We start from the raw sequence: 708004 nt of genomic DNA on the forward strand, positions 1-708004 counted from the left end.
CATCTCCAGCGTCTGGCTGTAATACAGGAACGGGAAGTGTTCGGAGGTGGATTGGTTGAAATACACCAGCAGCTCGACGTCGCCATCGACCCAGACGGTATCCTTCCAGCCGCGATCTTCCGCCATCGGCTGCGCGCCGTTGACGCGTTTAATCAGGAACTGCACGCCCTGAATATGGAACGACTGCGGCGTATCCGCATGAATGTTCCAGCGTTCCCAGGTGCCTTGCTGCGCCTGTACGTCGATGCGGTTCATGTCCCAAATTGCGCCGTTGATGCCGACGCCGCCGTCGCCCAGGCGGAAATCGCGGGTGCGGCTGGCGCTGCCGTCCAACAGCTGATCCGCCAGCAGGCGCATCGGCAGGTTGTCGGTCACCAGCGGCAGCAGGCCGGTCGGGCGCAGCGTCAGCACCTGGGTGGACACCAGAATGCTCGACGGCTCGAACAGGCCGCGCAGGCGATCCATGATGCCCGCCGCTTCACCGGCGGTGATGGTCACCTCGTCGCCCTTCGACATGTCGATCAGCACTTCCCGGCGCTCGCCCGGCGCCAGCGACAGCTGCTGCACCGCAACCGGCGCAGGCAGGAAGCCCTGATCGCTGGCGATCACGTTGAACGGCCGCCCGTCGCTGAGCTGCAGGGTATAACGCCGCGCGTTGGAGGCGTTGAGCAAACGCAAACGCACCCAGCCGCGCGACACGTCGACATACGGGTTTTGCACGCCGTTGACCAACAGCGTATCGCCGACGAAGCCGCCCTGCGACGGCGCATCGTATTGCGGCGTGCCGAAGTTATCGAAGCGTTTGTCCTGAATGATCAGCGGGAAATCGTCGACGCCGTAGTGGTTGGGCAGCGGCAGCGCTTTGCTGACGGCATCCTCCACCAGCCACAGCCCGGCCAGCCCGTTGTACACGTGCGGCGCCATGCGGTTTGGCGTGTTGGCGTGGTACCAGCAGGTAGCCGCCGCCTGACGAATGGGCAGCACCGGCGACCAGTCAACGTTGGGCGACATCATACGCGGCGCGCCGCCCATCAGCGTGCCCGGCACCTGCAGACCGCTGATGGTCATCGCCACCGGCTCCTGCAGGCGGTTGCTGTAGATCAGTTTGACGTCGTCGCCGCTGTAAACCCGCACCGTCGGCCCCAGGTACATGCCGTTGATGCCCCACACCGCCGCTTTGCGGTTATCCATAAACGCCCAGTGGGCGCGCTGCAAGGTCAGGAACAGCGGCTGACCGCGGCGAGACTCCAGCAGCGGGGGAATGGGTAATGGGGTCTGCGTTCCGCTCGCCTCAGCCCTCAGCGGCACGGCGCCCGCGCACAGCGCCAGGCCCGATGCCTGTAAAAACTGACGTCGACTGAGTGACATATTTTCTCCATGAAAAGCAATAACTAAACCGTGTGCAAAACCCAAACGCCCGCCAATCAAGATTAGCAGGCGCTCAGGCGTTAACGGCGCTGAACGCCAATTAAAAAACTCTTCTTTGAAGCCGGTAGACTCTTATTTTTTGGCGGCGTTGCGCTGGGCGACTTCGGCGTCCAATTCGGCGATTTTCGCCTCCATCAGCTCGCGGCAATGGGCCGCCAGCTCGCGCACGTTTTCTTTGCCGTATTTGCTGGTATCCACCGGCGCCAACATCTCGACGATCACATGGCCGTTATTCCAGCGATTAAGATTTATATTACCGCTGGTGGTGGATACGCAGATAGGCACAATCGGCACGCCGGCGGCGATGGCCGCGTGGAACGCGCCGGTTTTAAACGGCATCAGCCCACGGCCGCGGCTGCGGGTCCCTTCCGGGAACATCCAGATCGAAATGTCTTTCTTCTTGAACTGCTCCGCCACCTGGGCGATGGTGCCGTGCGCCTTGGCGCGATTATCACGATCTATCAGCAGATTACCGGTCAGCCAATACAGCGGGCCGAAAAACGGGATCCACACCAGACTTTTTTTACCGACCGTCACGGTGCGCGGCTGCACGATATTAGAGGCCGTCACCATGTCGTAGTTATTTTGGTGGTTGGCGATATAGATGCAGTTGCCGTTGTTGGCCGCATCGGCCGGCACGCGGGTTTCAACCTTGATGCCGAACAGCGTCGACAGACGGCCGAAAAGATGGCCGAAGGTCGCCACATGGCGAGGATTACGCGGACTGAACAAGCAATAAACCGAACCGAAAATACACACCAGAATACAGAAAAGAGTGGCGAGAACGGCACGCAAAATCAATAACATAACAACCTCATTAGCACACTGCCAACGCAGTTTACTTCGCTGCGCAGATTCCTTTACTCATTATGTGCCGACCAGGCGGAAAGCACGCCTATGTCGCCTGCATTTCTCGCTATTTTCCCGCCAGGCGGCAGTACGCACAATAATTTTATGCGCAGAAATGTTAACTATTTGGAAAATAAACGCCAGCAAAAATAAATAAGGCGGCCACAGCATGCTGCGACCGCCCGTTAACGCTGGTGCCAACGCTTACTCTTCGCTGTCGCCACCCGACGCCCGCACCGGCGCATCCACTTCGACGCGATCGATGCGCTGCAGGCCGCGCGGCAGTTGGGTGCCCTTGCGGCCGCGTTCCGCACGGAACTTCTGCAGATCTTCCGGACGCAGCGTCAGCTTGCGTTTGCCGACGTGCAGCGTGACGGACGCCTGCGGCGGCAGCACGAACAGCCAGGCCAGCTTGTCTTCACCGGCGGCGGCCTGCGCCGCCGGAATGGAGACGATCTTGTTGCCCTTGCCCTTCGACAGCTGCGGCAGATCGGCGACCGGGAACATCAGCATGCGCCCGGCGGCGGTGATCGACAGCAGCATATCGTCTGCGCCGTGGATCTCCATCGGCGGCAGCGCTCTGGCGTTGTCCGGCAGCGTGATCATCACCTTGCCGGCGCGGTTGCGCGCCACCAGATCGTTAAAGGTGCAGACGAAACCGTAACCGGCGTCAGACGCCATCAGCAGCTTCTGATCGTCGGCCGCCATCAGCACCTGCTCGATGGTGGCGCCCGGCGGCGGCGTCAGCTTGCCGGTCAGCGGCTCGCCCTGCCCGCGCGCCGAAGGCAGCGTCATCGGATCGAGCGCATAGCTGCGCCCGGTAGAGTCGATAAACACCACCGGCTGATTGCTCTTGCCGCGCGCCGCGCCGCGGAAGCTGTCGCCGGCCTTGTAGCTCAACCCGGTCGGATCGATGTCATGGCCCTTGGCGCTGCGCACCCAGCCCATTTCCGACAGCACGATGGTCACCGGCTCGGACGGCACGAAGTCGTGCTCGCTCATCGCCTTGGCTTCCGCGCGCTCGGTCAGCGGCGAACGGCGATCGTCGCCGTAGGTCTGCGCATCGGCCTGGATCTCTTTCTTAATCAGCGTATTCAGCTTGCGTTCGGACGCCAGCAGCGCCTGCAGCTGATCGCGCTCTTTCGCCAGTTCGTCCTGCTCGCCGCGGATCTTGACCTCTTCCAGCTTGGCCAGGTGACGCAGTTTCAGCTCGAGGATCGCTTCCGCCTGGGTATCGGAGATGCCGAAACGCTGCATCAGCACCGGCTTCGGCTCATCCTCGCTGCGGATGATGTGGATCACCTCGTCGATGTTGAGGAACGCCACCAGCAAACCTTCGAGGATATGCAGGCGCTTGAGCACCTTCTCGAGGCGGTAGTTCAGGCGGCGACGCACCGTATCGCGACGGTAGGCCAGCCATTCGGTGAGGATCTCCACCAGCCCTTTCACCTGCGGGCGGTTGTCCAGACCGATCATGTTCATGTTGATGCGGTAGCTGCGCTCCAGATCGGTGGTGGCGAACAGGTGATTCATCACCTGCTCCAGATCGATGCGGTTGGAACGTGGCACGATCACCAGACGCGTCGGGTTCTCGTGATCGGATTCGTCGCGCAGGTCTTCGACCATCGGCAGCTTCTTGGCGCGCATCTGGCTGGCTATCTGCTCCAGCACCTTGGCGCCGGAAACCTGATGCGGCAAGGCGGTGATCACCGCGCTGCCATCCTCTTTCTTCCACACGGCGCGCATGCGCACCGAGCCGCGGCCGCTCTGGTAAATTTTGCGAATTTCATCGCGCGGGGTGATGATCTCGGCTTCGGTCGGGAAGTCCGGCCCCTGCACGAACTCGAGCAGGTCATCGAGCGAAGCGCCCGGCTTGTCGAGCAGCGCCACCGCGGCGGCGGCGACTTCGCGCACGTTGTGCGGCGGAATGTCGGTCGCCATGCCGACCGCGATGCCGGTGGTGCCGTTCAGCAGGATGTTCGGCAGGCGCGCCGGCAACATCTTCGGCTCTTGCAGCGTGCCGTCAAAGTTCGGGATCCAGTCGACCGTGCCCTGGCCCAGTTCGGCCAGCAAGACCTCGGCGTATTTGGACAGGCGCGATTCGGTATAACGCATCGCCGCGAACGACTTGGGATCGTCCGGCGCACCCCAGTTCCCCTGGCCGTCCACCAGCGGATAGCGATACGAGAACGGCTGCGCCATCAGCACCATGGCTTCATAACACGCGCTGTCGCCGTGCGGGTGATATTTACCCAGCACGTCGCCCACGGTGCGGGCGGACTTCTTGAATTTGGCGCTGTTGGTCAGCCCCAGTTCAGACATGGCGTAGATGATGCGGCGTTGTACCGGCTTCAAACCGTCGCCAATGTACGGCAACGCCCGATCCATGATGACGTACATGGAATAGTTCAGATAGGCGTTTTCAGTGAATGTGTGCAGCGGTAAACGCTCTACACCGTCATGAGTCAGATCACTCATTACTCAATTATCCTCAGACCGTGGCTTGGCAATCCCTTGGACGACAAAAGGCATCGCTTGTCGATTCTGCCCGCGATAGTAACCCATCTGCAGGGTGGCTGTCACAGTTGGCGCAAGGATCGCCGGCGGCGGCCGGTTGCGCGCTGCGGTTTATGCAAAATTTCGCTGTCTGGCGGCCCGTTTATTGACTGGCAGTCAACACTGTTGTGCGCTGGATCGCATTTTTACTTGCCTGCCTAACGATTACACTCGTCGCCAGCGAGCTGGTTTCCGCCTTTTCGGCGGGAAGCATGCCATATCTTAACTCTGACGGGAGCCGCGAAAGATGAGCAATATCCTGATTATCAACGCTAAAAAACAATTCGGCCATTCTAACGGCGAACTCAACCAAACCCTGAGCGACGTGGCGGAAAGCTTCCTGCGCGATCTGCAGCACGATGTGCAGGTCACCGTGGTCGACGACGGTTATGACATCGAAGCAGAGGTAAAGAAATACCTGTGGGCCGACGCGGTCATCTACCAGATGCCGGGCTGGTGGATGGGCGAACCCTGGATCCTGAAAAAATACATCGATGAAGTGTTCACCGCCGGTCACGGCAGCCTGTATGCCAACGACGGCCGCTCTCGTTCTGACGAAAGCAAAAAATATGGCTCCGGCGGCCTGATCCAGGGCAAAAAATACCTGCTGAGCCTGACCTGGAACGCCCCGCTGGAGGCCTTCACCGATCCCGATCAGTTCTTCCACGGCGTCGGCGTCGACGGCGTTTACCTGCACTTCCACAAGGCCAACCAGTTCCTGGGAATGGAAGCGCTGCCGACCTTTATCTGCAATGACGTGATAAAACAACCGGATATCGAAGCGGACATCGCACGTTATCGCGAGCATCTGGCGATAATTTTTGCTTAACTGACGCAGAACATACTCATCAACGAGGTAAGCATGATCACCGTAATCGCAGAAATCAAAGTGAAACCCGGCCACCGCGCCACCGTACTGCAAGCCATTGAAAAGCTGGTGCCGCTGGTGCTGGCGGAAGAGGGTTGCGGCGAATACACGCCGATGGTCGACAGCAATACCCAGGCGCCGTGGCAGAAGCGGTCGCCGGATTCGGTGTTCATGCTGGAGAAATGGGAAAGCATGGCGCATCTGGAAAAACATCTGGCCATCGAGCACATGCTCAAACACCGCGACACCCTCAAAGACAGCGTGCTGGACACCGAGATCTACATCCTGGAAAACGCCCTGTAAGCTCCGCCTTATAACGTCTGCGCGTCGATGTGCGCGCTGACGTAGTCAAGAAAACAGGTGATGCGCGCCGCCAATTGCGTATTGCGGTAATACACCGCATTAATCGGCTGGCGCACGTCCAGCGTCTCCTGCTCCAGCAACGTCACCAACTTGCCCGCTTCCCGATCGCGTCGGGTCATAAAGTCTGCCAGCTGTACGATCCCCTCGCCCCGCAGCGCCAATTGCCGCAGCGTTTCACCGCTGGACGCCGAGATCGTCGGCGTGATGGTGAAATGCGGCGCCTGGCGATAGCGCAACGGCCACTGGTTCAGCGATTCCGGCTGGGTAAAACCGAGCAGACAATGCCGGTGCAACGCCTCCACGCTCTGCGGCGTGCCGTGCTTCTGCAGATAAGCCGGGCTGGCGAGGATGCGCAACCGGCTGGCGCCCAGCGCGCGCGCATGAATGGTCGAATCGCGCAACGCGCCGATGCGAATGGCGATATCCGTGCGTTTTTCCAGCAGATCGATGATCAGATTGTCGGTGTTCAGCTCGAGCGAAATTTGCGGATAACGTTCCCTGAACCCCGCCACCAGCGGCACGATGACGTGCTCCATAAAAGGCGCAGCCGCATTGATCCGCAGTCGCCCGGCCGGCATCTGCCGGCGCACCGCCATTTGTTCTTCGGCATTTTCCACCGAGTTGATGATCGTACGCGCATGGCTCAGGAAGCTTTGCCCCTCTTCGGTCAGCTCCAGGCGACGCGTAGTGCGGCGCATCAGGGTGGTATCGAGCTTATTCTCCAGGCGGCTGAGCGCGCGGCTGATGCCGGAAGTCGTCTGGCCGAGCTGATCGGCGGCGGCGGTGATGGAACCGCTGTCGACCACCGAAGTGAACGCCAGCAATTCTTCGAGCGTGATCTTCATGCATTCCGGCCCAGGTTATCGGGCGCCGCATGAACGCCCTGCGGGAAAGCCGGCCCGGCGTTTCACCGGGCCAGGGTCAGGCTCAGACCGCCAATTCGGCCATGTCGCCCTTGTCTTGCAGCCAGTTGCGGCGATCTTCCGAACGCTTCTTGGCCAACAGCATGTCCATCACCGCCAGCGTCTGATCGACATCATCTTCCGCGACCGTCAATTGCACCAGACGGCGGGTGTTCGGATCGAGGGTGGTTTCGCGCAGCTGCAGCGGGTTCATCTCGCCCAGCCCTTTAAAGCGCTGGACGTTCGGCTTGCCTTTCTTCCGCTTCAGCTGTTCCAGCACGCCGGCTTTCTCTTCTTCATCCAGCGCGTAGAACACCTCTTTACCGAGATCGATGCGGTACAGCGGCGGCATGGCCACATAAACGTGCCCGCCTTTCACCAGCGAACGGAAGTGGCGCACGAACAGCGCGCACAGCAGCGTAGCGATGTGCAGACCGTCGGAGTCCGCATCCGCCAGGATGCAGATTTTGCCGTAGCGCAACTGGCTGAGATCTTCGCTGTCCGGATCGATGCCGATCGCCACGGAAATGTCATGCACTTCCTGCGAGGCCAGCACTTCGTCCGAGGAGACTTCCCAGGTATTCAGGATCTTGCCCTTCAGCGGCATGATCGCCTGATATTCGCGATCGCGCGCCTGCTTGGCCGATCCGCCCGCCGAGTCCCCTTCCACCAGGAACAGTTCGGTCATGGCCAGATCCTGCGAGGTGCAGTCCGCCAGCTTGCCCGGCAGCGCCGGCCCGCTGGTCAGCTTCTTGCGCACCACTTTCTTGGCGGCGCGCAGACGGCGTTGGGCGCTGGAAATCGCCAGCTCGGCCAGCTGTTCCGCCGCCTGAACGTTCTGGTTCAGCCACAGGCTGAAAGCATCTTTCACCACGCCGGAAACGAAGGCCGCGCACTGACGCGAAGAGAGACGCTCTTTGGTCTGCCCGGCGAACTGCGGATCCTGCATCTTCACCGACAGCACGTAAGCGCAGCGATCCCAGATATCCTCCGCCGACAGCTTCACGCCGCGCGGCAGGATGTTGCGGAATTCGCAGAACTCGCGCATCGCGTCCAGCAGCCCCTGACGCAGGCCGTTGACATGGGTGCCGCCCTGCATGGTCGGGATCAGGTTGACGTAGCTTTCGGTCAGCAGCTCGCCGCCTTCCGGCAGCCACAGCAGCGCCCAGTCCACCGCTTCGGTATCACCGGCGAAATTGCCGACGAACGGCGCTTCCGGCAGGGTGATCAGGCCGTTAACCGCTTCCATCAGGTAGTCGGTCAGGCCGTCCTGGTAGCACCAGCGCTGCTCAGTGTTGTTCACCTTGTCGATGAAATAGATCTCAACGCCGGGGCACAGCACCGCTTTGGCTTTCAGCAGGTGAGTGAGGCGCGACACCGAGAAACGCGGGCTGTCGAAGAACTGTTCGTCCGGCCAGAAGTGCACGCTGGTGCCGGTGTTGCGTTTGCCGCAGGTGCCGGTCACCGTCAGATCTTGCACTTTGTCGCCGTTTTCGAAGGCGATGCCGTAAACGTTGCCGTCGCGGCGCACGTTGACTTCCACCCGCTTCGACAGGGCGTTGACCACCGAGATCCCAACGCCGTGCAGGCCGCCGGAGAACTGGTAGTTTTTATTCGAGAATTTACCGCCGGCGTGCAGTCGGCACAGGATCAACTCAACCGCCGGCACGCCCTCTTCCGGGTGGATGTCCACCGGCATGCCGCGGCCGTCGTCGATCACTTCCAGCGACTGATCGGCGTGCAGGATCACGTCGATACGCTTGGCGTGTCCGGCCAACGCTTCGTCGACGCTGTTATCGATCACCTCTTGGCCGAGGTGGTTTGGGCGCGTCGTGTCGGTATACATGCCGGGACGACGGCGCACTGGTTCTAGACCGCTGAGTACTTCAATGGCATCAGCGTTATAGCTGGATTGAGTCATCGTTGATTATTTTTTCGTGGTTAAAGGGAGGTGCCGGAACGGTCCGTCAGACCGAGTTTAGCCCTAAAAAATCCACAATCTGGGGGAAGTAGTGCTCGAAACCGACGAAGGCGTGGTTTCCACCCGACTCCACCGTTTGCCGACACGCGGTGTAATACGCCACTGCCTGGCCGTAATCGAGAATTTCATCGCCCGTTTGCTGCAGCAGCCAGATTAAATCCGGCGACTCCAAAGGATCGATCTGCATCACTTTCAGATCGTAAACGTGACGAGACTCTAACACATATTGCTGGCCGGTGTAGGGGTTCTCGTTGGCGCCGAGATAGTCGACCAGCAGCTCAAACGGCTTGACCGCCGGGTTGACCACCACCGCCGGCAGCGAAAAACACTGCGACAGCCAGGTGGCGTAATAGCCGCCCAGCGAGGACCCCACCAATCCGAGCGTTTGTCCGGCGCGTTCCAGCACCAGATTTTCCAGCATTTCGGCGGCCTCCGCCGGAAAGGCCGGCAACTGCGGCACCAGCATCTCGATAGCGGGATGGTGTTCGGCCAGCCAGGCCTTGAAGGCCACCGCCTTGGCCGACTGCGGCGAGCTGTTGAAACCGTGCAGGTAGAGCAGTGTCGAAGGCATCAGTATCCATCCGAGTCCATATCGGGGCGGAAATCGTCGTTTTCCAGGCGGAACACCTGCGTCTCGACGCGGCCGTCCGGCAGCAGATCGAGGTAACGCCAGCCGGGGGAGACGTCGTCGATGGTAAAGTTAGTGCAGTGCGGCTTGAATTGCACGCAGGTGGACGGCGTCGCCAACAGACGCCGGCCCTGCCATTCCAGATCCAGATCCTGGTGAATATGACCGCACACCACGGTATTCACCTTCGGGTAGCGCAACAGGATCGCGCCTAGCATATGCGGGTTGCGCAGGCTGTGCTGATCGAGCCAGGTGCAGCCGGAAGGCAGCGGATGGTGGTGCAGCAGCAACAGCGTGTAACGCTCGGGGTGCGCCTGCAGGCAGCGCTCCATCCACTCGAGCTGGTATTCGCTCAGCTCGCCGTGCGGTACGCCGAACACCTGGCTGTCCAACATCAGCACCTGCCAGTTATCGCCCAGCAGCACCTGCTTGGAAGGGGCGATGCCGGCGGCGGCCAACGCGTCGACCATCGCCGGTTGGAAATCGTGGTTGCCCGGCAGCCACACGCACGGGGCCGGCAGTTGCGCGATGCCGGCGGCGAAGTGGCGGTACGCCTCCTGCGAATGATCCTGCGCCAAATCTCCCGTGGCGACGATCAAATCGACATCGCGGCGCTGCGCCTGAATGGCGTCCAGCACCGCGTGATAGCTGCGATAGGTATTGATGCCGAGCAACGTCTCGTGTTCGCCGGCAAAAAGGTGGGTATCTGTTATTTGTAGAATCCTGACCGCGGCCCCACTCGCCACGGGCAGTTTAAACAGGCTTTCCAAATGGTGTCCTTTGTTATTTCAGTCTGTCTAACAAACCGGAACCGCCATCGCTCCATGCGCCAAACAGTAGCGCAGCCAATCAGCAAGAAACTGGTTAATTTGATGCTTTTCGTCGCGTTGATGCAACTTTTTATTAGGATAATCATAACGCGCTTTAAAGCGGTAGATCTGCTGACTGGAACACACTTCCGCAACCATGGCGTCATGGTATAACCGCACCGTCATCGCGGGCAGGCTCCAGTAGCTGACCGCCGGAAAGATCTGCTCGATCTCCACCAGCGACGTGTAACGCGTGGACTCAACGATGGTCAAACGATAGCTAGCGCCGTTCACCTGATAAGTCACCGTTTCGCCCGCTTCGTCGTTGCGCGGCAGCAAGCGGCGCAATTGCGCGAAGTTGGTTTCGCACAATCTCATCATTTCGGGGAAATCAGGGGTATAGCGCTGTTTCATTAGTTGGCCCACTCTTTTCTCAACGATTCATGGTGCAACGCCAGCCATTGCAATGCAATCACTGATGCGGCGTTATCGATCGCGCCTTCTTCCACCCAGCGGTAAGCCTGCTCGCGGCTGACCACGTGGACGCGAATATCTTCATGCTCTTCCGCCAGGCCGTGGATGCCTTCGGCGGTGCCAGCGTCCACCTCGCCGACCATGATCGACAAGCGTTCGCTGGTGCCGCCGGGGCTGGCCAGATAGCTCAGCACCGGCTTGCAGCGCCCGACCACCACGCCGGCTTCTTCCTGCGCTTCGCGGCGGCACACGTCTTCGACGCTTTCGCCGGTTTCGATCATACCCGCCACCATTTCCAGCAGCCAGGGCGAATTACTGGTATCGACCGCGGCGATGCGCAGTTGTTCAATCAGCACCACTTCATCGCGCACCGGGTCGTAGGGCAGCAGCACCGCCGCATGGCCGCGTTCGAAAATTTCACGCGTGATTTCAGGACTCATTTCGCCATTGAACAAGCGATGGCGAAACCGGTATAAATTGAGTGAAAAAAAACCACGGTACAGCGTCTCGCGTGCAATAATTTCTACATCTTTTTTATCGAAGGTGACGGGTGACGGCTGCGAACGGTTCATGCGCGAATTCTCCTGCGTGAGTATGCCGATAAAATAAACGGTTTTTATGACAGAAACAGCGGGTCTCACCGCCGCCGCTTTATGTTAGGCTGTTTTTCGCCGCCGGACGCGGCGCGTTTGTGCGCTCGCGGGTAATAGCGGGAAACAATCCTGATTGTCAGCCATAATATCAGCTGCAGTCGGCCCGGGCAGTACGCCAAGGTAAATGGGCGGTCTGAAAGGTAAAAGTTACGTGAGATGGCACATTCAGCCACCTGATGCGTACCGCAGACTCTGCTAGAATCGGCAACTATTTCGTCTATCGTCAGCGCTAACATAGCAATATTGCTGCACAACAAGGAATGCAAATGAAGAAACTGCTCCCCCTTCTTATCGGACTGAGCCTGGGCGGCTTCAGTGCAATGAGCCAGGCAGAGAACCTGCTGCAGGTCTACAAACAGGCCAGGGAAAGTAACCCGGATCTGCGCAAAAGTGCTGCTGACCGCGACGCCGCATTCGAAAAGATCAATGAAGCGCGCAGCCCGCTGCTGCCGCAGCTCGGCCTGACCGCCGGTTATACCCATACCAATGGCTATCGTGACCAGCGCGATCAGAACAGCAACGCAACCAGCGGCTCGCTGGCGCTGACGCAAACTATCTTCGACATGTCGAAATGGCGCCAGCTGACGCTGCAGGAAAAGACCGCCGGCATCTCCGACGTCACCTTCCAGACCGCTGAGCAACAGCTTATTCTCAACACCGCCACCGCCTACTTCAACGTGCTGAAGGCGATCGACACGCTGTCGTATACCCAGGCGCAGAAAGACGCGGTGTACCGCACGCTGGATCAAACCACTCAGCGCTTCAACGTGGGCCTGGTGGCGATCACCGACGTGCAGAACGCCCGCTCGAACTATGACACCGTGCTGGCGGCGGAAGTCTCCGCCCGCAACGATCTGGACAACGCGCTGGAAACGCTGCGTCAGGTCACCGGCAGCTTCTACCCTGAGCTGGCCTCGCTGAACACCGATCGCTTCAGCACCCAGCGCCCGGAAGCGGTGAACAACCTGCTGAAAGAAGCGGAGGCGCGCAACCTGAGCCTGCTGTCCGCCCGCCTGAGCCAGGATCTGGCGCGCGAGCAAATCCGCGCCGCACAGACCGGCTATATGCCGACCATAGATCTCAGCGCGTCCACAGCGATTTCAAATACCAAGAACAATGGCTCGCGCAATACCACTCCTGACGCCGATATCGGTCAGAACAAAGTCGGTCTGAGCTTCAACCTGCCGCTGTACAGCGGCGGCGCGACTAACTCGCAGGTTAAACAAGCGCAGTACGGCTTTGTCGGCGCCAGCGAGCAGCTGGAAAGCGCTCACCGCAGCGTGGTGCAGACCGTGCGTTCATCGTTCAACAACGTTAACGCTTCGATCAGCAGCATCAACGCCTACAAACAGGCGGTGATCTCCGCACAGAGCTCCCTGGACGCGATGGAAGCCGGTTATCAGGTCGGTACCCGCACCATCGTCGATGTGCTGGACGCCACCACCACGCTGTATAACGCCAAACGTCAGCTGTCCGACGCGCGTTATACCTATTTGATCAACCAGCTGAACATCAAGTCGGCGCTCGGCACGCTGAACCAGAACGATCTGCTGCTGCTGAACGGCGCGTTGGGCAAGCCGGTATCAACCGCACCTGACGCCGTCGCACCACAAAACCGCGCGCAGGACGCCTATGCGGACGGTTATCAGGACAATGCGCCGATGCAACAGACTGCGGCGCCGGCACCGGCGGCCACTCGCGCATCCGCGCCGGCCGTTACCACCAGCCAACCGGCTCGCCACAGCGGCAATCCATTCCGCAACTGATGTCCGCACGCTGACAAACACGGGGTCCGGCCTGCGCCGCGCCCCGTTTTTTTGTCCCGATTTTCCCCGCTTCTGCCCGCCGCCTCACAGCCGCCGCTGCGCCAGGTGATATCATCGTCACTCTCGTTTTCGCAGTTGGATGAGGTTCGATGGACAACGATTCACGTTGGCAGCAACTGATTAACGACGGCGAACTGCCGCCGCCGCTGCGCCCGACGCCGGCGGTGTACGCCTCCTGGCTGCGTTGCCGCAGCCTGATGCAGCCCGATGTCTGGCAAGCGCCGCACCGTGCGCAGGGCGCCACCTTCGAATCGATTTGCCGCCGCAAGAACGATCTGCTGACGCTCGGCCAGGCGGCGCTGGAAGACGCCTGTGAATACATGGAGCCGCGGCGTTGCCTGCTGATGATCCTCGACGAGAGCGGCTGCATGCTGTGGCGCTGCGGCGACGCCCAAACCTGGGAACATCTGCAGCAACTGGGATTCGCCCCCGGCGCTTACTGGGCCGAAGGACAGATAGGCACCAATGCCCCGGCGCTGGCGGCGGCGGAAGGCCACCCGGTGCGGGTGAGCGGTGAAGAACACGTGCGCCGAGCGCTGCACGGCTGGTCGTTCTGCGCCACACCGGTCTACGACAACAGCGGCCGCCAGCGCGGCTCGATCGCGCTGGGCTGTCTGCTGGCCGACTGCGCCGCCGGCGATCTGTCGCTGACGCTGGCCATCGCCCGCGAAATCGGCAACTCGCTGAACGCCGACGGCCTGCTGGCGGAATCCAACCGCCATCTGAATCAGCTTTACGGCCTGCTGGACGGCGTGGACGACGGCGTCATGGCCTGGGATCACCGCGGCTACCTGCAATACATCAACCAGCGCGCCGCCGGCCTGCTGAAGCTGGACGAACAGCAGAGCCAGGGCAAACCGTTGGCGCAGCTGTTGACGCTGCCCGCGCTGCTCAAACGCGCCATCGCCGATCGCCAACCGCTGCAACACGTCGAAGTCACCTTCGAAAGCCAGCGGCAGTTTATCGCCGCCTTGCTGACGCTCAAGCCGATTTTCGACGGCGATCGCTGCAGTTTCATCGCCCTGCTGCACCCGCTCGAACGGCTGCGCCAGTATGTCAGCAGCCAGCTGGGGCGCGTCAGCCACAGCTTCGAACAGATGCCTTCCGCCTCGCTGGAAATGCGGCGACTGATCCGTTACGGGCAGCAGGCGGCCAAAGGCCAGCATCCGATCCTGTTGCGCGGAGAAGAAGGCGTTGGCAAAGAGCTGCTCAGCCAGGCTATCCACAACGCCGGCGAGCGCGCCGCCGGGCCGTATATCGCCCTCAACTGCCAACTGCTGCCGCAGGCGCAGGGGCTGCGTGAGCTGCTGGGCAGCGACGCCAGCGAAGAAGAGGCGGGCCAGCTCAGTAAATTCGAATTGGCTAACGGCGGCACGCTGTACCTGGAACAGATCGAATACCTGCCGGCGGAGATGCAGTCGGCGCTGCTGCAGGTGCTGAAAACCGGCGTGGTGATCCGCCTCAATTCCAGCCGGGTGATCCCGGTCGATGTGCGGGTGATCGCCGGCAGCGCCGCCGATCTGCCGCTGCTGGTGCAGCAAAACCGCTTCCGCCGCCAGCTGTTTTACAGCCTGCAGGCGTTCGAGATCCAAATCCCGCCGCTGCGTCAGCGGCTGAGCGATATTCCGCTGCTGGTCAAACATCATCTGCGCACGCTGGAGCAACATTTTCAGTGTCGCTTCCAGGTGGATGACGAGGTGATGGCTCAGCTGGCGCTCTATCTGTGGCCGGGCAACGATTTGGAACTGAAAGGGGTGGTGGAGCGCGCGGCGATGATTTGCCACGGCCACCACATCCAGCTGGCGGACCTGCCGGCGCACCTGCTTGGCCAACCGTCGCTGCTGGAAAGCGATCCGCAGCCCGGCGCGCCGCTGTTGACGCTGACGGACATGGAGCGCCAGGCGATCCTGCGGGCGGCGACCGTCAGCCGCGGCCAACTGACGGAAATGGCGCAGTTGCTGGGCATCGGCCGCACCACGCTGTGGCGGAAGATCAAACAGCACGGGATCGACATCCGCCAGTTCAAGCTGCGCGCCTAGTGACTGAGCTGCAACACCCCGCGCGCGGCGTCCAGCATCGCCTTCTGGCCGCTGCGGGTTTTGCTCAGGCAATCCTGCATGCCGACCACCATCGGAATGCCCATCGCCTTCGCCAGAATGGCGCTGTGCGAGAGGGCATTGCCGCCGCTCAGGCAGATGCCGAGCACCAGACGGCGATCCAGCATCACTACCTCTGAGGGCATCAGCTCATCCATCACCAGTATTGACGGCTCTGCGAGCGCAATGGTCGGCAGCGGCTGCCCCTGCAGGTGGCACAGCGTGCGGCGCAGCATGTCGCGCACGTCCAGTTCGCGCGCCCGCATGTAGTCGTCATCCAACTCGCGGTACTCTTCGGCGATCGCCTCCAGCACCTGCCGCCAGGCCTGCTCGGCGCTGCACAACTGCTGCGCAATGCGGGTGTAAGCCGCCTGCTGCAGATCCGGATCGTCCAGCAGCATGCTGTGGGCGCCGAAGATAGCCGCCTGCGGCTTGCCGATCAGCGTGCCGGTGCGCTCCGCCAGCCGGTTGAGATCGCTCAACGTGTGCTGCAGCGCCTCCCGCAGGCGTTGCTGTTCGCCCAACACCTCGTCCGCGCCGATCCGGCGCTCGGCGGCTGACGGCCAGACACTGCGGGCCTGGAACACCGGCCCGCTGGTGACGCTTTCCGCCACCGGAATGCCGTGCAGCGAGGGCTGCTGCCGCTCGGAGACCGTCTCGCCAAAATGCTGCTCCGCCAGCGTTTTGAACGCCGCCAGCGCCTCGTCCGCCTGCGCGCCGTCGGCGATCAAACGGATGGTGTCGCCGTGGCGCACCTGCAGCAGCGCCAGCTGATTGAGGCTGCGCGGATCGACGCACTGCCCCTGTTTTTCCAGCACCAGCTCGGCCTTGAACGGCGCCAGCGCTTCGACCAGCCGCGCCGCCGGGCGCGCGTGCAGTCCGTGCGGGTTCTGCACCGTCCAGGTTGCGCTTTTGCCCTGCGCCAGCGGCAAGGCCGCGCGCTTCGCCGTAGGTGAAGCCTCGCTCAGCTGCGCCTGCTTGGCCTGCAGCGCCCCCTGCGCCTCCGCCACCACCTGCTCCAGCGAAGCGCCGGAGTTGGCGGCCACCACCGCCGCCAGCGTGCCTTCGATCAGCGGCGCGGCGCACAGCCGCACCTTGGCGGCCAACTCCGGATCCAGCAGATCGAGCGCGGTTTCGGCACTGAGCAGCGCGCTGCCCAGATCCATCAGCACCAGAATGCCATCGCCGTCGGCGACCGCTTCGATCGCCTCCATGACGTTGACCGCGTCGGTACCGATCGGGTGCTCCTCGTCATCCACGCCCGCCGCCAGCGCCAGCTTGCAGCCGTCGCCGCGCATCATCTGCCGCGCCAGTTGCTCAACGCCGCGCGCCAGCAACGCGCTGTGCGACACCACCACGATATTAATCATCTCGCCTCCTGCTAACTGCCGGCGACCTCGGCCAGCGTTTTCATCATCAGCATCACCGAAGTGGCGCCGGGATCCTGGTGGCCGATGCTGCGCTCGCCCAGGTAACTGGCCCGCCCCTTGCGCGCCTGCATGGTGATGGTGCTCTCCACCGCCCGCTCGGCGCTGTCGGCGGCGCGCTGCAGCGCCTCCGCCACGCTCAGGTTCTGCTGCGCGGACTGGCCGAGGCTTTCCACCACCGGCCACCAGGCATCGCACATGGTCTTGTCGCCCGGCTCCGCCTTGCCGCGCATCACCACGCCTTCCACCCCTTCCTGCATCATTTGATGCAGCTCCGCCAGATCCAGGCTTTGCTTGGCGTTCGCCGCCTGCGCCGCGCGGATGAAGAAGGTGCCGAACAGCGGACCGCTGGCGCCGCCTACGCTCGACAGCAGCGTCATGCCGGTGTTTTTCAGGATAAAGCCGATATCCTTGTCCGCCACCGACGGCAGCTTTTCCACCACCTTATTGAAACCGCGATTCATGTTCAGGCCGTGGTCGGCATCGCCGATCTCGGTGTCCAGTTGGGTAAGAAAATCGCGCTCTCGGCTGAACACTTCGCCGCAACGCATCAGCCAATCGACGACCTGTGGTTTGGTCAACGCCATAATTCCTCCTCAGCAACCCCAACGCAGCGCAGGCGTTTTCACCGGCGCATCCCACAAGGACAACAGTTCGTCGTCCACGTTCAACAACGTGATGGACACGCCCTGCATATCGAGCGAAGTGCAATACGCGCCCACCAGGTTGCGTTCGATGATGATGCCCGCCTCGGCGCAGCGCTCCGCCAGCCGATGGTACACGCCGTACAGCTCGGACAGCGGCGTGGCGCCCAGGTTGTTGACCAACGCGATCACCCGATCGCCGCGCGTCAGCGGCTGCTTGGTCTGCATCTCGTCGCGCCACTCACCCTGTTGGCGATCCCAGACGCGGATCGTGCGCTGATAGTGGCCGTGGTCGATCAGCGTATGGAACATGTCATCCACCGCCGCGTTGAGCGTGGTGAACGGACGGCGCGCAATGCCCGGCTCGCCGTGAATGCCGACGCCGAACTCCATCTCGTTCTCCGCCAGGGTGAACGAGGGTTTGCCGGCGGCGGGGACGGTACAGGCGCCCAGCGCGATACCGATCGAATGCCCGTGGTTGTTGATGCGATGCCCCAGCGTCACCACGCTGTCCAGATCGTCACCGCGCGCCGCGGCGGCGCCCAGCAATTTCTCCATCAGCACGGTGTTGGCCACCCCGCGCCGCCCGGCGGTGAACAGGCTGTCCTTGACCGCCACGTCGTCATCCACCAGCACCGTCGCCACCGCGACGCCGCTGTCGTGCAGCAGCTCGGTGGCGGTTTCGAAGTTGAGCACGTCGCCGGTGTAGTTCTTGATCAGTAGCAGCACCCCGGCGCCGCCGTCGATCGCCTGACCGCACTCGTACATTTTATCCGGCGTCGGCGAGGTGAAAATCTCGCCCGGACAGGCGCCGTCGAGCATCCCTTCACCGACGAAACCGCAGTGCATCGGCTCGTGGCCGCTGCCGCCGCCGGACAGAATTGCCACTTTGCCCGCTACCGGCGCGTCGGCGCGGGTGACGAACGCCGGATCAGCATGCACCAGCAACTCGGGATGAGCCTCCGCCAGCCCCTGCAACTGCTCTTCCAACACCGACTCGACCTGATTAATCAGTTTTTTCACGATGGTTTCCTCTGTAAGCCAGGGGCGCGGCGCACCGCGCCCCAACGGTATCAATGACGCAGCAGCCAGGCGGCGCCGAGCCGATCCGCCGTCAGGATCGCCGCCTGCACGCCGGCAGGGGTGACCTTGAACGGCATATTGTGAATGGTTTCGCCGGCGGCGCAGCTGGCCTCGGCCACCGCCATCGTCTTCGTCGCCGCGTCGCCGGTAACGCCCATCTGCGCCAGCGTGATCGGCAAGCCGATGCCATGACAAAACGCCAGCACGGTTTCAATCTGCGCCATCGGGCTGTTCTGCAGCACCAGCTGCGCCAAGGTGCCGAACGCCACTTTTTCGCCGTGATAGAGGTGGTGACACTCCTCCAGCACGGTGAAACCGTTGTGAATGGCGTGCGCCGCCGCCAGCCCGCTGCTCTCGAAGCCGATGCCGCTCAGATACGTATTGGCCTCAATGATGCGTTCCACCGCCTCCGTCACCACGCCGGCTTCGACCGCCAGCTTGGCCTTAACCCCTTCGGCCAGCAGCGTGTCGTAGCACAGCCGCGCCAGACTGAGCGCCGCCAGCGTCGATTTGCCGCCGGCCATGCTGGTGGCCTGAGCGTCGAAGCAGGCCTGGGCTTCGAAATAGGTGGAGAGCGCGTCGCCCATGCCGGCTACCAGCAGGCGCACCGGCGCTTTGGCGATGATGGCGCTGTCCATCACTACCATGTCCGGGTTGCGCGGGTAGATCAGGTATTCGGCGAATTCGCCCTGTTCGGTGTAGATAACCGACAGCGCGCTGGTCGGCGCATCGGTGGAGGCGATGGTGGGAATGAGCACCACCGGCAGCCGTTGGTAGTGGGCGACGGCCTTGGCGGTGTCGAGCGTCTTGCCGCCGCCGACGCCGATCACCCCGCGGCAGCCGTGGTTCTGCAGCTCGCGGCCAAGCCGGTCTATCTCTTTACGGCAGCACTCGCCGTTGAAGCGGGCCGCATGATGTTTCACGCCGTGCTGCTGCAGGCTGCCCATCAGGGTGTCTCCCGCCAACTGCATCACGAAGTCGTCGGCGATCACGAAATAATGGTCGGCGAGGGATTTGGCGTATTCGCCGACGGCGGCCAGCGCATTGGCGCCCTGAATGTATTTGCCTGGTGACTGGATGATTCTCAACATAACCGGATCCTTGTAGGGAGTTGGCGATGGTAACGTTCAGATATCAGGTGATGACGCGCCGACTTCGCCGCCGGCTTGTTGTTGTGCTTCGACTATGAGCGCCTGCCGCCCGCCTGGCGAGCCACGCGATTTTTGTTCCATTATGGAACATCATCATAGCGATAACGTTTCATGATGAAACGCCAATGCGTGTTTTTTCGCCGCGAAAGCGAACTGGCGCACACCCCAACGTATAACTGCGTAAAGAGTGGATTCTGCGGGCGTTTCAGCTTTAATTTTGACCATGTTTCCCCTATCCTTAGCGCCACTACTGGGAAAGGGCGAAAACAGCCCGCATGATGGGATTGATAACGATGAAACGGACAAAAAACATCAACCAAGAGACGTTCCGCAAATCCTGGCGCAGCTACCGTGTCGCGCCCGTGGCCTTGGCGATCAGCGCCGTCTTTATGCTGGCCGGCTGCGAGAAGAGCGATGAAACGGTCTCCCTGTATCAGAATGCCGATGACTGTTCGCGCGCCAACCCTTCGATGAGCGAGCAGTGCACCACCGCCTACAACAACGCCCTGAAAGAAGCGGCGAAAACCGCGCCGAAATACGCCACCCGCGAAGACTGCGTCGCCGAGTTCGGCGAAGCGCAGTGCACCCAGGCGCCGGCTCCGGCGCAGGCTGGCATGGCGGCGGAATCGCAAAACAGCGGCAGCTTCTGGATGCCGCTGATGGCGGGCTACATGATGGGCCGCCTGATGGGCGGTTCCGGCTTCGCGCAGCAGCCGCTGTTCACCTCCAAGAACGCCGCCAGCCCGGCGAACGGCAAGTTTGTCGACGCCAGCGGCAAGAGCTACGGCCCGGCCACCGCCGGCGGCCGCACCATGACGGTGCCGAAAACCGCCATGGCGCCGAAGCCTGCGGTCACCAACACCGTGACCCGCGGCGGTTTCGGCGAGACCGTGGCCAAGCAGACCAGCATGCAGCGCAGCAGCGCCACCTCCAACTCCGGCTCTCGCAGCATGGGCGGTTGATGCATGAAACGTATTGCCATTACCGAGCGCCCGGACTGGCGCGAAAAAGCAACCGAGTTCGGCTTCCGTTTCCACACCATGTACGGCGAGCCGTACTGGTGCGAAGACGCCTATTACCAGTTCACGCTGGCGCAGATTGAAGAGATCGAAAACGCCACCGCCGAGCTGCATCAGATGTGCCTGCAGGTGGTGGAGAAAGTGGTCGCCAGCGACGAGCTGATGGCCAAGTTCTGCATCCCGAAACACACCTGGGAATTCGTGCGCAGCTCCTGGCGCACCAACCAGCCGTCGCTGTATTCGCGTCTCGATCTGGCCTACGACGGCGTCAATCCGCCGAAGCTGCTGGAGAACAACGCCGATACGCCCACCTCACTGTATGAAGCGGCCTTCTTCCAATGGCTGTGGCTGGAAGACCAGATCAACGCCGGCAAGCTGGATCCGGAATCGGATCAGTACAACAGCCTGCAGGAGAAACTGATCGAGCGTTTCGCCGAGCTGAAAGCGCATCACGGCTTCGGCCTGTTGCACCTGGCCTGCTGCCAGGACAGCGAAGAAGATCGCGGCACGGTGCAATACCTGCAGGACTGCGCGCAGGAAGCCGGTCTGCCGACCGAGTTCCTGTTCATGGAAGAGATCGGCCTCGGCGAGAAAGGCCAGTTCACCGATCTGCAGGATCAGGTGATCGGCAACCTGTTCAAGCTCTATCCGTGGGAATTCATGCTGCGCGAGATGTTCTCCACCAAGCTGGAAGACGCCGGCGTGCGCTGGCTGGAGCCGGCCTGGAAAAGCATCATCTCCAACAAGGCGCTGCTGCCGCTGCTGTGGGAAATGTTCCCGAATCACCCTAACCTGCTGCCGGCTTATTTCGCGCAAGACGATCATCCGCCGATGGATCATTACGTCACCAAACCGCTGTTCTCACGCGAAGGCGCCAATATCCAGATCGTCGAAAACGGTCAGGAAGTGGCGCGCGTCGATGGGCCGTACGGCGAAGAAGGCATGATCGTGCAGCAGTTCCATCCGCTGCCGAAGTTCGAAGACAGCTACACGCTGATCGGCAGCTGGCTGGTGAACGATCAACCCTGCGGCATCGGCCTGCGCGAAGATCGCGAACTGATCACGCAGGATCTGTCGCGCTTCTATCCGCACACCATCCTCGGCTGATCGCCCCGCTGAAGGCAAAAACGCCAGTCTCTGACTGGCGTTTTTCTCTAGCCCACCTGCACCGACAGCATGCTCAGCGCTCCCATTTCGATACCGTCGATCGGCACGCTGATGGCCTCTTTTCCATCCCAGCCGCCGAGCACATACAGCAATGGCAGATAGTGTTCCGGCGTCGGGTTCGACAGCGCCGCGCCCTCATGACGCATGAAATCCACCAGCGGGTGGTTATCGCCCCGATAACGCAGGTTATCCCGGACAAAGTTATTGAAAGACTCCGCCCACGGATAGGCGCTGGTATCGCCCTGCCATTTCACCATGCGCAGGTTGTGCACCACGTTGCCGCTGGCGACGATCATCACGCCCTCATCGCGCAGCGCCGCGAGTTTGCGGCCCAGCTCATAGTGGTAAGCCGCCGGCTGAGTGCCGTCGACGCTGAGCTGCACCACCGGGATATCGGCATTGGGATACATCTTGATCAAGACGCCCCAGGTGCCGTGATCCAACCCCCACTCGCCGAGATCCGCCGTTACCGGCACCGGCGCCAGAATGTGCTGCAGCTGCGCAGCCAGCGCGGGGGAACCCGGCGCAGGGTAGCGGGTATCAAACAGCGCCTGCGGGAACCCGCCGAAGTCGTGAATGGTTTTGGGTTTTTCCATCGCGGTGACCGCAGTGCCGCGGGTATACCAATGCGCAGAAACCGCCACGATCGCCTTCGGACGCGGCAATGACTCACCCAACGCACGCCATGCCTGGGTGTAGCGGTTGTCTTCCAGCACGTTCATCGGGCTACCGTGGCCAAGAAACAGTGCCGGCATACGAGAGGTGTTCATAGAGCGATCCTTAGTTCAAATTGTGCTATGGCGTTACATTACGCGCTTTGCCGCAGCAACACAGCCGGATAACCGTGATGAAGATATTCAATAAATTTGAATTAAAAATCGCAAAAATGCACTGGCAAACAAAAAGTTAAAAAATGCATGATTTTCAAATGATTAATAAAAATCATGAATACCATGGCATTACTGCCACACAGATCTAAATTGTGAACAATTTATGTATTTTTTGTTAACACAATCGATACACTCCTCCTTCCGTCGACAGGGTGTTGGCAGCCCGTCGGCGCTACGGGAATCACGTCTCACCAAGGAGGAATTCATGTTCAGACTCACACTGGCAACCCGCCTGGCGCTTTCCATGTCCTTGTTAGCCACCGGGGCGGCAGCCGCCAAAGCGACGGACAACGCGCCGCTGACGCAGCGCGAAGACCCTTACTTCCTTCAGGCGCAAGCTCAGCTGCAACAGCGACTGAAACAGACCCCAAACACCAACCGCGCTAAAAACGTCATTCTGGTGGTCGGTGACGGCATGGGGTTTTCCACCGTGACCGCCGCCCGTATTTTTGAAGGACAGCAGCGCGGCGTGGACGGCGAATCCAACGTGCTGGCCTGGGAAGCCTTCCCCTATCTGGCGGCAGCCAAAACCTATTCCGCCGACGCCCAAATCACCGACTCCGCGCCCAGCGCGGTGGCGATGACCACCGGCGTCAAAACCATCAACGATCTGATGGGTCTCAACCATACGGCCGCCCTCAACAACTGCGAGGATCAGCAAACCAAGGCCGTCACCACGCTGTGGGAGATGGCCGCAACGCTCGGCATGTCCACCGGCGCCGTGACGACCGCGACCATTACCCACGCCACGCCGGGCGCCACCTATGCCCATATCGCCAACCGCGACTGGGAGTCTGACGCCAAAATGACGGCGGATGCCCTGGCCGCAGGCTGCCGCGACATCGCGCGCCAGCTGGTGGAAATGAAATACGGCAACGGCCTGAACGTGGCGATGGGCGGCGGGCGCGCCAACTTCCTGCCCGACAGCGTGAGCGATCCGGAATATCCCGGCAAGAAAGGCGCCAGAAAGGACGGCCGTGACCTGACGCAGGCCTGGCTGCAACGCTACGGCGAGCGCGGACAATACGTCTGGAATCAGGCCCAGTTCGACAAAATCGAACCGGGCAACGTCGACCATTTGCTGGCCCTGTTCGAGCCGTCGCACATGAACTTCGAACATGACCGGCGGCAAGACGCGGCGGGAGAGCCTTCGCTGGCGGAAATGACCGGCAAGGCCATCGATATTTTGGCCAGGAATCCCGAAGGCTATCTGCTGCTGGTGGAAGGCGGGCGCGTCGATCACGGCAGCCATAACGGCAACGCCTACCGCACGCTAAGCGACGCGGTCGCCCTGAACGAGGCGGTGAAAACCATTGTCGGCAAGGTCAACCTGGACGAAACGCTGGTGATCGTGACCGGCGATCACAGCCACACGCTGACCATCGCCGGCTATGCCAAGCGCGGCAATCCTATCCTCGGCATTTCCGTCGGCGTCGACGGTAAACCTCGGCTGGGCAGCGACGGCAAGCCCTACACCACCCTCGGTTTCGCCAACGGCCCCGGCGGCGCGATCCCGCTGACCGAGCGCCCGGCATTGACCATGGAGCAAACCACCGCGCCCGACTTTATTCAGCCGGCGCTGGTGCCGCTGAAAAGCGAGACGCACGGCGGGGAAGATCTCGGCATCTACGCCATCGGCCCCTGGGCACATCTGTTCCAGGGTACGGTTGAGGAGAACTACACCTTCCACGTGATGAATTACGCCAGCCGCATCAGCGAACGCCTGTCAGAACGGTAGATACAAAAAAGCCGCATTACGCGGCTTTTTTATCGTTGAAAGCGGCCGGCTATCAGCTGGCTTTTTTCTCGTGCGCCTGGCGGTAGGCCACCAGATCTTCGATGGTCAGCACCACCATGTCGTGCTGTTTGGCGAAGGCGATCACTTCCGGCGCATGCGCCATGCTGCCATCGTCGTTGGTCAGTTCACACAGCACGCCGGCAGGTTTGAAACCGGCCATGGAGACCAGATCGATGGTCGCTTCGGTGTGGCCGCGACGGCTCAGCACGCCGCCCGGCTGCGCGCGCAGCGGGAACACGTGGCCCGGACGGTTCAGGTCGCTCGGCTTGGCGCTGTCTGCCACCGCCGCACGGATGGTGGTCAGGCGATCGGAAGCGGAAACCCCGGTGGTCACGCCCTGCGCCGCTTCGATGGTCACGGTGAAGGCGGTCTGGAACTGGCTGGAGTTGTTGGTCACCATCATCGGCAGCTCAAGCTGCTGACGGCGTTCTTCGGTGATGCACAGGCACACGATGCCGCTGCCGTGGCGAATGGTCAGCGCCATCTGCTCAACGGTCATGGTTTCCGCGGCGAAGATCATGTCACCTTCGTTTTCACGGTTTTCATCATCGAGCACCATCACGCCGCGCCCGTTGCGCAGTGCGTCGATCGCGCGTTCAACGCGTTCTGTCGGCGTGCCGAAGTCTGAAAGTAGCGTCTGATTCATGGTAAAAAACCTCATTAAAAATTATGGATTACCAGAACCAGGGCGATCTTGAGGAGTAGCTAGCAATAGCTAAAAAAATAACGCAAGCGGGCGCATGCCCGGCAGATACCGTTACTCTCTCCCATCCGGACTATAACCGTCGGCCCCGGAATTACACCGGATCTGCTGACCTCTAACCGGCCTTTACAGGCTGGCTGAGCGCTCGCGGGCTTTCACCGTAGAAGGTGATTTACCGCCGGTGGGGACTTTCACCCCGCCCTGAGAATAAGCAAGATGACTATAACGCTAATGGATAGACAGGGCAATTGGCAAAAGCACAATTCGGCCACGCGCGGCGAATGCGCTTAATGGTGTTTATCCGGCGGGCAACTCGCATTACACTAAGCGGCAGCTATTAAACTCTGAAAGGGATACGCCATGATTGACCCGAAAAAAATCGAACAAATCGCACGCCAGGTTCATGAGTCCATGCCTAAAGGCGTTCGTGAATTCGGGGAAGACGTTGAGAAAAAATCCGTCAGGTGCTGCAGTCGCAGTTGACCCGCCTGGATTTGGTTAACCGCGAAGAGTTCGACGTGCAGACTCAGGTGCTGTTGCGCACCCGCGAAAAGCTGGCGCTGTTGGAACAGCGCATGGCCGAGCTGGAAAGCAAGCTGAGCGCGGCGCCGGCCGCCAAACAGGAAGACGAATAATTCCCGCCAAGGGCGCGCACCGCGCGCCCTTGTTCTTTACGTCGCCCGGCGTTAGCCGCGCCCGTCTTTGATCGCTTTGATGATGTTGGTGGTCGACAGGCCGTCTTCAAAGTTCAGCACTTTGACATCGCCGCCGTTGGCCCACACTTCCGCACTGCCGGCAATCTCTTCCGGCTTGTAATCGCCGCCTTTGACCAGCAGATCCGGCAAGATGTCGGCGATCAAGCGCTGCGGCGTGTCCTCCTCGAACGGCACCACCCAATCCACCGCTTCCAGCGCACCCAGCACAATCATGCGGTTCTCCAGCGCGTTGACCGGGCGTTTTTCCCCTTTCAGGCGTTTGGTCGACGCATCGCTGTTCACCGCCACGATCAGGCGATCGCCCAGCTTGCGAGCATTGGCCAGATAAGAGACGTGGCCGGCATGCAGAATGTCGAAGATGCCGTTGGTCATCACCACTTTTTCGCCGCGCTGACGCGCCTGCGCGACGGCCTGTTTCAACTGCGCTTCGGTCATCACGCCAAAACCGGTCTCGGCGCGGCCGCGCACCGCGTTCTCCAGTTCGATCGGCGACACGGTGGAGGTACCGAGCTTGCCCACCACCACGCCGGCGGCGGCATTGGCCAGGAAACAGGACTCTTCCAGCGAGTTGCCGGCGGCCAGCGAGGCGGCCAGCACGCCGATCACGGTGTCGCCGGCGCCGGTCACATCGAACACTTCCTGCGCCTGGGTCGGCAAGTGCAGCGGCTCAACGCCCGGCTGCAGCAGCGTCATGCCGTGTTCGGAACGGGTAACCAGCAGCGCCGACAGCTCGAAATCCGCCACCAGCTTCATGCCGCGTTCTACCAGTTCCGCTTCATCCTTACAGTGGCCCACCACCGCTTCGAACTCGGACAGGTTCGGCGTCAGCAGCGTCGCGCCGCGATAGCGCTCGAAATCGGATCCTTTCGGATCGATCAGCACCGGCACCTTGGCGGCGCGCGCCAGTTGGATCATGCCCTGCACCTGGCTGAGCGCGCCCTTGGCGTAATCGGACAGCACCAGCGCGCCGATCTGCGGCAGCGCCTGCTGAATGCGCTCCAGCATCGGCTGCGGATCAACGTTGGAGAAGCCTTCTTCGAAGTCGAGACGGATCAATTGCTGGTTGCGCGACAGCACGCGCAGCTTGGTAATGGTCGGATGGGTCGGCACCGAGACGAAGTCGCAGCGCACGTTGACTTCATTCAGCTTGGCGCTCAGCGCCCGCGCCGCATCGTCGATGCCGGTCAGGCCCACCAGACGGGAAGTGGCGCCCAGCGAAGCGATGTTCATCGCCACGTTAGCCGCGCCGCCGGGACGCTCTTCGATGGTATCGACCTTGACCACCGGCACCGGGGCTTCCGGTGAAATGCGGCTGGTCGGCCCATACCAATAGCGATCCAACATGACGTCACCGACCACCAGCACACCGGCGCGGCGAAAATCAGGCAGCGTAACTTTCATCCGATAACTCCAAAAAAGAACAAAATTTTAGTGGCGCAGATATTACCACAGACCGCCGGAATACCCGCAAAAAGGTATTAATCCAGCCATTTGGCCCAGCTGGCGCGCACCTGCTCGCGCTCGGCGGCAAACAGCTCGCTGCCGACCTTGCCGGAATGTTCCTGCAGCGCCAGGTGGTGGATCTCGTCGCGCATGGTGACATAGGCCTGGGTCAGCGCGCGCGCCTCCTCTTCCGGCATGATGTCATAATTGGCCATCAGCTCGAAGATGCGCACGTTGTCCGACCAACGCGTCAGGCGCGGTTCACCCGGCGCATAGCGTAAGACCAGATATTGGGCGATAAATTCGATGTCGGTAATGCCGCCCTCATCGGCCTTGATATCAAACAGATCGCGCTGCTTGTTGCCGAGATGGTTGCGCATCTTTTCGCGCATCTCGCGCACTTCGCGCTTCAGGGTCTGCGCATCGCGCGTTTTGCACAGGATCTCGCGCCGGATCGCGTCGAACTGCTGATGCAGCGCCGGATCGCCGTGCACGATGCGCGCGCGCACCAGGGCCTGATGCTCCCAGGTCCAGGCTTCGTTTTGCTGGTAGTCGGCGAACGCCTCGACGGTGCTGACCAGCATCCCCGCGGCGCCGGAAGGCCGCAGGCGCGCGTCCACCTCATACAGAATGCCCGAGGACGTGCGGGTGCTGAACAGATGCATCACTCGCTGCGCCAGCCGCAGGTAGAACTGGCGGCCGTCGATGCAGCGATCGCCGTCGGTCATCACCTCCGGCGGGCAATCCAGCAGGAACACCAGATCGAGATCGGAACTGTAACCCAGCTCCCAGCCGCCCAGCTTGCCGTAGCCGATCACCGCAAAGCCGCGCCCTTCGCGCTCCTGCAGATGGGTGGGCTGGCCGTAGCGCGCCACCATATCGCTCCAGGCCTGCTGCACCACCGCGTCGATGATCGCCTCCGCCAGATAAGTCAGGTGATCGCTCACTTTCATCACCGGCAGCGCGCCGGCGATATCCGCAGCCGCGATGCGCAGCTGCTGCGCCTGTTTGAACTGACGCAGCGCCTCCAGCTTTTGCTCTTCGTCGTCTTCCGGCACCCGCAGCAGATACTGCCGCAGCTCGCTGCGGTAGGCGTCCAGCGCCACCGGCTGATACAGCGTGGCCGGATCCAGCAGCTCGTCCAGCAGCAGCGGGTAACGCGACAGCTGGTTGGCGACCATCGGCGACGCGGCGCACAGGCGGATCAGATGGCTGAGCGCCGCATGGTACTCCACCAGCAACTCGAGATAGGTAGTGCGGGTGACGATGCTCAGCAGCAGCTGCGCCAGCCGCACCAGCGCGGTCGGCGCGTCTTGCCGCGGGCATACCTCCGCCAGCAGGCGCGGCATCAGCTGATCGAGCACGTCGCGGCCGCGCGGGCCGATGGTGCGCTTGTCGACGTCGTGACGAAAATCGGCGATGGTGCGCAGCATCTGTCGACGCGCCTCTTCGTCCAGGTGCGGCGTCAGCGGCGCCAGCTCGTTCTCCTCCAGTGCGTCTTGCCACAGGCTGTGATAGTGCTGGTAATCGGGATCTTCGCCGACATCCGGGCTATCGTCGCCGATCAGGTCGTCGAACACCGCGCGCACCGCCTGCATGTGCACGTCCAGCGCCGCCATCAGCGCCAGCCAATCCGCCAACCCCATGCCGTAGGCCAACCGCGCCTGATCGAGCGCCTCCTGCGGCAGCGTCTGGGTTTGCTGATCGCCGATCGCCTGCAGCAGGTTCTCCAGCCGCCGCAGGAACAGGTAGGCGGCGCTCAGCGCCCGCACCTGCTCGCTTTCCAGCAGCACCAGCTCGCCCACCGCCTGCAGCGTCGGCAGCAGCGAACGCCCCTGCAGCGCCGGTTCACGGCCGCCGCGGATCAGCTGGAATACCTGAGTGATGAATTCGATTTCGCGAATGCCGCCGGCGCCCAGCTTGATGTTGTCCTTCAGACCGCGCCGCCGCACTTCACGGGCGATCATGCCCTTCATGTTGCGCAAAGATTGGATGACACTGAAATCGATGTAGCGGCGGAACACGAACGGCCGCAGCGTTTTACGCAGCTCCTGGCTGTAGGCGTCTTCCGCCCCGCCCATCAGGCGCGCCTTCACCATCGCATAGCGTTCCCAATCGCGCCCCTGTTCCTGGTAGTAATCCTCCAGCGCCGCAAAGCTCATCACCAACGGGCCGCTGTCGCCGAACGGCCGCAGCCGCATGTCGACACGATAGACGAAGCCATCGATGGTCTGTTGATCCAGCGCCTTGATCAGCCGCTGGCCGAGACGGGTGAAGAACTGGGCGTTATCCAGCTCGCGCCGCCCGCCCTGGGTTTGACCATTTTCCGGGTAAGCGAAGATCAGATCGATGTCCGACGAGAAGTTCAGTTCGCCGCCGCCCAGCTTGCCCATGCCGAGGATCAGCAGCGGCTGCGGTTCGCCGTCGGCATTGCACGGCGTGCCCCACTCGCGGCAACAGGTTTGGTACAGCCAGTCGCGCGCGCTGACGATCAGCGTCTCCGCCAGCCCGCTCAGCTGCAGCAACGTTTCTTCGGTCGAACACAGCCCTTGCGCCTGCGCCCAGGCGATGCGCACCAGCGTTTCGCGGCGAAACAGACGCAGCGTGCGCATCAGTTGCGCTTCGTCGCGCACCTCTTCCAGCTCGTCCTGCAACCAGGCGGCGTAGTGTTGCCACTCGCCGGGCGCCGGCGGCTGTTCGCGCAGCGTCGCCAGCCAGGCCGGCTGGGCGAGCAGCGCGTCGCTGACGAAGTCGCTCGACGCCAGCACCCACTGCTCTTGCTCGCTAAAGGCGCAGTCCGCGCCGTGAACTTCCTGAAAACGCTGCACAACCTGCTGTGCCTGAGCCTGTAACGCGGCTGAAAGTGGCGACATAGTGTATGACCCGTTCTGCGGCCCACGGCTGGCGGGCCGGCTTGATTAACGAAGCGCGCCGTTTAACCAGAATGGCGCATGCGATAAGGCCTGTTTGCGGCTGGCTTCATACCAGCCCTGGCGGCGCTCGCTCAGCGCCGCCTGCAGCTCGCGCCAGGCGTCGATATAAGGCCCGGTCTGCTCGTCGGGGTAAGCGCCCGACAGCAGGACCAGCGCCGAAATCTGACGCGTCAGGCGCGGCAATTGTTCCTGATATTCATCTTCGTTCAGCGTACGGCTGAAGGCTTCTTTCAGCTCCGCGCCGCTGCGCCCCAGCATGATGTCGCTGAAGCGTTTGAAAGAACCGTCCAGTTTGGCCTGCCCTTTGGCGTCGATAAACGGCCGCCAGGCGCCGCGCACCAGCCATGATGTGAGCGCCAACTTACATTGCAGATAGGCCGCGCTGTAGCACAGGCTCTCCGGTTGCGCGGCTTTGTCCGCCAACAGCGGTTCGAGCTCGGTCAGGCGGGCGCGCAGATCGGCGCTGGCCTTGCGCGGCACCAGGCCGCCGAAGATCACCAGCGCCTGGCGGATGGTGCCGACCGCTTCGAGGCCCCCCCCGCGCGCCTGCGCATCGCCGCGCAGCCACAGCTCCTCATGGTACTGCCAATGGTTGAGCGCCAGCTCGAAGGCGGCGATCATCCCCTGCTCCACGGTCGCCTTCGCCGCCGGCTTCAGCACCCGCAGCGGGCGCACCTCGCGCGGCGGATTGCCCTGCGCCAGGTGGTAGCCGCGCGCCGCCTTGCTCAGGCTGCCCTGACGCAGCCCGCCATGGGCCGCCAGCTCGCCGGCCAACGCCAGCAGATCGGCGGTGTTGCCTTTCAGCAGCTCCAGTTCGATCTCGCTCAGGGCTTCGCTGAGGTCACCGGCGCGCACCTCTCCCTGATCCAAGCCAATCTCGATCTCGCTTTGGCCGTAAGTGACCACCCACTTTTCACGCGCAAAGTCGGTACGGAACAGCGGCTGCAACGCCTGCTGCAGCGCCGCGATATCACAATCCTGTGGCCAGATGTCGGCAGGAAACTGCGCCAGCGCCAGCTGCGGCTCGGCGATAGCGACGTTGTATTCCGGACGTTGGTGCAGGCCGGCCACCACTTTACCTGCGGTTTTGATGGTCATCTCATAGCGATCGTCGAAACCGCGAATGCGCAGCCCCATGTCGTGATTGCGCAGGAAGTTATCGGCCGTTTCGAAGTAAATGTTGGTCAGTTTTTGCGGCGCGGAATGCTGATGCGGCCAGGCGGCAAGCCATTGCGGCAGAGCGGCCACCGCTTGCGGCGCGGCGATGAATTTCAGTTCAATTTCAACGGTCATAATTCTTTAACACCAATAAGTTATGCATTCACGTCTGTTTCAGCGCGGCGCGTTCGGCCGCCGCATACTGCCCAATGACGCACAGTTGCCGTTATCTTACCGCGATTCCCGGCGCCTTAACCCTGCTAACTGTAGAAAAAACCTGTTACGTTATAAAACGCCGCGCAACTCACAGAATCAGCCACAGTAAGATAGTTCTCATTCCGGTTTTGGCGTTGCGTCGTCAGACTGAACGCTCTACTATCGTTCCATAAATTCACCAAGAAACGATGAACTAATGCAGAAATTACGCCTGATTTGCCTTGCCGCGCTGAGCTTCAGCATCACTTGGGGCGCACATGCCGAAGATAAACGCTATATCTCCGATGAGTTAAGCACTTACGTCCATAGCGGCCCAGGTAATCAGTACCGTATTGTCGGCACTCTGAACGCCGGTGAAGAAGTCACCCTGCTGAGCGTCAACGACAGCACCAACTACGGCCAAATCCGCGATCCGAAAGGCCGCACCACCTGGATCCCACTCGATCAGCTCAGCCAGACGCCGAGCCTGCGCACCCGCGTGCCCGAGCTGGAACAGCAGGTGAAAACCCTGACCGACAAGCTGGCCAACATCGATAACACCTGGAACCAGCGCACGGCGGAAATGCAGGAAAAAGTCGCGGGCAGCGACAGCACCATCAGCAGCCTGCAGAAGGAAAACCAGGATCTGAAAAACCAGCTGGTGGTCGCGCAGAAGAAGGTTAACGCCGTTAACCTGCAGCTCGACGACAAACAGCGCACCATTATTCTGCAGTGGTTCATGTACGGCGGCGGCGTCGCCGGCGTCGGTTTGCTGCTGGGCCTGCTGTTGCCGCACCTGATCCCGCGCCGCAAGAACAACAATCGCTGGATGAACTGATCTCAGTATCGTTCAGTTTGAGTATGGGCGCCTGCGGGCGCCCTTTTCATTGGCGCCGACATCCCGCGGCCAATTCATGTAATCTGATAGACAGAGCCTTACACGATATTCAGGAGTCAACAGTGCAGATTTATCTGGTCGGCGGCGCCGTTCGCGACAGCCTGCTCGACATTCCGGTGGTCGATCATGATTGGGTGGTGGTGGGCGCCACGCCGGCCGAGCTGCTGGCGTTGGGCTACCAGCAGGTCGGCAAAGACTTTCCGGTATTCCTCAATCCCGACACCCACGAGGAGTACGCGCTGGCGCGCACCGAGCGCAAATCCGGCCAGGGATACACCGGTTTTACCTGCTATGCCGCGCCGGACGTCACGCTGGAGGAGGATCTGCTGCGGCGCGATCTGACCATCAACGCCATCGCCCGTTCCGCCGAGGGGGGAGCTGATTGATCCTTACGGCGGCGTGGCCGATCTGCAGGCGCGCGTGCTGCGCCACGTTTCCGACGCCTTCGGCGAAGATCCGCTGCGCGTACTGCGCGTGGCGCGCTTCACCGCCCGCTTCGCCCACCTGGGTTTTCGCATCGCCGACGAAACGCTCGCCCTGATGCGCCGGATGGCGCATAGCGGTGAACTGGCCGCGCTGACCGCCGAACGCGTCTGGAAAGAAACGGAAAAGGCGCTGCAAAGCCAGAGCCCGCAGGTCTATTTTCAGGTGCTGCGCGACTGCGATGCGCTGGCGGTGCTGTTCCCGGAAATCGACGCGCTGTTCGGCGTGCCGGCTCCCGCCAAGTGGCACCCGGAGATCGACACCGGCGTGCACACGCTGATGGCGTTGGCGATCGCCGCCCGCCTCACGCCGGAGGTGGACGTGCGCTTCGCCACCCTGTGCCATGACCTCGGCAAGGGATTGACGCCAAAAGCGTTCTGGCCGCATCACCACGGCCACGGCCCGGCCGGCGTGCGGTTGGTCGAGGCGCTGTGCCAGCGGCTGCGGGTGCCTAACCCGGTGCGCGATCTGAGCAAGCTGGTGGCCGAGTACCATGATCTGATCCACACCGTGAACAAGCTGCGGCTGGAGACCCTATTGAAGCTGTTCGACGCCATCGACGTCTGGCGCAAGCCGCACCGGCTGGAGCAGATGATCCTGACCAGCGAGGCGGACGCGCGCGGCCGTACCGGCTTTGAGGAGAATCCCTATCCGCAGGGCGACTATCTGCGTCAGGCGTATCAGGTGGCGAACGCGGTATCTATTAAAGAGGTGGTGGCCAGCGGGCTGCAGGGCACCGCGATCCGCGACGAGCTCAAACGCCGCCGCCAGCAGGCGCTGGCAGAGTGGAAGCTCACCCAAACCATCATCAACGATCAGGCATAAAAAAACCCCGCGGAGCGGGTTTTTTCTTGCCGTGAAGGCTTACAGGAACACCATGTAAACCACGGCCGCCACGATAAAGCGGTAGATAGCGAACGGCACGAACGAGATGCGTTTGATCAGCGACAGGAAGGTCTTGATCGCAACCAGCGCCACCACGAAGGCGGTGACGAAACCGACGGCGAACATCGGCAGGTCGCCCCAGGTCAGGAAGTGCAGGCTCTTGTACAGATCCAGGCCGCTGGCGCCAATCATCATCGGCACAGCCAGAATGAAGGAGAACTCGGACGCCGCATAGCGGTTCACGCCCACCAGCATGCCGCCGGCGATAGTGGAACCCGAACGGGAGAAGCCCGGCCACAGCGCCAGACACTGGAAGCAGCCGATCATGAACGCCTGACGGTAAGTGATGTCATCCAGCCCTTCCGCGCTCGGCTTCTTCGGCTTCAGCCATTCCGCCGCCAGCAGCAGCAGGCCGCCGACCACCAACGCGTACATCACGTTTTTCGGCGCAAACAGCGACTTGATGAAATCATGGAAGGCCAGCCCCAGCACCACCGCCGGGATCATCGCCAACAGGATGTGCCCCAGCTTCAGCTGGCCGCTGGTTTTGCCTTCGTGCTCCACCGGCTTGCCGCCGAAATGGATGCCGATCAGACCGAACAACCGGCGCCAGAACATCACGACGACGGCCAGGATCGACCCCAGCTGGATAATGACTTCAAAGGTTTTGGCTTTGTCGCCGGTAAAGCCCAGCCACTCGCCGACGATGATCATATGCCCGGTGGAAGAAACCGGCAAAAATTCGGTTAATCCCTCGACAACCCCAAGAACAAACGCAATAAACAGTGAATGCATGTCTGCCATGTGCTTCGCTCACCCCATAAAATAACGGCTATCACATAAAAAAGCGGCAATGCTTAAAGACAATGCCGCTAAAACAATTCTCAGGATTAAGACCAGGTTAACGGTCTTTCGTTGCAAGCAGATGACATAAAATCATGCGGGACGGGTGCCGCGCTCAATGATCACGCCGACCCGATTGGCATGTGCTACAGCGCCCGGTTTGCTGACCTTAATACGGACCCAGGGGGAATTGAAGCGCTGGAGCAAAATTTCAGATATTTCCTCCGCCACGCGCTCCACCAGCGCGAACCGGTTCGACTCCACGTGTTGGATCACGGCATCGCTGACGTCGGCATAGCTCAGACAGTCATTTACGTCGTCGCTGGCGGCGGCCGGCCGGTTATCCCAGCCCATTTCGATATCGAACACCAGCTTCTGACGAATGCCCTGTTCCCACTCATAAACGCCAATGGTGGTAATTACGGTAAGCTCTTCAATAAATACGATATCCATCACGTCATTCTCTGTTTTTGGCCTTGCCGGATACCACTTCCAGCGGAATGTGCGTATTATCCATAGATGTTGCGAGTAAAACGACCATTATTAAACGGAACCGCGTTATGAGTGCTACCGCGCTTGGCATGATTATCTTCGCGTATCTGTGCGGCTCGATTTCGAGCGCGATCCTGGTTTGCCGGATCGCCAGGCTGCCGGACCCGCGTGAGCATGGCTCAGGAAATCCCGGGGCGACCAACGTCCTGCGCATCGGCGGCCGGCTGGCGGCGGCGGCGGTGCTGGTGTTCGATATTCTGAAAGGGATGTTGCCGGTCTGGCTGGCCTACAAACTCAATGTACCGCCGCTGTATCTGGGCCTGACGGCAATCGCCGCCTGTCTTGGGCACATCTATCCGGTGTTCTTCCACTTCCGCGGCGGTAAAGGCGTGGCGACGGCGTTTGGCGCCATCGCGCCTATCGGCTGGGATCTGACCGGCCTGATGACCGGCACCTGGCTGCTGACGGTGTTGCTCAGCGGCTACTCTTCGCTCGGCGCCATCGTCAGCGCGCTGATCGCCCCGTTCTACGTCTGGTGGTTCAAACCGCAGTTCACCTTCCCAGTGGCGATGCTCTCCTGCCTGATCCTGATGCGGCATCACGACAATATTCAGCGCCTGTGGCGCGGCCAGGAAGGCAAGATTTGGGGCAAGTTCCGCAAGAAGAAAAACGACGCGGATGAGGATAACGGCGACCAGCCGAAAGACGAATAACGTAAGGGCCGGATAATCCGGCCCTTTGTTTTATACCGCAGGCAGTTCCGCCAGCGGCCAGCGCGGCCGCACCGACACGCTCAGCTCCGGGTTGGCGCCGCTCTTCAGCCGCACCATGCCGGCATAGGCGATCATCGCGCCGTTGTCGGTGCAAAATTCCGGGCGGGCATAGAACACTTCCCCGCCGCGTTTCTGCATCATCTCCGCCAGTTTGGCGCGCAACGTGCGGTTGGCGCTCACGCCGCCGGCCATCACCAGGCGTTTGAAGCCGGTTTGCTCCAGCGCGCGTTTGCATTTGATCGCCAGCGTATCCACCACCGCATCCTCGAAAGCGCGGGCGATGTCGGCACGCGTCTGATCGTCGTTGCCGTTGGAGCGTATGGTGTTGGCGGCGAAGGTTTTCAGGCCGGAGAAGCTGAAGTCCAGCCCCGGACGATCGGTCATCGGCCGCGGGAAGGTGAAACGCCCCGCCGTGCCCTGCTGCGCCATCTTCGACAGCATCGGCCCGCCGGGATAATCCAGGCCGAGCAGCTTGGCGGTTTTGTCGAACGCTTCGCCGGCGGCATCGTCGATCGACTCGCCCAGCAGTTCATATTCACCGATGCCGGTGACGCTGATCAGCTGGGTGTGGCCGCCGGAGACCAGCAGCGCGACGAACGGGAACGCCGGCGGGTTATCTTCCAGCATCGGCGCCAGCAGGTGGCCTTCCATGTGGTGCACCGGCACCGCCGGCACGTTCCAGGCGAACGCCAGCGCACGCCCGACGGTAGCGCCGACCAGCAGCGCGCCTACCAGGCCCGGCCCGGCGGTATAAGCCACGCCGTCGATATCGGCCGGGGTCAGGTTGGCCTCTTTCAGCGCCGCCTGAATCAGCGGCACGGTTTTGCGCACGTGATCGCGGGAGGCCAGTTCCGGCACCACGCCGCCGTAGTCGGCGTGCAGCTTCACCTGGCTGTATAATTGGTTGGCCAACAAACCGGTTTGATCGTCATACACTGCAATTCCGGTTTCATCGCAGGACGTTTCTATACCCAGTACTCGCATTACATTTCCCATCATTCACGTGCGGCCGCCAGTCTACCACATTCCGCCGCATTTACCGCCGATGCGGCGCATCTTGTCACCGGCTTGCGCCTATGTCGATGATTCATCCAGAAAATGCCCGAGCGATTAAACACGAGCATTTTTTTCTGATTAGTCTATAATCAGCGCCCGGTGCAAAATTGCGCACGTTGCGGCAGAGCGACGCGGGTTTCAATTTGCGGTGATGCTTTACAAAGCAGCATCCATTGGAGTAAAATTCCGCACCATTTTGAAAAGGCTGGCGCTTGGCCAGCAGCAAACCGAATTTTATTGAGGTGAGAGGCACATGCCGGTAATTAAAGTACGTGAAAACGAGCCATTTGACGTTGCTCTGCGTCGTTTCAAACGCTCTTGCGAAAAAGCGGGTGTTTTAGCTGAAGTTCGTCGTCGTGAGTTTTATGAAAAACCAACTACCGAACGTAAACGCGCTAAAGCTTCTGCTGTGAAACGTCACGCGAAGAAACTGGCTCGCGAAAACGCACGCCGCACTCGTCTGTATTAATTCTTCGGGGGCAACCCCACCGCGTGAATTTCTGATTTTCAAAATCGCGCAGACCGAGTAGTTGCATACGAAGGCCGTGCTTTCCGAAAGGAATGCGCGGCTTGTTCTCGTTTATAGGCTAATGAAGTAAGGGCTTATGGCTGGACGAATTCCGCGCGTATTTATCAATGACTTGCTGGCTCGCACCGACATCGTCGATTTGATCGACGCCCGCGTGAAGCTCAAGAAGCAAGGCAAGAACTACCACGCGTGCTGTCCGTTCCACCACGAAAAGACGCCTTCATTTACCGTTAATGGCGAAAAGCAGTTTTATCACTGTTTTGGGTGTGGTGCGCACGGCAACGCCGTCGACTTTTTGATGAATTACGACCGACTCGAGTTTGTCGAAACCATCGAAGAGCTGGCGACCATGCACGGGTTGGAAGTGCCTTACGAAGCGGGCACCGGGCCGACCCAGATCGAACGCCATCAGCGCCAGAGCCTATACCAACTGATGGAACAGCTCAGCGCGTTCTATCAACAGTCACTGCAGCAGTCCTCCGGGGCACCGGCGCGCAGCTATTTGCAGCAGCGCGGATTAAGTGACGACGTTATTCGCCATTTCGCCATCGGCTTCGCGCCGGCGGGATGGGACAACGCCCTGAAGCGTTTCGGCCGCGACACCGACTCGCGCCGCGCATTGAACGATGCCGGCATGCTGGTGACTAACGATCAGGGGCGTTCGTACGACCGTTTCCGCGAACGGGTGATGTTCCCCATCCGCGACAAGCGCGGGCGCGTCATCGCCTTCGGCGGCCGCGTGCTGGGCGACGGCATGCCCAAGTACCTGAACTCGCCGGAAACCGAAGTTTTCCATAAGGGCCGCCAGCTGTATGGCCTGTATGAAGCACAGCAGAATCACCCAACCCTGCAGCGGCTGCTGGTGGTGGAAGGGTATATGGACGTGGTGGCGTTGGCGCAATTCGGCATCGATTATGCCGTCGCCTCGCTCGGAACCTCGACGACGGCTGAACACATTCAGCTGCTGTTCCGCGCCACCGACAACGTCGTCTGCTGTTACGACGGCGACCGCGCCGGCCGCGAAGCGGCCTGGCGGGCGCTGGAAACCGCGCTGCCGTACCTGAACGACGGGCGCCAGCTGCGGTTCATGTTTTTGCCCGACGGCGAAGACCCGGACACCCTGGTGCGCAAGGAAGGCAAAGAAGCCTTCGAACAGCGAATGGAGCAGGCGCAACCGCTGTCCACTTTCCTGTTCGAAAGCCTGCTGCCGCAGGTGGATTTGAGCAGCCCGGACGGGCGCGCCAAGCTGAGCACGCTGGCGCTGCCGCTGATTACTCAGGTGCCGGGCGAAACGTTGCGCTTGTACCTGCGTCAGGAGCTCGGCAACAAGCTGGGGCTGCTGGACGACAGCCAGCTCGACAAGCTGATGCCCAAGCAGGCTGAAAATGCGAATCCTTATCAGGCGCCCCAGCTAAAACGCACAACCATGCGTATACTGATAGGGTTACTGGTGCAAAATCCGCAGTTGGCTACACTTATCCCTTCGCTGGAAGGGTTGGAGCAGACCAAACAGGCGGGATTGCCGCTGTTCGTCGAACTGGTGCAGACCTGTTTGGCGCAGCCGGGCCTGACAACCGGGCAATTGCTGGAGCTGTATCGCGACAACAAATTCAGCCAGCAGCTTGAAACCTTGGCGACCTGGAACCATATGATCGTTGAGGACATGGTCGAACAGACTTTTTTGGATACGTTGGCCAGCCTGTACGACTCGGTGCTCGAGCAACGGCTGGAAACGCTGATCGCGCAGGCCAGAACGCGCGGCCTGAGCCCGGAGGAACGTGAAGAAGTCCGTTCCCTCAACCAGGTTTTAGCGAAGAAAAACTGAATACCAAACGGCTTAAGTGCCGATAATTGCGAGGGCAGAGCCCTGCACAGTGCCGCCATAGTGGGCCGCGGCGATAACGAAAACGCCCCAAATGCTATTGTTGGCGGTTTCGCCGACCGACACCAACCTAAATACTCTGAAGTGTGGATACCGTCTTATGGAGCAAAACCCGCAGTCACAGCTGAAGCTACTTGTCACCCGTGGTAAGGAGCAAGGCTATCTGACCTATGCTGAGGTCAATGACCATCTGCCGGAAGATATCGTCGACTCCGATCAGATCGAAGACATCATCCAGATGATTAACGACATGGGCATCCAGGTGATGGAAGAAGCACCGGACGCCGATGACCTGCTGCTCGCCGAAAACTCGAACAGCACGGACGAAGATGCGGAAGAAGCCGCCGCACAGGTTCTGTCCAGCGTGGAATCCGAAATCGGCCGCACCACCGACCCGGTGCGCATGTACATGCGCGAAATGGGTACCGTCGAACTGCTGACACGCGAAGGCGAAATCGACATCGCCAAGCGCATCGAAGACGGCATCAACCAGGTGCAGTGCTCGGTTGCCGAATACCCGGAAGCCATCACCTACCTGCTTGAGCAGTACGATCGCGTCGAAGCGGGCGAAGCGCGCCTGTCCGATCTGATCACCGGCTTCGTCGATCCTAACGCGGAAGAGGACATCGCCCCAACCGCGACCCACATCGGTTCCGAACTGTCGAGCGAAGAGCAAGACGACGACGAAGAAGATGAGGATGCCGAAGACGACGACACCGAAGACGACAACAGCATCGATCCTGAGCTGGCGCGTCAGAAGTTCGCCGAACTGCGCGATCAGTATGAAGCGACGCGTCTGGTGATCAAAAAGAACGGCCGCAGCCACGCCAGCGCCGCGGACGAGATCCTGAAGCTGTCTGAAGTGTTCAAGCAGTTCCGCCTGGTGCCGAAACAGTTCGACTTCCTGGTCAACAGCATGCGCACCATGATGGACCGCGTTCGCACCCAGGAACGCATCATCATGAAGCTGTGCGTTGAACAGTGCAAAATGCCGAAGAAAAACTTCGTCACCCTGTTCGCCGGCAACGAAACCAGCGACTCCTGGTTCGAAGCGGCGCTGGCGATGGCCAAGCCATGGTCGGAAAAGCTGAAAGACGTGGCTGAAGACGTGCAGCGCAGCCTGCAGAAACTGCGTCAGATCGAAGAAGAAACCGGCCTGACCATCGAGCAGGTCAAAGACATCAACCGTCGCATGTCGATCGGTGAAGCGAAAGCCCGCCGCGCGAAGAAAGAGATGGTTGAGGCCAACCTGCGTCTGGTTATTTCCATCGCCAAGAAATACACCAACCGCGGCCTGCAGTTCCTGGATCTGATCCAGGAAGGCAACATCGGCCTGATGAAAGCGGTAGACAAGTTCGAATACCGCCGCGGCTACAAGTTCTCGACGTACGCCACCTGGTGGATCCGTCAGGCTATCACCCGCTCCATCGCCGACCAGGCGCGCACCATCCGTATTCCGGTGCATATGATTGAGACCATCAACAAGCTCAACCGTATTTCGCGCCAGATGCTGCAAGAGATGGGCCGCGAGCCGACGCCGGAAGAGCTGGCCGAGCGCATGCTGATGCCGGAAGACAAGATCCGCAAGGTGCTGAAGATCGCCAAAGAGCCAATCTCGATGGAAACGCCGATCGGCGACGACGAAGATTCGCATCTGGGCGACTTCATCGAGGATACCACCCTCGAGCTGCCGCTGGATTCCGCGACTTCGGAAAGCCTGCGTTCCGCCACCCACGACGTGCTGGCCGGCCTGACCGCGCGCGAAGCGAAAGTGCTGCGCATGCGTTTCGGCATCGACATGAACACCGACCACACGCTGGAAGAGGTTGGCAAGCAGTTTGACGTTACCCGTGAGCGTATTCGTCAGATCGAAGCCAAGGCGCTGCGCAAGCTGCGTCACCCAAGCCGCTCCGAAGTGCTGCGCAGCTTCCTGGACGACTAAGTCCGGCGGTTGCACTCAAAACAAAAACCCCGGCCTGCCGGGGTTTTTTTATGCCTCAGAACATGCTGTTGCCGCTGGCGGTTTTCTCCGGCACCGGCTGCGTCACGTCCCAGTGCTCAACGATTTTTCCGGCGCTGTCGAGACGGAAGATATCGATGATCGCCGCGGTTTTACCGGCCTCGCGCCCGCTGACTTCCACATGCAAAATCACATAGTCACCGTCGACGAACGCCTGTTTTACCTCACTGTGCGAGTTGGGATAACGCGTTTTCAGCAGCTCGACAAATTGACGAAAACCCGCCACGCCGTCTTTGGCGTTGGGGTTATGCTGCTTGTACTGTTCGCCCAAAAACGGCCGCGCCGCCGCAAAATCCTTGTTGTTCAGCCCCTGCCGATAAAACTCCAGCACGTTCTGCTTGTTGCGCGCTTCCTGTGGCGAATGCCCCGCCTGTGCAGCGCCGGTCACCAATAACAGCGCCATCACACAGCCTTTCATTATCGATGTCATCGCATACTCCCTTATGTCATTGCAGCGCCAGGAACAGCTCGCGATAGCTGGCGGTAAGCTGCTCCAACGTGGCGCGGTTCAAGCCGCTGGGGTTGGGCAATACCCACACCTCGGTTTGCCCCAGCATCATCGCCTGCTTGCCCCAGGGCGCGTTTTTCACCCCGAAGGCGGTGGTGAACGCCTGCTTGCCTAAAATCGCCAGCGCGCGCGGCTGGTAGCGCAGGATCTTCTCTTGCAGCGCCTCACCGCCGCTGCGCAACTCGTCGCGCGACAGCTCGCTGGCCGCCACCGTCGGGCGCGCCACCAGCGCGGTAATGCCGCAGCCGTTATCCTTCAGCTGCTGCCACTGCTCCGGTGCCAACTGGCTCTCGGTAAAGCCTGCCTGATGGATCACCTTCCAGAAGCGGTTGCTGCCGTTGGCGAAAGGGTAGCCCTGATGGGCGGAAGAAAGGCCGGGGTTGATGCCGCAAAACACCACCCGCAGGCCAGGCGCCAGAAGTTCCATGAGTATCGTGAGTCCATTGCAGGGATTTACTGCGGTTATCGCAAAATCCGCCAGCAATTACAACAGGCTAGAACTGTGCAGAAAAGCAACATACGGGCGGGTAACAGTAGACCGCCGCTTAAGGATTCCCTATAATCTCGCGGCTTGGCCCCTTAGCTCAGTGGTTAGAGCAGGCGACTCATAATCGCTTGGTCGTTGGTTCAAACCCAACAGGGGCCACCAAATTTTAGCTGTTTTCACAGCCTTACAAGCCATCCTGTCCGGGGTGGCTTTTTTGTTTCCCACCGCCGTGCCACACTGCCATTTCGGCATACCTGATTTATTCCGACTCATAAGGACCCCGCATGATCGTCAACTGCGACCACGACAACCTCGATGCCTGGCTGGCTCTGCGCTCGGCGCTGTGGCCCACCTGCCCGTTGGAAGAACATCGCGCAGAAATGCGCGAAATATTGGCTTCGCCGCACCACACCGCGTTTATGGCGCGGGGGCTGGATGGCGTTTTTGTCGCCTTTGCCGAGGTCGCGCTGCGCTACGATTATGTCAACGGCTGCGAATCGTCGCCGGTGGCGTTTTTGGAAGGGATTTATACCGTCGAACGCGCCCGCCGCCAGGGCTGGGCGGCGCGTTTGATCGCGCAGGTGCAAGAGTGGGCCAAGCAGCAGGGGTGCAGCGAGCTGGCGTCGGATACCAACATCGCCAATCTGGACTCCCAGCGCCTGCATGCGGCGCTGGGCTTTGCAGAAACGGAGCGGGTGGTGTTTTACCGCAAAACGCTGGGCTGATCAGGCGGCCTTGCTTTGCCGCTGATGCGCCAGCTGCTCGGCGCGCAGCAGGATCTCCTGCAGATCGTCCTCGTCGATATCGAACAGATCTCCCTCCATCAGCGCCTCGTGCAGATCGGCGCGGGTGATGGCAACGGCATCGATCGGCAGATTGGCCGGCTTGGCCTCCGCCGGCGCCAGCGCGTGCGGGTAGCGTCGCCCGGCCAGGTTATTGAACAGAATGGCCAGCGCCGCCAGCAGCACCGAGTTCAGCAGCACCGGGTACAGCACAAAGTGATAGCCCATCTGGTGAATGCCGGGGCCACCGAGGATGGCGGTCAGCGCCACCGCGCCGCCCGGCGGATGCAGGCAGCGCAGCTTGAACATCAGGCCGATGGCCACCGCCGCCGCCGCGCCGCAGGCCAGGCCCGGATCGGGGATCAGCAGACCGACGCTGACGCCCACCGTCGCCGCCAGCGCATTGCCGCCGACGATCGACCAGGGCTGCGCCAGTGGGCTGTTGGGCACGCCGAACAGCAGCACCGCCGAAGCGCCCATCGGCGCGATAAACCACAGGTTCACCTCACCCAAAATAAAGTGGCTGATCCAGCCGGCGAGCATCAGCCCCAAACCGGCGCCGACGCTGGAAATCAGCATCTCTCGCTTGCCCACCGCCAGCGGGTGCGGCCACAGGCGCGCAACTCCCACTCTTACCCGTTCTATCCACTGCGTCTTCATGTTACCCGATACGGCTCAATTCACGTGTTGGCAACAAATATATCACGTCGCGCCAGCGCCGCCGTCCGCCGCGTCATAAAAGAACTTTTAGGCTAACAGATTGATTTTTAGCCTCCCCTCAACAATGATGAATGTTCCCCCCTTAACCCCGAGGAACCGCCGATGTCTCAACCGATCACCGAGCTTTACACCGACAGTGAATTTTTCAGCCCGTACGCCATGTCCGCCTTTGTCGTGCTGACGGAAAAAGGCATTCCGTTCACCGTGAAGCCGGTGGACCTGGCGAAAGAAGAGAACAAAGAGGCGGCCTACGCGGCGCTGTCGCTCACCCGCCGGGTGCCGACGCTGGCGATCGGCGAGTTCCAGCTCTCGGAGTCTTCGGCGATCGCCGAATACCTGGAAGACATCCACCCGGCCCACGCCGTATACCCGCGCGACGTGAAGCTGCGCGCCAAGGCGCGCGAGATCCAGGCCTGGCTGCGCAGCGATCTGCTGCCGATCCGCGCCGAGCGCTCGACCGAGGTGGTGTTCAACAACGGCAAGTTCCCGCCGCTGTCCGAAGCCGCGCAGGAGGCCGCGCGCAAGCTGATCGCCGCCGTAGAAAAACTGCTGAGCCACGGGCAGGACAATCTGTTCAGGGAGTGGTGCATCGCCGACACCGATCTGGCGCTGATGCTTAACCGGCTGGTGATGCACGGCGATCCGGTGCCGGAGCGAGTGCGCCACTATGCGCACAAGCAGTGGCAGCGCCCGTCGGTGCAGGCCTGGCTGGCATTGTCGGAAAAACGGCGCGCGTGAGAAAAAAATCGGCGGCCACGACGCCGCCGTTCTCAATGCCGAGAAACAACATCACTGCTTGAGGGAAGGCAAATCACCATCCAGAGGGCAGATAGCCTAACAATGAAGCGATGGCGTACACCGCGCTGGCCAGGTACAGCAACACAATGCTGATCTGCAGCAGCGGATGCGTGATCCAGTTACACTGCCAGCGTGGGGTTTGGTCGCCGTGTTTGCGCGCGCCGCGCAGGATCAGCATCGGCATGATCGACAGGATCACCCCGCTGAACACCCCGGCGAAGTAGAGCGCGTTGACGAACGACACCAGCCCGCTGTAGGCCAGCACGAACGGCGGCACCACCACCAGCAGCAGCACGCCGAAACGGCGCAGCGGCAGCTCGTCGTTGCCCAGCCTAAACTTGTCGAAAATATTGGTCAGAAAGCTGCCGCCCAATCCCCAGTACGAGGTCAGCATCGCGCACAGCGCAAAGATGTTGGCGGAGAAGAACGCCCACTGCCCCAGCGCCTGGCCCCAGGAAATGGTGGCCACGTCGGAGATGTCATCCAGCCCGCTGAGCGCAATCACCGACATCGGCACCGCCGCCAGCAAAATGAACGTCACCACCATGCCGACAATGATCGCCTTCGGCAGTTGCTCCGGTTTGTCGGCAAAGCCGCGCGCCATTTCCGGCACGATGTATTGCGCCGAGAAGCAGAACACCACCACGTTGAACACCGGCACCATATAGCGCCAGTCGCCGTCTAACAGGTTGCGCATCTGGGTGGTGTCTTTCAGCAGCGTCGCCGCCACCAGGGCGGTCAACATCACCACCATGCCGATGCTGATGAACTTCTCGCCGCGGCCAATCGCTTTCAAACCGAGGTACAGCACGCCGGCGGCGGGCACGAAGAACAGCAGGCTGCCCAGCGCCGGCGAGATGCCGAACAGCGATTGCAGCAGCTTGCCGCTGCCGGTCATATAGGCGGTGAGCGCCCCAACGCTGTTGACGCACACCGAAGCGAACATCAGCCAGGCGCCCAGGCCGCCGACGTAGCGCTTCGCCAGCCCGCTCAGCTGCAGATGCGCGCGGGTGCGCAGCGTGGATTCGGCAACGTACAGCATGGTGATGGTGGTCAGGCTTCCCACCAGCACCAGCCAGAACAGCAGCGGCAGAAAGCCGGCCTTGCTGGAGGCGTAGGCGATGGAGAGCACCCCGGCGCCGATGTTGGTGCCGACGATCATCGCCACCCCTTCGAGGAAACTTAACGATTTGGCGGGTGCAGGTGCTCGCACCCCGGCGGCAAGCGCCGGAGAAACAGAGATATTATCAGACATGCATCATCCTTTATCGCCCGGCGACGCTGGCCGCCGGGATGGGTTAACGTCCTGACGCTCAACAGCTCACATCGATACACAGGTATTTCAGCTCCAGATATTCTTCTATCCCGTAGCGCGATCCTTCACGCCCGAGCCCTGACTGTTTCACGCCGCCGAACGGCGCCACTTCGTTGGAAATCAGCCCGGTGTTGATGCCGACCATGCCGTACTCCAGTGCCTCCGGCACGCGCCACTGGCGCGCGGCGTTCTGCGTGAACAGGTAGGCGGCCAGGCCGAATTCGGTGTCGTTGGCCATGGCGATGGCTTCTGCCTCGTCATGGAAGCGGAACAGCGGCGCCACCGGCCCGAAGGTCTCTTCTTTGGCGAAGCGCATCTTCTGCGTCACGCCGGTCACCACCGTTGGCTGGAAGAAGGTGCCGCCCAGCGCGTGCGGCTGGCCACCGGTGGCGATCTGCGCCCCTTTGATCAGCGCGTCGTCGATATGGCTCTGCACCTTCGCCACCGCATCGCTGTCGATCAGCGGCCCCTGGGTGGTGCCTTCCTGGCTGCCGTCTCCCACTTTCAACTGCTCGACCGCCGCCACCAGTTTCTCCGCCAGCCGCTCGTAGATGCCGTCCTGCACGTAGATACGGTTGGCGCACACGCAGGTCTGGCCGCTGTTGCGGAATTTGGAGGCCATGATGCCCGCCACCGCCGCGTCCAGATTGGCGTCGTCAAACACGATGACCGGCGCATTGCCGCCCAGCTCCAGCGACAGTTTCTTGATGCTCGGCGCGCACTGCGCCATCAGGATGCGGCCGACCTCGGTCGAACCGGTAAAGCTCAGCTTGCGCACCACCGGGCTGTCGCACAGCACTCTGCCCACCTGCGCCGCTTCGCCGGTCACCACCTGCAACACGCCGGCGGGAATGCCGGCGTCCTGTGCCAGCTTGGCCAGCGCCAGCGCGGTCAGCGGCGTTTGCTCGGCCGGTTTGACGATGATGGCGCAACCGGCCGCCAGCGCCGGCGCCACCTTGCGGGTGATCATCGCCGCCGGGAAATTCCACGGGGTGATGGCCGCGCACACGCCGATCGGCTGCTTCACCACCACCAGACGCTGCGAAGCCTGCGGCGCCTGCAATACCGCGCCGTCCACCCGCTTGGCCTCTTCGGCGAACCAGGTGATGAACGACGCGGCGTACGCCACTTCGCCGCGTGCTTCCGCCAGCGATTTGCCCTGCTCGGCAGTCATCAGCTGCGCCAGATCTTCCTGTGCGGCCAGCACCTTGTCGGCCCAGGCCAACAGCAGCGCGGAACGCTGCTTGGCGGTCAGCTGTTTCCAGTCGTTTTGCGCCCGCTGCGCCGCCGCGATCGCCTGCTGGGTTTCCTCTTCGCTGACCAGCGGAATGCTGGCCAGTTCGGCGCCGGTGGCCGGGTTGATCACCGCTTCGCGTTTGCCACTCAGGGCATCGCACCATTCGCCGTTGATCAGACACTGGCTGCGCAACAGCTCGGGATTATTCAATTTCATGCCGATCGCTCCTTAGTGGGCCAGCGCGCGGGACAGAATGCCCATCGCCTTGGTGAACTGATCGTCCGGGATGGTCAGCGGGTAGAGGAAGCGGATCACGTTGCCGTTCACGCCGCAGCTCAGCAGCAGCAGCCCTTCCTCCATCGCCTTCTGCTGCACCTGACGGGTGATCTCCGCCGAAGGCTTGCCGGTAACCGGATCGTTGAACTCCACCGCCACCATCGATCCCTGCGCGCGCACATCGGCGATCGCCGGGCTGGTTTTGTGCGCCTGCTGGAGCACTTCCACCAGGTGCTGACCCAAGCGCTGAGCGCGCTGGCACAGCTGCTCTTCGTCGATCACGTCCAGCACCGCGTGCGCGGCGGCCACCGCCAGCGGGTTACCGGCATAGGTGCCGCCCAGCCCGCCCGGCGCCGGCGCGTCCATCACCTCGGCGCGGCCCGCCACCGCCGACAGCGGCATGCCGCCCGCCAGGCTTTTCGCCATAGTGATCAAATCGGGCTTAACGCTGTAGTGCTCCATGGCGAACAGCTTGCCGGTACGGGCGAAGCCGGTCTGCACTTCGTCGGCGATCAGCAGGATGCCGTGCTGGTCGCACAGCGCGCGCAGCGCCTGCATGAAATCGGCCGGCGCCACGTTGAAACCGCCCTCGCCCTGCACCGGCTCCAGCACAATGGCCGCCACCTGTTTGGGATCGATATCCGCTTTAAACAGGCGATCCAGGCTGTTCATCGCGTCTTCGGTGGTCACGCCGTACAGCGCGTTCGGGTACTGGCCGTGGAACACCGAGCCGGGGAATGGGCCAAAGCCCAGTTTGTAAGGCGCCACTTTGCCGGTCAGCGCCATGGTCATATAGGTGCGGCCGTGGAAGCCGCCGCCGAAGGTGATCAAGCCCGGACGGCCAGTGTAAGCGCGGGCGATCTTCACCGCGTTTTCCACCGCTTCCGCGCCGGTGGTGAAGAAAGCGGTTTTACACGGACCGGCGATCGGCGCGCGCTGGTTGATGCGCTCCGCCAAAGAAACATAGCTTTCGTAAGGAACGATCTGATAGGCGGTGTGGGTGAAGGCCTGCAGCTGCTTTTCAATTGCGGCGATCACCTTCGGGTGACGGTGCCCGGTGTTCAGCACGGCGATCCCCGAAGCAAAGTCGATCACTTCTTTGCCTTCCACATCCCACAGCGTGGCGTTCTCTGCGCGCTCGGCGTAAAAACCACACATCACGCCCACTCCGCGCGGGGTGGCGTCCTGACGGCGTTGGTTCAATTCTGCGTTTTTCATGCTGTTCTCTCCGGTCGGTGCCAGTTACACGTTTCGTTCACATTCGTGAAACAATGCCGTTTATTTACACAGGATGTGGCCCTATAATCGAGTGCCAGTTACGAATAATTGAGGGATCCAATTGCGCTCATTGAGTGGTGATCTGTTGCTGCAGCGCCTCGGCGAACAGCCCGATGACAAGCTGCACAAGCGGCTTTACAACGCGATCCGCACCAGCATTCTCGACGGCAGCCTGCCGCCCTCCAGCCGCCTGCCCGCCTCACGCGATCTGGCGCAGGAGCTCAGCCTGTCCCGCAACACCGTGTTAACCGTTTATGAACAACTGCTGGCGGAAGGCTACGTGTCGGCGCGCGCCGGCAGCGGCACCTTCGTCGCCGACACGGTGCCGGACAGCTGCCTCTCCACCGGCGGCGCCCCGGCGGACGGCAGCGGGCAACCGCGACGCGTCGAACTGTCGGCGCGCGGCGCCACGCTGCTGCACCACGCCAGCGCCAGCCCCAAACAGTGGGGGGCGTTCATTCCCGGCGTCCCTGACGTCAACGCCTTTCCCCATCAGTTGTTCAGCAAGATCCAGGCGCGCCTCAGCCGCCGCCCGACGCCGCAGCGGCTGACCTACAGCAATCAGGGCGGCAGCCCGGAGCTGCAGCATGCGTTGGTGGAGTATTTACGGGTGGCGCGCTCGGTGCGCTGTTCGCCGGAACAGATCCTGATCACCGAGGGCATCCATCAGGCGATCGATCTGGTGACGCGCATGTTGTGCAATCCGGGGGATGACGCCTGGATCGAAGAGCCGGGCTATTGGGGGATCCGCAATATTCTGCGCATCAATGCGCTGAACATCTGCCCGCTGGCGGTGGACGAAGCCGGGCTGGTGCCGCCGGAGCAGCCGACCAACCCGCCGCGGCTGATCTTCGTCACCCCGTCGCACCAGTATCCGCTCGGCTCGGTGATGAGCCTGGCGCGCCGCCAACGGCTGCTGGCGCTGGCGCGCAACGCCGGCGCTTGGATCGTCGAGGACGACTACGACAGCGAATTCCGCTTTTCCGGCCAACCGATCCCGGCGCTGCAGGGGCTGGAAGCCGACGCGCCGGTGATTTACATCGGCACCTTCAGCAAAACACTCTACCCGGCGCTGCGCCTCGGCTATGTGGTGTTGCCGCCGCCACTGGTGCAGGCGCTGAAAACCGCCCACGCCGAGCTGTACCGCGGCGGGCACCTGCTGATCCAGAGCGCGCTGGCGGAGTTCATCCAGGCGGGGCACTACACCGCGCATATCCGCCGCATGCGGCTGCTGTACGCCCGGCGGCGCGCCTTCCTGACCGGCTTGATCGAACGGCACCTCGGCAAACAGGCGCTCAGCGAGTTCAACAGCAACGCCGGATTGCACCTGATCCTCAACCTGCCGGACGAGGCCGACGACGTGGCGATCGCCGCCGCCGCCGGCGCGCAAGGGGTGCTGGTGCGGCCGCTGTCGCGCTACTACATGCTGCCCAATCGGCGGCGCGGCCTGCTGATGGGTTTTGCCTGCGTGCCGGAAGAGCAGATGGCCGCCGCCTTCACCCAACTGCTGGCCTGCATCAACGCCCCGCACTAAGTCAGAGCGCCGCCCACCTGCCTCACCAGGCCTGAAGCCACCAGCCGTCCGCCTGTCGGTGCAGGCGGTGCGTCGGCCGCAGCGCCTGCAGGAAGTCTTCGTCGTGCGACACCACCAGCATCGCGCCGGGGAAATCCGCCAGCGCGGTTTCAATCGCCAACGACGACGCCAGATCCAGGTGGTTGGTCGGCTCGTCGAGCAACAGCAGCTGCGCCGGTTGTCGCCGCCACAGCGCGCAGGCCAACGCCGCCTTGAGCCGTTCACCGCCGCTCAGCGAGCCCAGCGGCAACGCGATGCGATCCGCGCCAAGCTGCAACTGCGCCAGCCGGGTGCGCAGCGCGCCTTCCGCCAACGGCGAATCCTGTAGCCCCAGATGCTCCATCACCGACAGGCCCGGGTCGAGCTGCGACAGGGTTTGATCGAGGTAGGCGGTCGACAGCGGACAATGACAATGGCCGGAAAGCGCCGCCAGCCGGCCGAGAATAGTCTTCAGCAAGGTGGATTTACCGCAGCCGTTGGGGCCGGTCAACGCCACGCGCATCGGGCCGTCGATACGCAGATCGAGCGGCGGCGCGCTGACGAACGGCAGCTGCAGCCGCTCGAGCACCAGCACCTGCTTGTTCGCGTTCACTTCGCTGCCCGGCAGCGCCAGCAACACCGGCTGTTCCTCTTCCACCCGCTGGTAGGCTTCGCGCACCGCCGCATCGAGGCTGTCGCGCCGATCCTGATGCTGTTTGCGCAGCGTGCCGAGGCTCTCTTTCGCCGCCGACTTGTAGGCCACCCGCTCGAAAGAGGCGATATTCAGCGTATCGACGACGCGCAGCGTTTGCGCCGAGCGCCGCTGGCTCATGTCGTGCTCTTTCTGTTGGCGGGCGCGGGTACGGCGGCGCTCCTCGCGCGCATGCTCCAGATCGGAGCGCGCCGCCTGCTGCTCCGTATCGCGCTGGCGACGGTAGTCATCATAGTTGCCGCCGTAGCTGCGCAGCGCGCCGGGCGTCAATTCGACGATGCGCTCCATGCGCGCCAGCAGCTGCCGGTCATGGCTGGCGATCAGCAACCCGCCCCGCCACTGATCCAGCTGCTGATACAGCCAGGCGCGCCCGACGCTGTCGAGGTGGTTGGTCGGTTCGTCCAGCAGCAGAAAATCCGCCTCGCCGAGCAAGGCGCCGCACAGCGCCGCGCGCATCCGCTCGCCACCGCTCAGCGAACCGGCGGATCGCAACGGATCGAAGGCCGGCAGCCCGGCGGCGGCGAAGGCGTTTTGCAGGCGATCGTGGAGATCCCATCGCCCTTCCAGACGATCGATATCGTCCGCCAGCGGCCGCCCCTGCTCGAGACGCGCCAGCGCGGCGAACGCCTCGCCATAGCCCAACAGCTGGGCCAGCGTGGTGTCCGCGGCGATCTCCGGTTGCTGTGCAACGTAAGCTACTGCGGCATGAGATTCGACGTGCCCGTTGCCCGGTTGATCCAGCCCGGCGATCAGGCGAAGCAGCTGGGTTTTGCCGACGCCGTTGCGCCCTACCAGGCCGCAGCGCTGCCGGTCGAAAGCGAGATCCAGCGGGCCGAACAGCGTTTCGCCGTCAGCAAATTGGCAGGTCAGTTGATGTAAAACGAAATAAGGGGACTGCGCTGAATGAGCCATAAGCACTCCTGAATGAGATCAAAACATCCCCACAGGGCGCGAGAGCGCACAGCGTGGGACACGATATCAACAGGTGTGGGTGTTCATTTTCGGTAATGGCTCCGCAGAGAGAAGGAATTTACAACGCGTAAAGGCTAACCGATCTTTTGTTCGTTATGCAAACAGAGTCTGAGATTCATGACATCTATCACATTCGGCGCAACGCAAATTCCCAAGCGGCGCGACAACGGCTAGATTTATCTCATCCGACCACTTGTGTTCACATAATAATAACAGATGCTCATCCCCAATCGCTTTCAACCTGCAGCTAGGCGGCAAGTTCGGGCGTTCCCAGGAGCTTACTCAAGTAAGTGACTGGGGCGAGCGAACGCAGGCAACAACGCTGCAGGTTGAAAGAGGCGGGGGATGAACGATGGAGAGTGCAATGAGCAATTACCCTCACCTGCTGGCGCCGCTGGATCTCGGCTTCACCACCCTGAAAAACCGGGTGCTGATGGGATCGATGCATACCGGCCTGGAAGAGCTGCCCGACGGCCCGCAGCGCCTGGCCGCGTTCTATGCCGAGCGCGCCGCCGCCGGCGTGGCGCTGATCGTCACCGGCGGCATTGCCCCGAACGAACAGGGCGTGGTGTTTCGCGGCGGTTCGATCCTCAACAGCGAGGAGCAATTGCCTCACCACCGCCCGGTGACTGAAGCCGTCCACCGGGCGGGCGGCAAAATTGCGCTGCAGATCCTGCACACCGGCCGCTACAGCTATCAACCCAAGCTGGTGGCCCCTTCCGCGCTGCAGGCGCCGATCAACCCGTTTACGCCGAGCGCGCTCAGCGCAGCGGAGATCGAGCAGACTATCGCCGACTTCGCCCGCTGCGCGGCGCTGGCGCAGCAGGCCGGCTATGACGGCGTTGAGGTGATGGGATCCGAGGGTTATCTGATCAACCAATTCTTGACGACGCGCACCAATCAGCGCGACGACCAATGGGGCGGCAGCTTCACCAACCGCATGCGCTTCGCCGTCGAAACCGTCAGGGCGGTACGCCAGGCGGTGGGCCCGGAATTCATTCTGATCTACCGGCTGTCGATGCTCGATCTGGTGGAAGACGGCTCCAGCTGGCAGGAGATCGAGCAGCTGGCGCTGGCGGTCGAACAGGCGGGCGCCACGATCATCAATACCGGCATCGGCTGGCACGAAGCGCGCATCCCGACCATCGCCACCATGGTGCCGCGCGCCGGATTCAGCTGGGTGACCCGCAAGCTGATGGGCAAGGTCAGCATCCCGCTGATCACCACCAACCGCATCAACGATCCGGCGGTGGCCGAGCAGGTGCTGGCGGACGGCTGCGCCGACATGGTGTCGATGGCGCGTCCGTTCCTCGCCGACGCCGCCTTTGTGCAGAAAGCCGCCGAGGGGCGCGCCGACGAGATCAATACCTGCATCGGTTGCAACCAGGCCTGCCTCGACCAGATCTTTGAAGGCAAGCTGACTTCCTGTCTGGTCAACCCGCGCGCCTGCCGTGAAACCGAAATGCCGCTGACGATGGCGGAAAAGCCGAAAAAACTGGCGGTGGTCGGCGCCGGCCCCGCCGGGCTGGCGTTTGCCACCACCGCCGCCAGCCGTGGTCATCTGGTAACGCTGTTCGACGCCGCCGAGCAGATCGGCGGCCAGTTCAACATCGCCAAGCAGATCCCCGGCAAGGAAGAATTCCATGAAACCCTGCGTTACTTCCGCCGTCAGCTGGCGCTGCGTGAAGTGACGGTCAAACTGGGCGCCAAAGTCGAGGCGGCGGATTTAAGCGAATTCGATGAGGTGATCCTCGCCTGCGGCATCGTGCCGCGCACCCCGGATATTCCCGGCATCGGGCACGCCAAGGTGCTGAGCTATCTGGATGTGCTGCGCGATAAAAAACCGGTCGGCCAGCGGGTGGCGATCATCGGCGCCGGCGGCATCGGCTTCGACACCGCCGAGTACCTTAGCCAGCACGGCGTCTCCAGCAGCCTGGATCAGGCGGAATTCAACCGCGAATGGGGCATCGACGGCCGCCTTGAACAGCGCGGCGGGCTGGCGGCGCAAGGCCCGCAGGCACCACGCACCGCCCGGCAGATCTACCTGTTGCAGCGCAAAACCAGCAAGGTGGGCGAAGGCCTGGGGAAAACCACCGGTTGGATCCACCGCGCCAGCCTGGCGATGCGCGGCGTGAAGATGCTCAATAGCGTCAGCTATCGGCTGATCGACGATGAAGGGCTGCACATCACCCGCGCCGAGCAAGACAGCTGCCTGCCGGTGGACACGGTGGTCATTTGCGCCGGGCAGGAACCGCGCCGCGAACTGCAGCAGCCGCTGCTGGCGATGGGGAAAACCGTGCATCTGATCGGCGGCGCCGACGTGGCCGCCGAGCTGGACGCCCGCCGCGCGATCGATCAGGGCACGCGGCTGGCGATGGCGCTGTAAAAAAGGGGCGCACCGCGCCCCTGATATTGATGACAAACCTCATCCCTATGCCGGGGTGGCAGAGAGCAGCGAATAGAAAACAAGGAAAATCAATTTATTGATTTTCGGCTGATAACCACAAAGGGGGAAAAACCACGCTTTTTCCCCCTTTGTCTACAGCCTGAGGGGCGCCCAGCGCCCCTGGTTATTCACGCTCAGCGACGCGCGCCGGATTTCACCGCTCTCAAGATCACGAACTTCTTGTTCGAGGCCACCAGCGTGCAGTTGCCGAACAAACGTTTGAGCTTCTGATGGTAGTCGAGGTGACGGTTGCCGACGATGCGCAGTTCGCCGCCCACTTGCAGGCAGCGCTTGGCGTCGCAGAACATCTGCCAGGCGGTGTGATCGGTAATGGCGTGTTGCTGGTGGAACGGCGGGTTGCACAGCACCGCCTGCACGCTTTCGCGCTCGATGCCCGCCAGCGCGTTGTTCACCTCAAACTGGCAGCGGTCCAGCTCTTGCGGCAGGTTGTGCTCCACGTTCAGCTCGCTGGAGGCCACCGCCATGTAGGATTCATCGACGAAAGTCACCTGCGCGTCCGGATTCTGCGCCAGCGCCGTCAGGCCAATCACGCCGTTGCCGCAGCCCAGATCGACGATATGGCCGTTCAGGCCGCGCGGCAGATGCTCCAGGAACAGGCGCGCGCCGATATCCAGGCTGCCGCGCGAGAAGACGTTGGCGTGGTTGTGGATCAGCCAATCGGTGCCGTCCAGCGTCCAGTTGGTGGTTTCCGCCGCCGCCGGCGGGACAATGTCCGCCGCCTGGCAGAAGATCAGGCGCGCCTTCTTCCACGCCAGGCTGGTGCGCGTCGGGCCCAGCACCTTTTCAAACAGCTGCATCGTCGAAGTATGCACGTCGCGCGCTTTGGCGCCGGCGACGATCAGCGTGTCTTCGGTCACGACGTGGCGCAGCGCGCGCAGCTGCTGTTCCAGCAGCGCCAGCGCTTTCGGCACGCGAATCAGCACCACCGCCGGCGCCGCCGGCAGCTCGGCCAGGCTGTCCAACAGCGTGACCTGCTCAGGATCCAGACCGTTGAGCTTGAGGTTGTGACGCGTCGCCAGCTGGCTCATGTACGAGTCGCTGACGCTGTAAGGACGATGCGCGTGCAGCGCACAGGCCAGGGTGCCGAAGTTATCGTTGAAAATCAGCACCGGGCGGCCACCGATATCTACGTTTTCAAGCTGTTGCAGCAGATATTCGTCCGCCGCTTCCCACGCCTGCAGCTGGGTGGATTCTTCGTGTTGGGGATAACGCTCCAGCTCAAGTTGCTGTGTTCCCAGATCGAGTTGGCTCATTGCCCCTCCTGACTGATAAAATTTGGGCTGTTTATCCCCTAAAAACGCCCGTCAGTAAAATGTTTTTTCGGATAAATTGCGTATTGCGCCGCGTATCTGAAAACCTGCGCCCCTTTTCTCCTTCAACAACATTAACCTTTCCCTCCCGAGCACCCATGCCGATGTTTTTTTAACCTGACGGGGTGTAACTTTAAATGTTACACTGCCAGTCCCTATGGAAGGGGGAAAGCATGATTAAATCTTTCCGCGATCGCTATCTGGAGCAGTTCTATCTGGAAGGCAGGCGCAGCCGTCTTATCCCCGGCGCGCTCGAGCGGCAGTTGGCCAGAAAGCTCGATATGTTAGCCGCCGCGCAGCAAGAGCGTGATTTGCATCACCCCAAGGGTAACTATTACAAGCGGCTATCCGGGCCATTTCAGGGATGGTCGAGTCTGCGCGTCAATATGCACTGGCGGCTGATGTTCCAGTGGCGGCATGATGCCGCCGAAAAAATTTACCTCGATCCTCACCAAGATACCTGAACGAGGGGGAACCTATGTTGGAAACCACGACTCGCGAACCCACCACGGTGGGAGAAGTGCTGCAGGAAGAATATTTAACGCCGTTAGGCATCGGCCAAGAAGAACTGGCAAAGGTATTGGGCGTCACCCGCGCCACCGTCAATCGCCTGTGCAACGGGCATCGACGCATGAGCGTTGCCGAGGCCAATCTGTTTGCCGATCTGTTCGAAACGACCGCCGACTTTTGGCTAAACCTGCAGGCGGCACACGATCGCTGGGAAGCCAGACAGGCCGATGCGCAGCGTGTGCGGCTGCGGCCAATCAAAGAAATACTGGGACGCAATATCACTCATGCATGACATTGAACTCGCCTACCTGCAAGGCTACCCGGCGCATCTGCAAAGCCAGGTGCAGCAATTGATCCACCAGAACCGGCTGGGGGACGTGCTGCTGCAGCGCTATCCGCAGGTGCACGACTGCACCACCGACAAGTCGCTGTATCAGTTTACCGTCGATCTGAAAAACCAGTATCTGCGCAACGCCCAGCCGCTGAGCAAGGTAGCCTACGACAGCAAGATCCACGTCATGAAGCACGCGCTGGGCCTGCACACCGCCATCTCCCGCGTGCAGGGCGGCAAGCTGAAGGCCAAGGCGGAAATCCGCGTGGCGACGGTGTTCAAGGTCGCGCCCGAACCGTTCCTGCGCATGATCGTGGTGCATGAGCTGGCTCACCTGAAAGAGAAAGATCACAACAAGGCGTTCTACAGCCTGTGTTGCCATATGGAACCGGATTACCACCAGTTGGAGTTCGATACCCGGCTGTATCTGACGCACCTTTCGCTGTTCGGCGAGCTGTATGCATAGCGAATGAGGGCGTGATAATCTGCGGTTTTAAGCCTGGACCGGAGCTCGCCATGATTCGCTTTGCCGTCGTCGGCACCAACTGGATTACGGAACGTTTTATTGATGCCGCCCATGAAAGCGGCAAACTCAAGCTGAGCGCCGTGTATTCACGCTCGCTGGAACAGGCGCAGGCGTTTGGCGCCAACTATCAGGTCACGCAGTTTTTCGACTCGCTCGAGGCGATGGCCCAGTCCGACGCCATAGACGCGGTGTATATCGCCAGCCCCAATTCCCTGCACTGCCCGCAATCGCTGCTGTTCCTGCGCCATAAAAAGCACGTGATCTGCGAAAAACCGCTGGCCTCCAACCAGCGCGAAGCGGAACAGCTGGCGGCCTGCGCGCGGGAAAATCAGGTGGTGCTGTTCGAAGCGTTCAAAAGCGCCTATCTGCCGAATTTTCTGGCGCTGCAGCAGGCATTGCCGAAAGTCGGCCGGCTGCGCAAAGCCTTCATCAACTACTGCCAATACTCTTCGCGCTACCCGCGCTACCTGGCCGGCGAGAACCCCAACACGTTTAACCCGCAGTTCTCCAACGGCTCCATCATGGATATCGGGTACTACTGCCTGGCCAGCGCGGTGGCGCTGTTCGGCGCGCCGCAGTCGGTGCTCGCCAGCGCCACGCTGCTGGAGACCGGCGTGGACGCCCACGGCACCGTCTGCCTGAACTACGGCGATTTCGACGTCACGCTTTCCCATTCCAAGGTCAGCGACTCGGCGATCCCCAGCGAGATCCAGGGAGAGGAAGGCACGCTGATTATCGACAAGATTTCCGAGTGCCAGGGCGTGGCGCTGACGCCGCGCGGCGGCAACCGCCAGGATCTGAGCCAGCCGCAGCACATCAACACCATGCTGTATGAAGCGCTGGCCTTCGCCGAGTTGGTTGAGAAACGTCAGGTGGAACATCCGGGGCTGGAGAATTCGCTGATCGTCGCCCGCCTGCTGACCGATATCCGCCGCCAGACCGGCGTCGTCTTCCCCGCCGACGGAGAATGAGATGAAACCGCTGCTCGTGATGCAAACCGGCGACGCGCCGCAGGCCATTCGTCAGGAATTGGCCAACTTTGATGGCATGTTCCTGCAACAGGGCAATATCGACGCCGAACGCGCGCACATCGTACACTTGCCCGCCGGCGAGCGGCCGTTGCCGCCGGCCGCCTATTGCGGCGTGGTCATCACCGGCTCGCCGGCGATGGTGACCGAACAGCTGCCGTGGAGCGAGGCGGCGGCCGAGTGGCTGCGCCAGGCGATGGCGATCAAACTGCCGCTATTCGGCGTCTGCTACGGCCACCAGCTGTTGGCCTACGCGCTCGGTGGCGAAGTGGGTTACCACCCGCAGGGCATGGAGGTGGGCACGCTGGAGATCGAACTGCTGCCCGCCGCGGCCGAAGACCGGCGGCTCACCCTGCTGCCGCCGCGCTTCAAAGCCAACCTGATCCACTCGCAGAGCGTGCTGACGCCGCCCGCCGGCGCGCAGACGCTGGCGCGTTCGCAGCAGGACGCGCACCAGATCCTGCGCTATGGCGATCATGCCCTGACCACCCAGTTCCACCCGGAATTCAACGGCGCGGTGATGAGCCAGTATCTGCAGTGGCTCGGCGAGCTGCACCCCGAGCAGCAGGCCCGCTATCAACAGCAACAACAACAGGTTAGCGACACGCCGTTCAGCCGCCTGCTGCTGCAGGGATTCGTCGTCAGCCTGGGCGCGCAAAAAGCGTTGGCCGGCTAACGCGATTCACGTTGACCGCAGACACATTTTGCATTACTTTCTGCTCTGCAAAGGGGAGTAACTTCATTGCCGGTCAATCGTCATTACGATGCGCAAGCATCCGGTTACCGGGCAACCTGATGTCAAAGGTGTAACCACCTTCATCAACGTTGTAAGTGAGACCTTGCCGGAAGGCGAGGTTTGCTTGCAGCGTTCACAGAGCGGCTGGCGTCTTCCGACGTTGGCCGTTTTTGTTTTTGAAGGATACCTCTGATGATGAATTCCGTTGGCACACCGTGGTTATGGGGCAGCTTCGCCGCCGTCATAGTCGTGATGCTCGCAATCGATCTCCTGTTGCAGGGCCGTAAAGGCGCGCACACCATGACTATGAAGCAGGCCGCCAGTTGGTCGCTGGTGTGGGTCAGCCTCTCCCTGCTGTTCAATTTCGGTTTCTGGTACTACCTGAATGAAACCGCCGGGCGCGCCGTCGCCGATACCCAGGCGCTGGCCTTCCTGACCGGCTACCTGATCGAAAAAGCGCTGGCGGTGGATAACGTGTTCGTCTGGCTGATGCTGTTCAGCTACTTCGCCGTGCCGGCCAACCTGCAGCGGCGGGTGCTGATCTACGGCGTGTTGGGGGCGATCGTGCTGCGTACCATCATGATCTTCGCCGGCAGTCGGCTGGTCAGCCAGTTCCAGTGGCTGCTGTATCTGTTCGGCGCTTTCCTGCTGTTCACCGGTATCAAGATGGCGCTGGCGAAGGAAGACGACTCGGCAATCGGCGACAAGCCGCTGGTGAAATGGCTGCGCAGCCGCCTGCGCATGACCGACAGCCTGGAAGGCGAGCGTTTCTTCGTGCGCCGCAACGGCATCCTGTTCGCCACCCCGCTGGTGCTGGTGCTGATCCTGGTGGAACTGAGCGACGTGATTTTCGCGGTGGACAGCATCCCGGCGATCTTCGCCGTGACCACTGACCCGTTCATCGTGCTGACCTCTAACCTGTTCGCCATCATGGGCCTGCGCGCCATGTACTTCCTGCTGGCCAACGTGGCGGAACGTTTCTCGATGCTGAAATACGGCCTGTCGGTGATCCTGGTGTTTATCGGTATCAAGATGCTGATAATCGACTTCTTCCACATCCCGATCGGTATCTCGCTCGGCGTGGTGGCGGGCATCCTGACACTCACCTTGCTGATCAACGCCTGGGTCAATCGCCGCAACGATCGCCTGGCGAAGAAACAACCATAATCTGTTATCCGGGGCGCTAGTCGCCCCGCGATTGTTTGGCAATTCCCCCAAAACGCCAAACGTTATTACGATCACACAAATGTAACCAGTATGTTATCAAGTGTTGATCCGCGCTCAGAATTTCACCCTCGCCTCTTTCCAACATCATTCGATTACTGAATACTGATTCGGCAAACACACTTAGTTACAGAATCATATAAAGCTGCCCGGCGTCGTTCCCGCCGCGGCGGCCAGATAACATCAGGAAGAGAAGCACTATGCAAAAACTACTACAAAGGATGACTCAGGGCAGCCTGGTTAAACAAATCATGGTCGGCCTGGTGGCCGGCATTCTGGTGGCGCTGGTTTCTCCGGCGGCCGCGGCGGCCGTCGGCCTGCTCGGCACCCTGTTCGTCGGCGCGCTGAAGGCGGTAGCGCCACTGCTGGTGCTGATACTGGTGATGGCCTCGATCGCCAACCATAAACAGGGGCAGAAAACCAACATTCGCCCCATCCTGTTCCTCTACCTGCTGGGCACCTTCGCTGCGGCGCTGGTGGCGGTCGTCGTCAGCTTTATCTTCCCTTCCACGCTGGCGCTGACCACCGGCGCAACCGACATCACCCCGCCAGGCGGCATCGTGGACGTGATGAAGGGCCTGTTGATGAGCGTGGTGGCCAACCCGTTCCATGCGCTGATTAACGCCAACTACATCGGCATTCTGGCGTGGGCCGTCGGGCTGGGGCTGGCGCTGCGCCACGCTTCCGAAACCACCAAGGGGCTGATCAACGACATGTCCCATGCGGTCACGCTGGTGGTGCGCGCGGTGATCCGCTGTGCGCCGCTCGGCATCTTCGGCCTGGTGGCCTCCACGCTGGCGGAAACCGGCTTCGGCGCGCTGTGGGGCTATGCGCAACTGCTGATGGTGTTAATCGGCTGTATGCTGCTGGTAGCGCTGGTGCTCAACCCGCTGATCGTGTACTGGAAGATCCGCCGCAACCCGTATCCGCTGGTGTTCGCCTGCCTGCGCGAGAGCGGCGTGACCGCCTTCTTCACCCGCAGCTCCGCCGCCAACATCCCGGTGAACATGGAGCTGTGCAAAAAGCTGAACCTGAATGAGGACACCTACTCGGTTTCCATCCCGCTGGGCGCCACCATCAACATGGCCGGCGCGGCGATCACCATCACCGTGCTGACGCTGGCGGCGGTAAACACGCTGGGCATCGCGGTGGACGTCCCGACCGCCCTGCTGCTGAGCGTGGTGGCCGCCCTGTGCGCCTGCGGCGCCTCCGGCGTGGCCGGCGGCTCGCTGCTGCTGATCCCGCTGGCGTGCAACATGTTCGGCATTCCGAATGACGTGGCGATGCAGGTGGTGGCGGTCGGCTTTATCATCGGCGTGCTGCAGGATTCGGCTGAAACCGCCCTCAACTCCTCCACCGACGTGCTGTTCACCGCCGCCGCCTGCCAGGCGGAAGACCAGCGGCTGGCGAACGAAGACCCGCTGAAGGTGCGTTAATCGCGCGTTGCTTCATAAAAAAGGCGCTCCCTCGAGCGCCTTTTTTTGTCAGCTTTACAGCGTCACCCCGCTTTTAAAGATCGCCAGCTCGCGAAAGTCGTTGGTTTCATTACGCGCCGGACGCCCGTTGGCAATCTCGACAATCAGATCGATGAAGCGGCTGAGCAACGTCTCCATCGCCACGCCGTGGATCAGGCTGCCGGCGTCAAAATCGATCCAGTGCGGTTTCTTCGCCGCCAGCTCGCTGTTGGTCGCCAGCTTCACCGTCGGCACAAAGCCGCCGTACGGCGTGCCGCGCCCGGTGCTGAACAGCACCATATGACAGCCGGCGCCGGCCAGCGCGCTGGTCGCCACCGCGTCGTTGCCCGGCGCGCTGAGCAGATTCAGCCCCGGCACGCGCAGCCGCTCGCCGTATTTCAGCACGTCCACCACCTGGCTTAGCCCCGCCTTTTGGGTGCAGCCAAGCGACTTCTCCTCCAGCGTGGTGATGCCGCCGGCCTTGTTGCCCGGCGACGGATTCTCATAAATCGGCTGCTGATGGGCGATGAAATAGCGTTTGAAATCGTTGATCATGTCGACGGTTTTGTCGAAGGTTTCTCCATCGCGGCAGCGGCTCATCAGAATGCGCTCGGCGCCGAACATCTCCGGCACTTCGGTCAGCACCGTGGTGCCGCCGTTGGCGATCGCATAGTCGGAAAAGCGCCCCAGCAGCGGGTTGGCGGTAATGCCCGACAGCCCGTCCGAACCGCCGCATTCCAGGCCGAACTTCAGCTCGCTCAGGCGGCCCGGCTCGCGGCGATCGTGGCGCATCTCCCGATACAGCTCGTGCAACAGCGCCAGCCCGGCCTCCACTTCGTCGTCCTGCTGTTGGCACACCATAAAGCGCAACCGCCGCTCGTCCCCTATCCCCAGCGTGGCGCGAAAAGCATCCACCTGATTGTTCTCGCAACCCAGCCCGATCACCAGCACCGCGCCGGCGTTGGGATGGCGCGCCATGTTCTGCAGCATGATGCGGGTGTTGGCATGATCCTGCCCCAGCTGCGAGCAGCCGAACGGGTGGCTGAACAGATGCACGCCGTCGATCCCGTCCGCCTGTGTTTGCTGCAAAAAGCGCTGCTGGATCTGGCGAGCGATACCGTTGACGCAGCCGACGGTCGGCACGATCCACAGCTCGTTGCGGATCCCCACTTCGCCGTTGGCCCGGCGGTACAGCTGCACCTCGCGATCCGCCGCCTGCGGCGGCAGCGTCGGGAACTGCGGCTGGTAACGGTAGCTGTCCAGATCGCTCAGGTTGGTTTTGACGTTTTGCGAATGAATATGCTCCCCAGGCGCAATGGCCGCGAGCGCATGGCCGATCGGCTGGCCATATTTGATGATGTCTTCACCCTCGGCGATCGGGCCGAGCGCAAATTTATGCCCACGCGCCACCGGCTGCGCCAGTTTGACGACCGCGCCTTCCAGCTCAACGCGCTCTCCGGCAGCCAGATCGCGCAGCGCCACCGCCACGTTATCCTGCTCGTGAATCTTTATCGTACTTTGCATAAACCGGTCCCGGATAACGGCTACGCCAGTTCAATGGCGAAATAGTTTTTGGCGTTGTCGAAGCAGATGTTTTTCACCATCTCGCCCAGCAGCGCGATATCCGCCGGCGCTTCGCCGTCCGCCACCCAGCGGCCGATCATCTGGCAAAGGATGCGGCGGAAGTATTCATGGCGCGTATAAGACAAGAAGCTGCGGCTGTCGGTCAGCATGCCGACGAAGCGGCTCAGCAGCCCGAGCTGGGCCAGCTGCGTCATTTGGCGCTGCATGCCGTCCTTCTGATCGTTGAACCACCAACCGGAGCCGAACTGCATCTTGCCCGGCGTGCCTTCCCCCTGAAAATTGCCGATCATGGTGCCGATCACTTCGTTATCGCGCGGATTGAGGCAATAGAGAATGGTTTTCGGCAGACCGCCCTGCCGCGCCTGAGCATCCAGCAGCCGCGACAGCGGTTCCGCCAGCGGCCGGTCGTTGATCGAGTCGAAGCCGATATCCGGCCCGACGGCGGCCAACATGCGGCTGTTGTTATTGCGCAGCGCGCCGATGTGATACTGCTGCACCCAGCCGCGACGCCGGTATTCGCCGGCCAAAAACAGCAGCACCGCGCTTTTGAACTGGGCGCTCTGTTCCGGCGTCGGCAGCTCGCCGTTCAGGCGGCGCAGCAGGATCGCATCCAGCGCCGCTTCATCGGCCTCGCCGAACACCACCACGTCCAGCGCATGATCGGCCACCTTGCAGCCGTGGGCGGCAAAGTGATCCATGCGCTTGTACAGGGCGTCGCACAGCGCGCTAAAGCGGCCGATGGCGGTGTCCGCCGCCGCCTCCAGCTGCTGCAGATAGTCGTTGAAGCCGGGCGCATCGATGGTGAAAGCCTTGTCCGGCCGCCAGCTCGGCAGCACTTTGATAGCGAAACTGCGATCGTCGGCGATCGCCCGATGATGACGCAGATCGTCGATCGGATCGTCGGTGGTGCCGACCATTTTCACGTTCATTTGCTGCATGATGCCGCGCGCGCGAAACGCATCCTGCGCCAGCAGCGCATTGCCGCGCTGCCAGATTTCATCCGCCGTGGCCGGCGATAACAGCATATCCGTGATGCCGAACGGGCGGCGCAGCTCCAGATGCGTCCAGTGATAGAGCGGGTTGCCGATGGTGTGCGGCACCGTGGCGGCCCAGGCGTCGAATTTCTCGCGATCGCCCGCATCGCCGGTGCATAACCGCTCCGCCACGCCGTTGGTGCGCATCGCCCGCCATTTGTAGTGATCGCCCCGCAGCCAGATATCGTACAGGTTGCTGAAGCGGGTATTCTCCGCGATCTGCTGCGGCGGCAAATGGCAGTGGTAATCGAAAATCGGCTGCTGCGCCGCGTAGTCGTGATACAAGCGCCGGGCAAATTCGCTGTCCAGCAGGAAATCTTCGCTCAAAAACGTCGCCATCTCGGGCTCCTTACTTGCCGTGCGGCACGGGGTTCGAATCACAAAAGTTATCACACCAATTTTCACTAGCGTCCAGCAAATTTTTCCCGAGGTCTGCCGTTCATCCTCTCTCCACGCCCTTTTTCGCTCAATTTACCGGCAAAAATGCCCTATTTCACCGGCCACAGTATTGCTCAGGCGAATAATTCCTTTTGTGATATCACTCAACTTTTAAACCTGTATGACAGGTTATTGTCTCGCCAGCCGCATCGACGGCCACACCTTCAAACGGGGAGACACTTCGGATGCGTAAAATTAAAGGGTTACGCTGGTACATGATCGGACTGGTGACCATCGGCACCGTGCTGGGTTACCTGACCCGCAACGCCATCGCCGTGGCGGCGCCGACGCTGGAAGATACGCTGCACATCACCACCCAACAGTATTCCTATATCGTCGCCGCCTACTCCGCGTGCTACACCGTGATGCAACCGGTGGCGGGCTACGTGCTGGACGTGCTGGGCACCAAGGTCGGCTACGCCATGTTCGCCATTCTGTGGGCGCTGTTCTGCATGGGCACCGCGTTGGCCAACAGTTGGGGCGGGCTGGCGTTGGCGCGCGGCGCGGTCGGCATGGCGGAAGCGGCGATGATCCCCGCCGGGCTGAAGGCCAGCAGCGAATGGTTTCCGGCCAAAGAGCGTTCGATCGCCGTCGGCTATTTCAACGTGGGCTCGTCGATCGGCGGCATGATCGCCCCGCCGCTGGTGGTATGGGCCATCGTCGCGCACAGCTGGGAGATGGCGTTCATCATCACCGGCGTGCTGAGCCTGATCTGGGCCATTTGCTGGCTGCTGTTCTACAAACACCCGAAAGATCAGAAGAAACTGAGCCAGGAAGAACGCCGTTACATCCTCGAAGGCCAGGAAGCGCAGCACCAGACCTCTAACGCCAAAAAGATGTCCGCCTGGCAGATCGTGCGCAACCGCCAGTTCTGGGGCATCGCGCTGCCGCGCTTTCTGGCGGAGCCGGCATGGGGCACCTTCAACGCCTGGATCCCGCTGTTCATGTTCAAGGCCTACGGCTTTAACCTGAAAGAGATCGCCATGTTCGCCTGGATGCCGATGCTGTTCGCCGATCTCGGCTGCATCGTCGGCGGTTATCTGCCGCCGCTGTTCCAGAAGTATTTCAAGGTCAACCTGATCGTCTCGCGCAAGCTGGTGGTGACGATGGGTGCGGTGTTGATGATCGGCCCCGGCATGATCGGCCTGTTCACCAGCCCTTACGCGGCTATCGCGCTGCTGTGCGTCGGCGGCTTCGCCCATCAGGCGCTGTCCGGCGCGTTGATCACCCTCTCTTCCGACGTGTTCGGCCGCAATGAGGTGGCGACCGCCAACGGGCTGACCGGTATGGCGGCCTGGACCGCCAGCACGCTGTTCGCCCTGGTGGTCGGCGCCCTGGCAGACACCCTCGGCTTCAGCCCGCTGTTCGCCGCGCTGTCGGTCTTCGACATTCTCGGCGCCATCGTCATCTGGACGGTGCTGCAAAACCGCCCGGCCGCCGAACCGCAGCCGGCCGCGCTGCAGCCCACCCCGGCGCGCAGCTGATCCCCCGCCCGGCCGCTGCGCCGGGCCCCTTGCTCCTCTGGCAGCGGTGCCGAATAAGTGGTATAACAAATCCGATGGCCACGCGCCCCTTCCCACCGCACCGTATAGAGCATTCACTATGGAATTCACTGAAACCAGACGCCTGTATCAGCAACTGGCCGCCGAGCTGAAGCAACGCATCGAAAGCGGCCGTTACCCGGTAGGCGACAAGCTGCCGGCCGAGCGATACATCGCCGAAGAGATGAATGTCAGCCGCACCGTGGTGCGCGAGGCGATCATCATGCTGGAAGTGGAAGGCTATGTGGACGTGCGCAAGGGATCCGGGATCCACGTGGTGTCCAACCAGCAAAAGCACCTGGTGGTGCCGGGCGACAGCATCGAGTTCGCCACCGCCGGCCCGTTTGAGCTGCTGCAGGCGCGCCAGCTGATAGAAAGCAACATCGCCGAATTCGCCGCCACCCAAGTGACCAAGCAGGATATCGTGCAACTGATGGAGATCCAGGAGCACGCCCGCAAAGAAGACCGTTTCCGCGACTCGCAGTGGGATCTGAAGTTCCACGTGCAGGTGGCGCTGGCCACCCAGAACACCGCCATGGCCACCATCGTGGAAAAAATGTGGGTGCAGCGGGTCAACAACCCTTACTGGAAGAAACTGCACGAGCATATCGACGAACGCTCGATCGCCAGCTGGTGCGACGATCACGATCAGATCCTCAAGGCGCTGATGCGCAAAGATCCTTACGCCGCCAAACTGGCGATGTGGCAGCACCTGGAGAACACCAAGCAGATGCTGTTCAACGCCACCAGCGACGACTTCGAATACAACGCCGACCGCTATCTGTTCGCCGAGAACCCGGTGGTGCACCTGGACGGCGTGAGCCACGAGCCGAAATAGCCACGGCGGTCAAAAACCGTCGGCTTATGTCAGGTAATGTAAAATCCGCTGAATCGATGCCGGAACCGCCGTTTGCCGTGTACTATTTCACCGTCGGCAACGTAGATTTCCCTGTTGCCAATCGTGCTATTTTGGTAGAGTTAGCCCACTTTTTTACCCATTGCTGCGGGGGCGGGACGCGAATAAATGCGCTGGTTGTTTGCCATGCTGATTGCTCTTTTCTGCTGGACCGGTTCGGTCTCCGGCCAACAGCTATGCGTGGCGTCATCCAAGCCCACCCCCAGCGCGCTGAGCAGCCTGCCGCTGCTGGCGGAGCCGGCGCTTTCCCCCTATGATCATGTGTATCGGGCGCCGGCCGAAGCGCGCCGCAAAGCGCCCGGCAAGTTGCCGCTGCTGCTGCCCAGAGCGTACTCTTTCCCCGGTTCGCTGCTCGCGTCCTCCCTGCCGGCGCCGGTCTATACCCTGGCCGCAGAGCCGGGCTACCGAATTCGTTTCCCCCGCCAGGACACCCCGGCCCCCAACCGGCTTGCCCAGGTCGACTGGATGCTGGACGCCTCCAGGCAACAAAGTCGGCAGGCCGGCTGGAAAGAAAGCAACATGCAGTACCGTGGCACGCTGACTTACCACCTATGACCGGTGTCGCACCGCTTAGAAACCTTAAAGCAACGCCGTTTCATCGTTATCAGCATTCAGGATCGCCGCGCGCTTTCAGCCCACGCCCGCTCCGCCGCTGAGATAAAAATAAACAATGACGTTTTAGGAACACCGGATGGACATCATTAAAGAACTGATACATGCCTTATGGCAGCAGGATTTTGAAACGCTGGCGAACCCTTCGTTGGTGTGGACCCTCTACATCCTGCTGTTCATGATCCTGTTTTTGGAAAACGGTCTGCTGCCGGCCGCTTTTCTGCCGGGCGACAGCCTGCTGATCCTGGTCGGCGTGCTGATCGCCAAAGGCACCATGGGCTTCCCATTGACCATCGTTATCCTGACCGTCGCCGCCAGCCTGGGGTGCTGGGTCAGTTACATACAGGGCCGATGGCTCGGCAATACGCGAACGGTGCAAGGCTGGCTTTCGCATCTGCCGGCCCACTACCATCAGCGTGCGCATAACCTGTTCCACCGCCACGGCCTTTCCGCCCTGTTGGTCGGCCGCTTCCTGGCCTTCGTGCGCACCCTGCTGCCAACCATCGCCGGCCTGTCCGGCCTGAGCAACGCACGCTTCCAGTTCTTCAACTGGATGAGCGGCCTGCTGTGGGTCTTGATCCTGACGACGCTGGGCTTCGCCCTCGGAAAAACCCCGGTATTCCGCAAGTATGAAGACCAGCTGATGTTCTGCCTGATGATGTTGCCGCTGGTGTTGCTGGTGGTCGGCCTGGTCGGCTCGCTGATCGTGCTGTGGCGCAAGAAACGCGCCAGCGGCCAGAACCCGGGGAAAGGGGCGTGACAGCAAAGCGCCCGCGCTGGCAATACGTCCTGATGATCGCGCTCGCCCTGCTGGCGCTGGCGACGCTGTTGGTGCCCTGCATGGTGCGCACCGAGAGCGAGCTGCGCATTCGCGCCAGCCAGCAAGGGCTGTCGCTGCCCGACGGTTTTTATGTCTACCAGCGCCTGGATGAGCGCGGTATCCGCATCAAAAGCATCACGCCGGAAGGCGATGGCTTGGTTATCCGTCTGGATTCGCCGGAGCAGCAGTTGCTGGCGCGCGAAGCGCTGCAAACCATCCTGCCTCCCGGTTACCACATCGCGCTGAGCGAATCTCCCGTGCCAACGCACTGGGTGCGCGAATTTGCGCGCTCCCCACTCAATCTGGGATAATCCCCTTCAAATGAAGGGGATTCCTTTCATTGCCGTTATCTTCATATTCATTCGCATCATTTAGCTCAAAAAACAATCAGTCGCGCCGAATTTCGGCTGATTCTTTGGGGGGCGTGCCGGTTTCATGGCTATGCTGAAGGATAACTTCAGCCGGCAATGAACGCCCTCCTCTCGCGCTGCCGCCTCCGGCAGTCAGGAAAGCGGATGCCTGTTCAGGCATCCCATGAAAAGGAACTGAGAAATGAAATTTCGCCACTCACTGTTACTGCTGCTGCCACTCTGCGCGCTGCCGACGCTGTCCTCGGCCGCTGAGGGCGGCTGCGCCGCCAAAGCGCAAAATATCCAGCAGCAAATCGACTACGCGACTCAGCACGGCAACACCCACCGCGTGGATGGGCTGAAAAAAGCGCTGAGCGAAGTGCAGACCCACTGCACCGAAGCCGGCCTGCAGGCCGAACGCCAGAAAAATATCGCAGAGAAACAGCGCAAGGTGGACGAACGCCGGGAAGAGCTGAAAGAAGCGCAACAAACCGGCAAGCTGGACAAGGTCGCCAAGAAGCAGCAAAAGCTGGCCGAAGCGCAGGCTGAATTGAAACGCGCCCAGGCGGAATAATTTTTTTACACCAGCGGATTTATCGATGAGAGCCCCATCACACGGGATTTCTTAAGCATATGGAATTGATGTCTGGTGTTATCTGCTGGTCATCACCCCTTTGCTCCGGCGAAAAAATCCGCTATGTTAAAAGTCTGTCGAAATAAACGTTAAGGAATAATCACATGGCACATGATTCAAATGCAGAAAACTTACGCGCTGAACTGAAGTCCTTAGCCGATACGCTGGAGGAAGTGCTGAACTCCTCCACCGACAAGCCGAAAGCCGAGCTGGAGAAGCTGCGATCGAAGGCGGAAGGCGCGCTGAAAGAGACTCGCGCTCGCCTGAGCGACGCCGGTGACAAGCTGGCTTCGCAAACCAAACAGATCGCCGGCCAGGCCGACGACTATGTGCGCGACAACCCGTGGACCGGCATCGGTATCGGCGCGGCGGTCGGCGTGGTGTTGGGCGTGCTGCTCGCGCGTCGTTAATCATGGCTGAACAACCGCAAGTGCGCGCGCAGGGCCCCGCTAAAGGGGTCCTGGATATCGGTCAGCGCATCATCACGATCCTGGTCGGCATGGTGGAAACCCGTGTCCGGCTGGCGGTAGTCGAGCTGGAAGAGGAGAAAGCCAACCTCATTCAGCTGCTGATCATGGCCGGCATGACGTTGCTGTTCACCGCCTTCGGTTTGATGAGCCTGCTGATCCTGATCTTCTGGGCCATCGATCCGGTCTATCGGCTGGTGGCGCTGGGCGCGACAACCGGCGTGCTGCTGTTCCTCGCCGTAGTCGGCACCATCTGGACGCTGGTCAAGGCCCGTCGCACCACGCTGCTGGGCGCCACGCGCAAGCAACTGGAGCTCGATCGCGCCGAACTGGAGCGAGAGCCATGAGCCGCCGCCGCTATCTGGAATGGAAAAAAGAGAGGCTGATTCGGCAGATCCAGCAACAGCGTCTGGATCTGGCCGAACACAAGTCTCTGTGGCTGGAAAAGACCGAACGCATCGACCGCGGCTGGCAAACGGTGTTTGGCCTGCGCCGCTATCTGGTGCTCGGTTCCAGCGTCATGGCGCTGTACGGCATCCGCCATCCCAGCAAGATGATCCGCTGGTCGCGTCGCGCTTTCGGCGCCTGGAGCGCTATCCGTCTGTTTAAAAAGACGTTTTCCGCCAAGTAAGCCACTTAGCCTTTCCTTCAAACCTCCTGTTGCTCTGCCCGCATTTTCTCCCATGATACAACGCGTCCAACCCCGGGGCCGGGCAACCTGCTGATCGGCGGCATTTTATTAGCACGCTAAAGATTCAGATTTTTTGAAAAATTACGACAGTTTTACTTGCTAACAACCTGAGCACTTCCCGCTTAACATTCACTCCATCAATACGATACGAGCCGGACAGGGCGAATGTCCTGATATACCGCTCGTTGACATGGCTTCCGCCGAACAGGCATACAAAAACACTTTGGAGTAGATGATGAAAAAATTAGAAGATACAGGTTTGTTGGTTGCTCGTATTCTGATGCCAATCCTGTTTATCGTGGCAGGCTACGGCAAAATGGGTGACGCCTACGCCGGTACCCAACAGTACATGCAATCTATGGGCGTGCCTGGCTTCTTGCTGCCGCTGACCATCCTGCTGGAATTTGGCGGCGGTCTGGCGATCCTGTTCGGTTTCCTGACCCGCACCGTGGCGCTGTTCACCGCCGGTTTCACCATCCTGACCGCGCTGCTGTTCCACACTGATTTTGCGAACGAAGTAAACCAGCTGATGTTCATGAAAAACCTGACCATCGCCGGCGGCTTCATCGTGTTGGCGGTCGCAGGCCCAGGCGGCTTCAGCATCGACCGTCTTCTGAACAAGAAATGGTAATCTAAACTGTCATTCAGGGCCCGGCATGCCGGGCCCTGTCGTTTTTTAACTCGGACACCAAGGAGATTCCCATGGGACAACTCGTCGATGGCGTTTGGCAAGACATCTGGTATGACACCAAATCTACCGGCGGCCGTTTCAAACGTTCAACCGCTCAGTTTCGCAATTGGGTGACCGCCGACGGTCAGCCGGGCGAACACGGCGTGGGCGGCTTCCAGGCCGAAGCGGGCCGTTATCACCTTTATGTTTCTCTCGCCTGCCCCTGGGCGCATCGCACGCTGCTGATGCGCAAACTGAAAGGGCTGGAGCAGATCATTCCGGTCTCGGTGGTGCACCCGCTGATGCTGGAAAACGGCTGGACCTTCGGCCAGGATTTTCCTGAAACCACCGGCGATCCGCTGTATCACGCCGACTTCCTGTACCAGATCTACCTGCGGGCCGATCCGCACTACAGCGGGCGCGTGACCGTACCGGTACTGTGGGATAAACAGCGGCAAACCATCGTCAGCAACGAGTCCGCCGACATCATCCGCATGTTCAACAGCGCGTTTGACGGCGTCGGCGCTCGGGCAGGCGACTACTACCCGACCGCGCTGCGCGGCAAGATCGATGAGCTGAACGGTTGGATTTACGATCAAGTGAACAACGGCGTGTACAAGGCCGGTTTTGCCACCAGCCAGGAAGCCTATGACGAAGCGGTCAACGGGGTATTCAACGCGCTGGAACGCCTGGAGCAGATCCTGGGGCAGCATCGTTACCTGACCGGCGATCGGCTGACCGAAGCCGATCTGCGTCTGTGGACCACGCTGGTGCGTTTCGATCCGGTGTACGTCACCCACTTCAAGTGCGATAAACACCGCATCAGCGACTACCTCAATCTGTACGGCTTCCTGCGCGACATCTACCAGATGCCAGGCATCGCCGAGACGGTCAGCCTGCCGCACATTCGCAACCACTACTACCGCAGCCACGCCACCATCAACCCGCACGGCATCATTTCCATCGGGCCGGCGCAGGATCTGGACGAGCCGCACGGCCGCGACCAGCGCTTCGGTTAAGGTGAAAAAAATCCCCTTGCCGCCCGGCAAGGGGATGTCATCCAACCGACGTTAACGCTGCGCGAACAGGCGCGGAATCTCACGCAGGAACCAGGCTTTCGCCTCCCCCATGCTGTCGCGCCGCCAGGCCATGATGATGTCGGCTTCGCGGCTGTATTCCGGCCCGACCACGCGCAGCCGCCCGGCTTCGATATCTTTTTCCACCATCGGGTACGGCATGGTCGCCACCCCCAACCCGGCCAGCAGCGCCAGGCGTTTGTCTTCAATGGTGCTCACCGTCAGGCGCTGTTGTTTGTCCAGCAGCTGTACGGTCAATACCGGGCGCTCACGGGCGGTGTCGGCCACCGCAATGCCGCGGTACTTCACGCGGGTCACTTCGGAAAGCGGCTCCGGCTCCAGGTGGATCGGGTGATCCGGCGCGGCGACATAAACGCTCATCACCTTATACAGTTTGCGGGTGTTGATCTCCGACGACGCGCGGAAATGCATGTCCGGCGCGATCACGATGTCGGCGCGCCCCTGCTCCAGCCGCTCCCAGGCGCCCGCCAGCACCTCGGTGAAAATGGACACCTGGGTGTTGGCTTTCAGCGCCAGCTTGTCGACCAGCGGAAACAGCAGGCTCGGTGGCGACAGCGCTTCACTGACGATAGTCAGGTGAGTTTCCCAACCGCGCGCCAACGCTTCGGCGTCGGTAGTCAGCTTATCGGCCGCCTCCAGCAGCACCCGACCGCGTTCCAGCAACATGCGCCCCACGTTGGTGAACTTGGTGCGGTGGCCCGAACGGTCGAACAGCACCACGTCCAATTCTTCTTCCAATTTTTGCATGGTGTAGCTGAGTGCCGACGGCACCCGGCCCAATTCGTCGGCGGCCGCGGCGAAGCTGCCGCGCCGGTCGATTGCATCCATCACCCTTAGTGCCTCAAGCGTGAGCGCCCGATCTCTGGCCATCGCATCCCTCTGTCAGGAAATTTGAATATGCCGACCAGATTAACTGGCTAACAATCCGACGTCCAGATGCTTACCATTTGGATAATGAATTTAGAGAGCCGATTGCCATGATTACATGCAGAACAGCACAACAATGCGGGCAAGCTGACTTTGGTTGGCTGCAGGCTCGCTACACCTTTTCTTTTGGTCACTACTTCGATCCCAAACTGATGGGCTACGCGTCGCTGCGGGTGCTGAATCAGGAGGTGCTGGCGCCGGGCGCGTCGTTCCAGCCGCGCACCTATCCCAACGTGGATATCCTGAACCTGATCCTGCAGGGCGAGGCGGAATACCGCGACAGCGACGGCAACACCACGCGCGTTAAAGCCGGCGAAGCGTTGCTGTTGGCCACCCACCCGGGCCTGAGCTACAGCGAGCAGAACGTCAGCAGTGATACGCCGCTCACCCGCCTGCAGCTGTGGCTGGACGCCTGCCCGGAACGCAGCAACGAACGGGTGCAGCGCCTGGCGCTGCCGGCGGCGGGCAGCCTGCTGTTGGCTTCGCCGGACGGCGCGCAGGGCAGCCTGCAGCTGCGTCAACAGGCCTGGATCCATCATCTCGATCTGCAGCCGGGCGAAGAACAAACGCTGACGATTAACGGGCCGCGCGCTTATCTGCAGTCGATACACGGCACCATCGCCGCCACCGGCGAGCGCCACGAGGAACAACGCCTGACCTGCGGCGACGGCGCCTTCGTGCGCGAGGAGAACCGCCTGACGATCCGCGCCGAGACGCCGCTGCGCGCGCTGCTGATTGATCTGCCGGTGTAAGCCGGCCGGAAAACGAAAAAACCCGCGCAACTCACGTTGCGCGGGGTTTTCTTTTGTCGAGGGAGTTGACCGGTAAGCCGGGTTCTGTCGTGGACAGTCATTCCTCTAGGCCAGCAATCGCTCACTGGCTCAAGCAGCCTACCCGGGTTCAGTACGGGCCGTACCATGTGAACCCCTATTTGGCCTTGCTCCGGGTGGAGTTTACCGTGCCACGAACTGTTGCCAGCCGCGCGGTGCGCTCTTACCGCACCCTTTCACCCTTACCTGATCCCGCTTGCGCGGGCCATCGGCGGTTTGCTCTCTGTTGCACTAGTCGTAGGCTTGCGCCTCCCAGGCGTTACCTGGCACCCTGCCCTATGGAGCCCGGACTTTCCTCCCCTCCATCTGTCTCCCCGAAGAGGACGGCAATGAAGCGGCGACTGTCTGGTCAACTCCGGCGCGGATAGTAGCGTCGCGGCGGCGGCAGGTCAACCGCTTTACGGCTGTTGTTGCTCCAGCGCGTGCTTATACAGCGCATTTTTCTTCACGCCGTGGATTTCCGCCGCCAGCGCCGCCGCCTTTTTCAACGGCAACTCTTTTTGCAGCAGCGCCAGCGTGCGCAGCGCCTCAAGCGGCAGCGCATCCTCCTGCGCCTTGTGGCCTTCGACGATCAGCACCATTTCGCCGCGGCGGCGCACTTCATCTTCCTGCACCCACGCCAGCAGCTCGCCCACCGGCGCGCCGTGGATAGATTCCCAGGTTTTGGTCAGCTCGCGCGCCAGCACGACATAACGCTGCGGGCCCCAAACGGTGACCATGTCCTGCAGACTTTCCAACAGGCGGTGAGTGGATTCGTAGAAAATCAGCGTGCGCGGTTCCTCCGCCAGCGCCATCAGCGTATCCTTGCGCCCCTTGGTTTTCGCCGGCAGAAAACCTTCGTAGCAGAAACGGTCGGAAGCGACGCCCGCGGCGCACAGCGCGGTAGTGGCGGCGCAGGCGCCCGGCAGCGGCACCACGCGAATGCCGGCCTCGCGGCAGCGGCGCACCAGGTGATAACCGGGATCGTTGATCAGCGGCGTGCCGGCGTCGGAAACCAGCGCGATGCTCTGGCCTTCCTGCAGTTTCGCCAGCAGCTGATCGGCCTTTTGCTGTTCGTTGTGATCGTGCAGCGCGAACAGACGCGCGTTGATCGCGAAGTGTTGCAGCAGCAATCCGGTATGGCGCGTGTCTTCCGCCGCGATCAGATCAACGCTTTTCAGTACCTCTAACGCGCGGTGGGTAATATCGCCCAGATTGCCGATTGGGGTGGGCACCACATACAGCGTTGATGCAGAAATGACTGATTGTTGGTGTTGATTCATTGTTTCATCCGGGTTGCCGATTTAATATTGAGCATCTTGAAAAAAACATCACTGGATACAGTATGCTTTCCTCAACATTCGTTCGTACCAAAGCAGGGCGTTCCAAGCCTGTCCGACTTACCGCAGTCATCGCGGCCGCCCTTTTCCTGGCAGGCTGTCCGAGTCGGGCCCCGCAAACGCCGCCCGCCAATATACAGGACGAAGCGAGCGCCAGCTCCGATTACTACCTGCAGCAGTTGCAGCAAAGCAGCGATGATAACAAGGCTGACTGGCAATTACTTGCTATTCGCGCCTTGCTGCGTGAAGGAAAACTGCCGCAGGCCGGCGACCAGTTGAATCAGCTGCCGAAAAACCTCAGCGGCGCACAGCAGACCGAACGCCAGTTGCTGGCCGCCGAACTGCAGATCGCCAACAAGAGCTACGTCAGCGCCCGCAGCACGCTGGGCCACCTGGACAGCGGTGCGCTGTCGCCGAATCAAAAGGTGCGCTACTACCAGGCGCAGATCGCCGCCAACCAGGGCAAAGCATCGCTGCCGCTGATCCGCGCCTATATCGCTCAGGAGCCGTTGCTGACCGGCAAGGCGCACCAGGACAATCTGGATCAAACCTGGCAGGCCCTGCTGCAGCTGACGCCGCAGGAGATGAACAACCTGGTGATCAACGCCGACGAGAACGTGCTGCAAGGCTGGCTGGATCTGCTGCGTGTCTATCAGGACAACAAGCAGGATCCCGATCTGCTGAAGGCCGGCATCAAAGACTGGCAGAACCGTTATCCGAAGAACCCGGCGGCCAAAACGCTGCCGGCTCGCCTGAATCAGGTGCTGAACTTCACCCAGGCCTCCACCTCGAAAATCGCCCTGCTGCTGCCGTTGAACGGCCAGGCGAAAGTGTTCGCCGACGCCATCCAGCAAGGGTTCGAAGCGGCGAAAAACGGCGGTTCCCTGCCGGCGCCGCAGCCTCAAGCCGCGCAACCGGCCGGCGCGCCGGCCCAAACGGCGCCGGCCGATCAGGCCGCTGCCGGTGACATCAACGCCAACGGCGCGGTCAGCCCTTCGGCGCAAGAGAGCCAGCCGGCCGTGACCGCCGCGCAACCCGCTACGCCGTCCAGCGCGCCGATAACGCCGCTGCAGGCCGCTAATGCGCAGGTCAAAGTGTACGACACCACCAGCCAGCCGCTGGCCGCCTTGCTGAGCCAGGCGCAGCAGGATGGCGCCACTCTGGTGGTCGGGCCGCTGCTGAAAGAGAACGTCGATCAGCTGTCCGCCAGCACCACCACGCTGAACGTGCTGGCGCTCAACCAGCCCGAAACGCCGAAGGACAATCTGAACATCTGTTACTTCGCCCTGTCGCCGGAAGATGAAGCGCGCGACGCCGCCCGCCACATCTGGGAACAACAGAAGCGTCAACCGCTGCTGCTGGTGCCGCGCGGCGCCTTCGGCGATCGCGTCGCCAAGGCCTTTAACCAGGAATGGCAGAAGCAAGGTGGACAAACCGTGCTGCGTCAGGACATCGGCTCCGCCGGTGAACTGCGCCAGATGGTGAACAGCGGCGGCATCCGCATGACCGGCACGCCGATGTCGAGCGCCCCGGCGCCGCAGAGCGTGACCATCGCCGGGCTGACCATTCCGGCGCCGCCGAGCGACGTGCCCGCCGCTACCGGCGGCAGCGTCGACGCGGTGTATATCGTCGCTACCCAGTCCCAACTGACGCTGATCAAACCGATGATCGACATGGCCACCAGCTCGCGCGGCAAACCGGCGATGTACGCCAGCTCGCGCAGCTACCAGGCCGGCGCCGGCCCGGACTTCCGTCTGGAAATGGAAGGTCTGCAGTTCAGCGATATTCCTCTGCTGGCGGGCTCAAACCCACAGCTGTTGCAGCAGGCCAGCGCGCGTTTCCGCAACGATTACTCGCTGGTGCGCCTGTATGCGATGGGGATGGATGCCTGGACATTGGCCAACCACTTTGCTGAAATGCGCCAGCTGCCGGGCTTCCAGGTTTCCGGCACCACCGGCACGCTGAGCGCGTCGCCGAACTGCGTGATCAACCGCAAGCTGCCTTGGCTGCAATATCGTCAGGGTACGGTCGTGCCGGTCTCTTGAACCCACGCGCCGCCGGGGCGGGCTATGAGTTACTGGCCCGCCGTCATCTGGAACGCGCCGGGCTCACCTTCTGCGCCGCCAACGTTGCGGTGCGCGGCGGCGAGCTCGACCTCATCATGCGCGACGGCGCCACCTGGGTGTTCGTCGAAGTGCGCTACCGCCGCAACGACGCCTTCGGCGGCGCGGCCGCCAGCGTTACCTCTCGCAAACAACAGCGGTTGCTGCACGCCGCCGCCGTCTGGCTGGCGGGGCGCGGCGCCAGTTTTGACACATCATCTTGCCGTTTTGATGTTTTGGCCATTACCGGTAGCCAGTTAGAATGGATACCCAACGCCTTCAATGCGGATTAATTGGGGTTTTGCGGCGCAGACCGGCCCTTTGACTTAGTGGATTAATACAACGTGCTGGATAGAATTAAAGTCTGTTTTACCGAAAGCATCCAAACCCAGATCGCGGCGGCGGAAGCGTTGCCTGACGCCATTTCCCGCGCTGCGATGACGCTGGTTCAATCCTTACTCAACGGCAACAAAATCCTGTGCTGCGGCAACGGCACCTCGGCGGCCAACGCGCAGCACTTCGCCGCCAGCATGATCAACCGTTTTGAAACCGAGCGCCCCAGCCTGCCGGCCATCGCCCTCAACGCCGACAACGTGGTGCTGACGGCGATCAGCAACGATCGGCTGCACGACGAAGTGTACGCCAAGCAGGTGCGCGCGCTCGGGCACACCGGCGACGTGCTGCTGGCGATTTCCACCCGCGGCAACAGCCGTGATATTGTGAAAGCGGTCGAAGCGGCCGTGACCCGCGATATGACCATCGTCGCGCTCACCGGCTACGACGGCGGCGAGCTGGCCGGGTTGCTCGGCCAACAGGATGTCGAGATCCGCATCCCGTCGCACCGCAGTTCGCGCATTCAGGAAATGCATATGCTGACCGTAAACTGCCTGTGCGACCTGATAGACAATACGTTATTCCCCCACCAGGACGATTAAGGAACTGAGATGAAGCTAAAAGCCACATTTGCAGTGCTGTCCAGCGCCCTGCTGTTACAAGGCTGTATCGCCGGCGTCGTCGTCGGCAGTGCGGCCGTCGCCACCAAAACCGCCACCGACCCGCGTAGCGTAGGGACCCAGGTGGATGACGGCACGCTGGAAGCCAGGGTAGAAAGCGCCCTGAGCAAAGACCAGCAGTTGAAGAAAGAGGCCCGGGTGGTCGCCACCGCCTATCAGGGCAAGGTGCTGTTGACCGGCCAGTCGCCTAACGCCGATCTCACCGCGCGCGCCAAGCAGATCGCCATGGGCGTGGAAGGCACGACCGAAGTGTATAACGAAATTCGCCAGGGCACGCCGGTCAGCCTGAGCACCGCGTCCTCCGACACCTGGATCACCACCAAAGTGCGTTCGCAGCTGTTGACCAGCGATACGGTGAAATCGTCCAACGTGAAAGTCACCACCGAAAACGGCGAAGTGTTCTTGCTGGGCCTGGTCACACAGCAGGAAGGGCAGTCGGCGGCGCAGATCGCCAGCCAGGTCAGCGGCGTGAAGCACGTCACCACCGCCTTTACCTATGTGAAATGATCCTTCAGGCAAGGGGGCTTCCCCTTGCCGCTTTTCTGTACGCTTCCCGCTGTTTTACCCTGGTTTAATGAGCCGCGTTTAAAGTAATCTCTCACTTCATTACGGATAAAATTCAAATGGACAGAATTTTAATCGGTTTTCTCACTGCCGTTTCTTTATTCACCGCCGGAGTTTCCGCCGCCAATCCCACTCAGGATACGCCCCGCGCCGAACATGCCCCGCCCCCGATGACCGGTCAAACCGTTGCTACTCAAGGCGCGATCACGGTCGACCAGGTAAAAATCAATTATCAGGCGCAAACCGGGGTGCTGGAATTGAGTAAAGAGGATCCGGAAGATCCCGTGACCGGCATGTTCTATGTTGCGTATTTCAAAAAGAATGAGAATAAGAACGAAAGCAGGCCGATTACCTTTATCTACAACGGCGGGCCGGGCTCCGCCTCGCTGTGGCTGCATATGGGGGCGCTGGGGCCTAAACGGGTTATCGCTACTCAGCCAGAGAAAACACAGCTTGCGCCTTACCAACTCACCGATAACCAATACAGTCTGCTCAACGTCAGCGATCTGGTGTTTATCGATGCCCCCGGAACGGGTTACAGCCGCTTTTCCAGCAGTGCCGCCAGCCAGCCGGAGAGAGCGCAGCAAAAAGCACAGAGTGCCAGCAACGTCTATGGCGTCAACGGTGATGCTCAGGCTTTTTCTCAATTTATCGTTCAGTTTTTAACGCATTACCAACGCTGGAACTCACCTAAATATTTATTGGGTGAAAGCTACGGCACTACCCGCTCGGTGGTATTGGCCGAGACGCTAAAAAATCAGAATATCGATCTTAACGGTATTATCCTGATGTCGCAGTTTCTGAACTACGACAATAACGTCGACGATCCCAATCAAAACCCCGGCGTCGATCAACCTTACTATCTGGCGCTCCCAACCTACGCAGCCAGCGCATGGTACCACCAGCGGCTGCCGGGCAAACACCAGAGCCTGAAAACCCTGTTAGACCAGGCCGAGCAGTTTGCGCTGGGGACTTATGCCCCAGCCTTGCTGCAAGGTGCCAATCTGCCTGAAAAAGATCGCCAAACGCTCGCCGAGCAGCTTTACCAATTTACCGGCATTCCGGCCGATTATTGGCTCAATGCCAATTTGCGCCTGAGTGGACCGGTCTTCGCCAAGCAACTGTTGCGCAGCCAAGACGAGACCATTGGCAGAATCGATACCCGCTATCGTGGGCCGTCGCTGGATAATATCGCTGAAACGTCCAACTACGATCCCAACGTCAGTGCAATTACTTCCGCCTACGTCGCGCAATTCCACGATTATCTTGGCAAAACGCTGCATTTTAGCGCCGACCAAAACTATCGCGCATTTTCCAATGAGGTCTATGACTGGAACATGTCCAGCAACAGCCGGGACAGATCATTTAACGTGTTGCCGAACCTGTCGCGAGTGATGAAAATGACTCCGACAATGAGAGTGATGGTGATTGGCGGGGTTTACGACCTGGCCACCCCTTACTTCGTCGCCAAATATGAGATGAGCCATCTGCCCGTGTCGCCCAAATTACGCGACAATATCCGTTTCTATTGGTATGACACCGGGCATATGCCGTACGTGGATGAACTATCGCTTAAAAAGATGCACGCGGATTTAACTGCATTTATCAGCGAAAAGCCCTGATGCGGCATTAGCCACCGAAGAGAGGGATACCTTGCCCGAAAGCAGGGTATCGCCCGCTTAATCCAGCTTGTTCTCTTTCAGGAAACCTTCCCCACCCAACTGGCGCATCTGCCGCATAATCCACTGCTGTCGCTGCGCCACATAACCGGACGGCGCATCAGCCCTGAAGCGGTGCGGATTCGGCAATACCGCCGCCAGCAGCGCCGCTTCGGCCGCGGTCAGGCGCTTGGCCGGCTTATGGAAAAAGCGCTGTGAAGCCTCTTCCACGCCGAACACCCCGTCGCCGAACTCCACGATGTTCAGATACACCGTCAGAATACGTCGCTTGGTCCACACCAGCTCGATGCCCGACGTCAGCCCGGCCTCCAACCCTTTGCGCAGCCAGCTGCGGCCATCCCACAAAAACAGGTTTTTAGCGGTCTGCTGCGACAGCGTGGACGCGCCGCGGATGCGCGTCGGGCGCTTCTCGTTGTGGCTGAGCGCCTTTTCAATGGCCGCCACATCGAAGCCCCAATGGTCTGGAAACTTCTGATCTTCCGCCGCCATCACCGCCAGCGCCATCTGCGGCGAAATGTCGTCCATCGACACCCAGTCCGAATGAGCGACGTAGCCGAAGTCGCCGCTCAGCCAGGCGCTGATCTGCCGCTCCACCATCACGGCGGAAAACGGCACCGGCAGGAAGGCGAAGGCCACAATGCCCAACACCCACAGGCCGATAATCGCGATGACGCCGCGTTTCAGCCAATACCACGGACGCAGCCGCCGCCATCCGCCGACCGATTTGCTCATTCAGCCAGTTCCAGCACCCGCGCCACCAGTTTATCGATGCCGACGGCCGCCTGCGCGATCGACGGCGCCAGCATATAGGCTGGCGTGGTCACGATCTTGTGCTCGCTGTCCACCACGATGTCGTCCACCGGGCAAATCACCGGCTCGCCGCCCATGGCGTCAATCACTTCTCCCAGGTCGGGATCGTTGCCAATGGTCAGCCGCGCTTGTTGATCGAGCAGCTTCGGCAACAGCGCCGGTGCGATGCACATCAGGCCAATTGGTTTGTTGGCCTTATGCATCTCGCGCGTCAGACGCGCCAACGCTTCATCGACCCAACATTCCGCGCCGGCCTCGGCGAAATTGCTGAGATTCCTGGCGGCGCCAAAGCCGCCGGGCACAATCAGCGCATCCAGCTGCGCGGCCTCCGCCAGCGCCAACGGCTGCACTGCGCCGCGGGCAATGCGCGCCGATTCAATCAGGACGTTGCGCGATTCCGCCACCTCCTCACCAGATAAGTGATTAATAACATGGCGTTGCGGTTTATCAGGCGCAAAACACACCGCCTGCGCGCCGGCACGGTCCAGCGCCAGCAGCGTCAGCACCGCTTCGTGGATCTCCGTACCGTCATAAACGCCGCTGCCGCTGAGGACTACACCCACCTTTTTCATCACTCTTCCTCCTGTCGCTGCTGTCAACTGGTTCGTGCTCGGAGTTGACAAACACTAATCTACATCACACATTTTAATGAATCTTCTAACAAGAGCGCTTACATTTGCTATGTTGTTGGCTGTATGATGTTTAGGAATTCGCTACAACCTGCTCGACCAGAACACTGAAACCAATACGCAGGTTCACAATTTCCCTGGTGTTGGCGCAATATTCGCGCACCCCGGCTCACGTCGGGGTCATTTTTTTTCAGCGTTCTCTACCCAAGCCCGCAGTACCTGCACGTCGTTACGCCACTCTTGCTTCAGCTCATCTACCCAGTCCTGCACGTTATCCCACCAGGCCGGCAGCGTCGGCGTTTGAATCTGTTGCGCCAACTGCTGCAGGTGACGCAGGCCGACCGAACCGGCGGCGCCCTTGATCTTGTGCCCTTCCTCGGTGATGCCTTTCTGATCGCGCGCCGTCATATTGGAATCCAGCACCGCCAGATAACCCGGCATCATCTGTTCGAACATCTCCAGACTTTGATGGATCAACTGCGGGCCAACCAGGTCCATGTACTGCTCCAGCATCGCGGTATCGAGTAACGACTCATTAATCTGCATCGCCTTGTGCTCCGTTTTCTTAGAAGTGTGAGAAGGTTGATGATCCCAATAGTGTTTGATGACCTTGGTCAGCGCCGGCACCGACAGCGGCTTGCTCAGCACATCGTCCATGCCCGCCTCGAGATACTCTTTTTTGTCTTTCAGCACGTTGGCGGTCAGGGCCACCAACGGCGGCAGCGCCTGCCCGGCGTAACGCTCGCGCAGCGCCCGGGCGATATCCAACCCGGTCATGTCCGGCAGTTGGATGTCCAGCAGCACCAGATCGAACTCGTCCGGATCGAACATCGCCAGCGCGTCATGGCCGTTCATCGCCACCTCGACGCTGTTGCCCAGCTTCTCCAGCACCGAGCGCGCCACGATCACGTTCAGTTCGATATCTTCCACCAGCAGGATGTGCAGCGCCGGCAACGGCAGCTCCTCTTCCTCCGGCGCCGCGCTGACGGCTTCCTGCACCGCCGGCGCCTTGATGGTCAAAGTGAAGCAAGAACCGTGCCCTTGTTCGCTGCGCACGGTAATGTCGCCGCCCATGCTCTGCGCCAGCCGTTTGGAGACCGCCAGCCCGATGCCGGTGCCGGTGGCCGGACGGCCGCCGCGCTGATCTTTCACCTGATAATACATGGCGAAGATCTTGTCCTGCTCGTCCTGCGGGATGCCCATGCCCGAGTCTTCCACTTCGAACACCAGCTTCTCCTGCGCCTCGCGCCGCACGCGCACCACAATTTGCCCCTGCTGGGTAAATTTCACCGCGTTGCCGATCAGGTTCCACAAGATCTGCCGCAGGCGCGTGCCGTCGGTCACGATCTGCTGCGGCAGCGGCGTCTGCGGCTCCATGATGAACTGCAGCCCTTTCGGCTGCGCCAGCAGGCCCGAGAGATTCTCCAGATCCGCCAGGAATCCGGTGAAGTCCACCGGCTGGTTGTCGAGCTGCACCTTGCGCCGCTCGAGCTTGTCCATTTCGATAATGTCGTTGAAGATATTGCCGAGGGTGATGGCGCTGACGTGAATGGTCTTCAGGTATTTCAGCTGCTCGTCGTTCAGCTCGGTATCAAGCAAAATGCGGCTCAGGCCGACGATGCCGTTAAGCGGCGTACGCAGCTCGTGGCTGATGGTGGAGATAAAGGTGGTCTTCTCCCTGCTGGCGTTCTCCAGCGCGTCCTGGTAGCGCTTACGCTCGGTAATATCGCGGCCGAAGCCCATCAGCCCGTGGCGTTTGCCCACCCGGTCGTAAAACGGGACCTTGCGCAGCTCGAAACAGGCCTTGCGGCCGTCGGGATACACCAGCCATTGTTCGTAGGTCAGCGAAACGTTGTGGCGGAACACCTTCTCGTCGGTCTCAATGACCTTTTCGGCGATCTCCTGGCCGTAGACGTCGAACGGCGTCAGGCCGATCAGCTGTTTCTCGCTCTTGCCGGTCAGCAGTTCCATCGCGCGGTTACAGCCGGAAAACTCTTTGTCTTCGTTGCGGTAGTAGACCAAATCCGGCGAGGCATCGAGGAAGGAACGCAGCAGCGCCGATTGCTGGCCCAGCTCAATCTGCGCCTGCTCGCGCTGCTCCATCTCTTCCGTCAGCTTTTCCATCACCTGCAGGCGCTCTTCTTCCGCTTTGATACGGTCGGCGATCTCCTGATTCAGCTGGCTGATATTGTCTTTGAGCTGCTGATTAAGCTCCAGATCGCGGTGGCGCATCTCTTCCAGCTTGTCCACCAGCCGCGCCAGCCGTTGGCGCGACTCTTCCAGCTGTTCCACTACCACCGAGAGAAAGTAGACCGCCCACGGGGTGATCAACAGACCGAAGAAGATTGAACGCACCACGTCGATGCTTTCCACTTCGCCGCGCAGCAGCATGGTCACCGCCATCTGCACCACCATCGCCAGCACCACCAGCGCCGAGGCCAGCAGCAGCGAGAAGCGCACCAACCCCAGTTTCACCATTAAATCAACGTAGTACTGGGCCAACACCCGGATTTGCTTCATAGCGGCTCCCATCAGACACAATCTTTTGAATCATACCGTAAAACCGCGATGAGATAAGGCGGCAAACGCCGAAGTGTGGCAAAGATTGCACTTCAGAGCGGCATTCCGGGGCGGTAGCGCCGCTTTTCATCCAGCGCGCTGCCCTGCCCGCCGTATTGCTGCAGATAAGCGCCGACCGCCTGCATGCCGCTCCAGCGGTTTTCGCACCACAGCGGCGCCACCAGCGTCGGCCGACGGGCGCTGGCGGAAAGACGGTGGTACACCACCTCGCCCGGCGTATGGCGGATCATCTCCCCGGCGCTGGCGGCGTAGTCCTCCAACGCCAGTTCGGGCAACCGCCCGGCATGCCACGCCCGCGCCAGGGTACTGCCGGTGACGACGTGCAGCGGATGCAGTTTGATGCCATCCACGCCGGTCTCCGTCACCCGCTGCAGCGTGAGCAGATGATCGCGCTGAGTTTCTCCCGGCAGCCCGACGATCAGATGGCAGCACACCTTCAGCCCGCGCTGCCGGGCCAGTCGCGCAGTCTGCTGATAACAGCGAAAATCATGGCCGCGGTTGATGCGCTTCAGCGTTTTATCGTGCGCCGTCTGCAGCCCCAGCTCCAGCCACACTTCATAGCCTTGCTCGCGGTATCCCGTCAGCAGATCCAGCGCGGCGGGCGGCACGCAGTCCGGCCGGGTGCCGACGCACAGACCGACCATGGCGCTCTGCGCCAACGCCTGCCGATACATCGTCTCCAGCCGTTCAACCTCCGCATAGGTGCTGGTATAGGCCTGGAAATAGGCCAGATAGCGCCGCGCCCGATCGGCCCGCGCGGCCTGCTGCGCCAGCTGTTCGGCAATGCTTTGGCGTTGCATCGCTTCATCGGCGAACGAGGCGACATTGCAGAACGTACAGCCGCCGCGCCCCAACGTGCCGTCGCGGTTAGGGCAGCTGAATCCGCCGTGCAGCGTGAGTTTATGGATCTTTTCGCCATAGCGGCGCTGGAGATCCGCGCCAAACATATTGACTAATTGCGGCAACTGCATAATCTTGGTGCTTCTCTGTGTTCAAAGCCGCGATGTTAATAAGAAACGGTTTTTCCCGCGATGACAGAGATCAACGCTTTCCCCGCAAGGCGCCATCAGGCATAACTATTCATCATAAACGCAAATCAATTCACTCTAATTCTGATGAATTATTCTAATCGTCACGCAACCGTTAACGGCAATATGACAACACGGTGAAAAATAGTCATAAACATCAGCTAAGCAATATCTTATAGAATAAAATTCTGGCATTACCCTCCGCACTAGCATGGTGCAGAGATTAAGGGGTTGCACTATAGTGAGACAGCTCACACTTCTGCGGGGATCGGTGCTGCCCCACGATAGTGCAAAAATGCATTAAAATACTTATTTTTCAAATAAATAAACATCATCAATTCGATAAGAATCTATCTTAAGCCCACATTTGACCTGCGAATTCTTTCTCGCTAAGTTGGAAGTCCGCTGGAAGCTTTCTGGACGGGCAAACGTCTCGTCATATTTATGCAGTAATTGAAGACTCCCTCTTAAAACAAGTCCTATACCACTTGTGAGACCGTCACGAGAGGCCATTGATGGAGGGCGGAAAAGCAGATTGGCGGGGTTAACTTGCTGATTGGACTTCTGCCTGAAATTGGGAAGCCCCCTCGCAGTAGGTTGTGAGAGTCACGCAGAGCCTGGGGAGGTTCACGATATGTTGTACGATAAATCCCAAGAGAGGGACAACTGTGGTTTCGGCCTGATCGCCCATATAGAAGGCGAACCTAGCCACAAGGTGGTGCGCACCGCCATTCACGCGCTGGCCCGCATGCAGCACCGCGGCGCGATCCTCGCCGACGGCAAGACCGGCGACGGCTGCGGCCTGTTGCTGCAAAAACCCGATCGCTTCTTCCGCATGGTGGCGGAAGAGCGCGGCTGGCGTTTGGCCAAGAACTACGCCGTCGGCATGATGTTCCTCAGCCAGAATGAAGAGGAAGCGCGCCTCAGCCGCCGCATCGTGGAAGAAGAGCTGCAAAACGAAACGCTGTCGATCGTCGGCTGGCGCGAAGTGCCGACCAACCCGGACGTGCTGGGTGAAATCGCCCTATCCTCCCTGCCGCGCATCGAGCAAATCTTCGTTAACGCCCCGGCCGGCTGGCGCCCGCGTGATATGGAGCGCCGCCTGTTCGTGGCGCGTCGCCGCATCGAGAAACGCGTGCAGGACGACAGTTTCTACGTCTGCAGCTTCTCTAACCTGGTGACGATCTATAAAGGCCTGTGCATGCCTGCGGATCTGCCGCGCTTCTATCTCGATCTGGCGGACCTGCGCCTGGAGTCGGCCATTTGCCTGTTCCACCAGCGCTTCTCCACCAACACCGTGCCGCGCTGGCCGCTGGCGCAGCCGTTCCGCTACCTGGCGCACAACGGCGAAATCAACACCATCACCGGCAACCGCCAGTGGGCGCGCGCCCGTACCTATAAATTCCAAACGCCGCTGATCCCGGATCTGCAGGCCGCCGCGCCGTTCGTCAACGAAACCGGCTCCGACTCCAGTTCGCTGGACAACATGCTGGAGCTGCTGCTGGCGGGCGGGATGGATCTCATCCGCGCCATGCGCCTGCTGGTACCGCCGGCCTGGCAGAACAACCCGGACATGGACGGCGATCTGCGCGCCTTCTTCGACTTCAACTCGATGCACATGGAGCCGTGGGACGGCCCGGCCGGCATCGTGATGTCCGACGGCCGCTACGCCGCCTGTAACCTCGATCGCAACGGCCTGCGCCCGGCGCGCTACGTGATCACCAAAGACAAGCTGATCACCTGCGCCTCCGAAGTCGGCATCTGGGATTACCAGCCGGATGAAGTGGTGGAAAAAGGCCGCGTCGGCCCCGGCGAGCTGATGGTGATCGACACCCGCAGCGGCCGCATCCTGCACTCGGCGGAAACCGACAACGATCTGAAAAGCCGCCACCCGTATAAAGAGTGGATGGAGAAAAACGTCAAACGCCTGGTGCCGTTCGAAGATCTGCCGGACGATCAGGTCGGCAGCCGCGAGCTCGACGACGCGCAGCTCGAAACCTATCAGAAACAGTTCGGCTACAGCAGTGAAGAGCTGGATCAGGTGATCCGCGTGCTGGGCGAAATTGGCCAGGAAGCCACCGGTTCGATGGGCGACGATACCCCGTTCGCCGTGCTCTCCAGCCGGCCGCGCATCGTTTACGACTATTTCCGCCAGCAGTTCGCGCAGGTCACCAATCCGCCGATCGATCCGCTGCGTGAAGCGCACGTCATGTCGCTGGCCACCAGCATCGGCCGCGAAATGAACGTGTTCTGCGAAGCCGAAGGCCAGGCACACCGCCTGAGCTTCAAATCGCCGATCCTGCTGTACTCCGATTTCAAACAGCTCACCACGCTGGAAGGCGAATACTATCGCGCCGAGACGCTCGATCTGACCTTCGATCCGCAGCAGCAGGATCTGGAGCAGACCATCCGCGCCCTGTGCGACGAAGCGGAACGCAAGGTGCGTGAAGGTGCGGTGCTGTTGGTGCTGTCCGACCGCGCCATCGCGCCCGGCCGCCTGCCGGTGCCTGCTCCGATGGCAGTCGGCGCCGTGCAAACCCGCCTGGTGGAAAAAAGCCTGCGCTGCGACGCCAACCTGATCGTTGAAACCGCCAGCGCCCGCGATCCGCACCACTTCGCCGTACTGCTCGGCTTCGGCGCGACCGCCATCTATCCGTATCTGGCCTATGAAACCCTGGCCAAGCTGGTGGACAGCCAGGCGATCGACAAGAAATACCGCGACGTGATGCTGAACTACCGCAACGGCATCAACAAAGGTCTGTACAAGATCATGTCCAAGATGGGCATTTCGACCATCGCCTCTTACCGCTGCTCCAAGCTGTTCGAAGCGGTCGGCCTGCACCGCGATCTGGCGGATCTGTGCTTCCAGGGCGTGGTCAGCCGCATTGGCGGCGCCAGCTTCAGCGATTTCCAGCAGGATCTGCAGAACCTTTCCAAGCGCGCCTGGCTGAAACGCAAACCGCTGGAGCAAGGCGGCCTGCTGAAATTCGTGCACGGCGGCGAATACCACGCCTACAACCCGGACGTGGTGAACTCGCTGCAAAAAGCGGTACACAGCGGCGAGTACAGCGACTATCAGGCTTACGCCAAGCTGGTGAACGAGCGGCCGGTCGCCATGCTACGCGATCTGCTGGCCATCACGCCGAAAGGCGAACCGATCCCGGTCGATCAGGTCGAACCGGCGGAATCGCTGTTCAAACGCTTCGACACGGCGGCGATGTCGATCGGCGCGCTGAGCCCGGAAGCGCACGAATCACTGGCGATCGCCATGAACGGCCTCGGCGGCTTCTCCAACTCCGGCGAAGGCGGCGAAGATCCGGCGCGCTACCGCACCAACAAGGTGTCGCGCATCAAACAGGTGGCCTCCGGCCGCTTCGGCGTAACACCGGCCTACCTGGTGAACGCCGACGTGATCCAGATTAAGGTGGCGCAAGGCGCCAAGCCGGGCGAAGGTGGCCAGCTGCCGGGCGACAAAGTCACCCCGTACATCGCCAGACTGCGTTACTCGGTGCCGGGCGTGACGCTGATCTCGCCACCGCCGCACCACGACATCTACTCGATCGAAGATCTGGCGCAGCTGATCTTCGATCTGAAGCAGGTCAACCCGAAGGCGGTGATCTCGGTGAAACTGGTGTCCGAGCCGGGCGTCGGCACCATCGCCACCGGCGTGGCGAAAGCCTATGCCGATCTGATCACCATCGCCGGTTACGACGGCGGCACCGGCGCCAGCCCGCTGTCCTCGGTGAAATATGCCGGCTGCCCATGGGAACTGGGCCTGGTGGAAACCCAGCAGGCGCTGGTGGCCAACGGTCTGCGCCACAAGATCCGCCTGCAGGTGGACGGCGGCCTGAAAACCGGTGTGGACATCGTCAAAGCGGCGATCCTGGGCGCGGAAAGCTTCGGCTTCGGCACCGGGCCGATGGTGGCGCTGGGCTGCAAATACCTGCGCATCTGCCACCTCAACAACTGCGCGACCGGCGTCGCGACTCAGGACGACAAGCTGCGCCGCGATCACTACCACGGCCTGCCGGAACGCGTGACGAATTACTTCCAGTTTATCGCGCGTGAAACCCGCGAGATCATGGCGCAACTGGGCGTGAGCCAGTTGGTGGATCTGATCGGCCGCACCGAGTTCCTGACCGAGCTGGACGGCATTTCCGCCAAGCAGAACAAGCTGGATCTGTCGCCGCTGCTGAAAACCGCCACGCCGCATCCGGGTAAAGCGGTGTACTGCACCGAAAGCAGCAACCCGGCGTTCGACAAGGGCCTGCTGAACAAAGAGCTACTGGCGCAGGCACAGCCGCATATCGAAGCGAAACAGGGTAAAACCTTCTACTTCGACATTCGCAACACTGACCGCTCCGTGGGCGCCATGCTGTCCGGCGCTATCGCCAACGTGCACGGCGATCAGGGCATGGCGGCCGATCCGATCAAGGCGCACTTCTCCGGCACCGCCGGGCAGAGCTTCGGCGTCTGGAACGCCGGCGGCGTCGAGCTGACCCTGACCGGCGACGCCAACGACTATGTCGGCAAGGGCATGGCCGGCGGCAGCATCGCGGTGCGTCCGCCGATCGGCTCCGCCTTCCGCAGCCATGAAGCCAGCATCGTCGGCAACACCTGCCTGTACGGCGCCACCGGCGGCAAGCTGTTCGCCGCCGGCCGCGCGGGCGAGCGTTTCGCGGTGCGCAACTCCGGCGCCATCACCGTGGTGGAAGGCATCGGCGACAACGGCTGCGAATACATGACCGGCGGCATCGTCTGCGTGCTGGGTAAAACCGGCATCAACTTCGGCGCCGGCATGACCGGCGGCTTCGCCTACGTGCTGGACGAAGACGGCGAGTTCCGCAAGCGCGTGAACCCGGAGCTGGTGGAAGTGCTGGATGTCGATCAGTTGGCGATCCATGAGGAGCATCTGCGCGGCCTGATCACCGAACACGTGCAGGCGACCGGCTCTTCCCGCGCGGAAGAGATCCTGGCCAACTGGCCGGAGTGGGCGCCGAAGTTCGCCCTGGTCAAACCGAAGTCCAGCGATGTCAAAGCGCTGTTGGGTCACCGTAGCCGTTCCGCAGCCGAGCTGCGGGTGCAAGCGCAGTAAGAGGTAGGTCATTAATGAGCCAGAACGTTTATCAATTTATCGACCTGCAGCGTGTTGATCCGCCTAAGAAACCGCTGAAGATCCGCAAAATCGAGTTCGTCGAGATCTACGAACCGTTTTCGGAAACCCAGGCCAAAGCCCAGGCGGACCGCTGTCTGTCCTGCGGCAACCCGTATTGCGAGTGGAAGTGCCCGGTGCACAACTACATCCCGAACTGGCTGAAGCTGGCCAACGAAGGCCGCATCATGGAAGCGGCGGACCTGGCGCATCAGACCAACAGCCTGCCGGAGGTGTGCGGCCGCGTATGCCCACAGGATCGCCTGTGCGAAGGGTCTTGCACCCTGAACGACGAGTTCGGCGCGGTCACCATCGGCAATATCGAGCGTTACATCAGCGATAAGGCCATAGAAATGGGCTGGAAGCCGGACATGTCGCACGTGCAGCCGACCGGCAAGCGCGTGGCGATCGTCGGTGCCGGCCCCGCCGGGTTGGCCTGCGCTGACGTGCTGACCCGCAACGGCGTCAAGGCGGTGGTGTATGATCGTCATCCTGAGATCGGCGGCCTGCTGACCTTCGGCATCCCGGCCTTCAAGCTGGAAAAGGAAGTGATGGTCAAACGCCGCGGCATCTTCAGCGAGATGGGCATCGAGTTCCAGCTGAATACCGAAGTGGGCAAAGACGTCAGCATGGAGACTTTGCTGAGCGAGTACGATGCGGTGTTCCTCGGCGTCGGCACCTATCAATCGATGCGTGGCGGGCTGGAGAATGAGGATGCGCAGGGCGTGTACGACGCGCTGCCGTTCCTGATCGCCAACACCAAGCAGCTGATGGGGTATGAAACCGAGCAGCACGAGCCTTATGTCAGCATGGAAGGCAAACGGGTGGTGGTGCTGGGCGGCGGCGATACCGCCATGGACTGCGTGCGCACCTCGGTGCGTCAGGGCGCGACGCAGGTCACCTGCGCCTACCGCCGCGACGAGGCCAACATGCCGGGTTCCAAGCGCGAAGTGAAGAACGCCCGGGAAGAAGGGGTGGACTTCCAGTTCAACCTGCAGCCGCTGAGCATCGAACTGAACAGCGCCGGCCGCGTGGCCGGGGTGAAAATGGTGCGCACTCAGTTGGGTGCGCCGGATGCCAACGGCCGTCAGGCGGCGGAGCAGGTGCCGGGTTCCGAGCACGTGATCGACGCCGACGCGGTGGTGATGGCGTTCGGCTTCCGCCCACACCGCATGGACTGGCTGGCGGCGCACGACGTGCAGCTCGATAAACAGGGCCGCATCGTGGCGCCGGAAGGCAGCGAGAACGCATTCCAGACCAGCAACCCGAAAATCTTCGCCGGTGGCGACGCAGTCCGCGGCTCCGACCTGGTGGTGACGGCGATCGCCGAAGGCCGCAAAGCGGCAGACGGCATCATGAACTACCTGGAAGTGTAAACCTTCCGTACCGCCAAAGGCCCGGCACATTGCCGGGCCTTTGTTTTAACCGGCCACGCTTTGTAACAACCTCCCCCCTCCTCACAGCCTCAACGCGCTATAGTATTGAGTTAGCACCATTGCAGGGCGCGGCTGCGCCTGACACCGAGATAAGGATAGCGAACATGAAATGCTCCATTTCCCTGTTGGCCGGCGCACTGCTGGCCGTCAGTTTCAGCGCCTCAGCCCTGGCGCTGGATTCGCAGGAGGTCGGTTACAATATCGAAGCGCGCGGCGCACGGCCGGTCGTGGCGCAGTTGGGCAAGGCCGGGCAGTTCAGCGCCGTGGAAAACAGTATCCGGTTGGGGGACGACAACTGGATTGCCCTGGCACCCAAGCTGGCCGGCGGCGGCAATGCCGGATTTACCGCCGGCATTAAATCTGCCCTCTCCGCCGCCCTGATCTACAACCCGGCGGCAGTATTGCAGGCGCTCAACAAAGGCAACGATCTGCCGCTCAATGACATCTGCACCGCGCCGCCGGAAGTGCAAGGCGACACCGCCATCACCAGCTTCCGTGAGCGCGCGGCCCGCGCGCTGTCCACCGTGCGCGTAGGCGATCTCAGCGCGCCGCGCGATGCCTGCATTGCCGCCTTGAAAGGCTGATCCGCTTCGCCCGGGCAAAAAAAAGCACCCCACGGGGTGCTTTTTCGTTTGTTCACGCGGGCTTATTTCACCACGCGCAGCGCCGGGCGGCCACCGCGCGGCGGCTGCGGCGGTTCGTCGTCCGGGCCGTCATCTTCCGCGGTATCCGGGCGATCGCCGTCGATCACTGACATCAACGTTTCCGAAGGGATCGTCTCATTGTCCAAACCTTCGAACACGCCTTCGCTTTCGTCGTAGGCGGCTTCCGGTTCAAACATCGTGCCGGCGCCGTTCTCACGCGCATAAATCGCCAGCACGGCGGCCATCGGCACCGAAACCTGGCGCGGCACGCCGCCGAAGCGCGCGTTGAACTGCACGTCTTCGTTGCCCAACGCCAGGTTGCCTACCGCGCGCGGCGCGATATTCAACACGATCTGGCCATCGCGCGCGAACTCCATCGGCACCTGAACATCAGGGCGAGTCACGTCGACCACCAGGTGCGGCGTCAGCTGGTTATCCAGCAGCCAGTCATAGAACGCCCGCAGCAGATACGGGCGACGCGGCGTCATCTGAGACATGTCCATCGCGCTTAGCCCCGGGTTTGCAGGCGCATTTCACGCTCGGCTTCGGTCAGGGAAGCCAGGAAAGCGTCGCGTTCGAAGACGCGGGTCATGTAGCCTTTCAACTCTTTGGAGCCGGCGCCGCTCAACTCGATGCCCAGCTGCGGCAGACGCCACAACAGCGGTGCCAGGTAGCAATCCACCAGGCTGAACTCTTCGCTCATGAAATACGGCGCCTGACCGAAGATAGGCGCGATCGCCAGCAGCTCTTCACGCAGTTGGCGGCGGGCGGATTCCGCTTCCTGACCGCTGCTCTTCTCGATCTTGTCCATCAGCGAGTACCAGTTCTTCTCGATGCGCAGCATCATCAGACGGCTCTCACCACGGGCAACCGGGTAAACCGGCATCAGCGGCGGGTGCGGGAAGCGCTCATCCAGGTATTCCATGATGATGCGGGATTCATACAGGGTCAGTTCGCGATCGACCAGCGTAGGCACCGTCTGGTAAGGGTTGAGGTCAATCAGATCTTGCGGCAGGTTATCCATTTCGACCTGCTCGATCTCGACGCTGACACCTTTCTCCGCCAGTACGATGCGTACTTGATGGCTAAAAATGTCGGTCGGGCCAGAGAACAGCGTCATTACCGAACGTTTGTTGGCAGCGACAGCCATGAAAACCTCCAAGTTATCTAGAAAATACTGCGAATAGCCAACTGACAGGCTGCTATCCTGAATAATCTTGCCGCAGGCCGGCAGCACGCAGCGCGACCCGAACCCATAAAAAACCGGCCCAGGAGGTCAACTGCACGGCGAACAGGCGCAAAAGTGGGTGATAGTTTACCAGATTTTGCTTGTTTTGTGGGGGCGCTGCGGCGAATTCATGTTGAATTGTCTGATATACCACAGATTTTAGTCGGGGACGGCGGATTTCAGGCATAAAAAAACCCGGTGAAGCACCGGGTTTTTTGCGTAAATCGCACTGCCGAAGCAGCGGAAATTAACGCTTGGAGAACTGCGGACGACGACGTGCTTTACGCAGACCGACTTTCTTACGTTCAACCTGACGAGCGTCACGGGTGACGAAGCCAGCTTTACGCAGTTCAGAACGCAGAGTCTCATCGTACTCCATCAGTGCACGGGTGATACCGTGACGGATGGCGCCAGCTTGACCGGAGATACCACCACCTTTAACGGTGATGTACAGATCCAGTTTGCCAACCATGTCGACCAGTTCCAGCGGCTGACGAACTACCATGCGGGCAGTTTCGCGACCGAAGTACTGTTCCAGGCTGCGCTGGTTGATAACGATGTTACCGTTGCCCGGCTTGATGAAGACGCGAGCGGCGGAGCTTTTGCGGCGACCAGTGCCGTAGTATTGATTTTCAGCCATTGCCATTAATCCCGATTAAATGTCCAGAACTTGCGGTTGCTGTGCCGCGTGATTGTGCTCGGTGCCCGCGTAAACTTTCAGTTTACGGAACATAGCACGACCCAGCGGGCCCTTTGGCAGCATGCCTTTAACCGCGATTTCAATCACGCGCTCAGGACGGCGGGCAATCATCTCTTCAAAGGTCGCTTGCTTGATACCACCGATGTGGCCGGTGTGGTGGTAGTACACTTTGTCTGTACGCTTGTTGCCGGTTACAGCAACTTTGTCAGCGTTCAGAACGATGATGTAATCACCGGTATCCACGTGCGGGGTGTATTCCGCTTTATGCTTGCCGCGCAGGCGACGAGCCAGTTCAGTAGCGAGACGGCCTAAAGTTTTACCATCTGCATCAACAACGTACCAGTCGCGTTTTACGGTTTCTGGTTTAGCTGTAAAAGTTTTCATTAGAAAGCTTACCCAATAATTAGTTACACGTTGGTGAACACCCAAACGCTCGAAAACAGTTGAGGCTCACACGACCATACAAGTCCAGCAAACCTACCCCTTCGAATAGCCATTGCCGGCACTATAAAGTTTTTGGGAAAAAAAACTTTGTTGTAACGTGGGGTCGCAAGATTATAGAGAAGTCGCTCACAAAGATCGAACGGTTTTTGAATGGAAAATAAATTTATCGCCGGCGGCGGACAACCGGCGATACGGCGGCGGCAAGCCCGGCAGACTCAGGGCAAATGCGGCAGCTTGAGGTACTCTTCGCTCTGCATTTCCTGCAGGCGCGACAGGCAGCGCTGGAATTCAAATTTCAGCTGTACCCCCTGATAGATCTCGAACATCGACGCTTCGGCGCCGATCACCAGCTTGATGTGCCGCTCGTAGAATTCGTCCACCAACGCCAGGAAACGGCGCGCGGTATTCTCTTTCAGCGGCCCCATCACCCGCACATTATACAGGATCACGCTGTGATACAGCCGCGACAGCGCGATGTAGTCCAGTTGGCTGCGCGCCTCTTCACACAGCGTGTGGAAATCCACCGCCAGCACGCCGTCCACCGAACGGATAGCCTGCAGCGGCCGATGGTTGATCTGCAGCACCGGCGCGTTCTCCCCCGCCTTGCCCGCCAGCTTGACGAACATCCGATCCAGCGTCTCGCGCGTCTGGTCGCTCAGCGGCGTCAGGTAGAGGTGCGCCTGGGTCAGGGTACGCAGACGATAGTCGATGCCGGCGTCGACGTTCATCACGTCGCAGTACTCGTTGATCAGATCGATGGCCGGCAGGAAACGCGCCCGCTGCAGACCGTTGCGGTACAGATCGTCCGGCGGGATATTCGACGTGGCCACCAGCGTGATGCCGCGCGCGAACAGCGCCTGCAGCAGCGTGGCCAGCAGCATGGCGTCGGTGATGTCGGACACGAAGAATTCGTCGAAACACAGCACGTCGGTCTCGGCCTTAAAGCCGTCGGCGACGATTTCCAGCGGGTTTTCCCGCCCCTGCAGCTCGGTCAGCTCTTCATGCACCCGCAGCATGAAGCGGTGAAAGTGCAGACGCATTTTGCGATCGCCCGGCAAACTGTGGAAGAACATATCCATCAACCAGGTTTTGCCGCGCCCGACGCCGCCCCACATATACAGCCCCTGCACCGGTCGCTGCGGCGCCGTGTCGCCGCCCTTGCCCAGCAAGCGGCTGAGCTTGCCGCGCAGCCCGCCGGCAGGCGCGCTCGCCGCCGGCTTTTGCAACAGAGCCTGATAAATGCGATCCAGTTGAGTGACGGCCCGGCGTTGAACCTCATCGGCCTGATATTCCCCCGCATCCAGCGCCTGCTGGTAGCGAGATAACGGTGATAGTGCCTGCATCTGTTCGATGTTCCCTAAGAACGCTTAGAAATTATTTAGCCAACGTTGGCGGCAAGTTGATGCCGATTCGCACCGTTATCGCCACAAATGCCCGCTGCGGGCGCCGCTGAAAACCCTGTAAAAATTAGGTGGAAGCGCATCAGGATTCCACTCGGACAAGGTTAACGGTTATAGTGGATATTATTAAGTGAAAAATCCCTGCGGAACAACGAAGTCAAAATAGGAGTCATCATGACCTGGGAGTATGCGCTGATTGGTTTGGTCGTCGGTATCGTGATTGGTGCGGTGGCGATGCGTTTTGGCAACCGTAAATTACGTCAACAACAAGTCCTGCAGAACGAGTTGGACAAGAGCAAAACCGAGCTGGAAGAGTACCGTCAGGAGCTGGTCGGCCACTTTGCCCGCAGCGCCGAGCTGCTGGACAACATGGCGCGCGATTATCGTCAGCTGTATCAGCACATGGCGAAAAGCTCGAACAACCTGCTGCCGGATCTGCCGATGCAGGAAAATCCGTTCCGCTATCGCCTGACCGAAGCGGAAGCAGACAACGATCAAGCGCCGGTGGAAATGCCGCGCGACTATTCGGAAGGCGCCTCCGGCCTGCTGCGCGGGCAAAGCGCGCGCCGCGACTGACCCCCTTCGCCCGCGGGGCCACCCGCGGGCTTCCTCCGTTTACCGTCTTGACCTTCCCTCGTATTACCTTTACTGAACTTTGCACGCAAATTCACGGTCTTACCCTTCACTATGACAAGGTGATTGCCTTATCATCAAATTTTCATCGGCAGGTATTGAGAGAGTTATAATCAATGAAGAAAAAGTCGCTAATTCTTAGTGCATTGGCAATGAGCCTCGGCCTGACGTTCAGCTCCGTACCGGTGGCCAACGCGGCCCTGCCCGTCGCCGTTCAGGGGCAGCCGCTGCCGAGCCTGGCACCGATGCTGGAAAAAGTCTTGCCCGCCGTAGTGAGCGTGCATGTCGCCGGCACTCAGGTGCAGCGTCAACAACTGCCGGAAGAGTTCAGACGCTTCTTCGGCCCTAATTTCCCCGGCCAGCAGCAAAGCTCCCGTCCGTTTGAAGGGCTGGGTTCCGGCGTGATCATCGACGCCGCCAAAGGCTATGTGCTGACCAACAACCACGTCATCAACAACGCCGATAAAATCCGCGTGCAGTTGAACGACGGTCGCGAGCTGGACGCCAAGCTGGTCGGCCGCGATGAGCAATCCGACATCGCCCTGCTGCAGCTCAGCGACACCAAAAACCTGACCGCCATCAAGATGGCCGACTCTGATCAACTGCGCGTCGGCGACTTTGCCGTCGCCGTCGGCAACCCGTTTGGCCTGGGCCAAACCGCCACTTCCGGCATTATCTCGGCGCTGGGCCGCTCAGGCCTGAATCTGGAAGGGCTGGAAAACTTCATTCAGACCGACGCCTCCATCAACCGCGGCAACTCCGGCGGCGCGCTGGTTAACCTGAACGGCGAGCTGATCGGCATTAATACCGCCATTCTGGCGCCGAGCGGCGGCAACGTCGGCATCGGTTTCGCCATTCCGAGCAATATGGCGCAGAACCTGAGCCAGCAGCTGATTGAATTCGGCGAAGTTAAACGCGGCCTGCTGGGCATCAAGGGCAGCGAAATGACCCCGGATATGGCCAAAGCCTTCAACACCGACGCGCAGCGCGGCGCCTTCGTCAGCGAAGTGCTGCCGAAATCCGCCGCCGCCAAGGCGGGCATCAAGGCCGGGGATATCCTGGTCTCCGTCGACGGTAAACCGGTGAGCAGCTTCGCCGAACTGCGCGCCAAAGTCGGCACCACCGCGCCGGGCAAAACCCTCAAGGTGGGCCTGCTGCGCGATGGCAAACCGCAGGAAGTCTCGGTCACGCTGGACAACAGCGAGAGCGCCTCGACCAACGCCGAAACGCTGTCGCCGGCGCTGCAGGGGGTTTCCCTCAGCAATGGCGCGTTGCCGAGCGGCGACAAGGGCGTGAAGGTGGAGAACGTGGATAAAGGGTCAACGGCGGCGCAGATCGGCCTGCAGAAAGGCGACGTGATCATCGGCGTCAACCGTCAGCGCGTGGACAACATCACCACGCTGCGTAAAGTGTTGGAGGCCAAGCCACCGGTGATGGCGCTCAATATCGTGCGCGGTAACGAAACCATTTATCTGCTGCTGCGTTAATTTGTGCAAAAACCGGGCTCGGTGACATACTGCGCCCGGTTAACTCATGCTATCCTCCGAACATCGTTCACCACACCACGAAAACTCCATGTTTGCTAAGCTCTTGCGTTCTGTCGTTATCGGTTTCATCGTTGCCGGCCTGCTGTTGGCCGCACTGCCCATGCTACGTTCTTCCAACGGCCTGTTTGCAGACAAACCTGAGAGCACCAGCGACGAAACGCCAGTGAGCTACAACAAAGCGGTGCGCCGCGCCGCGCCCGCCGTGGTGAACATTTACAACCGCAACCTGAACGGCGCCGCCAACGTGCTGTCGCTCGGTTCCGGCGTGATCATGAATGAACGCGGCTATATCATCACCAACCGCCACGTGATCAAAGACGCTCAGCAGATCACCGTGGTGTTGCAGGATGGCCGCCGCTACGAAGCGCTGTTGGTCGGCTCGGACGGCCTGACCGATTTGGCGGTGCTGAAGATCGATCCCGGCAATTTGCCGGTGATCCCGACCAATAAAAATCGCGTTGCCCACGTCGGCGACGTCGTGCTGGCGATCGGCAACCCCTATAACCTGGGGCAGACCGTCACGCAGGGCATCCTCAGCGCCACCGGCCGCATCAGTATGAGCACCACCGGCCGACAGACATTCCTGCAGACCGACGCTTCCATCAACCGCGGCAACTCCGGCGGCGCGCTGGTCAACTCGCTGGGCGAGCTGATCGGCATCAACACCCTGACCTATGACAAAATTACCGACGGCGAAACGCCGGAGGGCCTCGGCTTCGCCATTCCGATCGAACTGGCCACCAAAATCATGGACAAGCTGATCCGCGACGGCCGCGTCATCCGCGGCTATTTCGGCATTCAGGGCAAAGAGATCATTCCGCTGCGCTCGTCCAATTCCGGCATCGATCGCCTTCAAGGCATCATCGTGACCGAGATTACGCCGAATGGCCCGGCGAGCAACGCCGGCTTCCAGATCAACGACATCATCATCAACGTGGATAACAAACCGGCGGTGTCCGTGCTGGAGACTATGGATCAGGTGGCGGAGATCAGACCGGGCACCGAGATACCGGTTATCGTGCTGCGTGACGGCAAGCGCATTACGTTGAAAATGACGGTGGGTGAATTCCCGGAAGACAGCAATTAAAAAAGGGCCGGCATTGATAGCCGGCCCTTTGATTTTCATCCTGCCGACGCAGCCGCGCCGGCGCTAATGCCTTACTCGCCTTTCACGCGTTCGATGTTCGCACCCAGCGCGCGCAGCTTGTCTTCAATACGCTCATAGCCGCGATCGATATGGTAGATGCGATCGACGACGGTCACGCCGTCGGCGATGCAGCCGGCGATCACCAGGCTGGCGGAAGCGCGCAGATCGGTCGCCATCACCTGAGCGCCGGACAGCTGTTCAACGCCATGGCAGATCACGGTGTTGCTCTCGATTTCCGCGTGCGCCCCCATGCGGATCAATTCCGGCACGTGCATGAAACGGTTTTCGAAGATGGTCTCGGTGATAACGCCGGTGCCTTCCGCCACCAGGTTCAACAGGCTGAACTGAGCCTGCATGTCGGTCGGGAAGCCCGGGTGCGGCGCGGTGCGCACGGTGACCGCTTTCGGGCGCTTGCCGTGCATATCCAGGCTGATCCAGTCTTCGCCCACTTCGATATCGGCACCGGCTTCACGCAGCTTGGCCAGCACCGCATCCAGCGTATCCGGACGGGTGTTGCGGCACATCACTTTGCCGCCGGAAACCGCGGCGGCGATCAGGAAGGTACCGGTCTCGATGCGGTCAGGCAGCACGCGATACACGCCGCCGCCCAGACGCTCGACGCCCTCGATGGTGATCTTGTCGCTGCCTGCGCCGCTGATCTTCGCGCCCAGCGTATTGAGGAAGTTGGCGGTATCGACAATTTCCGGCTCACGCGCGGCGTTCTCGATAACGGTCGTGCCGGTCGCCAGGGTCGCGGCGCTCATGATGGTCACGGTCGCGCCCACGCTCACCTTGTCCATCACGATGTGCGCGCCTTTCAGACGGCCATCGACGGACGCCTTGACGTAACCTTCTTCCAGCTTGATCTCGGCACCCAACTGCTCCAGGCCGGTGATGTGCAGATCGACCGGACGCGCGCCGATCGCGCAGCCGCCCGGCAGGGAAACCTGACCGCGGCCGAAACGAGCCACCAGCGGCCCCAGCGCCCAGATGGAAGCGCGCATGGTTTTCACCAGATCGTATGGCGCGCAAAACTCGTTCACGCCGCTGGCGTCCACGAAGACCGAACCGTTGCGCTCAATCTTGGTACCCAACTGGCTGAGCAGTTTAATGGTGGTGTCGATGTCCTTCAGCTTGGGGACATTCTGCAGCTCGACCGGCTCTTCCGCCAACAGGGCGGCAAACAGGATCGGCAGGGCGGCGTTTTTGGCCCCGGAAATAGACACTTCACCGCTCAGGCGGGTCCGACCCTGCACACGAAATTTATCCATCTGACTACTCTCTGTTATCTAATCTGAAGCTGCCCGCCCGGCAGGGCAAACAGCCTTAAAATCCGTTGAGTTTGCGGTCTCGCTGCCACTCTTCAGGGGTGTACGCCTTGATAGACAAGGCATGAATGCGGTTGTCCGCAATGTATTCCATCAGCGGTGCGTAAACCGTCTGCTGTTTTTTGACGCGGCTCATGCCGGCGAACAGTTCGCCGACCACGATCGCTTGAAAATGGCTGCCGTCGCCCGTCACGTGCGCTTCATCCAGTGCCAATGCCTGCATCAGCACGTCTTTAATCTCGTTGGTTTCCATAGTATCCAGTTCTGCCGCTAAAGGATCATAAACAGCCTAGTATCTTAGTGGAATACGATGTTTTCTTAAACTAAAGAAAAAGCCCCTGCATAACAGGGGCTTTGTATCGTTTAACCACGCAAAGGCGGTGTAAAACGCCGCTAACCGGCGGTATCGACAGGCATTATCGCCTGCAGGTTATAGAGCGCGATCAGCGTTTTCAGACGCTCGGTGACGCCGAAAATTTTTAGCGCGACGCCACGTTGGCGCTGCTCTTCCTGCAGATGCAGCAACAGCGCCAGCCCGGAGGAGTCCACGCGCTGCAGTTGCGCCACGTCGATCGCGGTTTTATCCGCCATCAGCGCGTCGCGCTGCCGCCACAACGGCAGCAGCGTTTCACGGTCCAGTTCACCGCGCAGGATCAGCGTCTGCTGCTCTGATTCGAAGCTGAGCGCTGCCGACATCAGTTTTTCTTGTCCAGCGAGATGGGCTGCGCGGCAGCGGCCTGCAGCTGTTTGGTCAGGCCGTCGATGCCCTGAGTACGCAGCGTAGACGCCCACTCGTTTTGCTTGGTGGTGATCATGCTGACGCCTTCGGCGATCATGTCATACGCCTGCCAGTAGCCGGTTTTGCTGTTCTTGCGCCATTGGAAATCCAGACGCACCGGCGGGCGGCCGCCGTTGTCGATGATGGTGACGCGAATGGCCACGATGTCGGCGTTGCCCAGCGGCTGTTCAGGCGCGATCTGGTAAGTCTGGCCGTGGTACATCGCCAGCGCCTGGCCGTAAGCCTGCTCCAGGTAAGCCTGGAAAGCGGTGAAGTAAGCTTCGCGCTGCGCAGGCGTCGCATCTTTGTAGTAACGGCCCAGCACCAGCGCGCCGGCGTATTTCACCTGCACGAACGGCATCAGTTCCTGATGCACGATGGAGCGCAGGTAGTTCGGGTCCTGCTTGATCTTCGGCTGTTCGTTCTTCAAACGGCTGAAGGTCTTCTGCGCCGCGTCTTGCATCATGCTGTAAGGATTGGTTTGGTCGGCTGCGCTCGCCAGCGGCGCAACCACCAGCAGAGCCACCATCAGTAAACGTTTAAACATGCAGGTATCCTCTCTTAATGATTTGGAACAGCGGGTTGCGGTGCAGCGCCGGCAGCGGGCTCAGCGGCCGCGTCTCCCGGTTTGGCGCTGTCCTGACCGCCGCTTTTATACAGGAACTGGCCGATCAGATCTTCCAGAACCATGGCTGATTTAGTGTCCTGAATGGTGCCGCCGTCTTTCAGAATGGTGGTGCCCATATCAGGATCTTCGAAGCCCACGTTAAGCGCCAGATATTGCTCGCCCAGCAGGCCGGAGGTGCGGATCGCCAGCGAGCTGGTATCCGGGATTTCGTCGTACTTTTTCTGGATATCGAGCGCCACGCGCGGCGTGTAGGTTTTCGGATCGAGCTCGATGTCCGCCACGCGGCCGATCACCACGCCGCCGATCTTCACCGGCGAACGCGGTTTCAGGCCGCCGATATTGTCGAACGTCGCGTAAACGCGGTAGGTCGGCTCGCTGCCGATCGATTTAAGGTTCGCCACCTGCAGGCAGATAAACACGATGGCGCACAGCGCGATCAGCATGAATGCCCCAACCCAGATTTCACTCTTCTTCGTTTGCATCGAATCAATTCCCAAACATCAGTGCGGTCAGCACGAAATCCAATCCCAACACCGCCAGTGACGAATGCACCACGGTACGCGTCGTCGCCCGGCTAATCCCTTCAGAGGTAGGCACGGCGTCATACCCGTTGAAAATGGCAATCCAGGTTACGGTAATGGCGAACACCACGCTCTTGATCAGGCAGTTGAGCAGATCTTTTTTCCACTCTACGGCGCCTTGCATCGCCGACCAGAAGAAGCCGCTGTCGATGCCCTTCCAATCCACGCCGACCACCGAGCCGCCCCAAATGCCGATCGCCACGAAGATGATGGTCAGCAGCGGCATGCTGATCATCCCCGCCCAGAAACGCGGCGCCACGATGCGCCGCAGCGGATCGACCGCCATCATTTCCAGGCTGGAGATCTGTTCCGTCGCCTTCATCAGGCCGATTTCCGCCGTGAGCGCGGAACCGGCGCGGCCGGCGAACAGCAGCGCCGTCACCACCGGCCCCAGCTCGCGCAGCAGCGACAGCGCCACCATCATGCCGAGGCTGGCTTCAGCGCTGTAGGTGGTAAGCACGATATACCCCTGCAGGCCCAGCACCATGCCGATAAACAGCCCGGAAACCATGATGATCAGCAGCGACTGCACGCCGACGCTGTAAAGCTGTTTCAACAACAGCGGCCACTGCTTGCCGGGTTCCGGCCGGCCAATCAATGCGTTGAACAGCATCAACCCGGCGCGGCCGAAGCTGGCGCTGGTGTTGATGCCACTGCGCCCCAGAGACGCTAACGCTCTTAATAACATGAGCTTATTTACTCCCTAATCCTAGCAGTTCAGTCTGATAATCCCCGGCCGGATAGCGGAACGGCACCGGTCCATCCGCTATACCATCCAGGAACTGGCGCACGCGCGCATCAGGATTGTTCTGCAATTGCTGCGTGGTGCCTTCGGCAATCACCCGGTGATCGGCCACGATATAGGCGTAGTCGGCGATGCTCAGCACCTCCGGCACGTCGTGCGACACCACGATGCAGGTAATGCCCAGCGCATGGTTCAACTCGTCGATCAGCTTGACCAGCACCCCCATGGTGATCGGATCCTGGCCGACGAATGGTTCGTCGAACATGATCATCTCCGGATCCAGCGCGATCGCGCGCGCCAACGCCGCCCGGCGCGCCATGCCGCCGGAGAGTTCATTGGGCATCAGCTGCGCCGCACCGCGCAGCCCGACCGCTTCCAGCTTCATCAGCACCGTGCTGCGCAGCAGGGGCTCAGGCAGGTTGCTGTGCTCACGCAACGGGTAGGCCACGTTTTCGAATACGGTCAAATCGGTGAACAGCGCGCCCGACTGGAACAGCATGCTCATCTTTTTGCGCGCGTCGTACAACTGACGGCGGGACAATGCGGGAATGTTGTCGCCGTCAAACCAAATCTCCCCGCGGTCCGGCGTCAGCTGACCGCCGATCAGACGCAGCAGCGTGGTTTTGCCGATGCCCGACGGCCCCATGATCGCCGTGATCTTACCGCGAGGCACCGTCAGGTTGATGTCTTCAAATATCCGCCGGTCGCCGCGCGAGAAGCTCATGTCGCGCACTTCGACCAAATTATCTGCCTTTTGGAGCATGTTAATGGACCCTTTACGACTCATCTTTGCTGAATCTACCCGTGATGTTAAAGCAATGGGCGCAATCCGTCTCATCTTTACAAAAACTTACTGCCATTTCGCAACCAATGATGCCATTGGTTTTACTTTTCCGCGCCACCCGGTCAAAATTGGCGCCATAACGAAAAAAAACGAAAGTGTTCAACAATTAGCCGGGAAAAACCGTTGCTGCGCTCAAGCGCACGCACCGGAGGGCAAGCAATACCGCCGCATTGACGGCTTTAACCAACGAACCGGGATAATACCCGACAAAGGACCCTGCATGTTTCTCGCAATAGCATTATTAATCGTTGGTTTATTTCTACTGGTGTATGGTGCAGACCGCTTAGTTTATGGTGCTGCCGTGATTTCCCGTTCGCTTGGCGTGCCGCCGTTGATCATCGGCATGACCATCGTCGGCATCGGCACCTCGCTGCCGGAGCTGATCGTGTCCACCACCGCCGCGTTGAACGGGCAGATAGATATGGCCGTTGGCAACGTATTAGGTTCCAACATCACCAACATTTTATTGATCCTGGGCGTCGCAGCGCTGATTCACCCGCTGGCTGCACGATCGGAAATACTGCGGCGCGAACTGCCGCTGATGTTAGCGGTCACAGTATTATGCGGTTTCGTGTTGATGGACGGCACTCTGAGCAGGCTGGATGGCGTGCTGCTGCTGACCGCCGCCGCCGGTTTCATCCTGCTGATGCTGAAAATCGCCCGGCTGGCGCAGCGCGAGGGCAGCGACAGCCTGACCATGGAGCAGATCGCCGAACTGCCGCAGGACAGCAGCAATACCGTGGCGGTGCTGTGGCTGGTGCTGGCGTTTATCATTCTGCCGCTCTCTTCCAGAATGGTGGTCGATAACGCGACGGTGATCGCGCACTATTTCGGCCTGAGCGAACTGGTGGTCGGCTTGACCATTATCGCCATCGGTACCAGCCTGCCCGAGCTGGCCACGTCCATCGCCGGAGCATTAAAGGGCGAAGATGATATGGCGATTGGCAATATCATCGGCTCCAATATTTTCAACACGGTGATCGTGCTGGGCGTCCCCGCCCTGCTGTCGCCGGGCAGCGTGGACGCCGCCGCCTTCCAGCGCGATTACTGGGTGATGCTGGCGGCCAGCGTGCTGCTGAGCGTGCTGTGCATCGGCCGCAAACACCGCATCGGCCACCTGGCCGGCGCGCTGTTATTATGCGGCTTTATTGCGTATCTTGCGGTGCTGTTCTTTAACCCTTTCAGTACTTTCGGCTAAACCGACGGGAATGAGTATGTCGAACATTGAGTTGCAACCGGGCTTCGATTTTCAACAGGCCGGCAAAGAAGTGCTTCAGATAGAGCGTGACGGGCTGGCTCAGCTCGACAGCTACATCAACGCAGACTTCACCCGCGCCTGCGAAACGATCGCCGCCTGCGGCGGCAAAGTGGTGGTGATGGGCATGGGCAAATCCGGCCATATCGGCTGCAAGATCGCCGCGACCTTCGCCAGCACCGGCACCCCCTCATTCTTCGTGCACCCGGCGGAAGCCAGCCATGGCGATTTGGGCATGGTCACTCCGCAGGATATCGTGCTCGCCATCTCCAACTCCGGTGAGTCCAGCGAGATCCTGGCGCTGATCCCGGTGTTGAAACGGCAGCGGATCACCCTCATCTGCATGACCAACAATCCGGAAAGTTCGATGGGCAAGGCGGCGGACATCCACCTGTGCATCAAGGTGCCGCAGGAAGCCTGCCCGCTGGGGTTGGCGCCGACCACCAGCACCACCGCCACGCTGGTGATGGGCGATGCGCTGGCCGTCGCGCTGCTGAAGGCGCGCGGCTTCACGCCGGAAGATTTCGCGCTGTCGCATCCGGGCGGCGCACTCGGCCGCAAGCTGCTGCTGCGGGTTAGCGATATCATGCACAGCGGCGACGAAATGCCCCACGTCAGCGCCGACGCCTCATTGCGCGACGCGCTGCTGGAAATCACCCGCAAAAATCTGGGTCTGACGGTGATCTGCGACGATCTGATGAAAATCGCCGGCATCTTTACCGATGGCGACCTGCGCCGGGTGTTCGATATGGGCATCAACCTGCACGAAGCCAAGATCGCCCATGTCATGACGCCGGGCGGCGTGCGGGTGCGCCCCAACATCCTGGCGGTCGATGCGCTGAATCTGATGCAGCAACGCCACATCACCGCGCTGCTGGTTGCCGATGGCGACCAGTTGCTGGGTGTGGTACATATGCATGACATGCTGCGCGCCGGCGTCGTTTAATTAAGGAATAGAACGGAATGGGTATGGTAGAAACCTGCTACGGGCCGGTAGAACAAGAGGTTATGGCGCGTGCCGGGAACATCCGCCTGTTGATTTGCGATGTTGACGGCGTACTGTCGGACGGCCTGATCTTCATGGGCAACAACGGTGAAGAATTGAAGGCGTTCAACGTGCGCGACGGTTACGGCATCCGCTGTCTGAAAACCTCCGACATCGAGGTGGCGATCATTACCGGTCGCTCCGCCAAGCTGCTGGAAGACCGCGCGCAAACGCTCGGCATCACCCATCTTTATCAGGGGCAATCCGATAAGCTTTTGGCCTTCCGCGAACTGTTGGATAAACTGTCGTTAACGGCGGATCAGGTCGCCTATATCGGCGATGACCTGATCGACTGGCCGGTGATGGCGCAGGTGGGCCTGGCGGTCGCGGTCGCGGACGCTCATCCGCTGCTGACGCCGCGAGCCCACTACGTCACCCGCATTGCCGGCGGCCGCGGCGCGGTGCGCGAACTGTGCGACATCATTCTTTTGGCTCAAAATAAGCTGGAGGACGCCAAAGGGCTGTCGATATGAGTAAAACCAAACTTTGGATCACCATCCTGTTGACGGTGATCGTTCTGGCGCTGATCGGCTGGAACATGACGGACTTCAGCGACGATACGGCTCCTGGCCCGGCTAACGATCAGGATCCGACCTACCAGAGCCAGCACACGGTCACCGTGGTGTACAATCCGGCCGGTAAACTGAATTATAAGCTGGTGGCGGAAGACGCGAAGTATTACACCGCCGGCGAGCTGAGCTGGTTCACCCAGCCGGTGATGACGCTGTTCGACGAGAATGCGGTGGCCACCTGGTCAGTTCGCGCCGATCGCGCCAAACTGACGAAAGACCGGATGCTGTATCTGTATGGCCACGTCGAGGTAAACAGCCTGACCACCACCTCGCAGCTGGAAAAAATTAAGACGGACAACGCTCAGGTAAACCTGGTCACCCAGGACGTCACCTCCGATGACGAAGTCACGCTTTACGGGACCAATTTTACCTCTAACGGCATGAAAATGCGTGGGAACCTGCGGACCAAAACCGCTGAGCTGATTGATAAGGTTAAGACCAACTATGAAATCCAGAACCAAAAACCAACTCCGTAATCTGTTGATCGGCAGCTTAGTTTTGGCCGCCAGCGCCCCTGCTCTGGCGCTGAAATCCGACTCCAGCCAGCCGGTCAGCATCGACTCGCTCAAGCAGTCGTTGGATATGCAAAGCAACGTCAGCACCTTTACTGACAACGTGGTGATCAAACAGGGCACCATCGATATCCGCGCTGACAAGGTGGTGGTCACCCGTCCGGGCGGAGATCAGAATAAGACCTATATTGAAGCGTTCGGCAACCCGGTAACCTTCTACCAGATGCAGGACAGCGGCAAGCCGGTCAAAGGCCACGCGCAGAAAGTGCGTTACGACGTGGCGACCCAGCTGGTGACCCTGACGGGCAACGCCTATCTGGAGCAGCTCGACAGCAACGTGAAAGGCGATCGCATCACCTATCTGGTGCAACAGCAGCAAATGCAGGCGTTTAGCGACAAAGGCAAACGCGTGACAACGGTTCTGGTACCGTCGCAGTTGCAAGACAAAAACGGGCAAAAAAAGAGTAACTAATCACTTATGGCAACACTCATCGCAGAAAACCTGGCGAAAGCCTACAAGGGCCGTAAAGTTGTCGAAGACGTCAGCCTGAAAGTGAAATCCGGCGAGATCGTCGGCCTGCTCGGCCCGAACGGCGCCGGTAAAACCACCACCTTCTACATGGTGGTCGGCATCGTGCCGCGCGACGCCGGGCGCATCGTGATCGACGAAGAAGACATCAGCCTGTTGCCGCTGCACGCCCGTGCGCGCCGCGGCATCGGTTACCTGCCGCAGGAAGCGTCGATCTTCCGCCGCCTGAGCGTGTACGACAACCTGATGGCGGTGTTGGAGATTCGCCCCGACCTCACCAGCGAACAGCGCGAAGACCGCGCCAAAGAGCTGATGGAAGAGTTCCATATCTCCCATCTGCGCGACAGCCTCGGCCAGGCGCTGTCCGGCGGTGAACGCCGCCGCGTCGAAATCGCCCGCGCGCTGGCGGCCAACCCGAAATTCATTCTGCTGGACGAACCCTTCGCCGGGGTGGATCCGATTTCCGTTATCGATATCAAGAAAATCATCGAGCACCTGCGTGACAGCGGCCTGGGCGTGCTGATCACCGACCACAACGTGCGCGAGACGCTGGACGTATGTGAACGCGCCTACATCGTCAGCCAGGGCAAACTGATTGCCCACGGCACGCCGGATGCTATTCTGGCCGACGAGCAGGTTAAACGCGTTTATCTGGGCGAAGAGTTCCGCCTCTAAGCGCCGGCGCGTCCTGCGGGACGACACCGTTAACGGAAGTAGACAGAAAACTATGAAGCAAGGTTTGCAACTCAGGCTCAGCCAACAGCTGGCCATGACACCTCAGCTCCAGCAGGCGATCCGCCTGCTGCAGTTGTCCACGCTTGAGCTTCAGCAAGAGATCCAGCTGGCGCTGGAGAGCAATCCGCTGCTTGAACAGACCGATCTGCACGACGAAATCGACGCCAAAGAAACCCAGGAGACCGAGGGGCTCGATACCCGCGAGGCCTTGGAGCAGAAAGACATGCCGGAAGAGCTGCCGCTGGACGCCACCTGGGATGAAATCTATACCGCGGGCACGCCGTCCGGCACCGGCACCGACTACAGCGACGACGAGCTGCCGGTCTATCAGGGCGAGACCACCCAAACGCTGCAGGATTATCTGATGTGGCAGGTGGATCTGACGCCGTTTTCCGATACCGACGCCGCCATCGCCACTTCCATCGTCGACGCGGTGGATGACACCGGTTATCTCACCGTCCCGCTGGAAGACATTCTGGAAAGCCTGGGCGACGAGAACGTGACCCTCGAGGAAGTCGAGGCGGTGCTGAAGCGCGTGCAGCGTTTTGATCCGATCGGCGTCGCCGCGCGCGATCTGCGCGATTGCCTGCTGGTGCAGCTCTCCCAATACGCCAAAGATACGCCTTATCTGGCCGAAGCGCGGCTGATCATCAGCGAGCATCTGGATCTATTGGCCAACCACGACTTTCGCAGCCTGATGCGATCAACCCGGCTAAAAGAAGATACACTGAAAGAAGCGATGCTGCTGATTCAGTCGCTCGATCCGCGCCCGGGGCAGTCGATCAATACCGGCGAATCGGAATACGTCATTCCGGACGTGCTGGTGCGCAAAACGCAGAACAAATGGACGGTCGAGCTCAACGGCGACAGCGTGCCGCGTTTGAAGATCAATCAGCAGTACGCCGCGCTGGGCAACAGCGCCCGCAGCGAAGCCGACGGCCAGTTCATCCGCAGCAACCTGCAGGAAGCCAAGTGGCTGATTAAAAGCCTGGAGAGCCGCAACGAGACGTTGCTGAAGGTCACCCGCTGCATCGTCGATCAGCAGCAGGCGTTCTTCGAGCAAGGCGAAGAGTTTATGAAACCCATGGTGCTGGCGGATATCGCCCAGGCCGTGGAGATGCATGAATCGACGATCTCGCGCGTCACCACGCAGAAGTTTCTGCACAGCCCGCGCGGCATTTTCGAATTGAAATATTTCTTCTCCAGCCACGTGAATACCGACAGCGGCGGCGAAGCCTCCTCGACGGCGATCCGCGCGTTGGTGAAGAAATTGATTGCGGCGGAAAACCCCGCCAAACCGCTCAGCGATAGCAAGCTGGCCACCCTGCTCGCCGATCAGGGGATCATCGTGGCCCGGCGCACCGTCGCCAAGTACCGAGAGTCTTTGTCCATCCCGCCGTCGAACCAGCGCAAACAGTTGGTTTGACCTCTATTGAGAAGGAAGACACTATGCAGCTCAACATTACCGGACACCACATCGAAATCACCGATCCGTTGCGCGAGTTCGTGAACAACAAGTTCGCCAAACTCGAACAGTATTTTGATCGCATCAATCAGGTGTATGTTGTATTAAGTGTGGAAAAAGTGCAGCAAATTGCGGAAGCAACGGTGCACGTGAATGGAGGCGAGTTGCACGCCACCTCGGAAGACGAGAATATGTATGCCGCAATTGATACGCTGATCGACAAATTGGCACGTCAATTGAACAAACATAAAGACAAATTGAAGCAACACTGACACCCTGACCCATTCCGTGAGGCGGCATCCGTCGCCGCCTCTCCCTTCGGCGCGTGACCCGCATGGGTGACGCGCCGAACGGTAATCAGGGTCAAAACCGACGAAAAACCGCCTTGCCGGGTTCGCCCGGCGGCGCGGTTTTAAGTGAAGATGAGATGAACAACGAATATATGCAATTAAGCTCGGTGTTAAACATCGAGTGCACCAAAAGCTCGGTACACTGCACCAGCAAGAAGCGGGCTTTGGAAATTATCAGCGAACTGGCCGCCAAACAGCTCAATCTGCCTTCGCAGGTGGTGTTTGACGCGGTTCTCACCCGGGAGCGCATGGGCAGCACCGGTATCGGCAACGGTATCGCCATTCCCCACGGCAAACTGGAAGAGGACACACTGCGGGCCGTTGGCGTGTTTATCCGTCTCGACCAACCCATCGCTTTCGACGCTATCGACAATCAGCCGGTCGATCTGCTGTTTGCGCTGCTGGTGCCTGCCGATCAGTGCAAAACCCATTTGCATACGCTGTCGCTGGTCGCCAAACGCCTGGCAGACAAAACCGTATGCCGCCGCCTGCGCGCCGCGCAGAGCGACGAAGAACTTTACCAAATCATCACCGAGTGATGCCCGGCCGGCGTGACTTCCAGCCCGGATAACGATACTGTTTTACGATGATGGATCCGGCTGCGGCCGGAATAACAAAGTTTAACGGTGGCGATGAACGCCGCCGCGATGCCAGGGGAGTTGCCACATGGTGCTGATGATTGTCAGCGGCCGTTCCGGTTCCGGAAAATCCGTCGCCTTGCGGGCGCTGGAAGACATGGGTTTTTACTGCGTTGACAACCTGCCGGTGGTTCTGCTGCCGCAGCTCGCCAATACGCTGGCGGAACGCAATATCTCCGCGGCGGTCAGCATCGACGTGCGCAACATGCCGGAATCGCCGGAAGTGTTCGAATACGCGATGACTCAGCTGCCGGACAGCTTCTCGCCGCAGCTGCTGTTCCTCGACGCCGATCGCAACACGCTGATCCGCCGTTACAGCGACACCCGCCGCCTGCACCCGCTCTCCAGCAAAAACCTGTCGCTGGAAAGCGCGATCGACGAAGAGAGCGATCTGCTCGAACCGCTGCGCTCGCGGGCTGACCTGATTATCGACACCTCGGAAATGTCGGTGCACGAACTGGCCGAAATGCTGCGCACCCGCCTGCTCGGCAAGCGCGAGCGCGAACTGACGATGGTGTTCGAATCCTTCGGCTTCAAGCACGGCATTCCGATCGACGCCGACTACGTGTTCGACGTGCGCTTCCTGCCTAACCCGCACTGGGATCCGAAGCTGCGGCCGATGACCGGTCTGGACAAGCCGGTAGCGTCGTTCCTCGATCGCCATACCGAAGTGCATAACTTCATTTACCAGACCCGCAGCTATCTGGAACAGTGGCTGCCGATGCTGGAAACCAACAATCGCAGCTACCTGACGGTCGCCATCGGCTGTACCGGCGGCAAACACCGTTCGGTGTACGTGGCGGAACAGCTGGCCGATTACTTCCGCTCGCGCGGCAAGAACGTACAATCGCGCCACCGCACGCTGGAAAAGCGCAAGCAATGACGGTCAAACAGACGGTTGAAATCAAAAACAAGCTGGGCATGCACGCGCGCCCGGCGATGAAACTGTTCGAACTGGTGCAAAGTTTCGACGCCGAAGTGATGCTGCGCAACGAAAGCGGCACCGAAGCCGAAGCCAGCAGCGTCATCGCGCTGCTGATGCTGGACTCCGCCCAGGGTCGGCACATCGAAGTCGAAGCGACCGGCCCCGATGAAGTCAACGCGCTGGCGGCGGTGGTCGAGCTGTTCAACTCCGGGTTTGATGAAGATTAGTCGCTGAGACTCTTCCCATGCGTCGCCTCGGCGCATGTGTTGCCTCCGCCCCTCCCATAGTGTAGCCCTCCCGTTTCTCATTTTGCGAATCCGCTTCCAGAATCAGCCGTAACCGCCTGTAAATTCACGTCATGGATTTACCCCCACCACGGTAATCGCAATAGTGTGTAACGCAAAAACAGACAACAGGCGGATGTTTCCCCACGCTTTGCTTGCGGGACAACAGAAAGTTTACAATTTGTGAACCTCACCGGCAGTCGCTATAATGTTCACCGGGTAGGAATCGAAGGAACGATGCATATCATTTCCAGGGAACCGTTCAATAACGCAACGAAGCAATATCCCAATGAAGCCACTGCTCTCGAGGCCATTTATAAAGCGTTGCGACGGGGCGAGTTCCGCACGCCGGACGAGTTAAAAGCGCTTTTTCCTTCGCTCGATCGTATGAAGTACAAAGAGAAATGGTGGGTCATTGACGTCGGCGGCAACCACCTGCGGATCTTGTTCTTTGCCAGCTTCGAGACACAGAAAGTCTTCATAAAGCATATCGTTAGCCACGCCGAATACGACAAGCTGATGCAGCACTATCGAAGGAGTTCGTCATGATTACAGATGCCATTAAGGCGGCCGATGCGCTACTGCGCGCCGTACCCTTATTGCAGGGCAGCCACGCTCAGCAAGACTACCGAGAAGCGCTCGAATTGGTGGAATATCTGCTGGAAAACGATGAACGCCATCCGCTGATTGACATGTTGGCAAAAAAAATCGCCGAATATGAAGACAACAGCGCCGAATTTACCGCATTCAACCAGCGTATCGCCCAACTCCCACAGGGGGTGGCCGCGCTTCGCGTATTGATGGAACAGCACCAACTCAGCCAAAGTGATTTTGAACATGAGATCGGCAAAAAGTCGTTGGTCAACCAAATCCTGAACGGCAAAAGATCGCTGACCATTCCGCACATTATGGCGCTGGCCAAACGCTTCAATCTGCCCCCAGCCCTATTCCTGCCGGAAGCGGATTAGCCCCTCAACTCCGGCTCAGGCAGTCCAGCGCCACCGCTTTGAAGCTGTCGAAGCTGCCGCTGCCCAGCAGGCGGCTCATTGAGCGTTCACGCACGAAGGTGACGAACAGCTCATAGATCGCCATCGCCTCTTCATAGTCGCTCTTGCTGATCGCCAGCAGGAAAATCACGTGCGCGACTTCGCCTTCGCCCCAGGCGACGCCCTGCGGCGCCAGTAGCGTCACCACCACGGTCTTTTTCGCCAGCAGCCCCAGCGAGTGCGGCAGCGCGATGCCTTCGCCCAGCAGCGTGGAGACGATCGCCTCGCGTTCGACCACCGACGGATAAAAGTCCGCGCCGACATACCCTTCCCGCTCCAGCTGGCCGCACACCCGGCTGAACAGTTCCGCCTGCGTCAGCGGCTCGTTGAGCACCATGAAATGCTCGGCGTCGAAGAACTTCTCCAGCATGTACGGCCTGGTGCGATCCACCAGCACCAGTTTGCCCAGTTGCTCCAGCTGATAATCGGTCGGGAACGGCGACATCACCACTACCGGCTTGTTCTTTTCGCCGATGCGGGCGTTGGAAATCACGAAGTCTTCGTCGATGTGCGCGAGCATCTCGTAATCGCGCAGCGAGACGATGCGCGTCATCACCAGCTGCGGATACTTGCGCGCAATCTGCGCCTGGATCATCCGCACCGTCGAGTTGCCGGTGTCGCACACCAGCATCACCTGCGGGTGGCGTTCATAACCGATGTTGTAATGTCGCTCCAGCCCCACGCCGATGTGCAGCACCAGATAACCGATTTCGTTCTCGCTCAGCGTATAAGGCGTGTACTTGCCCCAGCTGGAGACCGCCGCCAGCGTCACGTCGTAAGCCATCGGATAGTGCTGCTTGATGTTGGCCAACAGCGGATTGGGGATGTTGATCTGGTATTTCACCCGCGTAATCATGGTCTTGATATGGGTAAGCAGATCGGCCCGCAGCTGCTCGTCGCCCTGCAGGTTGTAGTTATAGTGTGCGTTGATGTAGGAAAGAATGTAGTCCACCAGCGCTTCTTCATCGTCGGCGTTGATTTCGGTCGGCTGCACGTCCTGCACGCGCCGCGCGGCGATATTGACCCGCAGATAGGCCTCTTCGGCCATCGAGATCTCTTTGCCGGAAGCCGCACGCAGCTCCGCCGCCAGGCGGGTCGACACCTGGCGCACCGCCTCGTCGCCGTCCTCCACCTCGAAGTCCGACAGCGGATAGCCATCGTTGATGCGCCGCAGCGCCACCGCGCAGTAGAAAATCAGGTACTGTTCGCCCTCGTCGGTCAGGCGAATGGCGTATTGCGACAGCAGCGGGTGCAATAATCCGGCGAACGCCGCCACCTGCGGCTGCAGCAGGATCTCGTTGTTGAGCAGCGGGTTCTCGGCGTCGGCCAGCTGCAGCTGGAACAGCAGGTCGGTCAGGCAGGCGCGGATCGCCATCTCCGCGCCGAACAGCTTCATGCCGTAACGCGGCTTGGTTTCGATCGTTAATTGATAGTGCGCCAGACGCTCTCTCACCTCAGCCATGTCGTTTTGCAGCGTGCCGCGGCTGACGAACCACTCGTCAGCCAAATCCTCCAGTTTGAGGGAGAAGGCTGAGGTCAAAAAACGCACCAGCAGATAATGCACCCGCTCCTGCGCGCTGCGCGGGGTGGCGTGTTTGCGGCGCTCCTGATGCTGCAGGGCGCTGAACAGCGCGGCATTATCGACCTGCAAACGATAGCCGGCCCCGCGGCTATGCACGAAGCGCGCGCCGTATTTGTCCAGGATCTCGTTCAGCGCGGTGATATCCGCCCGCACCGTGCGGGTAGACACGGCGAAACGCTTCGCCAGCTCATCCTGCGGCAAAGTCTCGGTTTGCAAAGCATCGAACAAGTAAGCCAAACGCGGGTAAGGAAATCGCACCATTCTGTGTCCGTCAATCAGGCGGTCCGCCCGGTGAACCGGGCGGGCCGCGGGTTACTTCGGCGGCGGCAGGAACGCCATTTGCGAGGGGCTGCCGATCGGCAGATAGCCGCCCACAAAGCTGAGTTTGCCGTCCGTCGGGTTGACGCTGAAGCGGGTGACGTTATCGCTGCGCTGGTTCAACGCATACAGATAGCGGCCATCCGGGCTCAGCGCCAGCGAACGCGGATAATCGCCACGCGTCCAGGTTTCCGCCACCGGTTTCAACTCACCGCCAGCGCCCACGCTGAACTGGGCAATGCTGTTATGCAGCCGGTTGGCGACGTACAGCGTGTCGCCGTTCTTGCTGAGCGCCAGCCCCGAAGCGAAGCTGGTGCCCTGATAGTCGGCGGGCAGCGCGGAAACCGCATGCAGTTGTTTCAGAGTACCTTTTTGGCGATCAAAACGGTAGCTGGTCAACGTCGAGGCCTCTTCGTTCACCAGCAGCACGGTTTCGCCGTCCGGATGGAACACAAAGTGACGCGGCCCCGCGCCGGCGGAAGAGGCGGCGATCCACGGCGGATCGTTCGGCGTCAGCCGGCCGCTCGCCGCGTCAAAGCGCCATTGATAGATGCGATCCAATCCCAGATCGGTGGAGAACACGAACTTGCCGCTCGGATCGCTGGCGATCATATGGGCATGCGGGCCGTTGTGATCGCTGACGGCGAAGCTGCCGTCCACCGCGGCCGCCGGTTTGGCCGCGCCCGCCGGGCCCTGTTGCTGCTGCAGCGAGCTGGCGGCGCCCAGGCTGCCGTCCGCTTCAATCGGGAAGACCGCCACGCTGCCGCTGACGTAGTTCGCCACCAGCAGATGCCGCCCGTCCGGCGTCGGGGTGAGATACACCGGCCCTGCCCCCTGCGAATCCACCTGGTTGAGCTGCGTCAGTGCGCCATCGGCCGGATTGATCCGGTAGGCGGTGATGCCGCCGTGCTTGCCGCCGTTGAAATCGGCCACTTCGCTGGCGACATACAGCGTTTTGCCGCCGACGCCCAGCGTCAGCTGCGCCGGATTCGGCACGTTGCTGACCAGCGTAACCTGGCTCAACGCGCCGCTGGCCGGATCGACCCGCACTCGGTAAACGCCTTCGCCGTTGGGATTGTAGGTGCCGATATAGGCAAAATGAGATGACGTGGAGTTCATTGCATCCTCAGCATGCAGCGCCGGGCCGGTCACGGCCAGCAGCGCCAGGAACAACGCGGTGCGTCGGGTTGGAGCCTGCCAGTTTCGCATAGTAGTCCTCAGTATATACCCGTCATCTTTCAAGCCGCAGCGTTGTTGGCTGCGCAGTTACTCGGCCCATCCATGGGCCTCACCCCTTCGGGGCCGCTGCAAGCAGCGTTTAAATCTGCTCCCGGCAGATTTTTCACCCCAGTCACTTACTTAAGTAAGCTCCTGGGGCTCCTGCGCTTGCCGCCTAGCTGCAACTTGAAAGCTATAGGCTATAGGTAACGGCGCGGCATGCCGCGCCACGGGAAAACCTTCGCCTCCCAGCGTTTACCTCATCCCATTACGCGTTCAGCCCACCAGCTTTTTGGTCATCGCCAGCAGGGCTTTCACGTCCTGCGGACGCGTATCGCCGCTGGTGGCGTCGATGATCGAGCTGTAGATATGCGGGATCACGCGTTTCACGCCGGCCGCCAGCGCGATCTCGACGATCGACTCAAAGTTCTCCAGATCGATACCGCCGGTCGGCTCCAGCATGAAGTCATGCTCGGCGCAGGCCTTGGCTACGTACTGGTACTCGTCCTTGCACTTCAGGCCACCCATCGGGAAATACTTGATGGAGCTGCCGCCCATGTCTTTCAGCAGGGCGATGGCGGTTTCCACCGGCACGATGCCATCCGGCGCCGCGGCGCTCAATGGGCCGGTAGAGATCTTCACCCAACCGACGCGGCCGGTCGGCGACACCAGGCCGTTGACCACGCTGTCGTTCTGGCCCAGCAGCGCGCGGCTGACGCCGACGCCGGTGAACACCTGGTTAACGTGCTGCGGCTGCACCTGCTGAGCGATCAGGCTGACCATCGCCGACTGCTTCGGATCGCCGGCACCCAGGCCGACCGAGAGCGCGTTTTCAATCAGGCGCGCATAGCGCAGCATGTCGGTCACCGCGCTGTCGACGTCCGGGTAGTTCTTGGAGAGCACGCCCACCAGCACATGGCCTTCCGCCGCGGCGTAGATGTCCTGCGCGTTGGCTTTGGAGCCGGCCAACACGTTCAGGCAGACGCGGTCGCGATAGTAGTTAGGCTGCAGCTTCATGCTTGTTTCTCCGTAAACAGATTTTTGATACAGGTAAAGACGGTCATCAGTTGCCGCTCGTCGACGCTGCGCACGTCGACCTCAATCTTGCCCTCGTTGGCCTTGTAGCCGCGGAAGTAGATGGCGATATCGCCGGTTTTCAGCGCCTGGACGATGTCATAAGTCGACCGCCCCAGCACCGCTTCGTCAAAGGCGATCTCGGCGCGGGCGATATCGCGGCCGGCGCTGTCCCAGACGGTCCTGGCGCTGACGCCGGTCAGGGTGTTGAGGCTGTCGAGGAACGGCGTCATCCGCTCCACCATCTGTTGCCCGGTGGTTTTCTCAAGCGTCAGATAGCTTTCAATCGCTTGGGTCAGGCCGAGGATGCCCTCTTTGCCGACCTTCATCGCCCGGCCGATGCCGCCGGATTGCAACTTCACCCACTCGACGTACTGTTTCTTGCCGATCACGAGACCGCTGGTCGGCCCCTCGATAGCTTTGGCGCCGCTGTAAATCACCAGATCGGCCCCCATCTGGTAATAACACATCAGATCTTCTTCCGCCGCGGCGTCGACGATCAGCGGCAGGTTATGCTTGCGCGCCACCACCGCCGCCTGTTCGACGGACAGAATGCTTTTCTGCACGCAGTGGTGCGATTTGACGTACAGGATCGCCGCAGTCTGCGGCGTGATGCAGGCTTCAATCTGCTCCGGCGAACATTCGTTGGCGTACCCCGCCTCCACCACCTTGCCACCGCCCAGCGCCACCATGGTATCCACCGGCGCGCCGAAGTTGACGTTGTGACCGCGCGGCAGCACGATCTCGCGCGGCACGGCGATCGGCGCCGAATGCAGGTTCACCAGCAGATTGGCGTTATCTTTAACGATCACCGCCGCCACCGACTGGGCGATGCCCGCCGAGGCGCAGGAGACGATCACCGCATCTTCCACGTTGAGCAGATCGGCGATGTAGGCGCCGGTCTTGTTGACCAGATCCTTGATTTCGAAATAGTGGTTCAGGCCGTAATCAACGGCGTCGATCACGTCCTGGCGCGGCGTGGAAACGCCGAGAATGGTCATGCGGCCGGAGGTGTTGATCACCTGCTTCAAACCGTATTTTTCATAAATCGAAGACATGGCTTGCCTCCCCTTGTTCGGTTAATAGGATTTCCCCGGCCACCACCGCGGCCAGCGGCACCAGCAGCCGTTCGCCCTCGGCGGTTTGCCCTTCGGCGTCGGCGAATACCTGCGGTTCGCAGCGCAGCTCAAACAGCGTGAAATCGGCGTCATAGCCCGGCTCCAGCCGCCCTTTGCCGCTCAGTTGCAGTGCCGACGCGGCGTTCTCCGTCACGCAGGCGATCACCTGCGGCAGCGTCAGGCCGACGCTGAAGAATTTGGACATCACCGTCGCCAGGCTGTGCACCGGCCCGTTCATGCGGTTGCGGCAGTAAATATCGGAGCTGATGGTGTGCGGCAAAATGCCCAGTTTGATCGCCTGGCGCGCCACCTCGAAGCTGAAGCTGGCGGTGCCGTGCCCTACGTCGAGCAATACGCCGCGCCGCAGCGCGCGCTGGATAGACTCGCGCAGCGTGCCCGCCGGCGTCAGAATGCGGTTCGGTTTGCCGTTGTAGCAGTGGGTGATAATGTCGCCACGGGTCAACAAATCGGCGATATCGTCCAGATCCGGCGGGTTATTACCGATATGCACCATCAGCGGCAGCTGGCGGTTTTCCTGCTGGATCTCTTTGGCCAACACCAGCGGCCGGGTGCCGTTCTTGCCCACCACGCTGCTGCTCATGCGCGCCTTGATGCCGATGATAAAGCCGGGGTGGTTGGCGATGGCCTGGCCGGCCTCGCGCTTGTCGATGTCCGTCAACTCCGCCAGCTCGTTCTGCCGCAGCAGGCCGATGCGCGAGATATTGAGGAAGGCGAAAACGTTGGTTTTGGCGCTGCGCGTCAGCTGATAAAAGGCGTCGATATCGTCGGCACCGGCGCTGCCGGCATCGACCACGCTGGTGACGCCGCTGGCGACGCCGACCCGATCCGGCTCGTCATGGTAGATCGGCGATTCGGGATAGCAGTGCACGTGCGCATCGATCCAACCGGCGCTCAGGCGGCAGTTGCCCGCCAGATCCAGCTGGCGAACGGCGCTGACGTCCGCCGCCAACCGCCCCACCGAGGCTATTTTGCCGTCTTTCACCGCCAGATCGATCAGCGTATCGTCCGCCAGTCTGGCGCCTCTGATTACTAAGTCATACATACCGCATTGCTCCTGTTAGCCCGGGCGCCGCCGCAGTTTCGGGCGGCGCCTGGCGCAGGCCTCTTAAGAAATGGCTACCGGGAAGATCGCCCCCAGGATCATCGCGCCGAGGATCGCTCCGCCGGTGATCGGTTTGCCCCAGATATAGAACAGCAGCGCGCCGAGCAGCGAACCGATGCCGATCGGGATCGAGGCGGTCATCGCCGACAGGATGATCAACGGCCCGAGGAAGCGGCCCGAGGAGTTGCCCGCGCCCATCATCACGTCTGCCCCGTAGGTGGAGTTGCTCTGATTGATGGTGAATTTGCGCGCCAGAATGATCACATAACCGATCGCCAGGCCGATGATCAGGCCGGTAGCAAGCGAAGCGGCGAAGTTGGCGACCGGGAACACGATGCCGGCCCCCAAAAGCAGCGCCGGTACGCCCAGCCCGACGCCGGTCTGGATCGCGCCGCCAATGTCGAGGATGCCTACCAGCGAACCTTCGATGATGCGCGCGAACAGGAAGCTGGCGCCGAACGCCGCCACCGCGCCGTACACGCCGGTATCCATCCCCGCCCGCAGCATGGAGACGAAGGCCACTTCGTTAAAGGCACCGATGCCGTACAGGTAGTACATGTGCGTCCCGGCGAACACGCCGGAGGACAGCAGGCCAACAAAAATCGGGAATGACCAGTCGGCGTACCAGAAGCCTTTTTGGGTTTGCTCTTCCATCATCCCGCTCCTTATTTACCGCTCAGGGTGTTGTGAATGGCGTCCAGCCAGCCCGGCACGCCGAGGCTGAAGGACTCGAGAACTTTCATGTCGAAGCCGCGGAAGAAGCCGCTCAGCACGAACAGCAGCACGATCACCGCCATCATGATCTTGGTGATTTTGTTCCAGCCGCTCTCTTCCACGCCTTTGCCGATCAGAATGCCCAGCACCAGGCCCGGTACGGCGTTGCCCATGATCAGCTGCGCCAGGCCGCCGAAAATGGTGCCCCAGAAGCCGGAACGGCGTCCGGCGTCGATCGCCGCCAGCCAGAAGATCACCGGCATCACGGTGTTCACCAGCAGGTTGGCCGCCGGCACCAGCACCTTGATCGCGGTGACCTGCAGCGCGGCAGGCACGGCGGAAGCGGTGGTATTGAGGAAGGCCACCACCAGCATGCCGATGATGCCGCAGGCGATGGCCATTTTTTTCGGATCGTGCAGCGTTTGCGCCAGATTGCGGTTCTTGACCATCAGGGCCGCCGCGCCCCAGTGCGGGATGATGCGGTGATCGACGTCCTGCGTGAAGGAGCCCGCCGCCACGGAAGACGCCCAGGCGTTGAAGAAGAAGCCCAGACCGAATGAGAAGTGGGAAGCCGGATCGCCCTCGCAGGAGTTCAGCTCGCCCAGGGTGCGAAACGCCCCCATGCCCTGTGTTGTCGGCGCGTGGAACATGCGTGCGGCGCCGGCCCCTACGCCGACCCCCACCAGCCCACCGATAATAATCGATTTAAATAAGATGATTAAAAACATCAGTATACCCTTTCATTTATGCTAACGTTTTTATTTCGTGACGAAGACAACCTTCTCGGTATTGATAATGGTTACGTTCACGGTTATTTCCAGAGAAACGGCATAGCTCTTTCTTTCACGCGGCAAAAAGAAGAAAAGAAATTTCTCTTTTGTTATTTTCTCTTCCGCTTTCACCACGCTGACGTCCTGCGGCTCGATGCGCAGCAGAATATTGTTGGTGGACTTTAATACCGCGCCCTGCACATTAGCCAAGGCGGAAGCAAAAGCTTTCGCTTTGCTGTCGCCTTTACCCTCCACCTTTACCGATGTGGTATATTGCTCTTTCATTATGGGTTGCCATGTTTTTTGACGTAGGCTTCCACCAGTTTCTGGCCCAGCTCTTCTTTATCCATAAAGCCGAACCCCAGCACGTTGCAGCCTTCGTTAATTGCCGTCACGCCCTCTTCCACCGAACGCATGCCGTATTTGGCTTTGTAGCCGTATTTGGTTTGCGCGGTAATCGCGCCGGCGCCGCCGCTGCCGCAAAAAGAGATGCCCAGCTGCGCGTTTTCCGCTTTCATGACGTCGCCCAGCTTCATATCCGCCGCCACGCCGGGGATAACCACCGCTTTTCCGCCTGCGTTTTCAACGCCCTGGCCGACTTTTTGCCCTTTTCCCAAACGATCGCCGATCACTACGGTAATTTGACCCATGGTATATTCTCCTGATTGAAATCGATGCGTTAACCGCTATGCGTTATTATCTTTCGCCACTTCGAAGTGCACGGAAAGCAAATAGGCTTCTTCGATAGGCAATGTGCCAAACTGATCCACCACGCGCTCCGCCATTTGCATGGACTCGGCGGAAATTTCGTCGAACAGTGATTTATCCACCTCCGGCAACGGCTCACCGGTTATTGAGCGCAGCACCATGGCGCGAATATGCGATTCCAGCATCTGTTGCTGCACCGCATTGGTATAAATATTCTCAGCATTCAGCATCGCGGTAATATCCGCCAGCACCCGAGCGGTGATCTCACCGGCTTCGCTGATATCGGATTGTTCAATTTCTTTTATCGAAGCAGATCCATCATTCACTTTTCAGTACCCCTAGATCCCACATTAATCAGTAAGCCGTAAAGCGCATCACCTGAATAACCCGCTTTCTGTGATGTCTTTACCCTACCCCCGGTAAGATTTTCTGTGGAGACCGGTTTTTTCCAGTTCGAAGTGGAAATCGAATGACGCGCGGAGATCCATTTCGCAAAACGGCGTTAAGGCGAAAAAGTAAATGAGATAACAATTACATAACCCGGCTAACGGTTTTTTTTGCCTCGATTGACGATAAAAGCCTTCGTGATCGGGATCTCTTTCTTTTCTCGCCCCAACCGCCTACTATCAATGGGACAAATCGACATTACCCACACCCCCGCTCCTCTGGCGCGGGGGTGTTGCTTTGTGTTGTTTTTCCGAATTTATGGGTGCACAGACTGGCGCCCTTTGATTTGACTGGAGAGTGGAATGACCAAACCCATCATTACTATTAATGAGCTGGATGCGGAACGCCTGGATGCGCTATTGGAACAACCGGCCTTTGCCAACACCGACGTCGCCGCCGCGCTGAACGACGAGTTGGATCGCGCGGAAATCCTGCCGCCGGAGAAAATGCCGGCCAACGTGGTGACCATGAACAGCCGCGTGCGTTTTCGCGATCTGCACACCGATGAAGAGCACGTGCGCACGCTGGTTTACCCGGCCTCGCTGAAAGACAGCCACGATCAGCTGTCGGTGATGGCGCCGCTGGGCGCAGCGCTGCTCGGCATGCACGTCGGCAAGCAGATCTCCTGGCAATTGCCGAACGGTGAAGAAGCGCGGATTGAAGTGCTGGAATTGCTGTACCAGCCGGAAGCGGCGGGCGAATACCACCGTTAAGCGGTTCTCAGGGCGGCATCCGGCCGCCCTTTCTGTTTCAGAGGCAGATAGCGATCAGCACGGCGATCAGCAGCAGCACGTAGATTTTGGCATGCAGCGCATCGCTCACCTTCGGCAAACAGCGCCTGGCAAACACGATCCCCGCAATCCCCGCCACCACCAGCAGCCCCAGAATGTTCAGATTGACGTAGCCCAGATACTGCGGCCCGCTCATCTCGCGCCATCCCAACACGATATACATCAGCGCCCCGATCACCGCCACCGGGATCGACAGCGGGTTGGCGGCGCTGACGCAATACTTCATGTCATAGCCATGGCGGCGCAGCAGCGGCACGGTCATCACGCTGCCGCCCACCCCCAGCAGCGTGGCGATGCCGCCGATCAGCGGCCCGCCGCCCCACAGCGTGGCAGGGGAAAGTTCAGCGCGCGCCGGTTTGGTCAGGAACCCCCGGCGGAACAGACAGTCAGCGATGGTCACCGCCATATAGGCCACGAACAGCACGCGGATCACACCGTCCGCCAGCAGCGAGGAGGCAAACGCGCCCAGCGCCGCGCCGATGCCGATGAAAAAGATCAGCGGCACGATGGTTTCCCGCAGCAGGTTGCCGCTGCGCCAGTTGGTCAGGGTGGCGTACCCCGCGTTGAGGATCATCACCGCCGTCGAGGTCGCCACCGCAATATGCATCGCCTGGCCGGGCTGCTCGCCTGAGGCGGAGATCAAATGGTAAACGAAAGGCACCACCACAAAGCCGCCGCCGAAGCCGAACAGAATGGTGGTGATGCCGGTCAGAAAACCGGCACCCAGAACGATTAACATTTCAATCATGGCCGTGCGCCCGCACGAAGTCGTCGAACCCGGCGCAGAACTGCCCCGCCAGCGGGTGGAAACGATCGCCGACGAACAGCCCCAGATACTGCTCGCGCACGGCGTCGTGATCCACCAGCTCAATGCCCGCCTGTTCCGCCTGCGCCAGCGTCTGCGCATCCGGGAAGCCCCAATAGCGCGAATCGCCCTGCTTTTCCGCCGCTATCGCTTCGCTCCGTTCCGCCCGCATCAGCTGGCGCGCCAGGAAGGTGCCGCTCTGCACGCCCAGCAACATCATGTTTTCCAGGAACGACAGGTCGTGGCGCAGCTCGGCGGGCAGGCGGGCGAGCACCGGGCCGGCATCCCAATGTTCGTCCATTTCATGCAGCGTCACCGCACAGTCCTTGTCACCGTTCATCATCGCGCGGAACAGCGTCATCACCCCGCGATAGCGCGGCAAGTCACCCGGATGCAGGTTCCACAGCAGCTTGCCGCGCCGGCTGAAGGCGCGCACATAGTCGGCGGAAAATTTCTGATAACAGCGCAAAGAAATCACCCCGTCCATATGACCCAGGCTGCTGATAAACGCGGCGTCATTGATGTCGAGAACGCGATGCGCTTTGACCCCGGCGGCGGCCAGGAACAGAGCCGGCGGCTGATAGGCGCCCTCACAGGCGGCGGCGTTGCGGCCAACGAACGGGAACACGAAATCGTTCAGCACCTCGCGCTCATACAGCCCCAGGCGGCGAACCGCCGGCTCCTGGGCGCGGCCGCCGCTTTTCGCCAGAGGGAAATACACCGTAAAAGCACACTCGCCTTTCAGGGCGGCGATCAGATCCTGACACACCAGCCAGGAGAAAATGTCGTTGCCGACAAAGAGCGCTACGTTTTTCATGCTTCAGCCTTCTTTGCGTTGAAAATAGGGTTGTTAAACACGATTTTGCTGATATCTCGCGTGATGGATTCCATCGCCGAGGTGTAAAAAAGGTCGCCCTTGGCGGGCGCGCCGAGCGAGTAGAGATGCTGCTCGCGGCCGCGGCGATCGGCGATTTTCAGCGTGTGCGGGTTGCACTTCACGCCGCCGAACAGGTTCTCCTGCACCACCCCGTCTTGCAGCAGTTGATGGCTCAGGCGGTTGGGCGGCAGTTGATAAGAAGGCGTGGTGCAGTTGAACAGATACTGCGCATGCACCCGCGTCTCATGGCAACGAAGGATAAATCCGTCCGCCCCCTTGCTGATATCCGCCAGGCCACCGCAGGCGCGCAGGCGTTGGCTCTCCAACGCCGCCACGATCTTGTAGGCGTTCTTGATCGGCATGGCGTGCCGATTGCGCATCCAGGAGGAGTTGTAAAAGCGCATGAAGATCTGCCGGTTGTTGGCATCCATTTTGACCCAGGCGGCGCACACCGTCGGATGGATCGCCGCCAGGTAGCTGCAGATGTGCTCACGGGCAAAGCGCGCCCGGTCGAGGCTGTCCGCCAGATCGCGGTAGCAATCGCGCCTTTCCCCCAGCGCCGAGAGCACCGTCAATCGTTCCGGCCCCGGATAGTGACGCGCCAGCGCGGCGTTGATCGCATGCACCAACTGATGCGCATCAATAAAATCGTTACCGGCGACAAAGCGCCGCAGCCCCTCAACAAACGCCTCCGGCGGCGGACGCATCAACGCCGGTTGCACGCTGGGGAACAGGCCCGAACGCGACAGGGCGCAGATATCGGTGGCCCCCAGGCGCTCCATCAGTTCAACGATGGCGTCGATCGCCGTCAGGCTGCAGCCGATCACGCCGATGGTTGAGTAAGGGTTGATCGGCGGCAGATCCCGGTGGGCCTGATAAGCGATCACCCCGTCCACCGGATAGAGACATTCCGGCGGGTTATGCCCAGAACATAGCACCAGCGCATTCATCTGTTCGGCGGCGCCGCAGGCGGTGGTCAGCCGATAGCCTGCCTCGTGCGGCGCAATGGCATTCACTTCGGCGGTCACGAAATTCAGCGCCACGTTGCTGTCCGCCGCCATATACATCGTCATGTCGCGAATAAAATCGAGATATTCCCGATACAGCCAACGCGGCGGATAACGATCATGGCAAAACTGCGGGAAATGCATGGCGATCCAATCGACGAAGTGCGCATCGTCGAAAATATCCGCCGACATATTTTCCGGCGTCATATTTAATATATGGCTGTCAAAATCGCTGCTGTATGCCATACCGCCCTTGAAGCCCTGCTTGTCGAACACCGTCAGGGAAAGCGGCCTTTTGCAATGATTAACCGACTTATTTTTTATAAAGTTATACGCAAAAGAGATGCCCGCGGCTCCGCCGCCAATCACACCGAACTTATACATGAAATATCACCTTATAGTCATTGAACTGCGCTAAGAACTATTGCTTCAGGTGTTGGAATAAAATGACGATTTATTCCTTATTAACTTCTTGTATTGCGAGAACGAAAACCTTCTTCTCACCCCGGTGTGAAAACTTGCGCGGGCTTTATGGCCGATAAAATAACGGCGCCCCGGACAAGCGTTATTTTTCTGCCCCGATAGTAGGGCGACCGTCGCTGGCTTGCTTTATATGAAAGGCCAACTATCATTGCGTTTCGGCCAACCTGCCGCCAAAGGGGACACATGCGCAACGTCCGCATTGATGACATCGACCACGTAGCGCGCGCGGTGATCGCCATCGGCACCGATTATCCGCCGGGGCATTTGCTGCCGATGCACAGCCACCGGCGCGCGCAGTTGCTGTACGGCGCCACCGGCGTCATGCACGTTTTCACACAGCAAGGCAATTGGATCGTCCCGCCGCAGCACGCGGTGTGGCTGCCGCCGCAGATGCCGCACGCGGTGAGGATGGTCGGCGTCACTACCCGCAGTCTGTACCTCGAACCGGGCGCGTTGCCCGCCGAACAGCCTCAGGTTTGCCAGGTGGTTAGCGTCACCCCGCTGATGCGCCAACTGTTGATGGCGGCGGTGGACATGCCGCTGGAGTATGAGCGGGAGGGACGCGACGGGGCGCTGGCGACGTTGCTGCTGCACGAGCTGGCCCGGCTGCAACCCTTGCCGTTGCACATCCCGCTGCCCGCCGATCCTCGGCTAGGCGAGCTGTGCCGCGCCTTTTTGCAGCACCCCGACGCCCACGACTCCGCGCAGCAATGGGCCCCTCGTCTGTACATGAGTATTCGCACCTTCAGCCGCTTCTTTCGCGCGCAGACCGGCCTGCCTTTTTCGCAATGGCGTCAGCGCGCCTGCGTGGTGCTGGCGTTGGCGCTGCTGGCCGAAGGGCGCAGCGTGACGCAGGTGGCCATGGAGATGGGATATGACAGCAGCGCGGCGTTTTCAACCATGTTTCGCCGCGTGCTGGGGCAGGCGCCCTCCTCCTATCTGACGGAAGACGGGCGCGACGGTTGACGGGTTAGCGGAATTTCTTGTGGTTGGCGTCGCGGGTCTGCTTGAAGCCCTGCGCCAGCTGCTTGGCTTCGGCGACTTTGCCCTGATTGGCCAGCGCCAGCGCCTGATCGATCTGGCCGATCAGGGTATCCAACCCGCTGCGGAAATCTTTCATCTCCGGGCTGTCGGCGGCTTTGCTCTCCAGCTTCGGCGGAGTGCCCTGCTTGGCATCCTGCGCGGCGGCGCGCATGTTCTGCAGGCTCTGTTTGAGGGTGGCGGCGGAGTCGGTATTCAGCACCGTTTTGTAGTTTTCCGCCAGGGTGTCCATATCGTCGCCCAGATCGGCGGCGGCCGCCAGCGAACTGGCCGCCAGCAGCGTCAACGCCGCCAGCGCTTTCAGGGTATTCTGCATGTTTGCTCACCTTCCAGTTATTGTTTTAGTTAACCCACCGCTACCATAGGCAAGGCCGGGCAAAATCGAAACCGGAGATTTGTAAGCAAGGTTGAGACGGGATAACGCGCGGCCGGCGGACGCCGACCGCACAGAGGATCACTGGCCGGCGATCTTCATTTCCGGCAGCAGCACCGAACCGCACTGGATATTGCTGCGGGTTTCGATATCGCTGCCGACGCTGACGATGTTGCTCAGCATGTCTTTCAGGTTGCCGGCGATGGTGATCTCGCTGACCGGGTACTGGATCTCGCCATTTTCCACCCAAAAACCGGCGGCGCCGCGAGAATAATCGCCGGTGACGCCGCTGACGCCCTGGCCCATTAATTCGGTGACCACCAGGCCGGTGCCAAGCTGTTTCAGCATGCCGGCGAAGTCTGCGCCCTGCCCGGCAATGCGCCAGTTATGGATGCCGCCGGCATGGCCGGTGCTGTGCAGGCCCAGCTTGCGCGCCGAGTAGCTGGTCATCAGCCAGGTTTGCAGCACGCCATCCTTGACGATATCGCGCCGTTGGGTGCGCACGCCCTCGCTGTCGAACGGCGTTGACGCCAGCCCTTTCAGCAGATGGGGATGTTCCTCGACGGTCAGCCACGACGGCAGGATCTGCTTGCCGAGCGCGTCCAGCAGGAAAGTGGATTTGCGGTAGACGCTGCTGCCGCTGATGGCCCCCACCAGATGGCCGAACAGCCCGGTGGCCACTTCGGAGGCGAACAGCACCGGCGCCTTCATGGTCGACAGTTTACGCGGCGCGAGACGCGCCAGCGTGCGGCGGGCGCACTCCTGCCCCACCCACTCGGGGCTGTGCAGATCGCCCATCGCACGGCCGATGGTGTAAGCGTAATCCCGCTCCATGTCGCCGTCCTGCTCCGCAATGACGCAGCTGGACAGCGAATGACGGCTGGAACAGTAGCTTTGCAGCATGCCGTGGCTGTTGCCGAACACCTTGATGCCGTAGTGGCTGTTGAAGCTGCCGCCTTCGGTGTTGGTAATGCGTTTGTCCGCCGCCAGCGAAGCCTGCTCGGCGCGCGCCGCCAGCTCGATGCCGCGCTCGGCGTCCAGCTCGGTCGGGTGGAACAGATCGAGATCCGGCGCCTCAAACGCCAACAAATCTTTCTCCGCCGGGCCGGCGCAGGGATCTTCAGAGGTGTAACGCGCGATGTCCAGCGCCGCCTGTACGGTGCGGGCGATGGCATCCGGGCTGAGATCGGTGGAAGAGGCGCTGCCTTTGCGCTGACGGTGATACACGGTGATGCCCAGCGCGCCATCGCTGTTGAACTCGACGTTTTCCACCTCGCCGAAGCGGGTGCTGACGCTGATACCGGTCGATTTGGTGACCGCGACTTCCGCCGCGTCGGAACCGGCGCATGCCAGCTCCAGAGCCTGAGAAACGGCCTGTTCCAGCGCCTTGCGCTGTTCTGCAACTTGAGTGACTACTTTCATCAATCTGCCATAATTAATCAGAAAATCGTTGAGAAAAGTGCCGGAGCGGCGTAGTTGTGCACGCGGGGCGGCGCGCAAAAATCCTGAGATCTCTGCCGTTGAGTCTAACAGGAACCGCGTTGAATTTCGCATAAAGCCGAACGGTAAGACCGGGATAAAATACAAAACTCGCGCGTCACTCGACGATAAGTTTTACCGACTTGCCGATATTCGCCATCATGTTGACCAACGCATCCAACGTAAATTTCTCGGTTTTCTGATTCACCACGTCGGACACGCGCGGCCGGGAAGTGTGCAGATAACGCGCCGCCTCTTCCTGGCGATAGCCTTCTTCCTCAATCCACGCGCTGATCTCTCCCATCAGCTGTTTTTTTAGTGCGATAAGCTGCGCAATCTCCGCATTGGACTGTGCTTGCAATTGCCGAGCCTCATCGGCGGAAAACCCCAAATCTGCAAACACATTGCCGCCTGCTGGCGTAATGTGGCGCGAACCGGTATCAATCGGCTTGGTCATGACCTTTACTCCGCTCATTAATGACCGCGTCATAACGCGCTTTGATTATCTGAATATCGTGGCGGCTGGTTTTCTCCGCCTTCTTTTGAAAGCTGTGCAGAACGTAGATCGCTTCGCTAAACTTTGCCACATAGACCACCCTGAACGCTCCGCCGATGGCATATAAACGGATTTCGATAACGCCACTTCCACAACTGGTCATCGTTTTCCAATTACCGGGCTCCAAACCTCTTTGCACTTTACTCAGTTCAAATCCTGCCGCTTTTCGCGCATCTATTGGAAAGGCCAACAAATCCTCTAACGATGAACCGCGCCAATCAATGGCTTTCTCGATGCCATCATCCATGAATACCACCTCATTTTGTATAAAATTTTATACAAACATGATGATAAAAACAACAGCATGAATTCAGAGGACAGGAACCTAGACATGATAATGCCCCAGCGCGGCAGCTATACTCAGTTTGCTCAGGGCACTCAATTGGCGGGTTGCCGGACAACCTGTTAGGATTAGCCTCTTTTTAACGGAGCCTACCATGAACAAACAGCCTGAAGACTGGCTCGACGATGTCCCGGAGAATGAAAACGAGGACGATGACGAGATTATCTGGGTCAGTAAAAGTGAAATTAAACGTGATGCCGAAGCGCTGAAAGACCTGGGGGCCGAAATGGTCGATCTGGGCAAAAACGCGCTGGATCGCATTCCGTTGGACGAAGATTTGCGCGCCGCCATCGAGCTGGCGCAGAAGATCAAGAAAGAAGGCCGTCGCCGTCAGCTGCAGCTGATCGGCAAGATGCTGCGCGCCCGCGATATCGAGCCGATCCAGACCGCGCTCGACAAGCTGAAAAACCGCCACAACCAGCAGGTTTCGCTGTTCCATAAGCTGGAAGCGCTGCGCGACCGCCTGGTGGAAGAAGGCGATGACGTCATTCCGTCGATCCTGGATCTGTATCCGGCCGCCGATCGTCAACAGCTGCGTTCACTGGTGCGCAATGCGCAGAAAGAGAAGGCCGTCAACAAGCCGCCTAAGGCTTACCGCCAGATCTTCCAATACCTGCGCGAGCTGGCCGAAGCGGCTGACTAAGCGCCGCCGCCATCCCGGGATGAACCCGTTTCATCCCCGGTGATGCGCCGGTTCGCCGCTGCTTTCGCGGATATTGAAACGCAGGCTGCCTTCCAGCTCTTCTTCCGCTTCTTCAAACAGCAGAATGATCGCGCCAAAACGACGTTTGCTGCGGGCATTGAGGTGGGTGAACTCGATTTCCACCGGCAGACCGATATCGCCGGTCACCACGTCCCACAGCGCGTCGAGGTTGGCGCCAAACCCCTCGTCCAGCGCAAACTTATGCGCGAAATCGCGGTAGAAGGCCGGCACATCCTGGATCTGCTCAAAATCAAACTCTACTTTTGCCATCAAACTCACTCCACACGAATGAAGTTTTTGTAATGGTCACGCGAGACGAAGATCAGACCGTCGCTCGAATACAGCAGGCGATCGGCGCCGCGCCGGCCACACTGGTAATTGATGTCCGCTTCACGCCAGACCCGGCCGCCGGCGCTCGGCAGTTGCCCTTCACGGTTAGAAAATCGATCGCCGCCAATCGCCTTGCCCGGCAATACCGAACAGAGGTTGCCTGAACGCGGGTCCCAGCCCTGCTCGCGCGCCTGCTTCTTGGTGATGTAATAATCCGGCAGCCGCTGATGCTGCTGCAGGTAACTCACCACCGTTTGCTGCTGCGTGAGCCGATCGATGCTCTGTTGCTGCCCCGCCGGCGCTTGCACCACCGCCGCATTGCCGCCAATCGCACGGTGCTCGTTGCCGCGCAACGCGCTGAAGACGGCGATGACCACGGCGATGACAATCGCCAACAGAATCCGCTTGTTCATGACATTCCCTGAAATTATGCCGCCGGAGGCGCCGCAGCTCCCCCAGGCTAGTTAGGTATATAGTCGACCTGGATGAAACTAAGATGACCGACACGTTGCGTTTTCGCGGCGGTGAGGGTTTCATCCATTCATGTCAATGATGCCACTTTCCAGCCGTTCTGGCACTCGGAGTCTCTCTGAAAACGAGCCGCCTGCTCTGAGACGGCCCGCCAAACAACGACTGCTTACAGTATAGTCAGGGAAGGCGCCGCACAGCGCGGCGCAACAGGAGGGAACGCATCAATCGATCAAGGCGTGGCGATAGCGGTGCAGCATGTCGGCCAGGCGTTTCACCGGCCCGGTGACGCTGAGCGGCGCCTGATTGTCGACCAGCTTCTGCTGGTACTCGTTCATTTCGCCCAGCAAGCGATCGTAGTAGTAGGCGCGCTTGACGTCGTTCTTGGCGGAGACCACCCGATCGGCGGTGCTGCGGATCTGGCGGTGGAAGGCCGACAGCTCTTCGCTGGCCGGAATTTCCGCTCGCTGCATGCGCTGGTGGGCGATGATCAGGTTCAGCGCCAGACGATACTTGGCGATGTCGTTCGGGAACATCATCAGCAGCTGATTAAGCTGCTGATACAGCGCGGGCAGGTGGTTTTGCCGACGGCGCGCCGCCTTGGTGGTCAGCGCCGACACCGCGCTGCTGACGAACTGGTTGAGCAACGTGCGGCCGGTTCGTTCGCGCGAATTATCGCGGATCAGCAGTAGCACCATCAGCCCGACGCAGCTGCCGAGGAACTGGCCCAGCGCCCCGTCGAGAAACTGGGTCACGTTGAACTCCATCGGGTTGCTCAGCACCAGAATGTTGATGGTCCCCGCCAACAGCCCCAGCGAACCGAGCCGCCGCTTCTGCACCTCGATGCCGATGAAAAACGCCAGCAGGCCGAGGCTGAGACACAGTAGCAAAATGCTCTGCTGGGTCGCCGGCAGGATCACCATGAAGAACAGAGAACCGACCGGGATTGCCGCCAGCATGCCCAGCACGAAATCCATCGCCACCATGCGCGGCGCCGGGGTGCGCATCGCCAGCGAGGTGATCACCGCAATGATCACCATAAAACCGCTGCCGGACGTCCAGCCGGTCCACAGCCATAGCAGGCAGCCGAAGGCCGTCGCCACAAAGGTGCGCAGACCGTTGATCATCGCGTGATGCCCTTCCGCCGAGGTCGGCTTGACCACGGTTTCATTGCTCAAGACGCCCTCTTCCACCGCGCTGATGCTGCAGTTGGTGTGCACGCCTTTCGACAGCAGCAGGTAGCGCGTCGCCGCGCCGACCCAGCCGGTGATGGTCGGCAACGTTTCCTCGGAGCGATGCGTGGTCAGCACCTGACGCAACAGCTTCATGCGCTTGTGGATCTCCTGCGGGGTCTCCGCCGGAACCATCAGCTGTTCCCGCAAACTTTCTTTCAGCGCCTGCGGGTGATTCAACAAGATCAGATAGGTTTCACAGACCTGGGTGATCAGCGTCAGCGACAGGGTATGCAGCGCTTTCACCCGTCGGTTGACCTTCTGCCAGCGCGAGGATTCCATCATCAGGTTGTTGCGCATGCCGTCCAGCGCCGTGGTGCTCTTCACCAGATTGCTCCAGGCGCGGTCGATGTCCTCTTTATCGGCATGGCTGATGCACATCTGCATCAGGCGGTATTGATCCACCAGCAGCTTATCCACCGCCCGATCGATGTCCTGCTTGATCGAACGCGGCGAAAACAGCAGATCGGCCAACACGGCGCTGACGATCCCCAGCACGATCTCGCTGCAACGCTCGATGGCGAACTGCGGCGCTTCCAGCAGGTGGGCCTCGCTGGTGGCGACCGTCACGATGATGATCAGCGCGGTATAGCCGGCCAGCCCCCAGGCGTAGGAGTTCTCCACCTTGATAAGCGAAGAGAGCCAGGTGCAGAAACCGGCCCACATGCAGCACAGCATCAGCATCACTACCGGTGCGCGGGCGGTGGTGATGATGATGAGCAGGCCGACGAAGCAGCCGATAAAGGTGCCGATGATGCGCAGCCAGCCGCGATGGCGAATGGCGCCGGAGAAGGGTTCACCGCCGGCGGCAAAGGCCGGGCCGGCGGCGACGATGGCGGCGGTCATCGCCGACCAGCGCGGGGTTTCCAGATTGAGATGGAAGCCAACGAACAGCGCAAACACAATCGCGAAGCTGAGTTTGAAGGCAAATCTCAGCCGGATAAAGGTTGGGCTGCTCATTAGCCGAACTCACGCAGCCGGTGCATCAGGCGCACAAAAGGCGAGCCGCTGTCGGCATTGCGATCGTTCTTGCCGACGATCACCACGGTGGCGGTGGTGCCGGCCGGGTACGGATGCTGTTGGTCCTTGGCGTCCAGCAGGATCTTCACCGGCACGCGCTGCGCCAGGCGCACCCACTCCAGGTTGCTGTCGATCGAGGCCAACCCTTTGTTGTTCACCGTGCTGCTGCTGTTGTTCACCGCCGCCGCCACGCTATCGACGGTGCCGTGCATGATGCGGTTGCTGCCGAGCGGGGTAATCTCCGCGCGATCGCCCTTATTCAGGCCGTTCAGCTTGGTCTCTTCCAGGTACGCCAGGATGTAGAAGGAATCTTTCTTCACCAGCGCCACCGCGACCGACCCGCGGGTGATGTATTCACCGGCGTGTACGTTGAGGTTGGTGATCCAGCCATCGGCCGGGGCGCGCACCGTGGTGCGCTCCAGATCCAACTGCGCCAGCTCGCGAGCCGCAATGGCCTTCGCCAGCTGGTGCTGCACGGTCTGCAGCGAGTTGTTCGACTGGTCAATCTCTTCCTGCGACATCGCCTGCACGCCCAACTTCACGCGGCGGCCGGCCTCACGCCGTTTTTCCGCCGCCAGCGTCTGATAGTAGGCGACGTCGGCGCCGGCTTCCGCCAAGGCCTGCTCATAACGCGGCCGATCGACCACGAACAGCACCTGGCCTTTCTTGACCAGTTGGTTGTCCACTACCGGCACGTCGGTCAGCAGGCCGCTGACGTCCGGCGCGATCGCCACCACGTCGGCGGTGAACTTGGCGTCACGCGTCCACGGCGACTCGGTGTAGAACACCCAGGCCTTGAATACCGCGGCAATGCCCAGCAGCACAAGAATCAAAGTGATCGCGATTCGGGTTATTTTTATCGAAAAATTTTTCACAGCGACCTCAAACAAAAAGACACGAAATCAGATAAAACAAGCAGCAATACAGCGCGGTATTAAACAGCGCCGGATGCCAGACAAAATCGTAAATCCCCGTCGGCTGCAGCAGGCGGCGCAAAAGAAAAAACAGCGCCAGCGACACCAGCAGCTCGAAAAACACCGGCGGAAACGACAGTCCGAAGATGACCATAACCGGAAGCAAACTCATCACTTTTTCCTTATTGTTCACTGCGCCGGGGAAAGACAAGTCTCGCCATTCACATTCTCTTTACATTTTAGCGTGCGCGCGCCACAAATCTTGACCAGGCAGCTTGTCCAGGTCACGAACCCGAAAAAAGGTTAAACTTTGGGGCAGACATCCACGACAGGGATTGCGAGGGTGCCGGAGGAGCGGCAGGATGACGTCGCCGCTCGCTCTCGCACGTTGGTGAGGTCTATTCACCCGACCACGTTATATTAGCCTGCTTACTATCAAGGCATCAACAATCTGTGATCTAAATCACTTTTAAGCCAGAGTGAATAATGGAAAGATTAAAACGCATGTCGGTATTCGCCAAAGTGGTTGAGTTCGGGTCGTTTACCGCGGCCGCGCGTCAACTCGACATGAGCGTTTCATCGATCAGCCAAACCGTCTCGAAACTGGAAAATGAGCTGCAGGTCAAGCTGTTGAACCGCAGCACGCGCAGCATCGGCCTGACCGAGGCCGGCAAGATTTACTATCAGGGCTGCCGACGCATGCTGCAGGAAGTCAGCGAAGTGCATGAGCAGCTGTACGCGTTTAACAATACGCCCGCCGGCACGCTGCGCATCGGCAGCTCGTCCACCATGGCGCAAAACGTGCTGGCGAACATGACCGCCGAGATGATGAAAGAGTACCCGGGTCTGACGGTCAACCTGGTGACCGGCATACCGGCGCCGGATCTGATCACCGACGGGCTGGATCTGGTGATCCGCACCGGCGCGCTGCAAGACTCGAGTCTGTTCTCGCGCCGCCTGGGGCAGATGCCGATGGTGGTGTGCGCCGCCAAAAGCTACCTGAGCCAGCACGGCACGCCGCAGAAGCCGAGCGACATGGTCAACTTTTCCTGGCTGGAGTACAGCGTGCGGCCCGACAGCGAATTCGAACTGATGTCGCCGGAAGGCATCACCACGCGCATTTCCCCGCAGGGGCGCTTCGTCACCAACGACTCCTCCACCATGATCCGTTGGCTGAAAAACGGCGCCGGCATCGCCTACGCCCCGCTGATGTGGGTGATCGAAGAGATCAAACGCGGCGAGATCGAGATCCTGTTCAAAAGCTACCATTCGGATCCGCGGCCGATCTACGCGCTCTATACCGAGAAGGACAAACTGCCGCTGAAGGTGCAGGTGTGCATCAACTATTTAACCGACTATTTCGAACGCGTAGCGGCGGTCTATCAGGGCTATCGCTGAGCAGCGCTTAAATAGCGGCGCGCCAGCGCGGCCAGCAGCATCAGCGCCAACATGCCGATGCCCCACAGCAGCCAGACGGCGTAGCCCGCCCAGGCCAGCAGCAGAGGAAAATAGCTCGCCAGCCCGTTGCCCAGCTGTTTCAGCCACGGCAGCCAGGCGTCCAACACCGTCTGCGGCACCAGGCTCAGCGCACCGTTCACCGGCAACGTTGCGTTTCCGGCCGCCTCCGCCAACGTCGGCAGCCAGGTCAGCAGGCCGGATACGCCCCAGGCCAGCAACGTCCACAGCGCCATGGCGCCGAGCAGCAGCGCGACCGTCCAGCCGCCCCGATTCACGGCACACCGCCGCCGCACTGCGGACAAAAGCGGCTGCCCGGCGGCAACGGCGCGGCGCACTGTCCGCAGGTGGCGCTCACCGCGGCAAACGGCTGGCCGCAGCGGTGACAATAACGCGCGCCCGGCTTATTCACGGCCCGGCATTCCGGGCACTGCGGCCCCTGTTCGCCATGCTGGCTATAGCGGTTGCCATGGTGGCCACCGCCGTGGCCCGCGCGCCGATGACCGCCGTTAATACCGCCTTGCCCCAACAACCTTTTCAGTAAGCTCATCCCGCCTCTCCTCTGTGCATTCACGCTGAAGCTCACTGTAAACCCTGGAGTAAACTCCAGGGTAAAGCCCGGCGATGAAGATTTACGTTTCATTACATCGTAATAATGGCAAGGCTTTGATGCCGCTAACAAAAGCACCATCGGCATTATCCCACGCCGCCGTGCTGCGTTATGCTGCGGAAACCTCTCCCTGCATCAGGAATAACCATGAAAAAAATCATACTGGACTGTGACCCGGGACATGACGACGCCATCGCCCTGCTGCTGGCCTGGGGCAATCCGCAGATCGACCTGCTGGCGGTCACCACCGTGGTGGGTAACCAGACGCTGGACAAAGTGACGCGCAACGCCCTGGCGGTGGCGCGCATCGCCAATATCACCGGCGTGCCCTTCGCCGCCGGCTGCCCGCGCCCGCTGGTGCGCAATATCGAAGTGGCGCCCGACATTCACGGCGACTCCGGCCTCGATGGCCCGGTGCTGCCGGAGCCTCACCTGCAGCTGGACTCGCGCCACGCGGTGGATCTGATCATCGATACCGTGATGGCTCACCCGCCCGGCAGCGTGACGCTGGTGCCGACCGGCGGCCTGACCAATATCGCCATGGCGGTGCGTAAAGAGCCGCGCATTGCCGAGCGGGTCAAGGAAGTGGTGCTGATGGGCGGCGGCTATCATGTAGGCAACTGGAGCGCAGTGGCGGAGTTCAATATCAAAATCGATCCCGAGGCGGCGCACATCGTGTTCAATGAAAAATGGCCGCTGACCATGGTCGGGCTGGATCTCACCCACCAGGCGCTGGCCACGCCGGCAGTCTGCGAACGCATCGCCGCCCTCGGCACCCGGCCGGCCGCCTTCGTCGGCGAACTGCTGGCATTCTTTGGCCATATGTATCAGCAGGCGCAGGGCTTCAGCGCCCCGCCGGTGCACGATCCTTGCGCAGTGGCCTATGTGATCGATCCGAGCGTTATGTCGGTGCGCAAAGTGCCGGTGGATATCGAGCTGACCGGCACCCTGACGTTGGGCATGACGGTCGCGGACTTCCGCGCGCCGCCGCCGCCGGACTGCCACACCCAGGTCGCGGTCAAACTGGATCAGGATAAATTCTGGAATCTGGTGGTGGATGCGCTGGAGCGGATCGGCGACGTGGAGTAAGCGCACAAGAGACGAGATTAACGCGCTTGGGCAGGCGCGTTAGTCTGTATTCTGCCGCGGCAACGGGAGGCTCAAGCCATAACCGCTTTTATTTCCAATGCAGCAGAACAATCCTAATAATAAATTATTTCATGAAAATTTAAAAAAACAGATAAAGACAGTAAGAATCTTAATAAAATTAAAACCATGAAAATCACATTGAATTTAAAAACCAGCAAAGGGAAACGATGAAGCAAATCTCCGCCCTCACGCCGCCACTGACGGCATCAATTAAACAAGCAGATACCACTTTTATTCTTCACACTGCCTGCCAATATAGACCATTGCCGGGATGCCCCACGATATCCACGCACGCAAGAACCACAGGCAACATATTGATTTTAATTAATAAAAACAATATTAAGATTAAAAATTGACTGAATAACAATAGATTTGAGAAAATGGCACGTCTGTTTTTGCAAACAACAAAAATGCCTTTTGCGAGTGAAAAACACGGCTTAACCTTTCTTTAGGCAAACAGCCTCGCGCATTCTCAGGGCAAACATTATTTATCGTTTTACCATAAAGACGGTTTAAATTTCCCGTGAGACACTTTCGATTTCAACATTACACGCACTTCAATACCAGGATAAAGGATAGGGAATAATCAAAACATGCATTTAATAAACGCTATCAGGCCTTGGCAGGTTAACCATGGCCGATAAATCTCCCGCTAACGCAGCGACCATCGCCGTGCTGCCCCTGCTGCTGATCTGGATGGCGGCGGTCCTGCCGATTTATTACCCCAACATGGGCGGCGACGGTCTGGCGCTGCCGCAAAACATTCTGGCCTGGGGCGTCATGGCGCTTACTACGCTGATCGTGACGTTTACCGTTTGCCTGGGTCGCATCCGCCTTTCGCTCACGCCCACCGCGCGCCTGTTGCTGCTCGGCATCGCCTTGCTGGCGCTGCCGTTGCTGTATACCCGCCCCGAATGGCGCGAAGACGCCCTGTGGCGCTGCGCCGGCCTGCTCGGCGGTTGGTTGTTCTATGTCGCCTGCCTGCAGCTGCGCGTCACCGCCCGGCAGCGCGAGCTGCTGCTGTTCGGCCTGTTGTTTGCCGTCGGCATTCAGGCGTTGTTGGCGGCTTTACAGCTGTTCGCCCCCTCGCTGGCCTGGGTATCCCCTAACGGCGGCCGGGTCTACGGCGTCTTTCAGCAGCCGAACGTGCTGGGCAGCTTTATCGCCACCGGGCTGGCTTTGGCGCTCTGGCTGCTGCTGGCTCCCTACTCTGCGCCGACGCGGCGGCAAATCCCGCTGCTCGCGCTGCTGGCCGCTTTCTCCGCCCTGCTGGTGCTGATCCAGTCGCGCGCCGCCTGGTTGGGGGCCGCATTGGCGGCGGCGCTGCTGCTGTGGCGCTTTGCCCACCAACGCCCGGCCGCAAGCCGCTGGGCCGGCGGCGCGCTGCTGCTGGGCGCCGCGATCGGTCTGACAGTGCTGTTCACCGGTTTCGGTCTGGAGACAAATAGCGTCTTGCTCGACCGCGAATTCTCCAACAGCGCGCGCCTGACCATGCTGCACGACGTCGGCGCCATGATCCTGGCTAAGCCGCTGCTGGGCTGGGGCTACGGCGGCTTTGAATACAGCTTCGCGCATTTCCGCCTGCAGACAATGCCCTGGAGAGAAGTGCTGGAAGTCGCCGGGCATCCGCACAATGAAATCCTGCTGTGGTGGGTCGAGGGCGGCCTGACGGCGCTGGCGGGTATCGCTATCGTCCTTGCCGCCGGCGTACGGCTGCTGAAAAGCGCCTGGCAACGGGATCGAGAACAGCCGAACGGTGCGCGCGTCGGCCTGTTCCTGGTGCTGCTGCCGATGCTGATACACACTCAGCTGGAATACCCTTTCTATCTGTCTGCGCCGCACTGGCTGGCGTTTCTGCTGCTGCTGGCGCTGCTGGACGGCCAAACCGGCGAGCCCCGCCCGCTGCCGTTCGCCAAAGCCCTGAGCCTGCCGGTGGCGCTTGCGGCGCTCGGCGTGCTGGTGATGGCGGCCTTCGCCTGGCAAGGGCGCATGGCGCTCACTCAGTCGGAGCGCACTATGCTGGCCAACATCGACAGCATCGAGCAGATGCCGCCGCCGGCCGCCTGGATCTACCGGGAGCGCAAAGCCTTCGATGAGCAATCTCACGCGCTGCTGGTCTATAACCAAACGCGCGATGATGCCCTGTTGACCGGCTATCGGCAGTGGGCCAATGCCTATCTGCAGCGCCGCATCGACGCCAACGTCTACGCCACGCTGATCATGATCTTGCGCTATCAGGGGGATCAGGCACAAGCCGATGCTCGCCAGCGGGAAGCCGCTTTTCTGTTTGCGCGGGATGCGCGGTTCAGGTAGGGACAACGAGGTGAGAGCGATGCCTCGCCGCTCTCACCTGCGTCATTTTATGTCGCAAAATTAACGCGGCAAAATCGCGCACTCTTTATCCAGCAGCGATTCTACCGAAGCGCGGTTGCCGACGTCCCAGCCGCGCTTCGAGGCCAGCAAAATAAACCCCTGTTGGCCGCCAAACGTAGTGGGCACTAACGCCACGCCATATTCCGCCATCTGCGGCGGCGATAGATGGAAATAATCCGCCAGATCCTTAATCGGGTAAACGCCCATCGCGGTTGGCTGCATCACGCGGCGCACGTAGTAGGTGTGGCGCAACAGCTTATCCGGCAAGGGCCGCCATTGTTCCTGTATGTAGGGGCGTTCCGCCTGCAATTGACGCCGCACGTCCTTACGCAGACAGGTCAGGTGAATATGCAATTGGTTTTGGCTGCGGCCATATGCGGAGTTGATCGCCATGCCCAACATATCATCCGGCACCGGCCCGCCATATTCAGCGGCCAGCCGATAACGCATCAGCCAGGCATAGCCAAAATAGTCCGTCCGTTCCCCGGCCAGCAACTGCGGGCTTTCAATGCCGGAGAGCGGCGCCGTCGGAACCAGAATAAAATGATAGGGGTAACGCGGGTTTTGCAGCACGCTAAAGCCCAGGGCCTTCCCCTGCGGCATATAAATCTGCTCACAGGGCGCCGGATCGCGCTTTTGCTGATAATTGGCCATGCAAAGCTTATCGACTACGCCCCACAGCGCATCAGAGCGGGCGCAGCCCGTCAAGGACAGGACGCCCAGCGCCAGCAGCCAACGCCGGGCGGGTATAGCCAGACGCGTCATCATCGTATTGCTCTGTTTTTTCGCCACGTCAATTTTATTCCATTATATCGTGCAGGCTACGGCGTCCTGCCGCGCTTAGCGTTACGAATGCGAGAAAGGCCGCAAAATGGAGCATGATTGAGGGGCCAACGCGTGGCCCCTGGAGGAAAAAATTACGCCGTGCCGCCGACGGTGAGCGTGTCCAGTTTCAGCGTCGGTTGGCCGACGCCCACCGGCACGCTCTGGCCTTCTTTGCCGCACACGCCCACGCCTTTATCGAGCGCCAGATCGTTGCCGACCATCGAGATCTGCTGCATCGCCTCGATGCCGGAGCCGATCAGCGTCGCCCCCTTCACCGGTTTAGTGATGCGGCCCTTCTCGATCAGATAGGCTTCGGTGGTGGAGAACACGAACTTGCCGGAGGTGATATCCACCTGGCCGCCGCCAAAGTTCGGCGCGTACAGGCCGTACTCAACGCTGGCGATGATCTCTTCCGGCGTCGATTTACCCGCCAGCATGTAGGTATTGGTCATGCGCGGCATCGGCAGATGCGCGTAGGACTCGCGGCGGCCGTTGCCGGTCGGCGCGACGCCCATCAGGCGCGAGTTGAGCTTGTCCTGCATGTAGCCTTTCAGCACGCCGTTTTCGATCAGCACGTTGTACTGGCCCGGCACGCCTTCGTCGTCGATCGCCAGCGAACCGCGGCGCCCTTGCAGGGTGCCGTCGTCCACCACGGTACACAGCTCAGACGCCACCAGCTCGCCCATATGGCCGCTGAACACCGAGGTGCCGCGCCGGTTGAAGTCGCCTTCCAGGCCATGGCCCACCGCTTCGTGCAGCAGCACGCCCGGCCAGCCGGCGCCCAACACCACCGGCATATTGCCGGCCGGCGCCGCTACCGCGCCGAGGTTGACCAGCGCCATGCGCACCGCTTCTTTGGCGTAGGCATCGGCGCGCACGTCGCCGTCGACGGTTTCCAGGAAGTAGTCATAGCCGAAACGGCCGCCGCCGCCGCTGGAGCCGCGCTCACGCTTGCCGTCCTGCTCCACCAGCACGCTGACGGAAAGGCGCACCAGCGGGCGAACGTCCGCCGCCAGCGTGCCGTCGGTGGCGGCCACCAACACCTGCTCGTAAACGCCGGTGATGCTGGCGTTCACTTCCTGCACCCGCGCATCGGCGGCGCGCGCCACCTTGTCGACGCGGTGCAACAGGGCGATTTTCTCTTCGCGTGGCAGGCTTTGCAGCGGATCGAGCAGCGGGTACAGCGCTCGATAACCGATTTCGCCCAGGGTATGCGCCCGCCCGTCGCCCTGCTCGCGCACGATGCTGCGCGCCGCCTGGGCACTCTGCTGCAGCGCATTCAGAGTGATCTGATCGGCATAGGCGAACCCGGTCTTCTCACCGCTGACGGCGCGCACGCCGACGCCCTGGTCAATATTGTAAGAGCCATCCTTGATGATGCCGTCCTCGATCACCCAGGCTTCGTGATAGCTGGACTGAAAATAGAGATCGGCGTAGTCGATACGGCGTTCTGCCAGTTGACCCAGTACCGAGTACAGGTCTTGATGACTCAGCTTGTTGGTAGCGAGTAACTGCTCACTGACAAACGTCAGACTCATAATGGTTTCACTCTTGATTGGAGGATAACTTGTCAGACGGCGCCGTCAGCGACGTCTGGAATCGGTTGTGCTGCAGCACCGGCATCTGCGCACGAATATTTTTCAGGCTTGCGGCGTCCACGCGCACCTTCAGTGCCGCCACGGCGTCCGGGTTCTCGGCAAGTACCTTGCCCCAGCCGTCGACGGCCAGCGTGTGGCCCCAGGTGCGACGGGTCGGCCCGTGGCGCCCCACCTGCGCCGGCGCCAGGATCATGCACTGGTTCTCGATCGCTCGGGCGCGCAGCAGGATTTCCCAATGCGCCTCGCCGGTTACCCGCGTAAAGGCCGCCGGCACCGAAATCAGTTCGGCGCCCTGCGCCCGCAGCGCCTGGAACAGCGCGGGGAAGCGCAGATCGTAGCATATGGTCATGCCCAAACGCCCGACCGGCGTATCCACCACCGTCAGGTGCTGCCCATGCTGGTAGGTATCCGACTCGCGGTAATGGCCGTGCGCGTCGTTGATGTCCACATCGAACATGTGCAGCTTGTCGTAGCGGGCGCGGATCTCGCCCTGCTCGTCGAACAACAGGCTGCTGGTGGTGATAAGCTCCGGGTTCTCACGGCTGACGAGCGGCATCGAGCCCACCAGCAACCACACGCCATAGCGGCGCGCCAGTTCGCGCACCGCATTCTGCAGCGGGCCATCGCCCTGTTTTTCCGCCTGTTGGCGGTAGGCTGCGGAGTTGGCGAACAGCAGCGCGTTCTCCGGCGTCATGACCAGTTTTACCCCGGCATTGAGCTGCTTAATCTGCTGTTCAATCTGGGCCAGGTTATCGCGCACCTGATCGCCACTGCACAACTGCAACAACGCAACGTTAGCATTCCTCATGACGCCTTATCCTCCTTTGACTTACGCTGTACCTCATTGATCTTCGGCTGGTCGAGATCGCCGCCGATATGGTAGCGAATCAGCGAAATCTTGCTCCACAGCGGCCCCAGCACCTGCGAGGCGGCGAACACCGCCGCGCCGACGATCGGGTTAACGACAAACGCCGTGGCCACGCCGACGGTCGCTGAAATCGCCGGCGCCACCACCGCTTCCATATCGATGCGGCGGCGCGCCAAATCGATCTGGCCGCTCATAGCAATATCCGCCGCCAAGCCATCGATCAATAGATTATCAGTATGCATTATGCCATCTTTCAGCCAGGCGGTACTGCGGATGGAATCAAAGTAGAAGCCTTTGCCGAAGGTATCGCTGAAGTCGAACTGCAGCTTGCGCAGCAAAGCGTCGAAGCTGACCAGCCGCAGCAGCTGACCGGCGCGGCCGCCGCCCATGCTGTCGATCTCGCCCTTGCCCATTTTGACCTGCAACGCGCCGCTCAGCGTATCGACCCGCGGCTGCCACGGCGTGCCATGCCAGTACAGATCGAAATCCACGTCGTAAGGCGCTCCCTTGAGCGGAATGGTGATGCCGAAGAAGGCTGCGGTTTCATCAATCTTGCCGCCGAGCAGCTTGCCTTTCAGCGAGCTGCGCTCTTCTTGCGCGTTTTGTTTCCACAGGCCGGTGGCGGTCATGCGCCCTTGGCCGGTATCGACCAGGCCGTGATCCAGCGTCAGAGTATCGCCCCGATTAGTCAGATCCGCCTCGACCTTGCCGAGGTTCTGCCCCAGTACCCAGCACGACTTGCAGCGCAACATCAGCGAAGGCCAGTCGCGGAAGCTGATTTTCTCCGGCGGCGGCGGCGTACCCGCCGCGCTTTTCGTCTCTGCGAACTGCGGGTTGTAATACAGATAATTGATATCGGCGCGCCACGGCCCGCGATCGGCCACCCGCAGGCTGCCGTCCACTTCGTCGCTCTTGGCGCTCACGAGGGTAGCGCCAAGCTGTTTCTCGGCCGACAGCGTCAGCTTATGCCAGGCCTGGCCGCCTAACAGCAACTGCGGCGTGGTCAGCGCCACGGTGGTGGGGAAGCTGAAACCGCCCACCTGGCCGCTGCCGCCGCCCTGTTTCAGCGCCGGCGCGAGCAGCGCCAGCCACTGCTCACCGTCCAACGCCGGCAGATTCAGCGTCATCGACTTGCCGGCCGGCAGCGGCGGCGTGCCGCCCCCGTTGGTTTGCCAGGCAGCGCGCGCCAGATTCACCTGTTTTTTATCGAAGTTCCATTCACTGTTGAAACGGTTCTGTTTGCCCGCGCTACCGGTCAACATGAAGCCGTTCAAACCGCCTTTGACCTTGACGTTCACCGGCAGCGCCTCTCCCAGCGCCTTGTCCAGCGGCGAAGGTAAGTGACTGCTCACTTTCTTCAAATCCGCGTCGAGACCGATATCGTAGCTGGCCGAACCTTGGTGCGGCAGCGTGATGGCCACCTGGCTCTGCCAGGGCGCGCTGCCGCTGAGCGCATCGGCGGCCTCTTTCGGCAGGCCGGGGAACTTGCCCGGCTGCCAGTCTCCTTTCAGACCAACGTTGACCTTGTAGTCACGCTCGCCTTCCTGCGTAGTGAAGTTGACCGCCACCGGTTGCCCGAACCAGTTGGCCGACAGGGTGTCGCTCTCCAGATTGCCGTTGTTGAAACGGAATTTGCCGCTGAGCTTCTGCAGCTCGCTTTCCAGCGGTTTTATCAGCAACGAATTATTGTTCAGCGCCACTTCACCGGTGGCTTTGACCTGCTCGCCGTCCAGCGGGATATCCAGATGTAAGCGCCCACTGACATCGCCGCCAATTTGCAGCTGCTCCAGCGCCGCCCCCAGCGAATCGTGCAACGGCGTCTGCATAAAGTAGTCATGCACATCGCTGCCCGCACCTGCGACTTCGGCGTCGATCAGCAATCGCTCTTTCAGGTAATCCGGGATCACCGCGCTGATATTTTTACCCGCCACCTTGCCCAACCGGGTTTGCGGCGCATGCATCCACAGCCCCTCGTTGGCGAAATCGAGATCTATCGCCAAATCGGTCAACGCCGGCCAGCCCGGTTGGAACTGGAAGGTGGCATGGCGCAGCGGTACGAAGACTTCGAACTGTCCTTCGTTTTTGCGATACGGGAAGTGCTGCGGATCGCCGGAATAAATCAGCGTGGCGTTATCCACCTGGCCGCCCTGAATGGCGCCGCTCAGGTAGTCCACCAGATGCTTGCCCATCAACGGTTCCGGGAAATAGCGCCAGGCGTCGGCGCCGTCATACAGGCGGATGCCCGCCAGGATGTTCAGCCACGGATCGCCCTTGGCCGGCTGCTGATAACGGAAATCGCCGTTGGCCCACAGCGACTTCGCCTTGACGTCCAGCCCCTGGCTCGCCAGTTCCCAGCCCTGATCGTTGTAACGCCAGGTCAGCGCGCCACGCGCGCGGCTGATTTCAAGCGGCGCGCGGAACATGTCGCCGTAAGGCAGAATGCTGTCGGTGAGCCCCAGCGTCAGGCGGCCGTTCTCCACCCCGCCGCTCAACGCCCCGGAGAAGTGGTTAACGCCCGGCAACAGTTCCCAACGCTGCCAGCTGACATCGCGCCACAGCGCCTGGAAACGGCTCTTTTCCGGCTGCTTGAGCGGAATGTCCAGCGCCAGCGCTTCCAATTGCCCCTGCGGCTGCAGATCGTTCCAGCGGTCGAGCACGTCCGGGCTGAGGAACGAGAAGGTCGGCAACAGCGCCGACAGACGCTCCAGCTGAATATCAGTCGCGCGCACACGCAGTTCTTCATTCTGCGCCGGCCCCATGAATTCGGTGTTTTCCGGCAGCCACAGCGCGGAAAGCCCGCCCTGCGGCCAGGCCTGGCCGTCGGTGCTCAACCGCAGTTGCGGCACGTCGAGCTGCCAACCGGTGCCCTGGCGGCGCAGCGACAGCGCCAGATTATCCACGTCCAGCCGGTGCTGCGCGGCGCCGGTGTCCCAGTTGGCCGCCCCCTGCTTGAGCAACGCATTGCCGCCGGCGATCTGGCCGTTCTGCACCTGCAGCCAAGCCGCCAGGCTGAAGTCTGCGCTTTCCAGCCCGGTGTTGGCGCGCAGCCAGCGGGTAAACCAGGGTTTCATATCGATGTTATCGGCCTGCAGGTAGACCGTGCCGGTATCCAGCAGGCCCTGATTATCGCGCAGGTCCATGCGCAGCTGCACCACGCCGTGTTGGCCGTTCAGCGTCGACAGGCTGATCTGCCCCTCGGCGCGGTGACGATCGCGGCCGTTGAGCCAGGTCAGCTGGGGAATGTCAAATTCGGCGCGCGCGCCGGCGGGCGTCAGGAACGAGATACGGCTGTCGCGCAAATCGAAGTGATCGAGCTGGCGCAGCATCAGATCGCTGATCCTGCCCGGCTCAAGGCCTTCGCCCTGCTGGTCGCCGCCCAGCGTGGCGTTCAAATCGAGGCGGAATTGGTAGAAGGTCAGATCGCGGAACTGCCAGCGCCAGTGCAGCAGCGACTGCCACACGTCCAACGCCAGCGTCACGCGCTCGATATGCACATCGCTTTTGGGCAGCGTAGCGCTCAGGTTGCGCATTTCAAGCTGCGGGCCGAACGTTTCCCAACTGCCCTGCACGAAATCCATCCGCACGGGCACGCCGGACAGCTTCTCCACCTGCGCCAGCAGTTGGGGGCGGTAGTCGTTCAGCTTCGGCAGCATCAGGCGCAGCCCGCTGATCAGCAGCGCCACAATCACAATTAGGGTGGCGCCTGTTGCTAACAGAATCCCAGGCAGTCGCCTCACGCAGTTCTCCTTGCTCCGCTGCCTGGCAACGGGAATATCTATGCACTGACGGGCCCGGCGTGCCGGGCCCCTACCGATGTCGGGCGGGCTACATCATGACGACGTCGAACTGCTCCTGGCTGTACAACGGTTCGATCTGCACCTTCACCTGTTTGCCGACGAAGATCTCCACTTCGGCCAGCGCGTGCGACTCTTCGCTCTTCAGCGCTTCGCCGACCGCCGCGGAGGCGTACACCAGGAAGCGATCGGAATCGTAGGCGTGATGCACACGCACAATTTCGCGCAGGATCTCGTAGCACACGGTTTCCACCGTTTTCACGGTGCCGCGCCCATTGCAAGTAGGACAATCGTGACAGAGCACATGTTCAATGCTTTCACGCGTTCGTTTACGCGTCATTTCAACTAAGCCTAGCTGAGAGAAGCCGTTGATCGTGGTTTTTACCCGATCTTTACTCAACGCCTGCTCCAGCGAGTGCAGAACCCGGCGGCGATGCTCTTCGTTGTTCATATCGATGAAGTCGATAATGATGATGCCGCCCAGGTTGCGCAGCCGCAGCTGGCGGGCAATGGCCTGCGTCGCCTCGATGTTGGTATTGAAGATGGTTTCATCGAGGTTGCGGTGGCCGACGAAGGCGCCGGTGTTGATGTCGACGGTGGTCATCGCCTCGGTCTGATCGATGATCAGATAGCCGCCGGACTTCAGCTCCACCTTGCGCTCCAGCGCGCGCTGGATCTCGTTTTCCACATCGTACAGATCGAAAATCGGTTGGCTGCCGGTGTACAGCTCCAGCTTGCGGGTGATGTCCGGGATATACTCGCCGGTAAACTCCACCAGCAGATCGTGCGTCAACCGCGAATCGACGCGAATGCGATCCAGCGCCGCGCCGGCGAAGTCGCGCAGGATGCGCTGCGCCAGCGCCAGCTCGCCGTACAGCTTGTATTTGGTCTGGTTGCGCTTCTTGCGCTCCATCACCTTGGTCCACAGGCGTTTGAGGAACGCCGCGTCCTGCGCCAGCTCCTCCTCGCCGATGCCCTCCGCCGCGGTGCGGATGATAAAACCGCCTAGCTCGTCGCAGTGCGGCGCAACGATGGACTTCAGGCGTTCGCGCTCGGCTTCGCTTTCAATGCGCTGCGACACGCCGACGTGCGCCGCGCCCGGCATGAAGACCAGATAGCGCGAAGGCAGCGTAATGTCGGTAGTCAGACGCGCGCCCTTGGTGCCGAGCGGATCTTTCACCACCTGCACCATCAGGTCTTGCCCCTGGCGCACCAGCTCGGCGATGTCGCGCACGTGGAAGTTTTTCCGCTCGTCGCCGGCGACGCATTCGGTATGCGGCATGATGTCGGAGGCGTGCAGGAAGGCGGCCTTGTCCAGGCCGATGTCGACGAACGCCGCCTGCATCCCCGGCAGGACGCGGCTGACGCGCCCTTTATAGATATTGCCGACGATGCCGCGTTTTGATTCGCGTTCGATATGAATCTCTTGCAGAATGCCGCCATCGATATAGGCGACCCGCGTTTCAGACGGTGTGATATTAACCAGTAGCTCAGCTGTCATGCCTTCTCCTCAGAGCCGGTCGATAATGGCAGCGCCCATCAACCGGTTCTTACATCACGTAATGCGACAAAATTACTGAGCAGCTCATGTGTTTCGACCAGTGGCAGACCGACCACCGCGTGATAACTCCCGGTTATCGTTCTGACGAAACAACCACCCTTTCCTTGAATGCCGTAGGCGCCCGCTTTATCCATCGGTTCGCCCGTAGCAATATAGTCGCGGATATCCTGTTGCGACAGGCTGCGGAACGTCACGTCGGTCACCACCAGCTGGCAACGCACGTCTTGGCGATCGGCGATCGCCACCGCCGTCATCACCTGATGCTGTTTGCCCGACAGGGCCGCCAGCATCTGTGCCGCATGGGCTTCGTCGCGCGGCTTCTCCAGCACCCGGCCGTTGAGCACCACGATGGTGTCGGCGCCCAGCACCGGCCGATCTTCCTGCGCCAGCGCCACGCCCGCTTTGGCCTTGTCCTGCGCCAGGCGGCGCACATAGGCTTCTGCGGCTTCGCCTTCCCGGCGCTGCTCTTCGGTATGCGTCAACAGGATGTCGAACGATACGCCCAGCAGGGTCAGCAGTTCACGTCGACGTGGGGAGCCGGAGGCCAGATAAAGCGAAGTCATTGAGATACCCTTACTGTACGGCGAACTGACGGCGGATTTTGCGCATCAACAGGAATAACCACGGCCACAAAATGCCGTTTACCACACTACTCCAGAACACCTCTGGGCGGAAAGAGACGTTGATCACTAAAAACTCAGCCCAGAACACCACCACGTCCATCGACAGCGACAGCAGCACGACGATCAGCGCCTGTTGCCACAGCGCCATATTGCGGAACAGTTGGAATTTGAACGCCACCAGGTAGGCGATGATGCCCAGCGCCAGCGCGCGCACGCCCAGCGTGGAGCCGAGGATCAGATCCATGATCAGCCCCAGCACGAAACCGGTGCCGACGTTGACGCGGTGCGGCAAGGCCATCACCCAGTAAATGAGGATCAGCACCAGCCACGAAGGCCGGAACATGTAGATCTGTTCCGGCCACGGCATGATTTGCAGCACCAACGCCACCAGGAACGACAGCCAGATGATCCAGCGCCCGTGGCTGCGGTAACTGTTCATTGCACCACTCCCGCCGCGGCAGGCTGGGCTGGAGGCTGGGCAGACGCCGGAGCGACGGTTTGCGGCGCCACGCCGGTGGCCGGCGCCGGCAGCTGCGGCCCGACCGAACCGGCAGGCGGCAGCACCTGCGGCATCATCTGCATCAGGCGCTCATTGGCCACGCGGTGAACTTCGTCCGGCGGCAACGGCATGTCGCCGTTGCGATCGGCGCCCCACAGCAGCAGCAGGTAGCGCAAGCGCTGCAGACCGGCGGTCGGCCGCGCCTGAATCACGGTGTAAGCGCGTTGATTGTCGACCTTGACCGAAGAGACTACCGCCACCGGATACCCTTCCGGGAAACGGCCGCCGAGGCCGGAGGTCACCAGCACGTCGCCAACGCGGATATCGGTATTGTTCGGCAGGTGTTCCAGCTGCAGATCGTCGGCGCAGCCGCTGCCTGCGGCGATCACCCGAATATCGTTGCGCAGCACCTGAATCGGCAACGCGTGCGAGGCATCGCAGATCAGCAGCACGCGGCTGGTCACCTTCGCCACCGCCACGACCTGGCCAACTACGCCCTTGTCACTGATCACCGGCTGGCCTTCATAGACGCCGTTGTCCGACCCTTTGTCGATAACGACTTGGTCGCTGTACGGATCGGAACCGGTGGAGATCACCTGGGTGACCATCTTGTGTTCGTCCTGGCGCAGCGGGGAACCCAGCAGCTCGCGCAAGCGGGCGTTTTCCTGCTTGAATTGGCCAAGAAGAAGAATATCGCTGTTTTTCAGCAGCAGTTCCTGCCGCAGAGCTCGGTTTTCCAGCTCCAGCTGTTGGCGGGTGGCCAGCGTTTCCGACACGCTGTCCAAAACTTTACGCGGCCCGTTGGCCAGAAAATAGAAAGGGCTGACTGCGGTGTCCATGTAGTTACGTATCTTCACGAACGTGCCGAGCCGGCTGTCGGCAACGATCAGGCCAATGGCCGCGATCACCGCCAAAAAAAGTCGCAGTTGCAGGGAAGGCCCCCTGCTAAAAATCGGCTTCATAAATTATGCGAGTTCCTCGACAACAGAAAGAGGAACCGTACCCGATTTTCGCTGTGCGCATTCATCCGATACGATTCCTCCTTCCAGGGGCTGACTATTCTTCGCTGAACAAATCGCCGCCGTGCATGTCGATCATTTCCAACGCCTTGCCGCCGCCGCGCGCCACGCAGGTCAGCGGATCTTCCGCCACCACGACCGGGATGCCGGTTTCTTCCATCAGCAGGCGATCGAGGTTGCGCAGCAACGCGCCGCCGCCGGTCAAGACCATGCCGCGTTCGGAAATGTCGGAGGCCAATTCTGGCGGGCACTGCTCCAGCGCAACCATCACCGCGCTGACGATGCCGGTCAGCGGCTCTTGCAGGGCTTCGAGGATTTCATTGGAGTTCAGGGTAAAGCCGCGCGGTACGCCTTCAGCCAGGTTACGGCCGCGCACTTCGATTTCGCGCACTTCGTCGCCCGGATAGGCAGAACCGATTTCGTGCTTGATGCGCTCTGCGGTGGCTTCGCCGATCAGCGAGCCATAGTTGCGGCGCACATAATTGATGATGGCTTCATCGAAACGGTCACCGCCGATGCGCACGGAAGAGGAGTACACCACGCCGTTCAGCGAGATCACCGCCACTTCAGTGGTACCGCCACCGATATCCACCACCATGGAGCCGGTCGCTTCGGAAACCGGCAAACCTGCACCGATCGCCGCCGCCATCGGCTCTTCAATCAGGAACACTTCACGCGCGCCGGCCCCTTGGGCGGACTCGCGGATAGCGCGGCGTTCAACCTGGGTTGCGCCGACCGGCACACAGACCAGCACGCGCGGGCTTGGGCGCATAAAGCTGTTGCTGTGAACCTGTTTGATAAAGTGCTGCAGCATTTTTTCGGTCACGAAGAAGTCGGCGATCACGCCGTCTTTCATCGGGCGAATAGCCGCGATGTTGCCGGGGGTGCGGCCCAGCATCTGTTTGGCGTCATGACCGACGGCCGCTACGCTCTTTGGGGAGCCGGCACGATCCTGGCGAATGGCAACCACCGAAGGTTCATTCAGTACGATGCCTTGCCCTTTAACATAAATCAGGGTATTGGCGGTACCCAAGTCGATGGACAAGTCGTTGGAAAACATGCCACGAAATTTCTTAAACATAACGAAAGGATAATCCTGCAAGCTGGGGGCGGAAAATAAAATCCGCCTACTTTACCAACCACACGAAGCAGCGACAAGGCGCAAAAACGTTCTACTTCGGTGAAAAATAGTCTGTATTGTTTCTGCTCGAATGCACGGAAATTGGATGAGGCCTGAATTCCCTGAACAAAGGCTCAGTTTACCACCCTGTCAACGCACGAAACGGCGTAACACAGCTCATAAAATCTAACATATTCCCTGATTGCCGCCGGTGGTAAGCACCTACCAACGTCAACCAGATAAAGGCAGACAAGAGCCTATCTCAAATAGGCGTTGTTGTCGCAGGCAGTTTGGAAAAAACTCCAAAAAGACGGTAACGAGGCCCAGATGGATCCGGTCCTCATTCTACGTCAATTTTTGTCCGTCAATCAGCTTAAACACGATAACGACGTGAATATTTTTTACGCCCCACGTCGATCGGTTCCGGCGACGCGAAAAAGTCGCCCTGCCCGCCATGGATCCCACGCTCTTTCAGCGTCTGCCATTCGTTGCGCGTACGTACGCTGGCAGCGAACACCTGAGCGCGCGTGCCCGCGCAGGCGCCGGTCAGGCTCTGCACGAACAGCTGATTTTCGTCCCGCTTATCGATACTCCGCACCAACCCCGGGTGGAGCTTGACGATCTCCACCTGCAACGACTTGATATAGGACGTGCTGACCACGGTTAACCCCGCTTTGGACACCGCCAGGCGGCAACCCAGCCCTGACAGCAACCTCAGCACCGGACGCAAACGGTCGATATGTTGACACACATCTGCCTCCGCAAGTTCAATCAGAATTCGTCGACGCTGACTTTTTTCGCACTGCAACAGCGTATCGCGCAGCCAGCGTTGGAAAGAGCGCTGCAAAATCGAGTCCACGCACAGCGGGAACGCCAGCGTTTCTTCAGGCCACTGCGCCAGCAACGGGATGATGCGGCTCACCTGTTGGCGATCGTAACTCTCCGCCAACCCCAATTGCTCCACCAGCGGCATATATTCCGCCGGCAGCAATTCCTGGGCGCCGTCATAAATTCGGCTCATGATCTCACGGTGGTGCACCTCGCCTTCCACGGTCACCGCCGGTTTCTGATACAGCCGCGGGCCGCCGCGCGCCAGCACCTGTTCCAGCAGCGTGCGCCACTTGACGCTGCCGCGCCCCTTTTCCGGCACCTGGCTGTCGTACACGTACCAGCCGTTTTCGCCCTGCAGCGTGGCGTGCCGCGTCGCCTGCTCCGCGTAATCGATCACCTGCTCCGTGGTCTGGCCGCTGCGGTACGCCACGATGCCGATGTGCAGGAAGGCCTCACGGTCGATCATCGCCGTGGAAGGCAAGGCATCGATGGCGTTGACCAGCTGTGAGGCGATGCCGTCGGCCTCCTTCAGCGTGCGATGCGGCAGCAAGACGGTAAAATCGCTGTGAAAATAGCGCGCCAGCAGCGCCGACGGATAGCGCATCACGAAGGTAGACAGCAGATTGACCAGCGAATACATCAGCTCCTGCACCGCCACGCTGCCGTGCGTGTCGCGCAGGGTCTCGAAATCGGGCAGCCGCACCATCATCACGATGCCGTGCGAGCCTTCCTCTTCCAGCTGAGTGGTCAATTGGTTATCGAAGAACAGGCGATTGTTCAGCCCGGTTTTGGCGTCCTGCGCCGCGAAGGCGCGGATCAGCGTATCGACCCGGCTGCGCTCCTCCCGGGCTTCCGCCAGATCGGCCAGCAGGCGGTCGAGCGCCCCGCTGACGTTGGCCGGCCATTCGCGCACGTCGCCCTGCATGACGTTTTCGCGCTCGCCGTTCAGAATGCGCCGCGCGCGGCGCTCCAGACGATCCTCGCCGTCGGCCTGTTCACGCAGCCAGCGCAGGCTGAACAGCAAAATCACCACCATAACGACGATCGACAGCGTGACGGCGGCCGTGGATTGCAACGTGCGCACATCGCTGGCGAAGGGATCGAGGTAGGTGATTTGCAGCATACTGCCCGGGTGCTGCAACAGCGGGCGCGAGACCTGACGATAGCCGTTCAGCGCATCCCAGGGCTCTTTTTTCGCCGTCGGCAATTTATAGTCGAGGAGCTTGCTGGCGCCGGCCTCTACGCGGATCGACACAATGCCGAGCGGGCGCATGACAATCGGCAACCATTTCTCCTGATCGCGCGGCGACTCGCGCAACATGGCTTGATCGAGAGACGTGACCAGCGAATCAAAGCGACGCTCCTGGCGATCCTGGGTAACGTAAAAGAAGCTGTATGAGCATCCCATCAGCATCAAAAACATCGCCAGCGCGACCAACAGAGTGATCAATGCAGAGAGTTTGGTGGTAAATCGCATCCCTGTGCCTTGTCCGCTATGGTTAAGTGAGTGTTCACCCTTTAGCTAAAAGGGGCCGTCCAACCCTAACAAGCCTTGCTGAGGAATTAAACCTGCAAGCGCCGTTTTTGTCCTTTATCAGGACTTGGGCCGCTTATTATGCATATAGTCAAATAAATGTGATTCAGCCATTGATAGAAAAGTGTAAACGAGAGGAAGAGTGACATGCGTGCACTGTTATTGGAACAACAAGACGACCAAACTCTGGCTCATATCAAAGATATCGGCAGCGATCGGTTGCCGGAAGGCGATGTTACCGTCGACATCAACTGGTCCAGCCTGAACTACAAGGATGCGCTGGCGATCACCGGGAAAGGCAAGATCGTGCGTCATTTCCCAATGGTGCCGGGCATCGACTTCGCCGGCATCGTGCGCCACAGCGGTGACGCTCGCTTTAAAGAGGGGCAAAGCGTGGTGCTCACCGGCTGGGGCGTGGGTGAACACCACTGGGGCGGCCTGGCCGAGCAGGCTCGCGTCTCCGGCGAGTGGCTGGTGCCGCTGCCGAACGGCCTGGATGAGCGCAAGGCGATGATCATCGGCACCGCCGGCTTTACCGCCATGCTGTGCGTGATGGCGCTGGAAGAAGGCGGGGTACACCCGGACGACGGCGATATCCTGGTTACCGGCGCCAGCGGCGGCGTGGGCAGCACCGCCATCGCCCTGCTGGCGGCGCTGGGGTACCGGGTGACCGCCATCAGCGGCCGCGACAGCAATACCGACTACCTGAAAGCGCTCGGCGCCAAAGAGGTGATGTCGCGCGATGGCTATATCGACACGCCGCGTCCGCTGGAGAAACAGCTGTGGGCCGGCGCGGTGGACACCGTCGGCGACAAACTGCTGGCCCGGGTGCTGGCGCAGATGAACTATAACGGCACCGTCGCCGCCTGCGGCCTGGCCGGCGGCTATCAGTTGCCGACCACCGTGATGCCGTTCATTCTGCGCAATGTGCGCCTGCAAGGGGTGGATTCGGTGCATACGCCGCTGCATCGCCGCCAAACCGCCTGGGAACGGCTGGCCGGCATTCTGCCGGACAGTTTCTATCAGCAGGCCACGCACGAAATCACCCTCGAACAGGCGCCGGCCACCGCCGCCGCGCTGCTGAACAACCAAATCACCGGCCGCACTCTGGTGAAAATCCGCTGACGGACTCCCCCCCGGCGACGGGGGGCTCACCGGCGTCTGCGAAATTTCATATTTTCCCGCGTCCCCTCGCTTCCGGCCGGCTTTAGCGCCATGCTTATTTCATGGAGCCCCGTTAACCGCTTGCGGGCGGCGGGCATCAGTCGCGGAGAACATCAGCATGAACAAACACCCCAAATTGACCGAGGCCGACGTCACGCCAGAGAGCGTATTCCACCAGCGGCGCAAAGTGCTGCAGGCGCTCGGCATCACCGCCGCCACGCTGGCGCTGCCTACCGGCGCACAGGCGGACCTGCTGTCGTGGTTCAAAGGCAACGATCGTCCCAAGGCGCCGCCGGGCAAAGCGCTGGAATTCAGCAAACCGGCCGCCTGGCAGGCGCAGCTGGCGATGACGCCGGAAGACAAGGTCACCGGCTACAACAACTTCTATGAGTTCGGCCTCGACAAGGCCGATCCGGCCGCCAACGCCGGCGGGCTGAAGACCGAAGGCTGGAAAGTGCGCATCGACGGCGAAGTGGCGAAGCCGATAACGCTGGATATCGACGATCTGATGAAGCGTTTCCCGCTGGAGCAGCGCATTTATCGCATGCGCTGCGTCGAGGCCTGGTCGATGGTGGTGCCATGGATCGGTTTCGAGCTGGGCAAGCTTCTCAAGCTGGCCGAGCCGAACGGCAGCGCGCGCTACGTGGCCTTCCAGACGCTGTACGATCCGGAACAGATGCCCGGCCAGAAAGATCGCTTTATCGGCGGCGGCCTGAAATATCCCTACATCGAAGGGCTGCGGCTGGACGAGGCGATGCATCCGCTGGCGCTGCTGACCGTCGGCGTGTACGGCAAAACCCTGCCGCCGCAAAACGGCGCGCCGCTGCGGTTGATTACGCCGTGGAAATACGGCTTCAAAGGCATCAAGTCGATCGTGCATATCCGTTTGGTGCGCGATCAGCCGCCGACCACCTGGAACCAATCTGCGCCGAACGAGTACGGTTTTTACGCCAACGTGAATCCGCACGTCGATCATCCGCGCTGGTCGCAGGCCACCGAGCGTTTCATCGGCGCCGGCGGCATACTCGACGTCAAACGCCAACCGACGCTGCTGTTTAACGGCTATGCCGATCAGGTGGCGTCGCTGTATCACGGCATGGACCTGCGGGAGAATTTCTAAGTGCGCCTGACGCCTGTTCATATCAAATGGCTGAAAGCCGCCCTGCATCTGGCGGCGTTTTTGCCCTTTCTCTGGCTGGTGTTGGCGGTGGATCAGGGCTGGTTCAGCGCCGATCCGTCCAAGGACATTCAGCATTTTACCGGCAGGATGACGCTGAAACTGCTGCTGGCCACGCTGGCTATCGCCCCGCTGGCGCGCTACGCCCGGCAGCCGCTGCTGATCCGCTGCCGCCGCCTGGTCGGGCTGTGGTGCTTTGCCTGGGGCACGTTGCACCTGATAAGCTACTCCACGCTGGAACTGGGGCTGAGCAATCTCGGCCTGCTGGGCAGTGAGCTGGTGAACCGCCCGTATCTGACGCTCGGCATCCTCACCTGGCTGATCCTGCTGGCGCTGGCGGCCACCTCAACGCTGTGGGCGATGCGCAAACTGGGCGCCAAATGGCAAACGTTGCACAACTTCGTCTATCTGGCGGCGATCCTCGCGCCCATCCACTATCTGTGGTCGGTCAAAACGTTTTCACCCCAGCCGTTCATTTACGCGCTGTTGGCGGTGGCGCTGTTAGGCCTGCGTTACAAGAAATTCCGCGCCTGGTGGCGTTGAATCGCGCGGCGGCGCGTGGGATTGCCGCTGAAAAACGCGCGCCGCCGGCGGGAACTTTTTTTGTGTTCCAGCGCTCATATTCCTGTCACGGCTCCCCGAGTTCGTCGATTTGGGGTTGAATATCTTCGCTGATAAGACCAGTATTTAGCTGCGAATTGCTACGATATCGTTATAATGCCCGACCTTGTTTCTGTTCTCAGGGTGAATTTGCCCCTTAACAGGTGACAAATCGGTAACATCGGGTTATTTTCTACGATGATGGTTTTATTGCCGGAGATACCAGCACAATGGCGGATAAGTTTCACATTTTGCTTCTGAACGGCCCCAATCTCAATCTGCTGGGGACGCGTGAGCCGGAGAAGTACGGCAGCACGACGCTGACAGAGATTGTTAACGGATTGGAAAACCAGGCATCCGCATTGGATATTACCCTGAGCCATCTGCAGTCCAACGCCGAGCATCAGCTGATCGATCGCATCCATCAGGCGCGCGGCAATACCGATTTCATTCTGATAAATCCGGCGGCGTTCACGCATACCAGCGTGGCGCTGCGCGATGCGTTGCTGGCGGTGCAGATCCCGTTCATCGAGATCCACCTGTCCAACGTGCACGCCCGCGAACCTTTCCGCCATCACTCTTATCTCTCAGACGTAGCGGTAGGCGTGATTTGCGGCCTCGGCGCGGATGGCTACGCTTTCGCTTTACAGGCAGCGGTTAACCGTCTGTCGAAAACCCACTAATTGCTCCACAAAAAGAGTACGGAATCACACTCATGGATATTCGTAAAATCAAGAAACTGATCGAACTGGTTGAAGAATCAGGCATTTCTGAACTGGAAATCTCTGAAGGCGAAGAATCGGTTCGCATCAGCCGTGCCGCACCGGCGCAGGCTTATCCCGTCATGCAGCAGGCCTACGCGATGCCGGCACAGCAGCAGCCAGCCCTGGCTAACGCCGTTGCCACCGCGCCTGCGGCAGAAACCCCTGCAGCACCGGCGGCCGTGAGTGGCCACGTCGTTCGTTCCCCAATGGTAGGCACCTTCTACCGCACCCCAAGCCCGGACGCGAAAGCCTTCGTGGAAGTGGGCCAGAAAGTGAACGCCGGCGATACCCTGTGCATCGTTGAAGCCATGAAAATGATGAACCAGATCGAAGCGGACAAGTCCGGCGTCGTGAAAGCCATCCTGGTGGAAAACGGCCAGCCGGTCGAATATGACGAGCCGCTGGTCGTCATCGAATAACGAGGCGCCCCCATGCTTGATAAAATTGTTATCGCCAACCGCGGCGAGATCGCGCTTCGCATCCTGCGTGCCTGTAAAGAACTGGGCATCAAGACCGTTGCGGTTCACTCCGCGGCCGACCGCGATCTGAAACACGTTCTGCTGGCCGACGAGACCGTCTGCATCGGTCCTGCGCCATCGGTAAAAAGCTATCTGAACATCCCGGCCATCATCTCGGCGGCGGAAATCACCGGCGCAGTGGCGATCCACCCGGGCTACGGCTTCCTGTCCGAGAACGCCGACTTCGCCGAGCAGGTTGAACGCTCCGGTTTCATCTTCATCGGCCCGAAAGCCGAAACCATCCGCCTGATGGGCGACAAGGTTTCCGCGATCAATGCCATGAAAAAAGCCGGCGTGCCATGCGTGCCGGGCTCCGACGGCCCGCTGACCGATGACATGGATAAAAACCGTGCCTTCGCCAAGCGCATCGGTTATCCGGTGATCATCAAGGCCTCCGGCGGCGGCGGCGGCCGCGGCATGCGCGTCGTGCGCAGCGACAAAGACCTTGAGCAGTCCATCAACATGACGAAAGCGGAAGCCAAAGCGGCTTTCAACAACGACATGGTGTACATGGAAAAATACCTGGAGAATCCGCGTCACATCGAGATTCAGGTATTGGCCGACGGCCAGGGCAACGCCATCTATCTGGCCGAGCGCGACTGCTCCATGCAGCGTCGCCACCAGAAAGTGGTCGAAGAAGCGCCGGCGCCGGGCATCACCAGCGAAATGCGCCGCTACATCGGCGAGCGCTGCTCGAAAGCCTGTGTGGAAATCGGCTATCGCGGTGCGGGCACCTTCGAGTTCCTTTATGAAAACGGCGAGTTCTATTTCATCGAAATGAACACCCGTATTCAGGTAGAGCACCCGGTTACCGAAATGATCACCGGCGTGGATCTGATCAAAGAGCAGCTGCGCATCGCTGCCGGTCAGCCGCTGTCGATCAAACAGGAAGAAGTGAAGATCCACGGCCATGCGGTAGAATGCCGCATCAACGCCGAAGATCCGAACACCTTCCTGCCGAGCCCGGGCAAGATCACCCGCTTCCACGCGCCAGGCGGTTTCGGCGTGCGTTGGGAATCTCATATCTACGCCGGTTATACCGTACCGCCGTACTATGACTCCATGATCGGCAAACTGATCACCTACGGCGAAAACCGTGACGTGGCGATTGCCCGCATGAAAAACGCCCTGGCTGAACTGATCATCGACGGCATCAAAACCAACGTTGAGCTGCAGCAGAAGATCATGAACGACGAAAACTTCCAGCACGGTGGCACCAACATCCACTATCTGGAGAAGAAGCTGGGTCTGCAGGAAACCTAAGCAGGCACGCAGCATCGTCTGACGAAAGGCCGGTTAATCACCGGCCTTTTTCTTTGGCGCTGACGCCAGTAACGGCTTGGCAAAACGCCGTCATGCCGTAAAATTCCCTACCTTTGATGAATCCATCACCGTAAACCTATGGGAGACACGGATGGACAAACGCTTTATTCAGGCGCACCGCGAAGCGCGCTGGGCGCTGGGGCTGACGCTGCTCTACCTGCTGGCCTGGGGGCTGGCGGCCTACCTGCCGGACAGCGCCATCGGCGTCACCGGCCTGCCGCACTGGTTCGAAATGGCCTGCCTGCTGGTGCCGCTGCTGTTCATCGGCCTGTGCTGGCTGATGGTGCGCACGGTGTTCCGCGACATTTCGCTGGAGGACAGCGATGCAAACTGAAGTGATCCTGCCGCTGGTCGCCTACCTGTTGCTGGTGTTCGGCCTGTCGGTGTATGCCTATCGCCGCCGTCAGAACGGAAATTTCCTCAGCGAATACTTCCTCGGCAACCGCTCGATGGGCGGCTTTGTGCTGGCGATGACCTTGACCGCCACCTACATCAGCGCCAGTTCGTTTATCGGCGGGCCCGGCGCCGCCTACAAATACGGCCTGGGCTGGGTACTGCTGGCGATGATCCAACTGCCGGCGGTGTGGCTGTCGCTCGGCGTGCTGGGCAAGAAATTCGCCATCCTGGCGCGGCGCTACAACGCCATTACCCTCAATGACATGCTGTATGGCCGCTACCAAAGCCGCCTGTTGGTGTGGCTGGCCAGCCTCAGCCTGCTGGTGGCGTTCCTCGGCGCCATGACGGTGCAGTTCATCGGCGGCGCCCGCCTGTTGGAGACCGCCGCCGGCATTCCTTATGACACCGGCCTGCTGATCTTCGGCATCAGCATCGCGCTGTACACCGCCTTCGGCGGCTTCCGCGCCAGCGTGTTGAACGACGCCATGCAGGGGCTGGTGATGCTGCTTGGCACCGTGCTGCTGCTGGTGGCGGTGATCCATGCCGCCGGCGGACTGGACAGCGCAGTAAGCAAACTGCAGCAGATCGATCCGGCGCTGGTGTCGCCGCAGGGCGGCGATCAGATCCTCAGCCTGCCGTTTATGGCGTCATTCTGGATCCTGGTGTGCTTCGGGGTGATCGGCCTGCCGCACACCGCCGTGCGCTGCATCTCCTACAAGGACAGCAAGGCGGTGCATCGCGGCATTCTGCTCGGCACCGTGGTGGTGGCGGTGCTGATGTTCGGCATGCACTTGGCCGGCGCGCTCGGCCGCGCGGTATTGCCCGATCTCAAGATCCCCGATCAGGTGATCCCAACGCTGATGATCACCGTGCTGCCGCCGTACGCCGCCGGGATCTTTTTGGCGGCGCCGATGGCGGCGATCATGTCGACCATCAATGCCCAACTGCTGCAATCCTCCGCCACCATCATCAAGGATCTCTACCTGGGCGTGCGGCCGCAGCAGATCCACAACGAGCGATTGATCAAGCGCTTCTCCAGCCTGACCACGCTGATCCTCGGTCTGCTGGTGCTGCTGGCGGCCTGGCGGCCGCCTGAGATGATCATCTGGCTCAACCTGCTGGCTTTCGGCGGGCTGGAGGCGGTCTTCCTGTGGCCGCTGGTGCTGGGCCTGTATTGGGAACGCGCCAATGCACAGGGAGCGCTTAGCTCAATGGTGTCGGGTGCGGTATGCTATACGCTATTGGCCAGCTTCAACCTGCAACCGGCGGGGCTGCACCCTATCGTGCCTTCGCTGTTGCTCAGCCTGTTGGCGTTTTATCTCGGTAACGTCGTCGGCGAAAAGCGCCGGGCGGCGTCATCATTACCCTCTTGAAGAGAATTGCTATGCCTTGGATCCAACTCAAACTGAACACCACCGGCAGCCAGGCGGAAGACCTGAGCGACGCGCTGGTGGAAAGCGGCGCCGTGTCGGTGACCTTCCAGGACACCCACGACAATCCGGTGTTCGAACCCTTGCCGGGTGAAACCCTGCTGTGGGGCGATACCGATGTGATCGGCCTGTACGACGCCGAAACCGATATGGCCGAGGTGGTGGCGATGCTGGAACAGCACCCGCTGCTGGGCGCCGGTTTCCGCCACAAGATAGAACAGCTGGAAGACAAGGACTGGGAGCGCGAGTGGATGGACAACTTCCACCCGATGCGCTTCGGCGAGCGCTTGTGGATCTGCCCGAGCTGGCGTGACGTGCCCGATCCTGACGCGGTCAACGTGATGCTCGATCCGGGCCTGGCGTTTGGCACCGGCACCCACCCGACCACCGCGCTGTGCCTGCAGTGGCTGGACGGCCTCGATCTGGCCGGCAAAACCGTTATCGACTTCGGTTGCGGCTCCGGCATCCTGGCGATCGCCGCGCTGAAGCTGGGTGCGGCGCGCGCTATCGGCATCGACATCGATCCCCAGGCCATTCAGGCCAGCCGCGACAACGCGCAGCGTAACGGCGTTTCAGAGCGTCTGGAGCTGTATCTGCCGAAAGACCAGCCTGCCGACCTGCTGGCGGACGTGGTGGTCGCCAACATCCTCGCCGGCCCGCTGCGCGAGCTGGCGCCGCTGATCGGCTGTCTGCCGAAGGCCGGTGGCCATCTGGGGCTGTCCGGCGTGCTGGCCAGCCAGGCGAGCAGCGTAGCGGAAGCCTACGCAGAGAAGTTCACACTCGACCCGGTCGCCGAGCGCGAAGAGTGGTGCCGCATTACCGGTCGCCGCAAGTAAGCGTCACGGTATAGTGCCCCTCTCGTCCACCGGCCCTGCGCCGGTGGATTTTTTTGTCCGGCGATCGGCCCTCGGGCGGCACAAAATTTTATGCAATTTTTCGCCGCTCAACGACGGATCGCCCTGAGAATGCGCCTTCCAGGCAGGCTATCCCGGCAAAAATAGCGGGCGAATGCAGATAATATCCTGCGCAAAGGCGAATATTTTGCCGCACACAAAATAAGCACTTTTCGTCAACTTATTGTAAAATATATATAATATTTTTATGAATCGCCGCGTAGCGTATTTTTCGTCCTAATATCGGGCCAATTGGTTAAAGTTTGGCCTTTCATCTCGACGCAAAAATGCGTAATATACGCGCCCTTGCGGACACAGTATGGTCACTCTTTGTCTATGCGCATTGGACACCACCAGCTTACTAATTGCCTGATTGCGGCCCCGATGGCCGGTATTACAGATCGCCCGTTCAGAACCCTCTGTCATGCAATGGGTGCTGGGATGGCTGTATCCGAAATGCTCTCCTCCAACCCGGAGGTGTGGCGGACGGATAAGTCGCGTCTGCGTATGGTGCATAGCGATGAACCTGGGATCCGCTCCGTGCAAATTGCCGGATGCGATCCTGATGATATGGCCGCCGCCGCGCGTATCAACGTGGCCAGCGGCGCGCAGATCATCGACATCAACATGGGATGCCCGGCCAAAAAAGTGAACCGGAAGCTTGCCGGGTCCGCTTTGTTGCAGTACCCGGATCTGGTTAAACGGATCCTCCACGCGGTGGTCGACGCGGTGGATGTGCCGGTAACGCTGAAGATTCGCACCGGCTGGGCGCCAGAGCACCGTAACTGTGTAGAGATTGCCCAACTGGCCGAAGACTGTGGTATTCAGGCCCTGACGATTCACGGCCGAACCCGCGCCTGTCTGTTTAACGGCAACGCGGAATACGACAGCATTCGGGCAGTTAAGCAGAGTGTTTCCATTCCGATTATCGCGAATGGGGATATTACTGACCCGCATAAAGCCAGAGCAGTGCTCGACTACACCGGGGCCGATGCCCTGATGATAGGCCGCGCTGCTCAGGGGAGACCCTGGATCTTCCGGGAAATCCAGCATTATCTGGACACTGGGGAGTTGCTGCCGCCGATGCCGCTTGGCGAGGTGAAGCGCTTGTTGATTGGGCACATTCGGGAATTGCACGGCTTCTATGGCCAAGGCAAGGGATTCCGGATTGCTCGTAAGCACGTGTCCTGGTATCTCCAGGAACACGCTCCGAATGACCAGTTTCGGCGCACATTCAACGCCATAGAGGATGCCAGCGAACAGCTGGAGGCGTTGGAGGCATATTTCGAAAATCTTAGCGTAAAAAAAGAGCTGACAGAACTATGTTCGAACAACGCGTAAATTCTGACGTACTGACCGTTTCTACCGTTAACTCACAAGATCAGGTGACTCAAAAGCCTCTGCGTGACTCGGTTAAACAAGCACTGAAGAACTATTTTGCTCAACTGAACGGTCAAGACGTAAATGACCTGTATGAGCTGGTACTGGCTGAAGTTGAACAGCCACTGTTGGACATGGTGATGCAATACACCCGTGGCAACCAAACCCGCGCAGCCCTGATGATGGGCATCAACCGCGGCACGCTGCGTAAGAAGCTGAAAAAATACGGCATGAACTGATACTAGTCAGTTAACGTGTTGAAAAGGCGCTTTATCTCATTTGATAAGCGCCTTTTTCTTTGGGGCACGCCCGGTTTGCAGGCAATAAAAAAGGCCGCAACGCGGCCCTTGGGGTAAAAAGCGGAGACCTTACTCGGTCGCTTTGTTTTTGAGGCTTTCCGCCCCTTGCTTGGTCTTGTCCCAAGCCTTCTCCGTACCCTGTTTGGTGGAGTGCCAGGCTTTTTGCGAGCCTTCGCTCACTTTACTGCCAACGCTATCGCTCTTGCCTTCGGCGGCGTGCTTGGCTTTCAGCTTCAGCTCTTCACCCTTGTCCTGAGACTGGTGCAGCTTTTCTTTGGCGGTATCCGCCCCTTTATGCGCCTCAGCGACAACCTCGTTGCTGGCGTGAGCGGCGGTGTCGGTCGCGGTTTCAGCAGCGAACACCGGGGAAGCGAGCAGCAGTGCAGACAAGGCAATGATTGATTTCTTCATAAGTCCCTCTTTTCTCAGATACGTGCCATTCGTCATGAAACAAGATGGCATGAAACGCCCCTTGAACGATTTAAGAATAGGACTAAAACCAAAAAAATCGATATAAAATTTTATTACAAACAGTTTTATTGATTTTTTATGCCACTAAGCAGCATGAGCGGGGAAAGCGCACGAAAAAGTTAAATTTTTCCTGTCACAAAACTATAATTTGTACGAATTTTTAACATGCACTAACAGGGATGGATTCTATGGTTGCCGCGATCATTATCGGCATTTTTATCATCAGCTTCCTCTACGCACACTCCCGCGGCAAAGAGAAACAAAAGCTTACCCGTCAGCTGTTCGATCACTCCACGTTTATGGGGCCGATCAACATGTTTATGACCGGTTTCTCCCGTTTGCCCGCCAAACAGCCCTATTTCGACGAAAAAGGCTTCCCGGAGCTGCAGACGCTGACCGACAACTGGCAGACGATCCGCGAAGAAGCGGTGCGCCTGCAGGATCACATCAAAAAGGCGCAGTCACATAACGATGCCGGCTTCAACACCTTCTTCAAACGCGGCTGGAAACGTTTCTATCTGAAATGGTACAGCGACAGTCATCCTTCGGCGCAGACGCTGTGTCCAAAAACCGTCGAGCTGCTCAACCGCATCCCGTCGGTCAAGGCGGCGATGTTCGCCGAGCTGCCGCCCGGCAGCCACCTGGGTAAACACCGCGATCCTTACGCCGGCTCGGTGCGCTATCACCTGGGGCTGATGACGCCCAACGACGATCGCTGCTTCATCGAAGTAGACGGCGAGCAGCACAGCTGGCGCGACGGCGAGGCGGTGATCTTCGACGAGACCTACGTGCACTGGGCGCAGAACGCCACCGATCAGACGCGCATCATTCTGTTTTGCGACGTCGAGCGGCCAATGAAATGGCGCTGGGCGCAGGCAGTCAACCACTGGGTCGGCGCTACGCTGATGTCGGCGGCCAGTTCGCCGAACGACGATCAGGACCGCACCGGCGGCATCAACCGCATCTTCAAATACGTCAACGCGGTGCGCGATGCCGGCCAACGCCTGAAAGCGCGCAACCGCCGCGGTTACTACCTGCTGAAATGGCTGGTGATCGCCGCGATCTTCGCCGCGATTATCATTCCCAGCCTGTAAAACGCGCCAATCCTCAACTCAGGGGCAACGCGAATGAGAATATTCGCATGCCCCTCTTCCGCCACACCCCGTACCCTGTGTTAGCATAAGCATTCCTAGAGCCGCCTCCGCTGGCCAACAGCTATCCCTCCGAAGCCTGATAGCAGCGCAAACCGCCCTTCGAATGTAAATGTTTAGTCAATTATGGAATTCCGACTAAACCCTGGCCGTACCCGGGTGTCTGAGTAGTCGTATCGCTATCGAGTGGAACCTTTATGCGTTACAGCTTGCTGCCCCTTTTAACGTATAAAACGAGTTTCTATGAAATCAGCCAAAGCATTTCAACTGGCCTTGCTGCACCCGCGCTACTGGCTAACCTGGTTCGGCCTCGCTCTGCTGTTCCTGCTGGTACAGCTCCCCTATCCGCTGCTCTACCGTCTGGGGGTGTGGATGGGACGCACCTCGATGCGTTTTCTCAAGCGCCGCGTCACCATCACCCGTCGCAACCTCGAGCTGTGCTTCCCCGAGATGGACAAAGCGCAGCGCGAGCGCAAAGTGGTGGGCAATTTCGAATCCCTCGGCATGGGCCTGCTGGAAACCGGCATGGCCTGGTTCTGGTCAGATAAACGCGTCAAGCGCTGGTTCAACGTCTCCGGCATCAACCACCTCAAAATGGCGCAGCGCGACGATCGCGGCGTGCTGGTGATCGGCGTGCATTTTATGTCGCTGGAGCTGGGCGGCCGAGCGATGGGCCTGTGTCAGCCGATGATGGCGATGTACCGTCCGCATAACAACAAGGCGATGGAATGGGCGCAGACCAAAGGCCGCATGCGTTCCAACAAGGCGATGATCGATCGCAAGGATTTGCGCGGCATGGTGCATGCGCTCAAGCGCGGCGAGGCGGTGTGGTTCGCACCGGATCAGGACTACGGCCCGCGCGGCAGCGTATTCGCGCCGCTGTTCGCCGTCGATAAGGCCGCCACCACCAGCGGCACCTTCATGCTGGCACGCATGGCCAACCCGGCGCTGGTGCCGGTGGTGCTGATCCGCCGCAAAGGCGGCCGCGGCTACGACCTGCTGATCCAACCGGCTCTGGAAGACTATCCGCTCAGCGATGAACAGGCGGCCGCGGCTTACATGAACAAAGTGATCGAGAAAGAGATCATGCGGGCGCCGGAGCAATACATGTGGCTGCACCGCCGTTTCAAAACCCGACCGGCTGGCGCGCCCTCGCTGTACTGACCCCCTTATTTCCAGCCCGGCCAACGCCGGGCTTTTTTGTGCGCCGCGTTTAAAAAATCTGCGGCTCGGGCTCCCGCTTTCCTGTAATCTCCTTTTTTACCCGCACAGGAAAGGAAATGATGAAAGCTCAAGTCCGCATTGCTCTGGTCGGTGATTACAACCCGCAAGCCGTGGCCCACCAGGCCATCCCCGTGGCGCTCCAGCTCACCGCCGCCCACCTCGACATCGACGTTCAGCCCCAGTGGCTCCCGACCGAAACCCTGACCTCCCCCGACGCGCTGCAAGATTTCGACGCCATCTGGGTGGTGCCGGGCAGCCCGTATCGTCACGACGACGGCGCCTTTATGGCGATCCGTCATGCGCGGGAAAACGACGTGCCGTTCCTCGGCTCCTGCGGCGGTTTTCAATACGCCATCGTCGAATACGCCCGCAATGTGATGGGCTGGCACGACGCCGGTCATGCGGAAACCGACAGCGGTGGCCGGCTGGTGATCGCCCCATTGAGCTGCTCACTGGTGGAAAAAACCGGCGACATCGTTTTTCAGCCTGACACCCGCGTCGCGCAGGCCTACGGCAGCCTGAACGCCCATGAAGGCTACCACTGCAACTTCGGCGTGAATCCGGACTTCGTCGCCGATCTGCAGCGCTTCCCGCTGATCATCAGCGGCCACGATGCCGAAGGCGACGTGCGCGCCATCGAACTGCCGGGCCGGCGTTTTTACGCCGCCACGCTGTTCCAGTCGGAACGCGCCGCGCTGCGCGGCGAGCTTTCACCGCTGGTGGTGGAACTCGTCAAAGCCGCCGCCAACGGGTAAAGCGCGATGAACCAAAAAAAAGCCCTCTTGCGAGGGCTTCACATATAAATAACGCGGTCAGTGCCGGATGAGCGCATTCAGCACGGCGCTGATGCGCTTTCCTAACCCGCGCCGGTTCGCGGCTTCCGACATCATGGTGACATGATCGCCATCGACCAAATTAACCGTTACCGCCGACGCCGGCAAATGCCCCTCCCAGCCGAGTGCCGAGCCGTCACGGCGGTTGTAACCCGCCGGCTTGATGCGCTGCCAGTAGGCTTCCAGATCGTCGTTCAGCAAGCCGGGCATCTCCTCCACCGCTTTAAACAGGTGCAGATTAAGGCCGAGCGGCCGGATGACGCTGGCGCCGACCAGGGTCGCATAGTGATAACGCTTGTGCCATAACGCGGCTTCCTTCAGCGGATCGTCGAGGAAAGTGCTGATGCCCTGGCCGTGCAGCACGGCCAGCGCCTCCTCCACCGACAGTGACTGCAGGCGAGCGAACAGCGCAGTCTCCAGCGTCGGATGTTCCACCTCCAGCCAACTGAGGAACAGCTGCGTCGCATCGCGCATAGCCTGCTGCGGCCGCATGGTGTCGAGCAGGCCCACCAGCGCCACCTCTTCCCCCTCCGCCTGCAGCCGTTCCGCCACCATGTAGGTCAAGATCCCGCCCGAAGAGTAACCGAACAGGTGGTAAGGCCCGCTGGCTTGCGTCTGTCGGATGACACCGGCAACGATCTCCGCCATCGTCTCCATCGTTGCCGGCGGCGCGTCGGTCATCGCTGGCCACGGCACGGCATAAATCGGGAACTCCGCATCGATCTCTTTGGCTATCTCATAAACATAGGAGTGATCGCCATAACCGGTCGGCATGAAGAAGACCGGCAGGCGCTGGCCGCTGCGGCGAGCCGGCAATGCCTTGAGCGGTTTTTCGCCCATGCGCTGCTCGACATGCGCCGCCAGATCCGCCAACACCGGGTGATCAAAGATCGCCTGTACCTGCAGTGCAATTCCCCACTGCTGCGCCAGACTCGCCTGGCGTACCGCCAACAGCGAGTGGCCGCCCAGTTCGAAGAAGTTGTCGTGCCTGCCAATCTGCGGCAGCCCCAGCAGCTCCGCCCACACCTGCGCCAACAGCGTTTCAGTATCGCCGCGCGGCGCTTCGTAGACTTCGCCAGCGGCGGCGGCCATCTCCGGCGCCGGCAGAGCCCGCCGGTCAATCTTGCCGTTTGGCGTCAGCGGCATCGCCGCCAGCCAGACAAAGGCCGCAGGCAGCATATAGTCCGGCAGCTGCGCCGCCAGGTGCTGGCGCAATTCACCGGCCAACCCGTCGCTCGCCACGTCCTCACGCACGCTGATCCAGGCGATCAACCGCGTATCCACACCGACGCAGTGGGCATCGACCACCGCTTCGTTCACCGCAGGGTGCGCCGCCAGGCGCGCCTCGATCTCTCCCATCTCGATGCGGAAGCCGCGAATTTTCACCTGACGATCGTTGCGTCGCTGATACTCGAGATTGCCGTCCGCCCGATAGCGCACCAGGTCGCCGGTGCGATACATGCGCCCACCCGGATTGAACGGATCGTTCAGGAAGCGCTCTGCGGTCAGTTCCGGCCGGTTGAGGTACCCCAGCGCCACGCCGACACCGCCGATATACAGTTCGCCGGTAACGCCCAGCGGCGCCGGTCGGCCGCGCGCATCCAGCACATAGGCGCAGGTGTTGCCGATCGGTTTGCCAATCGGCAAGCGCGTTGCGCCTTGCACATCGACGATCGTCGCCGTCGTCGCGAAGGTGGTCGCCTCCGTCGGGCCATAGGCGTGGATCACCTGTACCGGCCCCGCTTCCTGCAGCAGACGTTCGAAGGCGCGCGGTTCCTCTTTTTCCCCGCCGCAGATCAGATAGCGCAGCTGAGCCAGCGTCGCGCCCATGCTGTACACATACTGATTGAACAACGCGGTCGTCAGGAACAACGTCGTCACGCGATGTTGCGTCAATGCGGCGCTCAAACGCGCTGCATCCATCACGGTTTCCGCCGGGATCACCACCAGTTCGCCGCCGTTCAACAGCGCCGCCCACACCTCCATCGTCGCGGCGTCGAAGGCCGGGTTAGCGGCATAAGCCACCCGTTCGGTCGCATCGAACGCCGCATAACGGTTGTTGATCACCAACCGAGTGATGCCCTGGTGCGGCGTCATCACGCCTTTCGGCAGCCCTGTGGAGCCGGACGTGTACATAATGTACGCCACCTCACCGCTCGATAGCGCCAGCGCCGGGTCGTTCTCGTCACCGCCTGGGACCTCCGGCCGCAGCAGCGGCAAGGTATCCCCATCCATCGCTTCACCGACGATAAGGCGCACGTCGCTGTCCTCCAGGATCCACTGCTGACGCGCCGCCGGCAGCTGCAGGTCGATAGGTACATACACCGCGCCGGCTTTGAAGATCGCCAGTTGCGTCGCCACCAGATCGATGCTGCGCGTCAGACGCGTCGCCACGCGCTCGCCCGGTTGAATGCCGTGAGCGATCAGAGCATGCGCCAACCGATTAGCCTGGGCGTTCAACGCCGCATAGCCGATCCGACGGTCGCCTTGCACGATCGCGACAGCCTGCGGCGCACGCTGCGCCTGGCGTTCAAACAGCTGATGCACGCAAAGCTCTGCCGGATAAGGCGCCGTCGTCTGATTCCATTCCTCCAGCAGCAACCGGCGCTCAGACGGCGGCAGGATCTCCAGCTCGCTCGCCGGCAGGGTCGGCTGACTTTCCAACGCCTGCGCCAATGAGGCCAACGCCTGTTGCATATAGCCGCAGATCCTCGCCGCCGGCACCGGTTCGCTGACCTGCGCCGTCAGCCCCAGAGAGTCGCCGCCATCTTCCACCGACAGGACGAACGGATAGTTGGTGCGCTCCTGCGCGCTCAATAGCGTCATACCTTCCGGCAACACCAGCTCGCTGCCGTTGTTATGGCGATAGTTGAGCAACGCGCTGAACAGCGGCATCCCCGCCGCCACGCCGCTGCAGCTCTGTGCCAGCGCCAGCGGCGCGTGCTCATGATGCAGCAACCCGCTCAGCCGCGCGTGGGTCTGGCGCGCCGCCGTCGCCACATCGTCATCGCCGATGTCGAGGCGCAGCGGCAACGTATTGATAAACAGCCCCATCGCGCGCTCGGCGCCTTCCCCCGCCTGCATCCGCCCCAGCAGCACTGTGCCGAACACCACGCGGTCGTCGCCGCTGGTGCGGGCCAAGACCTGCGCCCAGGCCAAATGGCACAGGCTGGCCAGGCTTACGCCCAGCCGTTTGGCCTGATGCCGCAGACGTTCGTTCAGTGCCTTGTCGATGGGCTGGTGCGCCGTGGTGACGCCCTTGCCGTCGCCGCGCACGTTGCCGAGCCCGAACGGCAGCACCGGCTCTTCGATGTCCGCCAGCATGGTGCGGAAGAAGGTTTCATGCTCTTGCGCGCTGACGCTCAAACGCGCCTGCGCCACCGCATTGCGGAACGGTGGTGCGGCCCTCAGCTCAGCGCCTTTGCCGGCGAGGATCGCGGCGATCTCTTCCTCGATCAATGCCGCCGTGGAATGGTCCCCCACCAGATGGTGCCATTGCTGCAGCATCCACCAGCCGCCATCGCTATCTTGCGCCACCACCACGTTCAGCAACGGTGCACGGCTAAGATCCAGGCGCGCATGCTGCGGATCGAAGCGTGCCAGCAGTTGCTCGCCAATCGCCCCCTGCGCCGGATCGAGCGTCAGCTCAGTCCACGGCAGCGCGGCGGCGCGCCAAACGACCTGTACCGGCTCGCGGATCGCCTCACTGATGAACGCCGTGCGCAGAATATCGTGACGATCGATCACCTGTTGCATCGCAGTCCGCCAACGATCCAGACGCTCGCGGTTCTCAAAGCGCAGCAGCGTTGACAACAGGTACGGATCGCCCCGCTCCGCCAACAGGTGGTGGAACAGAATCCCCTCCTGCAACGGCGACAGCGCATAGATATCCTGCACGTTGGCCACGCCGCCCGGCACGCGCGCCACGATGCTGTCGATCTCAACCTGGTCCAGCGAAGCCAGTGGCAACAGCTCAGGCGTAATGCGCTCGCTATCCGGCCGCAGCAGGTTCTCAGGGATCTCGATTTCGCAGCGCGCCTCCAGCGCCTCCGCCAGCGAGGCCAGCGTCGGAGCGGTAAACAGCGTCTGCACGTTCGCCGTCAGGCCGCAGCGACGCAGCTCTGCGATCAGTTTCACAGCCAGCAGCGAATGCCCGCCCAGCTCGAAGAAATTGTCGTGTCGGCCGACATTCGGCAGACCGAGCAATTCGCCCCAGATCGCCGCCAACAGGGTTTCCGTCTCTCCCAGAGGCGCTTCATAACCCACGCGCGCAAAGTCGTCGGCCTGCGGCGCCGGCAGCGCGCGGCGATCCACTTTGCCATTCGGGGTCAACGGCAAGTCGGCTAGCATCAGACAGGCCGCCGGCACCATGTAGTCCGGCAGCTGCGCCGCCAAATGCCGCCGCAGCTCGTCTGTCAGCTCGCGGCCCTCGGCCTCGGCTTGCGGAACGATCCAGGCGATCAATGCAGGATGCGCGCCACGCACGTCTACCACCGCTTCGCGCACCGCCGGGTGCGTTTCCAGCAGGACTTCAATCTCGCTGCACTCGATGCGGAAGCCGCGGATCTTCACCTGCTGATCGTTACGCCCGCAGTAATCGAGGTTGCCGTCCGACAGATAGCGCGCCAAATCGCCGGTGCGATACATGCGGCCCCCCTCGTTGAACGGATCCGCCAGGAAACGCTCGGCCGTGAGATCTTCGCGATTCAGGTAACCCAGCGCCACGCCCACGCCGCCGATATACAGCTCGCCAATCGCGCCCAGCGGCACCGGCTGACGGTGTTCGTCCAGCAGATACACCCGCGTATTGCCGATCGGCCGACCAATCGGCAGACGGTGCCGCCCCGCCGCCACGGTAATGTGCGCCGAGGTGGCGGCAGTGGTGGCTTCCGTCGGGCCGTAGCCATTGATCAGCTGCACCCGGCCGCCCTCCCTCAGCACCCGGGTATAGGCATGAGGATCCGCCGCTTCGCCGCCGCTGATCAAGTATTTCAGCCCCGCCAACGTCGCGGGGATGCTGTGCGCATGCTGATTGAACAGCGAGGTCGGCAGCACCAGCACCGTAATCGCCTGGCGCGTCAGCAAATCGGCGAACGCCGAGGCGTCCAGCAAGACCGCCGGCGGCACCACCACCAGCGCGGCACCGTTCAGCAAAGCACCCCACACTTCCATCGTCGCCGGATCGAACGCCGGGTTGATGGCGAAAGCGATGCGATCCGAGTCGCTGAACTCCGCATAACCGTTATTGATCACCAGTCGGTTGATCCCCTGATGCGGCACCATCACGCCTTTCGGCTTACCGGTTGAGCCGGAGGTGTACATGATGTAGGCCAGATCCAGACTGTCGCTCGCCAATATCGGCGCGCCGGACGGCAAATCCGCGTCGTCGCTGTGAGGCAGACGGGCGACACCGACGCCGATCTGCGCGTCGTCCTCGCCGCCGTTCAGCAGCAGCACCGCGCCGCTGTCGGCGATGATCCAGTTTTGCCGGCCGGCCGGCAGCAGCGGATCAACCGGCACATAGGCCGCGCCGGCTTTTAGGATCGCCAATTGGGCGATCACCAGGGCGGCGCAGCGCTCAAACCGGACCGCCACCCGCTGGCCGGGCTCCACGCCCGCCTTAATCAGGCGCCAGGCCAGCCGATTGGCGCGCTCCGCCAACTGCTCATAGCGGATAAGCTGCTCGCCATCGATCAACGCCGTCGCCTGCGGCGTGCGCCGCGCCTGCTCGTCGAACAGCTGATGCACGCACGCCTGCGCCGGATACGCCCGTTCGGTGCGGTTCCACTCGTGCAGCAGCAGCTGGCGTTCGGCCGCAGGCAACAGATCGACGCACGCCGCCGGCTGGTCAAGATCCGCCGCCATCGCTCGCAGCGCCTGCTGCAGATACGCGCCGTAGCGCGCCGCCGTGTCGCGATCGAACAAGGCGCTGGCGTAATTCAACGAGCCGACAATGCCGCTGCCGCTTTCCGCCAACTCAAGCGTCATGTCGAATTTCGCGACGTCATAGTTCAGCCCCGCATCCGTCGTTTGCAGGCCCGGCAATGCGATATCGCGCACCGAGCCGTCCTGCCAGGCCAGCATCACCTGGAACAGCGGCGTCGCGTCCAGCTGGCGCGGCGGATTGACCACCTCCACCACCTGTTCAAACGGCAAATCGCCGTTTTCCCGCGCCGCCAATACCGTCTCGCGCACGCGTTCGAGCAAGATTTTCAGCGTCGGCTCACCGCGCAGATCGACATGCATCGCCAGCGTGCTAACGAAGAAGCCGGCCAGCGGTTCGATTTCCAGCCTGCTGCGGTTGGCCTCCGGGGTGCCAATCACCACCTGCGGTTGGCCGGCCATGCGGGACAACACCAAACTCCAGGCGGCCAGCACCGTCATGAACAGCGTGCCGCCGTATTGGCGGCTCAACCGCCGCAGCGCGTCGGTGAGCGCCGCGTCGATAACCAGAGGCACCTCGCCGCCGGCGAACGACTGCATCGCCGGACGTGGCCGATCGGTCGGCAGCGTCAGCAGCGCCGGCACATCGCCCAGCGTCTGGCGCCAGAACGCCGCCTGCTCGGCCAACCGTTCCTGCGTCAGCCACTGGCGCTGCCAAACGGCATAATCGACATAGTGCACCGCCAGCGGCGGCAGCGGAGACGGTTCACCGCGTTGGAAGGCACCATACAGTACGCTCAACTCCCGCATCAGAATCCCGGTAGACCAGCCGTCGGAAACGATATGGTGGCAGGTCAGAAGGAACAGATGCCGCCGCTCGCTCACTTGCAGCAAGCAGGCCCGCACCAGCGGCCCCCGTTCCAGATCGAACGGCGCTTTCATCGCCGTTTCGGCCAACGCGTGCAAACGTTGCTCCGCATGACGCTCGCCGCGCAAGTCGTGATGTGCCAGTGGCATGGCCGCCTCCGGCAAGATCCGCACCTGAGGTTGCCCATCCTGGCAAACAAACACGCTGCGCAAGGCTTCGTGGCGGGCATACAGCGCGTCGAGGCTGCGTTGGAACGCCGGCGCATCCAGGTCGCCGTCAAGGCGCAACGCCAGCGGGATATGGTAAGTCTCGCCGATCCCACCCATTTGGCTCAGGAACCACAGCCGCTGCTGGGCAAACGACAACGGCAATGCGTCGTGACGTGGGGTCGGCACGATGGCCGTCGGCTGCGCCGCCCCCTCCCGTTCCAGCCACTGCGCCAACGCCTGCAACACCGGCGCGGCGAACAGCGCCGACAGCGGCAGCCGCCAGCCGGCCTGCTGCACCCGATTGGCCAACTGTACCGCCAACAGCGAATGTCCGCCCAGGGCGAAGAAATCATCATGACGCCCGACGCGTTCAACATTCAGCAACTGACGCCAGATGGACGCCAGCAGGCGTTCTCGTTCATTGGCCGGCGCTTCATAAACGGCGCGCGCGGCGGCCCCCAGCTCAGGCGCCGGCAGCGCGCGTTTGTCCAGTTTGCCGTTGGTGGTCAGCGGCAACGCGTCCAGCCACACAAAGGCCGTCGGCACCATATAGTCCGGCAGGCGGCCGGCCAGATGCTGGCGCAGCCGCAGCGCCAGCGTTTCCCGATCTCCCCCTTCGCCCGGCACCGCCCAGGCCACCAAACGTTTGTCGCCGCCGTTGTCCTGCCAGGCGTCAACCGTCACGCTGCGGACCTCAGGATGCTCCAGCAGCGCCGCCTCCACCTCACCGCACTCAATGCGGAAACCGCGAATTTTCACCTGCTGGTCGTTGCGCCCCAGATACTCCAGCTCACCGTTCGGCAGATAGCGCGCCAGATCGCCGGCACGATACATCCGTTCTCCCGCCACGAAAGGATCGTCGAGGAAACGTTGCGCATTCAGCTCCGGCCGATTCAGATAGCCGCGCGCCACGCCCAGCCCGCCGACATACAGCTCACCCACTGCGCCCTGCGCCACCGGCTGACCGTGTTCGTCAAGCAGATACAGGCGCAGATCCGGGATGCGGCGGCCGATCGGGCTGCCGCTGCCGGTGATGTCCGCCGGAGACATTTCCCGGTAGGTGACGTGCACCGTCGTTTCCGTTATGCCATACATATTGATTAACCGCGGCGCGTCCGGCCGATTACGCGCATACCACGGCGCCAGATCGGCCGGATTCAGCATTTCGCCGCCGAAGACGATGTAGCGCAGCCGATGCGGCGTGTCGTCCTGAGCCTGAATGAACGCTTTAAAGGCGCTTGGCGTCTGATTCAGCACTGTCACGCCCTGGTGACAAACCAGCTGATAGAACGCGGGGGCGGAGCGCGCCGTTTCCTGCGGCACGATCACCAACCGGCCGCCGTGGCGCCACGCGCCCCAGATTTCCCATACCGAGAAATCGAAGGCGAACGAGTGGAACAGACACCAGACATCCCCGGCGTCAAAGCCGAACCCGGCGTCGGTCGCGGTAAACAGGCGCTCAACCTGACGGTGTTCCACCATCACGCCTTTCGGCTTACCGGTCGATCCGGAGGTATAGATCACATAGGCCAGATTGGCCGCCGTCAGCCCCGCAACCTGCGGATTGGCGGCCTCAGCACCCCAGTCCTCCTCGAGCGCCATCGTCGGCACATCGGCCCCGCTCAGCGCCGAGCGCCCTGCGGCGTCGGCCAGCAGCAACACCGGCTGGGCATCGTGTAAAATGTACTCCAAACGTTCGCCGGTATAAGCCGGATCGAGCGGCACATAGGCGCCGCCCGCTTTCAGGATCGCCAGCAATCCGACCAGCATCGGCGTGCCGCGCTCCGCACACAGCGCCACCAGACGATCGGGCCCGACGCCGCGCGCGATCAACACCTGCGCCAACGCGTTGGCTCGTTCATTGAGCGCCCGATAGCTGAGGCGTTCTTCTCCGCACACCGCGGCGATCGCCTCTGGCGTGCGCAGCGCCAGCCGCTCCAAGTGATGGTGCGGGCAGAGATCCGCCTGCGGTTCGTCCGGTGTCCGGTTCCAGCCATGCAACAACCGCTGTCGTTCGTTCTGCGGCAACAGCGCAAGCTGCGAAACCGGCTGCGGCGCCGCCAACGCGATGCTTTGCAACACCTGACGCAGATAGATCCCGTAGCGCTCGGCGGTTTCACGATCGAACAGCGCCGTGGCGTAATACAGCGAACCGGCGATCTCTTCGCCGATCTCGGTCAGATCCAGCGTCATGTCATATTTCGCCGCGGCATAGCCGGCATCGATCGCTTCCGCCTGCAGCCCCGGCAGGCCGATGTCGTGCACCGAACCGTCCTGCCAGCTCAGCATCACCTGGAACAGCGGAGTATGGCCGCGATGACGCGGCGGGTTCACCTGTTCAACCACCTGCTCGAAAGGCAGATCGCCATGATCGCGCGCCGCCAGCAGCGTATCGCGCACGCGCAGCGCCAACGTCGGCAAATCCGGATCGTCGGACAGATCGATGCGCAGCGCCAGGGTGCTGACGAAGAAGCCGATCATCGGTTCCGTTTCCAGCCGGCGGCGGTTGGCCTCCGGCGTGCCGATCACCAGATCGCGCTGCCCCGACAAGCGGGACAGCACGACGCTCCACGCCGTCAGCAGCGTGATGAACAGCGTGCACCCCTGACGCAGGCTGAATTGCCTCAGCGCCGCGGTCAGCTCGGCATCGAGCGAGATCGCCACCCGATCCCCGGCGAATGACTGCACCGCCGGGCGAGGGCGGTCGGTCGGCAGCGTCAACAGCGCCGGCGCATCGCCCAGCGTCTGGCGCCAATAATCGGCCTGCTTCGACAACCGCGCCGGCTGCAGCCATTGCCGCTGCCAGTGGGCGTAATCCGCGTACTGCAACGCCAGCGGCGGCAGCGGCGACGGTTCGTCGCGACACAACGCGCCGTACAGCGCGCCCAGCTCCCGCAGCAGGATGCCGTTCGACCAGCCATCAGAAATGATGTGGTGACAGGTCAGCGCGAACAGCTGTTCATCGTCGCTCAGCCGGATGAGGCAGGTGCGCAGCAGCGGGCCGCCGGCCAGATCGAAGGGCGCCGCGACCTCTTCCCGCATCAACGCGGCGGCGCGCGCCTGCGCATCCGCGACGCCGCGCAGATCGTGGATCGTCAGCGGCAAACCGGCGACCGGCAAAATGAGCGCCTGCGGCTGGCCGTCGCGGCTGATGAAAACAGTGCGCAACGCGTCGTGGCGCGCATAAAGCGCGTCGAGGCTGCTCTGCCAGGCGGCCAGATTCAGCGGTCCACGCAACCGCAGCGCCAGCGGCATGTGGTAAATTTCGCTCATGCCGTCCAGCTGGGTCAGGAACCACAGGCGCTGCTGAGCGAACGACAGCGGTAAGGCCGCATCGCGCGGCGCAGGCAGAATCGGCGGCAGGCTTTCCGCCTGCGTGATCTGGCGCGCCAGCGCCTGCAGAACCGGGTTGGCGAACAGCGCCTGCAGCGACAGCGGCAACCCGCTTTGCTGCAGGCGGTTAGCCAAACGCACCGCCAACAACGAATGGCCACCCAGGGCGAAGAAGCTGTCGTTGCGGCCAACCTGAACCACGCCCAGCAGTTCTTCCCACAGCACCGCCAGACGCTGCTCAACGTCCCCCTGCGGCGCCTCGTAAGCTTCACGACGATAGGCCTCGCCCGACGGGTCGGGCAATGCGCGGCGATCGAGCTTGCCGTTTGGCGACAGGGGCAGCCTCTCCAGCAGCACGCAGGCGGCCGGTACCATGTAATCCGGCAGTTTGTCGGCCAGATGCCGACGCAGCGTCTCCGCCAGCGACGCCTCCTCGGCGCCCTGCTGCGGCACCACCCAGGCGATCAGGCGTTTTTCACCGCCGTCGCCGCCGCGCGCATCCACCACGGCTTCGCGCACCTGAGGATGCGCGGCCAGCGCCGCCTCTATCTCGCCGCATTCGATACGGAAACCGCGGATCTTCACCTGCTGATCGTTGCGGCCCAGATACTCGATATTGCCGTCCGGCAGGTAGCGAGCCACGTCGCCGGTGCGGTACATGCGGCCGCCGTGACCGGCATCGAACGGATCGGCCAGGAAGCGCTCCGCCGTCAGTTCAGGCCGGTTGAAATAGCCGCGCGCTACCTGGATGCCGCCGATATACAGCTCGCCAACCGCCCCCAGCGGCACCGGCTGCCCTTGTTCATCAAGCAAATAGATCCGCGTATTGGCCACCGGCCGCCCAATGGGCACCGACACCAGCCCGGGTTGGCGGGTGCAGTGCCATGCGGTCACGTCCACCGCCGCTTCGGTCGGACCATAGAGGTTATGCAACTCGACATGCGGCATCTGACGGTAGAACTCCGCCACCAGCGAGGCGGGCAGCGCCTCGCCGCTGCACATGACGCGCGCCACCTGCCCACAGCGGCGGCTCGCGCCTCCATACAGCAGAAAGCTTTGCAGCATCGACGGCACAAAGTGCAGCGTTGTCACGCCATACTGTTCAATGGCGCGGCTCAGGTACTCCGGATCCTTGTGGCCTTCCGGGCGCGCCATCGCCAGACGTGCGCCATACATCAACGGCCAGAAGAATTCCCACACCGAGACGTCGAAGCCGAACGGCGTTTTCTGCAGCACCGTATCCGCCGGCGTCAATCCATAAGCCTCCTGCATCCAGATCAGGCGGTTAACGATGCCGCGATGCTCATTCATCGCGCCTTTCGGTTTTCCGGTCGAGCCGGAGGTATAAATCACGTAGGCCAAATGATTGGGCTGCGCGCGCGGCGCCGGGTTATCGGCTTTCAGATCGTCCGGCAACGGTTCTTCCAGCGCCAGTAGCGGCACCGCGTGTTCGCCCAGCGCCGCGCGGCCGGCGGCGTCCGCCAGCAGCAGCACCGGATCGGCGTCCTGCAGGATATATTGCAGACGTTCGCCCGGATAAGCCGGATCCAGCGGTACATAGGCGCCGCCGGCCTTGAGGATACCGAACAATGCCGCCACCATCGCCAGACTGCGCTCGGCGCATACCGCCACGCGGCAATCCGGCCCGACGCCGCGCTGTATCAGCGCGTGCGCCAGGCGATTGGCCTGCGCATTCAGTTGGGCGTAGCTCAGTTCGGCGTCGCCGCAGACCAGCGCCACGGCGTCCGGCGTGCGGCGCACCTGCGCTTCAAACAACGCATGCAGGCAGACATCCTGCGGGTAAGGCTGCGCCGTTGCGTTCCAGCCGTTGATCAGCAAAGCGTACTCGTCGTCCGGCAAAATCGACAGTTCACGCACCGGCATTTCTGGCGTGTGTTCCAGCGCATTCACCAGAGCGGTCAATGCCTGTTGCATATAGCGGCACACCCGCGCGGCTTCGATAGGCTCGATGACCTGCGCCGTCAACGCCAGCGAGTCCATGCCGTCGTCCACCGACAGCACGAACGGATAGTTGGTGCGTTCGTCCGCGCCGATCAGACTGACCCCTTCCGGCAGCGCCAATTCTTCCCCGTCGTTGTGACGGTAGTTCAGCAGCGCACTGAACAGCGGTGCGCCGCTGTTCACGCCGCTGCAGCGCTGCGCCAACGCCAGCGAGGCGTGCTCATGCGCCAGCAAGCCGCTCAGGCGCGCATGCGCCTGCCGCACCGACGCCTCAACGCTGCGCCCGTCCATATCCAGCCGCAGCGGCAGCGTATTGATGAATAGCCCCAGAGCCCGGTCGGCGCCTTCGCCCGACTCCATGCGGCCCAGCAGCACCGTGCCGAACACCACGGCATCACGCCCACTGGTGCGCGCCAGCACCTGCGCCCAGGCCAGATGGCACAGGCTGGCCAGGCTGACGCCCAATCGCTTCGCCTGTCGACGCAGGCCAGCATTCAGCGCAGGCGCCAACGCCAGACGGCCGGTATTGGCGCACTGTCCGTCGCCGTGTACGTTGCCGAGCCCGAACGGCAGCACCGGTTCGTCGATATCCGCCAGCATGCCGCAGAAGAAACGCTCATGTTCCTGTTCGCTGAGCCCCAAACGCGCTTGCGCCACCGCATTGCGGAACGGCTGCGCGCAGGCCAGCGTATCGCCGCGTCCGGCCAGAATGGCGTTAACTTCTTCTCCCATCATCGCCAGCGTCGAGTGGTCGCCAATCAGGTGGTGCCACTGCTGCAAGACGTACCAGCTGCCGTCGCTCTCTTCGGCGATAACGTAATACAGCAGCGGCGCACGCGTCAGATCCTGCCGGATCCGCCGGGGATCGAAACGCGCTTCCAGCTGACGGCCGATCGGCCCCTCGGCCGGATCCAGCGCCAGCTCGATCACCGCTAAACGCGCCCGACGCCAGACAACCTGTACCGGCTCGGACAACCCCGCGCCGACAAAAGCCGTGCGCAAAATGTCATGACGATCCACCACCTGCTGCATCGCCGCCAGCCAGCGATCGAAACGCGCCCGGCTGTCGAAACGCAGCAATGCCGATAACAGGTAGGGATCGCCCTCTTCCGCCAGCATATGGTGGAACAAGATGCCTTCCTGCAACGGGGAGAGGGCGTAGATATCCTGTACGTTGTCGATGCCGCCCTCCACGCCGTCGACGATCTGATCGATCTCCGCCTGAGTCAGATCGGCCAGCGGCAACATCTGCGGCGTGATTGCGCGGCAACCCGGCGCAATCCGATTTTCCGGCACCTTAATCCGCTGCTGCGACACCAGCGTTTGCGCCAGAGCCGACAGCGTTGGCGTGGAGAACAGCGCCTGAACGCTCGCCGACAGCCCGACCTGGCGCAGCTGCGCCATCAGCTTCACCGCCAGCAGCGAATGACCGCCCAACTCGAAGAAGTTGTCATGACGCCCCACGCGTTCAACGCTCAGCAACCCCTGCCAGATCTGAGCCAGCAGCGTTTCGGTTTCCCCCTGCGGCTCGACATAGTTTTCACGCATGGCGGCATCCGGTGCCGGCAGCGCGCGCCGATCCAGTTTGCCGTTCGGCGACAGTGGCAACGCCTCCAGCCACACAAAGGCCGTCGGCACCATATAATCCGGCAGCGCTGCAGCGAGCGCCCGGCGCAGCGTCTGCGCCAGCGCCTCGCGTTCCGCTTCCGGCTGCGGCACGACCCAGGCCACCAGACGTTTGTCGCCTTCGCCATCAGTGAGCGCATCCACCACCGCGTCGCGCACGGCGGCATGCATAGCCAGCTGCGATTCGATTTCACCGCATTCAATGCGGAAGCCGCGAATTTTTACCTGCAGATCGTTGCGGCCCAGATACTCCAGGCTGCCGTCCGGCATATAGCGCGCCAGATCGCCGGTGCGGTACATGCGGCCACCCGGCGCGAAAGGATCGGCCAGGAAACGCTCCGCCGTCAGCGCCGGCAGGTTCAGGTAGCCGCGCGCCACCTGCGCGCCGCCGATATACAGCTCACCCACGGCGCCCAGCGGCACCGGCTGGCCATATTCATCCAGCAAGTACACCCGGCCGTTGGCGATAGGCCGGCCGATTGACGGCATCGCCGCACCGACCGCCGGCTCGCCCGACGTCGCTACCACGGTCGTCTCCGTCGGCCCATAGTTATTCACAATGGTTACGCCAGGCGGCGCCTGCAGCGGCCAGCGGCGAATACTGTCGCCGCCGATCAGCAGCATCCGCAGATCGGCTGGCATTTCGCCCATCAGTGCGATCTCAGCCAGCGGCGTCACCATAAACCCGACCTGCACACCGCTGCCGCGCCACCATTGCAGCAGCGCTTCGCCATTGCCCGCCGCCTCTGCCGGCGGCAGCAGCAGCGTCGCCCCCTGCGTCAACGTCGGCCAGATTTCCCAAACACTGGCGTCAAAACCCAACCCCGCCATGCTGGTCGTTCGCTCGCCAGCCTGCAAACCGGTCGCTTCGCAGTGCCACATGATCAGGTTGATCAGGTGCGCCTGCTCCACCATTACCCCTTTCGGTTTGCCGGTCGAGCCTGAGGTGTAAACCACATACGCCAGGCTGCCTGGCTGCGCGCGCGGCGGCAGGTCGTGATCCTGCTCTGGCAGTGCGTCTTCCAGCGCCAACAACGGCGCTGCCACCGCCCCCAGCGCGGCGCGGCCGATACTATCCGCCAACAGCAGCGCCGGCGCGCAGTCCTGCACGATATAGTGCAGACGCTCAGCGGGATAAGCCGGATCCAGCGGCACATAGGCTCCGCCGGCTTTCAGGATCGCCAGCAGTGCGACGATCATCTCCGGGCTGCGCACGGCGCAGACCGCTACGCGGCTTTCCGGCCCTACGCCGCGTGCCGTCAGGTAATGCGCCAGCCGGTTGGCGCGCGCGTTCAATTCCGCATAGCTCAGCGACATCTCCCCCTGAGACAGCGCCGGCGCCGTTGGTGTACGCCGCACCTGCGCTTCAAACAGGGCCGACACGCTCGACGCCGGCGGGAAAGCCCGGCGGGTGCGGTTGAGCTGGTTGAGCAATAGTTCTCGCTCCGCCTGGTTCAGTAAACGTTCGCCGCGCACCGGCGCATTCGGCGCCGCGGCGGCCTGCCGGAGCAGCAACAGCAGATGCTGCGCGGCACGCAGCATTTGCTCGTCCCCCACCACGGCGCTGTCGTACACCCAACGGAAAGCGCCGTTGCTTTCATTGATTTGCAGCACCGCCCGGGCACCGGAGCGTTTAACCGCCGCTGCGCCCTCCTGGGTTTCGTCGAACCCCGGCGCGGTGTCGCGACCCAATAGCGCCACAACGGTTGACCAGGCGCGCGAACGCGTGTCCAGGCCGAGCAATGCCGGATGGTAGGCCCGGCGCGCGCGCGCCTGCTGCCATTCGCGTCGCATCTGCGCCTGCGCCTCGGCGAAGCCCTGCATCGGATTCAGCGAGATCTGCAGCGGCAGTGTCCAGACCTGGCCCAGTTCGCCGATGACGTCGTCCGTCGCGTTCAGCCAGCCAAGTTGGAAATCACTTTCGCCGCCCATCAATCCCAGATACAACGCCAGCCCGGTCAACACCGCGTCAACCTCGATCTTGCCCGCGTGTTGCCAGGCCGTAGCCTGCCATACCGGCTGGGCTTCGCGCTGCCAGGCTACCGGGAACGCCGCCGGGGCAAACTGCGCCAATCGCGGTTGCCAGAAGGCCGCATGGAGCCCGCCGGCCGCCTGCATCTCCTCCAGCCGTTTCGCCTGCGAAGGGCCAAGCAATGGCAACCGCTCGCCCACCGCCAGGCCGCGCAGCTGCGCCAGCGCTTCCCCCGGCGCCAGCTCGCCCTCGGCGGTGAACCAGCTCCCGATCCGCACCGTCCCTTCCGCCGTGGCGATATTCCAGCCCGCATCGTCGACGCTGAGCAGCGTACCGGGCGCCGCATCGCCGGCGTCATGCAGCATTTCCAGGCGTCCAACGCCCAGCGCCCGGTCGGCCAGCAGGATTTTCAACGCGCAATCGCCCGACGGATGGTCGAGTGACGTCGCGAGGCGCACCAGTTCAGCGGCAGGACGATCCCAGCGGATGAAGCCGGCTGCCGGCGGCAGTCGGCGAAGATCGTAGAAACTGCCGCTGACGTCCGTTTCAGGCTGCGCATGAAGCTGTTGCATCACCTGAGCGATGCTGCCCTCAGGCTGCTCACATAGGCTCCGCAGAATAAACTGGAAACGCCGCTGTAAACTCTCAAGCTGGCTTAATGAATGGGCATGCGGCGCATCGGCAAACATGACGTCCAACTCCTGCGCCTGCTGATCTTCGTAAAACAGAATTTGCATATCGCTGACGGCGATGTTGCCGCCGTAATACCAGCGTGTCTTACATCCCCAAAACGGATCGCCATGATCAAAGGAAACGATATTAATGGCGGGGCCAAACCAGGATGAGCTCATGGTGCTGCGATCGCGACGAATGTCTTCACCGCGATATAATTGCCGGCGAACCACTTTGGCTATTTCCGCCGCGACCTGTTGTGCGAAATCAGCCAGATGACTTTCAGGGTTAATGGTTAAAATCAGTGGCACCACATTCGCGGTCATGCCAATACTGTTTCGCTCTCGCGTACCGGTCACCGGCAGGCTGAAATTCAACAAGGTCTGACCAGTAATACTGTGGAAACATAACGCGACGGCCGTCGCCAATATATGAGCGCGATGCACGCCGGCTTTTTCCGCCCCCCGATCAATCGCCGCTATCTCATTTATTTTTAATGTGTGACTGCTGATTTGCATGGACGAATAAGGGACGAGTTTCTCCTGACGCGTCAGGCTATGAGGCGCGGCGAGCGTATAACCCTGCCAGAACTGTTTATCGGTAGTGAAGCGGGAAGAATCGCGGTACTGCAAGTCGTGTTCATAAAGCCGGGTAAAACTGCAATTGCTGAATTCAGGAATGTTTTTTTTCTCAGCTAATGCGTTGTAATACAGCGCGATACGACGCATGAACTCTTCGGCGCTGCGGCCATCCACCAACATATGGTGAAAACGTCGGTAGAGGATATAGTTGCCCGGTGCCAACGTCAGTAAGGCAAAACCGAACAGGTCCTGATCCAGCGCGGAGATCACACGATCGGCATCTTGCCGCATCCAGCGCTGCGCCGCCAGCTCAGGGTATTCCTGGCTGCTGAAGTCATGCACGGAAAGCGGATCATGACTGCGCACCGCACGGTATTGATAAAGCTCGCCGTCTTGTTCGGTGAAATGGGCCTGCATCGCCGGCGTTTCTTCAATGATCGCGTCTATCGCCTGGCGCAGCAGGGCTATCTGCAACGGCCCTTGTATTGTGCCGTATCCCCACATATTGAACGGCAAGCCTTCAGACATGCTGGCGCTCAGCCAAAGCTCGCGCTGAGCGGTGGTAATTTCATGCAGCTCAACTTTCTCCGTTGCGGCCTGAGACCCTGCACGGAATTCCCCACTCTTCACATCAGTTTGTTTGTTCATAATATTCTCTAGCACGTTTTCATTACGTTAATGAAAGGGACCGTCCGGATTTAGGCAAAACCTGGCCGCCCGACAGTTCAAGTCAGAATAAAAAAACCGTAGAAAAGCTGGGTCTCCCCCAACTAAGAAAGGATAAAATGGCTAATCCAGAGGTCCCCCCTGTGCCTCAATTTGCTGAGCTGTGAAGTATAGGAGAGGATATTTTTTTTGGCGAAACGTGCGAAAGGGAATAAATGACCATTTTATTTCCCCGATATTACTCAGGGATGACGAGGGTATTGAACTTGTATTAACCTGAGATGATTAGAGAATAATTAATATTTTTTTGTATTATTCATCGATGTTAATATGCAGCAATTCTTACGATAAGAGCCTCTCCATATCAATAAGTTATACTTTATTGTTTGAAAAGCAATAATTAATAATTTAATTAATTCATTGTCATCGAAATTTATGCCCGGTTTTATCGGCAGCGGCTCTATCGCTTTTTGTTATAACAATGGGAAAAATTATGCTGAAAAAATTTTGCGTTTTTTCGTGCGCAAATCAACGGCACCGTTCCCAACCGCAGACAATGTCAATGGGGCGGCAGAGCCCGCCCCAAGAGGTCTTACCACATCAGCCGGCCGATCAATGGCGCGGCCACGACCGTGATGATGCCGGCCAGCATCATCACCAAACTCGACACCACGCCCTCCTGCGGCCCCAGCTCATAGGCGCGGGCAGTGCCGGCGCCGTGCGACGAGGCGCCAAATCCGGCGCCCTTCGCCAGACGGCTGCGCACCGCCAGCCGCAAAAACAAAATATCCCCCACCGCCATGCCGAACACCCCGGTGATCACCACGAACAGCGCCACCAGATCCGGCTGCCCGCCCATCTGTTTGGCGGCCTCCAGCGCGAACGGCGTGGTGATCGACCGCACCGCCAGGCTGCGCTGCACCTCTTCCGGCAGCGTCAACAGGCGCGCCAGCCACACCGAGCTGTACACCGCCACCAGCACCGCGGTCGTTACCCCGGCGGTCAGCGACAGCCAGTGGCGACGGATGATATGCAGATTCTCGTACACCGGCACCGCGAAGGCGATGGTCGCCGGCCCCAGCAGCCACAGCAGCCAGTGGGTTTCACCGATGTAGTCCTGATAGGAGATATGGGTGACCACCAGCAGCAGCACCAGAATCATCGGCGTCAGCACCAGCGGCATCAGCAGCAACGTGCGGCGGCGGCGATAGAGTTTCTTGTTGGCGAAATACAGCGCCAGCGTCGCCAGAAAACAGGCCAGGCTAAGGATAAAATCATTCATGGCGCTGCTTCCGCCGCTGCAGCCAAATCTCCAGCCGATACACCCTGTCCACCACCAGCCCGGTGGCGCCCAGCGTCAGCATGGTGCTGACTGCGATCACCAGAAAGATCTTCCAGCCCTCGACCATCAGCAGCTGGGCATAGTTGACCACCGCCACCACCGCCGGCACGAAAAACAGCAGCATTTCCGCCAGCAGCCAGCGGGAACCGGCCTTGACCCAGCTGAGCGGCAGAATGCGCAGCAGGATCAGCGCCAGCAGCATCAGCATGCCGACGATATTGGCGGGGAGCGGCAGGTGGAATTGTTGCACCAGGCGATCGGCGATCAGGAACAGCGCCGCATACAACGCCACCTGAATCGGCACCTGCAAACGGGTCAGCAGGGAGGGGGCAACGCGGCGTAACGCCAGAGACATGAAAGATGACCTCAAACAATAATTGACGGCCTACAGTATACGCAGCCGGGAAACCACGCCTGAAATGAATTAAAATTATCGACATCATGCCGTCCGGGAATAGTTTCCCGCCGGTAGCGTCCCCAAGGAGAACCCTAACGTGGATGTCCGCACCCTGCGCTACTTCGTTGAAGTGGTGCGCCAGCAAAGCTTCACCCGCGCGGCGGAAAAACTGTTCGTCACCCAGCCCACCATCAGCAAAATGCTGCGGCATCTGGAGGAGGAGCTGGAATGCACGCTGCTGATCCGCGAAGGCCGCAAGCTGCGCCTGACCGACAGCGGCCAGGCGGTGTATCAGCGCGGCCTGACGATCCTCGACGAATTCCGCCAGTTGGAGGCGGAGCTGGAAGACATCAGCTCGGTGAAAAAGGGCGTGTTGCGGCTGGGCATTCCGCCGATGGTCGGCAGGCAGATCGCCGATCTGATCCGCCGCTTTCGTCAGACCTACCCCGGCATCGAATTGAAGATTTCCGAGCTGGGCGGGCTGTCGGTCGAACAGGCGGTGATGTCCGGCGAACTGGATCTGGCGATGACGGTGTTGCCCTTCGACTCGGAGCAGCCGCTGACCTTTCTGCCGCTGCTGGGCCACCCGATGTGCGTGGTGGCGCCGCGCACGCCGCAGTGGCTCAACCGCACCAGCATCAATATCGCCGAATTGGCCGACAGCCCGATCCTGATTTATAACGAAGACTTTGCGCTGTACAAGATGCTGATGAAGGCGTTTCGCCTGGCCGGTTTTGAACCGCAAATCGCGGTGCGCAGCGGCCAATGGGACTTCCTCGCCTCGATGGTGCAGGCCGGCGTGGGCATCGCCATGCTGCCGGAGCCGGTTTGCCGCTGGCTGGATAAGGAAAACCTGGTCTGGCTGCCGCTGGAACCGCGCATGGAATGGAAAATCGGCCTGATCTGGCGCCAGGGCAGCTATTTGTCGCACAGCGCGCAGGCCTGGATCGCCTGCTGCCGCGACTACTGGCCGCCGGTCAAGTAGCCAAAAAACAAGGGCCGCACAGGCGGCCCTTCAGGATGGGGATAACGAGGAAAAACGTTTATTCCTGCTTCTGCGTTTACCCCTCGCGCTCGATCAACAGCGCTTCGAGCAAATCGAGATCGTGCAGCAGTTTTTGCAGCGTCTCGTTGCTGATTTTCTGCGTGGCGCGCAGGTGGTACAGCTCGCCGCGCTCGGCGCGCAGCGCCGTCAGGCGGAAACGCCGCTCGAGGTTTTCCATCGCCAGCGCATTCTCGATATCGTCTTTCGACGCGATACGCCGCCGCAGCATGCCCGTCACCCGCGAGCTGACCTCTTTCAACACCTGCGGATCAAGGTTCTCTTCGGTATCGGCGACCAGGCGCTCTTCCATTTTATTCACGCTCTCGATCGCCACCTCGGCCGCCATGGCGATCGCCATGCGCTCTTCCTGCTTGCTGGCGCTCTTGTCGGTCACCTGCACGCCGCGCAACAGCAGCGGCAACGCCAGCACGCCGACAATCAACGACAGCAGGATCACCCCGGCGGCGATAAACACCAGCTGATAACGCGCCGGGAAGGCGGTGCCGTCGCTCAACAACAGCGGTATCGACAGCACGCCGGCCAGGGTAATCGCCCCGCGCACCCCGGCGAACGACGCCACCCACAGCTCACGCGTGCTGTAATCGCCGAACTGCAGCGGACGCTTTTTCATAAAGCGGTTGCTGGCCTTCTTCATCACCCACAGCCAGGTGAAACGCAGCACCAGCAGCGCGGCGTAGATGGTGGCCACGTCGGCGAACAGATACCATGTCTGGATGGTCGGATCCAGCTCCGCCTGCAGGATGGAGGTTTCAAGAATGCCCGGCAGCTGCAGGCCCAGCATGATGAACACCATGCCGTTGAACACGAATTCCAGCATCGCCCACACGCTGTTGGCGCGCAGGCGCATCGCCAGCGGCGCGTTGCGGATCACGCCGGATTGGCTGATGGTCATCCCCGCCGCCACCGCCGCCAGGATGCCGGAAACGCCGATATGTTCGGCGATCAGGTAGGACGCGAACGGCAGCAGCAGCAGGAACACGATCTGGGTCGCCGGATCGTCGCCGCTCCAGCGGCTCATCACCCGCAGCGATTTACTGTAAGTCCAGGTGACCGCCACGCCGGCCAACAGGCCGCCGATCGCCACTTTGAGGAATTCAAGGGTCGCGCCGCCCACGGTGAACACCATCGTGCCCATCGCCACCGCGATGGCGAACTTGAGCGACACCAGGCCGGACGCGTCATTCATCAGCGCCTCGCCCTCGAGCACGCCCATGATCGGCTTGGGAATCCGCCCTTTGCCGACGATGCCGGACAGCGCCACGGCATCGGTCGGCGACAGCACCGCCGCCAGCGCGAAGGCCGCCACCAGCGGAATGCCCGGCACCATGGCGTAGATCAGATAACCGACGCCGACCACGGTGATCAGCACCAGCACCAGCGCCAGGCCGAGAATTTCACGCCCGTGATGCAGGAACTCGCGCGTCGGCGTTTTCCAGCCGTCGGCGAACAGCAACGGCGGGATGAACAGCACCAGGAACAGTTCGGGATCAAAATCGACGTGCAGCCCGAAATGCGGCCAGGCCAACAGGGCCCCGATGGCGATTTGCATCAGCGGCAGCGGCACCTGGAACGGCAACATGCGCGTCACCACCCCGGACAGGGAGACCACCAGGATCAAAATGAGGATTGTAAAAAAGATTTCCATGCTTTCCTTAGACTCTACGATTCAGACGACATCGGCTCAGGGCCTGCGTTGGTCCCGATAGTAGATCACTTTTTTTACAGCCGTTAAAGCTTGTTGTGCCTTTCAAAACGCGGTACAGAGCAGAAGAAGACTTATCTTAAGAAGGGAATTGCCGTCACAGGCTCCCCCGCCCGATGGGCGAGGGAAACCCAAGAGGCTTAAATCGCCCAACCGCCGGCGTAGAACGCCACCAGCGCCACGGCGATCAGCACGGTGCCGATGTTCAGCTTGCGCCATTCGCCGGAGAAGATGCGGCCGATGACCAGCGAGCTGAAGCCCAGCATGATGCCGGTGACGATGTTGCAGGTCAGCACGATGAACACGGCGCACAGCAGGCCGGCCATCGCGTCGACGAAGTCGTTGAAGTCCAGCTTGGTGACGTTGCTCAGCATCAACAGGCCGACGTACATCAGCGCCGGCGCGGTGGCGTAGACCGGCACCAGATAGGCCAGCGGCGACAGGAACAGGATCAGCAGGAACAGAACGCCGACCACGGTGGCGGTCAGGCCGGTCTTGCCGCCCGCGGCGGTGCCGGCGGCGGACTCGATGTAGACCGCGGCGGGCGCGGCGCCCACCAGCCCGGAGAAGATGCTGCTCAGGGAATCTGAGGTCAGCGCCTTGCCGCCGTTGATGATCTGGCCGTCTTTGTCCAGCAGGTTGGCCTGCCCGGCTACCGCGCGGATGGTGCCGGTGGCGTCGAACACCGCGGTCATCACCAGCGCCAGCACGCTCGGCAACACCACCGGCTGCAATGCGCCCATGATATCCAGGCTGAAGATCAACGATTTGCCGTCAGCGTCCGCCAGGCTCGGCATGGCGAACAGCCCCTGATATTTCACCGCCGGGTCGAAGATCAGGCCGATGATGGAAATGGCGATGATCACCAGCAGAATGCCGCCGGGCACGCGCAGTTTCTCCAGGCCGAAGATCACCGCCAGGCCGACCAGCGTCATGACGACCGGGAAAGAGGTGAACGCGCCGAGCGCCACCGGCAAGCCATCCAGCGGGTTCTTCACCACCAGGCCGACGCCGTTGGCGGCGATCAGCAGCAGGAACAGCCCGATGCCGATGCCGGTGCCGTGCGCCACGCCCATCGGCAGGTTGCGCAGGATCCAGGCGCGGATGCCGGTGACCGAGATGACGGTGAACAGCACGCCCATCAGGAACACCGCGCCCAGCGCCACCGGAATGCTGATATGTTGGCCGAGCACCAGGCTGAAAGCGGTAAAGGCGGTCAACGAGATCGCACAGCCGATGGCCATCGGCAGGTTAGCCCACAGCCCCATTAGCAGCGAGCCCAGACCGGCCACCAGACAGGTGGAAACGAACACCGCCGCCGGCGGGAAGCCCGCTTTGCCCAGCATGCTCGGCACCACGATCACCGAGTACACCATCGCCAGGAAGGTGGTCAGCCCCGCCACCACCTCCTGACGCACGCTGCTGCCGCGCGCGGAAATTTTAAAATAGCCATCAAGCCCGCCGGTTGGTTTTGCGGCGTGGTTCGCTTGAGAGTTCGACATAGGTTACTTCCCCTGTGTTTCATGAATCGGCCCGTCGCAGCAGGCCTGTAATCTCGCCCGCGCCTGATCGCTACGTAATCGTTTACGTCACGTTCCGCTTCCTTGCCCTTCCGTCGCACCGCCAACGGCGATGCGCACCAAGGCAAACGTTTAACTCGCAGCGCGCGGTACGGGTGATTTATGGTGGTTTATTCAAGGCAAACGATTATCCTGCCTTCCCTAGCGTCTAATCAACTAAAGATCGCGGCAATTTATGCAGAAAGCGGCGGGAAGGGCTTCTGCGCGAAAAGACGGGGCGATCCGGCGCCCCTGCCAGCCTGTTTCACGGCGATCTTATTGCGCCTGCACCGCTGCGGGATCCATATACATCAATTCCCAGATATGGCCGTCCAGGTCCTGAAATCCGTGGCCGTACATCACGCCATAGTCCCGCGGCGGATGATAGGTATTGCCGCCGCCGGCGATCGCCTTGCGCACCAGTTCGTCCACCGCCGCCCGGCTGGGTTGCGACAGGCACACCAACACTTCGGTGGCCTGTTTGGCGTCGCCGATCGGGTTCGGGGTAAACATCCTGAATTTGTCGTGGGTCAGCAGCATCACGTAAATCGTGTCGCTGACCACCATGCAGGCGGCGGTATCGTCGGTAAATTGCGGGTTGAAGCTGAAGCCGAGCTGGGTGAAAAACGCCATTGAGGCGGGCAGATCGCGTACGGGCAGATTTACGAAGATTTGCGTAGCCATGGGCTACCTCCGATGAAGAATGACCCCATCGAGTATAGCCCATCCGCTTAACTCAGCAGGTCGTAAGGGCCGCCCTGTTCCAGCGCCCGCTGGTAGGCGGGCCGGGCGTGGATGCGCTGCAGGAAGCCACGCAGTTTCGGGCAATTGTCCAACGCGCCGCGCGCCGCCATCGCCTCGAGCGGGAAGCTCATCTGTATGTCCGCCGCGCTGAAATCGTTGCCGACGAACCAGCTGCCCTTGTTCAGGTGCTGTTCGAGATACTCGCAGTGCGGCGCGATCTGTTTGTCGAGGTATTCGCGCTGTACGCCCTTGCCGATCGCGCCCGCCACCGGCCGCAGCAGCCAGGGGATCGGCGGCTGGCCGAGACGGCTGAACACCAGCTTCATCACCAACAGCGGCATCAGCGATCCCTCAGCGTAGTGCAACCAGTAGCGGTATTGCTGGCGCGCGTGGAAGTCCGTCGGCATAAACATGCCCTGTGCGTCGTAGGCCTCCTGCAAGTATTCGATAATGGCGCCGGATTCCGCCAGCGTCAGATCGCCATCGACGATCACCGGCGATTTGCCCAGCGGGTGGATCTTTTTCAGCGCCGGCGGCGCCAGCAGAGTGTGCGGATCGCGCTCGTAGCGTTGCACCTGATAGGGCACGCCCAGCTCTTCCAAAAACCACAGAATGCGCTGCGACCGCGAGTGATTGAGATGATGAACAATGATCATGATGACGCTCCTGTCCGCTGCCACACCAGTTCGCCGATCTGCACGCCGTTGCCGAGCTGCAGCGGCACCGTGCGCAACGTCAGCCGATCGGCGTTAAAGGCGTAAAAGCGCACCTGACGGCTGCCTATCCAATTGGGGAACGAGCAGCCTTCAACCTGATGCACCACCCGTTGCTCGCTTTCTTCCACCTGATAACGGCCGAAATAGCAAATCATATTGATGAAGGCGGCATGGATCTCCCGCTCGGATCCCTGCGCCAAATCGTCGGCGACGAAACGCGGCCGCACGGCGCTGTATAGCTGCGCCGCCATCGTGCCGTTGGCCTCATAGTGGATGCGCCCCAACACCTGCTCGCCCAGCGGGTAATTCAGCTCGCCGTTCTGGTTTTTGAACGCCGACGACACCAACGCCCAGCTGCCGATAAACGCGTTTACCGTCATGACGCTTCTCCGGTTAAGGATCGTCTGTAAAGGGTAGTGGCAATTTTTGCCGCACGCCAACGGCTGAAAAACCGTCAATTTATTTGACAGAGATACTCAAAACTCTCCGATTTTTTATTCACACCCGGTGCACTAGTATTTAACACATCGAGAGACAACGTGCTCTCACCTAATAAATACTCTGAGGAACACATCATGAAAAACATCAAAATTTTTGCTACCGCTGCACTGCTGGCTACCGCTTCTTTCGCTACCTTCGCCGCTGACCTGCCAACCAGCCAGCCAGCCGCAGACGCGCAGAAAATCGGCGTAGTCACCGTGAGCGGCGCCGCCAACCTGAGCGCGCTGGAAAGCGAACTGGCCAGCAAAGCCGCCGCGTCGGGCGCCAGTTCCTACCGCATCGTCGCCGCCGGCGGCCAAAACAAACTGTACGGCACCGCAGAAATCTTCAACTGATCGTCGGACAGCCAATCGACGGAAGAAAGAAGCCCCGCAAGGGGCTTTTCTCGTTTCAGGCGGCCAGAGCTCTTTGTGGACAGTGATCGCCATTCATTTCACCCATACTGAATGACAGCGCAATCCCCTCACCCACTTTGGAGAAATAGCATGACGACAGCACAACCTCTGCAAGGCAAAGTCGCATTCGTTCAGGGCGGCTCCCGCGGCATCGGCGCCGCCATCGTGAAACGGTTGGCGAACGAAGGCGCCGCCGTCGCCTTTACCTACGCCGCCTCGGCCGATCGCGCCGAAGCGGTGGCGAGCGCCGTGACCGCCGCCGGCGGCAAAGCCCTCGCCATCAAGGCCGACAGCGCCGATGCAGCGGCGCTGCAGCAGGCGGTTCGCCAGGCGGTGAGCCACTTCGGCAACCTGGATATTCTGGTGAACAACGCCGGGGTATTTACGCTGGGCGGCACCGAGGAACTGGCGCTGGACGACCTGGATCGCATGCTGGCGGTCAACGTGCGCAGCGTATTCGTCGCCAGCCAGGAGGCAGCGCGCCACATGAACGACGGCGGCCGTATCATCCACATCGGCAGCACCAACGCCGAGCGCGTGCCGTTCGGCGGCGCGGCGGTGTATGCGATGAGCAAATCGGCGCTGGTCGGGTTGACCAAGGGCATGGCGCGCGATCTCGGCCCACGCGGCATCACCGTCAATAACGTGCAGCCCGGCCCGGTGGACACCGAAATGAACCCGGACGCCGGCGAGTTCGCCGATCAGCTCAAGCAGCTGATGGCGATCGGCCGCTACGGCAAAGATGAAGAGATCGCCGGTTTTGTCGCCTACCTGGCGGGCCCGCAGGCGGGTTATATCACCGGCGCCAGCCTGAGCATCGACGGCGGCTTCTCGGCGTAACATCCAAGCCCCGCGAGGGGCTTTTTATTGGCTTGCCGCAGTATGCAAGCCTGACGACGTCGATGCACGCTTGTTTCCCCTGCCCACGCTTTACGCCGCCAATCCCGCGTGAAAGACAACAATCGAATCAGTTTATGTACAAAAACGGAATAGTTTATTGACGATTCTGTTATTTATTCACCTCACTGCCCCCTTTATCCTTCGCTCCATCGTGTCGTACCGGACACCCTTATTTTTCGAATTGTCGAACACAGGATAAAGATATGAAAACCATGACCACCGTTATTTCACTCGCTCTGTTTTCCACGCTGTCGTTTAACGCTGCAGCAGAGAGCGTTACCGCAACCGGCAGCACGCTGGATTCCACCGAAGCCCTCATCGCTAAAAAAGCGCAAGAGGCCGGCGCAAGCGGCTACAAAATCACCAGCGCCTATATGGGTAATTTCGTCACCATGAGTGCTGAGCTGAAAAAATAATATCAATGACGCCGCTTGCCCGGCGTTATTTATTTCCGCATAAGGAAGTCATCGTCGGGTGGTTATTCACCACGCCTTGTTATAAGGCATTACGCTAATACACCCCGCGCACCCAAAAATGAGCTTCTTTCTCCACCGGTTATTATTCGGCGGCCTGATGTCGCCATGTCCGGACGGCTCATTTTCATTCACCCTGCAATACGTTGTTATAAGGATGAGTCACTGATGAAATCATTGTATCGCCTCTCCCTCTTGCTGCCTTTGCTTGCCACAGTGCCTGCACACGCCGCAGAGTCCGCCGCTCAGCCGTCAGACTGGTATCCTTCCGTTTACGGTGCAAAAGACGAAATCGGCGCCGCCAACCTGCTCACGCCAGAAGGGGTATTACAGTCTGTGCAGTTGGTAAAACAAGGCAAGACATTGTCATTGGCGGTGCCCGTCGATAAAGATTTCCCGGCGTTCCGCCACCGCAGCTTCCGCTTATATAATATTCAGCCTGGTCAGCAGGACGGTAAAACGCTTGGCCCAAATAAATTCACCTTTAATGATGAATTGGTGAATGCCTGGACCGGCGTCGGCACTCAGTTGAATGGCATTGGCCATATCGGCATCGACAATGTTTATTATAACGGCAATAAGGCGGCGGATTTCGTCACCGTAGATGGCGTGAAAAAATTGGGCGTGGAAAAAGTGCCGCCCATGGTCACACGCGGCGTCGTACTCGATATGACGGCTTATTATAATAAAGCGATCGTTCCGGGCGGCACCGAATTTTCCGTTGCGGATATTCAAGCGGTGCTTAAGAAGCAGGGCATTAGCTTAAGGAAAGGCGACGTTGTCTTGTTCAACACCGGCTGGCTGGAGCTGATTGGCAAAGACAATAAAAAGTTCCTGGAAGTTGAACCGGGTATCGGCATGGAAGCGGCGAAATGGTTGGCCGACCAAGGCATCGTGGCCTTCGGCGGTGATACCTGGGCTTCCGAAGTATACCCTAACCCGAAAAATGACGAAGAGTTCCCGGTCAACCAGTACCTGCTGGCCAAACGCGGCGTCTATAACCTGGAGCTGATCGACAGCCGCCCGCTGGTACGCACGAAAACCTGGGAATTCCTATTCGTACTGGGGCAACCGCTGTATGTCGGTTCAACCCAGGTTAACATCAACCCGGTAGCAATTTACTGATTGGCGAGACCGCCGCAGAAAATCGGCAGTGAGCGCCCACAAAAAACCCCGCCTGAGCGGGGTTTTTTTAGCGCTGTTGCCAGGCTTAGAACGGAATATCGTCGTCGAAATCCATTGGCGGTTCGTTGCTGGTCGCCGGAGCGCTGTTTTGCGCCGGACGAGACTGCTGCTGGCCGCCGCTGAACTGGTTGCCGCCCTGTGGCTGTTGAGGCTGGCCCCAACCGCCCTGGCCGCCGGCAGATTGACCGGCCGGTGCGCCGCCGCCCTGACGGCCGCCCAGCATCTGCATGGTGCCGCCGACGTTAACCACGATCTCGGTGGTGTAGCGATCCTGGCCGCTCTGATCCTGCCATTTACGGGTCTGCAGGGAGCCTTCGATATAGACCTGAGAGCCTTTGCGCAGGTATTCGCCCGCCACTTCAGCCAGTTTGCCGAACAGCACTACGCGGTGCCACTCGGTCTTCTCTTTCTGTTCGCCGGTCGCTTTGTCACGCCAGCTTTCGGAGGTCGCCAGGGTAATGTTGGCCACTGCGCCGCCGTTCGGCATGTAACGGACTTCTGGATCCTGACCCAAATTCCCGACCAGAATTACTTTGTTTACGCCTCTGCTGGCCATGAGCACTTCTCCCGATGATTGATTTCTACACAGTATAAACGCGTCAGTTTACCACGCTGAGTACGAAACCACACCCGTGTTGATAAGTGCGAATTGCATTCCAGAATTGTCTTTCCAATCGACCTTATTGCATTCGCATACTGGATATCCATTCAGGTTTTTTTGTGTCATAATTATGCGTTTCGACCTGGCTGTGCCGGTTTTTTGCGAGATCCATCACAAAATCCCCCGCAAAAATCGCGACAGGCGCGGTGTATCATCAAGACGGGAAGTGTAAATGGACAATATCGAAGTTCGTGGTGCTCGAACCCATAATCTGAAAAACATCAACCTGATCATCCCGCGTGACAAACTGATCGTCGTCACCGGCCTGTCCGGTTCCGGCAAGTCTTCGCTGGCTTTCGATACGCTGTATGCCGAAGGGCAGCGGCGCTATGTCGAATCACTCTCCGCCTATGCGCGCCAGTTCCTGTCGCTGATGGAAAAACCGGACGTCGACCATATTGAAGGTCTGTCGCCGGCGATCTCCATCGAGCAAAAATCCACCTCGCACAACCCGCGATCCACGGTCGGCACCATCACCGAGATCCACGACTACCTGCGCCTGCTGTTCGCCCGCGTCGGCGAGCCGCGCTGCCCGGATCACCATGTGCCGCTGGCGGCGCAAACCGTCAGCCAGATGGTCGACAACGTGCTGAGCCAGCCGGAAGGCAAGCGCCTGATGCTGCTGGCGCCGGTGGTGAAAGATCGCAAGGGCGAACACACCAAAACGCTGGAAAACCTGGCCGCTCAGGGCTATATCCGCGCGCGCATCGACGGTGAAGTGTGCGATCTGTCCGATCCGCCGAAGCTGGAGCTGCAGAAAAAACACACCATCGAAGTGGTGGTCGACCGTTTCAAGGTGCGCGACGACATGGCGCAGCGCCTGGCCGAATCGTTCGAAACCGCGCTGGAGCTCTCGGGCGGCACCGCGGTGGTGGCGGACATGGACGACGAAAAAGCGGACGAGCTGCTGTTCTCCGCCAACTTCGCCTGCCCGATCTGCGGCTACAGCATGCGCGAACTGGAACCGCGCCTGTTTTCCTTCAACAACCCGGCCGGCGCCTGCCCGACCTGCGACGGACTGGGCGTGCAACAGTTCTTCGATCCGGATCGCGTGGTGCAAAACCCCGAGCTGTCGCTGGCCGGCGGCGCGATCCGCGGCTGGGATCGCCGCAACTTCTATTACTTCCAGATGCTGCGCTCGCTGGCGGAGCACTATGAGTTCGACGTCGAAGCCCCGTTCAACACCCTGAGCGCCAACGTGCAGAAGGCGGTGCTGAGCGGCTCCGGCAAAGAGTCGATCGAATTCAAATACATCAACGATCGCGGTGACACCACCGTGCGCCGCCACCCGTTCGAAGGCGTGCTGCACAACATGGAGCGCCGCTATAAAGAGACCGAATCCAGCGCGGTGCGCGAAGAGCTGGCGAAGTTCATCAGCAACCGCCCTTGCGCCTCGTGCCACGGCACCCGCCTGCGTGAAGAAGCGCGCAACGTGTTCGTCGAAGACACCACGCTGCCGGAGATCTCCGATCTGAGCATCGGCCATGCGATGACGTTCTTCCAGAACATGAAGCTCAGCGGCCAGCGCGCCAAGATCGCCGAGAAAGTGCTGAAAGAGATCGGCGACCGCCTGAAGTTCCTGGTGAACGTCGGCCTGAACTACCTGTCGCTGTCCCGTTCGGCGGAAACGCTCTCCGGCGGCGAAGCGCAGCGTATCCGCTTGGCCAGCCAGATCGGCGCCGGTTTGGTGGGCGTGATGTACGTGCTGGATGAGCCGTCGATCGGCCTGCACCAGCGCGACAACGAGCGCCTGCTGGAAACGCTGATCCACCTGCGCAACCTCGGCAACACGGTGATCGTGGTGGAGCATGACGAAGACGCCATCCGCGCCGCCGACCACGTGATCGACATCGGCCCCGGCGCCGGCGTGCACGGCGGCCAGGTGGTGGCGGAAGGCACCGTCGATGACATCATGGCGCAGCCGGAATCGCTGACCGGCCAGTTCCTCAGTGGCAAACGCGAGATCGCCATCCCGGCGCAGCGCGTGCAGGCCGATCCGACCAAGGTGCTGAAGCTGAGCGGCGCGCGCGGCAACAACCTGAAGGACGTGACGCTGACGCTGCCGGTAGGTCTGTTTACCTGCATCACCGGCGTGTCCGGCTCCGGCAAGTCGACGCTGATCAACGATACGCTGTTCCCGATCGCCCAGCGCCAGCTTAACGGCGCCACCATCGCCGAGCCCGCGCCGTTCCGCGAAGTGACCGGCCTGGAACATTTCGACAAGGTGATCGATATCGATCAGAGCCCGATCGGCCGCACGCCGCGCTCCAACCCGGCCACTTACACCGGCATCTTCACCCCGGTGCGCGAGCTGTTCGCGGGCGTGCCGGAGTCGCGCAGCCGCGGCTATACGCCGGGCCGCTTCAGCTTCAACGTCAAGGGCGGGCGCTGTGAAGCCTGCCAGGGCGACGGGGTGATCAAGGTCGAGATGCACTTCCTGCCGGACATCTACGTCCCGTGCGACCAGTGCAAAGGCAAACGCTATAACCGCGAAACGCTGGAAGTGAAGTACAAAGGCAAGAGCATCCACGAAGTGCTGGAGATGACCATCGAAGAAGCGCGCGATTTCTTCGACGCGGTGCCGGCGCTGGCGCGCAAGCTGCAAACCCTGATGGATGTCGGCCTGTCCTACATCCGCCTCGGCCAGTCGGCCACCACGCTCTCCGGCGGTGAGGCGCAGCGCGTCAAGCTGGCGCGCGAGCTGTCGAAACGCGGCACCGGCCAGACGCTGTATATTCTCGACGAGCCGACCACCGGTCTGCACTTCGCCGATATCCAACAGCTGTTGGCGGTACTGCATCAGCTGCGCGATCAGGGCAATACCATCGTGGTCATCGAGCATAACCTGGACGTGATCAAAACCGCCGACTGGATCGTCGATCTAGGGCCGGAAGGCGGCAGCGGCGGCGGCGAGATCCTGGTCGCCGGCACGCCGGAAACGGTCGCCGAGTGTGAAAAATCGCACACCGCGCGCTTCCTGAAACCGCTGTTGGAAAAATAACGGCGGATGATACGCTCAACGAGGCGCCCTATTCCGCCTCGTTGAGCAATCAACCTATCCCTCTGCGAGAAACATTAAATACCCTTCGCTGCATCATTCCTTTAAAAACAGGCGCTTTGAACCCAGCCAATAATAAACTCGCCCCATCATGCCATTTGTTTGGCTTTTGTTTATTCCCCATGCGTTTCACTATTGCGGTGAAATAACGCCAATGGCGCGCCGTCGCCTGTCGATTAATCAATATAAACATGGCGTTTATCAATAAGCCGTCATTTAAACGTGGGCCTGCGGGCCGTTTATTCAATGGGATGATATAAAGGTGTTTAACGTGGATAATAAACTGGGTACCTCTGCCGCCGCCCTGCTCTTTCTTTTTCCCCTCGCCGGTCAGGCGCAGGACAGCGAAGCGTCTTTAACGCTCGCCGGCGGCCTCGCCGTCGCTCCCGCCTATGAAGGCTCGTCTTTTTACAGCATTGAACCGCTGTATCAGGTGAATGCCGGCTATCAAAACGCCAGCTGGGGAGAATTCAGCGCGGGCAGCGAAGGGGCGCGCTGGCAATTCCCCATCGCCGGGCCCGTCGGCATCGCGTTATTGCTCAACTATGACGCCGGCCGTGACGAGGAAATCAAAACCTTGCGCGGGCGCAACACCCGGCTCAAAGGCATGGGCAAACTGGGCGGCGCGCTGGAAGCCGGCGCTGAGCTGAGCTACCAACTCGACCCCTTCCGCGCCTATGTCAAAGGGATGCAGGCGACGCGCAAACGCAGCTACGGCGGGGAAGAACTGGGCCACACCGCCTATGTGGAAAGCGGACTGACCGGGCAATATCCGCTCAGCGAACAGCTGACGCTTATCGGCAATCTCTCCACCACCTGGGCCAACAGCGGCTATCAGCGCGGCTATTTCGGCGTGACGTCGCAGCAGGCGCAGCACAGCGCCTTCAGCGCGTATCGGCCGGGCAGCGGCTTCAAGGACGCGACGCTCACCGCCGCGCTCAACTACCAATGGCGACCGAACGTGGCCTTCCAGGCCGGGGTCGGCGTAACGCGCCTGCTGGGCGACGCGGCCGACAGCCCCATCGTTGAGAAAACCACCTCGGGCATGGCCTTCACCAGCGCCAGCTACAGTTTTTGACGTTTTTGCCTAAGTCTGTGCAGGAAGGGATAAACGCCATGATTAAAAAACGAACTACAGTTTAGCTGAGTGTCAGGTAAACGGATGGATAATTAAACATTCATTATTTACCTGACAATGTCAGGCGTGGCTTTCCCGTATTAAGGATATTTTATGTGTCAACATCATGCGACGGAATGTCGTAATTTCACCGCACTTCGCCACCGCTGGGAAATGCCCATGATCTGGCTATCGGCGATAATTACCTTGTTCGGTTTTTTATTTGGCATCGCCGCCGTCGTGGTAAATACGGATGGAACTGCACTTGGGTTGGGAGACGACGCCAAGGAAACATTGGATACCCTCAGCCTGCTCGCGTTATTACCGCTGATCCCGATCGCTTTCTATATTTACCGTTTCTATCTCGCCGCACAGGCGAAATCCAACGCCTTGCGCATCGGGCCGGCGCAATTTCCGGAACTGTTCGCGCTGTATCAGGATATCGGCCGTCGGCTGGAACTCAAGACGCTGCCCAAGCTTTATCTGACCAACGGCAACGGCGTGGTCAACGCCTTCGCGCTGGAATGCAACCGCCGCCAGCGCTACGTGGTGATCCATGCTGAAATCGCCATGCTGATGCCCACCGCGCCGGAGATCGTGGAGTTCGTGCTGGCCCATGAATTGGCCCATCACAAGCTGCGGCACGTGTCGCTGTGGCGTCTGGCGATCGGCGTTGTGCCGCAGTCGCTGGTGCTGCCCGGCCTGGCGACCACTCGCGCGCAGGAGTATTCCGCCGATCGCGTGGCGCTCGCGGTGTGCCCGAACTACGCCAACACGGTGCGGCTGCTGGCCGTCGGCCCCTGGATGCAGCACGGCGTGAATCCGCAGGCCTGGCTGGAGCAGTGCGAAGAAGAGAACAAGGAGCTGTTTGTTCGCATCAGCAATCTGCTGTCAGACCATGCGGTGATGGTCAAACGCTTCAAGGCGCTCAAAGACATCGAGATGCACGGCTTCGAGCGCCATGGCAGCATGTTTTAATCCGCCCGAGGGCTTACAGCGTTTTCAGCACGCGCGCCGGGTTGCCGCCCACCACGCAGTTGGCCGGCACGTCTTTGGTCACCACCGCGCCGGAGGCCACGACCGCATTATCGCCGATGGTCACGCCCGGATTGATCACCGCGCGCCCGCCGATCCACACGTTGTCGCCAATCTTGACCGGCTTGCCGAACTCCGCGCCGCCGGCGCGGGTCTCGGCGTCCAGCGGATGGGTGGCGGTGTAGATATGCACGCCCGGCGCCAGCAGGCAGTTGTCGCCGATGTGCACCTCGCACACGTCGAGGATCACGCAGTCGAAATTGGCGTAGAAGTTCTTGCCGAGATAGATGTTATAGCCGTAGTCGCAGCGGAACGTCGGCTCGATGGCGCCGCCTTGATAGCCGCCCAGCAGCTCGTCCAACCATTGTTTGCGCAGCTCGCCCTCTTCCGGCGATGAGTGGTTGTAGCGATGCGTTATCTGGCGCGCGCGCCGACGCTCGCTGCGCAGCAGTTCATCGCCGGCGTCGTACAGTTCTCCGGCGATCATCTTGCGCTTTTCTTCGCTCATGGCCATGTCGGCCTCCTTCATCCGCGTTTCTTGAATGCCCAAGCGTAGCCGCTTTAGCCCGGCAATAAAAAGGGAACGTTCCCAATTTAAAGCCCTGATCACGGTTTAACGCGAGAAAGCAGGAGAAAACGGGCGGCGCCGCCGCCCGGCAATCAGGCGCGCAGTTCCTGGCGCACGTGTTCGGGCAGGCCTTCCACCACCAGCTGATAGGAGCTGTCGATCAACGCATAAAACTGCGAGTTCGGCAGGTTGCCGTCGAGAAATACCGTATTCCAGTGCGCCTTGTTCAGGCCGTCGCAGGCGACGATCTCAGGGTGGTGTTCGCGCAGGCTTTCCGCCAGCTCCGGGCTGGACTTGACCGCCAGCGCCGGCCGCCCTTCCACTTCGCACACCATGGCGAACATCACCTCGCCCACCTTGATCTGGCTGGCCTGCCACTGGTTCTGGTCGCTTTGCTCCGCGCCCGGCTTCGCCATGCAGTACTCCAGCAATGCGCTGTTATTCATTGGGTTATTCCCCCTGTAATGTGGCCACAATACGGCGTGCTCCGCCGTGGATGCGGTGCTCCCCCAGCCAGATGCCCTGCCATGTGCCCAACATCAGCCGCCCGTGCCTGACGGGCAGCGTCAAGGAAGCGCCCAGCAGCGAGGATTTGATGTGCGCCGGCATGTCGTCCGGCCCTTCGTAGTCATGTTGATAGGGGGCGTTTTCCGGCACCTGACGCAGAAAATGCTGCTCCATATCGGCTCGCACCGTGGGATCGCAGTTCTCGTTGAGCGTCAGCGAGGCCGAGGTATGCTGCAGCAACAGATGCAGCAGGCCGGTTTGCAGGCGGTGTAAGTGGGTTAACTGGTTGGTGATCTCGTCGGTAACCAGATGAAAGCCACGCGCTTTTGCGCTGAGGATTAGCGTTTGCTGATGCCACATGAGTGAGCGCCCCTCAATCAGTATATTCTCTCTCCGGTTTGCGGCAACTTCGGCGGCGCGCCGGCAATAAAAAAGGAGCAATATCGCTATCGCTCCCGATGAACGTCCGTTCAGACTAACAGGCGTTACTGCACCGCAGCAAACGCCTCGGCTACCTGACGCACGTTGTCGTGGTTCAGGCCGGCCACGCACATGCGGCCGCTGTGGATCAGGTAGACGCCGAACTCTTCGCGCAGGCGATCGACCTGCGCCGCGCTGAAGCCGGTGTAGCTGAACATGCCGCGCTGCGCCAGCAGGTAATCGAAGTTGCGCTGCGGCAGCGCGCTCTTCAGGGTGTCCACCAACGCGTGGCGCATTTCGAGAATGCGGGTACGCATGCTTTCCACTTCATTGAGCCACTGGGTTTTCAGCTCAGCGTCGTTCAGCACTTTAGCCACCAGCTGCGCGCCGAAGTTCGGCGGGCTCGAGTAGTTGCGGCGCACGGTCGCCTTCAGCTGGCCCAGCACGCGCCCGGCCGCTTCTTCGCTTTCGCACACCACCGACAGGCCGCCGACGCGCTCGCCGTACAGTGAGAAGATCTTCGAGAACGAGTTGCTCACCAGGCACGGCAAGCCGGCCGCCGCAATGGCGCGAATGGCGTAGACGTCCTGCTCCATACCGCCGCCGAAGCCCTGATAGGCGATGTCGAGGAACGGAATGATCTCACGATCGGCGATCACCTTGATCACTTCGTCCCACTGGGCGGGGGTCAGGTCTGAGCCGGTCGGGTTGTGACAGCACGGATGCAGCAGCGCGATGCTATGCTTCGGCAGCTGTTTCAGCGCAGCCAGCATGGCGTCGAACTTCACGCCCAGGCTTTCGCCGTCAAAATACGGATAGGTATTCACCTTGAAACCGGCGCCGCTGAAGATGGCGACGTGGTTTTCCCAGGTGGGATCGCTGACCCACACCTGCGAATTCGGGAAGTAGCTTTTCAGGAAGTCGGCGCCCACTTTCAGCGCGCCGGAACCGCCGACGGTCTGAATGGTGGCGATGCGCCCCTGCTGCAGCATCGGGTGCTGCTCGCCGAACAGCAAATGCTGGATGGCGGTGCGGTAGGATTGCAGCCCTTCCATCGGCAGGTATACCGAGGCGCCGTGCTCGACGCTGTTCAACTGCGCTTGCGCCGCGGCGACCGCACGCATCTGCGGAATGACGCCCTGCGCATCGTAGTACAGGCCAATGCTCAGGTTCACCTTGTGCGCGCGCGAGTCTTGTTTGAATTTTTCCATCAGCGACAGAATGGGATCGCCGGCATAGGCGTCAACGTTCTGGAACACGTTTTTTTCTCCTGGTTTATTTATTGTGGTTTGGGCACAGCGTTACGTTCCTAATATAGACGGAAAAGCGTATTCGGTTTCAGCTTTCTCGCGTCACCGGCAACAAACCGTTTTCCTTGATGCGATTGAGCACCACCGCCGTTTTGATATGCGCCACGCTTTTGTGCGGCGACAGCGTCTGGCTGATGAACTCGCTCAGCGCCGGCAGGTCCGCCACCGCCACTTTCAGCAGGTAATCGGCGTCGCCGGTGGTCTTGTAAGCGTCCAGGATCGCGTCCACGTCCTCCAGCATCTGATGAAAGCTGTCGATCTGCTCCTGAGCGTGCGTGATCAGGCTGACTTCAATCAGCCCCACCAGCCCCAGGCCGACCGCCTCCGGCGCCAACCGCGCGTGGTAGCCGCGGATCAGCTGCGCCTGCTCCAGGCTGATGCGCCGCCGTGAACACTGGGAAGCGGAAAGCCCCACCAGTTCGCTCAGCTCCTGATTGGTCAAACGGCCGTTGGCCTGTAACAGCGTCAGGATTTTCATATCAAAATCGTCAATGTTGTACATAGCCACCTGTAAACTGTGTTAATAAATGTTGACGTTACAGCCTACCAGTTTTTTTACCGTTGCCGACGTCACACCCTGGCGCTTAAATCGCGTACAGCAGCAACGCCCGGCGTTTTCGCCGGTAAGCGGCATAAAAAACGGCTAACTCATGCAGGCAAACGACAATTAACGGCGAAGTAACGCATAAAACCACGAATGTATAAAAAGGACGCCAGATGAAAAAGTTACTCCCTCTCGCGCTGCTGCTCGCCGCCGGCAGCGCCGGCGCGCAATCCCACCTGGACAAAGTGCTGCAGCAAAAGACCCTGGAGGTCTGCACCACCGGCGACTACAAGCCCTACACCTTCCTCAAGGAAGATGGCAGCTATGAAGGCATCGATATCGACATGGCGGAATCGCTGGCGAAGAGCCTGGGCGCCAAGGTGAAGTGGGTGAAAACCAGCTGGAAAACCCTGACGCCGGACTTCGCCTCCGGCAAGTGCGACATCGCCATGGGCGGCATCTCCGTCACGCTGGAGCGACAAAAACAGGTGTTCTTCGCCGACAAGCTGGATACCGACGGCAAAATTCCGCTGGTGCGCTGCACCGACGTGAAGAAATACCGCACGATAGAACAGATCAACAAACCGTCGGTGCGTCTGCTGGAACCGGCGGGCGGCACCAACGAAGCCTTCGTGCACGCCTATCTGCCAAAAGCCAAGCTGACGCTGACGCACGACAACATGAGCATTTTCCAGCAGCTGGTGGATCGCAAGGCGGACGTGATGATCACCGACGCCTCCGAGGCGCTGTACCAGCAGAAGCGCTATCCGAAGCTGTGCGCGGTGAATCCGACCAAACCGATGCAGTACGGCGAAAAGGCTTACATGCTGCCGCGCGACGATCTGAGCTGGAAACTGTATGTGGATCAGTGGCTGCACCTGGCCAAGGCGACCGGCGAGTATCAGAAGGTTATCGACAAGTGGTTGGCGGTAAAGAAGTAACCCGCTGAGAAACGGGGCCGACGCGCGTCGGCCCCTGCGGCGTATCAGTCGCCAATGTATTCCATCGCCACGCGCTGCGTGAGCTTGGTGATCAGTTCATAAGCGCTGATGCCGGTACAGGCGGCGATGCGCTCGACCGGCAACGCCGGCCCCCACAGCACCGCTTCATCCCCCACCTTATCGGCGGCGTCCGGCCCGAGATCGACCGAAATCATGTCCATCGACACCCGGCCGACGATCGGCACTTCGCGGCCGTTGATCAGGATCGGCGTGCCGGTCGGCGCGCTGCGCGGGTAGCCGTCGCCGTACCCCATCGCCACCACGCCAAGGCGAGTATCGCGCGGGCTTATCCAGGTGCCGCCATAGCCCACCGCTTCACCAGCCTTGTGCTCGCGCACCGCGATCAGGCTGGATTTCAGCGTCATCGCCGGCTGCAGACCATGCTCGGCGCCGCTGCCGTTATCCAGCGGCGACACGCCGTACAGAATGATGCCGGGACGCACCCACTCGTTGTGGGCGTCCGGCCACAGCAGCGTGCCGCCGGAGGCGGCGACCGAGCGATGGCCCGGTTTGCCGCGCGCGAACTGCTCGAAGCAGGCGATCTGTTTCAGGGTGGCGTCGGACTCCGGCTCGTCGGCGCGGCTGAAGTGGCTCATGATATTGACCGGCTGCGCCACGTTGCGGCAGGCGCACAGGCGCTGATAAAACGCCTCCGCCTGTTCGGGGCGCACCCCCAGCCGATGCATGCCGGTATCGAGCTTCATCCACACCGGCACCGGGCGCGCCAGCTCGGCCTGTTCCAGCGCCTCGAGCTGTTCGATGCTGTGCACCGCGGTTTCGATGTTGTTCGCCACCAGCACCGGCAGGTCTTCGGCGCTGAAGAAGCCTTCCAGCAGCAGGATCGGCTTGACGATGCCGCCGGAGCGCAGCATCAGCGCCTCGCCGATGCGCGCTACGCCGTAGCAGTCGGCGTCTTGCAGGGTGTGTGCTGTTTCCAGCAGGCCATGTCCATAAGCGTTTGCTTTCACAACGGCAATCAGGCGGCTTTGCGGCGCCTGGCGGCGCACCTGTTGCAGATTATGTCGCAGAGCGCGGCGGTCGATTACAGCGGTTGCCGCTTTCATTTCAGTTCCTTAGCTGATTATTCGTCATCGTATTGTGGCCCCGCGTAGTTATCGAAACGCGACCACTGGCCGTTAAAGGTAAGGCGCACGGTGCCGATTGGGCCGTTACGCTGCTTACCGATAATAATTTCCGCGATCCCTTTCAGATCGCTGTTCTCGTGATACACCTCATCACGATAGATGAACATAATCAGGTCGGCGTCCTGCTCGATGGAGCCGGATTCACGCAGGTCGGAGTTGACCGGGCGTTTGTCGGCGCGCTGCTCCAGGCTTCGGTTCAACTGCGACAGCGCCACCACCGGCACCTGCAGCTCTTTCGCCAGCGCCTTCAGCGAGCGCGAAATCTCGGCGATCTCCAGCGTACGGTTGTCGGACAAGGCCGGCACGCGCATCAGCTGCAGGTAGTCGATCATGATCAGGCTAAGCCCGTCGTGTTCACGGAAAATGCGCCGCGCGCGCGAGCGCACCTCGGTCGGCGTCAGGCCGGAGGAGTCGTCGATGTACATGTTGCGCTTCTCCAGCAGGATGCCCATGGTGCTGGAAATGCGCGCCCAGTCCTCGTCGTCGAGCTGGCCGGTACGGATGCGCGTCTGATCCACGCGCGACAGTGACGCCAGCATACGCATCATGATCTGCTCGCCGGGCATCTCCAGGCTGAAGATCAGCACCGGTTTCTCCTGGGTCATCGCGGCGTTTTCGCACAGGTTCATGGCGAAGGTGGTTTTCCCCATCGATGGACGGGCGGCGACGATGATCAGATCGGACTTTTGCATGCCCGCGGTTTTCTTGTTGAGGTCCTGATAGCCGGTATCTACCCCGGTCACGCCGTCATGCGGCTGCTGATACAGCTGTTCAATGCGCGAGACGGTGTCTTCCAGGATGCGTTCGATGCCCTTCGGGCCCTCGTCTTTGCTGGCGCGGTTCTCGGCGATTTGGAATACGCGGGATTCCGCCAGATCGAGCAGGTCTTCGCTGCTGCGCCCCTGCGGATCGTAGCCGGCGTCGGCGATTTCGTTAGCCACCGAGATCATTTCGCGCACCACCGCGCGCTCGCGTACGATGTCGGCGTAGGCGCCGATGTTGGCGGCGCTCGGGGTGTTTTTCGACAGCTCGGCCAGGTAGGCGAAGCCCCCCACCGAGTCCAGTTCGCCCTTCTGTTCGAGCGATTCGGACAGGGTGATGAGGTCGATAGGCTTGCTCATCTCCAGCAGACGCTGCATCTCGGTAAAGATCAGGCGATGCGGGCGGCTGAAGAAGTCGTTGGCGACCACGCGTTCCGCCACGTTGTCCCAACGCTCGTTATCCAGCATCAAACCGCCCAACACCGACTGCTCGGCCTCCAGCGAGTGCGGCGGCATCTTCAGCCCTTCCATCTGACGATCTCTGGAACGCTCTCTGGTTTCGTCCGCGTTTGTTTTGTTGGTTGGTTTTTTTCCTGCCATGAAACGTAGTCTTTATCCGGTTGCGAATGAAGGATCCTGACGCGAGAGTATACGTGATTTTTGCGTCATAACCGATGCAAAAAAGGTATTGACCCCCGCACGGGCGAACTGGATCTCCGATAATAAAAAGAATAGGGTGAAATCAGACACTCCAACGAGGTAACCCTATGGCCAAGCGCATTCAATTCTCCGCCGTCGGCGGACCGGAAGTCTTGCAATACGTTGATTTTACACCGCTCGATCCGGCTGCCGGTGAAGTGCAGATCGAGAACAAGGCGATCGGCATCAACTACATCGACACCTATGTGCGCAGCGGGCTGTACGCGCCGGCTAGCCTGCCGAGCGGCCTCGGCACCGAAGCGGCCGGCGTGGTGGTCAAGGTCGGCGCCGGGGTCAGCGCGATCAAACCGGGCGACCGGGTGGTGTATGCGCAGTCGTCGCTCGGCGCCTACAGCGAGATCCACAACGTGCCGGAAGAGAAAGTGGCGCTGCTGCCGCACAACCTGAGCTTTGAGCAAGGCGCCGCTTCTTTCCTGAAAGGGCTGACGGTGCACTATCTGCTGCGCCAGACCCACGAAGTGCAGCCGGGTGAAGTATTTTTGTTCCATGCCGCCGCCGGCGGCGTCGGGCTGATCGCCTGTCAGTGGGCCAAAGCGCTGGGCGCGCGCCTGATCGGCAGCGTCGGCTCCGACGAGAAGGCGGCGCTGGCGAAGCAGGCCGGCGCCTGGGCCACCATCAACTACCATAAAGAGGATATCGCCCAGCGGGTGGCCGAGCTGACGCACGGCGAGAAGGTCGGCGTGGTATACGATTCGGTGGGGCAAAGCACCTGGCAGGCCTCGCTCAACAGCCTGAAGCGGCGCGGCCTGATGGTCAGCTTCGGCAACGCGTCCGGCCCGGTGACCGGCGTCGATCTGGCGCTGCTGAATCAGAAGGGCTCGCTGTACGTCACCCGCCCTTCCCTCAACGGCTACATTACCAACCGCGCCGAGCTGCAGTACGCCAGCAACGAGCTGTTCTCGCTGATCGGCAGCGGCGCCATTCGGGTGGAGGTGAGAGACGATCAGAAATTCGCGCTGGCCGACGCCCAGCGTGCGCACCAGGTGCTGGAAAGCCGCAGCACCAGCGGTTCCAGCCTGCTGATCCCCTGATCGCGGCCAAAGAAAAGGGCTCCTTGCGGAGCCCTTTCTGTTACTGCGTTTTGTAGGGGTAGAGCAGAGTCCGCCAGAGACACGGGTTGCTTTAGCAACACGAATTTTAGGTGTCTCTCACGGTGATGAAATCGGTCGCATCACTGCATCGACCCACATCCTAACAGCCCCGTCCGGCAAAAAACACGCTTTATGTGCCACATCGCCGGGGAAAACTGCCAAGCTGTGATCGCTGCCGCATTCGCGGTGCGGGGAATTGTGCAAGTTTCAGTGTGACTGTCTGATTATTCAGCAAAAAATCAGTAACGCCGGATCTGGGGTTTCTGCATTGAACGGTAAATCCATACCCCAACCACCGCCAAAATCAGCCACGGCAGCAGCTTAATGACCACCGCGAACAGCCCGCCCAACAGCATGAATGCCGCCGCCACCAACAGCGCAGCGAAAATCCCCAGCAGCGAGATGCCGGTCACCATCAGCATCACCACAAAACCAATGAGAAAGAAGATTTCCAACATGATTGCTCCTTTGCAATACAACGTATCTGCAGAGTGGATTACAAGAAGCGTGCCAGAACGGCGGATGGGCTAACCCATTGAAAACAGGGGACAGGCATCCGGTAACGTACCGAACGCCTGGCGAAAAACACTAACTGTTGGTCAAATTTTTTGTGGATTACGCCATTTCGACGCGCGGCTGACGCACCAGCGCCAGCGCCTGCTCCACCACCCGCGCATCGGCGGCCGGCTTGTGGGCGTTCTCGCTCAGATGGCGACGCCACTGGCGCGCGCCCGGCACGCCCTGGAACAGACCGAGAATATGGCGAGTAATGTGGCCAAGATAGGTGCCGTTAGACAGCTCGCGCTCGATATACGGATACAGCGCTTCGACGATCGCCACGCTGTCCGGCACCGCAGTCTGCGCGCCGAACAGTTCGCTGTCGGCTCGCGCCAGGATACCCGGATTCTGATACGCCTCGCGCCCCATCATCACGCCGTCCAAGTGCTGCAGGTGCTGCCGCGCCTCTTCCAGCGTTTTCACCCCGCCGTTAATGGCGATGGTCAACGCCGGGAAATCCCGCTTCAGCTGATAGACGCGCGGATAGTCCAGCGGCGGCACTTCGCGGTTTTCTTTCGGGCTGAGGCCGGAGAGCCAGGCCTTGCGCGCGTGGATGGTGAACATGTCGCACTCGCCGCGCCCGGCGACGGTCTCGATAAAGTCACACAGGAAGGCGTAGCTGTCCTGATCGTCGATGCCGATGCGGGTCTTCACCGTCACCGGGATCGACACCACGTCGCGCATCGCCTTGATGCAATCGGCGACCAGCGCCGCCTGGCCCATCAGACAGGCGCCGAACATGCCGTTTTGCACCCGATCGGATGGGCAGCCGACGTTGAGGTTAATCTCATCGTAACCGCGCTGCTCCGCCAGCTTGGCGCAATGCGCCAGCGCGGCCGGATCGCTGCCGCCCAGCTGCAGCGCCACCGGATGCTCTTCTTCGCTGTAGGCCAGATAGTCGCCCTTGCCGTGGATGATCGCGCCGGTGGTCACCATCTCGGTGTACAGCAGCGTTTCCTTGGTCAGCAGGCGGTGGAAGTAACGGCAATGACGATCGGTCCAGTCGAGCATCGGCGCGATGGAGAAACGATTGGCGGCGTAGGTTGGGGCGTGGTTGTCTTTCGTCATGCTGAGTTACTGGCTACCTGAGTCTGTCTGGGTTCAACGAACGGCGCGCGGCCGCAAACGGCTATTATAACGACAATCGGCGCCGTTGGGAAAACCCGCTTGCCGCCGGCAAAAATAAGCGGAGACAAGGCGAATAAACCCGCTCGTTCAGGTGTTATCTCATTACGGGCGCGCACGGCGCCTCTGCCTTGAGGACATAACCATGAACAGCTTCATTAAACGCCTGCTGGCATCGGCCATTGCCGGCTGCCTGCTGTTGTCCGGCGCGGCGCTGGCGATGGGCGGCGACGGCAGCGGCCAAACACCGCCAACCTGTCCGAAAGGCCAGGTCTACGACAGCAAAACTCAGACCTGCATGGTAGATAAAAGCGGCAAGGTCGACGACGCCGACCGCACTAACTACGCCTATGCACTGGCGAAAAGCGGCCGCTATCAGGAAGCGCTCGATATGCTCAATACGTTGAAAGATCCCAACACTGCCGTTGCGCTGAACTATCGCGGCTACGCCACGCGCAAACTTGGCCGCACCGATGAAGGGATCGGCTATTATTTAAAATCAGTAGCCCTCGATCCGAAATACCCCAAAGTGCGCGAGTACCTGGGGGAAGCCTATATGCTGAAAGGCCGGCCCGATCTGGCTCGCCAACAGCTGCAGGTGATCCAGTCGCTGTGCGGCACCGGGTGCGAGGAGTACCGCGATTTGGCGGCGGCCATCGACCGCCACCCGGAATCTTGATCCGACGCGCCTGCGGAGGTGACTATCAGCGGCGATGCGATACGCGATGAACTCGGCCACTATCTCTCCCGCCTGTGGCGCTATGCGCTGGTGCTCTCGCACCGGCGGGATGTCGCCGACGATCTGGTGCAGGCCACCTGCCTGCGTGCGCTGGAGCGCGCCGCGCAATTCACCCCCGGTTCACACCTGGATCGCTGGCTGTTTTCCATCTTGCACTCCATTTGGCTCAATGAAGTTCGCGCCCAACATCTTCGCCAGGGGCAAGGCTGCATGGCGGCGGAAGAGCTGGGCGATGCGGACAACGGCGAACAGCCGGTCTGGCTCCATGAAGTGATGCGGCGCGTCAGCCGGCTGCCGACGGCCCAGCGCAACGCGCTGTTTCTGGTGTATGTCGAAGGGCTGTCTTACCGGGAGGCCGCAAAAGTGCTGGCGGTGCCGATCGGCACCGTCATGAGCCGTTTGGCGGCCGCACGTCTGGCATTGGCCGATGACCGCCCGTTGGCAAACGACGGCCCGCACCGCAAAGAGCGCCATCCCGCCCCCTTGCCTCCTGATCGTCGATAACGCCCTATTCCAACGAGCGGATAACCCGGCATGGCTGCCCCAGCGCCAGCACGTTGGCCGGGATGTCGCCGGTAACGATGCTGCCTGCGCCGATGGTGGTGCCGTCGCCGATGGTCACTCCCGGCAGGATCACTACGTTGCCGCCGATCCAGACGTTGTTGCCGATGGACACCGGCTGCGCCGAGGTGCGGAAAGGGAAATCCGGATCGCCGGTGAAGCGCTCTGCGGCCTTCAGCGGGTGGCTCGGCGTATAGATTTGCACGTTGGGGCCGATCAGCGTGTTGTCGCCGATGGTGATGGTATTGCAGTCGAGGAACACCGCGTTGACGTTGATAAAACAGTTTTTACCGATGCGGACATGCTGCCCGTAGTCGCACCAGAATGGCGTTTCAATCCAGCTCGCTTCCCCCCAGGCGCCGAACAGCTCGCCGAGCAGGCGGTTTTTCTCGTCCGCCTGATGCGAGTCCAGCGCCCCCAAGCTTTTGATCAACGCCCTCGCCCGATGGTACAGGGCGATCAGTTCTTCATCGCGGCTGTTGTACTCCAGGCCGCTTAACAGCTTCTCTCTTTCCGTCATCACACAGGGCTCCTGCTCATCACGCGGGTAAAAGGCGTTATACCGCGCTCGCCCCCCGCTCTCCAGCGCTAAAACCGGCAACGTTGATTTGCCGCCCGACGGCGGGGAAAAGTTGTGACGCATCTCTCTTTTAGCGCGATCGACGCGCCTTTCCCTGCGCTATCATCAGGGGAAAAGGGGGCAACTCTCGGCGATTCGCCGTAATCATGGTAAAATCGGCTTTTTTACGTACCGGGATATTTGCGATGAACTCAACCACCCAGGAAAAGCTGCTGGCGCAGGCTGAACGCCTCTGCCAGCAACGCAATGTGCGATTGACGCCGCAACGGCTGGAAGTGCTGCGTCTGATGACTCAGCAACCCGGTGCAATCAGCGCATATGACCTGCTCGATCTGCTGCGCGTCGCCGAACCGCAGGCCAAGCCGCCGACGGTATACCGCGCGCTGGATTTTCTGCTGGAGCAAGGGTTTATCCATCGAGTGGAATCGGCCAACAGCTACGTGCTGTGCCACCATTTCGAACAGCCGATGCATACGTCCGCGCTGTTTATCTGCGACCGCTGCGGCCAGGTGACCGAACGCACCACCGAAGGCGTGGAGGAAACGCTGCAGAAGCTGGCGCAGGAAGCCGGATTTGCACTGCGGCACAGCGTGGTGGAAGCGCACGGTCTGTGCGCCGGTTGCGTTGAAGTTGAAGCTTGTGACAGCAAGCATGACTGCGCCGAACACGATCACAGCATCGCCATCAAGAAGAAGTAAGACGAAGTCAGGTACTTCCCTGTACCTGCGGCCGGGGCGCCAGAGGATGGAGCGACGCCGGCCTGCGCTGTTGCCGGCCGCCGTCAGTGGCGGCCCTGCGTGTTACCAGCGGTGTTTGGTGTGATCTTCCCAGGCCTTCACCTCTTTTTCGGCCGCCTCTTTCTGGTAACCGTAGCGCTCCTGAATTTTGCCGACCAGCTGTTCGCGTTTCCCTTCGATGACCGTCAGATCGTCATCGGTCAGCTTGCCCCATTTCTCTTTCACTTTGCCTTTCAGCTGCTTCCAGTTACCGTCGGCTTGATCTTTATTCATAGTCTCTCCGTTAACCTGTGGTGAATCAGTGATCCCTGTCGCCGGCCGGGGTTAACCAGAAATTTTTCTGGCCGATGCTTCCTTCACCTTAAGAAGCACCGCTCCCCTTCATTTACCAGCCACATGATTCATTCTAGTTAAACATGGAAATAAAAAAGCCAAAACACAGAATAAAAAACCATTAACAAACAAAATAAAAACAAAAAACGCTAACAAACAACGAACTAACGCGAACAGATCAAGGCTGAAAACATGTAAGCAAACATGACCAAAATCATAAGAAAAGCTAACCATTAACCCAACAAAACGTCCGGTTTAATGTGCAGTAAACCAGCTGCCGCGCACCTGGTGACGGCGCCAAATCCAGCCCAATGCCACGCCACGCAACGTCAGAAACACCGCCAGCGCCAGCCAGAGCCCGTGATTGCCAAGCAGCGGCACGCTGAACAGCGTCAGACCGTACCCTGCCGCGGCCACCGCCATGCTGTTACGCATCTCAGCGCCGCGCGTGGCGCCGATAAACATGCCATCCAGCAAATAGCACCACACCCCGACCAGCGGCAAAATGACCTGCCACGGTAAATAGTGGGCGGCCAACGCGCGCAGCTCCGGTAGGGAGGTCAACGCCGCCACGATCTGCTGGCCGGTAACGGCATACGCCAGGCCGAAGGCCAACGCGACCAGCCCCGCCTGCCTGCAGGCCGCGTGCCACACCTTACGCAGTTGGCTGCCGTCCCGGGCGCCGTAGGCGTGGCCGGAATGGGCCTCCACCGCATAAGCGAAGCCGTCGAGCGCATAGGCGGTAAACGTCAGCAGGTTCATCAACACCGCGTTAACCGCCACCACATCGCTCCCCAGGCGAGCGCCGAAAATGGTCAACGACGCAAAGCACAGCTGCAGCAGCAATGAACGCAACATGATGTCGCGATTGAGCGCCAGCAGGCGACGCAGATCGCCACGCCAGGCCTGACGCAACATCGCCAGGGTAATACCACGCAGACGCATCACCCGCCACGCCAGCCACAGGCCGAGCAATAGCGTGGCATATTCGGCGATGGCGGTGGCCGCCGCCGCCCCTCGCACGTTCCAACCCAGGCCCATCACCAGCCAAATATCCAGCACGATGTTCAGCAGGTTGCCGACGATCAGCAGGATCACCGGCGCACGCACGTACTGCACGCCGAGCAGCCAGCCCAGCAGCACCAGGTTGGCCAGCGCCGCCGGCGCGCTCAACCAGCGGATCTCAAGAAAACGCCGCGCCTGCTCCAGCACCTCGCCATCGCCGCCGACGATCCGCAGCGCCAGTTCAATAATCGGGTAGCGCAACAGGACGATCGCCCCCCCGGCCAACAACGCCAGCAGCAGCGGTTGCATAAAGGCGCGCGCCAGCGCCTGCGGGTTCTTCGCTCCCAGCGCCTGCGCCGCGAGGCCGGTGGTGCTCATGCGCAGGAACAGCAGCAGCATGAACAGGAAGCTGGTCGCCACCGCGCCGATCGCCACGCCTCCCAAATAGATCGGGCTGTCGAGGTGGCCGATCACCGCGGTGTCCACCAGCCCGAGCAGCGGCACGGTGATATTGGAGAAAATCATCGGCAGGGCGAGGCGCCACAGGGCTTTATCGGTGTCGCTGGTGAAGGCGGAAATCAGGCGCATGATGGGATGTTCCTGTGACAGAGTGACGAAGGGCGAAGTCAGAAACAAAAACGCCCCAAAACAGGGGCGATTGATTCAGGGAGCGGCGGTGATGGCGCGGCGATTAAATCCAGTCGCCGTTGCGGATCACGCCGACCGCCAGCCCTTCGATCGTGAAATTCTGCTGGCGCAGATCGACCACGATCGGTTGGAATTCGTTGTTCTCCGGCAGCAGTTCAACCACGTTGCCGTGCTTTTTCAAGCGTTTGACCGTCACTTCGTCTTCGATGCGCGCGACCACAACCTGGCCGTTGCGCACGTCTTGCGTTTTGTGCACCGCCAGCAGATCGCCGTCCAGAATGCCGATGTCGCGCATCGACATGCCGTTCACTCGCAACAGGAAATCGGCGCTCGGTTTGAACAGGGATGGATCCACCTGGTAGTGCCCTTCGATGTGCTGCTGCGCCAGCAGCGGCTCGCCGGCGGCGACGCGGCCGATCAGCGGCAGCCCTTCTTCTTCTTCCATCAGCAGGCGGATACCGCGCGACGCGCCGGAGACGATTTCGATCACGCCTTTGCGTGCCAGCGCCTTCAGGTGCTCTTCGGCGGCGTTAGGCGAACGGAACCCCAGACGCATCGCGATCTCGGCACGCGTCGGCGGCATGCCCGTTTGCGAAATATGATCGCGAATCAGATCGTAGACCTCTTGCTGTCTGGTAGTTAGTGCTTTCATTCCGCCCCCTGTTTGTTTATACAGTCTTGCTGTGAGTATATACAGGTAAGCGCGGATTGGGAACCGAAGAATAAATAAAAATCAGTCAGTAGGCGCTTTGCGTCAGCCAAAATGCTGCCACAAGACCGTGCCCCAAACGAACAGCGCGAGTACGATCGCCAGCGACACCGCCGCCGATCCCATGTCCTTGGCCCGCCCGGACAGCTCATGGTGTTCGCTGCCGATGCGATCCACCACCGCCTCGATCGCGCTGTTCAGGATCTCGACGATCATCACCAGCGTCACCGATCCGATCAATAAAATGCGCGCTATCGCACCCACGTCCAGCCAGACAGCCAGTATGATAGCCAGGAGGGTCACCACCAGTTCCTGGCGGAACGCCGCCTCGTGTTGCCAGGCGGCGGAAAGCCCTTTATAAGAATAGCCGGCGGCCTTGATGATGCGGGTCAATCCGGTTGCTTGGTTTGCCATGTTTTCGTGCCTTTCTCAGAGGTCGGTCATAATAAAAAGAGTCTAGAACAGTCCGCGCTGACGGCTCTCGGTTTTCGAACACCACAGATCTGCTACCCGGTTTCTGGTATGCTTGCGGCGCATTGCTAACAAGAGGCTTCACGTTGTTATGTCAGGTTGGCGTAAAATTTATTATAAAATATTGAATTTACCACTTAAATTGTTGGTAAGAAGTAAGGTCATCCCTTCAGATCCGGTTACCGAGCTAGGGTTGGATCCCTCACGGCCGATTTTGTATGTTTTACCTTACAATTCCAAGGCGGATTTGCTGACGCTGCGCACCCAGTGCCTGGCGCAGGATCTGCCCGATCCGCTCAACGCGCTGGAGATCGACGGCACCGTGCTGCCGAGCTACGTGTTCATTCACGACGGCCCGCGCGTGTTCCGCTACTACACCCCGAAAGAAGAGTCGGTAAAGCTATTCCACGACTACCTGGATCTGCATCGCAGCAATCCGGATCTCGACATTCAGATGCTGCCGGTTTCGGTCATGTTCGGCCGCTCGCCGGGCCGCGAAGGCCACGGCACGCCGCACCTGCGTCTGTTGAACGGCGTGCAAAAATTCTTCGCCGTGCTGTGGCTCGGCCGCGACAGCTTCGTGCGCTTCTCCAACACCGTTTCGCTGCGCCGCATGGCCACCGAACACGGCACGGATAAAACCATCGCGCAGAAACTGGCGCGCGTGGCGCGCATGCACTTCTCGCGTCAGCGCCTGGCCGCAGTAGGCCCAAGCCTGCCGGCCCGTCAGGATCTGTTCAACAAGCTGTTGGCGTCCAAAGCGATCGAAAAAGCGGTCGAGGACGAAGCGCGCAGCAAGAAGATCTCGCACGAGAAGGCCCAGCAGAACGCCATCGCGCTGATGGAAGAGATCGCCGCCGACTTCTCCTACGAAACCGTGCGTCTGTCCGATCGCGTGCTGAGCTGGACCTGGAACCGGCTGTATCAGGGCATCAACGTCACCAACGCCGAGCGCGTGCGCCAGCTGGCGCAGGACGGCCACGAGATCGTCTACGTGCCCTGCCACCGCAGCCACATGGACTATCTGCTGCTGTCCTACGTGCTGTATCACCAGGGCCTGGTGCCGCCGCACATCGCTGCGGGCATCAACCTCAACTTCTGGCCGGCCGGCCCGATCTTCCGTCGTCTGGGCGCGTTCTTCATCCGCCGCACCTTCAAGGGCAACAAGCTTTACTCGACGGTGTTCCGCGAATACCTCGGCGAGCTGTTCACCCGCGGTTACTCGGTGGAATACTTCGTGGAAGGCGGCCGTTCCCGCACCGGGCGTCTGCTGGAACCGAAAACCGGCACCCTGTCGATGACCATCCAGGCGATGCTGCGCGGCGGCGCCCGTCCGATCACGCTGGTGCCTATCTACATCGGCTACGAGCATGTGATGGAAGTGGGCACCTACGCCAAAGAGCTGCGCGGCGCCACCAAGGAAAAAGAGAGCCTGTTGCAGATGCTGCGCGGCCTGCGCAAACTGCGCAATCTGGGCCAGGGTTACGTCAACTTCGGCGAACCACTGCCGTTGACCGCTTACCTCAACCAGCACGTGCCGCAGTGGCGCGAGTCGATCGATCCGATCGAGGCTCAGCGCCCAAGCTGGCTGACGCCGACGGTCAACGATCTCGCCGGCCAGATCATGGTGCGCATCAACAATGCCGCCGCGGCCAACGCCATGAACCTGTGTTCCACCGCGCTGCTGGCCTCGCGCCAGCGTTCGCTGACCCGCGAACAATTGCTCGAGCAGCTCGAGTGCTACCTGCAGCTGATGCGCAACGCGCCTTACGCGCATGACGTCACCGTACCGTCGCAGACGCCGGACGAGCTGCTGGATCACGCGCTGAACATGAACAAGTTCGAGGTGGAAAAGGACAACATCGGCGACATCATCATTCTGCCGCGCGAGCAGGCGGTGCTGATGACCTATTACCGCAACAACATCCACCACCTGCTGGTGTTGCCGTCGCTGATCGCCAGCATCGTCATGCATCATCGCCGGGTATCGCGCGCCGAACTGCTGCGCCAGATTGGCATGATTTACCCGATGCTGAAAGCCGAGCTGTTCCTGCATAACGACAAGGAGCAGCTGCCGGACGTGCTGCGGCCGATGATCGACGAGCTGATCCGCCAACAGCTGATCTGCGACAAAGGCGACGAGCTGGTGCTGAACCCGGCGCGCATTCGCCCGCTGCAGCTGCTGGCCGCCGGGGTGCGCGAAACCCTGCAACGCTACGCCATCACCATGTCGATCCTCAGCGCCAACCCGAGCATCAACCGCGGCGCGCTGGAGAAAGAGAGCCGCATCATGGCGCAGCGTCTGTCGGTGCTGCACGGCATCAACGCGCCGGAGTTCTTCGACAAGGCGGTATTCTCCACCCTGGTGGCGACGCTGCGCGAAGAAGGCTACATCAACGACAGCGGCGATGCGATCCGCGAGCACACCCTCGAGGTGTACAACATGCTGAGCGATCTGATCACGCCGGAAATCAAGCTGACCATCGAAAGCGTCAACATGCCGGAAGAGACCAACGCTCTGCCGCAAACCGATGCGCAAGAAGAGAAAGACGAGTGATTTCACCCGGCGCGGAAACACAAAAGGCACCCCGAGGGGTGCCTTTTTTCTTGCTGCAGGAAACCGTTACGCCGGCAGATAGCTGAGCGCGATGCCGATAAACACCACCAGCCCAACATAATTGTTCTGCAGGAAGGCCTTGAAACAGGCCTCGCGCTCGCGCCCGGCGATCTGCTTCTGCTGGTGAATGAACAGCGCGCCCGCCAGCAACAGCGACCAGTAAAACGCGCCGCCGAGCTGCGCCAGATAACCGACCCACACCAGCAACAACAGCGTTGCGAACTGCAACAGCCCGACGATCAGCTTGTCATAACGCCCGAACAGGATAGCGGTGGACTTGATGCCTATTTTCAGATCATCGTCGCGATCGACCATCGCATACAGCGTGTCATAGGCCACCGTCCAGCAGATATTCGCCAGCAGCAGCAGCCAGCAGCTGAGCGGCAGCGATTCGCTGACCGCCGCATAGCCCATCGGAATGCCCCAGCCGAACGCGGCGCCCAGCACGAACTGCGGCAGGTTGGTCACCCGCTTCATAAAAGGATACACCCAGGCCAGCGCCAGCGCCGCCAGCGACAGCCAGATGGTCATCGCATTCAGCGTCAACACCAGGCAGAACGAGATCAGCACCAGCACCACGAACAGCACCTTGGCCTCTTTCGCGCTCACCCGGCCGCTCGGCATCGGCCGCCCGGCGGTGCGCTTTACGTAGCCGTCCACCGCGCGATCGGCGTAGTCATTCACCACGCAGCCGGCGGCGCGCATCAGGAACACGCCGAGCACGAACACCACCAGAATCGACAGCGGCGGCACGCCTTTCCCGGCCAGCCACAGCGCCCACAGCGTCGGCCACAACAGCAACAGCGTGCCGATCGGTTTATCAATGCGCATCAAATGGCTGTAAGCCCGCCATTTACTTTGAGTCACGCTTCCCTCCAACGTCTTGCTCTCCTCTCTTATGCGGGAACCGCTGAATACAGCGGCGAAGCCGGTAAAAACAGTTCGGTCAGCAGCAGCGGCTTGCCCGCCAGCCGCAGCCGTGAACGACGCGCCCACAGCGCGTCCTGCCGGCCGATATGGATATAGTCGCGGGTCAGATCGCCGCTGCTGAACAGATAGCGCCCGAGCGGCAGCGTCCCCAGATCCACCAACGCCTGATCGGGGCCGGTCAGCGTATGTTCCGGGATCACCGTGCGCCCCAGCAGCCAGGGCTGGTCGTCGCCCAGCAGCACCACTTCGCGCAGCCAGTAGCGCGGGCTGTCGGGCAGGTGGTTCGCCTCGTCGCCCAGCGCCTCGCGCGTGACGAAGCATTCGCGCTGCGGTTCAACGCGCACCTGGGCGCAATGGCGTTCAAATCGGCGGGTCATGGAGCCTAACTCCATCAGCCAGTCGCTGACGGCGGCGGGCGCCGGAGGATCCTGTTCGGATAACCACTCCAGCGGCGGCAGGATGGAATCCCTGATGCCAGACATTGCTTTACTCCTCGCCTGAACCGCAGCCGGTACGGCGCGCCAGACGATACAAACTGTTAACAGGCCCCCATTGTAGCGCAGAAATGCGAAAGCGGCAGGCTGATTCGTGGCGAAAACGGCAGGCCTATCGGCCGGAAAAACCGGGGTTCTGTCATCTTTTTGCCATCCGCATTCTCTATCTTCATTTCCCGGCGCGCTGACGATTCTGTGATCGCCCGCAAAGTTTCAGCTTCCTCGCGTTGTGTTATCTACGCGCGTAGATACCCTGATACGGCAGCGTTGAATCGCCATGCGTCCGACATGATTTGTCGGCACACCTTTGTTGCCGGCACCAGGGAAACCATCTTTAACCGCGCCCCTCCAGGCGCAGAACAAAAGAGGATAGCACTGCCATGAGCGAAACAACGCTTGCCCCTTCACAGACCGCCGACGCCGCGCTGGCGGCCGATGAACGCCTGGCAACCAAAGAGGGGCGCAGCCAATTTTGGCGCGCCACCTTCTCCTGCTGGCTCGGCACCGCCATGGAATACGTCGACTTCGCGCTGTACGGCCTGGCGGCCGGCATGGTGTTCGGCGACGTGTTCTTCCCGGAAGCCACGCCGCTGGTGGCGCTGCTGGCCAGTTTCGCCACCTACTCCGTCGGCTTCGTCGCGCGGCCGATCGGCGCGCTGGTGTTCGGCTGGATCGGCGACCGCAAAGGCCGCCGCGTGGTGCTGATCACCACCGTGGCGCTGATGGGCCTCTCCACCACGCTGATCGGCCTGATCCCGTCCTATGCGCAAATCGGCGTCTGGGCGCCCGCCTGCCTGGTGATCCTGCGCTTCGCGCAGGGGTTCGGCGCCGGCGCGGAGCTGTCCGGCGGCGCGGTGATGCTGGCGGAATACGCGCCGGCCAAGCGGCGCGGGCTGGTGGCGTCGATCATCGCCATCGGCTCCAACAGCGGCACCCTGCTGGCGTCGCTGGTATGGCTGCTGGTGCTGCAGCTGGACAAGGAAGATCTGATGAGCTGGGGCTGGCGCATTCCGTTCCTCGCCAGCATTCTGATCGCCGGGGTGGCGCTGTACCTGCGCCGCCACGTGCGGGAAACGCCGGTGTTCGAACGCGAGCTGCAGCAAAACCACCAGCGCATGCTGGACGCCGCCCAGGCCGCGCCGGATACGCGCAGCTACCTGCAACGTACCAAAGCGTTCTGGGTGATGCTCGGCCTGCGCATCGGCGAAAACGGCCCTTCCTACCTGTGCCAGGGCTTTATCGTCGGCTATGTCGCCAAGGTGCTGATGGTCGATAAATCGGTGCCGGCGCTGGCGGTGTTGATCGCCTCGCTGTGCGGGTTCCTAGTGATCCCGCTGGCCGGCTGGCTGTCCGATCGCTTCGGCCGCCGCATTACCTACCGCTGGTTCTGCCTGCTGCTGGTGCTGTACGCCTTCCCGGCGTTCTGGCTGCTCGACAGCCGTGAACCGGCTATCGTCATCTCGGTGATCGTGGTCGGCATGTGCATCGCGTCGCTGGGGATCTTCGGCGTTCAGGCGGCCTACGGCGTCGAACTGTTCGGCGTGAAGAATCGCTACTCCAAGATGGCGTTCGCCAAAGAGCTCGGCTCGATCCTCTCGGGCGGCACCGCGCCGCTGATCGCCACCGCGCTGCTGTCCGGTTTCGGTCACTGGTGGCCTGTCGCCTGCTATTTTGTTGTAATGGCGGCCATCGGCTTAATCACCACCTTCTTTGCTCCCGAAACCCGCGGCCGCGATCTCAACCTGCCGCAGGACGCCGCGTAGCGAGAAGGCGAACAGGATCCCAATTTGGATAATCACTCCGCGCGACGCGTTACCCGCGCCGACGTGGCCCGCGTAGCGGGCACCTCCGTCGCCGTGGTCAGCTATGTGATCAACAACGGCCCGCGCCCGGTGGCGGAAGCCACCCGGCTGCGCGTGCTGGCGGCGATCGAGCAGACCGGCTACCGGCCGAACGACATCGCGCGGGCATTGGCCTCCGGCAGCACGCAAACCTACGGGCTGGTGGTGCCGGATATTTCCAACCCGTTCTTCGCCACGCTGGCGCGGGCGCTGCAGCAGGAGGCCTTTAGCCGCGGCCGCGTGCTGCTGCTGGGCGACGCCGGCGATGACCGGCAGCGCGAGTATGAGCTGATCAATAACCTGCTGCGTCGCCAGGTCGACGGCCTGCTGTACACCAGCGTCGATCGCCATCCGTGGTTCGATCTGATCCGCGCCTCCGGCACGCCCTGCGTAATGATAGACACCATCGACAGCCAGGCCGGCGTCTGCGCCATCCGCGTCGACGAGCGCGACGCCGCCTGCCAGGCGACCCGCCATCTGCTGCAGCACGGCTATCGCGACATCGGCATTTTTATCGGTCCGCTAACCATGCTCAACGCGCAGGATCGCCTGAACGGTTGGCGCGATGCGCTGCTGGAGGCGGGCATTGCGCCGCGCGACGAGTGGATTTTCGAGGCGCCTTACACCCGCCAGGGCGGCTACCAGGCCACCCAGCGCATGGTGCAAGGCCCGCGCCCGCGCGCCGTTTTCACCTCCAACGAGCAGCAGGCGCTCGGCTGCCTGTCGGCGCTGGCGGAGCATGGGTTGCGCGCGCCGGACGATCTGGCGCTGATCTGTTTTAACGGCACGCAGCAATCCGAATTCAGCGTGCCGCCGCTCAGCGCGGTCGAGCAGCCTATCGACGCCATGGCCAAGCGGGCCATCGCCATGCTGGCCGCCGGCGCCGCGCCCGCCGAGCTGCATGAATTCGCTTTTCAACTGCGCATCCGCCGCTCGTGCGGCTGTTAGCGGTTTTTCAGGACACCTTCTATGCGTTTGATCATTGATTGCGATCCCGGCAACGGCGTTCCCGGTGCCAACGTCGACGACGGCCTGGCGCTGGCCCTGGCGCTGGCGGCCAAACCGCAGCTGCAGCTGGAACTGATCAGCATCGTGGCCGGCAACACCCCGCGCGAAGTGGGCTTCGCCGTCGCCAGCGAGCTGCTGGCGCAAAGCGGCTACCAGGTGCCGGTCGCCCTCGGCGCGGCGCGCGCCCTGAGCGAGCCGCCGGAGCCATGGCGCGCGCATCTGGACAGGCCGATCGCCGATCCCAAGCTGGCGGCGCTGTGGCGCGACTTGCCCGCGCCCTCACTCGCCAACGCGCCCGCACCGGACGCCGCCATCGCCATCGGCGAGCTGATCTGCCGCCATCCCGGCGAGATAACGCTGGCGGCGATCGGCCCGCTGACCAACGTTGCGCACGCCATGCAGCTGTACCCGCAGATGGCGCAGGCGGTGAAAGAGATCGTGATCATGGGCGGCGTGTTCAACGTCGAGGGATACATCAAGGACACCAATTTCGGCCTGGATCCGGAAGCCGCGCGGCTGGTGCTGAACAGCGGCGCCGCTATCACGCTGGCGCCGCTGGACGTCACCACCCAGACCATGCTGACCCAGGCGGATCTGGCCGCACTGACGCAGCCGGATACGCCGCTGTGCCGCTATTTGCGCGCCACCACGCAGCCGTGGATCGATTATTCGCGCCATACGCGGCGCCTGCCGGGCTGCTGGATCCATGATGCGCTGGTGATCGCCTGGCTGCTGGCACCGCAGCTGGTCACGACCGAGATGTTCCATGTGGATGTGGCGCTGGAAGGGGCGCTGACGCGCGGCAGCTCACGCCGTTGGCGGCCGGACAGCCTGCGCCTGACGGTAGGCATGCCGCCGCCGCAGGGCAAGCCGGTGCGCATCATGCAGCAGGTCGATAACGCCCGTCTGCTGGCGTTGATTGGCGCAACGCTGGCCCGCGGATGAAAAAAGGTGCGCCAAAGCGCACCAATCATCGAGCCAGCATCGGCAGCGTCGGGTGTTACCCCTTGCCTTTTACGCTGCTGATAAACGTTTTACGCGCAGTGGTCGAGCCCAGTTTCTCGGCCTCATTCATCAGTTTCAGCGCCTTGTCGATATCGCCCGCCTTCACCGCCTGCTTGATGCCGTTATTGAAGTAGCTTTCGGTATCGTTGAGCATCGGCTCCGCCGGTTTCTCCGGCGTCGGTGCAGGCGCCGCCACGGTGGCCGGTGCGGTTGATCCCACCACCACCGGCGCCACGGTCGGCGCTGGCTGCAGCATGCCGATCATCACGTTGCCGGTGCCCTGTTCCGCGGTCACCTTGAGCTTCAGCGTGCCGGTCGTCGCGTGGCCGGCGATCGGATCCGGGATATCCGGCACCGCGTTACCCACGCCCTGCGCGTAGGCCTTGGCCGGGTTAGTCAACTGCGTGGTTTTCGCCAAATCCTGACGGGTGGTGTACACCAGCAGGTAAATCTGTTTTTGACCGAGCGCCGGCGTCAGTTTCAACGTGCCTTCGAGGCGATCGGAGGACATCGCCCCCGGCGGCTGATACGGGAAATAGCTGCTCGGGTAATACGCCGCCGGGCGCAGATGCTCGTCCAGCACCAGCACGCTCGGCGCGTACAGCGAATTGTTCTTGGCGAGGCTGCTCAGCGTCACTTCCAGCGAACCGCGATCGGCCGGCAGCGTATAGGCGGCGATCGCCCCCTGAATGTCGCCCTGATTGAGCTGCGGGCTAACGGCGTCGAGCTTCACTTCTTGCGACACCGGCGGTTGCAGCGGCTGCCACGGCAGGCTTTGCAGCGTGGCGGCGCTGATGGCCGGGGCGACGGAAACGTTGGCCGGCGTATCGGCGTTGGCCGCCAAAGGCGCGCCGACGGTCAGCGCCAGCGACAGGCAGAGTGACAGCAGATTCTTTTTCATCGTTATATCCTCTTTCAGCACCGCGGCGGATCAGGCAAGAGATCGGGCTGCGGCGAATGCGGTTGGGGGAGAGCCGGCGGCCCTCCCCGTCCTGTCGTTACCACCAAATTTCCATCTGGGCGCCGAAGGTGACTTCGTCATCCTTGCCGCGGCTGAAGGTATGCATGCTGGTGTCGTTGTAAGCGGTGCCGGCGTTATACCCGGTGTCATCGCCGGTGGCGTAGCCCCACTTCTCGTCCCACTTGGCGTAGGTGGCGAACAGGCGGATGGCCGGACGCGACCAAATGCTGTTGCCCGCCTGCCATTGCTGCGCCAGGGTCACTTTATACTGGCCGTTGCGATCGCCGGTGCGCTGAGATTTGACGTTGTCGTAGCCGGCTTCCAGCAGGGTGCTCATGATCGGCGTCCATTTGTACATCGGGCGCACGCCGACGGTGTACCAGGTGGTGCCGTTGTTGTTGTCGCGGTCGATGTCCTGGAACATGGCGACGTACATCAGCGCCCACTGATCGTTGAAGTCGATGGCGCCGTGATCCAGCACGCGGATCATCTTGCCGTTGTTATCGATGGTGGCGCCTTCGTTACGGCCGTTGTTCTGCGAGGTCATCGAGTCGGTGGCGTACTGCAGCACGAATTTGTTGTAACCGTTCAGGATGCTTTGCGTGTGTTCGGCGGTGAACATCCAGCCGTCTTTGCTGGCCCCGTCGGCCAGGCGGTAGTGGTCCTGCGCATTGGCTCGGCCGTAGTCCACGCCCAGCTCCAGGGTGCCGCCCGGGTTCAGCTCCAGCCCGGCCAAGCGCACGTCGAAGGTATCGTTGACGGTCGGACGCTGTTTCCATTCGTTATCCAGGTAGCCGTAAGAGCCGCCGGATTCCGAGTTGCGGGTCACGGCGGCGGACAGCTTGCCGAAGCCCAGATCGATGTTTTCCAGACCGGCGCCCGGGCCGGAGATATCCCAGTAGTAGAAGTCGATCATATGAACGTCATGACGCTGATAGAAACGCTTACCGGCCCACAGCGTGGAACCCGGCAGCCACTCGATCAGGTTTTTACCCTGCACGTTCACTTCGCGGAAGCCCGGCGTCACGTCTTCCCAGTCAGAACGCTGCGAAACCGAATAGGCCAGGTTGGTGTCGAAATAGAAGCTCTTGTCGCCTTCTTTCCACACTTCCTGCCCGAGTTTCAGTTCGGCGTAGGTTTCGCACTCGTTGCCGAGACGGTATTTGCTCGCGGCGCCGGTGGCCTTGAAGCACTGTTGCTCACCGCCGCTGCCGGTCCAGCCGATGCCGGAACGGGCGTAACCGTGGAAATCCACGGCCAGCGCCTGAGTAGAGAGAACACCGGCGGCGACAGCCAGTGCCAGAGGAAGTTTGCGCAGAGTAGTCATCATTATTCTCCTGTTATACCGACTTTGATGCTTTAAACGCCCGGCTCCTGGTGCAGCCGTTTACATGCCGTACCGTCTTCACGGAACAGGTGGCAGCGGTGAGGCGGCAGGCCGATGGCGAATGTGGCACCTTCTTCTACCAGCACCACGTCATTCTGGCGGTACACCAGGTTTTGACGGATGGCCGGGATTTGGATATGGATTTGCGTCTCGTTGCCGAGCTGCTCCACCACCTGCACGTCGCCGGTAAGCCGCACTTCAGAGGCTTCGCCGGGCAGCAGATGTTCAGGGCGAATGCCCAATGACAGGTTGGCGCCGGGTTGGACGCCCGCGCCTTCCACCGGCAGCCAGACCAGCTGGCGGTTGGGCAGTTCGACCTGCACCTGTCGCGGCTCCGCCGCAGTGACCTTGACCGGCAGGAAGTTCATCTTCGGTGAGCCGATAAACCCGGCGACGAAGCGGTTGGCCGGGTAGTGATACAGCTCCAGCGGCTTGCCGACCTGCGCCACACGACCGGCGTCGAGCACCACGATCTTGTCGGCCAGCGTCATCGCTTCGACCTGATCGTGGGTGACGTAAATCATGGTGCGCTGCAGGCGCTTGTGCAGACGGGAGATCTCGATGCGCATCTGCACCCGCAGCGCGGCGTCGAGGTTGGACAGCGGCTCGTCGAGCAGGAACACGTCCGGCTCGGCCACCAGCGTGCGGCCGATCGCCACGCGCTGACGCTGCCCGCCGGACAGCGCCTTCGGCCGCCGATCGAGCAGGTGCGCCAACTGCAGCACCTCGGAGACCTGGTTCACCCGTTGATTGATTTCCGCTTTCTTGGCGCCGGCCAGCTTCAGGCCGAACGACATGTTGTCCGCCACCGACAGGTGCGGATACAGCGCGTAAGACTGGAACACCATGCCGATGCCGCGCTCGGAAGGCGGCACTTCATTCATGCGTTTCTCGCCGATCAGCAGGTCGCCGGAGGTGATGTCCTCCAGCCCGGCGATCATGCGCAGCAGCGTCGATTTGCCGCAGCCCGACGGCCCGACAAACACCACAAACTCGCCGTCTTCGATGGTCAGATTGACGTCTTTGGAAATCACGGCCTCACCGAAGGCCTTATAAACGCTGCGCAGTGTCACGCTAGCCATGCGTTACTCCCCTGCTTTCGCAGTTAACATGTCGTGTGAAAATGGCGGAGGCAAAGCCCGCCAAAACCCATTGATGACCCTCTTGCTGCGCGCCGTGCTGCCATGCCAACGGCAAGGTCGCCTCAGACGGCGCGGCCGCCTGAGTATAAGGCTGCAGGTTTATCAGCGCTTCAAGGCATTGATCCTGATGGGTAATAAGTAAGCGCACCACGCCATCGCGCTGGCTGACCGCGCTCAGCTCGCCGCGCTGGAAAAGCGGCGAACGGCGCAGGGCCAGCAGCGTCTGGCAGTAACGCAAGGTGGAGTGGCTGTCGTGCTGTTGGCGACTGATGGCCAACGCGCGGTGTTCGATCGCCACCTGCTGATACCAGCTGATCTCCCCGGCGGTGACCTGTTCGGGGGCTTCATGCCACGGCATCGGCGTTTGCGCGCCGCGCGGATCCTGCAGGCCGGCGGCGTGCGGCAGCCCCAGCTCCTCGCCCTGGTACAGGCAGATCGGCGCCGGCAACATCGCCAGCAGCGTCAAAAAGGCGGCGGCGGAACGCAGGTCGCCCTGCCCCCAGCGGCTGACCACCCGAGGCTGATCGGCGTCGCCGGTGCTCCACAGGCTGTCCGCCAACGTGGCGCGGCGGGCATGCAGCACCGCCACCAGCTTTTCCGCGCTGAACGGCATCACGTCGAGCGCCAGCGCGCCGTGGGCGAACCGCTGCACGTCGGCGGCATGACGAACGCGATGGGCTTCGTCGGCGTACCACAGCGTCAGCCCTTCGCCCGTCACCGCCGTTTCGGCCTCCGGCGCCAGCGTCTGCGGCAGCAACAGACCGTCGATCGACAGCGCTTTCAGGTACGGCAGCGCCGCCAGCATGCCGTGCGCGTCGCCCACGCCGTCCCCGTTTCCGTCACGGAAACTGGCCGGATGGATCCGGTACAGGGTGGGCTGAGTGGCGATAGGCATTGACGACATAAATCCGGTATCCCTGCTGCGCGTGGCGTTAAAAATCAATGGGCCGATAGTGCGGGAGTCGCCGGAAAGGGTAATCATCCGTAACAGGATTTTTCATGGGGGAGGAGACGGGAGGATGAGAGAACGACCGCGGCGATGAGAAGTTCCGCGCTTAAGGCAAATCTGTGATCAAACCGGCAAAAATCGCCCCCCTATTTTGTGCCTGACGCCACAGAATAGAGCGCAACGTTAACTGGATCACACTCCTCATCTCAGGGGCGTAGAGGGGGGGAGGATGAGAATATGTCGCGTTGTGACCCACTATGATCGCGAAACGTCTCTCCTTGATTTATGTGCCCACAAAAAGAAGGACTGGATTATGACTCGCAGCATTACCCTCGCCCGTACGCTGGCGCTCTCGGCACTGGCTACTCTGGTGCTCTCTTCTTCCGCCTTCGCCAAGATAGAGGAAGGCAAACTGGTTATCTGGATCAACGGTGACAAAGGCTATAACGGCCTGGCCGAAGTCGGCAAGAAATTCGAAAAAGACACCGGCATCAAAGTCACCGTCGAGCATCCCGACAAGCTGGAAGAGAAATATCCGCAGGTGGCCGCCACCGGCGACGGCCCGGACATCATCCTCTGGGCCCACGATCGCTTCGGCGGCTATGCGCAGTCCGGCCTGCTGGCCGAAGTCCACCCGTCCAAAGCCTTCCAGGACAAGCTGTTCCCGTTCACCTGGGACGCCGTGCGCTATGACGGCAAGCTGATCGGCTACCCGATCGCCGTCGAAGCGCTGTCGCTGATTTACAATAAAGACCTGGTCAAACAGCCGCCGAAGACCTGGGAAGAGATCCCGGCGCTGGACAAACAGCTGCGCGCCAGCGGCAAAAGCGCCATCATGTGGAACCTGCAGGAACCCTACTTCACCTGGCCTATCATCGCCGCCGACGGCGGTTATGCCTTCAAGTATGAGAACGGCAAATACAACATCAAGGATGTCGGCGTCGCCAACGCCGGTTCGCAGGCCGGCCTGCAGTTCATCGTCGATCTGGTGAAAAACAAACACATCAACGCCGATACCGATTACTCGATCGCCGAAGCCGCGTTCAACAAAGGCCAGACCGCGATGACCATCAACGGCCCGTGGGCCTGGAACAACATCGAGCAGAGCAAAATCAACTACGGCGTGACGCTGCTGCCGACCTTCAAAGGCAAACCGTCCAAACCGTTCGTCGGCGTGCTGACCGCCGGCATCAACGCCGCCAGCCCGAATAAAGAACTGGCGACCGAGTTCCTCGAGAACTATCTGCTGACCAACGAAGGGCTGGCGGACGTCAACAAAGACAAACCGCTGGGCGCGGTGGCGCTGAAGTCCTACCAGGAAACGCTGGCCAAAGATCCGAAGATCGCCGCCACCATGCAGAACTCGCAAAACGGGGAGATCATGCCGAACATTCCGCAGATGAGCGCTTTCTGGTACGCCGAACGCAGCGCGGTGCTCAACGCCGTCAGCGGCCGCCAAACGGTGAAAGCCGCGTTGGACGATGTGCAGACCCGTATCACCAAGTAATGTCGTCGTGCGGGGCGCCGTGGCGCCCCGCCGTTGCTTCACAGAAAGGAACGCCCTATGCAATTCGCTCACGCCGGGACGCCTGCGCGTAAAAAATCGAAGTGGTGGCAAAGCGACGCGCTGAAATGGCTGGTGGTCGGCCTGTTCAGCCTGGTGACCTGCTACCTGATTGTGTTGATGTATGCACAGGGTGAATACCTGTTCGCCATCCTGACGCTGATCCTGGTCAGCGCCGGGCTTTACGTCTTCGCCAACCGCCGCGCCTACGCCTGGCGCTATGTGTATCCCGGCGTCGCCGGCATGGGATTGTTCGTCCTGTTCCCGCTGATCTGCACCATCGCCATCGCCTTTACCAACTACAGCAGCACCAACCAGCTGACGTTTGAGCGCGCGCAATCGGTATTGATGCAGCGTCAGTTCCAAAGCGGCAAAACCTTCACCTTCGGCCTCTACCCGGCGGAAAACCAGCAGTGGCGCCTGCAGCTGACCTCGCCGGACAGTGAACAGCCGCTGATTTCCGAGCCTTTCCGCCTCGACGCGACGCCGCCGCTCCCCCTGAAATTGACGGCCCAGAGCGCCGCGCCGCAGGGCGAACCCGCCACGCTGCGGGTGATCACCCAGAACCGGCAGGCGCTGAGCCAACTGGTGGCGCAGCTGCCGGACGGCGATGAATTGCGCATGAGCTCCCTGCGCCAGTTCTCCGGCACCCGTCCGCTGTATGCGCTGGACCAAGACGGCAGCACGCTGACCAATAACCAGACTCAGGTGCGCTACCGGCCGAACGGCGACATCGGCTTCTATCAGGCGATCAACGCCGACGGCGGCTGGGCGCAGGAAACCCTGAGCCCAGGCTATACCGTCACCACCGGCTGGAAAAACTTCCTGCGGGTGCTGCAGGACGAGGGCATCAAAAAACCGTTCGTGTCGATCTTCATCTGGACCCTCGTGTTCTCGGTGATGACGGTGATCCTTACCGTGGCGGTCGGCATGGTGCTGGCCTGCGTGGTGCAGTGGGAGGCGCTGAAAGGCAAGGCTATCTACCGCGTGCTGCTGATCCTGCCCTATGCGGTACCGTCGTTCATCTCGATCCTGATCTTCAAAGGCTTGTTCAACCAGAGCTTCGGCGAGATCAACATGATGCTCAGCCACCTGTTCGGCATCAAACCGGCCTGGTTCAGCGATCCGCTCACCGCCAAGAGCATGATCCTGATCGTCAACACCTGGCTCGGCTACCCGTACATGATGATCCTGTGCATGGGGCTGCTGAAGGCCATCCCGGACGATCTGTACGAGGCCTCGGCGATGGACGGCGCCAACCCGTGGCAAAACTTCTTCCGCATCACCTTCCCGCTGCTGATCAAGCCGCTGACGCCGCTGATGATCGCCAGCTTCGCCTTCAACTTTAACAACTTCGTGCTGATCCAGCTGCTGACCAACGGCGGCCCGGACATGATCGGCACCACCACGCCGGCCGGCTATACCGATCTGCTGGTCAGCTACACCTACCGCATCGCCTTCGAAGGCGGCGGCGGGCAAGACTTCGGGCTGGCGGCCGCCATCGCCACGCTGATCTTCCTGTTGGTGGGCGCGCTGGCGATCCTGAATTTGAAAGCCAGCAAGATGAACTTCGATTAGGGAGAATAACGATGGCCATGGTTCAACCCAAATCCCAGCGCCTGCGCCTGTGGATCACCCACATTTTGATGCTGTGCTTTATCGCCCTGATCATGTTCCCGCTGCTGATGGTGGTGGCCATCTCGCTGCGCGCCGGCAACTTCGCCACCGGCAGCCTGATACCGGAAACCCTCTCCTGGGATCACTGGCGGCTGGCGCTCGGCTTCAGCGTCACCCACGCCGACGGCAGCGTGACGCCGCCGCCGTTCCCGGTGCTGCTGTGGCTGTGGAACTCAGTCAAGATCGCGGCGATCACCGCCATCGGCATCGTGACGCTGTCCACCACCTGCGCCTACGCCTTCGCCCGCATGCGTTTTCGCGGCAAGAGCACGCTGCTGAAAAGCATGCTGATCTTCCAGATGTTTCCAGCGGTGCTGTCGCTGGTGGCGCTGTACGCCTTGTTCGATCGCCTGGGCCAGTACATTCCGTTTATCGGCCTCAACACCCACGGCGGCGTAATCTTCGCCTATATGGGCGGCATCGCGCTGCATGTCTGGACCATCAAGGGCTATTTCGAAACCATCGACAATTCGCTGGAAGAGGCGGCGGCGCTGGACGGCGCCACGCCGTGGCAGGCGTTCCGGCTGGTGCTCCTGCCGCTGTCGGTGCCGATTCTGGCGGTGGTGTTCATTCTGTCGTTTATCGCCGCCATCACCGAGGTGCCGGTGGCGTCGCTTCTGCTGCGCGATGTGAACAGTTACACGCTGGCGGTGGGCATGCAGCAATATCTCAACCCGCAGAACTACCTGTGGGGCGATTTCGCCGCCGCCGCGGTGCTGTCGGCGATACCGATTACCGCCGTGTTCCTGCTGGCGCAGCGCTGGTTGGTGGGCGGCCTGACGGCCGGCGGCGTGAAGGGGTAATTTGTGCCACTGCAGTGCGTTTGATGTTTTTCCTTATCTTTTACCCTATGGATTTCAAGTTACAGCCAGGCGACCAGCTCGCTAAGCCCAGGCGCTTACTTCAGTAAGTAACTGGGGTTAGCGAGTGCAGTCAACAACGCTGTCGCTTGAAAGACGACGGGTAATGATATCCTGTGTCTTTGGCGGCCTTTGGCCGCCATTTTTATCGCTACTCCCGTTTCAGCCGATCGGTGTTGGCCAGATAGAGCGTCACCACCAGCACCAATATCGCCGCCGCGTAGATCAGGGTGTCGATGGGATTTTTGTGATCCACGATAATCAAACGAATAATCGCGGTAATGCCGATATAAATAAAATAGCGCAGCGGGAAATGATAACCCGACTCAAAATACTTGACGATCAAGGCGATAAATTCAAAGTACAGAAAATAAATCACGATGCCTTCAATCAACAGGTAAGAGGACGACTCTTCACTGTTGATAAATAACACCTTCGCCAGATGGATGGTTTCCTTAACCAGAAACACCACCAGAATTGCCGCCAGCAGCAACAGGCCCACGTTCAGCACTCGCTGCAGCCCTTTCGCTATCATTATCGAACGCGACGTTTTTGCCATAAAACCTCTCTCTGAATACCGCTTATATGATTCAACCTTGCCAATATAGGCATTGTCCTAAAAATTACGCCCTTCGCGAAAGCACTTTAAACTCCATTTAATTCATAAAGTTATAATAAGATGTTTCTGGCTTATAGATTTGTAGCAAATCGAAATGTCAACTATCATGGGTCACAGAGATCTTTACATAAAACCAATAACCTCGAATTAACAAGGGAATTCTTTATGCGCGCTAAACTTAACGGACTGGTCGCTGCGGGCCTGTTTACCTGTGCATTGTCCGGCCACGCCGCCGGCCTGGTAGCCCCTGACAACGATCTGCGTAACGATCTCGCCTGGTTGTCTGACCGCGGCGTCATCAACGTCAGCCTGTCCACCTGGCCGCTGAGTCAGGAAGAGATCAGTTCCGTTATCGCGCAGGCCAAACCGGTCACCAATACCGAGAAAAACGTCATCGACCGCGTGCAACGCCGCGTTGACGCCCTCAAAGCCAACATCCGCGTCAGCGGTTACGCCTCGACCGATAAACCCGGCACCCCGCAGGGCTTCGGCCAAAACGAGTACGCCGACGATCGCCTGACCATCGGCGCCGGTGCCAACGGCGAGTTCTGGGACGTGCGTCTGCAGGGCTCGGTGGAAGGCGACCAGCGCGTCAGCGACGGCTCCAAATTCAATATGAACGGCTCCTACGGCGCGGTGAAAATCTGGAACCAATGGCTCTCCTTCGGCGAGGTCTCCCAGTGGTGGGGCCCGGGTTACGACGGCAGCCTGATCCGCTCCGACGCCGCGCGCCCGGTCGCCGGCTTTATGCTGCAGCGCGCCGACCAATCGCCGTTTGAAACGCCGTGGCTGTCGTGGATCGGCCGCTGGCAATACCAGTTGTCCGCCGGTCAGCTGTCGCAGTACGCTGCCGTGCCGGATACCAAACTGATCGGCGGTCGCCTGACCATGATGCCGACCGATTTCCTGGAGCTGGGCGCTTCGCGCGTCATGATGTGGGGCGGTGATGGCCGTCCGCACTCCTGGCGTTCCTTCTGGGATGGCGTAACCGGCAACGACAATACCGGCGATCCGAAAAACGATCCGGGCAACCAGTTGGGCGGTTTTGACTTCAAACTCAAACTGCAGCCGCTAGTCGGCATGCCGGTCAGCCTTTATGGCCAAATCACCGGCGAAGATGAAGCCGGCATGTTGCCTTCGCATAATGCCTATATGTTGGGGCTTGAAGGCCATCCGGAATGGGGTCCGACCACCATCAACTGGCATATCGAAGGTTCTGATACCCGTTCTAACGGCAACGCCAACAACGTGATGTACAACCACTACATCTATCGGGGCGGTTACTACCAGCAAGGTTACCCGCTGGGCCATGCGATGGGCGGCGACGGCCAGATGCTGTCCGGTCGCGTCGAGCTGGTGCTGGACGACAGCCAGCGTTGGAGCACCCGCTTGGTATACGCCAAGGTGAATCCGAACAACCAAACCATCAACCGGGCATTCCCGCGTTCCGATACGCTGAAAGGCATTCAGCTCGGCTGGGGTTACACCTTCCCGTCACAGGTTAAGTTCGACACCAGCCTGTGGTACACCGACAGCGATCACAGCACCGCCGATGACGTGGGCGCCGGCGTCAGCTTCGAAGTGCCGATCAACCTGTAACTTTTCGCAGACGTAAAAAAACCCGCCGCGGCGGGTTTTTTTATTGGCTCAGATCAGGCGATTAGCGCCATTCCTTGAAGCGGTTGATCAGCGCATTGGTCGAGCTGTCGTGGCTGCTGATTTTCTCGCTGCCCGCCAGTTCCGGCAGGATGCGGTTGGCCAGCTGTTTGCCCAACTCCACGCCCCACTGATCGAAGGTGAAGATGTTCAGGATTGCGCCCTGGGTGAAGATCTTGTGCTCGTACAACGCAATCAGGCTGCCCAGGCTGAACGGGGTGATTTCACGCAGCAGGATCGAGTTGGTCGGACGGTTGCCTTCAAACACTTTGAACGGCGCCACGTGTTTGACCTGCTCAGGGGTTTTACCCTGCGCCGCGAACTCGGCTTCCACCACTTCCAGCGACTTGCCGAACGCCAACGCTTCGGTCTGGGCAAAGAAGTTGGACAGCAGTTTGGCGTGGTGATCGCCCAGCGGGTTATGGCTGATGGCCGGCGCGATGAAATCGCACGGCACCAGCTTGGTGCCCTGGTGGATCAGTTGGTAGAACGCGTGCTGACCGTTAGTGCCCGGCTCGCCCCAGATGATCGGGCCGGTCTGGTAATCCACCGGATTGCCGTTGCGATCGACGTACTTGCCGTTGGATTCCATGTTGCCCTGCTGGAAGTAAGCGGCAAAACGGTGCATGTACTGATCGTACGGCAGAATGGCTTCGGTTTCGGCGCCGAAGAAGTTGTTGTACCAAATACCGATCAGCGCCAGCAGCACCGGCAGGTTTTTCTCCGCCGGCGTTTCGGCGAAGTGCTTATCCATGGCGTGCGCGCCGCTCAGCAGCTGCTCGAAGTTGTCGTAACCGATGGACAACGCGATCGACAGACCGATCGCCGACCACAGCGAGTAACGGCCGCCGACCCAGTCCCAGAATTCGAACATGTTGTCGGTATCGATGCCGAACTCGGCCACCGCTTTGCCGTTGGTGGACAACGCAGCGAAGTGCTTGGCCACGTGTTGTTGATCGACGGCGCTGCTCAGGAACCAGTCGCGCGCGCTGTGGGCGTTGGTCATGGTTTCCTGAGTGGTGAAGGTTTTGGACGCCACCAGGAACAGCGTGGTTTCCGGGTTCAGCGGCTGCAGCGTTTCGGCGATGTGGGTGCCGTCAACGTTGGAGACGAAGTGCATGTTCAGGTGGTTTTTATAAGGGCGCAGCGCTTCGGTCACCATGTAAGGGCCGAGATCCGAACCGCCGATGCCGATGTTCACCACGTCGGTGATCGGCTTGCCGGTGTAGCCTTTCCACTCGCCGCCGATGACGCGCGCGCAGAACTGTTTGATCTTGGCCAGCACCGCGTTCACTTCCGGCATCACGTCTTTGCCGTCGACCAGGATCGGGCTGTTGCTGCGGTTGCGCAGGGCAATGTGCAGCACCGCGCGATCTTCGGTGCGGTTGATCTTCTCACCGGCGAACATCGATTTGATGGCGCCTTGCAGATCGGTTTCTTTCGCCAACGCCTGCAGCTTCTCCAGGGTTTCCTGCGTGATGCGGTTCTTGGAATAGTCCACCAACATTTGATCGTTGAAGGTCGCGGAGAACCTGGAGAAACGATCGCTGTCCTCGGCGAACAGGTCGGCGATCCGTACGTCTTTCATCTGTGCATAATGTTGCTGCAGGGCTTGCCAAGCAGCGGTTTGACTAGGATTGATATTTTTCATAGCAACACTCTTAGGCTTGAGAATAAAAATGACGCGTTTGTCCGATTGTAGCCTGTTCGACTGTGATTATGATCGCTTTTCTTGCGATAGGCGCTAACTGTCAACGCATTGCCGCCTCGTTTCAGCTTTCACTCTATACTTTTGGCTAACGGCCTGTTATCGGGGTTGCCGAATTGTCATCAGGCTGTGTCATCGTCGCTTATTTCGTCATTTGAAAGGGATCTCGCTTATGGAATTATCCGCCCCACTCATGTTGGTGCTTATCGGCCTGGCGTCGCTGCTGGCGCAGTGGCTGGCCTGGCTGCTGCGCCTGCCGGCCATCTTGCCGCTGCTGCTGTTCGGCATCGTGCTCGGCCCGACGGTGCATCTGGTGCAGCCGGATCTGCTGTTTGGCGATCTGCTGTTTCCGCTGGTGTCGCTGTCGGTGGCGATCATCCTGTTCGAAGGGGCGCTGACGCTGCGTTTCGAGGAAATTCGCGGCCTAGGCGGCGTAGTGCGCAATCTGGTCACCGTCGGCATGCTGGTCACCTTTCTGGTCATCAGCCTCGCCAGCTGGTGGCTACTGGATTTCCCGCCGGAGCTGGCGGCGTTGATCGGCGCGGTGACGGTGGTGACCGGGCCGACGGTGATCGCTCCGCTGATGCGCGTCGTGCGGCCGAACGCCAATATCAACCAGGTGCTGCGCTGGGAAGGGATCGTCATCGATCCGGTCGGCGCCATCTTCACCCTGCTGGTGTTCGAGTTCATCGTGCTGAAGCAGAATGCGGAATCCTATACCCACCTGTTTTGGACGCTGGGCGTGACCGCCGCCGTCGGCCTGATCGCCGGCGCGCTGTTCGGCTACCTGCTCGGCCTGGCGCTGCGCCGCGTCTGGCTGCCGCGCTACCTGCAGAACCTGGCGGTGCTGGCGATCATGCTGACCGCCTTCGGCGTTTCCAACGCCATCGCCGACGAATCCGGTTTGCTGACCGTCACGGTCATGGGCATCTGGCTGGCCAACATGCGCGACGTGGATACCAGCGATATTCTGGCGTTCAAAGAGGAGCTGTCGGCGATCCTGATCTCGGCGCTGTTCATCATTCTGGCGGCGCGGCTCGACATCCAGGCGCTGTGGAACATGGGCTGGCCGCTGCTCCTGCTGCTGCTGGCGGTGCAGTTCATCGCCCGGCCGCTGTGCATCGCGGTGTCGACCTGGCGCTCTTCCCTGCACTGGCGCGATCGGCTGCTGCTGTGCTGGATCGCCCCGCGCGGCATCGTCGCCGCGGCGGTCAGCTCGCTGTTCGCGCTGACGCTGCAGCGCAGTGGCTATCAGGGCGCCGACCGGCTGGTGACCGTGGTGTTCGCCATCATCATCGGCACCGTGGTGTTGCAAAGCCTGACCAGCGGCATGATGGCGCGCTGGCTGCGGGTGCAGCAGCAGAAACCGCGCGGCGTGCTGATCGTCGGCGCCAACAGCGTGGCGCGCATGCTGGCGCAGGCGCTGATCAAGCTGAACGTGCCGGTGATCGTCACCGACAGCAGCTGGGAATACTACCGTCAGGCGCGCATGGACGGCATTCCGGCCTACTATGGCCACGCCTACTCCGAACACGCCGAGAACTATCTCGATCTGAGCAATATCGCCCAGGTGCTGGCGCTGTCGCCCAATCGTCACCAAAACGCGCTGGCCGTCTATCACTTCGGCCACCTCTTCGGCGAGGATCACGTGTTCGCCATTCGCTCGGGGGCGCCGTTGAAAGGGCGCGGCGCCAGCGCGGAAAGTTCGCGTTTCCGCCGGCACGAAATTTTATTTAATCAGGAAGCCACCTACGGCCGCCTGAGCAGCCTGCTCGCCAGGGGGGCCACCATCAAAGCGACCAAATTGAACGAAAATTTCGGTTGGTTGGAGTATTTGGAAAAACATCAGGGCGTTATCCCGTTATTCAGCCAAAAGGAAGACGGTTCTCTGCAACCGATTGGCGCCGGTTCCACGCCTGCGATGCCCTGTACGCTTATCGCGCTGGTGCAAGATGAAAATCCCTCACCGTCTGTACGTTGACAGAATGACGATAACCGGCTATTCCTAACAGCCTACTTGCGCACCCGGTGCGCAAGCCAGAAGAGGCGCGTCGCCCAGGTAGAGTGTCAGAGGAGCCGTTTCTCCGTTGACGGCACCCGAGGGGGAGCGACGCCGAGGTAGGGTAATGGCCGGCCATTATCGTATCGACTACAGGGGCTGAATCCCCTGGGTTGTCACCAGGGGATCGCCCGCAGGGCGATCGACAAGGTGGGGCGCTTCTGGGTGTATCGTAGCCTGACCTCTACGCCTGCCCCCTGTTTACCGCTCTCCCCTTGTGCCAAGGCTATGGAATTACAGTGCCCCCAAACGGGCATCCCTGACACGAGGTTTCTACATGAACCAAGCAGTACCCCAGAATTCCACCGTGGTAGCCAAGTTCGGCGGCACCAGCGTCGCCGACTTTGAAGCCATGAACCGCAGCGCCGACGTCGTGCTGGCCAATCCGCAGGTCCGCCTGGTGGTGTTGTCCGCCTCGGCGGGCGTCACCAACCTGTTGGTCGCCCTGGCCGAGGGCTGCGAGGCCGAGAAGCGCAACTACCAGCTTGATGAAATTCGTCGCATCCAGTACGCCATCCTCGATCGCCTCGCGGCACCTGCGGTGATCCGCGACGAGATAGACCGCCTGCTGGAAAACATCGCCATGCTGTCGGAGGCCGCGTCGCTGGCCACCTCGACGGCGTTGACCGACGAGCTGGTCAGCCATGGGGAGCTGATGTCCACCCTGCTGTTCGTTGAAATCCTGCGCGCCCGCAACGTGCAGGCCGAATGGTTCGACGTGCGTAAAGTGATGCGCACCGACGATCACTTCGGCCGCGCCGTGCCGGACAGCGCCGCGCTCAGCGAACTGGCGCAGGCGCAGTTGCGGCCGCGTCTGCAGGAGGCGCTGGTGGTCACCCAGGGCTTTATCGGCAGCGAACCGAAAGGCCGCACCACCACGCTCGGCCGCGGCGGCAGCGACTATACCGCCGCGCTGCTCGGCGAGGCGCTCGGCGTCGGCCGGGTGGATATCTGGACCGACGTGCCGGGCATCTACACCACCGATCCGCGCGTGGTGCCGGCAGCCAAGCGCATCGATAAAATCGGTTTCGAAGAGGCGGCGGAAATGGCCACCTTCGGCGCCAAAGTGCTGCATCCGGCCACCCTGCTGCCGGCAGTGCGCAGCGACATTCCGGTGTTCGTCGGCTCCAGCAAGGATCCGGCGGCCGGCGGCACGCTGGTGTGCAACACCACCGAAAACCCGCCGCTGTTCCGCGCGCTGGCGCTGCGCCGCAAGCAAACGCTGCTGACGCTGCACAGCCTGAACATGTTGCACGCGCGCGGCTTCCTGGCCGAGGTGTTCAACATTCTGGCGCGCCACAATATCTCCGTCGATCTGATCACCACCTCGGAAGTCAGCATCGCGCTGACCATGGACACCACCGGCGCCACCTCCGTCGGCGGCAGCCTGCTGACCACCTCGCTGTTGACCGAGCTGTCGTCGCTGTGCCGGGTGGAGGTGGAAGAAAACCTGGCGCTGGTGGCGATCATCGGCAACCAGCTGTCGCGGGCCTGCGGCGTGGGCAAAGAGGTGTTCGGCGTGCTCGATCCGTTCAACATCCGCCTGATCTGCTACGGCGCCAGCAGCTATAACCTGTGCTTCCTGGTGCCGGGCGAAGAAGCCGAGCAGGTGGTGCGCACCCTGCACCACAACCTGTTCGAATAAGTCATTATCCCTGATTGCGGGCGCAGCATGCTGCGCCCCTGCGTCTAAAAAATCCGTTCAAAACCGGCAGGGGTTCAGCCTGTTGAACCCGCAAAAAAACACAACCACCCCCACCGTTCTCAATCTGGCTAAGGAAAACCTGCATGCTGGCAATATTCACGCGCTTATTCCCCCTGTGGGCGATACTGCTGTCCGTCGCCGCCTATTACACGCCGAGCACCTTTACCGGCATCGGCCCCTACGTCAGCCCGCTGCTGATGCTGATCATGTTCGCCATGGGCGTTACGCTGCGGCTCGACGACTTCAAACGCGTGCTGGCGCGCCCCGGCCCGGTGGCGGCAGGCATCTTCCTGCATTATCTGATCATGCCGCTGGCGGCCTGGATCCTGGCGATGCTGTTCCGCATGCCGCCGGATCTGTCCGCCGGCATGGTGCTGGTGGGCAGCGTGGCCAGCGGTACCGCGTCCAACGTGATGATCTACCTGGCCAAGGGGGACGTGGCGCTGTCGGTGACCATCTCGGCGGTCTCGACGCTGGTGGGGGTGTTCGCCACGCCGCTGTTGACCCGCCTGTACGTCGATGCCGAAATCAGCGTCGATATCATGGGCATGCTGCTCAGCATCCTGCAGATCGTGGTGATCCCGATCGGCCTGGGCCTGATCGTCCACCATACCCTGACCCAAACGGTGAAGCGCATTGAGCCGCTGCTGCCGGCGCTGTCGATGGTGTGCATCCTGGCGATCATCAGCGCGGTGGTGGCGGGCAGCCAAAGCCACATCGCCTCGGTCGGCCTGGTGGTGATCGTCGCGGTGATCCTGCACAACGGCATCGGTCTGTTGAGCGGCTACTGGGGCGGCAAGCTGTTCGGCTTCGACGAATCCACCTGCCGCACGCTGGCGATTGAAGTCGGCATGCAGAACTCCGGGCTGGCGGCCACGCTGGGCAAAATCTACTTCTCGCCGCTGGCCGCGCTGCCGGGCGCGCTGTTCTCGGTCTGGCACAATCTCTCCGGCTCGCTGCTGGCGGGTTATTGGTCCGGACGCCCCATCAAGAAAAAATAAACCGCCTGCGGGGACGCAAACATTTGCGTCCCCGTTCTTCTCTGCGAAATTTCGTATTTCCCACTGGTCGGATTGTCATAATTCCCCCCATCCTCTATCATCCGTGAAAAATAAAAATTCAGATTCTTCCTATCCATGCCGATAATGTTGGCAAGGGGGAGAGACGCTCCACTTTTTTTAATTAATTAAGTCACCAGGGTTGCCCGCCAAAAAAGAAGCAGCCTAATTATTATTTAGATCTATACCCACCGTCTTATTTGCTGCGGCAAATCGAGATACCTCGCAATGTGCATGTCGCTCATTATTTCGGGCCGGCCGTCGGTCGCCCGTGGTTAACCTCATGGATTGGGCTGGCTGCCCCGGCAGCCTCTCATAATGGATTACAATGATAAAAAAAATCACCGCCTTGATGCTGCTGGTCAGCACGGCCCTTTCCGCTGAAACCCTGCCGGATTCCCACATGATGCGGGATATGTCGATGGGGGAATCACGCCGCGCGCTGCAAGACAGCACGCGTGAAGTCAACCAGCTGATTGAACAGCGCCGCTATCAGCAACTGAAGCAACAGCGCCTGCTGGCGGAACCGGAACCGGCCGCGCCCGCCCTGCCGCAATCCGCGCAGTGCCTGCCGATCGCCGGCGTTTACCTGCAAGGCATTACCCTGCTCTCGCCGGCCGATTTGTCGGCCCTAAGCGCGCTGCCGGAAAACTGCATCAGCAGCAACGATATCAATCGCCTGACCCGCGAATTAACGCGCCTTTATGTGAAAAAAGGCTATATCACCGCGCGCGTGCAAATTGTTCGCCCTAATTCGCAGGGGGAATTGGGGCTGAGCGTGACCGAAGGATTTATCGAGAAAATAGAAGGCGGCGATCGCTGGGTCAACAGCCGATTATTATTTCCTGGGCTGGAAGGCAAGCCGCTGAAATTAACCGAACTCGATCAAGGATTGGATCAGGCCAATCGTTTGCAATCGAATACCACCAAGCTGGATATATTACCCGGCCGCCAGGTTGGCGGTTCGGTCATTCGTTTGCGCAATCAGCACGCCAAGCCCTGGCTGATTACCGCCGGCACGGATAATTACGGCCAGAAAAGCACCGGCCAGTGGCTGGCGCGCGCCACCGCCACGCTGGACAGCCCGTTCGGCCTGTCGGACTTCGTCAGCCTGAACGCCAACAGCACGTTGGAAAACCCGGCTCACCGCTACAATCGCGCCTACACCCTGCTCTATTCGCTGCCGTACGGCGCGTTCACCTTCAGCGGGTTCGCCAGCTTCTCGTCCTATGAGAACCACCAGCAGCTGCCGCACAACGTGGTCAAACTGCACGGTCAGACTCAACAGTACGGGCTGCGCAGCGACTACGTGTTTTATCGCGACCACGATCAGATAGACAGCCTGAGCGGCCAGTTGACCTACAAGCGCATCGACAACTACTTCGAAAGCGTGCGTCTTGAGGTCAGCAGCCCAACGCTGACCCTGGCCGAGCTGAGCGCCAGCCACCTGCAAATTCTGCCCCATGGGGTATTCAGCGCCAACCTCAGCGTCGAGCAGGGCCTGCCCTGGCTGGGCGCCGATCGCCACCCGAGTTCGGTGCACCTCGACAGTCAATTCACCAAGGGCAAGCTGTTCGCCAACCTGAGCCAGCGCCTCAAGCTGGGTGACGCCACCTATCAGCTCAACAACCTGTTCTACGGCCAATACAGCCGCGACCCACTGCCCGGCGTGGAGTGGCTTAGCCTTACCGATCGCAGCGCCGTGCGCGGCTTCAGCCGCAGCACCCAGTCCGGCGACAACGGCTGGTATCTGCAGAACACGCTGTCGCGCAGCTTCAATTTAGGTGCCGCCACGCTGACGCCGCGCCTTGGCGCCGACGTCGGCCGCATTCTGCCGCGTCAGGACAACTCGGGCTGGCGCAGCAGCGCCGGGGTGAGCAGCGGCGCCACGTTACGCTACAGGCAGGCGCTGGTCGATCTGGAGGTCAGCCGCGGCTGGATTTTGTCGAACCACGCCACGCCTGAAGATCCCGTTCAGGTGCTGGCGCGCTTTTCTTACACCTTTTAATCAGCAGTTTTGCAGGACCCCACGGCAATATACGGAGATACATGGATGAAAAATAATAACTTCAGACTTTCGGCGGCAGGCAAACTGGCCGCCGCGCTGGCGATAATTCTCGCCGCTTCCGCCGGCGCCTACGCCGGTGAGATCGTCGCGGCCAACGGCGCCAACGGCCCCGGCGTTTCCACCGCCGCCACCGGCGCCCAGGTGGTCGACATCGTCGCGCCGAACGGCAACGGGCTGTCGCATAACCAATATCAGGACTTCAACGTCAACCAGCCCGGCGCGGTGCTGAACAACTCCCGCGAGGCGGGGCTGTCGCAGCTGGCCGGCCAACTGGGCGCCAACCCCAATCTGGGCGGGCGCGAAGCCAGCGTGATCCTCAATGAAGTGATCGGCCGCAATCCGTCGCTGCTGCACGGCCAGCAAGAGATCTTCGGCATGGCGGCCGACTACGTGCTGGCCAACCCGAACGGCATCAGTTGCCAGGGCTGCGGGTTCATCAACACCAGCCGCTCCTCGCTGGTGGTCGGCAACCCGCTGGTGGAAAACGGCCTGCTGCAGGGTTACAGCACCCTGGGCAACCGCAATACCCTGAGCCTCAACGGCACCCTGAACGCCGGCGGCGTGCTGGATCTGATCGCGCCGAAGATAGACAGCCGCGGCGACGTCATCGTACAAGACTTCACCCACCGCAACGGCAAAGTGACGCCGGCGGCGATCAACGCCATCAGCGGCCTTAACCGCGTGGCGCGCGACGGCAAGGTGCTGGCCAGCGAGCAACCGACGACCGCGCTGGACAGCTACTACCTCGGCAGCATGCAGGCCGGGCGCATCAACATCATCAACACCGCGCAAGGCAGCGGCGTGAAGCTGGCCGGCAAGCTGACCGCCGGCGACGAGCTCAAGGTGAAGGCCTACGACATTCGCAGCGAAAGCCGCGTTGAAGATGCCGGCAGCAACCGCAACGGCGGCGACAACTACCAGAACTACCGCGGCGGCATCTACGTCAACGATCGCAGCAGCAGCCAGAAGCTGATCCGCACCGAGCTGAAAGGCAAGAACATCAGCCTGGTGGCGGATAACCACGCGCACCTCACCGCCACCGATATTCGCGGCGAAGACATTACCCTGCAGGGCGGCAAGCTGACGCTCGACGGCCAACAGCTGAAGCAAACCCAAGGTCACACCGACAACCGCTGGTTCTACTCCTGGCAATACGACGTCACCCGCGAGCGCGAGCAGCAGCAGCAGGCGGGCAGCACCGTCGCCGCCAGCGGCAACGCCAAACTCGTCAGCACCCGGGAGGACGTGACGCTGCTGGGCGCCAACGTCAGCGCCGACCGGGCGCTGAGCGTCAAAGCGGCGCGCGACGTGCACCTCGCCGGGCTGGTGGAGAAGGATAAGTCCAGCGAACGCGGCTACCAGCGCAACCACACCTCCAGCCTGCGCACCGGCAGTTGGAGCAGCAGCGACGAAAGCGAAAGCCTGAAGGCCAGCGAACTGCGCAGCCAGGGCGAACTGACGTTGAAAGCCGGCCGCAATGTCGCAACCCAGGGCGCCAGGGTTCACGCCCAGCGCGATCTGACGATCGACGCAGACAACCAGATCCAGATCGGGGTGCAGAAAACCGCCAACGCCAAAGCGGTGCGCGATGACAAAACCTCCTGGGGCGGCATCGGCGGCGGCGACAACAAGAACAACAGCAACCGCCGCGAAGTCAGCCACGCTTCCGAACTGACCAGCGGCGGCACGCTGCGCCTGAACGGCCAGCAGGGCGTCACCATCACCGGCAGCAAGGCGCGCGGCCAGAAAGGTGGCGAAGTCACCGCCACCCACGGCGGCCTGCGCATCGACAACGCGCTGAGCACTACCGTGGACAAAATCGACGCGCGCACCGGCACCGTGTTCAACATCACCAGCAGCTCGCACAAGGCCGACAACAGCTACCAGAGCAGTACCGCCAGCGAACTGAAGTCCGACACCAACCTGAAGCTGGTCAGCCGTAAGGATACCGACGTGATCGGCAGCCAGGTCGCCAGCGGCGGCGAACTGAACGTCACCTCACAGACCGGCAACATCAACGTCAAGGCCGCCGAGCAGCAGCAGAACATCGACGAGCAGAAGACCGCGCTTACCGTCAACGGCTACGCCAAAGAAGCCGGCGACAAGCAATACCGCGCCGGTGTACGCATCGAACACACCCGCGACAGCGAGAAAACTACCCGCACCGAGAACCGCGGCGCCACCCTCAGCGGCGGCAGCGTGAAGCTCGAAGCGGATAAGGACGTGACCTTCAGCGGCTCCAAATTGGTCGCCGACAAAGGCGACGCCAGCGTCAGCGGCAATAAGGTTTCGTTCCTGGCGGCCGACGACAAAACCACCTCGAACACCGAGCAGACCAAGGTCGGTGGCGGTTTCTACTACACCGGCGGCATCGACAAGCTCGGCAGCGGCGTAGAGGCCGGTTACGAGAACAGCAAAACGCAGGCGCAGAGCAGCAAGGCAGTCACCTCCGGCAGCGACGTCAAAGGCAACCTGACTGTCAACGCCCGTGACAAATTGACCCAGCAAGGCGCGCAACACAGCGTCGGCGGCGCCTATCAAGAAAACGCCGCGGGCGTCGATCATCTGGCCGCCGCCGACACTACCAGCAGCAGCACCACCAAAACCGACGTCGGCGTGAACATCGGCGCCAACGTCGATTACAGCGCCGTCACTCGTCCGGTCGAGCGTGCGGTCGGCAAGGCGGCCAAGCTGGACGCCACCGGCGTCATCAACGACATCGGCGGCATCGGCGCGCCTAACGTCGGCCTGGATATCGGCGCACAGGGCGGCAGCAGCGAAAAACGCAGCAGCAGCTCGCAGGCGGTGGTCAGCTCGGTGAAAGCCGGCAGCATCGACATCAACGCCAAAGGCGAAGTGCGCGATCAGGGCACGCAATATCAAGCTGACAAAGGCGCGGTCACGCTGACGGCGGACAGCCACCGCAGCGAAGCCGCGGCGAACCGTCAGGACGAGCAGAGCCGCGACACCCGCGGCAGCGCCGGCGTGCGCGTCTACACCACCACCGGCAGCGATCTGACCGTGGACGCCAAGGGCGAAGGCGGCACTCAGCGCAGCAACAGCAGCGCGAGCCAGGCGGTGACCGGCTCGATCGACGCGGCCAACGGCATCAACGTCAACGTGAAAAAAGACGCGGTCTATCAGGGCACCGCGCTGAACGGGGGCAGCGGTAAAACCGCCGTCAACGCCGGCGGCGATATCCGTCTTGATCAGGCCAGCGACAAACAGAGCGAAAGCCACAGCGGCTTTAACGTCAAAGCCTCCGCCAAGGGCGGTTTCACCGCCGACAGTAAAAACTTCGGCGCCGGGTTCGGCGGCGGCACCCACAACAGCGAAAGCAGCAGCAGCACCGCGCAGGTCGGCAACGTCAGCGGCCAACAGGGTGTGGAACTGAAGGCGGGCCGCGATCTGACGCTGCAGGGCACCGACGTCAAGAGCCGGGGCGACGTCACTCTGAGCGCGGGCAACCAGGTCGCGCTGCGGGCGGCGGAATCGACCCAAGCGCGTAAGGAGAGCAAGCTGTCCGGCAATATCGATCTGGGCGCCGGCAGCAGCGACAGCAAGGAAAAAACCGGCGGCAGCCTCTCCGCCGGCGGCGCATTCGACATCGCCAAGGTGAATGAGTCCGCGATAGAACGCCAGGGCGCCACTCTCGCCTCAGACGGCAAGGTCACCCTGTCCGCCAATGGCAAAGGCGATGACGCGCTGCATCTGCAGGGCGCCAAAGTCAGCGGCGGCAGCGCCGCGCTCGAGGCGAAAAACGGCGGCATCCTGCTGGAGTCCGCCAAAAACGAGCAGCATAAAGACAACTGGAATCTGGGCATCAAAGCCAACGCCAGAGGCGGCCAAACGTTCAACAAGGACGCCGGCGGCAAGATCGATCCGAACACCGGCAAAGACACCCATACGCTGGGGGCCGGTCTGAAGGTCGGCGTGGAACAGCAGGATAAAACCACCCACGCCAACGCCGGCATCACTGCGGGCGACGTGGCGATCAACAGCGGCAAGGACACCCGTCTCGCCGGGGCGCGCGTCGATGCCGACAGCGTCCACGGCAAGGTGGGCGGCGATCTGCGCATTGAAAGCCGCAAAGACGTTGAGAAAGGCGTGAAGGTGGATGTGGATGCCGGCCTGAGCCACAGCAACGATCCGGGCAGCAGCGTCACCTCCAAGCTGTCGAAGGTGGGCACACCGCGCTACGCCGGTAAGGTGAAAGAGAAACTGGAGGCCGGAGTAAACAAAGTGGCCGACGCCACCACCGACAAGTACAACAGCGTGGCGCGTCGCCTCGATCCGCAGCAGGACACCACCGGCGCGGTCAGCTTCAGCAAGGCCGACGGCAAAGTCACGCTGCCGGCAACGCCGGCCGGTGAAAAACCGCAAGGCCCGCTGTGGGATCGCGGCGCACGCACCGTCGGCGGCGCGGTGAAAGACAGCATCACCGGTCCGGCCGGTCGCCAGGGGCACCTCAAGGTCAATGCCGACGTGGTGAACAACAACGCGGTTGGCGAGCAGTCGGCGATTACCGGCAAGAACGGCGTGGCGCTGCAGGTCGGCGGCCAAACCCAACTGACCGGCGGCGAGATCCGCAGCCAGCAGGGCAAGGTGGAACTGGGCGGCGGAAAGGTCAGCCAGCAGGACGTCAGCGGCCAGCGCTATCAGGGCGGCGGCCGCGTCGATGCGGCCGCCACGATCGGCGGGCTGTTAGGCGGCGCGGCGAAGCAAAGCGTCGGCGGCAACGTGCCGATCGCCAGCGGCCATGCGTCAACTCAGCAAGCGGACGCCAAAGCCGGGGTGTTCAGCGGCAAATAACTCGCCCCCCAACGCAACGCCCCCGGTTAAAACCGGGGGCGTTTTTTTTTACAGCGTGCTCGGGGTGTCTTCCCAGTCGCGATCGTCGTCCTTGGCATCCTGATCCAACACGTTGTAAGCCACGGCGCAGAACAGCGAGTTCAGGCGCTTCATGTCCCCCAACAATCCCAAATGCAACGAACTGGTCTCGATGCTCTGCACGTTTTGCTGGTGCAAACGATCGACGTGCGCGTGCGCGTAGCGGCGATCCAAAATGCGGAAGCGGTGCTTGGAACGGCGCAGGCGCTTGGCGCTGGTGACATCGCCGGACAGGAACACCGACAGCCCCAGACGCAGATTGCCGATCAGCCGTTCGTGCAGCCCGTCCAGCTCCGCCAACCCTTCCGCCGAGAAGGCGCGGCGCGCGGCGTGCGACTTGGCGCCCACGTCGCCGGCCATGCGCTCGATGATGTCGCCCGCCTGTTCCAGGTTGAGCGCCATTTCGATGATCTCCGCCCAGCGGCGCGAGTCTTCCTCGCCCAGATCTTCCTTCTGGATCTGCGCCAGATACAGCTTGATGGCGGTGTACAGCACGTCGACGTCATCGTCGAGGCGCCGCACCTCTTTATCGACCCCCTGCTTACCGTGCAGCACCTCACGTTGCAGGATCATCATGTGTTCCACCACGTCGCCCATGCGCAGCGTTTCGCGCGCCGCGTTGGCCAACGCCAGCGTCGGCGTGTCCAACGCGCTGGCGTCCAGATGGCGCGGCCGCATGCGCGGATCGTCGGCCGCTTCGTCGACGATCAGCCGTTCGCACAGCGTCGCCATCGGCCCGGCCAGCGGGATCATCACCAGGCAGCGGATCAGGTTGTAGAACACGTGGAAATAGATCACCAGCTCTTCGCTGCCGCCCGGCAGTTGAGCCATCAAATCCGCCAGATAGGAGACGAACGGCAGCACCAGTATGCAGCCCACCAGCTTGAACAGCAGGCTGCCGAGCGCCACGCGCCGCCCCGCGGCGTTCTGGCCGCTGGCGTTGATCATCGCCAGCAGGCCGCTGCCGAGGTTGGCGCCGATCACCAGACAGAGCGCCACCTTCAGCGAAATCACGCCGGATGCGGTCAGGGTGGCGGTCAGCAGCACCGCCGCCAGGCTGGAATAGCTGACGATGGCGAACAGCGCGCCGGTCAGGGCATCCAGCATCACATCGCCGGTCAGCGACGAGAACAGCACTTTCACCCCGGCCGCCTGGGTGATCGGCGTGGCGGCGGCGACGATCAGCTCCAGCGCCAGCACGATCAGCCCAAGGCCGATCAGGACGCGCCCGATCTGGCCGATCCGCATCTGTTTGCGGCTGAGGAACAGGAAGACGCCGACCAGGATCAGCAGCGGCGACAGCCAGGAAAGATCGAAGGTCAGCACGCGCGCCATCAGCGCGGTGCCGACGTCGGCGCCCAGCATGATCACCAGCGCAGGCGCCAGCCCCACCAGCCCCTGCGCGACGAAAGAGGTCACCAGCAGTGCGGTGGCGTTGCTGCTTTGCACCAGCGCGGTCACGCCGATGCCGGAAACGAACGCCAGCGGTTTTTTCTCAACGCTGTCGCTCAACACGCGCCGCAGATTGGCGCCGTAAACCCGCATGATCCCGGTGCGCACGATGTGGGTGCCCCACACCAACAGCGCCACGGACGAAAGCAGGTGAAGAAGGGTCAGCACGGAAGATACGCTCCATTAACGCCCGGCCAAAGGAGGCTGATACCCGATGCTTGTCACGCGACGCAGAGAGGCGAGCCAAAGGATGACGGATACAGCGCGCGGTCCCGCCTGCCGGGCGTGGGTCTGGCAGGACAGCGGGCGGGCGGCAGACCGCAGAAGAGAAGGGTTAATGCGGCGGCGGGAAGGCCCCGGCGCCGCGCTGCGAAGTCATGCAACTTCCCGCAATACAACAGGTTCCAAGTGTAGCCCAATTTCCGCGCCGTCGGGCCGCAGGTCGGCCACCGAACGGTTGAGCACGTCAACCAGCAATTCTACCTCGCAAACCTGAATCCGATACCGTACCACATTCCCGAGCAAACTGTGACCCAGGATCACCCCGCCGATCCCCTGTCCGGCCGGCAACAGGCCGATCGATTCGGGGCGGATCGCCACCTTGCCGACATAGCTGCGCCCGGTCAAGCGGCCGGCCTGTTCGGCGCTCAGCAGGTTGTAGTTGCCGATAAACCCGGCGGCGAAGGCATCCGCCGGCTGGGTATACAGGGTTTCCGCATCGCCGCTCTGCACGATCTGCCCCTTGTTCATCAGCACGATGCGATCCGACAGGGTCAGCGCCTCTTCCTGATCGTGGGTGACGAAGATCGCCGTCAGGTTCAGCTCGCGCTGAATGCGCCGGATCTGCTCGCGCAGGTGTTTGCGAATACGCGCATCCAGCGCCGACAGCGGTTCGTCGAGCAGCAGCAGACGCGGGCGAGTGACCAGCGATCGCGCCAACGCTACGCGCTGACACTGGCCGCCCGACAGCTGATGCGGATAGCGCTTCGCCAAATCGGTCAGCTCCACCAGCGCCAGCGCCTCCTGCACCCGCTGTCCGATCTGTCCGGCCGCCAGCTTCTGCATTTTCAGGCCGAAGGCCACGTTGCCTTCCACCGTCATATTGGGAAACAGCGCATAACTTTGAAACACCATGCCGATGCCGCGCTTTTGCGGCGCCAGCGGCACCAGATCCTGGCCCTGCAGCAAAATTTGCCCGCTGTCGACCGGGGTCAGGCCGGCCAGACAGCGCAGCAGCGTCGATTTGCCGCAGCCGCTAGGCCCCAGCAGGGTGACGAACTCCCCCTCTTCGGCGGTGAAATCGATATCCTGAAACACCTGGGTCTGGCCATAGTGTTTGTTCAGGCGGGTGACGTTGAGATAAGCCATCGGGTTAGCCCTTGTTTTTATTCAGCAGGTTCGCCAGCCAGGTGACGAGCAGCACCACGGCGAAATAGGAGATGACCAGCGCGCTGGTAAAGTGCCCGCTGCCGTTGCGCATATTGAACAGATAGACCTGCAGCGTTTCATACTGGCTGCCTACCAGCAGGTTGGCGAACACGAACTCGCCGATCAGGAACGAAAACGACAGCAGCACGGCGATCGTTCCGCCCTTGCGCAGGTTCGGCAGCACCACCCACAGCGCCGCCTGCCAGGTGCTGGCGCCGAGCAGGTGCGCGGCGTCCATCAGATCGCGCAGGTTGATCGCCTGCATGTTGTTGCTGATGGCGCGGTAGATAAACGGCAGCGCGATGGTGAAATAGCAGCCCACCAAAATCCAGGGGGTGCCGAGCAGCGGCAGCGGATCGGCGGCGAACAGCTGCATCAGCCCCACCGCCGACACCACCGGCGGCACGGCGAACGGCAGCAGGATCAGCACGTTCATCACCGCGTCCAGCTTGGGGAAGTAGTAAGCGATCACAAACATCGCCGGCAGGATCACCACCACCGACAGCAGCAACGTGCCAAAGCAGATCAGCAGCGAGTGCCACAGCGCCAGCAAAAAGCGCGAATCGCTCCACAGCGCCGTCAGCCATTTCAGGGTAAAACCGTCCGGCAAAATGGTGGCGCCCCACTGGGTGGCCAGCGCGTAAACCAGCGTCGCCGCCAGCGGCAGCAGCAGAATCAACAGCAGCAGGCCGGTCACCGTGCGGTGGTACAGGCGTTCAACACGCGACATGAGCATTCTCCATCCGATTATGAGCGCGCATTGAGGTAGCTCCTGCGCAGCATCCATTGGTGGATCACCGTGATAAACGCCATCATCGCCACCAGCAGCATCGCCAACGCGCTGGCCAGGTTCGGATCGAGGGAGATGTCCCCCGCCACCAGCGCCGAGATGCGGATCGGGATCACGTTGAAGTTGCCGGTGGTCAGCGCGTACACCGTGGCGTAGGCGCCCAGCGCGTTGGCCAGCAGGATGACGAAGGTGCCCATCAGCGCCGGCGCCAACACCGGCAGGCCGATATGCCGCCAGTAGCGCCAGGGGCCGGCGCCGAGCAGCGCCGCCGACTCGCGCCAATCGGCGCGCAGCGCATCGAACGCCGGATACAGCAACAGCACGCCCAACGGGATCTGGAAGTAGGTATACAGCACGATCAGGCCGCTCTTGGAATAGAGGTTGAAGCTCTCCATCAAACCGTATTTGCGCAGCAGCAGCGTCAGGCAGCCGTTCAACCCCAACAGAATGACGAAGGCGAACGCCAGCGGCACCCCGGCGAAGTTGCTGGTCATGTTGGTGAACGACATCACGAAGTCATGAAAGCGGGTCTGGCCGAGCTGGCGAAGTGAGTAACTGCCCACTAATGCAATCAGCAAGCCGTAGACGCTCGACCACAGCGAGATCTCCAGCGAGAACTGAAAGGCCTGCAGGTAGAACGGCGACGTAAGGATATCGACATAGTTGCCCCATCCCCAGCCGCTGCTCTCGCTGAAAAAGCTGTGAACCGCGATCCACACCAGCGGGGCGATCTGAAACGCGCCGAACAGCACGATAAACGGCAGCAGGCACAGCGCGGCGATCCATTTGGTTTTGCTGTTCATCGCGCATCCTGCGCCAGCAGCGCCCGACAGCGCGGCTTGTCGTGCGGCGCCTGCAGCAGATCGCAGATCGTGCCGCACAGCTCGGTTTGCTGCGGATCGGCGTCGTCCAGGCTGAAGCCCGCGCCGAACACGAACAGCGGCACCTGGCGCTCTTCCGGCAACACCCCGCCGTGGCTGCGATCGTCGTTCATGCCGTGGTCGGCGGTGACCAGCACCTGATAACCGGCCGCCAGCCACTCGGGCAGGTAGCGCGACAGCGAGCCGTCGGCGCGGCGCGCCGCGTTGCGGTACTGCGGCGAAGAGAGGCCGAAGCGGTGCCCGGCGTCGTCGATGTTCATCGGGTGGATCAGCAGGAAATCCGGCTGATGACGCTGGCGCAGGCTTTCGGCGTCGTCGAACAGATGGCTGTCGGGATAGCCGTCGTCGTAATAGAAATGGCCGTGCTGAATCGGCAGCTCGGGAGCGTCGGTGTGGCGGTCGCGCGCGGCGTCGAACGGCGTGCGGTTATACAATTCGCTGAACCAATGATACGCGGCGGCGGCGGTGGTCAGCCCGGCGGCGCGCGCGTAATGAAACACGCTTTGTTGATGAGAAAGGCGCGAGACGTGGTTGTGCACCACACCGCTCTCCACCGGCGTGACGCCGGTGAGGATGCATTCATACAGCGGCCGGGAGAGCGAGGGCAACTCGCTCTCCAGCAGGTACAACCGCCCGCGTCCCGCCGCGCATTCGGCCTGCAGATACCCCATGGCGTCATGCGCCACCCGGTAGTTGAGGCCGTCCAGCAGCACGAGGATCGTTTTCATGGTGCGTTAACTCACTGCTGCATAAACATAATGACGTTTTCCTGCCACAAACGCGGCAGCGCTTTGGCGCTCTGTTCCCAGGCCGCCGGATCGGCGATCGGGTGCGCGTTCTTGTACTGCTCGGCCGGCAGCAGCTTGGCCTTGACGTCGTCCGGCAGCGTCAGATGTTCGGCGCGGATCGGGCGGGCATAGCCGCGCGCCAGGTTGATCTGGCCGGCGTCGGAGAAGATGTATTCGCGCGCCAGCTTGGCGGCGTTCGGGTGCTTGGCGTATTTGTTGATGATGGTGGTGTAGCCGGAGGTGATCGAGCCGTCCGACGGGATCAGCACTTCAAAACGGGTTTTGTCGATCTGATCGCGATAGTTCAGGCCGTTGAAGTCCCACACCACGCCAACCTGCACTTCCCCTTTCTCCAACGATGCGATCACCGGGTTACTCAGGCTCAGGCGGCCGGCCTTGGCCAGCTTGCCGAAGAATTCCAGGCCCGGCTTGAGGTTTTTCTCGTTGCCGCCCATGGCGTAGGTCGCCGCCAGCACGCCGCTGGCCGCCTGCGACGCGGTGCCGACGTCGCCGATGGTGACCTGATAGCTGCCCTTGAGCAGATCGGCCCAGCTGTGCGGGATGTCTTTCACCTGCTGCTTGTTGATGATGAAGGCGATGGTGCCGGTGTAAGCCAGCACCCAGTGCCCGTCTTTGTCTTTCGCCCACTCCGGCACCTGATCCCAGGTAGACGGTTTGTACGGCTGCGTTACGCCCTTCTGCACCGCCACCGGGCCGAAGGCCGCGCCGACGTCACCGATGTCCGCCGTGGCGTTGTTCTTTTCCGCATCGAATTTGGCGATCTCCTGCGCGGAGCTCATGTCGGTATCGACATGCTTCAGGCCGTACTTGCTCAACAGATCTTGCCAGGTGCCTTTCCAGTTGGCCCAGCTGTCCGGCATGCCGACGCTGTTGACTTCGCCTTCTTTCTTCGCGGCCTGCTCCAGCGCCGCCAGATCGGTATCCGCGGCCCAGCTCATCTGGCTGGATAACACGATGGCACTGGTTAACACAGAAGCGCACAAACGTTTCATAACTGATGCTCCAGGTGGTAGTGTGGGGATGGCTGGACTAGTCCAGCAAGGACCAAACCAATCTAACGGACGAATGTGATAATTATATGTCAGCTTAAAAAAGCGACAGTTTTATCACCCATTGCAACGGCGAAAACGCGACGCTGGTCTACCTTAAGGAAGGCCAAACGCACTGAAACGGGACACCCGCTGTATGAGTGAAGCACCGACGACCGTCGCCACCATCTGCCAAACGCTGAGCGCCCGCATCACCGCCGGCGAGTTCGCCGTGGACGGCAAGCTGCCCTCCGAACGCGCCCTGAGCGAGCAATTCGCCACCACCCGCATTACCTTGCAGGAGGCGCTCGGCCAGTTGGAGGCGCAGGGCGTCATCTACCGCCAGGTGCGGCGCGGCTGGTTCATCTCGCCGCCACGTTTGATCTACAACCCGCTGCAGCGCAGCCATTTTCACGCCATGGCGCAGCAGCAGGGGCGCGCCGCGCATACCGAAGCGATCGACAGCGCGGTCGTCACGCTCGACGCGCCGCTGGCCGGCCGCCTGGCGCTGCCTCCCGGCGCGCAGGCCTATCGCATTCGCCGGCTGCGCTACATCGACGGACGCGCGGTGCTGTACTGCGAGCACTACCTCAATCCGGCCTATTTCCCCGGCATTCTGGACGAAGATCTGACCCAGTCGCTGACCGCGCTGTACGCCGCGCGCTACGGCATTCACTACGGCCGGGTGCGTTTCGACATGCTGCCCACCCTGCTGCCGCAGCAGGCCGCCGCCATGCTGAAGGTGACCTACGGCAGCCCGGCGCTGTTCATTACGCGGGTGAATCGCGATCAGCACGACAGGGTGATCGATTGTGACCTGGAGTATTGGCGGTACGACGCGCTGCACATCGATGTGGAAGCGCTGTAAATGACAAGGGCGCATCGCTGCGCCCTTAAAGAGGAAAGTCAGTCGGCGTCGTAGCCGAGGTTTGGCGCCAGCCAGCGCTCGACCTCGCTCACGCTCATCCCTTTACGCGCCGCGTAGTCTTCCACCTGATCGCGCTGGATCTGCGCCACCGCGAAGTACTTGCTCTCGGGGTGACTGAAGTACCAGCCGGATACCGCCGCCCCCGGCCACATGGCGAAGGACTCCGTCAGTTCCATACCGGTGTGGCGGTTGACGTCCAACAGCTGCCAGATGGTCGCTTTTTCGGTGTGCTCCGGGCAGGCCGGGTAGCCCGGCGCCGGCCGGATGCCCTGATAGTTTTCCCGGATCAGCTCCTCGTTGCTCAGACTCTCGTCGGCGGCATAGCCCCAGTGCAGCTTGCGCACCTGTTCGTGCAGGTATTCGGCAAAAGCCTCCGCCAAACGATCCGCCAGCGCCTTGACCATGATTTTGTTGTAATCGTCGTGCTGCGCGTCGTACGCCGCCGCCAGCGCGTCTTCCTCCAGCCCGCCGGTCACCGCGAAGGCGCCGAAGTAGTCGGCTTTGCCGCTGCTTTTCGGCGCCACAAAGTCCGCCAGGCAGTAGTTCGGGAAGTCGGTTTTTTCCGTCTGTTGCCGCAGGTGGCGGCTCACCGCCAGCACCTCGTCACGCCGTTCGTCGCGGTATACCTCCACGTCGTCGCCGACGCGGTTGGCCGGGAACAGGCCGTAAACGCCGCGTGGGTTGAGGCTGCGCTCGGCGGCCAACCGATCCAGCATCTGATTGGCGTCATGGAACAGGCGCTTGGCCTCTTCCCCCACCACCTCATCCTCGAGGATGCGTGGGTATTTGCCCGCCAGCGACCAGGTCATGAAGAACGGCGTCCAGTCGATATAGTGGCGCAGCGTCTCGATGCCGGCCGACACCGGAAACACGCCAAGCTGCCGCGGCGCAGGCGGCTGATAGTCGGCCCAGTTCAGCGCCATGGCGTTGGCGCGCGCCTTGTGCAAATCGACCGGCGGCGTGCGCGGCTTTTTGCGCGCGTGTTGAATGCGCACCGTTTCATACTCTTTGCGGGTGCGCGCCACAAACTCGTCGCGCTGGGTGGCGGACAACAGCGCCGACACCACGCCCACGGTGCGCGAGGCGTTTTGCACGTAGGTGGTCGGGCCGCTGTAGTTCTGCTCGATTTTCACCGCGGTGTGCGCCTTGGAGGTGGTGGCGCCGCCGATCAGCAGCGGCAGCGTAAAGCCCTGGCGCTCCATCTCTTTGGCCACGTTGACCATCTCGTCGAGCGACGGCGTGATCAACCCTGACAGGCCGATGATGTCGACATTCTCCTCGCGCGCGGTGCGCAGGATTTTCTCCGTCGGCACCATCACGCCAAGATCGACGATTTCATAGTTGTTGCACTGCAGCACCACGCCGACGATGTTCTTGCCGATGTCGTGCACGTCGCCTTTCACCGTCGCCAACAGGATTTTCCCCGCGGAGGTGCCCTGCTGCTTGCTGGCCTCGATGTACGGTTCCAGGTAGGCCACCGCCTGCTTCATCACGCGGGCGGATTTCACCACCTGCGGCAGGAACATCTTGCCCTCGCCGAACAGATCGCCGACCACGTTCATCCCGGCCATCAGCGGCCCTTCGATCACTTCGATTGGGCGTTCGGCCTGCTGCCGCGCTTCTTCAGTGTCCAGTTCGATAAACTCGGTGATGCCCTTCACCAGCGAGTATTCCAGCCGCTTCTCCACCGGCCAGCCGCGCCATTCCGCCTGCTGCACCGCCGCTTCGCCGTCTTTGCTGCCGCGGTACTTTTCCGCCAGTTCCAGCAGGCGTTCGGTGCCATCCTCGCGACGGTTGAGGATCACGTCTTCTACCGCCTCGCGCAGCTCGCCAGGCAGATCGTCGTAAATCGCCAGCTGCCCGGCGTTGACGATGCCCATGTCCATGCCGTTGCGAATAGCGTGATACAGGAATACCGCGTGGATCGCTTCACGCACCGGATCGTTGCCGCGGAACGAGAACGACACGTTGGACACCCCGCCGGAGATCATCGCGTGCGGCAGGTGGGTTTTGATGTCGGCGCAGGCTTCGATAAAGTCGACGGCGTAGTTGTTGTGCTCGTCGATGCCGGTGGCGACGGCGAAGATGTTCGGGTCGAAAATGATGTCTTCCGGCGGGAAACCGACGCGTTCGGTCAAAATTTTATAGGCGCGGCGACAGATCTCGAACTTGCGCTCGCGGGTGTCCGCCTGGCCCACTTCGTCGAACGCCATCACCACCACCGCGGCGCCATAGCGGCGCACCAGCCTGGCGTGGTGGATAAAGGCCTCTTCGCCCTCCTTCATCGAGATCGAGTTGACGATGCCCTTGCCCTGAATGCACTTCAGGCCTTTCTCGATAACGGACCACTTGGAGGAGTCGATCATGATCGGCACCCGGGCGATATCCGGCTCGCCGGCGATCAGGTTGAGGAAGCGCACCATCGCCGCTTCGGCGTCGAGCATCCCCTCATCCATGTTGATGTCGATGATCTGCGCGCCGCTCTCGACCTGCTGACGCGCCACCTCGAGCGCCTCGTTGTATTTCTCTTCTTTGATCAAGCGTTTGAAACGCGCCGAGCCGGTGACGTTGGTGCGCTCGCCGACGTTGACGAACAGGGTGTTGGCGTCGATGGTCAACGGCTCCAGACCGGCCAGGCGGCAGGCGACCGGGATATCCGGCAGCCGGCGCGGCGGCACGCCCTCGACCGCCTTGGCCATCGCGGCGATATGTTCCGGCGTGGTGCCGCAGCAGCCGCCGATAATATTGAGGAAGCCGGCCTGCGCCCACTCCCCGACCTGGCGCGCCATCTCGGCCGCATCCAGATCGTACTCGCCGAAGGCGTTCGGCAAACCGGCGTTCGGGTGTGCGGTGACGTAGGTCTCCGAGATGCGCGCCAGCTCCGCGACGTACTGACGCAGCTCATCCGGCCCCAGGGCGCAGTTCAGGCCGAAGGTCAGCGGCTTGACGTGGCGCAGCGAATTGTAAAACGCTTCGGTGGTCTGGCCGGACAGGGTGCGGCCGGAGGCGTCGGTGATGGTGCCGGAAATCATGATCGGCAGTTCCACCCCCAGCGCTTCGAATTCGGTTTCCACCGCAAAAGCGGCGGCCTTGGCGTTGAGGGTGTCGAAGATGGTTTCGATCATGATCAGATCGACGCCGCCTTCCACCAGCGCGCGGGTCGATTCGCGGTAAGCCGCCACCAGTTCATCGAACGAGATGTTGCGGAACGCCGGATCGTTGACGTTCGGCGAGATGGACGCGGTGCGGTTGGTCGGCCCCAACACCCCGGCGACGTAGCGCGGTTTTTCCGGCGTGCGCGCCGTCCATTCGTCGGCGCAGGCGCGCGCCAGGCAGGCGGCCTGATAGTTAATCTCGGCGGACAGCGACTCCATATGGTAGTCGGCCATGGCGATGGAGGTGGAGTTGAAGGTATTGGTCTCAAGGATATCGGCGCCCGCCTCGAGATAGGCGTAATGAATGGCGGTGATCACTTCCGGCTTGGTCAGCACCAGCAGATCGTTATTGCCTTTCAGATCGCTGCGCCAGTCGGCGAAACGCTCACCGCGGAAATCGCGCTCATTCAGACGGTAGCTCTGGATCATGGTGCCCATGCCGCCGTCCAACACCAAAATGCGCTGCGCTAACTGGCGGCGCAGTTGTTCTACTCGATTCGTCACTGTAACCCCTTCCATTGCCATCCAGCCCATTGCTCAACTGCCGCAAAAACCAACGAGTCATCCTAGCACAGCTTGTAAGGACAAAGGGCCAGGCGACAATTGAGAGTTTTTCAGGTTGTGCGCCAACACCTCCGATGAGCTGACGGCGGCTTGCAATTCATCGACAAAAAACGAAAATGAATTCCATCATACGGAAAAAGGAATCTCATCCATGGCCACTCCTGCTCCCGCCAAGCGCGGCAAGAAGCCCCGCGCAGCAGCCCCCGCCGCCAGTGCGGCGACCGGTCAGGTACAATCGTTGACCCGTGGCCTGAAACTGTTGGAATACATTTCGGAAGCCCAGGGCAACGTGGCGCTGACCGATCTGGCCCAGCAGGCCGGCCTGCCGAACTCCACCACTCACCGCCTGCTCACCACCATGCAGCAGCAGGGATTCGTGCGCCAGGTCGGCGATCTCGGCCTGTGGACCATCGGCTCGCACGCCTTTGTGGTCGGCAGCAGCTTCCTGCAAAGCCGCAACCTGCTGGCGATGGTGCATCCGACGCTGCGCCGCCTGATGGAGGAGTCCGGCGAAACCGTCAACCTGGCGGTGCTGGATACCAGCGAGTACCAGGCGATCATCATCGATCAGGTGCAGTGCACGGCGCTGATGCGCATGTCGGCGCCGATCGGCGGCAAACTGCCGATGCACGCCTCCGGTGCCGGCAAAGCGTTCCTCGCCACCCTGCCGGACGATCAGGTGACCAAACTGCTGCACAAGAAAGGCATGCACACCTACACGCCGCATACCCTGACGCCGCACAACCTGAAAGAGGGGCTGGCGCAGATCCGCAAACAGGGCTTCTCCTTTGACGACGAAGAGCACGCGCTCGGCCTGCGCTGCGTGGCGGCCTGCATCTTCGACGAGCACCGCGAAGCCTTCGCCGCCATTTCCATCTCCGGCCCGGTGTCGCGCATCACCGACGATCGCGTGATCGAGCTGGGCGCGCTGGTGATCCACGCGGCGAAAGAGATCAGCCTGGCCTACGGCGGCGTGCGCTAATCCCGCTCATCCGAGGGGCGCCCCAGTGCGCCCCTGCTCTCCTGCCATGCTCTGTTGTCAGCATGTAACAGGCTGTCGGCATCCTGTTTAGCGCACAGGAAAAAAGCTTGAAGCCGATCACAGTTAACGATCCTCACGGCGAAAGCCCATTGCAACCGCTCAAACTTCCTTCGACAATGTTACCGATAACATGTTACCGGTAACAATCAAGCTGAATGAAGGTAACGTCACCCGGTGTTTTGGAGCCAAGCCATGACCAACAATCAAAATCGCATTTACGTCGTTATGGGCGTTTCCGGCAGCGGCAAGTCCGCCGTCGCCGCCGCCGCGGCCCGCCAACTCTCCGCCGGCTTCCTCGACGGCGACTTCCTGCACCCGCGCAGCAACATCCTGAAGATGGCCGCCGGGGAAGCGTTGAACGACGACGATCGCGCCCCGTGGCTGGCCGCGCTCAACGACGCCGCCTTCGCCATGCAGCGCACCAACAACGTGTCGATCATCGTCTGTTCGGCGTTGAAAAAGCAGTATCGCGACCGCCTGCGCGCCGGCAACGGCAACCTGTCATTCATCTATCTGCACGGCGAGTTCCCGGTGATCGAATCCCGCCTGGCGGCGCGCAACGGCCACTTCTTCAAACCGCAGATGCTGGTCACCCAGTTCGCCGCGCTGGAGCAACCGGGCGCCGACGAGAACGACGTGATGGCGATCGACATCAATCAGCCGCTGGACGCGGTGATCGCCGATACCGTGCGCCATATCCAGAGCTTCCTGCCGCAGGACGTGTGCGCGTGAGTACCGTAACGCTGGTCGGTACCGCAGTCGGCTCGGTTTTACTGCTGTTATTCCTGGTGATGAAGGCGCGCATGCACGCCTTCGTCGCGCTGATGCTGGTGTCCATCGCCGCCGGCATTTTCTCCGGCATGCCGCTGGAACACATCGCCGACACCATGCAAAAAGGCATGGGTGACACGCTGGGCTTCCTGGCGATCGTAGTGGCGCTCGGGGCGATGTTCGGCAAGATCCTGCATGAGGTCGGCGCGCTCGACCAAATTGCGGCGCAATTGCTGAAACGATTCGGACAAAGCAAGGCGCACTACGCGCTCGGCATCGCCGGGCTGATCTGCGCGCTGCCGCTGTTCTTCGACGTGGCGGTGGTGCTGCTGATCGGCATCGTGTTCGCCGTGGCGCGCCGCACCGACGGCAATATCGTCAAGCTGGCCATCCCGCTGTTCGCCGGCGTGGCCGCCGCCGCCTCCTTCCTGCTGCCGGGGCCGGTGCCGATGCTGCTGGCGTCGCAGATGAAGGCCGATTTCGGCTGGATGATCGCCATCGGCCTGGTGGCGGCGGTGATCGGCATGCTGATCGCCGGCCCGCTGTACGGCAGCTTTATCAGCCGTTTCGTCAACTGGCCGATGCCGCCGGAAGAGAATGAGCAGACGCTGACCAAGGGCAATCTGCCGTCGTTCGGCTTTAGCCTGGCGCTGGTGCTGTGCCCGCTGGTGTTGGTCGGCATGAAAACCATCGGCGCGCGGCTGGTCACCCCCGGCTCGCAGCTGCAGCAGTGGCTGGAGTTTATCGGCCACCCGTTCACAGCCATCCTGCTGGCCTGCCTGATCGTGATTTACGGTCTGGCGAAGCCACGCGGCATGAGCAACGAACAAACGCTGGCCATCTGCTCCGCCGCGGTGCAGCCGGCCGGGATCATCCTGCTGATGACCGGCGCCGGCGGGGTGTTCAAGCAGATCCTGGTGGATTCCGGCGTAGGGCCGGCGCTGGGTGACGCCATGATCGGCGCCGGCCTGCCGATCGCCGTGGCCGCCTTCGCGCTGTCCGCCATGGTGCGGGTGATTCAGGGCTCGGCCACCGTCGCCTGCCTGACCACCGTCGGTCTGGTGCTGCCGGTCACCAGTCAGCTCGGTCTGAACGGCGGGCAACTGGCCGCGCTGGCCATCTGCATCGCCGGCGGCTCCATCGTGCTGAGCCACGTCAACGACGCCGGCTTCTGGCTGTTCGGCAAATTCACCGGCGCCAACGAACTGCAAACGCTGAAAACCTGGACGGTGATGGAAACCATTCTGGGCAGCGTCGGCGGCGCCATCGGCATGATTGCATTCACGATGTTTTAAATCCTAAATCGCCCCCGGCCTTGCACACCAGGGCTGCAAATCACCCCCGGGGGCACCGCCACAGGCGGCGACTATAACAACAGCAATGTGAGGAAGGCATGATTAATCCAACCTTGTCCCGTGTCACACAGCGCATCATCGACCGTTCCCAGGCCAGCCGCGCCGCCTATCTGGCGCGTATCGAGGCGGCCCGCTCCCAAACCGTCCACCGCGCGCAGCTCGCCTGCGGCAACCTGGCCCACGGCTTCGCCGCCTGTCAGCCCGATGACAAGGCGTCGCTGAAAAACATGGTGCGCAGCGATATCGCCATCATCACCGCTTACAATGACATGCTGTCGGCCCACCAGCCGTACGAACACTACCCGCAGCGGCTGAAGCAGGCGCTGAAGGCGGTCGGCGCCGTGGGCCAGGTGGCCGGCGGCGTGCCGGCGATGTGCGACGGCGTGACGCAGGGGCAGGACGGCATGGAGCTGTCGCTGATGAGCCGCGACGTGATCGCCATGTCGGCCGCCGTTGGCCTGTCGCACAATATGTTCGACGGCGCGCTGTTCCTCGGCATCTGCGACAAGATCGTGCCGGGGCTGGTGATGGCCGCCCTCTCCTTCGGCCACCTGCCCGCGCTGTTCGTGCCGGCCGGCCCGATGAGCAGCGGCCTGCCGAACAAGGAAAAAGTGCGCGTGCGCCAGCTGTACGCCGAGGGCAAGGCCGACCGTTTGGCGCTGCTGGAGGCCGAGGCGGCCTCTTATCACGGCATCGGCACCTGCACCTTCTACGGCACCGCCAACACCAACCAGATGGTGATGGAAGTGATGGGTCTGCATCTGCCGGGCGCCTCCTTCGTCCATCCGGACACGCCGCTGCGCGACGCGCTGAACGACGCCGCCGCGCGCCAGGTGACCCGACTGACCGATACCGCCGGCAACTACCTGCCGATCGGCCGCCTGGTGGACGAGAAAGTGGTGGTGAACGGCATCGTCTCGCTGCTGGCCACCGGCGGCTCCACCAACCTGACCATGCATCTGGTGGCGATGGCGCGGGCGGCGGGCATCATCATCACCTGGGACGATTTCTCGGAGCTGTCGGAGGCGGTGCCGCTGCTGTGCCGCATCTACCCGAACGGCCCGGCCGACATCAACCAATTCCAGGCCGCCGGCGGCGTGCCGCTGGTGGTGCGCGAACTGCTGCAACACGGCCTGCTGCACGAAGACGTGCACACCGTGGCCGGTTTCGGCCTGCGCCGCTACACCCAGGAACCGTGGCTGGACAACGGCCAATTGGTATGGCGCGAAGGCGTGGCCGGCTCGCTCGACGCCAGCGTGATCGCCAGCGTGGCCCAGCCGTTCGAACATCATGGCGGCACCAAAGTGATGGCCGGCAATCTGGGCCGCGCGGTGATGAAAACCTCGGCGGTGCCCGCCGATAACCAGATCATCGAAGCGCCGGCGGTGGTGTTCGACAACCAGCACGATATCGTGCCGGCGTTCGAAGCCGGCAAGCTGGATCGCGATTGCGTGGTGGTGGTGCGCTTCCAGGGGCCGCAGGCCAACGGCATGCCGGAGCTGCATAAGCTGATGCCGCCGCTGGGCGTGTTGATGGATCGCGGCTTCAAAGTGGCGCTGGTGACCGACGGCCGCCTGTCCGGCGCCTCCGGCAAGGTGCCTTCCGCCATTCACGTCACCCCGGAAGCCTATACCGGCGGCCTGCTGGCGAAAGTGCGCGACGGCGATCCGATCCGCGTCAACGGCCGCAGCGGCGAGCTGCAGGTGCTGGTCGACGCTGACGAGTTGGCGCGGCGCACGCCTTGCCAACCCGATCTGAGCGCCGAACACATCGGCTGCGGCCGCGAGCTGTTCGGCGCGCTGCGCAGCCAGCTGTCAGGCGCCGAGCAGGGCGCCTGCTGCATCAAATTTTAATCGATAGCCTGGCCGCATCGCCGCCTGGCGGCGGCCACAGAGGAGAACGTCAGCATGAACAAGTGGACAACAAGCGCCGAGCAGATCCTGACGGCGGGGCCGGTGGTGCCGGTCATCGTGATCAACAAGCTGGAACATGCGGTGCCGCTGGCGAAAGCGCTGGTCGCCGGCGGCGTGCGGGTGCTGGAGGTGACGCTGCGCACCGCCTGCGCCATGGACGCCATTCGCGCCATCGCCCAAGAGGTGCCGGAAGCGATCATCGGCGCCGGTACGGTGATCAATCCGCAGCAGCTGCGGGAAGTGACCGAGGCCGGCGCGCAGTTCGCCATCAGCCCGGGGCTGACCGACGAGCTGCTCAAAGCCGCCACCGCCGGTTCCATTCCCCTTATACCGGGCATCAGCACCGTTTCCGAGCTGATGCAGGGCATGGATTACGGCCTGCGCGAATTTAAATTCTTCCCGGCGGAAGCCAACGGCGGCGTAAAAGCGCTGCAGGCGATCGGCGGCCCATTCCCGCAGGTGCGTTTCTGCCCGACCGGCGGCATCTCGCCGGACAATTACCGCAGCTATCTGGCGCTGAAAAGCGTGCTGTGCATCGGCGGCTCCTGGCTGGTGCCGGCGGACGCGCTCGAAAGCGGCGACTACGCGCGCATTACCGAACTGGCGCGCGCCGCCGTCGCGGGCGCCCAGGCCTGATTTACATCGCAGCGGTGGCGGCCGGCAGCGCCGCCCGCTGCGCTGGCTGAACCGCTGCTTCTTGCGATAAGCGAACACGTCTTCCACATGCCCCTCGCGGATGCGCTGCTGCAACCCGCGCCAATACTCCGCGGTAAACAGATCGCTGTGCAACTCTTCAAACACCTGCCGAATGCGCCGATCGCCGCACAGGAAGTGGCGGAACTCTTCCGGGAACACATCGTTGGGCGCGATGCTGTACCACGGCTCGCTGGCCAGCTCGTCCTCCGGATAACGCGGCGGCGGAATGTCGCGGAAGTTGACCTCGGTCATGTAGCAAATCTCGTCGTAGTCGTAGAACACCACACGCCCGTGGCGCGTCACGCCGAAGTTCTTGAACAGCATATCGCCGGGGAAAATATTGGCGGCGGCCAACTGCTTGATCGCATTGCCGTACTCTTCAATCGCATCGCGCATTTGCTGGTCGTTGGCCTGCTCCAGATACAGGTTCAGCGGCGTCATGCGCCGTTCCATATACAGATGTTTGATCACGATGCGATCGCCGAGATCTTCCAGCTTGCCCGGCACTTCACGCCGCAGCTCCGCCAATAGCTCAGGGCTGAGACGCGCCTTGTCGACGACGAAATTTTCGTACTCCTGAGTATCCGCCATGCGCCCGACGCGATCGTGCTCTTTCACCAGCTGATAGCAAGCCATCACCTGCGCCTGCGTCACCTCTTTCTGCGGGGCGAACTCATCCTTGATCACTTTAAACACCCGATCGAAGGACGGCAGGGTGAACACCAGCATCACCATGCCTTTCACGCCCGGCGCGATGATGAACTGCTCCTGTGAGTGCGCCATAAAGGTCAGGTATTCGCGATAGCATTCGGTTTTGCCGTGTTTTTGGCAGCCGATCGCCATGTACAGCTCGGCGGTGGTCTTGCCCGGCAGGATCTCGCGCAGCCACTCCACCATCGCCGCCGGCAGCGGTGCGTAGACCATGAAATAAGAGCGGGCGAAACCGAAGACGATGCTGGCCTCGGCCTTGCCGGTCAGGCAGGCGTCGATAAACAGCGCGCCCGATTCGCTGTGGTGAATCGGCAACAGGAACGGGTAAACGCCGTCGGCCAGGCGCAACTTGCCGACCAGCCAGGCGGCCTTGTTGCGATAGAACAGCTCGTTGGCGATCTGGAAGGTCGCCCCCGTCAGTTGCTGTGGGCTGAAGGCGCGTTGCAGCGCCTGATTGATGTAGCGAATGTCGCGTGTCAGATCCTCCCACGGCAACCGCAGCGGCAGATCGCTCAATACGCTGCGCAGCATCGCCGGCAGATCGCCATTGGGGGTAAAATCGCGCGCCAGCGGACGCGGAATGTCGCGAAAACGTCGTTCCGGCTGCGAACTGAAAACGAACAGCTTGTCCGGCGTCAGATCGCGATGCTTGAACAACCGGCAATAGACCGAGTTGAAGAAGCTTTCGGCGATCTCAAAACGCGGGTAGTCCGGCAGCAGATCGATATAGACCGCTTTGACCCGGCTGGGGAAGTCGGCGTCGAAATATTTCTGCCCGGTGATGCATTTAAGCTGCTCCACCACCAGACCGACGTGATGGTCGTACAGATGGATGCGCTTTTTCATCGCCTGCTGCACCGCCGGCCAATCCGCCTGCTCAAAGCGCTGCTGCGCGCCGGCGGTCACTTCCAGAAAGCGGCCGTACTGCGCATCGAAGCCCTGCAGGATCGTCTGTGCGATCAACAACTCCAGTTTTGCCGCCATCCTTACCCCCGCCAGAAAAGAAGCCTGCGCATGCAGGCTCCGGGTGAAACGTCTTCAAGCTTGCCGCATCAGAACTGCTGTTCTTCCGTCGAACCGGTCAGCGCGGTGACCGAAGAGGCGCCGCCCTGAATGATGGTGGTGACTTTGTCGAAGTAGCCAGTGCCCACCTCTTGCTGGTGCGACGCGAAGGTGTAACCGCGCTCCACCGCGGCGAACTCCGCCTGCTGCACCTTCTCGACGTAGTGTTTCATCCCTTCGCCCTGCGCATAGGCGTGCGCCAGGTCGAACATGTTGAACCACATGCTGTGGATGCCCGCCAGCGTGATGAACTGATACTTGTAGCCCATGTCCGACAGCGCCTGCTGGAAACGGGCGATGGTCTGGTCGTCGAGGTTCTTCTTCCAGTTGAACGACGGCGAGCAGTTGTAGGCCAGCAGCTTGCCAGGGTATTTGGCGTGGATGGCGTCGGCGAAGCGCTGGGCGGCATCCAGATCCGGCGTTGAGGTTTCGCACCACACCATATCGGCGTAAGGGGCATAAGCCAGACCGCGGCTGATCGCCTGCTCGACGCCGGCATGGGTACGGAAGAAGCCTTCCGCCGTACGCTCGCCGGTGACGAAGGCGCTGTCATACGGATCGCAGTCAGAGGTCAGCAGGTCGGCCGCATCGGCGTCGGTACGGGCGATCACCAGCGTCGGCACGCCAAGCACATCGGCCGCCAGGCGCGCGGCGACCAGTTTCTGGATCGCTTCTTGCGTCGGCACCAGCACTTTGCCGCCCATATGGCCGCATTTCTTCACCGCCGCCAGCTGATCTTCGAAGTGCACCCCGGCGGCCCCGGCGGTAATCATCGCTTTCATCAGCTCAAAGGCGTTCAATACGCCGCCGAAGCCGGCTTCCGCATCAGCGACGATCGGCAGGAAATAATCGGTGTACCCTTTGCTGCCCGGCTCAATCTGGTTCGCCCATTGGATCTGATCGGCACGGCGGAAGGTGTTGTTGATGCGCTCGACCACCTTCGGCACCGAGTCCACCGGATACAGCGATTGGTCAGGGTACATGGCCGCTGCGCTGTTGGCGTCGGCCGCCACTTGCCAACCGGACAAGTAGATGGCCTCGACGCCGGCTTTGGCCTGCTGCAGCGCCTGGCCGCCGGTCAGCGCGCCCAGGCAGTTCACGTAGCCTTTGCGCGCCTTGCCGTTCAGCAACGCCCACAGTTTGGCGGCGCCGTTTTGCGCCAGGGTGCATTCCGGGTTGACCGAACCGCGCAGATTGATCACGTCTTCGGCGCTGTAAGGGCGAGTGATGCCTTCCCAACGGGCCGATTTCCATTCCTGTTCCAGCTGCTGGATCTGTTGAGAGCGAGAGGTAGACATAATTTTTATCCTTTCAGTCATGTAGGGTTGATTGGGAAAGTTCAGGCCAGCAGCTCATAGCCGGGCAACGTCAGGAAATCGATTAATTCATCTTGCGTGGTGATGCGCTCCATCAGGCGCGCCGCCTCTTCGAACCGGCCGGCGTTAAAGCGCGCTTCCCCTACTTCTTCACGCACCACCAACATCTCTTCTTGCAACATCTGGCGGAACAGCGCCTTGGTGACCGGGCGCCCGTCGTTCAGGCTCTTCTCGTGGTGGATCCACTGCCAGATAGACGTACGGGAGATCTCCGCCGTCGCCGCATCTTCCATCAAACCGTAAATCGGCACGCAGCCATTGCCGGAGATCCAGGCTTCGATGTACTGCACCGCCACGCGGATATTGGCGCGCATCCCCGCTTCGGTGCGTTCGCCGTCGCACGGCTCCAGCAGTTGGGCGGCGCTGATCGGCGCATCCTGCTCACGCAGCACGTCCAGCTGGTTCTGGCGATCGCCCAATGCGTTGCCGAACACCTCCATCACCGTGTCCGCCAAGCCCGGGTGCGCCACCCAGGTGCCGTCGTGGCCATTGTTGGCCTCCAGCTCTTTGTCCGCTCGCACCTTATTCAGCACCCAGGCGTTTTTCTCGGCGTCTTTGCTCGGGATAAACGCCGCCATGCCGCCCATGGCGAACGCGCCGCGCTTATGACAGGTTTTGATCAACAGGCGCGAATAGGCGCTGAGGAAAGGTTTTTCCATGGTCACCGACTGACGATCCGGCAGCACGCGATCGCCGTGGTTCTTCAGCGTTTTGATGTAGCTGAAGATGTAATCCCAGCGGCCGCAGTTCAGACCGACGATGTGATCGCGCAGGTGATACAGGATCTCGTCCATCTGGAACACCGCCGGCAGAGTTTCGATCAGCACGGTCGCCTTGATGGTGCCGCGCGGCAGATCGAAACGATCCTCGGTAAAGCTGAAGACATCGCTCCACCAGGCCGCTTCCTCCCAGGACTGGGTTTTCGGCAGGTAGAAATACGGGCCGCTGCCCTTGGCCAACAGCTGGCGATAGTTGTGGTAGAAGTACAGCGCGAAATCGAACAGGCCGCCGGGGATGGCTTCATCACGCCACAGTACGTGCTTCTCCGGCAGGTGCAAGCCGCGCACGCGAGCGATCAACACCGCCGGATTCGGTTTCAGCTGGTAGATCTTGCCGGCTTCATTGGTGTAGGAGATGGTGCCGTTAACCGCATCGTGCAGGTTGATTTGACCGTCGATGACTTTGTCCCAGCTTGGCGCCAGCGAGTCTTCGAAGTCCGCCATAAACACTTTTACGTTGGCGTTCAACGCATTGATCACCATCTTGCGCTCGACCGGTCCGGTGATCTCTACCCGGCGATCGCGCAGGTCTTGCGGAATGCCGCGGATCTGCCAATTGCCTTCACGAATGGAATTGGTTTCCGAAATAAACCCAGGCAATTCGCCGCGATCGATATTTTGTTGCCAGCGGGCACGCGCCGCCAACAGCTCATTGCGACGCGGCGTGAATTTCCCCACCAGTTCCGCCAGAAATTCAACCGCTTCATCCGTTAACACCTGGCGCTCCGCAGCGGCGAAACCCTGCGTAAACCTTAACTCCGTGCCTGCTATCTGTTGCGTCATGACCTTGCTCCTTCCCATCGTTGCGCCCGAGCGACCGGCGCATTTTCATCAGAAATCACTGTGGATCAGGGCGGATGGAACGATCCTAAACTGGTCAGATCTCATCCCGATAGCGTTAAGAATACCCAACAAAAAATAAAAATCAAAAACCATTTCCATTTTATTATTAAATATTTTATTAACACTTTATTATCAATTGGTTAGGATAAATAACACGGTCAACAGGTAAGGAAATCGGTTCCAATAGAATTGCAAAGACGGACTAACGCGTTGTTAGGCAATGGTTTTTTGGGAGAATTGACGAGTAAAAAGAAGATCGTGCAGAGGGTGAGCAGTGCGGCGGCCTCGATTCAGCCGCCGGCAGGCAGAAAATATCAGTCGAGAGTCGGATTCATATGGCGCAGATCGTAAGGCGTGATCTGGTAGACGTAATAATTGAGCCAATTGGAAAACAGCAGGTGGCCATGGCTGCGCCAGGTGGCTTTCGGTGTCAGTGCGGGGTTGTCATCGGGGAAGTAGTTGAGCGGTACGGCAGGATCGAGGCCAGCTTCGTTGTCGCGACAATACTCTCCCGCCAGCGTCATTGTATCGTATTCCGGATGGCCGGTGACGAACGCCAGTCGCTTATCCCTGCTGGCGAACAGGTAGGCGCCGGCCTGCTCGGATTCGGCCAGGATGTCCAGGTCGGTATATTGGCGAATCACCTCGGTCGGGAAATCGGCATAGCGCGAATGCGGCGCCAGGAAGCTTTCGTCGAAGCCGCGCGTCAGCAACGCATGCTGCTGCAGCGTTTGGTGCGGATAAACGCCGGAGAGCTTCACTTCGCGCGTCATCTTGGGAATGCCGTACAGGATATTCAACGCCGCCTGTACCGCCCAGCACACGAACAGCGTGGAGGTAACGTGGTTCTTAGCCCAGTCGATCACACACTCGATCTGCGGCCAGTAGGCAACATCGCAGAAATCGACCAGCCCCAGCGGCGCGCCGGTGACAATCAGGCCATCGAAGTTCTCATTCTGGATATCCTCGAAGTCGCAGTAGAAGTTGTTCAGATGCTCGGCCGGGGTGTTCTTCGATTCGCGGCTATCGATACGCAGCAGCTGGATATCAATCTGCAGCGGCGAGTTGGAAAGCAGGCGCAGAAACTGGTTTTCCGTTTCGATCTTCTTTGGCATCAGGTTGAGGATCAGCACTTTCAGCGGCCTGATTTCCTGTGTTTTTGCCCGTGAGGATGTCATCACGAAGACATTCTCACCGCGCAAGAAATTGACCGCAGGTAACTCATCAGGAACACGAATCGGCATTGCTTAACCCTCACACATCCATTTATACGTTTAGACTTCTAGATGCCCGAAGATAGCGTTTTTTTCCGTCGATGTCGAGCGTTCAGCGGAAAGGTGAAAATGTTTCATTGCGCGAGCTGCGTCAGGATCTTGGCAGGGAGGATGAGAGGTACTGAAAGCAAAAAGGCCATCCTTTCGGATGGCCTCTTGGCTTATTTGATGCTTGGCAATGTCCTACAGTATTCGTCTCATCCTGAGACTCTCCCCTGCGGGGCCGCCGCAAGCGGCGTTAAGGCCCGTTCCCGACGGGTCTTTCGCATGCCCATGCTCGAGCAGAACGCCAGATAACAGACAAAACAAAAAGCCCCATGCTTTCGCATGAGGCTTGTTGTTTTATTTGATGCTTGGCAGTGTCCTACTCTCGCATGGGGAGACCCCACACTACCATCGGCGCTACGGCGTTTCACTTCTGAGTTCGGCATGGGGTCAGGTGGGACCACCGCGCTATTGCCGCCAAGCAAATTCTTTTTTCTGCCGAACTTCTAAACCCACTTTAAATAAAGTGGTGCTGATACCCAGAGTCGAACTGGGGACCTCACCCTTACCAAGGGTGCGCTCTACCAACTGAGCCATATCAGCACGCTTAATTTGATGCCTGGCAGTGTCCTACTCTCGCATGGGGAGACCCCACACTACCATCGGCGCTACGGCGTTTCACTTCTGAGTTCGGCATGGGGTCAGGTGGGACCACCGCGCTATTGCCGCCAGGCAAATTCTGTTTCATTCCAACCGCCTCACTTCCATGAAGCCATCAGAACCAATCTTGGAACGTCGCTGAAAATCTCTCTAAAAACACCTTCGGTGTTGTAAGGTTAAGCCTCACGGATCATTAGTACTGGTTAGCTCAATGCATCGCTGCACTTACACACCCAGCCTATCAACGTCTTAGTCTTAAACGTTCCTTCAGGGGCCTTAAAGGCCCAGGGAAGACTCATCTTGAGGCAAGTTTCGCGCTTAGATGCTTTCAGCGCTTATCTTTTCCGCACTTAGCTACCGGGCAATGCCATTGGCATGACAACCCGAACACCAGTGGTGCGTTCACTCCGGTCCTCTCGTACTAGGAGCAACCCCTCTCAATCTTCCAACGCCCACGGCAGATAGGGACCGAACTGTCTCACGACGTTCTAAACCCAGCTCGCGTACCACTTTAAATGGCGAACAGCCATACCCTTGGGACCAACTCCAGCCCCAGGATGTGATGAGCCGACATCGAGGTGCCAAACACTGCCGTCGATATGGACTCTTGGGCAGTATTAGCCTGTTATCCCCGGAGTACCTTTTATTCGTTGAGCGATAACCTTTCCATACAGGATTATCGGATCACTAGAACCTACTTTCGTACCTGCTCGAGCCGTCACTCTCGCAGTTAAGCTAGCTTATGCCTTTGCACTAACCTCACGATGTCCGACCGTAATTAGCTAACCTTTGTACTCCTCCGTTACTTTTTAGGAGGAGACCGCCCCAGTCAAACTACCCACCAGACACTGTCCTCACCCCAGATTATGGGGCCGAGTTAGAACATCAAACATTAAAGGGTGGTATTTCAAGGATGGCTCCACGCAGACTGGCGTCCACGCTTCAAAGCCTCCCACCTATCCTACACATCAAGGCTCAATGTTCAGTGTCAAGCTATAGTAAAGGTTCACGGGGTCTTTCCGTCTAGCCGTAGATACACTGCATCTTCACAGCAAATTCAATTTCACTGAGTCTCAGGTGGAGACAGCCTGGCCATCATTACGCCATTCGTGCAGGTCGGAACTTACCCGACAAGGAATTTCGCTACCTTTGGACCGTTATAGTTACGGCCGCCGTTTACTGGGGCTTCGATCAAGAGCTTCGCCTTGCGGCTGACCCCATCAATTAACCTTCCAGCACCGGGCAGGCGTCACACCGTATACTTCCACTTACGTGTTTGCACAGTGCTATGTTTTTATTAAACAGTTGCAGCCAGCTGGTATCTTCGACTGGCTTCAGCTCCATCCGCAAGGGACTTCACCTACATGCCAGCGTGCCTTATCCCAAAGTTACGGCATTATTTTGCCTAGTTCCTTCACCTGAGTTCTCTCAAGCGCCTTAGTATTTTCTACATGACCACCTGTGTTGGTTTGGGGTACGATTTAATGTTACCTGGAGCTTAGAGGATTTTCCTGGAAGCAGGGCATCAACTACTTCTGCACCGTAGTGCATCGTCATCACGCCTCAGGGTTAGTATGCAACCGGATTTACCAGGTCACACCCCCTACACGCTTAAACCGGGACAACCGTCGCCCGGCCAGCCTAGCCTTCTCCGTCCCCCCTTCGCAGTAACCCCAAGTACAGGAATATTAACCTGTTTCCCATCGACTACGCTTTTCAGCCTCGCCTTAGGGGTCGACTCACCCTGCCCCGATTAACGTTGGACAGGAACCCTTGGTCTTCCGGCGAGCGGGCTTTTCACCCGCTTTATCGTTACTTATGTCAGCATTCGCACTTCTGATACCTCCAGCAACCCTCACAGGCCACCTTCAACGGCTTACAGAACGCTCCCCTACCCAACAACGCTAAGCGTCGCTGCCGCAGCTTCGGTACATAGTTTAGCCCCGTTACATCTTCCGCGCAAGTTGACTCGACCAGTGAGCTATTACGCTTTCTTTAAAGGATGGCTGCTTCTAAGCCAACATCCTGGCTGTCTATGCCTTCCCACATCGTTTCCCACTTAACCATGACTTTGGGACCTTAGCTGGCGGTCTGGGTTGTTTCCCTCTTCACGACGGACGTTAGCACCCGCCGTGTGTCTCCCGTGATAACATTCTTCGGTATTCGGAGTTTGCATCGGTTTGGTAAGCCGGGATGGCCCCCTAGCCGAAACAGTGCTCTACCCCCGAAGATGAGTTCACGAGGCGCTACCTAAATAGCTTTCGAGGAGAACCAGCTATCTCCGAGCTTGATTAGCCTTTCACCCCTATCCACAAGTCATCCGCTAATTTTTCAACATTAGTCAGTTCAGTCCTCCAATTAGATTTAATTAACCTTCAACTTGCTCATGGTTAGATCACCGGGTTTCGGGTCTACATCTTGAAACTATTCGCCCATTTAAGACTCGGTTTCCCTTTGGCTCCCCTATACGGTTAACCTTGCTACAAAATATAAGTCGCTGACCCATTATACAAAAGGTACGCAGTTACATTATTAAATGCTTCTACTGCTTGTACGTATACGGTTTCAGGTTCTATTTCACTCCCCTAACCGGGGTTCTTTTTCATCTTTCCCTCACGGTACTAGTTCACTATCGGTTAACTATTAGTATTTAGCCTTAGAGGATGGTCCCCCCATATTCAGACAGGATGTCACGTGTCCCGCCCTACTCATCGAACTCACGACCTGTGCATTTTAGTGTACGGGGCTATCACCCTTTGCTGCGCGACTTTCCAGACGCTTCCACTAACACACAAGCCAATTCAGGTTCTGGGCTCCTCCCCGTTCGCTCGCCGCTACTGGGGGAATCTCGGTTGATTTCTTTTCCTCGGGGTACTTAGATGTTTCAGTTCCCCCGGTTCGCCTCATGCCACTATGTATTCATGACATGATAGTGTGTCGAAACACACTGGGTTTCCCCATTCGGGTATCGCCGGTTATAACGGTTCATATCACCTTACCGACGCTTTTCGCAGATTAGCACGCCCTTCATCGCCTCTGACTGCCTAGGCATCCACCGTGTACGCTTAGTCACTTAACCTCACAACCCGAAGATGTTTCCATCGTTCGCGCTGCAAACATTTGAGAGACTCTATGACAGGTTACTCTTCATCCCAATACATCTACGGAGGGATAAATTTCAGCCGTCATGTTTCAATTTTCAGCTTGTTCCAGATTGTTAAAGAGCAATATCTTAAACATGACTCGGAAGTCATCTTTAAGATATGGTGTATCGTCAGATACTTGAGACCGCCGCTTTCACCGGGTGGGTCGGAAGCTTGGCGTCCCCTAGGGGATTCGAACCCCTGTTACCGCCGTGAAAGGGCGGTGTCCTAGGCCTCTAGACGAAGGGGACACGACACCGTACTTTTATGACGCTTTTGCTCGTTACTTTTTCATCAGACAATCTGTGTGAGCACGCCACTCGAACTAATATCTTTAGGTAAGGAGGTAATCCAACCACAGGTTCCCCTACAGCTACCTTGTTACGACTTCACCCCAGTTATGAACCACAAAGTGGTAAGCGCCCTCCCGAAGGTTAAGCTACCTACTTCTTTTGCAACCCACTCCCATGGTGTGACGGGCGGTGTGTACAAGGCTCGAGAACGTATTCACCGTAACATTCTGATTTACGATTACTAGCGATTCCAACTTCATGAAATCGAGTTGCAGACTCCAATCCGGACTACGACGTACTTTATGAGGTCCGCTTGCTCTCGCGAGGTCGCTTCTCTTTGTATACACCATTGTAGCACGTGTGTAGCCCTACTCATAAGGGCCATGATGACTTGACGTCGTCCTCACCTTCCTCCAATTTATCATTGGCAGTCTCCTTTGAGTTCCCGGCCGAACCGATGGTAACAAAGGATAAGGGTTGCGCTCGTTATAGGACTTAACCCAACATTTCACAACACGAGCTGACGACAGCCATGCAGCACCTGTCTCAGAGTTCCCGAAGGCACCAATCCATCTCTGGAAAGTTCTTTGGATGTCAAGAGTAGGTAAGATTTTTCGTGTTGTATCGAATTAAACCACATGCTCCACCGCTTGTGCGAGCCCCCGTCAATTCATTTGAGTTTTAACCTTGCGGTCGTAATCCCCAGGCGGTCAACTTAACGCGTTAGCTCCGGAAGCCACGCCTCAAGGGCACAACCTCCAAATCGACATCGTTTACTGCATGGACTACCAGGGTATCTAATCCTGTTTGCTCCCCATGCTTTCGCACCTCAGTGTCAGTTTTTGTCCAGGGGGTCGCCTTCGCCACTGGTATTCCTCCAAATATCTGCGCATTTCACCGCTACACCTGGAATTCTACCCCCCTCTACAAAACTCAAGTTTATCAGTTTCAAATGCAGTTCCTAAGTTAAGCTTAGGGATTTCACATCTGACTTAACAAACCGCCTGCGTGCGCTTTACGCCCAATAATTCCGATTAACGCTTGCACCCCTCGTATTACCGCGGCTGCTGGCACGAAGTTAGCCGGTGCTTCTTCTGCGAGTAACGTCAATTGATGAACGTATTAAGTTCACCACCTTCCTCCTCGCTGAAAGTGTTTTACAACCCTAAGGCCTTCTTCACACACGCGATATAGCTGGATCAAGCTTTCGCTCATTGTCCAATATTCCCCACTGCTGCCTTCCTTAGGAGTTTGGGCCGTGTCTCAGTCCCAATGTGGTTGGTCATCCTCTCAGACCAGCTAGGGATCGTCGCCTAGGTGAGCCATTACCCCACCTACTAGCTAATCCCATCTGGGCACATCTGATGGCAAGAGGCCCGAAGGTCCCCCTCTTTGGTCTTGCGACGTTATGCGGTATTAGCTACCGTTTCCAGTAGTTATCCCCCTCCATCAGGCAGTTTCCCAGACATTACTCACCCGTCCGCCGCTCGTCACCCAGGGAGCAAGCTCCCCTGTGCTACCGCTCGACTTGCATGTGTTAAGCCTGCCGCCAGCGTTCAATCTGAGCCATGATCAAACTCTTCAATTAAAAGCTTGATGTGCTTCCACTCGAGAAGCGATGCTCAAAGATTTACTGCATGAATTTTACTTCAGTTAGTCACTCTTCAAGACTTGATATTTTTTGCATCCGAAGATGCTGGATATCGTCTTGTGGAGTGCCCACACAGATTGTCTGATAAATTGTTAAAGAGCAGTGAGTTAGGCGCTTTCGCTTGCTAACTCGAGGTGGCGTATATTACGCTTTCCTCTTTCAGAGTCAACCCTAATTTTCAGGATTTTTTCTCTTTCTTCCCGGCCGCTGTGTGAAGTGAATCACTTGCGCCGTGTCGATGGAGGCGCATTATAGGGATCCGAGTTTTTTGCACAACCCCTTTTTTGATCTTTTCTTTCTGTTTGCACACTTTTCAGCCCTTCCGAGTGGATCTTGTGCGATCAGGGCCATTTTCCGCAGGATCCGGCGCTGCGATTGGTTGTAATTCCATCGTCAGAGTCTAGTATTGCCGGTAAATATGATCCCGACGTGAGGCAAGCACCATGTCCGATGCAGTACGTTCTTATCTTCAATACACCCCCAAACTCGGTCAGCGCGTCTTGATCGATCCTTCCAGCGTCGTCATCGGCGACGTCGATCTGGCGGATGACGTCAGCATCTGGCCGCTGGTCGCCATTCGGGGCGACGTCAATGCGGTAAAGATCGGCGCACGCAGCAATATACAGGACGGCAGCGTACTGCATGTGACTCACCGCTCCGAACATAACCCCGACGGTTATCCCCTGTTGATTGGAGAAGACGTGACCGTAGGCCATAAAGCGATGCTGCACGGCTGCGCCATCGGCAACCGGGTGCTGGTCGGTATGGGATCGATCCTGCTGGACGGTGTAGTAGTAGAAGACGACGTGATGATTGGTGCCGGCAGTTTAGTGCCGCCGGGCAAACGCCTGGTCAGCGGCTATCTCTATATGGGCAGCCCGGCACGCCAAGTTAGGCCGTTGACCGCCGCCGAGTTGGAAGGATTGCTTTATTCTTCGAACAACTATGTACGCTGGAAAGATGAATACCTGTCGGAAGACATCTGACGGGAACCCCGTTCTCTATAAATAAAGAGAACGGGGCAGGATTTATGCCGCCAGTTCGCTGCGCAACTGGCGCAATACCGGCTCAATCTCTGGCATCACTCCATGCCAAAGCAGGAAAGCATGCGCCGCCTGCCCCACCAGCATGCCCAACCCATCGGCATATTCCGTTGCCCCCTGCTGCTGCGCCCAGGCCAGGAATGGCGTAGTGCCCTGCTGATAGAACATGTCATAGCAACGAGTGTGCGCATTAACTACGCCCGCCGGCAACGCCGGGATCTCTCCGCTGATGCCGGACGCCGTCGCATTGATCACCAGTTCGAACGCTTGCTGATCCAATTGATCCATCGGCGCCGCCGAGATCTCCCCCAGATGCCGAAAAGCGTCTGCCAACGCCTGGGCTCGGCTGAAGGTGCGGTTGGTGATCGTTAGCCGACAGCCGAAAGACAGCAGCGGCAGGATCACGCCGCGCGCTGCACCGCCGGCGCCCACCAGCAGGATGCGATCCTGCGGCAGGATCAATTGCTGACGCTGTAGATCGGTCAGCAACCCGATGCCGTCGGTGTTATCCCCCAACAGCTCGCCATTCGGCAATATCTTCAGGGTGTTGACCGCACCGGCCATCGCTGCGCGCTCGCTCAGCTCAGAAGCGGCCGAATAAGCACGCTCCTTGAAAGGCACCGTGACGTTCGCCCCCAGCCCTCCGGCGCGGATAAACGCCTGCAGGCTGGTTTCAAAACCGTCTAACGGCGCCAACACCGTCCCATAAGGATGCTCAATGCCGGTCTGGGCAGCAAACAGCGCATGAATTCGCGGCGACTTGCTGTGGCCGATAGGGTTGCCAAATACCGCAAACTTCTCCATGCCCATTACCTCTAGCCCTGACGGATCTGTTCGCCGGTCAGAACGTCTCTGATTTCGGAAGGATTAAGACGGCCACCTACCTTGCCGCGCAATACCGGGAAAGCTTCGCCGAACTGCCGCGTGACCTCATCCGCACTGCGGCATGGCTCCAGCCCACTGAGATTGGCGCTGGTCGACACCAGCGGCTTGCCGTACTGCCGACACAGCTGCTGCACCAACGGATGATCGCTGACGCGCACCGCCAGCGAGCTGAAGCGCCCGGTCAGCAAACGCGGCGTCTCCGGCCGAGCGGGCAAAACCCAGGTTACCGGCCCTGGCCAGCTGGCAAACATCGTCGTGCGCTGCTGTTCGCTGAGTGCACTGTCGTCGATATAAGGCTTAAGCTGTGCATAGTCGGCGGCGATCAAAATCAGCCCCTTTTCCCACGGCCGCTGTTTCAGCGCCAGCAATGCATTGACCGCCTGCTCGCTGTCGGGATCGCAACCCAGGCCGAATACGGCTTCTGTGGGATACGCAATCACCTGCTGTTGATGCAAAGCATCGATGATAGATAAAAGGTTCGGGCTTAATTCTGAGTTCATGATGTGATTATTCTGTAGTCGCGACGGGTTTTCCGCACAGCTTGCTGGCACAGCACAGGACGGGGCCTTTTGCCGTGCGCTTTTCCATCAGCAGCGGATAATGGCAATAGGCGCACTCACCGGCGACAGGTTTAACATTGAGGGCAAACTGGCATTCCGGGTAACGATCGCAGGAATGAAAAACTTTGCCGTAACGCGACTTGCGCTGCAGCAGTTTGCCTTGGCCGCACTGCGGACAGGTAATGGCGGTTTCGTCAGGCTTATCGATCACTTCAGTGTGATCACACTGCGGATAATCGCTGCAGCCGATAAACATGCCATAGCGCCCCTGGCGCAGCACCAACGTCGCCTGACATTGCGGGCACTGTTGCCCATCCAAGACCTTAACGATATGTCCATCGGCCTGCGCTTTCAGCGGCCGAATATATTGGCATTCAGGGTACTGGGAACAGCCGAGGAAGGGGCCGTGGCGACCGCTACGGATCACCAGTTCGGCCCCGCATTCCGGACAGGGTTCATTTTGCCTGGCGGCAAAAATCGCGTTTTTTGTCATAACGTCTTCTATGCGCGTTATCGGCTCAATGCAGATAACCTTCGTTCACTTCAAACAACAGTTCTTCCATTTGCTGATAGGCGCTTTCATATCCGGGGATATTAAACAGCACCATCAACACGACCCATTTCAGATCTTCGAGATCGAATTCCGCATTATCCAAAGCCATAACGCGGTCGATAACCATTTCACGGGTTTCGAGGTTCAATACCTGAATCTGTTCCAGGAACAGGAGAAAACCACGGCAGCCGGCGTCCAGACGTGCGCCTTCTTCTTCGGTGTAGATCCGCATTGCCAGCGGATCGGCATCCATAAAGTAAGGGGCATTTTGACCCTCTTGCAGGTCAGCCAACTTCTCAAGCCAATTCAACGCGTTGTAGATATCATCCCGATGAAACCCCGCCTGAGCGAGATCATCGGTCAGTTGATCCTGATCGACGCGCATCTCTGGTTCATTGTGGATATAAGTTTCAAACAAGTACATGAGTACGTCGAACATGGCTTGCCCTCCTTATTCGGACATAGCCGCCGGGTACAGCTGCGATCCACCCTGCTAACTCCAGCTCGAGTAACTTGATTACCACCACTGGCACAGGTTGGCCGGCACGTTCAGCGACGACGTCAACAGGTGTCACCTCATCTCCTACGTTAGCCAACACATCGCCAAATGGCAATTCAACTTCAGCCTGCGACGCACAAATAGTTGTATTTTCGTTCAGTGACAGCCATTGAAGGCCGCTTCCCAGCAATTCGGCGATATCTTTCGGCCCGGTGACCAGATGCGCGCCCTGCTGGATTAACCAATGCGTCCCCTCACTCATCGGGTTTCCTAATGGCCCAGGCAAGGCGAACACCTCACGCCCCTGCTCCAACGCGTAGCGAGCCGTCACCAGGGTACCGCTGCGCAGCGAAGCTTCTATGACCAGAACCCCCAGGCTGAGCCCGCTGATAATGCGGTTACGGCGTGGGAAATGGTCGGCCAGAGGCAAATCGGTGACTAAATGATCTGAAATCACGGCGCCGCCCTGCTCGACTATCTTCTCCGCGAGCCGGCGGTGCCGGCGCGGATAGATATTGCCCAGCCCGCTGCCCAACACCGCAATCGTGCAGCCATCGGCCGCCAGCGCCGCACGATGGCAAATGCCGTCGATGCCGATCGCCAAACCGCTGGTGATGGTGAAACCGCAACGCGCCAACTCCTCGGCGAAATGGTTCGCCCAACGCTCGCCGTAATGACTGAACTGCCGGCTGCCGACCATAGCGAGCTGAGGTTGCAACAGCACCCGAGGATCGCCCTCGATCAGCAGAAACAGCGGCGCGTCGTCGATCTGAGCCAGGCTTTCAGGATAGCCGGGCGCCCCATAGTTCAGCATACGGTGCGCCGGCTCCTCCAGCCAACGCAGGGTGGCCGCCAGATAGACAGGATCCACTCGGTTGAACTGTGCCTGCTGCCGTTCGTTCAATCCCAGCTCATGCAACACGCGGCGAGGCTCGCCACTCATTTGCGATAACTGTCGCACGAGCCGACTGGCCACGCCGGTCTGTAGCCCCGTGACTCCCCGCATCCGTAAAGCGATCTCTTCCGGCCGCATCGTCTGTTCCCTCAGCAAAAACGGTGGTATTGCCAATCTGAGCAATTGGTGCGCAATGCTGTCAATCAGGTCGGGAAATGTCTAGAATAGAGGTTAAACCTCGTTCATTACTCGGATACAGATCTAAAGATATATGTCAGTCTTGCAGGTATTACATTTCCCAGACGAGCGTCTGCGCAAAGTCGCAGCGCCGGTAAAAGAAGTCAATGCAGATATCCAGCGCATCGTGGATGATATGTTTGAAACCATGTACGCAGAGGAAGGCATTGGCTTGGCTGCGACTCAGGTGGATATCCATCAGCGCATTATCGTGATCGACGTCTCCGAGAATCGCGATCAGCGCCTGGTGCTGATCAACCCGGAGCTGCTGGAAAAGAGCGGCGAAACCGGCATCGAGGAAGGCTGTCTTTCCATTCCCGAGCAGCGTGCGCTGGTGCCGCGCGCCGCGCAGGTGAAGATCCGCGCGCTGGATCGCGAAGGCAAACCTTTCGAGCTGGAAGCGGACGATCTGCTGGCGATCTGCATCCAGCACGAGATGGATCACCTGATGGGTAAACTGTTCGTCGATTACCTGTCGCCGCTCAAGCGTCAGCGCATTCGTCAGAAACTGGAAAAAATGGCCAAGCTTCAAGCCCGCGCCTAACCGATCAGGAAATCAACGTGTCTGACTCTTTACGGATTATTTTCGCCGGAACACCAGACTTCGCAGCGCGTCATCTTGACGCGCTGTTGTCATCTGAGCACCAGATTGTCGGCGTATTCACTCAACCCGACCGTCCGGCAGGCCGCGGCAACAAGTTAACGCCCAGCCCGGTCAAAATGCTGGCCGAACAACACCAATTGCCGGTATTTCAGCCTAAATCGCTGCGCCCCGAAGAGAACCAGCGTCTGGTAGCGGATCTCAACGCCGACGTGATGGTGGTGGTTGCCTACGGGTTGATTCTGCCGCAAGCGGTGCTGGATATGCCGCGTCTTGGCTGCATCAACGTACATGGTTCGCTGCTGCCTCGCTGGCGCGGCGCGGCGCCGATCCAGCGTTCGCTCTGGGCCGGTGACAGCGAAACCGGCGTGACCATCATGCAGATGGATGTCGGTCTCGATACCGGTGACATGATGCACAAGATCGCCTGCCCGATTGAGAGCAGCGATACCAGTGCCAGCCTCTACGACAAGCTGGCGCAGCTCGGCCCGCAGGGCATGCTGACAACGCTGCGCCAAATGGCCGACGGCAGCGCCACCCGCGAAGTGCAGGACGAGTCGCAGGTCACCTACGCCGAGAAGCTGAGCAAAGAAGAAGCTCGCCTGGATTGGACACTGTCCGCCGCACAGCTGGAGCGTTGCATCCGCGCCTTCAACCCTTGGCCGATAAGCTACTTCACCATCGATGAGCAACCGGTGAAAGTGTGGCAGGCCAGCGTAATGGCGGAAAGCGCCAACGCGGAGCCGGGCACCGTTGTCCATGCCGACAAGCACGGCATTCAGGTGGCGACCGCCGACGGTATCCTCAATCTGATCCAACTGCAGCCCGCCGGCAAGAAACCGATGTCGGCGCAAGACCTGTTAAATTCACGTCGTGAATGGTTTACCCCGGGTAACCGGCTGTAAGTCACCCCACTGCCCGGCCGTTCATCGCCGGGCCGTTATTTTCTTAATGCCGATCGTTATCAGCTTCAGCCTATGAAAAATAATTACAATCTCCGCAGCATCGCTGCCAAAGCCATCGGCCAGGTGCTGGATCAAGGGCAGTCACTGAGTACTGTCCTGCCGGCGCTGCAAACCTCCATCAGCGATAAAGACCGCGGGTTGCTGCAGGAACTGTGCTTCGGCACGTTACGCGTACTGCCGCAGCTCGAATGGTGCATTCAGCAATTAATGGCCAAACCGCTGACCGGCAAGCAACGTACACTTCACTATTTGCTGATGGTCGGCTTGTATCAGCTGCTGTATACCCGTATCCCGGCGCACGCCGTACTCGCAGAAACCGTGGAAGGTGCGGTGGCGCTGAAACGCCCACAGTTAAAAGGTTTGATTAACGGCGTCTTGCGGCAATTCCAGCGCCAGCAGGAAGAACTTCTGCAGCGCGCCGCCAACAATGACAGCCGCTACCTGCACCCGAGCTGGTTGCTGAAACGCATCCAACAGGCTTATCCCGCCAACTGGCAGCAGATCGTCGACGCCAATAACCAGAAGCCGCCGATGTGGCTGCGCGTCAACCGCCTGCATCACACCCGTGAGGCTTACCTGCAGCTGCTGACCGACGCCGGCATCGCCGCGGAGCCTCATGCAGACTATGCCGACGCCGTGCGGTTGCTGGCACCTTGTGCCGTGACCGATCTGCCAGGGTTCGCCGACGGCTGGGTCACCGTGCAAGATGCCTCAGCCCAAGGCTGTGTTGATCTGCTGGATCCACAAGACGGTGAACAGATCCTCGATTTGTGCGCCGCGCCCGGCGGCAAAACCACGCATATTCTGGAAGCGGCGCCGAAAGCACAGGTTATGGCCGTCGATATCGACGAACAGCGTCTGGCGCGGGTGAAAGAAAACCTGCAGCGTCTGCGTTTGCACGCAGAGGTTAAACTGGGCGATGGCCGCACACCGCAGCAATGGTGCGGTGACAAGCAGTTCGACCGTATCCTGCTGGACGCGCCTTGTTCGGCCACCGGCGTGATCCGCCGTCATCCCGACATCAAATGGCTGCGCCGCGATCGCGACATCGCCGAACTCGCCGCCCTGCAGGCCGATATCCTGGAAGCCGTCTGGCCGCATCTGAAATCAGGCGGCGTGATGGTTTACGCAACCTGCTCTATTCTGCCGGATGAAAACAGTAGCCAGATCGCCGCGTTCTTGCAGCGCCATGCCGATGCCAAGCTGGTTGAAACCGGCGATGCGCAGCGGCCGGGACGGCAGAATATCCCGCATCCCGAGGACGGCGATGGCTTCTTTTACGCTAAGCTGATTAAAATGTAATTCTTCAGGGTGCCCACGCGCCCTAAGTCTTTCAGTGTGAAGCAGAGAACACGATGAAAATAATTATTCTTGGTGCCGGGCAGGTTGGCGGGACGCTGGCGGAAAACCTGGTAGGTGAAAACAACGATATCACCGTCGTCGATACCGACTCCGGCCGGTTGCGTCAGCTGCAGGATAAATTCGATCTGCGAGTGGTTCAGGGACATGGTTCTCACCCCCGGGTGCTGCGCGAAGCCGGCGCAGAAGACGCCGACATGCTGGTCGCCGTCACCAACTCCGACGAAACCAACATGATCGCCTGCCAGATCGCCTATTCTCTGTTTAATACCCCCAACCGTATCGCCCGTATCCGCGCGCCGGAATATATCCGCGAGTCGGAGAAACTGTTCCTGCCGGAAGCGGTGCCGATCGACCATCTGATTTCGCCGGAGCAGCTGGTCATCGACTATATCTACAAGCTGATTGAATACCCCGGCGCGCTGCAGGTGGTCAACTTCGCCGAAGGCAAGGTCAGCATCGCCGCGGTTAAAGCCTATTACGGCGGCCCGCTGGTCGGCAATGCGCTCTCTTCGATGCGCGAACACATGCCGCATATCGACACTCGCGTCGCCGCCATTTTCCGCCAGGATCGGCCGATTCGTCCGCAAGGCTCGACCATTATCGAAGCCGGTGATGAAGTGTTCTTCGTTGCCGCCTCACAGCACATTCGCGCGGTGATGAGCGAACTGCAACGGCTGGAAAAACCTTATAAGCGCATCATGATCGTCGGCGGCGGCAACGTCGGCGCCGGCCTGGCCGCCAAGCTGGAGAAAGACTATAACGTCAAACTCATTGAGCGCAATCAGCAACGTGCCGCCGAACTGGCCGAGCAGTTGCACGATACCATCGTGTTCTATGGCGATGCCTCCGACCAGGAACTGCTGGCCGAAGAGCACGTCGAGCAGGTGGATGTCTTCATCGCCATCACCAACGACGATGAGGCCAACATCATGTCGGCCATGCTGGCCAAGCGCATGGGCGCCAAGAAAGTGATGGTCTTGATCCAGCGGCGCGCCTATGTCGATCTGGTGCAAGGCAGCGTGATCGATATTGCCATTTCACCGCAGCAGGCAACCATCTCCGCGCTGCTTGGGCATGTGCGCAAAGCGGATATCGTCAGCGTTTCATCGCTGCGCCGCGGCGTGGCGGAAGCGATCGAGGCGATTGCCCACGGCGATGAAAGCACGTCCAAAGTGGTTGGCCGCATCGTTGAAGATATCAAGCTGCCACCGGGTACCACCATCGGCGCTATCGTTCGTGGCGACGACGTCATCATCGCTAACGGCAACAGCAAAATCGAACAGGGCGATCATGTCATCATGTTTATTACCGACAAGAAATTCGTGCCGGACGTTGAACGCCTGTTCCAACCGAGCCCGTTCTTCTTGTAGAACGAATTTATTTGGTGATGGTCTATAATCGCGTAGTTGTTCTCTGCCTTGAGAGGAGATAAAACTTCTCTCCTTTTGTGGCAAAGGGAAATTGCTTTGTTAAACTTGAGTTATTAATTCTGCAAGGGGTGCGTTCTATGAGTATGTTGAAAGAGTTTCGCGAATTTGCCATGCGCGGCAACGTGGTCGATCTGGCCGTCGGTGTGATTATCGGCGCCGCGTTCGGCAAGATTGTTTCATCCTTCGTCGCTGATATCATCATGCCTCCGCTGGGCTTACTGATCGGCGGTGTCGACTTTAAACAGTTCCATCTGGTATTACGTGAAGCTCAGGGCACCGTACCGGCGGTGGTAATGAACTACGGTTCATTCATCCAAACCGTATTTGACTTCGTGATTGTCGCCTTCGCCATCTTCCTGGCGATTAAATTGATGAACAAAATGCGCCGCAAACAAGAAGAAGCTCCGGCAGCGCCGCCAGAACCTACTGCAGAAGAGAAACTGCTGACGGAAATCCGTGATTTGCTGAGCCATCAACAGCAGCCAAAACTGTAAGACAGCATTTGGTTATGCCAATAAAAAGCCACCGGATGAAGGTGGCTTTTTTAATGCCTTAAAACCAGAAGGCCAGTGGTAAATTATCGTTTGATAGTTTGCCACTGGCCTCCCAGTTACCGCCTTTGTTGTGTTTTTCTTTACGTCGATAGCTGCCTTTGCCTTTCACATTCTTTTCTACCCGCTGACGGAATAGCGGGTCATGCAGCAGCGCCTCAATGGCGTTATCTTGAATCTGGCCTTTGGTGTGACGATATTTCGTCATGATAATGCTCCTGTAAAATATGAGGGATAAAACGGGGCGATAATACTGCCGGCGATATAAAAATTAAAGTGCCGTCAGCAACCTTTTTTGCCTTTGTCATCGCTGGCGCCCTGTTCCAAAGCTTCCAGGATCGAACAGTAGTTGCTGGTATGGGCGGTACCGCAGCAGGCGTCGCTCAGCCGTTTCAACGATTCACGCATCCGGGTCAGCTCCGCCAACTTGCTTTCCACTTCGCTCAGGCGCGCATCAACGATAGACTTCGATTCCTGGCAGGTGTGATGTTCCGGATCGACCCGGATCGACAGCAGCTCGGCGATCGTTTCCAGAGTAAAGCCTAACTGCTTGGCATAGCGGATAAAACGCAGCCGCTGCAGATCCTGCTCGGTGTACAGCCGATAACCGCCTTCAGTACGGACATTGTGATCCATCATGCCCTGCTTTTCATAGTAACGCACGGTATCCGGCGTCACTTCGGCAAGCTTGGCCAACTGACCTATCTTGAACATTACTTCTCCTCTCGGGTGAGTTTACCGTCCAGCGCACGCTGATATTCGCCATGCAAGAAGTCCGTGCTCATTCCAGCGTGACGTAACCGATGTTCCAGCAGCGCCATGCGCTTGCTGAGATCGACATAGTCCGGATGCTCACTGTTGATCCCTTGCAGTAAGTGAGCAACGGTTAATGCCTCTTTGCGATCTTCCAGCGCCGGCGGCAGATAACCGGCATTTTTCAGCAGGCGGTAACCGGCGCGTAGCTCAGCAGGCACCGCGCTGTCATCGTCCAGCACGAGCGGTTGTCCCTGGCCGGGCAGATTGTCGAACTCGCCTTTATCCTGGGCATCAAGGATATGACGTTCCGCCCATTGGTCGAGCAACCCCATAACAGACAGCCTCAGTGAGCTTATTGAATGAGTCTAAGCATAACGGATAGGAGCGGGGATCTTAAGCACGACGGGGGAATTGAGCACATTTGGCTGGATTTGGACGTAAAAAAACCGGGCAAGCCCGGTTTTTTTACGCGTCTACAGATTACTCTGCAGTTGCTACTTCTGCTTGAGACTCAGCACGATCAACCAGCTCGATGTATGCCATCGGCGCGTTGTCGCCTGCGCGGAAGCCACACTTCAGAATGCGAGTGTAACCACCGGCACGGCTCGCGAAACGCGGGCCCAGCTCGTTAAACAGTTTTGCCACGATCTCGTTATCACGAGTACGGGCGAATGCCAGACGACGATTAGCTACGCTGTCGGTCTTGGCAAGAGTAATCAGCGGCTCAACAACGCGACGCAGCTCTTTTGCTTTTGGCAGGGTCGTCTTGATGATCTCATGACGAACCAAAGAGCCGGCCATGTTACGGAACATAGCCTGGCGATGGCTGCTGTTACGGTTCAGTTGACGACCACTCTTACGATGGCGCATGACCTTATCCTTCTCAGTAAAACCTTAACCTGTGATCCGGTTACTCGTCAGCAATGCTTGCCGGCGGCCAGTTTTCCAGGCGCATGCCCAGAGACAGACCACGTGAGGCCAGCACGTCTTTAATCTCGGTAAGAGATTTTTTACCCAGGTTTGGCGTTTTCAGCAACTCAACCTCGGTACGCTGTACCAGATCACCGATGTAGTGGATAGCTTCTGCCTTGAGGCAGTTAGCAGAGCGGACAGTCAATTCCAGATCGTCAACAGGGCGCAGCAAGATCGGATCGAATTCCGGTTTCTCTTCTTTAACTTCCGGCTGACGTACATCACGCAGGTCAACGAAAGCTTCAAGTTGTTCAGCCAGAATGGTGGCCGCACGGCGGATCGCCTCTTCAGGATCGATCGTGCCATTGGTCTCCATCTCGATGACCAGCTTATCCAAGTCAGTACGCTGTTCTACACGCGCAGCTTCAACATTGTAGGCGATACGCTCTACAGGGCTGTAGCAGGCGTCAACCAACAGACGACCGATTGGGCGCTCATCTTCTTCCGAATGAATTCGGGCAGAAGCCGGCACATAACCGCGACCGCGCTGAACTTTGATACGCATGCTGATAGCCGCGTTCTCATCAGTCAGGTGGCAGATCACGTGCTGAGGCTTGACGATTTCGACATCACCATCATGGGTGATGTCGGCAGCGGTCACAGGGCCAATGCCAGATTTATTCAGGGTAAGAATAACTTCGTCTTTGCCTTGAACTCTCACCGCCAGCCCTTTCAGGTTGAGCAGGATCTCCAGGATATCTTCCTGTACGCCTTCTTTGGTGCTGTACTCATGCAGTACACCATCAATCTCAACCTCGGTCACCGCGCAACCCGGCATAGATGAAAGCAGAATACGGCGCAGTGCGTTGCCAAGAGTATGGCCAAAGCCACGCTCTAAAGGCTCAAGGGTCACCTTGGCGTGCGTCGAACTGACTTGCTCGATATCTACCAGGCGCGGTTTTAGAAACTCTGTCACAGAACCCTGCATTGTGTCCTCTCTTTGGTACTAAGCTTTACTTGGAGTAAAGCTCGACGATCAGGTGTTCGTTAATGTCCGCAGACAGATCGGTACGTTCAGGCATACGCTTGAACACGCCTTCCATCTTAGCAGCATCAACTTCCAGCCAAGTCGGCTTTTCACGCTGCTCAGCCAGCTCCAGAGAAGCTTTAACACGAGACTGCTTTTTAGCTTTCTCGCGGATGCTGACTACGTCATTCGGAGATACCTGATAAGAAGCGATGTTAACAACGCGACCGTTTACCATAACTGCTTTGTGGCTAACCAGCTGACGTGACTCTGCACGAGTAGCGCCGAAGCCCATACGGTAAACAACGTTGTCCAGACGACCTTCCAGCAGCTGCAACAGGTTTTCACCGGTGTTGCCCTTCAGGCGGGTTGCTTCTTTGTAATAGTTACGGAATTGACGCTCCAGAATGCCGTACATACGGCGAACTTTCTGCTTCTCACGCAACTGAACACCGTAATCAGACAGACGCGGTTTACGCGCACCGTGCTGACCAGGTGCTTGTTCAATTTTACACTTGGAATCAATCGCGCGAACGCCAGACTTAAGGAACAGGTCTGTGCCCTCACGACGGCTCAGCTTGAGCTTAGGACCCAAATATCTTGCCATTTTCTTTCTCCAACAATCCTAAAAGCTGCGTTACACGCGGCGCTTTTTCGGCGGACGACAACCGTTATGAGGGATCGGAGTCACATCAGTAATATTAGTGATGCGGAAACCAGCCGCGTTCAGAGCGCGGATAGTAGACTCACGACCAGGACCAGGTCCTTTAACCATAACTTCCAGGTTCTTGATACCGTATTCTTTTACTGCGTCAGCACAACGTTCTGCTGCAACCTGTGCTGCGAACGGAGTGGACTTACGAGAACCACGGAAACCGGAACCACCGGCTGTTGCCCAACCCAAAGCATTACCCTGACGATCAGTGATGGTAACGATGGTGTTGTTGAAAGAAGCATGGATATGAGCCACGCCGTCAGAGACTTGCTTTCTTACACGCTTACGTGTACGAACAGGTGCCTTTGCCATTATTCAATAACCCCGATTATTTCTTGATCGGCTTGCGCGGACCCTTACGGGTACGAGCGTTGGTCTTGGTGCGCTGACCGCGTACCGGCAGACCACGACGATGACGCAAACCACGATAGCAACCAAGGTCCATAAGACGCTTGATGCTCAGGGTAATTTCACGACGCAAATCACCCTCAACGGTGTATTTGGCAACTGCATCACGAAGCTTTTCGATTTGCTCTTCAGACAGCTCACTGATCTTAACATTTTCAGCAATACCCGTGGATGCACAGATAGCCTGTGAACGGGTTTTACCGATACCGAAGATCGACGTTAAGGCGATAACGGTATGTTTATGATCAGGAATGTTAATGCCTGCTATACGGGCCACTATGCACTCCTACTATTTTATACAGCAACACCATTCTGAAAAGCCCGTTTTCAGGATACTCAAATAATGTTGCAGTGCGACATACAAAAGATTGGCTGGCTAATCTAGCCAGCTCAACCCAACTTTGCAAGAAAAATATGCGAGATAATCAGCCTTGACGCTGTTTATGCTTCGGCTCGGCGCTGCAAATCACACGAACGACACCGTTACGCTTAACGATTTTGCAGTTACGACATAATTTCTTGACGGAAGCACGAACTTTCATTTTTACTCTCCGTAACTTCTCAAACGAATCTGACTAGCGGTTATAGCCTTTCAGATTTGCTTTCTTCAATGCAGACTCGTACTGACTTGACATCATCAGAGTTTGCACTTGAGCCATAAAGTCCATGATGACGACAACCACGATCAGTAGCGAGGTACCACCAAAGTAGAATGGTACTTTCATTGCATCACGCATGAACTCCGGGATCAGGCAGATGAAAGTAATGTACATCGCGCCCACCAGGGTTAAACGCGTCATTACTTTATCGATATACTTCGCCGTTTGCTCTCCCGGACGAATTCCTGGTACGAAGGCACCGGACTTCTTCAGGTTATCTGCTGTCTCACGCGGGTTGAATACCAACGCCGTGTAGAAGAAACAGAAGAAGATGATTGCAGACGCATAGAGTAACACATAAAGCGGTTGCCCTGGCTGCAAATACAGCGAAATCGTAGTCAGCCAGTTCCAACCGGTACCGCCCCCAAACCATGATGCAATCGTGGCCGGGAACAGAATAATGCTGGAAGCGAAAATCGCCGGGATAACACCCGCCATGTTCACTTTCAACGGTAAGTGTGTACTCTGTGCTGCATAAACACGACGACCTTGTTGACGCTTCGCATAGTTAACGACGATACGACGTTGACCACGCTCGATGAAAACAACGAAGAAGGTTACTGCAAACACCAATACTGCAACCAACAGCAGCAGGAGGAAGTGCAGGTCGCCTTGCCGCGCTTGCTCGATAGTATGGGCCACTGCCGGCGGGAGCCCCGCTACAATACCCGCGAAGATAATGATCGAGATACCGTTGCCGATACCGCGCTCAGTAATCTGCTCACCCAGCCACATCAGGAACATTGTCCCGGTGACCAAGCTCACAACCGCAGTAAAGTAGAATGCAAAGCCTGGGTTTAACACCAGGCCCTGCATACCAGGCATATTCGGCAGACCGGTAGCAATACCGATCGACTGGAATATGGCCAATACCAGCGTACCGTAACGGGTGTACTGACTAATCTTGCGACGGCCAGCCTCCCCTTCTTTCTTGATTTCCGCCAACGCCGGATGAACCACCGTCAGCAGCTGGATAATGATCGACGCCGAAATATACGGCATGATCCCCAGAGCAAAGATAGAAGCACGGCTGAGGGCACCACCAGAGAACATGTTAAACATTTCAATGATAGTGCCTCTCTGCTGCTCAAGCAATTTGGCAAGCACAGTGGCATCGATACCAGGAATCGGAATGAAAGAGCCGATGCGGAAGACAATCAGCGCGCCGATGACAAACAAAAGTCTGCGCTTCAGCTCGCCGAGCCCGCCTTTAGCACTTTGAAAATCTAATCCTGGTTGCTTAGCCATCTGCTACTTATTCCTCAATTTTACCGCCAGCAGCCTCGATAGCAGCACGAGCGCCTTTGGTGACACGCAGACCACGCAGGGTTACCGGACGAGCGACTTCGCCAGAAAGTACAACTTTCGCGAATTCGATCTGGACACCAACTACGTTAGCGGCTTTCAGCGCGTTCAGGTCGATAACATCGCCTTCAACCAGAGCCAGTTCAGACAGACGAACTTCTGCCGTGATCATCGCTTTGCGTGAAGTGAAGCCGAATTTCGGCAGACGACGGTACAGAGGCATCTGACCACCTTCGAAACCACGACGTACGCCACCGCCAGAACGAGACTTCTGACCTTTGTGACCACGGCCGCCGGTTTTACCCAGGCCAGAACCAATACCACGACCTACACGCTTAGGCGCATGCTTGGCACCTTCAGCCGGAGACAGAGTATTTAAACGCATCTGTTACTCCTCAACTTTAACCATGTAGGAAACCAGGTTGACCATACCGCGAACAGCAGGAGTATCCTCGCGCTCTACGGTGTGACCAATACGACGCAGACCCAGACCGAGCAGAGTAGCTTTATGCTTCGGCAGACGGCCAATTGAGCTGCGAGTTTGTGTAACTTTAATAGTCTTAGCCATGGTCAATTACCCCAGAATGTCGGCAACGGATTTACCACGCTTAGCAGCGACCATTTCAGGAGACTTCATATTCGCCAGAGCGTCGATAGTTGCACGAACCACGTTGATCGGGTTGGTGGAACCATAAGCTTTAGCCAATACGTTGTGCACCCCAGCAACTTCGAGAACGGCGCGCATTGCACCGCCCGCGATGATACCGGTACCTTCATGAGCAGGCTGCATGAACACGCGAGAACCCGTGTGAGCGCCCTTAACAGGGTGCTGCAGGGTGCCGCTGTTCAGCGCGACGTTCATCATGTTGCGACGGGCTTTTTCCATCGCTTTCTGGATCGCTGCTGGAACTTCGCGTGCTTTGCCGTAGCCAAAACCAACGCGACCGTTACCATCACCAACTACAGTCAGTGCGGTAAAGCTGAAAATACGGCCACCTTTTACGGTTTTAGATACGCGGTTTACCGCGATCAGCTTTTCCTGCAGTTCGCCAGCTTGTTTTTCGATGTGAGCCATCTTAAACCTCTTCCTTAGAACTGAAGGCCAGCTTCACGGGCAGCATCTGCCAGTGCCTGGACTCGACCATGATATTGGAAACCGGAACGGTCAAAGGATACTTTCGCAATCCCTTTTTCCAACGCGCGCTCAGCCAGAGCTTTACCTACGGCTGCTGCTGCGTCTTTGTTACCGGAATACTTCAGTTGCTCCGCGATAGCTTTTTCTAAAGTAGAAGCGGCTACCAGTACTTCAGAACCGTTTGGAGCAATCACCTGTGCGTAAATGTGACGCGGGGTACGATGTACCACCAGGCGGGTTGCACCCAGCTCTTGGAGCTTGCGGCGTGCGCGGGTCGCACGACGGATACGAGCAGATTTCTTATCCATAGTGTTACCTTACTTCTTCTTAGCCTCTTTGGTACGCACGACTTCGTCGGCGTAACGAACACCCTTGCCTTTGTAAGGCTCAGGACGACGGTAAGCGCGCAGATCTGCTGCTACCTGGCCAATTACCTGCTTATCAGCGCCTTTCAGCACGATTTCAGTTTGGCTTGGGCATTCAGCAGTGATACCTGCCGGCAGCTGGTGATCGATAGGGTGAGAGAAGCCCAGGGCCAAATTCACCACGTTGCCTTTAACGGCAGCACGATAACCAACACCTACCAGTTGAAGCTTCTTGGTGAAGCCTTCGGTAACACCAACAACCATTGCGTTCAGCAGAGCGCGCGTGGTACCCGCTTGGGCCCATGCGTTAGCAAAACCTTCGCGCGGAGCGAAAGTCAGTGCGTTAGCTTCTTGCTTCACTTCAACGGCGTCGTGGATAGTACGAGTCAACTCGCCGTTTTTACCCTTAATCGAAATAACCTGACCGTTGAGTTTTACCTCTACGCCGGCAGGAATGACGACGGGTGCTTTTGCAACACGAGACATTCTTTCCTCCCGAATTAAGCTACGTAGCAGATAATCTCGCCACCAAGACCAGCCTGGCGAGCTGCACGATCGGTCATAACACCTTTAGAGGTAGAAACAACAGCGATACCCAAACCGGCCATAACTTTTGGCAGCTCATCTTTTTTCTTGTAGATGCGCAGACCTGGACGGCTGATACGTTGAATGCTTTCTACCACAGCTTTGCCCTGGAAGTACTTCAGTACCAGTTCCAGAACAGGCTTGGCGTCGCCTTCGATTTTGAAATCTTCAATAAAACCTTCTTCCTTCAGCACGTTGGCAATTGCCACTTTCAGCTTGGAGGAAGGCATGGTGACCGCAACTTTGTTCGCGGCTTGACCGTTACGGATACGGGTCAGCATATCCGCGATCGGATCTTGCATGCTCATCTGTCTTTACTCCCGTGATTCAATTGGTAATTACCAGCTAGCCTTTTTCAAGCCTGGTACTTCACCGCGCATAGCGGCTTCACGAAGCTTAATACGGCTCAACCCGAATTTGCCCACATAACCATGTGGACGGCCAGTTTGGCGGCAGCGTTTACGCTGACGAGACGGGCTGGAATCACGCGGCAGAGTTTGCAGCTTGAGAACGGCATTCCAACGATCTTCATCGGATGCGTTCACATCAGAGATAATAGCTTTCAGTTCAGCGCGTTTTGCAAAGAACTTGTCAGCTAATTTCACGCGCTTGACTTCGCGTGCTTTCATTGATTGCTTAGCCATCAGTAACCCTGCCTTACTTGCGGAACGGGAAGTTAAAAGCAGCCAGCAGCGCGCGGCCTTCATCATCAGATTTCGCAGTAGTGGTAATGGTAATATCCAAACCACGAACGCGATCGACTTTGTCGTAGTCGATTTCTGGGAAGATGATTTGCTCACGCACGCCCATGCTGTAGTTGCCACGGCCATCGAATGACTTGGCGGACAGGCCACGGAAGTCACGGATACGTGGAACAGCAATGGAGATCAGACGCTCAAAGAACTCCCACATGCGTTCGCCACGCAGAGTTACTTTACAGCCGATCGGATAGCCCTGACGGATTTTGAAGCCTGCAACGGATTTGCGGGCTTTGGTGATCAACGGTTTTTGACCGGAGATAGCTGCCAGGTCCGCTGCTGCGTTATCCAGCAGTTTCTTGTCAGCAATCGCTTCACCAACACCCATGTTCAGGGTGATCTTCTCGACCCGAGGGACTTGCATGACAGAGTTGTAATCAAACTGAGACATCAGTTGTTTGACTACCTCGTCTTTGTAGTAATCATGCAGTTTCGCCATCGTATTACTCCAAATTACTTGATAGTTTCGCTGTTAGATTTGAAGAAACGGACTTTTTTGCCGTCTTCGAATCTAAAGCCTACACGGTCAGCCTTGCCGGTAGCCGCGTTGAAGATAGCAATGTTAGAAACCTGAATTGCAGCTTCTTTCTCAACAATGCCGCCTGGTTGGTTCAGAGCCGGAACCGGCTTCTGGTGTTTCTTAACCAGGTTGATGCCTTCAACAATGACCTTGCCAGCAGACAGGACATTTTTTACTTTACCGCGCTTACCTTTGTCTTTCCCGGTAATCACGATAACTTCGTCATCACGACGGATCTTCGCTGCCATGTTCGCTCCTTAGAGTACTTCTGGTGCCAGAGAGATAATTTTCATGAACTTCTCATTACGCAGTTCACGAGTTACCGGCCCAAAAATACGCGTACCGATTGGCTGCTCGCTGTTATTGTTCAAAATAACGCATGCATTGCCATCGAAGCGAATGACAGAACCGTCCGGGCGACGTACACCCTTCTTGGTGCGCACCACTACCGCCTTCAGAACATCGCCTTTCTTCACCTTACCGCGAGGAATTGCTTCCTTGATGGTAATTTTGATGATGTCGCCGACGCCTGCGTAGCGACGGTGCGAGCCACCTAGAACCTTGATACACATTACGCGACGTGCACCGGAGTTGTCGGCGACGTTCAGCATAGTCTGTTCTTGGATCATTTTAGTGCTCCGCTAATGTCAACTACTACTTTAAAGACCCAAGTAAAAATTAGGCCGTTGAAAAGCCCCATAACCGAGGGCGCAGCATTATAACACCGCTTACTTGGTATGGGTAGAAAAAATAAACGGCTCATTTTCTGAGCCGTTTATTAAGTGAGAGCCAGCTACTCTATTACAGAATCGCTTTCTCTACAACGCGAACCAACGTCCAGGACTTGGTCTTGGACAGTGGGCGGCATTCGCGGATTTCAACCACGTCGCCGGTACCACATTCGTTGTTCTCGTCATGTACGTGCAGCTTGGTCGTACGTTTGATGAATTTCCCGTAGATTGGGTGCTTCACAGTACGCTCGATAGCAACAACGATGGATTTCTCCATTTTATCGCTAACAACACGACCCTGCAGGGTACGGATAACTTCAGTCATTTACACACCCGCCTTTTGAGTCAGTAAAGTCTTAACGCGTGCGACGTCACGACGCACTTGTTTCAACAGGTGAGTTTGTTGCAGCTGGCCACTGGCCGCCTGCATGCGCAAGTTGAATTGCTCACGCAGCAGGTTGAGCAGCTCGGCATTCAGCTCTTCAACGCTTTTTTCACGCAGCTCTTGTGCTTTCATTACATCACCGTCTTAGTTACAAAGGTGGTTTTGATCGGCAGTTTCGCTGCTGCCAGTTTGAATGCCTCGCGGGCAACCTCTTCTGGCACGCCGTCCATTTCGTACAGGACCTTACCAGGCTGGATCAGGGCAACCCAATACTCCACGTTACCCTTACCTTTACCCATACGCACTTCCAGCGGCTTCTCGGTGATCGGTTTGTCCGGGAATACACGGATCCAGATCTTGCCTTGACGCTTAACTGCACGAGTCATTGCACGACGAGCTGCTTCGATTTGACGAGCAGTCAGACGGCCACGGCCAACAGCTTTCAGACCGAAAGTGCCGAAGCTAACATCCGTACCTTGCGCCAGACCACGGTTGCGGCCCTTGTGCACCTTACGGAATTTTGTACGCTTTGGTTGTAACATCAGCGACTCTCCTTACTTGCGGCCTTTACGCTGCTGCTTTTTAGGTTGAGCAGCCGGTTCCGGTTGTTCAACTGCAGCCATACCACCCAGGATCTCACCTTTGAAGATCCATACCTTAACGCCGATTACACCATAAGTGGTGTGCGCTTCAGATGTGTTGTAGTCGATGTCCGCACGCAGAGTGTGCAATGGAACACGACCTTCGCGGTACCATTCGGTACGTGCGATTTCAGCGCCGCCAAGACGGCCGCTTACTTCAACTTTGATACCTTTAGCGCCAAGACGCATTGCGTTCTGTACTGCACGCTTCATAGCACGACGGAACATAACGCGACGTTCCAGCTGAGAAGTGATGCTGTCAGCAACCAATTTAGCGTCGAGTTCCGGTTTACGGACTTCGGCGATGTTGATCTGTGCAGGAACGCCAGCGATGTCCGCTACGACCTTGCGCAGTTTTTCGACGTCTTCACCTTTCTTGCCGATAACGATGCCTGGGCGAGCAGTGTGAATGGTCACACGGATGCTCTTCGCAGGACGCTCGATAACGATGCGAGAAACGGAAGCTTTCGACAGTTCCTTAGTCAGGAATTGACGAACTTTAAAGTCGCTGTCCAGGTTGTCAGCGAATTCTTTGGTATTCGCATACCAAGTAGAGTTCCAAGGTTTGACAATACCCAGGCGAATACCATTAGGATGTACTTTCTGACCCATTGCTAGTCTCCAGAGTCTCAGCGATCGGACACAACCACAGTAATGTGGCTGGTGCGCTTCAGGATGCGATCTGCACGACCTTTTGCACGCGGCATAATGCGCTTCATGCTTGGGCCTTCGTCTACGAAGATTTTCGTAACTTTCAGATCATCGATGTCAGCGCCATCGTTGTGTTCTGCGTTAGCAATGGCAGACTCCAGCACTTTCTTAACCAGACCAGCAGCTTTCTTGTTGGTGTAGGTCAGAGTTTCCAGAGCTTGCGACACTTTCTTACCGCGAATCAGGTCAGCAACAAGGCGAACCTTCTGAGCAGAAGAACGAGCGTGGCGATGTTTAGCGATAGTTTCCATCTCTTCCTCCTACCTTAGCGCTTTTTAGCTTTTTTATCAGCCGCATGGCCGCGATAAGTACGAGTCGGCGCGAATTCACCCAGTTTGTGACCGACCATTTCATCGGAAACGAACACTGGTACGTGCTGACGACCATTATGGACAGCGATGGTCAAACCGATCATGTTAGGAAAGATCGTTGAACGACGGGACCAAGTGCGCAAAGGCTTCTTGTCACCGCTTTCCACCGCTTTCTCTACCTTCTTCAGCAAGTGCAGGTCAATAAAAGGACCTTTCTTGAGAGAACGTGGCATGGCTTATCCTCTAATTATTTTTTGCTACGGCGACGTACGATGAACTTATCAGTACGCTTGTTGCTACGGGTCTTCTTACCTTTGGTCTGAACGCCCCACGGAGTTACCGGGTGCTTACCAAAGTTACGACCTTCACCACCACCGTGCGGGTGATCTACCGGGTTCATCGCCGTACCGCGAACGGTAGGACGAACACCACGCCAACGTGCAGCACCTGCTTTACCCAGAACGCGAAGCATGTGTTCAGCGTTACCGACTTCACCCAGGGTGGCGCGGCAATCAGCTGGAACTTTACGCATTTCGCCGGAGCGCAGACGCAGAGTTACGTAGGAACCATCACGAGCAACGATCTGAACGTAGGCACCAGCGGAGCGAGCCATCTGGCCGCCTTTGCCTGGTTTCATTTCTACGTTGTGAACCGTTGAACCAACTGGAATGTTGCGCATCGGCAGGGTGTTACCCGCTTTGATTGCAGCATCAACGCCAGATTGAATCTGGTCACCAGCTTTCAGGCCTTTCGGCGCCAGGATGTAACGGCGTTCGCCGTCTTTGTACAGAACCAGCGCGATGTTCGCGGAACGGTTCGGATCGTACTCCAGACGCTCAACCACAGCAGGGATACCGTCTTTGTTGCGCTTGAAGTCAACCAGACGATAATGTTGCTTGTGGCCACCACCGATATGACGGGTGGTGATACGGCCATTGTTGTTACGACCACCGCTTTTGCTCAGTTTTTCCAGCAGCGGGGCATAAGGTTTACCCTTGTGCAGCTCAGGGTTAACCACTTTAACAACGTGGCGACGACCCGGAGATGTAGGTTTACATTTAACAATTGCCATTGTTCTTACTCCTCCGACTTACTCTGCGCCGCCGATGAAGTCCAGATTCTGGCCTTCTTTCAGGGTGACGTAAGCTTTTTTCCAGTCGCTACGACGACCAACACGCTGACCGTGACGTTTCACTTTCCCTTTAACAACCAGGGTGTTCACGTCTTCGACTTCGACTTCAAACAGTTTCTGCACTGCAGCTTTGATTTCTGCTTTGGTCGCGTCTTTGGCAACTTTGAGAACGATGGTGTTGCTTTTTTCCATCGCAGCGGATGCTTTTTCAGATACGTGCGGTGCACGCAGCACTTTCAGCAAACGTTCTTCACGGATCATGCCAGCATCTCCTCAACTTGCTTCACAGCATCAGCAGTCATAACCACTTTGTCGAAGGCGATCAGGCTAACCGGATCGATACCTGCTACATCGCGCACGTCAACCTTGTACAGGTTGCGAGCTGCCAGGAACAGATTCTCATCCAGTTCACCGGTCACGATCAGCACGTCTTCCAGAGCCATATCTTTCAGTTTCTGTGCCAGCAGCTTAGTTTTAGGCGCTTCTACAGAGAACTTCTCGACAACGATCAGACGATCTTGACGTACCAGTTCGGACAGGATGCTTTTCAGCGCGCCGCGGTACATCTTTTTGTTTACTTTCTGACTGTGGTCCTGTGGCTTAGCAGCAAAGGTCACGCCGCCTGAACGCCAGATCGGGCTCTTTACAGAACCTGAACGCGCACGGCCGGTGCCTTTCTGACGCCATGGCTTTTTGCCGGAACCAGTTACTTCAGCACGGGTCTTCTGAGCACGGGTACCTTGACGGGCACCTGCTGCATAAGCAACAACAACCTGGTGTACCAGCGCTTCGTTGAAATCACGACCGAAGGTAGTTTCGGAAACAGTCAGCGCGCTTTGCGCGTCTTTCAATACTAATTCCATTGCTATCCCCTTACGCCTTCACAGCTGGTTTAACGATCAGGTTGCCACCGGTTGCGCCCGGTACAGCACCCTTAACCAGCAGCAGGTTGCGCTCAGCGTCAACACGTACTACGTCCAGGCTCTGAACGGTTACGCGCTCATCACCCAGGTGGCCAGCCATTTTCTTGCCTTTGAACACTTTGCCCGGAGTCTGGTTCTGACCGATAGAACCCGGAACGCGGTGAGACAAGGAGTTACCGTGGGTAGCGTCTTGGGTACGGAAGTTCCAGCGCTTAACAGTGCCAGCAAAACCTTTACCTTTAGAAGTACCGGTAACATCGACTTTTTTAACGTCAGCGAAGATTTCTACGCTAATTTCCTGACCTGCAGCGAATTCTTGACCTTCTTCCAGGCGGAATTCCCACAGACCACGGCCAGCTTCAACGCCAGCTTTAGCGAAATGGCCCGCTTCCGGCTTGGTTACACGGTTAGCTTTTTTGCTACCAGTGGTAACCTGAACGGCACGGTAACCGTCGGTGTCCAGGCTTTTAACCTGAGTCACGCGGTTCGCTTCAATTTCAATTACGGTTACTGGGATAGAAACGCCATCTTCAGTGAAGATACGGGTCATACCCACTTTTTTACCGACTAAACCAATCATTGTTTCAACCTCTCAATCGCTCAATGACCTGATTAACCCAGGCTGATCTGCACGTCTACACCGGCAGCCAGATCCAGACGCATCAGAGCATCAACGGTTTTCTCGGTTGGCTCAACGATGTCAACCAGACGCTTGTGAGTGCGAATCTCGTACTGATCGCGCGCGTCTTTGTTGACGTGCGGAGAGATCAGAACGGTAAAGCGCTCTTTGCGAGTTGGCAGCGGGATCGGACCACGGACTTGCGCACCAGTGCGCTTTGCAGTCTCGACGATTTCCGCGGTTGATTGATCGATCAGACGATGATCAAACGCTTTCAGGCGGATACGGATTCTTTGGTTCTGCATGAGACCAGAGCTCCAATTATTTATAAACGTAAATAATTACTCCTCACACCCATTTCGATTGATGGGGGAGTGTAATCGTCAACATATAACCCCCATATCGGGAGTATTGTTCGAAAGGCAAAAAAGGCCTGCCAATCGACTGATTCGCTAAAATCAGGCTTACCAAGATTAGGTAAGCCCGCGCATTATACGCAAAATGGCTCAGGAAGCAAGCCGCAGTTGGAAATATGCTCAGGAAATCGTCATTTTTGCGCGTTCAGTGGCAGTTGGCGTGTTAACACGGTAAACAGGGAATGAATTAGGCTTGGCGGGAACACTCTCCCCTGCCCCGCCGAGAAAACGGCCGCCGGCAGGAGAGACGATGACGAATGGACGGAAGGTTTACTCTTTGCGCTCTAAAATCTGGGCCTGGGCATAGTTCTGAATACCGAGACGGGCAATCAGATCCAGCTCCGTTTCCAGCCAGTCGATATGCTCTTCTTCATCGGCCAGGATATCAATCATCAAATCGCGGCTAACGTAATCGTGGATCGAATCGGCATAGGCGATGCCTTCGCGCAGGTTCTTGGCGCCCGCCAGCTCCAGCGCCAGATCGGAACGCAGCATCTCTTCAATGTCTTCACCGATGTTCAACTTGCCGAGATCTTGCAGATTCGGTATCCCTTCCAGGAACAGGATACGCTCGATGTAGCGATCGGCATGTTTCATTTCGTCGATCGACTCGTGATATTCCTTGTCGTTGAGGCGCATTAAGCCCCAATTCTTGAACATGCGGGCGTGCAGGAAATATTGATTGATGGCAACCAGCTCGTTGCCGAGCAGTTTATTGAGGTGAGCAATGATCTTTTTATCGCCTTTCATAGGTAACTCCTCCTGGCCAGTTCTAAAAGTGTAGAACCTGTAAGCCAAGAGTCAAAAATAACCTTACCCTTTGTTAGGCAACTTCATGCATTGGGATGATAGTTCCGCGTTCCTCCACCATAATCTGTCTTGCCTGACGAATGCACTTTCCACAATCGGTACCAATCGGCACAAGTTCACGCAGTTGCTTCATGGTATGGGGATTGTGCTGACGCACCGCATTACGGATCGCTTTGTCAGTCACCGCATTACACAGACATACATACATAGAGAGACTCACTTCTTAACCAATGCATTGAGTCTAAATAGGAATGGTTTTTATTTCAATTAAGATTTGTACAAATTGCATAAAAAAAGGGCACCGAAGTGCCCTTTTTTGTGTCGAAAAATTATTCGCGATTAAGCGATAACTTTAGCAACAACACCAGCGCCTACAGTACGGCCGCCTTCACGGATTGCGAAACGCAGACCGTCGTCCATCGCGATTGGGTGAATCAGGGTTACAACCATGTTCACGTTGTCGCCTGGCATTACCATCTCTACGCCTTCTGGCAGTTCGATGGTACCGGTCACGTCAGTAGTACGGAAGTAGAACTGTGGACGGTAGCCTTTGAAGAATGGCGTGTGACGACCACCTTCATCTTTGCTCAGGATGTACACTTCAGATTCGAACTGGGTGTGCGGCTTGATGGAGCCTGGTTTAGCCAGTACCTGACCACGTTCGATTTCTTCACGTTTGATACCACGCAGCAGAACACCTACGTTCTCACCAGCACGGCCTTCGTCCAGCAGTTTGCGGAACATTTCAACGCCAGTACAGGTAGACTTAACGGTGTCTTTGATACCAACGATTTCAACTTCTTCGCCAACTTTGATGATACCGCGCTCAACACGACCGGTAACAACGGTACCACGACCGGAGATGGAGAATACGTCTTCGATTGGCAGCAGGAACGGCTTGTCGATAGCACGCTCTGGCTCTGGGATGTAGCTGTCCAGGGCTTCGGCCAGTTCGATGATTTTCGCTTCCCACTCAGCTTCGCCTTCCAGCGCTTTCAGCGCGGAACCGCGGATCACTGGCAGGTCGTCGCCTGGGAAGTCGTACGCGGACAGCAGTTCGCGAACTTCCATTTCTACCAGTTCCAGCAGCTCTTCATCATCAACCATGTCGCATTTGTTCATGAATACGATGATGAAAGGAACGCCAACCTGACGACCCAGCAGGATGTGCTCACGGGTCTGAGGCATTGGGCCGTCAGTCGCAGCAACTACCAGGATCGCGCCGTCCATCTGAGCAGCACCGGTGATCATGTTTTTCACGTAGTCGGCGTGCCCTGGGCAGTCAACGTGCGCGTAGTGACGAGTCGGGGTGTCATACTCAACGTGAGAGGTGTTGATGGTGATACCACGAGCTTTTTCTTCTGGCGCGTTATCGATCTGGTCGAAAGCACGTGCAGAACCGCCGTAGGTTTTAGCCAGAACGGTGGTGATCGCTGCAGTCAGGGTAGTTTTACCGTGGTCAACGTGGCCGATAGTACCAACGTTAACGTGCGGTTTTGTACGTTCAAATTTTTCTTTAGACACGGCTATATTCCTTACTATAGCGCTCTCCCCTTCTGGAGAGAGCACGGGACTTTGGTTTTAACCCTGCGGCTTATTTGCCACGGGCTTCGATTACGGCCTGAGCGACGTTGTTCGGTGCATCATCATACTTCAGGAATTCCATGGTGTATGATGCGCGACCTTTAGTCAGAGAACGCAGCTGAGTTGCGTAGCCGAACATTTCGGACAACGGTACTTCAGCGTGGATCTTAACGCCAGTCACTTCAGATTCCTGACCGCGCAGCATGCCGCGACGACGGCTCAAGTCACCGATAACGTCACCGGTGTTCTCTTCTGGAGTCTCAACTTCAACCTTCATGATAGGCTCAAGCAGAACTGGTTTCGCTTTCTTAAAGCCTTCTTTAAAGGCGATAGATGCGGCCAGTTTAAACGCCAGTTCAGAGGAGTCAACGTCGTGGTAAGAACCGAAGTGCAGACGAATACCCATATCTACTACCGGGTAACCAGCCAACGGACCAGACTTCAGCTGCTCCTGGATGCCTTTATCAACGGCAGGGATGTATTCGCCAGGAATTACGCCGCCTTTGATGTCGTTGATGAACTCGTAACCTTTCGGGTTAGAGCCCGGCTCCAGTGGGTACATGTCGATCACAACGTGACCGTACTGACCGCGACCACCAGACTGCTTGGCGTGCTTACCTTCAACATCGGTAATCTTCGCGCGAATCGCTTCGCGGTAAGCTACCTGAGGTTTGCCCACGTTAGCTTCAACGTTGAATTCACGCTTCATGCGGTCAACGATGATGTCGAGGTGCAGTTCACCCATACCGGCGATGATGGTCTGGTTAGACTCTTCGTCAGTCCATACGCGGAATGACGGGTCTTCTTTAGCCAGACGGCCCAGAGCCAGACCCATTTTCTCTTGGTCAGCTTTGGTTTTTGGTTCAACGGCGATAGAGATTACCGGCTCAGGGAATTCCATACGCTCCAGGATGATTGGAGAGTCTGGATCACACAGGGTGTCCCCGGTGGTCACGTCTTTCAGACCGATCGCAGCGGCGATGTCGCCTGCGCGAACTTCTTTGATCTCTTCACGCTTGTTGGCGTGCATCTGAACGATACGGCCGAAACGCTCGCGCGCAGCCTTAACGGAGTTCAGCACGGTGTCGCCGGAGTTAACAACGCCGGAGTACACGCGGAAGAAGGTCAGGTTACCTACGAACGGGTCGGTAGCGATTTTGAACGCCAGAGCAGAGAACGGCTCGTCATCACTTGCGTGACGCTCAGCCGGGGTGTCTTTACCGTCGTCCAGGATACCGTTGATCGCAGGAACGTCAGTTGGCGCCGGCAGGTATTCGATTACCGCATCCAGCATCGCCTGTACGCCCTTGTTCTTGAACGCAGAACCACAGGTAACCAGGATGATTTCGTTGTTCAGCACGCGCTGACGCAGAGCGGACTTGATTTCTGCCTCGGTCAGCTCTTCGCCGCCCAGGTATTTTTCCATCAGCTCTTCGGAAGCTTCCGCAGCGGATTCGATCAGGTTCTGGCGCCATTCTTCAGCCAGTTCCATCATGTCAGCCGGGACGTCTTCGTATTCGAAGGTAACGCCTGCGTCTTCTTCGTTCCAGTTGATCGCCTTCATCTTCACCAGGTCGATAACGCCGGTGAATTTGTCTTCTGCGCCGATAGCCAGCTGCAGAGGAACAGGGTTAGCGCCCAGACGAGTTTTGATCTGGCCAACAACTTTCAGGAAGTTAGCGCCCATACGGTCCATTTTGTTAACGAACGCGATACGTGGCACTTTGTATTTGTTAGCCTGACGCCATACGGTTTCAGACTGTGGCTGAACACCACCAACAGCACAGTAAACCATTACCGCGCCATCCAGCACACGCATGGAACGTTCTACTTCGATGGTGAAGTCAACGTGCCCTGGGGTGTCGATGATGTTTACGCGATGCGGTTCGAACTGCTTGGCCATACCAGACCAGAAGGCAGTCGTCGCTGCAGAAGTGATGGTAATACCACGCTCCTGCTCCTGTTCCATCCAGTCCATGGTGGCAGCGCCGTCATGAACTTCACCGATTTTGTGGTTTACACCGGTGTAGAACAGAATACGTTCGGTAGTGGTGGTTTTACCGGCGTCGATGTGAGCACTGATACCGATGTTACGGTAGCGTGCAATGGGTGTTGTACGAGCCATTTGATTCCTCTATTCCTAGGGCGTTCAAGTTCAGTTAACCCAAGCGGGCCGATTTGACGCGCCCGCTTGGTTAGCATGACTACAGCCAGATGATTACCAGCGGTAGTGGGCGAACGCCTTGTTGGCTTCGGCCATACGGTGAACGTCTTCACGCTTCTTAACAGCAGAACCTTTGTTCTCTGCTGCGTCAGACAGCTCGTTCGCCAGGCGCAGAGCCATGGATTTATCACCGCGTTTACGTGCAGCATCAACGATCCAACGCATTGCCAGAGCATTACGACGAACCGGGCGGACTTCAACTGGTACCTGATAAGTAGAACCGCCAACGCGACGCGACTTAACTTCTACAGTCGGGCGAACGTTGTCGAGAGCGACTTCGAAAGCTTCCAGGTGATCTTTACCAGAACGCTGAGCCAGGGTCTCCAGCGCGGTATAGACGATTGCTTCTGCAGTAGATTTTTTACCGTCTACCATCAGGATATTTACAAATTTGGCCAGCAGCTCAGATCCGAACTTAGGATCTGGCAGGATTTTACGTTGGCCGATTACGCGACGACGTGGCATGGAAATACTCCGTTGTTAATTCAGGATTGTCCAAAACTCTACGAGTTTATTTTGACATTAAAGTTAAAACGTTTGGCCTTACTTAACGGAGAACCATTAAGCCTTTGGCTTCTTCACGCCGTACTTGGAACGAGCTTGCTTACGGTCTTTAACACCGGAGCAGTCAAGTGCACCACGGACGGTGTGGTAACGCACACCTGGCAGGTCTTTTACACGACCGCCACGGATCAGGATTACGGAGTGTTCCTGCAGGTTGTGGCCTTCGCCACCGATGTAGGAAGTCACTTCGAAACCGTTGGTCAAACGCACACGGCAAACTTTACGCAGTGCGGAGTTTGGTTTTTTCGGGGTAGTGGTATATACGCGGGTGCATACGCCACGTTTCTGCGGGCAGGCTTCCAGCGCTGGAACGTTGCTTTTAGCAGCCTTCACAGAGCGTGGTTTGCGAACCAGCTGGTTAATTGTTGCCATTAAAAAAGCTCCTGGTTTTTGCTTCGTACTAGCTTCGTAAACATGTGATAAATCCCCTCGTATGCACTACTGGCAAAGTACGAGGACGCAGAATTTTAGGGCTGACCAGTATGGGTGTCAAGAAATATACAACATCACTCTCATTACCAGGCCATTTGGCTGCGGTGTTGTTCGGTTAATTCAACGAAGTGATTATAGCCGACGACAGTGATTTTGTGCGAAAAATGACCAATCAACCCCCTGGCTTCCAGGTCGTCCTGCAGCGCATAAAGGGATATGGGGGCGGCGAGCAGCGATTCAAGATGGGCGCTGCCAACAAGGCCTGCGAGCACGCCATCCTGCAGCAGCAGCAGCGCGTCGCCCTCCGCGGTCAGGCGCAACAGCGCGGGCAGGTCACATTGGTTTGGCGAATGGCTCAGGGTATACAACATCAGAAGTTCCTAAAACGTCATTACGGCGTCGTAGCCGGCCAATTCACGGCGCAGTTCGTCCGGCGCCAGCACCTCGGCATCCAGCACCCAATCGGTCACCTGACTCAGCCCGCGTTCCTGCAGCGAAGCCTGGCACAGATAACACCGCTCCACGTCATACAGCGGCAGTACGCCGAAAGTGGCGATATAATTGCGCGCCAAAATCTTTTCCGGTTGCTGGCCCGGCAACAGCTGCAACACGCCATCACCGATAAAAAACACCCCCAAATCTTCACTGAGCGCCGACGTGGCGAGCAGCGCATCCAGCCCTTCCCTGCCGCCGGCGCCGCCATGCGGCCCGTGGGTGAAAACAAAAGCGACTCGTTTCATCATTTCCTCAGAACTGCACCAGACGGTCGCAACTCAGCGACGCTTCGGCCAGGGAACCCAGCCCGCTCAGGGTAAAACCGGGCTGCAGGTTGGCGCCGGCCAGCCCCTGCTGCTGCGCTTCCTGTTCGTCGGTGACGCCCCGACGCAGCGCGGCGGCCACGCAGACGTTGAGCGCTACGCCGTGTTGCTGCGCGAGCTGCGTCCAGCCGCGCACCAGATCGAATTCGTCGCTGGCGGGCGCGGTTAACCGGTTGGCGTTCAACACCCCTTCACGGTAGAAAAAGACGCTGGAAAGACGGTGCCCTTTCGCCAGTAAAGCCTGAGCGAATTGATAGGCGCTGCTGGCCTGCTGCGTGCCATAAGCCGGGCCGGTAACCAACAGACAATAGTCGAGCATCAACGGTCACTTCCTACCAGGTCGCCGCTTTTAAACTGGCGAATGTACAGATAGACGGTGTGTTTGGAGATATTCAGACGATCCGCCACCTGATTGATCGCATCCTTGATGTCGAAGATGCCTTTCTCATAGAGATTGAGCACCACCTGTCGATTCTTGGCGTTATTGGACACCGAGCGGTCGGCGTTCACCTCTTCGATGGTGAACTCCAGCGTCTGCGCCACCAGATCGTCGACGGAAGAGGCGAAGTTCACCGACGACGGCACGTCCTGCGCTGTCGGCGGCATAAAGGTTTGCATGATCTGCGAGAACGGCACGTCGAGGTTCATGTTGATGCACAACAAACCAATCACCCGCTGCTCGCGATTGCGAATGGCGATAGTCACCGATTTCATCAATACGCCGCTCTTGGCGCGGGTAAAGTAGGCTTTCGACACGCTGCTGTCGTCGCCGGCCATGTCGTGCAGCATGCGCAGCGCCAGGTCGGTAATCGGCGAGCCGATTTTGCGCCCGGTGTGTTCCCCGTTGGCGATGCGCACCGCCGAGCTGTTCAGGTCTTCCAGCGCGTGCAATACGATTTCGCAGTGGCCGCCGATCAACATCGCCAGCCCGTCGACCACCGCTTCATAGGATTTCAGGATTTCATGATCCGTTTGAGTAAACGGACGTTCATTCAGCAAATCAAGTTCGCTGGCTTCGCTGGATAAAAGCGAATTCGACATCGAAGATACCACCCTCATAGATCGCCTGTGCCAGGGGGCGCAGCTAAAACCGCTCGGGCCGGATCGCTGCCGTCGTCGGCGCGCTGCAGCGCGGCTGGCTGAGAGCGGCATAAAACGGCGCGATGACATCCGCGGGCGAGGCGGCCGGGAACAATTTTAGGTACACGCCCTAAGGGGCAGACGCATGACTGATAAGTCAGAATTATTAGTCTAGCAAAGCGGCCGGAGCAAAGTCCTTGCGTTTGCGCGTGGTATTGACGTTAAGCCCGATGCCCGGCAGGCGTCAAGCGTTCAATGGAGAGAGCGGTAGCGGCTGCCGAAATGAAAACCGCCGCGGAGGGCATCCGCGGCGGTGGCAAACAGAGCGACGAGATTATTTCGCTTTGGCGTCGGCTTTGGCGTCGGCCGGTTTTTCGGCTTTAGCGTCGGCTTTCGGCGCCGCTTTCACATCCAACAGCTCGACGTCAAAGACCAGCGTGGAGTTAGCCGGGATGCCCGGAACGCCGGTTTTACCGTAGGCCAGCGCCGGTGGGATCACCAGCTTGATTTTGCCGCCTTTCTTGATGTGCTTCAGGCCTTCGGTCCAGCCAGGGATCACACCGTCCAGACGGAATGACAGCGGCTCACCGCGGGTGTAGGAGTTATCGAACTCGGTACCGTCGGTCAGGGTGCCTTTGTAGTTCACCACCACGGTGTCGCTGTCTTTCGGCGCTTCACCCGCACCCGGTTTCTCTACCTGATACAGCAGGCCGGATTCGGTTTTCTTCACGCCTTTTTCTTTAGCGAAGCTGTCGCGATACTTGGCGCCTTTGGTTTCGTTGTCCTTGGCGTCCTGCTCCATCTTCGCCTGAGCGGAAGCCTTCACGCGCGCTTCAAAGCCCTGCAGGGTCTTTTCGATATCGGCGTCGTTCAGCTTGCTCTTGTTAGCGAAAGCGTCCTGAACGCCGGCGATCAGCTGATCTTTGTCCAGCTTGATGCCCAGCTTCTCTTGTTCTTTCAGAGAGTTGTCCATGTAACGGCCAAGAGAGGCGCCCAGTGCGTAAGCCGCTTGCTCGTCGTCGTTTTTGAACTTGCCGGTGCTTGGCGCTGCTGCCGCGTCTGCCGCCGGTTTAGCGGCATCGGCTGCCATGACCTGGGTCGCATTCAGAGCAAAAGCCATGGTGGTTGCCAGAAGCGTGACTTTAAACAAAGATTTCATCCATTTCTCCAGTGTCTGAAGCAATGCCCCAAACAATCATTAGGTAAGATAACCGGGCTACTATAGCTGCCTGAAACAAAACAAAACAGTCGCACAGGTAACCAATCGAGTCAAAGTGTGACTCCCGCTTTGCCAAGAAGTTTCCCGCTGCGTGCTACTCACATGATAAATCAGATTTTTCTTGCAGAATATTCGGCGAGGTTAGCAAAAAACGGCGAGTCAGGCGTGCAGCTTTTCAGCACTTTACACTGCCGATCGCAACGTTGCGCGCCGCCCAAAGAAATAGCGCGGGCAAACCCGACGCCAGCTGTTACCATAGCGCCGAATCAGGATTTTATCGCGTCAGAGGTAGCCTCATGCACAACGCCGACATTCAAAGCCTGCTACAGCGGCTTGAAGAACTGGAAAGCCGTCAGGCTTTTCAAGAGCTCACTATCGAAGAGCTCAACCAGACCGTCACCCAGCATCAGATGGAAATGCTGAAGATGCGCGAGCACCTGCGCATGTTGACCGACAAACTGCGCTCGACCCAAACCTCGATGATCGCCTCGCAATCGGAAGAAACCCCTCCGCCGCACTATTGAGGGGCGCCGCGCATAAAAAAGGGCAGCCAATGGCTGCCCTCTCGTCTCGGGATTGCGTTCTGCTTAGTGGCAGCCGCAACCGCCGTTGCCGCAACCGCCTTTACCGTGGTCGTGACCATGGTCGTGATCGTGGCTATGGCCGTGACCGCCGCAGCAGCCTTCACCGTGCTCGTGGTGATGATCGTGCTCGCCGTGTACGTGACCGTGCGCCAGTTCTTCTGCGGTCGCTTCGCGGATCGCGACAACTTCCACGTTGAAGTTCAGGTTTTGGCCGGCCAGCATGTGGTTGCCGTCAACCACAACGTGGTCGCCGTCAACTTCAGTGATTTCAACCGGTACCGGGCCCTGATCGGTGTCAGCCAGGAAACGCATGCCGACCTGCAGTTCGTCAACGCCCATGAAGACGTCTTTCGGTACGCGCTGCACCAGGTTTTCGTCGTAGTTGCCGTACGCGTCGTTCGCGCCGACGTGAACGTCAAAACGATCGCCAACGTCGTGGCCTTCGAGCGCTTTTTCCAGACCTGCGATCAGAGAACCATGCCCGTGCAGATAGTCCAGCGGTGCGCTCACCGGAGACTCATCAACCAAAACACCGTCTTCTGTACGTACTTGGTAAGCCAGGCTGACCACCAAGTCTTTTGCTACTTTCATGATATCTCCTACCGTTGGCTACTAGGACGCGCACCGTTATCGGGATGCGCGCCTTTTCCGGACAGATTGTAACGGAAATCTGCCTCGCTGTACCCTTCGGGATAAAAAAACGCTACTTCGGCTGAAAAATGCCGATCACCTGCTCTTGCGGTCGAACGTGTTTTTCCACCTGTTGTTCGGTCTGGCGCTGGTGATGGCCGCACTTGACGCACTCCACCACTTCCACCTGATCCTCCCGCCATACCGCCAGCGTATCCATGGCGCTACAGCTCGGGCACACCGCTCCGGCGATAAATCTCTTACGTGTTGCAGACATCGTTATGCTCCCGCTTATTCGTATTCATCCCAGCCGTCAAACTGGCGACTTTCTTTTTGCATTTCGCGATGGAAGAGCTCTTCCAGCTCGCGCCGCGCCTCTTTCACGCGAGAAATTTGCGCCACGTCGCCCTGATGCGGCGGCATCAGCTCACGCAGCATGCGCATATCCAGACGACGGAAATGCTGCTGGGCGCGAAAGGCCTGATGCGGGTGCATGCCCAATTCCATCAGCGCCTTGCGCCCCAGTTCCAGCGCGCTGGAGAAGGTCTCGCGGCTGAACTGTTTTACGCCCGCCTGCAGCAGCTCATGCGCCTCCACGCGGCCGCGCGCGCGCGCCAGGATGCTCAGGTTCGGGAAGTGCTGCTGGCACAGCCGCACGATCGCCATGGTGTCTTCCGGCTCATTGCTGGTGATCACGATCGACTTGGCCTTCTCTGCGCCTGCCGCGCGCAGCAGCTCCAGCTCGGTGGCGTCGCCGTAATAGACCTTGTAACCGTAGCGACGCAGCACGCCGACGGCGCTGACGTCGCGTTCCAGTACGGTAATGCGCATTTTGTTGGCCATCAGCAGGCGGCCGATCACCTGGCCAAAACGCCCGAAGCCGACGATGATCACCTGCGGATCGTCATCTTCCACGTACGGCGTCTCCTCGTCTTCGTCTTTGGCGTTATAGCGGCGCGCCAAAATGCGATCGATGGCCTGCATCAACAGCGGCGTGGTCATCATCGACAGCGTCACCACCACCAGCAGCAAAGAGAGTTGATCCGGCTGCAGCACCTTTTGGGCGCCCGCCGCCGAAAACAGCACGAAGGCGAACTCACCGCCCTGGCTGAGCACGCCGGCGAACTGCAGGCGTACCGAACTGCGCAGGCCGAACAGGCGCGATACGCCGTAGAGCACGCCGGATTTCACCGCTACCAACGCCAACACGCCGATCAACACCTCGGCCAGATGGGTGTAGAGCACGCCGATATTCAACACCATGCCCACCGAGATAAAGAACAGCCCCAGCAGCAGCCCTTTAAACGGCTCGATGGAGATCTCCAGTTCGTGGCGGTATTCGCTCTCCGCCAGCAGCACGCCGGCGATGAAGGTGCCGAGCGCCATCGACAGGCCGAGCGTCTCCATAAACAGCGCCGAGCCGAGCACCAGCAGCAGCGCCGCGGCGGTAAAGATCTCGCGCACGCCGGAAGCGGCGATATAGCGGAACAGCGGCCGCAGCAGGAAGCGGCCGCCGATCAGCATGCCGCCGAACGCCGCCACCTTGAGCGCGATCTTCGCCCAGTCGTCGCTGGTGCCGCCGGCGCCGGCCAGAATGGGGATCAACGCCAGCGCCGGGATCACCGCCATATCCTGGAACAGCAGCACCGAGAAACCCAGCTGCCCGCCTTCGTTGCGGTTCATGCCCTTTTCGCGCATCAGCTGCAGCGCCATGGCGGTGGAAGACATCGCCAGGCCAACGCCGCCGATCACCGCCGCCTGCCAGGCGAAGTGCGTCAGGTACAGCAATGCGCCCAGCACCGCCGCGGTGATCAGCACCTGGCCGGCGCCGGCGCCGAAAATCGAGCGCCGCAGCTCCCACAGCTTGCTGGGGTTCAGCTCCAGGCCGATGATGAACATCAGGAACACCACGCCCAGCTCGGAGAAGTGCAGGATCTCGTCAACGTCGCGAATAAAACCCAATCCCCACGGGCCGATGGCGATGCCGGCGATCAGATAACCCAGCACCGCGCCGATCCCCAGGCGACGGGCGATCGGCACCGTCACCACCGCGGCAAACAGGAACAGTAAAATGGCGGTCAGTAAGGTCGATCCTTCCATGATCACCGCCCCCCGTGCGGCAGCGGGTGGCTCAGCCACTCCCCGTAGGCGTCTGCGTGGCTGCGCAGCACCTCCGGCTTTTGCCGCCGCGCCCAATAGACCACGAACGGCGTCAACCAGTGCATATGGCACATCCCGGCGGTTAACTCGAACGGCCGCAGGATATCTTCCATCGGATAATGGTTATAACCGCCGGTGCGGTAGGCGCCTTCCGGCTCGCCGGTGGTGATCACCGAACGCCAGTATTTGCCCGCCAGCGCATTGCCGCCCACGCCGCTGGCGAAGCCGCGCGCCAGCACGCGATCCAGCCATTCCTTCAGCAGCGCCGGGCAGCTGTAGGTATACAGCGGGTGCTGAAACACGATGACCTGATGCTCACGCAGCAGCTGTTGTTCGTGATGAATATCGATAAAAAAATCAGGGTAGTGCGCGTAGAGATCGTGCACGGTGACATGTTCCAATTGCTGCGCCGGTCGAAGCAAAACCCGGTTCGCCACCGAGTCATGGGATTCCGGATGGGCATACAGCAGCAAGACCTTGGGCGGCTGCGACATCATTCCCCTCCAAAGCGTCGTCAGGGTAGCGGTTTTCCGTTACCATGCATCGCAAAGACAAAAACAGCGCGCGGTGCGCGTTCTGTTACCTTAATGATAATTTAACATACTCTGAACATACGGCGCTTTATGATTGTATTCTCCTCGCTACAAATCCGACGCGGCATCCGCGTCCTGCTGGACAACGCCACGGCGACGGTTAATCCAGGTCAGAAGGTCGGCCTGGTCGGCAAAAACGGCTGCGGCAAATCCACGCTGTTGTCGCTGCTGAAGGGCGAGATCGCGGCGGACGGCGGCAGCTTCACCTTCCCCGGCAACTGGGCGCTGGCCTGGGTCAACCAGGAGACGCCGGCGCTGGACGTGCCGGCGATCGAGTATGTTATCGACGGCGACCGCGAGTTTCGCCAGCTCGAAGCCGAACTGCAGGCCGCCAACGACCGCAACGACGGCCACGCCATCGCCACCCTGCACGGCAAGCTGGACGCCATCGACGCCTGGACCATTCGTTCCCGCGCCGCCAGCCTGCTGCACGGTCTCGGCTTCTCCAACGAACAACTGCAAAGCCCGGTGCGCGACTTTTCCGGCGGCTGGCGCATGCGTCTTAACCTGGCGCAGGCGTTGGTGTGCCGTTCCGATCTGCTGCTGCTCGACGAACCGACCAACCACCTGGATCTCGATGCGGTGATCTGGCTGGAGCGCTGGCTGAAAAGCTATCCCGGCACGCTGGTGCTTATCTCGCACGACCGAGACTTCCTCGATCCGATCGTCGACAAGATCCTGCATATCGAACAGCAGACGATGAACGAGTACACCGGCAACTACTCGTCGTTCGAACGCCAACGCGCCACCAAACTGGCGCAGCAGCAGTCGCTGTATCAGCACCAGCAAGAAAAAGTGGCGCACCTGCAAAGCTATATCGACCGTTTCCGCGCGCAGGCGACCAAGGCCAAGCAGGCGCAGAGCCGCATCAAGATGCTGGAGCGCATGGAGCTGATCGCCCCGGCGCACGTCGACAACCCGTTCACCTTCAGCTTCCGGCCACCGGAAAGCCTGCCGAACCCGCTGCTGCGCATGGAAAAAGTCAGCGCCGGGTACGGCGACAAGGTGATCCTGAAGTCCATCAAACTGAACCTGGTGCCCGGCTCACGCATTGGCCTGCTCGGCCGCAACGGCGCCGGTAAATCGACGCTGATCAAACTGCTGGCCGGCACCCTGGAGCCGCTGAGCGGCGAGATCGGCCTGGCGAAAGGCATCAAGCTGGGTTACTTCGCTCAGCACCAGCTGGAATTCCTGCGCGCCGACGAATCGCCGCTGCAGCACCTGAGCCGCATCGCGCCACGGGTGCTGGAGCAACAGCTGCGCGATTATCTGGGCGGTTTCGGCTTCCAGGGCGACAAGGTCAGTGAAATCACCGAACGCTTCTCCGGCGGCGAGAAGGCGCGGCTGGTGCTGGCGCTGATCGTCTGGCAGCGCCCGAACCTGCTGCTGCTCGATGAACCGACCAACCACCTGGATCTCGACATGCGCCAGGCGCTGACCGAGGCGCTGATCGATTTCGAAGGCGCATTGGTGGTGGTCTCGCACGACCGTCACCTGCTGCGCTCCACCACCGACGATCTGTACCTGGTGCACGATGGCCAGGTCGAGCCTTTCGAAGGCGATCTCGACGATTATCAGCAGTGGCTGATCGATCTGCAGCGCCAGGAAAGCCAACAGGACGCGCCGGAAAAAGAGAGCGGCAGCAACAGCGCGCAGGCGCGCAAGGATCAAAAACGCCGCGAGGCGGAGTTCCGTACGCAAACCCAACCGCTGCGCAAGCAGATCGCCAAGCTGGAACAGCAGATGGAAAAACTGGGCGCCGAACTGGCGGCGGTGGAAGAGCAGTTGGCGGATTCCGCACTGTACGACATCAGCCGCAAGGCCGAACTGACCGACTGCCTGCAAAAGCAAAGCCAGGCCAAATCCGCGCTCGAAGAGACGGAAATGACCTGGCTGGATGCGCAGGAACAGCTGGAGCAGTTAACGCAGGCGTTCGACGCCTAACCGTTGTTACGCCTTGTAAAAGGGCTTGTCCCCCAGAATGGTCGCGCGGTGCATGATGCGCCGCTGCGGCAGATAATCCGCGTTGGCGTAGTGCTGCGTCACGCGGTTATCCCAGATCGCCACGTCATTCTCCTGCCAACGCCAGCGCACCTGAAACTCCGGTTTGGTGATGTGAGCAAACAGGAAATTCAGTAAAGCGTCGCTCTCCTTCGGCGCCAGATCGACGATCCGCGTGGTGAACCCTTCATTGACGAACAGCGCCTGCCGGCCGCTGACCGGATGGGTACGCACCACCGGATGCAACAGCGGCGGGTTTTTCTGCACCGCCAGTTGCCAGCGCTGATGCTCTTCTTCACTGCCGCGATGCTTGTGCTCCGGGAACGACTTGGTGAAGTCATGTTCCGCGCGCAGCCCCGCGAGCAGCGTTCTGAACGGCGCCGACAGCGCCTCATAAGCGGCGATGCCGCTGGCCCACAGCGTATCGCCGCCGGTGGCAGGCAGCGTCTTGGCCGCCAGGATCGCCCCCAGCGGCGGGTTCTCGATAAAGGTCACGTCGGTGTGCCAGTTGTCGTTGTCCGGCGGGTTGTCGTCGTGGGTATCGAGCACGATGATCTCTTCCACGTCGGTGGCGTGCGGATAGACCGGGTGGATGTGCAGATCGCCGAAGCGGCCGGCCAGATCGCGCTGCTGCAGCTGCGTGATCGGCTGGTTGCGGAAGAACAGCACCTGATGCTTGAGCAGCGCATGATAAAGCTGTTCAAACTGGCCATCGCCCAACGGCCGGGCCAACTCGACGTTTTCCACCAGAGCCCCGATGTAGGGCCCCAGCGGGGTGATATTCAGACGTTCGTTCATTGCTGTACTCCATGCCACGGGGTCAATCGGCGCTGCAGGGCGCGCAGCCCCAGCTCCAACCCAAATGCAATCACCGCAATCACGCCGATGCCGGCCAGCACCACGTCGGTCGCCAGAAACTCACCGGCGGATTGCACCATAAATCCCAGGCCGCGCGTGGCGGCGATCAGTTCGGCGGCCACCAGCGTCGACCAGCCGACGCCCAGCCCGATACGAATACCGGTCAGGATCTCCGGCAGCGCGCTCGGCAGCACCACGAAACGCAGCACCTGCCAACGCGTGGCGCCCAACGCGCGGGCGGCGCGTACCCGCACCTGCGCCACGCTGCGCACGCCGGCCACGGCGGAGAGCGTCACCGGCGCGAAAATCGCCAGATAAATCAGCAAGATCTTCGAGGTTTCGCCGATGCCGAACCAAATCACCATCAGCGGCAAATACGCCAACGGCGGCACCGGACGATAGATCTCAATCAGCGGATCGAGGATGCCGCGCACCGTGTCGTTCAGCCCCATGGCGATGCCCACCGGAATGCCGACGATCACCGCCGCCAGCAGCGCCACCAAAATGCGCCCCAGGCTGGCCGCCAGATGCTGCCACAGCGTGGCGTCCATAAAGCCTTGTGGGCTGGCGATGGTGATCAACTGATGCAATACCTGCTGCGGCGCCGGCAGGAACAGCGGGCTGATCAGCTGCAGCGCCGTCACGCCCCACCAGACGATCAACACCGTCAACAGCGTGGCGCCGCTCAGCCAAACGTTGCGCGGCACGCTGAAACGGCGCGTCGCTTTGCCCTGCGGCTGCGCCGCGGCCTTTAACGTGGAATGCAGGCTCATAACAGGGCCTCGCGCTGTTGGAAAACTTTGCCCAGCACGTATTCGCGCTGCGCGATAAATTCAGGATCGGACTTAATTGAGCGGCAGGCTTCGCCGTCGGCATAGCGTTGGCCGAAGTTCAGCGACAGCCGCTCCACCACCTGCCCCGGCCCCGGCGACAGCAGCAACAGTTCGCTGGCGAGGAACACCGCCTCTTCAATATCGTGAGTAATCAGCAGCACCTGCTTGCCGGTATCGCGCCAGATGGTCAGCAGCAGCTCCTGCATCTGCTCGCGAGTGAACGCGTCCAGCGCGCCGAACGGTTCATCCAGCAACAGCAGACGCGGATCGGCGGCCAGGGCGCGGGCGATGCCGACACGTTGGCGCATGCCGCCGGAAAGCTGCCAGATGAAATGCCGCTCGTAACCGGCCAGACCGACGCGCTGCAACATCTGCTCCGCCACCTGGCGGCGCTGCGCCTTGCCGACGCCGGCCAGCTGCAGGCCGAACTCGACGTTGTCCACCACGTTACGCCACGGCAGTAAACCCTCATGCTGGAACACCACGCCCCGTTCGGCGCTTGGGCCATGAACGGACGTTCCATCCAGCGTGATGCTGCCAGCTGAAGGCTCGATAAACCCGGCGATTAAATTCAGCAGCGTGGTTTTGCCGCAGCCCGACGGGCCGAGCACCACCACCAGTTGCCCGGCGGCGATCTGGAACGACACGTCACGCAGCGCGGGCCGCCCCTGATACTCTGCTGAAAGATGGCTGACGTTTAGCATCCTGCTTCCTTACGACTGCGGCGCAGCCTGCACCTGTTTCACAAAACGGTCGGTGACGTAAGCGCTGTAGTCGCTGTCGACCTGCGGGATCTTGCCCTGCTGCTTGAGGAACTCGGCGGTATCGCGGATTGCCTTGTCCACCGGCTGGCCGAGTTGGGCGACCTGATCCGCCACCGGCAGATAACGGTTCCCCTTCACCAGCTCCGGCACCTGCGCTTCCGGCACGCCGCTCAAGCGCGCCAAGGTGCTGAGATGGCTCGGATCTTTCAGCCACTGTTCCGGCGCCGCCAGGTAGGCCTTCTGCGCCTGCAGGGCGCTGGCGGCAAAGGCGGTCACCACGTCGGGATGTTTCTCGGCGAAGTCTTTGCGCACCACCCACACGTCCAGGGTTGGCGAACCCCATTCGCCCACCTGCGCGGAGTCGGTCAACACCTTGCCTTGTTTGGCCAGTTCGTTGACCACTGGCGCCCAGACGTAGGCGCCGTCGATGTCGCCGCGCTGCCAGGCGGCGGCGATGGCCGGCGGCTGCAGATTGAGGATCTTCACCTGTTCAGGCTTGATGCCCCAATGTTTGAGCGAGGCCAGCAGGCTGTAATGAGTCGTAGAAATAAACGGCACCGCGATGCGTTTGCCGATCAGATCCTGCGGGCTTTTGATGTCATTCTTCACCACCAGCGCTTCGGAACTGCCGAGCTGCGAGGCGATGAGGAACACTTCGATGGGGAGTTTTTGGCTGGCGGCCACCGCCAGCGGGCTGGAGCCGATATTGCCGATCTGCACGTCGCCGGAGGCCAGCGCGCGCAACACGCTGGAGCCGCTGTCGAACTTACGCCAGTCGACGGTCGCACCGGACTGTTTGGCGAAGCTGTTTTCCGCCTGCGCCACCTTGGCCGGCTCCGCCGACGTCTGGTACGCCACGGTGACGTCCACCGCATAGGCGCTGGCCGCGCTGAGCGACAGCGCCAGCAGCGCCGCGTTGCTTAAAGAAAAGAGTTTGCCCGCCATGTTCCGCTCCGTTGATAAAAATCTGTTCAGTTGCTGACAGTTTTATCTGAGCGATGACGGGCGATAAAAGAATAAAAAAGTCTTCTTTATTACCTTAGGTAATATTAAAGCGAATCACAGCACGATCGTCCCGCGTAGGAACACGTGAGCGTAGCCGCCGAGCAGCGTGCGGTCCCCTTGCAGTTCGCAGAACAGCTCGCCGCCGCGCGCCGAAATCTGCCGGGCGTGCAGCCGATGGCGGCCGAGACGCGCCGTCCAGTAGGGCATCAACGTACAATGCGCGGAACCGGTCACCGGATCCTCGCCGCCGTCGAGCGTGAAATAGCGCGAAACGAAGTCCACGGTGTCACCCGGCGCGGTGACGATCACCGCACGGCCGGCCAATGCGATCAGCGCCGGGATGTCCGGGCGCAGCGCGCGCACCTGCGCCTCATTTTCCACCACCGCCAGCAGCGCTTTCGCCTGCCACACTTCCTGCGGCTGCACGCCCAGCAGCGCCGCGAGGCCCGCCGGTTCGGCGACTTTCTGCGGCGGCCTGGCGGGGAAATCAAGCACCAGCCGCTCCCCATCCCGCTCATCGCGCTTGACGAACAGCTCGCCGCCGGCCGATCTGAAGCGAATATCCTTCAGCGCCGGGTTAACCGCGCTGAACATCACATGCGCCGCCGCCAGCGTGCCGTGGCCGCAAAGATCGACCTCACGCTCCGGGGTAAACCAGCGAATGGCGGTCATGTCGCCGTCATCCCAGACAAAGCTGGTCTCCGGCAGGCCGATCTCGTTGGCGATCGCCTGCAGCCGCTCCGTCGGCAGTGGCTGCGTCAGCAGGCAGACCCCGGCCGGGTTGCCGCGCAGCCCCTCACCGGTAAAGGCGACCACGTGATAATAGTTTTCCGCCATCGTTCCGCTCCTTAATGCCAAATCAGTAATACACAGGCTGCAGTCAGCAGCCCCATGGAAACGTTGAAGATAATCCAGGCCTTTTTGCTGCGCAGCAGGCGGCCGATCACCGTGCCGAACGCCAGCCAGATAACGCCGGCGACGATGTTTACCGCCAAAATGCCCAGCGCGATCGCCGCAATGGAACCGTTGTACTTATCGCCCGCCAGACTGAAGCTCGCCACCGCGCCCAGTGCCATCAGCCAGGCTTTCGGGTTGAGGAACTGCAACAGCCAGCCCTGATACAGCCGCACCGGCTGCGGCGGCGCCACGTCGGTTTCCAGCTTTTCATAGGCGGCGGTAGCGACTTTCCACGCCAGCCACAGCAGGTACAAACTGCCGAGGATTTTCAGGATCAGGTGCAGCGACGGGTAAACCAGGATCAGGCTGCCGACGCCGAAGGCCACCAGCAGCAAAATGCTTTGCATGCCGAGCATGATGCCGATCATCAGCCACAGCGAACGCATAAAGCCGAAATGAGCGCCGGAGGTGGTCAGCAGCAGGTTATTGGGGCCGGGCGTGATGGCGGCGACCCACAGGAAGCCCAGCATCGAAAGGAATAAACTCGGTTCCATGGCACGGGTGCTCCTCACCCAAGGCGCTTTTTTGCAGTATCATTGTCAGTTATTGGTATTGAAGCTAACAGTGCGCCTGGGATCTCACAATAGTCGCCAACAACATTTTTACTCCGCCTATGCATGACGTCTTTCGCCCCCTGACCGGGGCCAGTAACCCGCACCTGCAAACGCTGTTGCCGCGGCTGGTGCGCCGCCGCGTGTTATTGAAACCGCATTGGCAACGGCTGGAATTGCCCGACGGCGATTTCGTCGATCTCGCCTGGAGCGAGGATCCGGCGCAGGCGCGCGACAAACCGCGCGCGGTGCTGTTCCACGGTCTGGAGGGCAGCTTCTACAGCCCCTACGCGCATGGCCTGCTCAACGCCTGGCGCGAGCGCGGCTGGCTCGGGGTGGTGATGCACTTTCGCGGCTGCAGCGGCGTGCCCAACCGCAAACAGCGCATCTACCACTCCGGCGAAACCGAAGACGCGCGTTTCTTCCTGCGCTGGCTGCGCGACAGCTACGGCGAGGTGCCAACCGCGGCGGTAGGCGTTTCGCTCGGCGGCAACATGCTGGCCTGTTATCTGGCGCAGCAAGGCGCCGACAGCCTGCTGCAGGCGGCGGTGGTGGTCTCGGCGCCGCTGATGCTGGAGCCCTGCGCCTATCGCATGGAGCAAGGTTTCTCCCGCGTCTATCAGCGCTACCTGTTGGGGCAGCTGAAACAAAACGCCACCCGCAAGCTGTTGCACTACCCGGACACCCTGCCGCTCAAGCTGTCACAGCTGAACGGGTTGCGGCGCATCCGCGAATTCGACGACGCCATCACCTCGCGCATTCACGGCTTCAGCGACGCCACCGATTATTATCGCCGCTGCAGCGCCCTGCCGCTGTTGCCGGCGATCCAAACGCCGCTGCTGATCATCCATGCGAAGGACGATCCCTTCATGACCCATGAGGTGATCCCCGACGTCGCCGGCCTGCCGCGCAATATCGAATATCAGCTGACCGAGTTCGGCGGCCACGTCGGCTTTGTCGGCGGCACGCTGAAAAAACCGCACATGTGGCTGGAGCATCGCATTCCGGCCTGGCTTTCCCCTTATCTGGACATCCCGACGTGATCATTCCCTGGCAAGAACTGGCAACCGACACCCTGAACAGCCTGATCGAATCCTTTGTGCTGCGTGAAGGCACCGATTACGGCGAGCACGAACGATCGCTGGAGCAGAAGGTGGAGGACGTGCGCCGCCAGCTGAAAAACGGCGAAGTGGTGCTGGTGTGGTCGGAACTGCATGAGAGCGTCAACATCATGCCGCGCGGTCAGTTCCGCGCCGGGCAGGAAGAAATTTAGTGGCGCCCGGTTCTATGACTGACGGAAAAAATCAGGTAACAATGGGACATTGCAAACCAGCGCGCGCCATTTTTTCCTGACATAGAGAGCGTCAACAAGAGCCACAATAATCCCCTGACGCCGGCGCATTCAACACGGAGTGACAACCACCATGTCTGCCAAACATCCCGTTATCGCGGTGACCGGTTCCAGCGGCGCCGGCACCACCACCACCAGCGTGGCGTTCCGCAAAATCTTCCAACAGCTCAACATTCGCGCCGCCGAGCTGGAGGGCGACAGCTTCCACCGCTACACCCGGCCGGAAATGGACGCGGCGATCCGCAAGGCGCGCGATCTGGGCAGACACATCAGTTATTTCGGCCCCGAGGCCAACGACTTCGGCCTGCTGCAGCAGAGCTTTATCGAGTACGGCAAAAACGGCACCGGCCGTTCGCGCAAGTACCTGCACACCTACGACGAAGCGGTGCCCTACAATCAGGTGCCGGGCACCTTCACCCCGTGGGAGCCGCTGCCGGCGCCGACCGACGTGCTGTTCTACGAGGGGCTGCACGGCGGTGTGGTCACCGAGCACCATGACGTGGCCAACCACGTCGATCTGCTGGTCGGCGTGGTGCCGATCGTCAACCTGGAGTGGATACAGAAGCTGATCCGCGATACCGGCGAACGCGGCCACTCCCGCGAGGCGGTGATGGATTCGGTGGTGCGTTCGATGGAAGACTACATCAACTACATCACGCCGCAGTTCTCGCGCACCCACATCAACTTCCAGCGCGTACCGACGGTGGATACTTCCAACCCGTTCGCCGCCAAAGCCATTCCCTCACTGGATGAAAGCTTCGTGGTGATCCACTTCCGCGGGCTGGATCAGATTGACTTCCCCTATTTGCTGGCGATGCTGCAGGGCTCGTTTATCTCGCACATCAATACGTTAGTGGTGCCGGGCGGCAAGATGGGGCTGGCGATGGAGCTGATCATGGCGCCGCTGGTGCAGCGGTTGCTGGAAGGCAAGAAGATCGAATAAGCGCGTTGAGCGCGGCGGCGGGCCGCGCTCCGTCTCGATTACGCCGGCTGGCGGATCTCGAAGCTGTGGGTCACCGTGGCGGCCTTGTTGAGCATCAGCGCCACCGAGCAGTACTTCTCCGCCGACAGGTTCACCGCTCGCTCTACGATTTTGTCGGTCAGATCCTGGCCGGTGACGATGAAGTGCAGGTTGATATGGGTGAACAACCGCGGGGCTTCTGCACGGCGCTCGGAGGTCAGCTTCACCTCGCAGTCGCGCACGTCGTTGCGCCCTTTTTGCAGGATGGACACCACGTCGATCGCGCTGCAGCCGCCCACCGACATCAGCACCATCTCCATCGGGCTGGGCGCTTTATCGCCGGCGTTGCCGTCCATCAGCACCTGGTGGCCGGAGGCCGATTCACCCAAAAACGTTAACCCTTCCACCCACTTAACTCTTGCCTGCATTCTGGTCACTCCGGTTGATTTCTTAAAATCAGAGTACGCTTTCGCATAGAAACAGGCAACGTAACCTGATGCTAATCATGCTGAAGCGAGACAACACGAGACACCCGCCTTACTCTGTGCTACAAACAGAGCCGCAATAAATCTTTCCGGGACACTGAATTTCAGGGAAACGCCCAGAGAAAGGCTCCTTTACCGGTATGTTAACAGAATGTAGCTTGCAGCGCTTACGGCAAGTTAATATGCTAGAGCGACAGCGTATTTTTATGACACGCCTCAAAACTTGCCGGTAGCCCTCGCTCATAACTGCGGCTACAGGCGGGTTTTACAGGGAACTCTGACCCCTGTGACACAAGGCAGCGATAACAACAGAGGATAACAGCGAATGGTTCTCGGCAAACCGCAAACAGACCCTACTCTCGAATGGTTCCTGTCTCATTGCCATATCCACAAATATCCATCGAAGAGTACGCTGATTCACCAAGGTGAAAAGGCCGAAACGCTTTACTACATCGTGAAAGGCTCCGTCGCGGTGCTGATCAAGGATGAAGAAGGTAAAGAGATGATCCTATCCTACCTCAACCAGGGGGATTTCATCGGCGAGCTCGGATTGTTCGAAGAAGGCCAGGAGCGCAGCGCCTGGGTTCGCGCCAAAACCGCCTGTGAAGTGGCCGAAATTTCCTACAAGAAATTCCGCCAGCTGATCCAGGTGAACCCGGACATCCTGATGCGTCTGTCCGCCCAAATGGCGAGCCGCCTGCAGGTTACCTCCGAAAAAGTGGGCAACCTCGCCTTCCTGGACGTGACCGGCCGCATCGCGCAAACCCTGCTGAATCTGGCGAAGCAACCCGACGCCATGACTCACCCGGACGGCATGCAGATCAAGATCACCCGCCAGGAAATCGGCCAGATCGTCGGCTGCTCGCGTGAAACCGTTGGCCGTATTCTGAAAATGCTGGAAGATCAAAACCTGATTTCCGCCCACGGCAAAACCATTGTCGTCTACGGCACCCGTTAACCCCTGAAGAAACGGCGCAATCTGCGCCGTTTTTTTGTCTGCTCTCTGCCATGTGGCGCCGCCTGATTTACCACCCGGAAATCAACTACGCACTGCGACAAACGCTGGTGTTGTGCCTGCCGGTGCTGTTTGGCCTGCTGATTGGCCAGCTGCAGCTCGGCCTGATGTTCTCTCTGGTGCCCGCCTGCTGCAATATCGCCGGTCTGGACACGCCGCATAGGCGCTTCTTTAAACGGCTGATCGTCGGCGGTGCGCTGTTTGCCCTCAGCAGCCTGCTGCTGCAACAAGCCCTGCTGTGGCACGTGCCGCTGCCGGCGCTGATGCTGGGCCTGGCGCTGCTGCTCGGCGTCACCGGCGAAATCAGCCCGCTGCACGCCCGGCTGTTGCCGGCGGCGCTGGTGGCCGCCATCTTCTCCCTCAGCATGGCCGGCACCGTGCCTCTCTGGCAGGCGCCGCTGCTGTACGCGATCGGCACCGCCTGGTACGGCTTATTCACCTGGTTCTGGTTCCGGCTGTGGAAAGAGCAGCCGATGCGCGAGACGCTGAGCCAGCTCTATCTGGAACTGGCGGACTACTTCGAAGCCAAATACTCGCTGCTGACTCAGCACACCGATCCGCAGACCGCGCTGCCGCCGCTGCTGGTGCGCCAGCAAAAGGTGATGGATCTGATCAGCCTGCTGTACCAACAGCTTAATTTCCTGCCGCACGCCAACAACCTCGAGCAAAAGCGCCTGCAGCGCGCCTTTCAGGTGGCGATGGACCTGCAGGAGCACATCACCGTCAGCCTGCATCTGCCGGAAGAGGTGCAAAAACTGGTGGAGCAGAGCCAGGCCGAAGCGATCATTCGCCGCAATGCTCAGGTGATCGCCGACCGGCTGCGCGTGGTGGCGCACGATATTCTCTATCATCAACATTCTAAGCGCTTCTCCATGACCCACGAGCTGGCGGCGCTGGAAAAAATGGCGGCGCAGCATCCCGATAATCCGGTCGGCCAGTTTTGTTATTACCACTTCAGCCGCATCGCCCGCCTGCTGCGCACCCAGCATCCGCTGTACCGCCGCGACCTGATGCCCGGCCAGCACCGCCTGCCGTTTTGGCCGGCGCTGGTCAGCTACCTGTCGTTCAAATCCACCGCCCTGCGCAACGCCGCGCGGCTGGGCGTAACGCTGGCGGTCGGCAGCAGCCTGGGTGCGGTATTCAACCTGCCGAAGCCTTACTGGATCCTGCTCACCATCATGCTGGTGAGCCAAAACGGGTATAACGCCACCCGGGTGCGTATTCAGCACCGTGCGCTGGGCACGATCGCCGGTCTGTTGCTGGCGGCCGGGCTGCTGCAGCTGCAGTTGCCGGAGGGAGAAACGCTGAGCATCATGCTGGTGATCACGCTGCTGGCCTACCTGGTTTCGCGCAAGAACTACGGGCTGTCGGTGATTGGCTTTACGGTCACGGCGGTTTACACCCTGCAACTGCTGGCGCTGAACGGCTCGCATTTTTTGGTGCCGCGTCTGATCGATACGCTGATCGGCTGCGTGCTGGCGTTCGGCGGCACCATTTGGCTGTGGCCGCAGTGGCAAAGCGGGCTGCTGCGCAAGAATGCCCATCAGGCGCTGGAAAACGATCAAGCCGCGCTGCGGCTGATGCTGAAGCAACCGGAGCCGGACGCCACCGCGTTGGCCTATGCCCGCATGCAGGTCAACCAGGCGCACAATGCGCTGTTCACTTCGCTCAATCAGGCGATGCAGGAACCGGGGTTCGCCTCGAACTATCTGGCGGACATGCGGCTGTGGGTCACTCACAGCCAGTTCATCGTCGAACACCTGAACGCCATGACCATCCTGGCGCGTGAGCACTACATGCTGACGCCAAAGCTGGCGGAAGCGTATCTGCAAACCTGTGAAATCGCGCTGCAAAGCTGCCAGCAGCGGTTGGAATACGACGGCCCGAGCAGTGACAACAGCGGCATCATGCAGCCGCCGGATCTGCATCCGGAGATGCCCGTCACCGAGATGGAACGTCATTTGCGGCGCATTCTGTCGCACCTGAGCGTGATGCACACCATTTCGTCGCTGGCCTGGCGCCAGCGCCCGCACCACGGCATCTGGCTCAAGCGTAAACTGCGCGATCAATAAGGGCGCGGCATGCCGCGCCCCGTTATTCGCCGCAGGTGCTTCAGGCGTTGATCACATCCTGCACCGCCAGCTCGAACAGCGCCATGCCGGCCTCGATGTCCTGCAGCTCCACCACCAGCGACGGCGCAAAGCGGATCACGTTCGGCCCGGCGTTGAGGATCATCAGCCCACGCGCGGCGGCGGCGGTGAGGAAATCGCGCGCTCTGCCATGATAATGCGGCGTCAGCTCGGCGCCGATCAGCAACCCCATGCCGCGAATGGCGGTGAAAATACCGTATTTATCGCCGATATTCTGCAAAGCCTGCACATACAGCGCATGGCGCTGCTCGATGCCGCTCAGCACTTCCGGCGTATTGATCACATCCAGCGCCGCCTCCGCCACCGCGCAGGCCAGCGGGTTGCCGCCGTAGGTGGTGCCGTGAGTGCCCACCTGCATCACCGACGCAATCTCTTCGGTAGTCAGCATGGCGCTCACCGGGAAACCGCCGCCCAGCGCCTTGGCGGTGGTGAGAATGTCCGGCGTCACGCCATAATGCATATAGGCGAACAGCTTGCCGCTGCGCCCCATGCCGCTTTGCACTTCATCGAACACCAGCAGCGCCTGATGTTGGTCGCACAGTTTGCGCACGCCTTTAAGGAAGTCGGCGTCGACCGGCGTAATGCCGCCCTCGCCCTGAATCGGCTCCATCACCACCGCGCAGGTGTGGTCGTCCATCACCGCTTTCACCGCCGCCAGATCGTTGAACGGCACGTGCACGATGTCGGCCGGCTTCGGCCCGAACCCGTCGGAATATTTGGCCTGCCCGCCCACCGATACGGTGAACAGCGTGCGGCCGTGAAACGCGTTATAGAAGGCGATGATTTTAGTTTTGTACGGGCTGTGACGGGTAATGGCGTAATGGCGCGCCAATTTGAACGCCGCCTCGTTGGCCTCTGCGCCGGAGTTGGCGAAGAACACCCGATCGGCGAAGGTGGCGTCGATCAGTTTGCTCGCCAGGCGCAGCGCGGGCTCATTGGTGAAGACGTTGCTGGTATGCCACAGGGTTTCCCCCTGGCGTTTGAGCGCCTCGACCAGCGCCGGATGGCAGTGCCCCAGCGCCGTCACCGCGATGCCGCCGGAAAAATCGATGTACTCTTTTCCCTGCTGATCCCAGACCCGGCTGCCTTGGCCGCGCACCGGCACAAACTGGGCGGGTGCATAAACAGGCAGGATCACCTGGTCAAAGGTGCTGCGGCTCACTGCGGATTTGTCAGTCATTTTCGGCTCCACCCTGAAGGTTTTTCAGCGCTATCGCGATGTTATAATGAAAATATAATCACGAAATATGCATAAAAAAACACTAAAGCGCAAATGCAAAACGCCTGACGGGCGAAAAAAATGCGAAGGGATTAACGCCTGAGAAAATTGTCCAACAGCTGATGACCCTGCTCGCTGAGCACGCTTTCCGGGTGGAACTGCACCCCTTCCAGCGCCAGCGTGCGGTGGCGGATGCCCATGATCTCGTCGCGCACGCCGTCGCGTTCGCTCCAGGCGGTCACTTCAAAGCAATCCGGCAGCGTATCGGCTTTCAGCACCAGCGAATGGTAACGCGTCACGGTCAGGGGATCGCTCAGGCCACGGAACACGCCGACGCCCAGATGGCGAATCGCCGAGGTTTTGCCGTGCATCACCGCGCGGGCGCGCACCACCTCGGCGCCGAACGCCTGCCCCAGCGCCTGGTGCCCCAGGCACACGCCGAGGATCGGCAGCTTGCCGGCGAAATGACGAATGGCGGCCAGCGAGATGCCCGCTTCGTTCGGGGTACAAGGGCCGGGGGAAATCACCAGATGCTGCGGCGCCAGCCGCTCGATATCGGCCAGCTGCAGCTCATCATTGCGCTTCACCACCACCTCGGCGCCCAACTCGCAGAAGTACTGGTAAAGGTTATAGGTAAAGGAGTCGTAGTTATCGATCAGCAGCAGCATGTTAGGTCCGGCAGAGAAAAACGCCGCCATAGTTTACTGATTTAACCCGCCGCTGCCGACGATAATTTCCGCTTACTTTTTACGGCCGCCGGTGATCGAGCCCAGTACGCCGCGCAGGATCTGCCGGCCGAGATCGCGCGCCATGCTCTTGGCGGCGGTCTGGACGATGCCGTCGCGTTTGCCGCCGCGCGGGCCGGTGGAACCGAACAGCAGCTCGTTCAATCCGTCCATCAGGCCGCCGCCCGTCTGTTGCTGCGCTTGCGCCTGCGGTTGTTGCCCCTGCTGCGCAGTGCCGACGGTGGCGAAGCCGCCCGACGACAGCTTCTCGTAGGCGGACTCGCGGTCAATCATGTCTTCATAGCGGCCATACAGCGGCGACTTGTTGATCGCGCTGTTCAGCCCTTCCGCGCCGAGCATGCCCATTTTGGATTCCGGCGCGATGACCATCGCCCGCTCCACCACGTTCGGCCGGCCCTTCTCGTCGAGGAATGACACTAGCGCTTCGCCCACGCCCAGCTCGGTGATCGCCGTTTCGGCATCGAAGGCCGGATTGGCGCGCAGGGTTTGCGCCGCCGTTTTCACCGCCTTCTGATCGCGCGGCGTGAAGGCGCGCAGCGCATGCTGTACGCGGTTGCCCAACTGGCCCAGCACGCTGTCCGGGATATCCAGCGGGTTCTGGGTGACGAAGTAAATGCCGACGCCTTTGGAGCGGATCAGGCGCACCACCTGTTCGATCTTGGTCAACAGCGCCGCCGGCGCGTCGTTGAACAGCAGGTGCGCTTCATCGAAGAAGAACACCAGCTTCGGCTGTTCAGGGTCGCCCACTTCCGGCAGATGTTCAAACAGCTCGGCCAGCAGCCACAGCAGGAACACTGAATACAGCTTCGGCTGATTGATCAGCTTGTCCGCCGCCAGCAGGTTGATCACGCCATGACCGTTGGCGTCGGTTTTCATCAGATCGTTGATGTCCAGCATCGGCTCGCCGAAGAACTGGTTGGCGCCCTGCTCTTCCAGCGTCAGCAACCCGCGCTGGATGGCGCCGATCGACGCGGCAGAGATGTTGCCGTACTGAGTCTGGAATTGTTTGGCGTTATCGCCGACGAACTGCACCATGGCGCGCAGGTCTTTCATGTCCAACAGCAGCAGCGCATTATCATCGGCGATTTTGAACACCAGCTGCAGCACGCCGCTTTGCACCTCGTTCAGATCCAACAGGCGCCCCAGCAGCAGCGGCCCGAGATCGGAAATCGTGGCGCGGATCGGATGCCCCTTTTCGCCGTAAATATCCCACGGGATAATGGTGCAGGCCTGCGGCTGCCAGTCGGTGACGCCGATCGCCGCCAGGCGCGCCTGCAGCTTCTCGGAAGGCACGCCCTCGGCGCCGATGCCGGACAGATCGCCCTTCACGTCCGACAGGAACACCGGCACGCCGATGCGCGAGAACTGTTCGGCCATTTTTTGCAGCGTCACCGTCTTGCCGGTGCCGGTTGCCCCGGTAATCAACCCGTGGCGGTTGGCCAACGCCGGCAAAATCACCAGATCCTGTTCCGGTTTTCCGTCTTTCATCGCCTTGGCGATAATCCGTGGTTCACTCATTTTCTGTTCCTTTGACGCTGACGCGGCGCGAAACGCGCCTGTTGATGCAATAAAGCTATAAGCGCCGCGTAACCCCGTCAAGGACAAACAAAAAGGGCGCCGTCGGAGCCTGATGAATTCAGATTGCGCTTAACGCCAGAGCCTCCGACCGTCCTTGCTTGAACAATAAAGCGGCGGTGTTATAGTGAATATTACGCTGTATATACGAGGTAAATACCATGCCTGAATCTACCGTGGTAATCCGCGTGGATGAAGAGTTAAAAACCGCTTTTGCCAGCGCAGCAAAGGCCGCCGACCGCACGGCTTCACAACTGCTGCGCGATTTCATGCGCGAGTTTGTCAGCCGCCAGGCTCAGCAGGAAGAATACGACCAGTGGCTGAGGGAAAAAGTCGAGGTGAGCCGCAAGGCGTTGCGTGAAGGCAAGTTCGCCGACGATGAAGAGGTCGCCGCTTATTTCGCCGAACGCAGAGCTAAATCAACGCGATAAACCACAAAAGGACTTTTGTGAAACTGATATGGACGGAACTCGCCATCGCCGATCGTCTGGCGATTTATGAATGGTTGGAACTTAAAAACCCGGCCGCCGCCGCAGAAAATGATGTAAAAATCGCTGACGCGGCGGCACGCCTCGTACATCATCCCGCCAGCGGAAAAACGGGTCGGATAGCCGGCACGCGCGAGTTGGTCATCTCTTCGTCCTATCTGCTGGTCTATGAATGGGCGGCTCAGCGCGTCATCATCTTGGCCATCGTGCATACCCGCCGCCGGTGGCCACCCGTATAGTCACCCCCGCAGCCCCAGTTGCTCCTTCAGCGCTTTCAAATAGCGCCGGCTGACCGGCACCGGATCGCCGGCGGACATGATCATCTCCGCCGCGCCGCCTTCTTCGAAGCGGATCTCGCGCACCTGCTCCAGGTTGACCAAATACTGCCGATGGCAGCGCACCAGCGGCGTACGGCTTTCCAGCGTGCGCAGCGTCAATTCGGTGAAACACTCCATGCCGTCGCTGCGCACCACGAATACCCCGCTCAGTTTGGAACGGATCGCCAACACCTCGTCGAACCGCAGCAGATAGATGCGGCTGTGGCCGGTGCAGGGAATGTATTTCAGGTAGCCGGCGCTCTCATCCAGCGCCGTCACGTCCTGCGGCGCACTGCGCTGCCGCAGGCGTTGCAGCGTCTTGCTCAGCCGCTTCGGCTCCGCCGGCTTCAGCAGATAGTCGAAGGCGTGCTCCTCGAACGCCTGCACCGCGTATTCGTCGTAGGCGGTCAGAAACACGATGTGCGGCATCCGATTGGGATCCAGCATGCCGACCATTTCCAGCCCGCTGATGCGCGGCATTTGAATATCGAGAAACACCACATCCGGCTGCAGCCGGTGGATCTGGCTGATGGCTTCGATGGCGTTGGCGCATTCGCCGATGATCGTGATCCCCGCTTCGGCCTCCAGCAGATGGCGCAGGTTGTCGCGCGCGGAAGGCTCATCGTCAACAATCAGTGCGTTTAACATCAGGCGGCCCTCTCCATGGGAACATTGAGCGTAATGCGGGTATAGGCGTCCGGCCGGCAATCCACCTGCACACCATAGCCTTCGCCGTAGCGCACGCGAATGCGTTTATCCACCAGATTCATACCCAGCCCGCTGCAGTTCGGTTTCGGCTGGAACAGCCCGGCGTTGTCCGTCACCTGCAGCAGCAGATGATCGCCTTCGCAGCAGGCGCCGATTTCGATGCGGCCCACGCCCAACAGATGCGAGGTGCCGTGCTTGATGGCGTTCTCGACGATCGGCTGCAGCGAAAACGCCGGCAGCCGCGCCGCCAGCAGCGCCTCGGGCAGCGATACCGCAATCTCCAGCCGATCGGCGAAACGCGCTTTCTCGATCTGCAGGTAGGCGTTCACATGTTCTATCTCGTCCGCCAGGCTGACTTCATCATCCGAGCGCTTGAGGTTTTTGCGAAAGAAGGTCGAAAGGGACTGCACCAACTCGCAGGCGCGCTCGCCATCACGGCGGATCACCGCCACCAGCGTATTCAACGCATTGAACAGGAAATGCGGGTTGACCTGCGCATGCAACAGCTTGATCTCCGACTGCGCCAACAGCTGCTTGTGGCGCTCGTACTGTCCGGCCATGATCTGCGCCGACAGCAGGCTGGCGATGCCTTCGCCCAGCGTGCGGTTGATGGTGCTGAACAGCTGGCTTTTCGGTTCGTACAGCTTGATGGTGCCGATGACCCGCTGGTTTTCGCCGCGCAGCGGGATCACCAGCGTCGATCCCAGCTTGCAGGCCGGATTGATCGAGCAGCAGTAAGAGAGCTGGTTGCCGTCGGCGTACACCACCTCGTTGTTGTCGATGGCGCGATGCGAATGCACCGAGGCGATCGGCGTCCCCGGCAGGTGGTGATCGTCGCCGATGCCGATAAACGCCAACAGCTTGTCGCGATCGGTGATCGCCACCGCGCCGATGCCCAGTTCCTGATAAATCACCCGGGCGACCTTCATGCTGTTTTCCTGATCGAAGCCCTGCCGCAGGATACCCTCGGTACGCTCGGCGATTTTCAGCGCCTTGGAAGAGAAAGCGCTGGTGTATTTCTCGAACATCGCGCGCCGATCCAGCAGGATTTGCATAAACATCGCCGCGCCGACGGTATTGGCGATCATCATCGGCAGCGCGATGTGTTCCACCAGCTGCAACGCCTCGTTGTAAGGGCGCGCCACCGCCAGAATGATCGCCATCTGCAACACTTCCGCCACCAGCGCCACGCCGCCGACGAACAGCGGATTGAACAGCAGTTCGATGCGCCCGCGGCGCATGGCGATGCTGTGTACGATGCCGCCGACCAAGCCTTCCGACACCGTGGAGATCGCGCAGGCCACGTCGGTCATGCCGCCGAGCGTATACCGGTGCAGCCCGCCGGTCAGCCCGACCAGAAAGCCTACCGACGGCCCGCCCAGCAAGCCGCCCAGGACCGCGCCTATCGCGCGGGTATTGGCGATCGAATCCTGAATGTGCAACCCGAAATAGGTGCCCATGATGCAGAACACCGAGAAGATCACGTAACACAGCAGCTTGTGCGGCAGGCGAATGGTCACCTGCATCAGCGGGATAAACAGCGGGGTTTTGCTCAGCAGATAGGCGATGACGAGATAGACGCACATCTGCTGCAACAGCAACAGCACCTGGTTAAATTCATACATGGCAGCAACTCATCCAGAGACAACAAAGGGCGAACGCCGGATTTCCGGTCTGATTATTGTCTGCCGATTAGAGCATGGGGCGCGGGAGAAAACAGTGATGAAGGCAAGGCTTCGTGAGGAAGGACGGCCGACCCCGGCGGGATCGGCCAAAAAACTTACGGCAGCACCTTGGCCGACAGAATCACCACCGGTTTGGTCGGCACATTCTGGTAAGGGCCGACGTTGCCGGTCGGCACCTGAGCGATCTTGTCCACGACGTCCATGCCTTTCACCACTTTGCCGAACACGGCGTAGCCGAAGTCACGCTGGCCGTGATCCAGGAAGGCGTTATCGGCCACGTTCAGGAAGAACTGGCTGGTGGCGCTGTCCTTGTCGGCGGTGCGCGCCATCGAAATGGTGCCGCGCAGGTTGCGCAAGCCGTTGTCGGCTTCGTTCTTGATTGGCGCCTTGGTGGATTTCTGCTGCATGTCAGCGGTGAAACCGCCGCCCTGAATCATAAAGCCAGGGATCACGCGGTGGAAAATGGTGTTGTTGTAGTACCCGCTGTTCACGTAATCGACGAAATTCTGGGTGGAAACCGGTGCCTTCTGACTGTCGAGCGCCAACTCGATATTCCCTGCCGAGGTGGTCAGCATGACATGGGTTTCACCGGCGGCGAGCGCCGCTGGCGCCATCGCTGTCAGGGAACACAGCGCGACGAAGGTCACTAAAGTACGTTTGAACATTAACGGGTCCTTTCTCTGAGAGACAAACAACGGAAAAGCGCTTTGATTCTAAAGAGCTGTATCGGCAAGTGCCAGCCATTTACCTATATTTACCCAATTACGGGACATATCCTAGGTGGCCCTGAATTTTGCTGCGGAAAGTATGGGCGCAGAAGGCTTTTTTGCCAACCGCGTCACGCATTTTTTGCCCAGCGCCTCCCCGGGGCGTTTTTTGCGATCTACCTCCCAGTTTGCACACCCGTTGCCGTTACCCTATATAAATGAGAGCGCTCTCATTATAAAAAGAACGGATACTGAGGTATCCCACGGCGGCGTCGCCGCGCAACCCCTGGAGAAATGACGTGAGTGAATTGATGACTGAAGTCAGCCCCGAGTTTGAAAGCACCATCATGGAACTGCTGGTGTTCTCCGGCAGCGCGCGCAGTAATGCGTTGATGGCGTTGCGGCAAGCGCGCGCCGGTGACTTCGCCGCCGCGGCCAAACACATGGTCGAATCCAAAGAGTGGGTGAAGAAGGCGCACCTGATCCAGACCGAGCTGATCGGCCTGGACGAAGGCTGCGGCAAGCTGGCGATCAACCTGATCACGGTACATGCGCAGGATCATCTGATGAACGCCATGGTGATCCAGGATCTGGCCGACGACATGATCGAGCTCTATCGCCGTCAGTCGCAAACGGAGGGCCGCTCATGAGCACGCTCAAAATCGCGGTGATTGGCGGTGGCAGCAGCTACACTCCCGAACTGGTCGATGGGCTGATCCAACGCATCGATGAGCTGCCGGTCACCGAACTGGCGCTGGTGGACGTCGAGCCAGGCCGCCAAAAAGTGGAAACCATCGCCGCCCTGACCCGCCGCATGCTGGCGCGCCACGGGCTGGAACAGGTGAAGGTCAGCGTGCACTTCGCGCTGGACGAAGCGATTTGCGGCGCCGCTTTCGTGCTGACCCAGTTCCGCGTCGGGCAACTGCCGGCGCGCGCCGCCGACGAACGACTGGGCCTCAAATATCAGCTGCTCGGCCAGGAGACCACCGGCGTCGGCGGCTTCGCCAAGGCGCTGCGCACCATTCCGGTAATGCTGGATATCGCCCGTCGGGTGGAAAAGCTGGCGCCGGACGCCTGGATCATCAACTTCACCAACCCGGCCGGCATCGTCACCGAGGCGGTGTCCCGCTTTACCAAAGCGAAGATCATCGGCCTGTGCAACGTACCGATCAGCATGCATCACATGATCGCCAACATGCTGCAGGCGCCTTACGCCGACGTGCAGCTGCGGTTCGCCGGTTTGAACCACATGGTCTGGGTGCATCAGGTCACGCAGCAGGGGCGCGACGTCACCGGCAACGTGATCGACATGCTGTGCGACGGCGCGGCGCTGACCATGAACAACATCAAGGAAGAGCCCTGGCAGCCGGACTTCCTGCGCGCGCTCGGCGCCATCCCCTGCCCGTACCACCGCTATTTTTACCAGACCCGCGAGATGCTGGCGGAAGAGATGGCCGCCGCCGGCGAGCGCGGCACCCGCGCCGAGCAGGTGATGCAGGTAGAAAAAGAGCTGTTCGAGCTGTATGCCGATCCGCAGTTGAACAGTAAGCCGGAGCAGCTCAGCTTCCGCGGCGGTTCTTTCTATTCCGAAGTTGCGCTGGAGCTGATCCGTGCTATCCATAATAATCTCGGCACGCAATTAGTGGTCAACACCGCAAACCGCGGCGCAATCCATGGCCTGCCGGACGATGCTGTGATAGAAATCAACTGTATCGTCGATGCTCAGGGCGCGCATCCGCTGACCTTCGGCCCGCTGTCGGAACCGATGCAGGCGCTGACGCAGCAGGTGAAAGCCTACGAACGCCTGACCATCGAGGCCGCGGTGCACGGCGATCGCCGCAGCGGCTTGCTGGCGCTGATCGCCAACCCGCTGGTGGGCAACGCCAATCTGGCGCAGCCGTTGCTGGACGAGGTGTTGACGATAAACGCGCCGTATTTGCCGCAGTTCAGGTAAGCGCCTGCGCGCGGTATGACAGGGGTTCGGCGCGCCGAACCCATTTTTTTAGCCGTAATCAGGAGTTGGACGATGGTGACACTGGAAGATGTCGCGGCGCTGGCGGGCGTATCGCGCGCCACCGTATCGCGGGTAGTGAACGGCGACAGCAACGTCAAAGCGCCGACCCGCGAGAAGGTTGAGCGCGCCGTCGCCCAGCTCGGTTACACCCCCAACCCGGCGGCCCGCGCGCTCGCCTCCAGCCATAGCAATACCCTCGGGTTGGTCACCACGTCGTATCGCGGCGGCTTCTTCGGCGCGCTGATGGACTTCGTGCAAACCGAGGCCGAATCCCACGGCAAGCAGCTGCTGGTGACCCAGGGCCGCAACAGCGCCGAAAACGAATGGCAGGCGGTGCAGCGGCTGTTCAGCCTGCGCTGCGACGGCGTGATCCTGCACGTGCGTTTTCTCAGCGACGATCGGCTGCGCCAGCTGGCGGCGGAGCAACGTCATTTCGTGTTGCTCGATCGTCTGGTGCCGGGGCTGGAAGACCGCTGCGTCACCTTCGATCATCCGCTCGCCAGCCGCATGGCGACCCAGCAACTGCTCGACGCCGGCCACCGGCGCATCGCCTGCATCAGCGGGCCGCGCGAGCGGCCGTCGAGCCGCCTGCGGCTGCAAGGGTTTGAAGAAGCGATGCAGGCGGCGAATATCGAGCCGGTGGCCTGTCTGGAGGGCGTTTACGATCTGGAAAGCGGTTACCGCTGCGCCGATCGCCTGTTGCGGCAGGCCGCGCCGCCCAGCGCCATCTACTGCTGCAACGAAGAGATGGCGATCGGCGCCCTGCTGGCGATCAACGAGCACCGCCTGCGGGTGCCGCAGGATATCTCCTTGATCTGCTACGACAGCGGCGAACGGGCGCCCTTCGTCCGTCCGGCGTTGAGCAGCGTACACTTTCCCATCAGCGAGATGGCGCAATACGCGGCGCGCAGGTTGATCGATCCCGCCACCCCGACGCACCGTTTTGAGCCAACGATCATCAACCGTGATTCCATTGTGACGGTACGCAAATAGATCACAATAATGCGTATCATCCCTTCATGGGTTGCATCAAAAAATCGACAGCCATCACAAAAAATCCCGTTGTCTGTGCTAGGATCCGCCCCCTGGTGGCCTGAACGGGACTTTTTCTGCGTTTGCCAGGAAAAGCCAGCGGCCTTATGCCAGTTTTAAAACCTCTAACAGACATATTCAGGCCTATATAATGAATGACAGTAACCGCATACGGCTTACCTGGATCAGCTTCTTTTCGTACGCGCTGACCGGTGCTTTAGTGATCGTCACAGGGATGGTGATGGGAAACATTGCAGAGTACTTTAATCTGCCGGTTTCCAGCATGAGTAACACCTTTACTTTCCTCAACGCCGGCATTTTGATTTCGATCTTCCTCAATGCCTGGCTGATGGAAATCATCCCGCTGAAGCGTCAGCTGATCTTCGGCTTTGTCCTGATGGTGCTGGCGGTGGCAGGGCTGATGCTCGGCAAGAGCCTGACCATGTTCTCGCTGTGCATGTTTATCCTTGGCGTGGTTAGCGGCATCACCATGTCGATCGGCACCTTCCTGATCACCCACATGTATGCCGGCCGCCAGCGCGGTTCACGCCTGTTGTTCACCGATTCCTTCTTCAGCATGGCCGGGATGATTTTCCCAATCGTCGCCGCCATGCTGCTGGCTCGCCATATCGGCTGGTACTGGGTTTATGCCTGCATCGGCCTGCTGTACGTGGGGATCTTCGTGCTGACCCTGTGCTCCGACTTCCCGGTGCTGGGCAAGAAAGGCGCCGACGCCGGTCAACCGGTCGAGAAAGAAAAATGGGGCATCGGCGTGCTGTTCCTCTCGATCGCCGCGCTGTGCTACATCCTTGGCCAGCTGGGCTTCATTCAGTGGGTGCCTGAGTACGCCACCAAGTCGTTCAACATGGACATCGGCCAGGCCGGTAAGCTGGTGAGCGACTTCTGGACCTCATACATGGTCGGCATGTGGGTGTTCAGCTTCATCCTGCGCTTCTTCGATCTGCAGCGCATCGTTACCGTGCTGGCCGCGCTGGCCACCGGCGCGATGTACCTGTTCGTCAGCACCGACAATCCGGAGCACCTGGGCTACTACATCATGGCCCTGGGCTTCGTTTCCAGCGCCATCTACACCACGCTGATCACCCTCGGCTCGCTGCAGACCAAGGTCTCCTCGCCGAAGCTGGTCAACTTTATCCTGACCTGCGGCACCATCGGCACCATGCTGACCTTCGTGGTCACCGGCCCGATCGTGGCGAAAGGCGGGGCGCACGCGGCGCTGACCACCGCCAACGGCCTGTACCTGGCGGTGTTCGTGATGTGTCTGCTGCTGGGCTTCGTGACCAAGCACCGCAGCCACGGTCACGTAACGCACTGATTTCTTCGCATCAAATACATCAAGGGCGCCCGCAAGGCGCCCTTTTTTTGCGCCTTAGCGCCGAAAATCCACCGTCTCATCCTGCTGCAGATACAGCGTGGTTTCCGCCGGCCGCGTTTCGGCGATCACCGCGCCCTGGCGAATCGAATAACGCACCGGCGTCTGGCGGCGCACCGCGTCGAAACCGCTTTCCGCCGGCAGGATCACCAGGTTGGCGCTGTTGCCGGCCGCCAGGCCGTAGTCGCTCAGGTTAAGAGTGCGCGCGCTGTGGCTGGTGATCAGCTTCAGCCCGTCGTCGATTTGGCCATAGCCCATCAGCTGGCACACGTGCAGCCCCATATGCAGCACCTGCAGCATGTTGGCGGTGCCGAGCGGATACCAGGGATCGAACACATCGTCGTGGCCGAAGCAGACGTTGATCTCCGCTTCCAGCATCTCCTTCACCCGCGTCACGCCGCGCCGTTTTGGGTAGCTGTCGAAACGCCCCTGCAGGTGAATGTTCACCAGCGGGTTGGCGACGAAGTTGATGCCGGACATTTTCAGCAGGCGGAACAGCCGCGAGGCGTAAGCGCCGTTGTAAGAGTGCATCGCCGTGGTGTGGCTGGCGGTGACTTTCTCCCCCATCTCCAGCTTCAGCGCCAGCGCCGCCACGGTCTCGACGAAACGCGATTGCTCATCGTCAATTTCATCGCAGTGCACGTCCACCAGCCGATCGTATTTTTGCGCCAGCGCGAATGCCTTGTGCAGCGACTCCACGCCGTACTCGCGGGTGAACTCGAAATGCGGAATGGCGCCCACCACGTCGGCTCCCAGCCGCAGCGCTTCTTCCAGCAATGCTTCGCCGTTGGGATAGGAAAGGATCCCCTCCTGCGGGAAGGCGACGATCTGCAGCGTTACCCAGGGCGCCACCTCCTGCTTAACTTCCAGCATGGCGCGCAGCGCGGTCAGCGTGGGATCGGAAACGTCGACGTGGGTGCGCACATACTGCACGCCGTTGGCGATCTGCCACTTGAGCGTTTGCCAGGCGCGTTGCTTGACGTCTTCATGGGTCAACAAGGCTTTGCGTTCTGCCCAGCGCTCGATCCCCTCAAACAGCGTGCCGGACTGGTTCCAGGCCGGCTGGCCGGCGGTTTGCGTGGTATCCAGATGAATATGGGGTTCGACGAATGCCGGCAGCGCCAGCCCGCCCTGCGCATCCAGCACGTCGCTGCGCCACTCCTGCCCTTCCGGCTGCGGCACCAGATGCGCAATGCGCCCCTGTTCTATCGCCAGTTGCCACAATCCTTCATGCCCGCTTAAACGCAGGTTGTCGATAAACTTCAATGGACGTTTCACCACCCTTCACCTCTGCCGTTGCGCTGGTTTTCTTCATCATACTGACAGCGGATCGCGCTGACAAAGTCGCCGTTGCATGCCGGCCTGCGCGTCTACTCCCAGCGGGGTAGTTGGTGCGCGACCTGACTCGCTTCAGCTAAAGGTGAATAAAATCCGCAACTTATCAAAAAACGTGGAAAATCATTCATATACCACGTTGTGGGTATATAAAGGCGCGATTGATTTGCATCAATAAATTGCCCCTCGGGAGGGATAAGGTAAGCCTAGGAAACCCGAATTTTGAGGCAATAATGAGCAGAGTCAAACTTGCCGTGATCGGCAATGGCATGGTCGGCCACCGGTTCATCGAAGATCTGTTGGATAAAGCAGACAAAGACCTATTCGACATCACCGTATTTTGCGAAGAGCCGCGCATCGCTTACGATCGCGTGCATCTCTCTTCCTATTTCTCGCACCATACCGCCGAAGAGCTGTCGCTGGTGCGCGAAGGCTTTTACGAAAAGCACGGCGTGAAGGTGCTGATCGGCGAACGCGCCATCACCATCAATCGCGACGAGAAAGTCATCCACTCCAATACCGGACGCACCGTCTATTACGACAAGCTGATCATGGCCACCGGCTCCTATCCGTGGATCCCGCCGATTAAAGGCTCGGATAGCCAGGACTGCTTCGTTTACCGCACCATCGAAGACCTGAACGCCATTGAAGCCTGCGCGCGCCGCAGCAAACGCGGCGCGGTGGTCGGCGGCGGGCTGTTGGGGCTGGAAGCCGCCGGCGCGCTGAAAAGCCTGGGGGTGGAAACGCACGTGATCGAATTCGCTCCAGTGCTGATGGCCGAACAGCTCGACCCGATGGGCGGTGACCAGCTGCGCCGCAAGATCGAGCGCATGGGCGTCAAAGTACACACCGGGAAAAACACCCAGGAGATCGTCAACGGCGGCGGCACGGCGCGCAAAACCCTGCATTTCGCCGACGGCAGCCTGCTGGAAGTGGATTTCATCGTTTTCTCCACCGGCATCCGCGCCCAGGACAAGCTGGCGCGTCAATGCGGACTGGAGATCGGCCGCCGCGGCGGCATCGCCATCAACGACTGCTGCCAGACATCGGATCCGGACGTGTACGCCATCGGTGAGTGCGCCGCCTGGCGCGATCGCACCTTCGGCCTGGTGGCGCCGGGTTACAAAATGGCGCAGGTGGCCGCCGATCACCTGCTGGGCCGCGAAAACGGCTTCCAGGGTGCCGATATGAGCGCCAAACTGAAACTGCTGGGCGTAGACGTCGGCGGCATCGGCGATGCCCACGGCCGCACCGAGGGCGCCCGCAGCTACGTTTATCTGGATGAGAGCAAAGAGGTCTACAAACGCATCGTGGTCAGCGCCGACAACAAAACCCTGCTCGGCGCAGTGTTGGTCGGCGATACCAGCGATTACGGCAACCTGCTGCAGCTGGCGCTGAACGGCATCGCGCTGCCGGAAAACCCGGACGGCCTGATCCTGCCGGCCCATGCGGGCAGCAAGCCGGCCATCGGCGTGGATTCGCTGCCGGAAAGCGCGCAGATTTGCTCCTGCTTCGACGTCAGCAAAGGCGACATCATCCGGGCAGTCAACCAAGGCTGTCACACCGTGGCGGCGCTGAAAGCCGAAACCAAGGCCGGCACCGGCTGCGGCGGCTGCATCCCGCTGCTCACCCAGGTGTTGAACGCCGAGCTGAGCAAGCAAGGCATCGAGGTCAACCACCACCTGTGCGAACACTTCGCCTATTCACGCCAGGAGCTGTTCCACCTGATCCGCGTCGAAGGCATCAAGTCGTTCGAGGCGTTATTGGCCAAATACGGCAAAGGCTACGGCTGCGAAGTCTGCAAACCGACCGTCGGCTCGCTGCTGGCCTCGTGCTGGAACGAATACATCCTCAAACCGCAGCACACGCCGTTGCAGGATACCAACGACAACTTCCTCGGCAATATCCAGAAAGACGGCACTTACTCGGTGATACCGCGCTCCGCCGGCGGCGAAATCACTCCGGACGGCCTGCTGGCCATCGGACAGATCGCCAAAGAGTACAACCTTTACACCAAAATGACCGGCTCGCAGCGCATCGGCATGTTCGGCGCGCAGAAAGACGACCTGCCGGCCATCTGGCGCAAGCTGCTCGCCGCCGGCTTTGAAACCGGGCACGCATACGCCAAGGCGCTGCGCATGGCGAAAACCTGCGTCGGCAGCACCTGGTGCCGCTATGGCGTCGGCGACAGCGTCGGTTTCGGCGTCACGCTGGAACATCGCTACAAAGGCATCCGCACCCCGCACAAAATGAAATTCGGCGTCTCGGGCTGTACCCGGGAATGCGCCGAAGCGCAGGGCAAGGACGTCGGCATCATCGCCACCGAAAACGGCTGGAACCTGTATGTTTGCGGCAACGGCGGCATGAAACCGCGCCACGCCGACCTGCTGGCCGCCGATCTCGATAGCGAGACCCTGGTGCGCTACCTTGACCGTTTCATGATGTTCTATATCCGCACCGCCGATAAGCTGCAGCGCACCTCGGTATGGCTGGAGAGCCTGGAAGGCGGCATCGATTACCTGCGCAAGGTGATCGTCGACGACAAGCTCGGCATCAACGAGCAGTTGGAAGCGGATATCGCCCGCCTGCGCGAGGCGGTGATCTGCGAGTGGAAAGAAACCGTCGAGCGCCCGGAAACACAGCTGCGCTTCGCCCACTTCATCAACAGCCCGCTGCGCGATCCGAACGTGCAGGTGGTGGCCGAACGTGACCAACACCGCCCGGCGCGCCCTGACGAGCGCATTGCCGTCACCCTGATCGACACCGAGGAGAGCCAAGCATGAGCCAGTGGATTACCGTTTGCCCCATCGCCGACATCCTGCCCGGCACCGGCGTGTGCGCCCTGATCGGCGATCGGCAGGTGGCGGTGTTCCGCCCCTATGCCGACGAACAGGTGTTCGCCATCAGCAATATCGACCCGTTCGCCCAGGCCAGCGTGCTGTCGCGCGGGCTGATCGCCGAGCATCAGGGGGAGTTGTGGGTCGCCAGCCCGCTGAAGAAACAGCGTTTCCGCCTGTACGATGGCCACTGCCTGGAAGATGACAGCCGCTCCGTCGCCAGCTTCACCAGCCGGGTGGTCGACGGCATCGTGCAAGTCGCGGCATAACCTTTCGGGGGCGCATCCCGCCCCCACGCCGATAACCCCGAGGAATGCCGATGGACTACCTGCCGATTTTCTGCCAACTGCAACACAAAGCCTGCCTGCTGGTCGGCGGCGGCGAAATCGCCGAACGCAAGGCGCGCCTGCTGCTGGACGCCGGCGCGGCGCTGACCGTCAACGCCCTGGCCTTCAGCCCGCAGTTCCACCAGTGGGCGGTAGAAGGCCTGTTGACGCTGGCCGAGGGCGAATTCAGCCCGGCCCTGCTGACGGAAAAATGGTTGGTGATAGCCGCCACTGACCGGCTGGAGGTCAACGCGCGGGTGTACCAGTGCGCCAACCAGCAGCGGGTGTTCTGCAACGTGGTCGATGACCCAAAACGCGCCAGCTTTATCATGCCGTCGATCATCGATCGTTCGCCGATCGTGGTGGCGGTGTCCTCCGGCGGCAAAGCGCCGGTGTTGGCGCGGTTGCTGCGCGAGAAGCTGGAAGCGCTGCTGCCGCAACACCTCGGCAAGCTGGCGCAGCTAGGCGGATCGCTGCGTCAACGGGTGAAACAGCGCTTCAGCAGCCTCGGCGCGCGCCGCCGCTTCTGGGAGCGGCTGTTCGCTCACGATCGGCTGGCGCAATCGCTGGCCAATGACGACGCGGCTCTGGCCGAACGCCAGCTCGAACAGCTGTTCAGCGAACGGCCTGAGGATCGCGGTGAAGTGGTGCTGGTGGGCGCCGGGCCGGGCGATGCCGGCCTGCTGACGCTGAAAGGGCTGCAACAGATCCAGCAGGCCGACGTGGTGGTTTACGACCGGCTGGTCTCCGAAGCGATCATGACGCTGGTGCGTCGCGACGCCGAGCGCATCTTCGTTGGCAAACGCGCCGGCCATCACTGCGTGCCGCAGGAGCAGATCAACCACATCCTGCTGCTGCAAGCGCGGCAAGGCAAACGCGTGGTGCGCCTGAAGGGCGGCGATCCCTTTATCTTCGGCCGCGGCGGCGAAGAGCTGGAAACGCTGGCGGACGCCAACGTGCCGTTCTCGGTGGTGCCGGGCATCACCGCCGCCTCCGGCTGTTCCGCCTACAGCGGCATCCCGCTCACCCACCGCGACCACGCGCAGAGCGTGCGTCTGGTGACCGGCCACGCCAAGGCCGACGGTGGATTGGACTGGGCGACGCTGGCCGCCGGGCAACAGACGCTGGTGTTCTATATGGGGCTATCGCAGGCGGCGGAGATCCAGCGCCGGCTGATCGCGAACGGACTGCCGGCCATCACACCGGTGGCGCTGGTGGAAAACGGCACGTCCTGTCGCCAGCGGGTGATCGAAGGCGAGCTTGGCCAACTGGGCGCCTTGTCCCTGCAGGCCGCCAGCCCCAGCCTGATCATCGTCGGCAGCGTGGTCAGCCTGCGCAGCAAGCTTAATTGGTTCGCCAGCGAGGCCCCGCCCGCCGGCCTGGCGCAAATGGCGTGATACCGACGTAAAAAAAGCGGCCCAAGGCCGCTTTTTTTATTTGCGCCGGCGTTACGCCTGCGGCGGTACGAAACCGACGGCCTGATAAACCTTCGCCAGGGTTTCCTGCGCGCGTGCGCGAGCCTTGGCGGCGCCGTCGCGCATCACCTGCTGCAGGTAGGCTTCGTCGTTGCGGAAGCGGTGGTAACGCTCCTGCAGCTCAGCCAGCATGCCGGAGACGGCTTCCGCCACCGCGCCTTTCAGGTGGCCGTACATTTGGCCTTCGAACTCGGCTTCCAGCTGCGCGATGCTCTTGCCGGTGACGCCGGCGAGGATGTCCAACAGGTTGGAGACGCCCGCCTTGTTGACCACGTCGTAACGCACGACAGGCGGCTCTTCCGAGTCGGTCATTGCGCGTTTGATCTTTTTGGTCACCGCTTTCGGATCTTCCAGCAGGCCGATCACGTTGTTGCGGTTATCGTCCGACTTGGACATCTTCTTGGTCGGTTCCTGCAGCGACATCACGCGCGCGCCGGATTTAGGAATAAACGGCTCCGGCACTTTGAACACGTCGCCGTACAGCGCGTTGAAACGCTGGCCCACGTCGCGGCTCAGTTCCAGGTGCTGCTTCTGGTCTTCGCCCACCGGCACCTGGTTGGTTTGATACAGCAGGATATCCGCCGCCATCAGCACCGGATAGCTGAACAGCCCGGCGTTGATGTTCTCCGCGTAGCGCGCGGATTTGTCTTTGAACTGCGTCATGCGGCTCAGTTCGCCGAAATAGGTGTAGCAGTTCAGCACCCAGCTCAGCTGCGTGTGCTCAGGCACGTGCGACTGCACGAAGATGGTGCTTTTTTCCGGATCGATGCCGCAGGCCAGGTACAGCGCCAGCGTATCCAGCGTGGCCTTGCGCAGTTTCTCGGCGTCCTGGCGCACGGTGATGGCATGCAGATCGACGATGCAGTAGATGCAGTCGTAGTCGTCCTGCATCTGCACCCACTGACGCAGCGCACCCATGTAGTTGCCGATGGTCAGTTCGCCGGACGGCTGCGCGCCGCTAAATACGATGGGCTTACTCATGTTTAAATTTCCTGATTCTCTAAAGATGACAGCCCAAGAGCGGGCAACAAATCGGCGAAGCGCTCCAACACCCGATCGGGGTGGCTCAGGGCTATCGATTCACCGTAGTTATAACCGTAGGTAAAGCCGACGCTTGGGCAACCGGCGCCCTGCGCGGCTTGAATATCGTTGCGTGAATCGCCGACGAACAGCAGTTCATGCGCGCGCAGCCCAAGCTTGCCGAGCACCAGATACAACGGCGCCGGGTGCGGTTTCTTTTCCGTCACGTCGTCGCCGCCGATCACCAGCGAGAAATAGTCGCCAATCCCCAACGATGCCAGCAGCGGCGCCACGAACGGCGTCGGCTTGTTGGTCACCAGCGCCATCGGGTAGCCGTGCGCGGCCAGTCGGGCCAGCGTCTCTTGCACCTGCGGGAACAGGCGGCTACCGCTGTCGACGGTCTGCGCATAGAAATGATCGAAGCGCTCACGCAGCCGGCTGCACTGCTCCGGCGTGTCTTCCGCTTCCGCCCAGCGCAGCGCGCGCTGCACCAGCACGTCGGCGCCGTTGCCGATCCAGGTGCCAACTCGCTCTTCACCCGCTTGCGGCAGCCCCCTCTCTTCCAGCGCCATATCGATGGCGGCCGCGAGGCCCGGCGCGCTGTCGACCAGCGTACCGTCAAGATCGAAGGCCAGTGCGCGGATCGCGCCGAAATCAGCCATGGGAAACCTTCGCCAGCTCGCTGCGCATTTCGTCGATCACCTTGCGGTAGTCCGGCTGGCCAAAGATGGCGGAACCGGCGACAAACATATCGGCGCCCGCGGCGGCGATTTCGGCGATGTTGTCCACCTTCACCCCGCCGTCGACTTCGAGACGGATATCGCGACCGCTGTCGTCGATCAGCTTGCGCACCTGGCGCAGCTTGTCCAGGGTGCCGTGGATGAACGACTGGCCGCCGAAGCCCGGGTTGACCGACATCAGCAGGATCACGTCGATTTTATCCATCACGTAATCAAGATAGCTCAGCGGGGTCGCCGGGTTGAACACCAGGCCGGCCTTACAGCCGTGCTCTTTGATCAGCTGAATGGTGCGATCGACATGTTCGGAGGCTTCAGGGTGGAAAGAGATATAAGACGCGCCGGCCTTGGCGAAGTCAGGCACGATGCGATCCACCGGCTTGACCATCAGATGTACGTCAATCGGCGCGGTAATGCCGTAGTTGCGCAGCGCTTCGCACACCATCGGACCGATGGTCAGATTGGGCACGTAGTGGTTGTCCATGACGTCGAAGTGCACCACGTCGCCGCCTGCGGCCAGCACGTTAGCGGTATCTTCACCTAACCGGGCAAAATCTGCCGACAGAATGGACGGGGCAATCAAAAACTTTTTCATCCGCTTCTCCAAACGTAGGGTCGAGTTGTTATGCGCCGGGGTGCCCCCGGCTTAGCGATACAGCGCCAAAAGCTCGTTCACTTTGCTGCGGCCGAGAATATTGCGGCTGATCGTGCGGCGCGCTTTCACCACATACAGCGCAGCATGCTGGTACCAGTCGCGCGTCAGCTCGGTATCGTGATTGGAAATCAATACCGGCACCCGGCTCTCTACCGAGAGCTGATGCGCCAGATGCGCCAGGCTCTGCTGATCGGCGATGCTGAAGCTGTTGGTGTGGTAAGCGGTGAAATTCGCCGTCGCCGACAGCGGCGCATAAGGCGGATCGCAATACACCACGGCGCCGGCTGCGGCCTTCGCCATGGTATCGCGGTAATGCTCGCAGACAAAAGTGGCATTGCGCGATTTTTCAGCAAACCAGTAGAGCTCTTCTTCCGGGAAGTACGGTTTCTTGTACCGGCCAAACGGCACATTGAACTCGCCGCGCAGGTTATAGCGGCACAGGCCGTTATAGCAGTGACGGTTCAGGTACAGGAACAGCAGCGCCCGGCGGTAAGGCTCGGTGCTAGTATTGAACTCTTCTCGCAGCAGGTAAAACTGATCCGAGTTATTGAATTCATCGGCGAAAAGCGTGCGGGCATCGCGCACGAAGTCATCCGTGCGCAGCTTAACGATGTTATACAGGTTGATAAGATCGCTATTGATGTCGGCGAGAATGTAGGCGTCGTAATCCGTATTCAGAAAGACGGATCCCGCACCCACGAAGGGCTCGATTAAGCAGTCTCCCGCCGGCAGATGGCGACGAATCTCATCTACCAGCGGGTATTTTCCACCAGCCCATTTTAAAAAAGCGCGGTTTTTCTTCATGCCGTCAATTAGCTACTTATACAATTCAGAGCGGCGGATTGTACTCTGTTTCAGACAGCACATCAGCGCACAAATTTAAATGATTTATTTTTTAAGATCTTGCTGCACTTGGTGTACAGGTCGAACCCATGGTTTTTTCGCCTGCACATCGGCCGGCAACGAAGCAATGGCGCGCTTCGCTTCAGCAGAAGACGCATAGTTGCCGCTCACCAGCACATACCACGGCTTGCCGTCACGCTTGGTGGCGTACACCAGGTAATTCTGCAGCTTCTGCTGTTTGGCGTAGGCGTTCAGCGTATCGGAACGCGAAGCGCTGCTCAGTTGCAAGGTATAGTGGCTGCCCGGCGCAGACTGCACAGAACTGCCGCTGCTGGCGACCGCTCCCGCTTTCGCGGTGGAAGACGGCTTGGCCGGCGGCGTATACACCGTAGTCGGTGATTTATGCTGCGTTGCGGTCGGTTTGGCGGCGGCGGTTTTCGCCGGCGTTTTATGCTGTTGCGGGGCAGTGCCCTGCACAGGACGCGTCGCTTCGCGCGCTGCGGCGCCGCTCATCACCGTCGCCGGTGCGGTCGGCAACGTCGACGCTGCGCCGGTCATGCCCTGCGTAGCGGCGTCAACCTGCCCCTGCTGCTGCGACAGCGCATCCGCCATGTTGCCCGGCAAATCGACGCGCTGCTGCGCACCGCCTTGCTGAGGCTGCGTTTGCGCTTCGGTCGGCGTGCCGGAGATCGGCGGAACGCTGACGTTCTGCGGTTGCTGCGGCTGAGTCGCGCTCACGCCGTTATTATCGTGGGTATCCGTCGTGCCGCCCGGCACGCCGTTATTGGCGGTGGTCAGCGACGAAGAACCGGACAGATTGATATCGCGGGCCGCGCCGTTTTGCGCGCCGCTCTCCTGCGCCGCTTCATGTTTGGTCGGCGCCTTCAGGGCTGAACCGATGCCGATAATCAGCAGCAGCAGCACCAAAATGCCGATGCCAATCATCAAATGCTGGCGCGAAACGGCGAAGCGCGGCGCGGCGGCCGGCTTGCGCGAACGCGTAGGACGACGATCGCTGCTATCAGGTCTGAGATCGTCTTCCGGTTTAAACTCGTCCATCTGAAACCCTCCAACTAGAGGCAAAAGCCCACCACCGTAGACCTACCGTGGCACGGGCGGATTAACCCGATGATGGCAAAGCGACACCCGTCGTGCTCTGCTCACTGTATTAATATAGATGCTAATGGCGGCTAAGCCACTGTTACTTAGTCCGATTTAATTACGCTTCCGCTCAGGCAAGCAGGCGGCGATCGACGCCAGCACCAGCTCATGCCCTACGCCGCCGCGCACTTCCGCCGCACCGATCGCGGTCGGCAACACCAAACGCAGTTCCCCCGCCAGCACTTTCTTGTCGCGCAACATGTGCGGCAAGTAGGATTCCGGCGTCATTTCCTGCGGCCCGCAGACCGGCAAGCCGGCGCGCAGCAGCAGCGCTTTGATGCGCTCGATGTCTTCAACGGAGAACTGGCCGAGACGGTGCGCGGTTTCCGCCGCCATCACCATGCCCGCAGCCACCGCCTCACCGTGCAGCCACACGCCGTAGCCCATCTCGGCTTCGATAGCATGGCCGTAAGTATGGCCCAGATTCAGCAGGGCGCGCAGACCGCTTTCGCGTTCGTCTGCGGCCACCACCTCGGCCTTCAGCTCGCAGCAGCGGCGAATACAGTAGGCCAACGCCTGCATATCCAACGCCATCAGCGCATCGATGTTATGTTCCAACCAGACGAAAAACTCGCGATCGAGAATGATCCCGTATTTGATGACTTCGGCCAGGCCGGAAGAGAGTTCACGCGTCGGCAGCGTTTTCAGGCAATCCAGATCAACCACCACCGAAGCGGGTTGATAGAAAGCGCCGATCATGTTTTTGCCGAGCGGGTGGTTGACGGCGGTCTTGCCGCCCACGGAGGAGTCCACCTGCGACAGCAGCGTGGTGGGAACCTGAATGAAGCGCACGCCGCGTTGGTAGCACGCGGCGGCGAAGCCGGTCAGATCGCCGACAACGCCGCCACCGAGCGCGATCAGCGTGGTATCGCGCCCGTGCGGTTTTTCGAGCAGCGCCGAAAACACCTGCTCCAACACCGCCAGAGATTTGTACTGCTCACCATCGGGAAGAATCACCTGATCCACCACGACGCCGCTCTGCTCCAGCACCTGCCGGACACGCTCCAGATAGAGCGGCGCCAGGGTCTGGTTGGTGACCAACATCGCTTGTTCACCCGCCTTTAACGGCATAAAAGAAGCCGGATCGTCAAACAATCCGGCGGCGATGGTAATCGGGTAGCTGCGCTCCCCAAGCGTTACAGTAATTCTCTCCATGTCGCGCTTAGTTCTCTGTATGGTACGGCGGTGGTTGCTCCCCACAACGGCGGGGAACACAAATCAGTTTTCCGCATTAGCCGACGGCGAACGCGAAAATCGGCAATCAGTTGCTTTCCAGCATGTTGATGATCTGGTTGGCAACCACTTTAGCGCTCTGATCGTCGGTGCGAATGGTGACATCGGCAATCTCTTCATACAACGGATTGCGCTCTTTCGCCAAAGCTTCCAGCACTTCACGCGGCGGAGAATCAACCTGCAGCAGCGGGCGTTTTTTATCACGCTGGGTACGAGCCAACTGCTTTTCGATCGTGGTTTCGAGATAAACCACCACGCCGCGCGCGGACAGACGGTTGCGCGTTTCGCGCGACTTCACCGAACCGCCGCCGGTCGCCAACACAATCCCTTGTTTTTCCGTCAGTTCATTAATGACTTTTTCTTCACGATCGCGGAAACCTTCTTCCCCTTCCACGTCGAATACCCAGCCCACGTCAGCTCCGGTACGTCGCTCAATTTCTTGATCGGAGTCGAAGAACTCCATATTGAGTTGCTGAGCTAACTGACGGCCAATAGTGCTTTTGCCGGCACCCATAGGCCCAACCAGAAAGATATTGCGTTTCTCTGCCATGTTTTTCGGTATTACTAAGACAATTCGTTAATGTTAACCCGCCCCGCCAATCAAATCAGCGGCGGGACCTAAACTGAAACCTCATGAGCGATAGTGCGAGATCAGACGAAAAATTATCTCAACACTCTTGGTAGTTTGGCAACCGAATAAATCGCAATCCACGCCGCGGGAGGGAAACCATATGTTTTTAACGGCGTCTTGGCGCTAACAAAAAACCTCGGTGCTCAATTCGGTAACCCTTGTAAGCTAAATCGGCCGCAGCGTCAAACGCAGATCCCCCCAAGGGGATAAAAAAGTGTATCTGCTCATCAACTTTAGGCGATTTGCCGCCCGGCCGACAGGCCGCCGCTTATCCCTTAATCAGGGTCGGCGTAATAAAGATCACCAGCTCGCGTTTTTTCTGTTGTGCGCCGCTCTGCCGGAACAAGCCCCCCAGCAGCGGCGCATCCCCCAGTCCCGGCACCTTGTCCGCCGTCTTGCCGCGATGCCGTTGAAAAATGCCGCCGAGCACCAGGGTTTCGCCGTTTTTCACCGTGATCTGCGTCTTAATCTCCTGTTTATCGATGGTCAACGCCTCTCCGGCCCCTCGGCTGATGGCGCGCCCCGGCATATTTTGGCTGATCTGCAGCGTCAGCGTGATGCGCCCGTCCGGCAACACCTTCGGCGTCACCTCCATGCCCAGCACCGCCTCTTTAAACTCGATGGCGGTCGCACCGCTGGCGCCGCTGGACACTTCATAAGGGATCTCCGTCCCTTGCTTGATGCTGGCGGTTTGCAGATGCGCCGTCAGGAGACGCGGGCTGGCGATGATCTCCACCTGATTTTCCTGCTCCAGCGCCGTCAGCTCCAGGCTCAGCAAACGCCCGCTGATGCGCGCCAGATGGAAACCGGCGCTCACCGCGCTGCGCTCCAACGGCAGGTTAACGCCGATATTGCCCGGCCGCAGCGGCCGCGCCGGCCTGTCGTCGGGCGCCAATCCCCAACGCACGCCGAGCTCACGCAGGCTTTCGCTGTTGATGGTCACGATATGCGCCGCCAGTTGCACCTGTGCCAGCGGCGCATCCATTTCCGTTATCCGCTTTTTCAACTGCGCCACAATCGGCGCGGTGTCGCGCAGCAGCAGCGTATTGGTGCGTTTATCCGCCAACACGCTGCCACGCTCGCTCAGCAACGCGCCACGTTGGGCGTTGAGGCTTTCGGCAATTTCCGCCGCATCGCCGTTTTGCACGGTCATCGTCAGGCTGTGCAAGGGTTGCCGCTGCGCCAGCGCCTCTTGCAGCTGTCTTTTTTCCCGCGCATCCGGCTCCGGGGAGATCAGCATCACGTTACCCTCCCGCGTCATCGTCAGTTTGCCCATACGCAGGGTCAGCGCCAGCGCCTGGGGCCAGGGCACATCCTCCAACCGCAGCGTCAGGTTGCCGCTCACGCCCGGCGCGGCGATCAGGTTCATCTGCCGATAATCCGCCAAGGCCTGCAGGATGACCGTGACCGGCGCATCCTGAAACTCCAATGAGATTATCTGTTTATCCTGAGCCTGCGCAGCGCCGAGCGCCAAACACCCTAGCGCCAAGCCCAGTCCAGCGCGTCCTTTCATGATTTGTCATCCTTGTCGTCGATCATCAGCGATATGTCGTCGCGGCTCGTCGGGCACTCCGGTTCGGCCGTCAGCGCCTTCAACGTCAGGCTGCGCGCCTGCACCTGCGTCACCTGCCAGCGCTCGGCAAGCACCCGTTGTTGCGGCCGCAGGCGCAACCATTGCCCCGCCGGCGTCACCACCCAGCCATAGCGCTGCGTCGGTTGCCCGATGACGCCTTTCAGTCGCCAGCCCGCCGGGGATGTCTCTGTCTGGGCGCAAGCAGGCATCGGGGGCGGCGCAAACGGGTCGCGCGGTTCGGCGCATAAGGCCCACGGCCATAGCAGCCACCACCAACGGCCGGATCTTCTACTCATCGGCCAGCTCCTCGGCGGCATCCTGTAAAACCAACCGCGCCGTCATGCCCTGCGGCGGCGTCTCCACGCTCAATTGTTCGAGACGCAAATCGGCGGGCAGCGCCTCCAGCAGCGCCAACAAACCGGGGTAGTCAATGCGCAAGCTCAGCGTTTGCCGCGGCGGTTTTTCCTGCCGCTGCCAGCGCAATAAGGCGCCCCCCGCACGTTGCAGCCCGTTCGTCAGATCGCCGGTGGCGGCCGGAGCGAGCGGCGTCGGCGGCATCAGGGCGACCGGCGCCTCGTCCAGTTGGCGCTGCGCCACGGCGATCTGTTGCAGCAGGCGCTGTTGCCGCTCTGTCGCACTTTCCCGCTGACGCCATTCGTCTTGCAGCATCCAGCCCCCACCCAACAACGCCAACGTGCCGATGCCCAGCCATTGCGCGGCCAGCAATCGCCGGCCCGACAGGCCCAGCAAGAAGCGCAGCCCAGATGGCAAACGGTTATCCATCACGCCCCCATTGCGCCACCAGATGAAAGGCGTACAGGCCGTCGTCGCGTTGCGCCACCTCCGCCAAACGCAGCCGCGGTAACGCGGGCATCCCCGCCAGCCGCCGTTCGAACTGCGAAATGGCGGCAGGAGAACGGCTCAATCCACGCAGCCGCAGGCCGTTCGCCGCATCGCTGTCCAACGCCGTGAGCCACAGCGGTGGGGGGAGGCAGGAGGAGAGTTGCTGCAGCAGTTGCAAATAACGCCGGTTATGTTGGGCATTGCGCGCCTGCCGTTCAGCGAGGGCGCTGTATCGCGCCCGTTGCGCCCGCTCTAGCTGCTGCTGACGGACGAGCAGCGTCACTGCCGCCAGCTCTTCTTCCAACAGCGCCAGCCGCTCCTGACGCTGCGCCTGTTGATGACGCAGTTGGCCGGCGACGAGGAACAGCGCCAGCAACAGCACCGTTATCTGCAACAGCAACACGCCCAGCCAGAAGCAGCCGCGCCGCCGATCGCGACGTTGCCGCCAGGGCAAAAAGTTGACCTGGTACATCAGCGGTCCTCCTCGCGCAGCGCCAGACCGCCGGCCAACGCGAACGCTGAGGGATGCACGGGCAACGGCGGACGCAGCTGCGTGAAGGCGCTGAGCGGCGACCAGGAAAGGCAGCCGACGGGCAAGGCTCCTGCCAGCACGCTGCCGGCATAGACCGGTCGATCATCGTCCGTCGGCGTCTGGGCTTGCAGCGCCCGCAGCGCCTGCGCGTCATCGTCGCCCGGCGTCAGCCCGAACGCGAACGCGCCGTCGGCCGGCGCCACCCACAGCCATTCTCGCTCGAGACGATGCATCAGCCCCGCGGTGTGCGGCACGCCCGCCGCCGTCGCCATCATCCGCAGCGCGCAAGGCGTAATATCGACCGCTTGCGGATGCAGGCCCGCCTGGCGCAGACAGTGCAGCCACTGCTGCAGCTCCTGCCGCCGCGCGGCGGTCAACAGCAGCGCCGCCCCCTCCGCCGGCGCGGCGCGATAGTCGAGCACCAGCGTCTGGCCGTCGAGTGGGAACTGCTTCACGCCGTGGCCAACGATATAGTCGCTGCGTTCCGGCTCGCGCAGACGCGCGTCCGGCTGCGCCATGCACTGTTGCAACACCCGCTGCGCCGGCAGGGCAATGCGTAAGGAAATATGTCGCGGCAGTTGGACGCGCCATTGCCGCAGCGCCCGGATCAGGGCTTCGGAAGGTGCCAGGCAGCCGTCGCGTAAAACCGCCTGCGGCAGCGTCTGTTGCCACCAGTGACGCAGTTGCCAGCCGTTGCGGCGGCGTTGGACCGCCAGCGCCCGCACGCAGTCGATTTGTATATCCAGCCCCACCTGCCATGCTTGAGGGAACATGTTTCACAAGCCTCCATAACATCCGATGATAAAAGAACATATCCATGTCGCAGGCTTGCCTTTATACTACCGCGCGGTTGTTTATAAACTGCCCAAATGACTTAGAAATGGGAAATCTCAGGTGAAGTTCGTAAAGTATTTACTAATCCTTGCAGTATGTTGCATCGTGCTGGGAGCAGCCTCGATTTTCGGCTTGTACAAATATGTCGAGCCGCAGCTGCCCGACGTCGCAACGCTGAAAGACGTGCGGCTGCAGATACCGATGCAGGTTTACAGCGCCGATGGCGAACTGATCGCCCAGTACGGCGAGAAGCGCCGCATTCCGCTGAAGTTGGATCAAATTCCGCCGGTGATGGTGCACGCATTTATCGCCACCGAAGACAGCCGCTTCTATGATCACCACGGTGTCGATCCGGTCGGCATCTTCCGCGCGGCCTCCATCGCGTTGGTCTCCGGCCACGCTTCCCAGGGGGCCAGCACCATTACCCAACAGCTGGCGCGTAACTTCTTCTTAAGCCCGGAACGCACCCTGATGCGTAAAATCAAGGAAGCCTTCCTGGCGGTACGCATCGAGCAGATGCTGACCAAAGATGAAATCCTTGAGCTGTATTTGAACAAGATCTACCTGGGTTATCGCGCTTACGGCGTGGGCGCCGCCGCGCAGGTCTATTTCGGCAAGGACGTCAGCCAGCTCACCCTGAGCGAGATGGCGACCATCGCCGGCCTGCCGAAAGCGCCGTCCACCTTCAACCCGCTCTATTCGCACGATCGCGCCGTTGCCCGTCGCAACGTAGTGCTGTCGCGCATGCTGGACGAACACTACATCACGCAGGCGCAGTACGATCAGGCGCGTTCTGAAGATCTGGTCGCCAACTACCATGCGCCGGAAATCAGCTTCTCCGCCCCGTATCTCTCCGAGATGGTGCGTCAGGAGATGATCAAGCGCTACGGTGAAAACGCCTATACCGACGGTTATAAGGTTTACACCACCGTGACCAAACGGCTGCAGCTGGCGGCGCAGGAATCGGTGCGCAATAACGTGTTGGCCTATGACATGCGCCACGGCTATCGCGGCCCGTCAAACGTGCTGTGGAAAGTCGGCGAAGCGGCCTGGGATCGCAAACAGATTGTCGACTCGCTGAAAAACCTGCCGAACTACGGCCCGCTGGCGCCGGCGGTCATCACCGCCGCCAACCCGCAGGAAGCGACGGCGATGCTGGCCGACGGCAGCAGCATTGCCCTGCCGATGGCCACCATGCGCTGGGCGCGGCCATACCGTTCAGACACTCAGCAAGGCCCAACGCCGAAACGCGTCACCGACGTGGTGCAGCCAGGCCAGCAGGTCTGGGTGCGTAAAGTGAACGAGGCCTGGTGGCTGTCGCAGGTGCCGGACGTCAACTCGGCGCTGGTTTCCATCAACCCGAACGACGGTGCGGTGAAAGCGCTGGTCGGCGGCTTCGATTTCAACCAGAGCAAGTTCAACCGCGTCACGCAGGCCCTGCGTCAGGTGGGCTCGAACATCAAACCGTTCCTGTATACCGCCGCGATGGATAAAGGCCTGACGCTGGCCACCATCCTGAACGACTTGCCGATCACCCGTTGGGATGCCGGCGCCGGCACCGACTGGCGGCCGAAGAACTCGCCGCCGACCTACGATGGCCCGATTCGTCTGCGTCAAGGGCTGGGGCAGTCGAAGAACGTGGTGATGGTGCGCGCGATGCGTGCGATGGGCGTCGACTACGCGGCGGAATATCTGCAGCGCTTCGGCTTCCCGGCACAGAACATCGTGCATACCGAATCGCTGGCGCTGGGCTCCGCTTCCTTCACCCCGATGCAGCTGGTGCGCGGTTACGCGGTGCTGGCGAACGGCGGTTACCTGGTCGATCCGTACTTCATCACCAAAATTGAAGACGACAACGGCAATACGGTGTTCGAAGCCAAACCTAAAGTGGTTTGCAGCAGCTGCAACCTGCCGGTGATCTACGGTGATACTCACCGTTCGGCCGTGCTGTCCGATGACAACATCGAAAACGTCGCCACCTCGCAGGAAGGCAGCAACAGCACGGTGCCGATGCCGCAGCTGGAGCAGGTAACCCCGGCTCAGGTGCAGCAGGACGGCGACCAACAGTATGCGCCGCACGTGATCAGCACGCCGCTGGCCTTCCTGATCCACGACGCGCTGAACAGCAACATCTTCGGTGAACCGGGTTGGATGGGCACCGCCTGGCGCGCCGGGCGCGATCTGAAACGTCATGATATCGGCGGTAAAACCGGTACCACCAACAGTTCCAAAGACGCCTGGTTCTCCGGCTATGGCCCGGATACCGTGACGTCGGTGTGGATCGGCTTCGACGATCACCGCCGCGATCTGGGCCGTTCGACGGTGTCCGGCGCCATCCCGGATCAGATTTCCGGCGGCGAAGGCGGTGCCAAGAGCGCCCAGCCGGCGTGGGACGACTTCATGAAGATCGCGCTGGAAGGCATTCCGGAGCAGAAAGTCACGCCGCCGCCGGGCATCATCAGCGTCACCATCGACAAGAGCAGCGGCAAGCTCTCTGGCGGTGGCGGCGGCAGCCGTTCCGAGTACTTTATCGAAGGAACGCAGCCGACGGACTACCCATCGCGCGATACCGGCACCACGCTGACCGATCCGGGCGGCGAAAGCCACGAGCTGTTCTGATCGAAAAGGGCCAGAGAAATCTGGCCCTTTTTTTATGCGGCGTGAAGCGTCTCAGCGCGAAGCGCGCAGAAACGCCTCGGAGAGGAACAGCGCGCTGACGTTGCGCGCCTCACGGAAATCCGGTTCCGCCAGCAGCGCCATCATGTTGGCGATCGGCCAGCGCACCTGCGGCAGGGGTTCCGGTTCGTCCCCCTCCAGGCTCTGCGGGTAGAGATCGTGTGCCAGCACGATATTCATTTTGCTGGAAAAGTAGGATGGCGCCATCGTCAGCTTGCTGAGGAAATCAAAGCGTCTGGCGCCGAATCCCACCTCTTCCATCAGCTCGCGGTTGGCCGCCTCCAGCACCCCCTCGCCGGGATCGATCAACCCTTTCGGGAAGCCGAGCTCATAGGATTCAGTGCCCACCGCATATTCGCGGATCAGCAGCAGGTCATCGCCAATCACCGGCACAATCATCACCGCTTCGCGATCCGAAGGCCGCATGCGCTCATACACCCGCCGCACACCGTTGCTGAATTCCAAATCGACCGACTCGACGTTGAACAAACGCGAACGCGCGACCGTTTCCACTTTCAGAATTTTAGGTTTTTGCAGGTGTTTATCCATGATTGCCTCAAAGAGGTTGCCCAGGCGCGGACAGGGCAACCGAAAAAATGATTGGCGTAACGCACGGCTCGTTGGCGCTCAAACGCTGACCAAATTCGATCTTGATCACATTGTGCGTTAAGGACAAGCTCGGCCGCAACGCGCATGAACAGTAATTTACTTTCTTTTAACAAGCGTCGCCAGCCGCGGGCGATTTTCTGCACTGATTCAGCAAACAGCGCGCATGAAAATAGGATAATGCCGATATCGACGGCAGGGGCCGGTTGCTAGTATCACGCAGGCAAGAATCAGTGATAAAATGACCTTGCTTCATGAAGGAATGAGATCCAAAGCGAAAATCTGTTTGTTCCCTCATTAGTTCTGGGTGCCTCCTGGCGGTTTACTCCGTATAATATTCAGCTTTTCATCAGGTTGGCGAAATTCACGGGTGTGAGATGGGGATTGCATGAGCACAATAGTGTTGATATTGGCCTTAGTGCTTGTCTGCCTGATTGCCGCCGGCCTGTACCTGTGGTTCAAGGCCCGCCACCCGACGGCGCTGGCGCGCACGCTGCCGTTTATCAAACCCGCCCACCGCAAGCTGACCGACGAAGAACGCGCGGCGGTCGAGTTCTACCTTAATCAACAAAACAAGCTGAGCAACAAACTGTTGCCCGGCGGCGGCGCTACGCTGCCCGCAGCCAAACTGGCGCTCACCCCGCAAAGCGATAACGTTTATCCCGTGACGCACGCCATCACCCGTTACGGGCTGGCCAGCGACGATCCCAATAAATGGCGCTATTACCTCGATGCCGAAGAGGTACATCTGCCGCCATTTTGGGAACCCTACATCACCGCCGACAACCATGTGGAAGTGATCCGAACCCAGACGCTGCCGCTGGTGATTTCGCTCAATGGGCACTCGCTGAAAGATCATATCCACGACCGGCCGCAGCCGCCGGTCGTGACCGCCGCGCCGACCAAAAACGCCTCCATCCGCAAGGAAGAGAGCGAGCATGTCGAGCTGGTGAACATTCGCAAGGAAACGCCGGAAGAGCATGCGCTGAACCGGCCGAACGGCATCCGTGAAGCCGTCATCATCTCCGCCGCGCTGCTGCTGCTGTTCTTCAGCCTGATCAGCCCGGTGCTGGTGATCCCCTGGATGATTTTCGTGGCGGTGCTGATGATCGCCTGGGGAGGGTGGAACCTGTTCCGCCGCCCGGCGTCGCGCGAGTTGAAAGAGATCCACTGCCTGCGCGGCACGCCAAAGCGCTGGGGCCTGTTCGGCGAATCCGGCCAGGGGCAGATCAGCAATATTTCGCTCGGCATTATCGATCTGATCTATCCGCCGCACTGGCAACCGTACCTGACGCAGGATCTGGGCAAAACCACCGATGTGGACGTCTATCTCAACCGTCAGGTGGTGCGGCAGGGGCGTTTCCTGTCGCTGCATGACGAAGTGAAGAATTTCCCGTTGCAGCAGTGGGGCCGCAATGCGGTGCTGGTCGCCAGCTCGGCGCTGGTTCTGCTGCTGCTGCTGATCTATATCCCGCTCAACCTGCCGTTGACCCTCAGCATGGCCTGGCTGCAAGGCGCGCAAAAAGTGGAAGTGACCAGCGTACAGGCGCTGGAGGCCACGCCGCTGCGCATCGGCGACACGCTGAAAGTGCGCGGCAGCGGCATGTGCTATGTCCCGCCGCCGGCCAACGGCGGCGGCGCCGTCAATTTTGCGCCGTTCGACTGCTCCGGCATCTATTGGAACACCGCCGCCCCGCTGCCGCAGCCGGAATCGGAAGTCATAGACAAAGCGACAGCCCTGCTGGCGACGGTCAGCGGTCAGCTGCATCCGAGCGGCGCCGATCAGAAGGTCAACCCGCAGCTGGCCAGCGCCATCGAGAAATCCGGCATGATCCTGCTGGACGATTTCTCCGATATCGTGCTGAAAACACAGGATCTGTGCCAGACGGAAAACGACTGCGTACGGCTGAAAAACGCGCTGGTTAACCTGGGCAACGCGAAAAACTGGAGCAGCCTGGTGAAACGCGCCAAATCCGGCGCGCTGCAAGGCGTCAACGTCCTGCTTCGTCCGGTCAGCGCCGAATCGCTGGAAAGCCTGACCAAAGTGGCCACCTCGTCGTTCATCTTCAATGAGACGCGACTGGCCGCCGCTGCGCTCAACAGCCCGCCGCCAGGCGGTTTCCTGATCCGCAGCGACGAAGGCCGCCAGTGGGTCAGTCACCCCCAGCCGCAGACGCCGCAAAGCGAATACAACGCGCTCGACCAGTGGAATGAGCTGCAGCGCCAGTCCAACCTGCTGCTGCATACCCCATTCCAGGCGCAGGGCGTGATCACCAGCCTCAGCGTTGACGCCAACGGCACTCGCCACGTGGCGTTGCACAGCGAACCGGACATGATCACCCTGTGGCGCTATCTCGGCACCAGCCTGTTGTTGCTGGCCGTAGTGGTCAGCCTGGGTTATAACGCCTGGCGGCTGGTGCAGCGTCGGCGCATCAATCAGCACCGCGTCGCCGATATCCAGCGTTACTACGACAGCTGCTTCAACCCGCAGCTCAATCCGATGTCGATGCGGCCGATGGCCTGAACCTGACGCCGGGGCTTCGGCCCTGTCATCCGCTTATGCTACGCTAACGCTATTATTCTCATCTGCGGACTGCCCGTCGGTCCGCCCATGGAGTTTTTATGGTTCCCGAGTTTGATTGGCCGCAGATCGATACCGTGCTGCTGGACATGGACGGCACATTGCTGGATCTGGAGTTCGACAGCCACTTTTGGCTCAGCCTGGTGCCGCAGGCGCTGAGCGAAAGGCGCGCCATTCCGTTCGACGAAGCCCGCCACATCATCGAGCGGGAATACCAGGCGGTGCAGCACACCATGAACTGGTATTGCTTCGATTACTGGAGCGAGCGGCTGGATCTGGACATTTACCGCATGACCAGCGAAGTGGGCAGCCGCGCCCGGCTGCGCGAAGACACCGAGCCTTTTTTACGGGCGCTGCGCGACGCCGGCCTGCAAACCATTTTGCTGACCAACGCCCATCCGCACAGCCTGGCGGTGAAAATCGAGCATACCGGCCTCGATCGGCACCTTGATTTATTGTTTTCCACCCACACATTTGGTTATCCGAAAGAAGATCAGCGTCTGTGGCAGGCAGTGCAACAGCACACCGGATTCAACCCGCAGCGCACGCTGTTTGTCGACGACGGCGAGCCGATCCTCGACGCGGCGCGCACTTTCGGCATTCGTTACTGCCTGGGCGTGCAAAACCCGGACTCCAGCACGGCGGAGAAAAGCTTCCAGCGCCATCCGTCGATGCGCGACTACCGCCTGCTGATACCGGCGCTGCCCAAGGGGGAAGCATGAAGGAAAAAGCGACGCGCGACGACGCGGTCCGACTGGATAAGTGGCTGTGGGCCGCACGCTTCTACAAGACCCGCGCGCTGGCGCGCGAAATGATCGACGGCGGCAAGGTGCATTACAACGGCCAGCGCGGCAAGCCGAGCAAGATTGTCGAGCTCAACGCCGAGCTCAAACTGCGGCAGGGCAACGAAGAACGTACGGTGATCGTGCTGGCGCTGACCAGCCAACGCCGCGGCGCCAACGAGGCGCAGCAAATGTATCAGGAAACCGAAGCCAGCATCGCCAACCGCGAAAAAATGGCGCTGGCGCGCAAGATGAACGCGTTGACCATGCCGCATCCGGACCGACGTCCGGACAAAAAGGAGCGGCGCGACCTGATGAAATTTAAATTTGGTGAGCAGGAATAACCCCTCACCGCAATGAGAGAAGATTATGTCCAACCATGACCAATTGCACCGTTACCTGTTTGAAAACTACGCGGTGCGCGGCGAGCTGGTTACCGTCAGCGAAACCTATCAGCAGATCCTGAACAACCACGACTACCCGGCGCCGGTGCAAAAACTGCTGGGCGAGCTGCTGGTCGCCACCAGTCTGCTGACCGCAACCCTGAAGTTCGACGGCGACATCACCGTTCAGCTGCAAGGCGACGGCCCGCTGAAGCTGGCGGTGATCAATGGCAACAACCGCCAGGAGATGCGCGGCGTTGCGCGCACCCAGGCGCCTATCGCCGACGACAGCACCCTGCATCAGATGATCGGCAACGGCGTCATGGTCATCACCATTTCCCCAACGGAAGGCGAACGCTATCAGGGCGTGGTCGGTCTGGAAGGGGAAACGCTGGCCGAATGCCTGGAAGCTTACTTCCGCCAGTCTGAACAGTTGCCGACCCGCCTGTTCATCCGCACCGGCGAAGCGGAAGGCAATGCCGCGGCGGCCGGCATGCTGCTGCAGGTGCTGCCGGCGCAGGACGGCAACCTCGATGATTTCGATCACCTGGTGCAACTGACCAACACGGTCAAAAGCGAAGAGCTGTTCGGCCTGCCGGCCAACGAGGTGCTGTACCGTCTGTATCATCAGGAAGAAGTCACTCTGTATGAACCGCAGGACGTGCAATTCCGTTGTACCTGTTCACGCCAGCGTTGCGCCGACGCGCTGCTGACGCTGCCGACCGACGAAGTGGCGGACATGCTGGAGCAGGACGGCAATATCGACATGCACTGCGACTACTGCGGCAGCCACTATGTCTTTGACCCGGTTGATGTTGCCGCGTTGTATGCGGGCAACGCCGGCGAAAGCGACCGGTTGCACTAAGTCACACCCTCTCGGCGGGCGCGCCCGGCGCCCGCCAAGCCCCGCCGTTTGCACGTTTGCTTTTTTCCGTGTGCTATCTCTCAGATCGTAACGAAATACCGCCTAAAACGTTAAATATTTGATACCCATCGCGGTTACGCACCGTTAGATCCCTACAATTGCCGCCAGAAATTCTGTGACCAAGGAGTAGTAACATGCGCGTTAAAGGTATAACCCCTCAGGATCTGGCCGCTTACGGCATTCACGACGTCAGCGAAATCGTTCACAACCCGAGCTATGAACTGCTGTTTAAGGAAGAAACAGACCCATCTCTGGAAGGTTTTGAGCGTGGGGTAGTCACCAAGCTGGGTGCCGTCTCCGTCGATACCGGCATCTTCACCGGCCGTTCGCCGAAAGACAAATACATCGTCCGCGACGACATCACCCGCGATACCGTGTGGTGGGCCGATCAGGGCAAAGGCAAAAACGACAACAAACCTCTCAGCCCGGAAGTCTGGGCCGATCTGAAACACCTGGTCACCGAGCAACTGTCCGGCAAGCGCCTGTTCGTGGTGGATACCTTCTGCGGCGCCAACGCCGACTCGCGCCTGAAAGTGCGTTTCATCACCGAGGTGGCCTGGCAGGCGCACTTCGTGAAAAACATGTTCATCCGCCCGAGCGACGAAGAGCTGGCAGACTTCGAACCGGACTTCGTGGTGATGAACGGCGCCAAATGCACTAACCCGAACTGGCAGCAGCAAGGCCTGAACTCGGAGAACTTCGTCGCCTTCAACCTGACCGAGCGCATGCAGCTGATCGGCGGCACCTGGTACGGCGGCGAAATGAAGAAAGGCATGTTCTCGATGATGAACTACCTGCTGCCGCTGAAAGGCATCGCCTCGATGCACTGCTCGGCCAACGTGGGCGAGAAAGGCGACGTGGCGGTGTTCTTCGGCCTGTCCGGCACCGGCAAGACCACCCTCTCCACCGATCCTAAGCGTCAGCTGATCGGCGATGACGAGCACGGCTGGGACGACGACGGCGTGTTCAACTTCGAAGGCGGTTGCTACGCCAAGACCATCAAGCTGTCTGAAGAAGCCGAGCCGGACATCTACCACGCCATCAAACGCGATGCGCTGCTGGAAAACGTCACCGTGTTGGCCGACGGCAGCATCGACTTCAACGACGGTTCGAAAACCGAGAATACCCGCGTTTCTTACCCGATCTACCATATCCAGAACATCGTCAAGCCGGTGTCCAAGGCGGGTCACGCCACCAAGGTGATCTTCCTGACCGCCGACGCCTTCGGCGTGCTGCCGCCGGTATCGCGCCTGACCGCCAACCAGACTCAGTACCACTTCCTGTCCGGCTTCACCGCCAAGCTGGCCGGCACCGAGCGCGGCGTGACCGAGCCGACGCCAACCTTCTCCGCCTGCTTCGGCGCCGCATTCCTGTCGCTGCACCCGACGCAGTACGCCGAAGTGCTGGTGAAACGCATGCAGGCCGCCGGCGCCCAGGCTTACCTGGTCAACACCGGCTGGAACGGCACCGGCAAACGCATCTCGATCAAAGATACGCGCGGCATCATCGACGCCATCCTGAGCGGTGAAATCGACAAGGCGGAAACCGTTACCCTGCCTATCTTCGATCTGGCGATGCCGACCGCGCTGCCTGGCGTGAACCCGGAGATCCTCGATCCGCGCAACACCTACGCCAGCCTCGAGCAGTGGCAGGAAAAAGCGCAGGATCTGGCCGAGCGCTTCATCACCAACTTCGACAAATACACCGACACGCCTGCGGGCGCCGCGCTGGTCAGCGCCGGCCCGAAGCTGTAATTCGGTAACGTTACCTCTTCAGCTAAGGCGCGGATCCCGCGCCTTTTTTTATTTCAATTGATTGCTTTTTAACCGGGGAGACGAGAGAATAAGTCAATGCAATCATTGATAGCAAAGGAGGTTTCAATGGCTACTATCACCGTCAGAAATCTGGACGACGAAATCAAAGAGCTGCTGCGTATCTCAGCGGCGAAAAACGGCCATTCCATGGAAGAGGAAGCGCGCATGATCCTGAAACAGGCGCTGGTGAAAAAGCCGCCGCGCTATGGATTGGGTACCTGGATGCATCAGCACTTCGCCGAATTCGGCGGCGTTGAGCTGGAGATCCCACCGCGTGACGCCGTGCCGCCACGCATCGTCACCTTTGATGATGAAGATGACAACGCATGATCATTATCGACACCGACGTCATTTCAGAAACGCTGCGTCCCAGCCCGTACTACAACGTCATTAACTGGTTAAATGAAAAGGACAATGACGAGCTCTATCTCAGCGCCATCGTCCTCGCCGAACTGTTCAGCGGCGTGGCCTGCATGCCCGACGGCAAACGCCAGCGGGATCTCAAGCTGAAATTGGCGGACGCCATTGAATTGAAGTTCGAGGGGCAGATATTGCCGTTTGATGGGCTGTGCGCGATGCAATACGCGGAATTGACGGCAAGGAATCGGCTGTTGGGTAAAGCGATGAGCGTGCCCGATACCCAAATCGCCGCCACCTGCCTGCATTACGGCGCCGCCCTGGCCACCCGCAATACCAAAGACTTCCTCCACTGCGGCATCGAATTAATCGATCCGTGGCAGGCGCCGACCGGCCGCCGGTTGCATGAGGATGCGGCGGAATACTACGTGATGAGCAGAAAGTCCTGACGGGGCCGCAGCGGCGCGGCCCACATCAGAGGTCAGGCGGTTTCCCTGGCCGTTTGATGGCCGTTGGTCGACTCTTTTTTCTCCATCGGCAACGGAATATAAGCGCGGATCAATAGCCCGCCGCGCTCGCTGGTGCCGATATCCAGTTCGCCGTCATGCGCGTCGATAATACGCTGCACGATCGCCAGCCCCAGGCCGGTGCCGCTGGTGCTGCGCGCGCTGTCACCGCGTACGAACGGCTGCAGCAGGTGCTTCAACTCGTCCGGCTTGATGCCCGGGCCGTCATCTTCCACCTGGAACCAGCCGCGCTGCAGCTCACGGCCGCTGCTGACCTTGATCCAGCCGTTGCCGTAACGCGCCGCGTTCACCACCATATTCACCGCCGCCCGTTTAATCGACAGCGGATGCACGTTCATCATCAGCTCGCCCGGCGACAGCGCGGTTTCAATCACCCGCTCATAGCCGCTCTCGGCCGCGACCACTTCGCCTAAAATGGCGTTCAGATCGCTGCTTTCGGTCGGCATTTCCTGCCCGGTGCGCAGATAATCGATGAACTGCTCGATGATGGCGTTGCACTCTTCGATGTCTTTATTGATCGACTCGGCCAGATAGCCGTCTTCGGCGCTCATCATCTCCGTCGCCAGGCGGATGCGCGTCAACGGCGTGCGCAGGTCGTGGCTGACTCCGGCCATCAGCAAAGTGCGGTCATCCGCCAGCTGTTTGACGCCCGACGCCATCTGATTGAATGCGCGAGTCACCGACCGCACTTCGGAAGCGCCATACTCGCGCAGCGGCGGCGGAATAATGCCCTTGCCCACCTGCAGCGCCGCATGTTCCAGCTCCACCAGCGGGCGGTTTTGAATACGAATAAACAGCCAGGCGCCGCCGATCGCGAGCAGCATAATCGCCAGCGTATAGCGGAACAGCGGCGAGAAATCGCCCTGGTGGATTTCCGTCAGCGGCACGCGCACCCAGATATCGGGCTGCAGCCAGGTTTTCAGCCACACCACCGGGGAGTTCTTGTTCACCTCCACCCGCACATCGGTCGGCCCGCCGAGCTGCTGCGCCATCTGCTGGCTGAGGAACTGGTAGTGCTGCGCCCAGCGCAGGCCGCTCTCCTCCGCCGCCGAGTTGGTGTAGAGAGAGATGCCCAGCTCGCGGTAGATCTCACGGCGGAACGCCGGCGGCACCTCCAGCAGCGTGCCGTCCTCCAGCTGCAGCCGATCGGTCATCAGCATACGCACTTCGTAGGCCAATACCTTGTTGAACTGCTGCAGGCTGGGCAGGATGGCGAAGTTCAGCACCACCAGATAGGTCGTCACCAGGCTGACGAACAGCAAGGTGACGATCAACAACAGGGTTCGGGCAAACGAGCTACGCGGTGAAAAGCGCAATCGCCTCATGCCTTACTGCCGTCCGGGACGAAGACGTAGCCGAGACCCCACACGGTCTGGATATAACGCGGATGCGCCGGATCTTCTTCAACCATACGGCGCAGACGAGAGATCTGCACGTCGATGGAGCGTTCCATGGCGCTGTATTCGCGGCCACGCGCCAGGTTCATCAGCTTATCGCGCGACAGCGGTTCACGCGGGTGGCTGACCAGCGCCTTCAGTACCGCGAACTCGCCGCTGGTCAACGGCATCGGCTCGTCTTCGCGGAACATCTCGCGGGTGCCGAGGTTCAGTTTGAATTTGCCGAAAGCGATCACCGCTTCTTCCTGCGAAGGCGCGCCCGGCAGTTCGTTCGCCTGACGGCGCAGCACCGCGCGGATACGAGCCAACAGCTCACGCGGGTTGAACGGTTTAGGAATGTAGTCGTCGGCGCCGATTTCCAGGCCCACGATGCGATCGACCTCTTCGCCTTTCGCGGTGACCATAATGATCGGCATCGGGTTGCTCTGGCTGCGCAGGCGGCGGCAGATGGACAGGCCGTCTTCGCCCGGCAACATCAGATCGAGCACCATCAAATGGAAGGATTCACGAGTCAGCAAGCGATCCATTTGCTCAGCGTTGGCAACGCTGCGAACCTGGAAGCCCTGCTCGGTTAAATAACGTTCTAAAAGCGCGCGCAGGCGCATGTCATCATCGACAACCAGGATCTTATGATTCTCTTGCATGGTATTACTCCCAAAGGCTTTATTGCCTGACTCGAATATTGTTAGAAAACCTTGCCATTTGAGACAGCGTTTAATGGTATGTATTCTAGACGAAATTGTTACAAAGCTTATTCTTTTCCCCATTTATCAACAATTTTCAGTGAATGTCGACGGGGGTTCGTCAAAATTTCGCCCTTTATCGGCGCAATGTGGGGCGACGGCCCAATTTTGTGCAATTTCGCCACCGGGAAGCGCCCGGTGGCGTTCAGCTCTCGGGTCAGGAAGTTTGCAGGAAACGCGCCAGCTGCCTGCGCAGCTGTCGGTTCTCTTGCTGTAGCGCATCAACCCGGTCGAGCAGCGTCAGCGCCATGGCGATCCCCGGCCAGTCCAGATCCAGCTCCGCCCGCAGCCTGCGTGCGCGCTGCAGATGGCTCAGCGCCGGATAATCAAACTCCCAGCGTGGCTGCGCCGGCTCCAGCGGCACGATAACGCCCAGGCCGACGATCTCGACCAGCTCGTCCTCTGAAATCTCCACCCTCTGACACAATTCCACCACGGTGAAAGTGATCTCTTTTTTCATCATCTGCTTTACTCCCATTCCGCGCGCGGGTTGAACGCCGCCTGTTCAGCCAGTTCCCGCCACAGGGCGCTGGCCTTCTCGTTCGGCTTCGGCGGCATCACCACCTTGAGAATAACGTACAGGTCACCGGGCTCTTTCTTGCCCGCCAGCCCTTTGCCTTTGACCCGCAGCCGTTTGCCGCTCTGGCTGCCGGCCGGCACGGTCAGCGCGATTTTGCCGGTCAGCGTCGGCACCTCAATGCTGGCGCCGAGCGCCGCTTCCCACGGAGCGAGCGGCGCCACGATGCTCAGGTTGTGGCCGTCTATCTCAAACAGCGGGTGCGGCGCGAGGCGGATAACCAGATACAGGTCGCCGTTCTGGCCGCCGCCCACGCCGGCAACGCCCTGCCCCTTGAGGCGAATGCGCTCGCCGTCGCCCACGCCGGCCGGAATTTTCACGTTCAGCGTCTTGCTGGCTTCGCTTACCTGCCGCCCCAGTTCGTCATACACCGGCAGCTTGTAGGAAATCTCGCGGCTTTGACCATGCAGCGTTTCCTCGAGGAACAGCGGCACCTCCATCTCCAGATCCTGGCCGCGGAAGCCATGCCCGCCATGCGAGTGCGAAGCGGAACGGTGCCCGCCCGCCGCCCGCCCGCCGAACATGCTCTCGAAGAAGTCGGAGAAGTCTTGCGCGTCGGCGCCGCCGCCGTGCCATGAGGCGCTCTGCTGATAGCCGCCGTGATCGCCGCGCGCCTGGCGGCCAAAGTTCGGATCGTTGCGATGCAGCCGGATCTGATCGTACTCGGCGCGGCGCTCGTCGTCCTTCAGTACCTCATAGGCTTCGGCCAGTTCCTTGAACTTGCTCTCGGCGTCGTCTTCGGTGCTCACGTCAGGGTGATATTTACGCGCCAGCCGGCGGTAGGCCGTTTTGATGGTTTTCAGATCGGCGTTGGGCTCAACGCCCATCGTGGCGTAGTAATCTTTAAATTCCATGCGGTAATACCTTCAATGTGTTGGGTTGTGCGCCAAAATTCCTTGTCTCTCTCGCCAGATATCCTCCTTTCGTCACATTCTTTTTCCGCTATCGCTAAGCATACTCCCGATTGTTAAAAGCTGCGCAAACTGAATAAAAACCGTGCGACAAGGCGCAGGCCCGCGCGCCATTTTTAAAGCCCTCTGCATTCACGTACACTGTGGCGGTGGCCCCATAAAGATAAATCACGATGAGAACTCAACTGATAACCCGTGAAGGGTATGACAAGCTCAAACAAGAGCTGGATTACCTCTGGCGCGAAGAACGCCCCGAGGTGACCAAGAAAGTGACCTGGGCCGCCAGCCTGGGCGACAGAAGCGAAAACGCCGATTACCAATACAACAAGAAGCGGCTGCGCGAGATCGATCGCCGCGTCCGCTATCTGACCAAATGCCTGGAGCAGTTGAAGATCGTCGATTACTCCCCGCAGCAGGAAGGCAAAGTGTTCTTCGGGGCCTGGGTGGAGGTGGAGAATGACGACGGCGAGATCAAACGTTTTCGCATCGTCGGCTACGACGAGATTTTCGGCCGCAAGGATTACATCTCCATCGATGCGCCGATGGCGCGCGCCCTGCTGAAAAAAGAGGTCGGGGACGTCGCCACCGTCAATACCCCGCTGGGCGAGGCGCAGTGGTACGTTAACGAGATAAACTACCCGAAGTAAGCTTTCAGCTTTTTCCTAACCGCCGCCAACGCCGCCGCCCGAGCTGTTCTCCACGCCGCGGCCGCGCGGCGGCGGCCCCGCTCCGCTGGCATTTTCCGCGATCAATCCGTATAACTGTCCCCTGTTTATTCACCGTTCTCAATACAGATACCAGACCTATGAATGACCCACTGAGCCGCATTATTGCAACAGAACTGCAGGCCCGGCCGGAGCAAGTCGACTCCGCCATCCGTCTGCTGGATGAAGGTAATACCGTGCCCTTTATTGCACGCTATCGTAAGGAAGTCACCGGGGGCCTGGACGACACCCAACTGCGCCAGCTGGAAACCCGCCTGGGTTATCTGCGTGAACTGGAAGATCGTCGTCAGACCATCCTGAAGTCGATCGATGAACAGGGCAAACTGACCGAACAACTGGCGGGGGCGATCAACGCCACGCTGAGCAAGACCGAACTCGAAGATCTCTACCTGCCGTACAAACCCAAGCGCCGCACCCGTGGCCAGATCGCCATCGAAGCCGGTCTGGAACCGCTGGCGGACACGCTGTGGCAGGATCCGCAACAGCAGCCGGAACAGCTGGCTGAACGCTACGTCGACGCCGAGAAGGGCGTGGCGGACGTGAAAGCCGCCCTCGACGGCGCGCGCTATATCCTGATGGAGCGCTTCGCCGAAGACGCCGCGCTGCTGGCCAAGGTGCGCGACTACCTGTGGAAAAACGCCCATCTGGTCTCCAAAGTGGTCGAGGGCAAGGAAGACGAAGGCGCCAAGTTCCGCGACTACTTCGATCACCACGAACCGATTTCCCAGGTGCCTTCGCACCGCGCGCTGGCGATGTTCCGCGGCCGCAACGAAGGCGTGCTGCAGCTGGCGCTGAACGCCGATCCGCAGTTTGAGGAAGCGCCGCGCGAAAGCCAGGCGGAGCTGATCATCATCAATCACCTCAATCTGCGCCTGAACAACGCTCCGGCCGACGCCTGGCGCAAGGCGGTGGTCAACTGGACCTGGCGCATCAAGGTGTTGCTGCACCTGGAAACCGAGCTGATGGGCACGGTGCGCGAACGCGCGGAGGATGAAGCGATCAACGTCTTCGCCCGCAACATGCATGATCTGTTGATGGCCGCGCCGGCCGGCATGCGCGCCACCATGGGCCTCGATCCGGGCCTGCGCACCGGGGTGAAAGTCGCCGTGGTCGACGCGACCGGCAAACTGGTGGCCACCGACACCGTCTATCCGCACACCGGGCAAGCGGCCAAAGCCGCCGCCATCGTCGCGGCGCTGTGCATCAAACACAACGTGGAGCTGGTGGCGATCGGCAACGGTACCGCTTCGCGTGAAACCGAGCGTTTCTATCTCGACCTGCAAAAGCAGTTCAGCGACGTCCGGGCGCAAAAAGTGATCGTCAGCGAAGCGGGCGCGTCGGTGTACTCCGCGTCCGAACTGGCGGCGCAGGAGTTCCCGGATCTCGACGTGTCGCTGCGCGGCGCGGTGTCCATCGCCCGTCGTCTGCAGGATCCGCTGGCGGAGCTGGTGAAGATCGACCCGAAATCCATCGGCGTCGGCCAGTATCAGCACGACGTCAGCCAGAGCCAGCTGGCGAAAAAGCTGGACTCGGTGGTGGAAGACTGCGTGAACGCCGTCGGCGTCGATCTGAACACCGCTTCGGTGCCGTTGCTGACCCGCGTGGCCGGCCTGACGCGCATGATGGCGCAGAATATCGTCAACTGGCGCGACGAGAACGGCCGCTTCAGCAACCGTGAACAGCTGCTGAAAGTCAGCCGTTTGGGGCCGAAAGCGTTCGAACAGTGCGCCGGCTTCCTGCGCATCAACCACGGCGACAACCCGCTGGATGCCTCTACCGTCCACCCGGAAGCCTACCCGGTGGTGCAGCGCATTCTGGCCGCCACCGAGCAGGCGCTGCAGGATCTGATGGGCAACGCCTCGGCGGTACGCAGCCTGAAAGCGGTCGATTTCACCGACGACAAGTTCGGCGTGCCGACGGTCACCGACATCCTGAAAGAGCTGGAGAAGCCGGGCCGCGACCCGCGTCCTGAGTTCAAAACCGCCACCTTTGCCGAAGGCGTGGAAACCCTCAACGATCTGCAGCCGGGCATGATCCTGGAAGGGTCGGTCACTAACGTCACCAACTTCGGCGCCTTCGTGGATATCGGCGTGCATCAGGATGGCCTGGTGCACATCTCCTCGCTGGCGGACAAGTTCGTCGAAGATCCGCACACCGTGGTGAAGGCCGGCGACATCGTCAAAGTGAAGGTGATGGAAGTCGATCTGCAACGCAAACGCATCGCGCTGAGCATGCGTCTGGATGAGCAACCGGGCGAAGGCTCGCCGCGCCGCGGCGGCAACGCGCCGGCACAGGCGCGCGACAACGCCAACCGTTCGGCGCCCGCCAACAAGGCTAAACCGCGCAATGCGGCGCCGGCCGGCAACAGCGCCATGGGCGACGCGCTGGCGGCGGCGTTCGGCAAGAAACGCTAAGCCAGAGCCAACAGGGCGGAGCCTGCTCCGCCCTTTCTGATGAATAAAACTTGCGGCATTTCTTGACCCGTCTCAATAAACCATCATCTTTTTATTTCCCGTTCTTGTGTGACCGTCCTCCCATTATTCAGGCAACAAAATGCCTTCTGCAGCCATTTATTAACAACTTCGTTAACACGTATTTTTCATTTTGCGAATTGTGAGCGAAACACAAATGGTTACCGCTCGCATTACGGCGGAATAATGTTATTGAATTGCCTTTCACCAGAAATAAAAAAGGAAAAAACGCCATCGCCATTTGCAAACGAGAAACCCTGGCTACAAATACATAACTGATTTAACTCGCCATTCTCATTTGTCGCCGCGTAAAAGCGGTGGTAAAACGGGGATTATCAAGGGGGCCAGCCAAAAAGCGGCCGCCGCCAAAATAATTGGTTACAATACCCTTACTTTTTGCATTGAATGCGATAATGATAATTACTATTATTTTCGCTCACTTTATTGCATGACCTTATGGATAAATACCGCCGACGGCGTGGCATTTTCGCCGGCAACGTCCAATTATCATCAGCCCGATGCTCATCGGCACCCGGAAGATTAATGACATGCAGCTTCAACCTAAACGCACATATAAGATTGTCGGCTTTTCCAGCGAGATTGCGCCGGCCTACCGCCAGAAACTGTTATCGCTCGGCATGCTGCCCGGCTCTTCGTTCGACGTGGTGCGCGTCGCGCCGCTGGGCGATCCGATAGAAATTAAAACCCGCCGCGTCAGCCTGGTGCTGCGCAGGAAGGATTTGGCGCTGCTGCAGCTCGACGGCCAGCCCTGAGCCGGCGCGCCCTCCGTTTGCCGGTGCGCCTGTGCGCCGGCGCTGTTCTCCTTGAAGACGACACGCAGAACTATGAAAAAACTCACCATCGGCTTAATCGGCAACCCGAACTCCGGCAAAACCACGCTGTTCAACCAACTGACCGGCGCGCGCCAGCGGGTCGGCAACTGGGCGGGCGTGACGGTCGAACGCAAGGAAGGCCATTTCACCACCCCGCAGTCCGACGTGCGGCTGGTCGATTTGCCCGGCACCTACTCCCTGACCACCATTTCGGAGCAGACGTCGCTCGATGAGCAGATCGCCTGCCACTACATTTTGAGCGGCGACGCCGATCTGCTGATCAACGTGGTGGATGCCTCCAACCTGGAACGCAACCTCTACCTGACGCTGCAGCTGCTGGAGCTGGGCATTCCCTGCATCGTGGCGCTCAACATGCTCGACATCGCCAAAAGCCAGCATATCGATATCGACGTCGCCGCGCTGTCGGCGCGCCTCGGTTGCCCGGTAGTGCCGATGGTCTCCACCCGCGCCGACGGCATCGGCGTGCTGAAACAAATGATCGACAATCATCGCATCAACGAACAGCAGGCGCTGGTGAACTACCCGCCGCTGCTGCTGAAAGAGGTCGCCACGCTGAGCGACGCCATGCCGCAAACGCTGCCGGCGGCGCAGCGCCGCTGGCTGGCGCTGCAGATGCTGGAGGGCGACATCTACAGCCATCGCCTGGCCGGCCCCGCCGTGGCGCGGCTGCCAGCGGCCATTCAGGCGCTGCAACAGCAGCAGCAGGAGGACCCGGCGCTGGTGATCGCCGACGCGCGCTACCAGTCCATCGCCGCCCTGTGCGACGCGGTCAGCAACTCGCAGCAGGCGATGCCCAACCGCCTGACCGACATACTGGATAAAGTGATCCTCAACCGCTGGCTGGGCGTACCGATCTTCCTGCTGGTGATGTACCTGATGTTCCTGCTGGCGATCAATATCGGCGGCGCGCTGCAGCCGATCTTCGATATCGGCTCGGCGGCGATCTTCATTCAGGGCATTCAGTGGCTGGGTTACACCCTGCACTTCCCCGACTGGCTGACCGTCTTCCTGGCGCAGGGCGTCGGCGGCGGCATCAACACCGTGCTGCCGCTGGTGCCGCAGATCGGCATGATGTACCTGTTCCTGTCGTTCCTGGAAGACTCCGGCTACATGGCGCGCGCGGCGTTCGTGATGGACCGCCTGATGCAGGCGCTCGGGCTGCCGGGCAAATCCTTCGTGCCGCTGATCGTCGGCTTCGGCTGCAACGTGCCGTCCATCATGGGCGCCCGTACGCTGGACGCCCAACGCGAACGCCTGATCACCATCATGATGGCGCCGTTCATGTCCTGCGGCGCCCGTCTGGCAATCTTCGCGGTATTCGCCGCCGCGTTCTTCGGCCAGGACGGCGCCGGCGTGGTGTTCTCGCTGTATATGCTCGGCATCGCGGTGGCGATCCTAACCGGCCTGGTGCTGAAATACACCCTCATGCGCGGCGAAGCCTCGCCGTTCGTGATGGAGCTGCCGGTCTACCACGTGCCACACCTGAAAAGCCTGTTGCTGCAAACCTGGCAGCGGCTGAAAGGCTTCGTGTTGCGCGCCGGCAAGGTGATCGTGGTGGCCAGCATGTTCATCGGCGGCCTGAACAGCTTCTCGTTCAGCGGCAAGACGGTCGACAACATCAACGACTCCGCGCTGGCCTCGGTCTCCAAGGTGCTGACGCCGCTGCTGCAGCCGATGGGCGTCCACAGCGATAACTGGCAGGCCACCGTCGGGCTGGTGACCGGCGCGATGGCGAAAGAAGTGGTGGTCGGCACGCTGAACACGCTGTATACCGCCGAGCACATCAACAAAGAGGCGTTCGACGCCGCCAACTTCAACTTGCTCGATGAACTGGGCGGGGCGCTGCAGGAAACCTGGGACGGGCTGAAAAACACCTTCAGCCTGAGCGTGCTCTCCAACCCGATCGAAGCCAGCAAGGGCGACGGCGAGATGGGCGTCGGCTCGATGGGCGTGATGAGCAGCAAATTCGGCTCCGGCATTTCCGCCTACAGCTACCTGATCTTCGTGTTGCTGTACGTGCCTTGCGTCTCGGTGATGGGCGCCATCGCCCGTGAATCGAGCCGCGGCTGGATGACCTTCTCAATCCTGTGGGGGCTGAACGTCGCCTACTCGCTGGCAACGCTGTTCTATCAGGCGGCCACCTTCAACCAACATCCGCAGTACAGCCTGACGGCGATCCTGGCGGTGGTGCTGGTAAACCTGCTGGTGCTGTTCGGCCTGCGCCGGGCGCGCAGCCGCGTCACGGTTCGCCTGGGCAACGCCACGCCGGCGGCCTGCTGTCAGGGCGCCAAAGGGAGCTGCCACTGATGGCCGGGCTGCTGCAGGTGCGCGATGCGTTGGCGCTGCGCGGCAGCGCTCAGGCGCAGCAGCTCAGCCAATCGCTGGCGACGCCGCTGCCGCTGGTGCAGGCGATGCTGGACCGTTTGACGGCGATGGGGAAAGTGGAACGCATCGAACAGGATGACGGCGCCTGTCTGAGCGGCGGCTGCAAAAGCTGCCCGCAGGGCCAGGGGTGCAGCACGGTGTTCTACCGGCTGAAGGCCTGACGTTCAGGGGCGCCGCTGCGGGCGCCCCCTTGCCGTTCAAGGCTTATTGCTTGTCTTTGTAAACTTCGGCGATGGCGCTGAATTTACCGTGTTCGCGGCCCGCCAGGATCACGTAGTATTGACCGCCCTTTTCGTCCGCCAGTTTGGACAGCTCTTCCTTGGCATCCATCGGCGACGTGGTTTCCGCCGTGGTGGTCACGGTGCCGATCTTCTCGTATTTACCCGGATTCTTATCCAGATCTTCCTTGGTCAGCAGGGTTGCCGCCATAGAGCCGAAAGACACCGAACCCAGCACTGCCGCTGCAATAATCATCTTCAATGATTTCATGACACTAACCTCTCAATGGATAATTTATCTGTTATGAAAGCCGTCCAGGATCCATGCGTAGTACTGCAGGCTGCCGCGACATCCTCAGGCCTCGTTGCTTTCCCTGACGGGGCCTGTTTCCCAGAGACGAAACGCCAAAATGAAAATCGCCGCACGCGGTCTTTTCATTTTGCAGCCAACGCATTGACTCACTAAGTATTGAACAGCTTTGTCTTTTATCCACCCGGCAGCGTTTTTTTTCGCGCTCTATCGTGCGTTTTCACGCTGCATTCAATGTGCTGCAATAAACGCTTCGATCATCGTCACAAATTCATCGGGATGAGAGATAAACGGCGCATGGGCGGCTTTAGCCACGATCTGCGACGTGGAGTTCGGCCAGGCGGCGTCGAGCAGCTCGGCGACCTTGCGCGGCACCAGCCCGTCCAGATAGCCGTAGATCCGCAGCAGCGGCAGATTCAACTCCGCCAGCGGCGCGCGCAGATCGGCGGTGCGCAGGATCTCCAACCCGCCGTTCAGTACTTCGACGCTCGGCGTCGGTTGGTTGAGCACCACCGCTTTCAGCTGGCGCGCATCCTGACGCGCGCTCTCGGTGCCCAGCGTCTGCAGCGCCAGAAAACGCTCGACGGTGCGCTGGAAATCCAGGCTTAGCTGGTGCTGGAAACCGCTCAGCACGTCCGGACGGATCCCCGGCCACTCATCGCGGGCGGCAAAGCACGGCGAGGAGGCCACGGTGATAAGCCCGTTGACCCGCTGCGGCTGCATCAGCGCCGCCTGGCTGGCCACCAGCCCGCCGAGCGACCAGCCGAGCCACCAGGCCTGCGGCGGGGCGGCCGCCAGCACGATTTCCGTCATCTGCGCCAGCGACAGGGCGCCGAACCCCTGGCTGCGGCCGTACCCCGGCAGATCGACCAGGTGCAGGCGAAAATGCGGCGTCAGCCGCGCTTGAATGCAACTCCACACTTCGGCGTTCAATCCCCAGCCGTGCAGCAGCACAAGATCGCGTTCACCTTCACCTATTGTTTGCCAGTACAGCGCTGTCATTGGTTATTGTCCTTTCATGCTTACCCGTCTCGGAGACACTATGCTATCAATCCGCAGCCGCTGTTGGCTATGCCGACAGCCATTGAGCCTGATGCGTCATGGCCTCTGCAGCTGCTGCCTGCGTCACCTGCCGGCCAGACCGCCGTGTTGCCCGCGCTGCGGGCTGCCCGCCGGGGAGACGCGCACGCCCTGCGGCCGCTGCCTGCAACGGCCACCGCCCTGGCAACGGCTGGTGTTCGTCGGCGACTACGTGACGCCGCTCAGCGGCTTGGTAAAAAGGTTCAAGTTCCACCGCGCGCCCGAGCTGGCGCCGGCGCTGGCGCGCCTGATGCTGTTGCGCTGGCAGCAGGCGCGCAGAGAGCAGTATCTGAACAGACCCGACCTGATTTTGGCGGTACCCTTGCATGCAACACGCTGCTGGCGCCGTGGCTATAACCAGAGCGATCTGCTGGCCCGGCCGCTGGCGCGCTGGCTGGGCTGCGCCTACCGGCCCGCCGCCTTGCGCCGGGTGCGCAAAACCGCCCTGCAACAGCGGCTGAGCGCCTCTGCCCGCAGACGCAATCTGCAGCGCGCGTTCGCCTGTACCGTGCCGGTCGCCGGCCGGCATATCGCCCTGGTGGATGACGTGGTGACCACCGGCAGCACCGTCTCGGAGATCGCGTCGCTGCTGCGGCGGCAAGGCGCCGCCTCGGTGCAGATATGGTGCGTTTGCCGCACGTTGTAGTGCCACGGCAATGGGCGTATTATAACCGACTATAGAAGTCAACTATTGAGCTAATGCTATGATCCGTATAACAGATGCTGCACAGGAACACTTTGCCAAACTGCTGGCAAATCAAGAAGAAGGCACCCAAATCCGCGTATTCGTGATCAACCCGGGCACGCCGACGGCCGAATGCGGTGTCTCTTATTGCCCGCCGGACGCGGTAGAAGCGACGGATACCGAACTGAAGTTCGACAAACTGTCCGCCTATGTCGATGAACTGAGCGCGCCGTATCTGGAAGACGCCGAAATCGACTTCGTGACCGACCAGTTGGGTTCTCAGCTGACGCTGAAGGCGCCGAACGCCAAGATGCGCAAGGTCGATGACGACGCGCCGCTGATGGAACGCGTGGAATACGTGCTGCAGTCGCAGATCAACCCACAGCTGGCGGGCCACGGCGGCCGCGTAACGCTGATGGAGATCACCGACGACAACATGGCTATTCTGCAGTTCGGCGGCGGTTGTAACGGCTGTTCGATGGTCGACGTCACGCTGAAAGAAGGCATCGAGAAAGAGCTGCTGCAGAAATTCCCTGAGCTGAAGGGCGTGCGTGATTTGACCGAGCACCAGCGCGGCGAGCACTCCTACTACTGATACCCTTCTTACTTGAAGTTGCAGCGTTGTTGGCCGCATGCGCGCACCCCAGTCACTTACTTAAGTAAGCTCCTGGGGTTTTACGCACTTGCCGCCTAGCTGCAACGCCAATTAATTCGGGTATCCGTCATTTGGATGGGACTAAAGTTCTCGTCCTTTGACCTAATACAACGACACCTCATCGTCACCCCACCGACACCTTGCGTCGGCGCTTGTCCAAATCCTTCAGCAGCCGGTTTATCCGCGGGTCGGCGAACATCTCCTCCAACGTCCGGGTCAGCTTGCGCCGCCAGTTAGGGTACTGATCGCTGGTGCCGGGGATGTTGACCGGATCGGCCATGTCCAGCCAGTCTTCCGGCTGCAGGCCAAGCAAGGCGCTGGCGCTGTCAGCGACATAACGCTGCAGGCCGCGGTTGAGCAGCGGGCTCATGCCGAGCAGCGCCGCCTTCTTGCCCACCTTCTGCGGCACGCAGCCATAACGATGCAATCCATCCAGCAACCCCTGCTTGGCGCGTTCCCGATCGGCGAACAGCGCCCGCAGGATTTCCGCGTCCGGGTAGAGACCCAGCCGGTTGCCGAGCGTCAGATCGTCGCTTTGCCAGTAGCCGCGCAACGTCGGCAGATCGTGAGTGGTGATGGTCGCCATCGCCTGTACCGGATAGGCCTGCGGCGCGCGGAAATGGTGTTCGCCGTCGCTTTCGAAATAGAGCACTTTGTAGGAATAGACGCCGCTGTCGCGCAGCTTGCCGACGATTTCCACCGGCACCGTACCGAGATCCTCGCCGATCACCATACAGCGATGGCGCTGGCTTTCCAGCGCCAGCACCGCCAGCAGATCGTCCACCGGGTATTTGACGTAGGCGCCGCGATCGGCGGTTTCACCATACGGGATCCACCATAGCCGCAGCAGCGCCATGACGTGATCGATACGCAGCGCGCCGCAGCTGGTCATGTTGGCGCGCAAAAGATCGATGAACGGCTGATACCCGCGCGCCGCCATCACGTGCGGATCCATCGGCGGCAGGCCCCAGTTTTGCCCCAGCGGGCCCAGAATATCCGGCGGCGCCCCGACCGACGCTTTCAGGCAGTACAGCTCGCGGTCACACCAGGTTTCCGCCCCGCCTTCCGCCACCCCGACCGCCAGATCGCGATACAGGCCGATCGGCATCTGCTGCTGCCTGCTCTGGTCAAAACACTGCGCGAATTGGGTGGCCGCCAGCCACTGCAGCCACAGGTAAAAACGAACCGTTTCCTGGTGTTCAGTGCAGAACTGCCGCACCGCTTCGCTATCTCCCTGCCGATAACGTTCGGGCCAGGCCGGCCAGCCCCACTGGCTGATGTCATCCGCCGCCAAATGGGCATGCAGCGCGTCGAAGGCCGCTTGCCGATACAGGCTGTCGCCGCCGTCCGTCACGAATTGCTCGAACGCCTGACGCTGCGCGTCGTTTGGCTTGCGCGCCTGAAATACCGGAAACGCCAGCTTCAGCGCCGCCAGTTTCAGCTGCATCACGGCGGTGTAATCCACCCACTCCGCAGCGCGCGCTTTGGCGAGCTGTTTCTGCGTCGCCGGCTTCTGCCACCAGCGCTGCGCCGCGTCGCTGCGCTGGAAATCCTCCACCGCGTTGACGTCGATATACGCCAGGTTCAGCCAGCGGCGCGACGAGGGGCTGTAAGGGCTGGCGCTCTCCGGGTTGGCGGGGTACAGCGCATGGATCGGGTTGAGGCCGACGAAAGCGCCGCCGCGTTCCCCCACCTCTTCCACCATCAGGCGCAGATCGCCGAAATCGCCGATGCCCCAGTTGCGATCGGAGCGCAGCGTGTACAGCTGAACGCAGGCGCCCCACAGCTTTTTGCCGGTCAACAAGGCGTCCGGCTCGAAGCAGCGCCTCGGCGCGACGATCACTCGGCATGACCACTGCCGTGCGCCCTGGCTCAGCGTCAATTGGTGGTAACCCGCCGGCAGCTCGCCGGGCAGCGTCAGGGTCTTGCGCGCGCCGACGCGCCCCTGCAGGCATTCGCCGTCTTCACGCTGCAGCGCCCACAGGTATTCGCCTTCGCCCGTCGGCGTCAGCGCCAACGGCGCGCCCTGATAGAACACCTTGACCGCCGGTAACGGCGGCGGCGCGGTATCCTGCACCGCATCATCGGCCCACTTCATGGCCGCCAGCAGCTTGCGCTTGGTCTCCGGCTCAATCGCCTGCCGTTTGCCGTGAGCATTGATGAAATCGGCAGCGATCCCCGCCTGCTCTGCCGCCTGATCGATACGCTTGCGATCCATTCGCTCTCCTTAACGTTTGGCTTGCCAGATGCGCTGCTGGTAATCGCGGATCGAGCGATCCGAGCTGAACATGCCGACGCGCGCGGTGTTAAGGATAGTCCGCCGCGTCCACTCGTCCCGATCGCGATACAGCTCATCGACCCGGCGCTGCGCCTGGCAGTACGAGGCAAAGTCCGCCAGCACCAGATAGGGATCGCCGCCTTCCAGCAGGCTGTGCAGCATCATGTCGAACGCGTGCTTGTCGCCGTGGCTGAACGCGCCGCTCGCCAGTTCATCCAAAATCGCCTTCAGGTGCTTGTCCTTCTTGCGGTAGCTGAGCGGATCGTAGCCCTTCGCCACTATCGCCTTCACCTGCTCCACGGTATTGCCGAAGATAAAGATATTGTCTTCGCCCACCTGCTCGGCGATTTCGACGTTGGCGCCGTCCAGCGTGCCGACCGTCAGCGCGCCGTTCAGCGCCAGTTTCATGTTGCCGGTGCCGGAGGCCTCTTTACCGGCGGTGGAGATCTGCTCGGAGATATCCGCCGCCGGGATCATCAGTTCGGCCACCGAGACGCGGTAGTCCGGAATAAACGCCACTTTCAGGCGATCTTTCACCAGCGGATCGTGATTGATCTTCTCGGCCGCCTGATTGATGGCGTAGATGATGTTCTTCGCCAGGTAGTAGCCCGGCGCCGCCTTGGCGCCGAACAGGAACACGCGCGGCACGATGTCCAGATTCGGGTTGTCGCGCAGCTGGCGATACAGCGACAGGATGTGCAGCAGATTCAGGTGCTGGCGTTTGTACTCGTGCAGGCGTTTGATCTGCACGTCGAAGATCGCGTCCGGATCGAGCGTCAGCCCCATCACGCCGTGCACGTAATGAGCCAGCGCCACCTTGTTGTCGCGTTTGATCTGCTGATAACGCTGGCGGAACGCCGCGTCGTCGGCGAATTTCTCCAGCCCGCGCAGCGCGTCGAGATCGCTCGCCCACTCCACCTTCAGCGTCTCGTCGATCAGGCCCGACAGCGCCGGGTTGCACTGTTTCAGCCAGCGGCGCGGCGTGATGCCGTTGGTGACGTTATGGAATTTGTTCGGCCACAGCTGGTGATATTCCGGGAACAGATCCTTCACCACCAGATCCGAATGCAGCTGCGCCACGCCGTTAACCGCAAAGCCGCTGACCACGCACAGGTTGGCCATGCGCACCTGCTTGTCGTGGTGCACCGCCAGCTTGGCCCACACCGCCTCGTCGCCCGGCCAGTGCTTATCCACCAATTTTTTAAACCTGGCGTTGATCTGTTTGATGATGGAGAAATGGCGCGGCAGCAGGCTGCGCACCAATTTTTCATCCCAGCATTCCAGCGCTTCCGGCATCAGGGTGTGGTTGGTATAGGCGAAGGTGTTGCTGGTGATCGCCCAGGCCGCCTCCCACTCCAGCTGATGCTCGTCCAGCAGAATGCGCAGCATTTCCGGAATGGCGATGGTCGGGTGGGTGTCGTTCAGCTGGATCACTTCATACTTCGGCAGTTCTTCAATCTTGCGGCCGGCCTGATGGTGCTTGCGCAAAATGTCCGCCACCGAGCAGGCGCACTGGAAATACTGCTGCATCAGGCGCAGGCGCTTGCCGGCCTGATGGTTGTCGTTCGGGTAAAGCACCTTGGTCAGCTTGTCGGCTTCTACGCCCTGCTTCTCAGCCTGCAGGAATTTGCCGTCGTTGAAATCGCTCAGGTTGAACGGATGCTGATGGGTCGCCTGCCACAGACGCAGCGGCTGCGCCACGCCGTTGCGATACCCCAGCACCGGCAGGTCCCAGGCTTCGCCGCGCAGGGTGAAGGCCGGGCGCCACAGCTCGCGGCCGTCGGCCTGCTTCTCCAGCTTGCCGCCGATGCCCACGTCCACCGCCAACGCGGCGTTGTGGCGGAACCACGGATAGCTCTCGCGCTGCCAGTTATCCGGCGCCTCTTGCTGTTGCCCATCGCGGAACGACTGGCGGAACAGCCCGTACTGGTAGTTCAGCCCATACCCGGTGGCCGGTTGCTCCACCGTCGCCATCGAGTCGAGGAAACAGGCCGCCAACCGCCCCAGCCCGCCGTTGCCCAGCGCCGGATCGGTTTCCTGCTCGAGCAGATCCGCCAGCTTGACGTTCTGCTCGGCCAACGTCTGCTCGACGGTGTCGTACCAGCCCAGATTGATCAGGTTGTTCGCCGTCAACCGGCCAATCAAAAACTCCATCGAGATGTAGTTCACGTGACGCAGCGGTTTGGCGCTTTTGCGCGGCGCCGGCTGTGCGGCCAACTGCTCGGCCAGCGCCGCACTGACGGCTTCCCACCATTGATGTTGCGTCATTTGCTGCGCGGAACTGAGGCCGAACCGTTGCCACTGACGGGCGAGCGCCGCCAGAAAAGCATCCTTCTTGAGCGTAGGCTGTGACATAAGGAAAACTCTCTATCCAGTAAGTGGGTCAAATTGCCGCTATCGTGCCGGTGAGAAAGCCTGACGGCATCATCCCGCCTGGGGATTAGCTGGGGAGGAGGATTGGGGCGTAGCTGGAATTGTGATCTCAGGCACTTTTTGACTCCCTTGCAACGATGCAAAAAAGCCCGCCAACGCGTGCGGCGAGCACTGAGAACGTTAACCATGACGTTAGCACAAGTATTCGCGCTGCTGAAGTTTTGTCCATGGCCGGAAATGCGATCCGCAACCGCATCACCGTACTCCGACGCCAAACGTAAAAAAGTGTGATCGATAGCAACTTAACTCCAAGCCGATGCGGAAGCTTGTTGCAATACGTTTAGGGTTGGCAGAAGTTAGGGGGAGCTATTAATTACGAACCATAAAATAATTAGCGCCACTCCAATCCCGGCGGGAACCGCGATTTATATCCTGGAATACTATGCTGATCCCATCAAAACTGAGCCGCCCGGTACGGCTGCAAAATACCGTGATCCGCGATCGCCTGCTGGCCAAACTGGCCAGCGCGGGCAACTATCGTCTGACACTGGTCAATTGCCCGGCGGGATACGGGAAAACCACGCTGATCGCCCAATGGGCGGCCGGCAAGGCCGATCTGGGCTGGTATTCCCTGGATGAGAGCGACAACCAGCCGGAGCGTTTCGCCAGCTACCTGATCGCGGCGCTGCAGCAGGCCAGCGGCGGCCGCTGCGTCAAGAGCGAAGCGCTGAGCCAGAAGCACCAGTACGCCAGCCTGTCGGCGCTGTTCGCCCAGCTGTTTATCGAGCTGGCCGACTGGCATCAGCCGCTGTACCTGGTGATCGACGACTATCACCTGATCACCAACGACGCCATTCACGAAGCCATGCGCTTTTTCCTGCGCCATCAGCCGGAAAACCTGACGCTGATCCTGCTCTCGCGCACCCTGCCGCCGCTCGGCATCGCCAACCTGCGGGTGCGCGATCAGCTGCTGGAAATGGGCACGCAGCAGCTGGCGTTCACCCATCAGGAAGCCAAACAGTTCTTCGATTGCCGCCTGGCGGCGCCGATGGAACAGCAGGACAGCAGCCGCCTGTGCGACGAAGTCGAAGGCTGGGCCACCGCGCTGCAGCTGATCGCGCTGTCGGCCCGCCAATCCGCCTCCTCGGCCCAACTGTCGGCCAAGCGGCTGGCGGGGCTGAACGCCAGCCATCTGTCCGACTATCTGGTGGACGAAGTGCTGGATCACGTCGATGCCGATGCGCGCGCCTTCCTGCTGCGCTGTTCGGTGCTGCGCTCAATGAACGATGCGCTGATCGTGCGGCTGACCGGCGAAGACAACGGCCAGCAGCGGCTGGAGGAGCTGGAACGCCAGGGGCTGTTTATCCACCGCATGGACGACACCGGCGAATGGTTCAACTTCCACCCGCTGTTCGCCTCTTTCCTGCGCCAGCGTTGCCAGTGGGAACTGGCGCTGGAGCTGCCGGGGTTGCACCGCGCCGCCGCCGAAGGCTGGCTGGCGCTGGGGTATCCGGCGGAGGCCATTCACCACGCGCTGGCGGCCAGCGACGTCAGCATGCTGCGCGATATCCTGCTGCAACACGCCTGGTCGCTGTTCCACCACAGCGAACTGGCCTTGCTGGAGGAGTGCCTCAACGCGCTGCCGTATGAGCGCCTGATCCAAAACCCCAAGCTGGCGCTGCTGCAGGCCTGGCTGGCGCAGAGCCAGCACCGCTACAGCGAGGTCAACACCCTGCTGGAGCGCGCCGAGCGCACCATGCGCGAACAAAAAATCGAGATAGACCAAACGCTGCACGCCGAGTTCGACGCCTTGCGCGCCCAGGTGGCGATCAACGCCGGCAAACCGGAAGAAGCCGAGCGGCTGGCGACCGAAGCGTTGAAATTCCTGCCGCTGTCCAGCTACTACAGCCGCATCGTCGCCACCTCGGTGACCGGCGAAGTGCACCACTGCAAGGGCGAACTGGCGCGCGCGCTGCCGATGATGCAGCAGACCGAGCAGATGGCGCGTCGTCATCAGGCCAACCATTACGCGCTCTGGGCGCTGCTGCAGCAGAGCGAAATCCTTATCGCCCAAGGCTTCCTGCAGGCCGCTTACGAAACCCAGGATAAGGCGTTCGAACTGATCCGCGAGCAGCACCTGGAACAGCTGCCGATGCACGAATTTCTGCTGCGCATCCGCGCCCAGATCCTGTGGTCATGGTCGCGCTTGGACGAAGCGGAAGACGCGGCGCGCGCCGGGCTGAAAATTCTGGCCAACTACCAACCGCAGCAGCAGCTGCAGTGCATCGCCATGTTGGCCAAATGCTCGCTGGCGCGCGGCGATCTGGACAACGCCAATACCCATCTGCAGCGCTGCGAAACCCTGCTGCACGGCGCCCACTATCATCGCGACTGGCTGACCAACACCGACAAGTCGCGGGTGATCCACTGGCAAATGACCGGCGACACCGCCGCCGCCGCCCAGTGGCTGCGCCACACCGAAAAGCCCGGCATGGCGGACAACCACTTCACGCAGGGCCAATGGCGCAACATCGCGCGAGTGCAGATCCTGCTCGGCCAGTATGAAGAGGCCGGCGTGGTGCTGGATGAACTGAACGAAAACGCCCGTCGCCTGCGGCTGGTGAGCGATCTCAACCGCAATCTGCTGCTCAGCAACCAGCTCTACTGGCTGCAAGAGCGCAAGGGCGAAGCGCAGCAGGCGCTGATCGAAGCGCTGTCGCTGGCCAACCGCACCGGCTTTATCAGCCACTTCGTCATCGAAGGCGAAGCGATGGCGCAGCAGCTGCGCCAGCTGATCCAGCTCAACACGCTGCCGGAGCTGGAACAGCATCGCGCCCAGCGCATCCTGCGCGACATCAACCAGCATCATCGGCACAAATTCGCGCATTTCGACGAGAACTTCGTCGATAAGCTGCTGACCCATCCGCAGGTGCCGGAACTGATCCGCACCAGTCCGTTGACCCAACGCGAATGGCAGGTGCTGGGGTTGATCTATTCCGGTTACAGCAACGACCAGATCGCCGGTGAGTTGGATGTAGCGGCCACCACCATCAAGACCCATATTCGCAATCTATACCAGAAGCTGGGCGTGGCCCATCGCCAGGAAGCGGTGCAGCAAGCGCAGCAGCTGCTGAAGATGATGGGGTACGGCGCCTGATAGTCAGCGCTGGCCGTAATAAGCGCCGGCGCCATGCTTGCGGCTGAAATGTTTCGCCGACAGGTGTTCATCGATCCGGCGCAGACCGGGGTTAATGCCCCGGCTGATCCAAGCCATCTTAGCCACTTCCTCGAGCACCACCGCGTTATGCACCGCCTCATCCGGCGAGCAGCCCCAACTAAACGGGCCATGCTGATACGCCAGAATGCCGGGAATGTGCAACGGCTCGCGCCCGCACAGGGTTTCGATAATCACCCGGCCGGTGTTCAATTCATATTCCCCCGCCACCTCTTCCGCCGTCAGCGCGCGGGTGCAAGGAATGTCGCCGGAAAAATAGTCGGCATGGGTGGTGCCAAACGCCGGTATCGCCTCACCCGCCTGGGCCCAGGCGGTGGCGTGAGTGGAGTGCGTATGCACGACGCCGCCGAGTTGTGGGAATGCCCGGTACAGCGCCAGATGCGTCGGCGTATCGGATGAAGGCCGCAGTTGCCCCTCAACAACCTCCCCTCGCGCATTCACCACCACCATATCTTCCGCCCGCATCGTTTCATAAGGCACGCCGCTGGGTTTTATCACCATCAGATCGCTGGCCCGATCGATGCCGCTGACATTGCCCCAGGTATAGGTCACCAGCCCGTGCTCAGGCAGCGCCATATTGGCTTTGTAGACCTGCCATTTCAGTTGTTCCAGCATGTTAGCTCCCTATTTCCAACCCGGCCTCTGCCATGCGTTCAACCACCCAGGCACGCGCCTCCCGCACCGCCTGCAGCGGGTCGGGCGCCTTCTCGCTCCACATTTCGAGCAGATAGGGGCCGCGATAGCCGCTCGCAAGCAGCGTTTCGAAGCAGCGGGTGAAATCGACCACGCCCTCGCCGAACGGCACGTTCTTAAACTCTCCCGGCCGCGTATCCTTAACGTGCACCGCTACGATATGCCCGCGTCCGGCCACGAGCTCCATCTGCACATCGTTGTCCCAGGCAGACAAATTGCCGATGTCCGGGTACAGCTGAAACCATGGGTTTTTCAGGTAGTGGACATAACCCAGCGCCTTGCTGATCGAATTCATCAGCGCATAATCCATGATTTCCATCGCCAGCATGACCTGCGCGCGGCTGGCCATCTCCACCGCCTGCGCCAAGCCGGCGCGGAACCGGGCGCGGGTCTGCGCAGTAGCCTGTTGGTAATAAACGTCATATCCGGCCAGTTGGATCACTCGTATGCCGGTATCCTGCGCCAGCCGGATGGCCTTGCGCATGATCTCCAGCCCCCGCTCGCGCGTCCTGTCGTCTTCACTGCCCAACGGAAAACGCCGATGGGCGCTAAGGCACAAAGAAGGGACGCGCACACCGCTGGCCGCAACGGCGCCGATCAGCGCCAGTCGCTGCTCGCTGTTCCAATCCAACCGCGCCAGACGGCCGTCGCTTTCATCGATCGACATTTCAACGAAATCGAATCCCAACTCCCCCGCCAGTTGCAAGCGCGTCAGCCAGTCCTCGCCCGGCGGCAACGCCTTCTCGTAGATGCCCAACGGTACGGATTTTTGCAACATAACCGCTCCTCAGCCCCACAGTTGGGCGATGACGCGTTTAAATTCCCGCGCCGCCGCGACCGGATCGGCGGCATCGCGAATGCTGCGCCCGGCGATAAAAACATGGATGGGAATGCCCCGGAACAGAGGCAAATCCGCCAATGACAATCCGCCGGTAACCGTCACCTTGAAACCCATCTCGCTCAGGCGATGAACCGCGCGGATATCGTCATCGCTCCAGGCGACGCCCGCCGCCTGCGCGTCACGGCTGCGGTGATACACCACCTGACCAATACCCGCCTCACGCCACGCCTGCGCCTGTTCCCAGGTCCAAAATCCCGTCAGCTCGATCTGCACGTCGCCACCGAACTCATGCGCCACCTGTAGCGCGCCCTTGGCCGTATTGATGTCAGCGCAGCAGATCACCGTGATCCAGTCGGCGTGCGCCTCGAAGCACATCCGCGCCAAAATTTGCCCCGCATCGGCGATTTTCGCGTCCGCCAACACGATGCGATCCGGATACAGCGCTTTCAGATCGCGCACGGCCCGTACGCCTTCCGCCACGCACAAAATAGTGCCGACCTCAATGATGTCGACTTCGGCCGCGATCAGGCGCGTCGTATTGTAAGCCGCGGCCATGGACAGGTTATCCAGCGCCACTTGCAGCATCGGTAAATGCGTTTTCATTGCATGTCTCCTTCAATTCGCCGCCGCCGCGGACGTTTTGTCGATTAACGCCAGTACCTCGCTCGCCCGGCGACAGGCCCGCAAGCGATCGAAGTTCGCCTCATCTTCGAACAGGTTAACCACTTGCATGATGCCCACCTCCTGATGCGTTTTGGCGTCCACCGCCGCCATGGTGATCAAGATATCTATCGGATCGTTGTCCTCATCGCCGAAGCACACCGGCGTTTTCAAGGTGACCAAGGCGAAGCCGGTTTTCAGCACCCCTTCCTCCGGCCGACCATGTGGCATCGCCAGGCCGGGCGCCAACACGAAGTAAGGGCCGTGCCGTTCGACGCCGGCCAGAATGGCGTCGAAATAGCGAGGCTCCACCACGCCGGCGGCCACCAGCAGATCGACCCCCAGCCGCACCGCCTGACGCCAGTCGGCAGCCTCCGCCTGCAGGTGAATAGCGTTGTTCTGCGCCAACGAATCGCTCAGCTTCATGACTCGCTCCTCACTGCTTCAAATCTTGCGGAAAATGCGCGCCGATGACTTCCATCAGCTTCGGACCAAAGTCGGCCGCCGAGAGCATATTGCGCACCCCGACCACGTATTTGTTGCCGCTGACGACGATCTCATCCGCGACATGGGTGGAAGCGATGATGATGTCAGCCCCGCTCAACTCGGATTTGTATTCCCCCACCGCACAGCTGTTGACCGAATGATCCACGCCTTGCTGCGTTAAAAATTGGTCGACTTTCATTTTCATGATCATGGAACTGCCTTGTCCGCAACCGCACACCGCCAGGATTCGTACCGTCATAATCTGCACTCCTATTAACGTGACGCTGGTTCAACCGATTGTTTTTCAGCATCTTCCTCCGCGCGCAGGGTGCGCCCGGCGAAGAACATGTACAGCAGCGCGATGGCGATCACCACGCCCATAAACCACAGGCCGAAGCTCAGCCCTTGCATCAGCGGCGGCGCCAGAATCGACCAGTCCGCCATTCCCATCCAGGCGCTCAGCCCGGTCAGCTTGATGGCCCACACGCAGCCCAAGATCTCTATCATCCCCATCACCAGGCAGATCTTCATCGCCGCGCGCCAGCCGCCAAAGTGGTTAGCGAACACGCCGATGGTGGCGTTAGAGAAGAACATGGGAATGAAACCGGGGATGATCATGATGGAAGCGCCGCACGCCAGGAGGATGCCGACGGCGATCAATTGGCCGATGGTGCCCCACATAAAGCCCCACACCACGGCGTTGGGCGCGAAGCTATAGATGGCGGCGCAGTCGATGGCCAGTACCGCACCGGGGATCAGGCGTTGGGAAATCCCATTGAAGGCCTCGGTCAATTCGGCGACGAACATGCGTACGCCCTGCACGATGATGAAAATCGCCACCGCGAACATCAGCCCGGTTTGCAGGATATAGATGCTCCAGTGGGTTTTACCGGCCATCGCCTGCAGGGTATCCAAGCCGAACGAGCAAAGAATGATGCCGAAGAACAGCGTCATCACGATGGCGGTGGAAACGATGTTGTCATGGAAAATGTTCAGCCACCCAGGCAGCTTCAGATCTTCCACGCTGTCCTCTTTTTTACCGAGATACGGCGCTGCCTTATACGCCAGCCACGAAGCGAACTGCTGTTGGTGCCCAATGGAGAAACCGCTGTTTTCCGTCACCGCCTGCGTCGGTTTGAACATCATGTTGGACGTGATGCCCCAATACAGTGAAGCCAACAGCGCGCTGCACAATACCGTTGTCCACATGCCGTAGCCCAGAATGTAGAAAAATACCGCGATCAACCCCACCTGCTGAAACATGATATGGCCGGTAAGCATGATGGTGCGGATGCCGGTAATGCGCCTCAACAACACGTAGAGTATGTTCAGCGCCAGCGCCAGCAAGACCGCGTAGCCGACCCAGCTATAGGCCTCCCCCATCCGATCGATGGTGGCCATCATCGAGGCATAGGTATCTGAAATCGCCCCGTTGATGCCGTACACCTCGGACAGCTTCGCCACCACCGGTTTGAACGTGCCGGTCAGGATGCCGGAACCGGCTTGCAGCAACATGAAACCGATAATGGTTTTGATCGTGCCTTTGATAATGACCGCCGCGCTTTTGCGCAGCAACGTGTAACCCAGCAGCGTAACCAGCCCCAACAGCAGCGGCGCATTGGTCATCACCTGGTTAAAAAAGACGGTGAAGATGGTGTAAAGAGTTTCCATACGGCTCTCCCGAAAAGGTTGGCATGCAGGTAACGCCTTCACCATACCAATCACAAGAAATCACAAAAAGATCATAAATGATTATTTGTGAACAACCTCGCAAGTTAAAAATCAATTCCACTAACATTCAATGAATTAGACGACTTACATTTTATTACTCATTGAATTTAATAGCAGTTAATCAAACAAAAAGGAGATAAAAGGACGACGCAGCACGTAAATCCGGCGGTGTTAACGTGTATTTCGAACGTTGTCAGTTGAAAAAAACGGTGCTAGATTCGATCAAAACAAATCACATAAAATCTTAAAATGATTATTTGTGATTGCATTATCACCGCCAACGAGGAACGACCCATGAGTAAAGTCAACGACATCACCCGCGAATCCTGGATATTGAACACCTTTCCCGAATGGGGCACCTGGCTGAACGAAGAGATAGAGCAGGAGAAAGTTGCGCCCGGCACCTTCGCCATGTGGTGGCTGGGCTGTACCGGTATCTGGCTCAAATCCGAAGAAAGCGCCAATCTGTGCGTCGACTTTTGGTGCGGTACCGGCAAGCAAAGCCACGGCAACCCACTGATGAAAACCGGCCACCAAATGCAGCGAATGGCGGGGGTGCGCAAGCTGCAGCCTAACCTGCGCACGACCCCATTCGTACTGGATCCCTTCGCGATTACCCAGCTCGACGCCGTCTTGGCCACGCACGACCACAACGATCACATCGATGTGAACGTCGCCGCGGCGGTGTTGCAAAATTGCGCCGCCACCGTTCCGTTTATCGGGCCGCAAAGCTGCGTGGATATCTGGATTGGCTGGGGTGTGCCGCCTGAGCGCTGCATCACCGTCAAACCTGGCGACGTGATAAAAATCAAAGACATTGAAATTCATGCGCTGGACGCCTTCGATCGCACGGCGCTCATCACACTGCCGGTGGAACAAAAAGCGGCGGGCGTTCTGCCGGATGGCATGGACCTGCGGGCGGTCAACTACCTGTTCAAAACGCCGGGCGGCAACCTTTATCACAGCGGCGATTCCCACTACTCCAACTATTACGCCAAGCACGGCAACGATCATCAGATCGATGTCGCCCTCGGTTCCTACGGCGAGAACCCGCGCGGCATTACCGACAAGATGACCAGCGCCGACATCTTGCGCATGGCGGAATCGCTGAACGCCAAGGTCGTTATCCCCTTCCACCATGACATATGGTCGAATTTCCAGGCGGATCCGCAGGAAATTCGCGTGCTGTGGGAAATGAAGAAAGACCGGCTCAAATACGGTTTTAAACCGTTTATCTGGCAGGTTGGCGGCAAGTTCATCTGGCCGCAGGATAAAGACAATCTGGAGTACCACTACCCGCGCGGTTTCGATGATTGCTTCACCCTCGAACCCGATCTGCCCTTCAAGTCTTTCTTGTAATCAACCGGTGTTGCATACGGATGCGCGCTTTTGAACGGGAATGATTCAAATCGTCAAACGGCGCGCATATAATCATAGGCAACGACGTTTTCTCTCTCCGACGGAGCCCGCATGACAGAGTCCCAACGCCACAACGCCATTCTCGATCTCTTGCAGCGCAAGGGGCAAATCTCCGTGGCGGACGTCATCGCGGCGTTTGACATCTCTCCGGCCACCGCGCGCCGGGACATCAACAAACTGAATGAAATCGGCAAATTGCGCAAAGTGCGCAACGGCGCCGAAGCCACACAAACTCCGCGCCCGGCCTGGACGCCGCTCAATATCCACCAAACCCAGCACCTGGACGAAAAAATGCGTATTGCGGCGGCCGCGGCACAGCTCTGTCAGCCGGGTGAAAGCGTGGTGATCAATTGCGGTTCCACCGCATTTCTGTTGGGCCGTGAAATTTGCGGCAAGCCGGTTCAGGTGATCACCAATTATCTGCCGCTGGCCAATTACCTGATCGAGCAGGAACACGACAGCGTGGTGATCATGGGAGGCCAGTACAACAAAACCCAGTCGATTACTCTGGCGCCCCAGGACGGCGACGCCACCCTGTACGCCGGGCACTGGATGTTCACCAGCGGTATCGGCCTCACCGCTGACGGCCTGTATAAAACCGATATGCTGACCGCGATGGCGGAACAGAAGATGCTCAACTACGTCGGTAAACTGGTGGTGCTGGTCGACAGCAGCAAAGTCGGCCAACGCGCCGGCATGCTGTTCAGCCGCACCGAGCAAATCGCCATGGTGATCACCGGCCGCGCCGCCGATTCGGCGATCGTTGAGCAACTGCGTCAACAAGGGGTAGAAGTGCTGCTGGTGTGAGAAAACCACAAGCTTGCTCTGGTCTTAAACGCCGCAGAGTTGGTTACAATAGCGGCGTCCCCCAATAATGAGGCAGTCAGCAGTATGGAACAGTTCGAAGCGATCAACGTTGAACAGGCTTACACCCGCTGGAAAGAGGGCAGCGCCGCCCTGGTCGACATCCGCGATCCGCAAAGTTTTGAAGCCGGGCATACGCCGGGCGCCTTTCACCTCACCAACGCCACCCTGTCGGCCTTTATGCAACAAAACGACTTCGAGCGGCCGGTGATGGTGATGTGCTACCACGGCAACAGCAGCCGCAGCGCGGCGCAATACCTGCTGCACCAGGGGTTCGACGCGGTCTACAGCATCGACGGCGGCTTCGAGGCCTGGGCCCGTCAGTATCCGCAAGACGTGGAAACCTCAGCCTGATCCCCGCTCCCCGCCGTGCGTCGGCGGGCTTCCCCTTCGTTTTTATGCGCGTTTTCGCGGGTTTTTCGCAGATCCGTTTGCCAGCGCTCAGGATTTCGACGTTATAATCGGCCGTCAGGGTCGCCGGCGCGCAAGCAGCGGCCAAAATCATTCACTTACGACGGAAGAGCAATGGTTAGAGTAATCGCCGTATCCAACCCGCGCCTGGCGCTGGCCTTTGTCGACTATATGGCGACCCAGGGCATCCGGCTTGAGCTGCGCAACAGCGGCGAGGCGGCGGAAATCTGGCTGGCCGACGAAGGTCATCTCGAGCAGGTGCAACACGAGCTGCAGCAGTTTCTGGTCGATCCGCTCAACCGCCGTTATCAGGCCGCCAGCTGGCAGACCGGCCATACCGACGCCGGCCTGCACTATCAGAGCGAGTCCTACCTGCACACCCTGCGCAGCAAGGCCGGGCCGCTGACGCTCGGCGTGATGGTGCTGTGTATCGCGGTCTATATTCTGATGCAGGCGCTCGGCGACGATACCGTGATGTACTGGCTCTCCTGGCCACAAGACAGCAGCCAATACACCCAGCTGTGGCGCTGGGTCAGCCATGCGTTCCTGCATTTCTCCCTGCTGCATATCCTGTTTAACCTGATGTGGTGGTGGTATCTCGGCGGCCAGATGGAAAAACGCCTCGGCGCCGGCAAGCTGTTCGTGCTGGCGGTGGTGTCGGCGTTCTTCAGCGGCTGGGCGCAATCGCTGTTCAGCGGCGCGCTGTTCGGCGGGCTGTCAGGCGTGGTCTATGCGCTGATGGGCTATGTCTGGCTGTCGGGCGAACGGGCGCCGGAGCGCGGCCTGACGCTGCCGCGCGGCCTGATGGTGTTCTCGGTGCTGTGGCTGGTGGCCGGATATTTCGATATTTTAGGAATGTCGATCGCCAACGCGGCACACGTAGCCGGTTTAGTGTTAGGGTTATTGATGGCATTTTGGGATACGCGTCATCGCGCACACAACGAACAATAACAGCCGGGAGCTATGCCCAGCGGGCATAGCGGGCGTTTTAGGGGATTATCGTGAAGCAAACACAGCGTCATGACGCAATTATCGAGCTGGTGCGCCTGCAGGGTTACGTCAGCACGGAAGAGCTGGTCGAGCATTTTGACGTCAGCCCGCAAACGATTCGCCGCGATTTGAATGACCTGGCCGACCAGAACAAGATCCAGCGTCACCACGGCGGCGCGGCGCTGCCTTCCAGCTCGGTCAACGCTGCCTATAACGATCGCAAGGTGATGTGGTCGGAAGAGAAAGCCCGCATCGCGCAGCGCGTCGCCAGCCAGATCCCGGACGGCGCCACGCTGTTCATCGATATCGGCACCACGCCGGAGGCGGTGGCCCATGCGCTGATGAACCACAAGAACCTGCGCGTGGTCACCAACAACCTTAACGTCGCCACCCTGCTGACCGCCAAAGAAGACTTCCGCCTGATCCTGGCCGGCGGCGAAGTGCGCACCCGCGACGGCGGCATCATGGGCGAAGCCACCCTGGACTTCATCTCCCAATTCCGTCTCGATTACGGCATTCTCGGCATCAGCGGCATCGATATGGACGGCTCGCTGCTCGAATTCGACTATCACGAAGTGCGCACCAAACGCGCGATTATCGAAAATTCCCGCTGCGTGATGCTGGTGACCGACCACTCCAAATTCGGCCGCAACGCCATGGTCAACCTGGGCAACATGAACCTGATCGACTACCTGTTTACCGACCAGCTGCCGCCGCCGAGCGTGATGAAAATCATCGAACAGTACGACGTGCAGCTGGAGCTGTGCTGATTCGGCCTTAACCTGCGGGGCGCGCCGCCGCCCCGTTTCATCCCTTTAACCCCCTCACCGACAGCCGTTTGCGCGCCCGCGCCATATCCATGCTACTTGTGTGACTATCATCACCAAACTGTTACCTCTATCACGCCTAAATGTTTTTGTTTGGTTAAGTCTTGGCTTGCTTGTTGGTTTTTGATTACAATCATGAGCGAAAACGAACATGAAAGAGCTATTTCGAACATCTGGAGGAAGATGACGTGGAAACCAAAGACTTGATCGTTATCGGTGGCGGCATCAACGGTGCCGGCATCGCGGCGGATGCTGCCGGGCGCGGGCTGTCGGTACTGCTACTGGAAGCGCAAGACTTGGCCTGTGCTACGTCTTCCGCCAGTTCCAAACTGATCCACGGTGGCCTGCGCTACCTGGAACACTACGAATTCCGGCTGGTGAGCGAAGCGCTGGCCGAACGTGAAGTGCTGCTGAAACTGGCGCCGCACATCGCGTTCCCGATGCGTTTCCGCCTGCCGCACCAGCCGCATCTGCGTCCGGCCTGGATGATCCGTATCGGCCTGTTCCTGTACGATCACCTGGGCAAACGCACCAGCCTGCCGGGCAGCAAGGGGTTGCGCTTTGGACCAGAATCGGTGCTGAAGCCTGAGCTGAAGCGCGGTTTCGAATATTCCGACTGCTGGGTCGACGATGCTCGCCTGGTGGTGCTGAACGCGCAGGAAGTGGAAAAACGCGGCGGCGAAGTGCGCACCCGCACCAAAGTGACCCGCGCATGGCGCGAAAACGGCCTGTGGATGGTGGAAGCGGTCGATATCGACAGCGGCAAAACCTTCACCTGGCGCGCCAAAGGCCTGGTGAACGCCACCGGCCCATGGGTGAAAAACTTCTTCGACGACGGCCTGAAGCTGAAATCGCCTTACGGCATCCGTCTGATCAAAGGCAGCCACATCGTGGTGCCGCGCGTGCACGATCAGCCGCAGTCTTACATTCTGCAGAACGAAGACCACCGCATCGTGTTCGTGATCCCGTGGAATGACGAGTTCTCCATCATCGGCACCACCGACGTGGAGTACAAAGGCGATCCGAAAGACGTGAAGATCGACGAGAACGAAATCGCTTATCTGCTGAAAGTGTACAACGATCACTTCAAGAAGCAGTTGGGCCGCGACGACATCGTCTGGACTTACTCCGGCGTGCGTCCGCTGTGCGACGACGAATCCGATTCACCGCAGGCGATCACCCGCGATTACACGCTGGACGTGCACGACGAGCAAGGCAAAGCGCCGCTGCTGTCGGTCTTCGGTGGCAAGCTGACCACCTATCGCAAGCTGGCCGAACATGCGATGGAAAAACTGGCCCACTACTACCCAGGCTGCGGCCCGGCGTGGACCAAAAACGCCACGCTGCCGGGCGGTGACATCGACGGCGACCGCGACGGTTACGCGGCCAAACTGCGCCGTGCGCACGGCTGGCTGCCGGAAGCCCTGGCGCGCCGCTATGCCCGCACCTACGGCAGCCAGAGCGAGCTGATCCTGGCCGGCGCCAACGGCCTCGCCGATCTGGGCGAAGATTTCGGCCACGGTCTGTATGAAGCCGAACTGCGCTACCTGACCGAGAAAGAGTGGGTCGTGGAGCTGGACGACGCTATCTGGCGCCGCACCAAGCTGGGCATGTGGCTGGACGAAGCGCAGCAGGCGCGCGTGAAAGCCGGGCTGGCGGAACACGCGAAAACGAAAGCGCTGTCGCTGGCTTCCTGAGCCGCAGCGTAACGAAAAAGGGCCGGTTATCCGGCCCTTTGCTTTTTTCCTGTCCCGCTTTACAGCTTCACCGGCTTAATGTGCCAAATTTCATCCGCATATTCCTGAATAGTGCGATCGGATGAGAAGTAACCCATATTGGCGATATTCAGCACCGCGCGCCGCGTCCACTCGTCCTGATTGAGATACACCTCGTCCACCTTGTCCTGCGTGTCCACATAGCTGCGGTAATCCGCCAACAGCTGATAGTGGTCGCCGAGGTTCACCAGCGAGTCGAACAAATTGCCATAGCGCTTCGGCTCCTCAGGGCTGAACATGCCGGTGGCGATCTGCGTCAGCGCCTGATGCAGTTCTGGGTCTTGCTCGTAGTACTGGCGCGGGTTGTAACCGTTGCGGCGCAGTTCCTCGACCTGCTCGGCGGTATTGCCGAAAATAAAGATGTTCTCCTCCCCCACGTGCTCGCGCATCTCGACGTTGGCGCCGTCCAGCGTGCCGATGGTCAGCGCGCCGTTCAGCGCGAACTTCATATTGCTGGTGCCCGAGGCTTCGGTGCCCGCCAGCGAGATCTGTTCCGACAGATCCGCCGCCGGGATGATGATCTGCGCCAGGCTGACGCCGTAGTTCGGAATGAACACCACCTTCAACTGGGTATGCACGCGCGGATCGTTGTTGATCACTTTGGCCACGTCGTTGATCAGGCGGATGATCTGCTTGGCGGCATAGTAGGCCGAGGCCGCCTTGCCGGCGAAGATCACCACCCGCGGCACGCGCTCGATATCAGGGTCGGCCAGTAAACGGTTATACAGCGTGATGACGTGCAACACGTTGAGCAACTGCCGTTTGTACTCGTGGATGCGTTTGATCTGCACGTCGAACAGCGCATCCGGGTTAACCACCACGTTGAGCGTTTTGGCGATGTACAGCGCCAGCCGCTCCTTGTTCTGCCGCTTGGCGCGCTGCACCGCCTGCAGGAAGCTCGGGTAATCGATGTTGGCCTTGATCTCGCTCAGCTGGCTGAGATCGGTGCGCCAGGTTTGGCCGATGCAGTCGTCCAGCACCACCGCCAACGGCGGGTTGGCCAGCGCCAGCCAACGACGCGGCGTCACCCCGTTGGTTTTGTTGCAGAAACGAGTCGGGAACAGCCGGGCGAAGTCGGCGAACAGCGACTGCACCATCAGTTCGGAATGCAGAGCGGAAACGCCGTTGACCTTGTGGCTGGCCACCACCGCCAGCCACGCCATGCGCACCCGACGGCCGTTGGTTTCGTCGATGATCGAGACCCGCGCCAGCAGATCGTTGTCGCCCGGCGCCACCTCCTGCACCATTTTGAGGAAGTGATCGTTGATCTCGAAAATCAGCTGCAGATGGCGCGGCAGGATGCGGCCGAGCATGTCCACCGGCCAGGTCTCCAGCGCCTCACTCATCAGCGTGTGGTTAGTGTAGGAGAATACCTGCTCCACCACTTCCCAGGCGTCGAGCCACTTGAACTTGTGCTCGTCGATCAGCCGGTGCATCAGCTCCGGAATCGACAACACCGGGTGAGTGTCGTTGAGGTGAATGGCGATCTTGTCCGCCAGGTTGTCGAAGGTTTTGTGCATCAGCCAATGGCGATTGAGAATATCCTGCACCGTGGCCGACACCAGGAAATACTCTTGTCGCAAGCGCAATTCACGCCCGGAGGAGGTCGAATCGTCCGGATAGAGCACGCGCGACACGTTCTCCGAATGGTTTTTATCTTCCACCGCCGCGAAGTAATCGCCCTGATTGAACTTGCCGAGGTTGATCTCGTTACTGGCCTGCGCGCCCCACAACCGCAGCGTGTTGGTGGCGTCGGTGTCGAAACCGGGGATCACCTGATCGTAGGCGATGGCCACGATTTCTTCGGTCTCCAGCCAGCGGGCCTTGGCCCCCTCCTGCTGCACGCGGCCGCCGAAGCGCACCTTGTAGCGGGTGTTATGGCGCGGAAACTCCCACGGATTGCCGTACTCCAGCCAGTAGTCCGGCGATTCCATCTGTTGGCCGTTGACGATGTTCTGCTTGAACATGCCGTACTCATAGCGAATGCCGTAGCCGCGCCCCGGCAGCGCCAGCGTCGCCAGCGAGTCGAGGAAGCAGGCCGCCAGCCGGCCCAGACCGCCGTTGCCGAGCCCGGGGTCGTTCTCTTCCTCCAGCAGCTCCGCCAGGTTCAGCCCCATCTCGTTCAACGCGTTGTCGATGTCCTGATAAATGCCCATCGACAGCAGCGCGTTCGACAACGTGCGGCCGATCAGAAACTCCATCGACAGGTAATACACCTGCCGCACGTCTTGAGACAGCTGGGCGCGGTTGGAGCGCAGCCAGCGCTCCACCATGCGATCGCGCACCGCGAACAGGACGGCGTTGAGCCAGTCGTGACGGTTGGCGATCGCCGGATCCTTGCCGACGATAAACATCAGCTTATAGGCAATGGAATGTTTCAGCGCTTCCACACTGACCGTAGGTGAGGTGTAACTAAACGGTGAAGTCATGGCTTTTAATCCCTAATGGGGAGCCCAGCCATCCGCCGCGGAATAGCTGGCCCCGCTGAACATGGGCGCGGTACGTACGCTGCGCCCCGACAATCTACCCTTACGGTTGCCCGCCGCGCGTCAACTCGCGACGCGAATCGCGGGCTACAAGCGTTGATAAAGCGATAAATACTCTTTCGCCGCCACCGGCCAGCCGAAGTCCACGCTCATGGCGTGGCGCTGAACGTGGCGCCAGTGTTTCGGCCGGCTCCACAGCACCATGGCGCGGCGGATGGCGTTGCCCAGCGCGACAGCGTCGCAATCGTCGAACACGAATCCGCTGGCGGTGCCGTCGGCCAGGTTCTCCAGCGCGCAGTCCACGACCGTGTCCGCCAGTCCGCCGGTGCGGCGCACCAGCGGCAGCGTGCCGTATTTCAGGCCGTAGAGCTGCGTCAGGCCGCAGGGCTCGAAGCGGCTCGGCACCAGAATGACGTCGGCGCCGCCGATGATGCGGTGGGAGAAGGATTCGTGATAACCGATCTGCACGCCGACCTGCTCAGGGTAGTCGGCGGCGGCGGCCAGAAACGCCTGCTGCAGCACCGCGTCGCCGGCGCCCAGCAGCGCCAACTGCCCGCCCTGCGCCAGCAATTCGGGCAGCGCCTGCAGCACCAGATCGAGGCCTTTCTGGCTGGTCAATCGGCTCACCACCGCGAACACCGGCAGCGATTCGTCCACCTTCAGCCCCATGGCCTTTTGCAGATGCAGCTTGTTTTTGACCTTGCTTTTCAGATCGTCGGCGTCGTAGCGGGCGCTCAGCCGCGGGTCGTGGGCCGGATCCCAAATCTTGTCGTCCACGCCGTTGAGGATGCCGCTCAACCTGCCTTGCCGCTGCCGCTCCTGCAGCAGCCCCTCCATGCCGTAGCCAAACTCCGGCCGGGTGATCTCGCGCGCATAGGTCGGGCTGACGGCGGTCACGTGGTCGGCATAAAACAGCCCGGCCTTGAGGAACGACATCTGGCCGTAGAACTCCAGGCCATAGACATCGTAAAACGACGCCGGCAGCCACAGCTCGGTCACATGATGGGCGGAGAACAGGCCCTGATAGGCCAGGTTGTGCACGGTGAACACCGAACGCGCCGGGTGGCCGTTGGCGGCCAGATAGGCGCAGCTCAGGCCGGCATGCCAGTCGTGGGCGTGCACCAGCTGCGGACGCCAGTAGCGATCCAGCCCCTTGGCCAGCTCGCAGGCCATCCAGCCCAGCAGCGCAAAGCGCCGGTGGTTGTCGGGGTAGGCGTACATGGACTGATCGTGGTATGGGCTGCCCGGCCGGTCATACAGCCAGGGCGCATCGATCAGGTAAATGCCCACGCCATGGTAGGTGCCGTAACGCAGGCCGACACGGCCGGCGAACGAGTCTATCTCCGCCACCAGCACGGTGTCGGGTATGCCGTTGCGTACGTCAGGGAAAGCGGGCAATAGCACCCGAACATCGGCGCCTTCGGCGATTTGCGCCGCCGGCAGCGCGCCAACCACGTCTGCGAGTCCGCCCGTTTTCAGCAGGGGGAACATTTCAGAACATACGTGTAAGACCTGCATTATCACTCCTGAAAGTCGGCCGAAGGCCTCTGGATAAGAAATAAAGCAGGCTTGCCGCTGTTATGTGTGCCGCGTTGCGCAAGCCATCGAACCGTTCATCGGGCGGCAGGCTATCGTTCTGCCCCCCACGTTAACTCACAATTTTGACAACATTTCGCGCGTCACCAGCACGATGCCGCCTTCCGAGCGATAGAAACGCTTGCTGTCCTCATCGGCGTTTTCCCCGATCACCATGCCCTCCGGAATATGGCAGGCGCGGTCGATGATGCAGCGCCGCAGGCGGCAGGAACGGCCGACGTTCACGTCCGGCAACAATACGGTAGAGTCGATGGTGCAAAACGAGTTCACTCGCACGCGCGGGAACAGCACCGAATGCACCACCACCGAGCCCGAGACGATGCAACCGCCGGACACCAGCGAATTCATGGTCATGCCATGGCTACCGGAGCGATCCTGCACGAACTTGGCCGGCGGCAGCGGTTCCATGTGGGTGCGAATCGGCCAGGCGCGGTCGTACATGTCCAGCTCCGGCGTCACCGACGCCAGATCGAGATTGGCGCGCCAGTAAGCGTCCAGCGTGCCCACGTCGCGCCAGTAAGGCGGCAAGTCGGGGTTGGACGTCACGCAGGACAAGGTAAACGGATGCGCCCACGCCGCCTGCTGCGCGGTGATTTTCGGGATCAGATCCTTGCCGAAATCGTGGCTGGAGCCGGGGGTCGACATATCCTCTTCCAGCAGTTGGAACAGGTAGGCGGCATTAAAAATATAGATGCCCATGCTGGCCAGCGACATATCCGGGTTGCCCGGCATCGCCGGCGGATCGGCGGGCTTTTCCAGAAACTCGATGATGCGGTCGCTTTCATCCACCTTCATCACGCCGAATTCGCCGGCTTCGCTGCGCGGCACCGGCAGGCAAGCCACGGTGCACTGAGCGCCCTTCTCGACGTGGTCGATCAGCATGCGCGAATAATCCATCTTGTAGATGTGATCGCCCGCCAGGATCACCACGTATTCGGCCTCGTAGCGGCGGATGATATCCAGGTTCTGGTACACCGCGTCGGCGGTGCCCTTGTACCAATGCTCGGTGCTGAGGCGCTGCTGGGCCGGCAGCAGATCGACGAACTCATTCATCTCCTCGTTGAGGAACGACCAGCCGCGCTGAATGTGCTGCACCAGCGTGTGCGACTGGTATTGGGTGATCACGCCGATGCGGCGGATGCCGGAGTTCAGGCAGTTCGACAAGGCGAAGTCGATGATGCGGAATTTGCCGCCAAAGTGGACGGCGGGCTTGGCGCGGGTGGAGGTCAAATCTTTCAGACGTGAACCGCGGCCGCCGGCCAGGATCAGCGCTACGGATTTAATCGGCAGCTGGCGCGCCAACATCAGGGGGTCTTTATTTTCAAACCTAACCATAGCGGACTCCTTTTATTATTTCCGTACCAGTACGCAAAGCGAGCGCGCGGCCTGGTGCCAGGCGGGCAATACCGCCCGTGAGTCTTCCTGAGTGAACGGGGCGACAACCTGCCAATCGCCTTCCGGCAACCTCATCTCCGTCGTTTGCGGCGTGGCGTTGATCAGCAGCAGCCAGCGCTGCGACAGCAGGATCTGCATGAGCGGCTCGCCCTGCTCCCACTGCTGCGCGTCGAGCGCCTGCCCTTGCGCGTTCAGCCACTGCACGCTGCCGTCGTCCTGCTGCCACCAGCGGTCCTGCTGCAGCGCGGGGATCTGGCGGCGCAGCGCGATCAGCGCCGCGACGTAATCGGTCAGCGCGTCGTCCGCCGTGGCCCAATCGAGCCAGGTGGTGGCGTTGTCCTGACAATAGGCATTGTTGTTCCCCTGCTGGCTGTGTCCCTGTTCATCGCCGGCCAGCAGCATCGGCGTTCCCTGGGACAGCAACAGCGTGGCGAGCATCGCCCGCTGGCTGGCCCTGCGGCGTTGCACAATGGCGTCGTCGGCGACCAGGCCTTCGACGCCGTGGTTGTTGCTGAAATTGCGATCGCTGCCGTCGCGGTTGCCCTCGCCGTTGGGCTGATTGTGTTTCTCATTGAAGCTGACCACGTCCTGCAGGGTAAAACCGTCATGGGCGGTCAGCATATTGACGGTGGCGTAAGGCGCTCGCCCGCGCTGGTTATACAGATCGCTGGAAGCGGCAAAACGCCGGGCGAACTGGCCGAGCGATACGCCGCTCTGCAGCCAGAAACGACGCATGTCATCGCGGTAATGATCGTTCCATTCGGCGAAGCGGCCGGGAAACGCCCCCACCTGATAGCCGCCGGGGCCAATGTCCCAGGGTTCGGCGATCAGCTTGCAGCGCGACAGCACATCGTCCGCCAGCATCGCCTGGAACAGCGGCGCATCGCGATCGAACCCCGGCGTGCGGCCGAGCACGCTGCCCAGATCGAAACGGAAGCCGTCGACGTGGCACTCCCGCACCCAAAAACGCAGGCAATCCATCACCCAGGCCACGCCCTGCGGCTGATCCAACCGCAGCGTGTTGCCGCAGCCGGTGTCGTTGACATAGTCCCCTTCGGGCGTCAGCCAGTAGTAGCTCAGGTTATCGATGCCGCTCAGCGACAGCATCGGCCCGTCCATATCCAGCTCGGCGCTGTGGTTAAACACCACGTCGAGGATCACCTCGATGCCGGCTTTGTGCAGCGCCTTGACCGCATCGCGGAATTCGTTCAGCGGCGTGGCATCGGTGCTCAGGCTGGCGTAGCGGTTGTCCGGCGCATAGGGCGCCAGCACGTTATAGCCCCAATAGTTGATCAGCCCCAGCCGCTGCAGGCGCGGTTCGGAGGTATGTTGCTGCACCGGCAGCAGTTCCAGCGCGGTGATGCCGAGGCGTTTGAAGTGGGCGATCATCGCCGGGTGCCCCAATGCGGCGAAGCTGCCGCGCAGCGCCGGCGGGATCTGCGGGTGCAGCAGCGTCAGGCCGCGCACGTGCGCTTCGTAAATCACCGTCTGTCCCCAGGGCGTGGCAGGCGGGCGATCGTCCTGCCAGTCATACTGTTCGTCCACCACCACGCACTTCGGCATCAGCTCCGCACTGTCGTGCGGGTCCGGCTGCTCGTAACCGCCGTGCAGGTGCGGGTGATCCGCCACCGGCCCTTCCACCGCGCGCGCGGCCGGATCGAGCGCCAGTTTGTTGGGGTTAAAACGCTGTCCGTTCGCCGGGTCAAACGGGCCGTAGACCCGGTAACCGTAACGTTGCCCCGGCCTGCCGCCCGGTAAGTAGCCATGCCAGATATCGCCGCTGCGCGCCGGCAGCGGCAGGCGCACTTCGCGCTGCTGGCCGTCGAACAGGCACAGCTCCACCCGCTCCGCGTGCGCCGAGTACAGGGTAAAGTTGATGCCTTCGCCGTCGTAATGCGCGCCCAGCGGCGCGGCGAGGCCGGCCGTCAGCTCCGTCATGGCGCCTCCCGCAACAGATAAATGGTCGCCAGCGGCGGCAGCGTTACGCAGATGGAGAAGTCGCGGCCGTGGCTGCCGACCGCTTCGGAAGAGACCCGCCCCTGATTGCCGGCGTTGCTGCCGTGATAGTGGTGCGAATCGGTATTGAGGATCTCGCGGTAGTCACCGGCGCGCGAGAGGCCGATGCGGTAGCGGTACCGCGGCACCGGGGTAAAGTTGCTGATGGCGATCAGCTCATTGCCCTGCGAATCGTAGCGCGCGAACGCGAACACCGAGTTGTCGTGATCGTCGACCACCAGCCACTCGAAGCCGTCCGGCCGGTAGTCGCGCTCGTACAGCGGCGCCTGCTGCCGGTAGCAGTGGTTCAGATCGCGCACCAGCCGCTGCACGCCGTTATGCCAGTTATCCAACCCTTCCAATAAATGCCAGTCGAGGCTGGTATCGAAATTCCACTCGCGCCCCTGTGCGAATTCGCAGCCCATAAACAGCAGCTTCTTGCCCGGATGCGCCCACATAAAGCCGTAATAGGCGCGCAGGTTGGCGAATTTCTGCCAGGCGTCGCCCGGCATACGGTCGAGGACCGATTTTTTGCCGTGCACCACTTCATCGTGCGAGATAGGCAGCACGAAGTTCTCGGTATAGGCGTACAGCATGCCGAAGGTCATCTGGTTGTGGTGATACTTGCGGTGCACCGGATCGCACTTCATGTAATTGAGCGTGTCGTGCATCCAGCCGAGGTTCCATTTGTAGTGGAACCCAAGGCCGTTGGCGTCCGGCGGCAGGGTGACGCCGGGATAGTCGGTGGATTCCTCCGCCAGCGTCACCGCGCCCGGCTGCGCCTGGCCGATAGTCTGGTTGGTATAACGCAGGAAGGCGATGGCCTCCAGATTCTCGTTGCCGCCGTAGTAATTCGGCACCCACTCGCCGTCGGCGCGGCTGTAGTCGCGATAGATCATCGACGCCACCGCATCCACCCGCAGCGCGTCGATGCCGAAGCGCTCCAGCCAATACAGCGCGTTGCCCGCCAGGTAGTTGCGCACCTCGTGGCGACCGTAGTTGTAAATCAGCGTATTCCAGTCCTGATGGTAGCCCTCGCGCGGATCGGCGTATTCGTACAGCGCAGTGCCATCGAAATTCGCCAGGCCGTAGGCGTCGCTGGGGAAGTGCCCCGGCACCCAGTCGAGGATCACGTTGATGCCCGCCTCATGCGCCGCCGCCACAAACGCCCTGAAGTCGGCCGGCGTGCCGAAGCGCCGGGTCGGCGCATACAGCCCCAGCGGCTGGTAGCCCCAGCTGCCGTCGAACGGGTGCTCGTTGACCGGCAGCAACTCGATATGGGTGAATCCCATGTCCTTCACATAGTCGATCAGCTGCACCGCCAGTTCACCGTAGCTGAGCCAAAAGTGGTTATCGGTGTGGCGCCGCCATGATCCGAGATGCACCTCGTAAATGGCGATCGGCTGGTCAAAATCGTTGGCGCGGCGGCGCGCCGGCGTCGACGGCACCACCTCCGGCAGCGGCGCCACCAGCGAGGCGGTATCCGGGCGCATCTGCGCCTCAAAGGCGTAAGGATCGGCTTTCAGTTGGGTATTGCCATAGCAATCGACGATTTCATATTTGTACAGCTGCCCGGCCCGCACGCCGGGCAAGAACAACTCCCAGATGCCGTTCTCACGCCGCAGACGCATCGGGTGGCGGCGGCCGTCCCAGAAGTTGAATTCCCCCACCACCGAGACGCGCTGCGCGTTGGGCGCCCAGACCGCAAAGCTGACGCCGTCGACGCCATCCAGCGTGACGAGGTGAGCGCCCAGCCGTTCATAGGGGCGCAGGTGCGTGCCTTCGGCCAATAACCAGCTGTCGATATCCTGCAGCAGCGGGCCGAACCGGTAGGGATCGTCGACGATCTGTTGATGATCGCGCCAGCTGACCTGCAGCTGATAGCGGAAAGGATTTTTTCGCCGCGGCACCACGGCGCTGAAGAAACCGCGCGGATCGTCGCAGTTCAGCTGCACCAGTCGCCGGCCGGTTTGCTGTTCCACCAGCCAGACTGCGCCGGCGTCCGGCAGCAGCGCGCGCACTTGCAGACCGTTATCGGTCGCATGCATGCCAAGCAGAGCAAAGGGATCGGCGTAATGGCCGGAGATGATCTGATCAATCACGTCACGATCGGGAAGTACAGGCATAGTCTTCTTCCTTAGATTAACAGCATGATCTAAGCACGGCTTGTTGGTTATTCCTTGGCCGTTTTGGTCATCATGCAATGCATTCGGACTCTAAAGCGTGATTGCGGTCGGTTATTGACCAATCTTTACTCTGCCGACCTGAATTTCGCTCTTTATGCTTATTTTTTGAAATATTTCAGTCATGGTGAAAAAGTGTTCACCCCTGCGTTAAGCATAGCCAATGTCTGTTAAAAACTGCTCGGCATTGGTGAGGAAAATTCTTCATTAAGAAAACTGCCAGCCTGACGGCATCTGCATGCGGCGGCCGACGAGAAGAGATGCGGGGTACAGCCCAATGAAACGAGACTTGCGATAACGCTGCCCGACGCGGCGCGCAGCGAACAAAAAAGCGGAAAATAAGGCGTTAGGGGGCTGAAAGCGCTCAGCCCCCAGGAAGTATGGGTTTACAGCAGGATGCGCAGCATGCGGCGCAGCGGCTCGGCCGCGCCCCACAGCAGTTGGTCGCCTACGGTGAACGCCGACAGGTACTCCGGCCCCATATTCAGCTTGCGCAGACGGCCGACCGGCGTATTCAGCGTGCCGGTCACCGCCGCAGGCGTCAGTTCGCGCATGGTCAGCTCGCGGTCGTTCGGGATCACGCGCACCCAGTCGTTGTGCGTCGCCAGCATCTGCTCGATTTCCGGCAGCGACACGTCTTTTTTCAGCTTCAGGGTGAACGCCTGGCTGTGGCAGCGCAGCGCGCCCACGCGCACGCACAGGCCATCGACCGGGATCACGCTGCCGGTGTTGAGGATCTTGTTGGTCTCCGCCTGGCCTTTCCACTCTTCGCGGCTCTGGCCGTTGTCGAGCTGCTTGTCGATCCACGGGATCAGGCTGCCGGCCAGCGGCACGCCGAAGTTGTCGGTCGGCAGTTTGCCGCTGCGGGTCGCCTCGGTCACCTTGCGCTCGATATCCAGAATGGCGGAGGCCGGATCCTGCAGCTCTTTCGCCACATCGGCGTGCAGCATGCCTATTTGGGTCAGCAGTTCGCGCATGTGGCGCGCGCCGCCGCCGGAGGCCGCCTGGTAGGTGGCAACCGACGCCCACTCCACCAGATCGTTGGCGAACAGGCCGCCGAGGGACATCAGCATCAGGCTGACGGTGCAGTTGCCGCCGACGAAGGTTTTGATGCCTTTGTCCAGGCCCTGCTGGATCACCGCGTGGTTGACCGGATCCAGAATGATGATGGCGTCATCCTGCATGCGCAGCGACGAAGCCGCGTCGATCCAGTAACCCTGCCAACCGCTGGCGCGCAGCTTAGGATAAACTTCGTTGGTATAATCGCCGCCCTGACAGGTAATAATGATATCGAGCGCGCTCAGGGCGTCGATGTCATAGGCATCCTGCAGCGTGCCCTGCTGGCCGCCGAAGGCCGGCGCGGCAGAACCGTGCTGCGAGGTGGAGAAAAAGACCGGGCGAATGGCGTCGAAATCGCGCTCTTCCGTCATGCGTTGCATGAGAACCGAGCCGACCATTCCGCGCCAACCGATGAAACCAACGTTTTTCATGATATCTGTGTCCCGCCCGGATAAGGGCTTATTAGGTGATAACGAGTTGTGTGCAATATCTCCTCACCTTACAAAATGTCGGCGCGGGCGCAAAGTGAATTTATTCGATGGCTGGGGATTTCTCAGCAATCCTTCTTATAGGCAAGGACGCGGCCGAAAAGGCCGAGGCGTTTTCCCAATCACGAGGGCACCATGACAGAGATGATTTCCGCTACGGTATTGCTGTTTTTAATTATGGATCCGCTGGGCAACCTGCCGATTTTCATGTCGGTGCTCAAACACCTGGAACCGCGCCGCCGCCGCGTGGTGTTGATTCGCGAGCTGCTGATCGCCCTGCTGCTGATGCTGATCTTCCTGTTCGCCGGCGAGAAAATTCTGGCGTTCCTCAACCTGCGCACCGAAACCGTCTCCATTTCCGGCGGCATCATCCTGTTTCTGATCGCCATCAAGATGATTTTCCCCTCGCAGGAAGGAAACAGCTCCGGGCTGTCCGCCGGCGAGGAGCCGTTCCTGGTGCCGCTGGCGATCCCACTGGTGGCCGGGCCGTCGATTCTGGCTGCATTGATGCTGCTGTCGCACCAGTATCCGCATCAACTGCCCCATCTGGTGGCGGCGCTGTTGATCGCCTGGGGCCTCTCTGCGGCCATTTTGCTGATGTCGAACCTGTTCCTGCGCCTGCTGGGCAGCAAAGGCGTCAGCGCGCTGGAGCGGTTGATGGGGCTGATTCTGGTGATGCTGTCGACCCAGATGTTCCTGGACGGCGTGCGGGCTTACATGAAGCTGTAGGCGCCTGGCGGCGCCGACAACGGCCCGCGCTCAGCGGGCGGTAACGCGGCGAATATAGGCGAGCGTATCGGCGACCACGCCGTCCAGCGGCTGGTTGATGTCGATCGCTTGCACATCCGGCTCCTGCTCGCCCGGCTCTTCCAACGTGGCGAACTGCGAAACCAGCATCTGCGGTTTGAAGAAATGACCTTTGCGCTGCTTCAGGCGCTCCTCGATCACCGCCTTGTCGCCTTTCAGGTAGAGGAAATGCAGGTTGCTATTCCCTTCGCGCAGGCGGTCGCGATAGCTTTTCTTCAGCGCCGAGCAGACCAGCAGCGACACGGGATTGGTGCGTTGCATGGCGAAGATGGCGTCGTTCAAGGCCGCCAGCCACGGGGCGCGATCGTTGTCGTCCAGCGCATGCCCGGCAGCCATCTTGTTGATGTTGGCGCGCGGATGCAGATAATCGCCGTCCAGCATGGCGGCATCGGCCTCGCGGGCGACGGCGCTGGCTACGGCGGATTTGCCGCTGCCGGACACGCCCATCAGGATAAATACGTGATTCTGCGGATTGCTCATTGTGTCATGCCCTTATGGGAACTGGCGCGAGCGCCAAATGCGTCCCGACTGATAAAGATACTTTGGAACGCCGACGCCCCGCAGGGCGCCGGATAAAGATTATACGACCGTCGCCAGCAGCAGGCAGCCCACCAGGCCGCACACCGAGATGATGGTTTCCAGCACTGACCAGGATTTGATGGTTTCCATGATGCTCAGGTTGAAGTACTCCTTGAACAGCCAGAAACCCGGATCGTTGACGTGCGAGAAGATAACGCTGCCGGAACCGACCGCAATCACCATCAGCTCAGGGCTGACGCCGGTAGTGGCGATCAGCGGCGCCACGATGCCGCCGGCGGTGATTGCCGCCACGGTGGCGGACCCCAGCGCCAGACGCAGCGCGGCGGCGATAGACCAGGCCATCAGGATCGGCGAAACGTTGCTGCCTTCCATCAGGCCGGCGATGTACTGCTCGACGCCGCTGTCCACCAGCACCTGCTTGAAGGCGCCGCCGCCGCCGATGATCAACAGCATCATGGCGATGATTTTAATCGAATCGGTGATGGTGCCCATCACTTCATCCATGGTGCGGCCGCGGTTCAGGCCGAAGGTGAAGATAGCGATCAGCACGGCGATCAGGGTCGCCATCACCGGGTCGCCGAAGAACTCGGCGAAGCGCAGCAAGCTGTGGCCCTTCGGCAGCACCATTTCAGCGACCGCGCGCAGCGCCATCAGGATCACCGGCACCAGCGACGTGGCGACGCTGACGCCAAAGCTCGGCATCTCCGCGTCGGTAAAGGTTTTCGGGTTGTACAGGCCTTCCGGCACCGGCTTGTCGATGCCTTTCAGGAAGCGGGCATAGACCGGGCCGGCCAGGATCACCGTCGGGATCGCCAGCAGCGTGCCGTACAACAGGGTTTTACCCATGTCGGCATGGAAGATGGTGGCGATGGCGGTCGGGCCCGGGTGCGGCGGCAGGAAGCCGTGAGTCACCGACAGCGCGGCGGCCATCGGCACGCCGACGTACAGCAGCGGAATGCGCGCGGAGGCGGCGATGGTGAACACCAGCGGCAGCAACAGCACGAAGCCCACTTCGTAGAACAGCGCGAAGCCGACGGTGAAACCGGTCAGCACCACCGCCCATTGAATGTGTTTTCTGCCGAACTTGTCGATCAGCGTGGTGGCGATGCGCTGTGCGCCGCCGCAGTCCGCCAGCAGCTTGCCGAGCATGGCGCCGAAGCCCATGATCAGCGCCAGGCTGCCCAGCGTGCCGCCCACGCCGGCCTTGATGGAGCCGATGACCTTATCGACCGGCATCCCCTGTGCAATCCCGACCGCCAGAGCAACCAGAACCAGAGAGATAAAGCCGTTCAGCTTGAAGCGGATCATCAGCAGCAGCAGCAGCGCTACGCCGCCTGCAACAATCACTAATGGCATAGTTTTTCTCCAACCTTTTATCGCGACTCTCTTTACGATAGGCGTAAAGCGTGCGGTTGTTTTATTTTTAGGCTCTTTCCCGGTGTTTAAGAAGAGCTGTAGGTGTTGTTGATTCAGAGGTTCAGTCTTGCAGCAAGATGACCGCCCACTCGTTGTTACCGGTATCATGATACCGGTAACAACATAAGCCTCGGAACCGGGTAAGCGGCTAAAATTCGCGTTCTGGGACAGAGATCAAACTTATGTCGGCAACGAGCGGCGGGCTTACAGGCGGGATAACCAGCGCGCCTCAGGACGCGCTGCAAAAAGAAAGGGTGTTAAAACAGAACGTTAAAATGGCTCAGATGCTGCCGCCTGGGATCACGGTGAAACCGACGTCCACCATGCGCGGGCACACCGTTTCGCCGCGCAGCCGGGCCAGCAGGCGCTCGGCGCCGATCTGCCCCATGCGCTCGCGCGGGGTCAGCACGCTGGCCAGCTTCGGCACCATCACCTGACCGATGTCATGGCCGTGGAAACCGGCGATCGCCATGTCCTGCGGGATCGACAGCCCCTGTCGCTGGCACTCGAAGGCCGCGCCGATCGCCAGGTCATCGTTGGTGCAGAAGATACTGTCGATCTGCGGATAATCGCGCTGCGCCTGGCGCAGCAGCTCGCCGCCGGCGGAATAGGAGGAAGACCGCGCGGTCATGATGCTGTACGGCTCCAGGCCGGATTCACGCATCGCCTGCTCATACCCCTGTTGTTTGATGATGGTACGTTCATCCTGACGGGCGCCGAAGTAGACCACGTGACGGTGGCCGTGCGCGATGATTTGCTGCGTCATCTGGCGCGCCGCCTCGAAGTTGTTGAAGCCCACCGCCAGATCGATGCACGGCGAGACGCAGTCCATCAGCTCTACCACCGGAATGCCCGCCACCTCGATCATCTTCAGGGTGCGCGGCGTGTGGTGGCGCTCGGACAGGATCAAACCGTCGATATTGTAAGACAGCAGCGAGGTCAGACGCTCTTCTTCGCGCTCCGGCAGATAGCCGTAGTGCGCCAGCATGGTCTGGTAGTTGTGCGCGTCGGTCACGCTTTCGATGCCGCGCAGCACTTCGGCGAACACCTGGTTGGTCAGCGACGGCAACAGCACGCCAATCGCCCGGCTGGTGGCGTTGGAGAGAATGTCCGGCGCGCGGTTGGGGATGTAGCCCAGCTCATCCAGCGCGACGGCGATTTTTTGCTGCAGGGCGGCGGAAACCTGGTCGGGATTGCGCAGATAACGGCTCACCGTCATCTTGGTCACGCCCACCTTGTCCGCCACATCCTGGAGTACCGGCCGTTTTTTCTTCATTATCAATGAACTGACTAACCGTGAATGGGCAGTCATTTTAGCAAAAAAAACGGCGCGCCGATATTGTCGGTTATGCGACGGCCAACGCAAAAAGGGCTCACACCGTGAGCCCTTCATACGCAGACAAAGGGGGAAAAAGCGTGGTTTCTCCCCCTTTGTGACGAGCAGCCGAAAATCAATAAATTGATTTTCCTTGTTTTTATATGTTTTGCCGGCGTTAAGTCAGGCAACGTCGGCAGGCGAATCACTCACTTCAAGGGCTCACACCGTGAGCCCTTGATATTTACCGCTTAATCACACCGGCGGCAGATCGAACAGCAGGATTTCGCTCTCTTCGTCGGCCTGAATCGTCAGCGCCGATTCATCCCACACCGCAAACGCGTCGCTGATGCCGGCGGCCTGGCCATTGACCGAGACCTTGCCGCGCACCACCTGGATCCAAATGCGGCGTCCGGCGTCGATCGCGTATTCCGCCTGCTCACCTTTATTCAGCGCCCAACGCGACAGCGTCATGTCCTGGAACACCTTCAGCGAGCCGTCACGCGCATCCGGCGACAGCACCAGCTGACAGCCCTGCGGCGCGTCGAACATGCGCTGTTCGTAGCGCGGCTCCAGCCCGACCTGATCCGGGATGATCCAAATCTGGTACAGGTGCAACGGACGATCCTGATTGGCGTTGTACTCGGAGTGACGCACGCCGGTGCCCGCACTCATGATCTGGAATTCGCCGGCCTGGATCTGCTCCTTGTTGCCCATGCTGTCCTGGTGTTCCACCGTGCCGCTCAGCACGTAGGTCAGGATTTCCATGTCTTTATGCGGGTGGGTACCGAAACCCTGCCCTGCGTCGATCACATCTTCGTTGATCACCCGCAGCGCCGAGAACCCCATAAAGTTCGGATCGTAGTAATCGGCAAATGAGAAGGTGTGCCAGCTATCCAGCCAGCCATGATTGGCGTGGCCGCGGTCTTCCGCTTTACGTACATAAATCATATTCAACTCTCCTCAATGTTTTTTTACAGTCTAGTCCTGCCAGCAGAATAAGAAAGCGTAAAAAACTCATGCCTCTGTTCAAAAATTTCGATGAAATGAAACGGCGGATGGGCAGCGGATTTGTTGAAGGCGGAAGCGGCTGAAAAATGGCAAAAAAAAAGCCAGCACCCGAGCTGGCTAAGTAAACACTGGAAGCAATGTGAGCAATGTCGTGCCTTCGCAGCGAGAGTATCAAGGGTTGATGCCCTCCCCGGAACGCATCGCAATAATAATCATTATCATTCGCACCTGTAAAGCGTTTTTTTTGACCCGTTTAAATAATATTGACTCAAGGCAGTAAACGGATAAATTCAGAGGTTATTCAACCGGTAAGCGACAGGAGCAGCGAGATGAGCGAGATCGTGATACGCCACGTGGAAACAACGGATGCGCAGGCCCTGCATCATCTTTATTCTCAGACGCCCGTCTACCGCGATACGCTGCAGCTCCCGCTACCGTCCGTCGAGTCCTGGCAGAAGCGCCTCGCCAATCCCGAACCGGGCACGCATAACCTGGCCGCCATCATCGACGGGCAGCTTGCCGGCCAGTTGGTTGTGATGCTGAATCAGCGCGTTCGCCGCCGCCACGTCGCCACCTTCGGCATCGGCGTCGATCCGCGCTACCACGGTAAAGGCGTCGGCAGCCGCCTGATGCAGGCGATGCTCGACCTGTGCGACAACTGGGCGGCCATCGAGCGCATCGAACTGACGGTGTTCACCGATAACCCGGCGGCCATCGCGCTGTACCGCAAATTCGGCTTTGAGATAGAGGGCACCAGCCGCGCCTATGCCATGCGCGACGGCGTGCTGGTCGATGCCTACCATATGGCGCGTCTGCGCTCCGGGCAGCCACGCGCAGATGCGTGATCTCATCCCCCCGCAGGGGCCGCTGCGCCGGCCCCTTAACATCAACCGCCGAACCTTTTTACAAGCGCTGGCCGGCCTGACCGCCGCCGCCGGCATGTTCTCTCCCCTCACCCCATTAGGTGCCGCTATGCCAACTTCCGCCACCGGGCGCCCTGGCGCCCGCAACCTGATTACCGATGTGCCGGGCCTGAAGGTCGGCGTGGCGCAGGACAGCCGGGTGCGCACCGGCGCGACGGTGATCCTGCCGGACAGCCCGGCGATGGCCGCCGTGGACGTGCGCGGCGGCGGCCCCGCCACCCGGGAAACCGACGCCTTGGGCGAAGACAATCTGGTGCAAACCATCGATGCGCTGACGTTCAGCGGCGGTTCAGTTTACGGCCTGGCGGCGGCGGACGGCGTCGCGGCCTGGCTGGGGCAACAGGGCCGAGGCTACGCGCTGCGCCCAGCGCCCGGCGTGCCGGTCTCCCCGATCGTGCCCACCGCCTGCCTGTACGATCTGGCCAACGGCGGTGACAAAAACTGGCAGCTCACGCCGCCGTATCGCCAGTTGGGCATCGACGCGGTCGGCAAGGCTGGATTGGACTTTCCGCTGGGCACCGTCGGCGCCGGCTACGGCGCCATGACCGGCATGGGCAAGCTGAAAGGCGGCCTCGGTTCGGCGTCTATCGTCGCCGCCAACGGCGCTACCGTCGGCGCGCTGGTGGCGGTCAACAGCCTGGGTGCGGTGGTAGCGCCCGGCACCCGCGCTTTCTGGGCGACGCCCTATGAAATTGACGGTGAATTCGGCAACGGCGGCGCGGCGGCGCTGGCGCAACTGCGCGCTCAGGGCGAAGACTGGATGGTGCAAGAGCCGCAGGGCGGCAGAAAGAACACCACCCTGGCCTGCATCGCCACCGATCTGGCGCTGACGCGCGTGGAGTTGAAACGGGTGGCCATCATGGCGCAAGACGGCATGGCGCGCGCTATTCGCCCGCTGCACAGCCCGTTTGACGGCGACGTGGTGTTCGCCCTGTCCACTGGGCTGCGCGAGGTACAGGGCAGCCGCGAACTGGCGGTGCTGCAGATCGGCGCGCTGGCGGCCGACACCCTGGCTCGGGCGATCGCCCGGGGCGTATACGCCGCCACGCCGTGGCCGGGCAGCCAGGTTGCCACCTGGCGAACGCTCGGCGGCTAACGCGCCGCCATCAAAAAGGGGCGCTGGCGGCGCCCCTCGAGTTTTATTGCCCCTTACCGCTTAAATGCCGGCGGTTTCCCGAATATAGCGGCGCGCTTTCACCGCATACTCGAACGGGTTGGCCAGCGCCGGATCCTGCTCGGCCTCCACCACCATCCATCCCTTGTAACCGCGCTCGTCCAGCAGCTTGAACACCGGCCTGAAGTCGATCACGCCATCACCCGGCACGGTAAAGGTGCCCTTCTTCACGCCGTCGAGGAAGCTCAGCTTGTTGGCCTTCACTTCCGCCACCACCTCATCGCGCACGTCCTTCAGATGGACGTGGTTGATGCGCGGCAGATACTTCTCCAGGATCGCCATCATCGCCTGCTGGCTGCCTTCCGAATAGTAGGCGTGGCCGGTATCGAACAGCAGGTAGACGTCGTCGTTGACCATGCTCATGTAGCGATCGATTTCGGCGGTGGTCTGAATGCCGGTGCCCATGTGGTGATGCAGACACACCTGCATGCCTTTGCCGGCGGCGATCTTCGCCAGCTCGTTGTAACCGTCGGCCACCCGCCGCCACTCTTCATCGCTGAAGTACGGCTTCTCTTCGAACACGCCTTTGGTGGTGCCCTGAATGCTCTTGCTCTGTTCAGAACAGCCGATCACCCTGGCGCCCATGGCATGCAGGAAATTCATGTGGTTGATAAATTCATCGATGGTTTTGTCTTTTTGGCCGTCGGCGAAAAAGGTGCTGAACCAGGCGTTGCAGATCTGGATGCCGCGAATATCCAGCATCGGTTTCAGCACCGCCGGATCGCGCGGGTATTTGCTGCCCACTTCGCTGCCGGTGAAGCCGGCCAGCGCCATTTCGCTGACGCACTGCTGAAAGGTGTTTTCCTTGCCCAGATCGGGCATGTCGTCGTTGGTCCAGCCGATCGGCGCAATGGCCAATTTCACGTTGTCTTTATTCATGGTCTGCCTCGGTCCTTGGAGGGCCGCCGGTGCAAACGCCGCCGGCGAGCCGAATAAGATTAGTTGCCCAACAGCTCTCTTTCGATGCGCTCTCTGGTCGCCACCGCCTGGCTCGGCATCTTTTCCGGATAGCCGAACAGCGAGGTGCAGATGATCGATTCGCCGCCGACCTTGAAGCTGCGGTTGGCGAATTCCATGTCGCGCAGCGTCTGGAACAGGGCATCGAAATTCACCTCGCCTTCGCCGATGCCGACATGCTGGTGCACCGCGGCGTCAACGCCCGGCGGGTTGACGATATAGCGGCAGTGCTTGGTGTGGTTCATGGTGTCGGCGATCAGCACGTGGGAAAGATCGTCCCCTGCGTACTTCAGCATGCCGGCCACGTCGCCCTGCCCCTTGTCGTAGTAGAAGGTGTGCGGCACGCTGTAGAGGTATTTGACGTGGTCGCTGCGCAGCGATTTCACCAGATCGGCGGTTTCGTTGCTCAGCTCACAGAAGTCCCACGGATGCGACTGGATCTCCATACGGATGCCCTCACGCTCGACGATCGGCAGCAGCTCCTCCATCGAGCGATACCACAGCTCCTCGCAGATCTCCGGCTCGTTGGGGTTACCGGCCAACTCGGTGTTGATCACCTGCACGCCCATCTCCACCGCGATTTCGATCATCCGTCGCCAGTTTTTGACCGCCGCCTGACGGCGATCTTCCCCCGGCCCGGACCAGCGATACACCACGATAAATGAGGATATTTCCACGCCGGTCGCTTTCAGGGCGTTTTTATACTCCGCCATGATTTCGCGGCTGGCCTTCGGATGCTTGTAAAACGGGTTGATCTGCGGGTGCGGCGACTGCTCGATGTACTTATAGCCCCAGTCCGCCACCTGCTGAACCATTTTGGTCACGCCCAAATCCCGGATAACGTCGACATCAAAAGCGATCTTCATGGTCACTCCTCTGCAATCGTGGGTACGGGGTTCAAGCCGATGGCTTGTTGTAAAACGCCGGGCGCGCCGGCAGGGTCACCGGTACGATCTCGCCGCTGAGCTGGGCCGCCACGCAGGCGTCGGCGGTCACGGCGGCGGCGTAGCCGTCCCAGGCAGAAGGCCCGGTCAGTTGGCCCGCGGCCACGTCGTTGATGAACCCCTGCAGCTCGACGTCATAGGCGTCGATAAAGCGATCCTTCCAGTCGGTCAGGATTTCGGTCGACAGGCGGGCGCCGCTGCGCAGCTGCACCGAGGACGGCTCCGGCAGTTTGGCGATGCCGGTTTCCCCCACCACTTCACACTGAATGTCGTAGCCGTACTGGCAGTTGACGAAAATCTCGACGTCGATGCGGGTGCCTTTGGCGGTTTCGAACAGCACAATCTGCGGATCTTTCAGATGCGGGAACGCCTTCGGGCTCTTGCGCGGGAACACCACCTGCACCGACACATAGTCGTCGTCGAGCAGCCAGCGCAGCACGTCGATTTCGTGGATCAGGGTGTCGGTGATCGCCATGTCGGTGGTGTAAGCCTCGCCGACCGTCGGGTTGCGGTGCGCGCAGTGCAACATCAGCGGTTCGCCGATCTGGCCGCTGGTCAGCACCTGTTTCAGCGCGCGATAGCCCTGGTCATAGGGGCGCATAAAGCCGACCTGCACCAGCCGCTTGCCGTACTTCGCTTCGGCATCGACGATGTTTTTGCAGCCCTGCGCGGTCACCGCCAGCGGTTTCTCGCAGAACACCGGTTTGCCGGCGGCGATGGCCGCCAGCACGAATTCTTCGTGACTCGGCCCCCAGGAGGTGACCAGCACCGCCTGCACGTCGGCGGCCTTGATCAGATCGTGGCCGCTGTCATACACCCGCGCATCCAGCTGCAGATCGTTCACCGCCTTGGCGGCGTTGTCGCGATTGATGTCGTTCACCGCCACGACGCGGGCGCCCTGCAAAACTTGACTGCAGCGACGGATATGATCGCGGCCGATGGCGCCGGTGCCGATAACCCCAATGTTCAAAGTCATTTTCGCTACCCTCTGGAAAGTGTGTTGTGTTCGAAAACGAATCAGTAATCGCGCGCCTTATCGATGTTTTCCTGCAGCTTGCGCGCCACTGCGACGATTTTCTCGCTGTCGGCCACCTGAGCGCCGCCCACGCGCCACCAGCTGAGGTACTTGTGCACCATGGTCTTCGGCAGCACTTTGATGTCGAGCAGCGTGGACACGGTTTGCCTGCGGGCGTCGGCCAGCGCGTCGAGCAGCTGCTGCTCGGTGGTGACGCGATAGGTTTTGCAGCCGTAAGCCGCCGCCAGCATGGCGAAATCGACCGGCACCAGTTTGCCGTCGAGCTTGCCGCCCTCTGGATTGCGGAAGCGGAATTCGGTGGTGTAACTGTCCATGCCGTGTTCCATCTGCAGGTTGTTGATGCAGCCGTTGGTCATGTTGTCAAACAGCACCACGTTGATCTTGCAGCCTTCCTGAATCGAAGTGACCAGCTCGGAATGGAGCATCATGAAGGCGCCGTCGCCCACCATCGCGTACACCTCGCGCTGCGGCTCGGCCAGCTTGACCCCCAATGCGGCGTTCACCTCGTACCCCATGCAGGAGTAGCCGTATTCCACGTGGTAACCGTGCTCGCCATGGTTGTGCCACACCCGTTGCAGGTCGCCCGGCAGGCTGCCGGCGGCGGCGACAATCACGCTGTCCGGCGGCAGCTCGCGGTTCAGCACCCCCAGCACCCGGCTTTGCGTCATCGCCGAGTCGGTCTGAGCGATAAATTCGGCGAACACCCGTTCGCGATCGAGGTGATCGTCTATTTCCGGCACAAAGCCTGCGCCGCTGTATTCCACCGCGTAAACCCGCTCGGTCTCTTCACGCTGGGCGCCGCGCGCCGCGGCGATGGCGTCGCCCCAGCCGGCGCGATAATCAGCCTGCGCCAGCAGCGCGCTCAGTTCGCTCAGGCCCTCGCGGGCGTCCGCCAGCACCTGCACGCCGTCGAGCTTGCCGGCGTCAAAGGCGCTGACGTTGATATTGAGGAAGCTGACGTCCGGATGTTGGAACAGCCATTTGGACGAGGTGGTGAAATCGGTGTAACGGGTGCCGACGCCAATCACCAGATCGGCCTGTCGAGCCAGCGTGTTGGCCGCCAGGCAGCCGGTTTCGCCGATGCCGCCGAGATTGAATTCATGATCGCTCGGCACCGCGCCTTTGCCGGCCTGGGTTTCGGCGAACGGAATGCCGAAGCGCTCGGCGAATTCGCGCAGCGCCCGCCCGGCCTGCGAGTACTTCACGCCGCCGCCGCACACCAGCAGCGGTTTGCGTTTGGCCGTCAGCAGCGCCAAGGCGTCCGCCAACATGCCATCGGTCGCCGGGCGGCGATCGAGCCGGTGTACGCGTTTTTGGAAGAAATAGTCGGGGTAGTCGTAGGCTTCCCCCTGCACGTCCTGCGGCAGACACAGCGTCACCGCGCCGGTTTCCGCCGGATCGGTCAGCACGCGCATCGCGTTGATGCAGGCGCTCATCAGCTGCTCCGGCCGCACGATGCGGTCCCAGTACTTGCTCACCGCGCGGAACGCGTCGTTGGTGCTGATGCTGAGATCGTAAGACTGTTCGATTTGCTGCAGCACCGGATCCGGCTGGCGGGAAGCGTAAACGTCGCCCGGCAGCAGCAATAAAGGGATGCGGTTGGCGGTGGCGGTAGCCGCGGCGGTGATCATATTGGCGGCGCCGGGGCCGACCGAGGAGGTGCAGGCGTAAATCTGCCGGCGCAATTTCTGCTTGGCGAAGCCGATCGCCGCGTGGGCCATCCCCTGTTCGTTGCGGCCCTGGTGCACCCGCAGATCGCCACTATCCTGTTCCAGCGCTTGCCCCAGCCCCAGTACGTTGCCGTGGCCGAAAATCGCGAAAATGCCCGCAACGAATTTGGTTTCCACCCCGTCGGCCAGCAGATACTGGTTATCGAGAAATCTGACGAGCGCCTGCGCCATGGTTAGCCTGATCTTGCCCATTTACTCACCCTTTAGATTGAGGGCCGCCCCGGAAAGGGCTCGCGCCGAGCCGACAATCCCGTGTTTGTGTTACGCGGCGGCAGCTATTATCTTGAGCAGGCGATGCCCGCTGCTCACGAAGTCGACAACCTGAAACGTGAAGCGATTATAAACAAATATATTTTTCATAAAATCACATTACAGAAGAAACATTTCATTTTGCGATAAAGATCGCATATTAGATGAAAAGCCCGTTTCATCTCGTGGTTTGGCCTTTACCGGCTTAGCGCCGCGCACCGGCCGGGGAACTCCATCAGCACGCAGGGCGACCGTCTTTCATCCTGCCCCGGCGCCTCTTTGCCGCACGCCCTCCGCCACCCTCTCATGGCGACTTAATCCGCTTTTTCCGCTCCTCCGTCGATGTTTTAAACGCATCACATTTTTGGGGTGTAAATTTCATTCCATATTGAAATTGAAATTTTCATTCCCCATACTATTCCCATGCTTCCTGCAAGGCGCCACGCTCGGGCCGCCGCCGGAGTTTTGCTTAAACAGAAGGAAACGGGTATGGCTACACAAGAAAAACAGCTTGATGTCATTTGTCTCGGGCGCATCGCCGTCGATTTCTATGCTCAGCAGATCGGCGCGCGTCTGGAAGACGCCGGCACATTCGCCAAATACCTCGGCGGCTCTTCCGGCAACGTGGCCTACGGCACCGCCATTCAGGGGTTGAAATCCGGCATGCTGGCCCGCGTCGGCGATGAACACATGGGCCGCTTTCTGCGTGAAGAGCTGCAGCGCGTCGGGGCCGATACCCGCTGTCTGATCACCGACAAACACCGGTTAACCGGCCTGGTGATCCTCGGCATCAAGGATCAGGAAACCTTCCCGCTGATCTTCTACCGCGAAAACTGCGCGGACATGGCGCTGACGCCGGACGACATCGACGAAACCTACATCGCCAGCGCGCGCGCGCTGGCCATCACCGGCACGCACCTGTCGCACCCGAACACCCGCGCCGCCGTGTTGAAGGCGCTGGAATACGCGCGCCGCCACGGTTTGCGCACCGCGCTCGACATCGATTATCGCCCGGTGCTGTGGGGGCTGACGTCGCTGGGCGACGGCGAAACCCGCTTTGTGGAATCGGCACAGGTGACCCGCGAGCTGCAGGAAGTGCTGCACCAATTCGATCTGATCGTCGGCACCGAAGAGGAATTTCATATCGCCGGCGGCAGCACCGATACGCTGACGGCGCTGAAAAACGTGCGCCGGACGACCGCGGCCACGCTGGTGTGCAAGCGCGGCGCGCAGGGCTGCTCGGTGTTCGAAGATGACATCGCCGACGACTGGGCGCAGGTGAAGCTGCACGCCGGCGTGCGGGTGGAGGTGCTGAACGTGCTGGGGGCCGGCGACGCCTTTATGTCCGGTCTGCTGCGCGGCTATCTGAACGATGAGGGTTGGGATCAGGCCTGCCGCTACGCCAACGCCTGCGGCGCATTGGTGGTCTCGCGCCACGGCTGCGCGCCGGCCATGCCGACCAAACGGGAGCTGGACGACTACCTGCAGCGTGAACAACAGGTCACGCGCCCGGACCGCGACGCGCGCCTGAACCACCTGCACCGGGTCACCACCCGCAAGCAACAGTGGCCGGAACTGTGCGTGTTCGCCTTCGATCACCGCAAGCAGCTGGCGGACATGGCGCGCGAAGCCGGCGTCGGCGAGGAACGCATCCCGCGTCTGAAGACCCTGCTGCTCACTGCGGCGCAACAAGCTGCCGCGCAGGCCGGCCTCGACGGCAACAGCGGCATTCTGGCCGACACCACCTACGGGCAGGCGGCGCTGAACGAAATCACCGGCCAGGGATGGTGGATCGGCCGGCCGGTGGAGCTGCCCAGCTCGCGCCCGCTGCGCCTGGAGCACGGCAATATCGGCTCGCAATTGATCGACTGGCCGCAGGAGCACGTGGTGAAGTGCCTGGTGTTTTATCACCCGCACGACGCGGCGGAACTGCGCCGCGAACAGGATGCGCTGATCGCCGACGTCTACCGCGGCTGCTGCAAATCCGGTCACGAACTGCTGCTGGAGGTGATCCTGCCGGACAGCAACGCCGACAAGGACGAGCGCTATTACCTGGAGATGATTGAACACTTCTACCAGTTGGGCATTCAGCCGGACTGGTGGAAACTGCCGCCGCTGAGCGCGGAAAACTGGCAGCGGGTCGGCGCGCTGATCGACGCCTGCGATCCCGACTGCCGCGGCGTGCTGATCCTGGGGCTCGACTCCCCGGAGGCGGTGCTGAAGGCGGGCTTTGCCGCCGCCGCAGATGCGCGCTGGGTGAAAGGTTTCGCCGTCGGCCGCACCATTTTCGGCCAACCTTCGCGCCGCTGGCTACAGGGGGAAATCGACGACGCGGCCCTGATCGAGCAGGTGAAACAAAAATACCTGACGCTGATCGGTTTCTGGCGCCAGTACCGTCCGCAGGCGGGCGGCGCGCACTGACAGCAACAGCAGGTTCACGTCCCCTTAAGGCCATTTCGCCGCTTTAAGGGGATTTTTTTGCCCATTTTCTGTGAAGTCGCGCAATGTGCGATCGAATAAATCGCTTTTTGAGGAAATGAAATTTCCGCTCCGTCTGTTAAAATACCCTGTCAATATTTCAGGCGTCAGGCCAATGCGCCTTCACCCCACTGCGAGCCGAATGGATGAACAACCCAACTCAACTTTCGCTGTTACAGGACGAGATCCGCCACCGTTATGAAACGCTGAGCAAGCGTTTGAAGCAGGTGGCGCGCTACATTTTGGATAACAGTAACAGCATCGCTTTCGATACCGTTGCCTCCATCGCCGCACAGGCCAGCGTGCCGCCCTCCACGCTGATCCGTTTCGCCAACGCCTTCGGCTTCAGCGGCTTCAACGAAATGAAGCAGGTGTTCCGTCAGCATCTGATGGAAGAGACGGTGAACTATACCGAGCGCGCGCGCCTGTTCCGCCAAACCTCCACCGACGACAACGTCGCGCCGGAGAAACCGGCGGAGATTCTCAACGTATTCACCATGGTCAACGCGCAGGCGCTGCAGCAGCTGGCGATGCAGATCGCCCCCGAGCAGCTGGATCGCGCCGTCGAGCTGCTCAACAACGCCGAAAACATCTACGTGATCGGCCTGCGCCGCTCGTTCAGCGTCGCTTCCTACCTCACCTATGCGCTGCGCCATCTGGAGCGCCGCGCGTTTCTGATCGACGGGCTGGGCGGGATGTTCACCGAACAGCTGAGCATGGTGAAACCGAAGGACGTGGTGATCGCCATCAGCTATTCGCCGTACGCCCGCGAGGCGGTGGAACTGGTGGAATTGGGCGCCAAGCGCGGCGCGCAGCAGATCGCCATCACCGACAGCCAGGTCAGCCCGCTGGCCGCCTTCAGCGACGTCTGTTTCGTGGTGCGCGAAGCGCAGGTGGACGGGTTCCGCTCGCAGGTGGCTTCGATGTGCCTGGCGCAGACGCTGGCGGTCTCGCTGGCGCTGAATAACGCCCGGGACGAGTAAAGCTGACAAAAAAGCCCGGCAAGCCGGGCCTCAAGCGCCTATTGCGCGGCGGGGTAGCCGTCGCCGTTAATCCAGGCGTGGTCTTTTTCCCAGGTGAACTTCCACTGCCGCACCGGCCCGGCCATCACGTTGAGGTAATAGTTGTCGTAACCCGCCAGGGTCGCCACCGGGTGATAACCGCGCGGCACTTTCACCACGTCGCGATTGTAGACCGGCATGCACTCGTCGAGCGTGCGGTCGTCGGTATAGACGCGCTGCATGCAGAACCCTTGCTCCGGCTGAATGCGGTGATAGTACGTCTCTTCCAGATAGGTTTCGTCCGGCGAGTCTTCTTGATCGTGCTTGTGGCTCGGGTAGGAGCTGGTGTTGCCCTCGTCGGTGTAAACCTCCACCACCAGTAGACTGTCGGCCGGCTCGCTGTCCGGCAGAATGTTGTGCACCAGCCGCTGGTTGCGCCCCTTGCCGCGCCGCTCCACGCCGATATCCGCCGGCGTGATCAGCCGTGAAGGCAGGTGGCCGCCGCCGGGCGCGCTGCACACCGCCAGCTCCAGATCGGTTTCTGCCCGCACGTCGATGCGATCGTGGTGCGGCACATACACCGCATACGGCGGCGTGCGTTCGAACGGGCTCATGCGTTTGCCGATATGCGGGTATTCAGCGCGCCGCGTGGCGACGGAGGCGATACCGGCGACCAGCACCAGACACAGTTCCTTGTCGCCGCATTCCAGCTGCAGCGACTGCCCGGCGGCCAGGCGGTAAACGTCAAAGCCGACATAGCGCCAACCGGCATTTTCCGGCGTCACGTGCTGGATACGCCCCTCGGCGTTCGGCGTCTGACATTTGGCAAGCAGTGAAGACATTTCGATTCTCCTGTTAACTCGCAGTGCAAAGGCCGTTGCCCCGAAGGAGCAACGGCCTGGCCTGAGTGTGAAAGCGCTTAGCCCAGTGTCGGCATGCTGAATTCGGACACCGTCTGCTGCCCGGCCGGCCAGCGCGCGGTGGCGGTCTTCATGCGCGTGTAGAAGCGCACGCCGTCGGTGCCGTGCACGTTCAACGCGCCGAACACCGAGCGCTTCCAGCCGCCGAAGCTGTGGAACGCCATCGGCACCGGCACCGGCACGTTGACGCCGACCATTCCGGCCTGCACGTCTTGCACGAACTGGCGCGCATAGTGGCCGCTGCCGGTGAAGATGGCGCTGCCGTTGCCGAATTCGTGGCCGTTCACCGTGTCGATGGCGGTGCGGTAGTCCGGCACCCGTACGATGCCCAGCACCGGCCCGAAAATCTCTTCGCGGTAGATGCGCATGTTCGGCGTCACATGGTCGAACAGCGTGCCGCCGACGTAGTAGCCTTCAGGATAGCCCGGCACCTGATAGTTGCGGCCGTCGGCCACCAGGGTGGCGCCTTCTTCCACGCCCAAATCGATGTAGCCCAGCACCTTTTTCTGGTGAGCGGACGACACCAGCGGCCCCATTTCATTCTCTTCGCCGCCCTGCTGCAAGCCCGGCCCGACGCGCAGCTGCGCGATCAGCGGCTTCAGTTTGGCGATCAGTTTATCGGCAGTGTCGTCACCGACCACCACGGCGATCGGCAACGCCATGCAGCGCTCGCCGGCAGAGCCGAACGCGCCGCCCATCAGCGCGTTGACCGTGGCGTCCAGATCGGCGTCCTGCATGACGATCGCCTGGTTCTTCGCCGCGCCGAAGGCCTGCACCCGCTTGCCGTGCGCGCTGGCGGTGGTATAGATATGTTCCGCCACGGTGGAGGAGCCGACGAAGCTCACCGCCTGAATGCGCGGATCGGTACACAGCTGCGCCGCATCTTCATTGGCGCAGTGCACCACGTTGAACACGCCGTCCGGCAAACCGGCTTCCTTCAACAGTTCCGCCAGGCGCACCGAGGCCGAAGGCACCAGCGCCGGCGGCTTGAGGATAAAGGTGTTGCCGCAGGCCAGCGCGATGGGGAACATCCACATCGGCACCATCGCCGGGAAGTTGAACGGGGTAATGCCCGCCACCACGCCCAGCGGCTGCATCAGCGAGAAGCTGTCGACGCCGCTGCCGACGTCCGGCGAATACTCGCCCTTGATCAGATGCGGGATGCCGCAGGCGAATTCGACCACTTCCATGCCGCGCGTCAGTTCGCCCAGCGCATCCGAATACACTTTGCCGTGCTCGCTGACGATAAGCTCGGCCAGCTCGTCGCGGTGCTGTTCCAGCAGCGCCTTGAAATTGAACATGATGCGCGCGCGGCGCAGCGGCGTAGTGCGCGACCAGTCGGCGAACGCCCGGTGGGCCACGTCGATGGCCTGCTTGACTTCGGCGGCGGTGCTCTGCGTGACGCGCCGCTCAACCTGCCCGCTGGCCGGGTTGTGCACGTCGACGGTCTGATTGCTGCTGCTCAGGCACACCTGCCCGTCAATAAAGTTACCCACGGTTTTCATGTCACGCCCTCTTTTCAAGTCCGCTGTCGCCTGGCCACACGCAGGCGGCGCGGCGTTAATCGTCCCGCTCGCCAAACCCCGTCGGCAAGCCGGCTACATCCTGACCGGATGCAGCAAACTCTATTTCATTGAAAAAAAAGTTTCAAATAAATTGTTTTGAAAAATTTATTTTTAGTGCGTGAGGTCGCAATTTTGCGGTGTCGATCGGGTTGGCGCTTTCATTACCGCGCCAATCAAGGCGCGGTTTCGCAGGAGAGCCCATCGCTAATGCACACTGACTTTGCTACAGAAAATCCGCACTGCGCCTGACCTGCGGCCGTTACCGCCTCCCTCCGAGCGCCCAAGGCGCCCGGATCGCTCGCGACGGTTTTTTTTGAACTGGATCTAAAAATCAATATTCCATTATTCACTAATTATGAAATAAATGTTCTTGTTTGTTCCAGCATTTATCAACGACATCGCCTTGATGACAGGCACGGTTCACACCCTTCCGCTCGCCCTCTTCCCGACACCCCAACCGTGCGGACGGAAGCCAGGATAAAAATCGGAGCAACACATGTCATATCAGCGTAAGCACAATACCGGTTACATATTGCGAATTTGCGGCATCGCCGCCCTGGGCGGCATTCTGTTCGGCTACGACACCGCCGTGATCTCCGGCGCGATCGAAGCGTTGAAAACCTATTTCAATCTCAGCCCGGCCGAAACCGGCTGGGCCGTCTCCAACGTGGTGATCGGCTGCGTGGTCGGCGCCTTCGCCGCCGGGCCGCTGGCGGCGCGCTGGGGCCGTAAAAAAGCGCTGATGCTGGCGGCGCTGCTGTTCACCGTTTCCGCCGTCGGCGCCGCATTGGCCCCGACCTTCACCTGGTTCGTCATCTACCGCATCATCGGCGGGCTGGCGGTCGGCATCGCCGCCACCGTGTCGCCGATGTACATGTCGGAAGTGTCGCCGAAAGACATGCGCGGGCGGGCGCTCAGCATGCAGCAGTTCGCCATCGTCTTCGGTCAGATCGTGATTTTCTACGTCAACTTCAAAATCGCCAGCCTCGCCAGCGAAGCCTGGCTGGTGGAAATGGGCTGGCGCTGGATGTTCGCCTCGGGCGTGATCCCCTGCATTCTGTTCTGCATCCTGGTGTTCGTCATTCCTGAATCGCCGCGCTGGAACGTGATGATGGGCCGCGACGATCAGGCGCTGGCGATGTTGACCAAGGTCTCCAACGCCGCCCACGCGCAGAATCTGCTGAAAGAAATCAAAGACTCGCTGCAGCAGGATCAACAGCAGCAGCACCGGAAGCTGAACTACGGCGATGTGCGGGTGCGTTTCATCCTGTTCGTCGGCTGTATGATCGCCATGCTGCAACAGGTCACCGGCGTTAACGTGATGATGTACTACGCGCCGGTGGTGCTGAAAACCGTCACCGAAAACGCGCAGGAAGCGCTGTTCCAGACCATCTGGATCGGCGTGCTGCAGCTGGTCGGTTCGGTCATCGGCGCCATGCTGATGGATCGCATGGGCCGCATTCCGTTGATGCGTTACGGCACGCTGGGCGCCATCGCGGGCCTGCTGCTCACCTCGTACGCGCTCTACACCCAGGCCACCGGCTATTTCGCGCTGTTCGGCATGCTGTTCTTCATGGTGTTTTATGCGCTCTCCTGGGGCGTCGGCGCCTGGGTGCTGGTGTCGGAGATCTTCCCGAACCGCATGCGCGCACAGGGGATGAGCATCGCCGTCGGCTGCATGTGGGTCGCCAACTTCGCGGTGTCGCAGTCGTTCCCGATGATCAACGATCACCCTTACCTGTTCTCGCATTTCCACGGCGCCTTCCCGATGTGGATCTTCGCCGCCTGCTGCCTGTTCAGCTACTGGTTTATCGGCCGCTATATCCCGGAAACCAAAGGCGTCTCGCTGGAAAAAATGGAGCAGGTGGTGTTGGCCAAACGCCACCGCCAATCCCAGCCCGAAGGCAAGCCGCTGCCGCTGGAAAACGGCAAATCCTGATCTCTCAACCCTGACCGCTGGAGTCATGCCCATGAACATTGCGCTGGACCGCTTCTGCATTAACCGCAAGATCGCGCCGAATCTCGATCTGGACCGTTTTTTCCGCCTGGTGAAACGCTGCGGGCTCAGCAAAGTTGAGCTGCGCAACGACATGCCCAGCGGCAAGGTGACCGACGATCTGAGCGACGCGCAGCTCAACGCGCTCGCCGCGCAATACGGCATCGAGATCGTCACGATCAACGCCCTCGGCAGGTTCAATCTGATGGATGACCCGGCGGCGCTGCAGCAGCGCGCCGAAGCGATGCTGGCGCAGGCGCAGGCCATCCGCAGCCGGGCGCTGGTGCTATGCCCGCACTGCAGCGCCGACGACACGCGCAGCGAGCAGCAAAAACGGGACGACACCCTCGCGGCGTTGCGGCTGCTGGCGCCGCTGTTTGCCCGCTATGGCGTACAGGGATACGTCGAACCGCTGGGCTTCGGCATCAGCTCGCTGCGATCGTCGCTGCTGACCCAGGCGCTTATCCGCGACTCGGGCGCGCCGTACCGCATCGTGCTCGATACGTTCCACCACTATCTGAGCGATGTGGCGCAGGCCGACTTCGACGCGCAGATCCAGGTGGCGCAGATCGGCCTGGTGCATCTGTCCGGCGTGGAGGACGGGCGGGATAAAAGCGCGCTGAGCGACGAAGAGCGCATCATGCTGAGCGAGGGCGATCGGCTGGAGAGCCGCCGCCAGGTGCAGAACCTGGAACGCCTGGGCTACACCGGCGTCTATGCTTTCGAACCGTTCTCTTCACAGCTGGACCGCTGGAGCGAGGCGGATGTCGAACGAGAAATCCGCCAGAGCATCGCCCTGCTGCAAGGGTAAACAAAACGGCCTCCGCGGAGGCCGTTTTTCATGGCGTTACTTCAGGTTGCCGACCACCAGCTGATGGCGCTCGTTGTAAAACTTACGGTAGGCCAGATAGCAGGCGATGATGGTCGACAGGCTGGCGGTGGAAAGCAGCATGAAGGTCACCATAATCTGATATTTGATCGCTTTCACCGGATCGATGCCGGCGAAGATCAGCCCGGACATCATGCCCGGCAGGCTGACCAGCCCAACGGTTTTCGCCGAGTCGACGGTCGGGATCAGCGAAGCGCGGATGCTGTCGCGGATCAGCGCCGCCGACGCGAACTTGGGCGTCGCCCCCAGGCTGAGCATCTCCTGAATCTTCTGCTGCTCGCTTTTGAAACGCTGGCCGAGGTTGGTATAGCACAGCCCCACCGCCACCATGGCGTTACCGGCGATCATCCCGGAGATGGGGATCACCTGCATCGGCGTAAATTCGATGGAGCCGGTCAACACCAGTACCGCCAGCGTCAGCACCGCGCCGGTGGTGATGGCGATAAACGACGTCACGAACGCGTGTTCGACGTACTTGCTGCGTTTCTTGGCGTTGTAGGCCGCGTTAAAGCAGATGAACAGCACCATCAACACGGTGAGAACGGCGTTATCCAGGTCGAAAATATACTTCAGCACGTAGCCGACGATGATCAGCTGCACCACCGCGCGGCAGATGCTCCAGATGATGTCCTTTTCCAGCGCCAGCTTTTCCCGGTGGCTGATCAGGATGGCGACCACCACCAGCACCATCGACAAGCCCAAGGATTCGTTGGTGATATTATGCTGATTCATGCTGTTGCTCCTGTTGCTCGGCGCCGTGCGCGCGCAGGGTGATCACCTCGTCCGCATGCGCTATCTCTTCGGTATCGTGCGTCACCCACAGCACCGCCAGCCGGTGTTCCGCCACCAGCTGATGCACGATTTCGTTGACGTTGCGCTTATTTTCCTCGTCCAACGCGCTGGTGATCTCATCGAGCAACAGCACCCGCGGCATAAACTGCAGGTTGCGGATCAGGGACACGCGCTGCTTCTCCCCGCCGGACAGTTCATTGATGCTTTTCGTCAGCATCGCCTCCGGCAGGCCGAAACGCGCCAGATCGGCCTTCATTTTTCGCTCGGCCGGCGGTTCCTGGCGGATCTGATACGGCAGCGCCAGATTGTCGTAAACCGTATTACCGAACAGCGCCGGCGTCTGGAAGCAATAAGAGACCTGCTTGCGATACGCCTCCGGCGACATCTCGTCGATCGCCTGGCCGTCGAAATAGAGGCTTCCGCTGGTCGGATTCATTAAGGAAGAGATGATTTTCAGCAGCGTGCTTTTTCCGCAGCCGGAAGGCCCGGTGATCAGTTTGAACTCGCCCTCACCCAACGTGAAAGAGACGGAGTCCAGGATCACCTGGCGGTCTATTTGATAATGAATATCATCCAATCTCAGTATGTCTTTCTTTTCCTTCATTACGATGCCGGCTCCCTACACCTGTTCCCGTCTGAGCGATAAGTATATGGTCGCAAAAAACATCTTAGCAATGCCTGCGCGGAGGGCGGAAAGCGGAGAGGAGGATTGGCGGAGCGAAATGCCCCGCCAAATAATAAGATTAATTAATGTTTAGCTGTAAGATAGTCAAAAGCGACCGTCAGGGTCGAATCACTCTTTTTTTATCGCTGCCTGTTCGTCGCAGCTGTACCAGCGTAGAGAATTGTTGATGCTGCGGTGGGTGCAGCGGACCTTGCCCTCCTTTTCCAGCGCCAGCAGCAGGGTGCGGGTGGTATAAATGTTTTCACCGCATTTATCCGCCAGCTCGCGGGTCTTCGGCCACTGCTCCGGCGGGGGATGATGGCCGCCGGAGCCTTCCACACGATCCCTGCACAATCCTTGCAACACATTCAGCATCAGCGATTTTCTGCTTTCAAACGTTTTCGGCGCCTTGGCCATAGCATTCCTCCTGAGTGGTTACTGCTGAGCTCCCCGCTCACGACTGCACGTCAGCGATGCGCAGGGTATAAATCATGGTGGCGTCCGGAGGGATCGCCGGCGGGCTGCCCTGCTTGCCGTACGCCAGCGCCGGCGGCACCACCAGCGTGATCGAGCCGTGGCGCTGCAGCTTCTCGATAGCCGCGCGAAACAGCGGCGGATAGCGCGTCAATGGCTGCGAGATCACCGTTCCCGCCAGCTCCATGTCTTTGATCACCCGGCCGTCGGTCAGGCTTTCGCGCACCACGATATCCACACGATCGTCGGCGCCGATCGCACCGCTGCCGGCATAGTCCACCCGGTAGTAGAAACCGAGCGCATCTTGCTTGACTCCCTCCTGGCGGGCGAAATCGGCCAGATAGGCCTTGCCGTCCGGAGGGGGAGCCTGTGTCTGTTGCGTCTGCTGCAAACGTTGCTGCGCCGTGCGCAGCGCGCTGTCGATGGCGGCCTCATCCAGCCGCAACCGCCCGGCCAGGGTATCGGCGATGCCCGCCAGCAAAAGCCGCCGATCCGCCTCCAGTCCCGCACGCCGGTTCTCCTGTTGCAGATGCAAAATATCGCGCCCCAGCGATACGCCGGCGGCATACGCCTGCTTGTCCGCCTCGCTGGCCAGCACCGGGGCCTCAGCCGCCTGCCGCCGCTCAGCCAGCAAGGTGTCTACCCGCTGTCGTTGCTGTGCCAACTGCGCCGTCAAGCTTGCGCTGCGCTGTTCGGCCCGCGTGAGCGAAGCGGCCAGCGCGGTGACCTCAGGCAACGGCGCAACGGCCTGCCGCAACGCCTTCAGGGCATCGGCCAGCGGCCGAATATCGACATCGGTCCGCGCGCTTTTCGGCGCCGCGGCGGCCTGAGCCGCCGCCAACTGGCGCTCCAGCTGACGGATTTTCTCCGCCTGCTGTTGTACAGAGTGCTTCAGAGAAGTTAAACGAGCGCCGTCTGCCCCCGCGACGGCGGCCGGTTTGGCGGCCGGTGCGGGCGCCGGTTTACGCGCGGTTTCCTCCTTGAGCGCGGCCGGTGGAGCCTGCCGCTGTTCGGCAAACTTCAACAGGGCGGGAATGCCGTCGTCAGCGGCGCAAACGGCACCGCTCAGCGCCAACAGCCAAAGCCCCATCGCCCATCTTTGCGCGCATCGCTTCATGGCTACAGATTCTCGACCCGGTTGGACAGATCGGACATCAGCTCATGTTCAACGTCGGCGCAGAATTTCTCGGTTTTATATTGATAAAGAGCATCAATCGCTTTACGGGTGCTTTCATCCACATTGCCGCGCACGCCGGCATATCCGGAAGCGTTGGAAAGCAGACCGTTAAAATAGGCAATGCGTTTTTGGTAACTCTGCGGATTAATATTTTTTAATGAGTTAACCCGTTGCTGGCAAAGCGCGATACGTTGTTCATCGGATTTATCATTAGGATTGTTCTGTGAAAGTTTTTTCACGGAATTCAGGTTTGTCTTGCTACCGCCCACGCAGCCTGACAGCGACATGACAGACAGTAAAAATATAGCAGAAACTACCGTACGGCGGCCGCCGCAAGCATTAATCATCGTTATCATTCCGTTTATAATCCTTTAATTGTCACTTAGGTCATCATTATGTGGCGAACGGCAACAGCACATGCCTTAATTTGATTAATCAAAATGGGTTAGGCAGTGAAAAATCCCTATACCGCAGTGCGATAGAATAATTCACTACCGATGACATTGTTATTTAATTGTTAATGAATTAGACCTAAACGCGGGCTAAACACGAATAAAAAAGCCAATCCCTTAGGGGAAGAAAACCACGAAACAACAATAAAAACAATAGATTATGTTTTATATTTTGTTTCTAAAGGGAAATTCATCATCTGCTGCCTCAGGGCGATATTAGCAAAACAATATGGCGAATTGTAGGTATCAGCCTATTTCCCCCGATCTAATATCTCGCATATCGTTATTTATATAGTGATTTATACTGGATAATATTTGTATACGATCTATTGGTTTTAAAGCAAATATATTTCTTTTTCCTTTTGGTTTTATATTCTGAATTTGACTTAATTTAATAAAATCTATTTCCAAGCAATACTATTATTTGCAAGAATATTCCCAGCAACACGCCACACGTAAAACTCGTATTTTATTTACCAGAAAATCCATTGTCGATTTTCCCAATCTCGTTATTTCTCATAAATAACGAATGTTGGCGTATTGCCCAGAGCAAAAGGATCTGGCTCCAACCGTACGGCCGGCGACATGACGTTGCCACCGCTGCGGGGGATTTAGATGTGCTGTTCTTTTTATTTAAAAACTCTCTACAGGAACCTGAGAAATGAAACTGAATAAATTAATGCTGGCAACCGTGATTGCTTTCGCTTCTGCATCTGTTGCTCACGCCGCATCTAATCAGGGCAGTGGTAAAGTCACCTTTACCGGCGAAATTATCGATGCGCCATGCAGCGTCGCGCCGGAATCCGTTGACCAAACCGTACCAATGGGCCAAATCAGCAGCCGCATCCTGGCTAACCAGGGTAAATCCAGCATGCAACCTTTCAACATCGAACTGAAAGATTGCTCCATCTCCACCATGAAAAACGTCAAGGTGACCTTTACCGGCACGCCTGATCCGGTCAACAACAAACTGCTGGCCCTGAGCGGCACGGCAACCGGCGCCGGCATCGTGATCTACGACAACCTGCACTCCAAGGAAGTGGAACTGGGCACGGCGACCGACGGTCAGGGCCTGAACGACGGCGACAACTCGCTGAAATTCGCCGCTTACCTGCAGGGCAGCAGCGCCTCCGCCGCCGTGGTGCCGGGCGACTTCACCAGCGTGGCCAACTTCACCCTGGCTTACCTGTAATACCCCACAGGGGATGTCTCAGGGCATCCCCCGCTTGATTGCATGCCGACGAGAGCGGCAAGGGAACAGGGCAAGACAGGGAGACGCCAGCATGACTATCCGCCTTTGCGGCCTGTTGCTCATCGCGCTCAGCGTAGGCAGCGCGGCGGCGGCAGTGAAAAATCAGGGCCACGGCAAAGTCAGCCTGGGCGGCACCATCGTTGAAACGCCGTGCGGCATCGCCAGCGACAGCCTGGATCAAACCGTCGATTTCGGTCTGATCGCCATGACCGATGCCTCGCAGGACGGGCAATCGGTGCTGATCGGCAGCCGCCGTCATTTCACGATCAAACTGGTGAACTGCGAACTGGCCAGCCAGGTGAAGCCTGACTTCATCTATCGCGCGGCCAACGTCACCTTCGACGGCACCGCCGACAGCCGGGATCCTTCCCTGCTGGGCGTCTACGGCGAGGCGCAGGGCGTGGCTATCGAGCTGTTGACCGATGCCGGCACCCCGATCCCGCTCGGCAGCACGACGGCGGATTACCAGATCGTCGCCGGCGACAACACGCTGCGTTTTGGCGCGCAGTTGCGCCTGCATCCCGATAAGGCGCGGGCGGGCGGCTTCAGCTCTCTGGCCAAATTCACCCTGTCTTATCTCTAGCGCCGGCGGGCGCTGCACAGCATTACGTATTCAGGTCGCACGGATGACCTGCTATTGGGCGCGGACTTGCCATGAGTGATTATGCTATGACGTCATTACTGACACGGAAACACCTACCTCTTCTCGTCATTCTATCTTTCCTCTGGGTGCGTCCGGCATTTTCCGCCACGGAATTCAATACCGACGTCCTGGATATCGGCGAGCGCAGCAAAGTGGATCTTTCGCGTTTCTCCGATGCCGACTACGTCATGCCCGGCGCTTATTTGCTGGACATCAAGATCAACCAGAAAACGCTGCCCCAGCGCAGCATTCAGTATTTCCCGTCGCCGGATAACAAGAGCGGCAGCCAGGTGTGCCTGCCGCCTGATCTGGTGGAAAAAATGGCGCTGAAAGAAGAAGCGGCCAAAAAAGTCACCCTGTGGCACGACAACCAGTGCGCCGACATTCGCGGCATCAAAGGCGCGACCGTCTCCGATCGCATCGGCGGCGGCGTGCTGGCGATCAGCATCCCGCAGGCGTGGATGAAATACTCCGATCCCGACTGGACGCCGCCCGAGCAGTGGGACGACGGCATTCCCGGCCTGCTGCTGGACTACAACCTGAGCGGCCAGTTAGGCAAGCAGAATCACAACAACAACACCGCCCAGAACCTGAGCAGCTACGGCACGCTGGGCGCCAACCTGGGCCCCTGGCGCCTGCGCGCGGACTACCAGGCCAATTACAATCAGCAGGCCGGCGATCGCAGCACCGGCTTCGACTGGAACCAGATCTACGCCTACCGCGCGCTGCCGATGCAGGCCGCCAAGCTGACGCTGGGTGAGATTTATCTCGACTCCGGGGTGTTCGACGCCTATCGCTTCACCGGCCTCAATCTGGCCAGCGACGAGCGCATGCTGCCGCCGAACCTGCAGGGCTACGCGCCGGAAGTGCGCGGCATCGCCAAGAGCAACGCCAAGATCACCGTCTCGCAGGAAGGCCGCACACTGTACGAAACCACCGTGCCCGCCGGGCCGTTCGCCATTCAGGATCTCAACAGCTCGGTGCGCGGCAAGCTGGACGTCAAGGTGGAAGAGCAGGACGGCACCGTCTCGACCTTCCAGGTGGATACCGCCACCATTCCGTACCTGACCCGCCCGGGCTACGTGCGCTACAACGTGGCGCTCGGCAAAACCTCGGCCTACGACCACCGCACCCAGGGCCCGCTGTTTTCCGCCAGCGACTTCTCCTGGGGGCTGAGCAACGCCTGGTCGCTGTATGGCGGAGCGCTGCTCGGCGGCGACTATAACGCCTGGGCGCTCGGCCTCGGCCGCGATCTGAACGTGTTCGGCGCCATGTCGCTGGACGTCACCCAGTCGATCGCCCGTCTGCCCGGCGAGCCGACCGCCAGCGGTATGTCGTTCAAGCTCAACTACGCCAAACGCTTCGACGAGCTGAACAGCCAGATCACCTTCGCCGGCTACCGCTTCTCGCAGCGCAAGTTCATGAACATGTCGCAGTATTTGCAGGAGCGTTACGGCGATTACGACAAGAATTACAACGGCCGCCAGAAAGAGCTGTACACCATCACCGCCAGCAAAACCTTTATGGCGGAAGACAGCGCCAAGGCGATCACCGCCTACCTGACCTACTCGCACCAGACCTATTGGGATGCGCGAACCCAGGACCGTTACGGGCTGTCGGCCAGCAAGCTGTTCAGCGTCGGCGATATCAGCAACATCACCGCCTCGCTGTCGGCTTACCGCACCTATTACCAGGGCCGCACCGACGACAGCGTGATGCTCAACTTCACCGTGCCGATCGGCGACCGTCGGCGCGTCGGTTATGCGCTGCAAACCAACAACGGCGATGTCACGCAGACCGCGTCGTACAACGACTACAGCGATCCGGACAATACCTGGCAGGTCAGCGGCGGCTTTAATCAGTCCGGCAAATCGCTGGCGCGCGGGTACTACACCCACAACGCCTCGTTTGGCTCGCTGAACGCCAGCGCCTCTTACCAGCAGGACAGCTACTCATCGATCGGTGGCTCGTTCCGCGGCGGCCTCACTGCGACCCGGCACGGCATCGCGGCGCATCAGAACTCGAGCAACGGCGGCAGCCGCATGATGCTCGACACCGACGGCATCGCCGGCGTGCCGATCAACAACGGCCGCGCCTACAGCAACCGTTTCGGGCTGGCGGTGATTTCCGACATCACCAGCTACTACAACACCGACACCCGCATCGACGTCAACAAGCTGGCGGACGACGTCGAGGCCACTCGCGCCGTGGTGCAAGGCACGCTGACCGAAGGCGCCATCGGCTACCGCCACTTCGAGGTGGTGAAAGGCAGCAAGCTGTTGGCCACCATTCGCCTCGCGGACGGCAGCGAACCGCCGTTCGGCGCCGCGGTGCTGAGCGAGAAAGGCCGCGAGGTCGCGGTGGTCAACGACGGCGGCTCGGTCTACCTGACCGGCGTGCAGCCGGAGGAAAAACTGGACGTCGCCTGGGAAGGCCAACGCCGCTGCCGCATCGTGATCCCGGGCGCCGCCAAGCCGCTGGACCAGCTGCTGCTGCCGTGCGCCACCCTGTAATCCGTAACGCTGAGAAATAATGACATGAACAAACACCCGATAACGCTACTGACCGCCGCCGGCCTGGCCCTGAGCGCCGTACTGCCCACCGCCGACGCGGCGATATCGCTGGATCGCACGCGCGCCGTTTATGTGAGCGACGCCAAATCGATCAGCCTGAATATCGTCAACGAAAACAAAGAGCTGCCCTTCCTGGCGCAATCCTGGCTTGAGAACGAGCAGCACCAGAAAATCACCTCGCCGCTGGTGGTGCTACCGCCGCTGCAGCGCGTGGAACCAAGCGAGCGCAGCGTGGTGCGCATCACCAAGACGCCGGAGGCGGATCGCCTGCCGCAGGATCGCGAGTCGGTGTTCTACTTCAACCTGCGCGAAATTCCGCCGAAAAGCACCAAAACCAACGTGATGCAGCTGGCGTTGCAAACGCAGATCAAACTGTTCTATCGGCCGAAAGCCATCGTCGCGCCCAAGGGCCAGGTGTGGCAGGAAAAGCTGGTGTTCCGTAAAAGCGGCGGCGCCATCACCGTCGACAACCCGACGCCGTTTTACATCACCCTGACCGGCATGACGCGGCAGACGCAAAAACAGGGCGGCGGCGCGATCGGCGGTTTTCAGCCGCTGATGCTGAAGCCGAAATCCAGTGAAAGCCTCAAGCTGCAAGAGACCGGCATGAACAGCTTCGTCATCACCTACATCAACGACTACGGCGGCCATCCGGAGCTGCGCTTCTGTCTGCAATGGCGGCGTTTGCACCGCCGTGCCCGAGAAAAAATAAGGAGGTCCAGCATGGCTGAATTCACCGATCGACTGCGCCCGCTGCTGCTCGGCGCACTGCTGTGCGGCGGCGGCGCGATGGCGGCAACGCCGCTGGGCGTGATCGAAGGCACCACCGGCACCGTCAGCTTTCACGGCGGCCTGCTCAGCTCCCCCTGCAGCCTGACGCCGGACAGCCGGGATCAATCCGTCGATCTGGGCGACGTCAGCGCACGCGACTTCCGCAACGCCGGCGATCGCAGCGCGCCGGTGCGTTTTCGCCTCTCGTTCCGCAACTGCCTGCTGGGCGCGCGCGCGCTGGCGGATAACCCGGCCGGCCCGCGCAACGGCGACGCCGGCCGCCTCTACCTGCAGGGAGAGCAGGCCGCCACGCTGGTGTTTCTCGGCGAAAGCGATGTCGACAACCCATCGCTGCTGAAGCTGAACGGCGGCGTGCAGGGCATCGGTCTGCGGCTGCAAGACCAACAAGGCCAGGCGCTGGAGCTGAATCAACGCAGCCGCCCTTACATTCTGCAACCCGGCAGCAACACCCTGTGGTTCAGCGCCAGCGTGGAATCCACCCAGCGGGCGGTGATGGCGGCCGGGTTCGCCGCCGTGGCGCACATTCAGGTGATTTACCTGTGAGGCTCGAGAACGCGATGAAAACACAACTGACCAAACTCTGCCTGCCGCTGGCGATCGCGCTGGCGGCCCCCGCCGCCTGGGCCAACGGCTACGTCACGCCGGACGGCGGCCCCAAACAGTTCTATATCGATCTGAATCAAAGCAACATCACCAACCAGGTGGGGTTCACCAAACAGTTTCCCTATTCATTAGGCGGTACCTATACCGGCAAGGCCTACTGCGATACGCCGATCCCCCGAAGCCCGCACTTTTACAAGTCGGATTCGGCGCTGCCCCCCTCTGACTACGGCAACGGCTTCTTGCAGTTGAACGACTTCCTGGATTTAAAAGCCGAAGTGTGGATTGCAGGTAATAAGAAGGCCTATGTCACGGTGCCTTTTTACAACGAATCCAACGAGTATCCCAATCACAGTTGCTCACCGCCCTATGTGCAGGTCAACAACTATGAAAGCGGTTCAAAAGGCCGCATCACCTTCCGGGTGCGCAAAAAGATCATCAACGGCGTCGAGATTAACGATCGGCAGATCATCGAGATGTTCGGCCGCCTCGGCTCAACCGACGGCGGTTTCGGCCCCAATCCGATGGCGCAGGTGTTTATCCAGTCCGCGATCCTTTACGTGCCGGATAAATGCGTGGTGAACGAAGGCCAGCTGATCAACGTGGAGTTCGGCGAAATCGGCGGCAGCGATCTCAACGGTTCAAACTACCCGCAAAGCATTCCGGTGCGTTTCCAGTGCGAGGGCGGCAGCTTCGAGGACGGCACGCTGAACATCAAGCTGGCGGTCTCGGGCACGGCCGCTTCCTTCAGCAACGAGGTGTTCAAAACCGACAAGAACGATCTCGGCATCCGGCTGACGCACAACGGCCAGCTGGTCATTCCGAACGAGTTTTACCCGGTGCCGAACATCGGCAACGGCGGCTCCTGGAACCTGGTGGCGGCGCCGTTCGCCAACGGCGGCGCGGAGATCGGCGAAGGGGAATTCAACGCGTCGGCCACCATCGTGGCGGCATTCCAGTAACCGAGGGAGGAACGGAAAATGCGTCTACGCGCTTTAGCGCTGCTCAGCTGCGCGTCCTGGTGGTTTGCCGCCATGCCGGCGGCGGCGAACACCGAGCTTATCGGCGCGCCGGTGCAGTTCCACGGTACCGTGGTGAGCCGGCCGTGCAATATCGAACCGCAGTCCGCCGATCAGCTGGTGGAGATGGGCACGGTGATCGTCAAAACCCTGTATCGCTACGGCCACACCACACCGGTACCGTTCAGCATCAAGCTGACCGACTGCAAGACCACGGTATTCAAATCCGTCAGCGTAACCTTCAGCGGCACCGAAGACGGTGAGCTGCCGGGCAAGCTGGCGATCAACAACGGCGCGAACGGCGCCGCCATCGCCCTGTTCGATCATCAGGGCGCAGACATCGATTTGAATAAGGCCACCAGCGCCGTCGCGCTGCAAAACGGCCCCAACAGCCTGAACTTCACCGCCTACGTGCAAGGGCGGCCCAGCGCGATTCAAAACCAAAGCATTACCGAAGGCGAATTCACGTCCATCGCCAATTTTGTGCTGGCGTACCAATAAGCCCCGCACCGTCCCAGGGAAATCAGGAAAACGACCGGCGCGCGAACGCCGGCGATGGGCCGTCACCGTTTGCTCCGGCGCGGCGCCACGGCTTTTTAAGGAGTCACCCATGCCAGATATTCGCTTCACGCTGTTCGACAGCGATAACTTCTACCAGCAGGGGCTGCGTCTGCTGCTGCAGGACTATCTGCACTCCCTGAACGAATGCCACCGCCGGTACCCGCAGTTCTCGCCGCTGGCGCTGCAGGCGTTGGATAACATCGAAATCGTGTTCCGCACGCCGGAAGAGCGCTGGGGCTGCGCCTGTTGTTATCAAAGCCCTCACGGCGTTCCGCGCCAGCGGCAGCTGACCCTGCTGATCCTCGACGACGCGACCCAGCAACAGGTGAAAAACCTGCCGCCGCTGTTCAGCATCCATCGGCGCGATTCGGCCTACGCCATTCGCCTCAAGCTGCAGATGGCGTTGGAAAAGTTCATCCTGCATCCATGGGTGGCGCTGCACGCCGCCGGCCAGTGGAAATGCCAGGCTTGCCGCATCGCCGCGCTCAGCCACTGCGAGAAAAAGGTGCTGGGGTTGATGAGCAGCGGCATGTCCGCCTGCAGCATCGCCGGCCTGCTGCAGCGCAGCCAGAAAACCATCAGCGCCCATAAGCGTTCGGCGATGCGCAAGCTCAACGTGCGTAAAAACAGCGAGCTGAATAAGGTGCTGCTGAATCAGCGCGGGCTGAGTTGACCAGCCCGCCCACTCAATAATAATTGATGTTAAAGGTCACGGTCGCGTCGGCGGCGCCCGGCGTGACGGTAGGCTCGGTTTGAATATAACGCGCCTGCAACGGGATGGTGAAAGACGTGGGCGTGGCGGGGGAAAGCGGCACCTTAATTTCCCGCGAGAACTGCACCGGCCGCGGCGATGACGCGCCATAGGCCAACTGGATGCCGACGCCGCTTGCGCTGCCGCTGCCGTCTTTAAGCCCCATAATGCCGTTGTCGCCATCGACCACCGCCGTATTGGGCGCTAACGACACCCCTAAACTGTTGGCGGTTGCGCTGACGATGCCGCTGTTGCCGCTATCGGAATAATGGGCTTCGGCCGTACCGTAAAATTTTGGGCAATCCATCAGGCGGATCGAGGCGTCTTTCCATTCGGTTACGCTGCCTTTTCCGGTGAAATCTCGTCCCATATCGTATTTCCCCATGGCGACGAAAACATCGGGCGTGGTGCAACTCTGCGCGACGATATTGATCGAGCCGGTAAAACACAGCCGCATAGCGGTAAACGGCGAGCTTGCCGGCCCAACCTGGGTCACCAAACAGGGCAAATCGGCGCCGGTGATGGTGCCGGGTTGAATATCGCCGGTCTTTATCAGCCGAATGCGGTATTTGAAAAGATTCGACGACCACCCGTACAGGGTATGACTCTCCGTGCTCCGCGACGTGTACGGCAGGGTGAAGGACAAAGCGTGGTTATCGATAAACACGCCAACGCCCGGCACGCCCGTCTGATAAACCTTGCCAAAACCGCCACTCCACTCCGACAGAGGATGCGGCGGCGGCTCATAACCCATGTCTATCGCGATGAACGGTTGCGCCGTCGAACATTCGACGTACACATTCCTGAAAGTGGGGTTAAAATTTTGCGTATACAGCGTAGCGCCCCGGGCCACTTCTGCCCCCACGGTGATATTGCTGGATACAATGGGCGCAGTGATATTCAGATCGTTTTTAACGTCCGACTTATCGCTGTAATAACAGTCGGCCCACACCGATTGGGCCAGCAACAGCGCCAACAAGGCAATGCCGCGCCAAATACCCTGGCGGTTTTTCTGTGTCATCTCATTCTCTCCCGTGCGCTGAAACGCCGTCGCTGCAGCCGTGCCCGACGGCGTTCCCGAGCAAAAAATAGGTCTCATCGTTCTGCGCCAACGCCGCTGCGACACGGCGCGCTAAAGCGCTGCAATACCGGCCGGCTGCCTTTCTGCTGCGGCATCAGCACGTAATTCAGGGCGCACTGCGCAGCGCGATCCGCCCCCCAGTGAACGCGCAACGCGCCCCTGTCCTGAGCGACGCGCGCATACACCAGCCCGCCCTGCCCCACGGCGCCAACCACGGCGCCGCCTTCGTCGAGCACTTCGGCGCCGAACGGCGCCGGCGCGCCGGCGGCAGCGGTATCGATCAGAATCGGGGAGCCCTGGCGGGCGTTGTATTTCACTTTCACCACCGCGCCGGAATAAGGCGCGACCTTCTGCGTGGTCTCATCCATTTCAAGATCAGGGGCGCTTCCCTTGGGATCCAGACTGATTTCATTCAGCTGATACGGCGTCAAATACGGCACCAGCGCATAGCCTTGCGCATCCACATACACCCCTGGATATGCGGAGACGCTGGCGCCTTCGGCCCCTTTCGCCTCCACCAACGCGAACGTTTCCGAGCCGTAAGAGCTGAACGAGACGCCGCCGGCATGCCCCACGACGGTGCCGCTTAACCCGGCGGAGGCGCTGCGGTAGCCTTTACCGGAACTGTAAGCGCCGCTGAGCAGCGCTGCCTGACTGCGATACTGGCCGTTTACCGAGCCGCTGCCGCCATTGCGATTGGCGTTCATTGCGCTCATGCCGTAACTGAAGCGACTGTCGGCCCCCAGGTTGCCGGAGAGGGTGGCCTGCTGGCTCGACAACCCGTCGCTGTCATGCGCCAATCCGAGCCGCAGCTGCGGCGTGCCGGCCTTGTCACGACGCCCTAACGGCAGGCTGAAATTCAGCAGATAGCTGTTTTGCGCCCGGCCATTGCTCGCCTGGCTGCGCGTCATGCTCAACCCGTAGGTGACGGCTTTATAGCTGTTGCTATACCCCAACTGATACTGCTTGTCGCTGCCCTGCCCGTTCCAGTAATCCTGCACAGAGCCGCTGACATACAGCTGTCCCCATCCAGACGCCAACTCCTGCGAAATGGAAAACGTCACCCGATTGCGAGCGCGCGCGATATCGCCCTCTCCGCCGCCTTGCCTCAGCCGGTCGCGCGTTTGCATGGCGGTCATGAAATCCATATAGCCGGAGGTAGAGAATCGGTAAGCGGCCAGCGACAGGCTGCTGCCGATGTCATTCACGGTCTTGCTGTAGCTGAGGCGGTAGCTCTGCCCGCTCTGACGCCGTTCGCGACCCAAACGACTGTCGCTTTGCGTCACATCGAAGCCAAGTGCGCCCAGCGAGGAACCGACGGCCCCGCCCAACTGCACCGCCTGATAATCTCGGGCGGCCTGCAGGCCGCCGTAGGCGGTGAGCGCATTGGATAAACCACGCTGGTAGGTGGCCTGATACAGCCAGGGCTTTTCCCGCAGGCTGTCACTGTCGGCCTTGCCAACGACGACTTCGTACCGATCGGCGCCAGGTCGCAGCAGTTGGGTGACCGCCGCATAAGCCACGGTAAAGACGCTTTGCGCGCCGTCAGCTTCACGCACCGTCACTTCCAGATCGCCGCCGTAACCGGTGGGATACAGATCGTCGATCAGAAATGCCCCCGGCGTTACCGTGGTCTGATAGATGACCTGCCCCCCTTGCCGCACGGTCACCTGCGCGTTGCTTCTGGCGATGCCGCGGATTTCCGGCGCATAGCCGCGCTGCGATTCCGGCAACATGCGCTCATCGCTGGCCAGCTGCACGCCGTTAAACGCCAGCGTATCGAACAGTTGGCCGGTGGTGTTCGCCTGGCCGATCACGCCTCTGCCCTTCAACGGCGGAATATCGCGCTGCAGGAAGGTGTTAATGCTGTCGTATTGCGAAATGCCGTTTTGCGTCCAGCTATAGGCACCGTTATGGCGCAAATACCAGGCGCCGAAGTTGGCCCCGCCGGACAAACCGGCGTAGACGGAGTTATAGTCCGCTCCGCGTGACGTGCTGGAATACCCGTTCAGGTTGTAATTAAGAAACAACGTCGAGACGCCGCTGTCCCACTGCGCGGCGTCAACGCTGCCGCGCGCGGTCTTGCGCATATAAATCTGCGGCACCACGATATCCAGCCGCTGCTCGCCGCTGTCGAAGTTGACCTGCGCATCCGGAATCTGCCGCGGCAGATTAAAACAGGGTTCGCCCTGCGCCAATGGCGCCAGCGCCCCTGCCGGCAGCGCGGCGTCGTTAAAAGCGATGCTATTGACGATAGCCGGCGTCAGGCAGGGATACAGACTCTCATCGGCGCGGCTGCGAAATTCGATCTCTTTATTGCCAAAGGCCTCGTCATTGATAAACAACGCCACCCGATGCGTGCCGGCCAGCCCGGCCGCCCCGCGCGCAAAGCGCGCCAGATCGACGCCGGCGCGATCGCTCAGGTTAAGAAACGACGGGTCGAATTCGACCTTTCCGGCAATGGCCTGCGGCACACGGTCGTCGGCCCACGCCTGAGCGCCGCTTAATGCGCCGAGCACGCACAGCGCCGCCGGCGTTAAGCGCGCAGAGGCCGTGCGAAGGCCATGCGCAACGCTAACATATTCGGTCATGAACTTTTTTCCGCAAGGTTCGGCTGCTGCCGATGAGGCATTAAATGGCGATGTGCTTCGTTTACTTCACCAGCGCATCGAATTTATTGACGGCGCCGTAGTCATTGACGAATTCAATGGCGATCTGAGTTCCTGCGGCGGCGCGAATGCCGTTAAACATCAGCGAGGAATACGGCGCGATCATTTGCCCTTCACGTTCCTTACCATTGACGGCCAGGCTCACCAACGAGACGAAATACGGCGTCGGGTTGAACGCCTTCACGCCGTCCGGCGCGGCGGACCACGTCACTTTCTGCGCCGCGTCATTGGCGTCGCCGTTCAAGCCCGCCGGACGGAAAAACAGCTTGATGCGCGAACGGAAAGCCATTTGCAGCAGGCTGGCATCATCTTTGAGCTGTTTTTTGGCCGGGATTTCCAGCACGTTCAACCAGAAAACGCTTTCTTTATCCATCGGCAGCGCCGCCCCGGTATAGCTCAGGCGCAAGGTTTGCCCTTTGCCCGGATCGACGCGATTAATCGGCGGCGTCAAAATAAAAGGCACGCGGATATTTTCCGGCTTCACCGTCATATCACCGTCATCGATCCAGCTTTGAATCAATACCGGCGCTTTACCGACATTGTTCAATTTAACGGTGACATCCTTCGCCTCCGAGGAATAAATAACGCGCGTACCGCTAATCACCACGCTGGCAAATGTCATCGCCGAAAAAAGAGAAATAACTGCAAGCAAGAAAGCCTGCGATAAAATACGAGCCTGTCTGCTCATAATAATCGCCCCAATAAATAGCAGAGAAACAGGGGGGAAACTCCCCCCTTGAAATACGGGTTATTTGTATTGCAGTGAATATACGACGTTGCTTACCACCGAGCCGGCGGTCGCGGCGCCCATGGCGTAATATTCAACCGTATACGGCAAGGTCGCCATGCCATTGGTGATGGTGTAATAGGTAGCGTTCGCTATCTGGTTTTGACTGCCTGCGACGATCGGATTGAACGCCCCAGAGCCTTCACGCAGCTGCAGCACGACGTTTTTCGCCGTGCCCGTGAGGTTGCGCAGGCGCCCGCTCGAATCCACGCCGGGGCCGGCTTCAAAGAACGCCGTCGTGGTTTTCAAGGCGCCCTGGCAATTATTCAACTTCAGCTCAAACGCCGTACGACCTGCAGTCCAGCTCATCACGCTCAGCTGACTCTCGCTTACAACCGGCAAAGCAACATTACCATCGGCTTCCTGCCCATTGACCCGTACATCACAGGTCATCGCAGATACAGTACCGCTAAAATTGATCGTCCCGGTGCTGGCAGCTTGCACCTGACCAACGCAGCCCAGCAAGGCCAATCCTATTACGGAGGTCTTTTTCATATATACTCCTGATGATTTTAATTATAACGCGTTCTATTTCCGTAGGTGATAGCCAGCGGGAACGAGCTCCTTAAGGAATACGTTATTTCTTGCAACGCACGTTCAATAAGCTCACTCGTAGAACAAAGGCGTAACGATAGGATTATTCAGGGTATAACCCGACCCCCTCACATTCACTATGAAGTCGTGCGGCAAACCGATGGCATCGAGCCTTATCCTCAGCTCTTTCATGGTTTGCCAGAGTTTTTGACTGGACGAAGAATAATGATTTTCATCCCAGACTTTTTTCAGTATTTCATTCTTCGAAAGCTGTCGGCCTTTACCATATTGGATCAGCAAAAAAACCAGCAGCCGCACCATGGCATCATTGAGCGTCACGGCACTAAACAACACCAGTTTTTCCGGCGATAAAGAATTAATGCGCACCAGCCGCTTATTAGCGATATCGAGCTGTATATCGTTATCGATGATAAAACCAAAAAGATTGCGTTCCATCATGTCAATTCCCTGGATAAAATAAAAAACAAATAACTCAGAATCATAATATCGCTATGACATTATAATTTCAGAACACTCTGAGACAATCCCTGCTAACTCATCAGCCATAATGACCATAAACGTCTTAAAACAGATTTAATATCCATTAAAAGCCGGCCTCACCTTATTTTTGACCAAGGCAAGAAAGTTATCAGAAAAAAATATCAACTCCGTCATTCCTTTTGCGGTGAGTCTTTCACTCTGCATTTTCGGATAAACTAGCTGAAAACTTCAAAAACACAAAAAAGCGTTACTTTTTTTAGACTCAACCTCTCATCAGCATTCCGCATTACAACGCTGAGAACTTGTCCTCTGCGCACCAACAGCGGCACTCGCCTCGTTTGAATGACCTGGAGCAATGATACAGAAAAAAACATTCTTGCAGATGTATATGTTGATTTTTTAATATTATTTAAAATAAAATAACACCAAATGACAAAAAATAGATTTTAATAAACAAAAAATAGATTTAATTAATAGTTTGCAGCATATCTGACTTATACTGTCGATAAATTTTAATATTTTAAATAGCATTAAATTTCATCCAAAACGCCAATTAACAAACATAAACACCAAAAAATTAACATTTACACCATTAATGAACCGCATTTAGGCTCTTACAGTGCAAAGCCCTCCCTATATTCACAAATCACCGTCACGCGCCCTATCCGGGGACAATCTCGCAAAATTATTCATTTGCCGCGCCCCTCCTCACATTGTTTATTATCGTGCGCTTTATTCAGCGCCGCTCCTGTTCACTCAGGCAAACCATATTCAACGCCGCTCGCAATATAAACTCTACTTCCGCGATGAAAACAGTCGCCACGCTGACAGGCACAAGCAATCAGCAACATGCCCCCTCTATATATTAATCGTCAGACGTCACTAAATTATGGCGAGGCAGACACAACCGCCATGCCGCGACACCGCGAATTCGGCAACGCATGCATGGCGAGATAAAGTGGTTTACTCTGCCTAAGCAATTTCTTTTTTTAATATGGACCGGAATGCATGCCCAGAACAGCCCAAGTCGTTGACGTCCCCGCCCTCGGCGAGATTGACCGCCAGGCGGGGCAGCTAAGCCACCAACTGGCGCAGGCCCTGCGCCGGGCCATCCACAAAGGCGATCTGAAAGCGGGCGATCTGCTGCCTTCGACGCGCCGGCTGTCGGCGGCGCTGAATCTGGCGCGCGGCACGGTATTGGAGGCGTTTGCTCAGCTGACGGCGGAAGGCTTTCTTGAACCGCAGCCCGGCTCCGGCACCCGGGTCGCCCACTATCAGGCGCCGCGCCGCACGCCACACGCTACGGTGCAAACCGCTCCGGCCACAGCCGTGCCGCTTTCTTCACAGGCGCAGCATCTGGCGCGTTTTGCCGCCCAGGCGCGGGCGCTGCCGTCGGTGCCATTCACCGTGTCGGTCCCGATCGGCGATACCGCGCCCGACGATATCTGGCGGCGGCTCGGCAACCGCATCCGGGCGCGCGGCCCCGGCGCCCCATCCGGCTATGGCGATCCGTTGGGCGCCCTGCCGCTGCGCGAAGCCATCTGCGATTATGTGCGCCGTTCCCGCTCGGTAAACTGCACGCCGCAGCAAATCCTCATCACCGCCGGCACCCAGCAGGGACTGTATCTGGCCGCGCAGATCCTGTTGGACGCCGGCGACAGCGCCTGGGTCGAGGATCCCGCCTACGCTGGCATCACCGCCCTTTTTAACAGCCTGTTTCGCGATCGGCACATGATCAGGGTGCCCGTCGCCGACGACGGCATCGACGTCGCCGCCGGCGTGCGCCTGGCCGCCGACGCCCGCGCCGCTTTTGTCACGCCGTCGCATCAATATCCGCTGGGCATGCCGATGAGCATGGTGAAAAGAAGCGCCCTGCTGGCCTGGGCCAGAGAACGGCAGGCCTGGATCGTGGAAGACGATTACGACAGCGAGATGCGCTACGCCGGCCACCCGTTCCCTTCGCTGCAAGGGTTGGCGCCCGAACGGACGCTCTATCTCGGCACCTTCAGCAAGGTGCTGTTCCCTTCGCTGCGCTTGGGTTACGCCATCGTGCCGCCGCCGCTGGTCGACGCCTTTTGCGGCGCCCGGATCCTGATGGATCGTCACCCGCCCAGCGCGGATCAACACGTACTGGCCGCCTTTATCGCCGAAGGGTATCTCGACCGGCATATCCGCAAAATGCGCGGCGTCTACGCCGAGAAACGCCGGGTGCTGATCGAGGCGATCAACGCGCGCATCCCGGCCGAATTGGGGAGGGTGCAGCCCTGCGATCAGGGCATGCACATGGTGCTGTGGCTGAGGAAAGATCTCGACGACGTGCAGGTCGCCCAGCAGGCCAACGAAGCCGGATTGGCGCTGCGGGCGGTATCGCCGATGTATGCGCCCGGCCACGGTGAGCCGGGTCTGGTGCTGGGGTTGGGCGGTTACGATGACCGCCAGGTGCAGCAGGCGGTGGAACGGCTCGGCGAGGTGATCCGCGCCTGCGCCCGCAACGGGGCCTAGCGAGAAAAGCGCTTGGCGCCGAACACGCAAACCACCACGCCGGCCATCACGGCGATCATCATCGGCTGGACGGTTTCCTGCAGCAGCCAGCCCGCCAGCGCCAGGCCGAAGAACGGCTGCAGCAGCTGCAATTGCCCGACGGCGGCGATGCCGCCCTGCGCCAGGCCGCGATACCAGAAGATAAAGCCGATCCACATGCTGAACACCGAGACGTAAGCCAGCGACAGCCAGGCGGCGCCGCTGACGACGGGCCAAGCGGCCGGCGCCGCCCACCATGCGGCCGCCAGCGTCAACGGCAACGCCGCCACCAGCGCCCAGGAGATCACCTGCCAGCCGCCGATCCGGCGCGACAGCACCGCGCCTTCGGCATAACCCAAACCGCACAGCAGCACCGCGCCGACCATCAGCGCATCTCCCTGCCAGGCGCCGCCGCTCCCCTGGCTCAGCGCGAACGCCCCCACCAGCGCGGCGCCAATGCCCGAAAAAGCCCAAAAAGCGGGCTTGGGGCGCTCACCGCCGCGCAAGACGCCAAAACCGGCGGTCGCCAGCGGCAGCAGGCCGATATACACCAGCGAATGCGCCGAGGTGGTGTGCTGCAGCGCCAGCGCCGTCAGCAGCGGAAAACCGATGACCACGCCGAGCGCCACAAACAGCAGCGGCGGCAAATCGGCCCGCGTCGGCCGCGCCTGGCGAGTGATCCGCAGCGCGCACAGGGCCAGCAAAGCGGCGATCGCCGCCCTGATCGCCGTCAGAAACAGCGGATCGAGCTCCAGCACCGCCACCCGGGTGGCGGGCAACGAGCCGCTGAAGATAATCATGCCGAGGAAACCGTTCATCCAGCCCTGAGCCGAATGCCCGACGGCGGGATGAGCAGGGGTAACAACAAGCGTTTTTTCAGACTGACTGTCCATCATGCGAATGCTCCGCACGCCTGAGGCATACCGAAATCGGCAACCCGCGAGGCGAGGTCATAGTGAAAGAGAACATCGTTCCCCGGTGTCGCTTGCCGGGGCTGCGTTCTATTTTTCAGATAAAGCGGTTCACAGACAGGTCCAGATAGCGAGATTTTCACTGTGCCGGTTGCCAAAGTGCGCCGCTAACGCCAAAGAAGGGCGTTTTTCGGGCTGTCCTTGGCCGTTTGGCGGCATCGCCGGCGGGGTATCATGGACTTTTATGCGTTTTTGCAGAACAGGACAAGGTGCGGCGCCGTGGTGAAACCCTTCTTACGCAGTGGCAGTTTGGATGATGTGCTGGCTTTAGGCGAAAACGGGCAACCGATCTACGCCTGCGCGCAGCAGCTGCGGGAAACCCTGCGTCTTCGCCGACAGCAGCAGGCCGCCGACTGTCTGGCGATCCCCCAGCCGAACGAAAGCGGCACGCGCATCGACTGGTATGCGCCCTTTCCGGGCAAGGTGACCTCCTGGCTGGCGGCAAGCGATGCCCAGCGCGCGCAGGCGGTGCGCCACCTGGAACACTGTCTGGCGACCTTCCGCAGCCTGATCGAACAGACCCGGGCGACCGATCACCCCAGCCACCGCCTGTTCGGCGCGCTGCTGGCCAAAGCGATGCACATTCCCGATCCCAACCACGTCTACCTGGTGGACGATCGGCCGGTGCTGACCTTTTGGGGCTTTATCAAACCGCAGGCGCAGAGCCCGGACGATCCGTTAGCCTGCCTGCGCCCGCTCGAATCGGAAGTGGAAAAACCGGCGCCGATCGCCGCCGCGCCGCGCAAATCGGCCGTTGTCGAACCGGTAAAACCGGCCCCGGCCGCCGAGCCTGAACCGGTGCCCGCTCCGACGGCGCCCGCCGAATCCCCCGCCGTTGTCCGCCCGCGTCGACGCCACGCGCTGTGGTTGTTGCCGGTACTGCTGCTAGGCAGCGCGGCGCTGGCCGCCTGGCTGCACCGCTCACCGCCGCCGCAACCGGCGATGCCGGCTGAGGTGCACCATCCGGCAGCGCCGGAAAAAATCGCCGCGCCGTTGCCTGAGCTGCGCTTGCCGCTGGCGCACGCCACGCTGATGCCGCCGCCCCCGGCGCCGGTCATCCCACAGCCGGCGGACAAAAATGCGCTGGTGCTGCCGCCCGAGGCGGTGAAGGCCGGCTCCACCCGTTTCCTTAACGGCAAATGGCGCGCCACGGTGGCGCTGAAAGATCCGATCACCGGCAAGCGCCCCAGCCTGCAATACCGCCTGAACGCGGGCAAAGGCAGCGCCGTCATCGCCTACGGCGACGGCGTCACCTGCCGGGTGGCGGTCGAGGCCGGGCTGATGCAGTCCGGCAATCTGGTGATCAACAGCCGCACCAAAGCGCGCTGCAGCGACGGCAGCCGCTACCAGATCCCGGAAATCGTCTGCCGCCAGGGCGAGACCGGGGCCGCGGAATGCACCGGCCGCTACGATGCGGACACCACCTATCCCATGACGTTCAAGCGCGAGAGTAAATGATGCTGGCACCCCTTACGGACTACAAACACGGCATTACGCTGATTCAGGACAGCGGCATTCAGTTTATGGACTTTGCCCTGCCCCCGCGGCTGGACGCCGAGTTTCCCGGCAAATTCGTGCGCAAGACCGCCAGCGGCCCGCTGTTGCGCCTGCAATGGGAGGCCGAGAGCGGCAAATATCAGCTGCCGGCCGAGGGCGGGCAAGCCGCCGAAGTGGTGCGGCCGGAGTTCAGCTACCCGCTGCAGCAGTCGCTGCGCCTGCTGGATAAGCTCTGGCTGCCGTTGCCGTTCTTGCGCTATACCGCCTCGGGGATATTTTTGTCGGGCCCGGATAACTGGGCTCGCCTGCAGGTGGTGCAACTGGATGAACCGGATCAGGACGGCAACCTGCTGCGGGTGGTGTTGGCCTTCGATACCCGCGCCGCCGTGCCCGGCCAGGAAGCGCTGGCGCCGGGCGAGAGCGATCTCGGCGCCGATCTGAGCTTCGCGCTGGCGCACCGCAACCACGAGCTGGGCGAGTTCCTCGATCTGACCTGGGTGGACGGCTGGCTGCGCGAGGCGTTCAGCCAGCGCGCCGCCGAGCGGGAACAGCGCGCCGAGGCGGAGATCAACGCCGGGCTGAAAACCTTCGAGTATCAGGCGCACTACCTCAACCTATTGCACATGCTCGGCCATCAGCTGACGGTGCCGCAGATAAAAATGGCGGCGGCGACGCTGCAACAGCCGGCGATCGACGTCGATCTGGTGCTGGACGTCGGCAATTCTCACACCTGCGGCGTGCTGGTCGAAGACCATCCGGAAGAGAGCAACGGCCTGAAGCAAACCTATGAGCTGCAGCTGCGCTCGCTGTCCGAACCGCATCACATCTACAACGAACTGTTCGAGAGCCGGGTGGAGTTTTCTCGGGCCGCGTTCGGCAAGCCGCATCTGTCCTTCCAGAGCGGACGCGACGACGCCTTCCAATGGCCGTCCATCACCCGCGTCGGCCGTGAAGCCGCGCAATTGGCGCAGCGACGCGAAGGGCATGAAGGCACTACCGGCATCTCCAGCCCGCGCCGCTATCTGTGGGACGAAGAGCGCTATGCGCCCGGCTGGCGCTTCAACGAGCGTCACGAGCCGATGGCCGCCGCCGCGCCGTTGACCACCTTGATCAACGACGAGGGCGTGCCGCTGTCCGCCCTGCCGACGGCCGAACGGCTGCCGGTGTTCGCCGCCCATTACAGCCGCAGCGCGGTGATGAGCCTGATGCTGAGCGAGCTGTTGGCGCAGGCGCTGATGCAGATCAACAGCATCGCCCAGCGCAGCCGCATGCCGAACGCCGCCGCCCCGCGCCGTTTACGCGCCATCATCCTGACGCTGCCGTCGGCGATGCCGAAGCCGGAGCGGGAGATCTTCCGCCGCCGCATGCAGGAAGCGATCGGGCTGGTGTGGAAAGCCCTCGGCTGGCACCCGCAGGATGCGCTGTTCGACGGCGCGCACACTCGCTTCCCGGCGCCGCAGGTGCAGATCGAGTGGGACGAAGCCACCTGCGGCCAGATGGTCTATCTGTACAACGAAACCCAGGTGAACTTCGCCGGCCGCACCGACGCCTTCTTCGCCGCCATGGCTCGGCCCGATCGGCCGCTGGCGCCGGGTGAACAGCCCGGCAAGACGCTGCGCATCGCCTCCATCGACATCGGCGGCGGCACCACCGATCTGGCGATCACGCACTACTCGCTCGATGACGGCGTAGGCAACAACATCAAAATCAACCCGCGCCTGCTGTTCCGCGAGGGCTTTAAGGTCGCCGGCGACGATATCTTGCTGGACATCATCCAGCAGTTTGTCTTGCCCGCCGTGCAACAGGCGTTCGAGGCCGCCGGCGTGAGCGCCGCTGCGGCGCTGATGGACAAACTGTTCGGCAACGAAGGGCGCATGGACGGGCTTTCCACCCTGCGTCAACAGGCCGCGCTGCAGATCTTCATGCCCGCCGGACGCGCGCTGCTCGCCGCCTATGAGCAGTACGATCCGCTGGACAGCCGCGCGGAAATCGCCGCCGGCCTCGGCGATCTGCTGCCGCAGCGGCCGACGCCGCAGGTGCTGGCGTTTATCAACGGCGAAGTGCAGCGCGAAGCCGACAGCGACGCCTTCGATATCCTGCACACCCCGCTGGTGATCCGTCTGGCCGACCTGCACGCCGCTTTCTTGTCCGATCGCATCGGCATCGGCCGCTGTCTGCGCCTGCTGGCCGAAGTGGTGGCGCTGTACACCTGCGACGTGTTGCTGCTGACCGGCCGCCCGGCGCGCTTCCCCGGCGTGCAGGCGCTGCTGCGCCATCTGCAGCCGCTGCCCGCCAGCCGCATTCTGCCGCTCGAGGGCTACCACACCCGCAGCTGGTACCCATTCAACAAACGCGGCCGCATCGACAACCCGAAATCCACCGCTGCCGTGGGCGCCATGCTGTGCCTGCTGGCGATCGATCTGCGGCTGGAGAGCTTTTACTTCAACGTCGGCGATTTCCAGCCCTACTCCACCATTCGCTATCTGGGCATGCTGGACGGCAACAACATGCTGGCGGACGATAACGTCTATTACCGCGACATCGATCTGGATCGCGCCGATTTCGCGCTCGATCCCGCCGGCAGCTTCCAGCTGCGCGGCCCGCTGCGTCTGGGCTTCCGCCAGCTGGACAACGAACGCTGGCCGGCCTCGCCGCTCTATACGCTGACCATCAATGACGCCCAGTTGGCGCGCAAGCTGGCCGGCGACGCGGTGATCGGCCTGCGGCTGGCCATCACCGCCAGCGCCGAGCAGGGTGCCGAGAGCGTCAAGATCGCCCAGGCGCTGCTGGCCGACGGCAGCCCCGTCCCGGCGCACCACCTACAACTGAAACTCAATACCCTGGCTGCCAGCGCCTCCGGTGCGACCCACTACTGGATAGACAGCGGGAGCATTTACCCACGATGAACACGCAAACCCTCGCCCCAGCGGCTCCGAATAACGCGCTCAGCGCCGGCATTTTGCAGGCGATCGACTGGGTGGACGCCGCACGCCGTCACTCCGCCCGCCTGGAGCGGGAAGCCGATCGGCTGATACAGCGTTTGCGGCGTTGCCATAACCGCGCCGCACTGTTGGAAAACACACGGTCTGCGCAGGTCGCCATCGGTTTATATGGCCACAACGCCGCCGCCAAAGCCCATCTGTTGGCGGCGCTGGCGCCCGGCGCGAAGCGCTTCGACGCGGACCTTTCGCTCGCGGTGCGCTACTGCACGGCGGCCGAGGCGGGGCCCGCCGATTATCCGATCGCCCTCGCCTTGCTCGATGAAGCGCAGTGGTTGGCCATGACGATTGACGCCGCCGCGATGAGCGGCTTCCGCACGGACTGGGACGCCCGCGCCATCGCCGACCACCTGCAAGCGCTGACGCGCCACCGACAGGCGATCGCCATCGATGGCCTCGACGGCAATGCCGTACTGGCGCTGTGGGACAGCCTGCGCCGCCACGGCGACAAAGAGCAATCCACGCTCGACAGGCACTTCTGGCCGCAGGCGGTGACGCTGGCGCCGCAGTTGAGCATCGATGACCGCGCGCGCCTGTTTGCGCCGCTGTGGGGAGAGGAAGCGACGCTGACGGCGCGTTACCGCCAGCTGGCGCACGCGTTGCAGGCGCTCGACGGCAGCAGACGGATTCATGCCCCGCGCCGTGCGTTGGCGCTGCTGACCGCAAGCGCCGCACCGGAAAACGCCACGATCGCCGTCATGACCGAAAACGGCGATGAACGGGAGATCGCACTGAGCGATCTGGCCTGGCTGACCGCAGAAGTGACCACCCTGCTGCCGCAGACGACGCAGGCAGGCTTGCCCGCCGACGTGGCGCTGATCGACCTGCCCGGCAGCCGCATCTGTCCGCAGGCAGAGCCGGCGCAGCGTCTGCAGCAGGCGAAGCGCGCCCATTTACTGGCCCGTTGCGCCGACGGCCTGCACGCCAGCCTGCTGCTGGTGACCGATGCCGCCGCCACGCCGCAGGACACCGCGCGCGTCGGCCAGGCGCTCGCCGATTGGGTCAACCACACCCAGGGGGAAACCCCGGCGCTGCGCCAGCGCCGCAAGCCCGGTTTAATCTGGGCGATCACGCCGTTCGACCTGCGTCAGGAAGGCAAAGCGCGGCCCGACGATGCCGTCCAGCGTCAGGTCGGCGAGCCCGGCGACAGCTGGGCCACGCTGCTGGCGCTGGATGAACAGGACTGCCGCCGGATGGTGAACTACCTGGCTGCACAGGCGCGCCCGGCCCACAAACAAGCGCGCTTGCTCGAACAGCGTGAAGAGTTGCAGCGCGAGCTGACGGAAAGCCTGCTCGGCAACTGGCTCTCCGCCGCCGATCCGCACGCGGCGCAGCAACGCGCCCAGCAGCTGTTGCGCGCGTTGCAGGCGCAGGCCGGCCGCCACGGCGAACTGCTGGAACGGTTGCTGCCCCAGCGCGATACGCTGCGCCAGCTTTATCAGCAACAGCAGCATACGACGCCGTCCCAGACGACGCCGCCTTCGCCGTTTGGGCTGGATATCGATCTGTTCGGTGCGCAAGACCCTGCGGCGCCCGGCGAGCAGCCCGCATCGCCTTTCGCCGCGCGGATCTTCGCCGACTGGGTCAACCATCTGCGCGCGCTGCCAGACAGCCGCCGGTTGCTGGATCTGCTCGGCGTCGACAGGCCGCACCTCGAACTGCTGGTCGATGCGCTGATCGGCGCCGCCTGCCGCCTGCGGCTCGACGACGAACTGGAGCGCGCGCTGTGCGCCGGGAGCTTGCCGGAACAGGGTGAAGATCGGCAGATCAGCCAGGCGCTGGCGCTACTGGGCGACTTCGTCGCCTGGCTCGGCTTCCAGCGGCGCGATGCGGCCACGCGCCCCGAGAGCCGCGTCAATCCCGGCCAGCCGATCTTTACCCCGCCGCCGCAGCCGGCGGTGGACTGGAGTGGCCAGCAGCGGCTAACCCGGCTGGCGCCGACGCCGACCAAAAATACCGCGTTTTATATCTATGACTGGCTGATCGGCCTGCAAACCCTGCTGGCGGAGAATGCCGCGCAGGCGCAGCCCGCGCTGGCAGACGAGCAGCGCGCCGAACTGGCGGCGATCGTCGCGGCCCTGCGCGCTGCGCCGTAGCAGGCGCCATCCGGGCCGGACGCCGCCGCGCGATCAGTGGCAGGCCGGCCCGGCCGACATCACTTCGCGAAAGTGGGTGACCAGCGGGCGCAGGTTGGCCTTGTGCCACACTGCCCACAGCTGCGTGGTGTATTGCATCCAGGGCAGCTCGCGCAGCACCACGCCTTGCGGCGCGTTATGCCGCAGGCTGTGCTGGATCAGCGTCATCCCCAACCCGGCGGCGACCAGCCCCAACGCCGTCAGCGGCTCGCCCGCTTCCAGCCGAATATCCGGATCGAACCCGGCCTTCACGCAGGCCGCCACGAAATCGTCGCGCGAATGGGCATCCTCTTTGTGGATCACCGAGATCCAGGCCTGATCGGTGAGATCCGCCGGCTGCAGCGTTTCCCTGTCCGCCAGCGGATGCGTCTGCGGCAGGGCCAGCAACATGCGATCGTCCAACACCTGCGTATAGTCCAAATCCTGATCGTCGCGATCCGGCGCCGTATTGACCAGCGCCACGTCCAGGCTACGCTGCCGCAGCCCTTCCAGCTGCATGGAAGAAGGCTGGCTGTAAAGCACGATGTGCACATCCGGCCGGGACACCCGCAGCGACCGCAAGGCGTTCGACAAGACGCCGGAGTGCATCGCATTTTCGATATAGCCGATGCACAGCCCGCCATCTTCACCCCGCCCCAGGCGGCGTCCGAGCGATTCGAGCCGGTTGGCGTGCGTCAACAGCGCGCGGGTTTCGGCCAGAAACGTCTGGCCGTCGGCGGTCAGGCGAATGCGCTGTTGATTGCGCTCAAACAGCATCAATCCGAGACGTTCCTCAAGCTGGGAAATCTGCCGGCTCAGCGGCGACTGGGAAATGTGCAGCCGTTCGGCAGCGCGGCCGACGTGCTCCTCTTCCGCCACCGCGACGAAGTATTTCAACTGACGTAAATCGATCATATGAGACCTCAAAGGACTTAACTTAGACAAATTATGTCCTATCAAGTCACAACTTGCCACGCTATCTTTAGCCTCGTGACGGGGCAGACGCACTGTGCGCCCCCCAATTTCCCTGAAAAGATAACGTATTGAGGACCTGACATGAGCATCAGAAATATTTTACCCGGCAAGATCGGTTTGGGCGGCGCACCACTCGGCAATATGTTCCGCAACATCCCGCAAGACGACGTGCAAGCCACCGTCAGCGGCGCCTGGGATCTGGGCATCCGCTACTTCGACACCGCGCCGCTCTACGGTTCCGGCCTGTCGGAAATCCGCATGGGTGAAGTGCTGTCGCACTACCCACGCGACGAGTATGTGCTGAGCACCAAAGTGGGCCGCATCATGCTGGACGAAGAAGAAGACACTTCCGCCCGCGATCTGGGCGAGAAAGGCGGTTTGTTCGAACACGGCTTGAAGAACAAAATAGTCAACGACTACTCCGCCGACGCCACGCTGCGTTCCATCGAAGACAGCCTGAAGCGCCTGAAAACCGACCGCCTGGATATCGTCTGGATCCACGATCCGGCCCAGGATTTCTACGGCGACAACTGGATTGAACAGTTCAACATCGCCCGCACCGGCGCTTTCCGCGCGCTGACCCGTCTGCGTGAAGAAGGGGTGATCAAGGCCTGGGGCCTCGGCGTCAACCGCGTCGAGCCTTGCGAACTGGCGCTGGGCCTGAGCGAAACGCAGCCGGACGCCTTCCTGCTGGCCGGCCGTTACAGCCTGCTGGATCATGAACGCGCGCTGCAACGTTTGATGCCGGAAGCCCTGGCGAACAACGTCGACATCGTCGTCGGCGGCCCTTACAACTCCGGCGTGCTGGCCGGTGGCGAGCACTACGAATACCAGAAAACATCCCCGGCGGTGCTGGCGAAAGTGGCGCAAATCAAAGCGATCGCCGCTCGCTTCCAGGTCGACGTCAAAGCCGCCGCGCTGCAGTTCTCGCTGGCTAACCCCGCGGTCGCCGCCGTGATCCCCGGTTCGAGCCGCCCTGGCCGCATGGCCGAAGATCTGGCTGCGCTGGACGCCGTTATCCCGGCTGAATTCTAGGCCGAAATGCGCCGTCAGAAACTGGTGGCCGACAACGCGCCGCTGCCGATTCGTTAAGTTTTATGGGGCCGCATGGCCCCATTCCCCCCATTAACTCGATGAGATACATGATGAAACTGGATCTTTCAGGCAAAGTCGCCGTCGTCAGCGGCTCCACCTCCGGCATCGGCCTCGGCATCGCGCGCGGGCTCGCCAAAACGGGCGCCACCGTGGTGATCGTCGGCCGTCAGAAAGCCGGGGTTGATAACGCCATCGCCGACATCAGCGCCAACGTGCCCGGCGCGCAGGTGCGCGGCGTGGTCGCCGATCTCGGAACGGAACACGGGGCTGCAACCCTGTTCGCCGCGGAACCGAGAGCCGACGTGCTGATCAACAACCTGGGCATTTTCAACGATAACGACTTCTTTACCGTGCCCGACAGCGAGTGGATGCACTTTTATAACGTCAACGTCCTCTCGGGCGTGCGGCTGGCGCGCCACTATGCGCAGAGCATGACCGAGCAGGGTTGGGGACGCATTATTTTCGTGTCGTCCGAATCCGGCGTCGCCATCCCGGCGGACATGATCAACTACGGCGTCACCAAAAGCGCCAACCTGGCGGTGTCTCACGGCCTGGCGAAACGCCTCGCCGGCACCGGCGTGACGGTCAACGCCATCCTGCCGGGGCCGACCTTTACCGAAGGCCTGCAAGACATGCTGGCGGATGCGGCGGCCAAATCCGGTCGCAGCGCCCGCGATCAGGCCGACGAGTTCGTTAAAACCGAACGCCCAAGCTCCATCATTCAGCGCGCGGCGGACGTTGATGAAGTGGCCAACCTGGCCGTTTACCTCGCGTCTCCGCTGTCTTCGGCCACCACCGGCGCGGCGCTGCGCGTCGACGGCGGCGTCGTAGATACGCTGGCAATGTAACCCTGTACCCGAAACCGATATTAAGAGAGAGAAAGAAAATGGCTACTACATCCGTCTCTATGGACATCCCGGCATCCGCCGACACCGTATGGCAACTGATCGGCGGCTTCGATGCCCTGCCTGACTGGCTGCCGTTCATTCCGAAAAGCGTCATTTCGCAAGGCGGCCGCGTGCGCACTTTGACCACCGCCGACGGCGGCACCGTCATCGAGCGGCTGGAATCGTTCGACAACCGTCAACGCAGCTACAGCTACTCCATCATGCAGGCGCCGTTCCCGGTGGTGAATTATCTGTCCACCCTGTCAGTGCACGCCACCGGCGACGCCAACGTGGCGCGCGTGGAATGGTCGGGCAGCTTCACGCCGGTCAACATCAGCGACGACGAGGCCATCGCCCTGTTCAGCGGCATCTACCAGGGCGGCCTGGATGCGCTGAGCGGTAACTTCCCTCGTTAACGCTTGAACACTCAAGCCCCACGGCCGATGGCTGCACCCATCGGCCGTTTTTTTTGGTTTGGCCGCGCGAAGCGGCAACGCCGCGAAACAGGATAAATCCGCCATCGCCGCTTATGCTGTAAAGGAGATGTTCATTTGAGGAGATGACCGTGCGCCCTTTCAACCTGCAACAGTTGGATCATGTGGTTCTGCGCGTGCGCGATATGCAGAACAGCCTGCGTTTTTATACCCAGGTCATCGGTTGTGATATCGCCAAACAGCGGCCGGATTTGGGGCTGGTGCACCTGCGCGCCGGCGCCTCCATGATCGATCTGGTGGACGTCAACGGCATGCTAGGAAGAAAAGGCGGCATGCCGCCCGATGCCAGACAGCAGAACGTCGATCACTTTTGCCTGCGCATCGATCCGTTCAACGAAGACGCGTTGCTGACCTACCTGCGATCGCAGGGGATCGACGCTGATCCCGCCGAATCGCGCTACGGCGCGGAAGGCGACGGGCCGTCCATCTATTTCAGCGATCCGGACGGCAATCGCGTGGAATTGAAAGGGCCGGCGCTCGATTAACCGCTTTGGTTACCTTCGATAGCAGACAGCCGTTGGCGATCAGTCACCCGCAGTGATTTGTTTTTAAACTGAATGATGCCTTCCGCCGCGAGCTGCGCCAACGCGCGGCTTAGCTGTCTGACGGAGATGCCCAATCTCGCCGCCAGCGCCTCCCGGTTTTCCAGCTCAATCAATTCCCCTTCGCTCTTTATCTTGAACAATAAAAATTTTCGCAGTTTATATTCCGCCGTCAAAACGCCGTTCGCATGCAGCAAGGAGGAATTCAGCAGCTTATTGCTCAATTGCCGGCAGATAAAGGTGAGAAACGCCGGGTCGCTCAGGGCGTGATTGTTGATGACCTCTATCGGTGCCGCGAGGAGCAGCGCGTCGGTCACCGCCTGCACGGTGCTGAACAGCGTGCGCTGCGCCTGGGAGAACAGCTCCAGATCGCCAATTACCGAGAAATCCGTTTCGAAGGAAAAGACAATGTGCGCACCATTCACATCAAAATTCTCAACCTGCAATTTTCCCTGCACGAGAAAAAACAGGTGGGTCAAACGATCGCTTTGCGTCACCAGGTATTCGCCGGCTTCGACGCTCACCAGGCGCAGTGCGGCGAGCAGCGTGGGCGAAAGCGCCGTTTGCATATCGTGAACCTCAATGAACGCTTCTTTTAGCTTGCTGTCACCGACCGTTTTCAAGGCGATTCACTCCCAAGGCTCATCCTTAAACGTCTTGCCTCCTCGCTTTCGACTGCGTTCAGCATAGCCGACGCGCTTCAGAACGAAAAAGGACATCTGACCTTTTTTGCCTTGGGCCGCCTGGGTATTTTCTCCGTACCCCCTACGAGGAGATTGCCATGCGACACATTCTGATAGACACCGATACCGCTTCCGACGATGCCGTTGCGCTGCTGATGGCGTTGCGCGAACCTGGCGTGAAAGTGGAAGCGATCACCGCGGTCGCCGGAAACTGCCCGCTAGAACACTGCGTCAAAAATGCGCTCATTTGCGTGGAAAAAGCGGGAACCTATGCTCCTCCGGTTTACGCCGGCATGGCGAAACCACTGTTTCGCACGCGCTATCACTCGCACCATATTCACGGTGAAGACGGCATGGGCGACATGGCCTTGCCGACCCCACGCTTGGCCGTAGAACCCGTTCATGCCGTGGACGCCATCATCGACTGCGCCGCACGGCTCAAGGGCGAGCTGGAAATCGTCACCCTGGGGCCGCTGACCAATCTCGCGATGGCGGTGCTGAAAGCGCCCGCGCTGGCCGAAAAGGTGAAGCGCGTGTATGTCATGGGCGGTTCCGGACTGACGCCCGGCAATATCACCCCGCTGGCCGAATTTAATTTTTACGCCGACGCCGAGGCTGCGCATCTGGTGCTCACTGCCGGGCTGCCGCTCACTCTCGTCGGCTGGGAGATCGGCATGGGGGAAGCCTTTATCGACGAACGCGATATAGAACGATTGAATAACCTCGGCGAACTGGGACGCTTTGCCGTGCGCTGCAATCGCGCGCTGATGGCGTTCAACGCACGGCGCACCGAACGCAAAGGGTTTGATTTGCCCGATCCGACCACCATGGCGGTGGCGCTCTATCCGGATATCGTCGAGACCAGTCTGGAAGCGTATTCATGGGTAGAATATAAAAGTGAGAGGTCTTACGGCCATTACGTCATCGATTCCACTCAGCTTACCGGCGAACCGGCCAATGCGCGCGTGATTACCCGCATTAAGCCCGGCCTGTTTAAAGAAAAACTGTTCTCGTTGTTATCTCAGCCGTTAATGAAATAAGTGACCCGCATGAAATTCGATCCAAGAAAATTGAAGAAAGTGGAATTACACGTCCATTTGGATACCTGTTTAAGCTACCACTATTTAAAAAAGGTCGACCCGCAAATAACCAGAACGGCATTTAATCGGCAATTTGTCGCGCCGAAACGATGCGCCGATCTGGGGGGACTTTCTAAGCAAGATAGCGCCGCAAATAGATCTATTGCAGACAAGCCAGGCGATAACGCTGGCCGTCGAGGACTTATTCGCGCAGTTGGCGGCGGATAATGTCATCTATGCCGAGCTGCGCTTCGCGCCGCTGCTGCATACCCGGCTGGGGTTAAGCGGTGAAGCGGTGGTCGAGACGGTGCTGGCGGCCATGCATAACGCCTCGCGGGCTTACGGCATCGCCGCCGGGCTGATCCTATGCACGCTGCGGCATTTCGACGCGGCCACCAGCCTGCAAACGGCGAAGCTGGTTATCGATTATCAGGGAAGCGGCGTGGTGGCGCTGGATTTGGCCGCCGATGAAGCGCGTTACCCGCTGACCCACCATGTGGCGGCCTTTCGCGCCGTGCGTGCCGCCGGCGGCAACGTCATCGCCCACGCCGGCGAGGCGAAGGGCCCCGACAGCGTGCGGGAGACGCTAGATAGGCTGCAGGTGTCACGCATCGGCCACGGCGTCAGAAGCATCGAGGACCCTGCGCTCGTCGAGCGCCTGGTAGCCACCGGCGTCCTGCTCGAGATATGCCCCAGCTGCAATCTCACCTGCAATTTGTTCGACAGCATCGACGATCATCCGATAGATCGGCTGAAAAAGTGGGGGGTGCGGCTAAACGTGAATACCGATGCGCGCACCGTCGTCGATACCACGCTGAACAAGGAGTACCAGCTGTTGCATGACGCCTTCGGCTGGCAGGATGACGATTTTAACCGCAGCAACCGACAGGCGCTGGAGGCGAGTTTTCTCGACGGCGATACTAAAATTAAATTAATGAGTCAGCTCAATGCCGGGTCGATGTGACCCGGCGCGTTTCAAGGCCAAGCGGCGTTTTACCGCCCCTGCGCCGCCAGCGCCTGGGCGCAGGCCCAGGCCGAACTCCAGGCCCACTGGAAGTTGTAACCGCCCAGCCACCCGGTCACGTCCACCACTTCGCCGATAAAATAGAGCCCCGGCGCCTTGTGGGCTTCCATCGTCTTGGAAGAAAGTTCGTTGGTGTCGACGCCGCCGAGCGTCACCTCCGCCGTGCGATAACCCTCGGTGCCGTTCGGCTGCACGCGCCAGTTCTGCAACAGATCCACCAGCGCCGCCTGTTGCGGCGCATTCAGCTGCTTCAGCGTCGCCTCCGGCAGTTGTCCCAGGGTCTGCAAGCATTCCACCAGCCGCTTCGGCAAGTGCAGCGCCAGGGTGTTTTTCAGGCTTTGGTTCGGGTGCTGCAGGCGCTGTTCCTCAAGGAAGCCCGCCATATCAAGCTCAGGAAGTAAGTTAATGCTCACATACTCACCTGGTTGCCAGTAGCTGGACAGCTGCAATACCGCCGGGCCGGACAGGCCGCGATGGGTGAACAGGATGCTTTCACGGAAGCTGACGCCGTTCTCGGCGGTGATCACCGCCGGCACCGACACGCCGGACAGCGTTTGCACATGCTCCAGCAGCGGCTTATGCAGGGTAAACGGCACCAGCCCGGCGCGCGTCGGCAGCACCCTGAGGCCGAACTGCTCCGCCAGCTTGTAACCGAACGGCGAGGCGCCCAGCCCCGGCATGGATAATCCGCCGCTGGCCACCACAAGTGAGCGAGCACTTACTTTTTCGCCATTCAGCGCCAGCGCATAGCCGTTCTCGGTTTTCTCCACGCCCAGCACTTCGCTGCGCAGGCGCATCGTCACCTGGCCCAGCTCGCACTCTTTGACCAGCAGATCCACCACCTGCTGCGCCGAATCGTCGCAGAACAGCTGCCCCAGCGTTTTTTCATGGTAGGCGATGCCGTAACGGTTGATCAGATCGATGAAGTCCCACTGGGTGTAGCGCGCCAGCGCCGACTTGCAAAAATGCGGGTTGTTCGACAGATAGGCCGCCGGTTCGGCGTACATGTTGGTGAAGTTGCAGCGCCCACCGCCGGACATCAGGATCTTGCGGCCCGGTTTTTTGCCGTTGTCGAGCAGCAACACGCGGCAACCGAGTTGCCCCGCCTGCGCGGCGCAAAACATGCCGGCGGCGCCCGCCCCAATCACTACGACATCAAACTGTTCCACCTGAGCCTCACTTATCAAAACCACAATCGCGACAAAAGAGCGCCATATTACGCCGTTTCGCCGCCGGTCACCGCCAAATTCACGGCGGCAGATTGTAAAGCCCCCGCGCCGCCAACGCCATAGTAAGAAAATATTACAGAGGTCAGAGCAGATTAACGCGTTGATATTCCATATTTTTGTTATAGACACGCCACCATTTCGTCATGTCCAAATCAAAAAAACGTCATATTTTCCTTTTCCCCGGCACCGGTTGTCACTGATAATGCGCGGCGTTCATGTCCACAAACTGGCGTAACGCTTATGCTGCATTTGTTCGCTGGCCTGGATTTCCATACCGGCCTGATGTTAATTCTCGCATTGTTGTTCGTGTTGTTTTATGAAGCCATCAACGGTTTTCATGATACGGCCAATGCGGTCGCTACAGTTATTTATACCCGCGCCATGCGCTCGCAACTTGCGGTCGTGATGGCAGGTTTGTTCAACTTTCTTGGCGTAATGCTCGGCGGTTTGAGTGTTGCTTACGCCATCGTCCACTTGTTGCCTACCGATCTGTTGTTGAACGTCAGTTCAGCACACGGATTAGCCATGGTCTTCTCCATGCTGTTGGCGGCAATCATCTGGAACCTCGGCACCTGGTATTTCGGTCTGCCGGCGTCCAGTTCCCATACGCTGATAGGCGCAATCATCGGTGTCGGTTTAACCAACGCCCTGATGACCCACACTTCGGTCGTGGATGCGCTTAACGTCCCGAAAATGATTGGCATTTTCCTTTCTCTGCTGTTCTCGCCGCTGGTCGGCATGATGGTGGCGGGAGTGATGGTGTTCGCCTTGCGCCGCTATTGGAGTGGCACCAAGAAACGCCAGCGTATCCACATGACCCCAGCGGAACGTGAAAAGGTCGACGGCAAACGCAAGCCGCCGTTCTGGACCCGTATCGCGCTGATCCTGTCGGCGATTGGCGTCAGCTTCTCGCACGGCGCCAACGACGGTCAGAAAGGCATCGGCCTTATCATGCTAGTGCTGATCGGCGTTGCCCCGGCCGGCTTCGTGGTCAATATGAATGCAACCGGTTATGACATCACCCGTACGCGTGACGCCGTGACCCACCTGCAGCAATATTACCAGCAGCACGGCGACGCGCTGTCGCATGCGGTGTCGTTGACGCCGCTGGTGCCAAGCCCGGATGACGAAGCCACGCCTGGCAAACCGGCCGAGTTCCACTGCGACAGTTCGCGCGCCATGCCGGCGATCGAGCTGGCTCAGGGCATGCTGACCAACCTGCAAAGCTACGATCAGTTGACGGTTGAGCAGCGCAGCCATTTGCGCCGCCTGCTGATGTGCGTGACCGACACGGCGGATAAAGTCGCCAAGCTGCCGGAAACCTCATCCGCCGATCAGCGCTTCCTGAAGAACCTGCGTCAGGATCTGCTGCAGACCGTCGAGTACGCGCCGATGTGGATCATCGTCGCCGTCGCGCTGGCGCTGTCGCTCGGCACCATGGTGGGCTGGAAACGCGTAGCCACCACCATCGGCGAGAAGATCGGCAAGAAAGGCATGACCTACGCCCAGGGCGTATCGGCCCAGATGACCGCGGCGCTGTCGATCGGCGTGGCGAGTTATACCGGCATGCCGGTCTCCACCACCCACGTTCTCTCTTCGGCGGTTGCCGGGACGATGATCGTGGACGGCGGCGGCGTGCAGAGCAAAACCGTGAAGAACATCCTGTTGGCCTGGGTGCTCACCCTGCCAATCTCGATTCTGCTTTCCGGTGCGCTGTATTGGGTCGCGTTGAAGCTGATCTAAGCGACAAGCATCATGAGGAAGGCGGCCGCATGGCCGCCTTTTTTTTGCCTGCATCAAGGGAAACAGAAAGGCATTAATACCAAATCATCATCGCTATCAGGCAGATGACCACCAGGCCGCACAGGGCCGAAGTCAGCATAAACTGCCCGCGCACCCGCTCGCAGCGGCGAATAAACTCCGGATCGTGGTGCTCGACATAGCGCTGCGCGAAGATATAACGCACCAGCCTCAGCTGCTTGCTGGGTTGGCCGTGGGCGGTAAAGAAGCCGCCGCCGTCGACATATTGGTACAGCAGCGGGTCACAGCCGCGCAATACCACCAGCAGCGCGCGCAGAGAAGAGTAATACCGCACCATGTTAACCACACACACCACACACAAGGCCCAAAACAGCGCGACGGTACTGATCATGATTGCCCCCTCAAGGCGTTGTTATCCGCGGCCATCCGCCGGGTCCAACCGCCCTACCTCATTACCCGATACTCTGCTGGAGCTTACCGCTCTCATCCCCTTTTTTTGCCTGCACGGGCCACGCCCATAACCCACCGCCCCCGAAGACGTTGCCGCACCGCACGATGAGATTTGCACGGCATGGTTCTACTCAGAGGAGAAATGATGAGGCCCATATCCATCATTGTAGGTTAATGAAACGCAAACTGGCCTGAGCAGTGGATAAAATTTACCGCCCTGTGCCGAAAAGTCACCTGCCGGGGCGTTATAAGCGATAACCGCCCGTTTTCGATTAGGCTGTTTTTATGGATAGTCTATCCCGCGCCACGCCGCTGATCTTTCCCCCCACGCTGGCTAGACTCAGGTTTCCGTTACGCTTATCCAAGGAAACTGTTATGGCAAACCATTCAATCAAGGGAAAAACCGTCCTGATCGCCGGCGGCGCCAAGAACCTCGGCGGGCTGATCGCGCGCGATTTGGCTGAGCAAGGCGCCAAAGCGGTGGTGATCCACTACAACAGCGCCGCCTCCAAAACCGAGGCGGAGAAAACCGTCGCCGCCATTCAGGCCGCCGGGGCGCAAGGCGTCGCGCTGCAGGCCGATCTGACCACGGCGGGCGCGGTCGAGAAGCTGTTCGCCGATGCTGTCGCCGCCGTCGGCAAGCCGGATATCGCCATCAATACCGTCGGCAAGGTGCTGAAAAAGCCGCTGATCGACATCAGCGAAGCCGAGTACGACGAGATGACCGCGGTCAACGCCAAAACCGCGTTCTTCTTCCTGAAAGAAGCGGGTAAGCACCTTAACGACAACGGCAAAATCTGCACGCTGGTCACCTCGCTGCTCGGCGCCTTCACGCCGTTCTACCCCGCTTACGCCGGCACCAAAGCGCCGGTGGAGCACTTCACCCGCGCCGCCGCCAAGGAGTTCGGCGAGCGCGGCATCTCCGTGACGGCGGTCGGCCCCGGCCCGATGGATACCCCGTTCTTCTACCCGGCGGAAGGCGCGGACGCCGTGGCCTACCACAAGACGGCGGCGGCGCTGTCGCCATTCAGCCAAACCGGCCTGACCGATATCGAAGACGTGGTGCCGTTCATCCGTCATCTGGTCAGCGACGGCTGGTGGATAACCGGCCAAACCATCCTGATCAACGGCGGCTACACCACCAAATAAACCCGGCGGGGGCACCTATCGCCCCCGCACCTGCTCGCGCGCAACCGCGCCATGCGGCTACACTCTCTTTCAGAAACGGCGCCAAGGAACAGCAGGTCAACGAGATGGACAGATTCAATCAATACCGCGTATTCGTACAGGTGGCAGAGATGGGCAGCTTTATCCGGGCGGCCCATGCGCTGGAGGTGCCGCGCGCCTCGGTGTCCGCCGCCGTTCAGCAACTGGAAACGCAGCTGGGCGTGCGCCTGCTGCACCGCACCACACGGCAAGTGCGGCTGACCGCCGACGGCGAACAGCTGCTCGAACGGCTGCGCCCGCTGCTGGCCGAGGTGGAGGATATCGATCAGTCGTTTCAGGCCAGCCAACGGCAGGCCTCCGGGCGGCTCAGCGTCGATGTGCCGAGCCGCATCGCCCGTCGGCTGATCGCGCCGGCGCTGCCCAGCCTGCTGCGGCGCCACCCTCATCTGCAGCTGGTGCTCGGCTCCGCCGATCGCGCCATCGATCTGGTGCAGGAAGGGGTCGACTGCGCGGTGCGCGTCGGCGATCTGCACGACAGCAGCCTGGTGATGCGCCCACTCGGCCATATCGCGCTGATCAACTGCGCCAGCCCCGCCTACCTGAGCGAATTCGGCCATCCTCTTCATCCCGCCGATCTCGCCGAGGGGCACTGGAGCATCGGCTACGCCTCGCCCAAAACCGGCCGCGAATCCCCCTGGGAATACCTGACCGGCGACGGCCACACCCAGCGGCTCGACTTGCCCAGCCGGGTGGTGGTCAACAACGCCGAAAGCTATATCGCCTGCTGCCGCGCCGGGCTGGGATTGATGCAAATCCCGCGCTACGACGTGCAACACCTGCTCGACGCCGGTGAACTGGTGGAAGTCCTGCCCGGTTACCGCGCCGCCTCCATGCCGATCGCCCTGATCTACCCCCATCGCCGCCAGCGTTCCCGCCGTTTGGCGGTGTTTCATGAGTGGTTTGAAAGCCTGCTGCAACCGCATCTGGAGCGCTGATTGCACATTTAGCGCTATACTTTGTTTAATAACGCTTATAATTCAAGCGGTCAGACCGTTAAAACCCGCATAACCCTTAGGCTTTTTCGCCGCGCGGGTGTACAACGAAATGTATCGTGCGCAGAGATTTTCGATGCGGCGCAGTGTGATCGCCCCAACATATCATTGCGTTATCCGAATGATACTATGGAACCAAAAGCGCCAGGCGGGTACACGGAACGCCTGCTAACCCTTTTTAATCGGCATGTTTATGGAAGGAGTATTCTTATGGCTTACAAACACATATTGATCGCGGTAGACCTATCCCCGGAAAGCAAGATCCTGGTAGAAAAAGCCGTCTCTATGGCGCGGCCGTATAACGCCAAAGTTTCTCTGATCCACGTCGATGTCAACTATTCCGATCTCTATACTGGCCTTATCGACGTCAATCTCGGCGACATGCAAAAGCGCATCTCTGAAGAAACCCACCAGGCGCTGACCGAGCTGTCGCAAAACGCCGGCTACCCGATCACCGAGACCCTGAGCGGCAGCGGCGATCTGGCGCAGGTGCTGGTGGACGCCATCAAGAAATACGACATGGACCTGGTGCTGTGCGGCCACCACCAGGACTTCTGGAGCAAGCTGATGTCTTCCGCTCGCCAGCTGATCAATACCGTGCACATCGATATGCTGATCGTGCCGCTGCGCGACGAAGAAGACGAATAAAGTAAGCGCTTGCTAACTTAACTGCCCAACGCCCGCGCCCTGCGGGCGTTTTTCATGCCGCCACGCCGATTAATCGCTTGATAATCAACCGCCCTCCGATGATATAGTCGCTAAAGACACAACATCCTCCCCCGAGCATCACCTATACCCAAATCTATAAGAAATAGCGGGGGAAAATTTAATGCTAAAAGGAGTTATCCATGGAATATGCCGTATCGGTAGAGTCTTTCCTGTCCTCGTTACAACGCCATAACCCCCACCAGCCGGAATATTTGCAGGCCGTGCGCGAAGTGTTCACCTCGCTGTGGCCATTTATCGAGCGCAACCCGCGCTATCGCGAACAAGCGCTGCTGGAGCGCCTGGTGGAGCCCGAGCGCATCATTCAGTTCCGCGTCAGCTGGGTGGACGATCGCGGCCAGGTGCAGGTCAATCGCGCCTTTCGCGTCCAGTTCAACTCGGCCATCGGCCCCTACAAGGGCGGCATGCGCTTCCACCCGTCGGTAAACCTGTCGATCCTGAAGTTCCTCGGCTTTGAGCAGACCTTCAAGAATGCGCTGACCACCCTGCCGATGGGCGGCGGCAAAGGCGGCTCCGATTTCGATCCGAAAGGCAAAAGCCAGGGCGAGATCATGCGTTTCTGCCAGGCGCTGATGACCGAGCTGTATCGCCACTTGGGCCCGGACACCGACGTGCCGGCCGGCGACATCGGCGTCGGTGGCCGTGAAGTCGGCTTTATGGCCGGCATGATGAAGAAACTGTCCAACAACACCGCCTGCGTGTTTACCGGCAAAGGGCTCTCCTTCGGCGGCAGCCTGATCCGCCCCGAGGCGACCGGCTACGGCCTGGTGTACTTTACCGACGCCATGCTGCAGCGCCACGGCTTGGGCTTTGAGGGCATGCGGGTGGCGGTGTCCGGCTCCGGCAACGTGGCGCAGTACACCATCGAGAAAGCGTTGGAGCTGGACGCGCGCGTGATCACCGTGTCGGATTCCGGCGGCACTCTGGTGGACGAAGACGGCTTCACCACCGAGAAGCTGGCGCACCTGGCGGAGATCAAAAACCAGCGCTACGGCCGGGTGGCGGACTACGCCCGCGAACGCGGCCTGACCTACCTGGCGGGCCAGCAGCCGTGGAGCGTGCCGGTGGATATCGCCCTGCCGTGCGCCACCCAGAACGAACTGGATCTCGAGGCGGCGCAGACGTTGATCCGCAACGGGGTGAAAGCGGTGGCGGAAGGCGCCAACATGCCGACCACCATCCAGGCCACCGACGCCTTCCTCGACGCCGGGGTGCTGTTCGCGCCCGGCAAGGCGGCCAACGCCGGCGGCGTGGCCACCTCGGGGCTGGAGATGGCGCAAAACGCCGCACGCATCGGCTGGCGGGCGGAAAAAGTGGATGTACGTTTACAACATATCATGGCGGATATTCATCATGCCTGCGTGGAATACGGCGGCGAGGGCAAGCAAACCCACTATGTACACGGCGCGAATATCGCCGGTTTCGTTAAGGTTGCGGAGGCGATGCTGGCCCAGGGCGTGCTGTAATCGGGCGAAAAGGTGATCTTGTTCACACATCGATTAAATGCTTCAATGCCGGCTCCTTCGCCGGCATTTTTTTCCGCGTCCAAGCCATCAAAATGATGCAAAAACGTTAATTAAAAGTTAATAAAAAGTTATTTATGGCCGTTTAATTGGTAGTAAATTTACCACCGCCAAATAATTAAACATTTATTTAACACTAAATACGCCAGTATTTTACTTAAATGTGCGCAGATCACATTTCATTAACTTCGGCTACGCTCCCTCTTCCATTCCTTTGTAATCTGCAGCGGTGGAAAAACCGCCACCCCTACAGATAAAAAAAGGTACAGCTAATGAAATTTAACCTCGCATTATTAAATGCATGTGTGGTTTCTGCGTGCATGTTATCGACAACACCTGTGTTCGCCGCTGATAAATATGAGATTGCCGTGGTCGCCAAAGTGACTGGCATTCCGTGGTTCAACCGCATGGAAGTGGGCGTCAACGAAGCGGCGAAAAAACTCGACGTCAACGCTTACCAGACCGGCCCGTCTACGCCGGATCCGGCCGCGCAGGTCAAGGTGATTGAGGATCTGATCGCCAAGAACGTCAACGCCATCATCGTGGTGCCGAACGACGCCAAGGTGCTGGAGCCGGTGCTGAAAAAAGCGCGCGACAAAGGCATCGTGGTGCTGACCCATGAATCCCCGGACCAGCAGATCGGCCAGTGGGACATCGAAACCATCGACAGCGAGAAATACGCGCAGGCCAACGTCGATGAGCTGGCGAAAGACATGGGCGGCAAAGGCGGCTACGCGATCTACGTCGGCTCGCTGACTGTGCCGCTGCACAACGCCTGGGCCGATTCCGCCATCAAATACCAGAAAGAAAAATACCCGGACATGTTTGAAGTCACCTCGCGCTTGCCGGTGGCGGAAAGCATCGACAAATCCTACGCCACCACGCTGGATCTGATGAAAACCTATCCGCAGATGAAGGGCATCATCGGCTTCGGTTCGCTCGGCCCAATCGGCGCCGGCCAGGCGGTGGCCAAGAAACGCGCCAAGGACAAAATCGCGGTGGTGGGCATCGCCATGCCGGCGCAGGCCGCTCCTTACCTGATGCGCGGCGACATCAAGAAAGCGCTGCTGTGGGATCCGAAAGACGCCGGTTATGCGCTGGTGACGGTGGCCGACCAGCTGCTGCAGGGCAAAGAAGTGAATAAGGGCCTGTCGATCGAGGGCCTCGGCAAAGCCGACGTCGATATGGAACACAAAGTGATTCGGTTTAATAAGATTTTGGAAGTGACCAAAGACAACGCCCAATCGCTCGGATTCTGATTTTTCGCGTAATTTCGCCACACCGGGAAAGTAGTTAAACCCTCGTAGGGGCGCAGCAACGCTGCGCCCAGGGCTTCGGCCGCTACGCAAGCACAGGTTAACGTTATGACAGCCTCCCCCGCATTTATCACCCTGGAGAATATCAGCAAGCGATTCCCAGGCGTGCTGGCATTAGACCAGATCAACCTGACGCTGAATAAAGGCGAAGTGCACTGCCTGGCCGGGCAAAACGGCTGCGGCAAAAGCACCATCATTAAAATCATCTCCGGCGTCTATCAGCCGGAAAAAGGCGCCAATATTTCGCTGGAAGGCAAACTCTTCCACGCCCTGACGCCGCAGCTGTCCGGTTATTACGGCATACAGGTGATCTACCAGGACCTGTCGCTGTTCCCTAACCTGACGGTGGCGGAAAACATCGCCATCCACCGTTACCTGCCCGGCGGCCACTTCTGGGTGCGCAAGCGGGTGATGCGCCAGACGGCGCTGGACGCCATGGCGCGGGTCGGCGTACACATCGATCCCGATAAAAAAGTGGAAAAACTGTCGATCGCCGATCGGCAGCTGGTGGCGATTTGTCGCGCCATCGCCGCCGAAGCGCGGTTGGTTATCATGGACGAACCGACCGCCTCGCTGACCCGCCAGGAAGTCGACGGCCTGCTGCGGGTGGTCAACGAACTGAAGGCGGCCGGCATCTGCGTGGTGTTCGTCAGCCACCGATTGGATGAAGTGATGGAAGTCGCCGATCGCATCAGCGTGATGCGCGACGGCAAGCTGGTGGGCACCTGGCCGGCCAGCGAACTGGACAGCCATGAACTGGCGTTCCTGATGACCGGCCAACGCTTCCATTACAGCCCGCTGCCCCCGCTGCCGCCGGCCGAACAGGCGCCGCTGCTCGAGGTGCGCAACCTCAGCCGCGGCGAGAAATACCGCAACGTCAATCTGGCGCTGCGCGGCGGCGAGATCGTCTCGATCGTCGGCCTGCTCGGCGCCGGCCGCACCGAACTGTGCCTCAGCCTGTTCGGCATGACGCGGCCGGACAGCGGCGAGATCCGCATCGAGGGCCGGGCGGTGCAGCTGCACAACAACCGCGAAGCGGTGCGCCACGGCATCGGCTATGTGTCGGAGGATCGTCTGACGCAGGGATTGATCATGGAGCAATCGATCTACGACAACACCATCGTCACCGTCTTCGATCGACTGCATACCTCGCTCGGGCTGCTGGATCACGCCAAGGCGACCGAGCTGGTTAACCGGCTGATCCGCGATTTGAACATCAAGGTGTCCGACAGCGCATTGCCGGTGAAAACCCTGTCCGGCGGCAACGCCCAGCGCATCGCCATCGCCAAATGGGTCGCGACCCAGCCGAAGATCCTGATCCTCGACTCGCCCACCGTCGGCGTGGACATCGCCAACAAAGAGGGGATCTACCAGATCGCCCGCGATCTGGCGCAGCTGGGCATGGCGGTGCTGATGATCTGCGACGAGATCCCGGAAGCATATTACAACAGCCATCGGGTGATGGTGATGCGCAAAGGCGAGTTGATCGCCGAGTTCGCGCCGCACCAGAGTACCGAACAACAGATCGCCGAGGTGGTGAATGGATAAGTCATTATTGGCCCGCTTGGCCGGGCGGCACGAGTTTTATCTCGGCCTGTTGGTGCTGCTGCTGGCGATCGGCCTGAGCGCCGGCACCGATGAGTTCCTGACGCTCGGCAACCTGACCGACGTCGCCACCAGCTACGCCATTCTCGGCATCCTGGCCTGCGGGCTGTTCGTGGTGCTGATCGCCGGCGGCATCGACATATCGTTCCCGGCGGTCACCGCCATCGCGCAGTATGTGATGGCCAGCTGGGTGATCCAGCACGGCGGCAGCTTCCCGCTGGCGTTCGCCCTGGCGATTGGCGTCGGCCTGCTGCTCGGACTGGTGAACGGTTTCCTGGTGTACTGGCTGAAGGTGCCGGCGATCATCATCACCATCGCCACCCTTAACCTGTTCTACGGCCTGCTGGTGTACGCCACCAACGGCACCTGGCTGTACGGCTTCCCGGACTGGTTCATGAACGGCATCAACTGGTTCTCGTTCCAGGGCGCCGACGGTTACGACTACGGCCTGACGCTGCCGCTGCTGTGCCTGCTGGCGACCATCGTCGTCACCGGCGTGCTGATGAACCGCACCCGGCTGGGGCGCCAGATCTACGCCATGGGCGGCAACCGCGACGCGGCGTCGCGCCTGGGGTTGAACCTGCTGCGGCTGCACTTCTGCGTCTACGGCTATATGGGCATTCTGGCCGGCGTCGCGGCGGTGGTCCAGGCGCAGATCACCCAGTCGGTGGCGCCCAACTCGCTGCTCGGCTTCGAGCTGACGGTATTGGCGGCGGTGGTGCTGGGCGGCACCAGCATGAGCGGCGGCCGCGGATCGTTGACCGGCACCCTGCTCGGCGTGGTGCTGCTGGCCTTCCTACAAAACGGGCTGACGCTGCTCAGCGTCTCGGCCTATTGGCACCAGGTATTCAGCGGCGCGATCATTTTGATCAGCATCAGCACCACCGCCTGGAACGAAAAACGCAAGCTGCTCAAGGAGATCTGACATGACGCAGTTAACTCGGTTGATCCCAAACGATCGGATCATTCGCCTGCAGGGCGCGATCATCATCGCGGTAGCGCTGCTGTTCGCCGGGCTGCTCGGATCGCGCTTCTTCAGCCTCGGCAACTTCCAGTCGATCGCCTCGCAGCTGCCGATCCTCGGCCTGCTGGCGCTCGGCATGGGCATCACCATGCTGACCGGCGGCATCAACCTGTCGATCATCGCCGGCGCCAACGCCTGTTCGCTGGTGATGGCGGCGATCATCGTCAGCCATCCCGACCAGCCGCTGTTCCTGGCGCTGGCGCTGTTGGCCGGCCTGCTGGTGGCGGTGGCGATCGGCGCGCTCAACGGCGCGCTGGTAGCCTGGATAGGCGTCTCGCCCATCCTCGCCTCGCTCGGCACCATGACCCTGATCACCGGCCTGAATATTCTGCTGTCCAACGGCGCGGTGATCTCCGGCTTCCCGGCGGCGATTCAATTTCTCGGCAACGGTGCCGTGCTCGGCGTGCCGGTGGCGCTGATCCTGTTCCTGCTGGTGGCGGTGGGTCTGTGGCTGCTGCTGGAGCACACCACGCTGGGGCGCAGCCTGTACCTGATCGGCTCCAACGAGCAGGCCACCCGCTTCAGCGGCGTGAACACCGCGCGGGTGCAGATCGCGGTGTATATCCTGTCGGCGCTGCTCGGCTGGGGCGCCGCCCTGCTGATGATGGCCAAGTTCAACTCGGCCAAGGCCGGCTACGGCGAATCTTATCTGCTGGTGACCATTCTGGCCTCGGTGCTGGGCGGCATTAACCCGGACGGCGGTTTCGGCCGTATTCTGGGGCTGGTGCTGGCGCTGATCGTGCTGCAAATGTTGGAAAGCGGCCTCAATTTGCTGGGGGTCAGCAGCTACCTGACCATGGCCCTGTGGGGCGGCGTGCTGATCCTGTTTATCGCGTTACAGAATCGAAAAGCCTGAGGAGAAAATAATGGCGAGCTATTTTATTGGCGTAGATGTGGGCACCGGAAGCGCGCGCGCGGGCGTATTCGATCTCAATGGCCGCATGGTCGGCCAGGCCAGCCGGGCCATCGATCTGTACCGGCCGAAGGCGGATTTCGTCGAGCAGTCGTCGGATAACATCTGGCAGGCGGTGTGCAATGCGGTGCGCGACGCGGTCAACCAGGCCGACATCAACCCGATCCAGGTCAAAGGGCTGGGCTTCGACGCCACCTGTTCGCTGGTGGTGCTGGATAAAGAAGGCAAACCGCTGACCGTCAGCCCCTCCGGCCGCACCGAGCAGAACATCATCGTGTGGATGGATCACCGGGCGATCGCCCAGGCCGAGCGCATCAACGCCACCAAACACCGGGTGCTGGACTTCGTCGGCGGCATCATTTCGCCGGAGATGCAGACGCCGAAACTGCTGTGGCTGAAGCAACACATGCCCACCACCTGGGCCAACGCCGGTTATCTGTTCGATCTGCCGGACTTCCTCACCTGGCGCGCCACCCAGGACGCCACCCGCTCGCTGTGCTCGACGGTGTGCAAGTGGACCTATCTCGGCCACGAGCAGCGCTGGGACAAGAGCTACTTCCAGCAGATCGGGCTGGAAGACGTGCTGGAACACGACGCCGCCAAGATCGGCAGCGACGTTAAAATGATGGGCGAGCCGCTGGGCCACGGCCTGACTCAGCGCGCCGCCAGCGAGATGGGGCTGATCGCCGGCACGGCGGTGAGCGTGTCAATCATCGACGCCCACGCCGGCACCCTCGGCACGCTGGGCGCCACCGGCGTCTCCGGCGAGGTGGCCGACTTCAACCGCCGCGTCGCGCTGATCGGCGGCACCTCCACCGGCCATATGGCGATGTCACGCACCGCGCGCTTTATCGGCGGCGTCTGGGGGCCGTATTATTCGGCGATCCTGCCGGAATACTGGTTGAACGAAGGCGGCCAGTCCGCCACCGGCGCGCTGATCGACCACGTCATCCAGTCGCACCCGTGCTATCAGGATCTGCTGGCGCAGGCGAAAACTCAGGGCCAGACCATCTATGAGGTGCTGAACGCCATTCTGCGCCGCATGGCCGGCGAGCCGGAGAACATCGCCTTCCTGACGCAGGACATTCACATGCTGCCGTACTTCCACGGCAACCGCTCGCCGCGCGCCAACCCGACGCTGACCGGCATCCTGACCGGGCTGAAGCTGTCGCGCACGCCGGAGGACATGGCGCTGCACTACCTGGCCACCATTCAGGCCATCGCGCTCGGCACCCGCCACATCATCGAAACCATGAACCACAGCGGCTACAGCATCGACACCATCATGGCCAGCGGCGGCGGCACCAAGAACCCGATCTTCGTGCAGGAGCACGCCAACGCCACCGGTTGCGCCATGCTGCTGCCGGAGGAGAGCGAAGCGATGCTGCTGGGCGGCGCGATGATGGGCACCGTGGCGGCCGGCGTGTTCGACACCTTGCCGGAGGCGATGAGCGCCATGAGCCGCATCGGCAAGACGGTGACGCCGCAGACCAACCAGATAAAAAGCTACTACGATCGCAAATACCGGGTGTTCCACGAGCTGTACAACGACCACATGAAATACCGCCGGTTGATGCAGGAGGAGGCGTGATGCAGCAAGAGTGGCGGCAGGCCGTGCAGGGCTGGCAAACCTACAGCCAGGAGCTGGCGCAGCTGGGCGAACGCCTCGATGCGCGCACCTGGCAACGGCTGCTGGCGCTGCTGGCCGACTGCCGCGGTAAAATCGCCGTCACCGGCGTCGGCACCTCGGGGATTGCGGCGCGCAAGATAGCCCATATGCTGGCCTGCGTGGAGCGGCCGGCGGTCTATCTCGACGCCACCGGCGCGGCGCACGGCGATCTGGGCTTCCTGCGCGCCGACGATCTGCTGATCCTGATCTCGCGCGGCGGCAATTCCGACGAGCTGACCCGCCTGCTGCCGACGCTGCAGGCCAAGGGGGTGACGCTGATCGCGGTGACGGAAAACCCGCATTCCGCCATCGCGCAGGCGGCGCAGCTGACGATCGCCACCGGGGTGCAAAAGGAGATAGATCCGCTGAACATGCTGGCCACCACCTCAATTGTGCTGGTGTTGGCGATCTTCGACGCCGCCTGCACCTGCCTGATGACGCGCAGCGGTTACGATAAGGACACCTTGCTGGCGGTGCATCCGGGCGGCGGCGTGGGGAAAAGTTTGCGGGAGGAAAACTGAGGGCCCGACACCGCGGGCCCGGCAGACATTACAGCGGCATGTAGATATCGAAACGGTGGCTTTTGGTCAGCGTGGCGGCGTGCGCCGGCACATCGGCCAGCGGCGGCGCGTAGTCCGGGCGTTTCACCACCACGCGCTTGGTCGCCAAACGGCGCGCCGGTTCCAGCAGGCCGTCAGCGTCATCGTCGCTGCCCACCAGCGATTGGAACACCCGCATCTCTTTCTTCACCAGCGCGCTTTTCTGCTTGTGCGGGAACATCGGATCGAGATACACCACCTCCGGGCGCGGGCTGAGATCCGCCAGCGCCGTCAGGCTGGAGGCGTGCAGCAGCGTCAGACGATCGCGCAGCCACGGGCCGATTTCCGCATCCTGATAGCCGCGCTGCAGGCCGTCGTCCAGCAACGCCGCCACCACCGGATTGCGCTCCAGCATCCGCACCCGGCAGCCCAGCGCCGCCAGCACGAAGGCGTCGCGCCCCAGCCCGGCGGTGGCGTCCACCACGTCCGGCAGGTAGCTGCCCTTGATGCCGACCGCCTTGGCCACCGCCTCGCCGCGGCCGCCGCCAAAGCGGCGCCGGTGCGCCATGGCGCCGGAGACGAAATCGACGTAGATCCCGCCAAGCTTCGGCTCGTCGCGCTTGCGCAGCTCCAGCCGCTGCGGGGTCAGTACCAGCGCCATCGGCGCGTCGTCGTCGGACGTCAGCCGCCAGCGCTGCGCCAAAACAGACAAGGCGCCGGGATCGGCGCCTGCTTCACACAATAAACACACGCTCACGTGTCGGGTTATCCTTTAATGCCGTAATGGCGCAGCATAGCATCCAGCTGCGGCTCGCGGCCACGGAAGCGTTTGAACAGCGCCATCGGCTCTTCCGAACCGCCGCGCGACAGGATGTTGTCGAGGAAAGATTTGCCGGTCTCGGCGTTGAAAATCCCCTCTTCTTCGAAGCGCGAGTAGGCGTCGGCCGACAGCACTTCCGCCCACAGGTAGCTGTAGTAACCCGCCGCGTAGCCGCCGGCGAAGATGTGGCTGAAGGCGTGCGGGAAGCGGCCCCAGCTCGGCGAAGGCACCACCGCCACCATTTTCTTCACTTCCGCCAGCGTCGGCAGGATCTGCGCCCCTTTCTCCGGGCTGTATTCGAAGTGCATGCGGAAATCGAACAGGCCGAACTCGAGCTGGCGCAGGATGAACAGCGCCGCCTGGTAATTCTTGGCCGCCAGCAGCTTGTCGAGCATGGCCTTCGGCAGCGGCTCGCCGCTCTGGTAGTGGCCGGAGATAAACGCCAGCGCTTCCGGCTCCCAGCACCAGTTTTCCATAAACTGGCTCGGCAGCTCGACCGCATCCCACGGCACCCCGTTGATGCCGGAGACGCCGGCGGTATCGATCTGCGTCAGCATGTGGTGCAGACCGTGGCCGAACTCGTGGAACAGCGTAGTCACTTCGTTATGGGTGAACAGCGCCGGCTGATCGCCCAGCGGGCGGTTGAAGTTGCAGGTCAGGTAAGCGACCGGTTTTTGCAGCGTGCCGTCGGCCTTGCGCAGGCTGCCGACGCAGTCGTCCATCCAGGCGCCGCCGCGTTTGTTTTCGCGGGCGTACAGATCGAGGTAGAAGCTGCCGCGCAGTTCTCCGTCGGCGTCGAACAGATCGAAGAAGCGCACGTCCGGATGCCAGGTATCCACGTCTTTACGCTCTTTGGCGGTGATGCCGTAAATGCGTTTCACCACTTCGAACAGCCCTTCCACCACACGCTGTTCCGGGAAGTACGGGCGCAGCTGCTCGTCGCTGATGGAGAACAGGTGCTGCTTCTGTTTTTCGCCGTAATAGGTGATGTCCCAGGCGTCGAGCTCGTCCACGCCATAGTGCTGTTTGGCGAAGGCGCGCAGCTGCGCCAGCTCCTGCTCGGCCTGCGGGCGGGCGCGCTTGGCCAGATCGCTCAGGAAGCCGATCACCTGCTCCGGGCTTTCCGCCATCTTGGTCGCCAGCGACTTGTCGGCGTAGGTGTCAAAGCCCAGCAGCTGAGCCAGCTCATGGCGCAGCGCCAGCGTTTCCGCCATCACTTCGCTGTTGTCCCATTTGCCGGCGTTCGGCCCCTGATCGGAGGCGCGGGTGGCGAAGGCGCGGTACATCTCTTCACGCAACGCGCGGTTGTCGGCGTAGGTCAGCACCGGCAGGTAGCTCGGCATGTCCAGCGTCAACAGCCAGCCGTCCTGCTCTTTGGCCTGCGCCATCGCCTGGGCCTGCGCCAGGGCGCTTTCCGGCAGGCCGCTCAGCTCGGCTTCGTCGGTAATCAGTTTGCTCCAGCCCATGGTGGCGTCGAGCACGTTGTTGCTGTAGGTAGAGCCCAGTTCGGACAGGCGCGCGACGATCTCGCCGTAGCGCTGCTGTTTGTCCGCCGACAGGCCGATGCCCGAGAGTTCGAAATCGCGCAGCGCGTTGTCCACCGCCTTGCGCTGCGGCACGCTCAGCGTCTCGAACGCCGCGCCCTCTTTCAGGCTGCGGTAGGCCTGGTACAGCCCTTCGTGCTGGCCGACCCAGGTGCCGTACTCGGACAGCAGCGGCAGCGCCTGCTCATAGGCGGCGCGCAGCTCCGGGCTGTTTTTCACCGAGTTCAGGTGCCCGATCGGCGACCAGATGCGCGACAGGCGATCGTCCGACTCCGCCAACGGCTGACACAAATTGTCCCAGGTGAACGGCCCCGGCTGCGCGACCACGCGCTCTACCGCAGCGCGGCAGTCCGCCAGCGCGGATTGCACCGCAGGCACGATATCTTCAGGGCGGATCGCCGAAAACGGCGGCAGGGAAAACGGGGTCAGCAACGGATTTGTCATAGGGCAGTCCTGATTAGCGTTGGGGCCCGCCGCGAGGGCGAGCCTTAAAATGCGTATGAATCTCTAACATGGAGCCGGACAACAGGAAAATCAATGCCCGGCGTTGATCGTTCGTGCCTTAAACGGCGCATTGGCGAATGCGGGCGGCCAGCGCCGCCAGCTGTTCGTCGTCGGCGCGCGCCGCATCGTGGGAGGAAATGTAGCCTTCGTAACGCGTGAAAAACTTCGGCGAGGTCGATTCGATCGGCCGCCACTGCTCCAGCGACGCAGTGCCGTGCAGCGGGATCAGTTTGGCATGCACATGGTCGACGCCGTAGCCCTCGAACACCATGCCGCAGCGGCCGACGTCGTCGAACGCGCGATCCAGCTGCCGCGCCACCCGCTTGGTCGCCAGCATCAGCGCGCTCAACACCTCGTCCGGCAGGTCAAACGCGTAGCTCGGGTGGTGCGCCTTGGGGATCACCACGCTGAAGCCGTCGGTGTTGGGAAAGATGGACAGGAACGCCAGATGGTCGTCGTCTTCCCAGATTTTATGGCACGGCGCCTTGCCCGCCACGATGTCGCAAAAAATGCAGCTCATCCTTTCTCCTTGTGATTCACAGCGTTTCAACCCGTTCGAATTCTTCGAATACCAGCCACATGTCCGGCGCAAAGCTCCCCTCGCGGGTAAAGAATGCCTGATGCCCCTCGCGCCAAAATGCCAGGCTTTTGTCGCCTTCGCCCTCTTTGGCCGCCATCTCGGCGGTCACCTGGTCGTAGCGCACCAGGCGCAGCGCCAGGGTTCTGATCACGCAGGCCGGTTCGCCGCGGCCATCAAGAACGATGTTGTAATCGCCGATCCTCGGGGTTTGTTCCCGACGATAGCTCGCATAGGAACTGCAGGTGGCGGTTTTATCCCCGCTCAGCACCAACCCCAGCAGTTCGTCGGCTAACGCGGGGCCGTCGCCGAACGCCCAGCGCGCCGCGTCGGGGTAATTCGCCAAAATCGCCTGTTTGCTCATCGTCCTGTCCCTTTCTGTTAACGTCTGCGGCAACGGAGTCCGGTTTTTCCCGGCCAGACAGTTTATACTGTGCAGATTATAAGCCTTATTGCATTGAATGCTCCGTCTGCGGAGCACAAGGAACCGCCACCCGTCATGTTAAGTTATCGCCACAGTTTCCACGCCGGCAACCACGCCGACGTGCTCAAACACACCGTTCAGAGCCTGATCATCGAGTCGCTGAAGGAAAAAGAGAAGCCGTTCCTGTATCTGGATACCCACTCGGGCGCGGGCCGTTATCAGCTCAGCGGCGAACACGCCGAGCGCACCGGCGAATACCTGGAAGGCATCGGCTTGCTGTGGCAACGCGACGATCTGCCCGAGGAGCTGGCGGCCTACATGAGCGTGGTGCACAACTTCAACCGTTCCGGCACGCTGCGCTACTACCCCGGTTCGCCGCTGATCGCCCGCCAGCTGCTGCGCCCTCAGGATAAAATTCACCTGACCGAGCTACACCCGAGCGATTACCCGCTGCTGCGCAGCGAGTTCCAGAAAGACGAGCGCGCCAAAGTGCAGCGCGCCGACGGCTATCAGCAGCTGAAATCCCAGCTGCCGCCACCGTCGCGCCGCGGCCTGATCCTGATGGACCCGCCGTATGAAATGAAGACCGATTACCAGGACGTGGTCAAAGGCATTCAGGAAGGCTACAAGCGTTTCGCCACCGGCACCTACGCGCTGTGGTACCCGGTGGTGATGCGCCAGCAGATCAAACGCATGCTGCGCGATCTGGAAGCCACCGGCATTCGCCGCATCCTGCAGATCGAGCTGGCGGTGAAACCCGACAGCGATCAGCGCGGCATGACCGCTTCCGGCATGATCGTCATCAACCCGCCGTGGAAGCTGGAACAGCAGATGAAAAACGTGCTGCCGTGGCTGCACAAGGTTCTGGTGCCGTCGGGCATCGGCCACCATCTGGTCAACTGGGTGGTACCGGAATAATCCCCGGCAGGGCGCGCTTTGTCGCGCCCTGCGTCCGCCTATCGCAGCCATCGACGCAATCTTTGCGACAAACCCCGGTCAGGCGTTAAACTCTTACCCTCTTCAAATTCACAACTCATGGAAATCCCAGATGACGAAACATTACGATTATCTAGCAATTGGCGGCGGCAGCGGCGGTATCGCATCGATCAACCGGGCAGCCATGTACGGCCAAAAGTGTGCGCTGATTGAAGCCAAAGAGCTGGGCGGCACCTGTGTAAACGTGGGTTGTGTACCGAAAAAAGTCATGTGGCACGCGGCGCAGATCGCCGAGGCCATCCATCAGTACGGCCCGGACTACGGCTTCGACACCACCGTCAACGCCTTCGACTGGAAAAAGCTGGTCGCCAACCGCACCGCCTATATCGACCGCATCCACAATTCCTACGATAACGTGCTGGGCAAGAACAAGGTTGACGTGATCAAAGGGTTCGCGCGCTTCGTGGATGCGCACACCGTGGAAGTGAACGGCGAAATCATCACCGCCGATCACATCCTGATCGCCACCGGCGGCCGCCCGAGCCATCCGGCTATTCCGGGCGCGGAATACGGTATCGACTCCGACGGTTTCTTTGAGCTGGACGCCATGCCGAAACGCGTCGCCGTGGTGGGCGCCGGCTATATCGCCGTGGAGATCGCCGGCGTGCTGAACGCGCTGGGTGCGGAAACGCACCTGTTCGTGCGCAAGCACGCGCCGCTGCGCACCTTCGATCCGATGATCGTCGACACCCTGGTGGAAGTGATGAACACCGAGGGGCCAAGCCTGCACACCGAATCGGTGCCGAAAGCGATCGTCAAGAACGCCGACGGCAGCCTGACGCTGCAGCTGGAAAACGGCAAGGCATTCACCGTCGACTGCCTGATTTGGGCCATCGGCCGCGAACCGGCGACCGACAACCTGAACCTCGGCGTGACCGGGGTGAAAACCAATGAGAAAGGCTACATCGACGTCGATAAGTTCCAGAACACCAACGTCAAAGGCATCTACGCGGTGGGCGACAACACCGGCGCGGTAGAACTGACCCCGGTCGCCGTGGCCGCCGGCCGCCGCCTGTCCGAGCGCCTGTTCAACAACAAGCCGGACGAGCACCTGGACTACAGCAACATCGCCACCGTGGTGTTCAGCCACCCGCCGATCGGCACCGTCGGCCTGACCGAGCCGGAAGCCATCGAGAAATTCGGCGCGGACAACGTGAAGGTGTACAAGTCCTCCTTCACCGCCATGTACAGCGCCGTGACGCAGCACCGCCAGCCGTGCCGCATGAAGCTGGTGTGCGCGGGTAAAGAAGAGAAAATCGTCGGCCTGCACGGCATCGGCTTCGGCATGGACGAGATCCTGCAGGGCTTCGCGGTGGCGGTGAAGATGGGCGCCACCAAGAAGGACTTCGACAACACCGTGGCTATCCACCCGACTGCGGCGGAAGAGTTCGTCACCATGCGCTAAGCGCTACGTTTATCCCACTCTCAGGCCGGGGTAAATACCGGCCTGTTCTTTTTGTGCGGTTTACTATTCCCTTCGCACCCGCCTGCTTTTTCTGCCATTATTCTGCCTGATAAATTAGCGGGACTGATACAAACCTCCCCGCGCCTCTGGAGAACGCCGATGCTGTTCAAACTATGCAAAACCCTTGCGATGGCCTGCGTGGCCCTGATTATCGCCCAGAGCAGCGCGCTCAGCTTTACCCTGGAAGTGGCGGGCAAGATCGACAACGTGACCGATCCGGTCAACAAAAGCTATCTGTTCACCGATAAACAGCTGTTGGCGATGCCGGTGCACAGCATCACGACCTCCACCTCCTGGACGCCGCAGAGGAAGTTTGAAGGGATTTCGGTGGCCGACATCCTGGAGCGCGTCGGCGCCAAGGGCGAGACGCTGACCTTCTACGCGCTGAACGATTATTACATCGACGTGCCGTTGTCCGACGTCAAGAAGTACAACATGATCCTGGCCTACAAGATGGACGGGGAGATGCTGAAGCTCAGAAACTTCGGCCCGCTGTTCCTGGTTTATCCGCGTGACGCCGCCGGGCCTGAGCTGAACTCGCCGTTGTACAACTCGCGCTTTATCTGGCAAGTCGACAGGATCGTGATCAAATGAAGCTGACGACCTTTAAGAACGGCAGCAGGCTGGCGATACCGGCCATCTTCGCCGCGCTGTTTCTGGTGGCTTCGACCGTCACGCTCTATTACTACAGCGCCACCCTGTCGAAGAAAGGGCTGTATGCCATCGCCGGCACGCAGGAGAACTACTCCTGGTCGATCGCCAAGTTCTCCATCAAGCTGGCGGAATTCGACACGTTCGTCGAGCAGCAGAGCCACGCGCCGCAGGTGGACAACGACAACCTGCGGCTGCGGTTCGAAATCCTCTATTCGCGCTTTTACGTGCTGGAAACCGTCTCCGAATCCACGCAACCGCTGTACGCCGAGCCGGGCTACCCGGAAGTGGTCAAGCAGATGCGCCTGCAGATGGATCGCATCGATAAACTGCTGGATAACCCGAAAATCGACTTCAATCAGGTTTTCGCGGCCATGAAGGCCATTAAGCCTTACGCCATCGAAATGGCCAACCTGACCGACCACGCCGAGGTGAAGCAGCGCACCGCCGCCTATGAGGACTACATCGAGAAACGGCACATCATTTTCTATGGGCTGGTGATTGCCATGTTCTCGGTGATCGCGCTGATCGCCATCACCCTGATCGTGTTCCGTCAGCAGCGGCTGACCATTCGCCAGCAGGCCAAGGCGATCGAGGCGGAGAAAGCGACCCGCACCAAAAACGCCTTCCTCGGCGCCATCGGCCACGAACTGCGCACCTCATTGCAGAGCGTGATGTCGGCCATCGACGTGCTGGTGAATACCCGGGTATCGGCGGAGCATGCGGACACCTTCCAGCGGCTGGAGACCGCCGCGCAGCAGATCGAAAGCCAAATGAAAGATCTGACCGACTACGCGCACCTCGACAGCGGCATGATGGAGCTGCGCATCGTGCCGTTCGACGCGCAGAAGCTGATCGCGGAGACCGCCAACGAAATCGCTACTTTGACCCGCAAAGAGCAGGTCAAGCTGAGCTGCGAGGTGGAGTGCAGCCACCTGTTGGTGCATTCCGACCCGCTGCGCATCCGGCAGATTATCGTCAACCTGCTGACCAACGCCTACAAATACACCGAAAGCGGCAGCATTACGCTGCACAGCTGTCTGCGCCGTCAACCCGGCGGCAGTTCGTTGATTATCGAAGTGACCGACACCGGCATCGGTATCGAAAAAGACCAGCTCGATCAGATCTTCAAACCCTTTACCCAGTTGGATCAGTCGCATACCAAGCAATATGCCGGCGTGGGGATGGGGTTGGCGATCGTGCACGGCCTGGTGACGCTGCTCGACGGCACCATCACGGTGTACAGCGAAATCAAGAAGGGCAGCACCTTTATCGTCAGCATTCCGGTGCAGATCAGTGAAGAAGAACGCGCCGACGAGCCCGCCACCGCCAATACCTCTCTGCAGCAGAAACCGCAGCAGGTGCTGGTGGTGGATGACAACAAGTCGGTGGGTGACGCCTTTGCGGCGTTGCTGGATAAGCTGGGTTACCAGCACGAACTGTGCGACTCGCCGGAGCGCGCGCTGCAGAAACTGCTCAGGCGCCCTTATGACGCGCTGTTGCTGGATCTGCAGATGCCGGGCATCGACGGCGCCGCCCTGGCCAGGCAGCTGCGCAATCGTCGCGGCCCCAACCGCCATGTGCCGATCATCGGCATCAGCGCCTACACGCCGGAGCAACTCACGGCGGATCAGCGCGCGCTGTTCGACAACTACCTGATGAAGCCGGTTCGGCTGGATGCGCTGTCGAACGCGCTGGCCGAGGTGTTCCCCGCTAAAGATTAAAACAGCGTTGCAGTGCGGCTTCGATCACATGGAGCCGCACCGGTTTTTCATAAGGGCCGAGCACATCGTACTCGCGCATCGCCTGAGCGATTTCCGATTCGCGTCGATCGGTGCCCAGCTCACCGGTCAGCACCAGTACCGGCGCGTCCGGGTTGTCGGAGGCGCGGATGGTGGCGATACAGCGATCCGCCGTTTCTTCACCGATCAGCCAGTCCACCACGTAACCGTCGAACAGGCTTTGCTGCAACGCCTGACAGAAGCTGTCGACGTCGTAAAACGCCACCGCGTTGAAACCGCAGCCGCCAAGATACTTCGCCAATTCATCGGCCGCCTGATGCGAATCGTCCAATACCGCAATGCTCAGACGCTCGTCGTCGCCATAGCCGGGCCGGATTTCGATCAGTTCGACGCCATAACGCGGCCCTGCCGGCGCCTCATCGGCGCGATAGATATGCCATTGCCCCTCGGTGCGCAGCGCCACAAATTCCGCCGGCCGCCCGGCGGGAAGCTCGTCGCCGATGTGCCCGACGCAAGGCATCGCGACCCCTGCCACAAAAAAGATGGCATCGCGCGCCATGTTCGGTTCGGCCGCCTCGTGTTCGGCGCTCAAATCGGCGATCGCCGCCGGCGTTTCTCCGAGCGCGGCCGCGACGCTGTTGATCTGTTCCAGCGTCCAGGGGCTTTGCCCTTTCAATTTGCGGTGCGCATGTGAAAAACTCAGATCCAAGATGCGGCTGAGCTCTCGGGCATGCTGACGTTTTCCAATCCCGTAATGTAAAAACAGCTCTCTGACCCGATTGGCAATCGACTGTGAATCGAATTTTTGGTGATTGTTATCCATTTGTTCCTTCGATTTTTTTTACTGATTTATCAGTCGTTTTGATTATTTCTGCTGAAAAAGCCACATCTAAAACTAGCATCCCATGCAATTATGCGTTAAAAACGTTGCTTGACATACCATGTTGCATCGTCAAACATGGTATCAAAAGAGACATACAGCAATACACTATAAAAAAACAACACCAGCACGTTTTTTAATAATAACCATAGTAACACCAGGGAAAATTTGTTCCGTTGCCGCTACTGAGACGATGCTCACATCGCTCGGACTGCATAAGCAAAACGGGGCTTGAGCCTTTAGCGCTAATCTGTTTTACCCACTTTTGAGCCGGGATCCGTCAGGGTCCCGGTTTTTTATTGTCCTGACGCCGCGCCATCATACGTTCTCCCCCCACCGCCGCAAATAAAAACGGAGCCGGCATGCCGGCTCCGTTGTCGTTGTAATGACCGCTGAACGTCAGAAGCGCCAGGTGAAGCCGGCGTTGACGCTGTTATCCTGATGGTGCTGCGACAGCAGCCCGCCGTAGCCCAGCGACAGCGAGGCGTTTTCGTTCACCGCCACTTCCGCCCCGGCCTTCAGCACCATGCCGTCACGCGACACCGGCACGCTGTCCACCACGAACGGCGCGTTGCCGCCGTTGAACCGCAGCCCGGTGCCACGCGCCAGCCCGCCGTACTGGTGTTGCCACCCCAGCTCGCTGCGCAGCGCCACCGTCGTGCCCGGGGTCACCTGCCACGCGGTGTCCGCACGCAGCCCCAGCGTCGACACCGTCGCATCCGTGTGCTGCTTGTCGCCGCGCAGCGCCGCCGCGCCGCCGCTTTCCGCGATGCCGTTGTTTTCGAAGTTCACGTACGCCAGGTTGACGAACGGCTCCAGGTTCAGCCACTCGCCCCGCACGCTGTAGCCCGCTTCCGCGAACAGCTGTTCGGTACGCGCGCTGTACTTCGCCGTGTCACGGTCCGACTGCATCCCGTAGTTCACCGACCGTTTGGTGTCGATGCGGTGCCAGGTGTAGCCCGCCCCGCCACGCAGCGCCAGCGCCCCGAACTGCTTGTCGCCGTACGCCGCCAGGTGGTAGTTGTCGCTGTCCGCCTTCGACCCGTAGCCGCCGTGCAGCGAGGTGCGGGTGTAGCCGGTCGCTACCCCCAGCCGCCAGTCGGCCGCCGCCGCCGAGTCCAGCCCCACCAGTACCCCGTAGGTCGAGGCCTGATAGCCGGTGGCGTTGGCGTCGCCCGACGCGTGGTCCCACGCCCCCAGCAGCTGCGCCCAGGCGCCGTCCTCGTCCGCCTTGATGGCCGACGAGCTCGCCAGCCCTTCCGCCTGACGCAGACGCCCGTTCAGCGCCTCACGCAGGTAGCGGCTGTCGTTCACCAGCGCCGACGCGATATCCGCATGGATTTGCCCCGAAAGCTGACGGAACGCCTGCCGCGCCTCGCCCGCCGTGCCGCTGTTAAGAACGCTTTCGTACACCGGGTTGCCCGCCGCCAGCGCATCCGCCGCCGCCGCCACCGCCCGCTCGTTCGGCGTCTGCGCCACGCTGGCGAAGCTCGTGCCGTTGCGCCCGACGCTCAGCGTCACCCCGGCCGGCTGGTAGCTCAGCCCGGTGCCGAGGAACAGGTAGTTCGGCGCCACCGCGTCAAACTGCCCGCTCACCCCCTGCTGCGCGCTCAGGATGGTGTACTGCTGGCCCAGCAGGCTGCGCACCTCGCTTTGCGTCAGCAGGTTGGCGCTGTTCTCCAGCGTCACCGCCACCTCGCCGCCGCCGATCGTCGCCGATCCGCTGCTCTGGATCCGATCGCTCTGGCCGTTCGGCCCCACTTCCACCGCGTAGCGCGAACCCGGCTCGAAGCTGACGTTGCCCGCCACGTTCAAGGTGCCGATCGAGTTGCCCGGCGCCACGGTGCCGCCGCGGCGGGCGGTCAGCGAACCGACCGTGCCGCTGCCGCCGACGATGCCGCCGCTCTGCACGCTGACGTCCGAGGTGACCGAGCCGTTGATCGCCAGCCGCCCCTGATTGACCAGCGTCGGGCCGGAATAAGTGTTGTTACCGGTCATGATCAGCGTGCCCATCCCTTCCTTGGTCAGGCCGCCGTGGCCGGAGATGTTATTGGAGTAAACGTCCAACTCACAGCTGATATCGTCACACTTCCTGGCATGCAACGTACCGGCATCCACCTCGGCGCCCAGTCCCGGAATATTGACGACAAACTGGGTCGGGCCGTAGGCCACGCCCGTCGGATCCGGGATGCGGAACTCTGCGGGAATATCCTCGACGGTATAGAACATGCCCGGGCCGTTGATGGCCTTGCCCAGGTTGATCATCCCCCAGCCGTAGAGCGCGTCGATGCCCGGCGCGCCCATGTCGGTGGCGGTGGTTTTCAGCACGTCGGCAATCTGCGCCGAGTTCATGTACGGGAAACGCTGCAGCAACACCGCCACTGCGCCGGTGACGTGCGGGGTCGCCATCGAGGTGCCGTTTTTATTGCCGTAGTCCGACACCAGATTGGCCGGATCGGAACCGTTGGCCACGGTGCTGTAGATTTTGCTGCCCGGCGACGAGACGCAGAAGCTGGCGGTATAGCCGCAGCGGGACGAGAAGCTGCTGATGGTGTAAGGCACGCTGTTGGCCGATGCCGCATCCTGCGCCACGCTGGCGACCGACAGCCAGTTCGGCGCGATGTCCGGCACGAAGTAGGCCAGCCCGCTGATCACATCCGGTTGGTTGTAATTGCCGTCGTTACCGGCGGCGAACAGCACCAGAATATTTTTGCGCGCCGCGTCGATGGCGCCCTGATAGCCTGCGCCGGCCAGGCTACCGAGCAGCGGCTTGACCTGATCGAATTGCTCCTGCGCATCCTTCAGCTCAAAGTGCAGCGCGTTAGGATCGCGGCCGCCGTCGGACAGGAAATCGGGAATGCTGACGCCCCAGCTGTTGTTGATCACCCGCACGCCGCTCTTGATCATCGCCTGCCAGCCGGCATTGGTGACGGCGCCGTCCAGGCCGAGGAATTCGCCGTACGCCGGGCCATCGTTGTCGTTATCGACGCTGATCACCTGCGAATCGAAGGCCACGCCGTGCATGCCGACGCCGTCGCGATTCGCCGCGCTGATCCCCGCGACGTGCACCCCGTGATTGCTCAACATGCCCTGCGAACCGCTGTAGAAGTGGAAGGTGCCGTCGAAGTAAAAGCGATCGCCGGCGTTAATTCCCGGCCGGTGCGGATCGGTATAGGCGCGGTAGCCTTCGGTGACGACGTTGATCAGTTTGCCGTCGCCGGCGAATTCGGGATGGCGGTTAACCGGAGTGTCGAAAATGCCCACCTTTTGCCCTTTGCCGGTGTAGCCGGCGGCGTAGGCCTCATCGGCGTGGATCGCCCCCAACCCCCAGTTGGCGTTGAATTCAGCGCTGCGCCAGCTGGCCGGATCGCCGGGTTGGCCATTCACCTCGTGCGGCGCCGCCTGCGCATACCCTGCCAGCGCCATGCAGCAGACCAGCGCGTTCAGCCGCCACGGCGAGCGACGAACGTTTCCTTTGCTATCAAAACCCATTGTTGTTGTCATTTCCTTACCTTTTGCTTGTTATTGGCCGACGCCCCAGGTGCGCCGGGTTCTCATTAGCAGGATGTGAAAAAGGAACCACCCGCAGGCGGTTCCCGTACAAGGATTGAGTCGATGTTGCTTAGAAACGCCAGGTGAAGCCGGCGTTGACGCTGTTGTCCTGATGGTGCTGCGACAGCAGCCCGCCGTAGCCCAGCGACAGCGAGGCGTTTTCGTTCACCGCCACTTCCGCCCCGGCCTTCAGCACCATGCCGTCACGCGACACCGGCACGCTGTCCACCACGAACGGCGCGTTGCCGCCGTTGAACCGCAGCCCGGTGCCACGCGCCAGCCCGCCGTACTGGTGTTGCCACCCCAGCTCGCTGCGCAGCGCCACCGTCGTGCCCGGGGTCACCTGCCACGCGGTGTCCGCACGCAGCCCCAGCGTCGACACCGTCGCATCCGTGTGCTGCTTGTCGCCGCGCAGCGCCGCCGCGCCGCCGCTTTCCGCGATGCCGTTGTTTTCGAAGTTCACGTACGCCAGGTTGACGAACGGCTCCAGGTTCAGCCACTCGCCCCGCACGCTGTAGCCCGCTTCCGCGAACAGCTGTTCGGTGCGCGCGCTGTACTTCGCCGTGTCACGGTCCGACTGCATCCCGTAGTTCACCGACCGTTTGGTGTCGATGCGGTGCCAGGTGTAGCCCGCCCCGCCACGCAGCGCCAGCGCCCCGAACTGCTTGTCGCCGTACGCCGCCAGGTGGTAGTTGTCGCTGTCCGCCTTCGACCCGTAGCCGCCGTGCAGCGAGGTGCGGGTGTAGCCGGTCGCTACCCCCAGCCGCCAGTCGGCCGCCGCCGCCGAGTCCAGCCCCACCAGTACCCCGTAGGTCGAGGCCTGATAACCCGTGGCGTTGGCGTCGCCCGACGCGTGGTCCCACGCCCCCAGCAGCTGCGCCCAGGCGCCGTCCTCGTCCGCCTTGATGGCCGACGAGCTCGCCAGCCCTTCCGCCTGACGCAGACGCCCGTTCAGCGCCTCACGCAGGTAGCGGCTGTCGTTCACCAGCGCCGACGCGATATCCGCATGGATTTGCCCCGACAGCTGACGGAACGCCTGCCGCGCCTCGCCCGCCGTGCCGCTGTTGAGCAGGCTCTCGTACACCGGGTTGCCCGCCGCCAGCGCATCCGCCGCCGCCGCCACCGCCCGCTCGTTCGGCGTCTGCGCCACGCTGGCGAAGCTTGTGCCGTTGCGCCCGACGCTCAGCGTCACCCCGGCCGGCTGGTAGCTCAGCCCGGTGCCGAGGAACAGGTAGTTCGGCACCACCGCGTCAAACTGCCCGCTCACCCCCTGCTGCGCGCTCAGGATGGTGTACTGCTGGCCCAGCAGGCTGCGCACCTCGCTTTGCGTCAGCAGGTTGGCGCTGTTCTCCAGCGTCACCGCCACCTCGCCGCCGCCGATCGTCGCCGATCCGCTGCTCTGGATCCGATCGCTCTGGCCGTTCGGCCCCACTTCCACCGCGTAGCGCGAACCCGGTTCGAAGCTGACGTTGCCCGCCACGTTCAGGGTGCCGATCGAGTTGCCCGGCGCCACGGTGCCGCCGCGGCGGGCGGTCAGCGAACCGACCGTGCCGCTGCCGCCGACGATGCCGCCGCTCTGCACGCTGACGTCCGAGGTGACCGAGCCGTTGATCGCCAGCCGCCCCTGATTGACCAGCGTCGGGCCGGAATAAGTGTTGTTACCGGTCAGCACCAGGGTGCCGATACCCTGCTTGGTCAGGCCGCCGTGGCCGGAGATATCGTTGCTCCAGACGTCCAGCCCGCACAGCACATCGCTGCAGACGCGCTCGGTCGGTTTGCCCTTGTCCAGCACCGCGCCGACGCCCGGCAGATCCACCACGAATTGGGTCGGGCCGTAGGCCACGCCCGTCGGATCCGGAATACGGAACTCCGCCGGAATATCCTCGGCGGTCACCAACATGCCTGGCCCGTTGATGGCCTTGCCCAGGTTGATCATCCCCCAGCCGTAGAGCGCGTCGATGCCCGGCGCGCCCATGTCGGTGGCGGTGGTTTTCAGCACTTCCGCCACCTGTGCGCCGCTCAGATACGGGAAACGCTCCATCAGCACCGCAACGCTGCCGGCCACGTGCGGCGCCGCCATCGAGGTGCCGCTGTATTTGGCGTAGCCGGTCGTCAGATTCTCCACGCTGGTGCCTTCAATCACCGAGCTGTATACCCGGGTGCCCGGCGCCGAAACGCAGAAGCTGGCGGTGTAGCCGCAGCGGGAAGAGAAGGTGCTGATGCTGTAGTCGCCGCTATTAGAGGGGTCCTGCAAGCTGGCGACCGACAGCCAGTTCGGTGCAATCTCCGGCACGAAATAGGCCAGGCCGGCCATGGCGTCCGGGTTGTTGAGGTTGTAATCGTTACCGGCAGCGAAGATGGTGACCACGCCGCTGCGCGCCGCGTCGATCGCGCCCTGATAGGCGCCGCCGGGCTTGGTGCCGAGGATCTGTTTGATCTGATCGAACTGCTTTTGCGCATCGTCGACGGTGAAATGAGGGTAAGCGGGATTCTTGCCCCCCTTGGCGAATTTATCGGTAATGCCGATACCCCAGCTGTTGTTGATGATGCGCGCGCCGCTGGCCACCAGCGCATCCCAACCGGCCTGGTACACTGCGCCGTCGTTGCCGAGGATGATGCCGTCCTCCGGGCCGGGATCGCCGTTTTCGGCGCTGATGATCTGCGCATTGAACGCCACGCCGTGCATGGCGCCGCCGTCGCGGCTGCCGGCGGCGATGCCGCCCACGTGGGTACCGTGCGAACCGAGCGTGCCATCGGAGTCCACGCTCGGCGTACCGTCATAGCGGAAAGTGTCGCCTTTTTTCACCGGAATATAGGGATCGGTGTATTCGCGGATGCCTTCGGTAACCAGATTGATCACCTTATTCTCACCGGCAAACTCCGGGTGCTTGGCGTAGACCGGCTGATCGAAAATGCCAAGTTTGATGCCTTTTCCGGTATAACCGGCGGCGTAGGCCTGGTCGGCGTGGATCGCCCCCAGCCCCCATTCCGCGTTGAACTCACTGCTGCGCCAGCTGGCCGGATCGCCCGCTTTGCCGTTCTCTATATAGCTGGAGGCCTGCGCGCCGCCGATCGCCGTCAGGCAGATCAGCATCGCGCTCCATTGTGCGCGATGAACTCCGATTTCAGGCCAGCCGAAGGCCGCCCAAGCGGATTTGACTCCTCTAAGTTTCTTCTCCATCCCAGATACCGTCCGTTGTTGTTTGCAAATGTTTTATAAGATTTTTTGTGTAACAGTTTGGTAACACCAAATAAATAAAGCACAACAATCTCAAGTGCGCTTAATGTGTCACTCGGCAATTCGGTGGGCGGAGAGAACGTTTCAGGGATGAATCAGACGGGGGACGATAAGGAAAGAGAATGATCTCGATCAGCGCTGAGGCGGCATTTATTCGCGGGAGATAATTAAATTAATACAATGATAAATAATGATATTTAATTAAAAGACAACCAAGGAAAGCGTCGCCTGAAAAGTGCTTAACAGGCGCTTTTTATCACTTTTAATTATAACTTTTGCCAATATTTACTCAGTGAATTATGCTGGTTTTTCACTCAGGCAGCGGCAAAAATTGGATTATCCTGCTGATGTTTTTTTGCTGTTCATCGCATCCTCTTCCGCCTGACGCAGGATGGCTTTGGCCATCCATTGCGTGACATCCTGGATACCCTCAAGCTCTAGCCCCCAGATATCTTTCAGCACCAGGAACACCTCAGAACCGTAAATCAGCGAGAAAGCATGAATCACTCTCTGTAAAGAATCTGGCGGCAGTTTACCCTGCAACGGCTCTACCGCCAGCGCCAGCAGCCGCTTGCGGTTGCCGCGCACGAACTTTTCGCCCGGCGTGGCGTGCGCCCACTGCTGCAAAGAGAGCTGCAATGCGGCGCGCAGCGCCCCTTCGTGTCGCTCCATCTGAGGATAAGCCAACGTCAGCAACTGCTGGATGCGCTTCAGGGCATCGTCGTCCTGCGGGCGCCACGCCAGAATAGGCCCCAGACTTTCCGCCACCACCGCAGTAATTAATGCGCTTTGGGTCGGGAAATAGCGGTAGGCGGTCGCGCGCGATACCTGCGCATGCGCCGCCAGATCGGTGATCGATGGAAACGCGCCCTCGCCATACAGCGTCATTGCGCTGGCCAGCAACAAACGATGTGTTTTCGCCCGGGCGGAGGTCAGAGAAAGGTCGGACGGGGTGGGAAAAGCATTTATCGGCACTTAAACCTCATACATCTGTACACGCTTGCGCGACAGGCGAGACGCCACTGCCGACAGGTTGACGACAAAGGGTTGGCCGCGCAAAAAGCTCAAAAATGAGACAGGAGTCCCATTTTGCACTGAGCTGCCCTTGCAAAAATGATACTGCCGTCTCATTATATAAATACATTAATCAATTTAATTTAAATGCCAACACCAGGGCACCCAAAAAAACATAATACATTAATTTTTAAATAAAAATTAGAAACACCCCGGAAAAACCCATGAAAGATACTTCAAATTTTGTCTATATTGCTACCACAGCAGATACGAAAGGACAAGAGTTGGAGTATGTGCGGCGGCTGATTGCCAGCCTGAATTTACCCACGCGAACCGTCGATCTCTCCACCCGAAGCTTGCCATTTGACTCCCCGGCCGATATCGGCCCAGAAGAGGTCGCTCGCCACCATCCGGCGGGCGCAGGCGCGGTCTTTCTAGCCAGCCGCGGCCAGGCAATCGCCGCCATGGCGACCGCTTTCGAACGTTTTATCCTGACGCGCCGCGATATCGCCGGCCTGCTTGGCCTGGGCGGCTCCGGCGGCACCGCCATCATCACGCCGGCAATGCAGCAGTTGCCGATTGGCCTGCCGAAATTGATGGTCTCGAGCATGGCGGCGGGAGACGTTTCCGCCTATGTCGGCGCCAGTGATATCAGCATGTTGTATTCGGTCACCGATCTCGCCGGCCTGAACCGTATCTCGCGCCGGGTGCTGGGCAATGCGGCGCGCCAGATAGCCGGCGCAGTCCGCTTCGCCGCCGTCGATCATCACGACGACAAGCCCGCAATCGGCCTGACGATGTTTGGCGTCACCACCCCCTGCATTCAGGCGCTGGTTGCCGATCTTGAGCCGCAATGGGACTGCCTGACGTTTCACGCGACCGGCAGCGGTGGCAGAGCGCTGGAAAAACTGATCGATAGCCGGCAACTGCACGGCGCCATCGATTTGACCACCACCGAAGTGACCGATTACCTGTTTGGCGGTGTGCTGCCCTGCAATGCAGATCGTTTCGGTGCTATCGCGCGTACCGGCATCCCGTGCGTACTCTCCTGCGGCGCGATCGACATGATCAACTTCGGCGCGCTGAATACGGTGCCGGCTCGCTACGCGAACCGCCTGCGCCATCATCACAATCCGCAAGTGACGCTGGTGCGCACCAGCCCGCGGGAAAATGCGCTAATCGGACATTGGATTGGCGAGAAAATCAACGCCTGCGCGGGCGAAGTGCGCTTCGTGATCCCGGCGGGCGGCGTGTCGGCGCTGGATGCCCCTGGGCAACCGTTCTGGGATCCCGCAGCGCTGGCCGCCTTTACGCAAACGCTGGAGGAGACGGTGCACGCCACCCATAAGCGCCGGTTAATAAAAACGCCTTACCATATTAACGATCCGCGCTTTGCGCAGGCCGTTGCCGAACAGTTCCGACATATTGCCGCTGGGGAATGATAATCACTCGCTGCCGGGCCTGCCGGAGATAACGCCGAAAAAAAGCCAGACAAATAGTCTGGCCCTTTTTTATTTACCGCGAGCGTATATTACTGACCGGAGGACATCTGCTCCTTCATTTTATTCATATGGTCCATCATCTTTTGCTCACGTTTCTGATAATTCTCATTGTATTGTTTTTTCTGCTCAGGGGTCAGCAGGTTATACATTTTATTTTCCGCCTTGGCGCGTTCCAGCATGCGTTCGGATTGCGCTTTGCCGATCGCGTCAATTTGCGCCTTCGCCTTCGCTTCATCGAAGCTGTCGGAAGCCACCAGATTATGCAGCGCCTGGCGTTCCTCTTTCATGCCCGGACCGCGTTTCGAGTGCGACTCTTTCATGATATCGCGCATTTGCTGGCGCTGCTGCTCGGTCAGGTTCAGCCCGGCGAACGGGCCGCCTTTACCTTCACCCTTGTGATGCATCATTTTCATCGGCGCCGCATCCGCAGCCGGGGCCGCCGTCGTATCAGCGGCGAACGCCGCAGAAGCAGAACCCAGAGCCAGCGTGGAAGCAATAAATAAAGCCGTCAATTTACGCATAATCATTTCCTTAAAAATTTTTCTTCATCAGGAGCGCTGTACGTTAACAGGCTCATTCGTTCGTCGAAGATAATAATAGGCTGATAAAATTCAAGTAATGCGAGGGTGTGTAAACTTTTTAAAACCCGTCACGGGTTTATTCACCAATTATGAAAAAACTATGAAGAAGGCGTTTATTTGATGGAAATTTTAATTTCTCGGCAAAAATCTCCCCGACAGGGTTATTTTTCAGCCGCCCTCTCACCGCTATAATTTACTCGCCCACAAGGCAACCTTGCATCAACCGTTTTTCATTAGCGGGGAAGCCGGTACAAACTTCGCACGACCCGATGTTCTCCTCCTACACTTTAAGGCAACCGGTCGCCGGGTGGCGCGTACACCGCAAAACTAATCATTGCTTATAGAATAGTTTCCATTACCCGCCCCGCCTGTGAAAACCTGTTATATGATGCACAGACGCGCACGGCGACCACTTTCGGGCCCACAGGCCGCCAGCGGTTCTTCGTGCTGACCGGCCGCCCGTGCTCTTTTGAGGAATCATCATGTCCGCAGACCAAGGCCCTGAGCTTCTTAACGCCCACTTCGGCACCCAGAGCCCCCACTGGCGGCTGGCGTTTGACAGCAATGCCCTGGAGCTGTCCGCCGTTAAGGGCAAAGCCCACGTCGCGGTGGCGCTGAGCGCCATGGACGCGGCGAAAATTCGCCGTTTGACCGGCGTGACCGCCAGCCTTGAACTCACCATTACGCTGGCCGGCGAACCGCTGCATCTGCATCTGGTCGGGCGCCGCGTCAATAACCTGGAATGGGCGGGCACCGCGTCCGCGTTCAGCGATACCCAATCCGTGGCGCGCGATCTGGTGCATGGGCTCTCCTTCGCCGAGCAGGTGGTGTCCGAAGCCAACTCGGTGATCGTGATCGTCGACCAGCACGGCCGCATCCAGCGCTTCAATCGGCTGAGCGAGGAGTACACCGGGCTGCACGAACACGAGGTGATCGGCAAGAACGTTTTCCAGCTGTTTATGAGCCCGGAAGAAGCCGCCGCCTCGCGGCGCAACATCGCCGGCTTCTTCCGCAACGGCTCTTCGTATGAGGTGGAACGCTGGGTAAAGACGGTCAAGGGCGAGCGGCTGTTCCTGTTTCGCAATAAGTTCGTGCACAGCGGCAGCGGCAAGAACGAGGTGTTTCTGATCTGCTCAGGAACCGACATCACCGAAGAGCGTCGCGCGCAGGAACGGCTGCGGGTGCTGGCCAACACCGATATCATCACCGGCCTGCCGAACCGTAACGCCATCCAGGACAAGATCAACCACGCCATCGCCACGCGCGGCGAAGAGAGTTTCGGCCTGGTGTACCTCGATCTCGACAACTTCAAAAAGGTCAACGACGCCTACGGCCATATGTTCGGCGATCGGCTGCTGGTTGAGGTCTCGCTGGCGATCCTCGGCTGCCTGAGCCCGGATCAGGTGCTCGCCCGCCTCGGCGGCGACGAATTTTTGGTGCTGGCGCCTCAGACCGATCGCGAACATTTGCAAACGCTGGCGCAGCGCATCATCGATCGACTGAAGACCCCTTTCCGCATCGGCCTGATCGAAGTGTATACCGGCTGTTCGATCGGCATCGCGCTGTGCCCGGAGCACGGCAACGATCTCGACAGCCTGATCCGCAGCGCCGATACCGCCATGTACGTCGCCAAGGAGCACGGCAAACGCACCTATACCGTCTTCTCGCCGGAGATGAACAAGCGCGTCGCCGAATACATGTGGCTGGACACCAACCTGCGTAAAGGGCTGGAGCAAAATCAGCTGGTATTGTATTACCAGCCTAAAATCGACGCGCGCAGCGGTGAAGTGCACAGCGTGGAAGCGCTGGTGCGCTGGGATTCGCCGGAGCGCGGCCTGATCCCGCCGCTGCAGTTTATCTCCTATGCCGAGGAGTCCGGCCTGATCGGCCCGCTGGGCCAATGGGTGTTGCAGACCGCCGCCTGCCAGGCGGCGCAGTGGCGAGAGCGGGGATTGAATCTGCGGGTGGCGGTCAACCTCTCCGCCCGGCAGCTGGCAGACGACGGCATCGTCAACGATCTGCTCGGGGTGCTGCGCCGTCACCGCATGGCCCCTTGTCTGCTGGACTTCGAGTTGACTGAAAGCAGCCTGATTGAAGACGAAAACCGCGCGCGCGTGCTGATCACCCGGCTGCGCGAGCTGGGCGCGCAGGTGCATCTCGACGACTTCGGCACCGGCTATTCGTCGCTGGCGCAGCTGGCGCGCATTCCGCTGGACGCCATCAAGCTGGATAAAAGCTTCGTGCGCGGGGTGAATTTCAACCCGGTTTCGCAATCGCTGGTGCGCGCGATCGTCGCGGCGGCGGAGGCGCTGGCCTTCCGCGTGATCGCCGAAGGGGTGGAGACCGAGAGCGAAAATCAGTTCCTCGACGAGGTCGGCGTGGACGAAAAGCAGGGCTTTCTGTTTGCGCGGCCAATGCTCCCGGAACAGCTGGAGCATTGGCTGCTGTCCTATCGCCCGCGCTCACCTTCCGCGTGAGGCGGGCGCGTTAACGTTAGCCGGCACGACGCAGGTTCAGGGTGTGGCGATCCTGCAACATCACCAGCCGCTCGATGTAGGCGCGATCTTTTTCCTCAATGGTGAAGGCCGAGTGCACCCAATCCTCGGTAATGTCCATCAGCTCGGAACGCGTCAGCTGCAGCACGCGCTGACGCGCCCGCAACATGGCGCGCATGCCGTTGAGCTTCGGCCGGATGGTATCGATGAAAGTGCGCGTCGCCATGTAGGCGTCGCCGGGCTGGAACAGCTGATCCACCAGCCCACGGCTCTCGAACCACTCTGCGGTGTGCGACTCGCCGCCCCAAATCAGTTCTTCGGCCAAGCGCATGCCCGCCTTGCGCGCCACCAGCGAGTAACCGCCCATGCCGGGAAACAGGTTGAACGCAATCTCCGGGAACCCCATGCGCGCATTGTTCTGCGCCAACACGAAATGGTGCGCCAGCGCCGCTTCAAAGCCGCCGCCCAGCGCGCTGCCTTCGACCATCGCAATGCTGACCGCGCCGGTATCGAAACCGCGCGCCGCCGCATGCACGCAGTCGATGCAGGCACGCGCGTAGGCCATCATCGCCTCGCGTTTGCGGTTCTTGATGGCTTCGGCGAAGAACTGCAGATCGCCGCCGACGTTAAACATGTTCGGCACCAGCGAGCCGGTGACCCAGAAATCGAACCGCAGCGAAGACTCTTTCGCCGCCTGCGCCAGCGTCATGATGTCTTCGATCAGCGCCTGATTAAAGCAAGGACGCGGCGCAGCTCGCAGCAGCATCCACATGATATGCCTCTCCTCTTCATAGTAGGCGGAAAGCTGCGACAGATTGCCCGCTTCGGTAAACGGACGGCAGGTGGGGTGATTGAGCAATTTCATAAGACCTTCCAGTTTTTCTGTTGATGACGGGTGAGACCGTTCCAGCCCCTACGGCTGCAGCGGAGCGGCGCTCGGCAACGCGTGGCGCCACATCATGAGTAAACGCTTTCTCGCCGACGAAACAGATAAAAATTGGAGGTAGGGAAGTGAAAAAACCGAGGCGCGGCGGGGTTTTCATAGGAATTTTACCTATCGACCGCCTCCTGGCATTTCATGCCGGGCGCTAACGCGTTAAGCTCGGAAAATGACCGTTTGCCGCCCCGGCGCTCAAAACGCCGCGGGGCTTTGGCTATAATCAACGCGGATACATGCCGTTTAACGTTAAGGAAATCGTGAAGTAATGCCTACAGGACCAGACCAGGAACGCCGCCAGCCCGCACAAGACACGCCGCCGAAGCCGCTTATCGCCATCAAGACCGGCCATGAAACGCTCGACCGCCGCATCAGCGGTTTTTCACGTCTGATTGAACGCATCAAAGCCTGGCCGAGCGTTGCGCACCTGCTGCGCGCCGCCGAACGCTTTAACGATCGGCTGGGCAGCCAGTTCGGCGCCGCCATCACCTATTTTTCATTCCTCTCGCTGATCCCGATCCTGATGGTGTCGTTCGCCGCCGCTGGTTTCGTGCTGGCTTCCAACCCGGATCTGCTGGCCCGTTTGATCAACCGGATCGTCGGCAGCATCAGCGATCCGACGCTGGCCAGCACGCTGAAGAACACCGTCAACACCGCCATTCAGCAGCGCACCACCGTGGGATTGACCGGCCTGGCGCTGGCGCTCTATTCCGGCATCAGTTGGATGGGCAACCTGCGCGAAGCGATCCGCGCGCAATCGCGTGACGTCTGGGAACGCAATCCGCAGGATCAGGAGAAAATCTATTTCAAGTACACCCGCGACTTCATCTCGCTGACCGGCCTGGTGGTCGCGCTGATTATCACGCTGTCGCTGACCTCGGTCGCCGGCTCGGCGCAGGCGGCGATCGTCAACGCGCTGGGGCTGGACGGCATCGAATGGCTGCGGCCGGCGTTGACGACGATCGCGCTGTCGATCTCGATTTTCGCCAACTATCTGCTGTTCCTGTGGATTTTCTGGATGCTGCCGCGCCACAAACCGAAGAAAAAAGCGCTGCTGCGCGGCACCTTGCTTGCGGCTATCGGCTTTGAGGTGATCAAGTTCGTGATGACGATGACGCTGCCGCAGGTGGCGAAATCGCCTTCCGGCGCGGCCTTCGGCTCGGTGATCGGGCTGATGGCGTTCTTCTACTTCTTCGCCCGCCTGACGCTGTTTTGCGCCGCCTGGATCGCAACGGCCGACTACAAAGGCGACAAAGCCTTGCCGGAACGCGAGCCGCCGGCACGCTGAAGCCATGCAATCGTGCCGGTGTTATCGCACGCGCCGGCACTTTCCTCTGGTTAATGAGCAAAAAACCAGTCAATCTCTCTAAATCATGCGGCATGGCATTCGAAAAACCAGCATAACAAACTACCCAGTCACTTTTCTTTCCCGTTTTTACAGCCATTCACACTGTATGAACCCCATTTCTCAACGTTTAACGCTACAGAAAAGAAGTCAGGTAAAACATTAGTCTTTTTAACCGGTTAGCGGCGGCGCAGCCCAGAGTTCCAGCGTTGAAAAGGCGGAATGCTGTCACTAAGATGGATTTTTACCCCCTCCAACAATAAGAAATAGATATGCAAGCCACCATCGCACCCCCACTCGACGCCGACGACGCGTCTACACCGGTGAATTCCCGCGGGAAAGTCATCGTCGCCTCGCTGGTCGGCACCGCCATCGAGTTCTTCGACTTTTACATCTACGCCACCGCCGCGGTGATCGTGTTCCCGCACATCTTCTTCCCGCAGGGCGACCCGACCACCGCGACGCTGCAGTCGCTGGCCACCTTCGCCGTCGCCTTTGTCGCGCGCCCTATCGGCTCTGCGCTGTTCGGCCACTTCGGCGATCGCGTGGGGCGCAAGGTGACGCTGGTCGCCTCGCTGCTGACCATGGGGATTTCCACCGTGCTGATCGGCCTGCTGCCGAGCTATGAAACCATCGGCATCTTCGCCCCTATCCTGCTGGCGCTGGCGCGCTTTGGCCAGGGGCTGGGGCTGGGTGGCGAATGGGGCGGCGCCGCCTTGCTGGCGACGGAGAACGCGCCGGCCAAAAAACGTGCGCTGTACGGCTCCTTCCCCCAGTTGGGCGCCCCGATCGGCTTCTTCTTCGCCAACGGCACCTTCCTGCTGCTCTCGTGGCTGCTGAGCGACCAGCAATTTATGGAATGGGGCTGGCGCGTGCCGTTCATCCTCTCCGCCGCATTGGTGCTGATTGGCCTGTACGTCCGGGTGTCATTGCATGAAACGCCGGTGTTCGCCAAAGCGGCCAAGGCCGGCAAACAGGTGAAAGTGCCGCTCGGCACGCTGCTGAGCAAGCATCTGAAAGCCACCATCCTCGGCACCTTCATCATGCTGGCGACCTACACGCTGTTTTATCTGATGACGGTCTATTCGATGACCTACGGCACTGCGCCGCAGCCGCTGGGGCTCGGTTACTCCCGTAACAGCTTCCTGTGGATGCTGATGGTGGCGGTGATCGGTTTCGGCGTGATGGTGCCCATCGCCGGCCTGCTGGCGGACGCGTTCGGCCGTCGCAAGACCATGATCGCCATTACCCTGCTGATGATCGGCTTCGCGTTCCTGTTCCCGACCCTGCTGGGTTCCGGCAACCAGGCGCTGGTGATGGGCTTCCTGCTGTGCGGCCTGAGCATCATGGGGCTGACCTTTGGCCCGATGGGCGCGCTGCTGCCGGAGCTGTTCCCCACCGAAGTGCGCTACACCGGCGCATCGTTCTCCTACAACGTCGCGTCGATTCTCGGCGCGTCCGTGGCGCCTTACATCGCCACCTGGCTGGCGGCCCACTACGGGCTGTTTTACGTCGGCATGTACCTGGCGGCGATGGCCGGGCTGACGCTGCTGGCCCTCCTGCTGATGAAAGAAACCCGCCACCAGTCGCTGTGATCCTCTGCGGCCCCCTCACTGCGGGGGGCCGCACGCGTTGTTCGTTTCCTGTCATAAAACCGGGCTATGCTGGACGTTTCTCTCGGTAACAGGATCGGCCGATGTCTCTGCGTCGTGGGGTATTTGTCTGCGTGGCGCTGCTGGCGGCTCTCGCCATCGCGCTCTATTACGGGTTGAAACCCGACCATCCCGATGCGCTGTGGCGCATCGTCAGCCAGCAATGTCTGCCCAATCAGCAGGCGCATGACAACCCGGCGCCCTGCGCGCAGGTGGATGTGCAGGCCGGTTTCGTGGTGTTTAAAGATCGCAACGGGCCGCTGCAATACCTGCTGATGCCCAGCGCCAAAATCACCGGTATCGAAAGCCCGGCAGTGCTGGACGCCGCCACGCCGAATTTCTTCGCCCAGGCCTGGCGCGCGCGCCACGTGATGGCGGAACGCTATGGCAAACCGATCGACGACGGCGATATTTCACTGGCGATCAATTCGGAATATGGCCGCACGCAAAACCAGCTGCACATTCATATCTCCTGCCTGCTGCCGGCGGTAAAACAGCGGCTGGCGCAGATCGGCCCCCATTTCATCGAGCAATGGCAACCGCTGCCCGGCGGCCTGTTGGGGCATGACTATCTGGGGCGGCGGGTGACCCCCGCCGAACTGGAACAACAGGGCGCCTTCCACCTGCTGGCCTCCGGCCTGCCGCGCGCCGACGGGCGCATGGGCAGCTTCGGCCTGGCGATGACCGCGCTGCCGGACGGGGATTTCCTGCTGCTGGCAACCGAGCGCAGCCTGCTGCCGTTCACCCTGGCCTCGGCGGAAGAGATCCAGGATCACGACTGCCGGCTGCTCACGCCGCCGCCGCGCGCCTGACTATTTTTTGCCTTTCATCTCCCGCAGGATCTGCCCGCACTGGTTCTCCTCGCCGCCTTCACTGGGCGAGACCAGCGCCAGCAGCGCCGCCGCCGGCGTCAGCACCGCCCCCAACGCCACCGCCGCCGCGCCGCGCGCGATCAGCGGCCCGGCTTTGACCCCGGCGTCCGGATGCTTGAAGGTGCCTTTCACGTACAGCGGCGATCGCAGGGTCAGCACGCGCATGCCCTTGCTTTCCGGATCGATGGACAAATCCAGCCGTTCGGTGGCGAGGTTGGTGTTGCCGGTGATGTTGATCACCGCGTTTTCGGTGTCGAACACGAACAGTCGCGGTGCGGCGACGCCGCTGCGAATGCCGACGTCCGCCGCCGCGCAGTTGATGCCCACCACGTCGTCACCGAACAGCTGTGCCACCAGATAGTTACCGACGTTCAGACCGAGGATCTCCATCAGGCTACGGCTGATCACCCCGTTATTGATCAGTAGGCGCAGATCGCCGTTGCTGGTCGCCAGCAGCTCGGCCACCGAATTGCCGCTGCCCGTCAGCCTGGCGTCGCCGTTCATCTGCCCGAGGCTGCGCTTCATCGCCTCCACGTTCGGCAACAGCTGTTTAAGCTGAAGTTTGCGTGCATGCATATCCACCTGCCCGCGCATCGGCTTTTTGCCGCCGTCGAGGCGCACGACGGCGTTCAGGCTGCCGCCCGCCATGCCGAAGCGCAGCGGATCCAGGCGCAGTTCGCCATTGTTCAGCTTCAGGTGCGTGGCCAGATCGCTCAGCGGCAAATCGCTGCCGCGTTCAATGCGCGCGGCGGCAAACTTCACGTCCGCATCCATCTTGCTCCAGCTTTGCGTATCGAACTGTTCGACCGGCAGCACCTTATCCGCAGGCTGACGGCTTTTCTCGCCGCGCCCGGCTTTGGCGGCGTTGGAGTCGGCGCCGATCAGCGGCGCCAGATCCGCCAACCTCAGCTGCCGGGAGTTCACCGCGCCGCTCAGCGTGGGCCGCGGTTTACCGGCAACGTACTTCAAGCTGCCGTGAATGTCGCTGTCGCCGATTTTTCCGTCGAATTTCTGGTACTCAAACACCGCGCCGCCCGGCTGATGCAGACGGGCGGTCAGATGGCCATCGGTCGCATACGGCGGGGTATTCGGCAACAACACGCCGGTCAGGCCATAGAGGTTGCTCAGGCTTTCACCGGAAAATTTCAGCTGTACATCCAGGCCGCCGAGGTTCAGCGGATCGGACAAGGTGCCCGCGACCACCACCCGGGTGCTGCCGGAGCGCACATCGGCCTGCAGCGGGAACGGCAAATCGGCGCTCTGCAGCGACAGCATGCCGCCAATCTTGCCGCTGCCGCTCAACGGTTCGCCGTTATATTTGCCCTTCACCTGCCAGCCGAAAACGTAATCGGGGGTCGCGGCCTTGTCGCCGCCCTGTTTGCCGATCACTTCACTGAACGGCAACGGCTTGCCGAGCGGATCGACGACGGCGCGGAAATCCGCCTTCAGCGTGGCGTCTTTAAAGGCGATCTGCCCCTTGTCGAATACGATGTCGTGAACGGTGAACGACCAGTCGGAAGGCGGCTGTTTGGGATCCTGGCCGGCGGCCAGGTCAAACGTCCAGTTGTTGTCGCCGTTGGCCAGACGTTGCAACGAAGCATTCGGCTGCTTCAGCCAGATGCGCGGGATCAGCAGCTCTTTACCCAGCAGCGCCAGCGGCGCAATGCTGGCGTCGACGCGCTGCAGCGTCACCATGCTGTCGCCGGGCATGTTTTTCGGGTTACCCAGCCACACGTCTTCGGCGTGAATATGCGGCCAGGGCACCCAGGCGCGCCAGCCGCCCTCATCCGGATTGCGCGACCAGTCGACGCCCAGATCGCCGCGAATGGCGAACGGTCGCCGCAGTTCGGCCGACACTTTGTCGTTGATGGTGGGCTTGAGTCGATTCCAGTCGAAGGTAGCAATGAAGATCGCCAGCGCGACGATCAGCAGCAGCACAATGCCGCCCAGCCAGCTGAAAACCTTTCCTGTTCTTGTCATAGCGGCTCCCTCAGCGCATAAATCGGGCTGCCGAATGAAAGGAAAAGGAGTTAGCAGCCCCGTTTAAGCCTAGCTGAGGATAGGCCGGAGTTCACGCCGGCGCGCCGGGCGCGGCGAACAGCGTCGGCACGCTGTGCAGAGTTTCAAAGCACGCCGGGCGGGAAAGGTAGTAGCCCTGAGCGGCCAACGCGCCGGAACGCTGCACCAGCCGCCACTCTTGTTCGGTTTCCACGCCCTCGACGATCACCCCGTCGCTGTGCTGGTTCATCATCTTGATCAGGGTGCCGAGCAGCTGGACGCCCTCTTCCGACTGTTTGAGCAAGGTAAACAATTCGCGCGCCACCTTGATGTATTGATAACGCCAGGCGCCGACGGCGGAGAAGTTGGCCAGCCCGCTGCCGAAATCGTCCAGCCACAGCCGCTCGCCGCCGACGATCTGCTGCAGCGGGCGGTTTGACGCCGTTTCGGCGTGCTCCACCAGCTCGAAGCGCAGATAGGGCATCTCGGCGATCTGCCGTTGCAACGCGCTATGGCGCTGCAACGCTTGCAGCGCGATGCCGTCGATATTGACCGACACCATCACCGCGTGACGAATGAACAATGCCTGCCAGCGCTGCAACAGCGCCAGCTGTTCCTGGATCACCTGCAAACGCTGGGCGACGCCGAGCGAGGAAAAATAATGCTCCGGGGATTGCCGCTTGTCCGGCTCATTCGGGTGATACACCGCCGTCAGCAGTTCCACCGCCAGCAGCGCGCCGCTGGTGCGATAAATCGGCTGGAAGGTATACAAGCGCCGGCATTGCCGCCAGTAGCGCCGCGATTTGGCGCAGGCATAGAGGGCAAAACAAGGCGCCAGCAGACCAGAGATCAGATTGGTTATCATCGGTACTATCGCCGTGGCGGGGAAATGAGAGCGCTGCCGCTGTTTCTTTACCCAGCTTATCGGCAACGCGGCGTAAAACTTTAAGCCGAATTGCCGCCCATTTCTCCTCCGTCCTGCCCGCGTTCGCCGATCGCGATCATAAAAAATTAAAACGCCGTTTTAATTTATTGACTCCCTGACCGCCTTGCGTGGAGACTGGCGGCTATTGCTTCTTCTTTAGCCAGGGCTTATTGACGATGACTATCCGAAATCTCGCCGTGATCGGCGAATGCATGATCGAGCTGTCGCAGCAGGGCGCACAGCTGACGCGCGGCTTTGGCGGCGATACCCTCAACACCGCCGTCTACCTCGCCCGCCAAATGCCGGAACAGACGCTACGGGTGCATTATGTCACCGCACTCGGCACCGACAGTTTCAGCGGCGACATGCTGCAGGCCTGGCGGCAGGAGAAGATCGAGACCGGGTTGATTCAGCAATTCGACAACAAGCTGCCGGGCCTGTACCTCATCGAAACCGACGCCGCCGGCGAACGTACTTTCTCCTACTGGCGCAATGACGCCGCCGCCCGGTATTGGCTTGCGGGACCGCAGGCCGACGCACTGTGCGAACGGCTGGCGCAGTTCGATTACTTGTACCTCAGCGGCATTAGCCTGGCGATCCTCGCGCCTGCCGATCGCATGAAACTGCTGGCGCTGCTGCGCCGCTGTCGCGCCAACGGCGGCAAGGTGATCTTCGACAACAATTACCGTCCGCGCCTGTGGCAAAGCCGTGAGGAAACGCAGCAGGCCTACCGCGAGGTGCTGGCCTGTACCGACATCGCTTTTCTGACGCTGGATGACGAAGAGTTGCTGTGGGGAGCGCAGCCTATCGAACAGGCGGTAGCTCGCACGCAGGCGCTCGGCGTCGGCGAGATCGTCATCAAACGCGGCGCGCACGCCTGCCTGGTGTTCAGTATGGCAGGGGAGAAACTTGAGGTGCCGGCGATCGCGCTGCCGCCAGAGCGTGTCGTCGACACCACCGCAGCGGGCGATTCTTTCAGCGCCGGTTACCTGGCGGCCCGCCTGAACGGCGGCAGCGCCCAACGGGCGGCGCAGCGCGGCCATCTGCTGGCCGCTACGGTGATCCAGCATCGCGGCGCCATCATTCCCGCCGCAATGATGCCGGAGGCATAAAAAAAGCCGGCATCGCTGCCGGCTCTTTCTCTTTGTGCTTTGCCTTGCGGAAAATCAGCCCGCGACGGCGATGCGTTTCATATCGGTCATGTAGCCGCGCAGTTTACGGCCGACGGTTTCGATAGGGTGGCTGCGCACCGCTTCGTTCACGTCGCGCAGCTGCGCATTGTCCACCGCCGTACCCGCCACAGCTTTGCCCAAATCGCCCGCCTGCAGGGTGGTCATGAAGTCCTTCAGCAGCGGCACCGCCGCGTTGGCGAACAGGTAGTTGCCGTACTCTGCGGTATCGGAGATGACCACGTTCATTTCATACAGACGCTTACGCGCAATGGTGTTGGCGATCAGCGGCAGCTCGTGCAGCGACTCGTAGTAAGCCGACTCTTCGATGATGCCGGCATCGACCATGGTTTCGAACGCCAGCTCTACGCCCGCTTTCACCATCGCCACCATCAGCACGCCGTGATCGAAGTACTCTTGCTCGCTGATTTTGCCTTCAAACTGCGGTGCATTCTCGAATGCGGTTTTGCCGGTCTCTTCGCGCCAGGTCAGCAGTTTCACGTCGTCTTCCGCCCAGTCGGCCATCATGCCGCTGGAGAACGCGCCGGAGATGATGTCGTCCATGTGCTTCTGGAACAGCGGCGCCATGATGGTTTTCAGCTGTTCGGACAGCGCATAGGCGCGCAGCTTGGCCGGGTTGGACAGGCGATCCATCATCAGGGTGATGCCGCCCTGCTTCAGCGCTTCGGTGATGGTTTCCCAGCCGAACTGAATCAGTTTCTCGGCGTAAGCCGGATCGGTGCCCTCAGCAACCAGCTTGTCGAAGCACAGCAGCGAACCCGCCTGCAGCATGCCGCACAGAATGGTCTGCTCGCCCATCAAATCGGATTTCACTTCGGCGACGAAGGAAGACTCCAGCACGCCGGCGCGGTGGCCGCCGGTCGCCGCCGCCCAAGCCTTGGCGATCGCCATGCCTTCGCCTTTCGGATCGTTTTCCGGGTGAACCGCAATCAGGGTCGGCACGCCGAAGCCGCGCTTGTACTCTTCACGCACTTCGGTGCCCGGGCATTTCGGCGCAACCATCACCACGGTGATGTCTTTACGCACCTGCTCACCCACTTCAACGATGTTGAAGCCGTGGGAGTAACCCAGCGCCGCGCCGTCTTTCATCAGCGGCTGCACCGCGCGCACCACGGAAGAGTGCTGCTTGTCCGGCGTCAGGTTGACTACCAGATCCGCCTGCGGGATCAGGTCTTCGTAGGTGCCGACCTTGAAGCCGTTTTCGGTCGCCTTGCGCCAGGAAGCGCGCTTCTCGTCGATCGCTTCTTTGCGCAGGGCATAGGCGACATCCAGACCGGAATCGCGCATGTTCAGACCCTGGTTCAGCCCCTGGGCGCCACAGCCGACAATCACCACTTTTTTACCTTTCAGGTAGCCGGCTTCGTCAGCAAATTCGTCGCGCGCCATAAAGCGGCATTTACCCAATTGCGCCAACTGCTGACGCAGGTTCAATGTGTTGAAATAGTTAGCCATGGTGGTACTCCGGTTTGATGTTGTCTTGCATTGTTATTTTCATTCCCCGCCCTGTCTGTGCGGAGATTCGTTAAACTCAATGTATAACAGGAAATGCGTTGCTTAAATTGATATATTGAGAACGTGATATTGCAATTTTTGCAACACTCTCACTGCGAGCGTATCGATATGGATTTACGTGATTTAAAGCTGTTCCTGCATCTGGCCGAAAGCCATCACTTCGGGCGCACCGCCAAGGCGATGCACGTCAGCCCGTCGACGCTCTCCCGCCAGATCCAGCGGCTGGAAGAGATCCTCGGGCAGCCGCTGTTCCTGCGCGATAACCGCACCGTGCAGCTCACCGACGCCGGCGAACAGCTGAAAGAATTCGCCCAGCAAACGCTGCTGCAATATCAGCAGCTGAAGCACTCGCTCGGCCAGCACGGCCCTTCGCTGAGCGGCGAACTGCGGCTGTTCTGCTCGGTGACCGCCGCGTACAGCCACCTGCCGCCGATCCTCGACCGCTTCCGCGCGCAGCACCCGCTGGTAGAGATCAAGCTGACCACCGGCGACGCCGCCGACGCGGTCGACAAGGTGCAGTCCAACGAGGCCGATCTCGGCATCGCCGGCCGGCCGGAAACGCTGCCCGCCAGCGTGGCGTTCACCAAAATCGGCGAAATTCCGCTGGTGCTGATCGCGCCGGCGCTGCCCTGCGCGGTGCGCAGCCAGGCGTTCGCCGACAAGCCCGACTGGGCCGAGATCCCCTTCATCTTGCCGGAGCACGGCCCTTCGCGAAAACGCATCGAACTGTGGTTCCGCCGTCACCGCATCAGCAATCCGCTGATTTACGCCACCGTCGGCGGCCACGAAGCCATCGTGTCGATGGTGGCCCTGGGCTGCGGCATCGCGCTGATCCCGAGCGTAGTGGTGGACAATAGCCCGGAACCGGTGCGCAACCGCATCTCGCAGTTGGATAACATCTCGATGGTCGAACCGTTCGAGTTGGGGGTCTGCGTCCAGAAAAAACGCCTCAGCGATCCGCTGATCGACGCCTTTTGGCGATTGCTGCATCCCCGCTGACGCGGGGTTTTTACAGGTCGGCCGGATCGACCTGTTTCATCGCCTCCACCTGCATCAGCCAGTGATAGAGCGGCTCAAGCTGCAAAAATGCCCCGGCCAGCAGCGGCGCCAGATCGGCGTTGAACAGCTTTTCCACCGCGCTGTCGCTGACCATCACCGCGAACGATTTGCGGTTGTACCAGGTGGCGATCTCCGCCGCCTGCTCCTTGACCAGCGGACGCTTGTAGCTCTCGCCCACCAGCTCGAACGGCGGCCGGCAACAGGCGGCCACCTCCAGGAAAGGCTGCGGCCGCTGTTTCAGCGTATGGCGGAACAGATCCATGGTCGGCTTGTTGGCGCTGTAGTAACCGAGCCCATAGCGCAGCATGTCCGGCCCCAGTTCGAAAAAGTAGACCGGCGCATCTTTCCAGTCTTTGCTCGGGCGCTTGAACGTCAGCCACATGCGGCTGCGGTAGCGCGACTTGTCGTGAGAAAACCGTGTATCGCGATGAATGCGCGACAGCGTTTTGCCGATCGCCGGGCGAGTCTCGAACTGCGGATCGATCGCCAGCATGCCGGGAGCAAGCTGCTCCACCAGCGCGCGAAACGGCGCCAGCAGCTCGCGATCGTAGATGTCGCGGTTGCCGTCGAACCACGCCTTATCGTTCTCGATCCGCACCTGCTGCAGGAAATTCAGACCCTGCTGGCTAAAGCCGGAGAAAGGTTGCGTCATAAGTTTTTCCGTTCTGACGGTTTATCGGGTATTGCGCAGATCTTCCCTCTGCCAACGGCGTTTGATAAACACGCGCCGACGCGTGCGGAAATAGGCGACATACAGGTAGAACGCCGCCCGGTTGCTGAACAGCGCCCCGCCAACCGCGCCCCCCAGCAGCAGGGCGCCGGTGGCGATGCCGGTCATGCCCGCCGCCCACGCCGCCGCGCCGCCGAGGCAACACAGACCGAGCATGCCAAGGTAATATTGCAGCAATACCACCCCACTGTTTTTACCCTGCACCAGTTGGAACAGGATCAGCGTCATCCACACCGCCACGATCGCGCCGCTGCCCATCAACACGGCGGCGGAGGTCTTGCCGCTCCAGGCGGCCGCCACATCCGTGACCAGACCCATCACGCCCGCCAGGCCCAGCATCAGGCACACCATCAGCAGCATGACGTTGCCGACGCCCGGTGGTGACAGCCGCTGGCCCGGCGTCAGGAAATGCTGCTCGAGCTGCGCATCCACGCCGGCGAAAAGCGCACGATCGCGCGCCGCGATTTGGCTTTCCATTTCCCGGCCTTCTACCGCTAAACGGGACAACCGGTCGGATAAACCCACCGGACTCACCCCTGCAAAAAGAAGCGGAACGCCGGGTTGTCGGTTTCGTCGTGGCAATCGTAGCCCAGCGCCTGCAGGTGCCGCTCGAATTCCGGCTCGCTTTGCGCCAGTTCGAAGGCCGCCAGCACCCGGCCGAAGTCGGTGCCGTGGCTGCGATAGTGGAACAGCGAGATGTTCCAGTGCGTGCCCAGCGTCTGCAGGAACTTCAGCAGCGCGCCCGGCGACTCCGGAAACTCAAAGCTGTACAGCCGTTCGCGCAGCGGCTTCGACGGACGCCCGCCCACCATGTAGCGCACGTGCAGTTTAGCCATCTCGTCGTCCGACAGATCCACCACCTGATAACCGTCGGCGTTGAGTTCGTCGATGATCTCCCGCCGTTCGGCGTGGCCGCGCGTCAGCCGCACGCCGACGAAAATGCAGGCGTTGTCGGCATCGGCGTAGCGGTAGTTGAATTCGGTCACCGAGCGCCCGCCCAGCAGTTGGCAGAACTTGAGGAAGCTGCCCTGCTGTTCCGGAATGGTCACCGCCAGCAGCGCTTCGCGCTGTTCGCCCAGTTCACAACGCTCGGAAACGTAGCGCAGCCCGTGGAAGTTGAGATTGGCGCCGGACAGCACGTGCGCGAGACGCTCACCCTGAATGTTGTGCTGCTGGACGTACTTTTTCAGCCCCGCCAAAGCCAGCGCGCCGGAAGGCTCGGCAATGGCGCGCACGTCCTCGAACAGATCTTTGACCGCCGCGCAGATGGCGTCGCTGTCCACGGTGATCACGTCGTCCAGATACTCACGGCACAGGCGGAAGGTTTCGTCGCCGATGCGCTTCACCGCCACGCCTTCGGCGAACAGCCCGACGCGCGCCAGATCCACTGGATGGCCGGCATCCAGCGCCGCGCGCAGGCAGGCGGAGTCTTCCGCTTCGACGCCGATCACTTTGATCTGCGGCATCAGCTGTTTGATCAGCACCGCCACCCCGGCGGCCAGGCCGCCGCCGCCGACCGGCACGAAAACCCGATCCAGATGCGCGTCTTGCTGCAGCAGCTCCATCGCCAGCGTGCCCTGCCCGGCGATCACCGTCGGGTGATCGAACGGCGGCACAAAGGTCATGCCCTGCTGTTGGGAAAGCTCGATCGCCTTCGCTTTTGCCTCGTCGAAATTGGCGCCGTGCAGCAACACTTCACCGCCGAAGCCGCGCACCGCATCCACCTTGATGTCCGCGGTGGACACCGGCATCACGATCAGCGTTTTGATCCCCAGCCGTTTACCGGAGAAGGCGACGCCCTGCGCGTGGTTGCCGGCTGAAGCCGTCACGACGCCGCGCGCCTTCTGCTCTTCGTCCAGCCCGGCGATCATCGCATAGGCCCCGCGCAGCTTGAAGCTGTGCACCGGCTGGCGATCTTCGCGCTTCACCAAAATGGTGTTGCCGAGACGCGAAGAGATTTTGCTCATGACCTGCAACGGGGTGACTTGCGCCACCTCGTAAACCGGCGAGCGCAATACCGCTCGCAGATATTCCGCGCCGCAGGGGGCGCTGGGTAGGGGTTGAGAGACCGCCATGCTGCTTATCCCCCCAGTTTGCTCTTGTCGCGCACCGCGCCTTTGTCGGCGCTGGTGGCCAACGAGGCGTAGGCGCGCAGCGCGAAGGACACCTGACGTTCACGATTTTTCGGCGTCCAGGCCGCGTCGCCGCGCGCCAGTTCCGCCTCATGCCGCGCCGCCAACTCCTGCTCGCTGACATCCAGCTGGATGCCGCGATGAGGAATGTCGATCGCGATCATGTCGCCGTCCTGCACCAGGGCGATCAGGCCGCCGTTAGCCGCTTCCGGCGAAGCGTGGCCGATGGACAACCCGGAGGTGCCGCCGGAGAAACGCCCGTCGGTGATCAGCGCGCACGCCTTGCCCAGCCCCATCGATTTCAGGTAGGTGGTTGGGTAAAGCATTTCCTGCATGCCCGGCCCGCCTTTCGGCCCTTCGTAGCGAATCACCACTACGTCGCCCGCTACCACTTTGCCGCCGAGGATCGCTTCTACCGCGTCGTCCTGGCTTTCATACACTTTGGCCGGGCCGCGAAAGGTGAGGATTTCCTTGTCGACGCCGGCGGTTTTGACGATGCAGCCGTTTTCCGCCAGGTTGCCGTACAGCACCGCCAATCCGCCGTCCTGACTGTAAGCGTGCTCACGGGTGCGGATGCAACCTTCCTTGCGGTCGGTGTCCAGCGAATCCCAACGGCAATCCTGGGAGAATGCCTGCGTGGTGCGGATACCGGCCGGCCCGGCGGAGTACATTTTCTTGACGCTTTCGTCGCGGGTCAGCATCACGTCGTAGGCTTCCAGCGTCTGCGGCAGGGTCAGCCCCAATACGTTGTTCACCTCGCGGTTCAGCAAGCCGGCGCGATCCAACTCGCCGAGGATGCCGATCACGCCGCCGGCGCGGTGTACGTCTTCCATGAGATATTTCTGCGTGCTCGGCGCCACCTTGCACAGGTGCGGCACTTTTCGCGACAGGCGATCGATGTCTTCCATGGTGAAGTCCACCTCGCCTTCCTGCGCCGAAGCCAACAGGTGCAGCACGGTGTTGGTCGAACCGCCCATGGCGATATCCAGCGTCATGGCGTTTTCGAACGCCGCCTTGTTGGCGATATTGCGCGGCAGCGCGCTTTCGTCATCCTGCTCGTAATAACGTTTGGTCAGCTCGACGATGCGCTTGCCGGCGTTGAGGAACAGTTCCTTGCGATCGGCGTGGGTGGCCAGCAGCGAACCGTTGCCCGGCTGCGACAGGCCCAGCGCTTCGGTCAGGCAGTTCATCGAGTTGGCGGTGAACATGCCGGAGCAGGAACCGCAGGTCGGGCAGGCGGAACGCTCGATCTGCTCGCTGTCGGCGTCGCTGACGTTCGGGTTCGCGCCCTGGATCATCGCGTCCACCAGATCCAGCTTGATGATCTGGTTGGAGAGTTTGGTTTTGCCGGCTTCCATCGGGCCGCCGGAAACGAAGATCACCGGGATGTTCAGGCGCAACGCCGCCATCAGCATGCCCGGGGTGATTTTGTCGCAGTTGGAGATGCACACCATTGCGTCGGCGCAGTGGGCGTTCACCATGTATTCGACCGAGTCGGCGATCAGCTCGCGCGACGGCAGGGAATAGAGCATGCCGCCGTGGCCCATGGCGATGCCGTCATCCACCGCGATGGTGTTGAACTCTTTGGCCACGCCGCCTGAAGCCTCGATCTGTTCGGCGACCAGTTTGCCCAGATCGCGCAGATGCACGTGGCCCGGCACGAACTGGGTAAAGGAGTTGACCACGGCGATGATCGGCTTGCCGAAATCGGCGTCGGTCATCCCGGTCGCGCGCCACAATGCGCGGGCACCCGCCATATTGCGGCCGTGGGTGGTGGTGGCGGAACGGTACTTAGGCATGCTCTTTTCACTCCAAATGTATTTATGGCAGGCGGCGAACGAACCGCCTGGATATTTCTTATCTTGTCTGTCTTGTCGTCCGCCACGCTGCGCGGCGAGCCTTGTCGTTACGGGTTTACCGGATCCAGCCACCCGTATTTGTCTTCGGTCTTGCCGCTGAACAGGCCGAAGAACGCCTGTTGGATCTGTTTGGTCACCGGGCCGCATTTGCCGATACCGACCTGAATGCCGTCCACGCTGCGCACCGGCGTGATTTCCGCCGCGGTGCCGGACATGAACACTTCGTCGGCCAGGTACAGCGATTCGCGCGACAGCACCTGCTCGCGCACCTCGAAGCCCATGTCTTTCGCCAGCTTAATGATCGCGTCGCGGGTGATGCCCGGCAGCGCCGACGAGGTGAACGGCGGGGTATAGAGCACGCCGTCTTTCACTTCAAACAGGTTCTCGCCCGCCCCTTCGGAAATGTAGCCGTGCACGTCGAGCGCGATGCCTTCCTGATAGCCGTGGCGGCGCGCTTCGCTGCCCACCAGCAGGGAGGAAAGATAGTTGCCGCCGGCCTTGGCCGCAGTGGGGATCGTGTTTGGTGCGACGCGGTGCCAGGAGGAGACCATCGCATCGATGCCTTGATCCAGCGCTTCTTCACCCAAATAAGCGCCCCAAGGAAACGCCGCGATAATCACGTCCGTTTTATAACCGGCCGGCGGGTTGACGCCCATGCCGACATCGCCGACGAACACCAGCGGACGAATGTACGCGCTGACCAGGTTATTCTTGCGCAGCGTAGCGCGGCAGGCTTCCATCAGCTCGTCGACGCTTTGCAACACCGGCATGCGGTAGATTTTCGCCGAATCGTGCAGGCGCTGCATATGCTCGCGATGACGGAATACCACCGGCCCCAAGTGCGAGTCATAGCAGCGTACGCCTTCAAATACCGACGTGCCGTAATGCAACGCGTGCGACATCACGTGCACTTTGGCCTCGGCCCAAGGAACCATCTCACCATTGAACCAAATGTAATCGGCTTTCTTTGTCATTGTTATTTATCCTTCTCGGCGCCTCAGGCGCGTATTTGTTGTGATGTTGGCTGCTGGATCTCGACGCAGGAGACGTCCATCAGTTTGCTTAATTGAGATGACAACAGGGCGACCGGACGCGGGCTGGCAACGGTCAATTCGATATTGATGCTGTCGGCGTTGGCCGGGGAAACCATATTCATAGCACAAACCTGAAAGCCGCGATGACGCACGACCCGCAATACGCGCTCTAACATTTCGGGGCGAAAACGCGCCTGGATCGAGAGTTGATGCTGCATCATGATATTTCCTCCAACATGGTTTCGTTGCCGGCGCCCGGCGGCACCAGCGGCCAGACGTTTTCGAGTTCGTCGATAGAGACCTGCAGCAGATAAGGGCCTTCGGTGTTGAACAGCGCCTCGAGCGCGCTCTCCACCTGATCCTTGCGGCTGATGCGCTGGCCGGGAATGCCGAAGGCGGCGGCCAGCATCAGGAAGTCGGGATTATCGGACAGGTTGGTTTCGCTGTAGCGGCCGTCGAAGAACAGCTGCTGCCATTGGCGCACCATTCCGAGGCGCTGGTTGTCCAGCAGCACGATCTTCAGCGGCAGCTGTTTGCGCTTAATGGTGCCCAGTTCTTGCACGTTCATCATGAAGGAGCCATCGCCCGAGACGCAGATCACCGTATCTTGCGGACGCGCGATCTGGGCCCCGACCGCCGCCGGCACGCCGAACCCCATGGTGCCGAGGCCGCTGGAGGTGATGAAATTCTCCGGGCGTTCGAACGTCATGTGCTGCGCGCTCCACATCTGGTGCTGGCCGACGTCGGTGGTCACCACGCTGTTGGCCGGCTTGCGGGCGGAGAGCTGGCGCAAGAACAGCGGCGCGTAAATCGGCTGGCCGGGATGATCGTAGCGGCAGGCGTGATCGGCTTTCAGCGCCGTCACCCGTTGCCGCCAGGCGGCGATGTTCAGCGGGCGCTGCAACGCCGACAGCAACGCTTTCAGATCGCCCTGCAGGGCCACATGCGCCTGGCGCAGCTTGCTCATCTCCGCCGGGTCGATATCCATGTGGATCACTTTGGCGTGCGGCGCGAAGGCATTCAGCTTGCCGGTCACGCGGTCATCGAAACGCGCGCCGACGGCGATCAGCAGATCGCACTCCTGTACTGCCAGGTTAGCGGCCTTGGTGCCGTGCATGCCCAACATGCCAAGGTACAGCGGATCTTGCGCATCCGGCGCGCCCAGCCCCTTCAGGGTGGCGACGTTCGGCATGCGGGTCACCGCGATGAACTCGCGCAGCGCCGGCACCGCCTGCGCCATGCCCACGCCGCCGCCAACGTACAGCATCGGTTTATGCGCCTGCGCCAGCAGCTCAGCCGCCTCGGCCAACGCCGCCGTCGGTAATGCCGGCGCTTCATCGACCGGCATCAAATGCGGATGCAGGTCGCCTTGCGCCAGCTGGATGTCTTTCGGGATATCGATCAGCACCGGACCAGGACGGCCGCCGGCGGCGATGGCGAAAGCTTCCGCCATGATGCCCGGCAAGGCATCCAGCGATTCCACCAGGAAGCTGTGCTTGGTGCAGGCCAGAGACAGGCCGAGAACATCGATCTCCTGAAAGGCATCGGTGCCGATCAGCGCGGACCCCACCTGACCGGTGATGGCGACAACGGGAACGGAATCGAGCAGCGCATCCGCCAACCCGGTGATCAGGTTGGTGGCGCCGGGACCGGAAGTGGCGATACAGACACCGACTTTGCCGGTGGCGCGGGCGTAACCGATGGCGGCCATGGCGGCGCCCTGTTCATGGCGGCACAGCAGGTGTTCCACGCCGCCGTCGTACAGCGCATCATACACCGGCATGATTGCCCCGCCCGGATAGCCGAATACGGTATCCACACCCTGCGCACGCAACGCTTGAACTACCCACTGAGCGCCATTCATAGTTATTTCCTCGCCTTACTTCGACAACCGCAGGATTTTGTTCTGTTTTTCATGCTCTGCCCCTTGCTCCACTTTTCTCTTGCCAATAAAAAACCCCCGGACCTGACGGTGCGGGGGTTCTCTTGCGATTCCGGCTTGTTTGCTAAGCCTTTCTTCGTCCAAGTGCAGCCCCGCACGGTGGGATAATAATCACCACCACGCTAATCACGACTAGGCTAATCACTTGGGCAAAGGCTTTCATAATGGGTTTGTTCACTGTGCTCATTCAGAACTAATGCTTACAGAGGTACCACAGCCGCGCGCGACATGACAACACTTTTTTTGCGTTATTATTCGGCGCAATCTGGTCATACCTCACGCGAATCGCCCGGATTTCACACGTTGGCGCGCATACCTGGATTTTTCACCGCGCCGGTGATGGCCTTGCCGCGCGTATCCTTGCCGAAGAACACCAACAGAGCGATCGCCACCGCCACCGTCCCGGCAACCATGGCCATCGCCAGGCCGTAATTATGCCCATGATGCTCGGCGAGGGTGGCTTGCAGCGTGGCGTTGACCGAAGCGATCAGGTTGCCCAGCTGATACACGAACCCCGGCAGCACCGCGCGGGTATTGGCCGGTACCAGCTCGGTCAGGTAGGTCGGCACCACGCCCCAGGCGCCCTGCACCATGAATTGCATCAGGAAAGCGCCGATCCCGAGCATCAGCGAACCGCTGGAAAACGCCCACAGCGGGATCACCGGTAACGCCAACAATGCGGCGATGATAATCGCTTTTTTGCGGCCGATTTTTTCCGATAACGAACCGAAGAAAACGCCGCCGATAATTGACGCGATATTGTAGCTAATGGCGATGATACTGACGGTTTTCGGATCGAAACCGTGCTGAACTTTCAGAAATACCGGATACAGATCCTGCGTGCCGTGAGAGAAGAAATTGAACGCCGCCATCAGCAGCACCAGATAGCAGCACAGCTTCCAGTGGCTCTTCAACACCGGCAGCAAGGCGCTGCTTTCTTTACGTTCACGCGCCGCCAGCCACACCGGCGACTCCTGCACGCAATAATAAATAAACGGCAGCAGCAGGATCGGCGCCGCGCCGATGACGAACATGCCGCGCCAGCCGACCGTTTCGAACAGCAGGCCGTACACCACCGCCGCCAGCAGATAACCGAACGGATAGCCGGCCTGGAAAATGCCCGACATCAAGCCGCGCGAGCGGTCCGGTATGGTTTCCATCGCCAATGATGACGCCACGCCCCAGATACCGCCCATCGCAACGCCGTACAACACTCGTAACAGCAAGAAGACCGTCAGCGAGGGCGCGGCGGCGGAGAGCAGCTCAAACACCGAGAAGAAGACGATATTCAGCATCAGGATCGGTTTGCGGCCATATTTTTCCGCAGCGCGCCCGAAGATCAGCGCGCCGATCGGCCGCACCGCCAGCGTGAGCAGAATCGCCAACGTGACCTGTTCCAGGCCGACGTGAAAGGATTGTGCGATGTCGCTGAGTAAGAATACCAGCACGAAAAAATCGAAAGCGTCGAGCGTCCAGCTTGAAAAACTGGCGATTGCCGCATTGCGTTGCAGCGGGGTCCAACCAAACATAGTGTTATCCCTACCGTAGAGTACGAAGTCAGGAGATTTAGCGGCTGCCGGGCAGACTGCGGCGGCGGTCGGAGTGTGTTAAAGAAGTGATTTTTCTTTTAATCAATTGTTAAATACACCCATCAAGCCTATGGCTGCAATGCGTACAGGCCGCTAATGTGTTGCAGGCTTCAGCAAATTGTTAATGGGTATTGCCATAGGCTGCGAGGCGGTTCGCACAATTTCGTTCAATTCGATGAAAATCAGTGATTATGCTGCGAGTTTCATGGAAAAAATGCCAAGAACGCCGCGCGGCACCTGGATAAATCGCGCATCATGCCGCTCTCAGCAAGGAGAGCGATATGTCACTGGCGGTAATCTATAGCCGCGCCATCATCGGCGTTCAGGCCCCTTCCGTAACGGTAGAGGTGCATATCAGCAATGGCCTGCCCGGCCTGACGCTGGTTGGCCTGCCGGAAACCACGGTAAAAGAGGCGCGCGATCGGGTGCGCAGCGCCCTGATCAACAACGGTTTCACCTTTCCCGCCCGCCGCATCACCGTCAATTTGGCACCGGCCGATCTGCCGAAAGAAGGCGGGCGCTACGATCTGCCGATTGCGCTGGCGATCCTCGCCGCCTCCGAGCAACTGCCCCTCGCCCCGTTGGCACGCTACGAGTTTCTTGGCGAACTGGCGCTGTCCGGCGCGCTGCGCGCGGTCAGAGGCGCCATCCCGGCGGCGCTGGCGGCGGCTGACGCCGGGCGACAATTGGTCCTCTCCACGGACAACGCCGCCGAGGTCGGCCTGATCGCGCAGTCACAATCCCATACTGCCCAACACCTGTTGGAGGTCTGTGCCTTTTTGCTCGGTCAGGGCGAGCTGCCGGTGGCCGTCACGCCTCCCGCGGCAGACAACCCGCATGAAAACGCCGATCTGCGCGACATCATCGGCCAAGAGCAGGCCAAGCGGGCATTAGAGATCGCCGCCGCCGGCGGGCATAACCTGCTGCTGATTGGGCCGCCGGGCACCGGTAAAACCATGCTGGCCAGCCGACTGACTGGCTTACTGCCGCCGCTAACGGAACCTGAGGCGCTGGAAAGCCTGGCGGTCGCCAGCTTGCAGCATCCTGTTCTCACCGCTTTGCCATGGCGCCAGAGGCCATTTCGCGCACCGCATCACAGCGCATCGATGGCGGCGTTGGTCGGCGGCGGCTCACTGCCGCGCCCGGGTGAGATATCTATGGCGCATAACGGCGTGCTGTTTCTGGATGAGCTGCCGGAATTCGAGCGTAAGGTGCTGGATGCGCTGCGTGAACCGCTGGAATCCGGCGAGATCGTGATTTCACGTGCCAACGCCAAGGTCTGCTTCCCGGCCAAGGTGCAATTGATCGCGGCGATGAATCCCAGCCCAACCGGGCATTACCAGGGCATGCATAATCGCGCCTCGCCGCAGCAGGTGCTGCGCTACCTGGCCCGGCTGTCAGGGCCTTTTCTCGATCGTTTCGATCTGTCTATCGAAGTGCCGCTGTTACCTCCAGGCACGCTCAGTAAGCGGCAAACTCAGGGAGAAAGCAGCGAGCAGGTGCGGGAAAGAGTGCGACAGGCACGCACCCGGCAGCTCGAACGCGCCGGTAAAATCAACGCGCTGTTAAACAACCGTGAAGTGGAACGGGATTGCGTGTTGCAGGCGGCAGACGCCGAGTTTTTGGAAGCGACATTAAACGCGTTGGGGTTATCGGTCCGCGCCTGGCAGCGCATCTTGAAAGTGGCGCGCACGCTGGCGGATTTGGCGGGGGATGCCGAGATCGGCAGGCGCCACCTCAGCGAAGCGCTGAGCTATCGCAGTATGGACCGTCTGCTGTTACAACTGCATCGTAGTCTGGAATAGAAAATGGAGCCCGAAGGCCCCATCGTCTTTAGTCTTCGCTGTCGCTGTAATCTTCTACTGCGTCAGCCTGCGGCTTACCGCCGGACAGCGTATGGAATTTCTTCGGGCGACGTGTGCGCGCCAGATATTTAGCCCATACTTTTTCCTGCTCGGTAGCCGCTTCGCGCTCACCGCGGCACACTGCGACGAACAGCTGTTCTTCTTCAGTGGCCGGCTGGCGTTTGCCCGAGTCCAGCTCGTTAAACGCGTAGCCGAAGCGCTCTAGCAATTGCGCCTCTTTAATGGTGAAATCGCCGTGACGGGAGAACCCGCGAGGGTAATGTTTATTATCAAAAAAACGATTGGTCGTGGTGAAGCTATCCGCCATCTGACACGCTCCTAATTCTCTTATGGCCGTGCTGTTTATGGCGCGGAGTATTAGATAGGCTTGACAGCGTGTAAAACAAAACATTTAAATCTTAACGACAAATTTTTTTGGAGATAGGTGTGGATACCGAATTACTGAAAACCTTTTTGGAGGTCAGTAGAACGCGTCACTTTGGCAGAGCCGCAGAATCTTTGTACTTAACGCAGTCCGCGGTCAGTTTCCGCATCCGTCAGTTAGAAAACCAGTTGGGCGCAAATTTATTTACCCGTCATCGCAATAACATCCGCCTGACGCCTGCCGGCGAGCGGCTTCTGCCCTATGCCGAAAGCCTGATGAACACCTGGCAGTTGGCGAAGAAAGAGGTCGTGCGTTCACTGCAACATACCGAGCTGTCGATCGGCGCGACTGCCTCGTTGTGGGAGGCTTATTTGACCCCCTGGTTGCAGTCTCTCTATCAACAAAGAGAGGCGCTGCAGCTCGAAGCCAGGGTGGCCTTAAGGCACTCTTTGGTAAAGCAACTGCATGAAAGGCAGCTCGATTTACTGATCACCACTGAGCCGCCAAAGATGGACGAACTGGCCAGCCAGCAACTGGGCAATTTCTCATTACGCCTGTTCTCATCCGCGCGTCGTGACAAGCAATCCCCCATGCCGTACATCAAGCTGGAATGGGGGGCCGACTTCCACCAACAGGAAAACCGCATGTTGGAAGGTGATAACGTGCCGGTACTCACGACCACCTCGGCACACCTGACGCGTCAGTTGCTGGAAACCACAGGCGGATGCGCTTTCCTGCCCAGCCAGTGGGAAAAAGAGTATCCGCAGTTGCTTGCCGCCGCCGAGATCCCGCCGATTGTCCGCCCACTGTATGCCGTCTGGTTGCAAAACAGCGATCAACAGCCTTTGATTCGGCAATTACTTAAAATACCTTTAAATACCGCAGCCTAAAGCGCTATGGCGGCCTTAAAAGCCGCCGCCGTGGTCATGGCTGTCTATCATGCCAAAAACCGCCCATCGCCTTCTGAGAGAAGAAAATGCAAAATGGTAGGAGAATCAGGAGGTCGGCGGAGGTAAAGATCGAAAGATCATAAGGCAACTCGGATCAGATAGACATCAGCATAGAGCAGCCAATGCGCTCTTTTCCAAAGCGGGAATGCTCTAAGGGAAGGGATAATAGGTAAAAAAAAACCCTTTGCTTTCGCAAAGGGTTCTTAATATGGCAGGGGCGGAGAGACTCGAACTCGCGACACCCGGTTTTGGAGACCGTTGCTCTACCAACTGAGCTACGCCCCTAAATCTCGCTTAACATTATGCCTGCTAAAAAAGCAGGCATAATTAAATAAGTGGCGGAACGGACGGGGCTCGAACCCGCGACCCCCTGCGTGACAGGCAGGTATTCTAACCAACTGAACTACCGCTCCACCGATTCTTTTACGTTGTATCTTTCGATACCGGCAATATCGCGCTTTGCGACTTGCGCATTACCAGTCGTCACACTGATAACGTTTATTTGATGCCTGGCAGTGTCCTACTCTCGCATGGGGAGACCCCACACTACCATCGGCGCTACGGCGTTTCACTTCTGAGTTCGGCATGGGGTCAGGTGGGACCACCGCGCTATTGCCGCCAGGCAAATTCTGTTTCATTCCAACCGCTTCACTTCCATGAAGCCATCAGAACCAATCTCGGAACGTCGCTGAAAATCTCTCTAAAAACACCTTCGGTGTTGTAAGGTTAAGCCTCACGGATCATTAGTACTGGTTAGCTCAATGCATCGCTGCACTTACACACCCAGCCTATCAACGTCTTAGTCTTAAACGTTCCTTCAGGGGCCTTGAAGGCCCAGGGAAGACTCATCTTGAGGCAAGTTTCGCGCTTAGATGCTTTCAGCGCTTATCTTTTCCGCACTTAGCTACCGGGCAATACCATTGGCATGATAACCCGAACATCAGTGGTGTGTTCACTCCGCTCCTCTCGTACTAGGAGCAACCCCTCTCAATCTTCCAACGCCCACGGCAGATAGGGACCGAACTGTCTCACGACGTTCTAAACCCAGCTCGCGTACCACTTTAAATGGCGAACAGCCATACCCTTGGGACCAACTCCAGCCCCAGGATGTGATGAGCCGACATCGAGGTGCCAAACACTGCCGTCGATATGGACTCTTGGGCAGTATTAGCCTGTTATCCCCGGAGTACCTTTTATTCGTTGAGCGATGGCCCTTCCATACAGAACCACCGGATCACTAAGACCTGCTTTCGCATCTGCTCGCGTTATCACGCTCGCAGTCAAGCTAGCTTATGCCTTTGCACTAACCTCACGATGTCCGACCGTGATTAGCTAACCTTCGTACTCCTCCGTTACTTTTTAGGAGGAGACCGCCCCAGTCAAACTACCCACCAGACACTGTCCTCACCCCGGATCACGGGGCCGAGTTAGAACATCAAACATTAAAGGGTGGTATTTCAAGGATGGCTCCACGCAGACTGGCGTCCACGCTTCAAAGCCTCCCACCTATCCTACACATCAAGGCTCAATGTTCAGTGTCAAGCTATAGTAAAGGTTCACGGGGTCTTTCCGTCTTGCCGCGGGTACACTGCATCTTCACAGCAAATTCAATTTCACTGAGTCTCGGGTGGAGACAGCCTGGCCATCATTACGCCATTCGTGCAGGTCGGAACTTACCCGACAAGGAATTTCGCTACCTTAGGACCGTTATAGTTACGGCCGCCGTTTACTGGGGCTTCGATCAAGAGCTTCGCCTTGCGGCTGACCCCATCAATTAACCTTCCAGCACCGGGCAGGCGTCACACCCTATACGTCCGTTTACACGTTAGCAGAGTGCTGTGTTTTTAATAAACAGTTGCAGCCAGCTGGTATCTTCGACTGGCTTCAGCTCCATCCGCGAGGGACTTCACCTACATGCCAGCGTGCCTTCTCCCGAAGTTACGGCACCATTTTGCCTAGTTCCTTCACCCGAGTTCTCTCAAGCGCCTTGGTATTCTCTACCTGACCACCTGTGTCGGTTTGGGGTACGATTTAATGTTACCTGGAGCTTAGAGGATTTTCCTGGAAGCAGGGCATCAACTACTTCTGCACCGTAGTGCATCGTCATCACGCCTCAGGGTTGATATGCAACCGGATTTACCAGGTCACACCCCCTACACGCTTAAACCGGGACAACCGTCGCCCGGCCAGCCTAGCCTTCTCCGTCCCCCCTTCGCAGTAACACCAAGTACAGGAATATTAACCTGTTTCCCATCGACTACGCTTTTCAGCCTCGCCTTAGGGGTCGACTCACCCTGCCCCGATTAACGTTGGACAGGAACCCTTGGTCTTCCGGCGAGCGGGCTTTTCACCCGCTTTATCGTTACTTATGTCAGCATTCGCACTTCTGATACCTCCAGCAACCCTCACAGGCCACCTTCAACGGCTTACAGAACGCTCCCCTACCCAACAACGCCTAAGCGTCGCTGCCGCAGCTTCGGTACATAGTTTAGCCCCGTTACATCTTCCGCGCAAGTTGACTCGACCAGTGAGCTATTACGCTTTCTTTAAAGGATGGCTGCTTCTAAGCCAACATCCTGGCTGTCTATGCCTTCCCACATCGTTTCCCACTTAACCATGACTTTGGGACCTTAGCTGGCGGTCTGGGTTGTTTCCCTCTTCACGACGGACGTTAGCACCCGCCGTGTGTCTCCCGTGATAACATTCTTCGGTATTCGGAGTTTGCATCGGTTTGGTAAGCCGGGATGGCCCCCTAGCCGAAACAGTGCTCTACCCCCGAAGATGAATTCACGAGGCGCTACCTAAATAGCTTTCGAGGAGAACCAGCTATCTCCGAGCTTGATTAGCCTTTCACCCCTATCCACAAATCATCTGATAATTTTTCAACATTAGTCGGTTCGGTCCTCCAGTTAGTGTTACCCAACCTTCAACCTGCCCATGGCTAGATCACCGGGTTTCGGGTCTATACCTTGCAACTAATCGCCCAGTTAAGACTCGGTTTCCCTACGGCTCCCCTATACGGTTAAGCTTGCTAAAAAAAATAAGTCGCTGACCCATTATACAAAAGGTACGCAGTTACATTATTAAATGCTCCTACTGCTTGTACGTATACGGTTTCAGGTTCTATTTCACTCCCCTAACCGGGGTTTTTTTCATCTTTCCCTCACGGTACTAGTTCACTATCGGTTAACTATTAGTATTTAGCCTTAGAGGATGGTCCCCCCATATTCAGACAGGATGTCACGTGTCCCGCCCTACTCATCGAACTCACGACCTGTGCATTTTAGTGTACGGGGCTATCACCCTTTGCTGCGCGACTTTCCAGACGCTTCCACTAACACACAAGCCGATTCAGGTTCTGGGCTCCTCCCCGTTCGCTCGCCGCTACTGGGGGAATCTCGGTTGATTTCTTTTCCTCGGGGTACTTAGATGTTTCAGTTCCCCCGGTTCGCCTCATGCCACTATGTATTCATGACATGATAGTGTGTCGAAACACACTGGGTTTCCCCATTCGGGTATCGCCGGTTGTAACGGTTCATATCACCTTACCGACGCTTTTCGCAGATTAGCACGCCCTTCATCGCCTCTGACTGCCTAGGCATCCACCGTGTACGCTTAGTCACTTAACCTCACAACCCGAAGATGTTTCCATCGTTCGCGCTGCAAACATTTGAGAGACTCTATGACAGGTTACTCTTCATCCCAATACATCTACGGAGGGATAAATTTCAGCCGTCATGTTTCAATTTTCAGCTTGTTCCAGATTGTTAAAGAGCAAAATACTTCGCAGCATACTGTCGCCAATATACTCTGAAGTATTTAATACCGGACTATATGGTGGAGCTAAGCGGGATCGAACCGCTGACCTCCTACGTGCAAAGCAGGCACTCTACCAACTGAGCTATAGCCCCATACAGTCACGTGCAGTACCTTTTCCACTTACAAGAAGTGGTAGGCCTGAGTGGAATTGAACCACCGACCTCACCCTTATCAGGGGTGTGCTCTAACCATCTGAGCTACAAGCCTATAAAGGTATTTCTGCTCGTTACTTTCTATCAGACAATCTGTGTGAGCACGCCACGCGAACTAATATCTTTAGGTAAGGAGGTGATCCAGCCACAGGTTCCCCTACAGCTACCTTGTTACGACTTCACCCCAGTTATGAATCACAAAGTGGTAAGCGCCCTCCCGAAGGTTAAGCTACCTACTTCTTTTGCAACCCACTCCCATGGTGTGACGGGCGGTGTGTACAAGGCTCGAGAACGTATTCACCGTAACATTCTGATTTACGATTACTAGCGATTCCAACTTCATGGAGTCGAGTTGCAGACTCCAATCCGAACTACGATGTACTTTATGAGATTTGCTTGCTTTTACAAGGTCGCTTCTTTTTGTATTATTCATTGTAGCACGTGTGTAGCCCTACTCATAAGGGCCATGATGACTTGACGTCGTCCTCACCTTCCTCCAATTTATCATTGGCAGTTTCTTATTAGTTCTAATATAATTTTAGTAAAATAAGATAAGGGTTGCGCTCGTTATAGGACTTAACCCAACATTTCACAACACGAGCTGACGACAGCCATGCAGCACCTGTCTCAAAGTTGAAGGCACCAATCCATCTCTGGAAAGTTCTCTGGATGTCAAGAGTAGGTAAGATTTTTCGTGTTGTATCGAATTAAACCACATGCTCCACCGCTTGTGCGAGCCCCCGTCAATTCATTTGAGTTTTAACCTTGCGGTCGTAATCCCCAGGCGGTCAACTTAACGCGTTAGCTCCGGAAGCCACGCCTCAAGGGCACAACCTCCAAATCGACATCGTTTACTGCATGGACTACCAGGGTATCTAATCCTGTTTGCTCCCCATGCTTTCGCACCTCAGTGTCAGTTTTTGTCCAGGGGGTCGCCTTCGCCACTGGTATTCCTCCAGATCTCTACGCATTTCACCGCTACACCTGGAATTCTACCCCCCTCTACGAGACTCTAGCTTGCCAGTTTCAAATGCAGTTCCCAGGTTGAGCCCGGGGATTTCACATCTGACTTAATATACCACCTACGTGCTCTTTACGCCCAATAATTCCGATTAACGCTTGCACCCCTCGTATTACCGCGGCTGCTGGCACGAAGTTAGCCGGTGCTTCTTCTGCGAGTAACGTCAATTGATGAGCGTATTAAGCTCACCACCTTCCTCCTCGCTGAAAGTGTTTTACAACCCTAAGGCCTTCTTCACACACGCGATATAGCTGGATCAAGCTTTCGCTCATTGTCCAATATTCCCCACTGCTGCCTTCCTTAGGAGTTTGGGCCGTGTCTCAGTCCCAATGTGGCTGGTCATCCTCTCAGACCAACTAGAGATTGTTGCCTAAGTGAGCCATTACCTCGCTTACTAGCTAATCCCATCTGGGCACATCTGATGGCAAGAGGCCCGAAGGTCCCCCTCTTTGGTCTTGCGACGTTATGCGGTATTAGCTACCGTTTCCAGTAGTTATCCCCCTCCATCAGGCAGTTTCCCAGACATTACTCACCCGTCCGCCGCTCGTCACCCGGGGAGCAAGCTCCCCTGTGCTACCGCTCGACTTGCATGTGTTAGGCTTATCGCCAGCGTTCAATCTGAGCTATGATCAAACTCTTCAATTAAAAGCTTGATTTGCTTCCACTCGAGAAGCGATGCTCAAAGATTTACTGCATGAATTTTACTTCAGTTAGTCACTCTTCAAGACTTGATATTTTTTTTGCATCCGAAGATGCTGGATATCGTCTTGTGGAGTGCCCACACAGATTGTCTGATAAATTGTTAAAGAGCAGTGCCGAGAAACTCATCGGCGCGGGCTGCGTATATTACGCTTTTCACCCGGAGAGTCAAGCGTTTATTTCGCTTTCTTCTCGCTGACCCGGCGGCTTGTCAGTCGTTGTTCCCGGTCAGTGGAGGCGCATTATAGGGAGTTCTCGGCGGGCCGCAACCCCTATTTTCAATATTTTTTCCGACCGTTGAATGTTTAACCAAAACACCGTTAAAGCGGCAGTTTTTTCAACGATTTAAAGCCATAGCCCTGCAAAACGGGCAATAAAGCGTCAGTATCTTCATTTAACGCCATGCAATACGCCAGATTCTCTTCCTGGCTCGAGACCAGGTTTTCCTGCGTAGAGATGAGCCAGGCGGTGCGACGGGCAATCGCCGCGCCGGAATCCACCAATCGGGTGCCTTCCGGCAACACCTGCATCAGCTCTTCAGCTAATAGAGGGAAATGGGTGCAGCCCAGCACGACGGTATCCGGCGGCTCGCGCATGCTCAGCCACGGATGCAGGATCTTCTTCAGCACCGGTAGCGGCACGGCTTCGCCATGCAGCTTGGCTTCCGCTAGCTCCACCAGTTCTGAAGAGCCCAGCAGTTCAATCTTGCAGTCGGTGGCGAAACGGGAAATCAGTTCGTGGGTGTAGCTGCGCTGTACGGTACCGCGGGTCGCCAACAGGCCGACAATGCCGTTGACGGTAAGACGGGCCGCCGGTTTGATGGCGGGCACCACGCCCACGACAGGGAAACTGAAACGCTCGCGCAGGGCCGGCAAGGAGACCGTGCTGGCGGTGTTGCAGGCGATGACGACAATCGCCAGAGGATGACGCTGCTGCACCGCGCCGACAATCTCCAGCACGCGCTCAACGATAAACTCTTCTGACTTCTCGCCGTAGGGGAACGCCACGTTGTCGAACGCGTATATATAGTGGAGATCCGGCAGCAACTGCCGAATCTCCTGATACACCGACAGCCCGCCGACGCCGGAATCGAAAACCAGCACCGTCGGGCGAGGTGTGGCGGTGCTGTTAGAAGGTATAGCTTCCAGTGAGGTAGTATTCTCTTCCTGGAGTAGCGTAGCCATAGGCCGTCTCATAATCTTTATCAAACAGGTTGGCAATTCTACCACGAACTGTCAGATGAGATGTGACCGGATACGAAACTGCGAGATCCCACAGACTCACGCCGCCAAGTTTAACGCTTTGTTCCGGATAGGTACTGTAATCCTTGTCATAACGTTGACCCAGATATTGATAAGTCACCGCCCAGTCAAAGTCATACAGCTGCCAGTCCAGCTCATATTTCACCTGCTGCTTGGCGCGCCGCAGCAGCACTTCATTGGTCTTGGCGTTGCGAGGATCGACATAGTCATAACCAATCTGATGCGTCAACGGGCCGGTATCAAACGAGGCCGTAGCTTCAATCCCTTTGATGGTCGCCTTACCCACGTTGTAATAGACGTAGTTGGTTTCCCCCGTGGAATCGATCAAATTGTCGATGTCGTTGCGATAACCGGAGATGCGCCAGGTCACCGGGCCGGTCAGCCCTTCAAAGCCACCTTCCCACTGCTTGCTTTCTTCCGGTTTCAGATCGGTGTTGTTACCGAAGTTGCCGTATAGCTGGCTCATATTCGGTGCTTTGAACGCCGTGCCATACGATGCGATAAAACGGTATCCCTCGACGAATTCCCAGGCCGCGCTGGTTTGCCAGGTGCCATGCCAGCCAAACTCGGAATGATCGTCACCTCGAACCGCACCTTCCAACGTTACCGGGCCAACCAGTTGCTGCGCAGTCAGATAGATGCCTGCATCACGTTGGCTTTTTTCACCCTTCACGGTGGTGGAATCCGGTTTGATTTTCTGTTGCTGCCAGTCGACGCCAGAGCTTACGGTACCCTGTCCAACCTGCAGCGTATTGCCCCACTGCAGGTTGTACTGTTCGGAATCCACCAGGCTGGCCGAGCTGTCATGCATGCCGAGGCGAGGATCGTAATCGTAATCCTTGCTATGGCTGTAGCTGCCAATCACTTGTGTTGCGTAAATGCCTTCTTTATAGCGCAATCCGGTATCCCAGGTTTGGCTATACAGTTTGCGCGTATCCAGCAGAGGGCTGGTCGGTGAGGAATAATAACTATCATACGCCGTGCGGTTGTCGTAACCATACCCGCGCACAAAACCGCTGACCGATTCGCTGAACTGGTGCTCAAGCGCACCATACAGCGACTTACTCATAAAGCCATCGCGATCCTGTTGGCTTTGCATGCCGGTGCTGCCGTAGGCCACCACGTCATACCCTTTGGTGTAGGTGTAGTCACCCGCCACCGTCGCCACGGTGCTGTCGCCCAACTGCTGTTGAGTCGACGCGTCATAGGATTGATAGCCGTTGGAGCCGACGCCGGCTGAGAGCGTAGTACCGTTCTTTTCACGCGTGGTAATGATGTTGACCACGCCGCCGATGGCGTCGGAGCCGTACACCGCCGAGCGCGGGCCGCGGATGTATTCGACTTTCTGCACCAACGAAATCGGGATTTGGCTAAGGTCAGAGGAGCCGCTGACGCCCGCCTGATTAAGGCGAATGCCGTCAATTAGCACCAGCACGTGGCTGGAGTTGGTGCCGCGAATAAACAACGAGCTCTTTTGCCCCAACCCGCCGTTTTGGCCAACGTCCACGCCCGGCAAACGGCGCATCACGTCGGTCAGGCTCTTGGCCTGCCAGCGATCGATATCGTTGCGGGTGACGATGGTGGTCGGCGCCAGCACGGAAGAAACCGGCTGCGGGAAACGGTTGGCGGTAACCACCAGGTTATCGCCATTCGTGGCTGTGGTGTTGTCTTGCGCCCATCCAGAAAAAGCCGTGACGGAAGAGACCACCGCCAGCAGCGTATTTTTTGTAATTGTCATGAGAAAAGCATCCAAACTTAATTGGCGGATGCCGCAGGATCATGGCCGGTAGTTCGCGACGGCCACGGACATTGCGACGTAACACCGGCAGGTCTTCGGGCTTGGGATTTGCGGGCCGCAGGGCGCGACCGGCAACGGGCGATGACTTCCCATCCTGCAGTGGACAGTGTCTGCGTCGAAACGCTATCGCCGTGACTTCCCCTTACCGCTGCGCGTCAGCTCCGGATTCACACCGGATTCCCTTTTCACTCGCTGCTTGAGGCCGGACGGCAATGCTACGATCAATGCAAATAGATGTCTAGACTGCCATTAATGTTACAAATAATAAACGCGACAAAACTGGACTTCACGGGCTGATTCCCTACAATCCCCGCTGATCAAATTTGCCTGACGAGAAGAAACACATGACGCCCGAGAATTTGCCTATTGAACGTTACGATGACCAACTGGCGGAGAAAGTCGCCCGCCTGAAGACGTTGATGTCACCGTTCGCGGCGCCCGAGCCGGAAGTGTTCCGCTCGCCAGTCGACCACTACCGCATGCGCGCCGAATTCCGCATCTGGCACGACGCGGAAGACATGTATCACATCATGTTCGATCAGCAGACCAAGCAGCGTATTCGCGTCGATCAGTTCCCGGCGGCCAGCGAGCTGATCAACCGCCTGATGACCGCCCTGATCGCCGCGCTGAAACCGGAGCCGATCCTGCGCCACAAGCTGTTCCAGATAGATTATCTGTCGACGCGAAGCGGCAAAATCATCGCTTCGCTGCTGTATCACCGCAAGCTGGATGACGTTTGGCAACAGCGCGCCGAGCAGTTGCGCGACGAGCTGCGCGCGCAGGGTTTCGACCTGCAGCTGATCGGCCGAGCGTCGAAGACCAAGATCATGCTCGACCAGGATTATGTTGACGAAGTGCTGCCGGTCGCCGGCCGCGACATGATTTATCGCCAGGTGGAAAACAGTTTCACTCAGCCCAACGCGGCCATGAACGTGCAGATGCTGGAGTGGGCGTTGGCGGTCACCGCCGGTTCCAAAGGCGATTTGCTGGAGCTGTACTGCGGCAACGGCAACTTCTCGCTGGCGCTGGCGCGCAATTTCGAGCGCGTGCTGGCGACCGAGATCGCCAAACAGTCGGTGGCGGAGGCGCAGTACAACATCGCCGCCAACCATATCGACAACGTGCAGATCATCCGCATGGCGGCGGAAGACTTCACTCAGGCGATGAATGGAGTACGCGAATTCAACCGGTTGAAAGGCATCGATCTGAGCGGCTACAACTGCGAGACGATTTTCGTCGATCCGCCGCGCAGCGGGCTGGACGATGAAACGGTGAAGATGGTGCAGGCTTACCCGCGCATTCTGTATATTTCATGCAATCCGGAAACGTTGTGCGCCAACCTGGAAACGCTGCAGGCCACCCACCGGGTCAGCCGTCTGGCGCTGTTCGATCAGTTCCCGTATACCCATCACATGGAATGCGGCGTGTTGCTGGAAAAGCACCGCTGATATGACAGGGGCGCCATGATGGCGCCCCGTTTCATTACGATTCTTGAGTCGGCGCATCCGGCGCCTTGCGCGCCTTCAGTTTCATGCCGATCCACAGCACCAGCGCCACGCAGATCACCGACGGCAGGAAGTTGGAGCCGATCTGCGGATACTCGGCGCGCACGATGGCGCTGTACAGCAGCAGCCCCAGCAGGAAACAGGCCGCCGCCAGCTTCGGCATGCCGTCCGGCATGGCGCGGTTCAGGTAACGCTGATGCAGGCAGTACACCGCCAGCACCAACGCGATCAGCGGGAAGATCGAAAACGGCACCACCGAGCTGAACAGCGCGGCAAAGGAACCGTTGATCGAAAGGCCGGCAATCAACGCCAGCAGTAAGGTGCCATTTTCACGGCCTGGTTTTTCCATCATTTTTTACCTTTTTTATACGTGGGACACAGAAGCTTTTTCTTGTTCGCGACGATACCAGTAATACGCCCCTTTGGAGATCATCCGTAGCTGCAGCACCAGCCGTTCTTCCAGCTGCTGCCGCTGCTCGACGTCGATATCCAGCGCTTCCGCGCCGGCGCTGAACACGATGGTGACCATCGCTTCGGCCTGCGCTTCGGTAAAGCTGCGCGGCATGTGATTTTCCAACTCGAGGTAGTCCGCCAGTTCGGCGATGAAATGCTGGATCTCGCGCGCCACCGCCGCACGGAATGCCGCCGACGTGCCGGAGCGCTCACGCAGCAGCAGGCGGAAGGCGTTCGGGTTGTTACCGATAAATTCCATAAAGGTGGACACCGAGGTGCGGATCACGCTGCCGCCTTTGGCGATGCGTTGGCGCGCCTGGCGCATCAACTGACGCAGCATCAGGCCGCTTTCGTCCACCATGGTCAGCCCCAACTCGTCCACATCGCGGAAATGGCGATAAAACGACGTGGGCGCGATGCCCGCCTCGCGTGAAACTTCCCGCAGGCTCAGACTGGCGAAGCTGCGTTCGGCGCTCAGCTGGCTGAAAGCGGCTTCGATCAGGGAACGACGAGTCCGTTCTTTTTGTTGTGCTCTGACGCCCATATGCATATCCGGATAGGTTCCATTTTCTCAGTCTAACGCCCTAGACTCGGCAATATAGCAAATTTTATTGCAACAGCATTTATACTAACGCGCTCTATCACACTTCCGCCCTGAGCCGATTGTGCTTTGACTCAAAAAGCCTAATGGTGATTGGGTGAGCAGCGCTATGATGTTAAGATACCGTTGTAATCTTGTATAAAAAACAGGTCTCTCCTACATGCAACAGCACTATCAATTTGATGCCATTGTGATTGGCTCGGGCCCTGGTGGTGAAGGTGCCGCCATGGGGCTGGTGAAACAAGGCGCCCGCGTGGCCGTTATCGAACGGTACAATAACGTAGGCGGCGGATGTACCCATTGGGGCACCATCCCCTCCAAAGCCCTCCGCCACGCCGTCAGCCGCATTATCGAATTCAACCAGAACCCGCTTTACAACAACTCGCGCACGCTCAGCGCGACCTTCCCTGACATTTTACGCCACGCCGATAACGTCATCAGCCAGCAAACCCGAATGCGCCAAGGGTTCTATGAGCGGAACCAGTGCAAACTGTTCGCCGGCGACGCGCGCTTCATCGACGCCAACACCGTCAGCGTCAGCTACATGGACGGCACCCAGGACACCATCCGCGCCGATCACATCGTGATCGCCTGCGGCTCGCGTCCTTACCATCCGGCCAGCGTCGACTTCAACCATCCGCGCATCTACGACAGCGATTCCATTCTCGAGCTGAGCCATGAGCCGCGCCACGTGATCATTTACGGCGCCGGGGTGATCGGCTGCGAGTATGCGTCCATCTTCCGCGGCCTAAACGTCAAGGTCGATCTGATCAACACCCGCGATCGTCTGCTGGCGTTCCTCGATCAGGAGATGTCGGATTCGCTCTCTTACCACTTCTGGAACAACGGCGTGGTGATCCGCCACAACGAAGAATTCGAGAAGATCGAAGGCACCGAAGACGGCGTGATCGTGCACCTGAAGTCCGGCAAGAAGGTGAAAGCGGACTGCCTGCTGTACGCCAACGGCCGTACCGGCAACACCGATTCGCTGGGGTTGGAGAACGTCGGCCTGGAGTCGGACAGCCGCGGGCTGCTGAAAGTGAACAGCATGTATCAAACCGCGCTGTCGCACATTTATGCGGTCGGTGACGTGATCGGCTATCCGAGCCTGGCTTCCGCCGCCTACGATCAGGGCCGCATCGCCGCGCAAGCGATCGCCTCCGGCGAAGCCAGCGGTCACTTAATCGAAGATATCCCGACCGGCATCTACACCATTCCGGAAATCAGCTCCGTCGGCAAAACCGAGCAGGAACTGACCGCGATGAAGGTGCCGTATGAAGTGGGCCGCGCCCAGTTCAAGCATCTGGCGCGCGCGCAGATAGCCGGGATGAACGTCGGCAGCCTGAAGATCCTGTTCCATCGCGACACCCTGCAGATCCTTGGGATCCACTGCTTCGGCGAGCGTGCGGCGGAGATCATCCACATCGGCCAGGCGATCATGGAACAGAAAGGTGAAGGCAATACTATCGAGTATTTCGTTAATACGACCTTCAACTATCCGACCATGGCCGAAGCCTACCGGGTGGCGGCGCTAAACGGCTTAAACCGCCTGTTTTAACGCGCTGTCGATGTAGCCCTGCATGTGTTCGCGGATCGCCTCGGCCAGTTGCTCATAACGGCTGCGCAAAGGGGAGCCAGGGCGGTACACCAGCGCGATGGTGCGCTTCGGCTCCGGCTTGTAGCAATCCAGATAGCAGACGCCGTCGCGTTCGCGCTGCGGCGGTACCGCCAGTGACGGCAGCAGGGTAATGCCGCTGCCGGCCGCGACCATATTGCGCAGCGTTTCCAGACTGGTGGCGCGGAAGTGGGTATCTTCGTCCGCGCCCGCCTGGAAGCAGAAGCCCATCGCCTGATCGCGCAGGCAGTGGCCATCCTCCAGCATCAGCAGTTTCTCACCCGCCAAATCCGGCATCGGCACGCGCTCGCGCTGCGCCCACGGGTGATCGGAGTACACCGCCAGCTTCATCGGTTCATCGAACAAAGGCACTTCGATAAATGCCTCGGTTTCCTTCACCAATGCCAGAATGGCGCAGTCCAGTTTGCCGCTGTCGAGTTGCGCCAGCAGCTGATGGGTTTGCGCTTCGTGCAGGTACATTTCCAGTTTCGGGAACGTTTTGTGCAGCGTCGGGATGATCTGCGGCAGCAGATAAGGCCCCACGGTCGGGATCAGGCCGATGTGCAACGGTCCGGACATGGCTTCGCCCTGCTGGCTGGCCATCTCCTTCAAAACTTTCACTTCTCGCAGCACGGTGCGCGCCTGCTCCACCAGCAACAGACCCGCCTGGGTGAACAGCACCTTGCGGCTGGTGCGTTCGAGCAGCATGACGCCCAACTCGTCTTCCAGCTTGCGGATCTGCCCGCTCAGCGTGGGTTGGCTTACATGGCATGAATCGGCCGCGCGGCGGAAGTGCCGGTGCTCGGCCAAGGCGACCAGATACTCTAAATCACGAATATTCATTGTTTCCCTCCATTCCATGATAGCTCATGGCGATAGATAAGATAGCAATGAGCGATTAGATCTATCAAGCCCCAGCGACAATAATGTGTCCCAACGAAGCGATATCGCGCTAAATGCTAAAAATTACTTTTCCTAATTAAGGGGTTAATCAATGTTTACCAGTCAAGAAGGCAAGAAAGTTCCTCAGGTTACTTTCCACACCCGTCAGGGCGACCAATGGATTGATGTGACCACTGATGACCTGTTCAAAAACAAAACCGTCATTGTTTTCTCGCTGCCGGGCGCGTTCACGCCGACCTGTTCTTCGAGCCACCTGCCGCGCTACAACGAACTGTCCAGCGTATTCAAGCAGCACGGCGTCGACAGCATTCTTTGCGTCTCCGTGAACGACACCTTCGTCATGAACGCCTGGAAAGCCGACCAACATGCGGAAAACATCACCTTCGTGCCGGACGGCAACGGTGAATTCACCAAAGGCATGAACATGCTGGTCGAGAAAGCGGATCTGGGCTTTGGCCCTCGCTCATGGCGCTACTCGATGCTGGTACGCAACGGCGTGGTCGAGAAAATGTTTGTTGAGCCGAACAAACCGGGCGACCCGTTTGAAGTGTCCGACGCCGACACCATGCTGAAATACCTGGCGCCGGAATTCAAAGTGCAGGAATCGGTCTCCCTGTTCACCAAACCGGGCTGCCCATTCTGCGCCAAAGCCAAGCAGATGCTGCAAGAGCGCGGCATTCAGTATGAAGAGATTGTGCTGGGCAAAGACGCTACCACCGTCAGCCTGCGCGCCGTCAGCGGCCGCGCCACGGTGCCGCAGGTCTTCATCGGCGGCCGTCACATCGGCGGCAGCGACGATCTGGAAACATTCCTGTCAGCTTAATAAGTAATAACAAAGCCAACGTGAACTTTGGCGGGCTACGGCCCGCCCTTTTTTTACCTTTCAGGAGCGGATATGAAACTGTTGAACGTTGATGTCGCGGTCATCGGCGGCGGCACCGCAGGGCTCGGCGCCTATCGCGCGGCCAAACTGTCTACCCCCAGCGTGGTGATGATTGAAGGCGGGCCTTACGGCACCACCTGTGCGCGCGTTGGCTGCATGCCATCCAAATTACTGATCGCCGCCGCCGAAGCGGTGCATCAAATCGAACGTGCGCCGGGCTTTGGCGTGCACCCAACCGGCAAAACGCGTATCGACGGACGCGAGATGATGGCGCGCGTCAAACGCGAACGCGATCGTTTCGTCGGCTTCGTGCTGGAAGGCGTGGACGAGATCCCGGCCGCCGACAAAATTCAGGGCTATGCCCGCTTTATCGACGACAACACGCTGCAGGTCGATGACCATACGCGCATCGTGGCGCAGCGCATCGTGATCGCCACCGGCTCTCGCCCCAGCTGGCCGGCGCCGTGGAATGAACTGGGCGATCGCCTGATCGTCAACGACGATCTGTTCAACTGGGATGACTTGCCGCAGTCCGTGGCGGTATTCGGCCCCGGCGTGATCGGGCTGGAGCTGGGGCAAGCGCTGCACCGCCTCGGCGTCGACACCAAAGTCTTCGGCATCGGCGGCGCCGTCGGGCCGCTGACCGACAGCGCCGTGCGCGATTACGCTGCGAAGGCGCTGGGGGAAGAATTCTACCTCGACGCCGACGTGAAAGTGGAGATGATGCAGCGCGAAGGCGACCGCGTATTTATCCGCTATCAGGATCTGCAGGGCCAGTCGCAGGAGATCCTGGTGGACTACGTGCTGGCCGCCACCGGCCGCCGCCCCAACGTCGATCGGCTGGGTCTTGAAAACACCGGCCTGCAGCTCGACGCTCGAGGCGTGCCGCTGGCCGACCGCCTGACGATGCAAACCAGCGTGCCGCATATCTTTATCGCCGGCGACGCCAGCAACCAGCTGCCGCTGTTGCATGAGGCCAGCGATCAGGCACGCATCGCCGGCGCCAATGCCGGCAGCTTCCCGGAGATCAATCCGGGTCTGCGCCGCAGCGCGATTTCGGTGGTGTTCTCCGATCCGCAGATCGCCATGGTCGGCTCGACCTTCCGCGAGCTGAGCGAGAAGTTCAGCGCCTGCGGATGTTTTGAAGTGGGCAAGGTCTCGTTTGAGAATCAGGGCCGCTCGCGAGTGATGCTGCGCAACAAGGGCGTTCTGCACGTTTACGGCGAGCAAGGCACCGGCCGTTTCCTCGGTGCGGAAATGATCGGCCCGGACGCCGAACACATTGCGCACCTGTTAGCCTGGGCGCACCAACAGCAGATGACCGTCGATCAGATGCTGGACATGCCGTTCTATCATCCGGTGATCGAAGAAGGCTTGCGCACTGCGCTGCGCGACCTGCAGGCGAAGCTCAAACTCGGCACGGCCGAAATCGAGCGCTGTCAGCGCTGTCCGGGCGAATAACGCCTCCTTATCCGTTCACACCTACCGGGCCTTCAGGCCCGGTTTTTTTGCGCAGCGCTTTCCAGATTTTCCTCCCTCCTCTTGCCTCACGGCTCTCCTGCGCTCATTTTTTATGCTTCAATATTGAAGTGATATCAATAATGACACTAAAATAGAGAGCAAAGCCAGAATGGAGGAAGAACATGGAAAAGCATGAACACTATACCTATCGCATCACCTGGTCAGCGCAAGACCGTGAATATGTCGGGCTGTGCGCCGAATTCCCCTCGTTGTCCTGGCTGGCCGCCACGCGTACCGGCGCATTGGAGGGTATCGAGAAAGTGGTGAGCGAAACGATCGCCGACATGCTGGCGCAAGGCGAAACGCCGCCGCAGGCGTTGGCGGAGAAAAATTTCAGCGGCAAACTGGTGCTACGCATGACGCCGGAACAGCATCGCCGGCTGGCGATCGGCGCGATGGAAGAAGGCGTGAGCCTGAACCGTTATCTCTGCGCACGCCTGGCGGGGTAAAGGTTCAAGGGCGGCGCCAGGCCGCCCTCGTCGTCAAGCCAAACGCTGTTTCGCTGCGGCGATGGCCGCGGCCACCTGCTGCGGCGCGACGCCGCCTTTGGCCGCACGTTTGTCCAGGCAGGATTGCAACGCCAGGATCGGATAGACATCGTCGCCAATCGTCGCGCTGAACTGCTGCAAATCCGCCAGCGGCAGCGCTTCCAGCGGTTTGCCCTGGCGAATGGCTTCTACCACCGCCTCACCGACGATATGGTGCGCTTCGCGGAACGGCACGCCTTTGGCGACCAGGTAGTCCGCCAGCTCGGTGGCATTCGCATAACCCTGCTCCGCCGCTTCCCGGCAGCGCGGGCGCTTCACCTGAATGCCGTCCAGCACCAGCGCCGCCATCTGCAGGCAGTCCATCCAAGTGTCGAGCGCGTCGAACAGCCCTTCTTTGTCTTCCTGCATGTCTTTGTTGTACGCCAGCGGCAGGCCTTTCAGCGTCATCATCATGCCGGTCAGCGCGCCCTGTACGCGGCCGCACTTGCCGCGGATCAGCTCCAGCGCGTCCGGGTTTTTCTTCTGCGGCATCAGCGAAGAGCCGGAGGTCACGCGGTCAGACAGCTCGACAAACGCCGCCTCGCCGCTGTTGAAGAAGATCAGATCTTCGGCGAAGCGCGACAGGTGCACCATGCTGATGGCGGCGTTGGACAGCAGCTCCAGCACGTGATCGCGATCGGATACGCTGTCCAGGCTGTTGCGGGTCGCCGAGGCGAAGCCCAGCCAGCCGGCCAGCTGCTCGCGATCGATAGGATACGCGGTGCCGGCCAGCGCGCCGCTGCCCAGCGGGCTGACGTCCAGCCGTTTCAGGGTATCCTGCAGGCGGCTTTCATCGCGCGCCAGCATCTCGACATAGGCCAGGCACCAGTGCGCGAAAGTCACCGGCTGCGCGCGTTGCAGATGGGTATACCCCGGCATCACCGCATCCTGGTTGGCTTCGGCGGTCTCCACCAGCGCCTGCTGCAGCTGGACGATCGCCTGATGCAGATCGCCGATCTGCTGTTTGCACCACAGCTTCAGATCGGTCGCGACCTGATCGTTGCGGCTGCGGCCGGTGTGCAGCTTCTTGCCCAAATCGCCGACCTTCTCGATCAGCTTCTGCTCCACCCAGCTGTGGATGTCTTCGGCATCGCTTTGGACGATCGCCAAAGGATCGGCCTGGACTTCCGTCAGCAAGGCATTCAGCGCCTGCTCCAGCTGCTGTTGCTCCGTTGCCGTCAACACGTTAACGGTCACCAGCGCCTTCGACCAGGCCACCGAGCCCACGATATCTTGCTCCGCCAGGCGATAATCGAACCGCAGCGAATCGTTGAGTTGCTTGAACCGCTGATCCGCCGCCTGAGTGAACCGTCCGCCCCAAAGTGCCATACCTTTACTCCTGAATTTTTATGCGAAAGGGCGCAGCATGCTGCGCCCTTGCAGAGTCACGCCAATCGGTTATTTATTCTTTTTCTCGTTCAACGCGCGGATGCGTGAAGACAGAGAGAACAGGCGGATAAAGCCGCCCGCGTGGCTGTGATCGTAAACTTCGTCTTCGCCGAAGGTGGCGAACTCTTCGGAGTACAGGCTGTTGGCGGATTTTTTCTGGGTCGCCGTCACCTGGCCTTTGTACAGCTGCAGTACCACTTCACCGTTCACCTCTTCAGCCAATGCTTCGGCAGAGGCCTGCAGCGAGCGGCGCAGCGGCGCGAACCAACGGCCGTCGTACACCACATAGGACATCTCCAGGCCCAGCTGCTCGCGCCATTTGAAGCTGTCGCGATCCAGCACCAGCTGCTCGATGGCGCGCAGCGCCGCCACCATGATGGTGCCCCCCGGGGTCTCATAGCAGCCGCGGGATTTGATGCCCACCAGACGGTTTTCCACGATGTCGATACGGCCGACACCGTGCTTGGCGCCCAGCGCGTTCAGGGCTTCCAGGCACTGGTACGGCGACAGCGCTTTACCGTTAACCGCCACGACGCGGCCTTTCTCGACGGTAACGGTCACCTGCTCAGGCTGGTCCGGCGCTTCCTGCGGATCGACGGTCCATACCCAGCAATCCTTGTTTGGCGCGTTCCACGGGCTTTCCAACACGCCGCCTTCGGTGGAGATGTGCCAGGCGTTCTCATCGCGGCTGTAGATTTTCTCCAGCGATGCGGTGGTCGGGATATTGCGCTCTTTCAGGTAATCCAGCAGCGCTTCACGGGAACGCAGGTTCCACTCGCGCCACGGCGCTACCACTTTCAGCTGCGGCGCCAGCGCGGTGTAGGTGGTTTCGAAACGCACCTGATCGTTGCCTTTGCCGGTCGCGCCGTGGCACAGCGCGTCTGCGCCCACTTTCAACGCCAGCTCGACCTGCGCCTTAGCGATGATCGGCCGCGCCATCGAGGTGCCCAGCAGGTAGCTGCCCTCGTACAGGGCGCCGGTCTGCAGCACCGGATAAACGTAATCGCGGATAAATTCTTCACGCAGATCGACCACGTGACATTCAGAGGCACCGGACTGCAGGGCTTTTTGCTCCACGCCTTCCAGATCGCTGCGCTCCTGGCCGATATCCGCCACGAACGCCACCACTTCACAGCCGCCGTAGTTCTCTTTCAGCCATGGAATGATGGCCGAGGTATCCAGGCCGCCGGAGTACGCCAGAACGATTTTTTTGATGCCTTGGTTTTGCATGATCTATTCCTTTCTAATTCTAAAATTAAGCGAGGATCCGGGTGCCAATCGACACGCCGTTAAACAAAGCAGGAAGCTGATCGGCATGGCGCCAGCTGGCGATATCCACCGGGCGGCCGAGGGTGCGGGCAGCGTCGAGCGCCGCATTCACCTTCACCACCATACCATCGGTGATGATGCCTTGCGCGATCAGTTGTTCCGCTTTTTGCGCCGTCATTTCCGCAATGCGTTGGCCCTTGCCGTCGAGGATGCCGCTGACGTCCGACAGCAGGATAAGGTCCGCCCCCAGCGTCGCCGCCAGCGCCGTCGCCGCCTGATCGGCGTTCACATTCATTAACTGCCCTTCGGCGGTGATGCCGATGGAGCTGACAACCGGCAGGTAGCCGGCGCCCAGCAGGGTATTGAGCAGCGCGGGCGAACCGGGCTGCGCGTTGCCGACGTGGCCCAATGCCGGATCGAGCGGGGTCACTACCGCGCTGCCGCCGTCCGCCAGGCTCAGGCCGACGGCGTTGATTTGGTGTTTAATCGCCCACGCCAGCAGCGTTTTGTTGGCGGTACCGGCCAGCGCCCCGGTGATGATGTCGATCTGATCGGCCGGCGTGACCCGCAGGCCGTTCTTTTTCACCACCGGCAAAGCGAGCTGCTTCATCAGTTCGTCCACCACGCAGCCGCCGCCGTGCACGATCACCAGCGGGCGCTGGTGCTGCTGCCGATAGCTGTCCAACGCGGTAAACAGACGCTCCAGCGCTTCTTCACTGTCTAATAACACGCCACCTAACTTGATAATTAACGGGTTCATTGCTGTTTACTCACGCTGGTTTAAAGGAGTGATTGGGTTTCCGGGAAGCCGAAACGGATATTCAGGCATTGCACCGCCTGCGCCGCCGCGCCTTTCAGCAGATTGTCTTCCACCGCCACGGCGATCAGATGCTCGCCCTGCACCGCAAAACCGATGTCGCAGAACGGCAGCCCCACCACCGCTTTCAGCGCCGGCACGCCCTGGTCGTACAGCCGCACCAGCGGCTTGTCGTCATAGGCGGCATGATAGGCGGCCGCGACGTCCTGCGCGGTCACGCCGGCTTTCAGACGGCAGGTGATGGTTTCAAGGATGCCGCGCGGGAAATTGCCCAGGTGCGGCGTAAAGATGACCGGCACGCCGAGGTGCGCGGCGATCTCCGGCTGGTGCCGGTGAGTGAAAATACCGTATGGCTGCAGGCTCACTTCGCAGAAGCTGGTGGTCATGCTGGCCTTGCGCCCGGCGCCGCTAACGCCGCTGGTGGCGTTGATCACCGGCCACTGATCCAGATTCAGCAGCTGTTTTTCGATCAACGGTTTCAGCGCCAGCTGCGCCGCCGTAGGGTAACAGCCCGGCACCGCGATCAGCTGCGCCTGTTTAATCTTGTCGCTCTGCCACTCCGCCAGGCCGTACACCGCCTGCTCCAGCAGAGCACCATGCTGATGCTCGAAACCGTAGTACTGGCTATAAAAACCGGCGTCCTGCACGCGGAAGGCGCCGGACAGATCGAACACCACGCAGCCCGCCGCCAGGAAAGCCGGTGCGATATCGTGGCTGACTTCATGGGCGGTGGCGAGGAACACTACATCGATGCCCTGCGCCGCCTTGGCGACGTCGGTCAACGGCTGCAGCGGCAGATCGACGATGCCTTTCAACTGGGGATGGAGATCGGAAAGCAACTTTCCTGCATCTGCACTTTGCGCTGAAACCGCTAAAGCGGTTATGTTCATGTGTGGGTGGCGATTCAGGTAAGCCGTGAGCTCCGCTCCGGCGTAACCGCTGGCACCAACGATCAGCGTATTCAACATGTGGCCTTTCACCTTCTAAACTGACGTGCGGTCGCTTGCGACCCAGGTAACAGGGCTAGCCAGCGTTGTTGCGCCGTTCACCCACGGAGCCAGGCGTTGATGCTTTTATAAACATCCGGGCATCGGGTTCCCTTACGCTTCGGCTTACTGTATTTTTATTCAAAATAAATGCATGAATATTGATACTATCCTAACCTAAGGCTGTCAACAGTGAAGATGAAATTACCTCCATTTATTGAGCTGTACCGGGCGTTGATCGCAACGAAGTCAATCAGCGCCACCGATGCCGGCCTCGATCAGAGCAATGAGGCGTTAATCAACTTGTTGGCCGGATGGTTTGCCGACCTGGGCTTTCGCGTCGACGTACAGCCGGTGCCGGAGTCGCGCCACAAATTCAACCTGCTGGCCAGCATCGGCGAAGGCAGCGGCGGCCTGCTGCTGGCCGGCCACACCGATACGGTGCCTTACGACGAAGGCCGCTGGACGCGCGATCCCTTCACCCTGACCGAGCACGACAACAAGCTCTACGGGCTGGGCACCGCCGACATGAAAGGCTTCTTCGCCTTTATTCTGGATGCGGTGCGCGATATCGACGCGAGCAAGCTGACCAAGCCGTTGTACATTTTAGCCACCGCAGATGAAGAAACGACGATGGCCGGCGCGCGTTACTTCGCCGCCTCTACCGCCATTCGTCCGGATTTCGCCATCATCGGCGAGCCGACCTCGCTGCAGCCGGTGCGCGCACACAAGGGCCACATGGCCAACGCCATTCGCATCGTCGGTCAGTCCGGCCACTCCAGCGATCCGGCGCGCGGCGTCAACGCCATCGATCTGATGCACGAGTCCATTGGCCGCCTGATGGAGCTGCGCAAAACCCTGCAGGAGCGCTACAACAATCCGGCGTTCGCCGTGCCTTATCCCACCATGAACTTCGGCCATATCAGCGGCGGCGACGCGGCCAACCGCATCTGCGCCTGTTGCGAACTGCACCTGGATATCCGCCCGCTGCCCGGCATGACGCTCGACAACATCAACGAACTGATGCATCAGGCGCTGGAGCCAGTGAGCCAACGCTGGCCGGGCCGCCTGACCATCGAAGAGCTGCACGCGTCGGTGCCGGGCTACGAGTGCCCGACCGACCACCGCATGGTGGCGGTGATCGAAGAGCTGCTGGGCACCCGCACGCAGGTGGTCAACTACTGCACCGAAGCGCCGTTCGTGCAACAGGTATGCCCGACCCTGGTGCTCGGCCCCGGCTCCATCGATCAGGCCCACCAGCCGGACGAATACATCGACACCGCGTTTATCGAACCGACGCGCAAACTGCTGGGCCAGCTGGTCAATCACTTTTGCCGGCAATAAACCCGACATTTAGCAGGGAAAATGCTTTATGCTTTCCCTAACTCAAAATAAGTAGAAGGCAGCGAAATAAGCCACGCTGATAACCCACGCGGCGTAATTAAATTTCAGAAAATGCGCCGATTTTGATGTTTTTTTGCTAAAAATAGTGTCAATTGACGATTGGACAGGAACGCGATGGGATCAGGCAGGCGGTCTGCGCCTGACGCGTGAAATTTATTTACAAGATAAAAATCATACATACAGAACTGGGTCAGGGGTTATATGAACGAACAATATTCGGCAATGCGCAGTAATGTCAGTATGCTCGGCAAATTGCTCGGCGATACCATCAAAGAAGCGCTGGGCGAGCATATTCTCGATCGCGTTGAGACCATCCGTAAGCTTTCCAAATCCTCACGCGCCGGCAACGAAGCGCATCGCCAGGAGCTGCTTTCTACCCTGCAGAACTTGTCCAACGACGAGCTGCTGCCGGTGGCGCGCGCCTTCAGCCAGTTCCTCAACCTGACCAACGTCGCCGAGCAGTATCACAGCATTTCGCCCAACGGCGAGGCCGCCAGCAACCCGGAAGCGCTGGCCCAACTGTTCAGCCGCCTCAAAGACAAAAAGCTCAGCGACAAAGAGCTGCAGCACGCGGTGTCACAACTCTCCATCGAGCTGGTGCTGACGGCGCACCCGACGGAGATTACCCGCCGCACCCTGATCCACAAGCTGGTGGAGGTCAACACCTGCCTCAGCCAGCTCGATCACAACGATCTGGCCGACTACGAGCGCAACAAGATCATGCGCCGCCTGCGCCAGCTGGTAGCCCAGTCGTGGCACACCGATGAAATTCGCAAACACCGCCCTTCCCCGATCGACGAAGCCAAATGGGGCTTTGCCGTCGTGGAAAACAGCCTGTGGGAAGGCGTGCCGGCGTTCCTGCGCGAATTCAACGAACAGCTGGAAAACTCCATCGATTACAGCCTGCCGGTAGAAGCGGTGCCGGTGCGCTTCACCTCCTGGATGGGCGGCGACCGCGACGGCAACCCGAACGTCACCGCCGAAATTACCCGCCATGTGCTGCTGCTCAGCCGCTGGAAAGCCTGCGACCTGTTTACCCGCGACATCCAGGTGCTGGTCTCCGAGCTGTCGATGACCGAGTGCACCCCTGAGCTGCGCGCCCGCGCCGGCGGCGATGAGGTGCAGGAGCCTTACCGCGAAATCATGAAGCAGCTGCGCAGCCAGCTGATGAGTTCCCAGGCTTATCTTGAAGGTCGCCTGAAGGGCGAGCGCGTGCTGAAACCGCACGACCTGCTGGTGAACAACGAGCAGCTGTGGGAGCCGCTGTATGCCTGCTACCAGTCGCTGCAGGCCTGCGGCATGGGCATCATCGCCAATGGTCAACTGCTGGATACCCTGCGCCGCGTGCGCTGCTTCGGCGTGCCGCTGGTGCGCATCGACGTGCGTCAGGAGAGCACCCGCCATACCGAAGCCATCGCCGAGCTGACCCGCTATCTGGGGCTGGGCGATTATGAAAGCTGGTCGGAAGCCGATAAACAGGCGTTCCTGGTCCGCGAACTGAACTCCAAACGCCCGCTGGTGCCGCTGAAATGGCAACCGAGCGCCGACACGCAGGAAGTGCTGGAAACCTGCCGGGTGATTGCCGAAGCGCCGCAGGGCTCGATCGCCGCCTATGTGATTTCGATGGCGCGCACGCCTTCCGACGTGCTGGCGGTGCACCTGCTGCTGAAAGAGGCCGGCTGCCCGTTCGCGCTGCCGGTCGCCCCGCTGTTCGAAACCCTCGACGACCTGAACAACGCCGACGACGTAATGACCCAGTTGCTGAACATCGACTGGTATCGCGGCTTCATCCAGGGCAAACAGATGGTGATGATCGGCTATTCCGACTCGGCGAAAGACGCCGGCGTGATGGCCGCTTCCTGGGCGCAGTACCGCGCGCAGGACGCGCTGATCAAAACCTGTGAAAAGGCCGGCGTGGCGCTGACGCTGTTCCACGGCCGCGGCGGTTCCATCGGCCGCGGCGGCGCTCCGGCGCATGCGGCGCTGCTGTCGCAGCCGCCGGGCAGCCTGAAGGGCGGCCTGCGCGTCACCGAACAGGGCGAGATGATCCGCTTCAAGTTCGGCCTGCCGGAAGTCACCATCAGCAGCCTGGCGCTGTATGCCGGCGCGATCCTCGAGGCCAACCTGCTGCCGCCGCCGGAACCGAAGAAAGAATGGCGGGCGCTGATGGACGACCTGTCCGAGACCTCCTGCCGAATGTATCGCGGCTACGTGCGTGAAAACCCGGACTTCGTGCCTTACTTCCGCGCGGCCACGCCGGAGCTGGAGCTGGGCAAACTGCCGCTGGGCTCGCGCCCGGCCAAGCGCAAGCCAAACGGCGGCGTAGAGAGCCTGCGCGCCATTCCGTGGATCTTCGCCTGGACGCAGAACCGCCTGATGCTGCCGGCCTGGCTCGGCGCCGGCGCCGGATTGCAGGAAGCGGTGAAAGCCGGCAAACAGGCGGAGCTGGAGGCGATGTGTCGCGACTGGCCGTTCTTCTCCACCCGCATCGCCATGCTGGAAATGGTGTTCGCCAAAGCCGACCTGTGGCTGGCGGAATACTACGATCAGCGCCTGGTGGATAAATCGCTGTGGCCGCTGGGCCAACAGCTGCGCGATCAGCTGGAAAGCGACATCAAGGTGGTGCTGACCATCGCCAACGATGCGCACCTGATGGAAGACCTGCCGTGGATCGCCGAATCCATCGCGCTGCGCAACGTCTATACCGACCCGTTGAACGTCTTGCAGGCCGAATTGCTGCACCGCTCGCGCCAGCATGAACAGCCGGACGCCCGCGTGGAGCAGGCGCTGATGGTTACCATCGCCGGCGTCGCCGCCGGGATGCGCAACACCGGCTAGTGAGCCTCATCACGGCCCCGTTTACCGGGGCCGTTTTTTTTATGTCTCCCCCACAAAAAAAGGGCGCCGCGGTAAAGCGGCGCCCTTTTCAATGGAGCAAGCCCGTCAGGCGGCGGCCACTGGTCGCACGCCCAGCGTGTGGCAGATGGCGTAGCTCATCTCGGCGCGGTTCAGCGTATAGAAGTGGAAATCTTTCACCCCTTCGCGGCTCAGGATCTTCACCATGTCCATGGCGATGTTGGCGCCGACCATTTTGCGGGTCTCCGCATCGTCGTCCAGCCCTTCGAACATGCTGGTCATCCAGCTTGGCACCCGCACGTTGGTCATGGTGGCGAAGCGCTGCAGCTGCTTGAAGTTGGACACCGGCAGAATGCCCGGCACGATTTCCACGTCGATACCGGCGGCGACGCAGCGGTCGCGAAAGCGCAGGTAGCTCTCAACGTCGAAGAAGAACTGGGTAATCGCGCGACTGGCGCCGGCATCGATCTTGCGTTTCAGGTTAATCAAATCGGCCTGGGCGCTCTTCGCCTCCGGGTGCACTTCCGGGTAAGCGGCGACGGAAATGTCGAAGTCACCCACGTCTTTCAGCAGCGCCACCAGATCGGTCGCGTACATTTCCGGCTTGCCGCCGCCCGGCGGCAGATCGCCGCGCAGCGCCACGATATGGCGGATGCCGCTGTTCCAGTAATCGGTCGCGATGTCGCGCAGCTGCGCCGGGCTGGCATCGATGCAGGTCAGGTGCGGCGCCGCCTCCAGGCCGGTGCGTTCCTTGATCCCTTTGATGATGCTGTGGGTGCGATCGCGCTCGCCGGAGTTGGCGCCGTAGGTGACGGAAACGAATTTAGGTTTGAGAATGCTCAGACGATCGATCGACTGCCACAGGGTCTCTTCCATCTCGCTGGTGCGTGGCGGGAAGAACTCGAATGATACGTTAATCTGGCCGTTCAACTCCGCCAGACTCTGATTCAGCGCTTCCCGCTGGTTTGCGTGGAAAAAACTCATACCCTGCTCACCTCTTATCGATCACTGTTTTTATTTCATCTTGATGAGCGTCTATACGTTTAGACGTCTAGATAGAAAATGCCGCATGTTGGCTAAAGAGTCAACAGGAAAATGAGGGGAATAAGATGATTAATCCTCACCCGCTCAACGAGGGAATTTCATGATCGCGGCAAAGATAAGTATGGCAGGAAAAGCCAAGGGGCGCGGTGAGCCCGCGCCCGCAGAGGATTAAAGCAGCTGCGCCAATCGGTTAAGGTCTGACTGGATCGCGCCGGCGGTCACATCGCGGCCGGCGCCCGGCCCGCGGATCACCAGCGGATTATCGCGATACCAACGGCTTTCGATGGCAAACACGTTGTCGCACGGCAACAGCGAGGCCAGAGGATGCTCAGGGCGCACCGCCTCCACGCCGACCCGCGCCTTGCCGTTGGCGTCGAAACGCGCCACATGGCGCAGCACCAGGCCCATTTCGCTGGCGGCCTCAAAGCGCTGTTGCATCTGCTGATTCAGCGCCTCACCGTTCTCGAAGAACTGATCGACGGAGCCCAGCTCGCACCCCGCCGGCACCAGCGACTCGACCCGCACCTGGTTCGGTTCGATGTCGTAGCCCGCCTCGCGCGCCAGGATCACCAGCTTGCGCATCACGTCCTGGCCGGAGAGATCGACCCGCGGATCCGGTTCGGTCAGCCCCTGCTGCCAGGCCTGATCCACCAGCTCGGTGAACGGCACCGTGCCGTCATACTGCAGGAACAGCCAGGAGAGCGTGCCGGAGAAGATGCCGCTGATCGCCAGAATGCTGTCGCCGCTGTCGCGCAGATCGCGCACCGTGTGGTTGACCGGCAGGCCGGCGCCGACGGTGGCGTTATACAGCCAGTGGCGGCCGGTTTTGGCGAAGGCGTCGCGTATTTGGCGATAGCTGTCGCTGCACGAGGCTCCAGCCAACTTGTTGGCGCTGATCACGTGGAAACCGTAGCTGGCGAAATCCAGATACTGCCCGGCCAGCTCTTCGCTGGCGGTCACGTCGAGCACCACCAGATCGTCGAACGGGTGCGCGCGCATCCACAGGAACAGCGATTCTTCATCCAGCTCCTGCGCTTCGTCCTCAAAGAATGCCAGCGCGCGGCTGGCGTCCAGCCCGTCATAGTTCAGCAGGCTGCGGCGGCTGTCCACCACCCCCGCCAGGATAAATTCGAAGCCGCTGCGCGCGGAGATATTGGTCTGCTCACGGGCGAACAGCTCCAGCCAGCGCGACCCGATATTGCCCTTGCCGAACAGCACCAGACCGATGCGCTTCTCGGCGCGGAACAGGCTTTGGTGCAGCCCCTGGATCAGCAGCGCGGTCGGCCCCTGGCGCAATACCGCCACCAGGCTGATGCCATCTTCCGCCTGCCAGATAAACTCGACCGGCTGATCTTTCAGCTGCTGATAGAAACGGTGGCTGTGCAGCGGGTTCTTGCACACCCCGGCGCCGACCATCGCCACCAGCGCCAACCCTTCGCGCAGGCGTAGCTCGCCTGGCAGCACCCCGGCCTGCAGCGTCGCCAGCGCGCTGTTGACCACCTCGGAGGTGTAGCACAGCTGCACCAGGTTGCGGTCTGGGTGGATGCCCACCGCCAGCGGTTTGATCTGCGCGCGCTTGAGCACCAGATCCAACTCTTTCTGCGCCAGTTTGAAGTCATGCTGAGCGGCAACATGCAGTTCAATCAGGCACACATCGTCGTGGCTGGTGACAATCTTGGCGCCGGTGCCGGAAGCCAATACGCGCTCAATGCGCGTCGAGCCCTGCTCCGGCTGATAGCTGCAGCGCAGCTGAAGATCGATATCGCTACCGGAGACCGGCTGCAGGGTACGGGTGTGCAACACCGGCGCAGCCAGACGCGCCAGCTCGCTGGCTTCGTCCAGACGCAGCAGCGGCAGCAGGCAGGCGTCTTTCACCTTGCGCGGATCGGCGCTGTAAACCCCGGCCACGTCGCTCCAGATGGTGACGCGCGCAGCGCCGGCCAGCGCGCCGACCTGAGTGGCGGAGTAGTCGCTGCCGTTACGCCCCAACAGCACGGTTTCCCCGGCGTCGTTGCGCGAAATGAACCCGGTCACCACCAGGCGTTTACCCGGGTGTTGGGCCATCAATTGTTGCAACAGCGGGTAAGAACGGCCTTCATCCACCTGCGGCTGTGCGGCGCGCTCGGCGCGCAGGAAGTCACGCGCATCCAGCCAGGCCGCCTGCATGTCCAGGTGGTTGAGCACCGCCGCCATCAGGCGCGCCGACCAAATCTCGCCGTGCCCGACCACTTCGGCGTAGCACACCTCGTCGACATTGCCGTCCAGCAGCGCCGCCAGGCGTTCCAGATCCTGAATGAACTCGGCGATCAGCGGCTCGGCGCTTTCCGGCGGCAACAGGCCGCTGATAAGATCGCTGTGATAACGACGCAACGTCTGCTGCACCTGGTGCGCAGACAGGCGATCGCTCTGGCTGAGCTTCAGCCAGTTGATCAACTGGTTGGTGGTACTGCCGGCGGCCGATACCACCATCATGTCGCCCGGCTGGCTGTATTCCGCCATAATCCCGGCCACACGCAGATAACACTTCACATCCGCCAGACTGCTGCCGCCAAACTTGTGCAGTTGACGCCCGCTCACCGGCCCTGCTACAGCAATTGCATTCATGCTTACCTCGTTGCCGCCGCCTGGAAAGCGCGTTCCAGATCGGCAATCAAATCTTCACTGTCTTCAATACCCACGGAAATGCGCAGCAGGCTCTCGGAGATGCCGGCCGCTGCCCGCGCCTCCGCCGCCATGCCGGCGTGAGTCATGGTCGCTGCATGCGAGATCAGGCTTTCTACGCCGCCCAACGATTCTGCCAGAGTAAACAGCTCAAGGGCAGAGAGAAAACGGCGCAGCACCGCTTCATCGCCGTCCAGTTCAAAACTCAGCATCGCGCCGAAACCGCGCTGCTGACGACGGGCGATCTCATGCCCCGGATTCTCCGGCAGGGAGGGATGATACAGCTTTTTCACCAGCGGTTGCTGCTGTAAATAGTCAACAATCGCTTCAGCGTTTTGTTGCGCCGCCTTGATGCGTGGCGACAACGTGCGCATGCCGCGCAGCAACAAATAGCTGTCGAACGCGCCGCCGGTCACGCCGATGTTGTTCGCCCACCAGGCCAGCTCGACCGCCAGCTCAGGATCTTTGGCGATCACCGCGCCGGCCACCACGTCCGAATGCCCGTTCAGGTATTTGGTGCAAGAATGGACCACCAGATCGGCACCGAGTTCGATCGGCTGTTGCAGGGCCGGGCTGAGGAACGTGTTGTCCACCACCGTCAACGCGCCCGCCGCGTGCGCGGCAGCGCAGATCGCCGCGATGTCCACCACCCGCAGCAGCGGATTGCTGGGGCTTTCTATCAACACCAGCTTCGGCTTTTGCGCCAGCGCCTGTTGCAGGGCGGCCTCATTGCCTTGATCGACGAACAGCACGCGATAAGCGCCGCGCTTGCTCAGGCTGTCGAATAACCGATAGCTGCCGCCGTAACAGTCGTGCGGCGCCACCAGCAGATCACCGGGCTTCAGCAGTACGGTGGTCACCAGATGGATCGCCGACATCCCGCTGCCGGTCATCACCGCGCCGGCGCCGCCTTCCAGCTCCGCCAACGCGCGCTGCACCACGTCGCGCGTCGGGTTGCCGCGGCGCGAGTAGTCATGAGCTCGGGGTTGATTGAAGTCGGTAAAGTTATAGGTGCTGGACAGATGAATCGGCGGGACAACGCAGCCGTACTGTTCGTCGTCGTTCAGGCCGCTGCGTACGGCAATCGTGGCTGGTTTACGCGTCATGGGCTCGCTCGGCTCTCGGTTCGGTGAATGAGGCCTAAAGAGTAATCGCAGGATTGATAGACGTCAATACATCTGGACATCTAAACTTCTTTGCGTATAGATTGAGCAATGACACAATACCCGCTAAAATTATGCCGATATGACATGACGATAAGATGTTAAGCGGCAATGCCTGGCCGAAGCGGGGCATTCAGTGACCCTGGTCGCGTAAAATTGACATTTATTTAGTGAGAACAGTGAAGATCGGGCATAATTGGCCGGTTTTTAGAATTTTGTAATTTTTCTGACAAAGTTAAGGTGTCCCATGGCTGAGTGGAACGGCGAGTATGTCAGCCCTTACGCTGAACACGGTAAAAAAAGCGAGCAAGTCAAAAAGATCACGGTATCCATTCCGCTGAAGGTCCTGAAAATCCTCACCGACGAACGGACCCGTCGCCAGGTGAACAACCTGCGCCACGCCACCAACAGCGAACTTCTGTGCGAAGCGTTTCTGCATGCCTTTACCGGCCAGCCGCTGCCGAACGATGAAGACCTGCGTAAAGAGCGCAGCGATGAAATCCCGGAAGCCGCAAAAGCGTTGATGCGCGAACTGGGTGTCGATCCCGATACCTGGGAATATTGAGAACCGCCCGGCGAACGCCGGCGGCAGAAAAGAAAAAAGGCGCCCAGGGCGCCTTTTTCATCGGTCGATAAGAAATCTTATTTCTTAGCGCCTGGTACGCTGAAACGCTTGTTGAAGCGGTCAACGCGGCCACCGGTAGCAACATCACGCTGCTTGCCAGTGTAGAACGGGTGGCATGCGCCACAAACGTCCAGGTTCAGATCGTGGCCCACGGTGGAGCGGATCTTCATCACGTTACCGCAAGAGCAGTTAGCAGTAACTTCTTCGTATTTTGGGTGGATACCTTGTTTCATGGGAAACCTCAGTTAAGGCCGTGTCGCTATCCAGCCCTGTTTCGCCAGACACCACACGTGGTTGATAATAGAATTTTGGTATCGAATTATACCAAAGGCGGCAAATTATACAGCATTAGTCGGGGCGCGCAATCGGAACCGTACATTTGCCGATGCGCCGTGTAAACTGATGCCCACTTTTTTTCAATTTGGATGAGATCATGCCCGTCGTACACGTTGCTTTGCCGGTCCCCCTCGCCCGCACCTTCGACTATCTGCTGCCGCCCGGCATGCAGCCGGTGGCCGGCGCGCGCGTGGGCGTGCCCTGGGGCAGGCAGCATGCAATCGGCATCGTCACCGGCTGCAGCGACACCAGCGAACTGCCGTTGGACAAGCTCAAACCGATCGACAGCGTGATCGACACGGAATCGCTGTTCTCCCCCAGCCTGTGGCGCATCCTGCGCTGGGCCAGCGATTACTACCACTATCCCATCGGCGAAGTGCTGTTCCACGCGCTGCCGATCCTGCTGCGCCAAGGCAAACCGGCCGAGGCCGCGCCGCTGTGGCAGTGGTTCGCCACCGAAGAGGGGCGCGCCACGCCGCCCGAAAGCCTGAAACGCGCGCCGAAACAGCAGCAGGCGCTGGCGGCGCTGTTGCAACGCCCGGTCTATCGCCATCAAGTCAGCCAGCTTGAGCTGACGGAAAGCGCCCTGCAGGCGCTGCGCGCCAAAGGGCTGATCGATCTGCGCGCTCAGGTCGCGGCCACGCAGGACTGGCGCCCCAACTTTGCGGTGCTCGGCGAGCGGCTGCGGCTGAATACCGAACAGGCCACCGCCGTCGGGGCGATCCGAAGCGAAGATGAGCAGTTTGCCGCCTGGCTGCTGGCCGGGGTCACCGGCTCCGGCAAGACCGAGGTGTATCTCAGCGTGCTGGAAAACGTGTTGGCCAAAGGCCGGCAGGCGCTGGTGCTGGTGCCGGAAATCGGCCTGACGCCGCAAACCATCGCCCGCTTTCGCGAGCGCTTCAACGCGCCGGTGGACGTGCTGCACTCCGGGCTGAACGACAGCGAACGGCTGGCGGTTTGGTTGCGCGCGCGCAGCGGCGAAGCCGCGATCGTCATCGGCACCCGCTCGGCGCTGTTCACGCCGTTCCGGCAACTGGGCGTTATCATCATCGACGAAGAGCACGACAGCTCTTATAAACAGCAGGAAGGCTGGCGCTACCACGCCCGCGATCTGGCGGTGTTCCGCGCCCGGGAAGAAGATATCCCGATGGTGATGGGCTCCGCCACGCCGGCACTGGAAACGCTGCACAACGTGCAGCTGGGCAAATATCGCCAGTTGAAGCTCACCCAGCGCGCAGGCAACGCCAAACCGGCGGCGCAGCACCTGATCGATCTGAAAGGGTTGCCGCTGAAGGTCGGCCTGTCGCAGCCGCTTTTGAAAAGCATGCAGCACCATTTAAAAGCCGGCAATCAGGTGATGCTGTTCCTCAACCGCCGCGGTTACGCCCCGGCGCTGCTGTGCCACGAGTGCGGCTGGATCGCCGAGTGCCAGCGCTGCGATCACTATTACACCTTCCACCAGCATCAGCGCCAGCTGCGCTGTCACCACTGCGACAGCCAACGACCGGTGCCGCACCAATGCCCGCAGTGCGGCTCCACCCACCTGGTATCGGTCGGCGTCGGCACCGAACAGCTGGAACATGAGCTGGCGCCGCTGTTCCCCGACACGCCGATCACCCGCATCGATCGCGACACCACCAGCCGCAAAGGGTCGCTGGAGCAGCACCTGGCGGATATTCATCGCGGCGAAGCGCGCATTCTGATCGGCACGCAAATGCTGGCCAAGGGCCACCATTTTCCCGACGTCACGCTGGTGGCGTTGCTGGACGTGGACGGCGCGCTGTTCTCCGCCGACTTCCGCTCCGCCGAGCGTTTTGCTCAGCTCTATACCCAGGTCTCCGGGCGCGCGGGGCGAGCGGGCAAACAGGGTGAAGTGCTGCTGCAAACCCACCACCCGGAGCACCCGTTATTGCAGGTGCTGCTGCAACAAGGTTACGACGCCTTCGCCAAACAGACGCTGGCGGAGCGCAACAGCGTGTTTCTGCCGCCCTACACCAGCCACATCATCGTGCGCGCCGAAGATCACGATAACCAACAGGCCCCGCTGTTCCTGCAGCAGCTGCGCAATCTGTTGGAAGCCAGTCCGCTTAAGGACGACTCGCTGTGGGTGATGGGCCCGGTGCCGGCGCTGCAGTCCAAACGCGGCGGCCGTTTCCGCTGGCAGCTGCTGCTGCAGCATCCGACACGGCGCGTCCTGCAACAGCTGATGAAAAGCTCGCTGCCGCTGATCGGCACCCTGCCGCAAACGCGCAAGGTGAAATGGACGCTGGATGTCGATCCGATCGACAGCTGATCCCGGAAAAGTCCGATTTAGCTGCCGTCATGCAAACGTTTACCCTTTAAATTGCGAGCGAACGCTAAAAAACCTTCTCAGGTCACATTTTTTATGCAAATTAGGTAACAAAGGCGGGGCGTATTCTGTTTAGAATGTCTGCGAGGGCAAATTTTGTCGCCACATCGCAGCGCGACGGAGTGCTCGAACGCGAGTGGCGCTCAATGACAACAATCCCGCCACCGCATGCCGGACATTGTGAGCAAACAGCAGTAGTGGCGTCGGCATGGGGCTGACGCAAGGAGAAAGGCGTTGGAACACAAGAAAGAGTTATCCATGGCGACCATGAAAGACGTCGCCGAAATGGCGGGCGTTTCAACGGCTACCGTATCGCGTGCGCTGATGAATCCGGAAAAGGTGTCAACGCCAACGCGTCAGAAAGTGGAACAGGCCGTGCTGGCCGTGGGTTATTCTCCTCATGCTCTGTCACGCAATATCAAACGCAACGAATCTCGCACCATCCTGGTGATCGTGCCCGACATCTGCGATCCGTTTTTCGCGGATGTGATCCAGGGGATCGAACAGACCGCCGCCCAACAAGGTTATCTGGTGCTGATCGGCGACTGCGCGCAGCAGAATCAGCAAGAACGCACCTTCGTCAATCTGATCATCACCAAACAGATCGACGGCATGCTGCTGCTGGGCTCTAATCTACCGTTCGACGCCAGCAAGGAAGAGCAGCGCAACCTGCCGCCGATGGTGATGGCCAATGAGTTCGCGCCCGAGCTGGAACTGCCGACGGTACATATCGACAACCTGACCGCCGCCTTTGAAGCCGTGCATTATTTGCATCAATTGGGCCACCGGCAGATCGCCTGCGTCGCCGGGCCGGAACAGATGCCGCTGAGCCATTATCGGCTGCAAGGTTATGTTCAAGCGCTACGCCGTAATGGCATTACCGTCGAAAGCAGCTATATTACCCGGGGTGATTTTACCTACGAAGCCGGCGCGCAAGCGCTGACCCAGTTGATGGCTCAGCCGAAACCGCCGACGGCGGTGTTCTGCCACAGCGATGTCATGGCGATCGGCGTGCTGTCCCAGGCGAAGAAAATGGGGCTGCGGGTACCGCAGGATCTGTCGATCGTCGGCTTTGACGACCTCAAGCTGGCGCAGTATTGCGATCCGCCGCTGACCACGGTGGCGCAGCCGCGCTTCCAGATCGGCCAGCAGGCGATGTTGTTGCTGTTGGAGCAGTTGAACGGCCAGACGGTGGCCAGCGGCTCCCGACTCTTGGACAGTGAATTGATTATCAGAGGCAGCACCGCTGCTCCGAAACGCTAGTCAAATATTTTAGGGTTCAGTAACATGACGGACTTATCCTCTCATCAGGACACAGCGGAATAATAGTGGCACAAAAAGACTATGTAAGCCGTGGGCGCGCAGCAGGAGCTAAGCGCAAAACCCCCAGCCGTAAAAAACGCAGTTCTCCGAAGGTTTCCAAAACCGTGCTGGCGTTAGCCGTCGCGTTGCTGGTTGTCTTTGTCGGTGGCCTCTATTTCATTACGCACAACAAGCCGGAAGACGCGCCGTTGTTGCCTGCGCACACCACTCGCCCAGGCAACGGCCTGCCGCCGAAGCCGGAAGAGCGCTGGCGCTATATCAAAGAGCTGGAAAACCGACAGATCGGCGTGCAAACCCCGACCGAACCGACGGCCGGCGGCGAGCTCAATTCCAAAACTCAGCTGACCGCCGAACAACGGCAACTGCTGGAGCAGATGCAGGCCGACATGCAACAGCGCCCGACGCAGCTGAATGAAGTGCCGTATAACGATCCGGGCCAGGCCAACGCGCGCGGCAACCGCCAGCAGCAGATGCAACAACCGCAAATGCAGCAGCAGCCGGTACAGCAACAGCAGCAGGTCACTCAGGCGCCGCGCAACCCGTTCAACAACGGGGCCACCACCGCGCCGGTGCAGCAGCACCAGCAGCCGAAGCAAGTCACCCCGCCGCCGGCGCAGGTGAAACAGCCTGAGCCGAAGCCGCAACCGAAGCCGGAGCCCAAACCGGAAGTGAAACAGGAAACGACCAAGCAGGACACCAAACCGGAATCGAAACAGAAGTGGATGGTGCAATGCGGTTCGTTCCGCGCCACCGATCAGGCTGAATCCGTGCGTGCGCGCCTGGCGTTCGAGGGCATCGAGAGCCGCATCACCGCCGGTGGCGGTTGGAATCGCGTGGTGCTCGGCCCCTACAGCAGCCGCGCCGCAGCGGACAAAACCCTTTCGCGCCTGAAGGGCGTCGGCATGTCGAGTTGCATTCCCCTCTCCGTTGGGGGTTGAAAAGCGTCAATCCCCCCCATCTATACTCTCAATATGCCTCGTAGCGTCTGCGAAAGCAGGCGCTGCGGGGACTTCTTTCCGTCTTTAACGAGGGTCTGCTCGTGACAACAATTGTAAGCGTACGCCGCAACGGCCAGGTCGTCATCGGTGGTGATGGCCAGGCAACCCTGGGTAATACGGTGATGAAGGGGAACGTCAAGAAAGTGCGTCGCCTGTATAACGACAAAGTGATCGCCGGTTTCGCCGGTGGCACCGCTGACGCCTTCACGCTGTTTGAACTGTTTGAACGCAAACTGGAAATGCATCAGGGCCACCTGGTGAAAGCCGCCGTCGAGCTGGCGAAAGACTGGCGCACCGACCGCATGCTGCGCAAGCTCGAAGCGCTGCTGGCGGTCGCCGATGAAACCGCCTCGCTGATCATCACCGGCAACGGCGATGTGGTGCAGCCGGAAAACGATCTGATCGCCATCGGCTCCGGCGGCCCGTACGCCCAGGCCGCCGCCCGCGCCATGTTGGAAAATACCGAGCTGAGCGCCCGCGACATCGTTGAGAAATCCCTCAACATCGCCGGCGACATCTGTATTTACACCAACCATTTCCACACCATTGAAGAATTGCCTTCCAAAGCGTAAGGATCGAATACCATGTCTGAAATGACCCCGCGCGAGATCGTCAGCGAACTGGACAGCTATATCATTGGCCAAAACAAGGCCAAACGCGCTGTCGCCATTGCCCTGCGCAACCGCTGGCGCCGGATGCAGCTCAACGAGATGCTGCGTCACGAAGTGACCCCGAAAAACATTCTGATGATCGGCCCGACCGGCGTCGGTAAAACCGAAATCGCCCGCCGTCTGGCGAAGCTGGCCAACGCGCCGTTCATCAAGGTTGAAGCCACCAAGTTCACCGAAGTGGGCTATGTGGGCAAAGAAGTGGACTCCATCATCCGCGATCTGACCGATGCCGCCATCAAAATGGTGCGCATGCAGTCGATCGAGAAAAATCGCACCCGTGCCGAAGAGTTGGCCGAAGAGCGCATTCTCGACGTGCTGATCCCGCCGGCCAAAAACAACTGGGGCCAGCCGGAAGAAGGCCAGGAACCGTCCGCCGCCCGCCAGGCATTCCGCAAGAAACTGCGCGAAGGCCAGCTGGATGACAAAGAGATCGAAATCGATCTGGCCGCCGCGCCGATGGGCGTGGAAATCATGGCGCCTCCGGGCATGGAGGAGATGACCAACCAGCTGCAGTCGATGTTCCAGAACCTCGGCGGCCAAAAGCAAAAACCGCGCAAGCTGAAGATCAAAGAAGCCTTCAAGCTGCTGGTGGAAGAAGAAGCCGCCAAGCTGGTGAACCCGGAAGAGCTGAAAGAGCAGGCGATCGAAGCGGTTGAGCAGCACGGCATCGTGTTTATCGATGAGATCGACAAAATCTGTAAGCGCGGCGGCCAAAGCTCCGGCCCGGACGTTTCCCGCGAAGGCGTGCAGCGCGATCTGCTGCCGCTGGTGGAAGGGTGCACCGTGTCCACCAAGCACGGCATGGTGAAAACCGACCACATTCTGTTCATCGCTTCCGGCGCGTTCCAGACCGCCAATCCGTCGGATCTGATCCCGGAACTGCAGGGCCGTCTGCCGATCCGCGTTGAGCTGCAGGCGCTGACCACCGAAGACTTCGAGCGCATCCTGACCGAGCCGAGCGCGTCGCTGACCGAACAGTACAAAGCGCTGATGGGCACCGAAGGCGTCAATATCGAGTTCACCGCCGACGGCATCCGCCGCATCGCCGAAGCCGCGTGGCAGGTCAACGAAAGCACCGAGAACATCGGCGCGCGTCGTCTGCACACCGTGCTGGAGCGTCTGATGGAAGATATTTCCTACGATGCGAGTGAAATTAATGGCCAATCCATTACAATTGATGCGGATTACGTGCGCAGTCATCTGGATGAACTGGTGGCGGATGAAGATTTGAGTCGTTTTATCCTATAATCGCTCAATCATTGTCTTGTCAGTCATCTGTGTGGGAGGCATTGCCTCCCACAATTATTTCTAACGGACACCGCAACTTACTGACAGAAGCGAAACATGAGCTCATCAACCTCCACCACCCCGATTTCCGCCTGGCTCGAAAGTCTACGCCCCCGCACCCTGCCGTTGGCCTTTGCCTCCATCGTGGTCGGCTCGGCGATCGCCGCCTGGCACGGCAGCCTGAAACCTGAAGTGGCGCTGCTGGCGCTGGTTACCGCCGGTCTGCTGCAGATCCTCTCCAACCTGGCGAATGACTACGGCGATGCGGTCAAAGGCAGCGACAAAGAAGATCGCATCGGGCCGTTGCGCGGCATGCAAAAGGGCATGATCACCCAGGCGCAGATGAAACGGGCGCTGGTGGTGACGGTAGTGCTGATCGCCATCGCCGGCTGTTCGCTGATCGCCGTCGCCTGCGAGCAACCCAGCGACGTGGTGGGCTTCCTGGTGCTGGGCGGGCTGTCTATCGTGGCGGCCATCACCTACACCGTCGGCAACAAACCCTACGGGTATTTGGGGCTGGGCGACATCTCGGTGCTGGTGTTCTTCGGCTGGCTGAGCGTGGCCGGCACCTACTATCTGCAGACGCACACCTTCGACAGCGTCGTGATGCTGCCGGCCACCGCCTGCGGCCTGCTGGCGACGGCGGTGCTCAACATCAACAATCTGCGCGATATCGAAAGCGATCGCGAAAACGGCAAGAATACGCTGGCGGTGCGTCTCGGCCCGCACAAGGCGCGCATTTACCACGCCCTGCTGCTCAGCGGCGCGGTGCTGTGTTTCGCGCTGTTCACGCTGTTCAACCTCCACAGCCTGTGGGGTTGGCTGTTCGTGCTGGCGATCCCGCTGCTGGTGCGCCACGGCCTGCGCGTGCTGCGCGATCCGACGCCGGTCGGCATGCGGCCGATGCTGGAGCATATGGTCAAGGCGGCGTTGCTGGCCAATCTGCTGTTCGCCATCGGCGTGGCGCTCAGTTAAAAACTGATGATTTTGCCAACAGGGCGAATAAAGGGATATACTGAACATTCCTGCGGCAAACAGACGTAAAATCCTATGAAATACGATACTTCCGAACTTTGCGACATCTATCATGAAGAGGTGAACGTTGTTGAACCTCTGTTCTCCAATTTTGGCGGGCGTACTTCATTTGGCGGGCAGATCACCACGGTGAAATGCTTTGAGGATAACGGCCTGTTATTCGATCTGCTTGAAGAAAACGGTCGCGGCCGCGTGCTGTTGGTCGACGGCGGCGGTTCGGTACGCCGGGCGCTGATCAACGCCGAACTGGCGCGCCTGGCCGCCCAGAACGAATGGGAAGGCATCGTGGTGTACGGCGCGGTGCGCCAGGTGGACGATCTGGAAGAGCTCGACATCGGCATTCAGGCGATGGCGGCGATCCCGGCGGGTGCCGTAAGCGAAGGCGTGGGCGAAAGCGATATCCGCGTCAACTTCGGTGGCGTCACCTTCTTCTCCGGCGACCACCTGTATGCCGACAACACCGGCATCATCCTCTCCGAAGACCCGCTCGACATCGAGTGATTTTCGGACATGAAAAAGGGCGCCTCAGGCGCCCTTTTCGTTTTCGTTGCTGCATGGCGTAAGGAATCAAACCTCTTCCATTTTGCCCAGCAGCGCGCGCAGGCGATCTTGCCATACGTGCTGTTCTTCTTTCAGCTGTTGGTTTTCGCGCACCAGCGCTTCGTGGTTGCCGGAGGCAGCCTGAACTTCCTGCGACAGAGAGTTGTTTTTGTCTTTCAGCTCTTCAATTTCCATCTGCAACAAGGTGATGGTATCAATCGCCTGCTGTACTTTTGCTTCCAGTTTCTCAAATACTTCAAATGACATGCTTCAGTCCCCTCATGATAGCAAGGCGTACATCTATAAGTAGCGGCCGCAACGTCGGCTGCAGCTACTGCGAATATTGCATCGCGCTCAGTGACGCGCGCCGTTACGGAAGGCGCGCCAGTCTCGATTCGTTAAAAACGATTGTAAGTAGCCAGTCTCCGCCTGTCTAGCAACATACCGGATCATCGCGCAGTCTGTTGCAATTTTCCTGCCCTCGCCATCAGTAAAAACTGAAAATCCCCGCCGCCGCCGCCGCGAGTTGTTAATGCCCCTCGCCAAACCACTGGTCAGATCACACTTTTATGGCTCAGAAAGAACACTGAACGACGCGAAATCGCTCAATTTTATGACGCGCCACACACATTTTGATTTCGCTATTTCTCGTTTATGTTCGTTAACGATAAATTTACATCACGTCCTCATTCAATAATTGGACGAGATGAAAAAAACTGTGCCCATAGGTCAGATGTATACCTGGCTGAGCCTATAAACCAACAACCGCCGTTTTGCAGGACACCAACATTATGAGCCAAACCACCAGTCCGACATTAAAAGGCCAGTGCATCGCCGAGTTCCTCGGCACGGCGCTGCTGATCTTCTTTGGCGTAGGCTGCGTTGCCGCACTGAAACTGGCGGGCGCCAGCTTCGGCCAGTGGGAAATCAGCATCATTTGGGGCCTCGGCGTCGCCATGGCCATCTATCTGACCGCCGCCATTTCCGGCGCGCATCTCAACCCGGCGGTCACCCTCGCCCTGTGGCTGTTCGCCTGCTTCGACGGGCGCAAAGTGGTACCTTACATCATTGCGCAGATCGCCGGCGCCTTCTGCGCCGCCGCCCTGGTCTACGGGCTGTACTACAACCTGTTCTTCGACTTCGAAGCGGCTCACCATATGGTGCGCGGCAGCAACGAAAGCCTTGAACTGGCCGGCATCTTCTCGACTTACCCTAACGCGCACATCTCCGTCGGCCAGGCCTTCCTGGTAGAAATGGTGATCGCTGCGATCCTGATGTGCCTGATCCTGGCGCTGACCGACGACGGCAACGGCATTCCGCGCGGCCCGCTGGCGCCGCTGCTGATCGGTATTCTGATTGCCGTGATCGGCGCCTCCATGGGACCATTGACCGGCTTTGCGTTGAACCCGGCGCGTGACTTCGGGCCGAAACTGTTCGCCTACCTGGCCGGCTGGGGCAAAGTCGCCTTCACCGGCGCGCGCGACATCCCGTACTTCCTGGTGCCGATCTTCGCCCCTATCGTCGGCTGTGGCCTGGGCGCTTTCGGTTACCGCGCGCTGATTGGCCGCCACCTGCCGTGCGACGTCTGCGTGACGGAAGAAGAGCCCGACGCCAAGACCCAGCAGCGTAAAGCGTGATGGGTGCAGTTTTAAACGGTTAACAACAGCAGGATAATTACCATGACTGTAGAAAAAAATACATTGTCGCACTCGACCAAGGGACCACCAGCTCACGCGCCGTCGTGCTCGATCACGACGCCAACATCGTTGCGGTATCGCAACGCGAATTCCCGCAGATCTATCCAAAGGCCGGCTGGGTTGAGCACGACCCGATGGAGATCTGGGCGTCGCAAAGCTCGACGCTGGTAGAAGTGCTGGCGAAGGCCGACATCAATTCCGATCAGATCGCCGGCATCGGTATCACTAACCAGCGCGAAACCACCATCGTCTGGGAAAAAGAGACCGGCAAGCCTGTCTACAACGCCATCGTCTGGCAGTGCCGCCGCACCGCCGACATCTGCGAGAAGCTCAAGCGCGACGGCCTGGAAGAGTACATCCGTCACAACACCGGCCTGGTGGTTGACCCCTACTTCTCCGGCACCAAGGTGAAATGGATCCTGGACAACGTCGAAGGCGCCCGCGAGCGCGCCAAACGCGGCGAACTGTTGTTCGGCACCGTCGATACCTGGCTGGTGTGGAAGATGACCCAGGGGCGCGTACACGTCACCGATTACACCAACGCCTCACGCACCATGATGTTCAACATCCACGAGCTGGACTGGGACGAACGCATGCTGGAAGTGCTGGACATTCCGCGCGCCATGCTGCCGAAAGTCCGTCCTTCCTCCGAGGTATACGGCCAGACCAACATCGGCGGCAAGGGCGGCACGCGTATTCCTATCGCCGGTATCGCCGGCGACCAGCAAGCGGCATTGTACGGCCAGCTGTGCGTTCAACCGGGCATGGCGAAGAACACCTACGGCACCGGCTGCTTCCTGCTGATGAACACCGGCAAAGAAGCGGTGCGCTCGAAAAACGGTTTGCTGACCACCATCGCCTGCGGCCCGCGCGGCGAAGTGAACTATGCGCTGGAAGGCGCGGTGTTCATCGGCGGTGCGTCTATCCAGTGGCTGCGCGACGAGCTGAAACTGATCAGCGACGCCGCCGACTCCGAATATTTCGCCACCAAGGTGAAAGACAGCAACGGCGTCTATGTGGTGCCGGCCTTCACCGGCCTGGGCGCGCCCTACTGGGATCCGTATGCCCGCGGCGCCATCTTCGGCCTGACCCGCGGTGCCAACAGCAACCACATCATCCGCGCCACGCTGGAATCCATCGCCTTCCAGACTCGCGACGTGCTGGACGCCATGCAGGCCGACGCCAACACCCGCCTGCAATCGCTGCGCGTGGACGGCGGCGCGGTCGCCAACAACTTCCTGATGCAGTTCCAGTCCGATATCCTCGGCACCCGCGTAGAGCGCCCTGAAGTGCGTGAATCGACGGCGTTGGGCGCCGCGTTCTTGGCGGGCCTGGCCATCGGCTACTGGAACGATCTGGATGAAGTGAAGAGCAAAGCGGTGATTGAGCGTGAATTCCGTCCAAGCATCGAAACCACCGAACGCAACTACCGCTACAGCGGCTGGAAAAAAGCGGTGGCTCGCGCGCAGGCGTGGGAAGATCACGATTAAACCCAGCCTTGCCGTTACCCCCAAATTGCGCTGCCTGCGGGCGGCGCTTTTTTTTTGCCCCGCCCCGCCGCCGCCGCGCTGTGATAGACTTTGCCGATATTTTCTTCCCTTTCTCACAGACAGGTTTGCCATGAAACGTGAATTAGCCATCGAATTTTCCCGCGTTACCGAAGCCGCCGCGCTGGCGGCCTACAAATGGCTGGGACGCGGCGACAAGAACGCAGCCGACGGCGCGGCGGTCCACGCCATGCGCATCATGCTCAACAAGGTGGATATCGATGGCCGCATCGTGATTGGCGAAGGCGAGATCGACGAAGCGCCGATGCTGTATATCGGCGAGCAGGTCGGCAGCGGCCAGGGCGACGCGGTCGACATCGCGGTCGATCCGATCGAAGGCACCCGCATGACCGCCATGGGCCAGTCCAACGCGCTGGCGGTCTTGGCGGTGGGCGATCGCGGCACCTTCCTGCACGCGCCGGACATGTACATGGAGAAGCTGGTGGTCGGCCCGGCGGCGCGCGGCGCCATCGATCTCAATCTGCCGCTGGCGGAGAACCTGCGGAACGTCGCCGCGCGGCTGGACAAACCCTTGTCACAGCTGACGGTCATCGTGTTGGCCAAACCGCGCCACGACGGCGTCATCGCGCAGATGCAGCAGTTGGGCGTGCGGGTGTTCGCCATTCCTGACGGCGACGTGGCGGCCTCCATTCTCACCTGCATGCCGGAAAGCGAAGTCGATGTGATGTACGGCATCGGCGGCGCGCCGGAAGGGGTGATCTCCGCCGCGGTGATCCGCGCGCTGGACGGCGACATGCAGGCGCGTTTGCTGCCACGCCATGAAGTGAAAGGCGACAGCCCCGAGAACCGCCGCCTCGGCGAACAGGAGCTGGCGCGCTGCCGTGAGATGGGCATCGAGACCGGTCAGGTCTTGCGCCTGGACCAGATGGCGCGCAACGACAACGTCATCTTCTCCGCCACCGGCATCACCAAGGGCGATTTGCTGGAGGGCATCAGCCGCAAGGGCAACATGGCCACGACCGAAACGTTACTGATCCGCGGCAAGTCGCGCACCCTTCGCCGTATCCGTTCAACCCACTATCTGGATCGCAAAGACCCGGCGCTGCACGAGTTTCTGCTGTAACGAAACAGGGCGCCGAAGGGCGCCCTGATGATTGATGACAAACCTCATGCCCTTGCCGGGTTGGCAGAGAGCAGCAAATAGAAAACAAGGAAAATCAATTCATTGATTTTCGGCTGATCCCCGCAAAGGGGGGGAAAAACCACGCTTTTTCTCCCCTTTGTCAACGGTATGAGGGCGCCGAATGGCGCCCTGTCGTTATGCGGTGTGTCCCTGATGCTGCATCCGGTTGGACAGCGGCCACCAGCACAGCAGGATCAGCACCGCCATCGCGAACATCAGCAAGCCGAGGCTGAACTGCCCGGTTTGCGGCAGCATGGCGGAAAGCCAGGTCGCCAGACCGGAGCCCATGTTCTGCATGCCGCCCACCAACGCGCCCGCCGCGCCGGCCAGGTAAGGGAACGGCTCCATCGCCCCGGTGGTCGCCAGCGGGAACAGCATGCCGGCGCCGAAGAAGAACAATGCAGCCGGCACGATCAGCGTCCAGATGTTCATTACGCCGAACCAGCCCGGGATCCACATCATCGCTCCCGCCAGCAGACAGCTCAGCACCGAATGCCACATCAGCGTATGGAAGGTCTTGCCGTCGCGCCCGGCGTACCAGGCGCCGAAAAACGCCGCCGGGATCGGCAGAATGAACAGGATGCTGACGGTCAGGCCGCTCAGCCCCAACACACCGCCCATCAACACGCCGCAGCTGGCTTCAAATACCGCAATCCCCGCCAGCGCGCCGATCAGCATCACCAGATAGCAACTGAAGGTGCTGTCGCTCAGCAGCTGGCGGAAACTGGCCAGCATGCGGCGTTTTTCTGTCTGGACCGGACGGGTCTCCGGCAGCCAGCGGAACATCGCGAAGGCGACGCAGGCGCACAGCGCCAGCAGGAAGGCGTAACAGGCTCGCCAGCCGAACACCATCGCCAGCGCGCCGCCGATCACCGGCGCCAACAGCGGGCTGACCAAAATCCCCATATTCAGCAGGCTGTTGGCATAGCGCAGCGCGGTGCCGGCATACAGATCGCGCGGCATGGTGCGCGCCATCACGCCCGCCACGCCGGTGCCCATGCCCTGGATGGCGCTGGCGGCGACCAGCATCGTCAGGTTGGTGGACAGCAGCGCGCCCAGCGCCCCCACCAGGAAGATCATCATGCCGGTCAGGATCACCGGACGACGCCCGATACGATCCGATATCGGCCCGTAAATCAGCTGGGAGAAACCGTAGGTCAGCAAATACGCCGCCATCACCCGCTGCACGGCGCCGGTGCGCACCGACAGATCGTGAGCGATGTCAGCAATAACGGGAACATAAATGGTTTGCGCCATCTGACCGACGGCGACCAACAGGATAAGCATCACCAGCAGGTGAAAGTTCTCTAGTTTTCTCATTATCTTCGTTAACGTTTCAACTCGTCACAGCGTCCCGGTATGGCCGTTGCAGCAGCCAGAACGGCGAGCAGCCCTCTATGGCGGCATAAGCTAATCAAATCTGATTTTTTTAGCGAGTTTCAGACAAATATTGATCCAGGTCACACTGGCAGCAAACCCGACCAGGCTCGTAAATTAAACTGTACGTCTAACGCTTTGGGGGTAAAAATTAGCGCGTTTGCAGTAGCTGCGCTTTAGCATTTAATCGATAATTATTTTCATCAACTTGAAATAAAATAACACCATAGGGATTTGGTTCATGAAAACACCTGAGCTGATTTTATTGCAGTTAAAGGCTCTCGGCCCGCACTCCGCCAAAATGCTGGCGGAGCGTCTGGACATCACGCCGATGGGCATCCGACAACATCTGCAATCCCTGGAAAAACGTGAGCTGGTTTGTTACGAAGAAGCGCGCAGCAAGGTCGGCCGCCCGACGCGCTACTGGTCGCTGACCGAGCGGGGGCACGCCTACACGGCCGACGATCAGGAGCGACTGCGGGAATCCGCGCTGCAGCTGTTTGGCGGCGCCGGCGTGGAACCGTTGCTCATCGCGCGCGAAGAGCAGCTTTATCTGCGCTATGCCGAAGAGCTGTCCGCCGAGCGCAGCCATCAGGATCGGCTAACCCGCCTGGTTCGCCTGCGGCAACACGACGGTTACATGGCCGAATTGCTCGATCATCCGCACGGTGCGCTGCTGGTGGAAAACCACTGTCCGATCGGCGTGGCCGGTTCCAACTGCAGCAGCCTGTGCAATTCCGAGCTGCAGCTGTTTCACCGCCTGTTCGGCAACGACTACCGGGTAGAGCGCACCGCGCACGCCATTTCCGGCTCACGACATTGTGCTTATTTGATTCGACCACGGGAGCTTTAGAGTATGGCTGAATGGGTAAACGGCAAGGTTACGCAGGTAAAACAATGGACCGACGGGCTGTTCAGCCTGGTGGTCAATGCCCCCATCGATCCTTTCACCGCCGGGCAATTCGCCAAGCTGGCGCTGGAGATCGACGGTGAACGGGTGCAGCGCGCCTACTCCTACGTCAATGCCCCCGATGACGCCAACCTGGAGTTCTATCTGGTCACGGTGCCGGAAGGCAAACTGAGCCCACGCCTCAATCAGCTGCGGCCGGGATCGGACCTGATGGTGACCAAAGAAGCCGCCGGCTTCTTCGTGCTGGACGAGGTGCCCGACTGCGACACGCTGTGGATGCTGGCGACCGGCACCGCCATTGGCCCCTATTTATCGATTCTGCAGCAAGGCACCGGCCTCGAGCGCTTTAACAACCTGGTGCTGGTGCACGCCGCGCGTTTTGCGCGCGACCTGAGCTACCTGCCGCTGATGCAGCAACTGCAGCAACGCTACAACGGCAAGCTGCGCATCCAGACCGTCGTCAGCCGTGAAGAGACGCCCGGCTCACTGACCGGCCGCGTGCCGGCGCTGATCGAGGACGGCCGACTGGAAGCGGCGATCGGCTTGACCATCGACGCCGAAACCAGCCACGTGATGCTGTGCGGCAACCCGCAAATGGTGCGAGATACGCAGCAAACGCTGAAAGACCAACGCCAGATGCGCAAGCACCTGCGCCGCAAGCCGGGCCATATCACCAGCGAACACTACTGGTAACCCGGCGGGGATCAGCGGAACTTCACCGGTTCGGCTTCCGGGCCGAACCGATTGTCTCCCGGCGTGCCGACGAAGGCACCCAAATCGATCATCATCATCACGATAATCAGCGTCGGAATGAAACGCCCGACGCCCCATTGCCAGATCGGCGCCAGCATCTGCCAGTTCCCCGCCGCCAGCATCCACGCCAGGATCAGCAGCAGCGCCCACCAGCCGGCCTTGTTGCGATCGTGCAGGCGCTTGACCAGCACCGCCGCCGTCGGCCACAGCAGCGCCACGATAAAGAAAGCGATGGATTGGATGGCGATCAGTTGATAGTTGGCCAGCGTAAACGCCGCCGCCATCAGCACCAGCCACAGCCCCATCCAGATCCAGAAGTCGCGCCGCCCGATGCGGCCCTTAAAAGAAAAACACCACTGTTGTAACGTCATCGATTCCTGCGCTCTAAGCCTGCCCATATTCTGCGCCGCAGTGTAACATAGGCGCTGCCGGGCCGAGTTTTCCGCCTCGCATAACGCGGCGCGCCGCACAGCTTTCTCGTCAGCGAACCGATAATGGCGTGGGATCTTTGACAAGGCCTGCGGGTTATCGCTTTAATCGGAGCCATCTTTGTCCTTGATGCCATACGCCATGCTGAGAAAAACCCTCGCCATCGCCTGCCTGCTGCAGGCCGCCGCCAGCGCCTGGGCCGAACCGCCCGCCGCCGAAGCGAAACCGACCGCGCCTTACCTGCTGGCCGGCGCGCCGACGTTCGACCTGACGGTGATTAAATTCCGTGAAAAGTACAACCGCGATAACCCGAAGCTGCCGATTGGCGAATTCCGCGCCATTCCCGCCGCCGAAGACGATTCGCCGCTGCTGACGCGCGCCGCCAGTAAACTCAACGAAAACCTGTACGCCTCCACCGCACTGGAGAAAGGTACCGGTAAAATCAAAACGTTGCAGATCACACATCTGCCGCTGCAGCAGGCCAATGAAGAAAAAGCCGCGCGCGCCATCGCCATCAACTACATGGCGGCGCTGATGCGTCAGTTCGAACCGGCGCTGACGGTGGAACAGAGTCAGAACAAGGTGAACAGCCTGCTGGAAAAAGGCAAAGGATCGCGTTTTTACCAACAGCAGGTCGGCGCCATTCGCTATGTCGTCTCGGACAACGGCGATAAAGGGGTCACCTTCGCGGTTGAACCGATTAAGCTGGCGCTTTCCGAGCCGTAACGGCGCGGCATTTAATGACGAAAAGCAAAGCCTTCGCGCTTAATGATCTCTATACTGTTGGGCAGGTAAACTGCCGGTCCGGCAGTTGTCATTTCGACTCTCGCGTTCCCTAGTTGGAGGAAAAAACATGCGTCATCCATTAGTTATGGGTAACTGGAAGCTTAACGGCAGCACCCACATGGTCAACGAACTGATCGCCGGTCTGCGCAATGAGCTGAGCAGCGTTGACGGCTGTGGCGTCGCCATCGCCCCGCCGGTGATGTATCTGGATCAGGCCAAGCACGCGCTGGCCGGCAGCCGCATCGCGCTGGGCGCGCAGAACGTGGACGTTAACCTGTCCGGCGCCTTCACCGGTGAAGTTTCCGCCAACATGCTGAAAGACGTCGGTGCTCAGTACATCATCATCGGCCACTCCGAGCGTCGCACCTACCACAAAGAAAGCGACGAAGTGATCGCCGAGAAATTCGCCGTGCTGAAAGAAGCCGGTCTGATTCCGGTGCTGTGCATCGGTGAAACCGAAGCAGAAAACGCAGCGGGAAAAACCGAAGAAGTGTGCGCGCGCCAGATCGACGCCGTACTGAAAACGCTGGGCGCACCGGCGATGAAAGGCACCGTGATCGCCTATGAGCCGGTCTGGGCCATCGGTACCGGCAAATCCGCCACCCCTGCGCAAGCGCAGGCCGTGCACAAATTTATCCGCGATCACATCGCCAAACACGATGCCGCGGTCGCCGCTGAAATCATCATCCAGTACGGCGGTTCGGTGAACGACAAGAACGCCGCAGAGCTGTTCTCCCAGCCGGACATCGACGGCGCGCTGGTGGGCGGCGCCTCGCTGAAAGCCGACGCTTTCGCCGTGATCGTCAAGGCCGCTGCCGCAGCGAAAAAAGCCTGATTGTCTTAGGCTTGTCATAAAAAAACCCCGGCTTGCCGGGGTTTTTTATTGCCGCTCGAACGGGATCAGCGTTTGCTTATCTCGTCGAAGACGCCGCCGGTGGCGAAATGCACCTTCTGCGCTTCGGTCCAACCGCCGAAGGTGTCATCCACGGTGAACAGCTTCAGCTGCGGGAACTGGCCGGCGAACTTGGCCGCCACCGCCGCATCGCGCGGGCGATAATAGTGCTGCGCCGCGATAGTCTGCCCTTCCGGCGAATACAGATACTTCAGGTAGGCGGTCGCCACGTCGCGGGTGCCGCGTTTATCGACCACCTTATCCACCACCGACACCGTCGGTTCGGCCAGAATCGATTCGCTCGGGGTGATTATCTCGAACTTGTCTTTGCCCAGCTCTTTCTCCGCCAGCAGCGCTTCGTTTTCCCAGGCGATCAGCACGTCGCCGATGCCGCGCTCAACGAAGGTGTTGGTCGAGCCGCGCGCGCCGGAATCCAGCACTTCTACGTTCTTGTACAGGTCTTTGACGAACGCCTGCGCCTTGGCCTTATCATTGTTGTTGTGATGCAACGCGTAGCCCCAGGCGGCGAGGTAGTTCCAGCGGGCGCCGCCGGAGGTTTTCGGATTCGGGGTGATCACCGACACGCCCGGCTTGATCAAGTCAGGCCAGTCATGAATTTGTTTTGGGTTGCCTTTGCGCACCAGGAAGACGATGGTCGACGTGTAAGGCGCCGAGTTGTCCGGCAGGCGTTTTATCCAGTCTTTCTCAATGCGCCCGCGTTCGGCGATAGCGTCGACGTCATAGGCCAACGCCAGCGTCACCACGTCGGCCTCGATGCCGTTGATCACCGAGGTCGCCTGTTTGCCGGAGCCGCCGTGCGACTGACGCACCGTCACCTTGTCGCCGGTTTCCGCCTGGTAATGCTTGCTGAATGCCGTGTTGTAAGCCTGATAGAACTCACGCGTCGGATCGTATGACACGTTCAGCAACTGAATATCCTTCGCCATGGCACCGGACGCCAACAGCACCAATGTCAGACCTACACCCCATTTACGCATCGACAGGCTCTCCCAGAAAATTAACGCAACCTCAATCGGTTGATTTAGCATCAGAGCCTGCCAGAAACTTTCCCGGCAATTAAAGAATAAAAAAGTTTGGGATAGATGATTCTGGAATATGTCGCCGGCGAGCATAAAAAAGCCCCCGCAAGCGGAGGCTTTCAGCGCGCGATGAGCGGCGAATCAGTACAGCTTTTTCGCCGTTTCCAGCCAGTCGCCCTTGAACGGACGCTTCATGTTTTCGATCGCGTCGATGATGTCGTGATGCACCATTTTTTCGTTCTGGATACCGACGCAGCGGCCGCCGTAACCCTGCAGCAGCAGTTCGATGGCGTAGGCGCCCATGCGTGAGGCCAGGATGCGGTCATAGGCGACCGGTGAACCGCCGCGTTGAATGTGCCCCAGCACGGTGGCGCGGGTTTCACGCTTGGTTTCCTGCTCGATGTGGCGCGCCAGCTCATCGATATCGCAGATGTGCTCGGTGATCGCCACGATGGCGTGCTTTTTGCCTTTGGCGATACCGGCCTTGATTTCGCACACCAGATCTTCGCGATTGAATTCGATTTCAGGCAGCACGATGAATTCGCAGCCGCCGGCAATCGCCGCCGCCAGCGTCAGATCGCCGCAGTAACGGCCCATCACTTCCACGATAGAGATGCGCTGGTGCGACGAGGAGGTATCGCGCAGGCGGTCGATCGCTTCCACCACGGTTTCCAGCGCGGTGAAGTAACCGATGGTGTAGTCGGTACCGGCGACATCGTTATCGATGGTGCCTGGCAGGCCGATGCACGGGAAGCCTTCTTCCGTGAGGCGTTTGGCGCCCATGTAGGAACCGTCGCCGCCGATCACCACCAGCGCGTCGATACCGCGATTCTTCAGGTTTTCAATCGCCTTGGCGCGCACGTTTTCATCCCTGAATTCCGGGAAGCGGGCAGAGCCGAGGAAGGTGCCGCCGCGATTGATCATGTCGGACACGCTATAGCGGTCCAGCTGCTCCATGCGATCTTCGTACAAGCCAAGGTAGCCATCGTAAATACCAAAAACTTCCAGACCTTCTGAAAGCGCAGAACGCACAACGCCGCGGATTGCAGCGTTCATACCCGGCGAATCACCGCCGCTCGTCAGTACACCGATTTTCTTGATCATGACTACCTCTGAACTGTGTAGATGCAATTTCTTAAGAATTCTGTCTCCGCCGATCGTCTTGAAACCTCTCCGGCTGCAGAAAACCAGCTTTACGGCTTATTGCTGGATATTATATCAAAAACACCCAGCTGAATTGATTCAAGTCACGCAATATAACGGTTAAAACACCGCATGGCACGCTGAGCTAACTCAGATATTCATGATAATACGTTGCGCTATGCCTCTATATGATTATAGCTCCCAATGCCCCTGCCTACCCGGCGGCACCACGGAGCACGGATCCAGGTGAATGATGACGTCCGCCCCCGCAAAACGTTGCCGCAGGGCTTGTTCCACCTGATCGGCCAACCGGTGCGCCTCGCGCAGCGGCAGCGTGTCCTCCATCTCCAGATGCAGCTGGATGAAACGCGTCGGCCCCGACTGACGCGTGCGCAGATCGTGTGCGCCTTTCACGCCGGGCCAGGAGGAAACCACGGCGATAATCGCCTGGCGCTCGTCATCCGGCAACGCCCGATCCAACAGCGACTGCACCGCTTCATAGCCCATGCGCAACGCGCTATAGAGGATGTAAACGCCGATGCCCAGAGCGAACAACGCATCCGCCCGTTGGAAGCCGTACCAGCTTAGCCCAAGAGCGATAAGAATAGCACCATTCATCATGACATCTGACTGATAATGCAGCATATCTGCGCGTACGGCCTGACTGCGCGTTTTTCTGACCACCCAGCGTTGATAGGTGACCAGAATCAGCGTGCTGACCAACGCGATCACCGTCACCACGACCCCGACGCCGGGATCGCGCAGCGTTTGCGGCGCATACAGGTGCTGGAAGCCGGTGAGGAACAAAAACAGGGCGGAGCCGGAAATAAACATGCTCTGCGCCAGCGCCGCCAGCGATTCCGCTTTGCCGTGGCCGAAGGTGTGCTCGGCATCGGCCGGCTGCAGCGAATAGCGCACCACCAGAAGGTTGGTCAGCGAGGCGGCGATATCGACCAACGAATCCACCAGCGCCGCCAACAGGCTGACCGAACCGGTGTGGTACCAGGCGACGATTTTAATCAACAGCAGCGACGACGCCAGCGCGGTTGCGGCCAACGCGGCGGACTTTACCAGGCGAGCATAGCGCTGTTCCATAAGGGGCCCCGGCCAAAAGGTGTGGCGCTCAATATAGCGAAATGTCGGATAAAAAAAACCCCGCCATCATGGCGGGGAAGACAGGGATGGTGTCTATGGCAAGGAAAAACAGGGGACTACTCAGTCGTACTTCACTTCTGGGCAGAAGCTTGCTGCAAACCAGAAATTTGTTGCTCCATCTGCTGCATGCGCTGCTGATGTTTCTGGTCTAAAACACTTTTTTGCTCTGGCGTCAGCAGGTTATACATTTGGTTGCGCACCCGGGCCATTTCGACCTGGCGCTTGACCTGCTGTTGGGCCATCTTTTCCGCCTGGGCGTACACGGCGGCTTCGTCAAATTTCTCTGCGGTCACCAGTTTATGCATGGCTTCCATTTCAGCTACATTGACACCAGGCAGATCGTGCCGGGCCTGGCGCATCAAATCGCGCATTTGCTGGCGCTGCTGTTCGCTGAGGCTGACACCGTCGAACATATGGTGCTGGCCGGGTATTCGGGTCATCGCGTCGTTGCCGGGAGGTTGGGCTGTGTCCGGTATAGTGTCGGCAGCGAAGGCAGCGGTCGAACCAATTGCCAGCAGTGATGCCATAACTAATGCGGTCACCTTACGCATTTCAACTCCTCAAGCTTTCTCACTTTGCGAATCAACGAGGAGCAGTGTACCGCCACACCTGAAAACCTGCGTCAGTGCATGTAAAACTACGTAAAGTCATGGAATGGCAACAGTTGATGACGTATTTTGCGTCTGGAGGTAAATCATAATGAACAAGATTCTGTTAGTTGACGACGACCGCGAGTTGACCTCGCTGTTAAAAGAACTGCTTGAAATGGAAGGTTTTAATATCGTCGTCGCGCACGATGGCGAGCAGGCGTTGTCGCTGCTGGACAGCTCCGTCGATCTGCTGCTGCTCGACATCATGATGCCGAAGAAAAACGGCATCGATACGCTGAAAGAACTGCGCCAACATCACCAAACGCCGGTCATCATGCTGACCGCGCGCGGCAGCGAGCTGGACCGCGTGCTGGGCCTGGAGCTGGGCGCCGATGATTACCTGCCGAAACCCTTCAACGATCGCGAGCTGGTCGCGCGCATTCGCGCCATTCTGCGCCGTTCCAACTGGAGCGAACAGCAGCAGCAGGTCGACAGCGGCGCCCCGACGCTGGATGTCGATGGCCTGCAGCTGAACCCCGGCCGCCAGGAGGCCAGCTTCGACGGCCAGGTGCTGGATCTGACCGGCACCGAGTTCACCCTGCTGTATCTGCTGGCGCAGCATCTCGGCCAGGTGGTGTCGCGCGAACTGCTGAGCCAGGAAGTGCTGGGTAAACGCCTGACTCCGTTCGATCGCGCCATCGACATGCACATCTCCAACCTGCGGCGTAAGCTGCCGGATCGCAAAGACGGGCATCCGTGGTTCAAAACCCTGCGCGGGCGTGGTTATTTGATGGTATCTGCAACATGATCAACAGTTTGACGGCACGCATCTTCGCCATTTTCTGGTTCACGTTAGCCCTGGTGCTAATGCTGGTGCTGATGGTGCCCAAGCTCGACTCCCGCCAAATGACCTCGCTGCTCGACAGCGAGCAGCGGCAGGGGTTGATGCTGGAACAGCACGTCGAGGCCGAGCTGCAAAACGATCCGGCCAACGATCTGATGTGGTGGCGCCGCTTGTTCCGCGCCATCGACAAATGGGCGCCGCCGGGCCAACGCCTGCTGCTGGTCACCAGCGAAGGTCGGGTGATCGGCGCGCAGCGCAACGAAATGCAGATCGTCCGCAACTTCATCGGCCAATCCGATAACTCGGATCATCCGAAGAAGAAAAAATACGGCCGCGTCGAGCTGGTCGGGCCGTTCGCGGTGCGCGACGGCGAAGACAACTACCAGCTGTACCTGATCCGTCCCGCCAACAGCCCGCAATCCGATTTCATCAACCTGATGTTCGACCGGCCGCTGCTGCTGCTGATCGTCACCATGCTGATCAGCGCCCCGCTGCTGCTGTGGCTGGCCTGGAGCCTGGCGAAGCCGGCGCGCAAGCTGAAGAACGCCGCCGATGACGTGGCGCGCGGCAACCTGAAGCAGCATCCGGAGCTGGAGGCCGGTCCGCAGGAGTTCCTGGCTACCGGCGCCAGCTTCAACCAAATGGTCAGCGCGCTGGAGCGCATGATGAACGCGCAGCAGCGGCTGATCTCGGACATCTCGCACGAGCTGCGCACGCCGCTGACTCGCCTGCAGTTGGCCACCGCGCTGATGCGCCGCCGCCACGGCGAAGGCCACGAACTGGCGCGCATCGAAACCGAAGCGCAGCGGCTGGATTCGATGATCAACGATCTGCTGGCGCTGTCGCGCGGGCAGCAGAAGGGCGAGCTGGCGCGCGAGCAGCTGAAGGCCAACGAACTGTGGGCCGACGTGCTGGACAACGCCCGTTTCGAAGCGGAACAGATGGGCAAGCAGCTGGAGATCGCTGCGCCGCCCGGTCCGTGGACGCTGTTCGGCAACGCGAGCGCGCTGGACAGCGCGTTGGAAAACATCGTGCGCAACGCCCTGCGTTATTCGCACACCCGCATCGCCGTGGCGTTCAGCGCCGACAATCAGGGCGTGACCATCCAGGTTGACGACGACGGCCCCGGCGTCAGCGCCGAAGATCGCGAGCAGATTTTCCGCCCGTTCTACCGCACCGATGAGGCGCGCGACCGTGAGTCCGGCGGCACCGGCCTTGGTCTGGCGATCGTCGAGGCGGCGGTCAATCAGCATCGCGGCTGGGTGAAGGCCGAAGACAGCCCGCTTGGCGGTCTGCGGCTGGTGCTGTGGCTGCCGCTGCATCATCAACGCCTATCGTCTAAGACAGAACAGTAAGAGTTTGCTATCCTGCGCCCCTCGTTCACGAGGGGCCTGCAACATGCTGAACATCGTTTTATTTGAACCCGAGATTCCACCCAATACCGGCAATATCATCCGCCTGTGCGCCAATACCGGCTTTAATCTGCATCTGATCGAACCGCTGGGTTTTCCGTGGGACGACAAGCGTCTGCGCCGCGCCGGGCTGGATTACCATGAGTTCACCCGCGTCCACCGTCATGCCGACTACGCCGCTTTTCTCGCCGCCGAGGATCCGCAACGGCTGTTTGCTCTCACGACCAAAGGCACGCCGGCGCACAGCGCCGTCAGCTTTCAGGCCGGCGACTACCTGCTGTTCGGCCCGGAAACGCGCGGGTTGCCCGCCGACATCCTCGATGCGCTGCCCGCGCAGCAAAAAATCCGCATCCCGATGCAGGCGCAAAGCCGCAGCATGAACCTGTCGAATGCCGTCGCGGTGGTGGTTTATGAAGCCTGGCGGCAGCTGGACTATGCCGGCGCGCTGATCAAGGCGTAATCCGCAACGACGCGCCATACTGAAGGAGGCATCGTTGCGATGCTCTCTCCAGGAACGGCACATGGCTTTCGTCGAGGATATTGTCACCCCGCTTCGCCGGCTCGAGTCGGCGCTGAACGAGGCGCTACAGCGGCTGCAACAGGCGCCGGACAGCGAAGCGCTGCACGATTTGCGCGTCAGTCTGCGCCGTATCCGCAGCCTGCTGCGCCCGTTGCACGGTTGCCCCGGCGCAACGCGGCTCGATCGGGCCGCCGCCCAGTTGGGCAGGCTCACGACGCCGCTGCGCGATCTCGAGGTGCTGATCGCCGAACTGGCGCACCATCACCTGGATTGGCAGGCCAACGTGCGCCAGAACGATTTTCAGGCCCGCTGCCGCCAACTGCTCGCCAACCCGCAGCTCATCAGCTTCCCTTCGCTATTGCACGCCTGGCCGCACCGCTTTCGCCGCACCGCGCAACGCGCCGCCAAACACCGTGTAAACCGACGCCTGCAGCGCCAGCAGCGGCAATTACGCCGGGCGTTGGCTGATACCGGCTACGATCGCCACCGTCTGCGGCTGCTGGTTAAACGCCTGCGTTACGCGGCCGAAGCCTACCCGCAACGCCTTCCCCTTTCTCCCGCAGCGATGGCGAGCCTGAAAGCGGCGCAAAATGCCCTCGGTGATTGGCACGACCGGGAGGTTTGGTGCCTGCAAGCCGAACATCAGGCGGATCTCTGGCCATTGTTGCCACAGTGGCAAGCCGAGCTACGCCTGACGCGGGCCAGAGCGGATGCCTCACTCGCCGCCTTATCACCGGCGCTGGCGACAAAAACCGGCGGCGCATCACGATCCTGAAAAAAGGCCGCGACAGGGCACGCCCGGCCCCGAAAATGCCCGCTACGCCGCAGATAATGCGCTATGTTTTGTAAGGGTAATCACCACTCATCATAGGAAACCACATGAAAAAACAACGCTTGAGCGTTGCCATGGCCGTTCTGGCAGCGGGCCTGTTGCTGGCGGGCTGTTCGTCCAAAGTCACCCAAACGTCGCAATATTCGGGCTTCTTGTCCGATTACAGCAAACTGCAGGAAACCACCTCGCCCAGCGGTCATAAAACGCTGCGCTGGGTAGATCCGAGCTACAAGGAATCCAACTATCGCGGCATCTATTTCCAACCGGTGGTCTATTTCCCGGCGGAGAAACCCACGGCGCGCGTGAGCCAGGACACGTTGAACAAGATTAAGGCCTACGCGACCCAGCGGATCAAAACCGCGCTGCAGAACCGCTTTACCATTCTGCCAAGCCCGGCGGGCTCGCGCGTGCTGGTGGCCAAACTCGCCATCACCGCCGTTTCGGCCGAAAACGAAGACATGAAGTTCTATGAGGTGGTGCCGGTCGCTGCGGTGGTTGCCAGCACCATGGCGGCTACCGGGCACCGGACGCAAAATACCGCGCTGTATATCGAAGGCGAGTTGATCGACCAGGATACCGGTAAAACGGTGATGGAAGTGGTGCGCAAGGCCTACGGTAAAACCGTCAACAACGACAGCACGCCGGTCACGGCGGATGACGTCAAGGCGGCGATCGACGATATCGTTACCGATATCACCCAGTTCCCGAAACAGGGCTGACCGCCGCTTGAAAAACACAGGGGGAGCCGAAGCTCCCCCTGAATGGACCCGCAGGCACGGCTTAGATGCCGTCGCCGTACTCGAATCCGTGGTTGGTGCCGTTGAAGTATTGATCCATATCCATCGACGGCGTATCGCTCTCCGGGCGCCCGACGATGCGCGCCGGTACGCCGGCGGCGGTGGTGTGCGGCGGCACCGCCTGCAAGACCACCGAGCCCGCGCCAATCTTGGCGCCCTTGCCCACTTCGATATTGCCGAGAATTTTGGCGCCGGCGCCAATCATCACCCCTTCGCGAATTTTCGGGTGACGGTCGCCGCTGGTTTTACCGGTACCGCCCAGGGTGACCGACTGCAGAATAGAGACGTTGTTTTCCACCACCGCCGTTTCACCAATCACGATGCCGGTGGCGTGGTCGAGCATGATGCCGCAGCCGATGGTCGCCGCCGGGTGGATGTCTACGCCGAAGGCGACGGAAATTTGATTTTGCAGGTAGATCGCCAGCGCTTGCCGCCCTTGCTGCCACAGCCAGTGGCCGATGCGGTAAGCCTGCAGCGCGTGGAACCCTTTCAGGTAAAGCAGCGGCGTGGAGTATTTATCGACCGCCGGGTCGCGCAGCCGCACCGCGAGAATATCGCGCGCCGCCGAAACGATCATCTGATTGTCGGACTTGTAGGCCTCTTCCACCACCTCGCGCACCGCGATGGCGGGCATGATCGGCGTCGCCAGCTTGTTGGCCAACATATAGCTGAGCGCGCTGCCCAGGTTCTCATGCTTGAGCAACGTCGCATGGAAAAAGCTGGCCAGCATCGGTTCACAATCAGCCAGTGCTCGCGCTTCTGATTTAATGCTGTTCCAGACCTGTTCCAACTCTTCTGACGACATCACATACCCCTTTGCCTTGCCAAACGGGCCGCTTCACACGGTGGCGCGGAGCGGCCCAGGTCATTTGCGGGGTCAGCATTCCGCTGCCCCGACATATCGTTTTATGTCACGCGCTGGGTTTTTCGTCCTTTCGGGCTCGCCCCAGCAGGCTCAGCGCCGCTTCGCGGGCGTCCTTGTGGCAGTAAAGCACCTGATAGATCTGTTCGGTGATCGGCATTTCCACGCCGTGCCGCTGCGCCAACGCCAACACCTCTTTGGTATTGCGATAGCCCTCGACCACCTGACCGATGCTGTCCTGCGCTTCCTGCACGCCTTTGCCCTGCCCCAGCATAATGCCGAAGCGGCGGTTACGCGACTGGTTGTCCGTGCAGGTTAGCACCAGATCCCCCAGCCCCGCCATGCCCATGAACGTCGAAGGGTCGGCGCCCAGCGCAGAACCCAGACGGCTCATTTCCGCCAGCCCGCGCGTAATCAACGCGGTGCGGGCGTTGGCGCCGAAACCGATGCCGTCGGACATGCCGGCGCCGATGGCGATCACGTTCTTCACCGCGCCGCCAAGCTGAACGCCAATGAAGTCGGGATTGCTGTAGACGCGGAAGCTCTTGCCGCAGTGCAGCAGCTGTTGCAGATCGTCGGCGAACTGCGCATCGGTCGCCGCCAGCGCAATCGCCGTCGGCAGGCCGGCGGCCAGCTCTTTGGCGAACGTCGGCCCGGAGAGCACCGCCAGCGGGATCGCCTCGCCCAACGCCTCACGCGCCACGTCCTGCAGCAACCGGCCGGTTTCGGCCTCCAGCCCCTTGGTGGCCCACACGATGCGGGCGTCAGGGCGCAGATGCGGCTTCAGCTGGCGCAACACGTCGCCGAACACATGGCTCGGCACCACCACCAGCACGTCGCGGCTGGCAGCCAGCGCACGCGCCAAATCGGCTTCAAGCAGCAGGGTATCGGGGAAAGGAACGTCGGGCAGAAACGCCTGATTGCAGCGATCGCGCTGCAACGTTTGAATTTGCGCGGGGTTATGCCCCCACAACACCACGGTGTGGCCGTTACGCGCCAGCGTGATGGCCAATGCGGTGCCGTACGAGCCGGCACCGATGACAGTCATTGAAGCATTGACGGTGTTCATCAGGCATCCTGATGTGGTGCGGCACCTTCGCCTTCCGCCTGCTGCTGCAGATAGTTCATGAACAGCGCGTCAAAGTTGACCGGTGCCAGGTTCAGCTGCGGGAATGTGCCGCGGGAAACCAGGCTGGTGATGCACTCGCGCGCATACGGGAACAAGATGTTCGGGCAGTATGCGCCCAGGCAATGCGCCAGCTGCGTGCCTTCGATGCCTGCTACCGAGAAGATGCCCGCCTGTTGCACTTCGCACAGGAACGCCGTCTCTTCGCCCAGGGTCGCCGTCACGGTTACGCGCAGTACCACTTCATACACTTCGTCAGCCAGTTGGCTGGACGCGGTATCCAGATCAAGTTTAACTTCCGGCTGCCATTCCTGCTGGAAAACCTGCGGCGCGTTCGGCGCTTCGAAGGAGATGTCCTTGGTATAAATACGTTGGATCTGGAAAGCCATTTCAGTGCTGTTTTGTTCTGACATGTGAGTAATACCCTTGGTTAAACGTCCTTATTGACACTCGGTGAACCGGCAAGCTGCTTAAAGCAGCGGATCCAGGCCGCCGCGAGCATCGAGTTCATATAAATCATCACAGCCGCCGATATGCCGGCCGTCGATGAAAATCTGCGGCACGGTGGTGCGCCCGCTGCGCTCGATCATCACTTCGCGCTTGGCGTTATCGCCATCGATGGCGATCTCGTTAAACGCCGCGCCCTTGCTGTTCAACAGCGCCTTGGCGCGATGGCAGAACGGGCAAGTCGCTTTGGTGTAGATATCAATGTTAGCCATGGATTGCCACCTCAAATAGGTTTAACGATTACTTGCCGCGCACCAGCGGCAGGTTTTCTCCGCTCCAGCCGGCGATGCCGTCTTTCAGCATCGTCACCTTTTCAAAACCGGCCTTGCTCAGGTTCTCCGCCGGTTCGCGGGAGGCGGTGCCGTTGGCGCACACGACGATGATCGGCTGCGCTTTGTGTTTTTCCAGCTCGCCCAGGCTGCCGCTTTTGATTTCGCTGGCGGTCAGGTTGATGGCGCTGGCCAGGTGACCACGGCGAAAATCGTCGCGGCTGCGGGTGTCAACCACCACGGCATCTTCTTTGTTGATCAGGCGGATAGCTTCACCGCGAGCGATCTCTTTGACCTTGGAGAAACGGCTTTTGAAGGTCATGACGATCACGGCGACCAGCAGAGCGATCCAAGCCAGGCTCAGAATAGGGTGTCTGCTTACGAATGGCATAATTTCTTGCAGCATGGGGTGTAACAACTCCCGTCAGTTAAGGGATAAATAAGTCAAGGTTCCAGAGTATACCTGCCGAGTGCGGCAAATACAGCCAATAAGCAAGCGCGATTGTAGAAACTGCGGGCTGCGCTGAGAAATTCCCGAGGTCAGAGCATAAAAGCCCGCGCGATTCGCCGCAACCTTGATCTCTTTGGGCTATTTATCGCCGGCGGCGGTGTAAAATCAGCCGGTTTTTCGAGGGCGAACAGCCATGCTTCCGGCGGGCGCATGGCTATTCGCAGCTTAAAAAGTTCATAAGAGGTCAATGCAATGTCGAGCAACAAAAAACCGATGGTACTGGTGATCCTGGACGGTTACGGCCACCGTGAAGAGCGGCAGGACAACGCGATCCTGAACGCCGGCACCCCGGTGATGGATCGCCTGTGGCGGGAGCAGCCGCATACGCTGATCGCCGCTTCAGGGCTGGATGTCGGCCTGCCCGACGGCCAAATGGGCAACTCCGAAGTCGGCCACGTCAACCTGGGCGCCGGGCGCATCGTATACCAGGATCTGACCCGGCTGGACAAAGCGATCGCCGACGGCGACTTCTTCGCCAATCCGGTCCTGACCGCCGCCGTCGATAAGGCCGTGGCGGCCGGCAAAGCGGTGCATATCATGGGCCTGCTGTCGCCGGGCGGCGTGCACAGCCACGACGAGCACATCCTGGCCATGATTAAACTGGCCGCCCGGCGCGGCGCCAAAGCCGTCTATCTGCATGCCTTCCTCGACGGACGCGACACGCCGCCGCGCAGCGCCGAAGCCCCGTTGCAGCGCTGCCGCGAGGCCTTCGCCACGCTGGGCGTCGGGCGCATCGCTTCACTCATTGGGCGCTACTACGCCATGGATCGCGACAACCGTTGGGATCGCGTGCAGCTGGCCTATGACCTGCTGACCGCGGCCAAAGGCGACTACGTGGCCGACGATGCGGTAGCCGGTTTGCAGGCCGCCTACCAGCGCGGTGAAAACGACGAGTTCGTCAAACCGACCGTCATTCGCGCCGCCGGCGAGGCCGATGCCGCGATGCAGGACGGCGATGCGTTGATCTTCATGAACTTCCGCGCTGACCGCGCGCGCCAGATCACCCGCGCCTTCGTGAACGCGGATTTCGACGGTTTCCCACGCGCCAAACAGGTGCAGTTCGGCGATTTCGTGATGCTGACCGAGTACGCCGCCGACATCGACACCGCCTGCGCCTATCCGCCGGCGTCGCTGGCCAACACCTTCGGCGAATGGCTGATGAAGCACGACAAAACCCAGCTGCGCATCTCGGAAACCGAAAAATACGCCCACGTCACCTTCTTCTATAACGGCGGCGTGGAAGCGCCGTTCAAAGGGGAAGACCGCGTGCTGGTCAATTCGCCGAAGGTCGCCACCTACGATCTGCAGCCTGAGATGAGCGCCGCCGAACTGACCGACAAACTGTTGACCGCCATCCGCAGCGGCAAATACGACGCCATTATCTGCAACTACCCGCACGGCGACATGGTGGGGCATACCGGCGTGTATGAAGCGGCGGTCAAAGCGGTGGAAACGCTGGACGCCTGCATCGCCCAGGTGGTTGACGCGGTGCGCGACGTCGACGGTCAGTTGCTGATCACCGCCGATCACGGCAACGCCGAGCAGATGCGCGATCCGGCCACCGGCCAGGCGCATACCGCCCACACCAGCCTGCCGGTGCCGCTGATTTACGTCGGCAAACCGGCGCAGGCGGTCGAAGGCGGCAAGCTTTCGGACATCGCGCCAACCCTGTTAACGCTCATGGGAATGGAAATCCCGCAAGAGATGACTGGTAAGCCGCTGTTCATCGTGGAATAATCCTTCTCCATGAGGGAGAAGGCGTTTTTTGCACTATCAAGGGTAACCCGAAGCGCAAACGCAGGCAGCCGGCCGCTGCCTGAACGCACCGCGCCAAGGACGTTCACCGCCATGTGCGCCAGCGTATTTTGCGCTGGCGTCTTGCTGTTGCCGCTCGCCGGCCAGGCGGCGGAAGACAATAAATCCCAGCTGAAAGACATTCAGCAGAGCATCGCCGAGAAAGAAAAAGCGGTGAAGCAGCAGCAACAGCAGCGCAGCTCGCTGCAGGATCAGCTGCGGCAGCAGGAAAAAACCATCGCCCAGGCCAGCCGCCAGTTGCGCGACACCCAGGGCACGCTCACCCAGTTGGGCAAGGACATTTCCGGCCTGAACGCCTCGATCGCCAAGCTGCAAAAGCAGCAATCGACCCAGCAAAACCTCCTCGCCAAACAGCTTGACGCCGCCTTCCGGCAAGGGCAGCACAGCGCCGTGCAGCTGATCCTCAGCGGTGAAGAAAGCCAGCGCAGCGAACGTATTCTGGCCTATTTCGGTTATCTGAACGAAGCGCGCCAGAAAACCATCGAAGAGCTGAAACAGACCCGCGCCGAGCTGGCGAAGCAAAAAACCACGCTGGTGGCCAAACAGGGCCAGCAAAAATCCTTACTGAGCGAACAACAGACGCAGCAGCAGAAGCTGGAGCAGGCGCGCGGCGCCCGCAAGAAAACGCTGACCGCGCTGGAAGCCTCGCTGGAAAAAGACCAACAACGCCTGGTGGAACTGCGCCAAAACGAAGCCCGCATGCGCGACAAGATCGCCCGGGCGGAGCGCGAAGCCCGTGCGCGCGCCGAACGCGAAGCGCGTGAAGCGGCCAAGGTGCGCGAACAGGTGCGCATCAAGGAACAGCAGGCGAAGAAAACCGGCACCACCTACAAACCTAGCGAAGCCGATCGCTCGCTGATGGCGCGAACCGGCGGCCTCGGCCGTCCGGCCGGCCAGCTGATGTGGCCGGTGCGCGGCCGCACGCTGCACGGCTTTGGCGAGCAGCAGCAGGGCGAGCTACGCTGGAAAGGCATGGTGATCGAAGCCCGCGAAGGCAGCGAAGTGAAAGCCGTCGCCGATGGCCGCGTGCTGTTGGCCGACTGGCTGCAAGGCTATGGCCTGATGGTGGTGGTCGAACACGGTAAAGGCGACATGAGCGTGTACGGCTATAACCAAAGCGCGTTGGTCAACGTCGGGGCGCAGGTGCGCGCCGGCCAGCCGATCGCTCTGGTCGGCACCAGCGGCGGCCAGGGAACGCCGTCGCTCTATTTCGAAATCCGTCGTCAGGGACAGGCGGTTAACCCACTGCCGTGGTTGGGAAGATAGATTTGCGCTATGTCAAAACCCGTACAGCTCTGTTAATGGGCTGTCTGCTGCAGGCTTACGCTGCGCAGGCAGGAAAACTCTCCATCGTCATCGATGACGTGGGCTACCGCCCCCACGAAGAAAATGCGGTGCTGCAAATGCCGACGGCGATCTCGGTCGCAGTCTTGCCCAACGCGCCGCACGCCCGCCTGATGGCCACCCGCGCCCACAGCCAGGGCCGCGAAGTGCTGATCCACATGCCGATGGCGCCGCTCAGCAAGCAGCCGCTGGAGCGCGATACCCTGCAGCCCGCCATGAGCAGCGACGAGATCCAGCGCATCATCCGCAACGCGGTGAACAACGTGCCTTACGCGGTCGGCATGAACAACCACATGGGCAGCGCCATGACTTCCAGCCTGCCGGGCATGCAGAAAGTGATGCAGGCGCTCGAAAGCTACCGTCTGTACTTCCTCGACAGCATGACCATCGGCAACAGCCAGGCGACCCGTGCCGCGGCCGGCACCGGCGTGAAGGTGATCAAACGCAAGGTGTTCCTCGACGATACCGCGAACGAAGCCGATATCCGCCGTCAGTTCAACCGCGCGGTTGAATTGGCGCGGCGCAACGGTTCCGCCATCGCCATCGGCCACCCGCGCCCGGCGACGGTGAAAGTGCTGCAGCAGATGCTGCCGTCGCTGCCCGCCGATATCGTGCTGGTCAAACCGAGCGCGCTGCTGAACGAACCGCAGGGCAACGGTGGCGGCAGCTACGTCCCGCCGCCGGTCAAACCGCAAAAACCGCAGCCGAAGAACCCGTTCAGCGGCGGCATCAAACAGTGCAAGGTCAAACCGCCGAAGGAAAAAACCAACGCCGGCACCGCGCTTGGCGTTATCGCCGACAGCATTGCCACCTCGCCGCCGGTGACCTTCATCAAGCGTCATTGGCAGCACTGGACGCAAACCAAACCGCAAGCATAAAAAAAGGGCCGGAATTCCGGCCCTTTTCACGCCTGCCGAGATCAATCCCAGCTCAGCACCACTTTGCCCGACTGGCCGGAGCGCATGGCGTCGAAGCCCTGCTGGAACTCGTCGATCGAGAAACGGTGGGTGATGATCGGGGTCAAATCCAGACCGGACTGGATCAGCGCCGCCATTTTGTACCAGGTCTCAAACATTTCGCGGCCGTAAATCCCTTTGATAAACAGCCCTTTGAAAATCACCTGGTTCCAGTCGATCGACATATCCGAAGGCGGAATGCCCAGCATAGCGATGCGCCCGCCGTGGTTCATGGCGTTCAGCAGCGTGCGGAACGCCGGCGGCGCGCCGGACATTTCCAGACCGACGTCGAATCCTTCGGTCATGCCCAGCTCGGCCATCACGTCGTTGAGGTTTTCCTTGCTGACGTTCACCGCGCGGGTCACGCCCATCTTGCGCGCCAGTTCCAGACGGTATTCGTTAACGTCGGTGATCACCACATGACGGGCGCCGACGTGTTTGCACACCGCCGCCGCCATGATGCCGATCGGACCGGCGCCGGACACCAGCACGTCTTCCCCGACCAGATCGAACGACAGCGCAGTATGCACCGCGTTGCCGAACGGATCGAAGATCGAAGCCAGTTCGTCGGAGATGTTATCCGGGATCTTGAAGGCGTTGAACGCCGGGATCACCAGATATTCCGCGAAGCTGCCCGGACGGTTCACGCCCACGCCGATGGTGTTGCGGCACAGGTGCGTGCGACCGCCGCGGCAGTTGCGGCAGTGGCCGCAGGTGATGTGGCCTTCGCCGGACACGCGATCGCCGATGCTGAAGCCTTTGACTTCCTGACCGATCGCCACCACTTCGCCCACGTATTCATGGCCGACCACCATCGGAACCGGAATGGTTTTTTGCGACCACTCGTCCCAGTTGTAGATATGCACATCGGTGCCGCAGATCGCGGTTTTGCGGATTTTGATCATGATGTCGTTGTGGCCCAGCTCCGGCTGAGGCACGTCGGTCATCCAAATCCCTTCTTCCGCTTTCAGTTTTGACAGTGCTTTCATGGTTTTACCTTATGCAATAACGCCAAGATCCTTACCGATACGTGTAAACGCCGCCACTGCGCGTTCGATTTGCTCCGGGGTGTGGTCGGCGGACATCTGGGTGCGGATGCGCGCCTGGCCTTTCGGCACCACCGGATAGAAGAAACCGGTCACATAGATGCCTTCCTTGAGCAACGCATTGGCGAATTCCTGCGCCAGCTTCGCCTCCCCCAGCATGACCGGGATGATGGCGTGATCGGCGCCGGCCAGGGTGAAGCCGGCGGCGGTCATTTTTTCGCGGAACAGACGCGCGTTGGCCCACAGGCGATCGCGCAACGCATCGCCCTCTTCCAACAGTTCCAGCACTTTGATCGACGCGGCGACGATCGCCGGCGCCAGCGAGTTGGAGAACAGGTACGGGCGCGAACGCTGGCGCAGCCACTCCACCACTTCTTTCTTGGCGGCGGTGTAGCCGCCGGACGCGCCGCCCAGCGCCTTACCTAACGTACCGGTAATGATATCGACGCGGCCCATCACTTCGCAGTATTCATGGGTGCCGCGCCCGTTGGCGCCGACAAAGCCCACCGCGTGGGAGTCATCCACCATCACCAGCGCCTGATACTCGTCCGCCAGATCGCAAACCCCTTTCAGGTTGGCGATCACGCCGTCCATCGAGAACACGCCGTCGGTGGCGATCAGAATGTGGCGCGCGCCGTCGGCTTTGGCCTGTTTCAGCTGCGCGGCCAGCTCGGCCATGTCGTTATTGGCGTAGCGATAGCGCTTGGCCTTGCACAGCCGCACGCCGTCGATGATCGACGCATGGTTCAACGCATCGGAGATAATGGCGTCTTCCGGGCCGAGCAGGGTTTCGAACAGCCCGCCGTTGGCGTCGAAGCAAGAGGAGTACAGGATCGCGTCTTCCATGCCTAAAAAGGCCGCCAGTTTCTGTTCGAGCTGCTTGTGGCTGTCCTGGGTGCCGCAGATGAAGCGCACCGACGCCATGCCGAAACCGTGGCTGTCCATCCCCGATTTGGCGGCGGCGATCAGCGCCGGATGGTTGGCCAGGCCCAGGTAGTTATTGGCGCAGAAGTTGATCACATGGCTGCCGTCGGCGACGGCGATGTCCGCCTGTTGCGCGGAGGTAATGATGCGTTCTTCCTTGAACAGCCCTTCACTGCGCGTGGCGGCAAGCTGTTGTTCCAACTGCTGATAAAAAGACGCTGACATTCGGTTATCTCCAGGATTGGGCTAATTGCGGCATATTTTACTGATTTGTAACCAAACTGACGAGAATGCGCGGGAGAGAATATTAAAATTGCAGCAGATATCACGGCAAACGGCGGACTTCAATGGCAATGCGGGATATTCGGAGCCCTTCCGCTGTTTGCCGCGGCATGAAATGCTATGATAACCGCCATTGAGCGTGGGGCATTGTGCCCCACCAGGCAGCTTAGCAGGGGTAACCCAATGATTATCGTTACTGGCGGCGCCGGCATGATCGGCAGCAACATCATTAAGGCACTGAACGACAAGGGATATCGCGATATCCTGGTGGTGGACAACCTGAAAGACGGCACCAAGTTCGTCAACCTGGTCGATCTGGACATCGCCGACTATATCGATAAAGAAGACTTTATCGCCAGCATCGTGGCCGGCGACGATCTGGGCGAGATCGAAGCGGTGTTCCACGAAGGCGCCTGCTCTGCGACCACCGAGTGGGACGGCAAGTACATGATGGACAACAACTATCAGTACTCCAAAGACCTGCTGCACTACTGCCTGGATCGCGAGATTCCGTTCCTGTATGCCTCCTCCGCCGCCACTTACGGCGGCCGCGAAGAGTTTATCGAAGAGCGTCAGTATGAAGCGCCGCTCAACGTGTACGGCTATTCCAAATTCCTGTTCGATCAGTACGTGCGTGAGATCCTGCCGGAAGCGGACTCGCAGATCTGCGGCTTCCGCTACTTCAACGTTTACGGCCCGCGTGAAGGCCACAAAGGCAGCATGGCCAGCGTCGCCTTCCACCTGAACACCCAGATCAACCGCGGCGAAAACCCGAAACTGTTCGCCGGCAGCGAAAACTTCAAGCGTGACTTCATCTACGTCGGCGACGTGGCGGCGGTCAACCTGTGGTTCTGGGAAACCGGCAAATCCGGCATCTTCAACTGCGGCACCGGCCGGGCGGAAACCTTCCAGGCGGTGGCTGACGCGGTGGTGGACTTCCATCAGCAAGGCGCGGTGGAATACATCGAGTTCCCGGAGAAGCTGAAGGGTCGCTATCAGGCGTACACCCAGGCCGATCTGACCAAGCTGCGCGCCGCCGGCTACGACGCACCGTTCAAAACGGTCGCCGAAGGCGTGAAAGAGTACATGGCCTGGTTGAACCGCACCGCATAAGCTGAAGGAATTAACGCTGGGTATGAAAATACTGGTTATCGGCCCTTCTTGGGTTGGCGACATGATGATGTCGCAAAGTCTCTATCGCACCCTGAAGGCCGAATATCCGACGGCGGAGATCGATGTGATGGCGCCGGCCTGGTGCCGCCCGTTGCTGGCGCGCATGCCGGAAGTCAATCAGGCGCTGGCGATGCCGCTGGGCCACGGCGCGCTGGGGCTCGGCGAGCGCCGCCGCCTGGGGCGCGCTCTGCGCGCCAACCGTTACGATCGCGCTTACGTTCTGCCCAACTCGTTCAAATCCGCGCTGGTGCCTTTCTTCGCCGATATCCCGCAGCGCACCGGCTGGCGGGGCGAAATGCGCTACGGCCTGCTGAACGACGTGCGCGTGCTCGACAAGGCGGCTTTCCCGCTGATGGTGCAGCGCTATGTGGCGCTGGCCTATGACAAAGGCCGCGTTCAGCGCGCCGACGATCTGCCGCAGCCGCTGCTGTGGCCGCAGCTGCGGGTGAGCGACGAAGAGATCGCCGAAACCACCTCGGCCTTCAACCTGACCGACAGCCGCCCGATCGTCGGCTTCTGCCCAGGCGCGGAGTTCGGCCCCGCCAAGCGCTGGCCGCACTATCACTACGCGGCGCTGGCTCAACGGCTGATCGAGAGCGGCTATCAAATCGCGCTGTTCGGTTCGGCAAAAGACCATGAGGCCGGCGAACAGATCCGCGCCGCGTTGCAGGACGACGCGCGCGATTTCTGCCTTAATCTGGCCGGAAAAACCCAGTTGGAGCAGGCGGTGATCCTGATCGCGGCCTGCCGGGCGGTGGTCAGCAACGACTCCGGTTTAATGCACGTTGCCGCAGCGTTGAACAAACCGCTGATAGCCTTGTACGGCCCAAGCAGCCCCGACTTCACGCCGCCGCTCTCCGACAAGGCGCGGGTGATTCGCTTAATCAGCGGCTACCACAAGGTGCGTAAGGGCGATGCCGAACAGGGGTATCACCAAAGTTTGATCGATATTCAGCCGCAGCAAGTGTTGGATGCGCTGACGCCGTTGCTTGTCGCCAGCGAGGAATAGTCATGCAGGTGTTAATCGTAAAAACGTCCTCGATGGGAGACGTGCTGCATACGCTGCCCGCCCTGACCGATGCGCTGCAGGCCATTTCCGATATCCGCTTCGACTGGGTAGTGGAAGAAGGTTTCAGCCAAATCCCCACCTGGCACCCGGCGGTGGATCGCGTGATCCCGGTGGCCATTCGCCGCTGGCGCAAAAACTGGTTCGGCAGCGACACCCGACAGCAGCGCTGCGACTTCAAGCGCGCGCTGCAAGAACGCCGTTACGACGTGGTGATCGACGCGCAGGGCCTGATGAAAAGCGCCGCGCTGATCACGCGCGTCGCCAAGGGCAACAAACATGGCCCGGACTGCAAAAGCGCGCGCGAACCGTTCGCCAGCTGGTTCTACAACGTGCGCCATGAGATAGACAAACGGCAGCACGCCGTGGAACGCACGCGCGAGCTGTTCGCCAAAAGCCTCGGCTACGATAAACCGGGCAGCTACGGCGACTATGCCATCGCCGCGCGTTTTCTCAGCCAGCCGCCGGCCGATGCCGGTCAATATCTGGTGTTTTTGCACGCTACGACCCGCGACGACAAGCATTGGCCGGAGCAGAACTGGCGCGAGCTGATCGCGCTGACGGCCGACAGCGGGCTGAAGATCAAACTGCCCTGGGGGGCGGAGCATGAACATCAGCGCGCGCTGCGGTTGGCGGAAGGTTTCCCACATGTCGAGGTGCTGCCGAAGCTCAGCCTGCAGCAGGTGGCTGACGTGCTGGCGGGCGCCAGGGGCGTGGTCTCGGTCGACACCGGGCTCAGCCATTTGACCGCCGCGCTCGACAAACCGAACATCACGCTGTTTGGGCCGACCGATCCCGGCCTGATCGGCGGCTACGGGCAAAATCAGCACTCGCTGATTTCGCCGGAAAAAAGCATGGCGACAATCGACGCCGATACGGCATGGCAGGCGTTGCAAAAGGTTATAGCATGAAAAAACTGCACATTATCAACCTGGGTAAAATGGGCGGCGTCGAGCGCCTGTTCCTGCAGTACATCAACGATACCACCGACGGCAGCAACCAGGTCCTGTGCATCAGCGGCGACATCGGCGAGGAGATCCGCCGCCAGTTGCCGGCGCACCAACCCGTCACCTTCGCCAACCGCCTGATCAATGCGCTGCCGCTGCGCTGCCCGCAGTTCCTGCGAAAATTTCTGTTGAAGTGGAAAATCGAGCGGGCCAACGCCGACGTGGTGATCGTCTGGGACCTGGTGCCGGGGCTGGCGGCCAAACCCAAGCGCGGCAAGCTGGTTTACTACGATCACGGCTGCTCCTGGCGCTACCCGAAAAATCAAAAGACGCTGCGTTTCTTCGCCATGCTGGACGGCGTGATTTCCGCCTCACACGCCTCGAAACGGGTGATGGAGCTGCGCTTTAATCTGCCTTGCCCAAACCACGTGGTGATCAACCGCATCAAGACGCCGGCGGGGATCGACAACACGCCGAAAACGCTGTCACAGCCGATCAGAATCGGCACCGCCTCGCGTCTGGTCAGCCTGAAAGGCATCAGCGTTTCATTATTGATGATGCAGGAACTGCTGCGACGCGGGCATGACGTCACGCTGGAAGTGGCCGGCAAAGGGCCGGATCGCGCGGCGTTCGAGACGCTGGCGGCCCGGCTCCAGCTCGGCGATCGCGTCACCTTCAGCGGTTACCAGGATGACGTCGCCGGCTTCTTCAATCGTACGCACATTTACATGAGCACACCGATCACCGAGCCGTTCGGCTTGTCCTGCATGGAATCACTCTATTTCGGCGTGCCGGTCATCTTCCCGCAGGTTGACGGCCAGCCGGAAGCGGTGAAAGACGGCGTCTGCGGCATTGGCCTGGTTCCGTCGGTCACCATCGAACAACACCGGCAGCTCACCGATATCGAGGTCGACTTCCCGCATGAAGTCTACGATCCGTTAACCGACAGCCTGGTGTCGCCCAAGCTGTTGTCGCATATCGACTGCGCGGATGCCGTTGAGACATTGCTGGCGGGCGAAACCTACCAGACGTTGAGCCGAAACGCGCAGCGCTATCCTGCTGAACATTTCAACTATGCTCAGTTCAAAGCTGAGTTTGACGACACGCTGCGATCCTTCATCGTTTAATCAACACGTGAGCCGGAAAACACGCCCGATGCTAAAACAAAAAACGCCGCACCCTGCCTTCAGTTATCTGATTTATCTGGGATGTGCCATCGCTTTTTGCACCATTCCTTTCGGTTCCGCGACCGGACGCAATCTGTTTTACGTTTCCAGCTACATCGCCTTTATCGCCGTTTGCCTGTATCCGCGCTACTACTTCAGCAACGTTAAAAATCTGCTGTTGCCCGCGCTGATGTTCTGCGTCGGCATGGGCACCATCCTGTGGATGCATCATTTCAAACAGCCGGGCGAATATATCAATGTTTATCGTTCCTATATGTCGACCGGCAAACTGCAGCTCGCGACCGCTTTCATTTTGCTGATTGCGCTCAATGAACGGCTGTGCGTGCAGCGCCTGCTGATCGTCGTGGCCCTCGTTACCGGTTTGGCGGTCAACGGCTATTCCCTCTATCAAGGATTGCGGCTGGATATTCCTCGTGTGGAGCTCAACTTCGATCGCGCCACGGTCGTTGCCTACCTGATGACGGCCATCGATCTGGTGATGATGCAAGCCATCCTGATGCTGCGCACCCGCTACCGTCTGGTGCTGTACATTGCGGCGTTCCTGCTTTCCTTCTCCGCGCTGGTGCTGACCGGCACGCGCGCGGCGATGCTGGTTTACCCGGTGGCGGTTTGTCTGTCGCTGCTGGCGACCAAACATCTGGTATCCAGAAAACACAAGTTTGTGCTGGTCTCCTCGGTACCGTTGTTGCTGCTCATCTGCGGATTCGTCTTTAAGACGCAGATTGAACAACGCATTGCCGACTTCAAAACCAACATGCAACTGATCGATAAACCCGAGATAGATAACTCCATCATTTCCCGTCTATCGATGCAGGTGATTGCATGGCGTACAGGAACGGATGCCCCATGGGGTCAATCCGCCGAGCAGCGCGGTGAAGAGATCCGCGCCATCGTTGCGCAGCAACCGCACCTGTCTGGCGTCATGCCTTACATCAACGTGCATCTGCATAACGAGCTGCTGGAGACCTATTCGCTCAAGGGGGTCTGGGGGGCGTTGCTGTTGCTGGCGCTGTATATCGGCCTGTTCTTCTCTTCATTCCGGCCGCAGCGCAACGCGCTGCTGCTGAGCGTGAGCGCCAGCCTCTTCGTTTACGGTCTTAGCGACGTCATCTTCTTCAGCACGGAAGGCACCGTCATATTCTGTCTGGCGCTGATCGCCGCCGTGCTCTCCGTGGCGAAACCGCCTTTCGCCCAGGAGCAGACCGCGTGAAAACTCATCAGCCACCGCTGCTCAGCGTTATCGTGCCGTTTTACAATAACGAAGCGTTTGTCATCGCTGCGCTGGATTCGTTATTTACGCAGATTTCTGATGAGATTGAGGTGGTCATCATCGACGATGGCTCTACCGATGCGTCAGGGGCGCTGGTCAGCCGGTATCTGGCGCAGCGGCAGCATCCGCACGTGGCTTTTATTTCACAGGCCAACGGCGGCATTGCGCACGCCCGCAATGTCGGCCTGCAGCTAGCCACCGGGCGCTACGTCACCTTTCTCGACGGCGACGATCTGCTGAGCGACGACTATCTGGCGATCCTGCGGCCCCTGCTGATCGCCGATGAATATGACCTGATCGATTTTAATTATCAGAAGTTCACCGAACAACCGCCGAAACCCGAGAACCGCGCGACACAGCCCGCAGCCTACGACTTTTCCTCGTTGGGGCTGGGCAGCCTGCAACCGCTGTTCGCACGCTCGATGTGGCATCTCTGGAGCCGGGTATATAAGCGCACGCTGCTGGCAGGGGAAACGTTCGAAGACGGCAGGCGTTATGAAGACGTGATTTTCACGCCTTTTCAGTATTTCAAAACTCGCCGCATCGCCCATCTTGACTGCGAACTCTATTTCTACCGGGATAACAGCCAGGGCATCACCCGCAATATCAAACCCAAAGATATTGAAGATTTGCTGTTCGCCATGGAGAAGATGCTGCGCTTTGTGGCGCAGCATCCTGGGGATGAGCCGCTGCGCCGGTTGGCCGCCCTGATGCTGGCCAACTGCTTTTCCGAGGTGAAAAGCATGTCGAAGGCGGTGTACGGTTATTATCATTACGCGCCGGCAACGCTGCAAATTCTGCGCCGCGCCGCCGCTGTCTGCCGCAACAGCGACGTGCCGGGCAAAAAAGTCCGCCAGATGCGCTATGCGCGAGTGGATACCTTTCTTTCGAAGCTGCGCGGGCGCAACCCACGCTAACCGCATCGGCCTGGCGGCCGATGCGTCGCCGCACCTCTAGCGCGCTAAAGGCACGTGCGCGACCAGTTCGTCATAAATCCGCTGCGGCTGAATGACCCCCATCGGGCTTTCTGCCTCCAGCGGCATCGTATAGCCGGTGCGCGACACCTGAATGATGCGGTGCAGTTCAGGATCCTGAATCGGCCCGGTGGAGCGTGAATCGGCGGTCACGAACAGGCTGATGGTTTTCACCTTCAACGCCACCGCCAGATGCAGCGGCCCGGTGTCGCCGGTGACCAGAACATGGAAACTGTCGAGCAACGTCAGCAAGCCTTGCAGCCCCGTTTTACCGATCTGATTATCCACGCAGGCCTGCGTTTGCGGGCCGATCAGGCTCATAAACTGCTGGGCCTTGCCGTCGTCAAGCGGTGCGCCAATCAGCACGATGCGCACATTGGGGTGCTTCGCCACCAGCTCATCGGCCAGGCGCGCATAGTGCGACACCGGCCAGCAACGCGACTCCGTCGATGCCCCCAGTTGAAAACCGATGGTGGGATGGTCGCTGCTTTTGACGCCGCGCTGATAGTCCACGGGAATTTCCATCGTCGGATCGTCGCTACGGCAGCCCAAAATGGAAATCAGCTCCAGTTTGCGGCGCACGAAATGGCCGTAATAATGGAAGATATAGTTGGTTAACCAAGGTTCCAGCCCGCAAATGCCCGAGCTGTAGTTATCCCTGATGATGTACTTTGCCCCCGCCATGACGGCGCTGATGATGTCATAAGGCAGATGAGAGTGCAGGATCAGCGCCAAATCCGGCTGATGTTCGCGCAGCGATTTCAGCAATGGGCGTATCGTCTTGATCTTGCTGTCCCAATACACCACGCGATCGTAATAGCGGCCGTTCTCCACCAACTCGCGGTTTTTCTTGTGCACCACCAGCGTGATGTGCGCGTTGGGATAGCGTTCCCTCATCGCCCTCAATGCCGGCGTGTTGAACATGAAGTCGCCCAACGCCGTGGTGGAATAGATGACGATATTGTCAAACTGCTGGGCGCCGTCGAACGTCGCCTTGTCCTGAAAACGGCCGTACTTCGCCGTATAGCGCCGCAAGAACCAGTCGGCAACCTTAATTTTCCATTTCTTCGACATGTGCGTGCTTAGTTCGCTTTAAGTTGATAATACTCGGCCAGCGTCATGCCCACCGTGCGCTGCTGCAGCCAGTCAAACAGCTGCTCCAGATCGCGGTACAGCACTTCGATATCCTGCTCGGTTTTGAACGTCGGGCTGCCGCCCGGCATAAACTCGGAGGAGTGCAGCATAAACTCGACGTAGTCATGCCCCTGCGCCAACGACGTCTCGGCCACACTGATCATCTTGGCCACGTTGCCGCCACTCGGCCGCAGCCAGTTGACGGACGGCGAACGCCGCTTGCCGCGCAGCCGATCATAGCCCTGCTTGAACGCATTCATCAGCGCCGAATGCTTGTACTGGATGCTCATCGGCACTTCCAGCAGCGACGAAGCGCCCGGCTTGGCGATGTTCTGCGGATCGATGAAATAGGCCTGCGACGGGAACCGGCTGTAATCGGTACCGCCGTTGCCCTGCGGGTTGCCCGGCGAAAACTGCCAGTTGACCCGCGGCGTAACCGAACAATCCACCTGATAGCCGTATTCCAGCAGCAGTGAGGCATAGTATTCGTTGAACGCCCAACGGCCGGCGCGATGGCTGAGCATTTTGGTCTGGAAGGCGTCCTCCAGCAGTTTGGTCATGTGGTCGACTTTGGCGCGTATCTGATCGGCGGGATACTCGATCAAATAAGGCTTGTGGCGCCAGTCGTCATCGGTGAGCGGCGTCAGCGGCGGGCTGTTCCAGGCGTGCAGATGCATGCCGACTTCACCGGCGCCGCGGGCGATCACGTCACGCGCGAACTCGACGTAAGCCGGATCCATCGCCATTTCATAGTTGGTGAGATAAACCGGCTTGAAGGCATATTTCTCGCACAGCGCCTGAAAGCGCGGCAAGAAACGCGTGTTTTCGGTCGCGATGCGATCGTGGTTTTGCCACAGATTATCGCCTTCGGTATCAATGGTGATGAGAAACGCCGGTTTAGTCATGAATATCGAACCTGATATCAACAGAATACGCTATGTTACGCAGGCCGTTTCGCCAGGGCAAACGACTTTGCTGCCTGGTTTGGACAACGTTGAAGCGCATTCGTCCCTGCTCCGGCGATTTTTTTGCGGCTCGGCAAGAAAACCGAGCAACAGTAGCCACATGCGATCGGGTCATTTAGAATCAAAGATTGGTTTCCCAGAAAGCGACTCATGATGAACGACGCGCCAGCCCTAACTTCCGCCCCATCCGTACAGCGTATTCTGATCATAAAATTGCGCCACCACGGCGATATGCTGCTGGTCACGCCGGTCATCAGCAGCCTGCGACAAAACTACCCGCAGGCCCGGATCGATGTGCTGCTGTATCAGGAAACGCAGGAGATGCTGGCCAGTAATCCGGAACTGTCGACCCTGTTCGCCATCGATCGCCAATGGAAAAAACAGGGCGCCCGCGCTCACCTCGGACATGAGCTGGCGCTGCTGCGCCGCCTGAAGGCGCAGCGCTACGATCTGGTGGTCAATCTGGCCGATCAGTGGCGCAGCGCCATCATCACGCGCCTGACCGGCGCGCGCATCCGTTTGGGCTTCGATTTCCCCAAACGCCGCGGCTTCCTGTGGCGCCACTGCCACACGCAGCTGGTGCCGGTAGACAATCACGTCCACTTGCATACCGTCGAACAAAATCTCTCGTTGCTGGCGCCGCTGAACCTGCCCGCGCTCAATGAGCATGTCACCATGAGTTATGATCCGCAGGATTGGCAGACCTGTGAGCAACTGTTGCAGAAACAGGGCGTCGCCGGCAGTTATATTGTGGTGCAGCCCACCTCGCGCTGGTTCTTCAAATGCTGGAGCGAAGAGAAAATGGCCGCCACCCTCACCGCCTTGCAGGCCGACGGCCACCAGTTGGTGATCACCTCCGGCCCCGACGCCAGAGAAAAAGCCATGGTCGAGCGCATTTTGGCGCTCTGCCCGCCGCAGGGCGTAATCTCGTTGGCCGGCCAGCTGACGCTGCGCCAACTGGCCGCCCTGATTGACCACGCCAAGCTGTTTATCGGCGTGGACTCGGTGCCGATGCATATGGCCGCCGCGCTGCAAACGCCGTGCGTGGCGTTATTCGGCCCTTCCAAGCTGACTTTCTGGCGGCCATGGCAGGCTACCGGCGCCGTGATCTGGGCCGGCGACTTTGGCGAACTGCCCGACCCGGACGCCATCGATACCGGCACCGATGAACGGTATCTCGACCTCATTCCTACAGACGCGGTGATTGCAGCCGCGCGGAGCACGCTGGCATGAAAGCATTTCGTTTGGCGATCGTTCGCCAAAAATACCGCCCGGACGGCGGAGCCGAACGTTTCGTTTCCCGCGCCCTGGAGGCGCTGGAGCAACAGGATCTCGATCTGAACGTCATCACTCGCGAATGGCAGGGTGACGCCAATCCAAACTGGCATATTCACCTGTGTAACCCGTTGAAACTCGGCCGCATCAGCCGCGAACGGGGCTTCGCCGTGGCGGCCAGGGCGCTGTGGCAGAAAGAGCGCTTCGATCTGGTGCAAAGCCATGAGCGCATTCCCGGCTGCGATATCTACCGCGCCGGCGACGGCGTACACCGCCGCTGGCTGCTGCAACGCGCGCGGCTGCTGCCGGAGTGGCGCCGCAAATGGCTGTTTTCCAACCGTTATCATCGCTATGTGATGTGCGCTGAGCGCGCCATGTACGCCGCACCGGAGTTGAAAGCCGTCATCTGCAACGCCGAGATGATCAAACGGGAAATCATCGCCGACTTTGGCGTGCCCGCCGACAAAATCACGGTGATCTATAACGCCATCGACAATCAAAAGTTCCCGCCCGCCGACGAGGCCCAGCGCCGACGCCTGCGTGAACAATATCAGATCCCGCAACAGGCGCACTGCCTGATCTTCGTCGGCTCCGGTTTCGAGCGCAAAGGGCTGGCCGCCGCCATCCGCGCCGTGGCGGCGACCGACAGCCACCTCTTGGTGATCGGTAAAGACAAAGCCGAAAAGCGTTACCGGGCGCTGGCGCAGTCGCTGGGCTGCGGCGATCGCATTCACTTTATGGGCGTGCAGAAGCAGACTCTGCCGTTCTATCAGGCCGCGGATGCGCTGCTGCTGCCGACGCTGTACGATCCGTTCCCGAATGTGATTCTGGAAGCGATGTCCTGCGGCCTGCCGGTTGTCACCAGCACCACCTGCGGCGGCGCCGAGTTTATCACCCCGGGCCAGAACGGCTTTGTGACCGACGCGCTCGACGTGCCGGCCATCACAGAAGCCATTCGGGCGCTGCCGCGCCAGGCGCTGGGATCCTCCATGGGCGAAGCGGCAAGATTGCGCATTATGACGGCTACGCCGGCGCATCTCTCCGAACAGCTCATTTCCCTCTATAACCGGTTACTGGATTAGCTATGCGTATTCTGATGATCATCGATGGCCTGCCGGGAGGCGGCGCGGAAAAAGTGGTGCTGACCCTGTGTCAGGGCATGCAGCAACAGGGGCATGACGTCAGTCTGATCTCGCTGCGTGACGTCTGCAATTACCCTATCCCGTCAGGCATTGATTATCAGGTGGTGGCCGATCGCAGCCGTGCCCCCTGGCGCAAGCTGACCGAGCTGTCGCGCCGCGCCGCCGCGCTGGATCGGGCGATAGCCGAACACGAGCGCCAACACGGCGCGTTCGATCTGGTGTTCTCCAACCTGCACAAAACCGATCGCATCGTCAGCCGCAGTAAGCGGCTGGCTTCGGATCGCCTGTGGTTCTGCATTCACGGCATTCTCTCCACCTCCTACCTCGGCCACCGCAAAGGCCTGGATCGCTGGCTCAAGCAACGTAAAATCGCCAACGTTTACCAGGGGAGAAATATCGTCGCCGTTTCACAGGCGGTCGGTGGCGATCTGCAGCAGAATTTGCCGATCCGCCCGCGTCGGCTGGCGGTCATCAATAACCCGTTCGACATCGACGCCATCCGGCAACAGGCAGCGGCGCCTTGCGAACTGGCCGGTCAGGACTATCTGGTGCACGTCGGTCGCTTTCACGCCACCAAGCGGCATGACCGCCTGCTGAAAGCCTATGCGCAATCCGGCATTCAGGCGCCGCTGGCTTTGATCGGCACCGGGGATGACGCCCGCGTCGCCGAGGTCAAGCGTCTGGCGGCAGACTTGGGTATCGCAGAGCGCGTGCTGTTCCTCGGCTTCCAGGCCAATCCCTATCCGTTTATCCGTCATGCCTCGCTGTTGGTGCTCAGCTCCGATAGCGAAGGGTTTGGCAATGTGCTGGTAGAATCGCTGTTGTGCGGCACGCCGGTGGTCAGCACCCGCTGTCCGGGCGGCCCTGCGGAAATTCTGGAAAAAGCCGGCATGGCTAACGCGTTGGCGGAATTAAACGAAGCGTCGCTGGCAGAAAAAATGGCGGAAATTTACGCCAATCCGCCGCAGATAAATCAACAGCAATTGCTGAGCTATGGGCTGGAGCCTATTTGCCGTCAATATATTGAGCTGAAAGAAAAATAATAAAGTAATAAATAAGGCAGGTGATACCTGCCTTATTTTCTTCGCTAGCTTAGCGCCTGCATTTTCTGCCAAACCTCATCGACAGAAACATCTTCACAGTGCCCCGACTCACTCTGCAAAATATGATGACGGCCGGTCCATGGATGCCAGGACGTTTTATCGGTATCGCCAAAGAACACCACCATATCCTTATTCAGCGCGGCGGCAAGATGCATCTGCCCGCCGTCGCTGCACAGCACCCGGTCGCATAAATCGAACCCGCCTAACAGCTCGCGCACCGAGGCCGTCGGATAAAGCGCGACGCGTTCGTTTTGGCACAGCGCCAACAGCTGTTCTGCGCGCTGCTGATCGCCGATGTCGTCCGGCGCCAGCGTGCCCTGCGGCGACCAGAAGATCAGCACGCCGGTGCGGGGATCGGCGGTCAGGCGGTTGATGATTTCGGCATAGCGTTCAACCGGCCAGCGCCTTTTCGGGCTGCGGCTGCTGATATGCACGGCGCAAACCCGTTCGACCGACGGCAGGCGTTCCTGCAGCCGCTGCGCCGCCAGCTGCCGCTCTTCCGGCGTCAGGAATACCCGCACCGGCGGGATCGGAATGGCTTGATCGGTTATCGCCGATAAATAGCTGTAGGTGTGTTCGACCTGATGTAGACCGCGGAAATCGTCCTTGCGGAACGGGCGCTGAATATCTTTCGTGCCCAAATCGGCGCCGATGATATGGGTGGCGCCGGCCATTTTCGCTAAACGCAGGCTGTATTTGCAAGGCACCGGGTTGGCCAGAATGACCGCATCGAACTTTATTTTGCGCAGCTTCAGGAAGATCATCAGACGTTCGAAATAAACGCCCAACGTCGTTTCATTTTTCGCCTTATGCTTGGCCTTTTTATAGACAAAGACTTTCTCGAGATGAGGGTTGTTTTTAACAACGTCCTGGCTGACTTTATTGATCAGCAGATAAACTTTTGCGTCTGGATAGGCAATTTTCACCCCTTCAATCAGAGGCGTGGTGCAAACAAGATCGCCGATGTTGTCGCGGCGAATAATTAAAATATTCTTCATTCCGAGCCTATCGGCGAAATCGCTCGCCGGTTGTCTGAAACTGACACCCAAGGTTACCAAATTAGCGCCTTTCCCTTCCAGTTATGGTACTATTCCGAATAACCCATATAAATGAAATTGATAGAATGTTGCTGCGTTTATATCAGGTACTACTCTACCTCATCCAACCCCTGATCTGGCTCCGCTTACTGCTGCGCAGCCGCAAAGCTCCAGCCTACCGTAAACGCTGGGCGGAACGCTATGGCTTCTGCGCCGGGAAAGTCGTGCCGGGCGGCATTATGCTGCATTCCGTCTCCGTCGGCGAAACGCTGGCTGCCATCCCGCTGGTGCGGGCGCTGCGCCATCGTTACCCCGCTTTGCCGATAACTGTGACCACAATGACCCCGACAGGTTCAGAACGCGTCCAGTCCGCTTTCGGCAAAGACGTGCATCATGTCTATCTGCCCTACGATCTGCCCGGTTCCATGAACCGCTTCCTCGACCAGGTGAATCCCAAGCTGGTGATCATCATGGAAACCGAGCTATGGCCTAACCTGATCAACGCACTGCATCAGCGGCAAATCCCCCTGGTGATCGCCAATGCGCGCCTGTCGGCGCGATCCGCCGCCGGCTATAAGAAAATTGGCGGATTCATGCGCGATATGCTGCGCCGCATTACGCTGATCGCCGCACAGAACCAGGAAGACGGCGATCGTTTTATCGAACTGGGCCTGAAACGCTCGCAGCTGGCCGTTACCGGCAGCCTGAAATTCGATATCTCCGTCACCCCGGAACTGGCCGCCCGCGCCGTTACGCTGCGCCGCCAATGGGCGCCGCGCCGCCCGGTGTGGATCGCCACCAGCACCCATGAAGGCGAAGAAACCATCCTGCTCGAAGCGCACCGCAAGCTGCTGGAAAAACACCCCGACCTGCTGCTGATCCTGGTGCCGCGTCACCCGGAACGCTTCCCGACCGCCAAGGAACTGGTACAGAAGGCCGGTTTCAGCTACACCCTGCGCAGCAGCGGCGAAATCCCGTCCGGCAGCACCCAGGTGGTGATCGGCGATACCATGGGCGAACTCATGCTGTTGTACGGCATCGCCGATCTGGCCTTTGTCGGCGGCAGCCTGGTGGAACGTGGCGGGCATAACCCGCTGGAAGCCGCCGCCCACGCCATCCCGGTGCTGATGGGCCCGCACACCTTCAACTTTAAAGACATCTGCGCCAAGCTTTCGCAGGCCGAAGGCCTGATCACAGTGACCGACGTGGATTCGCTGGTAAAGGAAGTGGAAACCCTGTTGACCGACGAAGACTACCGCCGTTACTACGGCCGCCATGCGGTGGAAGTGTTGTATCAGAATCAGGGAGCGTTGCAGCGCCTGCTGCAGCTGCTGGAACCGCACCTGCCGCCCCGGAGTCACTGAATGAGCAGCCGCAAAAGCCTGTCGGTGGTGATGATCGCCAAAAACGAAGCCGGGCTGTTGCCGGACTGCCTGCGCTCTGTCGCCTGGGCCGATGAAATCATCGTGCTGGACTCCGGCAGCGAGGACGACAGCGTCGCCGTCGCCGAAAGTCTGGGCGCCAACGTCTTCACGCACACCGACTGGCAAGGATTCGGCAAGCAGCGCCAGCTGGCGCAAAGCTACGCCAGCCATGACTACGTATTGATGATCGACGCCGACGAACGCGTCACCCCCGAACTGCGGCAATCCATCGAGCGGGTGTTGAACGCGCCGGACGACGGCGCCGTTTACAGCTGCGCGCGGCGCAACCTGTTCCTTGGCCGCTTCATGCGCCACAGCGGCTGGTATCCCGACCGCGTCAACCGCCTGTACGCCAATTCACGCTATCGCTATAACGACGATCTGGTGCACGAGTCGCTGAACATCGGCGACGCCAAAGTGATCCCCCTCAGCGGCGATATGCTGCACCTGACCTGCCGCGACTTCTTCGCCTTTCAGCGCAAACAGCTGCGCTATGCCGAAGAGTGGGCCACACAGCGCCACCGGGCCGGCAAGCGTTGCGGCTATCTGTCCATCCTGACCCACACGCTCGGCGCCTTCGTCAAAACCTGGCTGCTGCGGGCCGGCTTCCTCGACGGTAAACAGGGGTTGCTGTTAGCGGTGGTCAACGCGCAATATACCTTCAATAAATATGCCGCATTATGGGCATTGGGCCGCAACTACTCAGAGAAGTGAATCATGACCAGCAAAGCCATCTATCCCGGGACGTTCGATCCCATGACCAACGGCCACCTGGATTTAGTGACGCGCGCGTCGCTGATGTTCGATCACGTGATTCTGGCCATCGCCGCCAGCCCGAGCAAAAAGCCGCTGTTCAGCCTGGATGAGCGTGTGGCGCTGGCGACGCAGGTCACCTCGCATCTGGACAATGTGGAGGTACTGGGCTTCAGCGAGCTGATGGCGCATTTCGCCGCTCACCAGAATGCCAATATCCTGGTGCGCGGCCTGCGGGCGGTGTCTGACTTTGAGTACGAACTGCAGCTGGCGAACATGAACCGCCATTTGATGCCGACGCTGGAGAGCGTGTTCCTGATGCCTTCCGAAGAGTGGTCGTTCATCTCCTCCTCACTGGTGAAGGAGGTCGCCCGCCACGGCGGCGATATCGCGCCTTTCCTGCCCGATGTGGTCACTCAGGCGCTGATGGCGAAGCTCGCCGCCGCGTGATGCTCAGCGCTGGCAGCGTCGGCAAAAGAAGGTGCTGCGCTGCCCGTGCTTGGCGGATTCAATCGGCGTGCCGCATGTGCGGCACGGTTCTCCCGCCCGTCCGTAAACCTGCAGCTCCTGCGCGAAGTACCCCGGTTTCCCGTCCGACTGCAAAAAGTCGCGCAATGTGGTGCCGCCCTGCTCGATGGAGCGTTGCAACACCGCCTTGATGGTCTTCGCCAACAGCGCCGCTTCGGCTTTGGTCAAGGATCCCGCCGGACGATCGGGCAGGATCCCGGCGCTGAACAGCGATTCACTGGCGTAAATGTTACCGACCCCGACCACCAGCTTATTATCCATCAGCCACGGTTTGATCAGCGTGCGCTTATTACGTGATTTTTCATACAGGTAGTCGCCGTTGAACGCCTCACTCAGCGGTTCTGGCCCCAGATGCGCCAACACGCTGCTGGTCGCCAGGTCTTCGCACCACAGCCAGGCGCCGAAGCGGCGCGGATCGGTATAGCGCAGGATCATACCGTTGTTGATCACCAGATCGACGTGGTCGTGTTTGCCGGCTTCGTCTTCGTTTTCCTCACGCAGCATGCGCAGGCTGCCCGACATGCCCAAATGCACGATAATCCAACCGCGCTCCAGCTCAATCAGCAGGTATTTGGCCCGACGCTGCACGCTGAGCACCGGCTGATCGCTCAGCGTCAGGATCTGCTCGGAAACCGGCCAGCGCAGGCGCGCGTTGCGCACCACCGCATACTGAATGCTGTGGCCGACAAGATAAGGCTCTATACCGCGTCTGCTCGTCTCAACTTCCGGTAATTCAGGCATCTGGCTTCCCCTCCGATGTTTTCTACCCTTTATAAAACAAAAAACCCGGCCAAGGCCGGGTTTTTCATTAATCCACTAAAATTATTTAATTTTAGCTTCTTTGTATACTACGTGCTGACGGACAACTGGATCGAATTTCTTCAGTTCCAATTTTTCCGGCTTAGTACGCTTGTTCTTCGTGGTGGTATAGAAGTGACCAGTACCAGCAGAAGAAACCAGCTTGATCTTCTCGCGAACACCTTTAGCCATGATTCAGTTCCTTAATACTTCTCACCACGGGCACGCAGATCGGCCAGAACCGTCTCAATACCCTTCTTATCGATAACACGCATACCTTTAGCAGATACACGCAGAGTTACAAAGCGCTTCTCAGCCTCAACCCAAAAACGGTGTGAGTGCAGGTTAGGCAGAAAACGGCGTTTGGTCGCGTTCATTGCGTGGGAACGGTTGTTACCGCTCACCGGGCGCTTGCCAGTAACTTGGCAGACTCGGGACATGTCTATTCTCCAAAAATCAAATTAGCTCGAGCTTCGTATGGGGTATTGGCGCCTCGTCAGGCTTTTAGAGCCCATCTCAGCAAACTTCATACTGAGGAGACTCTCGTCATCAGGTAGAAACCACACATCAGGTCAGAAACCTGCTGAGATAGGCTCTTGCGCCAAACCCAAGATTCTCAAAGGTGGCGTAGTATACGCTCTGAAGCGTAAGTGCTCAAGTCCCGAACAGCTAAAGATCCCACAAGGATCGCGAAAAAATCGCTTAAAGCCATCCGCGCTCGGCAAAAGAGACGCATTCACCCCGACCGATCACCAAATGATCGAGCACTCGGATCTCCAATAACTGGCAGGCTTTCACCACCTGTTCCGTTATCAAACGGTCGGCATGACTGGGTTCAGCCTTACCCGAGGGGTGATTATGCGCGAGAATCAGCGCGGCGGCATTAGCCTTCAACGCTTCACGCACAATTTCTCTCGGGTAGACGACGACGCTGCTGATGGTACCAGCAAACATCTCCTGATGGCGAATAACCCGATGCTGATTGTCTAAAAACAATACCAAAAAGACCTCTCGCTCACGATGCGCCAGCAGGCTTTGCAGATAATGCTGGGTGACGCGCGGGTTAAGCATGGCGTTTTCCTGCGAGAGATGGCTGGAAAAGAAGCGAAGCGCCAGCTCGGCAATCGCCTGCAGCTGCGTATAGCTGGCGTCGCCCAGGCCTTTTTGACTGCAAAACGCCTGATGATCGGCCGACATCAGATGGTAAAGCGAGCCGAATCGGCGCAGCAGCTGCTCCGCCAGCTGCATTACGTGCACGCCGGGCAACCCGGTGCGCAAGAAAATGGCCAACAGCTCTGCGTCGGACAGCGCCGCGGCCCCCTGCATCAACAGCTTTTCACGCGGCGCCAGCGCGCCCGGCCAGCACGCCACAGTCGGGTTGCTCATCGTGTTCCTCCCTGAAAGGGCTACAGCATGCCATGCGCCCCCCGGCGCGTTCGACAGGTGTTTGATAACATTGCGAAGTGTTTCGCAAAGCACAATGTAACGCCCTGCAGCCATTGCGGAATCGCTCACCTGAACGGCGGATATGCTAAAATGGCGCATCTTTCGGCTTTCAATCGGACAATGATGATGACGGGACTTTCCGGCAAACATATTGTGCTTGGCATCAGCGGCGGCATCGCCGCCTACAAATGCCCAGAGCTGGTGCGCCGCCTGCGCGACAGGGGCGCGGAAGTGCGCGTGGTGATGACCCACGCCGCCAAGGCGTTCATTACGCCGCTGACGCTGCAGGCCGTTTCCGGCCACCTGGTGTCCGACGATCTGTTGGATCCCGCCGCCGAAGCCGCCATGGGCCACATCGAACTCGGCAAATGGGCGGATCTGGTGATTCTGGCGCCGGCGACCGCCGATCTGCTGGCGCGCGTCGCCGCCGGCATGGCCAACGATCTGCTGACTACCGTCTGCCTGGCGACCGACGCCCCTATCGCCGCCGCCCCCGCCATGAACCAGCAGATGTATCGCGCCACCGCCACGCAGGCCAACCTGCAAACGCTGCAGGCGCGCGGCATGCTGCTCTGGGGGCCGGACAGCGGCAGCCAGGCCTGCGGCGACGTTGGCCCGGGCCGCATGCTGGATCCGCTGGACATCGTCGAGCTGGCGAACGGTCATTTCTCCGCCCCGCAGGATCTGCAACATTTGCAGGTTATGATCACCGCCGGCCCGACGCGCGAAGCGCTGGATCCGGTACGCTTCATCAGCAATCACAGCTCCGGCAAAATGGGCTTCGCCATCGCCCGCGCCGCCGCCGCCCGCGGCGCGCAGGTGACGCTGATCGCCGGGCCGGTGAGCCTGCCGACGCCGCCGAAGGTCACACGCGTGGACGTCACCAGCGCGCTGGAGATGGAACAGGCGGTGCAACAGCGCGCCGCTCAGCAGCAGATTTTCATCTCCTGCGCCGCCGTAGCCGACTACCGTCCCGAGCGGATCGCCGATGAAAAAATAAAAAAACAGGGTGATGAAATCGTCCTCAAGATGGTAAAAAACCCCGATATCGTCGCCGGTGTGGCGGCGATGACCAAAAATCGACCGTTTGTCGTGGGGTTTGCCGCCGAAACCCAGAATGTGGAAGAATACGCGCGGCAAAAACTGGCGCGTAAGAAGCTGGATTTGATTTGCGCTAACGATGTATCGCTCGCAGAGCACGGGTTCAACAGCGACACCAATGCCCTGCACCTTTTTTGGCAGGATGGAGAGAAACGCCTGGCGCTGAGCGACAAGGCACTCCTTGGCCAACGTTTAATAGACGAGATAGTCAGCCGTTATGATGAAAAAAATCGACGTTAAGATCCTCGACCCGCGCATCGGTCAGGATTTCCCGCTACCGACCTACGCCACTCCGGGCTCCGCCGGTCTCGACCTGCGCGCCTGCTTGGACAGCGCGGTGGAGCTGGCGCCGGGTGAAACCACGCTGCTGCCTACCGGTCTCGCGATCCATATCGCCGACGCCGGCCTGGCGGCGGTGATCCTGCCGCGCTCAGGCCTGGGCCATAAGCACGGCGTCGTGCTGGGCAATCTGGTCGGCCTGATCGACTCCGATTATCAGGGCCAGCTGATGGTGTCCGTCTGGAACCGCGGCCAGAAGTCATTCACTATCGAACCGGGCGAACGCATCGCGCAGATGGTCTTCGTGCCTGTGGTGCAGGCCGAGTTCAACCTGGTGGAAGAGTTCGACAGCAGCGAGCGCGGCGAAGGCGGCTTCGGCCACTCGGGGCGCCACTAAGCGCCACCCAATGCACGATGGCCGGCAGGGAAACGTCGCCTGAACCTTGCCTTTCCGGGGAGAAGGATGTCTCTGCGGCAAGGTTTTACCGCGACAATTGCAGCGCACACCAGGCAGCGCGGAAAAAGGCCGTTAAGGCCGCTGACCCCAGCATCGTAAAAAAGCTATCACATAAGCCGCACAGAGCCTGCTCTGCAGCGGCCGGTGCCCGGGTTTCCGTCAGTTAAGTTTTAGCAAGGGTCTAATCAGACATGGCAGAAAAAGAAAATACGAAAAGGAATCGGCGCGAGGAAATATTGCAGGCGTTAGCCCAGATGCTGGAATCCAGCGACGGCAGCCAGCGCATTACCACCGCCAAGCTCGCCGCGAACGTGGGTGTTTCTGAAGCTGCGCTGTACCGGCATTTCCCCAGCAAGACACGGATGTTCGACAGTCTGATCGAGTTTATCGAAGACAGCCTGATCACCCGCATCAACCTGATCTTGCAGGACGAGAAAGAGACGTTTAGTCGTCTGCGCCTGATTTTACTGCTGATTCTGGGCTTTGCGGAACGCAACCCGGGGCTGACGCGCATCATGACCGGCCACGCGCTGATGTTTGAACAGGATCGCCTGCAGGGCCGCATCAACCAGCTGTTCGAACGCATCGAGGCGCAGCTGCGTCAGGTGTTGAAAGAGCGCAAATTGCGCGAAGGCAAAGGCTTCATCGTCGATGAAACGCTGCTGGCCAGCCAGCTGCTGGCCTTCTGCGAAGGCATGTTGTCGCGCTATGTGCGTTCGGAATTCCGCTATCGCCCAACGCAGGAATTCGACGCCCGCTGGCCGCTGTTGGCGGCCCAGCTGCAATAACGATAACGCCGGGCATGCCCGGCGTTTTTACTTATATCCCGTACTGCTCGCGGTAAGCGCGCACCGCCGCCAGGTGGTCCGCCATTTCCGGTTTCTCTTCCAGATAGGCGATCAGATCCTTCAGCGTCACGATCGAAATTACCTTGCAGTGGTAGTCGCGTTCCACTTCCTGAATGGCGGAGATGTCCGCGCGGCCGCGTTCCTGCCGGTCGAGGGAGATCAGCACGCCCGCCAACGAAGCGCCGCTGGCGCCGATGATTTCCATCGACTCACGGATCGCGGTACCGGCGGTGATCACATCGTCCACCAGCATCACGCGGCCCTGCAGCGGGCTGCCCACCAGCGAACCGCCCTCGCCGTGGGTCTTGGCTTCCTTGCGGTTAAAGCAGTAAGGCACGTCGCGCTCATGGTGTTCCGCCAGCGCAACCGCCGTGGTGGTGGCGATAGGAATGCCTTTATAGGCCGGGCCAAACAGCAGATCGAAATCGATGCCGGAATCCATCAGGGCTTCGGCATAGAAGCGCCCCAACAGCGCAAGATCGCGCCCGGTATTAAACAGGCCGGCGTTGAAGAAATACGGGCTGGTGCGGCCGGATTTCAGGGTGAACTCGCCGAATTTCAATACCTGCTTGTTAAGCGCGAACTCGATAAACTGGCGCTGATAGGCTTTCATTACTGCTTCTCCTCGTCTGAATCTGCTTGGGTCTTGTCATTACTGCCGCCCGATCGGCGGGCATAAAAAAGGCGACTTCTCAGTCGCCTTGAAAAATTAGTCCGCCAGCGCCGCTTTCTGCGCCTGGAAGATGGTTTCGATGCCTCCTCGGGCCAGCGCCAATAGCGCCAACAGCTCATCGTGGCTGAACGGCTCGCCTTCGGCGGTGCCCTGCACTTCAATCATGCGGCCGTCTTCCATCATCACCACGTTCATGTCGGTTTCCGCCGCGGAATCTTCCACATACTCCAGATCGCACAGCGCTTCGCCGTTGACGATGCCGACGGAAACCGCCGCCACCATGCCCTTCATCGGATTGGCTTTCAGCTTACCGTTGGCCACCAGGGTGTTCAGCGCATCGGCCAGCGCCACGCAGGCGCCGGAGATGGAAGCGGTGCGGGTACCGCCGTCGGCCTGCAGTACGTCGCAGTCGAGAGTGATGGTGAATTCACCGAGCTTTTTCAGATCCACCGCGGCGCGCAGCGAACGGGCGATCAGGCGCTGGATCTCCAGCGTGCGGCCACCCTGTTTGCCTTTGGCGGCTTCACGGGCGTTGCGGCTGTGGGTGGAGCGCGGCAGCATGCCGTACTCGGCGGTGATCCAACCTTGCCCCTGGCCTTTCAGGAAGCGCGGAACGCCCTCTTCTACCGTGGCGGTGCACAAGACTTTGGTATCGCCAAACTCAACCAGCACTGAACCTTCAGCGTGTTTGGTATAGTGACGGGTCAGTGTCAGGGGGCGAACTTGCTGTGGTGCTCTGCCTGCAGGACGCATGGGCTCTCTCCGGCTTCAAATCAACTATTGGCTGTGCATTATACGGGCTTCGTGACGTAATGCCTATCCTGCCCGCAGCCGCGACGCTATAATCGCCCCATCTTTTCCTATTACGGGTACGCATCAATGATCCGCAGCATGACCGCCTACGCCCGGCGTGAAATCAAGGGTGAATGGGGCAGCGCAGCCTGGGAGCTGCGTTCCGTTAACCAGCGCTACTTAGAAACCTACATCCGCCTGCCGGAACAATTCCGCAGCCTGGAGCCGGTGATCCGTGAACGTATCCGTGGCCGCCTGACCCGCGGCAAAGTCGAATGCAACCTGCGTTTTGAACTGGATCCAAGCGCGCAAAGCTCGCTGATCCTGAACGAAAAACTGGCCAAACAGCTGGTCGAAGCCGCCAACTGGGTGAAAATGCAGAGCGACGAAGGGGAAATCAACCCGATCGACGTGCTGCGCTGGCCGGGCGTGATGTCCGCACAGGAGCAGGATCTGGACGCCATCAGCGCCGAGCTGATGCAAGCGCTGGACGGCGCGCTGGATGACTTTATCGTCGCACGCGAAAGCGAAGGCGCCGCGCTGAAAACGCTGATCGAACAGCGCCTCGACGGCGTCAGCGCCGAAGTGGTCAAAGTGCGCGCCCAGATGCCGAACATCCTGCAATGGCAGCGCGAGCGCCTGGTCAGCAAGCTGGAAGAGGCGCAGGTGCAGCTGGAAAACACTCGCCTGGAGCAAGAGCTGGTGCTGATGGCGCAGCGCATCGACGTCGCCGAAGAGCTGGACCGCCTGGAAGCGCACGTGAAAGAGACGCACAACATCCTGAAGAAGAAAGAAGCCGTCGGCCGCCGCCTCGACTTTATGATGCAGGAATTCAACCGCGAATCGAACACCCTGGCCTCCAAGTCAATCAATGCCGACGTCACCGCCTCCGCCATCGAGCTGAAGGTGTTGATCGAGCAAATGCGCGAGCAGATCCAGAACATCGAGTGATCCGCTCCGCACGCCATCAAGCCCGCGCCACGCGGGCTTTTTTATGGCTATAGATCAGCGATAGGCGGCCGCCTGTTCCTCACCGATCAACCCCATTGTCTGCAGTTGCACCGCAATGCTCCAGGTTGAACGCTCGAACTCATCGCTCAGCGCCTCCAGCGTCGTCCCGGCCGCATGGCTCTCGCGCAGCCGCAGTTTTTCTTCTTCCGGCCAAGGGAAGTAGGCATTGGCCGGCCGGCCCTCGGCCAGATTCTTCTGCCGCTTTTCTTCCGGCGTCAGCCTGGCTTTTTTCTGCAGTTCAGATTCACCGTCAAACTCGTCGGCCAACGCGAACAGCAGGCGGATAGCCTCCGGCGCGCAGGCCGCTGAAGCCGGTCTCAATAGCTCGCCGGTGTCGGGATTAACGCCGTTGGCCAGCGCCCTGAGCAACGTGCCAATATTCATCGTTCGCCTCCTTGTTCGATAAAATGCGCGCCGATCGCGACCGGCGCCTTGTCCAAACATGTTTCTCTTCCTCAGCCAAGAAAGCCACGCTTTGCGCCATGAAAAATCGCCCATTGCGAGCCAGATTCCAGGTGCCTGAACGTGCGGGACGGTGGTTGCATCAGGCTGCGAGCCGGCAGGCATCATGGAAGACGGCTCACTAAGGCACTTCGGGGGCTTATGAAAAACTGCCGAGCAGCGCGTGCGGATGACAATCGGCAAGATATCCCGCACGCCATAAGTATTTTGTTCTAATTATCACGCAAGGTAATGAAAGGACGGCGATGCTGTGGCTAAATGTGTTTTTTTCCTGCCCGTGAACCGTACGGACCGTTTATGCCACAAATTCTGCAATTTATTATGGCCCTGGTGGTGATCATCGCCCTGGCGCTGCTGGTCAGCAATAATCGCAAGAAAATCCGCCTGCGCTATATCATCCAGCTGTTGGTGATCGAAGGCGCGCTGGCCTATTTCTTCCTCCACTCCGCCAGCGGGCTCAGCGTGATCAAACACGTCGCCGGCTTCTTCGACACCCTGCTCGCCTACGCCGCACAAGGGTCGGAGTTCGTGTTCGGCGGCATGAGCAAAGATGGCCTGGCGTTTATCTTCCTCGGCGTTTTGTGCCCTATCATCTTTATTTCCGCCCTGATCGGCATTTTGCAGCATTTCCGCATCCTGCCGCTGATCATCCGTCTGGTGGGCACCCTGCTGTCCAAGGTCAACGGCATGGGCAAGCTGGAATCGTTCAACGCCGTCAGCACGCTGGTGCTGGGGCAGTCGGAGAACTTCATCGCCTACAAGGGCATCATCGGCGACATCTCGCCACGCCGCATGTACACCATGGCCGCGACCGCCATGTCGACGGTATCGCTCTCCATCGTCGGCGCCTACATGTCGATGATCGACGCGCAGTACGTGGTGGCGGCGTTGATCCTTAATATGTTCAGCACCTTCATCATCCTGTCGATCATCAACCCGTATCAGGTCGAAGACGAGCCGGAGCTGAAGCTGAACAAGCTGCACGAAGATCAGAGCTTCTTCGAAATGTTGGGCGAGTACATTCTGGCCGGCTTCAAAATTGCGATGATCATCGCGGCGATGCTGATCGGCTTTATCGCGCTGATCTCCGCCATCAATGCGCTGTTCTCGGCGGTGCTCGGCATCAGCTTCCAGCAAATCCTCGGCTACGTGTTCTATCCGCTGGCCTGGCTGATCGGCATCCCGGCGGAAGAGGCCCTGAAGGCGGGCAGCATCATGGCGACCAAACTGGTGGCCAACGAATTCGTGGCGATGATTGAGCTGAAGAAAATCGCGGCGGAGCTGTCGCCGCGCGGGCTGGGCATTCTGTCGGTGTTCCTGGTGTCGTTCGCCAACTTCGCCTCCATCGGCATCGTCGCCGGCGCCATTAAGGGGCTGAACGAGCAGCAAGGCAACGTGGTTTCCCGTTTTGGCCTGAAGCTGGTTTACGGCTCGACGCTGGTGAGCCTGTTGTCGGCGGCCATCGCCGGCCTGGTGCTGTAATCCCCACTCCCGGCCGCAGGGCCGGGAGTTTGCTTTAAAACGCCACGCACACCGGCGCATCCACCCGCATTACCGAATCCTGCGCAAACTGCTGCTTATAGCCGCTGCGCAGCGCCTCGATATTCGCCTCGCTCTCTTTGCCCGGCGCATGGATCAACAGCAGTGCCTTGCTGTTCTCGCGCGCCAGCTTGCCGTCGTGACCCAGCCACTGCCCTTTGGCATCAAACACCGTCAGCCCGTCTTTAAAACGCGGCGTCACCTGGCTATCGACGAAGGTTTGCCACTCGGCGGCGGTGATCGCCGGCCCCGCCGGCCGGTTCAGGCCGAAGTAGAGCGTTGTCTGCACTAGCGGATCGCCGGTGCGACAAGTCGGGGCGGGGGAAACAGCCTGGTGGCCTGGCGCCACGCAGCCGCTCAGCAGCAGGGCGGCCACCATGGCGCCGGCGGCCAGTCTCGGGGAGTTTTTCATCTGCAGTCTCGATTTTTCGGTTGAAGGATTCGCTGCAAAAGTCATAGTCAGCGATGGAAATTAGCGCGAAATTTCTAATGCTTTCATTAAAAGCCAGATGTTAAAAAAGGCTGGTTATCGGCAATAAAAATGGAGTTTGGATTAGCTATATTAATCCGAAACGCCATCGGTGAAAAAAACTCAGTGGCGCGCGTCCTCGGCGGCGATTACCCTGCCGGCCATCATTCTGACGCAATTACGCTGTGAACCCCTTATGTTACTGAGCATCCTTTATATCATCGGCATCACCGCCGAAGCCATGACCGGCGCGCTGGCGGCCGGCCGCCGCCAAATGGACATGTTCGGCGTGATCATCATCGCCTCTGTCACCGCAATCGGCGGCGGGTCGGTGCGCGATATGTTGCTCGGGCATTTTCCGTTGGGCTGGGTCAAACACCCGGAATACATCGTCATCGTCGCGATAGCGGCGATCGTCACCACCTGGGTGGCTCCTCTGATGCGCCATCTGCGCCGCCTGTTCCTGGTGCTCGACGCCGTCGGCCTGATCGTCTTCTCCATCATCGGCGCGCAGGTGGCCCTGGATATGGGGCACAGCGCCATTATCGCCGCCATCGCCGCGGTGATCACCGGCGTCTTCGGCGGGGTGCTGCGCGATATGTTCTGCAACCGCATCCCGCTGGTTTTCCAGAAGGAGATCTACGCCGGCATCTCCTTCAGCGCCGCCTGGCTGTATATCGGCCTGCAGCACCTCAGCCTGCCGCACAATCTGGTGGTGATCCTCACCTTGGTCGCCGGCCTGAGCGCGCGTCTTATCGCCCTGCGCTTCCGCCTCGGCCTGCCGGTGTTCAACTACCAGCATCCGGATCACTGATCTCGGGGCGGCAACGCGCCGCCGCCGAGGCCAAAACTGCAAAAATGTCGCCCTTCGACGCGCAAATTCGCCCTTTCGGCGCTTTTTCCACGCAAAGCCGCGGGCAAAATGCGAGCTAACGCTGCACCCGGCGCGTTAGCCGTGTATACTGTGCGGAGAAAATACACATCCGCTGTTTTTGGCATATCAACCGTTATCAACGAACATCATCATGGCTCAAGGCACACTTTATATTGTCTCTGCTCCCAGTGGCGCAGGTAAATCAAGTCTGATTCAGGCTTTATTAAAGACGCAACCGCTGTACGACACGCAGGTTTCGGTTTCGCACACCACGCGCGACAGTCGCCCGGGTGAAAATCACGGCGAGCACTATTTCTTCGTCTCGAAAGACGAATTCCGCCGGATGATCGAGCAGGACGCGTTTCTTGAGCACGCCGAAGTGTTCGGCAACTATTACGGCACCTCGCGCGCCGCCATCGAACAAGTCTTGTCGACCGGCGTGGATGTGTTTCTGGATATCGACTGGCAGGGCGCGCAGCAAATCCGCGCCAAAATGCCGCAGGCGCGCAGCATCTTCATTCTGCCGCCGTCGAAGGAAGAACTGGGCCGCCGCCTGCGTGGGCGCGGGCAGGATTCCGAAGAGGTGATCGCCAAACGCATGGCTCAGGCCGTGGCGGAAATGACGCATTACGCGGAGTACGATTACCTGATCGTGAACGATGATTTCGATCTGGCGCTGTCCGATCTGAAGACCATCATTCGCGCCGAACGCCTGCGTTTGGGCCGCCAGTTGCTGCGGCATGACGCTTTAATCAGCAAACTATTGGCAGACTGAAGGCAGTTTCAGTATCATGCCCAGTCTTTTCGTCACCTGTGGAGTAGCACAAATATGGCACGCGTAACTGTTCAAGACGCTGTAGAGAAAATTGGTAACCGTTTTGACCTGGTGTTGGTCGCTGCTCGTCGGGCGCGTCAGATCCAGACCGGCGGCAAAGATGCACTGGTTCCGGAAGAGAACGACAAGTACACCGTTATCGCCCTGCGCGAAATCGAAGAAGGCCTGATCACCAGCCAGATCCTCGACGTGCGTGAGCGCCAGGAACAGCAAGAGCAGGAAGCCGCAGAGATTCAAGCGGTTACCGCGATTGCTGAAGGTCGTCGTTAATTAGACTGCGAGTCCGCCTTGTACCTGTTTGAAAGCCTGAATCTGCTGATTCAACGTTACCTGCCCGAGGAGCAGATTAAGCGCCTCAAACAGGCATACCTCGTCGCGCGCGACGCGCACGAGGGCCAGACACGCTCCAGCGGTGAGCCCTACATTACTCACCCGGTCGCCGTGGCCTGCATCCTGGCGGAAATGCGTCTCGATCACGAGACGCTGATGGCGGCGTTGCTGCACGACGTCATCGAAGACACCCCAGCCACCTATCAAGATATGGAACAGCTGTTCGGCAAGAGCGTCGCCGAACTGGTTGAGGGCGTCTCCAAGCTCGACAAGCTGAAGTTCCAGGACAAGAAAGAAGCGCAGGCGGAAAACTTCCGCAAGATGATCATGGCGATGGTGCAGGATATCCGCGTCGTGCTGATCAAGCTGGCCGACCGTACGCACAACATGCGCACCCTCGGTTCGCTGCGCCCCGACAAACGCCGGCGCATCGCGCGTGAAACCCTGGAAATCTACAGCCCCCTCGCCCACCGTCTGGGTATTCATCACCTGAAAACCGAGCTGGAAGAGCTGGGCTTCGAGGCGCTGTACCCGAACCGTTATCGCGTGATCAAGGAAGTGGTGAAAGCCGCGCGCGGCAACCGCAAAGAGATGATTCAAAAAATCCTCTCCGAGATCGAAGGGCGGCTGACCGAGGCCGGCATCGCCTGCCGTGTCAGCGGGCGGGAAAAACACCTCTACTCCATCTACCTCAAGATGCACCTGAAAGAACAGCGTTTCCATTCCATCATGGATATCTACGCGTTCCGGGTGATCGTAAAAGAGGTCGATACCTGCTACCGCGTGCTCGGCCAGGTGCACAGCCTGTATAAACCGCGCCCGGGGCGGGTGAAAGATTACATCGCCATTCCCAAGGCCAACGGCTATCAATCGCTCCATACCTCGCTGATCGGCCCGCACGGCGTGCCGGTCGAAGTGCAGATCCGCACCGAAGACATGGATCAGATGGCTGAGATGGGGGTGGCCGCGCACTGGGCTTACAAGGAAAGAGAACAGGGCGAAACCGGCACCACGGCGCAGATCCGCGCCCAACGCTGGATGCAAAGCCTGCTGGAGCTGCAGCAAAGCGCCGGCAGTTCGTTTGAATTTATCGAGAGCGTCAAATCCGATCTGTTCCCGGATGAGATTTACGTTTTCACCCCGGAAGGCCGCATCGTCGAGCTGCCCGCCGGCGCCACGCCGGTCGACTTCGCCTATGCGGTGCATACCGATATCGGCCATGCCTGCGTCGGCGCACGCGTCGATCGTCAGCCATACCCGCTGTCGCAGTCGCTGACCAGCGGCCAGACCGTCGAGATCATCACCGCGCCGGGCGCACGGCCCAACGCCGCCTGGCTGAACTTCGTGGTCAGCTCGAAAGCGCGCGCCAAGATTCGCCAGATGCTGAAGAACCTCAAGCGCGACGACTCCGTCGGCCTCGGCCGCCGTCTGCTCAACCATGCGTTGGGCGGCAGCCGCAAGCTGGCCGAAATCCCGCAGGAAAACATTCAGCACGAGCTGGACCGCATGAAGCTGGCGACGCTGGACGATCTGCTGGCGGAAATCGGCCTCGGCAACGCCATGAGCGTAGTGGTGGCGAAGAACCTGCAGGGCGATCAGTCCAGCCTGGGCACCACCTCCGGCGTGCGCAACCTGGCCATCAAGGGCGCCGACGGCGTGTTGATCACCTTCGCCAAGTGCTGCCGTCCGATTCCGGGCGACCCGATTATCGCTCACGTCAGCCCGGGCAAAGGGCTGGTGATCCACCATGAATCCTGCCGCAATATTCGCGGCTATCAGAAAGAGCCTGAGAAGTTCATGGCGGTCGAGTGGGATAAAGAGACCGAGCAGGAGTTCATCGCCGAGATCAAGGTGGATATGTTTAACCACCAGGGCGCGCTGGCCAACCTGACGGCGGCAATCAACGCGGCCGAATCCAATATTCAGAGCCTGAACACCGAAGAGAAAGACGGTCGGGTTTATAGCGCCTTTATCCGCTTGACCACCCGCGATCGCATCCATTTGGCAAACATTATGCGTAAAATCCGTATCATGCCGGATGTGATCAAAGTTAACCGCAACCGAAACTAGCGCTTATGAGTCCTGAACGCTATGCGCGGATTTGTGAAATGCTCGCGACCCGGCAGCCGGATTTGACGGTCTGCCTGGAGCAAGTGCACAAACCGCATAACGTCTCCGCCATTATCCGCACCGCCGACGCCGTCGGCGTGCATCAGGTCCACGCCGTGTGGCCCACCACCCGCATGCGCACCCTGGTTTCCTCCGCCGCCGGCAGCAACAGCTGGGTCAGCGTCAAGACCCATCGCACCATCGGCGACGCGGTCGGCCACCTGAAAGCGCAGGGCATGCAAATTCTGGCCACCAACCTGTCTGCGCGCGCGGTCGATTTCCGCGAGGTGGACTACACCCGGCCAACCTGCGTGCTGCTCGGCCAGGAAAAAACCGGCATCACCGAAGAAGCGCTGGCGCTCGCCGATCAAGACATCGTCATTCCGATGATCGGCATGGTGCAATCGCTCAACGTCTCCGTGGCTTCGGCGCTGATCCTGTATGAGGCGCAGCGCCAGCGGCAAAACGCCGGCCTGTATCGCCGCGACAACAGCATGCTGGACGAAGAAGAGCAGCAGCGTCTGCTGTTCGAAGGCGGCTATCCGGTGCTGGCCAACGTGGCCAAGCGCAAGGGGCTGCCGCGTCCACAGATCGACGAACAGGGCCAGGTGGTCGCCAGCGCCGAATGGTGGGCGGCCATGCAGGCGACGGTGCGCAAATGAAAGGCCGCCTGCTGGATGCTGTCCCACTCACCACGCTTTCCGGGGTTGGCGCCAGCCAGGCGGGCAAACTGGCCAAGCTTGGCCTCGACACCATTCAGGATCTGCTGCTGCACCTGCCGCTGCGCTACGAAGACCGCACCCGCCTCTACCCGATCAACGATCTGCTGCCGGGCATCTACGCCACGGTAGAAGGGGAAGTGCTGCGCAGCGACATCAGCTTCGGCCGCCGCCGCATGCTGACCTGCCAGATCAGCGACGGCACCGGCATCCTCACCATGCGGTTCTTCAACTTCAACGCCGCAATGAAGAACAGCCTGGCCACCGGCCGCCGCGTGACCGCCTACGGCGAGATCAAACGCGGCAACCACGGCGCGGAGATCATCCATCCGGAATACCGTATTCAGGGCGAAACCAGCGAGGTTGAGCTGCAGGAGTCGCTGACGCCGGTCTACCCCACCACCGAGGGGGTGCGGCAGGCCAACGCTGCGCAAGCTGACCGACCAGGCGCTGGAGCTGCTGGATACCTGCGCCATCGCCGAACTGCTGCCGCCGGAGCTGAGCGGCGGCCTGATGAGCCTGCCGCAAGCGCTGCACACCCTGCATCGCCCGCCGCCGGACATCCAACTGGCGGATCTGGAGCTGGGCAAACACCCGGCACAAAAGCGTCTGATCCTCGAAGAGCTGCTGGCGCATAACCTCAGCATGCTGGCGGTGCGCGCCGGCGCGCAGAGTTATCAGGCGCAGCCGCTGCTGCCGGACGATCGGCTGAAAAACCGTTTTCTCGCCCAGTTGCCGTTCTCGCCGACCGGCGCGCAAACGCGCGTGGTGGCCGACATCGAAGCCGATATGCAAAAAGACTTCCCGATGATGCGGCTGGTGCAGGGCGACGTCGGCTCCGGCAAAACGCTGGTGGCGGCGCTGGCGGCGCTGCGCGCCATCGCGCACGGTAAGCAGGTGGCGCTGATGGCACCGACCGAGCTGCTGGCCGAACAGCATGCCAACAACTTCCGCCAGTGGTTCGAGCCGCTGGGGCTGGAGGTCGGCTGGCTGGCGGGCAAACAGAAAGGCAAGGCACGCATCGCGCAGCAGGAAGCCATCGCCAGCGGCCAGGTGTCGATGGTGGTCGGCACCCACGCCATCTTCCAGGAGCAGGTTCAGTTCAACGGCCTGGCGCTGGTGATCATTGATGAGCAGCACCGCTTCGGGGTGCATCAGCGGCTGGCGCTGTGGGAGAAAGGCGAAGAACAGGGCTTCCACGCCCATCAGCTGATCCTGACGGCCACGCCAATCCCGCGCACGCTGGCGATGACCGCCTATGCCGATCTCGATACCTCGGTCATCGACGAGCTGCCGCCGGGTCGCACGCCGGTGACCACCGTCGCCATTCCCGATACCCGCCGCGCCGACATCATTCAACGGGTGAAAAGCGCCTGTCTGGAAGAAGGACGGCAGGCTTACTGGGTGTGTACGCTGATCGAAGAGTCCGAGCTGCTGGAAGCGCAGGCAGCGGAAGCCACCTGGGAAGAATTGAAAGCCGCGCTGCCGGAGCTGAAGGTGGCGCTGGTGCACGGCCGCATGAAAGCGCAGGAAAAGCAGGCGGTGATGCAGGCGTTTAAACAGGGCGAGCTGCAGCTGTTGGTCGCCACCACGGTGATCGAGGTCGGCGTCGACGTGCCGAACGCCAGCCTGATGATCATCGAAAACCCGGAACGGCTGGGCCTGGCGCAGCTGCACCAGCTGCGCGGCCGCGTAGGGCGCGGCGCAGTGGCTTCACACTGCGTGCTGCTGTACAAAACGCCGCTGAGCAAAACCGCGCAAACGCGCCTGCAGGTGCTGCGCGACAGCAACGACGGCTTTGTCATCGCCCAGCGCGATCTGGAGATCCGCGGCCCGGGCGAGCTGCTCGGCACCCGCCAGACCGGCAGCGCCGAATTCAAGGTGGCGGACCTGTTGCGCGACCAGGCGATGATCCCCGAAGTGCAACGCGTCGCTCGCCATCTCCATCAGCACTACCCGGAACACGCCCAGGCGCTGATCGAACGCTGGTTGCCGGAGAAGGCGCACTACTCCAACGCATAAAAAAGGGCGCCGCAGGCGCCCTTCTCATGATGACTCGCGATATCACCCCACCGCCGGGAACACCGGCAACAGCAGATACAGCTTGATGACGATGGCGTTGGCGATATCGATAAAGAACGCCCCCACCATCGGCACCACCAGAAATGCCAGGTGCGACGGGCCGAAGCGATCGGTGATCGCTTGCATGTTGGCGATCGCCGTCGGCGTGGCGCCCATGCCGAAGCCGCAGTGGCCGGCGGCCAGCACCGCCGCATCGTAGTTCTTGCCCATTACCCGGTAGGTGACGAAGATCGCGTACAGCGCCATCACCAGCGTCTGTACGGCCAGGATCGCCAGCATCGGCAGCGCCAGCGAAGCCAGCTCCCACAGGCGCAGGCTCATCAACGCCATCGCCAGGAACAGCGACAGGCTGACGTTGCCCAGCACCGATACCGCCCGCTCGAACACGGTATAGAAACCGGTGAAGGCCAGCGTGTTGCTGAGGATCACCCCGACGAACAGCACGCAAACGAAGTTAGGCAGTTCAAACACCGTACCGCTCAGCAGACCGGCAATCAGCTGCCCCAGGCTCAAACAAATGGCGATCATGGCGATGGTTTCAATCATCACCAGCGAGGTGATCAGGCGGCCGCTTTCCGGCTTCTCGAAGCCGCTCGGCTGCACGCTGTCTTCCGGTGTGCCTTCCGGCGTAGAGGAGTGTTTAACCAGATAGCGCGCCACCGGGCCGCCGATCAGGCCACCCAGCACCAGGCCGAAGGTGGCGCAGGCCATGGCGACTTCCGTCGCGTTTTCAAAGCCGTAGCGCTCGATGAACAGCTTGCTCCAGGCCGCCCCGGTGCCGTGGCCGCCCGACAGGGTGATCGAACCGGCGATCAGGCCCATCAACGGATCCAGCCCCAGCATTTTCGCCATGCCGATGCCGATGGCGTTCTGTACCAGCAGCAGCCCCAACACCACGAACAGGAATACCATCAGCGCTTTGCCGCCGGCGCGCAACCGCGCCAGGTTGGCGTTCAGGCCGATAGTGGCGAAGAAGGCCAGCATCAGCGGATCCTTCAACGACATGTCAAAGCTGATTTCCCAGTTGGCGAATTTTTTCAGGACTAACAGCAGGAGGGCCACCAGCAAACCGCCGGCGACGGGAGCGGGAATGGTATATTTTCGCAGCAGAGGAATGCTTCTGACGCACTTGCCCCCAAGGAGCAAAACCAGCGTCGCCGCGACTAACGTGCCATAAGTATCAAGATGAAACATCCAGGTACTCCATGTAAGGGAAAAGATCCAAATAAAAATAATAAGTTATAGAAAACCACGTAGTTTTTAAACTTGATGAGTGCAGGATTAGAAGTAAAAAACGCTGAGATGACAAGAAAAAATGAATGAAAATGCGACATAAACGGGAAAGTCGGCAACATAATATTTAGGCGCAACCGTTTGCTTTTGCGGGGCGGCGCATTAAAATGCCTGCTTTGCCGTATCTGGAAACGCCACACCATGAGCATGTCATCCTCCGAGCTTGATGCCGCACGCCAAACCGCCTCTGAACCCCGCGCCAGCGAACTGATTTATCGCCTCGAAGACCGCCCGCCGCTGCCACAAACGCTGTTTGCCGCCGGCCAGCACCTGTTGGCGATGTTCGTTGCGGTGATCACTCCGGCGCTGCTGATCTGCCAGGCGCTGGGTCTGCCGGCGCAGGATACCCAACACATCATCAGCATGTCGCTGTTCGCTTCCGGTCTGGCTTCCATTCTGCAAATCAAAACCTGGGGGCCGGTGGGCTCCGGGCTGCTGTCGATTCAGGGCACCAGCTTCAACTTCGTTTCGCCATTGATCATGGGCGGCCTGGCGCTGAAAAACGGCGGCGCCGACGTGCCGACCATGATGGCCGCGCTGTTCGGCACCCTGATGGTCGCCTCCTGCACCGAAATTTTGCTGTCGCGCGTGCTGCATCTGGCGCGCCGCATCATCACCCCGCTGGTTTCCGGCATCGTGGTGATGATCATCGGCCTGTCGCTGATTCAGGTCGGCCTGACCTCGATCGGCGGCGGCTATGCCGCGATGAACGACCACAGCTTCGGCTCGCCGAAAAACCTGCTGCTGGCCGGCGCGGTGCTGGCGGTCATCATCCTGCTGAACCGCCAGCGCAACCCTTACCTGCGCGTCGCTTCGCTGGTGATCGCCATGGCGGTCGGCTACCTGCTGGCCTGGGCGATGGACATGCTGCCCACCGACGCTCCGGCGGCACCGACGGCGGCGATTACCATTCCAACGCCGCTCTATTACGGCCTGGGCTTCGACTGGAACCTGTTGCTGCCGCTGATGCTGATCTTTATGGTCACCTCGCTGGAAACCATCGGCGACATCACCGCCACCTCTGACGTCTCCGAACAGCCGGTCAGCGGGCCGCTGTACATGAAGCGTCTGAAAGGGGGCGTACTGGCCAACGGCCTGAACTCGATGCTGTCGGCGGTGTTCAACACCTTCCCCAACTCCTGCTTCGGCCAGAACAACGGCGTGATCCAGCTGACCGGCGTCGCCAGCCGCTACGTCGGCTTCGTGGTGGCGCTGATGCTGATCGCGCTGGGGCTGTTCCCGGCGGTGGCCGGCTTCGTGCAGCACATCCCCGAGCCGGTACTGGGCGGCGCGACCATCGTGATGTTCGGCACCATCGCCGCCTCCGGCGTGCGCATCGTGTCGCGCGAACGCCTGAACCGGCGCGCTATCATGATCATGGCGCTGTCGCTGGCCGTCGGCATGGGCGTCTCCCAGCAGCCGCTGATCCTGCAGTTCGCGCCGGACTGGCTGAAAACCCTGCTCTCTTCCGGTATCGCCGCCGGCGGCATTACCGCCATCGTGCTGAACCTAGTGTTCCCGCAGGAACACGAAAAAAAGTAACCCGCCCATTGGCGTTCAAACGGCCGCTTGCGGCCGTTTTTTATTGTCTATCAGACCATTGCCCTTGAGATGCCCGGCCAATTGCGGCATAAACAGGGTATCTTTTTTGACCGATGCGGATGTAGACGATGAAATTTATCGGAAAGCTGTTGCTGACGTTGCTGCTGCTGATCGTGCTGGCGGCGGTGGTGCTGTATCTGGTGGGGCAAACCCGCTGGGCGGCAGGCCGTCTAAGCGCCTGGATCAGCGACAACAGCGAATACCGCCTGTCGATAGGAAAAATCACCCACTCGTGGAATCAGCCGGGCCAGATCGGTCTGGAAGACGTGCAGCTGGCGCGCAGCGGCCAACCTCAGGCGCTGGTCGCCAAACGCGTCGATCTCGGCCTCAGCCTGCGCCAAATCACCGAACCGCGCTATTTTTACAGCGTCACGCTGCGCGACGGCACGCTGAACGTGCAGCCACAGGCTGCTGCGCTGCCCGTACAGGCCGACGTGCTGCAACTGAGCAACATGGCGCTGCAGTCCAACGATAGCGAGTGGCAGCTCAACGCGCAGCAGGTCAATGCCGGCATCACGCCGTGGCGCCCGCTGGCCGGCCATCTGCTGGGGGACAACAACCAGTTCCAGTTCAGCGCCGGTTCGATGACGCTGAACGGCATCCCCGCCTCGAAGGTGTTGGTGCAGGGGGAGCAAAAACAAGGCCAGCTGCTGTTGAACAACTTCGGCGCCGATCTGGCGCAGGGCGACCTGACCGGCGTGGCCAGCCGCGCCACCGACGGCAGCTGGCAGGTGGATCGCCTGCGGCTGAGCGGCGTGCGCATGCAGACCCCGATGACGTTGGCGGAATTCATGCGGCGCTTCACCGCTCTGCCGCCGGTCACCCTCAAGCGTTTCGATCTGATCGATGCGCGCCTGGAAGGCAAGGCGTGGGCGGTTAACGATCTCGACCTGTCGCTGCAAAACGTCAGCGTCGAAAAAGGCGACTGGCGCAGTGAAGACGGCTCGCTCAACGTCAACGCCGGCGACGTGGTCAACGGCGGTTTCCACCTGATCGATCCGATCGCCACCCTGCGGCTCTCCTCCGCCGGCATCGCCATTCAGCAGTTCACCACCCGCTGGGAAGGCGGGCTGCTACGCACCTCCGGCAACTGGCTGCGCGCCGGCAAACGCCTGCAGCTGGATGAAGTGGCCATGGCGGCGCTGGAGTACACCCTACCGATCGACTGGCGCGAGCTGTGGCTGAAACCGCTGCCGGACTGGCTGGCGGAGGTGTACGTCACCAAGCTGACCACCAACCGCAATCTGATTATCGATATCAACCCGGCATTCCCGTTCCAGATCACCGCGCTGGACGGTTACGGCAGCAACCTGCTGCTGGCGCGCGACCACCAGTGGGGCATTTGGTCCGGTTCGCTGAACCTGAACGGCAGCGAGGCCACCTTCAACAAAATCGACGTGCGGCGCCCTTCGCTGGCGCTGAACGCCGACGCCAACCAGATCGCCGTCACCGAGCTCAGCGCCTTTATGCCCAATGGGTTGCTTGAGGCCAAAGCGACCGTCGATCAGCTGCCGGGCAAGCCGTTCCAGTTGACGCTGCACGGCCGTTCGGTACCGATCAACACCTTGCAGCAATGGGGATGGCAGCCGGTGCCGCTGACGGGTGACGGCAACCTTGAGCTGCAGTTGAAAGGGCTGCTGAACAGCGATGGGCCGTTCAAGGCCTCATTGAAAGGCAATCTGCAGGCCACCGCCGGCGACGGCCAAGCGGTGAACCAACAACTGCCGTAGTGCACTGCGCGGCCCGCCCTCAGGGCAGGGCCGCCGCCTTACTCCTCCAGCGCTTCAGAGCCGCCCTGATCCAACGGCACATCCGGCTCGGCCGGCAACACCATATAGGTACCTTCGAACACTGCGCCCTTGTCCTCGTCACCGAACAGATGCACTTCGGCGTGTACGCGCGCGCGGCGGCCACGCGCCAGACGCGCCAAATCGCCGCTCAGCGAGCCGAGATCCGCCACCGCCCGCGGCCTGCCGGTAATCGGTTTGCTGTAGCGAATGTGCGCGTCCGCCAGAATGATGGTGCCGCCCAGATGGCGCTCGCGCAGCAGCAGCCAAATCAGCCCCCAGGCGGTCAGCGTCGCCAGTGAGAACAGGCTGCCGGCAAACAGCGTATGGTGCGGATTCTGGTTGCCGATCTCCGGCATGGTGGTGACGAAGCGCTGGCCGGTGTATTGGCTGATGCGCACGCCCATCTTTTCGCTCAGCGGGATGTGTTCATACCAGGCCTGCTGCAATTGGCCGCACCAGTCGGGGCGATGCAGGATATCGTCCAGCGTCGCCACCGGTTTGATCATCAAAAAATGACGGATCGGGGTGGTCTGCGGCGCGGTGATCTCGCCCTGATTGACGAAGCCCAGTTTGGCGAAGAAATCCACCGCGTCTTCACGGGCGCTGCACACCACCCGCTTCACGCCTTCCTGCCGCGCGACCGACTCCAGCGTCATCGCCACCAGCGTCCCCAGCCCTTTATCCTGCAGCGTCGGATCTACCGCCAGAAAACGGATCGCCGCCTCGTTGTCGGCATTGATGTACAGCCGCCCGATGGCGACGATTTTACCGGCCTCGTCCACCACCATTTGGTGATGGGCCATGGCGTCATAGGCATCCTTTTCCGAACCCACCGGCTGGTGCAGCGGCTTGCGCAGCATTTCCCAGCGAAACTGGTAATACTCCTTCAGTTCTTGCTCTGTTACGGGTACTCGTAGGTGATACATAGACGCCTGTTCTCCGAATGCTTAGACCTGTAGCCAGAATGTCACCGGACCATCGTTGACCAGCGCCACCTGCATGTCGGCGGCGAACTCGCCGGTCTGGGTCTCTACGCCGCGTTCGCGGCACTGGCCAACAAAATATTGATACAACCGATCGGCGACCAAAGGCGCGGCGCCGCGCGAAAAGCTGGGCCGCATGCCCTTCTGGGTGTCCGCCGCCAGGGTGAACTGCGAGACGACCAGCACGCTGCCCCCGGCCTGCTGGACGTTGAGGTTCATCTTGTCGTTCTCGTCGCCGAAAATGCGGTATCCCAACACGCGTTCGCACAGGCGCTGCGCTTTTTGCTCGTTATCGCCCTGCTCCACGCCCAATAACACTAACAAACCGGGGCCAATCTTGCCTACCGTCTCGCCACCTACCGTGACGCTGGCGTTTAACACCCGTTGAATCAACGCAATCATTCCTGCTGCCCTTCTGGTTTTTGTTCCTGTTGCTCCGCCTTCTGCCGGCGGTAGTCACGGTATTCGCCGATGGTCACGGTGATTTCCGCGCCGAGTAACACGATACACCAGCTCCAGTAGACCCACAGGAATAAAATCGGGATCACCGCCAGCACGCCGTAAATCAGCTGATAGGAGGGGAACATGGTGACGTACAGCGCGAATCCCTTCTTACCCAGCTCGAACAGCAATCCGGCCACCACCGCGCCAATCAGCGCGTCTTTGGGCGGCACGCGCACCGTCGGCACGATGCAATACAGCAGCCAGAAGGAGGTGCACGACAAAATCAGCGGAAAGATGCGCAGCACCTGATCCACCAGGCCGTTGACGCCGGTCTGCGCCAGCCAGTTGAGCGACAGCAGGTAGGAACTGATGGCCATGCTGGCGCCCACCAGCAGCGGCCCCAGCGTCAGCACCATCCAGTACACGGCGAAGGAGAAGACGATCGGCCGTTTGTTCTTGCTGCGCCAGATGGTGTTCAGCACGCTGTCCACCGAGGAGATCAACAGCAACGCGGTAACGATCAGCCCGCAGGTGCCGACGGCGGTCATCTTGTTGGAATTGGCGACGAACTGTTCCAGGTAGTTCTGGATGACGTTGCCGGCGGCCGGCACGAAATTGGAAAAGATGAAGCTCTTCAGCTGTTCGCTGATGTCGGAAAACATCGGGAAAGCGGCGAACAGGGCGAACACCACGGTGACCAGCGGCACCAGCGACAGCAGGGAAACGTAGGCGAGATGGCCCGCCAACATCGTCAGGCCATCGTGGTCGATGCGTTGGTACAGCAGCCGTCCGAAGGTGACGCTTGGCTTAATCGCAGAAGGCAGCTTCTTGCGGCGGAAAAACGACATGGTCACTCCTTGATGTCCGTTGATACGCCTTAAGCTTAACGCGCCCTGCGCTCATTGGGCAAAATAGGCCGGCACCACGTCGCGATCGGTGACGTGCACCGTCTTGATCCCCAGCGCCTGCGCGGCGAGGACGTTCGCCGGGTGATCGTCGAAGAACACCGCGTCGGCGGCGGCGGTGTTTTCCGCGGCCAGCACATGCCGGTAGATGTCAGCTTCAGGTTTGCGCATGCCGAGATCTTGCGACAAATAGAGATGATCGGCGGCGGCAGCCACTTCAGGATAGTGCTGCGGCCAGTAATTGCAGTGCAGACGGTTGGTGTTCGACAGCACCACCACCCGGTGACCTTCGTTGCGCAGGCGCTGCATGATGTCGATCACCTCCGGGCGCAGCGCGACGAATACCGCCTGCCAACCGGTGGCGAACTGCTCAAAGCTGAGCGCGATGCCCATTTCATCGCACAGTTTGCCGGCGAAGTCTTCATCGCTGATTTCACCGCGCTCATGCTGCTGGAACACCTCACCCATGGTGAAACGATCGGACAACACCGCCAACGGCGTGCCGCTCAAATTGCTCCACACGCCCAGCACACGCTTGAAATCGATATCGACGATCACATTACCTAAATCAAAGATATACAGCATAGTCCTCTCCTGATGGGCCGGTGAGATTTCACTGTAGCGGGAAAAGGAACAGCTGAACAGGGAGCGAACGGAAAAGCGCATAGCGCGCCGCACAAACGGGGAACAACAGAGGAAAAAACTCAGGGCGCGAGAGCCGCGCCCTAAGCATGAGACACTCAATCAGCGATTAAGCGTCTTTTGGACCGCGGCTGGCACGCTTACGATCGTTTTCCGTCAGGTGACGCTTACGGATACGGATCGAGGTTGGCGTCACTTCTACCAGTTCGTCGTCATCGATGAACTCCAGAGCTTGCTCCAGGGTCATTTTGATGGCCGGAACCAGGGTAGTCGCTTCGTCGGTACCGGAAGCACGCATGTTGGTCAGCTTCTTACCGGTCAGGCAGTTTACGGTCAGGTCGTTGGAACGTGAGTGAATACCGATGATCTGGCCTTCATACACTTCCGCACCGTGGCCCAGGAACAGCTTGCCGCGATCCTGCAGGCCGAACAGCGCGAACGCGACCGCTTTGCCCTGGCCGTTGGAGATCAGCACGCCGTTCTGACGCTGGCCCACTTCGCCCGGACGCACGTCGTCGTAGTGGCTGAAGGTGGAGTACAGCAGACCGGTACCCGAAGTCATGGTCATGAATTCGTTACGGAAGCCGATCAGACCGCGGCTTGGGATCACGTAGTCGAGACGCACGCGGCCCTTACCGTCCGGATCCATGTTTTTCAGGTCGGCTTTACGCTCACCCATCGCCTGCATCACGGAACCCTGATGCTGTTCTTCGATATCCAGCGTCACGTTCTCGAATGGCTCCTGCTTACGGCCATCGATTTCACGGAAGATAACTTTCGGACGGGAAACCGCCAACTCGAAACCTTCACGGCGCATGTTTTCGATCAGCACCGACAGGTGCAGCTCGCCACGACCGGATACGCGGAAGGCGTCAGCATCATCGGTTTCTTCAACGCGCAGCGCCACGTTGTGCACCAGCTCTTTGTTCAGACGGTCAAGGATCTGACGCGACGTCACGTACTTACCTTCTTTACCGCAGAACGGCGAGGTGTTGACGTTGAAGAACATGGTTACGGTCGGTTCGTCGACGGACAGAGCCGGCAGCGCTTCTACGGCGTTGGTGTCGCAGATGGTGTCGGAGATGTTCAGCTCGCCCAGGCCAGTGATGGCGATGATGTCGCCCGCTTCCGCCAGGGTGCTGTCGATACGCTCCAGACCCAGGTGACCCAGCACTTTACCCACTTTACCGTTGCGAGTTTTACCTTCGCTGTCGATGATGGTGACCTGCTGGTTCGGCTTCACTTTACCGCGCTTGATGCGGCCGATGCCGATAACGCCCAGGTAGTTGTTGTAGTCCAACTGGGAGATCTGCATCTGGAATGGCGCTTCCAGCTCAACCTGCGGCGCAGACACGTGGTCGACGATCGCCTGATACAGCGGGGTCATGTCTTCCGCCATGTCGGTGTGGTCGACGCCGGCGATGCCGTTCAGCGCAGAAGCGTAGATGATCGGGAAGTCGAGCTGCTCGTCGGTCGCGTCGAGGTTCACGAACAGGTCGAACACCTGATCCACAACCCAGTCAGGGCGCGCGCCAGGGCGGTCAACCTTGTTGATTACCACGATCGGCTTCAGACCGTTGGCGAACGCCTTTTTGGTCACGAAGCGGGTTTGCGGCATAGGGCCATCCATTGCATCCACAACCAGCAGCACCGAGTCAACCATCGACATCACGCGCTCTACCTCACCGCCGAAGTCGGCGTGTCCTGGGGTATCCACGATGTTGATGCGGTAACCATTCCAATTAATGGCGGTGTTTTTTGCGAGGATGGTAATCCCACGCTCTTTCTCCAAATCGTTGGAGTCCATTACGCGTTCGGTGGCTTCCGCACGCTCTCCGAAAGTACCGGATTGTTGCAGCAGCTTGTCAACCAGGGTGGTTTTACCATGGTCAACGTGGGCAATAATGGCGATGTTACGCAAATTTTCGATCACAGCTTTGCCTCGGGCATTAGAAATAGCGCGCTATTGTACACGTATTAAGCGAGGGACTAAACAAGATCACAACCATCTCTTATAAACAACCGCGTACCGGTCAGTTTGTGATCCCTTTCACGGTGCAAAAAGCCGCAATCGTTGCACTTTTGCACCATTTCAGTGCCCACCCCCACCCTTATTGCACCATAACGGTGCAAATTATCACTGATGGTGCATACTGTGTCTGGGTAAAACCCGCGCAGAAAGGCGATGAAAGCCTTTTTAAAAAGTTGGCACGCTTTTCGCTTTAGTCTTTTCAAGGCGAAAAAAGCCAGTTCCACAGATTCGTTCCACGACGACGACAATGATAAACCGGGAGAGTTAAGTATGTCCGCTGAACACGTTTTGACGATGCTGAATGAGCATGAAGTGAAATTCGTAGACCTGCGTTTCACTGACACCAAGGGTAAGGAACAGCACGTGACTATCCCGGCTCATCAGGTAAACGCCGACTTCTTCGAAGAAGGCAAAATGTTTGACGGCTCCTCTATCGGTGGTTGGAAGGGCATCAACGAATCTGACATGGTGCTGATGCCGGACGCCAGCACGGCGGTTCTGGATCCGTTCTTCGAAGAACCTACGCTGATCATTCGCTGCGACATTCTCGAGCCGGGCACCATGCAAGGCTACGATCGCGACCCGCGCTCCATCTCCAAACGCGCCGAAGACTTCCTGCGCTCCTCCGGCATCGCGGACACCGTGCTGTTCGGGCCAGAGCCTGAGTTCTTCCTGTTCGACGACATCCGCTTCGGCAGCAGCATCCGCGGTTCCCACGTGGCCATCGACGACATCGAAGGCGCCTGGAACTCCGGCACTCAATACGACGGCGGCAACAAAGGCCACCGTCCGGCGGTGAAAGGCGGTTATTTCCCGGTTCCACCGGTCGACTCTTCGCAGGATCTGCGTTCCACCATGTGTCTGACCATGGAAGAGATGGGCCTGGTGGTTGAAGCGCACCACCACGAAGTGGCGACCGCCGGTCAGAACGAAGTGGCGACCCGCTTCAACACCATGACCAAGAAAGCCGACGAAATTCAGATCTACAAGTACGTGGTGCACAACGTGGCGCACGCCTTCGGTAAAACCGCGACCTTCATGCCGAAACCCATGTTCGGCGACAACGGTTCCGGCATGCACTGCCACATGTCGCTGTCCAAGAACGGCACCAACCTGTTCGCCGGCGACAAATACGGCGGCCTGTCTGAAACCGCGCTGTTCTACATCGGCGGCATCATCAAGCACGCCAAGGCGATCAACGCGTTGGCAAACCCGACCACCAACTCGTACAAACGTCTGGTGCCGGGCTACGAAGCGCCGGTGATGCTGGCCTACTCCGCCCGTAACCGCTCCGCGTCCATCCGCATCCCGGTGGTCGCCAGCCCGAAAGCGCGCCGCATCGAAGCCCGCTTCCCGGATCCGGCGGCTAACCCATACCTGTGCTTCGCCGCACTGCTGATGGCCGGCCTGGACGGCATCATCAACAAGATCCACCCTGGCGACGCCATGGACAAAAACCTGTACGACCTGCCGCCGGAAGAAGAAGCCGAGATCCCAAAAGTGGCCGGCTCGCTGGACGAAGCGATGGCCGCGCTGAACGAAGACCGCGAGTTCCTGACCCGCGGCGGCGTATTCACCGACGATGCGATCGATGCCTACATCGAACTGCGCAAAGAAGAGATGGACCGCGTTCGCATGACGCCACACCCGGTCGAGTTCGAACTGTACTACAGCGTCTAAGCCCTACCCGCGCCGTCTGCAAAGGCGGACGGCGCCCACAATTTTTGTTATCGCTTTTTTGTTGCCGTGGAAACTTTCAGCCCATCTTCGGATGGGTTTTTTTCTCCACCGTATTTTCTGCAAAACTATTCCATACCGCGCCGATCCCGGATGGAGTAGGATAGATGCACTAAAAAGGTGCAGGAGTCTGCTGTATGGCAACTGGCAAGCTGCCCGATGCTGGGCAGATCCTCAATTCACTCATCAACAGCATCCTGCTGTTGGATGACTCACTGGCGGTTCACTACGCCAACCCTGCGGCACAGCAGCTGCTGGCGCAAAGCTCCCGCAAGCTGTTCGGCACGCCGCTGCCCGATCTGCTCGGCTATTTTTCGCTGAACGTCTCTCTGATGCGTGAAAGCCTGCGCGCCGGTCAGGGCTTCACCGACAACGAAGTGACCCTGGTGGTCGATGGCCGCGCGCATATTCTTTCCCTGACCGCTCAGGCGCTCCCGGAAGGCTATATCCTGGTCGAGCTGGCGCCGATGGACAATCAGCGCCGCCTGAGCCAGGAACAGCTGCAGCATGCCCAACAGGTGGCCGCCCGCGATCTGGTACGCGGTTTGGCGCACGAGATTAAAAACCCGCTGGGCGGCCTGCGCGGCGCGGCGCAGCTGCTGGCCAAAGCGCTGCCCGATCCGGCGCTGACCGAATACACCAAGGTGATCATTGAACAGGCCGATCGGCTGCGCAATCTGGTGGATCGTCTGCTCGGGCCGCAGCGCCCCGGTCAGCACATCACCCAGAGCATCCATCAGGTCGCGGAGCGCGTCTGCCAGCTGGTGTCGCTGGAAATGCCGGATAACGTCACGCTGGTGCGCGACTACGATCCCAGCCTGCCGGAAATGGCCCACGACCCGGATCAGATAGAACAGGTGCTGCTGAACATCACCCGCAATGCGCTGCAGGCCTTGGGCGAGGCGGGCGGCACCATTACGCTGCGCACCCGCACCGCGTTTCAGATAACGTTGCACGGCACCCGCTATCGCCTGGCGGCGCGTATCGATGTCGAAGACGACGGCCCCGGCGTGCCGGCGCAGCTGCAGGACACGCTGTTCTACCCGATGGTCAGCGGCCGTGAAGGCGGTACCGGCCTGGGATTATCCATCGCCCGCAATCTGATCGATCAGCATTGCGGAAAAATTGAGTTCAACAGTTGGCCAGGTCATACCGAATTCTCGGTCTACCTGCCCATTCGTCAGTGAGGTTTGCAATGCAACGAGGGATAGTCTGGATCGTCGATGACGATAGCTCCATCCGCTGGGTGCTTGAGCGCGCGCTCACCGGCGCGGGCATGAGCTGCGCCACCTTCGAAGGCGGCAATGACGTGCTGGAAGCCTTGGCCACGCAAACTCCCGACGTGTTGCTGTCCGATATCCGCATGCCGGGCATCGATGGTCTGGCGCTGCTCAAGCAGATCAAACAGCGCCACCCGATGCTGCCGGTGATCATCATGACCGCGCATTCGGATTTGGACGCGGCCGTCAGCGCCTATCAGCAAGGGGCCTTCGACTACCTGCCGAAACCGTTCGACATCGACGAAGCGGTGGCGCTGGTCGAGCGCGCCATCAGCCATTATCAAGAGCAGCAGCAGCCGGTGCGCAGCCAGCCGGCCAGCGATCCGGCGGCGGACATCATCGGCGAAGCGCCGGCGATGCAGGACGTGTTTCGCATCATCGGCCGGCTGTCGCGTTCGTCGATCAGCGTGCTGATCAACGGCGAATCCGGCACCGGTAAAGAGCTGGTGGCGCATGCGCTGCACCGCCACAGCCCGCGCGCCAAGTCGCCGTTCATCGCCCTGAACATGGCCGCTATTCCCAAGGATCTGATCGAGTCCGAGCTGTTCGGCCACGAGAAAGGCGCCTTCACCGGCGCGAACCAAATCCGTCAGGGGCGCTTTGAACAGGCCGACGGCGGCACGCTGTTCCTCGACGAGATCGGCGATATGCCGCTCGACGTACAAACGCGCCTGCTGCGGGTGCTGGCGGACGGCCAGTTCTACCGGGTCGGCGGCTATGCGCCGGTGAAGGTCGACGTACGCATCATCGCCGCCACGCACCAGAACCTGGAATTGCGGGTACAGGAAGGCAAGTTCCGCGAGGATCTGTTCCACCGCCTGAACGTGATCCGCGTACACCTGCCGCCGCTGCGCGAGCGCCGGGAAGACATCCCGCGGCTGGCGCGCCACTTCCTGCAGATCGCCGCCAAGGAGCTGGGCGTAGAGGCCAAGAACCTGCATCCGGAAACCGAAACCGCGCTGACCCGCCTGCCCTGGCCGGGGAACGTGCGCCAGCTGGAGAATACCTGCCGCTGGCTGACGGTGATGGCCGCCGGACAAGAGGTGCTGATTCAGGATCTGCCGAGCGAACTGTTCGAAACCGCCGCGCCGGAGAGCCCCAGCCACAGCCTGCCGGACAGCTGGGCCACGCTGCTGGCGCAGTGGGCCGATCGCGCGCTGCGTTCCGGTCATCAAAATCTGCTGTCGGAAGCCCAGCCGGAGATGGAGCGCACACTGCTCACCACCGCCTTGCGTCACACCCAGGGGCACAAACAGGAAGCCGCACGCCTGCTGGGCTGGGGCCGCAATACCCTGACCCGCAAGCTCAAAGAACTGGGCATGGAATAGGCGCTGAGGTTGATGATAAAAAACGCAGCCCGGCGCACAAAAAAACGCCAACCGCAGACTTTACAGCCGGTGCGGGCGCAGTATGATCGTGTCGCACACTCTGGAGGTTGACGATGCTGGACTCATTCATCGTGTTCATTTCTCAGGGCGCGGAGCTGGGCTCCGCCGCCAGCCACACCCCGCAGGCGGCGGTCGCCGCGGTGTTGTGCGCCGCGCTGATTAACTTCTTCAGTTAAAAAAACAGCCGCATCAGCGGCTGTTTTTTCATCCTCAGATCACCCGAGAGAACTGCTGGCTGCGCGCCTGTTGCCGCAGATAGCGGTCGAAGCACATGCAGATATTGCGGATCAGCAAGCGCCCGCGCGGCGTGACGCGAATGCCTTGCTCGTCGCGCTCCACCAGCCCATCGCGTTCAAACGGCGCCAGCAGCTGCAGGTCTTCGGCGAAGTAAGCGGTGAAATCGATGCCGTATTGCCGTTCAAGCGGCTGATACGCCAACCGGAAGTTGCAGATCAACGTTTTGATCAGATCGCGCCGCAGGCAATCGTCGTCCGTCAGCGCCAACCCGCGCCACAGGGCGTTGCCCTGCGCCGGTACGCTCTCATAGTAACGCTTCAGCTCTTTCTGGTTCTGCGCATAGCTGTCGCCGAGCATGCTGATGGCCGACACGCCCAACCCCAGCAGATCGCTGTCGCCCTGGGTAGTGTAGCCCTGGAAATTGCGGTGCAGCTTGCCTTCGCGTTGCGCAATCGCCAGCTCATCGTCCGGGCGTGCAAAGTGATCCATGCCGATAAACTGATAGCCGGCATCAGTCAGGAACGCGATGCTCTGCTGCAGGATATCCAGCTTCTGCTGCGCGCTGGGCAGATCGGCGTCTTTGATTTTGCGCTGGGCGGCGAATAAATTCGGCATATGCGCGTAGTTGAACACGCTGAGGCGATCGGGATTCAGTTCAGCCACCCGCTGCAGCGTGAAGGCGAAGCTTTCCGGCGTCTGTTTCGGCAGGCCGTAGATCAGATCGATATTGGTCGAGCGGAAGCCCAGCGCTTTGGCCCGCTCGATCAGGGCGAAGATAAAGGCTTCATCCTGCTCGCGGTTGACCAATGCCTGCACCTGCTTGTTGAAATCCTGCACCCCCATGCTCAGGCGGTTAAAGCCTTCGGCGCGTAAATGATCGAGCACATCCAGCGCTATCTCGCGCGGATCGACTTCGATCGACATCTCCGCATCGGGCAGAAAATCAAAATGTTCGCGCAGCAGCGCCACCAGCCGGCTGATTTGCGCCTTGTCCAGGTAGGTTGGCGTACCGCCGCCCCAGTGCATCTGGCCAACCTTGCGGCCGGCGAACAGCGGCGCACGGCTGGCGATCTCTTGCGCCAGGACATTCAGGTATTCATCGGCCTTATGCGTCTGACGCGTCACCAGTTTGTTGCAGCCGCAGAAGTAGCACAGCTTATGGCAGAAAGGGATATGCACGTACAGCGACAGCGGGCGCTCAGGGTAGCGCGCCGCGGCGCGTTGAAACGCCGCTTCGTCGTAGCGCTGGTTAAACTCCAGCGCCGTGGGGTATGAGGTATAACGCGGCCCTGAGTAGTTATATTTTTGGATCAGGGCCAAATCCCAGACAATCGTCTGCTCTGACATGCTCACTCCTTCCGATATCTTTTTCTACCGGGCCGGGAGAGAGGCGGTTGTCTGCGCTGTCTGGCCACGGAAGCGCTGCGAAAACGCGCTTTGCGCTTAGACAGCCGCCATAGTTTACCGAATAACCACAGCAGATAACACATCAAGAGTAGGGCTATTGTCGGGATCAGCCACATGGCGCGTTAAAAAGCGTCCTTCGGGTTGCCGCCTTTCAGCAGCTTCAGAATATCTTCCTGCTTCTCCTCTTCTTCCTCGTCGTCTTCATCGCCCAGCTCGATGCCCAGCACGTCCATCAGCACATCGATGCGATCCAGCGTCTTGTCGACATACGCCTGCTCTTGCGCGTTCAGCGTTTCGCCATCGTCGATGCGATCCAGCAGCGCGTTCAGACGTTCGTCATTTTCCAGCTTCGCCAGCTCTTCTTCCGGCGACAGGCGCGGTTTCGCTTCGGCCTTTGGCTTCGGCTGCGGTTTGGCCTTCACTTTGGTTTCGTCGACCACCAGCGCAACCGGCACTTTACTGCCGATACGCGGATCTTTGGCTTCCGCCGCCGATTTGTTTTTCTGGCTGCCGGACTCGACCTGAGTGCGCGAACCGGAAGCGTGGCCGCGGCGTTTTTTCAGGCGTTTGCGCTCACGCGCTTCCTGATCGAGCTCCATACGGCTTTTCTTTTTCGTTTTTGACTTCGCCGCGCTGCCGCGAGGTGCTTTTGATGGCTGGTTCATAGCGTGTGCTCTTAGGTATGTAGATTCAGTATAGAATTGCGGCGGAATCTAGCAGAAAGCGGACAAAGAAAAAAGGCGGCAGGTTAAACCTGCCGCCTATTTCGCACCTTCTTGCGAAGGGTATTCCTGTTACGCGCTCCTTGCGTACATGCAACATCCCGGTTTTTCCTTCTGCTATAACCGCATTCCCTGCCACTACGTCCTTCATCCTGAAAGGAAAATCGTCCATGGCGCAATCCATTCGCATCCGCTCTTCCCGAGCGCGCTTCCTGCGGGCATCCAAACTGCCGATACTTCACCATCCGATGTGCCTGCCGCCTATTCCGGTGCGAAAGGGTCACTTCCTTTTGCGTTCATCCTGGCACTCATTGCACGCCCTGTGCATTCCCTGAGATTTGTCATCCTTCCCGGATGTTCCCTAATCCTGCGCAACCCTGCGTTAACGAGTACTTTACGTTATTGTTGCGAAGGCTCAAGGCACCGGAGGCCGATTTGACTGACATTTCCACACAACGAAAAAACAACACATTGTTTTTAAAAAAGAAACAGAAATGTCGCTTTCGAATAAAGCGACATTACCCGCGATTCGAATGGCAAATGTCTCACAACGTACGAGCAGCTTAACCGTCGTTTTATCGCGCCCCGCCGCTTAAAAACGGAGAAACACGCCATTTTTACCGCTGATGCAGTTATAATCGCCAACCAGTTAGCCATCCTCACGGAGACGAAAAATTTTGACCAGCAAGAACTACAACTATCATGTGACCCATTTCGTCACCAGCGCACCCGATATTCGCCATCTTCCGGGGGATGCAGGAATTGAAGTCGCCTTTGCCGGCCGTTCCAACGCCGGTAAATCCAGCGCGCTGAATACGCTGACCAACCAAAAAAGCCTGGCGCGCACCAGTAAGACGCCGGGGCGCACCCAGCTGATTAACCTGTTCGAAGTGGAAGACGGCATTCGTCTGGTCGACCTGCCGGGTTATGGCTACGCCGAAGTGCCGGAAGAAATGAAGCGCAAATGGCAACGCGCGCTGGGCGAATACCTGCAGATGCGCAACAGCCTGAAAGGGCTGGTGGTGCTAATGGATATCCGCCATCCGCTGAAAGATCTCGACCAGCAGATGATCCAGTGGGCGGTCGACGTCGGCACGCCGGTGCTGGTGTTGCTGACCAAGGCCGACAAGCTGGCCTCCGGTGCACGCAAGGCACAGCTCAACATGGTGCGTGAAGCGGTGCTGCCGTTTATGGGGGATATCCAGGTCGAAGCCTTCTCATCGCTGAAAAAGATCGGCGTCGACAAGCTGCGCCAGAAGCTGGACACCTGGTTTAACGAGATCCCGCCGGAAGTGCTGCCGGAAGAGGACATCGGCGAATAAGCCCAGATCGCACGTTTGAGCCGATGCCCCGCCGCATCGGCTTTTTTATGCCCGCAGATCGGCCGCAGGCGGGATTTTTCGTTATCTAATTACATTTTTGAAATAAAGCCATCATAAAGACTTATCGCCAAAACGGGCTTGTTTCGCCGAATTACGCGGATTGAGGGAGCGGAAGTTGAAATGAAAGTCGGGGCCGAGCGATAGGAAAAACGTATGGTTTGCTGCTGTTTTTACAATAAAAAACGCCCCAGTCAATACTGACTGGGGCGGCTAAATATTCAGCCAAATCCGATTACGTGAAGTAAAAGGTCTGAAAGATAGAACATCTTACCTCTGTACCCTACGCCTGTAACTCTACATCATTTTTTCGCAGGGCAAAAGAATTTTTTGTAGTTTACTTACACAATTTGAGACGCAAGAACGGCGAAGTTGGGGAAACTATCGCCGCATCTTGTAGCTTAATTACGAAAAGTGCTTAGCTTCTCGCCAGTTAGCGCATACGGCGATAACCCGACGATCAGTGCGCCTCATCCCAGTTCATGCCGACGCCCACATCGACCTTCAGCGGCACCGCCAGCGTCATGCTGCCTTCCATCAGTTGGCGGATACGTTGGCTGGCTTCGTCGATCACCGACTCGTGCACCTCGAACACCAATTCATCGTGCACCTGCATGATCGCGCGCACCAACGGCTTCTCCTGCCCCTGCAGCCAGGCGTCGACCTCGATCATCGCACGCTTGATGATATCGGCCGCCGTGCCCTGCATCGGGGCGTTGATGGCGGCGCGCTCGGCCGCCTTGCGGCGCATGGCGTTGCTGGAGCGTACGTCCGGCAGATACAGACGGCGGCCGTCCAGCGTGCTGACATAGCCCTGCTCGGAAGCCTGCTGACGGGTGCGCTCCATGTAATCCAGCACGCCCGGGTAACGTTCGAAGTAGAGATCCATATAGCGCTGGGCTTCCCCACGCGGGATCCCCAGCTGACGCGCCAGGCCGAAGGCGCTCATGCCGTAAATCAAACCAAAGTTAATCGCCTTGGCGCTGCGGCGCTGCTCGCCGGTCACTTTATCCAACGGCACGCCGAAAACTTCCGACGCCGTGGCGCGGTGAATGTCTTTCCCTTCGGCGAAGGCCTTCAGCAGCCCTTCATCCTGAGACAGATGCGCCATGATGCGCAGCTCGATCTGCGAGTAGTCGGCCGCGACAATGCGGTAGCCTTCCGGCGCAATAAAGGCCTGGCGAATGCGCCGCCCTTCTTCGTTGCGCACCGGGATGTTCTGCAGGTTCGGATCGCTCGAGGAGAGACGGCCGGTGGCGGTCACCGCCTGATGATACGAGGTATGCACCCGCCCGCTGACCGGATTGATCATCAGCGGCAGCTTGTCGGTATAGGTGGTCTTCAGCTTCGCCAAACCGCGGTATTCCAGAATCACCTTCGGCAGCGGGTAGTCGAGCGCCAGCTCGGCCAGCACTTCTTCGTTGGTGGATGGCGCCCCGCCCGGAGTTTTCTTCAGCACCGGCAGCTTTTGTTTTTCGTACAAGATAGCCTGCAGCTGCTTGGTCGACGCCAGGTTGAACGGCTCTTCCGCCAGCTCGTGGGCCTGCGCCTCCAGCTCAGCCAGACGCTTGGCCAGCTCCTGGGAGTGGGCCGATAAAATGGCCGGATCGATCAGCACCCCGGTGCGTTCAATATGCGACAGCACCGGCAGCAGCGGCATTTCAATCTCGTTGAACACCGTCAGCAGTTCCGCGCTCTGTTTCAGCTGCGGCCACATCGCCAGATGCAGCTGCAGCGTGACATCGGCGTCTTCGGCAGCGTATGGCGCCGCCTGCTCAAGCGCGATCTGATTGAACGTCAGCTGGTTCTTGCCCTTGCCGGCGATCTCTTCGAAGGTGATGGTTTTGTGGCCAAGATAACGATCGGCCAGGCTGTCCATATCATGACGGCCGCCGACGCTGTCCAGCACATAGGACTCCAGCATGGTGTCGTAGGCGATGCCGCGCATCTCGATGCCGTAACGCGCCAGCAGGCTCATATCGAACTTCAGATTTTGCCCGACCTTGAGCGCTTTCTCGTCTTCCAGCAGCGGCTTGAGCGCCTCCAGCACGTAAGCGCGATCCAGCTGCGCCGGCGCATCCAGATAATCGTGCGCCACCGGCAAATAAGCCGCTTCGCCCGGCGCGATCGCAAAGGACAGGCCGATCAGATTGGCGGTCAGGGTATCCAGGCCATCGGTTTCGGTATCGAAGGCAAACACGTCGGCTTTTTTCAACCGCGCCAGCCAGTCGGTAAAGGTCGCTTCGTCCAGGATGGTGACATAACCGTCCTGAGACAGCTTGGCCTCCGCCAGCGCTTTCGGCGCTTCCGCGGCTACGGCTGGTTTGGCGGCGCCGGCAGCTTTCGCGCCCGCGCCTTTCTTGTTTTCCAACCAGACGCCGGCTTCTACGTCCGCCAGCCAGCGTTTGAACTCGTACTGTTTGAACAGCTGTTGCAGCGTGTCGACATCCGGCGCGGAGACCGTCAGGTCCGCACAGGTCAGATCCAGCTCGACGTCGGTTTTGATCGTCGCCAGCTTATAGGAGAGGTACGCGACCTCTTTATTCTGTTCCAGCTTGGCCGCCATGGTTTTGGCGCCGCGGAAGCTCAGCGTGGCGATGTTCTCCAGATTGCCGTACAGCGCATCCAGCCCGCCGATACCCTGCAACAACGCCTGGGCGGTTTTCTCGCCCACGCCCGGCACGCCGGGAATGTTGTCCGATGAATCGCCCATCAGCGCCAGGAAGTCGATGATCAGCTCCGGCGGAATGCCGTACTTGTCGCACACTTCCTGCGGGCCGAGGATCGTGTTGTTCATGGTGTTGATCAGGGTGACGTTCGGCGTCACCAGCTGCGCCATGTCTTTGTCGCCGGTGCTGATCAGCACCGCGTGGCCGGCCTTTTCGGCCTCCAGCGCCAGCGTACCGATGACGTCATCCGCCTCTACGCCGGGCGTCACCAATAGCGGCAGGCCCATCGCCTTGACCATGTTGTGCAGCGGCTCGATCTGCGCGCGCAGATCGTCCGGCATCGGCGGCCGGTGCGACTTGTATTCAGCGAACAGATCATCGCGGAAGGTCTTCCCTTTGGCATCAAACACCACGGCAACGTGGCTCGGTTGATACTGCAACAGCAGACTGCGCAGCATATTCAGCACGCCGTACATCGCGCCGGTCGGCTCGCCCGCCGAATTGGTCAGCGGCGGGAAGGCGTGATAAGCGCGGTAGAGGTAAGAGGAACCGTCAACCAGGATTAGTGGGTTTTCTGCAATCTGGGCCATAGCGTTTCTTTATCGTGATCGGACATAGGGGTAAGCATGCCATAGCTGGCCGCCGGAGACGAACCTTAGCGTGCATTGCGGACGAAAATGATGTGATTGTGCGCGAGGATCCGCAAGATCTTACCTGTGGATAACTTTGTGCATAGAAAAGAGACCGAATTATAACGCTGCGATTATCGTTATAACGGCGAATAAAATTCCTATTTAAATCACCGCGTTAAAAGAACGAATTCCGGCGACGCTTAATTATTGGCTTTTATTGGATTTGTGGATATAACTTTCGCCGGATTTTAATCGCACTATTAATCAAATTCGGCGCCTCAATTACCATAGCACAAGCTGGACAAGTTGCACGAAAACTCAGCAAATGGTTATCCGATGAGACGAAAAACAGTGATTTTAAGCGGCGCTTTACCCCGGCGATTTCTGTTAAAATGCGTTTTTGTTCATGCGCTTTGGCATGCAACGATGTTCCCACCAACCGTCAGCCCATAATCATGCCAAGATTGTTAACGCCTGTTATCTTTATCATTTCCGTCATACTTACCATTCTGGTGACGGTGTTATGCTCCATCCCCATCACGCTGGCCGGCATCGTGAAACTCGTGGTGCCCATTCCCGCCGTTTGGCGATATATCTCGGCTTTCGCCGATTTCATGATGTGGTGTTGGTGCCAAGGGCTGGCGCTGTTATTGCGCATTAACGGGCAATTGCGTTGGGATATTGAAGGGCTGGAAGGGTTGGATCGCAAAAACTGGTATCTGCTGATCAGCAACCACGAAAGTTGGTCAGACATTGTCGTGTTATGCGTGCTGTTCAGAAATCATATTCCAATGAATAAGTATTTCCTCAAACAGCAGCTCGCCTGGGTGCCGTTTGTCGGCCTGGCCTGCTGGGCGCTGGACATGCCATTCATGAAGCGTTACTCCCGCGCCTATTTGCTCAAGCACCCGGAAAAACGCGGCAAGGATATCGAAACGACGCGCCGTTCCTGCGAAAAATTCCGCCAGCGCCCAACCACCATCGTCAATTTCGTCGAAGGCTCACGCTTCACCGAAGCCAAGAAAATTAAAAGCAATTCACCTTATCGCAATTTGCTGGCGCCCAAAGCTGCCGGCATCGCGTTTACCCTTAGCGCGCTGGGCAATCAGTTCGACAAAGTGTTGAACGTCACCCTGCTTTATCCGGAAAATAACCAGCGGCCCTTTCTGGATATGCTGTGCGGCCGCCTGACGCGTATCGTGGTGAGAATAGAGACGCTACCGATCGATGAAACCCTGCACGGTGATTATTTCAACGATAAACAGTTCAAGCGGCGCTTCCAGCTGTGGCTGAATACGCTGTGGCAGGAAAAAGACCGGTTGCTGGATAAATTGAAGCGGCAATACGGATAAAAAAACGCCGGCGATGCCGGCGTTTTTCATGTTGAATCAGGCTTATTTCTGCTGGCTGAGGAATTTAACCACATCGGCGAACTGCTTCACGTAAGCGTCCATCGAGCTGGTGTCCAGGCCATCGTTTTTAACCATGTATTTGCCGTTGACGAATACCGCCGGCACGCCGCGCAGCTGCAGATCTTCTGCGGCTTTCTCCTGTTGAACCACCAGAGATTTCACCACGAAGCTGTTCCAGGCCGCGTCATAATCTGCGGCGGTTACGCCCGCTTTCACGAAGACGTTACGGATATCGTCCGGCGTTTGCACGGTCTGGGTTTTCTGCACCGCTTCAAACATCAGCGGGCTTACTTTGTCTTCCACGCCCAGCGCCATCGCGACCGCCCACGCCTGAGTCAGCTGTTTGCCCAACGGCCCCAGGAACTCCACGTGGTACTTGGTCATTTTGGTGCCGGCAGGCAACGCTTTTTTTACGTTCTCGGACACGTGATAGACCTGCTCAAACTGGTAGCAGTGTGGGCAGTAAAAGGAGAAGAACTCCAGCACCTGCGGCTCACCGGTCACCGGCTTGTCCAGGGTCACGTACTGAGTGCCATCGCTAAACTGTGCCGCCGAGGCGCTGAATGCCATCACCATGCCAACGAGCGCCAACCATATTTTTTTCATAAGACTAAACTCTCCATTGTGTTAAAGCTTCAATACATTGGCGTCAGCTGCAGAGGAGGCTCCTGCAACAGCTTAACCTGTTCATTAAACGCCGCAGTCTGAGATAACCAGAAATCAGACTCCGCCATCCACGGAAAACTCTTAGGGAAGGCCGGATCCTGCCAACGGCGAGCGACCCAAGCCAGGTAATACACCATACGCATCGCCCGCAGTGGCTCAATTAACGCCAGCTCGCGCTGATCGAACTCGGCAAATTCGCCGTACGCCTCCAGCAAAACGTCCAGCTGCATCAGTTGGTCGCGACGTTCGCCGTGCAACAGCATCCACAGATCCTGAACCGCAGGGCCGTTGCGCGCGTCATCAAGATCGACGAACAGCGGGCCATCGCGCCACAGAATATTGCCCGGATGGCAATCGCCGTGCAAACGCCGCGGCTGCCAGTTCAGATGCCAGTGTGGCTTGATCGCCGCAATCAGGTTATCCGTCGCCTGCAGGAAGGCATCACGCTGAGCCGCCGGCAACAGCTCGCAATCGGCCAGCGCCTGACGCGGGGCAACAAGATACTCTTCAATCCCCATGGTTGGCCGCTCGGCAAACAGACGCTCGCCGCCGACCTGATGGATACGCCCCAGAAAACGGCCTACCCATTCCAACTGATCCAGATTGTCTATCTCGTATTGCCGGCCCCCCACGCTGGGGAACAGGGCAAAGAAAAAACCGCCGTGCGTATGCAGCGTAGCGCCTTGCAGCGCCAACGGCGCCACCGCCGGGATCTCCGCGCCGGCCAGATCCAGAGCGAACTGATGTTCCTCACCGATTTGTGCGGCGCTCCAGCGCTCCGGGCGATAAAACTTCACCACGTAGCGTCGACGATCCTCGTCCATAAACTGATAGACGCGGTTCTCATAGCTGTTCAGCGCCGTCAGGCCGGAATCGACGCGCAGGCCAATCCCTTCTAGCGCGTCCATGATCAAATCGGGCGACAGGGTGTCGAAATTAAAAGCTGAGTTATTCATAACGTTCGTTTGATCGCTGACAGCACGGTGCCGGGAATGAGAAATAGTAGCATTAATGGCGCATTTCACGCGCTATGCTTTCTCGCACCGCACGAGGATCAATCCTTGATAACGCCGCGAGCGCGCAGCAACGCCGTTTTAAAATCTTCTTCGTAATCTTTCTTCAGGCCCGGGATCTGATCCGTGCCGGCGCTGCCGCGCATTTTCAGATGGTAAATAAGAATATCGTCGCTCAACTCGGACAATTCGCCCTGGAAGCCCGCTTCTTTCGCCAGCTTTTGCAAAAACTGCATCAAATTGAGATCGGGATCTTCCTGCCAGGCCGGGTGCAACAGCTCGATCAACTCGTTTACGCGATGCGTTTTCATCTCAATATCGTCCAATAGCATGAATAAACTCACAAAGTAACAGGCTTACCCACGCAGTGAAAGAACCGGCTTGTCAATAAAGGTAAATCCTGATGTCGCGCCGGCTTTAGCGCTACAATCAGCGCATCGACAAGGCGGGATAAACGAGATGCATAAAGAAATCAGCGGCGTCATTTTGGCCGGCGGACGGGCCACGCGCATGGGCGGTGAAGACAAAGGCCTGGTGTCGATTGGCGGGGTCGCACTCTATCAACACGTATTGGCTCGGTTACGCCCGCAGGTGGCTTCCGTCGCCATCAGCGCCAATCGCAATCAGGCACGTTACCAGGCGAGCGGTTTGCCGGTGATTGGCGATCTGACGCTCGATTTCGCCGGGCCGCTGGCCGGCATGCTGGCCGGGCTCAAACAGGCTCCCAGCGAATGGGTGGTCTTCGTCCCTTGTGATGTCCCCGACTTTCCCGCCGACTTAGTCGCTCAGCTATGGCAGCAAAAAGGCGCGGCGCAGGCGGCCTTTGCCAGCGATGGTGAACGAGATCACCCCACGCTGGCGTTACTGCATAGCCAAATAGCGCCGCAGCTGGCCGACTATCTGGCGCGCGGTGAACGCAAGCTGATGCTGTTCTTGCATCAAATTGGCGCACAACGCGTAGTGTTCAGCGGGCAGCAAGCGGCATTTCATAACCTGAATACGCCGGCTGACTGCCTGAATTGGCAACAAACGCGAGAGCTCAAAAAATGAATCGTTCATTGCCTCCCTTGCTGGCCATCGGCGCCTACAGCGGAACGGGGAAAACGACCCTGCTCAAACAGCTGATCCCGTTGCTGAAACAACGCCAGGTAAGGATTGGACTGATCAAACATACGCATCACGACATGGATGTGGATACGCCGGGTAAAGACAGCTATGAGCTGCGTAAAGCAGGCGCCGAGCAAACGCTGGTCGCCAGCGATCGTCGCTGGGCATTAATGACCGAAACGCCGGAGCAACAACCTTTGGATCTGCGCTATCTGGCTGGGCGCTTTGACGCCGATAAGGTCGACTTGATTCTGGTGGAAGGGTTCAAACATGAGCCGGTCAGCAAGATCCTGCTTTATCGGGTCGAGATCGGCAGGCCGTTGGAAGACATGCTGGATCAGTTTGTCGTCGCGGTAGCCAGCGATCGACCGCTATCCATTTCGGCTAAGCAGCTGGATCTCAATCAACCGGAAAGCATCGCCGACTTTATTGTCGAGTGGTTGAAAGGCGCAGCGTAGCTGCGCTTTTTTACGTATTGCACATAGCAAAAAGCCCTGAACGTCAGTTCAGGGCTTTCGGCTTTATTTGATGCCTGGCAGTGTCCTACTCTCGCATGGGGAGACCCCACACTACCATCGGCGCTACGGCGTTTCACTTCTGAGTTCGGCATGGGGTCAGGTGGGACCACCGCGCTATTGCCGCCAGGCAAATTCTGTTTCATTCCAACCGCCTCACTTCCATGAAGCCATCAGAACCAATCTTGGAACGTCGCTGAAAATCTCTCTAAAAACACCTTCGGTGTTGTAAGGTTAAGCCTCACGGTTCATTAGTATTGGTTAGCTGAATATATTACTATACTTACACACCCAACCTATCAACGTCTTAGTCTTAAACGTTCCTTTAGGAACCATAAAGGTTCTGGGAAGACTTATCTTGAGGCAAGTTTCGCACTTATATGCTTTCAGCGCTTATCTTTTCCACACTTAGCTACCGGGCAATGCCATTGGCATGATAACCCGAACACCAGTGGTGCGTTCACTCCGCTCCTCTCGTACTAGGAGCAACCCCTCTCAATCTTCCAACGCCCACGGCAGATAGGGACCGAACTGTCTCACGACGTTCTAAACCCAGCTCGCGTACCACTTTAAATGGCGAACAGCCATACCCTTGGGACCAACTCCAGCCCCAGGATGTGATGAGCCGACATCGAGGTGCCAAACACTGCCGTCGATATGGACTCTTGGGCAGTATTAGCCTGTTATCCCCGGAGTACCTTTTATTCGTTGAGCGATGGCCCTTCCATACAGAACCACCGGATCACTAAGACCTGCTTTCGCATCTGCTCGAGTTGTCACTCTCGCAGTTAAGCTAGCTTATGCCTTTGCACTAAAATTACGATTTCTGACCGTAATTAGCTAACCTTTGTACTCCTCCGTTACTTTTTAGGAGGAGACCGCCCCAGTCAAACTACCCACCAGACACTGTCCTCACCCCGGATCACGGGGCCGAGTTAGAACATCAAACATTAAAGGGTGGTATTTCAAGGATGGCTCCACGCAGACTGGCGTCCACGTTTCAAAGCCTCCCACCTATCCTACACATCAAGGCTCAATGTTCAGTGTCAAGCTATAGTAAAGGTTCACGGGGTCTTTCCGTCTAGCCGTAGATACACTGCATCTTCACAGCAAATTCAATTTCACTGAGTCTCGGGTGGAGACAGCGTGGCCATCATTACGCCATTCGTGCAGGTCGGAACTTACCCGACAAGGAATTTCGCTACCTTAGGACCGTTATAGTTACGGCCGCCGTTTACTGGGGCTTCGATCAAAAGCTTTGTATTAAATACTAACTCTATCAATTAACCTTCCAGCACCGGGCAGGCGTCACACCGTATACTTCCACTTACGTGTTTGCACAGTGCTATGTTTTTATTAAACAGTTGCAGCCAGCTGGTATCTTCGACTGGCTTCAGCTCCATCCGCAAGGGACTTCACCTACATGCCAGCGTGCCTTCTCCCGAAGTTACGGCACCATTTTGCCTAGTTCCTTCACCCGAGTTCTCTCAAGCGCCTTGGTATTCTCTACCTGACCACCTGTGTCGGTTTGGGGTACGATTTAATGTTACCTGGAGCTTAGAGGATTTTCCTGGAAGCAGGGCATCAACTACTTCTGCACCGTAGTGCATCGTCATCACGCCTCAGGGTTAGTATGCAACCGGATTTACCAGGTCACACCCCCTACACGCTTAAACCGGGACAACCGTCGCCCGGCCAGCCTAGCCTTCTCCGTCCCCCCTTCGCAGTAACACCAAGTACAGGAATATTAACCTGTTATTCATCGATTACGCTATTCAACCTCACCTTAGAAACCGACTTACCCTACCCTGATTAACATTGGATAGGAAACCTTAGTCTTTCGGCGAGTAGGTTTTTCACCTACTTTATCGTTACTTATGTCAGCATTCGCACTTCTGATACCTCCAGCAACCCTCACAGGCCACCTTCAACGGCTTACAGAACGCTCCCCTACCCAACAACGCCTAAGCGTCGCTGCCGCAGCTTCGGTACATAGTTTAGCCCCGTTACATCTTCCGCGCAAGTTGACTCGACCAGTGAGCTATTACGCTTTCTTTAAAGGATGGCTGCTTCTAAGCCAACATCCTGGTTGTTTATGCCCTCTCACATCGTTTTCCACTTAACTATGATTTAGGGACCTTAGCTGGTGGTCTGGGTTGTTTCCCTTTTCACGACGGACGTTAGCACCCGCCGTGTGTCTCCCGTGATAACATTCTTCGGTATTCGGAGTTTGCATCGGTTTGGTAAGCCGGGATGGCCCCCTAGCCGAAACAGTGCTCTACCCCCGAAGATGAGTTCACGAGGCGCTACCTAAATAGCTTTCGAGGAGAACCAGCTATCTCCGAGCTTGATTAGCCTTTCACCCCTATCCACAAATCATCCGCTAATTTTTCAACATTAGTCGGTTCGGTCCTCCAGTTAGTGTTACCCAACCTTCAACCTGCCCATGGCTAGATCACCGGGTTTCGGGTCTATACCTTGCAACTAATCGCCCAGTTAAGACTCGGTTTCCCTACGGCTCCCCTATACGGTTAAGCTTGCTAAAAAAAATAAGTCGCTGACCCATTATACAAAAGGTACGCAGTCACACCACGAAGGTGCTCCCACTGCTTGTACGTATACGGTTTCAGGTTCTATTTCACTCCCCTAACCGGGGTTCTTTTCACCTTTCCCTCACGGTACTAGTTCACTATCGGTCAATCAGGAGTATTTAGTCTTGGAGGATGGACCCCCCATATTCAAACAGGATTACACGTGTCCCGCCCTACTCATCGAACTCACGACCTGTGCATTTTAGTGTACGGGGCTATCACCCTTTGCTGCGCGACTTTCCAGACGCTTCCACTAACACACAAGCCGATTCAGGTTCTGGGCTCCTCCCCGTTCGCTCGCCGCTACTGGGGGAATCTCGGTTGATTTCTTTTCCTCGGGGTACTTAGATGTTTCAGTTCCCCCGGTTCGCCTCATGCCACTATGTATTCATGACATGATAGTGTGTCGAAACACACTGGGTTTCCCCATTCGGGTATCGCCGGTTATAACGGTTCATATCACCTTACCGACGCTTTTCGCAGATTAGCACGCCCTTCATCGCCTCTGACTGCCTAGGCATCCACCGTGTACGCTTAGTCACTTAACCTCACAACCCGAAGATGTTTCCATCGTTCGCGCTGCAAACATTTGAGAGACTCTATGACAGGTTACTCTTTATCCCAGTACATCTACGGAGGGACAAATTTCAGCCGTCATGTTTCAATTTTCAGCTTGTTCCAGATTGTTAAAGAGCAATATCTTAAACATGACTCGGAAGTCATCTTTAAGATATGGTGTATCGTCAGATACTTGAGACCGCCGCTTTCACCGGGTGGGTCGGAAGCTTGGCGTCCCCTAGGGGATTCGAACCCCTGTTACCGCCGTGAAAGGGCGGTGTCCTAGGCCTCTAGACGAAGGGGACACGACACCGTACTTTTATGACGCTTTTGCTCGTTACTTTTTCATCAGACAATCTGTGTGAGCACGCCACTCGAACTAATATCTTTAGGTAAGGAGGTGATCCAGCCACAGGTTCCCCTACAGCTACCTTGTTACGACTTCACCCCAGTTATGAATCACAAAGTGGTAAGCGCCCTCCCGAAGGTTAAGCTACCTACTTCTTTTGCAACCCACTTCCATGGTGTGACGGGCGGTGTGTACAAGGCTCGAGAACGTATTCACCGTAACATTCTGATTTACGATTACTAGCGATTCCAACTTCATGGAGTCGAGTTGCAGACTCCAATCCGAACTACGACGTACTTTATGAGGTCCGCTTGCTCTCGCGAGGTCGCTACTCTTTGTATACACCATTGTAGCACGTGTGTAGCCCTACTCATAAGGGCCATGATGACTTGACGTCGTCCTCACCTTCCTCCAATTTATCATTGGCAGTCTCCTTTGAGTTCCCGGCCGAACCGCTGGCAACAAAGGATAAGGGTTGCGCTCGTTATAGGACTTAACCCAACATTTCACAACACGAGCTGACGACAGCCATGCAGCACCTGTCTCAGAGTTCCCGAAGGCACCAATCCATCTCTGGAAAGTTCTCTGGATGTCAAGAGTAGGTAAGATTTTTCGTGTTGTATCGAATTAAACCACATGCTCCACCGCTTGTGCGAGCCCCCGTCAATTCATTTGAGTTTTAACCTTGCGGTCGTAATCCCCAGGCGGTCAACTTAACGCGTTAGCTCCGGAAGCCACGCCTCAAGGGCACAACCTCCAAATCGACATCGTTTACTGCATGGACTACCAGGGTATCTAATCCTGTTTGCTCCCCATGCTTTCGCACCTGAGCGTCAGTCTTCGTCCAGGGGGTCGCCTTCGCCACTGGTATTCCTCCAAATATCTGCGCATTTCACCGCTACACCTGGAATTCTACCCCCCTCTACAAAACTCAAGTTTATCAGTTTCAAATGCAGTTCCTAAGTTAAGCTTAGGGATTTCACATCTGACTTAATATACCACCTACGTGCTCTTTACGCCCAATAATTCCGATTAACGCTTGCACCCCTCGTATTACCGCGGCTGCTGGCACGAAGTTAGCCGGTGCTTCTTCTGCGAGTAACGTCAATTGATGAGCGTATTAAGCTCACCACCTTCCTCCTCGCTGAAAGTGCTTTACAACCCTAAGGCATTCTTCGCACACGCGGCATAGCTGCATCAGGCTTTCGCCCATTGTGCAATATTCCCCACTGCTGCCTCCCGTAAGAGTCTGGACCGTGTCTCAGTTCCAGTGTGGCTGATCGTCCTCTCAGACCAACTAGAGATTGTTGCCTAAGTGAGCCATTACCTCGCTTACTAGCTAATCCCATCTGGGCACATCTGATGGCAAGAGGCCCGAAGGTCCCCCTCTTTGGTCTTGCGACGTTATGCGGTATTAGCTACCGTTTCCAGTAGTTATCCCCCTCCATCAGGCAGTTTCCCAGACATTACTCACCCGTCCGCCGCTCGTCACCCAGGGAGCAAGCTCCCCTGTGCTACCGCTCGACTTGCATGTGTTAAGCCTGCCGCCAGCGTTCAATCTGAGCCATGATCAAACTCTTCAATTAAAAGCTTGATGTGCTTCCACTCGAGAAGCGATGCTCAAAGATTTACTGCATGAATTTTACTTCAGTTAGTCACTCTTCAAGACTTGATATTTTTTGCATCCGAAGATGCTGGATATCGTCTTGTGGAATGCCCACACAGATTGTCTGATAAATTGTTAAAGAGCAGTGAGTTAGGCGCTTTCGCTTGCTAACTCGAGGTGGCGTATATTACGCTTTTCACCCGGAGAGTCAAGCGTTTATTTCGCTTTCCTCTCGCTGACCCGGCGGCTTGTCAGTCGTTGTTCCCGGTCAGTGGAGGCGCATTATAGGGAGTTCTCGGCAGGCCGCAACCCCTAAATGCAAAAAACTTTTCAAGCGCGGATTTTTTCGGCAAAAGAGCGAAAAAGCGGCGAATTTATGTCACTTTTTCAGGCAAACAGCCATAAAAGCTGGCGATCACTGGAGTAAAATAGAAGAAACGAAGTCAGTAAGGATCCGCAGCCATGCCGTTAAATGCACAACAACAGGCCGCCCAACGCAATCTTTCTTATCTGCTTGCAGAGAAACTCGGCCAACAAATTCTGGCAGGCGATTATCAGGCCGGCAGCATCCTGCCCGGTGAAATGGAACTGGGCGAGCAATTCGGCGTCAGCCGCACCGCGGTACGCGAAGCGGTAAAGATGTTAGCCGCCAAAGGCATGTTGTTGCCGCGCCCGCGCATTGGCACCCGCGTGATGCCGCAAAGCCAATGGAATTTCCTCGATCAGGATTTACTGACCTGGTGGATGACGCGGGAAAACTTCGATCAGGTGATGCAACACTTCCTTATATTGCGCACCTCGTTGGAACCGCAGGCCTGTGCGTTGGCAGCAGACCACGCCAGCCCGCAGCAAACCAAACTGCTGGCGGAGCTGATGGCGGAGATGCGCGCGCTGCATACCCAGTTTGATCGCGAGCGCTGGATCCAGGTCGATACCCAATTCCACCAGCTCATCTACGAGGCCAGCGGTAATCCGTTCCTGACCTCGTTCGCTAACCTGTTCAGTTCGGTGTATCAGAGTTACTTCCGCGCCATTACAGGCAATGAAGTGATCAAGCTGCGCCACCATCAGGCTATCGTCAATGCGATACTCGCCGGAGACAGCGCAGGCGCCCTCGTCGCCTGCCAAGTTTTGCTGAAAGAGAAAGACTAGACACGCTCCCCGCTTATAGATAGAAGAAAGAGATGAGGGAGAGACGACCATTTAACCAGGACCGACCATGACCCAATCCGCGCGCAGTATGGCAGGACTCCCGTGGATCGCCGCAATGGCGTTCTTTATGCAGGCGCTGGACGCCACCATCCTCAACACGGCGCTGCCGGCGATCGCCCACAGCCTCGGGCACTCGCCGCTGGCGATGCAATCTGCCGTCATCAGCTATACGCTGACGGTGGCGATGCTAATCCCGGTCAGCGGTTGGCTGGCGGACCGCTTCGGCACCCGCCGCGTGTTCATCTTCGCCGTCACGTTATTCACCCTCGGTTCGCTGTTGTGCGCCCTCTCCCCCACGTTGAGCGTACTGGTTGCCTCTCGCGTGCTGCAGGGCATCGGCGGCGCGATGATGATGCCGGTCGCGCGACTGGCGCTGCTGCGCGCCTACCCGCGCAGCGAACTGCTGCCGGTGCTGAACTTCGTCACCATGCCCGGCCTGGTCGGGCCGATTCTGGGGCCGCTGCTGGGCGGCTGGCTGGTGACCTACGCCACCTGGCATTGGATTTTCCTGATCAATATCCCTATCGGCCTGCTCGGCATCTTCTATGCGCGCAAATACATGCCGGACTTCACCACGCCCAAGCGCCGCTTCGATTTTCTGGGTTTTATGCTGTTCGGGCTGAGCCTGGTGCTGATCTCCACCGGGCTGGAACTGTTTGGCGAGCGGGTGCTGGCGAGCTACGTTTCGCTGGGCATTCTGCTCAGCGGCTTCGTGATGCTGTTCGGCTACATCGCGCACGCCCGCCGTCATCCTCAGCCGCTGATCGGCCTCGACCTGTTCAAAACCCGCACCTTCTCGGTCGGCATCGCCGGCAACGTCGCATCCAGGTTGGGCACCGGCTGCGTGCCGTTTTTGATGCCGCTCATGCTGCAGGTGGGATTCGGCTACACGGCGATCGTCGCCGGCTGCATGATGGCGCCGACCGCCATTGGCTCGCTGATGGCGAAATCCACCGTCACTCAGGTGTTGCGCTGGTTCGGCTACCGTAAAACGCTGGTCGGCATCACCGTTATCATCGGAGCGCTGATCGCGCAGTTCGCCCTGCAGAGCCCAGGCATGCCGCTGTGGCTGATGATCCTGCCGCTGTTCGTACTGGGCATGGCGATGTCCACCCAGTTCACCGCCATGAATACCATCAGCCTGGCGGATTTGAACGACGCCAACGCCAGCGCCGGCAACAGCGTCCTGGCGGTCACCCAACAGCTGTCCATCAGTTTCGGCGTAGCGATCAGCGCGGCGGTGCTGCGTTTTTACGAATCCCTGTCGTTAGGCACGATGATCGACCACTTCCATTACACCTTTATCACCATGGGGATCGTCACCGTGGCGTCGGCGCTGGTATTTATGTTGCTGAGAAGGAAAGATGGCCGCAACTTGATCAGCGGCCAGGAAAGCAAGAAAGAAGCGAAGGCGGCCAGTTAACGGCGGCCCACCGAGGCGCGTTCCACCAGCTCGGGCGTCAGCACCAGCACCTGGGGCGCGCGCTCCGGGTTTTGCAGGCGGTTGATCAGCGCATCGATCGCCAGCTCGCCCAGCGAATCCTTCGGTTGATGAATGGTGCTCAGCGGCGGCGCCAGATAACGCGCCAGTTCAATGTCATCGTACCCCATCACCGCCATATCCTGCGGCACGGAAAGCCCGGCCTGATACAGCGCCTGATAAACGCCTACCGCCACCGCGTCGTTGCCGGCGAACACCGCATGCGGCGGCTCTTCCAGCGCCAGCAGTTGGCGCATGGCGGTCACGCCGCCTTCAAACTCAAAGTCGCAATGCACTTCATACCCTGGCGGGATCGGTAATCCGGCGCGCCGCATCGCGTTGCGATAGCCTTCCAGCCGGTGACGGGCGGTGGTTTTGTCCTGCGGGCCGGCGATGCAGGCGATCTTGCGGTAGCCGCGAGCGATCAGATGATCGGTCGCCATCTCGCCGCCCAGCAGCGAGTTATCCTGAATAATGTCGTTCGCGCCCTCGAACGGCGCCCAGTCCATCATCACGATCGGCAATGACGGGTAGCGACTCAGGGCATCCTGAGATGGCCGGTGATTTTCGGTGCACATCAACAGCAAACCGTCGACGCGCTTTTGCAGCAGCGTCTCCATACTGCGGTTCATGCGCGCGGCGTCTTCTTCGGTATTGCACAGGATCAGGCTGTAGCCACGTTCATAGCAGCTGCGCTCCACGCCGCGCACCACTTCAGCATAAAACGGGTTGTTGCTGGCGGTCACCAGCATGCCGATGGTGCGGGTCTGATTGAGCTTCAGGCTGCGCGCCAGCGCAGAAGGCGCATAGTTCAACTGTTCCACGGCCGCCATGACCTTGTCGCGCACGCTGTCGCTGACAAAGCGATTGTTGTTGACCACATGCGAAACGGTAGAGGTTGAAACGCCCGCCAGGCGGGCGACATCTTTCATGGTGGCCAAAGGATCACCCCTGTTGCTGCAAGAAGGCGTCGATCTCTTCGCGCCACGGCACCGAAGGCTGCGCGCCGGGGCGGGTGACGGCGATCGCCGCCGCCGCATGGGCGAAACGCACCGCGTCGGCCATGATCTTGCCTTCCAACAGGGCAGTGACCAGCGCGCCGTTAAAGGTATCGCCGGCGGCGATGGTATCCACCGCTTGCACTTTGAAGCCGGGCACCCGTTTGCCGTTGCCGTTTTCGCTCAGCCACACGCCGCGGCTGCCGAGGGTGATGATCACCGTCGCGATGCCTTTGTCGTGCAGCGCCTGCGCCGCGCGCGCCGCATCGGCGTCGCTGTCCACGGCGATGCCTGTCAGGCGCTGCGCTTCGGTTTCATTCGGGGTGATCATATCAATCATCCCCAGCAGCTCGTCCGGCAGCTCGCGCGCCGGGGCCGGGTTGAGGATCACCTGCGTTTGATGTTGCTTGGCCAAGCGGGCGGCGGCGATCACCGTCTCCAGCGGCGACTCCAACTGCATCAGCAGGGCGTCGGCGTCGATGACTTTTTGCCGGTAGCGCGCCAGGTAATCCGGCGTCACCGCGGCGTTGGCGCCGGCATTGATGCCGATCACGTTCTCGCCTTCGGCATTGACGAAGATCAGCGCCACGCCGGTGGTGCTGTCGGCGATGGCTTCAATCGGTTGGGTATCAATGCGATCGCTCGCCAGCTGCCGGCGGACACGCTCGCCGATATCGTCGGCGCCCACGCAGGCGATAAAGGCGATCTCCGCCCCACTGCGCCCGGCCGCCACCGCCTGATTCGCGCCCTTGCCGCCAAACGCCACCTTATACTGCTTCCCGATCACCGTTTCGCCCGGGTGGGGGAATTGTTCAATATTGAGGATATGGTCGGCATTGATGCTGCCCAGAACCACCAGCTTACCTGTTTCCATCGCATTGATTCCTGAATTGCGCGCCATCGTAAACGCCCCGTCCCGATGGCGCTGGTATGACTTACTGAGTGACCAGTTTCAAATCGACCGGAATGGTCGCCGGCACTTTTTCGCCTTTCAGCACTTTATCGGCGGTTTCCACGCCTATCACGCCGATCTGATCGGGACGCTGCGCCACGGTCGCCGCCAGCTTGCCGCCTTCAACCGCTTTCACGCCGTCGGCGGTGCCGTCGAAGCCTACCACGATCACGTCGGTTTTACCGGCGGTTTGCAGCGCACGCAGCGCGCCCAGCGCCATTTCATCGTTCTGGGCAAATACCGCCTGCACATCCGGGTGAGCGGTCAGCAGGTTCTGCATCACGTTCAGGCCCTTGGTGCGGTCGAAATCGGCCGGCTGGCTGGCCAGCAGCTTGAATTTATTCTGATCCAGCGACTGTTTAAAGCCTTCGCCGCGTTCCCGCGCGGCGGAGGTGCCGGCAATGCCTTCCAGCTGAATCACCTTGGCGTCGGCGCCCGCTTTCTTGGCGATGAAGTCGCCGGCCATTTTGCCGCCCACGCGGTTATCCGAAGCGATATGGCTCACCACTTCACCCTTGCTCGCCACGCGGTCCAGCGTGATGACCGGGATCTTAGCCTGGTTGGCCATCTTGATGGCGTTGCCCACCGCATCGGAGTCGGTCGGGTTAATCAACAGCAGCTTGGGCGCCCGCACCATCAGATCCTGCACGTTGGCCAGCTCTTTCGCCGGGTTGTTTTGGGAATCCAGCACCACCAGGTTATAACCCAGCTTGTTGGCCTCTTGCTGCGCCCCATCCTTCATTGAGACGAAGAACGGGTTGTTGAGGGTGGACACCACCAGCGCGATGGTGTCTTTGGCCATGGCATTGGCGCTCAGGGTGGCGCTCAACGCGATGGCGGAAGCTAAGGTTGCCAGTTTTTTCATTTTCATCATCGTGATTCCTGTAGGGGGAGGTTACTTGTTGCTTTTGTTATCTACCAGAACCGCCAGCAGTATCACCACTGCCTTCACGATCATTTGGTAGTAGGAAGAAACACCCAGTAAATTCAGGCCGTTGTTCAGAAAACCGAGGATCAGCGCCCCGATCAGCGTGCCGACGATGCGCCCCTTGCCGCCGGCCAGGCTGGTGCCGCCCAGCACCACGGCGGCGATGGCGTCCAGCTCATAGCCAGTGCCGGCGGTCGGCTGCGCCGACGAGAGGCGCGCCACTTCGATCACCCCCGCCAGCGCCGCCAGCAGGCCGCACAGCGAATAGACGATAATTTTCACTTTATCGACGCTGATACCGGACAGGCGTGTCGCCGCTTCATTGCCGCCCAGGGCATAAATATAGCGGCCCAGGCGCGTATGGTGCAGCATATACCAGGCGGCGATGAACACGATCGCCATGATCCAGATCGGCGTAGGCACACCCAGCGGACGGCCGATGCCGAACCAACCAAAGGTGTCGGCCACGTCGGTGAAACCGGTATTGATCGGGCTGCCGTTGGTGTACACCATGGTGACGCCGCGCAGCAGCAGCATCATCACCAGCGTAGCGATAAAGGCTTGCACCTTGCCTTTGGCGACGATCACCCCGGTGCAGGCGCCAATCGCGGCGCCCAGCGCCAAGGCCGCCGCCACCGCCACCAGCGCGTTGACTTCAAAGCCGACGATCGACGCCGCCACCGCGCCGGTCAGGGCCAGCAGCGATCCCACCGACAGATCGATGCCGGAAGTGAGGATCACCAGCGTCATCCCCACCGCCATGATGGCGTTGACCGAGGTCTGCTGCAGAATATTGAACAGGTTGTTCAGGGTGAAGAAGTTCGGGCTCATGGAAGAGACCACGGCGATCAGCACCAGCAGCGCAATCAACGACTTCTGCTCTAACAGCCATTCTTTACTGAACCAGCGCTTAGCTGCGATAGTCTGGGAACTCATATCTGATTACTCCTGCTTTACGCCGTATTGCTTGCCGACGGCTGCCGCCATCAACGCTTCCTGGGTGGCCTGTTCAATCGGGAACTCGCCGCTGAGATGCCCTTCGTGCATCACCAGAATGCGATCGCTCATGCCCATCACCTCCGGCATTTCCGAAGACACCAAAATGATGCTCAGCCCTTCCTGCTTGAACTGGTTGATTAACTGATAGATCTCTTTTTTCGCCCCGACATCGACGCCGCGCGTCGGCTCATCGAGGATCAGCACCTTCGGCCGGGTCATCAGACCGCGGGCGATCGCCACTTTCTGCTGATTGCCGCCGGAAAGCAGACCTATCGGCTGCTCCATCGACGGCGTTTTGATATTGAACAGGCGGATGAAGTCCCCCACCGCCTGCCGCTCGTCGGCCTGTTTCAGGCTGCCGTCGGCGCGGCTGAAGTAGCGCAGCGCGGTCAGAGACATGTTTTCCTTTACCGACATGCCCAGCACCAGGCCGTCGCGCTTACGGTCTTCCGAGATATAGACGATGCCGTTCGCCAATCCATCCTGCGGCGAATGGGTGACTACCTCGCGGCCGTCGAGGTTGACGGTGCCGGCCTTGCGCGGCGCGGCGCCGTACAGAATCTTCATCAATTCGGTGCGCCCGGCGCCCATCAAGCCGGCCACGCCGAGGATCTCACCGCGATACAGCGTAAAGCTGACGTCTTCAACGCCGGGTCCGGAAAGATGACTGACTTCCAGCCGCTTTTCCCCGCGCGGTAAATCAAGGCGCGGGTATTGCTCTTCCAGCTTGCGACCGACCATCATTTCAATCAGCGAATCTTCCTGCAGCTCGCTCACCGGCCGCTCGGCGATGAACTGCCCGTCACGAAATACCGTCACGTCGTCGCAGATTTCAAAGATCTCTTTCAGACGGTGCGAGATATAGACGATGCCGCGCCCTTCGGCCTTCAGCTCGTTGATCACCTTGAACAGCGAGGCGGTTTCGGTGTCGGTCAGCGCATCTGTCGGTTCGTCCATGATGATCACTTTCGATTCGAAGCTCAGCACCTTGGCAATCTCCACCATCTGCTGATCGCCAATCGACAGCTCGCCCACCAGCCGGTGGCTGCTGTAGCGCAGGTTGAGGCGCGCCAGCAAGCGATCGGCCTCGGCGTACATGCGCTTCCAGTCAATGCGGCCGAAACGGTTGACGAACTCGCGGCCGAGGAAGATGTTTTCCGCAATCGTCAGCTGCGGGATCAGGTTCAACTCCTGATGGATAATGCCGATGCCCGCTTCCTGCGAATCTTTAGGCCCGTTGAACGCCACCTCTTTACCGAGAAAATACTGACTGCCGGCGTCTTTCTGATAGATGCCGGTCAGCACTTTCATCATGGTGGACTTACCGGCGCCGTTTTCCCCCACCAGCGCCATCACCTTGCCGGGATAAACGCTGAGAGCGGCGCCGGAAAGCGCCTTCACGCCGGGAAAGGCTTTATCAATCCCTTTCAGTTGCAGTAAAGGTTGCATAAACGCCTCAGAAAGTTACGCCGGCGCACAGGATCACGTTCGCGTAAGGCGAACACTCCCCGCTGCGGATCACCGCCCGGCTGTGCTCGGTTTGCGCTTTAAACGCCTGATGGCTGATATAACGCACGCCGATGGTATTGCCCTGGCGTTGGCCCAGTGCGGTCAGTTCAGCCAACAATGCCTCGTGGAGCGACGGATTTTGTTTCACGATTTCTTCCGCCAGGATGGCGCTTTCTACCTGCATCTCTTGCGTGACCGCCGCGAACACCTGCATGAAGGTCGGCACGCCCTGCGTCAGCGCCAGATCGATGCGCTGCGTCACCGCCGGTATCGGCAGGCCCGCGTCGCACAGGGTGAGCTGATCGGTATGCCCCAACCGGGCAATCACGGCAGACACGTCGGAATTCAGTAATACGCCTTTTTTCATCTTCTCACTCCGCTAGCGAAACGTTTCGCTCTCTGGAGGAGTGTAAAAAAACGGCAGGGGAAGGCAACCCGGACAATGCAGAAGTGTGATCGTCATCGAAACGTTTCGTTCACGCACGGAGAAAGCGCAAACAAAAGGGGCCCAGCCTAGCTGAGCCCCTGTCAGGCGGGTTAGATCTCGACCTGCGTGCCGAGCTCGATGACCCGGTTCGGCGGGATTTCGAACTGATCCGGCGCGCGCAGCGCATTGCGGCTCAGAGCAACGAACAGTTTGCCGCGCAGGTAGAGGTACCATGGCCGCTTGGTGAGGATCAGCGATTCATGGGACATGAAGAACGACGTCTCCGACATGCGGCACGGCAACCCTTCCAGCCCGCAGCGGTGGAACACTTCCTCCACGTTCGGCGTTTCGCGCCAGCCGTAGCTGGCCACCACCCGCCAGAAGGTCGGCGACAACTGCTCGATGGTCACCCGGCGCACGTTGTGCACGTAAGGCGCATCCTCGGTGCGCAGCGTCAGCAGCACCACGCGCTCGTGCAGCACCTTGTTGTGCTTCAAGTTATGCAACAGCGCAAAAGGAATGACGTTGGTGGCGCGCGACAAGAAGACCGCGGTGCCCGGCACCCGTACCGGCGGCGATTTCTCCAGCGAGGCAATCATCGCCTCCAGCGAGTTGCCGTGCTCATGCAGACGGCGCAACAGGCGGAAACGCTCGCTCTTCCAGGTAGTCATAATGATGAACATCACCAGCGCCAGGGTCAGCGGCAGCCAGCCGCCGGAGAACAGCTTCAGGGCGTTGGCGGAGAACATCGGCACGTCGATGATCAGCAAGATGGTTACGATGCCGATCGCCAGGAAGCGGTTCCAGTGCCAGTTATTAATCGCCACCGAAGTGACCAGTATGCTGGTCAGCACCATGGTGCCGGTAACGGCGATGCCGTACGCCGCCGCCAGGTTGCTGGAGTGTTCGAAGCCGATGATCACCAGCACCACCGAGATATACAGCGTCCAGTTGATCACCGGAATGTAGATCTGGCCGGATTCCATTTCCGAGGTGTGAATGATGCGCATCGGCGACAAATACCCCAGGCGCACCGCCTGACGAGTCAGCGAGAAGACGCCGGAAATCACCGCCTGCGAGGCGATGACCGTTGCCAGGGTTGCCAGAATCAGCAGCGGGATCAGCGCCCAGTCGGGCGCCAGCAGGAAGAATGGGTTTTTGATCGCTTCAGGGTTTTTCAGCAGCAACGCCCCCTGGCCGAAGTAGTTGAGCACCAGCGAAGGCAGCACCACGGTGAACCAGGCCAGGCGGATCGGGAACTTGCCGAAGTGCCCCATGTCGGCATACAGCGCCTCAACGCCGGTGATCGACAGCACCACCGCCCCCAGCGCGAAGAACGACACCTTCTTATATTCCATAAAGAAGTTGAGCGCCCATTTGGGATTCAGCGCCTGCAGCACTTCCGGGTTCGAAATGATGCTGTGCGCGCCCAGCACCGCCAACACGATGAACCACAACAGCATTACCGGGGCGAACAACTTGCCGACGCTGCCGGTGCCGTGTTTTTGGATAACGAACAGCAGGGTCAGCACCAGAATCGAGAGCGGCACGATATAGGCGTCGAGCGCAGGCGCGGCGATTTCCAACCCCTCTATCGCCGACATCACCGAGATCGCCGGGGTGATCACCACCTCGCCATAGAAGAAGCTGCCGCCGATCAGGCCCAGTATCACCAGCACTGCGGTGGTGCGCGCCGAGGTATTGCGCCCGGCCAGCGACATCAGCGTCAAAATGCCGCCTTCGCCGGCGTTGTCCGCCCGCATCACGTAGGTGAGATATTTGAGGGAAACTATCACGATCAGCATCCAGAAAATCAGCGACAGGAAGCCGAAAACTACGTCTGGACGAACATCGAAGCCGTAATGGCCGGAGAAACACTCTCTCAACGTATAGAGAGGACTGGTGCCGATATCACCGTAGACCACGCCGATGGCAGCCAGGGTTACCGCCGATAGGGACTGCTTATGCTCTGCGCTCATAATTCGTTTCTTTATCAGAACATCCGTTAGCGATGCATCCGCATCAGGCAAAATACGGGCTCAAAGATCCGTCACGCCCACCAGAAAGCCGCACAGTATGCACCATTTATACGGCTTGCCTACCCTTATATCAGAGCCGAAAAATAAAAAAAATGTGAACCGGATATCCGACTCAACTGAGAAAATTTTTACTAATCAATAAGCTATACCATTAAAAATAATGGTGGTTTATCATCGAATTATCGACCAAGATTGGCTAACTCTCGGACAATACGACGATTATATGACGCCATCATCCCTTCTGGCAGAACGAATTTCCCGCCTCAGCAGCGCGCTGGAGAGCGGCCTTTATGAGCGGCAAGAGGCGATCCGCCTGTGCCTGCTGGCGGCGTTGAGCGGCGAAAGCGTATTCTTGCTCGGCCCGCCCGGCATCGCCAAGAGCCTGATCGCGCGCCGGCTGAAGTTTGCCTTCCGCAACGCCCGCTCCTTTGAATATCTGATGACGCGTTTTTCCACGCCGGAAGAGGTCTTCGGCCCGCTCTCGATTCAGGCGCTGAAAGATGAGGGGCGCTATCAACGCCTGACCGCCGGCTATCTGCCGGAAGCGGAGATCGTGTTTCTGGACGAGATCTGGAAGGCCGGCCCTGCGATCCTCAACACCCTGCTGACGGCGATCAATGAACGGCGTTTTCGCAACGGCAACAGCGAAGAACCGATCCCGCTGCGCCTGCTGGTCACCGCTTCCAACGAACTGCCCGAAGCGGACAACAGCCTCGAAGCCCTGTATGACCGCATGCTGATTCGCCTGTGGCTGGACAAGGTGCAGGATAAACAGAATTTCCGCTCGCTGCTGGTCAACCGCCAGAGCGAAAGCCAAAACCCGGTGCCGGCGGCGCTGAGCGTCAGCGACGAAGAGTTTCTGCAGTGGCAGCCGCAGATCGATAAGGTGGCGCTGCCGGAAGCCTGCTTTGAGCTGATTTTCCAACTGCGCCAGCGGCTGGACGCGCTGGAACAGGCGCCGTACGTCTCCGATCGACGCTGGAAGAAAGCCCTGCGCCTGCTGCAGGCCTGCGCCTTCTTCAGCGGGCGCGACGCCATCGCCCCGCTCGATCTGATGCTGTTGAAAGACTGCCTGTGGCACGATCTCACCTCGCTGAAGCTGCTGCAACAGCAGATCGATCAACTGCTGACCGAATCGGCCTATCAGCAGCAGTCGATGTTGATCCAACTGCAACAGATCCATACCCGCTGGATGCAGGACCAGCAGCAACAAAGCGACCGACAGGCCATCAGCCTGGTGAAAAAAGGCGGGATGTTCAGCCGCAAACCGCAATACGCGCCGGCCACGCCGTTCGCCGGCGGCACCCTCACCCTGCTGCTGCAAAAACCGCTGCAGCTGCATGACATTCAGGTCAATCATCTGAGCATCGAAAGCAGCGCGCTGGACAACTGGCTGCAAAAAGGCGGCGACGTGCGCGCCAAGCTGAACGGCATCGGCTTTGCGCAGCCGATCGACCTGGAAGTGGACGATCAACTGCACCTCACGGTGTTGGACGTCAGCCGTCAGCCGTCGCTGCTGGCGCTGCCGGGCAAACAGGCTACCGCTACGCCGCAGGCGCTGCTGGATGAAATGGACGCATTGGCCCAGCGCCTGGCGGAGCAGCGCCGCGCCTTCAGCCAACATCAGCCCTGCCTGTTCACGTCCGCCGCCGGTCTGGCCAAGATCGAAGCCAGTCTGCTGCAGGTCGCGGAACAGGTTAAACAGCAACAGCAGCAAATGCGCGGCCAGTAACCATGCTCAGTCTGGAGACGCTCGATCTGCTGCTGGCGATCACCGAAGGCGAGATGATCGAGGAGATGATCGTCGGCATGCTGGCCGCGCCGCAGCTGTCGGTATTCTTTAAAAAGTTTCCGGCCCTACGGCGGGCGCTGGATCGCGATCTGCCGCGCTGGAAGCTGCAGCTAAAGGAGCGTTTGCAGGAGGCCATGGTGCCGCCGGCGCTGGCGCAGGAATTTTACCGCTACCAACAGTGCCAGCTGGAGAACAATACCCAGTTCTATCACAACCTCAACGACACGATGGAGCTGCTGCGCCAGCTGGTTTCCCCGTTTTATGAACAGGCGCGCGCGCTGGTGGACGCCGCCGATCTGCCCAATCATCCGTTGGACGACAGTTTTCAAACGCTGTTTCTGCAGCGCTGGCGCATCAGCCTGACGCTGCAGGCCACCATGTTGCACCACCAGCTGCTGGAACAAGAGCGCGAGCAGTTGATGGCGGAACTGCAGGAACGCCTGGCGCTGAGCGGCGCGCTGGAACCGCTGCTGTCGGAAAACGACACCGCCGCCGGCAGGCTGTGGGACATGAGCAAAGGCCAGCTGCAGCGCGGCGATTACCAGCGGCTGGTGGAGTACGGCAACTTTTTGCAGCAGCAGCCGGAGCTGAAAAAGCTGGCGCAGCAGCTGGGCCGCAGCTATCAGGCCAAGGCGGTGCCGCAACAGGACGCGCAGCCGGAGCCGTTCAGGGTCATGGTGCAGGTGCCGGCCACGCTGCCGGAAGAAGTGAGCGGCATTCATCAAAGCGACGACATTCTGCGCCTGCTGCCGCCGGAGCTGGCGACGCTGGGGATTGAAGAGCTGGAATTCGAGTTTTATCGCCGCCTGCTGGAAAAACGACTGCTGAGCTACCGCCTGCAGGGCGACGTCTGGCAGGAACAGATCCTGATCCGTCAGGTCACCCACCAGCAGCAGGATCAGCAGCCGCGCGGGCCGTTTATCGTCTGCGTGGACACCTCAGGATCGATGGGCGGCTTCAACGAACAGTGCGCCAAGGCGTTCTGTCTGGCGCTGCTGCGCATTGCGCTGGCGGACAACCGCCGCTGCTACATCATGCTGTTCGCCAACCAGATCGTACATTACGAACTCACCGCCGCCAGCGGCATTGAGCAGGCGGTGCGTTTTCTCGGCCAGCAGTTTCGCGGCGGCACCGATCTGGCGGCCTGCCTGAACGCCACCGTCACCAAAATGGCGGAGAGCGGCTGGTTCGATGCCGATGCGGTGATCATTTCTGATTTTATCGCCCAGCGGTTGCCGGAGGAGGTAATAAAGAAGGTGAAACAGCAGCAGCAAAGCCACCAGCAGCGTTTCCACGCGGTGGCGATGTCCGCCTACGGCAAACCCGGCATCATGCGCATCTTCGATCACATCTGGCGCTTCGATACCGGGTTGAAAAGCCGGTTGATGCGCCGCTGGCGGCGCTAGGCGGAATCAGAGCAGGCCTTCAACCGCGCCGCGCACTTCCGGTGACCACACGCCGCACTGCACCTGGCCGATATGCGACAGCTGCAACAGCAACATCACCAAACGCGACTGACCGATGCCGCCGCCGATGGTCTGCGGCATATCGCCGCGTAGCAACGACTGATGCCATTCCAGCTTCATGCGATCTTCATCGCCGGCCAGCGCCAGCTGATGTTTCAGCGCCGCGGCGTCGACGCGGATGCCCATGGAAGAAAGCTCGAAAGCGTCCTGCAGCACCGGGTTCCACACCACGATATCGCCGTTCAGGCCCGCCAGGCCATCCGCCGTCGGCGTGGTCCAGTCATCATAATCCGGCGCCCGCACATCGTGCGATTTGCCGTGCGACAGCTTGCCGCCGATGCCGATCAGGAACACCGCGCCCAATTCTTTGGCAATCGCCCGCTCACGCCCTTTGGCGTCCAGATCCGGATAGCGCTGCAGCAGGGTTTCGCTGTGCACGAAGTGGATCTGTTCCGGCAGGAACGGGGTCAGGCCATGCTCACGGCTGACTTCCGCTTCCGTCGCCTTGATCGCGGCGTAAATGCTGCGCACGGTACTTTTCAGATAGTCCAGGCTGCGCTCACCGTCGCCCATCACCCGCTCCCAGTCCCACTGATCGACGTACACCGAGTGGATTGGCGTCAGGCGGTCTTCATCCGGGCGCAGCGCCTTCATATGGGTATACAGGCCTTCGCCGGCACCGAAATCGTAGCTGCCCAGGGTTTTGCGTTTCCATTTCGCCAGTGAGTGCACCACTTCGAAGGTGGCGTCCGGCAAAGTTTTGACTTTGACCTGCACCGCTTTCTCGCTGCCGGAGAGGTTATCCTGCGTGCCGTCGCCCAGGCGGCTAAGGATCGGGGCCTGCACTTCGATCAGACCGAGCTGCTGTTCCAGCTGGCGGGAGAAGAAGGATTTGACCTGGCTGATTTGTTGTTGTTTTTGGATAAACTGTTTTTTCATTGCCGTATCTCTTGTAAACCTGTCTCTGTTGCCATCGATTAAGCAACAAAACGATACGCCAATTCAATATCCGTCAATCAATATTGCCTTTTCACTTTTAATCGTTCATTTTTACCCGGACTGAATTCAACAATCGTTAATTAATGGGGAATTAAATGGCGGAAATTTATCAGATCGATAATCTCGATCGCGGCATCCTCAACGCCCTGATGGACAATGCGCGCACACCGTACGCCGAACTGGCGAAAAACTTCGCCGTCAGCCCCGGCACTATTCACGTGCGGGTGGAGAAGATGAAACAGGCCGGGATCATCACCGGCGCGCGTATCGACGTCAGCCCCAAACAGCTGGGCTACGACGTGTGCTGCTTTATCGGTATCATATTAAAGAGCGCCAAGGACTACCCTTCGGCACTGAAGAAGCTGGAAAGCCTGGAAGAAGTGGTGGAAGCCTATTACACCACCGGCCACTACAGCGTCTTTATTAAAGTGATGTGCCGCTCGATCGACGCGTTGCAACAGGTACTTATCAACAAGATCCAGACCATCGACGAGATCCAGTCCACCGAAACGCTGATCTCGCTGCAGAACCCCATTATGCGCACCATCGTGCCGTAACCCGCCAAATTGCATACCCACATTATCCACAGGTAGATCCCAGCCGATTCACAGCGTACAATGCAGCCACTTTGAGTGAGAAGGTTGGGATCGTTGGTTCATGGCAGACATTACTCTGATCAGTGGCAGTACGCTTGGCAGCGCCGAATACGTGGCTGAACATTTGGCTGAAAAGCTGGAAGACGCCGGCTTCTCTACCGAGATGCTGCACGGCCCTGAACTGGATGAACTGCCGTTGAACGGCCGCTGGCTGGTGGTCTCTTCCACGCACGGTGCCGGCGAACTACCGGATAACCTTCAGCCGCTGTTGGAACAGATCGCTGAGCAGCAGCCGGATCTTTCAGAAGTGCAGTTCGGCGCCGTCGGTTTAGGCAGTTCGGAATACGACACCTTCTGCGGTGCGATCAAACAGATCGACGATCTATTGATCGCCAGAGGCGCTAAAAGGATCGGCGATCGTCTCGAGATCGACGTGACCGAGCATGAAATTCCCGAGGATCCGGCCGAGGAATGGGTAAAAAACTGGATTAATTTACTCTAATTCGTCTAAAGATCGCGCGAACGATTGTGGATAACTAAGCTTAAAAGCAGGGTAAAAGCCGTAGTTACCCCAATAACAACCGTAGTGCGCTTTTTGTCCTGTGCATAACAAGCCTTTTAGATCCCAGCTTATCTGCGTCGGGATCACCGATCATTCACAGCAAACGATCCTCCTTAATCTGCTGATCTTCATCGTGAATAGTCACTTATCCACAGAGGATCGCGATCCTAATAAGAGATCTAATAAAGAGATCTTTAAATAAAAAAGATCTTCTTTTAATTACCGACGATCCTGACCACTTGGTCGATCGTCTAAACTTGAGTAGAATCCCCGACCCCAGGGCAAATACGATCGTTCGCAATACGGCGAGGTGCAGTTCCATGTTTTATCCAGATCAATTTGACGTCATCATCATCGGTGGTGGCCATGCAGGTACCGAGGCCGCCATGGCCGCGGCGCGCATGGGACGTCAGACTTTATTATTGACACACAATATCGACACGCTGGGACAGATGTCCTGTAACCCGGCGATTGGCGGTATTGGTAAAGGGCATCTGGTTAAGGAAATTGATGCACTCGGCGGCCTGATGGCGACAGCGATCGACCACGCCGGCATACAGTTTAGGATACTAAACGCCAGCAAAGGCCCAGCCGTTCGCGCCACACGCGCTCAGGCGGATCGCGTGTTGTATCGCCAGGCTATCCGTACCGCGTTGGAGAACCAGCCCAATCTGATGATCTTCCAACAGCCGGTTGAGGATCTGATCGTCGAAAACGATCGCGTCGTGGGCGCCGTCACCCAAATGGGCCTGAAATTCCGCGCCAAAGCGGTGGTATTGACCGTAGGCACCTTCCTGGACGGCAAGATCCATATCGGCCTGGAAAATTACAGCGGCGGCCGCGCCGGGGATCCGCCTTCGATCTCGCTGTCTCAGCGTTTGCGTGAACTGCCGCTGCGCGTCAACCGCTTGAAAACCGGGACACCGCCACGCATCGACGCCCGCACTATCGATTTCAGCGTACTGGCGCCGCAACACGGCGATACGCCGGTGCCGGTATTCTCGTTCCTGGGCGATGCCAGCCAGCATCCGGAACAAATGGCGTGCTATATCACCCATACCAATGAAAAAACCCATGACGTGATCCGCAATAACCTCGATCGCAGCCCGATGTATGCCGGGATCATCGAAGGGATCGGCCCACGTTACTGCCCGTCGATCGAAGACAAGGTCATGCGTTTTGCGGATCGCAACGCGCACCAGATCTTCCTCGAGCCGGAAGGCCTGACCAGCAATGAGATTTACCCTAACGGGATCTCCACCAGCCTGCCGTTCGATGTGCAGATGCAGATTGTCCGTTCGATGGAAGGGATGCAAAACGCGCGTATTATTCGCCCTGGTTATGCTATCGAGTACGATTTCTTCGATCCGCGCGACCTGAAACCGACGCTGGAAAGCAAATTCATTCAGGGGCTGTTCTTTGCCGGTCAAATCAACGGCACCACCGGGTATGAAGAAGCCGCCGCACAGGGGCTGCTGGCCGGTCTGAACGCCGGTCGCTTCGCTGCCGAACAAGAAGGCTGGGCGCCACGTCGCGATCAGGCTTATCTCGGCGTGCTGGTGGACGACCTCAGCACCCTCGGCACCAAAGAACCGTATCGCATGTTTACCTCACGCGCCGAGTATCGTCTGATGCTGCGCGAAGACAACGCCGATCTCCGCCTGACGGAAAAAGGCCGTGAACTCGGCCTGGTGGACGACGTGCGTTGGGCGCGCTACAGCGAGAAGCTGGAGCGGATCGAACGTGAGCGTCAGCGCCTGCGCGACATCTGGATGCACCCGCATGCCGAGAACGTCGAACAGGTCAATGCGTTGCTGAAAGCGCCGCTGTCACGCGAAGCAAACGGCGAAGAGCTGCTGCGCCGTCCGGAAATGGACTACGCGCAATTGACCGCCACCGAGGCCTTCGCGCCGCCGTTGGACGATGTACAAGCCGCCGAGCAGGTTGAGATCCAGGTCAAATACGAAGGCTACATCGCTCGCCAGCAGGAAGAGATCGAAAAACAGCAGCGCAACGAGAACACCGTGTTGCCGTTGGATCTCGACTACCGTCAGGTTTCGGGGTTGTCGAACGAAGTGATCGCCAAACTGAACGATCACAAACCGAACTCCATCGGCCAGGCTTCACGCATCTCCGGCATTACGCCGGCGGCGATCTCGATTTTGCTGATTTGGCTGAAAAAGCAGGGGCTGCTGCGCCGCAGCGCATAAATCCCGCATCCAGGCGGCCGTTTGCTCAACCCGTAGCCAAACGGCCGCTGACATCACCTGCGCGCTGAATTATCATAGGCGCCTCATTGCGCCAGCTAACCATCCGCTGGTCGTTCAGCGCCTGCCAGAGGATCCGTTGTGCAAAAAAAATTAGACTCGCTGCTCGCGGCAGCAGGCATTGAGCTGCCCGATCAGCAGAAACAGCAGCTGCTGGGCTATGTCGGCATGCTGGATAAGTGGAACAAGGCTTATAACCTCACGTCGGTGCGCGATCCGCAGCAAATGCTGGTGCGCCACATCCTCGACAGCATCGTGGTCAACCCGCATCTGCAGGGATCGCGTTTTATCGATGTCGGCACCGGCCCCGGTTTACCGGGCATTCCGCTGGCGATCGTGCGTCCGGATGCGCATTTCACGCTGCTCGACAGCCTGGGCAAGCGCGTGCGTTTCCTGCGCCAGGTGCAGCATGAACTGGGCCTGAACAATATCGAGCCGGTTCAGAGCCGCGTTGAAGCGTTTCCGGCCGAGCCGCCGTTCGACGGCGTGATCAGCCGGGCGTTCGCTTCGCTGCAGGATATGCTGTCCTGGTGCCATCACCTGCCGGCGAAAGGGCAGGGGCGTTTTTACGCATTGAAAGGCGTGCGCCCGGATGAAGAATTGGCGCACCTGCCGGAGGGCGTTAGCCTGGAGTCTATCGTGCGGTTGCAGGTGCCTGAACTGGAAGGCGAACGCCATCTGGTGGTGCTTAAGGCAAACTGAGTTTGTTTTTGATCAAACAAGCGTGAATTAACGGTAGTACGGCGTGTAAAGGTAAGCAGGCTAATTAATTGGTCGCTTTTTTTAGTTAATTTACTTTCTATTAACACAAAAAACGCGGCTAATTAGCGACAATAGAGTAATTGCAATTAGAAATAGTCACGTTAGCAATCATGTGCGAAAGATTGGCCTTTGCTGCTAATGTTAATTGGCTGTTGGAATATTGCCCCGTTGCTTGTCAATAAAAGGTTTTCATCGGGTATACGGATTGTTTTTGAACAGTTAACTGATAATGTTTTGATTTATATAATCTTTTGATCGCTCAAATTGCTAAAGACGGTTTGATTGTCCATCGGCTATAAATCAGTGAAGGGCATTATTGTGATCGGCTTCGCGTTTCTAAACGCAACGCTGGAATAATCAGACAATTAAATGCGCCCTATTATTCCGACCGTTTTCTTGTGAAAATAGGCTGGAATAGGGAAATTTAAATAATTGTTCACCTTTTCGCTACTTATCGATTGAATTCGTTGGTATGCCCCGTATAATTTGCTCGTTTTTTGCTGCTTGACTCAGGACAGCAAAAACAGTTGTATACGTCACTCAGCATACCCCCTCTGGGGTACGGAGAGAACAAACGTCATGTCTGTGTCCCTATACAGCGGGAAAGTCGCACGCAAACTGCTGTTTTTGCAGTTAATGACTTTTGTTCTGATCAGCGTTGCTTTCTGGCTGAAAAGCCCGGAATGGAGCGCTTCGGCGTTGGCAGGCGGTCTCGCCGCCTGGTTGCCGAGTGCAATGTTTATGCTGTTTGCCTTGCGCCATCAGGCGCAAACGCCGGCGCCCGGTAGGGTTGCCTGGTCGTTCGCCATCGGCGAGGGGCTAAAGGTCGTGATCACCATCGTTTTGCTGATCGTGGCGCTGGGGGTGTTCAAGGCGGAGTTTATACCGCTTGGCCTGACCTATTTAGCGGTGTTAGTGGTGCAGATAGTGGCACCGGCCGTGATTAACAGTTACCGAACTTAACTAAATAAGGGTAAGAGGCATCATGTCTGCAGGAGAAGTCTTGACTCCACAGGAGTATATCGGTCACCACCTGACGCAGCTTCAGGTCGGGACTGGGTTCTGGTCGATCAACATCGACTCGATGTTTTTCTCCGTCGTCCTCGGGGCGCTTTTCCTGGTGATCTTCCGCAAAGTGGCCAAAAACGCCACCAGCGGCGTGCCGGGTAAACTGCAAACCGCCGTGGAGCTGGTAGTCGGTTTCGTCGACAGCAGCGTGCGCGACATGTACCACGGCAAGAGCAAGGTGATTGCGCCGCTGGCGCTGACCGTGTTCGTCTGGGTGTTCCTGATGAACCTGATGGACTTGCTGCCCATCGACTTCCTGCCTTACGTTGGCGAACACATCCTCGGCCTGCCTGCGCTGCGCGTCGTGCCTACCGCCGATGTGAACGTCACGCTGTCGATGGCGCTGGGCGTGTTTATCCTGATTCTGTTCTATAGCATCAAAATGAAAGGCGTTGGCGGGTTCGTTAAAGAGTTGACCATGCAGCCGTTCAACCACCCTGTATTCATTCCTATCAACCTGATTCTTGAAGGTGTCAGCCTGCTGTCCAAACCTGTTTCACTGGGTCTGCGACTGTTCGGCAACATGTATGCGGGTGAGTTGATCTTCATCCTGATTGCCGGCCTGTTGCCGTGGTGGTCACAGTGGGTCCTGAGCTTGCCTTGGGCTATCTTCCACATCCTGATCATTACGCTTCAAGCCTTTATTTTCATGGTTCTGACGATCGTCTATCTGTCGATGGCATCTGAAGAGCACTGATTTTCTTAAAACACTTGCACTTTTAAACTGAAACAAACTGGAGACTGTCATGGAAAACCTGAGTATGGATCTGCTGTACATGGCTGCCGCTGTGATGATGGGTTTAGCGGCAATCGGTGCTGCGATCGGTATCGGCATCCTGGGTGGTAAATTCTTGGAAGGCGCTGCTCGTCAGCCTGACCTGATTCCTCTGCTGCGTACACAGTTCTTTATCGTTATGGGTCTGGTCGACGCCATCCCGATGATCGCTGTAGGTCTGGGTCTGTACGTGATGTTCGCCGTCGCGTAAGTAGAGCAACCCTCTACGACGTAACCAAACTATTAACTTTTAAAGAGGCATTGTGCTGTGAATCTTAACGCAACAATCCTCGGCCAGGCCATCGCGTTCGTTCTGTTTGTCTGGTTCTGCATGAAGTACGTATGGCCGCCGATCATGGCTGCCATCGAGAAACGTCAGAAAGAAATCGCTGACGGCCTCGCTTCTGCAGAGCGTGCCAAAAAAGATCTGGACTTAGCGCAAGCCAATGCGACCGACCAGCTGAAAACTGCCAAAGCAGAAGCTCAGGTGATCATCGAGCAAGCGAACAAACGCAAAGCTCAGATCATGGATGAAGCGAAAGCCGAAGCCGAGCAGGAACGTAACAAAATCGTGGCGCAGGCTCAGGCTGAGATCGAAGCCGAACGTAAGCGCGCTCGTGAAGAGTTGCGTAAGCAAGTCGCGATGCTGGCAATTGCCGGCGCCGAGAAGATCATCGAACGTTCCGTGGATGAAGCTGCTAACAGCGACATCGTTGATAAACTGGTCGCTGAACTGTAAGGAGGGAGGGGCTGATGTCTGAATTTGTAACTGTAGCTCGCCCCTACGCCAAAGCAGCTTTTGACTTTGCCGTTGAGCACCAAAGCGTAGAGCGCTGGCAGGACATGCTGGCGTTTGCGGCTGAAGTCACTCGCAATGAACAGATTTCTGAACTGCTGTCTGGCGCGGTTGCGCCAGAAACACTGTCCAAGACGTTCATCGCGGTTTGTGGCGATCGGCTCGACGAACATGGCCAGAACTTTATCCGTGTAATGGCCGAAAATGGACGTTTACTGGTTCTTCCTGCCGTGCTGCAGCAGTTCATCGAACTGCGCGCCTCGCTGGAATCCACCGTCGAAGTCGAAGTGCTCTCTGCGAGTGCGCTGAGCGACGAACAGCAGGCGAAAATCGCCGCTGCGATGGAAAAACGTCTGTCACGCAAAGTTAAGCTGAATTGCAAAATTGACAAGTCTGTACTGGCCGGCATCGTTGTTCGCGCCGGCGATATGGTGATTGATGGCAGCGTTCGCGGTCGTCTTGAACGCCTGACAGACGTCTTGCAGTCTTAAGGGGACTGGAGCATGCAACTGAATTCCACCGAAATCAGCGAACTGATCAAGCAGCGCATTGCTCAGTTCAATGTAGTGAGCGAAGCTCACAATGAAGGTACTATCGTTTCCGTCAGCGACGGGATCATCCGCGTACACGGCCTGGCCGAAGTTATGCAGGGCGAAATGATCGCGCTGCCTGGCAACCGTTACGCAATCGCATTGAACCTGGAGCGCGACTCCGTTGGTGCCGTGGTCATGGGTCCGTACGCGGATCTGGCCGAAGGCATGAAGGTTAAATGCACCGGCCGTATCCTGGAAGTTCCAGTCGGTCGTGGTCTGCTGGGCCGCGTCGTTAACACCCTGGGCGCGCCAATCGACGGCAAAGGCCCGATTGAAAACGACGGTTTCTCTCCGGTAGAAGCTATCGCCCCAGGCGTTATCGAGCGTCAGTCCGTTGATCAGCCGGTTCAGACTGGCTACAAATCCGTTGACGCCATGATTCCAATCGGCCGCGGCCAGCGTGAGCTGGTGATCGGTGACCGTCAGACCGGTAAAACCGCGCTGGCGATCGATGCGATCATCAACCAACGCGACTCCGGCATCAAATGCGTTTACGTGGCTATCGGCCAGAAAGCGTCCACCATCGCTAACGTGGTACGCAAACTGGAAGAGCACGGCGCACTGGCCAACACCATCGTGGTGGTGGCGACCGCTTCCGAATCCGCTGCACTGCAATACCTGGCGCCATACGCCGGTTGCGCAATGGGCGAATACTTCCGTGACCGCGGTGAAGATGCGCTGATCGTGTACGATGACCTGTCCAAACAGGCCGTTGCTTACCGCCAGATTTCCCTGCTGCTCCGTCGTCCGCCAGGTCGTGAAGCTTACCCAGGCGACGTATTCTATCTGCACTCCCGCTTGCTGGAGCGTGCAGCGCGCGTTAACGCCGAGTACGTTGAAGCCTTCACCAAAGGTGAAGTTAAAGGTAAAACCGGTTCACTGACCGCTCTGCCGATCATTGAAACCCAGGCGGGTGACGTTTCCGCGTTCGTTCCGACCAACGTAATCTCGATTACCGATGGTCAGATCTTCCTGGAATCCAACCTGTTCAACTCCGGTATTCGTCCGGCAGTTAACCCGGGTATCTCCGTATCCCGTGTTGGTGGCGCCGCGCAGACCAAGATCATGAAGAAACTGTCCGGTGGTATCCGTACCGCGCTGGCGCAGTATCGTGAACTGGCTGCGTTCTCCCAGTTCGCCTCCGATCTGGACGACGCGACCCGCAAACAGCTGAGCCACGGTCAGAAAGTGACCGAGCTGCTGAAACAGAAACAGTATGCGCCGATGTCGGTTGCACAACAGTCTCTGGTGCTGTTTGCCGCAGAACGCGGTTACCTGAACGACGTCGAAGTCGCCAAAGTGGTGAGCTTCGAAGCCGCGCTGGTGGCCTATGCGGACCGCGAGCACGCCGAACTGCTGAACCACATCAACCAAACTGGCAACTTCAATGATGAGATCGAGGGCAAGTTGAAAGACGTCCTCGAGACCTTCAAGAAAACCCAGTCCTGGTAACGCCGAACGGTCCTGCTGTTGAAAGACAGCAGGCCGTCTGGCACTGAGGAGAAGCAGAGATGGCCGGCGCAAAAGAGATACGTAGTAAGATCGCTAGCGTGCAAAACACGCAAAAGATCACTAAAGCGATGGAAATGGTCGCCGCCTCCAAAATGCGTAAATCGCAGGATCGCATGGCGGCCAGCCGTCCTTATGCAGAGACCATGCGCAAAGTGATTGGTCACCTTGCGTTAGGGAATCTGGAGTACAAGCACCCGTACCTGGATGAGCGTGACGTTAAGCGCGTTGGGTATCTGGTGGTGTCTACTGACCGTGGTCTCTGCGGCGGCTTGAACATCAACCTGTTCAAAAAGCTGCTGGCGGAGATGAAAGCCTGGTCCGAAAAAGGCGTCGAAACCGATTTGGCGCTGATTGGCTCTAAAGCGGCCTCTTTCTTTGGTTCCGTGGGCGGCAACGTGGTTGCCCAGGTGACCGGCATGGGGGATAAACCTTCCCTGTCGGATCTGATCGGGCCGGTGAAAGTGATGCTGCAGGCCTACGACGAAGGTCGTTTGGACAAGCTGTACATTGTCAGCAACAAATTTGTTAATACGATGTCCCAAGAGCCGCAGGTGCTTCAGCTGCTGCCGTTACCGCCAGCCGATGACGAAGAGCTGAAGAAAACGCCTTGGGATTACCTGTATGAACCGGATCCAAAAGTGCTGCTTGATACCTTGCTGCGCCGCTATGTGGAGTCGCAGGTTTATCAGGGCGTCGTGGAAAACCTGGCCAGCGAGCAGGCCGCACGAATGGTCGCGATGAAAGCCGCAACCGATAACGGCGGTAGCCTGATCAAAGAGCTGCAGTTGGTATACAACAAGGCGCGTCAGGCCAGCATCACTCAGGAACTCACCGAGATCGTTTCGGGAGCCTCCGCGGTTTAAGCTAGGTTTACGAATTACGTAGAGGATTCAAGATGGCTACTGGAAAGATTATCCAGGTAATCGGCGCCGTGGTGGACGTCGAGTTCCCTCAGGATGCCGTACCAAAAGTGTACGACGCCCTTGAGGTAGAAAACGGCACCGAAAAACTGGTGTTGGAAGTTCAGCAACAGCTGGGCGGTGGCGTGGTTCGCTGTATCGCAATGGGGACCTCCGACGGTCTGCGTCGCGGTCTGAAAGTGAACAACCTGGACCACCCGATTGAAGTGCCGGTGGGTAAAGCTACCCTGGGCCGTATCATGAACGTATTGGGTCAACCCATCGACATGAAAGGCGACATCGGCGAAGAAGAGCGTTGGGCGATTCACCGCGCGGCGCCAAGCTACGAAGAGCTGTCCAGCTCCCAGGAACTGCTGGAAACCGGTATCAAGGTAATGGACCTGATTTGTCCATTCGCCAAGGGCGGTAAAGTCGGTCTGTTCGGCGGTGCGGGCGTAGGTAAAACCGTAAACATGATGGAGCTGATCCGTAACATCGCGATCGAGCACTCCGGTTATTCCGTGTTTGCGGGCGTGGGCGAGCGTACTCGTGAGGGTAACGACTTCTACCACGAAATGACCGACTCCAACGTTCTGGACAAAGTATCCCTGGTTTACGGCCAGATGAACGAGCCACCAGGTAACCGTCTGCGCGTTGCGCTGACCGGTCTGACCATGGCGGAGAAATTCCGTGACGAAGGCCGTGACGTTCTGCTGTTCGTTGACAACATCTACCGTTATACCCTGGCCGGTACCGAAGTGTCCGCACTTCTGGGCCGTATGCCATCCGCGGTAGGTTATCAGCCGACGCTGGCGGAAGAGATGGGCGTTCTGCAAGAACGTATCACCTCGACCAAGACCGGTTCCATCACTTCCGTACAGGCCGTTTACGTTCCTGCGGATGACTTGACTGACCCGTCTCCAGCCACCACCTTTGCGCACTTGGACGCAACCGTGGTACTGAGCCGTAACATCGCTTCTCTGGGTATCTACCCGGCCGTTGACCCGCTGGATTCCACCAGCCGTCAGCTGGATCCGCTGGTTGTTGGCCAGGAGCACTACGACGTAGCGCGTGGCGTGCAGTCCATTCTGCAACGCTACCAGGAACTGAAAGATATCATCGCGATCCTGGGTATGGACGAGCTGTCTGAAGAAGACAAACTGGTCGTATCCCGTGCGCGTAAGATCCAACGCTTCCTGTCTCAGCCGTTCTTCGTGGCAGAAGTCTTCACCGGTTCTCCGGGCAAGTTCGTATCGCTGAAAGACACCATCCGTGGTTTCAAAGGCATTATGGACGGCGACTATGACCACCTGCCGGAGCAGGCGTTCTACATGGTTGGCACCATTGAAGAAGCAGTGGAAAAAGCCAAGAAACTGTAACGCCTTGAGAGGAGGGTGATATGGCTATGACTTACCATCTGGATGTAGTCAGCGCGGAAAAACAGATGTTTTCCGGCCTGGTGCAGAAGATCCAGGTGACAGGCAGCGAAGGTGAACTGGGGATCTTCCCTGGCCATGCGCCGCTGCTGACTGCCATCAAGCCTGGCATGGTGCGTATTGTTAAGCAGCACGGTGAAGAAGAGTTCATCTACCTGTCTGGCGGCATCCTCGAGGTGCAGCCGAGCGTGGTTACCGTGCTGGCGGACACTGCTATCCGTGGTACTGACCTCGACGAAGCGAGAGCGTTGGAAGCTAAGCGTAAAGCTGAAGAACACATTCGCAGCTCTCATGGCGATGTCGACTATGCTCAGGCATCCGCTGAACTGGCGAAAGCGATCGCAAAACTGCGCGTTATCGAGCTCACCAGAAAAGCGATGTAATGTTTGGGTGCAGAGCACCCAACTTTAAGAAAGCGGCCTATAGGGTCGCTTTTTTTTACTTTAAAATAAGCATTTCAGCCCGGCGTACAGAGTGGTGTATAACCCCTGATATCGGGAAAGAAACGTCGCCGATCGCCGACAGTTTTTTCGTCCCAGCGTCGAATTGGCCGCGATAGCGGCAGGCCAAGGCCCACGCGGCCTGCGCCGGGTTCGTGCAGAGAAATATGTAGTAATATCGCCGCTAAACGGTTTTACTTTCGTCTATCAAAATGGAGTTATCAGGTTGCTTATGTCGAACAGCGCAATGAGCGTGGTTATCCTCGCCGCGGGCAAGGGAACACGCATGTATTCCGATCTTCCCAAGGTCTTACATCCGTTGGCCGGCAAGCCGATGGTGCAACACGTCATTGATGCCGCGATGAAACTGGGCGCGCAACATGTACACCTGGTATACGGCCACGGCGGCGATCTGCTGAAAAGCACGCTGACCGAGGGCGCGCTGAACTGGGTGCTGCAGGCCGAGCAATTGGGTACCGGCCATGCGATGCAGCAGGCGGCGCCGCATTTTGCCGACGATGAAGACGTATTGATGCTGTATGGCGACGTGCCGTTGATCTCCGTCGATACGCTGCAGCGCCTGTTGGCGGCCAAGCCGCAGGGCGGCATTGGCCTGCTGACGGTCAAGCTGGACGACCCGAGCGGCTATGGCCGCATCGTGCGCGAGCAGGGTGATGTGGTGGGCATCGTCGAACACAAGGACGCCAGCGAGGCGCAGCGTCAGATCAATGAGATCAATACCGGCATCCTGGTGGCGAATGGGCGCGATCTGAAGCGCTGGCTGGGGATGTTGAACAACGACAACGCTCAGGGTGAGTTTTACATCACCGATATCATTGCGTTGGCGCATGCCGACGGCAAGAAAATTGAAGCCGTGCACCCATCGCGTTTGAGCGAAGTGGAAGGCGTGAACAACCGTCTGCAGCTGGCGACCCTGGAGCGGGTGTTCCAGTCGGAACAGTCTGAAAAACTGCTGCTGGCCGGCGTAATGCTGTTGGATCCGGCGCGTTTCGACCTGCGCGGTGAACTTGTTCACGGCCGCGACATCACTATTGATGCGAATGTGATTATCGAAGGTCACGTCAAGCTGGGCGACCGGGTGAAAATCGGCGCCGGCTGCGTGCTGAAAAACTGCGTGATCGGTGATGACTGCGAGATCAGTCCTTACAGCGTACTGGAAGACAGCGTGCTGGAAGCCGACTGCACCGTGGGGCCGTTCGCCCGCCTGCGCCCTGGCGCGGAGCTGGCAACAGGGGCCCACGTCGGTAACTTCGTGGAAATGAAAAAGGCGCGTTTGGGCAAAGGCTCCAAGGCCGGTCACCTCAGCTACCTGGGCGATGCCGACATTGGCGATGACGTGAATATCGGCGCCGGCACCATCACCTGCAATTACGATGGCGCCAACAAGCACAAGACGCTGATCGGCGATGGCGTGTTCGTCGGTTCCGATACTCAACTGGTGGCGCCGGTGTCGGTCGGCAAAGGCTCCACCATTGCCGCCGGCACCACGGTGACGCGAGATATCGCCGAAAACGAACTGGTCCTGAGCCGCGTCAAGCAGGTGCATATTCAGGGCTGGCAGCGCCCGGTGAAGAAGAAGCCATAGTGTGTTTTGCGTTGGGCTCTATTCACGAGCCCAATACAAAACATAATAACCCCACCATCTACAGGCTCGGGGACGCACGGTAAAACCGGCAAAAATCAGGTCAAGGCATCGAAAACGTCCACGAAGGACGTTCATTAGGAATACAACTGATGTGTGGAATTGTAGGCGCAGTAGCGCAACGTGATATCGCAGAAATTCTGTTGGAAGGTTTACGCCGTCTCGAGTACCGCGGTTATGACTCCGCCGGTCTGGCGGTGGTCGACTCGCAGGGTAACGTCAGTCGCCTGCGCCGCGTAGGCAAGGTGCAAAAACTGGCCGAAGCGGCGGAGCAGACCGATCTGCACGGCGGCACCGGCATCGCTCACACCCGTTGGGCAACGCACGGTGAACCGACCGAGGCGAACGCGCACCCGCATGTTTCCGACTACATTACCGTGGTGCATAACGGCATCATCGAAAACCACGAGCCGCTGCGCGAACTGCTGATCGAACGCGGTTACCGCTTCAACTCTGAAACCGACACCGAAGTGATCGCGCACCTGGTGCACTGGGAACAGCTGCAGGGCGGTACGCTGCTCGATGTGGTTCAGCGCGTGATCCCACAGCTGCGCGGCGCTTACGGCACCGTGGTGATGGACAGCCGCGATCCGAGCGTATTGGTCGCGGCGCGCTCCGGCAGCCCGCTGGTTATCGGCCGCGGCGTCGGGGAAAACTTCATCGCTTCCGATCAGCTGGCGTTGCTGCCGGTCACCCGCCGCTTCATCTTCCTGGAAGAAGGCGATGTGGTGGAGGTGACTCGCCGCACCGTCAACATCTTCGACAAACAGGGTAACGCCATCGAGCGCCCTGAGATCGAGTCCCAGGTGCAGTATGACGCCGGCGACAAGGGCGCTTACCGCCACTACATGCAAAAAGAGATTTACGAACAGCCGCTGGCGCTGAAAAACACCCTGGAAGGGCGTTTCAGTCATGGCCAAATCAACCTGAGCGAGCTGGGCCCGCACGCCGACGAGCTGCTGGCCAAGGTGCAGCACGTGCAGATCATCGCCTGCGGGACGTCTTACCACTCCGGGATGGTGGCGCGTTACTGGTTCGAAGCGCTGGCCGGCGTGCCGTGCGATGTCGAGATCGCGTCCGAATTCCGTTACCGCAAATCGGCGGTGCGTCCGGGCAGCCTGATCATCACCCTGTCGCAGTCCGGCGAAACCGCCGACACGTTAGCGGCGCTGCGTCTGTCCAAAGAGCTGGGTTATCTCGGTTCGCTGGCCGTTTGTAACGTTGCGGGGTCTTCGCTGGTGCGCGAATCCGATTTGGCGTTGATGACCAAAGCGGGCACGGAAATCGGCGTTGCTTCGACCAAAGCCTTTACCACGCAGCTCACCGTGTTGTTGATGCTGGTGGCGCGCCTGGGCCGTCTGAAAGGCATGGCGGAAAGCGTGGAGCAGGAGATTGTGCACGGCCTGCAGGCGCTGCCGGCGCGTATTGAGCAGATGCTGTCGATGGATAAAGAAATCGAAGCGCTGGCGGAAGGTTTCTCGGACAAACATCATGCGCTGTTCCTCGGCCGCGGCGATCAGTACCCGATCGCCATGGAAGGGGCACTGAAGCTGAAAGAGATCTCCTATATTCACGCTGAAGCCTATGCGGCGGGTGAGTTGAAACACGGCCCGCTGGCGCTGATCGACGCCGATATGCCAGTGATCGTGGTGGCGCCGAACAACGAACTGCTGGAAAAGCTGAAGTCCAACATTGAAGAAGTGCGCGCGCGCGGCGGTCAGCTGTACGTGTTCGCCGATCAGGACGCCGGCTTCGTCAGCAGCGAAGGCATGACCATCATTCCTCTGCCGCACGTTGAGGAAATCGTGGCGCCGATCTTCTACACCGTGCCGTTGCAGCTGCTGTCTTACCATGTGGCGCTGATCAAGGGCACCGACGTTGACCAGCCGCGCAACCTGGCGAAGTCTGTCACCGTAGAGTAATTTGCCGCAGGTAAACTGCAAAAGCCGGCCTTCGCGCCGGCTTTTTTCATGAGCGACCTTAAAGATGACAGCGCGACCGATTCGGCGATAAACATTGTCATATTCAAGCGGATAGGCCGTGCCCAAACGGTTTTTTTGTTGTTTGGCAATTGCGCTATTTTTGATTTAATTTATTGATTTTTAAATAAACAAACCCCATTCAAATGCACTGTAATATAACTGTCATATTGCGTACATTTTTCTGTCACCAAACTGTCCTATTTTCCCTCCTGCAGCAATACTTACTCTGATTAAAACGACTCGACGTCGATTTTAAGTATCCCATTAGGAGGGATTATGAAACTGATGCGTACCACCGTCGCCAGTATTGTGGCAGCGACCTTCTCCCTGACCGCCGTGTCCGCGTTCGCTGCTGCCAGCCTGACCGGTGCAGGTGCGACATTCCCCGCTCCGGTTTACGCCAAGTGGGCAGATTCTTATCAGAAAGAAACCGGCAACAAAGTTAACTATCAGGGCATCGGCTCCTCTGGCGGCGTGAAGCAAATCGTGGCCAACACCGTTGACTTTGGCGCTTCCGACGCCCCGCTGTCTGACGACAAACTGGCGGCCGATGGCCTGTTCCAGTTCCCGACCGTGATCGGCGGCGTGGTGCTGGCTGTGAATATCCCGGGCATCAAATCCGGCGAACTGACGCTGGACGGTAAAACCCTGGGCGATATCTACCTGGGCAACGTCAAAAAGTGGAACGATCCGGCTATCACCAAGCTGAACCCAGGCGTGAAACTGCCTGACCAGAACATTGCCGTGGTGCGCCGCGCCGACGGTTCCGGCACCTCGTTCGTGTTTACCAGCTACCTGTCCAAGGTGAACGCGCAGTGGAAAGAGAAGATCGGCGCCGGTTCTACCGTTAACTGGCCGACCGGTCTGGGCGGCAAAGGCAACGACGGCATCGCCGCCTTCGTTCAGCGTCTGCCTGGCTCTATCGGCTACGTAGAATACGCTTACGCCAAGCAGAACAACCTGGCTTACACCAAGCTGGTGTCCGCCGACGGCAAACCGGTCAGCCCGACCGAAGAGAGCTTCAGCAACGCCGCCAAGGGTGCGGATTGGAGCAAAACCTTCGCTCAGGATCTGACTGACCAGAAAGGCGACAACGTGTGGCCAATCACCTCCACCACCTTCATCCTGGTGCATAAAGAGCAGAAAAACCCTGCTCAGGGCGCCGAAGTGCTGAAGTTCTTCGACTGGGCCTACAAAACCGGCGGCAAGCAGGCTAACGAACTGGATTACGCCACCCTGCCGAAAGAAGTGGTTGAGCAGGTGCGTGCGGCCTGGAAAACCAACGTAAAAGACAGTTCAGGTAAAGCGCTGTACTAACAACGCAGGGGCGCGGGTTCGCCGCGCCCCACACAGTTCTTCAGGCTCCGATCCCGGTTGGGGCTGCCAGGGTTCAAACAGAGAGTAATCTATGGCTGAGTACAAGCCGACCATCAAAGCACCGGGCAAAAACGGTGACATCATTTTCAGCGCGCTGGTGAGACTGGCTGCGCTGATTACCCTATTGTTGCTGGGCGGCATCATCGTTTCGCTGATCTTCGCCTCCTGGCCAAGCATGCAGAAATTCGGCTTCGCCTTCCTGTGGACCAAAGAGTGGGATGCGCCGGCGGAGCAGTTCGGCGCGCTGGTGCCTATCTACGGCACCGTGGTCACCTCACTCATCGCGCTGATTATCGCCGTGCCGGTGAGTTTCGGCATCGCGCTGTTCCTGACCGAACTGGCGCCGAACTGGTTGAAGCGGCCGCTGGGCATCGCCATTGAGCTGCTGGCGGCCATCCCGAGCATCGTCTACGGCATGTGGGGCCTGTTCGTGTTCGCCCCGCTGTTCGCCGAATATTTCCAGACGCCGGTGGGCGACGTGCTGTCGGGCATTCCTATCGTCGGCGAGCTGTTCTCCGGCCCGGCCTTCGGCATCGGCATTCTGGCCGCCGGGGTTATCCTGGCTATCATGATCATTCCTTACATCGCCGCGGTGATGCGCGACGTGTTCGAACAGACGCCGGTAATGATGAAAGAGTCGGCCTACGGCATCGGCTGCACCACCTGGGAAGTCATCTGGCGCATCGTGCTGCCGTTCACCAAAAACGGCGTCATCGGCGGCGTGATGCTGGGTCTGGGCCGAGCGCTGGGGGAGACCATGGCGGTAACCTTTATCATCGGCAACACCTACCAGCTCGACAGCGCTTCGCTGTATATGCCGGGCAACAGCATCACCTCGGCGCTGGCCAACGAATTCGCCGAAGCCGAGTCCGGCGTGCACACCGCCGCACTGATGGAGCTGGGCCTGATTCTGTTTGTTATCACCTTTATCGTGCTGGCGCTGTCGAAACTGATGATCATGCGTCTGGCCAAGAATGAGGGGCGTTAACATGGCGACGATGGATATGCAAAACGCAGTCGTTCTGGCGGAAAGCCGCCGCAAAATGCAGGCCTGGCGCCGGCAGAAAAACCGCCTCGCGCTGTTCTTGTCGATGGCGACCATGGCGTTCGGGCTGTTCTGGCTGATCTGGATCCTTATCGCCACCGTGACCAAAGGCTTCGACGGCATGTCGCTGGCGCTGTTCACCGAGATGACCCCGCCGCCGAACACCGCGGGCGGCGGCTTGGCCAACGCCATCGCCGGCAGCGGCCTGTTGATCCTGTGGGCGACCATTTTCGGCACGCCGCTGGGCATCATGGCCGGTATTTACCTGGCGGAATACGGACGTAAATCCTGGTTGGCGGAAGTGATCCGCTTTATCAACGATATTCTGTTGTCCGCACCGTCGATCGTGGTGGGCCTGTTCGTTTACACCATTGTGGTGGCGAAGATGGAACACTTCTCCGGTTGGGCCGGCATCGTGGCACTGGCGCTGCTGCAGGTGCCGATCGTCATTCGCACCACCGAGAACATGCTGAAGCTGGTGCCGGATACGCTGCGCGAGGCCGCTTATGCGCTGGGCACGCCGAAATGGCGCATGATTTCCGCCATCACGCTGAAGGCGTCGGTGTCCGGTATCATCACCGGCGTGCTGCTGGCGATTGCGCGCATTGCGGGGGAAACGGCGCCGCTGCTGTTCACCTCGCTGTCGAACCAGTTCTGGAGCACCGACCTGATGCAGCCGATCGCCAACCTGCCGGTGACCATCTTCAAATTCGCCATGAGCCCGTTCGCCGAATGGCAACAGCTGGCCTGGGCCGGGGTGCTGTTAATCACCCTGTGCGTACTGTTACTGAATATCCTGGCGCGCGTGATTTTCGCCAAGAAAAAGCATTCATAAAATTTTGAGCGCCGCTTTGGCGGCGCTGATGAAAAGAGAGAAGTCTTGATGAGTATGGTTACTGACGCTTCCAGCAGCAAAATTCAGGTACGCGATCTGAACTTCTACTACGGCAAATTCCATGCGCTGAAGAACATCACGCTGGATATCGCCAAGAACAAGGTCACCGCGTTTATCGGCCCATCCGGCTGTGGCAAGTCCACCCTGCTGCGCACCTTCAACAAGATGTACCAGCTGTACCCGGAACAGCGTGCGGAAGGCGGCATCCTGCTGGACGGCCAGAACATCCTGACCGACAACTCGGATATCGCGCTGCTGCGCGCCAAGGTCGGCATGGTGTTCCAAAAGCCGACGCCGTTCCCGATGTCGATTTACGACAACATCGCCTTCGGCGTTCGCCTGTTTGAAAAGCTGTCGCGCGCCGATATGGACGAGCGCGTGCAGTGGGCGCTGACCAAAGCGGCGCTGTGGAACGAAACCAAGGACAAGCTGCACCAGAGCGGCTACAGCCTCTCCGGCGGCCAGCAGCAGCGTCTGTGCATCGCCCGCGGCATCGCCATTCGTCCGGAAGTGCTGTTGCTGGATGAGCCTTGCTCGGCGCTGGATCCGATCTCCACCGGCAAGATTGAAGAGCTGATCAGCGAGCTGAAGGCTGATTACACCGTGGTGATCGTGACGCACAACATGCAGCAGGCGGCGCGCTGCTCCGACTCTACCGCATTTATGTATCTGGGCGAGCTGATCGAGTTCAGTGATACTGATAACCTGTTCACTGCGCCGCAGAAAAAGCAGACTGAAGACTACATCACTGGCCGTTATGGTTGATAGGAAGCATCATGGATAACCTGAATTTAAACAAACACATTTCCGGCCAGTTCAACGCAGAGCTCGAGCATATCCGCACCCAGGTGCTGACCATGGGCGGGCTGGTGGAGCAGCAGCTGACCGACGCCATCACCGCGATGCACAATCAGGATGGCGAGCTGGCCAAGCGCGTGATCGAAGGCGACGCCAAGGTCAACATGATGGAAGTGGCGATCGACGAAGCCTGCGTGCGCATTATCGCCAAGCGCCAGCCGACCGCCAGCGATCTGCGTCTGGTGATGGCGATCATCAAAACCATTTCCGAGCTGGAACGCATCGGCGACGTGGCGGACAAGATCTGCCGCACCGCGCTGGAGAAGTTCTCGCACCAGCACCAGCCGCTGCTGGTCAGCCTGGAGTCGCTGGGGCGCCACACCGTGCAGATGCTGCACGACGTGCTGGACGCGTTCGCGCGCATGGATCTGGACGAAGCGATCCGTATTTACCGTGAAGATAAAAAGGTCGACCAGGAATACGAAGGCATCGTGCGTCAGCTGATGACCTACATGATGGAAGATTCGCGCACCATTCCGAGCGTGCTGACCGCGTTGTTCTGCGCCCGTTCTATCGAGCGTATCGGCGATCGCTGCCAGAACATCTGCGAATTTATCTTCTATTTCGTCAAAGGACAGGATTTCCGTCATTTGGGCGGCGACGCCCTGGAAAAGCTGCTGTCTCCGGGCGGTAAAGACGAAAAAGACGACTAACCCTTTCCGGGTAATATCCTTCCAAGGCGCGGTTTCCCGCGCCTTTATTCCATCTTAAGTGCGTAAAGATAAAAAGGTTATAAATATAGCTTTTTATATTATTTCCTGACCTATGTGGCGCTTGCTAGCTTATCCGCCAGCAGGACATCAACCACTTAGGAGCTTTCTATGAAACATCGCGCTTTGGCCTTAACGTTGTTAGCCAGTCTGACCGGTTTCGCTGTCGGCGCCGCGCACGCGGACAAACTTGACGATATCAAGCAAGCCGGCGTGGTGCGCATCGCGGTGTTCGACAGCAACCCGCCGTTCGGCTACATCGATCCGCAGAGCAAGAAGCTGGTGGGCTACGATGTGGATGTCGCCGACGCGATCGGCAAAGCGCTGGGGGTGAAAGTGGAGCTGCGCGCCACCAACCCGGCCAACCGCATTCCGCTGCTGGTGTCGAAGAAGGTTGACCTGATTGCCGCCAACTTCACCATTACCGACGAGCGCGCCAAGGAAGTGAACTTCAGCGTGCCGTACTTCGCCACTGGCCAGAAATTCATCGCCCGCAAAGGCGTGTTGAAAACGCCGGAAGACATCAAGAAGCTGCGCATCGGCGCGGATAAGGGCACGGTGCAGGAAATCACCCTGCGCGAGCGTTTCCCAACGGCGAAAGTGATCTCCTACGATGATACCCCGCTGGCGTTCGTGGCGCTGCGTAACGGCAACGTGCAGGCGATCACTCAGGACGACGCCAAGCTGGTCGGCCTGCTCGGCAACCTGCCGGCGGCGCAAAAGGCGGAGTTTGAAATTTCGCCGTTCAGCCTGACCAAAGAGTATCAGGGCGTGGGCATTCCCAAGGGTGAAGATCGCCTGACCGCCGCGGTGAACGAGACGCTGATCAAGCTGGAAAAAGACGGCGAAGCGGTTAAGATTTACGATCGCTGGTTCGGGCCGGAAACCAAATCCGCTCAACCGCGCGGCGATTTCAAAATCGCGCCTTTGGATCAGCAACCAAAAGCCTGACTTAACCGCTTGCGGTGAGATAGGCACGGAGGGGCGCAGCTTGCTGCGCCCCTGATGCATTCTGCAAGACAAGGATTGAACATGAACCTGGACTGGCTGCTGGCGCCGCAATACCTGAGCTGGCTGTGGCACGGTTTTCTGCTGACGCTGTGGCTTTCCGCCTGCGCGGGGCTGGCGGCTACGCTGCTGGGCTTTGTGCTGGCGGCGATGCGCGACAGCAGCCTGCGGCCGTTGCGCTGGCTGGCGATGGGGTACAGTTCGCTGTTTCGCAATACGCCGCTGCTGGTGCAGCTGTTCTTCTGGTACTTCGCCGCCGGGCAGATCCTGCCGTCCGCCGCCATGCAGTGGCTGAACAGCGCCCATCAGGTTGGCCCGCTTGAGTGGCCGTCATTCGAGTTTCTCGCCGGTTTCTTCGGCCTGACGCTGTACTCCACCGCCTTTATCGCCGAAGAGATCCGCTCCGGCATTCGCGGCGTCGCCGGCGGGCAGAAATATGCCGCTCAGGCGCTGGGGCTGACCGGCTGGCAGGCGATGCGCTATGTGGTGCTGCCGCAGGCGCTGAAAATCGCGCTGCCGCCGCTGCTGGGCCAATACATGAACGTGATCAAGAACTCGTCGTTGACCATGGCGATCGGCGTGGCCGAACTCTCTTACGCCTCGCGTCAGGTCGAAACCGAAACCCTGCGCACTTTCCAGGCGTTTGGCGTGGCGACGGTACTGTATATCGCCATCATCGCGCTGCTGGAAGGCTGGGGCATGTGGCGACAACAGCGTAAACCGCTGGGAGGGCATTGAGATGGATTTCAGCGTGATTCACGACAACCTGGGCTACCTGCTGTGGGGCACCTGGCCGGATGGGCCGCTGGGCGGCGCGGCGCTGACGTTGGCGATCAGTCTGATGGCCGGAGTCGCCTCGGCGGTGCTCGGCACCCTGCTCGGCGTGGCGCTGGCGATGTCGCGTGGCATCGCCGCCGGGCTGCTGGCGGCGGTGTTGGGCTTTTTCCGCGCCATTCCGGTCATCATGCTGATCTTCTGGACCTATTTCCTGTTGCCGATGGTGTTTGGCGTCGAGATCCCGGAAATCACCACCGTCGTGTGCGCGCTGGCGCTGATCGCCTCGGCCTATCTGGCCCATGCGGTGAAAGCCGGCATCGCCGCGATCGGCCCCGGCCAGTGGCAGGCCGGGCTTTCTCTGGGGCTGACCCGCTGGCAGACGCTGCGCATGATCGTGCTGCCGCAGGCGCTGCGCATGATGGTGCCGTCGTTCATCAACCAGTGGATTTCTCTGATCAAAGACACCTCGTTGGCTTATATCGTCGGCGTTGGCGAACTGACCTTCCTGGCGACCCAGGTCAACAACCGCAGCATGGTCTACCCGATGGAAGTCTTCCTGTTCGTGGCGCTGGTCTATTTCGTGTTCTGCCTGGCGCTCGATCTGCTGGCCAACGCGGTCAACCGCCGTTTCGGCGCGCAAACCCGCGGCCTGAAGCGCTCCTGGCGCTGGTGGCGCAACAAGCCGCCGTTGCCGGCCAGTTAATCGGCCGTCAGCCGCCAGCCGCGTTCGCGCCACAGCGCGGGCAATTGAGCCAGGTCGTCAAACGTTGTCACCAGCGGGTGGTCGATCGGCGGGTTATGCGGATCGGCGCAGAAGTAAAAGACCGGGATGCCGGCATTGATGCCGGCCTGCGCGCCGGCGGGCGAATCGTCCACCAGGATGCAGCGCGTCACCGGCACCTGCATCTGTTCGGCGGCGTGAAACACGATCGCCGGGTCCGGCTTCCAGCGCTGAATGTCATAGCCGCTGAACAACCGGTCATCAAAATAAGGCAGCATGCCGGTCAGGCCGAGCGAGTGCTGCATCTTGCTGACCGGCCCGTTGGAGACGGTGCAGACTGGCACCGTCACCTGCGCCAGCAGCTCGCGGGCGCCGGCAATCTGTTGCAGTTCGCTGTCGAACAGCCGCGCCACTTCTTGCCGATACAGCGGCTCCAGCGTCTCTTTTGCCAGGTCAGTGCCCTGCTCGGCGTTGACCCGATCGATGATCTCGTACAGCTTCACCCCTTTGTATTTCTTGAATACCTCTTCCAGCGACAGATGAATGCCGTAGCGGGCGAACATATGGACATAGGCTTTGCTGCACAGCACTTCGCTGTCCACCAGCGTGCCGTCGCAGTCGAACAAAATGCAGTCAATCTGATTCATGCGGGACAGGTTCCTTCGGGTTAACGCCGCTGAGGCCGCTCAGCGATCACTTGATCAGGCTACGCGCCTTGAGATCGTGCAAAATCAGCGCGGCGACGTGTGAACACTGCGGCAGATCGCGGCTGTCGCACCACTTCAGCTCGGCGATTTCGGCGGCCGGCTGCAACTGCCCGGTAAAGTCGGCCTGGTAGCAACGAATGCGCACCTGAGTGCCGTCCTGCTTGCCGTCCGCCGGGCCGGTGAACTCGCCGTAAAACGCGATGGATTGCGGCTGCAGCGCAACGGTCAGCTCTTCGTCGATTTCGCGGCACAGCGCCTGCTCATCGGTTTCACCCGCTTCACGCTTTCCGCCCGGTACATAAAACAGCGTCTTGTTGTGCGAGCGCACCAGCGCCACTTTGTCATCTTTCAGCGCGATCAACGCGAGCTTATCGATAAAGGTCGAAGACATGCGGGTTCCTGTTTTTTTAGCGGGTAGGGTAAGAGATGCGATAGGCCATTTTATCGGCCGTGTCGGCAAACGGCAACGCGGCGGGCTGTGATGGAGAATGAATGCCTGTAAATACAAGCCGTTGACGCGTTTAGCCGTAAAGACGGCGAAAAAAACCTGTGACCGGCGTCAAAAGCCCCATTTTTTGTTATAGGATAGCCGGCGACTGTCCATTCCCATTTTCGGAATTCTGATAATGACCAAACCAGTATCTGGCCTTGACGCTGAGCAAGGCTTGCTTGGGCGCGTGTTTAAACTCAAGCAACATGGCACGACGGCGCGTACGGAAACGATTGCCGGTATCACCACTTTCCTCACCATGGTGTATATCGTGTTCGTTAACCCGCAAATTTTGGGCGCGGCGGGCATGGATACCCAGGCGGTATTTGTCACCACCTGTTTGATCGCCGCCTTCGGCAGCATCCTTATGGGCCTGCTGGCGAACCTGCCGGTGGCGTTGGCGCCGGCGATGGGCCTGAACGCCTTCTTCGCCTTCGTGGTGGTCGGCGCGATGGGCATCTCCTGGCAGGTGGGCATGGGCGCCATCTTCTGGGGCGCGGTCGGCCTGCTGCTGCTGACCATTTTCCGCATTCGCTACTGGATGATCGCCAACATTCCGGTCAGCCTGCGGGTCGGCATCACCAGCGGCATCGGTCTGTTCATCGGCATGATGGGGCTGAAAAACGCCGGCATCGTGGTGGCCAACCCGGACACGCTGGTGACCATTGGCAGCCTGACCTCGCACAATGTGCTGCTGGGGGCGCTTGGCTTCTTCATCATCGCCGTGCTCTCTTCGCGCAACTTCCACGCGGCGGTGCTGGTATCGATCGTGGTCACTACCCTGATCGGCTGGATGCTGGGCGACGTGAAATACGGCGGCCTGTTCTCCTTGCCGCCGAGCATCACCTCGGTAGTGGGCCAGGTCGACGTGGCCGGCGCGCTGAACATCGGGCTGGCCGGGGTCATCTTCTCGTTTATGCTGGTGAACCTGTTCGACTCCTCCGGCACCCTGATCGGCGTTACCGATAAAGCCGGTTTGACCGACAATCAGGGCAAGTTCCCGCGCATGAAGCAGGCGCTGTACGTTGACAGCATCAGCTCGGTGGCCGGCTCGCTGGCGGGCACTTCTTCCGTAACCGCTTACATCGAAAGCTCATCCGGCGTCGCCGTGGGCGGCCGCACCGGTTTGACGGCGGTGGTCACCGGCCTGCTGTTCCTGCTGGTGATCTTCCTGTCGCCGCTGGCGGGTATGGTGCCGGCGTATGCCGCTGCCGGCGCGCTGATCTACGTCGGCGTGCTGATGACCTCCAGCCTGGCGCGGGTGAAATGGGACGATCTGACCGAAGCGGTACCGGCGTTTGTCACCGCGGTGATGATGCCGTTCAGCTTCTCGATCACCGAAGGCATTGCGCTCGGCTTTATCTCCTACTGCGTGATGAAGCTCGGTACCGGCCGCTGGCGTGAAATCAGCCCGTGCGTGGTGGTCGTGGCGCTGCTGTTCGTGCTGAAGATCGTTTTCGTCGACGGCCATTGACAGCCAAAGGGCCGACGTCCGTCGGCCCTGAAACCCTAGACTCCCGGCGTCGCATCCGGCGCCCGATCCAGCACCCATTGCAATGGCCGCCTGAAGCGTGCCTGCCAACTGCCGGCGGCATCCTCCCCCTGGGCGAAGTGCAGCGTTTGCACCTGATTATCCTCTCCGAACAGATTGGCGAAGTGCAACGCCAGCGCCTGCTCGCTGAAGTTCTGCCGATCGTAATACGCCATCACGATTTTCTTTTTCGCCGCCAGCGACTGCTGGGCCGGCTTGATCTCGCCGTTGGGGGCGATCAATAGCGCGCCGGCGTAAAACTGCGGGTACTTCGCGATCAGATTGGCGGCGTGCAGCGCACCCTGGCCGCGAGCGCTGAGATAAATCCGTTGGGGGTTCAGCTTTAACTGTGGAGCCAGCTGTTGCACCGTACGCTGAAGGGCGGCCTGGGTGCTCTCGTCGCTGTAATTCGACCAGCGGAAGCTGTTTTCCGACAACATCTGCGTGCCGTTGATCTCGATATAGGCCACGCCCATTTCGCCGAACAGCAGCCGTTCCTCGGGGCTGATGGCGGCGGCCTTGCCGTAGGTATGCAGGAAGATCACCGTTGGCCAACCTTCGGGCGGCGCTTCGCCGTCCGGTATCGCGTAGCTGGCTTTGCCTTCATAGCGGCGGGCGTGCTGCAGATAGCGCGCTTTGGTGGCGGCCAGAATGGATTGGTAGGTGGCGGAGTGCTGGATGCTGTTGAAGGCGTCGTCCTCCAGCAGATTGTAGTAGTACCACAGGCCGCGATCGGCGCTCAGCTGCAGATAGCGCTCCGCCAGCTCGGTTTGCCCTTTCTCCGCCGACGATACCGCCAGCTGGTAGGGGGCCCAGACGTTGCGGCCGTCTTCGCGCATCAGCGTCAGGTACAGCGACATGGCGCCCAGCTTTTTATCTTCCTGGTTTTGCGCGGATCGCGACAGTTGGGCGTTAAGCGCACTGTGCGCAGGCAGCTCCAGCGGCTCTTCACCGGCGGGATAACGCATGTCTGCGGCGAAAGCGGGACTGGTGATGGAAACGAAAAATAACGCTAAAATGAAAAAATACATGATGCTATGGCTTTAATTTCAATAAATTGGCGGACTTCATGTCCTGTTGCGGCGCCCTGCGGGCGCCGCGAGACCGTCATTCCACGCGGCGAATGAAATCGCTGAACGCGGACAGCTGGCCGGTCAGGAAATCCAACGTTCCCTGATCGCTCAGTTCGCCGGCCTGTTCATCGACCTTGTTCTGGATCACGCCGCCCATAAACTCGGGCTTGTTCATCACCATCGCATCCAGGAACACCAGGATCTGGCGCAGGTGGTACTGGCAGCGCGCGCCGCCGATGGGCCCCATCGAGCTGGTTTGAATGGCCACCGGCTTGCCGGCCAGCGGTTGATTCGGCAAGCGAGACAACCAATCGATGGCGTTTTTCAACCCGCCGGGCACGGAATAGTTGTATTCGGGGGTGACGATGATCACGCCGTCGGCCTGGCGGATCTGCTCTGCTATCGCTTCGACTGCGGCAGGGAAGCCTTCACCCTGTTGCATGTCGGCGTCGTACAGCGGGATATCGCGGATGGAGGGCAGCGCTTCAATGGTGACGCCCTGCGGAGCCAGGCCAGGCAGGGCGCGGGCCACCATGGCGTTGTAGGAGCCTTTGCGCAGGCTGCCGAGTAGAGTGACGATTTTTAAGGCTTGGTCTGACATGGTGATTCTCCCTTTCGAATGAGCAGATTCAGCGGACAACATGGGCGAATAGTAGGCTAAAGCTCGGGTCGAGAATAGGCGATTGCTCAACATTTAGCTGTTTTTACAAATTACGGCAGAAATTCGTGCGGTAAAAACGGCTTTATCCGCCTTGCGCCACGTTAACCGGGCGTCTTCAGGCCCGTCAGTTTGACGAATCGCGAGGACGCCGCCGGGCTGCGGGGCGAGATTTCCCCGTCTTTGTGCAGGCCACCGCGCTCTTCGTAGCGCCAGCACAGCAGGCGATCCAGCCCGGGGCTGCCGGCGCAGGCCCAGCTCAGGTATTCATCGGCGTCGCTCATCACCTGAACGTCCGGCGTGGCGCTGGAGCGCAGGTGCCCGGAGAACGGATGCAGACGCAGCGTAGACTGGCCGCTGTTGCCCAGGCCGGAAATTTTCAGCACGCTTTGCCGGATGCTCCACAGCTGAGTTTCCGCCTCCAGCCGATCGTCCTGCGCGCCGATCCAGGCACTTTCCGCCGGCGTCTGATGCGCGTGTTGCAGCGCGCTTTGCCGGGTGCCGCGCGCCCGCATCACTTCGATATCCAGTCCGACTTTGCCTTCGTCGCTGAGCAGCACGCCCACGGTGTTGCTGGCGTAGGCGAGGCTAAAATCGGGCAGCTGATGATCGGCGAAGCAGGGGCGGCCGGTCGGGGTGGTGGCTATAGGGGGAAGCGTCGGCAGGCCGTACAGGTAAAACATCATTTCGGCGAGCAGAATGCGCCCTTGCAGGTAACGCGTGCGGCGCTTAACGGAAAAGGTGCGGGTGGCGGCTATAACTTCGTCGGAGAGTCTCTGGGTATCCAGGACAGCGGAGGCCGGGGTCCATCGGGCAAAATGACACGCCATTGTTCACTCCATGACAGAGGGTCGCTAAGAACGCAGGGGTGTTAGATTAAGGCTAAGTTGAGGATTTATCATCAAAAAACACTATGCGGATTATCCTATTTATTAACGATGGAAGAGATATCGTCCGACGCGGCATCGCTCCACCATTGGATCATTGATGTGTTCGGTGCCAAATCAAAGTATGGCTTGCCCAGCAAGTGATTGAGGATGCGCGCTGAACGCCAGGCCATCAGGCTCAGTCCGCCTTCTGCGCTGCCATGGCTGTGTATCCCGGCATTTACCGCATAAATTCGATTTTGTTCCGGGCCGAGCCATTCAAGATTAAAATTTGGCAGCAGCGGTAGATGCTGCTTCGAATCGAGCGGGATGCGTGGCACCAGGGGTTTCAGATAAGCGGGCAGAGTGGCGCGATAGCCGGTGGCCAGAATGACGATATCGGCTCTGAAACTTTCCTGGCGATTTTCCAGACCGTGAAGCGTGCGCAGATGAAAAGCCCCATCCTTTGATTCTACGGTCAGTAGAGTGCGATGGGGCAGTAAACGCACATTGCGTGTCTGGCGCATCACGTCAAAACGCATATAAAGCTCACGGTACAAGGTTCGCAGCGTATGATTGCTGATGCCGTCTGCCGGCAATTTCTGTGTTTTGATTTCACGTGCGCGGATCTCGGCCGGCAGCGTATAGAAATAGTCGACGTACTCAGGAGTGAAATATTCGTTGGTGAAGGGGGACTCATCCAGCGGCTGAAAATTGGGACGGCGCGAGAGCCAATCCAGCTGTGCCGGCTCGCCCCAGTGTCCCTGCAACGCGTTCAAAAAAACATCGGCGCCGCTTTGGCCGCCGCCCACTACCATAACCCGCTTGCCGCTGAAGTCTGGATTGCGCAGGGCTATTTCAGCGGCATGCATGCAGTTTTCACCCAGCGCCGGGTAAAATGCTTCCGGCAACCAAGGGTCATGTCCGGTACCCAGACAGATATTTTTCGCCCACAGAGTCTGGTTGTGGGTACTTACCTTGAACAAACCCTTTTCATCGTCAAAATCAATACGCTCTACGGACTGTGAAAACTGTAGTCCGTCTAACCTTTCGCAGGCCCAACTCAGGTAGTCGGAAAATTCTTCCCGGCTGATAATTTGCTGCTCGGTGATTAAAAAACGATAAATTTTTTTCTTTTCGACCAAGTAATTAATAAATGAAAATTGGCTGCGTGGGCTGACGGCGGTAACCAGATCCTGCAGTACATAGGTTTGCATATAAGCTGAGGGCAACAGCATACCGGGATGCCAGCGGAAGCTGGCGTTACGATCGAGAAAGGTATAATTGACGGCGTTGCTTTCGGCGGCCAGAGCGGCCAGACTGAGATTGAAAGGCCCCAATCCCACGCCGATCAAGTCTAAAGGTTCGTTCATGTAAGCTTATCTCTCAAGCATCAAAATTGATGAGATAAGCTTAGGTGAGTTTTGATGCCGCCGGGAGAAGTAACATGCGGGCGCCGAGTAGGATACGGCGCTCGCAGTCGATTATTTCCCGATACAGAAGCTGGAGAAGATGCGGCCCAGCAGATCGTCGGAGGTGAATTCGCCGGTGATTTCGCTCAGGGCCAGCTGCGCCTGGCGCAGTTCCTCGGCCAGCAGCTCCCCCGCGTAAGCGCTCACTAACTGTTCTTTGCCCTGTACCAGATGCTGCGCCGCCAGTTCCAGCGCCTGCAGGTGGCGACGGCGCGCCAGGAAGCCGCCTTCCATGTTGCTGGTGAAGCCCATGCTCTGTTTAAGATGATCGCGCAGCACATCGACGCCTTCGCCGGTGCGGGCCGACAGGCGAATAAGTGAGTGGTTATTCACTTCCGTCATACCCAGCGTTTCACCGGTGATGTCGGCTTTGTTGCGCACCACGGTGATCGGCAGCGTGTCCGGCAGGCGCGCCATAAACTCCGGCCAGATCTCCGCCGGCTCGGTGGCGGCGGTGGTGGTGCCGTCAACCATAAACAGCACTCTGTCGGCCTGTTCGATCTCGTTCCATGCACGTTCGATGCCGATGCGCTCCACTTCGTCGCTGGCGTCGCGCAGGCCGGCGGTGTCGATGATGTGCAGCGGCATGCCGTCGATATGGATGTGTTCGCGCAGAACGTCGCGGGTGGTGCCGGCGATATCGGTGACGATCGCCGCCTCGCGTCCGGCCAGTGCATTGAGCAGGCTCGATTTGCCGGCATTGGGGCGCCCGGCGATCACCACCTTCATCCCTTCGCGCAGCAGGCTGCCCTGGCGCGCTTCACCGCGCACGTTGTCCAGATCCGCCATCACGTCGTTGAGCTGCGCCTCGATTTTACCGTCGGACAGGAAGTCGATTTCCTCGTCCGGGAAGTCGATCGCCGCTTCCACATAGATTCGCAGGTGAGTGAGCGCTTCCACGAGCTGGTGGATGCGGGTGGAGAACGCGCCTTGCAGCGAGTTCATCGCCGAACGCGCCGCCTGCTCGGAGCTGGCGTCGATCAGATCGGCAATCGCTTCGGCCTGCGCCAGATCGAGTTTGTCGTTGAGAAACGCGCGCTCGGAGAACTCGCCCGGCCGCGCGATGCGCACGTCGGGCAGCGCCAGCACGCGCTTGAGCAGCAGATCGAGGATCACCGGCCCGCCGTGGCCCTGCAGTTCCAGCACGTCTTCGCCGGTAAAGGAGTTCGGCCCCGGGAACCACAGCGCGATGCCCTGATCGAGGGTGGCGCCCGTAGCGTCGCGGAACGGCAGATAGTCAGCGTAGCGCGGCTTCGGCAGCTTGCCGAGCAACGCCTGGGCGACGTCTTTGGCCTTGCTTCCGGAAATGCGCAGAATGCCGACGCCGCCGCGTCCCGGCGGGGTGGCTTGGGCTACGATGGTATCGGTGGTGCTCATAACGGTTCTCTCTGACGATTAAGATGCAAAAAGGCGGTCTAATGACCGCCTTTGGGGTGACTGCAAGGGTCGGCGCGCCGAACCCCTACAATACGCTTAGCTTTTTTTCTTGTCGCGGCTGTGCAGACCGCGTTTTTCCAGACCACGGTAAATCAGCTGCTGCTGCAGGATGGTCACCAGGTTGCTGACGATGTAGTACAGCACCAGACCGGACGGGAACCACAGGAAGAACACTGTGAAGATCACCGGCATGAAGGTCATGATTTTCTGTTGCATCGGGTCAGTCACGGTGGTCGGCGACATCTTCTGAATGAAGAACATCGTCACGCCCATCAGGATTGGCAGGATGTAGTACGGGTCTTGCGCCGACAGGTCATGGATCCACAGGGCGAACGGCGCGTGGCGCAGCTCGACCGAACCCATCAGCATGTAGTACAGCGCCAGGAAGATCGGCATCTGAATGATCAGCGGCAGGCAGCCGCCGAGCGGGTTCACTTTCTCCGCCTTGTACAGCGCCATCATCTCTTGGCTCATGCGCTGCTTGTCATCGCCGATGCGTTCGCGCATCGCCTGCAGCTTCGGCTGCAACATGCGCATTTTCGCCATCGAGGTGTACTGCGCCTTGGTCAGCGGGTACATGATGCCGCGCACGATGAAGGTGATGATGATGATGGAGAAGCCCCAGTTGCCGATAAAGCCGTGGATGAACTTCAGCAGTTTGAACAGCGGCTGGGAGATGAACCACAGCCAGCCGTAATCCACGGTCAGATCCAGGTGCGGCGCCAGTTGGGCCATCTGGTCCTGCAGCTCCGGGCCGACCCACAGGGTCGCGTTCAGCTGCTGCTGAGCGCCAGGCTGCACCACGACCGGCGTAGATTTGAAGCCGATGGTGGACAGGTTGTCACCCGGTTTGGCGGTGTAGAAGGTGTTGTCACCCTTGGTCGCCGGTACCCACGCGGTGGCGAAGTACTGCTGCAGCATGGCGACCCAACCGTCTTTGGTGGTGACGCTCAGGTTTTCGTCTTTGTCGAACGCGTATTTCTGGTACTTGTCCTCGCTGGACGAGTACGCCGCGCCGCGGAAGGTGTGCAGCGCGAAGTTGCTGCTGCCGGTATCGCGGTGCTTAGGCAATTCGGTGGTCTGCTTCAGCTGGCCGAACAGGGTCAGCTCCAGCGGCGCCGCGCCTTTGTTGTCGATGCTGTAATCTACGCCGACCGCATAGTGGTTGCGTTTGAGCACGAAGGTCTTGGTGTAGACCGCGCCGTCTTTATCGGTGTAGGTCAGCGGGATGCGCAGCTCGTCCTGGCCTTCCGGCAGGGTGTAGCTGTCCTGCGCCGCTTGGTACAGCGGGCGTTCGCCGTTGGCCGGGTTGTCCGGGCCGTTTTTACCGGTCAGGCCGCTTTGCGCCTGATAGACGAACGACGGAGTGGTTTCCAGCAGTTGGAACGGAGTCGATGAACCCAGAGTTTCCGGGTAGGCCAACAGTTTAGCCTGCTCGATATCGCCACCACGGGTGTTGATGGTCAGTGACAGCACGTCGGTGTTCACGGTAATCAGCTTACCCTGACCACTGGCTGGCACGGCCTGGCTGGCGGCATCACCGGCTACTGCGTTCGAAGTCTGTTGCGTGGTCTGTGCGGCCGGCTGCGGAGCGTTGTCCGTTTGCCATGCCTGCCAGATCATGAAAGACACGAACAGCAGAGCGATGAGGAGAAGATTGCGTTGCGAATCCATCGTTAGTGTTCTCTGTTATCGTCGGTTTTTGGCGGCACCGGATCATCGCCACCTGGGTTCAAAGGGTGGCATTTTAATACGCGTTTCAATGCTAACCAACTGCCTTTTATCATGCCAAACCTGCTTAATGCCTCAATTGCGTAATGAGAGCATGTCGGCTGGAAGCGACAACGAGGCCCTAGCAGCGGACTGATGACGAGCTGATAGGCCCGCACCAGCCCGATCAGGATGCGGGAGCCTGGCGACAGTGGCGACGCCATAATTTATCCAAAGCTTCCGTCAGCGCGCGGTTATCCAAATCCGCTATCCCCTTTTTGGCCACCACGACAAAATCCATCGCCGGTAATTCGTGCTGGCGCAGGCGGAAGCTTTCGCGGGTTAGGCGTTTGATCCGATTACGCTCGTGCGCGCGTTTGACGTGTTTTTTGGCGACGGTAAGACCGATGCGGGGATGCCCCAGCTGGTTCAGGCGGCCGAGGATGGTGATTTGCGGCGTGCCAGCCCGTTGTGGCTGCTGGAAGACGAAAGTGAAATGAGTGGGAGTTAACAAACGTAACTCCCTGGGAAAAGCGAGCTTAACCACTCAGCGGGTTAGCTTTATTACTTAGAAACAGTCAGACGAGCACGGCCTTTCGCACGACGGCGGGCCAGAACTTGACGACCATTTTTGGTGGCCATACGAGCACGGAAACCGTGGCTACGGTTGCGCTTCAATACGGACGGTTGGAAAGTGCGTTTCATAGCGATTTCTACCTAAACTTAAAATAATTACTGATCAGTAAACGCGTTTGGCTACTCGGCGTGAAGATGACCGACGCCTCAATCGCAATACATAAAGAAGCGGGATTGTAATAATTGTACAGTCCTGAGTCAATTCGCATCGCGCCAGCCTACCTGGTTGTCTGCCAATAACGGCACAAAATCCGGTCTTGGCCCGTGGTCACCGCAGAATCCTGTCTGGCTAATGACGCACCATAAGGAACCAGGTATCACACGTAGGGCGAAGATTATACGGACTCGGGGTGAAATCGCAAGGATCCCCGTGAGATCCTTTGCGCGCGATCCCAGGATCCGACGTGGATAACAGGGTATAACCGGTTGACAATGTAAAAAACGCGGCGCAGCGGCCGGGATCTGCGCGGTCATTCGGCGCCGGCGGCGAAAAGATCGCCGCCGGCCGCGGCCTGTGGATAAAATGGATCTAATCTGTGAGGAAGGGGAGGATCTCTTGCGCGGATTGCGCTATGATCCGTCATTCCGATCGCGATCCCTCATGCCGGGATCGTGAGGGACACAAACCGTGAAAGGCGGTTCGCATCCCCCACAGGCAAACAGCCGATGCCGGGTATGTGTCAAAAATCATGAGTTATAAAAAAGTTGCCCGTTTCTTTTCTTTATTGATCTTGTTCGAGTGGAGTCCGCC

The 708004-nt window shown here is 60.0% G+C and carries 634 protein-coding genes, 8 tRNA genes, 10 rRNA genes, 1 other RNA gene, 5 pseudogenes and 3 riboswitches (1 of these 661 cut by a window edge); of the genes and pseudogenes, 298 read left to right on the forward strand and 360 right to left on the reverse strand.

Going from position 1 to position 708004, the window contains the following annotated elements; all coding sequences use genetic code 11:
* The 3 genes from ftsP to parC form a co-directional block, all read right to left on the reverse strand.
* Nucleotides 1-1368, reverse strand: the 5' portion of a protein-coding gene (gene ftsP, locus ACORQT_RS21095) for a cell division protein FtsP (RefSeq protein WP_033644615.1). 48 nt of this gene lie to the left of the window's left edge; the window shows 1368 of its 1416 coding nt (coding positions 1-1368); the start codon lies at nucleotides 1366-1368; the stop codon falls past the left edge of the window.
* Between the two features lie 132 nt (nucleotides 1369-1500).
* Entirely contained in the window at nucleotides 1501-2235 is a 735-nt protein-coding gene (locus ACORQT_RS21100; protein ID WP_004937266.1) for a 1-acylglycerol-3-phosphate O-acyltransferase, read from the reverse strand.
* A gap of 246 nt (nucleotides 2236-2481) precedes the next feature.
* The gene (parC, locus tag ACORQT_RS21105) at nucleotides 2482-4755 is read right to left on the reverse strand and encodes a DNA topoisomerase IV subunit A (protein WP_004937261.1); all 2274 of its coding nucleotides are present in this window, start codon (nucleotides 4753-4755) and stop codon (nucleotides 2482-2484) included.
* A gap of 325 nt (nucleotides 4756-5080) precedes the next feature.
* Between parC and ACORQT_RS21110 the strand changes: the two genes are divergently transcribed.
* A complete protein-coding gene (locus ACORQT_RS21110; RefSeq protein WP_164057063.1) occupies nucleotides 5081-5662 on the forward strand; it encodes an NAD(P)H-dependent oxidoreductase in 582 nt (193 codons plus the stop codon).
* Between the two features lie 33 nt (nucleotides 5663-5695).
* Nucleotides 5696-6004 (forward strand): putative quinol monooxygenase, encoded by a 309-nt coding sequence (locus tag ACORQT_RS21115; protein WP_033644613.1) that lies wholly within the window; start codon nucleotides 5696-5698, stop codon nucleotides 6002-6004.
* Nucleotides 6005-6012: 8 nt separating this feature from the next.
* Here ACORQT_RS21115 and ACORQT_RS21120 read toward each other — a convergent pair whose 3' ends face one another.
* The 6 genes from ACORQT_RS21120 to nudF form a co-directional block, all read right to left on the reverse strand.
* On the reverse strand, nucleotides 6013-6909 hold the full coding sequence (locus ACORQT_RS21120) for a LysR substrate-binding domain-containing protein (protein WP_047026465.1): 897 nt from the start codon (nucleotides 6907-6909) through the stop codon (nucleotides 6013-6015).
* An 82-nt stretch (nucleotides 6910-6991) separates the two neighbouring features.
* Nucleotides 6992-8887: a DNA topoisomerase IV subunit B gene (gene parE / locus ACORQT_RS21125; protein WP_025304305.1), complete on the reverse strand. Its 1896-nt coding sequence runs from the start codon at nucleotides 8885-8887 to the stop codon at nucleotides 6992-6994.
* 46 nt (nucleotides 8888-8933) lie between these two features.
* Nucleotides 8934-9518 (reverse strand): esterase YqiA, encoded by a 585-nt coding sequence (gene yqiA / locus ACORQT_RS21130; protein ID WP_164057062.1) that lies wholly within the window; start codon nucleotides 9516-9518, stop codon nucleotides 8934-8936.
* Nucleotides 9518-10345 carry a 3',5'-cyclic-AMP phosphodiesterase gene (cpdA, locus tag ACORQT_RS21135; RefSeq protein WP_004937250.1) on the reverse strand — a complete coding sequence of 276 codons (828 nt, stop codon included), beginning with the start codon at nucleotides 10343-10345 and terminating at the stop codon, nucleotides 9518-9520. Before cpdA ends, yqiA begins: the two co-directional genes overlap by 1 nt.
* 27 nt (nucleotides 10346-10372) lie before the next feature.
* Nucleotides 10373-10798: a DUF1249 family protein gene (locus ACORQT_RS21140; protein ID WP_033651295.1), complete on the reverse strand. Its 426-nt coding sequence runs from the start codon at nucleotides 10796-10798 to the stop codon at nucleotides 10373-10375.
* Nucleotides 10798-11430 carry an ADP-ribose diphosphatase gene (gene nudF, locus ACORQT_RS21145; RefSeq protein WP_004937242.1) on the reverse strand — a complete coding sequence of 211 codons (633 nt, stop codon included), beginning with the start codon at nucleotides 11428-11430 and terminating at the stop codon, nucleotides 10798-10800. The genes ACORQT_RS21140 and nudF overlap by 1 nt, the downstream gene beginning before the upstream one ends.
* A gap of 347 nt (nucleotides 11431-11777) precedes the next feature.
* Between nudF and hasF the strand changes: the two genes are divergently transcribed.
* Both hasF and dhaR read left to right on the forward strand, forming a co-directional pair.
* Entirely contained in the window at nucleotides 11778-13277 is a 1500-nt protein-coding gene (gene hasF, locus ACORQT_RS21150; RefSeq protein ID WP_042785394.1) for a multidrug efflux transporter outer membrane subunit HasF, read from the forward strand.
* 149 nt (nucleotides 13278-13426) lie between these two features.
* Nucleotides 13427-15376, forward strand: a complete 1950-nt coding sequence (gene dhaR, locus ACORQT_RS21155; protein ID WP_164057061.1) for a dihydroxyacetone kinase operon transcriptional regulator DhaR — start codon at nucleotides 13427-13429, stop codon at nucleotides 15374-15376.
* Here the strand turns inward: dhaR and dhaM are convergent.
* The 4 genes from dhaM to ACORQT_RS21175 are packed head-to-tail and all read right to left on the reverse strand — an operon-like array spanning nucleotide 15373 to nucleotide 19678.
* Complete coding sequence (gene dhaM, locus ACORQT_RS21160) at nucleotides 15373-16803, reverse strand: dihydroxyacetone kinase phosphoryl donor subunit DhaM (protein WP_096242603.1); 1431 nt, start codon at nucleotides 16801-16803, stop codon at nucleotides 15373-15375. The two genes, dhaR and dhaM, sit on opposite strands and share 4 nt — an antisense overlap.
* 11 nt (nucleotides 16804-16814) lie before the next feature.
* Entirely contained in the window at nucleotides 16815-17447 is a 633-nt protein-coding gene (gene dhaL, locus ACORQT_RS21165; RefSeq protein ID WP_033644604.1) for a dihydroxyacetone kinase subunit DhaL, read from the reverse strand.
* Between the two features lie 9 nt (nucleotides 17448-17456).
* Nucleotides 17457-18527 (reverse strand): dihydroxyacetone kinase subunit DhaK, encoded by a 1071-nt coding sequence (gene dhaK, locus ACORQT_RS21170; RefSeq protein ID WP_033644603.1) that lies wholly within the window; start codon nucleotides 18525-18527, stop codon nucleotides 17457-17459.
* A 50-nt stretch (nucleotides 18528-18577) separates the two neighbouring features.
* The gene (locus ACORQT_RS21175) at nucleotides 18578-19678 is read right to left on the reverse strand and encodes a glycerol dehydrogenase (RefSeq protein ID WP_089192267.1); all 1101 of its coding nucleotides are present in this window, start codon (nucleotides 19676-19678) and stop codon (nucleotides 18578-18580) included.
* A 353-nt stretch (nucleotides 19679-20031) separates the two neighbouring features.
* Here ACORQT_RS21175 and ACORQT_RS21180 point away from each other — a divergent pair, with 353 nt between their 5' ends.
* Nucleotides 20032-20700: a DUF1190 family protein gene (locus ACORQT_RS21180; protein WP_042785399.1), complete on the forward strand. Its 669-nt coding sequence runs from the start codon at nucleotides 20032-20034 to the stop codon at nucleotides 20698-20700.
* Nucleotides 20701-20703: 3 nt separating this feature from the next.
* Complete coding sequence (locus tag ACORQT_RS21185; protein WP_033644600.1) at nucleotides 20704-21864, forward strand: glutathionylspermidine synthase family protein; 1161 nt, start codon at nucleotides 20704-20706, stop codon at nucleotides 21862-21864.
* A 47-nt stretch (nucleotides 21865-21911) separates the two neighbouring features.
* On the opposite strand, the gene ygiD is transcribed toward ACORQT_RS21185, so the two are convergent.
* Nucleotides 21912-22694: a 4,5-DOPA dioxygenase extradiol gene (gene ygiD / locus ACORQT_RS21190; RefSeq protein ID WP_033644599.1), complete on the reverse strand. Its 783-nt coding sequence runs from the start codon at nucleotides 22692-22694 to the stop codon at nucleotides 21912-21914.
* A 325-nt stretch (nucleotides 22695-23019) separates the two neighbouring features.
* Between ygiD and ACORQT_RS21195 the strand changes: the two genes are divergently transcribed.
* Nucleotides 23020-24552: an alkaline phosphatase gene (locus tag ACORQT_RS21195; protein ID WP_164057060.1), complete on the forward strand. Its 1533-nt coding sequence runs from the start codon at nucleotides 23020-23022 to the stop codon at nucleotides 24550-24552.
* A 52-nt stretch (nucleotides 24553-24604) separates the two neighbouring features.
* Here ACORQT_RS21195 and ribB read toward each other — a convergent pair whose 3' ends face one another.
* On the reverse strand, nucleotides 24605-25258 hold the full coding sequence (ribB, locus tag ACORQT_RS21200) for a 3,4-dihydroxy-2-butanone-4-phosphate synthase (protein ID WP_033636071.1): 654 nt from the start codon (nucleotides 25256-25258) through the stop codon (nucleotides 24605-24607).
* A 109-nt stretch (nucleotides 25259-25367) separates the two neighbouring features.
* Nucleotides 25368-25528: riboswitch (FMN riboswitch) on the reverse strand.
* Between the two features lie 147 nt (nucleotides 25529-25675).
* Between ribB and ubiK the strand changes: the two are divergent.
* Nucleotides 25676-25950 (forward strand): annotated as a pseudogene (gene ubiK, locus ACORQT_RS21205) (ubiquinone biosynthesis accessory factor UbiK).
* Nucleotides 25951-26001: 51 nt separating this feature from the next.
* Here the strand turns inward: ubiK and hldE are convergent.
* The 3 genes from hldE to ACORQT_RS21220 form a co-directional block, all read right to left on the reverse strand.
* Nucleotides 26002-27432, reverse strand: a complete 1431-nt coding sequence (gene hldE / locus ACORQT_RS21210) for a bifunctional D-glycero-beta-D-manno-heptose-7-phosphate kinase/D-glycero-beta-D-manno-heptose 1-phosphate adenylyltransferase HldE (protein ID WP_033644597.1) — start codon at nucleotides 27430-27432, stop codon at nucleotides 26002-26004.
* A gap of 77 nt (nucleotides 27433-27509) precedes the next feature.
* The gene (gene glnE, locus ACORQT_RS21215; protein ID WP_164057059.1) at nucleotides 27510-30347 is read right to left on the reverse strand and encodes a bifunctional [glutamate--ammonia ligase]-adenylyl-L-tyrosine phosphorylase/[glutamate--ammonia-ligase] adenylyltransferase; all 2838 of its coding nucleotides are present in this window, start codon (nucleotides 30345-30347) and stop codon (nucleotides 27510-27512) included.
* Nucleotides 30348-30392: 45 nt separating this feature from the next.
* Nucleotides 30393-31700 (reverse strand): CYTH domain-containing protein, encoded by a 1308-nt coding sequence (locus ACORQT_RS21220; protein ID WP_444859279.1) that lies wholly within the window; start codon nucleotides 31698-31700, stop codon nucleotides 30393-30395.
* A gap of 277 nt (nucleotides 31701-31977) precedes the next feature.
* Here ACORQT_RS21220 and ACORQT_RS21225 point away from each other — a divergent pair, with 277 nt between their 5' ends.
* Together ACORQT_RS21225 and ACORQT_RS21230 are read left to right on the forward strand one after the other, a co-directional pair.
* Entirely contained in the window at nucleotides 31978-32598 is a 621-nt protein-coding gene (locus ACORQT_RS21225) for a TIGR04211 family SH3 domain-containing protein (protein ID WP_033644594.1), read from the forward strand.
* Between the two features lie 122 nt (nucleotides 32599-32720).
* Nucleotides 32721-33966: pseudogene (locus ACORQT_RS21230) on the forward strand (multifunctional CCA addition/repair protein).
* A 39-nt stretch (nucleotides 33967-34005) separates the two neighbouring features.
* On the opposite strand, the gene bacA reads toward ACORQT_RS21230, so the two are convergent.
* On the reverse strand, nucleotides 34006-34830 hold the full coding sequence (bacA, locus tag ACORQT_RS21235; RefSeq protein ID WP_033644592.1) for an undecaprenyl-diphosphate phosphatase: 825 nt from the start codon (nucleotides 34828-34830) through the stop codon (nucleotides 34006-34008).
* 132 nt (nucleotides 34831-34962) lie between these two features.
* Nucleotides 34963-35322 carry a bifunctional dihydroneopterin aldolase/7,8-dihydroneopterin epimerase gene (gene folB, locus ACORQT_RS21240; RefSeq protein WP_015379095.1) on the reverse strand — a complete coding sequence of 120 codons (360 nt, stop codon included), beginning with the start codon at nucleotides 35320-35322 and terminating at the stop codon, nucleotides 34963-34965.
* A 107-nt stretch (nucleotides 35323-35429) separates the two neighbouring features.
* Here folB and plsY point away from each other — a divergent pair, with 107 nt between their 5' ends.
* Nucleotides 35430-36074, forward strand: coding sequence for a glycerol-3-phosphate 1-O-acyltransferase PlsY (plsY, locus tag ACORQT_RS21245; RefSeq protein ID WP_033644590.1), 645 nt, complete (start codon nucleotides 35430-35432; stop codon nucleotides 36072-36074).
* A gap of 30 nt (nucleotides 36075-36104) precedes the next feature.
* Here the strand turns inward: plsY and tsaD are convergent, their stop codons facing one another.
* The gene (tsaD, locus tag ACORQT_RS21250) at nucleotides 36105-37118 is read right to left on the reverse strand and encodes a tRNA (adenosine(37)-N6)-threonylcarbamoyltransferase complex transferase subunit TsaD (protein ID WP_004937199.1); all 1014 of its coding nucleotides are present in this window, start codon (nucleotides 37116-37118) and stop codon (nucleotides 36105-36107) included.
* Between the two features lie 325 nt (nucleotides 37119-37443).
* Here tsaD and rpsU point away from each other — a divergent pair, with 325 nt between their 5' ends.
* The 3 genes from rpsU (at nucleotide 37444) to rpoD (ending at nucleotide 41543) form a co-directional block, all read left to right on the forward strand.
* The gene (gene rpsU, locus ACORQT_RS21255; protein ID WP_001144069.1) at nucleotides 37444-37659 is read left to right on the forward strand and encodes a 30S ribosomal protein S21; all 216 of its coding nucleotides are present in this window, start codon (nucleotides 37444-37446) and stop codon (nucleotides 37657-37659) included.
* 136 nt (nucleotides 37660-37795) lie between these two features.
* A complete protein-coding gene (gene dnaG, locus ACORQT_RS21260; RefSeq protein WP_033651286.1) occupies nucleotides 37796-39544 on the forward strand; it encodes a DNA primase in 1749 nt (582 codons plus the stop codon).
* A 157-nt stretch (nucleotides 39545-39701) separates the two neighbouring features.
* Nucleotides 39702-41543, forward strand: a complete 1842-nt coding sequence (gene rpoD / locus ACORQT_RS21265; RefSeq protein ID WP_025304326.1) for an RNA polymerase sigma factor RpoD — start codon at nucleotides 39702-39704, stop codon at nucleotides 41541-41543.
* Nucleotides 41544-41598: 55 nt separating this feature from the next.
* Here the strand turns inward: rpoD and ACORQT_RS21270 are convergent, their stop codons facing one another.
* Together ACORQT_RS21270 and mug are read right to left on the reverse strand one after the other, a co-directional pair.
* A complete protein-coding gene (locus ACORQT_RS21270; protein WP_033651285.1) occupies nucleotides 41599-42051 on the reverse strand; it encodes a nuclear transport factor 2 family protein in 453 nt (150 codons plus the stop codon).
* Nucleotides 42052-42067: 16 nt separating this feature from the next.
* Nucleotides 42068-42556, reverse strand: coding sequence for a G/U mismatch-specific DNA glycosylase (gene mug / locus ACORQT_RS21275; RefSeq protein WP_033644588.1), 489 nt, complete (start codon nucleotides 42554-42556; stop codon nucleotides 42068-42070).
* A gap of 146 nt (nucleotides 42557-42702) precedes the next feature.
* On the opposite strand from mug, the gene ACORQT_RS21280 reads away from it, so the two are divergent.
* A tRNA-Ile gene (locus tag ACORQT_RS21280) sits at nucleotides 42703-42778 on the forward strand.
* A gap of 122 nt (nucleotides 42779-42900) precedes the next feature.
* Nucleotides 42901-43341, forward strand: coding sequence for an aminoglycoside 6'-N-acetyltransferase (aac(6'), locus tag ACORQT_RS21285; protein ID WP_164057057.1), 441 nt, complete (start codon nucleotides 42901-42903; stop codon nucleotides 43339-43341).
* Here aac(6') and ACORQT_RS21290 read toward each other — a convergent pair whose 3' ends face one another.
* The gene (locus tag ACORQT_RS21290) at nucleotides 43342-44058 is read right to left on the reverse strand and encodes an HPP family protein (protein ID WP_089192273.1); all 717 of its coding nucleotides are present in this window, start codon (nucleotides 44056-44058) and stop codon (nucleotides 43342-43344) included.
* A 162-nt stretch (nucleotides 44059-44220) separates the two neighbouring features.
* Here ACORQT_RS21290 and yfcF point away from each other — a divergent pair, with 162 nt between their 5' ends.
* Complete coding sequence (gene yfcF, locus ACORQT_RS21295) at nucleotides 44221-44856, forward strand: glutathione transferase (RefSeq protein WP_004937171.1); 636 nt, start codon at nucleotides 44221-44223, stop codon at nucleotides 44854-44856.
* A gap of 73 nt (nucleotides 44857-44929) precedes the next feature.
* Here the strand turns inward: yfcF and ACORQT_RS21300 are convergent, their stop codons facing one another.
* Genes ACORQT_RS21300 through ACORQT_RS21310 form a run of 3 tightly spaced genes read right to left on the reverse strand, consistent with a single transcriptional unit; the run spans nucleotide 44930 to nucleotide 48962 of the window.
* Nucleotides 44930-46171, reverse strand: a complete 1242-nt coding sequence (locus ACORQT_RS21300) for an aromatic amino acid transport family protein (protein ID WP_042785408.1) — start codon at nucleotides 46169-46171, stop codon at nucleotides 44930-44932.
* Between the two features lie 58 nt (nucleotides 46172-46229).
* Nucleotides 46230-47684 carry an NAD-dependent succinate-semialdehyde dehydrogenase gene (locus ACORQT_RS21305; protein WP_042785409.1) on the reverse strand — a complete coding sequence of 485 codons (1455 nt, stop codon included), beginning with the start codon at nucleotides 47682-47684 and terminating at the stop codon, nucleotides 46230-46232.
* Between the two features lie 12 nt (nucleotides 47685-47696).
* Nucleotides 47697-48962: a 4-aminobutyrate--2-oxoglutarate transaminase gene (locus ACORQT_RS21310; RefSeq protein ID WP_042785410.1), complete on the reverse strand. Its 1266-nt coding sequence runs from the start codon at nucleotides 48960-48962 to the stop codon at nucleotides 47697-47699.
* Between the two features lie 121 nt (nucleotides 48963-49083).
* Between ACORQT_RS21310 and pdxR (ACORQT_RS21315) the strand changes: the two genes are divergently transcribed.
* Entirely contained in the window at nucleotides 49084-50556 is a 1473-nt protein-coding gene (gene pdxR, locus ACORQT_RS21315; RefSeq protein WP_042785411.1) for a MocR-like pyridoxine biosynthesis transcription factor PdxR, read from the forward strand.
* A gap of 22 nt (nucleotides 50557-50578) precedes the next feature.
* Here the strand turns inward: pdxR (ACORQT_RS21315) and ACORQT_RS21320 are convergent, their stop codons facing one another.
* Complete coding sequence (locus ACORQT_RS21320; protein ID WP_042785412.1) at nucleotides 50579-52198, reverse strand: ABC-F family ATP-binding cassette domain-containing protein; 1620 nt, start codon at nucleotides 52196-52198, stop codon at nucleotides 50579-50581.
* A 424-nt stretch (nucleotides 52199-52622) separates the two neighbouring features.
* Between ACORQT_RS21320 and ACORQT_RS21325 the strand changes: the two genes are divergently transcribed.
* Entirely contained in the window at nucleotides 52623-54644 is a 2022-nt protein-coding gene (locus tag ACORQT_RS21325) for an oxidoreductase (RefSeq protein ID WP_164057055.1), read from the forward strand.
* A 194-nt stretch (nucleotides 54645-54838) separates the two neighbouring features.
* On the opposite strand, the gene rlmG is transcribed toward ACORQT_RS21325, so the two are convergent.
* Nucleotides 54839-55978 (reverse strand): 23S rRNA (guanine(1835)-N(2))-methyltransferase RlmG, encoded by a 1140-nt coding sequence (gene rlmG / locus ACORQT_RS21330; protein WP_042785414.1) that lies wholly within the window; start codon nucleotides 55976-55978, stop codon nucleotides 54839-54841.
* A 230-nt stretch (nucleotides 55979-56208) separates the two neighbouring features.
* Between rlmG and ACORQT_RS21335 the strand changes: the two genes are divergently transcribed.
* From ACORQT_RS21335 to sstT, 7 genes are all read left to right on the forward strand, one after another.
* Nucleotides 56209-56499: a type II toxin-antitoxin system RelE/ParE family toxin gene (locus ACORQT_RS21335; protein WP_042785415.1), complete on the forward strand. Its 291-nt coding sequence runs from the start codon at nucleotides 56209-56211 to the stop codon at nucleotides 56497-56499.
* A gap of 14 nt (nucleotides 56500-56513) precedes the next feature.
* Entirely contained in the window at nucleotides 56514-56837 is a 324-nt protein-coding gene (locus ACORQT_RS21340; protein ID WP_015379150.1) for a HigA family addiction module antitoxin, read from the forward strand.
* Nucleotides 56830-57342, forward strand: coding sequence for a M48 metallopeptidase family protein (locus ACORQT_RS21345; RefSeq protein ID WP_042785417.1), 513 nt, complete (start codon nucleotides 56830-56832; stop codon nucleotides 57340-57342). The genes ACORQT_RS21340 and ACORQT_RS21345 overlap by 8 nt, the downstream gene beginning before the upstream one ends.
* 50 nt (nucleotides 57343-57392) lie before the next feature.
* Entirely contained in the window at nucleotides 57393-58373 is a 981-nt protein-coding gene (locus ACORQT_RS21350) for a Gfo/Idh/MocA family protein (RefSeq protein ID WP_072626939.1), read from the forward strand.
* A gap of 1 nt (nucleotide 58374) precedes the next feature.
* On the forward strand, nucleotides 58375-59106 hold the full coding sequence (locus ACORQT_RS21355) for a glutamine amidotransferase (protein ID WP_033644531.1): 732 nt from the start codon (nucleotides 58375-58377) through the stop codon (nucleotides 59104-59106).
* 255 nt (nucleotides 59107-59361) lie between these two features.
* Complete coding sequence (locus ACORQT_RS21360) at nucleotides 59362-60333, forward strand: TerC family protein (RefSeq protein WP_444859436.1); 972 nt, start codon at nucleotides 59362-59364, stop codon at nucleotides 60331-60333.
* 257 nt (nucleotides 60334-60590) lie between these two features.
* Nucleotides 60591-61826: a serine/threonine transporter SstT gene (gene sstT / locus ACORQT_RS21365; RefSeq protein ID WP_028128305.1), complete on the forward strand. Its 1236-nt coding sequence runs from the start codon at nucleotides 60591-60593 to the stop codon at nucleotides 61824-61826.
* A 54-nt stretch (nucleotides 61827-61880) separates the two neighbouring features.
* On the opposite strand, the gene ACORQT_RS21370 is transcribed toward sstT, so the two are convergent.
* Together ACORQT_RS21370 and uxaC are read right to left on the reverse strand one after the other, a co-directional pair.
* Nucleotides 61881-63368, reverse strand: coding sequence for a UxaA family hydrolase (locus ACORQT_RS21370; protein ID WP_103101392.1), 1488 nt, complete (start codon nucleotides 63366-63368; stop codon nucleotides 61881-61883).
* 20 nt (nucleotides 63369-63388) lie between these two features.
* On the reverse strand, nucleotides 63389-64801 hold the full coding sequence (uxaC, locus tag ACORQT_RS21375; protein WP_047026549.1) for a glucuronate isomerase: 1413 nt from the start codon (nucleotides 64799-64801) through the stop codon (nucleotides 63389-63391).
* 284 nt (nucleotides 64802-65085) lie between these two features.
* On the opposite strand from uxaC, the gene ACORQT_RS21380 reads away from it, so the two are divergent.
* The 11 genes from ACORQT_RS21380 (at nucleotide 65086) to ACORQT_RS21430 (ending at nucleotide 72620) form a co-directional block, all read left to right on the forward strand.
* On the forward strand, nucleotides 65086-66384 hold the full coding sequence (locus ACORQT_RS21380) for an MFS transporter (protein WP_025304349.1): 1299 nt from the start codon (nucleotides 65086-65088) through the stop codon (nucleotides 66382-66384).
* A gap of 118 nt (nucleotides 66385-66502) precedes the next feature.
* Nucleotides 66503-67279: a transcriptional regulator ExuR gene (gene exuR / locus ACORQT_RS21385; RefSeq protein ID WP_033636102.1), complete on the forward strand. Its 777-nt coding sequence runs from the start codon at nucleotides 66503-66505 to the stop codon at nucleotides 67277-67279.
* A 186-nt stretch (nucleotides 67280-67465) separates the two neighbouring features.
* Nucleotides 67466-67912 (forward strand): hypothetical protein, encoded by a 447-nt coding sequence (locus tag ACORQT_RS21390; protein ID WP_033644524.1) that lies wholly within the window; start codon nucleotides 67466-67468, stop codon nucleotides 67910-67912.
* Nucleotides 67913-68048: 136 nt separating this feature from the next.
* Nucleotides 68049-68729 carry a DedA family protein gene (locus ACORQT_RS21395; RefSeq protein ID WP_033644523.1) on the forward strand — a complete coding sequence of 227 codons (681 nt, stop codon included), beginning with the start codon at nucleotides 68049-68051 and terminating at the stop codon, nucleotides 68727-68729.
* Nucleotides 68730-68761: 32 nt separating this feature from the next.
* A complete protein-coding gene (gene mzrA / locus ACORQT_RS21400) occupies nucleotides 68762-69100 on the forward strand; it encodes an EnvZ/OmpR regulon moderator MzrA (protein ID WP_033644522.1) in 339 nt (112 codons plus the stop codon).
* A 241-nt stretch (nucleotides 69101-69341) separates the two neighbouring features.
* On the forward strand, nucleotides 69342-69713 hold the full coding sequence (locus ACORQT_RS21405; protein ID WP_033644521.1) for a DUF1090 domain-containing protein: 372 nt from the start codon (nucleotides 69342-69344) through the stop codon (nucleotides 69711-69713).
* 164 nt (nucleotides 69714-69877) lie between these two features.
* Nucleotides 69878-70183: a DUF883 family protein gene (locus ACORQT_RS21410; protein ID WP_004937125.1), complete on the forward strand. Its 306-nt coding sequence runs from the start codon at nucleotides 69878-69880 to the stop codon at nucleotides 70181-70183.
* 2 nt (nucleotides 70184-70185) lie between these two features.
* Entirely contained in the window at nucleotides 70186-70587 is a 402-nt protein-coding gene (locus tag ACORQT_RS21415) for a phage holin family protein (protein ID WP_015379160.1), read from the forward strand.
* Nucleotides 70584-70871: a YqjK-like family protein gene (locus ACORQT_RS21420; RefSeq protein ID WP_004937121.1), complete on the forward strand. Its 288-nt coding sequence runs from the start codon at nucleotides 70584-70586 to the stop codon at nucleotides 70869-70871. The genes ACORQT_RS21415 and ACORQT_RS21420 overlap by 4 nt, the downstream gene beginning before the upstream one ends.
* 295 nt (nucleotides 70872-71166) lie before the next feature.
* A complete protein-coding gene (locus ACORQT_RS21425; protein ID WP_033644519.1) occupies nucleotides 71167-71562 on the forward strand; it encodes a DoxX family protein in 396 nt (131 codons plus the stop codon).
* Between the two features lie 71 nt (nucleotides 71563-71633).
* A complete protein-coding gene (locus tag ACORQT_RS21430; RefSeq protein WP_033651262.1) occupies nucleotides 71634-72620 on the forward strand; it encodes a glutathione S-transferase family protein in 987 nt (328 codons plus the stop codon).
* A 51-nt stretch (nucleotides 72621-72671) separates the two neighbouring features.
* Here ACORQT_RS21430 and ACORQT_RS21435 read toward each other — a convergent pair whose 3' ends face one another.
* On the reverse strand, nucleotides 72672-73568 hold the full coding sequence (locus ACORQT_RS21435) for a LysR family transcriptional regulator (protein WP_025304355.1): 897 nt from the start codon (nucleotides 73566-73568) through the stop codon (nucleotides 72672-72674).
* A 107-nt stretch (nucleotides 73569-73675) separates the two neighbouring features.
* On the opposite strand from ACORQT_RS21435, the gene ACORQT_RS21440 reads away from it, so the two are divergent.
* Nucleotides 73676-74377 carry a pirin family protein gene (locus ACORQT_RS21440; protein ID WP_164057054.1) on the forward strand — a complete coding sequence of 234 codons (702 nt, stop codon included), beginning with the start codon at nucleotides 73676-73678 and terminating at the stop codon, nucleotides 74375-74377.
* Between the two features lie 57 nt (nucleotides 74378-74434).
* Here ACORQT_RS21440 and rnpB read toward each other — a convergent pair.
* Both rnpB and rsmI read right to left on the reverse strand, forming a co-directional pair.
* Nucleotides 74435-74812: RNase P RNA component class A (gene rnpB / locus ACORQT_RS21445), an RNA gene on the reverse strand.
* Between the two features lie 41 nt (nucleotides 74813-74853).
* Nucleotides 74854-75717 (reverse strand): 16S rRNA (cytidine(1402)-2'-O)-methyltransferase, encoded by an 864-nt coding sequence (gene rsmI / locus ACORQT_RS21450; RefSeq protein ID WP_004937108.1) that lies wholly within the window; start codon nucleotides 75715-75717, stop codon nucleotides 74854-74856.
* Between the two features lie 62 nt (nucleotides 75718-75779).
* On the opposite strand from rsmI, the gene ACORQT_RS21455 reads away from it, so the two are divergent.
* From ACORQT_RS21455 to ACORQT_RS21475, 5 genes are all read left to right on the forward strand, one after another.
* Nucleotides 75780-77819 carry a penicillin-binding protein activator gene (locus ACORQT_RS21455; protein WP_164057053.1) on the forward strand — a complete coding sequence of 680 codons (2040 nt, stop codon included), beginning with the start codon at nucleotides 75780-75782 and terminating at the stop codon, nucleotides 77817-77819.
* Nucleotides 77816-78169, forward strand: a complete 354-nt coding sequence (locus tag ACORQT_RS21460) for a YraN family protein (protein ID WP_089192279.1) — start codon at nucleotides 77816-77818, stop codon at nucleotides 78167-78169. Before ACORQT_RS21455 ends, ACORQT_RS21460 begins: the two co-directional genes overlap by 4 nt.
* A gap of 51 nt (nucleotides 78170-78220) precedes the next feature.
* The gene (gene diaA / locus ACORQT_RS21465; RefSeq protein WP_004937103.1) at nucleotides 78221-78811 is read left to right on the forward strand and encodes a DnaA initiator-associating protein DiaA; all 591 of its coding nucleotides are present in this window, start codon (nucleotides 78221-78223) and stop codon (nucleotides 78809-78811) included.
* Between the two features lie 9 nt (nucleotides 78812-78820).
* Nucleotides 78821-79396: a division/outer membrane stress-associated lipid-binding lipoprotein gene (gene dolP / locus ACORQT_RS21470; protein WP_021505102.1), complete on the forward strand. Its 576-nt coding sequence runs from the start codon at nucleotides 78821-78823 to the stop codon at nucleotides 79394-79396.
* Between the two features lie 116 nt (nucleotides 79397-79512).
* Nucleotides 79513-81075 (forward strand): S10 family peptidase, encoded by a 1563-nt coding sequence (locus ACORQT_RS21475; protein WP_033644513.1) that lies wholly within the window; start codon nucleotides 79513-79515, stop codon nucleotides 81073-81075.
* A gap of 57 nt (nucleotides 81076-81132) precedes the next feature.
* On the opposite strand, the gene mtgA is transcribed toward ACORQT_RS21475, so the two are convergent.
* The 4 genes from mtgA to ACORQT_RS21495 all read right to left on the reverse strand — a co-directional run bounded on the left by mtgA (nucleotide 81133) and on the right by ACORQT_RS21495 (nucleotide 86122).
* Nucleotides 81133-81864: a monofunctional biosynthetic peptidoglycan transglycosylase gene (gene mtgA / locus ACORQT_RS21480; RefSeq protein ID WP_033651258.1), complete on the reverse strand. Its 732-nt coding sequence runs from the start codon at nucleotides 81862-81864 to the stop codon at nucleotides 81133-81135.
* Nucleotides 81861-82514, reverse strand: coding sequence for an isoprenoid biosynthesis glyoxalase ElbB (elbB, locus tag ACORQT_RS21485; RefSeq protein ID WP_164057052.1), 654 nt, complete (start codon nucleotides 82512-82514; stop codon nucleotides 81861-81863). Before elbB ends, mtgA begins: the two co-directional genes overlap by 4 nt.
* Nucleotides 82515-82751: 237 nt before the next feature.
* Nucleotides 82752-85091 (reverse strand): aerobic respiration two-component sensor histidine kinase ArcB, encoded by a 2340-nt coding sequence (arcB, locus tag ACORQT_RS21490; RefSeq protein ID WP_033644509.1) that lies wholly within the window; start codon nucleotides 85089-85091, stop codon nucleotides 82752-82754.
* A gap of 92 nt (nucleotides 85092-85183) precedes the next feature.
* On the reverse strand, nucleotides 85184-86122 hold the full coding sequence (locus ACORQT_RS21495; RefSeq protein ID WP_164057051.1) for a TIGR01212 family radical SAM protein: 939 nt from the start codon (nucleotides 86120-86122) through the stop codon (nucleotides 85184-85186).
* A gap of 691 nt (nucleotides 86123-86813) precedes the next feature.
* On the opposite strand from ACORQT_RS21495, the gene gltB reads away from it, so the two are divergent.
* The 3 genes from gltB (at nucleotide 86814) to ACORQT_RS21510 (ending at nucleotide 93351) form a co-directional block, all read left to right on the forward strand.
* The gene (gene gltB, locus ACORQT_RS21500) at nucleotides 86814-91274 is read left to right on the forward strand and encodes a glutamate synthase large subunit (RefSeq protein WP_060660210.1); all 4461 of its coding nucleotides are present in this window, start codon (nucleotides 86814-86816) and stop codon (nucleotides 91272-91274) included.
* A gap of 14 nt (nucleotides 91275-91288) precedes the next feature.
* A complete protein-coding gene (locus ACORQT_RS21505) occupies nucleotides 91289-92707 on the forward strand; it encodes a glutamate synthase small subunit (protein ID WP_164057050.1) in 1419 nt (472 codons plus the stop codon).
* 164 nt (nucleotides 92708-92871) lie between these two features.
* The gene (locus ACORQT_RS21510; RefSeq protein WP_033644504.1) at nucleotides 92872-93351 is read left to right on the forward strand and encodes a hypothetical protein; all 480 of its coding nucleotides are present in this window, start codon (nucleotides 92872-92874) and stop codon (nucleotides 93349-93351) included.
* 62 nt (nucleotides 93352-93413) lie between these two features.
* Here the strand turns inward: ACORQT_RS21510 and sspB are convergent, their stop codons facing one another.
* From sspB to zapE, 5 genes are all read right to left on the reverse strand, one after another.
* Nucleotides 93414-93914, reverse strand: a complete 501-nt coding sequence (sspB, locus tag ACORQT_RS21515; protein ID WP_025304365.1) for a ClpXP protease specificity-enhancing factor — start codon at nucleotides 93912-93914, stop codon at nucleotides 93414-93416.
* 5 nt (nucleotides 93915-93919) lie between these two features.
* Nucleotides 93920-94561 carry a stringent starvation protein SspA gene (gene sspA, locus ACORQT_RS21520; RefSeq protein ID WP_004937082.1) on the reverse strand — a complete coding sequence of 214 codons (642 nt, stop codon included), beginning with the start codon at nucleotides 94559-94561 and terminating at the stop codon, nucleotides 93920-93922.
* Nucleotides 94562-94886: 325 nt separating this feature from the next.
* On the reverse strand, nucleotides 94887-95279 hold the full coding sequence (gene rpsI / locus ACORQT_RS21525) for a 30S ribosomal protein S9 (RefSeq protein WP_004937080.1): 393 nt from the start codon (nucleotides 95277-95279) through the stop codon (nucleotides 94887-94889).
* Between the two features lie 15 nt (nucleotides 95280-95294).
* Nucleotides 95295-95723, reverse strand: a complete 429-nt coding sequence (gene rplM / locus ACORQT_RS21530) for a 50S ribosomal protein L13 (RefSeq protein ID WP_004937079.1) — start codon at nucleotides 95721-95723, stop codon at nucleotides 95295-95297.
* 275 nt (nucleotides 95724-95998) lie between these two features.
* The gene (gene zapE, locus ACORQT_RS21535) at nucleotides 95999-97126 is read right to left on the reverse strand and encodes a cell division protein ZapE (RefSeq protein ID WP_164057049.1); all 1128 of its coding nucleotides are present in this window, start codon (nucleotides 97124-97126) and stop codon (nucleotides 95999-96001) included.
* Between the two features lie 231 nt (nucleotides 97127-97357).
* Between zapE and zapG the strand changes: the two genes are divergently transcribed.
* The 3 genes from zapG to degS all read left to right on the forward strand — a co-directional run bounded on the left by zapG (nucleotide 97358) and on the right by degS (nucleotide 100450).
* Nucleotides 97358-97759 (forward strand): Z-ring associated protein ZapG, encoded by a 402-nt coding sequence (gene zapG, locus ACORQT_RS21540; protein ID WP_004937074.1) that lies wholly within the window; start codon nucleotides 97358-97360, stop codon nucleotides 97757-97759.
* A 173-nt stretch (nucleotides 97760-97932) separates the two neighbouring features.
* Entirely contained in the window at nucleotides 97933-99303 is a 1371-nt protein-coding gene (gene degQ / locus ACORQT_RS21545; protein ID WP_164057048.1) for a serine endoprotease DegQ, read from the forward strand.
* Nucleotides 99304-99391: 88 nt separating this feature from the next.
* Nucleotides 99392-100450 (forward strand): outer membrane-stress sensor serine endopeptidase DegS, encoded by a 1059-nt coding sequence (gene degS, locus ACORQT_RS21550; RefSeq protein ID WP_164057047.1) that lies wholly within the window; start codon nucleotides 99392-99394, stop codon nucleotides 100448-100450.
* Between the two features lie 71 nt (nucleotides 100451-100521).
* On the opposite strand, the gene murA is transcribed toward degS, so the two are convergent.
* The 7 genes from murA to mlaF all read right to left on the reverse strand — a co-directional run bounded on the left by murA (nucleotide 100522) and on the right by mlaF (nucleotide 105333).
* The gene (murA, locus tag ACORQT_RS21555; protein WP_019453131.1) at nucleotides 100522-101781 is read right to left on the reverse strand and encodes a UDP-N-acetylglucosamine 1-carboxyvinyltransferase; all 1260 of its coding nucleotides are present in this window, start codon (nucleotides 101779-101781) and stop codon (nucleotides 100522-100524) included.
* A 55-nt stretch (nucleotides 101782-101836) separates the two neighbouring features.
* Nucleotides 101837-102091: a BolA family iron metabolism protein IbaG gene (gene ibaG / locus ACORQT_RS21560; protein ID WP_025304370.1), complete on the reverse strand. Its 255-nt coding sequence runs from the start codon at nucleotides 102089-102091 to the stop codon at nucleotides 101837-101839.
* 140 nt (nucleotides 102092-102231) lie between these two features.
* Entirely contained in the window at nucleotides 102232-102534 is a 303-nt protein-coding gene (mlaB, locus tag ACORQT_RS21565) for a lipid asymmetry maintenance protein MlaB (protein WP_033644499.1), read from the reverse strand.
* Nucleotides 102534-103163: a phospholipid-binding protein MlaC gene (mlaC, locus tag ACORQT_RS21570; protein ID WP_033644498.1), complete on the reverse strand. Its 630-nt coding sequence runs from the start codon at nucleotides 103161-103163 to the stop codon at nucleotides 102534-102536. The genes mlaB and mlaC overlap by 1 nt, the downstream gene beginning before the upstream one ends.
* A 14-nt stretch (nucleotides 103164-103177) precedes the next feature.
* A complete protein-coding gene (gene mlaD / locus ACORQT_RS21575) occupies nucleotides 103178-103726 on the reverse strand; it encodes an outer membrane lipid asymmetry maintenance protein MlaD (RefSeq protein ID WP_033644497.1) in 549 nt (182 codons plus the stop codon).
* 4 nt (nucleotides 103727-103730) lie between these two features.
* A complete protein-coding gene (mlaE, locus tag ACORQT_RS21580) occupies nucleotides 103731-104513 on the reverse strand; it encodes a lipid asymmetry maintenance ABC transporter permease subunit MlaE (protein ID WP_033644495.1) in 783 nt (260 codons plus the stop codon).
* Between the two features lie 4 nt (nucleotides 104514-104517).
* Nucleotides 104518-105333 (reverse strand): phospholipid ABC transporter ATP-binding protein MlaF, encoded by an 816-nt coding sequence (gene mlaF, locus ACORQT_RS21585; RefSeq protein ID WP_033644494.1) that lies wholly within the window; start codon nucleotides 105331-105333, stop codon nucleotides 104518-104520.
* A 301-nt stretch (nucleotides 105334-105634) separates the two neighbouring features.
* On the opposite strand from mlaF, the gene ACORQT_RS21590 reads away from it, so the two are divergent.
* From ACORQT_RS21590 to ACORQT_RS21650, 13 genes are all read left to right on the forward strand, one after another.
* A complete protein-coding gene (locus ACORQT_RS21590) occupies nucleotides 105635-106612 on the forward strand; it encodes a calcium/sodium antiporter (protein ID WP_033644493.1) in 978 nt (325 codons plus the stop codon).
* Between the two features lie 16 nt (nucleotides 106613-106628).
* Entirely contained in the window at nucleotides 106629-107615 is a 987-nt protein-coding gene (kdsD, locus tag ACORQT_RS21595) for an arabinose-5-phosphate isomerase KdsD (RefSeq protein WP_164057046.1), read from the forward strand.
* Between the two features lie 17 nt (nucleotides 107616-107632).
* Nucleotides 107633-108187, forward strand: coding sequence for a 3-deoxy-manno-octulosonate-8-phosphatase KdsC (gene kdsC, locus ACORQT_RS21600; RefSeq protein WP_021505108.1), 555 nt, complete (start codon nucleotides 107633-107635; stop codon nucleotides 108185-108187).
* Nucleotides 108184-108762, forward strand: a complete 579-nt coding sequence (lptC, locus tag ACORQT_RS21605) for an LPS export ABC transporter periplasmic protein LptC (protein ID WP_033644491.1) — start codon at nucleotides 108184-108186, stop codon at nucleotides 108760-108762. The genes kdsC and lptC overlap by 4 nt, the downstream gene beginning before the upstream one ends.
* Nucleotides 108731-109270, forward strand: coding sequence for a lipopolysaccharide ABC transporter substrate-binding protein LptA (gene lptA, locus ACORQT_RS21610; RefSeq protein WP_025160121.1), 540 nt, complete (start codon nucleotides 108731-108733; stop codon nucleotides 109268-109270). Before lptC ends, lptA begins: the two co-directional genes overlap by 32 nt.
* 6 nt (nucleotides 109271-109276) lie before the next feature.
* Nucleotides 109277-110002 carry an LPS export ABC transporter ATP-binding protein gene (lptB, locus tag ACORQT_RS21615; protein WP_004937040.1) on the forward strand — a complete coding sequence of 242 codons (726 nt, stop codon included), beginning with the start codon at nucleotides 109277-109279 and terminating at the stop codon, nucleotides 110000-110002.
* A 52-nt stretch (nucleotides 110003-110054) separates the two neighbouring features.
* Nucleotides 110055-111488, forward strand: coding sequence for an RNA polymerase factor sigma-54 (gene rpoN, locus ACORQT_RS21620; protein ID WP_004937039.1), 1434 nt, complete (start codon nucleotides 110055-110057; stop codon nucleotides 111486-111488).
* Nucleotides 111489-111511: 23 nt separating this feature from the next.
* The gene (gene hpf / locus ACORQT_RS21625; protein ID WP_004937038.1) at nucleotides 111512-111799 is read left to right on the forward strand and encodes a ribosome hibernation promoting factor; all 288 of its coding nucleotides are present in this window, start codon (nucleotides 111512-111514) and stop codon (nucleotides 111797-111799) included.
* A gap of 155 nt (nucleotides 111800-111954) precedes the next feature.
* Nucleotides 111955-112416 carry a PTS IIA-like nitrogen regulatory protein PtsN gene (ptsN, locus tag ACORQT_RS21630; RefSeq protein ID WP_016930212.1) on the forward strand — a complete coding sequence of 154 codons (462 nt, stop codon included), beginning with the start codon at nucleotides 111955-111957 and terminating at the stop codon, nucleotides 112414-112416.
* Between the two features lie 127 nt (nucleotides 112417-112543).
* Entirely contained in the window at nucleotides 112544-113398 is an 855-nt protein-coding gene (gene rapZ / locus ACORQT_RS21635; protein ID WP_015379177.1) for an RNase adapter RapZ, read from the forward strand.
* Nucleotides 113395-113667 (forward strand): PTS phosphocarrier protein NPr, encoded by a 273-nt coding sequence (gene npr, locus ACORQT_RS21640; RefSeq protein ID WP_004937034.1) that lies wholly within the window; start codon nucleotides 113395-113397, stop codon nucleotides 113665-113667. The genes rapZ and npr overlap by 4 nt, the downstream gene beginning before the upstream one ends.
* 294 nt (nucleotides 113668-113961) lie before the next feature.
* A complete protein-coding gene (locus tag ACORQT_RS21645) occupies nucleotides 113962-114273 on the forward strand; it encodes a type II toxin-antitoxin system HigB family toxin (RefSeq protein ID WP_004937033.1) in 312 nt (103 codons plus the stop codon).
* A complete protein-coding gene (locus tag ACORQT_RS21650; protein ID WP_033644489.1) occupies nucleotides 114270-114692 on the forward strand; it encodes a helix-turn-helix domain-containing protein in 423 nt (140 codons plus the stop codon). The genes ACORQT_RS21645 and ACORQT_RS21650 overlap by 4 nt, the downstream gene beginning before the upstream one ends.
* Before the next feature lie 4 nt (nucleotides 114693-114696).
* Here the strand turns inward: ACORQT_RS21650 and ACORQT_RS21655 are convergent, their stop codons facing one another.
* The 10 genes from ACORQT_RS21655 to ACORQT_RS21700 form a co-directional block, all read right to left on the reverse strand.
* Nucleotides 114697-116613 carry a BglG family transcription antiterminator gene (locus ACORQT_RS21655; RefSeq protein WP_164057045.1) on the reverse strand — a complete coding sequence of 639 codons (1917 nt, stop codon included), beginning with the start codon at nucleotides 116611-116613 and terminating at the stop codon, nucleotides 114697-114699.
* A 51-nt stretch (nucleotides 116614-116664) separates the two neighbouring features.
* Nucleotides 116665-117879 carry a lactonase family protein gene (locus tag ACORQT_RS21660; protein ID WP_042785438.1) on the reverse strand — a complete coding sequence of 405 codons (1215 nt, stop codon included), beginning with the start codon at nucleotides 117877-117879 and terminating at the stop codon, nucleotides 116665-116667.
* A 285-nt stretch (nucleotides 117880-118164) separates the two neighbouring features.
* Nucleotides 118165-118905, reverse strand: a complete 741-nt coding sequence (gene dagF / locus ACORQT_RS21665; RefSeq protein WP_042785439.1) for a 2-dehydro-3-deoxy-phosphogluconate aldolase — start codon at nucleotides 118903-118905, stop codon at nucleotides 118165-118167.
* Nucleotides 118902-120020 carry a DgaE family pyridoxal phosphate-dependent ammonia lyase gene (locus ACORQT_RS21670; protein ID WP_042785440.1) on the reverse strand — a complete coding sequence of 373 codons (1119 nt, stop codon included), beginning with the start codon at nucleotides 120018-120020 and terminating at the stop codon, nucleotides 118902-118904. Before ACORQT_RS21670 ends, dagF begins: the two co-directional genes overlap by 4 nt.
* Nucleotides 120004-121143, reverse strand: a complete 1140-nt coding sequence (locus tag ACORQT_RS21675) for an amidohydrolase/deacetylase family metallohydrolase (protein ID WP_042785442.1) — start codon at nucleotides 121141-121143, stop codon at nucleotides 120004-120006. The genes ACORQT_RS21670 and ACORQT_RS21675 overlap by 17 nt, the downstream gene beginning before the upstream one ends.
* A gap of 63 nt (nucleotides 121144-121206) precedes the next feature.
* On the reverse strand, nucleotides 121207-121857 hold the full coding sequence (locus ACORQT_RS21680; RefSeq protein ID WP_004937013.1) for a DUF4310 family protein: 651 nt from the start codon (nucleotides 121855-121857) through the stop codon (nucleotides 121207-121209).
* A gap of 11 nt (nucleotides 121858-121868) precedes the next feature.
* The gene (locus ACORQT_RS21685) at nucleotides 121869-122645 is read right to left on the reverse strand and encodes a DUF4311 domain-containing protein (protein WP_004937006.1); all 777 of its coding nucleotides are present in this window, start codon (nucleotides 122643-122645) and stop codon (nucleotides 121869-121871) included.
* A 30-nt stretch (nucleotides 122646-122675) separates the two neighbouring features.
* Nucleotides 122676-122972: a DUF4312 family protein gene (locus ACORQT_RS21690; RefSeq protein ID WP_004937003.1), complete on the reverse strand. Its 297-nt coding sequence runs from the start codon at nucleotides 122970-122972 to the stop codon at nucleotides 122676-122678.
* Nucleotides 122972-123337, reverse strand: coding sequence for a glycine-rich SFCGS family protein (locus ACORQT_RS21695; protein ID WP_004937000.1), 366 nt, complete (start codon nucleotides 123335-123337; stop codon nucleotides 122972-122974). Before ACORQT_RS21695 ends, ACORQT_RS21690 begins: the two co-directional genes overlap by 1 nt.
* A gap of 36 nt (nucleotides 123338-123373) precedes the next feature.
* Nucleotides 123374-123700, reverse strand: coding sequence for a glycine dehydrogenase (locus ACORQT_RS21700; RefSeq protein ID WP_089192640.1), 327 nt, complete (start codon nucleotides 123698-123700; stop codon nucleotides 123374-123376).
* Nucleotides 123701-124144: 444 nt separating this feature from the next.
* Here ACORQT_RS21700 and rnk point away from each other — a divergent pair, with 444 nt between their 5' ends.
* The gene (gene rnk, locus ACORQT_RS21705; RefSeq protein WP_004936993.1) at nucleotides 124145-124555 is read left to right on the forward strand and encodes a nucleoside diphosphate kinase regulator; all 411 of its coding nucleotides are present in this window, start codon (nucleotides 124145-124147) and stop codon (nucleotides 124553-124555) included.
* 37 nt (nucleotides 124556-124592) lie between these two features.
* Here the strand turns inward: rnk and ACORQT_RS21710 are convergent, their stop codons facing one another.
* Genes ACORQT_RS21710 through ACORQT_RS21720 form a run of 3 tightly spaced genes read right to left on the reverse strand, consistent with a single transcriptional unit; the run spans nucleotide 124593 to nucleotide 127706 of the window.
* Nucleotides 124593-125381, reverse strand: a complete 789-nt coding sequence (locus tag ACORQT_RS21710; RefSeq protein WP_033644477.1) for a sulfite exporter TauE/SafE family protein — start codon at nucleotides 125379-125381, stop codon at nucleotides 124593-124595.
* A complete protein-coding gene (locus tag ACORQT_RS21715; protein WP_033644476.1) occupies nucleotides 125374-126255 on the reverse strand; it encodes a formyltransferase family protein in 882 nt (293 codons plus the stop codon). The genes ACORQT_RS21710 and ACORQT_RS21715 overlap by 8 nt, the downstream gene beginning before the upstream one ends.
* The gene (locus tag ACORQT_RS21720) at nucleotides 126252-127706 is read right to left on the reverse strand and encodes an FAD/NAD(P)-binding protein (protein ID WP_033651245.1); all 1455 of its coding nucleotides are present in this window, start codon (nucleotides 127704-127706) and stop codon (nucleotides 126252-126254) included. Before ACORQT_RS21720 ends, ACORQT_RS21715 begins: the two co-directional genes overlap by 4 nt.
* Before the next feature lie 282 nt (nucleotides 127707-127988).
* Between ACORQT_RS21720 and ACORQT_RS21725 the strand changes: the two genes are divergently transcribed.
* Complete coding sequence (locus ACORQT_RS21725; RefSeq protein ID WP_033644472.1) at nucleotides 127989-128771, forward strand: AraC family transcriptional regulator; 783 nt, start codon at nucleotides 127989-127991, stop codon at nucleotides 128769-128771.
* A gap of 4 nt (nucleotides 128772-128775) precedes the next feature.
* Here the strand turns inward: ACORQT_RS21725 and cybC are convergent, their stop codons facing one another.
* From cybC to ACORQT_RS21745, 4 genes are all read right to left on the reverse strand, one after another.
* On the reverse strand, nucleotides 128776-129162 hold the full coding sequence (gene cybC, locus ACORQT_RS21730; RefSeq protein ID WP_033644470.1) for a cytochrome b562: 387 nt from the start codon (nucleotides 129160-129162) through the stop codon (nucleotides 128776-128778).
* A 138-nt stretch (nucleotides 129163-129300) separates the two neighbouring features.
* Nucleotides 129301-130641 carry a metalloprotease PmbA gene (gene pmbA / locus ACORQT_RS21735; RefSeq protein WP_033651244.1) on the reverse strand — a complete coding sequence of 447 codons (1341 nt, stop codon included), beginning with the start codon at nucleotides 130639-130641 and terminating at the stop codon, nucleotides 129301-129303.
* Nucleotides 130642-130816: 175 nt separating this feature from the next.
* Nucleotides 130817-131155 carry a helix-turn-helix domain-containing protein gene (locus tag ACORQT_RS21740; protein WP_033651243.1) on the reverse strand — a complete coding sequence of 113 codons (339 nt, stop codon included), beginning with the start codon at nucleotides 131153-131155 and terminating at the stop codon, nucleotides 130817-130819.
* Nucleotides 131139-131501 carry a type II toxin-antitoxin system RelE/ParE family toxin gene (locus ACORQT_RS21745; protein ID WP_033651242.1) on the reverse strand — a complete coding sequence of 121 codons (363 nt, stop codon included), beginning with the start codon at nucleotides 131499-131501 and terminating at the stop codon, nucleotides 131139-131141. Before ACORQT_RS21745 ends, ACORQT_RS21740 begins: the two co-directional genes overlap by 17 nt.
* A gap of 190 nt (nucleotides 131502-131691) precedes the next feature.
* On the opposite strand from ACORQT_RS21745, the gene yjgA reads away from it, so the two are divergent.
* Complete coding sequence (yjgA, locus tag ACORQT_RS21750) at nucleotides 131692-132240, forward strand: ribosome biogenesis factor YjgA (protein ID WP_164058168.1); 549 nt, start codon at nucleotides 131692-131694, stop codon at nucleotides 132238-132240.
* Between the two features lie 30 nt (nucleotides 132241-132270).
* Here the strand turns inward: yjgA and ACORQT_RS21755 are convergent, their stop codons facing one another.
* From ACORQT_RS21755 to aaeX, 5 genes are all read right to left on the reverse strand, one after another.
* Nucleotides 132271-132570, reverse strand: a complete 300-nt coding sequence (locus tag ACORQT_RS21755; protein ID WP_033644909.1) for a barstar family protein — start codon at nucleotides 132568-132570, stop codon at nucleotides 132271-132273.
* 5 nt (nucleotides 132571-132575) lie between these two features.
* A complete protein-coding gene (locus ACORQT_RS21760) occupies nucleotides 132576-133043 on the reverse strand; it encodes a ribonuclease (RefSeq protein ID WP_033644465.1) in 468 nt (155 codons plus the stop codon).
* 279 nt (nucleotides 133044-133322) lie between these two features.
* On the reverse strand, nucleotides 133323-135290 hold the full coding sequence (gene aaeB, locus ACORQT_RS21765) for a p-hydroxybenzoic acid efflux pump subunit AaeB (protein ID WP_164058167.1): 1968 nt from the start codon (nucleotides 135288-135290) through the stop codon (nucleotides 133323-133325).
* Nucleotides 135290-136225, reverse strand: a complete 936-nt coding sequence (gene aaeA, locus ACORQT_RS21770; protein WP_033644462.1) for a p-hydroxybenzoic acid efflux pump subunit AaeA — start codon at nucleotides 136223-136225, stop codon at nucleotides 135290-135292. The genes aaeB and aaeA overlap by 1 nt, the downstream gene beginning before the upstream one ends.
* A 7-nt stretch (nucleotides 136226-136232) precedes the next feature.
* Entirely contained in the window at nucleotides 136233-136436 is a 204-nt protein-coding gene (gene aaeX, locus ACORQT_RS21775; protein ID WP_004936952.1) for a p-hydroxybenzoic acid efflux pump operon protein AaeX, read from the reverse strand.
* Nucleotides 136437-136750: 314 nt separating this feature from the next.
* Between aaeX and aaeR the strand changes: the two genes are divergently transcribed.
* Nucleotides 136751-137662, forward strand: a complete 912-nt coding sequence (gene aaeR, locus ACORQT_RS21780) for an HTH-type transcriptional activator AaeR (RefSeq protein WP_004936950.1) — start codon at nucleotides 136751-136753, stop codon at nucleotides 137660-137662.
* Here the strand turns inward: aaeR and ACORQT_RS21785 are convergent.
* Both ACORQT_RS21785 and ACORQT_RS21790 read right to left on the reverse strand, forming a co-directional pair.
* Nucleotides 137653-137997, reverse strand: coding sequence for a hypothetical protein (locus ACORQT_RS21785; protein WP_164058166.1), 345 nt, complete (start codon nucleotides 137995-137997; stop codon nucleotides 137653-137655). The two genes, aaeR and ACORQT_RS21785, sit on opposite strands and share 10 nt — an antisense overlap.
* Nucleotides 137994-138269, reverse strand: a complete 276-nt coding sequence (locus ACORQT_RS21790; RefSeq protein WP_033644459.1) for a zinc ribbon domain-containing protein — start codon at nucleotides 138267-138269, stop codon at nucleotides 137994-137996. Before ACORQT_RS21790 ends, ACORQT_RS21785 begins: the two co-directional genes overlap by 4 nt.
* A gap of 207 nt (nucleotides 138270-138476) precedes the next feature.
* Here ACORQT_RS21790 and uriH point away from each other — a divergent pair, with 207 nt between their 5' ends.
* Together uriH and ACORQT_RS21800 are read left to right on the forward strand one after the other, a co-directional pair.
* Complete coding sequence (gene uriH / locus ACORQT_RS21795) at nucleotides 138477-139418, forward strand: uridine-preferring nucleoside hydrolase UriH (RefSeq protein ID WP_164058165.1); 942 nt, start codon at nucleotides 138477-138479, stop codon at nucleotides 139416-139418.
* 693 nt (nucleotides 139419-140111) lie between these two features.
* Complete coding sequence (locus ACORQT_RS21800; RefSeq protein ID WP_033651237.1) at nucleotides 140112-141791, forward strand: PglL family O-oligosaccharyltransferase; 1680 nt, start codon at nucleotides 140112-140114, stop codon at nucleotides 141789-141791.
* 60 nt (nucleotides 141792-141851) lie between these two features.
* On the opposite strand, the gene ACORQT_RS21805 is transcribed toward ACORQT_RS21800, so the two are convergent.
* The 10 genes from ACORQT_RS21805 to csrD all read right to left on the reverse strand — a co-directional run bounded on the left by ACORQT_RS21805 (nucleotide 141852) and on the right by csrD (nucleotide 156066).
* A complete protein-coding gene (locus tag ACORQT_RS21805; protein ID WP_164058037.1) occupies nucleotides 141852-142616 on the reverse strand; it encodes a CDP-diacylglycerol diphosphatase in 765 nt (254 codons plus the stop codon).
* A gap of 152 nt (nucleotides 142617-142768) precedes the next feature.
* The gene (tldD, locus tag ACORQT_RS21810) at nucleotides 142769-144214 is read right to left on the reverse strand and encodes a metalloprotease TldD (RefSeq protein ID WP_164058034.1); all 1446 of its coding nucleotides are present in this window, start codon (nucleotides 144212-144214) and stop codon (nucleotides 142769-142771) included.
* A gap of 7 nt (nucleotides 144215-144221) precedes the next feature.
* Entirely contained in the window at nucleotides 144222-145082 is an 861-nt protein-coding gene (gene nit1 / locus ACORQT_RS21815) for a deaminated glutathione amidase (RefSeq protein WP_033644455.1), read from the reverse strand.
* The gene (yhdP, locus tag ACORQT_RS21820; RefSeq protein WP_164058035.1) at nucleotides 145079-148879 is read right to left on the reverse strand and encodes an AsmA2 domain-containing protein YhdP; all 3801 of its coding nucleotides are present in this window, start codon (nucleotides 148877-148879) and stop codon (nucleotides 145079-145081) included. The genes nit1 and yhdP overlap by 4 nt, the downstream gene beginning before the upstream one ends.
* An 88-nt stretch (nucleotides 148880-148967) precedes the next feature.
* Nucleotides 148968-150437, reverse strand: a complete 1470-nt coding sequence (gene rng, locus ACORQT_RS21825; RefSeq protein WP_019453170.1) for a ribonuclease G — start codon at nucleotides 150435-150437, stop codon at nucleotides 148968-148970.
* A 38-nt stretch (nucleotides 150438-150475) separates the two neighbouring features.
* Nucleotides 150476-151060, reverse strand: coding sequence for a Maf family protein (locus ACORQT_RS21830; protein WP_033644452.1), 585 nt, complete (start codon nucleotides 151058-151060; stop codon nucleotides 150476-150478).
* Nucleotides 151061-151070: 10 nt separating this feature from the next.
* Nucleotides 151071-151559: a rod shape-determining protein MreD gene (gene mreD / locus ACORQT_RS21835; RefSeq protein WP_004936918.1), complete on the reverse strand. Its 489-nt coding sequence runs from the start codon at nucleotides 151557-151559 to the stop codon at nucleotides 151071-151073.
* The gene (mreC, locus tag ACORQT_RS21840; protein ID WP_033644451.1) at nucleotides 151556-152581 is read right to left on the reverse strand and encodes a rod shape-determining protein MreC; all 1026 of its coding nucleotides are present in this window, start codon (nucleotides 152579-152581) and stop codon (nucleotides 151556-151558) included. The genes mreD and mreC overlap by 4 nt, the downstream gene beginning before the upstream one ends.
* 94 nt (nucleotides 152582-152675) lie before the next feature.
* Nucleotides 152676-153719: a rod shape-determining protein MreB gene (gene mreB / locus ACORQT_RS21845; RefSeq protein ID WP_003855260.1), complete on the reverse strand. Its 1044-nt coding sequence runs from the start codon at nucleotides 153717-153719 to the stop codon at nucleotides 152676-152678.
* Between the two features lie 412 nt (nucleotides 153720-154131).
* Nucleotides 154132-156066, reverse strand: a complete 1935-nt coding sequence (csrD, locus tag ACORQT_RS21850; protein ID WP_047573543.1) for an RNase E specificity factor CsrD — start codon at nucleotides 156064-156066, stop codon at nucleotides 154132-154134.
* Nucleotides 156067-156270: 204 nt separating this feature from the next.
* Between csrD and acuI the strand changes: the two genes are divergently transcribed.
* From acuI to fis, 11 genes are all read left to right on the forward strand, one after another.
* A complete protein-coding gene (gene acuI, locus ACORQT_RS21855; RefSeq protein ID WP_164058036.1) occupies nucleotides 156271-157248 on the forward strand; it encodes an acrylyl-CoA reductase (NADPH) in 978 nt (325 codons plus the stop codon).
* 157 nt (nucleotides 157249-157405) lie between these two features.
* Complete coding sequence (msrP, locus tag ACORQT_RS21860; RefSeq protein ID WP_072626900.1) at nucleotides 157406-158407, forward strand: protein-methionine-sulfoxide reductase catalytic subunit MsrP; 1002 nt, start codon at nucleotides 157406-157408, stop codon at nucleotides 158405-158407.
* A complete protein-coding gene (gene msrQ / locus ACORQT_RS21865) occupies nucleotides 158408-159007 on the forward strand; it encodes a protein-methionine-sulfoxide reductase heme-binding subunit MsrQ (protein ID WP_016930241.1) in 600 nt (199 codons plus the stop codon).
* Nucleotides 159008-159294: 287 nt separating this feature from the next.
* On the forward strand, nucleotides 159295-159747 hold the full coding sequence (gene aroQ, locus ACORQT_RS21870; RefSeq protein WP_004936891.1) for a type II 3-dehydroquinate dehydratase: 453 nt from the start codon (nucleotides 159295-159297) through the stop codon (nucleotides 159745-159747).
* 32 nt (nucleotides 159748-159779) lie between these two features.
* On the forward strand, nucleotides 159780-160247 hold the full coding sequence (gene accB, locus ACORQT_RS21875) for an acetyl-CoA carboxylase biotin carboxyl carrier protein (RefSeq protein WP_033636178.1): 468 nt from the start codon (nucleotides 159780-159782) through the stop codon (nucleotides 160245-160247).
* Nucleotides 160248-160259: 12 nt separating this feature from the next.
* A complete protein-coding gene (gene accC, locus ACORQT_RS21880) occupies nucleotides 160260-161609 on the forward strand; it encodes an acetyl-CoA carboxylase biotin carboxylase subunit (RefSeq protein WP_033651233.1) in 1350 nt (449 codons plus the stop codon).
* Between the two features lie 151 nt (nucleotides 161610-161760).
* Nucleotides 161761-162003: a YhdT family protein gene (locus tag ACORQT_RS21885; RefSeq protein WP_033644445.1), complete on the forward strand. Its 243-nt coding sequence runs from the start codon at nucleotides 161761-161763 to the stop codon at nucleotides 162001-162003.
* Nucleotides 161993-163438, forward strand: coding sequence for a sodium/pantothenate symporter (gene panF, locus ACORQT_RS21890; RefSeq protein ID WP_004936863.1), 1446 nt, complete (start codon nucleotides 161993-161995; stop codon nucleotides 163436-163438). Before ACORQT_RS21885 ends, panF begins: the two co-directional genes overlap by 11 nt.
* An 11-nt stretch (nucleotides 163439-163449) precedes the next feature.
* On the forward strand, nucleotides 163450-164331 hold the full coding sequence (gene prmA / locus ACORQT_RS21895) for a 50S ribosomal protein L11 methyltransferase (RefSeq protein WP_033644444.1): 882 nt from the start codon (nucleotides 163450-163452) through the stop codon (nucleotides 164329-164331).
* Nucleotides 164332-164724: 393 nt separating this feature from the next.
* Complete coding sequence (gene dusB / locus ACORQT_RS21900; protein WP_033644443.1) at nucleotides 164725-165729, forward strand: tRNA dihydrouridine synthase DusB; 1005 nt, start codon at nucleotides 164725-164727, stop codon at nucleotides 165727-165729.
* Complete coding sequence (gene fis / locus ACORQT_RS21905; RefSeq protein WP_000462905.1) at nucleotides 165711-166007, forward strand: DNA-binding transcriptional regulator Fis; 297 nt, start codon at nucleotides 165711-165713, stop codon at nucleotides 166005-166007. Before dusB ends, fis begins: the two co-directional genes overlap by 19 nt.
* Before the next feature lie 129 nt (nucleotides 166008-166136).
* On the opposite strand, the gene ACORQT_RS21910 is transcribed toward fis, so the two are convergent.
* Entirely contained in the window at nucleotides 166137-166478 is a 342-nt protein-coding gene (locus ACORQT_RS21910; protein ID WP_016930249.1) for a hypothetical protein, read from the reverse strand.
* Between the two features lie 248 nt (nucleotides 166479-166726).
* On the opposite strand from ACORQT_RS21910, the gene lpxO reads away from it, so the two are divergent.
* The 3 genes from lpxO to ACORQT_RS21925 all read left to right on the forward strand — a co-directional run bounded on the left by lpxO (nucleotide 166727) and on the right by ACORQT_RS21925 (nucleotide 169668).
* On the forward strand, nucleotides 166727-167632 hold the full coding sequence (gene lpxO, locus ACORQT_RS21915; protein WP_033651231.1) for a lipid A hydroxylase LpxO: 906 nt from the start codon (nucleotides 166727-166729) through the stop codon (nucleotides 167630-167632).
* 300 nt (nucleotides 167633-167932) lie between these two features.
* A complete protein-coding gene (lpxP, locus tag ACORQT_RS21920) occupies nucleotides 167933-168853 on the forward strand; it encodes a kdo(2)-lipid IV(A) palmitoleoyltransferase (protein ID WP_164057674.1) in 921 nt (306 codons plus the stop codon).
* A 116-nt stretch (nucleotides 168854-168969) separates the two neighbouring features.
* Complete coding sequence (locus ACORQT_RS21925; RefSeq protein WP_422066977.1) at nucleotides 168970-169668, forward strand: CTP synthase C-terminal region-related (seleno)protein; 699 nt, start codon at nucleotides 168970-168972, stop codon at nucleotides 169666-169668.
* A gap of 57 nt (nucleotides 169669-169725) precedes the next feature.
* Here ACORQT_RS21925 and ACORQT_RS21930 read toward each other — a convergent pair whose 3' ends face one another.
* The 3 genes from ACORQT_RS21930 to ACORQT_RS21940 all read right to left on the reverse strand — a co-directional run bounded on the left by ACORQT_RS21930 (nucleotide 169726) and on the right by ACORQT_RS21940 (nucleotide 189215).
* Nucleotides 169726-187500, reverse strand: a complete 17775-nt coding sequence (locus ACORQT_RS21930; RefSeq protein ID WP_164057675.1) for a non-ribosomal peptide synthetase — start codon at nucleotides 187498-187500, stop codon at nucleotides 169726-169728.
* 610 nt (nucleotides 187501-188110) lie between these two features.
* Complete coding sequence (locus ACORQT_RS21935; protein ID WP_004936833.1) at nucleotides 188111-188800, reverse strand: LrgB family protein; 690 nt, start codon at nucleotides 188798-188800, stop codon at nucleotides 188111-188113.
* Nucleotides 188793-189215 (reverse strand): CidA/LrgA family protein, encoded by a 423-nt coding sequence (locus tag ACORQT_RS21940; RefSeq protein ID WP_004936830.1) that lies wholly within the window; start codon nucleotides 189213-189215, stop codon nucleotides 188793-188795. Before ACORQT_RS21940 ends, ACORQT_RS21935 begins: the two co-directional genes overlap by 8 nt.
* 139 nt (nucleotides 189216-189354) lie before the next feature.
* On the opposite strand from ACORQT_RS21940, the gene ACORQT_RS21945 reads away from it, so the two are divergent.
* Entirely contained in the window at nucleotides 189355-190242 is an 888-nt protein-coding gene (locus tag ACORQT_RS21945) for a LysR family transcriptional regulator (protein WP_033651228.1), read from the forward strand.
* A 76-nt stretch (nucleotides 190243-190318) separates the two neighbouring features.
* On the opposite strand, the gene ACORQT_RS21950 is transcribed toward ACORQT_RS21945, so the two are convergent.
* From ACORQT_RS21950 to ACORQT_RS21970, 5 genes are all read right to left on the reverse strand, one after another.
* Entirely contained in the window at nucleotides 190319-191968 is a 1650-nt protein-coding gene (locus ACORQT_RS21950; RefSeq protein WP_004936822.1) for a Na+/H+ antiporter, read from the reverse strand.
* Nucleotides 191969-192165: 197 nt separating this feature from the next.
* Nucleotides 192166-193527: an NCS2 family permease gene (locus ACORQT_RS21955; RefSeq protein ID WP_033644434.1), complete on the reverse strand. Its 1362-nt coding sequence runs from the start codon at nucleotides 193525-193527 to the stop codon at nucleotides 192166-192168.
* Between the two features lie 333 nt (nucleotides 193528-193860).
* Nucleotides 193861-194268 (reverse strand): VOC family protein, encoded by a 408-nt coding sequence (locus ACORQT_RS21960; RefSeq protein WP_015379207.1) that lies wholly within the window; start codon nucleotides 194266-194268, stop codon nucleotides 193861-193863.
* A 47-nt stretch (nucleotides 194269-194315) separates the two neighbouring features.
* A complete protein-coding gene (locus ACORQT_RS21965) occupies nucleotides 194316-194984 on the reverse strand; it encodes a glutathione S-transferase family protein (RefSeq protein WP_033644433.1) in 669 nt (222 codons plus the stop codon).
* Nucleotides 194981-195424, reverse strand: coding sequence for a lipocalin-like domain-containing protein (locus tag ACORQT_RS21970; RefSeq protein WP_033644432.1), 444 nt, complete (start codon nucleotides 195422-195424; stop codon nucleotides 194981-194983). The genes ACORQT_RS21965 and ACORQT_RS21970 overlap by 4 nt, the downstream gene beginning before the upstream one ends.
* Before the next feature lie 195 nt (nucleotides 195425-195619).
* On the opposite strand from ACORQT_RS21970, the gene bhsA reads away from it, so the two are divergent.
* From bhsA to ACORQT_RS21990, 4 genes are all read left to right on the forward strand, one after another.
* A complete protein-coding gene (gene bhsA, locus ACORQT_RS21975) occupies nucleotides 195620-195880 on the forward strand; it encodes a multiple stress resistance protein BhsA (protein WP_072626882.1) in 261 nt (86 codons plus the stop codon).
* A 150-nt stretch (nucleotides 195881-196030) separates the two neighbouring features.
* Complete coding sequence (locus ACORQT_RS21980; protein ID WP_046687892.1) at nucleotides 196031-196780, forward strand: 3-oxoacyl-ACP reductase family protein; 750 nt, start codon at nucleotides 196031-196033, stop codon at nucleotides 196778-196780.
* Between the two features lie 263 nt (nucleotides 196781-197043).
* Nucleotides 197044-197256: a DUF1471 domain-containing protein gene (locus ACORQT_RS21985; protein ID WP_033644427.1), complete on the forward strand. Its 213-nt coding sequence runs from the start codon at nucleotides 197044-197046 to the stop codon at nucleotides 197254-197256.
* Nucleotides 197257-197481: 225 nt separating this feature from the next.
* Nucleotides 197482-198438 carry a cyclase family protein gene (locus tag ACORQT_RS21990; RefSeq protein WP_033651224.1) on the forward strand — a complete coding sequence of 319 codons (957 nt, stop codon included), beginning with the start codon at nucleotides 197482-197484 and terminating at the stop codon, nucleotides 198436-198438.
* A gap of 85 nt (nucleotides 198439-198523) precedes the next feature.
* Here the strand turns inward: ACORQT_RS21990 and ssb1 are convergent, their stop codons facing one another.
* On the reverse strand, nucleotides 198524-199054 hold the full coding sequence (gene ssb1, locus ACORQT_RS21995; protein ID WP_004936793.1) for a single-stranded DNA-binding protein SSB1: 531 nt from the start codon (nucleotides 199052-199054) through the stop codon (nucleotides 198524-198526).
* A 277-nt stretch (nucleotides 199055-199331) separates the two neighbouring features.
* On the opposite strand from ssb1, the gene uvrA reads away from it, so the two are divergent.
* The 3 genes from uvrA to ACORQT_RS22010 all read left to right on the forward strand — a co-directional run bounded on the left by uvrA (nucleotide 199332) and on the right by ACORQT_RS22010 (nucleotide 204312).
* The gene (uvrA, locus tag ACORQT_RS22000; protein WP_033644422.1) at nucleotides 199332-202160 is read left to right on the forward strand and encodes an excinuclease ABC subunit UvrA; all 2829 of its coding nucleotides are present in this window, start codon (nucleotides 199332-199334) and stop codon (nucleotides 202158-202160) included.
* Nucleotides 202161-202488: 328 nt separating this feature from the next.
* A complete protein-coding gene (locus ACORQT_RS22005) occupies nucleotides 202489-203295 on the forward strand; it encodes a MipA/OmpV family protein (RefSeq protein WP_164057676.1) in 807 nt (268 codons plus the stop codon).
* A 219-nt stretch (nucleotides 203296-203514) separates the two neighbouring features.
* Nucleotides 203515-204312, forward strand: coding sequence for a M48 family metallopeptidase (locus ACORQT_RS22010; RefSeq protein ID WP_158524121.1), 798 nt, complete (start codon nucleotides 203515-203517; stop codon nucleotides 204310-204312).
* Nucleotides 204313-204325: 13 nt separating this feature from the next.
* Here ACORQT_RS22010 and maa read toward each other — a convergent pair whose 3' ends face one another.
* From maa to ACORQT_RS22035, 5 genes are all read right to left on the reverse strand, one after another.
* The gene (maa, locus tag ACORQT_RS22015) at nucleotides 204326-204883 is read right to left on the reverse strand and encodes a maltose O-acetyltransferase (protein ID WP_042785802.1); all 558 of its coding nucleotides are present in this window, start codon (nucleotides 204881-204883) and stop codon (nucleotides 204326-204328) included.
* A gap of 146 nt (nucleotides 204884-205029) precedes the next feature.
* The gene (locus tag ACORQT_RS22020; RefSeq protein ID WP_033644417.1) at nucleotides 205030-205383 is read right to left on the reverse strand and encodes an MmcQ/YjbR family DNA-binding protein; all 354 of its coding nucleotides are present in this window, start codon (nucleotides 205381-205383) and stop codon (nucleotides 205030-205032) included.
* A 4-nt stretch (nucleotides 205384-205387) separates the two neighbouring features.
* On the reverse strand, nucleotides 205388-205804 hold the full coding sequence (locus ACORQT_RS22025; protein ID WP_016930264.1) for a secondary thiamine-phosphate synthase enzyme YjbQ: 417 nt from the start codon (nucleotides 205802-205804) through the stop codon (nucleotides 205388-205390).
* A 125-nt stretch (nucleotides 205805-205929) separates the two neighbouring features.
* Nucleotides 205930-207123, reverse strand: coding sequence for an amino acid aminotransferase (locus ACORQT_RS22030; RefSeq protein WP_164057677.1), 1194 nt, complete (start codon nucleotides 207121-207123; stop codon nucleotides 205930-205932).
* A gap of 79 nt (nucleotides 207124-207202) precedes the next feature.
* Complete coding sequence (locus ACORQT_RS22035; protein WP_025304444.1) at nucleotides 207203-207676, reverse strand: Lrp/AsnC family transcriptional regulator; 474 nt, start codon at nucleotides 207674-207676, stop codon at nucleotides 207203-207205.
* 215 nt (nucleotides 207677-207891) lie between these two features.
* Between ACORQT_RS22035 and ACORQT_RS22040 the strand changes: the two genes are divergently transcribed.
* Nucleotides 207892-208659 carry a transporter substrate-binding domain-containing protein gene (locus ACORQT_RS22040; protein WP_033651220.1) on the forward strand — a complete coding sequence of 256 codons (768 nt, stop codon included), beginning with the start codon at nucleotides 207892-207894 and terminating at the stop codon, nucleotides 208657-208659.
* A gap of 44 nt (nucleotides 208660-208703) precedes the next feature.
* Here ACORQT_RS22040 and alr read toward each other — a convergent pair whose 3' ends face one another.
* Entirely contained in the window at nucleotides 208704-209783 is a 1080-nt protein-coding gene (gene alr / locus ACORQT_RS22045) for an alanine racemase (protein ID WP_108682094.1), read from the reverse strand.
* Nucleotides 209784-209800: 17 nt separating this feature from the next.
* Nucleotides 209801-211225 (reverse strand): replicative DNA helicase, encoded by a 1425-nt coding sequence (gene dnaB / locus ACORQT_RS22050; protein ID WP_025160134.1) that lies wholly within the window; start codon nucleotides 211223-211225, stop codon nucleotides 209801-209803.
* 167 nt (nucleotides 211226-211392) lie between these two features.
* Here dnaB and ACORQT_RS22055 point away from each other — a divergent pair, with 167 nt between their 5' ends.
* Complete coding sequence (locus ACORQT_RS22055) at nucleotides 211393-212376, forward strand: quinone oxidoreductase (RefSeq protein WP_060660196.1); 984 nt, start codon at nucleotides 211393-211395, stop codon at nucleotides 212374-212376.
* A 299-nt stretch (nucleotides 212377-212675) separates the two neighbouring features.
* Here ACORQT_RS22055 and pspG read toward each other — a convergent pair whose 3' ends face one another.
* Together pspG and dusA are read right to left on the reverse strand one after the other, a co-directional pair.
* A complete protein-coding gene (gene pspG, locus ACORQT_RS22060; RefSeq protein ID WP_033644411.1) occupies nucleotides 212676-212894 on the reverse strand; it encodes an envelope stress response protein PspG in 219 nt (72 codons plus the stop codon).
* Between the two features lie 157 nt (nucleotides 212895-213051).
* On the reverse strand, nucleotides 213052-214062 hold the full coding sequence (gene dusA / locus ACORQT_RS22065; RefSeq protein ID WP_164057678.1) for a tRNA dihydrouridine(20/20a) synthase DusA: 1011 nt from the start codon (nucleotides 214060-214062) through the stop codon (nucleotides 213052-213054).
* A 202-nt stretch (nucleotides 214063-214264) separates the two neighbouring features.
* Between dusA and ACORQT_RS22070 the strand changes: the two genes are divergently transcribed.
* Both ACORQT_RS22070 and ACORQT_RS22075 read left to right on the forward strand, forming a co-directional pair.
* Complete coding sequence (locus ACORQT_RS22070; protein WP_033651218.1) at nucleotides 214265-214798, forward strand: tetratricopeptide repeat protein; 534 nt, start codon at nucleotides 214265-214267, stop codon at nucleotides 214796-214798.
* 18 nt (nucleotides 214799-214816) lie between these two features.
* Nucleotides 214817-215362, forward strand: a complete 546-nt coding sequence (locus ACORQT_RS22075; protein WP_080491974.1) for an RNA polymerase sigma factor — start codon at nucleotides 214817-214819, stop codon at nucleotides 215360-215362.
* Between the two features lie 4 nt (nucleotides 215363-215366).
* Here the strand turns inward: ACORQT_RS22075 and ACORQT_RS22080 are convergent, their stop codons facing one another.
* The gene (locus ACORQT_RS22080) at nucleotides 215367-215939 is read right to left on the reverse strand and encodes a sugar O-acetyltransferase (protein ID WP_033651216.1); all 573 of its coding nucleotides are present in this window, start codon (nucleotides 215937-215939) and stop codon (nucleotides 215367-215369) included.
* A 245-nt stretch (nucleotides 215940-216184) separates the two neighbouring features.
* Here ACORQT_RS22080 and zur point away from each other — a divergent pair, with 245 nt between their 5' ends.
* Nucleotides 216185-216697: a zinc uptake transcriptional repressor Zur gene (gene zur / locus ACORQT_RS22085; protein ID WP_015379223.1), complete on the forward strand. Its 513-nt coding sequence runs from the start codon at nucleotides 216185-216187 to the stop codon at nucleotides 216695-216697.
* Between the two features lie 102 nt (nucleotides 216698-216799).
* On the opposite strand, the gene ACORQT_RS22090 is transcribed toward zur, so the two are convergent.
* The 4 genes from ACORQT_RS22090 to ACORQT_RS22105 all read right to left on the reverse strand — a co-directional run bounded on the left by ACORQT_RS22090 (nucleotide 216800) and on the right by ACORQT_RS22105 (nucleotide 219845).
* Nucleotides 216800-217009, reverse strand: coding sequence for a CsbD family protein (locus tag ACORQT_RS22090; RefSeq protein ID WP_004936743.1), 210 nt, complete (start codon nucleotides 217007-217009; stop codon nucleotides 216800-216802).
* A 315-nt stretch (nucleotides 217010-217324) separates the two neighbouring features.
* Entirely contained in the window at nucleotides 217325-218662 is a 1338-nt protein-coding gene (gene dinF, locus ACORQT_RS22095) for an MATE family efflux transporter DinF (RefSeq protein WP_164057679.1), read from the reverse strand.
* A gap of 103 nt (nucleotides 218663-218765) precedes the next feature.
* Nucleotides 218766-219374, reverse strand: a complete 609-nt coding sequence (gene lexA, locus ACORQT_RS22100; protein WP_025160136.1) for a transcriptional repressor LexA — start codon at nucleotides 219372-219374, stop codon at nucleotides 218766-218768.
* 102 nt (nucleotides 219375-219476) lie between these two features.
* Nucleotides 219477-219845 (reverse strand): diacylglycerol kinase, encoded by a 369-nt coding sequence (locus ACORQT_RS22105; RefSeq protein ID WP_033651215.1) that lies wholly within the window; start codon nucleotides 219843-219845, stop codon nucleotides 219477-219479.
* A 148-nt stretch (nucleotides 219846-219993) separates the two neighbouring features.
* Here ACORQT_RS22105 and plsB point away from each other — a divergent pair, with 148 nt between their 5' ends.
* A complete protein-coding gene (gene plsB / locus ACORQT_RS22110) occupies nucleotides 219994-222459 on the forward strand; it encodes a glycerol-3-phosphate 1-O-acyltransferase PlsB (protein ID WP_046897191.1) in 2466 nt (821 codons plus the stop codon).
* Nucleotides 222460-222525: 66 nt separating this feature from the next.
* On the opposite strand, the gene ubiA is transcribed toward plsB, so the two are convergent.
* Nucleotides 222526-223398 (reverse strand): 4-hydroxybenzoate octaprenyltransferase, encoded by an 873-nt coding sequence (gene ubiA, locus ACORQT_RS22115; protein ID WP_025304455.1) that lies wholly within the window; start codon nucleotides 223396-223398, stop codon nucleotides 222526-222528.
* 17 nt (nucleotides 223399-223415) lie between these two features.
* Nucleotides 223416-223931 (reverse strand): chorismate lyase, encoded by a 516-nt coding sequence (ubiC, locus tag ACORQT_RS22120; protein ID WP_033651214.1) that lies wholly within the window; start codon nucleotides 223929-223931, stop codon nucleotides 223416-223418.
* A gap of 392 nt (nucleotides 223932-224323) precedes the next feature.
* Between ubiC and ACORQT_RS22125 the strand changes: the two genes are divergently transcribed.
* Genes ACORQT_RS22125 through ACORQT_RS22135 form a run of 3 tightly spaced genes read left to right on the forward strand, consistent with a single transcriptional unit; the run spans nucleotide 224324 to nucleotide 227737 of the window.
* Complete coding sequence (locus ACORQT_RS22125; RefSeq protein WP_033651213.1) at nucleotides 224324-225706, forward strand: MFS transporter; 1383 nt, start codon at nucleotides 224324-224326, stop codon at nucleotides 225704-225706.
* 24 nt (nucleotides 225707-225730) lie between these two features.
* Complete coding sequence (locus tag ACORQT_RS22130) at nucleotides 225731-226732, forward strand: LacI family DNA-binding transcriptional regulator (protein ID WP_042785467.1); 1002 nt, start codon at nucleotides 225731-225733, stop codon at nucleotides 226730-226732.
* Nucleotides 226733-226753: 21 nt separating this feature from the next.
* The gene (locus ACORQT_RS22135) at nucleotides 226754-227737 is read left to right on the forward strand and encodes a nucleoside hydrolase (RefSeq protein WP_089195236.1); all 984 of its coding nucleotides are present in this window, start codon (nucleotides 226754-226756) and stop codon (nucleotides 227735-227737) included.
* A gap of 55 nt (nucleotides 227738-227792) precedes the next feature.
* Here ACORQT_RS22135 and malM read toward each other — a convergent pair whose 3' ends face one another.
* The 4 genes from malM to ACORQT_RS22155 form a co-directional block, all read right to left on the reverse strand.
* Entirely contained in the window at nucleotides 227793-228698 is a 906-nt protein-coding gene (malM, locus tag ACORQT_RS22140) for a maltose operon protein MalM (protein WP_033644398.1), read from the reverse strand.
* Between the two features lie 97 nt (nucleotides 228699-228795).
* A complete protein-coding gene (locus ACORQT_RS22145; RefSeq protein WP_072626867.1) occupies nucleotides 228796-230085 on the reverse strand; it encodes a maltoporin in 1290 nt (429 codons plus the stop codon).
* Between the two features lie 32 nt (nucleotides 230086-230117).
* A complete protein-coding gene (gene malK / locus ACORQT_RS22150) occupies nucleotides 230118-231227 on the reverse strand; it encodes a maltose/maltodextrin ABC transporter ATP-binding protein MalK (RefSeq protein WP_016930284.1) in 1110 nt (369 codons plus the stop codon).
* Nucleotides 231220-232191: an alpha-amylase family glycosyl hydrolase gene (locus ACORQT_RS22155; protein WP_033651344.1), complete on the reverse strand. Its 972-nt coding sequence runs from the start codon at nucleotides 232189-232191 to the stop codon at nucleotides 231220-231222. The genes malK and ACORQT_RS22155 overlap by 8 nt, the downstream gene beginning before the upstream one ends.
* A gap of 358 nt (nucleotides 232192-232549) precedes the next feature.
* Here ACORQT_RS22155 and malE point away from each other — a divergent pair, with 358 nt between their 5' ends.
* Genes malE through malG form a run of 3 tightly spaced genes read left to right on the forward strand, consistent with a single transcriptional unit; the run spans nucleotide 232550 to nucleotide 236280 of the window.
* On the forward strand, nucleotides 232550-233743 hold the full coding sequence (gene malE, locus ACORQT_RS22160) for a maltose/maltodextrin ABC transporter substrate-binding protein MalE (protein WP_033651209.1): 1194 nt from the start codon (nucleotides 232550-232552) through the stop codon (nucleotides 233741-233743).
* Nucleotides 233744-233800: 57 nt separating this feature from the next.
* A complete protein-coding gene (gene malF, locus ACORQT_RS22165; RefSeq protein ID WP_042785469.1) occupies nucleotides 233801-235378 on the forward strand; it encodes a maltose ABC transporter permease MalF in 1578 nt (525 codons plus the stop codon).
* An 11-nt stretch (nucleotides 235379-235389) separates the two neighbouring features.
* A complete protein-coding gene (gene malG, locus ACORQT_RS22170) occupies nucleotides 235390-236280 on the forward strand; it encodes a maltose ABC transporter permease MalG (protein WP_015379237.1) in 891 nt (296 codons plus the stop codon).
* Nucleotides 236281-236488: 208 nt separating this feature from the next.
* On the opposite strand, the gene psiE is transcribed toward malG, so the two are convergent.
* On the reverse strand, nucleotides 236489-236896 hold the full coding sequence (psiE, locus tag ACORQT_RS22175) for a phosphate-starvation-inducible protein PsiE (RefSeq protein ID WP_015379238.1): 408 nt from the start codon (nucleotides 236894-236896) through the stop codon (nucleotides 236489-236491).
* Nucleotides 236897-237121: 225 nt separating this feature from the next.
* Between psiE and ACORQT_RS22180 the strand changes: the two genes are divergently transcribed.
* Nucleotides 237122-238555: a capsule assembly Wzi family protein gene (locus ACORQT_RS22180; RefSeq protein ID WP_042785470.1), complete on the forward strand. Its 1434-nt coding sequence runs from the start codon at nucleotides 237122-237124 to the stop codon at nucleotides 238553-238555.
* 61 nt (nucleotides 238556-238616) lie between these two features.
* Here ACORQT_RS22180 and pgi read toward each other — a convergent pair whose 3' ends face one another.
* Nucleotides 238617-240263, reverse strand: a complete 1647-nt coding sequence (gene pgi, locus ACORQT_RS22185) for a glucose-6-phosphate isomerase (protein WP_033651205.1) — start codon at nucleotides 240261-240263, stop codon at nucleotides 238617-238619.
* Between the two features lie 229 nt (nucleotides 240264-240492).
* On the opposite strand from pgi, the gene ACORQT_RS22190 reads away from it, so the two are divergent.
* The 5 genes from ACORQT_RS22190 to ACORQT_RS22210 all read left to right on the forward strand — a co-directional run bounded on the left by ACORQT_RS22190 (nucleotide 240493) and on the right by ACORQT_RS22210 (nucleotide 252022).
* Entirely contained in the window at nucleotides 240493-242301 is a 1809-nt protein-coding gene (locus ACORQT_RS22190; RefSeq protein ID WP_004936687.1) for a cation:proton antiporter, read from the forward strand.
* A gap of 52 nt (nucleotides 242302-242353) precedes the next feature.
* Nucleotides 242354-242548: riboswitch (Lysine riboswitch) on the forward strand.
* A 108-nt stretch (nucleotides 242549-242656) separates the two neighbouring features.
* Entirely contained in the window at nucleotides 242657-244024 is a 1368-nt protein-coding gene (gene lysC, locus ACORQT_RS22195; RefSeq protein ID WP_042785471.1) for a lysine-sensitive aspartokinase 3, read from the forward strand.
* 143 nt (nucleotides 244025-244167) lie between these two features.
* Entirely contained in the window at nucleotides 244168-245085 is a 918-nt protein-coding gene (gene panS / locus ACORQT_RS22200; protein ID WP_072626864.1) for a ketopantoate/pantoate/pantothenate transporter PanS, read from the forward strand.
* Between the two features lie 385 nt (nucleotides 245086-245470).
* Nucleotides 245471-247150, forward strand: coding sequence for a ShlB/FhaC/HecB family hemolysin secretion/activation protein (locus ACORQT_RS22205; RefSeq protein ID WP_072626863.1), 1680 nt, complete (start codon nucleotides 245471-245473; stop codon nucleotides 247148-247150).
* A gap of 45 nt (nucleotides 247151-247195) precedes the next feature.
* Nucleotides 247196-252022, forward strand: coding sequence for a hemagglutinin repeat-containing protein (locus ACORQT_RS22210; RefSeq protein WP_164057681.1), 4827 nt, complete (start codon nucleotides 247196-247198; stop codon nucleotides 252020-252022).
* A gap of 48 nt (nucleotides 252023-252070) precedes the next feature.
* On the opposite strand, the gene ACORQT_RS22215 is transcribed toward ACORQT_RS22210, so the two are convergent.
* The 6 genes from ACORQT_RS22215 to ACORQT_RS22240 all read right to left on the reverse strand — a co-directional run bounded on the left by ACORQT_RS22215 (nucleotide 252071) and on the right by ACORQT_RS22240 (nucleotide 258452).
* On the reverse strand, nucleotides 252071-253720 hold the full coding sequence (locus ACORQT_RS22215; RefSeq protein WP_033644385.1) for a Na/Pi cotransporter family protein: 1650 nt from the start codon (nucleotides 253718-253720) through the stop codon (nucleotides 252071-252073).
* Between the two features lie 207 nt (nucleotides 253721-253927).
* Nucleotides 253928-254920, reverse strand: coding sequence for an ABC transporter ATP-binding protein (locus tag ACORQT_RS22220; RefSeq protein WP_033644384.1), 993 nt, complete (start codon nucleotides 254918-254920; stop codon nucleotides 253928-253930).
* Between the two features lie 4 nt (nucleotides 254921-254924).
* Nucleotides 254925-255710: an ABC transporter permease gene (locus tag ACORQT_RS22225; protein ID WP_033644383.1), complete on the reverse strand. Its 786-nt coding sequence runs from the start codon at nucleotides 255708-255710 to the stop codon at nucleotides 254925-254927.
* A gap of 17 nt (nucleotides 255711-255727) precedes the next feature.
* Nucleotides 255728-256573, reverse strand: coding sequence for an ABC transporter permease (locus ACORQT_RS22230; RefSeq protein WP_033651199.1), 846 nt, complete (start codon nucleotides 256571-256573; stop codon nucleotides 255728-255730).
* Nucleotides 256570-257379, reverse strand: a complete 810-nt coding sequence (locus tag ACORQT_RS22235) for an alkaline phosphatase family protein (protein WP_016930299.1) — start codon at nucleotides 257377-257379, stop codon at nucleotides 256570-256572. Before ACORQT_RS22235 ends, ACORQT_RS22230 begins: the two co-directional genes overlap by 4 nt.
* An 11-nt stretch (nucleotides 257380-257390) precedes the next feature.
* Nucleotides 257391-258452: an ABC transporter substrate-binding protein gene (locus ACORQT_RS22240; protein WP_072626862.1), complete on the reverse strand. Its 1062-nt coding sequence runs from the start codon at nucleotides 258450-258452 to the stop codon at nucleotides 257391-257393.
* Nucleotides 258453-258645: 193 nt separating this feature from the next.
* Here ACORQT_RS22240 and ACORQT_RS22245 point away from each other — a divergent pair, with 193 nt between their 5' ends.
* The gene (locus tag ACORQT_RS22245) at nucleotides 258646-259356 is read left to right on the forward strand and encodes a UTRA domain-containing protein (protein WP_042785476.1); all 711 of its coding nucleotides are present in this window, start codon (nucleotides 258646-258648) and stop codon (nucleotides 259354-259356) included.
* 38 nt (nucleotides 259357-259394) lie between these two features.
* Here the strand turns inward: ACORQT_RS22245 and metH are convergent, their stop codons facing one another.
* On the reverse strand, nucleotides 259395-263090 hold the full coding sequence (gene metH / locus ACORQT_RS22250; RefSeq protein WP_204317253.1) for a methionine synthase: 3696 nt from the start codon (nucleotides 263088-263090) through the stop codon (nucleotides 259395-259397).
* A 196-nt stretch (nucleotides 263091-263286) separates the two neighbouring features.
* Here metH and iclR point away from each other — a divergent pair, with 196 nt between their 5' ends.
* From iclR to ACORQT_RS22275, 5 genes are all read left to right on the forward strand, one after another.
* Nucleotides 263287-264117 carry a glyoxylate bypass operon transcriptional repressor IclR gene (gene iclR, locus ACORQT_RS22255; RefSeq protein WP_004936648.1) on the forward strand — a complete coding sequence of 277 codons (831 nt, stop codon included), beginning with the start codon at nucleotides 263287-263289 and terminating at the stop codon, nucleotides 264115-264117.
* A 252-nt stretch (nucleotides 264118-264369) separates the two neighbouring features.
* Nucleotides 264370-264909, forward strand: coding sequence for a gluconokinase (gntK, locus tag ACORQT_RS22260; protein WP_004936645.1), 540 nt, complete (start codon nucleotides 264370-264372; stop codon nucleotides 264907-264909).
* On the forward strand, nucleotides 264906-266243 hold the full coding sequence (gntU, locus tag ACORQT_RS22265) for a gluconate transporter (RefSeq protein WP_072626893.1): 1338 nt from the start codon (nucleotides 264906-264908) through the stop codon (nucleotides 266241-266243). The genes gntK (ACORQT_RS22260) and gntU overlap by 4 nt, the downstream gene beginning before the upstream one ends.
* Before the next feature lie 98 nt (nucleotides 266244-266341).
* Nucleotides 266342-268156, forward strand: a complete 1815-nt coding sequence (edd, locus tag ACORQT_RS22270) for a phosphogluconate dehydratase (protein ID WP_444859280.1) — start codon at nucleotides 266342-266344, stop codon at nucleotides 268154-268156.
* A gap of 54 nt (nucleotides 268157-268210) precedes the next feature.
* Nucleotides 268211-268852 (forward strand): bifunctional 4-hydroxy-2-oxoglutarate aldolase/2-dehydro-3-deoxy-phosphogluconate aldolase, encoded by a 642-nt coding sequence (locus ACORQT_RS22275; protein WP_025304481.1) that lies wholly within the window; start codon nucleotides 268211-268213, stop codon nucleotides 268850-268852.
* Between the two features lie 39 nt (nucleotides 268853-268891).
* Here ACORQT_RS22275 and aceK read toward each other — a convergent pair.
* From aceK to ACORQT_RS22325, 10 genes and pseudogenes are all read right to left on the reverse strand, one after another.
* Nucleotides 268892-270607 (reverse strand): annotated as a pseudogene (gene aceK, locus ACORQT_RS22280) (bifunctional isocitrate dehydrogenase kinase/phosphatase); the annotation flags it as partial.
* Between the two features lie 68 nt (nucleotides 270608-270675).
* Nucleotides 270676-271983, reverse strand: a complete 1308-nt coding sequence (gene aceA / locus ACORQT_RS22285) for an isocitrate lyase (RefSeq protein ID WP_033639246.1) — start codon at nucleotides 271981-271983, stop codon at nucleotides 270676-270678.
* 41 nt (nucleotides 271984-272024) lie between these two features.
* Nucleotides 272025-273623, reverse strand: a complete 1599-nt coding sequence (gene aceB, locus ACORQT_RS22290) for a malate synthase A (RefSeq protein ID WP_042785479.1) — start codon at nucleotides 273621-273623, stop codon at nucleotides 272025-272027.
* Nucleotides 273624-273997: 374 nt separating this feature from the next.
* Complete coding sequence (gene metA / locus ACORQT_RS22295; RefSeq protein ID WP_164057684.1) at nucleotides 273998-274927, reverse strand: homoserine O-acetyltransferase MetA; 930 nt, start codon at nucleotides 274925-274927, stop codon at nucleotides 273998-274000.
* A gap of 381 nt (nucleotides 274928-275308) precedes the next feature.
* Nucleotides 275309-275424, reverse strand: a 5S ribosomal RNA gene (gene rrf / locus ACORQT_RS22300).
* A gap of 45 nt (nucleotides 275425-275469) precedes the next feature.
* Nucleotides 275470-275545: transfer RNA gene (locus ACORQT_RS22305), tRNA-Thr, on the reverse strand.
* A gap of 14 nt (nucleotides 275546-275559) precedes the next feature.
* Nucleotides 275560-275675: ribosomal RNA gene (gene rrf, locus ACORQT_RS22310) — 5S ribosomal RNA — on the reverse strand.
* 99 nt (nucleotides 275676-275774) lie between these two features.
* Nucleotides 275775-278681 (reverse strand): 23S ribosomal RNA (locus ACORQT_RS22315).
* Nucleotides 278682-278920: 239 nt separating this feature from the next.
* A tRNA-Glu gene (locus tag ACORQT_RS22320) sits at nucleotides 278921-278996 on the reverse strand.
* Between the two features lie 88 nt (nucleotides 278997-279084).
* Nucleotides 279085-280626: ribosomal RNA gene (locus ACORQT_RS22325) — 16S ribosomal RNA — on the reverse strand.
* The 16S, 23S and 5S rRNA genes sit together here with 2 tRNA genes alongside, the layout of an rRNA operon.
* A gap of 506 nt (nucleotides 280627-281132) precedes the next feature.
* Between ACORQT_RS22325 and ACORQT_RS22330 the strand changes: the two genes are divergently transcribed.
* Nucleotides 281133-281675 (forward strand): gamma carbonic anhydrase family protein, encoded by a 543-nt coding sequence (locus ACORQT_RS22330; RefSeq protein WP_033645236.1) that lies wholly within the window; start codon nucleotides 281133-281135, stop codon nucleotides 281673-281675.
* A gap of 42 nt (nucleotides 281676-281717) precedes the next feature.
* Here the strand turns inward: ACORQT_RS22330 and aroE are convergent, their stop codons facing one another.
* Genes aroE through dprA form a run of 5 tightly spaced genes read right to left on the reverse strand, consistent with a single transcriptional unit; the run spans nucleotide 281718 to nucleotide 285262 of the window.
* Complete coding sequence (aroE, locus tag ACORQT_RS22335; RefSeq protein WP_108682361.1) at nucleotides 281718-282536, reverse strand: shikimate dehydrogenase; 819 nt, start codon at nucleotides 282534-282536, stop codon at nucleotides 281718-281720.
* A gap of 11 nt (nucleotides 282537-282547) precedes the next feature.
* The gene (gene tsaC / locus ACORQT_RS22340; RefSeq protein ID WP_033645237.1) at nucleotides 282548-283117 is read right to left on the reverse strand and encodes an L-threonylcarbamoyladenylate synthase type 1 TsaC; all 570 of its coding nucleotides are present in this window, start codon (nucleotides 283115-283117) and stop codon (nucleotides 282548-282550) included.
* Nucleotides 283118-283124: 7 nt separating this feature from the next.
* Nucleotides 283125-283670, reverse strand: coding sequence for a DNA topoisomerase family protein (locus ACORQT_RS22345; RefSeq protein WP_042785481.1), 546 nt, complete (start codon nucleotides 283668-283670; stop codon nucleotides 283125-283127).
* Between the two features lie 25 nt (nucleotides 283671-283695).
* Entirely contained in the window at nucleotides 283696-284169 is a 474-nt protein-coding gene (gene smg / locus ACORQT_RS22350; RefSeq protein WP_025160381.1) for a DUF494 family protein Smg, read from the reverse strand.
* Nucleotides 284141-285262 (reverse strand): DNA-protecting protein DprA, encoded by a 1122-nt coding sequence (gene dprA / locus ACORQT_RS22355; protein ID WP_164058092.1) that lies wholly within the window; start codon nucleotides 285260-285262, stop codon nucleotides 284141-284143. Before dprA ends, smg begins: the two co-directional genes overlap by 29 nt.
* 133 nt (nucleotides 285263-285395) lie before the next feature.
* On the opposite strand from dprA, the gene def reads away from it, so the two are divergent.
* The 5 genes from def to mscL all read left to right on the forward strand — a co-directional run bounded on the left by def (nucleotide 285396) and on the right by mscL (nucleotide 290213).
* On the forward strand, nucleotides 285396-285905 hold the full coding sequence (gene def / locus ACORQT_RS22360) for a peptide deformylase (protein WP_015379260.1): 510 nt from the start codon (nucleotides 285396-285398) through the stop codon (nucleotides 285903-285905).
* 17 nt (nucleotides 285906-285922) lie between these two features.
* Complete coding sequence (gene fmt, locus ACORQT_RS22365; protein ID WP_033645239.1) at nucleotides 285923-286867, forward strand: methionyl-tRNA formyltransferase; 945 nt, start codon at nucleotides 285923-285925, stop codon at nucleotides 286865-286867.
* Between the two features lie 72 nt (nucleotides 286868-286939).
* Entirely contained in the window at nucleotides 286940-288229 is a 1290-nt protein-coding gene (gene rsmB / locus ACORQT_RS22370; protein ID WP_033645240.1) for a 16S rRNA (cytosine(967)-C(5))-methyltransferase RsmB, read from the forward strand.
* A gap of 53 nt (nucleotides 288230-288282) precedes the next feature.
* On the forward strand, nucleotides 288283-289659 hold the full coding sequence (trkA, locus tag ACORQT_RS22375) for a Trk system potassium transporter TrkA (protein WP_004929716.1): 1377 nt from the start codon (nucleotides 288283-288285) through the stop codon (nucleotides 289657-289659).
* Nucleotides 289660-289796: 137 nt separating this feature from the next.
* The gene (mscL, locus tag ACORQT_RS22380) at nucleotides 289797-290213 is read left to right on the forward strand and encodes a large-conductance mechanosensitive channel protein MscL (protein WP_046898646.1); all 417 of its coding nucleotides are present in this window, start codon (nucleotides 289797-289799) and stop codon (nucleotides 290211-290213) included.
* A gap of 58 nt (nucleotides 290214-290271) precedes the next feature.
* On the opposite strand, the gene ACORQT_RS22385 is transcribed toward mscL, so the two are convergent.
* The 42 genes from ACORQT_RS22385 to fkpA form a co-directional block, all read right to left on the reverse strand.
* Entirely contained in the window at nucleotides 290272-290478 is a 207-nt protein-coding gene (locus ACORQT_RS22385; RefSeq protein WP_004929720.1) for an alternative ribosome-rescue factor A, read from the reverse strand.
* Nucleotides 290479-290552: 74 nt separating this feature from the next.
* Entirely contained in the window at nucleotides 290553-290984 is a 432-nt protein-coding gene (gene zntR, locus ACORQT_RS22390) for a Zn(2+)-responsive transcriptional regulator (protein ID WP_016930321.1), read from the reverse strand.
* The gene (locus ACORQT_RS22395) at nucleotides 290984-291358 is read right to left on the reverse strand and encodes a DUF1992 domain-containing protein (RefSeq protein WP_033645242.1); all 375 of its coding nucleotides are present in this window, start codon (nucleotides 291356-291358) and stop codon (nucleotides 290984-290986) included. The genes zntR and ACORQT_RS22395 overlap by 1 nt, the downstream gene beginning before the upstream one ends.
* A 148-nt stretch (nucleotides 291359-291506) precedes the next feature.
* The gene (gene rplQ / locus ACORQT_RS22400; protein ID WP_004929726.1) at nucleotides 291507-291896 is read right to left on the reverse strand and encodes a 50S ribosomal protein L17; all 390 of its coding nucleotides are present in this window, start codon (nucleotides 291894-291896) and stop codon (nucleotides 291507-291509) included.
* 40 nt (nucleotides 291897-291936) lie between these two features.
* Nucleotides 291937-292926, reverse strand: coding sequence for a DNA-directed RNA polymerase subunit alpha (locus ACORQT_RS22405; RefSeq protein ID WP_002919219.1), 990 nt, complete (start codon nucleotides 292924-292926; stop codon nucleotides 291937-291939).
* A 25-nt stretch (nucleotides 292927-292951) separates the two neighbouring features.
* Nucleotides 292952-293572 carry a 30S ribosomal protein S4 gene (gene rpsD, locus ACORQT_RS22410; RefSeq protein WP_004929729.1) on the reverse strand — a complete coding sequence of 207 codons (621 nt, stop codon included), beginning with the start codon at nucleotides 293570-293572 and terminating at the stop codon, nucleotides 292952-292954.
* A 30-nt stretch (nucleotides 293573-293602) separates the two neighbouring features.
* The gene (gene rpsK, locus ACORQT_RS22415; protein WP_004929731.1) at nucleotides 293603-293992 is read right to left on the reverse strand and encodes a 30S ribosomal protein S11; all 390 of its coding nucleotides are present in this window, start codon (nucleotides 293990-293992) and stop codon (nucleotides 293603-293605) included.
* Between the two features lie 16 nt (nucleotides 293993-294008).
* Entirely contained in the window at nucleotides 294009-294365 is a 357-nt protein-coding gene (gene rpsM, locus ACORQT_RS22420) for a 30S ribosomal protein S13 (protein ID WP_004929734.1), read from the reverse strand.
* A gap of 148 nt (nucleotides 294366-294513) precedes the next feature.
* Complete coding sequence (gene rpmJ, locus ACORQT_RS22425; protein WP_002227352.1) at nucleotides 294514-294630, reverse strand: 50S ribosomal protein L36; 117 nt, start codon at nucleotides 294628-294630, stop codon at nucleotides 294514-294516.
* A 33-nt stretch (nucleotides 294631-294663) separates the two neighbouring features.
* Nucleotides 294664-295995: a preprotein translocase subunit SecY gene (gene secY, locus ACORQT_RS22430; RefSeq protein ID WP_004929740.1), complete on the reverse strand. Its 1332-nt coding sequence runs from the start codon at nucleotides 295993-295995 to the stop codon at nucleotides 294664-294666.
* A gap of 7 nt (nucleotides 295996-296002) precedes the next feature.
* Nucleotides 296003-296437: a 50S ribosomal protein L15 gene (gene rplO, locus ACORQT_RS22435; protein WP_004929742.1), complete on the reverse strand. Its 435-nt coding sequence runs from the start codon at nucleotides 296435-296437 to the stop codon at nucleotides 296003-296005.
* A 3-nt stretch (nucleotides 296438-296440) separates the two neighbouring features.
* Nucleotides 296441-296620, reverse strand: a complete 180-nt coding sequence (rpmD, locus tag ACORQT_RS22440; protein ID WP_048232028.1) for a 50S ribosomal protein L30 — start codon at nucleotides 296618-296620, stop codon at nucleotides 296441-296443.
* 6 nt (nucleotides 296621-296626) lie between these two features.
* Nucleotides 296627-297127, reverse strand: coding sequence for a 30S ribosomal protein S5 (rpsE, locus tag ACORQT_RS22445; RefSeq protein ID WP_004929747.1), 501 nt, complete (start codon nucleotides 297125-297127; stop codon nucleotides 296627-296629).
* Between the two features lie 14 nt (nucleotides 297128-297141).
* Complete coding sequence (gene rplR / locus ACORQT_RS22450) at nucleotides 297142-297495, reverse strand: 50S ribosomal protein L18 (RefSeq protein WP_004929748.1); 354 nt, start codon at nucleotides 297493-297495, stop codon at nucleotides 297142-297144.
* Between the two features lie 9 nt (nucleotides 297496-297504).
* The gene (gene rplF, locus ACORQT_RS22455) at nucleotides 297505-298038 is read right to left on the reverse strand and encodes a 50S ribosomal protein L6 (RefSeq protein ID WP_004929751.1); all 534 of its coding nucleotides are present in this window, start codon (nucleotides 298036-298038) and stop codon (nucleotides 297505-297507) included.
* A gap of 14 nt (nucleotides 298039-298052) precedes the next feature.
* A complete protein-coding gene (rpsH, locus tag ACORQT_RS22460; protein WP_004929753.1) occupies nucleotides 298053-298445 on the reverse strand; it encodes a 30S ribosomal protein S8 in 393 nt (130 codons plus the stop codon).
* 30 nt (nucleotides 298446-298475) lie between these two features.
* Nucleotides 298476-298781: a 30S ribosomal protein S14 gene (gene rpsN / locus ACORQT_RS22465; RefSeq protein ID WP_004929754.1), complete on the reverse strand. Its 306-nt coding sequence runs from the start codon at nucleotides 298779-298781 to the stop codon at nucleotides 298476-298478.
* 13 nt (nucleotides 298782-298794) lie between these two features.
* Nucleotides 298795-299334: a 50S ribosomal protein L5 gene (rplE, locus tag ACORQT_RS22470; protein WP_004929756.1), complete on the reverse strand. Its 540-nt coding sequence runs from the start codon at nucleotides 299332-299334 to the stop codon at nucleotides 298795-298797.
* A 14-nt stretch (nucleotides 299335-299348) separates the two neighbouring features.
* Nucleotides 299349-299663, reverse strand: a complete 315-nt coding sequence (gene rplX, locus ACORQT_RS22475; RefSeq protein ID WP_004929758.1) for a 50S ribosomal protein L24 — start codon at nucleotides 299661-299663, stop codon at nucleotides 299349-299351.
* 9 nt (nucleotides 299664-299672) lie between these two features.
* Nucleotides 299673-300044 carry a 50S ribosomal protein L14 gene (gene rplN / locus ACORQT_RS22480; RefSeq protein WP_000613954.1) on the reverse strand — a complete coding sequence of 124 codons (372 nt, stop codon included), beginning with the start codon at nucleotides 300042-300044 and terminating at the stop codon, nucleotides 299673-299675.
* Nucleotides 300045-300216: 172 nt separating this feature from the next.
* Nucleotides 300217-300471 (reverse strand): 30S ribosomal protein S17, encoded by a 255-nt coding sequence (gene rpsQ / locus ACORQT_RS22485; protein ID WP_004929760.1) that lies wholly within the window; start codon nucleotides 300469-300471, stop codon nucleotides 300217-300219.
* Nucleotides 300472-300663: a 50S ribosomal protein L29 gene (gene rpmC, locus ACORQT_RS22490; RefSeq protein WP_004929762.1), complete on the reverse strand. Its 192-nt coding sequence runs from the start codon at nucleotides 300661-300663 to the stop codon at nucleotides 300472-300474. It lies immediately after the preceding gene.
* Nucleotides 300663-301073 carry a 50S ribosomal protein L16 gene (gene rplP / locus ACORQT_RS22495; RefSeq protein ID WP_004929764.1) on the reverse strand — a complete coding sequence of 137 codons (411 nt, stop codon included), beginning with the start codon at nucleotides 301071-301073 and terminating at the stop codon, nucleotides 300663-300665. The genes rpmC and rplP overlap by 1 nt, the downstream gene beginning before the upstream one ends.
* Before the next feature lie 12 nt (nucleotides 301074-301085).
* Complete coding sequence (gene rpsC / locus ACORQT_RS22500) at nucleotides 301086-301784, reverse strand: 30S ribosomal protein S3 (RefSeq protein ID WP_004929766.1); 699 nt, start codon at nucleotides 301782-301784, stop codon at nucleotides 301086-301088.
* Nucleotides 301785-301801: 17 nt separating this feature from the next.
* Nucleotides 301802-302134, reverse strand: a complete 333-nt coding sequence (gene rplV, locus ACORQT_RS22505; RefSeq protein WP_002223844.1) for a 50S ribosomal protein L22 — start codon at nucleotides 302132-302134, stop codon at nucleotides 301802-301804.
* A gap of 14 nt (nucleotides 302135-302148) precedes the next feature.
* On the reverse strand, nucleotides 302149-302427 hold the full coding sequence (gene rpsS, locus ACORQT_RS22510) for a 30S ribosomal protein S19 (RefSeq protein WP_004929772.1): 279 nt from the start codon (nucleotides 302425-302427) through the stop codon (nucleotides 302149-302151).
* 14 nt (nucleotides 302428-302441) lie between these two features.
* On the reverse strand, nucleotides 302442-303266 hold the full coding sequence (rplB, locus tag ACORQT_RS22515; protein WP_004929775.1) for a 50S ribosomal protein L2: 825 nt from the start codon (nucleotides 303264-303266) through the stop codon (nucleotides 302442-302444).
* 18 nt (nucleotides 303267-303284) lie between these two features.
* On the reverse strand, nucleotides 303285-303587 hold the full coding sequence (rplW, locus tag ACORQT_RS22520; protein ID WP_004951179.1) for a 50S ribosomal protein L23: 303 nt from the start codon (nucleotides 303585-303587) through the stop codon (nucleotides 303285-303287).
* On the reverse strand, nucleotides 303584-304189 hold the full coding sequence (rplD, locus tag ACORQT_RS22525; protein ID WP_004929779.1) for a 50S ribosomal protein L4: 606 nt from the start codon (nucleotides 304187-304189) through the stop codon (nucleotides 303584-303586). Before rplD ends, rplW begins: the two co-directional genes overlap by 4 nt.
* A gap of 10 nt (nucleotides 304190-304199) precedes the next feature.
* Entirely contained in the window at nucleotides 304200-304829 is a 630-nt protein-coding gene (gene rplC / locus ACORQT_RS22530; protein ID WP_015379265.1) for a 50S ribosomal protein L3, read from the reverse strand.
* A 32-nt stretch (nucleotides 304830-304861) separates the two neighbouring features.
* Nucleotides 304862-305173 (reverse strand): 30S ribosomal protein S10, encoded by a 312-nt coding sequence (gene rpsJ / locus ACORQT_RS22535; RefSeq protein ID WP_001181005.1) that lies wholly within the window; start codon nucleotides 305171-305173, stop codon nucleotides 304862-304864.
* A gap of 381 nt (nucleotides 305174-305554) precedes the next feature.
* Nucleotides 305555-306034 carry a bacterioferritin gene (gene bfr / locus ACORQT_RS22540; RefSeq protein ID WP_004929784.1) on the reverse strand — a complete coding sequence of 160 codons (480 nt, stop codon included), beginning with the start codon at nucleotides 306032-306034 and terminating at the stop codon, nucleotides 305555-305557.
* Nucleotides 306035-306107: 73 nt separating this feature from the next.
* Nucleotides 306108-306302 (reverse strand): bacterioferritin-associated ferredoxin, encoded by a 195-nt coding sequence (gene bfd, locus ACORQT_RS22545; RefSeq protein WP_015379266.1) that lies wholly within the window; start codon nucleotides 306300-306302, stop codon nucleotides 306108-306110.
* Between the two features lie 131 nt (nucleotides 306303-306433).
* Nucleotides 306434-307618, reverse strand: coding sequence for an elongation factor Tu (tuf, locus tag ACORQT_RS22550; protein ID WP_015376315.1), 1185 nt, complete (start codon nucleotides 307616-307618; stop codon nucleotides 306434-306436).
* Nucleotides 307619-307688: 70 nt separating this feature from the next.
* On the reverse strand, nucleotides 307689-309803 hold the full coding sequence (gene fusA, locus ACORQT_RS22555; RefSeq protein WP_033645245.1) for an elongation factor G: 2115 nt from the start codon (nucleotides 309801-309803) through the stop codon (nucleotides 307689-307691).
* Nucleotides 309804-309896: 93 nt separating this feature from the next.
* Nucleotides 309897-310367 carry a 30S ribosomal protein S7 gene (gene rpsG, locus ACORQT_RS22560; protein ID WP_004956203.1) on the reverse strand — a complete coding sequence of 157 codons (471 nt, stop codon included), beginning with the start codon at nucleotides 310365-310367 and terminating at the stop codon, nucleotides 309897-309899.
* Between the two features lie 96 nt (nucleotides 310368-310463).
* A complete protein-coding gene (gene rpsL, locus ACORQT_RS22565) occupies nucleotides 310464-310838 on the reverse strand; it encodes a 30S ribosomal protein S12 (protein ID WP_004930426.1) in 375 nt (124 codons plus the stop codon).
* Between the two features lie 143 nt (nucleotides 310839-310981).
* Entirely contained in the window at nucleotides 310982-311269 is a 288-nt protein-coding gene (tusB, locus tag ACORQT_RS22570; RefSeq protein WP_033645246.1) for a sulfurtransferase complex subunit TusB, read from the reverse strand.
* Between the two features lie 9 nt (nucleotides 311270-311278).
* Entirely contained in the window at nucleotides 311279-311638 is a 360-nt protein-coding gene (gene tusC, locus ACORQT_RS22575) for a sulfurtransferase complex subunit TusC (protein WP_033645384.1), read from the reverse strand.
* Between the two features lie 7 nt (nucleotides 311639-311645).
* Complete coding sequence (gene tusD / locus ACORQT_RS22580) at nucleotides 311646-312035, reverse strand: sulfurtransferase complex subunit TusD (RefSeq protein WP_033645247.1); 390 nt, start codon at nucleotides 312033-312035, stop codon at nucleotides 311646-311648.
* A complete protein-coding gene (locus ACORQT_RS22585; RefSeq protein WP_033645248.1) occupies nucleotides 312035-312757 on the reverse strand; it encodes a helix-turn-helix transcriptional regulator in 723 nt (240 codons plus the stop codon). Before ACORQT_RS22585 ends, tusD begins: the two co-directional genes overlap by 1 nt.
* A 373-nt stretch (nucleotides 312758-313130) precedes the next feature.
* Nucleotides 313131-313955 (reverse strand): FKBP-type peptidyl-prolyl cis-trans isomerase, encoded by an 825-nt coding sequence (gene fkpA / locus ACORQT_RS22590; RefSeq protein ID WP_033645249.1) that lies wholly within the window; start codon nucleotides 313953-313955, stop codon nucleotides 313131-313133.
* A 356-nt stretch (nucleotides 313956-314311) separates the two neighbouring features.
* On the opposite strand from fkpA, the gene ACORQT_RS22595 reads away from it, so the two are divergent.
* Nucleotides 314312-314539: a SlyX family protein gene (locus ACORQT_RS22595; RefSeq protein WP_033645250.1), complete on the forward strand. Its 228-nt coding sequence runs from the start codon at nucleotides 314312-314314 to the stop codon at nucleotides 314537-314539.
* 63 nt (nucleotides 314540-314602) lie between these two features.
* Here the strand turns inward: ACORQT_RS22595 and slyD are convergent, their stop codons facing one another.
* From slyD to kefG, 4 genes are all read right to left on the reverse strand, one after another.
* Nucleotides 314603-315190, reverse strand: a complete 588-nt coding sequence (gene slyD / locus ACORQT_RS22600) for a peptidylprolyl isomerase (RefSeq protein ID WP_004930407.1) — start codon at nucleotides 315188-315190, stop codon at nucleotides 314603-314605.
* A 112-nt stretch (nucleotides 315191-315302) separates the two neighbouring features.
* Complete coding sequence (locus ACORQT_RS22605; protein WP_015379274.1) at nucleotides 315303-315506, reverse strand: YheV family putative zinc ribbon protein; 204 nt, start codon at nucleotides 315504-315506, stop codon at nucleotides 315303-315305.
* A gap of 14 nt (nucleotides 315507-315520) precedes the next feature.
* Complete coding sequence (kefB, locus tag ACORQT_RS22610; protein WP_033651722.1) at nucleotides 315521-317329, reverse strand: glutathione-regulated potassium-efflux system protein KefB; 1809 nt, start codon at nucleotides 317327-317329, stop codon at nucleotides 315521-315523.
* A gap of 2 nt (nucleotides 317330-317331) precedes the next feature.
* Nucleotides 317332-317883 carry a glutathione-regulated potassium-efflux system ancillary protein KefG gene (kefG, locus tag ACORQT_RS22615; protein WP_028127618.1) on the reverse strand — a complete coding sequence of 184 codons (552 nt, stop codon included), beginning with the start codon at nucleotides 317881-317883 and terminating at the stop codon, nucleotides 317332-317334.
* A 129-nt stretch (nucleotides 317884-318012) separates the two neighbouring features.
* On the opposite strand from kefG, the gene ACORQT_RS22620 reads away from it, so the two are divergent.
* A complete protein-coding gene (locus ACORQT_RS22620) occupies nucleotides 318013-319926 on the forward strand; it encodes an ABC transporter ATP-binding protein (RefSeq protein WP_060660182.1) in 1914 nt (637 codons plus the stop codon).
* A gap of 6 nt (nucleotides 319927-319932) precedes the next feature.
* On the opposite strand, the gene tauD is transcribed toward ACORQT_RS22620, so the two are convergent.
* The 6 genes from tauD to ACORQT_RS22650 form a co-directional block, all read right to left on the reverse strand.
* Complete coding sequence (gene tauD, locus ACORQT_RS22625) at nucleotides 319933-320781, reverse strand: taurine dioxygenase (protein WP_444859281.1); 849 nt, start codon at nucleotides 320779-320781, stop codon at nucleotides 319933-319935.
* Entirely contained in the window at nucleotides 320778-321614 is an 837-nt protein-coding gene (gene tauC, locus ACORQT_RS22630; protein ID WP_033645254.1) for a taurine ABC transporter permease TauC, read from the reverse strand. The genes tauD and tauC overlap by 4 nt, the downstream gene beginning before the upstream one ends.
* Nucleotides 321611-322378, reverse strand: a complete 768-nt coding sequence (gene tauB, locus ACORQT_RS22635) for a taurine ABC transporter ATP-binding subunit (RefSeq protein WP_033645255.1) — start codon at nucleotides 322376-322378, stop codon at nucleotides 321611-321613. The genes tauC and tauB overlap by 4 nt, the downstream gene beginning before the upstream one ends.
* A 9-nt stretch (nucleotides 322379-322387) precedes the next feature.
* Nucleotides 322388-323383: a taurine ABC transporter substrate-binding protein gene (gene tauA, locus ACORQT_RS22640; protein ID WP_164057637.1), complete on the reverse strand. Its 996-nt coding sequence runs from the start codon at nucleotides 323381-323383 to the stop codon at nucleotides 322388-322390.
* A 114-nt stretch (nucleotides 323384-323497) separates the two neighbouring features.
* Nucleotides 323498-324280, reverse strand: coding sequence for a PhzF family phenazine biosynthesis protein (locus ACORQT_RS22645; protein WP_033645256.1), 783 nt, complete (start codon nucleotides 324278-324280; stop codon nucleotides 323498-323500).
* 11 nt (nucleotides 324281-324291) lie between these two features.
* Nucleotides 324292-324894 carry a LysE family translocator gene (locus tag ACORQT_RS22650; RefSeq protein ID WP_033645257.1) on the reverse strand — a complete coding sequence of 201 codons (603 nt, stop codon included), beginning with the start codon at nucleotides 324892-324894 and terminating at the stop codon, nucleotides 324292-324294.
* Between the two features lie 119 nt (nucleotides 324895-325013).
* On the opposite strand from ACORQT_RS22650, the gene ACORQT_RS22655 reads away from it, so the two are divergent.
* The 3 genes from ACORQT_RS22655 to ACORQT_RS22665 all read left to right on the forward strand — a co-directional run bounded on the left by ACORQT_RS22655 (nucleotide 325014) and on the right by ACORQT_RS22665 (nucleotide 327245).
* Nucleotides 325014-325994, forward strand: coding sequence for a hydrolase (locus ACORQT_RS22655; RefSeq protein ID WP_033645258.1), 981 nt, complete (start codon nucleotides 325014-325016; stop codon nucleotides 325992-325994).
* Nucleotides 325991-326224: a YheU family protein gene (locus ACORQT_RS22660; protein ID WP_004930376.1), complete on the forward strand. Its 234-nt coding sequence runs from the start codon at nucleotides 325991-325993 to the stop codon at nucleotides 326222-326224. The genes ACORQT_RS22655 and ACORQT_RS22660 overlap by 4 nt, the downstream gene beginning before the upstream one ends.
* A gap of 151 nt (nucleotides 326225-326375) precedes the next feature.
* The gene (locus ACORQT_RS22665) at nucleotides 326376-327245 is read left to right on the forward strand and encodes a phosphoribulokinase (protein ID WP_042785488.1); all 870 of its coding nucleotides are present in this window, start codon (nucleotides 326376-326378) and stop codon (nucleotides 327243-327245) included.
* 38 nt (nucleotides 327246-327283) lie between these two features.
* Here ACORQT_RS22665 and ACORQT_RS22670 read toward each other — a convergent pair whose 3' ends face one another.
* Nucleotides 327284-327691, reverse strand: coding sequence for an OsmC family protein (locus tag ACORQT_RS22670; protein WP_025304517.1), 408 nt, complete (start codon nucleotides 327689-327691; stop codon nucleotides 327284-327286).
* A 382-nt stretch (nucleotides 327692-328073) separates the two neighbouring features.
* Here ACORQT_RS22670 and crp point away from each other — a divergent pair, with 382 nt between their 5' ends.
* Both crp and ACORQT_RS22680 read left to right on the forward strand, forming a co-directional pair.
* Complete coding sequence (crp, locus tag ACORQT_RS22675; protein ID WP_004090925.1) at nucleotides 328074-328706, forward strand: cAMP-activated global transcriptional regulator CRP; 633 nt, start codon at nucleotides 328074-328076, stop codon at nucleotides 328704-328706.
* 50 nt (nucleotides 328707-328756) lie between these two features.
* Nucleotides 328757-330835, forward strand: a complete 2079-nt coding sequence (locus ACORQT_RS22680; protein WP_444859282.1) for a YccS/YhfK family putative transporter — start codon at nucleotides 328757-328759, stop codon at nucleotides 330833-330835.
* A gap of 40 nt (nucleotides 330836-330875) precedes the next feature.
* On the opposite strand, the gene argD is transcribed toward ACORQT_RS22680, so the two are convergent.
* The 3 genes from argD to ACORQT_RS22695 form a co-directional block, all read right to left on the reverse strand.
* Complete coding sequence (argD, locus tag ACORQT_RS22685) at nucleotides 330876-332093, reverse strand: bifunctional acetylornithine/succinyldiaminopimelate transaminase (RefSeq protein ID WP_042785490.1); 1218 nt, start codon at nucleotides 332091-332093, stop codon at nucleotides 330876-330878.
* Nucleotides 332094-332224: 131 nt separating this feature from the next.
* On the reverse strand, nucleotides 332225-332800 hold the full coding sequence (locus ACORQT_RS22690) for an aminodeoxychorismate synthase component II (RefSeq protein ID WP_033645386.1): 576 nt from the start codon (nucleotides 332798-332800) through the stop codon (nucleotides 332225-332227).
* A gap of 72 nt (nucleotides 332801-332872) precedes the next feature.
* Nucleotides 332873-334396 carry a helicase HerA-like domain-containing protein gene (locus ACORQT_RS22695; RefSeq protein ID WP_033645261.1) on the reverse strand — a complete coding sequence of 508 codons (1524 nt, stop codon included), beginning with the start codon at nucleotides 334394-334396 and terminating at the stop codon, nucleotides 332873-332875.
* A 218-nt stretch (nucleotides 334397-334614) separates the two neighbouring features.
* Here ACORQT_RS22695 and ACORQT_RS22700 point away from each other — a divergent pair, with 218 nt between their 5' ends.
* Both ACORQT_RS22700 and ACORQT_RS22705 read left to right on the forward strand, forming a co-directional pair.
* Nucleotides 334615-334884 carry a hypothetical protein gene (locus ACORQT_RS22700; RefSeq protein WP_042785491.1) on the forward strand — a complete coding sequence of 90 codons (270 nt, stop codon included), beginning with the start codon at nucleotides 334615-334617 and terminating at the stop codon, nucleotides 334882-334884.
* A 17-nt stretch (nucleotides 334885-334901) separates the two neighbouring features.
* The gene (locus ACORQT_RS22705) at nucleotides 334902-335180 is read left to right on the forward strand and encodes a type II toxin-antitoxin system RelE/ParE family toxin (RefSeq protein WP_042785492.1); all 279 of its coding nucleotides are present in this window, start codon (nucleotides 334902-334904) and stop codon (nucleotides 335178-335180) included.
* On the opposite strand, the gene btsR is transcribed toward ACORQT_RS22705, so the two are convergent.
* The 3 genes from btsR to ppiA form a co-directional block, all read right to left on the reverse strand.
* Entirely contained in the window at nucleotides 335181-335906 is a 726-nt protein-coding gene (gene btsR, locus ACORQT_RS22710; protein WP_025304522.1) for a two-component system response regulator BtsR, read from the reverse strand.
* Nucleotides 335906-337591, reverse strand: coding sequence for a sensor histidine kinase (locus ACORQT_RS22715; RefSeq protein ID WP_033651731.1), 1686 nt, complete (start codon nucleotides 337589-337591; stop codon nucleotides 335906-335908). Before ACORQT_RS22715 ends, btsR begins: the two co-directional genes overlap by 1 nt.
* A 155-nt stretch (nucleotides 337592-337746) precedes the next feature.
* Complete coding sequence (gene ppiA, locus ACORQT_RS22720; RefSeq protein ID WP_033636286.1) at nucleotides 337747-338316, reverse strand: peptidylprolyl isomerase A; 570 nt, start codon at nucleotides 338314-338316, stop codon at nucleotides 337747-337749.
* A gap of 353 nt (nucleotides 338317-338669) precedes the next feature.
* Between ppiA and ACORQT_RS22725 the strand changes: the two genes are divergently transcribed.
* The 4 genes from ACORQT_RS22725 to tsgA all read left to right on the forward strand — a co-directional run bounded on the left by ACORQT_RS22725 (nucleotide 338670) and on the right by tsgA (nucleotide 342740).
* Complete coding sequence (locus ACORQT_RS22725; RefSeq protein WP_025304525.1) at nucleotides 338670-339008, forward strand: PTS lactose/cellobiose transporter subunit IIA; 339 nt, start codon at nucleotides 338670-338672, stop codon at nucleotides 339006-339008.
* On the forward strand, nucleotides 339005-340312 hold the full coding sequence (locus ACORQT_RS22730) for a 6-phospho-beta-glucosidase (RefSeq protein ID WP_089192324.1): 1308 nt from the start codon (nucleotides 339005-339007) through the stop codon (nucleotides 340310-340312). Before ACORQT_RS22725 ends, ACORQT_RS22730 begins: the two co-directional genes overlap by 4 nt.
* A 72-nt stretch (nucleotides 340313-340384) precedes the next feature.
* Complete coding sequence (locus ACORQT_RS22735; RefSeq protein ID WP_033645266.1) at nucleotides 340385-341365, forward strand: LacI family DNA-binding transcriptional regulator; 981 nt, start codon at nucleotides 340385-340387, stop codon at nucleotides 341363-341365.
* 190 nt (nucleotides 341366-341555) lie between these two features.
* Nucleotides 341556-342740, forward strand: coding sequence for an MFS transporter TsgA (gene tsgA, locus ACORQT_RS22740; protein ID WP_025304528.1), 1185 nt, complete (start codon nucleotides 341556-341558; stop codon nucleotides 342738-342740).
* 54 nt (nucleotides 342741-342794) lie between these two features.
* On the opposite strand, the gene ACORQT_RS22745 is transcribed toward tsgA, so the two are convergent.
* Nucleotides 342795-344075, reverse strand: coding sequence for a cytosine deaminase (locus ACORQT_RS22745; RefSeq protein ID WP_204317252.1), 1281 nt, complete (start codon nucleotides 344073-344075; stop codon nucleotides 342795-342797).
* Between the two features lie 290 nt (nucleotides 344076-344365).
* Between ACORQT_RS22745 and nirB the strand changes: the two genes are divergently transcribed.
* Genes nirB through cysG form a run of 3 tightly spaced genes read left to right on the forward strand, consistent with a single transcriptional unit; the run spans nucleotide 344366 to nucleotide 348692 of the window.
* Entirely contained in the window at nucleotides 344366-346915 is a 2550-nt protein-coding gene (gene nirB / locus ACORQT_RS22750) for a nitrite reductase large subunit NirB (protein WP_042785495.1), read from the forward strand.
* Entirely contained in the window at nucleotides 346912-347238 is a 327-nt protein-coding gene (nirD, locus tag ACORQT_RS22755; protein WP_033645269.1) for a nitrite reductase small subunit NirD, read from the forward strand. The genes nirB and nirD overlap by 4 nt, the downstream gene beginning before the upstream one ends.
* Nucleotides 347239-347288: 50 nt before the next feature.
* Complete coding sequence (cysG, locus tag ACORQT_RS22760; RefSeq protein ID WP_042785496.1) at nucleotides 347289-348692, forward strand: siroheme synthase CysG; 1404 nt, start codon at nucleotides 347289-347291, stop codon at nucleotides 348690-348692.
* Between the two features lie 51 nt (nucleotides 348693-348743).
* Here cysG and trpS read toward each other — a convergent pair whose 3' ends face one another.
* From trpS to pilM, 12 genes are all read right to left on the reverse strand, one after another.
* Nucleotides 348744-349751, reverse strand: a complete 1008-nt coding sequence (gene trpS, locus ACORQT_RS22765; protein WP_004930324.1) for a tryptophan--tRNA ligase — start codon at nucleotides 349749-349751, stop codon at nucleotides 348744-348746.
* Between the two features lie 2 nt (nucleotides 349752-349753).
* Nucleotides 349754-350452 (reverse strand): phosphoglycolate phosphatase, encoded by a 699-nt coding sequence (locus tag ACORQT_RS22770; RefSeq protein ID WP_074056096.1) that lies wholly within the window; start codon nucleotides 350450-350452, stop codon nucleotides 349754-349756.
* The gene (rpe, locus tag ACORQT_RS22775; protein ID WP_019456160.1) at nucleotides 350445-351122 is read right to left on the reverse strand and encodes a ribulose-phosphate 3-epimerase; all 678 of its coding nucleotides are present in this window, start codon (nucleotides 351120-351122) and stop codon (nucleotides 350445-350447) included. Before rpe ends, ACORQT_RS22770 begins: the two co-directional genes overlap by 8 nt.
* 51 nt (nucleotides 351123-351173) lie before the next feature.
* Nucleotides 351174-351986, reverse strand: a complete 813-nt coding sequence (dam, locus tag ACORQT_RS22780) for an adenine-specific DNA-methyltransferase (protein ID WP_033651736.1) — start codon at nucleotides 351984-351986, stop codon at nucleotides 351174-351176.
* 84 nt (nucleotides 351987-352070) lie between these two features.
* The gene (locus tag ACORQT_RS22785; protein WP_033645274.1) at nucleotides 352071-353084 is read right to left on the reverse strand and encodes an SPOR domain-containing protein; all 1014 of its coding nucleotides are present in this window, start codon (nucleotides 353082-353084) and stop codon (nucleotides 352071-352073) included.
* Between the two features lie 156 nt (nucleotides 353085-353240).
* The gene (aroB, locus tag ACORQT_RS22790; RefSeq protein ID WP_046687922.1) at nucleotides 353241-354341 is read right to left on the reverse strand and encodes a 3-dehydroquinate synthase; all 1101 of its coding nucleotides are present in this window, start codon (nucleotides 354339-354341) and stop codon (nucleotides 353241-353243) included.
* A gap of 106 nt (nucleotides 354342-354447) precedes the next feature.
* Complete coding sequence (gene aroK, locus ACORQT_RS22795; protein WP_004391482.1) at nucleotides 354448-354969, reverse strand: shikimate kinase AroK; 522 nt, start codon at nucleotides 354967-354969, stop codon at nucleotides 354448-354450.
* A gap of 349 nt (nucleotides 354970-355318) precedes the next feature.
* On the reverse strand, nucleotides 355319-356563 hold the full coding sequence (gene hofQ, locus ACORQT_RS22800; RefSeq protein WP_072626823.1) for a DNA uptake porin HofQ: 1245 nt from the start codon (nucleotides 356561-356563) through the stop codon (nucleotides 355319-355321).
* Nucleotides 356560-356919 carry a HofP DNA utilization family protein gene (locus tag ACORQT_RS22805; RefSeq protein WP_033645276.1) on the reverse strand — a complete coding sequence of 120 codons (360 nt, stop codon included), beginning with the start codon at nucleotides 356917-356919 and terminating at the stop codon, nucleotides 356560-356562. Before ACORQT_RS22805 ends, hofQ begins: the two co-directional genes overlap by 4 nt.
* Nucleotides 356912-357406, reverse strand: coding sequence for a hypothetical protein (locus ACORQT_RS22810; RefSeq protein WP_033645277.1), 495 nt, complete (start codon nucleotides 357404-357406; stop codon nucleotides 356912-356914). Before ACORQT_RS22810 ends, ACORQT_RS22805 begins: the two co-directional genes overlap by 8 nt.
* A complete protein-coding gene (locus tag ACORQT_RS22815) occupies nucleotides 357399-357938 on the reverse strand; it encodes a PilN domain-containing protein (RefSeq protein WP_042785498.1) in 540 nt (179 codons plus the stop codon). The genes ACORQT_RS22810 and ACORQT_RS22815 overlap by 8 nt, the downstream gene beginning before the upstream one ends.
* On the reverse strand, nucleotides 357938-358771 hold the full coding sequence (gene pilM / locus ACORQT_RS22820) for a type IV pilus biogenesis protein PilM (protein ID WP_042785499.1): 834 nt from the start codon (nucleotides 358769-358771) through the stop codon (nucleotides 357938-357940). Before pilM ends, ACORQT_RS22815 begins: the two co-directional genes overlap by 1 nt.
* 121 nt (nucleotides 358772-358892) lie before the next feature.
* Here pilM and mrcA point away from each other — a divergent pair, with 121 nt between their 5' ends.
* On the forward strand, nucleotides 358893-361451 hold the full coding sequence (gene mrcA / locus ACORQT_RS22825; protein WP_033645280.1) for a peptidoglycan glycosyltransferase/peptidoglycan DD-transpeptidase MrcA: 2559 nt from the start codon (nucleotides 358893-358895) through the stop codon (nucleotides 361449-361451).
* Between the two features lie 51 nt (nucleotides 361452-361502).
* Here mrcA and nudE read toward each other — a convergent pair whose 3' ends face one another.
* On the reverse strand, nucleotides 361503-362057 hold the full coding sequence (gene nudE, locus ACORQT_RS22830; RefSeq protein ID WP_033645281.1) for an ADP compounds hydrolase NudE: 555 nt from the start codon (nucleotides 362055-362057) through the stop codon (nucleotides 361503-361505).
* Between the two features lie 445 nt (nucleotides 362058-362502).
* Between nudE and ACORQT_RS22835 the strand changes: the two genes are divergently transcribed.
* From ACORQT_RS22835 to ACORQT_RS22865, 7 genes are all read left to right on the forward strand, one after another.
* A complete protein-coding gene (locus tag ACORQT_RS22835; protein ID WP_042785500.1) occupies nucleotides 362503-364638 on the forward strand; it encodes an intracellular growth attenuator family protein in 2136 nt (711 codons plus the stop codon).
* Between the two features lie 98 nt (nucleotides 364639-364736).
* Nucleotides 364737-365417: a GMP/IMP nucleotidase gene (gene yrfG, locus ACORQT_RS22840; RefSeq protein ID WP_047026496.1), complete on the forward strand. Its 681-nt coding sequence runs from the start codon at nucleotides 364737-364739 to the stop codon at nucleotides 365415-365417.
* Nucleotides 365414-365821 carry a ribosome-associated heat shock protein Hsp15 gene (gene hslR, locus ACORQT_RS22845; protein ID WP_033645283.1) on the forward strand — a complete coding sequence of 136 codons (408 nt, stop codon included), beginning with the start codon at nucleotides 365414-365416 and terminating at the stop codon, nucleotides 365819-365821. Before yrfG ends, hslR begins: the two co-directional genes overlap by 4 nt.
* 25 nt (nucleotides 365822-365846) lie before the next feature.
* Complete coding sequence (gene hslO / locus ACORQT_RS22850) at nucleotides 365847-366725, forward strand: Hsp33 family molecular chaperone HslO (protein WP_033645284.1); 879 nt, start codon at nucleotides 365847-365849, stop codon at nucleotides 366723-366725.
* Between the two features lie 194 nt (nucleotides 366726-366919).
* Nucleotides 366920-368539: a phosphoenolpyruvate carboxykinase (ATP) gene (pckA, locus tag ACORQT_RS22855; RefSeq protein WP_015379308.1), complete on the forward strand. Its 1620-nt coding sequence runs from the start codon at nucleotides 366920-366922 to the stop codon at nucleotides 368537-368539.
* 126 nt (nucleotides 368540-368665) lie between these two features.
* Nucleotides 368666-368929 (forward strand): FitA-like ribbon-helix-helix domain-containing protein, encoded by a 264-nt coding sequence (locus tag ACORQT_RS22860; RefSeq protein ID WP_004930730.1) that lies wholly within the window; start codon nucleotides 368666-368668, stop codon nucleotides 368927-368929.
* The gene (locus tag ACORQT_RS22865; protein WP_033645285.1) at nucleotides 368926-369405 is read left to right on the forward strand and encodes a type II toxin-antitoxin system VapC family toxin; all 480 of its coding nucleotides are present in this window, start codon (nucleotides 368926-368928) and stop codon (nucleotides 369403-369405) included. Before ACORQT_RS22860 ends, ACORQT_RS22865 begins: the two co-directional genes overlap by 4 nt.
* 32 nt (nucleotides 369406-369437) lie before the next feature.
* Here ACORQT_RS22865 and envZ read toward each other — a convergent pair whose 3' ends face one another.
* The 4 genes from envZ to cbpA all read right to left on the reverse strand — a co-directional run bounded on the left by envZ (nucleotide 369438) and on the right by cbpA (nucleotide 373054).
* Entirely contained in the window at nucleotides 369438-370808 is a 1371-nt protein-coding gene (gene envZ, locus ACORQT_RS22870; RefSeq protein ID WP_033645286.1) for a two-component system sensor histidine kinase EnvZ, read from the reverse strand.
* Nucleotides 370805-371524, reverse strand: a complete 720-nt coding sequence (ompR, locus tag ACORQT_RS22875) for an osmolarity response regulator transcription factor OmpR (protein WP_004709363.1) — start codon at nucleotides 371522-371524, stop codon at nucleotides 370805-370807. Before ompR ends, envZ begins: the two co-directional genes overlap by 4 nt.
* Before the next feature lie 256 nt (nucleotides 371525-371780).
* On the reverse strand, nucleotides 371781-372086 hold the full coding sequence (locus tag ACORQT_RS22880; protein ID WP_004930739.1) for a chaperone modulator CbpM: 306 nt from the start codon (nucleotides 372084-372086) through the stop codon (nucleotides 371781-371783).
* A 5-nt stretch (nucleotides 372087-372091) separates the two neighbouring features.
* On the reverse strand, nucleotides 372092-373054 hold the full coding sequence (gene cbpA, locus ACORQT_RS22885) for a curved DNA-binding protein (RefSeq protein ID WP_033645288.1): 963 nt from the start codon (nucleotides 373052-373054) through the stop codon (nucleotides 372092-372094).
* 230 nt (nucleotides 373055-373284) lie between these two features.
* Between cbpA and greB the strand changes: the two genes are divergently transcribed.
* From greB to ACORQT_RS22910, 5 genes are all read left to right on the forward strand, one after another.
* Nucleotides 373285-373758, forward strand: a complete 474-nt coding sequence (greB, locus tag ACORQT_RS22890) for a transcription elongation factor GreB (protein WP_033645289.1) — start codon at nucleotides 373285-373287, stop codon at nucleotides 373756-373758.
* Between the two features lie 158 nt (nucleotides 373759-373916).
* A complete protein-coding gene (locus ACORQT_RS22895) occupies nucleotides 373917-376250 on the forward strand; it encodes a Tex family protein (protein ID WP_094142018.1) in 2334 nt (777 codons plus the stop codon).
* 605 nt (nucleotides 376251-376855) lie between these two features.
* Nucleotides 376856-377080, forward strand: a complete 225-nt coding sequence (feoA, locus tag ACORQT_RS22900; RefSeq protein ID WP_033645291.1) for a ferrous iron transporter A — start codon at nucleotides 376856-376858, stop codon at nucleotides 377078-377080.
* 72 nt (nucleotides 377081-377152) lie between these two features.
* A complete protein-coding gene (gene feoB, locus ACORQT_RS22905) occupies nucleotides 377153-379468 on the forward strand; it encodes a Fe(2+) transporter permease subunit FeoB (RefSeq protein WP_042785506.1) in 2316 nt (771 codons plus the stop codon).
* Nucleotides 379468-379707 (forward strand): FeoC-like transcriptional regulator, encoded by a 240-nt coding sequence (locus ACORQT_RS22910; RefSeq protein ID WP_004930758.1) that lies wholly within the window; start codon nucleotides 379468-379470, stop codon nucleotides 379705-379707. The genes feoB and ACORQT_RS22910 overlap by 1 nt, the downstream gene beginning before the upstream one ends.
* Nucleotides 379708-379750: 43 nt before the next feature.
* Here the strand turns inward: ACORQT_RS22910 and ACORQT_RS22915 are convergent, their stop codons facing one another.
* Nucleotides 379751-380035, reverse strand: a complete 285-nt coding sequence (locus tag ACORQT_RS22915; protein WP_004930765.1) for a YdgH/BhsA/McbA-like domain containing protein — start codon at nucleotides 380033-380035, stop codon at nucleotides 379751-379753.
* 270 nt (nucleotides 380036-380305) lie between these two features.
* Nucleotides 380306-381076 carry a pimeloyl-ACP methyl ester esterase BioH gene (bioH, locus tag ACORQT_RS22920; RefSeq protein ID WP_072626815.1) on the reverse strand — a complete coding sequence of 257 codons (771 nt, stop codon included), beginning with the start codon at nucleotides 381074-381076 and terminating at the stop codon, nucleotides 380306-380308.
* Nucleotides 381077-381116: 40 nt separating this feature from the next.
* On the opposite strand from bioH, the gene gntX reads away from it, so the two are divergent.
* Together gntX and nfuA are read left to right on the forward strand one after the other, a co-directional pair.
* Nucleotides 381117-381800, forward strand: coding sequence for a DNA utilization protein GntX (gene gntX / locus ACORQT_RS22925; RefSeq protein WP_164057634.1), 684 nt, complete (start codon nucleotides 381117-381119; stop codon nucleotides 381798-381800).
* A gap of 58 nt (nucleotides 381801-381858) precedes the next feature.
* Nucleotides 381859-382434 (forward strand): Fe-S biogenesis protein NfuA, encoded by a 576-nt coding sequence (gene nfuA / locus ACORQT_RS22930; protein WP_004930777.1) that lies wholly within the window; start codon nucleotides 381859-381861, stop codon nucleotides 382432-382434.
* A 184-nt stretch (nucleotides 382435-382618) separates the two neighbouring features.
* Here nfuA and malQ read toward each other — a convergent pair whose 3' ends face one another.
* Nucleotides 382619-384712: a 4-alpha-glucanotransferase gene (malQ, locus tag ACORQT_RS22935; protein WP_164057633.1), complete on the reverse strand. Its 2094-nt coding sequence runs from the start codon at nucleotides 384710-384712 to the stop codon at nucleotides 382619-382621.
* A 9-nt stretch (nucleotides 384713-384721) separates the two neighbouring features.
* Nucleotides 384722-387127: a maltodextrin phosphorylase gene (gene malP / locus ACORQT_RS22940; protein WP_164057632.1), complete on the reverse strand. Its 2406-nt coding sequence runs from the start codon at nucleotides 387125-387127 to the stop codon at nucleotides 384722-384724.
* A 460-nt stretch (nucleotides 387128-387587) separates the two neighbouring features.
* On the opposite strand from malP, the gene malT reads away from it, so the two are divergent.
* A complete protein-coding gene (gene malT, locus ACORQT_RS22945) occupies nucleotides 387588-390302 on the forward strand; it encodes an HTH-type transcriptional regulator MalT (protein WP_033651750.1) in 2715 nt (904 codons plus the stop codon).
* A 3-nt stretch (nucleotides 390303-390305) separates the two neighbouring features.
* On the opposite strand, the gene ACORQT_RS22950 is transcribed toward malT, so the two are convergent.
* From ACORQT_RS22950 to ulaA, 6 genes are read right to left on the reverse strand one after another with little or no spacing between them, the layout of a single operon-like run.
* Nucleotides 390306-390992 (reverse strand): L-ribulose-5-phosphate 4-epimerase, encoded by a 687-nt coding sequence (locus ACORQT_RS22950; protein WP_089196560.1) that lies wholly within the window; start codon nucleotides 390990-390992, stop codon nucleotides 390306-390308.
* 4 nt (nucleotides 390993-390996) lie between these two features.
* Nucleotides 390997-391851, reverse strand: a complete 855-nt coding sequence (locus ACORQT_RS22955) for an L-ribulose-5-phosphate 3-epimerase (protein WP_164057631.1) — start codon at nucleotides 391849-391851, stop codon at nucleotides 390997-390999.
* Between the two features lie 9 nt (nucleotides 391852-391860).
* Nucleotides 391861-392517 (reverse strand): 3-keto-L-gulonate-6-phosphate decarboxylase UlaD, encoded by a 657-nt coding sequence (locus ACORQT_RS22960; RefSeq protein WP_033645299.1) that lies wholly within the window; start codon nucleotides 392515-392517, stop codon nucleotides 391861-391863.
* Between the two features lie 12 nt (nucleotides 392518-392529).
* Entirely contained in the window at nucleotides 392530-393000 is a 471-nt protein-coding gene (gene ulaC, locus ACORQT_RS22965; protein ID WP_033645300.1) for a PTS ascorbate transporter subunit IIA, read from the reverse strand.
* Between the two features lie 10 nt (nucleotides 393001-393010).
* Entirely contained in the window at nucleotides 393011-393319 is a 309-nt protein-coding gene (gene ulaB, locus ACORQT_RS22970; RefSeq protein ID WP_033645301.1) for a PTS ascorbate transporter subunit IIB, read from the reverse strand.
* Between the two features lie 14 nt (nucleotides 393320-393333).
* The gene (ulaA, locus tag ACORQT_RS22975) at nucleotides 393334-394731 is read right to left on the reverse strand and encodes a PTS ascorbate transporter subunit IIC (RefSeq protein WP_033645302.1); all 1398 of its coding nucleotides are present in this window, start codon (nucleotides 394729-394731) and stop codon (nucleotides 393334-393336) included.
* A 354-nt stretch (nucleotides 394732-395085) separates the two neighbouring features.
* On the opposite strand from ulaA, the gene ulaG reads away from it, so the two are divergent.
* From ulaG to glpD, 6 genes are all read left to right on the forward strand, one after another.
* Complete coding sequence (gene ulaG, locus ACORQT_RS22980) at nucleotides 395086-396150, forward strand: L-ascorbate 6-phosphate lactonase (protein ID WP_033645303.1); 1065 nt, start codon at nucleotides 395086-395088, stop codon at nucleotides 396148-396150.
* Nucleotides 396151-396261: 111 nt separating this feature from the next.
* Nucleotides 396262-397017, forward strand: coding sequence for an HTH-type transcriptional regulator UlaR (gene ulaR, locus ACORQT_RS22985; RefSeq protein WP_033651753.1), 756 nt, complete (start codon nucleotides 396262-396264; stop codon nucleotides 397015-397017).
* Nucleotides 397018-397101: 84 nt separating this feature from the next.
* A complete protein-coding gene (glpE, locus tag ACORQT_RS22990; protein WP_004930790.1) occupies nucleotides 397102-397428 on the forward strand; it encodes a thiosulfate sulfurtransferase GlpE in 327 nt (108 codons plus the stop codon).
* A 171-nt stretch (nucleotides 397429-397599) separates the two neighbouring features.
* Nucleotides 397600-398436, forward strand: a complete 837-nt coding sequence (glpG, locus tag ACORQT_RS22995; RefSeq protein ID WP_444859283.1) for a rhomboid family intramembrane serine protease GlpG — start codon at nucleotides 397600-397602, stop codon at nucleotides 398434-398436.
* A gap of 50 nt (nucleotides 398437-398486) precedes the next feature.
* On the forward strand, nucleotides 398487-399245 hold the full coding sequence (locus ACORQT_RS23000) for a DeoR/GlpR family transcriptional regulator (RefSeq protein ID WP_004930797.1): 759 nt from the start codon (nucleotides 398487-398489) through the stop codon (nucleotides 399243-399245).
* Nucleotides 399246-399490: 245 nt separating this feature from the next.
* The gene (glpD, locus tag ACORQT_RS23005) at nucleotides 399491-400999 is read left to right on the forward strand and encodes a glycerol-3-phosphate dehydrogenase (protein ID WP_444859284.1); all 1509 of its coding nucleotides are present in this window, start codon (nucleotides 399491-399493) and stop codon (nucleotides 400997-400999) included.
* 59 nt (nucleotides 401000-401058) lie between these two features.
* Here the strand turns inward: glpD and glgP are convergent, their stop codons facing one another.
* The 6 genes from glgP to asd form a co-directional block, all read right to left on the reverse strand.
* Nucleotides 401059-403506: a glycogen phosphorylase gene (glgP, locus tag ACORQT_RS23010; protein ID WP_164057628.1), complete on the reverse strand. Its 2448-nt coding sequence runs from the start codon at nucleotides 403504-403506 to the stop codon at nucleotides 401059-401061.
* Between the two features lie 144 nt (nucleotides 403507-403650).
* Nucleotides 403651-405081 (reverse strand): glycogen synthase GlgA, encoded by a 1431-nt coding sequence (glgA, locus tag ACORQT_RS23015; RefSeq protein WP_033645308.1) that lies wholly within the window; start codon nucleotides 405079-405081, stop codon nucleotides 403651-403653.
* Nucleotides 405082-405216: 135 nt separating this feature from the next.
* A complete protein-coding gene (gene glgC, locus ACORQT_RS23020) occupies nucleotides 405217-406494 on the reverse strand; it encodes a glucose-1-phosphate adenylyltransferase (RefSeq protein WP_004930810.1) in 1278 nt (425 codons plus the stop codon).
* A gap of 15 nt (nucleotides 406495-406509) precedes the next feature.
* Nucleotides 406510-408492: a glycogen debranching protein GlgX gene (glgX, locus tag ACORQT_RS23025; RefSeq protein ID WP_033645309.1), complete on the reverse strand. Its 1983-nt coding sequence runs from the start codon at nucleotides 408490-408492 to the stop codon at nucleotides 406510-406512.
* Nucleotides 408489-410675 carry a 1,4-alpha-glucan branching enzyme gene (gene glgB / locus ACORQT_RS23030; protein WP_033645310.1) on the reverse strand — a complete coding sequence of 729 codons (2187 nt, stop codon included), beginning with the start codon at nucleotides 410673-410675 and terminating at the stop codon, nucleotides 408489-408491. The genes glgX and glgB overlap by 4 nt, the downstream gene beginning before the upstream one ends.
* A 443-nt stretch (nucleotides 410676-411118) precedes the next feature.
* On the reverse strand, nucleotides 411119-412222 hold the full coding sequence (gene asd, locus ACORQT_RS23035) for an aspartate-semialdehyde dehydrogenase (protein WP_444859285.1): 1104 nt from the start codon (nucleotides 412220-412222) through the stop codon (nucleotides 411119-411121).
* 192 nt (nucleotides 412223-412414) lie between these two features.
* On the opposite strand from asd, the gene ACORQT_RS23040 reads away from it, so the two are divergent.
* On the forward strand, nucleotides 412415-413008 hold the full coding sequence (locus tag ACORQT_RS23040) for a YhgN family NAAT transporter (protein ID WP_025159894.1): 594 nt from the start codon (nucleotides 412415-412417) through the stop codon (nucleotides 413006-413008).
* A 30-nt stretch (nucleotides 413009-413038) separates the two neighbouring features.
* On the opposite strand, the gene gntK (ACORQT_RS23045) is transcribed toward ACORQT_RS23040, so the two are convergent.
* The 4 genes from gntK (ACORQT_RS23045) to ACORQT_RS23060 form a co-directional block, all read right to left on the reverse strand.
* Nucleotides 413039-413566 (reverse strand): gluconokinase, encoded by a 528-nt coding sequence (gene gntK / locus ACORQT_RS23045; RefSeq protein ID WP_046687937.1) that lies wholly within the window; start codon nucleotides 413564-413566, stop codon nucleotides 413039-413041.
* A gap of 99 nt (nucleotides 413567-413665) precedes the next feature.
* Nucleotides 413666-414982 (reverse strand): gluconate transporter, encoded by a 1317-nt coding sequence (gene gntT / locus ACORQT_RS23050; protein WP_016930400.1) that lies wholly within the window; start codon nucleotides 414980-414982, stop codon nucleotides 413666-413668.
* Nucleotides 414983-415322: 340 nt separating this feature from the next.
* Nucleotides 415323-416318: a gluconate operon transcriptional repressor GntR gene (gene gntR, locus ACORQT_RS23055; RefSeq protein WP_004930833.1), complete on the reverse strand. Its 996-nt coding sequence runs from the start codon at nucleotides 416316-416318 to the stop codon at nucleotides 415323-415325.
* 294 nt (nucleotides 416319-416612) lie between these two features.
* Nucleotides 416613-417308 (reverse strand): pirin family protein, encoded by a 696-nt coding sequence (locus tag ACORQT_RS23060; RefSeq protein WP_182074208.1) that lies wholly within the window; start codon nucleotides 417306-417308, stop codon nucleotides 416613-416615.
* Between the two features lie 389 nt (nucleotides 417309-417697).
* On the opposite strand from ACORQT_RS23060, the gene ACORQT_RS23065 reads away from it, so the two are divergent.
* Together ACORQT_RS23065 and ACORQT_RS23070 are read left to right on the forward strand one after the other, a co-directional pair.
* Nucleotides 417698-418213 carry a GNAT family N-acetyltransferase gene (locus tag ACORQT_RS23065; protein ID WP_033651759.1) on the forward strand — a complete coding sequence of 172 codons (516 nt, stop codon included), beginning with the start codon at nucleotides 417698-417700 and terminating at the stop codon, nucleotides 418211-418213.
* Nucleotides 418206-419387 (forward strand): P1 family peptidase, encoded by a 1182-nt coding sequence (locus ACORQT_RS23070; protein ID WP_047573413.1) that lies wholly within the window; start codon nucleotides 418206-418208, stop codon nucleotides 419385-419387. The genes ACORQT_RS23065 and ACORQT_RS23070 overlap by 8 nt, the downstream gene beginning before the upstream one ends.
* Nucleotides 419388-419447: 60 nt before the next feature.
* On the opposite strand, the gene iolE is transcribed toward ACORQT_RS23070, so the two are convergent.
* The 4 genes from iolE to iolD are packed head-to-tail and all read right to left on the reverse strand — an operon-like array spanning nucleotide 419448 to nucleotide 424324.
* Nucleotides 419448-420344 (reverse strand): myo-inosose-2 dehydratase, encoded by an 897-nt coding sequence (iolE, locus tag ACORQT_RS23075; protein WP_033645315.1) that lies wholly within the window; start codon nucleotides 420342-420344, stop codon nucleotides 419448-419450.
* A gap of 59 nt (nucleotides 420345-420403) precedes the next feature.
* Entirely contained in the window at nucleotides 420404-421288 is an 885-nt protein-coding gene (locus ACORQT_RS23080; RefSeq protein ID WP_033645316.1) for a sugar phosphate isomerase/epimerase family protein, read from the reverse strand.
* 31 nt (nucleotides 421289-421319) lie between these two features.
* Entirely contained in the window at nucleotides 421320-422342 is a 1023-nt protein-coding gene (locus ACORQT_RS23085) for a Gfo/Idh/MocA family protein (protein WP_033645317.1), read from the reverse strand.
* A gap of 41 nt (nucleotides 422343-422383) precedes the next feature.
* The gene (gene iolD, locus ACORQT_RS23090) at nucleotides 422384-424324 is read right to left on the reverse strand and encodes a 3D-(3,5/4)-trihydroxycyclohexane-1,2-dione acylhydrolase (decyclizing) (RefSeq protein WP_033651763.1); all 1941 of its coding nucleotides are present in this window, start codon (nucleotides 424322-424324) and stop codon (nucleotides 422384-422386) included.
* A gap of 546 nt (nucleotides 424325-424870) precedes the next feature.
* Here iolD and ACORQT_RS23095 point away from each other — a divergent pair.
* Both ACORQT_RS23095 and ACORQT_RS23100 read left to right on the forward strand, forming a co-directional pair.
* Nucleotides 424871-426802, forward strand: coding sequence for a bifunctional 5-dehydro-2-deoxygluconokinase/5-dehydro-2-deoxyphosphogluconate aldolase (locus ACORQT_RS23095; protein WP_060660157.1), 1932 nt, complete (start codon nucleotides 424871-424873; stop codon nucleotides 426800-426802).
* Nucleotides 426803-427005: 203 nt separating this feature from the next.
* The gene (locus ACORQT_RS23100) at nucleotides 427006-427842 is read left to right on the forward strand and encodes a MurR/RpiR family transcriptional regulator (protein WP_004930856.1); all 837 of its coding nucleotides are present in this window, start codon (nucleotides 427006-427008) and stop codon (nucleotides 427840-427842) included.
* 38 nt (nucleotides 427843-427880) lie between these two features.
* Here ACORQT_RS23100 and iolB read toward each other — a convergent pair whose 3' ends face one another.
* On the reverse strand, nucleotides 427881-428702 hold the full coding sequence (gene iolB, locus ACORQT_RS23105; protein WP_033645320.1) for a 5-deoxy-glucuronate isomerase: 822 nt from the start codon (nucleotides 428700-428702) through the stop codon (nucleotides 427881-427883).
* A 77-nt stretch (nucleotides 428703-428779) separates the two neighbouring features.
* Nucleotides 428780-430285, reverse strand: a complete 1506-nt coding sequence (locus tag ACORQT_RS23110) for a CoA-acylating methylmalonate-semialdehyde dehydrogenase (protein ID WP_164057625.1) — start codon at nucleotides 430283-430285, stop codon at nucleotides 428780-428782.
* A gap of 556 nt (nucleotides 430286-430841) precedes the next feature.
* Here ACORQT_RS23110 and ACORQT_RS23115 point away from each other — a divergent pair.
* Both ACORQT_RS23115 and ACORQT_RS23120 read left to right on the forward strand, forming a co-directional pair.
* Complete coding sequence (locus tag ACORQT_RS23115) at nucleotides 430842-432284, forward strand: sugar porter family MFS transporter (protein WP_069100672.1); 1443 nt, start codon at nucleotides 430842-430844, stop codon at nucleotides 432282-432284.
* Between the two features lie 31 nt (nucleotides 432285-432315).
* A complete protein-coding gene (locus ACORQT_RS23120) occupies nucleotides 432316-433152 on the forward strand; it encodes a TIM barrel protein (RefSeq protein ID WP_164057624.1) in 837 nt (278 codons plus the stop codon).
* 36 nt (nucleotides 433153-433188) lie between these two features.
* On the opposite strand, the gene fetB is transcribed toward ACORQT_RS23120, so the two are convergent.
* The 5 genes from fetB to ACORQT_RS23145 all read right to left on the reverse strand — a co-directional run bounded on the left by fetB (nucleotide 433189) and on the right by ACORQT_RS23145 (nucleotide 436693).
* The gene (fetB, locus tag ACORQT_RS23125) at nucleotides 433189-433962 is read right to left on the reverse strand and encodes an iron efflux ABC transporter permease subunit FetB (protein ID WP_033645324.1); all 774 of its coding nucleotides are present in this window, start codon (nucleotides 433960-433962) and stop codon (nucleotides 433189-433191) included.
* Complete coding sequence (fetA, locus tag ACORQT_RS23130; RefSeq protein ID WP_042785526.1) at nucleotides 433949-434626, reverse strand: iron efflux ABC transporter ATP-binding subunit FetA; 678 nt, start codon at nucleotides 434624-434626, stop codon at nucleotides 433949-433951. Before fetA ends, fetB begins: the two co-directional genes overlap by 14 nt.
* 189 nt (nucleotides 434627-434815) lie before the next feature.
* Nucleotides 434816-435103 carry a FaeA/PapI family transcriptional regulator gene (locus tag ACORQT_RS23135; protein ID WP_033645326.1) on the reverse strand — a complete coding sequence of 96 codons (288 nt, stop codon included), beginning with the start codon at nucleotides 435101-435103 and terminating at the stop codon, nucleotides 434816-434818.
* A 37-nt stretch (nucleotides 435104-435140) separates the two neighbouring features.
* Nucleotides 435141-436250, reverse strand: a complete 1110-nt coding sequence (locus ACORQT_RS23140; RefSeq protein WP_232091486.1) for an FKBP-type peptidyl-prolyl cis-trans isomerase N-terminal domain-containing protein — start codon at nucleotides 436248-436250, stop codon at nucleotides 435141-435143.
* Nucleotides 436251-436279: 29 nt separating this feature from the next.
* The gene (locus ACORQT_RS23145; RefSeq protein ID WP_033651770.1) at nucleotides 436280-436693 is read right to left on the reverse strand and encodes a hypothetical protein; all 414 of its coding nucleotides are present in this window, start codon (nucleotides 436691-436693) and stop codon (nucleotides 436280-436282) included.
* 757 nt (nucleotides 436694-437450) lie between these two features.
* On the opposite strand from ACORQT_RS23145, the gene ACORQT_RS23150 reads away from it, so the two are divergent.
* The 8 genes and pseudogenes from ACORQT_RS23150 to ACORQT_RS23185 all read left to right on the forward strand — a co-directional run bounded on the left by ACORQT_RS23150 (nucleotide 437451) and on the right by ACORQT_RS23185 (nucleotide 444902).
* Entirely contained in the window at nucleotides 437451-437981 is a 531-nt protein-coding gene (locus ACORQT_RS23150; protein WP_019455211.1) for a fimbrial protein, read from the forward strand.
* A 91-nt stretch (nucleotides 437982-438072) separates the two neighbouring features.
* Entirely contained in the window at nucleotides 438073-438624 is a 552-nt protein-coding gene (locus ACORQT_RS23155) for a fimbrial protein (RefSeq protein WP_033651771.1), read from the forward strand.
* 86 nt (nucleotides 438625-438710) lie between these two features.
* Nucleotides 438711-441197, forward strand: a complete 2487-nt coding sequence (locus ACORQT_RS23160; RefSeq protein ID WP_197802246.1) for a fimbria/pilus outer membrane usher protein — start codon at nucleotides 438711-438713, stop codon at nucleotides 441195-441197.
* A gap of 24 nt (nucleotides 441198-441221) precedes the next feature.
* Nucleotides 441222-441969, forward strand: a pseudogene (locus ACORQT_RS23165) (fimbrial biogenesis chaperone).
* A gap of 11 nt (nucleotides 441970-441980) precedes the next feature.
* Nucleotides 441981-442592, forward strand: coding sequence for a fimbrial protein (locus tag ACORQT_RS23170; protein ID WP_033645333.1), 612 nt, complete (start codon nucleotides 441981-441983; stop codon nucleotides 442590-442592).
* 14 nt (nucleotides 442593-442606) lie between these two features.
* On the forward strand, nucleotides 442607-443611 hold the full coding sequence (locus ACORQT_RS23175) for a fimbrial protein (protein ID WP_033645334.1): 1005 nt from the start codon (nucleotides 442607-442609) through the stop codon (nucleotides 443609-443611).
* Nucleotides 443612-443629: 18 nt separating this feature from the next.
* Nucleotides 443630-444169 carry a fimbrial protein gene (locus ACORQT_RS23180; protein WP_046687944.1) on the forward strand — a complete coding sequence of 180 codons (540 nt, stop codon included), beginning with the start codon at nucleotides 443630-443632 and terminating at the stop codon, nucleotides 444167-444169.
* Between the two features lie 109 nt (nucleotides 444170-444278).
* On the forward strand, nucleotides 444279-444902 hold the full coding sequence (locus ACORQT_RS23185) for a LuxR C-terminal-related transcriptional regulator (RefSeq protein WP_033645336.1): 624 nt from the start codon (nucleotides 444279-444281) through the stop codon (nucleotides 444900-444902).
* Between the two features lie 13 nt (nucleotides 444903-444915).
* Here ACORQT_RS23185 and ACORQT_RS23190 read toward each other — a convergent pair whose 3' ends face one another.
* The 5 genes from ACORQT_RS23190 to ACORQT_RS23210 all read right to left on the reverse strand — a co-directional run bounded on the left by ACORQT_RS23190 (nucleotide 444916) and on the right by ACORQT_RS23210 (nucleotide 450510).
* Nucleotides 444916-446001 (reverse strand): fimbrial protein, encoded by a 1086-nt coding sequence (locus ACORQT_RS23190; RefSeq protein ID WP_050440144.1) that lies wholly within the window; start codon nucleotides 445999-446001, stop codon nucleotides 444916-444918.
* Between the two features lie 74 nt (nucleotides 446002-446075).
* Nucleotides 446076-448652 carry a fimbria/pilus outer membrane usher protein gene (locus tag ACORQT_RS23195; RefSeq protein WP_164057864.1) on the reverse strand — a complete coding sequence of 859 codons (2577 nt, stop codon included), beginning with the start codon at nucleotides 448650-448652 and terminating at the stop codon, nucleotides 446076-446078.
* Between the two features lie 61 nt (nucleotides 448653-448713).
* On the reverse strand, nucleotides 448714-449418 hold the full coding sequence (locus tag ACORQT_RS23200) for a fimbria/pilus periplasmic chaperone (protein ID WP_164057863.1): 705 nt from the start codon (nucleotides 449416-449418) through the stop codon (nucleotides 448714-448716).
* Between the two features lie 60 nt (nucleotides 449419-449478).
* Nucleotides 449479-450012: a fimbrial protein gene (locus ACORQT_RS23205; protein ID WP_033651775.1), complete on the reverse strand. Its 534-nt coding sequence runs from the start codon at nucleotides 450010-450012 to the stop codon at nucleotides 449479-449481.
* A gap of 111 nt (nucleotides 450013-450123) precedes the next feature.
* A complete protein-coding gene (locus ACORQT_RS23210; RefSeq protein WP_050440145.1) occupies nucleotides 450124-450510 on the reverse strand; it encodes a winged helix-turn-helix domain-containing protein in 387 nt (128 codons plus the stop codon).
* Between the two features lie 1050 nt (nucleotides 450511-451560).
* On the opposite strand from ACORQT_RS23210, the gene pdxR (ACORQT_RS23215) reads away from it, so the two are divergent.
* Entirely contained in the window at nucleotides 451561-453054 is a 1494-nt protein-coding gene (gene pdxR, locus ACORQT_RS23215; protein WP_444859286.1) for a MocR-like pyridoxine biosynthesis transcription factor PdxR, read from the forward strand.
* Here pdxR (ACORQT_RS23215) and ACORQT_RS23220 read toward each other — a convergent pair.
* Complete coding sequence (locus ACORQT_RS23220) at nucleotides 453051-453965, reverse strand: DMT family transporter (RefSeq protein ID WP_033645389.1); 915 nt, start codon at nucleotides 453963-453965, stop codon at nucleotides 453051-453053. The two genes, pdxR (ACORQT_RS23215) and ACORQT_RS23220, sit on opposite strands and share 4 nt — an antisense overlap.
* A gap of 297 nt (nucleotides 453966-454262) precedes the next feature.
* Here ACORQT_RS23220 and ACORQT_RS23225 point away from each other — a divergent pair, with 297 nt between their 5' ends.
* From ACORQT_RS23225 to ACORQT_RS23235, 3 genes are read left to right on the forward strand one after another with little or no spacing between them, the layout of a single operon-like run.
* A complete protein-coding gene (locus ACORQT_RS23225) occupies nucleotides 454263-455501 on the forward strand; it encodes an SrfA family protein (RefSeq protein WP_164057861.1) in 1239 nt (412 codons plus the stop codon).
* Nucleotides 455501-458446, forward strand: coding sequence for a virulence factor SrfB (locus ACORQT_RS23230; RefSeq protein ID WP_197802251.1), 2946 nt, complete (start codon nucleotides 455501-455503; stop codon nucleotides 458444-458446). The genes ACORQT_RS23225 and ACORQT_RS23230 overlap by 1 nt, the downstream gene beginning before the upstream one ends.
* Nucleotides 458443-460635, forward strand: a complete 2193-nt coding sequence (locus ACORQT_RS23235) for a virulence factor SrfC family protein (protein ID WP_089192436.1) — start codon at nucleotides 458443-458445, stop codon at nucleotides 460633-460635. Before ACORQT_RS23230 ends, ACORQT_RS23235 begins: the two co-directional genes overlap by 4 nt.
* 33 nt (nucleotides 460636-460668) lie before the next feature.
* Here the strand turns inward: ACORQT_RS23235 and ACORQT_RS23240 are convergent, their stop codons facing one another.
* Nucleotides 460669-461568, reverse strand: coding sequence for a LysR substrate-binding domain-containing protein (locus ACORQT_RS23240; RefSeq protein ID WP_033645340.1), 900 nt, complete (start codon nucleotides 461566-461568; stop codon nucleotides 460669-460671).
* A 141-nt stretch (nucleotides 461569-461709) separates the two neighbouring features.
* Between ACORQT_RS23240 and ACORQT_RS23245 the strand changes: the two genes are divergently transcribed.
* The 4 genes from ACORQT_RS23245 (at nucleotide 461710) to ACORQT_RS23260 (ending at nucleotide 464589) form a co-directional block, all read left to right on the forward strand.
* Nucleotides 461710-462663, forward strand: coding sequence for an aldo/keto reductase (locus ACORQT_RS23245; RefSeq protein WP_444859287.1), 954 nt, complete (start codon nucleotides 461710-461712; stop codon nucleotides 462661-462663).
* A gap of 110 nt (nucleotides 462664-462773) precedes the next feature.
* A complete protein-coding gene (locus ACORQT_RS23250; protein ID WP_033645342.1) occupies nucleotides 462774-463571 on the forward strand; it encodes an SDR family NAD(P)-dependent oxidoreductase in 798 nt (265 codons plus the stop codon).
* Nucleotides 463572-463609: 38 nt separating this feature from the next.
* Nucleotides 463610-464026, forward strand: coding sequence for an SRPBCC family protein (locus tag ACORQT_RS23255; RefSeq protein WP_089192434.1), 417 nt, complete (start codon nucleotides 463610-463612; stop codon nucleotides 464024-464026).
* A 143-nt stretch (nucleotides 464027-464169) separates the two neighbouring features.
* The gene (locus tag ACORQT_RS23260) at nucleotides 464170-464589 is read left to right on the forward strand and encodes a VOC family protein (protein ID WP_033651779.1); all 420 of its coding nucleotides are present in this window, start codon (nucleotides 464170-464172) and stop codon (nucleotides 464587-464589) included.
* Here ACORQT_RS23260 and ACORQT_RS23265 read toward each other — a convergent pair.
* Complete coding sequence (locus tag ACORQT_RS23265; RefSeq protein WP_164057858.1) at nucleotides 464586-465269, reverse strand: Crp/Fnr family transcriptional regulator; 684 nt, start codon at nucleotides 465267-465269, stop codon at nucleotides 464586-464588. The two genes, ACORQT_RS23260 and ACORQT_RS23265, sit on opposite strands and share 4 nt — an antisense overlap.
* Before the next feature lie 158 nt (nucleotides 465270-465427).
* Between ACORQT_RS23265 and ACORQT_RS23270 the strand changes: the two genes are divergently transcribed.
* Both ACORQT_RS23270 and add read left to right on the forward strand, forming a co-directional pair.
* Nucleotides 465428-466369, forward strand: coding sequence for a nucleoside hydrolase (locus ACORQT_RS23270; RefSeq protein WP_033645346.1), 942 nt, complete (start codon nucleotides 465428-465430; stop codon nucleotides 466367-466369).
* A gap of 202 nt (nucleotides 466370-466571) precedes the next feature.
* Nucleotides 466572-467372 carry an adenosine deaminase gene (gene add / locus ACORQT_RS23275; protein ID WP_232091489.1) on the forward strand — a complete coding sequence of 267 codons (801 nt, stop codon included), beginning with the start codon at nucleotides 466572-466574 and terminating at the stop codon, nucleotides 467370-467372.
* 29 nt (nucleotides 467373-467401) lie between these two features.
* On the opposite strand, the gene ACORQT_RS23280 is transcribed toward add, so the two are convergent.
* A complete protein-coding gene (locus tag ACORQT_RS23280) occupies nucleotides 467402-468601 on the reverse strand; it encodes an NAD(P)/FAD-dependent oxidoreductase (protein ID WP_164057857.1) in 1200 nt (399 codons plus the stop codon).
* A 300-nt stretch (nucleotides 468602-468901) separates the two neighbouring features.
* Here ACORQT_RS23280 and pitA point away from each other — a divergent pair, with 300 nt between their 5' ends.
* A complete protein-coding gene (pitA, locus tag ACORQT_RS23285) occupies nucleotides 468902-470404 on the forward strand; it encodes an inorganic phosphate transporter PitA (protein ID WP_033645348.1) in 1503 nt (500 codons plus the stop codon).
* Between the two features lie 73 nt (nucleotides 470405-470477).
* Here pitA and uspB read toward each other — a convergent pair whose 3' ends face one another.
* Nucleotides 470478-470813, reverse strand: a complete 336-nt coding sequence (gene uspB, locus ACORQT_RS23290) for a universal stress protein UspB (RefSeq protein ID WP_004930978.1) — start codon at nucleotides 470811-470813, stop codon at nucleotides 470478-470480.
* A 434-nt stretch (nucleotides 470814-471247) separates the two neighbouring features.
* Here uspB and ACORQT_RS23295 point away from each other — a divergent pair, with 434 nt between their 5' ends.
* The 10 genes from ACORQT_RS23295 to ACORQT_RS23340 all read left to right on the forward strand — a co-directional run bounded on the left by ACORQT_RS23295 (nucleotide 471248) and on the right by ACORQT_RS23340 (nucleotide 482388).
* Complete coding sequence (locus ACORQT_RS23295) at nucleotides 471248-472021, forward strand: SDR family oxidoreductase (protein ID WP_444859288.1); 774 nt, start codon at nucleotides 471248-471250, stop codon at nucleotides 472019-472021.
* 104 nt (nucleotides 472022-472125) lie between these two features.
* Nucleotides 472126-473034, forward strand: a complete 909-nt coding sequence (locus tag ACORQT_RS23300) for a LysR family transcriptional regulator (RefSeq protein WP_042785536.1) — start codon at nucleotides 472126-472128, stop codon at nucleotides 473032-473034.
* 267 nt (nucleotides 473035-473301) lie between these two features.
* Complete coding sequence (gene uspA / locus ACORQT_RS23305; RefSeq protein WP_004930988.1) at nucleotides 473302-473739, forward strand: universal stress protein UspA; 438 nt, start codon at nucleotides 473302-473304, stop codon at nucleotides 473737-473739.
* Between the two features lie 200 nt (nucleotides 473740-473939).
* A complete protein-coding gene (gene gdhA, locus ACORQT_RS23310; protein ID WP_016930438.1) occupies nucleotides 473940-475283 on the forward strand; it encodes an NADP-specific glutamate dehydrogenase in 1344 nt (447 codons plus the stop codon).
* A 329-nt stretch (nucleotides 475284-475612) separates the two neighbouring features.
* Nucleotides 475613-476599, forward strand: coding sequence for an autoinducer 2 ABC transporter substrate-binding protein (locus ACORQT_RS23315; RefSeq protein WP_164057856.1), 987 nt, complete (start codon nucleotides 475613-475615; stop codon nucleotides 476597-476599).
* Nucleotides 476600-476704: 105 nt separating this feature from the next.
* A complete protein-coding gene (locus ACORQT_RS23320; RefSeq protein WP_028128101.1) occupies nucleotides 476705-478204 on the forward strand; it encodes a sugar ABC transporter ATP-binding protein in 1500 nt (499 codons plus the stop codon).
* Nucleotides 478197-479186: an ABC transporter permease gene (locus tag ACORQT_RS23325; RefSeq protein WP_015379367.1), complete on the forward strand. Its 990-nt coding sequence runs from the start codon at nucleotides 478197-478199 to the stop codon at nucleotides 479184-479186. Before ACORQT_RS23320 ends, ACORQT_RS23325 begins: the two co-directional genes overlap by 8 nt.
* 1 nt (nucleotide 479187) lies before the next feature.
* Nucleotides 479188-480141, forward strand: a complete 954-nt coding sequence (locus ACORQT_RS23330; RefSeq protein WP_016930441.1) for an ABC transporter permease — start codon at nucleotides 479188-479190, stop codon at nucleotides 480139-480141.
* Nucleotides 480142-480151: 10 nt separating this feature from the next.
* On the forward strand, nucleotides 480152-481789 hold the full coding sequence (locus ACORQT_RS23335) for an FGGY-family carbohydrate kinase (protein WP_042785537.1): 1638 nt from the start codon (nucleotides 480152-480154) through the stop codon (nucleotides 481787-481789).
* Nucleotides 481789-482388, forward strand: coding sequence for a KpsF/GutQ family sugar-phosphate isomerase (locus tag ACORQT_RS23340; RefSeq protein WP_033645354.1), 600 nt, complete (start codon nucleotides 481789-481791; stop codon nucleotides 482386-482388). Before ACORQT_RS23335 ends, ACORQT_RS23340 begins: the two co-directional genes overlap by 1 nt.
* A gap of 28 nt (nucleotides 482389-482416) precedes the next feature.
* Here ACORQT_RS23340 and rsmJ read toward each other — a convergent pair whose 3' ends face one another.
* The 4 genes from rsmJ to ACORQT_RS23360 form a co-directional block, all read right to left on the reverse strand.
* Nucleotides 482417-483163, reverse strand: coding sequence for a 16S rRNA (guanine(1516)-N(2))-methyltransferase RsmJ (gene rsmJ, locus ACORQT_RS23345; RefSeq protein ID WP_033645355.1), 747 nt, complete (start codon nucleotides 483161-483163; stop codon nucleotides 482417-482419).
* An 8-nt stretch (nucleotides 483164-483171) separates the two neighbouring features.
* Nucleotides 483172-485214, reverse strand: coding sequence for an oligopeptidase A (gene prlC / locus ACORQT_RS23350; protein ID WP_033645356.1), 2043 nt, complete (start codon nucleotides 485212-485214; stop codon nucleotides 483172-483174).
* Nucleotides 485215-485332: 118 nt separating this feature from the next.
* On the reverse strand, nucleotides 485333-485794 hold the full coding sequence (locus tag ACORQT_RS23355) for an HIT family protein (protein ID WP_042785540.1): 462 nt from the start codon (nucleotides 485792-485794) through the stop codon (nucleotides 485333-485335).
* 16 nt (nucleotides 485795-485810) lie between these two features.
* Nucleotides 485811-486215, reverse strand: coding sequence for an ASCH domain-containing protein (locus ACORQT_RS23360; protein ID WP_047026522.1), 405 nt, complete (start codon nucleotides 486213-486215; stop codon nucleotides 485811-485813).
* Nucleotides 486216-486350: 135 nt separating this feature from the next.
* Between ACORQT_RS23360 and ACORQT_RS23365 the strand changes: the two genes are divergently transcribed.
* The 4 genes from ACORQT_RS23365 (at nucleotide 486351) to ACORQT_RS23380 (ending at nucleotide 491111) form a co-directional block, all read left to right on the forward strand.
* Nucleotides 486351-487193 carry a 23S rRNA (adenine(2030)-N(6))-methyltransferase RlmJ gene (locus ACORQT_RS23365; RefSeq protein WP_033636386.1) on the forward strand — a complete coding sequence of 281 codons (843 nt, stop codon included), beginning with the start codon at nucleotides 486351-486353 and terminating at the stop codon, nucleotides 487191-487193.
* A gap of 130 nt (nucleotides 487194-487323) precedes the next feature.
* A complete protein-coding gene (gene gorA, locus ACORQT_RS23370) occupies nucleotides 487324-488676 on the forward strand; it encodes a glutathione-disulfide reductase (RefSeq protein WP_047026523.1) in 1353 nt (450 codons plus the stop codon).
* A 159-nt stretch (nucleotides 488677-488835) separates the two neighbouring features.
* A complete protein-coding gene (locus ACORQT_RS23375; protein WP_049202894.1) occupies nucleotides 488836-489330 on the forward strand; it encodes a molybdopterin-dependent oxidoreductase in 495 nt (164 codons plus the stop codon).
* Nucleotides 489327-491111, forward strand: a complete 1785-nt coding sequence (locus tag ACORQT_RS23380; RefSeq protein WP_444859289.1) for an ATP-binding response regulator — start codon at nucleotides 489327-489329, stop codon at nucleotides 491109-491111. Before ACORQT_RS23375 ends, ACORQT_RS23380 begins: the two co-directional genes overlap by 4 nt.
* Here ACORQT_RS23380 and ACORQT_RS23385 read toward each other — a convergent pair.
* The 4 genes from ACORQT_RS23385 to ACORQT_RS23400 form a co-directional block, all read right to left on the reverse strand.
* Nucleotides 491101-491952, reverse strand: a complete 852-nt coding sequence (locus tag ACORQT_RS23385; RefSeq protein ID WP_164057854.1) for a helix-turn-helix domain-containing protein — start codon at nucleotides 491950-491952, stop codon at nucleotides 491101-491103. The genes ACORQT_RS23380 and ACORQT_RS23385 overlap by 11 nt on opposite strands.
* A 456-nt stretch (nucleotides 491953-492408) precedes the next feature.
* Complete coding sequence (locus ACORQT_RS23390; RefSeq protein WP_444859290.1) at nucleotides 492409-495513, reverse strand: autotransporter outer membrane beta-barrel domain-containing protein; 3105 nt, start codon at nucleotides 495511-495513, stop codon at nucleotides 492409-492411.
* A 118-nt stretch (nucleotides 495514-495631) separates the two neighbouring features.
* The gene (locus ACORQT_RS23395; protein ID WP_444859291.1) at nucleotides 495632-498655 is read right to left on the reverse strand and encodes an autotransporter outer membrane beta-barrel domain-containing protein; all 3024 of its coding nucleotides are present in this window, start codon (nucleotides 498653-498655) and stop codon (nucleotides 495632-495634) included.
* Between the two features lie 480 nt (nucleotides 498656-499135).
* The gene (locus tag ACORQT_RS23400) at nucleotides 499136-499687 is read right to left on the reverse strand and encodes a TetR/AcrR family transcriptional regulator (RefSeq protein ID WP_223524953.1); all 552 of its coding nucleotides are present in this window, start codon (nucleotides 499685-499687) and stop codon (nucleotides 499136-499138) included.
* Between the two features lie 350 nt (nucleotides 499688-500037).
* Here ACORQT_RS23400 and ACORQT_RS23405 point away from each other — a divergent pair, with 350 nt between their 5' ends.
* Nucleotides 500038-501255, forward strand: a complete 1218-nt coding sequence (locus tag ACORQT_RS23405) for a Tm-1-like ATP-binding domain-containing protein (protein ID WP_042785546.1) — start codon at nucleotides 500038-500040, stop codon at nucleotides 501253-501255.
* An 89-nt stretch (nucleotides 501256-501344) separates the two neighbouring features.
* On the opposite strand, the gene spy is transcribed toward ACORQT_RS23405, so the two are convergent.
* Nucleotides 501345-501836, reverse strand: coding sequence for an ATP-independent periplasmic protein-refolding chaperone Spy (gene spy, locus ACORQT_RS23410; RefSeq protein WP_033645367.1), 492 nt, complete (start codon nucleotides 501834-501836; stop codon nucleotides 501345-501347).
* A gap of 542 nt (nucleotides 501837-502378) precedes the next feature.
* On the opposite strand from spy, the gene pdeR reads away from it, so the two are divergent.
* Nucleotides 502379-504373 carry a cyclic di-GMP phosphodiesterase gene (gene pdeR / locus ACORQT_RS23415; RefSeq protein ID WP_164058028.1) on the forward strand — a complete coding sequence of 665 codons (1995 nt, stop codon included), beginning with the start codon at nucleotides 502379-502381 and terminating at the stop codon, nucleotides 504371-504373.
* A 16-nt stretch (nucleotides 504374-504389) separates the two neighbouring features.
* Here the strand turns inward: pdeR and ACORQT_RS23420 are convergent, their stop codons facing one another.
* Nucleotides 504390-505256, reverse strand: coding sequence for a crotonase/enoyl-CoA hydratase family protein (locus tag ACORQT_RS23420; RefSeq protein WP_033652699.1), 867 nt, complete (start codon nucleotides 505254-505256; stop codon nucleotides 504390-504392).
* A gap of 340 nt (nucleotides 505257-505596) precedes the next feature.
* Here ACORQT_RS23420 and yhjD point away from each other — a divergent pair, with 340 nt between their 5' ends.
* The 3 genes from yhjD to ACORQT_RS23435 all read left to right on the forward strand — a co-directional run bounded on the left by yhjD (nucleotide 505597) and on the right by ACORQT_RS23435 (nucleotide 509137).
* A complete protein-coding gene (gene yhjD, locus ACORQT_RS23425) occupies nucleotides 505597-506616 on the forward strand; it encodes an inner membrane protein YhjD (RefSeq protein ID WP_021505224.1) in 1020 nt (339 codons plus the stop codon).
* A gap of 329 nt (nucleotides 506617-506945) precedes the next feature.
* Complete coding sequence (locus tag ACORQT_RS23430; RefSeq protein WP_016930463.1) at nucleotides 506946-508268, forward strand: MFS transporter; 1323 nt, start codon at nucleotides 506946-506948, stop codon at nucleotides 508266-508268.
* Nucleotides 508269-508369: 101 nt separating this feature from the next.
* Nucleotides 508370-509137 carry a CDP-diacylglycerol diphosphatase gene (locus ACORQT_RS23435; protein ID WP_164058029.1) on the forward strand — a complete coding sequence of 256 codons (768 nt, stop codon included), beginning with the start codon at nucleotides 508370-508372 and terminating at the stop codon, nucleotides 509135-509137.
* Here ACORQT_RS23435 and ACORQT_RS23440 read toward each other — a convergent pair whose 3' ends face one another.
* Both ACORQT_RS23440 and pdeH read right to left on the reverse strand, forming a co-directional pair.
* A complete protein-coding gene (locus ACORQT_RS23440; RefSeq protein ID WP_164058030.1) occupies nucleotides 509138-511177 on the reverse strand; it encodes an AsmA family protein in 2040 nt (679 codons plus the stop codon).
* 91 nt (nucleotides 511178-511268) lie between these two features.
* Nucleotides 511269-512060, reverse strand: a complete 792-nt coding sequence (gene pdeH / locus ACORQT_RS23445; RefSeq protein WP_042785549.1) for a cyclic-guanylate-specific phosphodiesterase — start codon at nucleotides 512058-512060, stop codon at nucleotides 511269-511271.
* Nucleotides 512061-512296: 236 nt separating this feature from the next.
* Between pdeH and ACORQT_RS23450 the strand changes: the two genes are divergently transcribed.
* Nucleotides 512297-513232, forward strand: a complete 936-nt coding sequence (locus tag ACORQT_RS23450) for a sugar kinase (RefSeq protein ID WP_444859292.1) — start codon at nucleotides 512297-512299, stop codon at nucleotides 513230-513232.
* 54 nt (nucleotides 513233-513286) lie between these two features.
* Here the strand turns inward: ACORQT_RS23450 and ilvC are convergent, their stop codons facing one another.
* Nucleotides 513287-514762, reverse strand: a complete 1476-nt coding sequence (gene ilvC, locus ACORQT_RS23455) for a ketol-acid reductoisomerase (protein WP_033636408.1) — start codon at nucleotides 514760-514762, stop codon at nucleotides 513287-513289.
* Nucleotides 514763-514930: 168 nt separating this feature from the next.
* Here ilvC and ilvY point away from each other — a divergent pair, with 168 nt between their 5' ends.
* Nucleotides 514931-515821 carry an HTH-type transcriptional activator IlvY gene (gene ilvY, locus ACORQT_RS23460; RefSeq protein WP_004929971.1) on the forward strand — a complete coding sequence of 297 codons (891 nt, stop codon included), beginning with the start codon at nucleotides 514931-514933 and terminating at the stop codon, nucleotides 515819-515821.
* Between the two features lie 10 nt (nucleotides 515822-515831).
* On the opposite strand, the gene ACORQT_RS23465 is transcribed toward ilvY, so the two are convergent.
* The 9 genes from ACORQT_RS23465 to ACORQT_RS23505 all read right to left on the reverse strand — a co-directional run bounded on the left by ACORQT_RS23465 (nucleotide 515832) and on the right by ACORQT_RS23505 (nucleotide 525107).
* Nucleotides 515832-516533: a DUF2461 domain-containing protein gene (locus ACORQT_RS23465; RefSeq protein WP_069100090.1), complete on the reverse strand. Its 702-nt coding sequence runs from the start codon at nucleotides 516531-516533 to the stop codon at nucleotides 515832-515834.
* A gap of 21 nt (nucleotides 516534-516554) precedes the next feature.
* A complete protein-coding gene (locus ACORQT_RS23470) occupies nucleotides 516555-517088 on the reverse strand; it encodes a hypothetical protein (RefSeq protein WP_046687959.1) in 534 nt (177 codons plus the stop codon).
* Between the two features lie 53 nt (nucleotides 517089-517141).
* A complete protein-coding gene (ilvA, locus tag ACORQT_RS23475) occupies nucleotides 517142-518686 on the reverse strand; it encodes a threonine ammonia-lyase, biosynthetic (RefSeq protein WP_164058032.1) in 1545 nt (514 codons plus the stop codon).
* A gap of 5 nt (nucleotides 518687-518691) precedes the next feature.
* Entirely contained in the window at nucleotides 518692-520542 is a 1851-nt protein-coding gene (gene ilvD, locus ACORQT_RS23480) for a dihydroxy-acid dehydratase (RefSeq protein ID WP_444859293.1), read from the reverse strand.
* Between the two features lie 107 nt (nucleotides 520543-520649).
* Nucleotides 520650-521576, reverse strand: coding sequence for a branched-chain amino acid transaminase (locus ACORQT_RS23485; protein ID WP_164058033.1), 927 nt, complete (start codon nucleotides 521574-521576; stop codon nucleotides 520650-520652).
* Between the two features lie 23 nt (nucleotides 521577-521599).
* Nucleotides 521600-521857 carry an acetolactate synthase 2 small subunit gene (gene ilvM / locus ACORQT_RS23490; RefSeq protein ID WP_004929955.1) on the reverse strand — a complete coding sequence of 86 codons (258 nt, stop codon included), beginning with the start codon at nucleotides 521855-521857 and terminating at the stop codon, nucleotides 521600-521602.
* Nucleotides 521854-523500, reverse strand: a complete 1647-nt coding sequence (gene ilvG, locus ACORQT_RS23495; protein WP_089192419.1) for an acetolactate synthase 2 catalytic subunit — start codon at nucleotides 523498-523500, stop codon at nucleotides 521854-521856. The genes ilvM and ilvG overlap by 4 nt, the downstream gene beginning before the upstream one ends.
* 142 nt (nucleotides 523501-523642) lie before the next feature.
* Nucleotides 523643-523741: an ilv operon leader peptide gene (gene ilvL, locus ACORQT_RS23500; RefSeq protein ID WP_013814970.1), complete on the reverse strand. Its 99-nt coding sequence runs from the start codon at nucleotides 523739-523741 to the stop codon at nucleotides 523643-523645.
* 133 nt (nucleotides 523742-523874) lie between these two features.
* Nucleotides 523875-525107, reverse strand: a complete 1233-nt coding sequence (locus tag ACORQT_RS23505; RefSeq protein WP_033645380.1) for an MFS transporter — start codon at nucleotides 525105-525107, stop codon at nucleotides 523875-523877.
* 341 nt (nucleotides 525108-525448) lie between these two features.
* Between ACORQT_RS23505 and ACORQT_RS23510 the strand changes: the two genes are divergently transcribed.
* A complete protein-coding gene (locus ACORQT_RS23510; protein WP_089192418.1) occupies nucleotides 525449-526972 on the forward strand; it encodes a YifB family Mg chelatase-like AAA ATPase in 1524 nt (507 codons plus the stop codon).
* A gap of 28 nt (nucleotides 526973-527000) precedes the next feature.
* Here the strand turns inward: ACORQT_RS23510 and ACORQT_RS23515 are convergent, their stop codons facing one another.
* Nucleotides 527001-527339, reverse strand: coding sequence for a DUF413 domain-containing protein (locus ACORQT_RS23515; protein ID WP_004929946.1), 339 nt, complete (start codon nucleotides 527337-527339; stop codon nucleotides 527001-527003).
* A gap of 119 nt (nucleotides 527340-527458) precedes the next feature.
* Here ACORQT_RS23515 and hdfR point away from each other — a divergent pair, with 119 nt between their 5' ends.
* Nucleotides 527459-528286, forward strand: a complete 828-nt coding sequence (hdfR, locus tag ACORQT_RS23520; RefSeq protein ID WP_033645382.1) for an HTH-type transcriptional regulator HdfR — start codon at nucleotides 527459-527461, stop codon at nucleotides 528284-528286.
* Between the two features lie 269 nt (nucleotides 528287-528555).
* Here the strand turns inward: hdfR and ACORQT_RS23525 are convergent.
* The 9 genes from ACORQT_RS23525 to btuB all read right to left on the reverse strand — a co-directional run bounded on the left by ACORQT_RS23525 (nucleotide 528556) and on the right by btuB (nucleotide 537037).
* Nucleotides 528556-528631, reverse strand: a tRNA-Trp gene (locus tag ACORQT_RS23525).
* Nucleotides 528632-528682: 51 nt separating this feature from the next.
* A tRNA-Asp gene (locus ACORQT_RS23530) sits at nucleotides 528683-528759 on the reverse strand.
* Between the two features lie 94 nt (nucleotides 528760-528853).
* Nucleotides 528854-528969: ribosomal RNA gene (gene rrf / locus ACORQT_RS23535) — 5S ribosomal RNA — on the reverse strand.
* A gap of 99 nt (nucleotides 528970-529068) precedes the next feature.
* Nucleotides 529069-531975: ribosomal RNA gene (locus ACORQT_RS23540) — 23S ribosomal RNA — on the reverse strand.
* A gap of 206 nt (nucleotides 531976-532181) precedes the next feature.
* Nucleotides 532182-532257: transfer RNA gene (locus ACORQT_RS23545), tRNA-Ala, on the reverse strand.
* Between the two features lie 38 nt (nucleotides 532258-532295).
* Nucleotides 532296-532372 (reverse strand) — tRNA-Ile (locus ACORQT_RS23550).
* A 74-nt stretch (nucleotides 532373-532446) separates the two neighbouring features.
* Nucleotides 532447-533983, reverse strand: a 16S ribosomal RNA gene (locus ACORQT_RS23555).
* Between the two features lie 374 nt (nucleotides 533984-534357).
* Nucleotides 534358-535221, reverse strand: a complete 864-nt coding sequence (gene murI, locus ACORQT_RS23560) for a glutamate racemase (protein WP_025921004.1) — start codon at nucleotides 535219-535221, stop codon at nucleotides 534358-534360.
* A complete protein-coding gene (btuB, locus tag ACORQT_RS23565) occupies nucleotides 535166-537037 on the reverse strand; it encodes a TonB-dependent vitamin B12 receptor BtuB (RefSeq protein ID WP_033645223.1) in 1872 nt (623 codons plus the stop codon). The genes murI and btuB overlap by 56 nt, the downstream gene beginning before the upstream one ends.
* 69 nt (nucleotides 537038-537106) lie before the next feature.
* A riboswitch (cobalamin riboswitch) is annotated at nucleotides 537107-537319 on the reverse strand.
* A 122-nt stretch (nucleotides 537320-537441) separates the two neighbouring features.
* Here btuB and trmA point away from each other — a divergent pair.
* A complete protein-coding gene (trmA, locus tag ACORQT_RS23570; protein ID WP_444859294.1) occupies nucleotides 537442-538545 on the forward strand; it encodes a tRNA (uridine(54)-C5)-methyltransferase TrmA in 1104 nt (367 codons plus the stop codon).
* A gap of 34 nt (nucleotides 538546-538579) precedes the next feature.
* Here the strand turns inward: trmA and ACORQT_RS23575 are convergent, their stop codons facing one another.
* Nucleotides 538580-538951, reverse strand: a complete 372-nt coding sequence (locus ACORQT_RS23575) for a YijD family membrane protein (protein ID WP_025304650.1) — start codon at nucleotides 538949-538951, stop codon at nucleotides 538580-538582.
* A gap of 15 nt (nucleotides 538952-538966) precedes the next feature.
* Nucleotides 538967-539599 (reverse strand): HTH-type transcriptional repressor FabR, encoded by a 633-nt coding sequence (gene fabR / locus ACORQT_RS23580; RefSeq protein ID WP_004931044.1) that lies wholly within the window; start codon nucleotides 539597-539599, stop codon nucleotides 538967-538969.
* A gap of 217 nt (nucleotides 539600-539816) precedes the next feature.
* On the opposite strand from fabR, the gene sthA reads away from it, so the two are divergent.
* Complete coding sequence (gene sthA, locus ACORQT_RS23585) at nucleotides 539817-541214, forward strand: Si-specific NAD(P)(+) transhydrogenase (RefSeq protein WP_004931047.1); 1398 nt, start codon at nucleotides 539817-539819, stop codon at nucleotides 541212-541214.
* On the opposite strand, the gene oxyR is transcribed toward sthA, so the two are convergent.
* On the reverse strand, nucleotides 541197-542114 hold the full coding sequence (oxyR, locus tag ACORQT_RS23590; RefSeq protein WP_033652202.1) for a DNA-binding transcriptional regulator OxyR: 918 nt from the start codon (nucleotides 542112-542114) through the stop codon (nucleotides 541197-541199). The genes sthA and oxyR overlap by 18 nt on opposite strands.
* A gap of 151 nt (nucleotides 542115-542265) precedes the next feature.
* On the opposite strand from oxyR, the gene ACORQT_RS23595 reads away from it, so the two are divergent.
* From ACORQT_RS23595 to ACORQT_RS23605, 3 genes are all read left to right on the forward strand, one after another.
* On the forward strand, nucleotides 542266-542997 hold the full coding sequence (locus ACORQT_RS23595) for a glutathione peroxidase (protein WP_015379403.1): 732 nt from the start codon (nucleotides 542266-542268) through the stop codon (nucleotides 542995-542997).
* 72 nt (nucleotides 542998-543069) lie between these two features.
* The gene (locus tag ACORQT_RS23600) at nucleotides 543070-544518 is read left to right on the forward strand and encodes a dihydrolipoyl dehydrogenase (protein WP_164057647.1); all 1449 of its coding nucleotides are present in this window, start codon (nucleotides 543070-543072) and stop codon (nucleotides 544516-544518) included.
* Nucleotides 544519-544700: 182 nt separating this feature from the next.
* Entirely contained in the window at nucleotides 544701-545027 is a 327-nt protein-coding gene (locus ACORQT_RS23605; RefSeq protein ID WP_033652204.1) for a type II toxin-antitoxin system HicB family antitoxin, read from the forward strand.
* A gap of 33 nt (nucleotides 545028-545060) precedes the next feature.
* Here ACORQT_RS23605 and argH read toward each other — a convergent pair whose 3' ends face one another.
* The 4 genes from argH to argC all read right to left on the reverse strand — a co-directional run bounded on the left by argH (nucleotide 545061) and on the right by argC (nucleotide 549548).
* On the reverse strand, nucleotides 545061-546434 hold the full coding sequence (argH, locus tag ACORQT_RS23610) for an argininosuccinate lyase (RefSeq protein WP_004931059.1): 1374 nt from the start codon (nucleotides 546432-546434) through the stop codon (nucleotides 545061-545063).
* A gap of 69 nt (nucleotides 546435-546503) precedes the next feature.
* Nucleotides 546504-547724 carry an argininosuccinate synthase gene (locus tag ACORQT_RS23615; RefSeq protein WP_101452722.1) on the reverse strand — a complete coding sequence of 407 codons (1221 nt, stop codon included), beginning with the start codon at nucleotides 547722-547724 and terminating at the stop codon, nucleotides 546504-546506.
* Between the two features lie 25 nt (nucleotides 547725-547749).
* A complete protein-coding gene (gene argB / locus ACORQT_RS23620; RefSeq protein ID WP_033645219.1) occupies nucleotides 547750-548523 on the reverse strand; it encodes an acetylglutamate kinase in 774 nt (257 codons plus the stop codon).
* Nucleotides 548524-548543: 20 nt separating this feature from the next.
* Entirely contained in the window at nucleotides 548544-549548 is a 1005-nt protein-coding gene (gene argC, locus ACORQT_RS23625; protein WP_025304655.1) for an N-acetyl-gamma-glutamyl-phosphate reductase, read from the reverse strand.
* Between the two features lie 216 nt (nucleotides 549549-549764).
* On the opposite strand from argC, the gene argE reads away from it, so the two are divergent.
* Together argE and ppc are read left to right on the forward strand one after the other, a co-directional pair.
* A complete protein-coding gene (gene argE / locus ACORQT_RS23630; protein WP_033649896.1) occupies nucleotides 549765-550910 on the forward strand; it encodes an acetylornithine deacetylase in 1146 nt (381 codons plus the stop codon).
* Between the two features lie 261 nt (nucleotides 550911-551171).
* Nucleotides 551172-553808, forward strand: coding sequence for a phosphoenolpyruvate carboxylase (gene ppc, locus ACORQT_RS23635; RefSeq protein WP_089192413.1), 2637 nt, complete (start codon nucleotides 551172-551174; stop codon nucleotides 553806-553808).
* Between the two features lie 105 nt (nucleotides 553809-553913).
* Here the strand turns inward: ppc and metF are convergent, their stop codons facing one another.
* The 3 genes from metF to metB all read right to left on the reverse strand — a co-directional run bounded on the left by metF (nucleotide 553914) and on the right by metB (nucleotide 558637).
* Complete coding sequence (gene metF / locus ACORQT_RS23640) at nucleotides 553914-554810, reverse strand: methylenetetrahydrofolate reductase (protein ID WP_033645217.1); 897 nt, start codon at nucleotides 554808-554810, stop codon at nucleotides 553914-553916.
* A 228-nt stretch (nucleotides 554811-555038) separates the two neighbouring features.
* Nucleotides 555039-557474, reverse strand: coding sequence for a bifunctional aspartate kinase/homoserine dehydrogenase II (locus ACORQT_RS23645; protein ID WP_164057646.1), 2436 nt, complete (start codon nucleotides 557472-557474; stop codon nucleotides 555039-555041).
* Nucleotides 557475-557476: 2 nt separating this feature from the next.
* Nucleotides 557477-558637 (reverse strand): cystathionine gamma-synthase, encoded by a 1161-nt coding sequence (metB, locus tag ACORQT_RS23650; protein ID WP_033645215.1) that lies wholly within the window; start codon nucleotides 558635-558637, stop codon nucleotides 557477-557479.
* A gap of 304 nt (nucleotides 558638-558941) precedes the next feature.
* Between metB and metJ the strand changes: the two genes are divergently transcribed.
* Nucleotides 558942-559259, forward strand: a complete 318-nt coding sequence (gene metJ / locus ACORQT_RS23655; RefSeq protein WP_004931076.1) for a met regulon transcriptional regulator MetJ — start codon at nucleotides 558942-558944, stop codon at nucleotides 559257-559259.
* 77 nt (nucleotides 559260-559336) lie between these two features.
* On the opposite strand, the gene rpmE is transcribed toward metJ, so the two are convergent.
* Entirely contained in the window at nucleotides 559337-559552 is a 216-nt protein-coding gene (gene rpmE / locus ACORQT_RS23660; RefSeq protein WP_004931078.1) for a 50S ribosomal protein L31, read from the reverse strand.
* A gap of 200 nt (nucleotides 559553-559752) precedes the next feature.
* Between rpmE and priA the strand changes: the two genes are divergently transcribed.
* From priA to rraA, 7 genes are all read left to right on the forward strand, one after another.
* A complete protein-coding gene (gene priA / locus ACORQT_RS23665) occupies nucleotides 559753-561948 on the forward strand; it encodes a primosomal protein N' (RefSeq protein ID WP_046687963.1) in 2196 nt (731 codons plus the stop codon).
* Nucleotides 561949-562239: 291 nt separating this feature from the next.
* Nucleotides 562240-563268, forward strand: coding sequence for a DNA-binding transcriptional regulator CytR (gene cytR, locus ACORQT_RS23670; RefSeq protein ID WP_025304661.1), 1029 nt, complete (start codon nucleotides 562240-562242; stop codon nucleotides 563266-563268).
* 65 nt (nucleotides 563269-563333) lie between these two features.
* Nucleotides 563334-564266 (forward strand): cell division protein FtsN, encoded by a 933-nt coding sequence (gene ftsN, locus ACORQT_RS23675; protein ID WP_444859295.1) that lies wholly within the window; start codon nucleotides 563334-563336, stop codon nucleotides 564264-564266.
* A gap of 101 nt (nucleotides 564267-564367) precedes the next feature.
* A complete protein-coding gene (hslV, locus tag ACORQT_RS23680; protein WP_004931085.1) occupies nucleotides 564368-564898 on the forward strand; it encodes an ATP-dependent protease subunit HslV in 531 nt (176 codons plus the stop codon).
* A 12-nt stretch (nucleotides 564899-564910) separates the two neighbouring features.
* A complete protein-coding gene (gene hslU / locus ACORQT_RS23685) occupies nucleotides 564911-566245 on the forward strand; it encodes an HslU--HslV peptidase ATPase subunit (protein ID WP_033645212.1) in 1335 nt (444 codons plus the stop codon).
* Nucleotides 566246-566341: 96 nt separating this feature from the next.
* On the forward strand, nucleotides 566342-567259 hold the full coding sequence (locus tag ACORQT_RS23690) for a 1,4-dihydroxy-2-naphthoate polyprenyltransferase (protein WP_089192411.1): 918 nt from the start codon (nucleotides 566342-566344) through the stop codon (nucleotides 567257-567259).
* A gap of 75 nt (nucleotides 567260-567334) precedes the next feature.
* A complete protein-coding gene (rraA, locus tag ACORQT_RS23695; protein WP_004931090.1) occupies nucleotides 567335-567820 on the forward strand; it encodes a ribonuclease E activity regulator RraA in 486 nt (161 codons plus the stop codon).
* Nucleotides 567821-567886: 66 nt separating this feature from the next.
* Here rraA and zapB read toward each other — a convergent pair whose 3' ends face one another.
* A complete protein-coding gene (gene zapB, locus ACORQT_RS23700) occupies nucleotides 567887-568126 on the reverse strand; it encodes a septal ring assembly protein ZapB (RefSeq protein ID WP_004931092.1) in 240 nt (79 codons plus the stop codon).
* A gap of 524 nt (nucleotides 568127-568650) precedes the next feature.
* Here zapB and ACORQT_RS23705 point away from each other — a divergent pair.
* The 3 genes from ACORQT_RS23705 (at nucleotide 568651) to glpX (ending at nucleotide 572187) form a co-directional block, all read left to right on the forward strand.
* Nucleotides 568651-569496, forward strand: coding sequence for an MIP/aquaporin family protein (locus tag ACORQT_RS23705; protein ID WP_004931095.1), 846 nt, complete (start codon nucleotides 568651-568653; stop codon nucleotides 569494-569496).
* Between the two features lie 62 nt (nucleotides 569497-569558).
* A complete protein-coding gene (gene glpK / locus ACORQT_RS23710) occupies nucleotides 569559-571046 on the forward strand; it encodes a glycerol kinase GlpK (protein ID WP_042785563.1) in 1488 nt (495 codons plus the stop codon).
* Nucleotides 571047-571176: 130 nt separating this feature from the next.
* Nucleotides 571177-572187 (forward strand): class II fructose-bisphosphatase, encoded by a 1011-nt coding sequence (gene glpX / locus ACORQT_RS23715; protein ID WP_164057645.1) that lies wholly within the window; start codon nucleotides 571177-571179, stop codon nucleotides 572185-572187.
* A gap of 195 nt (nucleotides 572188-572382) precedes the next feature.
* On the opposite strand, the gene emrD is transcribed toward glpX, so the two are convergent.
* Nucleotides 572383-573567: a multidrug efflux MFS transporter EmrD gene (emrD, locus tag ACORQT_RS23720; protein WP_042785565.1), complete on the reverse strand. Its 1185-nt coding sequence runs from the start codon at nucleotides 573565-573567 to the stop codon at nucleotides 572383-572385.
* A gap of 298 nt (nucleotides 573568-573865) precedes the next feature.
* On the opposite strand from emrD, the gene ACORQT_RS23725 reads away from it, so the two are divergent.
* Nucleotides 573866-574477: a helix-turn-helix transcriptional regulator gene (locus ACORQT_RS23725; protein WP_033631328.1), complete on the forward strand. Its 612-nt coding sequence runs from the start codon at nucleotides 573866-573868 to the stop codon at nucleotides 574475-574477.
* Nucleotides 574478-574480: 3 nt separating this feature from the next.
* On the forward strand, nucleotides 574481-575227 hold the full coding sequence (gene fpr, locus ACORQT_RS23730) for a ferredoxin--NADP(+) reductase (RefSeq protein WP_089192410.1): 747 nt from the start codon (nucleotides 574481-574483) through the stop codon (nucleotides 575225-575227).
* A gap of 11 nt (nucleotides 575228-575238) precedes the next feature.
* On the opposite strand, the gene ACORQT_RS23735 is transcribed toward fpr, so the two are convergent.
* Nucleotides 575239-575658 carry a DUF805 domain-containing protein gene (locus tag ACORQT_RS23735; RefSeq protein WP_016929710.1) on the reverse strand — a complete coding sequence of 140 codons (420 nt, stop codon included), beginning with the start codon at nucleotides 575656-575658 and terminating at the stop codon, nucleotides 575239-575241.
* A 199-nt stretch (nucleotides 575659-575857) separates the two neighbouring features.
* On the opposite strand from ACORQT_RS23735, the gene ACORQT_RS23740 reads away from it, so the two are divergent.
* Together ACORQT_RS23740 and tpiA are read left to right on the forward strand one after the other, a co-directional pair.
* Nucleotides 575858-576442: a DUF1454 family protein gene (locus tag ACORQT_RS23740; RefSeq protein WP_033645207.1), complete on the forward strand. Its 585-nt coding sequence runs from the start codon at nucleotides 575858-575860 to the stop codon at nucleotides 576440-576442.
* A 127-nt stretch (nucleotides 576443-576569) separates the two neighbouring features.
* Nucleotides 576570-577337, forward strand: coding sequence for a triose-phosphate isomerase (gene tpiA, locus ACORQT_RS23745; protein WP_004931113.1), 768 nt, complete (start codon nucleotides 576570-576572; stop codon nucleotides 577335-577337).
* A gap of 65 nt (nucleotides 577338-577402) precedes the next feature.
* Here the strand turns inward: tpiA and ACORQT_RS23750 are convergent, their stop codons facing one another.
* From ACORQT_RS23750 to cpxP, 4 genes are all read right to left on the reverse strand, one after another.
* Nucleotides 577403-578392 (reverse strand): sulfate ABC transporter substrate-binding protein, encoded by a 990-nt coding sequence (locus ACORQT_RS23750; RefSeq protein ID WP_033645235.1) that lies wholly within the window; start codon nucleotides 578390-578392, stop codon nucleotides 577403-577405.
* Nucleotides 578393-578575: 183 nt separating this feature from the next.
* Nucleotides 578576-579538, reverse strand: a complete 963-nt coding sequence (gene pfkA / locus ACORQT_RS23755) for a 6-phosphofructokinase (RefSeq protein WP_004931116.1) — start codon at nucleotides 579536-579538, stop codon at nucleotides 578576-578578.
* A 231-nt stretch (nucleotides 579539-579769) separates the two neighbouring features.
* Nucleotides 579770-580672: a CDF family cation-efflux transporter FieF gene (fieF, locus tag ACORQT_RS23760; protein WP_033631333.1), complete on the reverse strand. Its 903-nt coding sequence runs from the start codon at nucleotides 580670-580672 to the stop codon at nucleotides 579770-579772.
* A 131-nt stretch (nucleotides 580673-580803) separates the two neighbouring features.
* Nucleotides 580804-581283, reverse strand: coding sequence for a cell-envelope stress modulator CpxP (cpxP, locus tag ACORQT_RS23765; protein ID WP_004931122.1), 480 nt, complete (start codon nucleotides 581281-581283; stop codon nucleotides 580804-580806).
* A 148-nt stretch (nucleotides 581284-581431) separates the two neighbouring features.
* Between cpxP and cpxR the strand changes: the two genes are divergently transcribed.
* The 5 genes from cpxR (at nucleotide 581432) to ACORQT_RS23790 (ending at nucleotide 585649) form a co-directional block, all read left to right on the forward strand.
* The gene (gene cpxR / locus ACORQT_RS23770) at nucleotides 581432-582130 is read left to right on the forward strand and encodes an envelope stress response regulator transcription factor CpxR (protein ID WP_004931124.1); all 699 of its coding nucleotides are present in this window, start codon (nucleotides 581432-581434) and stop codon (nucleotides 582128-582130) included.
* The gene (cpxA, locus tag ACORQT_RS23775; protein WP_015379421.1) at nucleotides 582127-583521 is read left to right on the forward strand and encodes an envelope stress sensor histidine kinase CpxA; all 1395 of its coding nucleotides are present in this window, start codon (nucleotides 582127-582129) and stop codon (nucleotides 583519-583521) included. Before cpxR ends, cpxA begins: the two co-directional genes overlap by 4 nt.
* 43 nt (nucleotides 583522-583564) lie before the next feature.
* The gene (gene trmL / locus ACORQT_RS23780; RefSeq protein ID WP_129993677.1) at nucleotides 583565-584038 is read left to right on the forward strand and encodes a tRNA (uridine(34)/cytosine(34)/5-carboxymethylaminomethyluridine(34)-2'-O)-methyltransferase TrmL; all 474 of its coding nucleotides are present in this window, start codon (nucleotides 583565-583567) and stop codon (nucleotides 584036-584038) included.
* A 61-nt stretch (nucleotides 584039-584099) separates the two neighbouring features.
* The gene (locus ACORQT_RS23785; protein WP_164057644.1) at nucleotides 584100-584873 is read left to right on the forward strand and encodes a CHAD domain-containing protein; all 774 of its coding nucleotides are present in this window, start codon (nucleotides 584100-584102) and stop codon (nucleotides 584871-584873) included.
* Between the two features lie 104 nt (nucleotides 584874-584977).
* The gene (locus tag ACORQT_RS23790; protein ID WP_033645203.1) at nucleotides 584978-585649 is read left to right on the forward strand and encodes a DUF3313 domain-containing protein; all 672 of its coding nucleotides are present in this window, start codon (nucleotides 584978-584980) and stop codon (nucleotides 585647-585649) included.
* A 61-nt stretch (nucleotides 585650-585710) separates the two neighbouring features.
* Here ACORQT_RS23790 and cysE read toward each other — a convergent pair whose 3' ends face one another.
* From cysE to ACORQT_RS23815, 5 genes are all read right to left on the reverse strand, one after another.
* Complete coding sequence (gene cysE, locus ACORQT_RS23795; protein ID WP_025304676.1) at nucleotides 585711-586532, reverse strand: serine O-acetyltransferase; 822 nt, start codon at nucleotides 586530-586532, stop codon at nucleotides 585711-585713.
* 106 nt (nucleotides 586533-586638) lie between these two features.
* A complete protein-coding gene (gpsA, locus tag ACORQT_RS23800) occupies nucleotides 586639-587658 on the reverse strand; it encodes an NAD(P)H-dependent glycerol-3-phosphate dehydrogenase (RefSeq protein ID WP_033645202.1) in 1020 nt (339 codons plus the stop codon).
* A complete protein-coding gene (secB, locus tag ACORQT_RS23805; protein WP_004931139.1) occupies nucleotides 587658-588128 on the reverse strand; it encodes a protein-export chaperone SecB in 471 nt (156 codons plus the stop codon). The genes gpsA and secB overlap by 1 nt, the downstream gene beginning before the upstream one ends.
* A gap of 57 nt (nucleotides 588129-588185) precedes the next feature.
* Nucleotides 588186-588434: a glutaredoxin 3 gene (gene grxC, locus ACORQT_RS23810; protein WP_004931142.1), complete on the reverse strand. Its 249-nt coding sequence runs from the start codon at nucleotides 588432-588434 to the stop codon at nucleotides 588186-588188.
* Between the two features lie 28 nt (nucleotides 588435-588462).
* Entirely contained in the window at nucleotides 588463-588897 is a 435-nt protein-coding gene (locus ACORQT_RS23815) for a rhodanese-like domain-containing protein (RefSeq protein ID WP_033645201.1), read from the reverse strand.
* A gap of 297 nt (nucleotides 588898-589194) precedes the next feature.
* On the opposite strand from ACORQT_RS23815, the gene gpmM reads away from it, so the two are divergent.
* The 3 genes from gpmM to ACORQT_RS23830 are packed head-to-tail and all read left to right on the forward strand — an operon-like array spanning nucleotide 589195 to nucleotide 593039.
* A complete protein-coding gene (gene gpmM, locus ACORQT_RS23820) occupies nucleotides 589195-590739 on the forward strand; it encodes a 2,3-bisphosphoglycerate-independent phosphoglycerate mutase (protein WP_444859296.1) in 1545 nt (514 codons plus the stop codon).
* A 9-nt stretch (nucleotides 590740-590748) separates the two neighbouring features.
* Entirely contained in the window at nucleotides 590749-592083 is a 1335-nt protein-coding gene (gene envC, locus ACORQT_RS23825) for a murein hydrolase activator EnvC (RefSeq protein WP_028128084.1), read from the forward strand.
* Nucleotides 592084-592085: 2 nt separating this feature from the next.
* Nucleotides 592086-593039: a divergent polysaccharide deacetylase family protein gene (locus tag ACORQT_RS23830; RefSeq protein WP_047025852.1), complete on the forward strand. Its 954-nt coding sequence runs from the start codon at nucleotides 592086-592088 to the stop codon at nucleotides 593037-593039.
* A gap of 41 nt (nucleotides 593040-593080) precedes the next feature.
* Here ACORQT_RS23830 and tdh read toward each other — a convergent pair whose 3' ends face one another.
* Complete coding sequence (tdh, locus tag ACORQT_RS23835; RefSeq protein WP_164057643.1) at nucleotides 593081-594106, reverse strand: L-threonine 3-dehydrogenase; 1026 nt, start codon at nucleotides 594104-594106, stop codon at nucleotides 593081-593083.
* 9 nt (nucleotides 594107-594115) lie between these two features.
* Nucleotides 594116-595312: a glycine C-acetyltransferase gene (kbl, locus tag ACORQT_RS23840; RefSeq protein ID WP_033645197.1), complete on the reverse strand. Its 1197-nt coding sequence runs from the start codon at nucleotides 595310-595312 to the stop codon at nucleotides 594116-594118.
* 240 nt (nucleotides 595313-595552) lie between these two features.
* Here kbl and rfaD point away from each other — a divergent pair, with 240 nt between their 5' ends.
* The 6 genes from rfaD to ACORQT_RS23870 are packed head-to-tail and all read left to right on the forward strand — an operon-like array spanning nucleotide 595553 to nucleotide 601929.
* Entirely contained in the window at nucleotides 595553-596482 is a 930-nt protein-coding gene (gene rfaD, locus ACORQT_RS23845) for an ADP-glyceromanno-heptose 6-epimerase (RefSeq protein WP_033645196.1), read from the forward strand.
* Nucleotides 596483-596504: 22 nt separating this feature from the next.
* Nucleotides 596505-597551 (forward strand): ADP-heptose--LPS heptosyltransferase RfaF, encoded by a 1047-nt coding sequence (gene rfaF / locus ACORQT_RS23850; RefSeq protein ID WP_033645195.1) that lies wholly within the window; start codon nucleotides 596505-596507, stop codon nucleotides 597549-597551.
* 2 nt (nucleotides 597552-597553) lie between these two features.
* The gene (gene rfaC / locus ACORQT_RS23855) at nucleotides 597554-598519 is read left to right on the forward strand and encodes a lipopolysaccharide heptosyltransferase RfaC (protein WP_089192407.1); all 966 of its coding nucleotides are present in this window, start codon (nucleotides 597554-597556) and stop codon (nucleotides 598517-598519) included.
* The gene (locus ACORQT_RS23860; protein ID WP_046687970.1) at nucleotides 598516-599682 is read left to right on the forward strand and encodes a glycosyltransferase; all 1167 of its coding nucleotides are present in this window, start codon (nucleotides 598516-598518) and stop codon (nucleotides 599680-599682) included. The genes rfaC and ACORQT_RS23860 overlap by 4 nt, the downstream gene beginning before the upstream one ends.
* Nucleotides 599683-599710: 28 nt before the next feature.
* Complete coding sequence (locus ACORQT_RS23865; RefSeq protein WP_033652249.1) at nucleotides 599711-600952, forward strand: O-antigen ligase family protein; 1242 nt, start codon at nucleotides 599711-599713, stop codon at nucleotides 600950-600952.
* The gene (locus ACORQT_RS23870) at nucleotides 600949-601929 is read left to right on the forward strand and encodes a glycosyltransferase (RefSeq protein WP_164057641.1); all 981 of its coding nucleotides are present in this window, start codon (nucleotides 600949-600951) and stop codon (nucleotides 601927-601929) included. Before ACORQT_RS23865 ends, ACORQT_RS23870 begins: the two co-directional genes overlap by 4 nt.
* Nucleotides 601930-601965: 36 nt before the next feature.
* Here ACORQT_RS23870 and ACORQT_RS23875 read toward each other — a convergent pair whose 3' ends face one another.
* The gene (locus ACORQT_RS23875; RefSeq protein ID WP_033652251.1) at nucleotides 601966-603060 is read right to left on the reverse strand and encodes a glycosyltransferase family 9 protein; all 1095 of its coding nucleotides are present in this window, start codon (nucleotides 603058-603060) and stop codon (nucleotides 601966-601968) included.
* Nucleotides 603061-603068: 8 nt separating this feature from the next.
* Nucleotides 603069-604025 carry a polysaccharide deacetylase family protein gene (locus tag ACORQT_RS23880; RefSeq protein WP_033645189.1) on the reverse strand — a complete coding sequence of 319 codons (957 nt, stop codon included), beginning with the start codon at nucleotides 604023-604025 and terminating at the stop codon, nucleotides 603069-603071.
* Between the two features lie 210 nt (nucleotides 604026-604235).
* Here ACORQT_RS23880 and rfaQ point away from each other — a divergent pair, with 210 nt between their 5' ends.
* From rfaQ to ACORQT_RS23895, 3 genes are read left to right on the forward strand one after another with little or no spacing between them, the layout of a single operon-like run.
* Nucleotides 604236-605318 (forward strand): putative lipopolysaccharide heptosyltransferase III, encoded by a 1083-nt coding sequence (rfaQ, locus tag ACORQT_RS23885; RefSeq protein ID WP_164057640.1) that lies wholly within the window; start codon nucleotides 604236-604238, stop codon nucleotides 605316-605318.
* Nucleotides 605315-606442, forward strand: coding sequence for a glycosyltransferase family 4 protein (locus ACORQT_RS23890; RefSeq protein ID WP_042785587.1), 1128 nt, complete (start codon nucleotides 605315-605317; stop codon nucleotides 606440-606442). Before rfaQ ends, ACORQT_RS23890 begins: the two co-directional genes overlap by 4 nt.
* 2 nt (nucleotides 606443-606444) lie before the next feature.
* Complete coding sequence (locus tag ACORQT_RS23895; protein ID WP_033652254.1) at nucleotides 606445-607545, forward strand: glycosyltransferase; 1101 nt, start codon at nucleotides 606445-606447, stop codon at nucleotides 607543-607545.
* 44 nt (nucleotides 607546-607589) lie between these two features.
* Here the strand turns inward: ACORQT_RS23895 and ACORQT_RS23900 are convergent, their stop codons facing one another.
* A complete protein-coding gene (locus tag ACORQT_RS23900; protein WP_033645185.1) occupies nucleotides 607590-608603 on the reverse strand; it encodes a glycosyltransferase family 9 protein in 1014 nt (337 codons plus the stop codon).
* 125 nt (nucleotides 608604-608728) lie between these two features.
* Between ACORQT_RS23900 and waaA the strand changes: the two genes are divergently transcribed.
* Genes waaA through coaD form a run of 3 tightly spaced genes read left to right on the forward strand, consistent with a single transcriptional unit; the run spans nucleotide 608729 to nucleotide 611269 of the window.
* The gene (gene waaA / locus ACORQT_RS23905; protein WP_019452200.1) at nucleotides 608729-610006 is read left to right on the forward strand and encodes a lipid IV(A) 3-deoxy-D-manno-octulosonic acid transferase; all 1278 of its coding nucleotides are present in this window, start codon (nucleotides 608729-608731) and stop codon (nucleotides 610004-610006) included.
* A complete protein-coding gene (locus ACORQT_RS23910; RefSeq protein ID WP_147881329.1) occupies nucleotides 610007-610780 on the forward strand; it encodes a glycosyltransferase family 2 protein in 774 nt (257 codons plus the stop codon).
* 3 nt (nucleotides 610781-610783) lie between these two features.
* Entirely contained in the window at nucleotides 610784-611269 is a 486-nt protein-coding gene (gene coaD / locus ACORQT_RS23915) for a pantetheine-phosphate adenylyltransferase (protein ID WP_033645183.1), read from the forward strand.
* 3 nt (nucleotides 611270-611272) lie between these two features.
* On the opposite strand, the gene mutM is transcribed toward coaD, so the two are convergent.
* The 4 genes from mutM to radC all read right to left on the reverse strand — a co-directional run bounded on the left by mutM (nucleotide 611273) and on the right by radC (nucleotide 613531).
* Nucleotides 611273-612088: a bifunctional DNA-formamidopyrimidine glycosylase/DNA-(apurinic or apyrimidinic site) lyase gene (gene mutM / locus ACORQT_RS23920; RefSeq protein ID WP_047025862.1), complete on the reverse strand. Its 816-nt coding sequence runs from the start codon at nucleotides 612086-612088 to the stop codon at nucleotides 611273-611275.
* 81 nt (nucleotides 612089-612169) lie between these two features.
* Nucleotides 612170-612337 carry a 50S ribosomal protein L33 gene (rpmG, locus tag ACORQT_RS23925; RefSeq protein ID WP_002442576.1) on the reverse strand — a complete coding sequence of 56 codons (168 nt, stop codon included), beginning with the start codon at nucleotides 612335-612337 and terminating at the stop codon, nucleotides 612170-612172.
* Nucleotides 612338-612348: 11 nt separating this feature from the next.
* Nucleotides 612349-612585 (reverse strand): 50S ribosomal protein L28, encoded by a 237-nt coding sequence (gene rpmB, locus ACORQT_RS23930; RefSeq protein WP_004931195.1) that lies wholly within the window; start codon nucleotides 612583-612585, stop codon nucleotides 612349-612351.
* A 262-nt stretch (nucleotides 612586-612847) separates the two neighbouring features.
* Nucleotides 612848-613531, reverse strand: a complete 684-nt coding sequence (gene radC / locus ACORQT_RS23935; RefSeq protein WP_016929682.1) for a RadC family protein — start codon at nucleotides 613529-613531, stop codon at nucleotides 612848-612850.
* Nucleotides 613532-613714: 183 nt separating this feature from the next.
* On the opposite strand from radC, the gene coaBC reads away from it, so the two are divergent.
* From coaBC to slmA, 3 genes are all read left to right on the forward strand, one after another.
* On the forward strand, nucleotides 613715-614932 hold the full coding sequence (gene coaBC / locus ACORQT_RS23940) for a bifunctional phosphopantothenoylcysteine decarboxylase/phosphopantothenate--cysteine ligase CoaBC (RefSeq protein ID WP_164057648.1): 1218 nt from the start codon (nucleotides 613715-613717) through the stop codon (nucleotides 614930-614932).
* The gene (gene dut, locus ACORQT_RS23945) at nucleotides 614910-615368 is read left to right on the forward strand and encodes a dUTP diphosphatase (RefSeq protein ID WP_033652257.1); all 459 of its coding nucleotides are present in this window, start codon (nucleotides 614910-614912) and stop codon (nucleotides 615366-615368) included. Before coaBC ends, dut begins: the two co-directional genes overlap by 23 nt.
* A 251-nt stretch (nucleotides 615369-615619) precedes the next feature.
* Nucleotides 615620-616216, forward strand: a complete 597-nt coding sequence (slmA, locus tag ACORQT_RS23950; protein ID WP_033652258.1) for a nucleoid occlusion factor SlmA — start codon at nucleotides 615620-615622, stop codon at nucleotides 616214-616216.
* A 31-nt stretch (nucleotides 616217-616247) separates the two neighbouring features.
* Here slmA and pyrE read toward each other — a convergent pair whose 3' ends face one another.
* Together pyrE and rph are read right to left on the reverse strand one after the other, a co-directional pair.
* Nucleotides 616248-616889, reverse strand: coding sequence for an orotate phosphoribosyltransferase (gene pyrE / locus ACORQT_RS23955; protein WP_042785593.1), 642 nt, complete (start codon nucleotides 616887-616889; stop codon nucleotides 616248-616250).
* Nucleotides 616890-616985: 96 nt separating this feature from the next.
* Nucleotides 616986-617702 carry a ribonuclease PH gene (gene rph, locus ACORQT_RS23960; RefSeq protein ID WP_025160305.1) on the reverse strand — a complete coding sequence of 239 codons (717 nt, stop codon included), beginning with the start codon at nucleotides 617700-617702 and terminating at the stop codon, nucleotides 616986-616988.
* A 126-nt stretch (nucleotides 617703-617828) separates the two neighbouring features.
* Between rph and ACORQT_RS23965 the strand changes: the two genes are divergently transcribed.
* Nucleotides 617829-618692, forward strand: coding sequence for a YicC/YloC family endoribonuclease (locus tag ACORQT_RS23965; RefSeq protein WP_015379441.1), 864 nt, complete (start codon nucleotides 617829-617831; stop codon nucleotides 618690-618692).
* A 54-nt stretch (nucleotides 618693-618746) separates the two neighbouring features.
* On the opposite strand, the gene ACORQT_RS23970 is transcribed toward ACORQT_RS23965, so the two are convergent.
* Nucleotides 618747-619136, reverse strand: a complete 390-nt coding sequence (locus tag ACORQT_RS23970) for a hypothetical protein (protein WP_116286936.1) — start codon at nucleotides 619134-619136, stop codon at nucleotides 618747-618749.
* A gap of 375 nt (nucleotides 619137-619511) precedes the next feature.
* Here ACORQT_RS23970 and ACORQT_RS23975 point away from each other — a divergent pair, with 375 nt between their 5' ends.
* Nucleotides 619512-620696 (forward strand): NupC/NupG family nucleoside CNT transporter, encoded by a 1185-nt coding sequence (locus ACORQT_RS23975; RefSeq protein WP_089195310.1) that lies wholly within the window; start codon nucleotides 619512-619514, stop codon nucleotides 620694-620696.
* Nucleotides 620697-620730: 34 nt separating this feature from the next.
* On the opposite strand, the gene ACORQT_RS23980 is transcribed toward ACORQT_RS23975, so the two are convergent.
* Nucleotides 620731-621165, reverse strand: a complete 435-nt coding sequence (locus ACORQT_RS23980; RefSeq protein WP_033645179.1) for a DUF3574 domain-containing protein — start codon at nucleotides 621163-621165, stop codon at nucleotides 620731-620733.
* Between the two features lie 253 nt (nucleotides 621166-621418).
* On the opposite strand from ACORQT_RS23980, the gene ACORQT_RS23985 reads away from it, so the two are divergent.
* The 6 genes and pseudogenes from ACORQT_RS23985 to recG all read left to right on the forward strand — a co-directional run bounded on the left by ACORQT_RS23985 (nucleotide 621419) and on the right by recG (nucleotide 628111).
* Entirely contained in the window at nucleotides 621419-622036 is a 618-nt protein-coding gene (locus ACORQT_RS23985) for a trimeric intracellular cation channel family protein (protein WP_025304704.1), read from the forward strand.
* 211 nt (nucleotides 622037-622247) lie between these two features.
* Entirely contained in the window at nucleotides 622248-622871 is a 624-nt protein-coding gene (gene gmk, locus ACORQT_RS23990; protein WP_033636481.1) for a guanylate kinase, read from the forward strand.
* 54 nt (nucleotides 622872-622925) lie between these two features.
* On the forward strand, nucleotides 622926-623201 hold the full coding sequence (gene rpoZ, locus ACORQT_RS23995; protein WP_004931221.1) for a DNA-directed RNA polymerase subunit omega: 276 nt from the start codon (nucleotides 622926-622928) through the stop codon (nucleotides 623199-623201).
* Nucleotides 623202-623219: 18 nt separating this feature from the next.
* Nucleotides 623220-625331 (forward strand): bifunctional GTP diphosphokinase/guanosine-3',5'-bis pyrophosphate 3'-pyrophosphohydrolase, encoded by a 2112-nt coding sequence (spoT, locus tag ACORQT_RS24000; RefSeq protein ID WP_015379445.1) that lies wholly within the window; start codon nucleotides 623220-623222, stop codon nucleotides 625329-625331.
* 5 nt (nucleotides 625332-625336) lie between these two features.
* A complete protein-coding gene (trmH, locus tag ACORQT_RS24005) occupies nucleotides 625337-626032 on the forward strand; it encodes a tRNA (guanosine(18)-2'-O)-methyltransferase TrmH (protein WP_004931227.1) in 696 nt (231 codons plus the stop codon).
* Nucleotides 626029-628111: pseudogene (gene recG, locus ACORQT_RS24010) on the forward strand (ATP-dependent DNA helicase RecG). The gene trmH and the pseudogene recG overlap by 4 nt, the downstream one beginning before the upstream one ends.
* Before the next feature lie 42 nt (nucleotides 628112-628153).
* Here recG and gltS read toward each other — a convergent pair.
* Complete coding sequence (gltS, locus tag ACORQT_RS24015) at nucleotides 628154-629365, reverse strand: sodium/glutamate symporter (protein WP_033645177.1); 1212 nt, start codon at nucleotides 629363-629365, stop codon at nucleotides 628154-628156.
* A gap of 240 nt (nucleotides 629366-629605) precedes the next feature.
* Here gltS and ACORQT_RS24020 point away from each other — a divergent pair, with 240 nt between their 5' ends.
* Complete coding sequence (locus tag ACORQT_RS24020) at nucleotides 629606-631006, forward strand: nucleobase:cation symporter-2 family protein (RefSeq protein ID WP_042785599.1); 1401 nt, start codon at nucleotides 629606-629608, stop codon at nucleotides 631004-631006.
* Nucleotides 631007-631134: 128 nt separating this feature from the next.
* Complete coding sequence (locus ACORQT_RS24025) at nucleotides 631135-632796, forward strand: AsmA family protein (RefSeq protein ID WP_047025864.1); 1662 nt, start codon at nucleotides 631135-631137, stop codon at nucleotides 632794-632796.
* A 38-nt stretch (nucleotides 632797-632834) separates the two neighbouring features.
* On the opposite strand, the gene fabY is transcribed toward ACORQT_RS24025, so the two are convergent.
* The 5 genes from fabY to typA all read right to left on the reverse strand — a co-directional run bounded on the left by fabY (nucleotide 632835) and on the right by typA (nucleotide 637763).
* Nucleotides 632835-633782, reverse strand: coding sequence for a fatty acid biosynthesis protein FabY (fabY, locus tag ACORQT_RS24030; protein ID WP_004931235.1), 948 nt, complete (start codon nucleotides 633780-633782; stop codon nucleotides 632835-632837).
* Between the two features lie 21 nt (nucleotides 633783-633803).
* Nucleotides 633804-634241 (reverse strand): D-aminoacyl-tRNA deacylase, encoded by a 438-nt coding sequence (gene dtd, locus ACORQT_RS24035; protein ID WP_016929644.1) that lies wholly within the window; start codon nucleotides 634239-634241, stop codon nucleotides 633804-633806.
* Entirely contained in the window at nucleotides 634238-635131 is an 894-nt protein-coding gene (locus tag ACORQT_RS24040) for a virulence factor BrkB family protein (protein ID WP_033652264.1), read from the reverse strand. The genes dtd and ACORQT_RS24040 overlap by 4 nt, the downstream gene beginning before the upstream one ends.
* A 51-nt stretch (nucleotides 635132-635182) precedes the next feature.
* A complete protein-coding gene (gene yihX, locus ACORQT_RS24045) occupies nucleotides 635183-635773 on the reverse strand; it encodes a glucose-1-phosphatase (RefSeq protein ID WP_033645174.1) in 591 nt (196 codons plus the stop codon).
* A 166-nt stretch (nucleotides 635774-635939) separates the two neighbouring features.
* Nucleotides 635940-637763, reverse strand: a complete 1824-nt coding sequence (typA, locus tag ACORQT_RS24050; protein ID WP_004931243.1) for a ribosome-dependent GTPase TypA — start codon at nucleotides 637761-637763, stop codon at nucleotides 635940-635942.
* Between the two features lie 369 nt (nucleotides 637764-638132).
* On the opposite strand from typA, the gene glnA reads away from it, so the two are divergent.
* The 4 genes from glnA to ACORQT_RS24070 all read left to right on the forward strand — a co-directional run bounded on the left by glnA (nucleotide 638133) and on the right by ACORQT_RS24070 (nucleotide 642443).
* A complete protein-coding gene (gene glnA / locus ACORQT_RS24055; RefSeq protein ID WP_033645173.1) occupies nucleotides 638133-639542 on the forward strand; it encodes a glutamate--ammonia ligase in 1410 nt (469 codons plus the stop codon).
* Between the two features lie 194 nt (nucleotides 639543-639736).
* A complete protein-coding gene (glnL, locus tag ACORQT_RS24060; protein ID WP_004931246.1) occupies nucleotides 639737-640786 on the forward strand; it encodes a nitrogen regulation protein NR(II) in 1050 nt (349 codons plus the stop codon).
* An 8-nt stretch (nucleotides 640787-640794) separates the two neighbouring features.
* A complete protein-coding gene (gene glnG / locus ACORQT_RS24065) occupies nucleotides 640795-642207 on the forward strand; it encodes a nitrogen regulation protein NR(I) (protein ID WP_033652266.1) in 1413 nt (470 codons plus the stop codon).
* 113 nt (nucleotides 642208-642320) lie between these two features.
* Complete coding sequence (locus ACORQT_RS24070) at nucleotides 642321-642443, forward strand: YshB family small membrane protein (protein ID WP_015379453.1); 123 nt, start codon at nucleotides 642321-642323, stop codon at nucleotides 642441-642443.
* Nucleotides 642444-642477: 34 nt separating this feature from the next.
* On the opposite strand, the gene hemN is transcribed toward ACORQT_RS24070, so the two are convergent.
* Together hemN and yihI are read right to left on the reverse strand one after the other, a co-directional pair.
* On the reverse strand, nucleotides 642478-643851 hold the full coding sequence (hemN, locus tag ACORQT_RS24075) for an oxygen-independent coproporphyrinogen III oxidase (protein WP_042785602.1): 1374 nt from the start codon (nucleotides 643849-643851) through the stop codon (nucleotides 642478-642480).
* A gap of 182 nt (nucleotides 643852-644033) precedes the next feature.
* Nucleotides 644034-644576: a Der GTPase-activating protein YihI gene (yihI, locus tag ACORQT_RS24080; RefSeq protein WP_015379455.1), complete on the reverse strand. Its 543-nt coding sequence runs from the start codon at nucleotides 644574-644576 to the stop codon at nucleotides 644034-644036.
* Between the two features lie 734 nt (nucleotides 644577-645310).
* Between yihI and yihA the strand changes: the two genes are divergently transcribed.
* The gene (gene yihA, locus ACORQT_RS24085; protein ID WP_004931258.1) at nucleotides 645311-645955 is read left to right on the forward strand and encodes a ribosome biogenesis GTP-binding protein YihA/YsxC; all 645 of its coding nucleotides are present in this window, start codon (nucleotides 645311-645313) and stop codon (nucleotides 645953-645955) included.
* A 278-nt stretch (nucleotides 645956-646233) separates the two neighbouring features.
* Here yihA and ACORQT_RS24090 read toward each other — a convergent pair whose 3' ends face one another.
* Both ACORQT_RS24090 and polA read right to left on the reverse strand, forming a co-directional pair.
* Nucleotides 646234-646281, reverse strand: coding sequence for a spot 42 RNA, inhibition of DNA synthesis (locus ACORQT_RS24090; protein ID WP_071892919.1), 48 nt, complete (start codon nucleotides 646279-646281; stop codon nucleotides 646234-646236).
* A gap of 191 nt (nucleotides 646282-646472) precedes the next feature.
* Nucleotides 646473-649271, reverse strand: coding sequence for a DNA polymerase I (gene polA, locus ACORQT_RS24095; RefSeq protein ID WP_033652267.1), 2799 nt, complete (start codon nucleotides 649269-649271; stop codon nucleotides 646473-646475).
* Between the two features lie 497 nt (nucleotides 649272-649768).
* On the opposite strand from polA, the gene ACORQT_RS24100 reads away from it, so the two are divergent.
* On the forward strand, nucleotides 649769-650665 hold the full coding sequence (locus tag ACORQT_RS24100; protein WP_033645170.1) for an acyltransferase: 897 nt from the start codon (nucleotides 649769-649771) through the stop codon (nucleotides 650663-650665).
* A 42-nt stretch (nucleotides 650666-650707) separates the two neighbouring features.
* Here the strand turns inward: ACORQT_RS24100 and dsbA are convergent, their stop codons facing one another.
* From dsbA to ACORQT_RS24115, 3 genes are all read right to left on the reverse strand, one after another.
* On the reverse strand, nucleotides 650708-651331 hold the full coding sequence (gene dsbA, locus ACORQT_RS24105) for a thiol:disulfide interchange protein DsbA (RefSeq protein ID WP_025304721.1): 624 nt from the start codon (nucleotides 651329-651331) through the stop codon (nucleotides 650708-650710).
* Nucleotides 651332-651360: 29 nt separating this feature from the next.
* Complete coding sequence (locus ACORQT_RS24110) at nucleotides 651361-652347, reverse strand: serine/threonine protein kinase (protein ID WP_042785605.1); 987 nt, start codon at nucleotides 652345-652347, stop codon at nucleotides 651361-651363.
* Between the two features lie 98 nt (nucleotides 652348-652445).
* Complete coding sequence (locus ACORQT_RS24115; protein WP_004931268.1) at nucleotides 652446-652715, reverse strand: YihD family protein; 270 nt, start codon at nucleotides 652713-652715, stop codon at nucleotides 652446-652448.
* Between the two features lie 148 nt (nucleotides 652716-652863).
* Between ACORQT_RS24115 and mobA the strand changes: the two genes are divergently transcribed.
* Together mobA and mobB are read left to right on the forward strand one after the other, a co-directional pair.
* Nucleotides 652864-653454 (forward strand): molybdenum cofactor guanylyltransferase MobA, encoded by a 591-nt coding sequence (gene mobA, locus ACORQT_RS24120; protein WP_089192394.1) that lies wholly within the window; start codon nucleotides 652864-652866, stop codon nucleotides 653452-653454.
* A complete protein-coding gene (mobB, locus tag ACORQT_RS24125; protein WP_444859297.1) occupies nucleotides 653451-653969 on the forward strand; it encodes a molybdopterin-guanine dinucleotide biosynthesis protein MobB in 519 nt (172 codons plus the stop codon). Before mobA ends, mobB begins: the two co-directional genes overlap by 4 nt.
* Nucleotides 653970-654041: 72 nt before the next feature.
* Here mobB and rrf (ACORQT_RS24130) read toward each other — a convergent pair.
* The 4 genes from rrf (ACORQT_RS24130) to ACORQT_RS24145 form a co-directional block, all read right to left on the reverse strand.
* Nucleotides 654042-654157: ribosomal RNA gene (gene rrf / locus ACORQT_RS24130) — 5S ribosomal RNA — on the reverse strand.
* Nucleotides 654158-654256: 99 nt separating this feature from the next.
* Nucleotides 654257-657165 (reverse strand): 23S ribosomal RNA (locus tag ACORQT_RS24135).
* A gap of 239 nt (nucleotides 657166-657404) precedes the next feature.
* A tRNA-Glu gene (locus ACORQT_RS24140) sits at nucleotides 657405-657480 on the reverse strand.
* Nucleotides 657481-657568: 88 nt separating this feature from the next.
* Nucleotides 657569-659110 (reverse strand): 16S ribosomal RNA (locus ACORQT_RS24145).
* A gap of 482 nt (nucleotides 659111-659592) precedes the next feature.
* Between ACORQT_RS24145 and ACORQT_RS24150 the strand changes: the two genes are divergently transcribed.
* Together ACORQT_RS24150 and mdtD are read left to right on the forward strand one after the other, a co-directional pair.
* Nucleotides 659593-660282, forward strand: coding sequence for a FadR/GntR family transcriptional regulator (locus ACORQT_RS24150; RefSeq protein ID WP_042785607.1), 690 nt, complete (start codon nucleotides 659593-659595; stop codon nucleotides 660280-660282).
* Nucleotides 660283-660349: 67 nt separating this feature from the next.
* Nucleotides 660350-661765 (forward strand): multidrug transporter subunit MdtD, encoded by a 1416-nt coding sequence (gene mdtD / locus ACORQT_RS24155; protein WP_033645165.1) that lies wholly within the window; start codon nucleotides 660350-660352, stop codon nucleotides 661763-661765.
* Here the strand turns inward: mdtD and rbsR are convergent.
* The 7 genes from rbsR to kup form a co-directional block, all read right to left on the reverse strand.
* Nucleotides 661762-662763 (reverse strand): ribose operon transcriptional repressor RbsR, encoded by a 1002-nt coding sequence (gene rbsR / locus ACORQT_RS24160; protein WP_042785608.1) that lies wholly within the window; start codon nucleotides 662761-662763, stop codon nucleotides 661762-661764. The two genes, mdtD and rbsR, sit on opposite strands and share 4 nt — an antisense overlap.
* Nucleotides 662764-662767: 4 nt before the next feature.
* Nucleotides 662768-663694, reverse strand: a complete 927-nt coding sequence (gene rbsK / locus ACORQT_RS24165; protein WP_046898746.1) for a ribokinase — start codon at nucleotides 663692-663694, stop codon at nucleotides 662768-662770.
* Nucleotides 663695-663755: 61 nt separating this feature from the next.
* On the reverse strand, nucleotides 663756-664643 hold the full coding sequence (gene rbsB / locus ACORQT_RS24170) for a ribose ABC transporter substrate-binding protein RbsB (RefSeq protein WP_028128068.1): 888 nt from the start codon (nucleotides 664641-664643) through the stop codon (nucleotides 663756-663758).
* 24 nt (nucleotides 664644-664667) lie between these two features.
* Nucleotides 664668-665636 (reverse strand): ribose ABC transporter permease, encoded by a 969-nt coding sequence (gene rbsC / locus ACORQT_RS24175; RefSeq protein WP_033652333.1) that lies wholly within the window; start codon nucleotides 665634-665636, stop codon nucleotides 664668-664670.
* A 6-nt stretch (nucleotides 665637-665642) separates the two neighbouring features.
* A complete protein-coding gene (rbsA, locus tag ACORQT_RS24180; protein ID WP_033652332.1) occupies nucleotides 665643-667148 on the reverse strand; it encodes a ribose ABC transporter ATP-binding protein RbsA in 1506 nt (501 codons plus the stop codon).
* A gap of 7 nt (nucleotides 667149-667155) precedes the next feature.
* A complete protein-coding gene (gene rbsD, locus ACORQT_RS24185) occupies nucleotides 667156-667575 on the reverse strand; it encodes a D-ribose pyranase (RefSeq protein WP_033652331.1) in 420 nt (139 codons plus the stop codon).
* 170 nt (nucleotides 667576-667745) lie between these two features.
* Nucleotides 667746-669614 carry a low affinity potassium transporter Kup gene (gene kup, locus ACORQT_RS24190; protein WP_164057673.1) on the reverse strand — a complete coding sequence of 623 codons (1869 nt, stop codon included), beginning with the start codon at nucleotides 669612-669614 and terminating at the stop codon, nucleotides 667746-667748.
* A 283-nt stretch (nucleotides 669615-669897) separates the two neighbouring features.
* On the opposite strand from kup, the gene ravA reads away from it, so the two are divergent.
* Together ravA and viaA are read left to right on the forward strand one after the other, a co-directional pair.
* Nucleotides 669898-671406: an ATPase RavA gene (gene ravA, locus ACORQT_RS24195; protein WP_089197564.1), complete on the forward strand. Its 1509-nt coding sequence runs from the start codon at nucleotides 669898-669900 to the stop codon at nucleotides 671404-671406.
* A 2-nt stretch (nucleotides 671407-671408) separates the two neighbouring features.
* Nucleotides 671409-672872, forward strand: a complete 1464-nt coding sequence (gene viaA, locus ACORQT_RS24200) for an ATPase RavA stimulator ViaA (protein ID WP_033652330.1) — start codon at nucleotides 671409-671411, stop codon at nucleotides 672870-672872.
* A gap of 6 nt (nucleotides 672873-672878) precedes the next feature.
* Here the strand turns inward: viaA and asnA are convergent, their stop codons facing one another.
* Complete coding sequence (gene asnA / locus ACORQT_RS24205; RefSeq protein ID WP_444859298.1) at nucleotides 672879-673871, reverse strand: aspartate--ammonia ligase; 993 nt, start codon at nucleotides 673869-673871, stop codon at nucleotides 672879-672881.
* Nucleotides 673872-674026: 155 nt separating this feature from the next.
* On the opposite strand from asnA, the gene asnC reads away from it, so the two are divergent.
* The 23 genes from asnC (at nucleotide 674027) to ACORQT_RS24320 (ending at nucleotide 696655) form a co-directional block, all read left to right on the forward strand.
* Nucleotides 674027-674488 (forward strand): transcriptional regulator AsnC, encoded by a 462-nt coding sequence (gene asnC / locus ACORQT_RS24210; protein WP_004933786.1) that lies wholly within the window; start codon nucleotides 674027-674029, stop codon nucleotides 674486-674488.
* A 100-nt stretch (nucleotides 674489-674588) separates the two neighbouring features.
* A complete protein-coding gene (gene mioC / locus ACORQT_RS24215) occupies nucleotides 674589-675029 on the forward strand; it encodes an FMN-binding protein MioC (RefSeq protein ID WP_015379470.1) in 441 nt (146 codons plus the stop codon).
* 380 nt (nucleotides 675030-675409) lie between these two features.
* Nucleotides 675410-677299 carry a tRNA uridine-5-carboxymethylaminomethyl(34) synthesis enzyme MnmG gene (gene mnmG / locus ACORQT_RS24220; protein WP_033645158.1) on the forward strand — a complete coding sequence of 630 codons (1890 nt, stop codon included), beginning with the start codon at nucleotides 675410-675412 and terminating at the stop codon, nucleotides 677297-677299.
* A 138-nt stretch (nucleotides 677300-677437) separates the two neighbouring features.
* The gene (gene rsmG / locus ACORQT_RS24225; protein WP_025304738.1) at nucleotides 677438-678058 is read left to right on the forward strand and encodes a 16S rRNA (guanine(527)-N(7))-methyltransferase RsmG; all 621 of its coding nucleotides are present in this window, start codon (nucleotides 677438-677440) and stop codon (nucleotides 678056-678058) included.
* 639 nt (nucleotides 678059-678697) lie between these two features.
* A complete protein-coding gene (gene atpI, locus ACORQT_RS24230) occupies nucleotides 678698-679081 on the forward strand; it encodes a F0F1 ATP synthase subunit I (protein ID WP_004933796.1) in 384 nt (127 codons plus the stop codon).
* Nucleotides 679082-679103: 22 nt separating this feature from the next.
* A complete protein-coding gene (atpB, locus tag ACORQT_RS24235) occupies nucleotides 679104-679883 on the forward strand; it encodes a F0F1 ATP synthase subunit A (protein ID WP_015376132.1) in 780 nt (259 codons plus the stop codon).
* Nucleotides 679884-679932: 49 nt separating this feature from the next.
* A complete protein-coding gene (atpE, locus tag ACORQT_RS24240; protein ID WP_004093904.1) occupies nucleotides 679933-680172 on the forward strand; it encodes a F0F1 ATP synthase subunit C in 240 nt (79 codons plus the stop codon).
* Between the two features lie 57 nt (nucleotides 680173-680229).
* A complete protein-coding gene (atpF, locus tag ACORQT_RS24245) occupies nucleotides 680230-680700 on the forward strand; it encodes a F0F1 ATP synthase subunit B (RefSeq protein WP_004933804.1) in 471 nt (156 codons plus the stop codon).
* 14 nt (nucleotides 680701-680714) lie between these two features.
* The gene (atpH, locus tag ACORQT_RS24250) at nucleotides 680715-681248 is read left to right on the forward strand and encodes a F0F1 ATP synthase subunit delta (RefSeq protein ID WP_025160298.1); all 534 of its coding nucleotides are present in this window, start codon (nucleotides 680715-680717) and stop codon (nucleotides 681246-681248) included.
* A gap of 12 nt (nucleotides 681249-681260) precedes the next feature.
* Complete coding sequence (gene atpA / locus ACORQT_RS24255; protein ID WP_033652328.1) at nucleotides 681261-682802, forward strand: F0F1 ATP synthase subunit alpha; 1542 nt, start codon at nucleotides 681261-681263, stop codon at nucleotides 682800-682802.
* Nucleotides 682803-682861: 59 nt separating this feature from the next.
* Nucleotides 682862-683725: a F0F1 ATP synthase subunit gamma gene (gene atpG, locus ACORQT_RS24260; RefSeq protein WP_004933811.1), complete on the forward strand. Its 864-nt coding sequence runs from the start codon at nucleotides 682862-682864 to the stop codon at nucleotides 683723-683725.
* A gap of 32 nt (nucleotides 683726-683757) precedes the next feature.
* A complete protein-coding gene (gene atpD, locus ACORQT_RS24265; RefSeq protein ID WP_004933813.1) occupies nucleotides 683758-685140 on the forward strand; it encodes a F0F1 ATP synthase subunit beta in 1383 nt (460 codons plus the stop codon).
* A gap of 20 nt (nucleotides 685141-685160) precedes the next feature.
* Complete coding sequence (locus ACORQT_RS24270; protein ID WP_004933814.1) at nucleotides 685161-685580, forward strand: F0F1 ATP synthase subunit epsilon; 420 nt, start codon at nucleotides 685161-685163, stop codon at nucleotides 685578-685580.
* A 289-nt stretch (nucleotides 685581-685869) separates the two neighbouring features.
* On the forward strand, nucleotides 685870-687243 hold the full coding sequence (glmU, locus tag ACORQT_RS24275; protein ID WP_033652327.1) for a bifunctional UDP-N-acetylglucosamine diphosphorylase/glucosamine-1-phosphate N-acetyltransferase GlmU: 1374 nt from the start codon (nucleotides 685870-685872) through the stop codon (nucleotides 687241-687243).
* A gap of 149 nt (nucleotides 687244-687392) precedes the next feature.
* Nucleotides 687393-689222 (forward strand): glutamine--fructose-6-phosphate transaminase (isomerizing), encoded by a 1830-nt coding sequence (glmS, locus tag ACORQT_RS24280; protein ID WP_117188760.1) that lies wholly within the window; start codon nucleotides 687393-687395, stop codon nucleotides 689220-689222.
* 336 nt (nucleotides 689223-689558) lie between these two features.
* Nucleotides 689559-690599 carry a phosphate ABC transporter substrate-binding protein PstS gene (gene pstS, locus ACORQT_RS24285; RefSeq protein ID WP_033645155.1) on the forward strand — a complete coding sequence of 347 codons (1041 nt, stop codon included), beginning with the start codon at nucleotides 689559-689561 and terminating at the stop codon, nucleotides 690597-690599.
* Nucleotides 690600-690690: 91 nt separating this feature from the next.
* On the forward strand, nucleotides 690691-691647 hold the full coding sequence (gene pstC / locus ACORQT_RS24290) for a phosphate ABC transporter permease PstC (RefSeq protein ID WP_016929615.1): 957 nt from the start codon (nucleotides 690691-690693) through the stop codon (nucleotides 691645-691647).
* 1 nt (nucleotide 691648) lies between these two features.
* A complete protein-coding gene (pstA, locus tag ACORQT_RS24295) occupies nucleotides 691649-692539 on the forward strand; it encodes a phosphate ABC transporter permease PstA (protein WP_019455481.1) in 891 nt (296 codons plus the stop codon).
* A gap of 54 nt (nucleotides 692540-692593) precedes the next feature.
* Complete coding sequence (gene pstB, locus ACORQT_RS24300; protein ID WP_016929614.1) at nucleotides 692594-693364, forward strand: phosphate ABC transporter ATP-binding protein PstB; 771 nt, start codon at nucleotides 692594-692596, stop codon at nucleotides 693362-693364.
* An 11-nt stretch (nucleotides 693365-693375) separates the two neighbouring features.
* Nucleotides 693376-694110, forward strand: coding sequence for a phosphate signaling complex protein PhoU (phoU, locus tag ACORQT_RS24305; RefSeq protein ID WP_004933833.1), 735 nt, complete (start codon nucleotides 693376-693378; stop codon nucleotides 694108-694110).
* A gap of 168 nt (nucleotides 694111-694278) precedes the next feature.
* The gene (locus ACORQT_RS24310) at nucleotides 694279-695118 is read left to right on the forward strand and encodes an ABC transporter substrate-binding protein (RefSeq protein WP_147838425.1); all 840 of its coding nucleotides are present in this window, start codon (nucleotides 694279-694281) and stop codon (nucleotides 695116-695118) included.
* A gap of 81 nt (nucleotides 695119-695199) precedes the next feature.
* The gene (locus tag ACORQT_RS24315; RefSeq protein WP_033645154.1) at nucleotides 695200-695913 is read left to right on the forward strand and encodes an amino acid ABC transporter permease; all 714 of its coding nucleotides are present in this window, start codon (nucleotides 695200-695202) and stop codon (nucleotides 695911-695913) included.
* Nucleotide 695914: 1 nt separating this feature from the next.
* Nucleotides 695915-696655, forward strand: coding sequence for an amino acid ABC transporter permease (locus ACORQT_RS24320; protein WP_033645153.1), 741 nt, complete (start codon nucleotides 695915-695917; stop codon nucleotides 696653-696655).
* On the opposite strand, the gene yieH is transcribed toward ACORQT_RS24320, so the two are convergent.
* Both yieH and ACORQT_RS24330 read right to left on the reverse strand, forming a co-directional pair.
* A complete protein-coding gene (gene yieH, locus ACORQT_RS24325; RefSeq protein WP_004933845.1) occupies nucleotides 696652-697320 on the reverse strand; it encodes a 6-phosphogluconate phosphatase in 669 nt (222 codons plus the stop codon). The two genes, ACORQT_RS24320 and yieH, sit on opposite strands and share 4 nt — an antisense overlap.
* Nucleotides 697321-697366: 46 nt before the next feature.
* Entirely contained in the window at nucleotides 697367-697771 is a 405-nt protein-coding gene (locus ACORQT_RS24330; RefSeq protein ID WP_033645151.1) for an NUDIX hydrolase, read from the reverse strand.
* Between the two features lie 235 nt (nucleotides 697772-698006).
* On the opposite strand from ACORQT_RS24330, the gene ACORQT_RS24335 reads away from it, so the two are divergent.
* Nucleotides 698007-699344, forward strand: a complete 1338-nt coding sequence (locus tag ACORQT_RS24335) for an NCS2 family permease (RefSeq protein ID WP_033652325.1) — start codon at nucleotides 698007-698009, stop codon at nucleotides 699342-699344.
* A gap of 35 nt (nucleotides 699345-699379) precedes the next feature.
* Here the strand turns inward: ACORQT_RS24335 and ACORQT_RS24340 are convergent, their stop codons facing one another.
* The 9 genes from ACORQT_RS24340 to rpmH all read right to left on the reverse strand — a co-directional run bounded on the left by ACORQT_RS24340 (nucleotide 699380) and on the right by rpmH (nucleotide 707322).
* Nucleotides 699380-700432, reverse strand: a complete 1053-nt coding sequence (locus ACORQT_RS24340) for a hypothetical protein (RefSeq protein WP_033645149.1) — start codon at nucleotides 700430-700432, stop codon at nucleotides 699380-699382.
* Between the two features lie 76 nt (nucleotides 700433-700508).
* Nucleotides 700509-701075 (reverse strand): NADPH-dependent FMN reductase, encoded by a 567-nt coding sequence (locus ACORQT_RS24345; RefSeq protein ID WP_033645148.1) that lies wholly within the window; start codon nucleotides 701073-701075, stop codon nucleotides 700509-700511.
* A 161-nt stretch (nucleotides 701076-701236) separates the two neighbouring features.
* Entirely contained in the window at nucleotides 701237-701962 is a 726-nt protein-coding gene (locus ACORQT_RS24350) for a 4'-phosphopantetheinyl transferase family protein (RefSeq protein ID WP_025304753.1), read from the reverse strand.
* Nucleotides 701963-702057: 95 nt separating this feature from the next.
* Nucleotides 702058-703371 (reverse strand): lysine N(6)-hydroxylase/L-ornithine N(5)-oxygenase family protein, encoded by a 1314-nt coding sequence (locus tag ACORQT_RS24355; protein WP_099785162.1) that lies wholly within the window; start codon nucleotides 703369-703371, stop codon nucleotides 702058-702060.
* Between the two features lie 111 nt (nucleotides 703372-703482).
* The gene (gene mnmE / locus ACORQT_RS24360) at nucleotides 703483-704847 is read right to left on the reverse strand and encodes a tRNA uridine-5-carboxymethylaminomethyl(34) synthesis GTPase MnmE (RefSeq protein WP_164057672.1); all 1365 of its coding nucleotides are present in this window, start codon (nucleotides 704845-704847) and stop codon (nucleotides 703483-703485) included.
* A gap of 96 nt (nucleotides 704848-704943) precedes the next feature.
* On the reverse strand, nucleotides 704944-706581 hold the full coding sequence (gene yidC / locus ACORQT_RS24365; RefSeq protein WP_033645144.1) for a membrane protein insertase YidC: 1638 nt from the start codon (nucleotides 706579-706581) through the stop codon (nucleotides 704944-704946).
* A 2-nt stretch (nucleotides 706582-706583) separates the two neighbouring features.
* The gene (gene yidD / locus ACORQT_RS24370; RefSeq protein WP_004933881.1) at nucleotides 706584-706841 is read right to left on the reverse strand and encodes a membrane protein insertion efficiency factor YidD; all 258 of its coding nucleotides are present in this window, start codon (nucleotides 706839-706841) and stop codon (nucleotides 706584-706586) included.
* On the reverse strand, nucleotides 706805-707164 hold the full coding sequence (gene rnpA / locus ACORQT_RS24375; protein WP_004933883.1) for a ribonuclease P protein component: 360 nt from the start codon (nucleotides 707162-707164) through the stop codon (nucleotides 706805-706807). The genes yidD and rnpA overlap by 37 nt, the downstream gene beginning before the upstream one ends.
* Before the next feature lie 17 nt (nucleotides 707165-707181).
* Nucleotides 707182-707322, reverse strand: a complete 141-nt coding sequence (gene rpmH / locus ACORQT_RS24380; protein ID WP_000831330.1) for a 50S ribosomal protein L34 — start codon at nucleotides 707320-707322, stop codon at nucleotides 707182-707184.
* Nucleotides 707323-708004: the final 682 nt, after the last annotated feature.

Origin of the sequence: Serratia sp. (in: enterobacteria), assembly GCF_052400455.1 — a bacterium.
Lineage (GTDB): Bacteria > Pseudomonadota > Gammaproteobacteria > Enterobacterales > Enterobacteriaceae > Serratia > Serratia ureilytica.

Excerpts from the sequence above, each read along its gene's own strand:
- ACORQT_RS21100 (WP_004937266.1), bottom strand. The coding sequence starts at position 2,235 with ATGTTATTGATTTTGCGTGCCGTTCTCGCCACTCTTTTCTGTATTCTG.
- parC (WP_004937261.1), bottom strand. The coding sequence starts at position 4,755 with ATGAGTGATCTGACTCATGACGGTGTAGAGCGTTTACCGCTGCACACA.
- ACORQT_RS21110 (WP_164057063.1), top strand. The coding sequence starts at position 5,081 with ATGAGCAATATCCTGATTATCAACGCTAAAAAACAATTCGGCCATTCT.
- ACORQT_RS21115 (WP_033644613.1), top strand. The coding sequence starts at position 5,696 with ATGATCACCGTAATCGCAGAAATCAAAGTGAAACCCGGCCACCGCGCC.
- ACORQT_RS21120 (WP_047026465.1), bottom strand. The coding sequence starts at position 6,909 with ATGAAGATCACGCTCGAAGAATTGCTGGCGTTCACTTCGGTGGTCGAC.
- parE (WP_025304305.1), bottom strand. The coding sequence starts at position 8,887 with ATGACTCAATCCAGCTATAACGCTGATGCCATTGAAGTACTCAGCGGT.
- yqiA (WP_164057062.1), bottom strand. The coding sequence starts at position 9,518 with ATGCCTTCGACACTGCTCTACCTGCACGGTTTCAACAGCTCGCCGCAG.
- ACORQT_RS21140 (WP_033651295.1), bottom strand. The coding sequence starts at position 10,798 with ATGAAACAGCGCTATACCCCTGATTTCCCCGAAATGATGAGATTGTGC.
- nudF (WP_004937242.1), bottom strand. The coding sequence starts at position 11,430 with ATGAACCGTTCGCAGCCGTCACCCGTCACCTTCGATAAAAAAGATGTA.
- hasF (WP_042785394.1), top strand. The coding sequence starts at position 11,778 with ATGAAGAAACTGCTCCCCCTTCTTATCGGACTGAGCCTGGGCGGCTTC.
- dhaR (WP_164057061.1), top strand. The coding sequence starts at position 13,427 with ATGGACAACGATTCACGTTGGCAGCAACTGATTAACGACGGCGAACTG.
- dhaM (WP_096242603.1), bottom strand. The coding sequence starts at position 16,803 with ATGATTAATATCGTGGTGGTGTCGCACAGCGCGTTGCTGGCGCGCGGC.
- dhaL (WP_033644604.1), bottom strand. The coding sequence starts at position 17,447 with ATGGCGTTGACCAAACCACAGGTCGTCGATTGGCTGATGCGTTGCGGC.
- ACORQT_RS21175 (WP_089192267.1), bottom strand. The coding sequence starts at position 19,678 with ATGTTGAGAATCATCCAGTCACCAGGCAAATACATTCAGGGCGCCAAT.
- ACORQT_RS21180 (WP_042785399.1), top strand. The coding sequence starts at position 20,032 with ATGAAACGGACAAAAAACATCAACCAAGAGACGTTCCGCAAATCCTGG.
- ACORQT_RS21185 (WP_033644600.1), top strand. The coding sequence starts at position 20,704 with ATGAAACGTATTGCCATTACCGAGCGCCCGGACTGGCGCGAAAAAGCA.
- ygiD (WP_033644599.1), bottom strand. The coding sequence starts at position 22,694 with ATGAACACCTCTCGTATGCCGGCACTGTTTCTTGGCCACGGTAGCCCG.
- ACORQT_RS21195 (WP_164057060.1), top strand. The coding sequence starts at position 23,020 with ATGTTCAGACTCACACTGGCAACCCGCCTGGCGCTTTCCATGTCCTTG.
- ribB (WP_033636071.1), bottom strand. The coding sequence starts at position 25,258 with ATGAATCAGACGCTACTTTCAGACTTCGGCACGCCGACAGAACGCGTT.
- hldE (WP_033644597.1), bottom strand. The coding sequence starts at position 27,432 with ATGAAAGTTACGCTGCCTGATTTTCGCCGCGCCGGTGTGCTGGTGGTC.
- glnE (WP_164057059.1), bottom strand. The coding sequence starts at position 30,347 with ATGTCGCCACTTTCAGCCGCGTTACAGGCTCAGGCACAGCAGGTTGTG.
- ACORQT_RS21220 (WP_444859279.1), bottom strand. The coding sequence starts at position 31,700 with ATGACCGTTGAAATTGAACTGAAATTCATCGCCGCGCCGCAAGCGGTG.
- ACORQT_RS21225 (WP_033644594.1), top strand. The coding sequence starts at position 31,978 with ATGCAGAAATTACGCCTGATTTGCCTTGCCGCGCTGAGCTTCAGCATC.
- bacA (WP_033644592.1), bottom strand. The coding sequence starts at position 34,830 with ATGGCAGACATGCATTCACTGTTTATTGCGTTTGTTCTTGGGGTTGTC.
- folB (WP_015379095.1), bottom strand. The coding sequence starts at position 35,322 with ATGGATATCGTATTTATTGAAGAGCTTACCGTAATTACCACCATTGGC.
- plsY (WP_033644590.1), top strand. The coding sequence starts at position 35,430 with ATGAGTGCTACCGCGCTTGGCATGATTATCTTCGCGTATCTGTGCGGC.
- tsaD (WP_004937199.1), bottom strand. The coding sequence starts at position 37,118 with ATGCGAGTACTGGGTATAGAAACGTCCTGCGATGAAACCGGAATTGCA.
- rpsU (WP_001144069.1), top strand. The coding sequence starts at position 37,444 with ATGCCGGTAATTAAAGTACGTGAAAACGAGCCATTTGACGTTGCTCTG.
- dnaG (WP_033651286.1), top strand. The coding sequence starts at position 37,796 with ATGGCTGGACGAATTCCGCGCGTATTTATCAATGACTTGCTGGCTCGC.
- rpoD (WP_025304326.1), top strand. The coding sequence starts at position 39,702 with ATGGAGCAAAACCCGCAGTCACAGCTGAAGCTACTTGTCACCCGTGGT.
- ACORQT_RS21270 (WP_033651285.1), bottom strand. The coding sequence starts at position 42,051 with ATGACATCGATAATGAAAGGCTGTGTGATGGCGCTGTTATTGGTGACC.
- mug (WP_033644588.1), bottom strand. The coding sequence starts at position 42,556 with ATGGAACTTCTGGCGCCTGGCCTGCGGGTGGTGTTTTGCGGCATCAAC.
- ACORQT_RS21290 (WP_089192273.1), bottom strand. The coding sequence starts at position 44,058 with ATGAAGACGCAGTGGATAGAACGGGTAAGAGTGGGAGTTGCGCGCCTG.
- yfcF (WP_004937171.1), top strand. The coding sequence starts at position 44,221 with ATGTCTCAACCGATCACCGAGCTTTACACCGACAGTGAATTTTTCAGC.
- ACORQT_RS21300 (WP_042785408.1), bottom strand. The coding sequence starts at position 46,171 with ATGTCTGATAATATCTCTGTTTCTCCGGCGCTTGCCGCCGGGGTGCGA.
- ACORQT_RS21305 (WP_042785409.1), bottom strand. The coding sequence starts at position 47,684 with ATGAAATTGAATAATCCCGAGCTGTTGCGCAGCCAGTGTCTGATCAAC.
- ACORQT_RS21310 (WP_042785410.1), bottom strand. The coding sequence starts at position 48,962 with ATGAAAAACGCAGAATTGAACCAACGCCGTCAGGACGCCACCCCGCGC.
- ACORQT_RS21320 (WP_042785412.1), bottom strand. The coding sequence starts at position 52,198 with ATGGCTCATTCAGCGCAGTCCCCTTATTTCGTTTTACATCAACTGACC.
- ACORQT_RS21325 (WP_164057055.1), top strand. The coding sequence starts at position 52,623 with ATGAGCAATTACCCTCACCTGCTGGCGCCGCTGGATCTCGGCTTCACC.
- rlmG (WP_042785414.1), bottom strand. The coding sequence starts at position 55,978 with ATGAGCCAACTCGATCTGGGAACACAGCAACTTGAGCTGGAGCGTTAT.
- ACORQT_RS21335 (WP_042785415.1), top strand. The coding sequence starts at position 56,209 with ATGATTAAATCTTTCCGCGATCGCTATCTGGAGCAGTTCTATCTGGAA.
- ACORQT_RS21340 (WP_015379150.1), top strand. The coding sequence starts at position 56,514 with ATGTTGGAAACCACGACTCGCGAACCCACCACGGTGGGAGAAGTGCTG.
- ACORQT_RS21345 (WP_042785417.1), top strand. The coding sequence starts at position 56,830 with ATGCATGACATTGAACTCGCCTACCTGCAAGGCTACCCGGCGCATCTG.
- ACORQT_RS21350 (WP_072626939.1), top strand. The coding sequence starts at position 57,393 with ATGATTCGCTTTGCCGTCGTCGGCACCAACTGGATTACGGAACGTTTT.
- ACORQT_RS21355 (WP_033644531.1), top strand. The coding sequence starts at position 58,375 with ATGAAACCGCTGCTCGTGATGCAAACCGGCGACGCGCCGCAGGCCATT.
- ACORQT_RS21360 (WP_444859436.1), top strand. The coding sequence starts at position 59,362 with ATGAATTCCGTTGGCACACCGTGGTTATGGGGCAGCTTCGCCGCCGTC.
- sstT (WP_028128305.1), top strand. The coding sequence starts at position 60,591 with ATGCAAAAACTACTACAAAGGATGACTCAGGGCAGCCTGGTTAAACAA.
- ACORQT_RS21370 (WP_103101392.1), bottom strand. The coding sequence starts at position 63,368 with ATGCAAAGTACGATAAAGATTCACGAGCAGGATAACGTGGCGGTGGCG.
- uxaC (WP_047026549.1), bottom strand. The coding sequence starts at position 64,801 with ATGGCGACGTTTTTGAGCGAAGATTTCCTGCTGGACAGCGAATTTGCC.
- ACORQT_RS21380 (WP_025304349.1), top strand. The coding sequence starts at position 65,086 with ATGCGTAAAATTAAAGGGTTACGCTGGTACATGATCGGACTGGTGACC.
- exuR (WP_033636102.1), top strand. The coding sequence starts at position 66,503 with ATGGAATTCACTGAAACCAGACGCCTGTATCAGCAACTGGCCGCCGAG.
- ACORQT_RS21390 (WP_033644524.1), top strand. The coding sequence starts at position 67,466 with ATGCGCTGGTTGTTTGCCATGCTGATTGCTCTTTTCTGCTGGACCGGT.
- ACORQT_RS21395 (WP_033644523.1), top strand. The coding sequence starts at position 68,049 with ATGGACATCATTAAAGAACTGATACATGCCTTATGGCAGCAGGATTTT.
- mzrA (WP_033644522.1), top strand. The coding sequence starts at position 68,762 with ATGATCGCGCTCGCCCTGCTGGCGCTGGCGACGCTGTTGGTGCCCTGC.
- ACORQT_RS21405 (WP_033644521.1), top strand. The coding sequence starts at position 69,342 with ATGAAATTTCGCCACTCACTGTTACTGCTGCTGCCACTCTGCGCGCTG.
- ACORQT_RS21410 (WP_004937125.1), top strand. The coding sequence starts at position 69,878 with ATGGCACATGATTCAAATGCAGAAAACTTACGCGCTGAACTGAAGTCC.
- ACORQT_RS21415 (WP_015379160.1), top strand. The coding sequence starts at position 70,186 with ATGGCTGAACAACCGCAAGTGCGCGCGCAGGGCCCCGCTAAAGGGGTC.
- ACORQT_RS21420 (WP_004937121.1), top strand. The coding sequence starts at position 70,584 with ATGAGCCGCCGCCGCTATCTGGAATGGAAAAAAGAGAGGCTGATTCGG.
- ACORQT_RS21425 (WP_033644519.1), top strand. The coding sequence starts at position 71,167 with ATGAAAAAATTAGAAGATACAGGTTTGTTGGTTGCTCGTATTCTGATG.
- ACORQT_RS21430 (WP_033651262.1), top strand. The coding sequence starts at position 71,634 with ATGGGACAACTCGTCGATGGCGTTTGGCAAGACATCTGGTATGACACC.
- ACORQT_RS21435 (WP_025304355.1), bottom strand. The coding sequence starts at position 73,568 with ATGGCCAGAGATCGGGCGCTCACGCTTGAGGCACTAAGGGTGATGGAT.
- ACORQT_RS21440 (WP_164057054.1), top strand. The coding sequence starts at position 73,676 with ATGATTACATGCAGAACAGCACAACAATGCGGGCAAGCTGACTTTGGT.
- rsmI (WP_004937108.1), bottom strand. The coding sequence starts at position 75,717 with ATGAATCAACACCAACAATCAGTCATTTCTGCATCAACGCTGTATGTG.
- ACORQT_RS21455 (WP_164057053.1), top strand. The coding sequence starts at position 75,780 with ATGCTTTCCTCAACATTCGTTCGTACCAAAGCAGGGCGTTCCAAGCCT.
- dolP (WP_021505102.1), top strand. The coding sequence starts at position 78,821 with ATGAAGCTAAAAGCCACATTTGCAGTGCTGTCCAGCGCCCTGCTGTTA.
- ACORQT_RS21475 (WP_033644513.1), top strand. The coding sequence starts at position 79,513 with ATGGACAGAATTTTAATCGGTTTTCTCACTGCCGTTTCTTTATTCACC.
- mtgA (WP_033651258.1), bottom strand. The coding sequence starts at position 81,864 with ATGAGCAAATCGGTCGGCGGATGGCGGCGGCTGCGTCCGTGGTATTGG.
- elbB (WP_164057052.1), bottom strand. The coding sequence starts at position 82,514 with ATGAAAAAGGTGGGTGTAGTCCTCAGCGGCAGCGGCGTTTATGACGGT.
- arcB (WP_033644509.1), bottom strand. The coding sequence starts at position 85,091 with ATGAAGCAAATCCGGGTGTTGGCCCAGTACTACGTTGATTTAATGGTG.
- ACORQT_RS21495 (WP_164057051.1), bottom strand. The coding sequence starts at position 86,122 with ATGCAGTTGCCGCAATTAGTCAATATGTTTGGCGCGGATCTCCAGCGC.
- gltB (WP_060660210.1), top strand. The coding sequence starts at position 86,814 with ATGTTGTACGATAAATCCCAAGAGAGGGACAACTGTGGTTTCGGCCTG.
- ACORQT_RS21505 (WP_164057050.1), top strand. The coding sequence starts at position 91,289 with ATGAGCCAGAACGTTTATCAATTTATCGACCTGCAGCGTGTTGATCCG.
- ACORQT_RS21510 (WP_033644504.1), top strand. The coding sequence starts at position 92,872 with ATGAAATGCTCCATTTCCCTGTTGGCCGGCGCACTGCTGGCCGTCAGT.
- sspB (WP_025304365.1), bottom strand. The coding sequence starts at position 93,914 with ATGGACATGTCTCAGATGACGCCGCGTCGCCCGTATCTGCTGCGGGCG.
- sspA (WP_004937082.1), bottom strand. The coding sequence starts at position 94,561 with ATGGCTGTCGCTGCCAACAAACGTTCGGTAATGACGCTGTTCTCTGGC.
- rpsI (WP_004937080.1), bottom strand. The coding sequence starts at position 95,279 with ATGGCTGAAAATCAATACTACGGCACTGGTCGCCGCAAAAGCTCCGCC.
- rplM (WP_004937079.1), bottom strand. The coding sequence starts at position 95,723 with ATGAAAACTTTTACAGCTAAACCAGAAACCGTAAAACGCGACTGGTAC.
- zapE (WP_164057049.1), bottom strand. The coding sequence starts at position 97,126 with ATGCAGGCACTATCACCGTTATCTCGCTACCAGCAGGCGCTGGATGCG.
- zapG (WP_004937074.1), top strand. The coding sequence starts at position 97,358 with ATGACCTGGGAGTATGCGCTGATTGGTTTGGTCGTCGGTATCGTGATT.
- degQ (WP_164057048.1), top strand. The coding sequence starts at position 97,933 with ATGAAGAAAAAGTCGCTAATTCTTAGTGCATTGGCAATGAGCCTCGGC.
- degS (WP_164057047.1), top strand. The coding sequence starts at position 99,392 with ATGTTTGCTAAGCTCTTGCGTTCTGTCGTTATCGGTTTCATCGTTGCC.
- murA (WP_019453131.1), bottom strand. The coding sequence starts at position 101,781 with ATGGATAAATTTCGTGTGCAGGGTCGGACCCGCCTGAGCGGTGAAGTG.
- ibaG (WP_025304370.1), bottom strand. The coding sequence starts at position 102,091 with ATGGAAACCAACGAGATTAAAGACGTGCTGATGCAGGCATTGGCACTG.
- mlaB (WP_033644499.1), bottom strand. The coding sequence starts at position 102,534 with ATGTCGGCAGCGCTCAGCTTCGAATCAGAGCAGCAGACGCTGATCCTG.
- mlaC (WP_033644498.1), bottom strand. The coding sequence starts at position 103,163 with ATGTTTAAACGTTTACTGATGGTGGCTCTGCTGGTGGTTGCGCCGCTG.
- mlaD (WP_033644497.1), bottom strand. The coding sequence starts at position 103,726 with ATGCAAACGAAGAAGAGTGAAATCTGGGTTGGGGCATTCATGCTGATC.
- mlaE (WP_033644495.1), bottom strand. The coding sequence starts at position 104,513 with ATGTTATTAAGAGCGTTAGCGTCTCTGGGGCGCAGTGGCATCAACACC.
- mlaF (WP_033644494.1), bottom strand. The coding sequence starts at position 105,333 with ATGCTCCAAAAGGCAGATAATTTGGTCGAAGTGCGCGACATGAGCTTC.
- ACORQT_RS21590 (WP_033644493.1), top strand. The coding sequence starts at position 105,635 with ATGTTTCTCGCAATAGCATTATTAATCGTTGGTTTATTTCTACTGGTG.
- kdsD (WP_164057046.1), top strand. The coding sequence starts at position 106,629 with ATGTCGAACATTGAGTTGCAACCGGGCTTCGATTTTCAACAGGCCGGC.
- kdsC (WP_021505108.1), top strand. The coding sequence starts at position 107,633 with ATGGGTATGGTAGAAACCTGCTACGGGCCGGTAGAACAAGAGGTTATG.
- lptC (WP_033644491.1), top strand. The coding sequence starts at position 108,184 with ATGAGTAAAACCAAACTTTGGATCACCATCCTGTTGACGGTGATCGTT.
- lptA (WP_025160121.1), top strand. The coding sequence starts at position 108,731 with ATGAAATCCAGAACCAAAAACCAACTCCGTAATCTGTTGATCGGCAGC.
- lptB (WP_004937040.1), top strand. The coding sequence starts at position 109,277 with ATGGCAACACTCATCGCAGAAAACCTGGCGAAAGCCTACAAGGGCCGT.
- rpoN (WP_004937039.1), top strand. The coding sequence starts at position 110,055 with ATGAAGCAAGGTTTGCAACTCAGGCTCAGCCAACAGCTGGCCATGACA.
- hpf (WP_004937038.1), top strand. The coding sequence starts at position 111,512 with ATGCAGCTCAACATTACCGGACACCACATCGAAATCACCGATCCGTTG.
- ptsN (WP_016930212.1), top strand. The coding sequence starts at position 111,955 with ATGAACAACGAATATATGCAATTAAGCTCGGTGTTAAACATCGAGTGC.
- rapZ (WP_015379177.1), top strand. The coding sequence starts at position 112,544 with ATGGTGCTGATGATTGTCAGCGGCCGTTCCGGTTCCGGAAAATCCGTC.
- npr (WP_004937034.1), top strand. The coding sequence starts at position 113,395 with ATGACGGTCAAACAGACGGTTGAAATCAAAAACAAGCTGGGCATGCAC.
- ACORQT_RS21645 (WP_004937033.1), top strand. The coding sequence starts at position 113,962 with ATGCATATCATTTCCAGGGAACCGTTCAATAACGCAACGAAGCAATAT.
- ACORQT_RS21650 (WP_033644489.1), top strand. The coding sequence starts at position 114,270 with ATGATTACAGATGCCATTAAGGCGGCCGATGCGCTACTGCGCGCCGTA.
- ACORQT_RS21655 (WP_164057045.1), bottom strand. The coding sequence starts at position 116,613 with ATGGTGCGATTTCCTTACCCGCGTTTGGCTTACTTGTTCGATGCTTTG.
- ACORQT_RS21660 (WP_042785438.1), bottom strand. The coding sequence starts at position 117,879 with ATGCGAAACTGGCAGGCTCCAACCCGACGCACCGCGTTGTTCCTGGCG.
- dagF (WP_042785439.1), bottom strand. The coding sequence starts at position 118,905 with ATGAAGCTGCAGCCTAACTACTATCGCGACCGCGTCTGCCTGAACGTG.
- ACORQT_RS21670 (WP_042785440.1), bottom strand. The coding sequence starts at position 120,020 with ATGTCTTCGATTTATGAAAAATACGGTTTGAAGCAGGTGATCAACACC.
- ACORQT_RS21675 (WP_042785442.1), bottom strand. The coding sequence starts at position 121,143 with ATGTATGACTTAGTAATCAGAGGCGCCAGACTGGCGGACGATACGCTG.
- ACORQT_RS21680 (WP_004937013.1), bottom strand. The coding sequence starts at position 121,857 with ATGGAAGAGCAAACCCAAAAAGGCTTCTGGTACGCCGACTGGTCATTC.
- ACORQT_RS21685 (WP_004937006.1), bottom strand. The coding sequence starts at position 122,645 with ATGTTTTTAATCATCTTATTTAAATCGATTATTATCGGTGGGCTGGTG.
- ACORQT_RS21690 (WP_004937003.1), bottom strand. The coding sequence starts at position 122,972 with ATGAAAGAGCAATATACCACATCGGTAAAGGTGGAGGGTAAAGGCGAC.
- ACORQT_RS21695 (WP_004937000.1), bottom strand. The coding sequence starts at position 123,337 with ATGGGTCAAATTACCGTAGTGATCGGCGATCGTTTGGGAAAAGGGCAA.
- rnk (WP_004936993.1), top strand. The coding sequence starts at position 124,145 with ATGACCAAACCCATCATTACTATTAATGAGCTGGATGCGGAACGCCTG.
- ACORQT_RS21710 (WP_033644477.1), bottom strand. The coding sequence starts at position 125,381 with ATGATTGAAATGTTAATCGTTCTGGGTGCCGGTTTTCTGACCGGCATC.
- ACORQT_RS21715 (WP_033644476.1), bottom strand. The coding sequence starts at position 126,255 with ATGAAAAACGTAGCGCTCTTTGTCGGCAACGACATTTTCTCCTGGCTG.
- ACORQT_RS21720 (WP_033651245.1), bottom strand. The coding sequence starts at position 127,706 with ATGTATAAGTTCGGTGTGATTGGCGGCGGAGCCGCGGGCATCTCTTTT.
- ACORQT_RS21725 (WP_033644472.1), top strand. The coding sequence starts at position 127,989 with ATGCGCAACGTCCGCATTGATGACATCGACCACGTAGCGCGCGCGGTG.
- cybC (WP_033644470.1), bottom strand. The coding sequence starts at position 129,162 with ATGCAGAATACCCTGAAAGCGCTGGCGGCGTTGACGCTGCTGGCGGCC.
- pmbA (WP_033651244.1), bottom strand. The coding sequence starts at position 130,641 with ATGAAAGTAGTCACTCAAGTTGCAGAACAGCGCAAGGCGCTGGAACAG.
- ACORQT_RS21740 (WP_033651243.1), bottom strand. The coding sequence starts at position 131,155 with ATGACCAAGCCGATTGATACCGGTTCGCGCCACATTACGCCAGCAGGC.
- ACORQT_RS21745 (WP_033651242.1), bottom strand. The coding sequence starts at position 131,501 with ATGGATGATGGCATCGAGAAAGCCATTGATTGGCGCGGTTCATCGTTA.
- yjgA (WP_164058168.1), top strand. The coding sequence starts at position 131,692 with ATGAACAAACAGCCTGAAGACTGGCTCGACGATGTCCCGGAGAATGAA.
- ACORQT_RS21755 (WP_033644909.1), bottom strand. The coding sequence starts at position 132,570 with ATGGCAAAAGTAGAGTTTGATTTTGAGCAGATCCAGGATGTGCCGGCC.
- ACORQT_RS21760 (WP_033644465.1), bottom strand. The coding sequence starts at position 133,043 with ATGAACAAGCGGATTCTGTTGGCGATTGTCATCGCCGTGGTCATCGCC.
- aaeB (WP_164058167.1), bottom strand. The coding sequence starts at position 135,290 with ATGAGCAGCCCAACCTTTATCCGGCTGAGATTTGCCTTCAAACTCAGC.
- aaeX (WP_004936952.1), bottom strand. The coding sequence starts at position 136,436 with ATGAGTTTGCTTCCGGTTATGGTCATCTTCGGACTGTCGTTTCCGCCG.
- aaeR (WP_004936950.1), top strand. The coding sequence starts at position 136,751 with ATGGAAAGATTAAAACGCATGTCGGTATTCGCCAAAGTGGTTGAGTTC.
- ACORQT_RS21790 (WP_033644459.1), bottom strand. The coding sequence starts at position 138,269 with ATGAGCTTACTGAAAAGGTTGTTGGGGCAAGGCGGTATTAACGGCGGT.
- uriH (WP_164058165.1), top strand. The coding sequence starts at position 138,477 with ATGAAAAAAATCATACTGGACTGTGACCCGGGACATGACGACGCCATC.
- ACORQT_RS21800 (WP_033651237.1), top strand. The coding sequence starts at position 140,112 with ATGGCCGATAAATCTCCCGCTAACGCAGCGACCATCGCCGTGCTGCCC.
- ACORQT_RS21805 (WP_164058037.1), bottom strand. The coding sequence starts at position 142,616 with ATGACGCGTCTGGCTATACCCGCCCGGCGTTGGCTGCTGGCGCTGGGC.
- tldD (WP_164058034.1), bottom strand. The coding sequence starts at position 144,214 with ATGAGTCTGACGTTTGTCAGTGAGCAGTTACTCGCTACCAACAAGCTG.
- nit1 (WP_033644455.1), bottom strand. The coding sequence starts at position 145,082 with ATGAGGAATGCTAACGTTGCGTTGTTGCAGTTGTGCAGTGGCGATCAG.
- rng (WP_019453170.1), bottom strand. The coding sequence starts at position 150,437 with ATGACAGCTGAGCTACTGGTTAATATCACACCGTCTGAAACGCGGGTC.
- ACORQT_RS21830 (WP_033644452.1), bottom strand. The coding sequence starts at position 151,060 with ATGACTTCGCTTTATCTGGCCTCCGGCTCCCCACGTCGACGTGAACTG.
- mreD (WP_004936918.1), bottom strand. The coding sequence starts at position 151,559 with ATGAACAGTTACCGCAGCCACGGGCGCTGGATCATCTGGCTGTCGTTC.
- mreC (WP_033644451.1), bottom strand. The coding sequence starts at position 152,581 with ATGAAGCCGATTTTTAGCAGGGGGCCTTCCCTGCAACTGCGACTTTTT.
- mreB (WP_003855260.1), bottom strand. The coding sequence starts at position 153,719 with ATGTTTAAGAAATTTCGTGGCATGTTTTCCAACGACTTGTCCATCGAC.
- csrD (WP_047573543.1), bottom strand. The coding sequence starts at position 156,066 with ATGCGATTTACCACCAAACTCTCTGCATTGATCACTCTGTTGGTCGCG.
- acuI (WP_164058036.1), top strand. The coding sequence starts at position 156,271 with ATGCGTGCACTGTTATTGGAACAACAAGACGACCAAACTCTGGCTCAT.
- msrP (WP_072626900.1), top strand. The coding sequence starts at position 157,406 with ATGAACAAACACCCCAAATTGACCGAGGCCGACGTCACGCCAGAGAGC.
- aroQ (WP_004936891.1), top strand. The coding sequence starts at position 159,295 with ATGGCGGATAAGTTTCACATTTTGCTTCTGAACGGCCCCAATCTCAAT.
- accB (WP_033636178.1), top strand. The coding sequence starts at position 159,780 with ATGGATATTCGTAAAATCAAGAAACTGATCGAACTGGTTGAAGAATCA.
- accC (WP_033651233.1), top strand. The coding sequence starts at position 160,260 with ATGCTTGATAAAATTGTTATCGCCAACCGCGGCGAGATCGCGCTTCGC.
- ACORQT_RS21885 (WP_033644445.1), top strand. The coding sequence starts at position 161,761 with ATGGACAAACGCTTTATTCAGGCGCACCGCGAAGCGCGCTGGGCGCTG.
- panF (WP_004936863.1), top strand. The coding sequence starts at position 161,993 with ATGCAAACTGAAGTGATCCTGCCGCTGGTCGCCTACCTGTTGCTGGTG.
- prmA (WP_033644444.1), top strand. The coding sequence starts at position 163,450 with ATGCCTTGGATCCAACTCAAACTGAACACCACCGGCAGCCAGGCGGAA.
- dusB (WP_033644443.1), top strand. The coding sequence starts at position 164,725 with ATGCGCATTGGACACCACCAGCTTACTAATTGCCTGATTGCGGCCCCG.
- fis (WP_000462905.1), top strand. The coding sequence starts at position 165,711 with ATGTTCGAACAACGCGTAAATTCTGACGTACTGACCGTTTCTACCGTT.
- ACORQT_RS21910 (WP_016930249.1), bottom strand. The coding sequence starts at position 166,478 with ATGAAGAAATCAATCATTGCCTTGTCTGCACTGCTGCTCGCTTCCCCG.
- lpxO (WP_033651231.1), top strand. The coding sequence starts at position 166,727 with ATGGTTGCCGCGATCATTATCGGCATTTTTATCATCAGCTTCCTCTAC.
- lpxP (WP_164057674.1), top strand. The coding sequence starts at position 167,933 with ATGAAATCAGCCAAAGCATTTCAACTGGCCTTGCTGCACCCGCGCTAC.
- ACORQT_RS21925 (WP_422066977.1), top strand. The coding sequence starts at position 168,970 with ATGATGAAAGCTCAAGTCCGCATTGCTCTGGTCGGTGATTACAACCCG.
- ACORQT_RS21930 (WP_164057675.1), bottom strand. The coding sequence starts at position 187,500 with ATGAACAAACAAACTGATGTGAAGAGTGGGGAATTCCGTGCAGGGTCT.
- ACORQT_RS21935 (WP_004936833.1), bottom strand. The coding sequence starts at position 188,800 with ATGAATGATTTTATCCTTAGCCTGGCCTGTTTTCTGGCGACGCTGGCG.
- ACORQT_RS21940 (WP_004936830.1), bottom strand. The coding sequence starts at position 189,215 with ATGTCTCTGGCGTTACGCCGCGTTGCCCCCTCCCTGCTGACCCGTTTG.
- ACORQT_RS21950 (WP_004936822.1), bottom strand. The coding sequence starts at position 191,968 with ATGGAAATCTTTTTTACAATCCTCATTTTGATCCTGGTGGTCTCCCTG.
- ACORQT_RS21955 (WP_033644434.1), bottom strand. The coding sequence starts at position 193,527 with ATGTCGAACTCTCAAGCGAACCACGCCGCAAAACCAACCGGCGGGCTT.
- ACORQT_RS21960 (WP_015379207.1), bottom strand. The coding sequence starts at position 194,268 with ATGGCTACGCAAATCTTCGTAAATCTGCCCGTACGCGATCTGCCCGCC.
- ACORQT_RS21965 (WP_033644433.1), bottom strand. The coding sequence starts at position 194,984 with ATGATCATTGTTCATCATCTCAATCACTCGCGGTCGCAGCGCATTCTG.
- ACORQT_RS21970 (WP_033644432.1), bottom strand. The coding sequence starts at position 195,424 with ATGACGGTAAACGCGTTTATCGGCAGCTGGGCGTTGGTGTCGTCGGCG.
- bhsA (WP_072626882.1), top strand. The coding sequence starts at position 195,620 with ATGAAAAACATCAAAATTTTTGCTACCGCTGCACTGCTGGCTACCGCT.
- ACORQT_RS21980 (WP_046687892.1), top strand. The coding sequence starts at position 196,031 with ATGACGACAGCACAACCTCTGCAAGGCAAAGTCGCATTCGTTCAGGGC.
- ACORQT_RS21985 (WP_033644427.1), top strand. The coding sequence starts at position 197,044 with ATGAAAACCATGACCACCGTTATTTCACTCGCTCTGTTTTCCACGCTG.
- ACORQT_RS21990 (WP_033651224.1), top strand. The coding sequence starts at position 197,482 with ATGAAATCATTGTATCGCCTCTCCCTCTTGCTGCCTTTGCTTGCCACA.
- ssb1 (WP_004936793.1), bottom strand. The coding sequence starts at position 199,054 with ATGGCCAGCAGAGGCGTAAACAAAGTAATTCTGGTCGGGAATTTGGGT.
- uvrA (WP_033644422.1), top strand. The coding sequence starts at position 199,332 with ATGGACAATATCGAAGTTCGTGGTGCTCGAACCCATAATCTGAAAAAC.
- ACORQT_RS22010 (WP_158524121.1), top strand. The coding sequence starts at position 203,515 with ATGATCTGGCTATCGGCGATAATTACCTTGTTCGGTTTTTTATTTGGC.
- maa (WP_042785802.1), bottom strand. The coding sequence starts at position 204,883 with ATGGCCATGAGCGAAGAAAAGCGCAAGATGATCGCCGGAGAACTGTAC.
- ACORQT_RS22020 (WP_033644417.1), bottom strand. The coding sequence starts at position 205,383 with ATGAATAACAGCGCATTGCTGGAGTACTGCATGGCGAAGCCGGGCGCG.
- ACORQT_RS22025 (WP_016930264.1), bottom strand. The coding sequence starts at position 205,804 with ATGTGGCATCAGCAAACGCTAATCCTCAGCGCAAAAGCGCGTGGCTTT.
- ACORQT_RS22035 (WP_025304444.1), bottom strand. The coding sequence starts at position 207,676 with ATGTACAACATTGACGATTTTGATATGAAAATCCTGACGCTGTTACAG.
- ACORQT_RS22040 (WP_033651220.1), top strand. The coding sequence starts at position 207,892 with ATGAAAAAGTTACTCCCTCTCGCGCTGCTGCTCGCCGCCGGCAGCGCC.
- alr (WP_108682094.1), bottom strand. The coding sequence starts at position 209,783 with ATGAAAGCGGCAACCGCTGTAATCGACCGCCGCGCTCTGCGACATAAT.
- dnaB (WP_025160134.1), bottom strand. The coding sequence starts at position 211,225 with ATGGCAGGAAAAAAACCAACCAACAAAACAAACGCGGACGAAACCAGA.
- ACORQT_RS22055 (WP_060660196.1), top strand. The coding sequence starts at position 211,393 with ATGGCCAAGCGCATTCAATTCTCCGCCGTCGGCGGACCGGAAGTCTTG.
- pspG (WP_033644411.1), bottom strand. The coding sequence starts at position 212,894 with ATGTTGGAAATCTTCTTTCTCATTGGTTTTGTGGTGATGCTGATGGTG.
- dusA (WP_164057678.1), bottom strand. The coding sequence starts at position 214,062 with ATGACGAAAGACAACCACGCCCCAACCTACGCCGCCAATCGTTTCTCC.
- ACORQT_RS22070 (WP_033651218.1), top strand. The coding sequence starts at position 214,265 with ATGAACAGCTTCATTAAACGCCTGCTGGCATCGGCCATTGCCGGCTGC.
- ACORQT_RS22080 (WP_033651216.1), bottom strand. The coding sequence starts at position 215,939 with ATGACGGAAAGAGAGAAGCTGTTAAGCGGCCTGGAGTACAACAGCCGC.
- zur (WP_015379223.1), top strand. The coding sequence starts at position 216,185 with ATGAACTCAACCACCCAGGAAAAGCTGCTGGCGCAGGCTGAACGCCTC.
- ACORQT_RS22090 (WP_004936743.1), bottom strand. The coding sequence starts at position 217,009 with ATGAATAAAGATCAAGCCGACGGTAACTGGAAGCAGCTGAAAGGCAAA.
- dinF (WP_164057679.1), bottom strand. The coding sequence starts at position 218,662 with ATGCGCCTGATTTCCGCCTTCACCAGCGACACCGATAAAGCCCTGTGG.
- lexA (WP_025160136.1), bottom strand. The coding sequence starts at position 219,374 with ATGAAAGCACTAACTACCAGACAGCAAGAGGTCTACGATCTGATTCGC.
- ACORQT_RS22105 (WP_033651215.1), bottom strand. The coding sequence starts at position 219,845 with ATGGCAAACCAAGCAACCGGATTGACCCGCATCATCAAGGCCGCCGGC.
- plsB (WP_046897191.1), top strand. The coding sequence starts at position 219,994 with ATGTCAGGTTGGCGTAAAATTTATTATAAAATATTGAATTTACCACTT.
- ubiC (WP_033651214.1), bottom strand. The coding sequence starts at position 223,931 with ATGTCTGGCATCAGGGATTCCATCCTGCCGCCGCTGGAGTGGTTATCC.
- ACORQT_RS22125 (WP_033651213.1), top strand. The coding sequence starts at position 224,324 with ATGAGCGAAACAACGCTTGCCCCTTCACAGACCGCCGACGCCGCGCTG.
- ACORQT_RS22135 (WP_089195236.1), top strand. The coding sequence starts at position 226,754 with ATGCGTTTGATCATTGATTGCGATCCCGGCAACGGCGTTCCCGGTGCC.
- malM (WP_033644398.1), bottom strand. The coding sequence starts at position 228,698 with ATGAAAAAGAATCTGCTGTCACTCTGCCTGTCGCTGGCGCTGACCGTC.
- ACORQT_RS22145 (WP_072626867.1), bottom strand. The coding sequence starts at position 230,085 with ATGACTACTCTGCGCAAACTTCCTCTGGCACTGGCTGTCGCCGCCGGT.
- malK (WP_016930284.1), bottom strand. The coding sequence starts at position 231,227 with ATGGCTAGCGTGACACTGCGCAGCGTTTATAAGGCCTTCGGTGAGGCC.
- ACORQT_RS22155 (WP_033651344.1), bottom strand. The coding sequence starts at position 232,191 with ATGTCGTCAATGCCTATCGCCACTCAGCCCACCCTGTACCGGATCCAT.
- malE (WP_033651209.1), top strand. The coding sequence starts at position 232,550 with ATGACTCGCAGCATTACCCTCGCCCGTACGCTGGCGCTCTCGGCACTG.
- malF (WP_042785469.1), top strand. The coding sequence starts at position 233,801 with ATGCAATTCGCTCACGCCGGGACGCCTGCGCGTAAAAAATCGAAGTGG.
- malG (WP_015379237.1), top strand. The coding sequence starts at position 235,390 with ATGGCCATGGTTCAACCCAAATCCCAGCGCCTGCGCCTGTGGATCACC.
- psiE (WP_015379238.1), bottom strand. The coding sequence starts at position 236,896 with ATGGCAAAAACGTCGCGTTCGATAATGATAGCGAAAGGGCTGCAGCGA.
- ACORQT_RS22180 (WP_042785470.1), top strand. The coding sequence starts at position 237,122 with ATGCGCGCTAAACTTAACGGACTGGTCGCTGCGGGCCTGTTTACCTGT.
- pgi (WP_033651205.1), bottom strand. The coding sequence starts at position 240,263 with ATGAAAAATATCAATCCTAGTCAAACCGCTGCTTGGCAAGCCCTGCAG.
- ACORQT_RS22190 (WP_004936687.1), top strand. The coding sequence starts at position 240,493 with ATGGAATTATCCGCCCCACTCATGTTGGTGCTTATCGGCCTGGCGTCG.
- lysC (WP_042785471.1), top strand. The coding sequence starts at position 242,657 with ATGAACCAAGCAGTACCCCAGAATTCCACCGTGGTAGCCAAGTTCGGC.
- panS (WP_072626864.1), top strand. The coding sequence starts at position 244,168 with ATGCTGGCAATATTCACGCGCTTATTCCCCCTGTGGGCGATACTGCTG.
- ACORQT_RS22205 (WP_072626863.1), top strand. The coding sequence starts at position 245,471 with ATGATAAAAAAAATCACCGCCTTGATGCTGCTGGTCAGCACGGCCCTT.
- ACORQT_RS22210 (WP_164057681.1), top strand. The coding sequence starts at position 247,196 with ATGAAAAATAATAACTTCAGACTTTCGGCGGCAGGCAAACTGGCCGCC.
- ACORQT_RS22220 (WP_033644384.1), bottom strand. The coding sequence starts at position 254,920 with ATGGCTTATCTCAACGTCACCCGCCTGAACAAACACTATGGCCAGACC.
- ACORQT_RS22225 (WP_033644383.1), bottom strand. The coding sequence starts at position 255,710 with ATGTCGCGTGTTGAACGCCTGTACCACCGCACGGTGACCGGCCTGCTG.
- ACORQT_RS22230 (WP_033651199.1), bottom strand. The coding sequence starts at position 256,573 with ATGAACAGCAAAACCAAATGGATCGCCGCGCTGTGCCTGCTGCCGTTT.
- ACORQT_RS22235 (WP_016930299.1), bottom strand. The coding sequence starts at position 257,379 with ATGAAAACGATCCTCGTGCTGCTGGACGGCCTCAACTACCGGGTGGCG.
- ACORQT_RS22240 (WP_072626862.1), bottom strand. The coding sequence starts at position 258,452 with ATGAAACGTTTGTGCGCTTCTGTGTTAACCAGTGCCATCGTGTTATCC.
- ACORQT_RS22245 (WP_042785476.1), top strand. The coding sequence starts at position 258,646 with ATGAGTGAAGCACCGACGACCGTCGCCACCATCTGCCAAACGCTGAGC.
- metH (WP_204317253.1), bottom strand. The coding sequence starts at position 263,090 with ATGGAAGGGGTTACAGTGACGAATCGAGTAGAACAACTGCGCCGCCAG.
- iclR (WP_004936648.1), top strand. The coding sequence starts at position 263,287 with ATGGCCACTCCTGCTCCCGCCAAGCGCGGCAAGAAGCCCCGCGCAGCA.
- gntK (WP_004936645.1), top strand. The coding sequence starts at position 264,370 with ATGACCAACAATCAAAATCGCATTTACGTCGTTATGGGCGTTTCCGGC.
- edd (WP_444859280.1), top strand. The coding sequence starts at position 266,342 with ATGATTAATCCAACCTTGTCCCGTGTCACACAGCGCATCATCGACCGT.
- ACORQT_RS22275 (WP_025304481.1), top strand. The coding sequence starts at position 268,211 with ATGAACAAGTGGACAACAAGCGCCGAGCAGATCCTGACGGCGGGGCCG.
- aceA (WP_033639246.1), bottom strand. The coding sequence starts at position 271,983 with ATGTCTACCTCTCGCTCTCAACAGATCCAGCAGCTGGAACAGGAATGG.
- aceB (WP_042785479.1), bottom strand. The coding sequence starts at position 273,623 with ATGACGCAACAGATAGCAGGCACGGAGTTAAGGTTTACGCAGGGTTTC.
- metA (WP_164057684.1), bottom strand. The coding sequence starts at position 274,927 with ATGCCGATTCGTGTTCCTGATGAGTTACCTGCGGTCAATTTCTTGCGC.
- ACORQT_RS22330 (WP_033645236.1), top strand. The coding sequence starts at position 281,133 with ATGTCCGATGCAGTACGTTCTTATCTTCAATACACCCCCAAACTCGGT.
- aroE (WP_108682361.1), bottom strand. The coding sequence starts at position 282,536 with ATGGAGAAGTTTGCGGTATTTGGCAACCCTATCGGCCACAGCAAGTCG.
- tsaC (WP_033645237.1), bottom strand. The coding sequence starts at position 283,117 with ATGAACTCAGAATTAAGCCCGAACCTTTTATCTATCATCGATGCTTTG.
- ACORQT_RS22345 (WP_042785481.1), bottom strand. The coding sequence starts at position 283,670 with ATGACAAAAAACGCGATTTTTGCCGCCAGGCAAAATGAACCCTGTCCG.
- smg (WP_025160381.1), bottom strand. The coding sequence starts at position 284,169 with ATGTTCGACGTACTCATGTACTTGTTTGAAACTTATATCCACAATGAA.
- dprA (WP_164058092.1), bottom strand. The coding sequence starts at position 285,262 with ATGCGGCCGGAAGAGATCGCTTTACGGATGCGGGGAGTCACGGGGCTA.
- def (WP_015379260.1), top strand. The coding sequence starts at position 285,396 with ATGTCAGTCTTGCAGGTATTACATTTCCCAGACGAGCGTCTGCGCAAA.
- rsmB (WP_033645240.1), top strand. The coding sequence starts at position 286,940 with ATGAAAAATAATTACAATCTCCGCAGCATCGCTGCCAAAGCCATCGGC.
- trkA (WP_004929716.1), top strand. The coding sequence starts at position 288,283 with ATGAAAATAATTATTCTTGGTGCCGGGCAGGTTGGCGGGACGCTGGCG.
- mscL (WP_046898646.1), top strand. The coding sequence starts at position 289,797 with ATGAGTATGTTGAAAGAGTTTCGCGAATTTGCCATGCGCGGCAACGTG.
- ACORQT_RS22385 (WP_004929720.1), bottom strand. The coding sequence starts at position 290,478 with ATGACGAAATATCGTCACACCAAAGGCCAGATTCAAGATAACGCCATT.
- zntR (WP_016930321.1), bottom strand. The coding sequence starts at position 290,984 with ATGTTCAAGATAGGTCAGTTGGCCAAGCTTGCCGAAGTGACGCCGGAT.
- ACORQT_RS22395 (WP_033645242.1), bottom strand. The coding sequence starts at position 291,358 with ATGGGGTTGCTCGACCAATGGGCGGAACGTCATATCCTTGATGCCCAG.
- rplQ (WP_004929726.1), bottom strand. The coding sequence starts at position 291,896 with ATGCGCCATCGTAAGAGTGGTCGTCAACTGAACCGTAACAGCAGCCAT.
- ACORQT_RS22405 (WP_002919219.1), bottom strand. The coding sequence starts at position 292,926 with ATGCAGGGTTCTGTGACAGAGTTTCTAAAACCGCGCCTGGTAGATATC.
- rpsD (WP_004929729.1), bottom strand. The coding sequence starts at position 293,572 with ATGGCAAGATATTTGGGTCCTAAGCTCAAGCTGAGCCGTCGTGAGGGC.
- rpsK (WP_004929731.1), bottom strand. The coding sequence starts at position 293,992 with ATGGCAAAGGCACCTGTTCGTACACGTAAGCGTGTAAGAAAGCAAGTC.
- rpmJ (WP_002227352.1), bottom strand. The coding sequence starts at position 294,630 with ATGAAAGTTCGTGCTTCCGTCAAGAAATTATGTCGTAACTGCAAAATC.
- secY (WP_004929740.1), bottom strand. The coding sequence starts at position 295,995 with ATGGCTAAGCAACCAGGATTAGATTTTCAAAGTGCTAAAGGCGGGCTC.
- rplO (WP_004929742.1), bottom strand. The coding sequence starts at position 296,437 with ATGCGTTTAAATACTCTGTCTCCGGCTGAAGGTGCCAAGCATGCGCCT.
- rpmD (WP_048232028.1), bottom strand. The coding sequence starts at position 296,620 with ATGGCTAAGACTATTAAAGTTACACAAACTCGCAGCTCAATTGGCCGT.
- rpsE (WP_004929747.1), bottom strand. The coding sequence starts at position 297,127 with ATGGCTCACATCGAAAAACAAGCTGGCGAACTGCAGGAAAAGCTGATC.
- rplR (WP_004929748.1), bottom strand. The coding sequence starts at position 297,495 with ATGGATAAGAAATCTGCTCGTATCCGTCGTGCGACCCGCGCACGCCGC.
- rplF (WP_004929751.1), bottom strand. The coding sequence starts at position 298,038 with ATGTCTCGTGTTGCAAAAGCACCCGTCGTCATTCCTGCCGGCGTAGAG.
- rpsH (WP_004929753.1), bottom strand. The coding sequence starts at position 298,445 with ATGAGCATGCAAGATCCGATCGCGGATATGCTGACCCGTATCCGTAAC.
- rpsN (WP_004929754.1), bottom strand. The coding sequence starts at position 298,781 with ATGGCTAAGCAATCAATGAAAGCACGCGAAGTCAAGCGCGTGAAATTA.
- rplE (WP_004929756.1), bottom strand. The coding sequence starts at position 299,334 with ATGGCGAAACTGCATGATTACTACAAAGACGAGGTAGTCAAACAACTG.
- rplX (WP_004929758.1), bottom strand. The coding sequence starts at position 299,663 with ATGGCAGCGAAGATCCGTCGTGATGACGAAGTTATCGTGATTACCGGG.
- rplN (WP_000613954.1), bottom strand. The coding sequence starts at position 300,044 with ATGATCCAAGAACAGACTATGCTGAACGTCGCCGACAACTCCGGTGCA.
- rpsQ (WP_004929760.1), bottom strand. The coding sequence starts at position 300,471 with ATGACTGAAGTTATCCGTACCCTGCAGGGTCGTGTTGTTAGCGATAAA.
- rpmC (WP_004929762.1), bottom strand. The coding sequence starts at position 300,663 with ATGAAAGCACAAGAGCTGCGTGAAAAAAGCGTTGAAGAGCTGAATGCC.
- rplP (WP_004929764.1), bottom strand. The coding sequence starts at position 301,073 with ATGTTACAACCAAAGCGTACAAAATTCCGTAAGGTGCACAAGGGCCGC.
- rpsC (WP_004929766.1), bottom strand. The coding sequence starts at position 301,784 with ATGGGTCAGAAAGTACATCCTAATGGTATTCGCCTGGGTATTGTCAAA.
- rplV (WP_002223844.1), bottom strand. The coding sequence starts at position 302,134 with ATGGAAACTATCGCTAAACATCGCCACGCTCGTTCTTCTGCTCAGAAG.
- rpsS (WP_004929772.1), bottom strand. The coding sequence starts at position 302,427 with ATGCCACGTTCTCTCAAGAAAGGTCCTTTTATTGACCTGCACTTGCTG.
- rplB (WP_004929775.1), bottom strand. The coding sequence starts at position 303,266 with ATGGCAATTGTTAAATGTAAACCTACATCTCCGGGTCGTCGCCACGTT.
- rplW (WP_004951179.1), bottom strand. The coding sequence starts at position 303,587 with ATGATCCGTGAAGAACGTTTGCTGAAAGTGCTGCGTGCACCGCACGTA.
- rplD (WP_004929779.1), bottom strand. The coding sequence starts at position 304,189 with ATGGAATTAGTATTGAAAGACGCGCAAAGCGCGCTGACTGTTTCCGAA.
- rplC (WP_015379265.1), bottom strand. The coding sequence starts at position 304,829 with ATGATTGGTTTAGTCGGTAAAAAAGTGGGTATGACCCGTATCTTCACT.
- rpsJ (WP_001181005.1), bottom strand. The coding sequence starts at position 305,173 with ATGCAGAACCAAAGAATCCGTATCCGCCTGAAAGCGTTTGATCATCGT.
- bfr (WP_004929784.1), bottom strand. The coding sequence starts at position 306,034 with ATGAAAGGCGATAAAAAGATCATTGCTCACCTCAATAAACTGCTCGGC.
- bfd (WP_015379266.1), bottom strand. The coding sequence starts at position 306,302 with ATGTATGTATGTCTGTGTAATGCGGTGACTGACAAAGCGATCCGTAAT.
- fusA (WP_033645245.1), bottom strand. The coding sequence starts at position 309,803 with ATGGCTCGTACAACACCCATTGCACGCTACCGTAACATCGGTATCAGT.
- rpsG (WP_004956203.1), bottom strand. The coding sequence starts at position 310,367 with ATGCCACGTCGTCGCGTAATCGGCCAACGTAAAATCCTGCCAGATCCT.
- rpsL (WP_004930426.1), bottom strand. The coding sequence starts at position 310,838 with ATGGCAACAATTAACCAGCTGGTTCGCAAACCACGCTCTGTGAAGGCT.
- tusB (WP_033645246.1), bottom strand. The coding sequence starts at position 311,269 with ATGTTGTATACCCTGAGCCATTCGCCAAACCAATGTGACCTGCCCGCG.
- tusC (WP_033645384.1), bottom strand. The coding sequence starts at position 311,638 with ATGAAACGAGTCGCTTTTGTTTTCACCCACGGGCCGCATGGCGGCGCC.
- tusD (WP_033645247.1), bottom strand. The coding sequence starts at position 312,035 with ATGCTCGACTATTGTCTGTTGGTTACCGGCCCGGCTTATGGCACGCAG.
- ACORQT_RS22585 (WP_033645248.1), bottom strand. The coding sequence starts at position 312,757 with ATGTCGAATTCGCTTTTATCCAGCGAAGCCAGCGAACTTGATTTGCTG.
- fkpA (WP_033645249.1), bottom strand. The coding sequence starts at position 313,955 with ATGAAATCTTTGTTTAAAGTCACGCTTCTGGCAACCACCATGGCTTTT.
- ACORQT_RS22595 (WP_033645250.1), top strand. The coding sequence starts at position 314,312 with ATGCACAACGCCGACATTCAAAGCCTGCTACAGCGGCTTGAAGAACTG.
- slyD (WP_004930407.1), bottom strand. The coding sequence starts at position 315,190 with ATGAAAGTAGCAAAAGACTTGGTGGTCAGCCTGGCTTACCAAGTACGT.
- ACORQT_RS22605 (WP_015379274.1), bottom strand. The coding sequence starts at position 315,506 with ATGTCTGCAACACGTAAGAGATTTATCGCCGGAGCGGTGTGCCCGAGC.
- kefB (WP_033651722.1), bottom strand. The coding sequence starts at position 317,329 with ATGGAAGGATCGACCTTACTGACCGCCATTTTACTGTTCCTGTTTGCC.
- kefG (WP_028127618.1), bottom strand. The coding sequence starts at position 317,883 with ATGTCGCAGCCGCCCAAGGTCTTGCTGCTGTATGCCCATCCGGAATCC.
- ACORQT_RS22620 (WP_060660182.1), top strand. The coding sequence starts at position 318,013 with ATGATTGTATTCTCCTCGCTACAAATCCGACGCGGCATCCGCGTCCTG.
- tauD (WP_444859281.1), bottom strand. The coding sequence starts at position 320,781 with ATGAACGAACGTCTGAATATCACCCCGCTGGGGCCCTACATCGGGGCT.
- tauC (WP_033645254.1), bottom strand. The coding sequence starts at position 321,614 with ATGAGCCTGCATTCCACGTTAAAGGCCGCGGCGCAGCCGCAGGGCAAA.
- tauB (WP_033645255.1), bottom strand. The coding sequence starts at position 322,378 with ATGCTAAACGTCAGCCATCTTTCAGCAGAGTATCAGGGGCGGCCCGCG.
- tauA (WP_164057637.1), bottom strand. The coding sequence starts at position 323,383 with ATGGCGGGCAAACTCTTTTCTTTAAGCAACGCGGCGCTGCTGGCGCTG.
- ACORQT_RS22645 (WP_033645256.1), bottom strand. The coding sequence starts at position 324,280 with ATGGCGGAAAACTATTATCACGTGGTCGCCTTTACCGGTGAGGGGCTG.
- ACORQT_RS22650 (WP_033645257.1), bottom strand. The coding sequence starts at position 324,894 with ATGGAACCGAGTTTATTCCTTTCGATGCTGGGCTTCCTGTGGGTCGCC.
- ACORQT_RS22655 (WP_033645258.1), top strand. The coding sequence starts at position 325,014 with ATGCATGACGTCTTTCGCCCCCTGACCGGGGCCAGTAACCCGCACCTG.
- ACORQT_RS22665 (WP_042785488.1), top strand. The coding sequence starts at position 326,376 with ATGTCTGCCAAACATCCCGTTATCGCGGTGACCGGTTCCAGCGGCGCC.
- ACORQT_RS22670 (WP_025304517.1), bottom strand. The coding sequence starts at position 327,691 with ATGCAGGCAAGAGTTAAGTGGGTGGAAGGGTTAACGTTTTTGGGTGAA.
- crp (WP_004090925.1), top strand. The coding sequence starts at position 328,074 with ATGGTTCTCGGCAAACCGCAAACAGACCCTACTCTCGAATGGTTCCTG.
- ACORQT_RS22680 (WP_444859282.1), top strand. The coding sequence starts at position 328,757 with ATGTGGCGCCGCCTGATTTACCACCCGGAAATCAACTACGCACTGCGA.
- argD (WP_042785490.1), bottom strand. The coding sequence starts at position 332,093 with ATGACTGACAAATCCGCAGTGAGCCGCAGCACCTTTGACCAGGTGATC.
- ACORQT_RS22690 (WP_033645386.1), bottom strand. The coding sequence starts at position 332,800 with ATGCTGCTGCTGATCGATAACTACGACTCCTTTACCTATAACCTTTAC.
- ACORQT_RS22695 (WP_033645261.1), bottom strand. The coding sequence starts at position 334,396 with ATGAGTGAACCACGGATTATCGCCAAGGCGATGAAAGACGGAAAACCG.
- ACORQT_RS22700 (WP_042785491.1), top strand. The coding sequence starts at position 334,615 with ATGCCTGAATCTACCGTGGTAATCCGCGTGGATGAAGAGTTAAAAACC.
- btsR (WP_025304522.1), bottom strand. The coding sequence starts at position 335,906 with ATGTTAAACGCACTGATTGTTGACGATGAGCCTTCCGCGCGCGACAAC.
- ACORQT_RS22715 (WP_033651731.1), bottom strand. The coding sequence starts at position 337,591 with ATGTATGAATTTAACCAGGTGCTGTTGCTGTTGCAGCAGATGTGCGTC.
- ppiA (WP_033636286.1), bottom strand. The coding sequence starts at position 338,316 with ATGTTCAAACGTACTTTAGTGACCTTCGTCGCGCTGTGTTCCCTGACA.
- ACORQT_RS22725 (WP_025304525.1), top strand. The coding sequence starts at position 338,670 with ATGACTGAAGTCAGCCCCGAGTTTGAAAGCACCATCATGGAACTGCTG.
- ACORQT_RS22730 (WP_089192324.1), top strand. The coding sequence starts at position 339,005 with ATGAGCACGCTCAAAATCGCGGTGATTGGCGGTGGCAGCAGCTACACT.
- ACORQT_RS22735 (WP_033645266.1), top strand. The coding sequence starts at position 340,385 with ATGGTGACACTGGAAGATGTCGCGGCGCTGGCGGGCGTATCGCGCGCC.
- tsgA (WP_025304528.1), top strand. The coding sequence starts at position 341,556 with ATGAATGACAGTAACCGCATACGGCTTACCTGGATCAGCTTCTTTTCG.
- nirB (WP_042785495.1), top strand. The coding sequence starts at position 344,366 with ATGAGCAGAGTCAAACTTGCCGTGATCGGCAATGGCATGGTCGGCCAC.
- nirD (WP_033645269.1), top strand. The coding sequence starts at position 346,912 with ATGAGCCAGTGGATTACCGTTTGCCCCATCGCCGACATCCTGCCCGGC.
- cysG (WP_042785496.1), top strand. The coding sequence starts at position 347,289 with ATGGACTACCTGCCGATTTTCTGCCAACTGCAACACAAAGCCTGCCTG.
- trpS (WP_004930324.1), bottom strand. The coding sequence starts at position 349,751 with ATGAGTAAGCCCATCGTATTTAGCGGCGCGCAGCCGTCCGGCGAACTG.
- ACORQT_RS22770 (WP_074056096.1), bottom strand. The coding sequence starts at position 350,452 with ATGGCTGATTTCGGCGCGATCCGCGCACTGGCCTTCGATCTTGACGGT.
- rpe (WP_019456160.1), bottom strand. The coding sequence starts at position 351,122 with ATGAAAAAGTTTTTGATTGCCCCGTCCATTCTGTCGGCAGATTTTGCC.
- dam (WP_033651736.1), bottom strand. The coding sequence starts at position 351,986 with ATGAAGAAAAACCGCGCTTTTTTAAAATGGGCTGGTGGAAAATACCCG.
- ACORQT_RS22785 (WP_033645274.1), bottom strand. The coding sequence starts at position 353,084 with ATGGACGAGTTTAAACCGGAAGACGATCTCAGACCTGATAGCAGCGAT.
- aroB (WP_046687922.1), bottom strand. The coding sequence starts at position 354,341 with ATGGAGAGAATTACTGTAACGCTTGGGGAGCGCAGCTACCCGATTACC.
- aroK (WP_004391482.1), bottom strand. The coding sequence starts at position 354,969 with ATGGCAGAGAAACGCAATATCTTTCTGGTTGGGCCTATGGGTGCCGGC.
- hofQ (WP_072626823.1), bottom strand. The coding sequence starts at position 356,563 with ATGAAAGGACGCGCTGGACTGGGCTTGGCGCTAGGGTGTTTGGCGCTC.
- ACORQT_RS22805 (WP_033645276.1), bottom strand. The coding sequence starts at position 356,919 with ATGAGTAGAAGATCCGGCCGTTGGTGGTGGCTGCTATGGCCGTGGGCC.
- ACORQT_RS22810 (WP_033645277.1), bottom strand. The coding sequence starts at position 357,406 with ATGGATAACCGTTTGCCATCTGGGCTGCGCTTCTTGCTGGGCCTGTCG.
- ACORQT_RS22815 (WP_042785498.1), bottom strand. The coding sequence starts at position 357,938 with ATGTACCAGGTCAACTTTTTGCCCTGGCGGCAACGTCGCGATCGGCGG.
- pilM (WP_042785499.1), bottom strand. The coding sequence starts at position 358,771 with ATGTTCCCTCAAGCATGGCAGGTGGGGCTGGATATACAAATCGACTGC.
- nudE (WP_033645281.1), bottom strand. The coding sequence starts at position 362,057 with ATGGATAAACACCTGCAAAAACCTAAAATTCTGAAAGTGGAAACGGTC.
- ACORQT_RS22835 (WP_042785500.1), top strand. The coding sequence starts at position 362,503 with ATGAGCACAATAGTGTTGATATTGGCCTTAGTGCTTGTCTGCCTGATT.
- yrfG (WP_047026496.1), top strand. The coding sequence starts at position 364,737 with ATGGTTCCCGAGTTTGATTGGCCGCAGATCGATACCGTGCTGCTGGAC.
- hslR (WP_033645283.1), top strand. The coding sequence starts at position 365,414 with ATGAAGGAAAAAGCGACGCGCGACGACGCGGTCCGACTGGATAAGTGG.
- hslO (WP_033645284.1), top strand. The coding sequence starts at position 365,847 with ATGTCCAACCATGACCAATTGCACCGTTACCTGTTTGAAAACTACGCG.
- pckA (WP_015379308.1), top strand. The coding sequence starts at position 366,920 with ATGCGCGTTAAAGGTATAACCCCTCAGGATCTGGCCGCTTACGGCATT.
- ACORQT_RS22860 (WP_004930730.1), top strand. The coding sequence starts at position 368,666 with ATGGCTACTATCACCGTCAGAAATCTGGACGACGAAATCAAAGAGCTG.
- ACORQT_RS22865 (WP_033645285.1), top strand. The coding sequence starts at position 368,926 with ATGATCATTATCGACACCGACGTCATTTCAGAAACGCTGCGTCCCAGC.
- envZ (WP_033645286.1), bottom strand. The coding sequence starts at position 370,808 with ATGAGGCGATTGCGCTTTTCACCGCGTAGCTCGTTTGCCCGAACCCTG.
- ompR (WP_004709363.1), bottom strand. The coding sequence starts at position 371,524 with ATGCAAGAGAATCATAAGATCCTGGTTGTCGATGATGACATGCGCCTG.
- ACORQT_RS22880 (WP_004930739.1), bottom strand. The coding sequence starts at position 372,086 with ATGATGAAAAAAGAGATCACTTTCACCGTGGTGGAATTGTGTCAGAGG.
- cbpA (WP_033645288.1), bottom strand. The coding sequence starts at position 373,054 with ATGGAATTTAAAGATTACTACGCCACGATGGGCGTTGAGCCCAACGCC.
- greB (WP_033645289.1), top strand. The coding sequence starts at position 373,285 with ATGAGAACTCAACTGATAACCCGTGAAGGGTATGACAAGCTCAAACAA.
- ACORQT_RS22895 (WP_094142018.1), top strand. The coding sequence starts at position 373,917 with ATGAATGACCCACTGAGCCGCATTATTGCAACAGAACTGCAGGCCCGG.
- feoA (WP_033645291.1), top strand. The coding sequence starts at position 376,856 with ATGCAGCTTCAACCTAAACGCACATATAAGATTGTCGGCTTTTCCAGC.
- feoB (WP_042785506.1), top strand. The coding sequence starts at position 377,153 with ATGAAAAAACTCACCATCGGCTTAATCGGCAACCCGAACTCCGGCAAA.
- ACORQT_RS22910 (WP_004930758.1), top strand. The coding sequence starts at position 379,468 with ATGGCCGGGCTGCTGCAGGTGCGCGATGCGTTGGCGCTGCGCGGCAGC.
- ACORQT_RS22915 (WP_004930765.1), bottom strand. The coding sequence starts at position 380,035 with ATGAAATCATTGAAGATGATTATTGCAGCGGCAGTGCTGGGTTCGGTG.
- bioH (WP_072626815.1), bottom strand. The coding sequence starts at position 381,076 with ATGACAGCGCTGTACTGGCAAACAATAGGTGAAGGTGAACGCGATCTT.
- gntX (WP_164057634.1), top strand. The coding sequence starts at position 381,117 with ATGCTATCAATCCGCAGCCGCTGTTGGCTATGCCGACAGCCATTGAGC.
- nfuA (WP_004930777.1), top strand. The coding sequence starts at position 381,859 with ATGATCCGTATAACAGATGCTGCACAGGAACACTTTGCCAAACTGCTG.
- malQ (WP_164057633.1), bottom strand. The coding sequence starts at position 384,712 with ATGGATCGCAAGCGTATCGATCAGGCGGCAGAGCAGGCGGGGATCGCT.
- malP (WP_164057632.1), bottom strand. The coding sequence starts at position 387,127 with ATGTCACAGCCTACGCTCAAGAAGGATGCTTTTCTGGCGGCGCTCGCC.
- malT (WP_033651750.1), top strand. The coding sequence starts at position 387,588 with ATGCTGATCCCATCAAAACTGAGCCGCCCGGTACGGCTGCAAAATACC.
- ACORQT_RS22955 (WP_164057631.1), bottom strand. The coding sequence starts at position 391,851 with ATGTTGCAAAAATCCGTACCGTTGGGCATCTACGAGAAGGCGTTGCCG.
- ACORQT_RS22960 (WP_033645299.1), bottom strand. The coding sequence starts at position 392,517 with ATGAAAACGCATTTACCGATGCTGCAAGTGGCGCTGGATAACCTGTCC.
- ulaC (WP_033645300.1), bottom strand. The coding sequence starts at position 393,000 with ATGAAGCTGAGCGATTCGTTGGCGCAGAACAACGCTATTCACCTGCAG.
- ulaB (WP_033645301.1), bottom strand. The coding sequence starts at position 393,319 with ATGACGGTACGAATCCTGGCGGTGTGCGGTTGCGGACAAGGCAGTTCC.
- ulaA (WP_033645302.1), bottom strand. The coding sequence starts at position 394,731 with ATGGAAACTCTTTACACCATCTTCACCGTCTTTTTTAACCAGGTGATG.
- ulaG (WP_033645303.1), top strand. The coding sequence starts at position 395,086 with ATGAGTAAAGTCAACGACATCACCCGCGAATCCTGGATATTGAACACC.
- ulaR (WP_033651753.1), top strand. The coding sequence starts at position 396,262 with ATGACAGAGTCCCAACGCCACAACGCCATTCTCGATCTCTTGCAGCGC.
- glpE (WP_004930790.1), top strand. The coding sequence starts at position 397,102 with ATGGAACAGTTCGAAGCGATCAACGTTGAACAGGCTTACACCCGCTGG.
- glpG (WP_444859283.1), top strand. The coding sequence starts at position 397,600 with ATGGTTAGAGTAATCGCCGTATCCAACCCGCGCCTGGCGCTGGCCTTT.
- glgP (WP_164057628.1), bottom strand. The coding sequence starts at position 403,506 with ATGACTTCACCGTTTAGTTACACCTCACCTACGGTCAGTGTGGAAGCG.
- glgA (WP_033645308.1), bottom strand. The coding sequence starts at position 405,081 with ATGCAGGTCTTACACGTATGTTCTGAAATGTTCCCCCTGCTGAAAACG.
- glgC (WP_004930810.1), bottom strand. The coding sequence starts at position 406,494 with ATGGTTAGGTTTGAAAATAAAGACCCCCTGATGTTGGCGCGCCAGCTG.
- glgX (WP_033645309.1), bottom strand. The coding sequence starts at position 408,492 with ATGACGGAGCTGACGGCCGGCCTCGCCGCGCCGCTGGGCGCGCATTAC.
- glgB (WP_033645310.1), bottom strand. The coding sequence starts at position 410,675 with ATGCCTGTACTTCCCGATCGTGACGTGATTGATCAGATCATCTCCGGC.
- asd (WP_444859285.1), bottom strand. The coding sequence starts at position 412,222 with ATGAAAAACGTTGGTTTCATCGGTTGGCGCGGAATGGTCGGCTCGGTT.
- ACORQT_RS23040 (WP_025159894.1), top strand. The coding sequence starts at position 412,415 with ATGACAGAGATGATTTCCGCTACGGTATTGCTGTTTTTAATTATGGAT.
- gntK (WP_046687937.1), bottom strand. The coding sequence starts at position 413,566 with ATGAGCAATCCGCAGAATCACGTATTTATCCTGATGGGCGTGTCCGGC.
- gntT (WP_016930400.1), bottom strand. The coding sequence starts at position 414,982 with ATGCCATTAGTGATTGTTGCAGGCGGCGTAGCGCTGCTGCTGCTGCTG.
- gntR (WP_004930833.1), bottom strand. The coding sequence starts at position 416,318 with ATGAAGAAAAAACGGCCGGTACTCCAGGATGTGGCGGACAAGGTGGGC.
- ACORQT_RS23060 (WP_182074208.1), bottom strand. The coding sequence starts at position 417,308 with ATGATTTATGTACGTAAAGCGGAAGACCGCGGCCACGCCAATCATGGC.
- ACORQT_RS23065 (WP_033651759.1), top strand. The coding sequence starts at position 417,698 with ATGAGCGAGATCGTGATACGCCACGTGGAAACAACGGATGCGCAGGCC.
- ACORQT_RS23070 (WP_047573413.1), top strand. The coding sequence starts at position 418,206 with ATGCGTGATCTCATCCCCCCGCAGGGGCCGCTGCGCCGGCCCCTTAAC.
- iolE (WP_033645315.1), bottom strand. The coding sequence starts at position 420,344 with ATGAATAAAGACAACGTGAAATTGGCCATTGCGCCGATCGGCTGGACC.
- ACORQT_RS23080 (WP_033645316.1), bottom strand. The coding sequence starts at position 421,288 with ATGAAGATCGCTTTTGATGTCGACGTTATCCGGGATTTGGGCGTGACC.
- ACORQT_RS23085 (WP_033645317.1), bottom strand. The coding sequence starts at position 422,342 with ATGACTTTGAACATTGGGGTTATCGGCACCGGCGCCATCGGCCGCGAT.
- iolD (WP_033651763.1), bottom strand. The coding sequence starts at position 424,324 with ATGGGCAAGATCAGGCTAACCATGGCGCAGGCGCTCGTCAGATTTCTC.
- ACORQT_RS23095 (WP_060660157.1), top strand. The coding sequence starts at position 424,871 with ATGGCTACACAAGAAAAACAGCTTGATGTCATTTGTCTCGGGCGCATC.
- ACORQT_RS23100 (WP_004930856.1), top strand. The coding sequence starts at position 427,006 with ATGAACAACCCAACTCAACTTTCGCTGTTACAGGACGAGATCCGCCAC.
- iolB (WP_033645320.1), bottom strand. The coding sequence starts at position 428,702 with ATGTCTTCACTGCTTGCCAAATGTCAGACGCCGAACGCCGAGGGGCGT.
- ACORQT_RS23110 (WP_164057625.1), bottom strand. The coding sequence starts at position 430,285 with ATGAAAACCGTGGGTAACTTTATTGACGGGCAGGTGTGCCTGAGCAGC.
- ACORQT_RS23115 (WP_069100672.1), top strand. The coding sequence starts at position 430,842 with ATGTCATATCAGCGTAAGCACAATACCGGTTACATATTGCGAATTTGC.
- ACORQT_RS23120 (WP_164057624.1), top strand. The coding sequence starts at position 432,316 with ATGAACATTGCGCTGGACCGCTTCTGCATTAACCGCAAGATCGCGCCG.
- fetB (WP_033645324.1), bottom strand. The coding sequence starts at position 433,962 with ATGAATCAGCATAATATCACCAACGAATCCTTGGGCTTGTCGATGGTG.
- fetA (WP_042785526.1), bottom strand. The coding sequence starts at position 434,626 with ATGAAGGAAAAGAAAGACATACTGAGATTGGATGATATTCATTATCAA.
- ACORQT_RS23135 (WP_033645326.1), bottom strand. The coding sequence starts at position 435,103 with ATGGCCAAGGCGCCGAAAACGTTTGAAAGCAGAAAATCGCTGATGCTG.
- ACORQT_RS23140 (WP_232091486.1), bottom strand. The coding sequence starts at position 436,250 with ATGGGGCTTTGGCTGTTGGCGCTGAGCGGTGCCGTTTGCGCCGCTGAC.
- ACORQT_RS23145 (WP_033651770.1), bottom strand. The coding sequence starts at position 436,693 with ATGATAACGATGATTAATGCTTGCGGCGGCCGCCGTACGGTAGTTTCT.
- ACORQT_RS23150 (WP_019455211.1), top strand. The coding sequence starts at position 437,451 with ATGAAACTGAATAAATTAATGCTGGCAACCGTGATTGCTTTCGCTTCT.
- ACORQT_RS23155 (WP_033651771.1), top strand. The coding sequence starts at position 438,073 with ATGACTATCCGCCTTTGCGGCCTGTTGCTCATCGCGCTCAGCGTAGGC.
- ACORQT_RS23160 (WP_197802246.1), top strand. The coding sequence starts at position 438,711 with ATGACGTCATTACTGACACGGAAACACCTACCTCTTCTCGTCATTCTA.
- ACORQT_RS23170 (WP_033645333.1), top strand. The coding sequence starts at position 441,981 with ATGGCTGAATTCACCGATCGACTGCGCCCGCTGCTGCTCGGCGCACTG.
- ACORQT_RS23175 (WP_033645334.1), top strand. The coding sequence starts at position 442,607 with ATGAAAACACAACTGACCAAACTCTGCCTGCCGCTGGCGATCGCGCTG.
- ACORQT_RS23180 (WP_046687944.1), top strand. The coding sequence starts at position 443,630 with ATGCGTCTACGCGCTTTAGCGCTGCTCAGCTGCGCGTCCTGGTGGTTT.
- ACORQT_RS23185 (WP_033645336.1), top strand. The coding sequence starts at position 444,279 with ATGCCAGATATTCGCTTCACGCTGTTCGACAGCGATAACTTCTACCAG.
- ACORQT_RS23190 (WP_050440144.1), bottom strand. The coding sequence starts at position 446,001 with ATGACACAGAAAAACCGCCAGGGTATTTGGCGCGGCATTGCCTTGTTG.
- ACORQT_RS23195 (WP_164057864.1), bottom strand. The coding sequence starts at position 448,652 with ATGACCGAATATGTTAGCGTTGCGCATGGCCTTCGCACGGCCTCTGCG.
- ACORQT_RS23200 (WP_164057863.1), bottom strand. The coding sequence starts at position 449,418 with ATGAGCAGACAGGCTCGTATTTTATCGCAGGCTTTCTTGCTTGCAGTT.
- ACORQT_RS23205 (WP_033651775.1), bottom strand. The coding sequence starts at position 450,012 with ATGAAAAAGACCTCCGTAATAGGATTGGCCTTGCTGGGCTGCGTTGGT.
- ACORQT_RS23210 (WP_050440145.1), bottom strand. The coding sequence starts at position 450,510 with ATGATGGAACGCAATCTTTTTGGTTTTATCATCGATAACGATATACAG.
- pdxR (WP_444859286.1), top strand. The coding sequence starts at position 451,561 with ATGCCCAGAACAGCCCAAGTCGTTGACGTCCCCGCCCTCGGCGAGATT.
- ACORQT_RS23220 (WP_033645389.1), bottom strand. The coding sequence starts at position 453,965 with ATGGACAGTCAGTCTGAAAAAACGCTTGTTGTTACCCCTGCTCATCCC.
- ACORQT_RS23230 (WP_197802251.1), top strand. The coding sequence starts at position 455,501 with ATGCTGGCACCCCTTACGGACTACAAACACGGCATTACGCTGATTCAG.
- ACORQT_RS23235 (WP_089192436.1), top strand. The coding sequence starts at position 458,443 with ATGAACACGCAAACCCTCGCCCCAGCGGCTCCGAATAACGCGCTCAGC.
- ACORQT_RS23240 (WP_033645340.1), bottom strand. The coding sequence starts at position 461,568 with ATGATCGATTTACGTCAGTTGAAATACTTCGTCGCGGTGGCGGAAGAG.
- ACORQT_RS23245 (WP_444859287.1), top strand. The coding sequence starts at position 461,710 with ATGAGCATCAGAAATATTTTACCCGGCAAGATCGGTTTGGGCGGCGCA.
- ACORQT_RS23250 (WP_033645342.1), top strand. The coding sequence starts at position 462,774 with ATGAAACTGGATCTTTCAGGCAAAGTCGCCGTCGTCAGCGGCTCCACC.
- ACORQT_RS23255 (WP_089192434.1), top strand. The coding sequence starts at position 463,610 with ATGGCTACTACATCCGTCTCTATGGACATCCCGGCATCCGCCGACACC.
- ACORQT_RS23260 (WP_033651779.1), top strand. The coding sequence starts at position 464,170 with ATGACCGTGCGCCCTTTCAACCTGCAACAGTTGGATCATGTGGTTCTG.
- ACORQT_RS23270 (WP_033645346.1), top strand. The coding sequence starts at position 465,428 with ATGCGACACATTCTGATAGACACCGATACCGCTTCCGACGATGCCGTT.
- pitA (WP_033645348.1), top strand. The coding sequence starts at position 468,902 with ATGCTGCATTTGTTCGCTGGCCTGGATTTCCATACCGGCCTGATGTTA.
- uspB (WP_004930978.1), bottom strand. The coding sequence starts at position 470,813 with ATGATCAGTACCGTCGCGCTGTTTTGGGCCTTGTGTGTGGTGTGTGTG.
- ACORQT_RS23295 (WP_444859288.1), top strand. The coding sequence starts at position 471,248 with ATGGCAAACCATTCAATCAAGGGAAAAACCGTCCTGATCGCCGGCGGC.
- ACORQT_RS23300 (WP_042785536.1), top strand. The coding sequence starts at position 472,126 with ATGGACAGATTCAATCAATACCGCGTATTCGTACAGGTGGCAGAGATG.
- uspA (WP_004930988.1), top strand. The coding sequence starts at position 473,302 with ATGGCTTACAAACACATATTGATCGCGGTAGACCTATCCCCGGAAAGC.
- gdhA (WP_016930438.1), top strand. The coding sequence starts at position 473,940 with ATGGAATATGCCGTATCGGTAGAGTCTTTCCTGTCCTCGTTACAACGC.
- ACORQT_RS23315 (WP_164057856.1), top strand. The coding sequence starts at position 475,613 with ATGAAATTTAACCTCGCATTATTAAATGCATGTGTGGTTTCTGCGTGC.
- ACORQT_RS23320 (WP_028128101.1), top strand. The coding sequence starts at position 476,705 with ATGACAGCCTCCCCCGCATTTATCACCCTGGAGAATATCAGCAAGCGA.
- ACORQT_RS23325 (WP_015379367.1), top strand. The coding sequence starts at position 478,197 with ATGGATAAGTCATTATTGGCCCGCTTGGCCGGGCGGCACGAGTTTTAT.
- ACORQT_RS23330 (WP_016930441.1), top strand. The coding sequence starts at position 479,188 with ATGACGCAGTTAACTCGGTTGATCCCAAACGATCGGATCATTCGCCTG.
- ACORQT_RS23335 (WP_042785537.1), top strand. The coding sequence starts at position 480,152 with ATGGCGAGCTATTTTATTGGCGTAGATGTGGGCACCGGAAGCGCGCGC.
- ACORQT_RS23340 (WP_033645354.1), top strand. The coding sequence starts at position 481,789 with ATGCAGCAAGAGTGGCGGCAGGCCGTGCAGGGCTGGCAAACCTACAGC.
- prlC (WP_033645356.1), bottom strand. The coding sequence starts at position 485,214 with ATGACAAATCCGTTGCTGACCCCGTTTTCCCTGCCGCCGTTTTCGGCG.
- ACORQT_RS23355 (WP_042785540.1), bottom strand. The coding sequence starts at position 485,794 with ATGAGCTGCATTTTTTGCGACATCGTGGCGGGCAAGGCGCCGTGCCAT.
- ACORQT_RS23360 (WP_047026522.1), bottom strand. The coding sequence starts at position 486,215 with ATGAGCAAACAGGCGATTTTGGCGAATTACCCCGACGCGGCGCGCTGG.
- ACORQT_RS23365 (WP_033636386.1), top strand. The coding sequence starts at position 486,351 with ATGTTAAGTTATCGCCACAGTTTCCACGCCGGCAACCACGCCGACGTG.
- gorA (WP_047026523.1), top strand. The coding sequence starts at position 487,324 with ATGACGAAACATTACGATTATCTAGCAATTGGCGGCGGCAGCGGCGGT.
- ACORQT_RS23375 (WP_049202894.1), top strand. The coding sequence starts at position 488,836 with ATGCTGTTCAAACTATGCAAAACCCTTGCGATGGCCTGCGTGGCCCTG.
- ACORQT_RS23380 (WP_444859289.1), top strand. The coding sequence starts at position 489,327 with ATGAAGCTGACGACCTTTAAGAACGGCAGCAGGCTGGCGATACCGGCC.
- ACORQT_RS23385 (WP_164057854.1), bottom strand. The coding sequence starts at position 491,952 with ATGGATAACAATCACCAAAAATTCGATTCACAGTCGATTGCCAATCGG.
- ACORQT_RS23390 (WP_444859290.1), bottom strand. The coding sequence starts at position 495,513 with ATGACAACAACAATGGGTTTTGATAGCAAAGGAAACGTTCGTCGCTCG.
- ACORQT_RS23395 (WP_444859291.1), bottom strand. The coding sequence starts at position 498,655 with ATGCTGATCTGCCTGACGGCGATCGGCGGCGCGCAGGCCTCCAGCTAT.
- ACORQT_RS23400 (WP_223524953.1), bottom strand. The coding sequence starts at position 499,687 with ATGACGCTGTATGGCGAGGGCGCGTTTCCATCGATCACCGATCTGGCG.
- ACORQT_RS23405 (WP_042785546.1), top strand. The coding sequence starts at position 500,038 with ATGAAAGATACTTCAAATTTTGTCTATATTGCTACCACAGCAGATACG.
- spy (WP_033645367.1), bottom strand. The coding sequence starts at position 501,836 with ATGCGTAAATTGACGGCTTTATTTATTGCTTCCACGCTGGCTCTGGGT.
- pdeR (WP_164058028.1), top strand. The coding sequence starts at position 502,379 with ATGTCCGCAGACCAAGGCCCTGAGCTTCTTAACGCCCACTTCGGCACC.
- ACORQT_RS23420 (WP_033652699.1), bottom strand. The coding sequence starts at position 505,256 with ATGAAATTGCTCAATCACCCCACCTGCCGTCCGTTTACCGAAGCGGGC.
- yhjD (WP_021505224.1), top strand. The coding sequence starts at position 505,597 with ATGCCTACAGGACCAGACCAGGAACGCCGCCAGCCCGCACAAGACACG.
- ACORQT_RS23430 (WP_016930463.1), top strand. The coding sequence starts at position 506,946 with ATGCAAGCCACCATCGCACCCCCACTCGACGCCGACGACGCGTCTACA.
- ACORQT_RS23435 (WP_164058029.1), top strand. The coding sequence starts at position 508,370 with ATGTCTCTGCGTCGTGGGGTATTTGTCTGCGTGGCGCTGCTGGCGGCT.
- ACORQT_RS23440 (WP_164058030.1), bottom strand. The coding sequence starts at position 511,177 with ATGACAAGAACAGGAAAGGTTTTCAGCTGGCTGGGCGGCATTGTGCTG.
- pdeH (WP_042785549.1), bottom strand. The coding sequence starts at position 512,060 with ATGATAACCAATCTGATCTCTGGTCTGCTGGCGCCTTGTTTTGCCCTC.
- ACORQT_RS23450 (WP_444859292.1), top strand. The coding sequence starts at position 512,297 with ATGACTATCCGAAATCTCGCCGTGATCGGCGAATGCATGATCGAGCTG.
- ilvC (WP_033636408.1), bottom strand. The coding sequence starts at position 514,762 with ATGGCTAACTATTTCAACACATTGAACCTGCGTCAGCAGTTGGCGCAA.
- ilvY (WP_004929971.1), top strand. The coding sequence starts at position 514,931 with ATGGATTTACGTGATTTAAAGCTGTTCCTGCATCTGGCCGAAAGCCAT.
- ACORQT_RS23465 (WP_069100090.1), bottom strand. The coding sequence starts at position 516,533 with ATGACGCAACCTTTCTCCGGCTTTAGCCAGCAGGGTCTGAATTTCCTG.
- ACORQT_RS23470 (WP_046687959.1), bottom strand. The coding sequence starts at position 517,088 with ATGGAAAGCCAAATCGCGGCGCGCGATCGTGCGCTTTTCGCCGGCGTG.
- ilvA (WP_164058032.1), bottom strand. The coding sequence starts at position 518,686 with ATGGCGGTCTCTCAACCCCTACCCAGCGCCCCCTGCGGCGCGGAATAT.
- ilvD (WP_444859293.1), bottom strand. The coding sequence starts at position 520,542 with ATGCCTAAGTACCGTTCCGCCACCACCACCCACGGCCGCAATATGGCG.
- ACORQT_RS23485 (WP_164058033.1), bottom strand. The coding sequence starts at position 521,576 with ATGACAAAGAAAGCCGATTACATTTGGTTCAATGGTGAGATGGTTCCT.
- ilvM (WP_004929955.1), bottom strand. The coding sequence starts at position 521,857 with ATGATGCAGCATCAACTCTCGATCCAGGCGCGTTTTCGCCCCGAAATG.
- ilvG (WP_089192419.1), bottom strand. The coding sequence starts at position 523,500 with ATGAATGGCGCTCAGTGGGTAGTTCAAGCGTTGCGTGCGCAGGGTGTG.
- ilvL (WP_013814970.1), bottom strand. The coding sequence starts at position 523,741 with ATGAAAGCCTTTGCCCAAGTGATTAGCCTAGTCGTGATTAGCGTGGTG.
- ACORQT_RS23505 (WP_033645380.1), bottom strand. The coding sequence starts at position 525,107 with ATGTTTGGTTGGACCCCGCTGCAACGCAATGCGGCAATCGCCAGTTTT.
- ACORQT_RS23510 (WP_089192418.1), top strand. The coding sequence starts at position 525,449 with ATGTCACTGGCGGTAATCTATAGCCGCGCCATCATCGGCGTTCAGGCC.
- ACORQT_RS23515 (WP_004929946.1), bottom strand. The coding sequence starts at position 527,339 with ATGGCGGATAGCTTCACCACGACCAATCGTTTTTTTGATAATAAACAT.
- murI (WP_025921004.1), bottom strand. The coding sequence starts at position 535,221 with ATGGCTACGCTACTCCAGGAAGAGAATACTACCTCACTGGAAGCTATA.
- btuB (WP_033645223.1), bottom strand. The coding sequence starts at position 537,037 with ATGACAATTACAAAAAATACGCTGCTGGCGGTGGTCTCTTCCGTCACG.
- trmA (WP_444859294.1), top strand. The coding sequence starts at position 537,442 with ATGACGCCCGAGAATTTGCCTATTGAACGTTACGATGACCAACTGGCG.
- ACORQT_RS23575 (WP_025304650.1), bottom strand. The coding sequence starts at position 538,951 with ATGGAAAAACCAGGCCGTGAAAATGGCACCTTACTGCTGGCGTTGATT.
- fabR (WP_004931044.1), bottom strand. The coding sequence starts at position 539,599 with ATGGGCGTCAGAGCACAACAAAAAGAACGGACTCGTCGTTCCCTGATC.
- sthA (WP_004931047.1), top strand. The coding sequence starts at position 539,817 with ATGCAACAGCACTATCAATTTGATGCCATTGTGATTGGCTCGGGCCCT.
- oxyR (WP_033652202.1), bottom strand. The coding sequence starts at position 542,114 with ATGAATATTCGTGATTTAGAGTATCTGGTCGCCTTGGCCGAGCACCGG.
- ACORQT_RS23595 (WP_015379403.1), top strand. The coding sequence starts at position 542,266 with ATGTTTACCAGTCAAGAAGGCAAGAAAGTTCCTCAGGTTACTTTCCAC.
- ACORQT_RS23600 (WP_164057647.1), top strand. The coding sequence starts at position 543,070 with ATGAAACTGTTGAACGTTGATGTCGCGGTCATCGGCGGCGGCACCGCA.
- ACORQT_RS23605 (WP_033652204.1), top strand. The coding sequence starts at position 544,701 with ATGGAAAAGCATGAACACTATACCTATCGCATCACCTGGTCAGCGCAA.
- argH (WP_004931059.1), bottom strand. The coding sequence starts at position 546,434 with ATGGCACTTTGGGGCGGACGGTTCACTCAGGCGGCGGATCAGCGGTTC.
- ACORQT_RS23615 (WP_101452722.1), bottom strand. The coding sequence starts at position 547,724 with ATGCAAAACCAAGGCATCAAAAAAATCGTTCTGGCGTACTCCGGCGGC.
- argB (WP_033645219.1), bottom strand. The coding sequence starts at position 548,523 with ATGAACCCGTTAATTATCAAGTTAGGTGGCGTGTTATTAGACAGTGAA.
- argC (WP_025304655.1), bottom strand. The coding sequence starts at position 549,548 with ATGTTGAATACGCTGATCGTTGGTGCCAGCGGTTACGCCGGAGCGGAG.
- argE (WP_033649896.1), top strand. The coding sequence starts at position 549,765 with ATGAAATTACCTCCATTTATTGAGCTGTACCGGGCGTTGATCGCAACG.
- ppc (WP_089192413.1), top strand. The coding sequence starts at position 551,172 with ATGAACGAACAATATTCGGCAATGCGCAGTAATGTCAGTATGCTCGGC.
- metF (WP_033645217.1), bottom strand. The coding sequence starts at position 554,810 with ATGAGTTTTTTCCACGCAAACCAGCGGGAAGCGCTGAATCAGAGTCTG.
- ACORQT_RS23645 (WP_164057646.1), bottom strand. The coding sequence starts at position 557,474 with ATGAATGCAATTGCTGTAGCAGGGCCGGTGAGCGGGCGTCAACTGCAC.
- metB (WP_033645215.1), bottom strand. The coding sequence starts at position 558,637 with ATGACGCGTAAACCAGCCACGATTGCCGTACGCAGCGGCCTGAACGAC.
- metJ (WP_004931076.1), top strand. The coding sequence starts at position 558,942 with ATGGCTGAGTGGAACGGCGAGTATGTCAGCCCTTACGCTGAACACGGT.
- rpmE (WP_004931078.1), bottom strand. The coding sequence starts at position 559,552 with ATGAAACAAGGTATCCACCCAAAATACGAAGAAGTTACTGCTAACTGC.
- priA (WP_046687963.1), top strand. The coding sequence starts at position 559,753 with ATGCCCGTCGTACACGTTGCTTTGCCGGTCCCCCTCGCCCGCACCTTC.
- hslU (WP_033645212.1), top strand. The coding sequence starts at position 564,911 with ATGTCTGAAATGACCCCGCGCGAGATCGTCAGCGAACTGGACAGCTAT.
- ACORQT_RS23690 (WP_089192411.1), top strand. The coding sequence starts at position 566,342 with ATGAGCTCATCAACCTCCACCACCCCGATTTCCGCCTGGCTCGAAAGT.
- rraA (WP_004931090.1), top strand. The coding sequence starts at position 567,335 with ATGAAATACGATACTTCCGAACTTTGCGACATCTATCATGAAGAGGTG.
- zapB (WP_004931092.1), bottom strand. The coding sequence starts at position 568,126 with ATGTCATTTGAAGTATTTGAGAAACTGGAAGCAAAAGTACAGCAGGCG.
- ACORQT_RS23705 (WP_004931095.1), top strand. The coding sequence starts at position 568,651 with ATGAGCCAAACCACCAGTCCGACATTAAAAGGCCAGTGCATCGCCGAG.
- glpX (WP_164057645.1), top strand. The coding sequence starts at position 571,177 with ATGAAACGTGAATTAGCCATCGAATTTTCCCGCGTTACCGAAGCCGCC.
- emrD (WP_042785565.1), bottom strand. The coding sequence starts at position 573,567 with ATGAGAAAACTAGAGAACTTTCACCTGCTGGTGATGCTTATCCTGTTG.
- ACORQT_RS23725 (WP_033631328.1), top strand. The coding sequence starts at position 573,866 with ATGAAAACACCTGAGCTGATTTTATTGCAGTTAAAGGCTCTCGGCCCG.
- fpr (WP_089192410.1), top strand. The coding sequence starts at position 574,481 with ATGGCTGAATGGGTAAACGGCAAGGTTACGCAGGTAAAACAATGGACC.
- ACORQT_RS23735 (WP_016929710.1), bottom strand. The coding sequence starts at position 575,658 with ATGACGTTACAACAGTGGTGTTTTTCTTTTAAGGGCCGCATCGGGCGG.
- ACORQT_RS23740 (WP_033645207.1), top strand. The coding sequence starts at position 575,858 with ATGCTGAGAAAAACCCTCGCCATCGCCTGCCTGCTGCAGGCCGCCGCC.
- tpiA (WP_004931113.1), top strand. The coding sequence starts at position 576,570 with ATGCGTCATCCATTAGTTATGGGTAACTGGAAGCTTAACGGCAGCACC.
- ACORQT_RS23750 (WP_033645235.1), bottom strand. The coding sequence starts at position 578,392 with ATGCGTAAATGGGGTGTAGGTCTGACATTGGTGCTGTTGGCGTCCGGT.
- pfkA (WP_004931116.1), bottom strand. The coding sequence starts at position 579,538 with ATGATCAAGAAAATCGGTGTACTGACGAGCGGCGGTGATTCGCCGGGT.
- fieF (WP_033631333.1), bottom strand. The coding sequence starts at position 580,672 with ATGGAACAGCGCTATGCTCGCCTGGTAAAGTCCGCCGCGTTGGCCGCA.
- cpxP (WP_004931122.1), bottom strand. The coding sequence starts at position 581,283 with ATGCGTAAGGTGACCGCATTAGTTATGGCATCACTGCTGGCAATTGGT.
- cpxR (WP_004931124.1), top strand. The coding sequence starts at position 581,432 with ATGAACAAGATTCTGTTAGTTGACGACGACCGCGAGTTGACCTCGCTG.
- cpxA (WP_015379421.1), top strand. The coding sequence starts at position 582,127 with ATGATCAACAGTTTGACGGCACGCATCTTCGCCATTTTCTGGTTCACG.
- trmL (WP_129993677.1), top strand. The coding sequence starts at position 583,565 with ATGCTGAACATCGTTTTATTTGAACCCGAGATTCCACCCAATACCGGC.
- ACORQT_RS23785 (WP_164057644.1), top strand. The coding sequence starts at position 584,100 with ATGGCTTTCGTCGAGGATATTGTCACCCCGCTTCGCCGGCTCGAGTCG.
- ACORQT_RS23790 (WP_033645203.1), top strand. The coding sequence starts at position 584,978 with ATGAAAAAACAACGCTTGAGCGTTGCCATGGCCGTTCTGGCAGCGGGC.
- cysE (WP_025304676.1), bottom strand. The coding sequence starts at position 586,532 with ATGTCGTCAGAAGAGTTGGAACAGGTCTGGAACAGCATTAAATCAGAA.
- gpsA (WP_033645202.1), bottom strand. The coding sequence starts at position 587,658 with ATGAACACCGTCAATGCTTCAATGACTGTCATCGGTGCCGGCTCGTAC.
- secB (WP_004931139.1), bottom strand. The coding sequence starts at position 588,128 with ATGTCAGAACAAAACAGCACTGAAATGGCTTTCCAGATCCAACGTATT.
- grxC (WP_004931142.1), bottom strand. The coding sequence starts at position 588,434 with ATGGCTAACATTGATATCTACACCAAAGCGACTTGCCCGTTCTGCCAT.
- ACORQT_RS23815 (WP_033645201.1), bottom strand. The coding sequence starts at position 588,897 with ATGCTGCAAGAAATTATGCCATTCGTAAGCAGACACCCTATTCTGAGC.
- gpmM (WP_444859296.1), top strand. The coding sequence starts at position 589,195 with ATGTCGAGCAACAAAAAACCGATGGTACTGGTGATCCTGGACGGTTAC.
- envC (WP_028128084.1), top strand. The coding sequence starts at position 590,749 with ATGAGGGAGAAGGCGTTTTTTGCACTATCAAGGGTAACCCGAAGCGCA.
- tdh (WP_164057643.1), bottom strand. The coding sequence starts at position 594,106 with ATGAAAGCACTGTCAAAACTGAAAGCGGAAGAAGGGATTTGGATGACC.
- kbl (WP_033645197.1), bottom strand. The coding sequence starts at position 595,312 with ATGTCAGCGTCTTTTTATCAGCAGTTGGAACAACAGCTTGCCGCCACG.
- rfaD (WP_033645196.1), top strand. The coding sequence starts at position 595,553 with ATGATTATCGTTACTGGCGGCGCCGGCATGATCGGCAGCAACATCATT.
- rfaF (WP_033645195.1), top strand. The coding sequence starts at position 596,505 with ATGAAAATACTGGTTATCGGCCCTTCTTGGGTTGGCGACATGATGATG.
- rfaC (WP_089192407.1), top strand. The coding sequence starts at position 597,554 with ATGCAGGTGTTAATCGTAAAAACGTCCTCGATGGGAGACGTGCTGCAT.
- ACORQT_RS23860 (WP_046687970.1), top strand. The coding sequence starts at position 598,516 with ATGAAAAAACTGCACATTATCAACCTGGGTAAAATGGGCGGCGTCGAG.
- ACORQT_RS23865 (WP_033652249.1), top strand. The coding sequence starts at position 599,711 with ATGCTAAAACAAAAAACGCCGCACCCTGCCTTCAGTTATCTGATTTAT.
- ACORQT_RS23875 (WP_033652251.1), bottom strand. The coding sequence starts at position 603,060 with ATGTCGAAGAAATGGAAAATTAAGGTTGCCGACTGGTTCTTGCGGCGC.
- ACORQT_RS23880 (WP_033645189.1), bottom strand. The coding sequence starts at position 604,025 with ATGACTAAACCGGCGTTTCTCATCACCATTGATACCGAAGGCGATAAT.
- rfaQ (WP_164057640.1), top strand. The coding sequence starts at position 604,236 with ATGATGAACGACGCGCCAGCCCTAACTTCCGCCCCATCCGTACAGCGT.
- ACORQT_RS23890 (WP_042785587.1), top strand. The coding sequence starts at position 605,315 with ATGAAAGCATTTCGTTTGGCGATCGTTCGCCAAAAATACCGCCCGGAC.
- ACORQT_RS23895 (WP_033652254.1), top strand. The coding sequence starts at position 606,445 with ATGCGTATTCTGATGATCATCGATGGCCTGCCGGGAGGCGGCGCGGAA.
- ACORQT_RS23900 (WP_033645185.1), bottom strand. The coding sequence starts at position 608,603 with ATGAAGAATATTTTAATTATTCGCCGCGACAACATCGGCGATCTTGTT.
- waaA (WP_019452200.1), top strand. The coding sequence starts at position 608,729 with ATGTTGCTGCGTTTATATCAGGTACTACTCTACCTCATCCAACCCCTG.
- ACORQT_RS23910 (WP_147881329.1), top strand. The coding sequence starts at position 610,007 with ATGAGCAGCCGCAAAAGCCTGTCGGTGGTGATGATCGCCAAAAACGAA.
- coaD (WP_033645183.1), top strand. The coding sequence starts at position 610,784 with ATGACCAGCAAAGCCATCTATCCCGGGACGTTCGATCCCATGACCAAC.
- mutM (WP_047025862.1), bottom strand. The coding sequence starts at position 612,088 with ATGCCTGAATTACCGGAAGTTGAGACGAGCAGACGCGGTATAGAGCCT.
- rpmG (WP_002442576.1), bottom strand. The coding sequence starts at position 612,337 with ATGGCTAAAGGTGTTCGCGAGAAGATCAAGCTGGTTTCTTCTGCTGGT.
- rpmB (WP_004931195.1), bottom strand. The coding sequence starts at position 612,585 with ATGTCCCGAGTCTGCCAAGTTACTGGCAAGCGCCCGGTGAGCGGTAAC.
- radC (WP_016929682.1), bottom strand. The coding sequence starts at position 613,531 with ATGAGCAACCCGACTGTGGCGTGCTGGCCGGGCGCGCTGGCGCCGCGT.
- coaBC (WP_164057648.1), top strand. The coding sequence starts at position 613,715 with ATGATGACGGGACTTTCCGGCAAACATATTGTGCTTGGCATCAGCGGC.
- dut (WP_033652257.1), top strand. The coding sequence starts at position 614,910 with ATGATGAAAAAAATCGACGTTAAGATCCTCGACCCGCGCATCGGTCAG.
- slmA (WP_033652258.1), top strand. The coding sequence starts at position 615,620 with ATGGCAGAAAAAGAAAATACGAAAAGGAATCGGCGCGAGGAAATATTG.
- pyrE (WP_042785593.1), bottom strand. The coding sequence starts at position 616,889 with ATGAAAGCCTATCAGCGCCAGTTTATCGAGTTCGCGCTTAACAAGCAG.
- rph (WP_025160305.1), bottom strand. The coding sequence starts at position 617,702 with ATGCGTCCTGCAGGCAGAGCACCACAGCAAGTTCGCCCCCTGACACTG.
- ACORQT_RS23965 (WP_015379441.1), top strand. The coding sequence starts at position 617,829 with ATGATCCGCAGCATGACCGCCTACGCCCGGCGTGAAATCAAGGGTGAA.
- ACORQT_RS23970 (WP_116286936.1), bottom strand. The coding sequence starts at position 619,136 with ATGAATATTGGCACGTTGCTCAGGGCGCTGGCCAACGGCGTTAATCCC.
- ACORQT_RS23975 (WP_089195310.1), top strand. The coding sequence starts at position 619,512 with ATGCCACAAATTCTGCAATTTATTATGGCCCTGGTGGTGATCATCGCC.
- ACORQT_RS23980 (WP_033645179.1), bottom strand. The coding sequence starts at position 621,165 with ATGAAAAACTCCCCGAGACTGGCCGCCGGCGCCATGGTGGCCGCCCTG.
- ACORQT_RS23985 (WP_025304704.1), top strand. The coding sequence starts at position 621,419 with ATGTTACTGAGCATCCTTTATATCATCGGCATCACCGCCGAAGCCATG.
- gmk (WP_033636481.1), top strand. The coding sequence starts at position 622,248 with ATGGCTCAAGGCACACTTTATATTGTCTCTGCTCCCAGTGGCGCAGGT.
- rpoZ (WP_004931221.1), top strand. The coding sequence starts at position 622,926 with ATGGCACGCGTAACTGTTCAAGACGCTGTAGAGAAAATTGGTAACCGT.
- trmH (WP_004931227.1), top strand. The coding sequence starts at position 625,337 with ATGAGTCCTGAACGCTATGCGCGGATTTGTGAAATGCTCGCGACCCGG.
- gltS (WP_033645177.1), bottom strand. The coding sequence starts at position 629,365 with ATGTTTCATCTTGATACTTATGGCACGTTAGTCGCGGCGACGCTGGTT.
- ACORQT_RS24020 (WP_042785599.1), top strand. The coding sequence starts at position 629,606 with ATGAGCATGTCATCCTCCGAGCTTGATGCCGCACGCCAAACCGCCTCT.
- ACORQT_RS24025 (WP_047025864.1), top strand. The coding sequence starts at position 631,135 with ATGAAATTTATCGGAAAGCTGTTGCTGACGTTGCTGCTGCTGATCGTG.
- fabY (WP_004931235.1), bottom strand. The coding sequence starts at position 633,782 with ATGTATCACCTACGAGTACCCGTAACAGAGCAAGAACTGAAGGAGTAT.
- dtd (WP_016929644.1), bottom strand. The coding sequence starts at position 634,241 with ATGATTGCGTTGATTCAACGGGTGTTAAACGCCAGCGTCACGGTAGGT.
- ACORQT_RS24040 (WP_033652264.1), bottom strand. The coding sequence starts at position 635,131 with ATGTCGTTTTTCCGCCGCAAGAAGCTGCCTTCTGCGATTAAGCCAAGC.
- yihX (WP_033645174.1), bottom strand. The coding sequence starts at position 635,773 with ATGCTGTATATCTTTGATTTAGGTAATGTGATCGTCGATATCGATTTC.
- glnA (WP_033645173.1), top strand. The coding sequence starts at position 638,133 with ATGTCCGCTGAACACGTTTTGACGATGCTGAATGAGCATGAAGTGAAA.
- glnL (WP_004931246.1), top strand. The coding sequence starts at position 639,737 with ATGGCAACTGGCAAGCTGCCCGATGCTGGGCAGATCCTCAATTCACTC.
- glnG (WP_033652266.1), top strand. The coding sequence starts at position 640,795 with ATGCAACGAGGGATAGTCTGGATCGTCGATGACGATAGCTCCATCCGC.
- ACORQT_RS24070 (WP_015379453.1), top strand. The coding sequence starts at position 642,321 with ATGCTGGACTCATTCATCGTGTTCATTTCTCAGGGCGCGGAGCTGGGC.
- hemN (WP_042785602.1), bottom strand. The coding sequence starts at position 643,851 with ATGTCAGAGCAGACGATTGTCTGGGATTTGGCCCTGATCCAAAAATAT.
- yihI (WP_015379455.1), bottom strand. The coding sequence starts at position 644,576 with ATGAACCAGCCATCAAAAGCACCTCGCGGCAGCGCGGCGAAGTCAAAA.
- polA (WP_033652267.1), bottom strand. The coding sequence starts at position 649,271 with ATGGCCCAGATTGCAGAAAACCCACTAATCCTGGTTGACGGTTCCTCT.
- ACORQT_RS24100 (WP_033645170.1), top strand. The coding sequence starts at position 649,769 with ATGCCAAGATTGTTAACGCCTGTTATCTTTATCATTTCCGTCATACTT.
- dsbA (WP_025304721.1), bottom strand. The coding sequence starts at position 651,331 with ATGAAAAAAATATGGTTGGCGCTCGTTGGCATGGTGATGGCATTCAGC.
- ACORQT_RS24110 (WP_042785605.1), bottom strand. The coding sequence starts at position 652,347 with ATGAATAACTCAGCTTTTAATTTCGACACCCTGTCGCCCGATTTGATC.
- ACORQT_RS24115 (WP_004931268.1), bottom strand. The coding sequence starts at position 652,715 with ATGAAAACGCATCGCGTAAACGAGTTGATCGAGCTGTTGCACCCGGCC.
- mobA (WP_089192394.1), top strand. The coding sequence starts at position 652,864 with ATGCATAAAGAAATCAGCGGCGTCATTTTGGCCGGCGGACGGGCCACG.
- mobB (WP_444859297.1), top strand. The coding sequence starts at position 653,451 with ATGAATCGTTCATTGCCTCCCTTGCTGGCCATCGGCGCCTACAGCGGA.
- ACORQT_RS24150 (WP_042785607.1), top strand. The coding sequence starts at position 659,593 with ATGCCGTTAAATGCACAACAACAGGCCGCCCAACGCAATCTTTCTTAT.
- mdtD (WP_033645165.1), top strand. The coding sequence starts at position 660,350 with ATGACCCAATCCGCGCGCAGTATGGCAGGACTCCCGTGGATCGCCGCA.
- rbsK (WP_046898746.1), bottom strand. The coding sequence starts at position 663,694 with ATGGAAACAGGTAAGCTGGTGGTTCTGGGCAGCATCAATGCCGACCAT.
- rbsB (WP_028128068.1), bottom strand. The coding sequence starts at position 664,643 with ATGAAAATGAAAAAACTGGCAACCTTAGCTTCCGCCATCGCGTTGAGC.
- rbsC (WP_033652333.1), bottom strand. The coding sequence starts at position 665,636 with ATGAGTTCCCAGACTATCGCAGCTAAGCGCTGGTTCAGTAAAGAATGG.
- rbsA (WP_033652332.1), bottom strand. The coding sequence starts at position 667,148 with ATGCAACCTTTACTGCAACTGAAAGGGATTGATAAAGCCTTTCCCGGC.
- rbsD (WP_033652331.1), bottom strand. The coding sequence starts at position 667,575 with ATGAAAAAAGGCGTATTACTGAATTCCGACGTGTCTGCCGTGATTGCC.
- kup (WP_164057673.1), bottom strand. The coding sequence starts at position 669,614 with ATGAGCGCAGAGCATAAGCAGTCCCTATCGGCGGTAACCCTGGCTGCC.
- ravA (WP_089197564.1), top strand. The coding sequence starts at position 669,898 with ATGACGCCATCATCCCTTCTGGCAGAACGAATTTCCCGCCTCAGCAGC.
- viaA (WP_033652330.1), top strand. The coding sequence starts at position 671,409 with ATGCTCAGTCTGGAGACGCTCGATCTGCTGCTGGCGATCACCGAAGGC.
- asnA (WP_444859298.1), bottom strand. The coding sequence starts at position 673,871 with ATGAAAAAACAGTTTATCCAAAAACAACAACAAATCAGCCAGGTCAAA.
- asnC (WP_004933786.1), top strand. The coding sequence starts at position 674,027 with ATGGCGGAAATTTATCAGATCGATAATCTCGATCGCGGCATCCTCAAC.
- mioC (WP_015379470.1), top strand. The coding sequence starts at position 674,589 with ATGGCAGACATTACTCTGATCAGTGGCAGTACGCTTGGCAGCGCCGAA.
- mnmG (WP_033645158.1), top strand. The coding sequence starts at position 675,410 with ATGTTTTATCCAGATCAATTTGACGTCATCATCATCGGTGGTGGCCAT.
- atpI (WP_004933796.1), top strand. The coding sequence starts at position 678,698 with ATGTCTGTGTCCCTATACAGCGGGAAAGTCGCACGCAAACTGCTGTTT.
- atpB (WP_015376132.1), top strand. The coding sequence starts at position 679,104 with ATGTCTGCAGGAGAAGTCTTGACTCCACAGGAGTATATCGGTCACCAC.
- atpE (WP_004093904.1), top strand. The coding sequence starts at position 679,933 with ATGGAAAACCTGAGTATGGATCTGCTGTACATGGCTGCCGCTGTGATG.
- atpH (WP_025160298.1), top strand. The coding sequence starts at position 680,715 with ATGTCTGAATTTGTAACTGTAGCTCGCCCCTACGCCAAAGCAGCTTTT.
- atpA (WP_033652328.1), top strand. The coding sequence starts at position 681,261 with ATGCAACTGAATTCCACCGAAATCAGCGAACTGATCAAGCAGCGCATT.
- atpG (WP_004933811.1), top strand. The coding sequence starts at position 682,862 with ATGGCCGGCGCAAAAGAGATACGTAGTAAGATCGCTAGCGTGCAAAAC.
- atpD (WP_004933813.1), top strand. The coding sequence starts at position 683,758 with ATGGCTACTGGAAAGATTATCCAGGTAATCGGCGCCGTGGTGGACGTC.
- ACORQT_RS24270 (WP_004933814.1), top strand. The coding sequence starts at position 685,161 with ATGGCTATGACTTACCATCTGGATGTAGTCAGCGCGGAAAAACAGATG.
- glmU (WP_033652327.1), top strand. The coding sequence starts at position 685,870 with ATGTCGAACAGCGCAATGAGCGTGGTTATCCTCGCCGCGGGCAAGGGA.
- glmS (WP_117188760.1), top strand. The coding sequence starts at position 687,393 with ATGTGTGGAATTGTAGGCGCAGTAGCGCAACGTGATATCGCAGAAATT.
- pstS (WP_033645155.1), top strand. The coding sequence starts at position 689,559 with ATGAAACTGATGCGTACCACCGTCGCCAGTATTGTGGCAGCGACCTTC.
- pstC (WP_016929615.1), top strand. The coding sequence starts at position 690,691 with ATGGCTGAGTACAAGCCGACCATCAAAGCACCGGGCAAAAACGGTGAC.
- pstA (WP_019455481.1), top strand. The coding sequence starts at position 691,649 with ATGGCGACGATGGATATGCAAAACGCAGTCGTTCTGGCGGAAAGCCGC.
- pstB (WP_016929614.1), top strand. The coding sequence starts at position 692,594 with ATGGTTACTGACGCTTCCAGCAGCAAAATTCAGGTACGCGATCTGAAC.
- phoU (WP_004933833.1), top strand. The coding sequence starts at position 693,376 with ATGGATAACCTGAATTTAAACAAACACATTTCCGGCCAGTTCAACGCA.
- ACORQT_RS24310 (WP_147838425.1), top strand. The coding sequence starts at position 694,279 with ATGAAACATCGCGCTTTGGCCTTAACGTTGTTAGCCAGTCTGACCGGT.
- ACORQT_RS24315 (WP_033645154.1), top strand. The coding sequence starts at position 695,200 with ATGAACCTGGACTGGCTGCTGGCGCCGCAATACCTGAGCTGGCTGTGG.
- ACORQT_RS24320 (WP_033645153.1), top strand. The coding sequence starts at position 695,915 with ATGGATTTCAGCGTGATTCACGACAACCTGGGCTACCTGCTGTGGGGC.
- yieH (WP_004933845.1), bottom strand. The coding sequence starts at position 697,320 with ATGAATCAGATTGACTGCATTTTGTTCGACTGCGACGGCACGCTGGTG.
- ACORQT_RS24330 (WP_033645151.1), bottom strand. The coding sequence starts at position 697,771 with ATGTCTTCGACCTTTATCGATAAGCTCGCGTTGATCGCGCTGAAAGAT.
- ACORQT_RS24335 (WP_033652325.1), top strand. The coding sequence starts at position 698,007 with ATGACCAAACCAGTATCTGGCCTTGACGCTGAGCAAGGCTTGCTTGGG.
- ACORQT_RS24340 (WP_033645149.1), bottom strand. The coding sequence starts at position 700,432 with ATGTATTTTTTCATTTTAGCGTTATTTTTCGTTTCCATCACCAGTCCC.
- ACORQT_RS24345 (WP_033645148.1), bottom strand. The coding sequence starts at position 701,075 with ATGTCAGACCAAGCCTTAAAAATCGTCACTCTACTCGGCAGCCTGCGC.
- ACORQT_RS24350 (WP_025304753.1), bottom strand. The coding sequence starts at position 701,962 with ATGGCGTGTCATTTTGCCCGATGGACCCCGGCCTCCGCTGTCCTGGAT.
- ACORQT_RS24355 (WP_099785162.1), bottom strand. The coding sequence starts at position 703,371 with ATGAACGAACCTTTAGACTTGATCGGCGTGGGATTGGGGCCTTTCAAT.
- mnmE (WP_164057672.1), bottom strand. The coding sequence starts at position 704,847 with ATGAGCACCACCGATACCATCGTAGCCCAAGCCACCCCGCCGGGACGC.
- yidC (WP_033645144.1), bottom strand. The coding sequence starts at position 706,581 with ATGGATTCGCAACGCAATCTTCTCCTCATCGCTCTGCTGTTCGTGTCT.
- yidD (WP_004933881.1), bottom strand. The coding sequence starts at position 706,841 with ATGGCGTCGCCACTGTCGCCAGGCTCCCGCATCCTGATCGGGCTGGTG.
- rpmH (WP_000831330.1), bottom strand. The coding sequence starts at position 707,322 with ATGAAACGCACTTTCCAACCGTCCGTATTGAAGCGCAACCGTAGCCAC.